This window comes from Bacteroides sp. D2 (genome assembly GCF_025147085.1).
In the GTDB taxonomy this organism is placed as follows: Bacteria; Bacteroidota; Bacteroidia; order Bacteroidales; family Bacteroidaceae; genus Bacteroides.
Map to the genome: position 1 here is coordinate 288,357 of NZ_CP102261.1, position 922,746 is coordinate 1,211,102.

599 protein-coding genes, 7 tRNA genes, 3 rRNA genes, 7 pseudogenes and 1 CRISPR repeat array (2 of these 617 running past the window's edge) are annotated in these 922,746 nt (G+C 41.4%); of the genes and pseudogenes, 290 read left to right on the plus strand and 326 right to left on the minus strand.

What is annotated here, in order from left to right:
- Positions 1-669, minus strand: the 5' portion of a protein-coding gene (gene guaA, locus NQ505_RS01145) for a glutamine-hydrolyzing GMP synthase (RefSeq protein WP_008999059.1). The gene continues 636 nt to the left of window position 1, outside the view; only the first 669 of its 1,305 coding nucleotides appear in the window; it begins with the start codon at positions 667-669; its stop codon lies beyond the left edge, outside the window.
- 373 nt (positions 670-1,042) lie between these two features.
- Here guaA and NQ505_RS01150 point away from each other — a divergent pair, with 373 nt between their 5' ends.
- The 13 genes from NQ505_RS01150 (at position 1,043) to NQ505_RS01210 (ending at position 24,523) form a co-directional block, all read left to right on the plus strand.
- On the plus strand, positions 1,043-1,624 hold the full coding sequence (locus NQ505_RS01150) for an RNA polymerase sigma-70 factor (protein ID WP_004326452.1): 582 nt from the start codon (positions 1,043-1,045) through the stop codon (positions 1,622-1,624).
- A gap of 82 nt (positions 1,625-1,706) precedes the next feature.
- Positions 1,707-2,897 carry a FecR family protein gene (locus tag NQ505_RS01155; RefSeq protein ID WP_008999060.1) on the plus strand — a complete coding sequence of 397 codons (1,191 nt, stop codon included), beginning with the start codon at positions 1,707-1,709 and terminating at the stop codon, positions 2,895-2,897.
- Between the two features lie 24 nt (positions 2,898-2,921).
- Positions 2,922-6,254: a SusC/RagA family TonB-linked outer membrane protein gene (locus NQ505_RS01160; RefSeq protein WP_004326456.1), complete on the plus strand. Its 3,333-nt coding sequence runs from the start codon at positions 2,922-2,924 to the stop codon at positions 6,252-6,254.
- 10 nt (positions 6,255-6,264) lie between these two features.
- On the plus strand, positions 6,265-7,776 hold the full coding sequence (locus NQ505_RS01165; protein ID WP_004326457.1) for a RagB/SusD family nutrient uptake outer membrane protein: 1,512 nt from the start codon (positions 6,265-6,267) through the stop codon (positions 7,774-7,776).
- Positions 7,777-7,793: 17 nt separating this feature from the next.
- Positions 7,794-8,645: a DUF4843 domain-containing protein gene (locus tag NQ505_RS01170; protein ID WP_229097447.1), complete on the plus strand. Its 852-nt coding sequence runs from the start codon at positions 7,794-7,796 to the stop codon at positions 8,643-8,645.
- Between the two features lie 16 nt (positions 8,646-8,661).
- The gene (locus NQ505_RS01175; RefSeq protein ID WP_004326459.1) at positions 8,662-10,341 is read left to right on the plus strand and encodes a PKD-like family lipoprotein; all 1,680 of its coding nucleotides are present in this window, start codon (positions 8,662-8,664) and stop codon (positions 10,339-10,341) included.
- Positions 10,342-10,374: 33 nt separating this feature from the next.
- Positions 10,375-12,960, plus strand: coding sequence for a zinc-dependent metalloprotease (locus NQ505_RS01180; RefSeq protein ID WP_008999062.1), 2,586 nt, complete (start codon positions 10,375-10,377; stop codon positions 12,958-12,960).
- Positions 12,961-12,974: 14 nt separating this feature from the next.
- Positions 12,975-15,518: a zinc-dependent metalloprotease gene (locus tag NQ505_RS01185; protein ID WP_008999063.1), complete on the plus strand. Its 2,544-nt coding sequence runs from the start codon at positions 12,975-12,977 to the stop codon at positions 15,516-15,518.
- 81 nt (positions 15,519-15,599) lie between these two features.
- Positions 15,600-15,956, plus strand: a complete 357-nt coding sequence (locus NQ505_RS01190; RefSeq protein ID WP_004326462.1) for a carboxypeptidase-like regulatory domain-containing protein — start codon at positions 15,600-15,602, stop codon at positions 15,954-15,956.
- 102 nt (positions 15,957-16,058) lie between these two features.
- Complete coding sequence (locus NQ505_RS01195; protein ID WP_008999064.1) at positions 16,059-18,842, plus strand: outer membrane beta-barrel protein; 2,784 nt, start codon at positions 16,059-16,061, stop codon at positions 18,840-18,842.
- An 82-nt stretch (positions 18,843-18,924) separates the two neighbouring features.
- Positions 18,925-19,860: an ABC transporter ATP-binding protein gene (locus NQ505_RS01200; RefSeq protein WP_008999065.1), complete on the plus strand. Its 936-nt coding sequence runs from the start codon at positions 18,925-18,927 to the stop codon at positions 19,858-19,860.
- 1 nt (position 19,861) lies between these two features.
- Complete coding sequence (locus tag NQ505_RS01205) at positions 19,862-22,183, plus strand: Gldg family protein (protein ID WP_008999066.1); 2,322 nt, start codon at positions 19,862-19,864, stop codon at positions 22,181-22,183.
- A gap of 12 nt (positions 22,184-22,195) precedes the next feature.
- Positions 22,196-24,523 carry a Gldg family protein gene (locus NQ505_RS01210; protein ID WP_008999067.1) on the plus strand — a complete coding sequence of 776 codons (2,328 nt, stop codon included), beginning with the start codon at positions 22,196-22,198 and terminating at the stop codon, positions 24,521-24,523.
- Between the two features lie 76 nt (positions 24,524-24,599).
- On the opposite strand, the gene NQ505_RS01215 is transcribed toward NQ505_RS01210, so the two are convergent.
- From NQ505_RS01215 to NQ505_RS26255, 7 genes are all read right to left on the minus strand, one after another.
- Positions 24,600-26,039, minus strand: a complete 1,440-nt coding sequence (locus tag NQ505_RS01215; RefSeq protein ID WP_004326467.1) for an ATP-binding protein — start codon at positions 26,037-26,039, stop codon at positions 24,600-24,602.
- Positions 26,040-26,058: 19 nt separating this feature from the next.
- Positions 26,059-27,189, minus strand: coding sequence for a sensor protein KdpD (locus NQ505_RS01220; protein WP_004309023.1), 1,131 nt, complete (start codon positions 27,187-27,189; stop codon positions 26,059-26,061).
- Positions 27,190-27,273: 84 nt separating this feature from the next.
- Positions 27,274-28,038, minus strand: a complete 765-nt coding sequence (locus NQ505_RS01225) for a hypothetical protein (protein WP_004306399.1) — start codon at positions 28,036-28,038, stop codon at positions 27,274-27,276.
- 118 nt (positions 28,039-28,156) lie between these two features.
- Entirely contained in the window at positions 28,157-28,729 is a 573-nt protein-coding gene (locus NQ505_RS01230; RefSeq protein ID WP_004306397.1) for a K(+)-transporting ATPase subunit C, read from the minus strand.
- 16 nt (positions 28,730-28,745) lie between these two features.
- Positions 28,746-30,779, minus strand: coding sequence for a potassium-transporting ATPase subunit KdpB (kdpB, locus tag NQ505_RS01235; RefSeq protein ID WP_008999068.1), 2,034 nt, complete (start codon positions 30,777-30,779; stop codon positions 28,746-28,748).
- An 18-nt stretch (positions 30,780-30,797) separates the two neighbouring features.
- Positions 30,798-32,504: a potassium-transporting ATPase subunit KdpA gene (gene kdpA, locus NQ505_RS01240; protein ID WP_008999069.1), complete on the minus strand. Its 1,707-nt coding sequence runs from the start codon at positions 32,502-32,504 to the stop codon at positions 30,798-30,800.
- Between the two features lie 31 nt (positions 32,505-32,535).
- Positions 32,536-32,616 carry a potassium-transporting ATPase subunit F gene (locus tag NQ505_RS26255; protein ID WP_073343870.1) on the minus strand — a complete coding sequence of 27 codons (81 nt, stop codon included), beginning with the start codon at positions 32,614-32,616 and terminating at the stop codon, positions 32,536-32,538.
- Between the two features lie 448 nt (positions 32,617-33,064).
- On the opposite strand from NQ505_RS26255, the gene NQ505_RS01245 reads away from it, so the two are divergent.
- Together NQ505_RS01245 and NQ505_RS01250 are read left to right on the plus strand one after the other, a co-directional pair.
- Complete coding sequence (locus NQ505_RS01245; protein WP_008999070.1) at positions 33,065-35,338, plus strand: bifunctional alpha,alpha-trehalose-phosphate synthase (UDP-forming)/trehalose-phosphatase; 2,274 nt, start codon at positions 33,065-33,067, stop codon at positions 35,336-35,338.
- Positions 35,339-35,350: 12 nt separating this feature from the next.
- Positions 35,351-37,141, plus strand: coding sequence for a glycoside hydrolase family 15 protein (locus NQ505_RS01250; protein WP_004323567.1), 1,791 nt, complete (start codon positions 35,351-35,353; stop codon positions 37,139-37,141).
- Between the two features lie 73 nt (positions 37,142-37,214).
- Here NQ505_RS01250 and rrf read toward each other — a convergent pair.
- From rrf to NQ505_RS01275, 5 genes are all read right to left on the minus strand, one after another.
- A 5S ribosomal RNA gene (gene rrf, locus NQ505_RS01255) occupies positions 37,215-37,325 on the minus strand.
- A 77-nt stretch (positions 37,326-37,402) separates the two neighbouring features.
- Positions 37,403-40,282, minus strand: a 23S ribosomal RNA gene (locus NQ505_RS01260).
- Between the two features lie 156 nt (positions 40,283-40,438).
- A tRNA-Ala gene (locus NQ505_RS01265) sits at positions 40,439-40,515 on the minus strand.
- Positions 40,516-40,573: 58 nt separating this feature from the next.
- Positions 40,574-40,650 (minus strand) — tRNA-Ile (locus tag NQ505_RS01270).
- A 186-nt stretch (positions 40,651-40,836) separates the two neighbouring features.
- Positions 40,837-42,361 (minus strand): 16S ribosomal RNA (locus tag NQ505_RS01275).
- Together the 16S, 23S and 5S rRNA genes with 2 tRNA genes alongside form the textbook arrangement of a ribosomal RNA operon.
- A 1,329-nt stretch (positions 42,362-43,690) precedes the next feature.
- On the opposite strand from NQ505_RS01275, the gene NQ505_RS01280 reads away from it, so the two are divergent.
- From NQ505_RS01280 to gldH, 5 genes are all read left to right on the plus strand, one after another.
- Positions 43,691-44,203 carry a ferritin-like domain-containing protein gene (locus NQ505_RS01280; RefSeq protein ID WP_004299950.1) on the plus strand — a complete coding sequence of 171 codons (513 nt, stop codon included), beginning with the start codon at positions 43,691-43,693 and terminating at the stop codon, positions 44,201-44,203.
- Between the two features lie 187 nt (positions 44,204-44,390).
- The gene (gene metF / locus NQ505_RS01285; protein WP_004299949.1) at positions 44,391-45,344 is read left to right on the plus strand and encodes a methylenetetrahydrofolate reductase [NAD(P)H]; all 954 of its coding nucleotides are present in this window, start codon (positions 44,391-44,393) and stop codon (positions 45,342-45,344) included.
- A gap of 1 nt (position 45,345) precedes the next feature.
- Positions 45,346-46,470 (plus strand): ATP-binding protein, encoded by a 1,125-nt coding sequence (locus tag NQ505_RS01290; RefSeq protein ID WP_008997855.1) that lies wholly within the window; start codon positions 45,346-45,348, stop codon positions 46,468-46,470.
- Between the two features lie 14 nt (positions 46,471-46,484).
- Positions 46,485-47,990: a stage 0 sporulation family protein gene (locus tag NQ505_RS01295; RefSeq protein WP_008997856.1), complete on the plus strand. Its 1,506-nt coding sequence runs from the start codon at positions 46,485-46,487 to the stop codon at positions 47,988-47,990.
- Complete coding sequence (gene gldH / locus NQ505_RS01300) at positions 47,968-48,441, plus strand: gliding motility lipoprotein GldH (protein WP_008997857.1); 474 nt, start codon at positions 47,968-47,970, stop codon at positions 48,439-48,441. Before NQ505_RS01295 ends, gldH begins: the two co-directional genes overlap by 23 nt.
- Before the next feature lie 2 nt (positions 48,442-48,443).
- On the opposite strand, the gene rodA is transcribed toward gldH, so the two are convergent.
- From rodA to NQ505_RS01415, 23 genes are all read right to left on the minus strand, one after another.
- Positions 48,444-49,901 carry a rod shape-determining protein RodA gene (gene rodA / locus NQ505_RS01305; RefSeq protein WP_004304911.1) on the minus strand — a complete coding sequence of 486 codons (1,458 nt, stop codon included), beginning with the start codon at positions 49,899-49,901 and terminating at the stop codon, positions 48,444-48,446.
- The gene (gene mrdA, locus NQ505_RS01310) at positions 49,882-51,744 is read right to left on the minus strand and encodes a penicillin-binding protein 2 (RefSeq protein ID WP_004324644.1); all 1,863 of its coding nucleotides are present in this window, start codon (positions 51,742-51,744) and stop codon (positions 49,882-49,884) included. Before mrdA ends, rodA begins: the two co-directional genes overlap by 20 nt.
- A 2-nt stretch (positions 51,745-51,746) precedes the next feature.
- On the minus strand, positions 51,747-52,244 hold the full coding sequence (gene mreD, locus NQ505_RS01315) for a rod shape-determining protein MreD (protein WP_004299943.1): 498 nt from the start codon (positions 52,242-52,244) through the stop codon (positions 51,747-51,749).
- Positions 52,241-53,086 (minus strand): rod shape-determining protein MreC, encoded by an 846-nt coding sequence (mreC, locus tag NQ505_RS01320; protein WP_004299942.1) that lies wholly within the window; start codon positions 53,084-53,086, stop codon positions 52,241-52,243. Before mreC ends, mreD begins: the two co-directional genes overlap by 4 nt.
- Positions 53,087-53,093: 7 nt before the next feature.
- The gene (locus tag NQ505_RS01325) at positions 53,094-54,116 is read right to left on the minus strand and encodes a rod shape-determining protein (RefSeq protein WP_004299941.1); all 1,023 of its coding nucleotides are present in this window, start codon (positions 54,114-54,116) and stop codon (positions 53,094-53,096) included.
- Between the two features lie 126 nt (positions 54,117-54,242).
- Complete coding sequence (purH, locus tag NQ505_RS01330) at positions 54,243-55,766, minus strand: bifunctional phosphoribosylaminoimidazolecarboxamide formyltransferase/IMP cyclohydrolase (RefSeq protein ID WP_008997858.1); 1,524 nt, start codon at positions 55,764-55,766, stop codon at positions 54,243-54,245.
- A 151-nt stretch (positions 55,767-55,917) separates the two neighbouring features.
- Complete coding sequence (locus NQ505_RS01335; RefSeq protein ID WP_004299939.1) at positions 55,918-57,954, minus strand: M13 family metallopeptidase; 2,037 nt, start codon at positions 57,952-57,954, stop codon at positions 55,918-55,920.
- Between the two features lie 209 nt (positions 57,955-58,163).
- Positions 58,164-60,119 (minus strand): ABC-F family ATP-binding cassette domain-containing protein, encoded by a 1,956-nt coding sequence (locus NQ505_RS01340; protein WP_032853215.1) that lies wholly within the window; start codon positions 60,117-60,119, stop codon positions 58,164-58,166.
- A 142-nt stretch (positions 60,120-60,261) separates the two neighbouring features.
- Positions 60,262-61,173, minus strand: a complete 912-nt coding sequence (locus tag NQ505_RS01345; RefSeq protein WP_004324643.1) for an NDP-sugar synthase — start codon at positions 61,171-61,173, stop codon at positions 60,262-60,264.
- Between the two features lie 128 nt (positions 61,174-61,301).
- A complete protein-coding gene (locus NQ505_RS01350; protein ID WP_008997859.1) occupies positions 61,302-63,644 on the minus strand; it encodes a BamA/TamA family outer membrane protein in 2,343 nt (780 codons plus the stop codon).
- 2 nt (positions 63,645-63,646) lie between these two features.
- Positions 63,647-68,158: a translocation/assembly module TamB domain-containing protein gene (locus NQ505_RS01355; RefSeq protein WP_032853284.1), complete on the minus strand. Its 4,512-nt coding sequence runs from the start codon at positions 68,156-68,158 to the stop codon at positions 63,647-63,649.
- A 269-nt stretch (positions 68,159-68,427) separates the two neighbouring features.
- Positions 68,428-69,951: a calcineurin-like phosphoesterase C-terminal domain-containing protein gene (locus NQ505_RS01360; protein ID WP_008997861.1), complete on the minus strand. Its 1,524-nt coding sequence runs from the start codon at positions 69,949-69,951 to the stop codon at positions 68,428-68,430.
- Positions 69,952-70,051: 100 nt separating this feature from the next.
- A complete protein-coding gene (locus NQ505_RS01365) occupies positions 70,052-71,554 on the minus strand; it encodes a hypothetical protein (protein ID WP_225450265.1) in 1,503 nt (500 codons plus the stop codon).
- Positions 71,555-71,602: 48 nt separating this feature from the next.
- Positions 71,603-74,404, minus strand: a complete 2,802-nt coding sequence (locus NQ505_RS01370; protein WP_004304924.1) for a M16 family metallopeptidase — start codon at positions 74,402-74,404, stop codon at positions 71,603-71,605.
- A 12-nt stretch (positions 74,405-74,416) separates the two neighbouring features.
- Positions 74,417-74,872 carry a hypothetical protein gene (locus NQ505_RS01375; RefSeq protein ID WP_004304925.1) on the minus strand — a complete coding sequence of 152 codons (456 nt, stop codon included), beginning with the start codon at positions 74,870-74,872 and terminating at the stop codon, positions 74,417-74,419.
- Positions 74,873-74,885: 13 nt separating this feature from the next.
- Entirely contained in the window at positions 74,886-76,301 is a 1,416-nt protein-coding gene (locus tag NQ505_RS01380; protein WP_004324639.1) for a RagB/SusD family nutrient uptake outer membrane protein, read from the minus strand.
- A 20-nt stretch (positions 76,302-76,321) separates the two neighbouring features.
- Positions 76,322-79,666 (minus strand): SusC/RagA family TonB-linked outer membrane protein, encoded by a 3,345-nt coding sequence (locus NQ505_RS01385; protein ID WP_008997862.1) that lies wholly within the window; start codon positions 79,664-79,666, stop codon positions 76,322-76,324.
- 16 nt (positions 79,667-79,682) lie between these two features.
- A complete protein-coding gene (locus NQ505_RS01390) occupies positions 79,683-80,855 on the minus strand; it encodes a FecR family protein (RefSeq protein WP_004324638.1) in 1,173 nt (390 codons plus the stop codon).
- 33 nt (positions 80,856-80,888) lie between these two features.
- Entirely contained in the window at positions 80,889-81,464 is a 576-nt protein-coding gene (locus NQ505_RS01395) for an RNA polymerase sigma-70 factor (RefSeq protein ID WP_004304929.1), read from the minus strand.
- A 65-nt stretch (positions 81,465-81,529) separates the two neighbouring features.
- Positions 81,530-83,860 (minus strand): hybrid sensor histidine kinase/response regulator, encoded by a 2,331-nt coding sequence (locus NQ505_RS01400; RefSeq protein WP_008997863.1) that lies wholly within the window; start codon positions 83,858-83,860, stop codon positions 81,530-81,532.
- A gap of 40 nt (positions 83,861-83,900) precedes the next feature.
- A complete protein-coding gene (locus tag NQ505_RS01405; protein WP_008997864.1) occupies positions 83,901-85,259 on the minus strand; it encodes an MATE family efflux transporter in 1,359 nt (452 codons plus the stop codon).
- Positions 85,260-85,344: 85 nt separating this feature from the next.
- A complete protein-coding gene (locus tag NQ505_RS01410) occupies positions 85,345-86,583 on the minus strand; it encodes a M16 family metallopeptidase (protein WP_008997865.1) in 1,239 nt (412 codons plus the stop codon).
- 5 nt (positions 86,584-86,588) lie between these two features.
- Positions 86,589-87,428: a peptidylprolyl isomerase gene (locus tag NQ505_RS01415; protein WP_004304934.1), complete on the minus strand. Its 840-nt coding sequence runs from the start codon at positions 87,426-87,428 to the stop codon at positions 86,589-86,591.
- 87 nt (positions 87,429-87,515) lie between these two features.
- Here NQ505_RS01415 and NQ505_RS01420 point away from each other — a divergent pair, with 87 nt between their 5' ends.
- The 5 genes and pseudogenes from NQ505_RS01420 to NQ505_RS01440 all read left to right on the plus strand — a co-directional run bounded on the left by NQ505_RS01420 (position 87,516) and on the right by NQ505_RS01440 (position 92,647).
- Positions 87,516-88,889 carry a sigma-54-dependent transcriptional regulator gene (locus NQ505_RS01420; RefSeq protein ID WP_008997866.1) on the plus strand — a complete coding sequence of 458 codons (1,374 nt, stop codon included), beginning with the start codon at positions 87,516-87,518 and terminating at the stop codon, positions 88,887-88,889.
- Positions 88,890-89,104: 215 nt separating this feature from the next.
- A pseudogene (locus NQ505_RS01425) lies at positions 89,105-89,998 on the plus strand (sulfatase-like hydrolase/transferase); the annotation flags it as partial.
- A gap of 112 nt (positions 89,999-90,110) precedes the next feature.
- Entirely contained in the window at positions 90,111-91,340 is a 1,230-nt protein-coding gene (locus tag NQ505_RS01430; RefSeq protein ID WP_008997892.1) for an IS4 family transposase, read from the plus strand.
- Positions 91,341-91,437: 97 nt separating this feature from the next.
- Positions 91,438-92,106, plus strand: a pseudogene (locus tag NQ505_RS01435) (sulfatase-like hydrolase/transferase); the annotation flags it as partial.
- Between the two features lie 274 nt (positions 92,107-92,380).
- Entirely contained in the window at positions 92,381-92,647 is a 267-nt protein-coding gene (locus tag NQ505_RS01440; protein WP_008776382.1) for a hypothetical protein, read from the plus strand.
- A 120-nt stretch (positions 92,648-92,767) separates the two neighbouring features.
- Here the strand turns inward: NQ505_RS01440 and NQ505_RS01445 are convergent, their stop codons facing one another.
- The 7 genes from NQ505_RS01445 to NQ505_RS01475 form a co-directional block, all read right to left on the minus strand.
- A complete protein-coding gene (locus NQ505_RS01445) occupies positions 92,768-94,333 on the minus strand; it encodes a LamG domain-containing protein (protein ID WP_259827020.1) in 1,566 nt (521 codons plus the stop codon).
- A 36-nt stretch (positions 94,334-94,369) separates the two neighbouring features.
- Positions 94,370-96,298 carry a RagB/SusD family nutrient uptake outer membrane protein gene (locus tag NQ505_RS01450; protein ID WP_004299918.1) on the minus strand — a complete coding sequence of 643 codons (1,929 nt, stop codon included), beginning with the start codon at positions 96,296-96,298 and terminating at the stop codon, positions 94,370-94,372.
- Between the two features lie 13 nt (positions 96,299-96,311).
- The gene (locus tag NQ505_RS01455) at positions 96,312-99,557 is read right to left on the minus strand and encodes a SusC/RagA family TonB-linked outer membrane protein (RefSeq protein ID WP_008649705.1); all 3,246 of its coding nucleotides are present in this window, start codon (positions 99,555-99,557) and stop codon (positions 96,312-96,314) included.
- A 36-nt stretch (positions 99,558-99,593) separates the two neighbouring features.
- Positions 99,594-100,985: a glycoside hydrolase family 76 protein gene (locus tag NQ505_RS01460; RefSeq protein ID WP_004299916.1), complete on the minus strand. Its 1,392-nt coding sequence runs from the start codon at positions 100,983-100,985 to the stop codon at positions 99,594-99,596.
- A gap of 14 nt (positions 100,986-100,999) precedes the next feature.
- Positions 101,000-102,247, minus strand: coding sequence for a SusE domain-containing protein (locus tag NQ505_RS01465; RefSeq protein WP_004299915.1), 1,248 nt, complete (start codon positions 102,245-102,247; stop codon positions 101,000-101,002).
- Positions 102,248-102,265: 18 nt separating this feature from the next.
- A complete protein-coding gene (locus NQ505_RS01470; protein WP_004299914.1) occupies positions 102,266-103,447 on the minus strand; it encodes a LamG-like jellyroll fold domain-containing protein in 1,182 nt (393 codons plus the stop codon).
- Between the two features lie 188 nt (positions 103,448-103,635).
- Positions 103,636-107,676 (minus strand): response regulator, encoded by a 4,041-nt coding sequence (locus NQ505_RS01475; RefSeq protein WP_008997872.1) that lies wholly within the window; start codon positions 107,674-107,676, stop codon positions 103,636-103,638.
- A gap of 210 nt (positions 107,677-107,886) precedes the next feature.
- Here NQ505_RS01475 and NQ505_RS01480 point away from each other — a divergent pair, with 210 nt between their 5' ends.
- From NQ505_RS01480 to NQ505_RS01500, 5 genes are all read left to right on the plus strand, one after another.
- A complete protein-coding gene (locus NQ505_RS01480) occupies positions 107,887-110,169 on the plus strand; it encodes a GH92 family glycosyl hydrolase (protein ID WP_004299912.1) in 2,283 nt (760 codons plus the stop codon).
- A 53-nt stretch (positions 110,170-110,222) separates the two neighbouring features.
- Entirely contained in the window at positions 110,223-111,173 is a 951-nt protein-coding gene (locus NQ505_RS01485; protein WP_004304952.1) for an endonuclease/exonuclease/phosphatase family protein, read from the plus strand.
- A gap of 52 nt (positions 111,174-111,225) precedes the next feature.
- On the plus strand, positions 111,226-112,383 hold the full coding sequence (locus tag NQ505_RS01490; RefSeq protein WP_032853216.1) for a glycoside hydrolase family 76 protein: 1,158 nt from the start codon (positions 111,226-111,228) through the stop codon (positions 112,381-112,383).
- Between the two features lie 59 nt (positions 112,384-112,442).
- A complete protein-coding gene (locus NQ505_RS01495) occupies positions 112,443-113,888 on the plus strand; it encodes a glycoside hydrolase family 125 protein (protein ID WP_008997874.1) in 1,446 nt (481 codons plus the stop codon).
- A gap of 496 nt (positions 113,889-114,384) precedes the next feature.
- Positions 114,385-115,545: a glycoside hydrolase family 130 protein gene (locus NQ505_RS01500; RefSeq protein ID WP_008997875.1), complete on the plus strand. Its 1,161-nt coding sequence runs from the start codon at positions 114,385-114,387 to the stop codon at positions 115,543-115,545.
- 301 nt (positions 115,546-115,846) lie between these two features.
- Here the strand turns inward: NQ505_RS01500 and NQ505_RS01505 are convergent, their stop codons facing one another.
- The 4 genes from NQ505_RS01505 to NQ505_RS01520 all read right to left on the minus strand — a co-directional run bounded on the left by NQ505_RS01505 (position 115,847) and on the right by NQ505_RS01520 (position 120,371).
- On the minus strand, positions 115,847-118,117 hold the full coding sequence (locus tag NQ505_RS01505) for a GH92 family glycosyl hydrolase (RefSeq protein WP_008997876.1): 2,271 nt from the start codon (positions 118,115-118,117) through the stop codon (positions 115,847-115,849).
- A 219-nt stretch (positions 118,118-118,336) separates the two neighbouring features.
- On the minus strand, positions 118,337-119,008 hold the full coding sequence (locus NQ505_RS01510; protein ID WP_004299905.1) for an RluA family pseudouridine synthase: 672 nt from the start codon (positions 119,006-119,008) through the stop codon (positions 118,337-118,339).
- A 9-nt stretch (positions 119,009-119,017) separates the two neighbouring features.
- Positions 119,018-119,764 carry a 3-oxoacyl-[acyl-carrier-protein] reductase gene (fabG, locus tag NQ505_RS01515; RefSeq protein WP_004299904.1) on the minus strand — a complete coding sequence of 249 codons (747 nt, stop codon included), beginning with the start codon at positions 119,762-119,764 and terminating at the stop codon, positions 119,018-119,020.
- Positions 119,765-119,780: 16 nt separating this feature from the next.
- On the minus strand, positions 119,781-120,371 hold the full coding sequence (locus tag NQ505_RS01520) for a TetR/AcrR family transcriptional regulator (protein WP_004299903.1): 591 nt from the start codon (positions 120,369-120,371) through the stop codon (positions 119,781-119,783).
- Positions 120,372-120,551: 180 nt separating this feature from the next.
- On the opposite strand from NQ505_RS01520, the gene NQ505_RS01525 reads away from it, so the two are divergent.
- Positions 120,552-120,761, plus strand: coding sequence for a hypothetical protein (locus NQ505_RS01525; protein ID WP_225451331.1), 210 nt, complete (start codon positions 120,552-120,554; stop codon positions 120,759-120,761).
- A 401-nt stretch (positions 120,762-121,162) separates the two neighbouring features.
- Here the strand turns inward: NQ505_RS01525 and NQ505_RS01530 are convergent, their stop codons facing one another.
- From NQ505_RS01530 to NQ505_RS01570, 9 genes are all read right to left on the minus strand, one after another.
- A complete protein-coding gene (locus tag NQ505_RS01530) occupies positions 121,163-123,367 on the minus strand; it encodes a GH92 family glycosyl hydrolase (RefSeq protein ID WP_008024556.1) in 2,205 nt (734 codons plus the stop codon).
- 44 nt (positions 123,368-123,411) lie between these two features.
- The gene (locus tag NQ505_RS01535; protein WP_008997877.1) at positions 123,412-124,857 is read right to left on the minus strand and encodes a sialate O-acetylesterase; all 1,446 of its coding nucleotides are present in this window, start codon (positions 124,855-124,857) and stop codon (positions 123,412-123,414) included.
- Positions 124,858-124,909: 52 nt separating this feature from the next.
- Complete coding sequence (locus NQ505_RS01540; RefSeq protein WP_225451327.1) at positions 124,910-126,325, minus strand: glycoside hydrolase family 28 protein; 1,416 nt, start codon at positions 126,323-126,325, stop codon at positions 124,910-124,912.
- 9 nt (positions 126,326-126,334) lie between these two features.
- Positions 126,335-127,699 carry an alpha-amylase family glycosyl hydrolase gene (locus tag NQ505_RS01545; RefSeq protein WP_008024550.1) on the minus strand — a complete coding sequence of 455 codons (1,365 nt, stop codon included), beginning with the start codon at positions 127,697-127,699 and terminating at the stop codon, positions 126,335-126,337.
- Positions 127,700-127,727: 28 nt separating this feature from the next.
- Positions 127,728-129,290 carry a SusE domain-containing protein gene (locus tag NQ505_RS01550; protein ID WP_008997878.1) on the minus strand — a complete coding sequence of 521 codons (1,563 nt, stop codon included), beginning with the start codon at positions 129,288-129,290 and terminating at the stop codon, positions 127,728-127,730.
- Positions 129,291-129,306: 16 nt separating this feature from the next.
- A complete protein-coding gene (locus NQ505_RS01555) occupies positions 129,307-130,470 on the minus strand; it encodes a SusE domain-containing protein (protein ID WP_008997879.1) in 1,164 nt (387 codons plus the stop codon).
- 13 nt (positions 130,471-130,483) lie between these two features.
- A complete protein-coding gene (locus tag NQ505_RS01560) occupies positions 130,484-132,055 on the minus strand; it encodes a RagB/SusD family nutrient uptake outer membrane protein (protein ID WP_008024544.1) in 1,572 nt (523 codons plus the stop codon).
- A 12-nt stretch (positions 132,056-132,067) separates the two neighbouring features.
- Positions 132,068-135,055, minus strand: coding sequence for a SusC/RagA family TonB-linked outer membrane protein (locus tag NQ505_RS01565; protein WP_008997880.1), 2,988 nt, complete (start codon positions 135,053-135,055; stop codon positions 132,068-132,070).
- Positions 135,056-135,278: 223 nt separating this feature from the next.
- Positions 135,279-136,949 (minus strand): DUF6377 domain-containing protein, encoded by a 1,671-nt coding sequence (locus NQ505_RS01570; RefSeq protein ID WP_008024540.1) that lies wholly within the window; start codon positions 136,947-136,949, stop codon positions 135,279-135,281.
- Positions 136,950-137,341: 392 nt separating this feature from the next.
- Between NQ505_RS01570 and NQ505_RS01575 the strand changes: the two genes are divergently transcribed.
- Positions 137,342-137,414 (plus strand) — tRNA-Met (locus NQ505_RS01575).
- A 259-nt stretch (positions 137,415-137,673) separates the two neighbouring features.
- Here NQ505_RS01575 and NQ505_RS01580 read toward each other — a convergent pair.
- The 12 genes from NQ505_RS01580 to NQ505_RS01635 all read right to left on the minus strand — a co-directional run bounded on the left by NQ505_RS01580 (position 137,674) and on the right by NQ505_RS01635 (position 160,274).
- On the minus strand, positions 137,674-138,471 hold the full coding sequence (locus tag NQ505_RS01580; RefSeq protein WP_008997881.1) for a sialate O-acetylesterase: 798 nt from the start codon (positions 138,469-138,471) through the stop codon (positions 137,674-137,676).
- 17 nt (positions 138,472-138,488) lie between these two features.
- Positions 138,489-141,164, minus strand: coding sequence for a glycoside hydrolase family 2 TIM barrel-domain containing protein (locus NQ505_RS01585; protein ID WP_008997882.1), 2,676 nt, complete (start codon positions 141,162-141,164; stop codon positions 138,489-138,491).
- 19 nt (positions 141,165-141,183) lie between these two features.
- Positions 141,184-143,541 carry a TIM-barrel domain-containing protein gene (locus NQ505_RS01590; RefSeq protein WP_008997883.1) on the minus strand — a complete coding sequence of 786 codons (2,358 nt, stop codon included), beginning with the start codon at positions 143,539-143,541 and terminating at the stop codon, positions 141,184-141,186.
- 8 nt (positions 143,542-143,549) lie between these two features.
- Positions 143,550-145,343, minus strand: a complete 1,794-nt coding sequence (locus NQ505_RS01595; RefSeq protein ID WP_008997884.1) for a glycoside hydrolase family 71/99-like protein — start codon at positions 145,341-145,343, stop codon at positions 143,550-143,552.
- 56 nt (positions 145,344-145,399) lie between these two features.
- A complete protein-coding gene (locus NQ505_RS01600) occupies positions 145,400-146,386 on the minus strand; it encodes a DUF6528 family protein (RefSeq protein ID WP_008997885.1) in 987 nt (328 codons plus the stop codon).
- Between the two features lie 61 nt (positions 146,387-146,447).
- Entirely contained in the window at positions 146,448-147,986 is a 1,539-nt protein-coding gene (locus tag NQ505_RS01605; RefSeq protein WP_008997886.1) for a hypothetical protein, read from the minus strand.
- Positions 147,987-148,100: 114 nt separating this feature from the next.
- Positions 148,101-149,642, minus strand: coding sequence for a hypothetical protein (locus NQ505_RS01610; protein ID WP_008997887.1), 1,542 nt, complete (start codon positions 149,640-149,642; stop codon positions 148,101-148,103).
- A 27-nt stretch (positions 149,643-149,669) separates the two neighbouring features.
- Positions 149,670-150,278, minus strand: a complete 609-nt coding sequence (locus NQ505_RS01615; protein WP_008997888.1) for a fasciclin domain-containing protein — start codon at positions 150,276-150,278, stop codon at positions 149,670-149,672.
- Between the two features lie 13 nt (positions 150,279-150,291).
- A complete protein-coding gene (locus NQ505_RS01620) occupies positions 150,292-151,752 on the minus strand; it encodes a RagB/SusD family nutrient uptake outer membrane protein (RefSeq protein ID WP_008997889.1) in 1,461 nt (486 codons plus the stop codon).
- Positions 151,753-151,765: 13 nt separating this feature from the next.
- Entirely contained in the window at positions 151,766-154,903 is a 3,138-nt protein-coding gene (locus NQ505_RS01625; protein WP_008997890.1) for a SusC/RagA family TonB-linked outer membrane protein, read from the minus strand.
- 335 nt (positions 154,904-155,238) lie between these two features.
- On the minus strand, positions 155,239-159,264 hold the full coding sequence (locus tag NQ505_RS01630; RefSeq protein WP_008997891.1) for a hybrid sensor histidine kinase/response regulator transcription factor: 4,026 nt from the start codon (positions 159,262-159,264) through the stop codon (positions 155,239-155,241).
- Positions 159,265-159,374: 110 nt separating this feature from the next.
- A complete protein-coding gene (locus NQ505_RS01635) occupies positions 159,375-160,274 on the minus strand; it encodes an AraC family transcriptional regulator (protein ID WP_004304986.1) in 900 nt (299 codons plus the stop codon).
- A gap of 261 nt (positions 160,275-160,535) precedes the next feature.
- Here NQ505_RS01635 and NQ505_RS01640 point away from each other — a divergent pair, with 261 nt between their 5' ends.
- On the plus strand, positions 160,536-161,765 hold the full coding sequence (locus tag NQ505_RS01640) for an IS4 family transposase (protein WP_008997892.1): 1,230 nt from the start codon (positions 160,536-160,538) through the stop codon (positions 161,763-161,765).
- Positions 161,766-161,863: 98 nt separating this feature from the next.
- On the opposite strand, the gene fucO is transcribed toward NQ505_RS01640, so the two are convergent.
- The 5 genes from fucO to rhaB form a co-directional block, all read right to left on the minus strand.
- A complete protein-coding gene (gene fucO / locus NQ505_RS01645) occupies positions 161,864-163,018 on the minus strand; it encodes a lactaldehyde reductase (RefSeq protein WP_008997893.1) in 1,155 nt (384 codons plus the stop codon).
- A gap of 88 nt (positions 163,019-163,106) precedes the next feature.
- On the minus strand, positions 163,107-163,916 hold the full coding sequence (rhaD, locus tag NQ505_RS01650; protein ID WP_008997894.1) for a rhamnulose-1-phosphate aldolase: 810 nt from the start codon (positions 163,914-163,916) through the stop codon (positions 163,107-163,109).
- 93 nt (positions 163,917-164,009) lie between these two features.
- On the minus strand, positions 164,010-165,029 hold the full coding sequence (gene rhaT, locus NQ505_RS01655; RefSeq protein WP_008997895.1) for an L-rhamnose/proton symporter RhaT: 1,020 nt from the start codon (positions 165,027-165,029) through the stop codon (positions 164,010-164,012).
- Between the two features lie 3 nt (positions 165,030-165,032).
- Positions 165,033-166,289, minus strand: a complete 1,257-nt coding sequence (locus tag NQ505_RS01660; protein WP_004299875.1) for an L-rhamnose isomerase — start codon at positions 166,287-166,289, stop codon at positions 165,033-165,035.
- A gap of 46 nt (positions 166,290-166,335) precedes the next feature.
- Positions 166,336-167,796, minus strand: a complete 1,461-nt coding sequence (gene rhaB / locus NQ505_RS01665) for a rhamnulokinase (protein ID WP_008997896.1) — start codon at positions 167,794-167,796, stop codon at positions 166,336-166,338.
- Positions 167,797-168,032: 236 nt separating this feature from the next.
- On the opposite strand from rhaB, the gene NQ505_RS01670 reads away from it, so the two are divergent.
- From NQ505_RS01670 to NQ505_RS01725, 12 genes are all read left to right on the plus strand, one after another.
- Positions 168,033-168,506: an arginine repressor gene (locus NQ505_RS01670; protein WP_004310466.1), complete on the plus strand. Its 474-nt coding sequence runs from the start codon at positions 168,033-168,035 to the stop codon at positions 168,504-168,506.
- Positions 168,507-168,533: 27 nt separating this feature from the next.
- On the plus strand, positions 168,534-169,112 hold the full coding sequence (locus NQ505_RS01675) for a GNAT family N-acetyltransferase (protein WP_004299851.1): 579 nt from the start codon (positions 168,534-168,536) through the stop codon (positions 169,110-169,112).
- A 13-nt stretch (positions 169,113-169,125) separates the two neighbouring features.
- Entirely contained in the window at positions 169,126-170,334 is a 1,209-nt protein-coding gene (locus NQ505_RS01680) for an argininosuccinate synthase (protein ID WP_004310468.1), read from the plus strand.
- On the plus strand, positions 170,331-171,299 hold the full coding sequence (argC, locus tag NQ505_RS01685) for an N-acetyl-gamma-glutamyl-phosphate reductase (protein ID WP_004310469.1): 969 nt from the start codon (positions 170,331-170,333) through the stop codon (positions 171,297-171,299). The genes NQ505_RS01680 and argC overlap by 4 nt, the downstream gene beginning before the upstream one ends.
- Before the next feature lie 12 nt (positions 171,300-171,311).
- The gene (locus tag NQ505_RS01690; protein WP_008997897.1) at positions 171,312-172,433 is read left to right on the plus strand and encodes an aspartate aminotransferase family protein; all 1,122 of its coding nucleotides are present in this window, start codon (positions 171,312-171,314) and stop codon (positions 172,431-172,433) included.
- Positions 172,434-172,569: 136 nt separating this feature from the next.
- Positions 172,570-173,343, plus strand: a complete 774-nt coding sequence (gene proC, locus NQ505_RS01695; RefSeq protein WP_004299843.1) for a pyrroline-5-carboxylate reductase — start codon at positions 172,570-172,572, stop codon at positions 173,341-173,343.
- Between the two features lie 39 nt (positions 173,344-173,382).
- Entirely contained in the window at positions 173,383-173,937 is a 555-nt protein-coding gene (locus NQ505_RS01700) for a helix-turn-helix domain-containing protein (RefSeq protein WP_004299841.1), read from the plus strand.
- Positions 173,938-173,944: 7 nt separating this feature from the next.
- Positions 173,945-175,600 carry an AMP-binding protein gene (locus tag NQ505_RS01705; protein WP_004324615.1) on the plus strand — a complete coding sequence of 552 codons (1,656 nt, stop codon included), beginning with the start codon at positions 173,945-173,947 and terminating at the stop codon, positions 175,598-175,600.
- 380 nt (positions 175,601-175,980) lie between these two features.
- Positions 175,981-176,631: a DUF4468 domain-containing protein gene (locus NQ505_RS01710; protein WP_008997898.1), complete on the plus strand. Its 651-nt coding sequence runs from the start codon at positions 175,981-175,983 to the stop codon at positions 176,629-176,631.
- A 49-nt stretch (positions 176,632-176,680) separates the two neighbouring features.
- On the plus strand, positions 176,681-177,574 hold the full coding sequence (locus tag NQ505_RS01715; protein WP_008997899.1) for a zinc-ribbon domain-containing protein: 894 nt from the start codon (positions 176,681-176,683) through the stop codon (positions 177,572-177,574).
- A 209-nt stretch (positions 177,575-177,783) separates the two neighbouring features.
- Positions 177,784-178,722, plus strand: a complete 939-nt coding sequence (locus NQ505_RS01720) for a hypothetical protein (RefSeq protein WP_008997900.1) — start codon at positions 177,784-177,786, stop codon at positions 178,720-178,722.
- 270 nt (positions 178,723-178,992) lie between these two features.
- Positions 178,993-179,193, plus strand: a complete 201-nt coding sequence (locus NQ505_RS01725; RefSeq protein ID WP_008997901.1) for a DUF2007-related protein — start codon at positions 178,993-178,995, stop codon at positions 179,191-179,193.
- Positions 179,194-179,370: 177 nt separating this feature from the next.
- On the opposite strand, the gene NQ505_RS01730 is transcribed toward NQ505_RS01725, so the two are convergent.
- Positions 179,371-179,805, minus strand: a complete 435-nt coding sequence (locus tag NQ505_RS01730) for a hypothetical protein (RefSeq protein WP_032853221.1) — start codon at positions 179,803-179,805, stop codon at positions 179,371-179,373.
- A gap of 975 nt (positions 179,806-180,780) precedes the next feature.
- On the opposite strand from NQ505_RS01730, the gene NQ505_RS01735 reads away from it, so the two are divergent.
- Positions 180,781-182,865 carry a BT4734/BF3469 family protein gene (locus NQ505_RS01735; RefSeq protein WP_032853222.1) on the plus strand — a complete coding sequence of 695 codons (2,085 nt, stop codon included), beginning with the start codon at positions 180,781-180,783 and terminating at the stop codon, positions 182,863-182,865.
- Positions 182,866-183,150: 285 nt separating this feature from the next.
- Here the strand turns inward: NQ505_RS01735 and NQ505_RS01740 are convergent.
- From NQ505_RS01740 to prmC, 28 genes and pseudogenes are all read right to left on the minus strand, one after another.
- Positions 183,151-184,090: pseudogene (locus tag NQ505_RS01740) on the minus strand (glycoside hydrolase family 3 C-terminal domain-containing protein); the annotation flags it as partial.
- 17 nt (positions 184,091-184,107) lie between these two features.
- Positions 184,108-187,610: a CRISPR direct-repeat array (repeat unit 47 nt; unit sequence ATTGTGATTTGCTTTCAAATTAGTATCTTTGACCCATTGGAAACAAC).
- A 108-nt stretch (positions 187,611-187,718) separates the two neighbouring features.
- The gene (cas2, locus tag NQ505_RS01745) at positions 187,719-188,051 is read right to left on the minus strand and encodes a CRISPR-associated endonuclease Cas2 (RefSeq protein WP_008997904.1); all 333 of its coding nucleotides are present in this window, start codon (positions 188,049-188,051) and stop codon (positions 187,719-187,721) included.
- Positions 188,051-188,983, minus strand: a complete 933-nt coding sequence (gene cas1 / locus NQ505_RS01750) for a type II CRISPR-associated endonuclease Cas1 (RefSeq protein ID WP_008997905.1) — start codon at positions 188,981-188,983, stop codon at positions 188,051-188,053. Before cas1 ends, cas2 begins: the two co-directional genes overlap by 1 nt.
- Positions 188,976-190,001 (minus strand): virulence RhuM family protein, encoded by a 1,026-nt coding sequence (locus NQ505_RS01755; RefSeq protein WP_008997906.1) that lies wholly within the window; start codon positions 189,999-190,001, stop codon positions 188,976-188,978. The genes cas1 and NQ505_RS01755 overlap by 8 nt, the downstream gene beginning before the upstream one ends.
- A gap of 15 nt (positions 190,002-190,016) precedes the next feature.
- Entirely contained in the window at positions 190,017-194,327 is a 4,311-nt protein-coding gene (gene cas9 / locus NQ505_RS01760) for a type II CRISPR RNA-guided endonuclease Cas9 (RefSeq protein WP_008997907.1), read from the minus strand.
- A gap of 334 nt (positions 194,328-194,661) precedes the next feature.
- Positions 194,662-197,013 (minus strand): glycoside hydrolase family 3 N-terminal domain-containing protein, encoded by a 2,352-nt coding sequence (locus NQ505_RS01765; protein WP_008997908.1) that lies wholly within the window; start codon positions 197,011-197,013, stop codon positions 194,662-194,664.
- A 126-nt stretch (positions 197,014-197,139) separates the two neighbouring features.
- Positions 197,140-198,354 (minus strand): DUF1735 and LamG domain-containing protein, encoded by a 1,215-nt coding sequence (locus tag NQ505_RS01770; protein ID WP_008997909.1) that lies wholly within the window; start codon positions 198,352-198,354, stop codon positions 197,140-197,142.
- 11 nt (positions 198,355-198,365) lie between these two features.
- Complete coding sequence (locus NQ505_RS01775) at positions 198,366-199,337, minus strand: BT_3987 domain-containing protein (RefSeq protein WP_008997910.1); 972 nt, start codon at positions 199,335-199,337, stop codon at positions 198,366-198,368.
- Between the two features lie 25 nt (positions 199,338-199,362).
- Positions 199,363-199,659, minus strand: coding sequence for a hypothetical protein (locus NQ505_RS01780; RefSeq protein ID WP_259827091.1), 297 nt, complete (start codon positions 199,657-199,659; stop codon positions 199,363-199,365).
- Positions 199,656-200,375 (minus strand): glycoside hydrolase family 18, encoded by a 720-nt coding sequence (locus tag NQ505_RS01785; protein WP_259827094.1) that lies wholly within the window; start codon positions 200,373-200,375, stop codon positions 199,656-199,658. The genes NQ505_RS01780 and NQ505_RS01785 overlap by 4 nt, the downstream gene beginning before the upstream one ends.
- Positions 200,376-200,417: 42 nt before the next feature.
- A complete protein-coding gene (locus NQ505_RS01790; RefSeq protein WP_008997911.1) occupies positions 200,418-202,019 on the minus strand; it encodes a SusD/RagB family nutrient-binding outer membrane lipoprotein in 1,602 nt (533 codons plus the stop codon).
- A 12-nt stretch (positions 202,020-202,031) separates the two neighbouring features.
- Positions 202,032-205,394, minus strand: coding sequence for a SusC/RagA family TonB-linked outer membrane protein (locus tag NQ505_RS01795; RefSeq protein WP_008997912.1), 3,363 nt, complete (start codon positions 205,392-205,394; stop codon positions 202,032-202,034).
- 184 nt (positions 205,395-205,578) lie between these two features.
- Complete coding sequence (locus NQ505_RS01800) at positions 205,579-206,550, minus strand: FecR family protein (RefSeq protein ID WP_008997913.1); 972 nt, start codon at positions 206,548-206,550, stop codon at positions 205,579-205,581.
- A gap of 149 nt (positions 206,551-206,699) precedes the next feature.
- Positions 206,700-207,242, minus strand: coding sequence for an RNA polymerase sigma-70 factor (locus NQ505_RS01805; RefSeq protein WP_008997914.1), 543 nt, complete (start codon positions 207,240-207,242; stop codon positions 206,700-206,702).
- A gap of 130 nt (positions 207,243-207,372) precedes the next feature.
- The gene (locus NQ505_RS01810; protein ID WP_032853288.1) at positions 207,373-208,854 is read right to left on the minus strand and encodes a DUF3943 domain-containing protein; all 1,482 of its coding nucleotides are present in this window, start codon (positions 208,852-208,854) and stop codon (positions 207,373-207,375) included.
- A 287-nt stretch (positions 208,855-209,141) separates the two neighbouring features.
- A complete protein-coding gene (locus NQ505_RS01815) occupies positions 209,142-210,275 on the minus strand; it encodes a DUF1735 and LamG domain-containing protein (RefSeq protein WP_083852298.1) in 1,134 nt (377 codons plus the stop codon).
- Between the two features lie 29 nt (positions 210,276-210,304).
- A complete protein-coding gene (locus tag NQ505_RS01820) occupies positions 210,305-211,420 on the minus strand; it encodes a glycoside hydrolase family 18 (RefSeq protein WP_008997917.1) in 1,116 nt (371 codons plus the stop codon).
- Between the two features lie 67 nt (positions 211,421-211,487).
- On the minus strand, positions 211,488-213,140 hold the full coding sequence (locus NQ505_RS01825) for a SusD/RagB family nutrient-binding outer membrane lipoprotein (protein WP_008997918.1): 1,653 nt from the start codon (positions 213,138-213,140) through the stop codon (positions 211,488-211,490).
- A 15-nt stretch (positions 213,141-213,155) separates the two neighbouring features.
- Positions 213,156-216,491: a TonB-dependent receptor gene (locus tag NQ505_RS01830; RefSeq protein ID WP_008997919.1), complete on the minus strand. Its 3,336-nt coding sequence runs from the start codon at positions 216,489-216,491 to the stop codon at positions 213,156-213,158.
- A 163-nt stretch (positions 216,492-216,654) separates the two neighbouring features.
- Positions 216,655-217,641, minus strand: coding sequence for a FecR family protein (locus NQ505_RS01835; RefSeq protein WP_008997920.1), 987 nt, complete (start codon positions 217,639-217,641; stop codon positions 216,655-216,657).
- A 57-nt stretch (positions 217,642-217,698) separates the two neighbouring features.
- Positions 217,699-218,253 carry an RNA polymerase sigma-70 factor gene (locus NQ505_RS01840; protein WP_008997921.1) on the minus strand — a complete coding sequence of 185 codons (555 nt, stop codon included), beginning with the start codon at positions 218,251-218,253 and terminating at the stop codon, positions 217,699-217,701.
- Positions 218,254-218,534: 281 nt separating this feature from the next.
- Positions 218,535-218,618 (minus strand) — tRNA-Leu (locus NQ505_RS01845).
- A gap of 16 nt (positions 218,619-218,634) precedes the next feature.
- Positions 218,635-218,707 (minus strand) — tRNA-Gly (locus NQ505_RS01850).
- Positions 218,708-218,800: 93 nt separating this feature from the next.
- Positions 218,801-220,141: an argininosuccinate lyase gene (gene argH / locus NQ505_RS01855; protein ID WP_008997922.1), complete on the minus strand. Its 1,341-nt coding sequence runs from the start codon at positions 220,139-220,141 to the stop codon at positions 218,801-218,803.
- Between the two features lie 87 nt (positions 220,142-220,228).
- Entirely contained in the window at positions 220,229-220,639 is a 411-nt protein-coding gene (locus NQ505_RS01860) for an SRPBCC family protein (RefSeq protein ID WP_008997923.1), read from the minus strand.
- Positions 220,640-220,734: 95 nt separating this feature from the next.
- Positions 220,735-221,373 carry an orotate phosphoribosyltransferase gene (gene pyrE, locus NQ505_RS01865; RefSeq protein WP_004299787.1) on the minus strand — a complete coding sequence of 213 codons (639 nt, stop codon included), beginning with the start codon at positions 221,371-221,373 and terminating at the stop codon, positions 220,735-220,737.
- A 78-nt stretch (positions 221,374-221,451) separates the two neighbouring features.
- Complete coding sequence (locus NQ505_RS01870; RefSeq protein ID WP_004299786.1) at positions 221,452-221,934, minus strand: regulatory protein RecX; 483 nt, start codon at positions 221,932-221,934, stop codon at positions 221,452-221,454.
- The gene (prmC, locus tag NQ505_RS01875) at positions 221,931-222,767 is read right to left on the minus strand and encodes a peptide chain release factor N(5)-glutamine methyltransferase (protein WP_008997924.1); all 837 of its coding nucleotides are present in this window, start codon (positions 222,765-222,767) and stop codon (positions 221,931-221,933) included. The genes NQ505_RS01870 and prmC overlap by 4 nt, the downstream gene beginning before the upstream one ends.
- A 36-nt stretch (positions 222,768-222,803) precedes the next feature.
- On the opposite strand from prmC, the gene ribD reads away from it, so the two are divergent.
- From ribD to NQ505_RS01915, 8 genes are all read left to right on the plus strand, one after another.
- The gene (ribD, locus tag NQ505_RS01880) at positions 222,804-223,859 is read left to right on the plus strand and encodes a bifunctional diaminohydroxyphosphoribosylaminopyrimidine deaminase/5-amino-6-(5-phosphoribosylamino)uracil reductase RibD (protein WP_008997925.1); all 1,056 of its coding nucleotides are present in this window, start codon (positions 222,804-222,806) and stop codon (positions 223,857-223,859) included.
- A 142-nt stretch (positions 223,860-224,001) separates the two neighbouring features.
- Positions 224,002-225,480: a DUF6242 domain-containing protein gene (locus NQ505_RS01885; RefSeq protein WP_008997926.1), complete on the plus strand. Its 1,479-nt coding sequence runs from the start codon at positions 224,002-224,004 to the stop codon at positions 225,478-225,480.
- A 25-nt stretch (positions 225,481-225,505) separates the two neighbouring features.
- Positions 225,506-226,240: an isoprenyl transferase gene (locus NQ505_RS01890; RefSeq protein WP_008997927.1), complete on the plus strand. Its 735-nt coding sequence runs from the start codon at positions 225,506-225,508 to the stop codon at positions 226,238-226,240.
- A 30-nt stretch (positions 226,241-226,270) separates the two neighbouring features.
- Positions 226,271-228,925 carry an outer membrane protein assembly factor BamA gene (gene bamA / locus NQ505_RS01895; protein WP_008997928.1) on the plus strand — a complete coding sequence of 885 codons (2,655 nt, stop codon included), beginning with the start codon at positions 226,271-226,273 and terminating at the stop codon, positions 228,923-228,925.
- 23 nt (positions 228,926-228,948) lie between these two features.
- Positions 228,949-229,464, plus strand: a complete 516-nt coding sequence (locus NQ505_RS01900; protein WP_004310500.1) for an OmpH family outer membrane protein — start codon at positions 228,949-228,951, stop codon at positions 229,462-229,464.
- Between the two features lie 56 nt (positions 229,465-229,520).
- Positions 229,521-230,036 carry an OmpH family outer membrane protein gene (locus NQ505_RS01905; RefSeq protein WP_008997929.1) on the plus strand — a complete coding sequence of 172 codons (516 nt, stop codon included), beginning with the start codon at positions 229,521-229,523 and terminating at the stop codon, positions 230,034-230,036.
- Between the two features lie 108 nt (positions 230,037-230,144).
- A complete protein-coding gene (murI, locus tag NQ505_RS01910; RefSeq protein WP_008997930.1) occupies positions 230,145-230,987 on the plus strand; it encodes a glutamate racemase in 843 nt (280 codons plus the stop codon).
- A 76-nt stretch (positions 230,988-231,063) separates the two neighbouring features.
- Positions 231,064-231,297: a DUF2007-related protein gene (locus NQ505_RS01915; RefSeq protein ID WP_004299777.1), complete on the plus strand. Its 234-nt coding sequence runs from the start codon at positions 231,064-231,066 to the stop codon at positions 231,295-231,297.
- Here NQ505_RS01915 and NQ505_RS01920 read toward each other — a convergent pair.
- The gene (locus NQ505_RS01920; RefSeq protein ID WP_004324592.1) at positions 231,266-232,414 is read right to left on the minus strand and encodes a pyridoxal phosphate-dependent aminotransferase; all 1,149 of its coding nucleotides are present in this window, start codon (positions 232,412-232,414) and stop codon (positions 231,266-231,268) included. The two genes, NQ505_RS01915 and NQ505_RS01920, sit on opposite strands and share 32 nt — an antisense overlap.
- Positions 232,415-232,519: 105 nt before the next feature.
- On the opposite strand from NQ505_RS01920, the gene proB reads away from it, so the two are divergent.
- From proB to NQ505_RS01945, 5 genes are all read left to right on the plus strand, one after another.
- The gene (proB, locus tag NQ505_RS01925) at positions 232,520-233,602 is read left to right on the plus strand and encodes a glutamate 5-kinase (protein WP_004310504.1); all 1,083 of its coding nucleotides are present in this window, start codon (positions 232,520-232,522) and stop codon (positions 233,600-233,602) included.
- A gap of 469 nt (positions 233,603-234,071) precedes the next feature.
- Positions 234,072-235,097, plus strand: coding sequence for a hypothetical protein (locus NQ505_RS01930; RefSeq protein WP_008997931.1), 1,026 nt, complete (start codon positions 234,072-234,074; stop codon positions 235,095-235,097).
- Positions 235,098-235,131: 34 nt separating this feature from the next.
- Positions 235,132-236,178, plus strand: coding sequence for a hypothetical protein (locus NQ505_RS01935; RefSeq protein ID WP_004299773.1), 1,047 nt, complete (start codon positions 235,132-235,134; stop codon positions 236,176-236,178).
- Positions 236,179-236,403: 225 nt separating this feature from the next.
- Positions 236,404-237,660, plus strand: coding sequence for a glutamate-5-semialdehyde dehydrogenase (locus NQ505_RS01940; protein WP_008997932.1), 1,257 nt, complete (start codon positions 236,404-236,406; stop codon positions 237,658-237,660).
- A 33-nt stretch (positions 237,661-237,693) separates the two neighbouring features.
- Positions 237,694-238,650 (plus strand): acetylornithine carbamoyltransferase, encoded by a 957-nt coding sequence (locus NQ505_RS01945; protein WP_004324587.1) that lies wholly within the window; start codon positions 237,694-237,696, stop codon positions 238,648-238,650.
- Positions 238,651-238,683: 33 nt separating this feature from the next.
- On the opposite strand, the gene NQ505_RS01950 is transcribed toward NQ505_RS01945, so the two are convergent.
- The 7 genes from NQ505_RS01950 to rpmH form a co-directional block, all read right to left on the minus strand.
- Complete coding sequence (locus NQ505_RS01950) at positions 238,684-239,076, minus strand: rhodanese-like domain-containing protein (RefSeq protein ID WP_004324586.1); 393 nt, start codon at positions 239,074-239,076, stop codon at positions 238,684-238,686.
- A gap of 14 nt (positions 239,077-239,090) precedes the next feature.
- Positions 239,091-239,792 (minus strand): hypothetical protein, encoded by a 702-nt coding sequence (locus tag NQ505_RS01955; protein WP_004299769.1) that lies wholly within the window; start codon positions 239,790-239,792, stop codon positions 239,091-239,093.
- Entirely contained in the window at positions 239,789-240,937 is a 1,149-nt protein-coding gene (locus tag NQ505_RS01960; RefSeq protein ID WP_008997933.1) for a 1-acyl-sn-glycerol-3-phosphate acyltransferase, read from the minus strand. The genes NQ505_RS01955 and NQ505_RS01960 overlap by 4 nt, the downstream gene beginning before the upstream one ends.
- 100 nt (positions 240,938-241,037) lie before the next feature.
- Positions 241,038-242,012 carry a D-alanine--D-alanine ligase gene (locus NQ505_RS01965; protein ID WP_004299767.1) on the minus strand — a complete coding sequence of 325 codons (975 nt, stop codon included), beginning with the start codon at positions 242,010-242,012 and terminating at the stop codon, positions 241,038-241,040.
- Positions 242,009-243,082, minus strand: a complete 1,074-nt coding sequence (locus NQ505_RS01970; protein WP_004299766.1) for an RluA family pseudouridine synthase — start codon at positions 243,080-243,082, stop codon at positions 242,009-242,011. The genes NQ505_RS01965 and NQ505_RS01970 overlap by 4 nt, the downstream gene beginning before the upstream one ends.
- Positions 243,083-243,108: 26 nt before the next feature.
- Positions 243,109-243,762 carry a PASTA domain-containing protein gene (locus NQ505_RS01975; RefSeq protein ID WP_008776429.1) on the minus strand — a complete coding sequence of 218 codons (654 nt, stop codon included), beginning with the start codon at positions 243,760-243,762 and terminating at the stop codon, positions 243,109-243,111.
- Positions 243,763-244,132: 370 nt separating this feature from the next.
- On the minus strand, positions 244,133-244,291 hold the full coding sequence (rpmH, locus tag NQ505_RS01980) for a 50S ribosomal protein L34 (RefSeq protein ID WP_004299762.1): 159 nt from the start codon (positions 244,289-244,291) through the stop codon (positions 244,133-244,135).
- Positions 244,292-244,483: 192 nt separating this feature from the next.
- On the opposite strand from rpmH, the gene efp reads away from it, so the two are divergent.
- Positions 244,484-245,050, plus strand: coding sequence for an elongation factor P (efp, locus tag NQ505_RS01985; RefSeq protein WP_004299761.1), 567 nt, complete (start codon positions 244,484-244,486; stop codon positions 245,048-245,050).
- A 70-nt stretch (positions 245,051-245,120) separates the two neighbouring features.
- On the opposite strand, the gene NQ505_RS01990 is transcribed toward efp, so the two are convergent.
- A complete protein-coding gene (locus tag NQ505_RS01990; RefSeq protein WP_004299760.1) occupies positions 245,121-246,521 on the minus strand; it encodes an alkaline phosphatase in 1,401 nt (466 codons plus the stop codon).
- Positions 246,522-246,682: 161 nt separating this feature from the next.
- Positions 246,683-248,278 (minus strand): DUF6377 domain-containing protein, encoded by a 1,596-nt coding sequence (locus tag NQ505_RS01995; protein ID WP_004305037.1) that lies wholly within the window; start codon positions 248,276-248,278, stop codon positions 246,683-246,685.
- Between the two features lie 244 nt (positions 248,279-248,522).
- Between NQ505_RS01995 and NQ505_RS02000 the strand changes: the two genes are divergently transcribed.
- From NQ505_RS02000 to NQ505_RS02030, 7 genes are all read left to right on the plus strand, one after another.
- Positions 248,523-250,376: a glycoside hydrolase family 13 protein gene (locus NQ505_RS02000; RefSeq protein WP_032853226.1), complete on the plus strand. Its 1,854-nt coding sequence runs from the start codon at positions 248,523-248,525 to the stop codon at positions 250,374-250,376.
- Positions 250,377-250,573: 197 nt separating this feature from the next.
- Positions 250,574-252,790, plus strand: coding sequence for a glycoside hydrolase family 97 protein (locus NQ505_RS02005; protein WP_008997935.1), 2,217 nt, complete (start codon positions 250,574-250,576; stop codon positions 252,788-252,790).
- 105 nt (positions 252,791-252,895) lie between these two features.
- A complete protein-coding gene (locus NQ505_RS02010) occupies positions 252,896-255,943 on the plus strand; it encodes a SusC/RagA family TonB-linked outer membrane protein (protein WP_004299756.1) in 3,048 nt (1,015 codons plus the stop codon).
- 29 nt (positions 255,944-255,972) lie between these two features.
- Positions 255,973-257,583, plus strand: coding sequence for a starch-binding outer membrane lipoprotein SusD (gene susD / locus NQ505_RS02015; RefSeq protein ID WP_008024454.1), 1,611 nt, complete (start codon positions 255,973-255,975; stop codon positions 257,581-257,583).
- A gap of 35 nt (positions 257,584-257,618) precedes the next feature.
- Positions 257,619-258,791 (plus strand): SusF/SusE family outer membrane protein, encoded by a 1,173-nt coding sequence (locus NQ505_RS02020; RefSeq protein ID WP_008997936.1) that lies wholly within the window; start codon positions 257,619-257,621, stop codon positions 258,789-258,791.
- A gap of 25 nt (positions 258,792-258,816) precedes the next feature.
- A complete protein-coding gene (locus NQ505_RS02025; RefSeq protein WP_004305043.1) occupies positions 258,817-260,298 on the plus strand; it encodes a DUF5115 domain-containing protein in 1,482 nt (493 codons plus the stop codon).
- Between the two features lie 163 nt (positions 260,299-260,461).
- Complete coding sequence (locus NQ505_RS02030; protein ID WP_008997937.1) at positions 260,462-262,738, plus strand: alpha-amylase family glycosyl hydrolase; 2,277 nt, start codon at positions 260,462-260,464, stop codon at positions 262,736-262,738.
- Positions 262,739-262,903: 165 nt separating this feature from the next.
- Here NQ505_RS02030 and NQ505_RS02035 read toward each other — a convergent pair whose 3' ends face one another.
- The 8 genes from NQ505_RS02035 to NQ505_RS02070 all read right to left on the minus strand — a co-directional run bounded on the left by NQ505_RS02035 (position 262,904) and on the right by NQ505_RS02070 (position 278,437).
- A complete protein-coding gene (locus NQ505_RS02035; RefSeq protein ID WP_004299751.1) occupies positions 262,904-263,668 on the minus strand; it encodes a UDP-2,3-diacylglucosamine diphosphatase in 765 nt (254 codons plus the stop codon).
- Positions 263,669-263,740: 72 nt separating this feature from the next.
- Complete coding sequence (locus NQ505_RS02040; protein WP_004299750.1) at positions 263,741-264,052, minus strand: iron-sulfur cluster assembly protein; 312 nt, start codon at positions 264,050-264,052, stop codon at positions 263,741-263,743.
- Between the two features lie 160 nt (positions 264,053-264,212).
- The gene (locus NQ505_RS02045; RefSeq protein WP_008997938.1) at positions 264,213-266,852 is read right to left on the minus strand and encodes a glycoside hydrolase family 2 protein; all 2,640 of its coding nucleotides are present in this window, start codon (positions 266,850-266,852) and stop codon (positions 264,213-264,215) included.
- A 165-nt stretch (positions 266,853-267,017) separates the two neighbouring features.
- Positions 267,018-269,057 (minus strand): GLUG motif-containing protein, encoded by a 2,040-nt coding sequence (locus NQ505_RS02050; RefSeq protein ID WP_008997939.1) that lies wholly within the window; start codon positions 269,055-269,057, stop codon positions 267,018-267,020.
- Positions 269,058-269,084: 27 nt separating this feature from the next.
- On the minus strand, positions 269,085-271,280 hold the full coding sequence (locus NQ505_RS02055; RefSeq protein WP_008997940.1) for a hypothetical protein: 2,196 nt from the start codon (positions 271,278-271,280) through the stop codon (positions 269,085-269,087).
- A 47-nt stretch (positions 271,281-271,327) separates the two neighbouring features.
- On the minus strand, positions 271,328-273,280 hold the full coding sequence (locus tag NQ505_RS02060; protein WP_008997941.1) for a DUF5006 domain-containing protein: 1,953 nt from the start codon (positions 273,278-273,280) through the stop codon (positions 271,328-271,330).
- 29 nt (positions 273,281-273,309) lie between these two features.
- Positions 273,310-275,100: a RagB/SusD family nutrient uptake outer membrane protein gene (locus tag NQ505_RS02065; RefSeq protein ID WP_008997942.1), complete on the minus strand. Its 1,791-nt coding sequence runs from the start codon at positions 275,098-275,100 to the stop codon at positions 273,310-273,312.
- A 10-nt stretch (positions 275,101-275,110) separates the two neighbouring features.
- Entirely contained in the window at positions 275,111-278,437 is a 3,327-nt protein-coding gene (locus NQ505_RS02070) for a SusC/RagA family TonB-linked outer membrane protein (protein ID WP_004305049.1), read from the minus strand.
- Between the two features lie 257 nt (positions 278,438-278,694).
- Here NQ505_RS02070 and NQ505_RS02075 point away from each other — a divergent pair, with 257 nt between their 5' ends.
- On the plus strand, positions 278,695-282,630 hold the full coding sequence (locus NQ505_RS02075) for a response regulator (RefSeq protein WP_004305050.1): 3,936 nt from the start codon (positions 278,695-278,697) through the stop codon (positions 282,628-282,630).
- A gap of 33 nt (positions 282,631-282,663) precedes the next feature.
- Here NQ505_RS02075 and radC read toward each other — a convergent pair whose 3' ends face one another.
- Positions 282,664-283,359, minus strand: a complete 696-nt coding sequence (gene radC, locus NQ505_RS02080; protein WP_004299741.1) for a RadC family protein — start codon at positions 283,357-283,359, stop codon at positions 282,664-282,666.
- A gap of 144 nt (positions 283,360-283,503) precedes the next feature.
- Between radC and NQ505_RS02085 the strand changes: the two genes are divergently transcribed.
- Complete coding sequence (locus NQ505_RS02085) at positions 283,504-285,519, plus strand: family 20 glycosylhydrolase (RefSeq protein WP_004310642.1); 2,016 nt, start codon at positions 283,504-283,506, stop codon at positions 285,517-285,519.
- A 123-nt stretch (positions 285,520-285,642) separates the two neighbouring features.
- Here the strand turns inward: NQ505_RS02085 and NQ505_RS02090 are convergent, their stop codons facing one another.
- From NQ505_RS02090 to pta, 3 genes are all read right to left on the minus strand, one after another.
- A complete protein-coding gene (locus tag NQ505_RS02090) occupies positions 285,643-286,632 on the minus strand; it encodes a glycosyltransferase (RefSeq protein ID WP_004305053.1) in 990 nt (329 codons plus the stop codon).
- Between the two features lie 101 nt (positions 286,633-286,733).
- On the minus strand, positions 286,734-287,933 hold the full coding sequence (locus NQ505_RS02095; RefSeq protein WP_008997944.1) for an acetate kinase: 1,200 nt from the start codon (positions 287,931-287,933) through the stop codon (positions 286,734-286,736).
- A gap of 39 nt (positions 287,934-287,972) precedes the next feature.
- On the minus strand, positions 287,973-288,992 hold the full coding sequence (gene pta, locus NQ505_RS02100) for a phosphate acetyltransferase (RefSeq protein WP_004322197.1): 1,020 nt from the start codon (positions 288,990-288,992) through the stop codon (positions 287,973-287,975).
- Between the two features lie 196 nt (positions 288,993-289,188).
- Here pta and NQ505_RS02105 point away from each other — a divergent pair, with 196 nt between their 5' ends.
- Genes NQ505_RS02105 through NQ505_RS02120 form a run of 4 tightly spaced genes read left to right on the plus strand, consistent with a single transcriptional unit; the run spans position 289,189 to position 292,328 of the window.
- Positions 289,189-289,632 (plus strand): CidA/LrgA family protein, encoded by a 444-nt coding sequence (locus tag NQ505_RS02105; protein ID WP_004299736.1) that lies wholly within the window; start codon positions 289,189-289,191, stop codon positions 289,630-289,632.
- Positions 289,629-290,324 (plus strand): LrgB family protein, encoded by a 696-nt coding sequence (locus NQ505_RS02110; RefSeq protein WP_004299735.1) that lies wholly within the window; start codon positions 289,629-289,631, stop codon positions 290,322-290,324. Before NQ505_RS02105 ends, NQ505_RS02110 begins: the two co-directional genes overlap by 4 nt.
- A 56-nt stretch (positions 290,325-290,380) precedes the next feature.
- On the plus strand, positions 290,381-291,298 hold the full coding sequence (locus NQ505_RS02115) for a DUF2156 domain-containing protein (protein WP_004299734.1): 918 nt from the start codon (positions 290,381-290,383) through the stop codon (positions 291,296-291,298).
- A 13-nt stretch (positions 291,299-291,311) separates the two neighbouring features.
- Positions 291,312-292,328 carry a GNAT family N-acetyltransferase gene (locus tag NQ505_RS02120; RefSeq protein WP_008997945.1) on the plus strand — a complete coding sequence of 339 codons (1,017 nt, stop codon included), beginning with the start codon at positions 291,312-291,314 and terminating at the stop codon, positions 292,326-292,328.
- 82 nt (positions 292,329-292,410) lie between these two features.
- On the opposite strand, the gene NQ505_RS02125 is transcribed toward NQ505_RS02120, so the two are convergent.
- The 5 genes from NQ505_RS02125 to NQ505_RS02145 form a co-directional block, all read right to left on the minus strand.
- Positions 292,411-293,544 carry a glycoside hydrolase family 88 protein gene (locus tag NQ505_RS02125; RefSeq protein ID WP_008997946.1) on the minus strand — a complete coding sequence of 378 codons (1,134 nt, stop codon included), beginning with the start codon at positions 293,542-293,544 and terminating at the stop codon, positions 292,411-292,413.
- Between the two features lie 4 nt (positions 293,545-293,548).
- Positions 293,549-294,844, minus strand: a complete 1,296-nt coding sequence (locus NQ505_RS02130; protein WP_008997947.1) for a BNR repeat-containing protein — start codon at positions 294,842-294,844, stop codon at positions 293,549-293,551.
- Between the two features lie 9 nt (positions 294,845-294,853).
- Positions 294,854-295,894, minus strand: coding sequence for a glycoside hydrolase family 43 protein (locus NQ505_RS02135; protein ID WP_032853289.1), 1,041 nt, complete (start codon positions 295,892-295,894; stop codon positions 294,854-294,856).
- Positions 295,895-296,116: 222 nt separating this feature from the next.
- On the minus strand, positions 296,117-297,850 hold the full coding sequence (locus tag NQ505_RS02140; RefSeq protein WP_008997949.1) for a BNR repeat-containing protein: 1,734 nt from the start codon (positions 297,848-297,850) through the stop codon (positions 296,117-296,119).
- Positions 297,851-297,899: 49 nt separating this feature from the next.
- A complete protein-coding gene (locus NQ505_RS02145; RefSeq protein ID WP_008997950.1) occupies positions 297,900-299,900 on the minus strand; it encodes a DUF2264 domain-containing protein in 2,001 nt (666 codons plus the stop codon).
- Between the two features lie 206 nt (positions 299,901-300,106).
- Here NQ505_RS02145 and NQ505_RS02150 point away from each other — a divergent pair, with 206 nt between their 5' ends.
- Positions 300,107-302,698: a helix-turn-helix domain-containing protein gene (locus NQ505_RS02150; RefSeq protein ID WP_008997951.1), complete on the plus strand. Its 2,592-nt coding sequence runs from the start codon at positions 300,107-300,109 to the stop codon at positions 302,696-302,698.
- Between the two features lie 82 nt (positions 302,699-302,780).
- Positions 302,781-305,261 (plus strand): glycoside hydrolase family 31 protein, encoded by a 2,481-nt coding sequence (locus NQ505_RS02155; protein ID WP_085938513.1) that lies wholly within the window; start codon positions 302,781-302,783, stop codon positions 305,259-305,261.
- A 611-nt stretch (positions 305,262-305,872) separates the two neighbouring features.
- On the opposite strand, the gene NQ505_RS02160 is transcribed toward NQ505_RS02155, so the two are convergent.
- The 7 genes from NQ505_RS02160 to folP all read right to left on the minus strand — a co-directional run bounded on the left by NQ505_RS02160 (position 305,873) and on the right by folP (position 317,114).
- Positions 305,873-307,018, minus strand: coding sequence for an AAA family ATPase (locus tag NQ505_RS02160; protein WP_008997953.1), 1,146 nt, complete (start codon positions 307,016-307,018; stop codon positions 305,873-305,875).
- A 96-nt stretch (positions 307,019-307,114) separates the two neighbouring features.
- The gene (locus NQ505_RS02165; protein WP_008997954.1) at positions 307,115-309,085 is read right to left on the minus strand and encodes a glycoside hydrolase family 97 protein; all 1,971 of its coding nucleotides are present in this window, start codon (positions 309,083-309,085) and stop codon (positions 307,115-307,117) included.
- A 35-nt stretch (positions 309,086-309,120) separates the two neighbouring features.
- Complete coding sequence (locus tag NQ505_RS02170) at positions 309,121-311,586, minus strand: alpha-L-arabinofuranosidase C-terminal domain-containing protein (RefSeq protein ID WP_008997955.1); 2,466 nt, start codon at positions 311,584-311,586, stop codon at positions 309,121-309,123.
- Positions 311,587-311,906: 320 nt separating this feature from the next.
- Positions 311,907-312,884 (minus strand): glycoside hydrolase family 43 protein, encoded by a 978-nt coding sequence (locus NQ505_RS02175; protein WP_032853229.1) that lies wholly within the window; start codon positions 312,882-312,884, stop codon positions 311,907-311,909.
- A 45-nt stretch (positions 312,885-312,929) separates the two neighbouring features.
- Positions 312,930-315,266, minus strand: a complete 2,337-nt coding sequence (locus tag NQ505_RS02180; RefSeq protein ID WP_008997957.1) for a beta-galactosidase — start codon at positions 315,264-315,266, stop codon at positions 312,930-312,932.
- Positions 315,267-315,471: 205 nt separating this feature from the next.
- Entirely contained in the window at positions 315,472-316,236 is a 765-nt protein-coding gene (cdaA, locus tag NQ505_RS02185) for a diadenylate cyclase CdaA (RefSeq protein WP_004309664.1), read from the minus strand.
- An 11-nt stretch (positions 316,237-316,247) separates the two neighbouring features.
- On the minus strand, positions 316,248-317,114 hold the full coding sequence (gene folP, locus NQ505_RS02190) for a dihydropteroate synthase (protein WP_008997958.1): 867 nt from the start codon (positions 317,112-317,114) through the stop codon (positions 316,248-316,250).
- Between the two features lie 117 nt (positions 317,115-317,231).
- On the opposite strand from folP, the gene NQ505_RS02195 reads away from it, so the two are divergent.
- Positions 317,232-319,247: a sensor histidine kinase gene (locus tag NQ505_RS02195; RefSeq protein WP_008997959.1), complete on the plus strand. Its 2,016-nt coding sequence runs from the start codon at positions 317,232-317,234 to the stop codon at positions 319,245-319,247.
- A 77-nt stretch (positions 319,248-319,324) separates the two neighbouring features.
- Positions 319,325-320,620, plus strand: a complete 1,296-nt coding sequence (locus NQ505_RS02200) for a UDP-N-acetylmuramoyl-tripeptide--D-alanyl-D-alanine ligase (protein WP_004299715.1) — start codon at positions 319,325-319,327, stop codon at positions 320,618-320,620.
- Positions 320,621-320,701: 81 nt separating this feature from the next.
- Here NQ505_RS02200 and NQ505_RS02205 read toward each other — a convergent pair whose 3' ends face one another.
- On the minus strand, positions 320,702-321,094 hold the full coding sequence (locus NQ505_RS02205) for a VanZ family protein (RefSeq protein WP_008997960.1): 393 nt from the start codon (positions 321,092-321,094) through the stop codon (positions 320,702-320,704).
- A 103-nt stretch (positions 321,095-321,197) separates the two neighbouring features.
- Here NQ505_RS02205 and NQ505_RS02210 point away from each other — a divergent pair, with 103 nt between their 5' ends.
- Together NQ505_RS02210 and NQ505_RS02215 are read left to right on the plus strand one after the other, a co-directional pair.
- Positions 321,198-322,568 carry a sodium-dependent transporter gene (locus tag NQ505_RS02210; RefSeq protein ID WP_008997961.1) on the plus strand — a complete coding sequence of 457 codons (1,371 nt, stop codon included), beginning with the start codon at positions 321,198-321,200 and terminating at the stop codon, positions 322,566-322,568.
- Positions 322,568-323,485, plus strand: coding sequence for a helix-hairpin-helix domain-containing protein (locus NQ505_RS02215; RefSeq protein ID WP_004305086.1), 918 nt, complete (start codon positions 322,568-322,570; stop codon positions 323,483-323,485). The genes NQ505_RS02210 and NQ505_RS02215 overlap by 1 nt, the downstream gene beginning before the upstream one ends.
- Before the next feature lie 182 nt (positions 323,486-323,667).
- On the opposite strand, the gene NQ505_RS02220 is transcribed toward NQ505_RS02215, so the two are convergent.
- The 3 genes from NQ505_RS02220 to NQ505_RS02230 are packed head-to-tail and all read right to left on the minus strand — an operon-like array spanning position 323,668 to position 327,183.
- Positions 323,668-324,324, minus strand: a complete 657-nt coding sequence (locus NQ505_RS02220) for an ABC transporter ATP-binding protein (protein WP_004324555.1) — start codon at positions 324,322-324,324, stop codon at positions 323,668-323,670.
- Positions 324,325-324,331: 7 nt separating this feature from the next.
- Positions 324,332-325,066, minus strand: coding sequence for a ThiF family adenylyltransferase (locus NQ505_RS02225; RefSeq protein ID WP_085938514.1), 735 nt, complete (start codon positions 325,064-325,066; stop codon positions 324,332-324,334).
- The gene (locus NQ505_RS02230) at positions 325,048-327,183 is read right to left on the minus strand and encodes a cation:proton antiporter (protein ID WP_004299709.1); all 2,136 of its coding nucleotides are present in this window, start codon (positions 327,181-327,183) and stop codon (positions 325,048-325,050) included. Before NQ505_RS02230 ends, NQ505_RS02225 begins: the two co-directional genes overlap by 19 nt.
- Before the next feature lie 252 nt (positions 327,184-327,435).
- Between NQ505_RS02230 and NQ505_RS02235 the strand changes: the two genes are divergently transcribed.
- From NQ505_RS02235 to NQ505_RS02330, 20 genes are all read left to right on the plus strand, one after another.
- Complete coding sequence (locus tag NQ505_RS02235) at positions 327,436-328,443, plus strand: aspartate-semialdehyde dehydrogenase (RefSeq protein ID WP_008997963.1); 1,008 nt, start codon at positions 327,436-327,438, stop codon at positions 328,441-328,443.
- 237 nt (positions 328,444-328,680) lie between these two features.
- Complete coding sequence (locus NQ505_RS02240; protein WP_032853293.1) at positions 328,681-331,518, plus strand: TonB-dependent receptor; 2,838 nt, start codon at positions 328,681-328,683, stop codon at positions 331,516-331,518.
- A 4-nt stretch (positions 331,519-331,522) separates the two neighbouring features.
- On the plus strand, positions 331,523-332,755 hold the full coding sequence (locus NQ505_RS02245; protein WP_008997965.1) for a DUF4876 domain-containing protein: 1,233 nt from the start codon (positions 331,523-331,525) through the stop codon (positions 332,753-332,755).
- A complete protein-coding gene (locus NQ505_RS02250; protein ID WP_008997966.1) occupies positions 332,748-334,256 on the plus strand; it encodes a DUF6850 family outer membrane beta-barrel protein in 1,509 nt (502 codons plus the stop codon). Before NQ505_RS02245 ends, NQ505_RS02250 begins: the two co-directional genes overlap by 8 nt.
- A gap of 39 nt (positions 334,257-334,295) precedes the next feature.
- Positions 334,296-335,213 (plus strand): FISUMP domain-containing protein, encoded by a 918-nt coding sequence (locus NQ505_RS02255; protein WP_008997967.1) that lies wholly within the window; start codon positions 334,296-334,298, stop codon positions 335,211-335,213.
- A 181-nt stretch (positions 335,214-335,394) separates the two neighbouring features.
- Positions 335,395-335,982: a hypothetical protein gene (locus NQ505_RS02260; protein WP_008997968.1), complete on the plus strand. Its 588-nt coding sequence runs from the start codon at positions 335,395-335,397 to the stop codon at positions 335,980-335,982.
- The gene (locus tag NQ505_RS02265) at positions 335,969-336,535 is read left to right on the plus strand and encodes a PepSY-associated TM helix domain-containing protein (protein WP_004305100.1); all 567 of its coding nucleotides are present in this window, start codon (positions 335,969-335,971) and stop codon (positions 336,533-336,535) included. Before NQ505_RS02260 ends, NQ505_RS02265 begins: the two co-directional genes overlap by 14 nt.
- Positions 336,536-336,557: 22 nt before the next feature.
- Positions 336,558-337,445: an ABC transporter ATP-binding protein gene (locus NQ505_RS02270; RefSeq protein WP_008997969.1), complete on the plus strand. Its 888-nt coding sequence runs from the start codon at positions 336,558-336,560 to the stop codon at positions 337,443-337,445.
- Between the two features lie 24 nt (positions 337,446-337,469).
- Entirely contained in the window at positions 337,470-338,138 is a 669-nt protein-coding gene (locus tag NQ505_RS02275; RefSeq protein WP_008997970.1) for a hypothetical protein, read from the plus strand.
- 42 nt (positions 338,139-338,180) lie between these two features.
- Positions 338,181-339,215, plus strand: a complete 1,035-nt coding sequence (locus NQ505_RS02280; RefSeq protein WP_008997971.1) for a DUF4857 domain-containing protein — start codon at positions 338,181-338,183, stop codon at positions 339,213-339,215.
- Positions 339,216-339,476: 261 nt separating this feature from the next.
- A complete protein-coding gene (locus tag NQ505_RS02285; RefSeq protein ID WP_008997972.1) occupies positions 339,477-340,751 on the plus strand; it encodes a hypothetical protein in 1,275 nt (424 codons plus the stop codon).
- Positions 340,752-340,842: 91 nt separating this feature from the next.
- Positions 340,843-342,315 carry a sodium:solute symporter gene (locus NQ505_RS02290; RefSeq protein WP_008997973.1) on the plus strand — a complete coding sequence of 491 codons (1,473 nt, stop codon included), beginning with the start codon at positions 340,843-340,845 and terminating at the stop codon, positions 342,313-342,315.
- Positions 342,316-342,328: 13 nt separating this feature from the next.
- Complete coding sequence (locus NQ505_RS02295) at positions 342,329-344,779, plus strand: DUF4922 domain-containing protein (RefSeq protein WP_008997974.1); 2,451 nt, start codon at positions 342,329-342,331, stop codon at positions 344,777-344,779.
- 12 nt (positions 344,780-344,791) lie between these two features.
- The gene (locus tag NQ505_RS02300) at positions 344,792-346,162 is read left to right on the plus strand and encodes a SpoIID/LytB domain-containing protein (protein WP_008997975.1); all 1,371 of its coding nucleotides are present in this window, start codon (positions 344,792-344,794) and stop codon (positions 346,160-346,162) included.
- 16 nt (positions 346,163-346,178) lie between these two features.
- Positions 346,179-347,462, plus strand: coding sequence for an MFS transporter (locus tag NQ505_RS02305; protein WP_004299693.1), 1,284 nt, complete (start codon positions 346,179-346,181; stop codon positions 347,460-347,462).
- Between the two features lie 38 nt (positions 347,463-347,500).
- Positions 347,501-348,616: an acyltransferase family protein gene (locus NQ505_RS02310; RefSeq protein ID WP_008997976.1), complete on the plus strand. Its 1,116-nt coding sequence runs from the start codon at positions 347,501-347,503 to the stop codon at positions 348,614-348,616.
- Positions 348,613-349,464: an ATPase gene (locus tag NQ505_RS02315; protein WP_259827206.1), complete on the plus strand. Its 852-nt coding sequence runs from the start codon at positions 348,613-348,615 to the stop codon at positions 349,462-349,464. Before NQ505_RS02310 ends, NQ505_RS02315 begins: the two co-directional genes overlap by 4 nt.
- 31 nt (positions 349,465-349,495) lie before the next feature.
- The gene (gene murQ / locus NQ505_RS02320) at positions 349,496-350,311 is read left to right on the plus strand and encodes an N-acetylmuramic acid 6-phosphate etherase (protein WP_008997978.1); all 816 of its coding nucleotides are present in this window, start codon (positions 349,496-349,498) and stop codon (positions 350,309-350,311) included.
- 265 nt (positions 350,312-350,576) lie between these two features.
- Positions 350,577-353,114 carry a glycosyl hydrolase 115 family protein gene (locus NQ505_RS02325; RefSeq protein ID WP_008997979.1) on the plus strand — a complete coding sequence of 846 codons (2,538 nt, stop codon included), beginning with the start codon at positions 350,577-350,579 and terminating at the stop codon, positions 353,112-353,114.
- Between the two features lie 1,011 nt (positions 353,115-354,125).
- Positions 354,126-356,129, plus strand: coding sequence for a hypothetical protein (locus NQ505_RS02330; protein ID WP_232292984.1), 2,004 nt, complete (start codon positions 354,126-354,128; stop codon positions 356,127-356,129).
- 452 nt (positions 356,130-356,581) lie between these two features.
- Here the strand turns inward: NQ505_RS02330 and NQ505_RS02335 are convergent, their stop codons facing one another.
- The 11 genes from NQ505_RS02335 to NQ505_RS02385 form a co-directional block, all read right to left on the minus strand.
- Positions 356,582-359,203, minus strand: a complete 2,622-nt coding sequence (locus NQ505_RS02335; protein ID WP_008997982.1) for a glycoside hydrolase family 2 protein — start codon at positions 359,201-359,203, stop codon at positions 356,582-356,584.
- A 10-nt stretch (positions 359,204-359,213) separates the two neighbouring features.
- Positions 359,214-360,107, minus strand: a complete 894-nt coding sequence (locus tag NQ505_RS02340) for an alpha/beta hydrolase (protein WP_032853294.1) — start codon at positions 360,105-360,107, stop codon at positions 359,214-359,216.
- A 61-nt stretch (positions 360,108-360,168) separates the two neighbouring features.
- Positions 360,169-361,749, minus strand: a complete 1,581-nt coding sequence (locus NQ505_RS02345) for a glycoside hydrolase 43 family protein (protein ID WP_032853295.1) — start codon at positions 361,747-361,749, stop codon at positions 360,169-360,171.
- A 116-nt stretch (positions 361,750-361,865) separates the two neighbouring features.
- Positions 361,866-364,658, minus strand: coding sequence for a glycoside hydrolase family 98 domain-containing protein (locus NQ505_RS02350; RefSeq protein ID WP_008997985.1), 2,793 nt, complete (start codon positions 364,656-364,658; stop codon positions 361,866-361,868).
- A gap of 52 nt (positions 364,659-364,710) precedes the next feature.
- Positions 364,711-366,942, minus strand: coding sequence for an endo-1,4-beta-xylanase (locus NQ505_RS02355; protein ID WP_008997986.1), 2,232 nt, complete (start codon positions 366,940-366,942; stop codon positions 364,711-364,713).
- Between the two features lie 36 nt (positions 366,943-366,978).
- Positions 366,979-368,013 carry a DUF5627 domain-containing protein gene (locus NQ505_RS02360; RefSeq protein ID WP_008997987.1) on the minus strand — a complete coding sequence of 345 codons (1,035 nt, stop codon included), beginning with the start codon at positions 368,011-368,013 and terminating at the stop codon, positions 366,979-366,981.
- 27 nt (positions 368,014-368,040) lie between these two features.
- Positions 368,041-369,810, minus strand: coding sequence for a RagB/SusD family nutrient uptake outer membrane protein (locus NQ505_RS02365; protein ID WP_008997988.1), 1,770 nt, complete (start codon positions 369,808-369,810; stop codon positions 368,041-368,043).
- A 24-nt stretch (positions 369,811-369,834) separates the two neighbouring features.
- The gene (locus NQ505_RS02370) at positions 369,835-372,678 is read right to left on the minus strand and encodes a SusC/RagA family TonB-linked outer membrane protein (RefSeq protein ID WP_008997989.1); all 2,844 of its coding nucleotides are present in this window, start codon (positions 372,676-372,678) and stop codon (positions 369,835-369,837) included.
- A gap of 32 nt (positions 372,679-372,710) precedes the next feature.
- Complete coding sequence (locus tag NQ505_RS02375) at positions 372,711-374,582, minus strand: RagB/SusD family nutrient uptake outer membrane protein (RefSeq protein WP_008997990.1); 1,872 nt, start codon at positions 374,580-374,582, stop codon at positions 372,711-372,713.
- 16 nt (positions 374,583-374,598) lie between these two features.
- A complete protein-coding gene (locus tag NQ505_RS02380; protein WP_008997991.1) occupies positions 374,599-377,757 on the minus strand; it encodes a SusC/RagA family TonB-linked outer membrane protein in 3,159 nt (1,052 codons plus the stop codon).
- 861 nt (positions 377,758-378,618) lie between these two features.
- Positions 378,619-382,599, minus strand: a complete 3,981-nt coding sequence (locus tag NQ505_RS02385) for a hybrid sensor histidine kinase/response regulator transcription factor (RefSeq protein ID WP_008997992.1) — start codon at positions 382,597-382,599, stop codon at positions 378,619-378,621.
- Between the two features lie 486 nt (positions 382,600-383,085).
- Between NQ505_RS02385 and NQ505_RS02390 the strand changes: the two genes are divergently transcribed.
- The 6 genes from NQ505_RS02390 to NQ505_RS02415 all read left to right on the plus strand — a co-directional run bounded on the left by NQ505_RS02390 (position 383,086) and on the right by NQ505_RS02415 (position 396,101).
- Complete coding sequence (locus NQ505_RS02390) at positions 383,086-383,535, plus strand: hypothetical protein (RefSeq protein WP_008997993.1); 450 nt, start codon at positions 383,086-383,088, stop codon at positions 383,533-383,535.
- A gap of 19 nt (positions 383,536-383,554) precedes the next feature.
- Entirely contained in the window at positions 383,555-386,092 is a 2,538-nt protein-coding gene (locus NQ505_RS02395; protein ID WP_008997994.1) for a glycosyl hydrolase 115 family protein, read from the plus strand.
- Positions 386,093-386,175: 83 nt separating this feature from the next.
- Complete coding sequence (locus NQ505_RS02400; protein ID WP_008997995.1) at positions 386,176-390,240, plus strand: family 43 glycosylhydrolase; 4,065 nt, start codon at positions 386,176-386,178, stop codon at positions 390,238-390,240.
- 48 nt (positions 390,241-390,288) lie between these two features.
- Positions 390,289-391,683 carry a glycoside hydrolase family 43 protein gene (locus NQ505_RS02405; protein WP_008997996.1) on the plus strand — a complete coding sequence of 465 codons (1,395 nt, stop codon included), beginning with the start codon at positions 390,289-390,291 and terminating at the stop codon, positions 391,681-391,683.
- Positions 391,684-391,688: 5 nt separating this feature from the next.
- Positions 391,689-393,641 (plus strand): glycoside hydrolase family 97 protein, encoded by a 1,953-nt coding sequence (locus NQ505_RS02410; protein ID WP_008997997.1) that lies wholly within the window; start codon positions 391,689-391,691, stop codon positions 393,639-393,641.
- A 27-nt stretch (positions 393,642-393,668) separates the two neighbouring features.
- Entirely contained in the window at positions 393,669-396,101 is a 2,433-nt protein-coding gene (locus tag NQ505_RS02415; RefSeq protein WP_008997998.1) for a glycosyl hydrolase family 95 catalytic domain-containing protein, read from the plus strand.
- A 332-nt stretch (positions 396,102-396,433) separates the two neighbouring features.
- Here the strand turns inward: NQ505_RS02415 and xyl3A are convergent, their stop codons facing one another.
- Positions 396,434-399,019: a xylan 1,4-beta-xylosidase gene (gene xyl3A / locus NQ505_RS02420; protein ID WP_008997999.1), complete on the minus strand. Its 2,586-nt coding sequence runs from the start codon at positions 399,017-399,019 to the stop codon at positions 396,434-396,436.
- A gap of 246 nt (positions 399,020-399,265) precedes the next feature.
- Between xyl3A and NQ505_RS02425 the strand changes: the two genes are divergently transcribed.
- Positions 399,266-400,471: an ATP-binding protein gene (locus NQ505_RS02425; protein ID WP_008998000.1), complete on the plus strand. Its 1,206-nt coding sequence runs from the start codon at positions 399,266-399,268 to the stop codon at positions 400,469-400,471.
- A 108-nt stretch (positions 400,472-400,579) separates the two neighbouring features.
- Here the strand turns inward: NQ505_RS02425 and NQ505_RS02430 are convergent, their stop codons facing one another.
- The 4 genes from NQ505_RS02430 to NQ505_RS02445 are packed head-to-tail and all read right to left on the minus strand — an operon-like array spanning position 400,580 to position 404,823.
- Positions 400,580-401,596 carry a zinc-binding alcohol dehydrogenase family protein gene (locus NQ505_RS02430; RefSeq protein WP_008998001.1) on the minus strand — a complete coding sequence of 339 codons (1,017 nt, stop codon included), beginning with the start codon at positions 401,594-401,596 and terminating at the stop codon, positions 400,580-400,582.
- 24 nt (positions 401,597-401,620) lie between these two features.
- Positions 401,621-402,913, minus strand: a complete 1,293-nt coding sequence (gene fucP, locus NQ505_RS02435) for an L-fucose:H+ symporter permease (protein WP_008998002.1) — start codon at positions 402,911-402,913, stop codon at positions 401,621-401,623.
- A 38-nt stretch (positions 402,914-402,951) separates the two neighbouring features.
- A complete protein-coding gene (locus tag NQ505_RS02440) occupies positions 402,952-403,875 on the minus strand; it encodes an amidohydrolase family protein (protein WP_008998003.1) in 924 nt (307 codons plus the stop codon).
- Between the two features lie 15 nt (positions 403,876-403,890).
- Positions 403,891-404,823, minus strand: coding sequence for an aldo/keto reductase (locus NQ505_RS02445; RefSeq protein ID WP_008998004.1), 933 nt, complete (start codon positions 404,821-404,823; stop codon positions 403,891-403,893).
- Positions 404,824-405,002: 179 nt separating this feature from the next.
- On the opposite strand from NQ505_RS02445, the gene NQ505_RS02450 reads away from it, so the two are divergent.
- The gene (locus NQ505_RS02450) at positions 405,003-406,037 is read left to right on the plus strand and encodes a LacI family DNA-binding transcriptional regulator (protein ID WP_008998005.1); all 1,035 of its coding nucleotides are present in this window, start codon (positions 405,003-405,005) and stop codon (positions 406,035-406,037) included.
- Between the two features lie 164 nt (positions 406,038-406,201).
- Here NQ505_RS02450 and NQ505_RS02455 read toward each other — a convergent pair whose 3' ends face one another.
- From NQ505_RS02455 to NQ505_RS02470, 4 genes are all read right to left on the minus strand, one after another.
- Positions 406,202-406,762: an FKBP-type peptidyl-prolyl cis-trans isomerase gene (locus tag NQ505_RS02455; RefSeq protein ID WP_004305140.1), complete on the minus strand. Its 561-nt coding sequence runs from the start codon at positions 406,760-406,762 to the stop codon at positions 406,202-406,204.
- Between the two features lie 11 nt (positions 406,763-406,773).
- Complete coding sequence (locus NQ505_RS02460; RefSeq protein WP_004305141.1) at positions 406,774-408,315, minus strand: glycine--tRNA ligase; 1,542 nt, start codon at positions 408,313-408,315, stop codon at positions 406,774-406,776.
- A gap of 103 nt (positions 408,316-408,418) precedes the next feature.
- Complete coding sequence (locus NQ505_RS02465) at positions 408,419-409,687, minus strand: ATP-binding protein (RefSeq protein WP_004324509.1); 1,269 nt, start codon at positions 409,685-409,687, stop codon at positions 408,419-408,421.
- Between the two features lie 81 nt (positions 409,688-409,768).
- Positions 409,769-410,266 carry an HU family DNA-binding protein gene (locus tag NQ505_RS02470; protein WP_008998006.1) on the minus strand — a complete coding sequence of 166 codons (498 nt, stop codon included), beginning with the start codon at positions 410,264-410,266 and terminating at the stop codon, positions 409,769-409,771.
- A 233-nt stretch (positions 410,267-410,499) separates the two neighbouring features.
- Here NQ505_RS02470 and NQ505_RS02475 point away from each other — a divergent pair, with 233 nt between their 5' ends.
- From NQ505_RS02475 to NQ505_RS02550, 16 genes are all read left to right on the plus strand, one after another.
- On the plus strand, positions 410,500-411,645 hold the full coding sequence (locus NQ505_RS02475; RefSeq protein WP_008998007.1) for a xylose operon transcription regulator XylR: 1,146 nt from the start codon (positions 410,500-410,502) through the stop codon (positions 411,643-411,645).
- Positions 411,646-411,753: 108 nt separating this feature from the next.
- Positions 411,754-412,941 carry an alpha/beta hydrolase family protein gene (locus NQ505_RS02480; protein ID WP_008998008.1) on the plus strand — a complete coding sequence of 396 codons (1,188 nt, stop codon included), beginning with the start codon at positions 411,754-411,756 and terminating at the stop codon, positions 412,939-412,941.
- Positions 412,942-413,109: 168 nt separating this feature from the next.
- The gene (locus NQ505_RS02485) at positions 413,110-416,259 is read left to right on the plus strand and encodes a SusC/RagA family TonB-linked outer membrane protein (RefSeq protein ID WP_008998009.1); all 3,150 of its coding nucleotides are present in this window, start codon (positions 413,110-413,112) and stop codon (positions 416,257-416,259) included.
- Positions 416,260-416,271: 12 nt separating this feature from the next.
- Entirely contained in the window at positions 416,272-417,906 is a 1,635-nt protein-coding gene (locus NQ505_RS02490) for a RagB/SusD family nutrient uptake outer membrane protein (protein WP_008998010.1), read from the plus strand.
- A gap of 19 nt (positions 417,907-417,925) precedes the next feature.
- Positions 417,926-419,623 (plus strand): DUF5018 domain-containing protein, encoded by a 1,698-nt coding sequence (locus tag NQ505_RS02495; RefSeq protein WP_008998011.1) that lies wholly within the window; start codon positions 417,926-417,928, stop codon positions 419,621-419,623.
- A 41-nt stretch (positions 419,624-419,664) separates the two neighbouring features.
- Positions 419,665-421,233, plus strand: a complete 1,569-nt coding sequence (locus NQ505_RS02500) for a glycoside hydrolase family 26 protein (protein ID WP_008998012.1) — start codon at positions 419,665-419,667, stop codon at positions 421,231-421,233.
- A gap of 23 nt (positions 421,234-421,256) precedes the next feature.
- Positions 421,257-423,461, plus strand: coding sequence for a beta-glucosidase family protein (locus tag NQ505_RS02505; RefSeq protein WP_004299607.1), 2,205 nt, complete (start codon positions 421,257-421,259; stop codon positions 423,459-423,461).
- Positions 423,462-423,467: 6 nt separating this feature from the next.
- Positions 423,468-424,784 carry a sugar MFS transporter gene (locus tag NQ505_RS02510; protein ID WP_004299605.1) on the plus strand — a complete coding sequence of 439 codons (1,317 nt, stop codon included), beginning with the start codon at positions 423,468-423,470 and terminating at the stop codon, positions 424,782-424,784.
- A gap of 17 nt (positions 424,785-424,801) precedes the next feature.
- Positions 424,802-425,989, plus strand: a complete 1,188-nt coding sequence (gene nagA / locus NQ505_RS02515) for an N-acetylglucosamine-6-phosphate deacetylase (protein WP_008998013.1) — start codon at positions 424,802-424,804, stop codon at positions 425,987-425,989.
- Positions 425,970-426,761, plus strand: coding sequence for a glucosamine-6-phosphate deaminase (locus tag NQ505_RS02520; RefSeq protein ID WP_008998014.1), 792 nt, complete (start codon positions 425,970-425,972; stop codon positions 426,759-426,761). Before nagA ends, NQ505_RS02520 begins: the two co-directional genes overlap by 20 nt.
- Before the next feature lie 6 nt (positions 426,762-426,767).
- Positions 426,768-427,772 carry a Gfo/Idh/MocA family protein gene (locus NQ505_RS02525; RefSeq protein WP_008998015.1) on the plus strand — a complete coding sequence of 335 codons (1,005 nt, stop codon included), beginning with the start codon at positions 426,768-426,770 and terminating at the stop codon, positions 427,770-427,772.
- 4 nt (positions 427,773-427,776) lie between these two features.
- Complete coding sequence (locus NQ505_RS02530; protein ID WP_008998016.1) at positions 427,777-429,186, plus strand: putative oxidoreductase C-terminal domain-containing protein; 1,410 nt, start codon at positions 427,777-427,779, stop codon at positions 429,184-429,186.
- Positions 429,187-429,237: 51 nt separating this feature from the next.
- Positions 429,238-430,008 (plus strand): FAD:protein FMN transferase, encoded by a 771-nt coding sequence (locus NQ505_RS02535; protein ID WP_008998017.1) that lies wholly within the window; start codon positions 429,238-429,240, stop codon positions 430,006-430,008.
- Between the two features lies 1 nt (position 430,009).
- Positions 430,010-431,335, plus strand: a complete 1,326-nt coding sequence (locus NQ505_RS02540) for a Gfo/Idh/MocA family protein (protein WP_004324494.1) — start codon at positions 430,010-430,012, stop codon at positions 431,333-431,335.
- A 3-nt stretch (positions 431,336-431,338) separates the two neighbouring features.
- Entirely contained in the window at positions 431,339-431,578 is a 240-nt protein-coding gene (locus NQ505_RS02545; protein WP_004322279.1) for a hypothetical protein, read from the plus strand.
- 87 nt (positions 431,579-431,665) lie between these two features.
- Positions 431,666-433,009 (plus strand): Gfo/Idh/MocA family oxidoreductase, encoded by a 1,344-nt coding sequence (locus tag NQ505_RS02550; protein ID WP_008998018.1) that lies wholly within the window; start codon positions 431,666-431,668, stop codon positions 433,007-433,009.
- 99 nt (positions 433,010-433,108) lie between these two features.
- Here the strand turns inward: NQ505_RS02550 and NQ505_RS02555 are convergent, their stop codons facing one another.
- Positions 433,109-433,696: an RNA polymerase sigma-70 factor gene (locus NQ505_RS02555; RefSeq protein WP_008998019.1), complete on the minus strand. Its 588-nt coding sequence runs from the start codon at positions 433,694-433,696 to the stop codon at positions 433,109-433,111.
- A 301-nt stretch (positions 433,697-433,997) separates the two neighbouring features.
- Here NQ505_RS02555 and NQ505_RS02560 point away from each other — a divergent pair, with 301 nt between their 5' ends.
- The 18 genes from NQ505_RS02560 (at position 433,998) to NQ505_RS02645 (ending at position 465,249) form a co-directional block, all read left to right on the plus strand.
- The gene (locus NQ505_RS02560) at positions 433,998-437,342 is read left to right on the plus strand and encodes a PL29 family lyase N-terminal domain-containing protein (RefSeq protein WP_008642881.1); all 3,345 of its coding nucleotides are present in this window, start codon (positions 433,998-434,000) and stop codon (positions 437,340-437,342) included.
- A 30-nt stretch (positions 437,343-437,372) separates the two neighbouring features.
- Positions 437,373-439,793 (plus strand): PL29 family lyase N-terminal domain-containing protein, encoded by a 2,421-nt coding sequence (locus NQ505_RS02565; RefSeq protein ID WP_225739704.1) that lies wholly within the window; start codon positions 437,373-437,375, stop codon positions 439,791-439,793.
- Positions 439,794-439,805: 12 nt separating this feature from the next.
- The gene (locus tag NQ505_RS02570) at positions 439,806-440,687 is read left to right on the plus strand and encodes a PL29 family lyase N-terminal domain-containing protein (protein WP_008642877.1); all 882 of its coding nucleotides are present in this window, start codon (positions 439,806-439,808) and stop codon (positions 440,685-440,687) included.
- A gap of 13 nt (positions 440,688-440,700) precedes the next feature.
- Entirely contained in the window at positions 440,701-441,639 is a 939-nt protein-coding gene (locus NQ505_RS02575; protein ID WP_008020125.1) for a glycerophosphodiester phosphodiesterase family protein, read from the plus strand.
- Positions 441,640-441,678: 39 nt separating this feature from the next.
- Complete coding sequence (locus NQ505_RS02580; protein ID WP_004312647.1) at positions 441,679-442,761, plus strand: SGNH/GDSL hydrolase family protein; 1,083 nt, start codon at positions 441,679-441,681, stop codon at positions 442,759-442,761.
- Between the two features lie 123 nt (positions 442,762-442,884).
- Positions 442,885-443,871, plus strand: a complete 987-nt coding sequence (locus NQ505_RS02585) for a FecR family protein (protein ID WP_004312646.1) — start codon at positions 442,885-442,887, stop codon at positions 443,869-443,871.
- Between the two features lie 23 nt (positions 443,872-443,894).
- Positions 443,895-447,437, plus strand: coding sequence for a TonB-dependent receptor (locus NQ505_RS02590; RefSeq protein ID WP_008998020.1), 3,543 nt, complete (start codon positions 443,895-443,897; stop codon positions 447,435-447,437).
- A 22-nt stretch (positions 447,438-447,459) separates the two neighbouring features.
- Positions 447,460-449,211 (plus strand): RagB/SusD family nutrient uptake outer membrane protein, encoded by a 1,752-nt coding sequence (locus NQ505_RS02595; protein ID WP_008642871.1) that lies wholly within the window; start codon positions 447,460-447,462, stop codon positions 449,209-449,211.
- 101 nt (positions 449,212-449,312) lie between these two features.
- On the plus strand, positions 449,313-450,641 hold the full coding sequence (locus tag NQ505_RS02600; protein WP_008998021.1) for an MFS transporter: 1,329 nt from the start codon (positions 449,313-449,315) through the stop codon (positions 450,639-450,641).
- 135 nt (positions 450,642-450,776) lie between these two features.
- Positions 450,777-453,422 carry a DNA gyrase/topoisomerase IV subunit A gene (locus NQ505_RS02605; RefSeq protein ID WP_008998022.1) on the plus strand — a complete coding sequence of 882 codons (2,646 nt, stop codon included), beginning with the start codon at positions 450,777-450,779 and terminating at the stop codon, positions 453,420-453,422.
- Positions 453,422-454,282, plus strand: a complete 861-nt coding sequence (locus NQ505_RS02610) for a DUF3316 domain-containing protein (protein ID WP_008998023.1) — start codon at positions 453,422-453,424, stop codon at positions 454,280-454,282. The genes NQ505_RS02605 and NQ505_RS02610 overlap by 1 nt, the downstream gene beginning before the upstream one ends.
- A 46-nt stretch (positions 454,283-454,328) precedes the next feature.
- On the plus strand, positions 454,329-455,363 hold the full coding sequence (locus NQ505_RS02615; protein WP_032853238.1) for a S41 family peptidase: 1,035 nt from the start codon (positions 454,329-454,331) through the stop codon (positions 455,361-455,363).
- A 73-nt stretch (positions 455,364-455,436) separates the two neighbouring features.
- Positions 455,437-455,521, plus strand: a tRNA-Leu gene (locus tag NQ505_RS02620).
- 55 nt (positions 455,522-455,576) lie between these two features.
- Positions 455,577-456,467, plus strand: coding sequence for a carbohydrate kinase family protein (locus tag NQ505_RS02625; protein WP_008998025.1), 891 nt, complete (start codon positions 455,577-455,579; stop codon positions 456,465-456,467).
- 250 nt (positions 456,468-456,717) lie between these two features.
- Positions 456,718-459,783, plus strand: coding sequence for a SusC/RagA family TonB-linked outer membrane protein (locus tag NQ505_RS02630; RefSeq protein ID WP_008998026.1), 3,066 nt, complete (start codon positions 456,718-456,720; stop codon positions 459,781-459,783).
- A gap of 64 nt (positions 459,784-459,847) precedes the next feature.
- Positions 459,848-461,380 carry a RagB/SusD family nutrient uptake outer membrane protein gene (locus tag NQ505_RS02635; protein ID WP_008998027.1) on the plus strand — a complete coding sequence of 511 codons (1,533 nt, stop codon included), beginning with the start codon at positions 459,848-459,850 and terminating at the stop codon, positions 461,378-461,380.
- A 142-nt stretch (positions 461,381-461,522) separates the two neighbouring features.
- A complete protein-coding gene (gene bglX, locus NQ505_RS02640; RefSeq protein WP_008998028.1) occupies positions 461,523-463,832 on the plus strand; it encodes a beta-glucosidase BglX in 2,310 nt (769 codons plus the stop codon).
- Positions 463,833-463,845: 13 nt separating this feature from the next.
- Positions 463,846-465,249 carry a glucoamylase family protein gene (locus NQ505_RS02645; protein ID WP_008998029.1) on the plus strand — a complete coding sequence of 468 codons (1,404 nt, stop codon included), beginning with the start codon at positions 463,846-463,848 and terminating at the stop codon, positions 465,247-465,249.
- Positions 465,250-465,276: 27 nt separating this feature from the next.
- On the opposite strand, the gene NQ505_RS02650 is transcribed toward NQ505_RS02645, so the two are convergent.
- Positions 465,277-467,835, minus strand: a complete 2,559-nt coding sequence (locus tag NQ505_RS02650; RefSeq protein ID WP_008998030.1) for an outer membrane beta-barrel family protein — start codon at positions 467,833-467,835, stop codon at positions 465,277-465,279.
- A 197-nt stretch (positions 467,836-468,032) separates the two neighbouring features.
- The gene (locus NQ505_RS02655; protein WP_008998032.1) at positions 468,033-468,509 is read right to left on the minus strand and encodes a hypothetical protein; all 477 of its coding nucleotides are present in this window, start codon (positions 468,507-468,509) and stop codon (positions 468,033-468,035) included.
- Positions 468,510-469,580: 1,071 nt separating this feature from the next.
- On the opposite strand from NQ505_RS02655, the gene NQ505_RS02660 reads away from it, so the two are divergent.
- Positions 469,581-471,692 carry a BT4734/BF3469 family protein gene (locus NQ505_RS02660; protein ID WP_008998034.1) on the plus strand — a complete coding sequence of 704 codons (2,112 nt, stop codon included), beginning with the start codon at positions 469,581-469,583 and terminating at the stop codon, positions 471,690-471,692.
- A gap of 198 nt (positions 471,693-471,890) precedes the next feature.
- Here NQ505_RS02660 and NQ505_RS02665 read toward each other — a convergent pair whose 3' ends face one another.
- The 4 genes from NQ505_RS02665 to NQ505_RS02680 all read right to left on the minus strand — a co-directional run bounded on the left by NQ505_RS02665 (position 471,891) and on the right by NQ505_RS02680 (position 478,223).
- The gene (locus NQ505_RS02665) at positions 471,891-472,745 is read right to left on the minus strand and encodes a DNA/RNA non-specific endonuclease (RefSeq protein ID WP_008998035.1); all 855 of its coding nucleotides are present in this window, start codon (positions 472,743-472,745) and stop codon (positions 471,891-471,893) included.
- 80 nt (positions 472,746-472,825) lie between these two features.
- A complete protein-coding gene (locus NQ505_RS02670; protein WP_008998036.1) occupies positions 472,826-474,784 on the minus strand; it encodes a DUF6359 domain-containing protein in 1,959 nt (652 codons plus the stop codon).
- Positions 474,785-474,804: 20 nt separating this feature from the next.
- A complete protein-coding gene (locus NQ505_RS02675; RefSeq protein ID WP_008998037.1) occupies positions 474,805-475,647 on the minus strand; it encodes a DUF5689 domain-containing protein in 843 nt (280 codons plus the stop codon).
- A gap of 47 nt (positions 475,648-475,694) precedes the next feature.
- Positions 475,695-478,223 carry a TonB-dependent receptor gene (locus NQ505_RS02680; protein WP_004299561.1) on the minus strand — a complete coding sequence of 843 codons (2,529 nt, stop codon included), beginning with the start codon at positions 478,221-478,223 and terminating at the stop codon, positions 475,695-475,697.
- A gap of 200 nt (positions 478,224-478,423) precedes the next feature.
- Here NQ505_RS02680 and NQ505_RS02685 point away from each other — a divergent pair, with 200 nt between their 5' ends.
- A complete protein-coding gene (locus tag NQ505_RS02685; protein WP_032853240.1) occupies positions 478,424-479,449 on the plus strand; it encodes an endonuclease/exonuclease/phosphatase family protein in 1,026 nt (341 codons plus the stop codon).
- Complete coding sequence (locus NQ505_RS02690) at positions 479,446-480,591, plus strand: DNA/RNA non-specific endonuclease (RefSeq protein WP_008998038.1); 1,146 nt, start codon at positions 479,446-479,448, stop codon at positions 480,589-480,591. Before NQ505_RS02685 ends, NQ505_RS02690 begins: the two co-directional genes overlap by 4 nt.
- 156 nt (positions 480,592-480,747) lie before the next feature.
- On the opposite strand, the gene NQ505_RS02695 is transcribed toward NQ505_RS02690, so the two are convergent.
- From NQ505_RS02695 to prfB, 5 genes are all read right to left on the minus strand, one after another.
- Positions 480,748-482,040 (minus strand): MgtC/SapB family protein, encoded by a 1,293-nt coding sequence (locus NQ505_RS02695; protein ID WP_032853303.1) that lies wholly within the window; start codon positions 482,038-482,040, stop codon positions 480,748-480,750.
- A gap of 59 nt (positions 482,041-482,099) precedes the next feature.
- Positions 482,100-482,567, minus strand: coding sequence for a CYTH domain-containing protein (locus NQ505_RS02700; RefSeq protein ID WP_008998040.1), 468 nt, complete (start codon positions 482,565-482,567; stop codon positions 482,100-482,102).
- 119 nt (positions 482,568-482,686) lie between these two features.
- A complete protein-coding gene (locus NQ505_RS02705) occupies positions 482,687-483,739 on the minus strand; it encodes a porin (RefSeq protein ID WP_032853241.1) in 1,053 nt (350 codons plus the stop codon).
- Positions 483,740-483,974: 235 nt separating this feature from the next.
- Positions 483,975-484,109, minus strand: coding sequence for a hypothetical protein (locus NQ505_RS02710; RefSeq protein ID WP_008998042.1), 135 nt, complete (start codon positions 484,107-484,109; stop codon positions 483,975-483,977).
- 84 nt (positions 484,110-484,193) lie between these two features.
- A protein-coding gene (prfB, locus tag NQ505_RS02715; RefSeq protein WP_143256892.1) for a peptide chain release factor 2 occupies positions 484,194-485,310 on the minus strand; the annotation gives its coding sequence in 2 pieces (ribosomal slippage) (positions 484,194-485,246 and positions 485,248-485,310; 1,116 coding nt in all).
- 99 nt (positions 485,311-485,409) lie between these two features.
- Between prfB and NQ505_RS02720 the strand changes: the two genes are divergently transcribed.
- On the plus strand, positions 485,410-488,328 hold the full coding sequence (locus NQ505_RS02720; RefSeq protein WP_032853243.1) for a M16 family metallopeptidase: 2,919 nt from the start codon (positions 485,410-485,412) through the stop codon (positions 488,326-488,328).
- Positions 488,329-488,515: 187 nt separating this feature from the next.
- On the opposite strand, the gene NQ505_RS02725 is transcribed toward NQ505_RS02720, so the two are convergent.
- The gene (locus tag NQ505_RS02725; RefSeq protein ID WP_008998044.1) at positions 488,516-490,330 is read right to left on the minus strand and encodes an AMP-dependent synthetase/ligase; all 1,815 of its coding nucleotides are present in this window, start codon (positions 490,328-490,330) and stop codon (positions 488,516-488,518) included.
- Positions 490,331-490,439: 109 nt separating this feature from the next.
- Here NQ505_RS02725 and NQ505_RS02730 point away from each other — a divergent pair, with 109 nt between their 5' ends.
- The gene (locus NQ505_RS02730) at positions 490,440-491,510 is read left to right on the plus strand and encodes a M20 family metallo-hydrolase (protein WP_008998045.1); all 1,071 of its coding nucleotides are present in this window, start codon (positions 490,440-490,442) and stop codon (positions 491,508-491,510) included.
- Positions 491,511-491,593: 83 nt separating this feature from the next.
- On the opposite strand, the pseudogene NQ505_RS26225 reads toward NQ505_RS02730, so the two are convergent.
- From NQ505_RS26225 to NQ505_RS02855, 24 genes and pseudogenes are all read right to left on the minus strand, one after another.
- Positions 491,594-492,775, minus strand: a pseudogene (locus tag NQ505_RS26225) (redoxin domain-containing protein).
- Positions 492,776-492,874: 99 nt separating this feature from the next.
- Entirely contained in the window at positions 492,875-493,894 is a 1,020-nt protein-coding gene (locus tag NQ505_RS02745; protein ID WP_008998046.1) for a DUF2059 domain-containing protein, read from the minus strand.
- A 277-nt stretch (positions 493,895-494,171) separates the two neighbouring features.
- The gene (locus NQ505_RS02750) at positions 494,172-494,444 is read right to left on the minus strand and encodes a DUF5127 domain-containing protein (protein WP_157179058.1); all 273 of its coding nucleotides are present in this window, start codon (positions 494,442-494,444) and stop codon (positions 494,172-494,174) included.
- Complete coding sequence (locus NQ505_RS02755) at positions 494,437-494,610, minus strand: DUF4964 domain-containing protein (RefSeq protein WP_083852299.1); 174 nt, start codon at positions 494,608-494,610, stop codon at positions 494,437-494,439. Before NQ505_RS02755 ends, NQ505_RS02750 begins: the two co-directional genes overlap by 8 nt.
- Before the next feature lie 71 nt (positions 494,611-494,681).
- Positions 494,682-495,386, minus strand: coding sequence for a hypothetical protein (locus NQ505_RS02760; protein ID WP_032853245.1), 705 nt, complete (start codon positions 495,384-495,386; stop codon positions 494,682-494,684).
- A gap of 43 nt (positions 495,387-495,429) precedes the next feature.
- Positions 495,430-495,945, minus strand: a complete 516-nt coding sequence (locus NQ505_RS02765; protein WP_032853246.1) for a MauE/DoxX family redox-associated membrane protein — start codon at positions 495,943-495,945, stop codon at positions 495,430-495,432.
- Entirely contained in the window at positions 495,932-497,230 is a 1,299-nt protein-coding gene (locus NQ505_RS02770) for an O-antigen ligase family protein (RefSeq protein ID WP_157179060.1), read from the minus strand. Before NQ505_RS02770 ends, NQ505_RS02765 begins: the two co-directional genes overlap by 14 nt.
- Positions 497,231-497,681: 451 nt before the next feature.
- A complete protein-coding gene (locus NQ505_RS02775) occupies positions 497,682-498,452 on the minus strand; it encodes a TlpA family protein disulfide reductase (protein WP_157179061.1) in 771 nt (256 codons plus the stop codon).
- A 214-nt stretch (positions 498,453-498,666) separates the two neighbouring features.
- Positions 498,667-499,431, minus strand: coding sequence for a bacteriocin fulvocin C-related protein (locus NQ505_RS02780; RefSeq protein ID WP_008998050.1), 765 nt, complete (start codon positions 499,429-499,431; stop codon positions 498,667-498,669).
- A 395-nt stretch (positions 499,432-499,826) separates the two neighbouring features.
- Positions 499,827-500,261, minus strand: coding sequence for a DUF1573 domain-containing protein (locus NQ505_RS02785; protein ID WP_008998051.1), 435 nt, complete (start codon positions 500,259-500,261; stop codon positions 499,827-499,829).
- 88 nt (positions 500,262-500,349) lie between these two features.
- Positions 500,350-500,568: a hypothetical protein gene (locus NQ505_RS02790; protein WP_008998052.1), complete on the minus strand. Its 219-nt coding sequence runs from the start codon at positions 500,566-500,568 to the stop codon at positions 500,350-500,352.
- 32 nt (positions 500,569-500,600) lie between these two features.
- Positions 500,601-503,489 carry a glutaminase family protein gene (locus NQ505_RS02795; RefSeq protein ID WP_008998053.1) on the minus strand — a complete coding sequence of 963 codons (2,889 nt, stop codon included), beginning with the start codon at positions 503,487-503,489 and terminating at the stop codon, positions 500,601-500,603.
- A gap of 23 nt (positions 503,490-503,512) precedes the next feature.
- The gene (locus NQ505_RS02800) at positions 503,513-505,084 is read right to left on the minus strand and encodes an O-antigen ligase family protein (protein ID WP_008998054.1); all 1,572 of its coding nucleotides are present in this window, start codon (positions 505,082-505,084) and stop codon (positions 503,513-503,515) included.
- A 13-nt stretch (positions 505,085-505,097) separates the two neighbouring features.
- Positions 505,098-505,454, minus strand: a complete 357-nt coding sequence (locus tag NQ505_RS02805; protein ID WP_008998055.1) for a hypothetical protein — start codon at positions 505,452-505,454, stop codon at positions 505,098-505,100.
- 9 nt (positions 505,455-505,463) lie between these two features.
- Positions 505,464-505,706: a hypothetical protein gene (locus tag NQ505_RS02810; RefSeq protein ID WP_259827287.1), complete on the minus strand. Its 243-nt coding sequence runs from the start codon at positions 505,704-505,706 to the stop codon at positions 505,464-505,466.
- Positions 505,707-506,234: 528 nt separating this feature from the next.
- Positions 506,235-506,501 (minus strand): hypothetical protein, encoded by a 267-nt coding sequence (locus NQ505_RS02815; RefSeq protein WP_008998058.1) that lies wholly within the window; start codon positions 506,499-506,501, stop codon positions 506,235-506,237.
- Positions 506,502-506,554: 53 nt separating this feature from the next.
- Positions 506,555-506,872 (minus strand): hypothetical protein, encoded by a 318-nt coding sequence (locus tag NQ505_RS02820; RefSeq protein WP_032853253.1) that lies wholly within the window; start codon positions 506,870-506,872, stop codon positions 506,555-506,557.
- Entirely contained in the window at positions 506,848-507,150 is a 303-nt protein-coding gene (locus NQ505_RS02825) for a hypothetical protein (protein ID WP_008998059.1), read from the minus strand. The genes NQ505_RS02820 and NQ505_RS02825 overlap by 25 nt, the downstream gene beginning before the upstream one ends.
- A gap of 362 nt (positions 507,151-507,512) precedes the next feature.
- Positions 507,513-508,220, minus strand: coding sequence for a hypothetical protein (locus NQ505_RS02830; protein WP_198286879.1), 708 nt, complete (start codon positions 508,218-508,220; stop codon positions 507,513-507,515).
- Positions 508,221-508,287: 67 nt separating this feature from the next.
- On the minus strand, positions 508,288-508,776 hold the full coding sequence (locus NQ505_RS02835) for a hypothetical protein (protein ID WP_008998062.1): 489 nt from the start codon (positions 508,774-508,776) through the stop codon (positions 508,288-508,290).
- 322 nt (positions 508,777-509,098) lie between these two features.
- Positions 509,099-509,509, minus strand: a complete 411-nt coding sequence (locus NQ505_RS02840; protein ID WP_008998063.1) for a hypothetical protein — start codon at positions 509,507-509,509, stop codon at positions 509,099-509,101.
- A 42-nt stretch (positions 509,510-509,551) separates the two neighbouring features.
- Positions 509,552-511,576, minus strand: coding sequence for a transglutaminase domain-containing protein (locus NQ505_RS02845; protein ID WP_008998064.1), 2,025 nt, complete (start codon positions 511,574-511,576; stop codon positions 509,552-509,554).
- Positions 511,577-511,761: 185 nt separating this feature from the next.
- Entirely contained in the window at positions 511,762-512,397 is a 636-nt protein-coding gene (locus tag NQ505_RS02850; protein ID WP_032853259.1) for a hypothetical protein, read from the minus strand.
- A gap of 131 nt (positions 512,398-512,528) precedes the next feature.
- A complete protein-coding gene (locus NQ505_RS02855; RefSeq protein ID WP_008998066.1) occupies positions 512,529-513,014 on the minus strand; it encodes a hypothetical protein in 486 nt (161 codons plus the stop codon).
- Positions 513,015-513,431: 417 nt separating this feature from the next.
- Between NQ505_RS02855 and NQ505_RS02860 the strand changes: the two genes are divergently transcribed.
- On the plus strand, positions 513,432-514,151 hold the full coding sequence (locus NQ505_RS02860; RefSeq protein ID WP_008998067.1) for a hypothetical protein: 720 nt from the start codon (positions 513,432-513,434) through the stop codon (positions 514,149-514,151).
- Between the two features lie 295 nt (positions 514,152-514,446).
- On the opposite strand, the gene NQ505_RS02865 is transcribed toward NQ505_RS02860, so the two are convergent.
- On the minus strand, positions 514,447-515,247 hold the full coding sequence (locus NQ505_RS02865) for a hypothetical protein (protein ID WP_232292978.1): 801 nt from the start codon (positions 515,245-515,247) through the stop codon (positions 514,447-514,449).
- Between the two features lie 1,036 nt (positions 515,248-516,283).
- On the opposite strand from NQ505_RS02865, the pseudogene NQ505_RS02870 reads away from it, so the two are divergent.
- Positions 516,284-516,397 (plus strand): annotated as a pseudogene (locus NQ505_RS02870) (nucleotidyl transferase AbiEii/AbiGii toxin family protein); the annotation flags it as partial.
- Positions 516,398-516,541: 144 nt separating this feature from the next.
- Here NQ505_RS02870 and NQ505_RS02875 read toward each other — a convergent pair.
- From NQ505_RS02875 to NQ505_RS02955, 17 genes are all read right to left on the minus strand, one after another.
- Positions 516,542-517,630, minus strand: a complete 1,089-nt coding sequence (locus NQ505_RS02875; RefSeq protein ID WP_008998070.1) for an acyltransferase — start codon at positions 517,628-517,630, stop codon at positions 516,542-516,544.
- Between the two features lie 25 nt (positions 517,631-517,655).
- Positions 517,656-519,710, minus strand: coding sequence for a beta-L-arabinofuranosidase domain-containing protein (locus tag NQ505_RS02880; RefSeq protein ID WP_008998071.1), 2,055 nt, complete (start codon positions 519,708-519,710; stop codon positions 517,656-517,658).
- Positions 519,711-519,734: 24 nt separating this feature from the next.
- Complete coding sequence (locus NQ505_RS02885; RefSeq protein ID WP_008998072.1) at positions 519,735-520,883, minus strand: acyltransferase; 1,149 nt, start codon at positions 520,881-520,883, stop codon at positions 519,735-519,737.
- Between the two features lie 7 nt (positions 520,884-520,890).
- Positions 520,891-522,021, minus strand: coding sequence for an aldose epimerase family protein (locus NQ505_RS02890; protein WP_008998073.1), 1,131 nt, complete (start codon positions 522,019-522,021; stop codon positions 520,891-520,893).
- Between the two features lie 129 nt (positions 522,022-522,150).
- A complete protein-coding gene (locus NQ505_RS02895) occupies positions 522,151-523,569 on the minus strand; it encodes a glycoside hydrolase family 125 protein (protein ID WP_232292985.1) in 1,419 nt (472 codons plus the stop codon).
- 47 nt (positions 523,570-523,616) lie between these two features.
- Positions 523,617-525,908 (minus strand): GH92 family glycosyl hydrolase, encoded by a 2,292-nt coding sequence (locus NQ505_RS02900; RefSeq protein ID WP_008998075.1) that lies wholly within the window; start codon positions 525,906-525,908, stop codon positions 523,617-523,619.
- Positions 525,909-525,920: 12 nt separating this feature from the next.
- Positions 525,921-528,398 (minus strand): glutaminase domain-containing protein, encoded by a 2,478-nt coding sequence (locus NQ505_RS02905; RefSeq protein WP_008998076.1) that lies wholly within the window; start codon positions 528,396-528,398, stop codon positions 525,921-525,923.
- Positions 528,399-528,429: 31 nt separating this feature from the next.
- The gene (locus tag NQ505_RS02910; protein ID WP_008998077.1) at positions 528,430-530,601 is read right to left on the minus strand and encodes a hypothetical protein; all 2,172 of its coding nucleotides are present in this window, start codon (positions 530,599-530,601) and stop codon (positions 528,430-528,432) included.
- 28 nt (positions 530,602-530,629) lie between these two features.
- Positions 530,630-531,889: a glycoside hydrolase family 76 protein gene (locus NQ505_RS02915; protein ID WP_008998078.1), complete on the minus strand. Its 1,260-nt coding sequence runs from the start codon at positions 531,887-531,889 to the stop codon at positions 530,630-530,632.
- 231 nt (positions 531,890-532,120) lie between these two features.
- Positions 532,121-533,587, minus strand: a complete 1,467-nt coding sequence (locus NQ505_RS02920) for a DUF4972 domain-containing protein (protein ID WP_008998079.1) — start codon at positions 533,585-533,587, stop codon at positions 532,121-532,123.
- A gap of 22 nt (positions 533,588-533,609) precedes the next feature.
- The gene (locus NQ505_RS02925; protein WP_008998080.1) at positions 533,610-534,752 is read right to left on the minus strand and encodes a DUF4972 domain-containing protein; all 1,143 of its coding nucleotides are present in this window, start codon (positions 534,750-534,752) and stop codon (positions 533,610-533,612) included.
- A 25-nt stretch (positions 534,753-534,777) separates the two neighbouring features.
- Positions 534,778-536,100 carry a glycoside hydrolase family 76 protein gene (locus NQ505_RS02930; RefSeq protein ID WP_032853263.1) on the minus strand — a complete coding sequence of 441 codons (1,323 nt, stop codon included), beginning with the start codon at positions 536,098-536,100 and terminating at the stop codon, positions 534,778-534,780.
- A gap of 23 nt (positions 536,101-536,123) precedes the next feature.
- On the minus strand, positions 536,124-538,043 hold the full coding sequence (locus NQ505_RS02935) for a RagB/SusD family nutrient uptake outer membrane protein (protein ID WP_008998082.1): 1,920 nt from the start codon (positions 538,041-538,043) through the stop codon (positions 536,124-536,126).
- 11 nt (positions 538,044-538,054) lie between these two features.
- On the minus strand, positions 538,055-541,486 hold the full coding sequence (locus tag NQ505_RS02940; protein ID WP_008998083.1) for a TonB-dependent receptor: 3,432 nt from the start codon (positions 541,484-541,486) through the stop codon (positions 538,055-538,057).
- Positions 541,487-541,644: 158 nt separating this feature from the next.
- The gene (locus NQ505_RS02945) at positions 541,645-542,853 is read right to left on the minus strand and encodes a FecR family protein (protein ID WP_032853265.1); all 1,209 of its coding nucleotides are present in this window, start codon (positions 542,851-542,853) and stop codon (positions 541,645-541,647) included.
- Between the two features lie 107 nt (positions 542,854-542,960).
- Positions 542,961-543,533, minus strand: a complete 573-nt coding sequence (locus NQ505_RS02950; RefSeq protein ID WP_008998085.1) for an RNA polymerase sigma factor — start codon at positions 543,531-543,533, stop codon at positions 542,961-542,963.
- 105 nt (positions 543,534-543,638) lie between these two features.
- Positions 543,639-544,628 carry a glycoside hydrolase family 43 protein gene (locus tag NQ505_RS02955; RefSeq protein WP_008998086.1) on the minus strand — a complete coding sequence of 330 codons (990 nt, stop codon included), beginning with the start codon at positions 544,626-544,628 and terminating at the stop codon, positions 543,639-543,641.
- Positions 544,629-544,793: 165 nt separating this feature from the next.
- On the opposite strand from NQ505_RS02955, the gene NQ505_RS02960 reads away from it, so the two are divergent.
- Positions 544,794-545,903 carry a family 43 glycosylhydrolase gene (locus NQ505_RS02960; RefSeq protein WP_032853310.1) on the plus strand — a complete coding sequence of 370 codons (1,110 nt, stop codon included), beginning with the start codon at positions 544,794-544,796 and terminating at the stop codon, positions 545,901-545,903.
- A 216-nt stretch (positions 545,904-546,119) separates the two neighbouring features.
- On the plus strand, positions 546,120-547,937 hold the full coding sequence (locus tag NQ505_RS02965; protein ID WP_032853311.1) for a glycoside hydrolase family 2 protein: 1,818 nt from the start codon (positions 546,120-546,122) through the stop codon (positions 547,935-547,937).
- 99 nt (positions 547,938-548,036) lie between these two features.
- On the opposite strand, the gene NQ505_RS02970 is transcribed toward NQ505_RS02965, so the two are convergent.
- The 5 genes from NQ505_RS02970 to NQ505_RS02990 all read right to left on the minus strand — a co-directional run bounded on the left by NQ505_RS02970 (position 548,037) and on the right by NQ505_RS02990 (position 555,946).
- Positions 548,037-549,557: a sulfatase family protein gene (locus NQ505_RS02970; protein WP_008998089.1), complete on the minus strand. Its 1,521-nt coding sequence runs from the start codon at positions 549,555-549,557 to the stop codon at positions 548,037-548,039.
- Positions 549,558-550,119: 562 nt separating this feature from the next.
- A complete protein-coding gene (locus tag NQ505_RS02975; RefSeq protein ID WP_008998090.1) occupies positions 550,120-551,499 on the minus strand; it encodes a sulfatase in 1,380 nt (459 codons plus the stop codon).
- Positions 551,500-551,533: 34 nt separating this feature from the next.
- On the minus strand, positions 551,534-552,910 hold the full coding sequence (locus NQ505_RS02980; RefSeq protein ID WP_008998091.1) for an arylsulfatase B: 1,377 nt from the start codon (positions 552,908-552,910) through the stop codon (positions 551,534-551,536).
- A 54-nt stretch (positions 552,911-552,964) separates the two neighbouring features.
- On the minus strand, positions 552,965-554,335 hold the full coding sequence (locus tag NQ505_RS02985) for a sulfatase (protein WP_008998092.1): 1,371 nt from the start codon (positions 554,333-554,335) through the stop codon (positions 552,965-552,967).
- A gap of 18 nt (positions 554,336-554,353) precedes the next feature.
- On the minus strand, positions 554,354-555,946 hold the full coding sequence (locus NQ505_RS02990; protein WP_008998093.1) for an arylsulfatase: 1,593 nt from the start codon (positions 555,944-555,946) through the stop codon (positions 554,354-554,356).
- Positions 555,947-556,206: 260 nt separating this feature from the next.
- Here NQ505_RS02990 and NQ505_RS02995 point away from each other — a divergent pair, with 260 nt between their 5' ends.
- Together NQ505_RS02995 and NQ505_RS03000 are read left to right on the plus strand one after the other, a co-directional pair.
- Positions 556,207-557,997: a glycoside hydrolase family 2 protein gene (locus NQ505_RS02995; protein ID WP_008998094.1), complete on the plus strand. Its 1,791-nt coding sequence runs from the start codon at positions 556,207-556,209 to the stop codon at positions 557,995-557,997.
- A 6-nt stretch (positions 557,998-558,003) separates the two neighbouring features.
- The gene (locus NQ505_RS03000; RefSeq protein WP_008998095.1) at positions 558,004-560,565 is read left to right on the plus strand and encodes a hypothetical protein; all 2,562 of its coding nucleotides are present in this window, start codon (positions 558,004-558,006) and stop codon (positions 560,563-560,565) included.
- A 148-nt stretch (positions 560,566-560,713) separates the two neighbouring features.
- Here the strand turns inward: NQ505_RS03000 and NQ505_RS03005 are convergent, their stop codons facing one another.
- The 7 genes from NQ505_RS03005 to NQ505_RS03035 form a co-directional block, all read right to left on the minus strand.
- Positions 560,714-562,399 carry an arylsulfatase gene (locus NQ505_RS03005; protein ID WP_008998096.1) on the minus strand — a complete coding sequence of 562 codons (1,686 nt, stop codon included), beginning with the start codon at positions 562,397-562,399 and terminating at the stop codon, positions 560,714-560,716.
- 37 nt (positions 562,400-562,436) lie between these two features.
- Positions 562,437-563,789, minus strand: coding sequence for a sulfatase (locus tag NQ505_RS03010; RefSeq protein WP_008998097.1), 1,353 nt, complete (start codon positions 563,787-563,789; stop codon positions 562,437-562,439).
- Between the two features lie 219 nt (positions 563,790-564,008).
- The gene (locus NQ505_RS03015) at positions 564,009-565,028 is read right to left on the minus strand and encodes a DUF4973 domain-containing protein (RefSeq protein WP_004310847.1); all 1,020 of its coding nucleotides are present in this window, start codon (positions 565,026-565,028) and stop codon (positions 564,009-564,011) included.
- A gap of 20 nt (positions 565,029-565,048) precedes the next feature.
- Complete coding sequence (locus NQ505_RS03020) at positions 565,049-567,097, minus strand: RagB/SusD family nutrient uptake outer membrane protein (RefSeq protein ID WP_008998098.1); 2,049 nt, start codon at positions 567,095-567,097, stop codon at positions 565,049-565,051.
- A gap of 15 nt (positions 567,098-567,112) precedes the next feature.
- On the minus strand, positions 567,113-570,202 hold the full coding sequence (locus NQ505_RS03025) for a SusC/RagA family TonB-linked outer membrane protein (RefSeq protein WP_008998099.1): 3,090 nt from the start codon (positions 570,200-570,202) through the stop codon (positions 567,113-567,115).
- Positions 570,203-570,214: 12 nt separating this feature from the next.
- Positions 570,215-571,714, minus strand: a complete 1,500-nt coding sequence (locus tag NQ505_RS03030) for an IPT/TIG domain-containing protein (protein WP_008998100.1) — start codon at positions 571,712-571,714, stop codon at positions 570,215-570,217.
- A 17-nt stretch (positions 571,715-571,731) separates the two neighbouring features.
- Positions 571,732-574,254, minus strand: a complete 2,523-nt coding sequence (locus tag NQ505_RS03035; RefSeq protein WP_008998101.1) for a glutaminase family protein — start codon at positions 574,252-574,254, stop codon at positions 571,732-571,734.
- 533 nt (positions 574,255-574,787) lie between these two features.
- On the opposite strand from NQ505_RS03035, the gene NQ505_RS03040 reads away from it, so the two are divergent.
- The 15 genes and pseudogenes from NQ505_RS03040 to NQ505_RS03110 all read left to right on the plus strand — a co-directional run bounded on the left by NQ505_RS03040 (position 574,788) and on the right by NQ505_RS03110 (position 604,020).
- Positions 574,788-576,071 (plus strand): tyrosine-type recombinase/integrase, encoded by a 1,284-nt coding sequence (locus tag NQ505_RS03040; RefSeq protein ID WP_032853312.1) that lies wholly within the window; start codon positions 574,788-574,790, stop codon positions 576,069-576,071.
- Positions 576,072-576,783: 712 nt separating this feature from the next.
- Positions 576,784-577,395: pseudogene (locus NQ505_RS03045) on the plus strand (glutaminase domain-containing protein); the annotation flags it as partial.
- Between the two features lie 242 nt (positions 577,396-577,637).
- Entirely contained in the window at positions 577,638-580,790 is a 3,153-nt protein-coding gene (locus tag NQ505_RS03050) for a SusC/RagA family TonB-linked outer membrane protein (RefSeq protein ID WP_008998104.1), read from the plus strand.
- A 21-nt stretch (positions 580,791-580,811) separates the two neighbouring features.
- A complete protein-coding gene (locus NQ505_RS03055) occupies positions 580,812-582,692 on the plus strand; it encodes a RagB/SusD family nutrient uptake outer membrane protein (protein WP_008998105.1) in 1,881 nt (626 codons plus the stop codon).
- Positions 582,693-582,710: 18 nt separating this feature from the next.
- Positions 582,711-585,782 carry a SusC/RagA family TonB-linked outer membrane protein gene (locus NQ505_RS03060; RefSeq protein WP_008998106.1) on the plus strand — a complete coding sequence of 1,024 codons (3,072 nt, stop codon included), beginning with the start codon at positions 582,711-582,713 and terminating at the stop codon, positions 585,780-585,782.
- 19 nt (positions 585,783-585,801) lie between these two features.
- The gene (locus NQ505_RS03065) at positions 585,802-587,598 is read left to right on the plus strand and encodes a RagB/SusD family nutrient uptake outer membrane protein (protein ID WP_008998107.1); all 1,797 of its coding nucleotides are present in this window, start codon (positions 585,802-585,804) and stop codon (positions 587,596-587,598) included.
- 14 nt (positions 587,599-587,612) lie between these two features.
- Complete coding sequence (locus NQ505_RS03070; RefSeq protein WP_008998108.1) at positions 587,613-588,551, plus strand: DUF1735 domain-containing protein; 939 nt, start codon at positions 587,613-587,615, stop codon at positions 588,549-588,551.
- A gap of 75 nt (positions 588,552-588,626) precedes the next feature.
- Positions 588,627-590,192 (plus strand): sulfatase, encoded by a 1,566-nt coding sequence (locus tag NQ505_RS03075; protein ID WP_032853268.1) that lies wholly within the window; start codon positions 588,627-588,629, stop codon positions 590,190-590,192.
- 95 nt (positions 590,193-590,287) lie between these two features.
- Entirely contained in the window at positions 590,288-593,095 is a 2,808-nt protein-coding gene (locus NQ505_RS03080; protein ID WP_008998110.1) for a SusC/RagA family TonB-linked outer membrane protein, read from the plus strand.
- 4 nt (positions 593,096-593,099) lie between these two features.
- Positions 593,100-594,854 (plus strand): RagB/SusD family nutrient uptake outer membrane protein, encoded by a 1,755-nt coding sequence (locus NQ505_RS03085; RefSeq protein ID WP_008998111.1) that lies wholly within the window; start codon positions 593,100-593,102, stop codon positions 594,852-594,854.
- A 32-nt stretch (positions 594,855-594,886) separates the two neighbouring features.
- Positions 594,887-598,003, plus strand: a complete 3,117-nt coding sequence (locus NQ505_RS03090) for a SusC/RagA family TonB-linked outer membrane protein (protein WP_008998112.1) — start codon at positions 594,887-594,889, stop codon at positions 598,001-598,003.
- A 19-nt stretch (positions 598,004-598,022) separates the two neighbouring features.
- A complete protein-coding gene (locus NQ505_RS03095; protein WP_008998113.1) occupies positions 598,023-599,732 on the plus strand; it encodes a RagB/SusD family nutrient uptake outer membrane protein in 1,710 nt (569 codons plus the stop codon).
- Between the two features lie 34 nt (positions 599,733-599,766).
- Positions 599,767-600,708, plus strand: coding sequence for a hypothetical protein (locus NQ505_RS03100; RefSeq protein ID WP_008998114.1), 942 nt, complete (start codon positions 599,767-599,769; stop codon positions 600,706-600,708).
- Positions 600,709-600,944: 236 nt separating this feature from the next.
- The gene (locus NQ505_RS03105) at positions 600,945-602,297 is read left to right on the plus strand and encodes a sulfatase-like hydrolase/transferase (RefSeq protein WP_008998115.1); all 1,353 of its coding nucleotides are present in this window, start codon (positions 600,945-600,947) and stop codon (positions 602,295-602,297) included.
- 37 nt (positions 602,298-602,334) lie between these two features.
- Positions 602,335-604,020, plus strand: coding sequence for an arylsulfatase (locus tag NQ505_RS03110; RefSeq protein WP_008998116.1), 1,686 nt, complete (start codon positions 602,335-602,337; stop codon positions 604,018-604,020).
- A gap of 120 nt (positions 604,021-604,140) precedes the next feature.
- Here the strand turns inward: NQ505_RS03110 and NQ505_RS03115 are convergent, their stop codons facing one another.
- From NQ505_RS03115 to dut, 5 genes are read right to left on the minus strand one after another with little or no spacing between them, the layout of a single operon-like run.
- The gene (locus NQ505_RS03115; protein ID WP_008998117.1) at positions 604,141-608,157 is read right to left on the minus strand and encodes a two-component regulator propeller domain-containing protein; all 4,017 of its coding nucleotides are present in this window, start codon (positions 608,155-608,157) and stop codon (positions 604,141-604,143) included.
- A 20-nt stretch (positions 608,158-608,177) separates the two neighbouring features.
- A complete protein-coding gene (locus NQ505_RS03120; protein WP_008998118.1) occupies positions 608,178-609,479 on the minus strand; it encodes a murein hydrolase activator EnvC family protein in 1,302 nt (433 codons plus the stop codon).
- Positions 609,476-610,054, minus strand: a complete 579-nt coding sequence (locus NQ505_RS03125; protein ID WP_008024136.1) for a DUF4292 domain-containing protein — start codon at positions 610,052-610,054, stop codon at positions 609,476-609,478. Before NQ505_RS03125 ends, NQ505_RS03120 begins: the two co-directional genes overlap by 4 nt.
- Positions 610,051-611,823 carry a tetratricopeptide repeat protein gene (locus NQ505_RS03130; RefSeq protein ID WP_008998119.1) on the minus strand — a complete coding sequence of 591 codons (1,773 nt, stop codon included), beginning with the start codon at positions 611,821-611,823 and terminating at the stop codon, positions 610,051-610,053. The genes NQ505_RS03125 and NQ505_RS03130 overlap by 4 nt, the downstream gene beginning before the upstream one ends.
- A gap of 24 nt (positions 611,824-611,847) precedes the next feature.
- Positions 611,848-612,279: a dUTP diphosphatase gene (dut, locus tag NQ505_RS03135; protein ID WP_004307331.1), complete on the minus strand. Its 432-nt coding sequence runs from the start codon at positions 612,277-612,279 to the stop codon at positions 611,848-611,850.
- A 124-nt stretch (positions 612,280-612,403) separates the two neighbouring features.
- On the opposite strand from dut, the gene NQ505_RS03140 reads away from it, so the two are divergent.
- Positions 612,404-613,750 carry a deoxyguanosinetriphosphate triphosphohydrolase gene (locus tag NQ505_RS03140; RefSeq protein WP_004307333.1) on the plus strand — a complete coding sequence of 449 codons (1,347 nt, stop codon included), beginning with the start codon at positions 612,404-612,406 and terminating at the stop codon, positions 613,748-613,750.
- Here NQ505_RS03140 and NQ505_RS03145 read toward each other — a convergent pair.
- Both NQ505_RS03145 and NQ505_RS03150 read right to left on the minus strand, forming a co-directional pair.
- Positions 613,722-614,738, minus strand: a complete 1,017-nt coding sequence (locus NQ505_RS03145) for a GNAT family N-acetyltransferase (protein ID WP_004324397.1) — start codon at positions 614,736-614,738, stop codon at positions 613,722-613,724. The genes NQ505_RS03140 and NQ505_RS03145 overlap by 29 nt on opposite strands.
- Before the next feature lie 26 nt (positions 614,739-614,764).
- Positions 614,765-615,583 carry a 1-acyl-sn-glycerol-3-phosphate acyltransferase gene (locus NQ505_RS03150; protein WP_008998120.1) on the minus strand — a complete coding sequence of 273 codons (819 nt, stop codon included), beginning with the start codon at positions 615,581-615,583 and terminating at the stop codon, positions 614,765-614,767.
- Between the two features lie 259 nt (positions 615,584-615,842).
- Here NQ505_RS03150 and NQ505_RS03155 point away from each other — a divergent pair, with 259 nt between their 5' ends.
- From NQ505_RS03155 to NQ505_RS03225, 15 genes are all read left to right on the plus strand, one after another.
- A complete protein-coding gene (locus NQ505_RS03155; RefSeq protein WP_004298201.1) occupies positions 615,843-616,346 on the plus strand; it encodes an RNA polymerase sigma factor in 504 nt (167 codons plus the stop codon).
- Between the two features lie 464 nt (positions 616,347-616,810).
- Positions 616,811-617,281, plus strand: a complete 471-nt coding sequence (gene mraZ / locus NQ505_RS03160) for a division/cell wall cluster transcriptional repressor MraZ (RefSeq protein WP_008998121.1) — start codon at positions 616,811-616,813, stop codon at positions 617,279-617,281.
- Entirely contained in the window at positions 617,268-618,182 is a 915-nt protein-coding gene (rsmH, locus tag NQ505_RS03165) for a 16S rRNA (cytosine(1402)-N(4))-methyltransferase RsmH (RefSeq protein ID WP_032853270.1), read from the plus strand. The genes mraZ and rsmH overlap by 14 nt, the downstream gene beginning before the upstream one ends.
- A gap of 6 nt (positions 618,183-618,188) precedes the next feature.
- Positions 618,189-618,545 (plus strand): FtsL-like putative cell division protein, encoded by a 357-nt coding sequence (locus tag NQ505_RS03170; protein WP_004298204.1) that lies wholly within the window; start codon positions 618,189-618,191, stop codon positions 618,543-618,545.
- A gap of 76 nt (positions 618,546-618,621) precedes the next feature.
- Positions 618,622-620,748: a penicillin-binding protein gene (locus tag NQ505_RS03175; protein WP_004307341.1), complete on the plus strand. Its 2,127-nt coding sequence runs from the start codon at positions 618,622-618,624 to the stop codon at positions 620,746-620,748.
- 29 nt (positions 620,749-620,777) lie between these two features.
- Positions 620,778-622,226, plus strand: a complete 1,449-nt coding sequence (locus NQ505_RS03180; RefSeq protein ID WP_008998123.1) for a UDP-N-acetylmuramoyl-L-alanyl-D-glutamate--2,6-diaminopimelate ligase — start codon at positions 620,778-620,780, stop codon at positions 622,224-622,226.
- A 90-nt stretch (positions 622,227-622,316) separates the two neighbouring features.
- On the plus strand, positions 622,317-623,585 hold the full coding sequence (locus NQ505_RS03185) for a phospho-N-acetylmuramoyl-pentapeptide-transferase (RefSeq protein ID WP_004307345.1): 1,269 nt from the start codon (positions 622,317-622,319) through the stop codon (positions 623,583-623,585).
- Between the two features lie 141 nt (positions 623,586-623,726).
- Positions 623,727-625,061: a UDP-N-acetylmuramoyl-L-alanine--D-glutamate ligase gene (murD, locus tag NQ505_RS03190; protein ID WP_008998124.1), complete on the plus strand. Its 1,335-nt coding sequence runs from the start codon at positions 623,727-623,729 to the stop codon at positions 625,059-625,061.
- A gap of 32 nt (positions 625,062-625,093) precedes the next feature.
- Positions 625,094-626,422, plus strand: a complete 1,329-nt coding sequence (locus NQ505_RS03195) for an FtsW/RodA/SpoVE family cell cycle protein (RefSeq protein ID WP_004298209.1) — start codon at positions 625,094-625,096, stop codon at positions 626,420-626,422.
- A gap of 31 nt (positions 626,423-626,453) precedes the next feature.
- On the plus strand, positions 626,454-627,575 hold the full coding sequence (gene murG, locus NQ505_RS03200; protein ID WP_008649233.1) for an undecaprenyldiphospho-muramoylpentapeptide beta-N-acetylglucosaminyltransferase: 1,122 nt from the start codon (positions 626,454-626,456) through the stop codon (positions 627,573-627,575).
- 88 nt (positions 627,576-627,663) lie between these two features.
- The gene (murC, locus tag NQ505_RS03205) at positions 627,664-629,040 is read left to right on the plus strand and encodes a UDP-N-acetylmuramate--L-alanine ligase (RefSeq protein WP_004324392.1); all 1,377 of its coding nucleotides are present in this window, start codon (positions 627,664-627,666) and stop codon (positions 629,038-629,040) included.
- 70 nt (positions 629,041-629,110) lie between these two features.
- Positions 629,111-629,848, plus strand: a complete 738-nt coding sequence (locus NQ505_RS03210) for a cell division protein FtsQ/DivIB (RefSeq protein WP_004298212.1) — start codon at positions 629,111-629,113, stop codon at positions 629,846-629,848.
- A gap of 80 nt (positions 629,849-629,928) precedes the next feature.
- Positions 629,929-631,380, plus strand: a complete 1,452-nt coding sequence (gene ftsA, locus NQ505_RS03215) for a cell division protein FtsA (protein ID WP_008998126.1) — start codon at positions 629,929-629,931, stop codon at positions 631,378-631,380.
- 57 nt (positions 631,381-631,437) lie between these two features.
- Entirely contained in the window at positions 631,438-632,748 is a 1,311-nt protein-coding gene (gene ftsZ, locus NQ505_RS03220) for a cell division protein FtsZ (RefSeq protein ID WP_004307359.1), read from the plus strand.
- Positions 632,749-632,833: 85 nt separating this feature from the next.
- Positions 632,834-633,283 carry a GatB/YqeY domain-containing protein gene (locus tag NQ505_RS03225; RefSeq protein WP_004298215.1) on the plus strand — a complete coding sequence of 150 codons (450 nt, stop codon included), beginning with the start codon at positions 632,834-632,836 and terminating at the stop codon, positions 633,281-633,283.
- Positions 633,284-633,703: 420 nt separating this feature from the next.
- Here the strand turns inward: NQ505_RS03225 and NQ505_RS03230 are convergent, their stop codons facing one another.
- The 3 genes from NQ505_RS03230 to recO all read right to left on the minus strand — a co-directional run bounded on the left by NQ505_RS03230 (position 633,704) and on the right by recO (position 636,763).
- On the minus strand, positions 633,704-634,933 hold the full coding sequence (locus tag NQ505_RS03230; RefSeq protein WP_008998127.1) for an acyloxyacyl hydrolase: 1,230 nt from the start codon (positions 634,931-634,933) through the stop codon (positions 633,704-633,706).
- The gene (locus NQ505_RS03235) at positions 634,926-635,870 is read right to left on the minus strand and encodes a hypothetical protein (RefSeq protein WP_008998128.1); all 945 of its coding nucleotides are present in this window, start codon (positions 635,868-635,870) and stop codon (positions 634,926-634,928) included. The genes NQ505_RS03230 and NQ505_RS03235 overlap by 8 nt, the downstream gene beginning before the upstream one ends.
- Before the next feature lie 164 nt (positions 635,871-636,034).
- Positions 636,035-636,763 carry a DNA repair protein RecO gene (gene recO / locus NQ505_RS03240; RefSeq protein ID WP_004298226.1) on the minus strand — a complete coding sequence of 243 codons (729 nt, stop codon included), beginning with the start codon at positions 636,761-636,763 and terminating at the stop codon, positions 636,035-636,037.
- Between the two features lie 141 nt (positions 636,764-636,904).
- On the opposite strand from recO, the gene NQ505_RS03245 reads away from it, so the two are divergent.
- The 12 genes from NQ505_RS03245 to NQ505_RS03300 all read left to right on the plus strand — a co-directional run bounded on the left by NQ505_RS03245 (position 636,905) and on the right by NQ505_RS03300 (position 648,192).
- Positions 636,905-637,864: a tyrosine-type DNA invertase cluster 3b gene (locus NQ505_RS03245; protein WP_008998129.1), complete on the plus strand. Its 960-nt coding sequence runs from the start codon at positions 636,905-636,907 to the stop codon at positions 637,862-637,864.
- A 350-nt stretch (positions 637,865-638,214) separates the two neighbouring features.
- On the plus strand, positions 638,215-638,886 hold the full coding sequence (locus NQ505_RS03250) for a DUF3575 domain-containing protein (protein ID WP_008998130.1): 672 nt from the start codon (positions 638,215-638,217) through the stop codon (positions 638,884-638,886).
- Positions 638,887-638,911: 25 nt separating this feature from the next.
- A complete protein-coding gene (locus NQ505_RS03255) occupies positions 638,912-639,943 on the plus strand; it encodes a DUF3868 domain-containing protein (RefSeq protein WP_004298229.1) in 1,032 nt (343 codons plus the stop codon).
- A gap of 12 nt (positions 639,944-639,955) precedes the next feature.
- Positions 639,956-640,525, plus strand: a complete 570-nt coding sequence (locus tag NQ505_RS03260) for a DUF3575 domain-containing protein (RefSeq protein WP_004298230.1) — start codon at positions 639,956-639,958, stop codon at positions 640,523-640,525.
- Positions 640,526-640,536: 11 nt separating this feature from the next.
- A complete protein-coding gene (locus NQ505_RS03265) occupies positions 640,537-640,728 on the plus strand; it encodes a hypothetical protein (protein WP_074726671.1) in 192 nt (63 codons plus the stop codon).
- A gap of 48 nt (positions 640,729-640,776) precedes the next feature.
- Entirely contained in the window at positions 640,777-642,192 is a 1,416-nt protein-coding gene (locus NQ505_RS03270; protein WP_004322478.1) for a DUF3868 domain-containing protein, read from the plus strand.
- Positions 642,193-642,216: 24 nt separating this feature from the next.
- The gene (locus NQ505_RS03275; RefSeq protein ID WP_004307388.1) at positions 642,217-643,710 is read left to right on the plus strand and encodes an Mfa1 family fimbria major subunit; all 1,494 of its coding nucleotides are present in this window, start codon (positions 642,217-642,219) and stop codon (positions 643,708-643,710) included.
- A 31-nt stretch (positions 643,711-643,741) separates the two neighbouring features.
- Positions 643,742-644,716 (plus strand): FimB/Mfa2 family fimbrial subunit, encoded by a 975-nt coding sequence (locus tag NQ505_RS03280; protein ID WP_008998131.1) that lies wholly within the window; start codon positions 643,742-643,744, stop codon positions 644,714-644,716.
- Positions 644,717-645,246: 530 nt separating this feature from the next.
- Positions 645,247-645,318: transfer RNA gene (locus NQ505_RS03285), tRNA-Glu, on the plus strand.
- A 42-nt stretch (positions 645,319-645,360) separates the two neighbouring features.
- Complete coding sequence (gene rpsT, locus NQ505_RS03290; RefSeq protein WP_004298235.1) at positions 645,361-645,615, plus strand: 30S ribosomal protein S20; 255 nt, start codon at positions 645,361-645,363, stop codon at positions 645,613-645,615.
- Positions 645,616-645,813: 198 nt separating this feature from the next.
- Positions 645,814-647,772 (plus strand): DNA topoisomerase (ATP-hydrolyzing) subunit B, encoded by a 1,959-nt coding sequence (gene gyrB, locus NQ505_RS03295; RefSeq protein WP_008998132.1) that lies wholly within the window; start codon positions 645,814-645,816, stop codon positions 647,770-647,772.
- 210 nt (positions 647,773-647,982) lie between these two features.
- Positions 647,983-648,192, plus strand: a complete 210-nt coding sequence (locus NQ505_RS03300; protein ID WP_004298238.1) for a hypothetical protein — start codon at positions 647,983-647,985, stop codon at positions 648,190-648,192.
- Here NQ505_RS03300 and NQ505_RS03305 read toward each other — a convergent pair.
- The 3 genes from NQ505_RS03305 to gpmI are packed head-to-tail and all read right to left on the minus strand — an operon-like array spanning position 648,189 to position 650,723.
- Entirely contained in the window at positions 648,189-648,770 is a 582-nt protein-coding gene (locus NQ505_RS03305) for a DUF3109 family protein (protein WP_008998133.1), read from the minus strand. The genes NQ505_RS03300 and NQ505_RS03305 overlap by 4 nt on opposite strands.
- Positions 648,771-648,818: 48 nt before the next feature.
- Positions 648,819-649,184: a four helix bundle protein gene (locus tag NQ505_RS03310; protein WP_008998134.1), complete on the minus strand. Its 366-nt coding sequence runs from the start codon at positions 649,182-649,184 to the stop codon at positions 648,819-648,821.
- 24 nt (positions 649,185-649,208) lie between these two features.
- Positions 649,209-650,723 (minus strand): 2,3-bisphosphoglycerate-independent phosphoglycerate mutase, encoded by a 1,515-nt coding sequence (gpmI, locus tag NQ505_RS03315; protein WP_008998135.1) that lies wholly within the window; start codon positions 650,721-650,723, stop codon positions 649,209-649,211.
- Positions 650,724-650,895: 172 nt separating this feature from the next.
- Between gpmI and NQ505_RS03320 the strand changes: the two genes are divergently transcribed.
- On the plus strand, positions 650,896-653,346 hold the full coding sequence (locus NQ505_RS03320) for a TlpA family protein disulfide reductase (protein ID WP_008998136.1): 2,451 nt from the start codon (positions 650,896-650,898) through the stop codon (positions 653,344-653,346).
- A gap of 229 nt (positions 653,347-653,575) precedes the next feature.
- Positions 653,576-654,505 (plus strand): magnesium transporter CorA family protein, encoded by a 930-nt coding sequence (locus NQ505_RS03325; protein ID WP_008649186.1) that lies wholly within the window; start codon positions 653,576-653,578, stop codon positions 654,503-654,505.
- Positions 654,506-654,662: 157 nt separating this feature from the next.
- Here NQ505_RS03325 and NQ505_RS03330 read toward each other — a convergent pair whose 3' ends face one another.
- The 12 genes from NQ505_RS03330 to NQ505_RS03385 all read right to left on the minus strand — a co-directional run bounded on the left by NQ505_RS03330 (position 654,663) and on the right by NQ505_RS03385 (position 677,485).
- Positions 654,663-658,052 (minus strand): family 78 glycoside hydrolase catalytic domain, encoded by a 3,390-nt coding sequence (locus NQ505_RS03330; protein WP_232292980.1) that lies wholly within the window; start codon positions 658,050-658,052, stop codon positions 654,663-654,665.
- A 31-nt stretch (positions 658,053-658,083) separates the two neighbouring features.
- Positions 658,084-659,040 (minus strand): glycoside hydrolase family 43 protein, encoded by a 957-nt coding sequence (locus NQ505_RS03335; protein ID WP_008998138.1) that lies wholly within the window; start codon positions 659,038-659,040, stop codon positions 658,084-658,086.
- 41 nt (positions 659,041-659,081) lie between these two features.
- Entirely contained in the window at positions 659,082-660,293 is a 1,212-nt protein-coding gene (locus tag NQ505_RS03340) for a glycoside hydrolase family 99-like domain-containing protein (RefSeq protein ID WP_008998139.1), read from the minus strand.
- 110 nt (positions 660,294-660,403) lie between these two features.
- Positions 660,404-661,828: a glycosyl hydrolase family 28 protein gene (locus NQ505_RS03345; protein ID WP_008998140.1), complete on the minus strand. Its 1,425-nt coding sequence runs from the start codon at positions 661,826-661,828 to the stop codon at positions 660,404-660,406.
- A gap of 92 nt (positions 661,829-661,920) precedes the next feature.
- Positions 661,921-663,750, minus strand: a complete 1,830-nt coding sequence (locus NQ505_RS03350; protein ID WP_032853316.1) for a RagB/SusD family nutrient uptake outer membrane protein — start codon at positions 663,748-663,750, stop codon at positions 661,921-661,923.
- Positions 663,751-663,772: 22 nt separating this feature from the next.
- Positions 663,773-667,132 (minus strand): TonB-dependent receptor, encoded by a 3,360-nt coding sequence (locus NQ505_RS03355; RefSeq protein ID WP_008998142.1) that lies wholly within the window; start codon positions 667,130-667,132, stop codon positions 663,773-663,775.
- 183 nt (positions 667,133-667,315) lie between these two features.
- Positions 667,316-668,305, minus strand: coding sequence for a FecR family protein (locus NQ505_RS03360; protein WP_008998143.1), 990 nt, complete (start codon positions 668,303-668,305; stop codon positions 667,316-667,318).
- Positions 668,302-668,916, minus strand: coding sequence for an RNA polymerase sigma-70 factor (locus tag NQ505_RS03365; RefSeq protein WP_008998144.1), 615 nt, complete (start codon positions 668,914-668,916; stop codon positions 668,302-668,304). The genes NQ505_RS03360 and NQ505_RS03365 overlap by 4 nt, the downstream gene beginning before the upstream one ends.
- A 262-nt stretch (positions 668,917-669,178) precedes the next feature.
- Positions 669,179-670,714 (minus strand): DUF5723 family protein, encoded by a 1,536-nt coding sequence (locus tag NQ505_RS03370; protein ID WP_008998145.1) that lies wholly within the window; start codon positions 670,712-670,714, stop codon positions 669,179-669,181.
- Positions 670,715-670,894: 180 nt separating this feature from the next.
- The gene (locus tag NQ505_RS03375) at positions 670,895-671,497 is read right to left on the minus strand and encodes a ribonuclease HII (RefSeq protein ID WP_008998146.1); all 603 of its coding nucleotides are present in this window, start codon (positions 671,495-671,497) and stop codon (positions 670,895-670,897) included.
- 89 nt (positions 671,498-671,586) lie between these two features.
- Entirely contained in the window at positions 671,587-673,791 is a 2,205-nt protein-coding gene (locus tag NQ505_RS03380; protein ID WP_008998147.1) for a sodium-translocating pyrophosphatase, read from the minus strand.
- 865 nt (positions 673,792-674,656) lie between these two features.
- Entirely contained in the window at positions 674,657-677,485 is a 2,829-nt protein-coding gene (locus NQ505_RS03385) for a two-component regulator propeller domain-containing protein (RefSeq protein WP_008998149.1), read from the minus strand.
- Between the two features lie 242 nt (positions 677,486-677,727).
- Between NQ505_RS03385 and NQ505_RS03390 the strand changes: the two genes are divergently transcribed.
- Positions 677,728-680,097, plus strand: a complete 2,370-nt coding sequence (locus tag NQ505_RS03390; protein ID WP_008998150.1) for a TonB-dependent receptor — start codon at positions 677,728-677,730, stop codon at positions 680,095-680,097.
- A gap of 82 nt (positions 680,098-680,179) precedes the next feature.
- Positions 680,180-682,369 carry an alpha-galactosidase gene (locus tag NQ505_RS03395; RefSeq protein ID WP_008998151.1) on the plus strand — a complete coding sequence of 730 codons (2,190 nt, stop codon included), beginning with the start codon at positions 680,180-680,182 and terminating at the stop codon, positions 682,367-682,369.
- A gap of 375 nt (positions 682,370-682,744) precedes the next feature.
- On the opposite strand, the gene NQ505_RS03400 is transcribed toward NQ505_RS03395, so the two are convergent.
- The 8 genes from NQ505_RS03400 to rimP all read right to left on the minus strand — a co-directional run bounded on the left by NQ505_RS03400 (position 682,745) and on the right by rimP (position 693,282).
- Entirely contained in the window at positions 682,745-683,956 is a 1,212-nt protein-coding gene (locus tag NQ505_RS03400; RefSeq protein ID WP_032853320.1) for an aminotransferase class V-fold PLP-dependent enzyme, read from the minus strand.
- A gap of 19 nt (positions 683,957-683,975) precedes the next feature.
- The gene (gene sufD, locus NQ505_RS03405) at positions 683,976-685,319 is read right to left on the minus strand and encodes a Fe-S cluster assembly protein SufD (protein WP_032853272.1); all 1,344 of its coding nucleotides are present in this window, start codon (positions 685,317-685,319) and stop codon (positions 683,976-683,978) included.
- A gap of 13 nt (positions 685,320-685,332) precedes the next feature.
- On the minus strand, positions 685,333-686,085 hold the full coding sequence (sufC, locus tag NQ505_RS03410; RefSeq protein ID WP_004298251.1) for a Fe-S cluster assembly ATPase SufC: 753 nt from the start codon (positions 686,083-686,085) through the stop codon (positions 685,333-685,335).
- A gap of 42 nt (positions 686,086-686,127) precedes the next feature.
- Positions 686,128-687,606 (minus strand): Fe-S cluster assembly protein SufB, encoded by a 1,479-nt coding sequence (sufB, locus tag NQ505_RS03415; protein ID WP_004307399.1) that lies wholly within the window; start codon positions 687,604-687,606, stop codon positions 686,128-686,130.
- Position 687,607: 1 nt separating this feature from the next.
- Entirely contained in the window at positions 687,608-688,135 is a 528-nt protein-coding gene (locus tag NQ505_RS03420; RefSeq protein ID WP_032853322.1) for a CvpA family protein, read from the minus strand.
- 187 nt (positions 688,136-688,322) lie between these two features.
- Positions 688,323-691,424 (minus strand): translation initiation factor IF-2, encoded by a 3,102-nt coding sequence (gene infB / locus NQ505_RS03425; RefSeq protein WP_122136467.1) that lies wholly within the window; start codon positions 691,422-691,424, stop codon positions 688,323-688,325.
- 104 nt (positions 691,425-691,528) lie between these two features.
- A complete protein-coding gene (gene nusA / locus NQ505_RS03430) occupies positions 691,529-692,812 on the minus strand; it encodes a transcription termination factor NusA (protein WP_008998156.1) in 1,284 nt (427 codons plus the stop codon).
- Between the two features lie 2 nt (positions 692,813-692,814).
- On the minus strand, positions 692,815-693,282 hold the full coding sequence (rimP, locus tag NQ505_RS03435) for a ribosome assembly cofactor RimP (RefSeq protein WP_004298256.1): 468 nt from the start codon (positions 693,280-693,282) through the stop codon (positions 692,815-692,817).
- 172 nt (positions 693,283-693,454) lie between these two features.
- On the opposite strand from rimP, the gene NQ505_RS03440 reads away from it, so the two are divergent.
- Positions 693,455-693,850: a hypothetical protein gene (locus NQ505_RS03440; protein WP_008998157.1), complete on the plus strand. Its 396-nt coding sequence runs from the start codon at positions 693,455-693,457 to the stop codon at positions 693,848-693,850.
- Positions 693,851-693,915: 65 nt separating this feature from the next.
- Here NQ505_RS03440 and NQ505_RS03445 read toward each other — a convergent pair whose 3' ends face one another.
- A complete protein-coding gene (locus NQ505_RS03445) occupies positions 693,916-694,614 on the minus strand; it encodes a SprT family zinc-dependent metalloprotease (RefSeq protein WP_008998158.1) in 699 nt (232 codons plus the stop codon).
- A 129-nt stretch (positions 694,615-694,743) separates the two neighbouring features.
- On the opposite strand from NQ505_RS03445, the gene NQ505_RS03450 reads away from it, so the two are divergent.
- Positions 694,744-695,526 (plus strand): head GIN domain-containing protein, encoded by a 783-nt coding sequence (locus NQ505_RS03450; protein WP_008998159.1) that lies wholly within the window; start codon positions 694,744-694,746, stop codon positions 695,524-695,526.
- Between the two features lie 167 nt (positions 695,527-695,693).
- Here NQ505_RS03450 and NQ505_RS03455 read toward each other — a convergent pair whose 3' ends face one another.
- The 9 genes from NQ505_RS03455 to NQ505_RS03495 all read right to left on the minus strand — a co-directional run bounded on the left by NQ505_RS03455 (position 695,694) and on the right by NQ505_RS03495 (position 706,382).
- Positions 695,694-696,173 carry a hypothetical protein gene (locus NQ505_RS03455; protein WP_008649173.1) on the minus strand — a complete coding sequence of 160 codons (480 nt, stop codon included), beginning with the start codon at positions 696,171-696,173 and terminating at the stop codon, positions 695,694-695,696.
- Complete coding sequence (locus tag NQ505_RS03460) at positions 696,163-696,672, minus strand: RNA polymerase sigma factor (RefSeq protein WP_004298261.1); 510 nt, start codon at positions 696,670-696,672, stop codon at positions 696,163-696,165. The genes NQ505_RS03455 and NQ505_RS03460 overlap by 11 nt, the downstream gene beginning before the upstream one ends.
- A gap of 61 nt (positions 696,673-696,733) precedes the next feature.
- Positions 696,734-697,507: an acetylglutamate kinase gene (argB, locus tag NQ505_RS03465; RefSeq protein ID WP_032853324.1), complete on the minus strand. Its 774-nt coding sequence runs from the start codon at positions 697,505-697,507 to the stop codon at positions 696,734-696,736.
- A gap of 56 nt (positions 697,508-697,563) precedes the next feature.
- Entirely contained in the window at positions 697,564-699,456 is a 1,893-nt protein-coding gene (gene speA / locus NQ505_RS03470) for a biosynthetic arginine decarboxylase (protein WP_004307404.1), read from the minus strand.
- A 69-nt stretch (positions 699,457-699,525) separates the two neighbouring features.
- Positions 699,526-700,596, minus strand: a complete 1,071-nt coding sequence (locus NQ505_RS03475; RefSeq protein ID WP_008998161.1) for a tetratricopeptide repeat protein — start codon at positions 700,594-700,596, stop codon at positions 699,526-699,528.
- A gap of 9 nt (positions 700,597-700,605) precedes the next feature.
- Positions 700,606-702,372 carry an HSP90 family protein gene (locus tag NQ505_RS03480; RefSeq protein ID WP_008998162.1) on the minus strand — a complete coding sequence of 589 codons (1,767 nt, stop codon included), beginning with the start codon at positions 702,370-702,372 and terminating at the stop codon, positions 700,606-700,608.
- Positions 702,373-702,381: 9 nt separating this feature from the next.
- Positions 702,382-704,880 (minus strand): tetratricopeptide repeat protein, encoded by a 2,499-nt coding sequence (locus NQ505_RS03485; protein WP_004324365.1) that lies wholly within the window; start codon positions 704,878-704,880, stop codon positions 702,382-702,384.
- Between the two features lie 256 nt (positions 704,881-705,136).
- Entirely contained in the window at positions 705,137-705,664 is a 528-nt protein-coding gene (locus NQ505_RS03490) for a shikimate kinase (protein ID WP_004298267.1), read from the minus strand.
- Positions 705,665-705,779: 115 nt separating this feature from the next.
- Positions 705,780-706,382, minus strand: a complete 603-nt coding sequence (locus tag NQ505_RS03495) for a nitroreductase family protein (protein ID WP_032848642.1) — start codon at positions 706,380-706,382, stop codon at positions 705,780-705,782.
- 140 nt (positions 706,383-706,522) lie between these two features.
- On the opposite strand from NQ505_RS03495, the gene NQ505_RS03500 reads away from it, so the two are divergent.
- Together NQ505_RS03500 and NQ505_RS03505 are read left to right on the plus strand one after the other, a co-directional pair.
- Complete coding sequence (locus NQ505_RS03500) at positions 706,523-707,158, plus strand: viroplasmin family protein (RefSeq protein ID WP_004298269.1); 636 nt, start codon at positions 706,523-706,525, stop codon at positions 707,156-707,158.
- A gap of 29 nt (positions 707,159-707,187) precedes the next feature.
- Positions 707,188-708,960 (plus strand): ArnT family glycosyltransferase, encoded by a 1,773-nt coding sequence (locus NQ505_RS03505; RefSeq protein WP_008998163.1) that lies wholly within the window; start codon positions 707,188-707,190, stop codon positions 708,958-708,960.
- On the opposite strand, the gene NQ505_RS03510 is transcribed toward NQ505_RS03505, so the two are convergent.
- From NQ505_RS03510 to NQ505_RS03540, 7 genes are all read right to left on the minus strand, one after another.
- The gene (locus NQ505_RS03510) at positions 708,947-710,926 is read right to left on the minus strand and encodes an LTA synthase family protein (protein ID WP_008998164.1); all 1,980 of its coding nucleotides are present in this window, start codon (positions 710,924-710,926) and stop codon (positions 708,947-708,949) included. The genes NQ505_RS03505 and NQ505_RS03510 overlap by 14 nt on opposite strands.
- Before the next feature lie 46 nt (positions 710,927-710,972).
- Entirely contained in the window at positions 710,973-711,392 is a 420-nt protein-coding gene (locus NQ505_RS03515) for a GtrA family protein (RefSeq protein WP_032853273.1), read from the minus strand.
- Positions 711,376-712,332: a glycosyltransferase family 2 protein gene (locus NQ505_RS03520; RefSeq protein ID WP_008998166.1), complete on the minus strand. Its 957-nt coding sequence runs from the start codon at positions 712,330-712,332 to the stop codon at positions 711,376-711,378. The genes NQ505_RS03515 and NQ505_RS03520 overlap by 17 nt, the downstream gene beginning before the upstream one ends.
- Entirely contained in the window at positions 712,329-713,132 is an 804-nt protein-coding gene (locus NQ505_RS03525) for a polysaccharide deacetylase family protein (protein ID WP_008998167.1), read from the minus strand. Before NQ505_RS03525 ends, NQ505_RS03520 begins: the two co-directional genes overlap by 4 nt.
- Before the next feature lie 14 nt (positions 713,133-713,146).
- Positions 713,147-714,982 (minus strand): ABC transporter ATP-binding protein, encoded by a 1,836-nt coding sequence (locus NQ505_RS03530; protein ID WP_008998168.1) that lies wholly within the window; start codon positions 714,980-714,982, stop codon positions 713,147-713,149.
- Positions 714,983-715,102: 120 nt separating this feature from the next.
- Positions 715,103-716,236, minus strand: coding sequence for an AAA family ATPase (locus tag NQ505_RS03535; RefSeq protein ID WP_008998169.1), 1,134 nt, complete (start codon positions 716,234-716,236; stop codon positions 715,103-715,105).
- Positions 716,237-716,314: 78 nt separating this feature from the next.
- Complete coding sequence (locus NQ505_RS03540; RefSeq protein ID WP_008998170.1) at positions 716,315-718,393, minus strand: BT4734/BF3469 family protein; 2,079 nt, start codon at positions 718,391-718,393, stop codon at positions 716,315-716,317.
- Positions 718,394-718,995: 602 nt separating this feature from the next.
- Between NQ505_RS03540 and NQ505_RS03545 the strand changes: the two genes are divergently transcribed.
- On the plus strand, positions 718,996-719,607 hold the full coding sequence (locus NQ505_RS03545) for an HU family DNA-binding protein (protein ID WP_004324353.1): 612 nt from the start codon (positions 718,996-718,998) through the stop codon (positions 719,605-719,607).
- A 157-nt stretch (positions 719,608-719,764) separates the two neighbouring features.
- On the opposite strand, the pseudogene NQ505_RS03550 reads toward NQ505_RS03545, so the two are convergent.
- The 7 genes and pseudogenes from NQ505_RS03550 to NQ505_RS03580 all read right to left on the minus strand — a co-directional run.
- Positions 719,765-720,067: pseudogene (locus NQ505_RS03550) on the minus strand (AAA family ATPase); the annotation flags it as partial.
- 90 nt (positions 720,068-720,157) lie between these two features.
- Positions 720,158-721,357: an ATP-binding protein gene (locus tag NQ505_RS03555; protein WP_004324351.1), complete on the minus strand. Its 1,200-nt coding sequence runs from the start codon at positions 721,355-721,357 to the stop codon at positions 720,158-720,160.
- A 422-nt stretch (positions 721,358-721,779) separates the two neighbouring features.
- Positions 721,780-721,953, minus strand: coding sequence for a hypothetical protein (locus NQ505_RS03560; RefSeq protein ID WP_004324350.1), 174 nt, complete (start codon positions 721,951-721,953; stop codon positions 721,780-721,782).
- Positions 721,950-722,375: an ATP-binding protein gene (locus NQ505_RS03565; protein WP_004324349.1), complete on the minus strand. Its 426-nt coding sequence runs from the start codon at positions 722,373-722,375 to the stop codon at positions 721,950-721,952. Before NQ505_RS03565 ends, NQ505_RS03560 begins: the two co-directional genes overlap by 4 nt.
- Positions 722,376-722,378: 3 nt before the next feature.
- On the minus strand, positions 722,379-722,732 hold the full coding sequence (locus NQ505_RS03570) for an ATP-binding protein (RefSeq protein ID WP_004324348.1): 354 nt from the start codon (positions 722,730-722,732) through the stop codon (positions 722,379-722,381).
- Positions 722,733-723,215: 483 nt separating this feature from the next.
- Positions 723,216-725,408 carry a DUF5722 domain-containing protein gene (locus NQ505_RS03575; RefSeq protein ID WP_008998172.1) on the minus strand — a complete coding sequence of 731 codons (2,193 nt, stop codon included), beginning with the start codon at positions 725,406-725,408 and terminating at the stop codon, positions 723,216-723,218.
- Between the two features lie 37 nt (positions 725,409-725,445).
- Positions 725,446-727,170: a DUF5722 domain-containing protein gene (locus NQ505_RS03580; RefSeq protein ID WP_004324345.1), complete on the minus strand. Its 1,725-nt coding sequence runs from the start codon at positions 727,168-727,170 to the stop codon at positions 725,446-725,448.
- 334 nt (positions 727,171-727,504) lie between these two features.
- Between NQ505_RS03580 and NQ505_RS03585 the strand changes: the two genes are divergently transcribed.
- From NQ505_RS03585 to NQ505_RS03600, 4 genes are all read left to right on the plus strand, one after another.
- Positions 727,505-728,377, plus strand: a complete 873-nt coding sequence (locus tag NQ505_RS03585) for a glycosyltransferase family 2 protein (protein ID WP_004324344.1) — start codon at positions 727,505-727,507, stop codon at positions 728,375-728,377.
- A gap of 191 nt (positions 728,378-728,568) precedes the next feature.
- Positions 728,569-729,384 (plus strand): glycosyltransferase family A protein, encoded by an 816-nt coding sequence (locus NQ505_RS03590; protein WP_004324342.1) that lies wholly within the window; start codon positions 728,569-728,571, stop codon positions 729,382-729,384.
- Positions 729,385-729,436: 52 nt separating this feature from the next.
- On the plus strand, positions 729,437-730,435 hold the full coding sequence (locus tag NQ505_RS03595) for a glycosyltransferase (RefSeq protein ID WP_004324341.1): 999 nt from the start codon (positions 729,437-729,439) through the stop codon (positions 730,433-730,435).
- Positions 730,435-731,274 carry a glycosyltransferase family 2 protein gene (locus NQ505_RS03600; RefSeq protein ID WP_004324340.1) on the plus strand — a complete coding sequence of 280 codons (840 nt, stop codon included), beginning with the start codon at positions 730,435-730,437 and terminating at the stop codon, positions 731,272-731,274. The genes NQ505_RS03595 and NQ505_RS03600 overlap by 1 nt, the downstream gene beginning before the upstream one ends.
- A gap of 72 nt (positions 731,275-731,346) precedes the next feature.
- Here NQ505_RS03600 and NQ505_RS03605 read toward each other — a convergent pair whose 3' ends face one another.
- Positions 731,347-732,672: a glycosyltransferase gene (locus tag NQ505_RS03605; RefSeq protein WP_004324339.1), complete on the minus strand. Its 1,326-nt coding sequence runs from the start codon at positions 732,670-732,672 to the stop codon at positions 731,347-731,349.
- 64 nt (positions 732,673-732,736) lie between these two features.
- Positions 732,737-733,666, minus strand: coding sequence for a glycosyltransferase family 2 protein (locus NQ505_RS03610; protein ID WP_008998173.1), 930 nt, complete (start codon positions 733,664-733,666; stop codon positions 732,737-732,739).
- 352 nt (positions 733,667-734,018) lie between these two features.
- Between NQ505_RS03610 and NQ505_RS03615 the strand changes: the two genes are divergently transcribed.
- Complete coding sequence (locus NQ505_RS03615) at positions 734,019-736,325, plus strand: glycosyltransferase (protein WP_004324337.1); 2,307 nt, start codon at positions 734,019-734,021, stop codon at positions 736,323-736,325.
- A gap of 87 nt (positions 736,326-736,412) precedes the next feature.
- On the opposite strand, the gene NQ505_RS03620 is transcribed toward NQ505_RS03615, so the two are convergent.
- Both NQ505_RS03620 and NQ505_RS03625 read right to left on the minus strand, forming a co-directional pair.
- Positions 736,413-737,516, minus strand: a complete 1,104-nt coding sequence (locus tag NQ505_RS03620) for a glycoside hydrolase family 99-like domain-containing protein (protein ID WP_004324336.1) — start codon at positions 737,514-737,516, stop codon at positions 736,413-736,415.
- Between the two features lie 28 nt (positions 737,517-737,544).
- Positions 737,545-738,528: a glycosyltransferase family 2 protein gene (locus NQ505_RS03625; protein ID WP_004324335.1), complete on the minus strand. Its 984-nt coding sequence runs from the start codon at positions 738,526-738,528 to the stop codon at positions 737,545-737,547.
- Between the two features lie 197 nt (positions 738,529-738,725).
- On the opposite strand from NQ505_RS03625, the gene NQ505_RS03630 reads away from it, so the two are divergent.
- Genes NQ505_RS03630 through NQ505_RS03655 form a run of 6 tightly spaced genes read left to right on the plus strand, consistent with a single transcriptional unit; the run spans position 738,726 to position 744,114 of the window.
- On the plus strand, positions 738,726-739,535 hold the full coding sequence (locus NQ505_RS03630; protein WP_004324334.1) for a glycosyltransferase family 2 protein: 810 nt from the start codon (positions 738,726-738,728) through the stop codon (positions 739,533-739,535).
- A gap of 1 nt (position 739,536) precedes the next feature.
- Positions 739,537-740,586 carry a pyridoxal phosphate-dependent aminotransferase gene (locus tag NQ505_RS03635; RefSeq protein ID WP_008998174.1) on the plus strand — a complete coding sequence of 350 codons (1,050 nt, stop codon included), beginning with the start codon at positions 739,537-739,539 and terminating at the stop codon, positions 740,584-740,586.
- Positions 740,583-741,314: an NTP transferase domain-containing protein gene (locus NQ505_RS03640; RefSeq protein ID WP_008998175.1), complete on the plus strand. Its 732-nt coding sequence runs from the start codon at positions 740,583-740,585 to the stop codon at positions 741,312-741,314. Before NQ505_RS03635 ends, NQ505_RS03640 begins: the two co-directional genes overlap by 4 nt.
- A 15-nt stretch (positions 741,315-741,329) precedes the next feature.
- Positions 741,330-742,142 (plus strand): phosphorylcholine transferase LicD, encoded by an 813-nt coding sequence (locus NQ505_RS03645; protein ID WP_004298296.1) that lies wholly within the window; start codon positions 741,330-741,332, stop codon positions 742,140-742,142.
- Between the two features lie 29 nt (positions 742,143-742,171).
- A complete protein-coding gene (locus NQ505_RS03650; RefSeq protein ID WP_008998176.1) occupies positions 742,172-743,305 on the plus strand; it encodes a glycosyltransferase family 4 protein in 1,134 nt (377 codons plus the stop codon).
- Positions 743,302-744,114, plus strand: coding sequence for an FkbM family methyltransferase (locus tag NQ505_RS03655; protein ID WP_004298298.1), 813 nt, complete (start codon positions 743,302-743,304; stop codon positions 744,112-744,114). The genes NQ505_RS03650 and NQ505_RS03655 overlap by 4 nt, the downstream gene beginning before the upstream one ends.
- Here NQ505_RS03655 and NQ505_RS03660 read toward each other — a convergent pair whose 3' ends face one another.
- The gene (locus NQ505_RS03660; RefSeq protein WP_008998177.1) at positions 744,115-745,026 is read right to left on the minus strand and encodes a lipopolysaccharide kinase InaA family protein; all 912 of its coding nucleotides are present in this window, start codon (positions 745,024-745,026) and stop codon (positions 744,115-744,117) included.
- Positions 745,027-745,257: 231 nt separating this feature from the next.
- Between NQ505_RS03660 and NQ505_RS03665 the strand changes: the two genes are divergently transcribed.
- Positions 745,258-746,316 carry a glycosyltransferase family 9 protein gene (locus NQ505_RS03665; RefSeq protein WP_008998178.1) on the plus strand — a complete coding sequence of 353 codons (1,059 nt, stop codon included), beginning with the start codon at positions 745,258-745,260 and terminating at the stop codon, positions 746,314-746,316.
- Here the strand turns inward: NQ505_RS03665 and NQ505_RS03670 are convergent.
- Genes NQ505_RS03670 through NQ505_RS03680 form a run of 3 tightly spaced genes read right to left on the minus strand, consistent with a single transcriptional unit; the run spans position 746,299 to position 749,073 of the window.
- On the minus strand, positions 746,299-747,375 hold the full coding sequence (locus NQ505_RS03670) for a glycosyltransferase family 4 protein (protein WP_050547442.1): 1,077 nt from the start codon (positions 747,373-747,375) through the stop codon (positions 746,299-746,301). The genes NQ505_RS03665 and NQ505_RS03670 overlap by 18 nt on opposite strands.
- A gap of 57 nt (positions 747,376-747,432) precedes the next feature.
- On the minus strand, positions 747,433-748,464 hold the full coding sequence (locus NQ505_RS03675) for a glycosyltransferase family 9 protein (RefSeq protein WP_008998180.1): 1,032 nt from the start codon (positions 748,462-748,464) through the stop codon (positions 747,433-747,435).
- A 3-nt stretch (positions 748,465-748,467) separates the two neighbouring features.
- Positions 748,468-749,073 carry a DUF4254 domain-containing protein gene (locus tag NQ505_RS03680; RefSeq protein ID WP_004324325.1) on the minus strand — a complete coding sequence of 202 codons (606 nt, stop codon included), beginning with the start codon at positions 749,071-749,073 and terminating at the stop codon, positions 748,468-748,470.
- 117 nt (positions 749,074-749,190) lie between these two features.
- Between NQ505_RS03680 and pdxB the strand changes: the two genes are divergently transcribed.
- The gene (gene pdxB, locus NQ505_RS03685; protein ID WP_008998181.1) at positions 749,191-750,231 is read left to right on the plus strand and encodes a 4-phosphoerythronate dehydrogenase PdxB; all 1,041 of its coding nucleotides are present in this window, start codon (positions 749,191-749,193) and stop codon (positions 750,229-750,231) included.
- 58 nt (positions 750,232-750,289) lie between these two features.
- On the opposite strand, the gene NQ505_RS03690 is transcribed toward pdxB, so the two are convergent.
- The gene (locus tag NQ505_RS03690; RefSeq protein ID WP_008998182.1) at positions 750,290-750,925 is read right to left on the minus strand and encodes a phosphoribosylglycinamide formyltransferase; all 636 of its coding nucleotides are present in this window, start codon (positions 750,923-750,925) and stop codon (positions 750,290-750,292) included.
- Positions 750,926-751,023: 98 nt separating this feature from the next.
- Here NQ505_RS03690 and NQ505_RS03695 point away from each other — a divergent pair, with 98 nt between their 5' ends.
- Genes NQ505_RS03695 through rnc form a run of 3 tightly spaced genes read left to right on the plus strand, consistent with a single transcriptional unit; the run spans position 751,024 to position 753,568 of the window.
- Entirely contained in the window at positions 751,024-751,260 is a 237-nt protein-coding gene (locus NQ505_RS03695; RefSeq protein WP_002558672.1) for an acyl carrier protein, read from the plus strand.
- Positions 751,261-751,275: 15 nt separating this feature from the next.
- Entirely contained in the window at positions 751,276-752,538 is a 1,263-nt protein-coding gene (fabF, locus tag NQ505_RS03700) for a beta-ketoacyl-ACP synthase II (RefSeq protein WP_008998183.1), read from the plus strand.
- A complete protein-coding gene (gene rnc, locus NQ505_RS03705; RefSeq protein WP_008998184.1) occupies positions 752,504-753,568 on the plus strand; it encodes a ribonuclease III in 1,065 nt (354 codons plus the stop codon). Before fabF ends, rnc begins: the two co-directional genes overlap by 35 nt.
- Here rnc and NQ505_RS03710 read toward each other — a convergent pair.
- Positions 753,510-754,520, minus strand: a complete 1,011-nt coding sequence (locus NQ505_RS03710) for an ATP-dependent 6-phosphofructokinase (RefSeq protein ID WP_008998185.1) — start codon at positions 754,518-754,520, stop codon at positions 753,510-753,512. The genes rnc and NQ505_RS03710 overlap by 59 nt on opposite strands.
- A 137-nt stretch (positions 754,521-754,657) precedes the next feature.
- Here NQ505_RS03710 and NQ505_RS03715 point away from each other — a divergent pair, with 137 nt between their 5' ends.
- The gene (locus tag NQ505_RS03715; RefSeq protein WP_004307444.1) at positions 754,658-756,184 is read left to right on the plus strand and encodes a GH3 auxin-responsive promoter family protein; all 1,527 of its coding nucleotides are present in this window, start codon (positions 754,658-754,660) and stop codon (positions 756,182-756,184) included.
- 239 nt (positions 756,185-756,423) lie between these two features.
- Here NQ505_RS03715 and mnmA read toward each other — a convergent pair whose 3' ends face one another.
- Complete coding sequence (gene mnmA / locus NQ505_RS03720) at positions 756,424-757,581, minus strand: tRNA 2-thiouridine(34) synthase MnmA (RefSeq protein WP_032853274.1); 1,158 nt, start codon at positions 757,579-757,581, stop codon at positions 756,424-756,426.
- 53 nt (positions 757,582-757,634) lie between these two features.
- Here mnmA and NQ505_RS03725 point away from each other — a divergent pair, with 53 nt between their 5' ends.
- The 5 genes from NQ505_RS03725 to cysS all read left to right on the plus strand — a co-directional run bounded on the left by NQ505_RS03725 (position 757,635) and on the right by cysS (position 767,923).
- Complete coding sequence (locus tag NQ505_RS03725) at positions 757,635-760,475, plus strand: DEAD/DEAH box helicase (protein ID WP_008998187.1); 2,841 nt, start codon at positions 757,635-757,637, stop codon at positions 760,473-760,475.
- 145 nt (positions 760,476-760,620) lie between these two features.
- Positions 760,621-763,209 (plus strand): DUF4955 domain-containing protein, encoded by a 2,589-nt coding sequence (locus NQ505_RS03730; protein WP_004322491.1) that lies wholly within the window; start codon positions 760,621-760,623, stop codon positions 763,207-763,209.
- A gap of 21 nt (positions 763,210-763,230) precedes the next feature.
- A complete protein-coding gene (locus NQ505_RS03735; RefSeq protein ID WP_004307448.1) occupies positions 763,231-765,234 on the plus strand; it encodes a PL29 family lyase N-terminal domain-containing protein in 2,004 nt (667 codons plus the stop codon).
- A gap of 163 nt (positions 765,235-765,397) precedes the next feature.
- Positions 765,398-766,210 carry a Cof-type HAD-IIB family hydrolase gene (locus NQ505_RS03740; RefSeq protein ID WP_008998188.1) on the plus strand — a complete coding sequence of 271 codons (813 nt, stop codon included), beginning with the start codon at positions 765,398-765,400 and terminating at the stop codon, positions 766,208-766,210.
- Positions 766,211-766,441: 231 nt separating this feature from the next.
- Positions 766,442-767,923, plus strand: coding sequence for a cysteine--tRNA ligase (gene cysS, locus NQ505_RS03745; RefSeq protein ID WP_008998189.1), 1,482 nt, complete (start codon positions 766,442-766,444; stop codon positions 767,921-767,923).
- A 140-nt stretch (positions 767,924-768,063) separates the two neighbouring features.
- Here cysS and NQ505_RS03750 read toward each other — a convergent pair whose 3' ends face one another.
- From NQ505_RS03750 to NQ505_RS03760, 3 genes are all read right to left on the minus strand, one after another.
- Entirely contained in the window at positions 768,064-770,925 is a 2,862-nt protein-coding gene (locus NQ505_RS03750; protein WP_008998190.1) for a chondroitinase family polysaccharide lyase, read from the minus strand.
- A 113-nt stretch (positions 770,926-771,038) separates the two neighbouring features.
- A complete protein-coding gene (locus NQ505_RS03755) occupies positions 771,039-772,589 on the minus strand; it encodes a sulfatase (RefSeq protein WP_004298319.1) in 1,551 nt (516 codons plus the stop codon).
- A 165-nt stretch (positions 772,590-772,754) separates the two neighbouring features.
- Positions 772,755-773,957, minus strand: coding sequence for a glycoside hydrolase family 88 protein (locus NQ505_RS03760; protein WP_008998191.1), 1,203 nt, complete (start codon positions 773,955-773,957; stop codon positions 772,755-772,757).
- Between the two features lie 461 nt (positions 773,958-774,418).
- Here NQ505_RS03760 and NQ505_RS03765 point away from each other — a divergent pair, with 461 nt between their 5' ends.
- The 9 genes from NQ505_RS03765 to NQ505_RS03805 all read left to right on the plus strand — a co-directional run bounded on the left by NQ505_RS03765 (position 774,419) and on the right by NQ505_RS03805 (position 790,825).
- Entirely contained in the window at positions 774,419-774,988 is a 570-nt protein-coding gene (locus tag NQ505_RS03765) for an RNA polymerase sigma-70 factor (RefSeq protein WP_004307454.1), read from the plus strand.
- Between the two features lie 438 nt (positions 774,989-775,426).
- Positions 775,427-776,926: an IPT/TIG domain-containing protein gene (locus tag NQ505_RS03770; RefSeq protein ID WP_004324302.1), complete on the plus strand. Its 1,500-nt coding sequence runs from the start codon at positions 775,427-775,429 to the stop codon at positions 776,924-776,926.
- A 164-nt stretch (positions 776,927-777,090) separates the two neighbouring features.
- Positions 777,091-778,035 carry a FecR family protein gene (locus tag NQ505_RS03775; RefSeq protein ID WP_008998192.1) on the plus strand — a complete coding sequence of 315 codons (945 nt, stop codon included), beginning with the start codon at positions 777,091-777,093 and terminating at the stop codon, positions 778,033-778,035.
- Between the two features lie 150 nt (positions 778,036-778,185).
- Positions 778,186-781,746, plus strand: coding sequence for a TonB-dependent receptor (locus NQ505_RS03780; protein WP_008998193.1), 3,561 nt, complete (start codon positions 778,186-778,188; stop codon positions 781,744-781,746).
- 14 nt (positions 781,747-781,760) lie between these two features.
- Positions 781,761-783,527: a RagB/SusD family nutrient uptake outer membrane protein gene (locus NQ505_RS03785; RefSeq protein ID WP_008998194.1), complete on the plus strand. Its 1,767-nt coding sequence runs from the start codon at positions 781,761-781,763 to the stop codon at positions 783,525-783,527.
- 161 nt (positions 783,528-783,688) lie between these two features.
- Entirely contained in the window at positions 783,689-784,588 is a 900-nt protein-coding gene (locus NQ505_RS03790) for an endonuclease/exonuclease/phosphatase family protein (protein ID WP_004307460.1), read from the plus strand.
- A 192-nt stretch (positions 784,589-784,780) separates the two neighbouring features.
- Positions 784,781-786,682, plus strand: coding sequence for a beta-L-arabinofuranosidase domain-containing protein (locus tag NQ505_RS03795; protein WP_232292981.1), 1,902 nt, complete (start codon positions 784,781-784,783; stop codon positions 786,680-786,682).
- A gap of 60 nt (positions 786,683-786,742) precedes the next feature.
- Positions 786,743-787,435, plus strand: a complete 693-nt coding sequence (locus tag NQ505_RS03800; protein ID WP_225473440.1) for an SGNH/GDSL hydrolase family protein — start codon at positions 786,743-786,745, stop codon at positions 787,433-787,435.
- 111 nt (positions 787,436-787,546) lie between these two features.
- Positions 787,547-790,825 (plus strand): glycosyl hydrolase, encoded by a 3,279-nt coding sequence (locus NQ505_RS03805; protein WP_004324296.1) that lies wholly within the window; start codon positions 787,547-787,549, stop codon positions 790,823-790,825.
- 184 nt (positions 790,826-791,009) lie between these two features.
- Here the strand turns inward: NQ505_RS03805 and NQ505_RS03810 are convergent, their stop codons facing one another.
- The 6 genes from NQ505_RS03810 to NQ505_RS03835 are packed head-to-tail and all read right to left on the minus strand — an operon-like array spanning position 791,010 to position 802,185.
- Positions 791,010-792,818, minus strand: coding sequence for a glycoside hydrolase family 2 protein (locus NQ505_RS03810; RefSeq protein WP_008998196.1), 1,809 nt, complete (start codon positions 792,816-792,818; stop codon positions 791,010-791,012).
- A 39-nt stretch (positions 792,819-792,857) separates the two neighbouring features.
- Complete coding sequence (locus NQ505_RS03815; protein WP_008998197.1) at positions 792,858-793,934, minus strand: metallophosphoesterase; 1,077 nt, start codon at positions 793,932-793,934, stop codon at positions 792,858-792,860.
- A gap of 3 nt (positions 793,935-793,937) precedes the next feature.
- A complete protein-coding gene (locus NQ505_RS03820; protein WP_004307466.1) occupies positions 793,938-795,023 on the minus strand; it encodes a family 43 glycosylhydrolase in 1,086 nt (361 codons plus the stop codon).
- A gap of 26 nt (positions 795,024-795,049) precedes the next feature.
- Entirely contained in the window at positions 795,050-796,882 is a 1,833-nt protein-coding gene (locus NQ505_RS03825) for a RagB/SusD family nutrient uptake outer membrane protein (RefSeq protein WP_369747808.1), read from the minus strand.
- Between the two features lie 20 nt (positions 796,883-796,902).
- Positions 796,903-800,403 (minus strand): TonB-dependent receptor, encoded by a 3,501-nt coding sequence (locus tag NQ505_RS03830; protein WP_004307468.1) that lies wholly within the window; start codon positions 800,401-800,403, stop codon positions 796,903-796,905.
- Positions 800,404-800,460: 57 nt separating this feature from the next.
- Positions 800,461-802,185 carry a hypothetical protein gene (locus NQ505_RS03835; protein WP_008998199.1) on the minus strand — a complete coding sequence of 575 codons (1,725 nt, stop codon included), beginning with the start codon at positions 802,183-802,185 and terminating at the stop codon, positions 800,461-800,463.
- 405 nt (positions 802,186-802,590) lie between these two features.
- Here NQ505_RS03835 and NQ505_RS03840 point away from each other — a divergent pair, with 405 nt between their 5' ends.
- The 3 genes from NQ505_RS03840 (at position 802,591) to NQ505_RS03850 (ending at position 804,724) form a co-directional block, all read left to right on the plus strand.
- Entirely contained in the window at positions 802,591-803,187 is a 597-nt protein-coding gene (locus NQ505_RS03840; protein WP_008998200.1) for an RNA polymerase sigma-70 factor, read from the plus strand.
- 101 nt (positions 803,188-803,288) lie between these two features.
- Positions 803,289-804,281: a FecR family protein gene (locus tag NQ505_RS03845; protein WP_004307470.1), complete on the plus strand. Its 993-nt coding sequence runs from the start codon at positions 803,289-803,291 to the stop codon at positions 804,279-804,281.
- A gap of 32 nt (positions 804,282-804,313) precedes the next feature.
- Entirely contained in the window at positions 804,314-804,724 is a 411-nt protein-coding gene (locus NQ505_RS03850; protein WP_008998201.1) for a PaaI family thioesterase, read from the plus strand.
- Positions 804,725-804,888: 164 nt separating this feature from the next.
- On the opposite strand, the gene NQ505_RS03855 is transcribed toward NQ505_RS03850, so the two are convergent.
- Positions 804,889-805,764, minus strand: coding sequence for a DUF3108 domain-containing protein (locus NQ505_RS03855; protein WP_008998202.1), 876 nt, complete (start codon positions 805,762-805,764; stop codon positions 804,889-804,891).
- A complete protein-coding gene (locus NQ505_RS03860; RefSeq protein ID WP_004298332.1) occupies positions 805,709-807,625 on the minus strand; it encodes an Ig-like domain-containing protein in 1,917 nt (638 codons plus the stop codon). The genes NQ505_RS03855 and NQ505_RS03860 overlap by 56 nt, the downstream gene beginning before the upstream one ends.
- A 337-nt stretch (positions 807,626-807,962) precedes the next feature.
- Between NQ505_RS03860 and NQ505_RS03865 the strand changes: the two genes are divergently transcribed.
- From NQ505_RS03865 to lpxA, 8 genes are all read left to right on the plus strand, one after another.
- The gene (locus tag NQ505_RS03865; RefSeq protein ID WP_004322497.1) at positions 807,963-808,574 is read left to right on the plus strand and encodes a DsbA family protein; all 612 of its coding nucleotides are present in this window, start codon (positions 807,963-807,965) and stop codon (positions 808,572-808,574) included.
- A 477-nt stretch (positions 808,575-809,051) separates the two neighbouring features.
- The gene (locus tag NQ505_RS03870) at positions 809,052-809,396 is read left to right on the plus strand and encodes a hypothetical protein (protein ID WP_004307475.1); all 345 of its coding nucleotides are present in this window, start codon (positions 809,052-809,054) and stop codon (positions 809,394-809,396) included.
- Positions 809,397-809,731: 335 nt separating this feature from the next.
- Complete coding sequence (locus tag NQ505_RS03875; protein WP_008998203.1) at positions 809,732-810,208, plus strand: HU family DNA-binding protein; 477 nt, start codon at positions 809,732-809,734, stop codon at positions 810,206-810,208.
- Between the two features lie 283 nt (positions 810,209-810,491).
- Entirely contained in the window at positions 810,492-813,599 is a 3,108-nt protein-coding gene (locus NQ505_RS03880) for a glycoside hydrolase family 2 TIM barrel-domain containing protein (RefSeq protein ID WP_008998204.1), read from the plus strand.
- A gap of 184 nt (positions 813,600-813,783) precedes the next feature.
- Positions 813,784-814,959 carry an efflux RND transporter periplasmic adaptor subunit gene (locus NQ505_RS03885; protein WP_032841908.1) on the plus strand — a complete coding sequence of 392 codons (1,176 nt, stop codon included), beginning with the start codon at positions 813,784-813,786 and terminating at the stop codon, positions 814,957-814,959.
- 15 nt (positions 814,960-814,974) lie between these two features.
- On the plus strand, positions 814,975-818,406 hold the full coding sequence (locus NQ505_RS03890) for an efflux RND transporter permease subunit (protein ID WP_008998205.1): 3,432 nt from the start codon (positions 814,975-814,977) through the stop codon (positions 818,404-818,406).
- Between the two features lie 11 nt (positions 818,407-818,417).
- A complete protein-coding gene (locus NQ505_RS03895) occupies positions 818,418-819,809 on the plus strand; it encodes a TolC family protein (protein ID WP_004307480.1) in 1,392 nt (463 codons plus the stop codon).
- A gap of 18 nt (positions 819,810-819,827) precedes the next feature.
- Complete coding sequence (gene lpxA / locus NQ505_RS03900) at positions 819,828-820,598, plus strand: acyl-ACP--UDP-N-acetylglucosamine O-acyltransferase (RefSeq protein ID WP_004307481.1); 771 nt, start codon at positions 819,828-819,830, stop codon at positions 820,596-820,598.
- Positions 820,599-820,682: 84 nt separating this feature from the next.
- On the opposite strand, the gene NQ505_RS03905 is transcribed toward lpxA, so the two are convergent.
- Positions 820,683-821,324 carry a carbohydrate-binding family 9-like protein gene (locus NQ505_RS03905; protein WP_008998206.1) on the minus strand — a complete coding sequence of 214 codons (642 nt, stop codon included), beginning with the start codon at positions 821,322-821,324 and terminating at the stop codon, positions 820,683-820,685.
- A 187-nt stretch (positions 821,325-821,511) separates the two neighbouring features.
- On the opposite strand from NQ505_RS03905, the gene NQ505_RS03910 reads away from it, so the two are divergent.
- The 23 genes from NQ505_RS03910 to NQ505_RS04020 all read left to right on the plus strand — a co-directional run bounded on the left by NQ505_RS03910 (position 821,512) and on the right by NQ505_RS04020 (position 866,745).
- Positions 821,512-822,522: a LacI family DNA-binding transcriptional regulator gene (locus tag NQ505_RS03910; RefSeq protein ID WP_004310382.1), complete on the plus strand. Its 1,011-nt coding sequence runs from the start codon at positions 821,512-821,514 to the stop codon at positions 822,520-822,522.
- A gap of 125 nt (positions 822,523-822,647) precedes the next feature.
- Positions 822,648-825,284 (plus strand): family 78 glycoside hydrolase catalytic domain, encoded by a 2,637-nt coding sequence (locus NQ505_RS03915; protein ID WP_008998207.1) that lies wholly within the window; start codon positions 822,648-822,650, stop codon positions 825,282-825,284.
- Positions 825,285-825,406: 122 nt separating this feature from the next.
- The gene (locus NQ505_RS03920) at positions 825,407-827,809 is read left to right on the plus strand and encodes a glycoside hydrolase family 2 protein (RefSeq protein ID WP_008998208.1); all 2,403 of its coding nucleotides are present in this window, start codon (positions 825,407-825,409) and stop codon (positions 827,807-827,809) included.
- Positions 827,810-827,814: 5 nt separating this feature from the next.
- A complete protein-coding gene (locus NQ505_RS03925) occupies positions 827,815-828,783 on the plus strand; it encodes an ROK family protein (RefSeq protein ID WP_008998209.1) in 969 nt (322 codons plus the stop codon).
- A gap of 5 nt (positions 828,784-828,788) precedes the next feature.
- The gene (locus NQ505_RS03930) at positions 828,789-829,367 is read left to right on the plus strand and encodes an SIS domain-containing protein (protein ID WP_004310374.1); all 579 of its coding nucleotides are present in this window, start codon (positions 828,789-828,791) and stop codon (positions 829,365-829,367) included.
- Between the two features lie 22 nt (positions 829,368-829,389).
- Positions 829,390-830,991 (plus strand): hypothetical protein, encoded by a 1,602-nt coding sequence (locus NQ505_RS03935; protein WP_008998210.1) that lies wholly within the window; start codon positions 829,390-829,392, stop codon positions 830,989-830,991.
- A gap of 136 nt (positions 830,992-831,127) precedes the next feature.
- Positions 831,128-832,282 (plus strand): MFS transporter, encoded by a 1,155-nt coding sequence (locus NQ505_RS03940; RefSeq protein WP_008649023.1) that lies wholly within the window; start codon positions 831,128-831,130, stop codon positions 832,280-832,282.
- A 12-nt stretch (positions 832,283-832,294) separates the two neighbouring features.
- Positions 832,295-834,394 carry a glycoside hydrolase family 36 protein gene (locus tag NQ505_RS03945; RefSeq protein ID WP_008998211.1) on the plus strand — a complete coding sequence of 700 codons (2,100 nt, stop codon included), beginning with the start codon at positions 832,295-832,297 and terminating at the stop codon, positions 834,392-834,394.
- Entirely contained in the window at positions 834,391-837,900 is a 3,510-nt protein-coding gene (locus tag NQ505_RS03950; protein WP_008998212.1) for an alpha-galactosidase, read from the plus strand. Before NQ505_RS03945 ends, NQ505_RS03950 begins: the two co-directional genes overlap by 4 nt.
- A 37-nt stretch (positions 837,901-837,937) precedes the next feature.
- The gene (locus tag NQ505_RS03955; protein ID WP_008998213.1) at positions 837,938-839,686 is read left to right on the plus strand and encodes a hypothetical protein; all 1,749 of its coding nucleotides are present in this window, start codon (positions 837,938-837,940) and stop codon (positions 839,684-839,686) included.
- A 28-nt stretch (positions 839,687-839,714) separates the two neighbouring features.
- Complete coding sequence (locus NQ505_RS03960; protein WP_008998214.1) at positions 839,715-842,954, plus strand: SusC/RagA family TonB-linked outer membrane protein; 3,240 nt, start codon at positions 839,715-839,717, stop codon at positions 842,952-842,954.
- Between the two features lie 19 nt (positions 842,955-842,973).
- The gene (locus NQ505_RS03965) at positions 842,974-844,812 is read left to right on the plus strand and encodes a RagB/SusD family nutrient uptake outer membrane protein (protein ID WP_008998215.1); all 1,839 of its coding nucleotides are present in this window, start codon (positions 842,974-842,976) and stop codon (positions 844,810-844,812) included.
- Between the two features lie 12 nt (positions 844,813-844,824).
- A complete protein-coding gene (locus NQ505_RS03970; protein ID WP_032853277.1) occupies positions 844,825-847,857 on the plus strand; it encodes a SusC/RagA family TonB-linked outer membrane protein in 3,033 nt (1,010 codons plus the stop codon).
- 11 nt (positions 847,858-847,868) lie between these two features.
- Positions 847,869-849,641, plus strand: coding sequence for a RagB/SusD family nutrient uptake outer membrane protein (locus NQ505_RS03975; RefSeq protein WP_008998217.1), 1,773 nt, complete (start codon positions 847,869-847,871; stop codon positions 849,639-849,641).
- 22 nt (positions 849,642-849,663) lie between these two features.
- Positions 849,664-850,734, plus strand: coding sequence for an endonuclease/exonuclease/phosphatase family protein (locus NQ505_RS03980; RefSeq protein WP_008998218.1), 1,071 nt, complete (start codon positions 849,664-849,666; stop codon positions 850,732-850,734).
- A 5-nt stretch (positions 850,735-850,739) separates the two neighbouring features.
- Positions 850,740-852,035 (plus strand): acetylxylan esterase, encoded by a 1,296-nt coding sequence (locus NQ505_RS03985; RefSeq protein ID WP_032853278.1) that lies wholly within the window; start codon positions 850,740-850,742, stop codon positions 852,033-852,035.
- Positions 852,036-852,230: 195 nt separating this feature from the next.
- Positions 852,231-856,289 carry a two-component regulator propeller domain-containing protein gene (locus tag NQ505_RS03990; RefSeq protein WP_004324283.1) on the plus strand — a complete coding sequence of 1,353 codons (4,059 nt, stop codon included), beginning with the start codon at positions 852,231-852,233 and terminating at the stop codon, positions 856,287-856,289.
- Positions 856,290-856,581: 292 nt separating this feature from the next.
- Complete coding sequence (locus NQ505_RS03995) at positions 856,582-858,117, plus strand: sulfatase-like hydrolase/transferase (RefSeq protein ID WP_004324282.1); 1,536 nt, start codon at positions 856,582-856,584, stop codon at positions 858,115-858,117.
- Positions 858,118-858,276: 159 nt separating this feature from the next.
- Positions 858,277-861,435 (plus strand): SusC/RagA family TonB-linked outer membrane protein, encoded by a 3,159-nt coding sequence (locus NQ505_RS04000; RefSeq protein ID WP_004307486.1) that lies wholly within the window; start codon positions 858,277-858,279, stop codon positions 861,433-861,435.
- Between the two features lie 27 nt (positions 861,436-861,462).
- Entirely contained in the window at positions 861,463-863,235 is a 1,773-nt protein-coding gene (locus NQ505_RS04005) for a RagB/SusD family nutrient uptake outer membrane protein (RefSeq protein WP_008998220.1), read from the plus strand.
- 30 nt (positions 863,236-863,265) lie between these two features.
- Positions 863,266-864,366: a DUF5017 domain-containing protein gene (locus NQ505_RS04010; protein WP_008998221.1), complete on the plus strand. Its 1,101-nt coding sequence runs from the start codon at positions 863,266-863,268 to the stop codon at positions 864,364-864,366.
- A 144-nt stretch (positions 864,367-864,510) separates the two neighbouring features.
- On the plus strand, positions 864,511-865,455 hold the full coding sequence (locus tag NQ505_RS04015; protein ID WP_008998222.1) for a tRNA-dihydrouridine synthase family protein: 945 nt from the start codon (positions 864,511-864,513) through the stop codon (positions 865,453-865,455).
- Between the two features lie 54 nt (positions 865,456-865,509).
- The gene (locus NQ505_RS04020) at positions 865,510-866,745 is read left to right on the plus strand and encodes a DcaP family trimeric outer membrane transporter (protein ID WP_008998223.1); all 1,236 of its coding nucleotides are present in this window, start codon (positions 865,510-865,512) and stop codon (positions 866,743-866,745) included.
- A 387-nt stretch (positions 866,746-867,132) separates the two neighbouring features.
- On the opposite strand, the gene NQ505_RS04025 is transcribed toward NQ505_RS04020, so the two are convergent.
- The 3 genes from NQ505_RS04025 to NQ505_RS04035 form a co-directional block, all read right to left on the minus strand.
- Positions 867,133-870,204 carry a chondroitinase family polysaccharide lyase gene (locus NQ505_RS04025; protein WP_008998224.1) on the minus strand — a complete coding sequence of 1,024 codons (3,072 nt, stop codon included), beginning with the start codon at positions 870,202-870,204 and terminating at the stop codon, positions 867,133-867,135.
- Between the two features lie 35 nt (positions 870,205-870,239).
- Entirely contained in the window at positions 870,240-870,932 is a 693-nt protein-coding gene (locus tag NQ505_RS04030; protein WP_008998225.1) for a DUF6250 domain-containing protein, read from the minus strand.
- Positions 870,933-871,047: 115 nt separating this feature from the next.
- Positions 871,048-872,418 carry an LruC domain-containing protein gene (locus tag NQ505_RS04035; RefSeq protein ID WP_008998226.1) on the minus strand — a complete coding sequence of 457 codons (1,371 nt, stop codon included), beginning with the start codon at positions 872,416-872,418 and terminating at the stop codon, positions 871,048-871,050.
- Between the two features lie 325 nt (positions 872,419-872,743).
- Between NQ505_RS04035 and NQ505_RS04040 the strand changes: the two genes are divergently transcribed.
- The 5 genes from NQ505_RS04040 to NQ505_RS04060 are packed head-to-tail and all read left to right on the plus strand — an operon-like array spanning position 872,744 to position 881,079.
- Positions 872,744-873,916, plus strand: a complete 1,173-nt coding sequence (locus NQ505_RS04040) for a HEAT repeat domain-containing protein (protein ID WP_004298140.1) — start codon at positions 872,744-872,746, stop codon at positions 873,914-873,916.
- 5 nt (positions 873,917-873,921) lie between these two features.
- Positions 873,922-875,397: a glycosyltransferase family 2 protein gene (locus tag NQ505_RS04045; protein WP_008998227.1), complete on the plus strand. Its 1,476-nt coding sequence runs from the start codon at positions 873,922-873,924 to the stop codon at positions 875,395-875,397.
- Positions 875,398-875,427: 30 nt separating this feature from the next.
- On the plus strand, positions 875,428-878,397 hold the full coding sequence (locus NQ505_RS04050; protein WP_008998228.1) for a hypothetical protein: 2,970 nt from the start codon (positions 875,428-875,430) through the stop codon (positions 878,395-878,397).
- Complete coding sequence (locus NQ505_RS04055) at positions 878,372-880,525, plus strand: DUF4838 domain-containing protein (protein WP_008998229.1); 2,154 nt, start codon at positions 878,372-878,374, stop codon at positions 880,523-880,525. Before NQ505_RS04050 ends, NQ505_RS04055 begins: the two co-directional genes overlap by 26 nt.
- A gap of 38 nt (positions 880,526-880,563) precedes the next feature.
- The gene (locus NQ505_RS04060; RefSeq protein WP_008641720.1) at positions 880,564-881,079 is read left to right on the plus strand and encodes a DUF1573 domain-containing protein; all 516 of its coding nucleotides are present in this window, start codon (positions 880,564-880,566) and stop codon (positions 881,077-881,079) included.
- A gap of 93 nt (positions 881,080-881,172) precedes the next feature.
- Here NQ505_RS04060 and NQ505_RS04065 read toward each other — a convergent pair whose 3' ends face one another.
- Positions 881,173-881,733, minus strand: coding sequence for a hypothetical protein (locus NQ505_RS04065; RefSeq protein ID WP_004313843.1), 561 nt, complete (start codon positions 881,731-881,733; stop codon positions 881,173-881,175).
- 286 nt (positions 881,734-882,019) lie between these two features.
- Here NQ505_RS04065 and NQ505_RS04070 point away from each other — a divergent pair, with 286 nt between their 5' ends.
- From NQ505_RS04070 to NQ505_RS04095, 6 genes are all read left to right on the plus strand, one after another.
- A complete protein-coding gene (locus NQ505_RS04070; RefSeq protein WP_008998230.1) occupies positions 882,020-883,825 on the plus strand; it encodes a transglutaminase domain-containing protein in 1,806 nt (601 codons plus the stop codon).
- A 30-nt stretch (positions 883,826-883,855) separates the two neighbouring features.
- Complete coding sequence (locus NQ505_RS04075) at positions 883,856-884,908, plus strand: hypothetical protein (protein WP_259827524.1); 1,053 nt, start codon at positions 883,856-883,858, stop codon at positions 884,906-884,908.
- Between the two features lie 7 nt (positions 884,909-884,915).
- Entirely contained in the window at positions 884,916-886,457 is a 1,542-nt protein-coding gene (locus tag NQ505_RS04080; protein WP_008641715.1) for a hypothetical protein, read from the plus strand.
- 4 nt (positions 886,458-886,461) lie between these two features.
- The gene (locus tag NQ505_RS04085) at positions 886,462-886,920 is read left to right on the plus strand and encodes a hypothetical protein (RefSeq protein WP_008776122.1); all 459 of its coding nucleotides are present in this window, start codon (positions 886,462-886,464) and stop codon (positions 886,918-886,920) included.
- Positions 886,917-887,363, plus strand: coding sequence for a hypothetical protein (locus NQ505_RS04090; RefSeq protein WP_008641713.1), 447 nt, complete (start codon positions 886,917-886,919; stop codon positions 887,361-887,363). The genes NQ505_RS04085 and NQ505_RS04090 overlap by 4 nt, the downstream gene beginning before the upstream one ends.
- 430 nt (positions 887,364-887,793) lie before the next feature.
- Positions 887,794-889,149: an O-antigen ligase family protein gene (locus tag NQ505_RS04095; protein WP_225483861.1), complete on the plus strand. Its 1,356-nt coding sequence runs from the start codon at positions 887,794-887,796 to the stop codon at positions 889,147-889,149.
- A 170-nt stretch (positions 889,150-889,319) separates the two neighbouring features.
- Here the strand turns inward: NQ505_RS04095 and NQ505_RS04100 are convergent, their stop codons facing one another.
- A complete protein-coding gene (locus NQ505_RS04100; protein WP_008998232.1) occupies positions 889,320-890,663 on the minus strand; it encodes an energy transducer TonB in 1,344 nt (447 codons plus the stop codon).
- A gap of 139 nt (positions 890,664-890,802) precedes the next feature.
- On the minus strand, positions 890,803-892,086 hold the full coding sequence (locus NQ505_RS04105) for a DUF2851 family protein (protein ID WP_008998233.1): 1,284 nt from the start codon (positions 892,084-892,086) through the stop codon (positions 890,803-890,805).
- An 83-nt stretch (positions 892,087-892,169) separates the two neighbouring features.
- Here NQ505_RS04105 and dapB point away from each other — a divergent pair, with 83 nt between their 5' ends.
- The 4 genes from dapB to NQ505_RS04125 all read left to right on the plus strand — a co-directional run bounded on the left by dapB (position 892,170) and on the right by NQ505_RS04125 (position 896,156).
- A complete protein-coding gene (dapB, locus tag NQ505_RS04110; RefSeq protein ID WP_004307500.1) occupies positions 892,170-892,934 on the plus strand; it encodes a 4-hydroxy-tetrahydrodipicolinate reductase in 765 nt (254 codons plus the stop codon).
- 35 nt (positions 892,935-892,969) lie between these two features.
- Positions 892,970-894,454: a signal peptidase I gene (lepB, locus tag NQ505_RS04115; protein ID WP_008998234.1), complete on the plus strand. Its 1,485-nt coding sequence runs from the start codon at positions 892,970-892,972 to the stop codon at positions 894,452-894,454.
- 42 nt (positions 894,455-894,496) lie between these two features.
- Positions 894,497-895,438, plus strand: a complete 942-nt coding sequence (gene lepB, locus NQ505_RS04120) for a signal peptidase I (RefSeq protein WP_004313835.1) — start codon at positions 894,497-894,499, stop codon at positions 895,436-895,438.
- A gap of 82 nt (positions 895,439-895,520) precedes the next feature.
- The gene (locus NQ505_RS04125; RefSeq protein WP_004310330.1) at positions 895,521-896,156 is read left to right on the plus strand and encodes a WbqC family protein; all 636 of its coding nucleotides are present in this window, start codon (positions 895,521-895,523) and stop codon (positions 896,154-896,156) included.
- 54 nt (positions 896,157-896,210) lie between these two features.
- Here the strand turns inward: NQ505_RS04125 and NQ505_RS04130 are convergent, their stop codons facing one another.
- Both NQ505_RS04130 and NQ505_RS04135 read right to left on the minus strand, forming a co-directional pair.
- A complete protein-coding gene (locus tag NQ505_RS04130; RefSeq protein ID WP_004324264.1) occupies positions 896,211-897,920 on the minus strand; it encodes a DUF5597 domain-containing protein in 1,710 nt (569 codons plus the stop codon).
- Between the two features lie 195 nt (positions 897,921-898,115).
- Entirely contained in the window at positions 898,116-898,604 is a 489-nt protein-coding gene (locus tag NQ505_RS04135) for a hypothetical protein (RefSeq protein WP_004313832.1), read from the minus strand.
- 152 nt (positions 898,605-898,756) lie between these two features.
- Here NQ505_RS04135 and NQ505_RS04140 point away from each other — a divergent pair, with 152 nt between their 5' ends.
- From NQ505_RS04140 to tnpC, 3 genes are all read left to right on the plus strand, one after another.
- Entirely contained in the window at positions 898,757-899,161 is a 405-nt protein-coding gene (locus NQ505_RS04140) for a hypothetical protein (protein ID WP_254015723.1), read from the plus strand.
- Positions 899,149-899,499 carry an IS66 family insertion sequence element accessory protein TnpB gene (tnpB, locus tag NQ505_RS04145; RefSeq protein ID WP_004296723.1) on the plus strand — a complete coding sequence of 117 codons (351 nt, stop codon included), beginning with the start codon at positions 899,149-899,151 and terminating at the stop codon, positions 899,497-899,499. The genes NQ505_RS04140 and tnpB overlap by 13 nt, the downstream gene beginning before the upstream one ends.
- An 86-nt stretch (positions 899,500-899,585) precedes the next feature.
- Positions 899,586-901,151, plus strand: coding sequence for an IS66 family transposase (gene tnpC, locus NQ505_RS04150; RefSeq protein ID WP_259827539.1), 1,566 nt, complete (start codon positions 899,586-899,588; stop codon positions 901,149-901,151).
- 182 nt (positions 901,152-901,333) lie between these two features.
- On the opposite strand, the gene NQ505_RS04155 is transcribed toward tnpC, so the two are convergent.
- From NQ505_RS04155 to NQ505_RS04185, 7 genes are all read right to left on the minus strand, one after another.
- A complete protein-coding gene (locus tag NQ505_RS04155) occupies positions 901,334-902,143 on the minus strand; it encodes a Fic family protein (protein WP_008998236.1) in 810 nt (269 codons plus the stop codon).
- A gap of 213 nt (positions 902,144-902,356) precedes the next feature.
- A complete protein-coding gene (locus tag NQ505_RS04160; protein ID WP_032853282.1) occupies positions 902,357-904,603 on the minus strand; it encodes a glycoside hydrolase family 3 C-terminal domain-containing protein in 2,247 nt (748 codons plus the stop codon).
- A gap of 191 nt (positions 904,604-904,794) precedes the next feature.
- On the minus strand, positions 904,795-906,792 hold the full coding sequence (locus NQ505_RS04165; protein WP_008998238.1) for a DUF5125 domain-containing protein: 1,998 nt from the start codon (positions 906,790-906,792) through the stop codon (positions 904,795-904,797).
- Positions 906,793-906,814: 22 nt separating this feature from the next.
- Positions 906,815-908,305, minus strand: a complete 1,491-nt coding sequence (locus NQ505_RS04170) for a glycoside hydrolase family 30 protein (protein ID WP_008998239.1) — start codon at positions 908,303-908,305, stop codon at positions 906,815-906,817.
- Positions 908,306-908,335: 30 nt separating this feature from the next.
- Entirely contained in the window at positions 908,336-909,871 is a 1,536-nt protein-coding gene (locus NQ505_RS04175) for a RagB/SusD family nutrient uptake outer membrane protein (protein ID WP_004324258.1), read from the minus strand.
- A complete protein-coding gene (locus NQ505_RS04180; protein WP_004324257.1) occupies positions 909,871-912,876 on the minus strand; it encodes a SusC/RagA family TonB-linked outer membrane protein in 3,006 nt (1,001 codons plus the stop codon). Before NQ505_RS04180 ends, NQ505_RS04175 begins: the two co-directional genes overlap by 1 nt.
- Positions 912,877-913,086: 210 nt before the next feature.
- A complete protein-coding gene (locus NQ505_RS04185; RefSeq protein WP_004324256.1) occupies positions 913,087-914,730 on the minus strand; it encodes a DUF6377 domain-containing protein in 1,644 nt (547 codons plus the stop codon).
- A 181-nt stretch (positions 914,731-914,911) separates the two neighbouring features.
- Here NQ505_RS04185 and NQ505_RS04190 point away from each other — a divergent pair, with 181 nt between their 5' ends.
- Positions 914,912-915,700, plus strand: coding sequence for an aspartate dehydrogenase domain-containing protein (locus NQ505_RS04190; RefSeq protein WP_004324255.1), 789 nt, complete (start codon positions 914,912-914,914; stop codon positions 915,698-915,700).
- On the opposite strand, the gene NQ505_RS04195 is transcribed toward NQ505_RS04190, so the two are convergent.
- From NQ505_RS04195 to NQ505_RS04210, 4 genes are all read right to left on the minus strand, one after another.
- The gene (locus tag NQ505_RS04195) at positions 915,683-916,567 is read right to left on the minus strand and encodes a D-isomer specific 2-hydroxyacid dehydrogenase family protein (protein WP_008998240.1); all 885 of its coding nucleotides are present in this window, start codon (positions 916,565-916,567) and stop codon (positions 915,683-915,685) included. The two genes, NQ505_RS04190 and NQ505_RS04195, sit on opposite strands and share 18 nt — an antisense overlap.
- Positions 916,568-917,075: 508 nt before the next feature.
- Positions 917,076-918,752, minus strand: coding sequence for a leucine-rich repeat domain-containing protein (locus NQ505_RS04200; RefSeq protein WP_008998241.1), 1,677 nt, complete (start codon positions 918,750-918,752; stop codon positions 917,076-917,078).
- 208 nt (positions 918,753-918,960) lie between these two features.
- The gene (locus NQ505_RS04205; RefSeq protein WP_008998242.1) at positions 918,961-920,061 is read right to left on the minus strand and encodes an AraC family transcriptional regulator; all 1,101 of its coding nucleotides are present in this window, start codon (positions 920,059-920,061) and stop codon (positions 918,961-918,963) included.
- Positions 920,062-920,317: 256 nt separating this feature from the next.
- Complete coding sequence (locus tag NQ505_RS04210; protein WP_008998243.1) at positions 920,318-920,941, minus strand: HU family DNA-binding protein; 624 nt, start codon at positions 920,939-920,941, stop codon at positions 920,318-920,320.
- 394 nt (positions 920,942-921,335) lie between these two features.
- On the opposite strand from NQ505_RS04210, the gene NQ505_RS04215 reads away from it, so the two are divergent.
- Complete coding sequence (locus NQ505_RS04215) at positions 921,336-921,902, plus strand: RNA polymerase sigma factor (protein WP_004298079.1); 567 nt, start codon at positions 921,336-921,338, stop codon at positions 921,900-921,902.
- Between the two features lie 165 nt (positions 921,903-922,067).
- Positions 922,068-922,746, plus strand: partial view of a FecR family protein gene (locus NQ505_RS04220; protein ID WP_008998244.1) — the 5' portion only. The gene runs 269 nt beyond the window's last position; only the first 679 of its 948 coding nucleotides appear in the window; its start codon is at positions 922,068-922,070; the stop codon falls past the right edge of the window.

The window sequence follows — 922,746 nt, forward strand, 5'->3', positions numbered from 1 at the left end:
AATAATTTTACGTTTCTGCTCCGGATCTTCTACACCAGCCAACTTATTCAGAAAACGATCGGTTACATCTACATACACAAGATTTGCCTTCAACTGGTTGAATACCTCAACCACATCTTCAGACTCTCCCTTACGCATCAAACCATGATTAACATGTACGCATACCAGATTGTTACCAATAGCTTTCAGAAGTAAAGCAGCTACCACAGAGCTATCAACTCCACCCGACAGGGCCAACAATACTTTCTTATCGCCCACCTGACGCTTAATCAATTCTATCTGGTCATTGACAAAGTTCTTCATGTTCCAGTTAGCTTCAGCTTTACAAGTATCGAAAACAAAAGACTTTACTGCAGCCTTTATAGCCTCGATATCATCTGTAAATTCTGCCAACTTCACTTCACAAGTTGCTTTATCATGCCCTGCAGCCATGACAGGAATTCCCAAAGTATAGATAGCCGGATTTATATCAATAGCAACACCATCGATTACATTATTCGGGCCACCATTGATAATAATACCCTTTACATTGGGCAATGCTTTCAGTTCTTCTACTGTGATATCGTGAGGATAAATCTCACTATAAACTCCTAATGCACGGATGGCGCGAGCCAATACCGTATTCTCATGACTACCCAAGTCAAGGATAACAATCATATCCTGCTTCATCTGATTTTGGTTGTTTTTAAGTTATTGTATTGTTATTATTCACTATCATTTTTCAAACGGTCTGCAAATATAAAGATTTTTAGAGAGACTATAATGCATTGATTCTCTAAAGTTTCAGAACAGAGTAACGTTTTTAGCAATTATACTATCCCAAATAAAAAACGAAGTTACAACCTAAATCAAGCAGATACCAAGAATTACACTTTGCAAAATGGCAAAGGACTATTTTTCTATAATTACAATATTATTATTTTGTACGAACTAAGAAAAAAAAAGATGCATTCACAAACAGTATAGAGTTTGAAAGACTTCTTTTATCCTAGATATTTTATACTTTTGCTGCATAAACAGAGAATCAACATAATATTTCACTATGAACGAAGAGAAAAGTTCCTTTATAAAAGGTATAAATGAGCAACACCCAACTGCTTATCATCAACTTTATAATGAATATTATAAGGCATTGGTGTTGTATGCTATTAATTTTCTCTCTTCCCAACAAGCAGCAGAAGATATTGTACAGGATCTTTTCGCAACTATGTGGGAAAAGAAAATGAGATTCTTATCATTACCTTCTTTCCGGACTTATCTCTATAACTCTATACGGAATGCTTCTCTCAATTATCTAAAACATCAAAATGTAGAATCTCTTTATCTTGAACGTTTGGCAAGCACTTATCGAGAAATCACAGAAGAAGAAGATACCAATGAAGAAGAAATATACCGATTACTTTTTCGCGCTATCGATAATTTACCAACACGCTGCCGGGAAATATTCCTATTGCACATGGATGGGAAAAAAAATGAAGAAATAGCTACCGCACTAGGAATTTCGATCGAAACTGTAAAGACACAAAAGAAAAGGGCTATACAATCTATCAAAGAACAGATGGGTACATGCTACTTCTTGCTTCCTTTATGTGACATTTTGTATAGTTCCAAGTTTTTTTCATAATCAAAATAATCTTTTTTAGAAAGTTTGTACCTCTTTTTAATCTTCATGTTGTCTTATTAACAAATGATAAGACAACAGATATATGAAGATAAAGGTAGATGCAGAAAAATTAATAGCCAAATATCTACTCGGTGATCTTACTGATCCCGAAAAGGAACAGCTTGACAATTGGATCAAAAACTCTCCACAACATGAAGAGTTTTTCAACCGTTTATGCACAAACATGTCTTTTCGTAAACGCTACGAAGCATATACACAAATAAATTCACATCAGGCATGGAAACACTTTAAGAAAAAATATTGCCAAGCATCAATCACATCAATTTTTCTGAAATATGCAGCTATCTTTATATTACCTATAATAATAGTAGCAGGGGGATGGTATTTTTACACTTCTTCCGAAATACAAGTATCAGACAATCTTACTTTGGGAGATGCAATTCAGCCAGGAATTCCTAAAGCTACATTGATTTTAGCTGGCAACAACAAGCAATCACTTACCCCAACATATCCAACACCAGTTAAAGTTAATCATTCCACAACTGCTATAGCGCAGAATGGTGCTCTTATCTATCCGACAACACCTAATACAAATATAGATAGTATTCTGAAACAACGGAGCGAAGTTATAGAAAATAATACGTTAACCACAGAACAAGGTAATGAGTTCAGAGTAACCTTTGAAGATGGAACAACCGTACATCTTAACTATAATACAGAATTACGATATCCAGTAAAATTCAGTCAGACGAAACGTATGGTTTATCTTAAAGGAGAAGCCTATTTTAAAGTTGCCCAAGATACTCGTCCTTTCTATGTTATCACCGACCATGGAACAATAAGACAGTATGGCACAGAATTTAACGTTAACACTTTTAGCCCCGAACGTACAGAAGTTGCATTAGTAAAAGGAAGCATTAGTATTATACCCACAAAAAGCAGCCAAGAACAATTCATTAAACCTGGACAATTAGCCCATATTGAGCAAAAGAACAACAATATATCAATACATAATGTAGATCTAACTCCCTATATAGCATGGAATGAAGGACGACTCATCTTTGAGAATCGCACTTTGGAGAATATTGTTGAGATCTTAGAACATTGGTATAATGTAGACATTTCCTTTGGCACTTCCGAACTTAAACAACTTCGATTTACAGGAAACATGGACCGATATGCCACAATCAGCCCCATATTAAAAGCAATAGCACGTACTACGAATTTACAAATAAAGATAAAAGGAAGAGAGATTTTAATCACAGACAATTAATTACTAATTAAACAAGAAGAAAGAATGAGAAAGACAAAAAGTAGAGAAAGAGTCCGAATACTTTCTCTAGTAATAGTATTATTACTATTACCCACAATGATGTTTGCCATTCCTAAAAGTGGCAAAAAAGTAACTTTAAATCTGGAATCTGTCACTGTCAAAGAATTTTTCGATGCTTTAAGACAACAAACCGGATTAAGCTTTGTCTACAACACAGAGCAGACAAAGTCACTGAAACCCATCACCATCCATGTAAAAGATGAAACTGTGGATAGCGTACTACGCACTGTTCTTAATGGCACAGGACTCACCTATAGCATGGAAAGAGATATTGTTACCATCTCTAAAGCAGAACAACAAGGAGATAAACGCTCCGCAACCGGTATTGTATCAGACGAAGAAGGATACCCCTTACCCGGTGTTAATGTTGTAATTAGTGATCTTCAACGATTTGCTATAACTGACAATAATGGTAAATACAGTATAGAGATTCCCACTAATACAACATGTACTATCACCTTTTCATATATCGGAATGTCTACTCAACAAGTGATGATTAATAGTGGTCGGAATGATGTACGGAAAAATATTACTCTAAAGAGTGATACTAAATTAGATGAAGTTATCGTTACTGGTATTTATACTCGTAAAGCGGAAAGTTTTACTGGGGCAGCAACTACTATTTCAAGCAAAGATCTGATGCGTGTCGGAAATCAGAATGTTTTTCAAAGTTTGAAGAACTTAGACCCTACGTTATACATCGCAGATAATTTCAGCATGGGTTCCGATCCTAATACAACTCCAACAATGTCCATGCGTGGTACTTCCAGCTTTCCAACAACAGAGACAAGTTCATTAAAAAGCAACTATCAAAATCAACCTAATCAACCCTTATTCATTCTTGATGGTTTTGAAACAACTGCCGAAACTGTGATGGATATGGATATGAATCGCATTGAAAGTATCACAATCTTAAAAGATGCCTCTGCTAAAGCATTATATGGATCAAAAGCTGCCAATGGCGTTATTGTAATTGAAACCAAACGGTTGGCAGGAAATGAACAACGTATCACTTATAATGGAAGTCTTTCGTTTGAAATGCCTGATTTAACAAGCTATGATTTATGTAATGCACTGGAAAAACTTGAAGCAGAACGTTTAGATGGAGTATATAGAAATGCAAATTTAGATACTCAGATCGAACTTAATCAGTTATACAATACACGTAAACAAATGGCCTTACAAGGATTAGATACATATTGGTTAGCCAAGCCACTCCATACAGGAATTGGACATAAGCATAACCTAAATATCGAAGTCGGAGATTCACAAAGTTTACGCGCCGTACTTGATTTCACATACAATCAGATAACTGGAGTCATGAAGGGATCCGACCGACGCAATATTTCAGGTAATGCCAATATTTCTTATCGTCGTAACAATATTATATTTAGAAATATATTCTCAATAATATCTAATAACAGTAATGACTCTCCATATGGTTCATTCAGCGATTATAGTAAAATGAATCCTTATTGGCAAGCAACTGATGAAAATGGGAAAGTACTACGTTGGGCAGAGTACAATGATGATTTAAAAGTGGCAAATCCATTATATGATGCCACTATCGGTACCAGTTTCACCAGTAGTTACCTAGAATTCACCAACAACTTTTATACAGAATGGTTATTTCACCCTGATTGGAAAGCAACTATACGTTTGGGAGTTTCACAAAAACGAAATAATTCGGATGATTTCTATCCAGCCCAACATTCCATGTTTGCTACTTACACCTCACAGGATGAAATAATACGCCGTGGGCAGTATATAATGGAAAATGGGAAATCGAGTTCGCTGTCTGGAGACTTCAATATAAATTATAACAAAATGATCAAGAAACATACAATCTTTGCCAATGCTGGTTTCTTTTTATCAGAGGATCAATATTCAGCTTACCAACATACGGCCGAAGGTTTTTCAAACTCCAGTAATGCAGACATAACATTTGCCAAACAATATTTGGCTGGAACAACCCCTAAAGGAAGCTCATCTATTAATCGTGAAGCAAGCTTTTTATTAGCTGCATCTTACGATTATGACAACAGATACTTAGCAGATGCAACCATACGTGAGAGTGCCTCTTCCTTATATGGTTCGGATAACCGATGGGCTAATAGCTGGTCATTCGGGTTAGGCTGGAATTTACACAACGAAGTATTTATGAAAGATATATCTTGGATCAAACAACTGAAATTACGTGCCTCTGTCGGATTGACAGGAAACCAAAATTTCAATACTAGTGCAGCCATAGCTACTTATCAATATTATTCAGGAATCACCTATGGAGGAACAACAAATCCTATGACAGGAGCCTACTTGAATAACCTTCCTAACTCAAAATTAAAATGGGAACAAAAAAAAGATTATAATGTGGGCGCAGATATAAGAGTTGCCGGGCTTACACTAAAATTTGATTACTATTCTGCTGATACAAAAAATATGCTAACCGATGTAAGCATCCCTACTTCCACTGGGTTCAGCAGTATAAAAGACAATCTAGGACTAGTACGTAACTCGGGTATTGAACTCAATGCAAATTATACTATATGGCAAGGACCAGAAGGTTTCGTCAATCTATATGGTACTTTTGTTTATAACAAAAACAAAATTATTCGTTTATCCGACAGCATGCGCGCATATAATGAAAAAATGCAGAAAATGGCAGAAGAAGCAAATCAGTCTGCCCCTGTATTGATGTATCAAGACGGAATGTCAATGAATACAATATGGGCAGTGCCCTCTGCTGGAATTGATCCTCAAACAGGACAAGAAGTATATATTAAAAAAGATGGAAGCTATACTTATGTTTACTCTTCAAATGATATGGTTCCAGCCGGTGATTCCAGTCCTAAATACCGCGGCACAGGAGGATTTACAGCTGAATATAAAGGAATCGGAATTAGCGCAACACTCAGCTACTTAGCAGGTTGTCAATTTTATAATTCCACATTAGTAGACCGAGTAGAAAACGCAGATATTGACTATAATGTAGACAGACGTCTATTGGAAGGGCGATGGACTACATACGGTCAACAAACACAATATAAGAAGTTTGATTCTGCAACAACAACTCGTGCAACAACTCGTTTTGTACAAGACCGCCGTGAGTTATCTATCTCGGCCATTAGTGCTTATTATGAATTTCCACGTTCTATCTACCAAAAATTATATATGCAACGTCTACGGCTAGCATTCAATATGAACGACATCACAACATTTTCATCAATAAAAGTAGAACGAGGATTAAACTATCCATTTGCACGAACAATGTCATTCTCATTAACTGCAACATTCTAAATTATTCAATATGAAAAAGTATATATATATTATCCTCATTTATATGACAAGCCTTATCGCTAGCTCTTGTAGTGACTGGTTTGATGTAACCGCACCATCAGAAATACGCAAAGATGATCATTTTAGTTCTGTTACCGGCTTTCAACAATCTCTAATAGGTTGTTATATCGGAATGACTGATGATGCACTCTATGGTACAAACCTCTCTTGGTTTGCAACAGAAATTATGGCACACCAATTCAATCCTTATGTAAATTCAACAAATATAGGTTTAGCGTATTGGCTACAATCTTTCAATTATACAAATACTTACACAACTCCGACAGTTGAAGAGATCTGGGAGAAAGCGTATAATGTGATAGTCAATGTTAATGACGAACTAGCCAATATAGAAGAAAAGAAAGAAATACTTGACGACCTCAACTACCATATTATTAAAGGAGAATTATTAGCCATTCGAGCTTATATACATTTTGATCTATTACGACTTTATGGTTATGGTAACTGGAGTCAACGAGATACAGAGCTTGATGAGAAACGAACCATACCTTATGCTACCGAAGTTTCCAAGGACCCAGCTCCCCAATATAGTGGTGCAGAAACAATCAAATTACTACTAAACGATTTAAATGAAGCAGCTGCTTTACTGAAAGACTACGATCCTATTACTAAAACCAAAGCTGCTTCTTTCTACCAAGAATATAACGAAGAAGGCTTTTTTAATGAGCGTACTCTCCGTATGAACTACTATGCTGTAAAGGCATTACAGGCACGAGTATATTTATGGAGAGGAAAAAATGAAGATATCGTCAATGCGTTATCAGCAGCTAATGAAATCATCACAGCATTAGAAAATAATATTGCAATCAATGAAATGTATACTTATTGCAATTTCCTGACTCCAGAAACTGTCAACAAATCTTGTACTTCTATGAGTCGTGAGAATATTTTTGGATTAAATGTGTCTGACGTTGCTTCACGAATTGTTAATTATATCAAACCATATTATCTCGACAGTGAAAATACACCTATGTATTTACTCACAACAGATGCTATGAGTTTATACGAAAATTCTGCAACGGATATACGCTTAACAACATTAATGGAGCCAAACACTAACGCCCAAAACACAGGATATACACCATTGAAAGTTTATCAATCTGATCTTGCTAATGATTACAAGAACAAAATATCCATGATTCGTATTCCTGAAATCTACTATATCGCGGCAGAATGTTATGTCAAACAAAATAATCCCAATCTGCCACTCGCTCTTAACTGTTTGAACACTGTGCGTGAAAAAAGAGGATTATACACACCTTTGGAGGATTTAGATGCCGAACAAATTTTAGTAGAAATTCAAAAAGAATATCATAAGGAATTTCTGTCAGAAGGAGTTATGTTTTACTATTATAAAAGAACTGGAACTAAAACCATTCCTAACTATACAGAAGACATGGAGGATGCACAATATGTACTTCCTTATCCAGAATTTGAAATCCAATCCGGACGAGTTCAATAACTTATAAACTACAGAATATGATGAAAAAAATAAATTATATAATTGGAATGATAGTAATTGGCATCTTTCTCAGTTGTGAGAACGAAGCCATTCCCTATTATAATAGCGAAAACGATGCAGTGCGTTTCAGCAATAAAAACAGTGATGGATATGGTGGTGATGGAATAGTATATCAAAGTTATTCATTCGTCTCCAATCCTTTGGATGAATATGTGATATATGATATACCTGTAATACTAATTGGTAATACTAGTGATAAAGACAGAACTGTCAACTATACAATAGATACAGAAAAGAGTACAGCAACAGAAGGATCCTATGAGCTAATGGAAGGAATAATCCCCGCCAATCACAACGAAGGATATATAAGGATTAAATTATATAATGTAACTGGAGATAAGACGTATGAACTACGAATATCTATTCAATCTTCTGACGAATTAGAAAAAGGTCCCTCACTATATTTAAATGCAGCTTTGTCATGGAGTAATTCAATACCCACTCCTCCTAACACATATACTAGAATAACATATAATATGTTAATACAAAGCCCATTATCTTTTTCGTCTTCTAGTATTAGCTATTACAGTCCTAATGCGCTTAAAACCATAATAGCTGCTTTCAACTGGAATGATTGGGATAATCCGGATGCACATCCCGAATATCCGGCTGCATATAAAAGATATTTCACGCAGGCTAATTATAAGTATCTACCTCACTATATTCTATTAAATGTTGAACAAAGCTATTCTAGTTTTGCAACTCAACTAGGAAAATACATAGAAGAATATAATAGCACACATGACACACCACTATTACATGATGCAGGTACCTTATTGGGTCAACCAATTGAAGCTCGTAAATATTAACATAAAATAAAGAAGTATGAAAAAATATATATTTATTAGTCCTCTATTGCTATGTCTACTCAGTTTATATTCTTGCTATGACGATAGTAGTACATTAGCAACTAACAATATAGGCAATATTACTTTTACAGAAAAACAGAGTGAACTTTATGTAGGAAGCATGGAAGAATTAACATTGATACCTGACATTCAAATTGCCGAAGGTACCAATACAGATGCATTAACTTATGAATGGGCTCTAACAGAAACTCCTGTCACTTCCTCCTCTTCCTATAATTTTGAATATGAAATTATCAGTACAGATCCTCAATTAAACTATATCGTAGAACGTCCGGTATCTACCTCACCATACACTCTATTATTAACTATAACAGATACTGTTCATGATAATCTGCAATATACTAAATATTGGAAAATATATGTACAAAGCACTTTTCTTGATGGATTATTAATCAGTGACACACAAAATGGTACAACATCAGATCTAACTCTTATAAACAATCAAGCATTTACCGTGAATTATAATAAGGACGAACAAATCTTTCGAAAGATATTAACATCGCTTAATGGACAGCCTTTTAATGGTCTAATGCAAACACTTGTTTATGAAGTGATGGGATATGGTTCATCTATTCAAACAAATCAGGTCTGGACTATTTTAGGTGATGCAACATTAGCGCGTTTTAATTGTCTTGATTATACACAAAATGGTCAATTCGAGGATCAGTCTCTCATCATTGACAAACCCAACGGATTGCAAGTATTATCGGCTTTTCAAAGCCACAGCAATTTTTATATTAATACTTCCAACAATTTGTATACTCTAGCTTCATCAACAGTAAACAGATTTAGTGGTCCTGCTGGGGCATTAAGTTCATATAAAGTAAACAATAACGTAATAGCATATAGTCCCAATACTGGACATGTATCTAATTCTTTATCTGGAGCCGACCAGCAACATCTAACATTTTATGATAAAGAACGTGCTTCATTTATTACTTGTAATGGCTCCGGACAATTTATGCAAGTGAAAAGCTTTGATGCTAATAATAATTTTGATCCGAACAAATTACCCAATCAAACAGCAATTTCAGCTGTTGTATTTGAAGATATGAGCCAAATCGTATTTCTCATGAAAGATGATACGAACGGAACATATTCTATTTACACTTTTAGTAGATACATTGGAGAAGAAGGCCATTATGATGGAGATAACTGGATAGTCACTTCACCTAGTCAACCTGCATCTGCCAGAAATAAATATACGATTCCATCGGAAGGAACCGCACTGCTAGATAAAGCAATATCTATATTCTTTTCAAACAGAAATCTATTATTATATGTAACTACTACTGATGGTATCTACACCATAAATTACGGGGCTGGTAGTACTGCCACTGTTTCGACAACAGCTAAATATACTCCACAATCCGGAGAAATTATTACGAAAGCCAAAATGTATCAACAAGGACTATATAATTACAATTGTAATTTAATTGTCGGAGATAATCCTACTGTCCCTCAAACCGAATGGAATAATAAAGCTATCATTGTTACTACACAATCAAGCGAATATGAAGGAAAGGTACACATTATCCCAATTACACAAGTTGCTAGTGGCACACTCGACCCTTCCAAAGCCAAAACCTATGATGGTTTTGGCAAAATTCTAGATGTAACGACAACAGGATATTAATCTAATTTCATAAAAATACATTAAAGAACTGATATGAGAAAAAAAATCCTCTTACTTGCAGCAATGGTGGTAGCTTCGTCTACCACCATTGACGCACAGCGTAAATTTCCATTCTTCTGGAAAAAAAAGAAGGCAAAAACGGAACAAACAACTCCTGCAAAAAAGGAAAGTGAATATGATAAACTATTTAAGAAGAAGCATGAAACAGCTAAGGGGCTGATTACTCTCCATCTGCTGGATGGAAAAGTATATTTTGAACTTCCTGTGGATTTAATCAATAAAGATATGCTTATTGGCTCCACAGTTACCAGCATCTCTGATAATGGTAATGCCGTGGTCGGTTCCAAACCAACCGATCTACTCCATGTCATGTTTACACGAAATAAAACACATGTACAGTTACGTCAGGTAAATACTGATTATATTACTGGTAGCACACAAATTGATGAAGCTTTACGCAAAAGTACACTAGGAGCGATTATTAGTAACCAGAAAATTCAGGCATATAATAATGACTCAACTGCTATCGTATTCGATATGACCGGAGTTTTCTTAAGCGACAACAAAAAAATGAGTCCATTCGATCGTAATTCAATCTATGGAATGTACAATCGTACAGAGAATTATCAATCCGACTGCTCTTACATTTCACAAATCAAGGCTTTCAAAGATAATGTTTCTATTAAAAGCTGTCTGTCATATACATTCTCTGTCAGCAATTCACAAGGGGCGTCACTCATAAAAGACCGTCCATTCACCGCAGAAATGACACGTTCTATCATGCTGTTGAAAGAAAAGCCTTACCGTCCACGTATGGCAGATTACCGTATCGGTGTATTCTTTACCGGACGCGAACAACTAGGCGAAGGAGCTAAAACGACCGCACCTGTTTACTATGCCAATCGATGGGATATACAACCGTCTGACACTGCTGCCTACCTACGTGGTGAGAAAGTGAAACCCACTAAACAGATTGTTTTCTACATCGATAACACTTTTCCGGAAAAATGGAAACCATATCTGCGGGAAGGAGTCACCCAATGGAATGAATTATTCGAGCAGATTGGATTCAAAGATGTTGTAGCAGCCAAAGATTTCCCGACTGATGATCCGGAATTCGATCCGGACAATATCAAATATTCATGTGTTCGCTATGCTCCATCAAGCATTGAGAATGCTATGGGACCATCATGGGTAGACCCACGAAGCGGAGAAATCTTGAATGCCTCCGTATATTTATATCATAATGTTATCAAGCTTATCAGTAACTGGTTGTTCGTGCAAACAGCACAAGCCGATAAGGATGTACGCACTGTCAATATTCCGGATGAAATGGTTGGAGACGCATTACGCTATGTACTTTCACACGAAATCGGTCACTGTTTAGGGTTTATGCATAATATGGGAGCTTCTTCCACTTTCCCGGTAGATTCTTTACGTTCACCGGAATTCACGCAGAAGTATGGCACTACTCCTTCCATTATGGATTATGCCCGCTTCAACTATGTAGCACAACCTGGCGATAAAGAACGTGGCGTTAAATTGACTCCACCCCGCTTTGGTGAATACGACAAATACCTCATAAAATGGACGTATACTCCGGTATTCAATGTTAATTCTGCAGAGGAAGAAGCAATTATAACAGGCAAATGGATCAGTGATGCCATTAAAGAAAATCCAGTGTACCGATATGGAAAACAACAAGTATATGGAGTTGTTGATCCCCGTTCACAAACGGAAGATATTGGTGACAACTCTATGAAAGCAACTCGATATGGCATCAAGAACCTTAAGTATATCATGAATAATTTGGAAAGTTGGATTTCCGAAGGTGACGATACATACGAATACCGTGAAGATTTATTTATTGGTATCGTAGAACAACTTGCAATGTATGTTACCCATGTAGCAGGCAATGTAGGTGGCTATTTTGTCAACGAAGTTAAAGAAGGGGACACAATGCCACGTTTTGCACAAATTCCGAAGGCACAACAAAAAGAAGCCCTGAATTACCTATTCGAAATTTATAATGATCTGGATTGGCTTGACAACAAAAACTTATTAACTAAATTTCCGGTTTCCGGTTCCCCTAAACAAACTATTCAAAACTTCATGTTGAGATATATACTGCCTGTACCTTTTCAGGTATCACAATACGAAGGATTAGAGAAAGATTCATTTACTGCTGCCGAGGCTTTCAACATGATATACAATTTTGTATGGAAACCGACCATTTCCGGACGTACATTAACAGAATCCCAAATGAATCTCCAGAAACAATATATATACATGATGATGCAAACTGCCGGTTTCACAATTAAAGGAGCCGGGAAAGCATTGACCGGAGAAAAACCACTTGACATCAATCACCGCCAGTTCGGATATACTTGTTGCCAGGGACATGCTATCAAAGAGGATGTTATACACAACCCTGTAGCAGGTTTTGAATGGAGACCGTTGAATCGTTTTTCTATGACAGCCAAAGTTACCCAGGCAGATGTATACGCATATATAGCTAAAGCCAAACAACTGATGAAACAAAAGGCAGCCAGTGCATCAGGGAAGACGAAAGCTCACTATGAATTATTATTAAAGATGCTCGACATCAACTTAAAATAAGGGAGGGACAAAAGATGAAAATACTATTTTTATGGTTGATGGCAATTTTGTTGATTATCGGATCAACAAATGAAGCCAATGCCCGCTCCAAAAAGAAAAAAGGAAAAGCAAAAACCGAACAACAGACTGACAGTGTTCAAAAGAAAAAAAAGAGTGTCTACGACAAGCTTTTCAAAGATAAGAAGAAGCATACAGTCAATAAAGGGACAATCACAGTTCATCAGTACGAGGATAAGATTTATCTGGAACTACCAGTTGAATTAATGGGACGGGATTTTTTAGTGAACTCTGCCATCACTACTGCAAGTGACATTTCGCTGGCGGGCACAAAAGCTGCTCAAAGTAGATATCTGATTATTGATAAAACCGATTCATTAATATTATTCCGAGATCCGAAATACAATGTTCGCCTCAACGAACAGGACGATAATCAAGAAGCGGCTTTTGCATTATCTCGTAGTAATGCTATTTACAAAGCATTTCCAATTGAAGGATACACCAGCGATTCAACGGCTGTTGTATTTAATGCCACTTCCTATTTCTCTTGTTCCAATAAAGATGTACTCAATCTTAGCGGACGCAGTTATGGAGGTATGCTCACAATTGTAAGTGCTTCCCCTCAAAGTAAAACATCTTTTGTAGACTCTGTAGACGCATTCGACAATTGTATCAGTATCACCCAAAACTGTACTGCAAAGTTGAGCATCAGCATCATGGGATTCATCTCCAAAGAACAACCGGAATTAACAATGTCGGTGCAAACAACATTAGCCCTACTGTCGAAAGAAAAGATGAATACCCGCGAAGCCAACCCACGTGTAGGAACAGGGTATATATCATACACAGACTATCGTAATGAAAAACGTTTCAAGAAAGGATATTATGTAACACGGCGTAATATAACGACGCAACAACCTGTTGTCTTCTACATCGACACTCTGATTCAAGATAGCTGGGTAAAAGCCATCCAAAAAAGTGCAGATGAATGGAATATAATATTTGAAGACTTAGGAATAGGAAAACCAATCATAATAAAACCGTATGAGAAAGATTCAACTTTCCGTGCTAATAACCCAATGATAAATACGATTGCTTTTCTGAATAACAACAACTCGGAAGTTACCGCATACAATGTCACAGACTTACGCACTGGAGAAATTTTAAGTACCAAGATAGGAGTACCACGCGACCTTGCCGTCAGCGTACGTCGCAATGGAGTATACCAAATGGCAGAGATTGATCCGCGCTTCCGGACTTATTACATTGCCGATGAGGTGATCTGTGAGAATCTGACAGCACGTATGCTAAAAGCATTTGGTCTTAGTTTGGGATTGACAACTAATTTGGCTGGTTCTGCAGCATACTCCCCTGAAGAACTGCGTTCACCCGAGTTTACTCAAAAATATGGTATCACAGCTTCAGTCATGGACAACGTATTATACAATTATCTGGCACAGCCCGGTGATAAAGAAAAAGGAGTGGTATTGATTGTCGACAAACCGGGTGTATGTGATGCATTTACGCTCAAATATCTGTATGCCGCCACCAGTGAAAATGAATCAGACATGTTGAAGAAATGGGCTATGGAACACGATGGAGATCCACGCTATTTCTATGGAAAGCGTTCACCAGCTTATGCTACAGACCCGCGTTGCCAAAACTATGATTTAGGTAATGATCCGATAGCCTCTTTAGATGCACAAATCGCTCATGTGAAGTATGTAGTTAAAAATAGTCCTGCCTGGTTTCACGACAATAATATTCCCAATGATTACCGGGAGCTATTTCCTGATTTTGTGATTATTGAATTAATCAATAAAACATTGTCACCTGTATCTTCTTATATCGGAGGTATTTATATCAATGAAGCCAACGAAAAAAGCAATGTTCCTTCATATCAACCGGTATCGGCAGATATGCAAAAGAAAGTCTTACAAAAGATATTCAGTACCTTCTATGATTTAAGTTGGCTGGACTCTAATAAGGATTTCTTGCGTTTAGGTGGTGTCAATCCTGATATGTCAACATGGATTTACAATAACGGGTACCCAATGATGTCTTTGATGTTTCGTTTGATGCGTATGGGATTGAGTGTAGAGAAATCAACTAGACCTTATACCCAAGAAGCATATTTGAATGATATAGAGAAACAATTATTCAAAGAAACTTTAAATGGGAAACCTTTAAGTGCTCCAATGATTGCACAACTGTCTGTATATATCAGTTCTTTAAAAGGAATGTGTCCGACATTAAAGGCTATTGACAAGGCTGTATCAACAAGAGTAACTTCCATTGCTCTCAACGAGCAAACTAATCATAAGTTACAATCATTAGGATTGCTGACAACTTTTGCCTCTATATCTGCAACAGAAAAACAATCTGGTATGGAACCTATGACTTCTGTTAATTTTTACTCCGGTACAGATATCGAAGCCATTTGCTATGATAAGTTGAAAAGTACACGTCGCTATTTGATACAAGCTCGTTCTTTGGCTAGTAATGATATTGAACGTGGAAAATGCGATTATTTGATAGCGATGATTGACAGGGTAATTTAGCCTTTCCTCTACCATTCAACGTGTATGTTTATAAAAAGTTTAGTGACAGTAAAATGTATAACAATTAAAAAAAATTATATTATGAAGCAGATTATTTTATTCATTGTATTCATATTTACTATAATGATGTGTTCTTTTGCACAAGAAGCCCCGTCCTCTCCAATAATCAAGGGAAGAGACAATAAAAGTACAGAGTTTTTCAAAAACAAAAAACTTCAATCTCCGATCTCCCCAATGGTCCTTTTCAGTCAGAAAATCACAGGGGTTGTTTATACTGAAGGAGGAAAAGAGGTACTAATAGGTGCGAGCGTTATCGAAGTGGGTAGTACTAATGGTATTATAACTGATATTGATGGAGAATATAGTATAGGCATTTCTAAGGCCGACAAAAAAATTCTCCAAGCAAGTTATCTGGGTTATGAAACAAAACAAGAATGAATTGGAAGCCGTAAGGTGGTGAACTTCTTCCTAAAAGAAAGTTCACAAGCCTTAGACAAATAAAACCACACACTATCACTAAACTTTTTATAAAACAGCAATATGAAAAAATTTATTTCTATTTTTTTATTGTTATACATTACTTTACCGATAAATGCTCAAGATAAAACAAATGAGCTATCGGGATTTATTATACACAAACAAGAAAATGGATCTAATGGTTCATTAGACGGTGCCAATATCTTTTTGATCTATGCAAAAGACACACTGAAAACAACAAGCATAAATGGAGTATTCCGTTTCAAACCCATAAAAACAGGAAAAGCAAAACTCATTATCACTGCAATAGGGTGTCGGAAAGTTGAAAAAGAATTAAATATAATAGCTGGAAAGAATTCTAATCTTTACATAGAAATTTTGGATGAATCCATCCAACTGGAGGAAGTCACCATCAAGGGCAGAATCCCCATTGTGACCCAAAATGGCGACACGCTAATATTCAACCCGAAGGCAGTCAACGTACAAGAAGGGGATGTCGCTATGAATATAGTCGAGCAACTTCCCGGAACAGAGACTGACGACCATTCCGTCAAAATCATGGGAAAACAAGTAACCAAAACTTATATAGACGGCAGACTAATATTCGGAAGTGACCCAATGGCAGCACTAAAGAATCTTTCTGCAACAGATGTATTAAAAATCAAGGCTTATGATGAATATGAAAATACGAAAACAAAAAAACTAATGTACAGAGGGGATCTCACCAGAGTGCTCAACATAGAAACCAAAAGCAAACTCATCAGCTCATGGAAGGCACACCTATTGGCTAGTATAGGCAGCAACATGGACTCAAAGGACGACAGAGGAAAGTTCCGTAAAGGGCTCGGACTCACCACTAACTTTTTCTCCGAGAAATTTTTACTCACAAGTAATGTATTTCACAATAATATCAACCGAAAATCAAATAATATCAAAAATGTTCTTTCCATTTCCGATCCTGGTAGTACTTACAACGAAACGACTTATGCAGATCTGGCTACGGAACGCTCATGGGACACAGAAAATGGAACATACGGTACATTTAGAGCATTTTACACTTTCGGATATAATCGCGATAATACAAATACACGATCCGAACAACATTATTTTCCTAGCAACAATTATCAGCAGCGCCTTTATGAAGAACAAAATAGCAACAGTGACAGAAAACAAAATCACTATTCCGAATTTTCTTTCTCCAATTCAAATGACAAATGGGGAGAATTCCGTTGGAACCAGCTTATAACATATAACAACAACAAAGATTGGCAATCGCTTTACATCTATAATGAAGAAAACAATCTTCAAACATCGAAAAGCCTGATGCATTACGATAATCTAAACAAGAATTTTCATGTGAAGGAAGATGTCAGTTATGTCAACAGTATTACCGACAGAATCGGATATACATTAGAAAGTTCAGTAGATATAAATAAAGGCAAAAATCATTCATTACGGATAGACACATTAGAAAGTTCGACAACACAAACTTATCTGACTATTCCATCAAAACTCCGCAATACGGAGTGGAACGGCAATGCGCAATTAATATATATACTGAATCCAGAAAATGACACCCAAATATCTTTTGACTATTCCGTTAAATACGAAAACGGATGGAAACACCAATTCGCCTGGAATATGTTGAGCCCCACAAATCCACAAACAGACGAAGCCAATACATATAGTTATAAAATAAATAACCTGACACAAAAACAGGAAGTTTCATTTCACTTTTTTCCCTTTCAAAAAACAAGTTGTGACATTTCAGCAGGACTTAAAGAAAGTACACTTAAGCGAGAAGAAAAAGAAATGAATAACTACCGTAAAACATTCATCTCTCCAACAGTAGCAATATCTTTTGTACATACAGATATAACAAAGTCATGGAGTGCCGCTTACAGACTGCATAATTTTATACCAAACATAGTGCAGTTACGCCCACAAATAGATAACAGCAATCCTTACATGCTGCGCAGTGGAAATCCCAACTTAAAACAATCATATCTACATTCATTCCTCTTCAATTGCAACCGTATGTTGGGAAAACACAACCACACCATAGGTATTATTATCAGTACCTCTATCCGCCAACACTCTCCTGTTGCAAAGACAACCTATTACAATGCCGAAACTTATCTACCGGAATTGCAATATACAGCACCTGCACACAGTTCTCTAATTAGTTTTGAAAACGTAGAAGGATATTGGGACATAAAAGGCAAATTGATATGGCAGGCGCCTATACGTAGCATAAAATCCAAATATACCTTATCTACCGGATTCAACTACGAACATAACCCATATTATATAGGAGAAAATAAGACAACAACACGTACCTATGCTCCATTGATCGAACATTTCCTACTTTGCAGCCTAACTAAAAGATTAAAAGTAACAATCAGTGCCAATACCCATTATGTACATAGCATCAATACTGAAAATTATACAGGTAAAACATTCTATCAGACGGCAGGAGCAATGTTAGATATAAGCCAAATATGTAAATACTTCTATCTAAGTAGTCATTATAATTTCATTTTCAGCCGTGATTATGGAATCAATAAAGAGATTAATCGCAATCACACCCTAAACTTGAATGTAGGCTGTAAAATATTAAATCGCAAAGGAGACATTAGTATTGCCGCATACGACTTACTAAATAGTCATCGGACTTTCAACAGCCAAATGTATTCCAACTACATTCAAAATACATGGACCAATTATTATGGACGTTTTTTCACCATAAACTTTGCTTATCGGTTTGGTAAAGTGAAATCGAACTACGAAGGTACTACAAACGATGGAAGCATACGCGAATATAGACCGATGTCAGGAAAAATATGAATTTCATAGCTATCCAAATGAAAAAAGAGGAGTTGCATGGTAATATAAATAAGAAATCTATTAATCATTTAAAATAAAAAGTATGAGTACTCCTATTGTCGAAGTCAAGCATTTATCCCATCGTTATAGTGTCGATTGGGCCATTCGCGATATCAATTTTTCTATTGAAAAAACAGGAATATTAGGTCTGTTAGGGTCTAATGGAGCAGGTAAATCCACCACTATGAATATCATCTGTGGAGTTTTAAATCAAACGGAAGGGGATGTATTTATCAATGGCATCGATCTACGAAAAAATCCGGTTGAAGCCAAAAAACATATTGGTTTCTTACCTCAAAAGCCACCTCTCCATCCAGACTTGACTGTCGACGAATATCTCATACACTGTGCCACATTGCGGAGAATAGAGAAATCAAAAGTTCGTGAAGCCGTAGAAATAGCCAAAGAACGTTGCGCTATTGCCCATTTTAGCAAACGGCTGATAAAAAATCTTTCAGGCGGATATCAACAAAGAGTAGGAATTGCACAGGCTATTGTACATAATCCTCCATTCGTAGTACTTGATGAACCTACAAACGGGCTTGATCCTAACCAAATTGTCGAAATACGCAATCTGATTAAAGAAATTGCTGAAGATCATTCTGTCCTACTCTCCACTCATATCCTGTCGGAAGTGCAAGCTACCTGCAATGATATTCGTATGATTGAACATGGTAAAGTCGTATTTTCAGGTAGCATGAAAGACTTTGACAACTATGTGGTTCCAAGTAGTTTCACCGTTACATTTGCCCTTCCCCCTTCTATAGAAGAACTAGCAAAGATAGAACATGTGTTGAATATAGAAGAACTCTATCCCGGTACATTCCGGATACGCTTTGATGACGATGAAAACATAACTGAACGAGTAGTAGCCTTAAGCATACAAAACGGATGGCGGCTGAAAGAAATCACGATGGAACGCTGCTCTCTTGACATAATCTTTGCACAACTATCGGGAAAACTTAAAAATAATATCTAACATGACGGATTTAAAGATTATAATGCGTATTGCCCGAACCGATCTGGCCATTTTATTCTATTCGCCGATTGCATGGTTCATATTGATTGTTTTCTCATTCCTGACAACATCAAGTTTTACGTTATTAATGGAGAATATAGTGACCGACTATGATCTGTCAGGAGGCAAAGAAGTTTCTTTGAGCGGTATCTGCTTCTTAGGTAGTTACGGTTTTTTGTCCTCCGTCGTATCAAACATATACATCTATATTCCATTGTTGACAATGGGACTCATCAGTCGCGAAACGGCATCGGGTTCAATCAAACTGGCATATTCATCCCCAGTCACCAGTGGTCAGATCGTATTGGGTAAATATCTTGCAGCCATCGGATTTGGTTGCTGTCTGATGCTTGTCCCGATAGCCAGTGCTATTTATGGCAGTTTGGTAATCCCTTCTTTTGATTGGGCTCCTGTACTAGTCGCCCTTCTAGGACTCTATTTATTAATATGCGCCTATTGCGCTATCGGGCTCTTTATGTCCTCACTCACGACTTATCAAGTAGTAGCAGCAGTTGGGACTCTTATTATATTAGCTATACTGAATTTCGTAGGAAGTATCGGCCAGGAATACGATTTTATACGCGAACTGACTTATTGGCTGTCAATAAACGGAAGAACAATCGATATGCTGAATGGAGTAATTCGGAGTGAAGATGTGATTTATTTTGTGGTCGTAGTAACCCTTTTCCTTACATTCACCACTTTCAAACTTGCATCCGACCGGCGCACTATCAGTCGTTTCCGGCAAGCAATCAGCTATCTGGGATTTTTTGTCGCAGCAATGGCAATTGGCTATTTCACTTCACGTCCGGGAATGATTAAGGTATGGGATACAACACGCACTAAACTAAACTCACTTACCGAAAATAGCCAACACGTATTAGCAAAATTGACAGGACCGGTAACTATTACCAATTATGTTAACCTACTTGATAACAAATCATATCGCTACCTCCCTATCATGAAGAAAGCGAATGAAACAATCTTCGAACCTTATTGTCTCGCTAAACCGGACCTGCAAGTGAAATATGTCTATTATTATGATTTCGCCCCCAACGGCGTTGCAAATAATCCTAAGTTTCAAGGCAAAACAGTAGATGAGATGCGTGATTATATGACCATGATTTATAACTTGAATCCTCATTTATTCAAATCTCCGGAAGAAATCCGCCAAATCATCGACCTGCGTGAAGAACAAAATACATTTGTTCGCATTATGGAAACGCAAGATGGAAAACGTACCTTCATCCGTGATTTTGAAGATATGGATGCAACGCCATCCGAAGCGGAAATTACAGCAGCCATCAAAAAGATGATTTCAACTCCTCCCACTGTTGCCTTTATCAAAGGAGACGGTGAACGTGAGGTGTCCAAATCCGGTGACCGCGATTATAGCAACTTCTCCATTGAGAAATATTCTAGAGCCGCCTTAATTAATCAAGGCTTTGATGTCTGCGAGATCGACATTTCTCACGGAGACACCATTTCTTCCCTAATCAATATCGTGGTCCTTGCAGAAATGAGAACCCCGCTTACAGAAAAAGGAGAAAATCAACTGGAGGCTTACCTGGCTCGTGGAGGTAATTTATTTATTCTCACCGATACAGGCAGGCAAGAAGTTATGAATCCTTTTTTAAGCAAATTCGGTATCAAAATGGAAGAATACCAACTGGCACAATCTTCCGTTGATTTCTCTCCTAATCTGATTCTAGCCAAAGCAACCCGTGAATCGGAAAAACTTACATTCGGATTCAAAGAAGATTTTCTCCAATATGATTTACGCGTCTCTATGCCCGGATGTGTAGCCCTTACATCCTCCGACAACGATTACGGCTTCCAATATACTCCGATTCTTGAAACAAACGCCAAAGGTGTATGGATTGAAAAAGAACAAACAGATTTACAGGAATTGCCAGTAGAATGTAATGCTTCGGCAGGAGAGAAAGAACAAACCTATATCACAGCCTATGCCCTTTCACGCCAACTGAAAGATAAAGAGCAGCGTATTATCATCTCTGGTGATGCGGATTGCATAAGCAACACCGAACTGACTCTTTCACGCGAAGGATATAGATCAGGAAACTTTAATCTGATTATCGAAAGCTTCCGCTGGCTTTCCGGAGGAGAATTTCCGATCGACGTACGCCGTCCCCATTGTACCGATAACAAACTTTCGATCGGAGTGAAAGATATTGGTACAATGAAAACTATTTTCATAATCATTATACCAGCTATCCTCTTACTTATAGGAGTTGGCATCTGGTTTTTCCGCAGAAGAAATTAATAAGAGAAAAAGATGAACTTAAGACTTATACTTAGAATAGCCCGTACCGAACTAGCGGTACTCTTTTACTCACCGGTCGCATGGTTGCTACTGATTGCATTTACATGCCAGGTAGGATTCGATTTTATGAATATCCTGACGGAAATAGTAAAAATAAAAGCATTGGGCAACACGATCACTTTCAGTGTCACAGCCGGTTTTGTCCTTGGTCTCAAAGGAATATATGAAGTAATCCAGGAAACGATCTATCTGTATATTCCTTTATTAACCATGAACTTGATGAGTCGTGAATATTCATCAGGCTCTATCAAACTACTTTATTCATCACCGGTAAATAGTATCCAAATCATTACCGGCAAGTTTGTATCAATGGTGGTATTCGCCCTGATCTTTGTCATCATCCTTGCCCTACCGACAATCGTAATGTTTATCTCCGTGCCGCATGTCGATATTACACTTATCTTGGCGGGATTGTTATCCATGTTTCTGTTGATACTGACCTATTGTTCTATCGGTCTCTTTATGACCACACTCACATCTTACCAGGTTGTGGCAGCTGTCGCCACCCTTTCCGCATTAGCATTTCTCAATTATGTGGGAGGAATTGGGCAGGAGTCCATATTCTTTAGAGAAATTACTTATTGGCTATCCATTAAAGGACGTGCCAGTGAGATGGTTGGAGGATTGATATGTAGCGATGACGTTATCTATTTCCTTGCCGTAATTTTATTATTCCTCTGGCTATCGGTCATTAAACTGAACAACGAAAAAACACACCGTTCACTCCTTTCAAAAACAATGCGCTATGCCTTAGCTGTATGTACCATTATAGTTATCGGCTTTGTCAGTTCCCGTCCGGCAATGATGAGCTTTTATGATGCTACCCGCAGCAAACAACGTACACTTTCGGAAGAAAGTCAGAAAGTGATGAAGCAATTATCCGGACCTATGACAATCACAACTTACGTCAATATTTTCGATAAAGAATTTGATGTCGCTTCTCCAAAAGAGCAAAAAGAGGATATGGCACGCTTCAAAATGTACACACGTTTCAAACCGGAGATAAAGATGGAGTATGTTTACTATTACTCCACACCGAAAGACAGTGCCCTTTATCGCCAATATCCGAATAAGAACATTCGTGAGATAGCTTATGAAGTTGCCAAGAAAAAGAACTTCAATCCCCAAAAGCTGAAAAGTGCCGAAGAACTGAAAGAAAAAATAGACTTGGCAAAAGAAAACTACCGATTTGTGCGTGTTGTTGAGCGTGGATCCGGTGAACAAGCCCGCCTTCGCTTGTTCGACGATATGGAATATCACCCTTCTGAAACAGAAATCTCCGCAGCATTGAAGAAAATGCTTGTTACTCCTGTGAAGGTAGGCGCCATCACAGGACATCAGGAACGTTCCACCACTAAAAAGGGAGATCAGGATTACTCACTTTTTGCCACACATGGACGCTTTCGTTATTCCATGATTAATCAAGGTTTTGATTTGGTGGAACTGAATCTGAAGGATATGAATGATATACCAAGTAATATCAATATATTACTTATCGCTGAAATGCGTTCTTCCATGAGTTCCAAAGAACAAGAAATCATAGATCGTTTTCTTGAACGCGGAGGTAATATAATGATTATGGGGGACGTCGGACGTCAGGAAGTAATGAATCCTTTACTCCGGAAAGTTGGTTTAAAACTGTTGCCGGGAATCATTGCACAACCTTCTGATGTTAATCCCGGAGAACTCGTTCTCGCGAAAGCTACCCAGATAGCCGCCGACAGTATAGGAGGCTTCTACAAACGTATGGTTGACAGGCAGACGCATAGCGCAGTCACCATGCCATCGGCTGTTGCTCTGGAAGTTGTCGATACAACAAAATTCCATCCAATAGTTTTATTACAAAGCAACGCTCAACAAACATGGATTGAGTATCAAACAAAAGATTTTGTGAATGATTCCCTTTCTTTGGACTCTCTTCAAGGTGAAAAGCTAGGAGCCTATCCCACGGCAATAGCGTTAACCCGCAAGATAAAAGGCAAAGATAAAAAACAACGGATCATTGTGTTGGGTGATGCAGACTGTTTCAGCAATGCCGAACTACAAAAAAGCTCAAGACCGGGTATCTATTCATTCAACTTCAATATGATTCCCGGTTCATTCCGTTGGCTATGCTATAATGAATTTCCGGTATCTTCTTCCAGAGCCCCTTATCTCGACAAAGATATCAGCCTGACTCCTATGGTTCTATCCACTATCAAAATTATCTATTGCTATGGCATTCCATTTATTATTGGTCTGTGTGGCATTTGGATATGCTGGAGAAGAAGAAAACGATAAAAAGAAAGAATTAGACTTCCGGCAAGCAGATTTTGTGCCTGTCGGAAGTCTAATTCTTTCATAAACTCCTTCAAAACTATGCCTTCAACCGCATCACAAACCGACTTCCCTTCCCCAATTCACTCTCTACCGTCAGCGTACCACCATGAGCTTCCACAAAATCCTTAGAAATAGATAATCCCAAGCCACTGCCTTGTACTTTCGTTCCGGGTACACGGAAATAACGGTCGAAGATGCTTTTGTGATAACGCGGATCAATGCCTTTGCCAAAGTCCTGGACATACAATTCGATCCAGTTCTCATCCTGTTTGGCACCGATAATCACACGCCCGTTTTCCTTTGAATAACGAATAGCGTTACTTAACAGATTCGTCAACACCCAGGCAATCTTCTCACTGTCGACAAAAAGTTTGCCGATTTTCTCTTCCGGATATTCCACTTCTATCTGGATATTAAACTTATCCGCTTGCACTTGATTAGCTTTAATCGCATATTCGATCAACTCAATCGGTTTGGTGATCTTCGGCATAAACTGTAGTTTTCCCGCTTCCACCTGGGTCATGTTAAGCAATTCTCCGGTGATACTCAACAAACGCTCGCTATTCTCCTTGATACTCTTAGACAGTTGCTCCTGTTCATCATTCAATGCACCGACACGCTTATCTTCCAACAGCTGGAGGCTCATCATAATAGCAGCAATCGGAGTCTTCAGTTCATGAGATATCGTCGAGATAAATGTAGTCTTGGCAGAATCCAGTTCCTTAAATTCCGTGATATTCTTTAATAAAATAACATCACCCAGTTTGCGAGGTTCCCCTTTTTCAGCCTCCGTATTAATGATAGGGACATAAGAGGCCTTAAAGTAACTCTCTTTGTCGTCAGCATATATCTTCAATGGTTCCTTCTGCTCGCTTGGCGTCACCAGTTCACGGATCAACCGCCGCAACAGGTCATTCTTCAAAGCCAGTTCCTCCGCCGATTGACGAATCACATTCTCCCGTTTCAGATTCAAGACATTGAGTGCTTCCTCATTGATAAACAGAATTTCACGCTCCATATTCAAGCCGATCACCGGATCATCTATACTGTTTACAATTGCTTCAATAAATTTCTTTGCAGAAAGAATATCCGACAAAGTACTGGCACGATATTCGGTCAAACGCTCCGCCATCCGGTTAAAACTATCCGCCACATCCCGGAATTCTTCATTATTATTCATCTGCAGACGCTTCTCATAATTATGATTGGCTATTTCAAGAATTCCCTCTTTCAGTTCTTTAATAGGCTTACTGATAGTACGGGGCAACCAATAAAGCAATATCAGTCCGGTCAAGATACAGATTCCTCCCGTTACGGAAATCCATAACAAAGCACGTTCCAATCCGGGCGTAGCAGCAGGACTATCAGGTTCTGTCGCTGTCAGAATTTGAAGATTCACAACTGAAAGTGTTACCAGCAAAATAATCATTCCGGCCAGCATTCCGATACCGAGAATCAGTTTCGTTTTAATATTCATAACGTTCATACGATTAATATTATGCAAGTATAATCAAATCTACATTAGCTTGTGACAAATTATTTAAAAACTTTCTATATCCCAGTATAGAACAAATAGCGTATGGCAACCTTAAATTAGGAGTTCCCATGCAAACAGTCGATATCTGTTTCTCTTTACAAACCTTGACGATGCTCCCCAAAATATCCTTCGACTGCACCTGCACCACCTCTCCCCCAAGTTCCGCCACAAGCTTAAAATGGTTCAACAGATACCGTTGACTGGCTAGATCAATTCTATCCATACTCTCTTTCGGAGTCTGAACATACAGGGCTATAAAAGTAGTATTATACCGGGTTGCCAACTTTGCCGCCTTTCTGATAATTCGCCGAGGTGTTTTCTCATGACTACTGATACAAGCCATAAATTTCTCGTGCCGAAGTCCGACGGCTACTCCCATCACCACCTCATTCTCCACCTTTTTTTCTACCCGCAACGCTACTTCCTTCAAAGCCAACTCACGTAACTGAAGAATATTCTCTGTCCGAAAGAAATTGTCCAATGCCGTCTGAATCTTTTCCGGACGATAGATCTTTCCCGCTTTCAAACGTGCAATCAGTTCCTCTGCCGTCAAGTCAATATTCACCACCTCATCCGCTTCCTGAAGCACACTGTCGGGCACTCGTTCTTTCACTTCAATACCCGTAATCTCCTGCACTTCTTCATTCACGCTTTCGATGTGCTGAATATTGATTGCCGAGATTACATTGATTCCCTCATCCAGCAAAGTTATCACATCCTGCCAACGTTTCTCGTTCAAGCTACCTTCTACATTCGTATGAGCCAGTTCATCCACAATTACAATTTCCGGATGGACACGGATAATCGTATCCAGATCCATTTCTTCCAATTCTTTCCCCTTATAGAAGATTTTGCGACGCGGAATGACAGGGAGCCCTTGCAGCAATGCTTCCGTCCCGGCGCGTCCATGAGTTTCGATATAGCCGATTTGCACGTTCACACCGTTCTCCAGCAGTTCATGCGCCTCCTGAAGCATACGATATGACTTTCCCACACCGGCTATCATACCGATATAGACCTTGAATTTGCCCCGGTGGGACTTCTTTATCAGATCCAAAAAATACTGTACACTATGTTCTCTATCATCCATTACGTCAATCTGTTATTTTAAACATCCTAACCCGTAGTAATCATCACGATCACCACGGGTTTCACAAAAATTCATGAGTTTATTTTATGGCCTTAAAGTTACGCCAAATACTAAATGGGCGTCCTCCAAACGTGGATTCCATATAGCCTGTACAAATATAGGCAATGAAAACTTATCATTAAAATTTATTGCTTTCGTTGCTTTCAAAGCTAGGTTCGTCACTGCAAACCCATTCACATTATACTGCGGAGTCTTATAAGGAACCACTCCACAAGTAGCATTCAGATCAACTCCTTTCACACTGAACGGATAATTCAGTTCTACGTAAGAAGAGTATGCCTGCTTTTCCTCCCCCTCATCAGTCGTTTTTCTGTCAGCACCGGCAAACATGGTATACCATGCGATAGATAACGGGAACTTTTCAATAGGAAGCGTATAAGCTAACCCTGCTTCAAAATGATGTCCGGTGTCTCCACTTTTAAAATGGAAATAATTATTGGTAAGTTCTCCATTAGCCACATCAGCTTGTCCGTCCCACCAAAGAGTGGCTACAGAAAGTGTCGGTCCCGCTTCACCAAACTTATAAGCTGCGGTTAGGTCAATTTCTTTATTACTTTCACTCAAACTGGTTGAGCCCCATGCAGTAAGCGAGAAATTACCTACGCTAAATCCCAAAGTCGGCTGAAAGGAAGCGGCTCCCCCCTGATAAATACCACGCCATACATACGAACTTACCAAATCACCTTGTATAGTAAACTCTTGTGCTTGTGCATTGCTAGTTCCCAACATACATACGGCTGCTACAGCCATTGTTCCTAAAATACTCTTTTTACTAAAAAAACTTTTCATACTTTTTATCTAATTCTATTTTATGTTCCTGTAAAAAAGCAGCGCCCCATCCAACCCTGTTAATTTGAACCGCGGCATAACCCAAACGGTCCGGACAGGAACGCTGCTCAATCTTCATCTACTTATTGCTTTCCTCTAAAGCGATATTCAATTTCAAGACATTCACCTTTTCTGTTCCCAACAACCCCAAAAACGGTTTTTCTATGCTTTTATCAACAATCGCTCTTACTTGTTTTTCTGTTAATCCACGTGCTTGTGCTACTCTCTTCACTTGTACATACGCACATTGAGGAGTGATATTAGGATCCAGTCCCGAACCACTGGCCGTAACCATTTCGGCAGGCACATCCGCACGATTCAAATAAGGATGATGTACAAGGAAAGTATCAATACGCGCTTTCACTTCATCCAGATATTCTTGATTCGTAGGCCCTTTATTACTACCTGCGGAACTCGTCGCATCATACCCGTCACCGGCAGAAGAAGGACGTCCCCAGAAATAAATATCTTTTGTAAACATCTGACCCACATTGGCTGCTCCCACTACTTTCCCATCCAGCGTAGCCACCTCGGCATTTCCTTTATTAGGACCTGCTACCTGTGCGAACACCCACAGGATAAGGATATAGAACACGGAGAAAAAGACACAAAAAGCAAGTGTTATTTTTAATGACTTCAATAAAGTTTTCATTGCTATTGTTTTTTAATTAAAAGAATAAACCTACTACTAAATCTATCAATTTGATTCCCACGAAAGGAGCAATCACACCACCCACACCATAGATCAGCAGATTACGGCGAAGCAAAGCACTTGCACCTATCGGTTTGTATTGCACACCACGCAAAGCCAGCGGAATCAGAATCGGAATAATAATCGCATTAAAAATGACTGCCGAAAGAATGGCGCTTTCAGGACTATGCAGATGCATGATATTCAGAGCAGCCAGTTCAGGAATAGCAATCATAAACAAGGCAGGAACAATTGCGAAATATTTGGCCACGTCATTGGCAATAGAGAAAGTAGTCAGCGTACCACGTGTCATCAACAATTGTTTACCGATTTCCACAATCTCAATCAATTTCGTCGGATCGTTATCCAAGTCGACCATATTACCGGCTTCCTTTGCTGCCTGTGTACCGCTATTCATGGCTACACCCACATTGGCTTGTGCCAGAGCAGGAGCATCGTTCGTTCCGTCTCCCATCATTGCAACCAATTTACCAGCCTGCTGTTCCTTCTTGATATATTCCATCTTATCTTCCGGTTTAGCTTCAGCGATAAAATCATCCACACCGGCTTTTTCAGCAATATATTTTGCAGTTAACGGGTTATCCCCTGTCACCATGACCGTCTTCACTCCCATCTTACGCAGACGTTCGAAACGTTCCTGAATACCCGGTTTGATAATATCCTGCAACTCAATGACACCGGTCACCTTCTTGTTTACACATACTACCAACGGCGTACCACCATTGCTAGAGATAGAAGAGATGATCTCTTCCACTTCTTTCGGAAATTCATTTCCTTCACCTTCCACCATCTTACGGATAGCATCGAAAGCACCTTTACGAATCTGTGTTCCATCTGCCAAGTCTACTCCCGAACATTTAGTTTCAGCCGTAAACTTAATCATACGCGCTCCCGTTGTATTCAGGTTACGCATACGGACGCCCGACTCGCGTCCCAGTTCTACGATAGACTTACCCTCCGGCGTTTCATCGGACAAGGAAGACAACAGACAAGTCTCCACAAAATCGTGCAAATTGACACCCGGAGCCGTATGGAAATGAGTTGCTTTACGGTTACCGATTGTGATAGTACCTGTTTTATCCAGCAACAACGTATCAATATCACCGGCAGTCTCTACTGCTTTACCGGATTTAGTAATCACGTTGGCACGAAGCGCGCGGTCCATACCGGCAATACCGATAGCAGAGAGAAGTCCACCGATAGTTGTCGGAATCAGACACACAAACAAAGAAATAAGCGAAGCAATGGTGATGACCGTATTACTATAGTCGGCAAACGGTTTCAAGGTAACACACACTATGACGAAAACAAGCGTAAAACCTGCCAACAGAATAGTCAACGCAATCTCATTCGGGGTTTTCTGGCGGGAAGCACCTTCTACCAGTGCAATCATCTTGTCGAGAAAACTTTCTCCCGGTTGAGTAGTCACCATTACTTTTATATGATCGGACAATACCTTCGTACCACCCGTTACAGAACTCTTATCGCCACCTGCCTCACGAATAACCGGAGCAGACTCGCCGGTGATAGCACTTTCATCAATAGAAGCCAAGCCTTCAATAATCTCACCATCGGAAGGAATCACGTCTCCAGCCTCACAAACAAATACATCTCCTTTCTTCAACTGTGAAGAACTGACAGTAACGATTTTATTGCCTTCCACTTTCTTAGCCGGTGTCTCTTCACGAGTCTTACGCAAGCTGTCGGCCTGTGCTTTACCACGTGCTTCGGCAATAGCTTCGGCAAAATTGGCAAACAACAAGGTTACAAACAGAATGATAAACACGGCAATGTTGTAAGCAAACGAACCTTGTGAAGAATTTACAATGGAGTAGAGCGTTACGAGCAGCATGACTACTGTAGCCACTTCTACTGTAAACATAATCGGGTTCTTTATCATTATCCGGGGGTTCAGTTTCACGAATGACTGTTTCAAACTTTCTATAACTTGCTCCTTTGGAAACAAAGAAGCTGATTTATTATCTTTCATATCTTCTCTAATTCAGTATTACAAACTTAAATGTTCAGCAATTGTGCTCAATGCATGTACCGGGAAGAATGACAGCGCAGCAATAATGAAGATAACCACAAATGTCATGACTCCGAAAGTCAATGTATCGGTCTTCAATGTGCCGGCACTTTCCGGAATGAATTTCTTCTGTGCCAGTAATCCGGCAATGGCAACCTGCCCGATGATAGGAATAAAACGGCTCAAAATCAGAACAATACCACACGTATAATTCCAGAAATAAGTATTATCTCCCAAACCTTCAAAACCGGAACCGTTATTGGCAGCACAAGAAGTGTACTCGTAAAGTTGCTCACTTAAACCGTGGAATCCCAAGTTGTTCAACCATCCACCTTCACTTTCCACAAAATCAGGGTGATGCACATAAATATAACTTGAAAGTGCTGTAAATACCAAAATGACAAACGGATGAAGCAGAGCTACAATCGTAGCGATTTTCATTTCGCGGGCTTCCACTTTCTTACCGAGGAATTCCGGCGTACGTCCTACCATCAAACCGCTGATAAACACTGTAATGATAATAAATGTATAGTAGTTCATCCATCCTACACCTACACCGCCAAACCAGGTGTTAATCTGCATATTCAGCATCTCCATCATTCCGGACAGCGGCATAGTGGAATCATGCATACCATTCACAGAACCATTAGAGGTTACAGTAGTTACAATACTCCATAATGCCGTTGCTCCGGCTCCCAAACGGACCTCTTTACCTTCCATCGCACCATTATCCTGCGCAATTCCCAATTCATCAATGCGTGGATTACCGCCCATTTCCTGACTGACATTAATACATACGCCTACCAGAAAAGCGAAAAGCATTACTCCGAATATACTATAAGCCAACTTCTTTCTGCGGGTATAGAATCCTAGCGCAAATACCATTGCCATCGGGATAATCAGGATAGACCAACATTCTGCCATATTAGTAAGATAAGTCGGGTTTTCCAACGGATGAGAAGAGTTTACACCAAAGTAACCACCACCATTCGTTCCTAATTGCTTGATAGGAACAATTGCAGCCGTAGGACCTTGAGAAACCATTTGTTCCTGGCCTTCCATCGTAGTCACTTTCATCTTACCATCAAATCCCATCGGGGTTCCCTGAAGAATCAGGATAAAACCTACAATCAGAGAAAGAGGCAATAAAATACGTGTACAGCTTATTACCAGAAATTGCCAGAAGTTACCAATCGTTTTGGTTGTTTTTGCAGCAATACTCTTCATAATACCTGCCATAGCAGCCATACCTGTTGCTGCGGTAATAAACTGGAATAGCATGATGACGAACAGTTGAGTAAAATAAGTCAGTCCGCTTTCACCGCTATAGTGCTGCAAGTTACAGTTCACCATAAAACTAATACAGGTATTAAATGCCTGATCCGGAGTCTGCGGTCCGTTGCCGTCCGGATTTAAGGGCAACCATCCTTGTGAAACCAAGAGTACCATTCCCCAGAAAAACCAGAAAGCATTCAAAATCAACAATGCTTTCAGGAATTGTTTCCAGTTCATTTCTTCATTGGGGTCGATTCCACAAACTTTATAAATGACTCTTTCGATAGGAGCCATAAAATCAGACCAGGTCTTTTCTCCTCTGTAGACCTTAGCAATGTATTTTCCCAGTGGATAAGCCAGAATCACCATCAAGGCTATCTGAACAACCACGCCTAAAATTTCTGTATTCATATACTTTTTACCTTAAACTGTGTGTGTTACTTTAAAACTTTTCGGGTTTGACGAGCACGTACATCAAATAACCGAAGATCGCAATACCTAATACGAATAATGCTGTGTACATAATCAATTCTCCTTTTTCTTTAAATATTTTCAAACCAGTCTACACATTTCCAAAATAGCCAGAAACAAGCGAAACCGCTTAACAGGCAGAAAATAAATGATAGTGTTATTCCCATGTTTTTACCTTTTAAATGATTACTATTATTTTTTTACTCGCCACCCTTCATGCCAAATGCGTGCCACAAAAAACACACAGCAGATAACAGACTAATATTCAACAAAATACACATCACAAGAAACTTTCTATCCATCCAACATACCCTTCCATTTTGAAAAAAGGATTCTATTTTGAAAAGCTTTGTACTTTTCCGGAATTTCAGAAGAGAAAAAATAAGCAAATTACCACTTTGAAAGGGGGATTTTCATTTTGAAAAGGCAAGAGAAGGAAACATAATACTTATAATACACTGATAATAAGAGATTAACAACTAATATAGGTCTATTGGTATATGCTTTGCAAAGAGATAGATATGAAACTTTATATTATTGCAAACAGATTACCTGTCAAAGTAGCCGGCACAAACGGTAAATTCGCATTTTCGCGTAGCGAAGGCGGACTGGCAACAGGTTTGGATTCTCTTCAGACTTCTTATGAGAAGCACTGGATAGGTTGGCCCGGAATATGTGCCAATGAAGAAAAGGACCAACAGGAGATTAACGAGAAACTACAGGAAATGAATTTTCATCCGGTCTTCTTGTCGGAAAAGCAAATTGAAAATTACTACGAAGGATACAGTAACAGTACTATCTGGCCTTTATGCCATTACTTTTATGCTTATACCTTATATAAGAACTGTTTTTGGCAATCCTACCAGCAAGTCAACCGTCTTTTCTGTGAGGAGATTTGCCGACTGGTACGTCCCGGCGACAAAGTATGGATACAGGATTATCAGTTGATGCTACTTCCGGGAATGTTGAGGAAAATATATCCGGAACTCTGTATCGGATATTTCCATCATATCCCGTTCCCTTCCTACGAACTTTTTCGTATTCTGCCGGAGCGCGCCGAGATACTGAAAGGCTTATTAGGAGCCGACTTCATTGCTTTCCACACCCACGACTATATGCGTCATTTCATCAGTGCTGTAGAACGTGTATTACATCTCGATTTTAAATTGGATGAAGTACAGATCAACAACCGGGTGACCAGAGTAGAGGCATTACCAATGGGAATCAACTATGAATCTTATCATAAGGCCTCGGAAAATAAAGAAGTGCACCAAGCTATTGAACGTACCCGGAAACTTTTCGGCGAGCATAAACTGATCCTGTCAGTAGACAGACTGGATTACAGCAAAGGCATATTGCACCGTCTTCGTGGCTTTGCCACCTTCCTCGAACATCATGCTGAATATCACGGTAAAGTTACATTGGCAATGGTCATTGTCCCTTCACGCGACCATGTAGGCAGTTATGCGGAACTAAAAACAAAAATTGACGAAGAAATCGGCTCTATCAACGGACGTTACTCCACAATGAACTGGACTCCCGTCTGTTATTTCTATCATGGCTTTTCACTGGAAGAACTGACTGCCATGTACTATGTGGCCGACATAGCCCTCGTCACTCCACTTCGGGACGGAATGAATCTGGTAGCCAAAGAATACGTAGCTACCAAATGCGACAATCCCGGTGTACTTATCCTTAGCGAAATGGCAGGTGCCGCCGTAGAATTGACGGACGCTATCCAAATCAACCCGAACGATACAGAACAAATAGAAAATGCTATTTGCCAGGCACTTGAAATGCCCGAAGAGGAACAAAAACAACGCCTGCAACGTATGCAAAGCATTCTGTCCGTACAGACAGTCAACAAATGGGCAGCCGACTTTGTCAATGAACTGAACGCGACATGTATGAAAAATGATATGTTACGGAAAAAACGCATCGTAGCTGCCACCATCGCACAAATCAAGCTCAAGTATAACCAAGCCAAACAACGCCTGATTCTGCTGGACTATGATGGTACACTGACGGCTCTCAAACCACGTCCCGAGGATGCACAACCTACACCGGAACTCATTTCTATTCTACAACAACTGGCTAGCGATCCCGCCAATCATATTGTTATCAATAGCGGGCGGGATCACTTTACATTAGAAAAATGGCTTGGCTCCCTTCCTGTGTCTATGGCTGCCGAACATGGGGCTTTCTACAAAGAGAACGGGGTTTGGCATAAAAACATAAAGAAGAAAGAATGGGGAGCAGGTATTCTCTCTATTCTTCAAATGTTTGTAGACCGTACTCCCCGTTCCCATCTGGAAGTGAAGGAAACTGCCCTGGCATGGCATTATCGTGAAAGTGACGCATGGCTCGGCACATTAAGAGCCCAACAACTCGTCAACACACTGATTTCGCTCTGTACCCGGCAGAAACTACAAATTCTACAAGGAAATAAAGTGATCGAAATCAAATCACCGGATTGCAATAAAGGTTCCGAGGTGGGTCGTCTGCTAGCCAACAGACGTTATGATTTTGTTATAGCGATGGGAGACGACACTACAGATGAAGATATGTTTCAGGCATTACCGAAGAGCGCTATCGCCATTAAAATAGGTAGCGTATCCGAAGCCGCCAACTATCACCTGTCTGCCCAATCTGACGTACTTCCTTTCTTACGGTCTTTACTAGGCAAACAAAAAACTGCCACAAAAGAAGGAAGTATTAAGAATCGCCTGACTTTCGCTTTCGACTTTCTCAAAGATCTATTAAAAACTCAATAAAAAGCAATCAATATGAATAATTTAAATTATGGAGTGATAGGTAACTGCCGAACGGCAGCTCTCATTTCGCAGAACGGAAATATCGAATGGCTCTGTTTTCCCGATTTCGATTCTCCTTCTATTTTTGCCAGTATGCTCGACCGGGAGAAAGGAGGAGCTTTCGGATTCGAAGTTTCCGGAGACTATCGCATCACACAAAATTATGTCCCCCACACCAATATTCTTTCTACCCAATTCTCCTCCGATGAAGGAGAATTCGTAGTGCTCGACTATATGCCCTGCTATCGTTCACAAGACGAAACAGGGCATTATTTACCTGCCGAATTATACCGCTACATACATTGGATAAAAGGGAAACCGCGTTTCAAGATCAACTATCATCCGGCCCCGAACTATGCGCAGGGACAAGTGATCCTTAATATCACTCCACAGTATATCGAATCCTACTGCTCCTTTGACAACAAGGACAGACAATATTTATATGCTTCCCTGTCTCTTCAGGACATCAAAGAGAAAAAAGAAATCATTCTTGAGAAAGACGAATTTCTCCTGCTCTCCTATAACGAGAAAGTGATCCCAATCGACATAGAAAGGGAGAAAATAGAATATTGCCGTACGCTGGTATATTGGCTGAACTGGACAGACAGAAGCAAGAAATACACTCTATATAATGACGTAATCGAACGGAGTTTATTGGTTCTGAAACTAATGTCCTACCACAACGGAGCTGTGCTGGCAGCACTAACGACAAGCCTTCCGGAAGCTGTAGGAGAAGTGCGCAACTGGGATTATCGTTTCTGCTGGCTTCGGGATGCTTCCATGTCCATCGAAACCATGTTTCAAATCGGACATACCGGTGCAGCCAAACGCTTTATGAAATTTATCCAATCCACATTCGTTTCCAAACATGATTATCAAATTATGTATGGCATCCGGGGCGAGCACCAACTAACCGAAGTGATACTCGACCATCTATCCGGTTATAAGAACTCCAAACCTGTACGAATAGGAAATGATGCATACCATCAGAAACAAAACGACTCTTTTGGTTACCTGATGGACCTGATTTACCAATATTATCGCCTCATGCCCGGCACACTGGATGAAATTGAAGACATGTGGGAAATGGTAAAGACCATTTTAGCAAAAGTAGTAGAAAACTGGAGAAAGCCCGATAAGGGAATCTGGGAGATCCGGGGAGAAGGACAACACTTTGTTTCTTCCAAAGTGATGTGTTGGGTAGCTTTAGATCGCGGAGCTAAAATCGCTCAAATGCTTAACAAATATAATTATAGCGAACGTTGGCAACTGGAAGCCGAAAAAATAAAGAAAGATGTGATGAAATATGGCTGGAATAAGGAACTTCAAAGCTTCACACAGACATATAATAATCAAGCAATGGATTCCTCATTACTATTGATGGAACCCTATGGATTTATAGAAGCAGATGATATACGCTATCATAAAACAGTGGAAGCAGTCAAGAAAGCCCTTTTCCATAAAGGACTTATGTATCGCTATAACAGCAAAGACGATTTTGGGTTGCCTACTTCTGCTTTTACGATTTGTACATTCTGGCTTATACGGGCATTGTTTGTAACCGGCCATAAAGAAGAAGCACGCTGCCTGTTTGACGAAGTTCTGAAATATTCCAATCACCTCGGATTGTTTAGTGAAGATATTGATTTCGAAACCAAAGAACAGTTGGGCAACTTCCCGCAGGCATATTCACATCTGGCATTAGTAAATACAGCTATTTTATTTGCAGAAGAAGAGAAGAGGTTATCTTTTATCCGACCTTAGAGAAGGCCCTAATTCAGAAGTGATAAAAAAACAGAAAGCCCCTTGACTCAAAATGAATCAAGGGGCTTCTTAAAAACGGCGGCTACCTACTCTCCCACTGTTACGCAGTACCATCGGCGTGACGAGGCTTAACTTCTCTGTTCGGAATGGGAAGAGGTGGAACCCTCGTGCTATAACCACCTGAGGAAGGTTATGACATGATGAAAAGTAAAACTTCAGTGTCTAGCAAGCTAAACGTATATACCCAACCGGTACATGTCCGAAAGAAAGTGAACGGGCAATTAGTAATGCTCGGCTTTGATGTTACCACCTTTACACCTGCATCCTATCAACGTCATCGTCTTTGACGACCCTAAGAAATCTAATCTTGTGGCTGGCTTCGTACTTAGATGCTTTCAGCACTTATCCAATCCCGACTTAGATACCCAGCAATGCACCTGGCGGCACAACTGGTAAACCAGCGGTCAGTCCAACACGGTCCTCTCGTACTAGTGTCAGAGCCACGCAAATTTCATACGCCCACGATAGATAGAGACCGAACTGTCTCACGACGTTCTGAACCCAGCTCGCGTGCCACTTTAATGGGCGAACAGCCCAACCCTTGGGACCTTCTCCAGCCCCAGGATGTGACGAGCCGACATCGAGGTGCCAAACCCCTCCGTCGATATGAGCTCTTGGGAGGGATCAGCCTGTTATCCCCGGAGTACCTTTTATCCTTTGAGCGATGTCCCTTCCATACGGAAACACCGGATCACTATGCTCTAGTTTCCTACCTGATCGACTTGTCTGTCTCCCAGTCAAGCGCCCTTATGCCATTACACTCTACGGACGGTTACCAATCGTCCTGAGGGCACCTTTAGAAGCCTCCGTTACACTTTTGGAGGCGACCACCCCAGTCAAACTACCCACCAAACAGTGTCCTCGTTTCTACGAGTTAGAACTCAAATAATCAAAGGGCCGTATTTCAACAGCGACTCCACAAATACTGGCGTACCTGCTTCAAAGTCTCCGGCCTATCCTACACATCAATTACCCAAATTCAATGTTAAGCTATAGTAAAGGTTCACGGGGTCTTTTCGTCCCATCGCGGGTAATCGGCATCTTCACCGATACTACAATTTCACTGAGCTCACGGTTGAGACAGTGTCCAGATCATTACACCATTCGTGCAGGTCGGAACTTACCCGACAAGGAATTTCGCTACCTTAGGACCGTTATAGTTACGGCCGCCGTTTACTGGGGCTTCAATTCAATGCTTCTCTTGCGATGACATCTCCTCTTAACCTTCCAGCACCGGGCAGGTGTCAGGCTGTATACGTAATCTTTCAATTTGGCACAGCCCTGTGTTTTTGTTAAACAGTTGCCTGGACCTATTCTCTGCGCCCAACTCTCGTTGGGACCCTTTATCCCGAAGTTACAGGGTCAATTTGCCTAGTTCCTTAACCGTGAATCACTCAAGCGCCTTAGTATATTCAACCCGACTACGTGTGTCCGTTTACGGTACGGGTACCTTAAAGATTAAGTTTAGCGGATTTTCTTGGGAGTATGTTTACACGCACTATTACCTTATTCCGAGGAATTTGGTATACTATCAGGTTCGACTCTTATCCTGGATTTGCCTGGGATAATCAACATCTACACCCTTCAACGGACTATTCCGTCAGTCCGCGGCGCTGTCACTCCTCCGTCTCCACGTCACTCTTTAAGGTAGTACAGGAATATTAACCTGTTCTGCCATCGGCCTCACCGTTCGGCTGAGCCTTAGGACCCGACTAACCCTGATCCGATTAGCGTTGATCAGGAAACCTTAGTCTTTCGGCGAGGGGGTTTCTCACCCCCTTTATCGTTACTTATACCTACATTTGCTTTTCCACACGCTCCAGCAAAGCTCACGCTTCACCTTCGACGCAGAGTGGAATGCTCCCCTACCGATCCTTACGGATCCCATAGCTTCGGTAAATTGCTTGATGCCCGATTATTATCCACGCCAAACTCCTCGACTAGTGAGCTGTTACGCACTCTTTAAATGAATGGCTGCTTCCAAGCCAACATCCTAGCTGTCTTAGCAATCTGACTTCGTTAGTTCAACTTAGCAATTATTTGGGGACCTTAGCTGATGGTCTGGATTCTTCTCCTTTAGGACATGGACCTTAGCACCCATGCCCTCACTCCTGGGATCGAACTACTGCGCATTCGGAGTTTATCAAGACTTGATAGGCGGTGAAGCCCTCGCATCTTATCAGTCGCTCTACCTCACAGTAGTAATTCCCAAGGCTGCACCTAAATGCATTTCGGGGAGTACGAGCTATCTCCAAGTTTGATTAGCCTTTCACCCCCACCCTCAGTTCATCCGGAAGCTTTTCAACGCTTATCGGTTCGGTCCTCCAGTTAGTGTTACCTAACCTTCAACCTGACCAAGGGTAGATCACTTGGTTTCGCGTCTACTCCTTCCGACTAATCGCCCTGTTCAGACTCGCTTTCGCTTCGGCTTCATGTCTTAAGACACTTAACCTTGCCGGAAAAAGTAACTCGTAGGTTCATTATGCAAAAGGCACGCCGTCACAACCGAAGTTGCTCCGACCGCTTGTAGGCGCACGGTTTCAGGGACTATTTCACTCTTCTATTCGAAGTGCTTTTCACCTTTCCTTCACAGTACTGGTTCGCTATCGGTCTCTCGGGAGTATTTAGCCTTACCGGATGGTCCCGGCAGATTCACGCAAGATTCCTCGTGTCCCGCGCTACTCAGGATACCACTACGCTTCGTTTAGCTTCGAATACCGGACTATCACCGTCTATGGTCCCATTTTCCAAAGGGTTCTTCTCACTAAAGTTCTTGCGATATCGTGGTCCTACAACCCCAATATTGCCGTAACAACATTGGTTTGGGCTAATCCCCGTTCGCTCGCCACTACTAGGGGAATCATTATTATTTTCTTTTCCTACAGGTACTAAGATGTTTCAGTTCCCTGTGTTAGCCTCTTGCTATGCAAGATGTCATTCCTTCAGAATGACGGGTTGTCCCATTCGGAAATCTTCGGATCAAAGGTTATTTGCACCTTCCCGAAGCTTATCGCAGCTTATCACGTCCTTCATCGCCTCCGAGAGCCAAGGCATCCGCCATGCGCCCTTGCTTACTTTCTTTCAAACGTTTTATTCTTATACTGGTATTGGTATGGGAATTGCTTCCTTCTATCAATATTGCATACTCGAACACGTACGGTTTGATATATACTTTTAGCTCTTACTAAAATTTTACTTTTTGTACATCATGTCAAAGATCGTTTCTCTTTTCAGAGATGGTGGAGAATAACGGATTCGAACCGTTGACCCTCTGCGTGCAAGGCAGATGCTCTAGCCAGCTGAGCTAATCCCCCAAGAGGTTATCAAGAATTGCTGCATTCCGCTGACGCGTCATTCCTTCGTTCTTGAGCTTGGTAGTCCCAGGCAGAGTTGAACTGCCGACCTCTACATTATCAGTGTAGCGCTCTAACCAACTGAGCTATAGGACTAGTTCAACCTTGTCTACCTGTATGTTAGACTCGGCTTCTTTTTTCTCTTGTTTATCTCTATCTATACTTCTATAGATGGTTGATCTATATGTTATAAATAAACAAGTACCAGTAGTACAAAAAACAGAACCTTTAAAGTCTTTAAGTGGCTGTCACGTTTAGGTGACAGTTACGACATCGCTCCAGAAAGGAGGTGTTCCAGCCGCACCTTCCGGTACGGCTACCTTGTTACGACTTAGCCCCAATTACCAGTTTTACCCTAGGACGCTCCTTGCGGTTACGTACTTCAGGTACCCCCGGCTTTCATGGCTTGACGGGCGGTGTGTACAAGGCCCGGGAACGTATTCACCGCGCCATGGCTGATGCGCGATTACTAGCGAATCCAGCTTCACGAAGTCGGGTTGCAGACTTCGATCCGAACTGAGAGAGGTTTTTGGGATTAGCATCACGTCGCCGTGTAGCTGCCTTCTGTACCCCCCATTGTAACACGTGTGTAGCCCCGGACGTAAGGGCCGTGCTGATTTGACGTCATCCCCACCTTCCTCACATCTTACGACGGCAGTCTCTCTAGAGTCCTCAGCATAACCTGTTAGTAACTAAAGATAAGGGTTGCGCTCGTTATGGCACTTAAGCCGACACCTCACGGCACGAGCTGACGACAACCATGCAGCACCTTCACAAATGCCTTGCGGCTATATAGTTTCCTACATATTCATTTGCAATTTAAGCCCGGGTAAGGTTCCTCGCGTATCATCGAATTAAACCACATGTTCCTCCGCTTGTGCGGGCCCCCGTCAATTCCTTTGAGTTTCACCGTTGCCGGCGTACTCCCCAGGTGGAATACTTAATGCTTTCGCTTGGCCGCTTACTGTATATCGCAAACAGCGAGTATTCATCGTTTACTGTGTGGACTACCAGGGTATCTAATCCTGTTTGATACCCACACTTTCGAGCATCAGTGTCAGTAACAGTCTAGTGAGCTGCCTTCGCAATCGGAGTTCTTCGTGATATCTAAGCATTTCACCGCTACACCACGAATTCCGCCCACCTCTACTGTACTCAAGACTGCCAGTTTCAACTGCAATTTTACGGTTGAGCCGCAAACTTTCACAACTGACTTAACAATCCACCTACGCTCCCTTTAAACCCAATAAATCCGGATAACGCTCGGATCCTCCGTATTACCGCGGCTGCTGGCACGGAGTTAGCCGATCCTTATTCATATGGTACATACAAAATTCCACACGTGGAAAACTTTATTCCCATATAAAAGAAGTTTACGACCCATAGAGCCTTCATCCTTCACGCTACTTGGCTGGTTCAGGCCTGCGCCCATTGACCAATATTCCTCACTGCTGCCTCCCGTAGGAGTTTGGACCGTGTCTCAGTTCCAATGTGGGGGACCTTCCTCTCAGAACCCCTATCCATCGTAGTCTTGGTGGGCCGTTACCCCGCCAACAAACTAATGGAACGCATCCCCATCGATAACCGAAATTCTTTAATAAAAATATCATGCGATATTCGTATACTATCCGGTATTAATCTTTCTTTCGAAAGGCTATTCCGGAGTTATCGGTAGGTTGGATACGTGTTACTCACCCGTGCGCCGGTCGCCATCTCTTCTATTGCTAGAAAAATGCTGCCCCTCGACTTGCATGTGTTAAGCCTGTAGCTAGCGTTCATCCTGAGCCAGGATCAAACTCTTCATTGTAAAAGTATTTTTTATCATCCGTTAAGATGACTTTTTGCTCTGTTCAGGACGCCGTAAATTTATTGACCTTATTCAAATACCTATTAGTCTTAACTATATCGCTACTGAATAAGACAAGTATTGACGGTTCTATTTTTTTACTTGTACTACTTGTATTGTTTATCAATATTTCAAAGAACTAACGTGGCTTCCGCCGCTTCTGCTTTCTTTGCGAAAGCGGATGCAAAGATAAGGACTTTTTCAGATAACCTCCAAACTTTTTTCAAAGTTTTTTTGTTTTTATTTTCTGTGGCCTTCATCTTATAGCAGAATGTCAATCATTAGGCTCTGTCTCTCTAGCAAAGCGGGTGCAAAAGTAGACAACTTATCTATAACATCCAAATATATCTGACTATTTTTTCTAATTATTTTTAGATATCCGCCCTAACTTACTGAATCATAACGATGTTGTAGAACATATTTTTCTTCATATATGTTACATCTATATGAAAACAGGCCGGAAATGGCACATTATTATATTACATACGCGCGTGTAGAGCAAATAACAAAAAGATATTCGCAAAGAGAGGGTAAAAAGAGAAGTACTCTTAAAGAAACAAACTAAAAAATAGATTTCTACAGGACAAGAACACATAAAAAAGTGAGAATAGCTATCTGTTATCACTCTACTTTGGTTTATAATTCGCTCCTACTAATCAATAAATAAATTACTATCCTAATTTCAGCATACAGGTGTCTTTCTTTATAAGATATGCCATTTCATAAGCTTTCTTCTTATGTTCAATATTCATTTGCTTAGTAGTTGGCAAGGGCTCACTGCAGTGAACAAATAAGCTATCAGATGTAAGCAAATAAGCTAACGATAGTAAACAAATTCGTTCACTGCAGTGAGCTGTTAAAAGACATTAGGGCTTATCAGAAGAATCACGAGGGATAAACATCTATTATATAAGGCATTGACGTCTATTGCATAGAAGAGTATAAGATAAAAGCGAATAGACAAGCCACTTATTATAAACTGTTTAAGATAGAATCAGGACGAGACAGGGTGAGGGTAACTTTTTACCCTCACCCTACTACCGCACTTACCCTCACACATTGTAACCACGATGAATAAAGGGATTGAGCGAAGGTGTGAGGGTGTGAGGGTAAAAGTGATACAAAAATTTAGTTGAAATGAAATATTAAAAGCATCCATGTTCTATTAAAAAAGAAGGAGCTGCACAGTACAATGCATTCTTTCTGTTAAAACCTCCGGGATACTCAAACAAAAAGAACCTCCGTCTGTTACATTAGCGATTTAAACATAGTAACCTAAACTTTAAAATTATGGCTAGAGAAAGTGTAAAAATCCTACAAGGTAAATTAGATGTAGAAAGTTTAATTTCACAGTTGAACGCAGCATTGGCTGAAGAGTGGTTGGCATATTACCAATATTGGGTAGGTGCATTAGTAGTGGAAGGCGCCATGCGTGCCGACGTACAAGGTGAGTTCGAGGAACATGCCGAAGAAGAACGTAGACATGCACAGCTGCTTGCCGACCGTATCATCGAGCTGGAAGGGGTTCCGGTACTTGATCCGAAACAATGGTTCGAACTGGCAAGATGCAAATATGATGCTCCGCAAGGCTTCGATTCAGTCAGTTTACTGAAGGATAATGTTGCTTCCGAACGCTGTGCCATTCTCCGTTATCAAGAAATTGCCGACTTTACTAACGGGAAAGATTTCACCACTTGTGATATCGCCAAACATATTCTTGCCGAAGAGGAAGAACATGAACAAGATTTACAAGATTATCTGACTGACATTGCCAGAATGAAGAAATCATTTCTCGAAAAGTAAATTCTAATTTAATAATGATTAGGTGAGAGAGGGTGCATCCGAAATACAGGATATGCCCTCTTTTATGTAATAGTACGATAAAAACCAAACTATTTTCAAACAAATCAAGAAGAAATCTTTCTTTTTTCGTATTTTTGTCCCAATATGCATGTTTAATCCAAGTAGATAACAACATCAACGAAAAGGAATGAAAGTAATTGATTTAATAAATAACAGTAAAGGTACAGCTTTTTCTTTCGAAATTCTCCCTCCTTTGAAGGGAACCGGAATCGAAAAGCTCTATCAGACAATCGACACTCTTCGAGAATTTGATCCGAAATATATCAATATCACCACGCATCGTAGCGAATATGTCTACAAAGATCTCGGCAACGGGCTCTTTCAGAGAAACCGCCTGAGAAGGCGTCCGGGAACAGTCGCTGTGGCAGCAGCCATTCAGAATAAATATAATATTACTGTGGTTCCTCATATCCTGTGCAGTGGTTTCACGCGTGAGGAAACCGAATATGTATTGCTGGATTTGCAATTTCTGAATATAACAGATTTGCTGGTACTCCGTGGAGACAAGGCTAAACATGAATCGGTATTTACTCCCGAAGGAGACGGATATCATCATGCGATTGAATTGCAGGAGCAGATTAATAATTTCAATAAAGGAATCTTCGTTGACGGTTCGGAGATGAAAGTCACCGCCAGTCCTTTCTCGTATGGCGTGGCGTGTTATCCGGAAAAGCATGAAGAATCTCCTAACATAGAGACAGATCTTTACTGGCTGAAAAAGAAGGTAGAAACTGGTGCAGAGTATGCTGTGACACAATTATTCTACGATAATAAGAAATATTTCGATTTTGTGGAGCAGGCTAAGGCAGCAGGTATCAACATTCCTATCATTCCGGGAATCAAGCCTTTCAAGAAAATCTCCCAACTAAGCATGATCCCCAAAACATTCAAGGTGGATTTGCCGGAAGATCTGGTGAAAGAAGCATTGAAATGCAAAAATGACGCGGAAGCCGAACAGGTGGGTGTTGAATGGTGCGTGGCTCAATGCAAGGAGTTGATGGAACATGGAGTTCCGAGCATCCATTTCTATTCCATCGGAGCAGTAGACAGTATCAAGGAAATAGCCAAAATCATTTATTGATATGTTTTTCAGAGACGTAATCGGACAAGAAGAAATCAAGCAACGACTCATTCAGGAAGTGAACGAGGGGCGTATTCCACATGCCCAACTCATTTGCGGTCCCGAGGGAGTTGGTAAAATGCCATTGGCTATCGCATACGCACGCTACATCAGTTGCACCAATCGGGGCGAGGAAGATGCTTGCGGTGTTTGTCCGTCTTGTGTGAAATTCAATAAGCTGGTACATCCGGATGTGCATTTCGTATTCCCCATCGTAAAAAGTGCGAAAGGAAAGAAAGAAGTGTGCGATGATTATATTGCCGATTGGCGGCCATTTGTTATTAACAATCCTTATTTTAACCTCAACCATTGGCTGGGTGAAATGGATGCGGAGAACTCGCAAGCGCTGATTTATGCCAAAGAGAGCGATGAGATCCTGAAGAAGCTCAGTCTGAAATCCAGTGAGGGTGGATTTAAGATTACGATTGTATGGTTGCCCGAGAAAATGCACCCGGTATGCGCCAATAAGTTGCTGAAACTGCTTGAGGAGCCACCCGAAAAGACGATTTTTCTGTTGGTATCCGAAGCTCCGGACATGATTCTGCCTACCATCTTGAGCCGTACTCAACGTATGAATGTGCGGAAAATTGACGAAGCCAGCATCGACCGGGTATTGCAGAGTAAATATCATGTTCAGCCTGCGGATAGCATTTCGATTGCCCATCTGGCAAACGGAAATTTCGTCAAGGCACTCGAAACGATTCATCTGAATGAGGAGAATCAGTTATTCTTCGAGCTCTTCGTCAACCTGATGCGCTTGTCCTATCAACGGAAAATAAAGGAGATGAAGATGTGGAGCGAACAGGTGGCCAGCATGGGACGCGAACGCCAGAAAAACTTTCTGGAATATTGCCAGCGCATGATCCGCGAAAACTTTATCTTTAACCTGCACCAGCGCAACCTGACGTATATGACTATTAACGAACAGAATTTTGCAACTCGCTTTGCACCTTTTGTCAACGAACGTAATGTGATGGGCATCATGGACGAATTAAGCGAAGCGCAGCTACATATAGAACAGAACGTAAATGCTAAAATGGTATTCTTCGACTTCTCACTGAAGATGATCGTACTGTTGAAGCAATAATAAATATATAACTTATGGAATATAAACTTCATAATGGGAGCGGCGGCCTTTGCTGCAAAGGATGTTCCCGACAAGATAAAAAACTGAATACCTACGACTGGCTGGCAGATATACCGGGCAATGCGGAGGAGAGTGACATGGTAGAAGTGCAGTTCAAGAATACCCGGAAGGGATATTTTCGGAACAGCAACAAGATCAAGCTGGAAAAAGGAGATGTAGTTGCCGTAGAAGCAGCTCCGGGTCATGACATCGGAGTAGTTACATTGACGGGGCGGCTCGTTCCGCTGCAAATGAAGAAAGCAAACTTCAAGGCAGACACGGAAATCAAACGTGTCTACCGGAAAGCGAAGCCAGTGGATATGGAGAAGTTCAACGAAGCGAAAGCCAAAGAACATGCTACCATGATCCGTGCACGCCAAATTGCATTGAACCTTAATCTGGATATGAAAATCGGTGACGTGGAGTATCAGGGAGATGGTAATAAGGCTATTTTCTACTACATCGCTGATGAACGGGTAGACTTCCGCCAGTTAATCAAAGTATTGGCCGAAGCTTTCCGCGTACGTATTGAAATGAAACAAATCGGTGCCCGTCAGGAAGCCGGACGTATCGGCGGAATCGGTCCGTGCGGACGCGAGCTCTGCTGTGCCACATGGATGACGAGTTTTGTTTCTGTGTCTACCAGTGCTGCCCGTTTTCAGGACATTTCACTAAATCCGCAAAAACTTGCCGGACAGTGTGCTAAACTGAAATGTTGCCTGAACTATGAGGTAGACTGTTATGTAGAAGCTCAAAAACGACTTCCTTCGAGAGAGATAGAGTTGGAAACAAAGGATGGTACTTTCTATTTCTTCAAGGCGGATATTCTAAGCAATCAGGTTTCTTACTCTACGGATAAGAATTTCCCTGCCAATTTGGTTACAATCAGCGGCAAACGTGCTTTTGAAGTCATCTCCATGAATAAGAAAGGGATGAAACCGGACAGCTTGATCGAAGAGGAAAAGAAACCGGAACCGAAGAAACCGATCGACTTGCTGGAACAGGAAAGTGTGACCCGCTTCGACCGCAGCCGGAATAATAAAGATGGCGGCAACAACGCTAACCGGAACAATAAAAAGAAGAAGAAGGGAAACAATAATAGTAATAATAACGGCAACCGCCCGCAACAACAAGCGGAAGGCGGAAATCGTCCGCAACAACCTCAACGGGAGAATGATAATCGCCCGCAGTCGTCAGAAAACGGCAACAGAGGGGAAAGAGATAACCGTCCGAGAAACAACAATAACAACCGGAACAGAGGACAGAATCAGGGACGGAACAACGAAAACAGACGTCCGGAAAGGGGACAGAACCAAGAACGTCCGCAAGGTCAGGAACGCCCGCAGCAACAAGACCGCCAACGGGAACAGCAAGGACAGGAACGTCAGGAACGCCGTCCTAATCAGGAGCGTCCTTCCAGACCGGAAAGAAATCAGAATCAGGAGAAACAGTCAACTAATGAAAAGCCTACTCAAGAATAGTATATTGAGTCTATTCAGCGCTTGCTTACTGACAGCCTGCAATGAACATACAGTGTATCACTCTTATCAATCCCTTCCCAACAAGGGATGGGGAAAAAGTGATACACTCTCTTTTCAGATTCCCATAACTGACAGCGTTCCCACTACTCTCCGGCTTTTTGCGGAAGTCCGCAACAGTATCGAATATCCTTATCATGACCTCCATTTATGTATCAGTCAGAATCTACAGGATTCTACGGTATGGCGCACTGATACCATTGCTTTCTGCCTGGCTGACTCTACCGGAAGATGGACGGGACACGGATGGGGAAGCATTTACCAATCGGAAACTTTTATTACATCTGTTCACCCTTTACATCCTGCAAATTATACTATTAAAATTATGAGCGGAATGAAAGATGAAAAGTTACAAGGATTGAGCGATGTAGGTATCCGTATTGAGAAGCAGTAAGATTAGAGTCTTCTGCCACGTCCTGCATCAATGCGCAGGAAGATAAACAGCAATATCGTAAATCCCCATAAAGAAGAACCTCCATAGCTGAAGAAAGGCAATGGAATACCGATAACCGGAGTTAACCCCAGCACCATACCGATATTAATAAATAAGTGGAAAAGGAAAATACTGACAACCGAATATCCATAAACCCGCCCAAAGTTGGAAGTCTGCCGTTCGGACAGGAAGATTAATCGTAAGATCAAAATAAGGAAAGCCAACAGGACAGCAGCCGAACCGACAAATCCTTGCTCCTCACCCACTGTACAGAATATAAAGTCGGTATCCTGTTCGGGCACGTACTTTAATTTTGTTTGCGTACCATTCAGGAATCCTTTTCCTGTCAACCCACCGGAACCGATGGCAATCTTGGACTGATTCACGTTGTATCCGGCACCGGTCAAATCTTCTTCCAAACCGAGCACTACTTTGATACGGACTTGCTGGTGAGGTTCGAGCACATTATCAAATACATAATTGCTGGAATACAGGAAGCCGACAGAACCGATTGTAAACAGGGCAATCAGGAAATAAGTACGTTGCCGCTCACTTAATGCCAAATAAATCAGATAGCCTATCACCACAATACAAAGCGCCCATTGCACCCAAACGAGGCTAAAATGTACCCAATATTCGGATATTAAATAAGCAATCAATAATATAGCCAAACTTCCACCAATGATATTGCGGGTAGCAGACCATTTCTTGCGATATACCCACACCATACCACCGGCAAATAATAAGATCAATAGTAATACGATAAATTCTCCCAGTGGTGTAGGAGTATCGGCGATAAAGACTTCATCAAAACGGATGCCGACCACAAAGTAGATTACCGCACATACGCCCGCAAAAAGCACTACTCCCGGCATTCCTTCACGATAAAGAACCAGAAAAAAAGCAAGATAAACCAATGCAGATCCTGTCTCCCGCTGCCCGATAATCAATAACATCGGGAGAAGAATGATGAACCCCAAGATAAAGGCACACTTTTCTTTCTTGATACTGAATGAATAAGAATTCATGTATTTAGCCAACGCCAAGGCCGTAGCGAACTTGGCAAACTCGGCGGGTTGCAGGCTCACAGGCCCCATGACAAGCCAGGAGCGTGATCCTTTGGTGTCCGGTGCTATGAAGATGGTAACAATGAGCAAGAGAATCATCCCCACATATATAATGTACGCGAACATATCATACATACGGTCTTCCAGCATCAACAGCACGAATCCGAGCCCGAAGGAACAGATAATCCACACGAATTGCTTGCCGGCACGGGTCGAGAAGTCGAGGAAGTCGCGTTCGCCATAGTCATAGCTGGCTCCGCAGACGCTAAACCATCCGCCAACAATCAGGAGCAGGTAAATAAAAATCGTTACCCAGTCCAGCGTTTTCCACAAACTATCGTTCCTCGTTACCATATAATATCACTCTGTTACTAAATTCTTCCGCCCTCAACTCGTTTTCCGGCGAGAGCTTGCCTTTCAAATACTGTTCCATCATCAGTGCGCCGAAAGGAACTCCATAAGTAGCCCCCCATCCGCCGTTCTCTACATAGACGGCAATAGCTATCTTCGGTTTGTTCATCGGCGCAAAGCCCATAAATACCGAGTGGTCGTGTCCGCGGTTCTGCGCAGTACCCGTTTTTCCACAGGCTTCCAAATCCGGAACCATCACTGACAGCATACGACAAGTTCCTCCGGTAGCTGCGCCACGCATCCCTTCTACGACTGATTCATAATGTCTTTTCTCAATAGTGGTATAGCGTGGTACGCGATAGATGCTGTCCAACTGATTATCTTGGATTTCCTTTACAATATGCGGTGTCACAAAGTATCCTCTGTTAGCAATGGTTGCTCCCAGGTTAGCAATCTGAAGGGGAGTGGATAGAATTTCCCCCTGTCCGATAGAGATACTGATTACTGTTAGTCCGTTCCAATGTCCGCGATAGGCTTTATCGTAGAACTGCGCATTCGGAATCAGCCCCCGTTTCTCTCCCGGCAAATCAACTCCCAGTTTGTAGCCAAATCCTTGCGAAACCATGTGGTCTTTCCAGACCGTAATGGCGTTTTGTGGCGAACCGTATTTACGATCGCCAAACATACGGAACAATCCCCAACAGAAATAGGAGTTGCACGATGTAGCAATAGCCGGAATCAATGGCAAGGGAGATCCGTGAGCATGACAGCCTACTGTCAATCTTCCGTAATGGAATCCATGTGAGCAAGGGAATGCCGGACTTTGTTCGGTGATAATTCCTTCTTGCAGAAACGTCAGTCCTTGCGCTGTTTTGAACGTAGATCCCGGAGGATACACTCCCATCAGGGCACGATTCAAAAGTGGTTTGGTCATATCACGTTGCAAGGCCAGATGGTTCTTGCCACGCTGGCGCCCAATCATCAAATGCGGGTCATAATTGGGAGAGGATACCAGACAAAGGATTTCTCCGGTCTCCGGTTCAATAGCCACAATGCTTCCAATCTTATTCTTTAATAAACGTTCGCCCAGCATCTGTAAGTCAATATCCAAACTCAATGTCAGGTTCTTGCCGGGAACGGAAGGACGGTCATATTCACCATCCATATAATGTCCCTGGATACGACCGTGCGCATCGCGAAGCAGAATCTCAATCCCTTTCTCGCCACGCAGGTACTTTTCATACGATTTCTCGACTCCTAACTTGCCGACATAATCCCCACGGATGTAGTATCCTTCTTCATCCGCTTCCATTTCTTTTGCGGAGACTTCTCCTATATCTCCCAAAGCATGGGCGGCAGCATTGTACGAATATTGACGAATGGTACGCCGTTGGATATAAAAGCCACGAAACTTAAACAGCTTTTCCTGAAAGACACCACATTCTTCCGCCGAAAGTTGCGACATAAACAACTGGTTGGTATAGCGGGAATACCCCGGATTGCGGCGACGGTCTTTCATGTCGCTCATTATTTTGAGAAACTGCGCACGGGTGATATTCAGCGATTGGCATAAATCGAGTGTGTCCAGATTCTCTATTTCCTTTGGCACGATCGTTATGTCGTATGCCGGCTGGTTGAATACCAATAGTTTACCGGTCCGGTCATAAATAGCGCCACGCGAGGGGTATTGGATCTTATTCAGAAAAGCGTTACTATCAGCATTCTTCTTGTAGTCATCGGTCGTGATCTGCAATACAAAAAGACGTATCAGATAAATCAAAACAATGGAGATAGCAATGCCTCCGATTACAAATTTGCGCTTCTCTAAGATATAATCTTTTGCCATCGTTACTTCTTAATCCCTTCTATAGCTATGATACAGGTTACAGTCAGAATAGTGCAAAGAAGCACTCGCAACAGTAACAGCCAAATGCTGGTAAATGAGAAGAACTCAATGGAGAGTAATGCCAGACTGTGCACAAAAACACTTGCAGTAGTATATTTTAAGAAAGGACTGATTCCCATCGTCTTGAAAGAGGGAATAAGGCTGTCCGGATTATCACGGGGCATGAACAGACGAAGCAAAGAGGGACGGAGAAAGGCAAGCAATACGGTAGCTGCCGCATTCATTCCCGGAGTATCGGAGAATATATCAATGGTCAGCCCGAAGAAAAAAGCCCACAACATCAGTTCATTCCGGGAAGTGCCGGAGCTGAATTTCAGAATAAAATAGATATAGAGAAAAGGAGTAGCATAGCCGGCAATATGTACACTATTAAGGATTAGCACCTGAAGAAGTACCAAGCCGATAAACCATCCGATTCTATGTATATAAGTAATAATCATTCTTTCATCACCTTATTTTCAAGTTTCTTCTGTTCTTCCTGACCTGTCCGGGCTACCACCCGAACGTCACTCAACTTACCGAAATCAGTAGCCAGCTTGATTTTCAACAGATAGGAAAGTCCGTCATTAGAGTCGGACATATCATCTACCGTCCCCACCATTATACCTTCGGGAAAGACGGTGGAGAAACCACTGGTAACGACTGTATCTCCCAAATTAAACTCTGCATGACGAGGCAAGTCTTTCAGATAAGCATAGCGCGAATCTCCATGTTCCCATTTCAGGTAGCCGAAATAATCACTGCCGATAATCTTGCAACTGATATTCGACTTGCTGTTCAGTACCGAAATCACCACCGAGTAGGAAGGAGATGTTTCATAAACAATCCCTACAATCCCATTACCGTCCACTACTCCCATTTCGGAGCGAATACCGGAAGAGGAACCTTTATCGAGCGTGATATAATTATCAACCAGATTCAAACTGTTCTTTATCACATGCGCTTTAAACAACTGATAATCTGCTTGCGGCACCTGCCGGATGCTGTTGATGGCCATAGAATCGAGCTGCTGCTCTCTCAATGCTTTTTCCAGATTAGTGATCTGTTGTTCGAGCACCATGTTGCGATCCAACAGATCTTCATTGACCGATTTCAGATGAAAATAAGAGGAAATCCCTCCCGAAACTTCATAAACCGCCCCCACAACCGTATTGGCAGAAGTGAAGAATGCACTCTGCTGATAACGGTTGAACCGAAATAACAAAACAAAACTGGCTACCTCCAATAAGATGAAGAGGAACCAGTAATTGTATTTCAGAAGGAAGTTTAATAAATTCCTCATCCCCGGTTTATCTCATTAAGAAAGAGAAACGGTCTACGTTCTTCAATGCCACTCCTGTACCTTTGGCAACTGCATGCAAAGGATCTTCCGCAATATGGAAAGGAATGTTGATCTTATCGGTCAATCTCTTATCCAGTCCGCGAAGCAATGCACCACCTCCGGAGAGATAGATACCATTGTGCACAATATCAGCATACAGTTCAGGAGGTGTATTTTCCAATGCACTCAAGATAGCAGTTTCGATCTTTGAAATTGATTTCTCCAGACAGTGGGCTACTTCCTGGTAGCATACAGGCACCTCCATCGGAAGAGCTGTGATACGGTTCGGCCCGTGAACGATATAATCTTCCGGAGCATCATCACCCAGTTCGGTTAAAGCAGCACCTACATTGATTTTGATACGTTCTGCCATACGCTCGCTGACTTTCACATTGTGCTGACGGCTCATATATTCGCGAATATCCTCTGTCAGGTCATCACCGGCTGTGCGGATGGAGTTGTTGGAAACGATACCTCCCAAAGAGATAACGGCAATTTCCGTAGATCCACCACCTATATCGACAATCATGTTTCCTTCCGGAGCTTCCACATCGATGCCGATACCGATTGCCGCAGCCATCGGCTCGAAAATCAAATAAACATCACGACCGCCGGCATGTTCCGCAGAGTCACGGACAGCACGGAGTTCGACTTCCGTACTTCCCGAAGGAACGCCAATCACCATGCGAAGAGAAGGTGAAAACAAATGGTTGCGAGTATTCACCTGCTTTATCAAACCGCGCATCATCTGCTCGCAAGCATAGAAGTCGGCAATCACTCCGTCTCTCAACGGACGGATGGTACGTATGTTTTCGTGGGTTTTTTCATGCATCAACTTCGCCTTTTCCCCCACGGCAATCATCTTTTCTGTACGGCGATCCAGAGCTACAACCGAAGGCTCATCCACCACGATTTTTCCGTTCGTGATGATGATAGTATTGGCTGTGCCCAAGTCCATTGCTATCTCTTGTGTAAAAGAAAATAATCCCATTTTTTTATTTACTATTTGACAATTTACTATTTACTATTTGATACATACTTATTACTATCTGACAATCAAATCCATATTGCCGAACGGCTGAATAGTAAATTGTAAATTGTCAAATAGTAAATCGCTTTAGTGTTTAAAATGACGGATACCGGTAGTCACCATCGCCATACCGTGCTCATTGCAATAAGCAAATGATAAATCGTCTTTTACCGAACCTCCCGGTTGGATAACAGCCGTAATACCTTCCTGATCCGCAATTTCCACACAATCGGGGAACGGGAAGAAGGCATCGGAAGCCATGACTGCACCATTCAGGTCGAAACCGAATGATTTGGCTTTTTCAATTGCTTGTTTCAATGCGTCTACACGTGAAGTCTGTCCTACACCGCTTGCAAGAAGTTGTTTATCCTTTGCCAATACGATGGCGTTGGATTTGCTGTTCTTTACAATTTTGTTGGCAAACAACATATCTTCCACTTCTTCCGGAGTAGGAGCCTTGTCTGTCACGGTTTTCAGGTCGGCTACCGTTTCAATATTAGTATCTTTATCCTGCACCAATACGCCATTCAGCAAAGCACGGAATTGTTTCTTAGGCAATTTAGCTTCCTTACGAACGAGGATGATGCGGTTCTTTTTCTGTCCCAGGATTTCGAGTGCATCCACATCATAATCCGGCGCGATAATCACTTCGAAGAAAATCTTGTTGATTTCTTCCGCAGCTTCTTTGTCGATGACACCATTCGTAATCAATACACCTCCGAAAGCAGAAACCGGATCACCGGCCAATGCATCTTTCCAAGCTTCCAAAACTGTAGCACGGGAAGCTAATCCGCAAGCGTTGTTATGTTTCAGGATAGCGAAAGTGAGGTCATCGAATTCGTCGATCAGGTCAACGGCTGCGTTGATGTCGAGAAGATTGTTATAAGAGATTTCTTTTCCGTGAATCTGGTCGAACATTGCTTCCAGATTTCCGTAGAAATAACCTTTCTGATGTGGGTTTTCACCGTAACGAAGTTGCTTCTGGCTATTAACAGAGCAACGGAAAGCAGAACCTTCGCCGGCATCGAAATAGTTGAAAATAGCCGAATCGTAGTGAGAAGAAACGGCAAATGCTTCTTTAGCCATCCAGCGACGTTCTTCGAGTGAAGAAGTAGCGCCATGCTCCATCAACATATCCAATAATGGTTTGTATTGAGCTTGAGAAGCTACGATGATTACATCGTTGTAGTTCTTAGCTGCAGCACGAATCAGTGAGATTCCGCCTATATCGATTTTTTCAATAATGTCTGCTTCAGATGCACCGGAAGCTACGGTAGCTTCGAACGGATACAAATCAACAATAACCAGATCTATCTCGGGAATTTCATATTTCTCAATCTGTTGCATATCCTGTTCCAGGCCGCGACGACAAAGAATACCTCCGAAAATTTTCGGATGTAATGTCTTTACTCTACCACCGAGAATAGAAGGATAAGTGGTCAAATCTTCCACTGCCTTGCAAGGATATCCCAATGATTCAATAAACTGACGAGTTCCGCCTGTTGACAAAAACTCTACTCCCTCTTCATGAAGTTTGGTAATAATTTCATCCAAACCTTCTTTATGGTATACAGATACCAATGCAGTTTTTATTCTTTTAGACTCTGACATTGAATTGCTTATTAAGTATTTGGTGTGCAAAGTTACGAAATATTGTTTATCGTACGTAATAAATAAGGTGTGAATTAATAAAAAAAAGCGTTGACTCTCCTCAACGGAAAATCAACGCCTCTTCGCATATATGTTCTCTATTCAAAAACTATTACCAGATAGATACTCGTTTTTCTTTAGGTACGAACATCGAATCCTGTTCGGTGATTTTGAATGCTTCATACCAATTCTGGATATGAGGAAGAGCACCGTCCACACGCCATTTGCCTAATGAGTGAGGATCAAGTTTGGTTAATCGGAGAATCTCTTCCGGACGGATATTTCCTGCCCACACATTAGCGTAAGCCAGGAAGAAACGCTGTTCCGGAGTAAATCCGTCAACAATTTCCAGCGGTGCGGCTTCTGTTGCATTCTTGAATGCCTGGAAAGAAACTTGCAAACCTCCGTGGTCGGCGATGTTCTCTCCAAGTGTCAGGCTACCGTTTGCGTGTACGCCCGGAGCAACTTCGATGCTGTCAAAGAAGTTAACCATCACCTGTGCCCGTTCTTCGAACTTTTTAGCATCTTCTTCTGTCCACCAGTCTTTCAGGTTTCCGTCTTTGTCATATTGACGTCCCTGATCGTCAAATCCATGAGTCATCTCATGGCCGATTACCACGCCGATTGCACCGTAGTTCATAGCATCGTCCGCATTCATATCGAAGAACGGAGGTTGCAGGATAGCTGCCGGGAAGCAGATTTCATTGGTAGTCGGGTTATAATAAGCGTTCACTGTTTGAGGAGTCATCAACCATTCATCCTTGTCTACCGGTTTGCCGGCTTTGGCAATCATTTCGTTGTAATCCCATTCGTTGGCACGCTCGATATTTGCCCAGTAAGAATCATCTTTGATCTCCAGTGCGGAGTAATCTTTCCATTTATCAGGATAACCTATTTTTACATGGAAGGTTGCCAGTTTCTCCAACGCTTTTTCCTTGGTCGGTTCACTCATCCATTCCAAACCTTTGATACGTTCTCCTAAAGAAGTTTGCAGGTTCTTCACCAGTGTAACCATACGTTCTTTGGCAGCAGCCGGGAAGTACTTCTCTACATACATCTGTCCTACCACTTCGCCAAGTACACCATCTACGGTGCTCACGGAACGTTTCCAGCGAGGTTGCATTTCTTTCTTACCAGACATTGTCCTACTGTAGAAGTCGAAGTTTTGTGCTTCAAAATCATCGCTTAGATAAGAAGCGGCAGCATCTATCAATCCCCATTGGAGGTACAATTTCTGATCGTCCAGTGATACGGTATTAATCACATCGGCTACTTCCTTCATGGCAGCAGGCTGACCTACGTTCACTTCTTCCAAATCTTTCAAACCGGAAACGGTGAAATAAGTATCCCAGTCAAAAGTAGGGAAATTCTTTTTCAGCGTCGCCCTATCCATCTTGTTATAATTAGCATGAGGATCACGCAATTCCACTTGTGAACGAGCCGCTTTCGCCAGACGAGTTTCGATGTTCATCACCGCTTTCACCGCTTTCTGTGCAGTAGCCTCATCATAACCTGCCAACTGGAACATTTTGGCGATATGTTCCTGATATTTATTACGGATATTTTTAGTCTGCTCGTCATTCTCCAGATAATAGTCACGCTGTCCCATTCCGATACCACCCTGATAGGTCTGTACGATATTCATGGAACTGTTCATATCATCCGCACTTACAAACATGGTGAAGTAAGGACGGATGCCTTTCTTCTGGCTCTCTGCGATATATGCGTAGATTTCTCCTTTATCCTTGAGAGCGTCAATGGCTGCCAGTTCTGCTTTGATCGGAGCTACACCTTCCTGATTCAGCTTCACGCTATCCATTGCGATATTATAAAGATCGCCTACTTTCTGCGCAGCACTGCCCGGTGCGTTATCTTTCTTCGCTGCCAATTCGGCAATCAATGCTTTCAGTTGTTCACGACTGTTTTCGCGCAACATGTCGAACGTACCGAAACGTGAATACTCGTCTGTCAGCGGATGATCTTTCACCCAACCTCCACAGGCATATTGATAAAAACTTGTACCCGGCATAGCCGTGGTATCCAGATTAGCAAGGTCGATACCGGACGTCAGCACGGCCTCTTTCTTACTGTTACATCCTGTTGTCATAAGGCATACGGCAAGAATTGGTAAATACTTGGTTACTTTCATATTGTATAAATAATTAAATAGTCTCTCTAATCAACAATCATCCTACCCGCAGTCCGGCACCGAGGAAGAAGGTGACCGACACCGAGGAACGCCTCGTTCCTCAACGAGAAACACCTGTTTCGACACCGAGAAACAGATACCCGCCAGGAATACCTTCTACCGAGGTATAGCATTTCTCTCACATAGTGCTCGGAAGTATGCGTTTTGTTCTAGTTTTTCGCTTCTTCCAGTTCCATCGAAACCCGCTCCCACTCTTCAACAATGCCATCCAACTGTTGCTTCAGTTTTTGATGCCGTTCATAGAGCTGCATATCCGAAGCTCCTTCGGGAGTTGCCATCTTCGCTTCTACGATAGCAATCGCGGATTCGGTTTCCTCTATTGAAGCTTCACAGTCCGCCACCTGGCGTTCGAGTTTCTTAATCTTCTTATTAAGTTCTTTCTGGGCTTCGTAAGAGAGCCTATTCTCCGAAGGCTGAACGGTTTCAGGTTCATTACCTTTAGCTGAAGCCGTGGGAGAAGCCGACAGTCCCGCTCCTTTCTGAAGCTCGTTCAAGCTATCTATCTTTTTCTTTTGCAAGAATTCATAGATACCTCCAAGATGTTCTTTTACAAGTCCACCACCGAACTCATATACTTTAGTCGCAAGTCCATCCAGAAAATCACGGTCGTGGCTGACAAGAATCACTGTTCCGTCAAATTCGCGGATAGCTTCCTTCAAAACATCTTTCGAACGCATATCCAAATGATTGGTCGGTTCGTCCAGAATCAGTAGATTTACGGGTTCCAGCAGAAGTTTAATCATCGCCAATCGCGTACGTTCTCCTCCGGAAAGGACTTTCACCTTTTTATCCGAAGCTTCGCCTCCAAACATGAAAGCTCCCAGTATATCACGTATCTTCAGACGGATATCTCCTGTCGCTACCCGGTCAATCGTATCAAATACAGTCAGGTTCTCATCCAACATTTGTGCCTGGTTCTGCGCAAAATAACCGATTTGTACATTATGTCCGATCGTTAGTTTGCCTTCGAAATCAATCTCGTCCATGATACATTTCACCAAGGTAGACTTACCCTCTCCGTTCTTCCCGACGAAAGCCACTTTCTCTCCCCTGTTGATAGTCAGGTTGACATCATGGAAAACGACATGGCTGCCATACGCTTTGCGCACATCTTCGCAAATCACAGGATAGTTTCCGCTACGACTGGCTGGAGGGAATTTTAAACGCAAGGCGGAATTATCTTCCTCATCTACTTCGATGCGGTCTATCTTTTCCAGTTGCTTGATACGGCTTTGCACCTGTACGGCTTTCGTTGCTTTATAGCGGAAGCGTTCGATGAAGTCTTCTGTATCCTGTATTTGTTTCTGCTGATTTTCGTAAGCACGGAGCTGTTGTTCACGGCGTTCTTTACGCAGGACTACAAACTCATCGTATTTCACTTTGTAGTCGTAAATCTGACCGCAAGTGATTTCGATGGTACGGGTAGTTACGTTATTCAGGAAAGCACGGTCATGGCTGACTAATACGACTGCATTGGCACGTGTAGACAAAAAGTTTTCCAACCATTGGATACTTTCAATATCAAGGTGATTGGTCGGCTCATCGAGCAAAAGCACGTCCGGGCGACGTAAAAGCAATTTTGCCAATTCGATACGCATACGCCATCCACCGGAAAACTCCGAAGTAGGGCGTTCAAAATCTTCCCGGCTGAATCCCAATCCAAGAAGTGTCCGTTCGATTTCCGCCTGAAAGTTCGTACCGCCCATCATCAGGAACCGGTCGTTTTCATGTGTGAAACGGTCTATCAACTGATGGTATTCTTCCGAATCGTAGTCTGTCCGTTCGGCCAATTCCTGATTCATCCGTTCCAACTTCGCCTGAAGCTCAAATATATGTTCGAATGCCAATTCCGCCTCTCCCATCACCGTCCGGTTGTCGGAGAGAATCATGACCTGTGGCAAATATCCGATGGTTACATCTTTCGGAGTAGCTACCACTCCGCGTGTCGGTGACTGCAAACCTGCCAATATCTTAAGCATGGTTGATTTGCCGGCACCATTTTTGCCGACCAGCGCAATGCGGTCTTTCTTATTAATTACATAGCTGACGTCCTCAAAAAGTGGCGTCGCATTAAATTCTACTGATAATCCTTCTACTGAAATCACTTCTGCTTCTGATTTATAACATTTTGGACTGCAAAGATACTGAATATTTATTAGATACTACTTAGTATGATACGTTATGAAAAACAAAAAAAGCAGTCATTCTTATGAATGACTGCTCTTTATCTTAATCAATGGCTCTTCTTTAGAACAACTTAGCAGGATATTCACCGGCATCTACCAATGCCTGAATCTTGTCTACTACGCTCTGACGGTCTTCCGGATAAGTGACGCCGAACCACTTGCTGGTAGTATCCAGTACTTCAACAGTGGCAGTTCCGTCATTAATCAATTTATCTACCATCAATGGGATGAAGAACTCGCTCTTCAGGTTTTCCATATTCTTCGGATCGCTTAGGAAAGTCTTGAAGAATTCCTGGCTGTAAGCGAAGTAATCAGGAGTGAAGCCCCAGAAGTTCATACTTACCGGAGTCGTATCGGGAGTAGCAGTCCATTCGCCATCATCACCGATATATTTCACTTCACCGTCCAGACGTTGAATCTTCGTACGTTCTACTACAGATGTCAACAATCCTTTAGCATCTGTACTACAGATACCACGAGATACCGTACCGCTTTCGCTCAATGTATTTCCTACACGGAAACCTACCATCGAATAAACGTTCTTTGAATTTTCAGGAAGAGCAGAAAGGAATTTGCCCATTACCTGGAAAGAATCACGACCATAGAAGTCATCACAGTTTATCACTGCAAACGGTTCTTTAATCACATCAGCGCCCATCATTACTGCATGGTTAGTACCCCAAGGTTTGGTACGGTCTGCCGGGCAAATAAAGCCTTCCGGAAGATCGTCGATTGATTGAAATACCAGTTCGCAAGGAATGTGACCTTCGTATTTGGAAATAATTTTATCACGGAAATCTTGTTCAAAATCTTTGCGGATTACAAATACAAGTTTGCCAAATCCGGCATTGATAGCATCATAGATTGAGTAATCCATAATAGTTTCGCCATTAGGACCCAGTCCGTCTAATTGCTTCAAGCCTCCATAACGGCTACCCATACCGGCTGCCAATAAGAATAAAGTTGGTTTCATAAATTGTGTAATATTAAAAGGTTAGTGATGTCAACGGCATCAGATTTCGTTGCAAAATTACAAAAATAGTTGAATCCAACAGGACAAATATCAATCATTATTTACCAAAATCGTACAAAAATCATTCATTAGAAGGGATAACCGATAGCAAAATGTATTCCCAGATTCTTCATAAAGGTTCCTGTGACATTGTAATATCCACTTCTTTCGGTATCGTAAGGCAAATGCAAAGGTATACCGAAGTCGAGACGGAACACCAGAATATCCATATCATACCGAATACCGACACCAGTACCCAAGGCGATTTGTTTCGGGAAAGTTTTCAGTTCGAGCTGAGAGTCCGGACGAGCCTCATCCTTACGCATCAACCAGACATTTCCGGCATCCAGGAAAGTAGCTCCCCAGATACTCTTAAAGATACGGAAACGATATTCCACATTTGCCTCGAAACGGAAAGTACCCGTCTGGTCGAGGTAGGAATAGCGGCTTTCCGACGGATGGTAGCCACCCGGTCCGATGCTACGCACCGTGAAGGCACGAATACTGTTGGCACCGCCTACATAGAATTGTTCGCTGTAAGGGGCTATCGTTGCATTACCGTAAGAGAAGAGAGCACCCAAGGCCACACGGGAAGCAATCTTATTATTCTTGTCCATATTCCACAAATGGCGGAACTCCGTATTCAGCTTTACAAACTGTGCGAAAGGTACGTTGAGCAAACGCTTATCTTCTTTGTTGAAAGGCTGACCGAAAGCACGGTAAATCAAGGAGGTCAGGTTTCCGGCAGAAGTGACGGTGGATTGCCACCAAATCGGATTTTTTATACCGCGTGCGGAAGCGTTATCATACGTATAGGTATATTCCATGGCAGGAATAAACTGGTCTTTCAAACTGATATATAAGGCCGGATTGGCTTCCGCTATTGCAATAAATTCGTCCGATTGATGTTGCAGGACATTGAATGTCAGTTTGAAAGGGGTAATACTATGTCTGCTTGTACGTGTCGGCTGGAAATCATAGGTAGCATTTCCACCGAAGGATAACAGTTTGTAATATCTGGCACGGTTCAACTGGTCGACGTACAGGCGGAAAGTCGTCGTTGCCGGAAAGTCGAACTCCCGTTTTCCCAAATGCGGGAAGACCACCCGCGGGAAAGTCAAAGAAGTAGAAACTCCCATCTCCCAGCTATTCATCAGAGAACTCTTCTCTCCTCCTCCGGTTTGCCACTCATAAGAACCTTTCAGCTTTACATTCCAGCTTTCTCCACCTCCGAACACATTGTTCCGGGTGACGCCGAATGAGGCTCCCGGCCCGGTCTGGTCGTTACTCTTGGTTACGACATTCAATTCCAGTTCGGCATCCAACGGCTTGGCAAAAGTAGCTTGCATTGTTACTTGCAAGGTATCGCAAACGGCTGTTGTATCTTTTGGAGCATATTGCAGATCCAAGTAACTGAATATTCCCAGCTGACTGAGCTTCTCCTGAATCTGTTCCTGCCGATACTGGCTGTAAAGTCGGGTACGATTGGAAGCACGCATCTGTGTATTCCGCACAAATTGCTGATAGTTCAACCACCGATAAAGCATGTTCGGGCGAACCTGCAGTTTCTTATAGAAATGAATATTCAGATTCTTGTACAACATGCTATCATTCGGCATTTCTCCATTTTTCCCGTATAAATAGACGGAAGCATCTCCTACATAGTAAGGACGCTGCGCAGCAGCAGGCAACCCCGACACAGGAATCAGACGAAGACTGATGTGTCCTCCGGGAACTAAGGTTGTATCTGCCTGATAAGTCATATAGTCGGGACGGAAGTAAAAATATCCCCGGTTACGCAACAGCGTACTGATACGGGTACGTTCTTCATCCAGATCGACCACGTTAAACTGCTCACCGGGACTTATATAGGACATCCGGCGTCCCCGTTCCATAATACGTAAAGTTTGGGGAGTGAAACGTTGATAATAGACCGTATCAATAAAATAAGGATTCTTCATGTCAACCGTATAAAGAATGCTTGCTTTCAGGCTGTCTTTCTTATCCACCAAGGTTTCATAAGTCACTTTCCCATTAAAATAGCCATAATCACGGAGCAAGTTAGTAGCCACCTTGATACGCACTTCCGGGTTGACAGTGGAAATAAATACCGGAGGGTTGGCAGCCAGGCGGTTGAACATCCACTTTCCAAATCCCTTTTTATATTTCACAAAGTCGTTATACATCCACATCTTAAAAGGAATAGGCAGAAGGCCCCCTAACATCTTTGTACTGGGAGTTTTGTCAAGAGCCGCATCAATCTCTGTCAAAGCCGTCTCTCCTACCGGTGTTGCCGACTTATTCTCTACCACCGTTTTTCCTCCTGTATAAAGTACCTCCCCTTCAGGCAGGTGTTTTGTCACCGAACAGCCCGAAAACAAAATGATACCAATCAGACAACTTGCTAATATGTTACTATATATCCCTTTCATGCTTACTTCTTTTTCTTAAAGATGAACAGTTCACTGAGTTTGTCCAGTTTCTTGCGAAGTACCAGACCGACTCCGGTTTCCGTAATCTCGCCTTCGAGTACACTCTCGTAGTTTTTATCGTAGAACAGACGGACATAACGGGTTCCGGTTCTATCCAAACGATATTCCAGAGAGATGTTATCGATAAAGGATTCCGCATCATTCGTCGCATTCTCACCTGTGGAAACTTTACCTCCGATTACAATCTGGAAACGGTTATTGAAGAGACGTTGTGAATAACGGAAACTGTAATCCGTACGCTTACCACCCGTATCCGACAGGTCGTGGTCTTCGATACCGACAGAAACGCTGGCGTTTTTCAGGTTCCCCATCAATGAGTTGATTTGGCTACTTAATACGGAGTTCAATGCAGAACCCATATTCAGTTTACCCAGTCCACCACCTCCGCCACCAATCGGTCCGGTGCCAAGGTAGGTTTTCATAACCATGATATATAGAGCCTGTTTACCTCTCTCTTCCGCGCCCATAGCCGTCAACTCATTTTGTATGGTTGCGTCTTCAGGGGCAGATACGTCAAAGGCGAAAGAAAGATTATCCAGTCGGTTCTTGACAACGATGGACACATCGAAATTAACCATACGTGTTCCGCCATTCTCTCCTTCGGAGACAGAAGCACGGATACGGTCGGTTGCTTTGAAGTTCAGCATCGGGTCCATAGGATTTCCCGTCCATTCCACATAGCTGCCGTTGTCGATAGCAAATTCTTTGGCAGCGATGACAGGCAAAGCATATTTCATCAAACCGCCGCTCAACGTATAGCGTCCAGTCAATGTCAGATCACCTTGCGGAGTATATTTCATTGAGAGGTCACCTCCTCCCTCCAGTTCAACACGATTGTCATTGCTTGCGTCCAAATCGACTTTCAAACGAACGGACGGGTCGATGTGTACCATCATCACCATATCCAGCCCGCCTAAAGAAACGGTCGGCACTTCTTGCTGAACAACCGTCGTGGTGTCACTAAATGAAGTAAAGGTTACCAAACTTCCCAAACGGTCCTGCACAGTCAACGGTGAATCGGTCAATATATAAGAAACATCTGTATTGCCCAACAAGCTCATGTTTCCACGCATATTCAATCCGTCTAACGGACCTTTCACCGTTGCCCGAAAATCAGCATATACTTTTCCGTAAACCAGACTTTCACGGGTACGTTTGGCATCCAGAAGCGTATAGTTCTGCGCCAGCAGATTCAGATTTGCCATTGGGCGGGACATATCTCTGAAATCGACAGATCCGTCAATCGTAAATGGATTCTTTCCTGTTGTATAAATAGCGAACTTATCAAGTTCCAAACGATTATTCTTTATCTGCACCGGGCGGTTGTCGAACCGGAAGTTAGCCCCATACTGCCGGGAAAGGACAGTAACACTATCCAATATCAGTTCGCCATTAATCAAAGGCTGTTCGGTGCTACCGGTAATGTTCAGATTACCATCCATATCACCGGCTAATGTAACCATCTGATCGGGAATGAATACGTTCGCTACACGGAGCGGGAAGTGCTCCAAAGTGGCATTTACTTCCAGGCTATCTTTTCCTGTCCGGGTTGGGACCAATTTGCCATCCGCCACCATCACTTCCACATTGTCATGATTCAGATAAGCGTTAAGATATTGTTTTCCTTGTTCACCCGGCAACCAGGTAGCTCCTAATGTCACATCACCAATTCGTTGACGTTCATAAGTCAGCTCGTCAATAGATGATTCAACCGAGAGTTGAAGGTCTTTTTCAGTCTGTACGTAGTGTGCTTCCGCAGAGAATAAACCGGTTATTTCCGGGAAGTAAGGCAGTACTTTGCTCAATTCGGCTAAACTGATTCTTCGGATTTCGACATCAATATTCTGTAAAGAAACAGTGTCCCCCCGCACCGAATGTACACGGAATCCCATTCCTTCATCGTCCCACATATCTACATTAGCGTATACACGCATATTCTTATGCACATAAATCCAGTTGTGATTCTCATTAAAATGGAATTTCTGGAAGGCGATAATCGGTTCTTCCGGGATTAATGTGAAAGCTAATCCATCGCCTTTTCCTTGCCCTTCAAACAAAGGACGTGCATTGACACCGAGCCGTACGCCCGTTTCTCCTTTTCCATTCTTAAAATCTACCAGCAGTTCCGCATCCCGGTCACGAATCTCTCCCGTCAGTGTAGTAGAAAAAGAGAATTGCGGATTCTTCGGTCCGTTAATAACGCCGGCACGCAATTTCATGAGTGTAGTATCTTGTTTGACGGTAAAGAAAATCGTGTCTAGTTGTAAGGTGTCTACTTTCAAAGCGTGAATAGCGGCTTTTCCATTGATTCCCCAATCAGGAGCCGTTCCAAATTTCACTGAAGCATCATGGTAAGCAATCTTTTTAGTAGCCAGAAAATACGCCAAGGGGTTTTCTTGCCCTGCAGAGAAAGAGAAAACTGCCGTCGGTAACGCCTTACGCAATTCAGCGTGATTCAATGCTTTCTCATCAATCTGCTTCATCAATACATCCACAAAATGAGTAGATTGGCGAATTAAAGGATTAACACCGGAGCGTGCGCTCAAGTCGAGTTTCATATCACCGGAGATTAAATGTGCCGAAACTAAATCCCGACGGGCTTCGGCAACTAAGTTAAAAGTCAACGGACGCTTCATTGACTGCGGCATAATTCCCAGTTCATGCAAATCCAGTTGAGTAACATCAATCGTTATTTTACCGTCGGGGTAACTGTGTGCCAGATTATATTCAGCATCTGTTATCATTTTCAATAAAGCATTATCGCTTGTCAGATGTGCAGTGACCAATGCGCCTTTAAGTTCTCCCGTCAGATCAAGATCGGAAAGATGGTATTTAGCATAATGAAGTTGATCTAATGCAAGATTCAATTTGGCAAATGAATGGTAGGACATGACATCTAATCCACGACCATTAGCTGCAGCCGAGAGAGAAAGTTCATAGATAGAGTCTTTCGGAAGGAAACTATGAAGTTGCAGATTGTCTATTTTCAGATCAGCCTTATAGACTTCGGTAGCGGTATTTAAGGCCGCATTCACATCCATAGCTCCTTGTCCTTCTTTCAAACGGAGATTTGCTTTATATTCAGGACCTTTGATATCCACTTTCGCCACCAGATTCATACTGTCAGGAATAACAAGCGTGCCATTAGGGGCTTCTCCCGACAGAGCGGTCAGGAAGTTTAGGTTTTGAGTGGTCATTTTCAGACCGATGGTTCCGGTGCGTGTGAGGCTGTCGGCGAGGTTTTCCAAAAGACCACCGCCCTCCAATGCAAAAGCCCCTGGCAGGTCTACTGTAAAGCGGGAAATCTGCATTTCTTTCAGATTGCCATCCGTACCGGCACGGATGACGAGCGGGCGGAATGGATAGGCTTCTTTGAAGCTTTCAGGTAGAGCACCGGCAAATAGCATGACGTCTTCTTTGCCAATATAGGCATTGAGACGGGCAGATAAGCGGCCCGTAGTCGGGATGTTGACCAGTTCCCAATAGGTATGTGCAGATAAATCGATTTCAGAATGTGGAGTGTTCAGTTTCAAACTGGGAACACAGATAACAGAATCATTGGAGTAGGCTCTACCCGTCAGGGCAGTGACGCTCAATCCGGAGCGTTCGTTCATGGTAAATTCACGAATGACTGCGTTCATATCCCTCCCTTTATACAGCAAGGAATCCAGAGCGATGCGAATATCCCGAACGGCAATATGAGAAGCGTCGAAGCCCTCTGTCGGTTGAGCAGTTCCGGTATCATAGCTGGCGGAGGTTCCCGATAATAAGAACTTCTTCAAGTCGTAGTATTGATTCTTCAAATCTGCTTGAGCATTATTGATGGCCGCTTCTCCAATATGGGCCGTCATACGCATGGAATCAGCAGGAAGTTGCATGCCGAACGATACATTTTTCAATTTCAACTGATGAAGAGCTACTTTCCAGTTGATCGGAGCAGAAGCTGTGGTATCTTTGGGCGTAGTTGTGGTATCATTCATCAGTAGCTGCATGTGAGTGTCGGATAGTTCGACCTGATTGATTACCGCTAGTTCATTAGACAGATCGACGCCATGACTTTGCAGGAAGAAACGTCCCAAAACGCCTTTAATCTTCATTCCCTCCATCAAATCGGCTGAATTAACGGCTACCCGGCTCAAAGTCACTTCATCCACTTCAACTTTTCCTTTTATCAACGGCCATGCCTGTACACGGACATTGAGGCTTTCTAAAGACAAAAGGGTGTCCGGCTGTTGAATGACCTCCACGCCACGTACCAACAGATTAAGTGGGAAACGAAGGTCTATCCGCTCCACCTGAATCTGCATGCCGGTTACTTTAGAGGCGTATGCAGTAACCTCCCGACGCAAAAGATTCTGAACGGGAGGAACATAAAGCAATACCATTAGTATTACAAAGAGTATTATAGGAGTAAGCAGTATCCAGCTTACCCAACGTATCCATTTTCGTTTCATGTAAAATGTGTCAGTGTAAATAAGGTGACACAAAGTAAACAAATTATTCCGAAAAAAGGTTGACGACAGGAGCAAAATGTTCTGCAACAAAAGAAATATAAGTATTCTGTTTTTTCTGACTTCACCAAAAGCAGCGACTTATATTGCTTCATTTATATCATAATAAAAAAGATGAAGTTACTTGTTAGTCATATTACCCAATGTATCCGATTGTCTAATAAGACAGATATTGGCTCTATTTACAGATATACAGAATTCCTTAAAAAATACTATCTTTGATAATAAAAGCAGCGTTCGCCACTAGCTTTAAATCCCCATTGATCAGAAGCTTCAACAGCGATCAAATGAACACCTTCGCAGCACTCTTTAGGTAATTGTAGTCCCCAGATTTGAGGAGAAAATTGCCTTCTGAACGGATTTCTACGATTGAAACGAGTTGGATATATTTTTAGCTGATTCCAACTTCTCACCCTTGCTACATTCACATCAAGTTCTTCTTTCTTCTCACATAATAACCATTCACCATTATCCAAACGACAACGTACTATTGTACTATCTGAAGCTCCATAAACAGTTACAAGCATTTCTCCCTGGTGTTTGTTTCTCAATTCATCGATATAAACATCTGTCGAGTCAATACCTGCAATCCAAATATTCATCTGTCGGGAAGCATCCATCCCTATGCCCTTATACCGGAAAGAATAGTCTTTCTCTGTAAAATCAAAAACAAAATAATTACGAGGAGTACCACATTGCATCAAAGCAGACGGAATACCTTCCCAATCCTTTTCTCCCACCCACCAGAAACCACAAGAAGCCCCTGTTACTAATTCATGTACACAAACATCCTGACCATGTAAAAAATTCCTCTCCACCTGATGCATGTGCCCAGTCAAAGCTAAAACATTCCCTCGTCCTTCTAATATTTCAATCAATGCGGATGAATTAGTAGTATGTACTAATGGAATATGCATACAAAGTATGATCTGAGCATTTTTAGGTACAAGTTTCAGATCATTTGAGACAAAGCGCAATTGACTATCAGAAATCTTCCCTACATAAGAACGTGTTCCTTTACCATAGACATTATTTAGAACAATAAAATGTACGTTTCCTTCGTTAAAAGCATAAGTCGCTGATCCAAAAGCTGTATTATATGAAAAGGTTTGATTAATCCTTATAGAATCAGCATCCCGATCGTGATTACCTATAACTGTCCATGATTGTACAGGCAATAGTTCCATCATCTGTTTGATAGCGGGAAATAAATTTAAATTGTTATTCACTAAATCACCTAAAAATATATTGAACGAAGACGAATCTGCTTGCAAAAGTTCTGGCCATAAAGAACGGGAAGCATAATCCAACTCCTGAGAATTACCGACTTGTACATCTCCTATTGCGTTTATTGAGAAATGCTTATTTACCTTTTTCTTATTCAATCCAAAATTGATTTGTTGCGTCTCGGTATCCCCATGACTATTCCAATAATAAAATCCTGAATTTACTATTTGATTAGACAATAGTGTCCAATTATTCGGAAGAATCGGGAAGATACTGTTTCCCTTAGAAAGTCTGATTCTGAAATGTCCCTGTTTATCTGCAAGTAGAACAGTATCTCCATTAGATATGGCTATTCCCGAAATACCTTTTTCTCCTTTGTCCTGAATCCCATTTTGATTACCATCTTCATAGACACAACCTTCTATCCAAGCAACATCTTGAGCCAAACATTTTGTGGAAACAAAACTGCCTAATAAGAAGAATATATATATAATCATGAACTTTTTCATTTTTTCATCTTATTAATATAAAAACAAGGAAGGATATATTAAGATAAAAACCATCTATACCCTTCCTCGCATTTACATTATTTTATTAAAAGCATAACGTTTACTTATCTGTATATTTAAAAACTATAGCATGGTTATTGTCATCTGTAAATGAAATATATCCAACTCCTGTGGAGGAGAAAGCTATATTCAAATTACTAGAAGCAATATCTGCTAATTTATGAGGATCTGACCATTGCTTAGTTTCATTATCCAAATAAATAACCTTTGGATAATCTTGATCTTGTTCATCTCTGTAGGCAACAAAAGGAGTACCATCAGGAGCTATTGATATGGCCACTGAAGTTGAAGTTGAGGTTTTAAAATCCAAAGGCAATGGATTTCCTCCTACTGTGGACCATTGTTTTGTTACCGGATCATATTTCTTTAGTCTCAAGTTATACACACCTGATGTCACTGCATCATCACTTGTTAAGATATAAAGTGTACCATTTTCTTCTGCTTCAATATCCAATCCAACAATACCAGTCTGAGTAGCATTTGGTTCTACATAGTTATTTAATAGAATACTCCATGTTCCATTTTTATATTCATATACTGAATGACCATAATTTACGCCTGCTACTGCCCCACGGTTAACCACCAACAGATAGGCAGCATGCTCTGTCTTAGCAAGATTACAATTATAGATTGGAGTCCCGGAAGCCAAAAGTGGTAATTCACTACTCGCCCAACTGTTCTGATAAATAGACATAACTAACACTCGCCTTGGAAAAGAAACTTTGTTGCTATTGTTCACTTGTGAAACAATAGTCTCTCCATTATCTAATACTCTTAAATGTAATTGCTGAGATTGAGCATTTACAAATCCTTGATTACCTACATAATTCCAGGTAGTCCCATTCCATTTCATTAAAGACGCAGCACCTGCAACTGTGGTAGCACTGTTATCAGAATAAACGACATAAGGAATTCCATCCTTGTCAATATCAAAATCATAATTTGACAAACTAACTTCTCCTCCAAAGCCTTCTAAAGAACCAACTGCTGTCCAAGTTGTACCATCAACAAGTTTTATGACAGCCATTTTCTCTTCTTCTTTTAGTTTAAAACCAAGATATGGAACTTGATCCACCGGGTTTATTTTTAAAACAGATCCACTGAAAACTGATGTCGCTGTAAAGTCCGGCATTCTTACCCAAGCCATATTAGAAGACTTAGCAACTGTTATCGTATACTTTACATTCTGTTTTCCATTACTAACAATGTAATCTACAGGAGCTGTAAAATCATTGGCAGTAGCACCACTAACTTGTGTAACTCCATCTACCAAGACGATATTACCATCGTTCGTCGTAAAGCGAGCGACAAGTGCACTTTTATCTATAAATGCAGGCATAGTAACCTTAGCTGTTGTGGAAGATAGGGTAGCTATATAATCATCTGATAATATACTTGAATTATCTTCAGCATAAAACCCAAAGGTTAACAGCTTAGCTTCAACTCCTTCATCTGTCCCATCATTCTTGTCATCCGAACAAGATGAAAACGCAGCAAACAATACAATTACTGCCATCCAAAATAAATCTTTCATTCTATTCATACCATAAATATTTGTGGACCGGAGTCCTGTTATACAATCATATTATTACTAATTTTTAGGGTAAAGCACAGCTTTTATCATGGGAGTAGTGCTCAATAAAGATTTTGCAAAAGAAGAAATATCTTTTGCTGTTATACTATTTACTGTTTGTGCATAATTATTCAGATATTTCCAATCCTCCTGTTGATTGAATATGGAATTGCGAATCCAAGAAGTCCAAAAAGAGTTTTTTTGTTTATCCAATTCAAAATCTTTCAAAAGATTACGTTTAACATCCGTTAATATACCGTCAAATGATTCCGGATATTCATAAAGTCTTTGTAATTCTTCTTGTGTAGCATTAACCAAACTATCAACATCCTCTGGCAAGCAGACAAATCCAATCATCGTTCGTGATAAGAAAGAAGGATATAAACCCGCACTCGAAGCTACGCTTACACTATAGACTTTTCCCATTTCCTCACGCAAACGGTTAAGTAAACAAGTGCGCAACATCGCTTTCATTACATTCGATTTCAATGTGAATGAGCTAAACTCCTCTAACAAACTGTCTTGCTGGAAAATCAATGAAACTGATGCTTTAGGAGAATCCCCCGTGTGACGTATCAATGAACAGGATTTATAAGGTATATTACGTTCTGTATAACACCAATCCGTATCATTCGATCCTTTAGGTAATCCACCGATATATGTAGTGATTAACGGCTTTATATCCTGTATAGTACAGTCTCCCAAAATAACAAATGTGTAATCTTTCGCTGCACCATAAAAACGATTGAATAGAGGAAGCATATCCTCTTGCTTTACATATCGTGTTATTAAAGAATCAGAAAGTATTGTATTTGTGTAATTTCGTCCGTTCAAAAGCCACATTAGTTCTTCCTGAAAAAACTCCGTCGGACTTTTTTGCTTGACACGATAATTTTCTTTTGTCTTCTCTATTGTTTGTTTACAAATTGCTGTATCCAACTGAGGGTACATCCATTTGGTATAGAGTAGTTGAAACATTGTTTCCATATCCTTTACCTGCGATACTCCAGCTAGCCCAGTACGTGTCTTATCAACAAGTAGACGCATAGAAGCAGAGTTTCCTGCCAGAAAATAGTTCAATGCATCCCTTGAAAAATTTCCGGCTCCAGAAAGTGAAATAATACTGGGAGCGAATAGACCTGTATAATAATGTAAAGAATCTAAAGAATAAAGCCCTCCTTTCCGAAAACCAGTCAACAACACCTTCCCCTTATCGAGTTCTGAAGACTTAAATATAATGCGCGTGCCATTATTTAGCCAAAGAGACACAGCTCCTATCTCTGGTATATTTTCTTCTCTGACAATATGTCCCCCCGACGGTAATTGGCATAATTCATCCGGTACAGAAAAATATTTATTATACCGTTTCGAAGATTGTTTTCTGGCTTCTTTTATAATTGACATCAAAGTCGCATCTCCATTCACTTCCTTATTAGCTTTTTCATTTGCTCGCAATAGATAATGCATCTTTTGGGGTGAATATACTTTTGCCAAATTCCTAACCAAAGCAACAGAGTCTAGTTCTGGAAAATATCGTTGAACTAATCGATACTCTTCTTGTAATGAGGTAAATCTGTTTCCTACATAAAAATCGGCATAAATATCGTTCATTAATTCAACGGAAGCAGGATTTTGCTGATTTTGAAGTTTATTCTCCAAGTTATTATAAATAACCTTTTTGGCACGTTCTATTTCCGTCTCAGTAAACCCATAACGAAAGATTTGCTGTTGCTGTGCAATAAACTCCGAAATACCTTTTTCCATTTTCCCAGGTAGTAGTTCTACCGAACATAGCAATACTCCAGTTGCATTCAGAAAACTTGAGTACTGAATACTGGCTTTCCTATAAGAAGGATTTTCAAAAGCCCAAGCATTCATTCGCATCTTAAAAAGGCGATTCAATAATGTTCGGGTCAAATAAGCCTTATAATCCTTTGCTGTCTGAACCGGTTTTGAAAGTGGCAGCAACTGAATCATATCCAATTCTATTGTTTTCAGCGATTCATTGGTAAGTATCTTTACCGCTTCCTTTTTATAAACAGGAATGTGGCATTGCTTCCAAATAGGAGAGGCAAGAGACGATAGTTTCCCGAATTTCTCCTTTATAAGCGTCTCAACCTGTTCAGGATTTATATCACCTACAACGGCCACAGCCATTAGTGAAGGATGATACCATGTTTGATAATAATCCAGAATATCCTCTCGTTTACAGTTTCTAATGACAGCCGTATCACCAATAGTCATTCGTTCGGAATAGTGCGAACTATTCAGAAGCTCCAATAGAAAAGCTGTATCACTATCGCGTTTGGCATCTCTCTTCGACAACCATTCCGAAAGTATAACTCCACGTTCTTTTTCTACCTGCATTGAATCGATAGAAAGCCCGCCTGCCCAATCAGCTAAGATAGTTAATGTTGAATCTACCATTTGAGGATTGGATGAAGGCAACTGCAATTTATACACAGTCTCATTAAACGAGGTGTGCGCGTTTAAATCTTTCCCGAATTTGGCTCCTTTCGACTCTAAGAAACGAACCATACCATCAGAGGGGAAATGATAACTACCATTAAATGCCATGTGTTCTAGGAAATGAGCCAATCCTCGTTGATTCTCCTTCTCCATGACGGAACCAGCCTTCACAAACAAACGATAAACGGCTTCCCCTTTGGGATTCGTATTCGGGTAAATATAATAGGTTAATCCATTATCCAGTTTTCTTACAATCAGATTCTTATCATACTGTAAGAACTCCGATGATTGCCCGTATACAACAGGGCTTAGCAATAAGCCTATAAAAATCAGCCATAAAAACTTTTTCATTCTACTCCTTCATTAATTCTGTTTCTCTATCACCAGTTCGCGCTGTAAACCGTCGGGACCTGGAAGCCCCATAGTCAGTCCTTGATTATTGCCAGTCAAACGAATGGTTATTGTATTGTCTTTGTTCTCATCTAAATGATTTGGCATCCATCGGATGCGTATGGGCATATCATAAATACCCGGTAGAAAAGTTAATGTACTACCCTTTGTTACCAGTTCAAAATCAACACCGGATTTCAGACCATCTCCTACTATGACTTGATAGTTCACTTCCAGATTCTCAGTCAGAGGTTTCGAACTCAGATACACACTATAAGTATTAATGTTATTCACATCCGACTTGACAATAACTTTAGATACACCTTTATCTGTCATAATATGAATAAAAGGCGTATCATAAGGCTCTTTCTCATCAGTAGTACATGCCCAAAGGCAGCTTATTAGTAATATAAAGTATAGTGATCTCATAAATGATTTATTTTTAATTGTTTACTGTCGGATTGGGTTGCATATTTGTATTCGCATTCAATTCTACTTGCGGAATAGGCAATACAAAATAATCACTAGGATAAACGATCTTTTCCACTGAAGAATTCGTATTTTCCTCACGTTTAAGATCCTGCTTCCAGCGTATAATGTCAAAGAAATTATGTCCCTCAAAACAGAGTTCCTTTACACGTTCCTTCTCTATCAGTTGTATCAGTTTTGCGTCTGAATATTGACTAAGTGTATTGACTGCATAGTCTGTATCTACAGCACGCTCCAAAATAGATTTAAGATATCCGGAAGCAGCTGTATAATCTTTCAGATGCCAAGCTGCTTCAGCAGCATTCATATACATTTCGGAAAGACGGAAAACAAATGGATCATCCCTATTCACTTGATTATCTGGCTGTTTTAGAGAATAATATTTGGAACAATAAGCTATTCCATCTTTATTTCTAAGTAAGCCAAGACGGATATCCCCTTCATCGAACAACGTAAATAATGTATCTGCAGGAACACAGGAAGCATCATAAAAAGCCTTTAATTTTCCTGATTGATCTATTCCATTCAATCGAAAGATAGCTTCTCCCGTAGTAGAAAGATCCTGGTACATATTTAAATAGGTATCTCCTTGAGACAGTTTCCCTGTCCCAATTGCCAGTTTTGCATACTTCAGGGCGTTATTCCAATCTTCCATATACAAATAGACTCTCGAATATAATGCGTTGACCGCTTGTAAAGAAGCATAATATATTCCACTTGATTCAATGCCCCTGAAACAATCGGCAGCTCGTTCCAAATCTGCTAAAATTTGTAAATATACTTTCTTAACACTCTCCCTGGAAACATTATCATCGGGACCTGGAGTTTTTAATAGAATAGGAACTCCTAAATGTGAAGCATCTGACGTGTAATTATAAGGTTGTGCATATACCCTACATAAATCGAAATGGCACAATGCCCTCAAGAATAAAGCTTCTCCGAGAATACGTTGACACATATCCTTTGCATTCGGATAAGCTGAAATCACCTGAGGCTGATATTGAATTACATTATTCACATTTGCCAAGGCTTCATATATTTTACGCCAAATATACCCTACAGCTCCTGTCTCTTGTAAAGCATCAGAAGTAAAATTATACTGATCAAGCATATCTGCTCCTGCAGAGACATACTTCATTGACAACATATTTCCGGCAACATCCGGATATTTTGTAAACTCATTGTCATAATAAGCATACATCTTATTATATGCGCCAACCAGCCCTGCATTAAGTCCGTCAGGATCTGAAAGGAATGAAGGGATTGTTGTTTTTCCTTTTTCTTCAACTTCTAAAAAATTGGTACAACTGCTAACCAATTGCATAATGATGCATAAAGCACCGACTAGTAGATATATTCTTTTTTTCATGTTATCTTAAACCTATTTAATTATAATCCTACATTTAGTGCTATCGAGAAATATCTTTCCATCGGATAACCACTCATACATGTTTTATAAGAATTATGATCCTTTCCCGAATAAGGGGTCCAGACCCATAAATTATCTCCAATTAAAGAAATAGAACAATCTTTTAAGCCAGTCGAATGTAGAATTGTCCGGGGAATTCGATAGGAAAATACTAGATTCTGCAAACGAACCTGAGTTTTGTTATACAAATAACGGGTAGAGTTCATCACCGACTGAGTAGAGACACCCCATATTGGTTTAGGGTTCAGCACTAAATCGCCGGATTTTTGCCAACGATTCAACTGGTCAATAGACTGATTTTCCGTCATTATATTCAACCCATCCGAATTACTTGCCCTACCGAAAGATGTAAATCCGTAGCCTCCTATTGAATAATTGAACATAAAGCGCAAACTAAAATCTTTGTACGTTAAAGTATTTGTCAAGCCACCAGCTAGGACAGGAGTTGAACTCTTATACGGGACACGGTTATCCGTACTGTAAATCCGTGTTATATTCCCTTTTGCATCATACCACAAAGGTGCTCCGTCACGAGGATCAACTCCAGCCCAGCGCACTAAGTTATATGTATGTATGTCATATCCTTCCCTCCAAACCATCTCACCCATATTTTTCTGAATGCCATTATATAGCTCTAAGAGTTTATTACTATTATGTGCTAGATTCAGATCAGTTAACCAACTGAAATCACCATCTTTCTTCGGCCGGAAATTGTGACTAGTTATAGTCACTTCAATCCCTTTATTTAATATTGTTCCTACATTTCTATACACACGAGTATCACCTGTCGTTCGAGAAACATCTAAATTACTCAACAAATTAGTTGTCTTATTATGATACCCTTCAACTTCTATATCCAAACGATCGAACAAGCGTACACGAACACCTATATTTGTCATATAAGTAGTTTCCCAACTCAAACGGCTGTTTGGACACCCCGACATAACACCACCTATTTCTCCTGCATAAGAATAACTTTCCCCATAAGAATATAAGCCAAGAGCTTCCTGAGAACCTAAGCGGGAATTTCCATTTGCCCCATAACTAGCTTTTATTTTCAAAATATTCATCCATGGAATATTGTAAAAACTCTCATTCTGAACATTCCAAGAAACTCCTATAGAACCAAAATTAGCCCAGCGTACATCTGACCCAAATTGTGAATTTCCGTCTCTACGTCCATTTAATGTCACATAATATCGATGATCGTAAGAATAACTAAGCTGCCCTAACATAGAAGCTTTGCGTTTCGTCTTACTAGTATTAGTCCCTTTACGCTCTTTTGCATAAGACACATCTTGAATATGATCATTAATGAAGCCTGACCCTGTAACTCCAAGTGTCACATAGTCCTGTGAACCAGCCTCAATCCCCAATAATCCACTTATATCATGTTTATCAAAAGACTGCTTATAATTAATGCGATGTACAGTAGTCCAGTTCATCATATTTAATGAGTTTCTAGTGGAATAACCTATCGGACCATCAGCGCTCGTCATTCCGGACCAATTAGTACGAGCATAATAAATTTCTTCCTTACCTGACTGATAATCAACACCAAATTGTCCTGTGTAAGATAACCCTGAAAGAATATCATATCTCAACATTAAATTGGCATTCGTATATAAAGTCTTTTGATTATAAATATTCTCTTCCCTTTCCGCTACACTGTTCAAGAAACGGTTCTCCGACCATTTAGGACTTCCATCCGTTTCTTTTCCGGATATAACCTTATTGTAAAGACGAAAAGTTCCATCTTCATTATATGGTTCGAATATCGGTAAGTACTCATAATAATCCCTTCCTGGATTAAACAAATCATTCACATTATAAGAAGTAGCAAGATCAACCGAGACCTTAAACTTTCGAAGAAAAGTAAAATCCAAATTAGAACGAATAGAAAAACGCTGTTGTTTATTCCCTTTCACCGTTGCTGTATTCTCTAAATAAGAAGCTGATAAATAATACGCTGTATTCCGAGCCCCTCCCATTAAAGATAAATTTGTTTGAAAAGTATTAGCGGTATCATAAAACACATCTGTCCAATCTGTATTTGTAAGGCTGTATTTGTTCATTTCATTATCAGTATAGGGAAAGTATTTTAAATCGTTCCCTGCATTTTGATAAGCTTCCTTAGCTAACATTAGATATTGATTGGCATTCAGAACTTTCGGACTAGTACTCTTATCAATCTTTGCAACTCCATATTGAGCCGTTAAATGAATACGCAAGTCACCTTCTTTTCCTTTTTTAGTTGTTATCAATATGACTCCGTTTGCACCATTCGCTCCGTAAATGGAAGTTGCCGTAGCATCCTTCAATACTGTTATTGACTCAATATCATCAGGATTGATAAAAGATAACGGACTGATAGTCGTACTCATTCCAGGAATCAAATTAGTATGTTCACCTGTATAAATAGGAGTCCCATCCACAACCCACAATGGCTCGTTCGAAGCAGATAGAGAAGCATCTCCACGAACCCTTACATTGTAACGTGCACGTGTATTATCCGGTGAATCTGTATTCGGATCAATTTTCACTCCCGGAATCAAGCCATCCAACATTTTATCCACTCGTAAAGCTGGTAATGCTTTTAACTGGTCAGCATTCACTTGAAAAGCACTACCGACTTGGTCTAGCCTCTTTTGTGCTGTACCATACGCTCCTACAACCACGACATCATCAATAGAAATCGCATCCTGAACAAGTTTTACATTAAGTACTCTTCCCTTAACGGGTACTGTTTTCGTTTTCATCCCCACAAATGAAAAAGTTAAAAAAGCCTCTGCCTTACTAGACACTTGAATTGAATAGCGTCCATCCATATCCGTTATCGTAATATTACGAGTATCCTTTTGTTGTATAGTTACACCGACTAATGGTTCACCGGTATCATCCTTTACTTCTCCTGTTACTAAGAATTTATCATCCTGCTGTAGTTCTTCTTTTTTATTAACAGTGATAATATTGCCAGACTTTTTAAAAATAAAACCTGTTCCATTAAACAAACGATTCAAAACATCAAAAACTGATTCCTTTTCTGCCGTAACGGAAATCGGTGTTATAGTATCCAATAATTCTGTATTATAAACAAAATCCAGTTTGGTCTGTTTTTGGATCTCATTAAACAATGTACTAACAGAAACACCACTCAAATGTAACGTTACCTTATAATTCTCTTGCATATAATCTTCACCAACGAACAAGAACGATTCCTCACTATAATTTTCATGAGAAATGGCATACAGGTAATTAGGGACTAATGTTGTACATAGCAACATTATAATAATTAGAATTCTCATAATCACTTATATATTATTATTTATTCTTCCGATCAATTTTAATACGAAGTCCGGAAATCTTAAAGTCAACATTTACTGTCTCTTCGATAGCATTCAAAATGACAGCTATATCGTCATATCGATATAAACTGCCTGTGAAATGAAGTTCTTTCAATGATTTATCTAAGAAATCAACATCTACATTATACCACAATGCAAGTTCTTCCATCAGACTTCCCAGACTCTCATCATAAAAAATAAAACGATTAGAATGCCAAGCGGTATTTAATAACAAATCTTTATTTTCAACTGATAAAAGATCCGTAGAAGCATCCCATATGGCTAGCTGTCCTGGTGATAGTTTATGCAACTTTTGAGATTGAGTATAAATTCCAATGCTACCCTGCACTAAAGCAACTTCAACTTTTCCTTTCACACGAGACTTCACATTAAACGCCGTCCCAAACTGCTGTATCAAAATTCCTTGAGTTTCTACTTTAAATGGATGTAATGAATCTTTCGCTATTTCAAAAAAGGCCTCCCCTTTCAATTCTACAGTTCGTTCATTCATACCTTTAAAACTAACCGGATATTTCAACTCTGATAAAGAATTCAAATGTACCCTTGTTCCATCTGATAAAGTTAATCGAAATTCTCCTCCACGAGGAACAGACAAAGTATTCTGTTGACTTATTTCCACTTTTGATGTTTCTGGGATATGATAAACAATCATCCCATCATACTCTCTTGCAATAGGTGTATCACCTATATAAATCCAATGTTCTTGCCCTGATTTTTTCAATTGTTTAGCACTACCATCTTCTAAAGTCAATATTGCTTTTGACTCTCCAGGAGTTATTCGTGATGCCTCATAGTAAAAATAGAGTCCTCCCCCTACAGAAAATAGCAATATCAGTAGAGCACAAGCAATCTTCAACCAACGACGAGAAAAAAAGCCTATTTTTCTTTGCGTTGATATCCTTCTAGTTCCCTTATGTAAAGAGGTCCATACTTTACGGAAAGCCTCATCCGATTTAGCATCAAAACGATGATATTGACGATAATCCTCAACAGCAGTCTTATCCAAGTTGATTTTCTGAAAAAAACGCAGATGAGATTCATCCTCTTGCAACCATTTTTTTAGAATTTGGTCTTCTTCTTTAGATAAACACCCGACCAAGTATTTAACAATTAGTTTTTCAATCTCCATACTATCTAATTATCATTTGTATTACACAAACGATTATAGATATAAATCGAGGTACAAGAAAAGAATAAAAAATGAGGTATCTGGATATTTTTTTTGCAATTTCTCTTTCAGATTGTTCCGAAGAGTTTTCATTGCACGTTTCTTTTGAGTTTTAACAGTTTCTATTGACAACGATAATTTTTTAGCAATAGCATCATTATCATAACCTTCCAGATGTAACAAGAATATTTCCCGACAACGTTCCGGAAGTAAATCAATCTGTTTAAATAGTAAGCGAAAAACTTCTTCTTTCTGAAAAGAATCATCCGACAAGAAACGATTTGCAGTCAAAGCTTCTTCAATATAACGACTTTCTACATTTTGATGTCGCAAATAATCAAAAGCCGCATTTCTTATCGAAATATAAAGAAATGAACGAAAATTCGCTTGCGAAGGAAATATACGATTTTCTTCCCACAAAGATGCAAATACATCTTGTACGATATCTTCAGCTATATCTTCACGTTTCGTATATTTTTGAGCATAACATACTAATATCCCGTAATAATCACTGAACAATCTTTCAAATATATCTTTCCGATTAATAGAAAAACCAGGCTCACGTATCATTTAGCAAGTTTTAGACAGCAAATATAGAAATAAACGATAGAAAAAAACAATAAATAAACATTAAATCATATTTCAGAATTAAGAATATTCGAACACTCTACACCGTTTACCTCTTTCAGGATTTTCTGAATTTCTTGAAGAATGCTCTCAACCTTTTCATTTATTTCCGTAGAAAAGTCCTCCCCACGCCTTGCCTCCAACCAACTCAGTAGAATTACAGCATTCCCAGCTCCAATCAATGTAAAAAGAGGAAGAAGTTTGTGAGCTATTGCAGCTATTTCATCCACCTCCTTAGCATTTAATGCCTGCACCATCCGGTCAGCACTCTTTTGTGTTTCCTCTATAAATGTTTGGATAATGGAATGTGTAGCTTCAGGATCATCCTCCGAAAAAGAAGTGAGGGCATTTACATTTAGTTGCATATCTTCTGTTATATGCGCTTCATCGGCCGAAAGTTGACCTTCATTTACTGTTAGCAACAATTCCTTTACTGTAAACGGTTTATGCAAACAACCGGCAAAACCATGTTCATGTAAAGCGGCTTTATCCATTTCACTACGGGCAGTCACAGCAATAACAGGGATTGTTTTTGCTTGTGGTATATTAGAAGCCCGTAATAGTTTTACCAGATCAAACCCGTTAATGGCAGGCATTTGTATATCTGTCAGCAATACATCGAAGACGGAAGAGCGAAGTTGTTCAATCAGCTGTTCCAGCTGTTCACAGCACACTGCATCAATACCATGCTGTTTCAACATGGCGGCAGTCAGATTCAGCTGAATCTTATCGTCATCAATCAAAAGCACACGAATGACTTTCATGGGAGGAATGGCAGCCGACTGTTTGGGAGCGTATGGACTTTCATTCTCCGAAGATTCACTTTCCGGAGATTCGCTCTCTGCAAGGAATTTACCTACCGGATAAAGAGGTAAAGTTACAGTAAAACAGCTCCCTTTTCCTAATGTGCTTTGCACGTCAATGGTTCCTTCAAGCAAAGTTACCAATTTCTTCACAATAGAGAGTCCGAGTCCGAAACCTTCTTCCCCCTGCGCACCGGAAAGACGTGTAAATTCTTGGAAGATACGTTCACGATCTTCTGATGCCATTCCTTTTCCTGTATCGGCAATGGCGATGGTTAACTTAGAAGAATCATAACTGGCTGTCAGGCTAATTTCTCCTTTTTGAGTAAACTTTACGGCATTGGACAAAAGGTTGTTCACAATTTGCCGGAGTCGCAAAGGATCACTGATATATCTTCCATTCAGTTCCGGGACGACGTGACATTGCAAGGCTAAACCTTTGGCAGCGGTCAAAGGTTCGAAACTGACATAAATTTCGTCGAATAGCTGGGAAGGGTTAAAGGTTACGCGATTCACTTCCGCTTTATTGAGATCAAGCCGATGGAAATCAAGCAAGTCACTGACTAACTTCAATAAATGTTCTGAAGAACTTTTCATATTGTCGAGGTAGAATCGTTGCCGTTCATCTTCTGTCAATCGGGACAAGAGTTCGGTATATCCCATAATTGAGCCTAACGGAGCTTTAAAATCATGGGTAATGGCAAGCATTAATTTTTCACGGGCGATCAGCAAATCTTCCGCCCGTTTATTCGCCACCTCCAATTGCTGGCGGTAACGGTTACTACGGGAAATATCCCGCATAATCAATATCAGGAAAAAAGCCGATAATAGTACGGCACCAACCGCGATACCGCCGATGATACGTGCCGACCGCATCCTCACTTCCTGCTGAAGTTCGGCATCCTGACGGGCACGCAAGGTCATTTCTTCCTCATACTGTTTAATCAGGCTATCCATCCGTGCCGTCAACTGCGTATTCATCCGCTGGTACTTTGTACTGGTACGTCGGATTGTTTTCCTCCGTTGCAACCGTTTTTCTTCGGTAGCCATGCGGATTTTCTGCTGAAGAGAATCTTTAGAAGTGGTCGGTTGGAGAATGGTATCAGTGGCTACTTCCAACGATGTATTTACTAATACGGCACTGTCTTGTTTAGAAGGGGAAAACACTTCGGCGAGTCGTTTGAAGAATCCCTTCTTTTTAGGAGTAGTGATTAACGAGTCACGTTTGGTGATGACCCGATGTTGTACCCGTTGCTGGGTAATCACAGAATCCTGTTCGGATATGATTTCTTCGATTTCCGAAGCAGAGAGAAGGCTGTCGTTTGCCTCACTTAGCACCCGCAACATCTGAATCGTGTTTTGATCTTTCTCATGGAGAAGGGTCAATAAACTGTCTGTTCTTAAATTCTGTTGATCGTCGGCGGCCGACAATGCTTCCATCTCACGATGTACAAACACCAGCGAGAAAAGGAGGATCGCCAGCAACAAAGTGTAACCGGCGGTTATTTTCAACTTTGTAAAACGGAAGGAAGCCATTGGGGTTAAGTATTAAGTTTTAAGTATCAAGTATTTAGTATCAGGTTTTGGGATGAGGTTCGGGGAGTTTCGTCATGTGGTGAAAACGCCACCAAAGCATCAATCCTGCGCTTGTCAAACCAAAAGGGAACGCCATCCAGACACCTACTACTCCCCATCCCATCACAAAGCCACAGAAATAACCTACAGGAAGGGAAATAATGAAATAGGCGACAAAGGCAATCACCATCATTAGTTTTACATCTGAAATTCCACGCAAAGCGTTGGCGAAAGTAATCTGCAGTCCGTCGCCAAACTGATAAACGAGGAAAGGGAAGATTAGAGAGGTCACCATAGCAGCCACTTCCTGACTGTCGGTAAACCAGCCTCCCAAGTAATTCCGGCAAAGGAAGACAATCAAAGAAAGCACAACGCCCAATGTCATCATCAGATGAAAACCTGCATAGGCAGAACGACGTACATTGATGATATCATTCTGACCTTTGAAGTTACTGACACGAACAGCCACAGCGGCACCCATACCGTAATACATCATAAATGTAAACTGTGAAATAGCCAGCATAACCTGATGAGAAGCCAGAGCGATAGTACCCAGCCAACCGATCATGATCGCACTTAGACTAAAAGAGGCTGTCTCCATTCCCATTTGAAAAGCAACCGGCCATCCGAGGCCGTTCAAACGCCCAAATATAGCTCGTGACCATCCCAAACGGAAAAAGCCAATCTTATAGCGGACAAAACGCGGACTACGCATAAAGATGATGATAAATATAATCACCATCACGATACGCGAGAACAGCGTGCTGATACCTGCTCCCAACAGACCTAACTCGGGCAATCCGAGCTTTCCATAAATCAAGATATAGTTTCCTATGATATTCAAGACATTTCCACCAAGCAATATCCACATAGCGGTTTTTGTATCCGTAATTCCGTCTGTAAACTGCTTGAATCCATTGAAAAGCATGACAAACACGAGTGAAGCGAGCAAAACAAGGTAATACGGCTTAATCAGGGGAATCAATTCTTCCGGCTGTCCGAGACGTTCTATATTTAGATAAAGAACAGTCATACAGATAGTCAGCAGCAATGCAACCATCAGGTTTGCCAGCAAACTGTTGCGTAAAGCCTGTCCCGCAGGGGCATACTGCCGGGTTCCATACAAACCTCCCACAATGGGAGTCAGCCCATACGAAAAGCCCGTACTGAAAATTATCGCCAGATTGAACACATTATTGACGAAGGAAGCTGCTCCCAGCTCAATCGTACTATGATGTCCGATCATTAACGTATCCGCAAATCCAAGAACGATTACTCCTATTTGACCGATCACAATCGGCAGTCCGAGAAAAATTAGTGCTTTATAATGCTCTTTATATGTACTATAAATATGTCTCATTTACTTTTCCGTTACCTAAACGTATCTCCATTTTCAGGCAAAGGGACTTTTCCCTTTCACTGATAGATTATAAAAAAGGGAGAATTTAATTTTGTTGTTTCTTATAATAAAGTATTACTCCGTTCTCCTTACGGAAAGCAGATTGAGCTACCGCCCGCAATTGTTCGGCTGTAACAGACCGATAACGATCGACCTCTTTTTCCATGTCCTCCGCCCGGCCAAGCAATTCGTACCAAGCCAGGTTAGTTGCCACATTTAAATAATTGATGTTGCCGAATATCTGGGTAGACTCAAATTTATTCTTCACCTTTTCCAGTTCCTGTTCGTCAACCAATTCTTGTTGCAACAAATACAGTTCTTCCCGTACTGCCGCTTCCGCTTGTTCCAGGGTGACACCTGCCGAAGGTTTACCACTAATATGGAATAACCCCGCATCTACACTGCCGGAAATATAGGCATCTATACTTGAGAATAATTGTTTCTGCTGTACCAAACGCTGACTCAAACGGCTGGAACGCCCGTTACTCAACACATCCGACAGAATATCAAATGCATAATAATCCGGATGGCAATGGGCAGGCATGTGGTATGCCATAAATAAAGAATCGAGAGGAACATTTCTCTCTACCGTCAACCGGCGCTCTTCCGTCTGTTCCTGCTCCTGTGGCAGGTTCCGCTGAGGAACTTCCCGACGAGGAATAGAGCCGAACCATTTTTCTGTCAAAGCAACCGCCTCTTCAAAAGAGATATTGCCGGTCACAGCTAATATGGCATTATTAGGAGCATAAAAACGGAAAAAGAATGCCTCCACTTCTTCCAGCGTAGCATTGGCAATATGCGACAACTCTTTTCCAATAGTAGGCCATTGATAAGGATGCGTCTGATAAGCCAGAGGACGCAAAATATGTCCGATATCCCCATAAGGCTGATTCAAACATCGCTGTTTGAATTCTTCCATTACTACTCCCCGCTGTACCTCCAGACTCCGTTCGCTAAAATCAAGACTCAACATCCGGTCGGATTCCAACCAAAAGCCGGTTTCTACATTCTGACGAGGTACAGTGAGGTAGTAATTGGTTATATCATTATTCGTCCAGGCATTATTCTCTCCACCCGCCAGTTGAAGCGGCATATCATAATCGGGAATATTCACCGACCCTCCGAACATCAAATGTTCGAACAAATGGGCAAAACCGGTATGTTCGGGATCTTCGTCGCGAGCTCCCACATTATATAATATATTAAGAGCAACCATCTGCGTACTTTCGTCCTGCGAATGTACCAGACGTAACCCATTATCAAGAATATGCCTGTTGATTTTCATATATTTCAGTCAAGTATTGTCACCTTTGTTATTTTTACATCTTCTTCGGGACGATCGCTACGGTCGGTTTTCACCTGCTGGATTTTATCCACAATATCCAGACCTTTCACTACTTCGCCGAACACAGTATATTCGCCATCCAGATGCGGAGTTCCTCCCACCGTTGTATAGGCTTCAATCTGTTCCGGAGTGAAATGAAATTCCGGTTGTTTGGCTGCCATTTCCTGTGCCTCTGCAAACAACTTTTCCTGCAAATCATAAAGACCGTTTTCGTCATTTGCTTTTCGCATCTTATAAATTTCCTTCATGTGTTTCTGTGCCAGCGTATTGAAAATAACATTAATCTTATTCTCATTCATCTGGCTTTCCATACCCAGCAAGGTAGAGTCATTGAACACCTTACCTGTCACGATATAGAACTGACAACCGGAAGATTCTTTCTTCGGGTTCACATTATCTCCCTGACGGGCAGCGGACAGGGCACCTTTCTTATGGAAATATTTAGGATATACAAATTCAGCGGGAACAGTATAACCTACATCTCCCGTACCCAGCATTTTTCCTTTCGGTGCATTCTTTGAGTCCGGGTCACCAGCCTGAATCATAAAATCTTTGATTACACGATGAAACAATGTGCCTTCATAAACACCATCCTTCACCAGTTTGATAAAATTATCACGATGTTTCGGTGTCTCATTATATAGTTTCACCTCGATATCTCCTACAGTTGTTTCAATCTTTACCAACGTTTCTTTATCCATGTCTCCTCCTTTTTTTGTTCCAGTTTTGCAGGCAGTAAGTCCGCAAAACGATATGGTTAATATTATCAATAGAATCTTTTTCATAACACTTTTATTTAATTTAAGTTTGCAAATATACCACTTTCGCCTAAATCCTCTTACCTTTGTGACTTAAAAGAATCAAAACCTGACATGATGAGCTCCATATTGATCGTTGAAGATGATATCACTTTTGGAATGATGCTAAAAACCTGGCTAGGCAAAAAGGGCTTTGAAGTATCATCAGTGAGTAATATTGCCCGCGCCCGAAAACATATCGAAAGCCAAAACGTCGATCTGATTTTATCAGACCTGCGACTACCCGACCACGAAGGTATCGATCTGCTGAAATGGATGAATGAACAAGGCATGGACATTCCTTTAATCATCATGACTGGCTATGCGGATATACAATCCGCCGTACAGGCAATGAAACTGGGAGCACGTGATTATATAGCCAAACCGGTAAATCCGGAAGAATTACTGAAGAAAATTTCTGAATGTCTGCAGTCTGAAAAGAGTCCTGCTACTCATAACGTTGCTAAATCTTCTTCTAAAAAAGGTGCTTCTACTTCATCTAAAGGTTCAACAGAAAATCATCGTGCTTATCTGGAAGGAGAAAGTGATGCAGCCAAACAGCTCTACAATTATGTAGGTCTGGTAGCTCCGACCAATATGTCCGTACTTATCAACGGTTCCAGTGGAACAGGAAAAGAGTATGTGGCGCACCGTATTCATCAACTTAGCAAACGAAACGATAAACCGTTTATTGCCGTAGATTGTGGATCTATCCCCAAAGAACTGGCTGCTTCCGAATTTTTCGGTCATGTGAAAGGTTCGTTTACAGGTGCTCTGACAGATAAAACGGGGGCTTTCGTTGCAGCCAACGGTGGTACTATCTTTCTGGATGAGATCGGAAACCTTAGTTATGAAGTGCAGATACAACTGCTTCGTGCCTTGCAAGAGAGAAAAATACGTCCGGTAGGTTCTACACAGGAGATATCGGTAGATATTCGTCTGGTATCTGCCACCAATGAGAATCTGGAACAAGCCATTGAAAAAGGTACTTTCCGTGAAGACCTTTATCATCGTATCAATGAATTTACCCTTCGTATGCCCGATCTGAAAGAACGGAAAGAAGATATTCTGCTCTTTGCCAATTTCTTCCTCGATCAGGCAAACAAGGAACTGGATAAACACCTGATTGGTTTCGATGCAAAAGCATCGCAAGCTTTAATGAATTATCATTGGCCGGGAAATTTGCGCCAAATGAAGAACATCGTCAAAAGAGCAACTTTATTGGCACAAGGCAGTTTCATTACTCTATTGGAATTGGGGACCGAGCTTTTAGAAACTCCTGCATCCAGCAATACGAGCATTGCATTACGCAATGAAGAGACTGAAAAAGAGCATATTTTGGAGGCACTACGCCAAACAGGAAACAATAAGAGTAAAGCAGCGCAATTACTGAATATTGATCGGAAGACTTTATATAATAAATTGAAATTATACAATATTGATTTGTAACAAGTTACGTTCTTGCATTTTCTCAAGTGTTCTCATGCCTATGAGAAAATTTTCTCAATGCGATGAGAAAAAGTTCTCATTACTATGAGTATTTATTCTCATCACGGTGAGAAATGATTCCTTTTTGTAGTGCTCGAACTTATCTTTAACCGAATCTATCGCATTACCAGATATTATTAATTTTAATGCATATTCCATAGAATAAAATGACCCCCATGAATAAAAAAACATTATTACCCCTTGTATTTGTGCCACTCGCAGCAACCAATCTGCAAGCACAAAGCAATATGCAAATAGAACGCGCGGACAAACGTCCGAATATCATTCTCTTTATGGTAGACGATATGGGATGGCAGGATACTTCACTCCCATTCTGGACACAGAAAACACACTATAACGAATTGTACGAGACTCCCAATATGGAGCGGTTAGCAAAACAGGGAATGATGTTTACTCAAGCGTATGCCAACAGTATCAGTTCTCCTACCCGGTGCAGCCTCATCACCGGAACAAACGCCGCACGCCATCGAGTCACTAACTGGACGCTGCAAAAGAATACAATGACAGACCGTAAAGATAGCATTCTGGCAGTCCCTGACTGGAATTACAATGGAGTAAGTCAAGTGTCCGGCACTAATCATACTTTCGTAGGAACCTCCTTCGTGCAACTGCTAAAGAATAGTGGTTATCATACTATACATTGTGGAAAAGCCCATTTCGGAGCGATAGATACTCCAGGGGAAGATCCTCATCATTGGGGATTCGAGGTAAATATTGCCGGACATGCGGCTGGTGGACTTGCCAGTTACCTGGGAGAAGAGAATTACGGACATACCAAAGACGGGAAAGCGGTATCACTGATGTCTGTTCCCGGATTAGAGAAATATTGGGGAACGGAAACATTTGTAACTGAAGCATTGACATTGGAAGCCATTAAAGCACTGGATAAAGCGAAAAAGTATAATCAGCCTTTCTATTTGTATATGTCGCAATATGCCATCCACATTCCTTTGAACAAAGATATGCGCTTCTATGAAAAGTACAAGAAAAAAGGAATGACAGATCATGAAGCTGCTTATGCCACACTGATTGAAGGAATGGATAAAAGTTTTATTGCTGTCCGGTAAAACTTATTTCTGATTAAAAATTAGGGCTGATTCCATTTGCAGGAGTCAGCCCTAAATGGTTACTTTAGCTGTTACGACACAAGTTTAAATAACCATGGGTAAAAGTACACATTTTAGCGGACAGCCGCTCTATTGTCAGGTAATAAAATTGCTTGATAAGTCAAAAGTTCTAAATCACAGTCGTTCGAACGGCGGAGAACGGTATGTGAAGCGTTTTGACGGGTGGACGCATCTGGTTGTGATGCTCTATGCTGTAATCATGCGTTTCGACTCCTTGCGTGAGATAACAGCCTCTTTACAGGCAGAGGCACGCAAATTATGTCACCTGGGTATCTCGGTGATGACATCCCGGAGCACTTTGGCGGATGCCAACAAGAGACGTCCGGAATCCGTGTTTGAGTCCATATACCGGGATTTGTACGCCACTTACCGTAATCACCTTTCTTCGGACAGCCGAAGTCACAAAGAGCCCAAATGGATGAAACGGCTGCAGATCATAGATTCCACCACCATCACCTTATTCTCCAACCTGCTTTTCAAAGGCGTAGGGCGGCATCCCAAGACCGGAAAGAAGAAAGGTGGCATAAAAGTTCACACCGTCATTCATGCTAACGAAGGTGTACCTTCCGACATTAGGTTCACCTCTGCGGCTACCAACGACTCATTCATGCTAAAGCCTTCAACCTTGAACAAAGGTGACATAATGGCTATGGACCGTGCCTATATAGACTACCAGAAGTTTGAGCAAATGACCCAAAGAGGAGTTATTTATGTAACCAAGATGAAGAAGGGATTGAAATACAGTGTCTTGAGTGATACTATGTATCAAACTCCTAAGGGGCTTATGGAGGTACGTATACAGCAGGTGACTTTCACCAAACAGCTTAAGAATGGAGAAACTATCAATCACCAGGCATGTGTAATAACGTATGCCGATGAAGAGAAGCACAAGCTCATATCCCTGCTTACCAACGACAGAGAGTCAGACCCTTCTGAAATAATCGCCATTTACCACAAACGATGGGAAATCGAGCTGCTGTTCAAGCAGATGAAGCAAAACTTCCCACTGAAATACTTTTATGGCGAAAGTGCAAATGCCATTAAGATACAAATATGGGTGACCTTGATCGCCAACCTATTACTAATGGTCATGCAGAAAGGGCTGACTCGATCATGGAGCTTCTCGGGACTGGCAACAATGGTCAGGATAACCTTGATGTACTATGTGGACTTTTACAGCCTATTCAATCATCCCGAAAGAGACTGGGAAAGCATCCTGGAAGCCGCATCCGAGTCACCTCATCAGACATCACTTTTCGATTAAGGGCCTTGCGTTAGCCTAAAAAGAAACTCGACCACTGAAAATCAGTAGCCGAGCTATGCATATTATACCTTTGCTAAGTTTTATCGGACAGCAATATAAAAGTTTAGGTGATTTAATGAACTGGCTGGAAAAGAATGGAAAAGCCAACAACACTATTATCATTTTTATGAGTGATAACGGAGGACTTGCATCCGAATCCGGATGGCGTGACGGCAAGCTGCATACACAGAATTATCCGTTGAACAGTGGTAAAGGTTCTACTTACGAAGGTGGCATCCGCGAACCGATGATTGTCAGCTGGCCGGGAGTAGTAGCTCCGGGAAGCAAATGCAACAACTACTTGTTGATAGAAGACTTCTACCCTACTATTCTTGAAATGGCAGGTGTCAAGAACTACCAGACAGTTCAGCCGCTAGACGGTATCAGTTTCATCCCTCTGCTGAAACAGACAGGCAACCCGGCCAAAGGCCGGAGTCTTTTCTGGAATATGCCTAACAACTGGGGAAATGACGGTCCCGGAATCAACTTTAATTGTGCCGTTCGAAACGGCGACTGGAAATCGATTTATTACTATGGAACAGGCAAGAAAGAGTTATTCAACATACCTGATGATATAGGAGAAAGCAACGATCTTAGTGCACAGCATCCGGACATCGTGAAGAAACTTTCTAAAGAGCTGGGCAACTATCTAAGAAAAGTAGATGCACAACGACCGACTTTCAAAGCGACAGGCAAACCTTGTCCCTGGCCGGATGAAATTAAGTAAATAGATTACCTAAATAAAAGAATGGTGGCGGGGAGTGTGGAATAATTCCACACTCCCCGCCACAGTTTCCACACACTCCACACATACTTCCCCACTATCCTAATTGGCATCATCTTCCTCATTCCTTTATTTATCAATCACTTATCATACATTCTCTAATTTTGGCACGCGCTTTGATCTTTAATTAGACGTTAGCGAAAAGCAATAACCGATTCCTTAACACAAAGGTAGAGAATTGAAAACATATGTCTAATAATCATTAAAGCAAACGATTATGAAAAAATTAGTATTAGTAGTAGCAATGTTTATGTTTGTTTGTGGTGGTTCATTCCTTGTAAAGGCTCAGAGTTCTGCAGAAGCTGTGACAGCCCCGACAGAAATCAATGCGACAGTTGTCAACGATACAGTAGTTAAAGATACTGTAACTAAAGAAGACACGCCTGCAAAGGCAGAACTGGTTGCACTAGCCGCCATTGTCAATGATACAGTTGTCACAGACACTACATCAAAAGACAAACCGGCTGAGCCTGTCAAGGAATAACCTTGCCAACAACATGCAGGACATAGTCTGCCGAAGAATAGTAAGCACACTACAAAAAAAAGCCATCCCTACTTTCGTCTATTCCGGGGATGGCTTTTTTATTATCCTATCTTCTTACAATCATTCTGTAGGAGTACTTGTTTCCAATATCGGATCTGTTTTCCAACTTGAAACAATATTTGCCGCCTCTGCTTCGAAGCTCTTTCCTGCCAAGGACACAAATGTCTTGGTATTACCATTTCCATTATTGAATAACCAATTAGCTACCATTCCATCCTTATCCTCACTCAACAACTTGCCGCTCTGCTCGGAGATCTGTTGATCCGACAAGGCTTTTGTCCAAATACGGGCATAACTGATAGCTCCGTTCAACCGGCGTTTACCATCAGACTGGCCGATGTAGAAATCAGAAGTAAGATTGATCTCTTTCAAATCATCCGGCGTACCGTTTGATAATTGAAGCGTTTCTCTGACACCATTTACATACAACGCAATCCGCTCGCTTCCGCTCTTACTATTATCCAATACCACAGCCACATCATACCACTTATTGGTTTCTATCTTAGTAGAGCCCTCATAGCGAATACTACCTTTATCATCTGCAGCAAGCTGAAGGAAACGTTCCTCATCATTGCTTCCTCCCTTATGCACATCGACACGCAGCAAGAATTTCTTCTCTATACCCATCACCGTATTAATCCGGGCATTTCCATTGTCATTGCCATTCAACGACTCAATGTTGAAACGAGCCTCAAATGTGAGCGTACTCAAATTCTTTAGCGATTCATCTGCCGTACCATTATATTCAAACGGTACTTTAAAGTAATTACCGCTACCCAGGTTTGCCACTTTATCTGCCTGTACCACCGTTACGGTCAGACTTAATTCCTGTTCCGCTTCGTCTCTGACAAACACGGTAGTGATACCCGCTTTCTTACCTATTAAATTGAAACGAGTGTCATCCACCTGCTGAATAGCTACAATCTCTTCATTCTCTGCTGTCAGACTATAACCTCCGTTCCCTTTTTCTACCGTAATCATGATCTTATTGTTGACTCCCACTCTCGGTGTCAGATTGGAGACATCGATAGAAATCGGATTTACCGTCACCTGAACCACTGCCTGTTTTCCTTTATGGTCTGTAAAAGTCACTGTTGTATGTCCGTTCTTCAAACCTGTCAAAGTATAGAAAGGACGGAACTGATCTGTATTAACCATGCTGACAACCGTTTCATCCTCCACCTCATAAGACAATTCATCATTGCTGGAAAAGTTTCCCATGCTGACAATCAGTTGCTTTTCATCGGCAACTTCCAAGATCACCTCCGGTTCATTCACTTCCAATTCAAATACACCTACATTCACAGAAATATTGGCAACTACTCCTTCTCCATCCATTACTTCGACGGTAGTGGCCCCATTCTGTGAGCCACTTTTTACAGTTATCAATTCGCCGGAAACGGTAGCCGTTGCAATGGCAGTGTTGAAACTTCTCACGGTATAGTTTCCGTTTCCAACCACTACATTCACTTTGGCTTCCTCATTCTGCCCGATACGTATTACCGGTTTGTTCACAATCAACTCTATCAAGTCTTTAGCCACATCGTCATCGTCATCACAACCTGTAACGGCAAACGATAATACCGACAAAAGCAACAGACACATATATGTATAGATTCGTTTCATCTGATTTTCTTTTTAAAGTTATACATTCCTACCGGTTTACCATCCGGGATTTTGTTCAATGGTCGGTGTCTTCTGCAACTCACTCTGGCGAATCGGGAACAGATAATGCTGAATAGAGAACGTACGTTCTTCCACGCAGAAACGCTCCATTCTATATTTCACACCGTCAACCGTAATGGCCCCATTCTCATCCTGCACCGGACGCATTCCGTTAATCATTCGCTGGCAACGGGGCAATGCACCGTTATTGGCAGCCCAGTATTTCTGTGTACGTTTTGAATTGTCACTCCCGCTCGATTTCCAAAGGCTTTCCTTTGCTAGCTCTTCCTTACTGGTGGGTTCCAGATACAAGCGGCAAGTCCACGGACGTTTTCCTTCATAAAAAAGTTCCACGCGACGTTCGCGCTGAATGTATTCACGCATCAACTGTTGATTAGTCTTTACTTCCGGCGGCATCGGTTTCATAAAAGAACGTTCACGAACCGTATTCACCAATTTATAAGCTTCATCGATATCCTCGCCCAATTCATTACAAGCCTCTGCATAAATATAAATAAACTCCGGAAGACGCCAGATGGCGGGCGCATTGATACTGAAGTTACCGGATTTGTTCCATGACTCCTGTTGGAATTTACGTAAATAATAACCGGTAGTAGTTGCATTGGTAGCACCAATCTTATCGGAACCACTCGCCGTATTGATCGTTTTCGACTCGTTCTTATTATTACGGTAAGGAGCTCCGTGATAAATTACATCGCGATAGAAACGCGGGTCACGAGTACCTTTCACATACGGATTAGTATCATCATAGCCACCTTTGCGGGCTTCTGCCGAATATACCGGATAGCCATAATCACCTACGATATATTCGTATTCATCCACTTGTTCCTGCACCGGTTGCTGGCGCGAACTTCCCTCACGGCTGGGCGGATAAATATCACCCTGCCATGCCTGATCCTTGCTCTTCGTCATAAAGAACACATACTCATTGGCAAAGGCATCCATATCATAAAACATATCCCACAAACGAGCATATACACGGCTGTCATTCAGATTACCGTCAGCCGGATCCTTGAAATCATTTGCATCATGTTTCGTATAGAGAGAATAACGCTTGGTTCCGCCGACTTCGAAATCCAGAACGGCTTTAGCCGCTTCTTTGGCTTTTCTCCAACGAGTAGCATCATAAGCATACTCATTTTCAAACACACGACGCAAGTTGTATCCATATTGAGAAGCACCGTTCCACAACGGAGTAGCCGCTACCCAGCGAACAAAAGAAATCAATCCCAGACAGGCTCCCTTATCCACACGCCCAAAATTCTCGGAAGTTTTCACATATTTATTAGGAACCATGCCATAAGCAGTTTGCGCATCCGTCACAATCTTTTCAACCATCGAATGAACAGATTCTTTCTTGAAGTCCATATTATCTCCGGCATTAATCACACGGTCAATATAAGGAGCTTCGCCATACATACGCAATAACAGCATGTGGAAATAACCACGCATGAAATACATCTCACCGATACGGTTGCGAAGATCACCATCCTGCTGTGGGTTGTCGGGCGTGTTATACTTCTGTACATTTTCTATAATCAGGTTCGCTTTACGGATTCCTTCATAAAGAGCTTCCCAATATTGCCCTACACTACCGGGCAAAGAATTCGGGTTCCAGGCACCGTTATTGAAGTTATTCGTAATGTTTCCCTCTACGTTGGTTCCTTCACATTCGTCCGTAATGGCACTGTTGCTGAAGTGCTCGAAGAACACCAGCGGACGGTCTGCTTTCTTTGCAGCCGCGTATACGTCGGAAACCAGTCCGTTCACTTTTTCGTAACGGGCAAAAACGTCCGCTTCCGTAATATTATCATCATCGTCCCGATCCAGGTAATCGCTACATGAAGTAAAGACCAACGGCAGGACCAATAAAGCAATTGCTGAAAATCTATATAACTTTTTCATATTTCTATCTTATTTAGAATGTTATATCAATACCAAAATTGAATACCTTTTGAATAGGATACCAGGAAGCTCCGTCTCCGGATTTCGTTTCCGGATCTATATCCACATCACCCAGTTTATCAAAAGTCAACAGATTCAGACCTTGCACATAGATACGTGCCTGTTGCACATGGAATTTACGTAATAATTTGGGTGATACATTGTAACCAATTTCCACATTCTTAAGACGCAGGTAGGAAGCATCATACAAAAACAAACTACTGTTTCCATTCTTGTTGTTATCATGTGTTCCATAATGCAATGCCGGATATTTGGCAGTAGCAGCCGTTTCCGGTGTCCAACGGTCCAGATGCATTTTCTTCACACGTCCGATCTTATCTTGTTCAAATTGCGGGAAGTCAAATACAGCAGCCCCATTCAACAGAATAGATGATTTTGTCGCACCTTGCAATAATACACTAAAATCAAAGTTCTTATACTGGAAACCGAAAGGAATACCGAACATCAGTTCCGGACTACGCGGATTTCCCATTGCTGTACGGTCTTCATCATCAATCACTCCGTTACGATCCAAATCCTTATAAACAACATCTCCCGGAATTAATTGTCCCCACGGCTGATAACCGATCTTGTTCAAGCGGTCAGCCTCTTCCTGATCGGCTACAAAATGATCGAACACATAGACGAAGTTTTCGTATAAACGTTTACCGGTTTCTTTACGCCAGGAGTTCTTGCGGGCAACTTCCGCTTTATATTCCAAACGGTTGCGGGAGAAAGTCAGGTTCGGACGAATATAGTAACGGAAATCCTTTCCAATCTTATCATTCCAGCTCAATTCGATATCCACACCGCGGTTGCTTACTTCACCCAGATTCTGTAAAGCTGCATCTTTACCTACAATATCCGGATATCCCATGATACCGTCACTATTCATATCTGTAATAATGTCAAAACGATATTCATAAAATGCATCTATCGTCAATGCCAAACGTTGGTTCAGGGTAGTAAAGTCGATACCGACATTCAGTTTACGGGCTTTCTCCCAAGTCAGATTCGCATTAGCCAGATTACCTTCGGAAGTACCGCCTACATTCGTACCAAAGTTATTACCGAAATCATAACCGCTGCCACCACCGTAGAAAGCCAGATATGGGAAACGGCTGCTGACATTGTCACTACCTACCAAACCATAGGAGGCTCTTACTTTCAGGAAGTCAATCCAGGAAGCCTTTTTCATAAATTCCTCTTCAGAGACTACCCAACCGATTGAACCAGCTGGGAAGAACCCGTAACGTTTGCCCGGAGCGAAGTTTTCGGAACCATTGTAACCGAAGTTAAATTCCATCAGATACTTCTGATTATAATAATAAGCAAAGCGTCCGGTGATACCCTGGCTATGATAAGCCAGTTCATTGTTAACAGTACGGTTACCACGGTTTGCCAATAACATGGCGGTCACTTCGTGGCGGTTGCTAAACAAACGGTTGTAATCCAAACGTGCCTGTATATAAGTACGTCCGTCAGAAGCGTTATGACTGAATCCGTTGCCAATAGTCTGGTCAATATCATATTTGTTACCCGTTTTGTAAGCACCCGTATAGTGTCCGCCTGCCATATAAGCATCCGAACCTTCGATCGGCATAAACGTCGCATATTTCGGATATTCACGATAACCGTCTTTGTAAGTATCCAGTTTACGATTAATCCAGCGTCCTTCAGAAGCATCATAAGAGAACATCACTTCCGCTTTTAATCCTTTCGTCAGAAATTCCATATCCAGATTCATGGCAAAACTACCATTCAGATACGTGTTCTTTTCATTCAGATAACCGGTACGGCTCAATTCACCCAGAAGATTGTAACGGTAGATATTGTCACCATAAAGCATTCCACGAGGATTTTGCTGAATGTATTCCTCATTCTGCGGATGCGCATTTTCTTCCACCAGGATGGGCAGATATGGAGGCTGGGTAGCACAGATGGTCATCAGGCGACCGGCTGTTGTACCCGGTGCATTACGGTCGGTAATACGGGCCCCCAAATCCAAACGGGTACTCAAATAACGATTAATGTTGATATCGATGTTCGAACGGAAGTTGTAACGGGTGAACTTGGTTTGCGAGTCATATTCACCGGCATTCGAATATTTGTAGTTACCGCCTTGTGAAAAGTAATTGGCCAATACATAATAACGTACCTTGTCCGTACCTCCACGAATGGAGAGGCTGACATCTTCCTGCAAACCGGGTTTGAAGGCAAAATCATAATAATCCCAGTCATATCCCAAACCATCGGAGTTGTCTCCTTTCGCACGGCGGAAATTGTCAATCGCCTGTTGAGAGAAAAGGTTCAAACTGCTGATGTCTGCACCCGTCATCTTGGCATCGTTCAATCTGGCTTCATTATATAAAGTTGCATAATCGGCAGAGCCTAAATATTCGGGGAAACCGATCGGCTGGTTAATACCGATAGAGGCTTTCAGGTTCACGGTTGCCTTTTCCGCTGCCTTACCACGTTTGGTAGTAATAACGATTACACCATTTGCACCACGGATACCATAAGCGGCAGTGGCGGAAGCATCTTTCAGGATAGTGAATGTTTCAATTTCATCCGGTGCGAGGTAACTCATGTCACGTTCGATTCCATCGACAATGACAATGGCACTCTGGTTACCGTAAGTTGCCTTACCACGGATAAACAATTCACTTTGATCCACACCCGGTTCACCACCCGCATACTGGTTTACAATCAACCCCGGCAGACGTCCGGCAAGCGCATTGTTGATATTGGCAGTAGGACTTTGCGTCAGATCTTTTGTCGTGATGGTAGCAACAGAACCGATCATCGTTTCTTTACGTTGTTTGGTATAACCTACCACAACCACTTCCTGCAAGGCTTTCGTATCTTCCTGTAGTAAGACAGTCAGTTCCTTCTTTGCACCGGGAACAATTTCCTGTGGCTGGTAACCCAGGTAAGAAAACACCAACGGAGCTTCCGCATAAGGCAGCTTCAATGTAAACTTACCATCCATATCTGTAATCGTACCTGCATTGGCCACCCCTTTCACGACAACAGACACACCGATCAACGGGTCATTTGTCGTCTTGTCCAATACCGTACCCGACACTGTTATTTTATGGTTTTGTGTGGCCTGCACCTTTGCCGTTCTTCCCGTTTGCGCCACACCCTGCAAAGGTATACCTGCAAGAAGAGTGCAAGAAACAGCCACCAGACAAATATTTCTTTTTATATGTATCATCTTTCTTTTCGATTTTCTATGTGTAATAAATCAATCTTATTCCTCTGCTTTCTTACCGAAATCCGGTCCGACCCAGTTGGCCTTTTCCGTTGCTTTACCTTGTACCCAGTCTTCATAACGAGCACGGATTTCAATCATTGTTGCTCCCGGGACTTCCGCATTCAAGGAGATTGTCAGGCGATCTTCCCTGTTGTCACGATTACCGAAGGTCGGTGCTTTTGCCCAGTCGTACTCCCACACATAATAGCCTTCGGGATGAGCCAACGTCCAAAGCACATCAGAACAGCTGCGCAATGCAGCGATAAACTTATTCTTGGTCTTTTCCGGATAAAGGCTGTTAGTCGGCTGTTTCACCATATCCAGGAAGTAACGGACAAATATTCCACGGAATAAAAGATTATCTCCCGAATTTCCTTCACCACTGAATACCGGATAGTTGGAATCCATTTTCTTATTCACCTGGTAAGAGCCGAAAGCAACCGCATTACGAAGATATTCATCCTCACCTGTAGCGTTGTACAGCTCCAGGGCAGCCGCCATAAATGTTCCCTGATTATAAGACAAGGCTACTTTATCAGGATCTCCCGGTGTTCCGTCATCTTTAATACTAAGATTATCATATACCTGTCCGGTGGAAATATCACACAGATAAGCCGTCATCCAGTTGTATACCTCTTTGGCGAAGTTCAGGTAATAAGCAGCCTGCTCTTCCCAGCCGTCTTTAGCCTCCTTAACGGTAAGTTGATACAATTTCATAGCCAGAAGGCAACCGGGACCATTGGAACAAGACATACGTGAAGCCGGCGCATCCGTTTTCCATGCCATTCCTCCTACCCCTTTATAGTCATTCTTCGCTCCCTTGATATGGTTCCACATCTTCATCAACGCACTGTAGTAATCCTGATCGCCAGTCAATTCATAAACCCGCAGACAAGACAGTGCCATCCATTCCATATCATCATAGAAGTTATTCCAGAAGTCTTTGCCACCATAACCGCAATGTTCATTCCAGTCATCAAAAGCCGGCAGGAAAGGTTTCATGATGTTTTCATACAAATGAGCTTGATATTCGGGATTGTTTGCGTGACGGATATAAGCATCGATCACGATGTCCAATGCATGTCCCTGCGACCATCCGCCGCTACCGCCCGTGCTTGCCGGTTCTCCGGTTTCCGGTGTATTCGGTTTTTCCCAGTAAATGCTTCCGCAAAAGGTATCCCGTCCGCTGGCATTCTCATAGAAATATTTGATATAAGTTCCCGTACTTTTGTCGGCTGCATCTGTCCAGTTCACATCCGACACATATTCACCGGATGAATTACCTTTGTAGATGTCTCCCAGATCGCCGTCGTCACAAGCTGTAAATATTGCCAGTGCACCGCTTAACAACAAAGCTCTTTTTGATAATGATACTATATAGTTCTTCATATTATTATTCAGTTTTAATCTTCATTCGTTTCCGAAGCTACCCAACGGTGGGTGTACGTTCCAAACTCTGCATTGAAATAGAGGGTTACATCGGTTTTCACCGTAGCATAATAGACATTTCCCTGCTTTTCGCCCCATTGCAGTAATTCGTCGCAGAAACGGAAACTGTAATCCCATGGATCTGTGCCCAATGCCAGTTGATATAAATTATAATAGCTGTTGTCGGTAGTCAGATTCGGTTGCCCTTTATCTTTCTCCTTATGTCCCCAACGGTAGGTTGTTCCGTTGATTTCCATCTTAAAGCTATGACGGGTTTCACCGCTTCCTGCCCAACTTTCCGTTTGTTTCCGGGCAGTATAATTCTTCACACCCCATTTGCCATATCCCAGATAGTTGAAATCCTGTCTATACCCACCCGAATGGTTATAAAGATATACAGCTCCTATTTCATCGTAACTGATCGTTTGTTCACCCATATTAATGGTAATCCGGTAGATGCCTGATTGAGGAACCGTAACTGTATAGTCTTCACCATCATTACGCTCACGCAACACTCCGTTGTCGTCTACATAATAATAGCATTTGCGACCTTCTACAGTAGACATAAATATAAATGGCTGGTCGGCTTTCAATTGAGTGAAAGTCTGATAGATTCCTTCATTCTGACGGAGCATTTGTTGTGCTTCCGCTTCATCACCATCATCTTCCGTACCCACGCCAGTGATATAAACCGGCTCGTTTTCAGAAGGCATATCATCAATGCCGTCCATCATAAAAATTACGAAATAACCTTCCAGACTACTAAGAGCCTGATCCAATCCGCAATAAGCACGCACCTTCCAACGCAGTGTGCCGTTGGTATTGCAACGGAATTTAGCCAGTTTACCTATTGTGTTTGCCTGATAATGGGTTAAAGTCAACTGTGATTCCAAACCGTTATTGTCAGAAAAGATCGTTTCTACCGGTTTGGTAAAGTCTCCCCCGATCGTATCAATCAATACTTCATAACGATATACTGTATTTCCGTGTTTCTCGGTAGGCGTCCATTTCAGAACAATATCCGTCAACGAAGCACCCGAAAGTACTACTCGCTCGCCACTAGCCATTGCATCCATTGTTCTAACAGGTTCAGGCGGAACAATCGGTTCATAATCATCCGGATCAAATCCCGGATTCAGTTTATTGTCACAAGCCGTCAGTCCGATAAGAAAAAACAGCAGGGCAAATTTGATTAGTTTTTTTGTTATCATATTGTTTCTCATATTATTATATTCCTAGTTTTAGTATGAATGAGGACATTCAATTGGTTCAAAGCGGCTCTTATCTCCATTATAAGTTGCAGGAAGTTCCGCTCCCCAGGCAGGTTTATTTTCGCTTATATTCTGCAAACAAACTTGCGCATCCAATCCGCTGCCGCCATTTCCCCAATTTTCAAAAACTGTAGTACCTCCGACACCTTTCGAGAATACCCAATATCCCATCAAGTCAGAGTGTTCTTCTGCATTAAGGATTTTGCACATATTCGCTTTAATTTCACTTTCGTCCAACGCTCTCTTCCACATCCGTGCCTGATAAACTTTGCAATATCCTACCCGATATGAATCTCCGGAACGTCCAATCAACAGTGCTTTATCATTTCCACCTACATCTGTCAGATTGAGAGATGAATTAGGGGCACAATCCTCATAAGAGTTATCTGCAGGAGTCAACGTTTCTCTCACCCCGTTTATATACATTTTATAAGCCTCTTTAGTACTTGATTTCGTTCCATCATATACAATGGCTATATGATACCATTTACCCGGAGTCTTACGTCCACCTTCCGAATCATCGCAATAAATAGTTTGCTGACTACGGAAACGGGGATCACTCTTACCATTCTTATCTGTTATCGTAATATTTACCGGATCGGCTCCAGTCTCGAACTTGGCAGTCAACGGAATAACTTGTCCGGATAGTTCACCCACTTCCAAAAACTTATCAGCACCTTCCGGTATGGAAATCTGATAATCTCCGTTACCGGTCAAAATCTTCACCAGTCTCTTTTCACCGATAAAAAGGTCAAAACCTTCTTCCGGTGCATCTACCGTCAAATCCCAGAGTTTTGCTACCCGAACCAGCACTCTAGCCACTTTCTTACGTCCATCTACTATTAATATAGTAGTTTCCGTACGGTTATTTTCTTCCAACTGGCTATTTTCGGTAGCTTTAATAGTCACCTTATTACCATTGATTGTAGCCGTCGCCACGTTTTCATCAAATGGCTTCACATAATAATCGCCATTACCGGAGGTGATACTCACCGTAATTTCGTCTCCTTGTAGTAGTGTCACCGAATTATTATCGACAACCAGATCTGTTGCCGGTTTCACTTCCTGTTCTTCTTTATCATCACTGCACGATACCATAAAAAATGGAATGGTCAATGCTGAAAGAAATAAAAAACTAAGTTTCCTTTTCATTAGATTAAAGATTAATAAATTAATACTTTTCAAGTTTATCTACTTAAAAACTTCGATGAGACAAAGATAAAATCACTAAACTCTACCAAAAGAAAATTAACTATCCTTTTTTACCTTTTGGCACGGATATTTACTATATTAACACGGATATTTACTTCTTCTTTTTCTTTAAAAATTCCCGCCACAGACTACTGCTGAACCTCTTCCAAATGTTTCATCCGAAACTCTTTTGGCGTGCACTCATACTTTTCACGGAACACCTTAAAGAAAGTAACTTTGTTCGAGAATCCCGAATCGAATACAATTTCATCAATCGTCTTTTTAGTGGTCAGCAATAAATCTTTCGCTATGTGCAAACGACATTCCTTAATCAGATCGGTCGGGCTATCCTCTCCTATCTCTTCCATCTTCCGATAAAGACTCCGGGGACTGATTGCCAGCCGATCGGCGATATAACGTGGAGTCAAATCTTTGTTCGTTATATTATCATTGATAATCTTCAAAACCGACTGTAGGAACTTCTTCGACTCTTTATGCGTCAACTTCCCGTCCGACTTTTCAAAAGAACTGATCGGCGAACTGAAATAATTTTTCAACACCTCTTTCCGTTCTATCACCTGACAGACAGAGATACGAAGATACTCCGCACTAAACGGTTTTGTGATATACATTTCCGCACCGGCAGAAAGGGCTTCCATCTGTTGTTCCATCTCGTGTCGTCCGGAAACCACAATAATAGGAATATGCGCCGTCTCTTTCACCGATTTAATCCGCCTGGTCAGTTCAATGCCACCCATTCCCGGCATCATGACATCACAGATAATCACATTCGGATAAACCTCATTCATCACCTGATCCAGCCGTTCGGGATCTTGCAAGGTTACCACATTGAAGTCAGCCGAGAAGATTTCTCCAATAAACCATAGCATTTCGATTTCATCATCGACAACCAAAAGCGTAGGACGCATCTTATCAAACTCATACTGGGGAAGTTTCAATATCGGTTGAGTATCTATCTTGGGGATATATTCCGCCATCAGTCGTTTGGTTTCCGACACTCCGGTAGTCAGCTCCATGACCGGCAAGGTTAATGTAAACATCACCCATCCGTCAGAAGTGTTTTCCACTTTCAATGTACCATTCAGCAACTTAGCCATATTATAAGAAATAGCCAGCCCCAGGCCATTCCGTGAAAAGTTCTTTTCATCCTGATTCTCGAAATTATCCAAAATGGCATACCGATTAAAAATATACTGAAAATCCTTTTCCTTGATGGTACTTCCTTCATTCGCTACACGAAGAGTCAGCATGTTTTCCCCGCTCGTATCCACTTCAATCTTGATACTTTGTCCGTCGGGAGTATATTTAAAGGCATTAGAAATCAGATTAATAATAATCGTATTCAGAAACCCTTTGTCCGAGTTCCACATCACCTGCTCGGGTATCTTGCTCAAGAAAGTGATGTTTCTGGATTTAGCCATTTCAACAAACGTTTTGGCTATTCCTTTCACAATGGAAGACACATTCAATGATTCAACCCGCACTTCCCTGTTTCCCGTTTCAATCCGACGAAATTCGATCAACTCATGAATCAGGTTGTTGAGACGCTCCGCATTCGTCTGAATCATCTGTACGTAGTCCACGACAAATTTACTAAGTCCCTTCGATGAAAGGATTCGTCCGCAAGGACCATAAATCAAAGTCAGCGGAGTACAAAATTCATGTGCGATATTAGTAAAGAAACGAAGTTTGGACTCAAAGACATTCTTTTGATGGCGTTTCTCTATCTCGTTCAGCAATTCCTGCTTTTTACGTTTGGAGCGCAGGATAAAGGAACGTATCAGCAAGGCTGCCAGTAAAAGCAGACACAGGGCATAAATCAAATAAGCCCACCAGGAAGCATACCACGGATCACCTATACGAATCACCAGAGAATAGACATCACTCTCTTTATCAAAAACACTATTGTAATATTTCACCAGTAAGGTATATTCGCCGGGAGCCATATTCGTAAAAGAGACTCCGCTTTCCGAACCATTGTTTACCCATTGGTCACTCAATCCTTTTAGTTTATAGAAATAGGTACAGTTATTACCATTCAGATAATCCACAGAGGCAAATGAAACAGAAAAGAAATTCTGGTCATACTGCAAATTCAAGACTTCAGTTTCTTTTTTCCGGGTGAGAAATTCGCCCAGATTGTATTGTTCACCGAAGATAGACAGCTTATCAAAATAAACAGGAGGCATATAAAGCTGCTCCGGACGGCCATCCGCCCGGATAGCTACGACTCCATTGATTCCGCCAAAGAACAGAGTACCAGTCTGGGAATCCCGAAAAGCGGCTCCGTCACTAAACTCTACCACCTTTAAACCATCTCCAAAACCGTATGAACGAAAGACATTCCTTTTCGTATCGAAATTGATTAATCCAAGATTGGTGCTCAACCAGAAGTCGTCGGACGAGTTTCTAAGAATTGCATGAATGGTATTATTCAGGAAACCATTCTTGGCATTGAAGAGCTGATAAGAGGTTTCCGATGTGTACTTTATCAATCCGTAGCTCGTTCCGAAAAGATAGTTATTGCTGCTGTCTTTACTGATAGCGAGAATATTATTCAGGGTCATGTTTTCGTATTTGTGAGTAGACACCGGTTCCAGGCCATTCGTCGTTTCGTTATAGCGGAATACCCCATATCCTTTATTGCCAAACAACAGGTTGGCTTCATTCTCCGCATAAATAGTAAAGAAATAGTTCGATCCCAGTTCGCCGTCATTGATGATGTAACGTTGCGCATCCACAATCACCGGATTGTCCGGTGTTCCGGCAATACGAGCTTTCACCACTCCCATGCCGACACTCGCCAGCCACAGTTCGGAATCTGCTGTTTCGTAAATGTCATGGATGTATTTGAAATCTTCGTTACCGATCCGTATTGGTATACTCTTGATACGTTTTTCCCGATATGAATAATAAGTTAATCCTTCTTCGTCTCCTATCCAAAGCAAATTCCGGTGGCTCTTGGCAAAACAATAAACGGCATTACTACTCAAAGCACTATTAGAGGTAGTCAACACCTCCGCCCGACAGTCGGAGATGTTTTTATCGAATTCGTAATCATAGATTTTAAGAATTCCGTTTCCTTTGGTTCCCACCCAGAAAGTACGTTCATCATCAAGATAGATGGCACGCACGGGGCGTTCTATTTTCTCGGTATAATTGCTAAGCACCATTGATTTGATAGAATAAAGCGGGTTCGAATAAAGATAAACACCCTGCCCGTCGGTACCAATCCAAACAACATCCTGAAAACAGTCTTTCTTGAGACAGAATACACCGCTGTTGATAGGTAACGACTGAATTTGATAATGATTCGTCTCCTTCTGTTTCTCCAACAGCAGAATACCATCCATCAAAAAGCCCACAAAATAGCTGTTATGATAATGAACGATGGAAGAAATTTTACCACGTTCCTGTATTTCTTTACCTAGATTGGCAATAAACTCATTCTTCTGGGTCGGAATATGGAAAGCATAGAAATTAAATTCCTTGTCTATGTAATAAAGAGATTGCTCGTCATTGAAACAATAAATCAAGGAAGTCTGATAAATCAGGTTCGTTTTCTGGGGTAACAGGGTGATATCTCCCGATGCGGCTTCCTGCTGTATATCATAACAGCGGTTATATCCTTTCATGACTACCCACATCCGGTTGTTACCGTCGATAAAGAAGTTTACGATATCGGAAATCGGGATTCCCGTGATATTGATTTTCTTGAAGACTCCTTCTTTTTTATGATAATAATAGATGCAGTTACTATCCTGGATAATGAACAGATTACCATGACTATCCTTATTCATAAAGAAGAGTTTCTGAAATTCATTATAGTGAGTGATTGTATTGGTTTTCCGGTTCAAACGGTTCAACCCATAGTAGGTTTGAATCCAGTAAATATCTTCGCCCGTATACACAATATTGTCAATCAGATTACCAGATAAGTAATCCTCCTTGTCACGAGTCTTAAATTCCTCAATCTCCTGTCCATCATAAATATTCAGTCCGTCGCAGGTCCCGATCCACATCAATCCACGCTCATCCTGGCACAGAGATGTAATCGAACTATTAGACATATACTCTTTATCTGCAACTTGCTTCAAATTATAAGCATAAGCGTTATGTATCAACAGATTAAGAAAAAAGAATAGAATAAAAACCGACTGTTTTCCCATAGTGTATTATTCTTAGATTTGCTATATGACAAAGGTAAACAAAAAAACATTCCGAGCTTTTTTTTGGCCGGAATATAAGTAAAGCTCCGTGCCAGAGTAGTTAATTTCAGCGACAAGAGGCGATTTAGCCCCTCTATTACTAGAAGCACATTCCTTTTCTCCCTATTTTCGTCGTAGAAATTATTTTCAAATCTATAAATTCATTTGTTCATGAAAACACATTTTTCATTTAAACACTTGCTATTTCTTGGAGGTGCCGTGTTGTACAGCCTGCAATCTTCTGCCGTTAAGAATCCGGTAGACTATGTCAGCACACTGGTGGGCACTCAATCCAAGTTTGAACTGTCTACCGGAAACACGTATCCGGCTACGGCATTGCCGTGGGGAATGAATTTCTGGACACCGCAGACCGGTAAAATGGGAGACGGTTGGGCATACACGTATGATGCCGACAAAATCCGGGGATTCAAACAAACACATCAGCCCAGTCCCTGGATGAACGACTACGGGCAGTTTGCCATCATGCCTATCACCGGCGGACTGGTATTCGATCAAGACCGACGTGCCAGTTGGTTCTCTCACAAAGCGGAAGTTGCCAAACCTTATTATTATAAGGTATACCTTGCCGACCATGATGTAACAACCGAGCTTGCTCCTACGGAGCGTGCCGTCATGTTCCGTTTCACGTATCCGGAGACAAAGAATGCCTACGTGATTGTAGACGCTTTCGACAAAGGTTCTTATGTGAAAGTGATTCCGGAAGAAAACAAGATTATCGGCTATTCAACCAAGAATAGCGGCGGTGTGCCGGAAAACTTCAAAAACTATTTCGTGATTCAATTCGACAAACCGTTCACATTCGTTTCCACAGTTTTCGAAAACAACATTCTTCCGAATGAAACAGAAGCAAAAGGAAACCACACAGGGGCCGTGATCGGATTCGCCACGAAAAAGGGAGAAATCGTACACGCACGTGTTGCTTCCTCCTTTATCAGCCCCGAACAGGCGGAGTTGAATCTCAAAGAGCTTGGCAAAAACAGTTTCGACCAACTGGTAGCGAACGGAAGAGAGATTTGGAACCGTGAAATGAGTAAAATAGAGATAGAAGACGATAATATCGATAATTTACGTACCTTCTATTCTTGTCTATACCGTTCCATGCTTTTTCCACGCAGTTTCTACGAGATAGATGCTAAGGGACAAGTCATGCATTACAGCCCCTACAACGGCGAAGTGCGTCCCGGTTATATGTTTACCGACACCGGATTCTGGGACACGTTCCGCTGCCTGTTCCCTTTCCTCAACCTGATGTATCCGTCAATGAATCAAAAGATGCAGGAGGGACTAGTAAATACTTACAAGGAAAGCGGTTTCCTGCCGGAATGGGCCAGCCCGGGACATCGGGATTGTATGGTAGGCAACAACTCGGCTTCCGTAGTGGCCGACGCTTACATCAAAGGATTGCGAGGATATGATATCGAAACTCTTTGGGAAGCATTGAAACATGGAGCAAATGCACATCTTCGCGGGACTGCTTCAGGTCGTCTCGGTTACGAATCTTACAACCAACTGGGATATGTTGCCAACAATATCGGCATAGGACAAAACGTTGCACGTACACTGGAGTATGCATATAACGACTGGGCAATTTATACATTAGGCAAGAAACTCGGTAAACCGGAGAGCGAAATCGACATTTATAAGAAACACGCGCTGAACTACAAAAATGTCTATCATCCGGAACGCAAACTGATGGTTGGCAAAGACAACAAAGGCGTATTCAATCCGAATTTCGATGCAGTGGACTGGAGCGGTGAATTTTGCGAAGGGAATAGCTGGCACTGGAGCTTCTGCGTATTCCACGACCCGCAAGGACTTATCAACCTGATGGGAGGCAAGAAAGAATTCAACGCGATGATGGATTCCGTCTTTGTCATCCCGGGTAAACTGGGAATGGAAAGCCGCGGCATGATTCACGAAATGCGTGAAATGCAAGTAATGAACATGGGGCAATATGCGCACGGCAACCAGCCTATTCAGCACATGGTATATCTCTACAACTATTCGAGCGAGCCCTGGAAAGCTCAATACTGGATACGTGAGATTATGAACAAACTATATACCGCCGGTCCCGACGGTTATTGCGGTGACGAAGACAACGGACAGACTTCCGCCTGGTATGTATTCTCCGCACTCGGTTTCTATCCGGTTTGCCCGGGAACGGATGAATATATCATAGGAACCCCGCTCTTCAAATCAGCGAAGTTACATTTGGAGAACGGAAAGACCATCACAATCAAGGCAGATAACAACCAGCTTGACAACCGCTACATCAAGGAAATGAAAGTAAACGGGAAATCACAAACCCGTAATTTCCTTACACATGACCAGCTGATTAAAGGTGCTAATATTCAATTTCAAATGAGCCCCGTACCCAATAAACAACGGGGAACCACAGAAAAAGATGTACCTTACTCTCTTTCGTTTGAATAAAATATTGTACTTTTGGAGATCAATGAATTATCTACCAAACAAACTATAAAAACATGAAACTGAAAAACCTTTTACTAATTGCCCTTGTTGCGATCGTCTTTTGCGGTTGTCAAAGTAACTATCAGCCTACTTCTATCACCGTTGCCTCCTACAATTTGAGAAACGCCAACGGTGGCGATTCAATCAACGGAAACGGTTGGGGACAACGTTACCCGGTCATTGCCCAAATAGTGCAATACCACGATTTCGATATTTTCGGCACGCAGGAGTGCTTTATTCATCAACTGAAAGATATGAAAGAAGCATTACCCGGTTATGATTATATCGGTGTAGGTCGCGACGACGGCAAAGAGAAAGGTGAACATTCTGCTATTTTCTATCGCACAGACAAGTTTGACGTGATAGAGAAAGGTGATTTCTGGTTATCGGAAACTCCCGACGTGCCGAGCAAAGGATGGGATGCCGTGTTGCCGCGTATTTGCAGTTGGGGACACTTCAAATGCAAAGATACCGGCTTCGAATTCCTTTTCTTCAACCTGCACATGGACCATATCGGCAAGAAAGCACGCGTGGAAAGTGCGTTCCTCGTACAGGACAAGATGAAAGAACTTGGCAAAGGCAAAGAGCTTCCGGCCATCCTGACGGGAGACTTCAATGTCGACCAGACCCACCAGTCTTATGATGCTTTTGTGAGCAAAGGGGTGTTGTGCGACTCTTACGAGAAGGCCGGCTTCCGCTATGCTATCAACGGCACGTTCAACGACTTCGACCCGAACAGCTTTACGGAAAGCCGTATCGACCATATATTCGTTTCTCCGTCTTTCCAAGTGAAAAGATATGGTGTGCTGACTGATACTTACCGCAGCATCGTAGGCAAGGGAGAAAAGAAGCAGGCGAACGATTGCCCGGAAGAAATCGACATCAAGACTTATCAGGCGCGCACTCCTTCAGACCATTTCCCCGTAAAGGTGGAACTGGAGTTCGACCAGCGTCAGCAGAAATAATCTTTGTATCTAGTTATAACCTGAAAGTTTCACCACACAACCCGATATTCCTATGAGAAATATATGTTTTGTAGCCTGTATGTTATTTTGCCTTACTTCTGCAGTGGGAAAGACACCGGGAAATACCCGTTATCTTTCTATTGCCGACTCGATTCTATCTAATGTATTGAATCTCTATCAGACGAATGACGGACTACTAACAGAAACGTATCCTGTCAATCCCAACCAAAAAATCACTTATCTGGCGGGCGGAACGCAGCAGAACGGAACGCTGAAGGCTTCTTTTCTATGGCCGTATTCCGGGATGATGTCGGGTTGTGTGGCTTTATACAAAGCGACCGGAAACAAGAAGTACAAAAAGATTCTCGAGAAAAGAATTCTACCGGGAATGGAGCAGTATTGGGATAACAGTCGCTTGCCGGCCTGTTATCAGTCATACCCCACCAAGTACGGGCAGCACGGACGTTATTATGACGATAACATCTGGATTGCACTGGACTATTGCGATTATTACCAACTGACTCACAAGCCTGCATCTTTGGAAAAAGCCGTTGCATTGTATCAATATATCTACAGTGGATGGAGCGACGAGATGGGTGGTGGTATTTTTTGGTGTGAACAGCAGAAGGAAGCGAAGCATACTTGTTCCAATGCACCGTCTACTGTGCTCGGTGTCAAGTTGTACCGGCTGACGAAGGATGCCAAATACCTCGAAAAAGCAAAAGAGACGTATGCCTGGACGAAAAAGCATCTGTGCGACCCTACCGACCATCTTTACTGGGATAACATCAACCTGAAAGGGAAAGTTTCCAAAGAGAAGTACGCCTACAACAGTGGACAGATGATTCAGGCGGGTGTATTGCTCTATGAGGAAACGGGAGATGAACAGTATTTGCGCGATGCACAGCAGACAGCCGCAGGAACTGATGCTTTTTTCCGCACAAAAGCCGACAAGAAAGACCCGACTGTCAAAGTGCATAAAGACATGGCCTGGTTTAACGTGATCTTATTCAGAGGACTGAAAGCTCTGTATAAGATTGACAAGAATCCGACGTATGTCGATGCGATGGTGGAAAATGCGCTTCACGCCTGGGAAAACTACCGGGATGAAAACGGATTATTAGGCAGGGATTGGTCGGGACATAACAAGGAGCAGTATAAATGGCTGCTCGACAATGCCTGTCTTATTGAATTCTTTGCAGAGATTTAACACTTCTTCTCCGCAACACTTTCATAATCAATACTAATCAACAAAAAAAGACTATTACCATGAATATAACTAAAGCCTTTTGTTTGTCCATAGCACTCTTTGGTGCTAGCAATATGCAGGCTATAACGAACAGTGATTTTGTCATCCAACAAGATAATACCAAAATCAACAACTATCAGACGAACCGTCCGGAAGCATCGAAACGTCTGTTTGTCTCGCAAGCTGTGGAACAACAGATTGCGCATATCAAGCAACTGCTGACGAATGCCCGCTTGGCATGGATGTTCGAAAACTGTTTCCCGAACACCCTGGATACTACTGTTCATTTTGACGGCAAAGATGATACGTTTGTTTATACAGGCGACATCCACGCCATGTGGTTGCGCGATTCGGGTGCACAAGTATGGCCTTACGTGCAACTCGCCAACAAAGACGCGGAACTGAAAAAGATGCTGGCCGGCGTTATCAAACGTCAGTTCAAGTGTATCAATATCGACCCGTATGCCAATGCTTTCAACATGAATTCCGAAGGCGGCGAATGGATGAGCGACCTTACGGACATGAAGCCCGAACTGCACGAACGCAAATGGGAAATCGACTCGCTCTGTTATCCTATCCGTCTTGCTTATCATTACTGGAAGACGACGGGAGACGCCAGTATATTCTCCGACGAATGGCTTACAGCCATCGCCAAGGTTCTGAAAACGTTTAAGGAACAGCAACGAAAAGAAGACCCGAAAGGTCCTTATCGTTTCCAACGCAAAACGGAACGTGCACTCGATACGATGACCAACGACGGCTGGGGTAATCCTGTAAAGCCGGTCGGACTGATTGCTTCTGCTTTCCGTCCTTCGGATGATGCTACAACTTTCCAGTTCCTCGTTCCATCCAACTTCTTTGCTGTAACTTCATTGCGCAAAGCTGCCGAAATTCTGAATACGGTCAACAAGAAACCTGATTTAGCTAAAGAATGTACTACACTGTCGAACGAAGTGGAAGCAGCCCTGAAAAAATATGCGGTTTACAATCATCCGAAATATGGCAAAATCTATGCTTTCGAAGTGGATGGTTTCGGCAACCAACTGTTAATGGATGATGCCAATGTGCCGAGTCTCATTGCCCTGCCTTATCTTGGAGATGTGAAAGTGAACGATCCTATTTATCAGAATACCCGTAAGTTTGTATGGAGCGAAGATAATCCTTACTTTTTCAAAGGTACTGCCGGTGAAGGAATTGGCGGTCCGCACATCGGATATGATATGATTTGGCCCATGAGTATTATGATGAAAGCATTCACCAGTCAAAACAACGCAGAAATCAAGACCTGTATCAAAATGCTGATGGATACGGATGCCGGAACAGGGTTCATGCATGAATCTTTCCACAAGAACGACCCGAAAAACTTTACTCGTTCCTGGTTTGCATGGCAAAATACGCTGTTCGGAGAACTAATCCTAAAACTCGTGAATGAAGGAAAGGTAGACTTGCTGAATAGTATCCAATAGTCTTCTATTATGTTTTTTATTGTATTCCCGCTTATGAGATAACTGTTTCTAACCTTGAAGCTTACGCTTCCAAAGTAGTTTCAAGGTTGAAGAACTTTAGTTTCAGGCCTTTGAAACCATAGTTTCAAGTAAGTGAAACTAGAGTTTCTCACCGATGAAACTAAAGTTTCCCACTGACGAAACAGAAGTTTCAAGCAATAGAACTTTTAGTTTCAAGTACTGAAACTCTCTCTTCCGTAATAGTCTGATAATCCTTGAATACCGCTCCGGATAGAAAAATAAGTGCCCACATAGCAGAGAAGCAATAAAATCCTTACTTTCAACAAGGTGACAGCAAAGTTGTCGTCACCTTGCCGTCACATCATGCTGTCACACTGCAGTATATTTATAATCAATCATTTATGCCCAATCAGGTGACAGATGACAGCATTTTATTTATTTTCCAATTTATATGTAGGGAGTATATGACTCCTAAAAAATAAATGACCCATATAATATGAACAATATGAAATCAACTTTTTTATTCCTACTTACTACAACCATGATGACCTGTACTGCCTACGGACAGTCTTCCAATCATAAAGAGAACAAATTACCCGATTGGGCTTTCGGTGGTTTTGAACGTCCAAAGAATGTCAATCCGGTAATATCTCCTATAGAAAACACCAAGTTTTACTGTCCATTGACCAAAGATTCTATTGCGTGGGAATCGAACGATACATTCAATCCGGCTGCTACACTCTACAATGGTGAGATTGTCGTGTTATACCGTGCAGAGGATAAATCAGGTGTCGGTATCGGACACAGGACTTCTCGCCTCGGTTATGCCACTTCTACCGACGGCACACATTTCCAACGGGAAAAGACTCCTGTATTCTATCCGGATAATGATTCACAAAAAGAGTTGGAATGGCCCGGCGGCTGCGAAGACCCACGAATTGCCGTAACCGATGACGGATTATATGTAATGATGTACACCCAATGGAATCGCCATGTGCCTCGCCTGGCAGTAGCGACTTCTCGCAACCTAAAAGACTGGACAAAACACGGTCCTGCTTTTGCCAAAGCATTTGATGGAAAGTTCTTCAACCTGGGTTGTAAGTCCGGCTCTATCCTGACCGAAGTTGTTAAAGGGAAGCAGGTTATCAAGAAAATCAACGGGAAATACTTTATGTACTGGGGAGAAGAGCATGTATTCGCAGCTACTTCCGATGACTTAATCCACTGGACACCGATTGTCAACATTGATGGCTCCCTAAAAAAGCTGTTTTCTCCCCGTGACGGCTACTTCGACAGCCATCTCACCGAATGTGGGCCTCCGGCTATCTACACTCCGAAAGGAATTGTCCTTCTTTATAATGGTAAGAACCATTCAGGAAGAGGTGACAAACGCTATACCGCCAATGTCTATGCTGCCGGACAAGCACTCTTCGACGCCAATGATCCTACCCGCTTTATCACCCGTCTCGACGAACCGTTCTTCCGCCCGATGGATAGCTTTGAAAAGAGTGGGCAATATGTAGATGGAACCGTATTTATCGAAGGAATGGTCTACTTCAAAAACAAATGGTATTTGTATTATGGTTGTGCTGACTCCAAAGTAGGAGTAGCCGTTTATGATCCGAAACGGCCGGCAAAGGCTGATCCGCTGCCATAGTTATAAAAATAGTCTTGATTACATTCTTTTTTAAAGGAAAGATGTAATCAGGACTAACTTATTTCTTAAAACTATATTCCCCAAAACGGCTGAAAACAGTAAGTTCTTGTTAAGGATTTGCTTTTCAGCCGTTTCTAGTATAAAATAAAGCTTTCCGAAGCAGAATTAAATGCTACAATCGGAAAGCCTTATAATACCTATTGAAAACTGAATTGAATATTGAGAACCAGCTTTATTCTTTCATTGTCGGAGGCTTCTTCCTCCTTTCAACAATTAGCTGTCTTTTATAAGTAAGCCATCTTTATCCATTTATCTTATTCAAAACAACCGGTCTGTTTGCCGGAGCCTTACCAAAATTCTTATTAGGCTTTTTCCCCATTACAAACTTCAATGTGCTGCCATTTATTATATCCTGATAAGTGATATAACTCTTATCATAAGGCTTGCCATTCAAATACACTTTCTGGATATAGATATTTTCTTTGCTGTTATTGGGTGCTTCTACAGTAAAAGTGTTACCACCACGTACCTTCACTTCTACTTTCTTAAAACAAGGGCTACCGAAAACAAATACACCATCCGACGGGTTCACCTGATAGAGTCCCATAGATGAAAGAAGATACCAGGCAGACATTTGGCCACAATCCTCATTACCGATGATACCGTCCGGCTGGTCTGTGTAAAAATCGCTCATGATAAAACGAACCTTTTCCGCCGTTTTCCATTGTTCACCGGCATACGCATAAAGATAAGCAACATGATGGCTCGGTTCATTTCCATGTGCATATTGTCCGATCAATCCGGTTATGTCGCTCGATGCTCCTTCCCCCATACTGTCGGTATTGGTAAAGAAACCATCAAGCCTCGTTGTAAAAGGTTTGTCACCTCCAAACAAGGCAATCAGCCCATAGGGGTCTTGTGGAGCAAAGAAAGTATATTGCCATCCGTTTCCTTCACAGAAATCTCCAACAGTATGGATGGAACGTGCCGGATCGTAAGGAGTACGCCAAGAGCCGTCTTCCAGTTTCGGACGAATGAAATGGATAGAAGAATCAAAATAGTTCTTGTAATAATGAGCACGTTTTGAGAATGTTTCAGCATCTTCTGTCTTTCCCATCTTACGTGCCATAGCGGCAATTCCCCAGTCGTCCACTGCATACTCCATGGCTATGGAAGTAGCTTCATGAACTTTGTCGGCAGGGATATAGCCTTTTTTGACTACATAAGGTACTCCTTTCTGCTTTTCATAAGTAGCTGTAGCTATCATTGCTTGCAATGCTTCTTCCGCATCGAACCCGGTAAATCCTTTCAGATATGCATCGGCAATCACCGGCACGGAGCTATACCCTGGCATCTGATCGGTCTCTCCACTCATCAAAGGCCAGATAGGGAGTTTGTCCTGCTGACGATAGATGGAAATCATCGAATTGACTACATGGTCAACCATTTCAGGTTGAGTAATAGTCATCAAAGGATTTAATGCACGGTAGGTATCCCATAAAGAAAGAGTCGTATAGTTGGCTTTCTTCGGGTCTGTGTAAATCATGTCATTCATCCCTCTATACTCTCCATTCACATCGCAAAAAAGCGTAGGGGCAATCATAGTATGATAATGGGCGGTATAGAATACACGTTTGGAAGCCTCATCATCAGTCTCTACTGTCATCTTCTCCAGTTGCTTATTCCATCGGTCGGCACTCATATCCACCACCTTATCAAAATCCCAGTGAGTAAGTTCGGATTGCAGGTTCATCGCTGCGTTGTCACAGCTGACAGAAGAAAGGGCGACTTTTATCTTCACTTCCTTCACGTTACCAAAAGTGAGGACACTCTTCACCGATGCCACTTTCAGTTGGTCCCAAGGTTGCGGGTTATTATCATCATAGGCAGTAAACTGCTCTATCTTCTTATCACTTTTCAACACAAAATAAACTTTGCGGGAAGGACTCCAGCCTCTCACATAACGATAACCCTCTACTGTATAATCATCTACCTTACGGATATAGCTGTCGTAAGCATTCGATCCGTTTCCTTCACGTAAGTCGATTAATATGGAAGCCGGTTTTCCTTCAGGATAAGTATAACGATGGAAGCCTACACGATCTGTAGCTGTCAGCTCGGCTTTGATATTGTAACGGTCGAGAAGCAAAGAGTAATATTCGGGACGGGCGATTTCATTCGCATGAGAATATCTGGAAGCATACCCATCACGTATATCATCCTGATTGCCTCTGGGAGTACGGATCTCATTCAATGGCATGATGAGAATATCACATAAGTCAGTACAGCCCGTACCGCTCAAATGGGTATGTGAAAAGCCAATTAAAATACTATCGGAATAATGATAACCCGAGCACCAGTCCCAACCTTTATGGATATTGGTAGGACCCAGCTGTACCATTCCATACGGAACACTCGTCCCAACAAAGACGTGTCCATGATAACCGGATCCGATATACGGATCGACGTACTGCAATAATCCTTCACTTTTTGAATAGTTCTGTTGCGCTACTCCATTTCCCGCTGCAAGCAAGACACAAGAAGTAAGTGCAAGTAGTTTAAATGCCTTCATTCGTATTTTTCTTTGGTATGATTGAAAATTATAGTTAGCGAATGATGCAAATATACTACCTATTTAGGAATTAACTAACTGTCGCTAGAGTTTACAAGAAAAATGGCAGGCAGGTTTACTCTTTTGGCAAGTTCCAACCACAGATTTACACGGTTTTCCACAGAAAAACTGCGTACCGTCTACTAAATAACATAATAAATGAATCTGTGGAAATCCGTGTTAATCTATGGCGAATCCTTTCCATAAATTCCCTTCGGGAAGAGGAGCTTCAAGCTCTATCAGTTCTTTTGAGACAGGATGTATGAACCGTACTCTCCGGGCATGCAGACAAATGCTCCCATCCGGATTGGAGCGTGGAGAGCCATATTTCAAATCTCCCTTGATAGGGCATCCCATTTTTGCCAGCTGACAACGAATCTGATGATGACGTCCGGTTTTTAAATCGACTTCGAGCAAATAGTAATTCTCCGAATGACCGATCAACCGGTAATGCAAGATCGCTTTCTTGCTGTTCGGCACTTCTTTGTCGTATGCATAACTTTTGTTCTGCTTTTCATTACGTACAAGAAAATGTACCAGTTCACCTTCCGGTTCTTGCGGAGCATTTTTCACAACCGCCCAATAAGTCTTTTTCACCTCACTGGTGCGAAACATTTCGTTGAGCCTTGTTAATGCCTTACTCGTTTTGGCAAAAATAACAAGACCGCTTACGGGGCGGTCCAGCCGGTGTGTCACACCGAGGAAAACATTTCCGGGTTTCTGATACTTCTCTTTCAGATACTGTTTTACAGTCTCCGAAAGCGGCGTATCCCCCGTCTTGTCTGCCTGGACAATCTCGGAAGCGGTCTTGTTGACTACAATGATATGGTTGTCTTCGTATACAACAGTCATTCTGTTCGATTACATATTCATACCACCATCTACCTGAATCACCTGACCTGATACATAAGAAGACATATCAGAAGCCAGGAAGGTAGCGATGTTTGCCACATCTTCAGGAGTACCACCACGACGCAAAGGTATTTTCTTTGCCCATTCAGCTCTTACTTCGTCAGAAAGAGCAGCTGTCATGTCTGTCAGGATGAATCCCGGAGCGATAGCATTGGCACGGATGCCGCGAGAGCCCAACTCTTGTGCGATAGACTTAGCCAATGCAATCATACCTGCTTTGGAAGCAGCATAGTTAGCCTGTCCTGCATTTCCGTGAACACCTACAACAGAGGCCATATTGATAATGCTACCAGCTTTTTGACGCATCATGATAGGTGTACAAGCATGGATGAAGTTAAATGCAGACTTCAGGTTCACGTTGATTACCATATCCCATTGCTGTTCGCTCATGCGCATCATCAAACCGTCACGAGTGATACCGGCATTATTTACCAATATATCGATCCGTCCGAAGTCCTTGTGGATTTCTTCAACGACCTTTGCAGTATCTTCAAAGTTAGCCGCGTTAGAAGCGTAACCTTTGGCTTTCACGCCCATTGCTTCAAGTTCCTTTGCTGTATTTTCTGCATTTTCGTCAATGACAAGGTCAGTAAATGCGATGTTTGCGCCTTCGGCAGCAAACTTAAGAGCGATAGCCTTACCAATACCGCGAGCAGCACCGGTTACAATGGCTGTTTTTCCGTCTAATAATCCCATACTAAAAGTTATTTAATTAAATTTCTGTTCTATGCAGTGCGCCAAACACAATGTTGGACACATATCTATTTCTTGTATCTTCATCCAGATGTGCACCTATATGGCCTCGAATATAAGGAACTTCAATTCCTTTCACACAATAATGTATCAAGTCGGCAGTCATCTCCACATCGTCAATATGGAAAACTCCTTTTGCCTGTCCTTCCAGAAGAACGGCTTTAAAGAGCTGGACTTCCTTTGCATCAAACTTCTTGCGAACTTTTTCCACCCGCCATATATCACGGAAGAAATAAGCACGCAGTGTTCCGTTTCGATAGACCACCTCTTTTACCGCGTCCAACCGGGTATATATCATCTCCAACAATTTCTCGTCCGGTGAGATATTTTTCTCGGCCACCCGCTTCATCATATCCGACAGAATATCCAATTCCGATTCCACAACAGCCAAATAAATTTCATCCTTACTTTTAAAATAAGTATAGAGCGTTCGTCTACCTTTTTTAGAAGCAAGAGCGATATCATTCATAGTTGTGTTTTCTACTCCCATCTTCGCAAAAAGCTGACGGGCTACATCTACTAATTTGGCTTTTGTCTTGGATACGGTCATAGGTTACAAATTGCACATTGCTGAATATTTTGAGCAAAAGTAATTCTTTTCTTGGAAATGCACAAATTGTTTGCAAGCATATTTGTAACAGGTTGGAAATAAGTTGCAATTACAGAGAATAGCTTTTAAAGAACAAAATTTAAGAACAAAGTTATGAAAAGACAAATTTTCATAACCCAAATGCAATGTAATTTCAATTTAAGACAACCCAAAACAAATAGACCGACCAATATCTATTTAGTCGTATATCTTAACAATAAACAAGTTAAGTTGTCAACAGGAGTCAAAGTATATCCTGAACACTGGAACATAAGAAGACAACAAGCGTATGTCAATGCGCGTTTGTCGAAATTAGACAACAATAATAACACGATAACCAACGATAGATAATCAGAGCTAAAAGATATTTTCTTAGAATTTAAGCATTATCTTTGTGAACACCCTACTGACATTGATAATAGTATAACCATATTAAGAACACGCATATATAAAAATACTATGACTACAGAGATTAACGAGAAATCAGCAACGACTATAATGTAGAAAATTATAGATGCCAAACAGGTAACATTCAGCACTAAAGAACAACAGAAATTAAATGTTGGCAATCTGCCTTATACAAAGTTAATATTAGAGTTTCATAATCAAAAGTTCTTTCATCAGAGCTACACTTCACTCATATACAAGAAAATAGAGTGTTGTAAATGTCAATATTAATCTTACGACACTCTATCTACAACTAATTCAGCTATCCCAAAAACAATCCACTTACATAAATTATTCTTTTACTTTTACCTCTTATCAGGTTGGCTTTTCATTACAAACTCCAACAGCCCTCCTTTCATAATATCAGAATGATGAAGAATAAAACCTTTCAAAGGTTTACCGTTCAACAGCACCGTTCCCACATATTTATTTGTTTCCGAAAGATTGATTGCCTTCACCGTAAACTGTTTTCGATCAGGCAAATCAATAATAACTTCTTCTAGCTGGGGAGCACCTATCACATATTCTCCTCCACAAGGATTCACCGGATAGAATCCCATAGCTGAAAAAATATACCATGCCGACATTTGCCCGCAATCATCATTTCCACAAAGACCATTTGGCTTATCCAAATAGAAACGATCAAAAACTTCACGCACCAACTCTTGGGTTTTCCAAGGACGGTTTGCGTAGTTATACAGATAAATCACATGATGACTGGGTTCATTACCATGAGCATATTGCCCTATCAATCCTGTCACATCGAGCACTTCACCCATTTCTTGCGGATTAGCTTCCAGCGTAAACAAAGAATCCAGCTTATTTGCAAAAGCATCCTTGCCCCCCATCAGTTCGATCAAACCTTCTACATCTTGTTGCACATGCCATGTATACTGCCAGGAGTTACCTTCAGTAAAATCTCCCCCAACCTCACCTGCATGAAACAAACGCATAGCGCGAAACGGAGTCCTCCAATTCCCTTTCGAATCTTTTCCACGCATAAACTTCGTTTCGGGATCAAAAAGATTCTTATAATATCCGGAGCGTTTCATGAAGTATTCAAAATCCCACATTTCATCAAGACTTTTAGCCATTTGAGCTACACAATAATCATCATAAGCACTCTCCAGAGTTTTAGATACAGACTCAGCCGTCATTATATCAAAAGGATAATATCCATATTTATTATAAACTTCCCAATCGGAGTTACGATGACTGAGAGTAGACGATTCTTTTATCGCTTTATAAGCCTCCCTTTTATCAAAACCATCGAAACCTTTCAGGTAAGCATCCACAATAACCGGAATTGCATGATTGCCGATCATACAATAATTTTCCTTTCCCCATAATGTCCAGATAGGCAGATATCCATATGCTTTATGATGAGCAAGCATACTATTTACCATACCATTTACCCTTTCCGGAGTCAGAATCGTATATAGAGGATGAGCCGCGCGATAAGTATCCCAAAGAGACAAAGTAGAATAATACTCTCCGGAAGGAGAAGTGGAAACACTGTCATTCACCCCTCTATATCTACCATCTGTATCTGCAATATTATTAGGTTGGATATACAAGTGGTAAAGGGAAGTATAGAAATTTGTTTTCTGTTTATCAGTACCTTCTACACGCACTCGTTGGAGCAAAGTATTCCATCTCTGATAAGTTTCTCCTTTCATTTTATCAAAATTCCAATCCGGATTTTCTTTTTGCAAAGAAGCTTTTGCCCCGTTTACACTCACTGTTGATAATGCTATTTTAACCTGTAATGCCTCTCCCCGTTTCAGATCGAAACTCAGTACGAACCGTTTCGCCTTTTCTCCTTCCCGGACAGGAAGCATTTCTTTTACTTTATAAGATTTGTCAAACGCTATCACATAATAGAAATGACGCCGCACCCAACCATTAGTTTCATTATGACCAGTAATAGTACGTCCATCAGGCATTTGCATATCAGAAAACAATACTCTGTCACGAATCCCCTGTGGAGAAGTCACAAGGCCGCTTTGCAGGTCAATGAAAAGATTTGCTTCTTCATCGTTCTGATAAGTATATCTATAAAAGGCCGTGTGCTCCGTAGCGGTGACTTCGGCATTTATCCCGAAGTCCGGTAAAGTTACTGCATAATATCCCGGTCGGGCCGTTTGCCTTGACTTATCTATTCTAGCTTTATATTCACGATTTTCTATAATTCCACTAAAGGGCAACATCAGAATATCTCCCAGATCCGGGCAGCCTGTTCCGTTCAAATGATTCTGCGCAAATCCGAATATCTCGTCATCTTCATAATTGAATCCGGAACAATAACGCCACGAAGCATTCCCACTTTCCGGGCTCGCCTGTATCATTCCGAAGGGAGCGCACGCACCGGGAAAAGTATGCCCGTTATCGGCATTACCAATGAAAGGATTAACATACTGTGCACAATCTACCTCCGAAATATTCTCTTTACCGGATGAACAAGCGTAAAAACCACAAAGGAACAATAAACCAATAATAAAATTCTTCATGGACCTAGTTTTTTAGTTTATCTACTTAGAATTGAAAACATGATTTAATAAACATCATCCCAATGATCCGTACGGAAAGGAACCAACGGCTGTCCTTCAGTTGTCATTACATTCGCATCATGATAGTTTTTGAATGCATATCGGACAGCCACAGGGCGGGATACCTTTTCACTCATCACTTCCATTCTGTTCTGCCCCTGTATCAGTAAAGCCTTCGCCGGATAAAACTGACGGTCTTCACCCGCTATCTCAAATCCTCTCAGTTCACCTCCATAAAAATCAAGACTACCTACAGCGGCAGGACTATAATCGGGTACTCCCTTGAATGTAAGTACCGCCTTATTCCCTTCAAAAACGACTTTATCAATCATTGGAGCGTCCGGCAGCACACCATTGATCTGATAAGTTTTCCGTAGCGCCAGAGCTGCCAATCGCTGTCCGATTTCTTTTTTTCGTGGCGGATGAATGCAGGTGAAATGTCCCAAATCCGTTGTTGCAACAATACCGGCATTCGAAATATGCTGCAATGCTTTATATTGAGCCTCGATGACTAGCGACAAAGAAATTCTCTCTGCCCCATCAAAAGGGAAAGGAACCAATTGCACATAATAAAACGGCATATCTTCATTTTTCCATTCTTTCCGCCAAAGGTTCACCATTGAGACCTGCAACTTATCATAATCAAAATAGTTATGTTGGTTGGATTCCCCCTGATACCATATAAACCCACGACCGGTAAAATTGCGAATCGGCGCTATCATTCCATTAAAAAGATATGAAGCATTGGCAGCCTCTGTCTGTACCTGAGGAGTAAAAGCCAGTTTCTGATTGATACCGGCTGTTTCTCTGATAGCCTCTGCTGTCATCCAGGGCTCAATGGCAATACCACCACAATTAGGAGTAATCAGTCCGATTGGTATATTCAGCACTTTATTCAGATTTTTACCGAAGAAATAGCCAACGGCACTAAAATCCCGGACGCTTTCAGGAGTTGACTTCAACCAACTTCCCCGACAATCATCCTGCGGTTCTGCTGCAGGAGTAGGAGGTAGTGTAAACATACGTATATCCGGATATTGGCTTGCTTCAACTATTTCCTCCAAAGATCCGACTACAGGCTGCCCATAAAAACCATGCACCGGCATTTCCATATTCGACTGTCCGGAACAAATCCAAACTTCTCCAATCAGTATATCTTTTAGTGTCAGCAACTCTCCATCACTAATATCAATCTGATAAGGTCCTCCTGCTTCAGGAGTCTGTATTTGTAGCAACCATTTTCCATTATTTTCTGCTTTTGTCGTATATATCCGGTTATCCCAGGAAGGTTTCACCGTCACATTTTGAGAGGGCGCAGCCCAGCCCCAAATATTCACTGTATCCGAACGTTGCAAAACCATATTATCGCCCAAGATAGAAGGTAATCTGATTTTTCCCCACAATGACAAAACCATACATACAAACAAAGCCAACCATATTACTCGTTTCATAAATTATTAAGATTAAGAGAATATCCGAATAGTGATATCCTCACGATTCACATTATCTTTTAATAACCGTCCCCGTATTTTCCTGCATTATAGCACCTACGTTCTTACTACCTGTATAATTCACCTGAATCAACTCCGTTTTCCCGACATTATTGAGCCAGAATGCAGGACGTACATCTTCTCCCCGGTAATTCAGTTCTACATTCTCAAGAACCATATTTTGCACATTACGCGCATACCAGCCCCAACAGGGTAAGAGACGGGAGTCTGCCGGCGGCTGACTAACTTGAAGATTTTTCAGCTCCGGATTCTTGTTTCCTTCATAACTGATAGAAATATCCCTGAATGTCACATTGCCGAAAGTTCCCCCCTTCCAACTTTCAATTGAAACTGCCGCCTGGCTGATACGAGTAGCCTTCATCCGTTCCACCAGAATATTGTCTCCCGTATTTCCTTCATTGAGCACAATCATCAAAGGATTATTCATATTATCAATGCTAACGTCATGTATATATATATCACGAATCTTGCCCGGTGCTTTTCCCCAACCACCAGGTTGCAAGATTATGGCAGACAGCATATTATTCCGCTTTTTCTCTTTAGAAGTACGATGCGGATATTTTCCCGGCCCTGCAAAGGTACAATTGGAAATAGTCAGTCCCGTTGCCGGCATTATCATACGGACTCCATTACAGGAAGAATTTATGTGGCAGTCACTTATCACCATATTCTCCCAATAACCACCGGCAATAGCGTCATCTCCCGTAAAAAAACGGCAGTTACGGATTGTTATATTCTTGCCTCCGCGTATATGTATTCCATCCCAACCCTCATTAAATTCAAGGTCATGAAAAACCATATCTTCTATTTTATAAGCCATAAAAGCATAGTTGGAAGCACAGTTCAGAGTGATTCCCCGCATCAATATATTCCGTGACTCGGCAATAATAATCGTATGCGGCCCCCGCATATTCTCTTCACCTTCCGAGTCAAAGACATGATTTCCGTCAATAATCCCCTCTCCCTCAATAGAAATATTGCTGACACCTACTCCCAATATTAACGCCCGGTTCCAATGAGGATCAATAGCACTGTTGGCATTCTCACCGTCCCCACCGCTATCAAACATACTAAGGTTACCCAAAGGAGTATAAGATTTGTACTGGCTCACATCCGCAGTTCCTTTCAATACAGCGCCTTTACGTAACACAAGAGAAATGTTATCTTTCAAGTAGATTGTCCCGCTGAGAAAAGTTCCCTTAGGTATTAACACCGTTCCCCCTCCATTTTCGGCACAATATTCAATAGCTGAATTAATAGCATTTGTATTCAACGTTTTACCATCTCCTTTCGCCCCATATTTACAGATGTCATATACCTTCTCCTGAATTACGGATGCACCCGCACATAAAGGATAGAGCAGAAAAACCAACAGAAAAACAGTTTGCATCATACTTCTTTTCATCATATCTATGTTTTATTTTACAAAAATCGCATATCCGTTCTCATGCAGCGAGATACCGTTTCCCGCAGAGAATTCTCTATATCCCCCATTCAAATAATCCTTGAATTTTCCGGCAGGAGATTCCTGTGTAAACCGTAATCTTTTGGGTACCTGAGCAAAATTCAGAAGTACCAATATTTCGTTATCTCCCTTGATACGGGAGTAAGCAAATAGACTTTCGTCATTTGTAGAATATATCTTCAAAGCTCCCCGATTGGCGCCATCTTCAAGTGCCGGCTGAGTCCGTTTCAACCGGGTTAACTTCTGATACAGGTTAACATAAACCTTATTTGCAGGATTCCAGTCCACCATTACCGGTTCCGCAAAATTCATGGATTTATTCATTCCTATTTCCTGACCGTTGTAGATAAGAGGCATATCATAAATAGTAAATGAAAGGACAGCCAATGGCAATACATTATTTCCATAACGGTCGAACTCCGACCCCTCATAAGCATTCAGGTCATGATTGGTAATATAAACCATCCGCCCTTTATTTTTGTAAGCTGCATCATTAAACAATTTCTTGCATTCGTCAATCAAAACAGGTACATCATTTTCAGCACCGAAGTCTTTCAACGCGGTGGCGAAATCCCATGCATAGTCATAATCAAAAACTTCCATGTAGGCCGGATCGGAGCCTTCGCTCAACCAGGTCACCTTTTTCACCTTATCCACCTCTTTACGAAGTTCTCTCCAGAAATCCAAAGGCACAAAGTCGGCTGCATCAAACCGGAAACCGTCAATATCAAATTCTGTCAGCCAATATTTCATGGCATCCGCCATAGCAGTACGCATTTCCGCATTAGTATGATCCAGTTGAATCACATCCAACCAACCTCCGGGAGCATACGGACGCTCTCCGTCCTTTTCTGCATAATAATCCAAGTGTCCGGCTACCCACACATTATCCCAGGCCGTATGATTGGCTACCCAGTCCAACCAGATTTCCATACCCATAGCATGGGCGGTATTCACCAAAGACTTAAAGTCTTCCGACGTCCCATAGTCAGGATTAATCGCCTTATAATCTTTTACCGAATAGGGACTACCCAATGTCCCTGCCCTATTCTCCTCGCCACGAGGATGAATAGGCATCAGCCATAGAATATCTATCCCGAGTTCCTTCAATCGCGGCAAGTCACTTTCAAGCCCTTTGAAATTATGCCCGGAAGAATAGCTGTACACATTTACCTCATATATCACCTTATTATGAGCCGTTACAGGCTTTACCTCACTATTGGGAATATCCGTCCACGTATATTCGTCTTCATCATTGCAACTACTAAGAATCAACAATGAGAATAATAGCAGCGTAAATATTTTTATTGTATTCATACTATCAAATTTTAATAGACCATTATCATTAATCATTCAGTTTCATCATCACATAGTGACCTGTCAGTGTATTGAGGATAAACAAGAAGTCCCCCCCTTCATCCCGCACAATATTAACATCCCTGCCCGCCGGATTCAGTTCGCAGACTCCATACGGATTAGACCACTGATCTACCGGAACATAATTATTTCCAAACGCATTATTGCCGACAAACTTAACACCATTGTCCGAGGCCTCAACAAAAGGCATATCTATCTTTAGCCGCCAGATATGGGGATTACCGTTCATTTTAGTCATTTGCGCAATGGAGTTCGACGGATTCCAGCCACAATACGCTCCGACCACACTCATTGCCTCCCATTCCGTAGCACCCGATGCATCGTAATCCACAATCGTATAAGTCATTTCCTCCAGATTGACTGTGATTGTCTTATAGCCGGCCGTGGCTATCCAAATTTTCCCTTCCTGAGTATCCGCATAAGTTAGCGTCCCCTCTTCCTTCCGGCAATAAGCCTTATTAGTCCCCAAAGACTCCTCAGGTATAATTTTGAAAGAGACATTCCCGTCGAAATATCCGGTGAATGTGTAAACGTAATTCCGGACATCACTATTCTCCTTGAACATCATAAAATCTGTATTCGTAGTATTCCAGTTGTTCATATCCCCAACCATATATATGGGACGTACCGGATCTACTTCCACATAGGGAGTGGCAGACAGACTGATACTATTTGAAAGTACCTCCTTCGCCACACCTCCTTCATTATAACGACTCAACAGCCTGATTTGAAGGTCCATGCTCTCGCCGGGAGTTGCTCCCAATTGCTCAATCAGTAAGTTATTGAATTCTCTTGTCAAGATGTTTACCGAAATCAAGGAGGTAACAGCCAATGTCTGCGGAGAAGCAAAATTATTATCAGCCTGATCAATCTGCAAAGTATATTCAACAGCAGGAGGTACAGGAGCCGGAGTTCCGGTCCCTTCCAAGTAAAATCCGGTGGCCGTCCACCCGATTGTAAAGAGCTGAGGATTATCTTCTCCCGTAGGTCTTTGAAGCTGATAATTATCCTCCGTCAGTTCTGCAATGACACCGGATACAGCTTCGACAGAGGGTTCGGGCACATAAGGAGTGATAGAAAGCAGGATCGGTTCCGAATAAACAACCAACCCGCTACCCGTTGTCTTTATCCGAATACCAACAACTTGAGACTCCTCCTTGTTTTCTCCCGCCAGTTCAGATAGTATTGTGCGCAATGTTCCCTCATATACATCCATATAAAGTCCTTGCGTAGAAAATATCATCCGAGGATTTTCAAATTCATTTCCTGCCAAGTCTACTTCCACTTCATAAACCACATCTCCTACATAGACCGGTGATTCCGACTCTGAAAAGTATTTCGCCTTTGTCCAGGTCATTCTGAACAAATAGGGATTCTGTCCCTCTACAAACTTCGGTAACGTATAGTCTGTGCTTTCAAGATCACTAATCACGGACGGTAAGGCGGTAAGCCGACCCTGTTCATCGTCATTACATGCCGGCAACAAAGCCAGCACGCAAAACAAAGTGAGTATAAATTGTATCTTTTTCATATTCATGCAAAATTTATTATTCTTTTTTCCGGAAAATATAATGTCCTGTCAGGTCATTGAAAATCACCTGATAATCTCCTCCTTCACGCAAAATTATATTCGGATCATATTCATCTCCCATTAAGAAGATCGTTTTCCCATAGGGAACAGACTCCGGGTCCGTAGCTGCCCAACGACTATCCCAACTCTTATTGGCACGGAACTTCACAGGATGCGTATTATTTCCGGTAAGAGCCGGCAAAGTGAGATCCATTTTCCAGAGATGACTATTATCTACAGAAAAACGCGTCATAAGAGGTTCATTATCCCAACCGCAGAACTCACCGATAAGCCCTATGGAACCCCATACTTTCGCACCGGATATATCATAATCTTCCACAGTATAAGACAGTTCCTTGAGATTGATTGTAATAGTCTTGTAGCCTGCTGTCGCATTGTGAAGCGCACCGCCGTCACTTTCCACATATTCCAATTTTCCGTCTTCCTTGAAACAGTATGCCTTATATGTCCCCAATGATTCTTTAGGAAGGAACTTATAATAACAGTTCTCCGGCATATATCCTGTATAAGTATAAACATGATTCTTGCTATCACTATTATTCTTGAACATCACATACATGCCGTCCGTGTTAGAATTATTCCAGCCGTTCATATCACCGATAATATAGACAAGCTGCAACGGGTCTCTATCTTTAAACGGAGTAACGGCAAGCTTCATCGTATTGCTCGAAACGACTTCCCGTACCACATTCTGTCCGTAACTGGTCAAAACCCTTAATTCGATATCCATTTTCTCACCGGGAATAGCGTCCAAGCTCTCTTCCATTAGATTGTTAAGTTCCTTGGTGTAGATATTTGCCACCAGCGAAGAAGTGGTTGCCAACGTCTGAGGCGATTCGAAATTATTGCCTGCCTTGTCTACTTGCAAAGTATATTCCACAGGAGCTATCGGCATGGGTGTCGAACTGCCGTCCAGATAAAACAAAGTTTCCGTCCAGGTCACCGTAAACAAAAGAGGGTCCTCGTCTTCCGGATTCTGCAGTACATAATCATCGAACGGAAAATCATCGAGAGCACTAGGCACCACCCGGGTCAATACTGGTTCCGCATCCTTTTCACTGCAAGCTGCCATGCCAAGCAAGCATAGAATACCAATAATATATTTCTTATATGTTTTCATACGTTCTTTCATTTTAATAACCGGTATTTTGTTTCAAATCAGGATTGGAAGTCAGTTCCGTCGCAGGAAGCGGATAAATATTATATTTGCTGTCAATATTCGCCACACCACTGAACACACCGTTCTTCCAGGGCCATTTATAATTCTTCGTAAACTTGCCAAAACGAATCAGGTCGATACGCCGGTGTCCTTCCCAATACAATTCGCGCGAACGTTCCTCCAGTATGAAGTCCAACGTCAGTTCTACACTTGATACAGGAGATATTCCCGCCCGCTCACGTAGTTCCTTAAGATAAAGCAAAGCCTGTTCTTTCGTTCCTCCCTGTCCTCCACGGAGCACTGCTTCTGCATACATCAGGTAAGCATCAGCCAACCGGAAGAACGGGAAATCCGTATCAGCATGAGCACTGTTCGATCCCGGAGTACCGTCACTTTTCAGATTTGAATACTTAATCACCGACCAACCTTTGGTGAAGTCATACCAGACAGAACTTTCCAATGTACGGTCTTGTTTCCAAAACATAGCACGCTTGTCACTTTCTTCAAACAGAGTAGACAATGTCTCTTTCGCCCTAATATTCGACCATGCCTGAGAAAAGCCCAAAGTAGTCAGAGGATTCATATCCGATTTGCAAGCAGCCGCAATCAAATAAGTAGTACCTCCGAAAGTAGTCGCCCTACGACCGTCATAAACCAACGAGAAAATAATCTCCGGCGATTTCTCATTATCTGCACAGAACATATTTTTATAAACCGGATCAATAGTAAATCCTGCCCCCAGTAACTTCTTCAGATAAATCAGGCAGTCATCATACCGTTTTTCTCCGATATACACTTCCGCATTCAGATACATCTTAGCCAACAACATCCATACAGTCGGATCATTAACCATTCCATAATGGTCTTTATCAGCCGGAGGCAACTTTCCTTCCACATTCTTCAACTCGGATTCTATCCAGGAAAAGAAAAAGACGCGGTCTTTCTGATCCAACTTTCTGGAACCGACAGGCACATTCTCATCGATAAAGGGAACATTGGCATAAAGATCCATCAGGAAATAATAGCTCATGGCACGCAGTACTCTGGCTTCCGCCCTGAATCCCTCAATCTTTGCCCTTAACTCATCGCCCACACCGCGATTTCCCAATTTCTCATCGGTTGTTTCACGCAGATATTCGTTGGCATAAGCCACGTTCATATAAATACGGGTATAATTCAACGCTACGAAATTATTATTGGAGTTCCACTGACAGAACTGCAATCCTCGCATGGTCTCATTATCTTCGGCACAAACCACTTCATCAGTACCCAATTGCTGAAGATTCCAGTAAGAACGCAGAAATGTAGCTTCTCCCTGGTCGGATGCCGAAATATCAGGAAGCCCGAAGGGACCTTCATTTCCGGATAGAGTCAAGCCCGCATATATCTTTGCAAGGAACTGTTCGTAAGCATTCGGATCTTCCCAAGCCTTTTCGGGAAGCAGTTTATCATCTGTCAGAGGCACAGTATCCAAATCTCCTAAACAGGAAGATAAGAACATGGGTAAACAGACGGACAATAATAGTAAATTATATAATTTCTTCATGGTTCTATGGATTTAAAAGTTAAGATTCACACCTAGCAAGAAAGTCATCGGACGAGGATATAAAGTCCCGTCATAGCCTCCGAACACTTCGGGGTCTACACCCTTGTATTTCGTAAAGACAAACGGATTCTGTACACTTCCGTAAATTCGCCCGTTGAAAGGTATCCGTTTGGAGTTCTTGAATGACCAGCCCAATACGATATTATCAATACGGAAAAAAGAAGCATTCTGCACGTAATAGTCGGAAAGCGGCTGTGCTATCTGGAAATTCGTATCAAAAGCACTTTTCACGCGGTTGGACAGTGATTCGCTTGCATAAATGGTGGTAGGGCTTAATCCGGCATGATTGGCCGCAATGGCATTATAATTATAAGTGCCGAAGCTTCCATGTCCTGCAATCGACAAATCCCAAGCTTTCCAGTTCAAACGGGTGTTTAGTCCAAGAGTGACATCAGGAGAAGATTTATTATACGGTCGCAAATCCTGCTCATTAATCTGCCCGTCATTGTTCCGATCCTTATAAAGCCCTTCTATCGGTTTCCCGTTTTCATCGTAAATCTGTTCGTAAACATAGTACATATTAGCCGCATGTCCTACCATGTGCACGGTCATGCCATTGACACTTTTCGTATCTTTATCGTCTCCGACACTCAGTTTGGTGATCTTGTTCTTATTGTAAGCGAAATTGGCGCCTACTTCCCAGGTAAAGTTCCGGTTAACAACAGGACGTCCGTTAATAGCAAACTCAAATCCTGTATTTTCAAGATTACCGATATTCGCTGCCACAAACTCCTTGAAGTTTGTTCCGGCAGTTGTCTTGGTCTCCGCATTAATCAAATCTTTTGTCTTACGGTGATAAAAATCAATAGAGCCGTCGACCCGGTTATTAAACAAACTGTAATCCAACCCCACATTGTAAGTAATGGTAGATTCCCATTTTAGATCAGGATTAAATGCTTCGGGACGCAGAAGCGATACCCAGACAGGTACTCCGTTGTTATATCCGCGCAGATAATTAGCCTGATCGCCCACTGTATGCAGATAAGTAGCCATATAAGGATAATCCCCCTGGTTGATATCCTGCTGGCCGGTTATCCCCCAGCCTAAACGCAACTTCAGGTTATTGACAAAGTCAAGTTGTTTAATAAAGTCTTCTTCGGACATCCTCCACGCCAGGGCAACAGAAGGGAACAACGCCCAACGATTGTCTTTATGGAAACGGGAAGAGCCGTCATTACGTAAAGTAAAAGTCAACAAATAACGGTCTTTCACATTATAGTTCATACGTCCGAAGAAAGACACGATATAATGCTCGGTTTCATAATTGTTCTGGGTTACAAGCACCGGGTCACCGTATGCATCAAATTTCGTAATACGATGTCCTACACCATCGCCTGCACGCCAGTAATGTTGCCAAGAATATCCCCCCATTAGGTCGAAGTTACTATCCAGAAAATTAAAGTCCTTCGCATATTGAGCATAAAAGTCAAACGATGAGTTACGTATCTTCTGGTTCCAGTTCGAATCATAGCCTCCGTACATATAATCCGACGGAGCAAATTCAGAGATATACTTGATACCTTCTCCTTTCGAGTAATCTATGCCGACATTCATATTCAGTCGCAAATCAGGAAAGAAATGCAGTTTATAGTCAAGTTGTGCATTCCCGATAAAGTTGCGTACCTTCGATTCATCGTGAGTCATTTCTAGCATAGACACCGGATTTTTCGTGGCTACCTGGATAACATTATCATCATCTCCTGTCCATGTAAAATAGCCCCCATAAGGACTATCTTTATCATAAACAGACTGTGAAGGGTCCATAACGATTGCGGCCCCGATTGCCCCCCAATCGGCAAAGCGATTCTTGACATACATACCACGGCCATTCAGATTGATCTTCAGATGATCGTCAAACAAAGAAGGAGTAACGGAAAAACTTCCTGTATACCGCTCTGTCTTGGAAGTTTTTAAGATACCATCAATATTGGTATATCCGAAAGAGACACGATAAGGCATCACTTTTGCCGCAGTTCCATATACACTCAGGTTATGTTCCGTATTCAAAGTAGTACGGAATATCTCATCCTGCCAATCCGTATTAACCAGTCCCTGCTTCTTTGCCATCTGTTCATAGATACTTAGGTCGGAATAGTTCTCTTTCAAGAACACCCGGAACTCGTCTCCTGTCATTACATCTATCTTTTTCTTAGGTGTACCTATGGATACATTTCCGTCATAAGTAATTTTCACTTTACCTTCTGTTCCCTTCTTGGTAGTAATCAGAATTACTCCGTTGGAGGCACGCGAACCATAAATAGCGGTAGCTGAAGCATCTTTCAGAATAGTGAAAGATTCAATATCCGTTGGATTGATTGTGCTCAGAATGTTTCCGGCACCATTCAACCCTTGATTGTCAATAAACACCCCGTCCACAACAATTAACGGATCATTACTGGCTGTAAGAGAAGAGCCTCCTCTGATTCGTATATATGAGGCTCCGTTAGGAGAACCTCCCTCACTAGTGATAGCCACACCGGCTACTTTGCCAACTAGCAAATCCTGCGTATTAGGGGCAAAACCTCTGATCTTATCATCCGCCTTCAGGCTTGTCAAAGCTCCCGTAGCATCTCCTTTACGCACCTGTCCGTAACCGATGACTACCACCTCATCCAGTAGTTTGTTATCCTCTACTAAAGTAACAATCATATCCGCTTGTCCCTTATAGGTAACCTCCTTAGTAATATAAGTGACGTAGGAAAATACAATGGCAGCACCGGACTTCACTTTGGATAAGATAAAGCGCCCGTTCGTATCCGTTACCACTCCGTTAGTAGTGCCCTTTACAGACACATTCGCTCCGATGATAGGCACACCGGTCTCATCTTTTACAAGTCCTTTAATCGTGCTCTGTTGGGCAAGCGCCTGCGAAGAGAAGAGTACGAAAAGCACCAGCACAAAAAATTGTGTGATTCGTTTAATTTTTGACTGTTTTTCCATAAATATTAATAATGTTGAACAAATTAGTTTTACCGAAATTCTCTGAAGCAAAACTAAGAAGATATTTGAGAAAACAAATAGGCTAGTAAGTGCAAGGTAAAAATTAACAGTTCATTCTTGCGCATATAACACTAATAATCAAACTATTAAATAACAGTCCTGCACTTCTCAATGTAAATTGAATCTTTTCTCGAGGAGAGATTTTTCACCCTCCGAATAAGTTTCAGAAGCTATCCGAGCAGAGAAGTTTTACCTTCTCTTCAAAATCCTCGTCTGTATTCAAAGCTTTCGACTTAATTTTGCTGCGATAGTTGTAAACCGTACGCGGAGTATAATGGAGAAAAACAGCAATCTTATTAATATCTTTAATCCCCAACTTAATCAATGCGAAGACACGCAATTCCTGATTCAGAGATTTATCAGACATAACAGGATAACGTTCCTCTATCCGAAGCAAAGTATTAAATTCCTCCACAAATGTGGGATATATATTCAGGAAAGCATGATCGAAGTTAGCATACAATTCTTTCAATTCAAGTGCAGAGTTTTCCGTTTTGGAAGTAAGTTTCAGTATATCCGCCACCTGACCGGCCTTCACTTTCCGATTCACTGTCCCTTTAAAAGCGTCCAATTTTTCGATATATTGTGTGCAGATCTCAAGAAAACTACTGATAAACAGTTCCTTAATATGATTAGACTCGGCAAGCGAAAGGTTACTTTGTTTCAGTTGTTTATTGACATCCTGCAACACAGTGTTCAACTCGTTCAGACGAGCATTAATCTCTTCGATATGCTGTTTGGCTCTTGCCAGTTTCTTCATTTGCTTTACTACCAACAAAATAGCTATCAACAAAACAATAGAGAGGAGACTTACGATTATCAACAAGAACCGAAGCCTATTCTGCTGTTTTTCACGGTCAAGTTGGTACGCCTTATCTATGATTGGAAGTATTTTGGCTGTTTGTATATTCCGCAAACGAGCATTATAAAAATTGGCGTCATCCAAGCTTTTTTTTATGTACCGGTTAGCACGATCAATGTCTACATCGTTATTGAACAGGATAAAAGCCAAAGCACGTAGTGATATATTCTCTTTCACGGAAGCCTTGATATCAGAAATAGCAGAAATCGCTAGATATTCTTTTTCTTTTTCACTATCTCCCTTCTGTTCGTAAAGGAAAGAAAGAATTGACGTAATCCCCGCACATTCCTTTGTATCGGGCTTTACTTTCGGGAAGTAGGACAGCAATATTCTTTCGGCACCGGCAAGATCCCCGGTTTCAATGCAACGGAAACCATATCTGGTAACGTATTCAAAAGAAGTGGTATCGACTATCTGAATGAGTGAATCCTGGCAGACTACCTTTTTGGCAATTAAATCCGCCAGATCATATCCGTCATTATATTCGATCATATAGATATATACATCAATATATGTCTTATAGTAGTCAATCAATTGATGCCGGTTCAGTTGGGTTCGGTCTATGGAGTTCAATATATCAAGTGTTTTGGAGAACATTCCGGCTTTCGCCTCTCCACGAGCCAGCTGTATCCTGCTGTCATTCATCCAGCTTGTATTCTTCAATTCAGCCGCTTCGTACAAAGCACGATTGGCATATACTATTGCAGAATCGCAAATAAAAGTCTCATATTCACCTGCGAGACTCTGATAAATAGAATAACGGCTTTCTCTGGAAAGATTCTGATTTCGAAGTTGCTCTTTAAGTTTTTCCAAATAATTTTCTTTCCGGCTTTTGTATTCTTTCTCATTAGCAATCACATGATCCAGTTCAATCAATAAGGAGTCGAACCTTAAGTGTGCCTGCATAGGAGAAGCCACAAACAAACCGCAGATAATAAAAGCCACGAATCTTATCCCCAAAAACTTACTCATAAGAAATATAGTCTTGTAAAAGCATAAATAATAATTATCTCCAGTGAATGATATATAGAAACTAAAAACTAATAAACTTACGAACAATTCTTTTAATTTTATGTAAGTTTGTATTGTTCAAATAAAGCAATTTAAACACACACATTTAAGAGCCAAAGTTATAAATCACTGAAGCACAACATCTTTGAGCAAAAATAGTTCTTTTCTTTAGACCATACAAGAAAACAGAGATAATATTAACATTCACATATTAATAAGTACTCAAAAAAAGTCCCATCATTATCTTTCTCATTTTCAACCACATAAGAGAATTTAGATGATTTACTCGAAAAATATTCAGCTAATTATTTGTTTGTTTCAAAAAAAGCCGTACCTTTGCACCCGTTAAACATCGCGGAGTGGAGCAGTTGGTAGCTCGTTGGGCTCATAACCCAAAGGTCATTCGTTCGAGTCGGATCTCCGCAACTAAAGATAAGAAGAATCGCAGAAATGCGGTTCTTCTTTTTTATGACGACTCTTCTTTACTGGTTTTATTCACAACCTAACTTCAGTTATCAACAAGGATATCAACAAAGTTATTAACAGGTTAATTTACTTATAATAAGACAATTAACTATACATACTCCTTTTCTATCAACAAGGCAGTATTTAGTTATTCACCATACAAAAGCCGGCTGATCCCTCATGAATCAGCCGGCTTTTATGTTCCTCGAAAAAGGGTATTCTATTGATGTTTATAGAACTTCAGTACCTTTTTCGCATAACGTTTTCCTAATAACAGTTGTGCTTCCGTATTAAAATGAGGGTCCTTCTCATCTTTATACCATCCCAATCCTTTCGATGATACCCAATCAGAATGGGGAATAAATGAAGAAACTTTTTTAATCATCTGATTAAAGGGGACTGTACCTGCTTCTCTTTTCGTCCAGTTCCATTGTGAAATCTGTCCTACAACAACCGGTAGATCCGGCATGTCCAGATCCTCCCGCAGGTCTTTTACCAAAGAAATCAGTTTCTGTTTATACGCTTCCGAATTCGAACAATCGGCTTCTCCCTGATGCCAAAGGATTGCTTTCAAAACACCTCCCTGCTTCATCGCAATCCGAACCCGGGAAAGAGCTTCTTCATAATATCCATCTTTGCTCCCTTTTAGCCAGGAGTTGATGGACGAGCCTCCACGGGCATTTACCACCAGTCCGACCGGACGTTTCGTTTGCCGGACCATCTCTTTAGCAAAGCCATAAGCCGGTCCTAAACGCTGCATTGATAAATCTTTCCGAACTGTAGAATAACGATTGAGAGGATTTACTGCCGGTTCAAAATTCCCCTTATCATTCAATAGATACACATTTTGGAGGGTATCCATGACTTCCGGAGTTAATGTTGCACGCCCCGCCATGTTAGATTGTCCGATACATACATACAAATCAAAAGAGGACGGAACACTCTCCTTTACATTCCCGGCAAAAGCAAATAAGGATTGCAGGAGGAGAAAAGACAGTAAATAAATAGACCTAAGCATATTGACAGTGTTTATGATTAATAGTTTCTATAAATACGGATAGCGTTCAGGATAGGTTCTCCTTCTTTTTTATGGAAGTCAACACTCAATCCTTTTCCATCCTTCACCGTTACTACAAACTTCTTGATAACAGCACAAGCATATCCGTAATCACGAGCTATGTTGAAATCATCCAAAACAGTCGTTCCATTCATTGAAATTCCGAAGCTACGGTTTCCGGCAAACGTCTGTTCCGAATCAGCTCCCAGATTATAAACCAACGCTTCTCTCTCTTTGTCCGACTCCAACTCTGCCCAGTACAAATATACGGAATATTCTCCATTCGGTACATCAGCTTTAAAAGATTTTATTCCAACACGTTGAGTCTGGAAGATTGGATTCATATCCGTTCCATGAATATCAATATCCGAACCAAGCATACTGCCAAATCCTGTTTTACGGCGATAAGAAGTTCCGCCTACAAATCCCCAGCTACCGGGCTTATACTCCTGCTCGGGAATCCATGCTACATTTGCTGTACGGTCTTCAAAATATCTCGGAGAACCCAACATTACATTTATTTCCGTAAATGGAATTGCTTCGTCTTTCAACTGTGAACCTACCAACTGGAACTGAATCCGGAGCATATCCCGCAATTTGCTATCACCAGCCACAGCAACTGCTTCCAAGAGATTCTCTCCACCAACGAACGGTACGTCGAACAAGGCATAATTATCTTCTACCTTTTTCTTTCCCAGACTTTTATTGTTCACAAACAGCTCTACCTCTTCCGCATTAGAGAATACAGGGACAGACTGAATACATTCTTTCTGTGCAGTATTCACCACTCCCCCACGGTTTTTCCACTCCCGATTACCTATAACAAGTATCGGACGACGTGACAAAGCTGTCTTATAAAACCAATAGACATCTTTCTTCTCCCTGTCTAATCCGACAACTCCTTTATTGTTTACATGAGGAACAGCATCTACACGGGATTCGGAATAAAAATCATTCAGATTCCACAGACTGGAACCGGCTATAAACGGACGTTTCATCATTTCACGGAGATAATGTTTATGATACACCAAACCATATTCCTGTGAGAAGTCGAAACGTTCCGGCTGGTAGGAATGAAGTCCCGGATCTACTCCCGGCCCATATTCCGTAACCATCAGTACTTTTCCTTTGTATACCTTATGAGCACGATCAAGCAAACGTTGAAACTCATTAATATCCGGTTCATACCAGCCTTGATACAAGTTCCATCCCTGAATCATCGGGATTTCGGTCAGATGGGCGTCTTCGTAATATTGAGGCATATTATGATAAGCCATCATGGTATATCTGGAAGGATCTTCCTCTCGAATGGTCGCCTCCAAGGCACGGGCTACTTTTTCAGTAAAGCGGTAGTAATCTTCCAATTGTTTGCCTTCGGTATAAGGGCGACGCAGGAAAATCTCATTCATATAGCCCCAAATCATAACAGAAGGGCGGTTGAAGTCCTGACGCACCATTTCTTTAGCCATCTCAACGGAGTTCTGCAAAAACTCTTCGGTTTCCGTAACAGCATTGACAACGGGGATTTCAACTGAAGTCACAATACCCAACTTATCACACATTTCCATGATTACAGGATCTTGGGGATAATGTGACACACGCAGGAAGTTCCCTCCCATCTCTTTCAACAGCAATACATCCTGTACATGCAACTCGTCGCGCAAGGCATTTCCTTTCTGAAAATAATCCTGATGCCGGGCAGTTCCGATCAATTTGCGCCATTTGCCATTCAAGAAAAAGCCTTTTTCCGAATCAAACTTGAACCAGCGCAAGCCTAACGGATTCACCACTTCATCCAGCAAAGTCCCCTTTTTCTTATCAAGAATACGTGTATATACCATATACCGATAAGGATCGTCTATATCCCACAAACGGGGAGAATCTATTTTTATCTTTTTAGAGATGTCCGTCTTTGTTTCGCCGGATGCCAGCTTTATTTCCGCATGAGTCTTTTTCACTTCCTTACCATCCGCATCACAGATCACATTTTCCACCCTGATTTCAGCAGGTTGGAGTGTATTATTCGTCAGTAATGTAGTGATTTCTACCGAGGCTGCGGAGTTGTTCACTTCGGGTGTACGGATATAAACTCCTGATGAAGCATAATCATTCGTTGCAATGTGCACCGGATTCATAAATTGCAAATAGACATCCCGGTAGATACCGCCAAAGAAAGTAAAATCGGCAGATAAGGGAGGAATATTCGGGTTATAGACATTGTTCACATAAATGGCAAACAGGTTTTCCTGTCCATAACGCAAATGGGAAGTGATGTCAAAACAGAAACGGGTATACCCCCCTTTGTGCTCTCCCACAAACTGACCGTTCAGATAGAATCGCACTTCCTGATTGGCTCCTTCAAAATAGATCACAGCCTGACGTCCCTCCTGGCTTTTATCTACAAACAATTGTTTCCGGTACCAAGCCGGCCCCCGGTAAAATCCCGGAGTTTCGTCGTCTGCATCTTTATTATTCCATGTGTGAGGTATATTGACCGTCTCCCAAGAAGAGTCGTCACAGCCGGCCAGCTGCGCTTCAAACGGAGATCCTTTTGCAAATTTCCATCCGTCATTGATTGTGTACACCACGCGCTGTTGCGCTTGTGCCCATCCCACAATAAACAATAGAATAAAAATATAGAGAAACTTCTTCATAATCGATGTATGCTTATAATTAAAACTTTATTTTTACTTCTCTACCTGTGTAGACGCACTCTTTGCTATCAAGAGCTGCACCTTCAGGCAGATATAATTTCACATGCATTTTTATTTGTTCCGGCATGCCGGGATAAGTTCCCTCACGCAGCCCAATAGTCAATGTCCGTTCCGAATCTTTCCATTGCATCGGCACTTTCGAACATACACCCTCTTCATAGCGGTAGGAATCACCTTCATCCTCATACCATAAAAAAGAAGCGTCTGCTCCTCCATAGATACGCAGTTCCAATTCACGATCGGGATATTCCATCGCATATTGTTTTACTTCTGCCAAAGGCAAGATAGAACCTGCCTTCACATAGAGCGGAAGTATATCGAGGACATTTGTCTGCATTTGTTCCCTTCCTCCTTCAAAAGCTTCTCCAGTCCAGAAGTCATACCAATATTTACCGCTATGTTCCGGCAGATAAATACAGATGTTCTTTTCTTCCGATTGCGGATGAAATACCGGACGCACCAATAAGGAAGGACCGAACATATAGGCATTATCAATATCAAAAGTCCGGGTATCTGTTGTGAAATCCATTGCCAAACCTCTCAACATGGTATAGTTATTGGCGGTTACCTGATGAGACGTCGAGTAAATGTAAGGCAACAGACGGTAGCGCAGATGGATATACTTCACCTGGTTATCATAGGATAATGTCCCCTTTTCACCGAATTGCCAAATTTCACGCGGCACGTTCGTACCGTGAGCACGGAAGATAGGAGTAAATGCGCTAAACTGGAACCAACGGGAATACAACTCCTTATAATCATTACTTTTCAGTCCGTCGGGATATTTCGCATCCCGTTCTGTGACGAAGAATCCTCCCGTATCGGAAGTCCAATACGGAATACCGGACATAGACAAGTTTAAGCCGGCAACCAGTTGTTTGTGCATATTCTCCCATGAAGCCGAAACGTCACCCGACCATACGGCTGTACCATAATGCTGTTGCGAGGCAAAGGCGGAACGAGTTAGGATAAATATACGTTTCTGATCGCTCTCGGCGCGCAGGCGTTGATAGAAGTCCTTTAGCATTTCCAAAGAATAAGTGTTCAGATAACGGTGGAAGCTACCCAGATACGTATTACCTGCCGATTTGGTCTTTTCTTCCTGCTTCAGCTGTGTGAATCCGTCCCGGAAAGATGGTTCCGTTGCATCCATCCACCAGGCATCCACGCCCATATCATAGAGTCCTTTCTTGAGGTATTGCCAGAAGATATCCCGTGCAACAGGATTATAGGCATCAAAAACCTTATAACCCGCCCATGTAGGTTCGCTAAACAATGCACCGATAGAATCCAAAGACTGATAGACAGCCGTTTCCGGTCCGAATCCGGGCCATACGGAAAGCATAAAATGAACATGGTCCTGTTGATGCAGTTCATCAATAACCTGACGGGGATGATTAAAGTTTGCCGGATGGAAAGTCAGACTGTTCCAATGAGGTTTGTCTCCCCAATATTCCCAATCCTGCACAATGTTATCCAACGGAATTCCCCGTTTACGGTATTCTTTAACGACTGCCTTCAATTCATCGAATGACTTATAACGTTCTTTGGACTGCCAGAAGCCATACACCCATTTTCCAAACATCGGCACATCCCCCGTCAATTCCCGATAACCGACAACGACTTCGTCCATATTCTTGCCATAGACAAAATAATAGTCGGAAGCATCACCTACTTCGGAAGTAAATGAGTAGCCCTCCTTCGTATCATCAAACTTCGTAGAAGAATAATTATCCCATAAGACACCGTATCCGTTGGTTGAAATAAGGAACGGATTGACAATATCCATATTGGCCTGTAACAGAAGTACGGATTTCCCCCGATAGTTCATGATTCCATTCTGATACTGTCCCAGTCCGTAAATGGCCTCATCCTCGGTAGGAACAAAGCGTTGAGTGACTTCGAGACATTGTTCACCTCCGGCAACCGAACGTTTGAAGTTCCGTGCCTTTCTATCCCCTTTCTCTTTTAGTAATAACTTACCTGTGGATGTTTCCTGAAAAGTGAAAGCCGCATCTGCCTTATCAAAAACTACGGAAAGTTCACGGGTGCGAAAGAGCAGCTTCTGTCCCGTATCTTCCCATTTATAATCTTTGAAAGCCGGCTTTTCCGAATCAACCACCAATCTTTTTGTTACCAGCGTATCACCTTCGGGAAAAGACAGAATCCGCACGCACCCCGCCGACATAAACTCGACCCGATATTGAATACTGTCAGATACGAAAGCACATCCCCTCTCATCTTCATGGACCGGAGAGGAACATCCAAAGCAGGATAGTACAGATAAAACTAATAACCAATTATTTAAACTCTTCATCCATGCATTTATTTGACTGTGTAGATCGTATAGCCCAATGACAAATTACGGACTACAACATTTCCTTTTAAATAGAAAGTAGGTATATTGAATCCATTCACGATATTATCCTTATACAATTCTACTTTTGCGCTTTTCCATTCACCTGTATTATCGGTACGTATCCGGGACACAATTTTAAACGGTTCTTTCGGTTCACGCAGCGTAGACGAACGTATAAAAAGGGATTCATTTCCTTTGTCCAAATACTCAAAATAAAGATAGCCTACATAGTTATTCATTTGTAGTCTGGAAACCAGCTCTTTGGGCAAAGAGACAGAAAGAGTTTCTTCGGCACTGTAACCACCAGATTTTCGCTTCCCCTGAATCTTTATGTCCGAATCGCGCAAACGCATCATCTCAACTGCCAAAGCTGACTTTGCTGTCTTGACATCATTTTCTATTTGTGACAACAAGCCTATCGCCACCGGATAACGTCCCTGGCTGATTAACAATGCTGCCTTATCGAGGGAACGATGACAACCGGATACATCCATCTTTGTCTTTTCCAGGAAACGGGCTTCTTTTCGCAAACGGAAAAGCATCAAAGGCAAGGTTAATCCACGTTCATCCGCCTGTTCACCTTTGAACTCTGCCACATATTTTAAAGTAGTACGCAATTCGCGGTCACCGTTTTCAATGGTTGGCTCTATTTCGTGTCCTTCGGTATAGTCACTCCACGAAGCAATAAACATCATATCCAAGCTGTCTTTCTCCGCCATACAGAACTTCCACATACTTTGGTAGGTTTCTCCATTGTTGCGCGGAATATAATAGAAATGTCCGCGTCCCCAGCCTGCACAACCGCGGTTATCCATTCCCGGCATGGCAAATCCCGACTTAATTGTATACGCAGGATTGTTACTATGCCAGATGGAATCGCGGAAAGGTTTCATAAACTCGATAACATCATCCTGAGTGGCGTAATTATCCCATTCGGCATGTGCCTGATCTCTTGTACGGACACGGGCAGGAAGCCATGCAGTCGGTATTTCTCCCACTTCTTTCCAGGTATCCATTTCATCGCTACGAGTGACGGGGATATATTTATCATTTTCCAGTTTTCCCCAATCTGCCCAACGGCGTAAAGCAACCGGTTGCTTCATTCCTTGCGGTAACTTCGCCAATGATAATACTTTCTTATATTCATCCACTTTCGCTCCGGGACCGAAATGATAAAAAACAGGCATTCCCTTCACCATAGGAGCTGTAGGACCGGTAAAGACGCTATCCACCAGATATTGGTAACATTTGGCCATGTATTCGGTCTTTGCCTCACGGGTATTGATTTCCGGATAAAGTTTAGTAATCCAGTCATAATACAACCAACCGTCGCACCAGTTTACACCAATCTCAAAGTCGTACTTCGCCGCCACTTTCTGCATTTCACGCAACAAGATGTCATTTTCGTGAGGCTTGAATCCCCATTCGATAAAGAATCCATCTATCTTAGCCGCTTTTGCCGACAATATCTGATATTCGATATAATCGGGATCGAAATTGGACTGCATTCCGACTTGGGGATAAGCCACTGCCGCTATCTCATGCCGTCCTTCGCTGTCTATCAGGTCGGCATTATAACACAGCGACTTTCTTCCGGTACTTGATTTTTCCGTATTGGCATACATCTCCCAACGCCCCAGCTTTCCGTCATGCTGCCGGGTATAGCGCACTCCGTGAAAGTCGGCATACACTTTCTTTCCATTCTGCGCCAAGGCCGGTAATGCGATAGATACCAATAAAAAAAGAAGAAGTTTCCTCATTGTTCCAAACTTAATTATTCAACTTATGTACTTAATCAATCTTCCACCATACTTAATCAGTCCTCACTCAACACGAAATCATGCTTTTCCGGATAACTGAAAAGATTGTCTATCATCCAACGGCCTTTATAAATCTTGGCTCCGTCCATTTTGAAAAGTTCTTCTCCCTTCTCATTTACAAGTCCTTCTGCCCACCACTCTTCAGTCGGTTTCAACATCAGGATTCCATCCGGTCCGTTGCAGATACTTTTTATATCGGCTATGCTGTATACTTTTTCACAGGTCGGAACATCCGTAGAAATATCAAACTTATAAACTGCCGAAGCCGCTGTCAACCATAATTTATCTTCTTCACCATACACCGGGAACAAATCATGTCCTCCAGATTCCTTGTCGAAGGTATATATACGTGTCTGATTAGTAAGTTGCGGATTATTCCGATTTCCATTATAATTCATACGGAACAAAGCTGTTACACCCGCCTGTATGGTAGCCGTAGCATAGATACATTCTCTTTCCTTATCCCAGACTACATTATGGGCATTACCCAGTTTTATGGTATTAGCTTTCATTCCTAATACTTTTACCGTATCTACTACAAAGGTATTGATTTCACCGGATTTCGACTCTGCCGTAACGATATTTCCATCTGGCAAAATTTCTGCAGAATGCGGGTTCTGTCCACAGTTTGCATAAAACATTAATTTATGATCTGACAAGCGAATTAAAGCTACCGCCCCACCGGAAGCAGTCATTAGAATATAGCGTTTATTAAATACCGGTTTTACTTCGCTCGGATTAATAAACCAATCCTGATGTGCCGAAGGAACACGAGCAGTATAAGGGTCCCAACTCCATACATTACGTTGGGTTTCTGCATCTCTTATCACAATAGCACGTTTTGTTTGCTCTGCCAAAACATATGCCTTTGCGGGAAGCTGAAACGATTCATTTTTCACAATTGGAGCTGCGTCGTCATCTGAACAAGCACCTAAAGCTATATTAAAGCCTAAGAAAAGAGCTAATAAACTGATCTTCTTCATTGTAGTAACTATTTCAAATTATATTTTCTTTTTCTATCAAAATCTCGATAAACTATCCTACTCATTGCTTGGCATCATAATAATCAATCAATGGATATACAGCCAAGTTCAGTTGTCGTACATATGAGAGGAAGGATTCATAGGGTTCATATTCCAGCGAAACGATTCCTTTATTTGAGGCACCGCCATCCGAAGCATAACCATCGTTGTATTCAAAATGTACCCATCCAACACAATTCTGCGTTTCAAGTAAGCGAAGACAGAAATTCTGATGAAATTCTCCTCTATTCTTTTGTGTACGGACAAGCCAACCACCGCCTTCAGTATTTGCATATTTAACCCCTTGATAACTGGCATCCTCTGCTTTCGTATAAAATTCTGATACCAGAAATGGCTTCGCACCACACCATGCTTTCAAATTAGCAAGGAAGTCGGTTTCGGGTTGCCAACGCCCATAGTAATTAACAGAAACAACATCACAGTAACGGGCACAAGCTTCTACCACTTTCTGGTTATATTTGCTCCAGTCATGAAGACGCGTACCTAAGATCAGATGCTCCGCATCGTGGCGTCGAACAGTTGTTGTAGCTAACTGATAATAATAATCAGATACAACTCCACGAAAGTCTTCCTGATCTTTCTTGCTTATTGCCGCCGAAGAAGCAATCCCTCTTTCTTGCATAAACTTCTCCGCATAAATCCGGGCAGCTTTATAACGATCGGGCAAGGATAGAAAATGCTTCAAATCAATTCCCTTTACTGGATCACCATTCTGGTAACTTGCAAACGGCAATTCATTATCAAGATAATATCCGACAAAATGTTTATCACCTGCAAACAATGCTGATTTCTCCTGGACAAGATTATCAATATATGCTGCAAATGTGGGTTCGAAAAGAAGGACCAGACGATTATATTTATCATCATCAAAAGCATATCCCAAATTCTTAGTCATATCCCACATAAAAGTGCGGAGTAGATACAGCGTTTCCGCATAAGCTATTTTCTGTGTCTTCGGAGTCAACAGATTGGCACGTACCGCTACGGGAAATGCTTCAATACGGTTTGAACCATATGAGATATAGTTTATATGATTGTCCGCCAACATTTTACCAGTCACCTCACTCCATCGGACCTCACTTCCATATTTTGTACTGAAAGCTTTCTGGTGAGCTGTAGACTCCCCTGGACGAACATGCTGAATTCCGTGTAAAATAACAGCTCCATTATCTGGATCAAGCAGGTAAGCTCGTCCTCCACAATAGGCAACCCGGAAGAACCCTTCTTTTCCTGTTACAGAAGAAGGTTGCAACCCGATCCGTCCTCCCCATGCAGTCCTGCTATAATCTCCCGAAGGAGCGTATCGGTTCATATTATCAATGATACGGGTCTCACGGGAATCTGCAGTAGTCCACGACTGAAAAATCCCATTCTGCCACTTTCTATACTCTACATTCAGATAAGTATACTCATCTGTTGGAGTAGTAGGAGTTTCTGGTTCTGAAGGTTCTTCTGCACTGCCAGAACAACTTATTGCGAACAATAATATCAAACTGGCTAAACAAAAAGAGCAAAAATACCTGTATGTATGTTTTTCCATATTACTTTCAGTTAATGTTAGTATCGTGTACGAGACATTCATCTCGTACACAACAACTAACCTCTTATCCCTATACAATCCACCTGTTTCAATACATTGCGAACGGGAGCATCTTTACTTCTTTTGGGGGAATTTGATTTCAACAGTCATTACTCGGGCAGTCGCATTACTAGAAACCAAATCTTTAGGTTCCGTTATATTAATAACTTTCATAACTCCAATTCTTCCTCCACCTGCCGCAGAAGAACCTCCTGTGCGGAAGGCTATAATATTTCCAACAGCAATAGGATCCAGCAGACTTTGAGTTATACTACTTGAAAGAATTTCTGAAGAAATAGAAGTCACAGTTGCATTCTCATAATCGAAGTTGGATAATATAGCAAAACGTGTTAAGTTTTTCACTTTTATAGCCGACAGTTTGCCAGTAGACCCGGAAAACTCACCATCCTTTCCTGTATTATCCATAGAGTATAAGCGAGGAGAACCTGCAGCTCCAAAACAATAGAACTTAAAGTCTATATTCTTCGCATTAGCCTCATTAGCGATTGCATAATCAACAGAATATGTTTTCAAATCATTCAAAGACACCATTCCAAATGCATCCGGATATTTCTCATGTGCATTATTAGCAAGAGGCTGGCTACCTACATTTAGTGTAGCAACATCCATATTAACATACGCTTTCACATAGCCTGTTGCTTCTTTACCTTCTCTTCCATCAGAGACTACTACCTTAAGTTTTGAAGTAGCTTCGGTAAAATCTATTTCCGGAGCATAATTCAAAGTATGCTCTCCACTTCTTGTTTCACGTAAGGCCTCAACTTCCGATCCATTTTCAATACGATAAATTACAACCTCGTGTACTCCACGTACTGACTCAATCTGCATAGATACTCCTTTTTTAGCATCAGTACCTGCAAAAATTGTGGATTCTGTTAAGGTCAAAGAAGGTCCAGGGATAGTTTTATAAGTTACAGGCAACGTTGAAATCGTAATATAACCATAGGTATCTTCCGCTTTTACTTTAAAACCTCTGTCGCCTTCTTTATAATTAATCATTTCGTCAAACGTGTATTCTTTCTCCCCACTCAGATTTATCGTTTCTTTCGCTTCCTGTCCACTAGCTGAAACCAAATACATTTCAACTGTTTTCAAACCAGCCTCCGAAGTTATTTTAAATGTAGTACGAGGAATAGTAGGATTCTCATCCATTTCATCATAGATAATCTCTTCCGGATCAAAAGTGATAACCGGACGTTCTACCACATCAGTCACAGATATGGGCAGTGTTCCTGTGATAGCATGATTCAGTTTATCAGTCGCTTCAATAATAAATGCCTGATAATTTGCATTATATTCTAAGTTTTCCGACAAACTATAAGAGTTCGGATTAAAAAAATCCGTGACAGTCTTATACTCAACAGTACCCTCTACAGTCTGGATTCTCATCGTTACGCTCTGCAATCCAGCCTGGGACTTGATTACAGCTACTACTGGCAGATTGTCGACTTTATTCAAATCAACATCCAATTGTTCCATCGGGAATTTGATAACAGGAGCAGACGCATTAGGATCAATGCCTTCATTGTCGTCGCCGCAAGCTACTAAGTTTAAACAAAGCCCGATTAATAAGATGGTATATAATTTACGAATCATAATAAACTCATTTTAATGTAATACTGATTATTTCTGGTAATAACAATATTTCTCGAAGATATGAATGACACCATTCGTCGGCAAAATATTACTAGTTTTGGCATTACGCTGAGGTGATTTGCCATTACTACCCGTTTCATTCACCAAGATCTTGCCTACGGCAGCCTGCCACGGATTCTTCCAGACAGACATTGTCATCAATCCCTTTTCCCCGGGAAGCATTGTCAAAACAAACATAGCTTCCACCTGCAGTTGACCATAGGAACTGTATTCACCATCTACAATATGGTATAAAAGCATATTTTTCACCGTTTCTTTATCACAGTCCGTAATAGAGGCTATCCCCGGAAAGGCATTTTCACGGTATGATTGCATTGCCGTATTATTCAAAGCCAAATAAGTGTATTTATTTTCGGTTTGAGTATAATAATCCTTCAAACCTGTATACTCTATAGCGGTAGTAAATTCAGAGAACACATCCTGGTGATCCTGAAAATACTCCCAAGCTGTTACATTTACATGAGGATCATCTACTGATGCTTCATAATCATAATTCTTCTGCAATTCCAAGTCACACCCAGCTAGCGCAATAACGCTCAAGCAAAAGAAAAGCGTTCTATATATTGTCTTTTTCATCGTTTCAATCTTTTTAATTGTTACCATAATATGCATTCTGAGTTATCTTCGGATTCTCCAATATGTGAGAATAATGAATCGGGAACAGCTCATTTCCATCCTGACTCATGCCATTAATAGGCTTCATCACTTCTTTCCATTTCCCTGTACGTAACAAGTCGAACCAACGACGGCCTTCACCCACTAACTCTACCTGCCGTTCACGCAGAATATAATTAATGACTTCATCTTCCGATGCAAAACTAAGTGCAGTAGGAGTAACCAATCCGGCACGGTCACGTACTTTCTTCACTAAATCCAGAGCTTCTTCCCATTTTCCTAAACGGGCACGTGCTTCGGCCTGCAATAACAACATATCCGTGTAGCGATAGATAGGATAAGCAACCTCACAAGTCTTATTTAATGAGTTACTAATATCACCAGCCATATATTTACGTAATTCGTTTCCATTCTGATAATCTTTCACAGTATACGCTTTACGCAAATCACCCTGCATATCCGGTTCATTGAAAACACTCATCAACTTATCCGACAAAACGGCAGCACGGTTACCAGAGCCGGAGAACCATTGATACATATAACTATAACCATTGGTTCCCACTTCATCCATATTAAAATGAATCAGGAAAATAAACTCTTTTGTAGAATACTCATCATTTTCCGGAGTATCATCCGATGGCTTGTTATTCAATTCCTCTGTGAACATTGTATGCCAAGTTTGAATAGAGGGTTCAAAATCTACCAGACGCCCTTTGGAAGATTTTATATCAGCCATCTTATCAATGGTCTGATCAGCCAAATTATATTGCTCTGTCCACATATAAACATCAGCCATGATGGCCCAAACGCCACAGATAGAGATACGTTTGCGTTCGTAATTTTTGTTACGGTTAATCAGACTCTCCGCTTTCTTCAGATCCGGAAGAATTACATTATCAATAATATAATTCTTATCTGTACGTTCCTTGTAGATAGCCTCCGAATACTTTTCAGTAGGTTCTATAAACAAAGGTACGTCTCCCCAGACACGGATAGCATAGAAGTAAGCCAAAGCACGCAACGCATACGCTTGTCCAAGGTAATCGTTACGGTCTGCCACATCCGGCATACTGATATTAGGAACATATTTGATGGCCAGATTGGTCTGGTTAATCATCTGATACAAGGTCGTCCATTTCGCACATTTCTCGTCCGTAGACATCAGGTTGTTAATCACACGTGCCTGATCGGCCATCACCGGTGCTCCGGGAGCTACGTTATCCGAACGGAACTCACCCCAATAAAAATAATTCTCGCGTAAAGTGGAACGCAACAGTCCATAAATTTCATTTATACCTGCCTTAGCGTCACGGGCGGTCTGCCACATGTCACCTGCCGGGATTTCACTCACCGGTTCCTCATTCAGAAAGTCTGAACAGCTATTCAATGATAGAGCCAGGCATATAGCTCCAACAAAATATTTTATATTCTTCATACGATATCTTCAATTAAAAGTTTGCAGAAAAACCAATACCATATTCTCTCTTTCTCGGATAGCGGTAAGAGTCTTTACCTACCTGCAGAGGATTACTCGTAGAGAATTCAGGATCAAATCCCGAATAGTTGGTCCATGTCAATGCATTGTTTACAAAAGCGTAGATATTTATATTCTTCAACATCAGCTTCTTTATCCAGTTTTCTGGAAGATCATAGGCTATACGTACGTTCTGCAGACGAATAAAGGAAGCATCTTCCAGATAGAACGAGTTACCCATACGTGCATTGTTATAATCATCATTATACGGACGCGGATAGATAGCCTGGTCGCCCGGATGCAACCACATATTATGAATTACTTCCGGTGAAGGAGTGGTTCCCGTATATTTGAACATGTTACGATTATGTTCAGCGGCATTATAAATCTGTCCCCCCAAAGAATAATAGAATCCCAAATACAGGCTTACGTTTTTCCAGGTCACGGTTGTATTCAAACCACCGGTCACATCAGGCATGGCATTACCAATCACCATACGGTCGTTATCATCAATCACACCATCCCGGGTTCCTTCCGGTTCTTCCCAGTTGTAATCTCCGCCACGGAACGGTTTGCCGTTCGGTAACGTTTTCTGGCGAATATCACCTGCATATTCCTTTCCATTCAATAAATACTTGTATTGGAATACACCATTTTCAAACACCGGAGTCAGTTGCTCCCATTTATCTGTAAAAGCATTCGATTCGTCATAAGCAAAGATACCGGCACTTTTAAATCCATAGAAGTCACCTACGCGACCGCCTTCCTGCATCCACCAGATATCACCTTCCATATATGCCTTACCTTCAGACAGTTTCTCAATGCGGTTGATATTTCTGGAGATATTGAAAGAAGCATTCCACTTCCAGTCCTTTGTACGGATAATATCACCGGTAACGGCAATTTCAAAACCGCGGTTGCTCATCTCACCGACGTTTGTCTTCATATATGCAAAACCGGATTCTTTAGGCAGTTGGTAGTTTGCCAACAAACCGTCTGTATATTTATCGTAGTAATCGGCAGTGATTGTCAAACGGCTATTCCAGAAATTCAAGTCCAAACCAAGGTTGAATTGTTTGGTTTCCTCCCATTTCAGGTTGTCTTTACCGATACGAGTCGGAATAACGCCACCCACTCCGTCATAGATAGAATTCGGAGAATAAGAATAAATATAATCATAGTTTCCGATCGCTTCATTACCGGTAATACCATAACTTACACGTATCTTACCATCTTCCAGGAATTTCTTCGAGAACTTCATGAATTTCTCATCAGAGAAACGCCATCCCACTGACACTGAAGGGAAATTACCCCATTTGTTTTCTTTCGCAAAACGAGAAGAGCCGTCACGACGGATATTCGCTGTAAACAGATATTTTCCCAGATAATCATACGTCACACGTGCAAAGACAGAAGCCATGGAATGATTACTCAAGGTAGATCCCGTAGATGACAAATCCAAATTGGCAGCAAATGCATTCATCGTATAAATAAAGTCGGTAGATGAATTCAAACCTACAAAGGTTTCATTTTCATAACGCCATTGTTGAGCACTGACACCCACCATCGCGCTGAAATTATGTCCTTTGATTTTGCGTGCATAAGTGATGAAATCTTCATTCATCCAGTTCCAGTTCAGATAGTTGTAAGAGTATCCTCTATTTTGTTTCTGCCATTCATCGGTGATAAGACTCGGTTCGAGTTTTTTGCGCTTGTCCAGATAGAAGTTGGCATTGATATTGGCTCTGAACTTGAGGTACTTGTTGAACTTGATTTCAAAGAACTGGAAAAAGTTCGCTTTATAAGAATCTGTAAAGTCAGTCGTATAATTAATCTGTGCAATAGGGTTCTTTTGACCGTTGAACACTCCAACCAAAGAACCATCCGGATAATAAGTATTGAAATAAGGACGGCGAGTCAACACAGCACTTAACAAGGTACCCTCATCCAATCCTTTTTTCTTGGAATAAGTCAAAGAAATACGGCTACCCATGTTCATCCAGTCTGTCGGTGAATAATCGGAGTTGATACGAGTATTTAATCTTTGGAAACCGGTATTGGAAATAATACCCTTCTCGTTATAATAACCGGTATTGATGAAATATTTCAGTTTCTTTGTACCACCACCTACGCTGATATCCACCTGATCTTTCTGCGCAGTACTTGTAATCATGTCCAGATAATCATTGTCTACATTGAAGAATGAGTTCAACGGATCATTCAGAATATCAATACTTTCATCCGGATTACCTCCGCCGTATGTTTCAAAATACTCTTTGCGGTACTGGTCGTACAACAGACGCTCTTTGCGATTTGCCTGTGGCACCTTATGAGACAATGTACCCCATGAGTGATTATACTTGATATCAATACGAGCCTTACCTTCCTGACCGCTCTTGGTTGTGATAATAATCACACCGTTAGCCGAACGGGAACCGTAAATAGCTGCAGAAGCAGCATCTTTCAAAATCTCCATGGAAGTAATATCATTGGTATTGATACCATCGATACTTTCCAAAGGCACACCGTCTACAATATAAAGGGGAGTAACTCCTTCGGCAGAGAAAGTGGAAGTACCGCGAATTTTAATAGAAGAAGATTCACCGGGTTGTCCCGAGCCGGACACTACCTGTACACCGGCGGTAGTACCTTGCAGTGCTTCAAAAACATTAGTAGCCATCTTCTGCTCAATAGCCTCACTTGAGATGGAAGTAATAGCTCCCGTCACATCACGCTTTTTCATCGTACCATAACCCACTACCACTACTTCGTCCAGTAACTTAGAGTTCTCTTCAAGCGTAATATTCGTTGTTTTATCTTTCACTACCACATCTTTAGGGGTATATCCCATGAATGATACAGTCAAAGTAACTCCTTTCTTTGAAACATTCAATGAGAAATTACCATCTAAATCCGTAATTGTTCCATTAGATGTTCCTTTCTCCATCACATTAGCGCCAGGTAAAGGAAATCCTGTTTTATCCACAACAACTCCTTTCACTGCAAACCCGCCTTGAGCATAAGCCGGATGGGCAAGGAAAAAGAGACTCAAGGAAATCAAAAGAAACGACTGCAACAACCGCACTTTTGTCCTACTCTGCAAATTTTTCATAACTAGAATAAAATTAAATTGGTTAATTATCAAGGTTTTACTCACTACTTAATTAATTAGGAGAAATACATTGGCTCTCTCCCGTAAGATGTTATCTTTTATTTATTACATAGATAATCGTCTTTCATAATACTATACAATAATTATTATATTAGAATAAAGATTATACAATACCCGGTCTGCTAAATAAAAGCGTGTGCGGACACACCCAATTAAAGAAAACTCAAGTACAAGCTGGCATGATCCAACGCCACAAAAGTATCGCATTTGAGCATATTTCACCCTATCGAATTGTTCGTTTTATCTAGTCTAAAAATTCAGATGACTTATTTTAATCACTTTACAGAGGGATCGGAAGGGGCATCATGAGATTTCCTATACTGTGTAGGAGCAATATCAAAAAGTTCTTTAAAGCATTTGTTGAAGTATTGAGGATTTCCAAATCCTAACCGGTAAGCAATATCCGAAATGTTCATCTCCGGAGCATTCAGTAGAAAATATGCTGCTTTTTTCAGACGAAGATTCATGATAAAATTATTTGGCGTACTTCCCGTAATACCTTTTATCTTCTGGAATAAGACGGTACGTCCTACTCCCATCTCTCGTGAGAAAGCATCTACACTGAATTCGGGATTTTCCATATTATCTTCCACCACTTGAGTAGCTTGTTCGATAAACTTCTGGTCGAGTTCATTCGTTGCAATCTTCTCCGCCTTGCTATCCAGTTGATGGGCATATTTATTCTGTAAAAGTCTGCGGGTATTAATCAGATTATTGCATTGCATCACCAGCCGCCGCATATTAAATGGCTTCACCACATAAATATCCGCTCCAATTCTCAATCCTTCCAACTCACGTTCGGGAGCACTAAGGGCAGTCAGAAGAACGACAGGTATATGGCAGGTTTCTATATTGTTCTTGATCTTGGCACATAACTCTGTTCCGGGCATTCCGGGCATCATGATATCCGAAATTACCAGATCGGGTTGCATTACCTTTACTTTCTCGTACCCTTCCTTGCCATCACTTGCAGTTTCAACCGTATACAGCGGAGAGAAGATATCTACAAGGATATTTCTGATTTCTTCATTATCATCAATCACCAGTAATTTACAGTCAGTAGTCCCGTTTTCACTTTGGGCTGACTGCACCTCTTTAACCAGCAGTTCTTTATCTTCCGAATAATAAATATATTCCTTATCCTGCTCCGGTTCAATCCGGGCCACAGAAGAGTCAAAGTGAGCATCCCCTTTTTTCAGAGTGACCTTAAAACAAGAACCTTTTCCCAACTGACTTTCTACTGTTATATCCCCCTGATGAGCTTTCACAATACCCTGACTCAAAGCCAGCCCGATACCAGTTCCTCCATACTGTCCTATATTCTCAACCTGATAGAACCGCTCGAATATCTTAACATAGTCTTCCTCGGATATTCCCGCACCATTATCGGAAACGGAAAACATACATTCCTCCGTTCCATCAGCCAATTCCATACGGATAGTTCCACCGTCTGAAGTATATTTAAAAGCATTAGACAGCAAGTTATTAACCACCTTCTGTATTTGCATCCGGTCTCCCCACACGAGGCATTGCTCGCAGTCGGCATGCAAAACAAACGAAATATTCCTGTTAGCAGCCAACTCCTTAAACAATACATAATGCTCTTTGAGCAAAGAATATAAGTCAAATTGAGAAACTTTCAGTTTCAAAAGTCCCTGCTCCTGTTTCCGGAAATCAAGTAACTCCGTAATCAATGATTTCAGGTTACCTGCATTTTTATGTATATTCAACAGTTTCGAATAAGCATAGGTAGACAATTTGCCGGAATTCAGCAACAGATCAACCTGCCCCAGGATAAGAGTGATCGGAGTCCTGATTTCATGCGAGATATTCGTGAAGAAACGAAGTTTGGATTGATTCATCTCTTCAATGTATTGCTTCTCGCGAAGTTCAAAATCCAATGAAGTTTTCAGGAACAGACGGATTCTATATTCTCTCACGATGAAGAATAGAATAGTCAGAATCACGCATACATAAATAGTATAGGCCCACCAAGTAGCATAGAAAGGTGGCGTAATCGTTATATCCAGCGATCTGATTACTTCCGGGAAGTTCTTCAATCTGATCTCAAAGACATAATCACCCGGAGAGATATTTGTATAGGTAATATCATTTCCCAAACGGTTCTCGCTCCATTCATCATTATACCCCATCAACCGATATTCTACCTCACCACCGCCTATATGCAGAAAATTATCTGTTGAGAAACCGATAGAAAATACATTTTGCAAGTAATTCAATTTGATCCGTCCGGTATAGGCAAAGGATTTATTTAAAATACCGGTTTGATCGCCTGTTGTTATCTCTTTGTTGTTGACATACAAATGAGCCAACTCCAGATCGTATATTTTCGGAGGATAATACAGACTACTTTCACGAATGGTTACCAATCCGGTAGCTCCTCCCATATAAATATCATGGTTACGGGATACATGCATGGATTTCCGGTTCACAAGAGTCAGCGGGAATCCGGTTTTAGAATTGAAGTTTATCACTTTCCCCTCTTTCTGTTCCAGCATTGACAATCCATGCCCGGTACCAATCAGCAAATTCCCGGAAGGGGTTTCCCCCAGTACCCTGATATTTTCTCCCGACAACACACTTTCAGGAGTATGTAAACGAAACAAACGTTCTTTCTTATCCAGCAAGAAAAGTCCGTTGCCATGTGTCCCTACCCAAATATTTCCCTTTCGATCTTCATAGATAACATTGACCAACTCTTTTTGAGATCTGACCCGTTTCTTCAGACTTATCCTATAGGTTTCAAACCGCTTTTCATCAATCACATAGGCTACACAACCGTCGTCGGCAGCAAACCATAATCTGTTTTTCGAATCAAGCAATAGGGTGTTATAATTATGTGTAAACAGTTCCTTCTGATGAAACAACACCTCGGATTTCAAGGTCTGTTTATCCAAACTCACAATAGCGGATGTTGTCCCGACATACAATTTACGAGGAGTATCCGCCAAGGCAAACAGGGCTTCTCCTACACTTTCTTCTCCAAGCGGTTCGAGATTATAGATATCATTCCGATAGTTATTAAGATGAAAACAATTCACCTTATTGGTAAAGTCGGCGGCAATCCATAAGCAATTATTAGCCTCATCAAAAACAACATCTTTCAGGTAGTCCGTACTGAAATGATATCCCGTATGCGCATTAAAATGCTTGAACTTTCCCTGTTCCGGTTGATATAAATCTAATCCCCCTCCTTCCGTACAAATCCAGATATTTCCGGCTTTATCTTCTGCCATAGCACCGACCACCGGAAAAGACAATCCGGTGTCCGAAGCATGATAATGCACAAAATGCTGATATTCCGGAGAGAAGAAGTTTACCCCTCCCCAATAAGTCCCCACCCAAACAGTTCCTTGTTTGTCCGTATAGAGAGACGTCACCGAACGATTGGACATAGCACCCACCCGGTTAGGATCAGCCTGATAATGGAATATTTTCCCGGTAGCCACTTCAATCTTACTCAATCCACTTCTGTAGCCTACCCATATATTCCCTTCCAGGTCCTGACATAACGCTCTCGCCATATCGTCCCGAACCGTGTAAACACTCTTATCATTATATTCATAGTGATGTATGATCGTACCTTGAGGTGAAAAACAGAAAACGCCCTGATCCTGCGAACCGATCCAAATATTCTGGTCGTTACTTTTTATCAGTTTCATCACTTTAATTCCGGGCAAGTGAAGTGACATCGATCCGCAAGTATCTACACGCATCACCCCACTCTCTTTCAAAGCAATCCAGAGACTTCCTTCGGAACCTTCCACCATCGTCGGGCCACTATCCGGCAGCTGCAAATCGGCATACATCGGTTTCAAGAGGCGGGTATTCTTATCGTATAAGAACAGTTTTCCTCCTTCCGCAATCCACACTCCCGTCTTTCCTTTGGCAAGAGTGGTGGGAGAAGCCACCGGAAGAATATAATATTTCTCTGTTTCAAGGTCGAACTGGAAAAGTCCGGTAGAGGCCAACAGGAAAAGACTTCCCTGACCGTCTTCCACCATTTGAGTCACATATAAATTACCATAACTGATAGAGTCGTTATGAAAGTGGTTGAAGACTTTGATGTGATTGCCATCGAAACAATTCAGCCCGTCCAGAGTGGCAATCCATATACGCGATTTCTCATCCTGGCAAATATCGCTCACCGTTATTTGCGACAATCCATCTTCCACACCCAATGTTCTGAACTTGTATTCCTGTGACCGGAGTGGAAATACAAATCCAAAAAGAGATAGCAGAATAAAAAAATGGATCTTAGATAGTCTTTGTTCGCGCATATCAAGAATGATGGTTTATAGCACACATTAATCTCGTCACAAAAGTAACAGTTTTTATGATATTCCCAAAATCAGAGCAAAATAACTGATAGATATAGACACCACCCTATTTATTCTTCTCGTCCGAACGAACGATACTCCAGTGGGGTAAGCCCTGTACGCTTCTTGAAAAAAGAGAAAAAATATTCGGTAGACTGGAAACCCAGAAAAAAAGAAATCTCTTTCACGGATTGAGAAGTTCCTACTAACATCTGTTTGGCTTTACGGAGTTTCAATTCCTGGAAATATTTGGCGGGGGCATAACCTGTATACTCCTTGAAAACACGTCGAAACCATGAATAACTGATGTTAAGCCGCATTGCCAACTCTTCCGGATCTACATTACCGGAAACATTTTCATTCATGATGATTTTCGCCTGTTCTATCTTCTGATCCACATCACTCATCTCGAAAACTTTATTCTTGGAGACAGAAAGAATCATACCTATCATGTGGAGCACAATCCCGGAAAGATATTGTTGCGCGGAAATTTTATCCGCTTCAGCCACAGCAAGGGCACGGGAGAACAAGGAAACCAACTCTTCATTAATGCCAATTTCCAATATTTGCTGCTCCTGCGACAAAAAAGCATCATTAACGATGGCATCTATCATTGGCCCCTCAAAGCCGATATAATACTCCGTCCAACCAGTCTGCCGTAACGGGCGGTAAGTATGCCATTGCCCGGGAAACAAGACCATCAGCCGGCCTTTACAAACCTGCTTTTCAGAAGTGGAATCGGATGAAAACAAACCACGCCCTTTGGTGATATAAACCAACTGATATTCGCGAAGCACCCTTCCTTTTTCCGCATTAAAAAAGTAACCAGAGGGATGCTCTTTCAATGGATAAGGTGAATCAGGAGGGATAGACTGATAGCCGACGGTATTTACCCACAGCCCGAATTTACGGTCCATGTCATTTACAATCAGATATTTAAATTCCAATCCCAAACTATTATCCTCGATCATATCAGAGTGTTTTCATGTAATTGAGTTGGACAAAAATAGGAATTATTTTCAGAAAACACACGCAAGGGTATAAAAAAACATCCGGAGCATACTTTCAAGTATCTCCGGATGTTTATATAAAAACAAACTTTATTATGACGAGATTTAGAATTATTGCTGTCCGGTAAAACTTATTTCTGATTAAAAATTAGGGCTGATTCCATTTGCAGGAGTCAGCCCTAAATGGTTACTTTAGCTGTTACGACACAAGTTTAAATAACCATGGGTAAAAGTACACATTTTAGCGGACAGCCGCTCTATTGTCAGGTAATAAAATTGCTTGATAAGTCAAAAGTTCTAAATCACAGTCGTTCGAACGGCGGAGAACGGTATGTGAAGCGTTTTGACGGGTGGACGCATCTGGTTGTGATGCTCTATGCTGTAATCATGCGTTTCGACTCCTTGCGTGAGATAACAGCCTCTTTACAGGCAGAGGCACGCAAATTATGTCACCTGGGTATCTCGGTGATGACATCCCGGAGCACTTTGGCGGATGCCAACAAGAGACGTCCGGAATCCGTGTTTGAGTCCATATACCGGGATTTGTACGCCACTTACCGTAATCACCTTTCTTCGGACAGCCGAAGTCACAAAGAGCCCAAATGGATGAAACGGCTGCAGATCATAGATTCCACCACCATCACCTTATTCTCCAACCTGCTTTTCAAAGGCGTAGGGCGGCATCCCAAGACCGGAAAGAAGAAAGGTGGCATAAAAGTTCACACCGTCATTCATGCTAACGAAGGTGTACCTTCCGACATTAGGTTCACCTCTGCGGCTACCAACGACTCATTCATGCTAAAGCCTTCAACCTTGAACAAAGGTGACATAATGGCTATGGACCGTGCCTATATAGACTACCAGAAGTTTGAGCAAATGACCCAAAGAGGAGTTATTTATGTAACCAAGATGAAGAAGGGATTGAAATACAGTGTCTTGAGTGATACTATGTATCAAACTCCTAAGGGGCTTATGGAGGTACGTATACAGCAGGTGACTTTCACCAAACAGCTTAAGAATGGAGAAACTATCAATCACCAGGCATGTGTAATAACGTATGCCGATGAAGAGAAGCACAAGCTCATATCCCTGCTTACCAACGACAGAGAGTCAGACCCTTCTGAAATAATCGCCATTTACCACAAACGATGGGAAATCGAGCTGCTGTTCAAGCAGATGAAGCAAAACTTCCCACTGAAATACTTTTATGGCGAAAGTGCAAATGCCATTAAGATACAAATATGGGTGACCTTGATCGCCAACCTATTACTAATGGTCATGCAGAAAGGGCTGACTCGATCATGGAGCTTCTCGGGACTGGCAACAATGGTCAGGATAACCTTGATGTACTATGTGGACTTTTACAGCCTATTCAATCATCCCGAAAGAGACTGGGAAAGCATCCTGGAAGCCGCATCCGAGTCACCTCATCAGACATCACTTTTCGATTAAGGGCCTTGCGTTAGCCTAAAAAGAAACTCGACCACTGAAAATCAGTAGCCGAGCTATGCATATTATACCTTTGCTAAGTTTTATCGGACAGCAATAATTTAGAATGCTTTATGATACAAGGCTTCAATATCCGCTACCGAAGTAGGACGAGGATTACCACCTGTACAAACATCATTGAAAGCAGCTACAGCCAATGCAGGAATGTCTTCTTCTTTCACATTGATTTCATGCAATTTCTGTGGGATATTAATGCTGATAGAAAGTGCTCTCACAGCTTCAATAGCAGCTTTAACGCCCTCTGCTTCACTCATTCCGGTAGTGTCCACTCCCATTGCTTTCGCAATATGGATATATTTCGGAGCTGCCGGAGATTCAGCATTGTATTCCATCACATACGGCAACAGCAAAGCATTGGCTACCCCATGAGGAGTATCATAGAATGCACCCAACGGATGAGCCATTGAGTGAACTATTCCCAAACCGACATTCGAGAATCCCATACCGGCAATATATTGTGCCTGCGACATTGCTTCGCGAGCTGCCACATCTTTACCATTGTCTACGGCTGCTTTCAGATTTTGTGCAATCATCTCAATAGCCTTCAATTCGAACATATCGCTCATTACCCAAGCACCCGGAGTAATATAACTTTCGATGGCATGCGTCAAAGCATCCATACCGGTAGCGGCAGTCAGCCCCTTCGGCATTGAGTACATCAGTTCAGGGTCTACGATAGCCACGGCAGGAATGTCGTTCGGGTCTACGCAAACCATCTTCTTACGGGCATCTTCATCAATAATCACATAATTGATAGTTACCTCGGCAGCCGTTCCGGCAGTAGTAGGCAGTGCAAAGGTAGGTACAGCTTTGTGTTTGGTGTCAGCTACACCCTCCAGAGACTTCACATCTGCAAAATCCGGGTTATTCACAACAATACCGATTCCTTTGGCAGTATCGATAGAAGAGCCACCCCCCAAAGCTACGATAAAATCAGCTCCGGAAGCTTTGTAAGCAGCCACACCGTTTTGCACATTTGCAATCGTTGGATTGGCTTTTACATCACTATAAAGTTCGTAAGGTATCTGGTTTTCATCAAATACTTTAATGATTTCGGCAGCTACTCCAAACTTAATCAAGTCTTTATCCGTTACAAAAAAGGCTTTCTTAAAGCCACGTCTGGCTGCTTCCACAGCAATCACACTCCGGCATCCGGCACCGAAGTAAGAAGTTTCATTTAAAATAATGCGATTCATGGTTGTGCTATTTGTTTAAAGGGTTAACCGCAACACCTTCCAGGGTAGAAAATGCTACGGTTGCTAAATTCAATGACTGGTAAAAATATTATTTAGGCAGATTGAAAGCAACTGTCATTTCTTTCATCTGTTCCTGACTCATACCATCCGGCTCGAAGCCCATATTTTTCGCTGCGATATAGATGAGAGCCGATTTATTAAGTACATCGATCTGGTCGAACGCCTGCATTGCATCGCAATCTACTGCAAATACACCATGTTTCTCCCACATCACAACATCGTAATCCTGCAATTCCTTGATGGTAGCTTCCGCCAGTTCTACAGAACTAGGCAATTTATAAGGAATGATACCCAAACCACGCGGGCAGAATGCCTTTGTTTCGGGAATCATACTCCACAACAGATTGGTAGCCACATCTTTTTCCAGGAACTTCGGGCAATGTGTCATGGCAATCAGTTCAATCGGGTGTGTATGTACAGACGCTTTATAAGGAGAGTTTTTACTCAACAGGTCATTATGCACGCTCAAGTGAGAAGGTAATTCCGATGTCGGAGCCACAGCCTCGTCCGCAATAATTACGTAGCTGGCACAGTCGTCCAGAATACGGATCACCGAACCATTCTCCATTGGCCAACGAGCCAAATCGCGCATGCGCTTATTAGTTCCCTTGCAGTAGAAATAGCATCCTTTCAGATAAGGAAGAGTCACACCGATAGGTTTAACTTCACTGATCGGTTTCATCTGACGGATTTCATCGTCTACAAACTCTGTGATATTAACAGTGATATTACCACCGTTACGTTCAGCCCATCCTTTCTGCCACAAGTATCCGGCAACTTCTGCTACCTTGTTTACTTCTTTGGCAAGTCCCGGACGATTCTCTAAGATTGATTTCATTCTATATATAATTTTAATTAGGCATGGATTACACTGATTTCGTCGCAAGTTATAAAAAAACTGCGTAATCCATGTAATCCATACCTAAATTTTTTAAAACAAATTTGGGAACACTAATGAGAAGATAAGTACGATCAGACCAGCTATCAGCACAGTTATGGTCTTGTTTGACACGCCTTTCCATTCTTTCAGAATAATTCCCCAAACATTACTAAATGTGACATTCAATGCCATCAAAATACACCAGGAGAAAGCCAACAATACCGGACTCTCCGTAAGGAAACTCTTACCCATTTCCAGTCCAAAGAACTGCATATACCATAGTACACCAGCCAACGCACAGAAAACCAAATTATTGCCCCATACTTTTCCTTTAGCATAGTCACCCATCGATTTATTAGCCACATTCTGTTGCAGACAGTAAACTGCATTTGTCAGGAATCCGCCAAAGGTAACCAGGAAGATCACCGGAAGACCGGCGTAAAGCCCTTCCACTCCACCGGCTAAAGCTGCTTCCTTGATAGGTGTTCCCGCATCCAGTCCCAAAGCAAAACAAGCACTCATGACACCGGCAAGAAGTGCAACCAGCAAACCTTTTGTTAATGCGAAATCTTTTACGGCAGCACGCTTTTCTTCTTCACTCATGTTTTGTGCACGCAAGCTACCGGCATACCCGATAACGGCAATACCCGCCAATGTGATGCAAACACCCAACAAAAGAATCAACCCGTTGCCTTCAAACAAGTTTGTGCCTGCAAAAAGAGCCGGAAGAAGAGTTCCGAAACCGGCACAAGTACCCAATGAGATACTCTGTCCCAGCGCAACCCCCAGATAACGCATGGAAAGTCCGAAAGTCAAACCGCCTACTCCCCACAGGATACCATAAAAGATGCTCATTCCAGCACCTCCCGCTCCCCACAAGTCGAACAAACTACTTTCCTGGGGTACCCCCAGTAGTGAACCCAGGAACGGGAACACTAACCAGGCAAATACACCTTGTATTAACCAGAAGCTTTCCCAGCTCCATTCCTTTACCTTTTTAATAGGCACATAAGAACTGGACTGGCAAAAGCTACCGATGGCTATAATCAATAAGCCGATTAAAATATCCATAACTTATCGTTTAGAAGTTACTTCGGCTTCGTACTTTTCGATTTCTGCGATGAAATCTTCACCTACAGGAACATTATTCTTCAAGCAGAACATATCCCAAACTGCATTCCAAGGCAGCGCTTTTTCTTCTTCGAGCAGAGCCAAACGCTGGAATCCCTGTCCGTTTGCTTCGTATTCACGCAACTTCGCAATCGGTTCGAGCAAAGCACGAGTCATACATTTCTGTGCTGCACGGCTACCAATCACATAAGCGCCAATACGGTTGATAGATGCGTCGAAATAGTCAAGACCATAATGTACACGGTCCAAAGCACCGCAACGAACGATTTCGCTGAACAGTTCCATAGTCGGGTCATCCATGATAGTTACGTGGTCTGAATCCCAACGAACCGGACGGCTTACGTGCAACATCAATTCAGGAACATAAAGCAATAATGAAGATACTTTATCAGCTACACTTTCTGTCGGGTGGAAGTGACCGGTATCCAAAGTAATCATCTTATTGCGAGAAGCACCGTAACCGATATAGAAGTCATTAGAACCTACCGTGTAGCTTTCCAGGCCGATACCGAACACCTTAGATTCGATACAATCTTTCATATTCTTATATTCGGTAGCGAAAATCTGATCCAAAGAATCTTTCAACAACGCACGATATTTCATTCGGTTTACAGTGATATCCTTGCTTCCGTCATGCACCCAAAGGTTCATGATACACGGATCCCCCTGTGCCTTACCCATTTCTTCCGCAACGGCACGACAGCGTTTGGTATGTTCAATCCAGAATTGACGGATACCTTCATCAGGATTAGAAAGTGACAAGTCACCAGATTTCGGATGAGAGAAAGAGGTAGAGTTGAAATCGAGCTTCATGTTATGTTCTTTACCCCATTCTATCCAACTCTTGAAATGTTCCGGTTCCACTTGGTCACGGTCTACCACCTTACCTTGGAAATCTCCATAGATTTCATGCAAGTTCAAACGATGAGTACCCGGGATATAAGAAGCAGCTTTCAAGATGTCAGCACGCAGTTCATCAATGTTACGAGCTTTGCCCGGATAATTACCGGTTGCCTGGATACCTCCGGTCAATGAACCGGCCTGTACTTCAAATCCTGCAACGTCATCAGCCTGCCAGCAGTGAAGTGACAGATGAAAATCCTGCATAGTTTTCAATACTTTTTCGGTGTCTACACCTACTGCTGCATAACGTTCCACAGCAATTTCATACGCTTTCTGAATCAGTTCTTCTTTTTTCATGATATTCTATTAGTTTTAAAAATGATTATTCTGTCGATCGTTCTATTTATTTCCGAACGCAATTTTTAAAATGGATATAAGCCGCGTCCCAAACTTCCGTATCTTGCGGCTGATAAGTTTTCAACGGGATAGAGCGGTTGATTAACTGGCGCATACCGGCAACATCCGTTGCTTCACCTGCTGCCATTGCCTGAATCATCACATTACCGATGGCTGTTGCTTCAGATGGACCGGCTACCACAGGAATTCCTATCGCATTGGCAGTAAACTGGTTCAGCAAATCATTCCGGCTACCTCCGCCAATCACGTGCAATGTTTCAATCGGACGGGGAGAAAGTGAACGCAAATTCTCCAACACCTGGCGATAACGCAAAGCCAAACTTTCAAAGATGCAACGCACTACTTGTCCGCGTTTCTCGGGAACCGACTGTCCGGTAGCCCGGCAATATTCTGTAATAGCTTTTTCCATGTCCGCAGGATTCGCGAAACAGTCATCATCCGGATTAATCAGACTACGGAACGGTTCACAAGCATCCGCCTCACTGATTAATTCAGGATAACTTGTATCTCCCCAATTCAGACGGCAACGTTCCAGCAACCACATTCCACAGATATTCTTCAATAGACGGATAGTTCCTTCCACACCACCTTCATTGGTAAAGTTCAACGCTTCCGTTTCGGCATTAATCACCGGAGCATCCGTTTCAACTCCCATCAGTGACCAGGTTCCGCTACTCAAATAAGCAAAGTTACGATCGAGTGCCGGAACGGCAGCAACAGCAGAACCGGTATCATGTCCGGCTACTGCAATTACAGGAATTGCCCCCAGTCCGGTTATCTTTTGCACTTCTTCCGTCAATACTCCCACCTTTTCACCCGGGAATACAAAACGGCCGAAATTCTTCTCGCTCAATCCTACCGCTTTCAGCAACTCCGGCTCCAAACGTCGTGTCTGTGCATTCACCAGCTGGGCTGTCGAAGCAATCGTATATTCCGTCACCATCTCTCCGGTAAGCATATAACTCAACGCATCCGGCATAAACAGAATTTTATCTGCCGCCTCCAACGCACTGTCGTGATTGCGACGTAAAGTATCTAATTGGAAAAGTGAATTAAAATTCATAATCTGAATACCCGTTTTACCATACACTTTGCTACGGGAAATACGGGAGAAAAGAGCCTCCGGTGCTCCTACTGTATGCGGGTCACGATATGCATAAGGCTGGCGAAGCAAGTTACCGTCTTTTCCGACACATACAAAATCCACTCCCCAGGTATCGATACCGATAGAAGCAATGGATTCGCCACGATGAGCAACCAACTTCAATCCGTCAATAATGTGACGATATAATGCATAAATATCCCAATAGAAATGTCCACCTACTTCAATCAGGTGGTTAGGAAAACGATTAATCTCTTCCAGATTCAATCCGCCTTCAATGAAAGTTCCTAAGATTGTACGGCCGCTCGTTGCGCCCAGGTCGACTGCAAAAAAGTTTTGTTTCATGGTATTCTGTCTATATATTTAAGGTATCCATTTACCTACATGGCAAAGATAGGCGATTCCCTCCTCCTTTTCCTTATGTATTTTGATTGAAAGGGTATACATTTTGACACAAAACAGAAAAGCAGGCTCTCATCGTTTAGCATATTTTTCACTTTTTATGCAAAAAAACTTTGGTTTTATGCATCTTTTCTCCAAAATAATGCATACTTTTGCGCCATTCTTAGAATAATTATACAATGAAGAAGAAAGCAAATCGGTTAGACGCCATCAAAATGATTATCTCAAGCAAGGAGGTCGGTTCGCAGGAAGAACTGCTGCAAGAGCTGAACCGCGAAGGCTTCGAACTGACACAGGCCACCCTCTCCCGCGACTTGAAACAATTGAAAGTAGCCAAGGCTGCCAGTATGAACGGAAAGTACGTATATGTACTGCCGAACAACATTATGTATAAACGTTCTACCGACCAGAGTGCCGGTGAAATGTTACGTAACAACGGATTTATCTCTTTACAGTTTTCCGGTAACATTGCCGTTATCCGCACCCGTCCCGGTTATGCGAGCAGCATGGCGTATGACATCGACAACAATGAATTCAGTGAAATACTGGGAACCATTGCCGGTGACGATACAATCATGTTGGTGTTGCGTGAAGGAGTTGCCATTAGCAAAATACGTCAGCTTCTGTCACTCATCATTCCCAATATCGAATAATTATACCTATTATTATATAATAAAGAAATGGACACTCAACAAATAGATGTTATGGTAGCCGACGCCTCACATGAGGTTTACGTTGACACTATTTTGGAAACTATCAGAAATGCTGCCGCCGTACGAGGAACAGGAATTGCGGAACGCACACACGAATACGTAGCGACAAAGATGAAAGAAGGTAAGGCGATTATTGCTCTTTGTGGCGATACTTTTGCCGGATTCACCTACATCGAATCATGGGGAAACAAGCAATATGTGGCTACTTCCGGTCTGATCGTTCATCCCGATTTCCGTGGGTTAGGACTGGCAAAACGCATCAAACAGGCTTCTTTCCAACTGGCACGTCTCCGATGGCCGAAAGCAAAAATATTCAGTCTGACCTCCGGAGCAGCTGTCATGAAGATGAACACCGAACTGGGTTATGTGCCTGTCACTTTCAACGAACTGACAGACGATGAAGCTTTCTGGAAAGGATGCGAAGGATGTATCAACCATGATATTCTGGTAGCGAAAAACCGCAAGTTCTGCATCTGCACAGCCATGCTGTACGATCCGACAGAGCCGCGGAACATCAAAAAAGAACAAGAAAGAAATAACATTTAAAAGATACAGCACTATGGAAGAAAAGAAGAAAAAAGTAGTGGTGGCATTCAGCGGCGGACTGGACACATCGTTCACCGTCATGTACCTCGCCAAAGAAAAAGGTTACGAAGTATATGCAGCTTGTGCCAATACGGGTGGTTTCAGCGAAGAACAACTGAAAACAAACGAAGAAAATGCTTATAAACTGGGAGCAGTGAAATACGTGACGCTGGACGTTACCCAGGAATACTACGAAAAGAGCCTGAAATACATGGTTTTCGGAAATGTGCTGCGTAACGGTACTTATCCTATTTCTGTTAGTTCCGAACGTATTTTCCAGGCATTGGCCATCGCACGTTATGCCAATGAAATCGGTGCGGATGCCATCGCACACGGTTCTACCGGAGCAGGTAACGACCAGATCCGTTTCGACATGACTTTCCTCGTACTGGCTCCCAATGTAGAAATCATCACATTGACCCGTGACATGGCATTGAGCCGTCAGGAAGAAATTGATTATCTGAACAAACATGGTTTCAGCGCGGACTTCACCAAACTGAAATATTCTTATAATGTAGGTTTGTGGGGTACTTCTATCTGTGGTGGCGAAATCCTCGACTCCGCGCAAGGACTCCCGGAAACAGCCTACCTCAAACATGTTGAAAAAGAAGGCAGCGAACAGCTTCGCCTGACTTTCGAAAAAGGGGAACTGAAAGCTGTCAACGACGAGAAGTTTGACGACCCGATCAAAGCCATCCAGAAAGTGGAAGAAATTGGTGCAGCATACGGTATCGGCCGTGATATGCACGTGGGTGATACAATTATCGGCATCAAAGGCCGTGTAGGATTCGAAGCAGCCGCCCCGATGTTAATTATCGGCGCCCATCGCTTCCTCGAGAAATATACATTGAGCAAATGGCAGCAATACTGGAAAGACCAGGTAGCCAACTGGTACGGTATGTTCCTCCACGAAAGCCAATACCTCGAACCGGTGATGCGTGACATCGAAGCGATGTTGCAGGAAAGCCAGCGTAACGTAAACGGTACGGCTATCCTCGAGCTTCGCCCTCTCTCCTTCTCTACCGTAGGTGTAGAATCGGAAGACGATCTGGTGAAGACTAAATTCGGAGAATACGGTGAAATGCAGAAAGGCTGGACAGCCGAAGACGCCAAAGGCTTTATCAAAGTCACTTCTACTCCGCTACGTGTTTACTATAATAACCACAAAGACGAAGAGATATGATTAAAGCAGGAATCATTGGTGGCGCAGGATATACAGCAGGCGAATTAATCCGTCTGCTGCTCAACCATCCGGAAACTGAAATCGTATTTATCAACAGCAGCAGTAATGCCGGAAACAGAATTACCGACGTACACGAAGGCTTGTATGGAGAAACAGATCTAAGATTCACCGACCAGTTACCTCTGGACGAAATCGACGTTCTCTTTTTCTGCACCGCCCACGGCGATACAAAGAAATTCATGGAAAGTCACAACATACCGGAAGACCTGAAGATTATCGACCTCTCGATGGACTACCGCATTATGAGCGACGACCACGACTTTATCTACGGCCTGCCGGAACTGAACCGCCGTGCCACTTGTACGGCAAAGCACGTAGCCAATCCCGGCTGTTTTGCAACCTGCATCCAGCTCGGTTTGCTTCCGCTTGCCAAGAATCTAATGCTGACGGATGATGTAATGGTAAATGCCATTACAGGAAGTACGGGAGCCGGAGTGAAACCGGGTGCTACCAGTCATTTCAGTTGGAGAAACAACAATATGAGTGTGTACAAAGCATTCGAGCACCAGCATGTTCCGGAAATCAAGCAATCACTGAAACAGCTGCAAAACAGTTTCGATGCGGAAATCGACTTCATTCCATACCGTGGCGATTTCGCTCGTGGTATCTTTGCAACGCTGGTAGTCAAAACCAAAGTAGCGCTGGAAGAAATCGTTCGTATGTATGAGGAATATTATGCAAAAGACTCCTTTGTACACATCGTAGACAAGAACATTGACTTGAAACAAGTCGTTAATACTAATAAATGCCTGATACATCTGGAAAAACATGGTGACAAACTATTGATTATCTCTTGTATCGACAATTTGCTGAAAGGCGCCAGCGGACAAGCGGTTCATAACATGAACCTAATGTTCAATCTGGAAGAAACCGTAGGACTACGTTTGAAGCCTTCAGCTTTTTAAAAACAAAGAATTATGAAATTATTCGACGTATATCCTTTATATAACATCAACATCGTCAAGGGCGACGGTTGCAAAGTATGGGATGAGAACGGAACGGAATATCTGGATCTCTACGGAGGTCATGCCGTTATCTCTATCGGACATGCGCACCCTCACTATACAGCAATGATCAGTAACCAGGTGGCTAAACTTGGTTTCTACTCAAACTCCGTCATCAACAAGCTCCAACAAGAGGTAGCCGAACGACTAGGAAAGATTTCCGGTTACGAAGACTACAGCCTGTTTCTGATTAACAGTGGTGCCGAAGCAAACGAGAATGCTCTGAAACTTGCTTCTTTCCACAACGGACGTACTAAGATTGTATCTTTCAATAAAGCATTCCACGGACGGACGTCTCTGGCGGTAGAAGCGACTCACAATCCTTCTATTATCGCTCCTATCAACAATAACGGTCATGTCACCTATCTCCCACTCAACGATGTGGAAGCGATGAAACAGGAATTGTCTAAAGGAGACACATGTGCTGTTATCATTGAAGGAATACAAGGTGTAGGCGGTATCAAGATACCAACCACCGAATTTATGCAGGAACTCCGCAAAGCTTGCAGCGAAACAGGAACGATCCTGATTCTCGATGAAATTCAGAGCGGATACGGGCGTAGCGGTAAATTCTTCGCTCATCAATATAATGACATTAAGCCGGATATCATCACTGTAGCCAAAGGAATCGGTAACGGCTTTCCAATGGCAGGTGTCTTAATCAGCCCGATGTTTAAACCGGTATATGGCCAGTTGGGAACTACTTTTGGAGGAAATCACCTGGCATGTTCGGCAGCTCTTGCTGTGATGGATGTCATTGAACAGGAAAATCTGGTAGAAAATGCTAAGGCAGTAGGTGATTACTTACTGGAAGAGCTGAAAAAATTCCCGCAAATCAAAGAAGTGCGCGGACGCGGACTAATGATCGGCCTCGAATTTGAAGAACCGATCAAGGAACTACGCAGCCGTCTCATCTATGACGAGCATGTATTTACCGGAGCAAGCGGCACGAATGTACTTCGCCTGTTACCTCCTCTCTGTCTCAGCATGGAGGAAGCGAAAGAGTTCCTCGCCCGGTTCAAAAAAGTACTCTAACCGCTCATTTGATTAATAAACAGCCAACGATAAAAGCAGCCTTTATTAGAAATTTATTTCTTATTCTGGCTGCTTTTTGTTTTTTCGTAATTAACTGTTACCTTTGTCTGTAACAACTCATTAAAAACAAGCGTATATGAAAATAGCCATTATCGGTGCAGGAAACATGGGCGGTTCAATAGCCCGTGGCCTGGCAAAAGGAAGTCTAATAGACGATTCGGATATCATTGTATCCAATCCCAGTGCCGGAAAACTAGAGAAACTGAAAAAAGAATTTCCGGGTATCTCCACCACCAACAATAATCTGGAAGCAGCCACAGGAGCAGACATTGTCATCCTTGCCGTCAAACCGTGGTTTATGGAATCGGTGATGCGCGAGTTGAAATTAAAAAGCAAACAGATACTCATCTCCGTAGCTGCCGGCATCAGTTTTGAAGAACTGGCTCATTATGTCGTAGCACCGGAAATGCCCATGTTCCGTCTGATTCCGAACACCGCTATCAGCGAACTGGAAAGCATGACGCTTGTTGCCGCGCGCAACACGAATGATGAACAAGACAACTTCATCCTCCGGTTATTTAGCGAGATGGGAACAGTGATGCTTATCCCCGAAGATAAAATAGCGGCAGCCACCGCATTGGCATCCTGCGGTATCGCTTACGTACTGAAATACATTCAGGCAGCCATGCAAGCCGGAATCGAAATGGGACTCCGCCCTAAAGATGCCATGCAGATGATAGCCCAATCCTTAAAAGGAGCGGCCGCACTGATTCAGAACAACGACACCCACCCCAGCGTAGAAATCGACAAAGTAACCACTCCGGGCGGAATCACCATCAAGGGTATCAATGAATTAGAACACAACGGCTTCACCTCTGCTATTATCAAAGCCATGAAAGCTTCCAAATAACACCATAGAATTATTAATCATAAAATACTAACCATTTGTATGAATGAACAAATTAAACAGATAGCAGAACGCCTCCGCGGATTACGTGATGTATTGGAACTGACCGCAGAGGATATCGCCCGCGATAGTGACATTTCTGCTGAAGAATACCGGCTTGCGGAAACAGGAGATTACGACATCTCTGTCAGCATGTTACAAAAAATAGCCCGTACGTATAATGTAGCCCTCGACGCTCTGATGTTTGGCGAAGAACCTAAAATGAGCAGCTACTTTGTGACTCGTGCCGGCAAAGGTATCAGCATCGAACGTACCAAAGCTTATAAATACCAGTCACTGGCTTCAGGATTCATGAACCGTACCGCCGATCCGTTCATCGTTACCGTTGAACCGAAAGCAATCGACGAGCCGATCCATTATAACAAACATAATGGACAGGAATTCAACCTTGTCATCGAAGGACGTATGCTTATCAACATCGAAGGCAAAGAAATCATCCTCAATCAAGGAGACAGTATTTATTTTAACTCTAAACTTCCACATGGCATGAAAGCGCTCGATGGCAAAACGGTACGTTTTCTGGCAGTAATTATGTAACAACATCATGGTAGAAAGATTTTTATCACAGACCTCTTTCAGCTCACAAGAGGACTTCAACAAGAATTTGAAAATAAACGTCCCGGAGAACTTCAACTTCGGTTATGACGTAGTAGATGCCTGGGCAGCCGAACAACCCGACAAGAAGGCTTTACTTTGGACAAATGACAAAGGTGAAAGCCGCCAATTTTCATTTGCCGAAATGAAGCGTTACACAGATATGACCGCTTCTTACTTCCAAAGTCTGGGTATCGGTCGTGGGGACATGGTGATGCTGATTCTGAAACGCCGTTATGAGTTCTGGTATAGCACCATCGCCCTTCACAAACTGGGAGCAACCGTCATTCCGGCCACCCACTTGCTGACCAAAAAAGATATTATCTATCGCTGCAACGCTGCCGATATCAAAATGATCGTAGCTGCCGGTGAAGGAATCATCCTGCAACATATCAAAGATGCTCTCCCCGAGTGTCCCACTGTAGAAAAGTTGGTCAGTGTCGGACCGGAAATACCGGAAGGTTTCGAAGATTTCCATCAGGGCATCGAAAATGCCGCTCCGTTTGTACGTCCACGCCATGCGAACACTAACGACGACATCTCTCTGATGTATTTTACTTCCGGCACTACCGGCGAACCTAAGATGGTGGCACATGACTTTACTTATCCGTTAGGTCATATCGTTACCGGTAGTTTTTGGCACAACCTGAACGAGAACAGTCTTCACCTCACCATTGCCGATACCGGCTGGGGAAAAGCAGTATGGGGAAAACTCTACGGACAGTGGATTGCCGGAGCCAATATCTTCGTCTACGACCACGAGAAGTTTACCCCGGCAGCTATTCTGGAAAAAATCCAGGAATATCATGTCACCTCTCTCTGTGCACCTCCTACCATCTTCCGGTTCCTGATTCACGAAGACCTGACAAAATTCGATTTATCTTCACTCAAATACTGCACCATTGCCGGAGAAGCATTAAACCCTGCCGTATTTGAAACATTCAAGAAACTGACAGGTATCAAACTGATGGAAGGTTTCGGACAAACAGAAACAACCCTTACCATCGCCACTATGCCGTGGATGGAACCGAAACCGGGAAGCATGGGGCTGCCGAATCCTCAATATGATGTAGATTTGATTGACCATGAAGGTCGCTCTGTTGAAGCCGGTGAGCAAGGACAAATTGTAATCCGCACCAGCAAAGGCAAACCTCTCGGACTTTTCAAAGAATACTACCGGGATGCGGAACGTACTCACGAAGCTTGGCACGACGGAATTTATTATACCGGTGATGTTGCTTGGAAAGACGAAGACGGATACCTGTGGTTTGTCGGTCGCGCAGATGACGTTATCAAGAGCTCCGGCTACCGCATCGGCCCATTCGAAGTGGAAAGTGCATTAATGACTCATCCGGCTGTTGTGGAATGTGCCATTACCGGAGTACCCGACGAGATTCGCGGTCAGGTAGTAAAAGCTACGATTGTTCTATCCAAAGATTATAAAGCACGTGCCGGAGAGGAACTGATTAAGGAATTGCAGAATCATGTGAAGAAAGTGACTGCTCCTTATAAATATCCACGTGTCATCGAGTTTGTAGAAGAGCTTCCTAAGACAATCAGCGGTAAGATCCGCCGGGTGGAAATTCGAGAGAATGATAAGAAGTAAGGTATAACTAACCAATAAAAGAACGATATTACAAACAATGTAATATCGTTCTTTTCATATTTGCCAAACAACAGAATCAGTAGAGTCTATATCATAGTTCTGACTCATTGAAACTCTCTTTTTTAATAACTACTTCTTTCTACAATACACTATTGCTTTATAATACATTCCTGAAGTTAATGTCATTTCCAATCCTTTTCAAGTCAGATATTGAAGTACACTTCAACAAAAACAACTAGTTTAAATACTATTTTCATCCGCATAATCTTTGTTTTTAGCATAATAGTCACAAAACAAGAATATCGTATTTTTTCTTTATCTCAAATTTTATTATTTTTGTAAATACACAAGCAATTTAATACCTGAAATAAATTATGATTATGAACGAATATATAAAAAGAATTTCCTTTATATCTATTATAGAAATAAATAATATCACTAAGAAGATATTGATGATTCTTTTTATTGTAGTTTTATTTGGCCTATTATTTCCAATATTCACTTACGCCCAAATCAAAATTAATAAAGAGGAGTTCGAAAAAGAATACAGTAGCAAACTAGTTCTTGATAAAGATGATAATCTTGTATTTCAAAAAATACTAGAGTTTCCACAATATACAAAGGAGAAATTATATGAGATGGCCAAAAACTATATGGATTCCAGAATTCAAAAGAAATCAGTTCCATACTCTACAAATACAGATTATTCTTATTCTAATTACTCTCTCATTATAACAGAACGTAAAAATGATTTTATATGTTTCAGCAAGAAAATAGCCGGAACATGTTATGCAGCTATTGAATACATTTATAAATTAGAAATAAAAGATTATAGGATACGCGCCACAATAATTGCTCATAGGTTAGGGATTGCAGGAAGTTGGGGAGATATAAAGGATTGTGTATCCAATAAACACAATAAATATATGAGACGGATTTTATCGCAATTCGTAGACTATACAGAAGAGCTATTTGCACACACTAAAAAAGGGATTGAAACGCCACAAATGAAAATGGAGGATGATTGGTAATACATAAATTCAATTGATATTTGAAGTATCAAGTATAATACAATTTACTATGAGACGCACATTGATAACATTTTTTTTCTTCCTTTGGGGAGTATCCGAGGTCTGCATGGGACAATATTCTATTATTTCGTCTAGGAGGAACTCGTTAATTGAACAAATACAAAGTCTTAATTTACAAATCAAGAAAGAAAATAATCAATCTGAAAAGAAGATGCTTACTATTAGGAGAGATACGTTACAAAAAAAATTGGATTATATTAATCAGGCTATAGAAAAACAAAATATACGTAGTACTCCACACTTCGTAGGTGAAGAAACATCACAAGAAGAAAACAAAGCACCCGGATCAGCAGTTTCTACAGGAAAATCACAGCCATCAACAAATGACTTAGATAGGTTCAAACGAACTGTTACAAATTACATAAATCAGGGGAACAGCATCACAGCATACAACTATATAAAAAAGACATTCGAAGATAGCTACCCATCTGATCCTAATGAACAATTTGCTTTTGCAGCCTTACTGCAAGATATAATAATAGGCTTGACTAATGATGGAACAAAAGCGGCATATTCTATGGATTTTAGTACAGCCTTAGTTACAACTAGCTGTCTATCAGGGGCACATCAAATGCAGACTAGCCTATATGCGAAAGCAGCCTCTAATGGTCACGAAGGAGCTATGTTAATGTTACAGGTACAGTTGGGTTTGTCTGGTGGAGGTGTAAACACAAATCCACCAATAAATAACAGTAGCAACAAGACTCCTTCTACGACTCAAAAGACTTGCACTTTATGTAATGGGAAGGGCTGGATTGCAGGCTCCAAGACACCCACTTATGGAAATAGTGATACTCACTGGTGTAATGAATGCTCCCGCAATGTGAATGCATCACATAGCCATGATAGATGTCCATCTTGTAGTGGTAGAGGTTATAGATAATTAAACGGTTCATAGTAGGATTTTCCTAAAAATTCCCCATGTTCTTTTTCGTAAGTTCAACTAAACTATAATAATATAAGTAATCTATACTAATTGTAATAATACTTTCGGCAATATGTATGAAATATAAAGCGTTTACGACAAATTTCGAAAAGTAATATTAGCATAAACAACACTATTATAATTTAATTAAATAAATAGCACAGATTATGAAAGGACTTATTTTTTTAACAACTTTATTTTTTATGTTATTTACTGCGTGCAGTAATAATGACACTCTAGATGAGAATAATGAGAATGACGGAAATAAAACAGATGAAACATTGAAATATCCAGTCATTATAAATTCTACATTCCACTATCCAAAGGCAGATCTAGACATTCAATTTAATAACACCGATTCTGACCCAGTTACAGAAGTTGGCTGTTACATAGGAGGAGAGAAAAACTTTTCTTCTGGTTTTATGATGAACAAAAAGGCTGTAAATCCCCAAGAGTCTACTATAACTCTTACGACAGGAAGCGTAACAGCATTAGCAGACAGATATCTTCTACCATATATTATTACAACTCAAAAAGGAAAAATATTTGGACGTGTACATATCTTCAATACCAATCATCAAGAATGTTCAGAGTATTGTGATTTTAATCCTAAAGATCCTAATATCATGTCTGAAATATTAAAAGGATATCGTGGTGAGACCTCTAGTGGAGGTTCGTCTTCTGGAGGAGGTTCGTCTGTATCACCAGAAGGAGTTTCTAGTTTTGTAATCAATGCAACTCGTAAAGAACGAGTTCTTAATGCCAAATATATTGGCACTAATAAAAAGTACCTTCTTACTATAAGGGAATATAGCGAAGTGACATATAATTGGAGTTGTTCTGATCCAAAAGTAGAAGGTATTCTTATAACACGTTCAGCTGTCAAACCGACCAATGGAGTAAAGTGTACCGATTTTAAAGCCATCTATCAACCACGTAATGGAGAATATATAGTCAAAGAATGGCAAGAGACTACTAGTTATGCAGATTTTTATATTTGGACTTATAGTTCTGGATACCAATATTCAACAACGTCTTATAATGTAAGAAAATATATTGAAGGAGTTCGTGATTATACAAAATGGAGTAGCACTCCTTACTTATAATCGCTCTTCATTGACCTATATTCTAAGCTCCAGGTATATCTAATAATGAATATATCTGGAGTTCTTAGTTTATTTCATCCTCATTTGCTTTTGCATCCAATATCAGCCACCAGAGTTTATAAAAAACAGAATACTACAAACTGGTCAATTAATACAAATCCTGATTCAATGAATCATTTGTATACTATATATGAAACAATATTGCACCTCTATGTTGCTTTTCTCTCTTATCTTTGTCGCTGTAAAAAACAGCATCACACTAAAAAGATTATGATTACAAGTAGAAAGATTTCTCAAGTCAATGTTTTTGCTGGTAGTCCTTGGGAAGCAGCCAGCGTAAAGAGTTTATTGAATGCAGCCTATATTCAGGTTTCAACGAAAGACAATGGTTTAAACAGTATCTTGATATCTGTTCCTTGCGAATACTATACTGCGGCCATGCGTGTAATTAGAAATAGAAAAGTTTCATAGGTTTTAGGTTTACATATAAATTGGATGATTCTTATTGTCAGCAGGAGGGATTTTCCAGATAGCAAATGATTATCAAGCTGTTACATGCTGACAATAAGCTATGACAATAGGCTGACAATAAAAAGTTCGTACTTTTATTGTCAGCCTGTTATTTAATAGATTAAATTCACAGCAGAATTATAGAATTCGTTTCAATCTCCTGCATATCTTTCTGATCCAGCAGTTGCTACAAATAGCGTTGTCCGACATAGAATTCTTCTCGAAGGATCGCAGTCTTTCGTATTGTTCCTCCACCATTTTCCATAAACCGTCCAGTCGCGAACTTTGGCCTCTAATTGCCATTAATTCCTGATCCCGCATATTCAAGAGTGAAGCATACAATCTGCTGGTTTTGTTTTTTTCCATGCAAAGTTGCTCTAACTCATCGACATATTCAGACGTAATTCCCAGCTTAGTCCGTTTTATGAATTGCTGGATACTATCATCATCTACGGAAACAGTATCATTCTCATAAGACACTGTGACTTTTTTCATTTCCACCCAAAGCCAGATATACTCTTTTTCGAGTCGGTATTTCTCGGCTGCCGCTTCTATGCTAATCCATTGTGACATAGTGTTTGTTTTTAATTTGTTATACAACAAGGAATAAATAGCACTCTACTGATGTTGATTCAACAAACATTCGCGCTTTTTGTATTCCGGGCGGACTGGGAATTGGGGTTGGGGAGTTTTAAGGGTTATGAAACCAACCGGGTACAAGAAAAGCGTGAATGCTGTTGAACCATTATCCATACTTGAGGCCTAGCAAACCTTTCCAAAAGATAATGATAACAACAGACATCCACGCTAATCGTTTATATATAACACATCCTTCATCGATATGTTGATATACGACCGTTCACGTGGAATATCTGTTGAATCATCCCTCTTTGGAAAAGAAACTTGCTAGATTTCAAGTATGAAGGACAATACAATAATATTCCTATTTCAAAATAAATAACGCTTCTTACTTATTCCACCACGCTGATGAACAGAAAGCGTATGACAAAGATATGCTTTTTTTTTGAAACAAAGTGGAAATACGGAAATAAATACAGGAAGTTTTGTATTGATAGAGAGGAAGTTCAATATTAGCAAATAGCATATAAGAAATATGAACTCACTACGAAGCAAATGTCGCCCCCCGTTAAATGAATACTACGCATCCGGTATCTTTAACTCAACAAGCAGGTATTGTTCTGCTAAAGCGCCGATATCTTTAACTCACCACGGCCGTGGTAACTTCTTCCCACAGCCGTGACGAATTCCTACCACGGCCGTGGGAAGATCTCGTCACGGCCGTGGCGAACTACCAATACCGGTGAGTTAACGTAAGAAGAGCGGTGTCTTTATGCAACAATACACAGTGGCGAGCATATCTTTACTTACTTGTTAATGTCTCAAGTCCGCCTTCTTCTTGAATAGTATAACAAGAAAGCACATTCTTTATCGCGATAAAGCGCAAATAGTTTGCTTTACAAATACCTTATCCGTACCTTTGAAACCAATAACAAACACTTACTCTCATTAAATATCAAGAGAAGAAAAATGAAGATTACACAAATCAGGGAAAACGGAGATACGGAGGCACTAAGCGTAACAGACATCGACCTGCTGATAGAGAAAATGAAAAAAGAAACCAAGCTCCGCCCGGTAACCGGATTACGTCAGGCCCTGCATTTTGTTCTACCCGATGAGCCTTGTTCCCTCGCCAGCAAACTACCACGAGTGATTCCCGCAGCAGCCTTCGGGCGAGTGAACGGAGTGAAGCGAATGAAAACCTACAATGGCATTGTAGAACTGACCATCGGTCCGCTAGCCGGAAAGACAGAAGTGGAAATCGTGAAGCAAAAGGCTGCCGAACTTCCCCAAACAATGCTGGCTTTTATGGGAGCAAGTGGTAAAAGCGTCAAGATATGGACTTGCTTCACCCGTCCGGACGGCACTTTACCGCAAACAACGGAAGAAGCCGAAGTGTTTCAGGCACATGCTTACCGGCTTGCCATTAAATGTTATCAGCCTCAACTTCCCTTCAACATTCTATTAAAAGAGCCGAAACTGGAACAATTCTCACGTCTTAGTTATGATCCGGACTTGATTTATCGTCCCGCTCCCGTACCTTTCTATCTTTCACAGCCCATCGGTATGCCCGGCGAGATGACTTATCATGAGAAATCGAGCACTGAAGCATCTCCGCTGAATCGAGCACTGCCGGGATATGACACGGAAGATACGGTAGCATTGCTTTATGAAGCGGCATTGCGGAAAACATTCGAAGAAATGGAAACGGACTGGCATCGAAACGATCATGATTTGCAAACATTAGTAGTCCCGCTTGCCGAAAATTGTTACTACTCCGGCATCCCGGAAGAGGAGGTAACCCGACGAACCATCACGCGTTATTACAAAAGAAAAAATCCGATGCTGGTACGCGAAATGATAAGAAACGTATATAAGGAATGTAAGGGAGTGCCCAAAAGCAGCTGCCTGACTAAAGAGCAACGTCTTAGCCTGCAAATGGATGAATTTATGAACCGTCGTTATGAGTTCCGTTATAATACGCAGATCGGGGAAGTGGAATATCGGGAGCGTTTCTCGTTTCAGTTTTACTTTCATCCCATTGACAAACGGGCACAAAACAGCATCATGCTCGACGCACAATCCGAAGGTATTGGCGTATGGGATAGGGATATAGACCGATACTTACATTCCAACCGTGTGCCGATCTACAATCCGTTGGAAGAGTTTCTGTTTCATCTGCCTCATTGGGACGGCAAAGACCGTATTCATGCTTTGGCAAACAGGGTTCCTTGCAAGAATCCGCATTGGGAATTGCTTTTCCACCGTTGGTTCCTGAATATGGTTTCACATTGGAGAGGGGTAGATAAAATGCATGCGAATAATACATCGCCCATATTAGTGGGGGCACAAGGAACTCATAAGTCAACTTTCTGCCGTGAAATGATTCCACCTGCACTTCGCGCTTACTATACAGACAGTATTGATTTCAGCCAAAAACGGGACGCAGAACTGTATCTGAATCGATTTGCGCTCATCAACATCGATGAGTTTGACCAGATTACCCTGCCACAACAGGGATTTCTGAAACATATTCTCCAAAAGCCTGTGGTCAATCTACGAAAACCGCACGGTCGTTCGGTACTTGAATTGCAACGGTATGCTTCATTTATCGGCACAAGCAATCAAAAGGATTTGCTGACTGATCCTTCGGGAAGCCGTCGTTTCATTTGCATTGAAGTGACGGGAAACATCGACACTACACAGCCGATAGATTATGAACAGCTTTATGCACAAGCCATACACGAGATTTATCATGGCGAGCGCTACTGGTTTGACAGTGAGGATGAGCAGATTATGACGGAAAATAACCGTGAGTTTGAGCAGACACCGGCTATGTTGCAATTGTTTTATCAGTATTTCAAGGCTGCGCAAACAAAAGAGGAGGGCGAATTTCTTACTCCGGTTGAAATATTGAATTATCTGAAGAAGAAAAGCGGTATGTCATTGTCTGATAACAAAGTATATCACTTCGGGAGATTGCTGCAAAAATGCGGTATTCCTTCGAAGCATACTTATAAAGGTACTGTTTATCAGGTTATAAAGCTATCATAAGATATAAAAGTAAGGCTGACAATAAAAGTCGGGATATTTTATTGTCAGCCTATTATCAATGTTTATTGTCAGGCAGTAGAGTGTTGATATTCATTTATTTAGATGTTATCTTGACAGTTTGACAATAAAACTGGTACAAATTATTATGAGATTTAAATTTGATATTTTTGTTTCATAGATGAATAGAGGTAATCTTATTTAGTATCATCCGATTACCTTCTTTTTGAACTATCTGGTTTTTCCGGATAGTTGTATCCTTATCTACTTCTCCTTGCGAAGTATCTCCTATTTTATCTCCACTTTCGTCTGTAATCTTATGTCATCGGAAGCAGCACCAATCATTATCTGAAAAGTTCCCGGCTCCACAATCCTCTTTAAATTCCAATCGACAAGCGAGAAATCCTCTTCGGATAAAATAAACTTCACTTCCCGTTCTTCACCACGCTTCAAATAGAAACGTGCGAAGTGTTTCAATTGCTTCAACGGCTGCACTACTGAAGCATATTCATCTCTCAAATAAAGTTGAGCTACTTCTTCACCGTCGTACTTTCCTGTGTTCCGGACTTTGAATGAAACTTCGAAAGAACGTGGTGTCAGAGCTGACAGATGCAAATCCGAGTAATCAAAAGAGGTATAACTCAAACCATATCCGAAAGGATAAAGCGGAGAAGCAGACAGTTCTACATAATCATGGCTTTGAGGAGCTTTCTTAATTATAATAGAGTGGAATTTGTCCGACGGAACGGGGCACAGAGAATGGCAATCGTCCTGCCGGATTAAAATCGCCGAATAAAACATCGGCAATGGCAATCCCTCCTTCTTGTCCCGGGTAATAAGCGGTTAACACTGCATCTGCATTTTCTGATGCCCAGTTTTTATCCAAGGGACGGCCTTCAATATAAATGACTACCAATGGCTTTCCGGTAGCTTTCAAGGCGTTGAGCAGTTCCTGTTGTTTTCCTAACAAAGAAAGTGTTACACGGTCGAACCCTTCGCCACATTCCATATCGCTAATCGTCTTTTCGTCGGCAATGGCCGCACCCGTTTCTTTATAACTGGTCTTGAAATCACGGGCACTGGAACCTCCCACTACAGCAATAATGACTTCGGAACGCTGGGCAACTGCAATAGCTTGTTCAATATCAGTTGTCACAGTATCACGAATGAAGCAGTCTTTCACATATTCCACTTGCAACGGAGATAGTTTAGTCCTGATTCTATCCAATTCTTCGTAGCTAGCAGGTTGTGATTTGCTTTCAAATTAGTATCTTTGACCCATTGGAAACAACCTATTTACGCCGGACATGTTCGAACATGGGGTTGTGATTTGCTTTCAAATTAGTATCTTTGACCCATTGGAAACAACAATGACATTAAGAAGGGCGACATGTTGGAGTTGTGATTTGCTTTCAAATTAGTATCTTTGACCCATTGGAAACAACGAAAACATTTTCCACAGATCGCACTCTAGGGTTGTGATTTGCTTTCAAATTAGTATCTTTGACCCATTGGAAACAACATCTCGTTCTGCAACTTTAGCACCCTAGCCGTTGTGATTTGCTTTCAAATTAGTATCTTTGACCCATTGGAAACAACGTCCAACAGATAATTAGGATAAACCTAGTGTTGTGATTTGCTTTCAAATTAGTATCTTTGACCCATTGGAAACAACCTTGCTGTCTGCATCGCTGCCAGTCCGGGAGTTGTGATTTGCTTTCAAATTAGTATCTTTGACCCATTGGAAACAACAAACGGTTTTCGGGCGCAATTCCCGACATAGTTGTGATTTGCTTTCAAATTAGTATCTTTGACCCATTGGAAACAACAGAGGATTGTTGGTCAACAGTCTGTTCCAATTGTGATTTGCTTTCAAATTAGTATCTTTGACCCATTGGAAACAACCAAGGTGCGGGACGATCGCAATACGCGTATATTGTGATTTGCTTTCAAATTAGTATCTTTGACCCATTGGAAACAACGGTACTACATGGAGCTTGGAATTATACCAAATTGTGATTTGCTTTCAAATTAGTATCTTTGACCCATTGGAAACAACGAGGAAGCCAACGCCTATCAGAAGCTCATAATTGTGATTTGCTTTCAAATTAGTATCTTTGACCCATTGGAAACAACAACGTTACGAGGTTACCCCCGCGGGTACAATTGTGATTTGCTTTCAAATTAGTATCTTTGACCCATTGGAAACAACCCCGAACATAAGAGGGATCGCGAGCAAAGGATTGTGATTTGCTTTCAAATTAGTATCTTTGACCCATTGGAAACAACGTCTTTCCTAACCGTTGCCCGCCATCGACTATTGTGATTTGCTTTCAAATTAGTATCTTTGACCCATTGGAAACAACTTTAGTGATTGCAATAGTATTGACGTTTTTATTGTGATTTGCTTTCAAATTAGTATCTTTGACCCATTGGAAACAACCGGGACGTACGATACTAATCTAGTTATGGTATTGTGATTTGCTTTCAAATTAGTATCTTTGACCCATTGGAAACAACCCGATAACAAACTCGCAATACTCCCGTATAATTGTGATTTGCTTTCAAATTAGTATCTTTGACCCATTGGAAACAACACGCCTGTTATCACTAACGAAACGGTACGCATTGTGATTTGCTTTCAAATTAGTATCTTTGACCCATTGGAAACAACCATAGCTGTTGGCGGTTTCGCCCGCCTCTAATTGTGATTTGCTTTCAAATTAGTATCTTTGACCCATTGGAAACAACGCTATTTGCAGTTGCGCCAAATAGTATTCGATTGTGATTTGCTTTCAAATTAGTATCTTTGACCCATTGGAAACAACATATTCAGCTTTAAATGTGTCATTGATTCGATTGTGATTTGCTTTCAAATTAGTATCTTTGACCCATTGGAAACAACACTCGGCGCTCTAGGAACATGCGGCACGTGATTGTGATTTGCTTTCAAATTAGTATCTTTGACCCATTGGAAACAACAAGTGTTTGATTACGTGCGTATGATGCTTGATTGTGATTTGCTTTCAAATTAGTATCTTTGACCCATTGGAAACAACAACTACCTCTAATACAGGGGCGCAATTAGTATTGTGATTTGCTTTCAAATTAGTATCTTTGACCCATTGGAAACAACCGTCTTGTCAGATACAAGTGTTACGTCTACATTGTGATTTGCTTTCAAATTAGTATCTTTGACCCATTGGAAACAACGCTCGGTTAGGTCTTGACCTTCTTTGCTAGATTGTGATTTGCTTTCAAATTAGTATCTTTGACCCATTGGAAACAACGAATCATGAAAGATAAAATTTTAATCATCGATTGTGATTTGCTTTCAAATTAGTATCTTTGACCCATTGGAAACAACATCTCAAAGTTTTTTCCGAAAACATTTGGATTGTGATTTGCTTTCAAATTAGTATCTTTGACCCATTGGAAACAACTTTGGATGATCGTAGAGTATACCGGAGCGGATTGTGATTTGCTTTCAAATTAGTATCTTTGACCCATTGGAAACAACAAGCGAGTTCTATGTATCTAGCAACATTATATTGTGATTTGCTTTCAAATTAGTATCTTTGACCCATTGGAAACAACGAGAATTACAAAAGCCCGTTAAAGGATGGATTGTGATTTGCTTTCAAATTAGTATCTTTGACCCATTGGAAACAACTTTGACCAAACACAGTTGGCGGCGTTCATGATTGTGATTTGCTTTCAAATTAGTATCTTTGACCCATTGGAAACAACCTTATCGCCTTTCTTATCCAAGTCCCAAACATTGTGATTTGCTTTCAAATTAGTATCTTTGACCCATTGGAAACAACCAACAGGGCAAAGTAACCGAGCTTGCATTAATTGTGATTTGCTTTCAAATTAGTATCTTTGACCCATTGGAAACAACCGGATCGTACGCGCCGTTTAGGTACTGCGATTGTGATTTGCTTTCAAATTAGTATCTTTGACCCATTGGAAACAACACCTTTTCGCTAGTTTCCGTTGCCTTCATTATTGTGATTTGCTTTCAAATTAGTATCTTTGACCCATTGGAAACAACGGCAGGAAAACAATATCACCGCGCTTAACAATTGTGATTTGCTTTCAAATTAGTATCTTTGACCCATTGGAAACAACCTGATACCCAAAACGGACTTATGAATACGGATTGTGATTTGCTTTCAAATTAGTATCTTTGACCCATTGGAAACAACTCGGATCGTACGCGCCGTTTAGGTACTGCGATTGTGATTTGCTTTCAAATTAGTATCTTTGACCCATTGGAAACAACCAAAGTATATTTAAACAGCCACTATAAAGTATTGTGATTTGCTTTCAAATTAGTATCTTTGACCCATTGGAAACAACGACACGATCGGGAAGCCCTTTTCAATCCCGATTGTGATTTGCTTTCAAATTAGTATCTTTGACCCATTGGAAACAACTTCCTGCATTTGCAATAAAGCAGATGGGGATTGTGATTTGCTTTCAAATTAGTATCTTTGACCCATTGGAAACAACTTGTACTTTTAGAATCTCGTCAAGTCGATTATTGTGATTTGCTTTCAAATTAGTATCTTTGACCCATTGGAAACAACCTATGAGCAGGAAAGTTAAACCGCAATTAATTGTGATTTGCTTTCAAATTAGTATCTTTGACCCATTGGAAACAACTTTTGATTTTTCCAAAACACAGACATAGACATTGTGATTTGCTTTCAAATTAGTATCTTTGACCCATTGGAAACAACTGATCCAGCATAACAAAGTGTGTTTCAGTGAGTTAAGAAGATAATCAGAAAAAGAAAAAGAAGACTGTTTCCAACACAAAATCTCGCATTAATGCGAGATTTTGTTTCTTAGAATAACTCCAATTGTTGTCCCGGGGTATTGACACAAGACACTTTCTTTCCATAAAAAAGCTCTATATCTCCAAATTGTTTGTCTGTGATACACATGATTCCGACATGTCCATGCTCTGGAAGAAAAGATTTAACTCTTTTTATATGTACTATCGCATTCTCGCTACTGGCACAATGACGCACATAAATGGAAAACTGAAACATCGTAAAGCCATCCTTTTGCAGATTCTTTCTGAAATCCGCATAGGCCTTCTTTTCTTTCTTCGTCTCAGTCGGCAAATCAAAAAGAACAAGCACCCACATAACACGATATTCACTAAAACGATCCATTATCGTTCAGGATAAACAACTCGGCGAAGCTCCCCACTAAAACATTTATAAAGTGAAGCAGTAGTTTGCCCCACAGCAACCATCAACGGACTGCGCTTGCCTCCAATTATCACTTCCAATGTCGGAACAGTAAGCAACCGCGCTTTCACTTCTTTCACCAACTCCGCATTTTTTCCAAATTCTTGTGTCAAACTAAACACTAACTCATCCACATAAGGACGATAAGGTTCCATTATATCGTCTGCCAAACAATAAGCATTGTAGCGATTGTGATGATGGATACCCAACGTAGGAAGCAGCCCGCTTATCACCAGCCCACGCGCCACCACCGCACGAAGAATGGCATATCCATAGTTTAACAGGTTGTTGGGGGGAATTCCTTCACGCTCCCGAGTGAAACCATCAACATCAGCGAATAAAGATTTCCAATAATATACGGCAGCACGTGCTTCCAAATTGTCTGGGTCACCACTACGCACATCGGCAGCCCACACCTTCATACACTTTACCTCTTCGTCCATACAATCTTTGAGCACAGATGCCTGATTGTTGATCTTCGCTTGAATAGTTTGCTGCCAAAGTTGTTTCTTCAAAGGAAGCGAAGCATCCAATTGTTTACGGAAACGCTCATTCTGCGTAGTATTTCCATAAAGAGGAAGCATTAGTCCGACCGGCATACTCTTGCTATCACAAGTAATTACAGAACAATTGTTCTCAAGCAAAGCCTCCAGCACACCGGAAGTGATGGTAATCTGTTTGTTATCCAACACAACGATTCCAATGTCCTCTATAGGTTTCGTTATTTCCGCCTGCTTTTTCAACGTTTCCGGCAAAGCTGCTGCTTTTTCTACATCAGGCAGCTTGATGACCAGCTGCGCATTTCGTAACGATAGATAAACGGGATTTCCGAAATAAAGTGTTTTCTTAATCATGGCCCATTCCTTTTAACAGTATGTCAAAGTCCGATTCGTAGTTCTGAAGTTGTCTAACATGGAATTTGTCATATTCCTGTTCCGCTAATGCCTTGGCAATCTCGTGGCTCACCCACCCGCTATGTTGCAGCACGGCTTCTTCATTGAATTGCAAGAATGCATCCAACTTTTTCACCCAATCTCTCATGTACATCACTTGTCCTTTTTTCGCTTGACGCTCCGCATAATCCAGATACATCGAAACAATGCGGTTCAAATCATCCACTTCCATTTCATTGAGATAGTTTTTTGCAATAGAAACATCCGGTTTGCGTATCATTCCGTTGGGTGCATTCTTCCAAGTAGTCAATCCCATATTAGGCTTATCAGCATCTACACGGGAAACAATAATCTCAGCTGCCGTTTGCCCGGAAATTGCCCAATGCAACTTATTCTGAACAGTTGCAAAAAACTTCTTGGTTACATCGCTACCCGCTTCATAGTCGGCACTGCATTGTGAATAAATATCGGTTATTTTCTGATAGAAGCGTCGTTCGCTGCTACGAATGTCACGAATACGGGCTAACTGTTCTTCGAAATAATCCTTACCAAACAACGTTTGCGGATTCTTCAATCGCTCATCGTTCATGGCAAACCCCTTAATCAGATATTCTTTCAGCACACTGTTCGCCCAAATTCTAAATTGTGTGGCTTGAATGCTGTTAACACGGTAGCCTACGGATAAGATGGCGTCGAGATTGTAAAACTCAATCTGTCTTGTGACCTGCCTTGTACCTTCGGTTTGAACTTGTGCAATTTTTGCACAAGTTACCTCTTTTGATAATTCTCCGCTTTTATATACATTCTTTAGATGTTTAGTCACTACGCTTCTGTCCACTCCAAACAACTGTGCAATCTTGTCTTGTGGCAGCCAAACCGTTTCATTAAAGATATAGATTTCGACTTTTACTTCTCCATTGCTGTCTTTATAGAGAAAGAAATCAGATGGAATTGGGGGATTATTATTGTTTTTGTCCATAAGTCATTCATTATATTAATATTCTCCTACCGACACTATCTGACCAATGTGATTAACACGGACTTTAACAATAGCGTCCAAGCCTTTTGAACTACGAAAATCTATCCAAGTAATACCTTTCAAAATAGAACTTGTATCCTTGATTGTTGTTTCTAAATGGTGTCTAAAAACATAATTCTTATGAGCGAATTTCTGCACCCTAAACAAATTAGGACTTATCACCCCATAATTCTCCGCATCAAGCAAATCGATCTCTTTCGGATTAAATCCAGTCTTTTCATTTGGAAAAACAAAATACTCGTTTTGTTTCATACTGAAAAGGAATTGCCAGCCTTCACTCGTTTTATAATCCTTGTCAATAATCGGTTGACCAAGATTTGCCCTTGTCACTGCTTCAAAGAAACTAACTACAACCTCCTCCAGTTCATACTTGGGATTGCCAGCCTCATCAATCACCAATTGCCCCCTCTTATCTATAACCGGTCTACGATAAACTGCCACATGATGATTATTGCCTGTATTAACAAAATCCACAGGAATATTTCTACTATCCTCATCCAATATAGGTTTACCATCCTTATCCTTTTTCACATGCAATGACTGCGCATTACTGATTCCTGAAATTGTAACTCGCTTAATAGATATACCTTTCTCCTTATTCAACCAAATAGGATTTTCATCAAGATTGGAGAATGCTTTTTTTGCATCATTGCCATACTCGTTTAATCTGCCAGTTAGTATTTTACGGACACCTGCATCTATTACCTTATCAACTTTCAAATCAGGAGAGATTTCCTTACGTACAGTATAAATAGTTTCAAGTGTTACAGTTTTCACTTTCTCAGGCACTTTCCTCGTTTGTTCCTTATCTAGCCAAATGGGCTGTTTATCCAGTGAATTCTTGCCGGTAAACGCTTTCTTCGGATCATTATCATTTTCATGCAAACGCTTCAACAATACATCTCTATAAGCTGATTTACTTACAGTTGCAATCTTTTTCATATCAAACGAAGCATTCACCTTTTCTTCTTTTGTCAAATATTGCTTGCCACTACCATAGATTGTTTCCAAATGCAACTGCCCACGTGGTGTCTGTTGCAAATACTTGTTCACGCCACCCCTTTTCTTCGTCTTGTTAATATTACCGGTAACGACCTTATTCTTCGCTTTAATCGAAATCAAAGTATTTTCCAGATGTTTTTTGGCTTCCACGCGAAACTCTCTTAATGGTATAGGAGCAATCGCCCTGCCATTTTGAAAATATTTGTTCTTTATTGCATACTCATTTGTGTTAGAATTCAAACTGGCATTTTTGTTATTAAAATATTGAATAAATATATCCTTTGTAAATGCTACCGTCAACGCATCCATCGCATGATGACGATGATCATTCCGTTTCGTCCAATCCTTTATTCTACCTATTTGTCTCCCATCTTTATCTTCAAAATATTCAACCAACCCTAATGCCTTATACTTTTCCCAATTCAATTCTTTCATTACATCAACCAACTGCCAATCTTGACGCAACTTATCAGTAATTGTTCCACTTGTGGCAACCACACGACGAGAAATTTCATTCAACATAGACAGAGCCTTTTTGGCAATATATTGCGTATTACGGAGGTCGCGATTAATAAAACCGTCAGGAATATCCTGCTCAGCCATTTTCAGCTTATTGTATTTGGTTTTCGATATTTTTCCCGACTTAAACAAGTCTTCGATGTTATTTAAATAATGATCTAAACTATTGTCGGCTCCGCTTTCACCAAATTTTTCTTTCACAAAATCATATGCTGTTTTATTCCCTTTTTCAAGATTTATACTACGGGCTTCAAGTGTCTTATTTGAAAAACTATCATCGAAAAGCCGTGCTTGTGGTATGATGTGCTCAATATCAAATTCTTTACTAAACAGTTTTTCTCGTGGAATATACGTATTGGAATAAAGTGTTTTATATCCACACGACTCTAACTCTTTGTAAAGTTTGTAACGCAGAATATCAGTACGGCTTACATTTGTCAAGCCAAATTCACTCTGTAAAAGAATCTTAAATTCTTCATGCTTTCTAGTGGTTTCTGCAATGAATTTAGTCAATTCTTCCCTCTCCTTAGCGTTCTTCTTCAACTCACGAGCTAGTTCTACACGTATTTCATCCGGTTTGCCATAAGTGTCTATGATGGCATTGATTACATTTACCATCTGATTCAAAATCTTTTCCACTACAGGATTGCGCAAATTATTCTTGGGAAGAAGCGTTAGTCTGTCTTTCAACGCCTTGTTTGCTATCTCTTCTTTGGTTAATGACGATTCTGAATGCTTGTATCCGGCATACGCACAAGCCACATCATACCGATTGCCTTCTTTCAAATGAGGTAGAATCTTATGAATGGCCTTTGCGCTCAGACTACCATAATCATCTTGAAAAGTTACATTTGCCAGTATAATGGCGTATTCTTTTTCAAAGCCATATAGTTCTGTAATCTTTTGAACCAAACGAGCGTTTCCTGTTGGCGTATTGTCACCCTCAAAAGAATACAATAAGTGCCAGAGTTTGTAATAAGATTGATTGTCTAACTCTTCATTCGAGTTGAAACCCAGAATGTCCGTATTCCAATTAAGAAGATCAAAAACTGCTTTTACATGCTCAACGACCTTCTCAACCGTTTTTTTGAAGTCGACTGGTTCATGCCCGGACATCTCAATCATTTTGCTGTACGCCTGAAACAACGTATATCCCGTCTTATTGCCATCAATCGTTTTAAAATTTAAATCCAATTCTTGTGGATTATCAAACAACAATTTCAAAACATCCGATTTAGTCATCTTATCACGAACAAAAAGTTCTTGGGCAAGCAATTCTTTTTCTTCTTGATATAAATAACGACTTCCGTTCAGCTCCAATTGTTCCGTATCGTCAAGTCCGTCAAAAAGAGTAGGAGAATTGTCTTTCTGTTTTCTTCGTTTGCCTTTCTTGCCGACAACGGTTACTTCTATATTGTTTAGTATCTGCCATATTTTAAATTCTTGAAACAAGGGAGAAGAACGGGGTATCACCCGATTACCTACAGTTTTAATCTTTTTCTTGCCATCTATCTCTACCTCTATCTGTCGGCTTTCAAACTCACAAAAACCGACTAACCCTTTCTGACTCTTCAATCTACGCTGATAGAAAATGACAATATCACGGATTTCTTTTTTCAGTTCTCCCGTCAATTCTTTATGATATTCAGCTTGTTTCTCCCAAAGCGTATTAAACTCGTCTAAATAATCCTGACGATAGAACACCATATTTCGCAAACTCGCATTGGGATTCTTATCCAGCATTTCCATTTGATACTGCCCGACAGTCTGTTTATTGAAGTACAACTCCTTACTTCTATCACTGATTGCGCCGAGATAACCGCTTGAGTTATTGATTTGGATGTTCATTTCCTGCAAAACAATAACCAATTGTTCCAACGACAACTTTTCCTTCAAACCATTTACCCGCCATTGCAGATTCTCTCTTTTCGCTTCATCCCTTTTCCGTTTACTATAAATACCTTCCAGCTTATGTTCTCTTTCCTGTTGTTCAGTTTTGCCTTTCTCTTTGTTCCATTCCGTATAGTATTCTTCCCAAACGAAAGATTTGGCACAAATAGCCCAAACAGCATCACGCTTTTTCCCTCTCAATTCTTCTTTTAATACTTCAGTAAGAATCTCCGGATAATATTCTTTTTGTTTTTCCCAGATTCTGTCAAGTTCATTCTGCAAATCAGAACGATAAAAATCGGGCAAATATTTCTTACCTGCATCAAGAAGTTGCAGGCATAATTCACCAGGCGTAAGGTTGTTGTTATAAAGTTCACGAGCTATATCCATACCGTCAATCAACGTACCTTCTTCCGCCCCCTTTGCTTTCCTGCAACTTTTATAACCACGTTTTTTATTAATCATTAGCAATACACGCGCAAACTCTTCCAACGAGATTTTCTCTGTTGCCGCCTTTGCTCTTAATCGATATGTCTCAAAAGTTGTTCGGTTACCATTTTCCGAAAGTATAGTGTCCTCTGTTATCAATTTGTGTTCTTTCAACACTTCCATCAAAGTTTCACGACGAAGTTTGTAGCGTTGCAAATTACGCCGCATACCTCTCTTAAGTGTTCTATCCGCATTGGTCGTAATGCTCTTTCCTTTCTCGAAGTTGGTCAATTCATCTACCGTCAGAGGATTTACTCTCACACCAAGCTTAACAATTGATGACCTTTCGTCTTTATTTTCCGCCTCGTCTACCAATGCCCAACCGATACTATTAGTACCCAAATCCAATCCCAATATCCTTTTCATATTTGACCTGTTTTATTACAATTCCCCAAATATATTAATATTTTCCCATAAATAAACATTATAATAAAAATTATTCACTATCTTTGTATCACTAATTTGAAGCAAATCACAATAAGGATTATTCCGTTGTGAAAACATTTAGGATGGGGCATTTGCCTCGTCCTTTTTTATGCCATTAATCTGTGTGCAATATTCATTAAAAAGTTGTTAACAGGTAACAGACAACGAACTCACCATTGAGAAACGATGAAATCCCCGTCAGACAATAGAATTTCACTGTTACCTAACAGGGATTTCACCGCCTTTTCTACATTTTCTACAAAATATCTATATCCTATTTTACCACTACCTTTGCCTGTAATCTGATATCGTCCGAAGCAGCTCCGACCATTACCTGAAAAGTCCCCGACTCCACTACTGTTTTCAAATTCCGGTCTATTATCGTAAAATCACTTTCAGACAAAACGAACTTCACTTCCTTAACCTCCCCACGTTTTAAACAAAAGCGTTCAAAATGTTTCAACTGTTTTAGCGGCTGCACTACCGAAGCATATTCATCTCTCAAATAAAGCTGAGATACTTCTTCGCCATCATATCTCCCTGTATTCTTGACCTTGAATGAAACTTCAAAAGAATGAGGAGATATAGCTGATACACGCAAATCCGAATATTCGAAAGTTGTATAACTCAGACCATATCCGAAAGCATAAAGCGGAGAAGCGGACAGTTCTACATAATCATGATTCTGAGGCGCTTTCTTGTTGTAATAAATGGGAATCTGCCCTACTGAACGGGGAACTGTCAGTGGTAATCTTCCTGCCGGATTATAATCTCCGAACAGGACATCAGCAATGGCATTTCCGCCTTCTTGTCCCGGATAGTAAGCCGTTAACACTGCATCAGCATTTTCAGAAGCCCAGGTTTTATCCAAAGGGCGTCCTTCGATATACACTACAATCAACGGTTTCCCCGTAGCTTTCAAGGCTTTGAGCAGTTCCTGTTGCTTTCCTAATAAAGAGAGTGTTGCACGGTCGAACCCTTCGCCACATTCCATATCGCTGATCGTCTTTTCGTCGGCAATGGCCGCACCCGTTTCTTTATAACTGGTCTTGAAATCACGGGCACTGGAACCTCCCACCACGGCAATAATGACTTCGGAACGCTGGGCGGCTGCAACGGCCTGTTCAATATCAGTTGTCACAGTATCACGAATGGAGCAGCCTTTCACGTATTCCACTTGCGACGAAGAAAGTTTGGTCCTGATTCCATCCAAGACAGTCTTTATATTTTCTTCTTCCTGCGGAGCGGTATAATCCCCCAACATATTATAGCGATTATCAGCATTAGGTCCGATTAATGCTACTTTCCTATTTTTGTTCAACGGAAGCAAAGAGTGCTCATTCTTCAACAACGTGATTGAAGCTTGTGCTACCCGGCGTGCCAAAGTTACAGATTCTTCACTGCGCACTTCCTTCTTTGCTTTTTCAGGATCTACATAAGGATTTTCAAACAGCCCCATCTCAAATTTTAACCGTAGAACACGGGCGACAGAAGCGTCAAGTGCTGTTTTACTGATACGACCTGTGTTTACAGCATTCATCAGATTCATATATGCATCGCCTCCCAAATCCACATCTACTCCGGCTGATAATGCAAGAATAGCTGCTGCTTCCATAGTGGGCGCAACAAAATGGCTTTGATGAATACCTTCTATGCTGTATAAATCAGAAACGACGATTCCGCTGAATTTCCATTCATTCCTAAGAAGTTCGGTCAACAGAGAGTGATTGGCTGTGCAGGGAATACCGTCCATCGAATTATAAGAAGTCATAACTGATAATGCACCGGCATCGATAGCTTGCCTAAACGGGGGCAGGAAGTTCTCGTGCAGCTCACGTATACCGGCAAAAGAGGGGTTTCCGTTCTGTCCGCTTTCCGAGATACCGTAGGCGAGAAAGTGTTTGAGAGTAGCTAATGTGCTGTATGGATGTGACAAATCACCGCTCCCCAGTCCTTCCACCATCGCTTTTCCTATTTCACCCGTCAATACCGGATCTTCACCAAAGGTTTCTTCTACACGAGACCAACGCGGATCACGAGCCAAATCGAGCACAGGTCCATAGCTGATATGTCCGCCCTGCAAACGTATCTCTTTGCCGATTGCTTTTCCTACTTCACGGATAAGTTGGGGCGACCAGGTAGCAGCCATTCCGATTCCGGTTGGAAAAACGGTTGCACCAATTGCCATGTGGCCGTGCGGCGCTTCTTCCGCCAGGAATAAGGGGATTCCCAAACGGGTATTCTCTATTACATACCTTTGCAAGGCATTTCCGGCCTTTGCAGCCAAAGCGGGATTCAATCCGGTTGACAATGTTTTCTTTGTCCACGGGTCGGCGCGATAGGTTGCCCAAAGCATACCGGCCTTTCTGTCTTTTATGAGTTGCTTGAATTTATCAGAAGGAAAAACATCGTTTCTTTTGATTTCATACATCTCCCACCCCAAAGGACAAAGGAGCTGGCCGACTTTTTCTTCTAATGTCATACGGGATAACAAATCCGCTACTCTTGTTTCTACCGGCAAAGTCGGATTTTTATAGGTTACCACCGGAAGTTGCTGTGCAAAGGAATAAGAAACTCCTGTCATTATAGCCGTAAACAGTAGTGATTTACAGATTCTATTTAGCATAACTATTTTTTATAAACGAATAAGATATTAAAAAGAGAAGTCTGCCATCTCCCCGTAATGCTTTGCGCAAAACCGATTCGACAGCAGACCTCATCATACTAAAGAACAACCTCTATTTTACCTCTTTTAGAACGGACATTTCTGGTTGTCTACATAGGTGATGGTTCCACCGGGCACAGCATTGTGACCATGACCTGTCATATCAAGCACCGAACCATCATCCTGTGTTTCACCGTCAAAACGCCAGTAGGCTATGAGCCCTTCACTGGTTGGGTCTACATAACAAACACCATCTTCAATCTGTGCGGATGTACGCGCTACGTTCCACACACGACATTCGCTAATGTAACCATCAAAGAAACGAGCATTACCGGCTGAACGACCGATGGAGAATGTATCATTCCAAGTATGTCCATCATAAGCCATACTCAAGTTTATGCTCCCGCCATTTTTGGTTTCTACGAAGTGAATTTGCTCACCATCCAAATAAAGACGAAGATACTGACCATCATATACGGCAGCAAAGTGCAACCAATGACCGGTAGGAAACTCTTTCTCTACCCACGATTCATAATGGTCTTTCTTATCGGGATGTGAAGCCGAACCGATAGAACCTTTCACAAACTGCAATTTATTCACAGGATTACCGGCACCGTCGCCAAAACGGAAGAGGAAGTTTTCTTCGCATCCGCACAATGAGCTGATACCATTAGCACTTCTTTCAGAACCGACAGGGAAGGATACAGGAAGCACCTTCATTTCTAAGGTCATCTGTCCGAGTGCTTTCACCGGACTTTTTTCCTGATCGCCGAACGAAGGAATATTGAAATATCCCCGACGTGCCAAGTAAGCCGCTTTGATTTTAATCACTTTAGTGAGCATGACATAAGCCGTACGAGAACTTTCCATCACCTTCAGATCACTGTTCGATACGGAAGTAATAGATACGGGAAGGCAGTAGGAAACACCTTCCTGCAATTTATCTGCATCAGCAGTTACCTTGATTTGTGTAGACTGGTTTGATCCGGCAGGAATAATCACATCACCTGCTTCAAAACTATAACTGCCTTCGGGTGGCATTTGGCAGTTGCGTCCGGTAGAGGCATTGAAAGCTTCCAGTAATTGAGGAGCTACCTGTACGCCTACCGCTACGTCAGTTTCCGTTTTATCGGTGGAAGTCACAGTCAATCCTAAAGTAGACTGCCCCTCTACCAAGAATTTCACGTTCGACGAAGTCAGCGTGCCGGTCATGTATACGGCATCACTGTAATCCGGTTCGGTTTTGCAACCTGAAACACAGAACAACAAAGCCAATAAAGATAAAAGTGTATATTTCTTCATAGTCTTAATTATTATTTTGCATAAACATTAAATACACCACAATTCACAGAATAAGAGGTTGTTTCCACACGAATATAACGTGCAGTCAACGGTGCATAAAATACGATGAATTTAGAACTGCCGGTCACTTCTCCAGCACTCTTGAAGTTCGTACCATCATCGCTGGTGCTAATCTTTGTTCCGGCACTGATGGAATTATATTCTCCCCAAGAAGTCCCTCTGTATGCCACGATAGCACTAAAGGTGTAAGATTTCCCCATATCCACAGTAAAGGCTGCCTTATAATTCGACCAATCGGAAATAGAAGCAGTAGATTGCGGATTTCCATCGAACCATCTGTCAAGATTTGATCCGCTACCACTTAACACATTCACGCTCCATCCCGCCTGATTTGCTACCAACGTACCTGTAATGTCGGCTTCAGTAGCCTCATGATTTACATTGTCCTCCGTCACGGTAACGGTCAGGAAAGAAGGTGCTACCATATTGGTACTCAACTGTGTATTAGGTCCTTCTGCAGACACTAAACGCAAGGGAATAATGTATCCTTTTTCGCTCTTAAGCGTAGAAAGCACATTAGCGTCATCCGTAAGTTTTACGTGCACAGTGTCAGCAACTACCATTTTCCCGGCAGGGATAGTCATCTCGGCATTTTCCAACACGATGGCTTCGGCGGGCATAGCTTCAAACACGGTGCCGTGCTCTTCATTATAGGCAGCAATTAGAGAGTTATCCACTACGACCGTAGCTTTTATAGTACCGCTCGCTTTCTGCGAACATTTTGCCGGCCATTTAAAGTCTACATTGCTGACTGTACTAATAGGAGTCTGTACAATTTTGTATGCCTTGGAATTATCTGATATATACACTCGGTTAAACGGATCACCATAGACATCGTAAGTCTCATCATCATCACAAGCTGCAAAGCCGATGGCACAGAGGGCGAACATTCCTATATAAAATAGATTCTTTCTACTTTTCATTGTCATCTTTTCATTAAAAGGTTAATTAATGGATAGCCGGATTCTGTATTTGAATACACTGGCGGAACCGATAATAAGGTTCGGGGTTGTATTCATGTACATTATAGTCACGATGGATAAAGAATGCGCCAAAGCCTCCTTTACGTTTTCCATTCGCCGGCTTGTAGCGTGCTTGGTTGTACATAGACTGCATATCTCCCTGCCAGTTATCACCCATATTGCAACAGTACACCACTTTTTCATCAGGCCATCCGCCTGCTCCCGTACCGCCGCCATAAGCTTGAAGGAAGCAATAGTTACTATACGGAATAAGACTGGTCATGCTGGTACTGGTCTGGTCGATATTGAGCATTTTATCACAGCTACCTTCCCGCGAAGCGATCTCCTTACCATAACGTTCTTCGATAAGCTGTAAACGTTCTTCTCTGGTAATGTCCGGATTCGGTCCCATGTACTTTGCCATTGTTTGTAGAAATATTCAAAATTAGAGCCACTCAAAAAATCACCTTCCGGTTCATAGTCCGCATCAAAACCATCAAGGTCGTTCAGAAATACCTGATCGAGAAAATATTCGGCATACATTTCAAAAGAGCGATTGAGTGCGGCAGTCCGTTCTTCGCCATTCGGCATTGCCTTCGCTTCATTATAAGCCTGCTTGAAAGCATGGTCATCTGTTTCCGCATCGATACGGGTGATTGCCACACAAAGCATCTTGGTTCCTTTCACTTTCTGTACAAAGCGGATTTCTTCCCAGATTTCTGTATTTTCTGTTGATGGAATACCGCCCCACATAGAGCAAATATCGAGACTGTCAGGTAATCCCATAAAACGAACAGCGGCAGAGTTCTGCGCTCCATATTGCGCAAACCATCCAAAAGCTATTTCGTGATCGCTTTCTTTGTAGTCGCGTAAATTCTGGTAGTACTGGTCGTCGTAAGTCAGCGGCCGCTGAATAGTCAACGACTCAATGTCTGTATTACATGAGGCCATCATACCGCCTACAGTCAGTGCGGCCAATATGTATTTCATTGTTTTCATATTCTGATTACTTAGTTAGATTGTTCTACATTATATATCTGATTACCTTTTCACATCCCACCAAAGACGTGTGCCGGCAATGTCCGTACCGTTCAACAGGGAAACAGCAGCTTGTGTGTTCTCGCCATTGTCAGAATATTCCTTCGTAGGGAACTTCAAACGGCTGATGAGCTCTCCAGTGGCAACTTCTCCACCGGAAGCATTTGTGTTGATAGTCACAATGCCGGGATAACCAGTACGCCGCATCTCGCTCCACGCTTCTTGCCCGTCCGGGAAAAGAGCAATCCATTTCTGCACCATAATGCGCTCGAGTTTCTTATCATCAGAAACCGATTCATCCCACTTCACGGTCAAATTAGAAACCATACGACTCACATCGGTATTACGTCCGTTTGTCGGATCAATGAATGAAATTGATGGTACATTCACATCATTATCAAGATAACTCTCCGCACCGGAAGCACCTTTGGAAGAAAAAGAGGTCTTCACACCTTCTTCGTAATATTCCTTCACTGTTTTATCTCCCAAGTTTAAACGCAGTTTAGCTTCAGCCAAAAGGAAATATGTTTCAGCGGCATCCATCCAGAGGATAGAGCTAGCCTGTCCTACATTCATACTAGACGCTACTTCAGACAAAGTGCCCTGACTACGACTGGTTTGCCCGTTACGGACTCCGTGATATTCGCCATCTTTCTTAGCAACTTTGAAGTAAGCAGCCAAACGTGGATCCTGTAAGCCTTTCAAATAGCAATCCATAGTGGCACTCATTCGAAAATCATTGAAACTTTCATATGCTTCCCACCATTCATTGATGAAAGAGAACGATACAGACTGTTTTAGAACTGCATTATCACTAACGGAAGTCATCAGCCCGATACTATGGTCTATTGCTGCTTTAGCTTCAGTCTCTGCCTTTGTCTGATCTACATAAGAAATACGCATCGCCAGGCGAAGACGGAGGGTATTGGCAAACTTTATCCAATTCGCCACATTACCATTGTAAATATAGTCATAGTCTTCCAAGTAAGGCTCGGAAGTACGACTGTTGTAGCTGGTGAGCACCTCAATGGCATTTGACAATTCTTCAAAGAAACGATAATATACATCCTTTTGGCTATCGTAGGCTACTTGAATGCCGGTACCAAACTTTGAATAAGGGATGGGACCATACTTATCTGTAATACGACTCATACCGAACACCTTGACAATAGTAGCCATAGCGCGTGCGGGGGATGTTCCACTAGTACAATCCACGACTTTCCGCCATGGCTGCATCACCTCTGTATAAGCGGTGCTAAACGGAGAGTTGTACCACTGCGGATAGAGTTTGTAACAATCGTTGTCCTGCTCTCCGGCATAGTTCCATGTTTTAATAGGAGCACAGTAGCTGGCAAAAATATCACCGGTCAGCATTTGAGTCTCCTCAAACAAGCCACCTTTGTCTTTACCTACTACGAAAATACCTCTTTCCATCTGCGTGAAATAGGCTCCCGTCAGGAGATTATCGCGTTCCATCTGCTCGGGAGTTACTTCATTCGGATTGATATTCCAACTTTCATAATGGTCGGTACAAGCGGTAAACAACAAGCCTCCGGCAAGCAACACACCATTGAACACTTTCATGCATTTTAATATATGTTTCATCTTATCGATTCTTTAGAAATTGAGTTTAACAGAGAAACCTAAATTGCGTAAGCTCGGCAACATAAAGTAGTCCATTCCGCTGAAATGCGTGCCTGTACTTGCCGTCAGTTCAGGGTCGAAAGGAGCTTTGCAATAGAACATTAGCAGGTTACGTCCCGTGAAGGCTACATTCATGCCCTGTATCCAAGGAACCCACTTCTGAACAGGGATATTATAACCGAGAGACAACTCTGCAAGGCGAACGTTTGTCGCACTATAAACATACATAGAGCCGACGCCACTTCCTACAGTACTATAATACTTCTGTACAGCGGGTACTTTATAACCGTCAATCAGCACATAGCCCAAGTCGCGTGCCTCAGCAGTAGCTGTGGAAACACCGTAAGCATCCATCATCGCCTGTGTCTGTGAGACAACAATACCACCAATACGTGCATTAACCAGACAGCTCAATGTCAAACCCTTCCATGAGAATGAGTTGCGCCATCCCATCATATACTTAGCTTGCGAGTTACCGGCATAAATCCATCCGTCCTGGCGTTCGCCCGCCTTGTTGTCTATAGCTACTGTATTGTTGACATAGTCTACGTCAATATATCCATGGGAGTCGGTGCGAAGTGCAGTCACATACAAGTCACCAATAGAGCCACCTTCAAAGAGACGCGAATTCACAATTTCCAATCCGCCCAAATCCATCATATCCTGTTTGACAACTTCTCCACTTGATAAAGTAGTCGGTTTCAACAGTTTTTTAATCTTATTGCGATTGATGGTATAAGTAAAGGTAGAGTTCCATTTTACCGGTCCGAGGGGCTGGTTTAATGTCAGGCTTGCTTCGATACCCTTGTTATCCACTTGTCCGCCATTGATATAAATAGAAGAATAACCGGAAGAAGCGGAAATTGATGGGTTGAACAACTGGTTGTAGGTAGACGTCTTATAGAGAGAAACGTTCAATTCCAATTTATCATTCCAAAGATGAGACTGTAAACCAACTTCCCAGGCCTTGGTACGCTCCGGTTTAATATCCGTATTGGGATATGTGGTAGCTGTGACAGGAGAAGCCGACTCGTATGGATAAGTCTGATAAGCAATGTAGCGTGTAGGAGCATTACCCACCTCACTATAGGAAGCGCGTACCTTCAAGAAAGTAAGTACATCATTCTTGATGGGCAGTAACTCCGTCAAAATAGCAGAAACACCTACCGATGGGTAAGCAACTGACTTCGTATCGGTCCATGCCAAAGCAGACGACCAGTCGACACGCCCCGTTACGTCCAAATAGAGTTTGCTCTTCCAGCCCAACTGTGCTGTAGCGAAGATGGATTGCGTCTGATCGTGATAACCATCTTGCTGGAATTTCACGGCAGACTGCATCAGGTTGAGCATTGTGAATCCGTCTGCCACAGAATTCAAACTACCTCCCACATCGTAATACTGGTAGTTGACATCCTGAATACTGGTACCCAGCGTAGCGGTCAGTGAGAAATCCCCGAAGTATTTGTCGATATTCAGCATCACATCACCATAAAGCTGACGAGTGGACGCATCACCTTTATAATATCCCCCGAATTTCTGGCAGAAAATATTATCGGTAGATGCAGCATATTTCTTTTCGTACAAAGCCGATGTATAATCCATCTTGGCGCGTGCACCTAATGTAATGCCTTTCATGATTTCAAAGCTCAAACCTCCGCTCATAAGGAAACGGTTCTTGTGATTGATAAAATTGTCGCGGTTGACAATCCAATAGGGATTCTGCATGGCGATACCCTGATTACCCCAAGGCCAATATTGTGTTTTGAAGTTACGGGCTTCATTGTACATTTCAAACTGTTGAAGCATTTCCAAACTATAGCTCGGTGACATCAGATAGATAGGAACAATCGGATTGAAATATTGTCCCTGTGATACCATATTCTGTTCACGTACATTCATATAACTTGCACTTAGATCGAGACGCAAACGATCATTGAGCATGCTAGTCGTATTGCGGATGGTAAAATTATAACGATCCAGCGTGTTGTTCGGAACAATACCTGCTGCATTGGTAGCAGCCATAGAAAGGAATATCTGGTTCTTCTCATTGCCATTGCTGATGGTCAAAGAGTTGGTTTCGTTCCAGCCGGTCTGATAGAAATCCAACGGGTCGTAACTGCTGGCTTGTCCCAATTTTTGTCCCCAACTTCTTATTTCTCCTGTAGTCGCACCATAAGTGTTTTGAAACTCCGGAGTCACAAATGGATTGAAGAAGGAAGTATTATTCGCATAATTGACACGAAGTTTATCTTTCGAACCTTTCTTTGTGGTAATCATAATTACACCGTTGGCGGCATCACTACCATAGAGTGCGGAAGCGGCAGCACCACTCAACACAGACATGGTTTCAATATCTTCGGGATTAATCATGGAAGCACCGTCACCGGATTGGCCCATACCGGTCATGAAATCGTCCGGTTGCGTTGTTTCCAGCGAAGGCATTGGAATACCATCGATTACATACAGGGCGTTATTATTTCCGGAAAGAGATTTCGCACCACGCATCACCACCTTAGCTCCACCACCGATACCGGATGAACTGGAATTGATGACAACACCTGCTATCTTACCGGACAAGCTATTTACAAAATTGGCATCCTTGACTCCCACAATCTCACTGGCAGATACTTCTTGAACATTATAAGACAGTGCTTTCGCCTCTTTACGGATACCGAGAGCGGTAACCACCACTTCATTCAACACCTGGGAATCATCTTCCAAGGTAACATTCAATATCGGGCCGGAGACTGGCAATTCCTTTTTCTGATAACCCACATATGAGAATACCAATACTGGGCTGGCAGTCTGTGTGCTCAATGTATAGTTTCCGTCAAGATCGGTCACTGTTCCGCTAGTGGTTCCTTTCTCCATAATAGAAACCCCGATAAGCGGTTCGCCATGCCTATCTTTTACCGTACCTGTCACCGGTTTTGTTTTTTGTTGAGTTACTTTCATTTCTTTAGCCGTCAGTACAATCTTATTATCCAATATTTTATATTCGACATTTGTACCTGCAAAGACCTGTTCCAACACCTGAAAAATATTCTTTTCGGAAGCTGAAACCGATACCCGGCGATTAAGGTTAAGATTCTTGCTATTTATAAAAAAGCTGAATCCGGATTCACGTTCAATCTTGTGCAGCACTTCTTCTATAGTACAATCGTTTACTCGTAAAGTAATAGAAGTTTTTTGCGCATATCCATCTGATGCATACGCTAGTCCGGCTGAACAAATTAGGAGTATAAATAGTAATTTCATAGCCAATGATATTTCCTTTAAGGTTCGTCTAAGAGACTTTAATCCTCCAAGAAATTGGACGATACAATAATTTTGCATAAATTTGTAACGAGTTTAATTAGAAAATTGGTAGTTATACTTGTCGGGAAACAAGTAGGTTCACAATTACTGAAGCTCATACGGGAAGATACGGCCAATATCATCCCGTATTTTTTTGGTTGCTAGGGATCTTTGTTTTTCATGGCAATAAGTTTTTGGGAATTAAGGTTTTTATCTTTTAGTACTAAATAAATATCTCTATCTTTATTTTCTCTTTACCGGCATCTGCGTTATTATTCAGATAACGCCAACGAACTTTCGAAGAGGCACTGATAAAGTTAAGCACCTGTTCCAGATTCCGGTTGGTAAATGTTCCGGAGAACGAGTCGTCATGCGGTACATTCTCCTGTATGACAAATTCGGCATTGTATCTATCTGCCAAGATATCCAGTGCATCCCGCAAGGAAGTCTGCCGGAAAATGATTTTGCCATCCTTCCATGAAAGTTCTCTCTCACCGGAGGTTGTGTAAAGTTCCGTCTTTCCATTCTGGGAATAATAGACCAGCTTCTGTCCCGGAGCCATCACAATATACTGCGGTTGCTGACTAGCGTTGTTAAATTCAAAATTAACTTTTCCTTCAACTAAAGTAGTAATTACCTCATCTGCTTCTTTGTATGCCTTTACATTGAATTTTGTACCCAGAACTTTTATGGCAGACTGGTGAGCGGTAGAGACTATAAACTGTTTTTCCGGATTTTTCCGGACATCAAAATAGGCTTCTCCATCAAGTTCCACAGTACGTGTACGGGAAGAAAAATAGCTCGGGAAAGTCAATGTACTTTTTCCATTTACCCATACTGTAGTTCCGTCAGCAAGTGTCACCAATGTACGTTGTCCGGCTGGCACATAAACAGTCTGCATTTCTAGATCCTCTTTTTGGAGAACCTGTATCATTGCATAACTTAATCCGAAAGCTACAACAAACACTGCCGCAATCCGCAAGATTCGTTGTGTAACAGGATGCAATGAAATTGTCTTTTTTGTCTTCTTTGAGAATACGCCTGTGTCTTGCCAAATGAATGCATCATAACTCTTACGAAGAGAAATGAATTCTTTAAGATTGGCTGCATCTGCATCAATCCATGTAGCAACGTCTTCCTTTTCCTTTTGGGATGCCTTGCCTGCAATATATTTTAATAGTAATTCCTTATCCATACAATAAATAATTTATGAGTAATGAGAATAGAGGTATTATTCCCCTTTCATTAAGAATACCACTCACTAAAGAGATTCCCTAGTAAGATATGTGATTTTTTTTGTTATTGCTTAAAAAAATAGCAAGCAAGGAGGTATTTTCCTTCTTTTCAGATGAAAAAGAAAAGGAATGGAGCATAATCTTTTAGATTATCACGCAGTATTTTAACTGCTCTGCTAATATGATATTCTACTCCTTTTACACTAATGCCCAGTTCTTCGGCTATTTCTTTATGGGATTTTCCATCCAGGCGATCGCGGATGAAAGCAGTACGAGTTTTTTCCGGCATACTCTCCAATAATGCATGCACTTTTGCCCGTAATTCCTCTGATAATATTTCCTTCGGGTCACAGGCTTCCAATGTTGATATACGAATTTCCAATTCACGCTGTCCCTTATCAAGCAAAGTTTGAAAAACATTCTCCTGTGCTTGTATATGTTTCAGGTAATTGAGTGATTTGCTGCGAATATAAGTAATTAAGATCGCTTCAACACTTGGGATTTCCCGTTCTTTACTTAGTTCCCATAAATGGATAATGGCTTCCGAAACAATATCTTCTGCTACTAAGTCATTATGGACATAGGACAAGGTAAATAGGAAGGCTTTCCTATAATAAGCAGTATATATCGAGTTGAAGTTGATTTGAGCCATTCGCCAGTATATCCATAAGTATTAAATGTTGCAAAGGAATGCATTTTACTTATAATAATAAAACTTTTTAGAGAAAATTTAAATTTGGCTAAAATACCTTTTCTTATAAAGAGGAAAAGAAATGCCTTGATTATAATTTGCACGTCAGCATTAATCTTCCTTCTGAGGTACTGGAAAAAACATTCTCATAATGTTTATACCGCGTATGACGGGTATAATTCATATAATCTCCGGTGAGATACAATCCTTTTCGCAGTTTGATATCCAACCGCAGCCCTGTTGCATGAAGAATTGCCATTGAACGATCTCCCTGTGCATTCAGCGTTTTTGAGTTATAATGTTCCCAATCCATATCTTGTGGATAGCCTTTCCAAGTGAACATGTGGTAGACATCATAAGTAGTAGATATCGAGAACTTATCTTTCTTATAGATTAAATTAAAGCCTACTTTTGTACTATAGCCGCTTGCCAGATTATAATTACGCTCCTCCACCCTATAATAGTCACTAAGTGCACCGCCCAGAAGGATGGCATTGAGATGAGCATATCCATCTATGTCCCAACGCTTTCCAGTTTTTCTTTTATAAATCAGTCCACCTCCAAAAGAGGCTGGTGTACAAAATTTATAAGGAGTTTTAGCCGACACACTGGATATTGTATCCGAATCATAATAATCAAAATGCTGATAAAGCCCCAGACTCAAATAATGTTTCCGGTTATCAACTAACTCCTTACCCGCAAGACGACCAACGATATTGAATTGTCCCAACACTGGTTGTGAAGCTTGTATGTTCAACTTTGCTCTTACGGAGAAATAATCATAAGGTCTTCTATTATCCGCATCAAAACGATCTCCATACTCTACATCAATCTCGGATGCAAACCCAACTCCTTTATCGAAGATTTCATCTTGCAACTCAAGTGCTCTCACTCCTGCGGAAATATCAACACTGACATCGGGCACTCCGAATTGCTTACCGGAAGTGGAACGCTTTCTCCATGCATCTCCATTTATAATACGAGTGAGTCCACGCATAGGAGAAACGACAAACGAAGCAAACTCTAACCCGAAACGGGAGGCTCCTGTTTTCCTGTCATCAAGGATTAAGTCGGACGCACGGTAGAACACTTCTCCCAACGCCATCCCCCCAATTGGTGTTGCTATAATATCATTGGTAGATGGATATTCGTTTTCCATGAACATCTCCCACATAAAACTTCCTCCAAAAGCATATAACCCGGATTGCCAATAATTATATCCATTTGACCGGGCCGAATTAAAATACAAACTGCCATGATAAGGATGCATAAACATGTTTGTTCCCATTGCATCATTATCCCAAACGAAACCGTGCTTGATATTGTCTTTAATTGTATGAAAGTCAATATAGGCAAAATCTGCTTTCCGAATATAGCGATCGAATGCCCATACTCCCATGTTAATGCCGAATGTCATCGTTGCTGCCCGCAATCCTTTCTTTTGAGAATAAAAAGAAATATCCAGTGAGTCTGCCGCTCTTGGAGTAGCAACCTGCTGCCGGATAGCAAACTGTGAATGAGCTAATCCGATAGACACAAAAGATATAAACAGGATAAATAGTAACTTCTTCATGAAACAAACATAAATAAAAATATTGAGTTTGTCTCCTTCACTCCTTTTATCGGACAATTTTGTTCTTTTTTAGACCAATTCGGAAAGTCAAACGGAATCTCCTTGACATTATGATATAAGCAAGGCGGTTGAATTAAAAATGAAAAACCTGCGAATAAGTATTACTTGATTCGCAGGTTCCCTTCTCTTTTTTACCTAAAAAACTAATCCTAGTTTATTCAAGTTCAGCTATTATTTTATGCTGATTGATTCAAATCGGTTATTATTTCATAAACTGATGTTTGTCGTTAATTAATAGCTATCGGAGTTGGCAATGTTTCAATTGTTACCCCACTAGTTGTACCGTTTAAACGACCGGTAGCGTCTTTAATGACTCCACCTTCTTGAGTTTCTGATCCGTCCAGTTTATAATAGAGTACCAGACCATCCGATGCCGGATCAACGCCCAGCATATTCTGCTTAAGCTGATTTTCAGTACGAGCTACACTCCAAACACGGACTTCACTCATCTTACCATTCAACGGACGTTCTCCCCATGGGAATTTCGGAATCCTACCGATATTGAAACCGACATCCGAATTCGGATCGAAACCAGGAAGACCCCAATCTGATCCAGCCCATTTCGAACCATTGACATAAATAACCGTTTTTCCCGAAGGTTGATCGTAAGTCAAAGCTACATGATACCAACGGCCTGTCTTCAACGCTTCCGTAGTATGATAGTTCTGTGTTCCTGCAGCTTCCAAAACATCTTTAGGAACACCAGGTGCATCACCAATACGGAAAATCATCACACCTTCAGTTCCCATAATTGTATTGTTACTAGCAAAGCTATTGACATAAATCAGCGCTTCGTAAGTGAATGATGAGAAATAAGTTCCGACCGGATATTTGATTGAAATGTACGTATTACTAAATTTTCCAACCTTGGTAATCTTTATCGGTTTAGAGAGAAAGAAATATGCAATGCTTGTCCCGGAAAGAGTCGGAACAGAAGCCGACTGTACACGCACTGGCAAAACATACGATTTTCCCTCTTTCAATGTTTTCAAACTAGAAAGCTCCATTTTTACGTTATCCGCATACAACTTTCCACTTGGGATTGCTGAAGTTGTACTACTCATTTTTACGTTTGATGCATCAAACATCTCGTAAACTGTTCCATACTTCGCATTGTATTCGTCCACTACGCTTGGATCAGCTATGGTATACGATACATCAACCTGCGAAGAGGTCATGGTAGAAAGTCTTGAGGTCAAGTCAAAAGTCAGTACATCATCATCTTCCACAGAGAGATTATATTCCTTACTTTCGAAATAAACCTTAGGTTCCAGCAGCTTACTTTCACTGTCGTTGCAAGCACCCAGCAGCAGTGCTATACCTCCTAATATCAAATAATTGAATATATGTTTATTCATAATTCTTCAGTTTTACTAATTTACAAATTGACCTATTCTTGCGGCTTATTTTCTGCCTCATTTTGTTTAGCTTTCCATTCATTGAAAACCTGCTGGTTTATCTGAATAGCCTGACGCATAAACTTGTAATCAGGTGTATTGTCATAGTCTTTTTCGAAGCGATAAGCCCCCACTCCGCCTTTATAGCCTTTTGATGGCATAGTAGCAGCCTGACTCAACAGTCCTCCACCGGTAGGAGCGTAGGCTTCGAAATTTTCTGTGCAAATTATTTTCTTAGGATCAACTCCATAACCTTCAAGACCAGGTCTGGAAGAACCATAACTCTGTATAATCCAATAATCGACATACTCATCCAATTCTCTGGTAAGACCACCGATACTACCATCAATACAAATCATCTTATGTCCTTTGCCTTCTGGGTCGCTCTTCGGACCAATGTAATTATTCATCTCCTTGACCAAATAAATCAAATGTTTATTAGCACTCAATGTTCCGTCCATATCGAATACACCGCTTCCAATTTCCCAGTCAACATCGTAACCGTCCCATTCGTTTGCGTATAGAGAGTCACAGAGGGCCTTGGCAAACTTAGCCAGACATTGATAGTGATTTTCACTTTCGAATTGACCTTCAAATCCCCAGTATTTCCAGCGAGCTTGCTTTTTAGCTTCTTCTAATTGTTTATCAGTCCAACCTTCTGCCTCTGCCTGCTTTTCCGCATCAGCATATACCGATCCCGGAGTTGCTCCTTTACCGATATACGAAAGTAGACTCACTTGCAACAACTTCGTACCTTTCACTTTTTGCACAAATTCTTTATCTGCTTTCTGTTCGGGAGTAATCTCGTAGCGTCCGGGAGCACCACTCCACATAGAAACAATGTCCATACTATCTGGCATGGAGGTCAGATATCCTCTTCGATAAGCTCCGGCAGGAGACCAGTTGGAGTACCATCCAAAAGCTACGGGACGTCCGTAGTTCCAAGCGGTTGCCTTATAGGCACGCAAGTTGGCATAATATTCACCATCACCCAGCGTGTTATAGCCTCCGATATGCTCCACTTCCATATTCTCCACATCAGTACAGGAGGTTGTTGTCATCAACCCTGCCAGAGAAAGGAAATATAATAGTTTTCTTAATGCTTTCATATTTATTTATGTATCAAGATTTTGTTTTAGTTTAAAGTTTTTCATATGGAAAAAGTCCGTACGATTATTAGTTTTTCTTAGCCCACCACAAATCGGTTGCAGCATTGTCTACTCCACCAAGTTTTTGCACTGCATCTAGATAAATCTCATGAGATTGACCCGTTCCATTGAAGCTGTTCGGGTAAGTCATACGACGCATACCTCTGGCTGCAGTGATCTGAGTTGAATTGTGATTTCCTCCTGATATAATAGGATTCAATTTGGGATAACCGGTACGTCTGAATTCCGTCCATGCCTCCTGACCGTTAGGGTACAGAGCAATGTACTTCTGAATGATAATCTTCTCCAGTTTCTGTTCCTGGGTTCCTTCAAACTTGGCGGTAGCTTGGCTGGGAGCTTGATAGTCGAAACCAAACTTGCTACTGGTGACTTTATTGGCAGCAGGCTTGTTGCCGGAAGCCATATAGGTATCTACGGAACCTGTCGCACCGTTTTCCTGGAATGAAGTTTCTATACCTTGTTTGTAAAGTGTTTCGGGATCACCTTTTCCGTATTCCGTACCCCAAAACAAGGCAGCTTCAGCACGCAAGAAGTACACTTCGGATGCACGCATCCAGTACAGCGGAGTATTTCCCTGAATTTTCGGTTTGGAATAAAAGTAGTAGCTATCCGTTGGATCTGTATCCTTCGAACGAGTATTAGTATGACCAAGAGGAACACCTTGATACTTATTATTATCAAAAGCTGTTACTGCAACCGTACATTGGCTATTGGCAGGCTCGCAATATGCGCTCAGACGAGGATCTTTATATCCCATCAAGTAAGCGAGTATGGATGTACCTACACGTGCATCATTGTAATTATCAGCTATCCAGTACAACGGGTTACGAAGAGCGATTACCGGGCCCGGGCCAGCACCAGCTGCATCACCAGCTTCGGTCATCACACCGATGGAATGTTCTACAGCTTGTTTGGCATACTGTTTTGCCAATTCCGGTTTAACGCTACGAAGACGTATTGCCAGACGAAGCATCAGCGAGTTGGCATATTTCACCCATTTGGTTACATCACCGTTGAATACCAAGTCATAATCTGACATCACCTTTACGTTGTTTACCGCTTTCGGAGTCAACACCTCTACCGCTCCTGCCAGATCCTTGAGCATTTCCGTATAAACCGTTTCTTCCGAGTCGAAAGGAACGTCTATAGCCCCCTTTCCGGCAGCCGTATAGGGAATCGGGCCGAAGCTTTCCAGCACTTTATGCCATCCTGAAATCTTCAGGATCTGCGCCAAAGCAGCTATTTCAGGAGTATCATTCTCTTTGGCTGAAGCTGTCAGCTTCTTCCAAGGGTCAAGCAAATTAGTATAGGAGTTAGAAAAAGTTGTTGAAACCCAGCTATTGACTATCACGTAATTCAGGTGACAATTCCCTCCCTCAAAAGTGTTGTTTATTCCAATATAGCCGCTCCATGCATCAGCAGACAGATTGTATGCGGTTTGATATGCATTAACCGGACCTGTATCATCAGCCTGCGTTCCAGTAGGAAACACAGATTTCTGCATAGCCGTGATGTATCCTCCCACAACGATACCATCCATAACACCTTCTCCGTCAGTCATCTCGAAGGGATTGGTGTTAATCTCTTCATAATTACACGATGCTAGTGCCAAAATGGCGAAAGCAACGGCAAAAAATTTATATTGTTTTATTCTTTTCATAATGTAATGAATCTGTTAAAGTTTAAATTTCAATCCGAAACCGAAGCTGCGTACGCTTGGTTGCATAAAGTAGTCATTTCCTTGTCCATAAGTTGCTGTAGACGGAGTCAGTTCCGGATCGAACGGAGCTTTGCAGTACAGCATCCATGGATTATTGGCAATGAAAGAAACCGATACATCTTTCAGTACATTACCAAACCATTTGTTAGGCATAGTATAACTGAATGTAAGTTCCTGTAGACGTATGTTGGTTGCGCTGTATACATAGTAGCCTGAGGTCTGATAGTTACCTGTACCAATCATTTGGTAATATGTCTTAGCATCTACCCGTCCTTGTCCCGGGAATAATGCACCTTCAGACTCTCGTGCATCGGCTGTGCGCTGAGACACTCCGTAACGGTCAAGAATTGCTTCTGTTGAAGATGTTACCACACCTCCAAAACGTCCATTAATCAGGAAACTGAGTCCGAACCCTTTATAAGAAATAGCATTATTCCATCCCATGTTGAAGTCGGGAGCAGTCTTGCCTAGATACACCGGATCACCATCCTCCATTTCATATTTTCCGTCACTACTTACCAACACATATCCCTGGCTATCTTTCTTGAAAAAGCGGGTTGCATAGATGTCATGAATGCTTCCACCTTCTTTCAGGATAGTGCGTCCTTTGTCTTTCAGTACTTCCGGAATATTAATGGAGACAGGAACTCCCATCACTTCTGTATTATAGTCTTTCACCATTTCCTTGATTTCGTTAATATTCTTCGAGAAAGTCAACGTAGAAGAAATCGAGAGTCCATTCTTGAAACGGTCGCTATAGCCAAATGATGCTTCCCAACCCCGATTCTCGACATTACCTGCCTGCAGATAAATGGAGTTATAACCGGTAGATTCAGGTAGGTTTCCTAAGAAAGTCTGGTTGTAAGTGTTCGACTTATAATAAGTCACTTCTGCATTGAACTTGCTAAACAAACGCAAACTCAGACCAAATTCATATGACTTGGTGCGCTCCGCTTTGAAGTCGGTGAACGGATAAATGTAGGTAGGTTTAAAGTTACCACCCACAATCGGAGTAGTGACTGTTCCCGGAGTCAACCCCGAACGTGACACCGGAGCACCAACTTCGGTATATGAACCACGCACCTTCAGATAAGAAAGAAATTCAGGAAGTTTCACCATTTCAGAAACAATTGCAGATAATCCGACAGAAGGATAGAAGAATGACTCTTCACTTGTGTTGACTAGTCGTGAGTTCCAGTCGTTTCTTCCGGTCAAAGTGAGGTAGAGCATACTTCTCCATCCCAGTTCCACGTTGCCGAAGATAGCATGATTACGTACACGACTATCACCTCCTTTTTCTGAAATACGACCATTTGACGGGTCAATGTTTGAAGTTGCAAACTTGTTGGGAACTCCCAACAATGTTCCTTTATAGCCTCTTTGTAGTGCCCAATAGTTAGAGTAGTTCCATCCGAAGTTGGCAGAAACGCTGAAGTCTTGAATACGCTTATTGATATTCAACATAGCATCAGCATATTCCTGACGGTCGTTGTAGTTAATATATTCATAATGTCCTTTCTTACCTTCAGCAAAAACCTGATCGGAAGAAGCAGAAATTTTGCGTTCAAACAATACATAGGTATCGTCCATACGGTAACGGGCTGTAATATTCAACCAATCTGTAATCTTATAGGTCAAACCTACATTGAACATATAACGGCTCTTCTCATTGGTTGATACATTGCGATAAGCAGTCCAGTACGGGTTTTGTGAAGCATAAGTTGCATCCGAAACCGGCCAATACTGTACTGGTAGCTTACGACTGTCATCAAAACGTTCAAAAGTTTTAATATCTTCAAAGTCCTCACCTCTCGGAAAGAGATAAGCAGCCACAATCGGATTCCAGTAGAGTCCCTGTGAAACCATATTCGTATCGTCCTGCTTGACATACGATGCCCCCAAGTCGAGTTGCAGCTTATCATCGAAGAAAGTCGCAGTGTTCCGGATAGTAAAGTTCAGACGATTATAACTGTTGTTCGGAACAATACCTTTGGAGTTTGTAGAAGAGAACGAAGCAAAAGTCTGATTTTTTTGCGTACCTGTAGTCAACGTCACCGAGTTGATGAAATTTGTACCGGTATTGAAGAAGTCATTTTTCGGATCATAACTAGATGGAGTGGGTAATTTTTCACCCCAGCTTTCGTAAGTATCTTTTTTATTTCCATAAGTATTCTGAAAGTCAGGAGTCATATAAGCTTTGCTGAATTCAGAAGAAGAAGAGAACTGCACGGAGAGTTTTCCTTCCTTACCTTTCTTGGTTGTAATCAGGATAACACCGCTGGCTGCACTACTACCATAAAGTGCAGCAGCCGAAGGGCCGCTCAACACAGAGATGCTTTCGATATCTTCTGGATTAAAGTCAGCGATACCTTCCGTACCAGCCTTTCCCTCACCCATAATACCACTATCTGTATTTCCCATGTCCGTATTAAACAGAGGAATACCGTCTACAACATACAGTGCATTGTTGTTACCTTCAATAGATTTGGCACCACGCATTACCACACGTGTAGCTCCCCCCACACCAGTAGCACTTCGGTTAATGCTCACACCAGCAACCTTACCATTCAATGAATTCACAAAGTTCGCGTCTTTCACAGTAGTCAAATCATCACCCTTAATCTGTTGTACATTATAAGACAATGCTTTTTCTGCACGCTTGATACCCAATGCCGTTACAACAACTTCCTCCAAGACCTCTGTATCTTGTTTCATTACAATCTGATAGAAATCTTTTTTTGAAACAGGGATGACTTGGGTGGCATATCCTATATAAGACACTTTAAACTGGGAATTATCCGGCGCTTTTATAGAGAAGTTTCCATCAAGATCGGTTATTGTACCTGTAGAACTGCCATCCACAGTTATATTTACTCCAATCAATGGTTCACCCTTTTCATCAGTTACTTTTCCTTTGATATCTTTTACTGTCTGTGCAACAGCAGTAGGCTTCTTTCCTGTAATTATAATGTAATTACCCTGAATTTGATAAGCGAAACCTGTTCCTTTCAAGATTGTATCAAGGGCTGCCAGTACCGATGCATTTTGCAAATTAAGATCAACAATTTGCTTCCCTTTCAATTCGGAATCACTATAGTTTATCGACATTTTAGACTGTTTTTCCACAGTTTTTAATGCATCAATAACAGTGATATTTTTTTGCTGGATAGTAATTTTACTATCGTTTTGAGCAAAAGCTTGGGTCTGTATAAGTAATAATAGACTTAAAAAAGTGAGAAAGACCCGCTTATGAGCTATTTGTTCTGCTATTTTTTCGTAAATTTGTAGCATCTTTTTAGTATTAGTTAATTGGTTATTATTCTGGGATCATTTAGAATAGCGTCAATATGCGCTAATATTGAAGAGAATTGATTTCACATCCGGAGGGAACGGGCATTCCTTCCGGATACTTTTTGGCATAGCATTTTATTTTTAATAGGTTCTACAACAGGTTTTATTTCTTATTCGTTACATAGCATTTATTTCCTTTAATTACATAATTTACATCTCCTACCACCTGTGATATAATTTCCATCACTTCTTCCAACGTTGCTTGATTTCGGAAACGGAAACTATATGTGTTCTTCTTCATACTATGAAGACTATATACAAAAGCATAAGGGAACTTACGCTCAAGATTAGTGAAAATATCCTCTAAATGCATATTACTAAAGACTAGCTCTCCACGTTGCCATGCTGTCACATCACTAATCTCCGGCAATCGTAAATTATGTTCTTTAGTTTGTTTATTATATATTAATTGCTCGTTCGGCTTCAATATAACATTTGACATCAAATTATTGAATTCCACTTTCACACAGCCTTCCAGCAATGTAGCAATCAATTCATTACTTTCAGGATAAGCATTTACATTAAACTCTGTTCCCAAAGCTGTAACTTGATAATCATTTGCTTTCACAATGAAAGGATGCTTCTTATCCGGCTTTACTTTGAAATTTGCCTCACCAATCAAATATACGCTTCTGGTTTCTCCCGTAAATTGTTCCGGATATAGTAGTGTACTTTTTGAATTCAGCATAACATGTGTACCATCCGGTAATGTAAGTTCATGAATTTCTGCTGTCGGTATGTAACATTCAACCAAATCTTTTTCCGGTCGGTCCTTTTCCAACATCAGATAGATAGAAATGGATGAGACAGCTAACAAGAAAATAGCTGCAGCTCTCCATATAAGCAACTGGTAATTTCTCCGCGAAGTGACAGACTGCATTCCCAGATTCTGCCGCATTCGTTGTATTGATTGTTGCATACCATCAGGTACTCTCTGTCCTTCTGCTTGTTTCCAAAGCTCACGAAGAGCCTCATTCTTTTCATCAACATGCTCCTCATCAGCCAACCACTGTTGCACTTTCTTCTGTGTATCGGCTGAATAGTTGTTATGGCCGAACAATTCTATGAGTTGTTGAATATAATTTTTCATGAATCTTTTTCTTTCTTTTTTTGGCTTTATACACTAAATACAACTACTACGAACACACTACTTAAAAATATTGGAGAAAAAAATAAAAAAGAGGAGTACCTTCTTTAATTCGATCAATGCCAGATAAACCTGATGCTCTATAGTACGAATAGAAACATCGAGTTTATCAGCTATTTCTTTATGGCTTAATCCTCGAAAACGGCTAAGTTCGAATATCAACCGACGACGCTTCGGCATCTTTTCCAAGGTCAACTGAATAATCAACAGCATCTCCTTATAATATACATTATTCAAGATCTCTTCCTTCTCTGTCAATTCATAAAGAAAGGTCTTTTCTATAACCTCCGCCTGATATTCTTGCTCTACCTGTTGATGCTTAAAGATGTTCAGAACTATATTTCTAGTCATTATAAAGATATAGTTGTCTAGTTCTTTATCATTATTCAGCCATAACTCTGGCTGCAGCCAAAGCTTACAAAAAACATCTTGAGCCACATCTTCTGCATCACTTTCAGATTTAAGCAGCATTTGAGCAAAGTTCTTTACTTTCGGAAAATTCACAGTAAAAAACCTCTGAAACTTTAATTCAATCTGCTTGTCGTTATTTTCCATCTCTCTCTAGTATTTTTCAGCGTTTACGGTTAAATCAAATATTACACATGTTAGGTTAAAGGAATAATCAATATAATATTAATCCTCGATTCGTAATCTGAAAGCAAAATAAAAGATTAATAACACAATAAAAAAATATTATCACTATTTTTTTGGTTTATTTTTTCCCAAGCACCTATTAAACAGAGCCTTCCAGAACAAAACAAATGTATATTACACACCCATAAAAATAAAAAAGGCTTTATGAATCAATGATTCATAAAGCCTATAAAGAATACTCGTACTCGAAGCGGGACTTGAACCCGCACAGCCGCAATGGCCAAAGGATTTTAAGTCCTTCGTGTCTACCATTCCACCATTCGAGCATCCTTTCAAAGAAAGAGCGGAAAACGAGACTCGAACTCGCGACCCTAACCTTGGCAAGGTTATGCTCTACCAACTGAGCTATTTCCGCGTTTTTTCAACGGGTGCAAAGATAAGTAGTTTACTTGTTTCTGCCAAATCTTTTCGAAGGAAAGTTTAAAAAACTATCCTTCGAAAGTCTATTTTATCTCCCAAGCAGTGCTTTCTCTGCCCTCTCCATTCCGCAAAAGTTGAATCCATCGATCACTTGCTGCATCAATGCAGAGATTTCCGCATTGCAAAGGTTGCCAATACTACCTTCATGAGTATGGTGTACTTCTTTTGTATGAGAGAATTTTCCAGCTTCAATATCTAAGCCAACCTTCTTATAGGCATCACGGAAAGGCATACCTTCACGTGCCAGACGATTCACTTCTTCCACGCTAAAAATAAGGAGGTATTTATCATCGTCAAGGATATGCTCGTTGACCTTTATTTCATTCATGATGTAAGTTGTCATCTGCAAACAGTCTTTCAATTCCTGAAAAGCAGGCAGGAAAACTTCTTTTATAATCTGCAAATCACGGAAATAGCCGGAAGGCAGATTATTCGCAATCATCATGATCTGTTGAGGAAGCGATTGCAGTTTATTACACTTAGCACGTGTCAGTTCAAAGACATCGGGATTCTTCTTATGAGGCATAATGCTGGACCCCGTGGTACAGTCATCAGGCAATTTCACGAAACCAAAGTTCTGACTATTAAACATGCAAGCATCAAAAGCTAACTTAGAAATGGTTCCGGCAATCGTAGCCAATGCAAAAGCAACATTACGTTCCATTTTCCCACGCCCCATTTGAGCATACACAACATTGTAATTCATCGAATCAAAGCCAAGCAAGTCGGTTGTCATTGTCCGGTTCAAAGGAAAGGACGAGCCATACCCCGCTGCAGAACCTAATGGATTACGATTGCACATTTTAAATGCAGCCTGCAAAAACAACATATCGTCCATGAGACTCTCGGCATAGGCACCAAACCACAAGCCAAAAGAAGAAGGCATTGCAATCTGTAAGTGGGTATACCCTGGCATCAAAACGTTTTTATATCGTTCGCTCTGACGAATCAGTACATGGAAAAGTTGCTCTACAGCTTCGGCAACTTCTTTTATTTGTGTACGGGTAAAAAGTTTCAAATCCAATAAGACCTGATCATTTCTGGAACGACCACTATGTATTTTCTTTCCGATATCACCCAAACGACGGGTCAACATCAGTTCTACCTGTGAATGTACATCTTCTACCCCGTCTTCTATGATAAATTCACCTCTTTCAGCCGAGGCATAAATACTCTTCAACTCTGCCAGCAACTGTTCCAGTTCTTCTTTCGTCAACAAACCGATACTTTCCAGCATCGTAATGTGAGCCATAGAGCCGAGCACATCATGCTTGGCCAAATAAAGATCCATCTCACGATCACGACCTACCGTGAAACGTTCGATATCCTTATTCACCTGTACGGACTTCTCCCAAAGTTTCTGTGCCATAAAAAATAAGTTTAAGTATTAAGTGTTAAGTATTAAGCACAACAGCATGAGCCAAAGTGACTACGGTTAATACTTAATACTTGTTTTTTAATATTCAATAACTGCCAGCATATCAACCATCTTCTCCAAGCCTTCCTGAAGAGGTTTCTGTACCATTGCTTTCATAAACGGATTAAGCTCCATTCCTATAGTCACCTTCACCTTGCACTCTTCTTCTGCAGTTTCAACCAGTTGAATCCACATATTAAAGGGAAGTGGAGAGTTAGTTGTTGCCAACTTTATACATTTACATGGATCACGCTCTACAATTTGCAAAGTTAGTTGCCCAACAGGAGGGACACTAAAACTTAACGTGTCCGAATCAAAACTCAAATCCTGTACCTTATCTTTCGGTAAACGATCTTTGACAGCTTCCAGATTACTCAAATCTGAAAGTTTATTATATACGCGTTCCTGACTGTAAGGTATTACCTTGACACTACTCTCAAAATTACTCATAAATTTCTATTAGTATAAAACAAAAAAAGAACAATCCGGCCAAGTATTGTCCGAACAGTTCTTTTTACCAAATATGTTTAATCAAAAAATGAATCTTATTTTCCAGCATCCCAATGAGCAGGGTCTTTACGCCATTCGTTCAATGTCTGTATGTCTTCTTCTTCAATATAACCTGTACGAAGAGCAACATCAAGTACTGCTTCATAATTGGTCAACGTTACCAAAGTCACCTTCGCATTTTTGAACGCCTCTTCAGCTACCGGGAATCCGTATGTATACGCTGCAACCATACCGATCACTTCACAACCATCGCGACGAATTGCTTCAACAGCCTTCAAACTACTACCACCAGTAGAAATCAAGTCCTCTACGACTACGACTTTCATACCCGGACGAAGTTCACCTTCAATCAGGTTTTCTAATCCATGATCTTTGGGGGTAGAACGAACATACACGAACGGCAAATTCAATGCATCAGCCACCAAAGCTCCCTGCGGAATAGCGCCTGTAGCCACACCAGCAATCGCATCCACCTGTCCGAATCGTTCTAATATCAGACGTGTAATTTCAATCTTCACAAAATTACGAAGAGAAGGATAGGACAGAGTTTTACGGTTGTCACAGTAAAAGGGGGATTTCCATCCAGAAGCCCATGTAAAAGGGTTAGCGGGTTGAAGTTTAATAGCTTTAATCTTCAACAGTTTCTCCGCAAATAGTCTCTCTAAGTTTTTCATAACTAAACTAACTATTAATTATTTGCCGCAAAAGTACAGAAATTGAACGAGAATAAAAAGAAGAATCCGTTTATTTTTTCAGTCAATTTGTTCCTCTTCATCGGGAATGTCGATACAACGCTTAATATCTTTCAGTTCAAATCCACGACTCATGGCAAATCGCATCAGCTTTCCATTCAATTCATAATCGTCTGCCGCATGGATACTTTTCCGTTTGGAAGCCAGCAGGTCACGCAGAATAGAAAGGTATTCTTCTTCATCAATTTCATTCAGATAACGCCATGCCACATCAGAAGGGATCTTCTTCATGTAAAGCCCCTGGGCTATTTTCATTTTCCCCCACTTGGCAAAGCGGAACTTGTCATTCACAAAAGCCCTGCAGAAACGTTCATCATCAATGAACTTCTCTGATTCCAGTCGGTCAAGAATACGCGCAATGGTATCATAGGCAATTCCCCAACGTTGTAACTTCTCATTTATTTCTGCCCGGCAATGCTCGGCAGTGGAGCAGTAAGAGGCTACGCGATTTAAAGCCTCTTCATCAGTTAATTGTGCACTCATCGGTTAGCTGTAACTATTCTATCTTTTCCAAATATGTCTTTTATAACACGAACATCACGATATTGGTTCATTTCAAGTATGTGTGCTGTTTCCCGGCCATAAGCCTGGTTGATTTCAAAATAAAGTTTTCCGCCCGGCAATAGCAAATCACTTCCCAGACAGGCTATACGATTATAAAACCGTAAAGGATCCTCGTCAGGAACGAACAAGGCCAACCCCGGTTCCCAATCAAGGACATTAGCGTCCATTTCGTTCTTTTCCGTTTCAGTCACATAAGGCGGATTACTGACGATCACATCAAAAGACGGCACCTTTTCCCAGTCATCAGACAATACATCTCTTTGCAGAAATCTCACCCCGGCTTCCAAATCTTCATTGTTTTTACGGGCAATAGCCAACGCTTCTTCCGAAATATCCCACGCCTCTACGTCTACATCCGGAAGTTTTTTATCCAGAGAGATCGCAATGCATCCACTTCCCGTACCTATATCTAACAGATGACGGGCATTCGGATTCTCCTTTACTATTAGCTCTACGAGTTCTGCGGTCTCCGGTCGAGGGATTAACACGCCGGAAGCAACCTTAAAATTCCTTCCGCAAAACTCCGCAAAACCGCGAATGTACTGTATCGGTTCATTTTTCTGTAAACGGAATATAATGTTTTCTAATTCACGCTGTTTGCATTCGGATAAAATTATATCTTTGCCCATGTAAATATCGAGCGCATCTAAGCCTAACATGTCGCAACAAATCAGCATTGAAAGAGCTTTTATCTCTTCCTGCGGATAGATTTCCTGCAAAGACTGGCGAATGTAAGCGGTGATACGATTCATATTTTCACAATTTCGGAGTGCAAAAGTAAGAATAATATGGCGAAGAGCACCAAAATGGAAGAAGAAAAATACATGAGGCGTTGCATTGAGCTTGCAAAGAACGGGTTATGCAATGTACCTCCAAACCCGATGGTAGGAGCTGTTATCGTATGTAACGGACGTATTATCGGTGAAGGTTATCACATTCGTTGCGGAGAGGCACATGCGGAAGTCAATGCAATCCGTTCTGTCAAAGATGAGTCTTTATTGAAGCATTCTACGATTTATGTCAGTTTGGAACCTTGCTCCCACTACGGGAAAACACCTCCTTGTGCGGATCTAATTATAGAGAAACAGATTCCGCGCATTGTTATCGGATGCCAGGATCCCTTTTCTGAAGTAGCCGGACGGGGAATTCAGAAATTGCGGGATGCCGGACGGGAAGTAATAGTCGGCGTATTAGAGGAAGAATGTCAATCACTGATTCGTCGTTTTATTACTTTCAATACACTTCATCGGCCTTTTATCACGTTAAAATGGGCAGAGTCAGCCGATCATTTTATTGATATGGAACGTACAAGTGGAATGCCTGTGAAACTCTCCTCTCCTCTCACTTCAATGCTAGTACATAAAAAAAGAGCGGAGGCTGATGCTATTATGGTAGGCAGACGAACAGCTTTATTGGATAATCCGTCGCTAACGGTACGCAACTGGTATGGACATAATCCAATACGTGTCGTATTAGACCGCACATTATCTCTTCCGAATGATTTACAAATATTCGATGAAAATGTGCCAACATTAGTCTTTACTGAAAAGAAACAGCCAGCAAGAACCAACATCACATATATCTCCATCGACTTCAATCATAACACACTGAAGCAGATTATGGAAGTACTGTATCAACGAAAAATACAATCATTACTGGTAGAAGGAGGTAGCCAATTGCTGCAATCATTCATTAATGATGAGCTATGGGACGAGGCGTATATCGAGAAGTGCCCCAGCAGGCTACATTCCGGTGTTAAAGCACCCCAAATAAACAATAATTTTAGTTATTCGATAGAAGAACACTTCGAAAGACAATTTTGGCATTATGTTCATCGGATATAGCTAAGATAGTTCTATTCAGGGGGTTTTACGTCGATAAAAACAGTGTTATTATCTATAATTTTATATAAAACTTACCTGTAATGTTCATTATCGGAAAAAATGTTTCTATTTTTGCAACTTGTAAATAAACACAATCTTTCAAATGAAAATAAAGTTTTTATCATTCATTGCGAGTTTTTTCATGGTGTCATTTGTTATAACGTCATGTCTTGATGACGATAATAACATCGAATATAGCCCGGATGCAACTATCCATGCGTTTGCACTTGACACAGCAGGCCTTGGGAGTTATAAATTCACTATTGATCAATTATCACGTGAAATTTATAACGAAGACTCTCTTCCTGTTCATGCCGATACCATCATTGACAAGATTTTAATCAAAACATTAACTACGGCATCAGGCGTCGTAACAATGAAAGACAAAAGCGGTAACGATTCTGTCATAAACATCAATGATTCTATTGATCTCCGAGAACCACTTATTATAAAGGTATGGTCGACAGAAGCTTTAGCAGGAGTATCTCCTAATCAGACTAAGGAATATACTATTAAGGTAAATGTGCATCGGCATGATCCTGATTCATTGAGATGGAATTACTGTGGGAACATTGACGAAGCTAACCTCACAGGAGAACAAAAGTCAGTAGCTTTAGAAAATGATATCCTAACTTATTCTGTTGTTAATGGTAGCCTTATGGTATATCGTGCACAAATAGGTAACACGATGAATTGGAGCTCAAGTGTTGTGAGTGACAGCAAATCTAAATTTGATGACAAGCTCCCTTCTTCTATTTTATCATATAAGAAGAAACTGTATGCAACATCTGCAACAGAAGACGGAAAGGTATATGAGTCTACAGACGGAACAACATGGTTAGAGTCAGATTTGTTTAGTGGCAATCACGTCAATTTGCTTCTGGCACCACTAAGTAATAAAATAACATATATCAAGACTGATGACGGCAAGAAAGTATTTGATTCAATCGCTGAAATCGCATCTATAGCAGAGGCAGAAAAGAAGCTTCAAGAAGTACCGGATGACTTCCCGATTGGCAATATTTCCTACACTACCTATACAACAGCTACGAACCAGGAAGGTATCATGTTAATCGGTAAATATAAAGATCAACCAACTGTTGGAGAAACCGAAACGATTGTACCTTGGGCATATATGGGAGAGATATGGATTCCACTACCACCCAATAATGTAGATACAAGTTGTCCTGCATTGACTAATCCTTCCATAATATATTATAACAATAAGTTCTATATTTTCGGAGAGAAATTTGAATCTTTCTATATTTCTGAAGCAGGTATTGCATGGAAAAAGGCAAATAAGAAATTTTATCTACCTTATCAGGATTGGAGTGAGTCAGACTTTAAACCAAGTCCGGAGAAGCCAGAATTCAGGGGTAGAACAAGCTATTCAACCGCAGTAAATAAAGACAACAACAGTATCTATATTCTTTTCAGTGCAGGCAATGCTAGCTTTGATGAAGAAGTAGAAGATGACGATAGTACACAAGCTACGACCCCCCATACTTATTCTTATAAATCAGAAGTTTGGCGTGGTCGTCTTAATCAGCTATGGTTTGATTTGGCAAAAGCTGGCAAATAAAAACGTATACGTTTAAAATAAAAAGATGTCCTATATAGAACAAATAGACAAAACTCGGATACCACAACACGTGGCCATCATTATGGATGGGAACGGACGATGGGCAAAACAACGAGGGGAAGAACGTACTTATGGTCACCGTGCTGGCGCAGAAACGGTACAGAATATTACCGAAGATGCCGCCCGTTTGGGAATCAAGTACCTGACACTGTACACCTTCTCAACCGAGAACTGGAATCGGCCGCAAGACGAAATTGCGGCTCTGATGAATCTATTGCTAGAATCTATTGAAGAAGAGACATTGATGAAAAACAATATCCGCTTCAATGTAATCGGTGATTTCAAAAAGTTACCTGTTGAAGTTCAGAAAAGCTTGGCATCATGCATAGAACGCACATCCCAAAATAGTGGCATGTGTATGGTATTAGCTCTTAGTTATTCATCCCGTTGGGAAATAACCGAAGCTGTACGACAAATAGCAACACTGATAAAAACTGGAGAAATATCTCCCGAACAAATAACTGATGAATGCATCGCATCTCATCTGGAAACTAAGTTTATGCCCGACCCGGATCTACTGATCCGCACGGGAGGAGAAATCCGGCTAAGCAATTACCTCTTATGGCAATGCGCTTATTCGGAGCTTTATTTTTGTGATACTTTTTGGCCTGACTTCAACAAAGAAGAACTCTACAAAGCCATTTGGGAATATCAACAAAGGGAACGCCGATTCGGCAAAACCAGTGAACAGATCAGCTAATATAACTCGAAACATCAAATTATAACATAAATGCATTATCGTATTTCCTTTATATTCATAACGTTTGTCTGCCTGTGCTGCTTTGCGACAACAGGCATTGCGCAAAATGCTAACACTGATGAAGACTCGAAACCTGTCATCTTATACTCTGGAACACCCAAAAAGTATGAGATAGCAGATATTAAAGTCGAAGGCGTAAAGAATTATGAAGACTATGTATTGATTGGACTATCCGGACTATCGGTAGGACAAACAATTACTGTGCCGGGTGACGAAATTACTGGAGCAATCAAACGTTATTGGCGTCATGGTTTGTTCTCAAATGTACAAATCACAGCCGAGAAAATTGAAGGCGACAAAATCTGGTTAAAAATCAGTCTGACACAACGCCCGCGTATCGCAGATGTGCGCTATCATGGTGTGAAGAAGTCGGAACGTACCGATCTTGAAAGCAAGCTGGGAATGGTAAAAGGTATGCAGATTACTCCGAATACCGTAGACCGTGCCAAGACATTAATCAAACGTTATTTCGACGATAAGGGATTCAAAAATGCAGAAGTAATCATCTCGCAGAAAGACGATCCATCCAGCGAAAATCAGGTGATCGTCGACATTGATATCGACAAAAAAGAAAAAATCAAAGTACACGAAATACAAATCGTTGGTAATCATGCAATCAAGGCTTCTAAGCTGAAGAAAGTAATGAAGAAAACCAATGAGAAAGGTAAACTTCGTAACTTGTTCCGCACCAAGAAATTCGTGCCGGAGAACTTCGAGGCAGATAAGCAACTGATTATCGACAAATATAATGAGTTGGGATACCGTGATGCAATGATTGTAAAAGACAGCGTTTCACAGTATGACGAAAAGACTGTAAACGTTTATTTGAATATAGACGAAGGACAAAAATATTATCTGCGTAACGTTACATGGGTAGGTAACACTCTCTATCCGTCAGAACAGTTGAACTTCCTGCTCCGCATGAAGAAAGGTGACGTATACAACCAGAAGTTATTGAACGAACGTGTTTCTACAGATGATGACGCTATCGGTAACTTATATTACAACAACGGTTACCTGTTCTATAACCTCGACCCGGTAGAAGTAAATATCGTTGGCGACTCTATCGACCTCGAAATGAGAATCTATGAAGGCCGTCAGGCTACTATCAATAAGATCAAGATCAGTGGTAATGACCGTTTGTATGAAAACGTTGTTCGCCGTGAACTTCGTATTCGTCCGGGACAATTGTTCAGCAAAGAAGACTTGATGCGTTCTTTGCGTGAAATCCAGCAGATGGGACACTTTGACCCGGAAAAGCTGCAACCAGATATTCAACCGGATCCGATGAACGGAACTGTTGACATAGGTTTGCCTTTGACTTCCAAAGCTAACGACCAGGTGGAATTCTCTGCAGGTTGGGGACAGACGGGTATTATCGGTAAGTTGAGCTTGAAGTTTACCAACTTCTCTGTAGCCAACTTGTTGCACCCGGGTGAAAACTACCGTGGTATCCTTCCACAAGGTGATGGTCAGACATTGACTATCAGCGGACAGACGAACGCTAAATACTACCAATCATACAGTATTTCCTTCTTCGATCCATGGTTTGGTGGTAAACGTCCGAATTCATTCTCTGTATCGGCATTCTTCTCTGTACAGACAGATATCAGTAGCCGTTACTACAACTCCAGCTACTTCAACAACTACTACAACAGTATGTATAGTGGCTACGGTGGTTATGGTATGTACAATTATGGTAACTATAACAACTACGAAAACTATTATGACCCGGATAAATCTATCAAGATGTGGGGACTTTCCGTAGGTTGGGGTAAACGTCTGAAATGGCCGGATGACTATTTCACTCTTTCCGCAGAATTAGCTTACCAACGTTATAACTTGAGCGACTGGCAATACTTCCCGGTCACCAACGGTAAATGTAATGACCTTAGCATTTCATTGACTTTGGCTCGTAACTCTATTGACAACCCAATCTTCCCTCGTTCGGGTTCAGATTTCTCACTGTCAGTTCAGTTCACACCGCCTTACTCGTTGATGGACGGTAAAGACTATAAGGGATATTACAGCAACCCTGAAACAGGTAGCATTACCCAGGACAACATGAATAAGCTTCATAAATGGATAGAATACCACAAATGGAAATTCAAAGGCAAAACATATACTCCGCTGATGGATCCGGTTGCTCATCCTAAATGTCTGGTATTAATGACACGTACGGAATTCGGTCTGTTAGGTCACTATAACCAATACAAGAAATCTCCGTTCGGTACATTCGACGTAGGTGGTGACGGTATGACCGGTTATTCAACTTATGCAACTGAAAGTATTGCTTTGCGTGGTTACGAAAACAGCTCATTAACACCATACGGTTCTGAAGGCTATGCCTATGCACGTCTCGGTATCGAATTGAGATATCCGTTGATGCTGGAAACAAGTACTAATATTTATGTGTTAGGTTTCCTTGAAGCAGGTAACGCATGGCATGATATCAAGAAATTCAATCCATTCGAGTTGAAACGTTCTGCCGGTGTCGGTGTTCGTATCTTCCTTCCGATGATTGGTATGATGGGTATTGACTGGGGTTACGGTTTCGACAAAGTATTTGGTTCTAAACAATATGGAGGAAGCCAGTTCCACTTTATCTTAGGACAAGAATTCTAATGTATCATCAAAAACTAAACGTTATGAGAAAGTCTGTTCTATTAATCATGATGCTATTTGCTGTCAGCATGGCAGCAAATGCACAGAAATTTGCACTGATCGATACGGAATATATTATGAAGAATATTCCGGCAGCTCAAAGCGCTAATGAGCAAATGCAAGAAGCTACGAAGAAATACCAGAGTGAAGTAGAAGCTCTGGCTAAAGAAGCACAGAAGATGTTCCAGGATTACCAGGCAAAATCTTCCACTCTTTCTGCCGCACAAAAAACAAAGACAGAAGATGCAATCGTAGCGAAGGAAAAAGAAGCAGCCGAGCTGAAGCGTAACTACTTCGGTCCGGAAGGCGAATTAGCCAAGATGAGAGACAAGTTGATTACTCCGATTCAGGATGATATTTATGAAGCAGTGAAAGCTATATCACAGCAACATGGATATGATATGGTAATTGACAGAGCCTCTGCTACAGGTATAATATTTGCAAATCCACGCATAGATATTAGTGATGAAATCCTAAGAAAATTAGGATATTCAAATTAATTTCATACATTTGCAGCTGGAAATAACTAAAAATCATTCAAATAAATTATAGAACTATGCTAAAAAAAATTGCACTTGTAATGTTGCTTGCACTCCCAATGGGTGTATTTGCACAGAACCTGAAATTCGGCCACATTAATGCACAGGAAATCATCACTGTGATGCCGGAATTCACCAAAGCTCAAAATGATATTCAGACTTTAGAAAAACAACTTACTGCCGAACTACAGAGAACGCAGGAAGAATTCAACAAGAAATATCAGGAATTCCAACAAGCTATCGCTAAAGATTCTCTTCCTCCTAACATCGCTGAAAGAAGACAGAAAGAGTTGCAGGATATGATGCAGAGACAAGAGCAATTCCAACAGGATGCTCAACAACAAATGCAGAAAGCTCAAAATGATGCAATGGCTCCTATCTACCAGAAGTTGGACAATGCTATCAAAGCAGTAGGTGCTGCTGAAGGCGTGGTCTATATCTTCGACCTGGCAAGAACTTCGATTCCTTACGTGAACGAATCACAGAGCATCAACTTGACTAACAAGGTAAAAGCAAATCTTGGTATCAAATAAGACCTGACCAAGAATAAAGAAATACCAAAAGGGAAAGAGAAAGAAGGATCATCTTCTTTCTCTTTCCCTTTTTTTGGTGTACATTTGCGTATATAAATCAAGTTTGTCATGAAGCAACATCTATCCCATACGCCCGGCCCAATCGGAGTATTCGACTCCGGCTACGGAGGTCTGACCATCTTAGACAAGATTAGAGAAGTATTACCGGAATATGATTATATCTATTTGGGAGATAACGCACGTGCCCCCTATGGGACACGTTCTTTCGAAGTCGTATACGAATTTACCCGGCAAGCCGTCAACAAACTGTTTGATATGGGATGCCATCTAGTTATATTAGCTTGCAATACTGCTTCCGCCAAAGCTTTGCGCAGCATTCAGATGAATGATTTACCCCAAATCGATCCTGCCCGCCGTGTACTCGGAGTCATCCGCCCCACTGTAGAATGTGTTGAAGAGATTAGCAAGAATCAGCATATCGGCGTACTGGCAACAGCAGGCACCATCAAATCCGAATCGTATCCATTAGAAATACATAAACTGTTTCCTGAAATTCAGGTCAGCGGGACAGCATGTCCGATGTGGGTATCCTTAGTTGAGAATAACGAATCACAAGACGAAGGAGCAGACTATTTTATCCGGAAGTACATCGACCAATTACTGTCAAAGGATCCTCAAATAGATACTGTCATCCTCGGATGTACCCACTTCCCCATACTCCTACCTAAAATCCGGCAATACATTCCGGATCATATCAGTGTAATTGCACAAGGAGAATATGTTGCAGAAAGCCTGAAAGACTATTTGAAAAGACATCCCGAAATGGATGCCAAATGTACCAAGAATGGCAACTGCCAGTTTTACACGACCGAAGCGGAAGAAAAGTTTTCAGAATCGGCCTCTACTTTCCTTAAACAGCAGATTAGCGTAAAACATATCACACTCGAATAATTTTTAAGAAAATAAATAACCATTTCTCTCTCTTTTTTGTTATATTTGTAGATAACAACCCCTAATAAGTAAGATCATGAAAGAAGAAGATTATAGCAAGGCAATAGAAGTATTCTCCGGATCCCCCTGGGAAGCCGAGATCATTAAAGGGTTATTAGAAAGCAACAATATCCGTTGTGTAATCAAAGATGGAATTATGGGGACATTAGCACCCTATATCGCTCCTTCCGTATCCGTCCTCGTGACAGAGGAAGAATACGAAGCAGCCACCGAGCTAATCAGAAGTCGGGACGAGAAAGGTAGCGATTGATACGGTCCAGTCCTTCTTTGATATTCTCCAATGAGTTTGCATAGGAGAAGCGTACATATCCTTCACCTCCCGTACCAAAGTCCACCCCGGGAGTAATGCCGACATGCGCATGTTCGAGTACATCGAATGCAAAGCGATAAGAGTCGGTTGTAAATTTACGTGCGTTGGCAAAAATGTAAAATGCTCCTTGAGGTTCTACTTTAATCTCAAACCCCATTTCCCGAAGACGAGTAATCATGTACCGGCGACGCTCATCATAAATCTGCTTCATCCGTTCCACATCCGAATCAGCCTGTCGCAATGCTGCAATCCCAGCCTGTTGGGCAACGCTGGACGCACAAATAAATAGATTTTGCTGCAACTTCTGCAAAGAACGCATACAAGATTTAGGAGCTATCAAATAGCCCAGTCGAAGACCTGTCATCGCAAAACGTTTAGAAAATCCGTTCAAGACAAAAGCCTGATCGGTATATTCAAGAATGCTGTGCGCACGTCCTTCATAGACAAGTCCATGATAAATCTCATCCGAAATAACAGGAACTCCCAATGCTGCCACCTCTCTCAAGAATTTTTCATCCAGCAACATTCCGGTCGGATTCATCGGAGAATTGATAAAGATAGCCGCTGTATGTGGATTCACACATTTACGAATAGCTTCTATGTCGTATTGCAGATATTCTTTAGACAAAGGAACCAAAACGGGTTTAGCCTGGGTAGCCAACACAAAATTACGGTAACAAGCGTATCCCGGATTGGAAAGAATCACTTCACTATCCGTATTACAGAGCAACATCAACGCAAGAAGAATGGATGGAGAAGAGCCGGAAGTCACCACAATGCAATCCGGATCTACCGTCACTCCATATTCCCGTAGATAAAAAGCAGCAATTTCCCGCCGGAGTTCCGGGTCTCCCAAAGAATGTGTATAGTGAGTAAGATGACGATCATAAGCCGCTTTTGCTGCTTCCGACACACAAGACGGTACATCAAAATCGGGTTCACCAACTTCCAAATGAATAATATCAACACCTTGTTTCTGTAATTCGTTTGCCCTCTCCAACACATCCATTACGATGAAGGAAGTCATCTGTTCTACTTGTGGATTTGTATGTTTCATTGTTTATCTTTTCTCTATCTAGCTGCAAAGATAATTCTTTTTAGCCTGTTTTGGTAGCATATCGGCAAAAAGCTCTATATTTGTGCTTTCAAATCGTTAGTAAGGATGAAACAGGAATTTACACGAATCGCAGTAAAAGTAGGAAGCAATGTATTAACACGCCGCGACGGAACGCTGGACGTTACCCGTATGTCGGCACTTGTTGACCAGATAGCGGAATTACACAAGTCCGGGGTAGAAATCATTTTGATTTCTTCGGGAGCTGTTGCTTCCGGACGCAGTGAAGTGCATCCGCAGAAAAAACTCGATAGTGTAGATCAGCGCCAATTATTTTCTGCTGTGGGTCAGGCCAAACTAATCAACCGTTACTACGAACTTTTCCGTGAGCACAATATCCCTGTCGGCCAGGTACTGACAACGAAGGAAAGTTTTGGTACTCGCCGCCATTATCTGAATCAGAAAAATTGCATGACGGTAATGCTTGAAAATAATGTCATTCCTATTGTCAACGAAAACGATACAATTTCCGTCAGCGAGCTGATGTTCACCGATAATGATGAATTGTCCGGACTCATCGCTTCGATGATGGATACGCAGGCACTCATTATCCTAAGTAATATTGATGGGATTTACAATGGTTCTCCTTCCGATCCAAACTCTTCTGTTATCCGGGAGATCGGTCACGGCAAAGACTTATCCAACTATATTCAGACAACTAAGTCCAGTTTCGGACGGGGGGGGATGTTGACGAAAACCAATATTGCCCGCAAAGTTGCTGATGAAGGAATTACAGTGATTATTGCCAACGGGAAGCGGGATAATATTCTGGTAGATTTATTACAGCATCCTGAAGAAACTCTTTGTACACGTTTTATACCATCAGACGAACCGGTATCCAGCGTCAAAAAATGGATTGCCCATAGCGAAGGTTTTGCCAAAGGGGAAATTCACATAAATGAATGCGCTACAGAAGTTCTAAACTCTGAAAAAGCTGTCAGCATCCTCCCGATTGGAATCACTCATATTGAAGGTGAATTTGAGAAAGATGACATTGTACGTATCATGGACTTTCAAGGAAACCAGGTTGGCGTTGGAAAAGTGAACTGTGACTCCAAACAGGCACAAGAAGCGATTGGCAAGCATGGAAAGAAACCAGTAGTACATTATGACTATCTATACATTGAATAATTAATAATAAGAATTTCTGTTTTATCCGATTTTAGACTAAAATTAGCTTGTTTCTGTACGGTTTTCACCACAGAGTACACAGAGGTGAATCTTGTCATGACTGCACGGTAATGAACTGTTTCAGCCTATTCTAGCAAGGGGATATTCTCACTGCAATGAGAAAAAGTTCTCATTGTAATGAGTATTTCTTCTCATTCCTATGAGTATTTTTTCTCATAGGGATAAGTATAGTTGAGAATGTTTACGGAAGTTTTTTTGAATTATAATTGTATGAGTTTACCTCATTTCTGTACCCAAATGAAGCTCTTATTCAGGTAGAATATTAGCTTCTTTAGTGAAGATAAGCGTTTTTATTTTCAGTTATATAATGCATTATAGATAGACATCTGCAACATAAATACAGGGACTTTATTTGCAAAAAACTATTAATAGCAGTATATTTGCCCTCTAAACAAACAATATAATCCCCATGCTACTAAAACATTGGAACCTTATACTCATATTTTTAACATTCTCAATTATATCTTGTGAGAGCAGTAAGAATGAACCTGAAGTAAACAGTACACCGTCATTTCCTGTCGGCAGAGAGTTTAATGTCAGTTTAAACATAGCTCCTTTTCTTGAAGTAGCCGAACAACCTTTAAGCCGTTCCACCTCCACGGTGGCTGACGGAATATATGCAGTTAATGTTTTTTGGAAAGGAAAAGGACTGACTTCTTTTCAGCCCTATGCTTCAGGCCTTTTCGATAATCCATATCGAGTAGAAATCGGGTTAATCGAAGGATATGCGTATCGCTTTGACTGCAGCTTCCTGGGATATAAAGACCGCCCATATTATACAATACAAAGTGACAGCATACTTTATGGACTTCCTTTTTCATCTACTCTGCAGAAAGAGGTGAACGGGTTAGTCAACAACGATCTAAAGATTTCAATCAATCCCCTGAATATCAATGGGGCATTTCACCAACATATTTACAAAGGAGAAATGCATATAAAATGCGATAGTATTAGTACTCACCCTACCGTCAAACGCTTTTTCGGCAGTGAGCAATTGGACTTTTCAAATCCCAATATGAATACCTCCGTTTCAATGACATTGAAACGTGCTTATTATTCTATACAATTCGTTACAGACGAACTTGCACCGGGTGACTCCATCAAAATTAAAGCAGCGGACGTTGCTCCATTTTATCTACTATATTCCAAAGATGGAACATCCCGGACGGAGGAACGAATTATCTCTATGTACGATATATCCGACTATTATACGGCCAAACTTAAGGAAGAAGAAACAATCGCTTTCACTATTTCCTACCGCCCGGTCAATGAAGAGAAATGGTATTCTCTATATACCAATCAGAGTATTAAAATGAAAAGAAACAAAAAGAACATAGTCAAAATAGTCAAGATAGATGAGCATATAGGGGATGCTACTATCTCTTTTGGTGAAGAAGCAGAAATGGAAGAATCAGAACAAGAAATAGGGAAATAATTATCATACTCAACAACTACTAAAAAAGATTCATATGAAAATCAAACATCTTATGATCGCAGGCTGTCTATTCACAGCTTTTACTCTACAATCATGTATTAAGGAGAAAGATCTGTATCAGGCACCTCCTACTACGTATTCCGAACTTAACTTACAACTGGACGGAGACTACCTCTCAACCGAACTGCCCATGGCACGCGCTACAACTCCAACCAAAATTAATGAAAGTGAAACATTAGTGGGAATCGCCATTACCATGACACCCAAAGAGGGACAGAATCCATCTTCAAAACCATACGCTTATGGTATTTTCCAGTTAGACAAGGCGAAAGATCCCAATAACCTAAAGATAAAAGTTATTGATGGATACACTTATCGCATCTCTTGCTCTATGATTGCAAATGCAAAGGACTCAATCATAAAAGACGAAAAAGGCTTCTTCGGAGCCCCTTTCGATTTGGAACGTAGCGGAAAAATCAAAGGGGAATGCCTGAACAAATTCCTGACTGCCGAACAAGCAGATGGAATCAAATTCTTATACAACATTGAAAACCCGAGAATACAAACGAGAAACGGATCACAAGACGCCTGCAACCGCCCGTTCATCGAACGTTATCATGGATTAAACGATAAAGTGGAAGTGACAGATGGCATGCAAAATCACATCATGCTCTATCGCCGTTTTTTCGGAGTAAAATTCAAACAAACAGGTTTAGAGAAAGGACGTCTTAGAATAAAACTTGAAGACGCACCAAGCATCTATTTGAATGCTAATGCAGATATTCATAAGACTGTTGAATCTGAATTAAAAATGGTCAGCATGAGAAATCTCACTGCCAATATACCTACTGGTGATAATCAACATTTAACAGAGAATGTAAAAGTGGAAGTATTTTGGGAAGAGACTCCAGGAGCAGAAGAAAAGACAATCATCAGTAGCAGTATCACATTCAAGAGAAACTATACCCATTCTATCGCACTAACCAATATCGAACATATAGGAACACCTAGTGACATAGGAATTGAAGTCGAATCAGGAGAAATGGGAGAAGATATTGAACAAGACATTCCATGGCAATGAGATAATGCCAAATAGGAGTTCGAATAACAAGCACTATACCAATATAGTGCATAAATGAAAAATACGAGATTCAGAATTGAGTCTCGTATTTTTTTAGTATTAATCTTGTAAAAACCCCAGTGAATAAGTAAAGAGCACATTTATTTCTATTTTCAACAAGTTTTATTCACATCATTCACTATATTTGCATAGTTTATCTTTCCATTTAATGCAAAAAAGGAGCAAATGACTACAAATTTAAACGAGACCTTTGCCGCTGTACAAGTAGCAAGTCGGGAATTAGCCCTGCTGAATGATAATGTCATCAATCAGATTTTAAATGCAGTAGCTGACGCAGCAATTGCAGAAACACCTTTCATTCTTTCAGAGAACGAAAAAGACCTCGCACGGATGGACAAAAATGATCCGAAGTACGATCGGTTGAAACTGACGGAAGAACGTTTGAAAGGTATTGCCTCAGATACACGCAATGTAGCAACACTCCCCTCTCCTTTGGGTAAAGTGCTGAAAGAGAGTGTTCGTCCCAATGGAATGAAGTTGACGAAAGTCAGCGTTCCTTTCGGAGTCATAGGAATCATTTATGAAGCGCGCCCTAATGTTAGCTTTGATGTTTTCTCCCTTTGTCTGAAGAGCGGAAATGCCTGCATATTGAAAGGAGGAAGTGACGCCGATTGTTCCAACCGGGCCATCATCAGTGTGATTCACAAAGTATTGAAGAAGTTCAAAATCAATCCACACATTGTAGAATTACTTCCGGCTGATAGAGAGGCTACGGCAGCGTTACTGAATGCTGTGGGCTACGTAGACTTGATTATCCCCAGAGGCAGCAGCAGTCTTATTCATTTCGTACGCGAGAATGCAAGGATTCCTGTCATTGAAACAGGAGCAGGTATCTGTCACACTTACTTCGATGAATTTGGGGATACAAACAAGGGAGCAGACATTATTCATAATGCAAAGACACGTAGAGTTAGCGTATGTAATGCATTGGACTGCACCATTATACATGAGAAGAGACTGGCCGACCTCCCTCTGATTTGCGAGAAACTAAAAGACAGCCATGTCATTATTTATGCTGATCCGCAAGCTTACCAGGCATTGGAAGGCCGCTATCCTGCCGAGCTCCTGGAACATGCAAAAGCAGAAAGCTTCGGCACGGAGTTTCTGGATTATAAAATGGCTGTCAAGACTGTAAAGAGCTTCGAAGATGCCTTAGGACATATTCAGGAAAACAGTTCTAAACATAGCGAATGTATTGTTACCGAGAACGGGGAACGTGCAGCTTTATTCACCAGAATCGTGGACGCAGCTTGCGTATACACCAATGTGTCTACCGCTTTCACTGACGGGGCACAATTCGGATTAGGAGCCGAAATCGGAATCAGCACGCAAAAGCTACACGCACGCGGTCCGATGGGACTGGAGGAAATCACTTCTTACAAATGGGTCATTGAAGGAGATGGACAAACGAGAAGAAATTGAAAATTGAGAATTAAAAATTAAAAAATAAATGATATGAAGAAATTTACTTGTGTACAGGACATTGGCGATTTAAAATCAGCCCTTGCAGAAGCATTTGAAATCAAAAAAGAGCGCTTCAAATATGTAGAACTGGGACGAAACAAGACTTTAATGATGATCTTCTTCAACTCTAGTTTACGTACCCGTCTCAGCACACAGAAAGCTGCCATCAATTTGGGAATGAATGTAATGGTACTGGATATCAATCAAGGTGCATGGAAATTGGAAACTGAACGTGGCGTAATTATGGATGGTGATAAACCGGAACATATATTAGAAGCCATTCCGGTTATGGGATGCTATTGTGATATCATTGGAGTACGCTCTTTTGCCCGTTTTGAAGACCGTGACTTTGACTATCAGGAAACTATTATCAATCAATTCATCCAATACTCCGGACGTCCTGTCTTTTCGATGGAAGCGGCAACACGCCACCCATTGCAGAGCTTTGCAGACCTGATTACCATCGAGGAATACAAGAAAACAGCACGTCCCAAAGTAGTTATGACCTGGGCTCCGCATCCACGTCCATTGCCACAGGCTGTTCCTAATTCCTTTGCCGAATGGATGAATGCAACGGATTACGAATTTGTCATCACTCATCCTGAAGGTTATGAGCTTGATCCGCAATTTGTAGGTAATGCAAAAGTAGAATATGACCAGATGAAGGCTTTCGAAGGAGCCGACTTCATATATGCCAAGAACTGGGCTGCTTATTCTGGCGACAACTATGGACAGATATTAAGCAAAGATCGTGATTGGACTGTCAGCGACCGCCAAATGGCAGTTACCAACAATGCTTATTTCATGCATTGTCTTCCGGTTCGTAGAAATATGATTGTGACAGACGATGTCATTGAAAGTCCGCAATCTATTGTGATTCCGGAAGCTGCCAACCGTGAAATCTCGGCAACTGTCGTTCTGAAAAGATTATTGGAAGGACTAAAATAACCCCAAAAAATAAAGTGCTGATAAATCAGCACTTTATTTTTCTATTTCTTTACCTGCTTCCTCCCAGGAATTAAATCCCTTATCAAGCTCAAAGACTTTATATCCCTTCTCGCTCAAAATTGCCGCAGCCTTCTTGCTTCGTTTTCCACTGCGACAATATACAGCCACCGGTTTGTCTTTTTGCAACAAAGAATCAGCCATTGAAGCAAAAGAGTCATCCATCACATTGATGTTGATCGTCTTAGTGATATGCCCCTCCGAATATTCCGCAAGCGTACGAACATCCAGACGTTGTATATCCTCATTCTGAATAAGAGAATCAAACTCCTCTACATTCATTGATTGAAAATCCCCTTTCTGCTGACAAGAGAAAAGGGAAGAGAGAAATAAAAATATTCCCACGATTAATTGATTCAATTTAAACATATACACTCCATTATTCAATTCTGTCCCGGAGTATAGTCAAACCCAGGATCACAGTACTTATCAGATTCTATCGGAGAACCATCCTTATCGTACGTATAATATTTAAACTTTACCTTTATCGTCCGACCCGGATTCTCTTCATCTATATATTGCGCCAAAGGAACAGAAATGTAAGCACGCCGATTATAGTATTCTCCATCACTGTTCGCATCATGGTATAACAACATATTCACAATGCCATTTGTTTTAAGTTCGGACACATCTTCCACTATACCGAAAACATGTCCCTTGCCCGTACTGACCTTGAGATTCAAAATCATATTCAGATAATCCCTTCCAAGCCAGATACTGACCATCTCTACCGGATCTAGCTTTATACCGTCCTTGTAAATCGGATCATCTTCCGGTTTAGGTACCGGCGTTATGAGCGATTGCAAAGAATATATAGTAGCAGTGTTCTCACCGGAAAGCACCTCATAGTTACTCATTACACGTCTGGAAGTGTTTGGAGAGATAGTAGAACCCGTACGGTCTTCCGAAACAGTCAAGACTTCTCCCTTATCAGGAATAAGCGTTTGTATGCGACCGTCTTCCCCGGCCTCTACAGTCACAAATTCCAGTTTCACCGAAGGATAATAATAGTCATCATCTCCACAGGCAGTCATCAGGAAAAGCAATCCCCACAACCAAACAACATGTAATTTTCTTCTTTTCATCGGCAAGCTGCTAAATAATTAACTAACGGATTGGAATACATTAATAACAACTTCTCACGCAAAAAGTCTTCATCCTTATTCGGAATCTTGATCTTTGCCAATTGTTGTTCAATATAGTTCATAAACTGCTGTTTCTCTTCTTCCGTGTAATTGGACACGAATTCCGTTGTGCCATTCAGCCAATCATACGCCACATAATTTCCCGGATATATCCAGTAATTACGATGGATGCGGCGATCAAGACAGGCAGAAATACGGGCAAACAAATCCGGTTTCGGCAACGAACGGTCCAAGCCTTGCAAGTCATCATTCAAACAAGGAGCAACCTGAAAATGTACCCTGCCTTTATATCCGAAAAGACCTGTCTGCATATTAATCAAATCGTCCTGTGTCGTCTTTTTATATCCTTCGATGTCTCTCTTCAGCTGAAACTCTTGCGCTTTCAGAAAATCACACGGATCATATTCGTATGAAATAGCAAGCGGAGCAATATTCATTTCCATCAGGCGGTCTATCAAATCGCCTTCACCTCCCATTGCCAACATTTTCAATACACTGTCTTGTGTACGGTCATTCGAATCTTTTGCACGTCCTTCACGCTGCGCAATCCAAATAGACTGATTCTTCTCTGAAATGGTGTAATGCATATAACGGGACATACGCGCTGAAGATTCCAACATTTGCCGCATGGTCAACGCCCGCTGTACAATAAATGATTTATTGACACGCACCAGTTTCTTAATCCAGGGATAAATAAGCAAATTGTCGCCAATCGCAATTTCTACCGTATCCATTCCCTGGTCAATCAACAAAATAGAGAGAAAGCCCGAATCAAGAATAATATCTCTATGATTCGATATATACGTATAAGCTTTACTTTTATCCGGTATGGCGGTATGATCCAGTGTCAGTCCGGCAGTATGATCTGCCGCTATCTTCCACAAAATGCCATAACAAAATGCCTCCTGAAAATCAAGCTTAGTCTTACAGGCACGCATTTTTTGCGCCAGAAGTTCAAATGGAACGTTCGGTATAGCACCGGTAGCAGCTTTCTGAAAAGCCGGATCGGCAATCAGTTCCTCAAAGATTTGAGGAAGTTCCTCATCATTGTAAGGACGAATTTCATTAAACTCTGTCAGATCCATAAGTCTCAAGTATTATGTGCTCAAGTATTAAGTAATAAGTATAAAGTATTAGACTGCGTACAAACCGCATGGTTAATACTTTATACTTGATACTTAATACTTAAAACTTGTTTTCAATAATATCAGTCATCACATCCTTTATATCCAGTCCGGCTGCACGCACTTGCTGGGGAATAAAACTGGTAGTAGTCATTCCCGGAGTAGTATTTACTTCGAGAAGATTCAGTTTTTCACCGGCAGTTATAATGTAATCTACACGGATAATGCCGGAACAACCTAATATATCATAGATAGCTGAAGTCAGCATCTGTACGCGTTTGGTCAATTCATCCGAGATACGCGCAGGAGTGATTTCATCTACCTGTCCATTATATTTAGCATCATAATCAAAGAACTCATTGTGCGTCACTACTTCCGTAGGTGGAAAGATGACCGACTTCTCTTTTGTCTTATAACAGCCGCAAGTCAGTTCCGTTCCGTCCATAAACGCTTCAACAATCACCTCTTCCGCTTCTCCGAAAGCTTTAACAATGGCCGGTTGTATTTGTTCTTTTGTCTTCACTTTCGTAACTCCGAAACTCGAACCTCCCAGACTAGGCTTGATAAAACAAGGCAGGCCAATCTTTTCCACTACTTCCTCGTCAGAAACCGATTGTCCTTGGCGCAACAACAATGATTCGGCAATGCGCACTCCAAAAGCCTTCAGATATTGATTGCAGGTAAACTTGTCATAAGTAATGGCAGCCGCCAACACTCCACAACAGGAATACGGAATACGCATCATATCAAAATAGCCTTGCAGCCTGCCATCCTCACCCGGCGTACCGTGGATGGTGATATAAGCAAAGTCGAACACAACCTTCTCCGTTCCGTTCGTAAAACTAAAGTCGTTTCTATCCACCGGCACTTTGTTTCCGTCCGGTAATTGTACTTCCCAGCGACGGCCTTCCATCTCCACGATATACAAATTATACTTTTCCTTATCAATAAAGGAATAAATACCCTGTGCGCTACGCAGGGAAACTACGATTTCAGAGGTATCTCCTCCTGCTACGATAGCGATGTTGCGTTTCATTCTAATTCTCTATTACTTATATAGCCTCTCCACTTCTCGATAAGCCGGGTCATGTCATCCGGAAGTTCGGAAGTAAAATACATCTCTTCACCTGTGACGGGATGCACAAACCCCAATGTCATAGCATGCAAAGCCTGTCGGGGACAAGTGTCAAAGCAATTATTTACAAACTGTTTGTATTTACTAAAATGGGTTCCTTTCAATATCTCATGACCGCCATAGCGTTCGTCATTGAACAGCACATGACCGATATGTTTCATGTGGACACGAATCTGATGAGTACGTCCTGTTTCAAGTATACATTCCACAAGGGTTACGTATCCCAGTCTTTCCAGTACGCGGTAGTGTGTAACGGCATGTTTGCCCACTGTCGGATCGGACATCACCGCCATTTGCATCCGGTCTCTCGGATTACGGGCAATATTACCGACAATCGTTCCTTCATCCTGTTCCATAACACCCCACACCAAAGCACGATATTTGCGTTTGGTAGTCTTATTAAAAAATTGAATTCCCAGATTTGTTTTGGCATCCGGTGTCTTGGCAATCACCAGTAAGCCTGAAGTATCTTTATCGATGCGATGAACAAGTCCCACGTGCGGGTCATTGGCATCATAATCCGGTATATCCTTCATGTGCCAGGCCAGCGCATTGACCAGCGTGCCGTGATAGTTTCCGTGTCCCGGATGCACGACCAATCCCGCCGGTTTATTCACAACCATCAGATAAGGGTCTTCATAAACGATAGTAAGGGGAATATTTTCAGGAATAATTTCATTTTCATAACGGGGACGGTCCATCATTACCGTAATGACATCCAGCGGTTTCACTTTGTAGCTACTCTTCACCGGTTTGCCATTGGCCATAACGAATCCGTCTTCGGCAGCCTTCTGAATACGGTTGCGCGAAGCATTGACAATACGTTCGAACAGATATTTGTCGACTCTGACCATCGCCTGTCCCTTGTCTACAACCACGCGGAAGTGTTCGTAAAGCTGGGATTCGTCACCGACAGGTTCTATATCATCCAAATCATTCTCCAGTTCATCCGGAAGTTCTTCCTCTATCATGCGAGTCCGTTTCTGTTATTTATCTATTAAAACCAACTATCATCTTGAGCAGGTGATGATTCCGACGTAACCGGTTTCTCCGTATCCACGGAAACATCAACCGAGTCCTCTTCTTCCGACATATCACCGGAGCCGTCTCCCACCATCAATGTCAAAGAAGCTCCCAAAGGAATCTTTTCTCCGGCAGCCAACTGACGTCCCTGATACTTCACGCCGTACACCCAGTCTTTCTCACCATTTACCAATTGAATCTGATTCAGTTTAAAACCGGCATTCAGTAACTTGGCCTGTGCCTGGCGGAGCGAGCTGTTGTCCGCCACATCGGGAATGGCACGTAAAGGGACATCCAGGGTATTGACTGTCAGGTATACTGTACGTCCTTCCTTCACTTTTTCACCGGCTCCCGGTTTCAGTTCAAGAATGATACCCGCTGCTTTATCTTTGACATATTTGGTATCAGAAATCACATATACCAAACCGTGATTCCGGAACATCTTCGTAGCTTCTTCCACTGTCATTCCCTTCACATCGGGAACTACCACGCTTTCACCATGATGTGTATGTATATCAAGCCATTTCAACACACCAAATATCATCACTACCATCACCACAATCATGGCGATAATATTCACCCAGAAATATTTATTGGTTTTAAAAGAAAAGAATTCTTTAATAGTCATACGCATTGCTGTTAATATGCGCCAAAGATACGACAAAATAGTTGAACTTTTAAAAAGTAGGCGATGAAAAATGTCCCTACCTATTATGCAAAGACGCTTATCATCGCCAGAATTGCTGCAACTATAATCCCCACTCCTATAGATTTCAACAACCTTATTATAATGATACGGGGTTTCATGTCCCGGATATACTCTACCATCGCGTATGTTCGTTTATGAGTTTTATTTAATCTCACAAAGAAAAGCAAAAAGTCATAAATAAGAGCAAACAATACCGCTTTTTAACATACTATCCCCTTGAAAAACAGAGAAACAAAAAAGGCGAAGATTAAATTCTCCGCCTTTTTTGTTTCCTGATGACAAGTGATTATCACTTTTGTCCGTTGTACTCATCAGAAACAGTCAGTTTCTTTCTGCCTTTCGCACGACGAGCAGCTAATACTCTACGACCATTAGCCGATGCCATTCTCTCACGGAAACCGTGTTTGTTCTTTCTCTTTCTGTTAGAGGGTTGAAATGTTCTTTTCATTACTGTATCTTGTTTTTATGTTATTATTCTACGTAATCGGGCTGCAAAAATAGGCACTTTTTTTAAATTAACCAAGAGATAACTCATTTTTGCTCAAAAGTTTTTGTGTTTTTTACCGATTTAGATTACTTTTGCAGTCGAATTCCTGCGAAAACAATTAAATAACAATAATATAATAAGAAAAATAGCAGTATGATTAATGCTCAAGACATCAAAAACGGAACTTGTATCCGTATGGACGGAAAGCTCTATTTCTGTGTAGAATTCCTGCATGTAAAACCAGGTAAAGGTAACACTTTTATGCGTACTAAACTGAAAGATGTAGTTAGCGGATACGTTCTCGAACGCCGTTTCAACATCGGTGAAAAGTTGGAAGATGTACGTGTAGAACGTCGTCCATACCAATTTTTGTATAAAGAAGGAGAAGATTATATCTTTATGAACCAGGAAACATTCGACCAACATCCTATCGCTCACGATCTGATTAATGGTGTTGACTTCCTGCTCGAAGGTTCAGTATTGGAAGTTGTTTCTGATGCTTCTACTGAAACTGTACTTTATGCAGACATGCCGATCAAGGTTCAGATGAAGGTGACTTATACAGAACCGGGCATGAAAGGTGATACAGCTACTAACACACTGAAACCTGCAACTGTGGAATCAGGTGCAACAGTACGTGTTCCTTTGTTCATCAGCGAGGGTGAAACAATCGAAATCGATACTCGTGACGGTTCTTACGTAGGACGTGTGAAAGCATAATTTGCAAAAACATATAAAAATAGCCGGGAGTCCAAGGACTTCCGGCTATTTTTATATTCATACAGTTCTATTATTTATATCCTGCAGCTTTCGCAATTCTTTTAGGAATTTCTGTATTGTCAATCTTCTCACCAAACAGTTGAGAACCTGCACCAATAGCAAATACAGGAACATAACCGGCAGAGTGCCCGCCACTTACCCAACCTATCATAGCGATTTCATCCATCACTTCCTTTGCACGTGCAGCCATCGGTTCGCTCTTAGAGTACATACTTTCAGCAAATACGACTTTATTCTTCACGAATGATTTCTCAAATTCATCACGCAACGTCTTTTCCTGTTCCCAAGAAAGAGGGAATTGTTTCCAGAAGCCCATTTCTTCGCCGAGGAATGTTTTCATGTCCTCCCAAGTGACTTTATTGCCTTTTGATTTTCTCAATTCACTGATACGTTGTGAAAGTCCGTCAGCAGAATGTTTCTGATATTGCAATGCTTTCAGGTTCAACGCATATTTTCCCGTACCGAGCACGATACCACCTGTTTCATGGTCTGCGGTAATCACAATCAGCGTTTCTTTCGGATGTTTCTTATAGAATTCATAAGCTACTTTGATGGCATTATCCATGTCTTTCACTTCGTTGAACACAGTAGCGGCGTCATTAGCGTGGCATGCCCAGTCTATTTTACCTCCTTCTACCATCAGGAAAAAGCCTTTATTATTGCCTTTAGTAAGAAAGTCAATAGCACTTTCCGTAATTTGTGCTAATGTCAAATCATTCTCTTTGCGGTCAATAGCATAAGGCAGACAAGAAGGATTGGCTCCCTCTTCCTGAATCAAGATCATCTTTTCTGCTTTTGCAGCTTTTGCCTTATAGTCATTGTAACCACGTGCTACTGTATATCCTGCCTCTTCAAAAATAGGGAAAATGCTCGGAGCTTCTTTCTTGTCATAAGTGGTGGTAGGTTTCAAGAAACCACCGCCTGCATAAAAATCGAAATTGGCTTTCGGCAAATCAAGAGCAATTTCATAATTCATATTACGATCGGGTTGATGTGCATAAAATGCGGCAGGAGTAGCATGATCCACACTGACAGAAGTCGTTACGCCCACCTTTTTTCCTGCTTTCTTTGCTTTTTCTGCGACAGTCTGAATAGCATTTTTATCTTCTCCTACAGAAATAGCGCCATTATAAGTTTTCTTTCCTGTTGCCAATGCAGTACCTGCAGCTGCAGAGTCTGTTACTGAATTTTTAGCAGAGAAAGTGGTTGCTACGGTAGCAACCGGAAATTGAGTAAATAACAAAGGCTCGACTCCAATACGACCATTTTGAATTTCCGCCTGATACATCTCCGTACCATTTACTTGATTGACTCCCATTCCATCTCCGATGAAATAGAATACGTACTTTGCCTGCCCGTTGGCTACAACGGAGATAAGGACAAAGAACAGTGTGTAGACTAACTTTTTCATTTTCTAGTATATTTATTTTAGATTAGTTGTCTACAAAGGTAGAAAAAAAAGAGAGATGCACAGTGGATTATTGAACACTAAAAGTAGATATTTGCTTTATACACAAGCATTATTGGCTCGTATATTACGAAGTAATAACATATTGCTATCTGTGAATAACATTATAGGTTCATTACATTCTGCTCGAACATATCTTTATCTCCGGCAGCTTTATTACGCATCCGGCTACGATAATTATAGATAGTTGCCAAAGAATAACCGAGAAAATGAGCAATCTTGTTACTGTCTACTACTCCCAGACGGATAAGGGCAAAGATACGAAGTTCTGTTGTCAGAAGTTCATCGGATTTAGGATACACTCTTCCTTCTTCTACCAGCAAATTATTGAAAGCTGAAATAAAGTTCGGGAAAAGTTTCAGAAAAGACCTGTCGAACTCATTATAGAATTCATCCCGCTCATCCCGGATAAACTGTTCGGACTTGATAGCTTTAAACAAATCTTCGATACGCGATGCCATTGCCAATTTTGCCAATGAACGACGATAAGTTTCCAGTTTGTCGAGATAGTTGACACATCTGTCCAGATAGCGGGCGATATAGACTTCTTTTATTTTTCCGGTTTGCTCCAGTTCCGCGTTGACCGCAGACATTTGTTTGTTAGCCAGACTAAGATTCCGCCGCATAACAGACAACTTCTTCATCCAACGATATAGATAGAAAATAGCAATCAGAAGAAACAAAGACAACAAACTGACACTAATCAACATAGCGCGGGAAACGGCACGTTCTTTTTCTTCTTTTAATTTATACGCCTTGTCGATAATCGGAAAAAACTCCGTCACCTCAATAAACCGCAAACGGGCATTACACGCCACAGCATCTTCCATCGAGCAACTCAAGTATTTGTAGGCACGGTCAATATCTCCTGATTCATACATCAGATGCGCGAGTTTCTGCAATGAAGCATACTCCCTCACCGGAGTTTCCAGATCCGCAATGGCAGTCAGAATCAGATAGTAAACTTCTTTTTCGATATCTTTCTTCATACTATAAGCTTCGGAAAGAGTATAATAAATATATACTTTCTGACGTTCATCCTGAATTTCTTTCAAAGCATTGTTCAGCATATCCACAGCGACATCGGCTTTCCCGTTCATTATGCATTTTTCGGCTAAAACAATCGTTTTGTTTGCCTCTGGAGGCATCGCAGCAATAATGGAATCTCTATATAAATCGGTTTTCTTCAAATACTTTTCTTTTTCATTCTTATTGGTCGTATAATCTGCTAACCACCCGTAGCAGGCACGATACGTCTGATAATAAGATAACCGAGTCCACTCATTCAATTTTTTAGGATCAATCCTCTCCAACTGTTCAATGGCTTCTATATACATTCCCATTACTCCCATTACCGTAGCACGATTAATGATGATCTCATACTCCAATTCCGGGCGGTTCAACAATGGAAGGATTTCCATCTCACGGTTAATATAATATAAGGACGAGTCTGCCTGATAATGCAAATAAGCACCAAAAAGAGAGGCATATAATTCATATTTTCGAACAGGATCAGTAGAATGGGCAAGTTCTAATTTCAAGTTATTAATCTCTTTCTCTTTCCGAATCTGGAAAGTCTCTTTCTTGCTTATAACTTCATCCAGCTTTTTAAGAGCAGCCGCATTATCCGTATGCATTGCACACAACGAAAAAGGAAAGAGCAAAAGAAGAAATAGCATATAAAGGGTTAGATTTTTCATAAGGTTCCTTTTTAAAGATGTTACAAATATAAGAAATATAGTAATGAAAACGAAAAATATGGGTATAACTATTTTCATTTTCACTTGTATTTTTCGGCATAAGGTATTAGAATATCCAACTAATTATCAGCAACATAGTCAGATAACAGGTTTATATTTCCATTCTAATCTCACAAAGGTGCACAGCATCCCCCTACATTTGCATCATCGGTTCTCCGAGCAAACAGTTAAAAATCTAGCTACCATGAAACGAAATTTGTTATTTGCTATTTTACTATTACTTCTATCGGGTTATCATCAAGCATTCGCCGCAACCAATATAAAGAAAGTGGCTCCTACCTTTTGGTGGGCAGGAATGAAGAATCCCGAACTACAAATACTTCTATACGGCGATGGCATATCATCCGCAGAGGTAAGTATTTCTTCTAATGACATCACCCTGCAGGACGTGGTGAAACAGGAAAATCCTAATTATCTGATCTTATATTTAGATCTTTCAAAAGCTATCCCACAGCACTTCGACATTCTCCTGAAACAAGGTAAAAAACAGACTAAAATACCATACGAACTTAAACAGCGCAAAGAGAATGCTTCAGCAGTAGAAGGCTTCAACTCCAGTGATGTACTTTATCTCATTATGCCGGACCGCTTTGCCAACGGCAACCCCTCCAATGATATAATTCCCGGAATGTTGGAAGCAAACATAGACCGCAACGAACCTTTCGCCCGTCATGGCGGTGATTTAAAAGGAATAGAGAAACATTTGGATTATATTGCAGACCTCGGAGTTACGAGTATATGGCTTAACCCGATTCAGGAAAATGACATGAAGGAAGGCTCTTATCATGGATATGCCATCACCGATTACTATCAAGTAGACCGTCGCCTCGGAAGCAATGAAGAGTTTCGCAATCTCGTAAAAGAAGCCAATGCTAAAGGGCTAAAGGTAGTCATGGACATGATCTTCAACCATTGCGGTTCGAACAATTATCTATTCAAAGACATGCCTGCCAAAGATTGGTTCAACTTTGAGGGAAACTACATGCAGACCAGTTTCAAAACTGCCACCCAAATGGACCCTTATACTTCCGATTATGATAAAAAGCTGGCCATTGACGGTTGGTTCACACTGACTATGCCGGACTTCAACCAACGAAACCGTCACGTAGCCACTTACCTGATACAGAGTAGTATCTGGTGGATAGAATATGCGGGTATCAACGGAATCCGCCAGGATACACATCCTTACGCCGACTTTGAAATGATGGCGCATTGGTGCAAAGCGGTCAATGATGAATATCCTTCATTCAACATTGTCGGTGAGACATGGCTGGGCAGCAATGTACTGATCTCCTACTGGCAGAAAGACAGTAAACTTGCTTATCCGAAAAACAGTTATCTTCCTACTGTCATGGATTTCCCACTGATGGAAGAAATAAATAAAGCTTTCGACGAAGAAACCACCGAATGGAACGGAGGACTTTTCAGACTCTACGAATACCTCTCACAGGATATTGTCTACGCCGATCCAATGAGTCTGCTGACCTTCCTCGATAATCACGATACTTCCCGTTTCTACCGTTCGGAGGAAGATACCAAGAACCTGAACCGATATAAACAAGCCTTGACATTCTTACTGACTACCCGTGGAATTCCACAAATATATTATGGAACTGAAATCCTGATGGCAGCCGACAAAGCAAATGGAGACGGATTACTCCGATGTGACTTTCCGGGAGGTTGGCAGAATGACGCCAAAAACTGTTTTGAAGCAACCAACCGTACTCCGCAACAAAATGAAGCCTTCTCTTTTATGCAAAAACTGCTCCAATGGAGAAAAGGAAATGAAGTCATCGCCAAAGGCAAACTAAAACATTTCGCACCCAATAAAGGCATTTATGTTTATGAACGCAAATACGGTAACCAATCAGTCGTTGTCTTTCTGAATGGAAACGACCGGGAACAGACTATTGACTTACATCCTTATCAGGAAATACTCTCCACCTCGTCTGCTCATGATTTGCTCACAGACAAAAAGATTGAATTAAGAAATGAATTAACATTTCCAAGCCGTGGGATATACCTTTTAGCCTTCTAAGCAAGTTCACTACGACTTATATTTATCCAATGAAATCAGATAGATAAACAATTATAAAACAAGATACTAGCATTTATACAAACTTGTATTTTTATTCTAATCAAGCAAAAAAGTGAAGGTGGTTGCTACATTTGCAATATCCGAAACAAACAGGAATAGAAATATCGGTTAGCTTACAATTTAATACCATAAATAGAATGAAAAAGAAAAAGTTTTTTTCGATCATCGCATTCCTTTGCATCTCATTCATTGCGAATGCACAACAGAAACTGACCTCACCGGATGGCAATCTGGTTCTGACCTTTCAGGTTAACAAAGAAGGCGCACCAACCTACGACTTGACTTACAAAGGCAAGGTGGTAATTAAGCCGAGCACTCTCGGACTGGAATTGAAAAAAGAAGATAATACCAGAACCGACTTTGACTGGGTAGACCGCAGAGACCTCACCAAGCTCGATTCTAAATCCAATCTTTATAATGGCTTCAAGCTGAAAGATGCGCAAACAACTACCTTTGACGAAACCTGGCAACCAGTCTGGGGAGAAGAAAAGGAAATCCGCAATCAGTATAACGAACTGGCAGTCATTCTGTTTCAGCCAATGAACGACCGTTCCATCGTTGTTCGCTTCCGCCTGTTCAATGATGGTTTGGGATTCCGTTATGAATTTCCGCAACAGAAATCACTGAACTACTTCGTTATCAAGGAAGAACATTCCCAATTTGCCATGGCAGGCAACCATATCGCATACTGGATACCGGGCGATTACGACACTCAAGAGTACGACTACACCATCTCCCGTCTATCGGAAATCAGAGGTTTGATGCAACAGGCGATCACTCCAAATTCTTCTCAAACCCCATTTTCACCGACAGGTGTACAGACGGCACTGATGATGAAAACAGATGATGGTTTATACATCAATCTGCACGAAGCCGCTTTGACTGATTATTCTTGTATGCACCTCAATCTGGACGACAAAAACATGATATTCGAATCCTGGCTGACACCGGATGCAAAAGGGGATAAAGGTTACATGCAGACTCCGTGCAACTCTCCGTGGCGTACGATCATCGTCAGTGATGATGCACGTAACATTCTCGCCTCCCGCATCACCCTCAACCTGAACGAACCTTGTAAGATTGCAGACGCCGCCTCCTGGATTAAACCGGTGAAATATATAGGCGTATGGTGGGACATGATTACCGGAAAAGGTTCCTGGGCTTATACAGATGAACTGACCAGCGTGAAACTTGGCGTTACAGACTACTCCAAAACCAAACCGAACGGCAAACATTCTGCCAATACAGCTAACGTGAAACGTTACATCGACTTTGCCGCAGCCAACGGATTTGATGCAGTGCTGGTAGAAGGTTGGAATGAAGGATGGGAAGACTGGTTCGGCAACAGCAAAGACTATGTATTTGACTTCCTGACTGCATATCCTGATTTCGACGTACAGGAAATCCATCGTTATGCTGCAAGCAAAGGAATTAAAATGATGATGCACCATGAGACTTCTGCATCTGTTCGCAACTACGAACGTCACCTGGATAAAGCTTACCAATTCATGGTAGACAATGGATATAACTCGGTTAAAAGCGGTTATGTGGGTAATATCATTCCACGCGGAGAACATCATTACGGTCAATGGATGAATAATCATTACCTGTATGCCGTGAAAAAAGCCGCCGATTATAAAATCATGGTCAATGCACACGAAGCAACCCGTCCAACCGGTATCTGCCGTACATATCCCAATCTGATCGGTAATGAATCCGCACGTGGAACAGAATATGAATCATTTGGAGGAAATAAAGTATACCACACGACGATTCTGCCTTTCACACGCCTGGTCGGTGGTCCGATGGATTACACTCCCGGCATCTTCGAGACTCACTGTAACCAGATGAATCCGGCAAACAACTCCCAGGTACGTTCAACCATTGCACGCCAACTGGCATTGTATGTCACCATGTATAGCCCTTTGCAGATGGCTGCCGATATTCCGGAAAACTACGAACGCTTTATGGATGCTTTCCAGTTTATCAAAGACGTCGCTCTCGACTGGGACAAAACAATCTATCTGGAAGCAGAACCGGGAGAATACATCACAATTGCCCGCAAAGCAAAAGGAACGGACGACTGGTACATAGGCTGCACAGCCGGTGAAAACGGCCACGACTCCCAATTAACGTTCGATTTCCTGGAACCGGGAAAACAATACGTCGCTACCGTATACGCAGATGCCAAAGATGCCGACTGGAAAGATAACCCGCAGGCATACACCATCAAAAAAGGTATCTTGAATAATAAAAGCAAACTGAATCTGCACGCTGCCAATGGCGGTGGATACGCAATCAGTATCAAAGAGGTGAAAAACAAATCAGAGGTTAAGGGATTGAAAAGACTATAAATAAAGGATAGTCTTAAAAAAAGTGTTTTCAATAGGTATTTTTAAAGAAACTTTTAAGAGAGAGAAATAATATTACTATATTGTTAACTTTAATTTTTTAAATGCATGAAGCAAGTTAAATTTAGAATCGTTCAAACGATTCTCCCCTTGTTAATAGGGATGTTTTTATCATTGGGCGCTTATGCACAGCAAATCACAGTCAAAGGACATGTGAAAGATGCTATGGGCGAACCCGTGATTGGCGCCAATGTCATTGCCAAGGGTACCACAACGGGTACCATCACTGACTTTGACGGTAACTTCACATTGAATGTTCCTCAAAATTCTATTCTGTCCATTACATTCGTCGGTTACAAAGCAGCAGAAATTAAAGCAGCTCCTTCGGTAATGGTCACACTGGAAGATGACTCTCAAGTATTGGACGCCGTAGTCGTTGTAGGTTACGGAACAGTAAAGAAAAACGACTTGACGGGATCAGTTACTGCCATCAAGCCGGATAAAATCAGCAAAGGAGTAACCACCAGCGCACAGGATATGATAACAGGTAAAATAGCCGGTGTGAATGTAATTTCCAGCGGTACTCCGGGTGGAGGAGCTACGATTCGTATTCGCGGTGGTTCATCATTGAACGCCAAAAACGATCCGTTGATCGTTATCGACGGACTGGCAATGGATAATAGCGGTGTGCAAGGTTTGACTAATCCTTTGGCAATGGTAAACCCGAATGACATCGAAACTTTCACTGTTTTGAAAGATGCTTCGGCCACCGCCATCTATGGTTCACGTGCTTCTAATGGTGTGATTATCATCACTACAAAGAAAGGGAAAGCAGGCAGCAAACCACAGGTGAACTATGAAGGTAACGTTTCCGCCGGTATACTGCAAAAGACAATAGACGTAATGGATGCCAATGAATTCAAAGGATACGTATCCAAACTTTATGGTGAAGGAAATGCTCCAAGCCCCTTCGGTGAAGCAAACACTGACTGGCAGAAAGAAATTTTCCAGACAGCCGTTAGTACAGACCATAACGTGACTGTAAGCGGTGGTTTGAAAAATATGCCTTATCGTGTTTCTTTCGGTTACACCAATCAGAATGGGATCCTGATGACATCTAATTTCGAGCGTTATACCGCCTCCGTCAATCTGACACCCTCTTTCTTTAAAGATCACCTGAAGTTCAATATCAATGCTAAAATGATGTGGGCCAACCAACGTTATGCTGACGACGGGGCTATCGGCGCAGCTTTGACCATGGACCCGACCCAACCTGTATATGACTCTTCGGACATGTACAAAAACTTCGGTGGATTCTACCAACCGACCAGTGACGGTAGTTCATATAACGATCCGGAATGGCCGCTTACACTGGAAAGTAATTCAACCGCCAACCCTGTTTCCCTACTGAAACTAAAGAAACATACTTCCAGAAACACCAGTTTTATCAGCAATGTAGAAGTAGACTATAAATTCCACTTCCTCCCTGACCTGCATATCCATGCTAACGTAGGCGGTGACTACTCGGAAGGTAAGGAAAAGAATGTAAATTCACCTTATGCCCCGGGCTCTTATTACTATGGTTGGAACGGGACTGACTACGGCTACAAATATAACCTGTCGGTGAATGCCTATGCACAATATTCCAAAGAAATCGGGGATCATTATGTCGACGTAATACTGGGTGGTGAAGAGCAACATTTCCACTATACCGGATATAAAGTCGGACAAGGAACAAATCCGTTAACAGGCGAAGCCTACAATCCGAATCTGCGCTCACAAACAGCCTGGGGACATCACAGTACATTAGTTTCTTATTTTGCCCGCGTAAATTATACATTACTTAGCCGTTATTTGCTGACAGCCACTTTCCGCCAGGACGGTTCTTCCCGTTTCTCTAAAGACAACCGTTGGAGTAGCTTCCCTTCTGTTGCTTTGGGATGGAAACTGAAAGAAGAAAATTTCCTGAAAAACGTAGAAGTATTGTCAGATCTGAAACTCCGCCTCGGATGGGGTATCACGGGTCAGCAGAACTTAGGCGACGATTATGATTTCCCTTATATGGCACTGTACCGCGTCAACGCAGCCGGAGGTTATTATCCTTTCGGGGATACCTATTATGGCACTATGCGTCCTAAAGCTTATAACGAAGACCTGAAATGGGAAGAGACAACGACTTATAACGCAGGTTTCGACTTTGCTTTCCTGAACGGACGTATCTCCGGCTCGATGGATTACTATTACCGGAAAACCGACGATTTAATCAATACCGTAAAGATTGCGGCGGGGACTAACTTTAATACCCAACTGATCAGCAACATCGGTTCATTAAAAAATACGGGGCTTGAATTCACCATCAATGCCAAACCTATTGTAACCAAAGATTTTGTCTGGGACTTGGGATATAACATCACTTGGAACAAAAATGAAATCACTAAACTGACCGGAGGAGATGATTCTAATTACTATGTAGAAACCGGAGGTGTATCTACTGGTATTAGCGGTGCAACCTGCCAGGTACAGAAAGTAGGTTATCCGATGAACTCATTCTTCGTTTACCAACAAGTGTATGATAAGGATGGAAAACCGATTGAAAACATGTTCGTAGACCGTAACGGAGATGGTGTCATCAACGCTTCGGACAAATATATCTATAAAAAACCTGCCGCTGACGTATTGATGGGACTGACTTCCAAATTCACTTATAAAAATTGGGATTTAAGCTTTGCCCTCCGTGCCAGCCTGAATAACTATGTGTACAATGACGTACTGGCCAGTAAATCCAGTGTCGGCAAGGGAGGAATCTTTAATCATGGATACTATTCCAACCGCCCGACAGCTGCCGTGAATCTGGGATTTGAAGGAAAGGGAGACTATTATCTGTCCGATCGTTTCGTTGAGAATGCTTCATTCTTGCGTTGTGATAACATAACAGTAGGTTATAGCTTCAAAAATTTACTGAAGTCCCAGGCTTATAAAGGTATCAACGGCCGTATTTACGGTACTGTACAGAATCCCTTCGTTATCACCAAGTATACAGGACTCGATCCTGAATCGGTTATCAGTTCAGGAAATGATGCCGGAGTAGCAGGTATTGACAGGAACATTTATCCTCATCCGATCACTATCCTGTTCGGGCTAAGTCTTCAGTTCTAAGATTGTAATTTATTAAAAAGTAGACTATTATGAAGTTCAAATATATAAAATCAATAGTTTCAGCAGCGTTGTTCCTTAGCCTGACCACCGGAATGACCTCCTGTATCAATGACCTGGATATATCTCCAATCGATCCTCAGATGACTGCCACCTTCGACCAAGATATGTACTTTACCAAACTATACGCTTCACTGGGACTTACCGGACAAAAATTGAGCGAAGATCCGGATATCGCAGTAAAGGACGAAGGTCAATCCTGTTTCTATCGCGCTCTTTTCACTAACAATGAATATGGCACTGATGAGATGATATGGACCTGGCAAGAAAATGCCGGTATCCCCGAACTAACTTATATGCGTTGGAACTCCTCTCATCAGCAGACAGAAATATTATATAATCGTTTAGCATATAATATCACACTCTGCAATTTCTTCCTGGATCAGATCGCCGGAAAAGAGGATGCTACCTCCGTTCAGCAACGTGCCGAAGCCCGTTTTCTCCGTTCCTTATTTTACTATTATCTGATGGACACCTTCGGAAAAGCTCCTTTCACCGAACACTTCTCCAAAGAGAATCCTCCTCAAAAGACGGCCTCCGAACTGTTCGCTTATATTGAAAGCGAACTGGAAAGCATCGAAAATGATATGAGCGAACCGCGTCAAGCTCCTTTCGGACGTGCCGACAAAGCTGCTTGCTGGTTGCTGCGTGCCCGTTTGTATCTCAATGCCGAAGTATACACCGGACAACCGCGTTGGAATGATGCTATCACCTATGCCGGCAAAGTGCTCGATCCCTCCAATGGATACGGATTGTGTGGAAATTACGAACAACTTTTTATGGCAGACAATGATGAAAATCCCGATGCTAAAAAAGAAATCATCCTTTCTATCCGTCAGGATGGTGTACAAGCAAAGAGTTACGGAGGAAGTTACTTCCTGATTGCTGCAACGCAAAAGAGCGACATGCCGAATCGCGGAACAAATGACCCTTGGGAATGTATCCGTACACGCAAAGCACTGGTTGACAAGTTCTTCGCAAACAGTGAGGATATTCCTTTCACCGAATATACCGATAATAAATGGCAGAATGTGAGAGATGTGCAGGCTGCTGCAAAAGATGAACGCGCCTTGTTCTATACAACCGGTCGCAAAGCCGAACTGGAAAGTGTAGGTAAATTCACCGACGGACTTTCATTTATGAAATGGAGTAATCTGCGCTCGGACGGACAACCCGCTCACGATGCTAAAATTCCTGATACGGACATTCCGTTCTTCCGTTTGGCGGAAGCTTATCTGATTCGCGCGGAAGCCTATTTGAGAGCAGGCGGCGCAAATGCACAACAAAATGCCTGGTTGGATATCAAAGCCCTCAGAGACCGTGCCAAAGCAACAGAAATACCCTCTGCCAATAACCTGACATTAGATTATATTCTGGATGAACGTGCCCGCGAATTGTATCTGGAAGGATTCAGACGCACAGATTTGATCCGTTATGGCTATTTCACCTCAAGCACCTACCTCTGGGATTGGAAAGGCGGTTCCTTTGAAGGAAACGGTGTGAGTTCGATCTATAATCTCTATCCGATACCGAAAACAGAAACGCTGACGAATACAAATATGACTCAGAATCCGGGATATTGATAGAACCTTTATTCACGTTTTAAAGACTGAAAACAATGAAAAACCTATATAAACTATTTACATTGACAATGGGGCTACTAGCTCTGTCCGCCTGTGAAGCAGACCGTGACAGCAACCCTGTGTTGAACGAACCGGATACGTTCGTACTGAATGTGCCAGCTTTTGCTTCCAACAACGTGTACGACCTTAAAAACTCCGAATCATTGGAATTAACCTGTACACAACCGGATTACGGGATTCCGATGGCAACCACTTATTCAGTACAAATTTCACTGGAAGAAAATTTCGTTGACGCTCATGCAGAGACAAATACGGAAGCTAATTATACAACTTTGGGTACTACCCATTCTTCTGCCAAAATGGAAGTGAAAGCTTTAGAATTTGCATTGGCACTGGGAGACTTGTGGAGTGCATCCTCCGATGAAGAATTTCCGACCACTCCCATACCCGTTTATGTACGCCTGAAAGCGGAACTGACCGATAGTGGTCGTGGCATCGCTTTTTCGAATGTAATTGAACTTCCCAAAGTATTGGGATATAAAGCTGTACCGCCTCTCGAATTACCTTCCAGTATATTTATCAATGGCTCGATGGCAGGTAGTAATTGGAGCAACTGGGTGCCTTTGGCAGCAGTAAACGGAATGTCCAAGTTCTTCGGTTTATTCTATTTCGGAGGCACTGATATGTTCAAGTTCGGTACTAAAGAAGGAGAATACATCGGATTCAACGATCCACGTCTGACAATAGCCTCGGATGCATTCACCGGATCGGATGATGGATTTGGCGGACAAAATATCAGCGTTAATGTCACAGGCTGGTATACAGTGATCATGTCTGTAAGCATCAAAGGGACTGATTATGCCTTTACGCTGGATATTGCTCCGGGCGAAGTTTGTCTGATAGGCAATGCTATAGGAGATTGGACATTCGGCGATAAAGGCAAATTCCAAGCACCAACAACGGCAGATGCAGACTTTGTTTCACCGGTATGCACCGGAGGCGGAGAATTGCGTATGTCCGTCAAAGTTCCGGGAGAAGACTGGTGGCGTACGGAGTTCGCTATACCTAATGGAAAAATCGTGTTCCGTGAAAACAAAAGTGTGATTGACAGTTGGTCGGAAATAGGTCCTGAATATGCGATAAACGTTAAGGCAGGGCAGAAAATAAATCTGAACTTTGTTCAGAAAACAGGTTCCGTTACTCAATAATCGTTAACTTTAATAACTGAATATCATGAAAAGATTATCATATATGGCGTGTCTGTTGCTTGCTTCGGCAGCTTTCACCGCTTGCGATGAAGATTTTAAGGACTGGGCTGATCCCCAGTCCAATCCCCAGGAAGAAGCTATAACTGCAATGGTAGATATAACTCCGGTTGCCAGTATGAAACTTGAAGAACAGCCGGGCGATTCTGTGGTAATCGCCTCTGTTTCTTCGATTGCAGAAAACTTCTCACTCACAGCTTGTAATATAGAATTAGTTGCCGAAGGGCAGATATTAAATCTACCGTCAAAAGTAAAAGATGGGAATATAAAAGTCAGGTTGACAGAACTTGACCAAAAAGTGGCAAGTTTGTATAAGTCACAAAAATCTTTAGAGCGCGAAGTCACTTTAAAGCTGACACCGGTAGTCATGACAACCAACGGTGAAGCAACTTCACTGACTGAATACCCGGAAATGCAATCTGCCATCACTCCGGTCGCAACTCCGGCTGTGGATACGGAATACTATATAGTAGGTGATCTAAACAGCTGGCAGATGGACAAATCGACAGCCACAAAGCTCGAAGTAGACAAAGACAATCAGTATCTCTTTTCAGTAGTCGTCGAGTCGGAAGAGAAGTTTGATTTCAAGATTGTCCCGGGAAGTGCGATAGAAGCTCCGGATGCCTGGCAAAGAGCCTTGGGTGCTTCCAAAGTAATAGAAGATCCGGATCCGGGATTATTGGCTTTCAGGGATAAAGAAGGAGCCGACCCGGATAATCTCACCTGCGCCGGCGGAAAGAAAATGAAAATTACGATTAATGTAGAAGATTATACATACACAATCAAGGAGGATCTACCCGAGCACATGTACATCAATGGATCTCCGTACAGTCTTGGGTGGGATTGGGCAGTAGCTCCTGAAATGGTTCCTGTCACACAGACTCCCGGAATGTTCTGGAGTATACAATATTATACGGCGGGAGACCAAATCAAGTTTGCTCCGGTTAGAAAATGGGAAGGAGACTTTGGTTATGACGAAGAAATCTTATCTCCGGAAGCAATTGATTTCGCCGAATTAACATCCTCAGGAGGCAATATTGGCATTGGTAAATCCGGATGGTATCTGGTAATTGTCGCAGTGACTACAGAAGGAAAAACAATTTCATTCCGTTTGCCGGAAGTTTACCTGTTGGGAGGTGTGATTAACAATTCGTGGAATTGCGATGAAACGACCTTGTTCAGGATTCCGACCGATAAAACAAGCGACTTCATATCACCGGCAGCAACCGTTACAGGCATGGCACGTATTTCTACTACGGCTGTAGATGCCGGAGGCTGGTGGAAGAGCGAATTTACACTTGATCTGGCTAATGAAGGCGATGGTACTATCGTTTACCGTGAGAATAAGAACGTATCGGATAATCTAAGCGAACTTGGCTACGAATGTAATGTAAAAGCCGGTCAGAAAGTCCATATTAACTTTACGACAGGCAAAGGTAAAGTCGAATAACTATCAGACACTCTTAAACAGCACAACGAGTAGAATCAATTACGATCATATCTCAAGTCTCCCTCTTCGGGAAAGAGGAGATTTGAGATATGATCGAAATCTGACACACTCAAAGCTAAATATAGTACCACTACATTGGAAGAAGAATTCTAAAATAAGGCTTATGAAAGACTTTAAATATATTTGGCTCCTTTTATTGCTGATACTCAACAGCTTTGGAGCTTGTTCAGATGATGATCCGTTGATGCCGGGCGAGCGTCCTTCGTCCGGAACTGATCCTGCCCCGGAAGAACAAGTTCTCCACGACGGATTTAATTTTGATCCGGCTATTCCTAAAGCGGATGAACCACTGACTATCACCTTCAAAGCACCCGAAGGAAGTAACTTCTATGGTTACGCTGACGACTTGTACTTACACTCCGGAACAGGAGCAAACTGGACAGGTGCACCTACATGGGGAGATAATCAGAATAAATACAGACTGAAAAAGACAAAGGACAATGTGTGGAGTATCACCCTTTCCTCATCTATCCGCCATTTCTATTCTGTTGCTCCATCTACTCCCTTACAGACCATTAACCTGATTGTACGTGATGCGGAAGGTAGTCAACAAACCTACGATTACGCAACTTTAGTAGAAGATAGTCAAAACGGATTTATCTGGGAAGAACCGCAAAAAACCCCTCTCCCCATATCCGGAGAAGAAAAAGAGGGTATTCATATCCATTCGGCCACTTCGATAACGCTTGTATTATATGATAAGGACAGTCAGGGCGGTCATAAAGATTGTGTATTTGTAACAGGTAATTTCAACAACTGGAAACTGGATAGTCGCTACATGATGAAATATGACGAAACAAACCATTGCTGGTGGATCACTCTGGAGGAATTGACTGCCGGTGAAACACAGTTCCAGTACTTTGTGTACAGTGCTTCGGATGGCGGTACTTACTTGTGCGATCCTTATTGTGAGCAAGCATTGGAAAAGGGAGTGGATACCAACTTTCCCACTGGCGCACAAGCACCTTACGTATCAGTCGTAAGCACAAACCCACAACCCTATCAATGGAGTGCCGGAGAATTTGAGATGAAGAATAAAGAAAATCCGGTTATCTATGAGCTCTTGTTGCGGGATTTTACTTCCAGTGGAAATCTGGCAGGAGCAATGGAAAAGCTGCCTTACTTAAAAGAACTGGGAATAGATGCTATCGAACTGATGCCTGTACAAGAATTTGCAGGTAATGACAGTTGGGGATACAACACCGGACTATACTTTGCACTGGATGCCTCGTATGGAACTCAAAATGAATATAAAGCTTTTATTGACGCCTGCCATCAGAATGGAATCGCCGTTATTTTCGATGTAGTCTACAACCATACGAACAATGATAATCCGTTTGCCCGTATGTACTGGGATACGTTTAATAACCGCCCTTCCACTAAGAATCCATGGCTGAACGCTGTAACACCGCATCAGAAGTATGTTTTTTCACCGGATGATTTCAATCACACTTCAGAACAAACAAAAGCTTTTGTCAAACGCAACCTGAAATATCTGTTAGATACTTACCACATCGACGGTTTCCGTTTCGATTTCACCAAAGGTTTCACACAGAAACAGACAACAGGTGATGATGATTTGGCGGCAACCGACCCTGCTCGTGTATCAGTACTGAAAGAATACTACGAAGCCGTAAAAGCTGTCAAAGAAGATGCAATGGTTACCATGGAACATTTCTGTGCAAATGAAGAAACAACTTTAGCCACAGAAGGAATTCATTTTTGGAGGAATATGAACCATTCTTATTGTCAGTCGGCTATGGGCTGGAAAGATAATAGTGATTTCTCCGGATTATATGACACCACCCGTCCGAATCAATTTGTGGGCTATATGGAAAGTCATGACGAAGAGCGGTGTGCCTATAAACAGATTGAATACGGAAATGGAGCCTTAAAAACCAACCTGTCCGAACGGCTCAAACAGTTATCATCCAACGCCGCATTCTTCTTTACGGTTCCAGGTCCGAAAATGCTTTGGCAATTCGGCGAAATGGGGTATGATATTTCAATAGACGAAAATGGACGTACCGGAAAGAAACCAGTCCTTTGGGAATATCAGACAGAGCGTAAAAGCTTGGTAGATATTTATACAAAACTAATCACTCTACGGACAACACACTCCGATTTATTCAACGCTTCTTCTCAATTTACCTGGAAAGTCAGTTATAATGATTGGGATAATGGACGTACACTGACATTGAAAGCTGTGAATGGGAAACAACTTCATGTGTATGCGAATTTCACCAATGCATCTATCGATTATACTATTCCTGAAGGTACATGGTATCTATATCTGGAAAATGGGAATCCCGTGGAGGGAGAAAAAAAGATCAGTGTTCCTGCACACGAGTTCCGCTTATACACCAACTTTGCCGAATAACGAGCGGGTGTTTTGAGCAGAAAGGAAGATTTAACTAATAAGCATTGAAGATTCTCTAACGACAAAGGCACAAAGATGGCAGGTTATTTTTCTGCTACTTCTTTGTGCCCTTGTTTTATATTTTGTTCCGTATTATGCCTGACCTTTTATTTTGTTGAAACATAATTAGACCTGTGTCTCTCCCTCGATATACTCTTCCAAAAAGAGATTCTCTCCGTCAAACACGGCATAAGAGAAGAAGTTAATCCAGTCTCCCAAAATCAACACACGGGAGGTGGCGCTCAACATCAAATCCAGTTCAATGTGACGATGTCCGTAAATAAAGAAGTTGATATTGGGATGGCTTTTCAAGTAGTCTTTGGTATATAGTACCAAGTGTTCCTTGTTTTCTCCCATATAATCCGGTTCCTTTCCGTCCGCCCGTTTTTGTCGGCTGTGCTTAGCCCATGTTAAACCCAATTCAACACTCCAGCGGGGATGAATAGCAGAAAACATCGTTTGCAAAGTTTTGCTGTGGAACATCGAACGAAGTAGCTTGAACTTCTTATCCGGATCACCCAAGCCGTCACCATGAGCAAGATAAAACTCCTTTCCGTAGATTTCAGTAGTCAATGGTTCGCGATGCATGATGACACCACACTCTTTGGTGAGATAGTCTCCACACCAGATGTCATGATTACCTATAAAAAAATGCACCTCTACACCCATATCTGTTAGTTCGGAGAGCTTCCCCAAGAAACGGGTGTACCCCTTAGGAACTACCAGCCGGAATTCATACCAGAAGTCGAACATATCTCCCAGTAGATAAATGGCGGAAGCCTTATGCTTTATACTATCGAGGAAGTTCACCAAACGCCGTTCTTGAGTACGCCCGTGCTCAATAGCACGAGAACCAAGATGTGCATCGGAAAGAAAATAAATGTTCTTCATTTAATTACCAGTTACGAGATCTAATAACGAATTACAACTTATAAAATCAGAGCACTGCCTGACATAGAACGATTAAAGAAAACCTAATTCCAATTTGGCTTCTTCACTCATCATGTCTTTATCCCATTCAGGTTCGAAGACCAGATTGATGGTGGCGGAATTCACTCCTTCTACTGACTCCACTTTTTGGCGAATATCCTCCATAATAAAATCAGCAGCCGGACAATTGGGAGCTGTCAGCGTCATATCGAGTGCCGCTTCTCCACTATCGGAGACGTCAATCTTATAAATCAGTCCAAGATCGTATACATTGACCGGAATCTCCGGATCGTACACTGTCTTTAGCATAGCTACAATCTTCTCTTCTATTTCAATTTTTTCCATACGTCCTTATTTATTATGTATCGCAAAGATAGAGATAAAAAATGAAACATAAAAAATTAGGCACGGAATGCGTATCCCGTGCCTAAAGAATATATCATTTACTCTCTATCTCCGGTTACTAAAAAACACACCGGAACAGTAAATTGTTGTAAGAGTAGTCTTAATCTACTTTCTCACCGAAATCTGTCTGTTGTTGCTCCACTTCTTTCAGTTTTAATTCATTCAGTTCACGACGGCGGCGTTCCAACTCCAGTTCAGCATCACTCTTCTTGTCCATGGAGAACGATTCGGATGGCTTAGGCAACGCTTCTTCTTTCTTATCAAATATCAATGGATACATTGGAGCGGAAGATGTTAGTTCCAGTTCACCGCTTACGGGCATCTGTGATCCCTCAAACAAAACACTGGCTCTTACCTTAATCTTTCCGGGAGTCGTGGTCGACTGGATCAATACGGGAGCACTGCCCCATTTCACCGGAGCAGGATTTGCCAATACATTAGCTCCGCCCAAAATACGTCCCTCTCCTTCTACAAAGAACTTGATATAATAATTATTCAAACGCTTTACATTTCCATTCTTATCTGTGATTTCTGCCACAACAGTAACAAAATCAGATCCATCAGCACGCAGTCCGATTCCTTCGTTGTCTACTCTCAAACGAATCTGTTCTGCACGGCGGGCGGGCATTACTTTATGTGTAGCCACCACCTTGCCATCCATCAGTCCCTCTGCCAGGAAATAGACGTCCGCATCATGCTTTTCACGAGTCATCTTCTTATCAACCATAAAGTCAAATATCCCGGGGAAAGTTATTACCGGAGAAGGCATTCCTTTTCGTGTCTTGTCTTTTTTATAGGTATAAGTTTGCCCATCTTTATTCACAGTCAAACGAACTTCATCGCAGTTGGAATACACCGTTACATCTCTGCTTGAGAACGGTGTCATCTCGTGAGCGATATAAACCATCGGTCCGCTTTCTGCCAAACTCTCGGAAACGACAGCCGGACGTTGCGCCTTAAACATATAATAGGAATACTTAGGCTGACGGAATACATCCATCAATCCACCATAGAACGGGTCCGGGTGGTATCCCCGCTGATGATCGAACGAATGCCACAAGCATCCGCCGACATGCCAGGGAGACTCTTTATACAAACCATCATAGCAAATGTAATTATAATAAGGAGAAGCGTAATGAGCAGCCTGTATAAGCATAGGCTGTTCTCCCCAGTTACGGGCTGTGCGACTTGGAGAATTGTGCGAACTCCAATCATCGACATTATCTCCCCACTCGCGTGTAAAATATGTAATTTTAGGATCACGTTTTGAAAGATCCATCGGATGGGCAAACTGTACCGGAAAATATTGCGAGCCCTTGGCTTGCACATCACAACCGGAATAGCAAGACGGATAAGGATATTCCTCATCAACAATCCCTTTCACACGCCCGGCAAAATCTTCCGGATACCATGTTTCATTCAAGATCGGTTCCCACAGCCATACACAAGGATGGTTACGGTCACGACGAACCATATTACGTATATCATTATAAACCCGTTTGGCAAAAATGGGTTCGTCATTCCAGAATTGCCATCCCGGAGTATTCACGATAACAAACAGACCAAGTTCATCACAAGCATCCATAAAAGCAGGATCTTGCGGACAATGTGCATTACGGATTACTTCCAGCCCCAAATCTTTCAGTTTCTTGGCGTCACGCCAGTGAATACTATTGGCAACCGCATTTCCTACAACTGCAAAATCCTGATGCCGATTAGCTCCCATCAAAGGTTTACCATAAGGTTTTCCATTCAGCCAGAAGCCATCTTTTCCCTTAAATTCGATACTACGGATACCGACGCGACGACGATAACCGTCTACTACATTTCCATTCTTATCATAAATACGTACACACAGATTATACAGATAAGGTGATTCAGGAGTCCATAAATGCGGCTGCTCTACTTTCATCTTTCCATTATGACTTGTCGCAGTCCCTTTACGGATATTCAGTTTCACATCTGACGATGCCACTTCTTTTCCTTCACGGTCTACTAAAGAATAGGAAATTTTTCCTGCAAAGCCCTGTTTGTCTTCATTACGTATATGCGCTTTCAAGAGAATATCTGCCGATTGCTCCGATACACGATCTGTGGCAATAAACAGTCCGCCTCCTGCTATTTCGTTCTCGTAATTCGGATCCGTGATAAACACATAATTATGTGCAATCAGCCAGCAATCCCGATAAATGCCTCCCAAATAGGCATAATCTAACACATCTTGTGGTTTTCCAGGCGCATAGGTCGGATCGTCGCTATTATCAGCCCACACCGCAATCACATTGTCCTCTCCCCACTTTAATGCATCAGTCACATCTACCGATACGGGAAGATAGCCTCCAAAGTGCTCTGCCAATAATTTACCGTTTACATAAATCTTACTTTTACCCATAATGGCTTCAAAGTGCAGAAACAGTTTCTTTCCTTTCAATGCTTCGGATGGAGTAAAGTGTTTACGATACCATACTTCCCCCTGATAATTGATGCAACCACTAGCCTCAGTAGGAAGATACTCGATACCATTAGGTAAAGACACCACCTGCCAGGCTTTGTCGTTAAATTCTTTTGCTTCGGCACCCACCGCACTTCCTTTATAAAAGCGCCAGGCAGGATTCATCGAGTACACATCACGCCCGGTATCCGGCAACCGGAAGAAACCGGCTATTGAAAATTCCGGTTCATGGGCATAACCCATAAAAAACAGAGATAAAAGCAGTAAGCTAACAAAGATTCGTCTCATATAAAGTTTTATTTTATAATGAATGTCATGTTGTCTGTCGCAATCAACCCAAAGATGTCTTCGACATACAAAGATAGTATATTCCAGATACGAATCCCCCTATTTGTCCTCTTCATATACAAAACAAGGATAAATAAGGGGTTCCAAACTAATACCTGTCAGTTATTATTCATCCGGTTGAATGAGTAAAGGTACTCTGGCACTATCGGTTCCTGTATTTTCAACATACTTGTAACCAGAGCCAGCTACCGCTTGATTCATGGATGTTATTTTGTCAATAAGGGCAGCAGCATCGCTTACCTTAGTTGAAGTTGGTAAGTTTCCACCCGGATTCGAAACTCCGTCGGACATAAAATAACATTCGTTTGCTGTCACTGATCCCGTTGATATTCCACAAATGGTAACAGAAGCAGTGCCAGAAAGCACAGAAGTTGAATAACATCCTGTCAAAGTTCCACCATTTTTCACCAAACCACCAATGTTTCCGGACGCTTTGGCCACTATTTCACCAGCAGCAAACGAAGCGGTTACAGGTCCTTCGTTTCCTCCCACCAGGCCACCGGCATTCACAGCTGTAAATGCAGTGATAGTCATCAAAGAATAACAGCCAGTTATGGTTCCCTGAACATTCCAACCCACAAGTCCTCCGATGGCACCTTCACCATTACCTCTATATATAAAGGATACCTCCTTGTCAATCGAAGAACCTTGTATTTGTGCCTTAGACCACCATCCGTTCACACCTGCCAATCCACCGGCATTTACTTTACCACCGGCAACAGTCAGTACCACATTGCCTTTTACCTTACAATCCTTTATCATTGACTCACCAGTCTGATTATGTCCGGTAATAGCCCCTAACTTAGCATCTGCTCCATTGACAGTCAACGCTCCTCCATCAATGACGCAATTCTGAATCGTTCCGGTATTTATTGCTGCAAATGCTCCAGCTGCGCCTGGCACTTGTTTCACCGTTACATCTTTAAGGGTTAAATTTTTAATGATACCATTATTAGTTATAAACAAACCGGCATCGTTTCCTGTTGCTTCAATTGTAAGACCGAAGATAGTCTTGCCATTGCCGTCCAATGTACCTTTAAACTCCGTAACCGGTACCCATGCCTCTTTAGTCGACATATCAAGATCAGCATCTAATGTAATTACCGTAGCAGCATTCGTCATAACAGTCGGTTCACTTGCCAAATTTATCAACCCGTCTTCTTTCTTGACTAAATACTTACCCGCTTCAGTCTCCTCATATCCCAAGTCTGCCACCAGCATAAATGATATACCATATCGCTTTCCAGCCACATATTTATATTCATCTCCTGCTACCACCGATTCGGCATTATAAAGTTCACTGATCTTTCCTTTTTTCTCTATTGTTTCCGTAGAGGAAGAATCTCCCACTTTTTCTATCGTAGCAGTAAAGGTTAATTCTGTATCCTTTGTCATGTCTGCCATCGGGAAGAAACTCAAATAACCGTATGCAACTTCATTCTTTGCCATTTCCAAACTTGTCATAGACAAAGTCAGACTATTACTTTTATCACCATACGTTTTCTCTTCTCCCGAAACTGTCAACGTTTTTGGGAAAATAGCAGCATCAGCCGAAACAACCACCTTTGTCACTTTATAGGCATCCGGTCTTCGATTGGTGAATTTAAACTGATAAAGAGCTGTCAAATGTTCAAACTTAAGATTGGTGACGGTAGTCCCATTCACCGTGCCTTTAGCAAGCATGTGCATCGTATTCTGCAACTCTGCTTTTTGGGCACTTTGCGTAGCATCTCCCAACGTAAAAGTGAAAACATTCCCTAGAGTCGGAGCATCTTTTTTCGGATAGATTCCCCAAACAGTAGCTCCCTCTTCAAAGTTACCATTCCCTGTGAATTCCACATTTCCCGACGGTTCACTCTCATCATAATTTATGGTTGTGAAATCATAGCCATTTGTTCCATTCCAAAGTGTAACCTTATCATCGGCATTCCACATAAAGGAACTACCGTCATCTTGTACGTTGGCACGTGTAGATGATTCTTTGTCCGTATTTTCATACCCCCGGATAGAAGCAACAGCCACATAAGTCTGTGATTCTCCCCGTTGCAATTCATCCCCACCTTCAATGAAAACATCTTCTTTACAAGAGCTTAGGGTGGCTGCACTTAGCAGCCCGATCCCTAATAAAGAATAGATTTTATTCATGATTTATTTTTTTCCGTTATCAGTTATTTAAATATCACCACCATCTCCAAAATCTGATCCACCGAAGCCAGGTTCTTTCACAGCCCCCTGTAGAATCAACGGACAGTATAAATTGGATCCTGCATCCTCATTCACTTTAAAGCTAAAACCAAATTCTGGATCCTTGGCTTCTATTGCCAGATTCATCTGACGTTTCTTATCCTTGAGTTGAGTAGCTGTTACCTTACTAATTCCATTTACAGATCCGCTTCCTACAGGATTAGTCACCGTCTCGCCTACGAAATAACACTGGTTGATTCCTGTTGAATTCGAAGCGACGAAAGCTCCCAATTTATTACTTCCAGCATTATTAGTCACATTTATCTGCGTGGTCGAGTAGCAAGCCGTCACAGTAGCATCAGCATTATTAATGGTATTCTGTGCAATGAAACCGCCAGTATTATTATAGATAGTTCCACTAATTGAACCGGCTACATAACAGGCCAGAACCGTACCGTTACTATTAGCCCCTATAAGTCCTCCTACTTGTCCGGAACAAGAAACCTCAAGTTTGGCTAATGAGTAACAACCTTTGACTTTACCGGAGTTGTTCCAGCCAACAAGTCCGCCGACACAGGATGCACCACTAGAGTTACTAGGATGCTTGATTGTTACATCTGCACCGACATACGAATTTATAATAAGAGCCGTTCCATTAAAATGCTCACCAACCAAGCCACCATAATTAGAATTACCAGCACCACTCAAATTAAGGTTAATAGTTCCACTGATAACTTGACAACCTTCTATTCTTCCTTCGGAGTTTCGACCGATCAAACCACCAAAAACTGCCGGTTTTATAACGGTTGCAGTCACTCCCTTGACTGTACAATTCTGAATGACACTCGTTGAACTTTCGGCAGCCAATGCTCCTGCTCCCTCTGTGATATCAGCAGAGAAACTTACATTTTCCAAAGTCAAATTCCGGATAGTTCCCGTATTGGTAGCAATAAAACCTTTATTAGCTATTTGCAAATTGCGGATGGTAACACCATTACCTTCAAATACACCTCCAAACGCACTAATAGGTTCCCAAAGTTCATTACCCATATCAATCACTTTTATTCCATCCCCTGCCGGTTCATCGATATATTCTTTTTCTAAAGTAACAGTTGCCTTACGGTATTCATCCGCAATTTTATTCCATCCGAATAATCCAGTCTTATTATAGATATGAATATTTCCATCATCATCGATCATATAGCCCTCATCAGGAATTCTGAAACGATAATCTACCTCAAAATCCATTTTATAATGCTTGCCGGCTGCAAACTGATTGGCAGTAGCATCCATATCAAGTCCGATGTTATCCTCCAAATCTTTGACTTTTACTTTTTTCAGCAGGATAATATCCTGTTCCACTTCATTATTCAAAACGCTTACTGTAATATTCAGTTCGGTCGTACTTTTCATCAACCGGGTATCACCATAGGTTGTAGGTAATATATTCAAATACCCGTTTAATGTTTCATTCTGCGCCAATGCTTGTCCACTCATGTCAAGTGTCAGTTTGTTACGCATACCTGAAAGACTCTGTACCACTCCGTCTTCGTCGATCTTCAACTCTGCGGGAAATACATCATCATCACTCTCCAGCGTAATATAGCGAATCTTCAGTTCCCGGTCCGACGTGTTTTTCAAACCAAACTGTATCAATGCAGTCAATGGTGAAAACGTTAATGCAGGAATCTTATTATCAGTCACATCCCCGGTGGCAACCATATAGGTAGTGGCTGCCAGTTCTGCTGTTTTTCCAGTCTGAGTAAATGTCTCCGGCATAGAAAAGGTAGCCAGGTCATTAAATGTTTTTGCTTCTTTCCGTGGAAATACCGCAATCAGCTTATGGCCATTTTCTACAGCAGCTTTTCCTGTGAATTCAGCAGATTTGTCAGGTTGGTTGTCATTATACCCCGGGGTGATAGAGAAATCATAGCCGGCTCCGAAGCTGCGATTCCATAATGTAACAGCATCTCCTTTATTCCATGTATACACTCCATTCTGCAAATTGCTGCGACCCAAAGGGGCGGACTGTTTAATAGAAGCTATAAATGAATAATCAGTCAGATTCTTGTCGGTTTCGTTCCCTTCACCGTTATTTTCATTCACTATCTTGTCCTCTTCGCAAGAGGTTAGTGCCATTGCGCCCAGCAGTGCAACGCTCAATAAGTGATAAACCTTTTTCATAACTATATAAAAGTTTGTTCGATTAAATATCTTTATTTCAACAACCATTAATACATTGGTTTGTTACGCGTTGGAGTACCACTTCCAAAATAGTCGTAGGTTGGCTTCTTATAGAAACGTATCCAGTCGATTTCCATACGTGGCGTATCATTGCTAGACTTACTTTCCTGATAAGAAATATGCTTAAAGTCGTTTGCCCAACTACCATCTTTAGCAGCCTGTTCTGCCGCAGCGTCACCAAGCGCCCATTCATTACATCCGGCAAATGTCAATAGTAAATGTAACCCTTCCGTATTGTATTTGTCCGTAAACGGCCAATGTGTAGACGAGTTCCATGAAGCCGTTCCATTAGCTATTCCGGTATAGCTGCCGTCAGTCCTCATGCGTACATTCTCTTTACCATTAATACCTAAAGCAATCTCGTTATTATCTCTCCATTCCATCCAATAGATATCGAATTCATCCATATCCGATATTATCAACTGTCCTGAAGACGGTTTATACTTATCACCGGATGAAGTGGATATATCATTCCAGTGGAAAGTCTGCCAAGCGCCATTCGGATTCGCATTGGTAGCCGGATTTTCCAGAAGATCAACCTCACCATAGGTAGACCATTGCACACCTCTGATATTTCCTTGGAACCAGACTGCCGAGTTGAAAGAGTGTTTCTTTCCACGCACACGGATTCTAACTTCCACACGAGTGCCCGGCAAAATGCGTACATTGCTGGATTCCCAAGAATCAGCACCCGTAGGCACACCATCAAACTTACTTGCATAGAGGGAGGAAACTCCAAAATCTCTTGTTCCCGTAATTTCCCCTGTCACACTGATTCCCGGATCATACGCACACCACATTTTCAAATATCCATCTTGAATCATCGTTGCATATTTCTCATTTACAACCGCTTGTACTTTCTGTGTGTTAGCCACATTCTGTGCCGCCATAAAACGTGGAGGACGATTACCATACTGATTGGGGAGTCCGGTACCTTCTGTCAAAGCATCAATCGGATGGAACTCATAAGAATTCAGGAATGTCCATCCTTCAGCAGCTAACGCTTCATTCGGATGCGGATCACCCTCCTTTATCAATAGTGCTGACGCAGCTCTGACCTCATCCCATTTTTCTACAGCCTTTTTATTGCTGGCTGATACAAATATCTGATCCGGATCTGTATAAACCCATTGCTCATTGGTTAACTCGGTGCCCGGAGTCAAACCTGCATCCGTATCAGTAACCTTAATTTCCAACTCGTCCCCATATACCGGATGAATTTCAGAATCGGTAGCAAAAGACATAGACACAGAAGTGAAAGTATTCGGTCCTTTCTCTCCTTTCACCCATATAAGTTCAGATTCAGCTGTTTTATACCCGGCTTTCACCACCAATTCGCTCGGCAGATTCTCATATTTATCCGCATCTTCACCCGCATCAATATGAACGACTACATCTTCCTTAGCTGACGCTCCTACCGTAGCGACCAGAATAAATGAGCCATACTCTTTCACCGTATTGTCCGAATTGTTCTTCAATGACAAGATGGTGTAGTGTTTATCAGATACCACAATCGGACGTTCAGCCGCATTGATCTTGTATCCTCTGACATAAGCGGTGATAGTACCCGATATAGGATATTTAGCCAGATCGTTCTTTACCTTAAATTCGGTAAATCCCTGTTTCTCACCTTTCTTCATAAAAAGATGACCGGCAAAGCCTTCAAAGACATCAGATACAGGGACATCCTTTCCTTCTACATTCTTACCTGCAAAAGTCAGAACAACGTCTATATCTTCTTCGAGTGCCAACTGATTGTCTTGCTGATCTACCTTCACAGTAAAGGTCACATTATCTCCGATAGCAGCACTTTGAGTACTGATTTCGGCCACCAGATTCCGGGCTTCTCCGATAGAGATAACCGTCTCGGTGTCATTACAGCCTGTCATTACAAGGATAAACAGGCAAATTGGTAATAATCTATAGAAATATTTCTTCATAATCTATCCTATTATATCATTATTAATGATTACCATTTCGGGTTTTGTTTCAACTTTTTGTTCAATTCCAATTCTGAAGGAGGGATCGGTAACAGATAATCCCTATCTGCATGGAATTGATATCCGCTTGGCAGAGTCCCGGCCATCGGATCCGCCCATTTGTTATCATCAAGGGTCAGACGCTCTCTGATTCTTTTCTGATTATCCGGACTGTAAGATTTGAATAAAATAGATTCATCACCTACATAAGCACCTTTACCACGCTTTCCAACAATCAGTTTATCGGCTTTCCAACGCATGAGATCATCCAGCCGGAAACCTTGCAAAGCAAGTTCAGAACGGCGTTCACGACGGATTTCCTGTAAAACAGGAGTCAATGTATAACCGAAATCGGTGAAATTAGCATCCTTTGCCGGTGCCAGATATTTCACTCCTGCACGTTCACGAAGCGCTTTCAATGTCTTATTCGCTATATCATCGCTCCACATTTCCAGTTCAGCAGCAGCTTCTGCATAAGCCAAAAGACCTTCGGCATAACGAATAATAGGTAAAGCAGTCTCACCATTACCACTTACAAAGGTGGTATCTATTCCCAAACGGATGTGATAACCCGTCAAAGAACGTGTGTTTCCATCTCCTGCCAATTTAGGAGGACTAATAGTATTCTTCTTCTTCTCATCCGTATATTCTTCCAGATGCATTGGGGTCGCAGTAGTGGCAGAAGCAAATTTGGCACCTTCATTCATCACCGTTTGAATCAATCTAGGGTCACGGCCTTCAAATGTTTCCTTAAAATCCTTAAATTTCTCATTTGTCGGATCAATAAATGTTCCATCGGCATTCAGATAATTATCCACCAGGCTTTGAGTAATTCCGGCAGCTCCTTCCGAGTCGACAACACCTGCCTTCAGATTACCGTTGACATCATGAAAGACTCCTTCATCACTCGAATATTTCCTCCACAATAGCACTTCGCCCATTCCTGACAGATCTTTGCTATTGAACAATGCCGCAAAAGCATCTCCCGGATTTTGCCCGGTTTTATACAGATCAATGCCACAACCGAACAGTTCATTTCCCCAGTTAATAACTTCACCCAAGAAATAATTTGATTCGTTAGTGGAAGATGCAAAATCATCGCTGCTGTGATACTTTTCCCAAGTTCCTTCATACAACGCCACATTCATTGCCAAAACCATGGCAGCTTCTTTATTGATACGAATTCCGGAATATTTACCGCGCGAATGCAACAGATTCTTCGCCTCAACCAAATCACTCAAAATAAATCGGGCTACCTCATTACGTGTCTTTGCGGGAATCTGTAATCCTGCGATTGTCGCATTCTCATCCCAAAAAGCATCCATTACCGGAATAGAACCGAATTTCCTCAATAAATCGAAATGCCAATAGGCACGTAAAAAGTAAGCCTCCCCTTTCAACGACAGTACATCTTCGTTTTCCTGTGCTTCGGGTACTTTATAATTATGGAAAAAATAGTTCACTTTACGCAGGTTCTGATAACCAGTCTGCCAATCGGAAGCTCCGCTAAACTGGTTATTCTGTCCATGCAAACGGGCATCATACTTTTCTGCAATAATATTGTCACTATTCTTTTCTTCACTGCGAACTCCCAAACCGAACTTACTAAAAGACGGCAACGTCATATATAGTCCGTTAATATAGTTTTCAACCTGTATGGCACCTGTCAGAAAATTACCGGCTTCCGGCTTGGTTATCGGTTCTCTATCCAGAAAATCTGAACAGGATGAAAATGGTAATATTGAAGCGGCTACAAAAGCCATTATATATATTCTTTTCATATCTTATGGTTTAAAAGGTAAATTCAATACCAAATACGTAGTTTTTATTCAACGGATATACCTTTCCGTTACCATTTTGCTTCATTGGGGAAGTCAATCCCGGAGCAGTTTCGTTACTACCCCCAGCCCATGTATTTACCTGATTCAAGGTTTCAGGATCGAATACGTCCGGCAAATTGTCAATCGTGAAGAGATTATCACAAGTGAAATACACTTTCAAGTTCTCCAATCCCATCTTCTTAACCAGTTTAGGCTGGAAGTTATAAGAAATCATCAAGTTTTTGAGTCGCATATAAGCTGCGTTCAATAAATAACGTGAGGTGTTGTAACCTACGTTCGCATTATATTCAGGACTGTCGGGTTTTGTCAGACGCGGCAGGTAAGCCCCCGGATTGTACACATTATAATAATCCAAATGTTCTTTAAAGAAGTTGGAATCACCGCTAAACAGATAAGTACTTGCAGCCATCGGGAAATCACGTTTCATGACTCCCTGGAACAATGCGGAAACTTCAAAACCTTTATAACCGGCATGTAAGTTCAGACCGAAGGAGTAACGAGGAGTCGTATTACCGATAATTTTCAAATCACCGTGATCTTTCAATGTACCCGAACCCGGATCAATTTTACCATCACCGTTCGAATCGATATATTTCAAATCACCACGTTGCCAATCCTTATTCGGTTTGAAGAAAGACATGTCTACTCCTCTCAGATATTCATCCACTTCCTGGTTGGTGAGAAACAGATCATTTGCTTCATATCCCCAGATTTCACCTAAATCCATTCCCTGGTAATAACCTTTGTTACGAACCAGACCGGTGTGGTTGTTATAAATCAATCCCTCCGGATTATTGTATTTGGTTACCACTGCTTTGTAGTCAAAGATATTGAAACCGATTCCATAACTGAAACCATTCTTCAGCTGGTCAGACCAGTTAACCGACAATTCCCATCCACGGTTACGTAGCGTTGCATTATTTACTTTAGCACGTTGGTCAACAGCAATACCGCCAATATCAGGAATTGCTTCAGCCGGGCCAATCATGTCTTTGGTCGTACGTTGGTAAATATCCGCCGTAATCGTCAAACGATTGTTAAGCAAAGTCAGGTCGAAACCTAAGTTGGCATTATCCACTTTTTCCCATGTAATGTACGGGCTTACCATAGAAGGTGTTAAAGCGACTGTACCACGTACCGGAGTAGCCGAAGTGACACCGGAAAGCAACCATGCATTTGAATAGTCCGGTCTCAATGTCATGAAGTTCAGATAATCATATAGTCCGGCTCCATTCTGATTGCCTAAACGTCCGTAAGACAAACGCACTTTCAACTGTGAAACAGGCAAGCTCCATTGCTTGAAGTAGTCGGTACGGGCAATGTCATAACCGGCAGAGAAAGAAGGGAAAAATCCCCAACGATTGCCGGAAGCGAAACGTGACGAACCATCATAACGTCCGCTAAATTCCAGAAAATAGACATTCTGGTAGTTCCAGTTCAAACGGGTATAGAATCCCATGGTTGCCCAATGGTCACGCGCTTCACTATTATAGGCTTTTCCGTTTGCATTGTCAAAAGAGAATGTATCATCGCTCATCACTCCGTCTTTATACGCATACATGCTTGAGTTTTGCTGCACTTCCATCTGGAAACCGGCCATTGCCTTAAAGAAATGGTCACCCCATTGATTCGTATATGAAGACGACACACTGGGAGACAAATAATAGTTGAATTGATTTCCACGAGTCATTGATCCCCACAAAGAATTCGAATATTCGATACCGGGATAAGAATATCCCTGCCGGGGAGCGGTAACATTCTCTATGGTTCCGTCGGGCCGTGTGGTACGGGGCTGCTTCTGCAAGAATTCATCATTCTGCACATCAAAACGAACTTTCATCTCTCCGATAATGTCCCAGCCTTTCAGAGGCGTAACAGTAGCTGCAAAAGTCATGGCATCAGAAATGCGGTTCTGCGAATAGCCCACATTGTCCAGATACAAAGCTTCATTCCATGAAGGAAGATTATAAAGCCCGGAAATAGGAACTTCAGTCACCATATTAGGCTGCGAACGAGCTATCTGATGATAAAGAATAGACATATCGGGGAGCGGGCGGGAAATCAGATTCAACGTGATATTGTTATTGAAGTTAAACTTCAACCAGTCATTCGGCTTGATCTGAAATTTGGTATTCACGTTGTATTTATCCAGAGAGTCTTCTACACGATCCAGCAAACCACCCTGGTAAGTATAACCCAGACCGACATAATAAGTCACTTTGTCCGATCCACCGGAGATACTTAGATTGTGTGAATGACGCAAAGATTTGTTTTTATAGAAATAATCAAACCAGTCGGTATTGGCATACTGCGATTCACCGCCACGCCAACCGGTATTCTCCTGATTGGCGGTAATACCGGGCAGACCTTCACCATAGGGGTTCTGCAAAAACTGATTCATCAAATCAATAGTCTCCTGTGAGAAGTATGGAGACTCACCAATTGCCGAACGGTACGCATTTTTATAATTGGCAAACTCTACAGAGTTCATCATCTCGGGCATGTTGATAGGTGCACTCATACCCACAGAACCGCGATAAGTCACCCGGGCTTTATCCTGTTTACCGCTCTTGGTCGTTACTAACACCACACCATACGCAGCACGAGCACCATACACGGCTGCTGCAGAAGCATCTTTCAATACACTGATACTTTCTATATCGGCAGGATTTACATTCTGCAAGCTCTGTTCCACACCATCCACCAATACATAAGGCTCTCCACCATTAATAGAACCGATACCGCGAATATTAAATTTGATTTCTCCGCCAACTTCACCACCGGTACCGCTTTCAGAAGCATCCGAAGCAAAGTTCAAACCAGCCACATTACCTTGTAAGGCGCTGGTTACATCCGTCACAGGACGGGTAGCGATTGCATCCGCATTAACTGTTGCTACAGCCGCTGTAATAGTATTACGTTTCTGTGTTCCCATACCGACTACCACCACTTCATCTAAAGTTTTGGAGTCTTCCTTCATCACGAACCGATTTCCTGTTAGCTTAGTGATTTTCACTTCCAAAGGAGCATAGCCCACATAGCTGACAGTTATCGTTGTACCTACTTTACCGTTAATTTTAAAGTTTCCATCCAAATCGGTAATGGTACCATCAGTAGAACCTTTCACCATAACGGTTGCTCCGATTACGGACTCGCCACGTTCGTCTACCACCTTACCAGTGATAGTGCCCTGTTGAGCAAAGAGCTCCACAGGGAAGAACAGTAAAAGCATTGAAAAGAGACACACCAGTTGCATCCTAATCTGCATTTTCTTCATAACATTATATTAAAGTTAATACTAAAAGTTTTTTTGAGTTCCATTTGCCAATAGCCCACACTATCCGGCATTGAAATACACCACAAAAATAGATTGATTGGCAGAATGGCGAGTTCATAAAATCGCCAAAATGTTTCCAAAAACATCCATATTCCGTTTTTGAACGTCTTTGTGGCGGTTTTTGGAAATATTTCTTTTGTTTTAGCGGAATTAATCATACTTTTGTTTCACTAATCTCCCCTTAATAATCTTGACTGATGAAAAAAAGTATTTGGATAAAACACTTTTTCTGCTTACTGGCTTTTCTTATCGTAGGCACATTTCCAGCAATAAGTATAGGTAACCATTACGACTTTAAACTGATTGGTTCCCAAAACGGAATGCCGTCTATCATCAGCTGTATCTATACCGAACAAAAGGGATTCATCTGGATCGGTACTCCGACAGGACTAATCAGATTTGATGGAACGGAACTCAAAAAGTACACCGCACAACCTGATAATGAAAATTCCCTGCCTAACGACAGTATCCTGCAAATTATTGAAGATAATCAGCAGACAACCTGGATACTGACCACCACAGGAATCGCCCGTTATTCTCTTATTCACGACAACTTCTTTATCCCCAAACTAAATAATCAGCCCATCATTGCCAAATCGATCTGCAAAATAGCAGACGGGCTTCTGTTCGGAGGGATCAACAAGATATATAAATATTCTTATGCCACCAACACGATTTCTCTCATACGGGAATTCAAGACCGACGAGCCGTTCATTATACGATCCATACAAATGTGGAAACCCGATACCATATTGTGTCTAAGCTGGCAACAGGGAATACTGCAAATGAACCTCAAGAATTTCGAGATAACCCCATTTCCTTTCCAATACGGGAACGACAACGTAGGAATCATCATAGACTCCCAACAAAGAATATGGCTGTCAACCTACAACAATGGCGTCAAGTGTTTCTCCGCCCAGGGAAAATTGATAGCCAGCTATACCACTCAAAACTCCCGTTTGAGCAGTGACATCGTATTGTGCATGACCGAATTCAAACAAAAAATATGGATGGGAACAGACGGGGGAGGTATCAATATCCTCGATCCCACAACCGGCAATATTACCGTACTCGAACATATCTCCGGAGATAATCATTCCCTTCCCACAAATACAATACTCTGCCTGCATAGCGACTCTGCCGGAAATATATGGGCGGGAAGTAAACGTGAAGGGGTTATCAACATTCGTGAAGTATCCATGAGAACTTACACTAATGTTGTGTTAGGGCACAACAAAGGATTAAGTCAAAGTACGGTATTACAACTATATCAGGAACCGGCTTCCGAAGAACTCTGGATCGCTACGGACGGAGGAGGTATCAATAAATTCATTCCTTCTACAGAAACATTTGTGCACTATCCCGACACTTGGGGAGACAAGATGGTCTCCATCACCGGCTTCACACCCAACGAATTGTTAGTATCTGCCTTTTCCAAAGGTATCTTCATATTCGATAAAAAGACAGGAAAGAAGCGTCCTTTCGCTATTATGAGCCCTTCATTAGAGCATCACATCCGCTATAGCGGACAGCCAATCAACTTATACCGGGATACTCCCAATTCGATCTTAATATTAAGTTCGCCTCCTTACCGCTACCATACTTCCACCCGGCAACTCACTCCTGTCCCTTGTGCCAAAGAAGTGAAAATAAAAGGCTTGTTGAGTTCCATTGGATATGATTCCACTGCCATTTACCTGAACGATCCTTATAATATATATAGACTGGATCGTAAAAAAGACACAGTGGAGATATTTGCAAGTGCTCCACAGGGATTCTTCAATGCTGTATCCAGGGATGACAAGGGCGTATTCTGGATTGCAGGCACCCGTGGCCTGTACACCTATCACCCTGATACCCGCAAATTCGAAAGAATTCCTACCACCTTATTTAATGAAGTAAATACCGTGTTATGCGACAATAAAGGAAAAGTGTGGATAGGAGCTGAACAGAAACTCTTTATATGGCTCACCGATACCAAACGTTTTGTATGGTTCGGAGAAGCGGATGGAATTTCCCCCAATGAATACTTGGCCGAGCCCCGTCTCATTTCCCCCAAAGGCAACATCTATATGGGAGGTGTAAAAGGCTTACTATGTATCAATGCAGACACTCAAATAGAAAAGAGTAGTGACTCTCCGGAAATACGCCTTGCCGAACTGACCATAAACGGAGAGAACAGGATGTATCAGCTCAATCAAGACAAGATATCCATCCCCTGGAACAGTAAAAACATTAAGATCCGTGTCATGACTTATGGTGCGGACATTCTCCGGCTCAAAGTCTATCATTTCCAAATGGGAGACCTTAAAACCGAAGGCTACAACCCTGAATTGATGATCCCATCTCTTGCTCCGGGAAGTTATCCCATCATGGTGAGCTGTAACACACAGGAAGGAAATGAAACAACTCCCCAGTTTCTTTTCACATTAAACGTACTGCCACCCTGGTACAGAAGCTGGTGGTTCGTTTCTCTCTGCATCATTGCTTGCATAGGCATTGTGGTACAAATTGTTTTCGTTCTGCTTCGACGCAAAGAAAACAAGATGAAATGGATGATGAAAGAACACGAGCAGAATGTGTATGAAGAAAAAGTTCGTTTTCTGATTAATATCAGCCATGAACTGCGAACTCCGCTCACACTCATATATGCCCCGCTAAGCCGCATATTAAAGACACTTCCTTCTACAGATGCCATTTATCCACCGTTGAAGAATATACATAAACAGGCTCAACGGATGAAAGATCTTATCAACATGGTGCTGGACGTACGTAAGATGGAAGTAGGAGAAACCAAGTTGAAACTCCAAGCCTATCCATTTAACTCATGGATAAAGGAGATTGGTGCCGATTTTACGGACGAGGGAGCTGCCCAGGAAGTGCAAATAGATTATCAGCTCGACGACAGCATAAAAGAGGTGGTATTTGACAAGGGTATGTGTACAATCGTAGTCACAAACTTATTGACGAACGCACTGAAACACAGTCCTAAAAACACAACCGTCACTATCCGTACCAGCAAAAATGACTCATACGTCCGTGTTTCCGTTTTGGATCAGGGAGAAGGTATGCAAGAGGAAGACATGGAGAAAGTATTCATCCGTTTCTATCAAGGCAAGCAGGAAATTGGCGGTAGCGGAGTCGGACTTTCATACGCCAAGATGCTGGTGGAATTGCATAAAGGTAAAATCGGAGCCATGAACAACGAAGCGGGAGGAGCCACTTTCTTCTTCGACTTACCTTTGGGATTGGAGTCGGGCGAAGTCATCTGCCAGCCGAAACCTTACATCAATGAATTGATTACACCGGACGTAGATCATGAGATCAACGCTCCCGAGACACTCGACTTCTCTACGCAGAATTACACAGTGCTATTGGTAGACGACAATCATAACCTGACAGATTTCCTCTCCAAAGAATTGAAATCCTTATTCAAAGCAATTTATATAGCACATGATGGCCGGGAAGCTTTCGAAATAGCGCAAAAGCAAGTTCCGGATATTATAGTGAGCGATGTGATGATGCCGGTTATGAATGGATACGAACTGTGCAAAGCGGTAAAAGAGAATATCGGCATCAGTCATATTCCTGTGATTCTGCTCACGGCACGCAATGATGAACAGAGCCGACTGTATGGGTATAAAATCGGGGCGGACGCTTATCTGGGAAAACCTTTTGAGATAGACACTCTTGTTAAGATTATACAGAACCGGCTATACAACCGGGAGCAAACGAAAGAGCACTATCAACATATAGGCAACTTCCCTCAACCGCTGGAGAGTACTTTCAGCCAGGCGGATGAAACGTTCTTGTTAAAGTTTAACAAGCTCATTTCCGAGAATATCAGCAATCCGTCTTTAGATATTCCTTTTATCTGCAGAGAGATCGGAATGAGTAAAACATCTCTTTACAACAAGTTGAAGGCTATCACCGATATGGGGGCAAATGACTATATCAACAAATTCAGGTTGGAGCAAGCCATTACTCTGATAAAAACCACCGATCTGACATTTACTGAAATATCAGATCAGATAGGTTTCACTACTTTACGTTATTTCAGTACTGCATTCAAACAGTACACAGGCTTGACGCCCACGCAGTATAAAAATGAATGCAGGAGTGAGAATAAATAAGATATTCTCACTTAAATAAGGTAGTATTACTAATTAGAGTAGGCCCTCATCTGCAAAGCTGAAAAATCCGTCTTCACAAACGATGACGTGATCTATCAGACGGATATTCATCGTTTCCGCCGCTTTATGGATATGCTCTGTCAAACTCCTGTCCGGTTGGCTGGGATGAATATTTCCCGAAGGATGGTTATGCACCACCGCGATTTGTGTAGCTCTTTGCAGCAATGCTTCCCGGAGAATGGTGCGCACATCGGTATAAGTTCCGTCTATGCCACCAGTACTTATACGTACCTTATCAATTAGTTTGGTTGCCTGGTTCAATAGGAGCACCCAGAATTCTTCCTGTTCCAAGTCACACATGATCGGTTGGAAAATATCATAGATATCTTTTGAGCAAGTGATTCGAAGTCTCTCTTTGGTTTCTTGCAGCTTTCTTCGTTTGCCTAATTCCAAGGCTGCCATCACTGTAATGCTCTTTGCGGGTCCCATACCTTTGAAAGAGGAATAGTCACACACTTCCCATTTTGCCAATGAATTCAGATTGTTATCACAAGACAGGAGCAGGCGTCTCATCAATTCGACAGCACTTTCTTCCGTATTTCCGGAGCCAATCAATATAGCGAGTAGTTCGGCATCACTCAATGCGGCTGCTCCCTTCTCCATCATTTTTTCCCGTGGGCGGTCTTCCAGTGCCCACTGGTTGATGGATAGTTTGTGTTTACTTTCCATTATTAATCAAATTAAGTCACAAAGATACTCCTATATAACTGAAAAAATGAATTTTGGAAGCTATAAGTCTATTTTTAGAATCCCTTTACTTCCAAATATCGTAGTTTTGCGCTATCAAGATTAATATATAAACATCTAATAAATATGAAAAAGAGAATAAGCATCTTATCCATCTTACTACTATTAGGAATGACAGTATACGCTCAAACGGATATCCCGCAGGTGATTCCCTCCTTACAACATTGGAATGGGGCAAAAGGCAAACTGACACTACCGGAAACAGGAAAGATTATAATCGCTCCGGAAGCAGAAAGCCTGTTGAAAGAAACTGCGGAAATAATGGCAAAAGACTTAAAAGATATGTTCGGCTGGAATTATCAGGTAACCTCCGGAAAACCGAAAAATCATTCTATCTATCTGTCAGTGAAAAAATCGCCTTCATCATTGGGAGAAGAAAGCTATGAACTGGATATACGCAACCATGTAACCATCGAAGCCTCCACCGTAAAAGGAGTATTCTGGGGAACTCGCACACTGTTGCAAATGATCCATAACCAGCCTTTTGGACTCATGAAAGGAAAAGCATTGGATTATCCGCAGTATGCTCACCGCGGACTGATGATTGACGTAGCCAGGAAATTTTTCACAATGGACTATTTGCAGGATTACGTAAAAATTCTCTCGTTCTATAAAATGAATGAACTGCAAATACATCTGAATGATAATGGTTTCGTTGAGTTTTTCGATAATGACTGGAACAAAACATACGCCGCCTTCAGATTGGAAAGCGACCGTTTTCCGGGACTCACATCCAAAGATGGTTCCTACACCAAAGAAGAATTCCGCAACTTCCAGCAAATGGCCGCACGATATGGAATCAATATCATCCCAGAAATTGATGTTCCGGCACACTCACTCGCTTTCACTCATTACAATCCGATACTGGCAGCCGACAAAAAAGAATATGGTATGGATCATCTCGACCTCTATAAAAAAGAGGTATATGATTTCCTTGATACTTTGTTTGACGAATATCTCTCGGGAGATCACCCGATATTTGTCGGACCGGACGTACATATCGGCACTGATGAGTACAACCTCAAAGAAGCGGAACAATTCCGCTATTTCACTGAATACTATCTGAAGTATATCACCAAATATGGAAAAAATCCGCGATTATGGGGAAGTCTGAAACACATGAAAGGAAATACCCCCGTAAATCTGAAAGGAAAAACGGTCAATGCATGGAATTATAGCTGGCTAGACTTAGAAACCGCACTGCAGGAAGGAGCCAAAGCGATTAATACATGCGATGCATTTCTATATATCGTACCAGCCGTGAATTACTACCATAACTTTCTGGATCATCAATGGATATATGAGAGTTGGTCACCACGAATGATGCAAGAGGGAGAAATGATAGAGCAGTCTACTAATTTATTAGGAGCCATGTTTGCTGTATGGAACGACCGTGTCGGAAATGGAATCAGCCAACAGGATGTACATATACGCACCTTTCCTGCCATGCAGGTTATGAGCGAGAAACTTTGGAAAGGAGAAAACACAAGAAACATACCGTTTGAAACCTTCGAAACGTGGTGCAGGACAACACCGGAAGCACCGGGCGTAAATCTACAGGCCAGCATAGATGACAGAAAAGACCTAACGCTTTCCGGCCAGGAAATTATCCTGCAAGGTAACGACTCGGTTCTTACCTCTATACCCGAAATCGGTTATCCATATAGTGTGGAATTTGAAATCTACGCAGATCCAAAGCCCAATATCGATGCGGTCTTATTCAAAGGTCCCCATTCTGTTTTCACCGCGAACTGGCAAAATACGGGTAAATTCGCATTCTCGCGCGACGGCTATGAATTCATCTTCCATTCCTATCGTTTGCCTGTGGAAAAATGGACAAAGGTTCGTGTAGAGGGAGATGCCAAAGGGACCTCACTTTACATAAACGGAGAGCTACAAGAACGTTTGGAAGGACGAATCGGTGTAGTTTACAATCAGAAAAGCCTGCGTAAAGACAGCATTTGGTATCAGGAAACACTTATCTTCCCATTGAAACAGATAGGCGACAAATTGCTGGGGTTTAAGGGAAGAATAAGAAATGTGATTTGCACTCCACTAAATGAAAAAAGATATAGCCTATAAAAATTTCTTCGATTGCATCCATTACTTTTTTTCCATGAAAGTATAACTTGTCTGACACCCGGGTGTCAGACAACATTCCTTTTAAACAAAAATAGGAATGGTAATAGGCAAATAAAAAATGGATTACTTATAAAAATTCTTTTGGAAAGCCTCAAACTCATCCTTCCCTCTGATACAACGCTGCCACCATGCGCGCCAAAAGCCTGTACCATAGCCGATAAGCTGTATAAATGCGGCGGCAATGGAATAAACGCCAATAGACAGACTTTTATTCTGAATAGTAGAATCAATGCATACGAGTAATGCATAGAGAATGATAGGCGTGAAACTGAAGAGGCAGAAGGGGGTTCCTAATAATAGAAGCGCCACTCCCAATGTAAATACGGCTGGAAGCAAATGCACCAGTTTCAGAGAATCCGGATATTTCTTATAAAGATTAATACGGGCAATGCCGGAGTTATGCACCTGCTTGAAGAATTTTTTCAAGTCAGTCCGACGTTTATGATATACCCAGGCATCAGGAAAAAGACGACAAGTGTACCCATTCTTAAAGATACGGATACTGAAATCAATATCCTCCCCAAAACGCATCTTTGAAAAACCTCCCAAAGCCTCGTACACTGCCCGGCGAACTCCCATATTAAAACTACGGGGATAGAATTTGTCCATCTTCTTTTTTCCGCCACGGATACCTCCGGTCGTGAAGAAAGAGGTCATGGAATAGTTAATTGCCTTCTGAATATCAGTGAAAGAATCGTGTGCACGGTCGGGGCCACCAAAAGCATCGGCAGGAGAAGTGGTGAGCTCCTTCTCTACCGCATCGAAGTAGCCTTCGGGAAGGATGACATCAGAATCCAATATAATAAGGTATTCGCCTTCGCTACGTTCTGCTCCGTAATTACGGGTTTGTCCCGGACCGGAATTGGGTTTAGAGAAATATTTTATATTCAACCGATCTGCATACCGGTCTACTACTCCTTTACAGGGAATGGAAGAACCATCTTCAACAACAACAACCTCAAAACCCTTAAAGTGTTGTACAGTAAGACTTTGCAATAATTCATCCACTTCATCGGGACGATTATAAACGGGAATTATGACGGAGTAACGCATATCAAAAACGGGATATAACTATTTGATATGCAAAGTAAGACAAAAAAAAGATGGACTCGAAATCGAGTCCATCTTTTTTTTGTATATCAGCAATAAAATTATTACTTATTCAGGATATCCATTGTATCCGATGCGATCAACAGTTCTTCATCTGTTGGGATCACTACTACTTTCACTTTAGAAGCAGGAGTAGAAATGATTGCTTCTTCACCGCGAACCTTAGCATTTACTTCGTTATCAAGTTCGATACCCATGAATTCCATATCCTTACAAACTTCACGACGACATTCCATCTGGTTCTCACCTACACCACCAGTAAACAGGATAATATCCACACCGCCCAATGCAGCAGCATAAGCACCGATATATTTCTTAATACGGTAATAGTACATCTTCTCTGCAAGGATAGCTTTCTCATTGCCAGCCGCACAAGCAGCCAAGAGTTCACGCATATCGCTTGATACACCCGAAATGCCCAGTACACCGCTCTTCTTGTTCAACAGATTGGAAACACCGGTTGTGTTCAAGCCTTCTTTTTCCATGATAAATGTTACTGCACCGGCATCAATATCACCGCTACGAGTACCCATCATCAAGCCTTCCAATGGAGTCAATCCCATAGTAGTATCCATACATTTACCATCTTTGATAGCAGCGATAGAACCACCGTTACCAATGTGGCAAGTGATAATTTTCTGTCCAACCAGATTTACACCCAGGAATTCACATACACGTTTTGACACATAACGATGAGAAGTTCCGTGGAAGCCATAACGACGCACACCATACTTTTCATACAGTTCGTGAGGAATAGCATACATGTAAGCATAATCCGGCATTGTCTGATGGAAAGCCGTATCGAATACACCTACCTGCGGAATGTTAGGAAGAATAGCAGAAACTGCATTTACCCCTTTCAAGTTAGCAGGATTGTGAAGCGGAGCCAAGTCATTGCAAGCAGCGAAAGCTTCCAACACTTCCTTGTTCAGCAATACAGATTCGCTGAAACGCTCGCCTCCGTGTACCATACGGTGACCTACTGCATTAATCTCATCCAAAGATTTAATAGCGCCGTATTCAGGATTAATCAGCGTGTTCAGGATAAACTCTACTCCTACTGTATGTTCAGGAATATCTTTCTCCAATATTTTCTTTTCACCATTCGGCAAAGTAAGTTTCAAGAATGATCCTTTCAGACCGATTTTTTCGATACCACCTTGTGCAATCACCTCTTTGGTGGTCATATCGAACAATTTATATTTAATAGATGAACTTCCGCAGTTCAATACCAGAATCTTCATGTCGTTGTCGATTTATACTTAATACTTTATATCTAATACTTATTTTTTCGCTTTTGCTGCAATGGCCTGATTAGCTGTGATAGCAATCATGCGATATACATCTTCGATAGAACAACCACGAGACAAGTCGTTTACCGGACAGGCAATACCCTGAAGAATCGGACCAACAGCGTCAGCATGTCCCAGACGTTGAACTAATTTATAAGAAATATTACCAACTTCCAGACTTGGAACGATCAGCACATTTGCTTCTCCGGCTACTGGAGAACCCGGCGCTTTGCTAGCACCCACTTCCGGTACAAGAGCAGCGTCAGCCTGCATTTCACCATCCAAATCAAGAGTAGGAGCCATCTCTTTTGCAATCTTAGTAGCTTCTACCACTTTATCCACTACTTCGTGTTTAGCGGAACCCTTGGTTGAAAAGCTCAACAGAGCTACTTTCGGATTTTCAATACCGGCAACGGCTTTCGCAGTCTGCGCAGTACAAATTGCTATCTGTGCCAGCTGATTAGCATCCGGAACCGGAGTTACAGCAACATCACCCATTACCAGAATGCCATTCTTTCCGTATTCAGGAGCATGAGTCAAAAGCAACATAGCACCAGACACGCAAGTGATTCCCGGCGCGGTCTTGATAATCTGCAAAGCAGGACGCAATACGTTACCAGTAGTGTTACGGGCACCAGCCAACTGACCGTCAGCATCACCGCTCTTAATCATTAAACAACCATAGAACAAAGGATCGCTCGTCAATTTGCGGGCTTCTTCGATAGTCATCCCCTTCTTTTTACGAAGTTCACACAACAACTGTGCATATTCTTCGTGTTTCGGAGAAGTTTCAGGATCAATGATAGTAGCTTTACCGATGTTTCCCAATCCCCATTTTGTAGCAAGTTCATTAATTTCATCCGGTTTACCCAGTAAAATTAGATCGGCTACTTCATCTGTCAAAATCATATTGGCAGCTTTCAATGTGCGTTCTTCAGTTCCTTCCGGAAGAACAATACGTTGGCGATTTGCTTTCGCACGCGCCACGATTTGGTTGATTAAATTGAGCATAGATATATTGAATGTTATTATAAAACCTCATTACAATTTGTAATTTGCGGTGCAAAAGTACTCAATTTTGCAATATCCACATTACAATTTCGCCTATTTTTCTCTTCCAAGTCTAAAATATTGTAATATTTAACACTGTACTCCTATTTTTCATACCTTTGCAGCGTTTTCAAACAAAATCAATAGGTTATTAGTTATGATACGTCAGTGCGCCATTTTATTTGGCTGTTTGGCTTTGGGTGAATTAATAGTTTATCTTACGGGTATCAAGCTCCCCTCCAGCATCATCGGTATGCTGCTGCTCACCCTCTTTTTAAAATTAGGTTGGATTAAGTTACACTGGGTACAGGGATTGTCCGACTTTCTGGTTGCTAACTTGGGATTCTTTTTCGTTCCACCCGGTGTGGCTCTTATGTTGTACTTTGATGTTATTGCGGCAGAATTCTGGCCAATTGTGATAGCTACCATTGTCAGTACCGCACTTGTACTTGTTGTAACGGGATGGGTACATCAGATCGTCCGCAAGTTCAGGCTGGCGCGTCAGATCAAACTGGCACGCAAACTTCATCTGTCAGATTTCCATCTGCCGGAGAAACTACACCTTAAAGATAAAATCAACTTAACGAATAAAGACAAATGAGCTTCTTAGAAAATAATTTCTTCCTGCTGGCCATTACCTTCGGGATTTTCTTCTTTGCCAAACTGCTTCAGAAGAAAACAGGACTGGTATTATTAAATCCTATATTGCTGACCATCGCACTATTAATCATCTTCCTTAAAATGACCAATATCTCTTATGAGACATATAATAAAGGAGGACATCTGATCGAATTCTGGCTACGCCCGGCCGTTGTGGCTTTAGGCGTACCTTTATATCTTCAACTGGAAATGATAAAAAAGCAGTTATTGCCTATTCTACTGTCTCAACTGGCAGGCTGCATCGTCGGAGTTATTTCAGTAGTACTGATTGCGAAATTCATGGGAGCCTCACAAGAGGTAATCCTGTCACTGGCTCCGAAATCGGTTACGACCCCGATTGCGATGGAAGTAACCAAAGCTATCGGCGGTATTCCGTCACTAACGGCGGCAGTTGTTGTAGCAGTAGGTTTATTAGGGGCTATCTGTGGCTTTAAGACAATGAAAATCATGCGCGTAGGCAGTCCGATCGCCCAAGGGCTTTCAATGGGAACAGCCGCTCATGCCGTCGGAACCTCCACTGCAATGGATATCAGCAGCAAATATGGAGCATACGCCAGCCTGGGACTGACGCTAAATGGAATATTCACTGCACTGCTAACACCTACTATCCTTCGATTATTAGGTATTTTGTAAAAACAAAATCTCTTGATTTTCCGTTATATAAAGAGTTAAACGCAAAAAGCAATCTTATGATTCCATTTAAAGATGTCACGTTAGCAGACAGAGACACAATCACCTCATTCACGATGAAAAGTGATCGCCGCAATTGCGATCTTTCATTCTCCAATCTTTGTAGTTGGAGGTTCTTATATGATACCCAATTTGCAGTGGTCGACAACTTCCTGGTGTTCAAGTTCTGGGCGGGAGATCAACTCGCTTATATGATGCCCGTAGGTACGGGAGATTTGAAAGCAATATTGGGGGAACTGATAGAGGATGCCCGCAAAGAGAACCAGCATTTCTGTATGTTGGGAGTGTGCAGTAATATGCGTGCTGATCTCGAAGCTATCCTTCCGGGACAGTTCACATTTACAGAAGACCGCGACTATGCGGATTATATCTATTTGAGAAGTGATCTTTCAACACTGAAGGGTAAGAAATTCCAAGCGAAAAGAAATCATATCAACCGGTTCCGCAACACTTATCCGGATTATGAATATACACCGATCACTCCGGACCGCATTCAGGAATGTCTGGATCTGGAAGCAGAATGGTGTAAAGTGAATCACTGCGACCAGCAGGAAGGGACGGGCAATGAACGTCGTGCTCTGATTTATGCCCTCCACAACTTCGAAGCACTCGGACTGACGGGTGGAATTCTTCATGTGAACGGTAAAATCGTAGCATTTACATTCGGTATGCCTATCAATCATGAAACGTTCGGCGTGCATGTAGAAAAAGCGGATACCAGCATTGAAGGCGCGTATGCTATGATTAATTATGAATTTGCCAACCGGATTCCCGAACAATATATCTATATCAACCGGGAAGAGGATTTAGGTCTCGAAGGTTTGCGCAAAGCCAAATTGTCTTACCAACCGGTGACGATTCTGGAAAAATACATGGCTTGTCTCAAAGAGCATCCCATGAATATGGTTAAATGGTAAACTCTTTATAAATATGATGATAAAGGAGCAAGTAAAAGCATTGTGGAAAGTCTGTTTTGACGATAGTGAAGAATTCGTCGAGATGTACTTCAGACTACGCTATAAGACAGAGGTGAACGTTGCCATCAAAAGTGGTGATGAGGTAATCTCTGCCCTTCAAATGCTTCCTTATCCGATGACTTTTGGTGGAGAGACTGTACAAACCTCCTATATTTCAGGAGCCTGTACGCATCCCGATTTTCGAAGCAAAGGAGTCATGCGAGAGCTTTTATCACAGTCTTTCGCCCGGATGTTACGGAATGGAGTACACTTCAGCACATTGATACCGGCAGAACCTTGGTTGTTTGATTATTATGCCCGTATGGGATATGCTTCGGTATTCAAGTATTCAACTAAAGAGATCGTTTTGCCCGAGTTTATCCCTTCTAAAGAGATAGCAGTCAGTGTTGTTTCAGAATTTCAGGAGGAGGTCTATTCTTATTTGAATAAGAAGCTTTCCGAACGGGCTTGCTGTATTCAGCACACACCGGAAGACTTTCAGGTTATTATGACCGATCTTGCCATTAGTGGAGGTTATTTATTTGTAGCCAGACAGGAAAACGAGATCAAAGGAATAACCATTGTATATAAAAGAGACAAACATATCATTATCAATGAACTTTGCGCTGATGATAAGGATGTGGAATATAGTTTATTGTATGCGATCAGGAAGCACACCGGATGCAAGCGCATGGTTCAACTACTGCCTCCTGAAGATAAACAGCCTCAACATCCGCTAGGCATGGCACGCATCATCAATGCCAAAGAAGTGCTGCAAATCTATGCCGCGGCTTTTCCTGAAGATGAAATGCAGCTGGAATTATCGGACAAACAATTGTCTGTAAATAACGGCTATTATTACCTGTGCAAAGGAAAGTGTATGTATAATACCGAGCGACTGCCCGGTGCACATATACAAATGAATATTAGCGAATTAACCAATAGAATACTTCAGCCGTTAAAGCCATATATGAGCTTGATGCTGAATTAAATTTTAGGCACGGATTACGCTGTTGACTTATATTAAGGTATGCCTCTAAGAGCTGTGAAATCCGTGTAATCCGTGCCTGTATTTATTTATTCAAATAACGAACCCGTTCGCAGGCTGCCAATAGAAACGCACCTACTCCAAAATTCGAAGTTGAGTTTGCGTCTACCACCTGACCGGGTATCGCTTTCTCACCAATCGGTTGCACATAACCAATCTTGCCATCAGGCTGCAAAGCAACTGTTGAGAGATATTTCCATGCTTTTTCAACCACCGGCTGATATTCTGCAGCATCCAGGAAACCGTTATTGATTCCCCATTGTAAACCATAGGTAAAGAAAGCCGTTCCACTGGTTTCCGGTCCCGGTGCATGCAGCGGATCGAGCATACTGCGTGTCCAGTAACCTTCCGGCTGTTGACAAGCAGCAACCGACTTAGCCAGGGTACGGAAACGATCTATATATTCCGGACGATACTTATCTGTTTCAGGAAGTTCTTTCAAGACTTTTGCCAATCCGGCCAATACCCAGCCGTCTCCACGTGCCCAAAAATCCTTTTTGCCGTTCACACTCTTGTGTTTAGGATACACGTATTTTCCATCCCGATAATAAAGTCCGGCCTCTTCATCATACATAATACTATCAGCATAGGCGAGGTATTCATGCAGTTTCTCCAAATAGAGCGGATTCTTAGTAATGTTATACATCTTTGTCATGACCGGCATGACCATATACAAGCCATCTGCCCACCACCAATAATCATGATTGGGGGTACTCACCTGATATTCCATCACTTCGCGGGCACGGGCTATTTTCTGTGTATCCGGTTCCAGATTATAGAGATCGGCATACGTCTGGAAACAAATCTGATAGTCACCGAAAAGCACATAATCATCACTTTCACCGTAACTGTACTTCCAGTTTTCCTTATGATCTGATTTTGCCCCTTTCCATTCATTATGTTCCGCCCAGGCTTTCGAATATTCCAAATACTCCGGCTGCTTAGTCAAAAAATAAGCTTCCATATTTCCGGTGTGATAGGCGGCATTATCCCAAAAAGAACGTCCGTGTTCCGGATGATTCGTCTGCCAATAATTATTCACTTTATGAATGGTGTTTATCACTTCTTCAGCAGAAGCATCCTTCTTATCCGTACAACTTGCACAGATTGCACCGCCTAGAAAGAGTGCAGAAAAAAGAGTTGCATATAGTTTCTTCATATCTTTATTTATTTGTATCCATATTCGTTTCCAATACATATATCATTTGAGGCTCAATTTCCGCTGTGCGTTCACCGTCTCCCTGACGGGTGTGTTGTACAAAGAGATGCAGTTTCCGCTGCTTTTTCCAAAGTTCCGTATCATGAGAGGGTTCCCAGGCATCCACCGAAAAATCCGTCAGATCCGTTATCGTCCACTTACTCGTACCCACATCAGTCGCATGTGCCATCGACACACGGCTTCCCCGTTCTTCGTCACGGAAAATATAAAAGACTTCTCCACCCTCTACCACAATACGCGGACGGGCAATAGGGATCATTTTCGTACCTCCACCTTTCAAGGTAAAAGGTGTCTGGCGATCGGTTATCTGCCGTTGATGCCACATCTTCCCGTCATTCCAGACGATGCGGTATTGAGGAACATCACTATTGGGTTCCCGCCAATAAGTAGCTATATACGGATTTCCTCCCGCATCGGCACTCATACTCGTCTGATTAATCAACTCACAGTTTTGAGGTAAACGACAGGCATACTCCGCATTGGACAATTTGATCGGGAGTTCATATCGTTCTCCACTCGTCTTATACCAAGTTACCCCATTATCAAAAGAACGGGCATAACAAATATCATGGTTTGTTTCCACATGCCAGGTCTCGCGCCATACCCATGAAAGATGAATCGTCCCTTTCTCATCAACATATAACTGCCAATAGGCATTCCGTTTATTTTCCCCGTCGATCAGTATATCCTGCACACGAGTCCATTTATGTTCTTTCAGCGAATAACGGTTCATTACCAGATTTCCACGACCCGAAGAACCGGAGCGGTAAACAAACAATAAATCTCCTCCGGATAAAGGATAGAACTCCGGATAGGTGACATTTGCTTCGTCAACTCCGGTCATGGGCATTTTATCCCCCAGTTCCAGAGAACCGGGAGCAATGCTCCGGCAATAATTCAATGGATGTCCGTGATGGTCAAAAGATACGTGTATATACCCTTCTCCATCTATCATCATGCTAATTATATTATGAGCATCCTTCACATTTCCCTGATATTGGGTGCGATGTAATGTCCATTGTTCCGAATCCAGTTTCCGCTTTCCAAGTACCAGATAGCCATCGTTATCGTAATAACTGATATATTGTTCATCACCGTGTGTAACCAGCGAATTATTCCGAAAGACCGTCGTATTGACCGAAGTACAGCTATACCCCTTTCCCACTTCAACCAAATGCTGGGAACAGGCAATAACGGGAACGAGCATTATTCCGCAAAGTAGTAGCAGTATCCGTTTCATATTTATTTTTTATTTGTCAAAGATAGAAAGGTTCCATTTTTCATGCCAAGGGATAGTTATTTTCCCATCTTTTACCAACACAGGCAGCCATACATAACGGGAATCTTCCAAATCCTTCTTCTTCCAACGGTCGAACATGGCAATATATGCATTCTTCTTTCCGACAACAGGCTGGACATAAGTACTCTGGGCATAAAACGTTTTATCCGCATCCGGTCCCGTACAAGGATTTCCGATTGTCTTCCATGTTCCCATAATAGAATCGGCTACTGCGATCTCGGCTATATTAGGATCCCAGCCAGTACAACCGGAACTCAACATATAATATTTACCATTATATTTAAATACTGCCGGAGCCTCTCTCGATTCTTTTACGAAATTGCGTGTAAAACTTCCGCTCGGTTTCAGATAATCATCAGTCAGAAGGCTGATATACATCGTTTCATTATTTTCTGAAGAATAAAACTGATAAGCACGTCCGTCATCATCCACAAAAACAGTCTGATCGCGGCTCATCGCATTGTTCGGACGAAAACTTCCCTGATAAACGAACGGACCGACAGGAGAATCGGAAACTGCCACTCCGGCACAAGCCTTACTGTAATCAGCACTTTCCACATGGGCCCACATTACAAATTTGCCCGTTTTCTTATTATAAACCACTTTCGGACGTTCCAATACTTTGGAGGGATGCAGGTCATGATTCGGATCGTCTTTAACTGCCGGAAGCACAATACCCTCAAATTTCCAATTCAGCAAGTCTTTAGAAGAGTAACAACCTACTCCGGTCACATCCGTACGATAACACTCCCACGTAGCCCAGTCAGGCAAAATGGTTTTCCCTTTCTTGTATTCGCCATACCAATAGTAAGTGCCGTTATGATATAAAAGTCCACCACCATGGGCATTGATCGGATTCCCGTCCGTATCTTTCCAAACTTCACCGGGGATAAACTCCGTATACTTCTGTGCATGCACTGATACAGGCAGTAATGATATACAAACCACCCCTAATAATATAAACTTAATTATTCCACAATGTCTATTCATATTCATGATATTAAATAAGATTTCTTGTCTACAAAGATAGATGATACATAAAATATAAAGGTCTACTTATATGTCAAAAAAGGGCTAAAAACAATCATTCTCTATTAAATGTATGATATTATGGAGAATTTGTACTTCGAACTTAGTCCTCATTTATTATATAATACGATATAAACGAGGATTCCACTTATTAGCCCACTCCATAAAAGAGTTCGCTCACTTTCAATCAAAGTCAATTCTCTGATCGAGCAAGTCATTTATATATACACATAAAACACCTTTCTTATATTCCATCCTCAAACGAACCTCCCCATATTTCTGCGGAGTATACCACTTGCCACCGGTTCCACGAGCCTGTGTTTTCCAACAATCCGATGTTCCCAATACATTTGTGCTGGTATATACCTTCCCTTTATATCTGATTTCAGGTTTCATCGTTTCTCCGTTTAGATAATATTCCAGATCACCGAGTTGCAACAAGCAACCTTGATAATTATCTGCGCCAAGAGTAATCGTCTGTTCCAGCACAAAAGGCTTTTCAGGATTAAATCGTATTTCTTTGCCGGATGCCGCTATCATCTTCTTCTTTTTTCTATCGGGGAATCCTTTGAAGTCGCAGGCTATTCCTGTAGAATAGCCTTGTGGATGTTGTAAACTGACAATCCAATCATAATAGTTGCCATACATCCAAGTCAGCCGCAATGGGGTACCCTCTGAAGCCGGTATCATATAAGGACGGACATTATTCAGTTGCGAGTCTTTTGTGACTGCCTCCTTAGAAATAACCTCTCCATCTTCACTCATGATAAATCTTACAATCTCATACACCTTACCATATTTTCCCTCTACCGGTAATGAGCAATATACCTCATTAACATTCGACGGATCGATAGCCATACCGGCACTATAACACTTTTCTAAATTCGGCGTCTGATGAAAATGTCCACCGGCATTAATAAGAAAAGTCTTTTTCCACTCGTGTCCGTTCCATTTTGCATAGTAATAATCATGAGATTCTTTATTATCGCTGATACGTACCATTACTATCACCGGATTTCCGTTCCTGTCCGAAGCTATTTGCCATACCCAGTCACGTTCAGAAGGATTATCCACTACCGTAGACGGGTATTGTTTCGCATAATCACCTGTCTTGTTCACCTTAAATGTGCCGTCGGCAATAGTAGAAAGTACGGTTCCCCTGACATCAGTCAACTGCAATGTTTTGATATCGATATAATTAAAATAAAGGAAGTTGGGAAGTTCATTATCCGGATGTCCCGTGGTGTAAGTCAAATAAATCTTATCTTTCCCGTTAGACATGTATTTCGCATACGGACGGGCGCCGGTAGATTGTACGATTTGATACGGTCCCCATACTACATCCACCTCATCTTTGTCGTCCGGTAATGAAAGCTTGGCAATAGTCGGATGCCAACCGATTCCACGCCAGCATAAATAAATATGTTCAGGATCATCCGACAGAATAAACGGAGAAGGATAAGTCGTATTATTTTTTGTTTCAATCCTCTTTTCTTCACCTAAAGTAGTAATATCCCCCGGTATTCGGGAGACTCTGTAATAAAAACAAGGTTCATCCGTATGTCTTGAATAGAAAATCATGATTCTTTCATCGGGCAATACAAGAAAAGTGGGATTGTTATGATCGTCCGGCTGAAAATACGAACGGATCAATACTTCTTCCTGTTCCTTCTTTTGAAAGTCATACTGCATCGCCTTTATATTACCATGAATATCGATGTAACCGATATATGTCTTATTTATAGTTCCCTCCTTGTTTTCATAATGCAAGGCTCTCGGATCGGCAAACCAACACCAAGCTCCTTCAGCTGCAACTTGATACCCGCCGCCAGTAGGATTATTTTCTACATTTTGGGCATTCAAATGAAAGCTACACAGATATAAAACGACAAAAATCCAAACAATCTTCTCTTTCATGATAGCAATATGTTTCTTAATTAAATATCAGTTACTTGAATGGGATTCATTACTCAAACGAAATAGTTTTTATTTCACCGTTTGATAAACAAACCGTCACCTGTTTCTTATCCTCTGACACATGGACAGATTTCACCGGTGTCAGCTCTTTTGAAGTAAAACCTCTTTTCTCATTCTTCTTCCATAATTGAAGTGTCACATATATTTTTTCACCGGATAACTGATCGGAAACCATATTTAATGCACATTTCTCACTTACAGGATGCACTCCCTCCGGATATACCGTATATGTTTTCTCCCAACCTGTCAATGGTATCATTGCCAATTCATATTTTCCGTTAGAGAGTACCGGAATATTCTGTTTACCCACCTTACAACCTGTTTCCTTTATATCGGAATCCAGACGAGGCAGGGAATAATGTCCCAAACAGATCTCCGTCGGCTCTGAAACGGAAACTTTATCTATCCGCAAGATTCCATCCGGCAGAGGAATATCCGCCAACTGATACTTCACAGTGCTATCCGTTTCGAGCACAGCGTCACGACGATAAATTCCATTTTCGAAACTTTTGAACGTATACAACCGCAACACTTCCCATTCCCCTTTTTTATTCCTTGTTCCATAATTCATGGAAATCTCCCCATTCTTCCCATCTGCCATCCAGGGGAACTCTGTATGGTAAGCCAGTTTATTATAATTTTCGGTACTCCGGAATTTCTGCCAATCTTTTGCCACAGTCTCATGACACCATGAACGCATTTCAGATCCGCCACAATTCGGGTAATTGGTTATCAATAGATTAGTTCCCTGCTGGAACTTATTATACACTTCCCCTTTTTTCAGTTCTTTCTCCCAAGGACCGTTATTTTCTGTAGCCGACCAATAGTTAGAGTTTTCCGGCAACAACAAACTAAGAAAAGCTTTTCCGCACCAATAAACACTACCCCGGCAACTATAAATCTGAACAGCAGGAGCAAAAGGTCCGTAGAAACCCATTGTCGGAACACCATCTTCCAGAAATTCCGGACGTTCTAAAAATTGCAACAACGTAGAAGAAGCTATCCTTCTCATCCATCCATAATTCACATTACCACTTTTGTCATATTCATACAAAGACAAAGGAGCAGTAACGGCAAAACGATAACAGATACTCCGTCCCCACATATTCATCCTACCATCACGGCTAAACAGAAATGGATAATTATCAACCATGTCATGCTGATTTTCCATAAACAGCCTTGCATATTGAGGGTATTGTTTCTTCCCGAACATTTCCGCCCAAATAGGTCCGTAAGTCTGATAAGCCCACGCACTATAATAGTCATAAGCCGGAGCATCATTGTACCAGCCTTCACCCCGATAGCGTGCAAGAAGTTTTTGCAGGTTCGACTCCAGGTAGCTTTCATTCACGGCATATCCCTGATCTTTCAGAAAACTCAAGATAAAGACATTGAAAAACATCCAGTTGGAACCAATAGTCGGTCCCTCTCCATAACTCAACATGGTAGCAGCCAGCGAATCTTTCTGTTTCTTAGTGAGAGGATTCCATAACACTTCCTGTGCAGCTTTCATCGAGATTGCCAAAGAGCCCAGTTCCAACAATGTCTGACTGGGACCTCCCGTACGATGCGGAATATAGCTCCTACTTTCAGGGTTAGAGATATTTATCAGTTGATAACGATAATAGTCTGCCACTTTTATCCCGTTCATCTCCAGTTCTGGATTATCTTTCAAAAGAGGAGCAGCTACAAATAGAGTCCGTGCCAGACCTTCCAGCTTTGCTACCGGAATTTCTCCCGTATTTCTCGGATATGTTTTATCCAGCTGTTTCGGAAAATACATTTGATCGTCTAATGTATGTATATAGTTAAATGCACCTTTTAATAAATACTCGCCTGCCTGTATCCAGTGCTGACGAGTCATTCCCGTATAAGGGCTTTTCTGATAATCCGGCTGCCAGACGGTGAATATGTTTTCCTGCGCAAAGACCACAGAGAGTTTTAATGATAAAATAGCAAACAATAAAAATAATGCAAATCTTGCTTTCATGGTAATGATATGTTTATAATGTCAGATTCATCGCAAAAGTAAAGCTTTATATACAAACATTCGTCTGAATATCATTCATAAAAGCCCAAAATTAAGTCAAAATGCCACTTTTTATCAGCTGAATGATAAATAACTGCCTTTAACAGATAGAAAAGTCGTGCTTCATAAGCCGACTTTTTTTATCTTTGTAATCTTGAAACATAGCCATGACTACCAATAGTTTGAGAAACATATGGATTCTGCTCTGCTTATTTTTCTGTTTCAGGATGACACCGTTCATATATGCCGGTGAATTCCTGTTCACCACCATCAATGCGTCGCAAGGATTGAGTGATAACCAAATACGTTATATCCTCCAGTTGCCCGACGGAAGAATGGTATTCACCACCAGCGGTAATGTAAATCTATACGACGGTGTACATTTCAGCTATCTTCACCGCACCACGGAATACGTATATCCATTAAACCAATATAACGGGCATTACCGCATTTACCAGAGTGGGGATTCTCTGTTATGGATTAAAGATACTCACAAACTGATGTGCATTGACCTGTACAGAGAGGAATACATTCCTGATTTAGATGCTTACTTTAAGAACAGAGAGATACAAGCCCCCGTAGAAGACCTTTTTGTAGACGATTCAGGACACATCTGGCTACTCATAGCTAACGAATTACTGGAATTAAACAACAAAACCCGTATAACCTTGCCCGGCAAGTATTCCGGAAAATTGCAGGACCTGAATGCCGACAGTACCTCCCTATATTTATTCTATGACACAGGCGAAGTGTCCTGTTACCACATAGCCGACCAAAAAACCGTATACAACATAGCCGCTTATCCTGCATCCGAACAGGCTGAATATCAAAATACTTCTCTCGTCGTCAAAAGTGCAGACGGCTTCTATCAACTACGCAACGGGCGTAAAGGCGGTTTATTCTATTTCAATAGCCACAAGCGCACATGGAAAAAACTCTTCGAACAGAACTATACTCTCAACACCCTTATCATTACCCCTAATGGTGAGAAAGCCTATATCAGTTGCGTTCACGGGTTTTGGATGATTGACCTCCATACAGGAACACAAAAATACATCCCCCTATTGGAAACCGGAAACGGACAGATTGTCTCTACCGAAATCAGCACTATCTTTCAAGACCGACAAGGAGGGTTATGGCTCGGAACTTTCAATCGGGGATTATTATATCATCACCCGTCCATGCATAAACTGACTCATATAGGTCGCAATGCATTTCCCGTCTCCCCGGAAGAAGAAATCAATATTGAATCTTTCGCCGAAGATAAAGATGGAAATATCTATCTGAAAGCTCATTCCCGAATTTATCGACTGACAGCTAATGAACAAAAATCCTATGTATTAAAGTCAGCAGCTATCCCGTCTGTCTCTCCTGAAATACTGAATCGGTTGAACCCCAACAAGAACCATCATTTCAGAAATAAAGTATACAATACATTATATACCGACACACGCGGATGGACATGGGCAGGAACTCCTGACGGACTGGAACTTTTTACCAGCGAAAACGACTCTGCCCCACGTATCTTCTATCGTGAAAACGGATTGAGCAATAACTTTATCCAGGGCATTATTGAGGACAAATATCGAGACATCTGGGTAACGACCAGTAACGGTGTCACACGCATCCACATAAATCCGGAGAATAAGAACATCAGTTTCACCCGGTTCAATCAGTTGGACGGTGCTTTGGACGGCGAATACATAAAAGATGCCGTATTCAGTTCTTCCGACGGTACTCTCTATCTGGGTGGTATTGATGGCTTTAGCATATTCCATCCCGACAAGGACTCCATTCATCCGATGCTTCCTGATCCGCCGGTTTTCACAGCCTTACGCTTGTATGGAGAGAAAGTGAATACTGGAAAAGAATATGGCAACCGCATCATCCTGTCCAAGGCTGCTCCTTATACAACCGAAATCGAACTGGACTATAACCAAAACTTCCTGACTTTCGAATTTTCGGCATTGAATTATATCAATCATGAACGCACATACTACCGTTATCAACTGGAAGGTATCGACTCGCAATGGATGAGTACATTTGCAGGAAGACAGGGAAATGCGACTGTAGGGAAAGGTCTTCTTCAAGCTGTTTACACCAATTTACCACCGGGAGATTATACATTCAAAGTCATGGCCTCGGACAATCCTCTTCAGTGGAACGGCAAAGTGACAGCAATAAAATTAACCATCCATGCACCGTGGTGGAAAACAACCACGGCTTATATCCTGTATGCAGTCATTTTATTACTGATTGCTTTCACCGGTAGCCGATTGTATATCTATTGGAGCAGAAAGGAAATGGAACGCAAGCATAAAGAAGAGATTCTATTACTCCGTATCCGCAACCTGATCGAACAAAATAATTCTCTAACCTGTGGCATAGAAGAAACGTCTCCCGACCATCAGCAACAGGACACAGAAGAATCTGCATTTCTGGCACAAGCCATCAAACTGGTGGAACAGAATCTGCACGTCAATGGCTATTCGGTGGAGCAACTAAGCCGCGACCTCTGTATGGAGCGAACGGGATTATACCGCAAACTGGTGACTATGCTCGATCAGTCTCCCAGCCTCTTTATCCGTAACATTCGTCTGCAACGGGCAGCACAACTGATAACAGAGGGCAAGCTAAGTATTACAGAAATTGCGGAACACACAGGTTTTAGCAGTTCCAGTTATTTAAGCAAATGTTTTCAGGAAATGTATGGATGCCGCCCGTCAGAATATGCCGAAAAAGCGAAGAAATCAACGTGATTACTGTTTGTTTCAACCTGATTGTTGTCCGTTTTGCTTGCCTCTGCCCTACTTTTGCTGCATCATAAAGTACTTAAAAACCATGAAAATGAATCTTATTAGAAAAGCCGGTTTCTTGCTTGTATGTGCAACAATGGTTGCAGCAGGCAATGGTACAGCACAAAATGTACAGCGTACCTCACAAGGCATCAAGTGTGCCACACAGGGGATGGATGTCAACGTAGAGTTTTATTCACCCTCCATTGTCAGGGTTTATAAGACGCCCAGTCAGAAATCTTGCAATAAAGAAAGTCTGGTCATTGTCAAAACGCCCGAGTCGACTCCTGTTTCTTTCGGTGAAAAGGGGAAAAATGTGACATTAAGCAGCCGTCTTATCCAAGTGGAAGTGAACCCGGAGACTGGTGGTATCCATTTTTTCGATTCGTCCGGGCAACGTCTGTTGACGGACAAGGATTACGGAACACAATTCACTCCTTTCAATGATGCAGGTGTTCCGTCTTTCAATGTCCGCCAGGCCTTTTTGCTGGATAAAGACGAAGTAATCTACGGTTTGGGACAGCAGCAGACGGGTAAAGTGAACCAACGCAATCAGAAACTGTTTCTCCGCAATCAAAATATGAGTATCTGCATTCCATTCATTCATTCCGTCAAGGGATATGCCCTTTATTGGGATAATTACTCTCCTACTACTTTCCTCGACAATCCGCAAGAGATGTCGTTCGACTCGGAAGTAGGCGATTGCGCTGATTATTATTTCATTTACGGCGGCAATGCGGACGGTGTAATAGCCGGAGTGCGCGAGCTGACCGGTCAGGCCCCGCTCTATCCGCTCTGGACACTGGGATTCTGGCAATGCCGCGAACGCTATAAAAGTCCGGACGAACTCTGCGAAGTAGTAGATAAGTACCGTGAACTGAAAGTACCTTTGGACGGTATCATCCAAGACTGGCAATATTGGGGATGCAACGAAAACTGGAACTCGATGAAATTCCAAAACCCACGCTATATCAACAAAATGGGTGATCCGGAATACATGAAATTCCTCCCGAACGGAGAAGACAGAAATGCTAATTATGGAACGCCACGCATCAAAAGTCCGAAAGAAATGATCGACTATGTACATAAACAGAATGCACATATCATGATTTCAGTATGGGCCTCGTTCGGTCCGTGGACAGAGATGTACCAGAAAATGGATAGCCTGAAAGCATTGCTTCACTTCGAGACATGGCCTCCCAAAGCCGGAGTAAAACCTTACGACCCGTTCAATCCGACAGCACGCGATATGTATTGGGCAGAAATGAAAAAGAACATCTTCGATCTCGGTATGGATGGTTGGTGGCTCGACTCTACCGAGCCGGATCATCTGGAAATCAAGGACAAAGATTTCGACACCCCCACTTATCTAGGTTCATTCCGCAGAGTGCACAACGCTTTCCCTTTGATGTCCAACAAGGGTGTATACGAACATCAACGTGCTACCACTTCCGACAAGCGGGTATTCCTGCTCACACGTTCGTCTTTCCTAGGACAGCAACGTTATGCGTCACATTCATGGAGCGGCGATGTAGTCTCCACCTGGGAAGTGATGAAGAAACAACTGGCGGCAGGACTAAATTACTCACTATGCGGCATACCATACTGGAATACCGACCTAGGCGGCTTCTTCGCTTGGAAATATAACAATAATGTACACAATATCGCTTATCATGAATTGCACGTGCGCTGGTATCAGTGGGGAGCATTCCAGCCGATCATGCGTTCACACAATTCCAGTCCGGTAGCTGTGGAAATATACCAGTTCGGCAAGAAAGGAGACTGGGCTTATGACGCACTCGAAAAATATACTCACCTGCGCTATCGCCTTTTGCCCTATCTCTACAGCACTTCATGGGAAGTTACCAACAAAGCGGGCAGCATCATCCGACCACTCATGATGGATTTTCCTAAAGATAAGAAAGTTCTTGAGATGGATACAGAGTATATGTTTGGCCGTAATTTCCTTGTCCGCCCCGTAACTGATTCGCTTTATACATGGCAGGACGACAAACAGAACGGCTATCAGAAGAATATGAATAAAATAGGAAAGACAGATGTTTATCTACCCGCAGGTGCCCAATGGATTGATTTCTGGACCGGAAAAAGCCTGAAAGGCGGACAAACCATCCAGCGTGAAGTGCCTATCGACATCATGCCGGTCTATGTCCGTGCAGGTTCTATCCTACCCTGGGGACCGGCTGTACAATATTCCACCGAAAAGAAATGGGATAATCTGACACTTCGCATTTATCCGGGTGCCGACGCTGAATTTACTCTTTACGAAGATGAGTTCGACAACTACAATTACGAAAAGGGAGCATACACTACCATTACCATGAAATGGAATGATAAAGACCGTACCCTAACGATTAACGACCGGCAAGGTAACTACAAAGGAATGCTGAAAAATCGTAAATTCAACATTATCATTGTAGAACCGGGAAAAGGTTGTGGTGACGGTGATGCTACGACATTCGATCAATCTGTTTCTTATAGGGGAAAGAGAGTAGACTTAAAATTATAAAGTTTCAACTTTACAAATACAGCCTTCACCCTTCACAATGCCCTATTCATCGGCATTAGCGGGTGAAGGCTGCTCTTTCATCCGCCTTTCACCCTCCGTTTTCTTAACCCTGTATAATTCTTCTCCACCTGTTACTTCTAAAGACATATCTAACCTGTTTCCCACTCATTACTAACTAACTTCTTTTTCATTAATAACAAACTTTCTTTTGATTACTGGTAAACTTCTTATTACCAGTATGTAAACTTGCTTTTCATTAAATGCAATCTATAATTGCAAGTTGCGTTTATAAAAACAAAAGCTTTGATTATATAAATGCAAGTTTCATTTATATAATCAAAGCTTGCATTTATAGTTTTCTTATGATGCAAAGAAAGTTTGGTCCCTATACAAAGGAAGTTTATCCCTTATAGAAAAGAAGTTTTCCCATAATAGTCTGGAAGCTATCTGCTAACACTTCTTCCGCCAACTATAGATAAAAGATTTAGCAGACTAGACAATCTGTGAAAGCCAAAGTAGAAAGGTGAAAGGAAAGTGAAAGCCTGCCCTTCACCCGCTAATGTCGATGAATAGGGCATTGTGAAAGGTGAAGGGTATTTTCTTGAATATGATTATTTTAGTATACCAGCGTAAGGCAATGTCTGCAACCACAATTCCATAAAACGGTCGTATACACAATATCCCTCTTCCGCCTTAAATACATATTCTTTATTAATCAGAAATTTAAGGGCTGCATTAATACTACTCGAACCTTTCAATCCATATTTCTTAATAAATATAGAACTATTAATAGCCGCTACGAATTGCTCCCGGGCGATAGCGCGCAACAAAGTTGATTGATTTTCGGTCAACATACCATATAAGCGCTGGTATTCATCCACCTCGGAACGAACTATATCTGCCAAACATTTCTCAAATATAGTTTCATTCAATATGGGTTCCTTTTGTTCATAAAGTCGGTTCAACACATACTGTATATACCATGTATGCCCATTAAAACGTTGATAAATCATCTGAAAGAGTTCATCACTCAATTCCTTTCCTCCGGCCTGCATCCAACGTATGGCAAAAAGAGAATAATGCTCTAAAGGGATGGATGCCAGATTCATCTTTTCTGTACTCCGGTAAAAAGGACGTTTTGCTGAACCAAACATTTCTGCCATCAGATGTTGTTTACTTCCTGAAAAAATAAAATGTACATGAGGTAAAAATTGAATGTAAGAGCGCAACAAGCCTTCTACCCCTTTTTCCGGATATTCAGTGATCTGCTGAAACTCATCAATAGCGATATAACATTCTTTTCCCGAATGTTCCAGGTAATCAAAAATCTCTTTTAATGTTGCCTGTGCCTGGGAAGGTTGAAAATCAAGAGTTGCTTGTGGCACTCCCGTTAAGACATCGGGGGAAAACACTAAACGACAACTTTTAAAAAAGCCACTGATTGCCGCCAACGTCTTCTGCGATAAATTATCTAATTTACCAATCACAGTCTGCCCGAACTGAATGATAAAATCATCCAGACATGTCGTAGAAAAAATATCCATGTAAAAACAAGCTGCCTCCGGATACTCCCGTCGTATCTGATGAAAGACGTTCTGTATTAATCCGGTCTTACCCATACGGCGAGGACTCATTAAGGTCACATTTCTTCCATTCCGTAAAGCGGAAATCAAATGTTCCGTTTCTTCTATCCGATCACAGAAATACTTAGGACCAGCATAGGCATAAATCAAAAAAGGATTATTTACATCATTCATATTCAAGCAATTATTTATAGCGTAATTATTGTAGCACTTTTTATGCTACACAAATTACGCTATAAATAATGATTCTACCAAACTTTTGCCGAACAATCATTTCCCATATGATTCCGCCACGCTTCTATTCACCAATACAACACCTCCCTGTGGAAGGATTTCCAGTTGCACTTTTCCGCTTTCTTTTACTTTCAACGTCACAAGTTGAGGTTCTCCTTTTTTATCATCCTTATACAGAGAAACGGTTTTTCCGGCAAACATTTCTAAATCCAGTTTCAACTTTACGATTTCTTTCCCGGCATTCACAGCCGCCAGATACCAGGTGTCACCATGGCGACGTGCCAAGACTACATATTTTCCCGGATATCCGTCAATGAAACGTGTTTCATCCCACGTGGTAGGAACCGTTTTCATATAGTCCATACAAACAGGGGAAACATCTTTCAGGTTGTTGGGAGCAAGCGCAAAATTCTGTACCGGATTCTGGAATAATACGGTAGTGGCTAATTGAAAGATATCAGTAGTACGGCGGGTAGTTCCTCCGTCATTGTTGCGATTCAGCCGTTTGTTCAGGAAACAACCACCGAATTCCATGCAACCCACCGCGTTGCGGATAAACGGATGCAGACAGGCATTGAAAGCCTCTTCATCACAGAAGTGCTGGCCGAAAACCATATTTTCGGAGGCCAGTACAGCCTCGCTGCCTACATAGTTCGGGTACATACGTTCCCATCCGCGAGGGATGGTGCAACCGTGGAAGATTACCATCAGACCGTGGTCGTCAGCATCACTCAAAATATCTTCATACAGGCGCATCGTTTCCTGCTTGTCGCCACCAAAGAAATCAACTTTGATTCCTTTCACTCCAAGGCTTTGCAACCATTTCATTTCACGTTTGCGGATAATAGCATTATCCATGTGATTCACCGGCCCCTGCTCAATATCATTCCAATAGCCGGAAGAGCTATACCATAAGAAGAGTTCCACTCCTTTGCTTCGTGCGTATTCTATCAAAGATTTCATGCGGTCACGGCCGATGTTCGTATCCCACCAGTTATCGATCAAGGCATACTCATACCCCATTGCAGCTGCAAAATCAATATAGCGCACCTGATCGTCATAGTTAATACTACCATCCTGCCAGAGAATCCAGCTCCATGTGCCGCGTCCGAAACGGTAGTCATGCTTCGTTTCATAAAGAGGACGTACGACATCCCAGATAACGGTTGTTTCCACAATCGGTTTCAAGGTTTCGCCAACAGTTATGGTACGCCAGGGAGTAGTACCGGGAAGGGCAAATGCCGGAGCAGAAGTTCCGTTACCGTTATTTTCTGCTGCCATCGGAAAAGCAACCGTATACAGATTACCTTCGCTTACATCGCTCAAACGAGAACCGCAATAACGACTGTCTACACCTGTTTCGCTGACTAATACCCAACCATCGTCACCGATACGGAACAGACAAGGGAATGTGTAGCCATGCCCGTACTGCGAACGGTCACTCATGGGAGCATCTGCCTTGTACTCTTCCTCATAACTGGGTTTGGTACGCTTCCAACCTATCATGGCATCGCTTTGCGGACATAAGAAAGTAGTTGTTTGTTGCGGAAAGCGAAAGCCGGTTTCTTCGGCAGTTACCGTTACACTTCCTTTTCCATCCTGACGCGGAAGAGTATAGCGAAAAGCTACATCGTGATTGCTGACACGAAAGACTACATCTATTTTCTGCCCTTTCGGATTCTCAAAATTACAAATCAGTTCGTTTGCCTGATAATGCACTTTGGAGGTTTTAATACGATCCTGATGATAAACAGTATCAATCGGAGTAACAGCATGTCCTGTCAGTTTCATTCCTTTTGCAAAGTCACCGATATTCGTATTCATACCCAAAGGAGATTTCTCCAACATTGTCTTTCCATTGTAGGTAATCGAATAACTTGGCTTTTCGGCTGGAGAAGCAGATACAACCAATTGCAGTTTTTCATCCGGCCCTTTCACTACCACTTCCTGTGCTATCAGAGAAGTCAGACAGCAACTAGCCAGCAGGGTACTTATTATCTTCTTCATATTATTTATGTCGTTATTATCTTCACTTTTTTCTGTTATTTCTCATTTGCCTTCTTTATGCGGATCACCGTAAAAGAATAGGCAGGTAATTGATAGTCAAACTTTTCTGCTACTTCCATTGTGTCTTCAACAGGTAGCGGGGTATCGGCCGGTTTGCCGGTCAGTACGGTTCTTTTTGCAGAAGACTGTATAGCACCGATTCCGGAAAGGTCGACATTCGTATTCACCTCTACGGGAAGTAAATTGACCAGCTTCACAATCACGTCGCCACTTGCCGAGTCACGGACAATAGAAGCGGCAATGCGTTTCCGCACTTGATCGTCTCTATTATCAAGAGTGATCTTTGACGGCAAATATTCGTTTCCGGCATTCTGTCCGTAGAGTTTCTGAACATAGTAGCCGGTGGTAGGTTTCACTTCCCGGTTATTGAAGTAAATCAAATCCGGATTCCACTGGGTATGTCCTTCTTTTGCGAGAAGAGGGGCATAGGAAGTCATGTGTACAACATCTCCATTACGTTCCAAGGCAGCAAGATAAAGAGCTTCTGTCAGTGCTGTTTCGATATTCGCCTTTCGTCCCGGTATGTGAGTTGCATATTCGCCCAAGTATACTTTTGTCTTTTTCGAACGATCGTATTTGTCGTAGAAATCCTGGTTGTTCAGGAACCATCCCGGAGTCTGGTAATAATGTTCGTCGACCATCGGAATACCCAGTTTGTCCGCCAGCTTCCATCCTTCCACGTAGTCTGTACCCTCATTGAACGGTCCCACTGTACCGACAACAATCATTTCAGGATATTTTTCTTTGATGGCATTGAAGATCATTGTGAAGCGTTCTTCGAAGATATCAGTGATAAGATCTTCATTTCCGATACCGATGTATTTCAGATTGAAAGGTTTCGGATGCCCGGCTTCGGCACGTACCTTTCCCCATTTGGTCTTCTTAGCGTCACCGTTTGCCCATTCTATCAGATCAAGAATATCCTGAATATAAGCTCCCATTTCGCTCATCGGGATACCACCTTGTTGTCCTCCTCTCAAGTCGCCGTGACAGGCAGAGTTCTGGCAAGGAACACCGGCCGCCAGCACTGGAAGCGGTTCCGCACCAATATCTTCGCAAAACTGGAAATATTCAAAATAACCCAATCCCATGCTTTGATGGTATCCCCAAAGGTTACGCTGTGCTTTTCTTGCTTCCAACGGACCTACTGTATTTTTCCATTGATAAATGTTTTTCAAGCCATCACCATGAGCCACACAGCCACCGGGGAAACGGATGAAACGGGGATGAATATCAGCCAACACTTGAGCCAGATCTTTGCGAAGCCCGTTCTTACGTCCTTTAAATGTATTCTGCGGGAATAGGGAAATCATGTCCAGATTCAATTCACCAACAGATTGAGGGATGATTTCGAGATGAGTGTCCGCAGTAGCTTTAGCAGTTATCACCGCTTTATATGTTTTCCATTGACGGGAAGACACTGTTAGAGAAGTCTCTCCACACACATTTCCTTTTCCATCTACCAGACGAACCTGCAATTTATTTGATTTACCCTGCGGAACCCGGGCGAAGATGGAAAAATCATATTTCTCTCCGGTGTTCAGTGCGATTCCATCAAAACCTGTATTTTCTAATGCAGCTCCCGGTTGTTCTACATTCAGCACGGCATAATGTGGGTTATTGATATGAATAGGGTCGGTAGTATCAATAGTGAAAGTCGTTTTCTCTCCTTTCAGTGCCCAGGAATGAGTGCTGTTCCAGTTCTTATCTCCTTCCCTGTCCGAAGGGTCGTACTCGAAGTCGCGGTTTTGGATAAGTTCTGCATAGAGTCCTCCGTCTGCCGAATAATTGATGTCTTCAAAAAAAGCGCCCAGCAATACATCACTAATGGCTTTTGCACCTTCCGGTTGTACAGTGACCGTTGCTTTTACAGGCTTCAAACCGGCAAAACGTTCTCCATCCTGTACCGGACGTTCTCCATGTAATGAGTTCCGATATTGATTCCAGCCATAATTTTTATCCAATCCATCCACCAAGGTCCAAGCTACCCGGTTGATATTTCCTTTCTGCTCTTCTCCGGCAACAATAGCTTTCACTCTCACTCCGTCAAAATCCGGCGTAGTACGGGGATATTTCTGACTGGTCCAGTTGATTAAATCCTTGGAAGTAGCTTGGCCGTATCCATCATGGTCATTCAGTTTCCAGGTACAAATCCATTCGCCATCGGACGATTGTTTCAAATAAGGATCGAGCATTTTCTTCTGTGATCCCCAGCGGCTATAATCGCACCGGAGATATCCGTAGTTCCGGCCAATTTCAAACCAATTTTCTTTATCTGTACTCCAGGCAAAACGGAGTCCGCTGCGTCCGTCGTCTCCGGAAGTTGCAAAAGAAAACAGATAAACCGAATCGGGTGTACTCGCCATTTCTTTGATTGCAGCTAAAGTGACCTGCTGAAACGACAAAAACAAGACAACTAAAAAGAGGAATAATTTTCTCATGGTATATATTGCATTAAGATTATCAATCGCAAAGTTAAGATTTTCATCATTCTAACAAGCGTGTTTCATATAATAATTGGTAATTATACACTTAAAAATATATAAGAAACAAGTAAACAAGGGTAAAATATACACTTTTTCCTGTATCGTATACTGTTTTCCTGGATTACAACTAGTTGAATCCATCTTATCAGAATAACTCAAAAGAAAACAAAAGGATGGGAATACTCACTGGGAAGCGAAGATTACCCGCCTGAAAAACAATTGGTTTAACAAATCTGGGACAGGTGTTTTTCTCCTGTCCCACGAGATATTTTAGTTCAGAAACCTTCGGGTTTACCATAGGCCTTGAAGAGGCGTTTCAACTCTTTTGGGGTAATCGGTATGACAGTGCCATGGCGCGGATGGAAATCCATACTGATAGCATGGTCAATCACTTTGAAATGTTCCAGATCGGAACTTTCGGTAAACTGGTATTTACCTTTCGTATATACATCATACATCAAAATATACTTATCGGAACCAACCAGCGGGAAAATACCCGAACCTTCTACCGGATCCTTCGTCTGCTGTTTATAGTCATCCGATTCTGTCCATTGGCCGGAGGTTAGAGAGGAGGTAGTGGCCTTTTTAATTCCATTTCCATTCCCTTCCGTTTTGTAGAACAAATGATAGAGTCCATCTTTGTAAATAATGTCGCCGTCAATACATGATTTTTTGTTTTCCGGAAGAAACAGTGGCTTCGGCTCTCCTTCTATATCGGTAAAATCTTTGTTGGCATAAGCATAATAAATGATATCGGGACCATTGCCATGTTGCATGGACCAGTAAACCATGTACTTTCCTGCTTCCCTATCATAAATAGTTTGTGGAGCCCACACACGTTTCAGATCCTCCTGATTGGGATATTTTTTCTGGATATTCACGATATTGGAAGTCCAGTGTACAAGGTCTTTTGATTTCAATAATATCATGGCACGGTTAGAACTCCATCCATTGCCGGACACCATATCTGTCACCACCATATAAAATGTCTTCCCATCTTCACAGCGCAAGATATGGGGATCACGTACTCCACCAGTTGAACTAATCACACGGGAATCAAGTACCGGCTGATTTCCATTCAAGGCTTTATAATTATATCCATCGAGGCTAACAGCCATCCGGACGGCTTCTTCACTCATGCGATTGCCGGTGAAGTAAACAAACAGGTAAGCAGATTGCTGGCAATACCCAGTCAACACTCCCACAAATAGGAATGCGAAAAGAATTATATTTTTCTTCATATTCATCATCATTTCAATGCTTTTTCATCCATTGTTTTATTCTTGTTCATTCACTGTTTAGTAGTTGAAATCAGCAGGTTTCACATATACACGATATTCCTTAATCATACCCGGATACCCTTTTTCGGCACGAGGCAGATAGCGGAAACCGGTCACATTTTCCACTTTGCTCAAGTCAATTACCAATTGATGAGGATAAGGAACATTGTCCACTGTCATCCAGAAAGTGGATTCCTGCAAGTCGAATATCTTGTCGGCTGTACGGTTGCCACTACGCGTTTCTTCACTATCGGCATAACGAATCTTCCAATGTTCGCGGGATACCGGTTTACCATCAGCTCCCAGGACATCAAACTCTGCTATCGCTGCGATGTTATCATTTGCTTGTGGAGAAAGTGCTTCCAGACAGAAATAACGTCCTTTCACCGGAGTGGCAAATCGCACTTCCTGCCAGCCGTTACCCGGAGTGAAAGCTCCTTCATGGCCCACTTTCTCACCCGTCAGTTTCAGTTTTTCTCCATCCTTGCGGTGTGTTTCGGGAGCTTTTTCACGAAGCACATCGAGAATTGGTTTCTTCAAACCTTTGATGGAAGCCCGGGTAGGACCTTTCAAATCCAGAACGAGGATTTCATTCTCTCCTTCTTTCAGCCAGCACCCCGGCATAAAGAGAGTCTGCTGCGGACCGATTTCCCAGAAACGCCCCATTGCATGACCGTTCACCCAGACCATACCTTTTCCCCATGTACTCATATCCAGGAAAGTATCTCCTACTTTATCCAGTGTAAAGGTGCTCTTATAATAGGCAGGCATAGTCGGTAATATCTTTTTATCGCTATATTTCTTATCTTTTATAAAAGAATAATCTACCGGGAAGTTATACACAGTCCAGTTTTTCAATTCCTTAGTCTGGTTACCCGAAATAAGTTCCACCTTTTCGGTGATTCCTTTGCGGTCGTGGATGGATTTGTCAAAGTTCACACGTCCCATTGCTTCCACAAGAATATCCAGTTGTGTGCCTTTTTTCAGCGCGGGCAGGATCGTTGTAAATTCTCCCTTACGACGATCCAAGCGTGCCAGCAGTTTACCGTCGGCATATATCTGCGCCCAGTCGTGCACTTCCGTAATTTGCAAAGTGGTGCCTGCAAGAGTCGTTTCGGGCAATGTGGTACGATACAGAATCGTTCCCCATCCCTGGTTGAATTGTTCCATCGGTTGAATATCCACCGTTTGTTTTGCCTCCGGCAGATTTGAGAAAAGCGGAGCCACTTTATGGAAGTGAAACTCAGGGATTTCAATAACAGGCAGAGCTGCGGGCACTGCGGGCAACGTCTCACCTGCCGGAAGATAGTTTTTCAACAAGTCACGAAGCAAGAAAAACTTGTCAGTCGTCCATCCGGGTTCGCTAATCGGAGCATCATAATCGTATGAGCTGCACATGGCGGAATAAGCCGGGTTGTTCGCACCTCCCCAATGTCCGAAAGTCGTTCCTCCGTGAGTCATATACAGACTGAAAGAGATGTTCCGGTCGAGCATATCCTTGATGCCCTGTACCATATCTTTTGCAGGACGTGTCTCATGTTTGCGTCCCCAGTGGTCGAACCATCCGCTCCAGAACTCGCTACACATCAACGGAGTTTCAGGACGAAGTTCTTTAAGTTTTTTAAATTGCTGGTCGATATTGGCACCTGTTCCAAAGTTCACCGTCCAAATCAGGTCATCGAGCGCGTTATTGGTGAAGTTACTGCTCCAGTCGCATTGAAACAGAGGTACATCAGTAAAACCAGATTCACGAACCAGGTCGCGCACGGCAGAGACATAAGGTTTGTCGATTCCATAAGAACCGTATTCATTCTCTACCTGTACCATGATGATATTTCCCCCTTTATTCACTTGAAGCGGAGCCAGTTGCTTACCGACCTCTTTCATAAAGATGCCTACCCGTTCCATATAATAGGGATCGAGCGTACGCAAGGCTATATCTTTTTTCTTCAACAGCCACCAGGGAAGTCCCCCCATCTCCCACTCCGCACATACATACGGACCAGGACGGACAATGACATACATACCGTGTTTCTGTGCCGCACGGCAGAAAGCTGCAATATCATTCTGACCGGAAAAATCGAACTTTCCTTCTTCCTGTTCATGGATATTCCAGAAAATATAAATACAAATAGTATTCATGCCTAATGCCTTGCACATCTCAATGCGATGCTCCCAATAAGCTTGCGGGATGCGGGTGTAATGCAACTCGGCAGCCTTCACCACAAACGGTTTTCCATCCAGCAAGAATGTGTTCTTGCCTGCCTCAAACTTCCGTGCAGTAGTTTGCGCCTGTGCAGTACTAAAGAAAATAACTGTAAAAAGTACCAGTAAAGCAATCAATCTGTTTTTCATGGTTTATTCAAAAATAGAATTTTAATAGTATACGGCAAAGGTAGGCGATTCACCTAAAAAGGAGGGCATAATTATCATTCAAAAAGGGTTGGAAATAAAGCAAAATAGCGCCAAATAGCAGATAAAACAACAATGGTCGGAAGATGAGAGGCATTTTACCATGCTCATCTTCCGACCATTTGTCCGGTATGTGATTACAATAAAATCAGTTTTCTTTTGTCAATAGACTTTCCAGTTCTTCCGCATTCAGGCGGAGGTAGAATTGTCCGCGATAGGCTACGGAGATAGCGCCCGTTTCCTCTGAAACAATAATGGCATGTGCGTCCGACTGTTGAGAGATTCCCATCGCTGCGCGATGCCGCAAGCCAAGTTCCTTCGGTATATTCAAATCATGGGAAACAGGAAGGATACATCCCGCCGCCTTGATACGTTTTTTGCTGATTACCATTGCGCCATCGTGCAACGGGCTATTCTTGAAAAAGATATTCTCGATTAAACGCTGATTGATTGCCGCATCAATCAATTCGCCCGTACGAACGACCTCATCTAAAGGAGTATTATGCTCAATGACAATCAATGCGCCAACTTTTTGTTTCCCCATGCTTAAACAAGCCATTACCACGGGCATGATATCATCGTGCTTCAACGATTCTTTCTTCGATCCGCTAAAGAGACGGGCCAATGCACTGACATGCCGATGAGATCCCAAAGTCAAAAGAAAACGGCGTATCTCATCCTGAAAAAGCACAATCAACGCTATTACACCCACATTCATCAATGTGTCGAAAATAGAACCCAACAGTTTCATCTCCAGCACTTGTGTCACCACCAGCCAAATCAGAATAAAAACCAAAATTCCGGTGAATACCTTGATGGAGCCGGAAGCTTTCATCAGTTTGTAGGTATAGTACAAAACAAAAGCTACCAGCAGGATATCGATAAAATCTTTTATGCCAAACTCAAAAAACATGCACCCTCCTCTTATTTGTCATATCCACTCTCTATTTTTAATTTCTCTGTGATCCGGACAGCTTCCACCGCCTCACGCACATCATGTACACGCAGGATGTGCGCTCCTTTCATCAACGCAACAGTGTCCAATACGGTTGTCCCGTTTAATGAATCTTGCGGGGTTCCTCCCAATAATTTATAAATCATTGATTTCCGCGAAACTCCCACTAAAACGGGAAGTTCGAATATGTGGAATTCTTCCAGATGCGCCATCAGTTCATAATTATGCTCCAATGTTTTTCCGAATCCGAATCCCGGATCGAGAATGATATCTTTCACTCCCAAGTCGCGAAGTTGCTGCACTTTACGAGCGAAATACAGGAAAACGTCTTTAATCAGGTTATCATAAGACGGTTCTTTCTGCATACTTTGGGGTGTTCCTTTCATATGCATCATAATATAGGGCACTCCCAAGTCGGCTACTGTCTGAAACATCCGGTGGTCCATTTCACCGGCAGCTATATCATTAATCATAGCAACTCCATAATCTTTCACACATTCTTCGGCTACATCAGCCCGGAAAGTATCAACAGAGATAATGGCTTCCGGATGATTACGGTTCAGGATTTCCAGACCGATACGCAGTCTGTTCATCTCTTCTTCAGCAGAAATATGTTCGGCATTCGGCCGTGAAGAATAGGCGCCTATATCAATTATCGAAGCACCTTCATCAAGTATCTGACGGGCCCGGGCAGCAATGTCCTCTTTGGTCTGCATCCGGCTGCCGGAATAAAAAGAATCGGGAGTTACATTCAATATTCCCATCACCTGCGGAGTAGCAAGATCGAGCAACCGCCCTTTTACATTTATATAAATAGGAGATATAGGTTTCATCATTGACAACATTCCTTTTAGATCGCCTACAAATGTAGATAAAAAAAGCAAGTATTCGTACTAAAAAGAAGAAATAAACGTATATTTGCAAACTATAGAAGAAACCGAAAAATTCATACCATGAGCCGATTAACCCTATTTCACGTAGGATTTCTTTTCCTCATTTTGTTCTTTACCACTACTGCTAAAGCTCAAAAAGAGGCTGAAACTTTCAATGTTGACTTTACTCTCTATGAATATTATCAACGTTGTCAAGAATACTTATTAGAGCCTGTTGTGCTTAGCATGTCCGACACATTGTTCAGAATGGCCGGTGAACGGCATGATGAACGAATGCAGGCAGTAGCCATAGCCACCCGACTGGATTACTATTATTTTCAGGGAACCAATGAAGATAGTGTCATCCACTATACCAACAAAGTAAAAGAATTCGCCAAAGCCACTCATCAGCCTAAATATTATTATTTTGCATGGGCCAACAGGCTAGTTACCTATTACTTAAAAACAAGCAGAACAAACATAGCACTTTATGAAGTGCAAAATATGTTAAAAGAAGCTCAGGAAGAGGATGACAAAACCGGTTTGTCCCGTTGCTACAACATTATGTCGCAAATCTACACTATCAAAAGATTCGATTCGATGGCCTTCGAATGGCGGTTGAAGGAAATCGAACTAACTGAAAAATACAATATCGAAAACTATAATATTTCCCAGACGTATGCCCAGATAGCCAACTATTACATCAGCCAGAAAAAGCAAAAAGAAGCATTGAGAGCTGTGGAAAAGGCCATTTCAACAGCCAATTCTTCTACACAGCAAATATCTGCCAAGTTGGAGTACGTTAACTATTACAGCAAGTTCGGTGACTTTCAGGCAGCCGAAAAAATATTGAAGGAATGTCAGATTGCATTCGAACAGGATAAAAGACTGGAATCGATCAAAAAGAGACTGTATAATATAGAATGTTTGTACTATCAGCAGACCAGGCAATATCAAAAAGCACTGGAAGCTGCAGAGATGCAAGAAAAGGAAGAGCACCGTTTAAGCGAAAGTATACTTAGCAGCAGTCACTATCGTACACAGGGAGAAATCTACCAGAAGATGGGGAATATGAACATGGCAGTCAAATATCTGCAAATGTATATCAACACCGATGACTCCTTAAAAATAGCCAATGAGCAAGTAGCCAGCAGCGAATTTGCCACCTTGCTAAACGTTGAGAAACTCAATGCCGAAAAGAAAGAACTAATGCTCCAGGCACAGGAAAAGGAGTTGCATAATAAAACAACATTGATTATCTCATTGATTATTTTATTAGGTATTCTATTCTTATTCCTTTATAGAGAAAACTTCCTGAAACGCAAACTGAAAGTTTCGGAAGCAGAACTCAAAACAAAGAATGAGGAACTTACGGTGTCGAGGGAAGAATTACGTAAAGCCAAAGACATAGCGGAAGCGAGCAGCCGGATGAAAACAACGTTCATCCAGAGCATGACCCATGAAATCCGTACACCGCTCAACTCTATTGTAGGCTTCTCGCAGGTGTTAAGCGATCACTACAGTAATAGTCCGGAAACACAGGAGTTTGTCAATATTATCAAGAGCAACAGTAACGACTTGCTCCGACTGGTCACTGACGTGCTCGCTCTATCGGAACTGGATCAATATGAGCAACTGCCCACAGATGATGAAACAGATATGAATACGATCTGTCAACTTGCCTCTGAAGTGGCCAAAGACAACAGGCAAAAGGATGTAGAAGTTCTGTTCGAACCTGCAAAAGAAAACCTGCTCATACGCAGTAATTCGGAACGCATATCACAGGTGTTGAACAACCTGGCACATAATGCCGCCAAATTTACAACTCATGGCAGTATCCGCATAGCTTATTCCGTACTGGAAGCTGAAAAGAAAATTGAAATCAGTGTCACCGATACAGGAACAGGTATTCCGAAAGATCAGCAGGAGGCGGTATTTGAGCGTTTCTACAAAATGAATTCTTTCACACAGGGCACCGGTCTCGGACTGCCGATATGCCGGAGCATTGCCGAGAAGTTAGGAGGCAGCCTCCGGATCGACTCTTCCTATACGGACGGATGCCGGATGATACTGACTCTTCCTTTGGTATATGCCTAAGTAAAAATCTGTCCGAACTCCCATCAAATCCGAAAGAATAGCCTATCTTTGCAGCGTTTTAAATAAAAGATCAGGTTATGAAACTTTCTGCTCTTTACCAGATTTTTCTGGATTGCCAATCAGTAACTACTGATAGCCGGAACTGCCCGGACGGTTCTTTGTTTATCGCCTTGAAAGGTGAGTCGTTCAACGGTAATGCATTCGCAAAACTAGCGCTAGACTCCGGATGCGCATTTGCCATTATTGATGAAGCCGAATATGCCGTAGAAGGTGATAAACGATATATACTTGTAGACAACTGCTTGCAGACAATGCAGCAACTTGCCAATTATCATCGCCGCCAACTCGGAACGCGTGTGATCGGTATTACGGGCACTAATGGGAAAACGACCACCAAAGAATTAATTTCCAGTGTTCTCTGTCAAGCCCATAACGTGCTTTATACTTTAGGTAATCTCAACAACCACATCGGTGTACCGACCACTCTATTGCGTTTGAAACCGGAGCATGACCTTGCTGTTATCGAGATGGGTGCCAATCATCCGGGAGAAATCAAGTTTCTTTGTGAAATAGCCGAACCGGATTATGGTATTATCACCAATGTAGGTAAAGCTCACCTGGAAGGATTCGGTTCTTTCGAAGGAGTGATTAAGACTAAAGGAGAGTTATATGACTTCCTCCGTAAGAAAGATGCCATCACTTTTATTCATCACGATAACGCTTATTTGATGAATATCGCGCAGGGATTGAACCTGATTTCTTACGGAACTGAAGATGATCTCTATGTCAACGGACAGATTACTGACAATTCGCCTTATCTCGCTTTCGAATGGAAAGCCGGTAAGGACGGTGAACGCCATCAGGTTCGCACACAGTTGATCGGAGAATATAATTTCCCGAATGCCCTGGCTGCCATCACTATTGGACGTTTCTTTGGAGTGGAAGCGAAGAAGATTGATGAGGCTCTGGCAAGCTATACGCCACAGAACAATCGCTCCCAACTTAAAAAGACAGAAGATAACACGCTTATCATCGACGCATATAATGCAAATCCAACCAGCATGATGGCTGCTTTGCAAAACTTCCGGAACATGACAGTCCCCCACAAGATGCTCATATTAGGAGATATGCGCGAACTGGGTGCTGAAAGCCCGGCCGAACATCAGAAAATCGTTGACTACATAAAGGAAAGTGGTTTTGAGAAAGTATGGCTCGTAGGAGAACTGTTTGCCGCAAGCGAACATTCTTTTAAGACTTACGCCAATGCGCAGGAAGTTATAAAGGACCTGCAAGCTGACAAACCCAAAGGGTATACCATTCTTATCAAAGGCTCTAACGGAATCAAACTTAGCTCAACGGTAGAGTATTTGTAAACGGAAAAATAAACGAGTGAACAGTAAATGATAAACGGTGAATATTGGATGCAACCATTATTCACCGTTTCTATTTTTCATTCACTGCTTATTCATCATTCTGGGGCGTACGACATAATAGGCTATTAAACTAGCCAGAATCGCTCCCGTAGTATTAGCTGCAAAATCCAACCAGTCTCCACCCCGGTAAGTAGTGCAATATTCCTGCAGTAATTCCACACAACCACTAAAAAGTACAGGGCAAAGGAATGCGCCTACCCATGCATGCCACATCGGAGCATTGTCCCTGCGATGTGCACGCAAAAATTCCAGCCACAACATTCCCGACATACCAAAATACATACAAACATGAACCAGTTTGTCGAGGTTGGGAATTTCATCTAAATCCGTCTTAGGCGGTTTAAAGAACGACAGATAAATCACTGTCAGAATGATAAAAAGCGAGATCGGATATTTCTTAATATAAGATAGCATATCTAAATAATATTACAATTTTCGTGCAAATATAAGTATCATTTTCTATATTTGCGCTCTAATACGTATATTTTATAACGATTTGTAAGATAAAACAAGATTTATGGCAAAAAATGATAGAGCAAACTTCGGCAGTAAATTAGGAGTCATACTCGCTTCTGCCGGCTCTGCAGTCGGATTGGGTAATATATGGAGGTTTCCCTATGAAACAGGAAACCATGGAGGCGCTGCTTTTATATTGATCTATTTAGGCTGCATTCTTCTTCTGGGATTGCCTATTATGATTGCCGAGTTCCTGATAGGACGCCGTTCGAGAGCTAACACAGCGAGAGCGTATCAGAAATTAGCACCTGGAACACATTGGCGTTGGGTAGGACGCATGGGAGTATTGGCTGGCTTCCTGATACTTAGTTATTATGCTGTAGTAGCAGGATGGACACTCGAATATATTTTTGAAGCTGCTACTAATGGCTTTGCCGGAAAAACCTCCGGAGAGTTCATATCCTCTTTTCAACAGTTCTCCAGTAATCCGTGGAGACCGGTTGTATGGTTGGTGGCATTCTTGCTGATTACTCATTTCATCATTGTGAAAGGGGTAGAAAAAGGAATCGAAAAGTCCTCCAAGATCATGATGCCTACCCTGTTTATCATTATCCTCATACTGGTTGTTTGCTCGGTCACTCTGCCGGGAGCCGGTGCAGGTATCGAATTCCTGCTCAAGCCCGACTTTAGCAAAGTGGACGGAAATGTATTTTTGAGTGCCATGGGACAGGCGTTCTTCTCATTGAGTTTGGGAATGGGATGCCTTTGCACGTACGCCTCCTATTTCAGCAAAGAAACCAACCTGACTAAAACAGCTTTCAGCGTAGGAATCATTGATACCTTTGTGGCGATACTAGCCGGATTTATCATCTTCCCGGCCGCTTTTTCCGTAGGCATACAACCTGATTCTGGTCCGAGTCTGATCTTTATCACCCTGCCTAATGTATTCCAACAGGCATTTAGCGGAGTTCCCATACTGGCATATATATTCTCTGTCATGTTCTACGCGTTGTTGGCAATGGCTGCTTTAACTTCTACTATTTCCTTGCACGAAGTAGTAACCGCTTATTTACATGAGGAGTTCAACCTCTCCCGTGGAAAAGCAGCAAGGTTAGTCACCGGCGGTTGTGTCTTCCTCGGAATATTCTGTTCATTATCACTGGGAGTCATGAAAGGATTTACCGTTTTCGGACTGGGCATGTTCGACCTCTTCGACTTTGTAACAGCTAAAATCATGTTACCACTAGGCGGATTGTGCATCTCCCTCTTTACCGGATGGTATCTGGACAAGAAGATTGTATGGTCGGAGATTACCAATGACGGTTCATTAAAGGTACCGGTATACAAACTCATTATCTTTATATTAAAATATATCGCCCCAATCGCCATCTCACTGATATTTATCAATGAACTGGGATTAATCAAGCTATAATGTGGAAAGACTTCCTTTATTATACTAAAACTGAACGACAAGGCATTATCGTCCTTGTCGTTCTTATTTTAGGAGTATATGCCGCCCCTAAACTCTTCTCCTTTTTCACACACGCTGAAGATACCGACTGCAGAGAGAACGAGAAGTTCGATAAGGAATACAACGACTTTATTTCCTCCCTCCGGGAAACCCAACCTCACCAAAAGTCCGGTCATTCTTTTCAATCATCCCCTCAAAGGGAAATCAAACTTGCGGTGTTCGATCCGAACATCGCAGACTCTACTACTTTTCTTTCGCTTGGATTGCCATCCTGGATGATAAAGAATATCCTGCACTATCGCTATAAACAAGGTAAATTCCGCCACCCAGAAGATTTCCGAAAGATATATGGACTCACGGAAGAACAATACCAGACTCTTCGTCCTTATATACAAATTACAGAAGATTTCAGTTCGACAAATAAAGACACGGTACGATTGTTAACCACACCAAGCATACAACGGGACACCCTTGTGAAATATCTCCCGGGAACTATCATCAGCCTCAACTCCGCAGATACCACCGAACTGAAGAAGATTCCGGGAATCGGAAGCAGCATTGCCCGGATGATTGTGAATTACCGCGAACGGCTGGGAGGCTTTTTCCGAATAGAGCAGTTACAGGAGATTCATCTAAAGGCAGAGAAACTCCGTCCGTGGTTTTCCATTGACACCCATCAGACACGCCGCATCAATGTAAATAAAGCCGGTATGGAACGAATGATGCATCATCCATACATAAACTACTACCAAGCAAAGGTTATCATAGAATATCGGAAAAAGAAAGGATTCTTAAAAAGTCTGAAGCAATTATCTCTCTACGAGGAGTTCACTCCTATTGATCTTGAACGGCTAGAACCCTACATTTGTTATAATTAATAAAAAAAAGATGCATTCCTATCACACCAGACAAGAATGCATCACACACAAACAAAACAAACACTCTACTATCATCTTCACAGACTTCCGTAGAGAAGCGACTATAAATATATAGCTAAAAGATAGAACACTTGCAAGGCTCTACCTTTTTGGTATACATTTTTAGAAATTAGGTTCTCTAATTAATCTTTTTTAATCATACCATCCACTATATGAACGGTCCGGTCCGTAATTTTGGCAAGCCCCTCGTCATGCGTCACAATGACAAAAGTCTGCCCCAGCCGGTCTCTCAAATCGAAGAACAGTTGATGTAAATCTTCTTTATTATGTGTATCCAGACTACCGGATGGTTCGTCTGCCAGAATAACTGCCGGATCGTTGATTAAAGCCCTCGCTACCGCCACCCGTTGTTTCTCGCCTCCCGACAATTCATTCGGTTTATGAGAAGCCCTGTCAACCAGTCCCATAAAATCCAGAATCTTCATAGCGCGTTCGTGCGCCTCCTTCGAAGATACCCCGGCGATTAAAGCGGGAATCATCACATTTTCCAATGCCGTGAACTCCGGCAGTAGTTGGTGAAACTGGAAAACAAAACCAATATTCTTATTACGAAATGCAGATAGTTCTTTCTCCTTCATCCGACTCACCACTGTTCCGTCAATCTGTACCACACCTGCGTCCGGTTCATCTAAAGTGCCCATTATCTGCAATAACGTAGTTTTACCCGCACCGCTCGGGCCTACAATACTAACAATTTCTCCTTTGTTGATTTCCAGATCAATGCCTTTCAACACCTGTAATGAGCCGAAACTCTTCGTAATCCCTTCTAGTTTTATCATAATAGCCTTATAATCGTTTAATGACATATTCAGCCAGATAGCACCCAAACACGGCCGGCATATAACTAACTGTTCCACATGTCGATTTCTTATTCTGTTCATCCTCCGTCAGCAATACCGCTTTCGGATCGGCTTGTTCCGTACTGAATACCACCGGAAGTTTCCGTTTCATTCCCATCTTCTGCAAACGCTTCCGCACAGCCTTACTCAAACCGCAATGATACGTCTCCCAAAGATCAGCAAAACGAACCTGGGTGATATCACTCTTCGCCCCTGCTCCCATACTGGAAACTATCTTTATATGACGTTTCATCGCTTCATAAATCAGAAAACATTTCGGACTGATCGTATCAATAGCATCTACTATAAAATCATATTTATCGGCATCCAGCAGTTCCGGTATATTTTCATCCTTCAGGTAAACAGGCAGGACAGCCAGCTCAATCTCCGGATTTATATCTTTATAACGGGCTGCCAACACCTCCGCTTTCGTCCTCCCAAGTGTGGAATGCATGGCCGGCAACTGACGATTCATATTGGTGGGCTGCACTGTATCGGCATCTACAATCGTCATCCGTCCGACGCCTGCACGGCAGATCATCTCGGCGGCATAAGCACCTACTCCACCCAGTCCCACGACCAATACGTGCGCGCTCCGGATGCGTTCCATCTTTTCCTCCCCTAACAGGAGTTCTGTTCTCTGTTGCCAGTCGTATCTTTCCATTAGTTTTTCTTTAGCCATTTATAGAACCATTTGCCGACCTTCTCATAATGTTGAGACTCATTATGTCCACGAGGATCGGAGAATGACACAATTTCCTGCGGTTCGCCAAACTGGTCGGGATACAGAATTATCAAACTATTATTAGAGAAATATTTTCCTAATTGTGCCGGGAGACGTTCAAAAGAGGGATCATAAGAGATAGATCCGCGACGGGCAGAGATAACTACCAATAAATGGTCATAATTCACCTGCCCTGTCAACAGCAAGAGATCCTCCCACTCCTCCAATATGGAGAATTCCGTCGGAGTACCTGCATGTCGCTTTTTCACAAGTTGCTGAACACGCATCAATGTACGCTCATTGGCAAAGAAATGCACCCGACAGCCCAGGATACTTCCCATACGGCAGAAGTGTTCCACCCATTTAGAGAATCCCGATTCATATTCGGCCTTTGGCGGAACGGCAATATTGATTCGACGCAGGGTATTAACAGGCATCAGGAATTTGGCAATCATCACTTCACGATGCGTACCTTTCAACAGACTTTCGGCCAGATGTCCGAAGAAAGAGTCGACAATATTTGCTTTCCGGTGCAGACCGATCACAATATCCGTAGCTTCATACTCCTTAATTGTATGGATAATCCCCGAAGCAATATTCAAGTCATAGCGACTCACCATCGTAACAGGCACATCAGCGGCAGCGGCAATCATAGCCGCCTTCTCCAGATTACGTTTACCCTGCTGCTCTTTCTTCTCCGAACTGTTATTGTCATTGATAACGTTCAATGCCACCAATGCATTTTTCTGCTTGGCATCCTTTATTACTAAAGCCAGATTAATCAAATCTTCAATCGTCTCCGGGTTAGCCACCGGAATCAAGATTTGTTCCGTATTTACTTTTTTAGCTTCTTCTTCCGCCTGTACATTCTCATCCAGAGCAAAACGACGTGCCGAACGTTCGGTTACCAAAGAACTGATGACACAAGTGAAAAGTATCATCACTACCGTACCGTTCAATACATCATCATTCAGCAACCGTTCTCCATTCTCCATAATGATTTCATGACCGATCAACACTGCTGCCAGTGTAGCTGCGGCCTGCGCATTACTTAAACCGAATATCATGCTCCGTTCATTCGACTGCATCCGATAGATCTTTTGTGTGATCCAGGCAGCCAGCCATTTACTAAAGGTTGCCACCACTGTCATCACAATAGCCACTTTCAATGCTTCACCTCCGGTAAACAGGCTTCTTACATCAATAATCATTCCGACACCAATCAGAAAATAGGGAATAAACAGTGCATTTCCCACAAATTCCAACCGGTTCATCAAAGGAGATACATGAGGAATCAGGCGATTCAATACCAAGCCCGCCAGGAAAGCTCCTAAGATTCCTTCCATTCCTACAAATTCCATCAATCCTCCTCCGAGGAAAACCATCGCCAGCACAAACACAAACTGCATCACGCTGTCATCGTACTTCCGGAAGAACCATCGTCCGATACGGGGGAAAAAGAATACAATCAGGAATCCGAGGAAAGCCACTTTTGCCACAAGAAATACCCAGAACCAGCCATCGACAGTCCCCTTAAACATGCCTCCTATGACGGCAAGAATAATCAAAGCAAGGGTGACGGTGACAGCAGTACCACCAATGGTGATATTGACACTGCGCAAACGAGACAATCCGTAACGACTAATAATAGGATAAGCAATTAAGGTATGGGAAGCATACATACTTGCCAACAGCACCGCCGTGAGAAAACCATATCCCAGCATACTCATACTACTCCATATTCCCAACGCCATAGGAATCAGAAAAGTGAGCCAGCCGAACACGAAACTTTTCGTCCGGTTCTTCTTAAAGTCCTCCATATCCATCTCAAGACCGGCAAGGAACATGATGTAATAGAGTCCTACTTTACCAAACAGTTCGAAACTACTGTCGCGGTCGAGCACATGAAAGCCGTGTTCGCCAATCAGCACACCCGCCAGAATCATGCCTATAATATGAGGTATATGGAGACGCCCCAAAATCATCGGAGCAAAAAGAATGATAATTAGTACCAAAAAGAACACCCAGGTCGGATCAGAAATCGGCAGCGTTAAATTGAGATCAAACAGGTTCATAGGCTGTGTTTTTTAGGAATTTTCTGCAAAGGAACAAAAAAGTTTGCAGAATCCAATGAATGTCTAATGGTCATTTTACTCCAATAACCACGTCCAACTATACGGAAGCATGAGTAATCCGCCGAAAAACTGAAATATTTCTCTCAAAATCGATGTTTATATGCTAAATTGTTATAATTTTGCAGCCAAATCTTTTCTATTCGACAGGATAAGGAGAGAAATTCAATATTCACAATTTAACAAAAGAAAAAGATGAAAGTAGCTATTGTTGGCGTAAGCGGAGCCGTAGGACAAGAGTTCCTGCGCGTGCTCGATGAGAGAAACTTCCCGATGGACGAGTTAGTTTTGTTCGGTTCTAAACGTAGTGCCGGAACAACATATACTTTCCGCGGTAAACAGATCGAGGTGAAACTCTTACAACACAACGATGACTTTAAAGGGGTAGACATTGCTTTCACTTCTGCCGGTGCAGGAACATCTAAGGAGTTCGAGAAAACAATCACCAAGTATGGTGCTGTGATGATCGACAACTCCAGCGCTTTCCGTATGGATGCCGATGTGCCTTTGGTAGTGCCTGAAGTAAATGCAGAGGATGCATTGGAACGTCCGCGCGGCGTTATCGCCAACCCGAATTGTACGACTATCCAGATGGTAGTTGCACTGAAAGCCATCGAAAAGCTTTCTCATATAAAAACCGTGCACGTGTCTACCTATCAGGCAGCAAGTGGTGCGGGTGCCGCTGCCATGGACGAATTGTACGAACAATATCGTCAGGTATTGGCAAACGAACCTGTGACTGTAGAGAAGTTTGCCTATCAGTTGGCTTTCAACCTGATTCCGCAGATCGACGTGTTTACAGAAAACGGTTATACGAAAGAAGAGATGAAGATGTATAATGAAACACGCAAGATCATGCATTCTGACGTAAAAGTTAGCGCAACTTGTGTACGTGTTCCCGCATTACGTGCTCACTCTGAAAGTATTTGGGTAGAAACTGAACGTCCGATTTCCGTAGAAGAGGCTCGCGAAGCATTCGCTAACGGTGAAGGTCTGATTCTGCAGGACAATCCTGCCGAAAAAGAATACCCGATGCCGTTGTTCCTGGCAGGTAAAGACCCGGTATATGTAGGCCGTATCCGCAAAGACCTGACAAACGAAAACGGATTGACTTTCTGGATTGTAGGTGACCAGATCAAAAAGGGGGCTGCCCTGAACGCTGTTCAGATAGCCGAATATCTGATTAAAGTAAAAAACATCTAGTCTTCAAGAGAAGCATATAAATAAAACAGAATAAGTGACCGGCTTGCTATACGACAATCGTCGTAATACAAGTCGGTCACTTCCTTTATATATACCTATTTATTATATCATAAACCATTTTTCGACTAACAGGCGAGAGCCCCTATCACTATTTTTAGGTATCGAATACCTAAAAATAGTCATTTATTGCGATTGCTCTATATTATACATTTAGAGAACTTTGCACAAAATTTGTATATGGGATATTTTCGACTAAACATAGCGTTCTTTGGGCTTCTCTTTTTTATTGTATTTAAAGCCACAGCCAATCCGGGTACCTATACAATCTCCGGTCGCATTACTGAAGAAAAGACAAACAATCCATTACCGGGAGCATCCATTATTATCAAAGGTACCTATTTGTGGGCTGTATCCAATCAGAACGGGGATTTCACAATACAAGGAGTTCGGGAAGGAAAATGTAATCTGGAAGTTTCCTTTCTCGGTTACGTCACAACAACAATTCTGGTTAATATCCGTAGCAGCATCAAAGATATAACGATACAACTCAAAGAAAATACCCTTGCGCTAGATGATGTAGTAATAACAGCACAAGCTCCCAAAAGTGAGTTGAATACGACTCTCATCATTGGTAGCAATGCTTTGGAACACCTTCAAGTATCTAACGTCAGCGACATATCTGCCCTTCTTCCGGGAGGAAAGACGAAAGTCCCGGATCTGACTACCAATAATGTATTTTCACTAAGAGACGGAGGTTCAACCGTTGGTAACGCTACTTTCGGAACGGCAGTAGCTGTAGACGGTATACGCATAGGAAACAATGCATCTTTCGGTAATATGAGCGGAATTGATACACGGAGTATTGCCGTTACAAATATAGAATCGGTAGAAGTCATAACAGGTGTACCTTCAGCAGAATATGGAGATTTGAACAGTGGCATGGTTAATATCCGGACAAAAAAAGGAAAAACACCTTGGGAAATCTTATTGGCCATTAACCCCCGCACAGAGCAGTTTTCATTTTCAAAAGGACTGGATCTGGGAAATGACAAAGGTAGCATTAATATCAGTGGCGAGTGGACAAAAGCCACCCGGAAATTATCATCACCCTACACTTCCTACACACGAAGAGGATTCTCTGCAAACTATAATAATACATTCCGGAACATTTTCAGATTTAATATTGGTTTCACTGGAAACATCGGAGGTATGAACACCAAGGATGATCCCGATGCCTATACCGGAGAATATACAAAAGTAAGGGATAACGTTTTCCGGGCAAATACATCCTTAAGCTGGTTGCTCAACAAGTCATGGATTACCAATCTGAAATTTGATGCATCCCTCCATTACAATGATAACAAGTCACACGCACATACTCCCTACACGTATGCGTCTGAACAACCTGCTGTGCATGCTGAACAAGAAGGTTATTTCCTTGCCGATAAACTGCCTTATTCGTATTTCGCTGACCAAATTATAGATTCAAAAGAACTGGATTATGCCGCTTCCCTAAAATACGAATGGAACCGACGTTTTAAAAAGGTGAACAGCAATCTGATAGCAGGAATTCAGTGGAAGTCAACAGGGAATATAGGAGAAGGGGAATACTACCTAAACTCGTCATTAGCCCCTAACGGATATCGCCCACGTCCGTACACTACTTATCCGTATATGCATAATGTTTCACTTTATGCTGAAGAGAATCTGACAGTACCTCTCGGAAGCACTACACTAAAACTTATGGCAGGTATACGCTGGGAAAAGATTTTCATCAGTGGAACAGAATATAAAAACCTGAATACGTTTTCACCACGTTTCAACGCCAAATGGCAGTTGAACCGGAATATATCAATCCGTGGTGGATGGGGAGTTGCCGAGAAACTGCCGTCTTATTACATTCTTTATCCCAGACAGGAGTATCGTGACATACAAACTTTTGGTGTTTCTTATAACAATAACGAATCATCCTACGTCTATTACAGCCAACCATACGTACTCTTACATAATAAAAACTTGCGTTGGCAACGGAATCAAAACGCAGAATTGGGAGTCGATATCGAAATCGCAAAGACCAAGATATCATTGGTTGGTTATTTCAACCGTACTAAAAATCCTTACAAATACACCAATGCCTATACTCCGTTTTCTTATGATGTTCTGCAATTACCGGACGGATTCAGCATGCCTGCCAATCCGCAAATTAACATAAACAACCAAACAGGAATGGTGTATATACGCGGAAATGAATCGGAGGAGTGGGTACCTATGGACGTAAAAGTAACGAACCGTACTTTTGTCAATTCCGTTTCACCGGACAACGGACCGGATATCAAGCGCCGGGGAGTGGAAATGATTGTCGATTTTCCAGAAATAACTCCTATTCGTACGCAATTGCGACTGGATGCCAGCTATGATTATATGAAATATGTAGATAATTCGTTGTCTTACTACTATCAGACAGGGTGGTCACATACCGGTATCCCAAATCGTTCCTACCAATATGTAGGTATCTATGCCAACGGAGATAATTCATCGACAACAGCTAACGGCAAACGTACTCATTCTCTGGACGCCAATATAACGGCAATAACTCGTATCCCAAAAGCCAGATTGATTATATCATTCCGGCTGGAGGCCTCTCTATTAAAACGGTCACAGAACCTGTCCGAATACAACGGTAAAGAGTATGCTTTCAACGTAAGTGATAATAGTAATGCAGGAACAGGAGGTAGTATTTACGACGGCAATTCGTATACAGCGATTTATCCGGTAGCATACCTTGATCTCAATAATGAGATACGCCCTTTTACCGAAAAAGAAGCTCAGAATTCTGCATTTGCAAACCTGATACGCAAATCGGGCAATGCCTATACGTTCGCTGCGGACGGATACGATCCCTATTTCTCCGCCAATATCAATATAACCAAAGAAATAGGCGATCATGTCTCGCTCGCTCTCAATGCGATCAACTTCACGAATTCACGGAAGTATGTAACCTCTTACGCAACAGGAGTAAGCGCCATTTTTACTCCGGATTTTTACTATGGATTAACTTGCCGCATAAAATTCTAGAACAATGAAGCAACTAGCATACATATTATTACTGATGACATTCCTCACAACAGGAAGTTGTACAGACATTGACAAGGACAACCCTTACGATAACCAACTGCATACGCTTCAAGTAAATGCAGTATATCCGAACGAATACTCGGATTATCTCCGAGAAGGAGTTACCGTAAAAATCGAAGATATAGACCGGGGGAATTCGTATACGTCAAAAACAGATAAAAACGGAACAGTCCGTTTCAGTCTGACCAAAGGCATATACCGCATTCAGATAAGTGATAAAGCAGAGCAGGATATCTTCAACGGATTGGCAGACAAGGTGAAACTTGTGAATGGAGACCTCGCCCTTAATCTCCCACTGGTGCACTCCAGATCCGGTGACATTGTTATCAAGGAGATTTATTGCGGGGGATGCACCAAGCTACCGTTTGAAGGCAACTATCAGTCAGACAAATATATGATTCTACACAACAACACCTCCGAGACACAATATCTCGATGGTTTATGTTTCGGCTCACTCGATCCTTATAACTCGCAGGCAACCAACGTATGGGTAACACAGGATGAATCGACTGGAGCTACCATATTTCCGGACTTTTTACCTGTGGCACAGTGTGTCTGGCAGTTTGGGGGTACGGGACAGACATTCCCTCTGGCTCCTGGCGAAGATGCCGTAGTTGTTATCTGCGGAGCTATCGACCACGCAGCGCAATACATCCAATCGGTCAATCTGAACAAACCCGGATATTTCGTTTGTTATAATCCCGTATATTTCTGGAATACATTGTATCACCCGGCACCGGGCGACCAGATAACGCCAGACCATTATCTGAATGTTGTGATAAAAACAGGACAGGCAAATGCTTATACTTTCTCTGTATTTTCTCCTGCCACTGTCTTGTTTAAGGCAAAAGACACTACCATACAAGATTTTGTATCTCAGGCAGACAATGTTATTCAAAAACCCGGAAGCACAGTAGACAGGATTGTTAAAGTACCGATCAACTGGGTATTAGACGCAGTAGAAATATACTATGGAGGTTCTTCCAATAATATGAAACGTATGCCGCCTTCTGTCGATGCGGGTTATGTTACTCAAAGTGCGCTATATGACGGACGGACCCTGTACCGTCATACCGATGAAGAAGCCTCTCGTGAAGCAGGCTATGAAATACTGGAAGATACCAACAACTCTTCCTCGGACTTTTATGAAAGAGAAAAACAATCCCTGCATGAGTAATATGAAACGAATATATATAACCTGTATTTTCTTGTACATGGCATCCACAGTCTCGGCACAATCTTACGATATTGTGGAACGACGTAATCCTTGGAATGCCGGAGCAAACGTTACCGGAATAATGGTGGACAGTACCACCGTTTCCTATGCTGAACTATATGGCAGGAATAATCATGGCGATTTCCACAATTATTACGAAGCTGATAAGTTATGGAACGCAGGTGCAATAGCAAAGTCTATCACACATCTAAAAAGCTATTCTCTGACAGGTTCATTTTCGTTTGATCACACTTCCGGTAGAAATATGAGTGGTTCCATGTTCATTCATCCGGGATTCTACCCGGTAGACATACTGGAATTTACTCCCGGCCGGAAAGATTTACAGACTTATGCTTTCATGGGAGGTATAGCCAAAGACATTGCCCCCTGTTGGCGCATAGGCGGAAAAATAGACTTTACCTCCGCCAACTACTCGAAACGCAAAGATCTGCGGCATACCAATTATAGACTAGACTTAAAAGTAGCTCCAAGTATAATGTACCATTCGGATGACTATGCCATAGGATTCTCTTACATTTTTGGCAAAAACAGTGAATCGGTCAAAGCAGAAGAAATCGGCACCGCTGCTACATCGTACTATGCCTTCTTGGACAAAGGACTAATGTACGGTGCGTATGAGACATGGGAAGGCAGCGGAATTCATCTGAATGAATCGGGTATTAATGGATTTCCTATTAAAGAACTATCTCACGGAGCAGCCGTTCAATTCCAATGGAAGGCTTTTTATGTAGATGTGGAATACAGCCATTCATCAGGTTCTGCTGGAGAAAAGGAAAGCATCTGGTTCAAATTCCCGACCAATCGGGTCACTTCACACTTGAGCTATCGTTTCTCAAAAGGAAATGTAGCACACTTCCTACGGTTAAATTTGACTTGGTCACGCCAGTTTAATAATGAAAATGTATTAGGTCGGGAAACTTCCAACGGAATAACGACTACTCATGTTTATGGTTCTAACCGCATTTTTGAAAGAAGTGTCTTTTCTGTCCAATCCGAATATGAGTTTATAGCCCCCCGAAGAGAACTACGCTTTGGCGCGAATGTGTCATCATTGAAAAGTCTGACTACACAGATGTTCCCCTACTCCGTTTCACAGACCATGACATGTGGGCGTATATACCTTGCCGGCACATTCCACACCAAACTGTTTGATCTGAAAACTTCCGGTATTTTCTCTGCCGGAGATTATACGGAGAAGAATAAAACAGTTAAAACAGAATCAGAGGCAGGTGAACCTCCGTACCGATTGACAGAGTATTATAATCTACAGAACGAATACACAACAGCCCCCCGACTAACGTTTGAAGTTGGACTCCGATACAAGTTTTATCGAGGAATCTATGCAGAAATCCAAGCCGAATATACACATGGTTTCAACCTTAAATACATAGCAGGAGTAAATCGGTGGAGTGAAACCATAAAACTAGGATATACATTTTAAATTAATCAATATAATTATATAAACTAAATTTATCAGAACATGAAAAAGTACTTAATGTTTATGCTCGCAGCAGCACTCTTCGCATCTTGTAGTGATGATGAAAAATTACCGAAAGAAGACGAAACACCAGGTGATACTAATTTTGAGGAACATGATGGATATTTTGTCTATTATGGAGAGACTTATAAAACAATTAAACTTGCTAACGGAACGACTTGGATGGCAGAACCATTACGTTATGTGCCGGAAGGATATACGCCGTCAAGTGATCCGACAGCTGATTCTCATATTTGGTATCCGTATCAACTTACTGGAGTTACAGATAAAATTACAGCTACCGGTGCAGAAGCTTTAACCGATGAGGCCTCTATAAAAAAACTAGGCTATTTCTATGATATATATGCGGCACTTGGCGGTAAGGAAGTTACGGCTGAGAATTGCTATGAGTTTGAAAGCGCTCAAGGTATCTGTCCTAAAGGGTGGCATATTCCTACCCGTGCCGAATTCCTTGATTTATGTGGTCTTGCCAAAGGAGGCCAAGGCGAAAGTGATACGACTAAAGAAGATGCTCTTTTCTATGACAAGGCATATAGTGGAGGAAATATGAGTAAATACAACGCTGCGGGCTGGAATTATGTTTTATCAGGTGTGAGAATGCAAAATAATTTTGCCGCTACACCTACATACCAGTTAACAACGTTCTATTCAGGTAATACAACATCAGAAACTTTAGAAAAATATAAAGGACAACCGGCTTTGACATATATTATGTCTTCTACCTGTTACGCGCCACTTTATCTAGACAAGACAGATCCAACAAAACTAACCAATATCCAGTTCTTCGCCCAAATGACAACATTTACAAAAAGCTATCCCGAAGGACGCATCAACGTTCCTTATATCAGCATTAAATCAGGTCAGCAACTCCGTTGTGTAAAAGACCAAGCCGCTAATTAAAGGACTAATATTTGTTTCATGCCCTGAAACACTTTGTTTCTCGGTGTGGAACGAATGATTTTCCGGCGTGAAACAAATAGTTTCAAGTAGGGTTAAAACTCATCACCCATAAAGATGACTATTATAAGCTATAAACAAACGAAAAACAGATTATAAACTATATAAGAACAAAGCAATAACAATGAAAATAAAAAAGCTAACAATCGCAGTTGCCATCGTGGCAATGACTTTTATCGGAACTTCATGTGGTAACAAACAACAGAAAAGCGCATCAGAAGCGACTACAGAACAGTCTGCATCTTCCGCCTTGGAAATTGATTCTCTTCTTGCCAATGCCGAAAGCCTTGCAGGACAAGAAGTGACCATTGAAGGCGTCTGCACACATACCTGCAAACATGGCGCAAAGAAAATCTTCCTGATGGGTAGCGACGATACCCAAGTGATCCGTGTAGAAGCGGGCACTTTGGGAGCATTCGATCCTAAATGCGTGAACTCCATCGTTCGTGTTACCGGAACACTGAAAGAACAACGCATTGACGAAGCCTACCTCCAGAACTGGGAAGCGCAACTCAAAGCACAGGCTGCCGAGAAACACGGAACCGGTGAAGCCGGATGCGACTCTGAAAAGAAAGCACGTGGTGAAACAGCCAACAGCCCTGAAGCCCGCATTGCAGATTTCCGTGCAAAAATAGCCGACCGCAAGGCAGAAACAGGAAAAGAGTATTTATCTTTCTATTTCATGGAAGCTGACTCGTATGAAGTGGAGTAGTAACATCCGTAAGTGGAGTCGGCTCATACACCGTGACTTATCATTTTTCTTTTCCGGAATGGTATTGATATATGCCATTTCCGGAATTGTAATGAATCACCGTGACACTATTAATCCGAACTTCTCCATCACACGGAAAGAGTATAAGATAGCAGAAAAGCTACCGGATAAAGCAGGAATGAATAAGGAGAAAGTGCTCACTCTCCTGGAACCATTGGGAGAAAGCGGCAACTATACCAAATATTACTTCCCGAAAACGGACGTAATGAAAGTATTCCTGAAAGGCGGCTCCAATCTCCTGGTAAACGTGAAGACAGGAGAAGCGGTATATGAATCCGTCACCCGCCGCCCGCTTATCGGAGCAATGTCCCGTTTACATTACAACCCGGGACAATGGTGGACTTACTTTGCTGATATTTTCGCCATCGCTCTTATTATCATTACTCTCTCCGGCATCATCATGCTGAAAGGAAATAAGGGTATTATCGGCAGAGGAGGAATTGAAGTCATTGTCGGAATCTTGATTCCCATTCTTTTCCTTTTCTTCTTTTGAATAGAATAACAGATAAAATCAAATGGAACATATTATCGAATGTAACAATCTGACGCACTATTACGGCAAACGGTTGATTTACGAAAATCTTAGTTTCACAGTACCCAAAGGACGCATCCTGGGACTGTTGGGAAAGAACGGTACAGGCAAGACCACCACTATCAATATCTTGAGCGGTTACCTGAAACCCCGTTCAGGGGAATGTCGCATCTTCGGACAGGAGATTCAGACAATGGCACCGGCTCTGCGTCGCAATATCGGACTGCTCATCGAAGGTCATGTGCAATATCAATTCATGACCATCATCGAGATAGAGAAATTCTACGCAGCTTTCTACCCCGGTCAATGGAAAAAGGAAGCGTACTATGAACTGATGAATAAGTTGAAAGTCGCTCCCGGACAACGTATCTCACGTATGTCATGCGGACAGCGCTCACAAGTTGCCCTCGGACTTATCCTTGCACAAAACCCGGAACTTCTAGTATTGGACGACTTCTCACTCGGACTCGATCCCGGTTACCGCCGCTTGTTTGTCGACTATCTCCGTGACTATGCCCGCTCGGAAGGGAAAACCGTCTTCCTGACCTCACATATCATTCAGGATATGGAACGACTCGTTGATGACTGTATTATCATGGACTACGGAAAGATACTGATTCAGAAACCAATCGTCGAATTACTGGAAAAAGGACGTCGCTACACTTTCACTATTCCCGAAGGTTATGAACTTCCTGCGTCTGATGATTTCTATCATCCTTCTGTCATGCGAAACCAGTTGGAAACTTTCTCCTTCCTGCAACCGACAGAGACAGAAGCAAAACTGAAATCAATGTCAGTGCCTTACACTAATTTTCATAGTGAACAGGTAAATTTGGAGGATGCATTTATCGGCCTGACAAGCAAATACTAGAATCGTTGATAATTGATAAAAACAATGTACGCTATATTTTATAAAGAATGGATAAAGACACGGTGGTATTTTCTACTTGCCGTGCTCGCCACACTTGGTTTTACAGGCTACTGTATGCTCCGCATCAACCGGGTGGTAGAAATGAAAGGGGCTGCTCATGTGTGGGAAGTGATGCTGCAACGAGATGTCATCTTCATTGATATGTTGCAATATATCCCTCTGATTGCGGGAATTTTGATGGCTATTGTGCAATTTGTTCCCGAAATGCAGCGCAAATGCCTGAAACTGACTCTCCATCTGCCTTATCCGGAGTTGAAGATGACAGGTAATATGCTACTTTCGGGATTAGTGTTGCTACTTGTCTGCTTCGCTTCCAATTTCCTGTTGATGGAAGTATACCTGAATGGAATACTTGCCCATGAACTGAAGAACCACATATTGCTCACCGCTTTAACGTGGTATCTTGCCGGGATTTCCGGCTACCTGCTTGTGGCCTGGATCTGCCTTGAACCGGCATGGAAACGTCGTATTCTGAATCTCATTTTCGCAGTATTATTACTCCGAATCTTCTTTCTGTCGCCCACACCGGAAGCATATAACAAGTTCCTCCCTTATTTAGTGGTTTATACTTTGTTGACAGCTTCTTTCTCGTGGCTTTCTATCGTACGATTCAAGGCCGGAAAGCAGGACTAGGAGCAATTAAAAATTAAAGACTAAAAATTAAAAGATTGAGTAATGAGACGTTTCAGTACTATATTATTATATGTAACCATCGCTTTTCTGCTTCTCTGGCAGTTGCCCTGGTGTTACAATTTCTTTGTCGTAAAGCCGGAGAAGACTCCCTTTACCCTGTACAGTTTCGTAATTGGCGATTTCGCACAGATGGGACAGGAAGAGGGAAAAGGAAGCGTGCGTCGCGACCTGGCAGGTAATATTTATTCGGAAGCAGCTTTCGACAGTATCCTGCCTATGTTTTATTTTCGTCAGTTGATGTCCGATGAGCGTTTTCCGGATACCATTAAAGGGATAGCAGTAACTCCTAAAATGGTACAGACGGAGAATTTCAACTTCCGCAGTGTACCTTCGGATATCAATGCGCCTTCCATCGGACTTTATCCTCTGATGGAATCCATGTCAGGACGTGTGGACTTAAAAATGCCGGATGACGTATTTCGTATCACCACCAAAGGGATCGAATTCATCGACATGGCCTCCAACAGCGTAAAGGAAGACAAGAGTCTTCAGTTTACCGAAGCTATGACTAAAAAGGAGTTTCGTTTCCCGGCAAGGGAGATCGTAGGAAATCCAACGGTGAAAAAGGAGTATGACGAAGGTTATCTTCTATTGGATGCCGACCGCCGTCTGTTTCATCTGAAACAGGTGAAAGGGCGTCCGTATGTTCGTGCCATCACCTTGCCTGAAGGACTGACACTGGAACATCTGTATCTGACAGAGTTCAGAAATAAGAAAACACTTGCGTTCATGACCGATGTCAACAATGCTTTCTATGTACTGCAGAGCCGGACATACGAAGTAGTGAAAACAGGAATTCCTGTATTCAATCCCGAAACGGATGCACTAACCATTATCGGTAATATGTTCGATTGGACGGTACGTGTGACTACTCCGACCTCTGATAATTATTACGCATTGAATGCCGACGATTATTCATTGATTAAAAAATTAGAGAACGCATCGTCTACTCATTCCATGCCCGGTATTACTTTCACATCTTATACTGATAAATATGTAATGCCACGTTTCGAATAGTATTCCCATATTGAATGTAACAGTTGTAAGGGACTATCAAAAGTCAATCTATTAAATATGACTTAGGGTAGTCCCTTACTGTTTTCTTCCCATGCGTGTATAGGAAACAAAAAGAATTACAATCTTTTCTTCTGTAAGTATGGGCTTTTTCCGGCAAGAAAGTTTATCTTTGCCGACTCATTCAAATATTCAGACCGCAATTGCTTCTGCATTATACACAAACAAATACGGTAAAACGAAAAAACTCAAATTAAAAACCGTATGAAAGTTTACAAAGCATTTGCTTTCCTAAGTATCTTCATCATATTGTTCTATAATTGTTCGCTCCCTACTGATGACGAAGAAAAAGGAGATTCAGAGGGAGAGGATACAGTTACCTCCGAACTTCCCTGGGAAGGAGAGATGGACAAATTCACCATCAATTCTAAAGAAGGAATCCATCTGAATGATCCATACGAAGACGCCGGAACAGCTTATGTCACCATTCCTTCCACCTCTGTAAAAAATACCCGTTGGGAATTTGGAGTTCACCTCACCTTTAATCCTTCCGCTAACAATTATGCACGATTTTATCTGACTTCTTCCTCAAACATTCTTTCCGAGAATTTAAACGGTTATTATATTCAGATAGGAGGAGCCAAAGATAATGTAACTCTTTATCGTCAAAACGGAGACCAATCTAAACTACTGGCTTCGGGAAGAGAGTTGATGAAAGGAGACTCTTCACCGAAACTATATATAAAAGTAGAACGTGACAATAATGGTTACTGGACTTTTTGGACACGACGTGAATCCGAGAATGAATACGTAAAAGAAAAACAAATAAAAGATACCGATATACAAACTTCCCGCTACTGCGGTATATACTGCATTTACACCAAAACCCGCTGTAAAGGATTTACATTTCATCACATACAGCTATCTAATAACGTAGAAACGGACACTACACCTGATGAAACACCCGATCATCCCGGAACAGACATTCCAGATAATCCGAACACCCCCGAATTACCGAAAGATGTGAGAGGTATGCTTCTTTTCAATGAAATCATGTATAATAATGCCACTGATGGTGCAGAATATATAGAAATCTACAATCCGACTGAACAGGCTATCATTTTACCGGCACTTTATCTATATAAGATGTATAAAGACGGGGCAATATACAATACTACCATCCTTCAAAATGAAAGTCCTTCTACTCCCCTAACCATTCCTGCCAAAGCATATCTTTGCTTCACGAAATACTTCAACAGAGTCGTTCAGAAACATAAAGTCGGTGGAGAAAATATAATAATTATACCGAACTTCCCGGCACTGAACAATAATGGCGGGTATCTGGCACTTTCAAGTAGTAAAGAGACTGCACCAGGACATACTTTTGACACTTGTTGTTTTAGAGATGAAATGCACACCATTGATAAAATAACCGGCGTTTCGCTTGAAAAGAAATCTCCGGAGTTGTCCTCGCTCAACAAAAACTGGCGTTCCTCCAAACATGCCACCGGAGGCACACCCGGAATAAAAAATATGTAAGAGTATGTATATCTATGATAAATTCCCTACATTTGTAGGCAAAGTAAACAAGTTCCGGATATTCATCCTCAAACGAATTTAAACAGCAGATATGAGTCCAGCCGTTATATCTATTACTACTGTGGCATACTTTATCATCCTGTTCACTATCTCTTATATAGCAGGACGCAAAGCCGACAATGAAGGATTCTTCGTAGGAAACCGTAAATCAGCCTGGTATATCGTTGCCTTTGCCATGATCGGTTCCACCATTTCCGGAGTCACCTTCGTTTCCGTTCCGGGTATGGTACAGGCAAGTAGCTTTTCTTACCTGCAGATGGTGCTGGGATTCATAGTAGGACAAATTATCATTGCATTTGTACTTGTTCCCCTCTTTTATCGCATGAATCTGGTTTCCATTTATGAATATCTGGAGAACAGGTTCGGAAGCTCTTCCTACAAGACGGGAGCCTGGTTCTTTTTTATTTCAAAGATGCTAGGGGCAGCCGTCCGGCTCTTTCTCGTATGCCTGACATTGCAGTTTCTTATCTTCGATCCTTTCCATCTTCCATTCCTGTTGAACGTAATTCTTACTGTATTTATCGTATGGCTTTACACTTTCCGCGGTGGAGTGAAATCATTGATATGGACGGATGTTCTAAAGACATTCTGTCTGGTAGTGTCAGTTGTACTTTGCATCTATTATATTGCTTCCAGCCTCCATCTGAATTTCAGTGGTTTGATTAGTACGATTTCAGACAGTGACTTTTCCAAGACATTCTTTTTTGACGATGTCAATGACAAACGATATTTCTTCAAGCAATTCCTGGCAGGTGTATTCACCGTTATTGCCATGAACGGGCTCGACCAGGATATGATGCAGCGCAATCTTAGCTGCAAGAACTTCCGGGACTCACAGAAGAATATGATTACCAGTGGAATCTCACAGTTCTTTGTCATTCTGCTTTTCCTGATGCTGGGAGTACTGCTATATACGTTTACAGCACAGCAAGGCATTGAGAATCCGGAAAAAAGCGACGAGTTGTTTCCGATGATCGCTACCGGAAATTATTTTCCCGGCATAGTCGGAATATTATTCATTATCGGACTGATAGCCTCCGCCTATTCTGCGGCGGGTTCTGCCTTGACGGCACTGACCACTTCTTTTACTGTAGATATTTTACATGCACAGATAAAAGGAGAGGCGGCACTTAGCAAGATACGCAAACAGGTACATATCGGTATGGCAGTTGTGATGGGGGCAGTCATTTTTGTATTCAATTTGCTGAACAACACCAGTGTGATTGATGCGATTTACACATTGGCCAGTTATACGTATGGTCCTATCTTAGGGTTGTTCGCTTTCGGCATCTTCACCAAGAAACAAGTTTATGATAAATATATTCCGTTGGTAGCTATCACTTCTCCTATTCTTTGCTATATCCTGCAACGAAATTCGGAAGCATGGTTCAACGGTTACCAAATTAGTTACGAGCTGCTATTATTTAACGCTGCATTTACTTTCATCGGACTTTGCTTCCTCATTCGAAAGAAATCAACGATGGACAATACGACAGTTCTTTAATATTAAGATGAAGATGAAGAAGAAAATTAATTGCTTCATACCTTTCGGCACCCCGGAAGATACCATGCAGACAGTAAAGGAACTACAAGTGTCAGAGCTAGTAAATAAGATCTATTTATTAGGTTCGGAGCCCGGTAAGAAAGCTCTTCCGGGTTGTGAATATCTCTCTGTTAAAGGGTTCTATTCCACAGACACAATGAAAACAATTGCAGCCAATGCCAATACGGAATATACTCTGTTCTACTTGAAACAAACTCCATTAAAACTGGGACTGTATGCCTTGGAACGCATGGTGCAAATCATGGAGAACGATAAAAAGAATGGAATAGTTTATGCCGACCACTATCAGCTGATTAACGGAGAACTTAAACAAGCACCTGTCATTGACTACCAATTAGGAAGCGTCCGGGATGATTTCGATTTCGGTTCCATGCTTCTATTCAGTCCTTCTGCCTTCACTAAAATAGCAGATGCTTTGCGTGAAGAGTACAAATACGCAGGACTATATGCTATGCGTCTATTCATCTCTTACAAATATTCAATTGTGCACATCAATGAATATCTATACACCGAAATTGAAACAGATACCAGAAAAAGCGGAGAGAAACAATTCGACTATGTAAACCCCAAAAATCGGGAAGTACAAATTGAAATGGAAGCTGCCTGCACCGAATACCTGAAATGTATTGATGCTTATTTCATGCCTACTTCTTCACGGCCTGTAAATCTTCACAGCGAAAACTTTGAATTCGAGGCATCTGTCATCATCCCTGTACGCAATCGTGCTCATACAATCCGCGATGCTGTCAATTCGGCTTTAAACCAACGGACCACTTTCTCTTTTAACATTATTGTTATCGACAATCATTCCACCGATGGAACGACGGAAATTCTCCAGGAACTAAGTAGCGATAAAAGATTGATCCATATCATCCCCCAAGAACATGATTTAGGTATAGGAGGGTGCTGGAACAAGGGTATATGTCACGAAAAATGCGGAAAGTTCGCTATACAGTTAGATAGTGACGATTTATATAAAGATGAATCCACTTTACAGAAAATCGTAGACACCTTTTATAAGGAAAGCTGCGCAATGGTCATAGGTACCTATCTAATGACCGACTTCCAACTGAACGAAATACCCCCCGGTATCATTGACCACAAAGAGTGGACACCGGAAAATGGAAAGAACAACGCTCTACGTATCAATGGTTTGGGTGCTCCACGAGCTTTCTACACTCCTATTCTTCGTAATATCAAATTGCCGAATACCAGCTATGGTGAAGATTACGCCATAGGATTACGAATCTCACGGGAGTATAAGATCGGACGTATCTATGATGTAATATACCTCTGTCGCCGTTGGGAAGGTAACTCTGACGCTGCATTAAGCACAGAAAAAGTCAATCGGAACAACTTCTACAAAGACCGAATCCGCACATGGGAAATTAAGGGCAGAATCCAGATGCATACTATCGATGAAGAGTTTCAAGAACTTGTAGAGGAAATGATAGAAAACCAAAAAGAAAACTGGGAACTTGCGAAAAGGAACTATGAAGCGTTGGAAGAAAATCTGGAAAAGAAAAAAGTCTTGAAACTGAAGGAAGAAGATAGAGAGATGAAAGTTAGAATTTTCCCGAATCCTCAACGCATCCTCTCGACCATGGCAAAAACAGATAGTCGTTCTATCCAGGAAAGGCCTTGTTTCTTATGCGGGAAAAACCGCCCCGCAGAGCAAACATATCTACCATTCGGACATTATGAGGTATGCCTCAACCCCTACCCCATTTTTCAGCGTCACTTGACAATCATCGACAAGGAACACACTCCACAAAGCATGAAAGGACGTTTTGAAGATATGCTTCACTTAGCTGAAAACCTGGACGAGTTCTATATACTCTATAACGGACCGGAGTGCGGTGCTTCCGCCCCTGACCACATGCATTTCCAGGCAGCAGGAAAAGAAGAAGAACTGACTAACCCTTTTGCGCTGAATTTCTTGAAGAGTATATTAGAAAATGAAAACGGCGTAACAACTTATGTAGACAATGTATTCACAACTTGCATAGGTATGACATCAGGTCTGAAAGTTGACTTAATGCAACAATTTGAAAAGGTCTACCAAAATCTTTCCATCATTTATTCGGATAAGGAACCTTTAATCAACATGATAACCTGGTATGGTCTCGATAAAATAAGCCATTTCGGAGGTGACGAAATAGAAGTATGGAATTGCATCATTTTCCTACGCTCAAAACATCGTCCCGATTGCTATTATACCCCAAATGAAAAAGGGCTATTAATAAGTCCGGCTGTTGCAGAAATGGGTGGCATATTCCCGATTGTCAGAGAAGAAGACATGGATAAATTAAACGCCAAAAAACTCACAGAGATTTACAAGGAGATAAGTTTATCTCCCCAACAATTAAATACTCTATGCGATCAATTATTCAAAAAGAAATAGTAATAAAGTAATATGCGAGTCCCCTTAATAAGTGTTGGTATTCTTTCCGGGAAAGAGATTGAATTTTCTTTCCCTATAAAATTTATCTCTTCCGACGAAACAGAAAGCTCCGGTATGCAAAAGGCTATTTACCGGGATGGGAAGATTCATTGGCAAGGGAAAGAATATAATGAATTATCTTTCACTCCCCAACAAGGTGCACCTGCTTTCTTTGAACTGAAAGATGTGACCATCGGAATCAACTTCCATTGGGAACGCAAAGAAGTCCAAAAATTCAAAGGGGAGTTAAAGATCATCATCGAAGGGGAACAACTTACTGCTATCAATATTATTTCCATCGAAGAATATCTCATCAGTGTGATTTCATCAGAAATGAGTGCTACTGCTTCTTTAGAACTACTAAAGGCACATGCTGTTATTTCCCGAAGTTGGCTGTTGAATAAGTGTAAGACAGAGAGTAGAAAACAGGAAATGAAGAACGAGAAAACAGGAAAGTCTATACAGAAGGATAGCGCAACCTGTTCTCCATCTTTCGTTTCGGATTCTCAATTTATCAAATGGTATGACCACGAAGCGCACAAAAACTTTGACGTATGCGCAGACGATCACTGCCAACGGTATCAAGGAATCACACGTGCCTCAACACCACAAGCTATCGAAGCAGTCACTGCTACCCGGGGCGAAGTATTGATGTATGCAGGAACGATTTGTGATGCCCGTTTCTCTAAATGTTGCGGCGGGGCTTTTGAAGAGTTCCAGAATTGTTGGGAAAACGTAAAGCACCCCTATCTCATCGGTCAACGGGATTGTAAGATCGAAGCCCAACTACCCGATTTGACAATAGAGACGGAGGCTGATAAATGGATTCGTACTTCTCCTGTCGCATTCTGCCACACGCAGGACAAAAAGATTCTAAGTCAGGTTTTAAACAACTATGACCAGGAAACGACAGACTTCTATCGTTGGAAAGTCAGCTACTCCCAACAAGAACTTTCAACCCTGATTCATCAACGTTCGGGGATTGATTTCGGGCAAATTCTGGACTTAATTCCTATAGAACGGGGAACGTCGGGACGCCTTGTCCGATTGAAGATTGTAGGAACCTTGCGGACACTTATTATCGGAAAAGAGCTGGAAATACGTCGTACCCTATCTACTTCCCATCTTTATAGTTCTGCCTTCGTAATAGACAAGGAATATAAAGAAAAGGGACATAAAAAAGATAAAAATCCTTCACGATTCATCCTTATCGGAGCCGGATGGGGACATGGAGTAGGACTTTGTCAGATTGGTGCTGCCGTAATGGGAGAGCAAGGTTATAAGTATGAAGAAATACTGTCTCACTATTACCCCGGCAGTACGCTCGAAAAACAATATCAATGAAAAAAAGAACAATGCCATGACAACACCCACTATAAAAAGAAATCCCTGGAGCTGGATACCAACCCTCTACTTCGCAGAAGGGCTGCCCTATGTAGCGGTAATGACGATTGCTGTTATCATGTACAAGCGTTTGGGATTATCCAATACGGAAATAGCCTTATACACTTCCTGGCTCTATCTTCCCTGGACTATCAAACCTCTATGGAGTCCATTCGTCGATCTGGTGAAAACAAAACGGGCTTGGATTATTGCCATGCAAGGTTTCATCGCCGCCGGATTTGCAGGGATAGCCTTCTTTATCCCAACTGCACATTATGTACAGTTGACTCTTGCCTTTTTCTGGTTGTTAGCCTTCAGTTCTGCTACGCATGATATCGCTGCAGATGGTTTCTATATGCTCGGGCTCAATAATAAAGAACAATCTTTCTTTGTCGGTATTCGAAATACTTTCTATCGGCTTGCCAATATTTTCGGGCAGGGAATTCTAGTCATGCTGGCAGGATGGCTGGAAACATCACAGAACAATATTCCCCTGGCATGGAGTATTACATTTTACCTTCTTGCCGGATTATTTCTGGCTCTTACTATCTATCATCGGCTTATCCTCCCCCATCCTGATTCGGACATTAAACGTCCCGGACTCACACCGGGTAAATTGTTGGGAGATTTTCTTCTGACCTTTGTCACCTTCTTCAAGAAAAAGAACCTGGGTCTCATGTTCTTTTTCCTTCTCACTTACCGATTGGGAGAATCACAGTTAGCCAAAATAGCTTCTCCTTTCCTGCTCGATGCTACCGATAAAGGTGGGCTAGCTTTATCTACCGCAACTGTCGGAATGATCTATGGAACTATAGGCGTCATAGCTTTATTAGTTGGCGGAATCATCAGTGGTTTCCTCGTTTCCCGCGACGGATTCAGAAAATGGATATTACCTATGGCGTTAGCTATCAACCTTCCTGATCTATTATATGTATGGATGGCTGCCGCCACTCCGGATAATCCTATATTTATAGCCATTTGCGTAGCTATCGAACAACTGGGCTATGGTTTCGGCTTTACCGCTTATATGCTATATCTGATTTATATTGCGGAAGGCGAACACAAAACGGCGCACTATGCTATCGGAACCGGGTTTATGGCACTTGGTATGATGCTTCCGGGGATGCCTGCAGGATGGATACAGGAGCATCTCGGATACACCAACTTCTTTATTTGGGTTTGTATTTGTACCCTACCCGGTATCGTCGCCTCATTAATGATCCGCAACCGACTGGAAGATTCTTTCGGAAAGAAACAATAAACTTACTTATTAACTTAACACATTAAAAAGTGACAGTCATGAATACAACAAGTAACAAACGCCTTTTGGCACTCGATGTAATGCGAGGCATTACTATCGCAGGAATGATTCTGGTTAATAATCCGGGCTCTTGGGGACATGCATACGCTCCCCTAAAACATGCCCAATGGAACGGTCTTACCCCCACAGACCTGGTTTTCCCTTTCTTCATGTTTATCATGGGAATCTCCACCTACATCTCACTTAAAAAGTATAACTTTACATTCAGTACTCCGGCTGCCCTAAAAATAATCAAAAGAACCATTGTTATTTTCCTTATCGGAATAGCCCTCAACTGGTTTGCCTTACTGTGTTACACCCACAATCCTCTCCCATTTGAGCAAATTCGCATCTTGGGAGTCATGCAGCGTCTTGCGCTCTGCTATGGTGCTTCAGCACTTATTGCCTTGCTATTGAAACACAAGTATATACCTTATCTGATTGTGGTATTATTAGTAGGTTATTTCATTATTCTCATTACCGGTAATGGTTTTGCCTACAACGAAACGAATATTCTTTCCATCGTCGACCGCAGCATCTTGGGAGACGCTCATATGTATCAAGACAACCACATCGACCCGGAAGGACTTCTTAGCACTATTCCTTCTATCGCACACGTATTGATCGGATTTTGCGTCGGCAAACTACTCATGGAAGTAAAAGATATACATGAAAAATTGGAACGGCTTTTCCTTATCGGTACTATCCTGACTTTTGCAGGTTTCCTATTTAGCTATGGTTGCCCATTCAACAAAAAGATATGGTCGCCCACCTTTGTGCTGGCCACTTGCGGATTAGGCTCCAGCCTATTAGCTTTACTCGTCTGGATTATCGATATCAAAGGATGTAAAAAATGGAGCCGTTTCTTTGAATCTTTCGGAGTGAATCCTCTCTTTATTTATGTAATGGCAGGTGTCATCGCCGTTTTGGTAGGCGCTATCACCGTCACTTATCAGGGAGAAAGTGTCTCCATCCAACAAGTCGTCTACAGATGTGCCCTCCAACCTGTTTTCGGGGATGAAGGAGGTTCTCTTGCCTATGCTATCCTCTTTGTCTTACTTAACTGGTCAATAGGCTATATATTATACAAAAAGAAAATATACATTAAGATATGATACTCATTGCAGATAGTGGTTCTACCAAAACCGACTGGTGCATCGTTTTCAACGACACCCCAATCAAACGAATTGGAACGAAAGGAATCAATCCCTTCTTCCAATCAGAAGAAGAGATTCAACAAGAGCTGACACATTCCCTTTTGCCACAACTACCGGAAGGAACGATCAACTCCGTCTTTTTTTATGGTGCAGGATGCACTCCCGAAAGAGCTCCCGTTCTCCGACGGGCCATTGCAGACAGTCTGCCCGTCATTGGAAACATCAAAGCCAATTCGGATATGCTTGCTGCTGCCCGCGGACTATGCGGACATGAAGCTGGGATTGCCTGCATCCTCGGCACAGGTTCCAATTCTTGTTTCTACAACGGTGAAGAGATTGTCAACAACATCTCCCCTTTAGGCTTTATCTTGGGCGACGAGGGAAGTGGAGCCGTCCTTGGCAAATTACTGGTAGGAGACATCCTGAAGAACCAGCTTCCACCTGCCATCAAAGAAGCTTTCTTAAAACAGTTCGACCTGACGGCTCCCGAAATCATCGACCGGGTGTATCGCCAACCCTTCCCGAATCGTTTTCTGGCAAGTCTCTCCCCCTTTATAGCGCAACATCTGGAAGAGCCGGGGATACGACAATTAGTGCTTGGCAGTTTTATTGCTTTCTTCCGAAGAAACGTAATGCAATATGATTACACACAGTATCCTGCACACTTTATCGGATCAGTGGCTCACTGCTACAAGGAGATATTACAAGAAGCTGCACAAGAGACAGGAATCAGAATCGGAAAGATTCTGCAAAGTCCGATGGAGGGATTAATTTTATATCATACCGCTTCATCTCAATCCTTGTAATTTGTATTTTTAGTCAATCACCATCATCAATATGCAGATAACCGAACAACCGTCGCTCTACGACAATCTGGAAAAGAAGTCCGTACGGGAAATATTAGAAGACATTAACCGGGAGGACCAAAAGGTAGCGTTAGCTGTTCAAAAAGCCATTCCACAAATCGAACTGCTCGTCAACCAGATTGTGCCCCGCATGAAACAGGGCGGACGTATCTTTTACATGGGTGCAGGCACCAGTGGTCGCTTGGGAGTACTGGACGCTTCGGAGATACCACCGACATTCGGAATGCCTCCCACCTGGATTATCGGATTGATAGCCGGTGGAGATACCGCCCTGCGCAATCCGGTAGAAGGTGCCGAGGACGATATGAGCCGGGGATGGGAAGAACTTACGGAATATCATATCAACCCAAAAGACACAGTGATTGGCATTGCCGCTTCGGGCACTACTCCTTATGTAATCGGAGCCCTACGGGAAGCCCGCAAGCATGGCATCCTGACAGGTTGCATCACCAGCAATCCGGATTCTCCGATGGCGGCAGAAGCAGATGTCGCCATCGAAATGATTGTCGGTCCGGAATATGTCACGGGAAGTTCGAGAATGAAATCAGGCACCGGACAGAAAATGATTCTGAACATGATTAGTACGTCGGTGATGATTCAACTCGGACGGGTGAAAGGAAATAAGATGGTAAACATGCAGCTTAGCAATCATAAACTGGTAGAAAGAGGAACCAGAATGATTATGGAGGAACTGGGATTAGATCATGACCATGCACAGAAATTGTTGCTGTTACACGGTTCGGTAAAAAAAGCGATTGACGCCTATCAACACTCAAAAGACTATTAAGCACACTACTAAAGCCCACACACATACAAGATAAAAAGATTTTGAAACAAAATCAAAAACATTTATTGAGCAAACCTCTTTGTTCACCCTCCACCGTATTATCCATAAAGAAAAAAACTTCAAAAAAAAGTCGACAGGTATCAACAGTATAAATAATTGAAACGTACCAAAAGCCCGTTCTTATCAATACTAACTATCTTTGCATCGTGTCACAGTACAAATGGAATAATAAATGATTAACCACAAGTTATTAAATATTGAAACCATGAAAAAGTTATTTCTATTCTTCTATCTCTCTGTTGTGAGTATAGCGGCATTTGCCGCTGAACCATTCGTAGTATTCACAGCAACCGGCAATCATTTCCCGTTGGTTGCCAACGGAGTTCCTTGTCCGATATACATAGATTCTTCCGAAGACAAAGGGGTAATGATTGCTGCCGGCAATCTTCAACAAGACATACTGCAAGTATGCGGAAAAAAGCCCGAACTCTTAACAAGCGCAAGTTCGAAACGATGTATCATCGCAGGTACTTACGGCACTCCTTTTATAAAGAAGCTGGTATCAGCAGGAAAAATAGACAAAAAGGAATTGGATGGGAAAAATGAAAAATATATCCTACAAGTCATCTCCAACCCTTGTGAGGGGGTAGATGAAGCGGTAGTTATCATCGGTAGCGACAGACGCGGTACTATTTATGGTATCTATGAGCTTTCCGAACAGATGGGAGTATCTCCCTGGTATTGGTGGGCAGATGTTCCCGTCATGAAACAGCCTAATGTATATATCAAACCCGGACAGTACTCGGACGGAGAACCGGCCGTAACCTATCGCGGCATCTTTCTGAATGATGAAGCACCATGTCTTACCCGATGGGTGAAACACACTTACGGAACCAACTATGGTGACCATCGTTTTTATGCACGAGTGTGCGAACTGATACTACGCCTGAAAGGTAATTTCCTTTGGCCGGCCATGTGGAGCTGGGCTTTCTATCAGGATGATCCGCAGAACAGCAAGACAGCAAGTGAGATGGGAGTCATTATCGGTACATCCCACCACGAACCGATGGCACGTAATCATCAGGAATGGTCACGCAAACGCAAAGAATATGGTGCATGGGATTATTCGACCAACCAAAAGGTCATCGACCAGTTCTTCCGTGAAGGCATCGAACGTATGCAAGGAACAGAGGATATCGTAACCATCGGTATGCGCGGAGACGGTGACGCAGCCATGAGTGAAAGTACCAATGTGAAACTTCTGGAGAATGTAGTGAAAAACCAGCGCAAGATTATTGAAGAGATTACCAAACGTCCTGCCAAAGAAACTCCGCAAGTATGGGCACTATACAAAGAAGTACTGGATTATTATGATAAAGGTATGCGTGTGCCCGATGATGTAATCATGCTATTGTGTGATGATAATTGGGGCAATGTATGCCGCCTGCCGAATGCCAAGGAACGTAAGCATCCGGGCGGTTGGGGTATGTATTACCATGTAGACTACGTAGGCGCTCCGAGAAATTCCAAGTGGCTGAACGTAACCCCTATACAAAATATGTGGGAGCAACTTCAACTCACATACGATTACGGAGTAGAAAAGCTATGGATACTGAATGTAGGCGATTTGAAACCCATGGAATATCCAATCACGCTCTTCATGGATATGGCATGGAATCCCAAACAATTCAACGTCTCCAACTTACTGGATCATCCCCGTCGTTTCTGCGCACAGCAGTTTGGCGAAGACCAGGCGGATGAAGCCATGCGAATCTTAAACCTGTACAGCAAATACAACGGTCGCGTGACGGGAGAAATGCTCGACTGGAATACTTATAACCTGGAGACAGGTGAATGGAAACAAGTATCTGATGAATATCTGAAACTGGAAGCGGAAGCTTTGAGACAATACATATCACTGAAACCGGAATATAAAGACGCCTACAAACAGTTGATTCTCTTCCCCGTTCAAGCAATGGCAAACCTGTACGAAATGTATTATGCACAAGCCATGAACCATAAATTGTATAAAGAAAACAATCCGCAGGCCAATGAATGGGCAGACAAGGTAGAACAGACCTTTGTACGGGATAAAGCTTTGAGTGACGATTATAACAACGTTATGTCCAGCGGTAAATGGAAGAATATGATGATTCAGAAACATATCGGTTATACATCGTGGAATGATAACTTCCCCGCTGATACACAGCCCAAAATCTACCGCATCGAGAAGCCGGAAAAAGCTGTCGGTGGATACGTCTTCACCGGACAAGACGGATATATAGCTATAGAAGCCGAACATTATTACAGCGCTAAAGCAGCGCCAGGTACGGAATGGACAGTGATCCCCTATATGGGACGAACCCTTAGTGGCATGGCTCTGATGCCTTACACACAACCGACTGACGGAGCTTCCATCTCCTACAAGATAAACTTGCCTAAAGGCATTGACAAGGTGACTGTCCATGTGATAGTAAAATCAACTCTTGCTTTCCATGATCGCAAAGGACATGAGTACAGTATCGGATTTGAAGGAGGAAAGGATCAGACAATCAATTTCAATCATAACTTAAATGAGCTTCCTGAAAATGTATACAGCATATACTATCCGACAGTTGCACGACGCATCGTTGAGAAAAAAGCAAAACTGAATGTACCGAACACATCAGACGGTATGCAGACAATCACTTTCAAACCTCTTGATCCGGGTATCGTGCTTGAAAAGCTAGTCGTAGACTACGGAGGCTACAAGAGATCTTATCTGTTTATGAACGAATCGAAAAGCAAAAGAGAAAGTAGATAAAAAGATCAATCCAGCTTTACTTACCTTTCACGACAGGCCCCCATTAAACATCCGTCATACAACTGGTATACTTATATCATTCAATCACTATTGTTCGATCAGGATACCGATATACTTAATTCACCACGGCCGTGGTAGCTTCTTCCCACATCCGTGAAGAGTTCCTACCACAGCCGTGGGAAGATCTTGTCACGGCCGTGGGAAGTTAGCAATGTCGGTACTTTAATGGAACAATACCGGCATCCCAACGTAACTATACCAGCTTCTCTCCCTATCCCCACTTAATCAGTCGCAAACAAGCTACTTGCCAAGAAGACAAGGCTGATAATAAAAAGAGCACAAATCACGATGTATTACCTAAACACAATAGTGTGATTTCACTCAAAGCCATGAGATAATAAACTAGATAAGACTTTTACGATTAATAACTTCACGAATAAGAGATAAATTATACACCAAAAATGCTTAATCAATTTCATCCGTCAACACAAACTTGACAATCTTAGTTATACCCACCTTTGATTCTGCTATGTATAATTTTTAAAGATGAAAAGAACAGCATTATCAGTATAGTTCCGGGCACTATTACGAAGATCTCTATTGGAATAGGGAAAAAGGAAAAAGTAGATATTAATAATATAGTATTGGTAGCTAAGAAGTAACGAGAATCTTCACTTATTATTAAATAGGGAATTAACATCACACAGATTTATTAAAGGCAGTAAGAAAGAGCCTTTTATTTTATGTATTCCTTTAAAATTCAATTTGACAAACAATTAAAAATACGGATACAAAAGGAGAGCAAATATAGCTTAATGTAACATGAAAGATATAAAATGAAACCGACAGTAACCTCTGTGAAATAATCAGATGCAAAATTAAAACATAGTCTATAAATAACAGACTAACTTTGCCTGAAACAAAATTTCAGCAAATATGAACAGAAAAAACGATGGAATGCTGTATACAATTCTATTATGTATAGCAATGACACTACTCACTACTCAAAATATGGTAGGAGCCAACAAGAATAACAAAGAACTTAACATCATAGGCACGGGGAATCCTTATCTGCCGCTTTGGGAACATCTTCCCGACGGAGAGCCCCGTGTATTTGAGGACCCGGATAATCCCGGCAAATATCGTATATACATTATCGGTTCACACGATGTTCGTTTCACTAGCTACTGTGGGGCAGATATTCGCATGTGGTCGGCTCCTGTAGAAGATTTAACCAATTGGCGAGATGAGGGAGCCATCTTTACGTACCACGTTCAAAACCAGTGGGACGTCATGTATGCTCCCGATCTGGTTGAAATAAAGAGAAAAGACGGAACTAAGGAATATTATCTATTTCCACATAGTCGTGGCCGTAACCGTGAGGCTATGGTTTGCAAAGGTAGCCGTCCGGACGGGCCTTTTACTCCTATCAATCTGAACGAAGATGGTACACGAACACTTCCTGGTAGCTTTCTTGGATTCGATCCATCCGTCTTTGTTGAAAACATCACAGATCCCAATGATCCTGATTATGAAATAGGATTTCGTGCTTACGGATTCTGGGGATTCCAAAGATCGTCAGCAGCCCAACTAGATCAGAATACGATGTATTCCGTCAGACCGGGAACTGAAATTATCCCTTATTTTATTCCGGCAAGTACCAATTCCGGTATCATAAGAGATCCTGCCGGAACAACCTATCCTGCATTGTATAAAGAGCAGAATCCCAAAGATTTCAAATTCTTCGAAGCATCGTCTATTCGCCAGATCGGTAATAAATATGTGATGATCTTTTCCGGGTACTCCGGACCGGAGTATGGTTTGGGAAATTCCAATTCAACCCTCCGTTATGCTTTTGGTGATTCTCCGTTAGGTCCATGGCGCAGCGGTGGGGTACTTGTAGACTCCCGCGGAGTAGTTCCCAATCAGGATGGCAGTAAATTACAGGCAACCAACGCAGCGCACAATACACATGGCAGTCTACAAGAGATTAACGGTCAGTGGTACGTATTCTATCACCGTCCTCCACGCGGATTTGGTTTTGCACGTCAGGCAATGGTTGCTCCCGTCACTATCAAATGGGATGAGAAATCTGTTGCGGAAGGTGGAAAGGTAGTTATTCACGGATACGATCCTTATGCAAAAGAAGGGATATGGGAAGCTAAAGCAACAAATGGCAGTGAATATACAGGCGCGGAAGTCACTTCTGAAGGTTTTCAGATCTTTGGACTGGATCCATATAAATATTATTCTGCCGGATATGCCTGTTATTTATCAAATATCGGTAGCCAACAGGATTCCTGGGATATTTGGGATAATAATATGCCTGTAGATGTACGAGGTAACGATATCATCGGCTATAAATATTTTGGTTTTGGCGGTTTGAAGAAAGCTCAAAAAGGATTAAAACCTTTTGAAGGAACCCAAAAGGGGAATAAGACATCATTCAATCTCTTCCTGACTCCTATGACCGATGCTTCTTTCAAAATAAACATTTGGTTGGACGGACCTTGGGATAATAGTGTTTGGAAAGGGAAAAAGATTGGCGAAATCACTGTTCCTGCCGGTTCTATTCAGGAAATAACGAAATATACGATTGACGTATCTGAAGTTGTAGACAAGTTGGACAAAAAACACGCGATCTTCTTGGTTGCTGAAAGTAATTCTAAAGAAAAATTGTGTGTGCTTCAGGGGTTAGGTTTCAGTAAAAAGGGCAAAAGTCTGGAATATCCGACGATCCCTACAGTAGAGATTATGGTTGACGGACAGAAAGTGGATTTACCAACTACACCGGTAAGATCAACCAATGCAAATGGCATTACCGGATTTAATCAGTATGAGACAACGTACACCATTCCTGCCAATACTGAAGATACGCCTAAAGTCTCTGCTACCTCAAATGATCCTAGTGTAAAAATAGACGTCATTCAACCCACTTCAGGCAACAAGAAAGCAGTAGTAAACTTTGAGTATAAGGGGACTGTCAAAACTTACACCATTCTATTGGCTGAATAGAATCAACACACAATAAAGCAATGAAAACCGGAACTTGAAGAACGATATTCCCCATTGCTTTTATAGCATATTATTATACTTCAAACTCTCTGCGATTCTGGCATGAGTTTGAAGTATAATTAAAAGAATAATCATTTTCTTATCTACTTCTTCATATTCTCCTAACTTAACCTCTGGCATCTATCGCCAAGAGCATTAATTACACATACATAGTCCTGAATATCTCATTGCATAGTCATTTGTCATAATATTAAAGAGAGAAAGCTTTTTTAATCTTCTCCAATTTTCTATACTTGTGCCCTGACTATTAGTTTTTACTCAAGAAGTAGGAAATGTGCAAAAACTAAAGAGCAAATTCCATTAGAAACGAAAACTTGCTCTTTAGTTAATTTCAAAAGATAGATTTTATAGAATATTCCTAATTATTTGTATTCAAGTTGTCAGATCTAATCTCATTTTCCACCTATACGAACTTCGGTCAATCCGGCCTCTTCCGAAATGAAACTGATACGGACAAAAGCGATATCACATCCAAAATCTCCTTGGAAAGTTCTGACTTTTATATCCTTACTACTCACCCTGTCTGATATGACTTCCTTCCAAATTAGATCATCAACAGAGACTTCTATTTTATATTGATATACAACATCAGCCTCAGGCAATTCCACTTGAATTTTACTAATGCAATAAGAAGCTTCCAAAGCTAACTTCCACCATTTCTCCCTGTCAGTAACAACAGGTTTCCAAAATGTAGTCACATCTCCATCATTTACATAAGCTTTATTAGTTCCCTCTAAAGAAGAACTAACCCAAGTGGGACGATAGGTAGCCAGCAGCATTTTATTAGTATCGGAAACTCGTTCGCAAACTTCCCCTTCATACCTGTGATAAGGACGTCCAGCAACAGGAACAGTTACTCCCTCTTCCCACATAGGAGTTCCTAAAGTAATAATCTCAATAACAGCCGGTTCCAAACCATCCGTTATCGCTTGAATGACCGTTTTACCTGCATGGTAAGAACGAAAGGCAATAGCTGCCTGCCCGTCACGAACCGCTATATCCGAGGCCTCTTCCTGAGAAGGAGGCACAAAACGTATCATTCTGCCTGTCGGAAACTCGCCTGGTCCTGAAAGGATTCTCAATTCTATAGGCACATTATTACTAATATGCCTATTATACTCATCCAAGACAGTTACCACCAATTGGGCATCATCTATCCCATCTGTCGATGATATGATATTATTGCTCGCTTTCAGCCCCAGTCTTGCAGGTATGCCCTTACTAGGCCATTCAGGTTCCTGCGGATTCCTATTCCCTTTCTTCAAAGCCTCTACATACCAATAATATTGACGTTTAGGCAAACGAAAATAATCTATCATTCCCATAGTAGCCAATCCAGTTCCAAAAATAGTGCCATGGTCGAAGCCACACCAAATAATCTGTCCACTACGCCATGTTGGAGGATTCCAAGGATCAGCATACCCAGGTGTTTTCACAACATCCCCCCAGCCGGCAAAGAAACGTCCGGGACGGTAAGAAGTTGTACTTCCATACTCTGAAACAAGATTAGGTACCCCCGGGTTCTGAAATTCAGTGCGAGATGCACCATCACCATTATAAAAAGCAATAACATTTTTCCCCAAACGATCTATTTCTCCCCGTTGCGCCCCACCGATTGCCACTTTTCTAGTAGGATCCCAAACAGATGCACTGTCGGTAACCTGATTCAACAAGGACTTCATGTCTTTGAAAGTCTCCCAATCGGTAAAGAAAGGTTCGTTGCACATACTCCATGCAGCAATAGAAGCATGGTTACGATGAATCTTTATCATCTCCTTCAACTGCGCCAAAACACTTTCATCAAATTTCGGACGATATTCCGGATTTGCCGGGTAGCAACTGGAAGTAGGATGATTCCAACTAAAACGATCACCAAATGCACCACCTGTTCCCCAAAAAGCATTCTCGGAAAAGAATATAAGCCCAATCTCATCACAAGCTTGAACGAAAGCAGGATCATGTGGGTAATGAGAACCCCGTATACAATTGAATCCGGCATCTTTGATCATTTGTACATCACGACGCATAGCCGCATTCGTCACAGCATCTCCCCATCCGGCTTGATCTTGATGCACGTTGGCACCCAAGAGATAATAGTGTTCCCCATTCAAGAAAAAGCCCTTGTCTGCTGTCCAGTCAAACCAACGAAGTCCAAAAGTAGTCTCATATTTATCCATCACTTTTCCGTCTGCCATTACTGTTGTCACAGCCTTGTACTGTTGGGGAGATTCCGGAGACCACAACTGCGGTTCACTTATTCTTGGAAATACCTGTCTAACAATCTTTACTTCATTCCCTTTCACCAACATCTTCGATTGTACTTTTGATACAACCTTACCCACAGGTGATTCGATTTCTGTATTTATTATACAATTCTTGTCCGATGGATAATTATTCCTTATTTCTGTCTGTATCTCACATAAGGCTTCTTTTTTACTAATAGCAGCAGTATAGGCAAAGGTTCCATACACATCAACATGCAACTTATCTGTGACATTCAAATAAACATCCCGATAAATTCCTCCACTAAACTGGTGATCACCAGCGCGAGGAGCTACATCCGGTTTCCAAAGATTATTAACCCGAACGGCAATAACATTCTTCCCAGCATTCAGGTAACGGGTTATATCAAAAAAGAATCCTGTATAGCCACCGATATGTTTACCTAAATACGTACCATTAATATATACTTCAGTTTCTATGAAAGAGCCTTCGAATTCCAGTGTCACATTCTTATCCTTCCATTCAGTGGGTATGTCAATCACCTTACGATACCAACCGTAACCGTTATAGATCTTACTCCACATAAAATAGGGTATCGAAAAAGAATGTGGCAGAGATATATTTTGCCAATCTCCGTCATTGAAATCCGTAACTTCAGCACCTTTGATATCAGATAATACAAATTTCCATTCACGATTTATATTCCGTTTTAAACGTACAAAATCAACAGAATATGCAGCTGAATGCAGCAAGCCAATTAATATACCTAAGAATAACACACGCTTTATCATACAGCAACACCTATTTTATTTGAGTAAAACACAAACTATGATATATACGACTTACAAAAGGCAAACAAGTGTAAAGAGCCGAATGCCAGTATTCCCAAGTATGCCCGCCGTCACGTACACGGAATTGGCAAGGAATATTCGCCCCACGCATCGCACGATAGAACTCTATATTCCGGTCAAGCAGGAAATCATCGTCGCCACAATCAACAAACCAGGCAACACTACGTAATTCAGTTTTTCGCTCTTCATTGGATGCTGTGATATATTTCACGCAACTCTTCTCTATCACCGAACGAGTCAATACTGCCAACTTTCCGTTCGGGTCATCAAAACGAGCTGCTCCTTCTTGCGGAATATCCATTAATGCACTCATTGCATAAACCGCACAAAACATATCGGAATGACGCTGACCATAACTGATAGCTCCTCCACCTCCCATCGAAAGCCCTGCAATAGCACGATGTTGTTTATCACCAATTACACGATACCGTCCTTCTACAAATGGCAAGAACTCCATGAAGAAAAATGTTTCATATTTCCATCCTGCCATATCAAAATATCCATTTTGATAGATATTCGGATCTCCACCTCCTGCATCAGGAGTGACAACAATCATTTCACAAACTTCCCCATTCGCAGTAAGGCAATCCATTATATCTTTTATATGTCCGCGATTCGCCCACACATCATTCTTTTCCCACATACCGTGCAAAAGATAGAGAATCGGATATTTTTTTTCTTTATTGTGTTCGAAACTCTTAGGTAAATACACTGTAAATGCACGCTTTGTCTTTAAAAACTCGCTGTAAACCGTATCAGTAATTACCCGGCTTTGAAAATTCGACTGCGCTTGCAATGACAAGGTATAAATAGACAAGGCTACCAATACTCCTAATTTTCTCATCTCCATTATTCTTTTCATTTTTCCTACATAACACATTCCTCACATACAAAATTTAGAACAGTTATTCAGTTTTCTTATAATCAAAATAATCTACATCCACATATCCTCCAAGTGAGTTGGTTGCATAATTAAAAATAGCAAATCTAGTCCCTATAAAAAGCCTGCGGTAATCAAACTTCATCTTGAAATCTTCTCCTATCTTCTTCCAATTCTTATTATCCAAGCTATAATAGCAAGACGCTATATCATGGTTCAGACGGAAATTCCCGTCAATCCGTAAGTAAACGACAGATTGGTTAAGTTCCAATTGTTCCTTTTCTTCACTTTTCACATCAAGAACAGCTTTGTTAGAACTATCCAGACTTACAGAGTCCACAGACATTGTAAGATATTTCTTTCCATTTCTCACAATAACTGACAGCAGAGCCGCATCCCCGTTAAAAGCACTAAAGCCTGCCACATCTCCTTCCTTCATATGAGCGACATCCAATGCAACCACACCGCTGCATTCCGGACCTTCCATCCGTTGGCTAATCGTATTTGGAGCTAAAAAAAGATTATCAACCACCCTGTTTGTTTTCAATCTCAAGAAACCGGGACGTTCCGTCAACGACCAGGCCTCGTTCACCGGATTGTGATTCCACTGCCAGTTCAGTTTCAGTTTTGAATCACTGAAGTCATCACTTACAACAAGAGACTTTTCCGGACACCCTTGTACAGGTTTTTCCATCAACAAAGGCACTTTACCATTTTCATCTCCCAATATCGGCCATCCGTCAATCCAACGGCAAGGCATCAGTGTAGCCACCCTTCCTACGCCACCACGATCTTGAAAAATCATTCCATACCAATTCCCTTTCGTATCATCTACAATGCACCCCTGCCCTACATAAGGAAATCCGGCAAAATTATCTTCCAATATTACTTTCTTTTCGTATGGTCCAGTGATCTTATCGGCACGATAGCACACCTGTCTGCGATTTCCGCCTTTCGGCCATGAGATCATTAGTAAATAATATTTCCCATCATATTTCACAACCCGACTTCCTTCCAATAGTCCGGTTTCAGTTTCATCCCGTTCAAAAATCTTCATATCCACCCCATCCGGCTTTACATCTGAAAGGTCAGCATTTAGCTCTTTCAGAGAACCCGTACCCGAGAAAACATACACCCGACCGTCGTCATCAAAAAAGAGGGAAGAATCATGGAAATGTTGTGTTCGTGTTAGTAGCTCCCACTTTCCTGCAGGATCTGTCGCAGTATAAATATATGAGCGATAAGGCTTATCATTGGGAGAGAACAGTACATAAAACTTCCCTTTATGATAACGAATCGACGTAGCCCATTGCCCACGGCCATAAACAGTGCCATTTATCAGATCGTAATTGGAAGTATCTGTCAACCGGTCAAAAACATAACTGATAATTTCCCAGTTTACCAGGTCTTTCGATCTCATAACCGGAGCACCCGGCATCAAATGCATAGTGGTACTCATCATATAAAAATCATCTCCGACTCTGATTACATCCATATCAGGAACATCGGCGTAAACAACCGGATTAGTGAAAGCTGAAGAGACAGAGGCTACTTTACAACTCCCACACAAAGAAAGTATTAATAATAAAATAATTATTCGATTCATCTCAGTAAATTTATATACACGCCATCCTTCGTTGTTACGACGAAAAAGCACATTAATTAAATATAGTCTGCATTCTCTTAAACGTTTATGCAGACTATATTCTTACAAGTACATATCTATTCTATTACAATGTTATCCAAGTAGAGGTCACAAGAGGCACTGCTACCATTAGCTATTAATTCCACTTTATTCTTTCCGGCATTCAAAGATACGCCCGCAGAGGTTGTCTCCCAGTTTCCAACACCTGTCTGAGCAAACTCTAGCGTAGTCACTTTAACACCATTGACATAAAGATCAACAGTATTGACTGTCGCAGCTGCACAGTAACGGATACGAAGTGAATAATTACCTGTATCAGTTACAGAAACTTCATCACGCACTGCAGCATTACCATTGGATCCGAAATTAAGAAAGCCCATGGCAGTATAATCCGGCAAAATTCCTTCTGTATCACTATAAGGTTTTTTCGTGATGATACGGCTAATATTCTTGTATTCAAAGTTCTCTGCCTCATATTGACGGGCACCATGATAAATATTCGGATTAGCAGGGACACTAATAGTAGCCTTCGTATATTGAGTTTCTCTGCCAATAGCATTACCAGCACAATTCACAGTTATATCAACTGCACCATTATGAATAACAGTCATTGTATACACACCATTCGTCCAATCTTCTGATATACTACATGAAGCAGGAGTAGCACGGTCTGTATAAGTCATCTTCGGCTTATTAGTACTGCCATAAATCTTGATTACATCTGTCTGCTTGATTCCTTTCTCATTGTAGTTAGTAAGATAGAAAGTCACTTTGTCAGAGTACTCCTTGATTGCAGACACCGAATATTTGGCAAATGCAAGCTCCATCTTCTCACACGTATTATATTTAAATGGAATAGCAGCATTACGTATTTCTGCATATGCATTGTAAGCTACCCACGCATTTTCATGACGCCCAACATATAAGTTTCCGGTATATTCTTCAGGGAAGTCACGATTGAATATGCTCTGTTTTAGTTTCACATCACCATATGTACCATTATATTGAGAAGCATTGATTTTATACCTAAATGAATTGGCTATATCGTCAACAAGACCATAAACCACAGGAAGAGTAGGGTAACGACCTGTTTTCTTGAAATATAGACGCTGTTCATAATTAGTACCGTCTTCATCAAGTTTATATAGCCCATCATACAATGTTTTAGGGGCAAGATACCCCGGGTCAGAAGCAGTATTGTTAGGTGTAATGTCATTGACAATCACATATTTCGTACGATCTATCACCTCCTGACGGTTCATAATCCGAATTGTCCCATCCAGAATTTTACGATAAATATCCATATTGATATTGTAAAGTTGGGGATAAAATTCCCAATTACGCCTTGTATATCCATCTCCGGCACTCACGGCATTGACCTCTTTACATACCTGTTCAGGTATAGTCTCCGGGCCGTCAAAGATAGTCTGACCAGTGAACATAATATGTTCTATTGCGGGAATGGCACCTGCAGCAACCGGAAATTTCTCATCTCCATTCCAATATATTGCATTCCAACCACATTCATCAAAGCGCATCCCATATTGTCCTGCATATCCGGAAAGCCAAGCTCCCAAACAAGCACTCTCTATGTCGAAGAATCCATAGGTAGAGGTGTATTTTTCACATACTATCAAATTTTCCGGATGCTCCCGGCAGACAGCAGCAAACTCTGCGTCACGCTTAAACATAGCCACAGGTGTAAGTGATGCCCCCCAATGTGGACCACAGAAACTAATGGTCAGATAACCTCCATATTTGGCGTTAAGCTTCATCAAGTTTGTCCAATGTTTCAAACGTTGAGGATATGACACCGAGAATGGGTCGTCAAATCCCCAAAATTGTTCGCAATAGTTAAAACCCAAGAAGTTGGGATAATCACGATAGAACTCTTCATAAAGACTCCCTTCCATTTGACCATATGTTGCAAAATCCGGGAAATGAGAGAAACCGCCACTCGAAGGCTGCACCATAGCCCATACATTATTTTCTGCACAAGTACGAAGCCATGATTTTGCGACTTCATACCCATATTCTACCAGCCCCCATTTTCCGGTATCATCATCGTGAAGAACAGAAAGTGAAATATTGAAGATAACATATGGGCGGATGTCTGCCGGTATCATGTCAATGATACGTTGTGGGTCAGCATGATTCCATGTATCGATATGAAAAATCCATGCCGGTTTGTCCGGAGAGATAGGGCGCCGTAAATCCCCCATTACCGGTTCATCAGGATTGTCCTTATCATCTATCGTGAAAGCAATGGGCAAAGAGCCGTCACTGAACCTAAAAGTCACCGTCTTGCCTTTTATATCCACCTGGTTAAAGATACTCTTCACCGTTCCAGCTTCCGCCCTGCGTTTCAGCGTTTTCACATCATCGTTGCATTTCACTGTCCAATATCCATCTTCATCCATCCCTACCACAGGAATAGAAGATAACTCCGGTGTAACAGCAACTTTGGCATCCTTTATATTCAGCCAATCATCGTCAATAGTCCAATAATATATATCTCCCTCTTTTTTCACACCAAGTTTTGGAGCATAAACCGGGCTTTCACCTTTATCCAAAGGCGTAATTTCAGTATGCACGATAAAACTGTTACCGTCTGAAAGTTCCACATTGTAAGAAGAGGCAGTAAGTGCCACACAGGATCTTACATCCAGCCCTTTTTCCTGCGCTACAACCATTCGTTGCAGCGCTTTTAAGTTGGAATTAATATCATCTATCGTATTCTCCGACTTTGGCGGTTCAGGACCTACCACAATTTGAAGTATTTCCTCATCCTTGCAGCTGTAAAAACAGACTAGCAAGAAAGAAAAAAGAAGAGCCGGAAAAAGTCGCATATTAAAAAGTAAATATTTCATATATATATTTTTTTAACGGAACATGTTTATATTAAACTCATATTATCCAAGGTTATTTCAACCCCTCAACTACTCCTTCATACATTCCATTCCGATTGTAGCCAGAAGTCCATGGACAAACCGTATTTCCACCATTACTTTCACTAATGCCGGATATCGAAATACCATATTGTTTGTCAGCAGGAATTAGTCTCCTGTACTCTTTCATAATGAAAGCCAGATAATCGGCAGCAGCAGCTCGTTCTTCCAAAGTAAGTTTATTAGCTACAATGAAGTTTCTATTAGCATCCTGCACCATCATACTGAGGTCAGAGACGCGCACAGATTTTCCACTTGCCGCAAGTTTCTCAAACAATCCGGTTACAATTTCTTCATTACCTTTCTGGTCTGTGACATTTTGGGAATAAATCGCATGAAGCAAAATGTTATATCCGTCAATTTTGGTCACATTGTCTGCCTCCCACGAATCGACCAATGTGATGAGATCATTGGCGACTTTCCCCATATCATCAAACTGGTTAATAGTTTGGCTAACAAAAAGTTCAAGTTCCACGCCTACATTCTTCACTGTATCCCGTGCAATCTTCACAGCAGTACGTGCATAGTCCATTTCACCCAGATATTCACTCCATTTGAATGTATTTTCATCGGTTGTATTATCAAGTGGCTCGCTAATAATATTCCACAACTTCACGCTGTTTACTTCATTAACGCCAGCATATACCATACCCCCAATCCATTTTTCCATTTCTTTGGTAAATATTTCTTTTTTCTCCTCAGGGGTCTTCTCTATATGCTGCGGCTGGGCTTCCCACATAAACTTCAAGTTGTCAATGTATGCAGTCCAGTTACTTGAACTTGAGCCGATTGAAAACTCCATTTCATTAAGGTCTTTCATGGCATCAGGTATCTCAATCGTTCCTGCCGGAACCTTTTCATTCAAAGCGGTATACGTACCCTCCTTTACAAATGTCACAAGTATCCCACCACGTTTCCATGTATCATTTTCCTGAAAACCATAACCGGCTGCATTCTGATTAAGAGAGATCGTTTGTCCATTTATTATTACGCTCATACCGCCGCCATACATTCCCTTGATAAGACGCATATCCATCATCATGCCGGTATAATCTTTCAGTGTCATGCCTTCTTTCAATTTAACAGTAAACTTTGGAAATGCCCATGCAGCTTGGTTGATGTAAAGTGCATTACCACTCTCTCCGGCCGGGTCCTTTACAACTGTGGCTGTTCCGCTACCGGTCATAGGATACGTAGCATTCAACTCGTCAGCCTCAAAATTGATAGTAGTACTTCCTTTACCTGATACTTCATATTCCATAGAAATATTATCAAGATAATACTGAGCAGTACCAGATTGAGAACCGATAGAAAGGTCAAATTCGGTAAGACTTCTCATGTTTTCTGGTATCACAAATCCTGGGGAAGCAGCATCATTTAACTTAATTACAAGACTGCGTTTCCAGTTATTATTGGTTGCCCCAAGATCAGCTGCACTTTTTCCCAAATCAAACTTAGTCCCATTTATGATTACCTTCATACCTTGCCCATAAATACCATCTTCACCAACATGACGTAAGTCTATATTCAACCTCACATAATCACCCAACATTCTGCCACTGGGCAGCACAACATGGAGCTTGGCGTATGAATCATTAGCCTTAACAGCATCCGTGCCTACGTGAAGTACATGTCCACTTTCACCAGCCGGATCCTCTTCTACGGTAGCCGAGCTATTACCCGTCATAGGGTAAGTTTTACCAATTATATCATCATCAAAATTAAATAACTTAGTTTTACCTGTCTCAGTTTCTACCGGTATATCAATCGGTTCAATGAGCTTATTATAATATGCTGCACGCTGTCCCTGATCTGAACATAGTGAACCACCATAAAGTGCGATGCCTGCTCCAGCTGCAAGGTCAGTCACCGACTGCATACCACCAAAGTCATAAGTACCATCTACTTTCAACGTATTAAGTGGGGTAAATGAGCCATTCACATCGACCGCATTGAAGTTTGCCAACAGAGTGCTATATGCAATGTCTTTCTTTGCAAGCAGACTTGCAGACATATTAGCAGCCAATTTAAAAGAGCTATTGCTATTAACATACGACTTCAAAAGATCGAATGTACTCAAATACTCGCTATTGGCTACCTCTTCCGGTTTTTCCAACGGAAGATGACAAGCGTACTCATCCTTGCACGAAACCACTACAGTGGCTACCAATACAAGAGAGATTATCTTATTATTGATATATTTCATATTCTTTTAGTTTTAACGTTTATATCAGATAATACATCATTTTCGCTCTACCTCAAATGTCCCACCACCATAGACATTACGGGTACGAAGTACCAATGTATCTTTTGTAGCCAGCTGAATACCCGGATTTTTCAGTTCGACATTATATTCCAGATAAATAGCATCACGGTCTTTTCCACCAAGACTATTCTTTTCCCCTTTACTCACGAACTTACCGTTTCCACTGGCTACCACATCCTGTGAACCGGAGGTTATGGAACAAACGCCATCCTCATTGAAGGTCAGACGTAATGTAAAACTATGTGCATCTCCTGTGCCATCTTTCACTTGGAGTGTCAAGAGATCCTCCTTATAAGCGGCAGTATTCACATCTACGTCCTCATCCTTCTCTACAAATTCAGCATGTCGAATGAGCTTTTTAGATTCACCATTGATGGTAACTTGATCCACTCCACGACGCAGATACTGTCCGTGCCAGGGATTGACATATTTTACTGCATACAGTACATAATTCTTTGGCAGTATACTCCAATCATCAGCCTTATTCCATGCAGGAGAGTCTACGGCAGATCTACCTTGAAGAATTGAGTCAGCTCCTTGCACATCGTTCATCCTAATAGGAATCACATAGTACCGATCAATAGATTTTTCGTCAGCAAAGAAAGCATCAGTGAGCTGTACTTCTACCCCACCCGAAATCTCATTTACAGGAATATTGATTTGATTAGAAGCTAGCGTATAGTAAGAAGCCGGCATTGGAGTGACGGGAATATCAGTATCCTTAAAATAGAGTCCATCACATAGTGATTCTTCTACCACATAATCAATAATAACATTCTTACGATTAGTATAACCACCGCCCCATGCAGCCTTAATCAACATCTTATGCTGATTATCAAGAGTATTGTCATAGAAGTTTTCCTCACCAAGTTCAATAGTACGCAGACCATATTGGTTGGCAAAATATACAGTCTGATAATCGAAATCAGGGAACTCATTCTCCCCATTCTCACAAGAGGTAAAAGTGAAGAATAATGAGGCTAGTCCGATATATATTAAATTCTTTTTCATTATCTATGTTATATGTAGGTTCTTTAATTACTTCCAGCCCTTATTCTGAACAAGGTTGCTGAATTTGAGTGTCTCCGAATATGGAATGGGGCAATAGCGCATATAATCCTCATAAGCCCGTTCCTCCACTGTGAATGTAGTATAACTCTGTCCATCAGAAGTCCAATCAATACCACGTACCGCTTCGTTAAGATTCTCATTCCAACGACGAAGATCCCAAAAGCGAAATCCTTCGAAACAAAGTTCCAAACGACGTTCATTGCGAATTAATTTACGCATTTCATTCGGGTCATTTGCACATTTTTCCAGATACGGATCATTATCACCGCCTACACCAGCGCGCTTGCGAATGGCCTTCACAACATCGTAAGCAGAGTAGCTGTTGCCATTAGCATTCTTTGGTCCCCAAGCTTCGTTAGCAGCTTCCGCGTAGTCAAGATACATTTCAGTATAACGGACACGAGGGTTGTAGTGTGCCTTTGCAGAAGTGGATGTAGGGTCACAGTTCACATCCATGCGTAAACGTTTCTTCATGTAATAACCTGTACGGGTTGATTTCTGTTCCACAGTATTGATTCCATCATCTGTAGCCGACTTCGAACTTGTATAGATAGTCTTGTTACTGCTTCCCGCAGTAGAGCCATTATAGATAATATACTTAGCCAAACGAGGATCACGCTTGTCATAAGGTTTACTCTTGTCATACCCACTGTTGGTTACATCATCAATCGGATACCCGTTAGCCATAGGAAATGCGTCTACCAGATTCTGTGAGGGGTTCATATTGCCGGAACCGAACAATGAAGGTGGCAAATGTCTTCCTTCCTGATTCGTATCACCACTACTGATATTTTCTCTCCAAAGTATTTCTTTAGGGTTTATACCATCTTTTACCGCATCTGCAACGGTGGCTTCATAATAAGTAATGCCGTCTGCAGCCAAGCCGTCAATTCCACCATTATAGTCTATAACAGAGGCAGCTGCCATAGCAGCCTCCTCCCAAGTAGAAGTATTTGATGGAGTTTGAAATGCAGGACTGGCAGCAAGGATAGCCGTACGTACACGATAGGCGCGGGCGATTAGCCCGTTGAACAATTGGCGTGCCTTTGCCCCCATTACCGTGTTATACTTACCTATATCTTGTGTGAGGGATTGGAACTCTGCAGGAACCGTCGTTACATCCTCATACTCCCAAGGCAACATTTCTTCCGCTTTCGACAAATCACTGTAAATTTGTTCTACGCAAGCCTGAAAAGAGGCACGAGGAAGATTAAAATTAGATTCTACTGTTTGTGATTCTGTCAAAATAGGTACACCCAGTAGTTCGCCGTTTTCTCCGAATCCGGCATGGGCACGAAGCAGGTAATAAAGGAACATACCGCGAAGCCCATATGCCTCACCTTTGGTACGACGGGCAAAAAGAGCATTTTTCTCTACATCATCCGCCCACTTCACCTGGTCAACATTCTCAAGAAAAAGGTTGAGGTACTGTATCGAGCTGAACGAATTTGTCCATTGATTGAGAGATGTCCATGTAGACGCCGTCCATCCACCAGTAGCTATAGTGAGGAACGCATCGCTTTTCTGATTAACCACAGCATCGTCCGTAGCATACTCACTATTGTCATAATAGCCCGGGATATGACTGTATGTACTCATCAGAAAACCTTGTGCATACTGGGCATCTTCGTACATCTGCTCTACATCTTTGAAGTTCTCGAGCCCCGGTTTGAAGAGGTCATCACAACCACCCAGCATCAGGGCGCCAGCTACAAAAAGTAATATTTTCTTATTCATATTATGTTTTCTTATTAGTTAGATTTAGAAAGCAGCTTTAAAGCCTACATAAAAGTTACGCATCTGGGGATAACCGGTACTCAGCTCCATATATTGGCGTTCTTTCGAAATGGTTAGCAAGTTGCTACCACCACAATACAGACTGAGTCCGCGAACAAACGTTCCGTTGAATGTACTTTCCGGAAAATCATAATTAAATTGTACATTTGCTAATTTAAACATATTTGTTTTGTACATCCAGAACGTAGAATTACGATAGTTGTTATCACCGTTACCAGTCGTCAAACGAGGATAAGTAGCTGTCTCTGCAGTCTTGTAAGTCCAACGATTCCATACGACTTCGGAAAACTTGCTTGTACCCCTGTTCCAGTAATAAGAGTTATTCTTCATACCAATAGCACCAGTTTGTCCGTTACCAAGTGCAAACAATGAGAAGTTTTTATACTTTAGTTTCAGATTGATACCAAATGTGAAAGGCGCTGTCGACCATCCACCTTTACCCAAGTCGATTTGATCTTTACTGTCTATTACACCATCTTCATTGATATCTTTATATTTCAAGTCACCAGGTTTTACGGTTCCAAAAGTTTGCCTCGGATGTTTCGCAATATCTTCCTCACTCTGGAAAAAGCCCTCGCATACATAACCTCTTACCGCATCGAGCGCATGTCCTTCAGCAAGTAAGTAATCATATTCTGTTACTTCGTCGCGCTTGGTCGCTTTGGAAGAGAATACCATTCCATTAAAACCTAGAGTTACATCCAATTGCCCAAACTTCTTATTGGCAGTAACTCCAAAATCAAAACCGGAACGCTTGTCTTCATTATTATTTATCCAAGGTAGGAATGATGAGGTATCATTCAAATTAAAATAAGAAGGAAAAATGGTAGAAGCACCACGTGTCAACAGACCACCAGTTGTCTGCGTGAAATAGTTGGCATTCAACTGCAATAGTTTATTAAACAATGCCGCATCAATCCCCACACGGAACTCTTCTCGAGTAATAAATGTCAGTTCTGGATTTCCGCCACGTATGGAACCTGAAAGAACACCACCGGCTGTTCCATCATGCCATTGATACCAACCGGTTTTTTTTTGTTCCATCAGATAATACCCCTTATACATATAGTAATCAGAGATGTCCAAATCCTGGTGTAACTTAGCATATGACGCCGTCAATTTCAAATCGTCTACAAAAGCTACATTCTTCATAAATTTTTCCTTGCTAAGTCTCCAGCCTAAAGTGACAGATGGTGAAAAAGCATTACGTTTGCCTTCGGGAAGTTTGGCTGAATGAATTAGTGCACCGCTAAAATCGATATAATATTTATGAGCATAATTGTAGGATGTACGCAAACCAAGGTTCACATTGCTAGTCCGATGATAATTACTACCTGCCACACTACTACCGATAGCATTATTGTTCTCATCCGAAGAACTTTGAGTCTGATACCCCCATCCTAGCAATGTAGCAGAAACATTGTGATATTTATTGAATGTGCGCGCATAATCAAACTGTGCACTGAAAGTAAGTGTCTGGTCATAAGTTGATTTACCTACATATTCATTAGTACCCTTCTTATCTTCCCCGAACTTAGTCAGGCCGACAATCATATCTCTGCCATTTACATTTGCCCAAGTAGGTTGGTATACGGCATAATTCTCTGCAAAAGCTTCAGAATAATAAGAAGTGTAGTCTACGCTATAGGCAGTCTTGAATGACAACCCCTTGAGTAAGTTACCAAGATCAGCCATCAAGACAACATCGAACATAAACATACGTGATTTCTCTTTCGTATATCCTGCAGCCAACAATTCCGAAAATGGGTTAGTTGTATCAGCAGAAGTACCACCAAGCAAATATTGACCATCAATCAAATGATTGCTATTTGTAATATACTCGTCAATAGTGGCAACAGTGCGATCCATCATATCTATAGGAAGTAATGGTGCGAACCAGTTCGGACGAAGCGTTGAGGCAGCTCCCCAAAAGTCACCTCTACCGGCATAACTATTATTGAATATCACAGCAGCATTAGTACTAGCTTTCAACCAGGAGGCAAGCGACATATCCACATTGCCACGTACATTGAAACTCATATCATATGCCTTCTTTGCTTCACCATATTTCAGCAGACTATTGTTATAATTCATACCGAAATCCAAATAATAATGAGTTTTCTCATTTCCACCGTACACTTCACCTACGACACCCGAAGTAACATTACATTTCCGCAAATAGTCCGAACTATAAAAATCTGTATCCGGATAACGATATGGATTGGTACCCAATGTTGTCTGGTAAATTGTAGAAGCATCATATTTCTCTGCTATTCCATCATTGCGGCACGCTTCATTATAAAGAGTCATATAGCAGTCCGAGTCCAGGTATCTGGGATAAGAGACGGGAACATTGGCAGCCACTGTACCACGAATATCTATACTCATTGGTGCATTTTTACCACGTTTGGTAGTAATAAGAATAACCCCTTTAGAAGCACGGCTACCATAGAGCGCTACAGCAGCAGCGTCTTTCAGCACCGACACACTCTCTACCTCTGTAGCTCTGATGTTGCTAGCACTACGTGGCACACCGTCAACTAGTACCAAGGCACCCTGTCCCCAAATGTTACCATTGTAGCCGCCCACCATTCCGTTAAGGCCCATCAGGCTATTACCATTGTATAATATCTTCGACAGTTCCGACGTGTTGACGGTAGAGACGGCATGAGTCAAGTCTTCCTTCGCAACTTTGCCGAAAGCCACATTCACAAGACTGTCCTGCGCCTCTTGCGCCACAATGCTTCTAACATTCAGAAATGCCATTGCCAAAGCAGTACAGCCGATATATATAAACTTTCTATTCATTTTTTACGTAGTTATTAGTTAATACGTCAAGATTACCATCCCGGATTCTGGCCGAAACCTTCATAGAGATAAACATCATTCTTGGGTAACGGCAACCAATAGTGCCGGTCTGTGAACTTTCTTTCCACAAGTACCTCTTCACGGAGATTTTTAATCATATTCTCTTCGGGCTTATCGTAATTATAATCATCAGCAGATACCCCCCTATCGAACTCAATCTTGGTTTTCTTATTATAAGGAGCTTGTCCAATGAGCATCCAGCGACGGAGATCCATAAAACGAAAACCTTCGAATGCTAATTCCACCGCACGTTCACGACGCACTTCACCAAGGAAATCTGTAGTATTGCCGGTAAACCGATCGAGCACATCTTCCACGCCGGCACGCCTGCGAATCTCGTTAATAGCGTCCACAGCTGTCTTTTGAAACGTAGAAGCCTTGCTTTGAGGAGTTCCATAGCCTACAGCAGTCGCCTCCGAATACATCAGATAAACATCGGCAAGACGCATCAGACTTAATACCATGATATTATTTTCTTTATAACCATCAACGGTATTCATCAATTGCGGACAAAGTTTACAATTCATATAACCTGTGAAACAGCCTTTCTTCTCATCTTTCTCTTCACTTTCACGTCCGTTGGTAAAAAGCTCACTGGAACCACCAGCACCACCCGTACTTTGCCACTTCACACCATCAAACATAATGGTCTTATAAAATCGCGGATCGCGATTTTTCCATGGATAAGCAGGATCATAACCTGATTCAGGATCCGCCTGAGTCATATTTTTTATCGGATAACCATTCTGCATTCCGAAATAGTTGACATAATTTGCAGTAGGATAGCATTTGATACCGGTAGATTCAATGCTTGTCGGACGGAAGTCATTAATCATGTTCCAACGCCAACGTCCATCATAGTCTACAAGATTCTCACGAAAGATAGCCTCTTTTAAACCATTGAGTTTACCATTGGAATTATGCACAAGAAAAATCTCATTATAGCTTGCCATAGGAGCCAATTCATATCTGCCAGTCTCTTCTACTATCTTCAAAGCATCTCCAAATGCATCGGCAGCACGCTTACAAAGTCCAGCATTATACTCTTTTGTACCTCCGGAAGCCCAGCTCATCAATGGACTGCCTGCCCAAAGTAGCGTCTTGCCCTTATATGCCAAAGCCATAATCTTATTAATACGACCATTGTTATTGCCCAATGTAACCTTACCAACAGTCGTTTGATCCCAATCTACCGGAAGCAGAGGTATAGCATGGTCAAAATCTGCCACACACTTCTCGGCACACACTTGCCAAGTGAGCCGAGGTAATGCAGGAGTCACATCTGATGGAATAACCTCATCAATATAAGGCATTCCACCCCACCATTCCATCAACATGAAATGAAACCATGCACGAAAGAAGTAGAGCTGCCCCTCAAGCAATTGGCGTTCTTCTTCAGTAACATTTACCAACTTATCCAGATTGGCAATACCTATATTAGCTTTACGTATACCATACCAACAGTCCTGCCACAGATTTCCATGTGAATTTCTGGCAAGGCCACCAGAACTACGTGTCGTTGGATAAGAATAATAGCAAGTAGTCCATCCCCAAAAATCACCATAATCAATGTTGCGTGCAAAAAGCCGGATTTCTTGCGGTTCCCAATATTCCTCTTCACCATAGTTGAAACAAGTGTGGTAGTCATTATTCGATACGATTGGCACACGTTTGTAAAGTTCCTCTATGAATCCTTGGAAATTCTTAAAATTCTTGTATGGGTCATTCTCTGCAATATCGCTATTGGGTGATTTATCCAAATAATCGGTACAAGAGGTGGTAGTCAGCACGCCAATCAAGGCAATCGCCGATGCCAGGAATATTTTATTGATATATTTATTCATAATCTTAACTTCCATATTATAAAGTTATGTCAATTCCTAAATTGAAACGACGCATTGTGGGGTAAGCACCGTCAGACGAAGAATACCCGGTATTAGACTCACGATCATCAGGCATATCTGTCCACATATAAAGGTTATCTCCATTCAAATAGATACGGCAAGTCTTGAGGCCGATTTTCTTCAGCCACTTAGCATTATTAAATGTATAAGACAATTCCACATTCTTCAAACGCAGGTAAGAGGCATCATAGAGATAGCGAGTCCCTGCTGCCGCAGGATCAACAGTCGTTCCCCAACGTGGAGTCGGTAATACGGCCGTACCGTTGGGAGTCCAATACTCACCCTCAACGTAAGCCACATGGGCAGTACTACGGAAAGTTGGGAAATTCACTTCACGAGTGACATTGTTCACACCATAGAATTGAGCAAAAATGCTGAAACCCTTCCATTCTGCTCCGATAGAAGCGTTATAAGTATTCTGTGGCATCTTAGCATACTGATAAGGAGCACGGTCATTGGCGTCAATGATACCATCCCCATTGAAGTCCACAATATTATAATCTCCGGGAAGTTTCATATCGTTGCCTGTTGTCCATGCAGAACTACCTATAACATCATCCCATGTAGCAAGATTACCATGATCAATGTAGGCATATGTCTGATCAATAGTATGTCCTGCGCCTCTCTGATAAGTCGGCTTCAAAGGCGCGTCATCACGAAATTTCACTTTATTGACCGCATGAGTCATACTTGTATTCAACCAAGTACGAATACCATTATTAAAAGTGTGGTTCAATCGCAGTTCAAGTTCATAACCATGGCTGTTTACCTTACCCAAATTAGCATCGGGAGCCGATTGTCCAAAATAAGAGGCGATAGCACGTTCACTACCCTTCACTAGAATGTCCGTACGAGTATCATTGAAAATATCTACCGAACCAGCTATAAGACCATTAAATAGAGCATAGTCAATACCGAAGTTTCTTTTTTCTACAGTTTCCCATGAAATATCCGGATTACCAAGTTTACTTATACTATAATACGTATAAGGAGTGTTGGCAGGATTGATGTCCCCCATCAGAGTATTACCGCCATAACTTAACTGATCTTTATACAAGAAACGATTCTCCATACCAAACCTCTGCCAAGGTAATACCAATGAATCATCACCTACACGTCCCCATGAAGCACGGAACTTCAGCATATCCAGAAACTTGAGATTGTTCTTCATAAACTTCTCTTCACTGAGCATCCATCCGAGAGAGAAAGAAGGGAACAGGTCGAAACGATACTCGGGACCAAACTTTTCGGAACCATTGTAGGCACCGTTCATTTCGAAGAAGTAACGCAACGCATAGTTATATGTGAGACGAAACACCCAATCTTCACGATAAATGGGGAAAACAGGACCTTGAGCCTCTTTCAGACGGCTGAAAAGTCCCAACGCCGTAACCTCATGTTTACCAAAAGTACGGGCATAATCAAGCTGCATCGAATAATAAAGTTTGCGGTAAGTAGCATTGACATCCACACTACCTGCCTGGCTTGCCCAATAAATTTTATTGACAGGATAATCAAGTCCTGTACCTGTATCCGGATCCTGTTGGTATTTAACTAAGCCTGTATCCGGATCCACCCACATACGTTGTGCGTCGTGATACATATCGTTTACACCACGTTTGGCTTCTTTAAACGTATAGTCCATAGAAAAGTTTGCCTTGAATCTTAACCCTTTGGTAATCATCTTCAAGTCCTGATCAAAAATAAAGTCGGTTGTAATTTTAGTTGTGGTACGTTTTTCTATACCAGAAGTTGCCAAGCTATATGCGGAGTTGGGTACATCGGCATTACGTGGAGCATAGTAGCCCCACATTCCATTGGAATAAATGGGACGCATGGCATCAGGAGCAGATTTATAGGCGGAAGCCCAATAAGATGCATCCTGATCTCCATAATCCCATGGTACCGTTCGTTCTGCATTAGACCCAAACAAGTTAGTCGAGAATTTAGTAGTCGGTGTAAGCTGGAAGTCGAGGTTGCTACGTACATTTATTCGGTTATAACCAAATCCCGAATTATATCCACGATGATTATCGAATGTCTTGAACAAGTCACCTTCACTCACAAAATCCGCTGCGGCAAAGTAACTGACCACTTTCGTACCACCCGCCACATTGACACTGGCATTATAAGACATCGTACTTTTTTTGAAGAGGACGTCTTCCCAATCCGTATTCGGATAGCGATCCCATTCTTCCTGATTGGCAGGATGACGATACTTGTCGATAATAGCCACGGGATTATAGTTAGCCCATCCGGATGGATTCAAACAAGCTTCACGTTCTATAGAGTTATTCATCAGATAGAAAGTATCATAGGCATCATATTTTTCCGGAAGTTTGGATGCTACCTTCGCCGTGATATTAGCCTTTATCTGCACGCTAGCTTTACCTTCCTTACCACGCTTGGTAGTAATAAGAATAACACCATTAGCCCCCTTCACACCATACACTGCTGTAGCGGAAGCATCCTTCAACACGGAAATACTCTCTACAGAAGAGATATCAACAGAACCCATCTCACGCTCAATGCCATCTACCAACACCAAAGGTTCGCTATTGTTCCATGAGCTTTGTGTACGAATAATAATTTGGGGATCTTCCTCACCAGGCATACCGGTCGAAGCAGAGGTTATGACACCCGGCAAAGAGCCTGTCAATGCAGCACCCAAACTACTTACACCACCTGCACGTTCCAGTGTCTTACCACTGGTTTGAGTGATAGCACCTACCACACTTACCTTCTTTTGTTGTCCATAACCTACAACGATCACTTCTTCCAATTGTACATTACTATCAACCAAAGTTACCTTAATCGTTTTCTTTCCTGCAACTTTGATTTCCTGCGGAGTCATACCAATAAATGATACTACGAGCACCGCCTTGTCATCAGGAACTTTCAACTTAAAGTTTCCATCCAAATCTGTAATTGTTCCTACCGTCTTATTGCCTTTTAAGGCAACACTTGCCCCGATAATCGACTCGCCATTTGAATCGACCACCGTTCCGCTTACCACAAATCCATGCTGCGCATAAGCCGATATGCAGCTAAAAATCAGAAGTAAAACCAGGCTGGGAATTTTTTGAATTTGTAATTTTACATTTTTCATTACCATTAGTCTAAGATATTAATAATATGATAATCTCTTTTTTAAATCTACGAGAAAAGGCATCTCTTCAACTGTCGTCAAATTTGTTTTTCATAAATCGTTCATTTAAGGTTGATACTCATTTTAATCTTTATTATTAGCTCCACACAAAGGCCTTCGTCGGAACTGCACAAAAGTAACACGATAATATCAAAGCAAACTTATCTATTGTTTCATTCATATCCCAGCATGTAACCGAGTGTTACATTTATCATATGTACATGTTTCATTGCCCTTAAGCAGGCTTCCTTATAGCACAAAACCAACAAAAAAAATGAAAACTCCAACAGCCTTCACCTTTTCGCAACAGAGCGCTATTCTTCGGCATTAGTGGGTGAAGGACAATTCCTTCACCCATTTCTTCATCAGCATTGTACCATATAATGCTCCTCATTTATTTATAGAAAACTTCATGTTTACTACTAGCAAACATCCTTTTTATAGTATATAAAGTTATATTTCATCGGATAAAATCTATAAATGCAAATTGCAATTATATAAATAAAGCTTTCGTTTTTATAAATGAAGGCTTTGATTATAAAAACGAAAGTTGCATTTATAGTTTGGAAATAATAAAAAACAAGTTTGGTTCCTATAGAAAAGAAGTTGTTCCATAAGGATTCGGAAGTTATCTATTAATACTTCCGAATTCACACTATATAGGTACACGCTACATTGTAATATGCCCTGACATATATCGAATTAGGTGAAGGGACAAGTGAAAGGAAGCCCTTCACCCGCTAACGCCTATGGGCAAGGCATTATGAAAGGGGAAGGGCTTTATTGCAAACTAAATTAATAAGAGAAAAAACACCTAATATCGAATGTTTATTCCTCTGTTTTCCTTTCAACATATTCCGAAGGAGCACATCCATAGAATTTCTTAAAAGCGATTGAGAACAGGGTGGGATTCGTAAATCCAACTAAATAGGCAATTTGAGAGATATTTACTTTTTTCTCTTTCAGTAGTTTGGCAGCCTGCTTCAGACGAATATTACGGATGAATTCAGTAGTCGTGTTCCCCGTTAAAACTTTCAATTTACGATGTAGCTGGACACGGCTAACGCCCACCGCCTGTGCCAAATCTTCAACACTGAACTTCGAATCCTCCAAATTCTCATTGATAGCCCTCATCAGCCGTTCCATAAAGTACTCATCATTAGCCTTTACCTCAATCGTCTTCATCTTCTCCTCAACTTCCTGATCCATGCCGAAACGTCCTTTCAGACGTATCCTGCCAGCAATCAGATTTTCGCAGATAAGAAGCAACTCTTCTATTTGGAAAGGTTTAGCCAGAAAAGCATCCGCCCCTACATTCCAGCCCTTAAGGCGGCTGTCATATTCCGCCTGTGAGGTTAAAAGAACAAAAGGTATATGACTGACATTCGCATTCCCTCTGGTTTTCTTAAGCAATTCGAACCCGTCCATCTCCGGCATCACAACATCCGAAATAATCAAGTCTATCCGCTGGTTCAAAGCTATCTGATAAGCTTCTGCACCATTGCAAGCTGTCCTCACTTTATAGTAAATCCCTAACTCAAATTTTAAATATTCACGTATTTCTTCGTCATCATCTACTACGAGTATTCTCCATTGAGTTTTACTTTTCGACATTGAAACCTTACTTTCTTCTTCGCCTTCCCAACAAGTTTCTTCACCCAAGATTAACCGTATCGGTTCTTCACCCGACAACATCACTTCTTCTGCCAATTCTTCCGAAGTTAAATGTCCTTTACCTAACGGGATACGTACTATAAAGCAACTTCCTTGCTTGTCCATACGATTGACTGCAAATATTGAACCATGATGCAACTCCACCAACATTTTAGTCAAGTTCAATCCTATGCCGAAACCATGAGAATTGGTGGAAGCCTGATAAAATCTCTCAAATATCTTTTCCAATTTCTTCTCGTCTAGCCCCATGCCCGAATCTGTCACAGTTATTTCCACATATTTAGACAGGGGGCCACGCACGTCTTTGTCTTCACCTACAGTGAGTGACAATGTAACTTCACCACCATCCGGAGTATACTTAAAAGCATTGACTAATAGATTCATCAAGACTTTATCAAAATTATTACGGTCAATCCATACCGGCAAATACTCCATAGTATGAATAAATGAGAAATGGATATTACGTTTAGCTGCCTGATAATCGAACATTTGGAATAGTTCTTCAATAAACCCGATCATTTCCGTTTCGCGGCACTCTATTTTCATCTGTCCCTTATCTATCTTACGGATATCCAGCAACTGGTTGATTAGATTAAGAATCCTGTTTGCATTTCGTTGCATAGTCAACAAGGCTTTCTTTCTGCCTTCTTCCTGCTCGTTTTTTATCAACGCTGCCAGCGGACTGACAATCAGAGTAATCGGTGAACGAAGCTCGTGAGCGATATTAATAAAGAACTTCAATTTTTCCTCATTCATTTCTTCCTGACGACGACGGCGTTGCCGCATGTACCAAGCATAGAACACCCAAAACAGAAGTCCGGCACAGATCAATAGATAGCCAATCTTCGCCCATAAAGTATCATACCAGGGGGGAGCGATATAAATAGAAAAAGAGCGAACCGGTGATTTTCGTTCATTTTCGTTTACACAAACCTCAAACGTGTAATGCCCTGGCGGCAAATAATTATAAGTAATCCGATTTTCTCCGGAAGACGTACTCCGCCACACTCCATCCAGCTCTGCCAAGCGGTATTCAAATTTTATATTTTCGCGATCATGATACTCCATTGTAGAAAACTCAAAAGAGAAAATATCATTTTTATAGGTCAGATTAATTTGCCGGGCATCCATCCAAACATGATCAGAGATAACTCTCCCTCCCAACTGCGTATTCGCACTAACTTCTTTATCATTCAAGTACACATGGGTCAATTGAGGCATACATAAGGGCAACTGTTTCCCTACCGAATCGGGTCTAAGCTTTGTGATACCATGCAGACCTCCTAAATAAATGTTTCCACATTCACGTTGGAAATAAACACTCTTTAGATATTCTTTATCAACCAGCCCATTGCCGGAAAAATAATTAGCAATCTTCCTTTCCTGATAGTTCAATTTACATAGACCATTAAATGTACTGCACCATATATCACCGTTCTTGCTTTGCCCCAATCCACAAACCATATTGCTAGGCATTCCCTCTTCTATGCCATAATGATTCATCTTCAAGGTTTTCTTATCATATTCGAACAACCCATTATTAGTTCCCATCCAGATGTGCCCTTCCTTGTCTTCCAAGAGTGAGAAGCATAAAGACGACAACAAGTCCTTTTCACACTCCAACTTCAAGAATTCCTGTTTTACGGGATCATAACAATTAACTCCCATACAATGTCCTAACCAGACTAATCCTCCCGAGTCATATAGTATTTTATTAATCCAGTTGTTGGCAAGCCGCATCGTCGTTCGTAGTCTGGTTGTATCACTTATTTGCTTCAACGTACCCGTCCGACGATTATACTCCGCAAAGCCTTCTCCCGAAACAGATATATAAAGAGTCTGTCCGGTCCCCTCTACAATATTATGAATGGCCTTTCCTTGTAATAAAGGCACCTTATAAACACTCCCCGTACGCTCATCGAATCGCGAAAAGCCCGAATAGCTGCCCAGCCAGATTCCCCCTTCATCATCATGAAGCATTGCTAGAATGCCTTCTCCTACTGTATAAAGACTACACTCTTGCATATCTCCGTCCATCCGAATAAGCTTCCCATCTATTGTACCGATCCAAGCCCGATTCTTTTTATCTTCATAAACAAATGAAAGGGTACTTCCCATAGATGAAGAAAAAGAAGAAAGAGACCTGAATTTAAACTGTGAAGATTCATTAGAAAGCATGCCAATGCCTTTTTTCAAACCACCCAGCCACAAATTTCCATTCTTATCCTCCATCAAAGCGTAATTCTTATCCTTCTCAAGTTCCTGTTTGCCACCAAAAGGTTTCAGCATCTTATCCTCCACATTCACAACATAAAGCCCATCATTTACCGTATTTACATAAAGCTCCCCGTGTCCAGTACAAACCATTCCCCGCACACCTATAAACTCATTCGTCGGTTGCCCCATTTTCACCAAAAGGCGTTCCTCTTCATTCCATAAATAAACGCCCGAAACAGCTGTTATCCACACCCTTCCTTTCAGATCTTCTAATATAGTATATATTTTGCCTAATACATCTGTTGAGGAACTAAGAAATTCGACCTCTTTCAAATCGGAAGTAATACGGGCAATACGACCATTCGGAAGAGCAATCCAGATTACTCGACGGGAATCCTGAAAGATATTATGCATATAGGGAGAACTGCAGAGGTCATTCACACGAACCAAAGAAGTGGCAGACATCGTTTTTCGGTCTATAGAATATGCTCCATATCCTGCTGTAACTGCCCAAATCTCTCCACTGTCCAATTCCAACAAATGCAAAACCGAAGGTTTACTACCATCCAGAAATCTCACTTTTTTAAATGAATCTTCATAAGGAGAGTATAGCTGCACCCCATTACCGGACCCCACCCAAAGGTTACCCTGACTATCACAGAGAAGAGACTCTATAAGGTTATTCAATAATGAAGTAGAATCCCGTTTATTATGGAAATAATTGACAAAAGTCCACCCGTCAAATTTATTCAGTCCGTTTTCCGTCCCTATCCATACAAAACCATGGGCATCTTGCACAATATTTCTTATCAGACTACATGATAACTTTCCCGAACCATACGAACGGACCTGTTGGGCATAACAAGCTCCCGCTAGCAACAATAGAAAGCCCGTGATTAGTATTAGATTTTTCCTCATAAGTATTAGTTATTATGTTTTGCAAAATTAAAAAAAAGCTTGATTCTTAACAATCTTATCATTTGATTTTTCAATCAGTAGAGAAGATATATGCCATACATAACATATATCTTCTCACTTCCTACCTTCTCAAAACTAAATACTTGCCTGAACCTAATTTTATTTTGGCTGAAATTCCATCAATTATCTTATTTCGACCCGACATTACAAAGATACGGTACTGCTACACAAAAAGCAAAGACACCCGATACAAGAACCAGAGTCTTATGTAACAACAAGCAAACATTTCGTTTCATTCAAGCTATTCAAATGTTACATCACCGTCACAAACAGAATGAATGTAACATGAGCGATAAGATTGGTAACAAATACAAGACAGGGAGCAACTTCCGGCTATAAATCGGAAACACAAACAAATCTTCGATAAAAGACAATAAGCTATCTTTGCCACATACAAGTTTTCATTATAAATCAAAAAAGAATATTATGAAGAAACTGTTTCTATCTCTGTTTATATGTTCCGTCTCATTAATGAGTCATACGCAGGAAAGTAAAGAGGTTCCATTAAATCAACTTAGTTTCTCCAGGTCTGTGTTTAGTGAGACACAAAGTAAAGTGACATTTAAAGGTGGAAAATGGAACAGTTTTATCAAACTGCCTGCTTCTATCAACCAAGAACTGCCTAACTATAAATTCATGATTATAAATATACCGCAAAGCACGGTTATGATACGCATTAAATTTGAAGGGGGAAACGGTCTGTACAAGGAGTTTTATCAACCTGCCGTAAAGTCTGAATTAAAACGGGAAATCAACCTATCTTTAGTACCTTTTATTAAAGATGTAAAAGACATCCGGATAGAAGCAGCCCAGAGCATAGACGAAAGCGGAAATTACCATACCCTCCATATTAAATATATTTACCTAATCAACTAAACATTATAATGTAAACAACATGAGAAAGAAAACATCAATAGTAATAGCTCTACTGATTTTCCTAACATCAGTATCCTACTTGAAAGCTACGGAAACGTTTGTTCACTTTACATCAAAAAACACGGGATTAGCACTGGTCACTCCACAAATCCGATCATTTGCAATTTGGTGTGATGAAAGAGAACATAAAGGAGTGTTGACTGCTGTTCATAATTTACAAACTGACTTTGGTAAAGTTACTAATATCACTCCCGATCTGACGAATGAAAAGAAACAAGATATTCGAATCATTATCGGCTCATTCGACAAAAGCCCACTTATCCGGCAATTGGTAAGAGCTGGAAAGTTGGATGCTAAAGAATTAAAAAACAAAAATGAAAAATTTATCATTACTACCCTTCATGCACCGTTGGAAGATTTGGATGGTGAAGTTCTACTCATAGCCGGAAGTGATAAGCGTGGAACTATTTACGGTATTTATGAATTATCACGCCAAATAGGAGTTTCACCCTGGTATTGGTGGGCAGACGTTCCAGTCGCACACCATAATAGTATATATATAAAGAAGGGGACCTACACGGATGGAGAACCTGCTGTAAAATATCGCGGTATTTTCATTAACGATGAGTGGCCTTGCATGGGCAACTGGACAACTCGGAAGTTTGGCGGCTTCAATAGTAAAATGTACGTACACATATATGAACTTCTGCTACGTTTGAAAGCCAACTTTTTATGGCCTGCTATGTGGAGTGCTGCTTTTTATGCCGATGACCCACAAAATAGTTCTTTAGCAGATGAAATGGGAATCATTGTCGGGACATCACACCATGAGCCGATGGCCCGCAACCATCAGGAATATGCCCGTAGCCGGAAAGATTATGGCCCATGGAATTATCAGACAAACAAAGAAGGTATAGACCGCTTTTTTCGGGAGGGAATCCAACGGATGAAAGGTAAAGAGGAAGTCGTCACCATCGCCATGAGAGGAGATGGAGATGCCCCGATGGGACCTGATACAGATACTCGTTTATTAGAGGATATTGTAAAAGAACAACGTAAAATCATCGCTGAAATCACAGGAAAACCTGCTTATAAGACACCTCAACTATGGGCACTCTACAGCGAAGTGCTGGAATACTATGACCAAGGTATGAAGATTCCTGATGACGTAATGATACTACTCTGCGATGACAACTGGGGAAATGTGCGCCGACTGCCGGAACTGAACGGAAAAAGACATCCGGGAGGATATGGCATGTATTATCATGTAGACCTTCATGGAGCGCCACGGGCTTACCAGTGGCTAAATATGACACAGATTCAACACATGTGGGAACAGCTATACCTTACTTATACTTATGGAGTAGATAAAATGTGGATTTTGAATGTAGGAGATTTAAAGCCAAATGAATTTCCCACGGATTTTTTCCTAAATATGGCATGGAATCCCAATCAATTTACACCAGACAATCTGAATGAATATACTTATAACTTCTGCAAACAACAATTCGGTTCACAATATGCCAAAGAAGCTGCCCGTATTTTAAACCTTTACTGTAAATATTCTGCCCGTATTACAGCCGAAATGCTAGACCACAAAACATATAATCTGGCCAATGGAGAATTTAAAGCTGTAACGGACGAATTTCTTGCATTGGAAGCACATGCGTATCGTCAATTTACGATGTTACCCAAAGATATGAGGGATGCTTACCAAGAACTTATCCTCTTCCCCGTACAGGCAATGGCTAACCTTTATGAAATGTATTATGCCGTCGCCATGAATCGCAAACTGGCATCAGACGATGATCCACGTGCCAACGAATGGGCAGACAGAGTGGTATATTGCTTTCAACGTGATGCAGAATTATGCTCCCATTATAACGAACATATAGCCGATGGAAAGTGGAAACACATGATGGACCAGACTCATATCGGCTACACAAGTTGGGATGAGCCTCAAAACGGAAATATAATGCCCAAAGTTATACAGGTAAATGCATCACTTTACCAACCCGGAAATTATGAGTATGAAGAAAAAGGAGGGGTGATAGTCATGGAAGCAGAACGTTTTGCCAAATGTACGCAAGGGGAAGACACTCAATGGACAATCATTCCTGATTTAGGACGTACTCTTTCAGGTATAACGCTGATGCCTTATACGCAGTCGGTAAAAGGAGCTTCATTAACTTACCAAATGAATTTCAAATCAGATTTAAGACATTTGCGTTTGCGCTTAATTTTGGACAGTACTCTCCCTTTTGTGAAAGAAGGTCACAGTTATGCCATCAGTTTAGATGGTAGTAAAGAACAGATCATCAACTACAACTCAGAAATGACTTGGGCCAATTGTTATTCAAAGATGTATCCCGCAGGTGCTGCACGAATCATAGAGTCTGTAGTTAATTTCCCGAATGTAAATCTACAAAAAGGGAAACATACTCTCTCTATCCGTCCACTAAGTCCTGCCATTGTACTACATAAAATCATTATAGACTGTGGCAGCGATGAAACCAGTCGGCTCAATCTTCAGGAAAGTCCTTATAGAAAGCTCTAATAATGATTTAGAAAAGAAAAAGTATAGTTCTCTTTATTTTTACAAGAATATCTATCACTCATAATTATAATAGAACAAGAACCATGAGAAACATTGTATTACTATTGCTAATGAGCATTTCCATCCTATGTCCTCTGGCAGCCCAGACATCATGGACTGCCGACAATGGGAACGGAACATTCACTAATCCTCTTTTCTATGATGAATTTTCGGACCCGGACATCATCCGCGTGGGAGAAGATTTCTACATGGCAGGTACCACCATGCACTGTATGCCCGGACTGGTCGTATTACATTCCAAAGACCTTGTCAACTGGAAGTTCCTTAGTTACGCTTTCAACCAGTTGAATATGGGAGACGAATTCCGGCTTTCTAACGGTAAAGAAGCCTACGGACAAGGAATCTGGGCTCCCTGCATCCGCTATCACAAGGGGAAATTCTATATATTCTCCAATATCAACGGACATGGTATGCAAGTATTCATTTCCGATAATCCGGCAGGCCCCTGGGAACATAAAAACATGGGGGGCAACATCTACGACTTATCTGTTTTATTCGACGACAATGATAAAATCTATGCTGTATATAAATATGACGAGGTAAAGATGATCGAAATAAAGCCGGATTTCAGCGGTTATGTAGAAGGCAGCGAACGGGTGATTATCCCTGCCGGAAATGCGATGGGAGAAGGTCACCATATTTATAAGATTAAAGGAAAATATTATATCATCAGTGCGGATTACTCTCCCATGGGACGTATGCAATGTGCTCGTGCCGATAAAATAGAAGGTCCTTATGAGACAGCGGCCATCAGCGTAAAAGAAACAATGGGTACAGAGCGTGTACACTGGACAGATAATATCAGTCTCGGCTCGTCAGTACCGGAAATGGGCTTCAAATTCAAAATATCCAAGCCTTCCAAAGATAATATGGGATGTGCCACTCTGCATCAGGGTGGAATAGTCGACTTGCCGAATGGAGACTGGTGGGGAGTTTCGATGCTGGATTTCCGTGCAGTTGGGCGTACTACCTGCCTGTCGCCTGTCACTTGGGAAGACGGATGGCCCTATTTCGGACTTCCCGGTAATTTGGGACGCTCACCCCGCACTTGGGTAAAACCAGCTGTAAATGCGAAGGTAGAGCCGCATGCCCCTTATCAGCGAAGCGATAATTTTGATGGAAAGGCATTATTGCCTGTTTGGCAATGGAACCACGAACCGGATCATTCCAAATGGTCACTTACAAAAGGGAAATTGCGCCTTCACACTCTTCCTGCCAAAGATTTCTTATGGGCAAAGAATACTCTTACCCAGCGAGGCATCGGTCCTGTATCATCCGCAACGGTCACTCTCGACGCTTCGCGCCTCAAAGACGGTGACATCGCCGGAATCGGTCTACTTAATATCCCCTATGCATGGCTGGGAGTTTCACGAATGAATAAAAATCTGGTCATTCGATGGTACGACCAAGCCCATAATAAGTGGATGGAAGCTGCTTCCCAACCATTGGCATCCCAACCCATTTTTCTCCGTGTCACCGGAAATTTCGATGAAGACACTGCATGGTTCAGCTACAGCGTAGACGGGGAATCATTCACGAACATAGGAGACAGCGTTCTGATGCCTTATCAATTGAAGACATTCCAGGGAACCCGTTATGCTCTTTTCGCTTATAATTCAGAAGGAAAACAGGGTGGCTATGCCGACTTCGATAATTTCCAAATTGACGAACCACTAGCTGACCGCTCCAAAAATATTCCGACAGGGAAGATTATCACTCTTTTCAATCGTGGGAATGATACCCGTGTATTTGCCAACCCGCATGGTACCTTACACTTCAGAGGCAAAGGATCCAAAGAATATGAAACAGAAGCTTGCCGTTTCCGTGTGCACGACCGTGGACAGGGACGTGTAGCACTTGAAGCGATGAATGGAACCGGTTTTATGACGGTAGTTGGCGCAGGGCTTTCCGCTGATGTACGCCTGACAAAAGAAGAATCGGAAGGTAGTTTGTTTCAATGGCAGGACATGCTGCATGGCCAATGTATGCTACTGTCTTTGAAAACAAATCGCTATGTAGGTCTTGATCCGACTACAGGAGAGCCTTATGGTGCAGACTGGACTGGTGCCTCACCGAGTCGCGAAAATGGAACCGTATTTATTTGGAACGATTGTCAGCCCAAGGAAGACATAGTCATTCATTTGCAGGAAAAAGGAGCAGAAGTGTCCCCTACTATGTACGGAGTCTTTTTCGAAGAAATCAATCATGCCGGAGATGGTGGCTTGTATGCGGAATTAGTACAGAACCGGAGTTTTGAGGAACTGGAAATGCCTGAAGGTTACCATGCCGAAGGAAAAACATTATATCCCAAACCCGTAAAGAATCATATCACCGGGGAAGTACGTCCAGAACGATACAGATGGACTACGTCCCCCGTACCTGCATGGAGCCTACAAGCAAAGGATTCATTGGCTGTACAGATGCAACTAACCAAGTACCAACCCAAATTCACCACAGCTCCCAATAATCTGGAACTAACCATAAAAGACGCTTCCGAACCGGTGTTGTTAATCAATGAGGGATATTGGGGGATGAATCTTGTGGCAGAAGAAAACTACCTGCTACGTGTCATTGCGCGTACCACTCCCGAATATAAAGGGCATATCGCTGCCAAACTTCTTTCCGAGAAGAATGAAGAACTGGCTTCTGCACCCATTACGATCAATACGTCAGGTGAATGGAACGACATCAAAATAAAGATCAAAGCGAACGGAACAGCAGCCAAAGGAAAACTGGCTCTCGTGTTTGATGCACCGGGTAAAATATGGCTGGACTATGTTTCGCTTTTCCCGGAAAACACATTCAACCAACGTAACAATGGCTTACGTAAGGATGTAGCACAGATGTTAGTTGGATTAAAACCGGCTTTTGTACGTTGGCCCGGCGGTTGTGTAGTGGAAGGCATATCACTGGAGAATCGTTTTGAATGGAAAAAAACATTGGGTGACCCCGCTGCACGTCCCGGAGAATATAGTACTTGGGGATACCGGTGTTCTTATGGATTCGGATATTATGAAATGCTTCAATTCTGTGAAGATATCAATGCCAAAGCAATGTATGTGTGTAATGTCGGTTTGGGATGCCAGTTTCGTATGGGAGATGCCTGTTCGGAAGATAAAATTGATTTTTACTTAAATGACTGCCTGGATGCAATCGAATATGCATTGGGAGATAAAACGACTGAATGGGGAGCACGACGTACTGCCGATGGTCATCCCAAACCTTTTCCACTACAATACGTAGAAATCGGTAATGAGAACTGGGGAGATGAATACGACAAACGTTTCGACATTTTCTACAAGGCGATCAAAGAAAAATATCCGCAACTGACATTGATTTCCAATCATGGAATCAATGGGACCGGTAAAATATCCCAAACGGATATGGTTGACCCGCATTGGTATGTTGCTCCTGACTTTTTCTATCAGAACTCTACTATTTTCGATCAACATCCGCGTGGCAAATATACTGTGTACGTAGGTGAATATGCCTGTAACCGGGGAGTCGGCGGTGGAAACATGACAGCCGCACTATCTGAAGCTGCATTCATATCAGGAATGGAACGTAATGGCGATCTGGTGAAAATGGCTTCCTATGCACCGCTTTTCGAAAATCGGAACGACCGTTCATGGTCAACAAACCTTATCTGGATTGACTCTGACCAAGTATTGGGACGTTCTTCCTATTATGTACAGAAGATGGCAGCCGAAAACCGTCCGACCTACAATATCAAATATAACCGTAGCGTGAGTATGGACAAGAACTCTAATCTTACCCATTCTTCAGATTCCATACCGCTCCAATTCATATCTTCCGGCTATGATGAAGAGACTAAAGAAATCATTATCAAAGTCGTCAACGCCGCAGATGTTCCCTATTCTACAAGTTTCCAACTAGACGGTGTAACCAAGGTAGATAAGAAAGGAAATATCATCACATTATCGGCAACTAGCGGCAAAGATGAGAACTCGTTTGATGAACCCGAAAAAATCTATCCACGGCAAATCGAATACAATGAATTCAATAAGCATTTTAGTTATGAGTTTCTTCCATTCTCCTATACTATTTTTCGCATATCAGCCCGATAGACGATGATTAGTGATACATAAATTATAGAAATCAAAGATTATAAAGACATGAAAAACTTACAGAAAGTAATGGCGATAAGCCTGTTTTCCTTATTCTTAAACCATGTTTGCCAAGCGCAAAACCCTATTATACAAACATGGTTTACCCCAGACCCGGCACCTATGGTACACAATGATACCGTTTATCTCTTCACCGATCATGATGAAGACGATGCGCAATATTTCAAAATGAAAGATTGGCAGTTGTATTCTACTACCGATATGGTAAATTGGACTTACCGGGGAACTCCTATTTCCACAGAAACGTTTCAGTGGGCCATACAGGGAGATAATGCCTGGGCTTCTCAAGCCATCGAACGGGATGGAAAATGGTACTGGTATATCTGTGCCAATGACACCATAAAAAAGCTGCACGGCATAGGTGTGGCTGTAGCCGACAGACCGGAGGGGCCTTACTCCGATCCTTTGAAAAAGCCCCTTGTCCCCGGTGCTTTCGGTTATATCGATCCCTCTGTATTCATTGATGATGACGGACAAGCCTATCTTTTCTGGGGAAATAACGGATTGTGGTATGCCAAACTAAATAAAGACATGGTATCGTTAGGCAGCGAAGTCATTCCCGTTAAAGAACTGAATGATTCCATCGCTTTTGGTCCATTGGTTATGAAGCGAGACTATCAGCTCAATAAACGTGTGCTGAAAACAAATTATGAAGAGGGGCCATGGGTGTTCAAACGCAACGGGCTTTATTACATGGTATATGCCGCCGGTGGTGTTCCGGAACACATGGCTTATTCCACTGCTAAAAGTATTCATGGTCCATGGAAATATCAGGGACGTATCATGAATGAAGCAGCAAACAGCTTCACCATTCATGGAGGCTCTATCGAATATCATAACCGTCATTTTATGTTCTATCACAATGGGGCATTACCCAATGGAGGCGGTTTCCGTCGTTCAACCTGCATAGAAGAATTCAAGTTTGGTGAAGACGGAAAGATTCCTTTTATCCCTTTCACCAAAGAGGGTGTCCGTACGCCTGTTCGTAACCTGAATCCCTATCAGCGGGTAGAAGCAGAAACAATGGCTTTCAGCTATGGATTGAAGACTGACCGCAGGGCCGGTTCGCAACATTATATCACTTCCATTCATAATGGTGACTGGCTGAAAGTTCGTTCCGTCGATTTCGGAGAAAAAGGGGCGACAAACTTCTCCGCCTGCGTAGCCGGTTTGATGCAGGGAGGCAGCATAGAACTACGCATTGATGCACTGGGAGGTTCCGTTATCGGCACATTGGAAGTTTCACCGACAGATGGATCGGAACAATGGAAAGTACAGACAACCCAAGTGAATGCCGTCAAAGGGGTACATGATTTGTATTTACTATTCAAAGGCGGCGATGAAGAGCTTTTTAACGTAGATTACTGGATATTTAATCACTAATAGATATGAGCAGAATAATATTATTAACAGGTATTTTGTGGCTGTTCAGTCAGTCTATCCATGCAGAACAGAGTCAAATTACAAGCCCCGACGGGAAACTGTCAGTTCACATAACCGATGAAAATGGTGTACCATCCTACAGCGTTTCTTATAATCATATCCCATTTATCCTGGCTTCCCCGCTAGGGCTGAATACAAATATCGGCAATTTTACCCGGGAAATGAAACTGTCTACCACCAGTCCGGTCCAACTATTGAATGAAGAATACAATTTGCCAACGATCAAACAAAGTAACGTACACTATCAGGCCAATAGAGGAGTATTTACTTTCTCTCAAAATGGAAAAGTAATATATGATGTGGTCTTTCAGGTGAGCAACCGGGATGTCGCATTCAAATATAACATGTATCCGCAAAAGGAGATTCTCTGCTGTGTGATTAATGAAGAAATGACAGGATTCGTACTTCCTTCCGGAAGTACTACTTTCCTATGTCCGCAAAGCAAACCAATGGGAGGATTCGCCCGTACGTCACCCAGTTATGAAACCTCGTACACAGTAGATGATGCTATAGGAAAAAACGGATGGGGCGAGGGGTATACTTTCCCATGCTTATTCCGTAACAATGATAAAGGTTGGGTATTGATATCCGAAACAGGGGTTAGCAGCGCTTATTGTGGCAGCCGACTGATAGGAAAACCGGACGGTCTGTATCAAATCGGATTTCCTCAAACTGGCGAATATAATGGTAACGGCACTACCAATCCCGGCATCATCCTGCCCGGAGAAACTCCCTGGCGCACCATAACCATAGGTGAGACATTAGCCCCCATCGTTGAAACAACAGTAGCTTTCGATGTTGTAAAACCACTTTATGAAGCTTCGCAGGAATATAAATATGGAAAAGGCTCATGGAGCTGGATTATCGGTGGAGATAGCAGTTGTAATTATGACGAACAGATAAGGTATATCGATTTCAGTGCAGCCATGGGATACCAGTCTGTTTTAATCGATGCTTTATGGGACAAACAAATAGGACGGAAAGGTATTGAGAAATTAGCCGAATATGCAAAAAGCAAAGGAGTCGCCCTTTACCTATGGTATAACTCCAATGGTTATTGGAATGATGCGCCTCAAAGTCCGAGAGGTATCATGAATACTACTATCAATCGTCGTAAGGAGATGAAATGGATGCAAAGTATCGGGATTCGTGGGATAAAAGTCGACTTCATAGGAAGCGATAAACAAGTGACCATGCAACTTTACGAAGATATTTTAGCAGATGCCAATGACTATGGACTATTAGTTATATTCCACGGATGTACACTACCACGCGGTTGGGAACGTATGTATCCCAATTTCGCTTCAAGTGAAGCGGTATTAGCGAGTGAAAATTTACATTTCTCACAAGGCAGTTGTGATGCTGAAGCGTTCAATGCCTGTTTGCATCCGTTTATACGCAACACGGTCGGTAGCATGGACTTCGGCGGCAGCACATTGAATAAATATTATAATGCAAGAAATGATTCAACTACAAGAACCAGCCGTCGGATCACTTCGGATGTGTTTGCACTTGCTACGGCTGTTCTCTTTCAAAGCCCTGTACAACATTTCGCACTTACTCCCAACAATTTGACTGATGCTCCTGAATGGGCTATCAATTTCATGAAAGAGGTTCCGAGCACCTGGGACGAAGTACGTTTTTTGGATGGATATCCGGGAAAATATATCATATTGGCCAGACGACATCAAAATAAATGGTATATTGCAGGCATTAATGCTTCATCCGAAGAGATCAAAGTCAAACTTCATTTACCGATGATTTCTGCGGGAGAAACAATAAGCGTTTATACTGATAATGCCAGACTGGTAGGCAAAACTTCGACGGAGAAACTAAATAAACATCAACAGTTACAAGTTTCAATACCTTGCAATGGGGGCATCGTAATCGCAAATTAATCTATATTATTTAAGTCATACTTTATGATGAATAGAAACACACTCATCTTTTTGCTTCTATTAATAAGCAACATTAGTTTCGGACAGGACCTGAAACTTTGGTACAGCCAACCTGCCCGAAATTGGTCGGAAGCACTTCCTATCGGTAACTCCCGTCTTGGTGCCATGGTATATGGCGGAACCGAACGTGAAGAACTTCAACTTAATGAAGAAACATTCTGGGCTGGCGGACCTTATAGTAACAACAATTCAAATGCAAAGTATGTATTACCTGTCGTACGTAATCTTATATTCGACGGTAAGAACAGGGAAGCACAAAGTCTGGTAGATGCCAACTTTCTGACCAAGCAGCATGGAATGAGTTATTTGACGCTGGGAAACTTGTATATAGATTTCCCCGGACATAAAGATGCATCTGGTTTCTATCGGGACTTGAACCTCGAGAATGCGACCACTACCACCCGGTATGAAGTAAACGGTGTGACTTATACCCGTACCACTTTTGCTTCATTCACAGACAATGTCATCATCGTACATATTCAAGCGGACAAAACACAGGCACTGAATTTCAATATGACCTATAATTGTCCGCTTGAGTATAACGTAAATGCTCAAGATGATAAACTCATCATTACTTGTCAGGGAAAAGAACAGGAGGGCATCAAAGCTGCTATCCAAGCGGAATGTGTAGTTCAGGTGAAAACTAACGGAGCAATCAGTCCCGCCGGAAAAGTTCTTCAGGTAGAAAAAGCAACAGAGGCTACCCTCTACATTGCTGCAGCTACTAATTACGTAAATTATCAGAATGTCAGCGCCAATGCATCCGAACGGGCAAATAAATTCCTGGAAAAAGCGATTCAAACGCCTTACAACAAGGCTTTAAAGGATCACATTGCTTTCTATAAGAAGCAATTCGACCGTGTCCGTTTGAATCTTCCTTCAAGTGAAGCATCCAAAGCGGAAACTCCCCGACGTATTGAGAATTTCAATAAAGGGGAAGATATGGCAATGGCGGCTCTTTTATTCCAGTTCGGACGTTACCTGCTGATTTCGTCCTCACAACCGGGAGGGCAACCCGCCAATCTACAGGGGATATGGAACAACAGTACACATGCTCCCTGGGACAGCAAATATACCATCAATATTAATACGGAGATGAATTATTGGCCGGCAGAAGTTGCTAATCTAAGTGAAACACACAGTCCGCTATTCTCTATGTTAAAAGACTTGTCTGTCACGGGAGCAGAAACAGCACAGAGTATGTATAATTGTCGCGGATGGGTGGCTCACCATAACACTGACTTATGGAGAATCTGTGGCGTTGTAGACTTTGCTGCGGCAGGAATGTGGCCCAGTGGCGGTGCCTGGTTAGCCCAACATATCTGGCAACATTATCTTTTCACGGGAGATAAGGAATTTCTGAAAGAATATTACCCGATACTGAAAGGAACGGCACAGTTCTATATGGATTTTCTGGTAGAACATCCTGATTATAAATGGTTGGTAGTGGCTCCTTCCGTATCGCCGGAACATGGACCGATCACTGCCGGTTGCACCATGGACAATCAGATTGCTTTTGATGCTTTGCATAATACATTATTAGCATCCCGGATCACTGGTGAAACCTCCTCTTTTCAGGATTCACTCCAACAAATATTGGACAAACTGCCTCCTATGCAAATAGGAAAGCATCATCAACTACAGGAGTGGCTCGAAGATGTAGACAATCCCAAAGATGAGCATCGCCATATTTCTCATTTATATGGACTATATCCGAGTAATCAGATTTCTCCTTATGCCAATCCGGAATTATTCCAGGCTGCACGGAACACACTGCTACAACGCGGGGATAAAGCTACCGGCTGGAGTATCGGTTGGAAAGTCAATTTCTGGGCACGTATGCAGGATGGAAATCATGCCTTCCAGATTATCAAAAACATGATTCAGTTATTGCCCAGTGATAATCTGGCCAAAGAATATCCGGAGGGGCGTACTTATCCGAATATGTTTGACGCTCATCCGCCTTTCCAGATTGACGGTAATTTCGGTTATACAGCCGGAGTAGCGGAAATGTTACTTCAAAGTCACGATGGAGCCGTACATTTACTACCCGCATTACCTGATGCATGGAAAGAGGGTAATGTGAAAGGATTAGTGGCACGGGGCAATTTTACAGTTGATATGGATTGGAAAAATAGCCAGTTAAACAAAGCTGTAATTCACTCAAAGATAGGAGGCACGCTTCGCATCCGGTCTTATGTTCCACTGAAAGGGAAAGGGCTGAAAGAAGCAAATGGAGAGTGCCCGAATTCATTATTTGCCACAACTTCTGTGAGAAAACCTTTGGTTAGTAAAGAGATAATTCCTCAATCGCCGGAATTGAGAAAGGTTTATGAATACGACATTGCAACACAGGCTGGTAAAATCTATGTTATAAATATGATCCAAGATAAAAAATAACATATTTATAACAAACATATAACACGATTCTTCTCTGATGTTACAAAAAACTTCCAAACTAGAAAAATGGTAAGATAAATGACTGCACGATCTAATATGGCCAAGCTTTCAGCACCTTTTTCCTCACCAATATAAAAGACTGAATATCAACAACTAACAAAAAGCATTTTTTTCTTTAAAAGAAAGACCCCGTTGGTTTTAAAGCAACGGGGTCTTGGTTTAAAAGAAACGACCCATTCCTTTTAAAGGAACAAGGTCGTTCTTTCTTTATTCATTCAATAAATAAATCCGGATTGTCTATCTGTAAAAATAAACAAAATCCAAAAGTGGTATTACTGTACGTTCATTACAATCGTTTTCAACTTATTCTTATCAGAAGATCCTCCATACAGCAGTTCATAAGTACCCTTCAGCGGATGCACTGTATTAGTCGCCGTATCAAACCATTCAAAACTTTCATATGTAAGGGGGATTGTTACCTGTTTAGTTTCACCGGCAGGAATATGAACCCGTTTGAAAGCACGCAATGTATAGTGAGGACCTTCTTTATCTGCCATACATCGCAGATAAACCTGTACCACTTCATCCCCGTCCCGCTGTCCGGCATTACTTACCGGAATGGTCAATGTTACAGTTCCTCCGTCTCCTATTGTATTCTTACTTAGATCAGCTTCGCCATAAGTAAACGTCGTATAGCTCAAGCCATGTCCGAATGGGAAAAGCGGTTGCTGTTGCATATAGCGATAGGTACGTCCTTTCATGGAGTAGTCTTCAAAATCAGGCAACTGACCGGCATCTTTATAGAAAGTGACCGGTAAACGTCCTGCCGGGTTATAATCTCCAAACAGTACATCTACAATAGCCGTACCACCTGCCTGACCCGGATACCACCCCTGCAAAATTGCCTCACAAGTATTTGATTCCGGCACTAATCCGATGGCTGAACCGGAATAATTGATAAAAACGACTTTCTTTCCTGCTTTCTTCAAAGCCTTCAACAAATCGCGTTGAACAGCAGGAAGTTCAATATCCGTACGGTCGCCTCCTTTAAATCCGGGCACTTCCACCGGCATTTCCTCACCCTCCAGACTGGGAGAAATTCCGCCGGCAAAAAGAACGACATCAGCATCCTTCACTTTCTCTACTGCCAAATTCAAATTAATTTCTACTTGTTTACCCAAATCAAAGTCTAATGTAGCTCTCTCATTCCGTTGTTTAAACAGAATCTCAATATGATACTCTTTTCCAGCTTTCGCTTGTAACGTATAGAGACTCGTCGGATTCTTGACATATACTTTTTGGGCTACTTGTTTCCCATCAAGCATCAGAGTTACTTCACCATCCAACTGGAAACGGAAAGCAACATCACCGGACTGTGACGGACGAAAAACAGATTCATAACGAGCCGAAAAATTAGTAATTTCTACACCGGGAGCAAATGTAGTAGCCCCTGTTGTTGCAAAATGGAATGGAGTAGAGATCTGGTCAGTGGCAACCACTTCTCCTTCACAAATCCGATTATTCCAGTATTCTGCCGAGAAGCCGGGTTTACCATTTATACTACATTCACTAAACAGACTTTGCAGTGCTTCTCTACTCGTGCGGTCACAACCGGGCTCATACATCACTTGTCCTTCGGGTAATTTGGAACGGACAGCTTCCAGTAAAGTAACCGTATGTCCCGGTATACCGTTATAGTTTCCCCACTGCATCACAGAATCGTTGGCATTTGGTCCCATAACAGCTACTTTCAGATCGGTATTTAAAGGAAGAATATCGTTTTTATTCTGCAAAAGCACCAATGACTCACGCGCCATACGCAGGGCTAAATCCTGATGTTCCTTACTATTAAGAGTAGAAGCAGGAATCTCCGCCCAGGCAGGTTGTTCGTCCATCTCTCCCAACTCGAAACGTGCAGTCAACAAACGTTTCAGCGAAACATCAATCTGCTTTTCATCAATCAATCCGGCTTTCACTGCATCTGCCAACGATCCATATTCACCACCACATTCCAAGTCTGTTCCCGACAATACAGCTCCGGCAGAAGCGTGTTCCTTGTCCGGATGGGTTCCATGTGTTCCCGGCCTGTAAAAATCGGAGATTGCACCGCAATCGGAAACAACAATCCCTTTATATCCCCACTCATCACGTAAAATCTGCATTAACAGACGGTTGCTTCCACAACAAGGCTCTCCCTCAAAACGATTGTAGGCACACATCACCTCTTTTACATCCGCTTTCTGCACCAAGTCTTTGAAAGCTGGCAAGTAAGTCTCCCATAAATCCCGGGGAGTGATATTCTCCGCATCAAAACTGTGCCGGTTCCATTCCGGTCCGGAATGGACAGCGAAGTGTTTGGCACAAGCATGCAGTTTATCGTATTTACCATTCTCCGGTCCCTGCAAACCACGAACGACAGCCATCCCCAGCTGTCCTGTCAGATAAGGATCTTCACCATAAGTCTCCTGTCCGCGTCCCCAACGAGGATCACGGAATATATTTACATTCGGCGTCCAGAATGTCAGCCCTTGATAGCGTTTTAAGACACCGTTTTCACTGAAGATACGGGATTTCACACGAGCCTCATCAGATACAGCGTCGAAAACCTCATATAATAACGAATCATTAAAAGAAGCTCCCATACCGATAGACTGGGGAAAAACTGTGGCCAACCCTGCGCGACCAACTCCGTGTAATGCTTCATTCCACCAGTCATACTCTTTGATTCCCAAGCGCGGAATAGCAGGTGAGGCATTTTGCATAAGTGCTACTTTCTCTTCCAGAGTCAATCGGGGCAATAAATCTTCCGCCCGCTGTTCAGCCGTTAAAGAAGTGTCTTGATAAGGTAATTTTTGAGCGCAAGAAAAAAGCAAAGAGAGACTGCATACTCCAAGCGCAAATTTTAGTCCTGTATTCATGTTATTATATTTTCTTGTTTCAACGCAAAGTTAACGGATTTTACCTCACAAGATCTATTCCGACGTATCAAAGACTATCACCCACGTTACATATATGCATAGAAAACCAAGATTTCCTGATATTACATTTCAACAGAACTAAAATAGACTTAAAACTTTTCCGATTTCCAATAAAAATTTGAAGTATACTTAAAACTTTTCCTTATCTTAGCAAAAATTTGAAGTATAAATAAAACCCATAATAAGATGGACTTTCCTAAAATTCTCAAGAAAAGAAAAGGCTATATCGAACGGATAAAACCTTTCATGCGAAAATCTGTAGCTAAGGTACTGACAGGTCAGAGACGTGTAGGCAAAAGTTTTCTCCTTTATCAACTTATTGAAGAAATTTTAGGTGAAAAGCCAAATGCCAATATCATTTACATCAATCTGGAAGACTTTGAATTCAGTTCATTACAAACAGCCCAAGATTTACATTCCTACATCATTTCGCAAAGTCAGAAGAAAGACAAGAACTATATATTTATCGACGAAATACAGGACATTCCGGGATTTGAGAAAGTGATTCGTTCTCTCCTCCTCAATGAGGATAACGATATATACATTACTGGTAGCAATGCCAATATGCTTTCAGGAGAACTTGCAACTTATTTAAGCGGCAGATATATTGAATTCAAAATATACAGTCTCTCTTATTTGGAATTCCTCGAATTTCATGGATTAACTGACAATGAAAAAAGCTATGAACTATATAGTCGTTATGGTGGGCTTCCTTACTTGTTGAACCTTCCTCTCGAAGACGAGACAGTAAATGAATATCTAAAAAGCGTATACTCTACGATTGTTTTTCGCGATGTAGTTAGTCGGTATAAATTACGAAACACATTATTTTTAGAGAAGTTAATCCAGTTCTTATCCGAAAACATAGGGAATCTGTTCTCGGCTAAAAATATCAGTGATTATTTAAAATCACAACATGCGACGGTTTCTGTGAATCAAATTCAAAATTATACAGAATACCTAAGCAACGCTTTTCTTATTCACCGGGTAGAAAGATATGATTTAATAGGTAAACGTGTCTTTGAAATAGGAGAGAAATACTATTTCGAAAATATGGGAATCCGCAATATTGTTATTGGATACCGCATTACAGACAAAGCCAAAATACTAGAGAATCTGGTTTACAATCATCTTTTATACAGAGGATATGAAGTAAAGGTTGGCTATTATGGAGATAAGGAAATTGATTTTATCGGAGAAAAAAACGGAGAAAAACTCTACATTCAAGTTGCCTTAAAAATAGACAGTGAAAAAACCGCTGAAAGAGAATTCGGGAATCTACTGAAAATACAAGATAATTATCCTAAAATGGTAATAACAGAGGATAACTTCAACGGGAATAGCTATGAAGGGATACGCCACTGTTCAATACGCCAGTTCTTAATGGAGTAGCTTGCAGCAGTAACCCAATCGATCATCTTCTTAGATGCAGATTGCACGGATCAAATAAAAATCTCTGTTCCGTGCAATCCTAATCATAAGAGCCGACTAAACAATTACTTAAAACTCAACCAAAATACGGAATACCTTTCCCGGATTAGCCGTCCATTCCTGCATGGCTTCCAAAGCTCCTTCCGGCTTAGCAATCTTCGAAATCAGTTCTTCTACCGGACAATTTCCTTCTTTCATATAATTGATAACCGCACGAAAATCAGCAGGCAACGCATTTCTGGAGCCACGGATATCCAGTTCTTTCTGAACAAAGTATTTCGTTTGAAAAGCCACTTCACTCTTAGCATAGCCTATACAAACCACTCGTCCTGTAAAACCGACTTCATCCACTGCCATCACGTAAGTGACCGGACTGCCGACAGCTTCAATCACCACATCAGCACCGAATCCCTCCGTGATCTCCTGCATCCGTTCGTGCACATTTTCCGACTTGGAGTTAATTACATGAGAAGCACCGACCTTTTTCGCCAGTTCCAGTTTCTCGTCATCCAGATCGACAGCAATGATCGTTGCTCCTCTCAAAGCAGCACGTACAATAGCACCGATACCAATCATACCGCAGCCAATAACCATCACAAATTCATTATCGATCACTTGCGCACGAGATACCGCATGAAATCCTACACTCATCGGTTCAATCAACGCACAGTCGCGAGAAGAGATATTACCGGCCGGAATAATCTTGGTCCAAGGCAAGGTGGCATATTCACACATCACTCCATTGCGTTGTACCCCTAACGTTTCATTATGTTCACAGGCATTGACACGTCCATTACGACAAGAAGCACATTTACCACAATTAGTATATGGATTCAATGTCACGTTCATTCCTTTTTCAAAACCAGCCGGAACATTCGGGCCGATTTCATCAATCACTGCTCCTACCTCATGCCCCGGGATGACCGGTAACTTCACCATTGGGTTACGTCCTAAAAAGGTATTCAGGTCAGAGCCACAGAAACCAACATACTTGATTCTTACTAATACTTCACCGACACCAACGGTCGGTTTTTCCAGTTCAACCACCTTCATTTCGGAGGGATTGACAATTTGAACTGCTTTCATTTGATATGTTTGATAATAAGTTTATTAATCAATTACTTTATAACCTTTCCAACCGTAATATGCACAGAAGACAAAACAAATCATCGGTACACAATAGGCCATATAATAGATATGCTCATTGGCATGCATAAAATAAGCCGTCAACTGCGGCAGACAGGCATTGCCGACAATAGCCATTACCAGAAATGCCGAACCACTCTTAGTCTGATTCCCCAATCCTTTTAAAGCCAATGAGAACTGCGTGGGATACATAATAGACATAAAGAAAGAGATAGCCAACATCGCATATAGCCCGATCATACCTCCCCATATCATCACCACTCCGCACAAAAGAATATTCATCAAGGCGTAAATCAGTAACATATCTTGTGGACGAAATTTTACCATCAATCCGGTACCGATCCAACGTCCCAAAAGAAATGCGAGCATATACAATCCGAAGAAAGTAGTCGCCGTATCTTCGGGTAGTCCGGCATACGTACAGCAATATACCAAGAAAAGACTGTTGATAGCCGTCTGTCCGCCGTTATAGAAGAACTGCGCAATGACTCCCCAACGCAAGTGTGAGTGCTTCAATACACCGAAGTCTATCAGTTTTTCTTTCTGGCTGCCTTCTTTCGTTTTACCCGAAGAAGTCGTTTTATCGGAAGAAGCCCTTTCTCCTTCGTCCCCAATCTTCGGCAATTTTGAAAAGATGAAGACAACAGCTATGGCAATCAACAGTATAGCCAATATCAGATAAGGAAGTTTCATGGCATCCGTTTCCAATTGGATATAGGCCTGCCAGCCTCCCGGATAATCTATAGGAAGGGTCTCTCGCGTGTAATGAGTTCCGCTAAGGATGAGCTTACTCAAAAACATGGCAGCGATAAAAGCTCCGAGTCCATTGAAGGATTGCGCCAGATTCAATCGCCGGGGAGCTGTTTCGGGGGCTCCTAAAACCGTCACATACGGATTGGCAGCCGTCTCCAGAAAGCACATTCCCGTAGCGATAATAAAGAAGATACAGAGGTAAGCCCAATATTCTTTTAAGATGGCGGCAGGAAAGAAAAGCAGGCCTCCGATTGCTGCTAATACCAGTCCGAAAATAATTCCCGCCTTATAGCTGTAACGTTTCATAAACATCGCTATGGGGATGGGGAAAATAAAATAAGCCAGCCAGTAGGCAGTCTCGGTAAAAGAGGCTTCAAAGGTATTCAGTTCACATGTCTTCATCAATTGCCGGATCATTGTGGGAAGCAGATTGCTGCTTATCGCCCACAGAAAGAAAAGGCAGAAAACTAACGCTAAAGGTATTGTATATGTATTCTTTTTCATGGTATAAATCTAGTTTTACGATAAGGATGTTTTCTCTATCATTCGGACATGTTCTTGATGTAAGGAAGTACGGGGAGATCCGTGAATCCATAGAAGTTCCGGGCATTTTCTCCCAAAAAGAGTCTTTTGTCCTCTTCCGTCAACTCGGAAGACTTCACCACAAAATCGTATGACATCTTGTAGGTGATTGCTGTAATGGTACGCGGATAGTCCGATCCCCACATCAGTTTCTCCATGCCAACTAAATCCGCCGCTTCCCGAATGGCTTTCACTGCTCCTTTGAAAGGATAAAATTCATCATTGAAAAGCCAGGTGATTCCTCCGGATTCAATCATCACATTGGGATGACGTGCCAGGCGGATTTGTTCTTTCCAGCCCGAACGTGTCACCATTCCGAAGTGTCCGACAGCTATTTTTAGGCGGGGACATTCCTGAATAATCTCTTCCATTTCGGAAACCTGTGTTGCTCCGTCAGCCAAATCGATGGAGAGCATGACATTCCGTTCTTCCATAGAATGAAACATCTGCATCATTTCCTCATTATTCAGCATTACCCGTCCCTCTTTTAACAACAAACGCTGGGCAGGTATTTTTATAGCCTTAAAACCTTTGGCTATAAGCTCTTTCGCCTGCTCCAAGAATCCAGGTTTGCGAAACTCGCACATTCCGCAGACAAAGAAACGGTTGGGATAATGGGAAACGATTTCTGACAAATAATCATTCTGAATACCGTCAATAAACTCTTGGGTAATGACAGCCGCAGCCACTTGCGCATAGTCCATATTCGAAAGAAAAACTTCCGCGCTATTCACTCCGTCTATCATAAAGGGCGGAACCATTTGCCGGATTTCTCCCATAAATTCCGAACGGCCATTTTCCAAAGTCCGGATAGGCAATCCGTCCACAACAGTATCCTGTCGTAACCACAGATGGGCGTGCGCATCAATAATTGTATAGTCCATACGAATGACGCTGTTTTATGAGTTTGCCCAACTTACACGTTTCTGCTCTCCGATAATCTCCTGCACTTCCCGAACGAGTTCCCAGTCAATAGGTTCTTCGATGAAAGCGATGTTCTTTTTCACATTCTCCGGATTAGTCGTACTAAACAAAGTCGTTGCTATACGGGGATTGCTGACGGAGAACTGCATAGCCAGCTTCTCAACCGGATAATTCTTAGCTTTGCAATGTTCCATTGCTTTACGGCAAGCCTCTACCAAAGGTTTGGGAGCCGGATGCCAGGCAGGCACGCCACGTTCACTCAACAGTCCCATTGAAAGGGGAGAAGCATTAATCACGCCGATTTCTTTGGATTCGAAGTAGTCCAGGAAGTCTGCTAATTTATCATCACACAAGCAATAATGGCAGAAGCTAAGCACAGATTCAACCGTACCGCTTGGTGAATGGTCGATTACCCATTTCAGGTTTTCAAGTTGCAAGTCGGTAATTCCAACGTGTCCTACCACTCTTTTTTCACGCAGTTCGACCAAAGCAGGCAGAGTTTCATTAACCACCTGATTCAAATCGGCAAACTCCACATCGTGTACATTTATCAGATCGATAAAATCTATATTCAGACGTTCCATACTCTCATACACACTTTCGGTAGCACGCTTTGCAGAGTAATCCCACAGGTTCACTCCATCTTTTCCATAACGTCCCACTTTGGTAGAAAGGTAATAACGGTCGCGAGGAAGATCTTTAAGCGCCTTTCCTAAAACAGTTTCCGCTTTATAATGTCCGTAATAAGGAGACACATCGATAAAGTTCATTCCTGCCTCAACAGCAGTAAACACAGCCTGAATGCCTTCTTTTTCTTTCAAATCATGGAAAACTCCTCCTAAGGAAGAAGCTCCGAAACTAAGAGATGACACTTTCATCCCTGTTTTTCCGATTTCATGGTATTGCATACTTTTAGGTTTTAAATCATTTTGTATGCGACAAAAATAGGTCAGTAATAGTTTCAGTGCAGCAGAGAGCGGTCGAAAAACCAACGTAACGGTTTACGTAAAAAATATTGCTTCAGATGCTTTTAATTTTCCGGGAATGTGCTTTCTTTGTAAAAAGAATCTAAGTTGCAGACTTTCAAATGGAAAACCGGAAACATACTTCACTCAAAGATCTCGCCCAAGCACTGGGGGTATCAATTCCTACTGTATCCAGGGCACTAAAAGATAGTCCGGAAATCAGCCGTGAACTTTGTGCTAAAGCAAAGGCACTGGCTAAAGAGATGAACTACCGTCCCAATCCTTTTGCCATGAGCCTGCGGAAAAATGCGCCACGTATCATTGGAGTGGTAGTCCCGGATATTGTCACTCATTTCTTTGCATCAATTCTGAATGGAATAGAGAATATGGCTATTGCCAACGGGTATTTCGTGATTATCACGACCTCGCATGAGTCTTACGAGCACGAAAAAAGAAATATTGAGAATCTGGTCAATATGCGTGTGGAAGGTATCATCGCCTGTCTGTCTCAAGAAACAACCGATTTCTCCCACATCTCCGCCTTGAAAGACATTAATATGCCACTTATCCTGTTCGACCGTGTTTGCCTGACCGACCAATTTTCATCGGTGATAGCAGACGGGGCACAATCCGCACAGATGGCTACACAACATCTCCTGGATAATGGAAGCGAGCGGGTAGCTTTTATCGGAGGAGCTAATCATCTGGATATTGTAAAGAGAAGAAAACATGGCTATCTGGAAGCCTTGCGTGAGAATCGTATTCCGATCGAAAAAGAGCTGGTAGTCTGCCGGAAGATTGATTATGAGGAAGGCAAGATTGCCACAGAAACTTTACTGTCACTTCCACAGCCTCCGGATGCTATTCTTGCCATGAATGACACATTGGCTTTCGCAGCAATGGAAGTCGTCAAAAACCATGACCTCCGGATTCCGAATGATGTGGCAATCATCGGGTATACAGACGAGCAGCATGCTAATTATGTGGAACCGAAATTATCAGCAGTATCACATCAGACCTATAAAATGGGAGAAACTGCCTGCCAACTACTTATCGATCAGATAAAAGGAGATAAGACAATCAAGCAGGTAACGATTCCGACACATTTGCAGATTAGGGAGAGTAGTATAAAAAAACAAAAATGTAATCTTCTGTAATTTAAGCAAGGAGGAACAAAACAAAAGGAATAATTCCTTATATACTTTTAGAAAAACGATATTGCATAATCTCTAAGAAGGCAACTCGGTTATTATTATGAAATATAGGTGTTGCATCGTTTAGACCCAACACCTATATTCATATTTATTATATTGTTATAAGATTATCTCTCTACAATCTTCTCTAACCTAACATTATATACTAATGCAGAATAAGCTTGCAGGTTACCATCATTAGTGCTTGAACCATATCCACTTTGATAAGGAATATACAAAGTCCAAAAATCACCAACTTTCATATACATCAGCGTATAAGACCAACCGGAAATAACACCATTCAATGTAAAATTTGTCGGAGAATCAAACTCTGTTGGCTCTGTTCCTGTATAAGTCTGTTGAACTACATCTCCATTGAAATAAGACATACGATAATGTGCACTTACTGTAGAAGTATATTTAGGAGATTCTGTACCTTCCCCTTTTTTTATCTTCTTTACATATATAGTCTGACTATTCGTCGGATCTGGAAAAGCATGAAGTTTCTCCGGATCATCATCATCCAAAGCTTGATTTTTAGGACTATCATACACACTAGCGATCGAGTCTATAAAAGCCACACTACGTGCCTGCCAATTATCATAACGACTCGTCTCTTCCGTTTCACTGCAAGCAGTGAACGCAAGAGCCAGCAATACTAAGGAGAATAAATAGATCTTTTTACTCATTCGTCAAAGGTTTATTGTAAAGTTTTCAATAGAGAAGTGATGCTTACTCTGTCTGCAATAATGTTATTCAGTTCAGAGATAGCTACACGCTCTTGTTGCATGGTATCGCGATTACGCAATGTCACGCAGTTATCTTCTAATGTCTGATGATCGACTGTTACACAGTACGGAGTACCAATAGCATCCTGACGGCGATAACGCTTACCGATACTATCTTTTTCGTCATATTGGCAATGGAAGTGGAACTTCAGGCTGTCAATAACTTCACGAGCTTTTTCAGGCAGACCGTCTTTCTTTACCAATGGCATAACCGCCAGTTTCACCGGAGCCAGAGCAGCAGGCAATTTCAAAACAACACGGCTTTCACCATTTTCCAATTGTTCTTCGCAATAAGATGCGCTCATGATGCTAAGGAACATACGGTCAACACCGATAGAAGTTTCGATTACATACGGAGTATAAGACTCATTCAGTTCCGGATCGAAATATTTGATGCTCTTGCCGGAGAACTTCTCATGTTGAGACAAGTCGAAGTTAGTACGAGAGTGGATACCTTCCACTTCTTTGAATCCGAACGGCATCAAGAATTCAATATCAGTAGCGGCATTTGCGTAGTGAGCCAGTTTATCGTGATCGTGATAACGATAGCTTGCATCGCCGAAGCCAAGAGCTTTATGCCATTTCAGACGGATTTCTTTCCATTTCTTGAACCAGTCAAGTTCAGTTCCCGGTTTTACAAAGAACTGCATTTCCATCTGTTCAAACTCACGCATACGGAAGATGAACTGACGGGCAACAATCTCGTTACGGAAAGCCTTACCAATCTGTGCGATACCGAAAGGAACTTTCATACGACCCGTCTTCTGTACATTCAGGTAGTTTACAAAAATACCCTGTGCAGTTTCCGGACGAAGATAAATTTTCATTGCTCCTTCGGAAGTAGAACCCATTTCAGTAGAGAACATCAGATTAAACTGACGAACTTCTGTCCAGTTCTTAGTACCGGAGATCGGGCATACGATTTCTTCATCAATAATGATCTGGCGCAATTCGTCCAGATTACCATCGTTCAGAGCTTTAGCAAAGCGAGTGTGAAGTGCGTCACGTTTTGCCTGATGCTCCAATACACGCCCGTTGGTAGAACGGAATTGAGCCTCATCAAAAGATTCGCCGAATCTCTTGGCAGCTTTCGCTACTTCTTTATTGATTTTATCATCATACTTTGCCAATTGATCTTCAATCAGTACGTCAGCACGATAACGTTTTTTAGAGTCTTTATTGTCAATCAAAGGGTCATTGAATGCGTCTACGTGTCCGGAAGCCTTCCAGATAGTAGGGTGCATAAAGATGGCAGAGTCGATACCGACAATATTCTCGTGCAACAGCACCATGCTGTCCCACCAGTATTTCTTGATGTTATTCTTCAATTCAACGCCCATCTGACCGTAGTCATACACAGCGCCTAGTCCGTCGTAGATATCGCTCGAAGGGAATACGAAACCATACTCTTTGCAATGCGATACAAGCTTCTTAAAAACGTCTTCTTGTGCCATTTTCTTTTCTATATCTATTAATTTGAATTTGCTTTTTTCGTAAAAAGTGCCACAAAGATAGGGATTTATCTCATAAATAAGACAGGGAGGGTATTAATTTATCTTATTTACCCAACAACCACTTCCAAACCGGTATTACCTCAATCGCACATTTTTCCAACTCAATCCGTTCTTCATCGTCATACGTTATTATCAATAACTGCCGACATTCAAATACCTTATTCAATTTTACTAATGCCTGAACTTCCCGTTGGAAAGTCTCATCAGAGAGATTCATGGTATAACAGACCTGTATAGCCACTCCTGTATCAGGCAAATAAAAATCAACCTCTACATTTCTATTATAAAAGAATACAGCATCGTCCGTCCCATAACGCCGCAATAGTGTCACAGCAACCAAATTCTCAAGCAACGAGGTATCAGCATCCAAAAGAAGCAAATTGAGAATACCATTATCCGCAAAATAATATTTCGGATTAGTTTCACGCTCCACCAATTTATCCGCAATATTTTGTATAGGAATCAGCAGGCAAGCATCTTTGGCATATTCCATGTAGTTAATGACAGTATTCTTCGATATTTTCACTCCGGTTGAAGCTACAATATTAGTTATACGAGTAAACGAAACCGGTTGCTTTATACTTTCGGCCAATTTGCGGAAAAGGATGCGTAAAGCAAAAGTATTTTCGATGGAATGTCTTGCAGCAATATCTCCTAAATATATCTTTTGGTAAACACTTGTCAGATAATCCCGTTTTGCGGCAAGCGATGCCCCTTCCGGAAAACCACCGGAACGAAAATAATCATTGAATATACGCTTTATTTCTGCCCGGCTCTCTGTTGCAAACAAAGAATTCTCTGTAACTTCAACCCCATTAGCATAAAGAAACTCTTTAAAATCATAAGGGTATACATGTACTGTAATGTATCGTCCCCCCAAAGTGGTAGCTACATCCTGACTAAGCATTTTAGCATTGCTTCCTGTCACATAAGCCCTATATTTATTATCAGCCAATCGCCGAACAAACTTGTCCCAACCATCAATATTCTGAATTTCATCCAAGAAAAGCATCGGCCTGTCTGTTGACATCTCGGCATGTACTTCCAGTATGAGATTTAAATCTGCCGCCGTCATTCCAATCAAACGTTCATCTTCAAAGTTCACATATAGCATTTCATTCCAAGTATGCCCATTATGCAAAAGTTCCTGTATCCGTTGATAAAGTAAAAATGATTTTCCTGCTCGCCGGATACCTACAAATACATAATTTCCAAACTCTTCAAACTGAAAGCTACGAGGTATAACTTGATGTTTGACCACCTCATTTCTATTATCTAATAGAACTTCTTTTAGTATTTCTCTTCTAATCATATTTCAAGATATTGTTCTAACCACTGAACAAATATAATCTAATTCTGTTCAATTAACAAGACAATATTGTTTTTTATTCAACTATTCGTTGATTTCCGGCTCTTCTATGTCGTATTCTGTTTGTTCCAGTTCCCGGTCTGCTTTCTTCATATTTTTCGTTAGCATACTTTCGGGCATATAATATTTAAAAGGTATGCGGGTACACTTTGTCTTCTTCAGTTCCCTGCTGAATTTTGAGTTTGCCACAAAATATACGCGTGAAATAGCAACTTTCCCCGGCGTTACCTGTTCGGGCAGCACACATCCCTGACTGGTCAGTGCCGTTTGAAAGGTTCCCAATCCCTCAATGGTCACCGAATGACCGGAGGAAAGCAGGTCCTGAATACTTTCAACCAACTCCGACAGGATTCCTTCTATCTGTCCACGATGAAAGCCTGTTGTCTTTGCCATCCGTACTGCAAGTTCTTTATTTTTCACTCCTCCTCTTCGCTGCATTTTACTAGGTACACCATACCATAACTCTTTCCGTTCTCCGGATGATAAATCCGCTTTCTTTCTCACTACATAAGGGATAGACATAATCTTACGCTCCTTTCTTTTTAAGTTAGTTATCATAATTTGTACGACACCCGGGTGTCATGCATACTGAGACCCGGGTGTCGAACACAACAACACCCGGGTGTCGTACAGCACGAGACCCGGGTGTCATACAAGTTTTTCTTGCTACAAAATTAAGTCTTTATTATAGGAAAACAAAGGAATTCTTCTATATTTGTGCATCCCTACATTATACTAAAGAAAAACATAGAACTATGATTAAGATTCTTCTATTGATAGACTATTCAAGCGAATTTGACAGGAAACTGCTACGGGGACTTGTCCAATACTCCAAAGAAAACGGCCCCTGGCTCTTTTACCGGCTACCTTCTTATTATAGCACAATGCATGGCGAACAAGGCATTTTAAGATGGGCGAAAGAATGGAAAGCCGACGCCATTATCGGTCAGTGGAATAATGATACGATCGATTTGCAGAAGGAGCTGAATATTCCGGTAGTACTACAAAACTACCATCACCGGAGCGTCACTTACTCTAATCTGACAGGCGACTATAAAGGAACGGGAAGAATGGCAGCCCAGTTTTTTGCCAAACGGATGTTTCGAAACTTTGCTTATTTCGGTGTTAAAGGAGTGGTTTGGTCTGACGAACGTTGCGAAGGGTATCGGCAGGAAGTAAAACGTATCGGAGGCGAATTCTTCAGTTTCGAATCGGATAAGCAGGAAGACGAGATAAGAATGGAAGTAAGTCAATGGTTGCAGCAACTCCCCAAGCCAGTCGCTCTATTTTGTTGTGATGATGCGCACGCCCTATTCATTTCTGAAACTTGCAAAATGACGAATATTCCTATTCCGGAAGAAATTGCTTTATTAGGCGTGGACAATGACGAACTGATGTGTAATATTTCCGACCCTCCCATTTCATCCATAGAGCTCGAAGTAGAAAGAGGCGGATATTCTATCGGCAGACTTATTCATCAACAAATAAAAAAGGAACACGAAGGTACTTTCAATATTGTTATCAATCCTATCCGCATCGAATTACGGCAATCTACGGAGAAACACAATATCAAAGACCCTTATATTCTGGAAGTAGTGAAGTATATAGAGTCTCATTACGGTTCCGATTTGACCATAGAGTCTCTGCTTGCAAACATTCCGCTATCCCGCAGAAACTTCGAAGTGAAATTCAAAAACGCACTGAATACCTCTATATACCAATATATTCTGAATTGCCGGTGTAATCATCTTGCAGATCTACTGCTCACAACCGACCGTCCATTGGCCGATTTAGCAATGGAAGTAGGCTTTACAGACTATAATAACATTGCCCGGATTTTCAAAAAATTCAAAGGATGTTCACCTATTGAATACCGGCAGAAAAAGACTAGACAAAGATAAAATAAACGCTTTCTGAAGACAGTTTTTCGTTTTGACATTAAGATCATTCATGAGAATGACCTACCTTTGTTTTCATACCTTTCGAAATACATTTTAGATATTAATACTATGCAAAGACATACCATAAGAGGAAAAACAAGAACGATTATCTATCCTATTATTATTTATTGGGGGATCACCTCAATAATGGGGTGCAAAAGATTAGAGATTAACCAGACAAAAAGAAACTGGGAGAAGCTATCCGCCTACTTTACCCCACCACCACTGTATCAGGAGAAATTTGGAACTTACCGCAATCCTCTTTTATTTTACAATGGAGATACAGTCAAAAACGCAGACGACTGGCTAAAACGAAGAAAAGAAATAAAAGACAAATGGTTGAACCTGATCGGTCATTGGCCGGCTATCATCACCAATCAAAAGCTGGAGATTATAAAAACCACAGAACGCGAAGATTTCAAACAACATTTAGTGCGTTTTTATTGGACTCCTCTGGAACAGACTTACGGCTATTTACTGGAACCAAATAAGAAAGGGAAACATCCTGCCGTTATCACAGTATTCTACGAACCGGAAACAGCTATCGGATGGGGAGGAAAAGCTAATAGAGATTTCGCCTACCAATTAACCAAAAGAGGATTCGTTACTCTCTCATTAGGAACTAGACAGACCACCAAAGATAAGACTTACTCTCTCTATTACCCGACTATTAACAACTCCACTATGCAACCTCTTTCAGTACTTGCTTATGCGGCAGCCAATGCATGGGAAGCATTAGCCAGAGTCGAAAGTGTCGACTCTACCCGAATTGGTATCATGGGACACTCTTACGGTGCTAAATGGGCTATGTTTGCTTCTTGTTTATATGAAAAGTTTGCCTGCACCGCCTGGAGTGATCCGGGTATCGTCTTTGATGAAACCAAAGATAATTATATCAATTATTGGGAACCTTGGTACTTGGGGTATTATCCCCCACCCTGGAAAAAGATCTGGAGCAACAACGGCAATAACTCTTCAACAAGTGTCTATGCCAGACTATGTAAAGAGGGGCATGATTTACATGAACTCCATTCTTTATTGGCTCCTCGCCCATTTCTCGTATCAGGAGGTTATTCTGATAATGTAGACAGATGGATTCCATTAAATCACTCTGTCGCAGTCAACCGGCTTTTGGGTTATCATCATCGAGTGGCAATGACGAACAGGCCCAAGCATGATCCTACTCCCGAATCAAACGAAACTATATATAAGTTCTTCGAATGGTTCTTAAAAAGAAAAACGCCAAAAGAAGATTAACGATGTATTATTCTTCGTTTTTTGAAGATAGTTTTTCGTTTTTGCCACCGCACATATCTTTGAAACAGAATACTTTTGTATCATTAACTAGTTAACCGGTCTAAAGAGACTATTGTTAGAAATTAAAATTTCAAATCGACGATCTAATATTTAAAAACTTATCATGCAATGAAGAAAATCAGATGGAATCCAAGGTTAGTAACCTCGTTGTTTATTACTCTTTTAATGTGCACTCTCGATTGTCTTGCACAAGAAGTAATAAAAGGGTTTGTGAAAGATGGTAATGATGAACCATTACCTGGCGTATCTGTAGCTGTCAAGGGTGCAACGAATGTCGGTACCATTACAAATGTTGACGGAAAATATAGCATTAATGCCCATAAGAATGACGTATTGGTATTCTCCTATATCGGAATGGTCAGCCAGGAAGTCAAAGTAAGTAATAAGACGAATATCAATATCACTCTTAAAGAAGATGTTTCCTCGCTGGATGAAATCGTAGTGGTAGGCTATGGAACTCAAAAGCGCGGTAGTCTGACCGCCGCCATATCTACTGTCTCCGATAAAGAAATCCTTAAAGCCCCAACCATGGGAATCAGTAATATCATCGGTGCACGTGTTGCCGGTATTTCCGCCGTACAAGCCAGTGGACAACCCGGTGCGGATAATGCCTCCTTGTCCATACGCGGGCAAAGTGGTATTATCTATGTTATTGACGGCATCAGAAGAAGCGCAAGTGACTTCAACGGACTCGATCCGAATGAAATAGAATCTGTGTCTGTATTAAAGGATGCATCAGCCGTAGCCGTTTATGGTCTGGACGCAAATGGAGCATTCATTGTCACAACCAAAAAGGGACAAACAGATAAAGTCACCATTAGCTATACAGGTACTGTGGGTATCAGCCAGAATGCAGAAGAACAAGAATGGCTCGACGGACCGGGATATGCTTATTGGTACAATAAAGCCCGTCTTCTACAAGGTGATACGGAAGTGTTTACTGTCGACATGGTGCGCAAAATGCGCGAGGGTGTCGACGGATGGGGAAATACCAATTGGTACGATAAAGTATATGGAACCGGTGTTCGCCAACATCATAATATTTCAGCATCAGGAGGAAGTGAAAAGATTCGTTTCTTCACATCTATCGGTTATCTGGAGGAAAAAGGAAATATAGATAAGTTCAAATACCGTCGAATGAATCTTCGTTCTAATATCGATGCACAGTTGGCTAAAGGACTTAGTCTGTCATTAGGTGTTTCGGGACGTATAGAAAAACGGGATGCTCCCAAATTTTCTGCCGATCCGGATGATTGGATGAATATTCCCCAACAGGTATGCTACGCTTTGCCATATGTACAGGACACTTATGAATATAATGGGAAAATATACGATGTTTCAACCCCGACTTCCGGTTCTCCGGTAGCTCCTATCGCATCCATATACGATTCAGGATATAACAGGTCCAACCAATCATATATGCAGTCTAATTTCAGTCTGAAATACGACACACCTTGGTTTAAAGGATTAAGTTTAAAATTCCAGGGAGCGTACGACTTAGTTCATGGGATGACTAAACAGTTGACCAAGCCGAATGAAGTCATGATTATGGATTTACCTAATGCAGCCACTACCACACTCACCTACCATAAGGACTACAGTGTTTTGAAAGATACACCTATATTATCCGAATCGGCATCACGCGCCCAAGAGTTCACTACGCAAACCAGTATCACGTATGATAACAAATTTGGAGATCACTCGATCGGAGTATTATTACTGGCCGAAACACGGGAACGTAATAGCAACAATCTCGGTGTAACGGGAACCGGATTAGATTTCATTCAGTTGGATGAGTTGAACCAAATCACAGGATTCACCAAAGAGGGGAAAGAGCAACCTGCTATACCTTCGGGTAGCAGCAACCAGACACGTGTAGCCGGTTTTGTAGGTCGTTTGAACTACAATTACGCTGACAAATATTATTTGGAGGCTTCACTACGCCACGATGGTAGTTATCTGTTTGGTGGTATGAACAAACGTTGGGTCACCCTGCCCGGTCTCTCTCTTGCCTGGAGAATCAATAATGAAAAATGGTTTCATGCTACTTGGGTAGACAATCTGAAATTAAGAGCAGGTATTGGAAAAACTGCAACCAGCGGTATCCAGCCTTTCCAATGGAGAAATACGATGAGCACATCCCCCAATTCTGTAGTAATAGGCGGAGCCAGTCAAACAGCTATCTATCCGTCCGTATTGGGAAATCCTAATTTGACATGGGCGCAATGCCTCAACTATAATATCGGAGTAGATGTAACTTTATGGAATGGATTATTAGGAATGGAACTGGATGCTTTTTATAAATATGAATATGACAAATTATCTTCCGTAACCGGTTCGCACACTCCTTCCATGGGAGGCTATTATTTTTCAACTGCAAACGTTAATAAAGCAGATTATAAGGGTTTTGACGTCACCTTTACACATCAGAACAGAATTGGAAGTTTTAGTTATGGAGCCAAATTAATCTGGTCATACGCATACGGAAGGTGGCTCAAATATGCAGGTGACTCTGAAAACACACCGGAATACAGACGACTGACCGGAAAGCAAATCGGTTCGAAAATGGGATTCATTGCCCAGGGATTGTTCCAGAGTGAGGAAGAGATAGCCAACTCCGCTACCATGCCCGACCGACCGGCTTATCCCGGATATATCAAGTATGTCGATAGAAATGGAGACGGTATTATAACCGTCAATCAAGATCAGGGGTATGTAGGTAAAAGCTCAAGACCGACCCACACAGGTTCTTTCAATTTATTCGGTAACTGGAAAGGATTCGATTTTGATATTTTGGCATCATGGGGGCTTGGCAGCGATGTTGCATTAACCGGAGTATATACGGCAACCGGTTCATCCGGAATCCAAAGTGCTACGGCCTTCACACGTCCTTTCTATCAGAATGGCAATGCACCAGTCTATCTGGTGGCAAACTCCTGGACACCCGAAAATACAAATGCAGAGTTCCCTTGTCTGGAAATCAATCCGAGAAGTTTGAATAACGGGCTGGCCTCCACATTCTGGTATCGTAACGGAAACTATTTGAGAATAAAAACAGCGCAAATAGGATACAATTTCCCTAAAAAATGGTTGAGTCCATTGGGAGTGGAAGCTCTTCGCCTCTATGTTGAGGGATACAACCTTCTGACTTTCAGCGCTGTATCCAAGTACAACATCGACCCGGAATCTCCAGCTGTAAACAATGGATATTATCCGCAACAAAGGACTTATACACTTGGAGCTAAAATCACATTCTAAAATATACGCTATATGAAAAAGTTATCTATTAATATATCACTCTTCTTTGTGTTGCTGACTTTAAGTTCGTGCAACGACTGGCTAGATGAAGTAAAACAAACGACTACCGTTAGTGATGAAATCATCTGGCAAGATGAAACCCAGGTTGACAAATATGTGAATAGTTTCTATCCCCTCCTGCATGATTACGGTCAATTCGGGGAGGCCCAATTCTACGGAAGTTTTACAGAAAGTCTGACTGACGCATTTAAGTATGGTTCATATACGCTGGGACACAGAGCCGGCCATCCTAATCTTTATGTACTTACACCGGATGCCATCTCTCCGGATAACTGTCTATACAGTATCTGGCTACGTTCAACAGCATACAAACAGATCCGAGAAACAAACCAATTTCTATCTCTACAAAGAAAATATTCCGAATTTTCAGCAGATAGAAATAAGCTTTGGGAAGCTCAAGTACGCTTTTTCCGTGCATTTGTATATTTCCAGTTAGCCAAAAGACATGGAGGTGTCATCTTGTATGACGATCTGCCGGTATCAACTAATAAAGCCCGCAGCAGTGCTGAAGAAACCTGGCAATTCATAGCCGACGATCTTGATTTTGCAGCCAATAATTTACCCAAGGAGTGGGATGCGGCAAATAAAGGGCGTATCACCAAAGGAGCAGCCTATGCACTGAAATCGAGAGCAATGTTATATGCCAAACGTTGGCAGGATGCCTATGATGCTGCTAATAATGTAATTGCACTCAAACTATATGGTCTGACGGACAACTATGAAGATGCATGGAAAGGGAATAATAAAGAAGCGATTCTGGAGTTTGATTATGATGCTGCCAACGGGCCTAATCATCTTTTCGACCGATATTATGTACCACAATGTGATGGTTATGACAATGGTTCAACAGGAACTCCTACCCAGGAAATGGTAGAATGTTATGAAAGCAAAAATGGAGAAAAGATAGACTGGACACCCTGGCATGGCATTACTGATGAGACTCCTCCATACGACCAACTGGAACCTCGCTTCGCCGCAACTGTAATCTATAGAGGATGTACCTGGAAAGGGAAAAAGATGGATTGCAGCCTTGACGGAAAGAATGGCGTGTTTATGCCTTACCGGGAACAGGGTACTTCATACGGCAAAACCACAACCGGTTATTTTTTAAGGAAATTGTTAGACGAAACGCTGACAGACGTCAAAAATGGGAAAAGTGCCCAACCGTGGGTTGAAATTCGCTATGCCGAAGTTTTATTGAACAAAGCGGAAGCAGCTTATCGACTCAATAAGATCGGGGAAGCCCAAAGTGCTATGAATGAGGTACGCGCCAGAGTAAAAGTGAATTTACCGGGTAAATCCTCTACAGGCGAGGCTTGGTTCAAAGATTACAGAAATGAAAGAAAGGTTGAACTAGCCTATGAAGGTCATTTATTCTGGGATATGCGTCGTTGGGAATTAGCCCATATTGAATACAACAACTATCGCACACATGGCTTTAAAATCATTGGTGCTACCAATACATACGAATATGTTGATTGCGACGGACAGGACCGCAAGTTTATAAAGAAATTATATGTCCTTCCTGTACCGTCTGAAGAATTGAAGAATAACTCATTGATTGAGCAATATGATGAATGGAAATAACAATAAAACTCTTAGAACAATGAAAAACAAAATTATATCAATCATCCAGGCATTAGTTCTTCTATGGGGAGTAACTAGTTGTCACAGTCCTGAAGAGTTGGGTTCTGACATTCAACGCGAAGGTATCAATAGCATCACTGCATCGTTTCCGAACGATGACAGCAGCGAAAATAGTTTCAAAGGTGAGATAGATTATACCAATCATTCAATCACATTTGTTTTCCCATACAATTATCCCAAATTGTCGGATAATGTATTGCCGACCTCTGCACTAAAGCGGGTAAGATTGAGTGCCAGTTTAGCGAATAATGTCAGTGTAACTCCACCATTACTTTATATGGATCTTACCCAAGACAACTATATCACAGTGAAAGATCAGACCTCTGGGACTAGTACCGAATTCAAAGTAATAGGTGAAATCCGTAAGAGCAACGAATGTAGCATCACCAAATTCGATATTCCTGCCATAGGGCTATTGGGGGTCATTAATGAAAACGAAAAAACAATTTCATTAGTAACCATAGATAATGTAGGGGAGCAGATAGCTAACATTGATATCTCACATGGAGCAACTTGCAGTCCCAATCCCGAAACAGAAGCACTAGACTATGAACAAGAACAGACTATCGTCGTCACAGCACAGAATGGCATAGATAAAGCAACATATACGGTAAAAAAAGATATTCCGCAAAAAACTGTTGCAGGTATTCGCCAAGGAAGCGGTAAGCTATTATGGTCTAAAAGACTATCTGAAATAAGCGGTATTCTACTACCGGGTAAAGTAACCGGACTTGCAGTAGTCGACAAATATGTTGTCATCAACGAACGTGCCAATGATCGTGCCATTTACTTAAATAGCCAGACCGGAGAAATAGCAGGTTCTATGGATATCAGCCAATTTGCCGGTGATAATTCAAACTTCCATGCAACAGCAGATCGGGGAAATAATATTTTATTCTGCAGCTATACTCCATCAGGAGGTACTTTCACTGTATGGAAAGCTAATGGAGTGAATGAGAAACCACAGAAATATATTGAATATAAAACTGGCACTAACATAAGATTTGGTTGGAAGATCTCTATCCAGGGAGATTTGGATGCCAATGCCCTTATCACAACTCCGGTATTCCAAAAAGATAGTAAAGTGCAATTCGCCCGCTGGCGTGTCATAAATGGTACTTTACAATCACAAAGTCCGGAATTTGTCATTATGAGTTCCTCTCTGCTGACTTCAAACTGGATTAAATGGGCGGATGTGATTTATGCTGATGACACCGATACTCAAAGTGACTATTTCTTGGCCAGCCATGTCACAGATACTTCTGCCAAACGCTATTTCTACTGGTTTAAAGGAACAGACAACAGCATAAAAGCGGCAAATACGGGTGCTCCGGGTAACACAATTATCAATGCTGTAGACTATGCCGTGTTCAACAAAGTACCTTATGTCATTTACAATCATGTAAATAGTTTCAACTATGCCGTAACTGGTTCTGATGCTGTCCGTATGTATGATCTTAGTAGCGGCTCGTTCGACAACCAAATAGTAGTATGTCCGGACAAGATATATGGAGGTCTCGAGAATTCCGGTCAAAACACCGAAGGAACCGGAGATGTCGTATTTAAAGTTGCCAAAAATGGTTATTATCTATACGTTTATCTCGTATTCTCTAATGGAGGCATCGCCTGCTACCAATATGACTGTATTGATATGTAATACAAACAACCAGTAATCAACCTTATAATATACCACTAAATATGAAATTAAAAAATTTATGGTTAATAGCAGTTGCAATACTCATATACGCTTGCAATGCAGAAGAAACGAGATCATGGGAAGTTACTTTTGATCCAAATAAGCCCAAAGATCCAAATGAACAAAGCATTATTAATGTGGCGGCAGGCAAATTCTATAAAATGAATGTTGTAGCCAACAGTGCCTATGCTGATAAAGCCCCTCTCGATCCCTGGACATCCGGCACCAAACTGACGGATGAGGAGACCGGTACCCTCTCGACTAAAAACAGAGGAGTCGGTTGGGATGCACAAACTGTAGAAGTAATAATTGATTTGGGATCATTACGCAATATCACAGAAGTATCAGTACATGCTATTTCCGATCCGACATCACAAATTGTATTCCCTGCTCAAATAGAAGTATCAACCAGCAAGGACAAAAGCCAATGGGAAAAAGCAGCCTCACCAATTACCTATTCCGACAGCAACGGAAAGTCGGACGCTTGGGGAAAAACAGACTTTAGTAATGTAGCATGCAGATATGTGAAAGCGACTCTCAAATCTTCAGCTTCCACCAGTACGATGATGCTCATCGACGAAATCAAGGTAATGGGAGAATTTCATAATGACATGAAGTACGTCCCCGAAAAAGGGTGTTATCATGGAGCATTCCCACCATTATACGGATTCGATCCGGAAGACCGCGAAGGAAGTACTGACCAGTGTGCCGTTGCCTTATTTGAAAAATTGGTGGGAAAGCAACTATCTATGATCTTATGGTATCAGAATATGGAACCGGGACGAAATTTCAGCGAAATGCAAACAGTACGTGAGAAATACTGGGGAAAAAACTATCAGGGCAAATACCGATTCTTCCTTTACGGATGGCTGCCCGTCATTCCCACCCAACAAATGGCAAATGGCGAACTCGACGATTTTCACAAATCATACTTCGCCGAAGTAGCTGCCCAAAAAGTACGTGACATGGGACCTATCTGGTTCAGACCAGCCAACGAAATGAATGGAAGCTGGACTCCGTATTACGGAGATCCCACAAACTATGTCAAGGCTTGGAGACGTATGTATAACATTGCAGAACAGTTGGGTGTCACTGCCTACAATGTCTTCGTATGGTCACCCAACAGTGTAAGCATGCCAGGTACAGAAGCAAACGCAATGAAAAACTATTATCCAGGAGATATGTATGTAGATTGGCTGGGAGTAAGCTGTTATCCACCATCGCTTAGTGCTACTTATCCGGAAGAAAGAAGATATCCGCTCACGCTGATGCAAGGAATCAAGCAGGTATCGGCAGACAAGCCTATCATGATTAGTGAAGGAGGATACTCCAGTACATGCGACCACCAGAGATGGGTAAGAGAATGGTTTAAGCTGAAGGATGAAGAGCCACGTGTCAAGGCCGTCGTATGGGAGAATCACGAAAATGCAGAGAATGGTGACCGCCGTCTGCAAAGTGACCCTCTGGCACTTGAACTGTACAAGGAACTCGTCCAGGATCCGTACTGGCTTGATCTGATCCCGGATGCTGTGTACAGTGAAATTGAAACAAGAAAGAATAATTCAAAATAATCAAAGACAACAAGTATTCTAGTATGAAAAGACTGACTCCATATAGCTGGCTGATTCTGATTATATTCTCCTCCTGTCTGACTGGTAATAAAGTAGCAAGTACTGATAAACAGATAGAAAGTTTATTATCACAAATGACTTTGGAAGAGAAAATTGGAATGTTGCACAGTAACACGATGTTTTCAAGTACCGGTGTTCCAAGGCTTGGCATCCCCGACCTGCACTACTCCGACGGACCTCACGGAGTAAGATTTGAGGGAGTAGCCAATGGGTGGGAATCCGCCCGATGGGATAACGACGCATGTAGCTATCTACCTGCATTAAGCGCCTTAGCATCTACTTGGAACCGTGATCTGGCACAGCTATATGGAGAAGTTCTTGGAGCTGAATGTAAAGCACGCGGTAAGCATGTGAGCCTGGCTCCGGGAGTCAACATTCACCGTTCCTTACTCAATGGACGTAATTGGGAATATTTCAGCGAGGATCCTTTCTTCTCCGGTGAACTGGCTGTTCCATATATACAAGGAGTACAGTCACAGGGAGTAGCCTCTTGTGTGAAGCATTTTGCTCTGAATAGCCAGGCATACAACCAGTACAAAGTGAGTGTAGAAGTAGACGAACGCACCTTACACGAAATTTATCTTCCGGCTTTTGAAGCTGCCATACAACGAGGTGGAGCCATGGCAGCCATGGCGGCATATAACAAGGTTCGAGGGTTGTGGTGTACGGAAAGTCCTTATCTTCTTGATACTTTACTTCGTGATGAACTAGGATTTGACGGATTAGTCGTATCAGACTGGAATGCAGTCCATAACACAGAGCGAACAGCTCTGTGTGGTATGGATGTCGAAATGGGAACAAGCATCAAAGAAAATGGGAAATATGCTTTCAATAAATATTATTTAGCCGATCCTTTATTGAAGAAAGTACGTAATGGAGAGATTCCGGAAGAAGCTGTCAACAAAAAAGTACGTAATATTCTGAAATTGATGATTCGACTTGATTTAATAGGACAAGCTCCTTATGACACCACAGGCATGGCAGCCAAACTTGCAATACCTGCCCATACTAAGGCTGCCAGAGAAATAGCGGAGGAATCATTGGTATTATTGAAGAATTCCAAAGATATGCTACCACTAGACCCTGCACAATACAAGAATGTCGCAGTGATTGGCGCAAATGCGACCGAAGTATTTGCAGCAGGAGGTGGCAGTACAAAACTTAAAGCTAAATATGAAGTTACTCCTTTGGAAGGGCTACAAAATCTTTTAGATGGAAAAGCCCGGATCGAATATGCACCCGGTTATCAATTGAGTAAAAAGGCGTATAAGGTTGGCCATTGGTTCACGAACGAATTTGATAAATCCGATGAAGAGCTATATAAGAAAGCAATCAATACAGCTGCCCAAGCAGAATTGGTAATCTATATAGGTGGAACCTCCCACGAACATGGTTCTGACTGTGAAGGGTATGACAAGCCGAATTTAAAGCTTCCCTACCAACAGGACAGATTATTAAAAGGTATCCTGGAGGTTAATCCCAACACTGTAGTGGTACTAATCTCCGGTGGCCCCGTCGAGATAGGAGAATGGTATAATGATGCTACGGCATTACTGCACGGCAGTTTTCTAGGGATGGAAGGAGGAAATGCACTGGCACGTACATTGTTTGGAGAAGTCAATCCTTCGGGAAAACTGACTACTACCTGGTGTAAGCGTCTGGAAGATATGCCTGATCACGTATTTGGAGAATATCCGGGTATAAACGACACCGTCCGTTTCAAGGAAGGGCTTATGGTCGGCTACCGCTACTTCGATACTTACCGTGTAGTCCCCCTATTTGAATTCGGTTATGGATTATCCTATACCACTTTTACTTATTCAAACATAAAGATGAAACCTGTATGGAAAGACTCAGACACAGAGTTTGCCGTATCATTCACCGTTACTAACACAGGAAAACGATATGGCCAGGAAATTGCACAGTTATATTTGCATCAAAACAAATGTTCTGTAGAACGCCCGTTTAAAGAATTAAAAGGGTTCACTAAGGTTGGCTTAAAACCGGGTGAATCCAAACAAGTCACTATCAAGTTACCGCGCCGCGCCTTACAATACTACGATACCGAAAGCAAACGCTGGAAAGACGAACCGGGTATGTTTACTGTATTAATAGGCGCATCGTCACGGGACATCAAATTACAGAAAGATTTCGAACTGAAAAAATAAAAACACATGGGAAACAATAACCTTATAAGCAGCAAAAAGACATACTACATATCAATTGCAATTCTGGCAGGGATGTTCTTTATCTTCGGATTTGTGTCGTGGGTCAATGCCATACTGATTCCATACTTCCGCATATCCTGTGAACTGACACATTTCGAATCCTATTTTGTCGCCTTTGCATTTTATATCGCCTACTTTGTAATGGCTATCCCCTCGGGAGTACTTCTCAAGAAAGTGGGATTCAAGCGAGGTATTATGTATGGTTTTATGCTTACCGCCTTAGGAGCTTTCTTATTTGTTCCGGCAGCATTAGCCCGTCAGTTCGAGATATTCCTGGCCGGTCTGTTTTCCATCGGTACCGGATTAGCCATATTGCAAACTGCTGCTAATCCTTATGTCACTATTATCGGTCCTATTGATAGTGCCGCCAGACGAATCAGTATTATGGGAATATGCAATAAATTCGCAGGTATCGTCTCACCACTCATATTTGCTGCATTGATATTAAATGTTACCGACAAGGAGCTTTTTGCCACTATAGAATCGGGGACTTTAGACATAGTCACAAAGAACGCTATGCTTGACGAATTAATACAACGCGTCATTGTGCCTTATGCTGTTCTAGGCGTTATTTTACTGTTTACCGGTATCGGTATCCGTTACTCCATTCTGCCTGAAATCAACACAGACGAAGAAAACAGCACGGAAGATACAGGTAGCCACCATCACACCAGAAAAAGTATTTTCGACTTTCCTTACCTTATCTTGGGAGCAGTGGCTATATTTCTTCATGTAGGAACACAAGTTATCGCAATTGATACAATCATTAATTATGCCAATTCGATGGGTATGGACCTGCTCGAAGCTAAAACATTTCCCTCATATACATTGGCCTGTACTATGATTGGTTATCTGCTGGGGATCCTGTTAATACCCAAATATGTTTCACAAAAAAATGCACTTATAGGTTGTACCATCATCGGATTACTCCTTTCATTCGGAGTTGTATTTGCAGATTTTGAAGTAACTCTGTTCGGTCATCATGCCAATGCCTCCATTTTCTTTCTGAACGCATTGGGTTTCCCGAATGCTTTAATCTACGCAGGTATCTGGCCACTTTCCATTCATGGACTAGGGAAATTCACCAAAACCGGTTCCTCTCTTCTTATCATGGGATTATGTGGCAATGCCATTCTGCCTCTGATATATGGTCATCTGGCAGATATGTATAGTCTGCGTTTCGGTTATTGGGTATTGATTCCCTGTTTTTTATATTTGGTTTTCTTTGCAGTTAAAGGTCATAAAATAGACTCCTGGAAATAAATTAAAAACGAAATAATATGGAAAGACTCATCATAACAAATGGAAAACTCATCCTGCCAACAGGCATAGAAATGGGCCAAACATTGATATGCGAAAATGGAAAAATTGAGCAGATTATTCCCAATGGAAGCTATCAACCGCTCGTCGGTGACAAGGTAATAGACGCCCGTCAGAATTATGTTTCACCAGGATTCATCGACATGCATATCCACGGAGGAGGAGGACATGACTTCATGGATGGTACTGTTGAGGCTTTTCTCGGAGTGGCCGAGACACATGCCAAGTATGGTACTACCGCAATGGTTCCCACCACACTCACCAGCACTATTGAGGAGTTAATGACGACGTTTACCGTATATCGGAAAGCCAAAGAAATGAATATCAATGGTTCGCAGTTTATCGGTTTACATTTGGAAGGACCTTACTTTTCACCGAAACAATGTGGTGCGCAAGCCCCGAACTTCCTGAAAAAGCCGCAAGCAGAAGAATATAATGCCATTCTGGAAGCCTCAAAAGATATTATCCGTTGGAGCGTAGCTCCTGAGTTGGAGGGTGCTCTAGCACTAGGGCAAACTCTGCAACAACATCATATTCTCCCCTCCATCGCTCATACCGACGCGATTTATGAAGAAGTTGAGAAAGCCTTTACAGCAGGTTATACACATGTGACCCACCTTTATTCGGCCATGTCATCAGTGACCCGCAAAAATGCTTTCCGCTATGCCGGAGTAGTAGAAGCCACCTACTTGATTGAAGATATGACAGTGGAGATTATTGCCGATGGCATACATCTTCCGAAACCCCTGCTCCAATTCGTATACAAGTTCAAAGGAGTTGATAAAACAGCCCTCTGCACTGATGCCATGAGAGGAGCGGGTATGCCGGACGGTGAATCGATATTAGGTAGCCTCAACAACGGTCAGAAAGTCATTATCGAAGACGGAGTGGCCAAAATGCCGGATCGGAAAGCTTTTGCCGGTAGTGTTGCAACAACCGACCGACTGGTTCGAACCATGATATATTTAGCCGGTGTTCCTCTCATTGACGCCGTCCGTATGATGAGCCTGACGCCCGCCCGTATTCTTCATATTGACAAAGAAAAAGGTTCTTTAGAAATCGGTAAGGATGCCGACATAGTCATTTTTGATAATCAAATAAATATAAATAATACAATATTAAAAGGCCATGTTATCTATACTAAATGAAACGAAGACCAAAGTTTTTCAGCAGGAACAATTAACAGTTCGAATTTTCCCGTCCATTCAAGAGATGGGCAGTGCAGCCGCAAAAGAAGTCGGCGACCAAATTTGTCGCTTATTGGAAAGCAAACCGGAAATAAATATGATTTTCGCCGCTGCCCCCTCACAAAATGAGTTTTTGAGTCATCTGATTCATGACAAACGCATCGACTGGACCAGAATAAACGCTTTTCATATGGATGAATACATCGGTATACATCCGGAAGCCCCACAAAGTTTTGGACATTTCCTTAGAATTCGTATCTTTGACAAAGTTCCTTTCAAGAAAGTCAACTATCTGAATGGCCTGGCGGAAAACCTTGAAGAGGAATGTCAGCGATATGCAGACTTGCTGACTAAGCATCCGGTTGACATCGTTTGTCTGGGAATTGGAGAAAATGGGCATATTGCTTTCAATGATCCGGATGTAGCAGACTTTAATGATCCCAAACTTGTGAAAATAGTTGAGCTGGACCCAATATGTCGCCAACAGCAAGTCAATGAAAAATGCTTCAAGACACTAGACTTAGTACCCAAAGAAGCTTTAACACTCACGATACCGGCTTTGCTAAAAGCTGAATGGATGTTTTGTATCGTCCCGTTCAAAAATAAAGCTCAAGCAGTCTATCAGACTGTTTATGGTGAAGTTTCAGAAAAATGTCCGGCCAGCATATTGCGAAGAAAAGAAAATTCTTCGTTATATTTGGACCCGAAAAGTGCAGAAAGAATTAATTTATAAAGGATTATGAAAAACAGAATCTCACTTCTTATACTACTGGCTATCAGCTTCAGTATACACGCACAAAAAGTTATGCGGATCGGAATTATTGGTCTGGACACATCCCATTCCACCGCTTTCACCGAATTGATTAATAGTGGTTCGGATGAGACCTTTTCCAAAGGTTTTAGGGTAGTAGCAGCGTATCCGTACGGTTCAAAGACTATTCAATCCAGTTACGAACGAATCCCCGGATACATTGAAAAGGTCAAAGCAAATGGCGTGGAAATCACCTCATCAATAGCAGATTTACTGGAAAAAGTAGACTGTGTCCTTTTGGAAACCAATGATGGCAGACTACATTTGGAACAAGCCGTCGAGGTATTCAAATCAGGTAAGATATGCTATATTGACAAACCTATCGGAGCTACTTTAGGAGATGCAATCGCTATTTATGAAATGGCAGAAAAATACAATGCACCTGTTTTCTCCTCTTCTGCTCTTAGATTTACTCCTCAAAACCAGAAATTAAGAAATGGAGAATTTGGCAAAATCCTTGGAGCCGATTGTTATTCTCCTCACAAAGTGGAACCAACGCATCCGGATTTCGGTTTCTATGGTATTCATGGAGTAGAAACATTATACACAATTATGGGGACAGGATGCGAATCAGTCAACCGGATGTCTTCAGATAGAGGGGATGTAGTAGTAGGACGATGGAAAGATGGTAGAATCGGAACTTTCAGAGCGATTATAAAAGGACCGCAAATTTATGGTGGAACTGCCTATACTTCAAAAGGAGCAGTAGCCGCAGGAGGTTACCAAGGTTATAAAGCGCTTCTTGAGCAGATTCTTAAATACTTTCAAACAGGAATTTCACCTATATCCAAAGAAGAGACAATCGAAATATTCACTTTTATGAAAGCATCCAATATGAGTAAAGCAGAGAATGGAAGAATTGTCACATTGGAAGAAGCTTATCAAAAAGGTTTGAAAGATGCACGAAAACTAATCAAAACCTATAAAAAGTAAGAGAATGAAATCTATATATAAAGGGACTGCCATTATAGCAATTTTATTTATAGTCGTTTCTTGTTCTTTCTCGAAAAAGCAAGCTGCGAATAGGATGGAGACAAATGATCTACCCCAATTGGAAATAGTAGTACTCGATCCCGGACATTTCCATGCCAGCCTACTTCAAAAAGAGACATTGACAGATGTCAGTGACACCATCCGGATATATGCCCCCGAAGGAATAGCCGTCAACCAATATCTGGAAAGCATTGATTCTTATAATCAGCGGGCGGAATCTCCTACGACATGGAAAAAACAAGTATATACCGGAGATGATTATCTCCAGAAAATGCTTGCCGATCATAAAGGTAATATAGTAGTATTGGCCGGAAACAATCAGAAAAAGACGCGCTATATCATGGAGTCTATCAAAGCCGGATATCATGTCCTTGCCGATAAGCCACTGGCTATCAATCCACAGGATTTCAAGTTATTGACAGAAGCCTATCAACTCGCCAAAGAAAAGAATCTTCTTTTATACGATCTGATGACGGAACGTTATGATATCCTCAATATCATAGAAAAAGAGCTTTTGCATCAGACGGAATTATTCGGAGATTTACAAAAAGGTTCACCGGACAATCCATCTGTCATAATGGAAAGCGTGCATCATTTTTTCAAGACAGTTTCTGGCAAGCCATTAATTCGCCCGGCATGGTATTATGATGTAGAGCAACAAGGAGAAGGGATTGCAGATGTTACAACACATCTGATCGATCTTATCAACTGGCAATGTTTTCCTGATAAAACGATTCATTATCAATCGGATGTCACCGTGAATGCCGCCAAACACTGGCCAACTCCAATTACATTAGCAGAGTTCAGTCAATCGACACAAGTCGATTCTTTTCCCGCTTATCTTAATCGATACATAAAAAACGATGTATTGGAAGTGATGGCAAACGGAAGTCTCAACTATACCGTTAAAGGGATTTGTATAGGAATGAAAGTCACATGGAATTATACTCCACCCACTAACGGAGGAGATACATTTACTTCCATAAAGAAAGGAAGTAAAGCCACTTTAAAAATCGTTCAGGATGAAAAAAATGGATTTGTAAAAGAGCTATATATACAGAAAGAACCGGACATTGACAATCGGACATTTGAAGCTCAATTGCAAAAAACAGTGGAACAGCTTCAAATAACTTATCCGTTCTTATCTGTCAAAAACAAAAAGAATGGAACTTATCTGATTGACATACCACAGGAAAAACGATTAGGACACGAAGAACATTTCAGCAAAGTGGCAAAGGCTTTCCTGCATTATGTACACAATCAGGATATGCCGGAATGGGAAAATGAAAATACACTAGCTAAATATTACATTACTACTACTGCTGTAGAAATGGCAAAGAAAGGAAACAAATAAACAAAACAATAGGTGTTAGAAACAAGATGCAAATATTATAAAAATGAAGCCATGTTTCATGGCTTCATTCCTCATATCATGGGGACCCGATTCGATATCCTGCTCATTCATTCCGATATCGACCGATTGAATACACTTTGGGCAGATATCGCCTATGAGCTGGAGCGATTGGATAAAATATTAAATCGTTTTGATCCTCATAGTGAAGTTTCCAAGATTAATAATCATGCTTCTCAAAGCAAGATTCAAATCAGTAAAGAGCTGAAATCAATCTTACAGCTTTGCTCATACTATTATCAGACCACTTCACACTTATTCGACATTACATTAAAAGATTTCTCCAGAATACAACTTCATGAACATTCATATATCTCCTTTACATCTCCTGATATTTCACTTGATTTTGGAGGTTTTGCTAAAGGATATGCTTTGAAGAAAATAAGAAAATTCATTGAACAGGAGAATATTAGTGATGCATTTGCTAATTTTGGAAACAGTTCGATCCTGGGTATAGGACATCATCCTTATGGAGATTGTTGGAAAGTCAGTTTTCTGAACCCGTACAATCAGTCTCTTCTAAAAGAATTCGATCTGCAGGATACAGCATTATCCACTTCCGGCAATACGTTACAATATACCGGACACATTATGAATCCGCTTACAGGCACATTTAATGAACAACGAAAAGCAAGTTCTATCCTGTCCCCCGATCCGTTGGAAGCCGAAGTTCTTAGTACAGTCTGGATGATTGCCAATGAACAGGAACAAAAAAAGATTTCAGAAAAGTTCAATAATATACAAGCAACCCTATACAATTTATGATATGAAAGAACATAAAGAAAAAGGAGTAGACTTAGGACTCAGACAATTCATCAAAAGCCTGGGATATGTTGCCGGAGGAACCGCATTATTGGCGACCACTCCTTGGCTGACTTCCTGTACTCCGGAGAAACTACAAGAGATCAAGCATGAGAAAGCACGAATCGCTTTGATTGGTACCGGGTCCAGAGGACAATACCACATCCATAACCTCAAAGAAATACCTCATGCACAAATTGTTGCCGTATGTGATAATTATGCCCCCAATCTTCAACAAGCATTGGAACTTTGTCCGGATGCTAAGTCATATACGGATTACCGCAAACTACTGGAATCGAAAGACATCGATGGAGTCATCATATCCACACCATTAAACTGGCATGCACCTATTGTATTGGACGCATTAGCTGCCGGCAAACATGTCTTTTGCGAGAAAGCAATGGCACGTACCCTTGACGAGTGCAAGGCTATCTATGACACTTACAACCAGTCAGACAAAGTCCTCTACTTTTGTATGCAGCGAATGTATGACGAGAAGTACATCAAGGGAATGCAGATGATCCATTCCGGTCTCATCGGAGATGTGGTAGGTCTTCGCTGTCACTGGTTCCGTAATGCAGACTGGCGTCGTCCGGTTCCTTCACCAGAGCTGGAACGCAAAATTAATTGGAGATTATACAAAGAGAGCTCCGGAGGATTAATGACGGAATTAGCATGCCATCAGTTGGAAGTTTGTAACTGGGCAGCCCAAAAAATGCCGGAATCCATTATGGGAATGGGTGACATTGTATACTGGAAAGACGGACGAGAAGTTTATGATAGCGTCAATGTCACTTACAGATACTCGGATGGAGTTAAGATCGCATACGAATCATTGATTTCCAACAAGTTCAACGGAATGGAAGACCAGATTCTGGGAAGTAAAGGAACCATGGAAATGGCAAAAGGTATTTATTATCTGGAAGAAGATCATTCAACTTCGGGTATCCGGCAACTGATTGACCAGGTAAAAGACAAGGTCTTTGCCGCCATCCCGACAGCAGGTCCCAGTTGGCGACCGGAAACAAAAATGGAGTACACACCACACTTTATCATTGATGGAGATATTCACGTAAACAGTGGATTGAGTATGATCGGAGCAGACAAAGACGGTTCGGACATTATCCTGTCTTCTTTCTGCCAGTCGTGTATCACCGGAGAGAAAGCACAGAATGTAGTGGAAGAAGCATATTGTTCAACGGTTCTTTGTTTACTTGGAAATCAGGCAATGGATGAACAACGCCATATCCTCTTCCCCGACGAATATAAAATACCCTATATGAAATTCTAAGCCATGAAAGATATTATTATCACATCAAAAAAACTGAAACAAGAAAGGAATATCTATCTTCTAAGTTTCCTGCTTGCATTTATCATCAATGTAATTGCAATCATTATCTATTCCCGCCCATGGATTGAAATAATATCCCAAATCGGGTATGTCATCGTGATTAGTTTTTTCATCTATCTTATCTTATGGATTCCCCGAGGAATCCTGATATTCTTGAGTCACCTTTTCCGAAGAAAAAAATAAGAGATTTACGTTTTTTGAAGGAGAATTGACGGAAAAGCTCATTCACATATTCTAATAACAACCTAATTTTGGAGAAAAATAGATACTATGACAACAAGAAGAGATTTTATCAAAAAAACAGTAGCAGGTACAGCTGCACTCTCATTAGGAAGCATACTTCCAGGATTCGGTTCAAGCCGTTATCAAGATATTCTGGGAGCTAACGAAAAAATACGTATCGGAGTCATTGGAGTGAATTCGAGAGGTAAGGCCCTGGCGCAAGGATTTGCCAAACTTCCAGATTGTGAAGTAACTTACATTTGCGATGTAGACTCTAGAGCATTAGAAAAATGCCAGGCTGCTATCCACAAAATAACCGGACGTACTCCCAAAGGAGAAAAAGACATTCGTAAGATGTTAGAGTCGAACGATTTTGAAGCAGTGGTGATTGCTACCCCTGACCATTGGCATGCCAAAGCAGCCATTATGGCTATGCAGGCCGGAAAGCATGTTTATCTGGAAAAACCGACCAGTCATAATCCGGCAGAAAATGAAATGTTGGTTCGAGCCGCTTTGAAATATAACCGGATTGTTCAAGTGGGTAACCAACGCCGCTCCTTTCCCAATGTAATTAAAGCTATGGAAGAAATCAAATCCGGTTCTATCGGAAAAGTGAGATATGCCAAATCTTGGTATGTCAATAATCGCCCTTCCATTGGAACAGGGAAAGTTGTACCTGTACCTGATTATCTGGATTGGGATTTATGGCAAGGTCCTGCCCCACGTGTTGCAGATTTCAAAGATAATTTCATCCATTATAACTGGCATTGGTTCTGGAATTGGGGAACAGGTGAAGCGCTCAACAATGGAACCCACTTTGTTGATATACTCCGCTGGGGATTGGGCGTAGATTATCCTACAAAGGTTGATTCTATCGGAGGTCGGTATCGTTTTCAAGACGACTGGCAAACTCCTGACACACAACTCATCACCTTCCAATTTGGCGACGAAGCATCTTTTTCATGGGAAGGACGTAGTTGTAATACGATGCCGGTAGACGGATATGGAGTAGGAACCGCATTTTATGGAGAAAACGGAACTCTCTTCATTGGCGGTGGCAATGAATATAAAATTGCAGATATAAAAGGTAAAACGATTAAAGAGGTAAAAAGTGATTTAAAATTTGAGACCGGCAATCTGTTGAATCCATCCGAAAAGTTGGATGCCTTCCACTTCCGAAACTGGTTTGATGCCATTCGTAAAGGAACAAAGTTAAATTCCGGAATTGTAGATGCCTGTATCAGTACCCAGTTAGTACAATTAGGTAACATTGCCCAACGTGTCGGACATTCATTACAGATTGATCCGGGAAGCGGACGAATTCTCAACGATTTGGAAGCCAATAAACTTTGGGGAAGAGAGTACGAAAAAGGTTGGGAAATACGGGTTTAAATCAACTTCTCATTAAATTATCAGAGATATGTCATGTATACGACATATCTCTTTCTACTATAAAATCCACCCATTATCATCACACTTCCTTCTCTTCATCTAAAGAAACCACCCTACAAAAAGAGCAAAGAAGCTCCCTAATTGTTCCTTAAAAGTACGGAGAGCCAGTTCTATATGTTTCTCGACAGTACGAATGGAAATACCAAGTTTATCTGCAATCTCCTGATTAGTCAGAGATTTAAAGCGACTAAGGCAAAACACACTCCGGCGTTTAGGTGGCATCGTGTTAATCACACTTTGTACTGCCTCTCGCAATTCACGATAGTCTGTAGTCGGTTCATCTATACTTGAAGGTCGCTCCAATGTCATCATGTCTTCCGTTAACACTACATGAGTATTGTATTTGGCCCGAAGATAATTAAAGACTTCACGTTTGGAGAGTACATAAATATAGTTTTTGATTGACATTGTTTCGTCCAGCGCCTCACGGTGTATCCAGATTTTCATAAACACATTCTGAATAATATCTTCCGCTGCCCCTGCATCTTTCAGCATACCTTTGGCAAAAGCAAAAAAAGTAGGATAATAACGATGAAACAAGGTTTCATAGCTCCCCATGTCCCCTTCTCTCAACCGCTGTAACAACAGTTGCTCTTCAGTAGCAGAAGATAAATCAGTTTTATTCATCGTTTTTTCTAAAAAAGATTCTAGTCAACAAAGCTATAAATAATATAGAAGATATACCAAGCCGTATTTAAAATCACATCATATTGTAATATGTAAGGGAGAAATAAACAGGGAGTAGCATACTTCTGGTGACAAAATTATGAAATTAATATGAAAAATTCAAGTCTTATTGAAAATAGTGATGATTTTAAAAAAAAGTTCAAATCCGATTACGTACCCCCGTTAGATGATGTGTTCTTCATTATAGAAACGAATCACACATAGCGCGCTATTAACCATTGAATCAATTTATTTAAAGAACATGAGAAATTTTCTACTTTTATTCCTGCTACTCATGCCCGTGATTGGCAGTTGCACCGATGACTATGATGACTCGGCTGCCTGGAAGGACATTGATGGAATCTACAAAGATCTCGATCAACTGAAAGAGAAGCTAAACAGTTTACAACTGCAAGCGAATGCGTTGAGCCAGATTGTGAAAGGAGGAGCCATCACCTCTGTCACAGAAGCTGCTAACGGTGGTTATGTCATTTCTTATAAAGGAAGTGACAATATTGAGCATAGTTTCACCATTGCTACCACTGACCAAATGGTTTCCAGTCCGATTATCGGAATACAAGAAGAAGCCGGAACATATTATTGGACTACTACCACCAAAGGTCAAACGACTTTCCTGCTGGATGCCAACAAACAAAAAATACCGGTATCAGGTAGCGCCCCTCAAATACGAGTGGATGAGAATGGATATTGGATTATTAACGGCCAGCAAATTCTAGACAGCAACCAAAAGCCGATTAAAGCTGAAGGAAAAACAACTTCACTTATTACTAAAGTGGAAATGAACGATAACGGAACTGCTTCAATTACTCTAGGCAACGGAGAAACTCTATCGGTCAATACCTTTACACTATTTAATGTGGAGTTTAAAAATACAGATCAGACTGCCATTTCTCCTATTATTATAGAGGAAGGAACAAAAAACCTTACCTTAAATTATAATATCATTGGGAAAAAGGCAGCACAAGCATTGATGCTCATCACACGCAACGACGATGGATTAGAAGCCAGGTTAAATAGTAGTAATAAAACATTGGTCGTCACCTTCGCTGATGATTTCGAAGAAGGGGTAACAATGATTATGCTTTATGACACTGAAGATAACGTACTGATCAAACCGATGCGCTTCACTTTGCCTATCATTGAAAACGGAGGCATTGCTACTGCAACAGACTTCAAAGCATTTATAGATGCTGTGACCAGTGGAAGTAGTTTGCGTAAATTCAAAGATACGGAAGGAAACGTTATTCTGTTGAACGATATTGATATGAAAGATATCACGTTGACGAGCGGTGCAGGAAGTAATGTAACAAGCAATACGACCAACGCCAATACAAAAGTGGTTTATACAATCGGCGAGCAAACCTTTAACGATGTATTTGATGGTAAAGGACATTCAGTTATTAATCTGACTTTTACATATAATCTTGAAGACGGCAATATTGCCCATGGATTATTCAATGCACTCGGCAGTTCCGGTGTCATCAGGAATTTAGTGATTTCGGGTAATGCCACCATTACAGGTAAAGCTCCGCAAGGAGCTGCTATTGGCGGCTTAGTAGGCTATTGTGAGGGAAGCATACTGGCATGTACCAACCAAATAAATCTATCTTTTGAAGGAACAGACGCTGCTAATGTAGGTGTTCGAATGGGAGGTTTAGCAGGTGTATTATACGGAAATAAAATAGGCGACACAACACAAGCAAACGGTTGCAGCAACGAAGGTAACCTGACGTGCAGCAACATAGTCAACACTGCTTCCGGTGCCTATTCAGCTTTCAACCAAGGAGGTATTGCGGGATATATAGAAAATGATGAGGCTTATATCGGCTACGCAATTAACAAAGGAAATATCAGTGCACCTTCCGGGCGTGGTGGTGGAATTGCAGGAACTCTACAGGAAGGAATTATTGAAAACAGCACTAACGAAGGAGTCATTCAAGATGACGTGAATGGTGTTTTTGCTTCAACTTCCAAACGATATAATGTGAAACGCATCGGCGGACTTGCAGGAGGTATAAATACAGATAAATACCTCAAAAATTGTATTAACAACGGAAATGTCTATTCCCAAAACGGAAGTCGTGCAGGTGGATTTGTCGGACACAATGCCGGATTTGTTCAATCGTGTACAAACAATGGAATCATCTTGTCCGATGCAACTGCTGATGGAGCCAACAAACATGGTGCCGGATGGGCCTGTGGTTATAGTGGTACCAAAAACGGTACGAACTATATCACAGATTGTCATATCGGAGGTAAAGTTGGAGATTACAGTATTTACAAAAATAATCCGGAAGATACTCCGGGAGCAACTTACAGTAACGCTGTCCGTCACGGAGCTTTCTCCAAAGAAGCCAATAATTTCTCTAACCAGGATGAGGCATACTATGACTGGCAGGTGACCGAGGACCGTGAACTAGCATCAGGTATTGTGTACAAACACTACTCCTTTATCAATTTCAATCAAAATATCTATGCTATTGAAATTGACATGAACAACCCCAAAGTTACATTCGAGACAGTCATGGCAGACGAAATTTGCCCAAACCCGAATGGTAATAATAATTCAAATAATGGTAAAGTCCTCCGCGAAACCTTATCGGAGACTTGTACCAGACGAAGAGATGAAGGAAGAAACATTATTGTAGGTATAAATACCGGCTTCTTCAATTCACATGACGGCTTCCCCAGAGGAATGCATATTGAAGAAGGAGAACCGGTATTCATCAATAACCCGTATGTACGTTCTATCTTAACTAATCATGTCTGGGGATTCACCTTCTTTGACAACCGTACGGTTAGCTTCGAAAAAAGAGATTTCACAGGCAAACTGAAAGTTGGTACCAAGGAATATGAATATTATTCAGTCAATGATACTATTGTCCGTTTGAGTGGAAAACCATCATACGATGCAAACTTGTACACCTTCAGGTATGTAAAAGAGCCCCATCCCGGATTAACTAACCCGATAGGAACTAAAGCCCTATTTATCATCGGCAAGAACAACCAACCGCTAAAGGTTAACTCTGGTGATTTTGAAGCCACAATTACTAAAATCATTGACGGACGAGGCACTACAGTAGAAGCCCCATACGTAACAGATAAAAATGAATGGGTACTGCAAGTAACAGGAGACAAAGCTGACGAACTAGTTCAAAACCTAAAAACCGGTGATAAAGTACAAATCAGTGCCGAACTTAAAATAGGCAGTTCTACTAATCCAATCAAAGTACACAACTCCAGTATGTACCGCTATGTATATAATGGCGTATACTCTGCACCTCCTAAAAAAGAAGATGCAGAGACAATCAACCCGACCACCAATCTCGGTATGACACAGGATAAATCAAAGATTGTTATTTTCTGTGTAGACGGAAGGACAGATAGTGACAGAGGACTTGATTTCTACGAAGCTTACCGTGTTTGCAAAAAGTTGGGATTATATGATGTAATCCGTTTCGATGGGGGAGGCTCTACAGTAATGTGGACTTATGAGAATGGTATCGGAAAAGTAATCAATCACGTGTCGGATACGAAAGGTGAGAGAAGTTGTATGAACTATCTGCATGTCAGAGTACTCGAATAATGAATCAAACGAATGTTAATCACTGAATATATGAAAAAGTTTATAAGTATATCATTATTTATATCTGCCTGTTTTCTGGGAAGTTGCAGTTCTTACGACGACGAACGAATCTGGCAGGACCTCAACGAAATAGAAAAGACGATCGGAGATTATGAAGCTCAAGCCGAAACATTGACCAAGCAAATGACTTCACTGTCTAAAGTGATCGGGAGTTCGTTTATCACTTTAATCAGTCAGGATGCCGATGGCAACCACGTAATATCTTACAGTGACGGTGGTGGGGAAACCCACACCGTTACGATCGCTACTCAAGAAGATGCCATCAAACTTCCTATCATCACGGCCAAACAGGATACTGACAGTAAATTCTATTGGGCGCAGACGACTGATAAAGGGAAGACTTATACATTCATTCTCGACGGTGACGGAAAGAAATTTCCGATAGGCGGAACGATGCCTGACGTTAAAATAAACGAGAACGGTTATTGGAGTGTGAATGGCGCCAGCACCGGTGTATTAGCCAATGATTTAAGTAATCTGTTATTCAAATCGGCTTATATAGATGATAAAACAGGAGAAGCCGTATTTATTCTGGCAGACGGTCAGGAATTGCGTATGAGTTTACAAGAGGCACTCGGTATCCGGTTCAACAGTCCGGTTTACAATGCAGTAACAGACTATGCTACTCCGGTTAGTATTCCATATGAAATATATGGTACCCAATCGGAAAATGCATATGTAGACTTGTTTACTGCCTACAATATGGAAGTCAAAATAGATAAAGCCTCTTCCACCCTCATCGCTACCATGAAAGAAGGAGCGACTGAAGGAAATATTCTGTTGCTGGCAAGTGCAGGAAATAATACCGTATTGAAACCGATATACTTCACATACGGTACCGCAATTCTGGACGATCCACTATACCAAGGTCATGTAGGTCCTATCCAACTCAAAGGCACCCAAATGGACATAGAAATGCAGATATCTGCCAACATATTCTATCAGGTCAGTACAGAAAACGAGTGGATCACTTACAAAGGAACCCGTGCATTAATTACAACCACACATGCCTTCACCATTCTGGCTAATGAAACGGGTGACGAACGTTCCGGGAAAATAATATTCTCTAATTCGCTGTATAATATATCTTCAAGTATCGATGTGATACAAGAAGCTAAAGAAGTGGAAGCTAAAGGAGGAATCAGTACTGCTGCCGATCTAGTTAATTTTGCAAAAGCCGTAAATAACGGAACAAGTACCTCCCGCTGGCAGAATGACGCCGGAGAGATAGTATTGTTGAATGATATTGATATGTCATCCGTGACCAGTTGGACACCTATCGGTGATATAGATGCTTCCAACTATACTACGGCCGAACCCTATGTTTCCATACATCCGTTTACTGGAACTTTCAACGGACAAGGCCATGCTATCAAGAACCTGAATTGTAGTGCAGATATAACAAATGGTGGATTGGCGTATGGTTTATTCGGTTCGATAGAAAATGCGACAATCAAAAATTTAGTTTTAGGAGATGCCAGTACCACTATAACTTGGATGATGAGCGGAACAGCATCTAAATATACTGTCATAGCTCCTCTTGTCTGCTTCGCCAAAAAATCGGTAATAGAGGGCTGTACCAACTATTATAATATCGACTTCACAGCCGATAATAAATCCGGAGAATTTAACGCACTTTCCGGCCTGGTAGGTACAATTGCCAACACAACCATTGGAGGAGAATCCAAAGCACAAGGTTGTTCCAACAGAGGATTTGTCCGTACAGGACGCATCAGCAATACAGCTAATGGCGGTACAGGTATGCAGACAGCCGGAATCTGCGCCTTCATGGCTAAAGCAGAAGGAGGAAAATTGAATTACTGCACCAACTATGGCGATATCAGTTGTCCGAGCGGAAGAACGGGCGGAATTGTAGCAACACTAATGTATGGTAACATTTACAACTGTGACAACAGAGGAACCATTGAAGATGACAAAGTAGGGCAACATGAAGGCAAAGAAGCGAGTGTGACCTACAATTACAAACGTATGGGTGGAATTGTAGGAGGTACAGACGACCTGAAAACCAAACCGGAATATACAGTAGAGTCCTGCACGAATTACGGAAATGTCATGACTCACCTAAGTGTCCGCACAGGAGGCATCATCGGTCACTCTAACATACAGATTATCGGTTGCGTAAACAAAGGTGCTGTTTTGGGAGATGTATTCACCGAAGGAAATGGGACCAACAGACATGGTCCGGGCTGGTTATGTGGTTATTCTGGTGCTTCCACTGCAACCTGGACCAATTGCAAGGCTTGTGTATGTGGAGGCTATGTCGGTGATTACAGCAAGTATAAGGACGATCCTACTTCTGCACCAGATGCCACTAACCAGAATGCATTTTGTCATGCAAACCAAAATTTCGATCCTAGTATTAATTTCTAAAAGACACAAGATATGAAAAGAATATATTTTGTCTGTTCGGTGCTTTTTTCCCTCCTGCTCACCAGTTGTGGGGATTATGATGACTCTTCGATTCAGAATAAGCTCAATGATTTCAAAGAGCGAATAGCCGCCCTTCAAACCAAAGCGGATAAACTCAATGAAGATATCTCAAAACTGGGATATTTGACGGAAGGAAATGTAATTACCTCTGTTTCCCGAAACTCGGACGGGCAATATGTTATTACCTATAAAGACAACAATAATGAAGAAAAAGCAGTTGTTGTAGCAACCCAGGAAGATGTAATAGAAGCCCCTATACTCGGTGTACGCCTCAACGATGACGACCAGTTGTATTACTGGACCACCACTATTGGCAATGAGACAAACTGGCTCACAGATGATACCGAAAAAAAAGTACCCGTCTGTGGCTATACCCCCGAAATGGGGGTAAATGCCGACGGTTACTGGACAGTCAATGGTGAGATACTCAAGGATAACAAGGGGACTCCTATTACAGCTACAACCGACGAGACGGCCATTTTTAAAAATATTACCAAGACTGATGAGGGATATCTCAAAATCACATTGGGTAATGGGGAAACACTCACACTGGAAGTGTTCAGTTCTCTGAATCTCAGGTTAAAAGCAAATGCTGTTACAAAAATAACCGATCTTTCCAGTCCCCTAAAAATTGAATATGAAGTAACGGGAGCATCTGCAGAAGAAGCATTAGTCACTATTGCCCAAGCGGTGAACGTAAAAGCAACAATCGACAAAGAGACTCATACCCTTACTGTAATATTCGAAAACAATTTTGATGAAGGTCATGTGATCATCACAGCTTACGATCTTCAGCATCTTGTACTTCGTCCTCTTTTATTCAAAAAAAATTAATCCTTAAAATGATATGAATATGAAAAAAAGAATCTTATTCACCGGACTTCTTCTGTTGCTGACTCTAGGCACTTTTGCAGTCACTCCTGTCGCTCCGGACAAGACACATGCGCAAAAGATAGTAGAAGCCATTCACAATCCGAAAACAGACTATGTAGTGGTAGTATCCCACCGGGGAGACTGGCGGGATTATCCGGAGAACTCCATCCCTGCCATCGAATCGATTATCCGCATGGGAGTTGATGTCATGGAACTAGACCTGAAACTAACAGCAGACAGTGTACTTGTCCTTTGTCACGACGGTACTATCGACCGGACTACCACAGGAAAAGGCAGAGTCAGCGACGTAACTTACGACTATATCAAAAGCTGTTTCCTGAAAACAGGCCATAACTGCCCCACTAAATACAAGATGCCGACCTTAAAAGAAGCATTGGCCGTCTGCAAAGACCGTATAGTGGTTAACATAGACCAAGGGTACCAATATTATGATTTGGTAATGGCTATCACAGAAGAATTGGGAGTCACAGAACAAATCTTGATTAAAGGTAAAAAGTCGGTTGATTTTGTAGATGCACAAGCTAAGAAGTATAAACACGCCATGATGTACATGCCCATTATTGATATCAACAAACCAAGCGGACAAGATTTGTTCCGTCAATATATGGACAAGAAAATCATTCCTCTAGCATATGAAGTATGCTGGCAGCAAGAAACTTCGGAAGTAAAAAAATGCATGAAGGATATACTTGCACAAGGTTCTAAAATCTGGGTAAATACTCTTTGGGCCTCACTCTGCGGAGGTGAAGAAGCAGGTATGTACGATGACTATGCTTTTGAACATGGGGCAGAAGTTTACCAAAAGGTATTAGATCTCGGCACATCCATCATACAAACCGACCGACCGGAGTTATTAATCAGCTACCTGAAGAAAATCGGACGGCACAATTAATCCCCGAAAGTAATTATTCTATTTACCAGATAAGAAAACATGAGAAATTTCAGATTGCTCCTTTTGGCTTCGCTTTTGGCACCGACTATCCTATGGGGACAAAGTATAAAAGACATCCGCTATGTAGATGCCTCCCAACTGACCCTTGTAGGAAAAGCCTTGCCTACCCCACATCTATATCACCGTATAGATACGGTAGCTTTCAAGGGATTTTCAAAATCAGAAAACCAGCAAGCCAGATGTTCAGCAGGATTAGCGGTTGTTTTCAGGACCAACTCACCCCAGATTGACCTGCTTCCCTCGTATAAATGGGAATACAGGAAAGATAATGTAACAGGAATAGCAGCTGCCGGCTTCGACCTCTATATCAGACAGAATAATGAATGGATATATGCCAATTCGCTAGCTCCTGCTAAACGGAACGAAGCATTCACACTGATGTATGGTATGGAGCCAAAGGAAAAAGAATGTCTGCTTTACCTGCCGATGTACAGCGAACTCGAATCTCTGAAGATAGGCATTCAGCCGGGATCTTCAATCGAAACGATCCCGAATCCTTTTGGGCAAAAAGTCGTATTCTTCGGTTCCAGTTTTACGCAAGGTATTGGAGCAAGTCGTCCGGGGATGAGTTATCCGCTGCAAATAGAGCGTAATACAAACTTACATGTCTGCAATTTAGGATTCAGTGGCAATGCCAAACTTCAGTCTTATTTTGCGGAAGTGATAGCAGCCACCGAAGCCGATGCTTTTGTATTTGATGTGTTTTCCAACCCCGACGCAATGCAAATCAAGGAACGTTTACAAGCATTTGTAGATATCATTGTAGCCAAACACCCTAAGACTCCTCTGATATTCGTACAAACTATTCAACGGGGCAATGAAGCATTTAACACCTTGATTCGAGCCAGGGAGAGTGACAAACTGGAAATAGTAGAAACTCTTATGAAAGAGATCATCCGGAAATATCCGAATATCTACCTGATAGGCAATCCGTTGCCATCTCCCGAAAACAGGGATACCTGTACCGACGGAACCCATCCGTCTGACCTCGGCTACTACTTTTGGGCTAAGAATTTAGAGAAAAAAATAATCGAAATACTAAATAAAAACAAGTGCTTATGAATATGAGATCAGATTAAAAATACAAATCTATCCCAAATAGAATATCTTATTCAGAAATAATCAACATAATATACTCATTGATAAAGAAAAAAAATGCATTTTTGTACTTTAAACAAATACGCTATGAAGATAACTAATGACATATTAAAAGATTATTTCTATGATAAGTGTTCTCACGAGGAAGAAATAGAAATCCAAAAGTGGTTGACAGAAAATGACAATAGCCTAGTGGACCAGAGTTTCCGTGAGATTATCTCTGAAATTCAAATGGAGAATCATGAGTTATCTCAAAAAGCTTTTGAGAAATTTCAAAAAGCAACTCAACCCCAACAGGTCCGCACACCACGCCCGGGACTTCAGCGTTCAATCCGCTGGATGCAGCGTGTGGCAGCCGTCCTTTTTATACCACTCTTATTTTTAGCCGGATATTTACTTCTTGACAAGAAGGCAAATACACACTGGAATGATATCACCGTACCACACGGTATGCATCAGACACTCACTCTTTCGGATGGAACGACGCTCCATGTCAATTCAGGCACGCGAGTAATTTACCCTTCCGATTTCACAGAAAATAAAAGAGAAATCTTTGTCAGTGGAGAACTCTTTGCCGATGTGGCAAAGGATCCAGACAAGCCTTTTATCATTTCTGCTGGTGACGTCCATGTGCAGGTGCTGGGTACAAAGTTCAATCTCCGTGCCTACGAGAATATCGAGACAGTAGAAGTCGCGCTCGTAGAAGGTTCGGTACTGTTCAAAACTCCAACTCATCCTAATGAGATTTTGAAGAAAGGAGAAATGATTCAGTATAACCGAACTTCACAGAAGATTGTCCGCGATACATTCCTTGCCAATCTGTACAAGTGTCCGGCCAAAAACGAAGGATTCTATTTCAGTAATCTTCCCCTTAATGATATTGTGAAGGAACTGGAATATTATTTCGATACCAGAATCATCATATTAGATCAAAAGCTAGGTGACAGCACTTACATTGCTTACTTCACTAACGGGGAAACTCTCGATGAGATTTTATCCAATCTCAATACAGACGGACAAATGTCCATAACCCGGAGTCAGGGAGTAATCTTGATTACTTCTGCAGCTCCATAAAATTAGCAGTAGTATAACCTGATATGAAGCAAACTAATATTTATAAAAAATATATATCAACGATCTGGTTTGCTTGTGTGATGATATTTTTCTCTCAACCCATTCTAGCACAAGACATAACCTTACAATTAAAGAATGTTACTGTAAAAGAAGCAATAGAAGCTTTACATAAGACCAAAAATTATTCTGTTGTGATCAAATCCGCAGAGATCAACATGAGTAAAAAAGTGTCAGTCAATGCCACTAATGCGCCTATTAAGGCCGTTTTGGATCAGATTTTTGTGGGACAGAATGTTAGCTACGCCATCAACGGGCATAGTATCATTATCAGTAAAAAGTCAGATACCAGTCAGCAAAAGCCCGGTGAGAAAAAGAAACAGACGATTACCGGTATTGTTTATGACGAAGAAGGTAATCCTGTTATAGGCGCTTCAGTGATGAACAAAGAAACCGCACAAGGAGCAATTACCGATCTGGATGGAAAGTTTTCTTTAGAAGCTTTCATACCCTCAACAATCGAAATTTCGTACGTAGGTTATGAAATGGCAACAGTCAATGTAAAAGACAATCAGACCAAGACCATCCGCCTGATTCCTTCCAGCCTGATGATTGACGAGGTAGTCGTAGTAGGCTACGGTAGTCAACGCAGAAGTAACCTGACAGGTGCCGTTTCCACCATCTCTAGTAAAGACCTGAACAACCGCCCGGTAGTGTCTGCTGCCAATGCATTGCAGGGAGCCGATCCATCTGTAAATCTTACTTTTGGTACAGGCTCGCCCGAGTCAGGGTATTCATTAAACATTCGTGGAGGTATCTCTGTCAACGGTGGCACGCCGTTAGTATTGTGTGATGGTGTAGAAGTACCGCTAAATCAAGTCAATGCAAATGATATCGAATCGATTTCTGTATTGAAAGATGCATCTTCATGTGCCATTTATGGAGCAAAAGCATCGGCTGGTGTGGTACTTATTACCACTAAATCGGGAAGTGCCGCAACAAAAGGAAAAGCCAAAATTTCCTATAACGGTCGTTTCGGATGGACACAGAATACGACTTCCACTGATTTTATCCGTACCGGGTATGATTATGTAACTTTCGCCAACAAGTTCTACCATGCATACAATGGTGTGAATATGTATTTGTATGAAGATGAAGAACTCCAGAAGCTCTACGACCGCAGGAATGATATGACTGAGAATCCTGAACGCCCCTGGGTAGAAATCGGAGAAGACGGGAAGTACTATTATTATGGAAATACAGATTGGTATGGACACTTCTACAATCGCACCCGCCCACAGATGGAACATAACGTTTCCATCACCGGAGGTGGCGAGAAGGTGAATTATTATATCAGTGGACGCTACTATCAGCAGTATGGTATGTTCAACATTGATAAAGACCTCTATAAAGATTACTCATTCCGTGCCAAGATGGATGCCCAACTGAATAAATGGATAAAATGGTCGACAAATATCGGATTGGACAACAACAATTACAGATATAACGGAACTTCCAATTATGCAATGACCATTGCTCGTCTGGAATCGAATATCAGTCCGTCATTCGTGCCTTTCAATCCTGACGGAACAATTGTGCAATATACAAACCAACTTTATGCCAACTCCCCTCTCGGAGCCGGCGACGGTGGCTATCTGACATCTCAAAGAGGGCATAACACCAAATCCAGAACACTCTTGTCTGTAGTCAACCAGATTGATATTACTTTACTGGAAGGATTGACTTTGACTGCCAATTACAGTTATCAGCAAAGAAAACAGCTGTATCGCTATCGCAACAACTCATTTGAATATTCACGTAGTCAGGGAGTGACACAGACATTCACTTCCGGAAGTATCTTTAACAACTATGAAGAAGACGAATCTTTCCCCGTCACTCATATGCTGAATTACTATGCTACTTTTGAACATTCATGGGCAAAGAAACATAATCTTAAAGTGGTGGCAGGTAGTCAGTATGAGACTTACCGTAATGTCAACAAAGATACTTCCATGACCAACTTGTCCAATGATAACCTCGACTCCTTTTCGGCAGTAACACCCGAAAGTGTGCTTACCGTATCACAAGATATCAGTGCCTATAAGACTCTTGGTTTCTTTGGGCGTATCAACTATGACTACATGGGCAAATACTTGCTTGAGGTATCCTGCCGTGCTGATGGTTCTTCCCGATTTGCAGAAGGAGACAGATGGGGAATATTCCCCTCGGTATCAGCAGGGTGGAGAATTTCTGAAGAAAACTTCTTCAAACCTGTAAGTGACTGGTGGAGCAGTTTAAAATTACGTGCTTCTGTCGGCAGTCTGGGTAACCAACAAGTAGATTATTACGCTTATCTGCAAACAATCACTTCCGATAACCAATTCAGTTATACCTTTGATGGAGAAGGAAAAGCATACTATGCGAAAATTTCCAATCCAATCTCTTCCGGGCTGACCTGGGAAACTGTTACAACATACAATGTCGGATTGGATATGTCATTCCTTAGAAACCGTCTAAGTATGAGTGCCGACTATTACGTCCGTAAAACAACGGATATGCTGACCACCTCATTGACTTTACCGGATGTATACGGTGCTTCTACCCCAAAAGCCAATTGCGCTGACTTACGGACAAACGGATGGGAATTATCTGTTTCATGGAACGATTCGTTCAAAGTAGCCAACAAGCCTTTCCGATATGGGATACAAGCTACCTTGGGAGATTACCAGCGCACAATCACCAAATACAACAACCCGGACAAACTGATTTCCGACCACTATGTAGGAAAGAAAATGGGAGAAATCTGGGGATACCATGTAGACGGATTGTTTAAAACAGACAAAGAAGCTGCGGAATATCAGGCAAAGATTAATGACAAAGCCGTGAACGGACGTGTTTACAGTAGTAAAGTAGACGGTTATCTACGTGCCGGTGATGTACGCTTTGCCGACTTGAATGGAGACAACGTGATCGGAGCAGGAGCAGGAACCGTAGATGACCCGGGCGACAAACGGATCATCGGAAATACGACTCCAAGATACAACTATTCTTTCCGCCTGGATGCAAGCTGGAATGGTTTTGACGTATCTGCTTTCTTTCAAGGGATCGGTAAAAGAGACTGGTATCCGTCCTCCAGTTCCAGTTCACAAGGAGCGAATTCTTTCTGGGGCCCCTACTCTTTCCCTTCTACCTCATTTATAGAAAAGTCATTCCCGGAAGACTGTTGGACAGAAGATAACAGAAATGCCTTCTTCCCACGCATCAGAGGTTATCAATCCTACTCCGGAGGTTCACTCGGAACAGTCAATGACCGATATATACAGAACATTGCTTATCTGCGTTTCAAGAACCTCTCTATCGGATATACCCTGCCCATCAACAAGCGTTTTTTCGAAAAAGTCCGTGTTTATGTTTCAGGAGAGAATCTATACTATTGGTCGCCTCTGAAGAAGCATAATAAAACCATTGATCCGGAATTGGCTATCTCTAGTAGCACTTACTCATCCAACACAGGTTCGGGATATGCTTATCCACGTGTTTATACTGTTGGAGTAGATATTACTTTTTAATTAATGATTAATCAGATATAGTATGAAAGCTATCAACAAAATAATTATCCTGGGAATGGTGACAACCCTGTTCAGTAGTTGCGACCTGACACTCCTACCGGAAAATGCAGTGACACCGGAGAATTACTTTCAAAATAAATCCGACCTGGAGTTATGGACCAATCAATTTTATACTTTGCTGGATGAACCGGACGCTTCAGCCGGTACAAATGCAGACGATATGATTGACAAAGGCATGGGACAGGTGATTGAAGGTACCCGTTCGGCTGCTAGCGAAACCGGATGGTCATGGAGCAAACTCCGTCACATCAATTATTTTCTGCAACATTCCTCCAATTGTGATGATGAAACCGCCCGCAGCCAATATAACGGTGTGGCACAGTTCTTCAGAGCTTATTTCTATTTCGTAAAGGTACGTCGTTATGGAGACGTGCCCTGGTATGATCAGGTATTAGGTTCGGAAGATCAGGAATTACTGGCTAAAGCCAGAGATTCACGCGAATTTGTGATGGATCGGGTCCTCAAAGATTTCGAAGATGCCGCCACCAGCTTACCAACTAAAAGCACAGACACTCGGAACACAAGAGTCACTAAATGGGCGGCATTGGCATTTGCCAGTCAAGCTGCACTTTATGAAGGGACTTATCGGAAATACCATGGACTGGATAATTATGAGAAATACCTGGAAATTGCAGCAAGCACTGCCCGGCAGTTTATTGACGAAAGCGGCTTCAGCCTGTATAAAGAAGGAACGGAACCTTACAGAGATATGTTCTGTGCCGACAACGCCAAAACCACAGAAGTCGTACTGGCAAGAGCTTATAACTTCGAAGGTTTGCAATTATCACACTCCGTACAATTCAGCATCGCTAACCTGCAAATGGGATTTACCCGCCGGTTTATGAATCACTACCTGATGGCGGACGGAACACGTTTCACTGATAAACAAGGATATGAAACAATGTTTTACACAGACGAGGTGAAAAACCGCGATCCACGCCTGCAACAAACCGTACTTTGTCCGAACTATATCCAAAAAGGAGAAACAACCGTGACCGCCAATGACTTAACTGCTTATTGCGGCTACAGACCTATCAAATTTGTAGGTACCAAAGATCATGACGGAGCCGCTAAAAGTACCTCCGATTGGCCTTTGATGCGAGCAGCGGAAGTCTACCTGAATTATGCCGAAGCCAAAGCCGAACTGGGAACACTCAAACAAGAAGACCTGGATATCTCTATCAATAAAATTCGAGAACGGGCTAAAATGCCGGATCTGAATCTTACGGATGCCAACAGTAACCCTGATCCTTATCTGGCAGCTTGCTATCCGAATGTTGAGCAGGGAACGAATAAGGGCGTCATTCTCGAAATCCGTCGCGAACGTACAATTGAACTAGTAATGGAAGGGTTGAGACAATGGGATTTATTCCGTTGGAAAGAAGGTAAACAAATGTTCAATCATTACGTACCTTACTACGGTATTTATGTTCCCGGAGTAGGAACATACGATATGGATGGTGACGGGAAGCCTGATCTGGAAATCTACGAAACCACAGCGACCTCCCAATGTGATAATAAAAAGAAACTGGATAAGGATATCTATCTCTCCAACGGAACATCCGGTTATATTATCGGATTCCCCAAAGTTACTTATGGCAAAGACTGGAAAGAGGAAAGAGACTACTTATGGCCTATCCCTGCTGACCAGCGCGTACTTACACAAGGCATTCTAACCCAAAATCCGGGTTGGGAAGATGGACTAAGCTACTAACTAACTCTTTATTTATTTCTTCATCAGAAGGTGTATCGGAAGATAATCGATACACCTTCCCATTACTATCGCCTTTCACTAGGCTATCAAATCCTACCACCATGTTAAAACAACTTATCAAATTTTATCACATCAGCACTCCTGCGACTCCTCTTAAAAAAGACAAGAAAAAACTTAAAAGATTGCAGTGGGCTACCTTTCTTTCCGCCACAGCCGGATATGGTATTTATTATGTCTGTCGGCTAAGCCTGAATGTAGTAAAGAAACCGATTGTTGAAGAAGGAATCTTTTCAGAAACAGAGCTCGGTATTATCGGAGCAGTGTTATTTTTCACCTATGCTATCGGAAAATTCACTAACGGATTTCTGGCAGACCGCAGCAATATCAGGCGTTTCATGTCCACCGGACTGCTAATTACAGCCCTGGCAAACTTATGCCTAGGATTCACCCACTCTTTCATTCTATTCGCCATATTATGGGGAATCAGCGGATGGTTTCAGTCAATGGGGGCTGCTTCTTGCGTAGTCGGATTATCCCGTTGGTTTGAAAATAAGAAACGGGGATCGTTCTATGGCTTCTGGTCGGCAAGCCACAACATCGGGGAAGCAATGACTTTCATTATTGTCGCCTCCATTGTCAGTGCTTTAGGATGGAGATACGGTTTCATTGGAGCCGGAAGTATCGGAATAATCGGGGCATTAATCGTCTGGAGATTCTTTCATGATTCTCCGGAAAGTGAAGGGCTGCCTGCCGTCAATCATCCACAAATGCAAAGTGAAACAGGTGATGCTGCCGATTTCAACAAGGCACAACGGCAAGCTCTAATGATGCCCGCAATTTGGATACTTGCCATTTCGAGTGCATTGATGTACGTCAGCCGCTATGCCGTAAACAGCTGGGGAGTCTTCTATCTGGAAACCCAGAAAGGATATTCTACACTGGACGCCAGTTTTATCATTTCTATCGGTTCGGTTTGTGGAATTATCGGTACAATGTTTTCCGGTGTCATCTCCGACAAGTTTTTCAGTGGGCGCAGAAATGCTCCTGCACTCATCTTCGGTCTGATGAATGTAATGGCACTTTGTCTGTTTCTATTAGTTCCGGGTGTCCACTTTTGGGTAGACGCGTTATCCATGGTACTGTTCGGTACTGCGATCGGAGTACTCCTCTGTTTCTTGGGCGGATTGATGGCAGTTGACATTGCTCCCCGGAACGCTTCAGGTGCAGCATTAGGAATCGTAGGTATTGCCAGTTACATCGGGGCAGGTATACAGGATATTATGAGCGGTATTCTCATAGGAGGGCATAAAAGCATTGTCGATGGCAAAGAAATCTATGACTTTTCTTATATCAATATTTTTTGGATCGGAGCCGCATTACTCTCCGTCTTTTTTGCTTTATTGGTATGGAATGTGAAATCAAAGGATTAACAGAACTGTCAGTATCATAAAAAACGTGAGTTCTTTTCGTCCTCATATGAATTTATTTCGTATTTTTGCGTGGACATCCCCTTTTTTGATGTTCAGGAAGATAATTTGTTGTTAAAGCAAAGCGAAGATTGATATATGAGTGACGAAATCAACGAGATAACGGAAGGACATTCAGACTACAAACCGGCGGACACGCGGGACGAAAACGTAAAGCATCAGTTAACAGGCATGTACCAGAATTGGTTTCTGGACTATGCTTCATACGTTATACTGGAACGTGCCGTGCCTCATATCAATGACGGTTTAAAGCCTGTGCAACGACGTATTTTACATTCAATGAAACGTCTGGACGACGGACGGTATAATAAAGTGGCTAACATTGTGGGACACACCATGCAGTTCCACCCTCACGGTGATGCTTCTATCGGAGATGCCCTGGTACAGTTGGGACAGAAAGACCTGTTGATCGATTGTCAGGGTAACTGGGGTAATATCCTCACCGGAGACGGCGCAGCTGCTCCCCGTTATATCGAAGCACGCTTGTCCAAGTTTGCGCTGGATGTTGTCTTCAATCCCAAAACTACCGAATGGAAACTTTCTTATGACGGACGAAACAAGGAACCGGTCACTCTTCCTGTGAAATTCCCGTTATTATTAGCACAGGGAGTGGAAGGTATCGCCGTGGGACTTTCTTCAAAAATTTTACCACACAATTTCAACGAACTTTGTGATGCCTCTATCAGCTATTTACGCGGAGAGGAATTCCAACTATATCCTGATTTCCAGACAGGAGGCTCTATCGATGTAGCCAAATACAACGACGGAGAGCGTGGCGGAGCCGTGAAAGTACGTGCCAAGATCAACAAGATTGATAATAAAACGCTTGCTATCACAGAAATTCCATACGGAAAGACGACTTCGACAGTGATCGACTCTATCCTGAAAGCTGTTGATAAAGGAAAGATCAAAATTCGTAAGGTAGACGACAATACGGCTGCCAACGTAGAAATATTAGTGCACCTCGCACCCGGCACCTCATCAGATAAAACGATTGATGCTCTGTACGCTTTCACTGACTGTGAAGTAAGCATCTCGCCCAACTGCTGTATTATCGATGACAGTAAGCCACATTTCCTCACTGTGAGCAAAGTCCTGAAAAAGTCGGCAGACAATACGATGGATTTGCTGAAGCAGGAGCTGGAAATCAAGAAAGGAGAAATTCTGGAATCCCTGCATTTCTCTTCTCTCGAAAAGATATTTATCGAAGAACGCATCTATAAGGATAAAGAGTTCGAGCAATCCAAAGACATGGATGCAGCCTGTGCACATATCGACGAACGTCTGACACCTTACTATCCGACATTTATCCGTGAAGTTACGAAAGAAGATATTCTCAAGTTGATGGAAATCAAAATGGGGCGTATCCTGAAATTCAACTCAGACAAAGCAGATGAACTGATCGCCAAGATGAAAGAGGAAATTGCCGAGATTGATAACCACCTGGCTCACATCGTGGATTATACCGTCAACTGGTATCAGATGCTGAAGAACAAATACGGCAAGAATTTCCCGCGCCACACGGAATTGCGAAACTTCGACACCATCGAAGCAGCCAAAGTAGTAGAAGCAAACGAGAAACTCTATATCAACCGTGAAGAAGGATTTATCGGAACGACCTTGAAGAAAGATGAGTTCGTAGCCTGCTGTTCGGATATCGACGATGTCATTATCTTCTTCCGTGATGGTAAATATATCGTCACCCCCGTTGCCGATAAGAAATTTGTCGGTAAGAACGTTCTTTATGTCAATGTATTCAAGAAGAACGATAAACGTACAATCTACAACGTAGCCTACCGCGACGGAAAAGAAGGAACGACCTACGTAAAACGTTTCGCCGTAACTTCCGTGGTCCGCGACCGCGAATATGATGTGACACTGGGAACTCCCGATTCACGAATTACCTATTTCAGTGCCAACCCGAACGGAGAAGCCGAAATTATCAAAGTGACATTGAAGCCGAACCCGCGTGTACGCCGCATCATCTTCGAGCATGACTTCAGCGAAGTCAGTATCAAGGGACGCCAGGCACGGGGGATAATTCTCACCCGCTTGCCGGTACACAAAATATCCTTGAAACAGAAAGGCGGCTCTACTCTCGGTGGACGTAAAGTCTGGTTCGACCGTGACATACTTCGCCTCAACTATGATGGACGCGGCGAATACCTGGGAGAATTCCAAAGTGACGACTCCATACTGGTTGTACTGAACAATGGTGATTTCTACACCACCAACTTCGATTTGAGCAATCACTACGAAGACAATGTGAGCATCGTTGAGAAATTCGATCCCCATAAGGTATGGACCGCTGCACTTTATGATGCCGATCAACAGAATTACCCGTACCTGAAACGTTTCTGCTTCGAGGCCTCCAACCGCAAACAGAACTATCTGGGAGAGAATAAGAATAACCGCCTCATCTTGCTGACCGACGAATACTATCCACGCCTGGAAGTAATATTTGGTGGTCACGACAGTTTCCGTGATCCATTGGATATCGATGCAGATGAATTCATTGCTGTCAAAGGGTTCAAAGCCAAAGGAAAACGTATCACTACCTATGCCGTGGATACGATCAACGAACTTGAACCGACCCGCTTCCCCGAACCTGCGCAAGAGCAACAGGAAAGCCCTGAAGAGGAACCGGAAAATCTGGACCCGGACAACGATAAGAGTGAAGGCGATATTATTGATGAGATCACCGGGCAGATGAAATTATTCTGATGAAGAAAAAACTAATATACCTAGGGCTGACAGGATGCATCCTGTTCGCCCTTTGCACCAGATTACAAGCGCAGATTGACAGTCTGCAAACCCATCGGTATGTAACACGTGCCACCATGTACGGTGTAGGATTTACCAACGTATTCGACACCTATCTTTCGCCGCAGGAATACAAAGGAATCGACTTTCGCATTTCCCGCGAGACGATTCGGATGACCAAGTTATTCGATGGAAATGTGTCTGTGCAAAATTTCTTTCAGGCAGACATCGGTTATACCCACAACCGTGCCGATAACAATAACACCTTCTCCGGATTAGTCAACTGGAATTACGGATTACACTACCAGTTTCGGCTGACGGAGAATTTCAAATTATTAGCCGGAGGATTGATAGATGCCAACGGAGGCTTTGTCTATAATCTCCGGAACACCAACAATCCGGCGTCCGCACGGGCATACGTCAACCTGGATGCCTCCGGAATGGCTATCTGGCATTTGAAAATCAAACGGTACCCGATGGTATTACGCTATCAGGTCAACCTACCGGTGATGGGAGTGATGTTCTCACCGCACTACGGACAATCTTATTACGAGATATTCTCTCTGGGAAATTCAAGCGGAGTGATAAAGTTCACCTCCCTGCACAACCAGCCTTCATTGCGTCAGATGCTCTCCGTCGACTTACCGATAGGATATACCAAAATGCGATTCAGCTATCTGGCCGATTTGCAACAGTCCAATGTAAACAATATCAAGACACATACCTACTCGCACGTATTCATGGTAGGATTTGTGAAAGACCTATACCGTATCCGAAACAAAAAAAGAACAGCTTTGCCTTCATCGGTTAGAGCCTACTAAGAGAACAAAAATTTAATGTTGAAACTTCAAGCGAGATCAATTAAGAATGAGAAATAAGATTAGACAAATGCTTTGGCTGCTCTGCTGTCTTCCGGTATTGACCGGTTGCATCGGAGAAGAAGAGTACGCTAATGATCCTGTAGGAAACTTCGAACAACTATGGAAGATCATCGACGAACAGTATTGTTTTCTTGAAGCAAAAGGTATTGACTGGGATGCCGTTCACGACCAATATAGCCCACTGATTATTCCGACAATGTCTAATGACGACCTGTTCGACATCCTAAGCCAGATGCTATACATTTTAAAAGACGGACATGTCAATCTATCCTCTGCCAAACGTACTTCTTTCTACGATGAATGGTATCAGGGTTACGACTGGAACTACCGGGAAGATATTCTCTATCAAACTTATCTGGGCAGTGCCAGTACAGGATACTACACATCCGCCGGTTTAAAGTATAAAATATTCGATAACAACATAGGATATATTCGTTACGAAAGTTTCAGCTCCGGAGTCGGAGACGGCAACTTGGATGAAGTTCTTCTCTACTTGGCCACCTGCAACGGATTAATCATCGATGTACGTGATAACGGAGGCGGAAACCTGACCAATTCCACCCGGATCGCCGCCCGGTTTACCAACGAAAAAGCGCTCACCGGATATATACAGCATAAAACCGGACCGGGACATAATGATTTCTCCAAGATGGAGCCGATCTATCTGGAACCATCCAACAGTATCCGGTGGCAAAAGAAAGTAATCATCCTGACCAATCGTCGCTGTTATAGTGCTACCAATGACTTTGTGAATGCGATGCGTAGCTTAAACAAGGACAATGAAGATAAACGAATCATCCAGTTAGGTGACTGGACCGGAGGTGGTTCGGGACTTCCTTTCTCATCGGAATTACCTAATGGATGGAGCATCCGTTTCTCCGCCAGTCCGCATTTCGATAAAAACAAGCAACCCTTGGAAGAAGGTATTGAACCGAATATTGCTATCAATATGTCTGAATCAGACCAACTTAAGCACAAAGACACTCTGATTGAAAAAGCATTCGAAATCTTAAGTGAATAACTTTATTGTCGAATTATTTGCCAAATCAGAAAATCTTCCTATCTTTGCACCGCTAAACAAAAAAGCTACACATGCGGATGTGGCGTAATTGGTAGCCGCGCCAGACTTAGGATCTGGTGCCGTGAGGCGTGTAGGTTCGAGTCCTATCATCCGCACCAAAATAAACTAGAAGCCTTCAAGATACTATCTTGGAGGCTTTTTAATTAGTTAAACATGAATAAACATCAACTTTGCTGCATCGGTCACATCACATTAGACAAAGTAGTCACTCCTCAAAACACTGTCTACATGCCGGGAGGAACAGCTTTTTACTGCTCACATGCCATCCGTCATTTTAATGATATTGATTATGCGCTGGTAACGGCAGTAGGCGCCACCGAAATGAAGGTTGTAGAGCAACTACGCGAAGTGGGTATTAACGTAACCGCCTTACCTAGCAAACACTCCGTATACTTCGAAAACATCTATGGCGCCAATCCGGACGACCGCACCCAACGTGTATTAGCGAAAGCCGATCCGTTCACCGCCAGCCAACTCAAAGAGATAGATGCACAAATCTACCACCTCGGTTCTCTGCTGGCAGATGATTTTTCATTAGAAGTCATCAAAGCATTATCCCAAAAAGGTTTGATTGCAGTAGATTCGCAAGGTTACCTGCGCGAGGTTCGTGACACTCACGTCTATCCGGTGGACTGGACAGACAAGCGAGAAGCTTTGCAATATATTCATTTCCTCAAAGTCAACGAGCATGAAATGGAAGTGTTGACCGGTCTTTCCGATCCGCATGAAGCTGCCCGTCAATTATATAAATGGGGAGTAAAAGAAGTATTAGTCACATTGGGAAGCATGGGTTCACTTATTTTCAACGGAAAGGAATTTTATCGCATCCCGGCCTATAAACCCAAAGAAGTGGTAGATGCAACAGGATGTGGAGACACCTATACCATCGGCTATCTATACCAACGGGTATCAGGAGCCGACATTGAAGAAGCAGGACGTTTTGCTGCAGCCATGTCCACATTAAAAATAGAGAAATCCGGTCCTTTCAGTGGCAGCAAAGAAGATGTTATTCGATGCATGACCACTGCGGAACAAATGTTTTAAAACAGGAAATCTTAAAACCAACAATATATATACAAAAGAGGTACCACCCCCAGCTGGCAATCCTCATCCTATTATTCAGGCATGAATCACCCCGATTCGTGCCTGAACTTTTTTCAACAGTCACCTCCCTTTTAGTGTTAAAAACAGGCTTTCCCTCTTTTTTCCAAAATCTTTTTTGAATTTCGTTTGTTTCCTTTGTTACTCTCGCCAAAAGACGGCAGAAAAAAGACTTCAACCTAAATAATAACAAATGGAAAAATTTAATGCAATGAGGACTAGACTTTTACAACATCTTCAGAAAAAAGCCATCAGGTCAAGGAGCATCATGACGCTTGTTTGCCTGCTACTGGCCTCTGCATCAGTCTTTGCACAGACAAAGACGGTGACAGGAACAGTGACGGATGCTGCCAATGAGCCATTGATCGGTGCATCGGTACTCGTACAAGGAACTTCCACCGGAACCATCACGGATATGGACGGTAAATATTCAATCTCTGTCACTCCGGAGGACGTGCTGGCATTTTCATACGTGGGAATGACTTCGCAAAGCGTCAAAGTGGGAACACAGAGTGTAATCAATGTCACTTTAAAAGAAGACTCGCAAGTGCTAGCCGAAACAGTCGTTATCGGATACGGTAGTGCAAAGAAAAGAGACTTGACAGGTTCTATCACCAATGTCAAAGGAGAAGAAATAGCCAACAAACCGGCTATGAATCCGCTGTCTTCCCTCCAGGGAAAGGTGGCAGGTGTGCAGATTGTAAACTCCGGACGGGCCGGATCTGATCCGGAAATCCGTATCCGCGGAACAAACTCCATCAACGGATATAAACCGCTTTACATTGTCGACGGACTATTCAACGACAACATCAATTTTCTGAATCCGGAAGACATCGAGTCTATGGAGATTCTGAAAGACCCGTCATCTTTGGCTATCTTCGGTGTTCGCGGTGCGAACGGTGTGATTATCATCACCACAAAGAAAGCCAAAGAGGGACAGACGCTGGTGAATATCAACACTTCTTTCGGTTTCAAAAAAGTGGTGGATAAGGTGAAAATGGTGAATGGTTCACAATTCAAGGAACTATATAGCGAACAACTTGCCAATCAGGGAGACGCTCCGTTCGATTATACCGGTTGGGATGCCAATACAGACTGGCAAGACGAAATTTTCCAAACTGCTTTCATTACAAACAACAACATTAGTATTACAGGGGCTTCGCCCAAACATAGCTTCTATCTGGGTGTAGGCTACTCTTACGAACAGGGAAACATTGAGCATGAGAAATTCAGCAAGGTGACCATCAACGCCAGCAATGATTATAAGATTACAGACTTCTTGAAAGTCGGTTTTCAGTTTAACGGAGCACGTATGCTCCCTGCCGATTCCAAGCAGGTACTGAATGCTCTTCGTGCCACTCCTATTGCTCCGGTGTATAACGAAGAATATGGATTATATACCTCTCTGCCCGAATTCCAGAAAGCACAGATCAACAACCCGATGGTAGATATAGGCTTAAAAGCGAATACTACCAAAGCCGAGAATTATCGGGCATCGGGTAACATTTACGGTGAAGTGGACTTCCTGAAACATTTCAAATTCAAAGCTACGTTCTCAATGGATTATGCATCCAATAACGGACGTACCTACACACCGATCGTAAAAGTATATGATGCCGCAGTTAGCGGAAACGTCTCTACGTTGGGAACAGGAAAGACAGAAGTCAGCCAGTTCAAGGAAAATGAGACGAAAGTACAGAGCGACTATGTATTAACCTATACCAATAGTTTCGATAATGGCAATCATAACCTGACTGCAACCGCCGGTTTTACGACTTACTACAACTCTTTGAGCCGGTTGGACGGAGCACGTAAACAAGGTGTAGGACTGGTTATCCCCGACGATCAGGACAAATGGTTTGTCAGCATCGGTGATGCCGCCACAGCCACCAATGGAAGTACCCAATGGGAACGCAGTACGTTATCCGTGCTTGCACGTGTCATCTATAATTATAAAGGCAAATATCTGTTCAACGGTTCATTCCGCCGGGATGGTTCTTCCGCTTTCTCCTATACAGGCAATGAATGGCAAAACTTCTTCTCCCTGGGTGGAGGTTGGCTGATGTCTGAAGAAGAATTCATGAAAGATATCAAATGGCTTGACATGTTGAAAATCAAAGCATCCTACGGTACACTGGGAAACCAGAATCTGGATAAAGCCTATCCTGCCGAACCGCTATTGACCAATGCCTACTCGGCAGTCTTCGGAAAGCCTTCTATCATTTATCCGGGCTACCAACTGGCTTATCTGCCTAACCCTAACCTCCGTTGGGAAAAAGTAGAAGCATGGGAAGCCGGATTCGAAACGAATGTTCTTCGTAACCGCTTGCATTTTGAAGGTGTTTATTACATGAAGAACACCAAAGACTTGCTGGCAGAAGTTCCCGGTATTTCCGGAACAATCCCCGGCATCGGTAACTTGGGACAGATTCAGAATAAAGGAGTAGAAATGGCAGTGACCTGGCGTGACCAGATCGGCGAATGGGGATATTCTGTCAGTGCTAACCTGACTACCATCAAGAATGAAGTGAAGAGCCTCGTTCAGGATGGATATTCCATCATTGCCGGAGATAAGCAACAAAGTTATACGATGGCGGGTTATCCTATCGGATATTTCTACGGATATAAGGTAGCAGGCGTTTATCAGTCACAAGCCGACATCGATGCATCTCCGGAAAACACACTGGCAACAGTTACCCCCGGTGACTTGAAATTTGCCGATGTCAACGGTGATGGTAAAATCACTCCGGAAGACCGTACCATGATAGGCAATCCGACTCCTAAAGTAACTTACGGTTTATCTCTCGGAGTAGATTACAAAAACTGGTCGTTAGGCATCGACATGATGGGACAGGGTGGAAACAAGATTTACCGCACATGGGACAATTACAACTTCGCCCAATTCAACTACCTGGAGCAACGCCTGGGCCGTTGGCACGGAGAGGGTACTTCCAACACGCAACCCTTGTTGAATACCAAACATTCCATCAATACGATGAACTCCGACTATTACATTGAGAACGGAAATTTCTTCCGTATCCGTAATATACAGTTGGCTTACGCATTCGACAAGAGCCTGCTTGCAAAGATACGTTTACAGGCACTCAAGGTTTATGTGAACATACAGAACCTGAAGACATGGAAACATAACACCGGATATACACCGGAATTGGGAGGTACCGCTACTGCATTCGGAGTAGACAACGGCAGCTATCCCGTACCGGCAGTCTATACTTTCGGAATCAACTTAACATTCTAGTGATAAGGTGTCACTGCCAGTTTTCCATGCGGGACACCACTTTAATCTTTAAAACTATCATTATATGAAACTGAATAAATATATATTTGCAACCCTTATCACTTCAACTGCCTTATTTCTAGGTGGTTGTAGTGACTTCCTGGACCGCAGTCCACAAGGACAGTTCACGGAAGATGATAATCCGAACGCACTGGTCAACGGTAAGATTTACAACGTCTATACGATGATGCGTAATTATGATGTCACCGCCGGACCTCCTGCACTTGCCATCCACTGTTTCCGTTCCGAAGATTCGGAAAAAGGAAGTATTTCCAGTGACGGTTCTGATGTAGCCGAAATGTACGACGACTTCCTGTACACACCGACCAACGGTTTGCTGGGTGCTTATTGGGGGAAAAATTATGCCATCATCTACCAATGCAATGACATACTTACCGCCATCGCAGATAAAGAAACAGCCGGACAGACAGAGGCTGAAGACATTATCAATAAAGGAGAGGCTTCTTTCTTCCGCGCCTATTGTTACTTCAACCTAGTAAGAGCCTTCGGTGAAGTTCCTCTGGTAACTTATAAAATCAATGATGCTTCGGAAGCCAATATCCCGAAAACAACGGTGGATAAAATCTACGAGCAGATAGACAACGACCTGAAAACAGCGGAAGAGTCATTGCCGGAAACATGGAGTACCGAATACACCGGACGCTTGACCTGGGGAGCTGCCCGTTCTTTACACGCGCGTACTTATATGATGCGCAACGATTGGAACAATATGTACACAGCCTCTACCGACGTTATTAAAAAAGGATTGTACAACCTGAAGACTTCCTACGATGAGATATTCACGGACGACGGCGAAAACAATGGCGGTTCCATATTCGAACTGCAATGCACAGCTACTGCCGCTCTTCCTCAAAGTGATATTATCGGTAGCCAATTCTGTGAAGTACAAGGAGTACGTGGAGCTGGTAAATGGGACTTAGGCTGGGGATGGCACATGGCAACAGAATATATGGCACAGGCTTATGAGCCAGGTGACCCGCGTAAAAACGCCACCCTACTCTACTTCCGCCACTCAGATGATGAGCCTATCACCCCGGAAAACACCAATGAGCCTTATGGCGAATCTCCGGTTTCTCCGGCAATAGGGGCTTACTTCAATAAGAAAGCATATACCGATCCGGCTTTGCGTAAAGAATACACCAACAAGGGATTCTGGGTAAACATTCGCTTGATTCGCTACGCAGATGTATTATTGATGGGAGCTGAATCAGCCAACGAAAAAGGAATCCCGGGTGAAGCAATCGACTATTTGGAACAGGTCCGCGCACGTGCCAGAGGTACCAATACCAATATATTGCCTAAAGTAACGACCACCGACCAGGGAGAACTGCGTGATGCCATCCGCCACGAACGCCGTGTGGAACTGGGAATGGAATTCGACCGTTTCTACGATCTTGTTCGTTGGGGTATTGCAAAGGAAGTACTGCACGCAGCCGGTAAAACAAATTATCAAGACAAAAACGCATTACTGCCATTGCCTCAAACAGAGATTGACAAGTCTAAAGGAGTACTGGTACAGAACCCCGACTATCAATAAAAAAGTTTCTCGGTGCCGAACGGTTGTTTCCTCGGTGCCGAAACTACTGTTTCTCGGTGTCGAACAATGTCCTCCTCGGTGCCGGACATTCAACATATAGGGAGGACTTTATAGTAACGGATATAAAAGTAGGAATAATAGCATGATATACAAAAAGTTAAGTCTATCCATCCTGTTGTTTGCCGCAGGTTTTCTGACCGCATCGGCACAGAAGTCGCCACAGGATATGGATCGCTTCATCGACGTATTGATGAACAAAATGACTTTGGAAGAAAAGATAGGACAGTTGAACCTTCCCGTCACCGGAGAGATTACTACGGGACAAGCCAAAAGCAGCGATATTGCCGCTAAAATCAAGAAAGGCGAAGTGGGAGGACTGTTCAACCTGAAAGGAGTGGAGAAAATACGTGAAGTACAAAAGCAGGCTGTGGAAGAATCCCGTTTAGGAATTCCATTACTGTTCGGTATGGACGTTATTCACGGATACGAAACGATGTTCCCCATCCCACTCGGATTGTCTTGCACCTGGGATATGACTGCCATAGAGGAATCTGCCCGCATTGCAGCCGTAGAGGCCAGTGCCGACGGCATCTCATGGACTTTCAGCCCGATGGTGGATATTTCACGCGACCCTCGTTGGGGACGTGTGTCCGAAGGTAACGGTGAAGACCCGTTTCTCGGAGCCATGATTGCCGAAGCGATGGTGCGTGGCTATCAAGGGAAGAACATGGAACGGAATGATGAAATCATGGCTTGTGTAAAACACTTTGCACTATATGGTGCGGGAGAAGCAGGACGTGACTATAACACCGTAGATATGAGCCGTCAGCGGATGTTCAATGATTATATGCTGCCGTATGAAGCAGCCGTTGAAGCAGGTGTAGGTAGCGTAATGGCTTCTTTTAATGAAGTGGATGGTATTCCGGCCACTGCCAACAAATGGCTGATGACAGACATTCTCCGCGGACAGTGGGGATTCAACGGTTTTGTGGTAACCGATTATACGGGTATTTCAGAAATGATCGATCATGGTATCGGTGATCTTCAAACGGTATCCGCCCGTGCCATCAATGCCGGAGTGGATATGGATATGGTAAGCGAAGGCTTTGTAGGAACATTGAAGAAATCCGTTCAGGAAGGAAAAGTCTCTATGGAAACGTTGAATACTGCCTGTCGCCGTATTCTGGAAGCCAAATATAAACTGGGATTATTTGATAATCCTTATAAATATTGCGATCCGAAACGTCCGGCACGCGACATCTTTACCAAAGCGCATCGCGATGCAGCCCGCAGGATTGCAGCAGAAAGTTTCGTTCTCCTAAAGAACGACAGCCCCGACGGTAATCCGAACGGAAATCCGTTACTGCCTTTCAATCCGAAAGGAAATATTGCAGTGATCGGTCCGTTGGCAAACAGCCGGAGTAATATGCCGGGTACATGGAGCGTAGCAGCCGTGCTCGACCGCTGCCCTTCTCTCGTGGAAGGACTGAAAGAGATGACTGCCGGAAAAGCGAATATCATGTACGCCAAAGGAAGTAATTTGATTAGTGATGCAAGTTACGAAGAACGGGCAACGATGTTCGGTCGTTCCCTGAACCGCGATAACCGCACCGACCAACAATTGTTGGATGAAGCGTTGAACGTAGCCCGCCGGTCGGACATTATCATCGCTGCCTTAGGCGAATCTTCCGAAATGAGTGGTGAAAGTAGCAGCCGCACGGATTTAAACATTCCCGATGTACAGCAGAATCTGTTGAAAGAGCTTTTAAAGACAGGCAAACCGGTAGTATTGGTATTATTTACAGGCCGTCCGCTTACGTTGAGCTGGGAACAGGAACATGTACCCGCCATTCTGAATGTATGGTTTGGAGGTAGTGAAGCAGCTTATGCCATTGGCGACGCCCTCTTCGGCTATGTCAATCCGGGTGGTAAACTGACTATGACTTTCCCGAAGAACGTAGGCCAGATACCTCTTTATTATGCGCACAAAAATACCGGACGTCCTTTGAAAGAAGGTAAATGGTTTGAGAAATTCCGCAGTAACTATCTCGATGTGGATAATGATCCGCTTTATCCGTTCGGTTATGGTCTTTCTTATACAACTTTCTCTTACAGTGACATCGACTTGAGCCATTCCAGCATGGATATGACCGGATCATTGACCGCAGCAGTGGAAGTTACCAATACCGGAACATGGCCCGGCACGGAAGTGGTACAGCTTTATATCCGTGACGTTTTAGGCAGCAGCACCCGCCCCGTCAAAGAGTTGAAAGGCTTCCAGAAAATATTCCTGGAACCGGGAGAGATGAAGATTGTCCGTTTCAAGATTGCACCGGAAATGCTACGGTATTATAATTATGACCTGCAACTGGTTGCCGAACCGGGCGACTTTGAAGTGATGATTGGTACGAACAGCCGGGATGTGAAAACTGCGAAATTCACATTAAACTAAATACACTCTTATGATGAAAGATAAATATCAAAGAATAATCGAGATGAACGCACTTCCTCTGATGTTGCTGTTTCTATCCGCCATCGCCCTGACTTTCCAGAGTTGTAAAGGGAAAAGCAAAAAAGACAACCTTTCTGCCGCCACCGACTCGCTGTCGGACGACGCATTAATGGATACCGTTCAGCGACGGACTTTCCTCTACTTCTGGGAAGGTGCCGAACCGAATAGCGGTCTGGCTCCCGAACGGTATCATGTGGACGGCGTATATCCTGAAAATGATGCCAACGTAGTCACTTCCGGTGGCAGCGGTTTCGGCATCATGGCTATCCTTGCGGGAATCGACCGCGGTTATGTCACCCGCGAAGAAGGACGGACGCGCATGGAACGCATCGTTTCTTTCCTCGAAAAAGCAGACCGTTTCCACGGAGCCTACCCCCACTGGTGGTATGGTGACACCGGAAAGGTGAAACCGTTTGGCCAGAAAGACAACGGAGGCGACCTGGTAGAGACAGCTTTCCTCATACAAGGTCTGCTTGCCGTACACCAATATTACGTCAACGGAAATGAGAAAGAGAAAGCACTCGCTCAACGTATCGACCGGATTTGGCGGGATGTCGACTGGAACTGGTACCGGAAAGGCGGGCAAAATGTCCTTTACTGGCATTGGAGTCCGACGTATGGCTGGGAAATGAATTTCCCCGTACATGGTTACAACGAATGTATGATTATGTATATTCTTGCCGCCGCTTCTCCTACACATGGAGTACCTGCCGCTGTTTATCATGACGGTTGGGCACAGAACGGAGCCATCGTCTCTCCCCATAAAGTAGAAGGAATCGAATTGCATCTCCGCTATCAGGGCACGGAAGCCGGACCGCTTTTCTGGGCTCAATATTCTTTCCTCGGACTTGATCCGGTAGGATTGAAAGATGAATACTGCCCCAGCTACTTCCACGAAATGCGCAACCTGACATTAGTCAACCGTGCCTACTGCATCCGCAACCCCAAACATTACAAAGGTTTCGGACCGGATTGTTGGGGACTGACTGCCAGCTACTCCGTCGATGGATATGCAGCTCATTCACCCAACGAGCAGGACGACAAAGGAGTCATCTCCCCTACCGCCGCACTTTCATCGATTGTCTATACACCGGAGTATTCCATGCAAGTAATGCACCATTTGTATGGTATGGGAGATAAAGTGTTCGGTCCTTTCGGGTTCTATGATGCTTTCAGCGAAACGGATAATTGGTATCCGCAACGGTATCTGGCTATCGATCAGGGACCTATCGCTGTAATGATCGAAAATTACCGGACAGGGTTGTTATGGAACCTTTTCATGAGCCATCCTGACGTACAAGCCGGATTGACCAAACTTGGTTTTAACACCAACAAGCAAGATGTGAGACAGAAATAAGTGGGAACCACGGTGCGTGGAAGTGGTCTACTGACCACCTCCGCCACCAGTGTTTCCACCTCCTCCGCCACCTTTCACATCATCATTGTCGATGCTGCGTGCAGCTTTCTTCACACTGGCTTTCAACTCTCCAATCCGATAGCTGACGCTAAAGCCAAAATACCGGCTTGGATACTTGCTCGAACTCCTCGATATATAATTAGCCCCTTCGGTATGGCTATTGTAAGTTCTGTATTTCTCAAAGAAATTACTACAATAAACGTTCAAGGACAAACGTTCCTCTTTCATAAAAGAACGGCTTAATCCCAAACTATAATAATTATAGCCAGAACTTCTTCCCTGCAAATTGATACGTGGCGTACTTCCACCTCCGTTCAAACTCAAACGGATTTTCCCCGGTAAAGTCTGTTGAATTCCTCCATACGCAGAAGCATTCCATCCATAATTATGCAGTCCCTCTGAAGGACTCTTTAAATCATTATAATTTCCCCGTCCATTGATATAAATTCTCGTTTTAGGAGAGGCATTCCAATTCAAATAAAAGTTTAATCCTGTCTCCCGGCTCTTTCCAATATTATCATACGTACTGTACAAAGCATCTTTGGGAGCATGATGACCACCCTCAAAGTTTTCCCCCTCTTCAGCATCAATCAAGCGACTAACTCTTTCAATTCCATTGTTATTGAAAGAATGACGCAACGAAAGATTAATATTGAACTTGGCTGTAAAACTGCTATAAGACAAATCGAAAGAATGACTCTTTTCACTTTTCAGATTCGGATTTCCCTGATTGATAAACATCGGATTCTGATTATCGAAATAAGGATTCAAGTTCCAGATACCCGGACGCCAAATACGCATATTATATCCGCCACGAAGATTCTGCGTCTTGCCGAGCTTTATACCCAATGAAACAGAAGGGATCAAATCGCTAAAATCAGAGCTGAAATTCTCACCCGGACCGACCAGATACTTCACTTCTTGTATGGTTTGCTCATAACGAAGCCCAGGTTTAAAAGTGAAATCCTTATATTTCAGTGTATACCCGGCATAAGCGGAAATAATATGATTCAAATGGCGGTATTCACTACTGCGATCTTCACTATACGTATAGTCTTCACTCCCTCTTGGAGCGTCATAAAGTCTATTATCACTGGAGTTGCGTCGGAAAATATATTTGGCACCGGTTTCAATCGTATGTAGTTTTCCAATCGGAGTGGTATAGTCCACTTGGAAAGTCTGTTCCATTGTATTCGTTTTTCCGTCCGAATGGAAATTCTTCAAATTCAACCTGTCAATAACCTCCTGTTTGTTTTCATCAAATTCAATATCCAGATAAGTATTATATAAATCAGAAGTTTGAGGCTGGGAGTTGATTTTATAAGAGAAAGTAATCATTCGCTCTTTATTCTTTCTGGAAGTACGCTGATAATCTATATTCCCATTGATAGAATACCATGAATCTTTTCCATGGTTGTCTGTTCTATAACGATACGCAAAATCCTGGAAGTCCGCTCCGTGAAGAATCGTATTCCCACCACTATCGTCTTTTCTATTGCTACCATACATTCCAAAAGCCACAGTCAACAACCTCAATGTGTCGATCTCATAACTCGCCTCCAAATTACCATATTGAAAGTTTCCTTTCGACTTAGAACTATTTTCCGATTCCAGATATTTCTCATTTTCACCACTGGGATTATAAATTTCCCTGTAACCGCTGGAATAGCCACGCGGACTATTATCATAATTATAGTTATAATTGACAGAAACCGTCAGTTTGTTCTGCTTCACCATTGCATAAGTACCTGCACCTACTCCGTTGTTGTTGGCATTTCCTCTGAAAGTAGCCGTATATCCTTCAAATCCGGTACCCACTGTGACGATATTCAGAATACCTCCGATACCTTCCGCATCATATTTAGCTCCCGGTGAAGTAATCACCTCAATATATTTAATCGTATTCGCCGGCATACTTTTCAGCACTTCCTTCGGATTATTGCTCATCATATTATTGGGCTTTCCATTCACATGAATCTTGAAACTGCTACTGCCGTTCACCTGTACATTGTCTTCTCCATCCACCGTGACCAGAGGAACTTTTCGAAGCATCTCCAATATACTGTTCGATTTTGAATCCGGATCATCTTCAATATTATATTCGATTTTATCCACATCTACCTTTACCAAAGGTTTCTGTGCAACAACCTCCACTCCTTTCAACACATTATTGGCTTCTGAAGAAATCATCGTTCCCAAATCAATCTCCCTGACCGAAGGTTTTAAAGTGAACTCTTTTACTATAGGCGACTTGCCAATGGAAAAAATTGTGATTATATAACTACCTGCAGCAGCATTCAGTTTTTCCTGAAATTTACCATTCGCCCCTGTGACCGCCATCTTTACGGCTTTATCCGGAGCATTTTTAGGAGTTATCTTAATCGTAGCATACGGTTCTCCTTCTTGTGTTAAAGAATCAAGAAGTACTCCTTTGATAGTATAAGAAGGAGCCGTGGATTTTTGTGCCCACCCAGCCACAGACGTGGCGAACACGAATAGCAATAGTAGTAACAGTCTGTGTTTCATGACTAGAAATATTTAGTTTATGTTTATTAGATGCATAACATTCAAAAATGCTGCAAAGTCAGAGGCCAAAAGTAATTGGTTTATCCACACTTACGAAGTTTTCGGAGTTAAGAATATGAAACGAATGGATAAAATATCTTATTACAGTATATTTCTAGTATATTTAAACATTCCCGTTTAAGGGTAACAAATCTTCTTTATTTGAAGTGAAATAAAGATGATATATACCGTTGTATCGGCCGTTTCAGCCGCCTTAAGTCAGCGCAGATTCTTCCTATCCAGCAACCGTCTAATTCTTGTTCATATTTCGTGAGTACTTTCTTACAATCCCGGAGCCGGGCGTTTTGCCTTTCCATAGCCAATAATATCTCGCTTATCCGGGCAATTTGTTCTCTTTGACACAAGAGTTCTTTATCCTGGCAACCGATAATTTCAGCATATAAGTTACAGATATTTGCCTTTTCAATACATAGTTCTTCCAATGTATCGATATACTCGGCTGTAATTCGGTCTTTATTCTGATACAGGAATCCTTCAACACTTTCTTCATCCACAACAGTGATCCCTTCTTCACACGACATAGGAAATCTTTTCATCTCCGCCCAAAGCCAGATAACCTCTTTGTTAATTCCATACTTGACCGCCGCTTCTTCTACGCTAATCCATTTCGACATAATGCTCTTGTTTTAATGTGTTCCACAATAAAGATTGAATATTATTTTGTTTATGTGACACAACGGGCATCCACGTTTTCTGTATTTCAGGCGGACGGGGAATTGTTTAGATTAAACTTTTTGGGGTAATCATAACCGACCGGATACAAGAAAGACGTGAATGCTGTTGTACCATTATCTCCACTCGAGGTCTTAGCATACCCTATAGAAAGACAATGATAACAACAGACACCCACGCCAATCGTTTATATATAACACATCTTTAACGGATATGTTGATTATAAAACCGTTCGCGTGGAATATCTGTTGAATCATCTCTCCTCTATATGAAATTGCTAAGTTTCGAGTGGGAGAGATAATACATTACATATTCCATTTAGTAATATATACCGCCTCCCGCTAGTTTCATCACGCTGATGAGCAGAAAGCGTATGACAAAGATATATATATTTTTTTAAATGCAGTGGAAATATGGAAATAAATGCAGGAAGTTATGTATATCCAGCAGGCTCTCTCATACATAAAAATGAAAATCCTCTTTCACCCTATCACCGCCTTTCTGAAACTCCCTATTTATAATACTTTCAGCATGGTGACAGGTTATTATTAACCTATCACCTCATCTATCACCTATCACCGCCTATTTTTTGAAAAAGCCTATAGCAAACAGTCGTTTTAATAAGGGGTAATTCTTATTTCATACTTAGATGCTCTTGTTTTCATGCCTTGAAACACTTGGTTTCAAAGGCTAGAAACTTTAGTTTCATACTGATAAAACTAAAGTTTCTCCATGGAGGAACTAAAGTTTCAAAGCGGGGGAACAAGAGTTTCCCGCCTTGAAACTAATAGTTTCGAGGCACGAAACATTTTGTTTCAAGCTACGACATTCTTCATTTCAGTATACTAATGAGATTAACTCGCTATACAATAGAATTTAAAGACCACATAAAAGAGCAAAATCCGTCTCATAAGATAAATAATAAATAAGTACGAAAAAACTTGGCATACCGGATAATAAAGCCTACCTTTATAAGCCTTTAATAAAAAACATAAACAATAATCACTTTTGACATGAAACTTACTTTAATGCGGGACAACGACGGAACATCAACCATGCGGACGTTGGACATAAACCTACAAATAGAAGCGATGAAGCATGAAACGAAAGCCCGCCCGATAAGTAATCTACGGACAAGCATACGTTATGCCTCACCGGACAGTAAACTGGAAGCAGCTCAAAAACTACCCAAAGTTATCCCTGCGGCTAACTTCCGCAAAACAACAAATGGCGCACAAATGACCGGATATAACGGCATTGTACAAATAGAAGTGAATCATCTGGCAAACCGGACAGAAGTAAACCGTATCAAACAAGAGGCAGCAGAACTTACACAGACTTTTGCCGCTTTTATGGGTTCCAGCGGTCATTCCGTAAAAATATGGCTACGCTTCACCCGCCCGGACAAATCACTTCCCAAAGACCGGGAAGAAGCAGAAATATTCCAGGCTCACGCCTACAGAAAAGCCGTCAGTCTTTATCAACCGGCACTCTCCTACTCCATCGAACTCAAAAATCCGACATTGGAGCAATTCTGCCGGCAAACGTGTGATCCGGAACTTTACTATAATCCTGACTCCACCGTCATTTATATGCGTCAGCCACTGGAAATGCCATCGGACACAACCTACAAAGAATCCGTACAGGCAGAAACATCTCCTTTCAAACGACTGATTCCCGGTTATGACAGCTTTGAAACTTTGTCCGCACTCTTCGAAGCAGCCCTGAACAAGGCTTACCACTCATTAAGCGAACTTCAGCCAAACACACACCTACATTCCGACGAAGATCTCAAGCCATTATTGGTCCACTTGGCGGAAAACTGTTTTCAGGCAGGCATACCGGAAGAAGAAACAGCCCGTTGGGCAATCGCTCATTTCTATACCAAGAAGAAAGAATTTCTCATCCGGCAAACTGTACAGAATGTATATACCGGAGCCAAAGGATTCGGACAAAAATTACCTTTATCGACAGAGCAGGAATTGGAATTCCGAACGGAAGAGTTTATGCAACGCCGGTACGAATTTCGTTACAACACAATGACGACTGTTACGGAATATCGCGAACGGAACACCTTTTGTTTTTGTTTCCGCCCCATCACCAACCGTATACGCAACAGTATCGCCATGAACGCACGCCTGGAAGGCCTCAACTTATGGGATCGGGACGTGATCCGTTACCTCGATTCCGACCGCATCCCGATATTCAACCCTATTGAGGATTTTCTTTTCGGAGTAGATGTCCGTTGGGACGGACACGACCGGATTCGTGAACTGGCTTCCCGTGTTCCTTGCAACAACATTCACTGGCCAGATTTATTTTACCGTTGGTTTCTAAATATGGTGGAACATTGGCGTCACACCGATCGCAAGTATGCCAATTGTACAGTACCGTTATTAGTCGGGCCGCAAGCCTATCGAAAATCGACTTTCTGCCGGAGTTTGTTGCCACCGGAATTACAGATATACTATACCGACCGCATTGATTTCAGTAACAAAAGGGATGCCGAGCTGGCTCTAAATCGTTTCGCGCTCATTAACATGGACGAGTTCGATCAAAACAGAGTGAGTCAACAGGCTTTCCTGAAGCATATCCTGCAAAAGCCTGTAGTTAATATCCGTCGCCCCCATGGTACAGCCACACAAGAGATGCGCCGTTACGCTTCATTTATAGGAACAAGCAACCACAAGGACTTACTGACTGACACTTCCGGAAGCCGACGCTACATTGTTATCAATGTGACCGGCCCGATTGACTGTTCTCCGATTGATTACGAACAACTTTATGCACAAGCAATACACGATATTTACAGGGGAGAACGTTACTGGTTCGACACTGAAGATGAAAAGGTTATGACCGAAGCCAATCAGGAATTTCAAGTGATCCCTATTGCGGAGCAGTTATTCCACCAATTTTTCCGGGCTGCTAAAGAAGAGGAGGAAGAATATGAGTTACTTCTTGCTATTGAGATACTGGAGCAGGTGCAGCACGACAGTAAAATTCATATATCTGATTGCAATATTATTCAATTCGGGAGAATATTACAAAAGAATCAAGTGCCTTCTATACACACCAAACGTGGGAATGTTTATAAAGTGGTTCGAATCAAACCGAAAAGAGAATAATTATACGCTTTTCCATAAGGTGATAGGTGAAAGATATGGTGATAGGTTAGATACGACCTATCACCATTCTGTAAACACGATGAACAAGGCATTTCAGAATGGCGGTGATAGGTTGAAAGAGGAATTGACGAAATTAATAAGGAGAGAATAAACATCAAATAGCATTCTGTCTTTTCTTAATTTCACTTCATCCTTTCCTTACTCCAATCCCGGCCATGCTTTTGTTGAATAAGTAGCTTCAAGTGCATTTTCAAGATTATCATTCAAGTTCGGAAAGAAATCAATTCCTGTTTTTTCTTCCAGTTCGTCTATTGATAATGCATAGTCAACAAGCTTTATTGTTTTTGAAGGTTTGTCGTCTGTATGTTCTGCCCAAAAAGCAATTGCTTTGAAAGAATCTCCCTTTTTAAACAACAAAGCCATATAATAATATTTAGGAACAGGTTTGCTACGGTCACCGCCTATATATTCTTTAACTTGTTCTTCCTTATCAATTGTTCCACCTTTTACCACATACAAAGTATCTAAAGATGTACAGCTACGTCCCCATGATTGCACCTGTCCCTCCAATGCTAACCAAACACCTGTATTAAAATTATTCCGTTGCGGACTCATATTTGTATAATAAAAGGTCTGATCGTTAGCATCTTGTTTATAAAGTCGATCGGCGGAAGCACAGAGGTGCCCTCTATCATAACCTTTTCGCCCAAAATCTGTTTGAGTACGCTGATATTCCGTATCAAGAGAAGGGTCCGGAATAAAATTATCGCCACGAGTTGCCTCTTGCAGTCTAGTTTGATTATCGAATCGAAAAGCAACCCAACGGGAATGCTTCTTACTCTTATCGTATTCCATACTGAAAGAGGTTACTTTCTGCCCCTTGAAAGTAGTAGAATGGGTTATGAATACATCGTTTGCACCATTGCGGAGAGCAGGGAGTTCTACGATACCGGTAGCAAAATTATTGGAGTTATCATTATCATCCTTGCTACAAGACAATAAAATAAAACCAAAGAATAATAAACTCGAATAAATATATATAGTTTTATTCATAAATGCCCTAGATATTATAATACAAATATAAAAGAGAGATTGAAAATCAACCTCTCTTTTTATACTATACGATTGATAAGTTATTCAATATTAACTCCAAAAATCACAGCACGCCTATTCTTCGCAGTCTCTTGTTCATCAGTTGCAAATTTAATTTTTGTATTGGCTGTTACATCATTTAATGTATATTCGAAGAAATCTGAAGAAGCAGGAGCATTAATTGTAAAAGGCGGATTACCTGATATTCCATCATTACCACTCAAGGAAATAGTCTGCGTTGTAGTGCCCCCAGCAAAAGTACCACCATCAATAGTCACAATCAAAGTTGCAGTCTGACCTTTCCAGCCAAGAGCATAAAAAGATAATTTTGTTGCACTTTTTCCAAAAATCGGTGAAGTCCATGTTCCTATTTTTGAACTTGTCCCCAATTTCAATATGTCATAAGAGACTTCATCAATCTTAACTTTCCCACCATAATAAGAATCTGTAGAATTATCTTCCGTAGGCAATGCTATATTGCTAGTATAAACCTTACCCTCCGGTTCTGGTTCTTCACCACCGCTTACTAATTCATGATCTGTTATAGTTTTCATCCCTGGAGCGTTAAATGCATATTTAAGAGTACCTTGAAGAAGCACTTCTTTTCCTAAATTACCAGGATTATCGACCAAATTCAGTGCTGTTTTTGCAGCTTGGCTATCATTTCCAAATCCAATAACCATACATTTTTTATAATCGGTTTCATTAGCAGAACCCGCAATTACAAGTGCTGTTGCACGAATACCAGTTACTCCGAAAATAATATCTTCCGGTCCATCAACCGATGACGAAGCGTTATCAGAATTAACACTTCCTACAATATATCCTTTTACCCAAGCAACAGTTGTACCAGTAGCAGTTGAAAGAGATAGAGCAGTAGTTACATCATATGGATTTTCTTTAGTGCCATCACCTACTGGATCTGGATCTGGCCCAGGTCCAGGACCTTCACCCGGCTCTACACCTACATATAAATTGTCAATCTGATAAGTTCCACTCGCTGTTTCACTACCGACAAATTTAAAGCCAATAAAACCAACTTTATCACCAATACTTGTAAGGTCACCAGTTAAAGTTTTAGCATCTGAATAACCTTCTGCATTTTGAGGTAAAGTGCCCACATTCAATAAAGTCTGTTTCAGATTATTACCATCTTTCTCAAGGAAATAAACTTCCAATTTATTACCATCTTTATAATATGCAGAAATGCAGTCGAACGTAACCTTTTTCACTTCCATTTGAGCTATATTCACAGCAGGAGTAACAAACCATGAAATAATAGAGGGCTCTTTACTACCATAAGCTGTTGCCTGAATAAGACCATTATTATTAAAAGGTTTACCTCTCCAAGTTCTACCTCCTACTTCTGCCAAATTCACATACCCTTCTTTTACATAATCTTTATCAGTTTCAGCATCATCAAAAGTATTAACTACTTGATTTACTGGATTAGACGGATCAAGTAATTCAACCAAATTACCACCCGGAGTCGGTTCGCCACTATCTCCAATCTCTTGTCCATTAAGAACAGCAGCAGTAGGAGCTTTTACACCAGCTTGCTTAAAGTAGTTTTCTAATGTACCTTTAATAATAACAACTTGTCCCAGATTAGCTGCATTATCAACCAAATTCAGTTTAGCCCGCAAATCTGTTCCGGCAACTAACTGCACTGGAATACATTTCTTGTAATCCTTTTCATTCACATCATCTGCAATCAAAATATTTGATGCGCCAACAAAAGGAGCTTCAAACTTAGAGCCATCAGCCAAGGATGCACCATCTGCAGAACCTACAATATATCCCTGTACCCAAGCTACAGAACCATCTTGTTTCAATGAAGCAGTAGCTATATTATATGGATTCTCTTTCGTACCATCACCCGTCAGTCCCGGAACATCACCTTCTCCCAATATATCATAAGGAGCCGGTACATCACTACATGAACTAAATGTGAACACTGTAAGCAGCGTCAAGAATAAAGCATTTAGAATCTTTTTCATAATTATATGTGTTAATTGAATTAATTATTTCGTTTGATATCGTTTAAAGTACGAACAACAACCTCCCATTGGTTATTGTAACGCAATAAAATACCTGTAATATTTACACTGCCCTGCGGCATCACTTCCATTGAAAAATTAGCATAAGCGCTGGTATAAAGGAATAAGTTGCTTCCACTCTCCGTACCATCGGCATAAGTAAAATAACGTTTTACCGATCCTTCATCACCCGGAGCGTAAGTCGCAGTTCCATCTGCTTCGGTAAGTTTCACATTTTTGAAGGTAACCAATACCGGAGCTTCTTTCAAGTTTATAGCAGCAAGTTCGGCAGGAGTAGTAATTTCAATCGGTGTCAATTCCGAATAGTATAACTTAGGTTCGTTTATCAAACGTACATGTTGTTTCCATACATATTCCGGCATACGTCCTACTGCATTATTATAAACAGTTCCGATCTGTGCCTGTTTACGATAGCTACCTATCTGCAACCCCTTACAGTCAATCACTACTTTCTGACCTACCGGGCAGAATGCATACAATCCGGTTGCATTAACACCAATAACGATTGCTCCTGTTTCATCTGCCACCACGAGCTTCTTATACAAGTTTCCACTTTCATCATCGCAGGTAATTACCCCTTCAATACGCGTTTCACCTTCGATAGTCGTATAAGTATCTTTGCTTGTATCAATGAAATCATTGTATTTCTCTTTCAATGCCGCTATTGAAATCGTACGTCCTTCCGGGATCGAATTATTGCCATAAGCATTTCCCGTCACCGGATCATCATAGTTCTCACAGGAAGTGAGACCTGCGCCACATAGCAGTAATCCGGTACATAATATAGATAGTAATTTCTTCATAATTGTTTCTTCCTTTCTTTTTGTTTTGGATTGATAACTACACATTCTTAAAATCTATAACCAATGTTCAAGAAAGCATTGAACGGGAATGCGTAGAAATACTTAGAATTCTTGGAAAACTTGTAAACACGTGCGTCACCGTCTTTGTAATTATCATCACGGTTTTGTTCGAAACCACCTGTACGCAAATCTGTATTGTTCAGGATATTAGTCAAACTTAAATTGAGACTAATGCTCTTTCCATTGCGCAAACGGATATATTTTCCAATAGAAGCATCCAACATAAATCCGCCATCCAGTTTCTCCTGACCCGGTACATTGAGAACCGGATTTCCGTTAGCATCTACACCGGCACCATTCTTATCCAATACACTGCCAAGACGACGATAGCTTGAGAAATCGATATATACACGATCATAATAATTTCCTGTCAAATTGAAGAACCAACCTTTTACGTTATAATCCAAAGCAAGACTATAAGCAGAAAGCGGAGTGCCATTGGCACGCATACCTTTAGCATAAACACGGTCGAGGTTTGATTCATTCTCACTTTCATACGTCAATACAGCATCCGGGTTATTGGTATACTTAGCTTCGCTCCAAGTACCGATAGCTGTTAATGACAGCTCACTTGTCAATTTAAAGGTAGCAGCAGCTTCTATTCCCCAATGTTCCTTTTCAATACCGTTCATAGAAAGATAAGTGAAACGTGCTTCGCTATCGTTATAGAAAGCATCCATTTCTACTTGATTCTGGAAACGAGTGTAATAACCCGTCAAACGTCCCATCACCCAAGGAGTATTGAAGTTGTAAGTCAAATCACCACCAATGATACGCTCTGTTTTCAAATCTCTCACAAAGTCGTTCTTAATACGCGGAGCGATGAAAGAGTTGTAAGCCAACGGTGCACGTTCTTCATATCCGGCATTCAACGTAAAGGAATGATTGCCATTGATAGCCCAATTCAGACCAGCTTTTATACCGCCTTCCAGGAACTTCGCCGTACCGCTACTACCAAGTGATTTCAATGGCGCACGTCCGTTTCTCATCAATCCATCACGGAACATTTGTGTAGATCCGATTTTACCGGAAGCAAAATAATTTAATGATCCACCATTATTACCCTGGTAACGTACCCATGCGCTCTGCTTATTCACATAGATGTTATAGTCATAACCAAATTTATCACCTTCACCAATACGACGGTTAGGATTATCGAGGTCATTCTGCACCATGCTGGAACTAGCGCCATGGTCACGTACTGCAAACTTGTCGACATCCGTATAAAGCTGTCCACCCAGCAAGTCTTTCATTTTCTTATAATGCATACCTTTGGTTGTATTCACTGCAATTCCAGCAACATAGCTATTGCGCTCATTCCATTGATGATTGAATACAGAACTCAAGTTGAAAGCTAACTGGTCGTCGTGACGTTCTTCCACATAATAAAGCGTCTCTTTACCTAATGCATTCGCTTGTTTATTGGCAAAATAAAGAGCATCCCAATCCAACTGACGATAAGCTTTATTATTCTTCCAATTATCAGTAACCTCATTAAACTGCTGCAGTTCATCGGCAGTAGGAACGGATTCCCACACGTCGAAGATAGAGCTAGGCAACTTTTTATAATAATCCGGGCGCGGATCGGCTGCATTACCATTCCAGCCTAAAGCACTTTTGCCATAATTGGAATATTTGAATCCGGCACTCGTCACCAGTTTCTTATTATCATCAATGGTGAAATTCCATGAAGCGATGGCTGATGGCTCGAACTGGCGTACAATACGCGCATTTCGTTTTTCTCCATTCTGATATCCCCAGTTCGGATTATAATAATGACTGTTTGCTAAATAATAGGCTTCTTCAGTTGCCGCCATTTGCTGCCCTCTCTCTGTAGGTGTTCCCCAAGTTGCCAAAGAAAGACTATGGCGATCATTGAATACTTTCTCTGCACCGAGGAAGTAAGAAAAAGAGTTGTACTTGATTCCTTCAATATTTCCCTCGTTACCCCAACGATATCCCAATGAACCGGTAAAGGCCCATCCATTATTCATCAGACCTGTAGAATAAGTATACATTCCACGCAAGATATAGTTGCGGTTACTACCTGATAAGGTGAGTTTTGAACCGGCCGCATATTGGCTGGCACGTAAATTGATATTGGAAGCTCCCCCTATGGCTCCGAAAGTAAAGTTGTTAATTTCAAAAGGACCGATCCCCTCCTTATTACGGGTAGCATCGTTTAATCCTCCTATTAATCCGTAACTGAAACGTCCTGTTTCTGCATCATTAAACTGTACCCCATTGATATACATGTCACTATACTGGGAATCATATCCCCTCACACGAAATCTCATTGGGCTAAACAGATAACCTACATTTGACAGATAAACATCATTGTTAGAAGTGACCAATGCAGATGTGCTCTGTGCTGCATCATCATCCTCATTCAATTGTGATTCTGTAAACATGAAAGAAGCATTGTCCTCACGGGCGTTTTGCTTTGCCTTTTGCTGAGCAAAAAGTGCTGGCATTAAGCAAAATAGCACGATCGCTAACCCTAGTCGTTGTTTCATAATTTAATTTATATTAATGTTAATTGGTCTTTCGTTTTGCAATACAAATGAAATAAGCTGTTACGCAAAATAACAAAGAATTTTATAAATAACAATGTTTTTTACAAAAAAAGTAACTCGTAAGGGTGGGTTTTTCGTTTTCTTTTTAGATATTTGTCATACAAATGACAAATTACCCACTTTTAAAATCAATTTCAAAGATGAAAAAAAGCTTAATGACTTTAGGTGTACTCGCTCTTTTCGTCCTCATGGCCTATGGACAGGAAAAGAAATTTGCCCTCTACAGTGTAGCGTTCTACAATATGGAGAATTTGTTTGATACCATTCACGATGAAGGTAAGAATGACTACGAGTATCTTCCTAACGGTACTAATCAGTGGAATACGATGAAGTATAAGGCTAAGCTGAAAAACATGTCGGAAATATTAAGCCTGTTAAGTACCGACAAGTTGCCAATGGGTCCCGCCATTATCGGCGTTTCTGAAATCGAAAATTACAGAGTATTAGAAGACATACTGAAACAACCTGCTTTAGCGGACAGAGGTTACCAGTATGTTCACTACGAAGGAGAAGACCAACGTGGTGTGGACTGTGCTTTTTTCTATAATCCCAAACTATTTGAACTGACGAATAGCAAGCTCGTACCTTATGTATATATCAATGACACGATACATAAGACGCGCGGTTTCCTGATTGCCAGCGGTAATATTGCAGGAGAGAAGATGCACTTTATCGTCAATCACTGGCCTTCGAGAGCAGCGGCTTCCCCAGCACGTGAACGTGCAGGAGAACAGGTAAGAGCTATCAAAGACTCACTGTTAAGGGAAGACTCCGCAGCCAAAATTGTTATCATGGGGGATATGAACGATGACCCGATGGATAAAAGTATGGCTGTAGCACTTGGAGCTAAGCGGAAACCTGCTGATGTAGGTCCTACAGACTTGTACAATCCGTGGTGGGATACTTTGAAGAAAGGATACGGAACTCTGATGTACAAAGGTAAATGGAATCTGTTCGATCAAATCGTATTTACCGGAAATCTACTAGGTACTGACCGCAGCACACTGAAGTTTTATAAACATGAAATTTTCCGCCGTGATTTTATGTTCCAAAAAGAAGGGAAATACAAAGGATATCCTAAACGGACACAAGCAGGTGGTGTATGGCTAAACGGATATAGCGATCACTTGCCTACTATTATTTATTTAATCAAAGAAATGAAATGACAAAAGCATTATTTAAACTATTCATCCTGTTCATAACCTGTAACACAGCAATCTCATGTAGTGAACAGGATTCTCCCGAACTCCCTGATAATCCGGGCAATACGAATCAAGGAATCGCCTCTATAGACCAAACGCAAATCAATGGAAACGGAGGCGGATTTATCATTCGTGTAAAAGCTGACGGCACATGGCAGGCTTCAAGTAGTGAGACTTGGTGCACGTTGAGTAGAACATCCGGCAATGGAAACGGCTCAATCAGCGGATATATGAAAGCAAATACCGGAGCTGAACGAAGTGTCATTATTACAATCACAGCCGGAAAAGAGGAGGCCAAATTCACACTCAAACAATTAGCAGGCAATGGTTCAAATCCTGATCCAGATCCGGACCCTAATCCATCAGGGTATGCAGGAAGAATCGAAATTCCTAAACTGAAAGGTGGAAGCATGAACATTTTTCATACCTGGACAACTACAGAGAATGGAAAAAAGACTGTCACTTACAGTTATGAATACGATTGTACGAAAAAACATGTACGTTGGGTAGCATTGACTTTTGACAATGTGACTTCTCAAAAGAATGTGGATCGTAAAGACGATTATAAACCAGATACTAATATTCCGGCACAATACAGGACTGACAAACAAGACTACTATTCACCGTATAATAGAGGACACATGGTAGCTTCAAGTGACAGATTATATAGCCGTGAAGCAAATAGTCAGACATTCTATTATTCTAATATCAGTCCGCAACTAATAACCGGATTCAACCAAGGTGGAAGTACTTGGGATGCGATAGAGAACAAAGTACAGGAGTGGGCAAAGGTGTCAAATCCTCAAGATACAACTTACATTGTGAAAGGAACATCCATAGATTATGCAATACTGGAAACAGGTACGTATGGTGTCAAGATACCTAAATATTACTTCAGTACAATCTTATCTTACAAGAATGGACAGTACAAAGCTATTGGATTTTATATAGAGCACAAAAGCGACAAATCAAAAAATATTAAAGCATGTGCAAAATCTATCGATGAGTTAGAATCCATAACCGGGCTTGATTTCTATCATAATCTACCTGATGAGATCGAGACAGCAGTAGAAGCAAATTACAAAGAGAGCGACTGGTCTTGGTAAAGGCTCTTTCTACAAATATCCCTATCTATTAATATCAAGTAAAAATAGATAGGGATATTTTTATGGAATTATATACATGAGCATTTTATTCTAAAATAAATCTAAGAATCTATCTCGTCCATACAAATAACAGTTGTTTTATACCTAAAAGCCTCTTTAAATATAGAAGAACAGCAACAACACGAGATTACAAGCAATCACCACACCGAACCCTCCCAGAATCCAAGGACGAAGTTTACTTCCTTTCCCAGCAAAGAATAAAGCATAGAACATGTTTACCATTATATTACTGATGATAGCCTGCATACTACAAGCAGTAATTATCAATGCAGCAACACTACCCGTATTTTGCAATAAGTTTAATATGAAAGGAGTGATATCACTAAAACCGGATACAAAAGAAAGGAGATTCAATCCGCCTGTACCTGCATAAACAAGTGTATAATGAGTTAAGAAAGTAAATATAACAAAGAGTACGGCAAAAATCAAAGCAACTTTAAATTCCAACGGATTGCTGCTATCATCCTCTTCCTCTTCAACAGGCTGGTCGTTGGAACGCTTTTGACGGGAATGAATAAACCAGGCCACAATAGCTGCCACCACTGCCATAGTCAATAGATACGGATAAATAGACAAGAAGATTTCTCGACTGAAAATAAGTATCAATATCATAAAGCGCAGAAACATCATGCTGATAGCCAATAACATGGCAGCAACATAATCAGTGGCTTCTTGCTCCGAGGCTTTCCGGCTTTTACGGGCAAGCACCGAGATAGTAGCCGTACTGCTATATAATCCGCCGATAATACCGGAGACTAATGTTCCGGATTCATGGAATACATATCGCTTTAATAAATAAGAAAGATAAGAAATACCGGATACCACCACTGTTGCCAGCCAGATAGAATAAGGAGTGAGATTTACATCCGGGATCAAATTCTTATGTGGAAGCATCGGCAAGATAATACCACTGATAGCCAGGAACTTTGCCAACGTAATCATTTCATCATTCTTCATTCGTTGCGCAAATTCCGTAAAAGTATGTTTGAGCTCGGTCAACAGAAGCACTGTCACAACCACCATGACATAAAACCAGGAAGGTTGGGTAGCTACGATAGGTGCCATACAATAAGTAATCAGAGCTATAATAATGGTAGTCACGCCAAAGACGTGAAATTGTGATTGCTTTACATAGTAGTTTAATCCCAATAGCAATCCCAACACGGCTCCACCTCCCATAAATAAACGCATATCCGTAGGGTCGAGTATATAAAGCAAGTAACCCAGTATACCGATAAAAGTAAAAGTACGGTCGGTTCCGAAAAGAGTAGTCTCACCCTCACGTTTCAGACTGATTCGACGCTGCGAAAGTCCGATTAGTAATGAAAACAAAGTAACTAAAACAAAAGTAACCAATTCACGCGGCACATAACCGTATAACTGTTCCATATCCATACACTGCTCTCTTTTTTATACTAAGAACAAATATACGGTTTATTTGTTAACGTTCACCACGTTTTATACGGTTTTTTCATTAGCTGTGAGTTATAGTAGCGTATATCTCCGGTTACCTCCTCACCAATAAAACCGGGTTTCACAAAGACCTCATCTTCTGACTCAAGCTCTACTTCAGCCACGATAAGACCTTCATTCTCACCATAAAATTCGTCGACTTCAAATATATGCTTGCCACTGCGCACCAAATAACGGGTCTTGTCAATGATCCCCGGTTCGCAAAGTTTCATCAATTCTTCCGCTTCTGATAAAGGCAGTTCCTTTTCCCACTCATAACGGCTGGTACCGGAAGCATTAGAGGCTCCCTTTATCGTCAAATACCCCTTATCATCCCGAATACGAACCCGAACAGTACGCCCACGAGCACTACTGATATACCCTTGTACAATGCGACTCTGCGCAAAAGCCAAAGATTTGAATTCACCGGTAACCAAAAATTTACGTTCTATTTCTTGTGCCATGACACAAAGATAAATTAAAAATTGAAAATTGAGAATCAAAACGCTGTAGTTTTCTGATACACGGTGTGAGGTATCAAACTATCATTTTTTAATTCTCAATTTTCAATTCTCAATTTATATCAGAATCTCGTCATGAATTCAATCACGATTTTATCCCGTTCCGATTCTTTAGGGATTCCGGAGTTCTTATAGAAATATTTTTCGAAATTCAGCCGGAGGTCGGCAATGAAGGCTTTGGAAAGACTTAGTGTGATTCCACCTGTCACACGATGGCGAGCATAATCATTAATAATCAGGGCTTTTGTTGTTTCATCCATTTTGCCATCACTATGATCGGTCATCATGTCATAGCGGGCCAGGAAAGAAATCTTATTAAATACCTTTTTCAATGGCAAATCGTAATTAATAAAGCTATTCACTGCATGAACATCTTTGAATGTTTCATGCCCGTACATTTTATATAAATATTCCGCTTCAATATGAAAACGATCATTCTGATAATAAATACCGGCATCATACATATTAATACGCACATTTTCCGGTTTTATCATTTGGGTGCTGAGTGTCAGATTCCAGTTCTTATTAGGTAATAGCTGTGCTTTTATGGAATAATTCAGCGTTTTGTGCCATTCCTTTTGATTGGTCAAACCGGAGCCGTTGAATAATCCTCCTTCAAGGATAAAAGGGAAGCCACCTTTATTCGTATAGCCAGCCGTAAAACCAACGTCACGCACATTTCCTACTTGTTTAGCTATGAATGAGCGATTTGCAAAATACTGTTGATGTGGTGAACGGTGAGCGTCTATTGTGAAAGGAACGCGCATCTGACCAATCGTAAAATTCAGGTCTTTCACCGGAAAAACACGTGCATACGCATCAAGCATCTTGATAGAGCCTTCATCGGAAAGGTCGATTTCCGCTTTATAAGCAACTATCGGATGCACATTTCCCGAAACACTGAAGCGTGCATTACGTACTTCAAAACGGCTTTCACTTGTTTCTGTCTGGTATTCGTACTTTCCCCGGATTGTTCCGTGAATCTCCGGCAGATAATCCTTAAACTCCATGGTCTGCTTATCCAGCATCTTACCATCCCCTGCATCTTCTTTTGCCTGTCCAAAGGCCATTGTCGCCAGCAAAAGCATAACGACGGTTGTTGTGATTCTACTCATTTCAGTTGTCTGCTACTAAATTCATGGCAAAAGTACAACTGTGAGGATACACGGAGATGACAAATTGAATACGGGAAAATGACAGAAAAGTTACATTTATATTACAGGGAATACAGATGCATTACAAAACAAAGAGTTCACCACAGATTACGCAGGTTAACACAGACCGGAGTTGATATTCATCCTATCAATAGCCAAACAATCTGAGTTGACCGTGTAATTTGTGGTGAACTTATCAGCCGAAAAAGGAAAATGCGATCAGCATAATCAATGCCAAAATAATTAATGAGACGAACACTATTTTGACAACCCTCTGGGCTTGTTCTTCTTCTTTCTTACTAATTGCTACTTTTTTCTTCACCTTACCCATAATAGTTAGCTTTAAAGTTCAACGCTAACAAAGTAAGTACAAATCTATTAACTTTCCAAAAATAACTCTTGCTAATTTTATTTTTTATGATTCTTGTGAAGAAAACTCCATCAAATAAGCTTTGATAAAACCATCTATTTTGCCATCCATCACGCCGTTCACATCCGAGGTTTGATAGTTGGTACGGTGGTCTTTCACACGACGGTCATCAAATACGTAGCTTCGGATTTGAGAACCCCATTCGATTTTCTTCTTACCGGCTTCCACCTTCGCCTGTTCTGCCATACGGTGCTGCAATTCCTTATCATATAAGATAGAACGTAACTGACGCATTGCATTCTCACGGTTCTTCGGTTGGTCACGGGTTTCGGTATTCTCGATCAAGATTTCTTCTTCCTCACCGGTATAAGGGTCTTTATACTGATAACGCAAACGGACACCGGACTCCACCTTATTCACATTCTGTCCACCGGCACCACCGCTTCGGAACGTATCCCAAGAGATATTGGCAGGCAAAATATTAACTTCAATACTGTCATCTACCAACGGAGTAACAAACACAGAAGCAAAAGAGGTCATACGTTTACCCTGCGCATTGTAGGGAGAAACACGGACCAAACGATGCACACCGTTCTCTCCTTTCAAATAACCATAAGCAAAGTCACCTTCGATATTGATAGTACAGGTCTTGATTCCGGCTTCATCCCCTTCCTGAAGGTTGGCAATGGTAGCTTTATAACCATTCGTCTCGGCATAACGCAAATACATACGCATCAGCATGGAAGCCCAGTCCTGACTTTCCGTACCACCGGCACCTGAATTGATTTTCAGCACACAATCCATCTGGTCGGCTTCATCACGAAGCATATTTTTGAGTTCGAGTGCCTCTACCGCCTCACTGGCTTTTGCATAAGCAGCATCTACATCTTCCTCAGTCACCAGTTCTTCTTTATAGAAATCAAATGCCAGTTCGAGTTCGTCTGCCAGCGTTTTGAGTTCGTTGTAACCCTCAATCCACTTTTGCAGGTCTTTCACCAGTTTCATTTGAGCTTCGGCTCTCTTCTGGTCATCCCAGAATCCCGGAGCTTGTGTTCTTAATTGCTCTTCTTCGACTTGAATTTTCTTCCCGTCGATGTCAAAGATACCTCCTCAGCGCATCAGTGCGCTCTTTCACGTCTTTAAGTTGTTCAATAGTAATCATTTGATTTACAATTTTATTATTTACAAATTTCAGATATCGGGGACAAAGATAAGCAAAATTCTGCTACCTTTGTTTTTGTTATTAAAATGTTGTCATATTATGAACAAACGATTGAAACTTTCTTGCTTGTCACTCTTCCTGGCATTAGTGATTTGCAGCTGTAGCTCACAAAAGAAGTATAGCTACGAAACAGTGCCCAATGACCCGCTAAAAGCCCGCATTTACACACTGGACAACGGACTAAAGGTTTACCTCACCGTAAACAAGGAAACTCCGCGCGTACAAACATTTATCGCAGTAAGAGTGGGCGGGAAGAATGACCCGGCAGAAACGACGGGACTTGCCCATTATTTCGAACATCTCATGTTTAAAGGCACCGACAAGTTTGGCACACAAGACTACGCGACCGAAAAGCCTCTGCTGGATGCAATCGAACAACAGTTCGAAATTTATCGTAAGACTACGGATGAAGCGGAACGTAAGGCGATCTACCATACCATCGACAGCCTTTCTTACGAAGCTTCCAAGTATGCTATCCCTAATGAATATGACAAATTAATGGCAGCCATCGGATCTACCGGCAGCAATGCTTATACCTGGTATGACCAGACGGTCTATCAGGAAGACATTCCTTCCAACCAGATAGAAAACTGGGCGAAGATTCAGGCAGATCGTTTTGAAAACAATGTGATTCGTGGTTTCCATACTGAATTGGAAGCTGTATATGAAGAGAAAAATATGTCACTCACCCGTGACAACAGCAAAGTGCAGGAAGCTATTTTTTCTTCTCTTTTCCCCAAGCATCCTTATGGAACGCAGACTGTGTTAGGTACACAGGAGAACCTGAAGAATCCTTCTATCACGAACATTAAGAACTACTATAAACAGTGGTATGTGCCTAACAATATGGCAATCTGTATGTCCGGCGATTTAGACCCGGATGCAACGATTGCATTAATCGATCAATATTTTGGTGGATTGAAACCCAATCTGGAACTTCCGAAACTGGACTTGCCGAAAGAGGCGCCAATCACGCAACCAGTTGTAAAAGAGGTGTTAGGTCCGGATGCCGAAAGCGTTGCACTGGCTTGGAGATTCCCCGGTGTATCCGACAAAGACTTTGAAATCCTGCAAGTCGTTTCGCAAGTATTGTACAATGGAAAGGCAGGACTTATCGACCTTGATCTGAACCAGCAACAGAAGGTCTTGAATAGTTACGGTTACCCGATGGGACTGGCAGATTACTCTGCATTGCTGTTAGGAGGACTTCCTAAACAAGGACAAACACTGGAAGAGGTAAAAGACTTGCTACTCAGCGAAATCAAGAAGCTCCGTGCCGGAGAGTTCGACGAGAAAATGCTGGAAGCAAACATCAACAACTTCAAGCTCGGTGAACTGCAAAACATGGAAAGCAACGAAGGACGTGCCGATATGTTTGTCAACTCATTTATAAACGGCACAGACTGGAAAAATGAAGTTACTGCCATCGACCGCATGGCCAAACTGACCAAAGAAGACATCGTAGCGTTCGCCAACAAATACCTGAAAGAAGATAATTATGCCGTTATCTACAAAAAGCAAGGAAAAGACCCGAACGAAAAGAAGATGACGAAACCGGAGATTACTCCTATCATAACCAATCGTGATGTAGCCAGTCCGTTCCTTGTGGAGGTACAGGAAAGCGCAGTTAAACCGATTGAGCCTGTGTTCCTCGACTATCAAAAGGATATGAGCCAATTAAAGGCAAAATCGGATATTCCGGTTCTTTACAAGCAGAATGTAGCCAATGACCTGTTCCAATTGATTTATGTCTTTGATATGGGAAACAACCATGACAAAGCTTTGGGAACAGCATTCGATTATCTCGAATATCTCGGTACTTCGGACATGACACCGGAAGAACTGAAAAGTGAATTCTATCGCCTGGCTTGTACTTTCTATGTTTCTCCGGGTAACGAACGCACGTATGTCGTACTTTCCGGACTGAATGAGAATATGCCTGCTGCCGTACAATTATTCGAAAAGCTACTGGCAGATGCGCAGGTTAATAAGGAAGCCTATACTAATATGACCAGCGATATACTGAAAGCCCGTTCGGACGCCAAACTGAATCAGGGACAGAACTTCTCCCGTTTGATGAGCTTTGCCATGTACGGTCCCAAATCCCCTGCCACCAATCTACTGACGGAGGCGGAACTGACAAATATGAATCCACAGGAACTGGTAGACCGGATTCACAATCAGAACAGCTACAAGCACCGTATTTTATACTACGGCCCAAGTAGCAGCAAAGATTTACTGGCTACCATCAACCAATATCATCAGGTTCCGGCAACCCTGAAGGATATTCCTGCCGGAAACGAGTATTCTTATCTCAAAACTCCCGTTACTAAAGTTCTAGTAGCTCCTTATGACGCCAAGCAAATATACATGGCACAGATATCCAATCTCGATAAGAAGTATGATCCTGCCATTGAACCTATCCGCGCATTATATGATGAATACTTCGGAGGGGGCATGAACTCTATCGTCTTCCAGGAAATACGTGAAACACGTGGATTGGCTTATTCCGCCTGGGCTAGCATAATGCCGCCGAGCTACTTGAAGTATCCCTATGTACTACGTACACAGATTGCCACGCAAAACGACAAAATGATTGATGCCGTCACTACATTTAATGACATCATCAATAATATGCCGGAATCCGAAGCTGCTTTCAAACTGGCTAAAGACGGATTAACCAACCGTCTGCGCACCGAACGTATCATCAAAGGTGATATTATCTGGAGTTATATCAATGCACAAGATTTAGGGCAAAACGTAGACCCGCGTATCAAGCTCTACAATGACATACAGAATATGTCGCTAAAAGATATTGTCGATTTCCAAAAGCAATGGGTAAAAGGACGTACGTATGTTTATTGCATCCTGGGAGATAAGAAAGATTTGGAGCTGGATAAATTGAAAGCTGTAGGTCCTATTGAAGAATTGACCCAGGAACAGATCTTCGGATATTAAAAGAAATGATCCGGCCATAAATAATTAGCAGGTGTCAAAGCACCCCTAAACACAAAGTTTACCCCTGTTACAGATTGAACTGTAACAGGGGTAATACTTTTAAAAAGAGCTCCAATACACTCTTTTTTATTTCTGATTTATCATTTACGGTTTACCGTTTCATTTTTAACGATAAGCCGCTTATCGCCTATTTCTCACTTTCTTCGTACATCTTCTCTATCTGTTCACTATAATTCTTGGCAACCACCGCCCGTTTCAGTTTCAGTGTATTTGTCAATTCTCCACGTTCCATGCTGAATGGTTCAGGCAGTAAAGTGAAACGTTTGATTTGTTCATAGTGCGCAAATTGTTGCTGAAGTGTATCGATCCGCGCACGGAACAGTCCTACAATCTTCGGATGCTGCAACAGTTCCGTCATATCCTTATATTCAATACCCTTTTCTTTGGCATACTCTTTCACGAATCCATATACAGGAACAATCAGAGCCGAGACAAACTTACGTTGATCGGCGATAATGGCAATCTGGTCGATATAACGGTCAATGACCAACTTCGTTTCCAAAGCTTGCGGAGCAACGTACTTGCCGTTTGATGTTTTGAATAAATCTTTAATACGTTCCGTCAGGAAAAGCTGTCCATTTTTAAAGTAACCGGCATCACCTGTATGGAACCAACCATCCGGCTCAATAGCAGCAGCTGTGGCTTCCGCTTTTTTGTAATAGCCTTTTGTGATCGTCTTACCCCGAAGCAGGATTTCATTGTCTTCGCCAATCTTCACTTCAAGTCCCGGCAATACAACGCCTACCGAACCGATGTCATAACCAACCGGCAGCGTACAAGATACAGTAGCCGTAGATTCCGTCAGTCCATATCCTACCACCATATTGATTCCTACCGAATGAACGAACTCATTGATTTCATCGGGAACGGCAGCACCGGCAGTCGGGAAAAAGTTACCATTCTCAATACCGATTGTTTTTTTCAGCAGAGAATAGATAGTCTTTTCGTAAAACTTATATTTCAGTTGATTCATCACCGGAGGAGTCTTTCCCAGACGCAGATAATCCAGATTATGGATTCTACCTACCCGGATAGCATCCAACATCAGTGCTTTCTTCAATCCTGTTGTTTCGTTTATTTTTTCCTGCACTCCTGCATACACCTTCTCCCAAAAACGGGGAACACTGCACATCAGTGTCGGGCGAATTTCCTTAATGGTTGTCTGTATATCTGCCGGACGGAGATTGATACAAATCTGCACTCCTTTATGAATACAGAGATAACACCATGCTTTCTCAAACACGTGTGTTAATGGAAGGAAATTCATCGATACATCCTTATCCGACATCGTCGTCAAACGGTCATCATGTGTATGAAACTGTTCCAGATAACAGGAATGATGAAGCATAACCCCTTTCGGTTCCCCCGTTGTGCCGGAAGTATAGAGAATATTTGCCAAGTCATCATAAGAAGCCCGCTCCGTACGTTCTTCTACCGTATCATTATGAGGCAATCCCTTTCCCGTCGCCATAAATTCATCAAAATAGATAGACGATACGTCACGAGGGTCTTTTACCACCGAACGGTCAAAGATTATCAGTTGTTGCAAAGAAGAACAGAAACCAAAGATACTGAAAGCGGCATCATACTGGTATTGCTCACCGACAAAAAGAAAACGAATCTGCGCATCATTAATGATATATTGTGCCTGCGCAGGTGAACTGGTTGCATAGAACGGAATGGTTACCGCCCGGTTGGCAAATGCACCAAAGTCTACATAGAACCATTCGGGTTTATTCTGTGAAAATATACCGATATTCTCTTGTTCTTCCACTCCCAATGCCACGAAAGCATTAGCTGCTTGCCGTACTGTTCCGGAGAACTGCTTCCATGAAATAGGAATCCATTGAGCTGTCTCATAGTCGCGGTATTTTAAGGCTACCTTGTCGCCATATTTTTCGGCCTGACGATGGACCAGGACAGATAAATGATGATAAGTCATACTCTTTGTATTAGTAAATATGGTACAAAGGTATTAGTTTTATTTGAAACTATTGCTCAAAACGACTATCTTTGTGCAAAGATTAAGATATAGATAAAAGATTTGCACTATGAAATATGATATTCCGTATATGTCGACAGAGGCTGTAAGCCTACTTAAATCGCTGATTAGTATCCCTTCAATCAGCCGGGAAGAAACCCAGGCTGCGGATTTCCTGCAAAATTATATTGAAATGGCAGGTATGCAGACCGGACGTAAAGGAAATAATGTGTGGTGCTTTAGCCCTATGTTTGATTTGAAGAAGCCTACTATTTTACTTAACTCACACATAGACACAGTGAAACCAGTTAATGGTTGGCGGAAAGATCCGTTCACTCCACGTGAAGAGAATGGTAAGTTATATGGGCTAGGAAGTAACGACGCCGGCGCCAGTGTTGTTTCCCTATTACAGGTGTTCCTGCAACTATGTCGTACTTCACAAAAATACAATCTGATTTATCTTGCTTCCTGTGAAGAAGAAGTTTCTGGAAAAGACGGAATTGAGAGCGTATTGCCGGGACTTCCTCCTGTTTCATTTGCCATAGTGGGCGAACCGACGGAGATGCAACCTGCCATTGCCGAAAAGGGATTAATGGTATTGGATGTTACTGCCACAGGTAAGGCGGGACACGCCGCACGCAACGAAGGAGACAATGCTATTTACAAGGTATTGGACGACATTGCCTGGTTCCATGATTATCGTTTCGAGAAAGAATCACCGTTATTGGGACCTGTGAAGATGAGTGTCACTGTCATCAATGCCGGCACACAACACAATGTCGTTCCTGACAAATGTACGTTCGTTGTCGATGTTCGAAGCAACGAACTTTACTCAAATGAAGAACTGTTTGCGGAAATCAAGAAACATATTTCCTGCGAAGCACAAGCCCGTTCATTCCGCCTCAACTCTTCACGAATCGACGAGAAACATCCGTTTGTTCAAAAAGCTGTGAAGCTGGGACGTGTGCCTTTCGGTTCTCCAACCTTGTCCGATCAGGCATTAATGTCCTTTCCATCGGTGAAAATAGGTCCGGGACGCTCGTCCCGTTCACACACGGCAGAGGAATATATTATGCTGAAAGAGATAGAAGAAGCTATCGGGCTATATCTGGAATTATTGGATGGACTTCTTATTCAATAAAAGTCATTGGTGAATTGATAGTTGTTATCATACTAATAACTTTCAACTATCAATTCACCAATACAATAAAAACAAAACAACGATTATTCAAACAATTTCGATAAAGCTTCTTCCAGCTTTTCCCCCCTCAAATTCTTGTCTATAACTATGCCTGTAGGATCTACAAGAAAAGTTCTGGGTATAGCATAAATGCCATATACGTCACCAGCATCCACATCTAATAATTGTGTCCAGTTCATTCCAAGTTCTTCAATAGCAGCCCTCCAAAGTTTCAGTTTCCGATCTGTAGATATGCTAATCACCTCAAATCCCTTAGAAACATATTTTTCATAGGCAGCTTTCACATTAGGCATTTCATGCCTACAAGGTCCGCACCATGAAGCCCAGAAGTCAATCAAGACATATTTTCCCTTACCTACATAATCAGACAAGAGCTTCATGTTACCAGTATTGTCTTTCACTTTAGCATCCGGGAAATGTTCCCCAATCTTTATCTTAGCGTCCATCTCCTTCCGCTTCTTTTATTCTTCACGCTGCTCCGGAGTTATTCTCTTTTCAACTTCCGCCTTCATACGCAACTGTGCCTGATTCTTCTTTTCCACAATGTTTCTCACCAAATTATTTTGTGAAAATATAGGCGAAGCTTCTTTCATCAAAATCTCCATATCCTCAAAAGGCATCATCATACCTCCAATGGAGAAAAGGTATATACCCACTATACTATTCTTATAATCCCTTATACAATGTGATACAGAATCCATTTGTGCAAGAAATTTCTTCTCTATCTTATCATATCTTGCTCTAAATGCAGTATCATTCACCATCTTATCAGCAAATTCTTCAGATTTCATTCCGGTCATTAACTTATAAATACTATCTGATGTTTTTAGCATATTATCCATTATAAGCTGCATACGATTTAAAGCTATATTCAATGAATCATTTAAGGGTGTTCCCCCTCTCTCGTTCGTAGCAGTATTCACAGATATTTTTCCTTTTTCAAGAATCAACGGATAGGTTTCTCCATCCATATCCTTGATAATTGCAATATCCGGCATCTGATATACACCGGAAAAAGAGAACTTTCCTTTTTCCACTGTTGTGCTGTCCAAAACAACTTCTTTAGCATTCTTTCCATCTCCCTCTCCCATCAAGCATAAATACAACAATTGATTATTCAATTCCTCATTAGCAATACCTTTGATTGAGTATTTCTCTTGGGCCGAAGAAAATATAGCAATAGCACAAAACGTGCATAGAATCATAATTCGATTTCTCATATAGAATAAATTTATATCAAAAACAGTAAACGCTCATGTTCATATACCTACTATTATCATTTCAAATTCCGATCATCATTTAAACTAATAATAGATCTTCTTATCTTTCTTATCGGAAACGGCCTGATAATCTTTCACTTTTATATCAAAATATGATTTAGACCTTCCATCGTCATTAGAAGGCAACTGTTCTTTATCCTTTTCATGCGGCAACTCAAGAATATCTATTTCTTTCACACTCTTCTTCAGTTTCGGGAATAAAAGACTGATATAAATATATTTATGATTAAATCCTTTGACAGCCAACAGCCTACCCATCGGAGCTCCACCATCATATCCTCGCACATTATATTCATCGCCACTTTTCTTATCAACAATCTTAAATCCCGGACTATAATACAACCATTGCCAATCCCAATAAATAGGTTGTATGAATGTCACTTTAGTATCATTCTTTCTCCTTTCAATCGAATATAAAGAAGGACTTGTAGACCTCCCATTCTCATACGCTTTCTCATACACTTCTTCAGGAACTACAACTATACTATCACTAGGAAGCATATAAGCTTGTGCATATAACTCTTTATCACGCTTCTTCTTTTGCTCATATTCCTTCAGCCGTTGTTCATCTCTTTTTACTCGTTCACTTCTCTCCGGCATTACTTCTTTGAACATCTCTGTCTGGAGTTGCTGCACTAACAACGGCATTGCCTCACGCATAACAATCAACGAAGCCTCTTTATATTTTTCACCTACAGGAGATTCATAAAATGCAGCAACAGCTTTCAATTCTTCCAATGTTAAATGCTTCTCATAAATAGGCATATACATTTCAAATATCTTTTTTTCCATCTTCTGTTTCCATTTTTTAGCAAACTCATTCCAATAAGCCTCATTTTCTTTCGGCACATTTAATTTCATTATAGAAGATAATTTCTGGAAAAAGTCATCCGTAGTGGTCGAAGTACCAGAAAAGTCCATAATCTTTTTCAATGTTTCTTTGTACTCATTTGTCGCATTTGTATTTTGTGCAGAAGCAGGTAAAATTAAAGTAAACAGCGCAATTATACACATCATTACTTTGGGAAGGAAAATGTTTTTCATAATTATCTAATTTTATTTATAGGATTTATATTGATTCCATGTTTTGTCCCGCATTTCTTACAAAGATACACATTAAACCAACATCATTCAATAGTATATTACAATCAATAAGGTTGCTATTCACGCCCTCCATAAAGTACGAACAAACGAAATATCCCCTATTCATCTTTAATTATAACTTTCAGGTGCCTACTCTATCAAGATTATCTTGAACAATTCATTTCATCTTTTGAAACGATATTATTACCTTTTTCATCCAAAACCGCCTCTAATAATTTTATGAAATAGGCACCCGTTCCGATCTTCCCCATGCCGGATACTTCTTCCCCTTGTTGACCCATAACTTCTGATTCTCTCGGCCCGTTTTCATCAGTACCAATCCATTCTTTTCATACATTTGCGTAGACTGCCCGGCACAAAATGCCTTATGCGAATCCATCTCAAAATAAATAGCCACATCATGTCCTTTGCCGTCAAGAGCTTTGGTCTGATAAGAGATATAATTAACCGGACGAGCAATAGCCTGCATAAAAAGTTTCTCACTACCCATAAAACGATATCCCCCCATCTACTCGCAAGAAACCAATAAAGGGGAGTTCTTTACCACTAGCGAAAGATATATTCTTTTCGTTGAGTTTGTCGGCGGCGGACCATAATGTCACGTGCGGATGTAATGTGAGCAATGGGGTAGCGGGCGCGCGAAGATCATTTTTGATGGTTTCGTCCGACTACTTCACGCTTGTGCAGGCTACAAAAAGCAAAGCCAGCAAGTAAACAATATTTCTTTTCATTTCATAAATCGATTATTTATTCTTTTATCCTTAATTTTAAAAACCATCATAGGCAGAAGCAGTAACAATACAGCTAATATAATAGGACCAATTCTCACTGATGATGGGGATGAAGTTATTAGTTCATTCATATTACAGCCCAAATGCAAATCAAAAGGGAAAGACCATCTAGACCATTTAGCTACTATAAGCCCTTTTTTCATAATCATTAATCCTGGGGATGTACGCACAATAGTATTAATTAATCTATTGTCAGCTAAGCATATCATTATTTCTGGATTTAAATTCTCTTTAAATTGTAATACCTCATTTCTAGTAGAAGCTGTCAGACAGTAAACATTGCATTTATTGTTCCCTGCATACAATGCAATTTTATTTATTGTATCATACTGAATGTCTGACAATATTGATAAATCAGGTATCAGCAAAAAGAAAGAGTATTCAGAATCCAATAAAACCTTATCAGTTATATCAATTATTGTTGGTTTATTTTCTTTGTCAAATTTAATATTTTGAATTGAAAAGTCTGCAATTGATTTCGTATTTTCTATGTTTAAAGAATTGATACGGGTTTCAACATATGTCCACTCACCATTTTGCCAAGGAGCTGTTTCTGGAGTGAAAACTTTTTCCTCACCATCCTTTCTATAAATCAAAGATACTTGATCTTTGTTTTTCTTATTTATTGAGTCAAAAGGCATAAGCTTTGCGCCAACATGATAAGGACGAAAATCAAATAATGGTTCATATATAGCTATATAAAAGAATCCCGCTAATATATATAAAACTATACCTTAAAACGTACTTTCTTATTTTTATTGAAAATAATGGAATCACCAGACGGTGGTAAATCACAAATATGAATGCAAATATCAACAATACTATATTTTTAAAAAATGTAGCCCAATTTGAGAGAATTAATACATCTCCAAAACATCCACAATCTTCAACATTGTTGAATAAAGCTATATACAAAGTGAGCAACATCATAAAAAAGACTATTGATATTACTAATTTTGATACAACTTTAGCATAAATACCTATTATAATTAAGATACCTAACAAAAACTCAAAACCGACAATACCAAAAGCCAATAGTTTTGATAATGGTTGGAAAATATCTAAATGAAATGCATGAAAATAATCGACAATTTTAAATGTTGTCCCATAAACATCTACAGACTTTACAAATCCTGAAAAAAGGAATGTAAGACCTAGCACGATCTTTGAGAGTATCAAAAAAAAACTAATTTTCTTCATTACGTTCGTCTAATCTATTAATAGCTTTCTTAGATTTGTTAAATACATAAACCTCTCTCTTTATATTTTTTATCGTACTTGACATTGTTTTAATAGGTTTATTTAATATTAAGCTAGCTAATTCATAACATTTTTTCTGATCTCCTCTTTTTTGGTTGACAAGAAATAATCCATACAAGGGAATAAATCTATTTGGACACATATTACTTGCATTCATATAATACTTTTCCGCCAAACTCAAATCGTTTAGATTATAATAGTTATTAGCTAATAGTATTTGAATATCATAATCATTTACATATTTTATACATTCTTTTATAACAGCGTTACTTGTACGGAAATCAGATGCTTTATTCAAAACTGCTGCATAGTTATACAAAAATGAAGGATTATAATTCCAGATTTTATATAATTTATTATACTCTGGAATTAAAGTCCGTGTCTTTCCTAATACAGACATCTCAACAAGGATATTCCATTTACTTTCAAAACGGATATCCAAGCAGAGCATATACATTCCAATGATAAGAATACCTGTTAATAACGTTTTTACCATTATATTTAAGTTGTGCATACCGATTTTCTTTGAAGATATAGCAATTGAGTAGGCCAATAAAAAAAGCACATAAGGATATCTTAACGGATATGAAAAACAAGCGAATACTCCTATTGAAATTATGCAAAAATGGCCTAATTCTAATTTGTCACTTTCTTTAAACACAAAATACGCAACAACCAAACACATCAACAACCCTATAATACCATATTTTACAGCAATAAATAAGTAGTCATTAAATGGCATTATAATATTATCTGCCAATTGAGAATAAATGCTTTCACTATTGTTTTCAAAATATACTGCTTGTGCACTCATATAATTGGCAGTAAAACCGCAAGGGCCATATCCCAACAACGGTCTATCATTTATTAATTCAAGAGTATTACTCCAAATAAGTATGCGACCAACTGCGGAATCTTTTTTTATTACAAACAAGATTATTCCAATAGCTATTAGAACAAACATACCACTACACAGCCAAACTTGCTTTATCAATTTGCTGCAACAAAAAAAACGCTTATATCCACAATAAAGCATGGATACTATAATTATTGAAAGTATACCAGACCTAGAACCGGATAGAATTATTGCTATTATTATTAAAATAGAGATTATAACTCCCGTAAACAAAAGTATTGGCTTCTTTGTATTAAAGAAAGAAAAACAATAAGGAAAGCTAGCTGAAAGACAAGCTGCAAATCCACTAGGATTATCATAGCTTCCCACAACCTTAAATCTGCTATAATTATTAAAAACCTCACAATACTGAAGTATGCCATATATAGATTGAGAAAAGCATAATACTACTATAACGATAACTATTCTATTATTCAGTTTCGTTGACAAGTTACGGAAACATAAAAATAAAACAAAGAACGCTAGTGGAGAATAAAGTGAATTAATACCTAAATATAAATTGATATTCCGTATAAGTAGATATGACAAAAAAATCAACAAGCACAGTGTAATTTTATCACTAAATATACAAAAAACAGTTCTTGAACATAGCATTAAAATACCAAACACGGAGGAACCAATCAAAAAAGCATACCACTTAGTTAATATTACAGAGTCTTGAAATATATCTAAGGTAATAAACATAACACATACAATAAAAACACTCAGGATTACCGTATAGAGTATATCTTTAATGTTCCTGTTGAGGATATGCTTCATATCAAATCTTACATTTAAAATCTTTCATAAAATCTTCTGCATATTCGAGAGAACCTCTAAAAATCAGTTTTCGTTCTGAATTAAAGATTAAAACCATTGGCATAGCACTCACACCTAAATTTTGCAATAAAGAATCTTTGATATTTATTGAAAGCACAGGAAAATCATATCCTCTTTCAGAAAGTACCTTACGGCCTGTTAAATAATCCTCCCCTTGTTTTTCATTATAGCAACAAACAGAAAATAATCCGACCTTATTACTATTTGACAAATTGTATAACTTTTGAAAATTGGGCATTGTATCGAAACATATTCTACATCCAGTAAACCAAAAATCTAAAACGATATACTCACCGTGCAATTGATTTATACTCTGCTTTTCCCCTAATTCATTCGTAAACATTATATCATTTTCAGCCACATCTTCAATTACTTTCCCAGTAAATGTTCCAAAGTTTAATTTATGCACCCATAAGTCAAAGCCTTCAAATGTTAACCAAAAAGCAAATATCAAATAAAGAATTACCAAAGAGAATAACCGCATCATATAATTTTGCCAACGGTAACAAAAATAAGCCACAATAATTGCTAACCAACGACACGGCAAATCAAGCAACGACATAAGCGTGTTCTTAAAATCTAATATATGCACAGGCAGATCCAATATTAAACATCCAAGTAAAATTACAAGTAATAACCAGGAGGCATTAGATTGCTTACTTTTTTTAAGAACAATAAAAGTAAAAACTAAATATAAGATTAAGGCACTCAATATTGATAATTTAAATCCATATAGGGAACCTATATATATATATCCAGATCCTAGAAAACAATTAATAACAGATAGAACAACTGATGCAAAAAAGACGTACACATATTTCATTATAGCAGACACAATTTAAGATAAAAACAAAATCTAGTCATTAAAGCTTAAGCTTATCATCTGTAGAACCATTTAATGATAATTAATTTAATTGAAGTATATTCTAATTACCAACAGGTGTATAATACATATCACAACCGCCATCACACTCATATTGCCATAATATACCACAACCTTTTGGTTTACCTGTAGATCTACAACCACTAGAGCAATAATATGTATAACTTCCTGCTGGTGATGACGAATTATTATTACCACAATAATCAGAGCTAGTTGAACAATAGCAAACCTCACTTGTATCATGCTTTTTTATTAATTCTGTACTAGACCTTGTTTGTGGAATATTACTAGATAGTAAATCTTCTTCTACAAAGAGTCGAACAGTATCATTTTCTAATTTCTTAGTAGGAGTCATTAAAGTGCAGTAAATACTATAAAGACTCGTTTGATCCCAGCCCAATTCATTTCTTGCATATTCTTTCCATTGGTACATGAACAACTCAAACTCGTCATTTATATCATCGTTCTTTTTATTATCAAAAAGCATCTTATTATCCTCAACAAATTTCAACAAATTATTCAGATGTTCTTCTTCTTTCTCATTCCATTCCAATTTTAGAACATTATTCAATTTAGTTATCCAAAGATTATATCTTTGTTCTAACGACATCGCATTATAAATTGCTTTTTGGGTACCCATATCATATTCTAGAATTTCGGTATAACCCATTTTCTGAATATCAGTAAAGTTCTCCTTCACCCAACTATCAATTTTTTCATTACAGCTATAACGCAACTCATCGTCAATATTAGAGCACGAAACTGTAAAATACGATAGTGCTATTAATATAAAATATATATTTTTCATATATAAATAATTATTATGCTTCTTACAAAAAGAAGCGTTATACAATATTTTTTCTAATAAACATTTATCTTATAATAAATGTTAAGTGACACTCTATTAACATTATACTTGGTACACGTCCTATTTGTGCAATCTGGCACTTAGCTATAAAATTAGTTTATATTCACCCTAGGATGTTCCAACCAATAATGTAACTTCAATATCATAGTGGTAGCCAATATCCACTGTTTCTAGCAATTATCTTAATTCATGGAGGATTCATATTCACTTTTGTTTATTTATTATATCATCAAATGGTTCTAACAAATATTACTTTATTTACTCTTTAACAATTAATTTGTTATTCAACTTCACATTGGCATCAATATAGTTAACCCACACACCTTAAATGTCATTTACTTTTCCACCTCGCCTGTTATCCTTATAAGCTCTAGGTTATTCTCCGCATTGGAATTTATAAAAATGACCTTATTAAACATACCATATTGATTTTTAGTATCAATATGCACTACCAGTTTTCTTATCTTACCAGGATTTATTGGTTCTTTCGAGTAATTGACAGACAAGCACCCACAAGACACGTCAACTTTTGATATTATTAAAGGAATTTCCCCCGTATTCCTCAACTCAAATTCAACATCTAAATATGAATGTTCTTTTTTACTTATTCTTCCAAAATCATATTTCCTATTTACAATTTCCAAGTAAGCTTCCCTATTTTCTATAACGGATTTTTCGGTTGGCAAGCTAGCTTTTTTATCTGTTGTATCATTTATACAACTAGATAGAAAAAATAAAGATACAAAAATCAAAGCAATAGTCTTCTTCATTTTACAAATCTAATTAACTGTTATATATTAGTATTATTTCCAAATTTGAATTTGATCTACATATGTAAAAATCCGTTCTTATATTCCGCTAGAGTAATTTCTCAATAGCTACAATCGGTTCTTCTTTATCAAGCACATCCGAAGCACACAAAGAATCAAGCAAAGGATTATATTTCTGATATATATCTTTTTCCCAATCAGCCAATATTTTAGGTTTAATCTTTTTCCCCTTAAATTGCAGAAGCAAATTATAATAAGTGAGATATTGATCCAACAACTTTCCTTTATAATATGTATAATAAGGCATATTTTTTTGCACAGATACACATTAAATCAACATCATTCAATAACCGCCTCTAATAATTTTATGAAATAAGCACCTAATACCGGTCTACCCCATGATGTTACTCTTGTTTTCTGATTCACAACATTATAAGTGTCTGCCATTGGTACACGCCATTTGTTTTCATTCATATAATTGTAAAGCGGAAGAATAAACTCACGAAACATGAGTCGGTCATTCTGCAATGCAGCTGTCCATACAGTCCAATCAGCTTTCGCATAATCTGTTTTACTATGCAACGGACAACCGTAAGTATTCAATTTAGTCCTATAGAAAGCAGTCTCCAATTCTACGACTCTATTTGGAAAAATATGAAGGTCAAGAAGTTTATCCCAAATCAAGTTATATTTTTGCCCCCAGCTATCCGTCTGGTCAAAAGCCAAACGATAATGTTCCCCGTCAGAAGCCTGCTTCTCCCATTCTTCGGCCATTCTTTTTGCTGCTGCCAAATATTTTTCAGCATCTTCCTGTTTATCTAGCATTTTTGCCAAAAGAGCATACGATGCAATACCTAAAATTCCTTTGGCAGACAAATTAGCATTATGAGAATAGCGGCCGGCAAAGCTGTCAGTATCAATCTGTTTACCGGTATCAACCCCGTTCTCCATCAAATAACCCGCCCATTTGGAGAGAGCCTCCCAATGAGCCTTTGCGTAAGATGCATCTCTTTCCGCTTTAGCTATAGCAGCCACCATAATCAGCATATTTCCGGCATGTTCAACCGGTAAATCTCCCCCTTTCGCTTGTCCGTTTACAAACGGATAACCGCCCAAATCATGAGCCGGGAAAGGCTTATTCCATTTACCACTCTCACTATAATAAAAGAAAGGATTCAACATTGCTTTCAGCAGATCGGGATTATAACAAAGAAATAGCGGCGAAGCAGCATAATAAATATCCAGTGAACCCACCAATGTAGTAAAATAGAGCAACTCATCACTTGAATTCTTAGACATCTGGAAAGACGCAACCGCCTGACGATATGCCGAAGCACATAGTTCCGCGTACTCTTTACCACCGGCACGGCAAGCATTTTCCATCAATTGCCTGTCAAAAGCATAACACTTTGCCATTGTTTCTTTATATACTTTTTCCGCATCTTCATATAACCCTTCTATCGTTTTTTCTCCATCCTTATTCCAGTAAGGTCGTAGGTCCTCACCGAAATAAGCCATTGTATACAATCCATCGAAAGCCACAATCAGATGTTGGGGAAACTCACTATTCATTTCCAGTTTCTGTGCTATAGCCGCATAACGTTTTTCATTCGACCGACGCATTTCTTTCAAATCACCTTCTTTCATAAAGTATGCCCGCATCTCTGCCGCGTCCCCTTGTGCATAAGTAGCATTCTCTTTCGCCCCTAAATAGAAATACCCCCAGGCCGGAGCATCTTTCAGCTTATCTACCCATAACTTCTGATTCTCCCGACCGGTCTTCATCATCACCCAACCGTCTTTTTCATACATCTCCGTAGACTGCCCGGCACGAAAGGCTTTATGAGGATCCATTTCAAAATAAATAGCGACATCATGCTCCTTACCGTCCAAGGCCTTAGCCTGATAAGAAATATAATTGACCGGGCGACTTAACAGTTCCAAATCATCCAATAAATAAGGAGCCGTAAATGTCAGTTTCAATTCCACATCTCCACAATCAAAAATATAATGTGTTTGGGTAGCCTGCACATCCACTGTTTTTTGCCCGGCTTCCTTCAGCTCACCATACAATCCGAAATCTGCAAACGAAGTACCTCCCCAATTCACGCAACGGGCCGCAAACAAGGCTTTTCCATCTTTCATTGTTTCCAAGATAGAATCCGGAATCTGCACTTTCACGTCGTTACGTGCCTTCGTTCCTGTACGAACAAGCTCCTTTCCATTAATAAGCAGTTGCATACCGTCATTATACGAATAACGCATAAAAAGTTGTCTGTTTCTCACTAAGGAAGGATCGAATGAGACTTCCCTCCTAATCCATAACCTATTGGTATTCCAGGGAGTACCAACACCCGGTCCGCCTTCCGTGCCAAAAGCAGCGCTTCCTTGTGCCCATGTGCTATCATTGAAAGCAGCTATTTCCCAACCCTCTTCAGGTTGTTCTGTTGTATATTTTCCTATCCATTCCTTCTCTTTTGCAACAGGAGCTATACCTTCTACCAATATTCCCGATTCCTCTGCAAATAGACCAAAATCGATCAATGCACTACCTTTTTTATTCTCACAATGAGCAGCAATAAGGGCTTTCCCTTCTTTCATTGTATTCAAGATAGAATCTGGCAACTCAACTTTTAAATTTGCCGCTGCGCGATCCGCACTAACGACCAGCTTTCCGTTAATATACAATTGAAGTATGTCATCATACGAATAACGCAAATAAATTTTCTTGTTCTCAAGCAAATATGGATCAATATCCACGATTTCCCTCCGCACCCATATATCAGTAGAAAGCCACGGCGTTCTCGTTTCACGCCTGTCGCGTGTACCAAATGCACCTTCACTTACCTGCCAATATTGATCATTAAAATCCGGTTGCTCCCAGCCTTCATCCGGTCTAAGAGAAGTAAACTTTCCTTCCCAGCTTTCATAATCGTATGCCATTGGTGCAATGGCTTGCATAGGCAGATCACGACCACCCATAAAGCGATATATCGTACCGTCCACCCGCAGGAAACCGACAAAAGGAAGATTTTTCCCATTAGTAAAAATCATATTCTTCTCCGTCAGTTGATCTGTTGTCGACCATAAACGCAGATGCGGGTGGAGCATCAGTAGCGGATAAGCAGGTACACGCAGGTCATTTTTAATGGTTTCGTCAGAGTAGGGAACACTTTTCGAACAGGCTGCCAAAAGCAATATTAGTAAAGCAATCAATAGTTTCTTCATTATTTCATTTTTTAGTGACCAAATCATCCTTTCCTTTGTAATATTTCTTTTTCCATCTCTCGTTTCATCATACGTATTGTCATGGAATTTATCTTTACCGGTTTATTTATAATCATTTCAGCCGTTTCATAGGCGCGTATGTTTTCACCAAGCTGCTTATAAAGTTTAAATAGTTGATAAAGCGGAGTAAATCTCGACGGACACATCATTGATGCATTCTTGTAATATTTTTCTGCTGAAATCAAATCTTTTTGTTCCTGATAATTCTCTCCTATCATCAATTCCAAATCATAATCCGCCCAATACTTACGGCACTCCAACGCTATCTCTAAAGCCTTCTCATATTCTTTGGCTTCCGTAAAAACAGCAGCATAATTATACAGGAAATAAGGATTATCTTTGAACCGGTGTTTCAGGCTCACATAGTACGGAAGAGCCTCATCATACAAATGGCAAAGAGCTAACTCCGAAGCCTCCTGCCAACTGCGTTCCGACTGCGTACGTTCGCCCAGTCGAACCAGTCCCCAGAAGAAACACATCATCGTTGCCGTATACATTATATTCCTGCCCCATGTACCTATCTTTATCCGCTTCAAATAATCAGCAGTCAACATGATAACGGCAAGAAACGTCACCATCCACGTAAAAGGATACATAAACGGATAGGAAAAGAAAGAGAATATACCTATTGATAACAAAACATAAAGAGCAATTCTCTTTTCCTGCGTAGGATTTTGCTCATAACAATACACAAGTGCCCCCACAATACCCAAAAGCAAAGCCAATCCAACAATACCGAAATTAATCAGAACTCCCAAGTATTCATTAAAAGGCTGCTTTACATTATCCGCTAACATTGCATAGCGACTTTGCGAATCATATTCTTTGAAGTAGTCCGCCTGATAGTCCATATATTTAGCCTCGAAACTCCCGATGCCATGTCCCGTCCAAGGAGCGTCTTTCACCATTTCCAAGCCACACCGCCAAATCAACATTCTGCCATCTGCCGAATCTTTTTTCAACCAATAAGAACCGATTATTAACAATCCTATCATAGATACCGATAGTAAATATCTCCTCCACAATCTCCCATGAACAAATCTTCCACACAAATACATGACACATACCGCAATGACACTTACCATACCAGATCGCGAATGAGATAAAAATATTGCCAACATCATCACTCCCCCTGCCAGCCATCCGGCATATCGAATATACTTATTTCTATGTATTATCAAAAAAACGACAAAAGGCAACCCGGCACAAAGACAAGCTGCAAATCCTGCCGGATTATCAAAACTACCAGTCACATGGAAGGTTGCATGAGAAGAAAATAAACCTACGTATTGCAATATTCCATAAACAGCCTGCAACCAACAACTGAAAACAATGATACTCCCCCATATCGCCATATCCACTAATATGGATTTACGCTGCAATGCCAGAATTGCAGCACACACCAGCATCCATAATAGCACAAACAAAACGCAGCACCATTTAGGCACAATATATGCGTCTGTAAATTGGTGGGAATATACAAACATACTGCCTATACATGCTGCGGCAAACAAAATATGAAAGAGTCTTATCATTTCTATCCTAGTATTAAATCAAGTTCTCATCCTCCAATACCTTTTTCAACCGATAGTAGAGATCCAGCTTATGCTCCCATTCCTTCGAATTATCTATGTCGTTCGATGCCGTTCGCGTCGGACAGCAATGTTTTTCTTCCCAAACAGTCGCCGAAGCCTCATCAAATTCTACTACTTCCACTTCTATTACATCCCCGACTTCCAACATTCCTCCGTCCCATACCAAATGCATCTCATCAGACACCCGCAAACCACCAACGCTCCAAGACGCACCACTATGCCAAGTAATATTACCAACAAGACCAACTCCATTTTGAGGAATGCCAGCCTTACTAATTTTATCTTTGCTTTTTACTAAAAGTCCTTTCATATCAATATTCTATATAAGTCCCTTTGCCTCAAGCTCGGCTTTGAGTCGTTCGTATTTTGCCTTCAATTCTTCCCGATCATAGGTCATCTTCACAGTAGGAGATACCACTGACACTTCAACAACCTTTATTCGAACTCTATCTCCCATTTTCAGTTTTTCATCTACCCAAACTATTCTTCTCGAAGTATCCAAGCCTCCTACATAAATACTATCACCGAAAGAGCAATTGCTATGCACCATGACGACTGCCACGTCAGGTGACGTGATAACTACAGGTGACTGATCATTAATAGCTACTTCATATCCTATCATAATTTTTCCGTTGTTGATGAATGCTAGAGGTTTGCTTCATTCGTTCGAGTTCTTACCTCAACATATTTGCAATAGACGCAACCAGCACCATCGAAATTATAACTATGCAACCAAAATCTTTCTTTCTATTTATAAGTACATCTACTACTTCCCACAATAAAAGGAAAAACCAAGTTGAAAGATAAGCGATATGCAGTGTTATATCTCCTATTGGATATTTCCTGTTTATCATTGATAACAATATATATAAGATACACAGCCCTATATAAATGTTATTCTTGGTCGACAGCATCTTTTTAGTTGGCGTTTTATCTTCCCAGATCATATTCTTTATTGATTCAATTTATTATTAGCAACTCTATATAAATTCTCAAACACAGCGATAGATGCATCTTTACTTAATTTCAACTTATCAATAATCCTGAATATTTTAGAACACGCTGCCACATATTCTGCAGACTCTTTCGTTTATTCCACATCTTCGCCCTCACGCATAGCATTCTTTTTTGTCCGATACTTTTTGTATGAATCAAGAAATACAGCATATTCATCCAATGCTACAATAGAATCAACCAATGCACGTTCTCTCTCACTGACGTTAAGATAATCCCATATTCTTGGATCACTCTTCATTTCATCATGATTCTTTGCTAACGCTAACTTAGCAGAAGAACTACAACTTGACATGAATATCAATGCCAAGACTATTGCCAAATAAATTTTCAGTCTGTTCATATCACAAAAAATGATTTATCACCAATCTATTGATGAGATTAAATTTATACTTTTTATCTTATCATATCTATGTATAACTTCGTTTTATCCATCCCTGTATAAAAATCTATATTTGCAGAATGGCATAAATACTTCCAAAAATAAAGTGCTAGAAACATTTGTACCTCCCGATCATCTTTAAAACCTTCACAAATATTCTCCGTATTAGTAGCAATCATCCCAAATAGTACGGACGAAGGCGGAGTCCCGTCAGTCTCATCTTCAACCTTTGCTATTGCTTTCAACGCAGGATGAACCGCTTGTTGCAATTCCCTTTGCCAATACGTAAAGCCGTCTCCCCGCTTCTTCAATGGCAAGGGGATATTCTCCACTTGAGAATTCCCTCTCCATACAGTTTCTCATTGATTCGTCGTAATTTGCCTCTATCCACCGCCAGCAAATAGTTGAAATGATAGCGTTTCAATGCTCTTGCAAACTGGCAAACAGCATCTTTGTCACCATAGTTCTTCTCCAACGTCGCTTGGAAAAACGCAATCATTTCCGATTCCAAAGACGTAAAATTCTCTTTCTGCTCAGACGAAGTGCAAGCCGACAGAGAGCATAGACACGACATCAAAAGTATGATAGTATATGCTGCGATTCTTCTCATCCCCTTTTTTTTAATATAAGTTTACAATTTAAGTTATCTTGTTTTTATCCACCTCAACATATTTGCCAGTAAAGGACCCATTTATCAATGCAATAATTCCAGATACAATTCCATCTTATCCTTTCCCGTCATGAAGTCAACATTCACGTAATAGCACAAATATTGCCAAAAAAATCCAAGTAATAAGAAATTGCACATCTTGATCTGTTTCAAAAGCATCCAAACAACCATGTTGATTGGAACGTAATTTTCCATACACAATCGTAATATGTAAACTTCCGGTAGTAACATATGCTTTATACATATCCTTCAGTAAAGGAGACGTACTTTTCATCAATTCTTTCTGAAGATAGGTTTCTCCATTACTTTCCTATGCAACTTTCATATTCTTCTTTGGCTTCTTCTTTAGCTTTTGAAAATTTTTTAGCAGCTTTAAAATAGCAATATGCATGTGCAGTAGTTCCTGACTCATAAGCATCATCACAAGCCTCTTTCTCTTCTATTGCTAAATCAGAGGCGGCTTGTATAGCCTTATCTCTTATTTCTGCACATTTCCTAGCATCGTCCCCCTCTCCCCTTGTTTTTAGAAGTACAGTTTTATATATATACGTGCAGTCTAATGAGATAAGCATACTTCTTTCTAACTTATTCAAATGAAAATAAGCTGTATTTTTCAACTGATTTTGGGCGTTTATCATTTGTTCCAATTCATTCCTAATACAACTTTCATCAATAATATCTTCAATATAATCATCATTATTCAAATTTTCTTCTAACTGTATTTTTTCTTTGTCATTTAAAGATGAGTAATAGCTATCAAATTTATCAAAAAACATATGCAGACTCATTAGATAATCTAAATATTCTTCAGACTCGGAAATTGAAATAACAAGATCATTTCTACAATTTTGTTCTGATAAAGCCCGCGTAGAGTTTGCCTCTTCTAAAACCATACCAGAAGAATCTTCTACCAAATCATATTCAGAAAAGCTACAACCATGAACTAACAAAACGGAAAAAGCCGCAACAATTAAAGTAAAAAAACACAAATTAGTTCTCTTTTTTCTCATGTCCATATTATTTATAAATTAAAATTATTCTACCAGTTTTATTCAATCTGCAACAAAATATTATCTACTAATCATCCGAAGATGTAATCACTTTCATAACTAATATTGTTTTAATAGCACTAGAAAGTTGTGCGTTCTCCATTAATTTAATGAACGACTTGTAACTTTCCACATAGCTATTCCAATCGTTTTGTACGTCTTTATGTTTACTTATTTTCAAAACAAGAGCATTTATTGAATCTTTCCTATTCTGATGCCCACCCAAAGGTTCTTTATCCCATAAATCTGATTCCATTAAAGGCTGAATTTTTTTTATCAATTGCCGGGTAGCCGTAGCATATGATTTAAACTCATCCAACTTTGTTATAGAGTCAACCAATATACTATCCGTATGCGTAAGTTCAGGTTCTATAAAATCGTTAGACTTAGTCATAACAGTCATGCAGAATAAATCGTCAGAGATTACAGTGTCCGAACTGCAACTTTGCATAAAATACATGATAAATATTATCATAAACGCCACTTTAAATCCAAGAGAGCAACTTCTTCTTTTCATCTTCATATTTTTATATTTAAGTTATTATATTAAAAGTAATATCACCAATCACATACACTATATTCATGCCTATTCCCAAATTTACTTTTCTTCATGCACCAAAGTTCGTTTCTGCCTTCTTCGTACATGATTCTACAGTAACAATATTCTTACTGAAGTTTTTGAGATGTAACAATCAGGACTTTTCTTTTTATCTTCATTTTCACAGAATAATGCTAATATACAATCTCTTCTCATAATCATTCTGTAAAACAAAGTAAGCACCAATCTTATTATTGGAACTATCATAATATCCTACATCTTAATCATCCGTATTACTCAACTATTCCTCTTTCCCATCATGCTCCATAATGAGATGATTGTGATAACCACTTTTCGTTACAAATTCAATATCTGCAATGAAACCATAATGCAAAGAATCATATTGAATACTCAAGATTTCAAAATCGTAGACCACACTATCCTTCTCTATCGTACCAATACACGGAGCTAACATTTCTTTCAACCGAACAAGATCACCACCTGCAAGGTATTCTCCATTTGGTGCCTGTAGATTAAGCTTCTTTTCTTCCGCTGAAATAGTAATTTTCCCTGTTTTATCATTTGTTGCTTGACAGCCAATGAAAAATGCCATTAATACGAATACACCAATAAACCATTGAATAAAATTCTTCATATAAATCGGCCTCAATCTTTTATGTTTTACATTTCTCTTAACCAATCGTTCTCTCATAATAATGTACTTTTAAAATTAATAAATATGCAAAGCAACTTACTACTTCCACACCTGCTTTCTATCCTCATACACAAAAATCCGTTCCTGATTCCCTCGTGTATGATTCTGCAACAACAGCAATGCTCCTTTAGGAACCCTCTTGTAAACCAGTGAGTCCAACATCGCCGTTTGCTGTCCTAACGTCCTCCACCCTCTCTTTGTACAATAAGACAACTCATATTCATCCAACGAACGAACATAATTATCCCGGTTGGCAGGCGTATAAATTATCTTATCTATTACCTTTGGCGTGCCTAGGTCTAACCCTGTCCAGCCGCCATAGGGTTCCGTATAATCAAAAGACGTTTCAGTATTATCGTCGAACGCATTTGTATATTCGTGCGAGCCATCCTGTTGATAGCAACCGGGAGTACCAATAATTCTACCGCTTAATGGCAACAGTCCACCCGCTTCATAAAACTCTATTTCCGCCACATTACAATGCCCCTTTTCCGGTCCTATATAGCGGACATACCGATAAGGTGTCAAGGAGCGGGAATACGCCATTGTCCGTAACCGTTCGGGTTGCTTTTCTATCAGGAAAAGCACCTCTTTCTGACGAAAATCCGGATCATTACTTCCTTCAAAAACACCTCCTATCATACGTTTCTGATACTTCTCATCTTGCCACAAAGGATATTTAGCAAACAGCGTTACATCCTGAACACTATCTGACGGAGTAAAAACATGAAACTCACCGGAAACAGTTATTTCAAAAGGATCAGTCCAGTAACGAAGTCTTCCCCGTTCGTAAGTTGCTATCCGCATGACGGGTTCTATCTGGACATCGCTGAAAGCAAGACGTTTACCATCAAACTCCGCCCATGCCACAGGCTCCCAATCCATGCGGCTACTCCCACATAGATAAGCGATACGCGAATGGGGCTTTCCCGAATAAAGCATAGACACAGGAATCTCCAGTTTCTTTTTGTATGTCTTTGCGTAATCGGTTGTCACATCAACGATGTGCGGATCTCGGAAGAAAGGAACAACAGCCGTATCCAAGCGTTGCATTTCTGCCTGCATAGCACGATTAAGACTGAACGTATTCCGATAAACCTTTATTTTAGAGGCTTCACACATCTTATCCTTACGGACTTCTTTTATCTTATCGGGGAATTCCTGAAAATAAAGCGTACCATACTTATCTGCGAATGACACCCACTGATGTCCATCATTCCCACCTCCATGAAGAGGCATAAAATCTATGGCACAAGGAATTCCCAACGCACGACAAACATAAACGACATAATCAGAAAGTTCACGACAACTGCCCGAAACGCTTTGAGCAATCTCCGGTCCTACATGAGGAAGTCCTTGCGGAACCGTAGTTGTAAAAAATCGGCTACGTTTACGAAGAGAATCGCACAAACAACGGGCTGCAACAAGAGGATCTTCTATATCAAGAACCATGGAAGCACGCAACGAATCAAGTAAAGGATTATACTTTCGATAAATATCCTCACGCCAATAGCTTAATGTTTCATCACCAATACGATAAGGAAGAATATACTCACAAAAATCAGCAAAAGATACATTCTTCCCCCAAGGCTGTTCTTGCCAAACTTTGATTGCCCAATCGATATTACTACACAAATAAGCAGAATCCACCGTAGTAATATCTTCATAATATTGCAAAGAATCTAAAGAAAATGGTCCATACATCCTTCTGATAGAATCTATCATTGCTTGTGGATATATCTTTTTACTCCGCGCTTCTTGCAAGAGAGTAAAGAAAGTGAGATATTGGTCCAACAGCTTACCTTTATAATAGGTATAAGATGGCATATTCTCTATCAGGAAACGAGCTGCCCTATATTTCAAGCTATCCGATGGATTGGATTGATAACGATGTAATACTTTCTCAAGTTCAACACGATTTTCTCTAGCCTGTGACAAAGCTGCATCCAACGGAAGTACAATAGCAGTCTCCTCTTTCTTCTCTTGTGAACAAGAATAAAAAAGAGAGCCGCCTATAATAACAGAAAGGCAAATAATAGGAATCAGCTTTGTCATTGCTTTCATAATATTATTTTTATACAAAAATACGAGTATAACAAATGCTATTCAAGGGGGCGTTACACTCCTATCCCTGTCATATAGGCATTTATCGGGCATATAGAACCCTAAAAAACGTCATTTTATATCTAAATTGTAACATTGATACATGAGTTATTATAGTCATCAAACAGTTATTTGAACAAATTATTTCATTTCTTTACTTTCTCCATACATCTTTTATATTCAGTATCTGCTTGCGACTTCTCTGCTTCATAATTCAGTTTTGTTGCTACTTGACATGCATATTTTTCCCTGTCCGGCAAATCATCACAAAGTAATAATCTCCGTATGAAAGCGTCATAAGCACTATCGTATGCTTTCTTCTTAGCTTTTTCACATTCCTGTTGAGTTACTCCTTCACCACCTCGCGTCTTCATAAGCATATGCCCTCTTGTCACAAAACAGCCATCAAAAAGCTGCGATTTCTCTGACTCATTTAATCGCAAAAAAGAAGTATTATCCAATAGTCTTCTCTTTGCCAATGATATGGCTAAAACTTCTTTTTCAATATCAATACAATCTATAAACTTCAACACAAAGTCATCATTATTCGCATTACTAATTAATTCTTCTTTTTCTTTTTGACTTAGCGCAGATATGTATTCATCCATTTTATCAGAAAATAGATTACAACTTTCTACAAAATCCAAAAAATCGTTAGACGTAGCGACTGAATCTACAAGGGTAGTTCTATAACCTAAGTTTCCAAGACTCTCTGTTGCTAGGGCATCATCATCAACAAAATCATATTCATTCGAGCTACAACTATGAATAACTAATGTCATACACAAAGCGAGAGACAATGAAACAAAAAAATGTTTTTCTTTTCAACATCATATTTTACAAATTTATTAATACATTATATACCAAATCCAGCACTCATCCCCAAACGAAGACAAGTATACCAAGTTAGTATTTACTTAAACTTTTTGATTATTAGAGCTATTCTTTCCGCTTCTGTTAATTCCAACCCTTTAATCATTTTATCAAAATCCTTGCCTGCTTCTTCTACAGCTTTAATTTCTATTTCAATATTTATACATGAATCCATTTTTTTCATAAAATCTGATATAAAAGCAGTATCAGTCCCATTTTGTGTAAATTCTTCTATTTCTTCAGAACTCAAATTAGCAAAATAAGAACTCGTTTTTTTTATCAATTGCTGATAAGCGTTATGATAATTGATAAACACATCCAATCTAGAAATCGAATCAACCAAAGATGCCTCCTTTTCTGATAATTTTGGCATTGGCCAACTATCCGCATTCATAGCAGCCATAGTTATTAGATTAAATTTGTTTGAGTCGACTTTTACGTCAGAACTACAATTACAGGCAACAATAACCACCAAAGCCATTAAAACTAAAGTGATGAAATAACATTTTCTTTTTTTTATTTTCATACTATCTATAAATTAAAATTCTGCATTAGTTCATAATAACATCTTTTTTAGAAAATATCCTTCTTTTCTCTTGTAAACAAGAATAAAAAAGAGAGCCGCCTATAACAATAGGAAGGTAAATAATAGGAACCAGCTTTGTCATTGCTTTCATAATATTATTTTTATACAAAGATACGAGTACAACAAATGCTATTCAAGGGGGCGTTACACTCCTATCCCTGTCATATAGGCATTTATCGGGCATATAAAGCCCTGACAAACGTCATTTTATATCTAAATTGTAACATTGATATATGAGTTATTAAAGTCATCAAACAGCTATTTGAACAAATTATTTTATTTTTTGAACAAAACGTTCCATCTAATTGCTGTAAAATCCCTTTCTTTGTTTTTCCTAATTTAAATTATAAACAAGACATGAAAAGCGAAAACAAAAAACAGAGTAGTATATACGTAATCACACTGTTTGGAATATTATTGACCGCATTCTTTATGTATAGTTGTAGCACCGATGAATACAACTATACGAATGAGACAGCGACAGAAGTAAACTCAATTGCCAAAACACGCAGTTTGGTCTCTCAAACTTGGAATACAGGAAATGTATTGATAGATTCCGTTGCCAATTCAGACGAGTTTTATGAATTTGAAAGATGTAGTGAACAATTAGCGGACAAGTTTAGTGCTTATACTTCAAAACTAAGTGACGAAGAATATGACAAACTCATGGAAAAGCTGAATGATGATGAGTATATGGAAGATTTCATCAAAAAAGCGAATCTGGAAGAAGTACTCCGGCAAATGGATGAGGCTAAGAAAGGCTTGCTTGAACATACAGTATTTCTAAGATTGAGTGAAGAGGAACGGTTGTTATTATTCAGGCAATTTGCCGAAAGCCGGGAGTTAGCGAAAAGAAAGATATTAAAAACACGCAAAGAAGGAAATGGTAACAGTAAATGTGAAGAATTGAGACAAGCAGCATACGAACAAGCAAAAACGGAGTATGATAATGCCATAGCTACAAACTGTAAGGGCATGGGTCCTCTCTCACCATGTTACTTGAAAGAAGCAGCAGTATATAAAGCAAATATAAGAATAGCAAATAAAGACTATGAGAATTGTATAAATAATCAATAACAATGATTCGCTATATTATACTTTATTGCAGCACATGTGCTGTTTGCATCATCATGTGTTATCTCGATCTTTTTATAGATAACATCGATTCTATTCTTCAGCTGTTTCTCATCCATTTCTTCGATTTTCTTTCGTGGATCATAGTAACAATAGGCGCAATCAAATGTATGCCAGAAAAATCATATTCTAATAAACGAGTATGGTTTTATTGTGCAGCGATGTCAGGAATGCTTGCAGCAATTAAGTCTTTCGTCAAACTAATAGAAATATTAGACACATAAAGATAAGAGAACAGTTAATCAATCTCCAGTAAAAAAGCCTCCAATTCTTTATCTACAATCCCTAAACGTTTCCGGGCACGTGATCGCATAGTGCGATAAGATCCGTCGCTTACACATAGAACTGACAAAATCTCTTCTTTTGTTTTATACATTCGGATCAATACGCATAACACAATATCTCGTGGAGGAAGCTGAAGGTTTTGCGACTTCAACCAACAAAAAAAGTCAGGATCTATCGTTCTACACCCTTCTACCAATGATAGATAGTCTTGGGCAGACAATTGAGCAATAGATTTATTCTCTATCAATTTACGAACTAAAGAAATGCCTCTTTGGATGGATAAAGGAGAAGCTAGCAATTGCTGTAACTTTTGAGATTGAATAATAGATTGTTGTCGTTCATTCTGCAATTTTTGATATAATAAAATCGAATACTTAATTATACCGGCTATCAATATGCCAGCAACCACTAAAGTAGGAATTGTATAGGTAGATAATGCCGGTGCCACCTCCTGATGTATTTCTTTTGGCATAACGACATATATCTGATCTGCTGTAATTAAAAGAAAAGCAGCGATACACTGCCAGTCCGTTATTTCGGAAGGTATACCATGTGCCCCCTTCTCACGAAATGTCCACAGTAAAGCCCCCACAAAGAGTGTCAACCACATCAATAGATGTATGGAAGATGAAAACGCATCAACATACATTTCAGGGAAGAAAACCTGAAATAAATAGGCAGCCAGCAAAATTAGACAACAAAGCAAGCCTCCTGAAAATAATTGTTTAAAAGAATAAGCGGACAGTTTCATCATTCTCCTTATCTTGTGCTCTTGAGCTACAAATATACGCAAAGAAATATAGACGAAAAGAGATTGATAATATTTTTTTCAGTCCAGGTTTCTTTTTGTAACTTTGTCGTCAAATACCAAGCATTGGTACGATGATTTGAAATCGCTAACCGCGGTTAGCGAAATTGAAACTCAACTTTTGATACCGTATGAAAAAACTTTCCAGAAGATTCATTCAACGTTTTCATTTAATCCTGTGAGCGTTCGCCCTGACTTTCTGTACTTTCGCTTCTCTTCTTCTGCAAAAGATTTTTCATTTTCATTTCTCATATTCTCATAGCATTCGTATAAAGCATATATTATCAGATAGATAGTCTATGAGAAATGATTTTTAAATAGGCATTTCTCATAGTTTGATGGCAAAATTGTGCAGGTTCTAGGTCATTTCTCATACTCGTTTTAGGTATTTCTCATCGTATTCTGTCGCATTTCTCATTCACAGAACGGATGGCTTGCTCTGTGTACTGTTCTCTTATTCCTACGCAATAGCATCTTGCAAACAGTTCATTGCTTATTTGCATAAAATAGACTAATTAATCATTTGTGAGTCATCAAGTTATACCGTTTTCTATAAGGAAGATATCATTCGTTCCACTCTAGTGGAAAGATCGTTGTACTCCAGTGGAAAGAATCGTTCACTCTAGTGCAAAGATCTGTTCACTGGAGTGGAATGAACTGGATAGCGGTAAGACAAAACGGTAATGGTGAAGGAAAAACAGATAAGTATATGGTGAATAATACACAGAAAGGCAATAAACAATAGAGAGTTGCTAATCAAACTGAAGAAGAAAAGGAGTATGAGAATAAGATGAGAAATGACTTGGAACATATGAGAAATACACCATTTTTAGCTAAAAATAGTGAAAAGACTATGAGAAATACCGTTTTATGTTTTATTTCTCATGGCATTATATAAATGGTTTACAACAGATTAGCATATTTCTATGAGAACATGAGAAATAAAAATGAAAAATCTTTTGCAGGAACCTAAGCCCATACAGACATAAAAATGGTCAAACAAGATGTAGAACCATTTGTCAGAAATAGACAATCACTCGATATATGGTCGAACGATTATTTCCTACTACTGGCAGACAAAATCAAATGGAAATAAGAGAAGCCGATTTAATTATTATTGAAACGCAGATTAGCGCAAATTATCGCAGATAAAATAGAAGTCTGTGATAATTTGCGCTAATCTGCGTTTTATAAAAATGCAAAGCCGGTACTCATTATCTCCTGCTTCATGTCCGGATATTTATCCTATGATCCATTTACTACCCGGTATATACGAAATGATCTTCGTCGTTACGAAACAACTGATAAATGTAACCACTGCAATACATGGGATAGCGGCAACGGTAGGTAATCCCAGTGTGTCCTTGAATACAGATACCCACAATCCGAGCCAGAAGATATGCATAAGATACATACCATAGCTAAGTTTTGATGTTTCTGTCACCAGCACCGGAGCTTTCGGACCCTCTATGCATGTGAACAAAAGGAACGTACCCGATGTGAGAAGCACACAGTTGATGGTACAGAAAGCCCATCCTATTTCTATTACAGGTGTGGAATGGAGTTCGCCCGGTACAGCCTGAACGTAGAATGAATAAATAGTCCATGCAGCACCGATCACCATTAGTATGGCTCCTATGATGAAACGTTTGGAACGATTCCATGTGAGGTGTACACGTATGTAATGTGCCAATACGAGGTATCCCAGGAAGCCGGAGAAGTACCACAACATGTGATATTCATTCCAGAAACATTGTCCCCACACTTCACCGCACCAACGGTTAAGATAGGGCATACAGGTTGACAATACAAACAGTCCTATGAAAAAGAGTTCCTCTTTTGCCGTGGCTTTACGCAACCAGGGAGATATAATAGGAATAAACAGGTAAAGACTAATCAGAGGATACATAAACCAGAAATGTCCGGCCAGCGTAGGGAAATTCAGGAATATTCGTGATAAATCCTTGATGGATGTTTCCGCGTCCAGCTGTCCCCATAACATTGGCAGGGTGCTGTATAGTATCATGAATATGAAAAACGGTGGCAGGATACGGAGACAGCGCTGGCGATAGAATTGCCACATCGTCTGTTCCTCTTTCATCGGTGCAAGCAGGAATGCGGAGACTATCATAAACAGCGGCACTGCCATACGCGAGAAACCGTCGTAAACAGCTACCCATAACCGGTCTGCTTCATTAGCCAAAAAAGACTGCGGTCCTGCCATATCAGTGGATCCGGGAGCACCGTAGAAATTCTCACTGGCATGAACAACCATTACGAGAAAGCATGCAAACACACGGACATAATCTAAAAAAACAATACGTTTCATTTTTCTAAGTTTTCTAGTTATTAATTTATTCTCTTGTATTCGGGAAGGCAGATATTCTCAACCGTGCCGCCCCCATAGGGATCAACGTTATTTCTTCTTTATTACCTTTCACTGCATCTTCTTCCGGCAGTACGCCACACAATCCGGTTTCGTCTATCTTCCATTCAGGAACCAGGCGGCCGGTAGCTTTTACCTCTAAAGGTACACTGGCTACTGTGAAAGGATAATTATCGGCAGGCCAAGATTTACGGATTACCTTGAAGTTTTTCAAAGGTTCTGTCTTGTCCAGTACCAATGAATAGTTCCAGGGACTATCCGGATAGATTTCAGTAGTAGGCCATTTCTGGGGATCAGCGCCTTTCTGCCATTTAGAATCACCGATAGCAGTCTCGCGGCTGTCTTTCTCTACATATTTCTCTGCAATCTTGAGAGACAAAGTGAGGGGGCCATAATCTACGCTTACGCTATTTTTATTAACCTGCCAGGTACGCATAGACAAAGACATCGGTAACGTCAGTTCCACGCGATCTCCATTCGACCATTCCCGATGGATGCAAAGGTATTTTCCCGCTACGGGAGCTACATTTACCTTCTTACCATTCACGCGCACTTCTGCTCCTTTTGTCCATGAAGGAATGCGGAGATAGAACGGGAAAGTGACCTTTTCACCGGTAGAAACAGAGAAAGCGATACTTTCCTCAAAAGGATAATTCGTCTCTTCGTGAAGAGTGATTTCCTTTCCGTCGCCCACCTTTACAGTAGCTTTGCAAGCTGCATAAATAGCAGTTGCCACTCCGTTGTCGGGAGTTGCCAATACCAGATGTTCGGTAAAGTAAGGCCAGCCTTGTGCATGATTGTGTTGGCAACAACGGCTGCTGAAAGGATTCATCGAAAGGAACGGGCCACGATTGTCAATGCCCGGATGATGATTCTTGGAATCACTGATGGCATGGTTCGGGCAGGTGATATAGCGCAATGCTTTAAAGTCCGGCATCACGGCAGCAGGATAAGAGTTGAATGCTACTTCCTCACAGTGTTCAGCCCACATAGGGTCTCCTGTCATGCAAAGCATGATTTCATCGGAAGCCATCTGTTCAACCAGTCCGCAGGTTTCCACTCCCTGACGGGGATCGATGTATCCCAAACGGGCATTCTCATCCGCACCGAACATACCACCGGGCACTTGTCCGAAAGTACGGCGAATCAGATGATGAACATTATAAGAGGCTTTCAACATCGCTGAATCCCCGGTCTGCATATAATAAGTGGCAGGTTCACGGAAACATTGGGCGATATTGACATTGTGCCAGTTGGGTAAAGAGGTAGATTTAGTCCAGTCGGCAGTGTTGCGATGAATCTTTTCAGCCAATTCTAACAAGAAAGCATCTCCGGTATGGTTGTAAAGCCAATAGATACTGATGATATTATCACCACCGCGGCTTTTCTCCCAGTAATCTTCCAGAAGCTGGTCATCGGGAACAGTCATCTGCCATTTAAAGTAGTTCGTCATCAGGTCAATGACACGCTGATCTTGAGAATACTCGTAATAGGATTGCAGACACCAGAGCATAATCATTTGTGCCCAAAGTTCACGTTTTCCGTTACGTTCGTTGACAGGACCGAAGTAACCATCCGGCTGGCGGCTGGCAAATACGCCTTCAATCCAATACTTGGTTTCCTCAATCATCTTCGGGTCGTTCAGGATATATGCCAGATTGCCGTAGCCTTTGAGCCAATAGGGAACTTCTTCCCAGCCGTGGTCACCACCGGTTGTCAACCAAGCATTATTATCTTTTTCCAGCCAGGCACTGATCTCTCCCAAGTGTCCGGTCAGACCGTCACGCTGCAATTCGAGATACTTCTTCACCCAACCTTCAGGTTGAATACTGCCTACCGGCAACTTTATAAAATTCAATGGACGAAGCGGAGCGCGATACCCTGTATAATTGGTATTGGTAGACTGTATGTCCGGTCGATCCACTACTGTCACCGTACCACTGGAGGGTGCAGATGCGCAAGCTGTAACCGCCACCCCAAGCACTATCGATGCAAAAACACTTTTAGTCTTTATTTTCTTCATATCGTCTATTCTATTCTTTTTTATTTATCCCATTATCCAATGAGCTTTATTAGGCATCAACTTGTACATCAGCGCTGTAAACGCCCAACTACAAAGGAAAATACCTGCCGCCATCAACGGAACCTGCAGAGGAATAGGGATGGACGACGGACCGATTAACAGGAAGAATGGACCTACAACGAAATAATGCACCATATAAATACCAAATCCGCACTTCGTCATATTTGCCAGTGCCTTGATAACTATGCGGTTAGTAACCGTCACTTTCTGAAGCAAGAGGAACACGGCCAACGTCATCAGCACGACATTCGGACTGCAGAAAGTGAAGAACAATTCCATATCCGATTCCGTATGATTGGGGTCGGCTGCCGCCGCACTGAAACCGGAATAAGTGACATAATAACCTATGGCAAAAAGCACGGCACAGATAAGCAGCGTTTTCCATATTCCCCAGTCATTTCCTTTCTTGCCGTAATGCCCCAGTAATAAATATCCGTTGAATCCGGCAAAATAATAGAACATGCCAAATGCATTCCAGGTGCTTGTACCGAACAGATAACCGGAGATGTATTCCGCCATATAAGGCAGAAACAAAGAGATGAACCAAATCAGCAGATAAGTGCGTTTCATCTTCTGATCTGCCCGCTCTATCCATGCCGAGAAGAAAGGCATATACAGGTAAAGGCCGATTAACAGATAGATATACCACATATGATTCTCCTTAAAACTGAAGTTAAAGGGAATCATCGCCACATCTTTCAGGGAATCCATCAACTCTTGGGATTCATTTCCCTGCACATAACAAAAGAACTGCCCGATAATGGACTTATCAAGCCCCACTACTCCCGTAAACCATGGAAACATATTGTAGAGAACAGACCAGATAAGAAACGGAAACAATACACGAAAGATACGTTTCTTATAAAACGTTCCCAAAGGTTGCTGTTTGACAGGCAGCAATAACAAACCGGTCATCATCACAAACAAAGGAACGGAAGGACGCAACAAAGACCCGTAAATAGCCGCCCAATGCGTATATTCGGGAATGACGCCCAACGTAGGAGAAATATAAAAAGGATCGATGCAATGTACACCAATCACCATTAACATGGCCACAGCACGGATTACGTCTAACCAGACCATCCGATGATCGAGAGCAGGGAGCTGATTCATACTTTTATTATTTATCTACAGAAAACTTAAAGATACATTGACTTGTATATTTCTCACCCGGACGAAGTACAGCCGACGGCCATTCGGGTTTGTTCGGTGTATCCGGATATTTCTGTGTTTCAAGACATACGGAAGCACGTTGGTTGTAAGTGATACCTTTCTTTCCTGTCAGTGAGCCATCGAGGAAGTTTCCGGCATATACCTGAATACCCGGTTCGTTGGTATAAACATCGAGTACGATACCCGTCTTCGGTGATTTCAGAGAAGCGCATTTACGAGTTACGTCACCTTTTGTATTCAATACCCAGTTGTGGTCGTAGCCGTTGCCGTTTTTCAGTTGTACGAAATCATAGTCATTGATACGCTCGCCTACCGGAGTCGGGGTACGGAAGTCCATTGGAGTACCTTCTACTGTAACAATTTCACCCGTAGTCATAAAGGTGCTGTCTACCGGAGTGTAATAATCCGCATCAACTGTCAACAGATGACCGGCGTTGTTGCCTGCGTCTCCCTCCAGGTTGAAATAAGAGTGATTGGTCATGTTCACAATAGTCGGCTTGTCTGTTTCTGCCTCGTATTGAATGTCGATAGCGTTATCATCTGTGAGTTTCATTACCACTTTACAAGTGATATTTCCAGGAAAACCTTCTTCACCGTCTTCTGCCAAATAGGTCAGTTGCAGTTCCTGCGGATTGGGTTGAACAGCATCAAACACACGATACTGGAAGCCTTGCGGACCACCGTGCAGGCAATGGCCATAATTGTTACGAGGAAGCTGATATTCCACACCGTCCAATGTAAATTTACCCTGATTGATACGGTTGGCATAACGTCCGATAGTTGCACCGAAATCCGACGGTTTACTGATATAATCCTGAATAGAATCGAAACCGAGCACGACATCGCGCATCTGTCCGTCTTTATCGGGAACCATCACTGAAACAATACGTCCACCAAAGTTCGTGATACAAACTTCCATGTTGTTCTTGTTGCGCAAAGTAAACAAATCGGTTTTCTTTCCATCCACTTCCGTCTGGAAATTACTCTGCAATAAACCGGAATCCGTAGTCTTTTCGGCTTTCGGCGTACAAGATGCCATTAAAAGGGCGGCAACTGCCCATACACATAAATTTTTCATGATACAACTTGTTTTTAGATATTCATTTTCAGATGCAGACGACGCGGATAACGCGTTTTTTCTCATTTTACATCAGAGAAAGAGCCGCATCACCCGCGTTATCCACGTCTAATTTAGTATGTCAGCATATTATTGTATACTATTCAATAAATCTACCTTTCCTTCATTAATCAACTTCAAAATCAGCTCACCGAAAAGAGTATTCTGCCAAGCGAACCATGCACGGGTAAATTTCTTCGGATTATCCTTATGGAAAGATTCGTGCATAAAGCCAGTGTCGGCATCCGTATCCATCAGCATCTTGATACAGGTCTTAATTTCGGCATCATTCTGACTGGTAAAGGCTTTCATCATAATACTCATCGGCCACACCATGTCATAACCGATGTGCGGTCCGCCGATTCCTTCACCTGCCTTGCCTTTAAAGAAGTAAGGATTGTCTTCGCTCCATACAAAGCGACGGGTGTTCTGATAAATCGGATCGTTCACATTCACATCACCCAGATAAGGCATTGCAAGCAGGCTCGGCACGTTAGCATCGTCCATCAGGTAATGATTTCCAAAGCCGTCTACCTCGAAGGCATAGATTTTACCATATTTAGGATGATTATATACCGCGTATTTCTTCAAAGCTGTTTCCACTTCTTGCGCCAAGTCTTTACATTCTTTAGATAAGGCTGTTTTCTTATTTACTTTCTCCAGAATCTCGGCAGCCTTACGCAAAGAGGATACGGCAAAGAAATTGGAAGGAACCAGGAATTGAAGAGTGGTGGCATCGTCCGAAGGACGGAAGCTGGAAACAATCAAGCCGACAGGTTTCACCGGTGCTCCAAGGCCGTCATTACTCACAGTATCCAGTGCACGTTCTGTTTTACGCTGGAACTTATAAGGGCCTACTCCTTCTTTGCGTTGCTGTTCCTTGAAGGTTTTCAAAACGTTAACGATTGCCTGAATCCATTCTTCGTTGAATATGCTGGCATCTCCGGTAGTCTTCCAGTAGTGGTAAGCCAGACGCAACGGATAACACAGGGAGTCGATTTCCCATTTACGTTCGTGCAATTCCGGCTTCATATCCGTAAGGTCGCTCATCCAGTGACCGTTAGGAATGGCACCGTCATTAAACGCATTTGCATACGGGTCGATATTGATACATTTAAACTGGCGGAGGATCACTCCTGCCAGCATTTCTTTCAGTTCGGGGTCCGAATTAGCCAGTTGCACATAAGGCCATACCTGTGCACCGGAATCGCGCAGCCACATGGCATGAATATCTCCCGTATATACGAATGTATCCGGTTTGCCATCACTTCCCTTACGGAAATGTACGGTAGTGTCCAGGGTATTCGGGAAACAGTTGGTAAACATCCATGCCAGTTTCGCATTCTTCAGAAGCTTCTGTACACGGAGAATCTCCTTTTCCACTGCATTCGAACGGAACAGGCGGTTGGATATTTCAGGACGGTTATCTTTCTGAATGGCATCTGCCAGACATACATGCATTTCCGTCATACGGCTGGAGGCTTGTAGCTCCCCGCCACAGAGAAGCATACCTGCCAGCATACCTGCGCTGATATATTTGATCTGTTTCTTCATGATTACTTCTTCTTTTTAAATTCGTTAGAGAAAGAATAAGGGAAATCGCTTTCTTTCGTACCACGTCGCTGATTGGGTTTGGCATCCATCTTGAAAGAAATGGTGGCGCCATTCATCAGATCCTGATGGGTCAGGTAGTTTTTGGTATGTTCCTTGCCGTTCAGCGTCATTGATGAAATGTAACGCTTGTCGTCTCCGTTATTCGGGGCGGAGATGGTTACTGTCTTTCCGTTTTCCAGATGCAGTTTCATCTCTTTGAAGTAAGGAGTACCCAGGACATACTCATCCGTACCGGGGCATACCGGATAGAATCCCATTGCCGAGAACACATACCAGGCAGAAGTCTGGCCGTTGTCCTCATCACCGCAATAACCGTCGGGAGCAGGAGTATAGAGTTTATCCATTACTTCACGAATCCAGTGCTGCGCTTTCCAGGGTTGACCGGAATAGTTGTACATATAAAGCATGTGCTGAATCGGTTGGTTGCCATGTGCATAGTTGCCCATGTTCATGATCTGCATTTCACGGATTTCATGGATAACGGCTCGGTAATAGCTCTCATCGAATATCGGAGGCAAAATAAATACAGAGTCCATCATCTGGTTGAATCCGTCTTTACCACCCATCAGGTCGATCAGACCCTGAGGATCGTGGAATACAGACCAGGTGTAATGCCAGCTGTTACCTTCTGTGAAAGCATCTCCCCATTTCAACGGATTGAACGGAGACTGGAAAGTGCCGTCTTCATTCTTGCCACGCATCAGTTTGTGTTCGGGGTCGTATAGGTTCTTATAATTCATTGCACGCTTGGCAAAGATTTCAATCTCTTTTTTCGGTTTCTTCAAGGCTTTGCCGAGTTGGTAGATACACCAGTCATCGTATGCATATTCCAGTGTACGGGCTGCATTTTCGTTAATACCTACATTATAAGGAACGTATCCCAACTTATTATAATACTCATGTCCTAATCGTCCGGTAGAACCCACTTTCGGATGCACTGCATTCGCTCCGTGTTTCACGGCTTCCCACAAGGTTTCGATGTCGTATCCTTTTAGTCCTTTCAGGTAAGCGTCGGCAACTACGGAAGCGGAGTTGTTTCCAACCATACAACCTCTATGACCGGGACTCGCCCATTCCGGCAGGAACCCGCTTTCCTTGTAGGTGTTCACCAATCCTTCCTGCATCTTCGTATTCATGGATGGATACATCAGGTTGAGGAATGGGAAAAGGCAACGGAATGTATCCCAGAAACCGGTATCGGTAAACATATAGCCAGGAAGTACTTCACCGTTATAAGGACTGTAGTGCATCACGTCTCCTTTGGCATCTATCTCATAAAAGCTTCTGGGGAACAATACTGAACGATACAGGCAGGAGTAGAATGTACGCAAATGGTCGATATCATCGTCTTTCACTTCGATGCGTCCCAGTACGTCGTTCCATACCTTGCGGCCTTTCGCAGCAATCTGTTCAACGTTGGCCGTACCCAGTTCTTTCAGGTTCAGTTCAGCCTGTTCGGGGCTGATGAAAGAGGAAGCGACACGAACATTCACCTGTTCGCCCTTGCGGGTTTTGAAACCGATCAGTGCACCGGCATGGTTGTCCGTCACTTCCAGTTTGTTGGTGTCGATCACACCACTGGCTACGGCAGCCGTATAAGTAAACGGTTTGTCGAATACCAGTACAAAGTAGTTTTTAAAGTTGGCAGGAACGCCACCACTGTTTTTAGTGGTATAGCCGATAATCTTGTTCTCCGAAGGGATTACTTTCACAAACGAACCTTTATCGAAGGCGTCTACCACTACATAAGAGTGGTCGTTTTCGGGGAAAGTGAAACGGAAAGCGGCGGCTCTCTCTGTCGGGGCAATCTCCGTCACTACATCATGGTCGGCAAGATATACCTTGTAATAATAAGGAGTAGCCGTTTCAGCCTTGTGAGAGAACCAGCTGGCACGCTGATCCTGATTGAATACTGCTTCACCGGTGACCGGCATGATAGCAAATTGACCGTAATCATTAATCCAGGGACTTGGCTGATGGGTTTGTTTGAATCCTCTGATCTTGTCAGCGTCATACGTATAGGCCCATCCATCGCCCATTTTTCCAGTCTGCGGAACCCAAAAGTTCATTCCCCAGGGCAGCGCAATGGCAGGGTAAGTATTTCCGGTAGATAGTGCGTGCTTCGACTGCGTACCAACCAGCGGACTTACATAGTCCACCGGTCCGGTAATTGTTTTTGCAGTCATACTCCATGCACTAAGTAACGTAAAAGCGAATAGAGCTAGTTTCTTCATGGTATTCTTGTTTTATTTAATCAGTTTTCCTTCAAGCATCTTGATAAAATATCCACCTACAACGGAACGTGCCTGGAAGCCTCTCTGATTCGGTTCATCCGTAAATACCCAGTCGGACATCGGAACGCGGTTAGGTGTTACGTTCATAAACAGATATACCGGTTCAATAAATTTCTCAAAGGTAGCTTTGTCGTCAGCCAATGTAGCGGTCCACATGATCCAGTCGGTTTTTGTGTATGTTTCACGGTTATCCAACGGAAGACCATATTTATTTTGCTTCGAAAGATAGTAAGCTATTTCCGTTTCTGCAACATTTTTAGGGAAGATTTGCAGATTCAACAGTTTATCCCACACCAAGTTATACTTCTGGCTCCATGTTCCCGGTTTGTCAAATGTCAGACGATAGTGGTCGCCATCGTTCGCCATTTTCACCCATTCGGCAGCCATTTCTTTCGCTTTCTGTGTGTACTTTTCAGCCACCTCTTTTTTGCCCAGCATATCAGCTAGATAGCCATAAGAAGCAACCCCCATGATCGCTTTGATAGAAAGGTTGGCATTGTGTGCGAAGTGACCTGCAAAGTCATCGGTACAAAGTTGGTTGGCCGGATCAAGTCCGTACTCTACCAGATAGTCTGTCCAGATAGTCAACGTTTCCCAATGTTTCTGTGCATATTCTGCATGACCTTCCACTTTTGCAATAGCAGCAGCCAGTACTACCATATTACCTGATTCTTCTATTGGCATGTCACCGCCATAAGTCTGGCCGTTAGCCAATGGATAAGTACCTATATCATGCGCAGCAAACGGTTTTTCCCATTTTCCGCTTTCGCTATAATAGAAAATATGGTTCATGGTAGCTTTCACCAGTTCCGGGTTATAGTACAAAAGCAGCGGAGATCCCGGATAAGTCAGGTCAACTGTTCCGATAGAACCATTACTGAAGTTTTCTTTAGAAAGGAATACGAGGTCACCGTTCGGAGCTTCTACCAATTTATGAGCAGCCAATGCCTGACGATAGGCCAATGCACAAAGTTCGGCATATTTACGTCCACCGGCAGCAATCGCTTCTTCCATCATTTTCTTGTCGAAAGCGGCACAGTTCTTCATTTGTGTCTTATATTCTTTTTCTGCTTTTTGGAATTGGGATACAATCGTTTCATTACCCTGACGGTTCCAGTAAGGACGCAGGTTATCGCCAAAGTATTGGATAGAATAAATATCATCGTATCCGATCAATAAATGACCATCCGCTTTTTGTGTTTCGCCTAATGAGCGTACCAAAGCCAGTTTATCATAACCATTCGTGGTAGGAGCTTCCAACTTATTAGCTACAAAGCTCTTACGCAGTTCTCTACCATCGCCGATTGCAGATGTGCTGTTTTCTTTTTCAGCAGCCAGATAGAAATGTCCCCAATCGATACGTACATCGTCGCCTTTCTTCTTCAGGATTTCCTGATTACGGCTTCCGGTACGAAGGAATAACAAGTCGCCGTCAGTAAAGCTGTCGGCCACAGATTCCTGATGAGGTTGGTCGATTGCCCATTGCGGAGATGCTTCGAAATACAATTCAACCTGATGTTTCTTGCCGTCATTGGAAGCTACTTCATAAGAAATATAGTTGACCGGACGTGACAGCAAATCCAGATTATCCATAAACATAGGAGCGGTAAATGTCAGTTTCAAATCTACCGGACCGCAAGTAAAGGTATAATAAGTCTGCATAGGCTGTACGTCTGCAGATGTTTGTTGTGCTGTTTGATGGAAAGAACGATAACCGTCCAGTTCTACCAACAATCCGAAATCCAGTAATCCGTTTCCTACACGGTTACGGCAATAGCCGGCAATCAGGTTCTCACCCGGTTTCAAAGAAGCTACCACTTCTTCGGGCAGCTTCACTCTCTCGTTCTTTTTACAAGCATTACCTGTATCTACCACTTTGATGCCGTTGATATAGATGATAGCATCATCGTCGTGAGAGAATTCCAGATATACATTCTTTCCTGTCAAGTCTTCCTGAATATCAGCCACCCGGCGTACCCAGATAAATTCTTCACCCCACTGGGTCTTGGCTGTATGTTCATTCTCCATGGTTCCGAAAGCAGCTTCGCCTTCTTTCCATGCTTTATCATTGAATCCAGCATTCTGCCATCCGTCAGCAGGCTGTTGAGTGGTATACTTTCCTGTCCAGCTACCTTGTTCGGATGTCTTTACCAAAGGACGTAGTTCCAGTTCTTCCGTTCCCATGAAACGGTAAGTTTGTCCGTCTACTTTAGCAACTCCCAGCAAAGGGAAGTCCTTACCTGTCCAATGTTTCACGGAGCCATCATACAGATTGTCAGTAGTAGACCATGCACTGGTGTAAGGGTCAATCGTCACCAGCGGGTATGCCGGAGCACGTAATTCATTTTTCTCGTGCTGTTCTATCTGGGTCTCACAGCTACAAAATACAGAAGCTGTTCCCAGCAACAGCATCATCAGTTGTTGTTTCATAATTTAAATCACCTGTTTTATTTAATCTATTTTACCATTCTATGGATACATTCACTCCGGCAGGATCGTTCTCGAAACTCAATAAAAGAGTTTTTGAAGATTCATCCCATTCCGACTGTTCCGTCTTTCCGTTTACCAGGACTTTCCCGGGCTTGCGCGGCAAGAGGATTCTTGATACATTCGTCGTATGTAACGGACTCTTAGCTACGAACGAGTAACTCTGCTTCCCTACCTTCTCATCGTAAATGCGAGAAGCTCCGCAAAGTACCTTTGCTTTCACCTTACCGGATACTTTACTCAAGTCATACAAATATCCCTGTTCACCGGGATTAATCTGTTTCACGGTCAGTACCGGCAGGTCTTTGTCGAATAAATCGATATACAGTCCCGACAGTTTCAAAGGCTCTTTAGAAGAACTTTCATCCATTACTGCCGCGATTGTATAAGGTCCCCGTTCCACTACAAAATTGTTTTTGATTTCTATCTTTTTACCTGTTTGGTTCAGATAGGCGGATGCAATCGTTTCAAAGTATTTGCGGTCGTTCCCGTTCTTCAATACAAAATGCTTCGGATCTTCGCGCATGACAATCACAGTGCCTTTGCCGGAATGGTATGTTCCATCACCGGGAGTGCGGGACAAGCCCATTGCCTCAAACAGATGTTCCGAAGGGGCTTTGTAGGCGTTTCCTTCTGTATTCCACCATTCCAAAACCGTTTGATAAGGATCGACATCTTCTCCGCAATACACCAGTGTCCCTCCCTTTTTAACCCAGTCTGCCAGATAGTTATGGTATACCGGCTTCATTGGTTTCATGTTTGAGTAGGACATTACGAGTACCTGAAGTCCTTTGAAAGTTTCTTGAAACGGAGTATTCTCCATGTGTACCAGTTCCACCGGAATTCCTCTTTTTAATAATGGCAAAGTTTGTCCATAGAAGCTGGAGAATTGCGGATCGTCATATCCGTTATGATCCGGGAAGCGCTGGAACATCAGCGAATTTGCCATTAATACCCCAATGCCGTGCGTACCGTTGATCTGCTTGTCAGAGGTGCGAATGTCATTCAGTGTATTAATCATCACCTGCATTTGCGTGGAGTATGAGCGTGGGATGCGTTCTTTCTGATCGGTTCCGGCTATCCGGTATAATCCCTGATAAATACGGTCCGGCCAGGGCATCACTTCATAAGTATCTACCATCGGGTACATTAGTTGTGCAGCAAAAGTAGCCTGATAATTTATCTTATAGTCCAGCCAGTCTTTGGCACGGTCTTCAATCGGATCGGTCAGGAAATACATTTTGCGGTTCAAAGGAGCGGTCATGGATTTCATGCAGCCATATTCGAGAAAGGCATTCTCGAATACACGTTCTTTCTTTACACCGTTATAGAAATTCGGTTCACGGGCAGTACCCGTCCACACCTGTGCTATGTAGCCGTCTACACAATCCAATGAAGCCAGACTGGCTTCCGGGCTTACGATTTGCCAGGAAGTGTAGTTAATCAAAGAGTGAGTGGGCACATAACATTTCACATCCAGCCCTTTCGACTTACCGTATTCTTTGGCATAAGTAAATATCTTATCCAGTGCATGATAGTAGAGGTGATATTTCAACTTATTGGAAAGGTAGGTATTCTCGGGAGATTCATGTTGAGGTCTCCAGGGGAAATTATAATATTTCTGCCATTCAGACTTGAAGGCTTCGCTATATCCGCCACGCATCCAGAATTCCGGTTCCTCTAAATAAATAGAAGTAATTCCGGCATCAATCACCCGCTTTATCTGCGTTTCCTGCATATAACGAATAAAACTTTCGGTAGGTACAATGTAGGGTATCAAGTGTCCGTGAGCTATCTCGTTTCCGTTACGATCCCGTTGACCTTCTTTCAGATGACCGTCTATTCCATCCCATTTGCCGAGGAAATAGTCTTGATAATCTCCCCATGCCACTCCGGTCATAAATTGTGTCTGATATCCCTTATCTCTCCACGACTGAACACGCTGTTCAAAAGAAACTCCCTTTTTATCAAGTGTGCCATATACCATCGTAGCATCGGCACGCACATCTGTTTCCGATTTCCAAGGTTCGGCTGTTTGAAAAGTTGTTTTCGCTTCCTTGCCGTTAACCGCTTGAGTTTGAGCAAAGGAAACATTATTACCGGTTAATAAAAGGCTGAATATAATCAGTAGTTGTTTATTATTCATTTTCACGTGGTTCTGTGTCGTTTTCTATTTACTTCTTAGCCGGGAATAAAAGCATCAATGCCGGTATACCAGAAGCAGAATAACTGTTGATTTCCGCACCTGCCGGCAATTTCTTATGATATTCACCTCCACACACATTTCGCGTCTCATCTCTGTTTGCCCAACCTGTTTTGATGGTATGTTTCAGGAACGGAAGATATTGGGTTTGTCCGCAATCATATACTAACCATGCCATGTATTCAGCAAAGATGGCAGTATAGATTCCCTGTTCAATACCACTTTCGAAAGGTAGCACTTTATGTTCTGCTGACATATCTTTCACTGTATAGTCTGCTGCCAGAATAGCATTGTCCAGATAACGTTTCTCTCCGGTCGCCTTATAAAGCAATATGGATGCACCGATAAAGGTTGCCTGGTTGTAGACATGCGCTTTCCACGCGGGATTGCCATTTCCATGACGGCTATCAGCGATCTTTCCTGTTTCTTTATCCAGCAGATTTTCCACTCCCCATTCGTAGATTTCTTTGCCTTTGGCAAGATATTGAGCCTTCGTCTGATAATCCGGCCGTTTGCTGGTCGATTCTTTTCTGTTTTCAGGCACGTTATTGTAGAGGGTCAATGCTGCCACCACTGTCGGAAAGTTAATACATGCCATCTTTCCATCACCGAATTTATTCGGTTTCGGATTCCGAATAGGTTGCCATTGCCAGAACATACCTCCGTTTTCTTTGTCATACGAACCGGTATCACCCACCTTTTCCGAACCATACCACACACGTTTGAAACTGGCTTCCGAGAGTTTCAGATATTCATCCACTCCAAAAAGCTCGTATGCACGCGCCAGACTGATAGTCCACCACATGATATCATCATAGATGAACCAGCCGGTGTTTTCGTTGTTATCATCAAAATCAAACTGGCAATATTGTGCTTTGTTTCCTGCAAAGATTTTCTCGCAAAGTGCTTTATACTCACGAGTCTTCTTTTTGTCTTTCTGTGCCTTTGCCAGTTTATAAGCATTCATTGCCATGTCCCAATAAATAGGCTGACACCAGATAGCCGCCGCTCCATTACCGCGGTCAACAGCGCTTGGATAAGAGGAACTTGTTTTATAAATATATTTACTAGAGTCTAGTAGGGTATTGTTAAATCCTTCGTAAGCTGCCCATACATCTTCGTTAGTATATGCGTGCTTCTTCTGGTTTGCTTTTCCTAAATTGCCGACTGCCCATATAGTAGTTGATGCTCCCAATAGTAGTGTCAGAGCCAAAAGAATTTTGCTTTTCATGATAGTTTATAAGTTTATAGTATTTTTCCTGTTACAAAGATTGCAGAAATAGCTGAAAAAAAACAATAATATTTATTCAATAAAGAACAAATACAGACCAAAACGCTTTTCTACAATAAAAATATAGGATTAATAAAGGGTTATTGGAGAATAATTTCCCCTCATTCTGCCTTACGACAGAGATAAGGGGAATATTTAATCTACCTATTGAAAACTCATTCCGGTAAACAATTATTTGTTATCTGTAATGTCTGTGGACTCAATCCATTGCCAATCATCACCCTTTAATGTTGCCTTATGACCTTTCAGACCTGTAATTGTTCTAGTAGCACTTTGAGTAGGCTGATCACCTTTCACCTCAAAATCCCAGGCTTCTACCAAATTCGGATTATCGGCACTTACACCTTCTTCATTACCCATATAAGAAGCATATACCTGATTTTCCGTCCGGTTTGTTTTCCAGATACGTATCTTCTTTATGTAACCTGAAAACCATTCGTTACGGTTTCCATTATTGTCCATCATACAGAATCCGGTCATTTTAACCTGATTGACTATGGATTGTTCATTGATATACGTTCTCCAGGACTCACCCACACGAATGGGATCACCTTGTCTCGTACCGTCAATCATGGAATAACACTTCACATCTGTCGGAGTATCAAATCCCGGCAGGCCTTTATCTCTGAACAGGAATGCATAATGCGTCCAACGATCTTTGGTCCAGTTATCTGATTTCTTCCATCCCGGTTCCCACTCTTGAGGATTCGTATGATTATCATCTTCCCAATGAGCAACCATTGTCCTCAATAACCCTTTCATACGATCCTGTGCACGCCATCCGCTCCAATAAGGATCGTTTGTCATCGTAGAAAGGAAAGTACAGTTATCTTCTCCCTGTTTATTACAATATTCTTTGATATTCACCCAAAGTTCTATCGTGAATGCTTGATTATCATCCTCTCCAAACTTCACATAATCCTCACTATAACCAAAGTCTATATATGAACCGGCATTTCCGTCTACAAACAAATTCCAAGTAATCTGGCTGTTATCCGGCCATGCAGAGTCTTCTACTTCTTCCACTTTCTTATCGGCGGCAGCAATAGCCTCATCATAGATTTCCTGCGTCATATCTGTAATGGAACCGGATTTGATTCTTTCAGCCAGACTTTCCAGGTCTTGAGCAGCGCTCTCCAAAACTGATTTATTATCAACCGGATATTGGCCCTGATGATTTCCCCACTTCGTGTCATCATTAACGATTGTAAGTATTTCATCCGCTTTAGCCAGCAAATTATTAATATATTGTTGTGCTTCCGGAGACAGATTATAGAATTTTGAATTCTTAAACTCATCAATAGCCTTATTTACCTTTGCTACAGCAGCTTCCAGAGTTGTTTCATCCAGTTCTTCCCCGCCTTCTACCCGCTCAATCAAGGCATCCAACTCGGCAATGGCAGCATTCAATACATCCTTTCCGGTTTCGGGATAGGTGCCGGGAGCAGTTCCGTAGGTTGAATTTTTCAATAAATAGTTTAATGATGTACGGTTCTCTTGCAGGATACTCAATTGTGTATCTGTTATATACTCGTCTTCAATATCATCACAAGCGGTAAATATCCCTGCCAGACAAGAAATCAGGAGGAAAGAGAGGAGCATTGCTCCCTCTCTCCATTTATTAGTTAAACATTTCATGTTTTTCATCGTTTTTACATTATTATTCAACAATACGTTGCCACTCGTAAGTACCGATAATCTTAGCAGTATGACGGCCTGTCAGGTCTATTACTTCATTACCCGAACCGGAAGGTTTGGTGGTGAAATCCCATGCTGCCGCCAAGTCTTCTTCTTTACCAGTCACTTCAGCCGTCCCATTATAAGAGCTCTGGATATATTCGTTATCCTTTGCACTTTTCCAGATACGGATTTTCTTCATATAGCCGGCAAAACCTTCTTCAAACAGATTATCACTGGTACGCATATACCGTCCGAAAGCAGTCATTGGTGTGTTATAGCTGGCATAGTTGCTGGAATTATAGAATCTGCTGCCAACACTTCCCTCGGTTGTTTTCATTTCTCCATTCACATACAACTTCGCACGATATTCCGGACTACCCGGCAAACCTTTGTCACTGTACACAAACAAGAAATGTTGCCATTCTCCATCTTCCGGAGCCTTCAATGATGGTTCACAGATATTTCCACCCGTCTCGCCCCAGCTCGCACGGTAAATACCACCGTCTGCATTACGCCAATACATCATCCAGCCATTGCGCCATCCGTCACCACCCATGTAGGTAGAGAGGAACACATTCTGATCTTTTCCACCACCTTTGGTTACTTTCACCCAGAACTCGACAGTAAAGGCTTGATTTCCTTCGGTTCCGAAATTCACATATTCTTCGCTACGTCCGAAATCAATATAAGAACCACCGTCGCCACGTCCATCCACAAACAGTTCAGCCGGTGTAGTTTCAGCATCTTCTGTACGGATCGTGCTTTCAAACTGTTCTATAGCTGCCTCGGCTTCTGCCACATAGCGTTGTTTCTCACTTTCTGACGGAGAAGGTTTCTGATATTTGATTAGAAGTACTGCACGATTAGCATCATCTATCGCATCTGTCAGAATAGCCCGACTTTCGGTGGGATACTGTCCCTTTTTATCTCCGTATTCCGAATTTTGCTGCAAATCGGTCATTTCAGCAATCAATGCATCTAGTTGGTCGATATAGGCATCCTCTATTTCAGGAGCTGCAGTATACTCGTCATGTGTTTCTTCAGAACAAGCCGCCAATTGAAGTGTCAGTACCATGCATAACACATAATACCACATTTTCCAATTTGAATATTTCGTATTCATTATTCTTCTTTTTTATGGGTTACAATTATTTATCTGCCGGAAACAATAACATCAATGCCGGTATTCCGGACGCACTGTAGCTGTCGATAGTAGCACCTTCTATCTGCGCCTTATGGTATTCGCCACCACACAGATTACGTGTCTGATCGCGATTAGCCCAGCCATAATTAATATTACGCTTCAAAAATGGTAAGTACTGTGTCTGACCACAATCGTTTACCAGCATAGCCATGTATTCCGCAAAGATAGCGGTATAAATACCCTGTTCCACTCCACTCTCAAACGGCAATAAATCGTAGGTTGCAGACATGGTATTCATCGTATAGTCGGCTCCCAGAACCGCATTATCCAAATATGTTTTCTCTCCGGTAGCCTTATAGAGCAATAGCGAAGCGCCGATAAAAGTGGCCTGATTGTACACATGGTCTGACCATGCCGGATTTCCTTCGCCATGCTTACTGTCGGCTACTTCTCCAGTATTGCTGTCCACCAGATTCTTCACAGCCCATTCATAGATTTCTTTTCCTTTTGCCAGATAAGCATCTTTTGTTTCATAATGCGGACGGGTAAAGTTACCGTACTCATTACTCCAGCTTTCCGGATTCGGATCTGCCACACGGTCAGCAGGAACATTGTTGTAGAGAGTCAATGCAGCCACTACAGTGGGGAAGTTGATACAAGCCATCTTGCCTTCGCTGGCTACATTCTCATTCGGATTGCTGATAGGCTGCCATTGCCAGAACATACCTCCACCCAAATTCTTTTCAGGATCTGCATACGAACCCGTATCACCGACCTTTTCCGAGCCATACCACACACGTGCAAAACTTGCTTCTGCCAGACTGCGATACTCGTCTACTTTAAACAATTCATAAGCACGCGCTAAAGTAATGGTCCACCATTGGATATCATCATAGATAAACCAGCCGGTGTTCTCATTATTATCGTCAAAATCAAAGTTTGCATAATGCGCTTTATTTCCGGCAAACAAATCATCGCACAACTGCTTGTATTTGTTTTCTCTTTCCGTATCCCCTTCCGCTTTTGCAAGTTTATAAGCATTCATCGCCATGTCCCAGTAGATAGGTTGGCACCAGATAGCGGCAGCTCCGTTATTACGGTCTACAGCAGCAGTATAAGCGGTACTTGTTTTATAAATATTCTTATCGGGGTCCAGCAAGTAATCATTAAATGCCTCATAGGCAGTCCAGGTATCTGCATTGGTATACTCCGGGACAATCTCATAATCCGGCGTATACGGCTTTGCCTGCTTATCCTCATTGCAAGAGGACATACAAAAGACACCGGACATGAGACAAACTGCAGAGAAAATATATTGTTTCATCATAATTTCTATTTTATAATCAGTATTTAGAATCCTGTATTCTGAACCAAGTTCTTATCAATATCAATCTCACCCTGTGGTATCGGGAAGAAATACTGACGGTCAAAAATACGTTTTACAATCTCCGTACGTTTGAAGAATTCATTTCCGTCATAATTGACATTCATTCCATGAATTGCCTTGTTGAAATATTCATTTACCAATCCCCAGCGGCGTACGTCAAAATAACGGCAGTTTTCGAAACTCAATTCGATGCGTTTCTCCTTGCGGATCAACTCCATGACCTCATCCGTTGTAGTCGGTTTAGGCAGATTGACTGTCTCACCGTATCCCGGAATACCTGCACGCTTACGGATCATGTTCATATAAGTCCATATATCTTCATGAGTCGGACTGACATGTGCCAGTGCTTCGACATAGTCAAAATAAATATTAGTCAGACGCAAGAGTACACAAACCAGATTTTGGTTACGGTCGCCGGAATCCATACATTTACGTACCAGATAACCAGTACTACTATAGTCATTGCTACCTTGTTCCTTACCACAACTTCCGCTATAAGTGAAATCTACTACATAACCACCTTCTGTTCCATCAAACCATTTTGAATTGCTAAAGGTTATATCTGCATAGAAACGAGGTTCGCGATTGACATACATCATTCTGGTTCCTACCGGTGCATATAATGTACCGTCTGTTCCTTTGTATTCTGTTGTGGAGACTCCCTCTTCTACATAATCGGATTCCTCATTGATAATCGGAGTGACACCATCAGCACTATAGCCGGAGATAGGAGATTCTCCGTTTGACATGAAATAAGCATCTACCATTTCCTGTGTTGCCCCCAACAAGCTACCCCCTCTATAATCGGTCGTATTACCGGATCTATTCGGCATACGGTCGTACTGCATGGTTCCTGCTGAATTATCCAGACGATAGAAAATCATCTCTTTATTGTTACCCATTTCAGAAAACAGGGTTCTCACTGCACGACGATAAGATTCCGTCGGGCTGAATCCTTCCGAATCCGAGCCGGAAACAGAAACACCGTCCTTATTGGTGTACATCAAATGATAACGGCTGCCATAATTAGAGAAGAATGTGTTACATTCATCAATCACTCTCTGCCAGTTGGCACGTTTGGTGGCTTCATCCGGTCTGCTGGGAAATAGTTTTGTTCCATCATTATTAGCCAAATCAGAATAATAGGTACTTTCTCCATTAAACAACCAGCTGGCACGATAAGTCAATGCCTCAATGATAAATGCCTGTGCAATCGCTTTGTCAATACGACCATATCCGGACACCTTATCAGTAGAAGCATCATCCAGCAAACCGTCGTTTTGCGCACCTTTCAGTTCTGATACGATAAAATCGAAACACTCATCTACCGTATTACGCGGGAGTTGCAACTCGTCACTCGGAGTATCCATCGCAAAGTCCTTTTCAAGTAAAGGAACCGGGCCATAAGTACGCACTAAATAAAAATAGTAGATAGCCCGTAAAGCTCTAGCTTCTGCTTTCCACTGATTTCTTTCCGTAACAGTCAACGGTGCCTGATCTACATTTTCTGTAAATACTGCAGCTTCATGGATACCTGAAAACCAGCTCTTCCAGCGATATAATACCATCGTTCCTTCAGTAGCATCGATAGAATTGTTATTTATCAGTTTTCCCTTATTGTCATTTGTCCACTCTGCCTCGTCACTGGAGCCTGTCCAGGGACCGGGAGTACGGTACAGACTGGTCTCATGTACCTGACGTTGGTTAAATTCATCTGGTAAGAATGTGTATACGTTCGAAAGATACCGCAAGGCTCCATCTCTGGTTGTGAAAATCTCTTTGAGTGACAAACGGTCATCAGGCACCTGGTCAAAATAGTCATTACAAGATGTCGTCAAGAGACATGTCAGCAAACTAACGATTATATAATTATATTTTTTCATTATCTTTTTGTTTAGAATGTGAAATTAATACCAACTGAGTAAGAGGTCGTATTTGGATAAGAAGCACCATTATCGGTATTCAACTCCGGATCCCACAATTTGAAACGACTCAAAGTGAACAGGTTAGTTCCCATTACATATACGGCTGCATTCTTCAGATGAACTTTATTCACCCAAGGTTTCGGTAAATTATAAGATATCTGCAATGTCTTCAGACGCAGGAAATTCATGTTACGTACCCACCAGGTACTCTTCTGGAAGTTATTAATATTACTGGTTGTTTCACTTCCATAAGACAAGCGGGGATAAAAGGCATTCTGGTCCGGATTTTCCTCTGTCCAACGGTCACCAATGTTAGAGTAGAGGTTACCACTACCACCACCGCCGTTAAACGGATTTATACTGCTACCGTTCAAAACACGTTCGGCTCCTGCTACGCCCTGGAACATCATACCTACTGACAGGTCTTTCCAACCTACGGTAAATCCGAAACCATAAACAGTTGTCGGCACATCCCCACGGGAAATGTAAGTCTGGTCGTACGCATCAATCTGACCGTCATTGTTCAAATCCTTGTATTTGATATCTCCCGCCTTTACAGTGCCAAACTGTGAAGCAAATGGTTTGGGAGTGATTGCTTTATTGGCATCCGACAACGATTCCCAACGTGCCATATCATCTATTTCAGCTTGAGTGAACAGTCCTTCGGCCACATATCCTTTCACTCCATTGATGTTACGTCCATACTGGTTCATCCATTCGTATTTCTGTTCCGGCAGTTCTCCCTGAATCCATTTATCCTTATTAAAGGTGATATTACCACGAAGCGCAAGTACCCAGTCTTTATTAATGCGCTTGTTATACTCTATCGTTCCATCGAATCCTTTATTTTCTATGATACCAATATTTCCATAAGGAGCAGATGTATTGTATCCCAGGAATGAAGGTATAGAATGCTCACGCTTCAACAGGATGTTTTCACGACGTTCCTTAAACAAGTCGAATACAATAGACAGGTCGTCATTAAACAGTTTAATATCAATACCCAAATCTTGTTTACGAGATTCTTCCCAAATCAAGTCAACAGCCATATTCACTGTTTCATAACCAGACCATTTGGTACCATTCGGTCCGAATTTATAACCATAATCGCCATTCTCTTTCATCTGGTCCAGATACATAAAACGACGGTCGGAAACTTCACTATTACCTACTTTACCATCCGTATAGCGTATCTTCAGGAAAGAAACAGCTTTTGACAGCGGTTGCCAAAATTTCTCGTTTGAGATAACCCAACCCACACCAAATGCAGGGAAAGTACCGAAACGATGTTTAGGCGAGAAGTTCTCGGCACCGTTATAACCGATGTTGAATTCTGCAAAATAGCGGTCTTTCCATGAATAAGTAGCACGACCGGCAATACCCATCATACGATAAGGAATCGCATCTTCCAGTGTACCTTTCGGATACAATAACTTGGACTGCTGGTTGAACAGGAACAGTGCACTGACACGATGATCGTCATTGAACGTCCGGTCATAGTTCAGGGAAGCTTCCAGGTAAGTTTTCTTATTACCACTTGTTTCCTGTGTATAACTCAACACGTTACTTCCTTCATAAATACGTTGCAAAATGGGTTGTCCGTCCATATCGTAAGGAACACTGGTATCCAGGAAGTTATAAGTAGACTCTGCACGGTCCTGATGTACATGTATCTCATTGTACACGTCGAACGCGTACATGGCAGTCAATTTCAGCCCTTTAGTAAGCATATCCAAATCCTGTGTGATACGTAAGTTAGAATAGATCTGATTTTTCGTCAGGTTATCATATCCACGACGGGTAGCTTGTGAATAAGGGTTATTAAAGTTATTGTTAGTTGAAGTTCCCGGTACATAGGCTTCTCCGTTGACAAAGAACATCTTTGGATATTCAACCGGTGAAATTGACATTGCCGCATTATACAAATCAGCAGAAGAGATAGCCGGATAGTTTCCTTCTCCCAAATAACCTTGTGCACCGATCTCCACTTTAGTAGTAGGAGTCACATCAATATTCAGATTAGTGGTAAAGTTATAACGGCTATATTTCATTTTGGAATCATAGGTGTTGATATTCTTATCAGTCACCGTCATACCTGTTTCATTGAAGTAGCTGACTGACGCATAATAAGCAACCTTTTCACTACCACCCCGCACATTTACATTCACACGGCGATTATGTCCCCAATCATTAAAGATTTCCTTCAACCAATCCACGTTCGGATACAAATAAGGATCTTTGCCGGCAATCGTATTACGAATTTGGTCTTCCGTATATTTTGTAGCAATACCGTCATTACGCATTGCCTCGTTAGCTGCATTCATATAAGTGATACCGTCTGCCAAATCAACCATCTTCGTGAAACGGGTAAACGATTCATAATAATCCGCGCTCACTGTCGGTTTCCCCACCTTTCCCGGTTTGGTTTTAATCAGAATCACACCATTAGCGCCTCGCACACCATACACAGCCGTTGCCGATGCATCTTTCAGTGTTGTCAACGATTCAATGTCTTCCGGATCGATGTCGTTGAACGAACGTTCCACTCCATCCACCAATACCAGCGGAGAAGAAGTGTTGGGAGTAGAAATACCACGAATCCAGATATCAGCGGCATCTTTACCCGGTTCTCCCGTACGTTGCACGGCTACAACACCGGCCAAACGACCTGCCAACGTTGTAGTTAAACTGGCAGAAGGTGTTTTAATATCCTCCATCTTCATAGAAGACTGTGCACCGATATTACTTATTTTACGCTGGGTACCATAACCAACAATCACAGTCTCTTCCAACTCGTTCACCTGTTCTTCCAAAGCCACATCGTAAATATTGGTAGAAGCATTCGTCCGTATTTCTGAAGTTTTGAAGCCGATATAAGTAAATTTAAGCACTACGCTTTTCTTGGTTACGAATATCTCATACAAACCATCCATATTGGTAATCGAACCGTTCGCATCTCCATCCACGGTAACGTTCACTCCAATAAGCGGTTCTCCTTTTACATCAGTAACACGTCCCGTTATTTTCCGTTTATTCTGTTGCTGTTCATTAGGAGCCGGTGCTTTTCCGGAAATAAAGATTTGTCTGTCAGAGATCCGATAAGTACATGAAGTACCCTCGAAAAGTTCAGAAAGAATTTCTTCTATCTTCTTATTCTTACTGTCGATAGACACCTTGCGATCTAAGTTCACAGCATCATCTAAGTAGAAGAAAACAAATTGACTACTTTTCTCTATCGTTTTAAGCACTTCTCTCAACGTCGAGTTATTAACGCTGACCGAGAGGGTCTTAAATTGAGAATAATTGTTGTAACTTGCGAAAGAGTAGTCTATTCCGAGAAGTAAAAAACAAAGGAATAGCCCGAGAACCTTACTCTTCCGTTCTCTAATTGCATTTTTCATATTAAACATGTTAAAAATTTCTCATAATATTATTTCTGTGTCTAAACATTCTTGGGCACACACGTCCCAGCTAGATGATAGCGTGTATCATCCACTCTCTACAAAAATTACCATAAAATTCAGGAATTAGATTTATTCTTTATCTTATTTTTTCATATCTATTTCTTTACGACTCGATACGTTTTATATTGTTCATCATAGGCATAAGAGATTGGTGCAACAAAGGTTAATCCATTAATTACTGTTTCAAAGTTGTCTTTCAAATCGATTTTTCCGGAACATTTTATTTTACTTAGCGCTGGGTCAAATTCTACGTTAATGCCATAATAGGTAGACAGACGTTTCAAAACAATTCCCAAATCAGCACTTTGGAAATAATAGAGCCCGTTCACCCATGATATAGCCTCTTCCACATCTACTTGTGTTATATTTTCCTTTCCATCGGCAGAACTGAACATCTGATTAGGAGCCAGAATGGCTTTTGGAGTCCGCTCTGTCTCCACCTGAACGCATCCTTGTGCCAGCACTACACTCCTTATCGCTTCCGACTCATACGCCGTTACATTAAATTTAGTACCAAGCACTCTGACATTCATATCTTTAGTCCGCACGTAGAAAGGACGGTTTTCATCTCTGGCTACTTCTATGTAAATTTCTCCATCCACATAGATTTCACGTTTGTCTTGTTCAAACTCCACCGGATAAATCACTCTCGTACCGGCATTCACCCAGACTTTAGATCCATCGGCAAACGTCAATACCGAACGTTTTCCGCGTGGAATAACCAATTGGTTATAAGTTGCCGATTTCTCCTTTTGTATACTTTCCTGATTCGTTTTGATTTCTACGGAATCATACGTAATCTCTGTTTCTTTTTCCTTCAAACTCACAACATTATCTTCTGCCAAAATCAACAGAGTTTCTTCCGTCAAAGGCAAATCGGCTTTCGTATTCACAGCAAATGTAGCAATGTCCGGGTCCAGAGCCGAAGAATAGTTCTTCAAAAAGAAGAAGCTTCCCACAAGAATAGCCACACTGGCAGCCGCGCTCAATCCTATTAAGAAATAGTTTTTGCGGCGCGCTTTCTCCTTATTTATATTAGTCGCTTGGATACGAGTCCATAAATCATCCGTTTCCTGATTGGAAAGTACCTCGTCCTTCTCTTTCGAAAAAACTTTCAAATATCTTTTTGCAGCTATATATTCATCGATATTAGAAGGATTCATCTGTTCAAATTCATCCCAGAACTTCTGTGTTTCTTCCGTAGGATAGTTCATGGAAGAAATAAAGAAATCATTCTGAAGAAATTCTTCAAAAGTATATAGGGAAAAATCTGTATGTTTTTGTTCAGAGTTCATTATTTTCATTGTCTTTACGTATGAATAACAGTTGTACTTTCATTTTATACTCACCTTTTTCGAAGTTTTTTCCACTTTTTTTTGATAGGCAGGAAAAATGGGCTGGTTATTCTCTCTTATTTTCTCTTAAATAAGTCCCGGATACGTCCCAAAGCCCGTTGAATAGAATTAGAAACAGACTGATTATTCATGTCTGTCACCTCACTGATTTCATCGATACTCATCTCTTTGATATACCGATAATAAATAATTTCGCGCTGTCTGTCCGTCAATACAGACATCATAGAATGTACGGTTGTCTGAACTAGTTTTTCCTGTTCATTATTAATATATATAGTTTCCGGAGTGGAAGGAGAGTTATCAACCGTATCTTCCCTCTCACCTATTTCATCAAACGGGAGGGAATCTGTTGTTTTTTTCAGCGCATTAAAAAGAGTGTTTTTCAATGCTACCGTCAAATAGGCTGTAATATTATCTGTTGGAGCTAACTTTGCACGATTCATGTGAATTTTCACAAACACATCATGTATGCAGTCTTTGATTAATTCTTTATCCGAAGTATATAATAATCCGAATCGAAACAGATCTTGTACTGTTTGATTATATATTTGGGTATACGCACTCGAGTCTCCTTCGAGAAACCTTTTCCACAAAAGGGAATCAGAGAGAGTGTGTATATCCGATTTCATTATAATAAGTATATTGGATTTATAAGGACAAAAATAAAACAATAAATCAAAAAAAGCCCATCTTTATTAAAATATTAATTACCGATGGGCTGAACTTTTCAAATTTTACTTCAATGGGCTAGCCTCTACTCCCTCGAAAGTCATCTTTATAGGTTTTATTTTTCCGTCCTTATCAAAAATCATGCGATCAATGCAGGTCACACGAGCGTTTCCATCCATTTCACCCAATGGATGGCGATGATAAATGATGTACCATTCGTCTGCTCCCGGACCTTTCACAACAGAATGATGACCGGCACCCGTTCCAATATTAGGATCGCGTTCCAATATTTTTGCTTCTCTTTTAAAAGGTCCGAATGGTGAGTCGGCAATCGCATAGGCTACGCAATAATCCGGTCCGGTCCAACCGCCTTCCGACCACATAAAATAGTATTTACCGTTACGTTTCAACATGAAAGGTCCCTCTACATATTTTTCGGGAGTTACTTCCTTATAGATGGTACCATCCTCAAACGGTACGATACTCAACAAGTCCGGAGCCAGCTTCACCATATTGCAATGTCCCCAGCCACCATAATACATATAATACTGTCCGTCATCATCTTTGTAAACAAACTGATCGATCGGTTGTGCACCATTTACAAATTTATCAATCAGAGGTTTGCCCAGTGCATCCTTAAATGGTCCGGCAGGATTGTCGGCCACAGCCACACCAATACCTCCCAGCTCGTTATTACTTTGAATATCATTCGCACCGAAGAATATATAATATTTGTCATTCGCATGAATCACAGCAGGTGCCCATAAAGCACGTTTAAACCAACTTATATTCTCTTTCGATAACACTTTCGGGTGTTTTGTCCAGTTCACCAGGTCTTTAGACGAGAAGGCATCCATGAAGGTTTGTTCGTCATAAGGCGCCGAATACGTAGGGTAAATCCAGTATTCGTCTCCGAACACAATTCCTTCCGGATCGGCATACCAGCCCGGAAATACAGGATTGCCACTTGTCTTTGGTTGCTGACCGGCTTTTTGTCCAAATACAGACTGGGAACAACAAATAATACTGAAAAGAATAAGATGTTTTAGTTTCATATAATATCAATTTTAAAGTTCGTGCTACAAAGATGAGAAAAAACAAATAGAAAATTCAATAATTATGAGCCAATTAAGGATAAATACTAACCAATCTGCAAAAAAAAGATGATTTATCAAGATTTTGTGCTTTCTTTGCAGTGTCATTATAAAATGAAAAATACCATGAAAAGCGGAATCTCATTACTAACTGTACTTTTAATCATTATTTGTGCATCTTGCCAACCCAAGAAGAAAACAGAGCCGGAAAAGGAAACAATAACAGGAGATACCTATACGAATCCGTTGCGCGAAAAAGGAGCAGAACCATGGGGTGTTTTTCACGAAGGAAAATATTACTACACACAAGGTTCCGAAAGCAGAATCGTACTTTGGGAAACGAGTGATATAACCAACTTGAATGACAGTCTTAAAAAGCCGGTATGGATACCGAACGACCCTAGTAATTCGCATCACCTATGGGCTCCCGAAATACATCGTATCAACAACAAATGGTATATTTACTTCGCCGCAGACGATGGCAATATGGACAATCACCAGATATATGTGATTGAGAACGAGGCTGCTATTCCCACAGAGGGTAAGTTTGTCATGAAGGGCCGTATACCGACTGACAAAAATAACAACTGGGCGATTCATGCAAGTACCTTCGAGCACAACGGACAACGTTACATGATTTGGTGCGGATGGCAAAAACGCAGGATTGACAGCGAAACACAATGTATTTACATTGCTTCCATGGAAAATCCATGGACACTTTCCTCCGACAGAGTCCTGATTTCCAAACCTGAATATGAGTGGGAATGTCAATGGGTCAATCCCGATGGCAGTAAAACGGCCTATCCGATTCATGTAAACGAGGCACCTCACTTTTTCCAACCGAAGAATAAAGACAAAGTATGCATTTTTTATTCCGCCAGTGGTAGCTGGACGCCTTACTATTGTGTAGGATTACTGACAGCAGATGCAAATGCCAACCTGCTGGACCCCGCTTCCTGGAAGAAACATCCGACACCCGTATTCCAACAGGAACCGAAGAATGAAGTTTTTGGCCCCGGTGGAAGTTCTTTCATTCCCTCACCGGATGGAAAAGAATGTTATATGGTGTATCATGCCCGTCAGATACCGAACGATGCTCCGGGTGCAATGGACTCACGTTCTCCCCGCCTACAAAAAATAGAATGGGACAAAGACGGAATGCCTGTATTGGGTGTTCCGGACAAGGCCGGAACGAAACTTCCCAAACCATCAGGAACAAAAACTGCTGACAAATAATAAAAACAATTATTCAACAAAGAATAAAAACTGACCACTCTTTCCGGTATTTATCATCAAAAGTAACTTTATACGGGATTTTATATAGAAAAAGAAGAGATTTTGCTGTTTTTTGAACGGCAAATTTCCTTTATTTTCTTTTAATTCCACTTTCTTTGCAATGTTCCTTCTTATGGGATATCAATTCAATAACTAATTATAATGTATACCATGAACATGAAAAAGAATTTTCTAACAATGCTACTTGCATTGGCTCTATGCAGTTCGACTTTTGCTCAATGGAAACCTGCCGGTGACAAAATCAAGACATCGTGGGGAGAACAGCTTGATCCTAAAAACGTATTGCCGGAATATCCGCGTCCTATCATGGAACGCAGTGACTGGAAAAACCTGAACGGGCTTTGGAAATATGCAATCACCAAAAAGGGAGCCCCAGCACCTGTTGCTTATCAGGGTGATATCCTTGTTCCTTTTGCCGTAGAATCGTCTTTATCAGGCGTAGGCAAAATGATAAACGAGAAAGAAGAATTGTGGTACCAACGCACTTTCGACGTTCCTTCCAACTGGCGTGGCAAACAAGTCCTGTTGCACTTCGGAGCAGTAGACTGGAAAGCAGAAGTTTGGGTGAATGACGTGAAAGTAGGTGAACACACAGGTGGATTTACTCCTTTCTATTTCGATATCACTTCCGTACTTAATAAAGGAAATAATGACCTGGTAGTAAAAGTATGGGACCCTTCAGACCGTGGCGAACAACCCAGAGGAAAACAAATAGCAAACCCTCATGGCATTTGGTACACTCCGGTTACAGGTATCTGGCAAACAGTGTGGTTGGAACCAGTGGCAACACAATACATTGCTAATCTGAAAACTACCCCTAATATTGATAATAACTCTGTTAAGGTAGAAGTGGCTGCCAACACAACTTCTGCAGACAAAGTGGAAGTAAAAGTATTCGATGGCAAGAACCTTGTAGCCAAAGGTGCAGCGTTGAACGGAGTACCCGTTGAACTGGCAATGCCTGCTAATGCTAAATTGTGGTCGCCAGACTCTCCTTTCCTTTACAACATGGAAGTGACTCTGTACAAAGACGGAAAAGCAATAGACCAGGTAAAGAGCTATACTGCTATGCGTAAATATTCTGTTCGCAAGAGCCCGAATGGCATCACTCGCCTGCAATTGAACAACAAAGACTACTTCCAGTTCGGTCCACTCGACCAGGGATGGTGGCCTGATGGTTTATATACTGCACCGACAGACGAAGCATTGGTTTACGACTTGAAAAAGACAAAAGACTTCGGCTACAACATGGTACGTAAGCACGTTAAGGTAGAACCTGCGCGCTGGTACACTCATTGCGACCAGTTGGGATTGATCGTATGGCAAGATATGCCGAACGGTGGTCCTAGCCCACAGTGGCAGGCACGCAACTATTTCAACGGTACAGAAGTAATCCGTTCTGCTGCTTCCGAAGCTAACTACCGCAAAGAGTGGAAAGAAATCATCGACTGTCTGTACTCTTATCCAAGTATCGCTGTATGGGTACCTTTCAACGAAGCATGGGGACAATTCAAAACTCCGGAAATCGTAGCTTGGACCAAAGAATACGATCCTAGCCGACTGGTGAATCCTGCCAGTGGTGGTAATCACTACACTTGTGGCGATATTCTCGACCTTCACCACTATCCGGGACCAAACATGTTCCTTTACGATCCGAGACGTGCTACCGTATTGGGTGAGTACGGAGGTATCGGCCTTGTAGTAGAAGGAAACACTTGGGTGAATGACAAGAAAAACTGGGGTTATGTGAAGTTCAATACATCGGACGAAGTAACAAACGAATACATTAAATATGGCAGACATCTGTTGGAATTGATCCAGAAAGGATTCTCTGCTGCCGTATATACTCAGACAACAGACGTAGAAGGTGAAATCAACGGTCTGCTCACTTACGACCGTAAAGTAATCAAAATGGATGAAGCTAAAATCAGAGAAATCAATCAGAAAATCTGTAACTCTCTGAATAAAGAATAATTAGCACAATACTCTTTTCCTTGTTGAATTTAAAACAGCACCTCTGAAGGTCTATATTCAGGGTGCTGTTTTTTATGTTTTTATTTTTTTCCGATGGGTTTACTCTTCTTCCTGCATGAAGATCTTTACCTGATTCCAGCTATTCTCCGTATCATTCGAAACTTTCTCACCGGGTGTAGAGCGTCCTTCTTCCAGATATTTCTTCATAGTCCGTTTCATCTCTTTCACCTCATTCTCATAACGTTTGTCACCGATGATGTTTTCTTTTTCCGAAGGATCTTTCACGATATCAAACAATTGCATCGGGGGGAATTTAGCCACATCAACAGGTTTAACGGGATATGTCCAACCACCGGAGCCTCCGTAAAATACCAATTTCAGTTGGGGAGTACGTAAAGACAGATAGCCCTCTCCTGCTTCATGTACCAGGTCTTTACGGGCGGAAGTGCCTTTCTTGCTCAATATCGGCCACATACTATAACTGTCAACGGCTTCTTCCGTCTCCAAATTGTGATTAAGCATTTGGGCAAAAGTAGCATAAAAGTCAATCAATGAAACCAAAGAATTGTTTGTCTCTTTCCCGTATTTTCCTTTCCAGGAGACAATGAGCGGGATTCTGTGACCGCCTTCATAAATATCGCTCTTATAACCTTTGTAGATATAACTGGGGAAATGTCCCTGTTTTTCCATCTCTTTTACGCCTATATAAGCAGCACAGCCATTGTCCGAAGCAAATACGATGATAGTGTTATCCAGTTGTTTATTCTTCTTCAATGTTTCTACAATTTGGCGCACCATGTCGTCTATCATGACTACAAAATCACCATAGGGGCCGATACTGGTTTTACCCTGAAATTCTTTCGAAGGCAATATAGGTGTGTGAGGAGCAGTAATAGGTAAATATAAAAAGAACGGTTTCTTACTGTCTTTCTGCTCATTGATATAGTTCAGGCTGTGACGGATGATGTTGGGAAAACATTCTTCCGGTTTGAAGTCGGCTCCTGCCATTCCTCCGTGCATCAGTAAAGCCAGGTTCTTTTTCTGGGGTTCTATCACATGATCGGGGATAGAGGTTGCTTTATTGTTTTCCACATAAACATAGGGAGAAATATCCAGTGATGCAGGGATGCCGAAGTAGTAATCAAATCCTCTGTCGGTAGGTCCGTTCTTGATTGGAAGCGAGAAATCAATATCTTTCATGCTTCTGCCATTGTCCGTATATCCCCAGTCCCAGCCTAAATGCCATTTGCCGATACAAGCAGTATTGTATCCGTTGGCTGAAAACATTTGTGCGATTGTGCGACGTTCAGGGTCGATCATAGCAGGCGAATCACCATCAAGACCGCCTCGTTTCAGTTTGGTACGCCACGGATATCTTCCGGTCAGGAGAGAATATCTGGAAGGAGTGGATAAAGCAGAGGAAGCATGGGCATCCGTAAAGGCAATTCCGTGCTCGGCCAGTTTGTCGATGTTAGGAGTATGAATTTTAGAATCGGGATTAAAGGCGGAGATGTCTCCGTAGCCTAAGTCGTCAGCCAATATAAACACGATATTGGGTGTTTGCGCTTTTGCAACAGTTACTGCAAGAAGTGCAGAAGAGATTGTGATTAGTTTATTCATATATTTAATGTATTAAAACCGTAGTTAATAGGTGATATCGCCTATGCCTTCATGTTTTCCAAGCGGCATGCCCGTATTATCCTACTGCCATCTCTTTCGTTCCACTCCAGTGAACGGTTCCTTTCACTCCAGTGAACAGGCCTGTGCACTCTAGTGAACAGATCGTGCCACTCCAGTGGAACGATATAGATGCTTTATCAATAACAAGGCAAGAACGAATGGAAAACAGGAGGATATCAGGTTGTTTGAACGGAAAATGCTCTTCATCTATTTTCAATGTAAGCGTTTACAGTCCCCATCATCCGTGCAATTTCGATGAGAAGTGCATGAGAAATGCACGATAGAACTATGAGAAGTGTATGAGAAATCATTGAAAAATGCATGAGAGAAAGCCCTTTTTCCGTTAAAATATCTATAAAAAGTATGAGAGATGCCTGTTTTAAAAACATCTCTCATACTATATACATTTGATTACAAGCCAATTATCGAGATTTTATGAGAAATGAGAAATAAAAAAATAAAATCTCTTTCAGAGAGCAAATAATGATAGCATTGTGGAATGCTATGCATTGGCTGCTTTCTTCTGCTTGTTCTTAGGGGTGCGTGGCTGGTCTTTATCAGCTCCGGTGTCATTTTGCTGCTTCATCCATTTTTGCAGTTCCATCGTCAGTTCGGCTTTCTTCTTACTATATTTCTTCACATCCGCCAGATTATTCATCTCGAACGGATCTTTCTTGATGTCATATAGTTCGAATTCGGGACGATTCTTGTAACGGTTCAATATTTTATGTGCCCGATCCGAATCCTGTGCTTTCCAGGAGAGATACCATTCTGCCTTTTCAATATGTTTTTCCACGTATGTTTCTTCCGGAGTCAGGTTCCAGATCAAACGATAGTGTCCGTCTGAAATGGAGCGAATCGGATAGGCCGGACCTTCGGGAACATTGTTGTGAACATGATAAGCATACTTATGATGTGTCTTTGTTTTTCCCTGGAATACGCCCAGCAGACTCTTTCCGTCTATCACGTCAGGAATTTCTCCGCCTGCAACGTCGATGAACGTAGGAAGAAGATCTTCATATTGCACGATGGCAGAAGTTTCCACACCCGGTTTAATGACACCCGGCCAGGAAGCAACCATCGCTGACTTGACACCTGCACTCCAATTCGTCCATTTAGCTCCGGCAAATTGCGTACCTTGTTCGGAGATGAAAATAACGAGCGTGTTCTGCAACAAATCTTTATCTTTCAGAATCTGCATGGCGTCGCCCACTTGCTGGTCGAGCAGACCGACTTCTGCCAAATATCTGGCATAGTATTCACGCGTTACTTCCGTATCGACAAATTGAGGCGGCAACTGAAGTTTCTTCCGGTCGAAGACGGAAGCGTCACCACCCGTCCAGGGAGCATGCGAGTTGATAGAAGCCAATACCAGGCAGAAAGGTTGGGAAGAATCGCGTTCCATAAACTTCTCAATACCTTTGGTATGATAATCTGTATTTGTGCTTGTACATCCTTTGGGGAATCCCGGTACATCTTCGAACGGGAAGTTAGCCAAAGGTTTGATATGCCATTTTCCGGCTAATCCAACCCGGTAGCCCAGATTTCCCAGGTAAGTGGGAAGAGATTTTACATCGGCATTGACCGAACTATGGTTTGCATAACCACCATGATGCATCGGATACATCCCCGTATAAACACAATGACGGGTAGGCGTACTCATCGAAACGGAGTTATACGCATTGTTGAATTTTATCCCCTGCTCCGCCAGTGCGTCTATATGAGGAGTCTTGTTGTTTACAGCCCCGAAACAACCTATATCATAATAGGAGCAGTCGTCGGCTATGATTAATAGAATATTAGGCTTCGAAGGAGTTTGGGCAAACCCGTTTCCTATCGCCAATCCGCCTAGGAGGCACATACTAATCATTGATTTTTCCATCTTGTATTATTTTCAATTTATTGGGTCAACATCATTAACGTACTACTTTCCATTCTTTGGGAGCCTTGAATCCGTCACGGCCTTTGCCATAGGGTACTTCCGGCAGACAAGGAGTAATGGTGTCGTATTTCACTGCAACCTGATACAATGCTTTCACAATCTTCTCGTTTCCTATGCTGGCATTTTTCTTTTCATAAGGATCTGTTTTATACTCAACCAGGAAATCCTGTTTCAAATCAAGTCCCGGTTTCATGCCTTTTCTTATCAGTTTATAGTCTTTATTGACTACGGCTCCGTGTCCCAGATAAAAATCGCGGTCGATGCAGCTCTTCTTACCATTCAATACAGGGAGTATGCTGATACCGTCATATTCACGTTTCGGACGACTGTGATCTCCCACCAGTTCTTTCAATGTAGGAACAAGGTCAACAAAACCTGTCACTTGTGAGCTCAAGTTCTTATATTGTTTCTCCGCTTTCTTCCAACAGAGAACAGCCGGTGCGTGTACACCTCCGTCCCACTCGTCGAATTTATGTCCGCGCAATGGTCCTGATGAGGATCCCGGAACACCGGCAGAACCGTTATCGCTAAAGAAGATAAAGAAAGTGTTGTCCATTATTCCTTTCTTCTTCAAGGCATCTACAATAGCTCCGATTCCTCTGTCCATACAGGAAACCATTGCACTGTAAGTCACTTTTTTCTGTTCTTTCGGTGTCAGGCTATCGAAGTTATCACAATAAAGTTTAATATCTTTTTCCTGTGCTTGCAGCGGAGTGTGAGGTGCATTATAAGCTACATACAGCATAAACGGACCTTCTTTCTCGTAAGCATCGATGCAGCGGATGGCTTCTTTGGTAATCAGTTCGGTAGAATATCCCTTGTCATGGCAAGTTTCCCAATCATTGTGCCAGTCTAATTCACCCTCACGCGTGAGGTCGAAATAATCTATTGCACCGTTCAGGTGGCCGTAGAAATGTGAAAAGCCCCTATTCATCGGATAATGCACTTTCTTCGTATGTCCCAGATGCCATTTACCGATAATGGCTCTGTTCTTATATCCGTTGCGTGCCAGCATATCGGCCATCGTTTCTTCATTCTCGTCCAGACCGTCTTCACGCCAAGGCGGAATAACAGCCGAACGGACACCAAAACGGTTCGGGTAACGTCCCGTCATCAGTCCTGCACGGGTAGGTGTACTGATAGGAGAAGTATAAAAACGTTCGAGCTCCACTCCTTCTCCAACCAGAGCATCCAGACAGGGAGTTTTGATTTCACTTCCATGAAATCCTACATCTCCCCAACCCAAATCGTCGGCCAATACAATCACAATATTAGGACGCTCTGTCTGTGCATGAAGAAATGCCGGAAGCAGAGTACATCCACAAAGCAAACCAAAAAATTCTTTTTTCATGATATACGATTTATAAATAACATTCTGTGTTTTATTCGTTTGATGTGTGACGGCTTATTTTTTCTTTCCCGGCATGTGTTCGAAGGCACGCATCTCGGTAGCTTGCCCTTCGTCTCCACAATCCTTCATCCAACGTTTCAATTCTTTATCCAGCCGGCTGATGGTAGCGGTTTGTGTCGCATCTTCCGCCAGGTTTTTCATGCAATACGGGTCATTCTTCACATCATACAGTTCGATAGCAGGACGATGCTGGTATTTAGTAGTCATTGCTTTTGCATGAGCATCTGTCTCCGCCAGGCTCTCCCACTCTTTAAACAAGGGAGAATTGGTTTCAACATTCTTGAAAGTAGCTTCCGGAGTGAGATTGACAATATATCTGTATCGGCCATCGTATACCGAACGGATTCCGTAATAAGGCGATCCGGCATTGATACCTCTCGTGGTCTGAAGGGAGAAAGAATATTTTTTGTGCTCTTTCTTTTTACCTGTCAGCACCGGTTTGAAGCTTTCTCCATCCACTTTCGCCTGTGGCTTTCCTCCTGCTATGTCGACAAAAGTAGGAACAATATCGACGTATTCCACCAATGCATCACTCACGCTTCCCGGCTTAATCACTCCCGGCCAGCGAACGATACAGGCAGAATGTACTCCTGCATCATAACAAGTCCATTTGGCAAAAGGCAGGCTGTTGCCTTGCTCGCTCAAATATACGACAACAGATTTATCTGTCATCTTTTCTTTATCCAGGATAGAAAGGACGTTGCCAAACTCCTGGTCCATGAAATTGATTTCTGCCAGATAATGAGTCAACAATTCGCGTGTCTGGGGAATGTCCACATACATAGGGGGCAAGGTTAGCTTATCTGCATTAAATTGCGAAGCGTCTCCCTTATTCCAGGGGGTATGCGGCTGATTGGAAGCGACAAACAGACAGAAGGGTTCTCCGTTTGCTTTGCAGTCGGAGATAAATTTCTGAATTGCTTCAAAGTTCAATTCCCCTCCTTTCAAAGGAGGTACATAAAGGTCGAAAGGAAATACTGATTTCGGAGCGATATGCGATTTTCCAATCAATGCAACTTTATAGCCCAGTGGTTGCAGATGATGCACGACACTCAATGTTCCTTTATCGGCACAAGTATGATTGGGGTAAGCGCCGCTACGTACAGGCCACAGACCGGTATATAAATTATGGCGGGTAGGTGACGACATCGGAACAGCCTGATAGGCTTGCGTGAAACGTACTCCCTGTGTAGCGAAACGGTCGATATTCGGAGTTTTCGAATCAACGCTTCCATAACAACCCAGGTCATAATGAGAACAGTCGTCGGCTATGAACAACAGAAAATTCGGTTTTTCCGTTTGCTGCGCAAAAGACAGGCTGGTAGCACCCAATGCAACGGATGCACTCAATAGTAATTTATTCATTTCGTGTTCCTCCCTTATTTATTTCTTCGGATGTTTAGGCAATACAAAGTTAGCATTCGCCCATTTCTCCCATTCGGTAACCAGTTTCGTCAGTACTTCGGGATGTTGTTCTGCCAGATTGTTACGTTCGGTGCGGTCTTTAACCACATCATACAGTTCCCATTCTTTTCCTTTTTCGTCGCGGATCGCTTTCCAGTTACCCCAACGGATTGCTCTGTTGTTTTGATGTTCCCAGTACATATATTCGTGTAAAGAGTCTGTTTTCTTATGAATGGCAGGGAAAAGGCTGCTACCTACTAATGGATGTATTTTGTTTCCACCGTGATAAGTTTCCGGATAGGCGGCTCCTGTCGCTTCCAGAATAGTCGGCATAATGTCCGGTAAATAACCGGGAACACGGCACCATTCCCCTTTTTTATTATTCAGATTGTTTTTCCACGACACGATAAGAGGGGTAGAAATGCCTCCTTCATAAGAACGGCATTTGTATTTGCGGAACGGAGTATTGGAAACCTGCGCCCATGCTCTTCCGTAAGAAGGCATTCCACTATGAGTCGGGTCGTTGATTTCAGACACTTTCCCGCCTCCCAATTCAGCATAAGGTTCGGCACAAGCACCGTTGTCGGACAGAAACATGACAAGCGTATTATCCAGCTTATGATTCTTCTTCAGGTAATCCAGTAGTTTTCCTACATTATAATCTACACAATGCACCTGTGCTGCATAAACGGCCATCCGGTAGGCTACTTCATCTTTTTCTTTCTCTGTCAATTCGTCCCAATTCCGGTTTTCCCATTCGGCGAATTCTGTGTTCGAGTCGATAATTCCCAACTTAGCCATTCGTTTCCGTCTTGCTTCACGAATCTCATTCCATCCTTTCTCACGATAGATTTTGGTGAATTTTTGAATGTCTTCTTCTTTTGCTTGCAACGGCCAGTGAGGAGCATTAAATGCCAGGTAAAGGAAGAAAGGTTTGTCGTCTTTTTGTTCGTCAACGAAGCGGATTGCATAATCGGTAAATGCGTCCGTTGTATAATAAGGTGCTTCCGGTTCCGGAAGTTTGGTGTTATCCAGCGTCAACCCGCGTCCTCCTGATGGACGAAGGTAGCTGCAAGCTCCTGCCAGAATGCCGTAGAAACGTTCAAATCCCCGTTGCAAGGGCCATTTTTCTTCTCCATGCATTCCCAGATGCCATTTACCTGCCATATAAGTATGGTAGCCTCCTTCTTTCAATACCTCGGCTATTGTGACACAGTTCCGGTTGAGGAATCCTTTATATCCCGGCACTCCCCAGTCGTTCGGGCTCTTTTGATTCTCTTGCTTAAACGGATCTTCGGACATTTGCCCGATACCTGCCTGATGCTGATACAGTCCTGTCATTAAACTGGCTCGGGCGGGGCAAGAACGTGAAGTGTTGTAGAATTGGGTGAAGCGTACTCCTTTGGATGCCAATGCATCAATATTAGGGGTCAGTATTTCTCCACCGTAGCAGCCGATATCGGAATAACCCATATCATCTACCATAATCAGTACGACGTTCGGCTTTTCCTGTGCCGAACAAAACGATGCCATCAGTAAGGGGGCAGTCATTAAGAAATTCTTCTTTACCATAGTATTATCAATTATCTGGAAAACAAAAGTAGAGAAGTTTATGCAAAAGGAAGGAAAAATGCTAATCAATAAAGAACAAAATCAGGTATATCCACAAAAAAAACACATAATTACTCGATCAGCATTTATTTTAACAATGAACAGTTTTTGTCCTTTATTGAACAAATAGTTTCCTGTTCTAAATTTCAATCTCGTTACCTTTGTATCAAATCAATACGTTGAAGATATCACTCAGAAACGCAAAACTAAAAAGTAACAAAATGAGAAAGACACAGCTTGTTTTGGTCGGTTTACTGCTATCCTTTACAGTAAATGCGACCAATGATATTCCCCGTCCGGAATATCCACGTCCGCAGTTCGAAAGAGCCGAATGGATTAATTTAAACGGAACATGGACCTATGAATTCGATTTGTCGAATTCTGGAAAGAACCGACAATTAACTACCGCAAAGCAGTTAAGCAACACAATCACCGTCCCCTTCTGTCCCGAAAGTAAACTATCAGGAGTAAATCACACGGATTTCATCGAACAAATGTGGTATCAACGTTCTATTTCCATACCTGAAAATTGGAAAGACAAGAAAATCATGTTGAACTTTGGTGCAGTAGATTATCACGCAGAAATATACATCGACGGAAACTATCTCGGCAATCATGACGGGGGCAGTTCTTCTTTCTCGCTGGACATCACTCCGGCTGTAGAACCGGGAAATACGCATAGCTTGGTCGTTTTTGTTGCTGACAAGACCCGTTCAGGGCTTCAAGCAGTGGGCAAACAATCTACCCAGTATAATTCATACGGTTGCTTTTATACCCGTGTCACCGGAATCTGGCAGACGGTATGGCTAGAAGCCGTTTCTCCGTATGGTTTGAGATCTGCCCGGACGAATCCGGATATCGATCAACAACAATTAATCGTCACACCGGAATTTTATCGTTCTTCGAACGATGAGACACTGGAAATTACTTTATATGACAACAGTCGTCAGGTAAGTCGCAAAGTGGTGAAATGTAATAACGGTTCCAGCGTTGTTCTCCCGGTTAAGGACATGAAACTCTGGAGTCCGGAAAACCCTTACCTATACGACATAACCTACCGTATAAAAAATGCCAATGGGGAGGTTATCGATGAGGTAAAATCATACGTGGGAATGCGCAAAGTACACACTTCCAACGGACAGATTTATCTGAATAACGAACCTTACTTCCAACGGCTTGTGCTAAACCAAGGATACTACCCGGACGGTATCTGGACCGCTCCCACTGATGAAGCACTAAAGAATGATATTCTGCTTAGCAAAGAGGCCGGATTCAACGGCGCCCGTCTTCATCAAAAAGTATTTGAAGAAAGGTTCCATTACTGGGCCGACAAACTGGGATTTATTACTTGGGGAGAATCTGCCAACTGGGGAATGGATTATAAAGAAGAAGAGGCAGCCCGCTATTTCCTGACGGAATGGTCGGAGATACTTATGCGGGACTATAATCATCCATCCATCATCGCATGGGTTCCCTTCAATCAGCCGCTCGAAAATCCTTATACTCTTATATCCGGCAAGATGCCGCGTTTAATCATTGATACATACCGCCTGACGAAAGCTATTGACCCCACACGATTAGTCAACGGCATTGCCGGCGACACCCATTTCCTGACGGATATCTGGGGAATTCGTAATTATGAGTCCGACACTGCGCGTTTCGCACGCTACTTAAAACCTAATGAAAAACAAGCATTCTACAATCATCAACCGTTCTTCATCGGAGAGTTTGGCGGAATGCTTTGGACTGGGGCACATAAAGACAAGACTTCATGGGGATACGGCAAAACGATCACAAGCGAAGAAGGTTTCTACGAACGATTGGAGGGATTTATGGATGCGATAGCAAATGCTAAAGAGGTGACCGGATTCTGCTATACTCAACTGACAGACATTGAACAGGAAAAGAATGGCATCTATTACTATGATCGTCGTCCCAAGCTAGATATGAAACGAATTAAAACTATTTTCGAAAAGATCCCAAGTAACAGATTTCTAAAAATTAAAGAATAAGCTATCATGATAAAAAAGCGAATCTTAGTGATATCCGTATTGTGTACTCTCCTGACCGTGTATGTGTCAGGAGAAGTACCTCCCGCCAAGGTTGTATTCCAACAATACATGAACCAGGCACAAACATTCGCCAACAACTTTCCACGGGAGAAAGCGTATTTACATTTTGATAACACGAGTTATTATGTCGGTGACACAATTTGGTTCAAAGCTTATGTCACCCTTGCCGAAAAACAGACTTTCAGTCTAATCAGTCGTCCTCTGTATGTGGAGTTAGTAGATCAGACGGGGCATATAGCAGATAAACAAATTATCAAGCTGACACAGGGACAAGGGAATGGACAATTCATTCTTCCTCATTCAATGCTATCCGGTTATTATGAGGTACGCGCCTATACGCGCTGGATGCTTGCTTTTAATGAACCACAGTATTTTTCGCGCACTTTTCCTATTTATCAGCTTTCCAATAGTGATAAACTGGAACGTAGTATCACGACTTATGAATTAAGTTCGTCAATGGAGAACCGGCCGTCTGAAACAGAGGAGAAGTTAAATGTGCGTTTTTTCCCCGAAGGAGGACAATTAGTGGAAGGGGTAACTTCGCAAGTCGCTTTCAAGGCGGAGAGTAAGAATGGAGGGAACATTGAATTATCGGGAACGATCTATACCAAAGAAGGAACAGAGATAACCTCTTTCGAGACTTTGCACGATGGAATGGGACATTTTGAATATACCCCTTCCGCTCAACCTGCGATTGCTAAAGTCAGTTTTCAAGGAAAGAAATATGAATTCACACTTCCACAGGCATTGCCTAACGGGTATGTTTTGAGTACTGTCAGTAATGCCGGTGCTCTTTTGGTGAGAGTATCCTGCAATGCCGCCACCCCTCAAGACACATTGGCCGTATTTATCAGTCATCAAGGGCGTCCATCTATCCACCAGCTGATTAGTTGCCGGGCGGATGCTCCGCAGGAGTTTATTCTGCCCACCCGTAAACTACCGGCAGGTGTACTGCAGGTCAGCCTCATCAACCGGGCAGGTAATACATTGTGTGAACGTTTTGTCTTCGCTAATCCGCGTGCTCCACTACAAATATCGACGGAAGGATTGAAAGAAGTGTACGCTCCCTATGCTCCCATTCGTTGCGAATTGCAAGTAAAGAATGCTAAGGGAGAACCTGTATCCGGAGAATTGTCGGTCAGCATTCGGGACGGTGTCCGGTCCGACTATCTGGAGTATGACAACAATATTTTCACGGATCTGTTGTTAACCTCCGATTTAAAAGGATATATCCATCAACCCGGTTATTACTTCGCATCCCCGTCTCCGCGAAAGCAAACCGAACTGGATATTTTATTGATGGTGCACGGATGGCGTAAATACGACATAAGCCAGGCCATCTCTACCGCTCCTTTCACTCCGCTTCAATTGCCGGAAGCACAACTGGTACTGAACGGGCAGGTGAAATCAACCATTCTCAAAAATAAACTGAAAGATATTGCGCTTAGCGTGATAGTGAAGAAGGACGATCAATTCATAACCGGAGGAACCGTGACCGATGAAAACGGCCGTTTCACCATTCCTGTGGAAGATTTTGAAGGAACGACAGAGGCAGTGATCCAAACCCGGAAAGTCGGTAAAGAACGTAATAAGGATGCTTCTATACTGATCGACCGCAATTTCTCCCCCGCTCCGCGGGCTTACGGCTACAAGGAGCTTCATCCGGAATGGAAAGACCTGACCTACTGGCAACAGAAAGCCGAGAGTTTTGATTCTTTATACATGGATTCCATCCGGAGGGTAGAAGGACTTTATGTATTGGATGAAGTAGAGATAAAAAGTAAACGCCGACAGGGAAGCAACATGGCTACTAAGATCAGCGAGAAGAGTGTTGATGCTTATTACGATGTACGCCGTTCGGTGGATGTATTACGCGATAACGGAAAGATTGTCACCACCATTCCTGAATTAATGGAAAAATTGAGTCCGCAATTTTATTGGGATCGCACCAATGACAAGCATACGTATCGTCAGAAACCGATCTGCTATATCATGGATAATCACATTTTGTCTGAAACAGAAACTCAAATGATGCTGACTGAAGTGGACGGATTGGCTTCTATCATCATTAGCAAAGGCACCGGAGGTATCGATGACGACATTATCCAAAATACAAAGATGTCCGAGGTGACTGATAGCACGGGAGTCGATATAAGCAAACTGGATAAATATAGTGTTTTCTACCTGATTCCCCTGCCCAGACGCGATGTGTTAAATAAAAGCCAGAGTGCAGTACTTGGTACCCGACAAACCGTTATCCAGGGATATACCCGTCCATTGGAATATTATTCTCCTGCCTACCCGACCAAGGAACTGTATATGGATAAAGTAGATAAAAGACGGACGTTATACTGGAATCCATCCGTACAAGCAGATGAAAATGGAAAAGCGGTAATTGAATGTTATAATAACCAATATTCCACTCCGTTGATTATTCAAGCGGAAACGCTGGGTAAAGATGGACAGATAGGAAGTATGAGGTATTCTACCATTGGACAAATAGAATAATAATCCCTATCGCAGATTGGTTAAGTTGATATGTGAAAAATTTAATGGGGATGAAGTTGTTCCTGATCCGGAATTCTTCATCCCCATTATTTATTCAATTCTCCATTAATTCAGTTTTATATAAAGCCAATTCTACATGAAATAATAATTATTTCTTTTTCTGTCCCGGGTAAGGTTCTACCATACAACGTTTCGCCCATGCTTCGTAAGCTTTAGCCATCTCTGTCACCTTTTCCGGATATTTAGCAGCCAAATCGTGTTGCTCGCTACGATCTTCATTCAGGTTGTATAATTCCCATTGAGAGTTATTTTTCGGACGAACTAATTTCCAGCCGTCATTAGACAAGAAAGCACGTTCATTGAAGTGTTCGAAACCTAAATAATCATGTCCTTTACGATGTCCCGTCTTAAAGATCGGGAGTAAGCTCTTCCCTTCCATAGGAAGAATATCATGTCCCTTATAGGTAGTTGGATATTCAGCATCCGCTAAATCAACGCAAGTAGCCATGATATCCATCACATGTCCGATTTCAGATGTCATGCCACCCACGTTCTTTTTAATTCCTTTCGGCCAATGAGCAATCATCGGAGTACAGATTCCTCCTTCATAAGATTTGGCTTTCCAAAAGCGGAATGGAGTATTCGCTACATTAGACCAACGCGCTCCCAATGAAGCGTATGTAGTCTGTGGTCCAGGCAATACCTGTTTATTACGTGGGTAAATGATTTTCTTTCCATCACGAGTCATATCCGGACGGTCGTTCTCTCCACCAGACATGTTCTGGCAGTCTTCGTTACTGCAACCATTATCAGACAAGAAAAGAATCAGTGTATTATCAAGCTGTCCGGTCTTTTTCAAAGCCTCGATAACCTGTCCGATACCCTGATCTACACGGTCGATCATTGCAGCGTGAACGGCCATCGCACGGGCATCCCATTCTGCGTGCGGGTTATCTTCCCATTTGTCATGGAACTGACGTTCGGACAAGAAGTTATCCATTCCCGGAAAAATCCCCAACTGCTTCTGACGTTCGTAACGGGCGTTACGGATAGCTTCCCAACCAACTTTATAAGTATCCTTATATTTCTCAATATCTTCAGGAAGTGCATGCAGCGGCCAATGCGGTGCTGTATAGGCCAGATACATAAAGAATGGTTTGTCATCCTTTGCATATTCTTCTACCTCTTGCACAGCGCGGTCAGAAAGAGCTTGGGTTATATAATATCCTTTGGGTACTTCCTTTATAGGCACTTCACCTTCTACCAAGCTGAACGGATCAAAGTAATCCACCACTCCATAAATTACTCCATAGTGAGAATCAAACCCACGATTGACGGGATAATGACATAAATCAGAGAATGTATCATGGAAGACACGGTGTGCCAACCATTCGCGTTGGTCTTTACGGAGTGGAGTCTCTGCAACATGCCATTTTCCAACCATACTGGTGGTATATCCTGCTTCTTTCAACACCTCGGCAATAGTAACGGCATTGCGTGAGAGTGTTCCGCGATAGCCCGACAAGTGAGCATCAAAGGTCATTCGTCCGATTCCGGCTTGGTGCTGGTAAAGTCCCGTCAACAGGGAAGCACGAGTCGGACAACTACGACTTGCATTATAGAAATGATTAAAGCGTACTCCTTCTTGTGCCAGTTTATCCAAATTAGGAGTATGAATCTCGCTACCATAGCATCCCAGATCGGAATAGCCAAGGTCATCTGCAAGAATTACCAGGATATTAGGACGTTTGTCCGATTTCTTGCCTTTCGCCTCTGCTGCAGAATGGCCAGCAACCATCAAGGCGGTCGGTAATAATAACAATTTAGAATTCATAAGTTTAATGTTGGTTTATAATTTGTTTTTCACTGTATTACTCTTTTCCTTTGTCTTTGTTTTCCGCAAACCATTTACATACTTTTTTGCTCAACTTAGCTACGACTTCCGGATGCGACTGCGCCACATCGTTCTTCTCGAATTTGTCTTTTTCAATATCGTACAGTTGTGCATCGCTTCCATCGCTATTTATCAATAGCTTCCAGTTGCCACTGCGTATAGCCAGATGAGGACTTCTGTCGTTTGCATTTCCCGGTTTCTTAAAGAATTGGTTTCTACCGAAATCCCACATCAAATCCGTTTTACGTTTAGCATTCGATTTACCCAGAAGAACTTTATCATAATTTTGTCCGTCTCCCCGGTAACCTTTCTCTGTTTCAATTCCGGCTATCGCACATAAAGAGGGATATAAATCGACTGCACACAGTACGCTCTCATTATTCACTTGTCCAGCCTTTATTTTCTTGGGGTATTTTATAAGGAACGGCATACGAATTCCACCTTCATAAAGGCTGTTCTTCGTTCCTCTTAAATAGGCAGCACGAGCGGATTGGAAACTGGGTGCCGGTCCGTTGTCACTAGTGAAAATCACGATTGTATTTTCCGATAATCCCATATCATCCAGTGCTTTGATAAAACGTCCGATCTGTTTGTCCATTTCAGCAAGAACAGGGATGAAGGCTTCTTCCGTGTTCCAGCTTTTGTTATCCTTTTGCTTAAATTCCGGTACCCAAGGAGTATGCATATCATCCGGCCAAAGATTCAAGAAGAAAGGCTGGTCTTTATGACGTTTGACAAAGTCAATACTCTTATTTACAAAGTATTCGGTACGTCTCCAGCGTTTTACACTGTCTTTAGCCGACCATATCCAGTTCGTAGCAGTAATTGCCGGTTCCGGATCCGGACTTTCATACGTTGATATATATTCGTCAAAACCATAATTCTTAATAGAAGGAGCGTTATGTACGTCGCGTCCGCCTCCCATGTGCCATTTACCTATATGCCCGGTAACATAACCTGCACTTTGAAAAGCACGTGCCATGGAAGGATTCTTGTCACTCAAAAAGTTACGTTGTTCACACTTTTTGTTGCTGGCTTTATTATTTAAAAAGGTATTAATTCCTACTTCTATGGGAAATTTGCCTGTTGTCAATCCGCAACGTGAAGGTGAGCTGACTGGTGCGGACGAGTAATACTGATTGAATAACAATCCGTCCTGCGCTATCTTATCAATATTCGGAGTAGGAACAAACTTACCCCCATAACAACCGATATCCCCGATTCCCATGTCATCTATATAAATGACGACTACATTAGGTTTTGTCTCTGCCTGCATACTGGCTACGGGTAATAAAGCTCCCAACCAAGGCAAATGTTTTTTGATGTTCATAATTATTCTGATTTAATTAACTGTACTTTTTGTCGGTTTCGTGTGACTGACTTACAGAACAAAAGTAGGGAAGTTTTTTAAGAGAAAGGGAAAAATACAAATCAATAAAGGAAAAAAACAGGTAAACAAAGATGAGGAACAGCTAATCTAAACCCATATATAAACAAAATAGGGAAGATATTATTCCTATATCTTCCCTATCTCCACTCATTTATAAGATTACCATTCTATTTGCTGGTCTTCGTCCGGAATCTGTGTATTGATATTCCGTTGTAGCGTCATGCTTCCTTCCACTCTATATTTGATAGGGATAACTTCCGTATCACTTCCACCATAGGTAAAATCCTGGAAATCATATTCAAACATGATTTGAACATAACGACGTTCCAAATAAGGGCGTGTAGCATCCATAATCGATGTACTACTATAGATAGGTGTTCCTATTAATTCAAATTCCATTTCATTATTGGGATCGTCCGGCTTCATATCCAATGTTCCATCTTCTCTGAAGTGTACATTGATTTTGTACTTCTTACGTATGTCTTTATCCATATCCTCATTAATCAGACCGGCATAAAAGAATACGGAATTGTTATCTATCACATATCCTGTACGCTTGTTCGTCGTTCTTGCATTCGTATCAGGCTTACCATTTATATAAGTGTACACTTTCATGGAAGAAGCCGTGTACGAACCGGAATAATCATTAAAAGGTACTACCTTCAACAAAGCTTTTGCATAGTTCTTACGTGGATGACTTTGATAATCATAGGCTCCATCATCAACAATGGTTAACGGTAAAACCCATTTCTCCAACATATCAATGCCTTGTAGATTAAAATCAATATTTAATTGTTCTACGCACGAACCGGCAGGAATATGTACCGTTTCGGGAAATTCATATTTATCTTCCTCCATTTCCGTATACCACAATTCCGGACGATAAAGACTAAAGCGCTCGATATTCAACGTTTTCAATGTGTCCTTATCCACTGCTATATGTATATCTCGGTCTTGTCCATTCACTGTAGAGCCACTGATAATGACAGGCAACTGATAAGTCACTTTTCCATTATCCTTATATCTGACGTAGATGGTAGTAACACCATCGCCTCCTGAAGCGATAGGTGCTTTGAAAGATACGTATTGTTCATACTGCTCATCTTCCCACTCATTATTACAAGCGGTTCCCAAGACGATGACAGCCAATAAACTTAAATAAATATATATATTCTTCATATCATATTCTTATTAGGAGATTAATCATTGTATGTCCATCCCGGGTTCTGCGTCAACCGTTTATTACGTTTCAGCTCATCGTGGCTGATAGGCCAGAAATAGAGCTTACGCGAGAAGGCAGTAGGCAAGTCTGCAATTTCAATCGGAGTATAGAATTGTTCTCTCTGCTCCTCCGTATCCGACATATAGAAATTACATCCGTAGTTTTTCTTGGACTCTTCCACTTCTGCATCTTTCCATCTACGTAAATCAAAATAACGCTGCCCTTCGGCCATGAGTTCAATTTGACGTTCACGTTTCAGCTTCTTGCGGAATACATCCCGATCTTGGTACTCCGACATGGTATAATCGGGTACACCCGCACGGCGACGTATCTGTCTGATACCTTTTTTCATTTCATCAATATCACGTTTGACGGAATAACTGGTAGAACCATCCCATGATGCTATGTCATATGAAGATCCATCCTCCAACTCATTCAAGGCTTCGGCATAGATCAATAAAATTTCGGCAAAACGAATGGCAGGTTCTGCTTTTGCTTTTATTTCCTTACGATTCGTATCATCCGGGTGTACATACTTCATGATACCGATGCCAGATCGTAAATAAACACCAGTACCGGAGAAACCGTCCGTATTGATACCGTAATAATAGTTGACTTGTTTCTCAACGTCATTCTTATAGTCCGTTGTCTCTGCATTTTTCAGTAAAGCCCACACACAGCCATTATAAGAAACCGAAGCATAAAAACGTGGTTCTCGGTTGGCATATTCCTTATACACCCCTTCTTTTAGTTGAGGGTATGTACCTGCCTCAACCTCCTCTTTAGTGACAAAACGTGTGCCAGAAGGGTACTCTTCTTTAAAATGTTCTCTGCTAAATTCGTCTCCATTTGCCATATAATAAGCGTCACACATCTTCTGTGTCATGCCATACGCATTACTTCCTCCACCCAAAGTTTTCGGCATTTGAAGTTTCACCATTTCAGCAATACTATTGGCTCCCTGATTACGCCCACGGCTGAAAATCAACTCCGGATTTTGGTACATCGCTAATGAACCATTAAAAACAGCACGATAAGACTCATAAGGGTCTATATCACTATATCCACCTTCATTCCATGTCTTTGTTGAAAAGTCCTTATCCTGATAAGGAGCAATGGTAGCAGGATATCCGGGTTCAGCAATATTAGTTGCTTTCTTATGGTAAAGTTCATAACGACGCCCGTTATTTTCTCCGGGAAGTTCCATCACATCTCTTGCCGCAGCTGCAGCTCTAGCCCATTTGTATTCATTATATTCCTGAGACATCAGACATCTTCCTTCATAATCTACCAAATCCGAAAATTTATCAGGATCTCCCGGACGTGGATTATTGATAGGGCTTGCCGAATATACCAATGCTCTGGCACGAGCTGCCAATGCTGCTCCTCGCGTGGGACGTGCCACCTGATTAATGGCCCGGGCCAGAGGCAGGTCTTTGGCTGCCAGGCACATCTCCGATTCGATGTATTCCACACATTCATCATACGAATTACGCTGAATTTCCAAATCATCATAATCGGCAGTATAGTCAAGTCCATCATCTGGCAATAAGGGTACAGGACCGTATTTACGTAGTAATAACCAATAATAATACGCACGCACGAAACGGGCTTGCGCTTTCAGATCGGCTCTCTCTTCTTCCGTATATTTCGTATTCATGTCAATATTCTGAATGAAGATAGACGCTTGACGAATACCTTTATAACTATCCCCCCACGAATGCCGGTAACCTTCATCATAAGTACCAGTCTTGAATGTCTTGTACGCATCAAGACTATTCCCACCGAAATAAATATCATCGGCGAAATTAGTGATTGTATTAAGCATGTTAGATACTTCCAGATTGTATCCACCTAAATAGGAATAGGCATTCGCCAACCATTCTTCCGTAGATTCCTTGTCAGTAAAAACATCCTCCAAAGACCGGCGGTCTTTGAAATATTTGTCAGAGTCGAGTTTATCCGAACAAGCGACGGCAATCGCACTCAACATAATACCAATATACAGTTTATATATCTTTCTCATTTTTCATGCATTTAATTAGATATTCACAGTTAATCCCAAAGTAAACGTCTTAGCAAGCGGATATTTCTCACCGTTAGAGACTCCCATTTCCGGATCCCATTCTTTAAATTTAGCAAACGTCAAGATATTGGTACCAATGAAAAATACACGTATCTTGTTAAACCGCATCTTGTTCACAATTGATTTCGGCAATGTATAACCTACTTCCAATGTTTTCAAGCGTAAATAAGATCCATCTCTGAGCCAATAGGTAGAAGCTCTATAATTATTATCGTTCCCTCCATAACTAAGCCGAGGATACGAAGCATTAGGATTCTCATTAGCCGGAATACCCAATGTGGCAGCTGTCTCCGCATCGACATAGCGATCTTTCACTAAATTCGTCAGAATATTTCCCCACTGACTATCCTTAAAGGCATATACAGTAGAACCATTAATGAAGAATGAAGACTTGCCTGCTCCCTGGAAGTGAGCATTAAAATCAAAACCTTTCCACTGTGCAGAAATACCAAAACCATATATCAAGTTAGGCTTTGTTGTCGCACCAATGGCCACTTCATCACTAGCATTAATGATTCCATCCCCATTGACGTCTTTATATTTGATGTCACCCGGTTGTACCTTTCCCCAATTAGTCTGCTGCGGACTATTTCGTATATCATCGTAATCCTTAAACAATCCTAAAGCTATTAATCCCTTTGCCTGATTAACCCTGTAGCCAGCCTCTTTTTGATAAGGATAAACTGCGTTCATCTCATCTTTTTCCAGAATTTCATTTTTGCTGTAAGTAAAATTACCACGAACAGTCAAATTGACTTTTCCTATCTTCTGCTTGTAGGCAAAATTGCCGTCGAAACCTTTCGACCGGACACTTCCCACATTCGCTTTTGGATTACTATTCACCCCCACAATACCTGGTAGATATTTACGTTCCATATAGATGCCATCACGCTGTTCATGAAAATAATCTACAGTAGCCGTAAACTTATCATTGAATAAAGATAAGTCTACACCCGCATCATGCTTGGTTGCAATTTCCCAGGTGACATTGTTAGAGGCCAACTGTGTATACTGCATTCCTGTATATACATTATCCGTAGAACCATAATCACTCCAAGTCCAACCACTTCCATCATCCTTGATAGTATACAAATAAGGGAAACGTACATCCATCTTATCATTACCAACCTTACCATAAGAGTAACGTAACTTGAACATATTCATCCATTTCAGATGTTTTTTAACAAGTTTCTCTTCTGCTATATTCCAAGCTAAAGAAAAGGCTGGAAAAAAACCGAAACGATGCCCGTCAGCAAAATTCTCCGAACCATTATAACCGAAGTTGAAGTCCGCAAAGTAGCGATAATTCCAGTTATAACTGGCACGCCCCGCCAATCCCATGTGACGTTTGGCAATACCATTTTTTACATCTGTTCCAATATCTACTGTGGTCCGATAAGCATCCTGGCTATATTTTAAAGTACCACCTACGTGATGTGCTTTGAATGCACGATTATATTGCAAATAGGCCTCTAAAAATTCACGGCGCTCACCAGTGGAAGAACTCGTCTGTTCCATTGGTTTCTCGGCACTTTGTTGCTTGAAAATCAGGTTCCCGTCATCGTCACGTTCTCTTTGGGCGCGCCATGTCTCCGGCATTCTTATCCGGTTTATTTCACTCTGATTATTCGTATCAAATCCGAAACGGCCTTCAAAGCGTAAGCCTTTGGTAATGAAGTCCAGCTTTTGCTCCAGAGAAATATTTGTCTGAATCTTATTATTCCAGATTTCTTTATATCCAGTCTGTGTAGCAAGTACCCAAGGATTTTTGCGATTATCTTCTACTCCATGTGCAGGAATGTAACCATTAGAGTACATAACAGGAATACTGACCGGATTCTGCCCCATTAATGAAGTCCAGACATTAGAGCCCTGTCCCGGTGCATTACGCTTCTTTAGCGAACCGGATACACCAACTTTTACAAGAGTAGTCTTTGTTACATCAATATCCGTATTCAAACGGTAATTCCAACGCTGACTGCTAGGATTGGTATTGTAATCCTTACGCATGGACTCGTCTGTTTTGTACATTCCCTCTTCATTCACATAACTAAGCGATACAAAATAACGTGCCGTACTACCACCACCACTCATATTCAGATTGGCACGATAGGTCATGGCGCCATCTTTTAACAACACATCCATCCAGTCAACATTCGGATATAAATCCGGATCAAGCCCCAATCGCAGAATTTCCATTTCATCCTCTTGATAAATTCTCTCTTGGTTACGAGTAATTCGCGCTTCATTCATCAACATGGCATAACTGTAACCATCCGCAAATTCCGGAGTAATAGTGCGGGCATTATAAGAAGTCTCTACTTTGGCATTAATCTTGATCTTGCCTTCCTTACCATGTTTAGTGGTGATCAGTACTACACCATTTGCACCACGAGGACCATAAATCGCCGTCGTAGAAGCATCTTTCAATACAGAAAAGGATTCGATATCTTCAATATTGATCTCATCCAAATCGCGTTCAAAACCATCAACCAGCACTAATGCAGAGCTATTGGCTCCAAAAGTGGAAATACCTCGAATCCAGAATTCAGAAGTATTTACACCCGGTTGTCCGGAAGTCTGCATGGCAAGAACACCTGACACATTTCCAGCCAATGCATTAGAAAGATTTGCTGAAGGATTTGACTTTAATACTTCTACATCTACATTCGTCACCGCACCAGTCACTGTTAATTTCTTCTGTGCTCCTGTACCAGTGATTACAACTTCATCAATTTCCCTAGCATCCGATTCTTTCATCGATACATTAACCAAACTCTGACGTTTCACCAATATCTCTTGCGTATCAAAACCAATATATGAAAATACCAAACGAGAAAATTCCTCAATATTTATTTTGTAACGTCCGTTGATATCCGTTATCGCTCCTAAACCAGGTTTATCCTTCACTGTCACATTGACACCAACCAATGGTTCTTTATTCGTGTCCGTCACGACTCCTGTTACCTCAATTGTCTTCTCTTGAGCAAAAAGGGAAACAGAGACTAATAACAGACAAATCGTAATAAATTCTTTTATTCTCATGTGTTCTTCTTTTTATTGATTTTCTTGGTTTTGATTGTCATTGGATTCTTCTCCGCCTAAATCATCAGGGGCCTGTTCTTTGGCAATCTTCCGAATCTTATAATTTCCCGAATCACCTACATAGAAAGTCTTTGTTGCCTCATTGTAAGCCAAAGCCACCGGTTGATTAAAGCGTGCTCTCTCACGTACTTCTCCATTTTGCTTACCCCATTTATAGCTACTTGCAGAAGCAGAACCGCGTCCGGCAAACGTAGAAACCACCCCATCCGGAGTCAAGATTCGAATACAATGATTTTCTTTATCTGCAAAATAGAAGTCATACCAATCATCTTTGTTGGCTGCCTTATACTCTTCATTGAGCACAAAGACACCTTGACCAGGCTTATTGATACGCGCATTGATACCTACAAGATCCTTATAATCTGCCTGGCCGGATTGCCCACATACAATATACGGAGTTACCAACTTTTTAGTTTCTTCATCGTAATTGGAACGAAGTATATAATGCGATTCATGCATGATGATATAAACATATTTACCTGTTGGATGAGGAACCATACTAAAGTCAACCGTCTGATTAGGTACACTAAATGCCAAAAGTTCATTCAACCCTGCTCCACCAGGAACTTCCGGATTGTTATTATAGCCGTTTTCTTCAAAATTATATCTGTACACATTGCCTGTTGCACGATGATTGAAGTAAAGCTCTCCCGTTTGTGGAAGTACCATAGACCCATTGCAAGCATTACCACGCGCCAAAGCTACCCAACTGGACTCTTTGAAATCCTGCCCGTCTGTACTGCTTTCACGCTTTAAAATAATATTGTTTCTATTCTTAGCACCACCATTTTGGGGAGCCGCCAATATCATATCATCATCATTAGTCCATGTAATAGTAGTTGCGCGGTTAATATTATCTAGCTTCTTGGTATAGATCATTTCTTGTTCCAGATCCAGCACCCTCAAAAGCCCATTATTTTGAGACAAATAAAGGATATTAGAATGTTGAGGATCGAAAGAAAACCAAAAAGGATAATCTATTTTCCCACAATCGTCAAACGGACCTGTTTCTACAATATTTCCCTCACCCAGTTCATCCACATCACCACATAAGTCTGTTACTACCATTTGTGGCTCATACTGATATTTTTCGGATGCTATCACTGTTTGTTCACCCACCTTTATTTCTATGGTTCCTTCAAAACAACTCTCTGGTGTAGAACAGTAGATACTAGTACCTTTAGCACTAATAACAATAGCTTCTTTCCCGCCTACTTTAACAGAAATAATAGAACGATCTATCCCAAAGTTGCTGCCATAGATAATCATCTTCTTCTTTCCGCCTCCCGACTTGGGTGTGAAATCTGTTACCTCTACTGGCTGACTCGGATCATAAGGTGCTGATGTCTCGTCTTTGCTATCTTTGCAGCTACTAAAACAGACTGCAAAAATAAATGCCAACATCACACACTGTAGCCCTATGCTCCCATGTTTCATAGTTTTACATTTCATAATACACTAGATTTAAATTATTGATTATTCTGAACTTTATCCATTAACACCTTCATCCAGTATCCTCCGATCACCGAACGAGCTCTAAAACCGACCCACCTACCACTGTCTGTATGATGCCAGTCACTGATAGGTACACGAGATACTGTTTCATTGATGTATTTATAGACAGGATCAGAGAATTTCTGGAAAGTCTCCTTGTCTGACGCCATAGCTGCTGTCCACATAATCCAATCGGATTTTGTGTATTCTTTGCGGGAATCCAAAGGAAGTCCATAAGGATTCTGTTTTGTCAAGTAATAATTAATTTCTTTCCCGATTACATTGTTAGGGAATAATTTCAGATCCCACAACTTATCCCAAACCATATTATATTTTTGGCTCCAAGTGTTCTTACGGTCAAAAGCTAAACGGTAATGATCTCCTTCATTTGCCATTTCCTCCCACTTTATTGCCATTTGCTTGGCTGTAGCTGCATATTTATCTGCCACATCATTCAAACCGAGCATACGAGCCATCTCGCTGTATCCGGCCACTCCCATGATAGCTTTTACAGAAAGATTGGCATTGTGTGCCCAATGTCCGGCGAAGTCATCTGTGCAAAGTTGGTTTTCCGGGTCCTGTCCATACTCTGCTAAATAATTAGTCCATGTGGTCAAAATGTCCCAATATTTCTTAGCGTAATCTGCATTACCTTCAATCTTGGAAACAGCTGCTGTAAGAATCACCATATTGCCACTTTCTTCAATCGGCATATCACCACCGTAAACTTGTCCATTGGCTACAGGATAAGTTCCAAGGTCGTGTGCAGCGAAAGGTTTATCCCAACGACCACTAGCGCTATATTCAAAGATACTAGTCATCATTGCCTTTGCTAGATCAGAGTTGTAAATCAAGAACAAGGGAGCAGACGGATATGTCAGATCGACTGTATTGATACAGCCATTACTATTATTCTCTTTAGAGAACCACATCAGATTACCTTCTTTATCAGTGAAGAGTTTGTGGGCAGAAATAACTTGGCGATAGGCTGCAGAGCAGATTTCTGCATATTTTTTACCACCCGCTTTTTCTGCGTCGCTATAAATAAGTTCATCAAGTGCACGACAACGCTCCATGATGAATTGATAGTTATCTCTTAGTTTTTCGAAAGCATCAAAAATCGTCACTTTACCATCATGTTTCCAATATCCCATACGTTTCTCATACATATATTCAATGGAATAAATGTCATCATAACCGATCATCAAGAAACCATCTTTACCATCTTTGGTGACAGTTCCAAAATTATGTACATAAGCCATTGCGGGAGTATTTTCTTCTCTACGAGTGATCCATTTAGTTTTACTTGAAGTTAAAGTTCCATTTTTAGCAAAAGATTCTTTCATTCCGCTATAGTCACCCAAGCTTACAGATTTTCCTGTTCCATTTACACTACCAAGATATACATATCCCCAATCTGCACAAATCAAATCACCTTTACGATCACAGATTGGTTGATTAATAGTACCGGCCTCTACATAACTAATACCATTTTTTGATAATGTGCGTGCAATAGTGGGCTGGGTCGTTTCATTCACTGCTAACTCCGGAGTAGTTTCTAAATAGAATTGTACATCATGCTCTTTTTTATCAAGAGGACGTACACAATAAGAGATGTAGTTAATCGGAGTTGAAAGCAAGTCCAAGTCATCTATCAATTGAGGTGCTGTAAATACGACATCTAATTCGACTGGTCCGCAAGTGAATGTATAGTAACTGGAAGTGGCTAGTACATCTACCGATTTCTGTATAGCCTCATTCTCAAATGTTACTGCATTTTTCTTTTCACGATATAAACCAAAATCCACATAAGATCCTCCTGTCGTGTTATGACAATGTGCTGCAATCACATTTTTGCCATTACGAAGTTTTTTCTTGGCTTCATCTGAAAGTTTTAGGTTTACATTATTCTTCCATACGAGATCTGTAGCAACCAGTTTTTCTCCATTTAAATATAATTCGAATACATCGTCATGAGAATAAATAAGAAAAATATTCTCTGTTAAATCCAAATCATTTATTTCAAATGTACGTCGGATATAAATATCTGTATTATCTCCTTTCCATTCTGTACGAACACGTGGCATATCACGGCTGCCGAAAGCTGCTTTACCTTTTTTCCAACTACTATCATCAAACTGGAATTCTTGCCATCCATTTGCTGGTTGCCTATTAGTATATGCAGCCTCCCAACGTTCCACATTTGTCATGGGAGCAATAGGTATTAGAGCTACTTGATCTTTGCCTAGGAAACGATACACTTTACCATCTACGCGTAAAGCCCCTACTAATGGCTTCTTTGCTGTAGTCCAGTGTTCTGTACTTCCTTCCATTAATTTATCATAAGGAGACCAGATAGAGAAGTGAGGATCTGAAACAACGATAGGTACTGATGGAGTACGTAGCGCTACCTCTTTTACTGGTTTAAATAAGTTGTCGGTTTGAGCATTTGCGAATAAACCGACCGAAAAGGCCATTACTGTTAGTAGTTTCTTCATAAATATTTTCTAATTAATCTACAATTTTAAGGTTACCCATCTACAATCTTGTTTACCTATAAAGAAAAACAAGCCCTACGTTTTTTTATTTTTCTTTTTACCTTCTGACTATTACCTCTTAAATGCAATCTTACCTTTTTTATCGCTATACCTAAATATATATTAAAATCAGTACTGTCGAATATTGATAAATGCTAGGGGAAAAGTTTATATAGAATTGTGTGTTTTAGGCAAGACCTAGGAGTCATACAAATCCATCTGTTTTTTCTATAGCATTTTATTTATAACGCTACAAAATAATGGAATTAATGCTAAATATTAGGAAAATCTGTGTTCAAGAAAGGACAAAATCTATTCTTTTTTCATGTTTCGAATGTTTTTAAAGTACAAAATAAGTCTCTTACAGTGTGCTTTGAGTAGTTTTTTTCCTTTTTGAGCAATATTTATCCACTTTTTTTAAGATAGTACAATATTTTTGGAGGTTTTGGCTTTTAACGATGAGATATTGCTCATTTCGGATAGCTTTTGTAACTTTGCAATACGAAAGCAATACAGATTTTACTATCGCAAAATATACTCCATATATTAAACCTAGGTACGTCACTCGAGAAGGGACTACTGTCCTTTATGTTCGATATAACTACAATCGAACTAAGCGTACGCTTATCTCTACCGGATACAATATTAAACCGGAACACTGGGATTCTAAAAAGAGATGGATTAAGCGCGCTTGTCCAAACTATGATGAGATTGACGCCTGCCTGATTAGAATAACGTCCAAGCTTGGAGAAATTCTTACATATGCTAAGATTAACGGAATAAGTCCAACCGTAGATTTTGTTTTACTTGAATTAAAAAAGAATAGAGAATATGAGTTACGTCCTAATCGGGTAGATATATTTGACGCATTAGAAAGATATATTACAGAAAAGGCTCCTGTTGTTTCTGCAGACCAAATAAAAGACTACCGAACACTTCGCAAACATCTGATTGCTTTCAAAGAACATTCATCGCAACCAATTACTTTTCATAACCTGAATCTTATATTTTATAATGAATTCATGGACTATTTATTTTATAAGGTTATAAAGCCCGATGGGAGTGTTGGCTTACTCACTAATTCTGCAGGAAAAATTGTACGTTTGTTAAAAGGGTTTGTTAATTATCAAATAGATAAAGGAGTTATTCCTCCAATTGACTTGAAGCATTTTAAGGTCGTAGAAGAAGAAACTGATGCTATTTATTTAAGTGAAAAGGAACTTTCAACAATACACGAGTTAGACTTGTCAGATGATAAGCAATTGGAAGAGATTAGAGATGTTTTTATTACTGGGTGTTTTACAGGGCTACGATATAGTGATCTCTCAACATTAAGTCCCGAACATATTGACTTAGATAATGAGATTATAAATCTCAAACAGAGAAAAGTGCATAAAGCTGTCATAATTCCTATGATTGATTATGTACCGGAAATACTCAAGAAGTACAACTATGATTTACCTAAAATTCCTAGATATATATTCAACGAAAGGGTTAAAGAATTAGGGCGAAGAGCAAAGCTAAAACAAAAAATCGAAGTTGTTCGCAAAAAAGGAAAAGAACGGGAAAAGAGAGTCTATGAAAAATGGGAGATGATCTCTTCTCATACTTGTCGACGATCGTTTTGCACAAATATGTATTTATCAGGCTTTCCTGCCGGAGAGCTTATGCGCATATCCGGGCATAAGAGTCCATCTGCATTCATGAGATATATAAAGGTTGATAATCTGCAGGCTGCAAAAAGACTAAAAGAACTTCGAGCTAAACTTGCCAAGTAAAGATTGAAATATTATATCTTAGTTATTTCGAATCATGTTCTATTTTTCATATATGCAGAAGAATTAAGATTCTATTGAGTTGCTAAATAGAAAAAACAAAGTCACATTTACATTATATATATTCCTTTTATTGAATATATATAGCATAATTCTTTATAAATATGTATTTTTTCTACTATCGAAAACAAGTTTTGATATAATGAAACAAGTCGTTGGTTTAAAAGAAACACCTCCTACCTTTAAAAGAAACTACTTATTGGTTTAAAATAAACCACACTATGGACTCCTGAATGGGATTCTAACATCTACTTTCCTTATTACCTTAAGCTATCACACAATAACATTTCTCTGCAAAATAGCATAAAAAGATAGATAAATCATTCCAGAAAGCTTTATTTACGTCGAATTCATTCAACAAGAGTAATTATTCAATCTATTTGATTTTTAATATCTTAAAATGTTGCTAGTTTTTATGTCATAAAAGAAATTACATGGATAAATGGAAAAAGAGAGAGGAAAAATATTCATTTTTTCAGATTAGTCCATTTCTCATCTTAGACTACCACTACATTTATCCATTAACTTTTTATTTATTAAAAGTCTGCTCATAAGTTAGAATTTTGTACTTCATTTAATAGCCATAACAACACAAAGACAATACAGGGTAAAAATAATCACCTGTATTTCAGTTGATTAACGAATGGTAATTTAGTTTGGACAGGACCCAGAGAATCAACTTTGCACAGATGACTTCGCCGGACATTGGGCACACAATGCCAATCTTTCAGTGAAAGCAATTATGGGTGTAGCCGGATACAGCGAAATGGCTCGTATGCTCGGTTTGAATGATGTAGCAGATAAATATGCAGCGACAGCTAAGCAAATGGCAACAAAGTGGGAGGAAATGGCAAATGAAGGTGACCATTACCGTTTGGCTTTTGACCGTAAAAACACTTGGAGCCAAAAATACAATATGGTTTGGGATAAGTTGTGGGATCTGAAATTATTCCCTAACAATGTAATCGGGAAAGAAATTAATTATTACTTGACAAAACAGAATCCTTATGGACTTCCTTTGGATTCTCGTAAAGAATACACAAAATCCGATTGGATTATGTGGACAGCAGCTATGTCCTCAGATAAGGAGACCTTCCAGAAATTCTCTGATCCTGTCTATAAATACATCAATGAAACAGTATCACGTGTACCTATCAGTGACTGGCACCATACAGACAGCGGTAAATGGGTAGGCTTCAGAGCCCGTTCGGTGATCGGAGGATACTGGATGAAGGTATTAATGGATAAAGTTCAGAATAATCAATAAAGTTAGCACGACGTTTACTTCAAATTTATACATATGAGATCTTTAAAGAATATTACTATAAAATCAAATTATCTCATTTTGCTAATAGCATTATTGTTCATCAATAATGCTATGGCAAAAAGTAGTTGAAATGACAAAGGCTTACCAAATATGGGCTAAACGCTGTATAGTAGAACCTTACCCAAAACAGAAAAAAGAAATAAGAATGTTTTTTATACACACAACTTTTTAACGTTATTACTATGAAACATCAAAACTTGGAATTTAAGTGGATGTGTCTACTCTTTCTAGCTCTGCTACTCTCTCCTCCTCTACTTTGGGGGCAGAATCATAGCATTAAAGGACAAATTGTAGATGCAAAAAGTAATGAACCTTTAATAGGAGTAAATATTACTGTTGAAGGCACTTCGAATGGTACCATTTCTGACATAGATGGTCGGTTTACGCTATCTGTAGCTGCTAATGCTGTACTCAAAATCTCTTATATCGGCTATCAAGAAAAGAAAATCAAAGTGGATGATCTGAAAAAAGAGCCTATCATTTCTCTGGAAGAAGACAGCAAGCAACTAGAAGAAGTAGTGGTAGTAGGTTATGGTATTCAGAAAAAGGTATCAAGTGTAGGCGCCATTACCCAAACTAAAGGAGAAGAATTGTTGAAAGGAGGTAATATTACTTCTGTATCAGAGGCTTTACAAGGCAAACTAAATGGTTTGGTAGCTATCAATACGTCAGGCAAGCCTGGAGCAAGTGATACCAAAATGTACATTCGTGGTAAGGCTTCATGGCAAAACTCTGACCCTTTAGTATTAGTGGATGGTATAGAAAGGGATATGAACGATGTTGACATGAATGAGATCGAGTCTATATCTATTCTAAAAGACGCCTCTGCTACAGCCGTATATGGGGTTCGAGGTGCAAATGGTGTAATATTGTTAACAACCAAACGCGGACAAGATAAGAAACCAAACATCAATTTTTCTACAAGCTTTGGTATTAAACAGACTACTGCAAATATGGAATGGGCAGATTATGTTACATCTATGAAAATGTATAATGAAGCTGTAGCTAATGACAACAACTGGAATCAACAAATTAAACAATCTGTCATCAATGCTTGGTCAAATGCTTTTGATACAGGCAACTACGGCCCTTATAATGATGTCTTTCCACAAGTAGACTGGTGGGATGAGTTGGTTAAACCAGGTTTTTCCCAACAATATAATGTGAATATCAGCGGAGGAACCAATTTCATGCGTTACTTCGCCTCCATCGGTTATCAAAATGACGGTGATATTTATGACTTACAGAAACAGGAGAATTTTGATCCAAGAAACTACTATCGCCGTTATAACTGGCGTTCAAATTTAGATTTTAATTTAACTAAAACGACTTCCTTATCAGTAAATATTGCAGGGAAAATGGGATACCGCAATGACAACTTTGCTGATGATGTGTACACTAGAATCATTGCGGCACCAACCAATTCCTTCCCGATAAAGTATAGTGATGGCTATTGGGGAGATGGATCTACTGCCGGCTATAATCCTGTTTGTAATATGAATACAAATGGATCACAACTGTATAAAACCTTTCAGGGATGGTATGATATTCGTTTGGAACAAAAACTGGACTTTCTAACTAAAGGTCTGAAAGCTGCCGCAAAAGTTTCATATACATCTGCTTCCACTACTCGTTCTAGTATAAAGACTGGTGAAATTTGGGGTAACAATGATTTTGAATCCAGAAACAGTATTATTAAATACCATCGCGAATATGATTATTCTAATCCGACAGTCAATGCAGATGGTTCTCTCACTTACCCCATGATTTTGGAAAAACGATGGCCAAATGATGAGGATATTGAACTACCTCCCAACGTTTCTTATGACAATTTGGATGGTTATAATCGTAAGTTATATTACGAATTCTCTGTGGAATATAATCGTTCATTCGGGAGTCATAATGTAACAGCGTTAGCTCTGATGAACCGTCAAGTATCTGATTTAAAAGATGATAAAGTTATCAAATTCCCAAGTTATCGTGAAGAATGGGTGGGACGTGTTACTTATAACTGGAAAGAACGTTATTTGGCAGAGATGAATATCTCTTATACAGGTTCGGAAAAATTTGCCCGAGGACAACGCTTCGGCCTGTTCCCTTCCTATTCTTTGGGATGGCGTGCTTCAGAAGAACCTTTTATAAAAAAACATGTTGGAGATGTGCTGACTAACCTAAAATTTAGATATTCATACGGAAAAGTCGGTAGTGATGCAGCTGCTGCACGTTGGAATTACATCCAATTATTTAATTCTTTAGGAAGTATTGAATTAGGAAATACACAAGGAGTCACACATAGCCCGCTCTATACAGAAGGAGATATTGCTAACTTGACTTCAACCTGGGAAAAAGCGACTAAACATAACCTTGGAATAGAAATTGGCTTATGGAATAAGTTAGATTTAACTTTGGATTTATTTAAAGAGAATCGTAAAGATATTCTAATGACCCCACAAACTACGTCTTCTATTGTAGGAGCTACTTTTAACGCTATCAACCGAGGAGAAACGAAAAATCATGGTTTAGAATTAGAGTTACGCTGGAATGACAAAATCGGACGTAATTTTAATTACTGGGGAGCTTTAACTTTTGCAACCAGCGAAAACCGGATTGTCTATAAGGATGATCCAAGAAATGCGGATGAGCATTTGAAAGCTGCAGGTAAACCGATTGATTATCAAAACCGTTTTATTGCGATCGGTAATTATGGTTCAATAGACGATGTGTTCAATTACGCACAAACGGCTATAAATGGTACTACAGCATCGCAAGTAATTCCTGGAGATCTTATCTATATAGACTTCAATGGAGACGGGATAATCAACTCAAATGACAAGGTAGTTGTAGACGAATTGAATTACCCATTGACTACTATCGGATTTTCTTTCGGGTTCAATTGGAAAGGGCTTAACTTCAGTGCAATGCTCTATTCGCCACGCAATATATACAAGTTACAGTTTGACCAATATCTGTGGGATTTTCCCGCTTCAAATATACGCGTTCAACCAAAGTCTATGGAACGATGGACTCCGGAAACAGCTAACTCATCGGGTGTTATGCGACCTGCTACACACTTGAACAATACATACAATAAAGTGGAAAGTACTTATCGTTATTCCGACTATTCGTATATACGATTAAAGAATATGGAGATAGGCTATACATTCCCTAAAAAATGGTTGAGTGAAGCACATATTTCCAATCTTCAGGTTTACATGAATGGAAATAACTTACTGACCTTCTGGAAAGGCGATAAACGAGTAGACCCAGAAACAGGAGGTGTAGGTAGCTATCCGATTGTCCGTACTTATACCTTAGGACTAAGAGTTTCATTTTAATCATATTCAAAAGAAATAAAGATGAGAAAAGTATTATTATATATCTGTTCAGTTTTCATTCTTGGCGGGATGACAAGCTGTGAAGAGTTCTTAGATAAAAGGGAAGATGTAGGATTGACAGAAGATGATATCTTCAGAGATTACTATTCTTTACGAGGTTTCTTAGATCAATCTTTCAACCAATTGGAAAATGTTATGGTAATGGATAATTGGGAAAATGGACGCGCATTTGTAGGTCTCTTTGCAGACGAGATGGCAACCACGGATAATTCATCTGCCGTTTTTACCTTACATTCCGGAAACTGGTTAAGTAATGCCAAATCAAGTACAACTTTTGAGATTGGCAACGGTGGAAGTACAGCTATATCTCGTTCTTATAAAGCGCTACGTATCAATAATCGTATAATTAATGATATCGACAAGGCTCCTTTGACACCTGAACAAAAAAATGAGATTTTGGGACAAGCTTATTTCTATCGTTCGTGGTTCTACTTTCAGATAATTAAAAGATATGGAGGGATGCCTATTATTGACAAGGTCTTTGAAGGTGGAGATGATGACATTCCTCGTATGACCTACCATGAATCACACGATTGGATGATGGAAGATATACAAAAGGCAATCTATATGTTACCTGATAGTTGGGATGATCCAAACTATGGAAGGCCTACAAAAATTGCAGCAATGGCACTTAAAGAATGGGCACAGTTGTTTGATGCGAGTCCGTTGATGCAAAATGATTTAAATTCTACAGAAAACAAAGGGTATGACACGGAGCGTGCAAAATCTGCTGCAAAATCGGCTTACGAAGTAATACGTTATATGGATGGAAGCAAGTCGGCACCTTATCCTTATGGTTTGGCTAGTAAAGAAGAATATACGAATATTTTCTACTTCAAATATCCACCTGTACATCAGCCGGAATACATTTGGGTCAAACGGCAATTTCCTAATGCTGATAACCAGAACCAAAAACGCACTATCCGCACATTCTGGCAATATGAGGATCTTGCATTCGGTTCGGGACCAGATGGAAATTCCATGTGCTGCCCAAGTTTGAACATAGTCAATATGTTTGACAAGAAGGGAGCAGACGGTATTTATTACCCGATTGATGACCCACGAAGCGGATATGCACTTGATTATGACCATAAACCATTTGAGGATCGTGATCCCCGTTTCTATAACAACATACTTTTACCTGGAACAACTTGGGGACATTACGCTGATGGACGTACCTATTACATTACAACCTACAAAGGAGGAGCAGCCTATCAGCACATGTTAACTCAAAAAGACTGCAACAAACGAATGTTCACAGGATTTATGTGTAAAAAGTTCATGTGGCCGGAATGCAATCAGTATCTTGAAAAGAACAATCCGAACTGTTGGTGGGACTATCGCTTCCTCACCATATATATCCGTGCTTCGCAAATTTATTTAGATTATGCAGAAGCGCTATTCGAGGGTTGTGGAAGTGCTACGGCAACTATTGAGGGATGTCCCATATCAGCTGCAGAAGCTATTAATATTCTTCGCAGACGAATTGGCTTAACAGATCTGCCATCAGATATTGTAGCCGATCCTGATAAATTCCGTGCAGCTTACCGCCGTGAGCGTGCCGTAGAATTAATGTTTGAAAATCATCGTTGGTGGGATATCCGCCGTTGGATGATCTTAGAAGAAACATTCAAGGATACTTATCCTATTAAGGGGGCATTATTTACACCACGAGAATCTAATCATGGAAGTATCACGGACAAGTCTACATTGACTTATGATTATGAACAAATCGATATAACTCCGGAAGTGCGTTCTTTTACAAAGAAGAATTACTGGTATCCTTTGCCTCAACATGACGTAGACGCATTGAATAATTTGCAACAAAACCCATATTGGTAATTAAAATGGCTTAATCAAATGAAAAGATATAATAAATTCATATTTATTCTGTTTGTCACTGCTATATTATCCGGCATAGCCACTTCGCTAGAAGCACAGGATAAACCTAAAAAGAAAAAAACAGCCCTTATTGAAGTGAAAGGGCTAGTGACAGACAACACAGGTAAACCGCTAAGCGGAGTAACAGTATTGAGCGGTGAAGGTTCTATTATAAACTATACAGATGCAAATGGAAAATTTGCACTCAAAACAAAAGCTGATGGAACCTTATTAATTGAAGCGTTCGGTTATAAAGATTTTGTAATAAACCTTACAAAAGAACAACCCACTGTCATCAAATTACAAAATGAAGATCTATATGCTTCAGAAAGAGACATACACGAACGTGCAGACGGTGGAAAAACGTATCAGCGGGATCTGGTAGGTACAGTTTCCAAGTTATCTATGGAGAATGTATTAAAATACCCTGATTTACAATTATCCAATGCCTTACAAGGGCAGGCCGCCGGACTAATTGCTATTTCCGGTGACGGCGGCTTGGGCTATAACGCATCAACATTATACGTCCGCGGACAACACAATAATGGAACAAATACGGCTTTAGTTATTATTGATGGAATAGAACGTCCGATAGATGATATTTTACCGGAAGAAATAGAATCCATCGAAGTTTTAAAAGATGCTACAGCCAAAATCCTGTATGGAGCAGCTGCCACAAACGGAGTGGTTCTGGTGCGTACTAAAAGAGGAGAAGCTCATAAACGGATTGTTCGTGTCGGGGTAGAATACGGTGTACAGTCCTCTACACGTGTACCTAAATATTTGGATTCCTACAACTATTCAAAATTGTTTAATGAAGCTCGTATAAACGATGGGATGAATCCTTATTATACCGAAACACAAATAGAAGGATACAGAAATAGTAGTGGAGTCAATGATGTATTGTATCCAAATGTTGATTATTACAATGAGTTCTTATTGAACCAAAATATCTACCGAAAAGGTACAATTGAGTTTAATGGAGGTAATGAAGGTGTGAAATACGCATTAGTTGGTGGATATACCGGTGGTTCCGGATTAGAAAAAGTAGGAGAACGTTCGGCTTTACACCGTATGAATGCACGTGGTAATCTGGATATTAAAATCACCGATTTTCTTACAGTAACAGCAGATGTTGCAGCTCGTGTGGAACTGGAAAACTGGGGAGCAAAAGATGGTGCAGGCATATTCAGTACATTATCTTCTAATCGTCCCAATGAGTACCCTTTCATTATTCCTAATGAAACATTATCGGGACAGTTTACCCCCAATGAAGATGGGACGCCATTCTTCGGAGCCAGCACACGGATAGTAGACAATTTATATGCAGATATGGTTTATGGAGGTGACACTTCCGAAAGGTATGTAAACAGCCAGACAAACCTTGGAGCAAATTTTGACTTCAATAAATACGTTAAGGGATTGACATTTAATGCTTATGTTACTTTTGATAATTATAGTTATCTACGCCAAGAATTAAGGAATACTTATCCAACTTATGCTATTGACACTTATAATGATTTAGACGGTGAAACTATCACCCGATATACACAGATGAAAAAGCTGGATTTGCCCAAAACGCAAAAGATAGCCTCCAATAATACCTATCGCTATTTTGGTATGCGTGCAGATATAGGATATGAACGTACATTAGGAGTGCATGACTTTTCAGCAATCGGCGCATTCCGGTATACAAAGAACGAAATGACGGGAATGACACAAGATTTTAAAGATGCCAACATCTCCTTGCGTCTAAACTATAGTTATGACAAACGCTATCTAGCCGAATTTACTTTGGCAGGTATGGGGTCCAACAAATTTGATAAAAACGATCGTTTTTTCTTTTCTCCGGCTGTAGGAGCTTCATGGATAATTTCTAACGAAAGTTTCATGAAAGAAGTAAAGGCCGTTAACTTCCTGAAGCTAAAAGCAAGTTTCGGTGTATTAGGCTATACAGGTAATACTGGATTCTTCTTGTATCAAACTGGTTGGAATAATAATGGCAACTATAATTTCTTCCAGGATCAAACAGATCATAAAGTTAGTTTAGCTCGCTGGGGAAATCCTGATTTAACATGGGAATACTCTCAAGAATTTAATATTGGTGTCGAAGGATTATTCTTTAATAATCGCCTAAGCACAGAACTCAATTATTTCCATGAATGTAGAAAAGACATCATTGGAGTGAATAACGCCCAATATGCCGCTACAGCAGGGAATTATACAATGTATGAAAATATCGGTCAGGTGACTAATCAAGGTATAGATATTGCAATCAACTGGAAAGGGAATATCGGACGGGACTTTTTATACACAGTCGGAGCCAATATGACTTATTCGAAAAATAAATTAGATAAATGGAATGAAATAGAAGGAGTGGAAAGCTATCGTAAAGCCATTGGACGACCTACTAGTACTATTTTTGGCTTACAAGCACTAGGATTATTTGGAAAAGACATTCCATTAGAAGGCCACTCATTACAATCATACGGTATATATCAAAACGGCGATATTGCATACGCTGACTTAAACAACAATGGGATTGTAGATGATAATGACCGTATGAGCCTAGGGCAAAGTTTTCCTGTAACTACTTGGGGAATCAATGTAGACCTCAAATACAAAGGATTTGGACCTTATATGTTAGGAACTCTTCATACAGGTATTACTCAATTATGCACAAACGCTTATTATTGGAATAATGGTCTGAATGGATACTCTGAATTAGCATTAAATCGCTACCATGAGGTTAATAATCCTTCAGGTACAATGCCCCGATTAACAACAACGACAGAAAGTAACAACTTTCGTGATTCCAGTTTCTGGACAGAGAATGGCTCATTTTTCCGTTTGAAAAATGTAGAACTTAGTTATACATTTGAAAATAAGGCAGGTAGATTCTTTGCAAACAAATGTAAACTATTCGTACGTGGTACAAATTTGCTTACCTTCTCTAAAATAAAGGATCTGGACCCGGAAAGATTAAATGCCGGAATCACAAATTATCCGGCCTATATGACTGTAACCGGCGGTTTATCCGTCTCTTTCTAAACTTAAAAAATATGCAAATATGAAAATAAGCAAATTAATACTGTTAACCTGTGTTTGGGGAAGTATTGTTTCTTGTGAAGATCTGCTTGACCCTAAATTGACAAATGAATGGTCCAGTGAGACCGTATGGACTAATCCCGATATGGCACAAGCCGTTTTGACTCAAGTTTATGCTGATCTAATGGTTGTTCCAGATCATTATGATGATAATTTTTTAGATGCTGCAACAGACAATGCACTAACCCGAAATTATGGTTCGAGTGTATACCGGGCTAGCATGGGAGCATTCAGCCGATCAACAAATCCACTTGGAAATTGGGACAATATGTATGATAAGATACAAAGCATCAATCTATTCATGGAAAAAGGAGTTACAGATGATGTAATATACAATCGTGTAAGTAAAGAAACTGATCAGGCAATAAAGACTCGTTTACTTGGCGAAGCCTATTTTTTAAGAGCATGGTGCAGCTTCAAATTGTTACAAACTTATGGAGGACGAACAGACGAAGGAGAAGCATTGGGATATACGATCACCAACCATTTCATTGGTGATAAGGAATCTGCGAAGCCGAGCCTGTTTAAACGTGACTCGTATAAAGATTGCGTCAGCCAGATTGTTTCCGACTGTGAAGAAGCTGCCAGACGTTTGCCTGCAACTTACACAGGAGATGATGTTGTTGTCGGAAAATCGAAAATCGGTAGAGCTTGCGGATTAGCGGCAAATGCTCTTAAAGCAAGAACTTTGCTCTATGCAGCAAGTCCGGCTTATCAGGACATGGATGTGATTCGAATAAATGGCATGGGTAGTTTTACTGTATTGAATGAAGCTACTTATCAAGCTGGTTGGGAGCGTGCTGCTCTTTTTGCCAATGAAGTGCTAAAAGACGCAGGGGTAAACTATACCTTTACAGCGATGGCTGCTAAAGATTTGGCTGACGCTGGCAGTGATACCCCGGCCGATTTTATTTTCCGCACCTACATGGGACTTGTACATGGTATGGAAAGCCGCCACTATCCTCCTTTTTATTTGGGAAATGCACAAACAATTCCTTCCCATAATTTGGCTGCCGCCTTTCCTGCCAAAAATGGTTATCCAATAACAGACTCACGTTCGTTATATGACGAGCAAGATCCGTATCTGATAGCTAGAGATAACCGATTCAATATGAATCTATATTATCAAGGGAAAAAGTTTGGAGCTTATAACTCAAACATAGATGTATCCGAAGGTGGAAAAGATTCAGAGAGTTTTCACATTTATGCTAGTCGTTCGGGATATTATTTATCTAAGTTCTTGTCTACTACACAAAAAAATATGCTGGATCCGATTCAAACATTGAATTCTCGGCACTTTAACCCATTATTACGTAAAACAGAAGTTTGGCTGAATTATGCAGAAGCCGCTAATGAAGCATGGGGACCTGAAGGTAAAGGTGACGACTGCCAATACAGTGCTTATGATGTTTTAAAAATCATACGTGAAAAATCAGGTGGTATCACAGATGTTACCTATTTGTCAGAAGTAGCTTCTGAAGGAAAAGCTGCATTCCGGAAATTAATCCAAAATGAACGTCGTATAGAATTTGCTTTCGAAGATCAGCGTTTTTGGGATTTACGCCGCTGTTTACTTCCCCTAGATACCTGTATTGAAGGAATGCAAGTGACAAGAACAGACAACGGTCTTTCTTATGAAATAAAAGAAATAGAACAACGTCCGTTGGATGCACTTCGCTATTACTATTTGCCGTTACCTAACGACGAATTATTAAAGAATCCAAACCTCAAAAATAATATGGGGTGGAATAATAACTAATATTATATACGATTATGAAAATTGCAAAAATAATATTGTTCGCTTTGACGACTTGTTTAGTGTCTTGCTATGAAGATTACACCCATGATTATGAAACAACAAATGTTGGTTTTGCTTTACAAACCCCATTGCGTACAGTAATATCAGACCGTGATATGCCCATATATGTGGGAGTATCATTAGGAGGTAAACGAGAAGTTGACATGAATGATTGGGCTAAATTTACTTTGGATGCTTCTTTATTAGAGGGTACCTCTCTTACACTTCTCCCCGAAGAATATTACATATTAGAAGATCCGGAGATATTTAAAGTGCGGAAATCTAATTTACCTGTAGCAGATGTTGAAATCAAGTTTACAGATGCTTTTTATACAGATCCACTAAGTCTGACTACACATTACGCTCTCCCTTTCAAAGTTACAGAAAGTTCCATGAACTCTATTCGCGAAGGAGCGGATTATTCTATTGTAGCAATAAAGTATGTCAGTTCCTTTTCCGGTGTTTACTATCTTCAGGGTGAAGTAAGCGAAGTAGATAATAATGGAAATATTATAGAAGGTACCACTGTGGTGTATAAAGAAAAAGACTTGATAAATAATAATACCCTGGAACTAAGTACTCTCGCCCAAAATAAATTATTAAGACCCGGAGTAGCAAACTTAGCGAAAAGCAATATCAATCGTTTCCAGTTGACAATCGACAACAACGGTGAATCAGGCTCAGACTACAATGTTCAAATAGAAGGTATAGAAGGAGGAATTACGATCGTTGAAGGAAATGGCAGCTACATTGCCCAAAGTCCGACTTACACCTTCAACAGTGGAGACAAACCTTGTCCGGAAATCAACCTGAATTACACCTATGAACTGGCAGACAAACGCTATAAAGTGAAAGAACAATTAGTGTTACGTCGCGATCCTGTGAATGATTTACGAGTAGAATCATGGAAGTAATTTAAAACTTGGGACATGAGGAACTATATTGGTTTCTCATGTCTCAAAATGATAACAGTAAAAGCAAAAAAGTATATGAAAAAAGAATTAGCTGTATCAGTTGTCTCCAGCATACTCTGCATAACCACAGGAGTTGCCCAAACTAACAAACCCAATGTTGTTATCATCATGACCGATCAGCAGAGGGCTGATTTATGTGGGCGCGAAGGCTTCCCGATGGCTGTAACTCCTTTTGCCGATTCTCTTGCATTGAGCAATGTGTGGTTTGACAAGGCATATACAGTAGCCCCTGCCAGTATGCCTGCGCGTTGTTCTATGTTTACAGGACGTTTTCCTACTGCCACTCATGTCCGTACTAATCACAACACTCCCGACATGTATTACAAGAAAGATATGCTCGAAGTGTTTAAGGAGCAAGGATATAAGACTGCATTAGTAGGTAAGAATCATGCGCATGTGAAAGGAAAGGATTTTGATTATTGTGAGGAATATTTTCATTGGGGAAAAAATCGTCGGGATACACAAGAGGATAAGGATTTCGCCTTCTTCCTTAACAACAAAGCTCGTGGACAATATTTGGAAGCTACTCCTTTCTCGTCGGAAGCGCAGAACCCGGTAAAAATTGTCACTAAAGCTTTAGCTTGGGCGGCAGAGCAAAAAGATTCAGCCTTTTTTATGTGGGTTTCAATGCCTGAGCCACATAACCCTTATCAGATATCGGAACCTTATTTTTCGATGTTTTCTCCGGAAAAGATACCTGCAACTTTGACAAGCCGGAAAGACTTGTCTAAAAAAGGAGATAAATATGCTATCCTGGCAGAATTGGAAGATACCTCTTGCCCGAATCTTGCGGAAGACCTTCCTCGTTTGCGTGGAAATTATTTGGGAATGCTCCGCCTGATTGACGATCAGACTAAACGTCTGATTGACGGATTTCAAGCTGTCGGGCTTTATGAAAATACCATTTTTGTAATCTTGTCGGATCATGGAGATTATTGCGGGGAATACGGTTTGATTCGTAAAGGTGCCGGAGTTCCTGAATGTCTGACTCGTATTCCGATGATTTGGGCGGGATGTGGTATTCATCCTCAAAGTGGTCCTATGGATGCGCATGTCTCTATTGCCGATGTCTTTCCTACTATTTGTACGGCTATTGGTGCAGATATACCTCTCGGAGTGCAGGGACGTAGTCTATGGCCTATGTTGACTGGCAGGGCATACCCGGAGAGAGAATTTTCGAGCATAATAGTTCAACAGGGTTTTGGCGGTGAAGATTTCACTCGGGATGAACCTCTGACATTTGTGCAAGAAGGCGCATTGCAGCCCAATAAAATAGCTCACTTTGACGAACTGAATACTTGGACTCAGAGCGGAACAGAACGGATGGTTCGTAAAGATGACTGGAAATTAGTGCTTGATAACTATGGTCGTGGTGAATTGTATAACTTGAAAGCTGACCCTTCCGAGATTAATAATCTTTATAATAAAAAGAAATATGCTTCCAAACAAATGGAATTACTGGAAGAGTTGATGACTTGGGAATTACGTGTTCAAGACCCATTACCTGTACCACGAAACCGTTATCATTTCAAACGAAATCCTTTTAATTACCATTTCACAAATGAAAAGGAAACTCCCTGATCCTGTCTTATAAATATATCGATAAAAGTGTATTAATAGACAAAATTCAAAATAATCAATAAAATTACTATGACGTTAACTTAAAAATTGTACATATGAAGTTCTTAAAAAAAATGTTGTTGGTTGGGCTACTTCCTGGCTATTTGATATGCCAGGCACAAAATGTCCAAAACAAAGAAGATGTACCCTTGGATTTAGGATATCGTGTACTCCCTACGGGAGATTATAACGGTTCAGCCTACACCATCTCGGGTAAACAGTTACGCAATCTACCTGTTACAAATCTTTCGGCAGTATTAGCCGGACTGGTACCTGGTTATTTTGCCCGACAAGTGCAAGGTGGTGGATTAGTGAATGAACAGAATTCATTTTGGATAAGAGGGCAAAGGAGTAATTCGCCCGATGTATTAGTATTGGTTGATGGACAGGAACGGGATTTTGCTGTTTTGTCATCACACGAAGTAGAATCAATTACCGTATTGAAAGATGCTGCAGCAACAGCCTTATATGGAATGCGTGCAGGCAGTGGAGCTATTCTGGTTACAACTCGTAAGGGAGCAAAGGGAAAACCGCAGGTTGAATTGACAGCTCAAATTATAGCTCAACAACCACTTAAAGAATTAAATTCATTAAACGCAACCGATTACGCAAGACAGCATAACATAGCCCGTCACAATGACAATATGGATCCACTGTATTCCAACTATGACATTATGAATTATGCAAAGAATGACCCTAATTCCATATTATATCCTAATGTAGACTGGGCTGATAAATACTTAAAGGATACCCGATGGAGTCAGCGCTATAATCTTAATATCCAAGGAGGGACAGAAAAAAGTACATATTTCGTGAATGCAATGTATACTCGTAACAATGGCTACTTCAATACAGATGATTCACATGATTATAGTACCAACCACTCTGCAGAACGGTTTAATATCCGTTCCAATATCGATTTTGCTGTAACTCGCACCACCCAACTGGACGTAAATTTGTATGGCTGGTATCAAAGTCAAAACGGGCCTGGTAGCGGAGCCGAAAACATCTATAGAAATCTGGTTACATTACCGCAAGGAATCTTCCCTGAATGGTACAATGATCAGGGATATACAGACCAATACGGAAATGTTGTTAATGCAGAAGATGGAAAAATTGTGGCAGGAAGTACAGTCCGTGAAAACCCATGGGCAATGCTAAACCGCTCCGGTTACTTCCAGGACAAACAATTGTATGGTTCTTTCCGCACGAAACTCTCACAGGATCTTTCTTTCATAACAGAAGGATTAAAAGCTTCTGTTGCTTTATCCATGGATTCACGCACAATTTCTTCTATCAGACGTACTATAACTTTCGCATATTACGAAAAGGATGCCACGAATGAGAATGTTCTCCGTCGAACCCGTGAAGATGATTCTATGATAAACAAGGTAGATAATACCAGTTCTTTCCGCCGAACCGGTATCGTGGCTCAATTAGATTATAACCGTACCTTTGGAAAACATGGAGTTTCAGCTTTAGCTTTCTATGAACAATATGAAAGCAATGATGAAATGGTATTGCCAACCCGATTCCAAAGCGTAAATGGTTGGTTCGGCTATAATTATGATAAAAAATATGGCATCGATGTTATCGGAGCTTATCAGGGATCTCATAAATTTGGTCCGGGACACAAATTCGGTTTCTTCCCTACAATATCTGCCGGATGGACTGTTTCTAACGAATCTTTCTGGAAAGATGCAAAAAAAATAGTGCCCTACCTGAAGCTAAAAGCATCTTATGGACAGGTCGGCAACTCTTCGGGTGTAGATGCCTTTTATTACAGGGGACGTATGTGGCCGCAAAACGATGTCTATATCACAGGGGTAAACATGGGAACAAAGCTTGGAGGATACATTCAGGATATACTTCCAAATCCCGGATTGACTTGGGAGAAAGCTAGAATTCTGAATATCGGAATAGATACCCGACTATTTTCAGACCGGTTATCTGTTACAGCAGAATTTTTTAAAGACAACCGTCATGATATGTATGTAGTAAATAACAAAATCAGTTCTCTTGTCGGCAATGTAAAGGAATTTAAGCAGAATATAGGCAAAATCAATAGCCATGGAGTAGACTTATCTGCCATGTGGAATTCAAATATTGCAGACTGGAGCTATTTCATAGGTGGTACATTCTCTTATTCTACGAATGAACTGATTGCAAACGGTGAAGTAGATCAGCCATACGAATGGTTGAAGAATCAGGGACGGCCTTTAGGAGAAAATCGAGGATACATTGCAAAAGGCTTTTTCAATTCTTGGGAAGAAATAGCAGCCTCTCCTGTACAAACATTCTCTGATGTCCAACCAGGTGATGTACGTTATGAAGATATAAACAAAGACGGACAGATTGATGTAAACGATATGGTACCTATCGGTTACGGAGACATTCCCAAAATCATGTATGGTATTAACTTAGGAGTCGGCTACAAAGGATTTTCGATCACCGCATTATTTCAGGGAGCCGCAAAAGTCTCTCGTCAATATTCGGACATTGTGATGAATCCTTTCACAGATAACGGAACCATATTTGAGCATCAACTTGATTACTGGACACCCGAACACCAGAATGCAACATTCCCACGTTTAACAACACTGGACAATGCTAATCTTAATAACAGGCAGATAAGTACATTAAATGTGAAAGATGCTGATTTCTTAAGATTAAAAACGCTGGAAGTTGCCTATGACTTTCCTACAAAAATGATACAGAAAATCCATCTTAAGGGATTGAGACTTTTCCTTAGCGGAACGAATCTGATTACCTGGACAAAATATAAATGGGTTGATCCTGAAGCTCCTTCACTGGCAGCTCCTTTGACGAGAAACATGAGTATAGGTTGTTCCTTAAAATTCTGATAGCATGAAAAAATCGATAATTTATTTGACAATAAGCGCAACACTAACATTTTCCGGTTGTGATTATCTGGATGACATGCCCTATGACTGGGCCCAGCCTGATGATATTTTTACGAATGAACAGAACTATCTGAAACCGATTAATCAGGTGTATGCATATATTCCCGAAGGCTTCAACCACGTAGGAAATGCCTTTTTAGATGCAGCCACCAATGATGGAATAAGTACAATCATAGATTCGGATATTCATAAGTTGTCTCGTGGGTATGTCACTTCTTCAAATCCGATTGAAGAATGTTGGAATAAGTCATACAAGGGAATTCAACAGGCCATTTTTGCCCGCAAATATTTACGTGAGGCTGACTTGGTGTTACAAAATAAGACAGAAGAAGACATCCAGACATTTAAAGATACCTATTGTGCGGAAACTGAATGTTTACAAGCCTTATTCGAGTTTAACCTGTTAAGACACTACGGAGGCTTTCCTATTGTCGATCGTATTTACGAAGTCGACGATCCTGAACTGCAGACAAAGGCAAGAGACTCTTTCAAAGACTGCGTCAATCACATCGTACAGTTATGTGAGAGTGCTGCCGCTGTATTAAAAGTTGATCCGGAAGGTGGGAATGGTTCTTATGGCCGTATGACTAAAGGAATGGCACTTGCTATTAAAGCCAAGACATTACTCTATGCCGCAAGCCCACTCTACAACAGAACAGATAATAACGATCCACTACTAGGCTATACTGACGGCTCGGATGTGACGGAACGTTGGAAACTTGCAGCCAAAGCTTGTGCAGATGTAATCAATCTAAATGCAGACGGAACAATATCTCCGAATGGAAATAAAAAATATAATCTGATAGCTCTTACTGCTGCTAAAACGTACGACAAGATCTTTATCAATGCCAATCCTAATCCGGAATATATCCTATTCTATACGGCTGCTAAGGACAATGCTCTGGAAAACAGGCATTATCCCCCTACAATCTCAAAAGATCAGGGAGGAGGTACAGTACCTTCACAGCAATTGATCGATGCATTTACCATGAAAGATGGAAGCGATTATACCCATTCTTCTGACGGTGCAAGCATGTATACTAACAGAGACCCGCGTTTGGCAGCAATTATCGGATATGACGGTTCGGTTTATGGAAAGAATACCATTTATACGCGAATTAGTGATAACACAACCATAGACGGACTCAACCAAGTGAAGAACCGTTCGACCAATACGGGATATTATTTAGCTAAATTCCTGGACAAAACACTGAACTTCGGACAGGCCAATGTGGGTACCGTTTTCCACTTATTCCCGATGATTCGCTTATCTGATATCCTACTTTCCTACGCAGAAGCCATGCATCACGCTTACGGCATGAGTGCGGATCCAGAAGGCTATGGTTTGACAGCAATAGAAGCCGTACAAAAAATACGTACCAGAGCAGGATTCGGAACAAATGATAAATTTCTTAATGGGGTGACAGATAACAACTTTATGGAAAAAGTGAAGCAAGAACGCCGTATCGAACTCTGTTTTGAAGAACATCGTTACTTCGATTTGCGACGTTGGATGGATGGCAATCAACTTAGAGAACCTATTATCGGAATGAAAGTAGAAGAAAATGCTTCCGGGCTTCATTATACACGCATTACAGTAGATGAAGCACGCAATTTTAAAGATTACATGTATTATCATCCTATTCCTCTGAAAGTAATCAAGGAAAGCCCTTCCATCCAACAGAATCCAGGTTGGTAACGGGCATCAAAACTATTTAATAGATAGAAAACATGAAAAAGATAATAATATTATTCATATGCTTAACCTCCTCCATCTGGCATGTCTGTGCCCAAACCAAAGTTAGCGGAATTGTTAAAGATGCCCAAGGAATGGAGATGATTGGCGCTACTGTCCTTCAGAAAGGGACTAATAATGGAATAGTGACTGGTTTGGATGGCAAATTTACTCTTACATTGTCCAACAAAGCAGAGCAAACACTTCTTATCTCAATGATCGGCTTTATAGAACAATCTATTGCCATAAAAAAGAATCATCCTTTTATCAATATCACTTTGGAAGAAGACATTGCACAATTAGATGAAGTTGTTGTGGTGGGATATGGAACACAGAAAAAAGTATCTCTGACCGGTTCTATTTCTAATGTCGGGACCGAAGATTTGAAAAGCATGCCTGTATCAAGTGTCACAAACGCTTTAGGTGGCCGCATCCCGGGACTAGTAACCCGACAAGAGAGCGGACGTCCCGGCGGTGATCAGGCTACGATGTTCGTTCGTGGTCGTGCTTCATTGAACGACTCTAGCCCTTTAGTATTGATTGACGGGGTAGAACGACCTATGGCGCAAATCGACCCTGATGATATTGAAACCATTTCTGTATTAAAAGACGCTTCTGCAACTGCCGTATACGGTGTACGAGGAGCAAATGGTGTGATATTGGTAACTACCCGCCGAGGTCGTGAAGGAGAGACTCGAATATCCTTCTCATCTGAATTCGGTGTCACTTCCTTCAATCGTATATCTCAAACCCTAAATGCAGAATCCGTTTCAAGATTCATGCGTGAGGGGGCTATCAATGATGGCTTTGACCCTTCCGATACAGGTAATACTCGCGGTCTTTTCCTGTCAGAATATGACAACTATCTCTATCGTACCCAGAAAAGCCCGTTTACACACCCGGACAATGACTTTGTAGATATGTTTACGAAAAATGGTCTCCAACAGAAATACAATGTAAACCTATCCGGCGGAAATAAAACAGTACGTTACTTCGTTTCCGTTGGATACTTCACTCAAACCGGTATGTTTGAGACAGACGTAGACAAAATTAAAGAACATGAGACAATACAAGCTCTTTTAGCAGCCTCACCCGATGTAGCAAAAGGCTTATACAAAGAAGGTTATAATTCGGAATATAAGTACAGTAGGCTCACCACTCGTTCGAATATCGATATCAACCTAACTGAAGATTTCAAGGTATCCGTGAATCTTGCTTATCGTTTCGGAAGTCAGAACCGCCCCTATGGCTATGATGCTGACGGACAGGAAGCACTGCGTCTGTTCGGCATGTTCTACCGCAATTCTCCTCAAGCATTCCCAATCTTAAATGCGAATGGAACTTATGCCGCCGCCGATGGTATATGGAGACAGAATCCACTCGTGACATTATGCTATTCAGGATTTTTTCTTAATTTCAATAACAAACTTGAGACAGATTTTGCTTTTAAATATAACCTAAGGAAACTGTTAAAAGGATTAAGTATAGACGGAAAATTCTCTTACGATGCAGGCTGGAGCAATAACCGAAGCATACAGCAGCGTCCCAATATCTATCAATATAATCCTGTAAACGGGACTTATAAACAAGGACTTGAAATGGTGTTGCCAACAAAAGCCACCAATAAAACGGCAGCTACACATCGGAAGTATGCTGAAGCGGCAGTTCGTTATAAGCAATCCTTCTCCGGACATAATATATCTGGATTGGTACTTTATAATATGAGTTACACTTCCACTCCCGGTGGACGCTATTCTTATGTACCTCATATCTATCAGGCTTTAGTAGGACGTGTTAACTATGATTATGAGAATCGCTATCTATTCGAAGTTAACGCAGGCTATAACGGCTCAAACCGTTTCGCGGAAGGACACCGTTATCAGCTCTTTCCTGCAGCATCAGTGGGATGGGCACTGACTAACGAACCTTTCTTTAAAGAAAACCCTATCTTAAGTTTTACTAAACTACGCTTCTCTTATGGTGAAGTTGGTAATGACAAGCTGGGAGGTTTCTCTTACTATTATCGTTCAGGATACGATGAAGGACTAGGCTACACTTTTGGAGAGACACATAATCCTGCGATTAAAGGTCTGATTCAAGGAAAAAGCGCCAATGAAAATATCACATGGGAAGTTGCACGGAAATACAACTTAGGACTTGAGACCAAATGGTTGAAAGACAAAATATCTGCCAGTATCGACTTTTTTAAAGAACGTCGTAGTAATATCCTATGTGAACCGGAAAGATATTCTCAAGCAGCCGGTTCAAACGGATTGGCTCCCATAAACTATGGTGTCGTAACAAATCAGGGATATGATCTGGAAATAGGCTATCAAGATCAAAAAGGAGATTTTGGATATTCCATAAAAGGGATTTATGGATATGCACACAATGAAATTGTAGAGAAAAGTGAATCTGTAAAGCCCTATGCCTATATGTCACAAACGGGAAATCCTATCGGACAGTTTATCGGCTATATTTCCGACGGTTTCTTTAGCTCTTATGAAGATATAGCAAGTTCTCCCGTTCAATTCGGACAAGTAAGCCGACCTGGAGATATTAAATATAAAGACTTGAATCATGATGGAGTGATCGATTCTAACGACCAAGCTCCTATCGGCTATAATCCGGTACCCGAAATGACTTTCTCTCTTGCTGCCGGTTTGAACTGGAAAGGAATTGATTTTAGTATATTGCTTCAGGGAGCTGCCCGTTCATCCATCTATCTGCAACAGGATATTGCATGGGATAATTTCTGGGGTAATTATTACGAAGAGCATATCGGAAGATGGACACCGGAAACAGCAGCAACAGCAACGTACCCACGTTTCACTAAGGCAGCCACTGCCGCGCATCCTAATTATTATAAATCTGACTATTGGTTGAAAGACTCCAAATACTTACGTTTGAAAAACATTCAGTTAGGTTACACTATACCTCGCAAACTATTGAAAAAATTCGGAGTACGTTCACTTAGAGTATATGCGAATGCCTACAATCTCTTTACATGGGATAACGTAAAGAAGGTAGATCCTGAATCATCGAACAATAGTAATGGACAATTCTATCCACAACAAAAAGTAATAAATTTTGGTATCAACCTGAATTTCTAATGTTTGAAATGAATAATTTATGAGAAAACTATTTATATCCTTTGTAACGGCTGTCCTGCTTGCCAGTTGTAGTGCAGATAGCCTGATGAAAGAAACCGAACTGGATCTGACGGATACAGAGAAAGTTTATTCGGACATTACATTGACCCGCAAAGTTGCATACGACTTGTATGCACGTATGCGCATGGGGAGAGACCGCCTTGGCAGTTTTGGTTTTTTGGCAAACATGGGTAGTTCACCTTGTATGCTTGACAATGCAACAGACGATGGAGCCGGGAATACAACCCGTGCCGGAGGTGCAGTGATTCCCGCACTCGAGAAATTTATCAAGGGAGGAATCGATGCTTCCAAAGGTTTGATTGGCGATGACCATCCATGGACATTCTATTATAAGGCCATTCGTTCTGCAAACACATTCCTAAACAACGTAGACCGTTCACCTTTGGAGGATGCAGAGAAAACAGCCCTGAAAAATCAGGTACGTTTTTTGCGTGCATTGTATCACCACGAACTGTTTCGTTTTTATGGAGCATTGGTAATCGGAGACAAAGAGCTTGATCCGTTACTTTATGATGAAATCAAACGTGAATCGTTAGAGACCACCGTCCGTTGGATTGCCAATGAATTCAAAGAACTTGCAGAACCGGAAGTATTACCCGACAAATATGATGCGGCAGACTACGGAAGAGCTACACGGGGAGCAGCCCTAGGCTATCTGGCACGCACACTACTTTATGCAGCAAGCCCCTTGCACAAAGCCTCCGGAGTGACTTGGAAGGAAGCGGCTGATGCTGCCTATGACATGATTGAATATTCTGATGGCGGAGATTTTTATCGTTTATATGAAGATCCGACCACTCCGGAAAAGAGTTACACACGATTATTTAATACCCGTGCCAACGGCGAGGTTATTATGGGATTCCTTCGAGCACCGGCAAATGACCTTTACGCAATGATGCCTGCCTTTGACCCCTGGAATGTAAATAAAGAGCTACTGACTTGCCCGAACCAATGGCTGGTAGATTGTTATGATATGCTCGACGGCTCACAACCCATTCTCGGTTACGAATCAAATACGAAAGCCATCATCAACCCGAACTCCGGTTATGATGAAAATTCTCCTTATGCTAACAGAGATCCCCGTTTAGCACAGAGTATTCTATGTGATGGTGCTACCTGGCCTTTGGTCAACGGTAAGCCAGCTACAATAGACCTGTCAAAATCATATAGATGGGGAAGCGGCTACTTTCTTACAAAGTTCTTGGATGACCGTATCGATCATCGAAAAGGTGGCACCACTTACATGGACTTTCCAATGATGAGATATGCAGAAATCCTGCTTGATTATGCAGAAGCCGAGAATGAGGCTGAAGATACGAACACAGCCAGAGAAAAAGCAATAGCCCAGCTTAACAGGATACGTCGTCGTGCCGGTATCACGACAGACTTACTGGCCGCAGATTATAATCAGGCAACCCTTCGGGAACGCATACGCAAAGAACGCCGTGTAGAACTTTGTTTTGAAGATCATCGATTCTTTGATATAAGAAGATGGCTGATAGCAAAAGATGTAATGAGGTTACCGGCTGTCGGAATAAAGAAAATTAACGGTGAATATCAACGGATAACTTTAGATACACGAAACTATAACGAGCGCATGAACTTGGCTCCAATACCACAGGATGAAGTTAATAACTGCCCGAATATCTACCAGAATCCAGGATACTAATCTAAATAGAATGTTTACTTAAAAAAATAAAGTCATGAAAACAAATAGTATAATTGCATTAATTCTGTCAATCAGTTTATTTGGATTATTCGGTTGTGCAGATAAATATGAAGTTGATTATGAAGCACTTGTCAAAATTGAATTTACAGGTGTCGATCAGAACAATAGAGTATCATTAGAGAAAGGAGTTGCAGAATACACAGCAACTGTTAAAGTTCAGGGAGAGATCATGAGTTTTGAAATTTATCAGGCAGACTCCAAAACCGGAATGCAGGGAAGTCTGATAGAAGAAACTGCCCAGTCATTTGAAGACGGAACCGCTAATTATGAGACAACTTACAAGTTTACTTCTTTAAAAGAAAATGCTTGTATTACAGTAGTCGTTCTAGGTACCGACGGCCATACGTACCAACGTAACTTATTGGTAGAGATTACTCCTTCTGTTTTATTCTCCGATCCAGATTACGGAAAAGATGGAGAAATAGTAGAGACAGCCTCGGCCTACTATGGTTGTTATTATGCAACATGGCTTCTTGGACGCACCTATATGGCTGCTGATGCCATGAAATATACAAACGAAGTAGATTTCTCACTCGGTGATGTTATCTTGTCTCCGGGAAGTGAAGCAGTACCCGCCTTTGTTTCACCAGCTAAAAGAAGTGAGTATGGTTTGATGACAATCAGCGGCTTGCAACACACATTATTTGCTGAAACCTCTTTATCACAAGCGGAGTTTAATGCAATCTCCCAAGTAGATGCAACCCCAATAGAAAGTCTGGCAGATCCAACCTCCGAAGTCTTAGCTATTCAGGCAAATAAAGTTTACCTGTTCAAAACAGCCAATGGAAAGAAAGGATTGATTTGCATACAAAAAATAACAGCAAAAACAGGTACAATCGAAGTGTCACCGGATAATTGGGTAGAAAACACAAAATACTCATGGGTACAATTACTGACTAAAACCGTGGTAAAGTAAAGTTCCCATTCAAGGTGCTTTCTCCAATGATAGTATCATAGAATAATTAGAAGAATAGAGAAGTATTCGGTTTCTACGAGCTTCTCTATTCCTGTTTTATCAACAGAAGAAAGGAGAAATCTATCATTCTACCATTTTTTTTCCTTTATTGATTAGTATTTTTCCTTTCTTCTCTGATATCTTCCCTACTTTTGTACAACATCATGAAAAACAAAGTTAATTAAATCACAATAATTATGAACCTAAAAAAACATTTACCCTGGCTGGGAGCCCTACTCCCCATTGCTAACACACAAGCAGAAACAAAACCTAATGTAGTAATTATCTATATCGATGATATGGGTATCGGTGATATAGGTTGTTATGGAGGTAAATTCGCTCCTACTCCCAATATTGACAAGTTGGCACAGGACGGACTATTATTCAACCAATATTACTCTTCTGCGCCGGTTAGCTCTCCATCCCGTTGCGGACTGACAACAGGCCTCTTTCCTCTTGAAGTGGGAATCAACACTTTCCTGAATGACAAAGCTGCTAATAAGAGATGCGAACAACGTAATTTCCTGGATGATAAGTTGCCTTCCATGGCGCGTGCCTTCCAAAATGCAGGTTACTCAACAGGACACATCGGAAAATGGCACATGGGAGGCGGACGTGACGTACATGATGCTCCTTCTATTAAGAATTACGGTTTTGATGAATACATATCAACTTACGAGAGTCCGGATCCGGAACCGGCAATCACTGCTACCAAATGGATATGGTCGGATAAAGACAGTGTGAAGCGCTGGAGACGTACCGAATACTTTGTAGATAAAAGTATTGAGTTTGTAAAGCATCATAAAGATGAGCCTTTCTTCCTGAATCTATGGCCGGATGATATGCACACCCCTTGGGTACCGGAATTCAAACAAAAGGAAAGAAAAAGCTGGGAAACCCAGGAAGCGTTTGCACCCGTACTTGCGGAAATGGACAAACAGCTCGGACGTTTTATCAAAGCACTGGATGAATTGGGGCTGGCGGAAAACACAATCATTATTTTCACCAGTGACAATGGTCCCGCACCTAGCTTCAAGTCTGTACGTTCCGCTTATCTGAGGGGAACTAAAAATAGTCTTTATGAAGGCGGTATCCGCATGCCGTTCATCGTCAGATATCCTAAGAAGATTAAAGCCGGACAGGTAAATAATGAATCAGTATTATGTGCTGTAGATTTATATCCGACTTTGTGTTCAGTAGCCGGAATCAAAACTGAAAAAGGCTATAAAGGTGATGGGCAGAACTATGCAAAAGTTCTTCTCGGTAAATCGGAAGCTAAACGCAAGACTGATTTAATGTGGGACTTCGGACGAAACAAACATTTTGGCTTTCCAGGAAACCCTTATGACAAAAGCCCTCATTTAGCTATACGTAGCGGAAAATGGAAATTATTAGTGAATGGCGACGGAAGCGATGCGCAATTATATGATATGGAAAAGGATAAGTTCGAAAAGAATAATATCGCAAATGAGCATCCTGACTTGGTTGCCAAGTTGAGCAAGAAAGTATGTAAATGGTTTGAAGAAAACAAAAACAAAGGAAAAGAGTAATACAGTGAAAAACAAATTATAAACCAACATTAAACTTATGAATTCTAAATTTTTACTATTACCAACCGCCTTGATGGTTGCTGGACATTCTGCAGCAGAAGCAAAAGGGAAAAAGTCCGATCAGAGACCCAATATCCTGGTGATTCTTGCAGATGACCTTGGCTATTCTGACCTGGGATGCTACGGTAGTGAAATCCACACACCTAATCTGGACAAACTGGCAAAACAAGGAGTACGTTTCAATCATTTCTATAACACCAGCCGTAGTTGTCCGACGCGCGCTTCCCTGTTGACAGGACTTTATCAACATCAGGCGGGAATCGGACGTATGACCTTCGATGACCACCTGCCGGGTTACCGGGGAACACTCTCACGCAATGCCGTTACTATCGCTGAAGTATTGAAAGAATCAGGATATGCTACCAGCATGGTAGGTAAATGGCATATCGCCGAGACTCCTCTACGCAAAGACCAACGCGAATGGCTCGCACATCACGTATACCACGAAACCTACTCCGACCTCTGTCATTATCCGGTGAATCGCGGATTTGACACCCATTACGGTACGATCTACGGAGTGGTGGATTATTTTGATCCATTCAGTCTGGTAGAAGGAGAAGTACCTGTGAAAGAAGTACCCGACGGATATTACATCACACAGGCGCTTTCAGACCGTGCTGTGAAAGAAGTGAAAGAGTATGCCAAAGACGATAAACCATTCTTTATGTACCTGGCTTACACAGCACCACACTGGCCGCTGCATGCATTGCCGGAAGATATTGAGAAATACAAGGATACCTATAAAGTAGGTTGGGAAGCCATTCGTAATGCACGTTACGAACGTCAGAAACAACTGGGTATATTCCCTAATATGGATAATTTCCTGTCTGACAGACAGTTCAAAGACAAATGGGAAGACAACCCACACGCTGAATGGGATGCCCGCGCCATGGCGGTTCATGCTGCCATGATCGACCGTATGGACCAGGGAATAGGACAAGTAATCGATGCTCTGGAAAAGACAGGACAGCTTGAAAACACACTGATTCTATTCCTTTCTGACAACGGATGCAGCAATGAAGATTGTCAGAACTACTCTCCCGGAGAAAACGATCGTCCTGACATGACACGTAAAGGGGAGAAAATGGTTTATCCTCATAACAAAGAAGTACTACCTGGACCGGAAACAACCTATGCTTCACTGGGAGCACGCTGGGCAAACGTAGCCAATACCCCGTTCCGTTTCTGGAAAGCCAAATCATATGAGGGAGGTATCTGTACTCCGATGATTGCCCACTGGCCGAAAGGTATCAAGAAGAATGTCGGCAAGATGACCCCTGAAATCGGACATGTGATGGACATCATGGCTACCTGTATCGATATGGCGGGAGCTACTTATCCTACCAAGTACAAAGGAAATGACATCATTCCATTGGAAGGCAAGAGTCTGGTTCCTATTTTCAAGAACGGACATCGTGAAGGACACGATTATTTGGGATTCGAGCATTACAATGAACGTGCATTCCTTTCTAACGATGGTTGGAAACTGGTTCGTCCGGGAGAAAACGCTAAATGGGAATTATACAACCTGAATGAGGACCGGAGCGAAATGCATAATCTGGCAGCACAATACCCTGAAAAAGTAGCTGAAATGACAAAGGCTTACGAAGCATGGGCTAAACGTTGCATGGTAGAACCTTACCCGGGACAGAAAAAGAAATAAAGCCTACTCAATTAATTAGAAAGTCTACTTGATTAATTATTTTATATTTGACTCCTGTCGGAAAATATCCAATGATATTGCACGACAGGAGTTTTTTTATATGCTTTTATCCCTTCTTTATCAAGCCTCACCTGAAATCGGAGGCTGACCTGTATATTCCTTAGGCAGTACACCATATTGCGCTTTAAAACATTTCGCAAAATAAGAAGAAGAAGTAAATCCTACCTGCGCTGCCACTTCAGAAATCCGGGTACCGCTCACAATCAGTTCAGCAGCTCTATTCATACGAAGTGTCTTCAAATAATCATTAGGAGACATTCCGGACAAAGCCTTTATCTTCCGATAGAAATTAGAACGGCTCATATTCATCTGTTCCGCCAAAGTATCTATCGAGAAGTTCTCATCCGCCAACTGTTCGGCTATTACTCCCTGTATCTTAGCTATAAACTCACAATCCTTTTGAGACATCGCAAAATCCGTTGTCGAAACAGCAACCGTATCTCCTGCCAAGCTCACCATCAATTTATGGAAAGACTGCCTCAACTTCAACAGATTCTCGATCTGCATATGGAGCTGTTTAACAGAGAATGGTTTCTCAACATATACATCCGCTCCACATTCAAGTCCTTCGACTTTAGACTCCAAAGTGGTTTTCGCCGTCAACAAAATAACCGGAATATGTGAATAAGAGATTTCAGACTTCACCTTGCTGCAAAGTTCCAGCCCATCCATCTCCGGCATCATAACGTCACTCACTATTACATCCACATTTTCCTTCGCAAGCACTTCAAGTGCTTCACGACCGTTGGAAGCCCTCAACACACGGAACCATTCCGCCAATGACTCACGAGTCAGATTCAGCAAATCAACATTATCCTCAACCAACAGAACTGTGAACTTCTTTCCAGCATACTCCGAAGAGATCGTTTCAGAAGCATCTGCATGCTCCGGGGATATTTCTACAATATCGCCCATTTTTTCCGTCTCCCACTCTTTGAACGGAAGAGACAGTATAAACGAAGAACCACCTCCAACATTATCTTCCAGACGCAAATCTCCCTGATGAGCTTCTGCCAAAGATTTCGCAAAAGCCAATCCGATGCCAGTGCCTACTGCTGTGGCCACCTTATCGTCAGGCAGTTGATAGAAAGCCTCAAATATCTTTTGTTTCTGTTCATTTGGTATTCCGGGACCATCATCGTTCACTTGTATCTCATATCCCCCATCAGTGACAAGCAGCTTCAAGTCAATACGCGCATGCGCATATTTGATGGCATTTCCCATCAGATTGACAAGAATCTTACTTAATTTGTCCTTATCCACCGTAGACACCAGCTCTTGTTCGGGCACGATCAGTTGCAAATCAATACCTTTTAATTCAGCAGGGCTTGTAAACTGATTATAAACGTCACTGACAAGTTCTTTAATATCACTCTTTTTCAGATTCAGATGTAGCGTACCACTCTCCATTTTCTGAAAATCAAGCAATTCATTAGTAATCCCCAACAGATAATTTACATTCTTATCTATCACAGACAAATACTTGAGATCTTTTCCTTCATGCTCTTTCTCTAATAATTTCTCCAAAGGAAGCCGTATCAAACTAAGCGGAGTACGTATCTCATGTACCAGATTGATGAAAAAGCTAATCTTCGACTTATAAACTTCCTGTTCCTTGGCAGTTTGGTATTTTTCCATCCGCCGTTTATATTTGCGTTTAACACGGAGGTTCCATCGCCAAGCCATCCAGCCGATCCATCCCAACAGCATGAGCACATAAACGAAGTAAGCAAAGGTACTACGCCACCAGGGAGGAGTAATCACCACCTTTAAAGTGGTAGTATTCTCGTTCCACTGACGATCATTATTAGAGCCTCTGACTTCGAACAAATACTCACCGGGAGGTAAATTGGTGTAAGAAGCCATATTATTATCAGTATTCAGAATCCACTCCTTGTCCACTCCCCGAAGTATATAAGAATACCGGTTCTTCCCCGGATCTTCAAAACTAAGAGCGACAAAACGAATAGAGAAGCTATTGTTTTCATAAGATAAAGTCACCTTATCAGCCATATAAAGCGGTTTATCCAACTGAAGCAGTTTCTTCACCTCCTGCTCATCGGTTTGATAAGGTAACCGGATATCGGTCACATAAACCGGAGGAATATATTTGTTATCTACAAACTGTTCCGGCTGGAATACATTAAAGCCATTGATCCCACCAAAATACAATTTTCCTTCGGATGATTTTAATGAAGATCGAGCTATAAACTGATTCCCTTGCAAGCCGTCATTAATCGTGAACTGGCGGAAATGATCTTTGGTAACAGGATTAATCTTAAAAATTCCGGCATTGCTGGATACCCAGAAATCACCTCCTTGATCTTGCTCAATCGCATAAATAACCTTGTTAGGTAATAAAGTATTATGCGGGTCAAACTCAATGAATCTTTTCTCTTTAGCATCAAAAGAACACAGTCCTCCCCCATTCGTTCCAAACCACATGGTTCCTTTCGTATCTTCAAATAAAGTAATGACCGAATTACTGGTGATCGTAGTCGAATCTTCCCGTTCATGCTGATAATGTTTCCAATGAGCATTCATTGTATTGTAAGAAAACACACCACTATTGGAAGTCGCAATCCAGAGATGATTGTACATATCCTCATAGATATCGACAACAGAAACCATTGAACCGACACTTGTGATGGTCATAAAGTTATCTCGAGCAGCGTCATAACGACACAATCCCCAACTCGTTCCTACATAAATTTCTCCTTTTCGTCCTTTATAAATACACAACACATCGTTGCTACAAATCGTATTGGGGATTCCACGAGAATGAGTATAGGCTTTCACTGCCCCTGTGCGTAAATTGATAACCCGTATTCCCCCGGCATAAGTACCGATCCATAAATAGTCACCATCCAGCATTAGAGAACGAATGTCATACTTTTGATTTTTAGTTCCTCCTATTGCATAAGGAGAAAGCTCCCGAGTAGCAGCATTGAAAAAATACAAACCGCTTTGAGTTCCAATCCAGATATTCCCATCCTTATTCTCACAGAAAGGAGCAACAACCTCCCCCGCTCCCGGCACTCCGGACAGATAGGCAGGCGAATAATAATCAAAACGTTTAGTCTGCTTGGACATATAGTTGATTCCACCCAAATTGGTCAACACCCAAAGAGCCCCTTCGGCATCCCACATCATTCCATTGATAGTCTGATCGCTCAAACTTCTCGGATCGGCGGGATTATCCGCCCGCTGAAATGTGTTTGTATTTTGATCGAATAGATAAAGCCCGTTATCCGTTCCTACCAACAGCTCTTTATCCGTATACTTCAACAAACAATGAACAGCTCCGAAATTAAACGCCGAACCACTGTAATTGTCTATAGCTTCAGTTCGTTCATCCAAACGGCTCAACAGATTACTTCCCGCACCAATCCAGATTTCTCCATCGATATTCTGAATACAGTTCACTTTATAACTATCGGAAGCATTTATATCCAATGAGATTTCATACGTCCGGAGAAACTTGCCGTTTTCGTCAAAGCACAAAAGTCCTTCCTGTAAGGAAGATATATAGACCCTCTTCCGATCAGCACTCTGACAGAGGTCCCATACAAAAGATGTCTGAACACTATTTTGAGTCAACACCTCTGTTTTCGGATCATAAATAAAAAATCCCTGTCCCAAAGTCGCAATCCAGATAAGACCATTTTCCGTCTTGATAATCTTTTTAATCTCACTGCTGATATACACATTATACTGTGTCGTTTTATCAAAGTAAGAGAAACGATCGGTATCCCGGTCATAAATATAAAGTCCGGAGTTTGTTCCAACCCAGAGATTCTTGTCCACCTCTATCAAGGCTTCTACAAAATTGTTTTCTAATGAGAACTTTTCGTTGAGAACATTCCGATACACTTTATTGCCCCGCCCGTCATAACGATTCAGTCCGTCACTGGTACCCAACCAGATAAAGCCATAACTATCTTGAAGGGCGCACCACACGGTATTATGAGACAATCCATCTTCTACCTGATATTTCTTGAACGAAAAATAAGGAGACGCGGATAGTGTTCCGGTCCAGAAGACCAGCAAGCATATTAGTATTTTAGTTAACTTCATTCTACGTGTTTTTTATTCAATTATCGGTTCAGCCAAGGTTCAGGATTCAACTTTTCTTTCTCCCTACGCAACTGGAAGTGCAATACCGTCCGTCCATTATCCGTACCGTCAGAAAAGACCTGACCGATGGATTGCTTCGTCTTCACCGTGTCACCGGCTTTGACGGATGCAGAAGAAAGATTGCAATAAACAGAAATATAATTGCCATGACGAATGAGGACATTAAATAATCCGTTCAATTGGAATACAGCCGCCACCTTCCCATCAAAAATGGCACGTGCCTGTGCACCCGGTTTTCCCTGAATATCAATACCCTTGTTATCCAGTTTCACGTTGCGCAAACCCTCTACGGCATATTGTCCGTAACGGCTGGTGATAATATAAGCGCCGGATATAGGCATTGGCAATTTCCCGCGATTCGCGGCAAAGTTACCCGACAATTCCCGATCCGCCTTACTCATGGTATAAGCCTCAAGAGGTTTCGATTTAGCGGTCGTTTCCGTTGCAACAGATTTTCCCTCCTTGCTTTCTTCTTTCTTACGGGCAGCCGCTTCACGACGAGCCTCTTCCTGCGCACGCTTACGGGCACGCTCTATTTCTTCCGCAATTAATTTATCGATGCGGGCATTCAGCTGATTGGCTTCCCTGCGTTTTTTATTTATCTCATTCTGCAATCCTTTCTGTTTCTTTTGCAGATTAGTCACTAACGTGCGTTTCTCTTTTTCCTGCTCTTCCAACTTCACCTTTTCGCTCTCACGTTCTTGCAGCAGGTTCTCTTTGGCGGCTTTCACTTGCTGACGTTCCGCTTTCTTCTTGCGTATCTGTTCCTGTTTCTTTAGGATTTCTTCCCCTTGCAGACGTTGATAAGTGGCATATTCACGAACATATCGCATACGCCGATAAGTCTGCCCCAGATTCTTTGCCGAAAAAATAAACATGAGCTTCTCCTCTATCGACTTATTCTTATACAAGTACTGGACAGAAGCTTCATATTTCTTCTTTTTATCTTTCAAATCCTTCTCCAAGCCTCTCAACTGGCGCTCCAACGAAGCCAACTCACGCTGGATAGCCTCCACATCATTGTTGATAGCCATGATATAGCGTTTCCGCTCTTCAATCTGTCCGGTCAACACAGCCAGACTATTCAACTGGCTTCCCACATCTTTCTTTGTATCCTTCAATATAGATTCCGATTCGGCAATCTGTTTTTGCAGCGCACCGCGTTTACTTTCCAGCTCACGAATCAACTTGTTCGATTGAGCGAAAAGAGGAACTGCCAACCAAAGGCAACTGATTAGAACAACAAAGAAACGTTTCATCATAATAAAGCTACCAGCATTTTTACTAATTCTTCCAAGGGAATCTGGTTGTATTTGGACGTCAGTTCCGTCGGAGTCATTGAAAACTCTTGTGTGGAAAACTCATAAAGTTGGACTTTAGCCTTTTCTAATGAAGGAATTCCTATATCTTTTCCTGTCAGCTCTGTCTTTCCACCAGGAAGAGAGGCATCCATCAATATCTTTTCCAAACGGGAAAACTCCACATTCTTCGACAATACATTTTTCAATTCAGCTTTAGTGGCACGAACAAAGCGCTTATTCATCCTGTCTACCAATAAAACTTCGTCGGGAGTAACTTCTATACGTGCCACTTCCGTACGCAGAATAGGCATCAATAAGGAGATTTGTACCCGCTCATGAGTTTTCATCTTCATGGTTCCCCCTACAGACATGCTTCCCTTCTTGCCGGGAATAGTCAACTGAAGCTTGGAAGCCAGGTAACTGGATGTCGGAGCCTTTGTCGAAGTCTTTGTTTCCGAGGTTGCCAAGTGCTTCGAACTCTTACAGCCGGCCAACACCACTACCACCAACAACAGTAGATAAATGATTCTTTTCATTCCGCAATATATTTCTTCTTCTCTATTTTCTGTTTCAACGTTTTCGACTCGCTACCCATTTCCAGTGCCTTCTTCCAATATTTCAACGCACCTTCCACATCGCCGGTCATAAAATAAATATCTCCGCAATGCTCCACAATCACATCGCTCTTCTCGCCGTCGTTCTTCATTGCATTGTCAATATAGATACGGGCTTCGGCATAGTTTCCCTTTTCAAAAAGAATCCATGCATAAGTATCGAGATAGGTCGAATTATTAGGTTCGGCTTTCACCGTTTTATAACTCATCTCCTCCGCCTTGTCCAAGTCACGACGTTCCACAGACAGATAATAAGCATAATTGTTCAATGCGCCAATATTGGAAGGATTATATACCAAAGCCGAATCGTAAGCAGCATAAGCCTCCGTCATTTGTTTCTTGGTATGATAAATATCCCCCATGATAGAATAAAAATCTGAAATGACTTCTTTTCTGGTATCGGCAGTTACATGTTCCAATGCCCTGCTGCAAACACTCAATACACTATCCGTCTGTTCTGCCTGATGATAAGCAATAGCCAGATAATAATAAAGTTCCAACGCATCGGGAGTGGCTTCAATACCCGGTTCACAGACTTTGATAATTTGCTTGTAGTCTTCCTTCTTCACCGCCGCACTAACCAGCATCAAACGGGCAGCCTTATTGGTAGGATCCAGATCAACCACCTGCTCCAATACCGGCACAGCCTCTTGTTCCATATTCTTCGACAACAGGTATTGAGAATAAAGCATCGGAATCTGCGGATCATCTATATCCTGCTTCATCATCCGGTCGAACAAGGCAATCACTTGAGTGCTATCTTTGGCAGACGACTGTTCATTTTCCACAATCACCTGTCTCATAACACTGATTTTGGTATCCGAAGTCACCTTCTTATTCAGCAATAAAGTATCCAACTGCTGTTGATACAACTCTTTCTGTCCGGTCTGTTCATAATAAGAAGCCATTGAAAAAAGAGCCATCGGATTGTCAGGCTCTACCGCCAGGACCTTCTGATATGCATCGTATGCTTCCTGCTTTTTTCCATTCTGAAGATACACATCTCCCAATATCACCTGATAACGCATATCCATCGGATATTCCTGTACCAGACTTTCTATTTCCTGAAATGCCTTCTTATCATCTTTCATCTGAAGATAAATACGGAATTTCTCCATAGAAAGCTGCTCATTCTTACCCAAGCGTTTCTCTAAACGGTTCAATGTAGAAATGACATCATTATATTTCTCCTGACGACTGTAAATATCAAGAAGACTGAACAAAGGCTCCTGCTTTGACGGGAAACGGGTTACCATTTTCTCAAGCAACGTTACAGCCTTATCCAATTCGTTCTGTTGCTGATACAGGCTGACCAGCCCCTGGCTATACCAGAAATTATCAGGAGCAAAAGCCACCGCCTGCTCCAAAGCCGCCTGACCTTGCGGCACCTGGCGGAGGAACATATAATACTGCGATATTTCATAAAGCGCCGAAGAAGCAGTGGGGTTGATATCCAGACAATGCTGTAGCAATCCAAATGCCGCATCATACTCATTCTTTCCTTTCATCCGCATGGCTTCCAAGAAGAAGTAGTCATATTTACGCTGTTGTTCAGCAGAAAGCAATGTTTCCTTCATTAAAGAAGCTCCATCTGCTTTCGCTGTTGTTTTTGCTGTACGCACAGACCGGATTCCCCCACATGAAGTGAGCATCAATACCGTCACGAACAGCCATCCTATTTTTATCTTCATTCTATTTTCTCCATTAAGCATTCATCATACTCCGGTATGTCCGAAACCACCGGCTCCCCGTTCTGTTTCATCCAGCACCTCTACTTCCTGCCATGCAGGCTGTTCGTGCTTCGCTATCACCATCTGCGCAATACGTTCACCGTCTTCAATCACAAACGTTTCAGAGGAGAGATTGACTAAAATGATACAAACTTCCCCACGATAATCCGCATCAATCGTACCCGGAGAATTGAGCACTGTAATTCCTTTCTTGATCGCCAGTCCGCTACGTGGACGAACTTGTGCCTCAAATCCCTTCGGCAAGGCAATATATAGTCCTGTCGGCACCAGACAACGCTGCAACGGTTCCAGTGTGATAGGTTCAGAAAGATTAGCACGGATATCCATTCCTGCGGACAATTCAGTGGCATAAGCCGGAAGCGGATGCTTCGATTTATTGATAACTTGAATATTCATAAATGCATGTTTACTATTTAACGGGCGAAAATACACATTTTGAACTGAAAAATAGTTAAGTTTGCAGTTAAATAATGTACCTGTAGCCAATTTGCGAATGGTAAACACTAAAATTATAGATAAAATGATGAATTGGAACCAATTAATATCAGCGAAACGTTTCGGAATGGAAGAATTCCATGAGGAACGACAGGAAAACCGATCCGAATTCCAACGGGACTATGACCGTCTTATTTTTTCGGCTCCTTTCCGCAGATTACAGAACAAAACGCAAGTATTCCCTCTACCGGGCAGCGTTTTTGTACACAACCGACTTACGCACAGTCTCGAAGTCGCCAGTGTTGGCCGTTCACTCGGGGACGATGTTGCCAAAGCACTTCTGGAACGTCATCCGGAACTTCAGGATTCTTTCCTGCCGGAGATCGGTTCTATCGTTTCGGCTGCTTGCCTGGCACACGATTTGGGTAATCCGCCTTTCGGTCATTCAGGCGAAAAGGCCATTTCCACTTTTTTCTCTGAAGGGAAAGGAGTTCGCCTGAAAGAGAAACAGCCCAACGGAGAGCAACTTTCTCCGATGGAATGGGAAGATTTAATACATTTTGAAGGAAATGCAAATGCCTTCCGAATACTTACACATCAGTTCGAGGGACGTCGCAAAGGCGGATTCGTTCTAACATACACCACTCTGGCTTCTATCGTAAAATACCCCTTTTCATCGAGCCTTGCAGGAACAAAATCCAAGTTTGGCTTTTTCGTCAGCGAAGAAGAAAGCTTCCGCAAAATTGCAACAGAATTAGGACTGATATTGCTCAACGAACATCCTTTAAAGTATGCACGCCACCCGTTAGTTTATTTGGTTGAAGCGGCAGACGACATTTGCTATCAGATGATGGATATTGAGGATGCATATAAACTGAAGATTCTCACCACAGAAGAGACTAAAGAGCTATTAATGGCCTATTTCAGCGAAGAGCGGCAGGAACATCTCCGAAAAACATTCCTGATTGTTAACGATGTCAACGAGCAAATCGCTTACCTGCGCTCTTCCGTCATCGGTTTATTGATCCGGGAGTGTACCCGTGTCTTTTTAGATCATGAACAAGAAATCCTGTCAGGCACGTTCGAAGGATCACTAATCAAGCGCATAGCCGAGCGTCCGGCAGCAGCCTATAAACACAGCGTCGAAGTATCTATTAATAAAATCTACCGTTCACGGGACGTACTGGATGTTGAACTGGCGGGATTCCGCATCATCAGCACCCTGCTCGAATTGATGATAGATGCCGTAACCTCACCCGAAAAGACTTATTCCAAACTCCTGATCGACCGGGTTTCCAGTCAATACAATATAAAAGCGCCCGTACTCTATGAAAGAATACAGGCGGTACTTGACTATATATCGGGAATGACCGACGTCTTTGCTCTTGATCTTTATCGTAAAATTAACGGGAACAGTTTGCCTGCGGTGTAACCACTTTAGGAGTAAACACCTCTTCCCCTTCACAAGAAGACAATCTCAACGCATCCGGATGGCTTTCAATAAACGTCTGGATGTGTCGAATCCGCTTATCTTCGAGAATTTCGTCTACAGCAATCAGAATACCGGTTTCTTCCACATCACCGAATTCATAATTGATAGCTGTTCCGAACATACGCATAGTAGGGCTTAGGCTCATATATGCATTTACCAACGGAGGAATATTATATCCCAGTTTACGAATTTCACAATTCAATATTTTATAGTCTTCCTTGAAGGAATGCTTGCAAAACAAAGCACTCAGCTCGTCTTCGGAAGTCTCAAGTTTCAGAGGCTCGATCGGAGTGACAAGTTTCTCTTTGTCATAAAAATGTTTCTTAAGGAAATGAAGAATCATATCACGGCCACGACGGTGATAGCTTGGATACATGGTCACTTTGCCAAAGAAATATTTCACATTCGGCATAACAACAGTCAACGCTCCCAATCCATCCCACAGATTATCTAAAGCGAACAATCCTTTACTTCCGGCACGGGTAGACTGATATTCAAGCGTAACGAACGAACGTCCCAACTCAATTGTCTGTGGCAAATATTCTTTAATAAAAGCATCGGAGAAATGAAACATATGGGAAGTAGCCAGAATCGGAGCACCTTTTTCATCAAAACGCACGTCCGTACCAAGCAGATACCGGTAACCACCCAGAATTTCTTCCGCTTCCGGATTCCATACGATCAACTGCTTGTAGGGGTGCTCCATCGTGTCGTATTCATCAATATCCATTGACAGACCTGTACCTCCACCAGCAGCACGGAAAGCTATTTCACGCAAACGACCAATCTCTCTCATCACATTAGGAGCATTCTGATGAGTAATAATATAAATCTGATTATTACTCTTATTCGTCATTCGTAAGCGTCTGTCTTCCGTCAATTCTGCCTTTAGCAGTTCTTTGCTTACCGGTTTAATAATCTCTTCCATATTCCTTGTTATAGTTGTTCTATCAGTTACAGTTTATAAACAATATCCTTTACGTATTCAGCCCACTGCGCAGGAGTTTTCGATTTATCAAAAGTCTGCCAGGGTATAGGTTTGCCAAAAGTGACAGTAAAAGTTTTGTGGCGATTCTTAAACATTTCATCCGCAAGATACAACATAGCAATGTTAAACTTAATGCCCAGTGCCTTGCAAACATTTGCCAGATTGTAAAAGAAGTCAGAATTCCTGCCCCCAAAATGCACGGGTATTACATCACGTTTTGCTTGTATGCTCTTTACTACAAATGTCTTTTTCCATTCCAGGTCGCGAATCACTCCATTCTGACGGCGCGAGCACAGTCCGGCAGGAAACATAATCAGCTGATCGTCGGACTGGAATCCGGCTTCCACCATCTTCGGGAAGTCCTTTGCCTGCTTGCCGGTTTTATTAATAGGTATGCAAAGGGGAGCCAACCCGCGTAGATTCATCAATAAATCATTCACCAGGTATTTCACCTTCCCCTCATAGTGCTTACCTAACACATAACCAAGCGCAACACCATCCTGTCCGCCTAACGGATGATTGGAAACAAAAGTGTACAGACCATCCTTTGGCAAATTCTCAATGCCTTTTACGTCCACTTTCGCATCCAAAAAGCCCATACATGCCTCCAGAAAGTCCACTCCCAGTTTATCCTTCGACTCATTCAGGAATACATTAATTTCATCCTGATGAACAATTTTCTTCAGATAAGAAATCACGAACTTAGGGATGTACTTGTAATGCTTCGGAGCCTTCGTCCGAAGTATCTTATCGACATCGATCAAAAATAAAGAGTCATCAGTCATTCTTTTCAAATAAAAATGATGGCACAAAATTAACGGTTCTTTTTTATTAATCGCAATAATTTGGTAGAAAATGCAGGATTTAAGTTCAGAACACAAAAAAACACCACCCAAAAACTATCAAAAATGACCTAAAAACTATCCGCGGATAGTTTTCGGATAAAAAAACGTCAGTTTTTCCCCTACCGGGTTTCAAAAATTCATGTAAACTTGCAACATCGAAAATAACAAACGAATATTCACCTTTAAAAAGCAACACATTATGAAAAGTTTAAGCTTCAGAAAAGACTTAGTAGGAGTACAAGATGAATTACTACGCTTCGCTTATAAACTGACAACTGACCGTGAAGAAGCAAACGATTTGTTGCAGGAGACATCATTAAAAGCATTAGATAATGAAGATAAATATACCCCTGATACAAATTTCAAAGGATGGATGTATACCATCATGCGCAATATATTCATAAACAACTACCGCAAGGTAGTCCGCGACCAGACATTCATCGACCAGACTGATAATCTTTATCATCTGAATTTGCCACAGGATGGAAGTTCTGAAAATACAGAAAGAGCATACGACCTGAAAGAGATGCACCGTGTAGTTAACAAACTCCCCAAAGAATACAGAGTTCCGTTTGCGATGCACGTTTCAGGATTCAAATACCGTGAAATTGCGGAAAAACTGAACCTCCCGTTGGGTACAGTGAAAAGCCGTATTTTCTTCACGCGCCAGAAATTACAGGAAGAGTTGAAAGACTTCCGCTAAACCTTAACTATATAAAACTTAGTGATTTTGAATCACATATTTCTTTAATGCAGATTTTTAGTTTTGATAATGATTAAAAGGCAGAAATACTCCGGTATATTCTGCCTTTTCTTTTATTGCGAAGATTAGTTGTCCGACACCCGGGTGTCAGCACATACAACACCCGGGTCTCAACCTATCTGACACCCGGGTGTCGGGTGCACTGAGACCCGGGTGTCAGACAAACCTCTATTGCATGAAAAAGAATCTCTCCCACCACATTATTTAAATTTTACCTATACAGACATTTTTTCCGTTCTACGCCCACGGGCTCCCCACCAGTAAAGCATTCTCGAAGGCACATCATTTTCAAGCAAATAGACATTTAACATTCTGTTGAAAACTTCTCTGAAAGTTTTTTATGGAAAGTTGTGGGGAATTGTGGGGAATTTCATACTTTTACGGTCGCTTATTATAATAAGGTAATGATACGTTTTTTAGGAAATATTGAAGCCAGGGCGGACGCCAAAGGAAGGGTGTTCATACCCGCCACCTTCAGGAAGCAATTACAAGCCGCTTCCGAAGAGAGGCTTATTATGCGTAAAGACGTATTTCAGGACTGTTTAACCCTGTACCCCGAGAGCGTGTGGAACGAGGAGTTGAACGAGCTACGTAGTAGACTTAACAAATGGAATAGCAAACACCAACTTATTTTCAGGCAATTCGTGAGCGACGTTGAAATAGTGACACCTGATAGCAACGGGCGCATATTAATTCCGAAACGGTATTTACAGGTTTGCAGTATCCATGGGGATATTCGCTTTATCGGCATCGATAACAAGATAGAGATCTGGGCGAAAGAACGGGCAGAACAGCCTTTCATGTCACCCGAAGAGTTCGGTGCAGCATTAGAAGAAATTATGAACGATGATAATAGACAAGATGGAGAAAGATGAATTGACATATCACGTACCTGTATTGCTGAAAGAAAGCGTTGACGGTATGAATATCCAACCGGATGGAACGTATGTAGACGTTACATTCGGAGGAGCGGGACATTCGCGCGAGATCCTTTCACGGCTCGGAGAAGGCGGACGTCTGCTGGGATTCGACCAGGACGAGGATGCTGAACGGAACATTGTCAACGATACTCATTTCATCTTCGTGCGCAGTAACTTCCGCTATCTGCACAACTTCCTGCGTTATCACAACATCGAACAGGTAGACGCGATCCTGGCCGACCTCGGCGTATCTTCCCATCATTTCGATGATAGCGAACGTGGCTTCTCCTTCCGTTTTGACGGGGCACTGGATATGCGTATGAACAAGCGTGCCGGTATGACAGCAGCAGATATCGTGAATACTTATGATGAAGAACGTCTTGCAAACATCCTCTACCTGTACGGGGAACTAAAGAATAGCCGCAAACTGGCTTCTGTCATCGTTAAAGCCAGAAGCGGACAGAATATCCGGACCATCGGTGAGTTTTTGGAAGTCGTCAAACCGCTTTTCGGTCGTGAACGCGAAAAGAAAGAGCTGGCAAAGGTGTTCCAGGCACTACGAATTGAAGTAAACCAAGAGATGGAGGCGTTGAAGGAGATGTTGCTGGCTGCTACGGAGGCATTAAAGCCGGGCGGCAGACTGGTAGTTATCACCTATCATTCGCTGGAAGACCGAATGGTGAAAAACATCATGAAGACAGGCAATGTAGAAGGAAAAGCGGAAACCGACTTCTTCGGCAATCTGCAAACGCCTTTCCGCCTTGTCAACAATAAGGTAATCGTTCCCGACGAGGCAGAAATAGAACGAAACCCGCGGTCGAGAAGCGCCAAATTACGAATTGCAGAAAAGAAATAAAAAGATATGGAAGAAGAAGTAGTAAACAAGAAAGCAGAAGAGGACAAGAAGAAAAAACGCACCTCTCTGAAGAGTATTCTGGGTGGAGACATTCTGGCTACCGATTTTTTCCGCCGTCAAACGAAGTTGCTGGTACTTATCATGGTATTCATCATCTTCTACATTCACAATCGTTATGCCAGTCAACAGCAACAGATCGAAATAGACCGGCTGAAAAAGGAATTGACAGACATTAAATACGATGCACTGACTCGCAGCTCAGAGCTGATGGAAAAGAGCCGCCAGTCACGCATTGAAGATTATATATCGAGTAAGGAAAGCGATTTGCAAACATCAACCAATCCTCCTTACCTTATTAAATAGATGATAGTGGATAGTTGATAAATGATAGTTAAGCGTTTAAAAGACAAATACTGTGGCAGTTAATAAAAAGAACATAATGACCCGTTACTTCTTCGTCATCCTGTTGATGGCGTTGATAGGAGTAGCTATTGTTGTAAAAGCAGGCATCACCATGTTTGCCGAACGACAATACTGGCAGGATGTGGCTGACCGTTTCGTAAAAGAGAATGTGACGGTAAAACCTAATCGTGGAAACATTATTTCTTCTGACGGTAAACTGATGGCCAGCTCTCTGCCCGAGTACAGAATATATATGGACTTTATGTCCGGTGAAAAGGATGAAAAACGCAGGCAGAAAGATCAGGCACGCCGGGATTCCATCCTCAATGCCAATATGGATTCAATCTGTATCGGACTTCACAAGATATTCCCGGACAAGAGTGCGGCTCAATTCAAGGCACACCTCAAGAAAGGACGCCAGGCAAAAAGCCGCAATTATCTGATTTATCCGAAACGTATCTCCTATATACAATATAAAGAGGTAAAGAGACTGCCTGTATTCTGCTTGAACCGGTATAAAGGCGGATTCAAGGAACAAGCTTACAATCAGCGTAAGAAACCGTTCGGTTCACTGGCTGCCCGTACACTGGGAGATGTGTATGCAGACACAGCCAAAGGAGCGAGAAATGGTATCGAACTTGCTTTCGACACCATCCTGAAAGGGCGGGACGGATTGACACACCGTCAGAAGGTGATGAACAAATACCTGAACATTGTCGATGTGCCACCAGTTGATGGTTGCGATCTGATTAGTACTATCGATGTAGGTATGCAGGATATTTGCGAGAAGGCGTTGGTGGATAAGCTGAAAGAGCTGAATGCGAGCGTGGGTGTGGTGGTATTGATGGAGGTAAGTACGGGAGAAGTGAAAGCCATCGTCAACATGATGCAAGGCAAAGACGGTGAGTACTACGAAATGCGCAACAATGCTATTAGTGATATGCTCGAGCCGGGGTCTACTTTCAAAACGGCCTCTATCATGGTAGCTCTTGAAGACGGAAAGATCACGCCGGACTATGTGGTAGATACCGGCAACGGCCAGATGCCGATGTATGGACGTGTCATGAAAGACCATAACTGGCATCGCGGAGGATATGGAAAGCTGACTGTTACGGAAATTCTAGGGGTTTCGTCCAATGTGGGTACCTCTTATATTATAGACCATTTCTACGGCAGCAACCCGCAGAAATTTGTAGACGGGTTGAAACGGATGAGCATCGACCAGCCGTTACACCTGCAGATTGCGGGAGAAGGAAAACCGAATATACGCGGCCCGAAAGAACGTTATTTTGCAAAGACAACATTGCCGTGGATGAGTATCGGCTACGAGACACAGGTTCCACCGATCAATATTCTCACATTCTATAATGGGATAGCCAACAACGGAGTCACCGTGCGTCCGAAGTTTGTCAAAGCTGCCATGAAGGACGGGGAAGTAGTGAAAGAATATCCGACAGAGGTAATCAATCCCAAGATTTGTTCGGATAAGACTTTGGCACAGATCCGTGAGATTCTCCGAAAAGTGGTTGGTGAAGGACTTGCCAAACCTGCGGGAAGCAAGCAGTTCCACGTTTCAGGAAAAACAGGAACGGCGCAGATTTCACAGGGAGCAGCCGGATACAAAACGGGAAGAACAAATTATCTGGTTAGTTTCTGCGGGTATTTCCCGTCAGAAGCACCTAAATATAGCATGATTGTCTCTATCCAGAAACCGGGATTACCGGCTTCGGGAGGTTTAATGGCAGGTAGTGTGTTCAGCAAGATTGCAGAAAGGGTGTATGCCAAAGACTTGCGGTTACCGCTGACCAATGCGATTGATACTAATTCCGTAGTCATTCCGAATGTAAAAGCCGGAGAGATGCGCGAAGCGCAACGAGTATTGGAAGAGCTGCAGATTAACGTACAAGGCAAAATCGCTGATTCGGGCAAAGAGGTTTGGGGAAATACCCATTCTGCCCCACAAGCTGTGGTTCTTGAGAGCCGGAGCAATATGCAGAATTTTGTACCGAGTGTGATAGGTATGGGAGCGAAAGACGCTGTGTACTTGTTGGAAAGCAAAGGATTGAAAGTCAATCTGGTCGGCGTAGGCAAAGTAAAAAGCCAGTCGATAGCCAACGGAACGATTGTTAAGAAGGGACAGACAGTGACGCTTACGCTTAATTAAAAATTAAAGATTAAAAATTGAATAGAGTGATGTTATTAAATGAGTTACTGAAAGCAATCCAACCGGTAGAGGTAGCCGGAGATTCAAACATAGAAATCACCGGTGTCAACATAGACTCCCGTCTAGTGGAAGCCGGACAGCTATTCATGGCAATGCGTGGCACACAAGCCGACGGCCATGCTTATATACCTGCTGCCATCGCAAAAGGAGCAATCGCCATCCTTTGCGAGGATATGCCGGAAGAACCTGTAGCGGGGATCACCTATGTACGAGTAAAAGACAGCGAAGATGCGGTAGGAAAAATTGCCACTACCTTCTACGGAGACCCGACTTCCAAGTTGGAACTGGTCGGCGTTACCGGGACGAACGGAAAAACAACGATCGCTACCTTATTATATAATACATTCCGTTATTTCGGCTATAAGGTGGGATTGATTTCTACCGTTTGCAATTACATCGATGATGAACCGATTCCGACAGAACATACTACTCCTGATCCAATCACGTTGAACTGTTTGTTGGGACGGATGGCAGATGAAGGATGCAAATATGTGTTCATGGAAGTCAGCTCCCACTCGATTGCACAGAAACGTATCAGTGGATTAAAGTTTGCAGGAGGGATCTTTACCAATTTGACCCGCGACCATCTCGACTATCATAAAACAGTAGAGAACTATCTGAAAGCGAAGAAGAAATTCTTTGACGATCTGCCGAAAAATGCATTCAGCCTGACCAATCTGGACGATAAAAACGGACTGGTAATGACGCAGAACATACGTTCGAAGGTCTATACTTATTCATTGAGAAGCCTTAGCGACTTTAAAGGACGGGTATTAGAGTCTCATTTCGAAGGGATGCTGCTCGACTTCAACAATCATGAACTGGCAGTTCAGTTTATCGGAAAGTTCAATGCTTCCAATTTGTTGGCGGTATTCGGGGCGGCAGTTCTGTTAGGCAAGAAAGAGGAAGAGGTGCTTGTAGCTCTTAGCACACTTCATCCGGTAGCCGGACGCTTCGATGCGGTCCGCTCACCGCAGGGAATTACGGCGATTGTTGATTATGCACATACCCCGGATGCTCTCATTAATGTACTGAACGCTATTCATGGAGTGCTTGAAGGAAAAGGAAAAGTGATTACCGTGGTAGGCGCCGGCGGTAACCGCGACAAGGGCAAACGCCCCATCATGGCAAAGGAAGCTGCCAAAGCGAGTGACCGCGTCATCATCACTTCCGACAATCCGCGCTTTGAAGAGCCGCAAGACATCATCAATGACATGCTTGCCGGACTGGATGCGGAAGATATGAAGAAAACACTAAGCATTGCCGACCGTAAAGAAGCGATTCGCACGGCTTGCATGCTGGCGGAGAAAGGAGATGTAATTCTCGTTGCCGGAAAAGGACATGAGAATTACCAGGAGATAAAAGGAGTGAAACATCATTTTGATGACAAAGAAGTACTCAAAGAAATTTTTAAATAATGAATAGACTGTGCTAATATGCCGACCGGCTTCGTTATCTATCCGACAGCAACCGGCATAACAACACATCAATAAATTGGCAAATTATTTATGTTATACTATCTATTTGAATGGCTACATAAGCTCAATTTTCCAGGAGCGGGAATGTTCGGATATACTTCATTCCGTGCTTTGATGGCGGTTATCCTCGCATTACTTATTTCAAGTATCTGGGGAGATAAGTTCATCAACCTACTCAAAAGGAAACAAATCACAGAAACGCAGCGTGATGCTAAAACCGACCCGTTTGGCGTCAATAAAGTAGGCGTGCCGAGCATGGGAGGTGTCATCATCATTGTAGCCATCCTGATACCTTGTTTATTGTTAGGTAAACTGCATAATATATATATGATACTGATGCTAATCACTACTATATGGTTGGGATCACTCGGATTTGCAGACGACTATATCAAAATCTTCAAAAGAGACAAGGAAGGTTTGCATGGCAAGTTCAAGATTATCGGTCAGGTCGGTTTAGGTTTAATTGTCGGAATGACCTTGTATTTAAGTCCGGACGTAGTGATCCGTGAGAATATCGAAGTTCATAATCCGGGACGGGAGATGGAAGTGATACACGGAACGAATGATCTGAAATCTACCCAGACAACGATTCCTTTTTTCAAGAGCAACAACCTTGATTATGCCGATCTGGTTTCGTTCATGGGAGAACATGCGCAAACAGCCGGATGGATATTGTTCGTCATTGTCACAATCATTGTGGTTACCGCCGTATCAAACGGCGCCAATCTGAATGACGGTATGGACGGAATGGCAGCCGGGAACTCGGCAATTATCGGTGCAACGTTGGGGGTACTGGCCTATGTATCATCGCATATCGAATTTGCAGGCTACCTGAACATCATGTATATTCCGGGCTCGGAAGAACTTGTAATCTATATCTGCGCCTTTATCGGTGCACTGATAGGTTTCTTATGGTACAACGCCTATCCGGCACAAGTATTTATGGGAGATACAGGCAGTCTTACTATTGGCGGTATTATCGCAGTGTTTGCCATCATCATCCACAAAGAGTTGCTGATACCGATTCTTTGCGGTGTATTCCTGGTAGAAAACCTGTCGGTAATCCTGCAACGGGCTTATTATAAGGCGGGAAAACGAAAAGGTGTGAAACAGCGATTGTTCAAGCGTACACCGATTCACGATCACTTCCGCACTTCGATGAGCCTGATTGAACCGGGATGTACGGTGAAATTCACCAAACCCGACCAACTGTTTCATGAATCAAAGATTACCGTCCGGTTCTGGATTGTAACGATTGTATTGGCAGCAATAACGATTATAACGCTTAAAATAAGATAACCGGCAAGGTGCCGGAGCCAGGTTTCCATACGGGAAACAAGTTTTATAGATAGAGAGTATTAACCCGATTATTAACCTTTAAAGATGTGCACAACTAATAGATAAATCAATCAATTAGAAAATAAGGGCACATTATTGTAGATGAAAAGAATAGCAATTTTAGGAGCTGGCGAAAGCGGCGCAGGTGCAGCCGTACTCGCTAAAGTCAAAGGATTTGAGACGTTTGTTTCGGACATGTCCGCCATCAAGGACAAGTATAAGGAACTTCTCGACAGCCATCAAATTGCCTGGGAAGAAGGACACCATACCGAAGAACTCATTCTGAATGCCGACGAGGTTATCAAAAGCCCCGGTATCCCGAATGACGCCCCGATCATCCTGAAACTGAAAGCTCAAGGCACACCGGTGATCTCCGAGATAGAGTTTGCCGGACGCTATACTGATGCCAAAATGATCTGTATTACAGGTTCTAACGGGAAGACCACAACGACTTCCCTGATCTACCATATTTTCAAAAGCGCAGGTCTGAACGTAGGTTTGGCAGGCAACATCGGCAAAAGCCTTGCTTTGCAGGTAGCCGAAGATTACCACGATTACTATATTATCGAACTTAGCTCTTTCCAGCTGGATAATATGTATAACTTCCGTGCGAACATCGCCGTATTGATGAACATCACTCCGGACCATCTTGATCGCTACGACCATTGTATGCAGAATTACATCGACGCTAAATTCCGCATCACCCAAAACCAAACACCGGACGATGCTTTCATCTTCTGGAACGATGACCCTATCATCAGACAGGAACTGGCAAAACATGGTCTGAAAGCTCACTTGTATCCTTTTGCCGCTGTAAAAGAGGATGGAGCGATTGCATACGTAGAAGATCACGAAGTGAAAATCACCGAACCGATTGCCTTCAACATGGAGCAAGAGGAACTGGCCCTGACAGGACAACACAACCTGTACAACTCTTTAGCCGCCGGTATCTCGGCAAACCTTGCCGGCATTGCCAAAGAAAACATCCGCAAGGCCCTCTCCGATTTCAAGGGAGTGGAACATCGGTTGGAAAAGGTGGCACGTGTGCGCGGAATTGATTTTATTAACGACTCTAAAGCCACGAATGTCAACTCCTGCTGGTATGCCCTGCAAAGCATGACTACCAAAACGGTATTGATTCTCGGTGGTAAAGATAAAGGAAACGACTATACTGAAATTGAAGACCTGGTACGCGAAAAATGTTCAGCACTGGTATATCTGGGACTTCATAACGAAAAGCTTCACGAATTCTTCGACCGTTTCGGTCTGCCGGTAGCCGATGTGCAAACCGGCATGAAAGATGCCGTAGAAGCAGCATATAAACTGGCAAAGAAAGGTGAAACGGTATTATTAAGTCCTTGCTGCGCTTCTTTCGACCTCTTCAAGAGTTACGAAGACCGTGGCGACCAATTTAAAGAATGTGTCCGTGCCCTTTAATTTCTAATTATTAATTTTTAAATTCTGCAAGATTGGATTTATTAAAGAACATATTCAAAGGTGACAAGGTAATCTGGATTATCTTCCTCTGTCTCTGCCTCATCTCGATCATCGAGGTGTTTTCGGCAGCGTCGACGCTGACTTACAAAAGTGGCGACCATTGGGGGCCGATTACGCAACACTCCATCATCCTGATGGTGGGAGCTGTGGTAGTCGTATTTCTGCATAATGTTCCCTACAAATGGTTCCAGGTATTTCCGGTCTTTCTATATCCGGTATCTCTGGTTCTACTGGCATTTGTCACGCTGATGGGCATCATCACAGGCGACCGTGTCAACGGGGCCGCCCGTTGGATGACCTTTATGGGATTGCAATTCCAGCCATCGGAATTGGCAAAGATGGCGGTAATCATTGCCGTCTCATTCATCCTGTCCAAAAGGCAGGACGAATATGGGGCCAATCCGAATGCCTTTAAATATATCATGATCCTCACCGGACTGGTATTCCTGCTCATCGCACCGGAAAACCTTTCGACAGCAATGCTGCTGTTCGGAGTGGTATGTATGATGATGTTCATCGGACGGGTATCTTCCAAGAAACTGTTCGGGATGTTGGGGATATTGGGGCTTGTAGGCGGTGTTGCCGTAGGCATACTGATGGCTATTCCCGCCAAAACACTGCACAACACTCCGGGACTTCACCGTTTCGAAACGTGGCAGAATCGTGTTTCCGGTTTCTTTGAGAAAGAAGAAGTGCCGGCAGCCAAATTTGATATTGACAAAGACGCACAGATTGCACACGCGCGAATCGCTATTGCTACCAGCCATGTAGTAGGCAAAGGTCCGGGAAACTCGATACAACGCGACTTCCTTAGCCAGGCATTCTCCGATTTTATCTTCGCGATTGTGATTGAAGAAATGGGACTGGTAGGAGGAATATTTGTGGTGTTCCTCTATTTATGGTTGCTGATGCGAGCCGGACGAATCGCCCAAAAGTGCGAGCGAACCTTCCCCGCCTTTCTCGTCATGGGTATTGCGCTGTTGTTGGTATCACAGGCAATACTGAATATGATGGTTGCCGTCGGGTTATTCCCCGTCACCGGACAACCCCTGCCTCTGGTCAGCAAAGGAGGTACAAGTACGTTAATCAACTGCGCTTATATCGGAATGATATTAAGCGTAAGCCGATATACCGCTCACCTGGAAGAACAGAAAGCGCACGATGCACAGATCCAACTGCAAATAGAGGCGGATGCCGCAGCCAATTCGGAAGCACAGGCCGCAGCCGAACCGACAGCACAGATTCTGAACAGCGACGCCAAATTTGAAGATGAGCATGATAGCAGAAACAATGAACGGTAAATGTTGAGAAAGGACAGAAGAAAACAGAATGATGGAAAAAGAACTTAGAATTATCATCAGCGGTGGAGGAACAGGAGGACATATCTTTCCTGCCGTCTCTATCGCAAACGCTATAATAGAGCTACGCCCCGACGCAGAAATTCTCTTTGTAGGCGCTGAAGGACGTATGGAAATGCAACGGGTTCCCGATGCAGGCTACCGGATTATCGGACTTCCGATAGCCGGATTCGACCGCAAACATTTATGGAAAAATGTATCCGTATTGATTAAACTGATGCGCAGCCAATGGAAAGCGCGCAAAGTAATCAAAAACTTCCGCCCGCAAGTGGCGGTAGGTGTAGGCGGATATGCAAGCGGGCCAACACTAAAGACTGCCGGAATGATGGGAGTCCCCACATTAATCCAGGAGCAAAACTCGTATGCCGGAGTAACTAATAAACTCCTGGCACAGAAAGCTCGTAAGATTTGTGTAGCTTATGACGGAATGGAAAAGTTCTTCCCCGCCGACAAGATCATCATGACGGGTAATCCCGTCCGCCAGAACCTGACAAAGGATATGCCGTCAAAAGAAGAAGCGCTAGGTTCTTTCCACTTACAGTCCGGCAAAAAGACAATCCTGATTGTAGGTGGCAGCTTGGGTGCACGCACCATCAACAACACGCTGACAGCCAGTCTGACAACCATCAAGGAAAACACGGACGTGCAGTTTATCTGGCAAACGGGCAAATACTATTACCCGCAAGTAACAGAAGCCGTAAAAGCGGCAGGAGCACTTCCGAATTTATATGTAACGGATTTCATCAAAGATATGGCAGCCGCTTATGCAGCAGCCGATCTGGTTATCTCCCGTGCGGGAGCAGGTTCCATTTCTGAATTCTGCCTGCTACACAAACCTGTTATCTTAGTGCCCTCGCCCAACGTGGCAGAAGATCACCAGACGAAGAACGCCTTAGCGTTGGTGAACAAACAGGCAGCTATCTACGTCAAAGACAGTGAAGCGGAAACCACTTTGATGGACGTAGCCCTGTCCACCGTCAACGACGAGCAGAAACTGAAAGAACTAACAGAGAATATCGCTAAACTGGCTTTACCCGATTCAGCGAGAATCATCGCACAAGAGGTCATTAAGCTGGCGGAAGCAAAGAACAGATAAATGGACGATCGGATTACGCAGATTGAAGTAACGGCACAATGCCCGTATCAAACAACGTAATCTGCACTAAAATAAAAAGACAGAAGAAATGAATATAGAAACGATAAAATCAGTCTATTTCGTAGGTGCCGGCGGCATCGGTATGAGCGCACTTGTACGCTACTTCCTTTTCAAAGGAAAGGTAGTGGCAGGATATGACCGTACTCCTACTCCATTGACTGAAACGCTAATCTCCGAAGGCGCACAAATACATTATGAAGAAAACGTCGACCTGATTCCCGCAGCCTGCAAAGACAAGGAAAGTACGTTAGTCATATACACTCCGGCCGTTCCGCAGGAACACGAAGAACTCGTTTATTTCCATAACAACGGATTCGAAATACAGAAACGCGCCCAAGTATTGGGAACGATTACCCACTCAAGCAAAGGTCTGTGTGTGGCAGGTACCCACGGGAAAACAACCACATCGACTATGACAGCTCATCTGTTCCACCAGTCGCACGTGGAATGTACCGCTTTTCTCGGAGGAATCTCAAAGAATTACGGCACCAACCTGCTGCTTTCTCAAGCAAGCCCTTACACAGTGATTGAAGCAGATGAATTCGACCGTTCTTTCCACTGGCTGTCACCCTATATGACCGTAATCACGTCTACCGACCCCGATCATCTGGACATCTACGGAACAGAGCAAGCCTATCTGGAAAGTTTCGAACATTACACCACGCTAATCCAACCGGGTGGCGCACTGATTATCCGCAAAGGCATCTCTCTGCAACCCAAAGTGCAGCCGGGCGTTCGTGTCTACACTTACTCACGTGACGAAGGCGACTTCCATGCAGAAAACATCCGTATCGGAAACGGAGAGATATTCATCGACTTTGTTGCTCCGGACACCCGTATCAACGACATCCAACTGGGAATCCCGGTAAGTATCAACATAGAAAATGGCGTAGCCGCCATGGCATTGGCACACCTCAACGGAGTGACCGATGAAGAGATAAAAAGAGGTATGGCAAGTTTCCGCGGAGTAGACCGCCGGTTCGACTTCAAACTCAAGAACGACCGGATTGTCTTTCTAAGTGACTACGCACACCACCCCTCTGAAATCAAACAGAGCGTGCTGTCTATGCGCGAACTTTACAAGGACAAGAAGATCACAGCCATCTTCCAGCCTCATCTCTATACCCGCACCCGCGACTTCTATCAGGATTTTGCCGATAGTCTGTCGTTACTCGACGAAGTGATTCTGGTAGACATCTACCCGGCACGCGAAGCACCAATTCCGGGTGTCACCAGCAAACTGATTTATGATAATCTCCGTCCGGGTATCGAAAAAAGTATGTGCAAAAAGGAAGAGATACTGAACATTCTGAAAGATAAAAACATTGAAGTATTAATTACTTTAGGAGCCGGAGACATCGATAACTATGTCCCCGAAATAAAGGAACTATTAGAAAAAAGATAAATGAATAATCACCCGGCAGCCTGTCCGAAACAGTGCAAGCATTTTAATTTTTAATCTTTAATTTTTGATTATGATTAAAAGAATCCTTCTATCCATCGTCATGCTGGTGCTCATAGCTTACCTTGCCGTAGCTATCACCGCTTTCAACCGCAAGCCTGCCGACCAGACCTGCCGTGACATGGAATTGGTTATCAAGGATACCGCATACGCCGGCTTCATCACCAAAGAAGAGCTGAAAGGTATCCTTCAGCAGAAAGGGATCTACCCCATCGGGAAGAAGATGGAACGCATCTCCACCAAGTCACTGGAACGGGAACTAAGCAAACATCCGTTGATTGACGAAGCCGAATGCTACAAAACACCCAGCGGCAAAGTATGCGTGGAAGTGACACAGCGTATTCCTATCCTCCGGGTCATGAGCGCCAACGGCCAAAACTACTACCTTGACAACAAAGGAACTATCATGCCACCGGAAGCAAAATGTGTCGCTCACCGGGTAATTGTCACCGGAAACGTAGAAAAGTCGTTTGCAATGAAGGATTTATATAAGTTTGGTGTATTTTTGCATAATAATAAATTCTGGGACGCCCAGATAGAGCAGATCCATGTGTTGCCCGACCAGAACATCGAATTGGTGCCGCGTGTGGGAGACCATCTGGTCTATCTCGGAAAACTGGAGAACTTTGAAGATAAACTGGCACGTTTGAAGGAGTTCTACAAAAAAGGACTCAACCGGGTAGGCTGGAACAAATATTCACGTATCAATCTCGAATTCAGCAACCAGATTATCTGTACAAAACGAGAGTAGTTGATAAGTGATAGATGATAAGTAAACAGTCTCTCTATATAGTAAATTGTAAATAGTAAAATAGTAAATTAAATAACCCTATGGCAACAACAGAATTTATCGCCGCTATTGAACTTGGTTCATCGAAGATAACCGGTGTGGCCGGAAGAAAGAACAGTGACGGAAGCATGCAGGTATTAGCGTATGCCCAGGAAGACTCTTCTACGTTCATTCGTAAAGGAGTAATCTTTAACCTGGACAAGACAGCGCAAAGCCTGACTTCAATCATCAACAGACTGGAAGGTGAGTTGAAAAACTCAATTGCCAAGGTATATGTAGGCATCGGCGGACAATCACTCCGCACCGTCCGCAATGTAGTAAGCCGCGACCTGGAGGAAGAAGCTATCATATCCGAAGAGCTTGTAAGCGCTATCGGTGATGAGAACATTGCCATCCCGGTGGTCGATATGGATATATTGGACGTAGCTCCACAAGAATATAAGGTAGGTAATAACCTGCAAGCCAATCCGGTAGGTCTGGTAGGAAGCCACATCGAAGGACGTTTCCTCAATATCGTTGCCCGTGCTTCCGTACGTAAGAACTTGGAGCACTGTTTCCAACAGGCTAAAATTGATATTGCCGACCAACTGATCGCTCCGTTAGTAACCGCAAATGCCGTACTGACAGAAAGCGAACGCCGTTCGGGTTGTGCACTGATCGACTTCGGAGCAGACACAACTACCATCTCTGTATATAAGAATAACATTCTCCGCTTCCTGACTGTATTGCCTTTGGGAGGCAACAGCATCACGCGTGACATCACCACCCTGCAAATGGAGGAGGAAGAAGCCGAACGCCTGAAAAAAGCCTACGGCGACGCCCTCTATGAAGAGGACCCCGAACAGGAAGAAGCAACCTGCAAACTGGATGATGACAACCGTATCATCAAAGTGGCGGATCTTAACAATATCATCGAAGCCCGTGCCGAGGAAATCGTTGCCAACGTATGGAACCAGATACAACTATCGAGCTACGAGGACAAACTGCTGGCAGGAATCATCCTGACAGGAGGAGCCGCCAACCTGAAGAATCTGGACGAAACCTTGCGCAAACGCAGTAAGATAGAAAAGATACGGATGGCGAAACTCCCACGCAATACGGTTCATGCGCCCAACAACATACTGAAGAAAGACGGTTCGCAGAACACTTTGTTCGGACTCCTGTTTGAAGGCAACCAGAACTGCTGCCTGACGGAAACTGCTCCGCAAGCCGCTCCTGCACCATCAGTCTCCAAACCGGAGCCGGAAGTGCATAAGACAGTGGATATGTTTGAGGACGATCAGGAACTGAAAGAACAGGCCCGCATCGCCCGTCTCAAGAAAGAGGAAGAAGAGCGGGAAGCCAAGCTAGCCGCCAAAGAAGCGGAAAAACTTCGCAAGCAAAAGGAAAAGGAAGAGAAAGAAAGACGGAAAAGAGAAGCAGGTCCGAGTTGGATTCAACGCAAGATCGATTCGTTGACGAAAGAAATCTTCTCCGACGACGATATGAAGTAACCTTCAGCAGCTTGTTAATCAATATTCATAATTCGTAATTCATAATTCAATCAAGATATGGACGAGATAGTACAATTCGATTTCCCGACAGATTCGCCGAAGATCATCAAAGTGATTGGTGTAGGTGGTGGTGGTGGTAACGCTGTAAACCACATGTACCGGGAAGGCATCCATGATGTAACGTTCGTTCTTTGTAACACGGACAACCAGGCATTAGCCGAATCACCTGTCCCGGTGAAACTGCAACTGGGCCGTAGCATCACGCAAGGGCTTGGAGCCGGCAACCGTCCCGAACGGGCACGCGACGCCGCCGAAGAAAGTATAGAAGATATCAGAAACCAGCTGAACGACGGCACCAAGATGGTATTCATCACCGCCGGAATGGGAGGAGGAACCGGAACGGGAGCTGCTCCGGTCATCGCCCGCATTGCGAAGGAAATGGATATTCTGACTGTCGGTATCGTCACCATCCCCTTTATCTTCGAAGGAGAAAAGAAAATTATCCAGGCACTGGACGGCGTAGAGCGCATCGCCCAGCATGTTGATGCCTTGCTGGTTATCAACAACGAACGCCTGCGCGAAATATACGCCGACCTTACCTTTATGAACGCTTTCGGCAAAGCCGATGATACTCTTTCCATTGCTGCCAAAAGTATTGCCGAGATTATCACCATGCGGGGTACGGTTAACCTTGACTTTGCCGATGTGAAAACCATCCTGAAAGATGGTGGAGTAGCAATCATGAGTACCGGATTCGGCGAAGGAGAAAATCGTGTGACGAAAGCAATCGACGATGCCCTGCATTCTCCGTTGCTCAACAACAATGATATCTTCAATGCCAAGAAAGTAATGTTGAACGTATCTTTCTGCCCGTCATCGGAACTGATGATGGAGGAAATGAACGAGATACACGAGTTCATGAGCAAATTCCGCGAAGGGGTGGAAGTGATTTGGGGCGTTGCCATCGACAACTCACTAGAAACAAGAGTAAAAATCACCGTATTGGCAACCGGATTCGGTGTGGAAGACGTTCCCGGAATGGACAGCCTGCACGCTGCACGCAGCCAGGAAGAGGAAGAACGCCAACTGCAACTGGAAGAGGAAAAAGAAAAGAACAAGGAACGTATCCGCAAGGCATACGGCGAAAGTGCCAGCAACATCGGAAGCAAGAGCCTCCGCAAACGCCGCCACATCTATCTTTTCAACACGGAAGATCTGGACAACGACGACATCATCGCCATGGTAGAAGATTCTCCCACTTATATGCGTGATAAGACTACTCTTACCAAAATCCGGACGAAAGCCGCTCTGGAAGAGGAAGTAGCCACGGAAGAAGCTACAGATGACAACGGTGTGATTACGTTCTAAACAAAGAACTAAGAACGAAAATTATAAACTCGCAAAATCAGGCTTCAGTTATAATTTTTAATCTTTAATTTTTAATTATAATAGTATGGATTTATTCGATCAAGTCAGCGAAGACATTAAAACCGCAATGAAGGCGAAAGACAAAGTAGCCCTTGAAACTTTGAGAAATATAAAGAAGTTCTTCCTAGAAGCTAAGACTGCCCCGGGAGCTAACGATATATTGACAGATGATGCTGCTCTGAAGATTATCCAGAAACTTGTGAAACAAGGAAAAGATTCTGCTGAAATCTATATCGGACAGGGTCGTCAGGATTTGGCTGACGTAGAATTAGGCCAGGTAGCGGTTATGGAGAAATACCTGCCGAAACAAATGACTGCCGAAGAACTGGAAGCTGCATTGAAGGAAATTATCGCTGAAACAGGTGCTACAAGCGGTAAAGATATGGGTAAAGTTATGGGAGTTGCCTCCAAGAAGTTGGCAGGTCTTGCAGAAGGACGTGCCATTTCTGCAAAAGTGAAAGAGCTTTTGGGATAACCTCCGGGACTTCCACAGAAGATTTTATTTTGATTTTATCTTGCACCCTACACTAACCAGAGTTTATCTATTTGATTAATAGCAGTATAAACCCGTGCAAGATACTGTTGCAGATGCGTGCAAGATGTTTTATCTTACACACATCTGCAACTTTCTTTTATAGTAGCAACACCTCTTATCTTTTGTATAGAGCATTAGTTCACAGTATAAGAACACATTGTTTCAACGTCAAAAACACTTTGTTTAGAGCCTAGAAACAAAGTGTTTCGATATAGCAAACAGCCTGTTTCAAGGCATGAAACAGTTACTCTTCCATTGTATACGACCCATTCTGTGTAGTATAAGTTGATTTTAAAGCCGTAATTATCCGATTTTATCACGAAATATCGGTGTAATAACGTGCAAACGAAGATTATTCTTTCATCGTTTGTCATGAAATCTATATCCAAGCCCCAACATCAAGTTATTAGGATCTTTAAATTTGCTCAACTGATATCCCACATGCAAAAACAAATGTCGGGTGACATAGGTTTTGAGAGCCAAAATCTGGTAAAACCCTTTTGTATCATCCCCACTGCATATCAGATTTCGCCCAATACCTGCATTGATTGAAAAAATAGGCATCACCCATTCTGCCCGGAGAGACAAACCAACAGCAAATTGTTCCCGGAAAGGAGGACGATGAAACTTTAAATCGTCCATAAAGCTTCCTTCCAGTTTATAGTCTTTAATATTGGCACTCTCGTCATACTGTGCATCCAGAGAAAGCCCGGCACGAAAATAGTTGTTAAAATTATACATCGGAGCGAAATTGAGCCCGGCAACACCAAATGAACCGGGCACCAAACTTGGTACGCCATCTTTTACAAACCCTCTTTTACGTGTAGCTCCGTATATCACCAGGTCATAGCTGATATGCGGCTTCACATAAAGGCGTTTGGGAACATCTGTGGATGCATCCTCTTCACCGAACGTACGTACCACTCCGATTCTTCCTCCAATAACATTAAGTCCCCCATTAGGATAATGTGTATTTCCATTGGAAAAATGTGTGAGATCTACACCTGCTGCCAGTTTCCATTGCGGATGAAGTTGCCAATTCAATACCAAACCTAAATTGATATATGCATTGATTTTAGAACCAATAACTTCATTCTGCGGATAGTATTGCCCGTCATATTTCTTCCAACCGAAAGATGCACCGAAATTCCACTCATAATCAAATGACAGACGAGGTGAAACTTGCATAATACGTGCGCCCTGAAAGGCATATACCGCCACGGGATTTCCCAATTCAGCGGGACAGTAGAAAGTATTATATGAAATACCTATCCCCTGATAAGCATGAGGATACAATCTACCCAAATTGGAGTCTTTGCTAAACCGGAAAGCATATTTCAAATGCAGGGAAAGTGATTGGTTAATCCTTTTCTGTTGCGCATTATCTCCTTCGAGGAAACTATTTGTCGGAGCCACATAACCGGGACGAATGTCAAAACCAATCTGGTGGATAGGCGCATATTTTATGCTGTCGTGTTGCTGTTCGACTGGTTGCACAACTGTCTGTGCCTCTAACTTTCCGCCAACTGCCGAGAAAGCTAATAAGCAAATCATATACAGCAATCGTCCGGTATTCATATTTCTATTCATTGATGTCCTCGCGTTTTATGTGATAGTCTACAGGCATTTTACTTTGCAGCATACCGGTGATGATTCGTTGCTTTTTGGTTTTAGGGTGAAAAGCATAGAGAGTGTATTGCGTTTCAAACCGCTCATACTCTAGCATCAAGGTGATTCGCTGAGTAGTAAAAGGTGGAATGAGGATTTCTTTCTGTTCTGTGTTATGGTAAGGAAAGGATTGTTTTGTAGAGATATATTGCGCCTTTTTACCATTCATCTCCAAATATCTACTCTTAATGCTCGGTATCTCTACTGTCAGATTACTTTCTCCCAATAATTGAAAAGCCTCGGGCATATAGCTTGTGAATATCACTTCATGTTGAACATCCTCATAAGGAGATAACAGATAGGGGTATGGAATGTCCCAATAGTTAGGTTGTACAAAACTATTTTGTGTCTCTATCACCTTTCCGTAAGAATACATATCTAAAGAATAAGTGATATGATCGAACACATACCTGTCCGACGGTGAAATTTCAACATATATATCTTGCGACTCATATTCGTTGCCTACTACAAGCATTAATCGAAAGTGAGTAGAACGAGCGTTCTCGTCCACCGTTATCTTCAATTCTTTAGGATTGTTGCGATCGACAGTGAAACCTATCAACTCCTCGTCGCACACAATCTTGCCCAATCCCTTCAAGTATGGGATTTGATCCGTCATTATCAGATTACCATTCTCATCAAAAACTTTATATGGATAGGAAAAACTTTCATCGTAATTATACATCCCAAATAAATCCCAATTGGAAGATGCAAATCGGATCGTCGCGACATCACCGTTTCCGTCCAAAGTAAGTTCTGAATCGGAAGATCGGAAATCATCAACAAATACATCACCGTTACAACTATAGAGTCCCAATAGAATAAGAAAATAAGTCGTGAAGTTTATGAATGTTTTCATGTTGTTTTCTCTCTTGTCATTTCATAAGGGACAAAAGTAACATATATTTTTAGAATTCAGTATCTTGTCTGTAATCAAAAGCATCGCCGCACTGAAAAACGCCGTATTGGCCTTTCTGGATTGGAAACGAATAAAAGCAGGATAACCGTAAACGATTAAAAGCACTAATCAAACAGTTCTTTCAATACCTCCAATGATTTCAATGCCGGGAAGTCAGGCAGATGCAAACGATAATAATCATTCATAATCGTCAGGCAACGGGTACGCTCCGCACGGCTCATACCGAAAAGATGCATGGTCTCATAATTCATGCGCATCAATTGACGGAGACGGGCAGCCTCTTCAGGATTGATATAGGAAGAATGTAATTGGGGACGAATGGAAGTGAAACAGGCATTCAATAAATCGAAATAATCGCCGGTATGATAATCTTCCAGGTTCGGGTAAAGCCCCAGAAAACGCGAAAGACGCATCAGAAAAACCAGATGAAAATTGGCAAATCCCTCTCCACACTCATCCAGCCAAATGATAGAATGTTGCAGATAGGCGAATAACGGACGGTTCTCTGCCTCCTCCCGGATAGCCCTGTAAAGAAACTCCGACAGGAAAAGTGCCATCGAAGACTTATACGGATCATAAGGTATGGAAGAAAATGGATAAAAAGATTTCGCTTCCTTCACACGATAAAGTGTCGCATTAGGCCGATAGTCAGCCTCGAACTCAATAAAAGATAACGGTTGGAAAAGTACGGATTTCACAGCCGCTTTTCGCGAACGAGGCACTGTTACAAGGAAAGAAGCTCTGCCGGACAACTCCGTATACATATCTACAATGATAGAAGTATCATTGTATTTCAACGTATGAAGAACTATTCCTTTCGTTTTCTGCAGCATAACTGAATAACCTCATTTCCAAATCCGAAGCAAAGCTACAAAAAATACAAGGTAATCGGAGAGATTTTAAAGGCATTAACAACAAAAAAGATAACTACTTTTGTTATAGTCCCTGAATAACAAGTAAAGATAAACAAGCTTATGAAACGAAAAAGTAATAAAAACGGATTTACCGGATGCGCCAAAGCATACATCCGGAATTTACAGGAAGAAGGTCGTTATTCGACAGCACATGTGTATAAGAATGCAATTCTGTCATTCACAAGGTTCTGTGGTACTCCCAGCATAACTTTCGGGCAGATCACTCGCGATAGTTTGAGACGATACGGACAGCACCTCCACGAACATGGGTTGAAGCCAAACACTGTTTCGACCTATATGCGTATGTTGCGCAGCATCTATAATCGTGGTGTAGAAGCAGGGGTAGCCCGCTTTATCCCCCGACTGTTTCGTGACGTATACACTGGCGTAGATGTACGACAGAAAAAGGCGCTCCCGGTCAGCGAACTGCATACACTTCTCTACAAAGCCCCTCAATCCCAACACTTAATCCGTACGCAAGCTATCGCACGGTTGATGTTCCAATTCTGCGGTATGCCGTTCTCTGATTTCGCACATTTAGAGAAATCGGCATTGGAAGACGGAATCCTTAGATACAATCGTATAAAAACAGGCACACCAATAAGTCTTGAAATCCTAGACACCTCCAAGAAAGAGATAAACAGGCTGCGTAACAGCAATCCACCGAGAGAAGATTGCCCAGACTACCTATTTAATATAATGAGAGGAGATAAGAGACGAAAAGAAGAAGGCATATATAAGGAATATCAGTCAGCCCTCCGCCGATTCAACAATCAATTAAAAAGCCTGTCAAGAGAACTAAACCTAAAATCACCTGTCAGTTCATATACCATTCGGCATTCTTGGGCAACAAATGCCAAATACCAGGGAATCCCTATTGAAATGATCAGTGAATCACTAGGACATAAATCTATAAAAACCACGCAAACTTATCTGAAAGGTTTTGGTTTGAAGAAAAGAACAGAAGCCAATCAATTGAATTGTTTTTACGTAGAATCTTACAACACAAGTCATCAATAATACATAAACAACTATCTATCAGCAATCTGCCTTATCCATTACTTCTTAGGTAACGGATATAAATACTGCACAAAGATATATAAAAAGAGTATTACATTCCAAATTAATTATACATTATTTTATTCAACTTCTTTCGAAGAATAAAATAAGATATGAGAACACGAATCACTTTTAGTTCATGTTCCAACTATCTATTGCCAATCATCGGACCACTTTTTTCTGTCCGAAAGCTTCCAGAGACATATATCAATAAAAGACCACCGTCTTTTTTACTTTTCCCCCATGTGTTCCTGTCATTAAACAGGAGTTCCGTTACCTAAGAAGTAACAGATACACATAAACAAATAATTATGACACACAAACCCAATATCAGCAAAAATGAAAGGTCTGCTGCCAGCAACAGGTGGAGACATGCAGCAAACATTAGACATGGGCTAGCCATCATTGCCTTTGTTGCATGTATTCTGCCTGCTTCGAACCTTTGCGGACAAAATATAGCCATTAAAAGCAATCTGCTTTACGATCTAACCACTACTCTCAATATGGGAGGAGAAGTGCGATGTGACGATACGCATACCATCAGCCTTTCCCTCAATTACAACCCCTGGAACTTCGGAGGGAACAAAAAGATGAAGCATTTCCTGTTGCAGCCAGAATACCGTAAATGGTTTAATGAAGCATTCACAGGAAGTTTTATCGGCTTTCAGCTACACTATGCTTTGTTCAATTTTGGAGGAATGCTCCCCTGGGGATTCAGCGATGGGAAAATGCTGGGTATTGAGAACAGGCAGATTGCTCACAACAGATATCAAGGCAATCTGGCGGGTTTCGGCATTTCCTACGGTTATCAATGGATAATCAGCCCTCAATGGAATCTGGAAGCAGGAATCTCACTCGGATATGCACACCTTAACTATAAACGCTACGGACAGTCTGAAGGTGCAGCCCTATTGGAAAAATCAAGCTGCAACTACTGGGGACCTACACAAGCAGGGATATCAATTATATATTTCATCCGATAAATCAACCTAATAATAACCACATAAAATGAAAACGAAAGCATTCATATTTTTCAGCTTATTGATATGCAATCTACTCCCGGCACAAAACATTAAACTGGATATTACTCCACACTTTCTCGGAGTGCGGGCAGATTCATTACTTCTCTCCATGGATGTATCGGTAGAGATAGAAAATATGGAGTCTAAAAATGCCGTCAGACTAACGCCCGTCTTAACCGGACAGGAAAGAAAAATCTTACTACCTTCCATCTTATTAAACGGCAAACAAAAACAAAAATTATATCTGCGTAACCAGATATTACGAAAAAAAAGCGAGCATAAGGAAGAGAACGCAACCTACCTCGTTGCCGGTATCGACGAAAGTCATTCCCGCACCATCGCTTACCGAACTTCGTTGCCCGCAGAAGATTGGATGAACCACGCAACTCTCCTCCTTCGGAGAACAATCATCCGTCCTGAAGGTGAACAAGCGTTGAAAGATACTTTACTCATTACATCTCAACCTGCTGCACTCCCATCCTCCCAAAAGAATCCGGACGAGGTTACGTCAACAGCAGAAAACACGTCTCCAGCTGATATGACAACCACAAAAATGAAATATAAAGGTTCGTATGTTTCCCCGGCTACGGATGATGTAGATATACGAAACCAGAAAGAGTTGAATTTTAATCTTGAAGAAGCTAAGATTATGGCTGATGTCAATCCACAAATGTTGTCGCTCCGCGAACTCTATACCGTAGCTCTGTCGTATGCAGATAACAAAGCTAAGTTTTACCAAATTATTAACATCAGTGTCAAACTGTATCCTGTACACCCCATCGCCAACCTAAACGCTGCCGCTGCTGCCATCGAACAAGGAGACACTCAATCAATAAGCAAGTTTTTATCGATGGCTCCTCATGACAGCCTTGCTTACAAGAATTGTCGGGGTGTATATGAGCTGATGACTGGAAACACATACGAAGGTATTCGCATGTTAAAGGCTGCTAAGACAGAAGGTTCCGAAGAAGCTTCTTACAATCTGAATGTATTTTTTGAAAATAATAAACGTCCTTAACAAACAGACACAATGAAATATTTCTTATTCTTATTCCTATTCTTATCAGTTGGTTGGCTCCACTGTCGCTCACAGAGAGTAGCAGTCAGCGTGAATGCGCTTCCGGCAATAGATGGGGCTTTCGAAGCCGGAGTCTCCTATGCCATAAGAAATAAAAGTACAGTTGAACTGACCGGCAGTCTGCGACCATGGAAACGGGAAGAGAAATATGTGAACCGCTATTGGCTGATACAGCCAGAATATAAATATTGGACTTGCCAGAAGTTTAACGGCTTTTTCTGGGGTGCTTACCTCAATGGGGCACAATTCAATATCGGAGGGAAAAAACTGCCTTTCGGTATATTCGCCGGGTTGAAAAAATACAGATATGAAGGATGGCTGGCAGGTGGAGGTATCAGTGCCGGATATCACTGGATGCTGGATAATCATTGGAATATAGAAACAAGTCTGGGAGTAGGATACGATTTTATCCGCTACAAGCAGTACAACTGCGTCAAGGAATGCGCCGGATTACGAGACAAAGGTGATTATCATTACATAGGGCCTAGTAAGGCTTCAATAAGTTTAGTTTATCTATTTTAAAATAAAACAGGATGAAAAGTTTATGGAAAGTCTGGTTCTCCAGAAGAAGAAGTATCTACATACGAATAGCACGTCAATGCCATTCTACCCCATGGAGAGTATATTATCTAGGGCATGGAGGCATCAGCAGATCAATAAAGGACATAAAGATATTGAAAGCATTGCAACAGCAAGGAATCATCTCACGAATTTATCCATGGTGAGTTATGATTGCTTTTGTTACAGATAAGAAGTCATTTAGTTATAAAATTATGAAAACAGGAGGAACTTTTATCATTGCAGCCATCTTATTTCTTTCTCTTCAGGCACAGACACCTGTAACAGGAGATGATGGCACTGTTCGAGCCACTTCCTCCAGCCTGCACAAGGCCGGGAAAGAATTACTGGTTTCTATTGAAATAGAAATCACCCGTGACTTCCTGCCCAATGAATCAATGACATTGGTACCTGTTGTCAGTGACAGTTTGGAACACCGGTTGGAATTACCAGCTATCTATATCAACAGCCGAAAACAACACATCATATTTTTGCGCGAAGCCGGCAAGAAGGAAAAAGAAGCCGAAGCATTGCAAAGAAAAAACGGAAGTCGGCAGACAATGCATTATCTGCAATCTGTACCTTTCGAAAGTTGGATGAATCATGCCACTCTCTCACTCGTTGAGAAAAGCTGTGGCTGTGGGATTCCGGGTGAAGAAAATCTCACTTGTATCGCCCGTTTACACCCACAGCCAACCCCTATTCCACAACTCGTATTCTTGACTCCCCAAGTGGAAACCTCGAAAATCAGAGAAGAAAAAGGGTGCGCGTTTATTGATTTTCCTGTCAATGTGACTGCTATATACGAAACGTACAGCAACAATACAGTAGAACTGAATAAAATTATTGAAACAATCAACACCATTAAAAATGACACCAACGTTACCATCACACACATCAGCATTCACGGCTACGCTTCACCCGACGGACCTTACCGACTCAATGAGAAGTTGGCCCGTGAACGTACTCAATCTGTGAAAGAGTATGTAAATCAGCTATATGCATTCGACGGAGCGCATATCCAGACAGACTATACTCCTGAAGATTGGGAAGGATTTGAAGCTCTTCTCTGTGATACGACTTTTCAAGAGAAAGAAGCGATAATAAAAACCATAACAAGCGACATTCACCCCGATAGCAAGGAGAGAAAGCTAAAAAAGCACTTCCCTGCATTCTACGATTTTGTCCTGAAGCATTGGTTTACTCTACTTAGACATTCCGACTACACTATTGAGTATCGTGTACGCCCGTTTACTCTTGCAGAATCCCGGAAAGTCTTTACTACAAACCCTAAAAATTTGAGTCTTGAAGAAATGTTTCGTCTCGCACTTGCCAGTACACCTGGAAGCGAAACTTATAATCAGATTTTCATGACTGCCGTACAACTATTTCCCGATAATCCCACAGCCAACCTGAATGCCGCCTGCATAGCCTTGATGCAAAGAGACGTCCAAACAGCTGCCACTTATTTGGAAAAAGCTCCGAAAGTACCGGAAACAATATTAGCAAAAGGAGTTCTATGCTTTCTTAAAAACAACTATGAAGAAGCAGAGTACTTATTCAGACAAGCTCAAAAAGCAGGACTATCACAAGCGGATAATAATCTGCAATTAGTCCGTGCACTAAAATAAACACTCATTAAAACCAAATGTAAAATGAAAAGATTCAGTAAATTAATGTCACTGCTTTTATTCGCAGCAGTCACACAGTACAGTTGCATCAATGATGCAGATGTTGTCATCGCCGATGATACTCATTCAGAGTCAAATGGCAATCTCGCCTTGTTCTTCGAGATTCCAAACGTTGCTACCAGTCGAAGTGCCGAATCGTCCGGCGTTACCACCGAAGGTTCTAAAGAAGAATATGCGGTAAAGAGTCTCACTGTTTATCTATTTGACTCGACCACAAAAACGCTCAAAGATCAGCAGGAACTGAAGAACATCAACCGGACAGTTACGAGCGGTCAAAATATACAGTACACCGCCGACAAAATCACTGTAAATCCGGGAACTTATAACATCTTTGCCATAGCTAACGGAAAAGCAATCACAGGAAATATCAGCACACAAGAGGCTTTTCTGAATGCAGTTGATGCCGTAACTTACAGTGCAGGAAAAATTCCAAGCGTACCCGAAAACGGTTTCGTTATGACCAATCGTGGAGCTGCCAATCTGAACGTTGAAGTGAAAAAACCTACAGACTCCGATAAAGTGACTAGTGTATCCATCGGTCTTGAACGCGTGGTTGCCAAAGTTGAACTGACTCAAACACAAGAAACTTTCCCACTAACAGACCCATCCGGAAAGACCTACTGTACAATCAAACTGAACAATTTTAGAATGTTGAACTTGGCAACCCAGTTTTATACTTTCCGCCATACAGCAGTACTGAACAGTTTTCAGGAACCAGACTCATATACTGATGAAAACTTCGGTGATATCAACGACAACAATGGTTATGTTATCGATCCTTATTTCTTCAAGAAAACAGTGGAGAACGCCGGGGACTTTACAAACGCCGACGGTTTCTTTGCACAAGCTCTAGTACAGTTGGATATCAACGACGGCAACTGGGCAGGCATGGCTCAAGCTAACAGCTGGTCACATATCTACTGCCTGGAAAACTGTATGTTCCTTGACGCCCAACTGAATGCATACAGCACGGGAGTTATGTTCAAAGCCAACATGGATATTGCCCCCGACCGCGTTTTCAATGAAAATGGCGATGTAGTTAGCAATCAGTCCAACTGGCCGACTAATATGTTCTACTTCAATTACAACTTTTATACCAGCGTAGATGCAATCCGTAAACTAGTCCTTAATAATTTGCCGGACGATGTCACTGACAACTCGACAACAGAAGAGCTAGCTCGATATAGTATCAAACGTTTCAAGAAAACGGAAAACTACTCTTGTTATTACAATTACTGGATCAAACACCTTGATAATAATTCTCCGGAAATGGGTGTTATGGAATTCGGTATCGTACGCAACAATATATACAGATTGTCAGTCAACAAAATTGCAGGACTCGGTAGCGGCGAACCTTTCATCGACCCGGATCAGCCGGATGAATATAAAGCCGAACTAGACATCAATTTCAATGTTTTTCCGTGGGCCGTACGTAATCAAGATGTAGAACTTGAATAAGTATTGGCCACCCGAACTAAATTTATTATAAATGCGTCCATTTTTACTCTATATTATCAGTGCCATCGCCTTGTTCTCATCCTGCAACTGGGTGAACGACGACTTGTCAGACTGCCCTTCCGGGACTTGGCTGAAAATCTCGTATACCTATAATATACTAGATGTGGACGCTGCCTCCACACAAGTAAGCGACATTACCATCCTTGCTTTCGACAAGGATGATAAATATGTGGATCGAGTGGACGTAGACAGCATTACATTACATCAAGGCTACTGTATGGTAAGAGTACCGTTTCCCGAAGGAACTTATCGTTTGCTTATATGGGGAGGGACATCCAACCACATGTACCAGCTCCCTAATCTCAAAGCTGGACAAACGGAACGAAGGTCCCTGAATATATCATTGGCATGCGATAATAAGAATCAGTCGAACAAGAAACTGAATGCACTCTTTTACAGTAGCCTTGAAAATATTACTATTAGTCAAAAATATCAGGTTATTACCGCCAATTTAGTGAAAGATACTAATTATTTCTCATGCATTCTTCAAGATGAAGCAAATGCCCCTCTAAGCCAAGAGGACTTTTCCTTTACTCTGGAATCTGCCAACGGAATAATAGACTACACAAACACACCGGTCGGTACAACTCCAGTCTACTATCTTCCATACCAGAAGGAAGTGGCTGTAATGTCCGAGCAAACTCCGGTCATCCATGCGAGATTAAATACATTACGTATCATGAAAGGAGATCAGACAACCTTATCGATCAAACATATACCAAGCGGCCAGAACATTCTTCGTCTCCCACTCACTCAATATCTGTTGTTATCCAAAATCTACAATGATATAGGTGAAATGAGTGACCAGGAGTATCTCGACCGTCAGGACTCATATACGCTTTTGTTCTTTATCCAGCCATCAGATACCGGAATTCCGCAGATATGCCCAAGAATGCAAGTTAACGGATGGATTATACGCCTGAACAACTCCGAACTGGAGTCTTAAAAACGTGTGACGAAATAGTATGTAAACAATATTTAGGTGAGATGTATTTACAAAGGCTACTGCGAAGTACCCTAGTGGGCTCTTTTGCCCTCTGCTCATGTAATGTTTCCCACTACATGTAGCGTCTTAATAAAACGATTTTTCAAAGAAAATATCGTTTTATTAAAATTGTTTGTTTTGTTTGTGTTTAGTGCATTCTGTCCAAGCGAGGAGAGAATGCACTTTTTTTTGTTACAAGAGAAATCACAAAAATAAGCAGCCTTTTTATTCCATTATAATATAATAAGGTAAATGGAAGAGAACATCTTCCAGTATTTTTCACTGGGGAGATTTTTTTTATAAAAACTGAAACCATCTATTTTATTGAATATCAATATAAAAGAATGGCCACTTTGAAAAAAAACACATATTCAATGAAAAATTTCCTATAAATCATTTGTCAGTTTCAAAAAAGTTCCTACCTTTGCATCCGCAATCGAGAAACAAACACAGATTCGAGAAAGCAAAATGCAGAAATGCAACAACAGGATGGCCCGTTCGTCTATCGGTTAGGACGCAAGATTTTCATTCTTGAAAGGGGGGTTCGACTCCCCCACGGGCTACAAGTTAAAAGAATAAAGAACTAAAAAAATAGATTAGTCGAGATGGCAAATCATAAATCATCACTGAAAAGAATCAGACAAGAAGAGACAAGAAGACTTCACAACAGATATTATGGCAAGACCATGAGAAATGCTGTTAGAAAGCTTCGTGCAACTACTGATAAAGCAGAAGCAGTTGCAATGTACCCAGGCATTACAAAGATGTTGGATAAGTTGGCTAAAGTGAATATCATTCACAAGAACAAAGCTAGCAATCTGAAATCTAAGTTGGCTCTTTACATCAACAAGCTCGCTTAATAATAAGAATTTAACAATTCTATATAGCATCCAGGCTGAACTTTTAAGTTCGGCCTTTCTTGTTTATAACCAACTGAATATCAAACTTATCAAGAAAGCGGAGAATCAACCCGCATTCTTTATTTTTCACTGATTATTCTTCGCCAAGTCGACAATTTTCACTATATTTGCTCCGTTATTAAAGTTAGAAAGGCAATTATGAGCGAAGAACAAATCACTCCCAATAACGGGTCTTATTCTGCGGATAGCATCCAGGTATTGGAAGGTCTTGAAGCAGTAAGAAAACGCCCTGCGATGTACATTGGTGACATCAGCGTCAAGGGACTTCACCATTTGGTATACGAAATCGTTGACAACTCTATCGACGAAGCATTGGCCGGCTATTGCGACCATATCGAAGTAACAATCAACGAAGACAATTCAATCACAGTACAGGACAACGGACGCGGTATTCCGGTGGACTATCACGAGAAAGAAAAGAAGTCGGCACTGGAAGTTGCCATGACCGTACTACATGCCGGAGGTAAATTCGACAAGGGTTCTTACAAGGTATCCGGAGGTTTGCACGGTGTAGGTATGTCTTGCGTAAACGCGCTGTCTACCCACATGACTACGCAAGTATTCCGTGATGGTAAAATCTATCAGCAGGAGTACGAGATCGGTAAACCGCTTTACTCTGTAAAAGAAGTCGGTACAGCCGACATCACGGGAACCCGCCAACAATTCTGGCCGGACAATACCATCTTTACAGAAACGGTATACGATTACAAGATTCTGGCTTCACGCCTGCGCGAGTTGGCTTATCTGAACGCTGGTCTCCGCATCACCCTGACGGACCGTCGGGTTGTGAACGAGGACGGAAGCTTCAAGGGTGAGCAGTTTTATTCAGAAGAAGGTTTGAGAGAGTTTGTACGTTTTATCGAGTCTTCACGCGAACACTTGATTAACGACGTTATCTATCTGAACTCGGAAAAACAGGGAATTCCTATTGAAGTGGCTATCATGTACAATACCGGATTCTCCGAAAACGTTCACTCATACGTTAACAATATCAACACCATCGAAGGTGGTACACACCTGGCAGGTTTCCGTCGTGCGCTGACCCGTACGTTGAAGAAATATGCTGAAGACAGCAAGATGCTGGAAAAGGTGAAGGTTGAAATCTCGGGAGATGACTTCCGTGAAGGTTTGACCGCTGTTATTTCTGTAAAAGTAGCTGAACCGCAGTTTGAAGGACAGACTAAAACGAAGTTGGGTAACAACGAAGTGATGGGTGCTGTTGACCAGGCAGTAGGTGAAGTATTGGCATATTATCTGGAAGAACATCCGAAGGAAGCAAAAACAATTGTAGACAAGGTGATTCTCGCTGCTACCGCACGTCATGCAGCAAGAAAAGCTCGTGAAATGGTACAACGCAAGTCTCCAATGTCAGGAGGCGGTCTGCCGGGTAAATTGGCCGACTGTTCGGATAAGGATGCAACGAAGTGCGAATTATTCCTCGTCGAGGGAGATTCGGCAGGTGGTACTGCCAAGCAAGGACGTAACCGTATGTTCCAGGCTATCCTCCCATTGCGCGGTAAGATTCTGAACGTGGAGAAAGCCATGTATCACAAGGCTTTGGAAAGTGATGAAATCCGCAACATCTACACAGCTCTCGGTGTTACTATCGGAACTGAAGAGGACAGCAAGGAAGCAAATATCCAGAAGCTGCGCTATCATAAGATTATCATCATGACCGATGCCGACGTCGATGGTTCTCACATCGACACACTGATTATGACGTTCTTCTTCCGCTATATGCCACAGATTATTCAGAATGGCTATTTGTACATCGCTACTCCCCCGCTCTACCTTTGCAAAAAAGGTAAAGTAGAAGAGTATTGCTGGACAGATGCACAGCGCCAGAAGTTTATCGATACTTACGGCGGCGGTTCGGAAAATGCTGTTCATACGCAACGCTACAAAGGTTTGGGTGAAATGAACGCACAGCAGTTGTGGGAAACAACTATGGACCCCGAAAACCGTATGTTGAAACAAGTAAATATTGACAACGCTGCTGAAGCCGATTATATCTTCTCTATGTTGATGGGTGAAGATGTAGGACCACGCCGCGAGTTTATTGAAGAAAATGCAACGTATGCAAATATCGATACATAATTAAATAATTACGTTTTATAAACCAACCTCACATCTTACAACGAGGAAACGCCGATGGCGAAGGAACATCCTTCGATCGGCGTTTTTCTTTTGCCCAAAGGGGCTCTATGTTCGAATAGTTCAACTACCTATCTCTTAATAAAAGCTAACAGCAGAAACGTTTTCCATACAAAATCACTATCTTGCATAAAAAGCAAAGAAAACATAACTATGAAAATGAAAACTACTGCTCCTAATCCGTTATTTGCAAAGATCAGGTTGTTTCTTATTGTATTGACTTCCTGCGTGATCGCCACTTGTATTTTCTTGATTATTATTCATCCGGAAGTATGGATGATACCGGCATGCGGAATTATTATCGCATTGTGTATTTTACTATATCAGGTATATTGCATACGCAAGAACCGGAAGAGAATTTAAATGTACTGTTGCTTTTTCAGTTCTTCGGCAACAGTAACCAATTCTTTGTACCATTCTTCACCGAACTTACGGATTAAAGGCTCTTTCAAAAACTGATATACAGGAAGATTCTCTTTTTTTCCCAGCAAAACCGCTGCTTTGCATACGTCCCAACGATTATAATTCACCGCTTTATAAGGTCCGTAATCTCCAATCCGGATAGGATAAAGATGGCAGGACACCGGTTTATAGAAGGCAGTCTTTCCCTCTCGATAGGCCTTTTCGATCGCGCAATAGCAGCAGCCATTCTCATCATAACAAGTAAACACACAGTCCTTATTATTGACAATAGAAGTCACCAAATCACCTTCCTGATCCGTATATACCCCCCCTTGCTTTTCAATCACCGCACGTGCTTCCGGAGCCAGTTCGTCCCAGATAACCGGCAAAACCTCTTCCAGCTCCATCACCTCATCCAGCTCTACCGGAGCACCGGCATCACCTTCAATGCAACAAGCACCCTTACAGGCACCCAGGTCGCAAAGAAACTTCTCCTGAAATACATCAAGAGATACTACTACATCACCTATTTGTATCATTTTAAATTGAGAGTTGAGAATTAAAAATTGAGAAATAAATGTTTTGGTTTATTTTTTAAGTGAATCTTTCATAGACTTAACAATGCAAACTAAAAGCGCAACCAATTCATTGCAATCTGAAGAAATAGATTGATAGACTATTTCGTCCATATAATGAGTATCCTTCAATAAAGAAAGCCAATAAGATGTTTCATTTGCTTCTTTCAGTGCAACATTCATTTTATTCAAGAAGTCTGCACCACTCTGTGCATGATGAGCTTCAGCAACCAAAGCTCCGATAGCAGTTCCACTGCGTAATAACTGTTTTGATAAAACAAACTCTTTTTCAGATTCTGCTAAAAACTTGTATGCGTTTACTATACGAATAGCAAACGCATACGATTTAATATGAATAGCATTATTCTTAGCTATCATTTTTTAATTTTTAATTCTCAACTCTCAATTTATTAAAACGTTTCCGTCCATTTCAGCCGGAGCAGCCAGACCCATAATCTTGAGAATAGTCGGAGCAACATCTGCCAAACGACCGTTTTCTACTTTCGCAGCTTTGTTCTCTGTTACATAAATACAAGGAACAGGGTTCAAAGAGTGAGCAGTGTTAGGAGTACCGTCTTCGTTCAAAGCGTGGTCAGCATTACCATGATCGGCAATGATAATTGCTTCGTAATCCTGTGCTTTGGCAGCTTCGATTACATCTTTCACGCAAGCATCTACAGCAATAACAGCTTTCTCGATTGCTTCATAAATACCGGTATGACCTACCATGTCACCATTAGCGAAGTTCACTACGATGAAATCATATTTGTTCTCGTTGATGGCAGCCACCAATTTGTCTTTTACTTCGAAAGCACTCATTTCCGGCTTCAAGTCGTAAGTAGCCACTTTGGGAGAAGGAACAAGGATACGATCTTCTTTATCAAACGGAGTTTCACGTCCACCATTGAAGAAGAATGTTACGTGCGCATACTTTTCTGTTTCAGCGATATGAAGTTGGCTCAAGCCTTTAGAAGCAAGATATTCGCCTAATGTATTAGATACATTATCTTTGTCGAACAGGATATGAACGCCCTTGAAAGAAGCATCGTACGGAGTCATACAGTAATATTGCAGCCCTGGGATGGTGTGCATACCTGCTTCCGGCATATCTTGTTGAGTCAATACAACAGTCAACTCTTTGGCACGGTCATTACGGTAATTGAAGAAGATAACAACATCACCTTCTTTGATTGTTCCGTCGCAGTTGGCATTCACAATCGGTTTGATGAATTCATCTGTAACACCTGCATTATAAGACTCCTGCATAGCCTGAACCATATCGGTAGCTTTCTCACCTATGCCGTTTACAAGCAGGTCATAAGCTTCTTTTACACGTTCCCAACGTTTGTCACGGTCCATAGCGTAATAACGGCCGATGATAGAAGCAATCTTGCCTGCTGATTTCTCACAGTGTGCAGAAAGTTCTTCGATAAAGCCTTTACCACTCTTCGGGTCAGTGTCACGACCATCCATGAAGCAGTGGATAAATGTATTGTCGATATTATATTCTTTAGCGATATCGCAAAGTTTGAAGAGATGAACGAGTGAGCTGTGTACGCCACCGTTAGAAGTCAGCCCCATAAAGTGAACACTCTTTCCGTTTTCTTTTGCATAAGAGAAAGCAGAAACGACTTCAGGATTTTTCAGGATGCTATTGTCAGCACATGCACGATTGATTTTTACCAAATCCTGATAAACTACGCGTCCGGCACCGATATTCAAGTGACCTACTTCCGAGTTACCCATCTGTCCGTCGGGCAAACCTACGTTTTCACCGCTTGCCTGAAGTTGAGAGTGAGGATAAGTAGTCGTCAGATAATCCCAGTAAGGAGTGGGAGTGTTGAAGATTACGTCGTCTTTCTTTTGGTCACCTAATCCCCAACCATCGAGGATCATTAAAAGGGCTTTCTTACTCATAATATTTCAATATTTAAATTATCACTCTGATTTTCGGGCGCAAAGGTACAAAAAAGATGGTTACGTAAACGTTTAATCTATGTTAAGTTACAGGGCAGAAGTACACCAGACTATGGATATTTTTCTTACTTTGTAAAATTACTTTCAATATGTTGATCGAAAAACTATTATTATGAAAACAACTTTATTTTGTATCTTACTTTTGTTATCGGGTATAGTATCCGCACAAACAATCGACCATCCTCCTTTCAAAGCCCGATCAGGAAGTATTTCCAACATCACCCGCATAGAGCGCACTCCCGAGAACACAAGAGTATATATTCATGCTATCTTCCGCCCACACTGGTGGATCATGGAAGATGGAGATACCTATCTGGAAGATGCCGCAACCGGCAAGAAATATCTGTTCAAAAGTGCTGAAGGCATCGAACTTAAAAAAGAAGTCTATATGCCGGATTCAGGAACGATGGATTATGTGCTGGTTTTCGAGCCGTTACCGTCAGAAACACAGAGTATTCATTTTCTCAATCCTACTGACCCCGAAGGTAATATTTATGACATATCGCTGGTTCCGCAAAAGAAGAAAGATTCTTCTCCACTAGTCACCATCAAAGGCAATTGGTTCAAAACGGACGGTTCCGGTTCATGGGAATATGGAGTTTACGACTCCATCAGCATTCTGAATAACCGGATATACACCAATGAAAATATCCGAAAAAAAGGAAAGCGGATTGAAATGACTTTAAAAGATAGAGAGAGTCAGGAGGAAATGACTTTATCATTCACCCCGCAAAAAGACGGCACGTGTAAGATTCAGCAGAAAGGAGCGGAAGAATTAGTGTACAGCAAGGAGAGAACTCCAATTACACAGGTTGCTGCAGAACCTGATTTTAAGCAGTTCTTCCGCCAGGATTCAACTTATCTGCAAGGGTATATAAACGGATACGATCCTCGTTTAGGATTTGACACCGGTCTTATTTATCTGTCAAATGAACTGACCCGTGAAGATTATCCGACCGTCATCCAGATAGCCCCGAACGGTAGTTTTAGCTGTCGATTTATCATTAATCATCCGATAGAATCATCGGTAGTACTGGGACACAACTGGATTCCATTCTATATTGAACCCGGACAAACTCTCACCATGTATATCGACTGGGAAGCTGTAATGGCACGCAGCCGTGCACGCGATCATTACTTCCCTATCAGGAACACAGCATATATGGGTCCATCCGCCTCTCTCTCCTACCTCCTGAAAGACTTTGATAACCTGATTACCTATCGCTATGAGGACTTATCGAAATCGCAAAAGACATTAACCCCCGACCAATACAAGGAGCACATGAAGCCTATCATTGCACAATGGAAACAGGTTGCAGACTCTGTAAGCCAAATCTATCAGCCCTCTCTCAAGGCAGTTCATCTGATAAAGAACAAGGTAGATTTGCAAGCCGGAAGTATGCTTTTTGATTTCTTGATGAGCAGAGATTATTACGCAAAGCAAGATAGCACCAATCAGGCGCTGAAAGTAAAGGAAGACGATTCCTATTACAGTTTCTTGAAAGATATGCCACTCAATGATGTAACCGTACTTGCGAATACAAACGCAAGTACATTTATCAACCGTTTCGAATACATGGACCTGTTCCGGGAAGCATATTCCGGCCAGTCTTTTTCTCCATCAGACAGCATTGATTATACTTATCCGAAGAAACCTCTATTGACTTTCCTTAAAGAAAAAGGTGTGAAACTAAATAAGGAGCAGGAAGCAATAAGACTTAGACAGGAGAAGTTGGCCGGAACTACTGCCAAAATTATAATGAGGCAGCTAATTGCAGAGAACGAGAAGATGGCATCGCTCTATGAAAAAGAACAAAAACTCATACAAGAATATGTGGCATTATATTCCGAGAAAAAGGAAGAATCCCAGCAGGATAAGGATAGAATCTTTATAAAAATGAACCAGAAATATGATTTCAAGAAAGATTCCATCATTGCACAATTATATCCTACTCCCAATCCCTTGCTCTGGCAAATAGCCAAAGTGCGGAGCCTTAATTTTAATTTAGGAAATATCAAAGACAGCCAAATAGCCCATGAATATGTGGATAGCATCAAACAAATATTCACCGAACCGTTTCTCGCAGCAGAAGCTGAACGAGTGCTGGAAAAAGCACACCCGAAAGATAGGGCGAGATCTTATCAGTTGCCTGAAGGAAAAGCGACTGAAGTATTCCGCAACATCATAAAAAATCATTCAGATAAGGTTCTATTTGTCGATTTCTGGGCAACGACTTGTGGCCCTTGTCGTGCAGGAATAGAGGCAACTGCCGATTTACGCAAAAAATATAAAGATCATCCGGAGTTTCAGTTCATCTATATCACAAGTCAGAAAGATTCGCCCGAGAAAGACTACCAAAAATATGTAGAGAAGAATCTAAAAGGAGAAGCCTGTTATTATGTTTCGGAGGCAGAGTTCAATTATCTGCGTCAACTATTCCAGTTCAATGGTATTCCACACTATGAACTTGTTGAAAAAGATGGTAGCATATCCAAAGAGCGTTTAAGCAGTTACAATATCAGGAAATATCTGGATAATCATTTCGAAGGAAAAACAGAATAGTAACGGAGCCTCTAAATAAAGGGCACGAATAAAAGAATATCAAAAAAGCGATACAAAGGGCGGAACCCTCTTCATTTTTCCGTACCTTTGCATCGCTTTTAAATTAAAATCATAGAAATATGGACGATTCAAACCCGCGAACGTGCACAACTAGTATTAATTAAAGCGAACAGAGTCATTGAAACCTGATGCCTCTGCTCGTGTCAAACAAACGAAAGGAGGCAATAAGATGAGAACGTATCTTTATTGTGAAGCTGGCTTTGTGGAAAAAGCTCAATGGCTTCCTAACAGCTGGGTAAATGTAGTATGCCCAAATAATGATGACTTTGAATTTCTAACTCAAACTCTCAACGTACCCGAATCATTTCTTAATGACATAGCCGATACAGACGAACGTCCGCGTACGGATACGGAAGGTAACTGGTTATTGACCATTCTTCGTATCCCTGTGCAGATTGCGCAAAACAGCACTCTGCCTTTCAGCACCGTACCAATCGGTATCATCACCAATAATGAAATCATTGTGTCCGTCTGTTATCATAACACTGATCTATTACCGGATTTTATTGAGCATACCCGCCGAAAAGGGATTGTTGTGCGCAACAAACTGGATCTGATTCTCCGGATCATCTATTCTTCTGCCGTATGGTTCCTGAAATACCTAAAGCAGATAAACATAGACATCAGCGCCGCAGAAAAGGAACTGGAACGAAGCATCCGCAACGAGGACCTGCTCCGGCTGATGAGACTGCAGAAAACATTGGTCTACTTCAATACTTCCATCCGTGGAAATGAAGTAATGATAGGAAAATTAAGGACTATTTTCCAGGATACGGATTATCTGGACACTGAACTAGTGGAAGATGTGATTATCGAATTGAAACAGGCACTTAACACGGTGAATATTTACAGTGACATTCTCACTGGAACAATGGATGCTTTTGCCTCCATTATCTCCAATAACGTGAATACGATCATGAAACGCATGACAAGTCTGTCCATTGTCCTGATGCTCCCGACATTGATTGCCAGTTTCTATGGTATGAATGTGGATATTCATCTGGAAGAGGTACCCTTTGCTTTCTCTTTAATCGTACTATTTTCCATCGGATTGTCAACTCTTGCGTTTGTGATATTCCGGAAGATAAAATGGTTCTAAATATTTTACAGAAGGCGTCTAAAAGGTCTTAAATTTATCCTTCCTTACTACAATTGGAGTACATCTCAAAAGTTTTGTTTCTAATCTTCTTGAGATACACTTCGATTGTAGTAAAGGGAAATCTTTCATTTTATAGGTCTTTAGAACTCTTACAATATCACTTCCTATCTATTGCTTCAAATATCCTTCGGGCAATCATTCTCATACCCTTATCATTGGGATGTGTGATTATAAAATCCTGTTTTACTTTATAGGGTTTGTTTGATGTACTATACAATATATCACCAATCTCTGGATAGACTCCTTGCTGCTCACTGATCCATGCTAGTGGAACATATTCGGCTCCACTTCGACTTGCTGCACTAATCAATGCCTCTTCTTTGTCAGCATCCGGCCAAAAGCAACCGGTAATAATAATATTAGAAGCATATTTCTTGCATACCTCTACAAGGTCAAGAATCTTCGTTTTAAACAATTCCTTATTACGTACATTTTCTCCAAGTCTTATCACTATCAAATCTTTATTTTGACATTCCTCTCCAATCAGAGAGTCAATATTACAATTTAAGTTCTGCTCCCAATATGCAATATTCAGTGGGGTGACGGTTGACAAATCATTATACTGTTTAAGCATAGACTGAAGCTGATGACAATAGTCATACTCTTCTTTCGACGCTGCCATCCCCCAATCAGAAAGCCAGTCAATATCGCGTTTCACTCCATGTTTGGTTATCGAGTTACCTAAACATAATACATTAGTTACCTTACTGACATCCAACGAAGTAGTTGATTTATAAACAGGATTGTTGACCGTAAACAGATAATTTCCTGATCCGACCTTTAACTTTATCCCTTCTTGGCAAGTTCCCATTTTAATGATACTTGTTACTGATGTCAAATCCACACCATAATCTGCTACATCTTCAAATGTTGCGGCAGGTAAACTGATTATCGCCTCACTATTGGCTGGAATAGAAACTTTCAATTCGTATTTTTCTCTACCTTTTTTCCATTCACAACGAATCATCCCATAAGGAGATTCATACGAAGTCACAGCAGATGTTATATCACCAACGAGTTGAGGAGTTATCACCACCGTCTTATATCCCAACGAGTTTTCTGCTTGACGTATACCACCTATACCACTATACAACCATTCCATTAAGTGTCCTAGCATAAAATGATTATTAGACACAAATCCAAATGCCTGCCACGATTCTGTAAGTGCTGTCGCATCATGTGCCAACTGCCAACCATAACCAGGAACATCATATCTACAATTCATTTTATAAATCAGTTCCGACAATTCATTAGCTTCCAAAGTACGTAATACGTATCTATACCCTATATCCCCAGCCGTCAATGCATAATTTCTGTTTTGTATATCACGAACCAGATTACCAAGCACAATCGGTTTATGAGCCTCATCTACCAAATCCATAAATAAAACGATTGCATTAGTCGTTTGGCTATTATGATCATAAATATTCGACGAAGAATCAAAGAATATACGATTAAAAGCAACTTTAATACTATCCGCTAACTTTTTATAGGTCTCCACATCTTCGGAAACGTCTAAAAGCCGGGCAATCTTCTGCATAATAACAGCGTTATAATAATAGGTTGCTGTTGCCGTCACTCCATTAGACGTTAATTGCGAATTCCCCGGAACATCTGGTCCTATGTCAAACCAATCGCCCAAGCCATAAGAGATTATATGATCTTTTGCACGGGAAGCCAGATAATTCATGTAATTTTTCATCGCAGGATAATATTCTATCAAAGCCCTGTCATCTCCATACCATAAATATGCATACCAAGAAGATATAATAAATGCGCTTCCCCATTCCGGCGTATCTTCGAACCCTTCTTTAAATCTTACATATTCGGGTGAGATAGAGGGGATTATCCCTTCTTCAGTTTGCGACAAACACATGTCTCTTATTATCTTGTTATACATCCGCGACATATTGTAACGATATTGTAGAGAGTATTGCATCAGATAAGCCTGTTCTACCCAGCCTAGTTTTTCCCTGTGAGGACAATCGGTCAATACACTGGCCATATTACTGCGCATGGCCCAATCTATAAGATTATGTATCTTATTAAACAAAGGATTGGAACAAGAAAAGCTCCCTGTTTCAGGAGTAGCTAGACAGGTCTGCAACCCGACAAGCCCTGTTATGATCGGAAGTTTATCCGGATTCTCCTCTCCTGCCGGAACCGCATCTTCCACTTCCACATAACGAAAACCATAATAGGTGAATTGCGGTTGCCATGTTTCAATGCACTGACCACCTCGAAGTTTATAAGCAAAATAAAAAGGCTCTCCCGATGCCGACTGATTGACTGTATGGTCCCGATTAAGTAATTCGGCAGGTATTAAACGTACACTCTGCCCTCTTTCACCTCTTATAGAAAGGCGAATTATTCCTGAAAAATTCTGTCCTAAATCATACACCCAATTTCCTTTCTCATTCTTATAATATTCAACTACGGGTATTTCCTCTCTCTGCTTGATCGGTTCTGTTTGCTGAGAAACCATTTTGGGAACATAATTGGAAACCAATACATCTTTCCAATTACTACTATCAAAACCCACATCCATCCACCCCGGTTGTTCTCGGGTTGCATCATAATCTTCCCCACCATATATACTAGAAAAAGTCACTGGACTTTCACTAACCCTCCACGATTTATCAGAAATAATCTCCTGAACAGAGTTGTCATCATAGACTATTCTCAAATGTAATCTCATTTTAGGGGCGCCATAGGAGATTAGCAATTTAAAATAACGTTCCTGTGGTACATTATAAAATCCGTTTCCAAGCATAACTCCCAGCACATTTTCCCCTCGTTGCAGCTGATCTGTTATATCAAATGATACATAAAAAGCTTCTTTATCATACAGAGTCCATCCGGCATCCAGAAAATGATCTCCCACCTTCTTACCATTCAGGAAGAAGTCAAAATGTCCCAAACCGGAAACATAAGCAAAAGCTCTACTTATGTTTTTTGCTTTCACACTAAATTGCTTCCGGAATTGAGGAAGCCTATACATTCCTACCTTTTGGGCAGGCAGAGCTTCTTTCTCCTGATAATGAATACCTCTCACTAGCTCTCTGTCTTTTTCCATTGAAATCCATAGAGCATTACCCCAGTCGGAATCTTCTAACAAACCAGTCGTAAATGTATTTATCTGACTCCATGCAGATGCCTTGTTTTCATCATCCCAGATTCTGACCTTCCAGTAATATACTTCAGACGATTTCAGTTTTACGCCTTCAAAAGGGATAAGAATTGATTTTTCAGAGAGGACCTTCCCACTATCCCATATATTGGCCTCACCATTCGTCAGTCTATCTTCTGAATCTGCCACGCACACCTGATAGGCATATTGTTTAAAATTACGTTTTTGAGCATATATCTTCCAACTAAAACGTGGAGACTGCGAATCTATTCCTATTGGGTTCCCGGCTTGTTCGGTAGTCAGGCAATAAACAGAGAAAAAGTTACCGGCAGACATATTCACCGTCGTCAATAACATAAGCAAAAGAGTTATCCTATACATCCCGTTTTTATTCTATGATTCTAACTTTGTTATTCTCAATCACTACATCTTTAATCGTCAACCTTTCGAGTCCCGTCGTATTAGGAGAATGATAAGATATTTTCAGGTTTCCGGCCTTGTCTTTGAACAACATTGCATGACCACCATCATCATCATTCAAAGGTTCCGGTATTTGTACCCATGGTCCCCGTACATTACCTGATTCCGACAACGCTTGACCGATACAATATTTGCCATCTTTGGTAAAACTAGACCACAACATCAGAAGTGCACCGTTCTCTAAACGATAAACAGTAGGAGCATCAGTCACATTACCAGTATTCTCACCTAAAGTGACCGGGCCCACCCACGGAGCTTCAGAAGCCTTAAACAACAAATATGGCTCACTATCCGTCACAGTCAAATCATCTTTCAGTTGTTGGACGTATATTTCCCCATCACCAACTTCCACCCATTCACGACAATAAAAAAGCCATGGAGTTCCTTCCTGATCAACATAAAGAGAGCCATCCAGACACGTCCATTCCTGTGGAGTGACAGCCTTATTTACTAATGGTTGAAAAGTCCCCATCACCCTATCCGAGGCCAGGACAGAAGTACCTCTCTTTATATTTGGTGCACTTAACGTAATAAACAAATAGAATTTATCTTTATACTTATAAAGATCAGGAGCCCAGAAATCTTCTTTCCCCCAAAATCCGGCAGAAGGAAGAAATGAATATCCATTTTCCTGCCAAGTAAGCAGATCTTTACTTTTGTATGATTTTACTTTCAGAGTACCATTTACACACAAGTAATAATAATCAGTATCCACATCGTAAAAAATGAAAGGGTCTCTTACTTTCAATTGACTTGCCTCAACCTCTGTTACTTTCTGCTGAATGTCATCCGTATTACTACAAGCAATAAACAATAAACTAAGCAATGCAAATGACTTACATAATAATTTTGATATCCTCATCATAGTCGTTTATTAATATTTATACTTATTATTTTTGCACTATATTATTTATACCTATCATATTTTCCATCAAGCATCACCTCTTTAACTGCTTCCAAATAGCCGAATCCATATTTCATATCAGGTAAGAGATAACCTCCCTCTATCCATTCATTCCAAGAAAAGACTGTAATCAGTTTCGGCAAATCCGGACGGGCATCGACATACTCCTTTGCCTTTTGAAGATATGTTGCAAAGCTTTGAGGAGAGTTGTTATAGTGTACTACATCCTTTTTAGTTTTATGAGGAAATCGTGGAGTATCGTCCCAACCAATAGAAGCATTGGGGAAATAAGGGACAGAAAGAGCCTCTACCCATTTCTCCATTCTTTCCATTGATTCTCTTCCCCAAGTCATATAATCTTCCGGATGCGGACCACCCCAGTTATAATGTGTCATACTGTTTATACCTAATTGCTCTATCTGTTTCAACATCGTCTTGTCAGGTATACCACCACCAATAATTGATTGTATATGAAGTTCGGGGAATCCGTACTTTTTCACCTGTTCTCTAAAATAATCTAATGCTTTACGAGCCTCATCTACAGTCCCGAAACTCTGAATGAACTTCTCCAGACCAAAAATGGAGAAAACAGGAGCCCCGTCTATCTTGAAATAGTTACTTTTTACAAAATATTGATTGATCACTCTATCCACTATGGTTTTAAAGTTTTTCCAGTCTACAGTAGCATCCCACAACAACGATTCATCGTTACCATATTTATGCACATTCCAATAGTTCTTCTTTACATCATGGTTGGCCCACATAATATAGAACTGCATCTTATCATTATTGTGTGCTTTCAAAAAGCCATCATTGATACAGCTTTCAAGAAACGGGCCCTCATCATACCAATACCAATCAAAAATGAAGACATTCACCCCATGTCGTGTAGCAGCATCAATCCATTTCTCCATCACTTGCGGATCATTATCCATTTCATATCCCCACAAAGGCTGTTTAGGCTGGTAGTGACCTTCAAAGCGAGGAGTAGCCTTTTTAATAATTTCCCACTCCCCCATTCCCTCCGGCCATAGTAGCTTACACCCTTTGGGATGGTCGTTATGGCACGAAGGCCAAACATAAGCAGCAACACTGTAATCAGGATGAGTATTCATTTCTGCCGTTTGTGCTGCCACCTGTCCGACAAAAGCAAACACAGCTGTTATATTCAACCAACAAAAAACAATATATTTGAGTCTATTCTTCTTTATCATTTCATTATCCAAAATTACGAACCGGTATTCTTCCGGCTCTGTTTATCACATCCTATAAATATTATCATTATCTCGACTGGCTACCTTATAAACAGCTAGTCATAAAAAAGTCACTCCCAAACAACGTTAGTCACAAACTCATTCTTTTGCACGAAATCATCTCCGGTAATCTTCGTTCCATTGACCAAATAACCCTCAATGTGTACATTAGATACCCGATGTTTCTCATCATAACCTTTCAATTCTATGCTGGAAGAAGAACCAACACAACGTATATTCCTGAATTGTACATTATCAATACTTCCACGAATAACATCACTTGACCATTGTGTTCCATAAACACCTAAAGAAATAGCCCTTCCCCAGTCTTTTGTGTCCATAGGCGTTTCACCCAACATTGCGCGTTCCCGTATCGGTTCCTCAATGGAAATATTATCGAAGATTACATTTTCAATATGCCCTCTATCACCATTCTGCATATCCATAGCCACCATGGTAAAACGAGGTACATAGCAATTGGATATCACAACATCCCGAATTGTATCAACTACCGTTTCCGCACCGAACTCAAATATCTTGCCCCAATCATTCCATAGCACACAATTGTCTACCCGAATACCTTCAATAATACGTTGTTCCTCATACGCCCACTGTAATCCCTTTATCGCTATATTATCGTCAAACGCTCTAATAAAAGAATTTTTTATGACTATATTACTACTATTTACTATATCAATTCCATCAGAATTGTAGCGCCAGAAGCCTATCAACTTTATATTATCAAATATAACCTGATTACAGCAAGAAGGTACGACTCCCCATTCATGTGCATCTCTCAATATAATTCCCCCAATATAAGCGTTACGTACCTTATGCAAACTAATCATGTTAGGGGCAGTCCCTCTTGCTATCCGGCTTGCATCAAGAATTCCTTTACCAATTATCTTGATATTAGAACTATTTTCACTACGAATAACTCCATAGACTACCGCCCCTTCATCTATATAAACAGTTTCATCGCTTTTCACATTAATCACTCCTGCTTCATGAACTCCAGGACCATAATAATGAATGCGACTATCCTCCTTATCCACCTGTGTATATTCCTTAGGGTTAACAAATAGATGTAAGGCTTCATGATGTCCGTTAATCTCGACGACAAACTGACAAGGATTAGCGACTTCAAATTCAATAGTATTTCCTTTCACCTCCGGAATGATCCCAAATTCTTTAGGACGTATATCACAACTCTCAATTTTTTTATCTGTTGTTATTCTCACGGTCTTGCCGGCTTCATAATCGAATGAAGCAAAAGATGCGATTTCCGTTTGTTCCAAAGGTCGTTGATATCCAGGCCAGTTCTGATTAACAGGGTACTTGGATACTCGTGCCTGATAAACGAACACAGGTTCTCCTCCTACTTCTATTTTGAAATTTCCAGAAAGAAGCTCACCTATATTCCTCGGATTACTTTTATCCGTACAACAAGTTATACTTATCACTAAAAACACAATGAATACATATTTCAAATACATAGTTATCTTTTTTACAATATTGCAGTGATGGAACAATTGAACAGAAGATACCTAAACTAATATACTTTTCAGGCATCTTCCACTCTTTTAGATTAATTTTGATAGCCCGGATTCTCCTGCAAATTAGGATTATTTCCTGTACGCGACAGTGTGATAGGGAAATAATAATTATGCTCATAGAAATTGGGAGATGTACCTGTACCATCCACATTATCCAACACCTGAAGCCGATACTTACCGGTTTCATAATCCAAAATATAACGTAATCCGGAATTGGGTTTGGAAAGGACATCCACCGCAATCCTCCAACGACGTACATCCCAGTAGCGATGTCCTTCAAAAGCCAATTCCACCTTCCGCTCGTGACGTATTTTATCACGATCTATCGACTCAAGAGGTGCTATCCCTGCACGCTCTCTTATTTCATTCACTGCTCCTAACGCCTCTCCTGTTTCTCCCAGTTCAAAAGCTGCTTCTGCCAGATTTAACAACACCTCTCCATATCTGAAAACAAGATAGTCAGTGCTTGAGATGCCAGGAAACTGAAGTGTATTATTACCCTCATCCAGATATTTCATTATGCCAAACCCTGTCCCAAACCCATTATCTACAGACTGAGTTCCTAGTGCCAGTACCCCTTGGTATGAACCATCATTCTGTATTGTTCCATCAGGCAGGCGAAGCCCGTTATGGTAATCAACCATCGTTCCTTTCCAAGCTGTATTTTGTGTATAAATTGTGGCAAAAAAACGCGGATCCTTGTTTGCCCATAATTCATCTGTTGTCCATAACCCTTGTTGAATCTGCATCCGGTCCAATATTCCAGACGTTCCATCAATATGTTCAAATGCTTCAACCATCTCAAGATAAGGAGCATCTTTATTTCCTGCACCCCATGCTTGCGGTTTGGGACATTGTGCAAAATCATATCCCCATGAATGTCCGCCGCTATAATCTCCACTGTTTATTGAAGTGGGAGAATCATTATGTCGTCTGGCTAAAATAACCTCACAATTATTTTTGACGAGAAAGATATTCTTAAAATTACTTACCTTATCTGCATTTACATCATAAAGAGAGTGTTTCTTGCCTATCTCTTTCGATGCTTTATAAGACTCCCGATAATAATGTTCAGCCAATGACGATGGGATTCCCAATAAACCATTCATTTGTACTTTTCCAAATTGAGCAATACTTCCCGCATACAATGCTGCACGACTCTTTAGTGCTAATGCAGCGTATTTCGATGGTCTACCCAAGTTATCATCTCCAACCGTTTCATACAGGTATTCATTATTTATAATATCATCCATTTCTGAAAGAATAAAGTCATAAACCTCCTGCTCCGAGTTACGGCTTGGATACAACTCCTCCCAAGGCTCATCCAACGCTTGTGGAACAGTTATCAAAGGAACGCCGCCATAACGTTTCACCATGGCAAAATAATTATACGCTCTTAAAAAACGTGCTTCTGCCACCCGCTCGTTTTTCAACTCCTCTGCTACCGGAGAACCGGGAACACGCTGAATAAATTCATTCAATGCACGAATAGTATTATAAGGGAGTTCCCACCATTCCAAGAATCCTCCACCAATAGTCAATCCCCCCGCCTTATAAGTTCTGACTGCATCCGTATTGTATGCCCAGTTTACTTTAGCCTCATCTGCAATCTCATTAATCCAACACATCCCCATTCCCAACTCACTTTGCCAGAAGTTTCCTCCATCAGTAAAATATCCGGGAGTTTCGTTTACCATTACAGAAGTCTGATAATAACACTCAGCCAAATAACTATCAATCAGAACCGGATCACTCCATACTGCATTATCAGAAATTATATCCAAAGGCTCTTTATCTAAGATATCCAAGCAGGATGTCATCATAAACAATCCTAAAAATAAAAGACTCTTTATCTTTTTCATAGCATGCATATTTATTTATATTTTAAAATGAAATATTCAATCCCAAACTTATTGTACGCTGTTGAGGATAATAATATCCCACATTCTGTGCTTCGGGGTCAATTCCATATTTACCCAAACGATTAAATGTCAATAAATTTGTTCCGGACAAATAAACTCTGGCATTATTTATATGGCACTTCTCCAAAAGTTGTCTAGGCAGACTATACCCCAATGATGCTACTTTCAATCGCAAATATCCTGCCTTCTTATAGGTAAAGTCCGAAGTGTAACTATTAGTAGACACACCTCCTAAACGTGGATAAATGGCATTAGCGTCATTATTCTCCGGACTCCATCTTTCTTCATAAAGTAAAGTGGAATACAATCCATTACTTATGTTCTGATTATATCCAAAAGCGCCTTGGAAAAGCATACTAAGGTCAAATCCTTTATAAGACAAAGCAACATTGAGGCCATATATCCAGTGAGGAAGAGTACTACCACCTATCTCTTTCTGATCTTTCCAGTTAATAATACCATCTCCGTTCAAATCTTTATACCGCACATCCCCCGGTTTAAGCATAGCATTCCCTTGTAGATCCTCATAATATGGAGCCACATCTATTTCGGTCTGACTGGTAAATAATCCATCAGAGACATATCCATACACACAGTCTGTCCACTTTCCGCTTTGTTTAAAGATTCGAGCCTGATCGGAATCTGTATAATCAGGTTCTTCATAATATTTCCATTTGGCACGTGACCAAGAAATGTTTCCACTTACATCATATCTCAGCTGATTCACAGTACCTGAAGTTCCCAGTTTTACTTCAAATCCCCTATCATTAAGACTATTAATATTCTCCGGTGGCAAATTCGCTCCAAAAGTTGAAGGTAGCGACATTAACCGTGTAGCAGGAATACCTGTACGTTCACGATAAAATACATCCACCTCTCCATATAATTTCCGATCAAAGAAAGAGTAATCAATACCCACATTGGCTATTTCCACCTTTTCCCATGTCAAATTAGGATTGGCCAAACCTGTGGAAACCATTCCTTGAACCGATTCTTTGCCCAACAGATAAGCATGCCCATAAGTATAACCAGACAAATACTGAAAATTACCTACACCATCATTTCCTGATTGCCCATAACTTAAACGTAATTTCAGATTATCTATAAAACGTATCTGTGATATAAACTTTTCTTCTGAAAGCATCCATCCTACAGATACACTAGGAAAATACCCCCAACGTTTTCCTGGAGGAAATTTAGCTGATGCATCAGCACGGAGAATTGTTTCTAATAAATACTTATTCTTATAGCTGTAATTAACCCTCCCAACAAAACTCATACGCCCCATTTCGTTTGCATAGCCATTGTTGGTCATCCCCTCGGTGCTACCTGCAAACATCTGGTCAATAGCAGTCATCATAAAGTCTTTTCTTGAAGCAAACAAATAGTCACCCGAATAATTGATTGCTTCATATAAGGCCATAGCTGTCAGATGATGAGTATCGTTAAAACTATTCTCATAATTTATAGAGTATTGTTGCGTAAATGTTTCCGATCGTGAATGTGCTTGGCTCAATGAAGCCTTGGAACCATACGTCCCAGCTAATGTATAAATATCACTGGCAGGATCATAAGTATAAAGATCTACCGGCTTATTGAAGATCTTATTAAATGAATAAACCTTCCGATAGCTCTCAAACATCTTAATAGACAACCCTTTCACAGATTTAAACTTATACTCCAATGAAGCTGTTCCACGTAAATCTTCGCCACGGGCATCATCATATCCGCTTATATCTCTATTAGAACTGACATGCAAACCACCAACACCTGCCCCAAAAGCATATGGAATTCTATCAGGATCAGGTAAAGTAGATGGATAATATGGAAGAGTATTCCAATAATCTTGCCAAATAGTTCCTCCTACTCCCATACTACGTGTTGTATAGTTCCTTTGTTCCTGGCTATAAGCAAGATCCAGCCTTAAAGTCAAATTATCCAAAATCTTGGCATCAATATTAGATTGTAAATTGAACCTCTCATAATTTCCCCCATTCTTTTTAATCATCGTTTCCTGATTCAGATAACCAAAAAAACCATAAAATTTAAGTCTGTCATTTCCACCCCGGATAGAAATGTTATGTTGTTGTTCCGGAGCCCAGTCCCTAATAAGCTCTTTATACCAATTAGTATTTGGAAAAAGAGGATCCGTGCCGTCATAGTACTTCTGTATCTGTTCTTCTGTAAACGGAGCACTAGCTTCAGGTTGCCCGGATTGAAGCCATGCTTCTCTTTCCATTTCAGCTCGCTGTCCCGAACTTGCAGGCTTCAACATTTTTGTTACCCCCTGCCAAGTGAATGCCGTGTTAAGAGTAATCATTGGTTTCTGGTCCGTTCCTCTTTTTGTTGTAATCAAGATAACGCCATTACCTGCCCTTGCACCGTAAATTGAAGCAGCTCCATCTTTCAGAATAGATATTGATTCAATCTGATTAGCATCAATATTGTCAAGTGATGCTTCAATTCCATCAACAATTATCAAAGCACTGCCAAAACCACGGACATTTAATGTAGCGGAGTCCGAACCGGGCTGTCCACTTGACTGTGTAGCAATTAATCCGGGTAGTTGTCCGACAAGTGTATTGGAAGCGGTAGCAACAGGAGCTATAGTCAACTTATCGGCTTTCACGCTCGACACCGAACCTGTCAGATTTCCCTTTCTTTGTGTTCCATAACCAACTACTACCACTTCATCCAACATCTTCGAATCTTCCTGTAATCGCACATCCATATTAGGGAGTCCTCTTACAATCTGGTTGCGATAGCCAACATAAGAAACCGTCAGGTTAGTATTCTCAGGAATCTCCAGCATGAACTTACCATCCAAATCTGTGATTGTTCCTTTCAAAGTCTTTTCTGAAGTAATAGTAGCCCCAATGATCGGTTCTCCGTTCTCATCCGTCACACGGCCATTAATCATGATATTCGATTCTTTTTTCGAATTTGAAGAAGGCTCTTTAAGCTTAAAAAGAAGAACTTTTCTACCCTTTATTTCAAAACCGACTCCAGTGCCCTCCAAGATTTTCTCCAAAACGTCCTTTAACGGTTTATTCACACAGTTTATACTCACTTTTTGTTTAGAGTCAATAACATTATCACTATAAAAAATCTTATAGCGAGTCTGCTTACTCAATTCATCAAAGACTTTCCCTATAGGAGTATTTACGACATCAATTGTCACATTTCTCGTTTGTGCAACCATTGTCTGTATATTCCCAAACAATATAACACAAAAACATACTAGAGCAAGACTCCATCCAGCCATTCCACGTCTGTACCAAGGAATTTTTCCTGCAAGTCTTTTCTGCTGAAAATTCTTCATAATCAATTAGATATTAAATTATAAATTAACAAATCCGCGAATTATATTTTAAAAAATCTCATTTAGAAAGCATATAAGAGTAGCCATACGCATCATATTTTCTATAAATGCGTAGAACTAAATCAAAAAAAGGAAACATAGTTATCCGTTGTTTAGGACAAATCATTTACCTGCATACAGCAGTTAACGGAAAATTACGGTTCGACTTTCATGATGTACCGAATAATGAACTTGAGGAGTTATAATGGTCATATCATTTAAAATTTCCTCTAATGACTCTTGCTCCAATACTATATTATAAATGATATTACTTATCGAGTCTGTATGTATCTCAAAATGATAGCCATATTTCTGCTTCAGAATATCCGTCAATTCCAGTAAGGTTTTCTGTTTAACTACAATCTGGCCTTTCATCCAATCTCCAATTTCCTCTATATTTACCCGATTCATCTGATATTGTCCTGTCTGAACATTATAAACCAGTTGAGTTCCAGGTTTCAGTTCTGATAAAATATGTACCTCCTCTGTGCCATTCTCCAGTATTTGCACTCTCCCTTCCTTCAGACTTGTATAAGAACAAATATCACCCGGATAAGCCTCAACATTAAATTTCGTTCCCAATACCTTGACTATATATATACCTACATCAACTAAAAAGGGATTTTCATCATTATGAAATACTTCAAAATAGGCCTCTCCACTCAATGCAACTTTCCTGTTCTTCCCATCAAAAGAACTCGGATAGACTAACTTTGAATTTTGATTCAATTTCACTTTTGTCCCATCATCAAGTATTACTGTTGTTCTTTCACCTTCTGCTGTTATTATAGTATTCATCATTGGTGATGGTTGGTGGAAATAGTTTTTATACCCATATCCCATAGAAAAGAATACAATCAAAATCGCTGCATATTTTAAATAGGTGCGAAATACATTTTTAGACTGACGTTGTTTCTTGATAGAATCCACCAACTTCTCCCAACCATGAGCTGTATCGGCCTTCTTTGATAATTCCTCCCATCGTCCAAGCATGTATAAATCTTTCAAACCGAAAAGAAATTCCAGGTTTTCCTTATTCTGTTCCAACCATTCTATTACCTTTTGGCTTTCTTCTTCATTAAGCTCATTCTTAAGGTACTTGACTAGTAAACTATTATCTATATCAGAAATCATCTTGATAAAGTATTTAATAAATTGGACAATACTACAAAAATCACAGGAATAGCATATTCCCTCATTGCTTGACGCATTATTTTTATAGCTTTATATAGTTGGTTCTCAACGGTTCTTACCGAAACACCCAACTTATCTGCTATATCTGCCGCTTTTACATCTTGCTCTTTACTCAAAATAAAAATCTCACGGCATTTATCAGGTAAATCATTCATTGTTTTTGTATATAACTCTTCTACTTCCTTCATAAAAACAGTTCCTCCATCTATATTATCCGAGCTATAATAAGACATTTCTATTTCTTTCAATTTTAACTCCGACAAACTAGAGAAATCACTCAATAGTGTTCTTTTTCTTAAATAATTCAGACATTTACTCTGAAAAATCTTAAAAAGATAAGATGATACAGAATAGCAAGTCACCAAACGTTCCTTATTCTCCCAAAAAGCTATAAAAGTCTCCTGAACCAAATCCTTAGAAGCTTCCTCGTCACCCAGTACTCCAACACCATATGCAAATAACCTGGGCTGATATTTCTTATAAAAATATTCAAAAGCTTTCAAATCACCTTTGCATATATCTTCATAGAAAGAATCTGTTTCTGTTTTCATATCTTATCTTTAAGTTCTTTACTTGCATTGCTTTCCGTTGCAATTATAGTTAAAGAGTCATTTACTACCTAAAATACTCATTCTTATTTTTATGTTATATAGCACTATTCCTTGCGTGCAGGATGATAAATAACAACAGAAAAAACAGCCTGTCATCTATAAACTATCTATATAGTTATGATGACAGGCTGTAAATTATACGTTTTTTATTCTATAGAGAATTAATTAAAAGAGAATGTTTAGAGAGAGAAATTAAAATATCTTATCCTTCTTTGCTTGCTTTTCTTCCGCCCAACGGAATAGAAACTCCAACGAATCCGTTCACAGAGTTAGAGTTCTTGCCTAAGAACATATAGTCAGTTCCGACAAACAGAGGACCTAATTTCAGACCCAGACCGAAAGATTTACCTGCTGACTGGATAGCTGAGTAACTAAGTGCTACATTGAACCAGCTTTTCGGACGGTAGTTTGCAGAGAATGTTAATTCTGTAAGAGCATCAGGCTGTACAAAACGAGTTGTTGACAATACACCTACTGCTAATTTGTTATTGAAGAATCCATATTCTGCACCTAATACTAGGGTAGAAGCAAGACGAGATTTACGAGATTTACTTGCATCTTCTGTTCTAAGTTGCAACATATCATAGTCAAGTACATCACCATTACTTACACGATTCAAATAATCTGTTGCTTTATTTGTAAATCCATCAATAACAGCTTGGGCTTGTTGCAAAGCATTAGGATCTGCAGGATTAATTCCTGCAAGTTCGTTTACATAATCTGAACCTTTCATATCGATTCCACTATCAGCCGATGCAATTTTTGTACTTCCCTTTGACCATGATATAAATCCTAAATCAAGTATGGAAGCAGATACTGTCAAGTTATCCATAATCTTATATGAGGCACCCAAATCGATACCAAAACCATAACCAGCAATGCCCATATCACCAGCATCAAAATCAAAATCGCTGATATAATCTTGACCTTCCTCTTGTACTAGGTTCAATCCTTTAAAAGAACTTTCCAAGCTAGCACCAACAGCCAATTCTGCTCTATAGTTACCTATTTCATTTTTCAACTGGTTTATTTGAGCAATATCAGTAATCTGCATATGTTCAAACTCCTGCATACGCGCATTACTAGGCAGAACTGCATTCATGTATGCTTTATTAATCTTCATCTCCATATTACCGATTCCTAATAAAGCTTTCACTCTAGCACCTACTGTTAAGCGGTTGTTTATTTGACGAGAGAGTCCAAGACCAACTTCTGTATATGCTTGTATATTCAATTGCTGACCACCAATATTAAATTGTTGATCTTGCCAAGTTGTTTCAAGTCCGTCCATATCATGTAAGAACTGGAACATAGATTTTGTCAGGTTAGCACCAATATCTGTCCGAAGGCCAATATTGAACGACCAAAAGTTCTTGCCTTTGTACCATCCTGCAGAAAGAATTTCTGTACTGAAGTTCACATTCAGCTTATTCTTATCTTTCAGACGGCTCATAAAATCATTGCTTTTATAGAAATCGTCACCGTTATCAATAATATCAAGAATATCCTGATAGCCTAACGAAGTAGAACCAACCGTTGCATTAACAGCACCGATCACCGGAAGATTGAAGTAACCTTTAGTCGGTGTTAAAGCCGGATTCAGTTGTTGACGATAGTGAGTACCTTCCATGAAATAGGAAGTACGTAAAAACTGTGCATTTGCAGAAAGAGTGCAAACCAACATAATAAAAAATACCCCAATGAGCTTAGAAGACCATAATAGCTTGTTCGTTGCCATGATTTTAAACTTTTTAATTCTTATTATTGTTCGCAAAGATATAGCATTTCAATAACAAATAAAAGCACTAGGCAACACTTTTTTAGCCTAAACGGAACAATTTCACGGTTATCCGTAACAAAATCGTGCTTATTCTGCAAAAAAATGTAGAAAATGTGTGTAAAATGAAACAAAGCGACTTTAGAAGCTCAAAGTCAACTGGCCATCTCCCAACAGATTGAACGTCATGCGATGGTAAGGAGTAGTGCCACGTTCGGCAATGGCGGCACGATGTTTTTTAGTTGGATAACCTTTATTGTGGTCCCAGTCATAATATGGAAATTCTTCGTGAAGACGGTTCATATAATCGTCTCGATATGTTTTGGCTAAAATTGAAGCTGCTGCTATCGAAAGATATTTCCCGTCTCCTTTCACTACTGTAGTATGGGGAACACCGGGGTATTTAGTGAAACGATTACCGTCGATCAGTAAATGTTGGGGACGGGTGGACAACTGGTCCACTGCACGATGCATCGCCAGAAAAGAAGCCCGCAGGATATTTATTTCATCAATTTCTTCCGGCGACACAATACCAACCGCCCAAGCAATCGCTTCTTTCTCTATTACCTCACGTAATGCATAACGTTGCTTTTCCGTCAGTTGTTTGGAATCATTCAACAGTTCATTCTTAAAATCCTTCGGAAGAATAACCGCAGCAGCATATACCGCTCCCGCCAAACACCCACGACCGGCCTCATCACATCCGGCCTCAATCAGATTCTCGTTCAAATAAGGTAATAACATATTTATCGCTTCTATTTTGATACAAAGGTAATTCAAATTAAAAAAGGAGACTTGTTTTGTCTCCTTTTTCTTATTTCTCTTCTGCTTTTTTAGAATAAACTCCAGGCAACAGTAAGTCCTGCCATCACAATGGCGACCATGCTCATAAGCTTTATCAAAATATTCAAGCTCGGACCGGAGGTATCTTTAAACGGATCGCCTACTGTATCTCCTACTACGGTTGCTTTATGCACTTCACCGCCTTTTCCACCAAAGTTACCTTCTTCCACATATTTCTTTGCGTTATCCCATGCACCTCCGGCGTTAGCCATAAAGATAGCCAACACGAAACCACTACTCAAGCCACCAATCAGCAGACCGAGTACGCCGGGAACGCCAAAGATAAATCCTGTAAGAATCGGAGCAACAATAGCAATCAAGGAAGGAATAACCATCTCACGCTGCGCACCCTTTGTCGATATTTCAACACAACGTTCGTAATCCGGCTCGGCTTCTCCGGTCAGAATACCCTTTATGTCACGAAACTGGCGACGCACTTCGTCAACCATGTGTCCTGCCGCACGCCCTACTGCATTCATTGTCAAACCACAAAACAGGAAAGCCATCATTGAACCGAGGAACATGCCCGAAAGTACTTTCGGATTCATCAAGTGTACTTCGTAATAATCCATGAAGTCGATAAAAGTGGCATTTGCTACGCTGATAGAACTTCCATCTGCAAAAGTCAGGTCCACATTACCAAGACGTGTCAGACCGATTCGGATTTCTTCAATATAAGAAGCCAGCAAAGCCAGACCTGTCAGTGCAGCGGAACCGATTGCAAAACCTTTTCCTGTGGCGGCAGTTGTGTTACCCAATGAATCGAGCGCATCAGTACGTTTGCGAACTTCAGCACCCAGACCAGACATTTCCGCATTACCTCCCGCATTATCCGCAATCGGACCGTAAGCATCCGTTGCCAATGTGATACCTAAGGTAGAAAGCATACCAACAGCTGCAATACCGATGCCATACAATCCCATGCCTACATTACCGAAATCACCTGCGGAAGCCAACAGATAGGAGGCAATGATACCAATCACTACTGCAACTACAGGAATAGCTGTAGAAAGCATACCCAAACCAATACCGGAAATAATGACGGTAGCAGGGCCAGTCTTACCGCTTTCACTTAGTTTCTGGGTAGGACGATAAGATTGAGAAGTATAATATTCCGTAGAACGTCCGATGATAATACCTACTACCAGTCCGACTACTACGGCACAAGAAATCCAAATCCAGTTATCTAGTTGCAAGAGCCACAGGATTAAGAATGTAGCTGCAACAATAAGCACGGAACTAAGGTTCGTACCGAAAGCCAATGAACCGAGCAAGTCTTTCATGGTCGCATTCTCTTTAGTACGGACAGCGAATATCCCTATAATAGAAAGGATAATGCCAACAGCTGCAATCAACATCGGAGCAATAACTGCCTTGAATTGCATCACTGTATCTGCCGAATGGATAAAAGCAGCAGCACCCAGTGCAGCTGTTGCCAAAATCGAGCCACAGTAAGATTCATATAAATCGGCTCCCATACCGGCCACGTCACCTACATTGTCACCTACATTATCGGCAATAGTAGCAGGATTACGAGGGTCATCTTCCGGAATTCCGGCTTCTACTTTACCTACCAAGTCGGCTCCAACATCAGCTGCCTTCGTATAGATACCGCCACCTACACGGGCAAAGAGTGCTTGTGTAGAAGCACCCATACCGAAAGTCAGCATGGTAGTAGTAATCACACAGAGTTTATGAGTAGGTGTCAGCGCATCAGCAGGAATCACTGCATTCAACAACAGATACCAGAAAGATATATCGAGCAATCCCAGGCCAACTACAACTAATCCCATCACCGCGCCGCTTCGGAAAGCAATCCTCAACCCTGCATTCAGAGAATTACGGGCGGCATTAGCGGTACGAGCCGACGCATAAGTCGCCGTCTTCATCCCTAAAAATCCGGAAAGCCCGGAGAAAAATCCGCCTGTAAGAAAAGCAATGGGAACCCATGCGTTCTGTACATGAAAGCCGTAGGCCATAATTGAAAACAAAATAACCAACCCCAAGAATACCCAGCCTACTATTTTGTATTGCTGTTTCAGATAAGACATAGCTCCTTTGCGCACAGCAGCAGCTATCTTTATCATTTGGGGTGTACCTTCGCTCTCTTTCATCATTTGCTTATGAAAGTAATAAGCAAAGCAGAGGGCTAACACGGAAGCGACTGGAACCAGCCAGAAAAGAATGTTGTCCATAGGATCAATTTTTAAAGGGTTTACGGAGGCTAAAAGTATGGAAATCAAATGAAATAAGCAAGTAAAAAAGAAAGAATTTATAAAGCTGAATTATTCTATCTTTTATACATCTCTTTAAACAAAATGGGCACACTGTAGTTATTTACTTCATTCCCTCATTTCTATACGGTTTTGAAATAAGTCAAGTCATAAAAAAATAAACTGAAATATAATCCCAGCGAGCATTTACTAGAGAATTAAAAAGTGAAAATTTGCTGTCATCTGTCACATGTTTGTATTTAAACTTCTGACAATGAATAAGTAGTGGTGTGACGGCAGCATGTGACAGCACAGTGACAGTACTTTTGCTGTCACATGTTCTCCCACGATTCTTTCTTCTCTTCCTTTTCTGTTTCTTGAAAATCACAACCTGCATAGCTTCATATTTTTTAACCATAGGAAAAACATTCGTTTCATACCTTCAAACCATTGGTTTCATGGGATGGAACTTTAGTTCCATAAGCTTGAAACTCTAGTTCTAATTGCTTGAAACCATTAGTTTCAAGGCTGGAAACTCTAGTTTCTCTTTATTGAAACTTTAGTTTCAAACAAAGGAAACTTGCTTGGAACTTGCTTCTAAAAGAAGGAGTGAGAAGAGGTGACAGCAAAAGTACTGTCACTGTGCTGTCACATGCTGCCGTCACGCCACTACTCATTCACTGTCAGATGTTTAAATACAAACATGTGACAGGTGACAGCAATTTTTTACTTTTTAATTCTATAGTAGATTATTAAGAGATTATATTTCGGCTCATTTCTGTGCCGGAAAGGAGCTAAAACCTGTTCACCACCCCATGATAAAATAACGAATAATAGTCTATAGTTACTAATCCTCTGCCATTCTCTGCTTATTTTGTTGGGCAAACTCTGTAGGAGTAACTCCGAATTGCTTCTGAAATATCTTTGCGAAGTAAGAAGGCGACTGGAAACCTACTCTGTCAGAGATTTCGTTGATGCGCAATTCTCCCTCCTGCAATAGCTCTGCCGCACGTTTTAATCGGATGATACGGATAAAGTCGAGTGAAGAAAGATCGGTCAGCGCCTTAATCTTACGATGCAGGCTGGAGCGGGACATATTCATGGCTGCAGCCAATGCTTCCACATTATAATTGGCGTCGGAAAGATTCTCACGCACTTTGGCTATCAGTTGGGACATCAGTTGTTCATCAGCTCGTGACATCGCACCCCCTTGCGGAGTACAAGCTCCGTAAGTGATCTGATTAATAAACATCTCATGCGTACGATGGGATTCACGCTCACGCGCCAGTTCTGCCAATAATTGCTGCTCACGGATCTTTTGTACTTCCCGGCGGCGATAGGCGCGAAGAGTCAAGACAAAGCTGCCGGACACTACAATGATATAGATAAGGTAAGCCCACACTGTACGCCACCAAGGTGGAAGAATACGCACTGATAAAGTAGCTTCTTCCTGATTCCAGACACCATTATTATTACTGCCCCGCACACGGAACAGGTAGTCTCCCGGCGGGAGCTGGGCATAAGACGCTGTATGCACATCAGATGTATAATTCCAGTCATTATCTATCCCTTCCATTTTGTAGGCATAACGATTTGCACTTGGTGAGGTATAACTTAAAGCAACAAAATCAAAGCTGACGTTAGAACGGTAAGGCAGTTGCACACCATCCGCCGTGAAAGGAGTTTCACGTCCCTGCACGTACATTCCGGTGATATAGACTGGAGGCACAAAAGTATTCGGGTGGACAATTTGTGGATTAAAAGAGACCAATCCATTGATAGTTCCCATCCAAATAGTACCATCAGAGGCAGCCAAGGCCGATTTATAGTTAAACTGGTTATCAGGTAACCCGTCATTTCGGTTGAAGACTTGCAGGCTGTCTGTTTCCGGATGAAGACAAACCAGCCCACGATCTGTTCCGAACCAGATACGATGTTGCCGGTCTTCCACGACTTTATATGTTACGTTGTCCGGAAGCCCGTTTGCTTTGGTGTATGTCCGGAATCTTCCGGTTTCGGGGTTAAAACGCAACAATCCACCCCGGTCTGTAGAAAACCAGATAAAGCCTTTACTATCCTCCGAAATACCTGTCACTTCATTTGTTCCGATAGAAGTGCTGTCCTCCGGTATACATTTATAGCTGACCATCTGATTTGTCTGCGGATGATACCGGAATATTCCACTGCCCATCGTTGCCACCCATATATTGCCGGATTTATCTTCGAGAATATCACGCATATAAGCATACCCGAATTGCTCCATTTTCTCAAAAGTCCGTCCTTTGTCGGCCGAACGAAAGATGTTCCAGCCATCACCCAACCAGATTGCTCCCCCACGATCGCGGTAAAGGGCAAACACGGAACCTTCACTGATACCAAGTTGTGCGGGATAGAACGTCTGAACCTGATCTTGAGAAACAATCAGGTCGATGCCCCCTTTAAAGTAACCTGCGCCAACCAAATCATCCGAAGCGAACAGGCTTAATACATTCTGACGGTCAGGCGACTGGGGAATTTTAGTGAAAGTCTGTGTTCCCGGATTCCAGTAGCAAACACCGCCATCCTGCGTACTGACCCACACCACTCCGTCTTTTCCTTCCGCCAATTCACTGATGCGTCGTCCGCTGACTGTACCGGGCGCTCCCGGAAGATAAACCGAAAAATCGAGCGTACGTACAGGCAGATAGCTGACTCCTCCAAATTGCGTACAGATCCAGGTTCCCCCTTCACAATCACGATAAATCTTATCGACGATAGCATCTCCAAGCCCATACTTCCCTCCGGCATCGGCAGGAATATGTTGCACACTGTTGTGTTTCTCATTAATCACATAAACGCCATTCTGCGTACCCACCCACAGCTCGTCTCCGAAGCAAACAGCGTAGCGGATAATTTTTCGATGTACTTCGGGCGCAGGGAATATACTCACTTCTCCGGTCTTTTTATTGAACCGTTTCAGTTCCTCTTCATGCACTCCGACAATCAGCTCATCGCCATAATCGCACAGAGTAAAGATGAAATCCCCTTTAAGTGCTTCTGTTGCATAGGGCACAAACTTATCCTGCTCCGGACTGTAACGGTAGATTCCCGCTCCATACGTACCCACCCAGACCGTACCTTCTTTATCTACGCAGATAGACTGCGGAAAGTCCTTGCTTTTATCCTTACTGGGACAGGGAATATAGCGGAACAGTTTACCCGTCTCCACCTGATAGCGGAAAACTCCCTGATTCGGCGCATTCACCCAGATATTTCCCGAATGATCTGCCAGAATATCTTCAATCCAGTTGTATCTGATTTGTTCTCCGTTCTCTGTGCGGGCATCAAAGAACGAAAACTTCCCGGTAGCAAGTTCCTGAATATAAACACCATCATCCGTACCTACCCATAATTGACGGTGATTATCCTCAAAAAGAGCGGATATGACCTGATTGCCATGCTGCAAAGTTTCGTCATAGCAGTTATAAAGCTTCATCGACACGCCGTCATAACGATTAAGACCGTTGCGCGTACCCAGCCAGATAAAACCGTAACTATCTTGAATAATGGACTTGACATGACTGTTCGAAAGACCGCTTCCTCCATCTACACGGATAAAGTTATACTGTCCCGTCGCGGCAAAATCCGGAAGGAAAAAACAAATAGAAAGGAGAAAAAGCAGCAATTTCCTTTTCATACACAGATATTAGATAGCGACAAATATAGTTTTTTTTACGCTAAATGCATAGGAAGGATGAAACATTTGTTGCACGGATGGCAATAAATGTCGCACTGCAAAGGGCTATCGCACACTTGAAACATCTCTTGCACATCTTGACAAAAAAGAGTATAGCCACTTGTTTCTCCTCCTCCTATCTTTGCCTTCGTCAAAATGACACAACCGATGTGAACTTCCAAATCTTTAAATGAATACAAGTGATGAAAAAAGTAACCTTTAGTTGCCTTACTCTAGCAACCCTGTTGCAACTGATTCCTTCCAACGGGAATGCAGCGAACATTCAGGTGAACAAGAAAAAGACGAACCGAATCGAAATGAAGCAGGATACGATTCCTGCCAACTCTACTAAAAAAGAATCAGAAGAAGGCGAACGCAATGTGATGCTGAATGCTTCTGACGCCAACAAACCCCGCGAAATTCAAATCGGACTTCCCAGCGAGGACGTTAATGTCTATGAGAATGGACTTCCTGCCGTATATTCCTCTACCGTTCACAAACTTGCCGCCCATTGGCGCAGCGACAGTAGCCTGGGAGAAGTAGGACTTTTATCTCCTTCCGAGTCGGCCATCACGACCGGTAATATTGCTTACTCCGTCAACTCATTCAGCAAACTGGGACAAAAGGATTTCCAAGGTATATTAAACTACCGCACCAATCATTTCGGTATGCAGAACTTCGACTTCAATGTTTCAGGAGCCATCAATGACCAATGGCTTTACACGGCAAGCATCTACCAGAACTTCGACCCGGGAAGTTTCGACCTGAAATTTACGAACTATGCAGACCGCACAGAAATTTATCATGCCGGCCTGACACGTCTCTTCAACAACGGACGCGGCAAAATATCTTTGCTCTACAAACACTCCCGCAGTGAAAATCCGGCCAGCTATGCCAATGCAGCTCCTTTTATCTATGTCGGCGACGGCTCGGTTAAAGAGATAGACGGTTTCAAACTGGGAACAAATTCTTATGTTCCGCAGAACGGTTCTTTCCCATACATGGACGTAAGAGACGGAAAGATAAAAACATGGAACTTGGGCGATGGTTCTGAAAACCGTGCCAATGAGATTGCATTAATCTCCGATTATCGTTTCAGAAACGATCTGCTATGGAAATTCAATCTGAAATATATGGATGCTCCACGTGCCAACTATGTCGACTTCGGAGGCAGCACCATCAGCGAAGTAACCGCCAATGATGGTTTTACGTTATCAAACGGTGATCCGTATGAGGGACTGGCAGAAGGTCGCCGCACCTGGTTGCACGTAGGCAAAGTGAAAAACTTCCTAATCACTTCCGAGCTAAACAAGACCTTTGGCAGCCATAATCTGCGTCTGGGAGTGAACGAATGGTATTACCATCTTGATTATTATTCCTCTTCTCTGCAATGGATGGCTACCGTACAGAACTATCCACAGTTGCTGAATTCCACAACTACAAGTTCCCTGGACCCCACCCTGACCGGTCAGCGCGTACAGACATACGGGTACAACGAACTTAGTCCCGAATATACAAAGGGATATGAGAACAAACTCGCCCTTTACTTTACAGACAACTGGCAAGTAACTCCCCAATTCAATATCTATTATGGCGGACGCCTGGAATATTACCGGATGAGTGCCGATCAAATATCCGCTTCCCGTTTCCCGGGTTTCCACATCGGCGACTTTACCACTTATAGCAAAGAGGAAGAAACAGGAAATATCATTGCCACACAACGCAGTATTCATCCCGCCAAAGTGGTAAAGGATAAACTGAACTATGCCGCCACGCTCCGCGCCACTTACAACGTAACCGGACAATTCGGCCTGACTGCCGACGGAACAGTAGCCACCCGCTTCCCACGTATCAACGAATATGCCGGAACAGGTCCTACGGAAGAGCAATACAAACGTGTCACCATACCGTTAATCCGTGGCGGTTTGTTCTACAAGAACAAGTGGATCAACCTCACCTCTATGGTTACCTATATCTCTAAATCTAATAATATTGACCAGCAAAACCTGACGAAACCGGGAACGGAAGAAGGAAAGACCGTATTACTTATTTATAATATCAAAACACTGGGATGGACCACATCTGCCGAAATCGACCCGTTCAAAGGTTTTCACCTGCACGCTCTGTTCACGTATCAGAAACCTGTTTACAAGAACTATAATGCAAGCGTCACATTCAACGACGGTTCGGAAATGTCTGTCAACGCCAATGGGATGATCGTAAAAGAGATTCCGCAGATTCTTGTCGAACTCGACCCAAGCTATAATATCACGAAGGACTTACGCCTTTGGCTTAGTTTCCGTTATTTCGGCAAGACTTACGCCAATCTCCAGGAAGCCCTCTATTTCAACGGTCGCTGGGAAACTTTCGGGGGGATCAACTGGAACGTAAACAAGCATCTTTCTTTAGGGGCAACAGTCATCAACTTCCTGAATCAGAAAGGGGCCAGCGGAACCATCAACGGTTCGGAACTGATTACCAAAGAAGAAGCTGCCCAGTATGCCGGCAACTATATGAGTGGAAATTATTTACGCCCATTTACCGTAGAATTTAGCGCAAGCATTAAATTCTAGTTCATTCCTAACGAATTATAATTATCTTTGCGGCATTCTATGCCCACAAACTAACTAATACCTAATTAATTATTAAAAAACCATGAAGAAACTTTTCGTATTACTTATGGCATTGTTTACCCTGGCGCAAGTGGACGCCCAGGAAAAGAACGTTATCCGCATCGCAACGGACAACACAGACTTAATTCTCCAAGTAGCTCCTAACGGACGACTCTATCAGGCTTATCTGGGCGATAAGTTACTGAATGAGAAAGACATCAACAACTTTTCTCCTTACGTAAAAGGAGGAAGTGACGGTAGCGTATCCACCCGCGGATGGGAAGTATATCCGGGCTCCGGCGCCGAAGATTATTTTGAACCGGCTGTAGCTATCACGCACAATGACGGGAACCCGAGTACGATTCTCCGCTATATATCCTCCGAGCAGAAGGCAGTGGCGGGCGGAACGGAAACGATTATTCAACTAAAAGATAATCAGTATCCGGTAGAAGTCACACTACATTACATCGCTTATCCGAAAGAAAACGTCATCAAGACGTGGAGCGAAATCAAACATGCTGAAAAGAAGCCTGTGACCTTATGGCGTTATGCTTCCACCATGCTTTATTTCTCCGGAAACGAATATTACCTGACAGAATTCAGCAGCGATTGGGCAAAAGAAGCACAAATGAGCACACAACCTCTGTTGTTCGGTAAAAAGGTGATCGACACCAAACTGGGAAGCCGTGCTGCCATGCACACCCACCCGTTCTTTGAGCTTGGTTTTGAACAACCGGCACAGGAAGCGCAGGGACGTGCCATGCTAGGTACTATCGGATGGACAGGAAACTTCCAGTTCACTTTCGAAGTGGACAACGTAGGTAATCTCCGTGTAATCCCCGCCATCAATCCTTATGCATCTGATTATGAACTGAAGCCGAATGAAGTGTTTACAACTCCTGAATTCATCTTTACTTTCAGCAACAACGGTACGGGCGAAGCCAGCCGCAACCTTCACGCATGGGCACGCAACTATCAGCTGAAAGACGGACAAGGCGACCGTATGACTTTATTAAACAACTGGGAAAATACTTACTTCAAATTCAATGAGGAACTGCTTGCCGAACTGATGAAGGAAGCTAAACACCTTGGTGTAGATATGTTCCTGCTGGATGACGGCTGGTTTGGCAACAAGCATCCACGCAACAGTGACAATGCCGGACTGGGTGACTGGGAAGTGATGAGATCCAAACTGCCGGGCGGTATTCCTGCCCTTGTACAGTCTGCCAAAGAAGCCGGAGTGAAATTTGGTATCTGGATTGAACCGGAAATGGTTAACCCTAAAAGTGAGTTGTTCGAAAAGCATCCCGACTGGGCTATCCAACTGCCTAACCGCGAAACATATTATTACCGTAATCAGCTGGTACTCGATCTTAGCAATCCGAAAGTACAGGACTTTGTATATGGTGTAGTGGATAAGATCCTGACAGAGAATCCGGAAGTGGCTTTCTTTAAATGGGACTGTAACTCTCCAATTACAAATGTTTATTCTCCATATTTAAAAAATAAACAGGGACAGCTTTATATCGACCATGTACGTGGTATATACAATGTATTGAAACGTATCAAAGACAAATATCCGAACGTGCCAATGATGCTCTGCTCCGGCGGTGGCGCCCGTTGCGACTACGAAGCTCTGAAATATTACACAGAATTCTGGTGCAGCGACAACACAGATCCGATAGAACGTCTGTTTATCCAGTGGGGATTCTCACAAATCTTCCCGGCAAAAGCCATGTGTGCACACGTAACCAGCTGGAACAAGAATACAAGCGTGAAGTTCCGTACGGATGTGGCAAGTATGTGCAAACTGGGCTTTGACCTTGGACTGAAGGAACTGAATGCAGACGAACAGACTTACTGCCAGAACGCAGTTGCCAACTGGACGCGTCTGAAAAAAGTGATTCTGGACGGCGATCAATACAGATTGGTTTCTCCCTACGATGGCAATCACATGTCTCTCATGTATGCCTCACCGGATAAGAACAAAGCTGTGCTTTATACCTACGATATCCACCCACGTTTCGGTGAGAAACTGCTCCCGGTAAAACTTCAGGGACTGGATGCGAAGAAAATGTATAAGGTGAAAGAAATCAACCTGATGCCGAATTCCAAATCGAATCTGGCTGCCAATGAGAAAACTTATTCAGGAGATTATCTGATGAAAGTGGGAATCAATGCTTTCACAACAAATCAGACTTTCAGCCGCGTAATTGAGCTGACTGCTGAATAACAAGGAAGGAAATAATCAATAAAAAAGGGGATTCGCTGTTATCAGCGTTTCCCCTTTCTTTTTACATACAATAATATTCAATTCATCTTCAATCGCAACAGCTGTTTCAATGGTTACAACTATTCTATTAGACGGGGAAGTCCCTAAAAAAGTTGCAGCTACACCGTAACTTTTTACGATATAGCTGCATTAATGTTAAAGAGAGAGAATTTATATAATATAAGCATGGTCTCACGACCCTCCTGATATTCAATGAACATTTTGTTTCTTTACCTATTAGACGCACGAAAGCTCAAATCACTGCACTCGAGGCCCTCTTTTTTTAGTTAAAGAATAAAAAAAGCCGCTACTCCACAGGAATAGCAGCTCATATCTTTAAAACATCTTGCTGACACGGTCAATTCCTGCCACCAAAGTGTCTATTTCCGATTTGGTATTGTACATGGCAAACGAAGCACGTACCGTTCCTTCTATGCCAAGACGTTGCATGAGAGGTTGTGCACAATGATGCCCCGTTCTCACGGCAATACCTAGACGATCCAGCAACGTGCCGAGGTCGAAATGATGGATATCTCCCACCAGGAAGGAAATGACCGCTCCCCGTTCGGCTGCTTCACCGAATATACGTATATGGGGGATTTCTTTCAGACGTTGCAAAGCGTAAGTTGTCAGTTCATGCTCATGGGCGGCTATCTGTTCAATGCCGTGCCCGTTCACATAATCAAGGGCTTTTGCCAGTCCGGTAGTTCCGATATAGTCGGGCGTACCGGCTTCAAACTTGAAAGGAAGTTCATTAAAAGTGGTCTTCTCGAAAGAGACATGCTGAATCATCTCTCCTCCTCCCTGATAAGGTGGAAGGCGATCTAACCATTCTTCTTTTCCATAAAGCACTCCGACACCTGTCGGACCATATATCTTATGGGCGGAGAATACCAAAAAATCGGCATCCAACTCCTGTACATCCACTTTCATGTGAGGAATAGACTGTGCAGCATCTATCAGGCAAGGTACACCATGCGCATGAGCTGTTGCGATCATCTCCTTCACCGGATTCACTGTACCCAGTACGTTCGATACATGAACTACGCTGACTATTTTCGTACGTTCGGAAAATAGTTTTTCATATTCATCCAGCAGAAGTTCGCCTTTATCATTCATCGGGATGACTTTTATGGCAATTCCTTTACGGGCAGCCAACAGTTGCCAGGGAACGATGTTGCTATGATGCTCCATCACGGAAACAATCACTTCATCCCCTTCTTCCATAAACTCGTCGCCGAAGCTGGAAACAAGCAGATTGATACTTTCTGTTGTTCCGCGTGTAAAGACAACTTCATTCGTGCTACGGGCATTGATAAACTCACGTACCGTTTCACGGGAAGCTTCATGCAGTTCTGTAGCTTGTTGGGAAAGATAATGTACGCCGCGATGCACATTGGCATTGACGGAATAATATTCATCCACCAACGCATCAACCACCAGACGGGGTTTCTGTGTTGTCGCACCGTTGTCGAAATAAACCAAAGGTTTACCGTAAACCGTACGGCTCAATATCGGAAAATCTTCACGTATCTTTTGAATATCCACGTTCATTATTTTTTAGTGGTTACTTACAAATGGCACAACCCTGACATCTATTCAACTCGCCACGGAAACGTTTCTCTACCAATAGATGCAAACGATCTTTCAGCGCTTCCAAACGAATGGTATCGATCACTTCGTTGACAAATGCGAACATCAACAGCAGACGGGCTTCTTTCTCTGCAATACCGCGCGAACGCATGTAGAATAATGCGCCTTCATCCAACTGGCCTACTGTTGCTCCATGCGAACATTTCACATCATCCGCATAAATCTCCAATTGAGGTTGTGTATACATTCTTGCATCACGCGTAGCACAAAGATTCCGGTTAGTCTGTTGGGAATTCGTATGTTGTGCATCGGGACGCACGAGTACCAATCCGGCAAACGCACCTACCGACTGGTCGTCGAGCACATACTTGAACAGCTCATTGCTGGTACAGTTCGGTACGGCATGGTCAATACTTGTATGATTGTCTACGTGCTGGTTTTTATCGGCAATCGCCATACCACAAAGGTTTATTTCGGATCCTTCTCCTGCCAGCAACACTTCGGTCGTGTTGCGGGTAGTACCATTATGCAAAGTCATTCCGTTGAGCAATACATTGCTGTTGGCCTCTTGCTTTACATACAGGTTACTGATACGAACTGTGCTTGTATGTGTTTCTTCCAGTTCATACATATCGAATATCGCATTCTCACCAGCAAATACTTCAATAACTTGTGTCGCCAGGAAGTTCACATTATCCATTGCATGGTCACAAATCAGCAAACGGGCTTGCGCGCCATCCTCCAGGATAATCAGTACGCGACGGTTCACCATAAAGTTAACATCTGCACGCAGGATATTTACCAACTGGATTGTTTTTTCCACCACCACATTCTTCGGCACATAAAAGACAACGCCATCTTGTGCAAAAGCGGTATTGAAAGCAGTCACACCATCTTTAGAGGTATCTGCCAGTTGACCGTAATACTTCTTCACCAACTCCGGGTGTTGCTCGGCCACTTCTTTCAGGCTACCGAAAATCACACCTTCCGGCAGATTTCCTGTGGGAAGTGCTCTATTATAAAATGTGTCATTTACCACAAAATACAAGGAGGTACTCATATTCGGCACATCACACTTAAACACTTCATACGGATTGACCGGAATAGCCAAACGATTCAAGTTCAAACCGAAATCCGGCTCAAAGTACTTGCTTACATCCGTATATTTGTACTTCTCCATCTTACGGGTCGGAAATCCGAGTCGCTCAAAATCGGCAAATGCTGATGCACGAGGCGCATTCAGCACTTCGGCACTATGCTTGCAGATCATCGCTTCCGTCTGTGAGAAAAGTTCTATATATTGTTGTTCAACCATCATAGTTTTATATTTGTCATTCTCCTACTTCTTTCTTAATCCAATCGTATCCTTTTTCTTCCAGTTCCAGGGCAAGTTCCGGTCCGGCAGTTTTTACGATACGACCTTTATAAAGGACATGCACAATATCAGGCTTGATATAATCGAGCAAACGTTGGTAGTGGGTAATAACGATTGTACTTGTTTCAGGAGTTTTCAGCTTGTTCACTCCTTCCGCAACAATACGGAGCGCATCAATATCCAAACCGGAGTCTGTCTCGTCGAGAATGCTCAAACGCGGTTCCAGCATAGCCATCTGAAAAATCTCGTTCCGTTTCTTCTCACCACCGGAAAAGCCTTCATTCACCGAACGGTTAGCCAGTTTATTATCCAACTCCACCACCGCACGTTTCTCACGCATCAGCTTCAGAAACTCACTGGCGGTCAGTGCAGGCAGACCTTTATATTTACGTTGTTCATTCACAGCAGCACGCATAAAGTTCACCATGCTCACACCCGGAATTTCTACCGGATACTGGAAACTAAGGAAGATTCCTTCATGGCTACGATCTTCGGGGCTCAACTCCAACAGATCCTTTCCATAAAAAGTGACCGAACCTTTTGTTACCTCAAAAGCCGGATTACCCACCAATACGGAGGAAAGCGTACTTTTACCGGAACCATTCGGTCCCATAATAGCGTGCACCTCACCGGGATTCACCGTCAGGTTAATACCTTTCAATATCTCTTTGCCATTAATGCTGGCATGCAGGTCTTTTATTTCTAACATGATATATTTACGATTTTACGATTTACTATTAAAAAGTCAACATCACCCCACGCTTCCTTCCAATGAGATGGTAAGCAGCTTCTGTGCTTCTACCGCAAATTCCATCGGAAGTTTATTCAACACTTCCTTTGCATATCCGTTCACAATAAGTCCGATAGCATCTTCTGTCGGAATACCGCGCTGGTTGCAATAAAATATCTGGTCTTCACTAATCTTGCTTGTCGTAGCTTCATGCTCTACCACTGCCGTCTCATTGTGAATATCCATATACGGGAAGGTATGTGCACCACACTTATCTCCCAGCAACAGAGAGTCACACTGGCTATAATTACGGGCATTATCCGCTTTCTCGGCCACGCGTACCAACCCACGATAGGAGTTCTCACTATGTCCGGCAGAAATACCTTTACTTACAATCGTACTACGAGTGTTCTTACCCAGATGAATCATCTTCGTTCCGGTATCTGCCTGCTGATAGTTGTTCGTTACAGCTACAGAATAGAATTCAGCAGTCGAGTTATCGCCCGTCAGGATACAGGAAGGATATTTCCAGGTGATTGCCGAACCGGTTTCCACTTGTGTCCAGGATAATTTACTGTCCACTCCTTTACAGTTACCGCGTTTAGTCACAAAGTTGTATACACCGCCCTTGCCTTCTGCATCTCCCGGATACCAGTTCTGAACGGTACTGTATTTTACTTCTGCACGGTCGTGCACAATGATCTCAACGATAGCGGCATGCAGCTGATTCTCATCCCGCATCGGAGCCGTACATCCTTCCAGATAAGAAACATACGAATCATCATCCGCTACAATCAGCGTACGCTCAAACTGTCCCGTGTTACGGGCATTGATACGGAAATAAGTGGAAAGCTCCATCGGGCAACGTACTCCTTTCGGAATATACACGAAAGAGCCGTCAGAGAACACTGCGGAATTCAACGCTGCAAAGAAATTGTCCCGATAACCTACTACCGAGCCCATATATTTCTTCACCAGATCCGGATGCTCCCGCACGGCTTCACTGAACGAGCAGAATATAATTCCTTTCTCCATCAGTGTTTCCTTGAAGGTAGTCTTTACGGAAACAGAGTCCATAACGGCATCCACTGCCATTCCACTAAGAGCCATTTGCTCTTCCAATGGAATTCCCAGTTTATTAAACGTCTTTATCAGTTCAGGATCGACTTCCTCCATGCTCTTCGGTCCTTCTTTCTTCTTTGTCGGATCGGCATAATAAGAAATCGCCTGATAATCAATTTCAGGGATACGGAGATGTGCCCAGGTAGGCATTTCCAGCGTCAGCCAATGGCGATACGCTTTCAGTCGAAACTCCAGCAACCACTCCGGTTCGTCCTTTTTCGATGAAATCAGACGAATGACATCTTCATTAAGTCCACGCTCAATGATGTCCGTATGCACCTCTGTGGTGAAGCCGTATTTATATTTCTCCTCCGCAAATTTCCGGACAAACTCATTATCAGTCTTCTTTTCAAGTTCGTCTTTCTGATTGGGTTTCATTTTATTGGGTTCTTGTTGCATCTTTATTCTCTAATATATATTGTTGCGTCATATTCTTCGCAGCAGGGAAAAAGATCCCCGCAAACGTTTCCATCGGATAATATAACAAAGATTCTTCCTTTTTTGTTGCACTAATTAACTTATTATCGCTGTCCACAAACTCTATCGCACCAATCACTACACTCGTTAACAACAGAAACTTAAGTGCTCCCAGCCCACTTCCTAACCAGCGATTCAGCCAGTTCAACGAAATAGCCTGCATTGCTTTTGTCAATAGCGAGGCAATCAATACAAAGATCAATGGTACGGCAATCCAGATCATGATAAAAGCCAACACTTGCGCAACTGTCATTGAATCCGTCACCGTCGGGCAAAGCTTTTCCGCCAAAGAGGCATACAGAGCTTTCGCTGCCAACAGGCCGACTATCAACCCCAAAATAGAAGCCAACTGACGAATGAAGCCTTTTACAAAACCTACAATCGCTCCGGCGCCTATTACAATAAGGATAATTATATCAATCGTTGCCACATTTATGATGTTATAAGCTATAAACCAATAAGTCGTATATAAGGTAATTATAATGAGAAGGTACCGAATGATAAAAAATAAGGTGGTAAGGTGGTGTTCTGCAAACAGTACCACATTACCACCTTTTTATCATATCATGACCTCTGCTATATTATAACATTATAATACACTTATAACCTTACTATATTTACAGCGTCTGTTTCACTTCTATTTCTTCGAATGTCTCGATCATATCGCCTACCTTCATGTCGTTGCAGTTCACCAGACTGATACCACACTCGAAGTTTGTACCTACTTCCTTCACATCGTCCTTGAAACGTTTCAATGCGTTGATGTTTCCGGTAAAAATTACGATACCATCGCGGATCAAACGAGCCTTGTCGCTGCGTTTCACCTTTCCGGTCTTCACCATTGCTCCGGCTACAAGACCGACTTTCGTAATATTGAATACTTCGCGGATTTCGATGGTTGCAGTAATCTGTTCCTTTACTTCCGGAGCCAACATACCTTCCATAGCAGCCTTTACCTCTTCGATTGCATCGTAGATGACAGAATACTTACGGATGTCAACACCCTCTTGGTCGGCCATCTTACCGGCAGCACCCGAAGGACGTACCTGGAATCCGACAATAATCGCATCCGAAGCAGCAGCCAGAGAAACATCAGATTCAGAAATTGCTCCCACACCCTTATGGATAACATTTACCTGAATTTGTTCCGTAGACAACTTAATCAACGAATCGCTCAACGCTTCCACAGAACCATCCACGTCACCCTTAACGATGATATTCAATTCCTGGAAGTTACCCAAAGCAATACGACGACCCAATTCATCCAATGTAAGGATCTTCTGCGTACGCAAACCTTGTTCACGAGCCAGCTGCTCACGTTTATTAGTGATCTCACGAGCTTCCTGATCGCTTTCGACTACATGGAATGTGTCACCTGCAGCAGGAGCACCATTCAATCCCAGAATCAACGCCGGTTCGGAAGGTCCTGCTTCCTTGACGCGTTGGTTACGTTCGTTGAACATAGCCTTCACACGTCCGTAGCTGGTTCCCGCCAATACGATGTCTCCTACTTTCAAAGTACCGTTAGATACCAATACAGTAGCTACATATCCACGTCCCTTATCCAGTGAAGATTCGATGATGGAACCCGTAGCATTACGGTCCGGATTTGCTTTCAAGTCGAGCATTTCTGCTTCGAGCAATACTTTTTCCAGCAAGTCTTCCACACCCATACCTTTCTTGGCAGAGATATCTTGTGACTGATATTTACCACCCCATTCTTCAACAAGGTAATTCATTGCAGCCAGTTCTTCTTTAATCTTATCCGGATTTGCAGTCGGTTTATCTACCTTATTGATTGCAAATACAATAGGTACACCGGCAGCCATCGCGTGATTGATCGCTTCCTTCGTCTGTGGCATCACGTTATCATCGGCAGCCACAATAATGATAGCAATATCCGTTACTTTGGCACCACGTGCACGCATAGCGGTAAACGCTTCGTGACCCGGAGTATCGAGGAACGTAATACGACGACCGTCTTCCAGTTGCACGTTATAAGCACCGATATGCTGGGTAATACCTCCGGCCTCACCGGCAATTACATTCGCCTTACGGATATAGTCGAGCAAAGAAGTCTTACCGTGGTCAACGTGTCCCATCACCGTTACAATCGGAGCGCGCGGTTGCAAATCTTCCGGAGCATCTTCTTCTTCAACGATAGCTTGTGCCACTTCCGCACTTACATATTCAGTCTTGAATCCGAATTCTTCAGCCACCAGATTGATGGTTTCAGCATCCAAACGCTGGTTGATGGAAACCATGATACCAATACTCATACAAGTAGCGATAACCTGGTTAACAGAAACATCCATCATCGTTGCCAATTCGTTAGCCGTAACGAACTCGGTCAACTTCAATACCTTGCTGTCTGCCATTTCCTGATCTTCCAGTTCCTGCATACGGTTGGAAGCCATTTCACGTTTCTCTTTACGGTATTTGGACGTTTTATTCTTACCTTTGGTCGTCAGACGTGCAAGGGTTTCTTTTACCTGTTTTGCTACGTCTTCCTCGCTCACTTCCTGTTTGATAACCGGCTTCTTGAAGCGATCTTTATTGTTATTGTTATTTCTTCTGTTGTTATTTCCCTGTCCGTTGGCCTGGCCACCCTGACCGTTACTATTGCCGCCTTTACCCTGTACATTAGGTCTTGGAGCAGCAAAGTTGGAAGTTGCAACATTGTTAACGTCCACCTTCTCTTTATTGATACGGTTACGTTTCTTCTTGTTAGCAGCCGCTTCCGCACTGTCCTTAGGTCCGCTCTTGGCCAATTTAGAATCATCCTTACGGATTTCCTTGATGATAGCTTCCTTCATCAACTTCTTCTGATCCTGACGGATTTTTTCCTTTTCTTCACGTTCGCGACGTTTCTCTTCCTTCGATTTCTTCTTGGGACGAGTAGACTGATTTAATGCAGCCAAGTCGATCTGACCGATCACATTAATCTTCGCGCCTAATTCCGGTTGACGGATTTTGAAAACACCATCATCCTCCGGAGCCTTTTCCGCTACCGGGGTTACTTCAGCCTGTGCAGTTTCCACCTTTTCTTCTTCTTTATGTTCTTCCGCCTTCACAGGTGCAGCTACTACTACCTTCGGCTCTTCTTTTTTCACTTCTTCTACTACTTTTTCAACTTCTACCGGCTTCGTCTCCACTACAGGTTCCGGCACTACTACGGGTTCAACCACCACTGGAGTAGGCTCTACTACAGAAACAGGAGGTGTCACCACCTCTTCCTTCTTCACCTCGGGTTCTCTCTTCTCGGGCTCCTTTTTCACTTCAGGTTTAACGACAGGCCGTTCCACAACCGGTTCTTCCTGTTTCTGTTCCGGTTCTTTCTCTACCTTTTCAGGTTTACGACCGTTCAATTTATCCAAATCTATTTTTCCGACAGGTTTAAACTTCGGACGTGCATCCTCAGGTACGACTGTCTTAATCACATCTTCCGACTTCGGTTTTTCGGGCTGCTTTTCGAAGCCCTCAATCGATACCGACGCCTTATTACGTTCCTTATTCTGACGTTCCTGTATGAAACGCTCCGATTCAAGTCTAAGGTTCTTATCTGTACTAAACTCCTTTACGAGTATAGCGTATTGCTCCTCGCTAATTTTAGTATTAGGATTAGCCTCAACGGTATGCCCTTTCTTTTGCAGGAACTCAACTACCGTCGCGATTCCTACGTTCAAATCTCTTGTAACTTTGTTTAACCTTATCGTCATATTTTAAAATTAATGAATAAATGGAGCTTGTTTAATTGAAAATTGAGAATTAAGAAATAAAAGTCTGCTACATTATATTGTATCGCAACTTTTAATCTTTAATTTCAATCTTTATTTTCAATTGAAGGATCTTCTTCTTCAAACTCCGATTTCAAAATGCGTATTACCTCGTCCACTGTCTCTTCTTCCAAGTCCGTCTTTTCAATCAACATCTCACGAGGAGCATTCAACACAGCCTTCGCTGTATCGATGCCGATAGCTTTGATAGCGTCGATCACCCATCCGTCGATTTCGTCTCTGAACTCGTCGAGATAGATATCTTCGTCAGCTACATTCTCATCCAACTCACGGAACACGTCGATAGTGTACTCAGTTAACATACTGGCCAGTTTGATATTCAAACCGCCTTTACCGATAGCCAGCGAAACTTCTTCCGGTTTGAGGAATACCTCTGCTTTCTTCTCTTCCTCGTTCAGACGAATAGAAGAAATCTTAGCCGGGCTTAAAGCGCGCTGTATAAACAATGAGATGTTCGATGTGTAATTGATTACGTCGATGTTCTCATTGCGAAGTTCACGAACAATGCCATGAATACGACTTCCCTTTACACCTACACAGGCTCCTACAGGGTCGATTCTGTCATCGTAAGATTCCACCGCGATCTTGGCACGTTCGCCGGGGATACGGGCAATCTTCTTGATGGTAATCAAACCATCATTAATTTCGGGTACTTCCATCTCGAACAGGCGTTGCAGGAAAACGGGAGAAGTACGTGACAAGATAATCTTAGGATTATTATTCTTGTTATCCACGCGGGCAACTACTGCACGGGCCGTTTCACCTTTACGATAAAAGTCGCTCGGGATTTGTTCGGTCTTAGGTAACAGCAATTCGTTTCCTTCATCGTCTAAAAGCAACATCTCTTTTTTCCAGATCTGATATACTTCTGCATTGATGATAGTACCTACCTTATCTATATATTTATTATAAATACTGTCTTTTTCGAGTTCCAGAATCTTGGAAGCCAGTGTCTGGCGAAGATTCAGGATCGCACGACGTCCGAACTTGGCAAAGATCACCTCGTCAGTCACCTCTTCACCTTCTTCGTAAGAAGCATCAATTTTCTGTGCTTCGCTCAACGAAATCTGCATATTCGGGTTAGTCAAATCTTCATCGGCCACAACTTCACGGTTACGCCATATCTCGAAGTCACCCTTGTCCGGGTTCACGATCACGTCGTAATTTTCATCGGTGCCAAACATTTTCGCGATTACGCTACGGAACGACTCTTCGAGTACGCTAACCATCGTCGTTCTATCGATATTCTTCAGTTCCTTAAATTCCGAAAATGTATCAATCAAGCTGATTGTTTCTTCTTTTTTGGCCATAACTATTTAAAGCTAATTAAGTATTTAGTATATTTTATTTGCTCATAAGTGAAGGTTTCGTCCTCTTCTACCAGCTTCGGGCGCTTTGATCCTTCGGTTTTTACTTTCTTTTGTACGCCTACCGTAAACTTCTCTTCATCGGCATCTTTCAGTATACCGGCCAGCTTCCGTCCGTCTCCGGTCAGCACTTCCACCTCTTGTCCGATGTGGATATAATACTGTTGCAGAACTTTAAAGGGTTGTCCGATCCCAGCCGACCCTACTTCCAGTTCATAATCTTCCTCTTCGCGGTTCAGTTTCGACTCTATGAAGCGGCTAAGCTCCACGCAATCTTCAATCCAAACACCTTCTGCATGGTCTATTTCAACCACAATCTTGTCATCCGGGCTCACGGTTACCTCTACTAAAAAGTAGTCTTTTCCTTCCAGCCACTCTTCTACAATCTGACAAACAGTTTTCTTTTCTATCATTTATTAGCTATATAAGAACAAAAAAAGGAGCTTAATTGCCCCTCCACCTTTCATCCGTTTTCGGTTGCAAAGATATAAATAATCTGTTCGACTACAAAACATTAAAGAAAAAAAGTATGAATTAACAGTGCTATATTCGTATCTTTACGCCGTAATTCAAAAAATAACGACTATGGCACATCGTCTCAACACAAATAAACAGTTTATGGTAGGCAACGGACTGCTTGCTTTTGCCGTCATTTTTGTCGTAGTTATTTTTGTCTATATGAGCATGCGACTACAACGGGAAAAGCAAGAAGAACGTCATTTTATTGAAAGCTATACAATCAGTCTGGTAAAGGGTTTTGCCGGAGATTCTATCTCTTTGTTTGTCAATGACAGTCTGATCTCCAACAAAACCATGTCGGAAGAACCTTACACAATAGAAGTGGGACGTTTTGCCGAACAGAGCGCCTTGTTGATTGTAGATAATAACACAGAATTAGTGTCTACGTTTGACCTTAGTGAAAAAGGAGGAACTTATCAGTTCGAAAAAGAATCAGACGGGATTAAACAATTAGCCAAGTAATAAAGGCATATTTTCAATATTACGTTTGCATCCATGCGAGGACACTACTTTGGCAACGAAGTACTTTATATCTCCGTGCGGTACTTTCTTAATTCTCCCCGTAAAGCCAGTGCTTTCCCTTCTGTAAACTGATTTAGCAATGCCCAAAATCGTTCACTATGATTCATCTCGCGTGTATGGCATAATTCATGCAGTAACACGTAATCTATTAGATGAGATGGCAATAGAACCAGATAATAGGATAAGTTAATATCTTTTCGAGCCGAACAGCTTCCCCATCTACCTTGGCTGGAGTTTATTTTCACACTTGAATAGGGAAGTCCGCATTGCTTGGACAAAGAAGCCAAACGTGAAGGAAGGATACTTTTCGCATTCCGCCTCAACGATTCTTCAATTACCTTATGCAACCAGCTTTGCAGTTTCTCATCCGTAAAATCAGCATGAGGCGGACAAACTATTTCCATAACTCCCAACCGGGAATTAGCCAAAAACTGATCCTTTTCACCGGACACCAAGGACAACTTAAAGTGTTCCGCATCAATTTTATAGTTCAAATCAACCAACGCCCGGGCTAGTTTTTGACGGGAGGCCAGAAGTTTACCACGCAGATTCTCGATCGCCTGCTTCACTTCTTTCAATGTAGTGCCGGGAGGAACTGAAACATAAACAGCATCACTCTTTGTACGAAACACAAGACTCCTCGCACGTGAATTGACGCGCACTATCAGACGTCCCAATTCGTCATCTTCTATGATCTTATCCATTATAATCCTCCTATCAACAGGCACAAAAGTAATAAAAAAGAAGATTCCAATGAAAAACTTCGCGGAAGATGCAACTTTATATCAGTTTCTTCCGTCTAACTGTCATATCAATCATAGAAAAACATAATTATGAAAACAAGTTTATTGCTCGTATTAGTCACCGGATTGTCTCTAGTACTTACTGCCGGCTCTTGCTTGCAGGGAAAACACGTAGTAGGCAGCAAAAACTACATCTCCCAAGAAGTAAAAGCCGATCATTTCAATGAAATCAAACTATTGGGAAGTGCCAATATCAGTTATCACCAAGACACACGCAGTCACGTGGAGATACATGGCTCCGACAACATTATACCACTTGTAGAAACGTATGTAGACGGTAATACATTAATTATAAAATTCAAGAAGAATGTCAGTATCTGGAAAGGAAAACTGGAAATAAAAGTTTTTGCTCCGGAATTAAATAAGTTAACGATCAATGGTTCGGGAAATATAAAATTAATCAATGGAATACAAACCTCTAAAGATATTGAATTCCATATAAACGGTTCAGGAAACATTCAGGGAGAAGGGCTTAATTGCCGAAGAATGGCTGTTTCTATTAACGGATCGGGAGATGTTAGACTGCAACAAATAGAGAGCCAGGAATGTCAGGCAGGTATTTCAGGTTCGGGTAATATCAATCTTAAAGGTAAAGCCATTCAAGCAAAATATTCTATTGCCGGATCGGGAAACATTCAGGCCGCAGATTTAGAAGCAGAGAATACGGATGCAAGTATCAGTGGATCCGGAAACATCAGTTGTTATGCAAGTCAGAAACTGGTTGCACGCGTGAAAGGAAGTGGCGATATTGCCTATAAAGGCAATCCACAAGAAGTCGACGCTCCACGGAAAAACATACGGCAAATTAAATAAATACAGTCTAAAAGCATAAAAGGGCTACTGCATCGCGCGGTAGCCCATTTATTTAGTTAGTTTTATTATAAAAATTTGAGAGAATTGAAAACTTCACAGTTTCGCCTTCGTTGTTGTTTTAATTAAGCACACTAACTATATTATATGTTTAAAGCAAATGAAAATGTCTATTCGTTTATAACTTGCACCTTGTGGTTGACCCTCGCCAAACTATCGGCTAGAACCTGTTCCGCTTTCACATCATTTGAGATAGCGACCGATGGTGCTGTTACTTGTTTACCAATGGTATCCGTTGCCAATACACTTCCGTCATCTCCGGAGAAAGAATGTTGTGCCACATTCCCCAAAGAAAGGATGATTGCAATCACGGCAGCGGCTTTGAACAGAGGAATAAAACGACCAGTCAGTGTCAAGCGTTTCGCTTTTACGACCGTAGGCTCCACCTCTGCCAGAATACGTGCATCAAAGTCTTCGCCCAGTCCTACTTCCTGCTGAACCTGTTGATAAACAAACAGGTTTTTATAGCGAAGCAAATGAGCCGGAACTTCCTCCTTTGCGAAGAAGTCGCGCAATGTTGCTTCCTCCTCAACGGAAGTTTCGCATTGCCAGTATCGCTCCAGGAGCTGTTCTATATCCTTATAATCCATATTCGTCAATTTCTAAATACCTTTGTTTTACTTTTTGTCTGGCTCTGAAGAGGTTCACTTTAACTTGTTCCTCTGTCAGATTCAGCAACCCTGCAATTTTCTTATAGCTTTCACCTTCAATGTCCCTCAGTTGCATGATAAGCCGCTGTTTTTCGGGAAGTTCGTTTACCAGTCTATTAATAATGTTCATTCTTTCATCATGAATCATCTGGTCATACGGACTGTTTGCATCAGGTTCTTCCTCCATTTCGGGGGTGAGTTCCACGTTTTGAGCTTCTTTCTTTTGACTTCGATCTATCGCCAGATTCTTTGCCACTGTCAGGCAATAGGCTTCGACCGATTCAAATTGAGACCACTCATCACGCTTATTCCACACTCTTATCATGGTGTCCTGAACGACATCCTCGGCTTCGGCCCTATCCAGGGTGATTCTGAGAGCCAATCGAAAGAGTTTATCCTTCAACGGCAAAATATCGTTTCGGAAGCTGATTTCTTGCATCTCTATAATAATGACGGGCTAGGATATGAAAAGTTACAGTCGCCCACTACTTTTTTTTGAATTATTTTTTTATTCTTGTTCCACCAGAGTTATTAATCGCTGATGCTAAGGTGATTACCACTTCAGAAACTCCTGCATTTATTGCTTCAAAAGAATTCTCCAACTTGGGAATCATACCTCCCTGAATAACGCCATCAGCTACATATTGTTCAAATTCGGCACGGGTGATTTGGGGAATCACACTGTCGTCATCATTCTCGTCACGCAACACGCCTTTCTTCTCAAAACAATATACCAATGTCACATCAAACAGGGCCGACAACGCTTTCGCCGTTTCCCCGGCAATGGTATCTGCATTCGTGTTCAGCATATTGCCGTGTCCGTCATACGTCAATGGAGCCATTACCGGAACCACTCCCTTATGTATCAAATCAGATAACAAAGTAGCGTCCACCTTTTCCACGTCACCTACAAAACCATAGTCTACCTCTTTCACCGGGCGTTTCACCGAACGGATCACGTTCATATCCGCCCCGGTCAATCCGAGTGCATTGACTCCGCGTGCCTGCAGACCTGCCACAATATTTTTATTCACTAATCCGCCGTATACCATCGTTACGACCTTCAAAGTTTCAGCATCGGTAATCCGACGACCATTTACCATTTTGCTTTCAATACCCAGTTGCGCGGCAATCTTTGTAGCCGAACGGCCGCCGCCGTGAACCAAAACTTTATGTCCAGTGATAGCGGCAAAGTCATTTAACAACTGACGAAGGGTGGCTTCCTCTTCTACGATTTTGCCACCCACCTTAATAACTGTTAGTTTTTCTCTCATTTCTTGATTTCTAATAAGTTCACCGAATGGAGAATCCGGCTCCGGCACCTTGCCGGTTATTCCAAATAAGTATATCCGTAAAGCCCTGAACGATAGTTGGAAAGAAATTCTTTTCCTTCTTCCAAAGAGATCTTTCCTTCTTTCACCGACTTCGTCACCCAGGTTTCGAGTGTACGTACCAGCTTCTTCGGATTGTACTGTACATAGTCCAACACCTCCGCTACCGTTTCTCCATCAATAATCTGTTCGATATTATATCCTTTCTCGTTCACCGAAACATGCACGGCATTCGTATCACCGAACAAATTATGCATATCTCCCAGAATCTCCTGATAAGCACCGACCAGGAACACAGCCACATAGTAAGGTTCCGTTTTCTTCAGTGTATGCACAGGCAGATAATGAGCCACGTTACGGGTAGAAATAAAATTAGCAATCTTACCGTCCGAGTCACAAGTAATATCCTGCAAAGTAGCCGAACGTTCCGGTTTCTCATCCAATCGCTGGATAGGCATGATCGGGAATATCTGGTCAATCGCCCAAGAGTCGGGAAGCGACTGGAAGAGCGAGAAATTACAGAAATATTTATCGGCAAGCAACTTAGACAGTCCGCGGAATTCATCAGGCGCATGCTTCAAACCGCCGGCAATCTGATTAATCTCACGTGTAATAGACCAATACAGACGCTCGATTTGTGCACGGGTTTTCAGATCTACGATTCCATGACTGAACAAGTCCAGCGCTTCCTCCCTGATCTGCTGCGCATCATGCCACGCCTCCAACATCTTGTTCTGATTCAGCGAATCCCAGATTCCATATAACTCCTGCACCAATTCGTGCGCATCCGGAGCTATCTCTTCCTCATCATCCCATTCGGGCAATGTAGCGGTTTCAAGTACCTCAAAGATAAGAACAGAATGATGTGCCGTCAATGCGCGTCCACTCTCCGTTATAATATTCGGGTGTGGGATACCATTTTTATCGCTCACGTCCACCAAAGTAGAAATAGAGTCGTTTACATATTCCTGGATGGAATAATTCACGCTGCCTTCGCTATTGGACGAACGGGTTCCGTCATAATCCACTCCGAGTCCACCGCCAATATCTACAAATTCCACATTGAATCCCATCGAATGTAGCTGCACGTAGAACTGTGAAGCCTCACGCAAAGCCGTTTTAATACGACGTATCTTTGTCACCTGACTACCGATATGGAAATGAATCAGTTTCAAACAATCCTTCATCCCTTTGCTCTCCAGGAAGTCGAGCGCTTCGAGAAGTTCACTGGAAGTCAAGCCGAATTTGCTGGCATCACCTCCAGACTCTTCCCACTTTCCGCTACCGGAAGAAGCGAGTTTGATACGTATACCGATGTTAGGCTGCACATTCAGCTGTTTTGCCATCTTTGCAATCAGCTTCAGTTCGTTCATCTTCTCTACAACGAGGAAGATACGTTTACCCATTTTCTGGGCAAGCAAAGCCAGTTCGATGTAACTTTCGTCTTTATATCCGTTACAGACAATCAATGAGTCAGAATCCGTATTGACTGCAATCACTGCATGGAGTTCCGGTTTAGAACCGGCTTCCAGTCCGAGATTGAACTTCTTTCCGTGGCTGATAATCTCTTCCACCACCGGGCGCATTTGGTTGACCTTAATCGGATAAATTATAAAGTTCTCGGCTTTATAACCATACTCTTCGGCCGCTTGTTTAAAGCAGGAAGACATCTTTTCAATACGGTTGTCCAAAATATCCGGAAAACGTATCAACATGGGAGATGCCACATCACGCAATTGCAACTCATCGACCAGTTCTTTCAGATCGACAGTCACTCCGTCTCTACGAGGTGTAACAACGACATGACCTTTGTCATTAATACCAAAGTACGAGGTACCCCAACCTGTGATGTTGTAGAGTTCCTCAGAATCTTCAATACGCCACTTTCTCATTTTCTGTTATTCAGTGTTTTTAGTAAATAATTGGACGGCAAAAATACGGATTAATCTACATGTTGGCAATTAATTAGACATTAAATCTTTCAAACGGTCCATATAACCACTATTTCCGTTACGGGCGTCATAGCGACGTGCCAGCTCTTCTGCCTGTTGATAGAAATAATTGCGAAGTTCGTTTACCTGATAAATTCCATCCGGACGATAAAGCGGGAACTCTTCCGGCAAAGACAACGAGACTTCCGGACGGGTTTCATATTTCAGAGCCTCTACCATATCACAGGAGAAACGATAACTCTTCAGCGTATTAGTACGCAAACTCCAACCGATACAGCGTTCGGCATATTTCCAAGCTCTTTCCGGCTTCGTCATCATATTATAGGCAATAAACAATCCCAGATAGAGCAAAAGATATTCATCCTTCTCTCTTCCCACCAATGCTTCTTCGGCACGTGCACACATATCGGCGGCAATCTCCGGTTTACCTGCTTTCTGCGCATAATAAGCAAGCTTCAAATAGGCCCGCAAATTGGCTTCATAACAAGTGACCTGCTTATTAATCAACGGTTGCGCGCGGCTGTAAGCCTCATCAAACTGTCCCGTTTCCAGATAATAATCCAGCATAAAGTTCAATTCACAAGCCTCACACGACTGATCGTCTATCTTCTCATTCAACATTTTATCAATGTATTCTTTCGCCTTGTCATACTGCCGCATCCAGACACATTCCACAGACCAGCGGTGATAATAACTCCGCAAAGAATACCCGTTCCGGAGGATACGGGTTTTATAATCCTCCCCAATTGCCTGTACCTGTTCCATCGGGATCTCCGGAAGATCGAACGTACAAGCCCATATCCACTTATATTTCCACAACAAGTCATCTTCCTTAATCACATCCTTGTGGTTCTCGTAATCATCCAGAATTTTAGAGAACACGGTAATCTCTTCAGCATCCGCCGAAAGAAGATTCAGTTCATAAATAAGATCCAGTCTCAACTCCGTAGCCCATTCCACATCTTCGTTCTCATCGGCGATGCGGATAGCCTCTTTCAATAGATTGGCTTTTTCGCGGGGATGCAGGTTGTTATTCTGTGTCTGCAACAGCAATTTTTGTATTTCAAGTGTGTATCTCATACTCTTTTTTTAATTCAGGAAATTTATAAAATCATTCATTTTCGAAGTCATCAGTTCACTTAGCGAATGGTTGAAAAGCTCCATTTCTTCGCTGTTCACCGGATATTTACCTTGCAGAAGCGATTGTACATACAATATATGCACCACATGCTGAAACAGTTTATTGTCTCCTTGTATTTGCAATAAGGTCTTCACCATTTCATTATCTGCATTGAAAGTGAGTGTCGGCGGAATCTGCTTTGTAGTATTCACAGCCCCCAGTACAGCCGCCAACGGATTATTAGCACTTTTAGCAGCATTCTCCTTTTCCTCCGCCACAAAAATAACCGGAATATCTACCGGAGTAAAATGCTTCAGACGACAGATACAACCAAACCGCTTCAACAACTCGTTCGCTTTCACCTCAAAAGCCTGAAACTCCTGGTTCGCCTCCACTTCACCAAACTGCTCCAGCAACCGTGAAGGAGATATTTCATCCAAAGTAAGTTCCGGATTCAGACGGACATACTTTTTCAACAAAGTTTCATCAAACGTATAAGCAGCATTCACGACCAGCCAACCCTGTGCTCCGGCTATACGTCGTACTTGCCGGAAATCCTCCAGATTCTTGGTATAACATATCACATTGCTTGCCGAACGAATACTTCCAAAGCTACGCAAACCCTTATTGGTTTCAAAAGGAAGATAATCCATAAACAAACGAAGCAATTCATTATCCTCCGAAGCAATCGCCTTGATATGAAAGTGATGAACATCCAGAATCCGGTTGAACATGGCACGGTCATTCTGCACCAATCCCCGCAGATAATCCTTGATAGCCACCCCGATCTCTTTCCGGGCATCTTTCAGTTGGTCATTACTCACCAAAGACTCCCGGGAAGCGGTAGACAGCAACCCGTCCGCATTCACCAGACAACGGATAAAGAAAGCCCACGACGGCAACAGATTGCAATCATCCTCACTCAACAGCATACGTTTGAGATAGACCTTATGAGAGTTGCGCACTGAAAATTGTGTACGGAAAGGCAGGACATAAAGCACCCCTTCCACCTTGCCGCTTTCAGTATAGATCCGGAAAGCATCGAGAGCAGACGACTGAAACACTTTCGCCCCATAATCCAGCAACTCCTTACGGGTCGCCTTCGGGTCAAGCCATACAGGCGAAGGCGTATTTACCAACTCCTCTTCCCCCTGATAATGCAGATAGATAGGATACGGCAACACTTCTCCGTAACCGACCAGTATCTTCTTAAATGTTTCATATTCAAAAAGATGCATCCAATCTCCTTTCGGGTGCAATACTACCTGCGACCCGATGGGCCGTTCTTCGTCTGATAAAGTCAGCTGATACGTCCCATCCACTTTTCCACACCAGCAAACAGGCTGTCCGCCCATTGCAGAACGACTTTCTACGGTGATTTCATTAGTCACCACAAAACAAGATAACAATCCGATACCGAACCTTCCGATAAAATCGTCCGCATCGGGAGTATCCCGCTTTGAACTCTCCCCAATAACAGTCAGAAAGCGATAAACTTCCTCCTCTTTCAGTCCGATACCATTATCCCGAAATACCACTGTCTTGTTCTCATTCAGAAAGACATCGATGCGACCTTTATAATTCTCGTCAATATTGCGTAGTGCCGTGATGGCATCTACGCAATTCTGCAACAGTTCGCGAACAAAAGTATTCGGGTTACTATAAATGTGCTCTGATAACAGGGCAATCATACCTTTAAGATTGACCTGAAACAGATTATTCCCTTCTTTTTCCATGTTCCTCTTTTACTTCCTCCTCCTTCCGGTGATTTTAAGAGCTTTCTCATTGCCATTCTCTGCAGCCTTTTCGAACCACTCCATTGCAATTTCATCGTTTTCTTCCACGCCATTTCCTGTCAGATAGGCATTTCCAAGTTCAAATTGTGCTTTATCGTTGTTTTTCTCGGCAGCTTTCAGCAACCATTGCACTGCAGCTTCCGGATCAGGGTTACAACCTTCGCCATACATCATCATCTTGCCCAGATAATAAATTGCAGCGACATTCTCATTCCCCGCCGCATCCGTGAACCAGCGATAGGCCTCGGCATAATTCTGTTTCACACCTACTCCGTTATAATAGCAAAGTCCGGTACGATACATACTTGTCGTATTTCCATTATCCGCAGCCAGTGTATAATATTTAAAGGCTTCCGTTTCATTCTCTTCCACTCCGATACCCATTTCATAACAGATACCCAGTCCTTCACTATACCATTCATATTCGGCAGCTTTCTTAAAATAAGCAAAAGCCTTTTCCGACTCATTCAGGCTATCATAGTCATACAGATAATACTCACCCACACGCAGCATAGCCATCGGAATCTCATTAGCCACTGCCTTTTCATACCATTCCACTGCCGTTTTATTATCTTCCAGACAGGGACCGCAACCAAAGAAATAATAATCTCCCATCTTAAACTGAGCATAGCCATAATCCTGTTCGGCAGCCTTCATCATATATTCCACTGCCTTCTGTGGATTCTCTTCCACGCCATTACCATTCTCATAAGCCATCCCCAGTTCCGTCAGACAACGGGCTTCATTCTTTTCCGCCCCTTTACTAAACCATTCGAGTGCCTTATCCCAGTTTTCTTCCGTTCCGATACCTTCTCTATAACAACGTCCCAAAGCAAAGATCGCATCATTATCGTCCGCTTCAGCTGCCTTTGTATACCAGGCAAAAGCCTCTTCCGGTTTCACTTCACCAAGAACACCCTTTTCCATATAAAGACCTACACGGAACATCGCATAAGGATAACCCTGTTCGGCAGCCTTGCTAATCAGTTCAAATGACTTTTCATAATTCTTCTCCACTCCATCGCCATTCTCATATAAGAATGCCAGTTCCACAAGGGCAAAGCAAGCACCCAGTTCGGCCGCTTTTTCATAATATTCCCTTGATTTTACAGGGTCCTTCACACCGCTATATCCATTAGCCAGATAAAGAGCCACACGGCAATACCCATCGGCATTATTCAGTGAAGCCGCTTTTTCATAAAACTCTAAAGCCTTCACATAATCCGGTTCTTCAGACAAAAAGCCACGTTCATACATCCAGCCCAAACGATAAGCTGCACTTCCCGAACCCAACTCAATGGCTTTCTCCAACAACTCTTTCGCGCGATTCATGTCTTCCGGCACCAAATCACCGTTGAAATAAATATTGGCCAGTCCTTCGATACCTTGTATATAATCATCCTCCACGCAACGGTTCAGACACATCAGTCCACGTTCCACGTTCTTATATTCATCATTATACAGGTAGATCAATGCCAGTTCATACGCACTGTAGGGTTCACAATAAAGCATGCCCTTTTCCAGCCATTCAATCGCCTTAGGCATATCCTGCCATTCCTCCTCCTGATAGTTATATCCCAGGAAATTGGCGGCAGACCACACACCGGCATGCCAGGCCTTTTCCCAAAGTTCAAAGCACAGTTCTTTCGGTTTATTCAGTTCCGGGTAACGGAAATAAAGCGTAGCCAGATTTTTAAGACTATAAAGATTGGGAACTATTTCCAGGGCTTTTTCGTAGTAAGCAGCTTCCTCTGCCACGTTACCTTCCGCTCTGTCGAGCGCATCTCCTAACGATGCATATACATGAGCACGCAAACGTTCACCTTCAGGCAGTTCGGCAAGCAGTTCATTCCGTATCTGTAATGCCTTTGCTTTATCCCCTGTAAATTCTTCGGCAAAAGCACGATAATGCTTTCCCCATAAAATAGCTTCGGGAGAAGTGAGAGCAGCAAAACGCCGTTCACCCTCTTCTTTATCTTGTTCACAATAGAATCCCATGTATCGCCAATAGGCAACAGTTGCTTCCGCTTCAGCCCAACCCATATCGGCAGCCTTCTCGTAGTATGGAAGCAAATAACTCATATCCCGCTTTCCATAACGGGCTTCGGAATATTGTGCCCCCTTCTGCGCCCATCCTGCACCGCTAAACTCTGCCACACGGTCGCATACCTGCATCACCTTTTCCCACCAGAATTCATATTCTTCCGCGTTGAGATCCACCTCTACGTTACAGTCAAAAGCACTGAATATCAGTTCAAAAAAATCTTCTGTTAATTTCTCGTCTTCTTTTGTGTCCAAAGCATATTCACATACAGCCAATGCTTCCCACCAGTTTTCCGCACTTAACAATGAAGCCGGTGTATACTGCGGAAACCATACCCTTGCAGGCTGTCCGGATGCTTTAATTTTAGCGGATAACTCCCCAAATTTCTCTTTTAAAGTTTTCATGATATAGAACTTTACCTTAATTTTGTGTTACTAGTCAATAAAAAATCTCATAACGAGTGCAAGGTACAAATATTGACCGAATGCACAAACAAGAGTCTCAAAAAAAACGAAGTTCCAACAAAAAGAGAACATTACAACTACCTGATTTCTGAATACAGTAAAATTCCTCCCAATAATCATTCATTATCAGGCACAAATTACACACATTCCACAGCTTTCCAAATGACGATTACACAAAATATAACGACTGTTACTTCTACAATCCCAAAAGTTGTCGCAAACATTGCACCGATGTTTCAATCTGCCAACGATCTTCCAATTCGTCTGCATTAAAGATATATTGTGCCTGATGATAAAAAGGAGCACGCTTCTCGAGTGCCTGAACAATGAACGCTTTCAGTTCTTCATCCTCTTTACCCTGAAGAATAGGACGTTGTTGTTTAGCCACACGCAAGCGCCTGAACAACACATCCGGATGCACCTCCAGAAAAACAGTCTTTCCGGTCCGGTTCATAAAATCCATATTATCATAAAAACAAGGCGCTCCACCCCCCGTCGAAATTACCACATTCTCAAACTCGGCTACTTCATGGAGCATATTTCTCTCCAGCTCCCTGAATCCTGTTTCGCCTCGTTCAATAAATAATTCTCCAACGGTTTTGTGAAAACGCTCTTCAATATACCAGTCCAGATCGATGAACGGTATATTCATATATCGGGCAAAAGCCTTACCCAACGTCGTTTTTCCGGCACCCATATAGCCGGTAAGGAAGATACGAACCATAAATGATTAATTTTGCTCACAAAATTAATCATTTAATGAAGAATGAAGAATGAAGAATAAAGAATTTTAGCCATTATGCCATCCAATTCTTCATTATTCATTCTTCATTCCCGATTTATTTAAAGATTCTCACCCGTTCTTCAAGCGGCTGGAATTCTTTTTCACCCGGTTTGCCGACAGGAAGTCCGAACGGCATTTCCGCAATCAAATGCCAATGTTCCGGCAAATCCCATGCACGGCGCACTTCTTCATCAATCAACGGGTTATAGTGTTGCAGCGATGCTCCGAAACCTACATCTTCGAGCATTACCCAGATAGCTAACTGGTGCATGGCAGAAGTCTGCAATGACCATCCCGGGAAATTCTCCTGATAAGACGGGAAAGCCTCCTGAAGTCCTTTCACCACTTTTTGATCCTCAAAGAACAGTACAGTTCCATAACCACAGGCAAAGGAATGATCTATCTTCTCTTCTGTCTTGACAAACGCTTCAGCCGGTACAATCCTCTTTAATGCGTCCTTCACAATCTGCCACAATTTCTTATGCGATTCTCCCAATAGAAGTACCACACGGGTAGATTGCGAATTGAATGCCGACGGCACATGGCGCACGGTCATATTAACGATACATTCGATCTCCTGATCGGATATAGGTGACTGATTAGTAATTGAATAGTAAGTTCGACGTTGTTTCAAAGCTTCACTAAAAGATCTTTCCATCATAGTTCCTTTCTTATTTTATATTCTTAAAACTCTCTTTTTTTTATAACAAGTAGCCCCCCTAACTTGTTCAGTTAGAGAATATATTTGTACCTTCGCAGCGTCAATTCATTGACTATCTAAAATTATCGTCAGAAAAAATGGCTAAACAGAAATTTTATGTAGTATGGGAAGGCGTCACCCCCGGAGTTTATACTTCCTGGACAGACTGCCAGCTTCAAATCAAAGGATATGAAGCTGCCAAATACAAATCATTTGACACGCGCGAAGAAGCGGAACGCGCGTTGACAATGTCTCCCTATGCTTATATCGGCAAGAATGCAAAGGCTAAATCAGGAGGTCCCAAACCTTCTTCGGATACTTTACCCTCTTGTGTGATCGACAATAGCCTGGCTGTCGATGCAGCCTGTAGCGGTAATCCGGGACCGATGGAATATCGCGGCGTACACATTGCCAGCCGTCAGGAGATTTTTCATTTCGGCCCGATGAAAGGCACGAATAATATCGGCGAGTTTCTAGCCATCGTACACGGGTTGGCGTTGTTGAAAAAGAAAGGTTTCGATATGCCCATTTACAGTGACAGCGCGAATGCCATCAGCTGGGTACGACAGAAGAAGTGCAAGACCAAGCTCCCCCGGACCCCGGAAACAGAAGAACTCTTTCTGTTGATTGAACGGGCGGAAAAATGGTTGCAAGGAAACACCTATACCACTCGTATCCTGAAATGGGAAACCAAAGAATGGGGAGAAATTCCGGCCGACTTCGGCAGAAAATAAAAGAACATAAATTTCAATATAAGATAAAGATGAAAACATTGACTTCAAACAAAGCTTTCTGGCTGTTACTAGTCATTTGCGTAGTTACTATCCTGCCTTACCTAGGTTTATCGGAGTACCACACCAAAGGGGAGCCTCGCGAATCTATCGTTTCCTACTCCATGCTGGATAGCGGAAACTGGATTTTACCCAGAAACAACGGAGGAGAAATGGCTTACAAACCGCCTTTCTTCCACTGGAGCATTGCTGCTGTTTCGGCAGCAGTGAATGGAGGGCAAGTCACAGAAATGACCTCCCGCTTGCCATCTGCCATCGCCTTGATTGCCATGACTCTCTGCGGCTTTCTATTCTTTGCCAAAAGAAAAGGAGTGGAACTGGCGCTGTTAGCCGCCTTTATCACCCTGACTAATTTTGAGCTGCACCGGGCCGGAGCAAACTGCCGGGTGGATATGGTATTGACAGCGCTCACCGTTGGCGCTCTGTATTGTTTCTACAAATGGTATGAAAAGGGGCTCAAAGGTATTCCCTGGCTGGCCATTCTCCTGATGAGCTGCGGCACACTGACCAAAGGACCGGTAGGTACTATCATTCCATGTTTAGTGGTAGGCATCTTCTTGTTACTCCGGGGTGTCAACTTCTTCAAAGCATTCCTGTTACTTTCCGCCTGGGCCATTCTTTCGCTCATCCTACCTTTCTGCTGGTATGTCGCTGCTTACCAACAAGGTGGAGAAGAATTCCTGGCATTAGTTATGGAAGAAAACCTCGGCCGTATGACTAATACCATGAGTTACGATTCATGCGTGAACCCCTGGCATTATAATTTTGTGACCCTGTTCGCCGGATACGTTCCCTGGACACTGTTAGTCGTGCTCTCCCTGTTCAGCCTGACTTACCATAAATTCAGTATCCAACCGGCAGCCTGGTGGAAACGTTTCACTACATGGATAAAGAATATGGACCCGGTGGATTTATTCTCTTTCACCAGTATCGTTGTAATCTTCGTCTTCTATTGTATTCCGCAGAGTAAACGTAGTGTATACCTGATGCCGATCTATCCTTTCATTGCTTATTTCCTTGCCAAATATCTATTCTATCTGGTTAAGAAGCAATCTAAAGTCATCAAAGTATACGGAAGTATTCTTGCAGTAATCAGCCTGCTACTGTTCACCTGCTTCATCGTTTTAAAATGCGGACTCATCCCTGAAACAATTTTCCAGGGTCGCCACGCACCGGACAATATTAATTTCATGCGTGCAATACAGAATATCAGCGGAGCAGGAGCCTTGTTCCTGATTGCCATCCCTACCATTCTCGGTATCTACTGGTGGTTCTATCAACGAAAAAATGCATTGAGCAACCGCTTCCTATACGCTCTCGTTGTGCTAACAATGGGATTATACCTTGCATTGGACGGCGCTTATCAACCAGCAGCATTAAATTCGAAGTCAGTCAAATTCATCGCTACAGAAATAGAAAAGGTTGCGCCGGAAAGCGAAGGAACGATGTACGAATTCATTGAAGAAAGTCTGCATGCAGCAGGTGACCCCGTACATTATTTCGAACTCAATTTCTATCTGCGTAATCGTCTCGACAACTTCTATGAGAAACGTCCTTCGGAAGGTTTCTTGTTAATCGGCACGAATGATGCAGAGAAATATCTTCCCGAATTCGAGAAAGAAGGATATCAGTTTGAGGAGGTATACGAATCCCCCAAACGAGTACTCCGGCAAATAGCCAAGGTATACAAGTTCGTTAAAAAACAACAGCCTGAAAATACCGAAACGACTCCTATTGTTGAGTAAAAGGTATAGAATTAAGCGTTTTTCCATGCTTCACAAGGAACTCCGCCGATTGGAGCATGGAAAAACTATATTCTTTCAAAGGCAAAAAGCTATCATCCATCGGAACAGCATTCAATTTGCCGTTACCGATATGATAAGTAAGCTCCTGCTGAGTCTCGTAATTATAAAGATAGAGTAACGTATCATTGCGTCCCGCCACCATATTGTCAGCAGTATAGAACATACAGGGACGTTCTTCCTTCAGCAAGTCTACCCCAAAATTATTCTGTAAATAATCAATATTCAACAACCCTAATATCGTTGGCTGTATATCTACCTGACCGCCAAATGCAGTTTTCTCTTCCGGCTGAATACGGCTGGAGTAAATCATCAGTGGAATATGATTATAAGATTCCGGTAGTTCACATTCGGCGTCTCCCACCAGTTTGCCATGATCCCCTTCCAATACGAATATCGTATTATCAAACCAGGGTTGTTTACGCGCCTCTTCAAAGAACTGACGCAAAGCCCAATCCGCATACTCAACGATCTGCGTCTCCGGTTCACTTGTTTTCGGATGGAAGAAAGGAGGTATCACATACGGCGGATGATTACTGATGGACAGTAAAGTAGCAAAAAACGGTTGTCCGGTGGCAGCCCGCTGATTCAATACCGGAATTGCGTAGTCATACAAGAAATCATCCTGCACTCCAAAGCTATTCACAACCTTATCAGCCGGATAGTCTTCTTGCGAAAACACTTCATCATAGCCGTTCGTCCGGAAGAAAGCGTTCATATTATCATACTGTCCTTCATGCGTCATAAAGAAAAGGTTGTAATAGCCGTTTTCTTTCAATACGGTAGGCAGTCCCGAATAGCGGGGAATGACAGAGCCTTTCATCAGGTTCCGTTTCATCATAGCCGGAAAAGAATACAAGGTAGCATACAAACCATGATTCGTATGGATTCCTGCTGAATAGAAATTGCGGAAACTGATCGAACGGGTATACAGGCTATCCAGGAAAGGAGTCAAAGTCTCCGATTGCCCGAAATGCTTCATAAACTTGCTGGACATAGACTCCATCATAATCAATACAACATTAGGACGGCGTTGTTGCACGCTATCCATTTTCGAAGTATGTCTGTAAACAGCCAATGGGGAAACATTCGGTTCTCCCGGCCGGTTGAGCAGAGCTTGCGCCTTGGTAATGGCTTCCTGCTCATCCATCAGATGCAAGTATTTATTTTCAGGTCTCCTGTCATCCATCACGCTCGTCAGCAGATTAAAAGTAGGGCTTACTCCCAGTTGATTGAGAAAAGCATCCTGACAGAAATATGCCGCACTCACTTTGATCGGATTATAACCTGTACGTCCCCGGATTCCAAAGATACAAAGTCCGATTAAACAAGCGCCGATCAGAACCGCTCCTCCTCGCTTCCAATAAGGAAACGGAGTGGAAATAGTGAGGCTACGATGATGGAAATAACGCGCCAGATAGATAAGCCAGACTACGAATCCGGCCAGAAAGAGAAGGAATAATCCGATGGACAGATAATAGGCACTTTCACCCAATATCATTCCGGCAGTAGTTCCTGCATAACCGAACCATTCGAATATGGAAGAGTTGATATGTTTAAAGAAATAGGCAAAATAAGGAATATCCGATGCACTGATTAAATAAACCAATCCATAAAAGACACTAAAAAAGATCGTAAAGAAACGGAACAACGCTTTCCCATAATAGTTGCAGACTCCACACACCACCGCAACTACCAGAGGCAGCAGAAGTATGTAACAACCTATCACATTGTCAAACCAGACCCCATGTACAAAAGCAAGCATCGAAAGTGTCTTATCCGACAAGGCTTCAGAGGTCAACTGATGATAAGATGAGATAAAAAGTACCAGGCGAAACAGTCCTGCGATCAGCAAAGCCGAAACATGTATGGTAAGTATATATACAACAAGATTTAGAAAACGTTTCATAATAGCCTTTTCTTTTTATGAATTAAATGAAAGGGGGTGAATAGTGTTATTTCCTCCCTTTATAGATATAAACGAAATGAAGAATCAGGAAATTGATAGGTACCACGATAATCATTACCAGTATCGGTGCAAGCAGCTCACCCGCCCCTATCCAGAGGAAGAGATTCAGCAAACCGATCTCAAGCAGGTAATTAATCAGATGACTAAAACCAAAACCGATCGCATTATGCGAGGATGGTTTGGAACGAAAGGTGAAGAAAGTAGTCAGGAAGTAGTTGCAGACAAATCCTACAGCGTAACCAGCCGTAAAGGAGATATTGGCATTCGCAACCAACAAGACCAGGCAGTATACGCCGTAATGAATGGCTGAAGATATAGTGCCGACAACTCCAAAACGAACAAACTGCCAGAACTTATCCCGCCAATCCGGGTGCTTCTCAAGTATAGCCTTACTTATTCCGATCATCGTACAACACTTCTTCCACATTATAGAGCGGACGACGTTTTACCTCTTTATAAATCTTGCCAATATACAGTCCGACAGCTCCTATGGATAATAAAACAACCCCGCCAACAAACCAGATAGACAACATCAAAGAAGCCCAGCCATGTTCCGCAGTACCCGAAATCAATGCGTAAAGAACATAGATTCCAATCAAAATACTGATAAAAACAAAGATACCTCCCAGATAAACAATTCCGTAAATGGGCTTTACCGAGAAAGAGGTTATCCCGTCCAAAGCCAGACTGAACATCTTTCTCACTGTATATTTGGAAGTTCCGGCTGTCCGCTCCCGGATCACATCATCTACCGTAGTAGAAGGGAAACCCAGCAACGGAATAATACCACGCAAATAAACATTGCGTTCCTGATAATGAGACAACTGTTCCAGCACTCTCCGGCTTAGAAAACGAAAATCCGCATGATTGTAGATAGTCTCTACTCCCATCCGGTGCTGTAGTTTATAAAAAGCAGTTGCGGAAAGACGTTTCAGCATCGGGTCTGCCTGACGGGATACTTTCACCCCGTATACTACATCATATCCTTCCGTATAGGCATCGATCATCTCCTCAATCGCATTCAGATCATCCTGCAAATCGGCATCAATGGTAATAACGGCATCACTCCAGTCTTTAGCGGTCATCATACCGGCCATGATTGCATACTGATGTCCTACGTTCCGTGCCAGATTCATTCCTTTTATATAAGGATTCGTCCCGTGCAGTTTCTTAATGATGCTCCATGTACGATCTTTACTGCCATCATTCACAAAGAGCACAAAGCTGTCGGCACTGATTTTTTCTTTCGCCACCAGCTCATCAAACAAGGCTGTCAAACGGGAGGCCGAATCTTCCAACACTTCCTCCTCATTATAGCAGGGGGATACAATAGCCAATTTTATCATTTTTCGTCCGGTTTATTTAGTTCAGCCAGTTTTATCTGCGCAAATTCCGAGTAAGTCATAAAAGCATATCCCTTTTCTTTCAGTTTGCGGATAAGCATATCCAGACGTTCCTCCATTCCTTTACCGGAATGATTGCGGATAATAAAAGGCATCTTAAATTCAGGATGTTCACCCAACGGGTAGAATTCCCACGGGTGGAAATAAGTCACAAAATATCCGTCATGCTTCAATACCCGGTTTACCAGGAGTTGGTACAGCCACATCGGCAGATTATGACAAGACAACCAAAATAGCGGGAAGCGAATCCACGGAGTTACAGAAGCCGGGATTTGAAGTAACTTACCTGTCATAAAGCAGGTACGCGGCTCCGACAAATGCATATATCTTCCGGGGATAAATGCGGGATTCAATGAGGAGTTATATACATATCCCATCCGTCCAAGTTCCGTATCTGATACGGGAAACATACGCGGCTGTCGATAACCTTGTATCGTCCTGCCGGTAAGGCGTTCCAGAATTTCTTTTGAACGACTGACATCCGAAGCCTGTGGCTGCCAATGGTCACATCCATGCGCAGCAACTTCATGCCCTTCGTCCATAATGCGCCGCATCACTTCCGGCGCATTTTCTGCAAAATTGCTTGTACAAAAGAAAGTAGCTTTCACCCCGTTGCTTTTCAGGCAGTCCAGTATCCGGTTCGTACCATAGACTGATACTTTCATTGCTTCATCCAGCGGAAAGTCTACACCATGCTCACGAGGTACATCAAATTCTTCTGTATCAAAACTTAATAATATCATTGCAATATCAAGAATTACAACTGCTGCATATCATGCAGACGTTTATAGTAACCGTTTAACTCAATGAGTTCTTCATGCTTACCACGTTCCACAATCTCCCCCTCATACAGTACACAGATTTCATCTGCATTCTTAATCGTAGAAAGACGGTGGGCAATAGCTATCGTCGTACGTGTTTTCATCAAACGTTCCAACGCTTCCTGCACAAGACGTTCTGATTCGGTATCCAAAGCAGAAGTAGCCTCATCAAGAATCAGAATCGGAGGATTCTTCAGAATAGCACGGGCGATACTGATACGCTGACGCTGGCCACCGGACAATTTTCCACCACGGTCGCCGATATTCATATTATATCCTTCCGGTTTCTCCATAATGAAATCATGCGCATTGGCAATCTTCGCCGCCTCTATAACTTGTTCCATTGTCGCATTCTCCACACCAAAAGCAATGTTATTGAAGAATGTATCATTAAACAGAATAGCCTCCTGGTTTACATTACCAATCAAACTGCGCAAATCTGCAATACGTACATCACGAATACTTGTTCCGTCAATGGTAATATCACCTTCCTGTACATCGTGATAACGCGGTAACAAATCGACTAATGTAGATTTACCGGATCCCGATTGTCCAACCAGTGCGATTGTTTTTCCTTTGGGAACTGTCAGGTTTACATGCTTCAACACCTCTCTCTTACCATCATAGCTGAAAGAAATATCTTTAAATTCTATTTTATCATTCAAACCTTTCAACGGTTTCGGATTCGGAATTTCCTTAATCTTATTCTCTGCCTTCAGGATTTTATCAACACGTTCCATGGAAGCCAAACCCTTCGGAATGTTGTATCCCGCTTTAGCAAAGTCTTTCAATGGATTGATTACACTATATAAGATAACCATATAGAAGATGAATGTAGGAGCATCGATGGTTGCATTCTTTCCTAAAATCAATGTACCTCCAAACCACAATACAGCCACAATCAGAATCGTTCCTAAAAACTCACTCATTGGATGCGCCATAGCCTGACGTATAGCAACCTTGTTTGTCGCATCCCGGAGCTCGTTGCTACATTTGGTGAAGCGGTTAATCATTTTATCTTCCGCAATAAAAGCCTTGATGATACGCAAGCCTCCCAGTGTTTCTTCCAATTGTGACATTGTATCACTCCACTTCGCCTGTGCTTCCAGTGATTGACGTTTCAGTTTTCTTCCGACGACTCCCATCAACCAACCCATTCCCGGTAATACAATGATAGTAAAAAGAGTCAACTGCCAACTAACCGTAACCAATGTCACAAAATATATAATAATCAGAATCGGGCTTTTCATCAACATATCCAATGAGCTAGTGATAGAATTTTCCACTTCCCCCACATCACCACTCATACGAGCTATAATATCTCCCTTTCTTTCTTCCGAAAAGAAAGACATCGGCAGACGCATTACCTTAGCATACACCATAATACGAATATCACGTACCACCCCTGTACGCAATGGGATCATCACGGCTGAAGAAGCAAAGTAACAACCTGTTTTAAACAACGTCATTACCATCAGGAATAGTCCCAAGAAAATAAGAGCCACAGTGGGACCATTATCCACAATCATCTGAGATATGTAATAATAGAAGTTATTCTTGGCAACATCTGCTAAATCGCCACTACCCCATTCCATAAAATGGTACACTTTATCCGCTCCTTCTGTTTTAAACAGAATACTCAAAATAGGAATCAGAAAAGTAAATGAGAACACATTGAATACAGCAGACAAAATATTCAGCAAAACAGCCCAGCCGATATACTTCTTATAAGGCGACACAAAACGTCGCATTAGTTGTAGAAATTCCTTCATTATTTACCATTAAAAAAGTTAAGACCGCAAAGATACAATAAAACTGATTAACAGACAGTAGTTTCAGCTAATTATTAACGCGATTTATCGAAAAGCGTTCTTCAATAAATGAAAAATGACTTAATAATTCTCTTTCAGCCAAATCCCCAAAAAACGATCATATATCTGACAGATTCCCATTTCCTGAGTCACGAAATCCTTTTCCAGTAACCCTTTTAGTGCTGCCTGGACTGAACTAGCAGAAGCCAGTCTGTATTTTCTAATGAAAGCACCGGAAGTGACAGCTTTAGCCTTTCCCTCTTTAGTGATAGCAATCAGTAACTCCTTTTGTTTTTCCGGCAAACGAAAAAGAATCTCCGAATAAGTATATCTGAATGAATCAATAATCTGCCGAATAGCGCCTGGCACCATTTCAACTCTACAGACTCCCTGTTCCGGAGTCATGTCATAAAGCGTATTCAACACTTTTTGTATATACCATGTGATTCCCTCAAACTGTTGATAAATCGCAATAATAGCATTTTCTTCTATTTCTTTGCCCGCACGCTTGAAATGAGTACCTGCAAAACGAATATATTCTTCTAAAGGAATACTCTCCAAATGCATCATTGATACACTTTGATAAAAAGGCCGGGAAGGCGTTAAAAACATATTTCCCATCACATGCCGCTGACTCCCTGCAAAAATGAAACGTGCATTATTACAATGTTGCACATAGGTCCGAAGAGTAGCTTCCACATTTTTCTCTACATATCCGGAAATCTGCTGGAATTCATCAATTGCAACCAGACAAGGTTTATCCGCCTGTTCCAAATACCGGAAGATTTCATCGAGTGTAGTAGCCGGAGCTTGTATATCCCCTAGCCCCAAATTCAAAGAAGGCATACCATTCACATCAAAAGAGATACTGGCTTGCAAAGATTTCACACATTCCCAAAAGCTCTGCAAAGCTTTCTTCCCCACAGGTTTCAGCACTTCCAGAATCTCCTTACTAAGTGCAAAGACCAAATCACGCAATGAACGGCTATCATATATATCAATAAAAAAGGTATAGTAACCCTGTTTAATTTCAGGAAACTGAAAGCAATGACGGATCAGCCCTGTCTTTCCCATTCGCCGGGTAGAGACAAGAGCCAAATTATTCCCATTCATCATCTCGCGCACCAACTGTTCGCTCTCAAAACGGCGATCGCAAAAATAATCAGCAGAGACATATCCGCTTGTTATAAAAGGATTTCTTATCATAGTCTTCATACATCTCACGTTATTACGCAAAGATAATTATTATAAAATAATAAAAGCCATCTACTATACATTATTTCATCATTATCCTTACTCAACAGGCACCACATGATAATAAACCCCGCGCGTTTTCCTGAACGACTTTACTCCCAATCTCTGCAAGATACGCCCGAAATAATTAACTTGCCCGGAAGAAAATTTCATTTTACTTGCTTTTTGTATCCGCTGCAATATATCTGCAGCAAGCAACCATTCTCCCTCTTCTTCCTCTTCCGCTGCCCGGTAATATACCTGAAACAATTGTTCAATCACCGGAGACTGTTCAAATTCCCGATTAGCTTCCGTCATGATAGCCTCTTCCTTCTCATCAAACCAGTAGCGTTCATTACTACGCAGCAATGCCATTGCCTGCGCATACAATTGTTCATAGTCAATAGGGCGGACCACATCGATCACTCCCGTCACCTCAACACCGATAAAACGACGACTGCCGGAAGTATCCGTCAGCAAATCTTTATGATTACTCGTGCCTATAAAAGAAGCATACCGACGGAGTTCCTCTACTGCTGAAGCATTCGGGCGTCGCGTATTGACAACAGGCTTTTGCAGAATATGCTTGAGAAAAGACTGCTGATTGATACCAATCTGATCGAACTCATCCATGTTTATCAATAAAAAGCGATTCAAATATAGCTCGGCATCCCGCTTCCGGCTAAAGTCAATACTATCTGTATAATAAGCCTGCAAACATGGAGGCAAAATCAACCGGCAAAATGTAGACTTACGATAAGCCTGTGGACCTATTAATATAGGAGAAGTACTATTTGCATGATTCTTTCCCATTCCACGCCAATGCGCTATCATACTGAGAAACCAACGACGAAACAATTTTGCCCAATGAGGATGATCACAAGGAACTCGCTTGGCAAGATCACCGATGTGATCCTTACCATCCCAATGAGGAAGGTCGTAAAGGAATTCTTCGATAGGCTGATAAACCGGCACATGATCCGAATTCAGATAGCGTACTACGTCTTTATCCCAAAGCTTAAGCCCTTCATAATGCGCGTTCATTGCAATACTTGCCATCAACCGTTTGTCCACCGGATGAAAATAAAAATTAAAGCTATTCCGTTCGCGACATTCCACTTGTGATGTCAACTGGTTGAAACGAAAATCATAACGCCGCTTCATAAACTCGTCCATCTGCATGACAAATAATTGTTCTGGCAACAGACTACTCTTACTTGCAAATCCCTCACAAGTACGGTATACATTTCGTACGGTTTCCCGAACCAATGTATCATCCTTCGGCAAACGATAATGGGCACGAGACCATCGTACTGTATCTTCTTCAGGAATACCGGCACGGAAACAATGTCCTGCAAGGTTAATCAACAGCGATTGTTTGTCTCCTTCCGGTTGATAATCAGTCTCTTCATCCAGCGCGCGTGCAAAAGCAGCTTCGAAAAGTACAGAAAGCGCATTACATTTTTCATATCCCGGCGCAAGCCGTTGCAACGGCGAAGTTTCCGTTTGCACCCGTTCGCGATAAGTCACCTCACCCGGCATAGCTGCAGGCTGCTTCATATAAATAGGCATTGCTTCGGGGTTAAAATACAAGTTCGGGTCAAAAGTTAAACGACAATATTGTTCCAACGAAGGTACTTTCAGTTCAATATCATAAGGGAGTTGTGGCTGATAAAATTTCACTGCCAACCGATAGGCATGCGCATGAAAAAGCTCCGCCTCCTCACTAGTTGTCGGCAAAAGATCATTGGGATAAGTAAAACGCACCCATACTTTCACGGACTTCCCGGAAGAACCGGTGAAAGCTAAGTAAGTCTGCGGAAGTTCCTTTACCCGTTCTTTCACTTCATCCGCCTCCATGTGCCCGGACAAGTTGTTGACCTGAATCATCACAATTCCGTTGTATTCACTCATCGTCGTGATACCACCTTTGCGAAAAAAGGCGGCTGCAGGTATCAGCTTCGGTACTTTCTGTACATAGTCATTTTTATCACCCGGAAGCATAAAAGGCAGGACTTCTCTCATTTTTGAGACGGGCTGTGTTTTGGTTTCCACTTTCATTTGCTCCACGAGCTGTTCAATTCTCAACGTACGCATAGTGTTCACCTTGCCATCGTCTCTCACCAGTGTTATTCTCATTACTTCATTTATTTGTCCTGCATGTGTTTGTAGGGCGATTATTACGATACAAATATACTGTGAATATTACAGACAACCAACTTTTCCGGGGATACTTATTCAATCTCTCTACTAGAAAAGATTTTTCAATTTTATTTCTCACATTCTCATAGATTCCAGATAAAGCACTCGTAATCAAAGAATTACATTATGAGAAACATTTTTAGAACAGGTATTTCTCATACTTTCCTCATCAATTTCCTTCAAAAAACCGCTATTTCTCATACTCTTTCAGGTTATTTCTCATAGTCAGATACAGCTATTCTCCTATTTACCCACCAAGCTTATCTTACAAAACATCTAGCTATTTCTTTCATGTAAACAACTAGTTAATTACTTGTTTTTCACCTAATAATGTCGTATCTTTGAAAGAACATCCCAATCGTCCCACTACAGTGCACAGGCCTGTTCACTACAGTAAAAAGTTCTGTCTACTAGAGTGAAAAGAACCGTTCACTGTAGTGGAACAATCAGGATAGCGGTTGAATAATAAAAGAATAAAAGCAAGATACACCAAGAGCATCAGTACATAACATATAAATAACCATTAAATTAAAACAAAGATGGCAATACAATTCGAGTTTTATAAGAATCCCCAACCGGAAAAAGAAGGGGAAGAACCTAGTTATCACCCACGGGTGGTTAATTTTCAACATGTAACCACTCAAAAGCTGGCAAGAGAAATCCACATGGCAACTACTTTCGGGAAAGCGGAAGTAGAAGCCATGCTAATGGAATTGAGCAGATGCATGGGCAACCATCTGTGCGAGGGAGAACGAGTACACCTGGATGGGATCGGCTATTTCCAGGTTACATTACAGGCTACCGAACCCGTGCACTCACTTACCACCCGTGCAGACAAAGTAAGATTAAAGTCCATTAACTTCCAAGCTGACAGAGATTTAAAAAGTTTGTGCATGAGTACTCATTTACGACGTTCGAAATACAAACCACATTCCGCTTCTCTTTCTGAAGAAGAGATCGACAAGAAACTCACTGGATATTTTGCCAATCACCCCGTATTGACCCGTTCCAATATGCAGTCACTCTGCTGTTTCACTCAAAGTATGGCCAGCAGACAAATCCGTCGCTTAAAGGCACAGGGCTACTTACAGAATATAGGCAAGCCCACACAGCCTATTTATATACCAACCCCGGGGCATTATGAGAAATGAGTTCAACGGGTATGAGAAATAAGCCAAATGAAGGCTAATTCGTGAATAAAACTATGAGAAATGCCGATTTTCAAAACATTTCTCATAGTTTATTCTATTAGTTATCTGGCACTTAGGTCATATTTATGAGAATATGAGAAACAAATATTTTATATCCATTCTGACAATGTAACTCCAGCTCGCGTGCAAGCTCATAGGGAATATCCGAAAAGAAACTTTGCAAGCGACGGAAAAAAGATTCATAATCACCGGCACGCACTTCACGAACAAATTTCAGAATTTCAAAAGGAGACTCCACCTTATTGACGTTCGCATAATAAGGAAGGAGAAAACGGATAAATCCTTCCTCCACTTCACGATTAGGAAAACCTAAACGATATATTCCAAAACGCTCATCATGCCCCTTAATGGTGAGGTATCCGCTCTGATAAATCACCGGGATAGGATTGGTAGATTCGGCAACTCTACTCTAACCTTACCATCAACCGCTTATGCACGTTTATTTACGCCCCAGACATTATAAGAAAGAATATTTCCTGCAGGTTCCCCGTCAATACAGGAAGCCGACAATCCAAATCGGCAATTTACACCTGTAAGGCGTTTCTATTCCATCAGCTAAAATATAAGAATCAGGCACATCTGCAATCTGATCATACGTTTTACCTTCACCACCAACTTCCAAAATATATCTTCCATTGACCCTAAAATCTCCGGTTTTCTTCCCGTACTCCACTTCATTGTCACACGAAAGTTGATTGACCACAAACGTTTCACGTGCCGTTCCTATTTTCACAGGATGAGAAGCTAAAGCATATAGCAGATTAGGATTATCCAGGAAAATCTTATCCGGCTTTTGCATCTTCTTAACAGACAATAGATCCGCGTATAGCAAATGGAGCAGTTTCGCCTTTTCCAAGCTATTCAGATATTCGATGACAGTATTACGATGAATACCTATAGTTGTTGACAATTTGGAAATATCCACCTCAAAAGGAACAGAAGTTGCAAGAATGCCCAACAAGGCCTTTATCTTACGCACATTACCCACATCAATTCCACACAACTGGGGCAATTCCGTTTCTACAATAAAATTAACAACCTGTTCTATACTTGTATAATAATCTATCTGATTTTTCAAATAAAACGGATAATATCCATATTGCAGATATTCTTTAAAAAGAGGTAAAGGGCGACACACTTTATTCACTTCCGAACAAATCTTTTCGGGCGAGGTCAAGACTTCTTCCAGCGTACATACGGGAAAGCTCATTTGTTTATAAAACAATAGAAATTCTCGGAAAGAGAGCCCCTGCATCTCATAAGGGATACAGCGTCTGGATAAGTCGGCATCAGCATTTAATATATTGAGTAAAGAGGACGCGCTGAACACAACCTTCAAATCGGGATACATGTCATATACTTCTTTTATCTCCTTACTCCAAGTCGGATATTTATGTACCTCATCCAGAAAGAGATGCTTTCCTCCATTCTTTACGAATACATCCGCCAATTCCAGCAAAGTATGATTAGAGAAATAAACAGAATCCAGTGTGCAATAGAGCACTTCCCTACTATAAACCTCATAATGCAGTTTCATATACTGTAACATTAAAGTCGTTTTTCCCACTCCTCGAGGCCCTCTAATAGCCACCAACTGAGCATCCCAATTGATTCGATGCATCAATGTCCTTATAATTTCAGTCGATGTCAATAACAACAAACGGTCTTGTTTTGCAAAAAGAGTTTCCATATATTCCTATATCTTAGTATTATGAGATACAAAGATAATCATTTGCTGTTTGCAAACAGCATTTTCTCTCACTTTTTGCTGTTTGCAAACAGCAAATGAACACGCTTTCAACAAAAGGTGTCTCAAGCCTATATCTACCATATAATGTTCCACCTGATACAATACTTACGGAGAATTCCTGAAACCTTTTATTCCACAATGGAATGGAGACGTAAGAGTTTTACCGTCAACGATGCACTCTCAAATCTTCAAAGGGTCAAGAAAGGAAACATTTCTTATCAGAATTGGAATAACATATGCAAAAAAGAAATAGTAGCGATTATTTAACATTGAACATTTATATAAGCAGAAAAGAATTGCCAGTAAGGGATCAAGTGATTATATAAAAAGAATGATTGCATACAAAATGGCAGAAAGCGACCTCAATAGACATCTGGTGTATTGTCAGAAAGCACATAAGACAAATTCGTAATATTCAGATACACCTTGTCCACTTTGCCTAAAAGTCTGACACCTTCCGTCTCTGCCCGAAGCTGATTAATTATTCCAGCCTTTTCCAGATAACACATCAAATCGGAAACTGTATTTCTATTCATATCAAGCAAAGTCGCCAACTTGGTAAAATTAGGTTTAACGGAACACTTTTCGCTATGATATACAACAGTCTTTTCAATTTCAATGCTGTCGCTATATTCATATTCGCAAAAGTCGGTATATCATTTTCCAAAGTCTGCTTAATGATACTTTGTAAACGAAGCAAATATCCCTTTTCCTGAAAGAAAGGGTAATAGCCATGTTGCAGATACTCCTTAAACAACAAAATAGGACGCGCCTCGACATAAGGAAAATCTACTTTATGTTTCAGTATATCCTCTAAAGAATAAACTGGTAAATGATAACCATACGAAATGGCAAGGTATTCGCAGAAAGACAACCCCACCATACGATATTCCAACTTTCTACGACTCAAATCAGCCTCTCCGACTTCCAAATCCAATATAGAGGAACCAGTATACACGACTTACAGTTTGGGAATCAGATCGTATATATTCTTTATCTCCCGAGCCCAACCAGCATACTTATGTATTTCGTCAATATAGAGTTTTTTTCCTCCATGCTGATAGAAGTCCATCGCCAGATCAATCAGTTTATGTTCTGCAAAATACAAATCATCAGCTGTCACAAACAAGGTCTCGTCGATATTATCATATAGCTTGATATGTTGCAAAAGCATAGTTGTTTTACCAACACCGCGTGGACCTAAAATAGCAATAAGCCTACTACTCCACTCTATCTCATCATGGAGATAACGGATAAATTCAGTGGATATGTTGCTAAGCAACATTCGGTATGACCTATAAAGCGTATCCATCATTTCTTGTTTTGGGGTTATACAGAAAAATATAGAGTAAATTGCCGAATGAAAGCTACAGTTTTTCTAGAAAATGCTAGTTTTATTCGGCAATTTACTCTATATCTATCATAATCCTCACAGAAAAAGAATACTCATTCTTTAATATATAGCGGATAATTTCATAGTCAAAATGCATATACGAATAACCTTTAAGCCAAAGATAGTATCAAAAAACATTTAACTAAGAAACATAATTATGATAACCAACAAATAACAGATTCCACTTATTTTAAAGACCCCATCTTATATCCAAGATCTGTTTGATATAATATATTCTTTTATTGAATAATAGACGCACATCAAAATTATAGTGCCAATCATATCCTTGCTCCCATATAAACCACATAATTTATAAGAAAACATCAGAGGCATCAAAAAATAAGAACAGAAATAGCCAACTACTTACACTACAATATCTAGCAATATAGTCCTAAATAATAAACATTATGGAATCTTCTGAATGATACCTTCCCAGCTATCAATACCAATCCGCTGCAAGTATTGTTCAAAGTACTCATTTTCTGCATCAGTACCAGCTTTTTGATAAGTCATCCATACCGGTTTAGCTTCCCCCTGATATTCCGCATCATTGTATTTACGTAATCCTAAACGAGCACCATCACCCAGATGATCGAACCAACTATGCCATTGGATTCCATTAATCCCTTCCAAAGCATTGATCTTCTTCCACCCAAAAGCAAACCCAGCAGCTTGATTCTGCAAATCCTTATCCGCATAACTTGGAGAACATGTTCCAGCCTCAGAAAGCCACACAGAACGCCTGATGCCTCCCTTATATTGGTTTTGTGGGACACTAACCCATTTATCCAATACTTCAAGGTTCTTCAATGTCACATATTCTGTATCCATAGAAAAAGTAGCCTGAGCATCATCCCAAGTACAAGGATTCCCCAATTGAGCGGGGTAACTATGGCATGCCAATGACCAAAAGAAGTCTCCCTCTGCTTTACTAAACAGATTCATAAAGTCAAGCATATCTCTGACCTTATACCAACCGCCCCCAGCAGCAATATTCCATCCATGAGAGAAAGAAATAAAAACCTCTGAATTCTGGTCATATTGATGTACAATATTATAACACATACGCATTGAACGAAGATACGTATCCATAAATGTAGCAATTGGTTTATCTCCCATATTTGTCCAATGGCTACCTCCATCCACCTCATTATGAATAATCCAATGCGCAATACGCATACCAGGTTTACTATATCTTTGTGCCAGAAAATCAAGCGCAGCAGCATAACATTGCGTAGACTCCATAGTGGTCATATTAGGCATGGTATAAGGAGCTATGCCATTAAAATCCGGATGTTTCAGAAGTTCTCCGGCATCTCCTTCAGGAGAAACCAACAAAATACCAGCAACAGAAATATTGCGCTGGCTAGTTTGTTCCAATACCACATCAAATGCACTTCTAAGATACTCCTCATTAAAATAATAAGTTACTCCCCCATACACATACGGAATATCTCCCGACTGTTGAGAAAGATGCATAAAATTTGTAATAGGAATATTTATTGTAGCACTGCTGATTCCTAATTCATCTAAATCTGATGCAAGAAACTCATGATTTATAAGTCCCCCCAATCCTTTTTTAGACTTTAATGGAATAGCTTCAACATTTTGTTTTACATAAATTCCATCTGCCCCCACATAACGAGCATGAGATACTTGCTCATCTTTTTCTACTCCTTCCTTAAATATTGCCCATTTAGATAACAAACGATCATACTGATAACCACCAATAGCCGCATAACGATTCAAATGGATTTCAAAAGAATTCTGTGACAAAACTGTTTTATATATAGATTCTATCTTTTTTGCTTTAAACATATCAACAAAAGGTGGTATTTCTCCTAAAAAGAAAATTCCATCCCCCTGATAGTTTCCCCGGACACTAATTATGTCCTTCCCGACGGTGATATCAGTCACATGGCAATTATAATCCTTATTTAGATAGTCTTTTATATTTTGCTCATATTTTTCCTTATTGAGAATTTCATTATCTTCTTCCTCCTCTTCCTTCCTTTCCTCCTCATTCATTACACGCAGACATATATTACGTATTTGTATCGTATTATCAGGAACATTACCAAAATCTATCCGCAAATAATCGCCCTTTTTCCCCCAATCAAAATCTTTACGATATTGTTTTAAACGCACGCTAAAAGATTTCCATGTTTCAGTACCCGGAACTTCCCCTGCACTCATGCTATGAGAAGCATCAATATTGGTTTCAGCATCTGCGAAAAAAAGTTCCAGATTACTTATACCCATCATTGTCTGGTATTCAAACTCAAGCACATTACATTCCTCTGGAATGTCTTCCTTAAATCGGCCACCCGTAACCCACGGATCTCCATCAATAGTTTCTATAATATAACTATCATCCTCATTTCGAGTTAAAACTACCCCTGACTTATATGGACCATCTAATAGCATATAAACAGGAGGAGTTATGATCTCTTCAGGAGGTATAGAACCTCCTCCAGTATCTTCCACAAAATCATCACCACAAGAAATCACATTCACAATTAAAAACGGTATTAACAACGGCATAACACAACGCCTTACAACGTATTCCAGCTTTTTGGCACAAATAATACTTAACATTTTCATAATTTCAGTTTTAGTTAATAATGCAGATAGATTAAAATTTTTCAATAATATTCCAATCAGAAATTCCAATTACAGATAGAAACTGTTCAAAATATTCATCTTCTTCTTCTGTGTTTGCTTTTTGATAGACATACCAAACCGGCTTTGCTTCTCCATTATAAGTTGCATCCAGATACTTACGCAACCCCAAGCAAGCCCCATCACCTGGATGATCGAACCAGTTGTGCCATTGTATTCCGTCTATGCCTTCTAATGCGTTTATCTTTTTCCATGCGTAAGCAAAACCTGCCGCCTGTTTCTGAAAATCCTCATCTGAATATGTAGGAGAATTTACACCTGCCTCTGAAAGCCATACAGAACGCTTAACAGTCCCTTTATACTTATTTTCTTTAGACAAAGCCCATTTATTCAACACCTCTAAATTCTTGAATGTTATATACTTTGTATCCATAGAGTAAGTTGCATCCGGGTCAAGCCATGTACAAGGATTAAATAATGATTGCGCATAACTATGATATGCCATAGCCCATTGGAAGTCTCCCTCAACCCGACTATAAGTATTCAACAAATCAACAATGTCTTTACTAGTATACCATCCCACATTAGAAATATCGGTCCACGAATGTGAAAAAGAAGCGAACACCTCTGCATGTTCGTCATACTGACGCACAATATTATAACACATACGCATAGACTTTATATAAGTATCCGAAAAAATAGTAACAGGCTTCACCCCCATATTTGTCCATGAGAGCCCACCATCAACCTCATTATGCATAATCCAATGAGAGATACGTCCATAGCGATTATCTGATCTACAATACCTTCTAGCTAAAAAATCAAGTGCCGCAGCATAGCAATTTACCGACTCCAAAGTTGTCATATTAGGCATCGTATAAGTTCCTTCACTATAATCCGGATGCTGTAATAATTCTCCAATTCCCGTATCTACACTTCGTGAAGCCGGATCAATTAAAATAATTGCCGCAACGGAGATATTCCTTTTTTTTGTTGCTTCTAATAAAACTTTGTCTAAAGTATTATTGAGATACTCTTCATCCATATAATACGTTTTTCCTCCATACAGATGTTCTATATCTCCTGCTTTGGGAGTAAGATGCATAAAATGAGTAATACAAACATTAATTGTAGCACTACTAATACCCAATAAACTTAAATCTGATATAAACGAATTTGCAGTAAGACCTCCCAGTCCTTTCTTAGAAGTCAATGTAATAGGAGATAAATGTTGATATGCCCAAATTTCATCTGCATGTCGTGCATGAGACACCAATTGGTCTGCTAGATCTGTCATTTGAAAAATAGCCCATTTTGACAATAACCGATCATATAAAACACCTTCTCTTTCAATAAAACGATCTAATACGATACTAAACGATGCTTCAGTCAACTCTACCTTATATGGGGCCTTGTCTATCTTTGTAACATCCAAATAAGGAGGGATCTCACCCAAATAAAAATGCCCTTCACCCACACAGTTACCCACAATTTCAATAGAGGATTCTGTTACAGATACTTTATTTATAACAGAGGGATAAGTATTTCGCAAATATTGTTTCAGGCTATCTTCATATTTCAGATCATCTTCATTATAAATTGAAGATATAACTTCTTCCTCTTGATCTTCATGACATCCAACTAACAACATTAGTCCAGATAACAAAAACAATACAAAAAGCAACAATCGCTTCAGTCTATCACTGCTTACGAGTGATCGATTTTCAAATATGCCCATAAGTAAATAAAAATAACAGGTTTAGGATTCTTTCGTACAAAGATAGACTATACGATTGAAAAAAAGATTTTGTTTCTCTTTTTTTTGTTTATCTTTTTTGTTTTAAACATATATAGATATCACAAAAATTATCCAAACTTTATTCATTTTTCTAATCACTGAACATATATTATTACGCATAAATCACTATTTTTGCAAAAAAAAATGCAGGAATAATTATCATAGAAAAAATCCTTAGAGACTCCTATAAGCACAAAAACAGAATTTCCACATGATTATAGCACACTAATATACAATCAACCAACAACAATCATCATAAACCAAAACAATAGAAATGAACCTAAACAATACGCCACAACTATCCATAATCACAATTAACAGAAATGACGCTCAGGGCTTAGAGAAAACTCTAGAAAGTATATGGAAAAAACAATCCTTTAAGGATTTTGAACATATTATTATTGATGGAGCCTCAACCGATAATAGTATTAACATTATAAAAAAGTATGCATCACATTTATCTTATTGGGTATCAGAACCTGATAAAGGAATCTATAATGCTATGAACAAAGGAATTATTAAAGCTAAAGGCAACTATCTTTTGTTTTTAAATTCCGGTGATTGGTTAGAAAATGACATTCTAGCACGAGTATTTAAGGAAAATTTCACAGAAGATATTGTCTATGCTGATTTATATCAATATCGTAATGCTGATGATATACAAATCAGCCCTTATCCCGACAAATTGACCCTACCTTTTATATATAATTATTCTTTAGGACATCCGTCGACTTTTATTAAAAGAGAACTCTTTAAAAATATGCTATATGAAGAAAAATACCGAATTATATCAGATTGGGCTTTTTTTATAACACAGATCCTTTTGTTTAATCGCACAACAAAACATCTAAATTTTGCAGTCTCATACTTTAATGTTTATGGAATAAGTTCTGACCCTAAAAGTGGTAACTTAATCATGCAAGAACGTTCCGATTTTTTTAAAAATAATTTTCCCTATTTGATTAGCGAGTTTTATCAGAATCATACTACCCTTCAAGAGAAGGTAAGAACTCAAGAGCAGGCATTAGACATATTATCAAAGCACCGAGTTCAACAACTCATAGACACTGTTTGGATCCAAAGAAAAGCACGACAGTATATTAAATTCTTATTTTTAATAGAAAGATTTCTTAAAAGAAAAAGATAATAAACACCTCAAGTCGTCACTCTGAATATCTAAAAGAATCTAATGCCGACCTCTATCCAAACATCATACAATAATAACATTGAATATACAATATTAGAAATGACGAATATTAATCAAAAAAAAATAGTAGCTTTGCAATCTATAAACCAGAAAAAACTAATGTATAACATCATTGTTAACAGAAATAAAAAATGAGAAGAAAGTTGATTCGAAAATATAAAGCATTCAATCAAGACTTTCAAAGGTCTAAAGAGCTATTTCTTAAATGGTTTATTCCCGAAATCAAAAAAAGGTTCTTTGGAGTAAAGAAAATCAACTATAAAGACATCCCTATCATTATTAACAACTACAACCGTTTGGAAATGCTAACAAAGCTAATCCATAGCTTAGAAAGTAAAGGATACCATAATTTATATATTATTGATAACCAATCAACATACCCTCCACTATTAGAATACTATACAAGATTACCATACCCTGTATATATGTTAAATAAGAATGTCGGGCATCTATCATTGTGGGAAACAGGGATATTTAAGCAATTCAAGGATTCTTATTATGCCTATACCGATTCTGATTTAGAGATCCTCCCTAATTGTCCTGACGATTTTATTGAGAAATTTATTTTATTACTACAGAAATATCCAAAAGCATTGAAGGCTGGCTTCTCAATCTGCATAGACGACCTACCAGATCATTATAAATTAAAAGAAAAAGTTATAGAGTGGGAAAGCGTTTTCTGGAAAGAAGAAATAGAGCCTAACATATTCAAAGCTTTAATAGATACAACCTTTGCTGTATATAAGCCCTATTTTATCGGGGAACCTATTGATCCAGACTGTTTCTGTATTCGAACCGGCTACCCTTATTCCGTCAGGCATTTACCTTGGTATATGAATAGCGCAAAACCAACTGAAGAAGAATTATATTATTTGGGGCATATTAAAACGCTAACCCATTGGTCAAAACAAAATCAGACAAATACAAACTCGGCTAAAAAAGAGTGAAAAATATATCTATAATGTTCTCTATTAAATAACGCAATAAAAATATCAGATTATGAAATGTTACATTTGTCTGACAGACTCCATAGTCACTCGAAAAGACTATCTTGATTTACTAAAAGTCATGTTAATCAGTGCTAGGAAAAACACATCTCTCCATTTAGTTTGCCTATATGATGGCAACACCAATGACCCTGTTTATAACTTATTAAAGGAATTCAATGTAGAAATAATCCTCCATCAATTGCCCTATAAGCTAGAGTTGATGGAGATATATCCGCGTGAATGGATGTTGCAGAATTTAGGGAAAGAAATCGAATATAACCGAATTTTCGGAACATTTATGAGAATGGAAATCCCTGTTGTGGAAAAAGAAGAAAAGTATGTTCTTTATTCTGATATAGACGTGATTTTCAATGCTGACATTTTACTTGAGGAACTTCCACATCCCACTTATCTAGCAGCTGCCCCAGAATATGAGCGTAATGTGGAAGATATGGAATATTTTAATGCAGGAGTATTAGTTATGAACATCCAAGGCATGAAAGAGAAATATGAGGAATTTATTCTTAAAATGAAAAATAGAGAAAGAAACATATCCGGACTTTTTGACCAAGGATATTTAAACGAATTATGCTTCAAAGACATGGAACTACTACCAATAGAATATAATTGGAAACCTTATTGGGGTATCAATGACAAAGCTAAACTTATCCATTTCCATGGTATGAAGCCTAGTAGCAATCTCAATGAGGCTGGTTTTATTACTGATAATTCTTTTTTCCGTATCGTTTTTGATGCAAATCCTGGCGGCTATGCAGGATATGTATATTATTTTACTCAATTCTATGATTATCTGGGAAGAAAAGACGACAAATGGTTATACAATCACCTACAAGAAGTTTTCAATTTATATAAAGATCCATCTTTTTTCTTTTCTAAATATAACAAGTATAAGCTTAAATACCAGAAATATAAGAAATACTATTTAGTTACTTTAGGAATATCCTGTGTCTTACTGATACTGTTATGTTTAACCCTTATTCTACAATAATGAAGAAACAACCATTGATATCAGTTATCGTTGCTTCGTACAACTATGCTAAATATATAAAAGAGACTTTAGATTCTTTAATCAGACAAACCAATAAATCATTTGAAGTTATTGTTGTAGATGATGGAAGCAAAGATCAAAGCCTTCCTATAATAGAAGAATATGCCAACCGTTTTAAAAACATAAAACTATACACACATCCCGGTAACCAGAACAGGGGATTAGCTGAGACTGTAATATTAGGAATTGAAAAGTCTAATGGAGAGTACATCGCATTCTGTGAGAGTGATGATTATTGGACCAATAACCATATTGAATATTTACAAGATACAATTCAACAGAATCCTTTAGCAAATTTCATAGTCAATGGTATCAAAGTTATAAACCTATCAAATAACCCTGAATATGATTCATATATAGAATTTAGTTCCTCATTCCTCAAAAAACATTCAGGCAGTAACATATTTCCCTACCTTGATTCAAACTATATCCCCACATTCTCCGCCGTTTGTGTAAAAAAAGAAGTAATTCAAAATATTAATTTTAGCACCCCTTACCCCGCATGGTTGGATTTCTGGCTTTGGAGACAAATATGTGTGTTCAATAAAGTCTATTACATTCCCCAGGAATTAACTTTATGGAGAAAACACAATGAAAGTTATGATGCAGTCTCGGATAATAAAGATTTCAACGGCTTTATAAAAAGCTCAGACCAATATCTAGTATCTCAATACAGTTTATCCCAGATAATAGCCAATGCCAATATTCCCAAAGATAAAAAGTCTCTCAAACAATTTATTAGATCTTTTTGCCACTTCATATCATTCAAGAATGAATAGCAGCAGTTAATGTGTAAAGAATCTAAAACGTTTTCAAGATGACAATATAGAATCAAAGGCTCAACAAAAACATTAAAATTCATCTTTAAGAATAGAAGTATAAACCGATAATCTCCGATCCAACATTTCTTGTGGATTATACATATTCTTCATTTTGTCATTAGCTTGATGAACCAATATTTTTTGTAACTCCAAATCATTGGATAATTTAATCATAGCATCTGCGAAATCAACAGTATTATCGGCTATCAAGCAATCTACGCCGTCGCTAAAATGAATACCTTCCAATCCTTTTGAAGTTGTAATAAAAGGAACATTTGAAGAAACCATATCAAGTATTTTCATTCTCATACCACTTCCGATACGAATAGGAACAAGAGCAATGCTCCCCTGCAAGAAAGAGGTCAAATTCTCAACGAATCCAACTAACTCTATCTCAGGACAAGCCGTTCGTAATTCAGCAGAATAGCGTTCATATCCCATTCCAACCACTTGCAAAGTGAACTCAAAATTGCATTTACGTAAATAAGGAACAATTTCCTTACAAAGCCATACAACAGCATCTAGATTTGGAAAATGTTCTCCATATCCCACAAAAGTAAAACGTCGATGAACACAAGGGATAAACTCCGTCTCTGAATTCGATTCAAATTTTACCACTGCAGGAGAAGCATAAATATGATCTTCGCGACCTAAATAGCTAGCTAACAATAGTCTATCGACTTCCGTTAAAGCAATTATATGCTTATACTTCTGCAACGCATTCCATTCGAAGTCTTTTGCAACAAGAAAATTCATCCGGTCACTAGGCCGTATTGCCTGAAAAAGGTTCATCTCATTCTCGTTACGTATATATCGCAATTCATGATGAACGAAAATCGTCTGTACATTCTGCGGTAACACATATCCCAATGCTATCAATTCATAAAACTCTACCTGAATGATATCAAACCCTGTATGTGCTACTTTTGTAACATAATCTATATATCGTGTATCAAATTCTTTATATACAGAATTAGGTAAAACAGACTTTTCACGTACAAAATCTTTATCTTTCAACAAATCAACGGTACTGTTTGACGTAGATAATAACTGCCTCCGCATTTTACGCTCAATAGACATCTTGAGTTTTTTCAGCCACTTATAATAAAAAGGATTTCGCACTAAAGGAGAGTCCGGTTCTTCTTTTGTCTCCTTAACAAAAGTATAAAAATCCACATCTTCCCACAAATCTTCTAACTTTTCTACCCTTTTTGCCTCATCAATCGTCCAAGCATAAAACAACACAGAAACTGACATTTTATGACGGATATAGTCTACCATTTGAAAGAAAGCCTGATTTCCCCCAGAATTCAAAGGGTAAGGAACACAAGGTATAATAAAAAGTATTTTCTTCATTTTGCATTTCAATAAAATTAATATTCAACCATCTCTTTCTAACTAGGAGATAAATTCATTTCATTCAAATAAAAAGTTTGGCTTTCAAAATATGGGAACGTAGGATACGTGAAGCCACAGTAGGAGAGAATTTTCTCAAAATAGCATATAAACAAACCAAATCTTTTAGACTATAATTTCCTCTTACAGAACACTCTAGTATTACATTCACATAAGTCACCAACGCATCTTGAAATCTAGACTCCCGGAGATTTAATCTATAATTCATTCCAATCCATTTTAGAAAAAGTCCGGTAGCTTTAAGCTTCTCCCCATCAAAACGTGTAGAATTACTTATATTCTTATCTTCAGCATTCCGCCAATAAACAGGAGTTCCCGGTAATGAAATAATACCAGATGCATAATCCGCAAACTTTGCCCATGTTGCATCATCTGAACACCATGCCAAAGGAAACCTAACAAACCCTCCTGTTTTCTTCCAAACATCACGTGTAAATACATACTCACACGCAGCAGAGGATATTTTACCACTTAACTTGTCTAATAAGAAATCATAACCAGAAATCCTTTCTGTCTCAAAAGGTGGATTAGTATATTTCAGTTCACCATACGCATCTACTATAGCCAAAGGAAAGCGAAATACAGCATCGCATTCTCCAGACCTCTTCCAACCCTTTATTACCCGCTCTACAGCATCTGGTGGCATTAAATCATCATCTGAAAAAAGCCATACCAGCGGCTCATCAGATAATTCAATACAGCGTTCCCAATGGGCAACCAAATCTCTCCCACCCCAATTTTGTTCAAAACGGAAATAGAATATATCTAATTTATCCTTATAATCAGATACTATTGATTCTAAATCATCAGGACTGGCATCATCACCGATATAGACCGTAAAATCACGGTTACTCTGCCTTACAATAGAATCTAAAACCTCCCGAAAAAAACAAGCTTTATAAGCAGGTATAATGATCGCCAGTTTATTTTTCATTTTTCTAACTATTCAATAGTTTCATTTGCAAAGATAAGTAAATGAGATGAAAGATTTGCATTAATAAGATCACTTTAATTTCTGATATTCTCGATTCTAATAGAGACAAACCTAACAATCAATTATACAAGAACAATTGACTTTATATTTTGGAAGCTCCCTATACCCAAATAACATCAAAAGCCATAGCAGAGTATTAAGTTAGACGAAAAACATATTGCCTTAAAATCTATACCTCTGAGATTAATAACTTGCCACTCTTATTTTTTCTTTATACCTTTGTGTCATTATGTATAAAAACAATCTGTACTTCTACAAAGTGGTACTTCACCTCAATCTATTTTAATTCACCATGGATACTGATATTATAATACCAATCTATAATGCTTTTGATTTTACCAAGAAGTGTATAGAGACTGTGATTGAGCATACAGACCTTACTAAACATACCTTACTACTTATCAATGATAAAAGTACAGACCAGCGAATCCTTCCTTTGCTAAACCTGTTTACAACAGAATATCCATCTTTAAATATTACAATAATCAACAATGAGAGCAATCAAGGATTTGTACGAACGGTTAATATCGGGATGCAACACTCGTCACGCGATGTTGTTTTATTAAATAGCGACACAGAGGTCACGAAAAATTGGCTCCCTAAAATACAAAAGTGCGCATATAGCAAAGCTGCAATAGCAACTGTTACTCCACTATCTAACAATGCGACATTAGCATCCGTACCTGATTTTATGTCAGAAAATACGATACCATCAGATTTTACGATAGAGGAATATGCAGGAATTGTTGAAAGATGCAGCATGAACCTATTCCCTGAAATTCCTACTGCAAATGGATTTTGTATGTATATTAAACGAGAAGCCATAAACAACATTGGTCTCTTCGACGAAAAAACTTTTGGAAAAGGCTACGGTGAAGAAAATGATTTTTCGTACAGATGTCTACAAGCTGGATATAGACATCTACTATGTGACAACACATACATCTATCATAAAGGAACCCAGTCATTTTCTCAAGAAAAAACAGAGCTAATAAATTCTCACCTACAAATATTAAAAAGTAGATATCCTTCATGCGTTGAGAACACAGAGTCCTTTGTACAACAAAATCCAATTTCAGATATACAGTTAAATATCCGCTATGCCATTAATTCACATTCTAAGAAAAATGTATTAATCGTAATACATGATTTCAAAGAAGCCGAAAAGAAAAATATAGGAGGAACAACTTTACATGTACATGATTTAATAACAAATATGAAAGAAGAATTTAATTTTCATGTTCTTTATTATTCCGATGATGATTTTAAATATCATGTAACTTCTTTTTTACCATTTGACAAAATTACCTCCACCCTAGGTGCATATTCACAATATACGACATTAAACCTCTATAATGACACATTTAATAGAGACATTAAAATACTAATAGACACTTTAAAAATAGACTTAATACATATCCATCATTTAAAACACATGTATTTGGACATATTCAAAGTAGCAAAAGAAAGAAGTATCCCTGTCATATATACTTTACATGACTTTTATTCAATATGTCCTTCTGTGAAGCTCTTTAACAAAGAAACTTTTCTATGCAACTATGCTAACGCAGCAGGATGTGGTTCATGCATAGCAAAAACATTCAACCTGAATATCAACTTCATTCCACTTTGGAGAAAAGAGTTTTATGAAAATCTTAAAACCGTAAAAAAGATCATTGTTCCATCGTACAGTACAAAAAACATATTCCTGAACACATATAAGGATTTAACAATCGAAGTAGTAGAACATGGTTATGACAAAATAAACGGAAATCCAAATAATGACAATCCAGATAAAAAGAAGAATAAAAAGTTTAATATCGCCTTTATTGGATATATAACAGAAGAAAAAGGACTAAAATATTTAGAGGAATTAACAGAGAAAGTAAAAGGCACAGACATAAACGTCCATCTTTTCGGACAAACAACAAACAAAAAATGCAATAAGAATAAGAAAAATTATGTTTATCACGGCAAGTATATACAACAAGATCTTCCCAACTTACTGCTAGAGAATGACATAAAATTAATCTGCTTATTATCTATGTGGCCCGAAACATATTCTTATACCTTATCAGAAAGTTTAATTTCAGAGATCCCCGTAATCTCATTTGATCTAGGAGCAATTGCCGAACGAGTAAAAAAAGCAGATGTCGGCTGGATTTTACCTATAAATAGTACATTAGACGATATCTTTAAACTCATTTCAACTATAAAATCAGCCCCACAAGAGTATAAACAGAAAGTGGAAAGAATCAGACATCTTTTAAAAAACATGAAGTCCTTAAAAGATATGGGCAATGAATACACAGAAATATACAATAAAACGATCAACGTATTTCCTGTTAAAAATCATGACATATACTATATACAATCAAGGAATGAATTTTATAGAAAAGGAAAAGAGACCCCGACATTAGACCTTAAAGAAGAAAAAAAAGAGTATAAACGAGTAAAGCATATTATTAAAAGTTCAGTTCCTCTCAAACAAGCTTTTAATGAAGTGCAAAATTTTCGCCACACCTATACCAATAGTAAATGCAGAAACAAAATCTTTTTCAAATTTATATGGTACAGAATTCTACGAATTAATATCTAGAGAAATCTTTTTGTAAGATTTCTCTAGCTCTGGCTCGAACACGAGCAACATTATATATTCTAGAAAAAAACAATCACCTCCCTATATCTAAAAGCCATCTTCTTGCATACTTTTTACCACCTTTTCTGTTTCTTCTAAATAACGGAATCCCCATTTTAAATCAGGTTCCAAATGATTACCTTCTGCCCATTCATTCCAAGCATTGACAAAAACAAAATTCTCATCTTTGCTATAAGGCACAAATTTATTCATAACCGAATATAACCATTCACCGTATTTTTCGGGAGTACTCTTGTCTAAAATAAACATCTTTTGCTTTCGACGAGAAGTATTATCCCACATTGGAGTAACCCCCGGATACATTTTATAGTCAGGAAAATGAGTTTTACAGATATAATCTACATATTCCGAGTAATCAATCTTTTTCTTCTTACATGTATTAAAAAGGTGACGATTTATATTATAAGCAAACTTCCGTAATGGATTTCTTTTTTTTTGAAACTCATTCATTTGATGAGTGAAAGGTTGAAACTCTACGGCAGCATCAAAACCATCCTGAAGGTATTCTTCTCCATAACAATCCATAGTTTCGACGCGGCATAAATACAACTCCACTCCTTTACTAGAAGCTTCTTCCCTCCAAACTCGAATAGTCTCTTTCATATTCGGAAAAAGCATAGAACGATAAATTAAAAACACAGGTTTACCGTCTACTCTTATATATCGAGAATCACTAAATACATTATCTAACAGATAACGGATATGCGCACGATCATCCTCTTCCGAGTAATTTTGAGCAATCAAAATATGACGACTTCCACCATCCCACGCCCTTGTCCAATTTTCATTAGCCCAACAAAGCATAAATGGAAAATCAGGATTGCCAGAAGACAGCATTTCTTCTAATGGTCTTTCCATCAATTGATGACCATTAAACCAATAATGATAATAACAAAAGCCATTAATTCCGTACATTCGAGCCATATCAGCTTGCTGCTGACGAACTTCCGGAACACGCAGATCATAAAAACCTAAATCTGCCGGTAAATGTGGCTGATAATGGCCACGATAAAGAGGTCTAGCCTTGACCACATTTCTCCATTCAGTAAATCCCTTACCCCACCATTCATCATTTTCAGGAAATGGATGATATTGCGGCAAATAAAATGCTATAATTCTTTTGTCAACCATATCTTTCTTTATTGCACTTCACAATTCATTACAACCTATCTCTATCTCTTGTAGGTTGCCATGGATTCAAAAAACTCATGTATTTATTAACTCGTTCCCATCTATATGTCCACACACTTGTGCCAAAACATCCTTTCAGTTTTTCAAACAACAACAATCTCATTTTCGGATCAACTTTTGCACGCTTTATATTTTTATAAAGCATTCCATGTCGCATCAAACGCTTATAACGCCCTATTGGATAAGAAAATGATTCAACATAATGTACTACTTGAATATCTTCAAGAATCGCATTACCTGAAGCGTTACCCTCAACAGTTGTACTTGTTGAATGCAATCGAAAAAAGTTTAGCTTTTCATATAACTCAATAACACTCCCTTGCCTCGCCATCTCTATCCAAAAAAGCCAATCACCACTATAGCGCATTGAGAAACAAGACAAATCCTTTATCTGTTCAAAACATTGTTTACGAAAGACAACACCACTAGCATTGTAAATATAATTGCGCCAATAAAGATTCTGTTTTATATAATCTTCACTATCAAAAACACCTATATTGTAAGGACGGCGTAATTGCTTTGAAGTCCAACGGTCAAAATCTGTAGATAGTTTATTCCCTTTCTCGTCTATACAATGTGAACCTAAAAAACAGAAAGAAGCATGAGGATATTGATTTAAGATAGAAACAGCTTTTTCCAAAAAAGAAGAATCAGCCACATCATCACTCTCGGCAATCCATATATATTTTCCACGAGACAAACTTATTCCTTTTTGCCACTGTATAAAAGGACTCCCTGTATTGACTGAATTAATCTCCAAATGAGCGACACGAGAATTTGTTTTATAATGGTTTAAAATAGACACACTATCATCGGTTGAAGCATCATCCAATAATATTATTTCATAGTCTGTATATGTTTGTGCCAATACTGACTCGATACGTTGCTGTAAAAAACGAGCATAGTTATAATTAGGGATGATTATACTAACTTCTATCGGATAATTTTCCATTACAAACACACTATTTATCTTAGTTATTATAACAAACTGATAGCAAAGATACGGATATTATTCTTAAAAAAGAATGCTAACCCTCTAATGTTTAGCAAAAAAGCCTTTAACGCTTGTCACAACCAAATAAAATGTATACATTTGTAGAATTTTAGTGCAAGCCCCCTTAACTATTTAACTAACTTAGTAATAATTATATGAATAAACCCATGGCGAGCAACATAAGTACATCGCTAATTATATCCACCTATAATAGAAGCGACGCATTAGAATTATGCGTTAAAAGCGTGCTACGTCAATCTCTCCTTCCAGATGAAATTATCATTGCCGATGATGGTTCTAAAGAAGATACAAGAGAACTAATTCATCAATTAGCAGCCTCCTCCGAAGTCCCTATTATTCATGTTTGGCATGAGGATCTAGGCTTCAGACTGGCCTCCATCCGCAACAAAGCTATTGCGAAAGCATCTAAAGAATATATTATACAAATTGACGGAGATATCGTCTTACACAAAGATTTCGTCAAAGATCATGTACATTTTGCTAAAAAAGGCAGTTTCGTAACCGGTAGCCGTGTATTAATCCGGGAAGGTTTAACCAAAAAGATGCTAGCAGAAAGGAACTGTATTATCTCTATTCACGACAAAGGTACTAAAAACACAATCAACGGAGTACATTTGCCTTGGCTAAGCCCACTACTTCAGCATTATCGCCAATGGGATATTTCATATTCCAGAGGATGCAATATGGCTTTCTGGAAAGAGGATTTATTAAAAGTCAATGGGTACAATGAAGCTATTACCGGATGGGGAAGCGAAGATCATGAATTAGTGTGCCGCCTCATCAATAGCGGTGTACGCAAGCGTACCATCAAATTTGCGGGAATTGTGTTCCACCTTCATCACGAATTACATGGAACGGATAATTTGAGCAACAACCGCAGTATTTTGAACGAAACGAAAGTCAGGAAACTAACCTGGTGCGATAAAGGAATCATACAAAACTAATATGGAAAAGAATTTGAACTTTTTAGATCGAAACGAATTTAACTACAGTCCATCAAAAGAAGTAGTAGAAGCTTTAAAAAACTTCGATATAAATAAACTTTGTTTTTATACCCGCATTTATGATGAAGGAAAGAAAAGTATATTATCTGTTTTCTTATCCGAACTTTACGATATAGATGAAACACAAGTCTTATTAGGATACGGCGGAGAAGATATTCTGAAACAAGCTGTACACTACTTCCTGACTCAAGAAGATGGAAATAAAACGATGTTGATTCCCAAGTTCTCATGGTGGTATTATAAATCAATTGCAGATGAGGTGAATGGCCATACTTTGCAATATCCTCTCTACGAAGACGGAAATACTTTTAAATATGACTTTGAGACGCTAAAAGATATGATTCAGAAAGAGAATCCGAAGATTCTTTTACTAGCTTCTCCCAATAACCCTACCGGCAATGGTTTAACTCCAAAAGAATTGGATGAACTGCTCGCAGAAGTGCCCAGCCAAACAGTGGTACTGATAGACGAAGCATACGCTTCTTTTGTTTCAACTGATACCAGTTACATCAAAAAGCTGGTTAATAAATATCCGAATTTGATTATTTCCCGTACTTTATCCAAGTTTTATGGATTGCCCGGTTTACGTATGGGATTCGGATTTATGAGTAAGGAACTGGAAAAATTCAGTAGATACAGCAATAAATATCTGGGATACAACCGGATATCCGAAGATATCGCCATTGCGGCTCTTAAATCGGACGCACACTACCGAAACATCGCCAAACTAATGAATGAAGACCGTGAGCGTTACGAAAAGGAAATCGGTGTATTACCCGGATTCAAAGTATATGAATCGGTTGCCAACTTTATTTTAATCAAATACCCGATAGAACTGAAAGAGGCTTTACAAAAGTCTTTTGCTGAACAGAGTTATAAAGTGAAATTTATGAATGAACCGGATATCAATACTCATTTGCGTATCACATTGGGACGCCCAGAGCAGAACCGGATCGTTATAGATACAATCAAAGAAATAGCATCCAAATGAAAGCAGTAATATTAGCCGCAGGAATAGCTTCACGCTTACGCCCGCTGACCGATACGACGCCCAAATGTCTTCTCAAAATAGGAGAACGATGCCTTTTGGAAAGGGCTTTTGATGCCCTGATACAAAACGGATTTGATGAATTCATCATTGTCACCGGGTATCGCCAGCAGCAAATCGTAGATTTTCTACAGGCACATTATCCAACCCAAGATATTACTTTCATCTATAATGACAGGTATGAATCAACCAACAATATCTATTCATTATGGCTCACCCGTCCATATACGGATGGGGAAGCAATTTTGTTATTAGACAGCGACATTGTATTCGATCCGCAGATTGTAGAGAAGCTGCTTCATTCGGATAAGGACGACATATTGGCATTGAATCGCCATGAGCTCGGAGCAGAAGAAATAAAAGTCATCGTGGACGACGCACAAAAGGTCGTTGAAATCAGCAAAGTCTGTTCGATATCCGATGCTATCGGAGAATCTATCGGCATTGAAAAGATGTCAGCTGAATATACCAAAGCGCTATTCCGGGAACTGGAAATTATGATTACTACCGAAGGACTTGATAATATATTCTACGAACGGGCTTTTGAGAGACTGATTCCGCAAAAATATAGTTTTTACGTTATGGACACCACCGAGTTCTTCTCGGCCGAGCTGGACACAGTAGAGGACTTCCAACAGGCACAGAAGCTGATTCCAGCCAGTCTTTATTAATTAAAATCAGATAGAATGGCTAATTACGACATCCGCCCTCTACAGCTTCGCATATTAAAGAACTTATTAGCTGTTGACAAAGTTTGCAAAGAACATAATCTGCGATATTACATCATGGCAGGCACCATGTTGGGAGCTGTGCGCCACAAAGGATTCATCCCCTGGGATGATGACTTGGATATCGGAATGCCAAGAGCTGATTATGACTTACTAATGGCTAATGCCAAAGAATGGTTACCGGAACCTTACGAAGCGGTATGCGCTGAGAATGATAAGGAATATCCTCTTCCGTTCGCAAAGGTGCAGGATGCCAACACAACTTTAATCGAGCGTATGCATCTCAAATACCTGGGAGGTGTATATATTGATATATTTCCACTAGATGGAGTTCCGGAAAGCCGTATGGCGCAAAGAATGCATTTTGCGAAGTATGAGTTTTACAAACGAGTACTTTATCTTATTCATCGCGATCCATACAAACATGGAAAAGGTCCCAGTTCATGGATACCGCTATTATGCAGAAAGTTTTTTACCCTTACCGGAGCACAGGAAAGCATTAGGAAGGTGATGAAGAAATACGATTTCGACCAATGCGCATTAGTCTGCGATTATGATGACGGTATGAAAGGAATTATGTCGAAGGATATCCTGGGCACTCCTACTCCCATTCGGTTTGAAGATGAAGAAGTATGGGGAGTACAGAAATACGACGCTTATCTGTCACAGAAATATGGAGATTACATGACCATACCTAAACAAAGTGGACAAAGACAACATAATTTCCATTATTTAGACTTGAATAAACCTTATCGGAATTTTGAAGTCTAATTATAATCACATAAAGGTAAGAAGAAGAAATGAGAATAGGTTTTGACGGAAAACGTGCAGTACAGAATTTCACCGGTCTGGGTAATTATAGCCGCTATATAGTGGATATTCTATGCCAATTCTATCCGGAGAATGAATATGTGCTGTATGCCCCCAAGAAACGGGAAAACAAGAGGCTGGACAAATTAACGAAGCAGTATCAGCAACTACAGCTTTCTTATCCCACTACTTCTTCCTGGAAAAAGTTAAGTTCATTGTGGCGAGTATGGGGCGTTACCCAACAACTGGAAAAAGAAAAAATCGATATATTCCACGGACTTAGTAATGAGTTGCCCCTGAATATACATCAAAGCGAGGTAAAAAGTATTGTAACGATTCACGATCTGATCTTTCTGCGCTATCCGCAGTATTACCATTCGATCGACAGGAAAATATACACATACAAATTCCGTAAAGCCTGTGAAAATGCCGATAAAATCATTGCTATCAGCGAATGTACCAAGCGTGATATTATTGAGTATTTCAGGATTCCCGCCGATAAGATAGAAGTTGTTTATCAGGGATGTGATCTTTCATTCATACATCCTGTAGCAGCAGAGAAGAAAAGAGAAATCCGGGCTAAATATCAGCTACCGGATCACTATATCCTTAACGTAGGAAGTATTGAAGAACGCAAAAACGCCCTTTCAGCGGTGCAGGCACTAATGATGCTTCCTGAACAGATTCATCTCGTCATTGTAGGACGCCACACGGAATATACTGATAAAATTGAACGTTTCATTAAGGAGAATAAGCTGGAAGAAAGGGTACATATCATCAGCAATGTTCCTTTTGATGATCTGCCGGTTTTTTATCAGTTAGCAGAAATTTTTGTATACCCTTCCCGTTTCGAAGGTTTTGGTATTCCCATTATAGAAGCTCTATACTCCGGTATTCCGGTAGTGGCCGCTACAGGATCTTGCCTGGAAGAAGCCGGAGGTCCCGACTCTATCTATGTAGATCCTGACGATATCAAAGGAATGGCCAATGCTTTTAAACAGATATACTCCGATACTGAAAGAAAAAAGGAGATGATTGAAAAGGGGCAAAAATTTGCCAAAAGATTCTCTGAAGAAAAGCAAGCGGAAGAAATCTTAAACATCTACAAGAAACTAATGAAATGAACGTACTTAAACATACAATAAAGAAATTTATATATGGCACTCTCCCATATTATTTCATGAAAGGATATAAGCCTGGCTCTCCTTATCTGAAATACTATGAATATATTAAAGAACATGGATATTCAAGACACCTGTATGAATTCAAGGATGAATACGCCAATATGCCTGTTGATGTACAGAAAGATGAGGAAAAAGGCTTATACTATGTTCAAAAAGAAAAGAAGCGACTCTATTTCAGAAAAAGCACTCCAGCCAAGAAAATTCAAAAATATTATAGGGCTTTGAGTATGGAACAAGACAGGCGCTCACCGCACCATTACTTCAACAGCGTTAAAGAAGTGACAGGGAAAGTATTTGTGGATGTCGGTTGTGCCGAAGGATATTCATCATTGGAAATTATCGAAGAAGCCAAACATGTTTATTTGTTTGAGCAGGACGAGCAATGGTTGGAAGCCATCAGAGCTACCTTCGAACCATGGCAGGATAAAGTGACGATTGTCCAGAAGTATGTGAGCGATCATAATTCTTCGAGAGAGCAAACACTAGATGATTTCTTCAACAACCAGACGAATGAACATCTATTTCTTAAAATGGATATAGAAGGAGCCGAACGGCACGCATTGGCCGGATGCAATAACTTATTTCAGAATTGCCAGAAGCTGGATTTTGCCATTTGCACATACCATTTGCGTGATGACGAAGAAGTTATCTCTGCATTTCTGGACAAACATAACTGCACATATATTAATCAAAAAGGATTTTTCAGGCATAAAATCCGCAGTGTAGTGATGCGCGGAAGTAAGAAGTAATCATTGATAATCAGCAGAAAGCAATTCACAATAATCATACTTGCACAAGTATGTATCATAGATATGCTTTTCCTTTCTCAACAAGAAACGTGAAATATGCGGTTCCCAAGAAAAGAATTTACGTACGGAACGGTATAAACGGAAGAATAAAATCAGGGATACAATATGCTTTTCTTTCTCTTTCCGTGCCGCACGACGATAAATGTAATGAGTAAAGAACTGATCGCTGTAACGAAGGGCCAGACTGACCGTAGATTCGACGTCCCATCCACGCAAAGAAGCATATTCTGTCATGATGTAAGTCAGTACCTCACGCGAAATACACAAACGGCACATATTACGGCATACCGTATCACAATCAATATCCGATAGCAACTGCATACGATTCACGTCGACCAGAGAGAAACTGTATTCATTCGTTTCATTCTGATGAATCAGTATATTACCGGGAGAATAGTCCAAATGAAGGATACCTGCCTGATGCAAAGCAGCAGTGTAGCGCGCAAAAGCTGAAAGTTTGTCTTCATTCCCTTCCACTTTTCCATCCATCAGGGAACGGACAGTTTCGCCGCCATCATAACAACAAATGTAATAGCTATGTGAGAGAAGACCATCTTGAAATTGTTCGATCATAGCCACTGGCTCCGGAGTGTCAAAGCCATGCTGTTGAATCTCCATAGAATAAATATAGGAACGTTCTGCCTTCGACTGGCGGAAAAACGAATATACAACACGATTGATGATGTGAGGCTTTTTAAAGCTCTTCACCACAACATCAATGCTGCCCAAACTAATCCGTTTTAGAACATTACGACCATCGTACACCACATCTCCTTCGTTCTGGAAGGACCTCGGAACTTCTTCTATCTCCTTCTGCAAATGTGCGTACTTGGGATTTACAATCACTCTCATTACACTCTCCTATATAATCCTAATTACAAAGATTGAGCAAAGATAAAGAAATTAGGCCATATTCCGACTATATTTTTCTCTTTTCTCACAAAGATTGGCTAACTCTCTCCACATATAAGCACCGTCACGGTGACTTTAATCGTTTTTTCTTTTTTCTTTTCATTTATATTTAGACATAAATGCTTTTTTTTAGTTATGTTTGCACGGTAAAAAGCATAAAGAAGTTTAAGCATGAAACCAATCAAAAGAATTCTGATTATTCGATTTAGACAAATAGGGGACTCAATTCTGGCTGTTGCATTGTGCAGTACGCTGAAAAAAAGTTTTCCCGACGCAGAGATACACTTCGTGCTTAATAAAAATATTGCTCCACTCTATGAGGGGCATCCGGACATAGACAAAGTCATTACATTTGACAAGAATGAGAATAAGCCGTTCACTGCATATATAAAAAAAGTATGGCAGGTAATGCACCAAAATAAATACGATATAATCATCGACATGCGCTCTACCATCCGGACTCTTTTTTTCTCTCTTTTTTCATTAAGAACTCCTTTCCGGATAGGGCGCATCAAAGGATATACACGTTTTCTACTGAACTACCGGACAGATACTTACAGCAAGGATCTGACAACTGATATGGTACAACGTAACCTGTTGCTTGCAGCACCATTAGAAAAGATCAGACCTATTCAATACACAAAAGAATTCAAGTTATATCTAACTGACCGGGAGAAAGAAGATTTCCGATATTATATGGAAAAGGAAGGGATTAATTTTGCACACCCTGTGTTACTAATAGGAGTCACAACCAAACTCATCCATAAGAAATGGAATACGGAGTTCATGATAGCCACACTGAAAAGAATTTTGGAGGAGCACAAGGACATACAAATGATCTTCAACTACGCACCGGGATACGAAGAAGAAGACGCCAGAAATATCTACAAGGAATTAGGATGTCCGGAACGTATCAAAATCGATATACAAGCTTCTTCATTGCGACAGCTGGCAGCACTTTGCGCCAACTGTTCATTTTACTTCGGGAACGAAGGAGGAGCCAGACACATCGCCCAAGCTCTTGGAATTCCTTCATTTGCCATTTATTCACCAAGTGCATCAAAATCAATGTGGTTACCCGCCAATTCCGTACTTGCCGAAGGAATCAGTCCTGACGACATTCTTTCGCCGGAACAACAAGCGACATTAACCTATGAAGAGCGTTTTGCATTAATTACTCCCGAAAAGGTATACGGACAATTGACTTCAATACTAAGGCAATTGAGCTAACTCCCGATACAAATCAAGGTAGGCTTGTATATGCTTCTCGTAACTGAATGAAGCGGCATATTCCTTGATTTTTTCCAAGCGCTCCTTGTCTTTATAAAAATCAGGTAGATGCTCCCGGATACTTTGCACCATAGATTCTGTATCCAAATGCTCCCACATGATAGCGTGTCCATTACAAACTTCCGGTAAACTAGTGCGATTAGCGGCAAATACAGCCTTCCCAAATTGCATAGCTTCCACCACCGGCAATCCAAAGCCTTCTCCCTCACTAGGAAACAGGAATGCCTCACAGTTCCGGTATAACCAGATCTTCTCGCTTTGAGAGATAACATCCGTCAAAAAGACATTAGTGAGCTGATTCTCACGAATCAGATTGCGCACTTCTTCAGCATAAGCAAAATGAGCATCTCCACAAATATATAGATCATATTCCGGGAAATGACGCATTACGTCAACCAAGAGATGGAAGTTCTTTTTTCTACGGATTTGTCCAATTGTAAAAAAGAAAGGACGCCCTGTAGCAAACGACGGCTTTGTTCCTTCTAATGTATCGATTCTCTCCACTCCATTGTAGATGACCCGGATCTCCTTCCCTTTCAAATCTACATGCTGCCGAATGACATCTGCCACATAATGAGAGATCGTAGTCACGACCGCTGCCTTATTGACTTTATTCTGCATCCGGCGAAGATACATTTTCGCCTTCCAGGGCTTTTTCTCTGTTAAGAAATTAAAGTCGTGTATAGTAAAGATAAACTTTGTACCACCGGCAATACGCAACAACTTGCGCTGTTGATTCACTGCATGCCATACGTCTACTTTGGGAAGGGTAAAAGGAAGAAACTTATTGATACGACGTACCGGAACAGAGGTCACATTCGGGCCAAATTCCTGCATATATTTCTGCCGCAATAAATATACAAAATGAAGATCATCTACCGGCATAGACGAAAAGGCAGTTGCATAGTTGGCCGCAATCTGCCCGAAACCGGCTGTGAGACTACCATAATTCGTAAGATCTATCAGTACCTTTTTCTTTCGTTGTATCTCTTTCATTATTATTTGATTCTACGCTCTTTCGGTTCAATAAACTGCTAATTTGAACTTCAACAAGGATTAATCTACAATCCCTTCTATTTTCGCAATGACCTGCTCCGGCTTTATGTCCCTCAAACAGGCATAATCACCTCGCCAGCAAGGCTTCTGTCCATATACAGAACAGGGACGGCATGACAAATCGAGTTGCACAGTATTGACCGGCAATTGTCTCCAGCCCATAAAACCAGCGTAGGGATGGGTTGCTCCCCAAATAGAGACAACCGGAATATTGACCAAAGATGCCAAATGCATATTGGCAGAATCCATTGAAAGCATCACGTCCAGATGGCTCATCAGATTCAGTTCGGTACGCATATTCAGTTTACCGATCATTGAAACAACAGAAGGATATTTAGCAATCCATGCATCAAATACGTCCTGCTCGCTTTTACCGCCTCCAAAGAGGAAAACCTTTACTTTGGGATTGGCAGCAAAATGTGCTATCACTTGCTCCTGCAGTTCTAACGGATAAATCTTACCTGCATGTTTGGCAAAAGGAGCTATACCAATCCACTTTTGATCTTCTTTAGGTCCTGTGACTGGTTCTATTTCCGCAAAGTTTCCTTTTCCTTCGCCATAAATAGAAGAGAAATTTAATAGTACCGGTAAACCTAGCTTCTCAAGTACATCGGCATAACGACGAAAAGAACTCTTCTGATTTTCCATCACCTTATCATGACGGCGAACCAGCTTCTTTTTGCCTGCCCTTCCTTTACAAATGGAAGCTACCGGTTTATTGGCAAGACGGAATCGCAAACATAAATACTTAGAACGAAGTACATGATGAAAATCAGCAATGTAATCAAAATGCATTGCTTTCAATTCCGAATAAAGGCTATTCAAGCCCCAAAGCCCCTTGTGCTTGCCTGTTAAATCAGCTCCGACAAAACCCACATTAGCAGGCAACCCCTGAAAGAGTGGCTGCCATACAGCACGACTTAACACTGTTATTTCGTGCTGCGGGTATTGCACAGCCAGCGAATGTATTACCGGGATTGTCATGGCTACATCGCCAAGAGCTGAAAAACGAATAATGAGAATACGCGCCATTCGTTATTTTTTCGCATAAAGCACCGGATTTAATGCCGGGTCATTATACATCTTCATCTGTTTATATACTTTCATATATTTTCTTCCGGCTTCGATATCAGCCAACAGCTGTTCAATAGCCGTAGAAAGGTCTTTGCGTTGTTCCAGCAGGATATTCAACTTAGTCTGGCATTGAGCACGATGTTCTTCAGTAGTGTCCGTACGTTCCACCTCCTGCTGCATGTGGTAAATTTTCAATGCAAGAATTGACAAGCGGTCAATTGCCCATGCAGGGCTTTCCGTATTGATCGTTGCGTCAGAGAGAGGTTTTACCTCTTTGTATTTGTCTAAAAAGTAGCTATCAATTAATTCCACCAGATCCGTACGGTCCTGATTTGATTTATCAATTCTTCTTTTCAAGGCCAATGCTTCTACCGGATCAATCTGCGGGTCACGGATAATATCCTCAAAATGCCATTGCACAGCATCAATCCAGTTCTTTAGATATAAATAATACTCAATAGTTTTCAACTCGTAAGGATTGTTCATCGGAGCATCCACACTATCCGTTACATGGTAATCTGTTGTCGATTTCCAAAAAATCTCGTTGCAAAGGTTACTAAATGTCATAATCTTAACTAGCTAATAGATATATAATAGGGCAAATCTATGTAATATTTTTCAGACAAGCAACCGTTTCTTACTTTTTTATTTGTTACCTTTGTGGGTATAAAAGATGAATTGTATATGAAAATTATTATCGACAATAAAATACCTTATATAAAAGAAGCGGTGCAGAGAATAGCCGATGAGGTAGTTTATGCACCGGGAAAGGATTTCACTCCGGAGCTCGTACGAGATGCGGACGCTCTTATTGTCCGTACCCGCACACATTGCAACCGGGATTTATTGGAAGGTAGTCGAGTGAGATTCATAGCGACCGCAACCATAGGCTTCGATCATATTGATACGGAGTATTGCAAACAGGCCGGCATCGAATGGACGAATGCACCGGGATGTAACTCCGCTTCTGTCGCCCAATATATACAATCATCGCTTCTTGTATGGAAGTCCGTCAGGAATAAAAGACTGGATGAACTGACAATTGGAATTATAGGAGTAGGAAATGTCGGGAGTAAGGTAGCTAAAGTTGCCCAGGATTTTGGCATGCGTGTTTTATTGAATGATTTGCCACGGGAAGAAAAAGAAGGTACAAAACGGTTCTCTTCACTGGAGAAAATAGCAGAAGAGTGTGACATCATCACTTTTCACGTACCTTTATATAAAGAAGGAAAGTATAAAACGTTCCACTTGGCGGATGACGTTTTCTTTCAGTCACTCAAACGAAAGCCTGTTATCATCAATACCTCACGAGGAGAAGTCATCCAGACTGATGCTCTTTTAAAAGCCTTGAACAGCCGGATGATTTCGGATACCATCATCGACGTATGGGAGCATGAACCGGAAATCAACCGTGATCTACTGGAAAAGGCATTTATCGGAACTCCTCATATTGCAGGCTACTCTGCAGATGGAAAAGCAAACGCCACACGTATGTCATTGGATGCCATCTGCAAGTTCTTCCAAATAAAAGGGGATTATGAAATTAACGCACCCGCCCCCGCCTCCCCCATTATTCATGCAAAAAACCACGAAGAAGCAGTCCTCCAAATGTATAATCCAACCGAAGACAGCAACCGGCTAAAAAATCAACCGGAGCTATTCGAAACCCTACGCGGAAATTATCCTTTGCGGCGGGAAGAGAAAGTATACATTATTAAGTATTAAGTATCAGGTAATAACCATAGTGGCCGAAAACGTCAATAAAGTTCTGTCAAACGATTATTCACAGGACGTAATACTTATTACTTAATATTTGATTTATGATTTTCGGGTAGTGTTCATATTCCAAAGCATGTACTTTCTTGGCTACATCGTCCGGAGAATCGGTCGGGAGAACAGGGCAAGTAACTTGAAAAATCGTATTTCCTTCATCGTAATGCTCATTTATATAATGTATAGTGATGCCGCTTTCTTTTTCACCAGCAGCTACCACTGCTTCATGTACCCGGTCACCATACATTCCTTTGCCTCCGTACTTCGGCAGAAGAGCAGGATGTATATTTATAATTTTATCGGGATAAGCATGCAAAAGCAAATCCGGCACGCGAACTAAGAAGCCGGCCAGCACAACAAAATCAATGCGGTACTCCTGCAAAATAGCCAAAATTTCATCTCCGGCTATCCAATCCTCCTTTGGAAACACGTTAGAAGGCACTCCCAAGCGATGCGCACGTTCCAAAACATAGGCATCACTCTTATTAGAAAGCACCAACGAAACCTGAACGGAATCGTTTTTTTGGAAATACCGGATAATATTCTCAGCATTAGAGCCGGAACCGGAAGCGAAAATTGCGATGTTTTTCTTCATAACTCTCAAATTCGATGCACAAAACAGTGAAAAATGTGCAAAACATTGCATTTATTTAGTCAAATATTTGCGCAAAACGATAAATATTCATTCCTTTGCACCGCAAATTTAAAGAAATAAAACTAATTATTAATTAAAAACTTAAAGTTATGTCTGAAATTGCATCAAGAGTAAAAGCGATTATCGTTGATAAATTAGGCGTAGAAGAATCAGAAGTTACAACCGAAGCAAGCTTCACTAACGACCTGGGAGCAGATTCTCTTGACACTGTAGAACTTATCATGGAATTCGAAAAAGAATTCGGTATCTCTATTCCTGATGACCAAGCAGAAAAGATTGGTACTGTAGGTGATGCTGTATCTTATATCGAAGAACACGCTAAGTAATTCGATTTCATCAATATGGAATTAAAAAGAGTGGTAGTAACAGGCCTTGGCGCCATTACTCCCGTTGGCAATAGCGTTCCCGAATTTTGGGAAAACATTGTGAACGGGGTTAGTGGAGCAGGGCCTATTACTCATTTTGATGCGTCGTTATTCAAGACCCAATTCGCATGCGAAGTGAAAGACTTCGATGCAACGAAATACATAGACCGCAAAGAAGCAAGAAAGATGGACTTGTATACTCAGTATGCCATCGCTGTTGCCAAAGAAGCGGTAAGTGATTCGGGTCTGGACGTCGAAAAAGAAGACTTGAACAAAATCGGTGTTATTTTCGGCGCCGGTATTGGTGGTATACATACATTTGAAGAAGAGGTAGGTAACTACTACACTCGTCAGGAAATGGGTCCGAAGTTTAATCCGTTCTTCATTCCAAAGATGATTTCGGATATTGCAGCCGGACAGATTTCTATCATGTATGGTTTCCATGGTCCTAACTACGCGACTTGTTCAGCATGTGCTACTTCAACCAACGCTATTGCAGATGCCTTCAACCTGATTCGTTTGGGTAAAGCAAATGTAATTGTATCCGGTGGTTCGGAAGCAGCGATCTTCCCGGCAGGTGTAGGCGGTTTCAACGCTATGCACGCCTTGTCAACACGCAACGACGAAGCTTCTAAAGCTTCACGTCCGTTTAGCGCAAGCCGCGATGGTTTCGTTATGGGCGAAGGTGGCGGTTGCTTGATCCTGGAAGAACTGGAACACGCTAAAGCTCGTGGTGCAAAAATCTATGCAGAAGTTGCCGGTGTAGGTATGTCTGCAGATGCACATCACTTGACTGCTTCTCATCCGGAAGGTCTGGGAGCGAAACTGGTGATGAAGAACGCACTGGAAGATGCGGAAATGGATCCGAAAGAAGTAGATTATATCAATGTACACGGTACATCTACTCCGGTTGGTGATATTTCAGAAGCAAAAGCAATCAAGGAAGTATTCGGTGATCATGCGTTCGAGTTGAACATCAGTTCAACCAAATCAATGACAGGTCACTTGCTGGGAGCTGCCGGTGCGGTAGAATCTATTGCAAGCATCCTTGCCATTAAGAACGGCATTGTTCCTCCGACTATCAACCACGAAGAAGGTGACGACGACGAGAACATCGACTATAACCTTAATTTCACGTTCAATAAAGCACAGAAACGCGAAGTTAATGTTGCCTTGTCCAATACATTCGGATTTGGCGGTCACAATGCGTGCGTTATCTTCAAGAAATACGCAGAGTAATATCGTGTTACGTAACGAAATAGATAAGATAAGGCTCTTGTTCCGCAAGGATAGAGAGTCTTATCTTTGTTTTTACCGGATACTCGGGTTCTACCCGCGCAATATCCAGCTTTATGAACAGGCTCTCCTGCACAAATCGACTTCTGTCCGCTCCGACAAGGGACGTCCCCTCAACAATGAACGGCTGGAGTTCTTAGGTGACGCCATCCTCGACGCCATCGTGGGAGATATTGTCTACAAACGTTTCGAAGGGAAACGGGAAGGTTTCCTGACCAATACACGTTCCAAGATCGTACAACGAGAGACGTTGAACAAGTTGGCCGTTGAAATCGGCCTGGATAAGCTCATCAAGTATTCTACCCGCTCCTCTTCTCACAACAGCTACATGTATGGAAATGCTTTTGAGGCGTTCATCGGAGCTATTTATCTGGACCAGGGATATGAACGCTGCAAACAGTTTATGGAACAACGGATCATTAACCGTTATATCGATCTGGATAAAATATCCCGAAAAGAAGTTAACTTCAAATCCAAGCTTATCGAGTGGAGCCAAAAGAACAAAATGGAGGTTTCCTTTGAATTAATCGAGCAGTTTCTCGATCATGACAGTAACCCTGTATTCCAAACTGAAGTACGTATTGAAGGACTTCCGGCAGGAACAGGTACGGGGTATTCCAAGAAGGAATCTCAACAGAATGCCGCCCAGATGGCTATAAAGAAAGTAAAGGAACCGACATTTATGTCAACCATCGAGGAGATTAAAACACAACATTCTGCAACTGCTACTGAAACGGAAACAGAAATGGAAGTTGAACTTGCAACAGGTTCTGATACTGAGTTGGCAACCGAGCTTGAGAATGAACTCGAAACCGAACTGAATGCAAATTCCGAGATAAAACCAGAGAATGTTTCAGAAGAAAACATCCTCGTCGATGAGATTTCCACAGTGCAGGACACAGAAGCTCCGGCAACTAGCCAAAGCAAATCCCCATGCGACGACCCTGAATCACCAAATCGTGATCTTCAGTAACCAATTTCAGTTTTCCTGCAACTTCTTCAAGAGGAATAGATGCTATATCATCTCCTTGTAAAGTTACCATACGCCCGAATTGGCCATTGGCTATCAATTCTGTTGCATGCCCGCCCATGCGGGTAGAAAGATTGCGGTCGAAAGGAGTAGGCGAACCACCACGCTGGATATACCCCAAAACTGTTTCGCGGGTTTCTATACCGGTTTCATATTCAATTTCCTGAGCGATATATTCAGCAGCACGTTTACGCCCGTCAGTCTGAATACCTTCCGCTACCACTACAATAGAATAGGGCTTGCCTTTCTTTAATCTTTCCAGAATCGTATTGCCGATATTCTTAATGTTATAAGCGATTTCAGGAACGAGAATCACATCCCCTCCTCCTGCCATACCCGAATACAAAGCAATCCAACCGGCTTTATGCCCCATCACTTCAATCACCATCACCCTTTTATGAGAGCTTGCGGTGGAATGTAGACGGTCAATGGCATCGGTAGCAATACTTACCGCCGAGTCGAAACCAAAAGAGATGTCCGTGCCCCAAATATCATTATCTATGGTTTTAGGAACAGATACGATGTTAACTCCCATTGCAGCAAACTTGGCTGCAGTCTTCTGCGTTCCATTTCCACCGATACAAACGACACAATCCAATCCTATTTCATGGATATTCTGAAGAATTAAAGACGGTTTGTCAACATCCGAGACAACGCCTCCTTTTTTGAAAGGCTTCTCGCGAGAGGTTCCTAACATCGTTCCACCCAAATTCAGTAGCCCGGAAAGCGACTTGTCTGTAATAGATTCGACATCTTTGGTTAGCAAGCCCTGAAAACCGCTGTGAATGCCTATCACTTCCATCCCATAATAATTGATGGCAGTTTTGCACACGCCACGAATGGTGGCATTGATACCGGGACAGTCCCCGCCGGATGTTAAGATTCCAATTCTCATTGTCGCATTTTTTAGTCTAAAACTCGGGTATTCTATGAAAGTCGTCAATTTTTAACGATTATTTCCGCCGTAAAGATAGAAAAAAAAGATAAATAAGTTACTTTTGCACGACTAAACATTATTATGTTAAAGCTGAAATGAATATTACAAAAATTATTAGTAAGACTTTCGATTCCCGTTTAAAACAGATAGACCTATATGCTAGTCAGGCTAGTGAGATACAACATCGTGTGTTAAGTCGCTTAATACACCAGGCCGCTCAGACTGAATGGGGAAGAAAGTACGATTACTCCTCTATCCGTAACTATGAAGATTTCCGAAAACGTGTTCCTATCCAAACATACGAAGAAATCAAACCTTATGTAGAACGTTTGCGAGCCGGGGAACAGAATCTGCTTTGGCCATCGGAGATACGCTGGTTTGCAAAATCCTCCGGAACGACTAATGATAAAAGTAAATTCCTTCCCGTCAGCAAAGAGGCACTGGAAGACATTCATTACAGAGGAGGAAAAGATGCGGCAGCTCTTTATTTCCGCATCAATCCGGATAGCCATTTTTTCTCCGGCAAGGGACTGATTCTCGGGGGTAGCCATAGTCCGAACCTCAACTCCAACCATAGTTTAGTAGGAGATTTATCCGCTATTCTGATTCAGAATGTGAATCCGCTTATCAATTTCATTCGTGTACCCAGCAAGAAAATTGCATTGATGAGCGAATGGGAGACCAAAATAGAAGCAATCGCCAACAGCACTATTCCGGTAAATGTGACAAGCTTGTCCGGCGTACCGTCGTGGATGCTGGTACTTATCAAACGTGTTCTTGAAAAGACAGGAAAACAGGCTTTGGAAGAAGTATGGCCCAACCTGGAAGTTTTCTTCCACGGTGGAGTCGCTTTCACTCCTTATCGTGAGCAATACAAGCAGGTGATTCAAACACCGAAGATGCATTATGTAGAGACTTATAATGCTTCGGAAGGATATTTTGGAACTCAAAACGACCTCTCCGATCCTGCCATGTTATTAATGATCGACTACGGAATCTTCTACGAATTTGTTCCGCTGGAGGAAGTAGGAAAAGAGAGTCCACGAGCTTATTGCCTTGAAGAAGTCGAGCTCAACAAGAACTATGCAATGGTTATTTCTACTTCTTGCGGCTTATGGAGATACATGATTGGGGATACAGTGAAGTTTACCAGCAAGAATCCCTATAAGTTTGTCATCACAGGAAGAACAAAGCATTTCATCAACGCATTTGGCGAAGAACTGATTGTCGATAACGCTGAAAAAGGATTGGCAAAGGCTTGTGCCGAAACCGGAGCACAAGTTAGTGAATACACCGCGGCACCTGTGTTTATGGATGAGAATGCCAAATGCCGGCACCAGTGGTTAATAGAGTTCGCTAAGATGCCGGATTCAGTAGAAAAATTTGCAGCGATACTTGATGCCACACTGAAGGAGGTTAACTCCGATTATGAGGCGAAACGATGGAAAGACATAGCTTTGCAACCATTGGAAGTGATCGTTGCCCGTGAGGGATTATTCCATGATTGGCTGGCACAGAAAGGAAAGCTGGGAGGACAACACAAAGTCCCCAGATTAAGCAATACGCGCGAATATATAGAAACAATGTTAGCGCTGAATGACAGTATTCCTTCGGAAGAATAACCAAAAACCAAGACATAACCGACACAAGTTATCCTTATTACAGAGATTGCTTGTACAAGGAGAGCGTTTCGAAGCACCTCTCCAATTTCTTCCAGGCACGGATTACACGGATAAACACGGAAAGAGAATAAACCTTATCCATGTAATTCGCATAATCCGTGCCTTAGTTATGTCGGCTAGCAAGCTAAATTTTGTTTTGACACACTCTCGTCAGAGCGTTCATCTTTCCTATATAAAGATTACCGGGCGTTGACTATTATCCCTCCTCCCAATAATAAACCATCTTTATAGAATGCGGCAGCTTGTCCCGGAGCAATGGCGGTTAAAGGCTCATGAAGTTGCACATGTAGTAGATGATTCGGTGTAATGGTAATCGTAGCATGGTTTTCCTGTTTGCGATACCGTATTTTCACAATGATGTCAGAATGCCCTAAAGTACGCTCCTGATTGACAAGATTCCAGTCTTTCAACCACATTTCTGTTTTCTCCAGAGCAGAAAGAGAAGCTAATACTACTTCGTTCTTTTCAGGATTAATCTCTTTCACAAATACGGGACGGTTCAAATGAATGCCCAAGCCACGTCTCTGTCCAATGGTATAAAAAGGATAGCCTTCATGCCAGGCAATAAAATCTCCCTTTTCATCGACAAATCTTCCTCGTTTCACTTTATTGAGTCCTACCTGATTGCTTCCAGTCAATCTCTGACAATCTTCAACCAATACTTGATCCTCCTCCATCATCTGCTCTTCCCCTGCCAATGCCGCACTATTTTGAGCCAACCAGTTTCTCAGAAAAGTCCGATAGTCCATTGGGCAAAAACAAACGCCTATACTATCCTTTTTAGTTGCCACCTTCCGGAACCCATGTTCCGCAGCCCAGACACGAGCTTCCACTTTCGTAATATCCCCCATCGGCAACAACATCCTGCAAAGAATATCTTGTTTCAATCCCCATAGAAAGAAGGTTTGATCCTTATCCGAGTCGGCAGCGTATGTTATATAAAAGGTATTATTTAGTTGTATATTCTGTGCATAATGCCCGGTAGCGATATAGAAAATACCCATTTCATCGGCAATTTTAGCAAGCAGAGGCCATTTCAGGTAATTATTGCATAATGTACAAGGGACTGGAGTCCGTCCTGCCAGATACTCCTGCACAAAATATTCAATAATCTGTTTACTGAATATTTCACGGGCATCGTATGTTATATGCCGTATTCCTAAACGTTCTGCCAAATTACGGGCATCTTCCAGATACTCTGTCGAGCCATTCAATTCATAAAAACGAAAGGTTACTCCGATTACTTCATAACCGGCTTCCAGCAATCGCATAGCAGCAACAGAACTGTCTGTACCGCCGCTCATTCCAAGCAATACTCGTTTGTTTTCCTCCATCATGCTGCAAAATTAAGTATTTTCCCGTATCTTTGTCTGTTAAAGCCTAAAAGAGAATGAAAGAGAGACCAACTAACGGACAAGTTATAATCGTTTTCACAGAGCATCCGATACTCGGCATATTGCTGATTCCCTATATTGCGGAAAAGCTGGACGATGGTACCTTGCAATTGGTAGAACAAGCATTTCACGCCTCTCCCGAAGCTATGAGCAAGATGAGTGAGGCAGAAAGACAAGCTATTCATATCGCCTCTTATTATACAGAGAAGCATCTTATGAGCGTTTACTCCCGCGAAAAAACAGTATCGCGTTTTCTACATAAGTTATCCGAAGATCCGGAACGAATTAAAAATGATATCCGTCCGTCTATCGAAAAGAAGCTGTTGGAGATGCTGGCACTGATACGCGACAATGGACTGCCTTTTTATCAGAAACAAGCCGGCAGTAAAATACTATACGCCCATCATGCCTATCACATAAATCCGCATAATGTAGAAATTCGTGTAACGTTTCATGTTGACAATAAAACGTTTCGTTATCAGTTGCAGTGCTATTATGAAGGACAGCCATTCTCTTTAAGTGAGTTGAAACCTGTGGTTGTACTGACATCCGCACCAGCCACGCTATTATTGGGAATGGAGCTATACTTCTTTCCGCACATTGAAAGCGCACGCATCTTACCTTTTACAAAGAAAAGATCGATCAGTGTAGACGCTTCCCAAATTGAAAAATACATAGATAACATTGTTATCCCGATTGCTCGTTATCATGAAATCGAGACTCACGGTTTGAATATAATGGAAGAGAAATGCCCCTGTGAAGCAATTCTCTCATTCGAAGATACCACGTACAACGGACAAGCATTGCAGCTTGGTTTCCGTTATGGAGATCAGACATTTACACCGGATAGTGCCCTTGAAATGAAAAAAATCATTTATCGGAAAACATCCGGTGAAATCTTCTTTTTTCGCCGGAACATTACTGCTGAAGAACAAGCCGTTCAGCTCTTAACGGATGCAGGCCTGCGACAACTCAATGATACACATTTCAGCCTATCCCCTGAAGCTCCGGAGAAAACGATCGTCGAATGGATCAACAACCATCGGGAGATGTTGCAGCAGTCCTTCCATCTCACCAGCAATATGGGAAACACACCTTATTGCCTGGACGAGATACGCATCGAGCAAAGTTGCGACGATGAGGTCGACTGGTTTGAATTGCACATCACCGTTGTTATCGGCAATCTGCGTATTCCTTTTTCACGTTTCCGCAAACATATCCTGGAGGAAAAGAGAGAATATCTGTTACCTGATGACCGCATGATTCTCCTGCCAGAGGAATGGTTCAGCAAATATGCGAATTTACTAGAGATGGGAATTCAAACGGAAAAAGGAATCCGCTTGAAACATACGTTTGTTGGTGCTGCACAGACCGCCTTAGGTAAAGAGGAATTAAAGAAATTTCCGGCGAAGCAACAGATACAAAATGTTGCCGTACCCAAAAACCTCAAAGCAACGTTACGTCCCTATCAGCAGAAAGGATTCTCATGGATGGTACACTTGCATAAACAAGGATTTGGCGGATGCCTGGCAGATGACATGGGACTTGGGAAGACACTTCAAACTCTTACTCTATTACAGTATATATATAAGCCATCTACTCCCAGGCAACCGGCTACCCTGATCATTGTCCCTACATCGTTACTTCATAACTGGCGACGGGAAGCCAAACGCTTTACAGCACTCTCGATGGCGGAATACAACAACACCATGGCTATAGACAAGGAACAACCGGAAAAATTCTTCGGTCATTTTCACTTGATCTTTACGACGTATGGCATGATGAGGAATAACATTGATATACTCTGCTCATACCGTTTCGAATACATCGTGCTCGATGAAAGCCAGAATATCAAAAATAGTGAATCGCTCACCTTCCGGTCAGCCATTCGACTACAAAGTAAACACCGGCTTGTGCTTACAGGCACTCCCATCGAAAACTCATTAAAGGACCTGTGGGCTCAATTTCACTTTATACAACCAGACTTACTGGGTACGGAAAGTGCTTTCCAAAAGCAGTTTATAATGCCGATTCGTCAGGGGAATGCCCGCGCAAAAGTATTATTGCAACAACTGACAGCCCCATTTATCCTCCGTAGAAGCAAGAAAGAGGTAGCTCCGGAACTTCCGGCACTTACCGAAGAGACTATCTACTGCGACATGACTGAAGAACAGAATACTTGTTACGAACAGGAGAAAAACAGCCTGCGTAACATCCTTCTTCAGCATCCTCAAAGTACCGACAGGCTTCATTCGTTTAGTGTATTAAATGGCATCTTACGTTTACGACAACTATCTTGCCACCCGCAACTTATCCTTCCCGACTATACCGGAACATCCGGAAAAACGGCACAGATAATCGAAACATTCGATACGCTACAGAGCGAAGGCCACAAAGTTTTAATTTTCTCCTCATTCGTCAGACATCTGGAGGTGCTCGCCGAAGCTTTCCACGAACGGGGCTGGAAATATGCCTTATTAACAGGATCGACCAACAACCGTCCTTCCGAAATCGCCCATTTCACCGATCAAAAAGACGTCCAGGCATTCCTGATTTCACTAAAAGCAGGAGGCGTGGGACTGAATCTGACTCAAGCCGACTATGTATTTATCATAGATCCCTGGTGGAATCCTGCCGCCGAATCGCAGGCGATCGCCCGCGCCCATCGTATAGGGCAGGACAAGCAAGTGATTGCTTACCGCTTCATTACCCAAAACAGTATCGAAGAAAAGATTCTTCACCTACAAGATGAGAAACGAAAACTAGCGGAAACATTTGTTGCCGATAGTGAGCCATTACCTATATTAAGCAACGAGCAATGGGTAGACCTGCTCTAATAATACATAAAGTCGCAATCTATCACAGAGACGTGTAAAATGTATTATTTCATCGTATTCCTGAATTTTTTTATCCATATACTCTTATTTTATCCGGTTATCTTTGCCATTGTGAAAATTATAAATAACCCGAAATAATAAACGTATGAAAAACAGGAGCATTACCTACCTATTACTATTTGGTATTTGCAGCATGTTGGCAATCATGCAATCGTGCCAGAAAACAGATGACCTGGAAGCAGACATCAATTCTCTGAAAGACCGTGTCGCTGCTTTGGAAAAAGCAACGGAAGGACTGAATACTTCATTTGCCAGTCTGCAAGCCCTTATGCAAAAAAACAAAGTCATTATCGGAATTACTCCGACTAAAGATGGTCTGGGATATTTGCTGGAACTTAGTGACGGAACAAGCATTAAAGTCATGGAAAGTGAAGCAGTACAGGCGTCTGTCCCTGAATTTTCCGTAGACGAAGAAGGCTACTGGATATATAAAACAAGTAATAATACCAATTTCAAATATCTGCCAGGAGCCGATGGAGAGAAAGTATCAGCATGGCCCCGTGATGAAGAAGGCAATGTGGTGGCAACTCCATTAATCAGCGTATCTTCCAGTGGATATTGGCAAGTGAGCTACGATAATGGACAAACGTATACAAGCTTAGGAACTAAGGCCGAAGGTGGAAGTCAGGGAGGAACCAGTATATTCAGTAAGGTAGAATATAATGAAGCAAACCATACTTTCTCATTCACATTATCCGATGGAGGAAAAACATATACCTTTCCGGTAGATGACACCTTTGGACTGATAATTTATGGTCTCAATGATGCCGACAGCGAACAAACTGTGCAGGTTTTCGCCCCCAATGAGAATCATAAGGAATATAAAGTAGAACAGAATGACGTACAACAAGCCGTAGTACAAGCTCCCAAAGGATGGAATGTTCTTTTATCCGAGAACTTGTTAACTATCACACCACAAGCAACTGCGACAAAGGATATGGAAGAAACTATTAAAATTGTACTGACTTCATCAAAGAATTATATCCGTATTGTATCTATTGAAGTTAAACAACTTTCCAGCGAAGCCGGAGCAGAAGCCTGGCAGCAGTTTGTTAACGCTGACCAACAGAATGTGTTATTAGACTTTTCATACGCCGGATATAAACATGGTGAAATAGCACCTCCTGAAACAGAAACATTAATAGCACAAGGATATAAAGTATATGATGTTACAGATCCCAAATACGGAGCTATCCCAAACGACGGCAAATCTGACAGAGCAGCTTTCATGAAGGTATTGGAAGAAATAGCAAGTGAAACAAAGCAAGAAGACCTCAATATGACCGACCGATATATCAAGGAAAATGCTAAAGCTATTATCTACTTCCCCGAAGGAAATTATATCCTGCAAGATGAGGATTCTAAAGATCGCAGAATTCGTATATCAATGAGTGATATTGTTTTAAAAGGAGCCGGAAGAAACAAAACAACACTCGAAATGACTGCTGCAAATAATTCTCCGAAACCAACAGAAGAAATGTGGAATGCTCCTGTCATGATGGAGTTCAAACACAATACAGGATTAAAAGAATCAATAGGTGTTATCACTGAAGATGCTCCCATAGGCAGCAGAACCATAACAGCCAGTTTAACCGGAGTAAGCGCAGGCAGTTGGGTATGCCTTGTATTGGAAAATACGGATGACAATGTAATTAACTCCGAATTATATCCACACAAATGGGAAGATATTAAGATACAGCAAGGCGGTACTCCCAATATCAAGACAAAAGGGATTCAGATATACGAATATCATCAGATTGAGAAAATCAGTGGTAATAGTGTCACCTTCAAAGAGCCGATCATGCACGCCATCAATAAAGATTGGGGATGGAATGTACATAAATTCGCCAATTATGCCAATGTGGGTGTAGAAGACCTTACATTCAAAGGACATGCCAAAGAAAAATTCATCCATCACGGCTCTGACATTGACGATGGTGGTTTTAAGCTCATCGATTTTGTGCGTCTGACCAATTCGTGGATGCGCCGGGTTAATTTTGAGAGTGTTAGTGAAGCCATGTCAATCACAAATTCTGCCAACTGTTCTGCTTATGACATCACTATTGGCGGTAATCGTGGACACGCCTCTATCCGTTCACAGGCTTCTTCCCGTATCTTTATTGGAAAAGTAACTGAAAACAGCAATGGCTACACACTTAGAAAAGGAGAAGGTGAAAGCACATTGATGGAATATAAAACGAACGTTGGCCAATATCACGCTTGCGGCGTTTCAAAGCAAAGTATGGGTGCTGTAATATGGAATGTTAGATGGGGAGATGATTCTTGCTTTGAATCACATGCCACACAGCCACGTGCAACACTAATCGACTGCTGTTCCGGTGGTTTCATGCATTGGAGACAAGGAGGAGACTCTGCTCAAATGCCTAATCACATGGAGAATCTGACAATATGGAATTTCTACGCAACAAATGCACAAACAGACCAGGACATCGATACAGGAGGTAAATTTACCTGGTGGGATGGTAACGGCTTTTGGTGGAAATTTATGCCTCCTATCATTGTCGGTTTCCACGGAAGTCCTTTAGATTTTGATGATACTCAAATGAAGCGGCTCGAAAGTAACGGAACTGCTGTGGAACCATATTCACTCTATGAGGCTCAATTACGTAAACGTTTGGGATATGTTCCTTCCTGGCTATCCTCTTTAAAATAATAACTTTAAAACAATATAATCATGAAAAAAGTATGGAGTATGTTCATGTTATTGGCTGTATGCCTGGTAGCATGTACCAACATTGACGATTTGGAAGATGATGTAGACGCACTGAAAAAGCGCGTTACCGCACTCGAAACACAAGTACGTGATATAAATAGTAATACTGAAGCTCTTCGCGAACTTTATAATGAAGGAACATTTATTACTAATATAGAGGAAAAGTCTGATTCCTACACACTCACTTTGAGCAATGGAAAGACAGTAAATCTATATATGAAAAACGACAATAACCTGTTATGCCCTATTATCGGTATCGATTCAGAAGGCTACTGGACTGTTCTTTACAACAAAAATGAAACTCCGGAGCGTCTGACTGTAAACGGACAACCTGTGAAAGCTAATGGAGAGAGTGGTAAGACTCCTACATTCAATGTAGATAGTGAAGGTTACTGGCAGGTTAGCTATGACGGAGGAAAGAATTATAGTTATATATACAAAGAAGGAACTAACGACAAAGTCAGCGCAACCGGTGACGGTTCTGCTCCGACAGAAGACAAAAACTTCAAGAGTGTAACAGTAGAAAACAACGAACTGGTCTTAGTACTTGCAGGTGAAGATGCTCCAACCATACGTATCCCTATCGTTCGTGATTTCGAATGTAGTTTTGCAGCCGAAGATTTAAAACAAGTACAGGAGTTTTCGGCAGGTGAAGTGAAAGAGTTTACCATGACCGTGAGAGGAGTAGAAAATACAATGATTACTGCTCCCGAAGGCTGGAGTGCTAAATTCTCTAAGGAAGCTGGAAAAGAAAATGTATTGGTTGTTACTGCTCCTGCATCAAGCGCAAAGATGATGACTCGTGCAACAGCTGATAACAGTACTGATATTGCGGTATTGGCAACAAGTGGAAAGTATGCTATGATTGCAAAGATTCAGGTTAAAGTTATAGATACCCCACAATCCAAAGACTTCTACACAGAGTATAATACAAATGGGAATATTACTATTGGAAATGTTTCTATAACAAAAGGAGCAAATGAAGCTATATTATTAGATGGATCTGATGAGAGTGCTTCTAATATCAGAAACCTAATCCATCAAAAGACAGAACAAACTGTTATTTTCTTGGAAAAGGGAGCTTATGATTTTAACACACCATCCATTGCTGAAATCACAGGAACAGTTGTTATAATCGGAAGATATAGTGACAGTAAACCTATACTGAAACCAGAGCTTTTGTGGAAACTCAAATCTGGTAAATTGATATTCAAAAATATACAATTAGACCTAACTAAAATTGATGCTAGTGGAGGTAATAATAAGTATATGTTCTGTAATGCAGATGCTACTGCAGATTTTGAAGACTTTGTGTTCGAAGACTGTGAAATAACTAATATTCAAAAGAACTTTTATTATAACAATGTAGCAACTTATACAATCAAGAATATTTATGCAAAGAATTCACGTTTCCAATTAAATACTACAGTAGATGGTATTCTAATATTCAATATCTACAAAACAACACACTTAGACGCAATGCAAATGTTTACTTTTGAAAATAACATTGTATACAATAAAACATCTGTTGCCGGACAGATTCTTTCATGGGATAACAAGATTGTACAAACCCCCGACCAGCAACAAATAAAAGTATCCTTCTGTAATAATAGCATTGTAAACTATGTAGGGAAGAACTATCATCTAAAATTCTACGATGCTACAAAGATGACGATCTCGAAAAATATTTTCTATGCAGATCCCAACATGAATAGTGACGCTACAATGTGTGGTATTTATAAAACAGAAAGTACTCCAGAATTCGATGTGAAAGATAATATAGCATATGGACTTACCGAAACAAATAAATGGAATAGTTTTGGCGCAACAGTTAAGCCTACCAACCCAATCGAAGAACAATTACTTCGCCTGACAAATAGTCCGTTCACTTCAATGGATTTGGATAAAGGCATCTTTATACCAGACAATGCATATACAGGATTCGGGTCTACTATTAACCAATAAACTATAAACTCACGTTTCTCAATACAAAAAAGGATGCCCTACAGGTATCCTTTTTTTGTATATTGCACTTTCACAGTGCAATTTCAGCTAAAGCCACATCTTTTCCCCCACCACCTTGCAGAAAAACTTTTTTAATTTATCTTTGCATCCAAAACAACCCTACATGAAATACAAACTTATCGTGCTCGATCTTGACGGCACACTCACCAACTCTAAAAAGGAAATCACTCCCCGCAACAGTGAAACTCTGATACGTATGCAAGAGCAAGGAATACGACTGGTATTAGCTTCCGGTCGACCTACTTATGGTATTGTGCCATTAGCTAATGAGTTACGTATGAATGAATTCGGTGGATTCATCCTGTCCTATAACGGAGGAGAAATCATTAATTGGGAAACACAAGAGATGGTATATGAAAATGTGTTGCCTAATGAAGTTGTTCCAGTGCTCTACGAATGTGCCCGTACCCATCAACTAAGTATATTAACATACGATGGAGCAGAGATAATAACCGAAAACTCTCAAGATCCATACGTATTAAAAGAAGCCTTTCTCAATAAAATGGCAGTTCGGGAGACAAATGATTTCCTGACAGACATCACGCTTCCCGTAGCCAAATGCCTCATCGTAGGAGATGCCGATAAACTGATTCCACTTGAAGCCGAACTTTGTCTCCGGTTACAAGGTCGCATTAATGTTTTCCGTTCAGAACCCTATTTTCTCGAATTAGTCCCGCAAGGTATCGACAAGGCTCTTTCTTTGGCCGTCCTGTTAAAAGAAATAGGAGTAGCGCGTGAAGAAGTTATAGCCATAGGTGATGGATATAATGACCTATCCATGATTAGGTTTGCAGGACTGGGGATTGCCATGGGAAATGCTCAAGAACCTGTAAAGAAAGCAGCAGATTACATCACTCTAAGTAACGAAGAAGACGGTGTAGCAGAAGCAATCAAGAAGTTTTGCAATCAACAATAGCCAAACATTTACTGGCATGCCGGCAGAGTTTTAGTTTCTCGGTGAGAAACCTTTGGTTTCAAGGAATGAAACTATTGGTTCCTCGGTGTGAAACTGTTAGTTTCATACCGGGAAACAAATCACATTACTGGTAAAAACGACCCGACACTTAAAATCAACCGATTAAAGATAGGGCGCATATTCAGATTTTATACTAACTTTGCGATTCCAATAAAACAAATATAAAATGTTATGGAACATCAACTTACCATTTACAACACCTTAGATAGAAAGAAAGAGTTGTTTATACCGCTTCATGCACCTCATGTAGGCATGTATGTGTGTGGACCGACTGTTTACGGAGATGCCCATTTAGGACACGCCCGTCCGGCTATAACCTTCGATGTGTTATTCCGCTATCTCAGCCACCTAGGATATAAAGTACGCTACGTACGAAATATTACCGACGTAGGTCATCTGGAACACGATGCCGATGACGGAGAAGACAAGATCGCCAAGAAAGCACGTCTGGAAGAGTTGGAACCAATGGAGGTTGTTCAATATTTCCTGAACCGCTATCATAAAGCAATGGAAGCGTTGAATGTACTTTCTCCAAGCATTGAGCCACATGCTTCAGGACATATCATTGAACAAATCCAACTGGTACAGAAGATTTTGGATGCCGGATATGCCTATGAAAGCGAAGGCTCCGTCTACTTCGATGTAGCCAAATACAATAAAGATTACCACTACGGAAAACTTTCCGGACGTAATCTGGACGACGTATTAAATACCACCCGTGACCTCGACGGACAAAGCGAAAAACGCAATCCCGCCGACTTCGCCCTTTGGAAAAAGGCACAACCTGAACATATCATGCGCTGGCCGTCTCCATGGAGCGACGGTTTCCCCGGATGGCACGCCGAATGTACTGCTATGGGACGCAAATACCTGGGTGAACACTTCGATATTCACGGAGGAGGAATGGACTTGATTTTCCCTCACCACGAATGTGAAATCGCACAATCGGTAGCTTCACAAGGCGATGACATGGTTCACTACTGGATGCACAACAACATGATTACCATCAACGGAACCAAGATGGGTAAATCACTTGGCAACTTCATCACGCTGGACGAATTCTTCACCGGTACTCATAAGCTGCTAGCGCAAGCCTACACACCAATGACAATCCGTTTCTTCATCCTGCAAGCTCATTACCGCAGCACGGTAGACTTTAGCAATGAAGCACTGCAAGCATCCGAAAAGGGTCTGCAACGTCTAATGGAAGCCATTGACGCATTGGATAAGATAACTTCCTCATCGGCCACTTCAGAGGGAATCAACGTGAAAGAACTGCGCGCTAAATGCTACGAAGCAATGAATGACGACTTGAATACACCGATTGTCATCGCACAGCTTTTCGAAGGCGCCCGCATTATAAACAATATCATTGCCGGCAATGCCACCATCTCCGCCGAAGACCTGAAAGACCTGAAAGAAACATTCCATCTGTTCAGTTTCGACATCATGGGATTGAAAGAAGAAAAAGGCTCTTCAGATGGTCGTGAAGCAGCTTACGGCAAGGTAGTAGATATGCTACTGGAACAACGTATGAAAGCGAAAGCCAACAAAGACTGGGCTACTTCCGACGAGATCCGCAACACACTGACAGCACTCGGATTTGAAATCAAAGATACCAAAGACGGTTTCGAATGGAGACTGAATAAGTAACAAGAAAAGAAAGTGCTCAACGCACCTTGTACATACAAAGAAGACCGGCTCACCACGAACCGGTCTTCTCTTTTTTCATAGAAACATGATAACTAATACCCTCTCTTTAAATTCTTATTTTCTCTTATCTTATTCACTAATTATTTATTTTCCATGAGCATTTCAACCGGCTGTCCATGCTGACAAGTTACCGTCAGTACGGTCTGGTCTCCCTGCTGTTCCAACCGGACATTTTCCATCGGGCTTGTCAATGTCCAATGCCCTTTAAGCCGTATCTCCTTAGTAATAGGACGACTGGGTTCTTTCGTTGTATACGTCTTCTCTTCTATATTCAGATTCGGATCACAGACGCTTAAACGGATCCCCTTATCAGATTCTTTTGCATACATCACCATTGTTTCCGCAGGAATAGCCACGAACACTTTATCAGTGGCAGGCTGATAAGCTTCAAAAGCAGCATACGCCGTGATACCTGTCTTTTTATCATAAACAACGTGAGCAGTCTGATCCCGTTGCAACACCTCGTATGCAGGAGTTTTGCGCAGTTCGTCGAGATCGGAAGCAGAAGGCTGTATCAATACCATATATTCATAAGTCCCCTCTTTCGGCGCTTTGCCATGTTCTATCCAGGCAGAAGAGAATTTTCCTTTGGTTACTTCACGCGTCTTTTCGTGCCGTGATTCCTGTTCTGCCACCTGTGCGCGAACGGTTCCGTCCACTACATGATAATAATTGTCATAACCATCATGAAGCCAATAGTTATCCTCTCCTACTTTGGGCTTCTTACCATTATATTTTGTCTGGAAAAGAGTTGTTTCCGTAGGATAATCTACATTGGAGTTCGAAATACCTGTTCCCAGGCAAACCATCCGGTTATCAAAACAGAAAACGGATTTACGGGCCACAAAGTCTGGTGTGAAATTCTCATAATCCCGTTCTGCCAATTTCATAGCGAACATTCCATTTTTACCATCTAAAGAACTGCTTCCGGAGAAATTCTCTTTGGAGCGTGCCATAGTCGTTCCTTTCAATGGGCTATCAAGCAAATCGAAAGGCAAATGAATGGTAGTTGTACCCGGCAAACGGTTCCAGTCCCATCCCTCCTGCACAAAACCGCTTCCGGCACGTGACACGGGATTTCCTTTCCCCATAATCTGCACGGAGCCATAACTCTGATAACGTCCGTAACGGTTATCTTTCGTATAAATTTCAGAACCCCATACGTCAGTGGTATATCCTTTCAATGTCACCATCCAATCTGCACGACGGAAAATGCCTGCCGAACCATAGTTGTAAACGAAGAATCCCTGTGGAGCCTGTGCCGGTTGAATACCTTCCTTCTTGAAGAAACGCGCATTCGGAGTATCACTATTGCGTATCAGACGTAAATAGTCAGCAGCCAGACCACGATCAAACGTATTTCCCTGACCGGACAAATCGCCGGATAAAGCTATATTGGCAAATGCTTCGATATCATCGCTTCCCATCTTCCCTCCAAAAGGATGACGGCCACTGATTCCGATACCCCATTCATAGAAATTGCAATAATTGCGCATAGCAATAAAGGCTGATTTCATGTGTTTGCGCGCATCTTCGGTCAGTTCAAAACTTGTACCATTGGTAAATGCAATATATTCTCCTACAGTCGCAAGTACTCCAGTGGTATATCCCGGATAGAAACCGCCATGATGGAAAGTCGTACCGTCTACCTTTATACCACCGATCGTTCCCGGAGTATAACGCAAAGAAGAAGATAACCAACGTGACAATCCGCTCAACGCTTGCGCCTGTTCTCTTGCATCGGGAAACATCATAGCGGAAATAAATTTCGCCATCAATAACGTATGCCAGGAATCCAACAATTCATCACGTGTTGGAGAGCATGGCTGACGAGTTTCTTGCAGAGCCGCCCAAAAACGCAATGTGGAGAGATAAGCATCCCGATGAGGATGTTTATAGATAGCATCACGCATCAGCCAGGCAGTTGTATATATCTTACGTACCTGATAACCATAATGATGATTGGTGCCCATACCGCTACCGTATGCAAATCCCTGATCGATAGCATAGTCGAATACGGTAAAGTAGTTTTTCTTTGATGTTTCGTTCTGGTTATAATAAGCATCATAGGCAAAACCGGAAAGCATCGTTTCAATATCGTTCCATGACATTTCTCCTTTCTTCTTGTCCTGTTCATCAGGAGTGACAATCGGAGTTCCTATAAATCCCGTTCCGGCGATGGATGGACTGATAGCCGCTTTCTCAAATGTTTTATAGGCAGCATTAATCGGTCCTTGCGGAGCCTTTTTCACTTCCAGAAAGTCAGTCAAACGTTGTTCGATAGTCTTCAGTTCCTTCTTTTGCTCGCTTGTCAATTTAGAAGGCAGAGGAATATCATACGACTGTTGTTCCCATTTCCACACGAGACACCAATGCCACAGGTCACGATTAGACAGCCCATTATTGGTAGGCAACTGCTGGTCGGGAGTGGTACGAAGATTCATTTTCTTTTCCGGGAAAATCAGACGGTCAAGAAAGATACGTCCCTTCCGTTGCGGGGCAACCAGTCGATAGGCTACGATCTTCTTATCTTTCTTGTCGCCCTGCATATACTCAAAAGAGATCCAGCAAGCCCGCCAGCCTGCTGCCTGCAAACGATAAGAGAACCAATAAGAGACTTCTCCCTCCTTATTCAGAAACTCAAAACGAATAGAATCCTGCTGTGGTTTCTCATTATAAATCCACAAGGTAATGCCGAACTGCTTCTCGTTTCTCGTATTCAACGATAAAGGAGCAATTTGAACATCCAGCGTAGAACCGGGCTGAAAGTCCCATTCCAGACTACTTTCACCCTCTTTGTAAAAAAGAGAAGAGATTTTCACTTCTCCCTTTCCGGAAACTGTAAATGCTTCGGGCACTTCTTCTTCAAATCCGATGAGTTGAGCGAAAGCTGAAGGAATGATTCCCAAAAGGAATAATACTATAAAACAACTGTTTTTCATTACTATTTTCAATTTAAACGCGGATGCGGATTAACACCTATTATTGTCGCAGAGATTTACTCCTAAAATTGGCACTTATTTGAGTTAATCAGCGTTTTATAAATTACTAATCGCTAATAAGGAATCCGATCCGACAGAATCTTTTCCGTATACCAAGGATCATTAATTTCCTTCAACATAGCTCCCATTTCACCGCAAAGTTGTGCCACAATCTCCTTATTTTCTTCCAAAGGCAGGTTATGCAGTTGATATGGATCTTTTACATCATCGAATAAGAGGCTTTTCTTCAATTGCTTCGTATCACGGTCGATATATAACGCCAATGTATATTGAGCCGTCTTGATACCTCTTGAAGAAGGGAAGTAAGTCTGCACCAATCCATTTTCATCTTTATCGCCATCTACATTCTGAATATACAGTGCACCTGTAGGACGAACAATTTCAGCCTTTTCATCGAAGAAAAGAGGAGCGAAATTACGTCCCTGCACTTCCGCCGGAATAGAATCACCCAATCCGCACAAGCCAAGCACCGTAGGCATAATATCAGGAGCGGAGAGCAATAAATCATCTACCCTCGGCTGAATCTTACCGGGAAAACGAACCAGGAACGGAATATTCATGGATTCAGAATAAGGGGAATTCTTCGGATCATCAGTGCGCTGGCTACACATCGTCTCACCATGATCGGAAGCAAAGATTACGACTGTATTCTTATCCAATCCCAATTCTTTCAATGTCGTCAAAATCTGTCCGAAAGCACGGTCTACTCCGGTAACGGAAGCGAAATAATAACGTGCAGACTCCGCTTTCTTCATCTTCAAATCGACATTCGGACGAATCAACAGACTATCCAGAGGCTGATCTTTATAAAGATTAAAATCCTGCTCTTCACAGTCATTCAAGGAGCGATACGGGCTGTGAGGAGGATTCATGCCCACCATTATGAAGAAAGGTTTCTTGGTATCACGTACGTTACCGTCATTTTTCAGATAAGAAATGACTTTACCTGATTCGTGTAAAGGTGACCATTCCTTCGGATCGTGTCTCTTACCATCCGTATCCCAATAATGCGGGTTCTTGTGTTCGTCAAATGTTCCGTAAGAATACCAGTAGTTAAAGCCGTGCCGGCGTTCTTTCGGTGTATAGGCATCCCATGCCGGACGTTTTTCTTCCACATACTGTCCCGGATGTTCGGGATCGTTCGGAGTCGGGAAGTCAGCGTGAAGTTTACCAAAATAAGCACAGTCATAACCTGCTTTGCTGAACACATCGCCGATACATTCCGCATCCTCGCGTAAGGAACTGATCGGACGTGTAGAATTGCAATTCAATGGTACACCGCTTTTGTTCGGATACATACCGGTCAGTAACATTCCACGATGAGGGCTGCTCAACGGACAGTTACTCTGTGCAGACGACAAGACCATAGATTCACGTGCAAAGGCATCCAGATTAGGAGTATGCACGGGGTCTCCTTCAAAGTTTACTTTATCCCGGAATCCGTCCTGCCTCCAGAAGCCCATCGCCTGGTTACGGTATTGATCGGGAAATACATAGATTATATTAGGATGCTCCGCTTGTTGGGACGCTTGCTTCGGAGCCTTGCAACCTTGTGCGGCAAACAGCGTCAAGCCTCCTACAAGAAGGTTTATAGGTTTATTCATGATGGTTTATGATAAATGATTAAAAACAGGTTAGTAGTAAATGATAAGAGGGAAATAATAAACAATAAATATTGAATAATAAACAGTAAACATGTTACGTTAGAATCCGTAGATTATTCATTGTTCACTGTTTACTGTTCATTATTTTTTTGTATTTCTCATTCCTTATTTCTTTTCCAAGTCTCTTTTACGCATAAGTCCTTCCAGGAAGTAGTAGTCAGCATAATTCAGAGGAACATCGATTTCCTGACCGTGAGGAATACTGCCAACTGAATGCATCAGGATAAAATTTCCATTTGTTCCAACCTTTGCACGATAAGCAGGCGAGCCTAAACTTTCCATAATCTTATCAGCAGTTTCCTTGTAATGATTACCCGGCAGGTAACCATCCAGTTCATAAAGGGCGGAAGCTGTACAAGCAGCAGCAGAAGCATCACGCGGTTCGTTTGGAATATTCGGAGCATCGTAATCCCAGTAAGGAACGAGATCTTCCGGCAAGTTCTTATTATTAAAGATAAAGTTATACACCTTTTGCGCCTGGTCGAGGTATTTCTTATCTTTCGTGTAGCGATAGCAGGTAGTATATCCATAGAGAGCCCAAGCTTGTCCGCGAGCCCAGGCAGATTCGTCTGCATATCCCTGCGCAGTTTGTCTCTTGCGCACTTCGCCTGTCTCCGGATCGTAATCTACCACATGATAGCAGCTGTTGTCCGGACGGAAGTGGTGAGCTATTGTTGTATCGGCATGTTTCACTGCAATATTATAGAAAGTAGAATCTCCTGAAAAAGCTGTCGCTTCAAACAAAAGTTCGAGATTCATCATATTATCAATAATCACCGGGCATTTCCATCCACGTGTTCCCTGCCAGCCTCTATCAGCATCCCATGACTGGATAACGCCAGCATTCGGGCGAAAACGGGTAGAAAGTGACTTAGCTGTTTCAATAATTACATCTTTATATTCTTTCTTGTCTGCAAAACGGTAGCCGTTCAGATAACTGCAACCAATCATAAAACCTACGTCATGATGCCATTTCAGATATTTTACCGAATCGAGGGCTTCCGTGTATTTTTCGGCTAATGGTAACCATTTCTGATCTCCAGTCAATTTATATGTGAGCCATATACTGCCGGGGAAAAAACCGGAACACCAGTCATCAATAGGTATGTAAGAAATGCTACCGTCTTTGTTGATAGTTCTTGGATTCAGGATCTTACCAGATTTTTCAATAATATCCGTTTGAATCGTGTTTTGTGCAACTGCGTTGTCGATGTTGTCCTGAATAAAGTCTACTTCAACCTTTTTTTGTCCACCGCAACTCGTTAAGATCAAAAGGGAAAGTCCTAATGCGCTAAGAATTGTTTTCATAATACATGGATTGTTTATTAAGTGATTAATTTTCCTGATGGCAAAAGTAGTGCATTTAAAGAGAATAGACCGACCCAAATAATCCAAATGAGGAACTATTTTGGTACATTTTACTGAAATAATTATTTGCACAAGCATTTCCAAAGACTTTCCAACTCAGTTTGGTCGTCTTAACACAACTGACCCAACAAATTAGTCAGCACAGTATTTATTATCTCAAAACTCATTCATTAAATTCATTTCTATTCATTGTTATTAAAGATATAAAACTATATTCTACCGCTATAAGACTAGTGTAAACTCGAAGTTTAAATGACAACAACACCTTATTTCAAGTACATTACAGATAGCTTCTTTCACGCCAAAAGGTAATACTTAACCTTTTTTAATTCTATAAGAAGCCAATAAGACATCGTTTATAGGAAATTAGTGTATATTTGCAGAGCATAACTATAAAACGCATGTTCAATAAAAACAATTACACCAACAATTTCAACCAATTTTTCATTGACTATCAACGCCGCTTCATTCATTTTGCCTCTACGTACGTGCATGATGAAGCCGTGGCCGAGGACTTTGTCATTGAATCAATTATGTATTATTGGGAAAACAAGGAACGATTGCCTTCAGACATAAACATACCAGCTTATGTTTTGACTGTCTTGAAGCATAAATGTATAGATTATCTTCGAAATCAACAGGTTCGTCAAATGGCTTCCGATAAAATCTTTCAAATCTACTCTTGGGAGTTATCTAATAGAATCGCAACTCTAGAAGAACTTGAACCTAATGAAATTTTCACAGCTGAGATTCAAGAAATCGTAAATAGAACCTTAGAAACTTTACCGGAGCAAACCAGACGTATTTTTGCCATGAGTCGATACGAAAATAAATCCCACAAAGAAATAGCAGACCTATTGAACATGACAACAAAAGGTGTCGAATATCATATAAACAAAGCCACAAAAGTTCTACGAATAGCTTTAAAAGACTATTTGCCAACAACGCTACTTCTTTTTTTCTTAAACTAGAAAACCACTACAACTCCAATCATACTTTTTCACTTCCCATGTATCCTATATTCTAGAACCAGAACCTTTTGATCAATAAAAGCACAAAAACGTAAGTATGATATGACAAACATCCACATGGTTTCCTCTCCGCACGAAAAAGGTGCTGCAAGCCGGAATGAAAGAAAAAACACAAATACTTAAAAGAAGAATCTAAAAAAACACTTTCTTACTAGGGATAAACTTACTCTGTTCGTTATTACTATAAATACATCAAAAAAATAAAGTATTTATGAATAAGACCTTACTCTATTATTTTCGCAATGAAAGAGCCACCATATATGCGAACATGAAAAATGGAAAACACAGCTATTTATATTCGCAAAAGTGAAGAGCGTTCTTACTCAACCTATATAATTTGTATTTATAAACACTTTTATTCATCTAATCAAATTTATTATGAAAACGACTTCAGCATTCATGGCTGTTTGTACAGCCTTACTTATGTTCAGCTGCTCCGGTGATGATGAAAATTCGCAATCAACACCTCTCCAACTGAAAACAACAACCAGTTCTCCCGCAAAAGGAGAAATAGGAACTAAGATAACCATTATCGGTGAAAATTTTACAGATCAAGCCAAAGTATATTTAAAAAATGCCAAAGCTACTATTACATCGGTAACAGCTACCCAACTACAGGTAATTGCCCCGGCAAATGAAGCAGGAGAATGTATTATAGAAGTAATGGTAGGTGCCCAAAAGACAGAGAACTTAAGATTTACTTACGTAGACTACACTCCTGTTGTTAGCTCCATCAGCCCAAGCTCCGGAACAGAAAACACGGAAATTACTATCATCGGCGAGAACTTCAGTACCACCCCCGAAGAAAACATTGTAAAAATAGGAGATGCAATAGCAACTGTTAAATATGCCACAGAGACCGAATTGAAAATTATCGCACCTCAAAACGAAATAGGAACTTATGCAGTAACCGTCTCTGTAGGTGTAAAAACAGGCAAAAATCCGGCTCTTTTCACATACGAAGATACAAGAGAGAGGATTTACGAATGTACACAAAATTTCATCACTGTACCTAGTGATATTAATACCCAGGATTTAAAAAGCGTTACATTCTTAAAAGATGGCAGATTAGCTTACAGTACTAACGGTGGTAGTGCTACAGAGGCTTGGGCAATAGATTTAAGAACAATGGAACGAGAAAAAATCGTCCCCAATGGCACAGGAACTGTTCTGCTGAAAATCACCACTAATCCTACTAATGGAAAACTTTACCTCGCATATAAAGGAGAAGATAAAATTAGCGTATGGGATCCTAATACAAAACAAGTTTCCGATTTGTTAACTCGCAACGGGTTGGACAACCTTATGGATGTAAAATTTGACCAATACAACAATATGTATGCGGTTTGCCGTAATTCCGGAACGATCCAAAAATATCCATCAGGAAATTATAACAGCAGTTCAAGGTTGGAATTTGTTAAAATTACCGGCCGTCAAATACAAGCCATAGCTTTTGATGCTGCTGGTAACTTGATAGCAGCAGCAACAGACGGATCAAATGCCGGCTATATTTATAAAGTAGACTCTAGCGGCGCTTATACATTGATTGCAGGTGGAGGTAACAAAGTTATAACGGAGGATATAACAGAAGATCCTAAAACAGCCAAATTGGAAAAAGCAGAGGGGCTAATGGTAGATAAGGATGGCTACATATGGTTCAGTGACGGTAATAGTGGCACCCGTAAAACCAAGATCCTAAAACCTGGAAAGAATGGTTATCAGGACGCCACAATCATCCTCGTTTGTAAAGCCGAAAATGGTTGGAAAGATTCAGGCACCACTAGTCCGGTTGACTTTGTACAAGATACAGATGGAACCATATACATAGCAGACGGTCCTAACAAAGCTATACACAAAGTTACCATCGGCTACAAATAACATGTATCAAATTTACCCAAATTAATTAACGACTCAAATAACCTGCACACACAGCTTCTATAACCTGTGTGTGCGGCTAAACTTAAAAAATTGTACAATTGCAAAAAATGAGTTTTCCACTAGGGATAAACCCTCTTTGTTCGCTATCATTATAAAAAGCACCTATGGACAAAAATTCATTATACCGATTTTTCGAGGGACAAGCATCTATTGAAGAAATGAGAGCAGTGAAAGAGTGGGCTGAAAGTTCAGAAGAACATAGCAAACAGTTTCACCGAGAGCGCAAGTTATTCAATGCAATGATTCTTATAGGAAACCCTAAATGGACAGCAATAAATACAACAAAAAGAAACAGATATTTCATCAGGGAATTCTTAAAGATTGCTTCTGTGATAATCATTGCGGTAAGTATTACAGCTACTATCTTTTCAATAACGAATGAGCATCATAAGCATGTTGACATAGCTATGCAAACAATAATAGTCCCCGCCGGACAACGCGTAAATATTGAATTGCCCGATGGATCAAATGTTTGGCTAAATGCAGGAACACAAATGCAATATCCTGTTTCATTCATGGAAGATAAACGTGAAATAATATTAGACGGAGAAGCCTATTTTGATGTTGCCCGTAACGAAAAGTGCCCGTTCATAGTACATACTCATGCAATGGACATAGAAGTATTGGGCACAAAATTTAATGTAGAGGCTTATGCTAAACAACAAAACTTCGAAGCTTCTTTAATACAAGGAAAAATAAAAATCAAATCACCTTCCGACAATAATATTTCACAAGTTTTATTACCTGACTATAAGAGCACCCTAAAAAATGGCAAATTAGTGATAAGCAAAATTGAAGATTATAATATATATCGCTGGAAAGAAGGATTGTATTGCTTCAAAAACAAATCGTTCATAGAAATAATAAAAGACTTGGAGAAATATTATAACCTGAAAATTATAGTAGACAAGCCTAGCATTACCAACATAATATTAACAGGAAAATTCAGAATCTCTGACGGCTTGGATTACGCCCTTCGGATATTACAAAAGGATGTACCTTTTATTTATAACAAACATACAACAGATGACATCATTTATATAAAATAATAAGAATATTAACTCAATAACACGGGAGAAACAAGCCTATGAAATGATACTAATTGAAAAACAAAAGAGCTGACAGATATTTGCCCTATCTATCAGCTCCTGCCTAACACAATTTTTATAAAATCGTATTAATAAATCAGTTACAAATATATGAAAAATATTTCTTTATTGGATTTTTACTGCAAAAAAAATCCAAATTCAAAACAATTATTTAGAATTATGCGAACATCTATATTCCTTTTGTTATTCTGCTCATTTAGCTTAATGGCAAAGAATGCAAATTCTCAAAATGCCAAAGTTACAATTAATAAGCAAGATGTCAGACTGGAATCTATATTGAGTGAAATTGAATCTCAAACCAATTACTTATTCATCTATAAAAAAAATGTAGATGTAAATTTGCACAAAAGCATCAGCGTGAAGGCCAGACCCGTTTCTGAAGTATTGTCCATATTACTACATGAATCTCCTATTATTTATAAAATAGAAGGAAACCATATAATACTCACTAAAAAAGAAATTACCCAAACCCCGACAATAAAAAAAATCACCGGAGTGGTAACAGATAGAGCCGGGGAGCCTTTGATCGGAGTTACAATAACAGTAAAGGGTATATCACAGGGATCAATAACTGATATAAACGGGAAGTTTTCATTATCAGCCGACATTGGTGATGTTCTTCAATTCAGTTATATAGGATACATTCCACAAACAATAAAATTAAAGAACTTGAATAGCTTAAAAGTCTTTTTAGTGGAAGATGTTAAGACCTTAGACGAAGTAGTGGTGGTTGGTTATGGCTCTCAGAAACGAACTAATCTAACAGGAGCAATTTCGACCGTTACATCTCAAGAGCTTGTAGACAGACCGGCCAGTAGCGTTACACACATGCTACAAGGACGTGTACCCGGTCTCAATATCACCACTTCTTCCGGTGTACCGGGTAATACTGCAAGCTTTAATATCCGTGGTACGAACTCAATCAACGGAGGCTCACCATTGGTGTTAGTCGATGGAGTTGAAGGGGACCTTGACCGTGTAAACCCTAATGATATAGAATCAATTTCAGTTATAAAAGACGCCTCCGCCGCTGCTATTTATGGTGGACGTGCTTCATTCGGAGTTATTTTAGTCACAACAAAATCCGGTTCTTCTGATGGGAAAGTACAAATTAGCTATAGTGGGCGTGTTGGTTGGACAGAACCCACTACATCTACGGATTACGAAAACCGTGGTTATTACCATGTTTCTTTGGTTGACCAGTTTTACATTCCCAATAACGGGCGTCGCTATACCTCGTATACAGAAGAAGACATGAAAGAGTTATGGGAAAGAAGAAACGACAAGACAGAAGATCCTGCCCGCCCTTGGACCGTATTGGATAAGAGAAACGGACAGAATGTATACTTATACTACGCCAATACGGATTGGTGGCAATACTTGTTCAAAGACAAGAAACCATTGCAAAGCCACAATATTTCCATATCCGGAGGAACAAACAAATTGAAATTTTACCTTTCGGCTGGTTATAATAGTGAAGAAGGAATGTATCGAAGAAATACTGACAAATTCAGAAGAATAAATTTCCATTCAAGGATTTCCGCAGATATTACTGATTGGCTTAACATTAGTAACAATACTGAATTTTTCAATTCTAATTATACTTATCCTGGATTGGGAGGTATAAATTCGAACATATCTCAAGCCCAGAACCATGGTTTGGCAAGTTTCCCTACCCAAAATCCTGACGGGACAAGCCTTTATACTACTTCACTGACCGACTATGCCATTATGGACGGTTTATTAGTCATATTAGACAGCGAAGGGTTCAGAAATAAAACTCGTAAAGATAACTTCAAGACCACTACAGAACTTACATTAAAACCATTGAAAGGGTTGGAGATAAAAGCTAACTTGACATACATGCTCTATAACCAATACGACATACGCCGGCAATCTAATGGAACATATTCCAAATATCCGGGAGAAACATCCATACTTAATACCGGTAATTTCCAAAATCAAATGTTTGAGCAATTTGCCCCCAATGAATATTGGGCAACGAATGTATTTGCCACATACCAAGGTTCTGTATCCAACAAACATAATTATAAAGTTACAGGTGGTTTTAATTATGAAACTCGTTACAACAAGACTGTTCGTGGCACAGGATATAATCTTCTTTCCGATGTTTTGGATGATTTTAACCTGATAGGAGTAGATCCTGCCACAAACCAAAAACGGATGGAAGTGACAGGAGGGCAAAATGAATATAAACTTGCAGGTTTTTTCGGACGTATAAACTATGACTACAAAGGGATATATTTACTTGAACTAAGCGGACGTTATGATGGTACCTCTCGTTTTGCTTCTGGTCATCGCTGGGGATTCTTTCCTTCTATGTCTGTTGGTTGGAGAGTCTCGGAAGAAAAGTTTTTCAGCAATATGAAAGACTGGTGTAACAATTTAAAGTTCAGATACTCTTTTGGTAGTTTAGGAAACCAACAAGTTGGCTATTATGACTATATCCGCACTATCAGTATAGGAACTACCGGATATTTATTCGGAGGTGCGAGACCATCTTACGCAGACATTTCCGCTCCCTCTGCCGACAATCTGACATGGGAGACTGTACAACAACATAATGCTGGTGTGGATATGACATTTTTGGACAACAGATTAACTTTCACCGGAGAATATTATATTCGGAATACAAAGGATATGCTTACCGCCGGCATCACATTACCCGCCGTATATGGCACTTCCGCTCCTAAAATGAACAGTGCAGATATGCGTACAAAGGGCTATGAACTCTCTGTTGCTTGGCGAGATCAGTTTAAGTTAGGCAACAAACCTTTCTCTTATCAACTGAGTTTTACATTCAGTGATTACATCAGTGAAATCACCAAATTCGACAACCCCGACAAACTATTAGCTAAGACTTATTATGAAGGAATGCGGATTGGTGAAATATGGGGATATCGCGTCGATGGCTTCTTTGCGACCGATGAAGAAGCTAAGAACTATGAAGTAGATCAAAGATCTGTAAACACCACTATCAATAGTTCATCGGGTGAATACCGGGGAGTACGTGCCGGCGATTTAAAATACCGGGATCTGGATGGTAACAAAACTATAAGTATCGGTGAAAACAGAGTCGGAAGCTCCGGTGACCGCGAAATTTTAGGAAATAGTTCTCCACGCTATCAATATGGCACTAACTTGGCTTTCCAATGGTATGGATTTGATTTTAATATATTCTTCCAAGGTATCGGCCACATAGATTGGTATCCAGGAAGAGAAGCCCAAGCATTTTGGGGATATTACAACCGCCCCTACGGAACATTTATTCCGAAGGATTTTCAAAAATTATGTTGGTCAGAAGATAATCCCAACGCTTACTTCCCCAGACCTAGAACAGCTGTTGCCCTTACAGAAAATTCGGAACTTTCAACAGTGAATGACCGCTATCTTCAAAATATTGGTTATTGTCGGTTAAAAAACCTGACAATCGGTTATTCACTTCCTAAGTTTCTGACTAACAAAATAGGCCTTGACTTAGTTCGTCTTTATTTTTCCGGAGAAAATCTTGCTTATTGGTCACCGATAAAAACCGACTATGTCGACCCGGAACAAGCCAGACAAGGCGGAACTTTGAAGGTCTATCCTTGGCAAAAAAGTTTCACATTTGGTGTTAATATTAACTTCTAATTAATTTTGACTATATGAAAAATAACATATTCTTACTCATCGCAGCTTCAATATTTATACTGAGCTTTAGTTCATGTGATGATTTACTTGATGTAACGCCGAAAGACAAAATCACTCCAGAAACGTTCTTTTCTACCGAAGCTGATTTACAGGCTTTTAGCACAAATTTCTACAATTCTCTCCCCAAAGATAGAGATCTTTATAAAGATGATGCCGATAATATAACTCATAGTACTCCCAATAGCGCGGCAACAGACTCCCGTACAGTTCCAGCTTCAGGAGGAGGCTGGGAATGGGGATACTTACGGCGTTTCAACACTCTATTGCAATACTCTGTCAATTGTAAGGATAAAACGGTCAGGACACGTTATCAAGCATTAACCCGTTTTTTCAGAGCATATTTTTATTTCGAAATGGTAAAAAGATTTGGGGATGTCCCATGGTATGACACAGAATTATTCGTTTCTGAAACAGACCAATTAAACAAACCGAGAGACTCTCGAGAATTGGTCATGAAAAATATATTGGAAGATCTCGATTTTGCCATCACCAATCTTTCTACAACGCCTTCTGTTTATACAGTAACAAAGTGGACAGCATTGTCTCTTAAATCCAGAGTTTGCCTTTTTGAAGGCACATTCAGAAAGTACCACAATTTAAATCTTAGCACTAATGCCGATTTTTTCTTGCAAGAATCTATAACAGCCTCTAGAGAATTAATGAAGGAAAGCAATTATACCTTATATACAGAAGGTGGAACGAACCAGGCATACCGAAAACTCTTTACTTCACAAAATGCTCCAACAACGGAAGTAATTATGGCAAGAAATTATAATTTAACGTATGATATATACAATACAGTTGGTACATATCACACAAGCGTAGGTGAAGGACGTCCTGGAGTGACTAGAAAAATTATAGCTAGTTATCTGATGAATGATGGTTCCCGGTTTACAGACAATCCCAATTGGGAAACTATGACTTTTGTAGATGAATGCAAAAATCGTGATCCACGTCTTGCACAGTCTATTTGTACCCCAAGTTATCAGCCCATAGTATCAAACAGAAAAAATATTCCAGACCTTAATGCTTGCGTGACCGGATATCAGTTAATTAAATATGAAGATGAAGCAGTAGGAGGAAAAAGTGATATTGATCTCTTCTATTTTAGACTTGCAGAAGTTTACCTTAACTATGCAGAAGCTTTAGCTGAAATCAACCAATTAACTCAAGACGATTTGGATATTTCTATCAATAAATTGCGCGACCGTGTAGGAATGCCCCATCTCATCATGAAAACAGCCAATGCAAATCCAGACCCCTATTTATTAGCAAACACTACCGGCTACCCAAATGTCTCCGGCGCTAATCAAGGGGTAATCTTGGAAATTCGTCGTGAAAGAACAATCGAATTGCTTTCTGAACATTTTCGTTATGATGACATCCTGCGCTGGAAAGCCGGGCAAAACATGAAACAAGCCATATTGGGTATGTATTTTCCATCTCCCGGCGAATATGACCTTAACGGTGACGGACAAAACGATATTTGTCTTTATACAGACACAAAGCCTGGTAATGCACAAGGTATAACATACTTAAAGATAGATTCCGACATTAAACTTTCTGATGGAAATAAAGGTTATCTATCTCCTCATAAAGGCCTCACGCTTTTCTGGAATGAACAACGTGATTATTTTTACCCAATACCCTCTAATGAACGTCTCATCACAAATGGTGCACTTACGCAAAATCCGGGCTGGGATGACGGCTTAAATTTTTAGTCGAAAATATTCAATAGGAAATCAAGTGGAGCTATTGCAAGGATGCAAGTTTTAACTCTCTATTTATGCAATAACTCCGCTTTTTCACCTGAATTCATTTTCAAACTTACCATCTCACTAATATATGGAATTATAAAATACTAATAATTAAAACAAGACCTATGAACTCTAAAAGAAATTTCATTTACAACTTCTTTCTTCTTTCATTTTTTTTTATTGGTTGCTCCAATTCAACAATAGAAGATGAACCAGAAATGCCTCCATTTAACAATGAAACGCCATCCAACTCTCTTTGCGTAGCCCAATTCAATATTCGCTATGACACACCTGAAGATGGACAATACGTTTGGGCAAACCGAAAGACAATGGCAAAAGAAATCATCACATCACATGATTTTGATATCTTTGGCGTTAATGAGTGTCTTTTAAACCAACTGAATGATCTGTTAGAATTAAAACAGTATGAATACATAGGTACAGGTCGTGACGATGGAAAAGAAGCTGGAGAGTTCTGCCCTATTCTTTACAAAAAAGAAAGAGTGGAATTATTATATCATGGACAATTTTGGTATTCAGAAACTCCGGACAAGCCGTCTAAAAGTTGGAACTCTTTTTGCAACCGAATCTGCACATGGGGTAAATTCAAAGATAAAAAGACGGACAAAGATTTTTTCTTCTTCTCATCGCATTTTGATCATGTCAGCAATGAAGCACGCGTCAACTCCGCAAAGTTACTTGTTCAGAAAGTACAAGAAATAGCAGGAGATCTGCCTTACTTTTGTACCGGTGATTTAAACTGTGACCCAGATGAAGAACCTATTTCCTTTATTCTAAATTCCGGACTATTCAAAGATTCTTATAGCATATCAGAGACTACCCCGAAAGGTCCTGCAGGCACTTTGCATTATTGGAATTTCGATTTCAACCCAGAACATCGAATCGACTATATTTTAGTGGAAAAAAGCATTAAAGTTCTCTCCTTTGAAACCATTACGGATGATGCGCGTCAAGGACGATTTTCTTCCGATCATTATCCTATTATGATAAAAGCAGAATTATAATGAGGACAAATTAACGTGAGCCTGACATAGTGAGTGCCCATAGACTAGCAAACGTCTGCATACCAAGAAGGGGCCTCACTTCTGTTTACACATTCGATTGCCGACAGCTGTTAATAGTTAAAAACAGTTGCCAGTATACTTTTTGTCAAATTTGCACACAAAAATATTACCATAACACAATACATATGACAAATGAATTTGCAGAAAACAATTAATACTCAAAAATATATGAACTATAAAAAATGGATTATCGGATTATGTATACTCAATATACTACCAGCTCTCTCTCAAGAATATAACATAGAAAATATTCATATTGATGGCTATATCGGCAATCGCATTAACACCTGCATAGAACATCGAGTAAAATCCCAAAATACAGACCACCTAATCGAGCCTTTCAAGCATCGAAACGAGGATCATCTCTGGCAATCTGAATTTTTCGGAAAATGGCTACTCGGGGCAATAGCTTCATACCAATATACAAAGGATAAAGAATTGTATAATTTGATAACAAACAGCGTAGAAAAGCTCATGAATACCCAAACAAGTGATGGATATATAGGAAATTACAAACGAGAAGCACAACTGACCAATTGGGATATTTGGGGAAGAAAATACACTTCGCTCTCCTTGCTTTCTTATTATAGGCTCACCGGCGATAAAAAAGCCTTGAATGCAGTTGAACGACTGATAAACCATCTCATGGAACAACTACAAATACATAATATTAATATTGCTGCAACCGGTTATTATTTAGGCATGGCCAGTTGCTCCATTTTGGAGCCTGTGGTTTATTTATACGATATTACCAGAAATCCCCGATATTTATCTTTTGCCAAAAGCATTGTTTCTTCTATCGAACGGGAAGGGAGTTCTCAACTGATAACTAAAACATTGAAAAACATTCCTGTTTCTGAGCGTTCCGCTTTTCCAAAATCTTGGTGGTCATTCGAAAATGGTCAGAAAGCTTATGAAATGATGTCATGTTATGAAGGGCTGATAGAACTTGGCACCATAGTAAATGATCCTTTTTACATAAGAATTGCAGAGAAAGCAGTAAACAATATCCAAGAAGATGAGATTAATATAGCAGGTTCAGGAGCCGCTTTTGAATGCTGGTATAAAGGAAAGGAGAAACAAACATTGCCTACATACCATACCATGGAAACTTGCGTCACATTTACTTACATGCAACTATGTCATCGCCTGCTATGCAAAACCGGCAACTCGTTCTATGCAGAAGAATTTGAACACACCATGTACAACGCTTTGATGGCAACCATGAAAAATGACGGCAGTCAAATCTCTAAATACAGCCCATTGGAAGGTCGAAGACAACCCGGCGAAGAGCAATGTGGTATGCATATAAATTGTTGTAACGCCAATGGACCAAGAGGGTTTGCTCTAATACCCAAAACGGCTTGTACAATAAAAGACAACCACATTTATCTCAACCTCTATTTACCTTTACAGGCCACTATTTCACTAAATAAAAAAAATAAAGTTCATTTAAATGTAGAGAGCGATTATCCTATACATGGTAAGGTAAATGTAAACATAGGAGTACAAAAAAAGGAGAAATTCACGCTTGCGTTACGTATACCGACTCAAATAGAAAAGATGAAAGCCTATATAAATGGAGAGGAGCAGGAAATAACGCATAAAGGAGGCTACCTATACATAGAACGTATCTGGGAAAATGCGGATAAGGTGACACTTGATTTCAAGATAGAAACCAAAGTCGTAAAACTAAATAATTCTCAAGCCATAGTACGCGGTCCTTTACTTTTCGCACGAGACAGTCGTTTCAACGATGGTGATATAGACGAATGTGCAACCATTAAGTGTAACAATCAAGGTGTAATACAAGCGAAAATTAAAAAAAACAAAACAGGAACCTTCCCTTGGATCACACTTACAGTTCCTGCCGTATTGGGTACGGATTTAGAAAACGTAGAAAACAAGACTCCCAAACTTATCAATTTTTGCGACTTTTCTTCTTCTGGCAATGATTGGAATCCCAATGGGCGTTACAGGGTATGGATACCACAAACATTCCATGCCATGTCCGAACCTTATAAAAAGTACTAAATATGATAGCCTGGCTTGAAGGAGAACCAGCCATTACGGAATATTAATCGTGTTATAACAATGAAAAAATACAATAAAATAAAAAAGATACTATTTGCAGCTATTTGTGGAGGGTTATTTATCGCCTGCCAACAACCGCATAATGTCAATGACCCGCTACAGGTCCTTTGTTTAGGAAACTCTATTACAAAACATCCGATAAAAGAAGATATCGAATGGTTTTCCGATTGGGGTATGGCTGCTTCCAATATAGAATATGACTATTGCCATCAATTGGAAAAGATGCTTTGTAAGTATCATCCGAACTCAACTGTCACCCCCTTAAACATTGCATCTTGGGAGCGTAATCTATCATGCGATATTGACTCCCTAATTGGATCTTATTGCAAAAACAAAGATATCATTATTATACGTTTAGGTGAAAATGTACAAGATGTTACCACTTTTCCAGATGCAATTTCACGACTTGTGAAATATTGTCAGAGCAAAGCAAAGCGTGTTATTATTACCGGTTGTTTCTGGAAAAACGACAGTAAAGAACGGAGCATCATTCATGCCGCACGAACCAACGATCTTACTTACGTGCCACTCTATTGGATAGATAATCTATATAATGTCCGCCCACAAATAGGCGATACACTTTATGACATAAATAAGAAGCCATATGTAATCACTCAAGATTTTATCATAACGCATCCCAATGATGAAGGAATGCAAATGATTGCAGAGACTATTTGGGGAGTAATACGTTAATTTAACACACCCCTCTACATTTTATGTGATTCATGTTTCTTACAGAAAAAGCACTTCTTCTTTCTGCGAGAAACTTAGAATTTCAAACATACTTTTAACGATTATAATTATATGAAACACTTTAACAATATCCCTATAGTAACAATACTCTTGTTTTCTTATATCCTAACCTTATATTCAATAAAGACACACGCATCTGCTTTGACTTCCGAACACGAAATCTACAAGGGATTTATTAATCCACCACAAGAAGCAAAACCAAGAGTATGGTGGCATTGGATGGACGGTAATATTACGGAAGAAGGAATCTATAAAGACTTATTATGGATGAATAGGATCGGAATAGGAGGATTTCATCAATTTGACGCTTCCTTGTATACCAAACCGATTGTCAAAGAACGGCTTGTATACATGACTCCCAAATGGAAAAAAGCCTTCCGCTATGCCATCCATCTAGCAGACTCTTTAAATATGGAAGTCGGTATAGCCAGTGCTCCAGGATGGAGCTCAACGGGAGGTCCTTGGGTAAATCCTAAAAATGCTATGAAAAAACTAGTGTGGCGAACATTCACGGTAGAAGGTCAAAAAATGTTTTCCGGGAAACTACCAAGCCCATATACCACGACAGGGGAATTTCAAAATATCCCCATACGAAACATGAACAACTATACCGAATATTACGAAGATATTGCCACGATTGCCGTACGATTGCCAAGCGAAGAATTATCGTTAAATGAGTTAGATGCTGAAATAACTTCAAGTGGTGGTAATTTCTCACTACATAAACTTACAGACGGAGATTTTACAAATGCCGAGCTTCTACCGTTCAACCCATTTGATAAATATGGTTGGATAGAATATTCTTTTCCCAAACCGCAAACGATAAGAGCTTTATCTTTTGTCAGTGGCCGTTTGCGTACAGAATGGCGTTCAGAATCTCCTCAAACAGTAAATTTTCTACAATGTAGTGACAATGGGGTTGATTATCGGATGGTTTGCGGAATTCCGGATGGAGGTAATGCTCAGCAAACCATATCTATTCCGGAAACAACAGCACGTTATTTCCGGGTACTTGTTCCTAATCCTACAAACAATGCTCCGGGTACTCAAATACCAGAATTTGTATTACACCCGACTGTAAAGATAAATCACACAGAAGAGAAAGCGGGGTTTTCTTCTCCGCACGACCTGATGAACTATCCAACACCGGAAACAAATACTCCCATTGATAAAAAAAATGTTATTATATTAACGAACAAGCTCGACTCGAACGGCATTTTAAAATGGAATGTCCCAGAAGGGAAGTGGCGCATTTACCGTTTCGGCTATTCACTTACAGGTAAACGCAATCATCCTGCCCCAGCCGAGGCTACCGGTTTAGAAGTGGATAAACTTGATCCGGAAAGTTGGCTTTCATATTTTCGCACTTATATGGATATGTATAAAGAAGCTGCCGGCGGTTTTATGGGAAAACGCGGAATCCAATATATTATAACGGATAGTTACGAAGCGCATTGGCAGACTTGGACCCCATCGTTACCTAGCTTCTTTAAGCATAAATATGGATATGATTTATTACCTTGGTTGCCTGTTTTAACCGGCGAAATCATAGAAAACACAAGTGAAAGCGAGTGTTTTCTTCGCGATTGGCGCCTGGCTATCGCAGAATTGTATCGTAAAAATTATGACCGCATAAATTCTATTGTAAAAGAATATGGTTTAAAAGGACGATATACAGAAGCTCACGAAAACGGAAGAGTATATGTAGGTGATGGAATGGAAATAAAAAGAACGGCAACATTCCCCATGGCAGCACTTTGGATGCCTAATTCCGGTGCCTGTTCATCACAACAGATGGGACAAGCGGATATTAGAGAAAGCGCTTCAGTCGCCCATATCTATGGACAAAACATTGTAGCAGCTGAATTTGGCTCTGCTATAGCCCACCATGCATATGCATGTTGTCCAGAAAACATTAAGCCTATCGCAGATAAAGCTTTAGCAAACGGATTAAATCGTTTTGTTATTCATGAGACATCGCACCAGCCTGTGGATGATAAAATACCGGGACTTGGATTAATACAATACGGGCAATGGTTTAACCGCCATGAAACTTGGGCTGAACAAGCAAAAGTATGGATAGATTATCTTGCGCGCAGTAGTTATATGCTTCAACAAGGTAATAATGTGGCAGACATTTTATACTATTACGGAGAAGATAATTGTATTACAGGTTTATATGCACATACTCTTCCGGACATACCTGCAGGATATGAATACGACTTTATTGACCCATATGGATTTGTGCATGATATCAAGATGGACAAGAAGTGCTTGTTAGCTCCTTCCGGACGAAAATATTCTATTTTAATATTAGGAGAGAATACCAAAGTAATGTCACTCAAAGTATTGAAAAAAATAGCATCTTTGGTAGAAGAAGGTGTTGCTGTTTTAGGCAGAGAACCTATTTTTCGCGGAAGCAATTTGGATAATGCTGATGAATTTAAAGCGTTAGTAACTTCCATCTGGCATACCAACCGAAAAAACGTCTATACCGATACTCCTATAGAAGAAATCCTGGAATCAACAGGTGTGCAACCGGACTTTATATACCGCAATAATAAACATATAACTTTAAAATACAGACACCGCTTGCTTGATCATGGTCATATTTATTGGGTCAGTAATCCTTCTGATAAAGAGTTATATACGGAAGTTTCTTTTCGGGTATCTGGATTGAAACCTGAAATTTGGCATCCTGAAACCGGACTTTCAGAGGATGTTTCTTATGAGATGAAGGACGGACGGACTATTGTTAAATTCTCAATGGTACAAAATGATGCTGTATTCGTTGTATTTATAAAACCCACTAAACGTATAAAACAAGAGATTCCTTTACCTCACAAAAAAGAATTAACTACAATTGATTCTAACTGGACTGTAAAATTTCAACCTAAAATAGGAAATTCCGAATCTCTTTTAATGGATAGTTTAGTTTCCTTCACCGACTACTCATCTCCTTCCATCCGATACTTCTCTGGAACTGCTACTTATACTAACTCTTTTATTATCAAACCGGAGAATTATAAAAAATCGGATAAGCTATTACTTGATATGGGATCAGTTAAAAATATTGCAGAGGTTTATGTGAATGGAAAAATATGCGGCACATTTTGGAAAGCTCCTTTTATTGTTGATATAACCGCTGCAATCAATCCTGGAGAAAATACTCTGGAAATAAAAGTCACCAACCTTTGGAGAAATGGACTAATAGGTGATCAACAAAAAGGTGTAACTCCCCAATATTATACATCCTACCATTTTTTCAAATCTGATTCGGCATTACTACCTTCTGGATTATTAGGGCCTATAAGATTAATAAAATATTGACACATCTCATTCTTTAAGAAAGTATCTGAAAATGAAGTGACCCCTAAAAGTTAGACAAAAAATTTTAGGAGTCACTTCATTTTCAGATACCCTCTTCTCAATTATATAATATTGCAAACTATATCTATAATTCGAATGGCTACAGATGAGTTGCCTTGTTCAGCCAAATGGCTAATCCGGCTTCTTACTTTAAACTTTCACAAATTTCCGTATTTACCCTCTTCAAATTCTGTTCATCCAGTTTTATTACTTTGCGGTCGTATGTCATCAATCCGTTCACTTCGATCTCAACATCTGTAGTCTGTGTATAAACAGCAGCCGAGAATCCACGTGCAATCATATCCTTCAGCATATTAGCATACTTCAGATACTCATCAGTAGCTTCTTTGGAAGTACTAAACTGAACATACCCCCAATTACGATTCGGCTCCCAAAGATGCTCCTTCAGCACTAAACCAATTCCTCCATACTCTCCGAGTACAGTTGCACGCTGTGCGTCATATAAATACATCTCCGGACCGGGATAATTATGCAAATCGAGCATATCACCACAGGTATAATGATTACCTCCACTGGCAGGATTCACTAAACGGGAAGGATCATATTGCTTTGTCCATTCTGCTATTTCAGGGGTTTTAAACTGCCCCCAAGCCTCATTGAAAGGTACCCATGTGCCAATACAAGGATAAGAGTAAAGGCAGTCGATAATTTCTTTCCATTCTTTACGATAAATAGCCTCTGATTCAGCAGACCGTTTAAATTCTGTTCCCTCAAAATACTTCCGATTCTGCCACTCGGGATTCTTATCACCACTCGGCATGTCCTGCCACACAATAACCCCTAAACGATCACAATACGTATACCAACGGGCAGGCTCTACTTTTATATGTTTGCGAATCATATTATATCCAAAATCTTTTGTCTTTTGAATATCATATACTAAAGCCTCATCCGAAGGTGCTGTATACAAGCCATCCGGCCACCAGCCCTGATCTAAAAGACCAAATTGAAACAAGTCTTTATTATTCAGTTGCAGACGCACAATCCCATTTTTATCACGCTTCGTTGAATATTTACGCATGGCAGTATAGCTCTTAACCTTATCGATCAACTTATTTTCTGAATATAGACAAATTTCCATATCATATAAAAACGGAGAATCCGGAGACCACCACTTTACATCAGACGGCATAGCAATCTCAACCGGAATACCATTTACGGAACTTCCTACAGCCACCAACTGCTTTCCTTCTAATACCTTCACCTCCAATTTATCTGAAAGCATCTGATGATCTGTCATAACCTCTACTGTCAACTTATTCCTGTCAATATCAGGAGTCGTTTTGATATTGACAATCGACCGGATTGGCACGGGTTCTAGCCAAACTGTTTGCCAAATACCACTGACAGGAGTATACCAGATACCTCCCGGCTTACTAACCTGTTTTCCTCTAGGCTGAGGACCTTTATCAGTCGGGTCCCACACTTTCACGATCAATTCATTTTCCCCATTCAGCAAGGCAGGCGTGATATCAAAAGAAAAAGGAGTAAATCCTCCTGTATGTTGTCCCACCTTTACCTTATTTACCCAAACATCCGCTTTCCAGTCAACAGCCCCAAAATGCAATAAGATCCTATGTCCTTTCCATTTGGAGGGAACCGAGAATTGACGCTGATACCAAAGTTCATTCTTCTCCCCAAGGCTTTTCCCCACTCCGGACAAGCTGGATTCTACAGCAAAAGGAACTAAAATCCGACCATCATAACTTTGTGGCATAGCTTGACCTATCGGAGAAATAGCATAATTCCACAATCCGTTCAGATTTATCCAGTCAGCACGTTCCATAATTGGGCGGGGATATTCGGGCAACACGTTTTCAACATCTATTTTCGCCGCCCATTCCGTCATAATTCGACCGTCAACCGGTTTCCACTGTGCAAATAGATAAACACTATTAATAAGTATCACTAAAGAACATACAATTTTTCTCATCTACATTATTTCTATTAAGAATATTTTTACTAGGTCAAGTTATTCCAATATAATATCAAACTGATCGTAAGGTGCCGTACGATGTGCCAGATGCCTGGTCAATTTTGAAATCCCAAACAAGGGAGAATAAGTACGTACTTTGATCGTTTTACCATCCGGCATAAATTCCAGAATGCGAAGCCAACCATCCCCTCCGTTCCCTTCCGGACCGCCTCCTACATATTGTACATTAAACGTCATTTGTGATACATCTTTCCCGGCACTGTTCTTATCCACCCGATAAGCCACATTATTCTCATATTCACCGGTGCCTCTTCCCACATGTCCGCAAAGTACGAGACGGATATTGGAAGAAGGATAAATAAGTTTCTCCCAAATAGCCTGCCCCGAGTTTTGTGGAGAAATCTTATACCCATCTTTCGTAACGCGCTTATTACCTATATCAAGATAAGAATGAGTGATAAAAATCACCTTATGATTCTTGTATTCCGGCTTGTTTACCAAATTTTTCGCCCATTGCAGCACTTCATCACGAGGCACAAACTCTACTGCTATAACCAAAATCTTTCCCCATCCCGGCTCATCAAACTCAAAAGCCGAATTCTCTAAAGACGCCCTGCCTTCACGATTAGGAAATTCACTGACACAGATATTCCGCCAGGTAGAATTACGCTCAAAAGGAATATAATCAGGAAAATAAGTACGACCGTTTTCTGCGGCTTTGTATCCATAATCATGATTGCCTGCGGCAATAATATAAGGTACTTTGTTATCCAGTCTTTTCAAAGCCTGCGACGCTGCCTCCCACATCTCACGACTCGTCTGATTTAGCATCTTACGGTTTAACACATTGTTGTCATTCTGTTCTACCAAATCCCCCGTACAAAGGACAGCTTTAATTTTAAGCGGTTCTATGTTGTCCGCAATCCATGCAGTGCAAAGATCAAAAAGCGGCTGGTTAATATCATACTTGGTATATCCCTGTGGATCACCAAGCAAAATCATAGAAAAGGATTCCGGATCGACCAGCTTCTGGGGATCAGCCCGATGCTGCGCCGAGACAGCAGTAGCAGAAGCACACAATATCCCGGCCAATAAATAGTTGAATAGTTTCATAGATTACTCTTTTTCTTCTTCGTTTTTAAATACAGGTGCACGAGATACGGATGCCGGTGTGCCATTAGTAATATAAGGCCAGCCATCACTGCTCCATTGTATGCGGTCACACATCAATTGACGACCATTATCTATTTTCGCTTTCTGCCAGGCATGATAGAAGAACCAGTCATTACCCTCGTCATCCGTGATAATTTCGGAATTGTGTCCGGTTCCGGCAAACAGGTTATTACCCTGTAGAATTACTTCATTATAACTACTATTTTCTTTCATCACAGTACCGTTTTTACCCACATAAGGACCTTCGATATTTTTAGAACGCCCCACCACTACACGATACGTACTTCTTTCCTCTTCACAACAACTACCCGTAGAGCCAAATAGATAATAATAATTCCCGCGTTTATGAACCATGATGCCTTCTATTGAAGGACCCGCTATCTTTTCGGAAACAGCCCCTTTAATGGATAGACCGTCAGCACTTAACTCTACATAACGGATACCTCCTTCATAGCCTTTAGAAGTACTATTATAACTTCCCCAGAAAAGATACTTCTTACCATTATCTTCAAAATAACAAGGGTCGATGCACTGCATAGTACCAGAATTGTAGTCAAGAAGTTTTCCGTGATCCGTAAAAGGCCCTACAGGAGAGTCGCTGACCGCCACCCCGATACAACTATTCTTAGGCAAGTCCCAGTGCCCGAGAGTATAATAGAGCACATATTTGCCATTGATATAGTTAATGTCCGGAGCCCATAAGCGAGTGTCCGGCTGCCAGTTCGGTTTTTGCAGAAAGGCTGCCCCAGCATAAGTCCACTGTGTCATATTAGTAGATTTGTAAATCGGAATATAGATATTATCCTGTTGGGTAACATACAAATAAAAGTTCCCGTCTGCCGCATGAATTATTGTCGGATCAGGCAACTGTTTGCCGACTATAGGATTGGAGAATGAAACAGGGTTAGGTGTACTCCCCCCACCCCCATTTCCATTACCGTTACCCGGCCCATCCGGTTGTTCGTCAGAGCCACCGGAACATGCCATGATACACAATGCTGTTGCAATTAAAAAAGATAATTTTTTCATATATACTTTATTAGTTAAAACTAAGATTAATTTATCCAACCTTCATTCTGTTCCAAATTCGAGTTCATTTCCATTTCTTTAGCAGGAATAGGCCAGCTCCAGCACTGATCTCCCAACCAGTACCAGGTATAAGTCGTTTCACCCCACATCTGCATCAGACCGTTACGATTATTATCAAACTTCTTATCTTTCCACGTTCCCCAACGCAATTCATGGAAATACATGGAATCTTCGCCACCGATTTCCCAGTAATACTCATTCCGGATACGTTCACGCAAATCACTCTGCCCGTTAACTTTCGTAGCAGGATAAGTTGCATTATTCAATTCGACATGCCCTGCACGACGTCTTACTTCATTAACACATCTGATTGCTTCGCTTTCATGGGTACTTCCCCATTCATTTAGCGCTTCTGCTTTCAGGAGCAATACTTCCGCATAGCGTATTAATGGAATATCCAATCCATAAGTATCACGTTCTGTCTGTTCCAGACCTTCAGGTACAAACTTTCTCCATAGATAGTAAAACTTATCGTTTGTATCAGTACGGATATCAAAAGGCTCTGCACTGTCGGAGCCACGATAAGGCCAACGCAATGTATAAGTATGAGCTATTCCAGAAGAAGCACCATTGTATTGTGCGTAAGGGGTAATGACAGCCATTTGCAGACGTGGATCACGGCTCTCGTAAGCTTTTTTGATACGTGCTTCATTGCCACTATCCAGATATTTGCTCATATCGGCCCCATAGGCAGTCATACGTTCCTTTTCCGCCGCAGACAGTCCATCGCGTAGAAAAAACACCACACGTTCTTTTTCTTTCATCGCACTATAGCCCGGCAAGTAGTTATCCCAATTAAACTTTTCTCCGGTCGCCGTCTCAAAAGATTCTACAAAATGCGGATTAGGCAAATAGTTATTCCACATAGAACCTGCTGTACAACGGTTGCCGTAAGTGATGTTCCTTGTATTGGAGTAGCCGTATTGCTTGATGCATTGCACAGAGAATATCATTTCTTCACATTGTTCATTTGCTATTTTCAACAACTGCTTATAACTGGTAGCACCGGCCTTAGTATATAACCCGAAGCCACAGTCAGCCACAGAATTAAAATCATCAACCGCCGCCTCCCAATTCTTCTGCCACATATATACTTGTCCGCGTAATGCATAAGCAGCTCCTTTGGTTACCCGTCCATAGTTAGAGTCACCCGAATTATATTTACCCGGTAGATTGGGTTCATTCACACAATCTGTCAGATCCTGGAGTATAGCCGCCCAAACATCCGCTTCTGAAGAACGGGCTTTGTTACCGTTTTCAGGACTCGTGATTGCATTCATATATAACGGCACTCCTTTATACAAGATATTCAAGCGCATATAAGCAAATGCACGCAAGAATTTACATTCGGCGATAGCCCGTTGCTTCTCTCCGGTCGACATATCAGGAACCTGACCAATATTATCTATCACATCATTAGCACGATAGATAAAAGTATAAAAACGTTTATAAATATCACTGAACAGGCCACTTGAGGGAGTAGCTGCTCCTGTACAATTAGGCATTCGCTTAATCCAGTTCTTGTCTGTATCCATCACAGAAGAATAAGCATCCCATGGAATCCGGTGCGAATCCAAAATGCCGGAGTTAGGACAATATTGATCCAGAAAGACATTATATACGCCGATAACAGCCTGTTCGGCCAAAGTTGCTTTCGTCCAGATACTACTACCGCTTATGTTATTGGTAGGAGTAGTATCTAAAAAGTCCGCACCGCATCCAGCCATAGAGAAAGACAGCAAGGCAATAGATGCACATCTTACTAATTTTCGAAATATTTTTATTTTGTTTTTCATCATAAAATCGTTTTAGAGTAAGTTTAGAAAGTGATATTTACACCGAATGCATATTGTCTCATAGTAGAATATCCCACTGCGGTACGCATTTCCGGGTCCATTCCTTCATACCCGGTAATGGTAAATAAATTTTCACCGGAAGCAAAGAAACGGATATTCTGTGCATATACTTTTTTCGACAGGACAGCAGGCAATGTATATCCGATAGTCAGGTTCTTCAGTTTAATATAATCCCCTTTTTGCAAATGTACTGATGACTGTGTCATACCACTTTGGTCGTTACCGGAGTTATTTGTCAAGCGAGGATTCTTTGAACTCAAGTTCGTGCGCGGATCATTGGGATTTTTGGGATCAAAGAAATAGTGATCGTTTGCTATTGCTTCTCCAATAGCATATCCTTTGATGGTAGCACTGCTGTTCAATGCCAAACGATAGTAGTAAATCTTGAAACCTGCCGCACCGGACCAGTTCATGGAGAAATCGAAGCCTTTCCAATTAGCGCTTGCCTGCAGACCGAAGTTATACTTGGGCACATTGGAGCATCCCTGAAACTCATTATCAGCGTCATTACCATATACACCGTCGCCATTTAAGTCAGCATAGATGTAATCACCATACCAAATGCCACTCTTACTGACGTTCTGACGCGGATAGAACTTATACCCTGCCCCTACCATAGCATTCAGCCATTTCATGTCGTCTACTGTACGGATCATTCCGTCTCTCGGACCACCGTTGATATTGACTGTTCCATCTGCGTTAAAACCGTTTCCACTGCCTTTATATGGTTGCAACATATAGTATTCATTAATCATTTTACCCTCTATTACACGGGTAGATCCTCCGGTAGAGACATCGCCGATATTGGTTTGATAAACACGGTTCCCGTTTTCATCTGTCACCCAGCCACGCTGCAACTCTCCTTTGTATTTACTGACCTTGTTCTGGTTATAGGCAAAGTTACCGGATACACGATATTCTACTTTACCGATACGGTCTTGCCAATTCAGGGTCATTTCAATACCGCGGTTAGTCACTTCCGCAATGTTCTGACGAGGGCCACTGGCTGTCCCGAGAGACATATACATATCAGGGCGATATAAGATTCCATCCGTTACTTTATTATAAAATTCAGCCTCAAACGTCAGACGGTTTCTTAAAGTTGCAAAGTCGATACCAATATTCGTAATGGCAGTACTTTCCCACTCCAACAGGTTGTTGGAAATAGAAGTAATTGCCAAACCATTATTAAGGCTACCTCCAAACGCGTACTTTGCCGAGTTGTACACAGCCTGCCATTCGTAGTTACCAATCGCATTGTTCCCTAACTTACCCCACGAAGCACGTAATTTCAGATTGTCGATAGGAAGTCCTTTCATAAATCTCTCTTCACTGATTCTCCACCCGGCAGAGAAAGATGGAAAAAGCCCCCAGCGATTATCCGGAGCAAAACGGGAGGAACCGTCATAACGCATATTAACCTCGAATAAATAACGGCTGTCGAAAGCATAGTTAATACGACCGAAGTAAGAACGGGATGTAAATTCCTCACCTGTACCACCTATGGAAGAAGGAGTAGTAGCAGAACTTGAATCACCCACAGACGAATCTATTAATCCAAGTTTGGCAGTGTCGGTAGTCCGTTTGACAAAACGTTCTTCTTCAAAGCCCAATAACATACCAATATCATGCTTATAAAAAGTCTGGTTATAGTTGAGCAAGTGCGTTAATTTCCAATGGTTTTCACGGACATACGCCATACGGGTATACAAATCGGCAGGATCTTTGGGGGCAGCTATCCACTGATCTGTACTAAAACTATATTTCCCATAATCCGTATTTACGGACATCGATTCATAACGGTAATCTTTATAGTTCAGATTAACATCGTATGAAAAGTGTTTCAGAAACTTCACGTTGGCATAGAAAGTAGTAAAGAACTGCGTGTTTTTGATATGCCCTTCCGATTGTGCCATGTCCCACAGAGGATTGTGAGATTGCGGATCTTCCTCGTTCGCTTCCGGCGCACCATATTTTCCGTCATAATATGGATATACGCCCGGTATCATTTTTTGGGTATTGATATTGGTGAGTGAACCGGTATCGCTTTTCTTCTGGTCAGTGTGATACCCCCATACGCGAGTACCAATACGTAACCACTTAGTAATATCCGAATAAACATTGGCACGCAAAAAATAGCGTTGGTATCCGGTATCCTTGATTAATCCCGGATTGTCAGTATAAGATATAGAAAGATTATATCCGGTACGTCCCTCCTGTCCAGTGACGGAAAGCGAATGTTTCATCATCCAGTCGTTACTATATATCTCATCGTACCAATCTGTATTAGGATAAGCTACATAATTAGGATAGCCGGAAGCCGAAATGCCATTCGGATCTTTTTCCGCCTCACGCCATTGATTGATGGTAATGTCGCTGAAAGGAGCAGATTCTCCTATATTAGTAGCAGCTTCGTTCATCAATTCCATATACTTGGCGTAGTTAGATACCGTTTTTATCAGTTTGGTAGGTTGATTCAGTGAAAAAGTAGCATTGTAGGACACGCTGACCTTTCCTGTTTGTCCGGTTTTGGTAGTAACCAGAATAACCCCATTTGCCCCTCGGTTACCATAAATAGCACACGAGGCCGCATCTTTCAGGATGGAAATAGAAGCAATATCGTTGGGATCTACATTATTCAGACTTTGCTCCATCCCATCCACCAACACGAGTGGTGAAGAACTGTTCAGGGTACCTACTCCCCGAATATTGAAAGAAAAGCCTTCATTATATGGAGTCCCGGAGCTTTGCATCACCTGCAAACCGGCTGTCATACCGCTCAACGCCTGCGAAGCACTGACCAAAGGACGGGAAAGTGATTCCTTTTCCAAATTTACCGTAGCAACCGAACCGGTCAGGTTCACCTTCTTTTGTGTGCCATAACCAACCACTACTACTTCTGAAAGCATTTTCACATTCTCTCCCATTACAATGTTGAATGTCGTCTTGCCAGGCGACAATGAAATTTCCTGCGTGTCAAAACCGATATAAGACACTTGCAATTTCTTAGCGTCCTCCGGTATTTCCAGTTCAAATTTCCCTTCCATATTACTCACCGTGCCAATATTAGTACCGGGAATTGATACCGATACTCCAATTAACAATTCATCATTGACATCGCTGATGACACCATTGATACGCCGTTTCTTATCCGATTTCTGAACGACAGGCCGGGTGATAATAATATGATTATCTTTTATTTTATAAATCAACTCCTGCCCTTTCAGAATCTGATCCAGTGCCTTGCTTATCGGTTGATTATCTACCTTTACAGTTACCTTACGGGTCAGGTCCACATCATTTTTCTCATATACTAAGGATACATTTCCTTTGACCTCCAACTCCCGGAACGCTTTGCGCACCGTTACGTCCTGCAAATGTAAGGTCACCTGTTGTGCATGAACCGACAGTGGAAGAACTGCAGCTAATAGCACGAAGAACATGCATTTGATGATTTTACTCATTGATTTAAGTTTTTATGTGTATATCTTTTGTTACTAACTCATTGTTTTACAATATTCTTATTTAAACATTATCCAGGATTGCGAACTAGCCTCATTATCCGCATTTTTAACATTGCCGTTCGTTTCCCAGTCGTATCTACCGGCTACCTTTCCTAAAGGCACCCCTCTACTATCATCCCGAATAACAACAGGACTATGATAGTTCTCACCAAACACAATGGCATCCGTACAACCCACTTCCTGCAATGCCACAGCAACTTCCCGTAAAGAAGAGCCATCACTAAAGACATTCCAAGCTGCTTTTACCGAGTTATAAGAATTCGTAAAACGATTACTTACAAAAATGACCAAGTCTCCTTCTTCCGTGATACCGACAGCCCGGCGTCCTACAGGCTTGCCATCAAAAGTCCAAATGCTTACCGGATTAGCAGCCCATGAATTACTTCCTGACAATGCTCCATCCATTCCTCTGTTACGGGTCGAAGTATTTCTTCCTTCATTAGTAGCAAATGTCTTGTAAAGTTCTGCATTTTCTCCGGCAATCATGATCTGCCCTTTTTGCAACGGATAGGAATATCCACTGACAGCACTGGTTGGGGACCACTGTACTCCATTGGCAGCTTGTTTGCCGGCTCCGCCGCTGGTAAACTTATACAAGTTATTATCTATCACTTCTGCATACGAAATCTCCGCTTTTCCATCAGCTGTAATTCCCAGAGTTCCCGGACAATACTTCAAAGAAGTAGATAGGTTATATCCGAGACGCGGTGCGGATAGCAGCCCACTATCATTCCACCCGAGGCTATAAAATATCGGTACCCAGAATTGCCCGGACAATCCCGGAACAAACAGTGAATAATCCATATTATTATTCATGATAGCTGTTGTACGATGTTGAGCAGTGGGTTCAGCCCATGTTACATTGTCTTTATTCATATCCCAGCTAACTTTCATGTTTATTTTACCGGCAGGAATAGTTATCAACCATCCCGTATTACCGCTCCTTCCATGCAAGTTTTTATTTTCATAGACAATCATGAAATCAGGAATACGAATACTACTGTGTTGACTCTTTAAATCAGCAGTAATATTTTTCCAGTTTACCCCTGCGTCAATAATTCCATTTACAGCACTCAACTGATATTTTTTAGTCATGTTGTTCGTATTGTCTTTTACAGTAATAGTAAGTGTGCTATTTAGGTCAACAATCAGGTTCCCATTTTCATCTTTTTGACTGGAGGGATCCGTAGAGATGATTTCTGCGTTATCTGCCAAAGTCGGCATCAACACTACGTTTGCAAATACAGTGTTTTGTTTGAAACGTAACGAAGCGATGCCATTAATAAAGTTAGCACTAACCTGCTCTGTGTTACAAGTAGCCGTTATACCTCGAAGCAACTGAGTAGAAGTGCTGAAAATGGTATATTCGATATCATCTGCTCCATCATTCACTTTAATACGGGTGATACCGCTGCTCAAGTCCAGTACAGCATCAGTAGTGAGCGGATCAATGGGCTTTGCCCATTCATCCGCCAGTTTGAGTTTCACATTCACCGCACTTTGGTCGTCCAAAATGCGAAAATCTAAGGCTATGACCCTACTGTTCTGGTCAATAAGACCATTTATCCAGTTCCCTGTGCCATCTTCTGCCTGTATGGCTACCAATGGTTCTTTTACGTACCCCGGATCTTCGGATAAGACAACACCTTTCAGTTCATCTTCTCCGCATGACGTGAATATAAACACAAGGAATGTGCTTAATAGAAAATGTAGTTTCTTCATACAATATTATTTAAATAAGAAATAGCTTATTTTCTGTTATTCCTGAAAACAATCTTTATCCTGCATGACTAAACTAAAACAGCTGTTTGTATACCTTATAACTTAAAAAAGAGTGTCGCGCTATGCTCTTTTACAATCCTTCTTTTTACCATTCATAGAAATTCAGGTTAAAATATGCTTTATTGGCCTATTCATTAATATGACAGCCAGATTAATAAAAAGTATAGTGAGAAATGATTTTTTTATTCGTTCAGCCCTTCAACTCATCTTTTTATTAGTGAGTTTGGTCATCTTACATTTTTTCAATACCTTGCCCCCGAATTATCCATCGGAGAAACAGAACCTGTGAGTATTCACCTTAATATATTAACTAATAAATCAAATATACGATTTCTGAAAGACATAATGGAAAAAAACCTGGAAACAGAGATTATCGAGGCCCTGAAATCGGGTAAAGAGGAGGCATTCCGATACATCTATAAAACTTACTATACAGATCTTTGCCGGATAGCGAAAGGGTATTTGACAGACTCTTATCTATCAGAATCTATAGTAGAAGATTTGGTGTATAGCCTATGGGAAAACCGCTCTAAAATAGCAATTAACACCTCATTAAAGAACTACCTTTTCAGAAGTGTAGCCAACAAGTGTATCAATTATCTTCAGCTTGAATATGTGAAAAGGGAAACAGCCTGCTCGTCAGAAGACCTGGTCATTTACAGCGACTTATGGTCTTTGGGCGAAAATCCGGTTGAGCATTTAGAGGGTAAGGAGCTTCATGCTATTATCCAGAAAACGATTAACGGATTATCTCCGGAAACCCGAAAGGTGTTTTTATTGAGTCGTTTTGAGAACAAAAGACAAGAAGAAATTGCCGAAATCATGGGAATCACTATTCATACAGTGAAATACCACATGCGAAGTGCACTGGATAAGCTGAAAGAAGCAGCAAAATCTTATCTTGCCCTAATTGTAATGTTTATTACGAATATGTTTAATTAATATTAAAAAACAGAGTTATTCACTATACTTCTTCTATTGACAGACTGTCCTGATGATAGCGCAGGTATATGATTTTCAATAGATATTAAGTTTAAGATGGTATGAAAGAAGAATTTGACAGACTGATATATGATTTCCTCTCGGGAAGTATCACCAAAGAGGACTTGCATAAGTTGAACGAATGGATATACTCCGATCCGGAGAATCAGAAATATTTTGAACAGCAGAAACGAATCTGGCTTCTGTCTGCCGAGTATAAAAATGTATCTGTACACGAAGAACAAGCCTATAACAGATTTGCGAAACGAATCCGCAAACATAAGAGTGCTCCGGCAGGAAAGATGAGAAGAGCCTTATTTGTGAAGTATGCAGGTTACGCAGCGGCAATCATTATATTACTGTTTACCACTCCTTTTATAATTTATAATTTTACAACACCTGATGATTCTTTGATTTCCGAAGTATACGCTCCAAGAAAATCGAAATTAAAAATGAAGCTTCCTGACGGTTCTATAGTGTGGTTAAACGCAGATTCCAAGCTTTCTTACTCCGAGAGTTTTAGTCGAAAGAATCGCAATGTCCGGCTGGAAGGCGAAGGGTATTTTGAGGTAGAGCATGGAGAGCATCCATTTGTTATACAAACAGACTCCGCACAGATCAAGGTACTGGGTACTAAGTTTAACGTTAAAAATTATGGTGATGAGAATTATATAAAGGTATCACTCCTAGAAGGTTCCATTGTCTTATTGTGCATCAACCAAGAGTTTATAATGAAGCCTAATCAAACGATGACAGTTAATAAGCTTGACCAAACTTATAAGCTGACCGAGAGTGCTGACTATGCTGAACAGTGGATCAACTGCAAAGTATTCTGGGATGAAGTTCCTATGTCGATCATTTCTAAAGAGTTGGAGCGCCAGTTTGATGTGACATTCGCATTTGAGTCAGAGCAACTCAAGAATTTGATTTTCCATGGAAGTTTTATTATAGAAACAAATAATTTGGAGAAAATATTGGATATTATGTCTGAAACAAATAAATTTAGCTACTCAATTGAAAAAGATAAGGTATATATCCATTCATTGAAAAAATAAGAAACGATTAAAGAATCTTCAAAAATAATATCATGACCGCACAAGAGTTTTTTAAGAACGATCTGTTTGCCGAAAATGCAGGCGTAGTGCTGCTGGAAGTACGCAAAGGTTACAGTAAAGCCAAATTAGAAATAAAAGCCGAACATCTTAATGCAGGTGCCCGCACACAAGGAGGAGCCATCTTTACGCTGGCAGACCTTGCGCTTGCCGCAGCTGCCAACTCGCACGGCACACTAGCTTTCTCTCTCTCGTCCACTATTACTTTTCTGCGTGCCAGCGGCCCCGGAGACACTCTCTTTGCCGAAACACGCGAACGCTATATCGGCCGAAGCACGGGTTGCTATCAGGTAGATGTAACGAATCAGAACGGAGATTTGATTGCCACTTTTGAATCCAGCGTATTCCGGAAAGATCAGAAAGTGCCTTTCGAAGTTCAGGAATAAAAAAAACAGGAAGATGTATTAACACTCTTAAAAGTCTACCTTTTAGACGCGGATAACACGGATGACACGGATAAGAAGATAATAAATCCGTGTTATCCGCGTCTAAAAAATAACAGGTTGACAGCTCAAATTACTTCTGATATGCCTTCGTTTTTTCTATATATTTATTTAACGATAGAAGTCAGCGGATGCCGGTTGCCGGTCACATTATTCAGGAATGCTTTAGCGGAACCGAAATTCAAGAACAAGTCCAGACGGACAGGAAGATGGTTCAAATCGTCTGTCACAAAGAAAGTAATCACCTCCTTCTCTTTCCCTTTCTTATCATATTCAACTAATGAGAAGATCAGACAACGGTAAGTCACTCCATTTTCCGCTTTTACATTTTCTTTACCACGATAAATAAGCGTCTGTTCTTCCACTTTACGGCCTGTAGCCATGGGGAACTTGATCTTATCTCCCACCTTATAATCTGCAGGGTCGTAAGAACGCGCTTGCGCCAGAATGCTCAACATATCGTATATACAGCGGCTATCACTATCTTCAGATTCATTAAACGCCCCATCCCGGTAAGTACGCTTCTGATTTACCAGGCAAAGACCGTCCTTATAAGAGAACCAAGCCTCATCGACCGTGTAACGTTTTCCCTCTTCGGCACCTTTGCGGAAATAGCGCGGTTCCAGTTTTTCACCGATCACACAAGTCAGCGTATCGCGCATCTTGAAAAAGAAATCCGCCCGTTTACTGCCCAAAGCAAGCAGGTTAATCCGGTAGGCAGGTTGTGAATGATAAGTAGTAGCATTCGTCGTCAGACTGGCAAGTCCGGCTTTCACCCAGACAAACTTCCAGTTAAAATATAAATCATACATTACGTGTTCGCCGGATTGAAACGCATCATTCTTCGCTTCACATTGAGCACTGGCTGGGAGGGCGAAAGCTCCCATCAGTAAGGCCACTAATCCGATAATAAAATTGCGTCGAACGCTAACGACGGCGGTTCTGACTATTTCGTTCCCGATCCTTTTTCTTCTTGTCTTCATCTGGTTTTTGTTTTTTAAGTTCATCCAGCTTTTGCTTATCCAGCGGAACTGCATGAATATCCCAACTTTGTTCTAGATCCCAGTTGGCTTTCGGCTCTAAAATCTGATTATAATAATACACCTCTTCGGGCTGCACCCCTTTTTCAAAATTGCCGGTATCCCATTCACCGTTTCCATTCCGGTCGTTAATCAACCGGGCGGAGTACTTACCGGGATTTAAGTAATAAAAGTCGGCATAACCTCCTTCCTCTACTCTTCTTCGGCGTACCACTTTATCCTGCGCATCCAACAGTTCAACGAAAGCATTAGGTTCCGCTCCCGTCACCACAAACGTGATTTTGGCATATTCTTCCAAACTACGCACCTTGAACCCTTGTTTTATTTTGTCTGTAAACAATCCGTATATACCATGAAATGCGGTCGAATCCACCGAAAATTCATATTCCAGCGTCGGTTCCCAATCATAATACACATTAAACTTCTTCAGATTTACGGAATCCTGCTCAAATTCAAACGGTATATCCTTCCAGAGCGTATCCACCTTTTGCCGCAGATGTATGGCGGCAGTGTCGTAGCTGGCTATCGGTTCTTCAAAATTCAAAGAAATATATCCATATACATCCATTGACGAAGGGGCACTAACATTCACCGGCAAGAATTTCGTCGGTTCGGGTTCATCCTCTTCCCCTTTCTTTTTCTTCTTTTTCTTTTTGTCCTTATCCGACTCCTCTTTCTTATATTTCTGCTTCGAAACAAGATTCAGCGTATCTGTACGGGGTACTAATTGGTTTAAAGTATCTGTATAAAGATAAGTCAGACTCATGGCAAGAGTATCCTGTTTGAAGAGCAAAGAATCTTTCACCCAATAATGGATTGTATCGTTCCGCTGATTCTTTTCGATGACAAAAGCATCCTTTTCATCGAAGTTTAAGCCTTTCAAGACTGGCAAAGTGTCCGCCTTACCGGCAAAATAAAAAGTGAACTTATGAGGAACCAGTCTTTCCGACTTGATAAGATATTGCGAATAATTAAGCTCTTTAAAGGCACGGAGGATGACATCATCCGGCAAATAATGCATATATTTCTTCTCAACAATCGTGTCGTAGGTCAATGAGTCCACCCAAGCAGTATCCATGCGGATACGTTCTTCCATGCGGGGGATAATCAACGAATCATGGAAAGCGATCATCTCGCTCTTCTGATTAAAAGTAAAGTTTTGGTCGGCATCCATCAATCCATAGATGCGATATTTGCCGGGAGCTACACCACGGATGGAGAAACGTCCACGGCTGTCTGTACGTGCCACACGGTCGAAAGGCAATTTGTTGAAAGCCGAATCATTCAGGTTGGAATGTAGTCCGACAAGCATACCTTTAATAGGTTCCAGGTTAGAGGCGTCGAGCATTGTTCCTGCTACTTCCATCGTATCGATTTCCGTACCGGTAGAAAACGTAAATGCAAAATTCCCTAGCGGGTTACCTTCATTATTGTCGACAATTGCATCCGAGAAGTCAATCGTATAGGTCGTGTTAGGCTTCAAAGAGTCGAGTAGGTTGACTTGTATTCTCTTGCCGGAAGCCTTGATTTCCGGTTGCTGTATCTGGGGAGGAGAAACAACGACTTTTTCGGTTGCTTTCTCCAGCTTAATAAACTCATCAAACATCAAAGAAATTTTAGTCCTTTCATTATTCAGAGCGCCCGCAGCAGGAGTACTACCGATGAAACGGGGCGGCGTCTCATCATAAGGGCCTCCGTCCGGCCGTCCAATACTGGCGCAGGAATATAACATAGCTCCCAGCGTTACTACCGGAAGCACCTTGCGAACTATTTGCTTTATCTTTTGATTCTCAAATTGTAACATGCTGCAAAAATAAGGGTTCTTATTCAATAAACACCACACTTTCTAGCTAATTTATTAAAAAAGGAAAGGGTGACTTAAGGTAATAAACAATATTTGCGACGTTTTTATTTCTTTCCTGCTAATATAATTAGTTTTATTGCCTAAAGAGATTACCTTTGTTGCCTAATCTTTTTTCGTTCCACTATAGTGTTCCGCAAAGAACACTATAGTTTCCCTTGCGGAGCACTATAGTGGGACGAAAGAGAAACTATAGTGGAACGAAATAAAAGTAGCAAGTGAAGTAAATCCGGATAGGCAAACGGATTTATCAATGTGCCTACACTAAATAAAAACGAATATGAGTATACAATATGACCTTTACGACACGCCTGACATTCAACAAACAGGCGACGCACAACCGCTTCATCCCCGCGTAGTATTCAAAGGAACCGTCGATCAGGAAGAATTTCTAGACCGTGTACACAAATTCACAGGAATAAGTCGCAGTTTACTGGCAGGTGCTATGCAGTCTTTCCAAAACGAGTTGAGAGACCTGATTGCCAACGGATGGATTGTGGAACTGGGAGATATCGGATATTTTTCAGTGTCTTTGAAGGGACCTCGTGTAATGAAGAAAAAAGATGTACACGCACAATCCATAGAACTGAAGAATGTCAATTTCCGGGTAAGTAGCCAGTTTAAGAAAGAAGTAGGCCAGCAAATGAGACTGGAACGTGGAGAATCGATGACTCGTCACCACGGGAAAGGGCGCAGTGAAGAAGAATGTTTGACAATAATCAACCAGCATCTGAACAAATATCCCTGCCTGACCCGCACCGACTATAGCCGATTGACAGGACACGACAAAAAACGTGCTTTGAAAGAACTGAATGCTTTTATCGAACGTGGACTCTTAATCCGTTATGGAACAGGCAAACAGGTGGTTTATGCAAAGAAAACAGAAAGTTAAGTTAAAATCATCTAGCAGAATTACCTAGAATTCCAATTCTGAACTGAACAAAAAAAACAATAATTCAGTGTAGGGTTCTTTTTATATTAATCATATTTATACTGACTTTTAGTAAATCAGAACTATCTATGAAATTATAAAACAAGATTACTTGCTTTATCAATATTTATTGCTACTTTTGTAGCGGTTTCCTTTCATACGTAGAGAGGAACATTTTATTTTTTTATAGAGAACGATTATTTATTGCATTCAACCATAAATTCGGCAAAAATTTACCGCGAATGGCAATAAGTGATGTCAGGTCTCGCGCACACTTCTGTATATAATTTGTTTATATACCCAATGGGCGTGGGACTATCACTTATGTCGCGGAGGGTCTTTGCCGAGCCTATGGTTGGCGTACAGTTGGTAGTTTCCCACGCTCTCTTTTTTAAACCGCGCACCACAGGGAAATGATGCGACAAACATAACAAAGATATGTACGATGACCTGAAAGAAAACATTATTCTAGTAATGCAGCACCCTATCGCGCGCCGCCCCATCTCCAACTTATCAGATGAAGAACGAGAAAAAGCATTCGACTTGTTGAACTATCTTTCAACTTTATCCGTTGACGAAAACTATACCTTATTAGATTACATCCAAATGGCACGTCTTGAATATGCACTTGGAGAGCTTGAGTATAAAACAACCAATGATACAGAAAAAGTAATACGACATTTTAGAACCGCCCTCCAACATCTGGAGAAAGGAGGGTTCGACTTAAGTATAAGCAAGTGGACAGAGTTAGTCAGCCTGCGAACCAAAGAAGATACGGAATAATTCAGAATCATAACCCTTACCAGTATATATAGAAGATAGACAACAAAGCGAAAAAGATTGCTTGTGCAAGTAGTCCTTTCGTTCTATCTTCGAAGAGGATGCCTTCCCCACACTTGATACCCCAATATCTTGATCGGCATCCTCTTTTTCTACCTTTCTTCCGAATCTTTCTTTTACATAAAATTCCCCAATACAGCAGTATTCTACTTATTAACTAATTTATTAACGCACAATTCTTTTTCAGCTTGGTCATGAATTTCGGAAACCATATCTTTGCATCGTGATCACAAAACAACAATAAAACAGATTAACTAACTATTAAAAAAAGAAAGACTATGGCATTAAAGTATGTTGTCAAGAAAAGAGTTTTCGGCTTTGACAAAACAAAGACTGAAAAGTATGTAGCACAGAATGTAATTACCAATACGGTAAATTTCAGAGATTTATGCAAGGAAGTATCCATGTTCGGTATGATTCCCGAAGGCGCAGTGAAACACGTGATTGACGCACTGATTGATGCCTTGAACACGAACCTCAACAAAGGATTGTCTGTGCAATTAGGTGACTTCGGATGTTTCCGTCCGGGCATGAGTTGCAAAAGCCAGAAAGAGAAAAAAGATGTAGATGCCGATACCGTTCGTCGAGTGAAAATTGTATTTACGCCGGGATATAAATTTAAGGATATGCTGGATAATGTAAGTATTTACAAGACGGAAGGAAACGGCGGCACCTCTTCCGGAAATGGAGGGGGAAATAAACCGGAAAATCCGGACGAAGGCGGTAGCGGTGAGGCTCCGGATCCTGCAGCATAACGTATGAATCATATCTATATATGTATTAGTTATACGCAAGTCTACGTATAAACAGCGTATAAGAACTGACTAATATAACAGCCAATTTTTATTAACGTGAGATACCTTTTCCACCGCGGTGGAAAACTGTATCTCACGTTTTTACTGATTAGAGTAAGTAAAATACTCTATTTTCTAGCTAATTTATTAAAAACTAGCCTTAATTGAATGATTTTTTGACCTTCACTGAATAAAATATTCCCTATCTTTGACTCCCGAAATTCAAACCTAATACAAAAAACCCATGAAGAAACAACTACTCTCTTGCTGCTTGGCTGCATTGGGACTGACAGCAATTCAAGCGCAAAGCTTCAACGAGTGGAAAGATCCGGAAGTGAATTCCGCAAACCGCTCCGCTATGCACACTAATTACTTTGCTTTCGCATCGGCTGATGAAGCTAAAGCCGGCATTAAAGAAAATTCCGCAAATTTCATGACCCTGAACGGTCTTTGGAAATTCAACTGGGTGAGACACGCAGACGCACGCCCGACCGACTTTTACCAGACTAATTTCAACGACAAAGGTTGGGATGATCTTCAAGTTCCCGGTGTTTGGGAGTTGAACGGCTACGGTGACCCTATCTATGTCAACGTAGGATATGCCTGGAGAAGCCAATTCAAAAACAACCCTCCGCTAGTGCCGACAGAAAACAACCACGTAGGCTCTTACCGCAAAGAAATCATCCTTCCTGCTGACTGGAAAGGCAAAGAGATTTTTGCACATTTCGGCTCGGTAACTTCCAACATGTACCTTTGGGTGAACGGACGTTACGTAGGATATAGCGAGGACAGCAAACTGGAAGCCGAGTTCAACCTGACCAACTACCTGAAACCGGGTAAAAACGTGATTGCTTTCCAGGTATTCCGCTGGTGCGACGGCAGTTATCTGGAAGATCAGGACTTCTTCCGCTACTCTGGCGTAGGACGTGACTGCTATCTTTACGCACGTGACAAGAAATACATCCAAGATATTCGCCTCACTCCAGATTTGGATAGCCAATATAAAGACGGTACGCTGAACATAGCCGTTGATCTGAAAGGAAGCGGCACAGTTGCCTTGGACTTGACAGATACTCAAGGTAACAGTGTAGCAACTGCCGACCTGAAAGGCTCTGGCAAATTAAACACTACCCTATCCATCTCCAACCCGGCCAAATGGACTGCCGAAACGCCTAATCTCTACACGCTGACCGCTACACTGAAAAACGGCAACAACGTAGTAGAAGTAATCCCCGTTAAAGTAGGATTCCGCAAGATTGAGCTGAAAGGCGGACAGATACTCGTCAACGGGCAACCGGTACTCTTCAAAGGAGCCGACCGTCACGAAATGGACCCGGACGGCGGTTATGTCGTTTCTCTCGAACGTATGTTGCAGGATATCAAAGTGATGAAAGAATTGAATATCAACGCTGTACGTACTTGTCATTATCCGGACGACAACCGTTGGTATGACCTTTGTGACCAATATGGTCTGTATGTAGTGGCCGAAGCCAACGTAGAATCTCACGGAATGGGTTACGGCGATCAGACACTGGCAAAGAACCCGAGTTACGCTAAAGCTCACATGGAGCGTAACCAACGCAATGTACAACGCGGATACAACCATCCGTCCATCATCTTCTGGTCACTGGGCAACGAAGCCGGCATGGGACCGAACTTTGAGGAATGCTACACTTGGATTAAGAACGAAGACAAGACACGTGCCGTACAGTATGAACAAGCAGGAACCAGCGAATTCACCGATATTTTCTGCCCGATGTATTATGACTACGACGCTTGTATCAAATATAGCGAAGGCGACATCCAAAAGCCGTTAATCCAATGCGAATACGCGCACGCAATGGGTAATTCACAGGGAGGATTCAAAGAATACTGGGACATCATCCGCAAATATCCGAAATATCAGGGTGGATTTATCTGGGACTTTGTAGATCAGTCCTGCCACTGGAAAAACAAAGACGGAGTAAATATCTATGGTTATGGCGGTGATTTCAACAAATACGACGCTTCGGACAACAACTTCAACGATAACGGTTTAATCAGCCCCGACCGCGTGCCTAATCCGCATGCTTATGAAGTAGCTTATTTCTATCAGGATATATGGACTACTCCTGCGGATCTTGCCAAAGGTGAAATCAATATCTTCAACGAATATTTCTTCCGCGACCTCTCTGCATATTATATGGAATGGCAATTACTGGCAAACGGGGAAGTAGTGCAAACAGGCATTGTATCCGACCTGAAAGTTGCACCCCAGCAAACTGTGAAAGTGCAAATTCCGTTTGACGTGAAGAATATCTGTCCTTGCAAGGAATTGTTGCTGAATGTGAGCTATAAACTGAAAGCCGCCGAAACGTTGCTGCCAGCAGGAACGACTATCGCTTACGACCAGTTAAGCATCCGCGACTACAAAGCACCGGAACTGAAACTGGAAAATCAACAGGCTTCCAATATTCCGGTTATCGTGCCCAGTATTTTGGACAACGACCGCAATTACCTGATTGTTAAAGGTGAAAACTTCTCTATGGACTTCAATAAGCACAATGGTTACCTTTGTCGCTACGACGTCAATGGTATGCAAATGATGGAAGACGGCAGCGCATTGACTCCTAACTTCTGGCGTGCACCGACCGACAATGATTTCGGAGCCGGACTGCAACATAAATATGCTGCATGGAAGAATCCGGAGCTGAAACTGACTTCTCTAAAACATGCTATTGAAAACGATCAGGCAGTGGTTCGTGCTGAATATGATATGAAATCGATAGGTGGAACATTGTCACTGACTTATACTATTAATAATAAAGGTGCAGTGAAGGTTACGCAGAAGATGGTGGCAGACAAGAGCAAGAAGGTTTCTGAAATGTTCCGCTTCGGTATGCAAATGCGTATGCCTGTCAACTTCAATGAGGTGGAGTACTACGGCCGTGGTCCGGGAGAAAACTATGCTGACCGTAACCACGGAGCCATGCTAGGCAAATACCGCCAGACAGTAGAAGAACAATTCTATCCTTACATCCGCCCGCAGGAAACCGGAACCAAAACGGATATCCGCTGGTGGAGACTTCTGAACATTAGTGGTAACGGATTGCAATTCATATCGGATGCTCCTTTCTCTGCTTCTGCCCTGAATTATACCATCGAGTCATTGGATGACGGTGACGGTAAAGATCAACGTCACTCACCGGAAGTAGAAAAGGCAGACTTCACCAATTTCTGTATCGATAAGGCACAAGCAGGGCTTGCTTGTGTGAACAGTTGGGGAGCTATACCACTGGAAAAATACCGTCTTCCTTACCAAGATTATGAGTTAAGTTTTATTATGACTCCTGTATATCATAAAATAAAGTAAAAAACATAGTTAAAAAACACGGTATCAGAGAACAAGAATACCGAATTTAAAGTACTTTTGCAGCCGGAAACTAATTTAACCGAATTAGTTTCCGGCTTTTTCTTCCTTAACCCCCTTAATCTATATGGACGAACAGCACACTGGCAACAAACGCATTAAATTAAAAAACAGATATTTATTAAGTATGAAAAGTAGAATTGTTTTATTTGCATTTTGCGTAGCCCTCTTGTCTAGTTGTGGCAATAAGGGCAATGACACAGGAAAGGCTCCTGAATATGCAGTACAAGAGTTACAAAAAACAACTGCCAATTTAACAACCGCTTATCCGGCTACAATCAAAGGTAAACAAGATGTAGAAATCCGCCCCCAAGTATCGGGCTTCATCACGAAACTGTGTGTAGACGAAGGAGCAACTGTACGTAAGGGACAAGTGTTGTTCATTGTTGACCCGACTCAATATGAAGCAGCCGTACGCACTGCCAAAGCAGCAGTTGCTACAGCCGAAGCAGCAGTGAGCACTCAACAAATGACGTATGACAATAAGAAAGAGTTGAACAAGAAGCAAATTATCAGTGACTATGACCTGGCAATGGCAGAAAACTCTCTGGCACAAACCAAAGCACAGTTGGCACAGGCAAAAGCACAACTGACCACTGCTCAACAGAACTTGTCATTCACACAAGTTAAAAGCCCGTCAGATGGTGTTATCAACGATATTCCTTATCGTATAGGGGCACTAGTAAGCCCTTCTATCGCTACACCGATGACTACCGTATCCGAAATTGACGAAGTATACGTATACTTCTCAATGACAGAAAAGGAATTGCTGGCAATGACCAAGTCCGGTAGCACAATCAAAGAAGAAATCAGCAAGATACCGACTATCAAACTGCAACTAATCGACGGTTCCACATACGATGTAGATGGAAAAGTAGACGCTATCACAGGCGTTATCGACCAATCTACCGGTTCGGTAAGCATTCGTGCTATCTTCCCGAATAAGGAACATGTATTGCGTAGTGGAGGCACGGCAAACGCTCTGATTCCTTATACCATGGAGAATGTAATCACTATACCGCAGTCTGCAACAGTAGAAATCCAGGATAAGAAGTTCGTTTATGTTCTGCAACCGGACAACACAGTGAAATATACAGAAATCAAAATCTTTAATCTGGATAACGGGAAAGAGTACTTGGTTACTTCCGGTTTGAATTCAGGAGATAAAATTGTAATCGAAGGAGTACAAAACCTGAAAGATGGCCAGAAGGTTCAACCTATCACACCAGCGCAGAAAGAAGCAAACTATCAACAACATTTGAAAGACCAACGCGACGGTAATTTAGCCACAGCCTTCAACTAATAATCAGATAATCATATGAAATTAGATAGATTTATTAACCGTCCGGTACTATCAACCGTTATTTCTATCCTGATAGTCATCCTGGGGGCTATCGGATTGGCGACACTGCCTATCACGCAGTATCCGGACATCGCGCCTCCTACCGTTTCGGTAAGAGCCACCTATACGGGAGCCAGTGCATCGACCGTATTGAATTCCGTGATTGCTCCATTGGAGGAACAGATCAACGGTGTAGAAAACATGATGTATATGACCTCAACTGCGTCAAACACAGGTTCCGGTGAGATATCCATATATTTTAAACAAGGAACAGACCCGGACATGGCCGCTGTCAATGTACAAAACCGTGTCTCTATGGCACAAGGTCTGTTGCCTGCCGAAGTAACTAAAGTCGGTGTAACCACCCAAAAACGCCAGACTTCCATGCTGGTAGTATTCTCTCTATATGACGAGACAGATACATATAGCGAATCATTTATTGAAAACTATGCTAAAATCAACCTAATCCCACAAGTACAACGTGTTCAAGGTGTAGGTGATGCTAACGTTTTGGGTCAGGATTATTCTATGCGTATCTGGTTACGACCGGACGTCATGGCACAATACAAGCTCGTACCTAGTGATGTTTCCACTGCTCTGGCAGAACAAAATGTCGAAGCAGCTCCAGGACAGTTCGGTGAACGAAGTAACCAAACTTTCCAATATACTATCCGCTATAAAGGACGTTTGCAACAGCCTGAAGAGTTTGAAAATATCGTTATCAAATCTCTTCCTGACGGTGAAGTACTCCGTCTGAAAGATATAGCAGAAATTCAGCTGGACCGTTTGGGATATAACTTTACCAACCGGGTAGACGGCCACAAATCTGTGACTTGTATCGTATACCAGATGGCAGGAACCAATGCGACACAGACCATCAGTGATATTGAAGCATTGTTGGATGAAGCATCAAAAACGTTACCTACCGGATTGAAACTGAACATCTCCATGAATGCCAACGACTTCCTCTTCGCTTCTATCCATGAAGTATTGAAGACGTTGATCGAAGCATTTATCCTGGTGTTTATCGTAGTGTATATCTTCTTGCAGGATTTACGTTCGACATTGATTCCGACTATCGCCATTCCGGTAGCTCTGATCGGTACTTTCTTCATCCTGTCCCTGGTAGGATTCAGTTTGAACTTGTTGACGTTATGTGCGCTCGTGCTTGCTATTGCGATTGTGGTCGACGATGCGATTGTGGTCGTCGAGGGTGTGCATGCCAAGCTTGACCAAGGTTATACATCTGCCCGTCTGGCTTCTATCGATGCCATGAATGAATTGGGTGGTGCTATCGTATCTATTACGTTGGTCATGATGGCTGTATTCGTTCCGGTAAGTTTCATGGGAGGTACAGCAGGAACATTCTATCGTCAGTTCGGTATGACTATGGCTATCGCTATCGGTCTGTCTGCATTGAACGCATTGACTTTGAGTCCGGCTTTGTGCGCCGTTCTTCTGAAACCTCACAAAAAAGAAGATGGAACAACGGAAGACTCCACATTGAAAGAACGTATGAAAGTAGCCTATACGGCAGCCCATACAACTATGATCAACAGATATACCGAAGCTATCGGGAAGATGTTGCATCCGGGAATTACACTTACTTTCACGCTTATTGCCATTCTCGGCATGATCTTTGGTTTGTTCAGTATCAATCCGATAGTTACTGCTATTTTCGTAGTGCTTAGTGTTCTGGCACTGATTGGAATGAGTACGAAGAAGTTTAAAAACAGATTCAACGATACATACGAATCAATCCTGAAACGTTATAAGAAACGAGTACTGTTCTTTATCCAGAAGAAATGGTTGTCTATGGGATTAGTTGTCGCTTCCATTGCGATACTTGTATTCTTCATGAACACCACCCCGACAGGTATGGTACCTAATGAAGATACCGGAACACTGATGGGAGCAGTAACATTACCTCCGGGTACTTCTCAAGACCGTTCCGAAGAGATTTTGGCACGTGTAGACAGTCTGATCGCTTCCGATCCTGCGGTATTGTCACGTACAATGATTTCCGGATTCAGCTTTATCGGTGGTCAGGGACCTTCCTATGGTTCTTTCATTATCAAACTGAAAGACTGGGACGAACGTTCCATGATACAGAATTCAGACGTTGTGGTCGGCTCCTTATATATGCGTGCACAGAAGATTATCAAAGAAGCACAAGTATTGTTCTTCGCTCCTCCTATGATCCCGGGTTACTCGGCATCTACGGATATTGAAGTGAATATGCAGGATAAGACCGGTGGTGATCTGAACAAATTCTTCGATGTGGTTAATGATTATACGGCAGCATTGGAAGCACGTCCGGAAATTAATTCAGCAAAGACTTCCTTCAACCCGAATTTCCCGCAATACATGATTGACATTGATGCGGCAGCTTGTAAAAAAGCTGGCATCAGCCCGAGCGATATCCTCACTACTATGCAAGGATATTACGGAGGTTTGTACGCATCCAACTTCAATCGTTTCGGTAAGATGTATCGTGTTATGATTCAGTCAGATCCGTTATCACGCAAAAACCTGGAATCTTTAAAAAATATCAAGGTGCGTAATAGTGCAGGCGAGATGGCCCCGATTGCCCAGTTCATTTCTGTGGAGAAAGTATATGGTCCGGATATTATTAGTCGTTTCAACCTTTATACCTCTATGAAAGTAATGGTAGCTCCGGCAAGTGGTTATACATCCGGTCAGGCATTGACGGCTCTTGCCGAAGTTGCTCAAGAAAACCTGCCTACCGGTTATACGTATGAACTAGGAGGTATGGCGCGTGAAGAGGCTCAAAGTAGCGGAAGTGCTACCGGACTGATTTTTGTACTCTGTTTTGTATTCGTTTACTTATTGTTGAGTGCACAGTACGAAAGTTACATTCTTCCATTGGCCGTATTATTATCCATTCCGTTCGGTCTGTTAGGCAGTTTCCTGTTTGTGAATGGTGTAAGTGCTATCGGTAATATTTCGGCATTGAAGATGATTCTGGGTACGATGTCAAACAATATCTATATGCAGATCGCGTTAATCATGTTGATGGGTCTGTTGGCGAAGAATGCCATCTTGATCGTAGAGTTCGCCCTAGATCGTCGCAAGATGGGTATGAGTATCACTTGGGCAGCTGTATTGGGTGCCGGTGCTCGTCTCCGCCCGATTCTGATGACATCATTGGCGATGGTAGTCGGTTTGCTTCCATTGATGTTTGCCTTCGGTGTAGGTGCCCACGGTAACCGTACACTAGGTACTGCCTCTATCGGTGGTATGTTAATCGGTATGATTTGCCAAATTTTCATCGTTCCTGCCTTGTTTGTTATCTTCCAGTATCTGCAAGAGAAAGTTAAACCGATGGAATGGGAAGATATTGACAATGCAGATGCCGTAACAGAGATTGAACAATACGCTAAATAATGAAATTCGATATGAAGAAACAGATTCTATATATGTTGTGCGCAACTGCTCTCTTGAGCAGCTGCCACATCTATAAGTCGTATGACAGACCCGAAGATATCACTACTTCCGGCCTGTATCGCGATCCGGTAGCGGATAATGATACACTGGCTTCGGATACAGCTAACTTCGGAAATCTGCCGTGGAGAGAAGTCTTCACCGACCCGCAACTCCAGTCACTCATCGAAGCAGGACTGAAACAAAATACGGACCTCTTGTCTGCTGCACAGAATGTGAAAGCGGCAGAAGCATCCCTGATGTCGGCACGTTTGGCTTATGCTCCGTCACTGGGATTGTCTCCGCAAGGAACGATTAGCAGCTTCGACAAGAACGCAGCTACAAAAACTTATTCATTACCTGTCACAGCTAGTTGGCAAATTGATTTGTTTGGTCAGCTACTGAATGCTAAACGGAGTGCCCAGGTTACTCTGAAGCAAACTAAGGCTTACCGCCAGGCAGTACAGACACAGGTTATCTCTAACGTCGCCAATATGTATTATACATTAATGATGTTGGACCGCCAGTTGGAAATAACCAAGGCTACAGCAGAAATTCTGAAAAAGAATGCAGAAACGATGGAAGCCATGAAAGATGCGGCCATGTATAGCATCAATTCAGCTGGTGTAGAACAAAGTAAAGCCGCTTACGCACAGGTACTTGCCAGTATTCCTGATATCGAGCAGAGTATCCGCGAAACGGAAAATGCACTGTCTACTCTTTTGGGAGAGGCTCCCCATGCCATCAAGCGTGGTGAATTGGAAGCACAAGTACTTCCAACCGAACTTTCCGCCGGTGTGCCTATTCAGCTATTATCCAATCGTCCGGACGTAAAAGCAGCCGAAATGTCATTGGCTAGTTGCTATTATAATACCAACTCGGCTCGTGCCGCTTTCTATCCGCAAATCACACTTAGCGGTTCAGCAGGATGGACAAATAATTCAGGAGCCGGAATCGTTAATCCCGGCAAATTGTTGGCCTCTGTTGTCGGTTCACTGACACAGCCATTGTTCTACCGCGGACAGAACATCGCTCGCCTGAAAGCTGCTAAAGCGCAGGAAGAACAAGCGAAATTATCTTTCCAACAAGCCTTATTGAATGCTGGTAGTGAGGTTAGCAATGCGCTAAGTTTATACCAAAAGACCAGTGAAAAGGTAGAATCTCGCCAAATGCAGGTAGAATCTGCTAAAAAAGCTTCGGAAGATACAAAAGAATTGTTTAACTTAGGGACCTCAACCTACCTGGAAGTATTGTCTGCACAACAGTCTTACCTGAGCGCACAAATCTCTCAGGTTTCTGATTGCTTTGATCGAATGCAGGCAGTAGTAAGCCTTTACCAGGCACTGGGTGGTGGAAGAGAAGAATAACTTTAAACATATACTATTATGATTAGTCCGTTAGCTTACGTAGATCCCGAAGCAAAGCTAGGCAAGAATGTAACTGTTCTGCCTTTTGCCTACATCGAAAAGAATGTAGAGATCGGAGATGACTGCGTCATCATGTCTTACGCTAGTATCTTGCAAGGTACTAAAATGGGAAAAGGAAATAAGGTACATCAGAATGCCGTCCTCGGAGCGGAACCGCAAGATTTCCACTACACAGGAGAAGAAAGTAGCCTGATTATTGGAGATAACAACGATATTCGTGAGAATGTGGTAATCAGCCGCGCTACATTTGCCGGCAATGCTACCAAAATCGGAAATGGAAACTACCTAATGGATAAGGTACACCTTTGCCATGATGTACAAATCAGCAATAACTGTGTAGTAGGCATAGGTACTACCATTGCAGGAGAGTGTATGCTGGATGACTGCGCTATCCTAAGTGGCAATGTCACCTTACACCAATATTGTCATATAGGTAGCTGGACACTGGTACAAAGTGGATGCCGTATATCTAAGGATGTGCCTCCATACGTTATCATGTCAGGAAATCCGGTGGCATATCACGGTGTAAATGCTGTGGTTCTCTCGCAACATCGCAATACATCGGAAAGAGTCCTCCGTCACATCGCCAACGCATACCGTTTGATTTATCAGGGTAATTTTAGCGTTCAGGATGCTGTACAGAAGATCATCGATCAGGTTCCTATGAGTGAGGAGATCGAGAATATTGTAAATTTCGTGAAGAACTCGGAAAGAGGGATTGTGAAATAAATAAAGTGAGTCTATATAAAGAAGGTTGATACTTTTTCAAGTATCAACCTTCTTTTTTATCTTCAAATTCAAAGATTCAATTCACTATTCAAACTCCAACGTTCCGAAGAAATCAGGGCGGTGGAAATCCGGCTGTTCAATCTGTATCGGATTCCATGAAAGGAAATGAGGGGTCTGCAATTCATCGCCACATTTATAGAAATTAGCTTTTATCTCCTTTCCGTCGAGCGAATCAATCTGGTGCTTAAAGAACACAGAATACGGAATAATAAGGGCCACCTCCCAGTCCGTTTCACCGATGCGTTCAGCAAAAGGCTGATTACCCAGACTAGACCAGCGTTGTACAAGAGCAGTCACCTCTTTCGGTGCATGTTCGCGGTTGTTACGCACAGGTCCGGCACCCACCAGAATAGTTCCGATGCAATTGCATTCTATATTATAATAGATTCCGTCGCCTGCAGGTATGGAAAAGAATTCCACGCAGGAGTCAGTCCATACAGAACCGTTATCTTCTCCATACTTGGCACGTACACTCTCCTCTTTCACTTTAAAATGTAGCAAAATCGAGTTCTGTGTGTGAGCAATTCGAAAATTCACTTTAGGTTTGTAAGGATATTCAGCCCAATTGACACACTGAACCGGCTGAAAATCTATTTTTTCTTCATCGAATAATTTAGGAAGCGAACAAGCCTCCACGTTAGCCGCACTAATTTTCTTTACTTTCATATATCTTTCGTTTGAATGATACAAATATAGTTACTTTCTTTGGTTTACACCTTATTTCTATGTTATTTTTAAATTGCAAATTATTATATTAAAAAATAATATTTAGTTAAATATTGCTCAACTATTATATAATGAGATATTTTTTCATATATTTGCCATCACTTAACCGATTAAATAGATACTGTTTATGAAAACATCCCTTAAAGACATAGCAGAAACCTTAAAATTATCCAAGACAACAATCTCTTGGGTACTTTCTGGTAAGGGGGATGAAAAAGGTATTAGTCTTGCTACACAAGAAAAAGTCTTTCAATGCGCCAAACAGTTGAATTACCAGCCTAATTTATTAGCCAGAAGCCTAAATACGGGTATATCAGGCACAATCGGATTAATCATACCGGATATTACAGACTCTTTTTACTCCAAAGTTGCCCGTTCTATAGAAAAGGAAGCGGAAACACAAGGCTATTCATTAATGATTTGTAGCTCTGAATCTGAAATAGAAAGAGAAAACAGAATGATCCGGTTATTCAAAGCGAAACAGGTGGATGGAATTATAGTAGCCCCCACAAAAGTTTCTAAAATTGAAATACAGAATCTAGTCAAAGAAGGCTATCCATTAGTCTTATTTGACCGCTACTTTCCTGAGATGCAGACAAACTACATCATTATTGACAATGAAGGCAGTAGCTACGAGTTAGTAAAGAAAATGATCGATAACGGATCATCTAAAATAGCTATTATTACCACGAATCCTCATCTCCGCACAATGAATATGAGACGAGAAGGGTATGCAAGAGCTTTAATTGAAGCCAACCTACCCGTTGATCCTGATCTATATGGAGAGGTGACCTTTGTTGATTATGAGAAGAATGTTTTCAAGACTCTTGATCAAATATTCAGCAAAGTACCTGATGTAGATGGGTTCTTCTTCACAACCCATATTTTGGCTCTGGAAGCATTCCGTTACTTTTATGAAAAAGGAATCAATATAAATAAAGGATATGAATTGGCTTGTATTCATGGAGTATCAGCATTCCGTGTCTTAGCACCTAATATGAACATCGCAAGAATGCCAATAGAAGAGATCGGTAAGAATGCCGTAAGGATTCTACTTGGCGATATCAAATATCGCTTGGAAAATTCGACCGAAAAAAAAGAAGTAGAAACACTTGTCCTGCCATGTTCATTACCCTAGTCATGATTTTACATTTTTTCTTCAATCACTTAACCGGTTTAGTAAAAATAAATAATGATATCAAATTAACAAATGTAACAATAAAGAAAATAGCCCTCTAATTATTAACATAAAGATACAGAATTATGAAGTTCCAAATTAAAAATGAAAAATACATGCTGGCTCTATTAGGACTTCTAGTATGGGCATGCAGCAGTAACAACATTGATATTGAAAATATGCGATGTGAATATCAAATTTCTCCAATTGGCATTGATTCACCAGCACCGCGTTTTACTTGGAATTACACAACCAATAATGAAGATGCAACAGAGTTTTCTCAAGACAGCTATCAGCTATATATCGCCACCCGGGAACAAGATTTGAGAAACTCATCCGATAATAGCTGGCAATCTGACACTATTTACTCTGACACTCCTCATGCGACCTATCAAGGATCAGAAAAATTGAAATCCAGAACTCGTTATTACTGGCAAGTAATAGCATGGGATAGAACAAAGGAACATAAGATTATCTCTCCTATATCCAGTTTTGAAACAGCTCAACTCAACCAAAGTGACTGGACAGGAGTATGGATTACTGATAATCATGATAAAGATTATACGCCAGCGCCCATGTTGCGCAAGTCGTTTATCGCTCAAGATGATATACAACAAGCAAGATTATATGTAAGTGCCGCTGCATATTATAAAATGACATTAAATGGTAAATCAATAACATCATCACATCTCAATCCGGGTTTTACTCATTATGATAAAAGAAATCTGTATAACACATACGACGTCACTTCACAACTGCTCAAAGGAGAGAACGTACTATCTGCAATACTTGGGAACGGATTCTACAACGAATCGGCCCCTGTAGCAACATGGAGCTATGAGCAAGCCCGCTGGCGTAACCGCCCAAGAATGATCTGCGAAATGGAGATATTATATAAAAATGGAGAAAAGCAAACCATCCATTCAGATTCTACTTGGAAAACGAGTACCGGTCCTTATATACAAAACAATATTTATAGTGGTGATACCTATGATGCATGTCTTGCAATTGCTGGATGGGACAAACCGGGTTTTGATGACTCTAAATGGACAAATGCAATTCAGGTGGCTGCCCCTTCTCCCCTACTAGTATCACAAAACATGCCTGCTATTGAAACGGAACAATTTATCACTCCAATCAATATGCGTTCTTTTGGTGATACAGTCTATGTATACGATTTTGGAGTTAATATGTCAGGGGTCTGTACTCTTTCTATCAATGGCAAGAAAGGCACTAAAGTCAGTATGCAACACGGCGAATTGCTAAAAGATAACGGACGCTTGGAAATGCGCAACTTAGATATTTACTACAAACCATTACCTGGCCTCGCTTTTCAAACAGACACTTATATATTGGACGGAAAACAAGGTACATTCACTCCAGATTTTACATATCATGGATTTCAATATGTAGAAGTTCGTTCAGATCGTCCTGTAAAACTTACTAAAGAGAGCTTAACCGCTCAATTCATACATACGGCTGTTCCTCCTGTTGGTAAATTCAGTTGTTCAAATGAACTATTAAATAAAATATGGAAAGCTGCTAATCAATCATATTTATCAAATCTGATGAGTATCCCGACTGACTGTCCCCAACGAGAGAAAAATGGATGGACTGCCGATGCACACATAACAATGGATTTAGGATTATTAAACTTCGATGGTATTACTTTCTATGAAAAATGGCTGGATGATATGATTGATAATCAAAATGAAGAAGGACGTATATCGGGAATCATTCCTAGTTCCGGATGGGGCTATGATGACTGGATAGGTCCTGTATGGGATGCTGCCATGTTTATCGTGCCAATGGCAATTTACCACTACTATGGAGATACAAGAAGCATCGAAAAACTATGGCCTGTATGCACCAAATACCTTGCCTACCTCGCAGGACGCGAGGACGCGGAAGGAACCGTAACTTACGGAATTGGTGACTGGGTATTCCATAAAACACAAACCCCTACAGAATTCACCACTACCTGCTATTATTATTTAGACAATCTGTATATGGCTAAATTTGCAGAACTCATTGGAAAAGATGGTAGTAGTTATGCTAAGAAAGCAGAAGAATTGAAATTGCTTATCAATCACAAATACTTCGACACATCCAAAGCTATTTATGCCAATGGTTCGCAAGCAGCACAAGGAGTTGCCTTATACCTTGGAATCGTTCCTAAAGAATACGAACAGCAGGTTGCAGATAATCTTTCTACGATGATAAAAGCCAATAAAAACCTGCTCGATTTTGGAGTTTTAGGCAGTAAAACAGTCCTGCGGATGCTTTCCAAATATGGATATGCTGACTTGGCATATCAGATGGCCGCACAAGAAGAAGCTCCATCTTGGGGCAATTGGATAAAACAAGGTTTCACTACACTAGCAGAAACATGGATACTTTCACCTGAATTTAGAGATGCCTCCGTAAATCACATGTTTCTTGGAGACATTAATGCATGGATGTACAATATATTGGCAGGCATTAATTATGATGAACAGAAACCCGGATTCAAACATATTCTTATCCAACCTCATTTCGTAAAAGGTCTTGACTGGGTAAAAGCAGAATATAAATCTGTAAACGGAATCATTCGTTCTGAATGGGAACGTAAAGGAGAACAAGTGATTCTCAAAGTCACGATCCCAGTCAATACGAATGCAACAGTAGAATATAATGGTAAAAAGATAGATTTAAGGTCAGGAAAACATCAACTCACATTTTAATTGAAACAAAAGAAAGGAGGTTTAATAGAGGTATATAAAGAAGCAAAAATGAGACCGTTATGTAATACTATAAAAATATAACACTAGTTACTTTGTCACACCATCAATCAAATCTATTAACAATGAATAAAATCAGTACACTGCTATTTTTGATATTTCTCACTTGTACAAGTGGTGTTTTTGCCGATTCCGGTAGTTCCATCTCCTTAAATGGAACATGGGAACTCTCTTATTGGATGCAACCTGAAGAACCTATAACTTCGCCCAAGGACATGCAACTAGCTGAAGTGAAACATCTATCAGCCCAAGTCCCCGGTAATGTAGAACTAGACCTAATGGCTGCCAACTTAATTAAAGATCCGATGATTGGCAGTAATGTAAATGAATTACGCAAATGGGAAGGCTATCAATGGTGTTATTCCAAATCATTCGTAGCGCCACAACTAAAACCAGGACAACAATATCAACTCTTCTTTGCCGGAATAGACTGTCTGGCCGATATATGGCTGAATGGAAAGCACATTGGCAAAGCAGAAAATATGATGATTGAACATGCTTTTGATGTAACTAAAGAAATAAAAGCAGGAGAAAGCAATCAACTCCAAGTGATACTCCGTTCATCTGTTATTGAAGGACAAAAACATCTGTTAGGGACATTCAGTATTGGAAACTTCCCGTCTGAAGAATCCGTATTCATCAGAAAAGCTCCGCACACCTATGGATGGGACATTCTGCCACGATTAGTCAGTGCAGGTTTGTGGAGAGATGTAGAATTACGCGTATTGAATCCGGCACGTCTCACAGATGTTCACTATATGGTCGCCAATGTAGACACTGCTACCAGAAATGTACGTTTGTATACTGATGTACAAGTAAAACTACCTTTCGAAAAGTTCGACAAAGTGAAAGCCGTATATACATTAAGTCGCCATGGGAAAGAAATATATAAAGGAAGCTCTGTTGTCGTTTCCCCAGCATTCCGATATATAATGGAAATCAAGAATGCTGATTTATGGTGGCCAAGAGGATATGGAGAACCGGCTTTATATGATGCAAAAGTAGAGTTAGTAGATTCTGACGGCACTATTTTATCAACAGATAATAAACGGGTAGGCCTCCGCACGATTCAACTAGACATTACAGACATCAACCTCCCACCGGATCATCCGGGTAAATTCTGTTTCATAGTCAATGGAGAACCTATTTTTATTCACGGAACCAATTGGGTACCCATGGATGCACTCCATAGCCGGGATCATTCTTTCGTAGACGAATCTATCCGCATGGCTGTAGAATTAAACTGCAATATGATACGTTGTTGGGGTGGCAACGTGTATGAAGATCATCATTTCTTTAATTTATGCGATGAAAACGGCATTATGGTATGGCAGGATTTTACGATGGGATGCACTTTCTATCCTCAACGCAGCTCATTTACACAAGCATTGGAAGAAGAGGCCATTTCCGTTGTATGCAAGTTACGCAATCATCCATCACTCGTTTTATGGTCAGGAAATAATGAAGACGATTGTGCACTGCGCTGGTCTTTGCAACCATTTAATATTAATCCAAATCAGGATGTAGTTAGCCGCAAGGTCCTCCCGGCAGTTATTTATGAGTTTGACCCTACTCGCCCTTATCTTCCCAGCTCTCCTTACTACAGCCAAGCGGTATATGAAAGAGGAAGTGCTGACCAATATTTACCAGAAAACCATTTATGGGGTCCCAGAGGATATTACAAAGACAAATTCTATACGGATGCTACCTGCTGCTTTGTCAGTGAAATCGGCTATCACGGCTGCCCTAATTTAGAAAGTCTCCAGAAAATGATGACAAAAGATGCCGTATATCCCTGGACAAAAAATCATGAATGGAATGATGAATGGGTTACCAAATCTGTTCGTAGATTCCCAGAATGGGGAAAGACATTCGATCGCAATAATCTTATGATTAATCAGGTACGTTTACTTTTTGGTGAAGTTCCCTCCAAACTGGATGATTTTATATTCGCTTCTCAATCCGTACAGGCAGAAGCTATGAAATATTTCATAGAAATGTGGCGTGGAAAGAAGTTTGACGACAAGACTGGTATTGTCTGGTGGAACCTGCGGGATGGATGGCCAGTGATCTCTGATGCGATTGTTGACTACTACAATTCAAAGAAGATGGCATATTATTTCATCAAGAATGTTCAACAGGATGTTTGTGTACTAATCAATGATGCAGAAGGCGGAAATTACCCACTGATAGGAACGAATGACACACGCAACGTACAAAGTGGTAATGTAACGGTAACAGATGCATCCTCGGGACGTAAAATCTATGAGAGCACTTTCCGTATTCCAGCCAATCAAAAGGTCAGAATAGCCTCACTACCGGAAGAAAGCGGTCAAGGAATCTATCTGATCCAATACCAGATCGGTAATCAGAAATTCATGAATCATTACCTATACGGCAAGGCACCTTTCAACTTGAAAGAATACAAGCGGCTGTTACAAAAAACCGGATTATACGCTAAAAAATAATAGTTATGAAAGAGAACTTGTTAGGAATTGACGTAGGAGGCACCAAATGCGCCATCATCTACGGTATCAAAGAAAACGACGAGCTACATATCATCGACAAAAAGAAATTTGATACGACCACAGTCGACGAAACAATAGACAGAATTCTCTGTGAAACCGAAAAGATGATGAACCTCCACCAGCTAACCCCTACTAACACAAAAGCGATTGGAATCTGTTGCGGAGGTCCTCTCAACAGTGAAACAGGCATCGTGATGTCTCCCCCTAACCTACCGGGATGGGACAACATCCCCATTGTGGCAATGGTGGAAAAAAAGACGGGCATTAAAACCAGTCTACACAATGATGCCAATGCCTGTGCTTTAGCCGAATGGAAGTTCGGAGCAGGAAAAGGAACTAAGAATATGGTCTTTCTCACATTCGGTACGGGACTGGGAGCAGGATTAATATTAAATGGCAAACTGTATACGGGCACCAATGACAATGCCGGAGAACTGGGACATATCCGCCTGTCGGATTTCGGTCCGATAGGTTACGGTAAAAAGGGCTCTTTTGAGGGATTTGCCAGCGGTGGAGGTATTGCTCAACTCTCCAAAATGTATGTGATGGAGAAATTGCAGACCGGACAGAAAGTTGAATGGTGTACCTTACAGGAACTAGATCAGCTTACTGCCCGAAAAGTGGCTGAAGAAGCTGCCAAAGGTGATAAATTAGCCCAAAGCATATATGAGACGTCTGCTATTTATCTGGGAAAAGGATTATCCATGGTGATCGATATCTTGAATCCGGAAGTCATTGTGATAGGTGGCATCTATACCCGGAATAAAAATATGATGGAACCCATCATGCAAAAGATAATCGATCAGGAAGCATTATCCTGTGCAAACAGAGTATGTAAAGTGAAACCAGCCGCCTTGGGAGAGCAGATAGGAGATTATGCAGCTCTTTCTGTAGCCGCTAACTTAACCGATTAACTATTATGAAAGAGCTTATTGAAACAACACTGGAAGAGGCTCGGCAAACGTTGGAGAGCTTTCTTGAGGAAACAACAACAGTCGGGATTATTTCACAGGCAGCCTCTACCTGCGCCGAAGCATTAAAAGCCGGAAATAAGATTATCAGCTGTGGTAATGGAGGTTCTTTATGTGACGCCACCCACTTTGCAGAAGAACTAACCGGACGTTACCGCAACAACCGCATCCCGCTACCGGCAATTGCAATCAATGACCCGGCTTACATGACCTGTGTGGGAAATGATTTTTCGTTCAACGAGATCTTCTCCCGCTATGTAGAAGCTATGGGATGTAAGGGAGATGTATTATTGGCCATCAGCACAAGCGGACATTCCGAGAACATACTGAAAGCTGCCGTACAAGCACACAACAATGGAATGAAAGTGATAGCGCTGACTTCAAAAGGAGAGAATGAACTGTCACGACTGGCAGACATTGCAGTCTGCGCGCCACGAGCAGCACATTCCGACAGAATACAAGAAATTCACATCAAAGTTATCCACATTCTGATTCAGGCAATTGAGGCAGAATTAGGCTTTGAATAATAACCTACTAAATTTAATCAATATGGCAATGAAAATGACACATATCAGTAAAACTCTATTGAGTATTGTTTGCACACTTTGGGGAATGTCCGCCTGCTCGGATGATTATAACAAATATGACGATTGCCCGGCTTGCAACTATTATCCTGTTGCAGTAGGGAATTCAACAGGAACTCCGGTTCATGCTATCGGTGTCGAGATGGATCCACACTTCTTCTCACAAAACATCACCCGCAATGATGGTTCAAAGGCTGAAGATTGGGAAAATATAGTTGTACAACGGGTAAAGAAAATGAAAGTACAACAATTCCGAATCATGATGCAGCCACAATGGTGGGAACCCTCCAATGACAACAACGATCCTAATGTCGCGGATATGAGCAAATTCACTTTTGATTCGGAAGAAATGCAATCTGTATACAAAGTATTGGATCTGGCCCAGGAGAATAATATCGGAGTGACATTAGTCGTATGGGGAGCCATTACCAATATCGACTTACTATCAGGCATTAACAATGGTCAAAAGCATTTCTTGTGTGATGCACGAAGTTATAACGTTAATCCGGGTTGGATTGCCGGTATAGATAACTATGAAGAATTTGCTGAAAACTTCTCCACAATGGTGAAATACCTGATTGAAGAAAAGCATTATACCTGTATCAATCAAATTACTCCATTCAATGAACCTGACAGTCATATAGCAGGTTACGGCCGCATCATGTGGCAAGGTGATTTTGAAACCATGGGTTGGCAGGACACCTACGCCCCCATGGTGAAAGCACTGGATGCCAAGTTTAAAGCAGATGGAATACGCAGTAAGGTACACTTCAACCTTTCTGACAATACAGACGGTACACCCGGATATATCGCTGCCTGTGTTTCCGCTTTCACAAACGATGAAGCCGACCTGTATAACTCTCATGTATACAAGTTTGACTACAACACCCCTAATTCGACTCTCGTAAATTGGGAACGTCAAAATATAGCTTCTGCAGGAGGTAAAAGACATTTTGTTGGAGAATTCGGTTTTCCTGGATACGGAAGTGCCCGTCAATATGGTATAGACACGTATACGCGAGGGGTACAGCTAATCCGCGTTGCTCTGAACTATCTGAATGCCGGTGCTTGCGGAGTAAGCTACTGGAGTCTGATCGATCAATATTATAACCGCAATGCCTCCTATTCGGAAATGCAGCAACTCGGTTTATGGAAATATCTAAAATCCGCTTATACCGAAGACCCAGATGTATATTCCAAAATCAAGGAAGACTACGAGGTACGTCCTCAATACTATGCATATAGTCTGTTGACACGTTTTGTCCGCCAGGGCGACGAAGTATATCCATTGGATCTCGGCGACGAGTTGATAGCCGGAAGTGCTTTTCTCAACACAGAGGGAAAATGGACGTATGTACTTTCCAACGCTACAGACAAAGACAAGATGATACAGTTGGAAAATGATAAAGAAGGTGCCAATGGAGAATACAATGTCTACAAATATATGGAAGGACGCCTACCGGAAGGTGATAATCTTATAGAATCAACAGAAACGGTCAACACGCAAGAGAATAACCTAAAACTTAAATTATCTCGTTCATCAATCAGGGTATTAGTACAAAAATAGAAGTATATACACCCCATTTAGTGGGGATATATATACACCGTATTGGGCATATATATTCACCATGTTAGCCATATATATCCGCCGTGCTGGATATATATGCCCACCAACCAAGTAATTTATCATCAAAAGTACACGAATGAAAAAAGAAATATCCATAGTAAAAATGCTCTCCGTCATGTTCGGATTCTTCGTTATGGGATTTGTTGACATTGTCGGAATAACCACGAGCTATGTGAAGAATGATTTCAGCCATCTCACCGATACGATGGTTAATCTCATCTCTCTATCCTGTTTCTTGTGGTTCCTGGTGCTTTCTATTCCCACCGGAATGTTAATGAATCGCATCGGACGCAAGAAAACCGTATTACTTAGCTTCGCATTCCATGTATTAGCTATGTGCCTTCCACTCGTTGCATATGACTTTACCGCCATATTAATCGCATTTGCCTTGATAGGTATCGGTAACACTCTATTGCAAGTTTCACTCAACCCATTAGTAACGGATGTCGTTGCAAACGATAAGTTGACAGGTACATTAACCCTAGGACAATTTGTCAAAGCAGTCAGTTCATTCCTGGGTCCTATCCTGGCAGCTTGGGTGACTGGTAGTTTTTTCGGATGGAAAATGATATTCCCCGTTTATGCCGGACTGTCACTGCTCGCTTTGATATGGCTATGGCTTACCCCTATACAAGAAAAACAACAGGAACGGAAGAACATTTCTTTCAAAGTCACTCTTGAATTATTCAAAGACAAATACATTCTTGCTTTCTTTATCGGTATTCTCGTGCTGGTAGGTGTAGACGTAGGTATCAATATGACTTTCCCTAAATTCCTGATGGAACGTTGTGATCTACCACTGACAGATGCAGGAATGGGAAATAGTGTGTATTTCTTCGCCCGCACTGTAGGAGCCTTTTTGGGTGGTATCCTACTGATGAAATATTCAGAAAGTAAATTCTATATTTATAGCGTCTGGATAGCTCTCGCAGGATTGATACTGATGACCATTAGCACTAATCTCTGGTTTATCCTCGGATGTGTAGCAGTTTTCGGGATAGGATATGCCAATCTGTTTTCCATCATCTTCTCTCTGTCTTTGAAACGTGTTCCCGAGAAAGCGAACGAAGTATCTGCACTTCTTATCGTCGGTGTATCTGGCGGTGCCGTCCTCCCGCCTATTTTAGGAGTAATTACCGATTCATTCCACAGTCAGTTATCTGCAATCATAGTACTTGCCATTGTATGGTGCTATCTGATCGGAATAATGAGAAAAATAAAAACCACATAAACCTATATTCTAATGAAACATTTCAAGAAAATCGAATCGAAATTCCTGTTCTCATTACTGATTATGAGTGTGTGGAGCATCATAGCCGTGGGTCAGACGACGGCTAAAATCTCCAAACACATTCCTGAAATCGAAAAATGGATTCAGAAACAATTCGCTAAAGGAAAAACACCTCCGTTCTCGTTTATATGTGACGGGAAACCTTCCGCAGAATTTATCCGCCAATGGGACTATTCCCAGCAAAAGATAGAATCCGAAGAAGCGGATGTGATAAAGTATCTCTTTACCTACTACAATCCTACCAACGGACTGAAAGTAGAATGTACCGTAAAAGGCTATCCCAGTTATCAGGCTGCCGAATGGGTATTGAACTTCACCAACAAAGGTACGAGCAACTCTCCCACTCTGGAACAAGTGAAAGTAGTGGACCTTGCCATGCAATACGCTTCTAAAGGAGAATTCAAGTTACACTATGCAGACGGAAACCATATCTCCAAATATGATTTCCATCCACGTTCGGTTACTCTGGCAACGGGTGAAACCAAACAGATGTCTCCACAAGGAGGACGCTCTTCAGAAGGGGACTATCTTCCTTTCTTCAACATTGAATCACCTGCCGGACAGGGAGTCATATTAGGAGTAGGCTGGTCGGGCACCTGGTATGCAGATGTATGCGCACAAGATAATCGTACAATATCCATGGCTTCGGGAATGAAAACCATGAAATTATACTTACGTCCACAGGAAACAATTCGTACCCCAAGTATCAGTCTGATGTTTTGGGAAAATATCGACCGGATGGCAGGACACAATAAATTCCGCCGTTTTGTCCTGGCACACAAGTCACGGAAAATCAACGGAAAATTTGCCGAATATCCTCTTTCCAGCGGATTCAACTATCGGGACCCCGCACCTTGTACGGAATACTCATGCCTGACAGCCGATTATGCCATTGCCATGGTGAAACGTTACATACAGTTCGGATTGAAGCCCGAAGTATTCTGGCTGGATGCCGGATGGAACACCGATGCTGCAGACTTCGAACATGGCAAGACCTGGGCCAACACAGCCGGTAACTGGACTGTAGATACATTGCGCTTCCCCAAAGGACTTCGTCCTGTAGCCGACGAAATACACAAAGTAGGAGCTAAATTCATGGTCTGGTTCGAACCCGAGCGTGTCATCCGTGGTACCCAATGGGCAGTAGAACACCCCGACTGGATGCTCGACATTCCCGAACACAACAATGACACCTACCTACTGTTCGATCTGGGAAATCCGGAAGCCTGCCACTGGATGAGTAAATATATAGGCGATATGCTCGAAGAAAACAGCATAGACTATTACCGTCAGGATTTCAATATGCAGCCGGATATCTACTGGGCAGCCAACGATGAGCCCGGACGTACAGGAATGAAAGAGATACGACACATCGAAGGACTATACTACTTCTGGGATTATCTGCTGAGCCGATTCCCGAACCTGCTCATAGACAACTGTGCCAGTGGGGGACGACGTATTGACTGGGAAACAATCGGCCGAAGCGCACCACTATGGAGGAGTGATTATTATCATTACGACGATCCGGACGGCTACCAATGTCACACGTATGGCCTGAATTTCTTCCTACCTTTACATGGAACAGGTAGTTTACAGACCGATCCGTATTCTTTCCGCTCAAGCGTCAGCACAGCTTTGATTTATAACTGGAAAATAACCGATAAAAATGCCTCCGTTTACGAAATGCAACGTTGTCTGAAAGAATTCCACGAAATCAGACCTTACTATTACGAAGATTATTACCCACTGACAGGTACAGAAGACATGACGCGGGATGATATCTGGCTAGCCTATCAAATGCATCGTCCGTCGGACGACAGTGGTATTATCGTTGCTTTCCGCAGAACCGCCTCCAAAGACAAAAAAATCACCGTCAGACTTTCAGGAGTGGATCCGGGAAAATACTATACAGTGACAGACATGGATAGCCGACAGAGCAAAATCTATCAGGGAAAAGAACTGACCAGTCAGTTGCCACTGATCCTCGAAAAGCCACATAGTTCCTTATTACTAAAATATAAAGTTACCAACGAAAAACCGAATAAAGAATGAAAAAAAGAATACTATATTATCTATTCATTCTGCTTCTGTTCCCTCATAATGGAACAGGACAGACGGTAGCCCGCATGAGCGACCGCCCGGTAAACACCAGCCAATGGATAACCACCCACTTTGCCCGCGGTGTAGTCCCTCCTTTCTCTTTCGAATATGGAGGTAAACCTTCACAGGAATTTATCAAAAGCTGGTCTTATACGGCTACGCGTCAGAAAAGTGACGATCCCAAGGTTCTGAAATACCTTTATACTTATCGTGAACCATCCGGAGGATTAAAAGTCGAATGTGAAGTGAAAGGCTTTACCGACTTCAATACGGTGGAATGGGTACTCCGTTTCACCAACCAGGGAAAGAAAAATACGCCGGAGATTGCCAACGTAAAAGTGTCTGATATCACATTCCGCTACCAGCATCCGGGAGCATTCAACCTTCATCATTCCGAAGGCAGCCATGCATCCAAATCAGATTTCAGCCAGCAACTTACAATCTTGTCTCCGGGTGATAATCTTTATATGAGACCGGAAGGTGGACGCTCTTCACAAATGCGTATGCCATTCTTCAATATTGAATCTCCGGCTAATCAAGGAGTTATCGTAGCCATCGGATGGACAGGAACCTGGTTTGCCGATGTGCGCTGTGCAGACCAGCAAAGCGTAGCGCTTACCTCCGGAATTGAACGTTTGAAAACCTATCTGTATCCGGAAGAGAGCATCCGCACTTCCAGTGTATGCCTGTCATTCTGGAACGGTTCCGACCGGATGAAAGGACACAACCAGTTCCGCCGTTTCGTGCAAGCCCACCACACTTGGAAAGTAGGTGGTAAACCGACCGTATATCCAATATCGACCAGTTTCAACTACGGTGATCCTACTCCCTGTAATGAATATACCTGCCTGACTACAGATTATGCCATTGCTATGGTGAAACGGTATGAACAATTCAAATTAGTACCCGAAGTATTCTGGCTGGATGCCGGATGGTACAATCACTCTGCAGATGTAGCCAATCATAAGAATTGGGCGAACACCGTAGGAAACTGGACCGTCGACTCTATTCGTTTCCCCGAAGGATTACGCCCCATCGCCGACGAAGTGCATAGAGTTGGTTCCAAGTTCATGGTATGGTTTGAACCGGAGCGTGTTATGAAAGGCTCAGCTTGGGCACTGCAACACCCTCAATGGATGTTGGATGCCAGAGGAAAAGCCAAACAGGAAGACTGGACAAGAGATGGTGAGCACGACTCTTATCTATTCAATCTCGGAAATCCGGAGGCATGTCGATGGATGAGTAAATATATCGGAGACTTCCTCGAAGAAAATGGCATAGACTACTACCGCCAGGATTTCAATATAGAACCGGAAGGTTTCTGGGCTGCCAATGATGAACCTGGCAGACAAGGTATCTGCGAAATCCGATACATTGAAGGACTTTATTCTTTCTGGGAATATCTGCTGAACCGCTTTCCGGGCTTGCTGGTTGATAATTGTGCCAGTGGCGGACGCCGTATTGACCTCGAAAGTATCTCACGCAGTGCACCGATGTGGAGAACAGACTACAGTTATGGAGAACCAATCGGTTATCAATGCCATACTTACGGATTGAACTTATACCTTCCCCTGCATGGTACAGGAACTGTGAGTGCCGATAAATTCACTTTCCGTTCCAGCCTCGGAACCTCTATTATCTACAACTGGAAAATAACCGAAGCCGGACAATCCATCTATGATATGCGCGACCGCCAGGCAGAGTTCAAAGAACTCCGTCCCTATTTCTATGAAGATTACTATCCGTTGAGTGGAATAAACAACATTACTTCGGAAAATATCTGGCTAGCATACCAACTTTATCGTCCGTCGGATGACAGCGGATACGTCGTAGCTTTCCGCCGCAAAGACAATCCGGACAAGAGCTATACTGTCAATTTATCAGGACTACACCCTGACCACACTTATATACTCACCAATAAAGATACAGGAGAGGCTATAAAGAAAACCGGTAAAGAACTGGCTAACGGCTTCACGCTGACACTGGATAACCCGCAAAGTAGTCTGATAATCAAATACCAAAGTTCAACAACTGCCATACAGAAACTTTCTGTAGGAAAGAAAACCGGTGTAAAGCTCCGTGCTATAGGTGCAGAACTAGATCCCCACTTCCTCTCACAAAATGTGACCCGCAATGATGGAGCCAAAGCTGAAGACTGGGAGCGCATCGTTGTGAAACGTGTCAAAGAAATGGGACTGCAAAGCTTACGGGTGATGGTGATGCCACAATGGTATGAGCCAAAGAATGACAATCCGGATGCATCCAAAATCGACTGGCATAATTTCACTTTCAACTCTGTAGAAATGCAATCACTCTACAAAGTATTGGATATGGCACAAGAACAGAAAATGGAAGTCACCCTTGTACTTTGGGGAGCCCCTCCGGGACATTTCCTGGCCGAAGGGAATTATGGTAACTGGGTAGTAGCCCCGACTAACTATGAAGAATGGAGCGAGAACTTTTCCGCACTTGTACAACACCTGCTCAACAACAAAAAATACACGTGCGCCAAAGAGATTACTCCGATCAACGAACCAGATTGGTCATATATCATCAAAGGTAAAGCTGCTCCCACCGCCGACTATATTGAAATGTGTAAAGTACTCGACAGACGTTTCAAAGAGGATGGAATACGAAATAAAGTACATTTCAGTCTTTCTGACAATTCAGACGGAGGTACAGGAACGCATAAATATCTGGCAGCCTGCACGAAAGGACTGGCGAACGTTGCTGACGTATTCAACTCCCACACCTATATCTTCGGCTACGAAACTCCGAACTCCACAATTCTGGATTGGGAAAAACAAAACTCTCAATTGGCCTCTTCAGTTGGAAAAGCCCATTTCATCGGTGAATTCGGAGGTAATCAATGCGTAGGTGCCACCAGACAAAAAGATATCGACTTGTATGAACGAGGAGTACTCATGACACGCATAGTCATCAATCTACTCAATGCAGGAGCAAGCGGTGTTAGCTATTGGAGCCTGATAGACCAATACTATGGTAAGGATGCAGACTACGGAGCAATGCAGCAACTGGATTTATGGAAGTATGTAAAGAAAACATACGCTTCGGAGCCATACTACAACGATATCAAAAGTGATTACGAGGTACGCCCGCAGTACTATGCCTATTCTCTGTTGACACGTTTCATACGCCCGGGAGCTGAAATCCATCCGATAGCAACACCGGAAGAATGGTATGCAGGAACTGCTGTTCGAAACACAAATGGCAAATGGGTATATGTTTTCGCCAATGGAATGGACCAGGAGAAAACAATAAGCCTCATCAACGAACATACGCAAGCCAAAGGGAATTATCAGGTTTACCGTTATATCAAAGACGGTTTACCTACCACAGACCAAATGTTGGCTCCGGACGCCCAGCCTCTCAAAGTGAACGATAAAATTCTATGTTTACTTCCGGCTCATTCTGTGATCGTCTTAAAACAAGAATAACTATGTACTCTATTTATTCATTAAACAAATAGTATTTATGAAAACACATTTCTACATTTTATTAATGCTTGGAATGGTATTCCTTTTGGGATGTGAAGACGAAAAGTTAGGCACAGACCTAGGAGTAACCAATGTAGTGCTTCCGGATATTTCGGAAGAATCCCTGGGCACAGAGATTACCATTCAGGGAAATGGCTTTATCGACTGTGATGTACTGGCTCTTTCTCCCCTTTCAGGAGGAACCGAACAGCCCATCTACATGGAAACCAGAGAAGTAGCATCCGATCATATCACGGTACTTTACCCCTCTACGGCCACCAAAGATTCTTATGGACTTGTATTGGTACGCGGTAGCAAAATGCGAACATTAGGCGTCATCAACAGTACTGTTGGAGTTATGCCCGACGAAAACCTGCGTAATGCCTTGTCTGCTCTTTTCCCTGATATATTTAAAGGAGAAAAGATATCTTCCAGTGCTAAATATGTCACTTTCACTGATGGCACATTAAATATCAGCGATAAAAATATCACTTCTCTGGAGGGACTCGAACATTTCAGCAACATTCGGAAACTGATCTGCAACAATAATGATATCAGTGAAATTCCTGCAGAAGTACTATCCAGACTGTCTGAACTGACTGCACAAAACACTGGTCTGACCAAACTGGAACTAGCCACTTCGGAACAGCCGAACACGACATTGGTATCTCTCAACATAGATGGAAGTACCAAACTAGAATCTGTCGACCTGTATTATTGTTATAACATTGAGAAGTTCTCTGCCCTAAACTGCAAACTGGTATATCTGGATGTACGCAATTACCACAGTATCTATGGCGGATGTCTGAACTACAACAGCACAGACTTCAAATTTACTTTCAGCGATGACGCAAGTAAAGAACGACTCCTGAAAATGGAATCCTGGTGGATGGACTCATACTACAGCAATAGCGGTTCTATCGTAGATGCCATCAATAATGGAGTGACAGTGGAAGGGTACGACTGGATGCACGACTATCCCGATGGAAACAACAACTATTATTACAGTTACGGAAAATATCAGAAGACAATGAAAAAGTACGGAGAAATTCCTGATACCAATCTGCGAAACGCACTCAAAGCATTGGTTCCGGATGTATTCGATGGAGATAAAGTTCTGACAGTGGCTGCTCTGAATACTGAATACTTCAAGAATAACACGACCCTTGATCTTAGCAATAAGGGAATCACTAATCTGGAAGGACTACAATACTTCTGCGGATACAAAAACCTCATTCTGGATGGAAATAATCTGGGAGAAATCGATCTTAGTAAATACGCAATCAGTACCAGCTACACGGCAGGTCCGGTAGATGAGAAAGGAATTCAGACTTTCAGTGCCAAGAATGCAGGATTAACCAAACTCATTTCTGGCGATCAGTATATGATAACCTCTATAGATGTGAGCAACAATCCGGGATTAGCATATCTGGATATAAACCGATGCAAATCCATCACATCACTAAATGCATCCGGTTGTCCGCTCACTTATGTCGATCTGCGTAATCTGGCAGGTACTTATTCCGTACTAGGTTACTCCGGTGGAGCTGTAGATGCCTCAAAGGTTCAGTTCTCATTTACCAACAGCTCTTCAACTCAAAGAAAGCTATTAGTAGAAGAATGGTGGATGGATAGCCCATGGAACGGCACAAGTCCATGTATTACCGCAAAGAATCAAGGTGTCCGGATAGAACGCTATGAATACATAGGATACGACAAGGATAAAATGTTGAGTTCATTTAATTAGACAGAAAACAATCTTAAACGTTATAGTTATGAAAAGAAGTTATTGGCTATACAAAATGTGCCTGCTGCTTGGGTTGGGAATCTGTATTCCCGTTACAGGAAATGCATCGGATATCGGAGATGCTACCCTGACACAGCAACAGTCTAAAATAACAGCCTCCGGAGTCGTCGTAGACGAGTCCGGTGAAAGCCTGATCGGAGCTTCCGTCATGGAAAAAGGAGCAGCAACGAATGGTACTATTACAGACATAGACGGTCGTTTCTCTTTATCGGTTGCCCCAAACGCTATACTGGAAATCAGTTATGTAGGTTATCAAAAACAGGACATTCCTGCTAAAAAAGACATGCGTATCATCATGCATCCGGACGTAGCGAACCTGGAGGAAGTTGTAGTGGTAGCTTACGGTACCCAGAAAAAGGTTTCCGTCATCGGTTCCGTAGCTTCCATTGATCGAAAAGATTTGATGAAATCCTCATCGCCCAACCTAAGTTCCGCTTTATCCGGAAAACTCCCTGGATTGACAACTATCCAGACCTCCGGTGAACCGGGACGTGACGAAGTCACCATGTTCCTGCGTGGTGCTGCCACTACAAACGGAACAAACCCGTTAATTATGGTAGATGGAGTAGCTGTAGACGATATGCGATCTATCGACCCAAACGAGATTGCCAATATCTCCGTATTGAAAGATGCTTCCGCAACAGCAGTATTCGGAGTACGTGGTGCCAACGGAGTGATAATGATTACCACTCGTAGAGGTGAAAAAGGAACTGCCCGTATCAGTGCCAATGTAGAGTTCAGCATGCAGGAAATCGCTTTCAAACCCGAACGTCTGGATTCATGGGATTGGGTCAGACTTCGCAATGAAGCACTCGTGAACGACGGAAATTCCGCTGAATTCTTCGGACCGGACATTGATAAGTTCGATTCATGGAAAACAGGCAATCCTGTAGATCCGGATTTTTATCCGAATAATAACTGGCAAGATATTTTGTTCAGAGATTATGCTCCCATGACCAGAGCCAACATGAACGTTTCGGGAGGTTCGGACAAACTTCAATACTTTGTAAGTGCAGGCTATCTGCATCAGGGAGGTATGTTCAACGTAGAACCTAAATCCAAGTTAGGATACAATGCCCAGTCTTCATTAGACCGCTACAACTTCCGCTCAAATATCGACTACAAAGTCAATAAATCAGTAAAAATAAACTTAAACGCTTCCTCTTATCTGGAACGGATCAACGGAACTTCCGCAAGTATGTCAAGTGTATTCAACAGCGCTTTGACCTCACGCCCTACTTCCATGTATCTCACCCCGGAAGGTGCATACGCTACTGATGCTATACGTACTTTCCCTATTGGTGCCGGATTATCCGTAGAAGATCCCGCCAACAATTCATTGAGTGCATATCCGCTAATCAACCGTTCGGGCTATCAACTGGAAACCAGATCGGGAATCAATGTTATCGGAGGAGTAGAAATAGATTTGGGATTTATCACTAAAGGGCTCTCTGTCAAAGGCCAGGTATCTTTCGACTCCAAAGGATTTGGGAAAACAATCGGAAAACGTTCCTATACCTGGTATACGTATCAGACATTAGCTTCAGGAGAGCATTTGTTTATCAATCGCCATCCTAGCCTGGAGGACGAAGACGGCCCGATTGAACTCACAAAGTCTTCCGAATCTTATTGGGTTATGAACTTACAGGGACAAATCAACTATAACCAGACCTTCGCCGGAAAGCATAATGTCACTGCTATGTTTCTAGCTCAACGGGACATCAAAGAATCCAAAGAAACATCCGGTGACCTACTGCTTCCTTACAACGTCATCGGTATTGCCGGACGTGCAACTTATGACTATGACAGACGTTATTTTGCGGAGGTCAACGTAGGTTATAACGGCTCTGAACAATTTTCACCGGACAAACGATTTGGTCTCTTCCCGGCTGCCTCTTTCGGTTGGCTGATTACTAATGAGGGCTTCCTTCAGGATAATCCGGTTTTGACCAATCTGAAGTTAAGAGCTTCTTGGGGAAAAGTTGGTAACGACGCCTTCGGTTCAGCCCGTTTCCTTTATCTGGATAATATCAGTCAATATTCCGTAGTCACCGACAGTAAAGGAGATCATTGGTTATCCCCAAGCTTGGGATATGCTTCCAATGGTTCCGGTTGGGGACAAGGTTACAAGATAGCCGAAAACTACATAGGAAACAAAAGCATCACATGGGAAACAGCTGAAAAACAGAATTATGGTATAGACATATCCTTGTATCATGATCTTTCCTTCTCATTTGACTACTTTGTTGAAAAAAGAAAAAATATTCTGATTATCCCGCAGACTACTCCTATGATTCAAGGTCTTCCCTCATCCGCTCTTCCACTGATGAACGATGGTGAAGTAAAGAATCAGGGATTCGAAATGGTCCTCGGATATCAGAAACAATTCAAAAACGGGCTATCTGTTTCTGTTAATGCAAACTTCAGTTATGCCAAAAACAAAGTATTGGAATATGACGAGCCACTATTAGGTAAGGATTATGCTTATCGCACCCGCACCACCGGCTTCTCATTAGGACAAAACTGGGGATATATCATCGACCGCAGTTATGATCCTGAAAAAGGGCGTGACGGCACAGGATTCTTCTATAGCGACGAGAGTATTGCCAAGAGCGGACTGACTTATGAAGGTGTAGGAACACCGGAACCCGGAGACTTTATTTATAAAGATCTCAACGGAGACGGTGTCATCAATGACCGTGACAAGGCTCCCATTGGCTATTCCTCCCTATTGCCTCGCATCAACTACGGTTTCTCTTTATCTGCCAACTGGAAAGGATTCGATGTTTCTATCATGTTGCAGGGAGTAGGCCAATACAGCAAGACTTATTCAGGAGCCGGTATTTATGAAAGTAGCGGCAACTTTTACAAGATGCACATGGAACGTTGGAGTGAAGAGCGCTATAATAATCACGAAAAGATTACGTATCCTCGTCTGTCCAGTAGTGGCGGTCCGAGCTTGCAGCCCAACGACTTCTTTATCATGGATGCCTCGTATATACGTCTGAAAAATGCAGAAGTAGGATATACATTACCGGAAAGTATCAGCAAGAAAATCGGTGCTTCCAATGTACGTTTCTATTTAAGCGGTAATAACTTGTATACATGGACTCACCTCAAGACTGACAGCTTCGATCCCGAACAAAACAGTCCGGCAGCCTATCCGACAATGCGTACGTACAATGTAGGTTTGAATATTACATTTTAACGGCTAAAACAAAACCGATATGAAAAAAAGATTTATTTATATATGCATGTTTGCTTCCCTGCTCACATTCAGTTCTTGTAATGAAGCGTTGGATGTAGCTCCTGACGGAAGATTATCACTGGACGAAGTATTCCAGGATCCCGATCTGACTAAAGCTTATTTCAGTACTTGCTTTGACTATCTGCCTAAAAAGAGTTTGCGATATCATTTTTGGAGCAACTATCCCGTAGCACTTAGTGATGAAGCGTGGGATTGCACGGATGGTTCCGGTGCCGGCTTTGCACATGCCGCATCCGGCAACTGTACCACCACCGACTTCTATCTCGACGTTCGCAGAGATATGGGTGACACCTACTCAGAAGGAGGATACTGGCAGTTATACTGGGGGCAAATCCGTATTATCAACACATTCCTTCAACGGGCAGCCACCGCCGCCATACCAAGCGAAAGCGACCGTGACCGTTGGGTAGCAGAGGCTCATGTACTCCGTGCTTATTTCTATATGGAGTTACTGAAATGGTATGGTCCTGTGCCTATTGAGAAAGAGCCATACGGGTTAGACTATGATTATTCAACTCTATCACGTCCTACTTTCGAAGACTGTGCCCGATTCATTGTAGATGATTGCGAAATAGCTTTGCAATCCAGCAACCTTCCTTGGCGACTGACAACACTCAACGAGAAGATCAGAATGACCAAAGGCATCGCAATGGCTATCCGTTCCGAAGCATCTCTATTCGTAGCCAGCACTTACAACAATGGCGGCAAAGATCTTTGGGAATGGGCTTACACAATCAACAAAGACTGTCTGGAACAGCTGAAAGCCAATGGATATGAATTGTATACTAAATGTGCGGATACTGAAAAGTACTATAACAATGCTTATATGGAGTACTTTACGCTCAATAACTATATCGGAACAGATCCCAGTGATAAAGAAACAATCTGGCAAAGTACCGAAGGCTATTGGCCCGACCCATACACCAATCCTTTGTATGACGTTATCGGAGCTCCGGTATTGGGAAACGCTCAATTAACTATTGTTCCTTCCCAAGAATTAGTAGACGCCTATGATATGCTAGCAACAGGAAAGCCTGTACTGGATTTATCGAAACCTTATAACGATGAGAAGCATCTGTCACCTAATTATAACCCTAATAGCGGTTATGACCCAGCCAACCCTTATAAGGGACGTGATCCTCGTTTCCAGGCTACAATTTTTTATAATAACAGTCCTGTGCTGTTAGGAAAGGAACCGGCAGTAGTAGAAACGTACGTGGGAGGAAATAGCGAAATCCGTACAAGTGGAAATACGAACACACGTACCGGTTATTATTGGAGAAAAAGAATGGTAAACGGTAACTGTAAGGCAGCCGGAGTGGCTGGATATGATGGCCGTTTCCGTTTTTACCGATTAGGCAAAATTTATCTGAATGCTGCCGAAGCCGCTATTGAAAGCGGACACCTTACCGAAGGTCTGGAATGGATCAATGAAATCCGTCACCGCGCAGGTTTTGATCCTTCGGTTGATCTGTCGACAAACGACAAGAACGAAGCTCGTTTATTGGTACGCCACGAACGCCAGATAGAGCTGGCTTGTGAAGAAGACAGATATTTCGATATCCGCCGTTGGACACCTGCCAATGAGAATATGGAAAATGAGAAGTTTACCACAGGTATGAGAATCACCAAAAATGGAAACTCATTCTCTTATGAAAGAATCAATTTGGGAACGGACGGCAGCAAACCGAGTAAAATGAGTTATGAAAAGAAATGGCACGTATATCCTATCCCTGCCAGTGAAGCAGCCGTATTGGAAGGCACGACAGGACAAACGTGGCAAAATGCAGGATGGTAATCATAAAACAGAATGTATATGAAAAACAGAATAATCACACTTTTGTGCATCGTATGCCTGTTCACAGGCAATGAAGTATGCCGGGCACAAGTGCAAGAAGTTATATCCGGTGTGGTGCGGAATGAGAGCAACGAACCTTTAGACGGCGCAATCATTTCTGTTCCGGACAATCCCGAATACACCACAAGCAGTGACAAAGACGGAAAATTTATCATGGAGATTCCGTCGGGAGCCAGTATGGTCATTTGTAAGATTCCGGGATATCGGAACCAGACAATGAAATTCACTCTGAATAAACCGGTGGAGTTTCGTCTGATATCAGACATCGCCGGTCAGGATACATCTCTCGAAGTAGCCATGCTGCAGAAAGAGAGAAAAGGAGGTTATACAGGAGCAATCTCCACCGTTCAGGGAGAAGAGTTAGTTAAAACACCTAATAGCGGATTTTCAGCTACGCTGACCGGACGCTTGGCAGGATTGACTTCTATCCAATCCACCAGCACACCAGCCGATGATGCAACAACGATGTATATACGTGGTCTGAATTCCATAAACGGTAATTCACCTTTGGTTGTACTCGATGGAATTCCGGCTCCATTATTCGATATGAATACACTCGATGCCAACACTGTAGAATCTGTCAGTATTCTGAAAGATGCCGCAGCTAAAGCATTATATGGTCCGCGAGCTTCTTCCGGAGTAATTCTTATTACTACAAAAAGAGGCGAAATAGGACGTACTAAAGTAAATGTGAACATGGACTTCTCCATACAACAGGCTACCCAGCGTCCTAAAATAGTAAGTACCGGTGAATACGCACAAATGCGTAACCAGGCCTTACTCAATGACGGTGGCACTCCACTCTATTCTTTATATGAAATAGCCGGATTTACAGATGGAACTATGCCGGGACACGACTGGTATGACACTTTTATGAATGACGCAGCCAGTATGCAACGTTACAATGTCAATATCAGCGGAGGTAACAACCGGGTTAAATACCTTGTTAATGCCGGTTATCTTCACCAAAACAGCCTGATTGATGCAGAGAAGAATGATAATTATAATCCTGCACTCAAATTGCATCGCTTCAACATTTTAGCTAATGTGGACGTCACTCTGCATCGTTATCTAAACTGTTTCCTTAACACAAATGTCACTATCGACCGGATGAATCAAGGATACAACGGGACAGGAGATATCATGAATTCGATCTATCAGATGGCCCCCACCGTACCTGGACCTATCACCGAAGACGGAAAAGTGATTACTGCAGAATACAATGAATATCCTACTTACGGACTTATCAACCGTTCCGGATATAGCCATCAAACAGGTATCAATCTGAATGTCGCTTATGGAATGAATCTGGATCTGGGATTCCTGACTAAAGGATTGAGCGTAAAAGGAATAGTTGGTTATGAAGCAAACTATGACGGAACAATCTATGGTTCTACCGACTACGCACGTTATGCAGCCAATGGCAGCGGACTTTTCGGTACTCACACCACTCTTCCTCTAAGTTTAAGCAAGACCGCTAATATGCGCTACTTTATCAACTTCCAAGGATTCATCAACTATAATCGTATTTTTGGAGGCAGACATGAAGTAGATGCATTTGTCAGCTATTTCAATGAGAATATGATGAAAAACGGTGATCTCCCATACGATCGTTTGTCATTGATGGGACATGTGAAATACGGCTATGATTCACGATACTATATACAGGGAGACTTTACCTACGATGGTACAGAACAGTTCAGACCGGGTAACCGTTTTAAATTCTTCCCGACAGTATCTGCCGCTTGGGTGGTATCCAACGAAAGTTTCCTGAAAGACACAGATTGGCTGTCCTTCCTCAAAATACGCGCATCTGCCGGATGGCTGGGTAATGACCAGATATCTGACACCCGTTTCCTGTATGCTACGGATGTACGTTATAAAGATGCAGGTTACTTACTAAGCAACTACTATGGCTTTCACACTGTAGAAGGTATGCAAGGTAATCCATATATCCACTATGAAGAATCTTTCCAGCAAAATTATGGAATAGATGTTACCTTATTCAACTCACTAGGTATCACATTTGATTATTGGAACGTGAAACAGACCCAAATGGCTATCCAAGATAACAGTGTATCTTCTGCACAAGGTATCGCCAGTGAAAATCTGCCATTTGAAAATCTGGGTAAGATGAACAACAAAGGATTTGATATCGAACTATCTTATATCAAGAATCTGAAATGTGGATTAAGAATGACTATCAGAGGGAATATGGGATACAATAAAAATGAAGTGACTGACATAAAAGAGTTGAACCGTACCGCCAGCGGATATTACTATCCATATCGTAAAACCGGCTATTCTGCAGGACAACAGTTCGGATATCTGATTGACTATTCCAACGGAAACGGCTACTATAATAGCCAGGAGGAAATAGATAAAAGCGGTCTGCGATTCTCTGGTGCTTCTCCGCGCCCAGGTGATTTCATTTACAAAGACTTAAATAACGACGGAAATATAGATGAGCGTGACCAGGCACCGATGGACAAAGCCCAGACACTACCTACACTTTCTTATGGTGGTTCTATTCAACTGGAATACAAAAACTTTGACCTGTATGTTCAGTTACAAGGTGTATCAGGTACAGCAGCCTATTACAGTGGATGCGGTATCTTCGATAATGCTTACCAAGGAGTGTACACAGACCTGCACCGTAATGCCTGGACAGCAGATCGCTATGCGGCAAATGAAAAAATCAGCTATCCGGCTTTGACCACAGGAAGCTCTTCAAGTCTCCAATCGAATGAATTCTTCTATTCCAAAAATAACTATATGAGATTGAAGAATGTAGTATTAGGTTATACACTTCCTAAACGTTGGAGCAGTAAGCTGAAACTGGAGAAAATGAGATTCTATATCAGCGGAGCCAATTTGTTGACCACCTCATCTCTCAAGTTCGATAATCTGGACCCGGAACAATATTCCTACTCTGTATACCCCATTTACAGAACATTTAACATAGGACTTAACCTGAATTTCTAAAGACTGAAGTTATGAAAATAAATAAAATCATATCAGGAGTATTCTCCTTGCTCATATTATCCTCATTCATAGGATGTACTGAAATTGAAGATCATCCGGACGGCCGTACGGATTACAGCGATTTGTTTACCACGAACCGTAAAACGTATACTTATATGAATCAATGTTATGGATGGATTCTGAATTACGGAATGAACTATAACTATACCATGCTAGCTGGTTGTACGGATGAAGCCAAAGATTCCTGGGAACTACAGAACGGAGTTACCCGCAAATGGAATGAAGGACAATTATCTCCCTTCAGCAATCCGCTGGAGGGCATCGAAGGAAATCCGGAAAACTACAATTATTATTATCAAGGGATTCGTGCCTGCAACATCTTTCTTGCCAATATTCCTACTGCCAGTGTCTACTCAGAAGATATCCGTAACAGTTTCAAGGCACAGGTACTTACATTACGCGCTTTCTATTATCTTCAATTGGTGAAACGTTATGGAGGTGTTCCCATCATAACAACTCCCGACTACGATTATACCAAGGTTAAAAGAGGTACATTTGGCGAGTGTGCCCGCCAAATATTAGCTGATTGTCAGGCTGCTATTGATATTCCCACTGTTGAAGAATGGGGATGGCGTTCCTTAGATAAGGAGAACTACCGTCACGTTATGACAAAAGCCATCTGTGCAGCCATCCGTTCACAGATATCACTCTATGCAGCCAGTCCTCTGTACAATGACGGAACAATCACTTGGACAGAAGCCGCAGAAATTACTAAAAAGTCTCTGGATGACTGTCTGGCGAACAATTATGAACTTTATAAGAAACAGCCGAATGCTACAGCAGGTTATTCTCCTTATGATGTGTATTTCTATTCGCGCACTGACTTGCCGGTAGTTAATGACAAAGAAACCATTATGGAAGTTGGACAGATGTATATGTGGAATTATGCTGGCCTGCCAACTACCGACGGCCAGACAGATGCCGGTGCGTGTCCGTCGCAAGAGCTACTTGATGCCTATGAAGTTGTGAACGGTGACATGACAGAATCTTATCCTCTGCTCAATTTAGAGACCCCTTATCTAGATGCCAATCATCTGCAGCCTAACTTGAATTCGGCTGTTCAAGGTCTCTACAATCAAGCCAAACCGTATGAGAATCGTGATCCGCGTCTTAAAGCTTCTATTTATTATGATGGTTCCAAACTAAACCTGGAAACCGGTGCACTACTCTCAACCAAGACAGGAGGAAACTGTGCACTTGATCCCAGTAATGCACGTTACACCTGTACCGGCTATTATACACGTAAGTTCTCGCATTATAAATCCGGACGTTCCGGCAATCTGGATGGCTACTTCAAAGAGTTCCGCCTGGCTGAATTATATTTGAATTATGCAGAGGCAGCTAATGAAGCATCCACTACCGGAACTGTACCCAATGATGCGGTAGACGCAGTCAATGCAGTACGTTCCAGAGTAGGTATGCCAGACATTCCTTACGGATTATCCTGTGAGCAATTTCGTCTGCGAATCAGGAACGAAAGACGCGTAGAACTTGCTTTTGAAGAACACCGCTTCTTTGATGTACGCCGTTGGAAGATACTGGATCAAACAGACAAAGTAATCACCGGAATGAAAGCAAACTCAGATGGAAGTTACTCCCGTTTTGTAGTAGATAATAACCGAAAAGCATATAGTGAAAAATTCCTATTATATCCAATACCGGGTGACGAAGCAATCCGGTTACAGAATGCTTCAGGAACTAACTGTCAGAATCCGGGCTGGTAATCAAATCTAAAAAATACAGATTATGCAAAAGTGGTTATTAACTATTATTATTGCCATACTTCCTGTTATCACTGCATGTTCTAAAACCGATACGGAAGTATCTGTACCGGAAGAAGAAACAGGAAAGAAAACAGAGATTAAGTTCCTCCAACTCAACTTATGGGTGGAGTGTACCAAGGTGGAGCATGCTCCGGAATATCTGATAGAACAGATTGTTGCCCTACAGCCAGACATTGCTACATTTTGCGAATTATATAAAGGTCCGCAAGACGATCCCGTAATGCCTAAACTAATGCAAGGGCTTAAAAATAAGGGACTCATCTATTACGATGCACGAATAGACGGAAGAGCGGTCATATCAAAATATCCGATCAAAGAGACAGAACGCATCAACAAATGGATGTTCAAAGCGATTCTGGATGTCAATGGGAAACGAGTGGCCGTTTACCCGGCACATTCGGAGTATCGTTACTACACCTGTTACTATCCCCGGGGGTACAATGACGGTAGCGTTAATTGGGATAAACTTCCGGCTCCTATCACTGATGCAGACAAGATACTTGCTGTCTGCGAAGAATCAGACCGTATAGAATCCGCCCAAGCTTTTATCAACAACGCTGCCAAAGAGCTAGAGCAAGAAGCACTCGTGTTTTTTGCCGGAGATCTGAATGAGCCTTCTTATCTGGATTGGCAGGCCGATACAAAAGATCTATTCGATCATCGCGGATGTATCGTCAATTGGGGAACTTCCAAATTGTTGGTTCAACGGGGATATAAAGATGCCTACCGGGTAATTCATCCCGATCCGGTGAAATGTCCGGGATTCACTTTTCCTGCAGACAATAAATCAGTCATTCCAGAGAATCTCTCATGGGCACCGGAGGCAGATGAACGCGAACGAATTGATTTCGTTTACTATTATCCAAATAAAAATCTACAAATAAAAAATGCCCAGATAGTAGGTCCAACAGGCTCTATTGTACGCGGAAAAAGAATAGAAGAACAAACCAAAGATCCAATCATTCCGCCCGTAAACAATCAGTGGCCAAGCGATCATAAAGGAGTGCTGATTACGTTTTATATCAAAGAGTAATAACAATGATTAACAGGATGCAAAAGTGGATATACATCATTATACTCCTGACCGGATACTCAATAAAAAGTTATCCACAGGAGACCATAAATCTCAATATTCCTGTTGAGCAAAACTGGATGTTCGATAACGAACATCCAGTACGCTTCATGCTGGAATTGACATCTGCACAGTCAGGTTTTTCGGATAGGATACGTATGGACATTGCAACAGATTTCGGCAATGCTGTATCGTCTACCTTTATAACCTACTCTTTCGGAACAGATTCGATAGCTCCCGGTGGAGGCTTTCGCAGTCGTGCATCAGTCACTCTCACGAATCTCACTCCCGGGTTTTACCAGGCTTGTTTCATTGCTGGCACCGACACTCTGAAACATTTCTTCTTTGGATACGAAGCCGAACAGATTTTATCCAAACCGGATGGTCTCCCTAACTTAAAAAGATTTTGGAATAAAACCATCACCGAACTTAAACGTGTACAACCTGTCTATAAAATGACACGTCTACCTGAATCTTCGAAGCCAGAGCGTGATGTTTACGAAGTAGAAATGTGCTCGCTTGAAGGAGAAATCTTACGGGGGTATTGGGCAGTCCCTACAGATGGTCAGAGTCATCCGGCCGTAGTGGTTTATCAAGGTTATGATGCCGTCACCTGGATTCCCGGTCCCGACAACTATCCCGGTTGGTGTATCTTGGTCATTCCACCCCGTGGACAAGGCCTCAACAAACCTTATAACCGCTTTGGTGAGTGGATTGCTTTCGGACTGGATTCACCCAAACATTACTATTACAGAGGTGCTTTTGCTGATACAGTCCGCAGTATTGATTTTATTTTTGCTCAGCCATGCTTTGACGGACAAAACCTTTTTGCTACAGGTATTTCGCAAGGTGGAGCGCTCACATTAGCAGCAGCGTCACTCGACCATCGTATTTCCGCAGCTGCGCCTATCGTACCCTTTCTGTCAGACTATCCCGATTATTTTCGTTTGGTTCACTGGCCTGCCAGCTTGGTATTCGAAGGAGCTGCCCGGCAGAATATTGACAAAGATAAAATATTCTCATTACTAACTTACTTTGATTTGAAGAATCTGACCGGATGGATCAAATGCCCAGTATTAATGGGATTCGGACTTCAGGACAACATTACACCACCACATACAAATTTTGCAGCATACAATCACATCCGTACACCTAAACGCTGGATATGCTACCCTACATCAGGACACTTTGCAGCTTATGAGAACATGGACTCATGGATTGCTGAAAGTACTCGTTTTTTCAATCAGTATGTAGTGTGGTAATAATCTGAACTGATAAAAACGAAACAGGCACAAACACTATAACAAGAGGTTAGTTAGGTTAGAAACCGGAAGAGTAATTCTGTTAAATAGAATTCTCTTCCGGTGTTTTATAGTTACTTTCTTCTAATAAGGTTCACTGAAATCGAATAAAAACAATATATTTGCATAGATGTAAACACCTTAAAAAATAAATTAGTGAGAAAAGTAATTCTTTTATTTCTGCTATTTTTAAGCGTAGCTGGAGTCCGCACACAAGGTCAAAACATCACTTTTAGCCACTTGACCACGGACGACGGACTCTCCCAATTTTCTGTCAATAGCCTTTATATTGATGAACGGGGAATTATATGGATCGGCACGCGTGAAGGACTGAACCGGTATAACGGTAACGATATCAAAAGTTTCAAACTTAATAAAAACGATCCGAACAGCTTGTTCAGCAATACAGTGCTGCGCATCACCGGAAACAAAAACGGAAAGGTATACCTGCTCTGTACGGACGGGGTGGCAGAATTCGATCTGACCACACAAAGATTCAAAACGTTGCTGCAAGGCAATGTGGATGCTATTTATTTCAACGAGAAATTATATATCGGGAAAAGAGAAGAAGTATTTGTATATAATGAAAGTACGGGAAACTTCGATCTCTACTATCATCTTGCCGGAAAAGATATCACCCTCTCCTGCCTCCACCTGGACGAAAAGAAAAATCTGTGGATGGGAACTACCAGTAACGGACTTTACTGTTTATCGGGAGACAAAAAGATTTCCCAACCTGTCACAAGAGGTAATATCGCGAGTATTTACGAAGATTCGTCTAAAGAATTATGGATCTGTACCTGGGAAGAAGGACTCTACCGGATAAAAACAGACAGTACCATTGAGAACTTCCGTCATGATCCCAAAAATCCAAACAGTATTTGCGCCGACTTCGTAAGGAGTTGCTGTGAAGATAATGCAGGAAATCTATGGATAGGAACCTTTCACGGATTAAATCGCTATGAAAAAAGCACAGGTAAATTCCAACTTTACACTGCCAACGCGAACAAACCCGACGGACTCACCCACTCCTCCATCTGGTGCATCGTCAAAGATGAACAAGGAACAATTTGGCTGGGTACTTATTTCGGAGGTGTCAACTATTTCAATCCGGAATATGAAATCTATACACGCTACAAGACAGGAGATACAGAAAAAGAAGGTTTAAGTAGCCCGATTGTCGGCAGAATGACTGAAGATAAAGACGGAAACTTATGGATTTGTACTGAAGGCGGTGGCGTGAATGTGTACGACCGGAAAAATAACACCTATCGGTGGTATCGCCACGAAGAGGGCAAAAATAGTATTTCCCATAACAACGTCAAAGCAATCTATTACGACCGGACTAATGAAATTATGTGGATAGGTACACACTTGGGAGGATTGAACAAACTCGACCTGCGTACCAACCGTTTCACAGTCTACCGGATGAAAGCCGGAGACCCAACCTCACTACCTTCGGATATCGTCCGAGACATTGTACCTTATAAGGACAAGCTGGTTGTCGCCACACAAAACGGTGTTTGTCTTTTCAATCCGGCAACAGGCACTTGCCAACAACTCTTCAAAGAGACTAAAGAAGGAAGAGGTATTGGCATGGTAGCCAGTCTTTGCATTGATAAAGACGGTACATTGTGGATTGCGGCTACCGGAGAGGGTGTTTATTCTTACCGGTTCGACAGCGGTAAACTTACTAATTATCCGCACAATCCCGCTAATCCAAACAGTCTTAGCAACAATAATATCAACAGTATCATGCAGGACAGTAACGGCAATCTATGGTTCTGCACCTCCGGAAGCGGTCTCGACCGTTACCGTAAGGCAAGTGATGACTTTGAAAACTTCGATGTACAGACAGATGGTTTATCCAGCGACTGTATCTACGAAGTATGCGAATCGTCCATACAGAAAGGTGACTTATTGCTGATTACCAATCAAGGATTCTCACAGTTTGACTATCCAAGCAAGAAATTCTATAATTACGGTACGGAAAACGGATTCCCGTTGACTGCCGTCAATGAAAACGCACTATTTGTGACACATGACGGAGAAGTATTCCTTGGCGGTATTCAGGGAATGATTTCTTTCTGGGAGAAGAAGTTACATTTCACTCCCAAATCATATAATATCATTCTTTCCCGCCTGCTTGTCAACGGAAAAGAAGTAGTTCCGGGAGATGAAAGCGGCATCCTGGAACAGTCGATCTGCCACACTCCGGAAATCAGTCTGAAAGCGAATCAATCGATGTTTAGCATCGAATATGCCACTTCCAACTTCATCCCTGCCAACAGAGATGAAATTCTCTATCGCCTGGAGGGTTTCTCAGACGAATGGAACCATACTTACCGGAAGCAAACGCTGATTACTTATACAAACCTGAATCCGGGTAAATATACCCTTGTCATCAAATCACAGAGGGAAGGAATAAAAGAGGCCAGACTGCTGATTATCGTACTCCCTTCATGGTATGAGACATGGTGGGCTTACCTGATTTATACCATTGTCACTATCAGCCTGTTATGGTATCTTATTCAGAACTATAATTCGCGCATCAAACTCCGTGAGTCTTTGAAGTACGAAAAGAAGCATATTGAAGACCTCGAAGCATTGAACCAGTCGAAACTCCGTTTCTTCACTAACATCTCGCACGAATTCCGCACACCGTTAACGCTGATCGTGGGACAAGTGGAAACTTTGTTGCAGGTGCAGACATTTACGCCTAATATATATAATAAGGTGTTGGGAATCTACAAGAACAGTCTCCAATTACGGGAACTGATTACGGAACTACTTGATTTCCGTAAACAGGAACAGGGTCACATGAAGATCAAAGTTAGCCAGCACAATCTGGTTAACTTCCTGTATGAGAATTATCTGCTCTTCCTCGAATATGCGAGCAGTAAACAAATCAACTTCAAGTTCAACAAACAGAAGGATGACATTGAAGTATGGTATGACCAAAAACAGATGCAGAAAGTGATAAACAACCTGCTGTCTAATGCAGTGAAGCATACCAAGGCCGAAGATACGATTTCGATTAATGTATCGCAGGAGAAAGACCATGTCATCATTGAAATAAAAGATACCGGTACAGGTATCGCCGCTGCCGAAATTGATAAGATATTCGACCGTTTCTACCAGACCGAACATCTCAACTCGCTGAATACCGGAGCCGGTACAGGCATCGGACTGGCACTGACGAAAGGAATTGTGGAACTTCATCACGGCACAATCCGGGTAGAAAGCGAACCGGGCAAAGGAAGCAGTTTCATTATCACCCTCAAACTAGGCAAGGAACACTTCACAGAAGAGCAAATAGCGAAAGATGATACGGAAACCATCCAGCAAACAGAGACTATTGTTCCTTCAGTAGAAATAATCCCTGATTCGGAATGGAAAGAAGAAGATAACAAGCGCATCGAAGACGCCAAAATGCTGATAGTGGAAGACAATGAATCTATCAAGCAGATGTTAGTCGGTATTTTCGAAACATTCTATCAAGTCAGTACGGCTTCCGACGGAGTAGAAGCATTAGAAATGATACAGAAGGATATGCCGAGCATCATTTTAAGTGATGTCGTAATGCCACGCATGTCGGGTACGGAACTTTGCAAACAGATCAAGACGGACTTTAACACTTGCCATATTCCGGTGGTATTATTAACTGCACGTACTGCTATAGAGCACAATATCGAAGGTTTGAAGATTGGTGCGGATGATTATATCACGAAACCGTTTAATACCAATCTTCTGATTTCCCGCTGCAATAACCTGGTTAACTCCCGCCGGCTATTGCAAGAGAAGTTCAGCAAACAACCACAGGCTTTTGCCCAAATGTTGGCTACCAACCCGATGGATAAGGAGATGCTCGACCGCGCGATGGCCATTATCGAACGCCATCTGGACAATACGGATTTCAACGTTAATATCTTCGCCCGCGAAATGGGTATGGCACGTACGAACCTATTCACTAAACTGAAAGCAGTTACAGGCCAGACCCCGAATGATTTCATCCTAAGCATACGTCTCAAAAAAGGCGCTGTCATGTTAAGGAATAACCCGGAGCTGAATATCACGGAGATCTCTGACCGGATTGGGTTCTCCTCCTCCCGCTATTTCAGTAAATGTTTCAAGGAGATTTATCACGTCAGTCCGCTGGCTTATCGTAAAGGAGAAGAGAGCGAAGAAGAAGGAGACGGAGAAGAAACAGATTAGCAGGTAACTATACAAGCACTCTTGCAAAATAATCTTATATTATTAGGCACGGATCACACGGATTTCACGGATTAAAAAACGATGAGTATGAAAACAACAGCGTTAATCCGTGTAATCCGTGCCTAAATTTATGATATAAACGGTTTCTTAGTCCGGACATCTTCGCCCGAATAAAGAAGGTAACTTCTTAAGTGTACTATTTTGTACTTCACTTGTACATTCCTACTCATTCTTTTTCTTCCAATCGCTTATCTTTGTGTTCATTACATTATTTCCTAAAACATTCAGCATTATGAAAAACGTTTCGCGTCTACTTCCCCTATTGTCCGGCATCGTCACGCTGTCAGGATGCAGTCATGCACCCCAAAAGAGCAATGGGCAGAATAACCAAAAGCCTAACATTATTTATATATTTGCAGATGATCTCGGCATTGGTGATTTAAGCTGTTATGGAGCAACGAAAGTGAGTACTCCCAACATCGACCGGTTGGCAGGACAAGGAGTACAATTCACCAATGCTTATGCAACTTCTGCCACCAGCACTCCTTCCCGTTTCGGACTCCTGACAGGTATGTACCCCTGGAGACAAGAAAACACAGGAATCGCTCCCGGCAACTCTGAACTCATTATCGACACTACCTGCGTCACCATGGCAGATATGCTGAAAGATGCAGGATACGCAACCGGTGCAGTAGGCAAATGGCATCTGGGACTCGGTCCGAAAGGTGGAACCGACTTTAACAACCGGATTACCCCTAATGCACAAAGCATCGGTTTTGACTACGAATTTATTATTCCGGCTACCGTAGACCGTGTACCTTGTGTATTTGTAGAAAACGGACATGTCGTAGGACTTGACCCCAATGATCCTATCACCGTAAGTTACGACCACAAAGTCGGCGACTGGCCTACGGGAGAAGAGAACCCGGAGCTCGTCACTTTAAAACCCAGCCAGGGACACAACAATACAATTATCAACGGCATTCCCCGTATCGGCTGGATGACCGGAGGAAAATCCGCCCTTTGGAAAGATGAAGACATAGCCGATATCATCACCCATAAGGCTAAGAATTTCATTGCATCCCATCAGGAAGAACCCTTCTTCTTATATATGGGTACGCAAGACGTACATGTACCGCGCATCCCCCACCCACGTTTCGCAGGCAAAAGCGGACTCGGCACTCGTGGCGACGTCATCCTGCAACTGGACTGGACTATCGGTGAAATCATGCACACACTGGACAGCCTCCACATCGCAGACAACACTATCCTGATCTTTACCAGCGATAACGGTCCTGTTATCGACGACGGCTATCAAGACCAAGCTTACGAACTTCTCAACGGACATACTCCGATGGGTATCTACCGTGGTGGGAAATACAGTGCTTACGAAGCGGGTACACGCGTTCCATTTATTGTCCGTTGGCCTGCCCGGGTGAAGCCGAACAAGCAACAAGCTCTTTTCTCTCAAATAGATGTGTATGCATCGCTCGCCTCACTTTTGGACCAACCTTTACGCAAAGGAGCTGCCCCCGACAGTCAGGAACATCTGAACGTTCTCCTCGGCAAAAATAATACAAACCGTGAGTATGTCGTTCAACAGAATCTCAATAACACACTTGCCATCATAAAAGGTCAATGGAAATACATCGAACCGAGCGACGGCCCCGCCATCGAACATTGGACGAAAATGGAGTTAGGCAACGACAAACAGCCTCAACTTTACGATTTATCCTCCGATCCATCGGAGAAAACGAATGTATCAAAACAACATCCCGACATAGTGAAAGAGTTATCCGAATTACTAGAATCCATAAAAGAGAAATAGTTTATGAGAACAGAAAAATTGTATGATTTTGCACCAATCTTGAATAATTCTATCCATATTAGAATATTCAATCCGTCTATCTTTGCAAGCGTAGATTCAATAAAATCACTTAATTTTTAATATATGAAAAAACATTTATCCACTCAAACTAGAAAAAGGATGCTCTCCTCCATCGGACTGATCTTATTTTCTGTTTCTTTTGTACTTGCACAGGTACTTGTTAAAGGTACAGTGAAGGACAACTTAGGAGAAGGAGTGCCGGGAGCCAGTGTTCAGGTACAAGGTACTTCACAAGGAACAATCACTGACCTTGATGGTAAATTTGCTTTTAACGTACCCAATAAGAATTCAATATTGGTTATTTCTTTCATTGGTTATGTCACTGTAGAAATAAAGGCGGACACTCAAAAGCCAATGGTTATCACATTGAAGGAAGATACAAAGACATTGGACGAAGTGGTAGTAGTCGGCTATCAGGAAATACGCAAGAGAGACCTGACGGGTTCTGTTGCCAAAGCCAGCATGGCAGAACTGCTTAGCACTCCGACTGCTTCTTTCGGCGAGACATTAGGCGGACGTATTGCCGGTGTCAACGTAAGTTCGGGCGAAGGTATGCCGGGCGGACAGATGAACATCGTCATCCGTGGTAACAACTCTTTGACACAGGACAACTCTCCTCTTTATGTCATTGACGGTTTCCCGGTGGAAGACCCCTCCATAGCCGCAGCCATCAATCAGAATGATATCGAGTCACTCGACTTCCTGAAGGATGCCTCTGCTACTGCTATCTACGGTGCCCGTGGTGCCAACGGTGTCGTGATGATTACAACCAAGAAAGGAACAATCGGCCAACCTAAAATTAAATATGACGGAAGTTTCGGTATTCAGCATATCACCAAAACAATTCCGATGATGGATGCCTATGAATTCGTCAAACTACAGGCAGAACGTAGTCCCAAAGATATGGAAACTACCTACTTCATGAATTATGACGGCAAGAAATGGGGATTGGAAGATTATAGAAATATCCCGCAATATAACTGGCAGGATGAAATCTTCCGCAGCGCATGGATGCAAAGCCACAATGTCAGCCTGACCGGTGGTTCGGAAGGAGTTCGTTACAACGCTTCTTTATCTTATTATGACCAGGACGGTATCTTGTTGGAATCAAACTACAAGCGTATACAAGGCCGTATGGGTACTACCATTCAAAAGAAGAAACTGAAAATCTATCTGACAACCAACTATTCAAGCACTACAACCACCGGTGGTTCTCCTTCTCAGAACTCATACAGTGGTATGAATAACCTGTTCTATAGTGTATGGGGATATCGCCCTGTGACAGAACCGGACAGACCATTAAACTCGTTGATGGACAATATTATGGACGATGCGATAAACAATACCAACGACTATCGTTTCAACCCTATCATGTCTTTGAAAAACGAATATCGTAAGACGTACGCGAACTATATCCAGTTCAACGGATTTGCAGAATATGAATTTATCAAAGGATTGAAGTTGAAAGTTTCCGGCGGTTACACGTTCGATACCCGCAAAGGGGAAACATTCAACAACTCGAAGACCCGCTATGGTAATCCGAAATCATCCGATAAGGTAAATGCAGAAATCTACCATTCTCAACGTGCAACATGGTTGAACGAAAACATTCTGACCTATCAGACCAATATCAAACGGAAGCATTTCTTTAATAGTATGGCAGGTGTAACCCTGCAAAATTCCGACTATGAATACTATTCATACAAAACAGTGCAAATTCCAAACGAAGCACTCGGAATGGCAGGAATGAGTGAAGGAACTCCGAGTACGACCAAATCATTAAAGAGTTCCTGGTCTATGCTTTCCTTCCTGGGACGTTTGAACTACAACTATAAATCATTGTATTATGCAACGGTTTCTTTCCGTTCCGACGGTTCTTCCAAGTTCCGTGGCGATAACCGTTTCGGTTATTTCCCTTCCAGCTCATTGGCTTGGGGATTCATGGAAGAAGATTTTATGAAACCATTGAAACCAGTTGTTTCTTCAGGTAAATTAAGAGCAAGCTGGGGATTGACCGGTAACAACCGTGTAGGCGAATATGATACATACGCTCTATATCAAATGTTGAAAGATAAAGTCGGAGACTTTATTTCAGTCGGTAGTACTCCAAGTGGTGTATATCCGTTTGAAAACAGTCTGACAAGCGTAGGTATGGTACCTACTTCCTTGAGAAATAGAAAGTTGAAATGGGAAACTACCGAACAGTGGAATCTAGGTCTGGACTTGGGCTTCCTTGACGAACGTATCGGATTGACCATAGACTGGTATCGTAAGACGACTCGCGACCTGCTGCTGAATGCATCAACAGCTCCTTCTTCCGGTTTTACCAGTGCGATGAAAAATATAGGTAAGGTACGCAACCAAGGTATTGAGTTCACCTTGAATACTACCAACATTAAAAACCGTAACTTCTCGTGGACCAGTAACTTCAATATAGCCTTTAACAAGAATAAAGTATTGGCATTGGCAGAAAACCAAGTATCCATGCCAACTGCTGCGAAATTTGACCAAAACTATAACTCACAATACAGCTACATCGCCAAAGTGGGTTATCCGATGGGGATGATGTATGGATTCATCTATGAAGGTACATACAAGTACGAAGACTTCGACAAGGTGGGTGATACCTATACATTGAAACGTAATGTTCCATATTTCTCTTCCGAGAGTAATACGCAACCGGGTATGCCCAAATACGCAGACTTGAATGGTGACGGTATTATCGACGATAACGACCGTACTATGATCGGTAACGGTATGCCGAAACATACAGGTGGATTTACCAATAATTTCGAATACAAAGGATTTGACTTGAGCATCTTCTTCCAATGGTCGTATGGAAACGATGTATTGAATGCCAACCGCCTGTTCTTCGAGAACAGTAATAAGACACGCGACTTGAACCAATATGCAAGTTACGCAGACCGTTGGACAACAGAAAACCCGGAAAGTAATATTCCGAGAGCTACCGACTCCGGTTCTAACAAAGTATTCTCTACACGTATTATTGAGGATGGTTCTTTCCTTCGTCTGAAAACAGTATCTTTAGGCTATACACTGCCGAAGCAACTGACCAAGAAATGGAAGATAGACAATGCACGTGTATTCGTTGCCGGTCAGAATCTATGGACATGTACAGGATATTCCGGTTACGACCCGGAAGTATCTATCCGTGAAGGCGCACTGACTCCGGGGCTGGACTTCTCCGCTTATCCGAGAGCCTACTCTATTAGTTTTGGTGTAAACCTAGGTTTCTAATCAATCATCCTTCAAACAATTACGTATATGAAAACAATAAGAATAATTATCATATCACTTCTTGTCGGACTAAACCTGACTTCCTGCGATTTCCTGGAAAAAGACCCGACATATACTACTCCCGAGAACTTCTTCAAAAATGAAGCAGAAGCTACTTCATGGCTGACAGGAACCTATGCTATTCTGGGACAAAGTTCATTTTACGGAAATGAATTCTTATACCTTGTAGGAGGTGACGACCTGGGACACTATGGTGGTGCCAACCGCGGACCTAATAAGAGCGGTTTAATCTGTAACAATGCCAACACAAGTGATCCTACTGTAGCGGCACTATGGTCTACATTATACGCTGGCGTCAACAGAGCCAATATTTTCCTGGAGAATATTGATGCAGTGCCCGATATGAACGATGATACCCGCAAACAATACAAAGCGGAAGCTCGCTTCTTGCGCGCATTCTATTATTTCACTTTGGTAGAATGTTGGGGAGATGTACCTTTCAAGACTACTTCTACAGAAGATGTTTATAACCACTCTATTCCTCGTACGGACAAACAGACGATTTATGATTTTATCATCAAAGAAATGTATGGTTCTGCCGAAGATCTCAAATCTGCTCAAGATTTGAACTATTTGCCGGGACGTATTTCCAAATCGGCAGCTTGGGGAATGTTGGCACGTGTATATATGTTCAGAGCTGGTGAACCTAAACGTGACAAGGAAGTGGGTTTAGCCAACAGTACGACTAGTGCCGAGATTACAGAATATTTCAAAAAAGCGAGTTACTATGCACAGCTAGTTAAGAATGAAGGTCATTCACTGACTGCTAAATATTGGGATTTCTTTATCGACATTTGTTCTGATAAGTATAACACTGCTCTCAATAAGGATGGTGCCAAGGCTAATGAAAGTATCTGGGAGGTAGAATTTGCAGGTAACCGTTCAACGGATGTACGTGCAGAAGGTAGAATTGGTAATATTATCGGTATTCAGGGTAAGGACCTTTCTTCCAAAGCATCCATCACCGGTAAAGGTGACCCGGGTTATGCATACGCTTTTATCTGGAATACTCCTAAACTGCTGGAATTGTATGAAGCAAACGGTGATATTGACCGTTGCAACTGGAATATCGCTCCATTCACTTACACCCAGTCAGCAGGAGAAGGCACTCCGGTAGACGGTCGTGAATTTGTGAAAGGAAAAAGAGATGAAGTAAAACAACAATACTGGGATAAGTCCTTCAGCTATGGTAAAACAGAGCCGGGGTCTACTTACGGTGATCGTGAATCGAAGAACGATGCCAATAAGAACCGTAATAGAGCTGCTGCCAAATATCGTAGAGAATATGAGGCAGACAAGAAGAGCAAGAACGATACTTCCATCAACTTCCCTCTTCTCCGCTACTCTGACATTCTGCTGATGATTGCAGAAGCTGAAAATGAAGTCAACCATGGTCCTAATGATCTGGCTTATGAATGTATCAATGCAGTAAGAGAACGTGCAGGAATCAACAAGCTTGCAGCAAATCTGGATGAAACCAGCTTCCGCAAGGCTATCAAAGACGAACGTGCTATGGAACTCTGCTTCGAATATACACGCCGTTTCGACCTGATCCGTTGGGGAGACTATCACAAACTGATGCAGGAACAAGTGGACAAGGCGCAGGCTGACGAATCCTGGAAATTCGGAACCAATGTATATACTTACTTCAATATTCCGAAGTCTTACAACTATTTCCCGATTCCTGCCAATGAGATAGGATCGAACAGTGCTATCAAAACGAATAATCCGGGTTGGTAAATCCCTTATTAACTTTAAAAAGAAAAGGATATGAAGACAATATATAAAAGTTTGATGACTATCGCTTTTGCCGGACTATGTCTCGCTTCATGCGACAAGGAATTAAAAGAAGACACAACAATGGAAGTTGGTGTGGTGACAGACAGCAATGTCAGCTTCGATGGCAAAACTGTGACTGTAAAGAAAGGAAGTCCGGTAACGTTCAGCTTCGATGGCGACCCTGATTTTATCAGTTTCTTCAGCGGCGAGATAGGGCACGAATACAAACATCGGAACAGAATTGAAATGCAACCGGAAGACGTAGAAAAATGTGAAATCAATTTCTCTGTATTATATGACTATGGTAGTGCGAAAACCATCGAAGGTTCTACTCACATATTAATATCCGATCAATTCGGAGGGATTAGTGGCAACAATGTGGAAAAAGACAAAGAAGCAGTTACTAATTGCGAATGGACAGAACTTGTCAGCCAAGATGAGCTTCCTAAAGCAACCAAAGATACTAAAGACTATTCTTGTCCTTTAATATCTTATCTGGGTAAAGAGATCAGCATTGCTTTCCGTCTTAACCCTCTTGATAATAGCAGCACAATGCCTGTAATACATATTAAGGGCTTACAGCTTAATCTGGAGTTCAACAATGGAAAATCAACTACAATTAATGCAAAGAACTTCGAATTCTCGGCTTTAAATGTAACCTATAATTTAGACGATCTTTCAAAAAACAACACTCATCTTACCAAATTAAAGGAAGCATTAGGTAATAAAAACCTCACACTTGAAGAGATGAAAAGCGCAGAATATGAAGACAAAATAGCATACGCTACTGTAGACGGTAATATTCCTTATTTCTGGAGAATTAACCAGCCAAGCGATTTCGTAACCAGTGGCGGAGCAGCAGGGTATACAAAAGGGGATACTTGGATTATCTCCAATCCAATCCTCCTCAACGGTTCCTGCGATCCTGACGCTGGTGTAGCTATCAAGAATATCTCGCAGTCGTTGGAGATATACTCACATACCTATGAAGAGGCCGGTACATATACCGCTACTTTCGTAGCCAACAATGCAAACTACGTCCATCAAGGTGGTCAAGTAGTACGTGAACTGACTATAAACGTTGTAGAATAAAAATATATCCCCCAATTTTTCTAACCTTCAATCATAGAAAACGTTTATAAAAATCAGACTTTAATCAATTTAACATCAGAAAGAGAGGGACCGCGAGGTTCCTCTCTTTTACTTTTTCTGTATCTTTGCACAAAAATAAAAATAATGCCAAAGACTCTTCCTATTCATTTTGCCCCATTACAAGGTTACACCGAAGTGTTTTACCGTAATGCTCATGCTGCCTGCTTCGGAGGTATAGATACTTATTATACCCCATTTGTACGATTCGAAAAAGGCGGATTCCGCCATAGAGATGTCCGCGGAATCGACCCCGGGAATAATCAGGTAGCCCATCTGATTCCCCAACTGATAGCCCCTTCTTTTGAAAAAGCTGAAAAAATCTTATCCCTATTCATTGAAAAGGGATATAAGGAAGTCGACATCAATATGGGATGTCCTTTTCCCATGCTGGCTAAACGCCACAATGGTTCCGGCATTCTTCCTTATCCCGAAGAAGTTCAGGCGTTACTTAGCCTGATTACAGAATATCCGCAAATAAGTTTCTCCATCAAAATGAGGTTGGGCTGGGAAGATCCGGAAGAATGTCTGAAACTGGCTCCGATTATCAATGAGCTACCCTTGCGACAAGTGGTTATGCACCCCCGCTTGGGAAAACAGCAATACAAAGGAGAAGTTGACCTTAAAGCGTTTGAGGCTTTTCAGAATGCCTGCAAGCATCCGCTCATCTATAATGGAGATATCAATAGTGTAGAAGATATTCACCGCATTCAGGAACAGTTTCCCGGACTAGCCGGAATTATGATAGGACGGGGATTACTTGCCAACCCGGCATTAGCTTTGGAGTATAGACAAAACCGTGCACTCGAGTTCGATGAAATGAGAGAAAAATTGCAATCTATGCACAAATGCGTATACAATCAATATGCAGAACAGTTGGAAGGAGGAGACGAACAACTTCTGAACAAAATGAAAACTTTCTGGGAATATTTAATGCCGCAAGCAGACAGAAAATTACTGAAAGCAATTCATAAAAGCGGAAATCTGAATAAATATAATCAGGCGATTCTTGCCTTTTTTAATCAACGATGAACTGATAACCAGTAATTTTACGTAATTTTGCGCCCGTTTATAAACAAGCACATTATGAAAAAATACATTCTAATCTTTCTTTGTCTGATAACCGTATCGGGCTGTTTCGCACAAATGCAGGATTTCAAGTTCAAATTCTATGGACAGATTCGTACTGACTTCTATTATAATAGTCGTGCTAACGAAGAAACCGTAGACGGATTGTTTTATATGTATCCAAAAGACAAAGTGCGTGATCCGGAGGGGAACGATTTGAACTCAACACCCAACAGTAACTTCTATACTTTATATTCACGTCTTGGAGTAGACGTTGCCGGTCCAAAACTGGGAACAGCCAAGACATCTGCCAAAGTAGAAGTCGACTTCCGTGGCACAGGCACTTCTTATTCAGTCATTCGCCTTCGTCATGCTTATTTGAATCTGGATTGGGGTAAATCGGCTTTATTGCTCGGGCAGAACTGGCATCCGCTATTCGGAGATGTGTCTCCGCAGATTCTTAATCTCTCTGTAGGAGCACCGTTCCAACCCTTCAGCCGTGCGCCACAAATTCGTTATCGCTATACAAACAAGAATTTCCAACTTACCGGAGCCGCAGTGTGGCAATCACAATATACTTCACAAGGACCGGAAGGGAAAACACATAAGTATCTGAAGCAAAGCTGTATTCCCGAATTTTATGTCGGGGCTGATTATAAGAATGATGGTTTGCTGGCCGGCGTAGGCATTGAGTTGTTATCATTGAAACCACGTACGGAGTCTATCGTAAATACAGATAAATACAAGGTAGACGAACGCATCACAACTCTTTCATACGAAGCTCATGTGAAATACACCAACAAAGACTGGTTCATCGCTGCGAAGAGTGTATTAGGATCCAATCTGACACAAGCTTCCGGCTTAGGTGGATTCGGAATCAAGTCTGTCAACGAACAAACGGGAGAACAAGAATATACTCCGATACGTTTCTCCAGCTCTTGGTTCAACGTTGTCTACGGACAGAAATGGAAGCCGGGAATCTTCGTAGGCTATGCCAAGAATCTGGGAACAAGTGATGCACTATATGCTCCCAAAGGAAATGATGCAAAACTTTATGGAACAGGAACAGACCTTAACCAATTAGTTACGGCAGGAGCAGAACTGACCTACAATGTCCCCCACTGGAAATTCGGGTTGGAATATACATTAAGCTCTGCGTGGTATGGTTCGCTCAATACGTCCAATGGGAAAATTCAAGATACCCATGCCGTATGTAACAACCGTATTGTTGCCGTTGCCATGTTTATGTTCTAACCTCTCTATACAATTATTTTAATTATATATCTGTCACCGATTACTGCTTAACGATTTGATTATTAACAATTAACACCGTGACAGCAATAGGTGACAGCAGTGTGACAACAATAATGCTGTCACCAGAAACAGATAAGCTACATTTCACAACGCGGAGGTATTCACTCCGGAAGCTCCAGGCAATCCTATTTATTTCATAAATGCATTACCTTTGTTTCACCGCATGAAACAATAGTTTCCATGCCGTTGGAACTATTGTTTCTCGGTGCTGAAACTTTAGTTTCCCGGTGCGAAACCTTTGGTTTCAAGCCTTGAAACTAAAAGTTTCATACGGTAAAACTACTGTTCTCTGTCAGGGAAAGCAAATGATCGCCTGTTGTCTGACTTTTATCTCCTTAACTCCACTTCAAAGCTAGCGCCATCTTTGCAACTGAACTGCAAAATTGTTTGCTTCTTATCAGAAGAAATCACCTTGCAAAACGGAGTTCTTTCTACATTCCATTGCCCTTTTATCGTTACAGTCACAGGTATTTCACCACTGGCATTTTCAATCCATGGTCGTGAATAGATACTACGTTCGATACGTTTCCCATCTTTATCAAACGCTTCATCGCTTGGACCGCGATACAAAGCCAAATCCGGTTGTGCCACCGTCAACTTAATCTTATCAACAGATTCTTTATGAGTCATAACCAGACAGGAAGTATCCACACGTTGTAATAAACCACCCGGCAATGTCGTTTCAGGAGTTTCAAACAACACATAAGAAATGATCTGTTCGGAGACGGACTCTACAATATGTGCATTCCGGTCTTGCTGTAATACCCTATAAGTGGGCTTCTTTGCAAATTTCTTCATCAGAGCTTCATTCGTCTGAGGCAGAACAGCGTATTCATAACTTCCGTTTTTCGGTGCCTTTCCATGATCTACAACCAAAGAAACCCAATCACCCTTTGTTTCCTTTCCTGTGTTTTGCATTCGCGAGTATTGAGGAAAGTTCTTCTCAAACCGAATGGGAGTTGGAACATAATAACCCGTTCCCAAATGATCTACGTATACTTTCTTATCTCCTTGATAATTTTTCCAATAATCATGCCCTGCTTTATCAGTAACTGCCAATTGGAAGATAGTCGTTTCTGTCGGGAACTCCGTATTTGTATTTTCAATATCCGAACCAAGACAGACAATCATTCCATCGATGAAATGGTAAGATTTACGTGCCCGATGTGATCCGTTGTACTTATCATGCTCATGTAACTTCATTCCAAAATTACCATTCATCTTCTGTTGAGACAAACCACCGGCAAAAGCCTCGTCGGAATAAAGCATCTCTTCCATTCCAGAGTAACTATCTACATTGAGCACCTTAGCCTGCAATTGCTCCAATGGCAAATGAATAGATGTCACTCCCGGAATACGGTTCCAGTCAAAACCTTCCTGCTGCCAGCCGCTAGTGGCGGGAGTTACTGTCTGTCCCGGTGCAGCAGTCAATATTTGCAAACTGCCGTGCGCCAGGTAACGACCGTATAGATTTGCTCCCAGATAATGCTCTGCCGCCCATAGATAACGGGAATGTCCACGTGCCACAGCCGACCAATTGCTACGACGTTGAACAGAGACGCAACCATATCCCATCGCTATATTTCCCTGCGGGTCCGGTTCCGGACGGAAACCTTTCTCCACAAGACGTTTTGCCACCTTACGTTCTTCAGCATTTGAAACCTTAGGCATATATTCGGGAGAGTCATTTTCAATACTTGGGTCTGAGATCAGACGGAGGTAAGAAGAAGCCATTTCACTATCATATTCCTCCTTTCCATCGGGAGAACCAGCTAGAGCCATCATAGCAAAATGCATAGGAACCAGTTTACCTTTTCCATCCGGATGACGACCAGACATGGAAAGAGGGAAGTTCAGCTTATTGCAATAGAAACGCATGGTCAACAGTACATTTTTCACTGTTTCATGAGCTAACTCGGAAACAGCAAATTCCGTCCGGCTGAAAAGATAAATCATATTGGTTGCTCCATCGAGTCCGCCCACAGCATAAGCCGGATAGTTATTTCGATGATGGAAAGCACCTCCGTCTACTTTAAACGAACCGGACAATCCCAATGCAGGACGGCAACCAAAATCAATCCAACGGGAGAAAGACCGGAGATATTGTAGTTTTTCCGGTGTATCTTCCATCATTAAAATGCTGGCAATACGTCCTGTAGTCTGTGTATTGAAAGAGTCCATATCAATTCCATTGACTTCCGGTTTAGGGTATACTTCGTTAGTAATCGCATACCAGCGTAATGTCCGTTCGGCTTCCTGAAGTTTTCCAGTTTCCTTAAGCACATCTTTCATCAGAAAATATGCCAGGTACAGACCGCGAACACTATAGCCATAATGATGGATATTTCCCCAACAACTACCATAAGCTACTCCCTGATCGGTTATGTGATCGTACATTGCTAAGAACTTCTTCTTCATTTCTTCCCGAATCACCGGATTTGCCGCATTATTATATGCAACGGCAATTCTTTTCATCAGGTCGAAATAAGCACGCATTTCCACTCCCTGTTTAGTCAGCATATCTTTATCCCAGTTCGGTATGATCCGTTCATAAGCTTCTGAAGCACGTACCATGTAAATAGGTATTCCCGATACTTGGCCGTTCTTGTAAGTTATCTGATAGAAATCATATTTCTTGCGGATAGTTTCTACTTCTTTATCTGTCGTTTTCCCTTTCGTGTAGATCATATCACGAAAACGCTTTTCCAACAGTTGCATTTCTGCTCTTTGCTTATCGTCTACAGGAGTCAATTCAATATCCGGTTTCAAAAGCGAGTGTTGATAGACAACCAGCCAATGGTTGGTGGTCCCGGCATTGACAAAAGGAGCTTGCAGATCGGCCGTCTGTTGACGTGCATCAACTTTAGTAGCCGTAATCAAATGATCGATGAAAAGGCTTCCTTTTGAATTTGGAGCAATAATCCGGAGTTCATTCATGCCTTCTTCCGGTGTGCCTTGCATATCACGTTCATAGCAAACCCATGCGGCACGCCAACCACTGAAATTAATACCAAAAGGGAAAGATGTGCATCGTTTGCCGTCTTTCAGAAACTGAAACTCAATGGTCGCATCTTGGGGAACTTCATTATAAACCCACACAATAAAAGCCGAAAGATATAAATCCTTGCCGGTCGGATCTTTCTTCTCAAACTTCAGGTCTTTCTTGAGTTCCAATATACCACCCGGTTCAAATGTCCATTCCAACGAATGTTTTCCATCTTTATAATGCAGATCAGATACCGACAGGCGGGAATGGGTAGCGGTGATACAATCCGGTATTTGCGGTTCTTCAAAAGAAAACATCCGTTCATCTGTTACAACTTGTGCATGAAGGAATGCTGAACACAAAAGAGAAAACAGAGTTGTCACTCCAAATTTAGTAAAAGGTTGTTTCATCATGGAAATATAGTCTTATTAGGTTTTCAGTATATAAGTCAAAGTATAGTCGCTTTAAAATCTGTAAAGAGTACGTGATTCTGCAAAAGACGTAAACCGAAGTGTCCGTCACCTTCACTACCCGCAAGGGTATAGCGGAACAACTCTTCATCATTCACAGAATAAGTTGTGATTCCCTTTTCCACTCGAATCCGAACCTCATACCATTGATTGGGGACGAGTAAATGAGAGGCATCGGTATATTCTTTCAATAAAGGTTTCACCTTGTCATCTGCCACTCCATAATATTCTCCTTTGTATCGACGGAAACGGGTCGTTGAGTTATCATTTCCTCCGTATCCAACGTAGAAAAGGTTTAATGTGTTATAGTTTTTAAAGATGCCGTCACGCCACTGACTACGGGCAAAAAGATCATCAGGGTATTTAGGATCATTGGCAGCCCAGAAGCAGTTCAGATCACTCAAGCGGTCATACTTTCCACCTTGCATCACCATACAAATACGATAACTTATTTCATAATCGCCCGTCAATCGTTGCCGATACCACATAGTCAGTCCGTCCGGAACTATCAATTCTAATGTATCTGCACGTTCTATTATCTGCAAAGCATGGGATGCATCTTCTATTTTCCATTGCTGCACAAAGGAAGCTTTGTGCTGTGCCAAAAGCACCACACTATTTAAGAGAAAAAAAGTAATCAAACTGTAGCCTATAAAAAATCGCCTCGTCATTACGGTATTAATTTAAAGATTATTCTTCCGAATACAAAGAAACCCCTCTTTTCGAAAAAAGAGAGGTTCAAATTGTACAAAATATCTCAAATAACGTATTGACTGATAATTTGCATTACCAATATCTTATAGTTTTTTCATCAACAAAGTTCTCATACCATTTCTGGTTTGAAACACCCTTACTATCTACCCATTTAGTAAAATCAGGATATGCTTCTCTAAATGGTACACGTTCATAAGCATGACGTGTGCCAACCGGAAGTTTAACTCCCCAAGTGGAACCTTTGGTATTTGAATAATAAACATTTGCATCCAGTGTAGTGTCACCCGCAACCAATGCTTCATATTCTGCTTTGTAAGCAGAAGTCGGTGCATAACCCCTCATGTGTATTTCTTTACCACCGTTCACCTTAATAAAGAAATTCTGTCTATTAGTATCTAAAATCAACTCTCTAAATGCTGCAAGCTGAGCATCTCTTTCAGCTCCAGTTAATCCTTCTTTACCAATCAGTCTAACTTCAGCACGCAACATAGGTAGTCCTTCTCTTACTTTTCCTTGTGTTACCTGAAACATATCCTGATTATTATCCATCAAAGAAGTTAAACCATCCAGTGTAATAACAGTTCCTTCCGCTTGTGCTTTATCCACTGTCAATATTGCGAAACGCGGTTCTTTGCGAGTATCATTACTCCAATTCCAATTTTTATTTTCAACTTTCACTATATTTTTTGTAGAAAGTTCCTCTTTAGCTAAGTCTGTCATTGTTCCCTGACCACCTTTTAGTACAAGGCTTGCAGTAATCCGATCAACATACTCGCTTTTCAAACCATCCAGTACAACACCTAACACAGTCGGGTATATACCACCTACAGCACGAACATCCAAAGTCAACAACAATTCTTCTTTACCTCCTACAGTCTCCATCATCTGTTGACTATGACATTCAGTCACCTTCAAGTCATACTCGAATACAACATCGTTGAAATCTTCATCATACCATGAATCCAGTTGAATAGGCCAACCATCTTCGAACATCACCACACCTGTGTTATGATAGAAAAGATAGCCTTGGTCCGTTTCATTTGTCGGCTGCACTGCATCTTCAGGAAGCGCAAGAGTTACCAATGCCAGACGGTTTGTTTCAAAATTGAAACCAGTACTCTGATCTACACCACGACTAACAGGAGACAAAGCAAATTCTTTTGTAGCTTCTGTTCCCGAAACTGTATTGTATTTCATATACACTTTCTCGCAAGCAGCAGGAACATTCAACGTAAGAGTACGGGAATCTTTCACTAATACATCTCCCACAAGCAGACTCGCTTCAGAACCACTTTTATCGGAATATACATTCACAAGTGCAGAAGCATTTACCGGATCAACAGTTCCCGAACCATCGTTACCTTTTTCCAACTCATTATCAGAGCAGGAAGTAGTAACCAACATTGTCCCCATAAGGACATACATCAAACTTTTAATTTTCATCTTAATTTAATTTTTAAATTTATTGTTTGTTTTTGTTTCGCATGAGAACCTGGCTTATCACACTTATTTTCAGGCTTCATTTGTTAACTTATCAAAAATATATTTAACGCCTAATAGCTTTTTGCTTGCCTTTATTTGTAATTTCAACCCTTTCCATCGAGAATAATCACAAGAGCTAAAATAGGGCTCAAAAAGCCTGTTCATGAACAATGGATAATATATACAAGTTATTTCGTATATTTGCATTAGACAGAACATTCAATACAACAAATATAGAACTTTTATTCCGAATATACAAGTTCTATATATAAATATATCAAGGGAAATGGATCAAGTACTGTATGGTATAGATTACATAGAATATTATTTCTATTGGATATATTACAAGTTTATTGGCTATCCTTTAATCATAAGAATATGCTCAATTGCTGTAATGTTTTGTATTATTGCGTACTTATTTCTCCTATTCCATATTATATATGGTATATTTAAAAGGCGAAAAGAGAAGCGGAAATACAATAAAGCATTTGATAAGTATTATGAAGAAATGAAATCTATCTCACTAGATTCCAACACATTGAGTGAAGAAGAGATAGCTGACAGATTAGAATATGATACGAAAAAGCGCCCGAAACCTAACGAGTTACGCATTATCACTCAACTATTAACAGAAATCAAGAGTGTGCATGAAGATGAGATCAATGAACTAAACTATCAAACGATTCAAACCGTATTCCAAATCACACGTTTCCTTGAACGCGAACTTCAATTCGGTTCCAAAAGATCAAAGATACAAGCTCTGAAACTTATTCAGTCCATCAATGGGTATGCTTCTGAAGCGGTATTGGTGCGTTTCCTCTATCATCGTGAACTAGAACTAAGAAACTCGGCACGCTACACTTATATGTGGTTAAGCCAGGGTGACCCGTTCCGCTTCTTCGACGAAGACATCGGCATGAAGTTAAGGCAATGGGACATGATGGAGTTACACGCTATCTTGGAGCACCGTAAGAAAGTGGGATATAACACACCCACCTTTATTAAATGGGTGAATACTTCAGCTGAAGAAAACGTTAAGATATTCTTTATCAACGAAATCCGGCTATATAATGAAACCGAAAGTGCCCCAATTCTCGCGAAGCAACTCAATGCCCGTTCTGTGGAAATACGAGGTGAAGCGATCAAGACTTTAGGTAAACTAAAATACAAAGAGGTTGAACCTAAGCTGATTGAAATGTATAATGTACAACCGGAAGAAGTCAAACGACAAATCATTTCGGCTATTGCGGATCTAAAGACCGATAAGGCTTTAGGATTTCTTTACAATGCTTATGATGAAGCAGATAACTGGGGAACCAAGAGAGTCATACTCAAAGCCCTCTATGAGTATAGTGCAATGGGAAGGAAAACATTCGATCAATTGGAAAGAAAAGCAGATTCCCACACAGCTATATTGTTTGCCCACACCAAGCATCCGTTAATCAACCAGTTAAACTAGAGAACATGAGAGATATAATATTTACATTCTTCAATTATTTCGTATTCTTTTATACGAGCATGCTGGCGATATTCTTCGTCACATTCGCCTTCCTCTCTTTCATTTCTCTAAAACGGAGAAAGGATTACTATGTGGAAAGCTATATGCGGAAAACAATCAAGGAATCCCCCTATACACCGGGCATTTCGGTAATTGCTCCTGCCTTCAATGAAGAAAAGACAATCATTGATAATGTGAACTCCATGCTTGCATTGGAATATCCGCTTTTCGAGGTGGTTATTGTAAATGATGGAAGTACGGACAGTACATTGGAAAATATGACCGAATATTATGAACTGGTAGAAGTGCCCTATGCTTATATCGAGCGAATCAAAACCAGACCGTTCCGAAGACTCCTCAAATCCTCCAACCCGAAATACAGCCGACTCATCGTTGTAGACAAAGAAAATGGAGGAACCAAAGCGGATGCATCCAATGCGGGTATCAACGTTGCTTCTCATCCTTATTTTATCTGCACGGATGTGGATTGCATTTTGGAAAAGTATGCTCTTTATCGTTGTATCTCGCCCATTATATCTTCAGAAAAACAAGTAATTGCAGTCAGCGGAACGATGTTGATGGCTAACGGATGCGTCGTGAAAGACGGACAAATCATAGACGTTAGAACTCCCCGTACACCGATTCCACTTTTCCAGAATCTGGAGTATATGCGCTCTTATCTGATTGGTAAGATGGGATGGTCCGCTATCAATGGTATGCCGAATGTTTCCGGTGGATTCGGTCTTTTCGATCGTTCGGTAGCGATTGCAGCCGGAGGATACGATGCTCCCTCTTTTGCCGAAGACATGGACCTCATCACCCGCATGGTAGGATATATGTGCGACTTCTCCCGTCCTTATAAGATCGTACAGATTCCTGATACTTGTTGTTGGACGGAAGGACCTCCCAACCTGGCAATGCTTTACCGGCAACGTACCCGTTGGGCACGGGGATTGTTCCAGACACTTAATATCCATCGTAAGATGATTTTCAAAAAGACGTATAAACAGATGGGACTGTTAACTCTGCCTTATATGTTCGTTTTTGAGTTTCTAGCGCCGATCATCGAGCTCGTCGGTTTGATAGTATTTATCTATCTGGCCTTTACAGGAGCAGTCAACTGGAACACGGCATGGATGATTTACCTGACGATCTATACGTTCTGCCAGTTCCTTTCCATCGTTGTTATTACCTACGACTACTATGTCGGGATGCTATATAAAAGAGGATACGAATACCTGTGGATTATCATTGCGTCCATATTAGAGCCTATCTTCTATCATCCCATCATCACTTTCTGTTCATTGAGAGGATACCTCAGTTATCTGACCAATAGAGACTTCAAGTGGAAGAACATGGAACGTAAGGGATTCAAGCAGAAAGAAGAAAGTGCAGACGGTACTGATATAACGGCAATGAAGCCCGAACCTGCTACGATTTAAACAAGAAAGAAAGATTAAAGACAAGATAGAATGAACAGAGAATTTCTCCATAAGATCACCATATTAGGTTGTCTGTTTTTACTGATAACCTCTTCCTCCGGGACCGACAACGGATTCCAGACACCGGAGCAATATGCCCAGATTGTACAGGAGCATTTTGCGAACGAGGAATGGGAAGCAGGGAAAGAGCTGTTGGAGGAGGGCCTTCAGAAATACCCGAATGTTTCTGACCTTGAATGGCTCATGGGAAAATACTGGTTCCACGAAAAGAACTATGACCAGTCGCGTTATCATCTTGTCAAAGCGATAGATGACAATTACAACAACGTCAATGCCAAACATCTGCTGGTAGACGTAGAAGATATCACCGAGAATTATTCCAGTGCTATTTGTTACGTTAATGAGTTGCTGGAAGTGAATCCGTATTGGAGAGGTTTATGGCGAAGAAAGATTGAACTGTACCGCAAGCAGAACAACGATGTGGAAGCAGACCGCCTGTTGAAACGAATCAATCAGATTTACCCGAACGATACGATTCTAAGGAAGGATTATATCTACAGCATGGAGGTAGGCTACCAGCAAATGAAAAAAGGCGGTAACCGAAAAGAGGCTATCGAAAAGCTGACGGAGCTTATCAAAGTATCTCCTCAAAACGAAGAATATTATCTGGACATCATTAACCTGCATTTACAGGAAGGAAACCGGGAAGCTGCTCTAGGCTGGTCATCCAACGGTTTGGCTGCCATACCGGGAAGCGGTGCGCTTATCGTCAAAAGGGCGAGTATCCTTAGTGAATTGGCACGTTATCCGGAAGCTCTGGTGTTTATACGCGAGCAAATGCGAAGAAACAACAGCCCTGCCATACGGCGTATGTATAACGACCTGTTAATGGAGGCTGCCCGAGCAGAGAAGCAGCGGGATCCTTATGTATTATATGGCATGGCCTACGAAGGAGGTAATAAGAACAAGGAAGCATTAGACTACCTGCTGAACACTTCTGTCACCCGGGGATATACCGATGACGCACTCTTCTATATCAGAGAAGCTAAAAAACAATATGGCAACAATGATAAAGGAATTCTTTATAAAGAATATATGCTTTATCGCCAGATGAATGAGGATGATCTTGCCTATTCAACGCTGAAAAAGATGTATGAGATGTATCCTGATGATTATGATATTACGCTTGCCATGAGCGCACAACACATGAAGAAAGCTGAAAAACTGATGGAACTTGGTCTGTACGCAGAAGCATTGCCGCACGTATTGTTCGTTTCTCAAAAACATGTAGACGACAATGAAGTGAACGGTGCCGCATGGGAAAAAGCCTTGAGTTGCTATATCAATATGAAACGTTACAATGAAGCACTTGCAACATTGGACACCATCACTCTTCACTTCCCTGATTACGAAAACGGCACGTTGAAAAGGGCATTTATTCTCGATAAAATGGATAAAACCGAAGAGGCTTTGCAACTGTATCTATCTGCCATCGAGCAGAGTGATGAGGATATGCGCATTTTCTATGTTATCGGATACGAGGAACTAGCAGTGCCGTACATCAAGAAATGTATGGAAGCCGGAGCTACGAAGAAAGCATACGAGGAATCTGTTAAGCTAATTAGCCTGAATCCATCAAGCGATCTCGGATTACGGTATGCCATCAATTCGTCCGGTTTACTCGGAAAATACGATGAATTCGAGAAATATACAGTACAAGGAATCAATTATTATCCTGAAGAACCATTCTATCAGGCTAAAAGAGCTACCGTGCTTGAACGTGACAAGAGATACGAAGCTTCTTTGGAATTCCTGAAGCCGATACTCAACAAATACCCGAGCAACAAAGAGATTATAGGCGCATTCTCACAGAGCAGTGAATACCGTGCCCTGCAACTGACAAAGGCCAAAGAACCGGAAAAGGCTCTCGCTGTTCTTGATACAGCTTTGCTTTATGACAGTCAGAACAAATCATTGAAGTACACTAAGGGAGTGGTATATGAAGCCAACCGTCAAGCGGATTCAGCCTATTATTACCAAAAGTACTACGAGCCATCCATCATGGAATATCGCTCTTTCCAACGACATTTATCGGGCCTTAGAAGCATGATGCTCAAGAATGAGATTGCTTTGACCTATCTCCGTGCACGCTACGGAGAAGAAGATATCATTACCTCTGTTGCAACAGCCGAATATACCCGAAAAGGCCAGAAGAACAGCTATACAGGACGTCTCAACTATGCAGGGCGAAGTGGCTCGGCAAGCGACAGCATGGAAGCGGAAGAGCAGACACCGGGAGGAGTCGGCATTCAGGTACAAGGTGAGTGGACGCATCACTTCTCACCGAAGTGGAGCCTCACGGCCAATGCAGCCTTTGCGACCAAATACTTCCCGGACATAACGGCTGATGTCGCTTTACGGCATTATCTCAAGAATGATTGGGAAATAGGTGCGCATGTGGGTTATAGACGGGTAGCCGCCTACACAAAGCGTTATGAATGGAACGATGAATTCTTTGCAGGTGGCACCGGAGACAATGGCTATCTGTTTACGGGTTGGAATGAGTCAAAGACTAACCTACTCACTGTAGGCGGAGAATTAGCCAAGACCATTGAAGTGGTTCGTCTCAACACGAAGATCGATATGCACTTCTTCAACTCTAACTTCTATTACAATGCGCAGATTGGCGCCAAATACTTCCCGGCGAGCGATACAAAGACAAATATCAACGCCATGGCAAGCATCGGATCGGCACCGGAAACGGCCGTACTGGACTATGCGCTGCCCGGCTCTTTCTCTCACACCAATACCATGGTGGGATTGGGAGGTCAGTATATGGTCAGTCCCAACATTACCATAGGCTTGATGGGCACTTGGAACACCTATTATAACCAAACCAATACGGTGCGAGGGACAAGTCCGTCCAACCAGATAGAATCCATATCGACACGCTATAAAAACTTATATAACATCTATGCACAAGTTTATATTTCATTCTGATACGCTTGGCCCTGTATTGGCAGGAATGATATGTATTTGCTGCCTTTTATCCGGCTGCCGTATGCAGGCACGCACGGAGATGTTCCCATCTAAAGAAGGGTATCTCGTCACCATTGGTGAGGATCCGACCGACAGAGACACCCGGTGGGCGAAATACCTGTACGAACATCTCAAGAAGCGTGCAAACGACGATGAAATAGTAGCTTTTGGCGTTTCCGAAATGGACATGTGGCGCATCATCATACAGATAGACCCAACATTGCAGAGAGGATTCAAAGTAGCCTGCAAAGGCTCTGATATCAGACTGACCGCAAGTGACGACAAACAAATGTTATGGCTGCAATACCAACTGATAAAGAAGATCAGCAAAGAAGACCCGCGTATAGACGGTTCGGATCTTCCTCCCGCCCTTATCAATCTCAACGATACTTGCGGAGCTTTTGCATTTGACTATCAAAGTATTTATTCTCCATACGGCCTGAACGCCGATCATACAGGCGTTATCGGCCTGAATAACTTTGACGACAGCTGGGGAATATGGGGACACAACCTGCGAAAAGTATTGGGAAAAGATGCAGAGAAAGTATATGCCACCATTCACGGGAAGACAGATGACTCACAACTGTGTTTCTCTTCCGAGGATATGTATCGCCAGATAGAAAGTTACATCGTAGATAACTTCGGTGAAAAGGGGAATTTCCGTTTTGTAATCGCACCGGATGATACTCCGTACGCCTGTACGTGTGCCACCTGTACCGCATTGGGAAATACAGAGAAGAACGCAACTCCCGCCGTTACGGAACTGATCCTCCGCCTGTCGCAGCGTTTTCCCAAACACACGTTCTTTACGACTTCCTACCTGACTACGCAACAAGTCACAGACAAGCAGCTCCCGTCCAACATCGGGGTAATTGTCAGCGCTATCGACTATCCGCTCCGCCGGACAGACGGCAAGGACGAGCAAGACAAGAAATTTGCGGAACAACTCGACAACTGGAAGAAAGTAACGAACAAAATCTATATATGGGACTATATCAACAACTTCGACGACTACCTCACTCCTTTCCCCATATTAAAGATAGCCCAGCAAAGACTCCAACTTTTCAAACAACACGGAGCCAGCGGCATATTTTTCAACGGAAGCGGTTACAGCTATTCTTCCTTCGATGAAATGAGGACTTTTGTATTATCAGCCCTTCTTATCAACCCGGAGCTTCCGGTTGATGAGTTAATTAAAAGCTATTTCAATCAGGAATACCCGGTATCCAAAAAATGGCTGTACGATTACTACACAGAGCTAGAAAACAACGCCCAATCCGGAAAGCGGCTCGGACTTTACGCCGGTATCAGAGAATCGGAAAAAGGATTCCTCTATCCGGAGAAGTTTATCAAATTCTATGATGAAATGGGAGATTTTGTATCCGAAGCAAAAGGGAAAGAGCGCAAAAAGCTGCACGAGCTCCAGACCGCCTTGTCTTTCACGCGCATGGAATTAGCACGTGACCACAGTTTCGACGCTTACGGATATGCCAAGCGGAATGGAAAGGATATTCAACCGCTTCCCCAAGCTCGTAAATGGGTCACCCAGCTCAAAGAGCATCAAGCATTTGCCGGAATGGGATATTATAATGAGTCAGCTTATGAGATTGACTATTATATAAAGGAATGGGAACAATATATACTTGCTTCCGACATAAAGAAAAGTTTGTTTCTGGGAATGCATCCTTCCGCAACCCCTAAACTAAATAAAAATGATTCAAAGAAACTGACCGATGGCACTCACGGTTTACCCGGAGACTATCATTGCGGTTGGGTTATCATTCCGGGAGAAGAATGTACCATCAACCTGCCGGTTAAAGGACTCAATGCATCAGGAACATTCTATATCAGTTTTTTGAATCTTCCCCGCCATCGCATCTATGCTCCACAGCAAGTTCAACTGTTGAAAGACGGAGTAGCCTATAAAACAATAGACTTAAAACCGGAAGACTCCCCAGAAAAAGGAGAAATGATGAAAGCCACCGTTCCGGCAGACTTGAACGGAACAGAACAATTAAGCATAAAAATCAGTTGTTTAAAGAAGCCGGGAACGCAAATGGGTATCGATGAAATTGCATTCATCCCTTAAATGCTGAAAAAGTGATATAACAAAAATAAATGGCAACAATGAATAAATCTATATTCTATATTTTACTACTGACGGCACTTCCGCTCTACTTTACAGGGTGCAGAAAGGAAGTACGTCCCACCAGCATGACGATAAAAGATTCCGTCAGACACTATTACCCTATCAAGCAAGGTCAGCAACTCGATATCATGTTTACCATCACCAACACGGGAGACGCTCCGTTAATCATTTCAGAAATGCAACCTTCCTGTGGCTGTATCATTCTGGATAAAAGTTCGCATATCATCATTCCCGAAGACGGTATCAGGCAATTCAAAGCAACCTACAACAGCATCAAGAATGTAGGCGAAGTTGTTCACCGCATCCGGATTTTCGGCAATATGCTCCCCGACGGGAGAGCCGAACTTAAATTTGATGTTAACGTAGTCCCCGATGCAGACTATACACGTGATTATGAAGAACTCTATCAAGAGTTCAACACCAAAAATGGTATTGTCAGAGAGATGGTGGATGGAAAAGAATCTGAACTGGGATATTATGTCGGAGAACCGTAATCGATATCATGTATCAAGTATCAAATATTAAGTATTAACATCAAATGACTGGCTAATACTCAACACTTGATACTTAATACTTATTTCTCCTTTCTAAGGATGTATTTCTTTGAATGCGGCATTTTCTTCTTTCACATTCTGAATAGTCTGCTTTAACTCTCCAATCGGCAAGTCATATCCATACCAACCTGTATAGCAATCTACCACATACCATTTCCCGTCCGACTGCAACTCGAACTCGACACGCAAATCAACCTCGGATTCTTCATAGCCTGCCTCAAAGATTTTATGCTTCGGTTCATTCAACGTAAACTTGGAAACATAAATACCTCCCTCTTCCTGGGTGATACGTTCTTCCTTCATGGTTTCGCTATCCAGCAACGGCCACTTTTCCCGAGTGAAAGGGAATGTTTTCTCGGTTTCTCCGTCATCTGCCAACAAAGTGATCGGAGTCTTTAATGGGAACTTGATACGAGTATACTGGAAGGCTGCACTGGAAGTAAATTTATCCAGAAAGGATTTGAAATCTTCACCGTCTTGTGTAGTCAGTTCACTATCGGCTTTTGCCTTGGAACTATTACCGCAGGAGATAAACGAAACACCTGCGAGCAGCATCATAGCCAGCAAGCAGCATACAAACTTTTTAGCTCTCATAACACTATATAAATTAATAGTTTAATTGACGGCGCAAAGATAGTAACAAGTTTGGTTTTGCAATACTTTTATACATTAAAATTGGTTCAAATCAAGGCACAAAAGAAACTTCGTTATTACGTTCTAAATAAAAGATTTTAAAGAAATATCCGATTCCATTCGTCTACGGTCAAATAATGTACGTTTTCATCCTACTAATGTACCATTTACTCATACCTAAATACTTATTTCTCCTCACCTTTGTAACAACATACAAACAAAGAATACACTTTAACATTATAATACTATGAAAACAATTTACACCGTATTTTTACTTCTCTTGTTACTCAGTTGTACTTCATCCAGTGAAAAACTAGCATGGGAAATAGCAAACAATTCTCAAACAAATAAAAAGGAACTTACTCGCTTTTTAGAACATTATAAAACAAATAAGGACAAAGATAAATATAAAGCTGCTTGCTTTCTGATAGAAAATATGCCTAACAAATATTCCATCAATGGCAAAGAACAGAAAATATATGATATTGATATAGTAAAAGCTGACTCTCTCATAAAATCACTAGAGCATTCATTCTTTTTAAAAGAAAAGAGTCCTTATTTGAAAAATTATACATTCGAACAGTTCTGCGAATACATCTTACCATACAGAGTCGCTGATGAATCATTACAATATTATTGGAAATGGGACTGTAGTAGAAAATTTGAGAAACAATGTACCAACGATATTATTCAAACAGCACAGAATATAAATGCTCAAATTAAAATAGAGCTATCTCCCGAATTTTACAAAGATACATTAAAATCATATTCATCAATAATAAAGACAGGATATGGTAAATGTGATGATAGAACAGCATTAGTTACTATGGCCTTACGGTCAGTAGGAATTCCTGCCGCATTTGAATTTGTACCTTATTGGGGAAGCAATAACAATGGACATTCTTTTGTTTCAATTATATTACCAGACAATAAAATATATCCATTACAAAACACAGACAAACAAGCAAACGGAGATTATTACCTATCACGTAAAACTCCTAAAATATATCGTAAGATGTATTCAATACAAGATTTAGCCAAACACATCGACAATATTCCCGAATTATTTCGTCACAATGACCTACTGGATGTTACAAAATTGCACAACATCGGCTCTTGTGATGTTACAGTCTCGACTAATATAAATAAAGAAAAAGAAAATTTTTTATCTGTATTTTCCCCAAAAAGATGGGTACCTGTTGCTTTTTCCTCTTCTCAAACATTCCATCACATTGGGACTGGAAATATATACAATGTTGATCGTAATAAGGAAGCTATTGATTTAGGTGATGGCATAGTTTATCTCCCAACTCACTGGGTAAATGAAGAGGCCATTCCAATAGGCAGCCCAATAATAGTATCGGAGGATTCAGTAAGGGAAATAAAACCAGACACTAAACATCTTGAAAGAGTAGTATGTAAACGCAAATTCCCTTTGAATATGCGAATTGTTGATTTCTCAAAATTGATGATTATGGGAGTTTTTGAAGGGGCAAATAAAGCAGACTTTTCTGATACAACGGAACTTTATAAAATAACAAAAACTCCGGAAAGCAAAATGCAAAAGATAGAAATATCTGCAGAGAAAGCCTATCGTTACATACGTTATAGAAAACCAAAAGGGACCTTTAGTATCGCAGAATTTTGTTTATATCAATCTGATGAAAAGCTTCTACCATTCCACCCTATAGCTTGTGATGCTATATACGAAGACAGTACTATGCTTAATATTTTCGATGGACAACCACTTACCTATTATCAAGTGAGTGGTGGCATAGACTTATGGGTTGGTGTGGATTTATATAAACCTGTGAAGATTTCAAAAATTGGATTTGCTCCACGTAATGACGATAATGCAATAGTTTCAACAGACACTTATGAACTGTTTTATTGGCAGGATCAATGGATAAGTTTAGGCCGGAAACGACCAATAGGTGATAGTGTCGTTTATGATAACGTACCTCAAAAAGCTCTGTTATGGTTGCGCAATTTGACTAAAGGCCGTGAAGAACGTCCATTCACTTATGAAAATGGGAAACAGATATGGTGGTAAAATTATTTCTAACTATTAAATAATAAAATTATGAAAAAAATTACTTTGTTTTTGTCCTTACTTTTAATAGGAAGTGTGGGCTTTTCACAAATTATTCCGGGCGTAAACATCGGTAAACGCAAGGAATATATGATGAGAACGTATAAAATCAATAGTCAAAAGGCAGATGAACACGAACAAATTCTATTCTCCTTACAGAAAGAGAATGACCAGCTAAAGAATCGGAAAATTAGCTCTACTCAATTTAAAGCGGAACAAAAAAAGCTTTATAAAAAATATGGTACAATAATCAGCCAAGCATTTTCTGGAGGAAAACATAAAAAATGGAGCTCTTGTACCCAAGAAATGGAACGTTACCAAATACTAAGTGAAAACAAATTTATTCCATATGAAAAAATGCGTGCTTTGTATAAGGCCGAATCGGAATGGGTCAAAGAACGAGATAAAATGCATAAAGATACTGGAGAAGCATGGGAAAAATATGAAAATAGTGATACTATGGTATCCGAGCTAAATATTAAAATAAAACAAATATTAGGAACTGAAAATGGGACTTGGTATATCGAATATAAGAGACTGTTCTTCAGAGCACTTGACAATATGGACAAATATGGAGTTACATACAAAGATGCCTTTACCATAGCAAAAATAGAAGATACGTATAAACAAAAACGTGCAAACATACTCAATAGCAATAAAAAAAATGCCGAAAGGGAAGTGGAACTGATGGCTATTGATGATGAGATGGCAAAAAAAATAGCAAAGACTGTTCCGTCTGTTTCTGTAAAGTGGGAAAAAGTAAATAATGCAGCATTAGATCATACTTTGAAATCAAGATATGGGCTAAATCAGGAGCAAATAAACAAATTCAAGACAGCTTATAATAAGTATGCAATTGAAGAATATAAGATTCTCAATCAGAAAAAACTGTCTGATAGCGATAAATACGACCAACTCTCCCAATTAGGTGAAACCTTCTGTAAGACAGTAAATCCTTTATTCAAGGTTGATAATTATAAAAAATGGTATGGTTGGTGGAAATACGATTTTGAAAGAAAAATGAAAAGAAAAGGATTAAAATGATTATTTTATGAAAAAATCAACTTATATTTATACTGTTTTATGTGTAATTGCAATTGTCATTAGTATAGTAAATTGCAAAGATGAAGATTTGCTAGAATCAGGTTTACAGACTGACATGAAAGATTTTAGTTTGCAAGAAGCTAAAAACTTTTTTCAAACTCAAGCTCATGCTAATTTAACATTAAGTCGTTCATTGGATAACAAAAGGAATAAAACAGTTTCCCCCGGTGATTTCGTACCTAACTGGGATGCAGCAGTCAGTTCTACCAACAACGGACTCGCTTGCTATGATATTCCTATAACTCCGACTTATCACTTTAAAGCAATTTATGTAGATGAAAGAAATGGCAAGCCTTCTGCAGGAAAAGTCAATGTATATCAGAAACTAGTGATAGTAAAAGATGTAAAGAGCAATAGAATGGATCAATACATCTTAACTTTGATACCCTCCAAATTATATGATAGTAGAAATGGTGCACAAACTTGTAACAACTTTATAAATTGTGCAGACAAGGGTGGTTTTACAGGAGTAGCATTATATTCCTGTGTATATTCACAAGTTACAGCTCGTATAAGTACTTTTAAGAACGGAGTAAAAACGAGAGGGGTATTTCTATTAAATGCTTCAGGGAAAACTAATTTATCAGATAAGTATGAGCAGGCTCGCGCATTAGCATCTACTGTATATATTCAAAAGAAAAAGATGGTCTTAACGCGTGGAGAAGATGACTATAACTACGATTATGATTATGGTAATGAAGATGATTACACTTATATTGGTGAGACACTTGAAGAAGTCATAATTACTCCAGAATCAAATAATAATGAAACAAGTGGCGGAAACGATGAATGGGAAATCATAGCACCTCCCGATAGTGGAACAATAGACCCCGAACCGACAGAACCGGAATCGACGAGTACGGAAGATGATACTGTGACAGAAAATAATAATGGTGACCAGAATTCTGATGAAAAATCTATTCCTTTATCTACAGCTGAAAAAAAAGCAGTAAATAGCCTTTTAATCCAACTAGAAAAGCTTAAGAATATTGATCGAACGAAATACACAATTGAAAAACAAAACTATTGTCGTTCAACTGCACGTACAAGCAAGGATGGAGTTCTTCAACTATGTCAATTATTTTTTAGCTCAGATAATTTAACAGAAATAGATAGAATAGCCACAATATGGCATGAGATGTACCATATTGACCATAAGCATTATGGAAAACTTGAAATGACTATTCTCGAAAAAACAATTGTCCTAAATCCTCCACCATATATTGAAAAGATATTGAATGAAAGATTAGATATAATGTATGGCAAATATATAATGACTCCCGAAACAAGAGAAGCTGATTTTAAGCAAGAATTAATCATTGATCGCTATGGAACAATAGAATATTATAAAAATGAATTAGAGACGCATAAAGCAGAACGCGAAAACTTTCCAGAGGTATCACATTATTATGAGAATGAAAGAACTTGGTTAGAATGGACTTATGAACAACTTCTAATAATTGCTACAGAACAATCATCAAATAAATAAAATTATGAATACAATTAAATCTTTTTTTATAAGTATATTATTGTGTATGTCAATTCCTAGCAAGGGACAAACACAGGATTTAGAAATTACTTTTGCTTATAATAGACAAGACAATGCTTTGATTCTAAAACTTTTCAATAATACGGATAAAGAAATAATAGTATTGAATCAAAGCCTATTGAATGAATCATCTGGAAGCTGCATTATTTTAACTGAAAAACATGATAATGGACAGAGTGATCTAATCATCTCGTTATATGACTATGAAGATGGACAGTGGATCCGTTCTAAAACAATAAACCCTAACGAAAGACTAGAACTTTTTTATTCATTTGAAGCTATCCCTGCAAATAATGTTACAAGAGCTAGATTATTCCTCTCCACATATTTTAGAGATAGGAAGACAGGAAAATTAGTTAGCAAAAGATATAAAAATGATTTACCCATAAAACAAATTAAATGATAACAAGTAAACATTTATTTATAGGTATTGTACTTTTGGGCATTTCTATTTTTTGTACCGCCCAAGAAGTAAAAATTGAATTTTCTTATGATAAACCGAATAATTCTTTAACCCTTATACTTACTAATAATACAGACAAAGAAATTTTAGTTATGAATCAAGGGCGGTTAAGTGAATTTAGTGGAAGCTATATTGTTTTAACAGAATCTTCTAATGGGAAAAGCGCGGATTTGACGATTTGTCTATTTACTCTTGAAAGCGGGAAATGGATATTACACAAGAGTTTATCTCCAAAAGGAAGAATAGAACTCTCCTATCCTTTGGATTCTATCCCAGCCAATAATGTAGTAAGGGCACATTTGTTTCTTTCAACATATTCTAATGATGAAAAAACAGGAAAACTAACTTCTAAAAGATATGAGAAGAATTTATATATAGATTAAGAAGTTTTATTATTATACGGTACAGTTCTGTAAAAATTAGTGCCGATCGATTATGAAAATTATTATTTTCCAGCATTCTTTGTGTAAAACAAAACCAAGAGTGCTGGAAAATTTAGATTACACATTGCTCATCTTTAGGATAAATCATATATAAATATATTTCCACTTAAATTAAATGTACCTTATAAACAGTATGAAAAGCTATTCTATTGAAAACATCAGAATACAAGATATATTACTTATATCAATTTGCATATTACTGTTCTTAAATAGAGCTGTACCTATTGACTACTCATCAATTTGGCGAGTGACTGTATTATGCCTTATATATACGTGTATACGCATTATGCCAAAACGACAGTGCTATTGCCTATTATACATAGTCTGTATTTGGGGAATTACCGAAGTAATCATTTCAACACTTCAAAAAGTGAATTATTTAGAGAGCAATCATCATGATTTCGGAATCACAGGAACGTTTGGAAATCCAGGACCATTAGGCGGATTATTAGCAGTATGCTGGATAGTATCTATTTTTTTCATTTATGAAAACATACAAAACAAGCATCGTATATTAACATTATCATTTTGCATGATAGCCTGTTTTATTTTATATGGTTTACTATTATCTGGTTCACGCGCCGGGTGGACAGCTGCATTGGTAGGAAGCATGATATTCCTATGGCAATGGTTAAAAAGAAAACATACAATCAAAGTCAAACCAACTCTTTTGAAATCAGGTTTTCTGCTTATCATCACCGTTTTTATCATATCAATCTACTTTATAAGAAGAGATTCGGCAGATGGCCGATTGCTAATATGGTATAACACAATAAAGATGATAGAAGATTATCCTCTATTCGGTATTGGGACCGGAGGATGGCAAGCTAATTACATGCTTTACCAAGCTGAATATTTCTTACAAGCTACAAATTCTCCATACACATTATTAGCTGACAACATTTTTTATACATACAACGAATTTTTATATATAACAGCAGAACAGGGAATAGTTGGATTAGTTGTTGTTTCATGGTTGTTTTATGCATTATTTAGTTATAAAGAAAAGAATAATACTGACCATTGTCTGAAATCCGCCTTAACCACTTTCCTAGTCTTCTCTTTTTTTTCTTATCCTGGCCAGGTTTTTCCATTAGAAATATTATTCATCAGCATAATAGGAATGATGAAAAGCAAAACCATAAAAGTGTTTACAATATCTATTTTAGCAAAATACATCGTTAGAAGTATAGCCTCCATCTCTATTATATGTATATCAATCTGGTCCTATCATATTTACCATAAAACTTTTACCACAATTATCAGGATAGTGGATAAAAATAAAATATCCGAAGAAGCCCATTCTCAACTATCCACATTATACCCATTATTTTGTTATAATCCACAGTTAATGTACATCTACTCAAAAAGTAGTTTGGAAGATTATCCTTTAAATACAAAACCACAAATATTACAAACAGCTGCCCGAATTGCTCCTAATAGTGAACTATATATCAAGATGGGAGATTTTTGGAAACAAAAAAGAGATTACGCTCAAGCTGAAGCATGCTATCAAACGGCTGCTGCCATGATTCCACATCATATCACTCCTTCGTACAAATTATTCCAGCTTTATATAGACAAAGGAAATATAAATGCAGCCATCGACATGGGAAATTATCTTTTAAAACAACCGATAAAGAAAAAAGGAACAAAAGCTTTACGAATGGAAGCTGAAATTTTAGAGTTTCTTCATAAAGAAAAGAATATAAAGAAAACACAATAAGTATCTACCACAGTACAAGTCAGCTATCACACATCTGCCATCTGTAACCCATTAGATTACTGAAGAAAGTCTATAAGCAGACTTTGGCTTCCTTGATAGAGACCGCAATATCTAATATTGGGAACTAAATTTTTTTCCTTGAAATTGTCTTTTTGCACAAATCTTTTCTTTTAATATCCCGCATACATTTTATAGAGTTTATCAAAATAATCTCTTGAAATATTACTATTCTTTCCGGCCATATTTTTGTAGTAATATAACATTCCTTGGTAATAAGCCTTATAGTCAAACAGTCCTTGATTATTAAATGGATAGTTCTGTATCGTTCCATCCCCCTGAATGAATCTATATGACGTACGCATCGGATTAGCTTGGAGGGCTATAAAATATTTACCGAAAATATCATAATAAGAATACTTACTGGATTGATTTTGTTTTCGCGGTTGCTTATTTACCCCAAATGAATAAATCGTTCGTACTGCGCTTTCTCCTTGCATCGCAGCGATCCATTTTGTTCGAGCGATAGCTTCTGTTACAATACTATCAGTTTCCGCGTCCGGACTGTTTGAAATTTCTATATGACTAGTCGTACCATCCTTTTCTATAACAAACGAGCCATTCAGAACCATTTTTTTATCAACTATAACATCACACATAATATTTTTCAAGAAATTACCCTCTTCATTGTATTTTGCCTTTATTTCTGGATTAAAAACGATCATATCCGGATCAGTTGGTTTGCTTCTTGTATTACAAAAAACATCATCACGATACACTATTAATGGCAAAAGCATTCCATCATTATCGGTTTTTATAATAATCTTATCACATATAGTAACATCAATTGGAGTTGTTCTATCAGCAATGGCCGGTTCCCATTTAGGAGATTTTTTTAATAAATCCTCTATCGCACATTTTACAATATCATTCTTACACTGTAATATAGATATATTATTTACCTTTCCTTTTTTAGTTATTGTATACTGAAAAAGTAATGTCTCTGAATAACATTTCAGTGTTGATGGTATTTGAATATTGTTGTGTATCCATTGAACAAACTTGTCCCTGCTATTAAAAGGACTCGTAGGAATATTCGATAAACGCGGTGGAATATGCATAGTTACTTGTTGTATTTGTTCCCGTTTATCTTCAGGAATATATTGATGAAAATCAATTAGCATATATTTATATATATCTTTAGGTTGACTTCCATTATATCGACATCGAGGAGCTTTACTTATGACATCCATAATTTCTTTCTCAAAAGCAGGATTTAATGTATTCAGTATGCTTGTTATGAAAACTTTTCCATCCCAAGATGCACTAATACAAACTTGTTCAATGCCAGCTATTCCATATTTGTACGCTTCTTGAGGAAATTGAATATTACTTAAAATCCATGATGGCATCTCGTCAAGAGTCATTAAAGATTCTTTGGTACTTCCTGCATTTATCTGAGCAGAAGTATATACATTAAAAAATACAGCAATGAAAAGGCTAATAATTTTATTCATAATATTGTTCTTTCTATAAGATGTTTTGTTTATTGCACAATGTAAAGATAGTGATAAAATAAAAAAACGTATACATAGAAAAATACACTAACGTGGTAAAATTATACATATTTCATCGACCAAAGCCTTTTTTTCGAAGCTACTTTTTCCTCAAATATTCATAACCGAAGCGACAGTACAGACACTTTCGCTTATCACAGTACTCTTTTTGCAACTGTATCAATGCCTGACTATCCGCCGCACTGACAACCGGAAGCCCGGCATCGCTCCACGAGCGGATAATATGATTACTCTCCGCCTTCAATTCTTCCAGAAAACGTCCGGCACGTTCACACATTCGTTCATCTGCCTTATGCAAGCCGTATGTATAAAGAAAAGGAACCACTGTATTTATGATTATCAAATCCTTGGAACGCTCTCCCATCGTCTTCTCCTTTTGTGAAGACGGTCGCCCGAATAAATAATGATTTTCCCAATAGGGAGACGTACGGGCATCCAGCAAGTTTCTCACATCCGCCAGCGTTTCCGCTTCCAACAAACGTGAAAACAACTTATCCCCTTTCTGATAGAGATAAGCCAACTGCGCCAGGCGAATATGCGGAAAGTTTTCCGGACGAAGCCGTAGAAAACGCCATAACGTAGCATCCATCCCCTGCCCGATTTCAAACTTCCGCTGCAAATAACGGAACTCCTTACAAAGACGGAGACTATACTCGTCTTCCTGTTCCTTTTTCAGAAACGTTTCTTCCAACAATCCCGCCAAACCATAGAAAAAAGCCTCTATCTGAAACAAATCATTCCGGTGCTTATCCATCGCACGAAACGGCAACAGTCCCGCCCACGTTTCAAAAGCATCTCCGTTCAAGCCAAAACCGAAATTACGGGCAAGGGTGATAAAGAATGCATCTTCCCAATTACTGTTACAATGTTTGAGACGCTGTGTGATTAATTGCGCTTTCTGCTCCAAACGTTCCGTTTGCAAAGCGGTCAGCCAAGAATGAATGGTAAGTTTGGGAAGAGAGGCAAGGATGGGATGGCAAGCCGGATACTGATCGGCTACACAAAGTTCGTGGTAATGTAATTGCACATTGTCCGGACAGGTAAGTAATAGTTGCGGTATCTGTTCACCGTTGGTACGGGTTATTTCCGTATCTGCTTCACTCACTACATGGAGAATCACAGAGTCGTATGCTTTGTCAGAATGATGTCCGTGGCGAAACCAGTCGGAAGAATGTGTATGTATTTCTATATTCCCTACCCATAAGGCACCATCAATCTTTAGTTTCGCGTTAAAAAAGTCGGGACCGGCGTTGGGATTTTGCAGACCGGAGTCAATCACTTCTACCGGTAAGCCGTTGGTGGTTTGCAGTACTTTCAGGGGAAATAATTTATGCTTCCACACGTAGTGGAGAAGATGTTCCATGTTAACAAGACGTTAATGTGCGCTGCAAATGTAATAAAAATCTTATCTTTGCGACTATTATTTTGAATATAAGTCAGAAAACAATGAAAATAGCACTGATCGGTTACGGAAAGATGGGCAAAGAGATAGAAAAGGTTGCCCGTAGTCGCGGACATGAAATCGTCTGCATCATTGACATCAATAATCAGGATGACTTCGAATCGGAAGCATTCAAATCGGCCGATGTGGCCATTGAGTTTACCAATCCGATGGTAGCTTACAGCAATTATATGAAAGCGTTCAAAGCCGGTGTAAAACTGGTATCGGGCAGTACCGGATGGATGGCCGAGCATGGCGAAGAAATCAAGAAGCTCTGCACGGAAGGGGGCAAAACACTCTTCTGGTCGTCCAACTTCAGCCTGGGAGTCAGCATCTTCTCCGCTCTCAACAAGTATCTGGCTAAAATCATGAATCAGTTCCCTGCTTATGATGTCACCATGAGCGAGACACATCATATCCACAAACTGGATGCTCCCAGCGGAACAGCCATTACATTGGCGGAAGGTATTCTGGAAAAGCTGGACCGTAAGGACAAATGGGTGAAAGGCACTTTCCTTGCACCGGACGGAACCATTAGCGGAACCAACGATTGCGCCCCTAATGAACTTCCTATCGCCTCTATCCGCGAAGGAGAAGTGTTCGGCCTTCATACCATTCGCTATGAATCTGATGTAGACAGCATAACTATCACGCATGATGCCAAAAGTCGTGGTGGATTTGTATTGGGAGCCGTACTGGCAGCCGAATATACTGCCACACACGAAGGTTTTTTGGGCATGAGTGATTTATTCCCATTCTTGAACGACTAAGATTTCAGAAGCTAGTTCTAAACAAATATAACATTATGAGACAAGCCACACGCGCACAATGGATCAAATGTGCCACTGCTATTCTACTTTACCTCATCTTCCTTATCTGGGTACGGAGTTGGTGGGGATTGATTGTTGTTCCTTTCATTTTCGATATTTATATCACAAAGAAAATTCCCTGGTCTTTTTGGAAGAAGTCGAAGAATCCGGCTGTCCGCAGTGTCATGAGTTGGGTAGACGCCATCGTGTTTGCGTTGGTTGCTGTCTACTTCGTCAATATCTACATCTTCCAGAATTATCAGATTCCTTCTTCTTCGCTGGAAAAATCATTGCTGGTGGGCGACTTCCTGTATGTGAGCAAGATGAGTTACGGTCCCCGCGTACCGAACACTCCCCTTTCCATGCCGTTGGCGCAGCATACACTGCCTGTCTTCAATACTAAATCATATATCGAGTGGCCACAATGGAAGTACAAACGGGTACCGGGCTTCGGCAAAGTGAAACTGAATGACATTGTTGTCTTCAACTTCCCCGCAGGAGATACGGTAGCAGTGAACTACCAACAGACAACGGACTTCTATACGCTGGCTTATGGTGAAGGACAACGCATCTACTCCAAACAGATTGAAATGGATAGCCTGACACGTTCACAGCAACGTGCAATCTATGACCTCTACTATGACGCCGGACGTAAACAGATTCTAAACAATCCGCGTACTTACGGTGAAGTACTGTGGCGTCCGGTAGACCGTCGCGAGAATTATGTGAAACGTTGTGTCGGCTTGCCCGGTGATACATTGCAAATTGTAGACGGACAGGTGATGATTGACGGTAAGGCGATTGAGAACCCCGAAAACCTGCAATTCAACTACTTCGTACAGACTACCGGCCCGTACATTCCGGAAGATATGCTCCGCGAATTAGGCATCAGCAAGGATGACACCATGCTGATAGAAGACTCTGGCTGGGAAGGCGGATTATTGGATATGGGACTGGACAACCGGAATGCGCAAGGCAAACTGAATCCGGTATATCATCTTCCATTGACTAAAAAGATGTATGACACTCTCCTTGGCAATAAAAAGCTAATCAGCAAAATAGTAATGGAACCGGAAGAATACGCCGGACAGATGTATCCGCTGAACCTTTATACCAAATGGAACCGCAACAATTACGGTCCGATCTGGATTCCTGCCAAAGGAGCTACCATTACCCTCACAGAAGACAACCTGCCTATCTATGAGCGTTGCATCGTAGCCTACGAAGGCAACAAGCTGGAAGTGAAACCGGACGGTATCTACATCAACGGTGAAAAGACCAATGAATATACCTTCAAAATGGATTATTACTGGATGATGGGTGACAACCGTCACAACTCTGCCGACTCCCGTTATTGGGGTTTTGTACCCGAAGATCACGTAGTGGGCAAGCCGATTGTCGTATGGCTGTCGCTTGACAAAGACCGTGGATGGTTTGACGGTAAGATTCGCTGGAACCGCCTCTTCAAGTGGGTAGACTGATAAGTGTACGGATAGAATAGAGTGATAAGGTGATAAATATTGATGAACATTCGTAAATTCAAATGGATACTAGCATTTGCCGGAGCAGTAGTCGTAGTGCTTCTGCTCCGGGGATTTGCTTTTACGTCCTGCCTTATCCCTTCCACCGGTATGGAAAACTCCATTTTCCAGGGTGAACGTATCTTAGTGAACAAATGGAGTTACGGATTGCGAGTTCCTTTCATGTCGCTCTTTTCTTATCATCGTTGGTGTGAAAGTCCTGTACGGCAACAAGATATTGTAGTGTTCAATAATCCGGCTGGAATCCGGGAACCTATCATCGACCGCCGGGAAATCTATATCAGCCGTTGCCTCGGAGTTCCGGGAGATACATTATTGGTCGATTCTCTTTTCTCCGTTATTTCTCCAGAGGCACAATTCAATCCGGATAAGAAAAGGCTTTATTCGTACCCCGCGTCAAAAGAAAATCTGATTACCTCACTCATGCATACTCTTTCCATCACCAACGACGGATTGATGGGAAGTAATGACAGTACTCATGTGCGTAGTTTCAGCCGTTACGAATATTATTTGTTGGAACAGGCAATGAATGGGAAAGAGAGTTTTGTCCAACCTTTGTCAAACAGGGAAGATGCCGAACCGAATCCGCTGATTGTTCCCGGAAAAGGGAAATTTATCCGGGTCTATCCCTGGAACATAACCTTACTGCGGAATACCCTCGTGATGCACGAAGGCAAACAGGCAGAAATAAAGAACGACACTCTCTACGTAGACGGCAAACCTACACAACACTGTTATTTCACTAAAGATTACTATTGGATGGGATCTAACAATACCGTCAACTTTTCCGACTCACGGCTCTTCGGGTTTGTCCCGCAAGACCATATCATCGGGAAAGCCTCCATCATTTGGTTCTCCAAAGAAAAAGAGACAGGCTTGTTTGACGGATACCGATGGAACCGTTTCTTCAGAACGGTGAAATAATCTTCCGGAACATAAAAGAAATAACTCCTTAATAATATCCTTAATTAATATCCTTATTATAGAGCCCCCTAAACGTATTAAAATGAAAGAAATGAAAATAGCTTATTTATCTTCAGCTTATCTCGCTCCCGTCGAATATTATACCAAACTTCTGGCTTATGACAAAGTGTTTGTAGAGCAACACGACCACTATATCAAACAAACCTATCGTAACCGGTGCACCATTGCCGGCCCATCCGGCGAATTAGCTCTTTCTATCCCAACCGTAAAACCCGACACATTGAAGTGTCCGATGAAAGATATCCGCATCTCCGACCACGGCAACTGGAGACATCTGCACTGGAACGCCATCGAATCAGCCTACAACAGTACTCCTTTCTTTGAATATTACAAGGACGACTTCCGTCCCTTCTACGAAAAGAAATACGAGTTTTTAATCGATTTCAACGAAGAACTATGCCGGATGGTCTGTGAATTGATAGATATTCACCCCACTATGGAGCGTACTAGCGAATATAAGATGGAGTTTGCTCCCGGAGAATTCGATTTTCGGGAAGTCATTCATCCCAAAAAGGATTTCCGAGAAGTGGATACAGAGTTTATTCCGCAACCTTACTATCAGGTTTTCGAGCCCAAACTGGGTTTTCTTCCTAATTTGAGTATCATAGACCTGTTGTTCAATATGGGACCGGAAAGTCTGTTGGTACTAGGCAAGTAATGACTCCACTCTTCTATACGTATGTAGCCAACAAAGGTGCACCATGTCGTCACATTATTTATACTCGTACAGTTTGACGTGTAAAATACTGAATTCTCCGACAGGAATACGTACATGCCTTCCCTGATGGTCCTGATCGCCATTCAGGCGCCGGATATATTTCAGTGAACCATCTTCGTTCACATTAACTTCATCTACAGAACCGATACCGGCTCTCATACCACCTTGCCAGCTATTTTCCGTTTTTGATGCCTTTCCGCCCACACTGGCAAAACCATCCTCGCCCAATGCCGGTGAACTTTTCATTTTATTTTCCCCCTGTTTCTTAAATTCAAGTACCAAGCCACTGCCGGCAACGATATACTCATCTGGAGCCAGACGTAGCAAAACACCTCCCCCTTCAGGCCATACAGTGCCATCCCGGGCACGTGGGTCCCATGGCAGAGTGAAGTAATGACGGCAGGTAATCTCCAAATCATCGTATGAAAGTATTCGTTCTTTATTCTCTTCATCAAACAAAAGACCGTTCATCACTCCTTTACCCTGATATTTTGTCAATAAAGGCATCAGTTCTTTCAATTTAATATAGCTCTGTACCAAAGGTGCATCTGCTCTATCCGAACCGCTTTCAATAGAGAAAGGACAAAAGCCAATCGCATCATGCTCACCAAACACATAGAAAGCACGTACTCCATCATTGTCTTCCAACCGAATTTCAGGTATAAAGAGAGGATTATTGTGCAGTTTATACTTTGCCACCCAATCAACGAAACCTTTATCATATAAATCCGGAGCCAGAAAATCAATGTTGGGTGCTGCATAATGCCATACATCTATCAAATGAGCCAATGGTCCTGCCGACGGATATTCTCCCGGTTTCCGCCCCCTACTGTTCATTGCTGCATTGACATACAACGGAATATTATAGATAGAACGTGCTAACTTTGCCATTCGTTCTACATACTGCGCATACGACCAGGCCATAAAAATTTCATCCGTATACACGTCTGCACCAAACACTTCCTGCCACGTACCTTTCTTCTTGAATCCCTGGCTCTCCCATTTTGCCAACATTTCGGGATGCAGAGATCTCTTGTTCTTTTGCAAATAGTCGATGAAAAGAGACGGAACTGGTGCATAAAACAGTTTATCCGCTTCTTTGGAATAATCGCGGGCATCTTCCAACATTCCGATTTCGTTTTCTATCTGAATCATGATAACCGTTCCCTCTTCCTTATCCACAGAAGCAATGTGTTTCATCCATTGGGAAAAAGCACGGCTATCCGCCTGAAACACATTCTCCGAAAAGGAACTGGCTATTTCGAGGGGCTTCCCTGCTTTCGTATAGGCACGCGGGTATTTCTTATAATCTTCCTTAAACCAGATCGGAGCATAGCAACTCATTGAGTTTTTCCACGCACCGAACCAAAGGAAAACCACCTTCAAATCATTCGCACGGGCTTGTTGAATCACTTTATCCGTCAGGGTAAAATCAAATTTACCTTCCTGTGGTTCTGTTAAATCCCAATATGCAGGAACCAGTACCGTATTCAGACCCATACGCTGCAATTTCGGGAATATACGTTCAATATCTTCAATAGAGGAAGCTGAAGAATTTCCCAATTCACCGCCAATCACTAAGAATGGTTTTCCATCTACCATAAGTTGTGTGGTACTTCCCTGTTTCTGCAAATACGGAAGTTTCTGATGTGCCTGAAGAGGCAAAATAAAAAGGAATAGAATCCCAAAAAGTGTGTTTCTCATAACAATCAGCTTTATCATATTATCTGAAAGCAAAGTTACAACAATATAAAAAAGGAGCACAACGTCTTGTGTTCCTTTTCTATCGGGCAGGTTACAGATGCTTTATGTTACGTTACATCTGCCTTTATCTATACATTATCTCCGGTTCTTATACCCTCTATTTGCGTTTCCTAAGTAATTTTTAGAGAAAACTGTTTATATCGCTACTTCTTCACAGTTCTTCTCTTCATTAGATTCTGCTGCATCCAGCCGATTCAACAAATAGCGTACATTTTGAAGATGTATATCGTTATTCCGATCCATTTTCTTAAACTGCCAACTGTTTTTAGTGGTATTCAGTATGCAATTCATTAACGTTCCCACGGCATCGGCACTTTGGAAACGATTGGTATTGGAGATTAGCGTATTCATCATGTGCGCCCCGAATCCTCTAATCACCTCTTTCACACTTATCGACTTATAATTACGGATGGCTTCAAAGGCTGCCACATTACTACAAAGCGTACTAGCTAAATCCTCCAGTCTCTTTCGATCTGTTCGTTCCACTAGATAGCTTTCAGGATTCATAAAACGATTGAGAGTCAGATAAAAAGACATCATTTCATCATCGGATGAAAAGATAACGTGCATGAGTTGCGTCGCGTCCCCCGGACGAGCCTGCTGGTTGCTTAAAACTTCTTCCATAAGAATTTTAATTAAATGGTGAATAAATTAAGTTCAATGGGGCGATACAGAAGGGTAGTTTTAAGAAATAAAAGAAGTAAGCGTCTCCGCGATTCTATCTTGTCGCCCTTTTTTCATTCTTATATTTTTGCTATGTATAAAAATGAAGCATTATGGATTTAGCAGAAAATCGATTTGGAAAAACTTGGAAACATTTCCTTGAAGTATTGAAAGTAGACTACAATTGTTCTTTAGCCGATGTTTGCCGCGATCAGCATACCACTTTTGGTGGTATGAGTTCCTGGATGTCCAGACGGGGCTATAGCGTTAAACAAGCCAAGGCAGATGTGGTCCGCGATTATTATGGCGGCGTTGAACCCTCCCAACCGCCAACTTCCTCTCCTTCATTCACTCAAATAGCACCCGCCATGTTGTCGGAAGAAGAGTTTAGTCTTGCCGGGATCACAATCACCTTTAACAGTGGAACCACCATTTCGGTCAAACGGGCCACACCCAGTGGTGTTATTAAAATGTTGCGCGATTACGAAAGAAAGGAGGGAGATCCATGTATTCTCTAACATCAGCCAATCGATACTATCTGTACCAGGGCTTTGTTCGTATGAACCTTGGCATTGACGGTTTATTCAAAATTATACGATCGGAAATGAAGGACTTGTCTCCCGTTTCCGGAGATATCTTTTTATTCTTTGGTAAAAACCGACAAAGTGTAAAAATACTGCGTTGGGATGGCGATGGCTTTCTTCTGTACTACAAGCGCCTCGAAGGTGGAAGTTTTGAGTTACCGACATTTAACCCCAATACAGGTAATTACGAGATTTCTTATCAGGTTTTGTCTTTTATCTTAAATGGAGTGTCATTAAAGTCTGTACGGTTGAGAAAGCGTTTTAGGATCTAATTCAACATTCTGATTATTAGTTATTTGCGCTAAAGATATCATCCGGTTTATTTGGCCAATTCGTTGATTTTTTATATCTTTATGCCATGAAAAAGGATGAGATCATAGAGTTATTGAAGGAACAAATCAAGGGATTACGAGATGACAACAACAGACTCTTGGACCAAATAGATGCTTTGATAAAGGAGGTTTCTTCCCTTAAAGAGGCACTCCTTCAAAAAGGCGAATCTCTTAGCAAGCAACAGCGCCTTACTAAGGGACTCGCCAAACTTGTATCCAACACATCCGAACAGCAACAGGCTCCCCAATCTGCCATATCCGAAGAAGAGCGGCAGAAGATAGAAGCGGAAAAAGCAGATAAGCGTAAAGCAAGAAAGAACAATGGGGCCAAACGTGACATGCATTATGAGATGGAGGAAGAAGAACATGTCGTTTATCCCGATGATCCCGATTTTGACATCAATAAGGCCCGGTTGTTTACCACTGTTCCCAGAATATGCGTCCGCTATGAATGTGTACCCATGCGCTTCATCAAGCATGTCTACAAGATACACACCTATACGCAAGAAGGTCGCCTGTTTGAGGGAAAAACACCGGCTTCGGCCTTCTTGAATTCCAGCTATGACGGTTCATTTATTGCCGGATTGATGGAATTACGTTATATACAATCGCTACCTGTTGAAAGAATCATCAACTACTTCGAGAGTCATGGCTTTACGCTGAAGAAACCTACGGCTCATAAGTTGATAGAGAAAGCCTCAAACCTCTTCGAAAATCTTTATAAGTGCATCCGGCAGACAGCTTTGAGTGATCCTTATAAGGCAGCCGATGAAACCTATTACAAAATACTCGTCCCGGAAAAGAACAGCAAGGGAAAAGGAGTCAGGAAGGGATACCTTTGGGTGGTTGTCGGCATAAACACCAGGATGATATACTTGCTCTATGATGACGGCTCCCGGTCTGAAAGAGTTATTCTTAACGAATTAGGCAGTTGCAAAGGTATCATACAAAGCGATGGTTACTCACCTTACCGGAAGCTCGAAAGCGATGCTTATCCCAATATCACACGCATCCCGTGCTTGCAACATATAAAACGGAAATTTATAGATTGCGGTGAGAAGGACCCGGATGCAAAAAGAATCGTGGAGCTGATAAACGCACTTTATCAAAACGAGCATAAGCATAAAGTTGAGGTTGAGGGATGGACGGTAGAACAGAATCTTACGCATCGAAAAAAGTATGCGCCGGACATACTCGGAGAAATAAAAGATGTGCTTGATGAAATAGAAGAACGGGGGGATTTATTACCTAAGAGCGAACTGCAGGAAGCCATTACCTATCTTCGCAATGAGTGGAATGCAGTGGTGGACATCTTTAATTATGGTGACACTTATCTGGACAACAATATGGTTGAACGGATGAACCGGTACATATCCTTATCAAGAAAAAACTCATTGTTCTTCGGCAGCCATAAGGGGGCCGAACGAGGCGCCATACTCTATACGATAGCACTCACTTGTAGGATGCATAAAGTGAATCTATTTGAGTATCTCACGGATGTGATAAACAGAACAGCCGAATGGCAACCGAACACACCAATTGAAAAATACAGGGAACTGCTTCCTGACAGATGGGAAAAGGCTAATGACTAAAAAGGGATCATTAGCCTTTTTATTTTAATACACTATATAGAATCGCGGAGACGCTTACTTAGAGAATTACATAAGTTCGATATTAATAAATGCAACCGCCGTTACTGTAATGGTGATTTCGTTAATGAAAAACAACACAATATACAATGGGTGGAAGTCTTATCAAAAGAAGCCCTACAAGATTAAAACATAAAACTAAATCCTTTATTGTGAGAAGCTTTATATTTTTGAATTTCCAAAGACAGTGATTTTTTCAATTGCACCGCCATGAAATCCCAAAAAGGCTGGTTGGTTTCATCATCTTGCGCTTGTTGTAAAGAAAGGATATAATCTGCCCTATCCTCCTTAAAAATCTTAGCGGGGAAAAGATGATAGCAGAATTGAATATAGTTCATCAATAAGCGAGCTGCTCTCCCGTTGCCATCCACCCAAGGATGAATAGTCACTAAATTGAGGTGAGCATTAAAACTTAATTCGTATTGTTCACGGAACGTTTCCACATTCTTTTGCCGTTCCTGCAACAAGAAACAAAGTTCTTCTACTTTAACAGGTACTTTTTGATAACCCACATAAGAACGCCCACCTACACCAGCCGTAACGCCACACAAACGGAACTCACCTCTGGAAGAATCGAAAGAGCCGCCTATTGTATTATGCCTTCCCCCTGTTGTCCGCATCAAAGTAGCGTTTAACTTCTGCAAAAAAGCAGGAGTTATAACAGTATTGCGTTGCGCTTCCTTTTTAGCAAGCTCGTATGCTTTCTTCAAGTCCTCATTCATCAGATGATATACCAACGGCTTTCCTTTAGCTGTTACACCTTCATCGAAAAGAAGCTGTGCATCCATTTCGGTTAGTGTAGAACCCTCAATGGCTGTAGAATGGGTAATAAGAGAATAGAGGTAGTACTTCTCATAGTCCACCGACTGACTGATACCGAGTTGCTGAAACTCCTTATACAGTTCCTCTATTTCCAGCCAAATACCTTTTTCCATAATTAGGTTACCTTAATTGTTATTTTTCCCAAAATTACTTCTGATACAACACTTTACCAAGCGAAACGACTACTTTCTTACTATTTTTTTGCAAACGCTGGGAAAATTAGGCAATAAAAAAACGCTAAGTCGATTTGTTGCAATCACTTAGCGTTTTCCGAGTACCCAGACTCTCTGTCATCTCCTTAAAAAAATCTCTAACCAAACATCTACCTATTTCAACTCAAATGGTACAGTACCTTTAATATCTCTGGATGAACTACCGATGATTGCCTCAAACTTACCCGGTTCGGCCACCCATTCGTGTTTAGCATCATCGAAGAAGCTCAATGCTTTCTTATCAATCGTCAGCGTTACCACTTTCTCTTCTCCCGGAGCCAGTTTCACTTTCTGGAAACCTTTCAACTCTTTGATCGGACGAGGGAGAGAGGATTTCTTATCGCTGATATAAAGCTGAACAACTTCTTGCCCCTCACGAGTTCCTGTATTCTTCACATTGACCGTGAAAGAGATAGTATCATCTACTGTCATTGTTTTCTTGTCAGCCGAAGGCTTTCCATAAGCGAAAGTAGTGTAGCTCAATCCGTGTCCGAACGGGAACAGCGGTTTGATTTTTTCTTTATCCGCCCAACGGTAACCTACAAAAATATCTTCCCGATAGATTTCATTAATCGTATCTCCTCTATGTTTAGACTGTGCCAGTTCTTCCTTATTGCCCGGATATTCGCCCAATTTATGAGCCCCTACATCTTCCAGTTTTGCCGGGAAGGTGAAAGGAAGTTTTCCCGAAGGATTGGCGTCTCCTACCAATACGGAAGCAAGAGCTGTCCCGGCTTCCGAACCCAGGAACCAGCCTTGTACAATGGCCGGCACTTCATTTACCCAAGGCATAGCCACAGCATTGCCGGAGATATTGACCACGATCAGGTTTTTATTCACCTTTGCGAGTTCACTAATCACTCTATCCTGCGCGTAAGGCAAACCTAAAGAAGCGCGGTCCGAATCTTCACAATCCTGATGATTGCTCTTGTTCAAGCCACCGAAGAAGATAACATAGTCGGCATCTTTAGCCACTTGCAAAGCCTCAGCGAGCAGTTCATCTTCCGAACGGTTGTCTTTCAAGTCCTGACCGGTTTTCACACCATTATACTCTCCCGTCGGATCGCCTACATACCCACGGGCATATACCACTTCCGCTTTTGAACCCACACGGCTTTTCAGTCCATCCAACGGAGAAATCTCATATTTCACTTTCAAAGAAGAACTACCACCGCCCACAGTCATCATCTTTATCGCATTTTCACCGATCACTGCGATTTTCTTCGCTTTATTCAAATCGATAGGCAATACGTTACCGTTGTTCTGCAACAGCACAATTCCTTCTTCAGCTATCTCACGTCCGGCCTGCCCGTGCTCGGGAGAACCTAAAGAGCCGAATGGTTTGTGCGGGTCCATTGAAGTACGGAAAATCAGACGAAGGACATTACTAACCTTTTCGTCCAGTTCCTTTGTTCCTACTTTACCCTCTTTTATCAGTTTCAGGTAAGGGAAAGCAAGGTAATAATTATCATACGCATTTCTCGTTCCGGCAGACAGTCCGTTCGTCCATGAACCAAACTCTAAGTCCATGCCGTTGTGAATAGCCTGTTCGGTGTTGTGCACACCACCCCAGTCGGACACTACGACGCCATCAAAGCCCCATTCATCGCGAAGAATATCTCGAAGCAGGCGTTTGTTGTGACAGGCGTGCTCTCCCTGATAGAGATTATAAGAGCCCATAATCGACCATGTTCCACCTTCCTGAACAGCCGCTTTAAAAGCAGGCAGGTATATTTCATAAAGAGCACGATCACTCAATTGCACATTGGTGGTATGGCGGTTGAACTCCTGATTGTTCAATGCATAATGCTTCACACAAGCAGCTACCCCGTTCTCTTGTACACCTTTGATGTAAGGAACCACCATAGTGGCGGACAGATACGGGTCTTCTCCCATATACTCGAAGTTACGTCCGTTCAAGGGAGTACGGTAGATATTCACACCGGGCCCCAACAAGATGTCTTTCTTGCGGTAACGTGCCTCTTCACCGATACTTTTTCCATAAAGATGCGACATTTCGGGATTCCATGTAGCAGAAAGACACGTCAGTGCCGGATAGGCAATACAGGAATCGTTTGTCCATCCTGCCTGATCCCATTCATCCCACAACACTTCCGGACGGATACCGTGAGGACCGTCGGTAGCCCATACTTCGGGGATTCCGAGGCGGGGAACGCCTGCCGAACTAAATTTAGACTGCGCATGAATCATCTTCACCTTTTCTTCAAGGGTCATCCGGTTCAATGCATCTTTCACTCGCTCTTCAATAGGCTTACCAGTATCCAGATACACCGGCTTCTGCGCAAAGGCAGGCAACGCAGTTATCACAGACAAGCCAAGTAACATTGCTTTGAGTTTCATGTTTATTGATGATATAAGAAATGAGTTAATACTTTATTTATATAGACTCCCAAACAGGGGATATTTCCTAGTTGCGGACGGATTTATTAATGTTTTTTACATTATTCCGACCAAAGATGAATCCTGAAAGGGTACAATTCATCATACCCTTTCAGGATAGGTTCAATAAAAATCCGGCATCAATCTTCAGGTCAATTTATTTTCTCAACCTTCAGATCAGCATTTGCATTACCATTCGTTACATCAATGGTAAATCGATAGACAGCTCCTTCTTCAAATGCTTTATTATCCTGCATTTCCAAATTTCCGGAATCTGCAAGTTTAAGCTGTTCCACTAAAGTATTGCTTGCATAATTGCCGAATTCTCCTCCCCAATCATTTTGATGGAAGAACTTAAAACTAATCACTTCCGGGTCACCACTAGTCTTCAACGTTTCCCCGGCTTTCAAGGTTAGCTGATACTTTTTAGAAGCAACTTGCGCCAGACAGAGCGCTTTACCTGGCTCCCAACCTACTTCGGAAGACGTAACAGAAGGCTTACCGATTCCTTTTCCGATAGCCCAGATTGCACCCGTTCCGTCATCTTGCAATTTGGCCGGTTTACCATCTTTCAAAGCCATTACAGAAAAATACTTCAAAACAGCATTAGCTGTCACCCGATAATCTCCGTTAATCGGCAGGAACTTCAATGCACCATCACTTTGTTTCTCAAAGAAATCAGGATCGATCCACCATTCATTCAAATTATCAATGCCTGTAACAGTTATCATTTGTCCTTGTGTAAACGCCTGATCCGACTTATATATATCAGTATCTGTCACCTCCATCTTATCATTACCAAAGAAAATATCCGGTGCAGGTAAATCTACCTTCCCTACTTTCTCCACTGTCAACACAGCCTTGGTATTGCCTTTCGTCACATCAACTATAAACCTGTAAATACCTCCTCTTTCGAACTTCTGACCTTCTTCCAGTCCCAGGTTTCCGTCCGATGAGATTTTAACCAATTCACTCGTTGTAGAAATAGCATCACCCTTAAACTCGCCGTTGTCCCATTTATTGATATGGAAGAACTTAAAGTTAATATCATCCACTTTCATGGTAACGCCAGCTATAAATGTCAGTTGATACTTCTTCGCAGTAAGCTGTGGCATACACAGACCGTTTTCCGGAGTCCACCCTACTTCAGAAAGTGCCACCGACGGTTTACCGATTCCTGTTCCAATAGCCCAGATAGCACCTGTTCCATCATCCTGCAACTTGGCAGCCTCACCATTCTTCAAAGCAATGACAGAGAAATACTTCATTTTACCATTGGCTGTTATTTGGTAACTTCCGTCAATCGGCAGGAATTTCAATGTTCCATCTTCCTGCTTTTCAAAATAATCCTGGTCTATCCACCAATTATCATAATCAGGCACCCCTTCAAACGCTAGAATGTCATTTTTCTTCAAAGTCAACTTGATTGCATAGATATCATTCTCTACCAATTCCATATCTTCACCGTTCACCTTTAACTTGGCAAATGGTTCTGCCTCGTAAGTCAACGTATTAAACTTGACAGCATAATTTCCCGGTTCCGTATTAGAAAATGAGATAGCATTCGTAGAACCGGCTTCAATCGCTCCATTCTCCCAGCCGAAGGTCAATTCGTTTCCATTCTCTCCCACTTTCGGAGTCTTGATATACGCTTTCATCTTTTGCGAGAAGTCTCCTGTCACACTATACTTGTACATGGATTGACGTTCCATCCGGTACTCTTTTCCTTCCTCATCCACTAATGTCAGGTAGGGGAAGTCCGGTCGTGCCAGAGCGAGTTCTTTCGTCATTTCTGTGGTAGTAAAATGAATGTTCTGAAGAATATATTTCAAAGTTGCCGTTCCATTAGGAATATTAGCATAATAAGGAACAAAGATTTTACCAGTATAGTCATTTCCGCTTGTCTTTGTACGGATGACCGTTTCAAATACTTGTTCTTCTCCATAAAAAAGCTGTGCTTTCAACGTAGAAAGAGGCACATCCACATCCGAAGCTTTAATCGTAAACGGAAGACTGTCACCAAAAAGAGCATCTGCATTCTCTGCTTTGATTTCCATACTCGGATTACCGGGCAAGAATTCGTCATCATTACAGGAATTCATGGATAACATTCCTGCCAAAGCCAATATAATATAACTGTTTTTTTTCATTGTCTTGATCGTTTTAAGGTTCTTATTCCGACTTTGCCCAACGATAGGAAGTCACAGATTTGCCCGGAACATCATAAGCAAAATGACGCTTACCATCACTTAAGGTTATCTTTTTAGTCTTTTCATTATTATTCATCAGTACAAAAGCGTATGTTCCATCCGGATTCTCGAAAGCAGAATACATGATATTGCTATCAGCATAGCCGGATGCACCAATACGTACCGCTCCCGGTTTCACCACACTTGAAAGATGGGCGATGATATAATAATGTGAGTTGCGGATAATTGTCTTATAGTCGCTATTACTGATATCCACCGCTCCGTAGCAAGTCTGGCAACCGCCTTCACGGTTAGGAGCACGGTCATTATCAAGCATCAGGTTCCACACTATAACTCCCCTACACCAGTTGTTGATCGTCCCCAATGCTACTTCTTTCATATCTTCCAGCAATCGTTTCGACAAATCACGTCCGCTATTCCATGTTCCGATAGAAGTCTCCGTGAAAAGAAGTTCCTTTTCAGGATAGGCTTTATGTATATTTAAAAGCTCTTCGCGGTTCCCGCCATAGTTGTGATAAGCAGCTCCGGCCAGGTATTGGGAAGCAGTTGCGTCCTCATACATCTTACCGGGGTAGTTCTTTTCTGTTGCAATATCACTATAATCATAGTTATGATCGTATGCATAAATTTTCGTAGCCAGTCCGGCTGTTTTGAATTTAGGTCCGAGCGCTGTTTTCACAAAGTCCCTCTGTTCTTCCCAACTCATATAAAGCGAAGCGGAATTACCACGGTTCAACGGTTCGTTCTGGGGAGTTACAGCATAAATATCAATGCCTTCGGCGTTGAATGCTTGTACCCATTTCACAAAATAAGTGGCATAGTCCTGATAATAGGCTGGATTCAGCTGACCGTTTGTCCATGAATCCAGCGGAGTAAGGTCTGTGAGACTCTTTACTTTCATCCATTTTGGACAAGTCCAAGGGGCGGCAATGACTTTAATAGAAGGATTGATGCTCAAAATCTCTTTCAGAATCGGAAGGATATAGTCTTTCTCTTCACTTTGCAAAGCAAAATGCTCAATACCTTTCGTATCGCAACAAGTATATTCACTCAATGAAAAGTCCGAGCAGCCGATGGAGATACGGATATAGCTAAATCCGAAGCCTTTGTCGTCAGAGAATGTTTCCGTAAGGAAGGCGTGACGATCTTCCGGTTTCATTTGCAGAAGATTAAAACAAGTGGCGCCTGTGATAGCAGCTCCGAAGCCGTCCATTGTCTGATATTGTTCAGTCGGATTCAATGTGATTGAAGTAGGTGCCAAATTATCTTTCGAGCTGAAATTAACGGCATCACGGGTCAAATCGCGAGTCAGGCTGCTAGTGGTCGCATAAATAGTCACATCTCCAGTCGGAACAGGTGTAACCGGTTTCTCCGCATCGTCACTGTTGCTGCATGCAGCTAATATGGTGAAGCATCCTAAAAAGGTCAATGCTATATTTCTCATGTCTATCATAATCTTAAGTTTTCTATGTTTTTAGTTGAATTAATAACCCGGATTCTGGTGAATCTTATCATTCGCGTCGATTACCGACTGCGGAATTGGCAAACGATAAGAGTTCTTATCAAAAGTGTAAATCTGCGCTTTGCGACCTGAATCCTTAGCATACACTGCATTCATCACCTCTTCTACCTTGTCCAGACGGACCAGATCAAACCATCGTTGTCCCTCAAAAGCCAGTTCTAACCGACGTTCTTTAAGCAAAGCATTCAGCATGGCATTTTTGTTTGAACGGACAGAGGTGGGAAGTGCTCCCAATTTGGCACGGTCGCGAACTTTATCTATTATATCGGCGGCTCCTTCCAAATCCGGCGTATCCTGCATAATCAGCGCTTCTGCTTTCAGCAACAGGACATCGGCATAACGGTACTTGATGATACTGCTGTTGGCAGAGCGGCATTTATACATGAACGGATAATTATCAGACGGATAATAGTTGCTCCAATTACAATCGTAATAGACTATTGATTCTTTGAAACGGACTTCATCCCCTTCCTGTTTGAAAGCACTAATCAGGTCACGTGACGGAGTCACCCATTTCGCCCACGTGAAATTGTTATTCCAATTCACGAGATCACGCCCGAACATCCATGTACACCAGTTACCTGCTCCGGATGTAAATTGTGCTTCAAGAATCGATTCTTTTGTATTACGCATCTTTGCATCTGTTCCCGCAGCATTCATTCCAAACAAATCACTGAAATCATCTACCAGATCAAAACCGTCTGCTTTCACCTCATCACAATATTGAATAACTTTCGTATAATCACGCAAAGGTTTCTCGGCATATATTTTAGCCAATAAGGTACGAGCTACAGATTTGGTAAACAACGTTTTATTCCCCGGCGTATTGTCCGGAGCATACAATACTGCATCCAACAAATCCTTTTCAATCTGCTGATAAGCTTCAAGTTCCGTATTTTGTTTGGGGAAATATTGCGGATATACCTCATCAATGTTTTCAGAAGTAATATCATCAGCCACCGTTGTAATCACCGGAAAATCACCCCACAGACGTACCATGTCAAACATTACCATGGCACGGAATATCTTCGCTTCTGCTTTGTATTGCGCCCGTTCGGCAGTAGTCAACGAATTATCTGTCACCAGGTCAATGTTACAAATGAGTTTATTGGCACGGGCCACATCCTCCAAATAACGGTTCCAGTCACGTTCCAACACAGAATTGGAACCTTCAATCGAATTATTCTCAAACGGGACAACTTCCGCTCCGGTAGTACCGGCATAAGCATTATCCGAATGGGAGTCTGAAATCAAAAGTAAATCCACATACCAATGTTCCTGACGGTCACGCATTTGATTATAAAGCGTTGTCAGATGACTTTCAACTGCAGCTTTATCCTTGAATACGATTTTTGTACCATCACTTGTCACCCCTTCCGTCACATCCGAATAGGTGTCTAATGGCTCATAATTCAGCGAGCAGGAAGAAAGTCCCAATAGCAAGCCGGAGGTTAATCCGTAAAATATAGTTCTTAGTTTCATAATCTTTCCTTTCATTAGAATTCAACATTAATACCAAACACGTATGATCTGCAATGCGGGTAAGTACCCCAATCAATACCTTGTACCGTACCGCTGTTACCCCATTGGTTTACTTCCGGGTCCATTCCCGAATAGTTGGTCCATGTCAGCAGGTTAGTAGCCGTGAAGTAAGGTTGCAAACGGGTAATTCCCCATTTCTTCAACAGTTTACCTTTAACGTTGTAGGACAAGGAAACATCCTTCAATCTTAGATAACTGCCATCTTCTACAAAATAGGTAGAATTGAGTAATTTGAAATTAGCCTTAGGCACGTCTGTTATCTGTCCGGGTATTTTCCAACGATTCAGTACACGGGCCGACTGATTCTTACCATCATACATACCTTCCGTTTCAATACGTGAAGCATTATAAATATCGTTTCCATAAGAACCTTGGATAAAGATACTCAAATTAAAGCCTTTCCATGAAAAGGTATTAGTCATACCATAGGTAAAATCGGGATTCGGATCACCGATATAGGTACGGTCGGAAGATGATATTTTACCGTCATTGTTCAAATCACGATACATCAATTCACCGGTTTCAGGATCTACCCCATCACTTATATAACCGTAGAAACCTCCCAAAGCACGGCCCGGCTCATTACGTACAACATAGTCATTCACCACATCCGCAGTTTTAGCATCGTAATAAACTTTCTGTAATTCCAGCTTTGTCAATTTATTCCGGTTAAAAGAGATATTGAAGTCTGTATCCCATGTAAATGCTCCTCCACGAAGATTTTTCGAACTAATAGAAAGCTCAAAACCCTTATTTACCATTTCACCCTCGTTACGGGCAATAGACGTAGCGGCTGCGGCACCGGCAGGTAATGACACATTCATCAACATGTTTTTGGTCTTCTTATAATAATAGTCGGCATTAAACGTCAACCGTCCATTCAATAGGGTCAGATCCAGACCTATATTGGTCTGTGTCGTGGTTTCCCATGTTAAATCAGATGTACGCAAGTTGGCCTGGCTAATGGTAGGAACAGCATTTGCATAATCAGTCGAATCACCTTCGCCGCCTTTCTTAAACCATTCGATACGGCCGATATTGTAACGCTGCAAATATGCATAGTCACCAATACCCGACTGGTTACCGGTTTGTCCCCAGCCACCGCGCAATTTTAAATCGTCAATCCATGTCAGGTTCTCCATGAACTTTTCCGAAGAAATACGCCAGGCTGCAGAGAATGAAGGAAATACGCCCCAACGATGATCGGGATGTAATTTAGAAGAACCATCGGCACGAAGATTAGCTGTTACCAAGTATTTACTGTCGAAGTTATAAGCTACACGTCCGAAGAATGACATAATTCCCCATTGAGATGCACCCGTACCTGTATTATCCCAAGATATTTTATTGGCAGCATTCAATGTTTGAATCTGATCGCTACGATAGTGAGAGCCGTTGATCCAGCTATTTGAATAGTCTGAATCCGTCCATGACGAACCGGCCATTACTTCCAAGCCATGTTTCTTGAAATTTTTATTATAAGTCAATACATTATCAAATGTCAGCACTGTGTTCATATTCCGATTGTCCGAAGCCTCACCGTACTGATTGCGGCCCCAAGCAGTAGAAATCGGATCAAGAAAAGTGGTATTAACGGCGTTGCGACGGTCAAGAGTAAGAGTAGACTTGAACTTCAGTTCCGGAAATGGAGTCAGCAATATATTACCCGATGCCAACAAGCGGTTTTCTTTGTCTTTGTTATTTTTCGCGCGGGCCATATTTTCTAATGGATTGGTGATATTACCCACTCCATAGAAGTTATTGTAATACTGATTAGGGTTCAAAGCATCCCACACCGGCGCATAAGTCGGTGTATTGATAACAGCCAGAATAACACCACCCCGATTCGAGCCTGTTCCCATTGCTCCGCCTCCATTGCTTGTATAATCTGAATAAGAGATATTGGCACTTACTGTCAGCCATTTACGAACCTGATTTTCCAAATTTACCCGGAAATTGTAACGCTTGTAATAAGAGATGTCCAACACTCCCTGTTCTTTGAGGTAACCCGCAGAAAGGTAATATTTCATTTTCTCATTACCATTGGATACAGCTACCTGATAATTTTGAGTCTTTCCGGTCGTATACGTTTCATCAAACCAGTCGGTGCGGTCGGGTAATCCGTCCGGCAAAGACACTAGTCCGATTTCATCCTGCAATTCTTTATATTGTGCTGCATTCAGGGATTCTACTTTATCGGCTACTTTGTTCAAACCGAACTGGGCTGTCAAAGAAACTTTGGCATTACCGGCTGCACCGGCCTTCGTAGTAATTAGAATGACTCCGTTAGCAGCACGCGAACCGTAGATAGATGCCGATGAAGCATCTTTCAATATCTGCATACTCTCAATATCATTCGGAGAAAGGAACTTGATATTGTCTACAGGCACTCCATCTACTACATACAGCGGATCATTACTACCATTCATTGAAGTAGTACCACGAACACGGATAGACATTTCACCGCCCGGCGTACCGTTAGGCTGAATCACCGAGACACCGGCTGCCTTACCTTGAATGGCCTGTCCTGCCGAAACAATAGGCCGCATATCCAAATCCTTGGTAGATACGGAAGAGATAGCGGTAGTCACATCTTTCCGTTTCACCGAACCATAACCGATGACCACCACTTCATCAAGCACTTCATTATCTTCCTGAAGTGTGATCTTCATCTGGTGGGCTGCCTTTACCTCCTGCGACTTATAACCCACATAAGAGAATATCAAAATGGCGTTTTGCTTAACGTTTAATGTGAAGTTGCCATCTAAATCGGTTATTGCTCCGTTAGACGTACCTTTCTCTTGTACACTAACACCGATTAGCGGTTCTTTTTGAGCATCCAGGATCTGACCGGATGCAGTAATTTGCTGTGCGGATGCACTCAAAGATAAAAACATTGCCAAGATAGCAAAGAAAATCTTGCGACTCCCCGAAAGGATTTTTCGCCTGTTTTTTTTCATGCGTACTAAGTTTTAAAGTTAATAATAAGACGCTCGTCAGCAATGGGCTACTCTCATTACTTTCGAAGCACAGGTCAAAAGTATAAAGAAATTAAAGTGAGCTAACAAGGAGGGGGCAATAAGTGGATCATACAAAACGATAATCCACTTATTTTCATCTATTTACATTCAGAACGTATACCTAAAAAAGTGGTTGTTTTACAGTCCGAATTAGCGAATTTTTCGCACTAAATCGTCAAAATCCTCTCTCGATCCACGGGCTTTATTCCTTACTTTCGCCCGATAATTATAAATTGTATTCACTGAATAACGAAGAAACTCCGCAATTTGTGAACTATCTTCAATACCCAGACGTATCAAAGCAAAGATGCGCAGTTCAGTATTCAATAACTCGCCTTTCTTCGGTAAAATCTGTTCATTTTCCTGTAATAAGTCATTGAATTTTCCCACAAAGTTAGGGAAGAGATGCAAAAAGGCTGTATCAAAGTTTGCATACAATTCTTCCAGCTCTTCGTCAAGAGCATCTTGGGAACGCGTTATCTTTAATAATTCCGCAATTTGTCCGGCAGACACTTTCTTATTCACCATCCGCCGGTAAGCGTCTAAACGGTTGATATAAGTAGAACACAACTTGATGAAACGGGCAATATACTCTTCCTTGATCTGATTGGACTCCGAGAGTTCGATATTGGTAGAAGACAAGCAACTATTCATCTGCCTCAACTCCTCATTCAATCCGTTTAACTGCTTATTAGCTACCTGAAGATGATTTCTTGCATCTGCCAGCTTTTTCATCTGACGGTAGATATATCCCAAAGCTACAATCAACAACACCAACAGTGCAGTGATAAGCAGCAGGTTCTGTTGAAGACGGTCGTTCTGCTTTTCAATCATTGCCTGATAGGTTTTATCAATCAATGAAAGCACGTCAGCACTCTGCCAACTACGCAAACGGGCATTATAAAACTTTGTCGCATTCCAGGAAAAGCGCATATATTGGTATGCACGTTCCATATCACCATCTTCATAAAGTAATTGGGCAAGCATCCACAACGAAGCATGGTCCTTAATGGCAGAACGAATATCCGATATAGCAGAAAGACAAAGATTCCGTTTCTCTCCCAGACTATCATTACTGTACTTGTAAATCAAAGAACGATGATAAGTAGCCATCGCATATTGGGGAGTATATGGTTCTATTTTCGTCAACCGGAGATCATTCACTTTCAGGGCATCCTCATACTGGCGTTGATCGCGAAATGATGCTTCACGCATCAGCAGGTATTCTTCCGATTCCGGAGGCAATATAGCATATAATGAATCTCTATATGCCTGTGAAATACTCCAATAACGTCCCGAAAGGGTTTTATCCTGTGTATAAACGCCCAACTCGCCATACACATGGTCAAAGCAGGTGTAATAATCGGCTATTAAACGAGGAATGATTTTCCGACGGTCTACCGATTCCAGCACATCAAGAGACTCTTTATACATTCCAGTTGATGATAATAATAGCGAAAGCTGCAACTGACTTTCTATCTTCCGGTCCGTATCACGCAAGCGCTCTGCAATCCGGATATTTTCATTCAAATAGTGAATTGCAGAGTCGCAGATAAAGGCTTTATATTCTTTGTATATCTGACTGTTCAGATTGTACTGTTCCGCAGAATTAGATTCTATTCCGTGTGTCAGTTCTTTAAGATGCTTGATACGTGATTCACGTTGAACCACATACGTCTCATGTTCTTGAATCGTCAAATCAAGCACATTCAACAGTGAGTCCAGGGTCTTATCGGCCCGGGTATATAATGGAAAAGAGAGAAGTAAAAGAAATATCAGGTACTTTTTTTTCATCGGAGTATTAAACTTTAATAGAAGATTACAAGATTAATAAAGACAAATGTAGAGAAAATCTTCGTAATCTTATTACAAATAGTTCATAAATTAAAGGAACAACCCCGGATACATACCTGATGAAAATAAATACCATATTACCAACCGAAGCTCTTACCAATAAAAGTATTATCTTTGTTGCATGAAAAAGTTAGTCATTGTAGGATGTGGACGACTTGCAGAAATCGTTGCGGATGCAGTTGTCAAAGGCTTATTGCCAGATTATAATCTGGTAGGTGTCTATTCGCGTACGGCATCAAAAGCAGCGCACATCGTTCATAAAATGCAGCAACATGGCAAGCCTTGCATTGCTTGCGCCACATTGGAAGAGTTATTGGCATTAAAACCAGATTATCTGGTGGAATCGGCCTCTCCTGCCGCTATGCGGGAATTGGCTTTGCCGGCATTGAAAAACGGAACGTCTGTCATTACCTTGTCTATCGGTGCTTTGGCAGACGAGACATTCTATCGGGAAGTGGCAGAAACCGCCAAGGTAAATGGCACACGAATCTATATCGCATCCGGAGCTACCGGTGGATTCGATGTTTTAAGAACTGCCTCTCTGATGGGAAATACGACGGCCCGCTTCTTCAATGAAAAAGGTCCTAACGCACTCAAAGGAACTCCCGTTTATGATGATTCTTTGCAAACGGAGCAACGTACTGTTTTCTCCGGAAGTGCTGCGGAAGCTATTCGCCTCTTTCCAACCAAAGTGAATGTTACAGTTGCCGCCTCACGAGCTTCTGTCGGTCCGGAGAACATGCAGGTATCCATACAATCTACCCCCGGATTTGTGGGAGATACGCAAAGGGTAGAAATCAAAAATGACCAAGTGCATGCCGTAGTAGACATTTATAGTGCCACATCGGATATTGCAGGGTGGTCAGTAGTGAGCACCCTGATTAATATCGTTTCACCCATTGTATTCTGACAGATTGGCCAACACTTTTGCGCTCAGGCGGTCAAACGCCTGACGCGTGCGGCCAGTAGACACCTGCATACAACGTACATGCGGATGATTGAGCAGTTGCTCACCCCCCAATGCGCCTATCGTGTCACAAAAACAAAGGTTATCACCTTCCAGCCATTCAGTAAAAGCAGCCTCATCCCATGCTGGCGACAAACCGGTATTGAATAAGATCTTCCGGTTACCCATCTGCTTAAATTCCTCTTCGTGCAACAGAATCGTATTTTTATTAAGGCAACAACAAATGACTTCACTCTCTGCCAGGAGTTCCCTCAATGGCAAAAAGCGATATCCTTTGGCAGTAGCCGCTTCTTTCTCACTGCGGGCATAATATGAAATATCAGCACCAAAGAATTTCAAGGCGTCCGCTATCATGCCGCCAGACTTACCCAGTCCGACTATTCCGACTTTCAATCCGGTAATCTCACGAGGCAAATCTTCCCACGTTTCCTGTCCAAAGCCGTGCAAACAGCGCACCAACTCACTGACTACATATTCCACTACTCCCTCGTCACCATAATCCCGGATACCTGTTACCGTGATACCCCGTTCATTGGCATAACGAATATCAACATTGGCACTTTCGGGAGAATAGAGTGAACAACACATTCCAATGTATTTCACATTCGGACAACATTCAAGTACATACCGGTTGATACGGGAGGTATAACTCAAAAGCACCGCATCAGCATCTCCGATACGAGCAATGATTTCATCATCATTCGAGGGTATGTCAGGATACATCACCACCTGACCGGCAAATGAATACAACGCTTTTTCGGCCGACGGAACCAGACTGACCGGCTCTATAGCTACAAGTTTCTGAAACATCGTTTTTTTATTTTAGATTATTCGCGGTTAAGATAACCAATTGAAGAATAAACACTTTGCATAATTTGGGGAATTGAGAGATAACAATTTCGTAACTGTGCGCATTTTAGCGATTTGCAGAGTTGTATCTTCAAGTAACTCTTTCGAATACAAAAGTAACAAAATTCTCTCAGGAAACAAACTCACGACCGGTTTTTATACAATTCGACAGTAAAAAAAACTCCGTTATTCGATAATCTTCCTTTTGACAGAGGACAGCTTTCCTAAGTCATGCGGAGTAAATTGTATAAAGCAAAAGGATCCCTGCAATTTGACAGTAGGGACCCTTTTTGTAAGTTGGGCGGAGATCTATTTTGTAATCTGCCGATGGCAGAGCGTTTTTAATCGACTAGTAATTAAGATATAATCTTTTTACGACAACATATGTCGTCTACCGCATCAGGCATAAAATTGGATTTCAAAAAATAAATCAGACCGCCTTGAAGTTCAACTTCGGGAAAGGCGCGGATTACGGTGGCGTGATGCTCTTCCATTTCATAAGACCGCCATGCTGCGCCACAGTCCATTCATTGTTGGCAGAGGCTGTGGGAACGGCACCGCCATTCTCGTACTTGTCGGGGTTCAGCACGAGGTCGCACTTGGCGGGGTCGAATGCGTTATCTCCGGAATGAGCGGTTCTGTTGTGAAAAACGGCGGTGCGCTCTATACTGCTGCGACCATCACTTATGTCAACGAAATTTCCGGCTGCGGTGGCTTCTATCCGGGTGAGAGCTTTGCAGCCCGTTACGATATAATTGCCGAACCAGGTACACTTCGGTATTTTGAGCGTTTCGAGGCCCGTGCATCCGTAGAAAGCATCATGGTCTATGGTTGTCACATTATCCAGCGTGAGTGCGGTCAATGAAGTGCATTCCCAGAATGCGTATTCATCAATCCGGGTGACCTGCGAAAGATTCACCGTAGTCAGCGCGGCGCAACGGATAAAGGCATACTCTCCAATTACCTGCACGCCATCGGGCAGCGTCACCTCCTGCAACTTGGTGCAATCCTTAAAGGCGAGTTCGGGCAGAGTTGGCGTTGTACCCCAGCCCGTCACTTCGGTGAGGTCGCATGTCGTGATTTGTGTATTATTGGCAAATGTACCCCACTGACCGCCTATTCCTATCTTGGAAAGTTCGCCCGTCAGCTTGAGGTCGGTGTGGCCTGCTTCGAGGGCTGCCCGGATGGTTATCTGCGCCACGACGTCGGTCATGTTGGTCACGTCGATGTTGCCGGAGGTGGGGGGTGTGAAATTCTTCGGGCGAAGCTTGATTTGAAAACTTGCCGCAGGGTCGAGGTGAAGCTCGAAGTTGCCGTCGTACTTATCACGCTGTCCCATATAGAGGCTGACCGTTGACTCCGGATTCACTTTCAGACGGTCGCAGTCCGCCTGCGTCAGTTGGTAATTGCCAATGCCTTGGGCGACGGGGGTTGTACCGATCATTTTGAGAAGGAGGTGCACATCACCCGTGAGGGCTTTCGGAACGGAGATAAGGGGATAGGAGACGGCCGGGTAAAAATTGCAGTCCAGGCCTATGTAAGCCCCGGCAGCGGTCTTTCCCCCGTTCAGCACGAGGATGGCGCCAAACCAGGCGCTTGCACAGCACGGGCTGCTGCCTGCCGCGTAAGACAATTCGCAGCCGTCACCCAGTTCCAATGCCACTTTCTCGCCGTTAGCCAGAATCATGTTTCCATCTTGCCCACTCAATGCCACGTCTTTGCCCAGCGTAATCTTGCCGTTGTAAACACCTACTGCGGCGTTCATATCTTGTCGGTCCAGATTAATATTGGTGAGTTCGATATAAACGGCATCGGCGTCGGGGCTGGTATTGCCGAGGAGGTGGTGGTTGTTGGCGGTGCTTTCCCAGGTGATGGTGTGGCCGCCGCCGTCTATCTTGAAGTGGCCGCTGCCGTTTATGGGAGGGGTGTCGTAGTCACCTCCCGCGGGTACCGTGATGTTGCCGCCCAGCGTAATGAGTGTCGGGGCATCGGCCGAGGTGCCGCCCGTCTGCAGGGCGTCGAGCAGGGCTTCGTAGGTGGTGACGACGATACCTTCCGGCACGGGATCCGTTACCGGATCGTCCTTGCTGCACGAAGCAAAGACTACTGTTGCACATAGCACTAACAAAGAAAAAATCTTTTTCATGTTGTTTTATATTTGATTAATATTCATGGGAAAACAAAAAAGCGCAGAGCGGTTTATGCCCTACGCAGCAAAAATATAATGAAAATTTTGGATGATGGGTGCACATTTACGCATATCTGACGTCGAAACGTGCAACACAAGTGTTTTTTGTGGGTTTATTGTATGTTGGAACAAGCTGTATCGCCAAATATACAACAGTTTGGAGGTGTTATCTATTTTTGTACTCGGTAAAAGATCCCCCCGTTATCTCCCGGAAGATTTTACAGAAATGGCTTTTGTGGGCAAAACCCGAAAGCTCGGCAATCCTCTCCATTGTATAATCCGGATGTTTCGCCATTTGCTCTGTGGCGTATTCTACCCGTTTATTGTTCACCCAACGTTTGAAACTCACCCCGTAAGTCGAATTGATGAATACAGATAGTTTCCGTTCCGGGATATGCAGAGCCTCGGCATAGTCGCCCAGCACAACACCCTGCTGGAGATACAATAATAGTTTTGCCATTTCATCTTCCAGTTCCTTGTCTCCTTCACTCTCCTTTGTCAGCTGCGACTCTTCCTTCTCCTCTATCGCGGGCAAAGCCTCATAGTAAAGTTTGTATTGGTAGTTGATATACCTCACTCCAAAGTCAAAGTAGTACACTGTAATCACCACCGTGATTATTCCGTCGAATAACGGGGCAGGGAATATACTGAACACCAGAACGGCAATACCGATGCAGGCAGCCTCGTAGAACAGTCTCGAAGCCCACCGGAATTCATATTTGTCGGTGTCGGAGAAATAGTTCTCAATCTTGGCTATATAATTCCGTTGCTCACGCCGGAATAAACGGACGTAAATCACGATCTGCGTCAGATAAGTAGCCGCAAATACAGTTCTTAACAAAAGAACCGGATTCGTGATATTCGCTATATACTCATCCACCGAATAGATCCTCACATCAGGAAATAGAAGTATCGTTAATAGATAGAGTCCCACAAAAAACAATGTCGGGCAGAGGTGTCGCAAAATATTTCGCCGGCAAACGTATGGTGAATGAAAAAGTATCAGCACGATAAAAGTAAAAAGCGCCGCCTGCAACTGTGCCGCAACGAGCACAGGCATTGCAAATATCTCGGCAACGCTCTCCTGTACCCTGTTGTAAAAGATAAGCGCATTGCACAGAGCCACGATAATCGATGCAATACCCAAGAATCGTTTGGCATTGCGGTAGTGCGGGTTTATCAGCTGTGGGGCTGTTTGAATCAACAGCAGAGCCATCCCCATCGTCAGACAACCGAAGATATTAAAGTAGTATATGATATCCAACATATTATAGTCTGTGTTATCGGTCAAACAACATTCGGACGAGAAATCCACTGTAAGGCTGTTTCATAGACACCTCATCACCGTTTTACCTGTATTCACAGCCAAAGGTACTGTATTTTTTTAGCCATACATCATACTTATACCACATTTTGCACTGATTCAATCCATTCGGGTAGATACTACCTCTTCATTTCTCTGTTCTGTTCCCAATCTCCAATCTTGTACGACAAGGTTTCCATCGATATTCCGTTAGATTTCACTACTCGCCATCCGGTTCCTTTCGTGGCGGTGCAATGAAATGCATCTGATTACCCCGTCCCTCTCGCTTGATAATGCCTTCGGCTGCAAAAGATTTAAGATCGTCCAATGCAGTATTCTTCAGGCGTCCTGTAAGTTGCGTATAAGTGGCTCTTGTGATGAAGCCATGCTCTCCGATATATTGCAGGACGAGTTTCTTCAGATTGTCTCTGCCCCACTTACGCGAAGTGTTGAAATCGACACACTTTCTACGCTCCAAATCTCCGCGAATACCCACACGCATACTCTTGGAAGCACGGAAATTCACCCCGTTGAAAGCTACGGATTCAGAACGAATATCATTCTTATTTGCGACTAATCGGGAAGCTTTCACTTTGGCTGAAAAGAAACCGAACTCTCCCAATTCGACGCGGTATCCTTCACCTAGATATTGCAATACATCGTCTTTCAGTTCCATCAGGATACCTTCTATCACTCCTTCCTTAAATCCGGTTCTCTTAGCAACACCACGGATCAATCGTTCTGCCAGAATCGTTCCACTGTAGACAATGTCGGCATACATTGTTTCCGTTTCTCCTTCCTTAGTAGTCAAGGCAGGTTTCTTCTTTAAATTGTAAAAGGCCATAATCTTATTGTTATATTTAAGACTTTTCAGTGCAGAGAATAAAGATTTTCAGTGCAGAGATTTATCATTGTTTATGCACTCGGGTAGTTGTCCGGTTGTAACGGGACAATAGTCACTTTGTAAACAGCCTAATGTCACCTTATAAGGTGATATTTATCACTGCATAAGGTGACCACTTGTCTTTGCAAGGGTAAAAAACAGTAAAGATACAAAATTAATTAGCGGAAAGCAAGAGACGATACAATAAAGCTCAATATATGATTGTAATATGATTGCAAAATAAAATTCATCTGCCAACTACCGAACATCGGTTTCTCTTTATTTATTCACATAGATTTGTTGATTTCTAAATTATTTCAGTACATTTGCCTGACCTACTTCTATTACAGAAAGGATGAAAATAGACGAAATACAGTGCATAAAAGAACTACGCAACGGCTCCTACCAGGCTTTTACACAGATTTATGAAGCCTATGCCGACCGACTTTACAGCTTTGTTCTTAAACAACTAAAAAATCGTTCCCTGACACAGGATATTGTTCAGGATACCTTTTTACGCCTGTGGGATAACCGTAACCAGTTGAATAGCTTCGGCAATCTGCAGGCTTTCATCTTCACCATCGCCAAACATCAGGTAATCGATTATTTCCGCAAACAGGTCAACGAACTGCAATTCGAAGACTTTATGGAGTATTGCGAGAACCAGGCAACTGACGTATCGCCGGAAGACATCTTATTGTACGACGAATTCCTGCAACAACTCCAACAATCGAAGAAAGTTCTGTCACAACGGGAACATGAGATTTATGAATTAAGCAGGGAGAAACATATCCCCATCAAGCAAATAGCCGAACAACTGGATCTCTCCGAACAAACGGTGAAAAACTATCTGACTTCCGCCCTGAAGATTCTTCGCAGCGAAATGATGAAATATAATATTCTCTTTATTTTCTTCCTGTAATAGTATTCTTTATAACGGCTGTCAGAAGTAGTTTCTTTATCCCATCAAGTCAAGATACCACCTAACAGGTTATTTCACATTTCCTAATTTTATGTTATAGAACATAAAGAAATCATAGTACTCCCCTATTTCATTCACGTATAACCAATAGAAACACCCATAAATATGAAAGCACTATTTAAAGATTTATACCGTCAGTATCTTGAAAAAGGAGTTTCTCCTACAGACTTCGGACAGTTCAAGGAAGAACTCAATCACATTCCGGATGAGGAACTCTGGAATGTCATGATAGATATGGAAAAGGATGCTACGACGGAAATCGGGATGCCTCCCATGATGAAAAAACAGATACGAAAAGAAATGCATCAGATTATCTGGAGACGGCGTTGGATACAGATTACCAAATATGCTGCTGTAATCGCCCTGCTTGTGACTTCTTCTCTCGGCGTTTATTCTTTATTGAATACCCCGGAAACACAACAAATGATAACTGCCAATGTAAAATCGGGCAGTAAATCGGAAATCATATTACCAGATGGAACAAAAGTGCAACTGAATGGTGCCACCACTATCACGTACGATGTAAACAGCTCCAAACAACGATTGGTACAACTGTCGGGAGAAGCCTTTTTTGATGTGGCAAAGAATCCCGACTGTCCTTTCAGAGTGATAGCCAACGGCCTGCAAATCGAGGTAGTAGGAACTAGTTTCAATGTAAATACTTATAAAAAAGGCGTTGTTGAAACATCCCTGCTCACCGGACAGATTAAAATATCAGGCGGCTCCCTTCCACAAGAGTATATTCTTACTCCCGGCGAGAAAGCGACCTACTCCAGTATCAACA

Excerpts from the sequence above, each read along its gene's own strand:
- NQ505_RS03185 (WP_004307345.1), top strand. The coding sequence starts at position 622,317 with ATGTTATACTATCTATTTGAATGGCTACATAAGCTCAATTTTCCAGGA.
- NQ505_RS03260 (WP_004298230.1), top strand. The coding sequence starts at position 639,956 with ATGAAATATTTCTTATTCTTATTCCTATTCTTATCAGTTGGTTGGCTC.
- NQ505_RS02475 (WP_008998007.1), top strand. The coding sequence starts at position 410,500 with ATGATTAAGATTCTTCTATTGATAGACTATTCAAGCGAATTTGACAGG.
- NQ505_RS04160 (WP_032853282.1), bottom strand. The coding sequence starts at position 904,603 with ATGAAACTCAAAGCAATGTTACTTGGCTTGTCTGTGATAACTGCGTTG.
- NQ505_RS02940 (WP_008998083.1), bottom strand. The coding sequence starts at position 541,486 with ATGAAAAATGCAATTAGAGAACGGAAGAGTAAGGTTCTCGGGCTATTC.
- NQ505_RS02445 (WP_008998004.1), bottom strand. The coding sequence starts at position 404,823 with ATGCAATACCATGAAATCGGAAAAACAGGGATGAAAGTGTCATCTCTT.
- NQ505_RS02790 (WP_008998052.1), bottom strand. The coding sequence starts at position 500,568 with ATGCCTTATTATACATATTATAAAGGAAAGTTGTTGGATCAATATCTC.
- NQ505_RS02675 (WP_008998037.1), bottom strand. The coding sequence starts at position 475,647 with ATGAAGAAATTACTATCTATATTATGTACCGGATTACTGCTATGTGGC.
- NQ505_RS01150 (WP_004326452.1), top strand. The coding sequence starts at position 1,043 with ATGAACGAAGAGAAAAGTTCCTTTATAAAAGGTATAAATGAGCAACAC.
- pdxB (WP_008998181.1), top strand. The coding sequence starts at position 749,191 with ATGAAAATTATTATCGACAATAAAATACCTTATATAAAAGAAGCGGTG.
- folP (WP_008997958.1), bottom strand. The coding sequence starts at position 317,114 with ATGATGAAACCTATATCTCCTATTTATATAAATGTAAAAGGGCGGTTG.
- NQ505_RS02175 (WP_032853229.1), bottom strand. The coding sequence starts at position 312,884 with ATGATGATGAATATGAAGAAAAATATAATTCTTTTCGCATTCCTATTT.
- NQ505_RS02390 (WP_008997993.1), top strand. The coding sequence starts at position 383,086 with ATGAAGAAACTGTTTCTATCTCTGTTTATATGTTCCGTCTCATTAATG.
- NQ505_RS01220 (WP_004309023.1), bottom strand. The coding sequence starts at position 27,189 with ATGGATGATAGAGAACATAGTGTACAGTATTTTTTGGATCTGATAAAG.
- NQ505_RS03725 (WP_008998187.1), top strand. The coding sequence starts at position 757,635 with ATGAAAGAGAGACCAACTAACGGACAAGTTATAATCGTTTTCACAGAG.
- NQ505_RS02915 (WP_008998078.1), bottom strand. The coding sequence starts at position 531,889 with ATGAAAAGCAAAATTCTTTTGGCTCTGACACTACTATTGGGAGCATCA.
- NQ505_RS01680 (WP_004310468.1), top strand. The coding sequence starts at position 169,126 with ATGGAAGAAAAGAAGAAAAAAGTAGTGGTGGCATTCAGCGGCGGACTG.
- rhaD (WP_008997894.1), bottom strand. The coding sequence starts at position 163,916 with ATGAAATCAATCTTAGAGAATCGTCCGGGACTTGCCAAAGAAGTAAAC.
- NQ505_RS02200 (WP_004299715.1), top strand. The coding sequence starts at position 319,325 with ATGAAACTTTCTGCTCTTTACCAGATTTTTCTGGATTGCCAATCAGTA.
- NQ505_RS02040 (WP_004299750.1), bottom strand. The coding sequence starts at position 264,052 with ATGGAAAAAATTGAAATAGAAGAGAAGATTGTAGCTATGCTAAAGACA.
- NQ505_RS03970 (WP_032853277.1), top strand. The coding sequence starts at position 844,825 with ATGTATATGAAAAACAGAATAATCACACTTTTGTGCATCGTATGCCTG.
- NQ505_RS02275 (WP_008997970.1), top strand. The coding sequence starts at position 337,470 with ATGTACGCTATATTTTATAAAGAATGGATAAAGACACGGTGGTATTTT.
- NQ505_RS03905 (WP_008998206.1), bottom strand. The coding sequence starts at position 821,324 with ATGAAAGTAAAGAAAATTAGTGCGGCTAACGTGGAGGCTTGTTCGCTT.
- NQ505_RS01720 (WP_008997900.1), top strand. The coding sequence starts at position 177,784 with ATGAAAGGACTTATTTTTTTAACAACTTTATTTTTTATGTTATTTACT.
- NQ505_RS03280 (WP_008998131.1), top strand. The coding sequence starts at position 643,742 with ATGCGTCCATTTTTACTCTATATTATCAGTGCCATCGCCTTGTTCTCA.
- NQ505_RS01480 (WP_004299912.1), top strand. The coding sequence starts at position 107,887 with ATGAAAACACATTTTTCATTTAAACACTTGCTATTTCTTGGAGGTGCC.
- NQ505_RS02840 (WP_008998063.1), bottom strand. The coding sequence starts at position 509,509 with ATGAGAGAACGATTGGTTAAGAGAAATGTAAAACATAAAAGATTGAGG.
- NQ505_RS01590 (WP_008997883.1), bottom strand. The coding sequence starts at position 143,541 with ATGAAGAGTTTAAATAATTGGTTATTAGTTTTATCTGTACTATCCTGC.
- NQ505_RS02920 (WP_008998079.1), bottom strand. The coding sequence starts at position 533,587 with ATGAAATGTTTAACTAATAAATGGAGAGAGGGAGCAATGCTCCTCTCT.
- NQ505_RS03645 (WP_004298296.1), top strand. The coding sequence starts at position 741,330 with ATGGCTAATTACGACATCCGCCCTCTACAGCTTCGCATATTAAAGAAC.
- NQ505_RS03870 (WP_004307475.1), top strand. The coding sequence starts at position 809,052 with ATGTACGATGACCTGAAAGAAAACATTATTCTAGTAATGCAGCACCCT.
- purH (WP_008997858.1), bottom strand. The coding sequence starts at position 55,766 with ATGTCAGAGTCTAAAAGAATAAAAACTGCATTGGTATCTGTATACCAT.
- NQ505_RS01210 (WP_008999067.1), top strand. The coding sequence starts at position 22,196 with ATGAACTTAAGACTTATACTTAGAATAGCCCGTACCGAACTAGCGGTA.
- NQ505_RS03100 (WP_008998114.1), top strand. The coding sequence starts at position 599,767 with ATGAAAACAAATAGTATAATTGCATTAATTCTGTCAATCAGTTTATTT.
- NQ505_RS03955 (WP_008998213.1), top strand. The coding sequence starts at position 837,938 with ATGAAAACACATTTCTACATTTTATTAATGCTTGGAATGGTATTCCTT.
- NQ505_RS02170 (WP_008997955.1), bottom strand. The coding sequence starts at position 311,586 with ATGAGAAAATTATTCCTCTTTTTAGTTGTCTTGTTTTTGTCGTTTCAG.
- NQ505_RS03480 (WP_008998162.1), bottom strand. The coding sequence starts at position 702,372 with ATGGAAAAAGAAGGGAATAATCTGTTTCAGGTCAATCTTAAAGGTATG.
- NQ505_RS01640 (WP_008997892.1), top strand. The coding sequence starts at position 160,536 with ATGGGTAAAAGTACACATTTTAGCGGACAGCCGCTCTATTGTCAGGTA.
- NQ505_RS03320 (WP_008998136.1), top strand. The coding sequence starts at position 650,896 with ATGAAAACAACTTTATTTTGTATCTTACTTTTGTTATCGGGTATAGTA.
- NQ505_RS03885 (WP_032841908.1), top strand. The coding sequence starts at position 813,784 with ATGAAAAGTAGAATTGTTTTATTTGCATTTTGCGTAGCCCTCTTGTCT.
- NQ505_RS03595 (WP_004324341.1), top strand. The coding sequence starts at position 729,437 with ATGAAATGTTACATTTGTCTGACAGACTCCATAGTCACTCGAAAAGAC.
- NQ505_RS01155 (WP_008999060.1), top strand. The coding sequence starts at position 1,707 with ATGAAGATAAAGGTAGATGCAGAAAAATTAATAGCCAAATATCTACTC.
- NQ505_RS01805 (WP_008997914.1), bottom strand. The coding sequence starts at position 207,242 with ATGGCTCAAATCAACTTCAACTCGATATATACTGCTTATTATAGGAAA.
- NQ505_RS02180 (WP_008997957.1), bottom strand. The coding sequence starts at position 315,266 with ATGAAAAACAGATTGATTGCTTTACTGGTACTTTTTACAGTTATTTTC.
- NQ505_RS03985 (WP_032853278.1), top strand. The coding sequence starts at position 850,740 with ATGATTAACAGGATGCAAAAGTGGATATACATCATTATACTCCTGACC.
- NQ505_RS01960 (WP_008997933.1), bottom strand. The coding sequence starts at position 240,937 with ATGGATCTGACAGAGTTTAATGAAATTCGTCCTTACAATGATGAGGAA.
- NQ505_RS03360 (WP_008998143.1), bottom strand. The coding sequence starts at position 668,305 with ATGATTTCTGATATAGATAATAGTTTACTAGTCAAGTACCTTAAGAAT.
- NQ505_RS02875 (WP_008998070.1), bottom strand. The coding sequence starts at position 517,630 with ATGAAACGTATTGTTTTTTTAGATTATGTCCGTGTGTTTGCATGCTTT.
- NQ505_RS02140 (WP_008997949.1), bottom strand. The coding sequence starts at position 297,850 with ATGAAAGAGAAGATTGTTTGGATTTTTGTCGTTTTATATCTGTGTAGC.
- NQ505_RS01570 (WP_008024540.1), bottom strand. The coding sequence starts at position 136,949 with ATGAGTAAGTTTTTGGGGATAAGATTCGTGGCTTTTATTATCTGCGGT.
- NQ505_RS02995 (WP_008998094.1), top strand. The coding sequence starts at position 556,207 with ATGAGAAAGACACAGCTTGTTTTGGTCGGTTTACTGCTATCCTTTACA.
- NQ505_RS02045 (WP_008997938.1), bottom strand. The coding sequence starts at position 266,852 with ATGAGACGAATCTTTGTTAGCTTACTGCTTTTATCTCTGTTTTTTATG.
- recO (WP_004298226.1), bottom strand. The coding sequence starts at position 636,763 with ATGCTGCAGAAAACGAAAGGAATAGTTCTTCATACGTTGAAATACAAT.
- NQ505_RS02895 (WP_232292985.1), bottom strand. The coding sequence starts at position 523,569 with ATGCTTCTCTGTGGCGGGGAGCTACAAGCCTCCAGCCGTATGACGGAA.
- infB (WP_122136467.1), bottom strand. The coding sequence starts at position 691,424 with ATGACGATAAGGTTAAACAAAGTTACAAGAGATTTGAACGTAGGAATC.
- NQ505_RS04175 (WP_004324258.1), bottom strand. The coding sequence starts at position 909,871 with ATGAAAGGAAAGATTATGAAACTAAGAACTATATTTTACGGATTAACC.
- NQ505_RS02725 (WP_008998044.1), bottom strand. The coding sequence starts at position 490,330 with ATGACTTATCATCATTTATCTGTCCTGGTCCATCGTCAGGCCGAAAAA.
- NQ505_RS02650 (WP_008998030.1), bottom strand. The coding sequence starts at position 467,835 with ATGAAACACAGACTGTTACTACTATTGCTATTCGTGTTCGCCACGTCT.
- NQ505_RS02030 (WP_008997937.1), top strand. The coding sequence starts at position 260,462 with ATGAAAGACTTTAAATATATTTGGCTCCTTTTATTGCTGATACTCAAC.
- NQ505_RS01170 (WP_229097447.1), top strand. The coding sequence starts at position 7,794 with ATGATGAAAAAAATAAATTATATAATTGGAATGATAGTAATTGGCATC.
- NQ505_RS02250 (WP_008997966.1), top strand. The coding sequence starts at position 332,748 with ATGAGTAATATGAAACGAATATATATAACCTGTATTTTCTTGTACATG.
- NQ505_RS02525 (WP_008998015.1), top strand. The coding sequence starts at position 426,768 with ATGAAAAACAGAATCTCACTTCTTATACTACTGGCTATCAGCTTCAGT.
- prmC (WP_008997924.1), bottom strand. The coding sequence starts at position 222,767 with ATGAATCGTATCACCGCTTACATTCGCCAGTCTTTGCAGGAAATCTAT.
- rimP (WP_004298256.1), bottom strand. The coding sequence starts at position 693,282 with ATGATAGAAAAGAAAACTGTTTGTCAGATTGTAGAAGAGTGGCTGGAA.
- NQ505_RS03375 (WP_008998146.1), bottom strand. The coding sequence starts at position 671,497 with ATGTTATTACCTTATTTGAACGAGAATCTGATTGAGGCCGGATGTGAT.
- NQ505_RS01610 (WP_008997887.1), bottom strand. The coding sequence starts at position 149,642 with ATGATTCGTAAATTATATACCATCTTATTAATCGGGCTTTGTTTAAAC.
- lepB (WP_004313835.1), top strand. The coding sequence starts at position 894,497 with ATGAACATTCGTAAATTCAAATGGATACTAGCATTTGCCGGAGCAGTA.
- NQ505_RS01460 (WP_004299916.1), bottom strand. The coding sequence starts at position 100,985 with ATGAAGAACTATATAGTATCATTATCAAAAAGAGCTTTGTTGTTAAGC.
- fucO (WP_008997893.1), bottom strand. The coding sequence starts at position 163,018 with ATGAATCGCATTATTTTAAATGAAACTTCTTACTTCGGTGCCGGATGC.
- NQ505_RS04100 (WP_008998232.1), bottom strand. The coding sequence starts at position 890,663 with ATGAATAAAATTATTAGCCTTTTCATTGCTGTATTTTTTAATGTATAT.
- NQ505_RS01635 (WP_004304986.1), bottom strand. The coding sequence starts at position 160,274 with ATGATCGAGGATAATAGTTTGGGATTGGAATTTAAATATCTGATTGTA.
- argB (WP_032853324.1), bottom strand. The coding sequence starts at position 697,507 with ATGAGAGAAAAACTAACAGTTATTAAGGTGGGTGGCAAAATCGTAGAA.
- pta (WP_004322197.1), bottom strand. The coding sequence starts at position 288,992 with ATGCTCAATTTAATCAACCAAATCGTGGCGCGTGCGAAAGCAAATCGC.
- ftsA (WP_008998126.1), top strand. The coding sequence starts at position 629,929 with ATGGCAACAACAGAATTTATCGCCGCTATTGAACTTGGTTCATCGAAG.
- NQ505_RS03545 (WP_004324353.1), top strand. The coding sequence starts at position 718,996 with ATGGCAATACAATTCGAGTTTTATAAGAATCCCCAACCGGAAAAAGAA.
- tnpC (WP_259827539.1), top strand. The coding sequence starts at position 899,586 with ATGAAAAAGGATGAGATCATAGAGTTATTGAAGGAACAAATCAAGGGA.
- NQ505_RS01190 (WP_004326462.1), top strand. The coding sequence starts at position 15,600 with ATGAAGCAGATTATTTTATTCATTGTATTCATATTTACTATAATGATG.
- NQ505_RS02060 (WP_008997941.1), bottom strand. The coding sequence starts at position 273,280 with ATGAAGAAATATTTCTATAGATTATTACCAATTTGCCTGTTTATCCTT.
- NQ505_RS02845 (WP_008998064.1), bottom strand. The coding sequence starts at position 511,576 with ATGAAAGCAATGACAAAGCTGATTCCTATTATTTGCCTTTCTGTTATT.
- NQ505_RS02520 (WP_008998014.1), top strand. The coding sequence starts at position 425,970 with ATGTTATCTATACTAAATGAAACGAAGACCAAAGTTTTTCAGCAGGAA.
- NQ505_RS01490 (WP_032853216.1), top strand. The coding sequence starts at position 111,226 with ATGAGAAATATATGTTTTGTAGCCTGTATGTTATTTTGCCTTACTTCT.
- NQ505_RS03915 (WP_008998207.1), top strand. The coding sequence starts at position 822,648 with ATGAAGTTCCAAATTAAAAATGAAAAATACATGCTGGCTCTATTAGGA.
- fabF (WP_008998183.1), top strand. The coding sequence starts at position 751,276 with ATGGAATTAAAAAGAGTGGTAGTAACAGGCCTTGGCGCCATTACTCCC.
- NQ505_RS04170 (WP_008998239.1), bottom strand. The coding sequence starts at position 908,305 with ATGATAGACATGAGAAATATAGCATTGACCTTTTTAGGATGCTTCACC.
- NQ505_RS02575 (WP_008020125.1), top strand. The coding sequence starts at position 440,701 with ATGAATATGAAAAAAAGAATCTTATTCACCGGACTTCTTCTGTTGCTG.
- NQ505_RS02070 (WP_004305049.1), bottom strand. The coding sequence starts at position 278,437 with ATGAAGAAAATGCAGATTAGGATGCAACTGGTGTGTCTCTTTTCAATG.
- NQ505_RS02850 (WP_032853259.1), bottom strand. The coding sequence starts at position 512,397 with ATGACATTAGTTATTCATAGTTGTAGCTCGAATGAATATGATTTTGTT.
- NQ505_RS01185 (WP_008999063.1), top strand. The coding sequence starts at position 12,975 with ATGAAAATACTATTTTTATGGTTGATGGCAATTTTGTTGATTATCGGA.
- NQ505_RS02465 (WP_004324509.1), bottom strand. The coding sequence starts at position 409,687 with ATGATTAGAAGAGAAATACTAAAAGAAGTTCTATTAGATAATAGAAAT.
- NQ505_RS03560 (WP_004324350.1), bottom strand. The coding sequence starts at position 721,953 with ATGAATAGAAATACAGTTTCCGATTTGATGTGTTATCTGGAAAAGGCT.
- NQ505_RS03390 (WP_008998150.1), top strand. The coding sequence starts at position 677,728 with ATGAAAAAAGTAACCTTTAGTTGCCTTACTCTAGCAACCCTGTTGCAA.
- NQ505_RS03460 (WP_004298261.1), bottom strand. The coding sequence starts at position 696,672 with ATGCAAGAAATCAGCTTCCGAAACGATATTTTGCCGTTGAAGGATAAA.
- mreD (WP_004299943.1), bottom strand. The coding sequence starts at position 52,244 with ATGATTATTACTTATATACATAGAATCGGATGGTTTATCGGCTTGGTA.
- NQ505_RS04105 (WP_008998233.1), bottom strand. The coding sequence starts at position 892,086 with ATGGAACATCTTCTCCACTACGTGTGGAAGCATAAATTATTTCCCCTG.
- NQ505_RS02425 (WP_008998000.1), top strand. The coding sequence starts at position 399,266 with ATGGACTTTCCTAAAATTCTCAAGAAAAGAAAAGGCTATATCGAACGG.
- NQ505_RS03950 (WP_008998212.1), top strand. The coding sequence starts at position 834,391 with ATGAAAAAAAGAATACTATATTATCTATTCATTCTGCTTCTGTTCCCT.
- NQ505_RS02255 (WP_008997967.1), top strand. The coding sequence starts at position 334,296 with ATGAAAAAGTACTTAATGTTTATGCTCGCAGCAGCACTCTTCGCATCT.
- NQ505_RS03825 (WP_369747808.1), bottom strand. The coding sequence starts at position 796,882 with ATGATGAAAAACAAAATAAAAATATTTCGAAAATTAGTAAGATGTGCA.
- NQ505_RS03770 (WP_004324302.1), top strand. The coding sequence starts at position 775,427 with ATGAAAACGACTTCAGCATTCATGGCTGTTTGTACAGCCTTACTTATG.
- NQ505_RS02485 (WP_008998009.1), top strand. The coding sequence starts at position 413,110 with ATGAAGAAAATCAGATGGAATCCAAGGTTAGTAACCTCGTTGTTTATT.
- NQ505_RS02085 (WP_004310642.1), top strand. The coding sequence starts at position 283,504 with ATGAAAAAGAGAATAAGCATCTTATCCATCTTACTACTATTAGGAATG.
- NQ505_RS03655 (WP_004298298.1), top strand. The coding sequence starts at position 743,302 with ATGAACGTACTTAAACATACAATAAAGAAATTTATATATGGCACTCTC.
- NQ505_RS01215 (WP_004326467.1), bottom strand. The coding sequence starts at position 26,039 with ATGAATATTAAAACGAAACTGATTCTCGGTATCGGAATGCTGGCCGGA.
- NQ505_RS02325 (WP_008997979.1), top strand. The coding sequence starts at position 350,577 with ATGAAAAAGTTATTTCTATTCTTCTATCTCTCTGTTGTGAGTATAGCG.
- NQ505_RS02345 (WP_032853295.1), bottom strand. The coding sequence starts at position 361,749 with ATGAATCGAATAATTATTTTATTATTAATACTTTCTTTGTGTGGGAGT.
- NQ505_RS01555 (WP_008997879.1), bottom strand. The coding sequence starts at position 130,470 with ATGAAAACATATAAGAAATATATTATTGGTATTCTATGCTTGCTTGGC.
- NQ505_RS02330 (WP_232292984.1), top strand. The coding sequence starts at position 354,126 with ATGGTAGGAGCCAACAAGAATAACAAAGAACTTAACATCATAGGCACG.
- NQ505_RS02130 (WP_008997947.1), bottom strand. The coding sequence starts at position 294,844 with ATGAAACGGATACTGCTACTACTTTGCGGAATAATGCTCGTTCCCGTT.
- NQ505_RS03570 (WP_004324348.1), bottom strand. The coding sequence starts at position 722,732 with ATGATGGATACGCTTTATAGGTCATACCGAATGTTGCTTAGCAACATA.
- NQ505_RS03780 (WP_008998193.1), top strand. The coding sequence starts at position 778,186 with ATGAAAAATATTTCTTTATTGGATTTTTACTGCAAAAAAAATCCAAAT.
- NQ505_RS03140 (WP_004307333.1), top strand. The coding sequence starts at position 612,404 with ATGATGAATTGGAACCAATTAATATCAGCGAAACGTTTCGGAATGGAA.
- NQ505_RS02655 (WP_008998032.1), bottom strand. The coding sequence starts at position 468,509 with ATGTCGAAATGGATTAGCGTAGAAGAAGCGGCGGTCAAGTATGGAATT.
- NQ505_RS02615 (WP_032853238.1), top strand. The coding sequence starts at position 454,329 with ATGAGAAATAAGATTAGACAAATGCTTTGGCTGCTCTGCTGTCTTCCG.
- NQ505_RS01765 (WP_008997908.1), bottom strand. The coding sequence starts at position 197,013 with ATGCTAAATAGAATCTGTAAATCACTACTGTTTACGGCTATAATGACA.
- NQ505_RS03750 (WP_008998190.1), bottom strand. The coding sequence starts at position 770,925 with ATGAAAAACAGTTGTTTTATAGTATTATTCCTTTTGGGAATCATTCCT.
- NQ505_RS02700 (WP_008998040.1), bottom strand. The coding sequence starts at position 482,567 with ATGGCACAAGAAATAGAACGTAAATTTTTGGTTACCGGTGAATTCAAA.
- NQ505_RS01525 (WP_225451331.1), top strand. The coding sequence starts at position 120,552 with ATGCAATGTAATTTCAATTTAAGACAACCCAAAACAAATAGACCGACC.
- NQ505_RS01385 (WP_008997862.1), bottom strand. The coding sequence starts at position 79,666 with ATGAGAATTCTAATTATTATAATGTTGCTATGTACAACATTAGTCCCT.
- NQ505_RS03680 (WP_004324325.1), bottom strand. The coding sequence starts at position 749,073 with ATGACATTTAGTAACCTTTGCAACGAGATTTTTTGGAAATCGACAACA.
- NQ505_RS03710 (WP_008998185.1), bottom strand. The coding sequence starts at position 754,520 with ATGAGAATTGGAATCTTAACATCCGGCGGGGACTGTCCCGGTATCAAT.
- NQ505_RS01965 (WP_004299767.1), bottom strand. The coding sequence starts at position 242,012 with ATGAAACGCAACATCGCTATCGTAGCAGGAGGAGATACCTCTGAAATC.
- NQ505_RS01790 (WP_008997911.1), bottom strand. The coding sequence starts at position 202,019 with ATGAAACATATATTAAAATGCATGAAAGTGTTCAATGGTGTGTTGCTT.
- NQ505_RS02380 (WP_008997991.1), bottom strand. The coding sequence starts at position 377,757 with ATGGTAATGAAAAATGTAAAATTACAAATTCAAAAAATTCCCAGCCTG.
- NQ505_RS03765 (WP_004307454.1), top strand. The coding sequence starts at position 774,419 with ATGTTCAATAAAAACAATTACACCAACAATTTCAACCAATTTTTCATT.
- NQ505_RS02375 (WP_008997990.1), bottom strand. The coding sequence starts at position 374,582 with ATGAATAAATATATCAATAAAATATTCCTGGCATCGGCGATTGCCTTG.
- NQ505_RS02005 (WP_008997935.1), top strand. The coding sequence starts at position 250,574 with ATGAAAAAGAAAAAGTTTTTTTCGATCATCGCATTCCTTTGCATCTCA.
- NQ505_RS03630 (WP_004324334.1), top strand. The coding sequence starts at position 738,726 with ATGAATAAACCCATGGCGAGCAACATAAGTACATCGCTAATTATATCC.
- NQ505_RS03085 (WP_008998111.1), top strand. The coding sequence starts at position 593,100 with ATGAAAAAATCGATAATTTATTTGACAATAAGCGCAACACTAACATTT.
- NQ505_RS02550 (WP_008998018.1), top strand. The coding sequence starts at position 431,666 with ATGACAACAAGAAGAGATTTTATCAAAAAAACAGTAGCAGGTACAGCT.
- NQ505_RS02270 (WP_008997969.1), top strand. The coding sequence starts at position 336,558 with ATGGAACATATTATCGAATGTAACAATCTGACGCACTATTACGGCAAA.
- cas1 (WP_008997905.1), bottom strand. The coding sequence starts at position 188,983 with ATGATTAAGAAAACACTTTATTTCGGAAATCCCGTTTATCTATCGTTA.
- NQ505_RS01585 (WP_008997882.1), bottom strand. The coding sequence starts at position 141,164 with ATGAAGAAGTTTCTCTATATTTTTATTCTATTGTTTATTGTGGGATGG.
- NQ505_RS01360 (WP_008997861.1), bottom strand. The coding sequence starts at position 69,951 with ATGAAAAAGTTCATGATTATATATATATTCTTCTTATTAGGCAGTTTT.
- NQ505_RS01335 (WP_004299939.1), bottom strand. The coding sequence starts at position 57,954 with ATGAAAGTAACCAAGTATTTACCAATTCTTGCCGTATGCCTTATGACA.
- NQ505_RS03380 (WP_008998147.1), bottom strand. The coding sequence starts at position 673,791 with ATGGACAACATTCTTTTCTGGCTGGTTCCAGTCGCTTCCGTGTTAGCC.
- NQ505_RS03080 (WP_008998110.1), top strand. The coding sequence starts at position 590,288 with ATGAAGTTCTTAAAAAAAATGTTGTTGGTTGGGCTACTTCCTGGCTAT.
- NQ505_RS02240 (WP_032853293.1), top strand. The coding sequence starts at position 328,681 with ATGGGATATTTTCGACTAAACATAGCGTTCTTTGGGCTTCTCTTTTTT.
- NQ505_RS03875 (WP_008998203.1), top strand. The coding sequence starts at position 809,732 with ATGGCATTAAAGTATGTTGTCAAGAAAAGAGTTTTCGGCTTTGACAAA.
- NQ505_RS01920 (WP_004324592.1), bottom strand. The coding sequence starts at position 232,414 with ATGAAACATACAAATCCACAAGTAGAACAGATGACTTCCTTCATCGTA.
- NQ505_RS03150 (WP_008998120.1), bottom strand. The coding sequence starts at position 615,583 with ATGACTGATGACTCTTTATTTTTGATCGATGTCGATAAGATACTTCGG.
- NQ505_RS03695 (WP_002558672.1), top strand. The coding sequence starts at position 751,024 with ATGTCTGAAATTGCATCAAGAGTAAAAGCGATTATCGTTGATAAATTA.
- NQ505_RS02910 (WP_008998077.1), bottom strand. The coding sequence starts at position 530,601 with ATGAATAATAAACAACTACTGATTATATTCAGCCTTTTATTAACCGGT.
- NQ505_RS03495 (WP_032848642.1), bottom strand. The coding sequence starts at position 706,382 with ATGGAAAGATCTTTTAGTGAAGCTTTGAAACAACGTCGAACTTACTAT.
- NQ505_RS02985 (WP_008998092.1), bottom strand. The coding sequence starts at position 554,335 with ATGAATAAATTACTATTGAGTGCATCCGTTGCATTGGGTGCTACCAGC.
- NQ505_RS03635 (WP_008998174.1), top strand. The coding sequence starts at position 739,537 with ATGGAAAAGAATTTGAACTTTTTAGATCGAAACGAATTTAACTACAGT.
- NQ505_RS03300 (WP_004298238.1), top strand. The coding sequence starts at position 647,983 with ATGAAAATGAAAACTACTGCTCCTAATCCGTTATTTGCAAAGATCAGG.
- NQ505_RS02930 (WP_032853263.1), bottom strand. The coding sequence starts at position 536,100 with ATGATGAAACAATATATTTTCTCTGCAGTTTGTCTCATGTCCGGTGTC.
- argC (WP_004310469.1), top strand. The coding sequence starts at position 170,331 with ATGATTAAAGCAGGAATCATTGGTGGCGCAGGATATACAGCAGGCGAA.
- NQ505_RS02210 (WP_008997961.1), top strand. The coding sequence starts at position 321,198 with ATGGCAAAAAATGATAGAGCAAACTTCGGCAGTAAATTAGGAGTCATA.
- murG (WP_008649233.1), top strand. The coding sequence starts at position 626,454 with ATGGAAAAAGAACTTAGAATTATCATCAGCGGTGGAGGAACAGGAGGA.
- bamA (WP_008997928.1), top strand. The coding sequence starts at position 226,271 with ATGCATTATCGTATTTCCTTTATATTCATAACGTTTGTCTGCCTGTGC.
- NQ505_RS04010 (WP_008998221.1), top strand. The coding sequence starts at position 863,266 with ATGAAGACAATATATAAAAGTTTGATGACTATCGCTTTTGCCGGACTA.
- NQ505_RS02795 (WP_008998053.1), bottom strand. The coding sequence starts at position 503,489 with ATGAAGAAACTATTGATTGCTTTACTAATATTGCTTTTGGCAGCCTGT.
- NQ505_RS03075 (WP_032853268.1), top strand. The coding sequence starts at position 588,627 with ATGAAAAAAGAATTAGCTGTATCAGTTGTCTCCAGCATACTCTGCATA.
- NQ505_RS01615 (WP_008997888.1), bottom strand. The coding sequence starts at position 150,278 with ATGAAAAAGACAATATATAGAACGCTTTTCTTTTGCTTGAGCGTTATT.
- NQ505_RS01950 (WP_004324586.1), bottom strand. The coding sequence starts at position 239,076 with ATGTTTAAATTGAATCAATTAATCGTGGGAATATTTTTATTTCTCTCT.
- NQ505_RS04020 (WP_008998223.1), top strand. The coding sequence starts at position 865,510 with ATGAAAAAATACATTCTAATCTTTCTTTGTCTGATAACCGTATCGGGC.
- NQ505_RS02350 (WP_008997985.1), bottom strand. The coding sequence starts at position 364,658 with ATGAAATATTTACTTTTTAATATGCGACTTTTTCCGGCTCTTCTTTTT.
- NQ505_RS01755 (WP_008997906.1), bottom strand. The coding sequence starts at position 190,001 with ATGGACAAAAACAATAATAATCCCCCAATTCCATCTGATTTCTTTCTC.
- NQ505_RS03250 (WP_008998130.1), top strand. The coding sequence starts at position 638,215 with ATGACACACAAACCCAATATCAGCAAAAATGAAAGGTCTGCTGCCAGC.
- NQ505_RS02890 (WP_008998073.1), bottom strand. The coding sequence starts at position 522,021 with ATGAAAAATTTATGTGTATGGGCAGTTGCCGCCCTTTTAATGGCATCT.
- NQ505_RS03805 (WP_004324296.1), top strand. The coding sequence starts at position 787,547 with ATGAAACACTTTAACAATATCCCTATAGTAACAATACTCTTGTTTTCT.
- NQ505_RS01730 (WP_032853221.1), bottom strand. The coding sequence starts at position 179,805 with ATGTCACAATGGATTAGCATAGAAGCGGCAGCCGAGAAATACCGACTC.
- NQ505_RS03625 (WP_004324335.1), bottom strand. The coding sequence starts at position 738,528 with ATGGAAAATTATCCGATAGAAGTTAGTATAATCATCCCTAATTATAAC.
- NQ505_RS03330 (WP_232292980.1), bottom strand. The coding sequence starts at position 658,052 with ATGTTATTGACGACGGTGAATATGTCTGCCGGTAACTTTTTCTCTGTT.
- NQ505_RS03120 (WP_008998118.1), bottom strand. The coding sequence starts at position 609,479 with ATGATGAAACGTTTCTTTGTTGTTCTAATCAGTTGCCTTTGGTTGGCA.
- NQ505_RS02260 (WP_008997968.1), top strand. The coding sequence starts at position 335,395 with ATGAAAATAAAAAAGCTAACAATCGCAGTTGCCATCGTGGCAATGACT.
- NQ505_RS01440 (WP_008776382.1), top strand. The coding sequence starts at position 92,381 with ATGAAAAAATTAGTATTAGTAGTAGCAATGTTTATGTTTGTTTGTGGT.
- tnpB (WP_004296723.1), top strand. The coding sequence starts at position 899,149 with ATGTATTCTCTAACATCAGCCAATCGATACTATCTGTACCAGGGCTTT.
- NQ505_RS02120 (WP_008997945.1), top strand. The coding sequence starts at position 291,312 with ATGATGATAAAGGAGCAAGTAAAAGCATTGTGGAAAGTCTGTTTTGAC.
- NQ505_RS03475 (WP_008998161.1), bottom strand. The coding sequence starts at position 700,596 with ATGAGATACACACTTGAAATACAAAAATTGCTGTTGCAGACACAGAAT.
- NQ505_RS03090 (WP_008998112.1), top strand. The coding sequence starts at position 594,887 with ATGAAAAAGATAATAATATTATTCATATGCTTAACCTCCTCCATCTGG.
- NQ505_RS03275 (WP_004307388.1), top strand. The coding sequence starts at position 642,217 with ATGAAAAGATTCAGTAAATTAATGTCACTGCTTTTATTCGCAGCAGTC.
- bglX (WP_008998028.1), top strand. The coding sequence starts at position 461,523 with ATGATATACAAAAAGTTAAGTCTATCCATCCTGTTGTTTGCCGCAGGT.
- murD (WP_008998124.1), top strand. The coding sequence starts at position 623,727 with ATGAAAAGAATAGCAATTTTAGGAGCTGGCGAAAGCGGCGCAGGTGCA.
- NQ505_RS03000 (WP_008998095.1), top strand. The coding sequence starts at position 558,004 with ATGATAAAAAAGCGAATCTTAGTGATATCCGTATTGTGTACTCTCCTG.
- lpxA (WP_004307481.1), top strand. The coding sequence starts at position 819,828 with ATGATTAGTCCGTTAGCTTACGTAGATCCCGAAGCAAAGCTAGGCAAG.
- NQ505_RS02530 (WP_008998016.1), top strand. The coding sequence starts at position 427,777 with ATGAAATCTATATATAAAGGGACTGCCATTATAGCAATTTTATTTATA.
- NQ505_RS01550 (WP_008997878.1), bottom strand. The coding sequence starts at position 129,290 with ATGAAAAAGATACAATTTATACTCACTTTGTTTTGCGTGCTGGCTTTG.
- NQ505_RS02105 (WP_004299736.1), top strand. The coding sequence starts at position 289,189 with ATGATACGTCAGTGCGCCATTTTATTTGGCTGTTTGGCTTTGGGTGAA.
- NQ505_RS02155 (WP_085938513.1), top strand. The coding sequence starts at position 302,781 with ATGAAAATGAATCTTATTAGAAAAGCCGGTTTCTTGCTTGTATGTGCA.
- NQ505_RS02970 (WP_008998089.1), bottom strand. The coding sequence starts at position 549,557 with ATGAATAAACTAATCACAATCTCTTCTGCACTTCTTGCAGTAACTGTT.
- NQ505_RS02025 (WP_004305043.1), top strand. The coding sequence starts at position 258,817 with ATGAAAAGATTATCATATATGGCGTGTCTGTTGCTTGCTTCGGCAGCT.
- NQ505_RS02750 (WP_157179058.1), bottom strand. The coding sequence starts at position 494,444 with ATGGGTAGTGAGAAACTTTTTATGCAGGCTATTGCTCGTCCGGTTAAT.
- murC (WP_004324392.1), top strand. The coding sequence starts at position 627,664 with ATGAATATAGAAACGATAAAATCAGTCTATTTCGTAGGTGCCGGCGGC.
- radC (WP_004299741.1), bottom strand. The coding sequence starts at position 283,359 with ATGGAAAGTAAACACAAACTATCCATCAACCAGTGGGCACTGGAAGAC.
- rpmH (WP_004299762.1), bottom strand. The coding sequence starts at position 244,291 with ATGAAAAGAACATTTCAACCCTCTAACAGAAAGAGAAAGAACAAACAC.
- NQ505_RS02055 (WP_008997940.1), bottom strand. The coding sequence starts at position 271,280 with ATGAAAAAGGTTTATCACTTATTGAGCGTTGCACTGCTGGGCGCAATG.
- NQ505_RS02405 (WP_008997996.1), top strand. The coding sequence starts at position 390,289 with ATGAAAAACTTACAGAAAGTAATGGCGATAAGCCTGTTTTCCTTATTC.
- NQ505_RS02900 (WP_008998075.1), bottom strand. The coding sequence starts at position 525,908 with ATGAAGAAACTAGCTCTATTCGCTTTTACGTTACTTAGTGCATGGAGT.
- NQ505_RS02720 (WP_032853243.1), top strand. The coding sequence starts at position 485,410 with ATGAACAAACGATTGAAACTTTCTTGCTTGTCACTCTTCCTGGCATTA.
- NQ505_RS03365 (WP_008998144.1), bottom strand. The coding sequence starts at position 668,916 with ATGAAAACAGAAACAGATTCTTTCTATGAAGATATATGCAAAGGTGAT.
- NQ505_RS01620 (WP_008997889.1), bottom strand. The coding sequence starts at position 151,752 with ATGAAGAATATAAAATATTTTGTTGGAGCTATATGCCTGGCTCTATCA.
- NQ505_RS01970 (WP_004299766.1), bottom strand. The coding sequence starts at position 243,082 with ATGATAGAGGAAGAACTTCCGGATGAACTGGAGAATGATTTGGATGAT.
- NQ505_RS01715 (WP_008997899.1), top strand. The coding sequence starts at position 176,681 with ATGAGACGCACATTGATAACATTTTTTTTCTTCCTTTGGGGAGTATCC.
- NQ505_RS02830 (WP_198286879.1), bottom strand. The coding sequence starts at position 508,220 with ATGAGAAAAAAGAGAACTAATTTGTGTTTTTTTACTTTAATTGTTGCG.
- NQ505_RS04165 (WP_008998238.1), bottom strand. The coding sequence starts at position 906,792 with ATGAAAAAAAACAGTTATATTATATTGGCTTTGGCAGGAATGTTATCC.
- NQ505_RS02835 (WP_008998062.1), bottom strand. The coding sequence starts at position 508,776 with ATGAAAAGAAGAAGTTGCTCTCTTGGATTTAAAGTGGCGTTTATGATA.
- NQ505_RS03940 (WP_008649023.1), top strand. The coding sequence starts at position 831,128 with ATGAAAAAAGAAATATCCATAGTAAAAATGCTCTCCGTCATGTTCGGA.
- NQ505_RS04210 (WP_008998243.1), bottom strand. The coding sequence starts at position 920,941 with ATGGCCTTTTACAATTTAAAGAAGAAACCTGCCTTGACTACTAAGGAA.
- NQ505_RS03845 (WP_004307470.1), top strand. The coding sequence starts at position 803,289 with ATGAAAGAAGAATTTGACAGACTGATATATGATTTCCTCTCGGGAAGT.
- NQ505_RS01955 (WP_004299769.1), bottom strand. The coding sequence starts at position 239,792 with ATGAAAAGAAGAAAATTACATGTTGTTTGGTTGTGGGGATTGCTTTTC.
- NQ505_RS02815 (WP_008998058.1), bottom strand. The coding sequence starts at position 506,501 with ATGAACAGACTGAAAATTTATTTGGCAATAGTCTTGGCATTGATATTC.
- NQ505_RS01630 (WP_008997891.1), bottom strand. The coding sequence starts at position 159,264 with ATGCGCGAACAAAGACTATCTAAGATCCATTTTTTTATTCTGCTATCT.
- NQ505_RS03035 (WP_008998101.1), bottom strand. The coding sequence starts at position 574,254 with ATGAAGAAACTACTAACAGTAATGGCCTTTTCGGTCGGTTTATTCGCA.
- NQ505_RS26255 (WP_073343870.1), bottom strand. The coding sequence starts at position 32,616 with ATGTACACAGCATTATTCGTATTAGGTATTGCGATCTTCGGTTATTTG.
- NQ505_RS02300 (WP_008997975.1), top strand. The coding sequence starts at position 344,792 with ATGCGAGTCCCCTTAATAAGTGTTGGTATTCTTTCCGGGAAAGAGATT.
- NQ505_RS03245 (WP_008998129.1), top strand. The coding sequence starts at position 636,905 with ATGAAACGAAAAAGTAATAAAAACGGATTTACCGGATGCGCCAAAGCA.
- NQ505_RS01355 (WP_032853284.1), bottom strand. The coding sequence starts at position 68,158 with ATGAAACGAAAATGGATACGTTGGGTAAGCTGGATACTGCTTACTCCT.
- murQ (WP_008997978.1), top strand. The coding sequence starts at position 349,496 with ATGCAGATAACCGAACAACCGTCGCTCTACGACAATCTGGAAAAGAAG.
- gyrB (WP_008998132.1), top strand. The coding sequence starts at position 645,814 with ATGAGCGAAGAACAAATCACTCCCAATAACGGGTCTTATTCTGCGGAT.
- NQ505_RS04155 (WP_008998236.1), bottom strand. The coding sequence starts at position 902,143 with ATGGAAAAAGGTATTTGGCTGGAAATAGAGGAACTGTATAAGGAGTTT.
- NQ505_RS03815 (WP_008998197.1), bottom strand. The coding sequence starts at position 793,934 with ATGAAACTATTCAACTATTTATTGGCCGGGATATTGTGTGCTTCTGCT.
- NQ505_RS01225 (WP_004306399.1), bottom strand. The coding sequence starts at position 28,038 with ATGAAAAGTTTTTTTAGTAAAAAGAGTATTTTAGGAACAATGGCTGTA.
- NQ505_RS03230 (WP_008998127.1), bottom strand. The coding sequence starts at position 634,933 with ATGAATAGAAATATGAATACCGGACGATTGCTGTATATGATTTGCTTA.
- NQ505_RS03960 (WP_008998214.1), top strand. The coding sequence starts at position 839,715 with ATGAAAAGAAGTTATTGGCTATACAAAATGTGCCTGCTGCTTGGGTTG.
- NQ505_RS01445 (WP_259827020.1), bottom strand. The coding sequence starts at position 94,333 with ATGAAACGAATCTATACATATATGTGTCTGTTGCTTTTGTCGGTATTA.
- NQ505_RS03650 (WP_008998176.1), top strand. The coding sequence starts at position 742,172 with ATGAGAATAGGTTTTGACGGAAAACGTGCAGTACAGAATTTCACCGGT.
- NQ505_RS02020 (WP_008997936.1), top strand. The coding sequence starts at position 257,619 with ATGAAAAACCTATATAAACTATTTACATTGACAATGGGGCTACTAGCT.
- NQ505_RS02685 (WP_032853240.1), top strand. The coding sequence starts at position 478,424 with ATGAAAAAAAGCTTAATGACTTTAGGTGTACTCGCTCTTTTCGTCCTC.
- NQ505_RS02125 (WP_008997946.1), bottom strand. The coding sequence starts at position 293,544 with ATGAAGAAACTATATGCAACTCTTTTTTCTGCACTCTTTCTAGGCGGT.
- NQ505_RS03370 (WP_008998145.1), bottom strand. The coding sequence starts at position 670,714 with ATGGCAACGAACAAGCTATTATGGTCTTCTAAGCTCATTGGGGTATTT.
- NQ505_RS03640 (WP_008998175.1), top strand. The coding sequence starts at position 740,583 with ATGAAAGCAGTAATATTAGCCGCAGGAATAGCTTCACGCTTACGCCCG.
- NQ505_RS03840 (WP_008998200.1), top strand. The coding sequence starts at position 802,591 with ATGGAAAAAAACCTGGAAACAGAGATTATCGAGGCCCTGAAATCGGGT.
- NQ505_RS03030 (WP_008998100.1), bottom strand. The coding sequence starts at position 571,714 with ATGAAATGTAAAACTATGAAACATGGGAGCATAGGGCTACAGTGTGTG.
- NQ505_RS03910 (WP_004310382.1), top strand. The coding sequence starts at position 821,512 with ATGAAAACATCCCTTAAAGACATAGCAGAAACCTTAAAATTATCCAAG.
- NQ505_RS01605 (WP_008997886.1), bottom strand. The coding sequence starts at position 147,986 with ATGGAAAAACATACATACAGGTATTTTTGCTCTTTTTGTTTAGCCAGT.
- NQ505_RS01475 (WP_008997872.1), bottom strand. The coding sequence starts at position 107,676 with ATGGGAAAACAGTCGGTTTTTATTCTATTCTTTTTTCTTAATCTGTTG.
- NQ505_RS04180 (WP_004324257.1), bottom strand. The coding sequence starts at position 912,876 with ATGAAAAAAAACAGGCGAAAAATCCTTTCGGGGAGTCGCAAGATTTTC.
- NQ505_RS03620 (WP_004324336.1), bottom strand. The coding sequence starts at position 737,516 with ATGGTTGACAAAAGAATTATAGCATTTTATTTGCCGCAATATCATCCA.
- NQ505_RS02315 (WP_259827206.1), top strand. The coding sequence starts at position 348,613 with ATGATACTCATTGCAGATAGTGGTTCTACCAAAACCGACTGGTGCATC.
- NQ505_RS01390 (WP_004324638.1), bottom strand. The coding sequence starts at position 80,855 with ATGGAGATTGAAAAACTAATTGTTAAATACTTGGTCGGGTGTTTATCT.
- NQ505_RS01455 (WP_008649705.1), bottom strand. The coding sequence starts at position 99,557 with ATGATACATATAAAAAGAAATATTTGTCTGGTGGCTGTTTCTTGCACT.
- NQ505_RS02865 (WP_232292978.1), bottom strand. The coding sequence starts at position 515,247 with ATGATGAAACTGTCCGCTTATTCTTTTAAACAATTATTTTCAGGAGGC.
- NQ505_RS03310 (WP_008998134.1), bottom strand. The coding sequence starts at position 649,184 with ATGATAGCTAAGAATAATGCTATTCATATTAAATCGTATGCGTTTGCT.
- NQ505_RS03785 (WP_008998194.1), top strand. The coding sequence starts at position 781,761 with ATGAAAAATAACATATTCTTACTCATCGCAGCTTCAATATTTATACTG.
- NQ505_RS03395 (WP_008998151.1), top strand. The coding sequence starts at position 680,180 with ATGAAGAAACTTTTCGTATTACTTATGGCATTGTTTACCCTGGCGCAA.
- NQ505_RS02610 (WP_008998023.1), top strand. The coding sequence starts at position 453,422 with ATGAAGAAAAAACTAATATACCTAGGGCTGACAGGATGCATCCTGTTC.
- NQ505_RS02880 (WP_008998071.1), bottom strand. The coding sequence starts at position 519,710 with ATGAAGAAAATAAAGACTAAAAGTGTTTTTGCATCGATAGTGCTTGGG.
- NQ505_RS04125 (WP_004310330.1), top strand. The coding sequence starts at position 895,521 with ATGAAAGAAATGAAAATAGCTTATTTATCTTCAGCTTATCTCGCTCCC.
- NQ505_RS01365 (WP_225450265.1), bottom strand. The coding sequence starts at position 71,554 with ATGAATAGAATGAAAGATTTATTTTGGATGGCAGTAATTGTATTGTTT.
- NQ505_RS02440 (WP_008998003.1), bottom strand. The coding sequence starts at position 403,875 with ATGGACTATACAATTATTGATGCGCACGCCCATCTGTGGTTACGACAG.
- ftsZ (WP_004307359.1), top strand. The coding sequence starts at position 631,438 with ATGGACGAGATAGTACAATTCGATTTCCCGACAGATTCGCCGAAGATC.
- NQ505_RS03690 (WP_008998182.1), bottom strand. The coding sequence starts at position 750,925 with ATGCAATGTTTTGCACATTTTTCACTGTTTTGTGCATCGAATTTGAGA.
- NQ505_RS01505 (WP_008997876.1), bottom strand. The coding sequence starts at position 118,117 with ATGAAGGCATTTAAACTACTTGCACTTACTTCTTGTGTCTTGCTTGCA.
- NQ505_RS02595 (WP_008642871.1), top strand. The coding sequence starts at position 447,460 with ATGAAAGCTATCAACAAAATAATTATCCTGGGAATGGTGACAACCCTG.
- gpmI (WP_008998135.1), bottom strand. The coding sequence starts at position 650,723 with ATGAGTAAGAAAGCCCTTTTAATGATCCTCGATGGTTGGGGATTAGGT.
- NQ505_RS02585 (WP_004312646.1), top strand. The coding sequence starts at position 442,885 with ATGAAGATAACTAATGACATATTAAAAGATTATTTCTATGATAAGTGT.
- NQ505_RS03455 (WP_008649173.1), bottom strand. The coding sequence starts at position 696,173 with ATGGATTATAAGGATATAGAACAGCTCCTGGAGCGATACTGGCAATGC.
- NQ505_RS02580 (WP_004312647.1), top strand. The coding sequence starts at position 441,679 with ATGAGAAATTTCAGATTGCTCCTTTTGGCTTCGCTTTTGGCACCGACT.
- NQ505_RS01560 (WP_008024544.1), bottom strand. The coding sequence starts at position 132,055 with ATGAAGAAATTATATAATTTACTATTATTGTCCGTCTGTTTACCCATG.
- NQ505_RS02660 (WP_008998034.1), top strand. The coding sequence starts at position 469,581 with ATGAAACTTACTTTAATGCGGGACAACGACGGAACATCAACCATGCGG.
- NQ505_RS03265 (WP_074726671.1), top strand. The coding sequence starts at position 640,537 with ATGAAAAGTTTATGGAAAGTCTGGTTCTCCAGAAGAAGAAGTATCTAC.
- rhaT (WP_008997895.1), bottom strand. The coding sequence starts at position 165,029 with ATGGATATTTTAATCGGCTTATTGATTATAGCCATCGGTAGCTTTTGC.
- NQ505_RS04190 (WP_004324255.1), top strand. The coding sequence starts at position 914,912 with ATGAAAAAGTTAGTCATTGTAGGATGTGGACGACTTGCAGAAATCGTT.
- gldH (WP_008997857.1), top strand. The coding sequence starts at position 47,968 with ATGAAAAGCCTACTCAAGAATAGTATATTGAGTCTATTCAGCGCTTGC.
- NQ505_RS01290 (WP_008997855.1), top strand. The coding sequence starts at position 45,346 with ATGTTTTTCAGAGACGTAATCGGACAAGAAGAAATCAAGCAACGACTC.
- NQ505_RS04090 (WP_008641713.1), top strand. The coding sequence starts at position 886,917 with ATGATAACAAGTAAACATTTATTTATAGGTATTGTACTTTTGGGCATT.
- NQ505_RS02905 (WP_008998076.1), bottom strand. The coding sequence starts at position 528,398 with ATGAAACAACAACTGATGATGCTGTTGCTGGGAACAGCTTCTGTATTT.
- NQ505_RS01545 (WP_008024550.1), bottom strand. The coding sequence starts at position 127,699 with ATGAATACAATAAAAATATTTACGCTGCTATTATTCTCATTGTTGATT.
- NQ505_RS03010 (WP_008998097.1), bottom strand. The coding sequence starts at position 563,789 with ATGAACATCAAAAAACATTTGCCTTGGTTGGGAGCTTTATTACCCGTA.
- cas2 (WP_008997904.1), bottom strand. The coding sequence starts at position 188,051 with ATGGATCGTTTTAGTGAATATCGTGTTATGTGGGTGCTTGTTCTTTTT.
- NQ505_RS03110 (WP_008998116.1), top strand. The coding sequence starts at position 602,335 with ATGAATTCTAAATTTTTACTATTACCAACCGCCTTGATGGTTGCTGGA.
- NQ505_RS03060 (WP_008998106.1), top strand. The coding sequence starts at position 582,711 with ATGAAAAGATATAATAAATTCATATTTATTCTGTTTGTCACTGCTATA.
- NQ505_RS02090 (WP_004305053.1), bottom strand. The coding sequence starts at position 286,632 with ATGCGTTACTCCGTCATAATTCCCGTTTATAATCGTCCCGATGAAGTG.
- NQ505_RS02195 (WP_008997959.1), top strand. The coding sequence starts at position 317,232 with ATGAGCCGATTAACCCTATTTCACGTAGGATTTCTTTTCCTCATTTTG.
- NQ505_RS02280 (WP_008997971.1), top strand. The coding sequence starts at position 338,181 with ATGAGACGTTTCAGTACTATATTATTATATGTAACCATCGCTTTTCTG.
- NQ505_RS03065 (WP_008998107.1), top strand. The coding sequence starts at position 585,802 with ATGAAAATAAGCAAATTAATACTGTTAACCTGTGTTTGGGGAAGTATT.
- NQ505_RS02360 (WP_008997987.1), bottom strand. The coding sequence starts at position 368,013 with ATGAAAAAGAATTTAATATATATCGGACTAGCCTCATTATTCTTCACT.
- NQ505_RS02065 (WP_008997942.1), bottom strand. The coding sequence starts at position 275,100 with ATGAAAAGAATATATATAATGGCTTTTGTAGCCGCTTCAATATTACCA.
- NQ505_RS04025 (WP_008998224.1), bottom strand. The coding sequence starts at position 870,204 with ATGATGAAACAACCTTTTACTAAATTTGGAGTGACAACTCTGTTTTCT.
- NQ505_RS01660 (WP_004299875.1), bottom strand. The coding sequence starts at position 166,289 with ATGAAAAAAGAAGAACTGATTCAGAAAGCGTATGAAATTGCTGTGGAA.
- NQ505_RS02605 (WP_008998022.1), top strand. The coding sequence starts at position 450,777 with ATGAGTGACGAAATCAACGAGATAACGGAAGGACATTCAGACTACAAA.
- susD (WP_008024454.1), top strand. The coding sequence starts at position 255,973 with ATGAAGTTCAAATATATAAAATCAATAGTTTCAGCAGCGTTGTTCCTT.
- NQ505_RS03105 (WP_008998115.1), top strand. The coding sequence starts at position 600,945 with ATGAACCTAAAAAAACATTTACCCTGGCTGGGAGCCCTACTCCCCATT.
- NQ505_RS01165 (WP_004326457.1), top strand. The coding sequence starts at position 6,265 with ATGAAAAAGTATATATATATTATCCTCATTTATATGACAAGCCTTATC.
- mnmA (WP_032853274.1), bottom strand. The coding sequence starts at position 757,581 with ATGATGGAGGAAAACAAACGAGTATTGCTTGGAATGAGCGGCGGTACA.
- NQ505_RS01690 (WP_008997897.1), top strand. The coding sequence starts at position 171,312 with ATGAAATTATTCGACGTATATCCTTTATATAACATCAACATCGTCAAG.
- NQ505_RS01470 (WP_004299914.1), bottom strand. The coding sequence starts at position 103,447 with ATGAAAAGGAAACTTAGTTTTTTATTTCTTTCAGCATTGACCATTCCA.
- NQ505_RS03730 (WP_004322491.1), top strand. The coding sequence starts at position 760,621 with ATGAAAAACAGGAGCATTACCTACCTATTACTATTTGGTATTTGCAGC.
- NQ505_RS01450 (WP_004299918.1), bottom strand. The coding sequence starts at position 96,298 with ATGAAAAAGTTATATAGATTTTCAGCAATTGCTTTATTGGTCCTGCCG.
- NQ505_RS02340 (WP_032853294.1), bottom strand. The coding sequence starts at position 360,107 with ATGAGAAAATTAGGAGTATTGGTAGCCTTGTCTATTTATACCTTGTCA.
- NQ505_RS03860 (WP_004298332.1), bottom strand. The coding sequence starts at position 807,625 with ATGTTACAATTTGAGAATCAAAAGATAAAGCAAATAGTTCGCAAGGTG.
- kdpA (WP_008999069.1), bottom strand. The coding sequence starts at position 32,504 with ATGAATACAGAAATTTTAGGCGTGGTTGTTCAGATAGCCTTGATGGTG.
- metF (WP_004299949.1), top strand. The coding sequence starts at position 44,391 with ATGAAAGTAATTGATTTAATAAATAACAGTAAAGGTACAGCTTTTTCT.
- NQ505_RS03445 (WP_008998158.1), bottom strand. The coding sequence starts at position 694,614 with ATGGATAAGATCATAGAAGATGACGAATTGGGACGTCTGATAGTGCGC.
- rhaB (WP_008997896.1), bottom strand. The coding sequence starts at position 167,796 with ATGAAACAAAACTTTTTTGCAGTCGACCTGGGCGCAACGAGCGGCCGT.
- NQ505_RS01890 (WP_008997927.1), top strand. The coding sequence starts at position 225,506 with ATGTCCTATATAGAACAAATAGACAAAACTCGGATACCACAACACGTG.
- NQ505_RS03775 (WP_008998192.1), top strand. The coding sequence starts at position 777,091 with ATGGACAAAAATTCATTATACCGATTTTTCGAGGGACAAGCATCTATT.
- NQ505_RS02935 (WP_008998082.1), bottom strand. The coding sequence starts at position 538,043 with ATGAAAAAATATAATTATATAATCGTTAGTTTGCTGACATGTCTCTTG.
- argH (WP_008997922.1), bottom strand. The coding sequence starts at position 220,141 with ATGGCACAGAAACTTTGGGAGAAGTCCGTACAGGTGAATAAGGATATC.
- NQ505_RS03440 (WP_008998157.1), top strand. The coding sequence starts at position 693,455 with ATGGCACATCGTCTCAACACAAATAAACAGTTTATGGTAGGCAACGGA.
- NQ505_RS02430 (WP_008998001.1), bottom strand. The coding sequence starts at position 401,596 with ATGAAAGCAGTTCAAATTGTCAATCCCTCCGAAATGAAGGTGGTTGAA.
- NQ505_RS03740 (WP_008998188.1), top strand. The coding sequence starts at position 765,398 with ATGAAATACAAACTTATCGTGCTCGATCTTGACGGCACACTCACCAAC.
- NQ505_RS02455 (WP_004305140.1), bottom strand. The coding sequence starts at position 406,762 with ATGAGTAAAAAGATCTATTTATTCTCCTTAGTATTGCTGGCTCTTGCG.
- NQ505_RS01565 (WP_008997880.1), bottom strand. The coding sequence starts at position 135,055 with ATGGAAAAACAGTCAAAAATTAAACGAATCACACAATTTTTTGTGCTG.
- NQ505_RS03025 (WP_008998099.1), bottom strand. The coding sequence starts at position 570,202 with ATGAGAATAAAAGAATTTATTACGATTTGTCTGTTATTAGTCTCTGTT.
- NQ505_RS03830 (WP_004307468.1), bottom strand. The coding sequence starts at position 800,403 with ATGAGTAAAATCATCAAATGCATGTTCTTCGTGCTATTAGCTGCAGTT.
- NQ505_RS03235 (WP_008998128.1), bottom strand. The coding sequence starts at position 635,870 with ATGAAAACATTCATAAACTTCACGACTTATTTTCTTATTCTATTGGGA.
- NQ505_RS01200 (WP_008999065.1), top strand. The coding sequence starts at position 18,925 with ATGAGTACTCCTATTGTCGAAGTCAAGCATTTATCCCATCGTTATAGT.
- NQ505_RS03355 (WP_008998142.1), bottom strand. The coding sequence starts at position 667,132 with ATGAAGAATTTTCAGCAGAAAAGACTTGCAGGAAAAATTCCTTGGTAC.
- NQ505_RS01670 (WP_004310466.1), top strand. The coding sequence starts at position 168,033 with ATGAAGAAGAAAGCAAATCGGTTAGACGCCATCAAAATGATTATCTCA.
- NQ505_RS01180 (WP_008999062.1), top strand. The coding sequence starts at position 10,375 with ATGAGAAAAAAAATCCTCTTACTTGCAGCAATGGTGGTAGCTTCGTCT.
- NQ505_RS01535 (WP_008997877.1), bottom strand. The coding sequence starts at position 124,857 with ATGAAACGAGTAATATGGTTGGCTTTGTTTGTATGTATGGTTTTGTCA.
- NQ505_RS03175 (WP_004307341.1), top strand. The coding sequence starts at position 618,622 with ATGACCCGTTACTTCTTCGTCATCCTGTTGATGGCGTTGATAGGAGTA.
- NQ505_RS01410 (WP_008997865.1), bottom strand. The coding sequence starts at position 86,583 with ATGAAAATCAACAGGCATATTCTTGATAATGGGTTACGTCTGGTACAT.
- NQ505_RS02695 (WP_032853303.1), bottom strand. The coding sequence starts at position 482,040 with ATGGAACAGTTATACGGTTATGTGCCGCGTGAATTGGTTACTTTTGTT.
- NQ505_RS04030 (WP_008998225.1), bottom strand. The coding sequence starts at position 870,932 with ATGACGAGGCGATTTTTTATAGGCTACAGTTTGATTACTTTTTTTCTC.
- NQ505_RS03055 (WP_008998105.1), top strand. The coding sequence starts at position 580,812 with ATGAGAAAAGTATTATTATATATCTGTTCAGTTTTCATTCTTGGCGGG.
- NQ505_RS02160 (WP_008997953.1), bottom strand. The coding sequence starts at position 307,018 with ATGAATGATGTAAATAATCCTTTTTTGATTTATGCCTATGCTGGTCCT.
- dapB (WP_004307500.1), top strand. The coding sequence starts at position 892,170 with ATGAAAATAGCACTGATCGGTTACGGAAAGATGGGCAAAGAGATAGAA.
- NQ505_RS02245 (WP_008997965.1), top strand. The coding sequence starts at position 331,523 with ATGAAGCAACTAGCATACATATTATTACTGATGACATTCCTCACAACA.
- NQ505_RS01905 (WP_008997929.1), top strand. The coding sequence starts at position 229,521 with ATGCTAAAAAAAATTGCACTTGTAATGTTGCTTGCACTCCCAATGGGT.
- NQ505_RS04005 (WP_008998220.1), top strand. The coding sequence starts at position 861,463 with ATGAAAACAATAAGAATAATTATCATATCACTTCTTGTCGGACTAAAC.
- cysS (WP_008998189.1), top strand. The coding sequence starts at position 766,442 with ATGGAACATCAACTTACCATTTACAACACCTTAGATAGAAAGAAAGAG.
- NQ505_RS03510 (WP_008998164.1), bottom strand. The coding sequence starts at position 710,926 with ATGAAACGTTTTCTAAATCTTGTTGTATATATACTTACCATACATGTT.
- NQ505_RS03660 (WP_008998177.1), bottom strand. The coding sequence starts at position 745,026 with ATGAGAGTGATTGTAAATCCCAAGTACGCACATTTGCAGAAGGAGATA.
- NQ505_RS03675 (WP_008998180.1), bottom strand. The coding sequence starts at position 748,464 with ATGGCGCGTATTCTCATTATTCGTTTTTCAGCTCTTGGCGATGTAGCC.
- NQ505_RS03255 (WP_004298229.1), top strand. The coding sequence starts at position 638,912 with ATGAAAACGAAAGCATTCATATTTTTCAGCTTATTGATATGCAATCTA.
- NQ505_RS03170 (WP_004298204.1), top strand. The coding sequence starts at position 618,189 with ATGGAAGAAGAAGTAGTAAACAAGAAAGCAGAAGAGGACAAGAAGAAA.
- NQ505_RS02410 (WP_008997997.1), top strand. The coding sequence starts at position 391,689 with ATGAGCAGAATAATATTATTAACAGGTATTTTGTGGCTGTTCAGTCAG.
- NQ505_RS03925 (WP_008998209.1), top strand. The coding sequence starts at position 827,815 with ATGAAAGAGAACTTGTTAGGAATTGACGTAGGAGGCACCAAATGCGCC.
- NQ505_RS04140 (WP_254015723.1), top strand. The coding sequence starts at position 898,757 with ATGGATTTAGCAGAAAATCGATTTGGAAAAACTTGGAAACATTTCCTT.
- NQ505_RS03605 (WP_004324339.1), bottom strand. The coding sequence starts at position 732,672 with ATGAAGAAAATACTTTTTATTATACCTTGTGTTCCTTACCCTTTGAAT.
- NQ505_RS02095 (WP_008997944.1), bottom strand. The coding sequence starts at position 287,933 with ATGAAGATTCTGGTATTGAACTGCGGAAGTTCATCTATTAAATATAAA.
- NQ505_RS02310 (WP_008997976.1), top strand. The coding sequence starts at position 347,501 with ATGAATACAACAAGTAACAAACGCCTTTTGGCACTCGATGTAATGCGA.
- NQ505_RS02570 (WP_008642877.1), top strand. The coding sequence starts at position 439,806 with ATGAAAAGAATATATTTTGTCTGTTCGGTGCTTTTTTCCCTCCTGCTC.
- NQ505_RS04065 (WP_004313843.1), bottom strand. The coding sequence starts at position 881,733 with ATGAGAGCTAAAAAGTTTGTATGCTGCTTGCTGGCTATGATGCTGCTC.
- rodA (WP_004304911.1), bottom strand. The coding sequence starts at position 49,901 with ATGGTAACGAGGAACGATAGTTTGTGGAAAACGCTGGACTGGGTAACG.
- NQ505_RS01195 (WP_008999064.1), top strand. The coding sequence starts at position 16,059 with ATGAAAAAATTTATTTCTATTTTTTTATTGTTATACATTACTTTACCG.
- lepB (WP_008998234.1), top strand. The coding sequence starts at position 892,970 with ATGAGACAAGCCACACGCGCACAATGGATCAAATGTGCCACTGCTATT.
- NQ505_RS01810 (WP_032853288.1), bottom strand. The coding sequence starts at position 208,854 with ATGAAGAAGTTACTATTTATCCTGTTTATATCTTTTGTGTCTATCGGA.
- NQ505_RS01205 (WP_008999066.1), top strand. The coding sequence starts at position 19,862 with ATGACGGATTTAAAGATTATAATGCGTATTGCCCGAACCGATCTGGCC.
- NQ505_RS02645 (WP_008998029.1), top strand. The coding sequence starts at position 463,846 with ATGAAAGATAAATATCAAAGAATAATCGAGATGAACGCACTTCCTCTG.
- NQ505_RS02385 (WP_008997992.1), bottom strand. The coding sequence starts at position 382,599 with ATGAGGAAAAATCTAATACTAATCACGGGCTTTCTATTGTTGCTAGCG.
- NQ505_RS02035 (WP_004299751.1), bottom strand. The coding sequence starts at position 263,668 with ATGAAGAACATTTATTTTCTTTCCGATGCACATCTTGGTTCTCGTGCT.
- NQ505_RS03920 (WP_008998208.1), top strand. The coding sequence starts at position 825,407 with ATGAATAAAATCAGTACACTGCTATTTTTGATATTTCTCACTTGTACA.
- NQ505_RS03525 (WP_008998167.1), bottom strand. The coding sequence starts at position 713,132 with ATGATATTATTAAGTTTTGATACAGAAGAATTTGATGTACCTCGTGAG.
- NQ505_RS02690 (WP_008998038.1), top strand. The coding sequence starts at position 479,446 with ATGACAAAAGCATTATTTAAACTATTCATCCTGTTCATAACCTGTAAC.
- NQ505_RS02555 (WP_008998019.1), bottom strand. The coding sequence starts at position 433,696 with ATGAATAAAACTGATTTATCTTCTGCTACTGAAGAGCAACTGTTGTTA.
- NQ505_RS01830 (WP_008997919.1), bottom strand. The coding sequence starts at position 216,491 with ATGCTACAAATTTACGAAAAAATAGCAGAACAAATAGCTCATAAGCGG.
- NQ505_RS02955 (WP_008998086.1), bottom strand. The coding sequence starts at position 544,628 with ATGAAACTAAAACATCTTATTCTTTTCAGTATTATTTGTTGTTCCCAG.
- NQ505_RS01930 (WP_008997931.1), top strand. The coding sequence starts at position 234,072 with ATGCTACTAAAACATTGGAACCTTATACTCATATTTTTAACATTCTCA.
- NQ505_RS03015 (WP_004310847.1), bottom strand. The coding sequence starts at position 565,028 with ATGAAGAATATATATATTTATTTAAGTTTATTGGCTGTCATCGTCTTG.
- NQ505_RS02460 (WP_004305141.1), bottom strand. The coding sequence starts at position 408,315 with ATGGCACAAGAAGACGTTTTTAAGAAGCTTGTATCGCATTGCAAAGAG.
- NQ505_RS01785 (WP_259827094.1), bottom strand. The coding sequence starts at position 200,375 with ATGAAAACAATGAAATACATATTGGCCGCACTGACTGTAGGCGGTATG.
- NQ505_RS03345 (WP_008998140.1), bottom strand. The coding sequence starts at position 661,828 with ATGTATTTGAAATATGTATTCATTGTGTTTTTAGTGATAAGTATAACT.
- NQ505_RS01415 (WP_004304934.1), bottom strand. The coding sequence starts at position 87,428 with ATGAAAAAGATTCTATTGATAATATTAACCATATCGTTTTGCGGACTT.
- NQ505_RS02235 (WP_008997963.1), top strand. The coding sequence starts at position 327,436 with ATGAAAGTAGCTATTGTTGGCGTAAGCGGAGCCGTAGGACAAGAGTTC.
- NQ505_RS01995 (WP_004305037.1), bottom strand. The coding sequence starts at position 248,278 with ATGAAAAATCTAACCCTTTATATGCTATTTCTTCTTTTGCTCTTTCCT.
- NQ505_RS03835 (WP_008998199.1), bottom strand. The coding sequence starts at position 802,185 with ATGAAGAAACTACATTTTCTATTAAGCACATTCCTTGTGTTTATATTC.
- NQ505_RS01345 (WP_004324643.1), bottom strand. The coding sequence starts at position 61,173 with ATGAAACCAACTTTATTCTTATTGGCAGCCGGTATGGGTAGCCGTTAT.
- NQ505_RS02745 (WP_008998046.1), bottom strand. The coding sequence starts at position 493,894 with ATGAAAAACATTTTCCTTCCCAAAGTAATGATGTGTATAATTGCGCTG.
- NQ505_RS01245 (WP_008999070.1), top strand. The coding sequence starts at position 33,065 with ATGCTTTGCAAAGAGATAGATATGAAACTTTATATTATTGCAAACAGA.
- NQ505_RS04035 (WP_008998226.1), bottom strand. The coding sequence starts at position 872,418 with ATGAAAATTAAAAGTTTGATGTATGTCCTTATGGGGACAATGTTGGTT.
- NQ505_RS01835 (WP_008997920.1), bottom strand. The coding sequence starts at position 217,641 with ATGAAAAATTATATTCAACAACTCATAGAATTGTTCGGCCATAACAAC.
- NQ505_RS03800 (WP_225473440.1), top strand. The coding sequence starts at position 786,743 with ATGAAAAAATACAATAAAATAAAAAAGATACTATTTGCAGCTATTTGT.
- NQ505_RS04185 (WP_004324256.1), bottom strand. The coding sequence starts at position 914,730 with ATGAAAAAAAAGTACCTGATATTTCTTTTACTTCTCTCTTTTCCATTA.
- NQ505_RS03520 (WP_008998166.1), bottom strand. The coding sequence starts at position 712,332 with ATGATAAAATTGGCTATTGTATCCCCCTGCTATAATGAGGAGGAAGTG.
- NQ505_RS04205 (WP_008998242.1), bottom strand. The coding sequence starts at position 920,061 with ATGTTGGATATCATATACTACTTTAATATCTTCGGTTGTCTGACGATG.
- NQ505_RS04085 (WP_008776122.1), top strand. The coding sequence starts at position 886,462 with ATGAATACAATTAAATCTTTTTTTATAAGTATATTATTGTGTATGTCA.
- NQ505_RS02765 (WP_032853246.1), bottom strand. The coding sequence starts at position 495,945 with ATGAAGAAAATTAGTTTTTTTTTGATACTCTCAAAGATCGTGCTAGGT.
- NQ505_RS02785 (WP_008998051.1), bottom strand. The coding sequence starts at position 500,261 with ATGAAGAAGACTATTGCTTTGATTTTTGTATCTTTATTTTTTCTATCT.
- NQ505_RS02075 (WP_004305050.1), top strand. The coding sequence starts at position 278,695 with ATGAAAAAAAGTATTTGGATAAAACACTTTTTCTGCTTACTGGCTTTT.
- NQ505_RS03790 (WP_004307460.1), top strand. The coding sequence starts at position 783,689 with ATGAACTCTAAAAGAAATTTCATTTACAACTTCTTTCTTCTTTCATTT.
- NQ505_RS02505 (WP_004299607.1), top strand. The coding sequence starts at position 421,257 with ATGAAAAGACTGACTCCATATAGCTGGCTGATTCTGATTATATTCTCC.
- NQ505_RS02480 (WP_008998008.1), top strand. The coding sequence starts at position 411,754 with ATGCAAAGACATACCATAAGAGGAAAAACAAGAACGATTATCTATCCT.
- NQ505_RS03070 (WP_008998108.1), top strand. The coding sequence starts at position 587,613 with ATGAAAATTGCAAAAATAATATTGTTCGCTTTGACGACTTGTTTAGTG.
- NQ505_RS02335 (WP_008997982.1), bottom strand. The coding sequence starts at position 359,203 with ATGATAAAGCGTGTGTTATTCTTAGGTATATTAATTGGCTTGCTGCAT.
- NQ505_RS01295 (WP_008997856.1), top strand. The coding sequence starts at position 46,485 with ATGGAATATAAACTTCATAATGGGAGCGGCGGCCTTTGCTGCAAAGGA.
- NQ505_RS01870 (WP_004299786.1), bottom strand. The coding sequence starts at position 221,934 with ATGAGTGCACAATTAACTGATGAAGAGGCTTTAAATCGCGTAGCCTCT.
- NQ505_RS02470 (WP_008998006.1), bottom strand. The coding sequence starts at position 410,266 with ATGTCTATCCCTTATGTAGTGAGAAAGAAAGCGGATTTATCATCCGGA.
- proB (WP_004310504.1), top strand. The coding sequence starts at position 232,520 with ATGAAACAGGAATTTACACGAATCGCAGTAAAAGTAGGAAGCAATGTA.
- NQ505_RS03735 (WP_004307448.1), top strand. The coding sequence starts at position 763,231 with ATGAAAAAAGTATGGAGTATGTTCATGTTATTGGCTGTATGCCTGGTA.
- NQ505_RS01940 (WP_008997932.1), top strand. The coding sequence starts at position 236,404 with ATGACTACAAATTTAAACGAGACCTTTGCCGCTGTACAAGTAGCAAGT.
- NQ505_RS01485 (WP_004304952.1), top strand. The coding sequence starts at position 110,223 with ATGAAACTGAAAAACCTTTTACTAATTGCCCTTGTTGCGATCGTCTTT.
- NQ505_RS02565 (WP_225739704.1), top strand. The coding sequence starts at position 437,373 with ATGAAAAAGTTTATAAGTATATCATTATTTATATCTGCCTGTTTTCTG.
- NQ505_RS04195 (WP_008998240.1), bottom strand. The coding sequence starts at position 916,567 with ATGTTTCAGAAACTTGTAGCTATAGAGCCGGTCAGTCTGGTTCCGTCG.
- speA (WP_004307404.1), bottom strand. The coding sequence starts at position 699,456 with ATGAGAAAGTGGCGTATTGAAGATTCTGAGGAACTCTACAACATCACA.
- NQ505_RS02925 (WP_008998080.1), bottom strand. The coding sequence starts at position 534,752 with ATGAATACGAAATATTCAAATTGGAAAATGTGGTATTATGTGTTATGC.
- NQ505_RS03975 (WP_008998217.1), top strand. The coding sequence starts at position 847,869 with ATGAAAATAAATAAAATCATATCAGGAGTATTCTCCTTGCTCATATTA.
- NQ505_RS01935 (WP_004299773.1), top strand. The coding sequence starts at position 235,132 with ATGAAAATCAAACATCTTATGATCGCAGGCTGTCTATTCACAGCTTTT.
- NQ505_RS02050 (WP_008997939.1), bottom strand. The coding sequence starts at position 269,057 with ATGAATAAAATCTATTCTTTATTAGGGATCGGGCTGCTAAGTGCAGCC.
- NQ505_RS02285 (WP_008997972.1), top strand. The coding sequence starts at position 339,477 with ATGAAAGTTTACAAAGCATTTGCTTTCCTAAGTATCTTCATCATATTG.
- NQ505_RS02780 (WP_008998050.1), bottom strand. The coding sequence starts at position 499,431 with ATGAAAAATATATATTTTATATTAATAGCACTATCGTATTTTACAGTT.
- pyrE (WP_004299787.1), bottom strand. The coding sequence starts at position 221,373 with ATGAAAAACTTAGAGAGACTATTTGCGGAGAAACTGTTGAAGATTAAA.
- NQ505_RS02000 (WP_032853226.1), top strand. The coding sequence starts at position 248,523 with ATGAAACGAAATTTGTTATTTGCTATTTTACTATTACTTCTATCGGGT.
- sufD (WP_032853272.1), bottom strand. The coding sequence starts at position 685,319 with ATGATGGTTGAACAACAATATATAGAACTTTTCTCACAGACGGAAGCG.
- NQ505_RS04080 (WP_008641715.1), top strand. The coding sequence starts at position 884,916 with ATGAAAAAATCAACTTATATTTATACTGTTTTATGTGTAATTGCAATT.
- NQ505_RS02230 (WP_004299709.1), bottom strand. The coding sequence starts at position 327,183 with ATGAACCTGTTTGATCTCAATTTAACGCTGCCGATTTCTGATCCGACC.
- NQ505_RS03385 (WP_008998149.1), bottom strand. The coding sequence starts at position 677,485 with ATGAAAAGGAAATTGCTGCTTTTTCTCCTTTCTATTTGTTTTTTCCTT.
- NQ505_RS03795 (WP_232292981.1), top strand. The coding sequence starts at position 784,781 with ATGAATTTGCAGAAAACAATTAATACTCAAAAATATATGAACTATAAA.
- NQ505_RS02500 (WP_008998012.1), top strand. The coding sequence starts at position 419,665 with ATGAAATTAAAAAATTTATGGTTAATAGCAGTTGCAATACTCATATAC.
- NQ505_RS04045 (WP_008998227.1), top strand. The coding sequence starts at position 873,922 with ATGAGAGATATAATATTTACATTCTTCAATTATTTCGTATTCTTTTAT.
- NQ505_RS01250 (WP_004323567.1), top strand. The coding sequence starts at position 35,351 with ATGAATAATTTAAATTATGGAGTGATAGGTAACTGCCGAACGGCAGCT.
- NQ505_RS04135 (WP_004313832.1), bottom strand. The coding sequence starts at position 898,604 with ATGGAAGAAGTTTTAAGCAACCAGCAGGCTCGTCCGGGGGACGCGACG.
- NQ505_RS01705 (WP_004324615.1), top strand. The coding sequence starts at position 173,945 with ATGGTAGAAAGATTTTTATCACAGACCTCTTTCAGCTCACAAGAGGAC.
- NQ505_RS03590 (WP_004324342.1), top strand. The coding sequence starts at position 728,569 with ATGAGAAGAAAGTTGATTCGAAAATATAAAGCATTCAATCAAGACTTT.
- NQ505_RS03335 (WP_008998138.1), bottom strand. The coding sequence starts at position 659,040 with ATGATGAGGATATCAAAATTATTATGTAAGTCATTTGCATTGCTTAGT.
- dut (WP_004307331.1), bottom strand. The coding sequence starts at position 612,279 with ATGAATATTCAAGTTATCAATAAATCGAAGCATCCGCTTCCGGCTTAT.
- NQ505_RS02115 (WP_004299734.1), top strand. The coding sequence starts at position 290,381 with ATGATTCCATTTAAAGATGTCACGTTAGCAGACAGAGACACAATCACC.
- NQ505_RS03600 (WP_004324340.1), top strand. The coding sequence starts at position 730,435 with ATGAAGAAACAACCATTGATATCAGTTATCGTTGCTTCGTACAACTAT.
- NQ505_RS02370 (WP_008997989.1), bottom strand. The coding sequence starts at position 372,678 with ATGAATAGAAAGTTTATATATATCGGCTGTACTGCTTTGGCAATGGCA.
- NQ505_RS04040 (WP_004298140.1), top strand. The coding sequence starts at position 872,744 with ATGGATCAAGTACTGTATGGTATAGATTACATAGAATATTATTTCTAT.
- rpsT (WP_004298235.1), top strand. The coding sequence starts at position 645,361 with ATGGCAAATCATAAATCATCACTGAAAAGAATCAGACAAGAAGAGACA.
- NQ505_RS02965 (WP_032853311.1), top strand. The coding sequence starts at position 546,120 with ATGAAAAAGAATTTTCTAACAATGCTACTTGCATTGGCTCTATGCAGT.
- NQ505_RS01820 (WP_008997917.1), bottom strand. The coding sequence starts at position 211,420 with ATGAAAGCATTAAGAAAACTATTATATTTCCTTTCTCTGGCAGGGTTG.
- NQ505_RS02730 (WP_008998045.1), top strand. The coding sequence starts at position 490,440 with ATGAAATATGATATTCCGTATATGTCGACAGAGGCTGTAAGCCTACTT.
- NQ505_RS01520 (WP_004299903.1), bottom strand. The coding sequence starts at position 120,371 with ATGACCGTATCCAAGACAAAAGCCAAATTAGTAGATGTAGCCCGTCAG.
- NQ505_RS03515 (WP_032853273.1), bottom strand. The coding sequence starts at position 711,392 with ATGATCGGAATAAGTAAGGCTATACTTGAGAAGCACCCGGATTGGCGG.
- NQ505_RS04015 (WP_008998222.1), top strand. The coding sequence starts at position 864,511 with ATGCCAAAGACTCTTCCTATTCATTTTGCCCCATTACAAGGTTACACC.
- NQ505_RS01500 (WP_008997875.1), top strand. The coding sequence starts at position 114,385 with ATGAACAATATGAAATCAACTTTTTTATTCCTACTTACTACAACCATG.
- NQ505_RS04000 (WP_004307486.1), top strand. The coding sequence starts at position 858,277 with ATGCTCTCCTCCATCGGACTGATCTTATTTTCTGTTTCTTTTGTACTT.
- NQ505_RS01700 (WP_004299841.1), top strand. The coding sequence starts at position 173,383 with ATGAATGAACAAATTAAACAGATAGCAGAACGCCTCCGCGGATTACGT.
- NQ505_RS03005 (WP_008998096.1), bottom strand. The coding sequence starts at position 562,399 with ATGAATTCTAAATTGTTATTATTACCGACCGCCTTGATGGTTGCTGGC.
- NQ505_RS03855 (WP_008998202.1), bottom strand. The coding sequence starts at position 805,764 with ATGAAGACAAGAAGAAAAAGGATCGGGAACGAAATAGTCAGAACCGCC.
- NQ505_RS02490 (WP_008998010.1), top strand. The coding sequence starts at position 416,272 with ATGAAAAAGTTATCTATTAATATATCACTCTTCTTTGTGTTGCTGACT.
- NQ505_RS03665 (WP_008998178.1), top strand. The coding sequence starts at position 745,258 with ATGAAACCAATCAAAAGAATTCTGATTATTCGATTTAGACAAATAGGG.
- NQ505_RS01770 (WP_008997909.1), bottom strand. The coding sequence starts at position 198,354 with ATGAAGAAATATACACTTTTATCTTTATTGGCTTTGTTGTTCTGTGTT.
- NQ505_RS04130 (WP_004324264.1), bottom strand. The coding sequence starts at position 897,920 with ATGAGAAACACACTTTTTGGGATTCTATTCCTTTTTATTTTGCCTCTT.
- NQ505_RS01160 (WP_004326456.1), top strand. The coding sequence starts at position 2,922 with ATGAGAAAGACAAAAAGTAGAGAAAGAGTCCGAATACTTTCTCTAGTA.
- NQ505_RS01775 (WP_008997910.1), bottom strand. The coding sequence starts at position 199,337 with ATGAAAAGTAGAAAGAATCTATTTTATATAGGAATGTTCGCCCTCTGT.
- NQ505_RS02990 (WP_008998093.1), bottom strand. The coding sequence starts at position 555,946 with ATGGTAAAGAAGAATTTCTTAATGACTGCCCCCTTACTGATGGCATCG.
- NQ505_RS02800 (WP_008998054.1), bottom strand. The coding sequence starts at position 505,084 with ATGATAAGACTCTTTCATATTTTGTTTGCCGCAGCATGTATAGGCAGT.
- NQ505_RS02395 (WP_008997994.1), top strand. The coding sequence starts at position 383,555 with ATGAGAAAGAAAACATCAATAGTAATAGCTCTACTGATTTTCCTAACA.
- NQ505_RS03155 (WP_004298201.1), top strand. The coding sequence starts at position 615,843 with ATGAAAAGTTTAAGCTTCAGAAAAGACTTAGTAGGAGTACAAGATGAA.
- NQ505_RS03125 (WP_008024136.1), bottom strand. The coding sequence starts at position 610,054 with ATGAAAAGAATCATTTATCTACTGTTGTTGGTGGTAGTGGTGTTGGCC.
- NQ505_RS01175 (WP_004326459.1), top strand. The coding sequence starts at position 8,662 with ATGAAAAAATATATATTTATTAGTCCTCTATTGCTATGTCTACTCAGT.
- NQ505_RS03305 (WP_008998133.1), bottom strand. The coding sequence starts at position 648,770 with ATGATACAAATAGGTGATGTAGTAGTATCTCTTGATGTATTTCAGGAG.
- NQ505_RS02625 (WP_008998025.1), top strand. The coding sequence starts at position 455,577 with ATGAATAAACATCAACTTTGCTGCATCGGTCACATCACATTAGACAAA.
- NQ505_RS02415 (WP_008997998.1), top strand. The coding sequence starts at position 393,669 with ATGAATAGAAACACACTCATCTTTTTGCTTCTATTAATAAGCAACATT.
- NQ505_RS01395 (WP_004304929.1), bottom strand. The coding sequence starts at position 81,464 with ATGATACGTGAGCCTGGTTTTTCTATTAATCGGAAAGATATATTTGAA.
- NQ505_RS01600 (WP_008997885.1), bottom strand. The coding sequence starts at position 146,386 with ATGAAGAAGATCAGTTTATTAGCTCTTTTCTTAGGCTTTAATATAGCT.
- NQ505_RS03485 (WP_004324365.1), bottom strand. The coding sequence starts at position 704,880 with ATGAAAACTTTAAAAGAGAAATTTGGGGAGTTATCCGCTAAAATTAAA.
- NQ505_RS03760 (WP_008998191.1), bottom strand. The coding sequence starts at position 773,957 with ATGAAAACAATTCTTAGCGCATTAGGACTTTCCCTTTTGATCTTAACG.
- NQ505_RS02975 (WP_008998090.1), bottom strand. The coding sequence starts at position 551,499 with ATGGAAAAATCAATGATTAGTATGTGCCTCCTAGGCGGATTGGCGATA.
- NQ505_RS03945 (WP_008998211.1), top strand. The coding sequence starts at position 832,295 with ATGAAACATTTCAAGAAAATCGAATCGAAATTCCTGTTCTCATTACTG.
- NQ505_RS01510 (WP_004299905.1), bottom strand. The coding sequence starts at position 119,008 with ATGACTGTTGTATACGAAGACAACCATATCATTGTAGTCAACAAGACC.
- NQ505_RS02885 (WP_008998072.1), bottom strand. The coding sequence starts at position 520,883 with ATGAATCAGCTCCCTGCTCTCGATCATCGGATGGTCTGGTTAGACGTA.
- NQ505_RS02960 (WP_032853310.1), top strand. The coding sequence starts at position 544,794 with ATGAAAAGCGGAATCTCATTACTAACTGTACTTTTAATCATTATTTGT.
- NQ505_RS02710 (WP_008998042.1), bottom strand. The coding sequence starts at position 484,109 with ATGGGTAAGGTGAAGAAAAAAGTAGCAATTAGTAAGAAAGAAGAAGAA.
- NQ505_RS02560 (WP_008642881.1), top strand. The coding sequence starts at position 433,998 with ATGAGAAATTTTCTACTTTTATTCCTGCTACTCATGCCCGTGATTGGC.
- NQ505_RS02535 (WP_008998017.1), top strand. The coding sequence starts at position 429,238 with ATGTTTCATGGCTTCATTCCTCATATCATGGGGACCCGATTCGATATC.
- NQ505_RS01370 (WP_004304924.1), bottom strand. The coding sequence starts at position 74,404 with ATGAAAAAGTTTTTATGGCTGATTTTTATAGGCTTATTGCTAAGCCCT.
- NQ505_RS01945 (WP_004324587.1), top strand. The coding sequence starts at position 237,694 with ATGAAGAAATTTACTTGTGTACAGGACATTGGCGATTTAAAATCAGCC.
- NQ505_RS02545 (WP_004322279.1), top strand. The coding sequence starts at position 431,339 with ATGAAAGATATTATTATCACATCAAAAAAACTGAAACAAGAAAGGAAT.
- xyl3A (WP_008997999.1), bottom strand. The coding sequence starts at position 399,019 with ATGAATACAGGACTAAAATTTGCGCTTGGAGTATGCAGTCTCTCTTTG.
- NQ505_RS02760 (WP_032853245.1), bottom strand. The coding sequence starts at position 495,386 with ATGCCTTTTGACTCAATAAATAAGAAAAACAAAGATCAAGTATCTTTG.
- NQ505_RS03540 (WP_008998170.1), bottom strand. The coding sequence starts at position 718,393 with ATGAGAATAACACTGGTGAGAGACGATGGCAAGGTGAACACTATGCGT.
- NQ505_RS03580 (WP_004324345.1), bottom strand. The coding sequence starts at position 727,170 with ATGGGCATATTTGAAAATCGATCACTCGTAAGCAGTGATAGACTGAAG.
- NQ505_RS03225 (WP_004298215.1), top strand. The coding sequence starts at position 632,834 with ATGGATTTATTCGATCAAGTCAGCGAAGACATTAAAACCGCAATGAAG.
- NQ505_RS02540 (WP_004324494.1), top strand. The coding sequence starts at position 430,010 with ATGAAAGAACATAAAGAAAAAGGAGTAGACTTAGGACTCAGACAATTC.
- NQ505_RS01280 (WP_004299950.1), top strand. The coding sequence starts at position 43,691 with ATGGCTAGAGAAAGTGTAAAAATCCTACAAGGTAAATTAGATGTAGAA.
- NQ505_RS02220 (WP_004324555.1), bottom strand. The coding sequence starts at position 324,324 with ATGATAAAACTAGAAGGGATTACGAAGAGTTTCGGCTCATTACAGGTG.
- NQ505_RS03050 (WP_008998104.1), top strand. The coding sequence starts at position 577,638 with ATGAAACATCAAAACTTGGAATTTAAGTGGATGTGTCTACTCTTTCTA.
- NQ505_RS03715 (WP_004307444.1), top strand. The coding sequence starts at position 754,658 with ATGAATATTACAAAAATTATTAGTAAGACTTTCGATTCCCGTTTAAAA.
- NQ505_RS01495 (WP_008997874.1), top strand. The coding sequence starts at position 112,443 with ATGAATATAACTAAAGCCTTTTGTTTGTCCATAGCACTCTTTGGTGCT.
- NQ505_RS03325 (WP_008649186.1), top strand. The coding sequence starts at position 653,576 with ATGAGAACGTATCTTTATTGTGAAGCTGGCTTTGTGGAAAAAGCTCAA.
- NQ505_RS03930 (WP_004310374.1), top strand. The coding sequence starts at position 828,789 with ATGAAAGAGCTTATTGAAACAACACTGGAAGAGGCTCGGCAAACGTTG.
- NQ505_RS02630 (WP_008998026.1), top strand. The coding sequence starts at position 456,718 with ATGGAAAAATTTAATGCAATGAGGACTAGACTTTTACAACATCTTCAG.
- NQ505_RS02165 (WP_008997954.1), bottom strand. The coding sequence starts at position 309,085 with ATGAAGAAGATAATAAGTACCCTGCTGGCTAGTTGCTGTCTGACTTCT.
- NQ505_RS03555 (WP_004324351.1), bottom strand. The coding sequence starts at position 721,357 with ATGGAAACTCTTTTTGCAAAACAAGACCGTTTGTTGTTATTGACATCG.
- NQ505_RS01840 (WP_008997921.1), bottom strand. The coding sequence starts at position 218,253 with ATGGAAAATAACGACAAGCAGATTGAATTAAAGTTTCAGAGGTTTTTT.
- NQ505_RS02265 (WP_004305100.1), top strand. The coding sequence starts at position 335,969 with ATGAAGTGGAGTAGTAACATCCGTAAGTGGAGTCGGCTCATACACCGT.
- NQ505_RS03535 (WP_008998169.1), bottom strand. The coding sequence starts at position 716,236 with ATGAAGACTATGATAAGAAATCCTTTTATAACAAGCGGATATGTCTCT.
- NQ505_RS02290 (WP_008997973.1), top strand. The coding sequence starts at position 340,843 with ATGAGTCCAGCCGTTATATCTATTACTACTGTGGCATACTTTATCATC.
- NQ505_RS03505 (WP_008998163.1), top strand. The coding sequence starts at position 707,188 with ATGAAAACATTGACTTCAAACAAAGCTTTCTGGCTGTTACTAGTCATT.
- NQ505_RS02635 (WP_008998027.1), top strand. The coding sequence starts at position 459,848 with ATGAAACTGAATAAATATATATTTGCAACCCTTATCACTTCAACTGCC.
- NQ505_RS04215 (WP_004298079.1), top strand. The coding sequence starts at position 921,336 with ATGAAAATAGACGAAATACAGTGCATAAAAGAACTACGCAACGGCTCC.
- NQ505_RS03850 (WP_008998201.1), top strand. The coding sequence starts at position 804,314 with ATGACCGCACAAGAGTTTTTTAAGAACGATCTGTTTGCCGAAAATGCA.
- proC (WP_004299843.1), top strand. The coding sequence starts at position 172,570 with ATGAAAATAGCCATTATCGGTGCAGGAAACATGGGCGGTTCAATAGCC.
- mrdA (WP_004324644.1), bottom strand. The coding sequence starts at position 51,744 with ATGGCAAAAGATTATATCTTAGAGAAGCGCAAATTTGTAATCGGAGGC.
- NQ505_RS01625 (WP_008997890.1), bottom strand. The coding sequence starts at position 154,903 with ATGAAAAATTTGCAGAGTAGGACAAAAGTGCGGTTGTTGCAGTCGTTT.
- NQ505_RS02670 (WP_008998036.1), bottom strand. The coding sequence starts at position 474,784 with ATGAAAAAGATTCTAAATGCTTTATTCTTGACGCTGCTTACAGTGTTC.
- NQ505_RS01405 (WP_008997864.1), bottom strand. The coding sequence starts at position 85,259 with ATGAGACATATTTATAGTACATATAAAGAGCATTATAAAGCACTAATT.
- NQ505_RS01915 (WP_004299777.1), top strand. The coding sequence starts at position 231,064 with ATGAAAGAAGAAGATTATAGCAAGGCAATAGAAGTATTCTCCGGATCC.
- NQ505_RS02010 (WP_004299756.1), top strand. The coding sequence starts at position 252,896 with ATGAAGCAAGTTAAATTTAGAATCGTTCAAACGATTCTCCCCTTGTTA.
- NQ505_RS04200 (WP_008998241.1), bottom strand. The coding sequence starts at position 918,752 with ATGAAAAAGATTTTTTCTTTGTTAGTGCTATGTGCAACAGTAGTCTTT.
- NQ505_RS02950 (WP_008998085.1), bottom strand. The coding sequence starts at position 543,533 with ATGAAATCGGATATACACACTCTCTCTGATTCCCTTTTGTGGAAAAGG.
- NQ505_RS01375 (WP_004304925.1), bottom strand. The coding sequence starts at position 74,872 with ATGAGATCACTATACTTTATATTACTAATAAGCTGCCTTTGGGCATGT.
- NQ505_RS03115 (WP_008998117.1), bottom strand. The coding sequence starts at position 608,157 with ATGAAGTTAACTAAAATACTAATATGCTTGCTGGTCTTCTGGACCGGA.
- NQ505_RS03810 (WP_008998196.1), bottom strand. The coding sequence starts at position 792,818 with ATGAGAAAAATTGTATGTTCTTTAGTGATACTTATTAATAGTGTTTAT.
- NQ505_RS01350 (WP_008997859.1), bottom strand. The coding sequence starts at position 63,644 with ATGAAAGGGATATATAGTAACATATTAGCAAGTTGTCTGATTGGTATC.
- NQ505_RS02590 (WP_008998020.1), top strand. The coding sequence starts at position 443,895 with ATGAAGCAAACTAATATTTATAAAAAATATATATCAACGATCTGGTTT.
- NQ505_RS04070 (WP_008998230.1), top strand. The coding sequence starts at position 882,020 with ATGAAAACAATTTACACCGTATTTTTACTTCTCTTGTTACTCAGTTGT.
- NQ505_RS03585 (WP_004324344.1), top strand. The coding sequence starts at position 727,505 with ATGAACCTAAACAATACGCCACAACTATCCATAATCACAATTAACAGA.
- NQ505_RS04060 (WP_008641720.1), top strand. The coding sequence starts at position 880,564 with ATGAATAAATCTATATTCTATATTTTACTACTGACGGCACTTCCGCTC.
- NQ505_RS02150 (WP_008997951.1), top strand. The coding sequence starts at position 300,107 with ATGACTACCAATAGTTTGAGAAACATATGGATTCTGCTCTGCTTATTT.
- NQ505_RS04055 (WP_008998229.1), top strand. The coding sequence starts at position 878,372 with ATGCACAAGTTTATATTTCATTCTGATACGCTTGGCCCTGTATTGGCA.
- NQ505_RS03895 (WP_004307480.1), top strand. The coding sequence starts at position 818,418 with ATGAAGAAACAGATTCTATATATGTTGTGCGCAACTGCTCTCTTGAGC.
- NQ505_RS02825 (WP_008998059.1), bottom strand. The coding sequence starts at position 507,150 with ATGAGAAGAATCGCAGCATATACTATCATACTTTTGATGTCGTGTCTA.
- cas9 (WP_008997907.1), bottom strand. The coding sequence starts at position 194,327 with ATGAAAAGGATATTGGGATTGGATTTGGGTACTAATAGTATCGGTTGG.
- NQ505_RS02355 (WP_008997986.1), bottom strand. The coding sequence starts at position 366,942 with ATGAAATATATCAATAATAAGATAATCTCTCTTGTATTGGTAGCCACT.
- NQ505_RS01420 (WP_008997866.1), top strand. The coding sequence starts at position 87,516 with ATGATGAGCTCCATATTGATCGTTGAAGATGATATCACTTTTGGAATG.
- NQ505_RS01825 (WP_008997918.1), bottom strand. The coding sequence starts at position 213,140 with ATGAAAAGAATAAAACAATATAAATTTTTTGCCGTTGCTTTCGCCATT.
- NQ505_RS02225 (WP_085938514.1), bottom strand. The coding sequence starts at position 325,066 with ATGGCTAAAGAAAAACTAATGGAAAGATACGACTGGCAACAGAGAACA.
- NQ505_RS03340 (WP_008998139.1), bottom strand. The coding sequence starts at position 660,293 with ATGATAAAGAAGAATAGACTCAAATATATTGTTTTTTGTTGGTTGAAT.
- NQ505_RS01780 (WP_259827091.1), bottom strand. The coding sequence starts at position 199,659 with ATGACCAGTCTTATTCCGTATAGTAACTATTGCTTCCTTCAAGCTTAT.
- NQ505_RS04075 (WP_259827524.1), top strand. The coding sequence starts at position 883,856 with ATGAAAAAAATTACTTTGTTTTTGTCCTTACTTTTAATAGGAAGTGTG.
- NQ505_RS02400 (WP_008997995.1), top strand. The coding sequence starts at position 386,176 with ATGAGAAACATTGTATTACTATTGCTAATGAGCATTTCCATCCTATGT.
- NQ505_RS02665 (WP_008998035.1), bottom strand. The coding sequence starts at position 472,745 with ATGAATAAAACTATATATATTTATTCGAGTTTATTATTCTTTGGTTTT.
- sufC (WP_004298251.1), bottom strand. The coding sequence starts at position 686,085 with ATGTTAGAAATAAAAGACCTGCATGCCAGCATTAATGGCAAAGAGATA.
- NQ505_RS02860 (WP_008998067.1), top strand. The coding sequence starts at position 513,432 with ATGAAAAGCGAAAACAAAAAACAGAGTAGTATATACGTAATCACACTG.
- NQ505_RS03180 (WP_008998123.1), top strand. The coding sequence starts at position 620,778 with ATGTTATTAAATGAGTTACTGAAAGCAATCCAACCGGTAGAGGTAGCC.
- efp (WP_004299761.1), top strand. The coding sequence starts at position 244,484 with ATGATTAATGCTCAAGACATCAAAAACGGAACTTGTATCCGTATGGAC.
- rsmH (WP_032853270.1), top strand. The coding sequence starts at position 617,268 with ATGGAGAAAGATGAATTGACATATCACGTACCTGTATTGCTGAAAGAA.
- NQ505_RS02110 (WP_004299735.1), top strand. The coding sequence starts at position 289,629 with ATGAGCTTCTTAGAAAATAATTTCTTCCTGCTGGCCATTACCTTCGGG.
- NQ505_RS03820 (WP_004307466.1), bottom strand. The coding sequence starts at position 795,023 with ATGAAAAAATTATCTTTTTTAATTGCAACAGCATTGTGTATCATGGCA.
- NQ505_RS01325 (WP_004299941.1), bottom strand. The coding sequence starts at position 54,116 with ATGGGATTATTTTCTTTTACACAAGAGATAGCAATGGACTTGGGCACA.
- NQ505_RS03145 (WP_004324397.1), bottom strand. The coding sequence starts at position 614,738 with ATGGAAGAGATTATTAAACCGGTAAGCAAAGAACTGCTAAAGGCAGAA.
- NQ505_RS03935 (WP_008998210.1), top strand. The coding sequence starts at position 829,390 with ATGGCAATGAAAATGACACATATCAGTAAAACTCTATTGAGTATTGTT.
- NQ505_RS03610 (WP_008998173.1), bottom strand. The coding sequence starts at position 733,666 with ATGAAAAATAAACTGGCGATCATTATACCTGCTTATAAAGCTTGTTTT.
- NQ505_RS02495 (WP_008998011.1), top strand. The coding sequence starts at position 417,926 with ATGAAAAACAAAATTATATCAATCATCCAGGCATTAGTTCTTCTATGG.
- cdaA (WP_004309664.1), bottom strand. The coding sequence starts at position 316,236 with ATGTTTTTTGAGTTTGGCATAAAAGATTTTATCGATATCCTGCTGGTA.
- NQ505_RS01990 (WP_004299760.1), bottom strand. The coding sequence starts at position 246,521 with ATGAAAAAGTTAGTCTACACACTGTTCTTTGTCCTTATCTCCGTTGTA.
- NQ505_RS02855 (WP_008998066.1), bottom strand. The coding sequence starts at position 513,014 with ATGAAAATAAAAAAAAGAAAATGTTATTTCATCACTTTAGTTTTAATG.
- rnc (WP_008998184.1), top strand. The coding sequence starts at position 752,504 with ATGCGTGCGTTATCTTCAAGAAATACGCAGAGTAATATCGTGTTACGT.
- NQ505_RS03615 (WP_004324337.1), top strand. The coding sequence starts at position 734,019 with ATGGATACTGATATTATAATACCAATCTATAATGCTTTTGATTTTACC.
- NQ505_RS02680 (WP_004299561.1), bottom strand. The coding sequence starts at position 478,223 with ATGAAACAACGACTAGGGTTAGCGATCGTGCTATTTTGCTTAATGCCA.
- NQ505_RS03350 (WP_032853316.1), bottom strand. The coding sequence starts at position 663,750 with ATGAAAAAGATAAAGAGTCTTTTATTTTTAGGATTGTTTATGATGACA.
- NQ505_RS01795 (WP_008997912.1), bottom strand. The coding sequence starts at position 205,394 with ATGCAAAATTATTGTATCGTCCAATTTCTTGGAGGATTAAAGTCTCTT.
- NQ505_RS03880 (WP_008998204.1), top strand. The coding sequence starts at position 810,492 with ATGAAGAAACAACTACTCTCTTGCTGCTTGGCTGCATTGGGACTGACA.
- NQ505_RS02510 (WP_004299605.1), top strand. The coding sequence starts at position 423,468 with ATGGGAAACAATAACCTTATAAGCAGCAAAAAGACATACTACATATCA.
- NQ505_RS03130 (WP_008998119.1), bottom strand. The coding sequence starts at position 611,823 with ATGAAGATAAAAATAGGATGGCTGTTCGTGACGGTATTGATGCTCACT.
- NQ505_RS02805 (WP_008998055.1), bottom strand. The coding sequence starts at position 505,454 with ATGAAAGGACTTTTAGTAAAAAGCAAAGATAAAATTAGTAAGGCTGGC.
- NQ505_RS01400 (WP_008997863.1), bottom strand. The coding sequence starts at position 83,860 with ATGGCTTCCTTCCGTTTTACAAAGTTGAAAATAACCGCCGGTTACACT.
- NQ505_RS04050 (WP_008998228.1), top strand. The coding sequence starts at position 875,428 with ATGAACAGAGAATTTCTCCATAAGATCACCATATTAGGTTGTCTGTTT.
- NQ505_RS03980 (WP_008998218.1), top strand. The coding sequence starts at position 849,664 with ATGCAAAAGTGGTTATTAACTATTATTATTGCCATACTTCCTGTTATC.
- NQ505_RS02305 (WP_004299693.1), top strand. The coding sequence starts at position 346,179 with ATGACAACACCCACTATAAAAAGAAATCCCTGGAGCTGGATACCAACC.
- NQ505_RS03450 (WP_008998159.1), top strand. The coding sequence starts at position 694,744 with ATGAAAACAAGTTTATTGCTCGTATTAGTCACCGGATTGTCTCTAGTA.
- NQ505_RS03020 (WP_008998098.1), bottom strand. The coding sequence starts at position 567,097 with ATGAGAAAGATATATAAACTGTATATTGGTATTATGTTGAGTGCGATT.
- NQ505_RS03095 (WP_008998113.1), top strand. The coding sequence starts at position 598,023 with ATGAGAAAACTATTTATATCCTTTGTAACGGCTGTCCTGCTTGCCAGT.
- sufB (WP_004307399.1), bottom strand. The coding sequence starts at position 687,606 with ATGAAACCCAATCAGAAAGACGAACTTGAAAAGAAGACTGATAATGAG.
- NQ505_RS02135 (WP_032853289.1), bottom strand. The coding sequence starts at position 295,894 with ATGAATAGACATTGTGGAATAATTAAGTTTATATTATTAGGGGTGGTT.
- NQ505_RS02600 (WP_008998021.1), top strand. The coding sequence starts at position 449,313 with ATGTTAAAACAACTTATCAAATTTTATCACATCAGCACTCCTGCGACT.
- nagA (WP_008998013.1), top strand. The coding sequence starts at position 424,802 with ATGGAAAGACTCATCATAACAAATGGAAAACTCATCCTGCCAACAGGC.
- NQ505_RS01800 (WP_008997913.1), bottom strand. The coding sequence starts at position 206,550 with ATGGATAAGGAATTACTATTAAAATATATTGCAGGCAAGGCATCCCAA.
- NQ505_RS01725 (WP_008997901.1), top strand. The coding sequence starts at position 178,993 with ATGATTACAAGTAGAAAGATTTCTCAAGTCAATGTTTTTGCTGGTAGT.
- ribD (WP_008997925.1), top strand. The coding sequence starts at position 222,804 with ATGGCGAAGAGCACCAAAATGGAAGAAGAAAAATACATGAGGCGTTGC.
- kdpB (WP_008999068.1), bottom strand. The coding sequence starts at position 30,779 with ATGAAAGATAATAAATCAGCTTCTTTGTTTCCAAAGGAGCAAGTTATA.
- NQ505_RS03210 (WP_004298212.1), top strand. The coding sequence starts at position 629,111 with ATGATTAAAAGAATCCTTCTATCCATCGTCATGCTGGTGCTCATAGCT.
- NQ505_RS02980 (WP_008998091.1), bottom strand. The coding sequence starts at position 552,910 with ATGAAAAAAGAATTTTTTGGTTTGCTTTGTGGATGTACTCTGCTTCCG.
- NQ505_RS03270 (WP_004322478.1), top strand. The coding sequence starts at position 640,777 with ATGAAAACAGGAGGAACTTTTATCATTGCAGCCATCTTATTTCTTTCT.
- NQ505_RS02145 (WP_008997950.1), bottom strand. The coding sequence starts at position 299,900 with ATGAAAGCAAGATTTGCATTATTTTTATTGTTTGCTATTTTATCATTA.
- NQ505_RS02705 (WP_032853241.1), bottom strand. The coding sequence starts at position 483,739 with ATGAGTAGAATCACAACAACCGTCGTTATGCTTTTGCTGGCGACAATG.
- fucP (WP_008998002.1), bottom strand. The coding sequence starts at position 402,913 with ATGAAAAAGAATACATATACAATACCTTTAGCGTTAGTTTTCTGCCTT.
- NQ505_RS02945 (WP_032853265.1), bottom strand. The coding sequence starts at position 542,853 with ATGAAAATAATGAACTCTGAACAAAAACATACAGATTTTTCCCTATAT.
- NQ505_RS01540 (WP_225451327.1), bottom strand. The coding sequence starts at position 126,325 with ATGATGAAAAGAAGTATGATGCAAACTGTTTTTCTGTTGGTTTTTCTG.
- NQ505_RS01860 (WP_008997923.1), bottom strand. The coding sequence starts at position 220,639 with ATGAGTAATTTTGAGAGTAGTGTCAAGGTAATACCTTACAGTCAGGAA.
- NQ505_RS01885 (WP_008997926.1), top strand. The coding sequence starts at position 224,002 with ATGAAAATAAAGTTTTTATCATTCATTGCGAGTTTTTTCATGGTGTCA.
- NQ505_RS02215 (WP_004305086.1), top strand. The coding sequence starts at position 322,568 with ATGTGGAAAGACTTCCTTTATTATACTAAAACTGAACGACAAGGCATT.
- NQ505_RS01595 (WP_008997884.1), bottom strand. The coding sequence starts at position 145,343 with ATGAGGAAACTTCTTCTTTTTTTATTGGTATCTATCGCATTACCGGCC.
- NQ505_RS03965 (WP_008998215.1), top strand. The coding sequence starts at position 842,974 with ATGAAAAAAAGATTTATTTATATATGCATGTTTGCTTCCCTGCTCACA.
- NQ505_RS01975 (WP_008776429.1), bottom strand. The coding sequence starts at position 243,762 with ATGACTATTAAAGAATTCTTTTCTTTTAAAACCAATAAATATTTCTGG.
- NQ505_RS01530 (WP_008024556.1), bottom strand. The coding sequence starts at position 123,367 with ATGAAGAATTTTATTATTGGTTTATTGTTCCTTTGTGGTTTTTACGCT.
- NQ505_RS03490 (WP_004298267.1), bottom strand. The coding sequence starts at position 705,664 with ATGGTTCGTATCTTCCTTACCGGCTATATGGGTGCCGGAAAAACGACG.
- NQ505_RS01710 (WP_008997898.1), top strand. The coding sequence starts at position 175,981 with ATGAACGAATATATAAAAAGAATTTCCTTTATATCTATTATAGAAATA.
- murI (WP_008997930.1), top strand. The coding sequence starts at position 230,145 with ATGAAGCAACATCTATCCCATACGCCCGGCCCAATCGGAGTATTCGAC.
- mraZ (WP_008998121.1), top strand. The coding sequence starts at position 616,811 with ATGATACGTTTTTTAGGAAATATTGAAGCCAGGGCGGACGCCAAAGGA.
- NQ505_RS03755 (WP_004298319.1), bottom strand. The coding sequence starts at position 772,589 with ATGAATAAACCTATAAACCTTCTTGTAGGAGGCTTGACGCTGTTTGCC.
- NQ505_RS02205 (WP_008997960.1), bottom strand. The coding sequence starts at position 321,094 with ATGCTATCTTATATTAAGAAATATCCGATCTCGCTTTTTATCATTCTG.
- NQ505_RS03865 (WP_004322497.1), top strand. The coding sequence starts at position 807,963 with ATGAGTATACAATATGACCTTTACGACACGCCTGACATTCAACAAACA.
- NQ505_RS01230 (WP_004306397.1), bottom strand. The coding sequence starts at position 28,729 with ATGAAAACTTTATTGAAGTCATTAAAAATAACACTTGCTTTTTGTGTC.
- NQ505_RS03530 (WP_008998168.1), bottom strand. The coding sequence starts at position 714,982 with ATGAAGGAATTTCTACAACTAATGCGACGTTTTGTGTCGCCTTATAAG.
- NQ505_RS02295 (WP_008997974.1), top strand. The coding sequence starts at position 342,329 with ATGAAGAAGAAAATTAATTGCTTCATACCTTTCGGCACCCCGGAAGAT.
- NQ505_RS02450 (WP_008998005.1), top strand. The coding sequence starts at position 405,003 with ATGGAAAACCGGAAACATACTTCACTCAAAGATCTCGCCCAAGCACTG.
- NQ505_RS01900 (WP_004310500.1), top strand. The coding sequence starts at position 228,949 with ATGAGAAAGTCTGTTCTATTAATCATGATGCTATTTGCTGTCAGCATG.
- NQ505_RS03575 (WP_008998172.1), bottom strand. The coding sequence starts at position 725,408 with ATGTTAAGTATTATTTGTGCCAAAAAGCTGGAATACGTTGTAAGGCGT.
- NQ505_RS01465 (WP_004299915.1), bottom strand. The coding sequence starts at position 102,247 with ATGAGAAACAATATGATAACAAAAAAACTAATCAAATTTGCCCTGCTG.
- NQ505_RS03500 (WP_004298269.1), top strand. The coding sequence starts at position 706,523 with ATGGCTAAACAGAAATTTTATGTAGTATGGGAAGGCGTCACCCCCGGA.
- fabG (WP_004299904.1), bottom strand. The coding sequence starts at position 119,764 with ATGGGATTATTAGACGGAAAAACAGCCATTGTAACCGGTGCTGCTCGC.
- mreC (WP_004299942.1), bottom strand. The coding sequence starts at position 53,086 with ATGAGGAATTTATTAAACTTCCTTCTGAAATACAATTACTGGTTCCTC.
- NQ505_RS01735 (WP_032853222.1), top strand. The coding sequence starts at position 180,781 with ATGAAGATTACACAAATCAGGGAAAACGGAGATACGGAGGCACTAAGC.
- NQ505_RS01580 (WP_008997881.1), bottom strand. The coding sequence starts at position 138,471 with ATGCTTAGGTCTATTTATTTACTGTCTTTTCTCCTCCTGCAATCCTTA.
- NQ505_RS01675 (WP_004299851.1), top strand. The coding sequence starts at position 168,534 with ATGGACACTCAACAAATAGATGTTATGGTAGCCGACGCCTCACATGAG.
- NQ505_RS01430 (WP_008997892.1), top strand. The coding sequence starts at position 90,111 with ATGGGTAAAAGTACACATTTTAGCGGACAGCCGCTCTATTGTCAGGTA.
- NQ505_RS03890 (WP_008998205.1), top strand. The coding sequence starts at position 814,975 with ATGAAATTAGATAGATTTATTAACCGTCCGGTACTATCAACCGTTATT.
- nusA (WP_008998156.1), bottom strand. The coding sequence starts at position 692,812 with ATGGCCAAAAAAGAAGAAACAATCAGCTTGATTGATACATTTTCGGAA.
- NQ505_RS03995 (WP_004324282.1), top strand. The coding sequence starts at position 856,582 with ATGAAAAACGTTTCGCGTCTACTTCCCCTATTGTCCGGCATCGTCACG.
- NQ505_RS01380 (WP_004324639.1), bottom strand. The coding sequence starts at position 76,301 with ATGAAAAAAAGAATATATCTACTAGTCGGTGCTTTATGCATCATTATG.
- NQ505_RS02365 (WP_008997988.1), bottom strand. The coding sequence starts at position 369,810 with ATGAATAAGAAAATATTACTTTTTGTAGCTGGCGCCCTGATGCTGGGT.